Here is a 904,962-nt window from a genome sequence, read left to right as displayed (position 1 = left end):
GATGAGATTCATTCATCCCGTTAACGCTCACACCCCGCCCACAAGTCACACCGTTGTAGTTCCCTGTCGCTGACAGGCATGCACAGAGTTATCCACAGTGTGCACAGGCGTTAACACTCTTATTCCTGCTTAACGATCGGGATCCCTGGGCCAACCTTGTGGACGGCGGCATGACAAGAAATCCGGGTCCCGCTGGGCTGTGCCACAATGGGGCGGCCGGACAGTCCAACGATCGACAGGGGTCCCAGCTGTGAAGTTCGAGGTCAACCGGGACGTCTTCTCCGAAGCCGTCTCATTCGCGGTGAAGCTCCTCCCACAGCGCACGACCCTCCCGATCCTGTCGGGTGTCCTCATCCACGCCGAGGGCGATCGACTGACGCTCTCGTCGTTCGACTACGAGGTCTCGGCGCAGACGTCCATCTCCGCGCAGATCGACGACGCGGGCACGGTCCTCGTCTCGGGTCGCCTGCTCAACGACATCGCGAGCCGCCTGCCGAACGCCCCCGTCACGTTCTCCACGGACGAGTCACGGATCACGGTCACCTGCGGATCCGCGCACTTCACGCTCCTGAGCATGCCGGTCGAGGAGTACCCGACCCTTCCCGAGGTGGGCGCCCAGACCGGTGTGATCCCGGGCGACGCGTTCTCGGAAGCCGTCTCCCAGGTCGCCGTCGCCGCCAGCCGCGACGACGTCACCCCCGTCATCACCGGCGTTCAACTCGAGGTCGGCGACAACGACCTCTCCCTCATCGCCACGGACCGCTACCGCGTCGCCGTGCGCACCATCCAGTGGGACTCCGGTCGCGCCGGTGCTGCTCCCGGAACGACGGAGCCGATGCACGCGCTCGTCCCCGCGCGCACCCTGCAGGAAGTCGGCCGCACGTTCGGCTCCGCGTCGACGGTGTCGGTCTCGATCAGCGGCACCTCGGACCGCGAGCTCATCGCGTTCCACGCCGACGACAAGACCGTGACGTCCCTGCTCATCAAGGGCAACTACCCGCCGGTCCGCCGGCTCTTCCCCGAGACCGTCCAGGACCACGCCGTGATCAACACGGCTGAGCTGGTCGAAGCGGTCCGACGGGTCTCCCTCGTCCTGGAGCGCGAAGCGGCGCTCCGGTTCTCCTTCACGGTCGACGGGCTCACGCTCGAGGCGATCGGTTCCGAACAAGCGCAGGCGTCAGAGTCGATCGATGCGTTGCTGACCGGTGAGGAAACGGTGGTCTCGTTGAAGCCCGCCTTCCTCCTGGACGGGTTGAACGCGGTGCACTCCGAGTTCGTCCGCATCTCCTTCACCAAGACGGAGAACCCCAACAAGCCGGGCCCGGTGCTCATCACCGGCCAGTCCTCCCGCGAGGAACCGGCGACGGACGGATACCGGTACCTGCTGCAGCCCAATCTCCTGCTGCGGTAAGCGCAACAGCCGAACACTGCGCTGACGCGCCACCCCTGCATCAGCGCGACGACGAACAGAAGAGGAAATCATGCACATCGGTCTTGTCGGCCTCGGTCGCATGGGCAACAACATGCGTGCCCGTCTCCGCAACGCAGGCATCGAGGTCACCGGTTACGACGCGAACCCCGCCGTCTCCGATGTCGCCAGCCTCGCCGAACTCGCAACCGCGCTCCCCGAGGGCAAGAAGCTCGTCTGGGTCATGGTCCCGCACGGCAAGATCACCGACGACGTGATCACCGAGCTCGCCGGGGTCCTCGGCGAGGGCGACCTCGTCATCGACGGCGGCAACTCGAAGTGGCTCGACGACACCAAGCACGCCGAGCAGCTCGCGGCGAACGGCATCCGCTACATGGACGCCGGCGTCTCCGGTGGCGTCTGGGGCAAGGACAACGGCTACGGCCTGATGGTCGGCGGCGACGCCGCCGACGTCGAGTTCGCGATGCCCGTCTTCGACGCGCTCCGCCCCGAGGGCCCGCGTGAAGAGGGCTTCTCGCACGCCGGTGCCGTCGGCGCCGGGCACTACGCCAAGATGGTCCACAACGGCATCGAGTACGCGATCATGCAAGCCTACGGCGAGGGCTACGAGCTCCTCGAGGCGAAGGACATCATCACCGACGTCCCCGCCGTCTTCGCCGGATGGCAGCGCGGCACCGTCGTGCGCTCCTGGCTGCTCGACCTGCTCGTCCTCGCGATCAACGAGGACCCGAAGCTCGCCGAGCTCGAGGGCTACGTCGACGACTCGGGTGAGGGTCGTTGGACCCTCGAAGAGGCGATCGAGCTCGCGGTCCCGATGCCCGCGCTCTCCGCGGCCATGTTCGCGCGCTTCGTCTCGCGTCAGGGCAGCGAGTCCCCGACGATGAAGGCCGTCGCGGCGCTCCGCAACCAGTTCGGCGGCCACGCCGTCAAGAAGTCCTAGGACTTCCCGGGGAAACCCGGCATCGGCCCGCGTGCACGTCGACCACCTCCAACTGACCGACTTCCGGAACTACCGGGAGGCGGACGTCGACCTCGCACGCGGGCCGAACCTCTTCGTCGGGAGGAACGGCCAGGGCAAGACGAACCTCGTCGAGTCCATCGCCTACCTCTCCACCCTCGGCTCGCACCGCGTCCCCACCGACGCGGCACTCGTCCGGCAGGGCTGTGACGCGGCGATCGTCCGCGCACGGCTCGCCCACGAGGAACGCAGCATCCTCGCCGAGGTGCAGATCAACCGCTCCGGGTCGAACCGGGCGCAGATCAACCGGGCGCCGATCAAGCCCCGCGAGCTCCCGCGGTACTGCACGAGCGTCCTCTTCGCACCGGAGGACCTGGCACTCGTCCGCGGCGAGCCGTCCGGTCGACGCCGCATGCTCGACGAGCTCCTCGTGCAGATCGCCCCGCGGATGCAGGGCGTCCTCGCCGACTACGACCGGACGCTCCGCCAGCGGAACACCCTGCTGAAGTCCGCCAGGGCGACCGGTGCGAAGTCGGGATCGCTCGCGACGCTCGACGTCTGGGACGAGCGGCTCGTGGCGTTCGGCTCCGAGATCATCGCCGCGCGGGACCATCTCACCCGCCGGCTCGCACCCTTCGTGGCGGAGGCCTACGCGACCGTCGCCGGTGAGCGGCACGAGGCATCGATCACCGGTGTCCTGTCGGTCCGCGGCGGGGATCCGGAAGACGCAGCCGCGACCGATCCGGTGCTCGGGACACCGGACGAGCCGGTTACCGTTCCCGCAGCCGCCGAGGCGTTCCGGGGTGCGCTCGAACGCCGTCGCCGCGACGAGCTCGACCGGGGTCTGACGCTCGCCGGCCCGCATCGCGACGACGTGCTCTTCCAGCTCAACGGGTTACCGGCCCGTGGATACGCGAGCCACGGGGAATCGTGGTCGTTCGCCCTCGCGATCCAGCTCGCGAGTGCATCGATCCTCCGCGCCGAGTCGACCCTCGGCGACCCGATCATCATCCTCGACGACGTGTTCGCGGAGCTCGACGAGTCGCGACGCGAACGCCTCGGCAACGCGGTGGCGGACTACGAGCAGGTCCTCATCACCGCCGCGGTGTTCGGTGACGTGCCCCAGCAGCTGGCGGCGCACACGGTCCGGATCGAGCACGGCACCATCGTGACCGACGAGGCGGACCCGACCCGAGCCTCCAGTCCGGCCGAGCCGGACGTTGCGGAAGCCGGCAACTGATGCCGCGCCCCTGGAAGCCGACCGAACCCAGCCGGGTCTACATGCACTTCAAGCAGGTCTTCGGCGATCCGTCCAAGCGTGGCATCGACGCACGCCGCCGGCGGGCGAAGGAGTTCGAGTCCGACACCGTGCCCTACGGCCGCGGCCGGGAACCGAAGGGCCTCGGCGACATCGTCGGATCCCTCGCCGCCGAACTCGGCTGGACGGAGCCCCTCGCCCGCTCGGAGCTCTTCACGGACTGGCCGAGCGTCGTCGGCGACGAGCTCGCCAAGCACTCCCGACCCGTCACGATCGAGGACGGCGCCCTCGTCATCCGATGCGACTCGACGGCATGGGCGACGCAGCTCCGACTGATGCGCGCGAGCGTCACGACGACCATCGCGGAACGGCACCCGCAGGCGGGGGTGGAATCGATCCGGGTTTCCGGGCCGGACGCCCCCACCTGGAAACGCGGCCCCAGGACGGTCCAGGGGCGCGGTCCTCGCGACACCTACGGTTGAGCAGACGAAATCATCCTCTGGTCGCGAAATCGGCCGTCAAACGGCCGATTTCGCCCTCGAAAGAGGGGCTGCTGGGATAGACTGGGCGGTGCAGTGCGTGGGTGTTCCGCGCGCAGGCAAGGAGCACTCTCGACATGACATCAGAATCTGAAGACGACCGCCAGACCTCTCCCGAACCGTCGTACGGCGCAGACCAGATTCAGGTGCTCGAGGGGCTCGAGGCCGTCCGCAAGCGCCCCGGCATGTACATCGGCTCGACGGGCCCCCGTGGTCTCCACCACCTGGTGCAGGAGATCGTCGACAACTCCGTCGACGAAGCCCTCGCAGGCTACTGCGACACCATCGACGTGACCATCCGCGAAGACGGCGGCGTCCGCGTGGTCGACAACGGCCGAGGCATCCCGGTCGACGTCCACGCGGCAGAGGGTGTCTCGACGCTCCAGGTCGTGCTCACCGTCCTGCACGCCGGCGGCAAGTTCGGTGGCGGCGGGTACGCGGTCTCCGGTGGTCTGCACGGTGTCGGTTCCTCCGTCGTGAACGCGCTCAGCTCCGAGCTCGACGTCGAGGTCCGCCGTCAGGGACACGTCTACCGGCAGAGCTACACCGACGGCGTCCCGGTGGCCCCCGTGTCCGAGGACGAAGCCACCGACGAGACCGGCACCACGATCACGTTCTGGCCGAACGCCGAGATCTTCGAGACCGTCGTCTTCGACTACGAGACGCTCCGCGCGCGCTTCCAGCAGATGGCGTTCCTCAACAAGGGGCTCCGGATCAACCTCAAGGACGAGCGCACCCCGGACGAGGGCGAGGAGTCCCGTCACGACTCGTTCCGCTACGAGCGCGGTCTGGCCGACTACGTCGAGTACCTGGGCAAGCAGAAGAAGGCCGACCTGGTCCACCCCGACGTCATCGGCTTCGAGGCAGAGGACCCGGAGCGCAAGATCGCGCTCGAGGTCGCGATGCAGTGGAACACCTCGTACCAGGAGAGCGTCCACACCTTCGCGAACACGATCAACACGCACGAGGGCGGGACCCACGAAGAGGGCTTCCGCGCTGCGCTAACCACGCTCGTGAACCGCTACGCGCGTGAAGCCAAGATCATCAAGGAGAAGGACGACAACCTCACGGGTGACGACATCCGTGAAGGCCTGACCGCCGTCATCTCCGTGAAGCTCGGCGAGCCGCAGTTCGAGGGCCAGACGAAGACCAAGCTCGGCAACACCGAGGCGAAGTCCTTCGTGCAGCGTGTCGTCGGTACCGAGCTCACGCACTGGTTCGAGAGCAACCCGACCCAGGCCCGAGACGTCGTCCGCAAGGCGATCCAGGCATCGCAGGCACGCCTCGCCGCCCGCAAGGCCCGCGAGACCACGCGACGCAAGGGCCTGCTCGAGTCCGGCGGCATGCCGGGCAAGCTCAAGGACTGCCAGTCGAAGGACCCGACGCTGTCGGAGATCTTCATGGTCGAGGGTGACTCCGCCGGCGGTTCCGCCGTCCAGGGACGCAACCCGATGACCCAGGCGATCCTGCCCCTCCGCGGCAAGATCCTGAACGTCGAGAAGGCCCGGCTCGACCGCGCCCTGGCGAACCAGGAGATCCAGTCGATGATCACGGCGTTCGGCGCCGGCATCGGTGAGGACTTCGACCCGGACAAGGCCAGGTACCACAAGATCGTGCTGATGGCCGATGCCGACGTCGACGGCCAGCACATCACGACGCTGCTGCTCACGCTGCTGTTCCGCTACATGCGGCCGCTCATCGAGCGCGGCTACGTGTACCTCGCACAGCCGCCGCTGTACCGCCTGAAGTGGTCGAACTCGGCGCACGAGTACGTGTTCAGCGACCGCGAACGTGACGCGCTGCTCCAGTCCGGCATCGCGGCAGGCAAGCGCATCCCGAAGGACAACGGGATCCAGCGCTACAAGGGTCTCGGCGAGATGGACTACAAGGAGCTCTGGGACACCACGATGAACCCGGACACCCGCACGCTCCTGCAGGTCACGCTCGAGGACGCCGCAGCCGTGGACAGCGTGTTCGCGACCCTGATGGGTGAGGACGTCGACGCACGCCGTTCCTTCATCCAGCAGAACGCCAAGGACGTCCGGTTCCTGGACATCTGATCCCCGACCAGGAGGCGCGGTGCCAGCCGCGCGCCCTGGTCCAGACCACCTGTGGTCGCGCGCGGCGCGACGAACGGAACCACGGCCTCCAGGTCGGGTCGGCCGGATGGCCGAGAAAGGTACTGAAGCCACATGGCTGACGACAACGAGACGAACGACGAGCAGCCCGAGATCGTGCACGGCGACAGCGGGGACATCGTGGTCTCCGGTGACCGCATCTCGCAGGTCGACCTGCAGCTCGAGATGCAGCGCTCGTACCTCGACTACGCGATGTCCGTCATCGTCGGTCGTGCGCTTCCCGAGGTCCGAGACGGCCTGAAGCCGGTGCACCGTCGCGTGATCTACGCGATGTACGACGGCGGGTACCGACCGGACCGTGCGTTCTCGAAGTGCTCCCGCGTCGTCGGCGACGTCATGGGACAGTTCCACCCGCACGGTGACAGCGCGATCTACGACGCACTCGTCCGTCTCGTGCAGCCGTGGTCGCTCCGGTACCCGCTCGCGCTCGGCCAGGGCAACTTCGGTTCGCCGGGCAACGACGGCGCAGCTGCTCCGCGGTACACCGAGACCAAGATGGCGCCCCTCGCCATGGAGATGGTCAGGGACATCGACGAGGAGACCGTCGACTTCCAGGACAACTACGACGGTCGCACGCAGGAGCCCTCGATCCTTCCGGCTCGGTTCCCGAACCTGCTGGTGAACGGCTCGGTCGGCATCGCGGTCGGGATGGCGACGAACATCCCGCCGCACAACCTGCGCGAGGTCGCTGCCGGCGCGAAGTGGGCGCTCGAGCACCCCGACGCCACGCGTGAAGAACTCCTCGGTGCGCTCATGCAGCGCATCAAGGGACCGGACTTCCCGACCGGGGCGCAGATCCTCGGCGTCAAGGGCATCCAGGACGCCTACCGCACCGGCCGCGGCTCGATCACGATGCGGGCCGTCGTGAACGTCGAGGAGATCCAGGGCCGCACCTGCCTCGTCGTCACCGAGCTGCCGTACCAGGTCAACCCCGACAACCTCGCGATCAAGATCGCCGAGCTCGTCAAGGACGGCCGTCTCGCCGGCGTCGCGGACATCCGCGACGAGACCTCCGGTCGGACCGGCCAGCGCCTCGTCATCGTGCTGAAGCGCGACGCGGTCGCCAAGGTCGTGCTGAACAACCTGTACAAGCACACGCAGCTGCAGGAGAACTTCGGCGCGAACATGCTCGCGATCGTCGACGGCGTCCCGCGCACGCTCGCGCTCGACGGCTTCATCTCGGCGTGGGTGGACCACCAGATCGACGTCATCGTCCGCCGGACCCAGTACCGGCTGCGCGAGGCCGAGAAGCGCGCCCACATCCTCCGCGGCTACCTGGCGGCACTCGACGCGCTCGACGAGGTCATCGCGCTCATCCGTCGTTCGCCCGACGTGGAAGAGGCCCGCACCGGCCTGATGGACCTGCTGTCCGTCGACGAGATCCAGGCGCGTGCGATCCTCGAGCTCCAGCTCCGTCGCCTGGCCGCCCTCGAGCGTCAGAAGATCCACGAAGAGGCCGAGGCACTCGAGCTCAAGATCGCGGACTTCAACGACATCCTGGCGTCGGAGACCCGGCAGCGCTCGATCATCGGCGAGGAGCTCGACGAGATCGTCGAGCGCTTCGGTGACGACCGTCGCAGCGAGATCATGCTCGGCTACGACGGCGACATGTCCATCGAGGACCTCATCCCCGAGGAAGAGGTCGTCGTCACCATCACCCGCGGCGGCTACGTCAAGCGCACCCGCAGTGACCAGTACCGCTCGCAGCACCGCGGCGGCCGTGGCGTCCGTGGCGCCCAGCTCCGCGCCGACGACGTGGTGGAGCACTTCTTCGTCACGACGACGCACCACTGGCTGCTGTTCCTCACCGACCAGGGCCGCGTCTACCGTGCGAAGGCGTACGAGCTGCAGGAGGCCGGGCGTGACGCCAAGGGCCAGCACTCGGCGAACCTCCTCGCGATGCAGCCGGACGAGCAGATCCAGCAGGTGCTCGACATCCGCGACTACGAGGCGGCGCAGTACCTCGTGCTCGCCACCGAGCAGGGTCTGGTGAAGAAGACCGCGCTCACCGAGTACGACACGAACCGCACCGGCGGCATCATCGCGATCAACCTGCGCGACGGCGACAAGCTCCGCTCGGCGCTGCTCGTCGACGAGTCCGACGACCTGCTCCTCGTGTCCCGGCACGGCATGTCGCTCCGGTTCACCGCGACGAACGACACCCTCCGCCCGATGGGTCGCTCGACCTCCGGTGTGAAGGGCATGTCCTTCCGCGACGGCGACTCGCTGCTCGCGGCACGGGTCGTCTCCGACGACGGGTTCGTCTGGGTCATGACCGAGGGCGGCTACGCCAAGCGCACCTCCGTCGACCAGTACCGCACCCAGGGCCGCGGTGGACTCGGCATCAAGGTGGCCAAGCTGGCGGCCGATCGAGGCGACCTTGTGGGTGCTCTCATCGTCGGTGAGGACGACGAGGTGCTCGTCGTGCTCCAGTCGGGCAAGGTGGTAAGGTCTGCCGTGGCCGAGGTCCCTGCCAAGGGTCGAGACACGATGGGCGTCGTCTTCGCGAGGTTCGCGGAGAACGACCGGATCATCGCGGTGGCCCGGAACAGTGAGCGGAACCTGGACGACCAGGACGACGCCGAGATCGAGCCCGCGGGCCCGGTGGAGTCGGTCAGCCCGGACGAAGCGGCCGCCGACCCCGTCGAGCCCGAGGCCGGAGAGGACCAGTCAAGCAATGAGTAGTGTCGCCGAGAAGCTCCAGAAGAAGGCGAAGCGGCCCGTCGGCACCCGTCAGGTGCGGCTGCGGCTCGTGTACGTCGACTTCTGGTCGATGGTGAAGCTCAGCTTCCTGATCGCCCTGGCCGGCAGCATCGTGATCGTCGTCGCGACGGCGCTGGTGTGGGTCATCCTCAACCAGACCGGGGTGTTCACCCAGGTCGACGCCCTGCTCAAGGACGTCACCGGGCAGAACAACTACTCGATCATGGACCAGTTCTCGCTGGGCCAGGTGCTCGGGTTCTCCATCGTGGTGGGCATCCTCAACGTGGTCGTCGGCACCGTTCTCGGCGCGATCGTGAGCGTGCTGTACAACCTCAGCGTGCGCATCACGGGCGGTCTGCTCGTGGGCTTCACGAACAACTGACACACCCGGTCCGGATGGGCCGCCCGCTCGATTTCGTTCCGACGGATTCGTACGGTAGGCTTTCATCCGGTCTGAGGGGCTATAGCTCAGGCGGTTAGAGCGCTTCGCTGATAACGAAGAGGTCCAAGGTTCAAGTCCTTGTAGCCCCACCATCCCCTTCCGGGGGCCTTAGCTCAGTTGGTAGAGCGCCTGCTTTGCAAGCAGGATGTCGGGAGTTCGATTCTCCCAGGCTCCACAATCTCATCCGCGCGGCAGCCCCTGCGGCGCGGCGTCGCTGACTGTTCGGTCGCGGTGTTCGTCTGCGCCTTCGGCGCGCCGCTCCGCGATGGCCGGCTCTGCGCGTGCCGCGGCCGTCCGGTGGGTGGTGCGTTGTGCGCGGACTGGAGGCTCGGTGCCGGGCCGCCACGAGCCTCCCGTTCGTCGTCCCCGCTCCCCGCACCGCGGTGAGTGGTCGCGACTCCCCGCCGGGACCCCCTCGACTGGTCAGGAACCGTCGGTTCGGCGCTGCGTGAGCGACTGGATGCGACCAGTCGGTGGGCGTGAGCGGGGTGTCGTGACCGCTGGGGACGGCGTTGTGCGGGCGGAGGACCCTGGGGCACCCGGACCCCCGGGACGTCCGGGACGCCCGGGACGTCCCGACGCCCGGACGCCCGGACGCCCGGACGTCGGGATGCCCGGGACGCCCGGGACCCCCGGACACCGGGCCGGCGCGGACGACGAAGGGCCCCGGCGTGTGCCGGGGCCCTTCGTACGAACCGGGAGGTCAGGCGGCGGACTTGTCCGCCGAGTCCGCGTCGTCGGCGACCCAGAGGTCGTCGTCGGCGCGCAGCGTCTGGTACGCGGCGTAGGCGGCACCGGCGACGGCGACCACACCCACCACGATCAGGGCGACTCCGCCGAAGCCGATGCCCTTCTTCTGCTGCGACGGCACGTACTTGGCGGCAGCCTTCTTCGCCTTCTTGCCCTTCTTCTGGGCGTCCTTCACGATCTTCTTGACCCGGGGGTCCTTCGCGAGGTCGACCACGCTGAGCACGGATCCCGCAGTGGACACGAGGCCGGGGACGACCTCGGACTGGAAGCGGTGCGAGGCGTTCTGCGCGGCAGACGTCGCTGCGTGCACGCCCGTCGCGACAGCCGGGCGGATCCCGCTGTCGATCGCGTGCTGGACGCGGGGGGCGATGTCCTTGCGAGCAGCATCGGCTGCGTTCGAGCGGGCCTCGGCGAGGATCGCGTTCGCGTGCTCAAGTACCTTGCGCTGCTCACCGAGGAGCGAGGCGGTCTGGCCCTTGAGCTTCTTGATCTGCTTCCGGCGCTTGCGCGGCAGTTCGATCGTCGTCATCTGGTACCTCCATCGGAACGGCGTGACACCCATCCTGCCACCGGAGCACCTGACAGGTCACGGAGCCTCACCTGTGGGTACCGTCTGTACGCAGCGGACGCATGCGAGAATCGGAACATGTCTCTGCACACCGCTGTCGCAACGATCCACACGAACAAGGGCGACATCCGCGTCAACCTGTTCGGCAACCACGCTCCGAAGACCGTCAAGAACTTCGTCGACCTCGCGACGGGCCAGCAGGAGTGGACCCACCCGGGGACCGGCAAGGTCTCGACGGACAAGCTCTACGACGGTGTGGTCTTCCACCGCATCATCAAGGACTTCATGATCCAGGGCGGCGACCCGCTCGGCCAGGGCATCGGCGGCCCCGGCTACCGCTTCGACGACGAGATCTCGCCCGAGCTCACCTTCCAGAACCCCTACATCTTCGCGATGGCGAACGCCGGCATCCAGGGCGGCCGCGGCACCAACGGGTCGCAGTTCTTCATCACGACCGTGGCCACGCCGTGGCTCCAGGGCAAGCACACCATCTTCGGTGAGGTCGCCGACGACGAGTCCCGCGCGGTCGTCGACGCGATCGAGGGCGTCCCCACCGACGGCCGCGACAAGCCGCTCGAGGACGTCGTCATCAACAGCATCGACGTCGAGTCCGTCTGACCTTGACCGACCAGGCGTACAACCCGGCCAACTACTGCTACCGGCACCCGGACCGGCAGAGCTTCGTCCTGTGCCAACGGTGCGGGCGGACGATCTGCCCCGAGTGCCAGACGCCGGCGGCGGTCGGGGTGCACTGCCCTGAGTGCGTGCGCGAACAGCGCGCGCAGTTCACGGCGAACCGCCGCGCGTCCGGAGCCCCGAGCAGGGTCACGGTCGCGCGGCGGCGCTTCGCCATGCTCGACCAGAAGGCGACCGTCGTCATCGTCGCCGTCTCCGTGGTCATCTGGCTGCTGGACCAGGTGTCCAACCGGGCGCTGACCCAGCTGCTCGGCTACAACGCCTACTACCTGCCGACGCAGCCGTGGCGGATGGTCACGTCGTTGTTCGTCCACTCGGGCTTCTTCCACATCGCCTTCAACATGTGGGCGGTGTGGATCTTCGGCAGGATGCTGGAGAACATGCTCGGGACCTGGCGGTTCCTGGCGTTGTACTTCATCTCGGGCCTGGCTGGATCCATGGCGGTCACGCTGCTCGCTCCCCAGACGTCGGTCGTCGGCGCCTCCGGAGCCATCTTCGGCCTGTTCGCCGCATTCTTCATGATCCAGCGCAGCCTCGGTGGCAACGCCGTCTCGTTGCTCGTGATCATCGGCCTGAACCTGCTGATCGGGTTCCTGCCCGGGACGAACATCTCGTGGCAGGCGCACATCGGCGGGATCGCTGCGGGCTTCCTGACCGGGTACATCTTCGCGAAGACCCGGAACGTCCGGAAGCGCGGTCTGCAGATCGCCTTGCTCGTCGCCGAGGCGGTGCTGATCGTCGTCCTGGCGTACGTCGGGTACGCGATCGCGTTCAACTGAAGCGCATCGACCGCGGGAGCATGCAACGCCCCGCCACTCCCCGGAGTGGCGGGGCGTTTTCGTACCTGTGGACAACTTGGTGAGTTACACGGGTGTGATTATCCCCACTGTGGATTCACCTGTGGATAACTCGGGGACGAGGGTGTGGGACACCGTGTGGAGAACTCGTCGAACTGTGGAGAACGCGGAAAAACCGCGCTGATTCCACAGTGGCCTGTGGAAAACGAGAACGCCCGCCGCACCGATCGGTGCAGCGGGCGTTCGACGACGCGGAAGGCGGGCGGTCAGCGCCAGCGAGTGGTCATGAGGAAGCCGATGAACATGATGCCGAAGCCGATGAGGATGTTCCACGAGTTCAGCGAGGGAACCGGGAGGGTGCCCTGCGAGACGTAGAACACGATCACCCAGGCGAGTCCGACGAGCATGAAGCCGAACATGACCGGCTTGAACCACACGGGGTTGGGCTGGTCGCCCGCCGTGTCGACCGAGTCGGCTCGGGTCCTCCGGGCGGGCTTGGTGCGGTCCTTGTCCTTGGCCATGGCCGGTATCCTACCGTGAACATGTGTGTGCACAGGCTCCACGGAGGCTGCACACGACCCTCACGAGTACGGTGAATCGATCATGACCAGGATCCTCGTCGTCGACAACTACGACAGCTTCGTCTACACGCTGAACGGGTACGTCCAGCAGCTCGGCGCGGAAACCGACGTCGTGCGAAACGACGCGTTCCCCGAGTCCGAGATCGCGGACCGGATCGCCGAGTACGACGGCGTCCTGCTCTCTCCCGGCCCGGGCACACCCGCAGCCGCCGGCATCTCGATCGCGACCGTCCACGCGTCCATCGCGGGCGCCAAGCCGCTGCTCGGTGTCTGCCTCGGCCACCAGGCGATCGCCGAAGCCCTCGGCGCCACGGTGACCCACGCCGAAGAGCTCATGCACGGGAAGACCTCGCAGGTCGACCACGACGGCAGCACCCTCTTCGCCGGCGTCCCGCACCCGTTCACGGCGACCCGTTACCACTCGCTCGCGATCGTCGACGGCACCGTGCCCGACGAGCTCACCGTGACCGCGCGGACCGGCGGCGGCGTCATCATGGGCGTCCAGCACCAGGACGCGCCGGTCTACGGCGTGCAGTTCCACCCGGAGTCGGTCCTCACCGAGGGCGGCTACCGGATGGTCGGCAACTGGCTCGAGACGACCGGACTCTCCGGCGCTGCGGAGCGCGCAGCGGGCCTCGGCCCGCTCATCGCGGCGCACCGCGCCTGAACGGTCCCGCGACCGGTCACCTCACCTGACCTGATCGGCCCACCCGGGCCGTGGACGCGGCCGGTGGTCGGCCTGGAGGCTCGTGGCGGGCTGGCACCGTGCCTCCCGTCCGGCGGTGGGCCGAGACCAACGGTCGGTCCGGACCGGCGGTCAGTTGCCGCTGTCGCCGCCGTCGCCCCCGTTGTCCTTGCCGTCCCCACCGTCGCCGCCGCTCGGGGTCGCCGGGGCACTCGGCTGGTTCGACGCGGCGCAGTAGGTGAGCACGACCGTGCTGCCCTGCGCGATGTCGCCGGCCGGCTGGTCCTGCTGCGTCACCGTGCCACCGGTGCACGAGTAGGACGCCTGCTGCTTCACGGTGAGACCGAGGTTCGCGAGCGTCGAGTTCGCGGTCGAGAACGGCTGCTGCGTCACGTCCGGGAGCTGCACCAGGCCGTTCGACACCGTGAGGTTCACGACCGTGCCCTTGGTGTGCGTGGAGCTCGCCGCGGGGTCGGTGGACATGACGGTGCCCTCCGGCACGGTCGGCGAGTAGGTCGAGTTGACCGCCCCCACTGCGAAGCCAGCGGCCTCGAGCGCCTGCTGTGCGGCGTCCTGGGACTGGTTGGCGACGTCGGGGACCGCGATCTGCTCCGGCCCCAGTGAGACGACCACACGCACGTTCTGCTGTCTGGCGACGTTCGTGCCGGACCCCGGCTCGGTGCGGATGACCGATCCCTTGTCGACCTTGTCGGAGTTCTGCTCCACCTTGACCGGCACCAGGTCGCGTTTCTCGAGGGCCTTGGCGGCGGAGTCGTAGGTGGCGCCGACGACGTTCGGCACACTCACCGACGACGACACCGGGGCCTGACCCGGCTGCAGGTTCGCGACCCAGAAGATCACGCCGGCGATCACGGCGATCGTCAGGACGATGCCGACCCAGATCCACGCCACCGGCGGACGGTTCTGCGTGCGCTGTGGACGGTGCTCCTGCGTGTCGTCGAGCTCGCGGAACGCCACCTCCGGGTTGGAGGTCGTCCGCGGGTTCACGCCGAACAGCACGGTCGAGGCGTCGTTCGCGCTCTGCTGCAGCTTCTTCGTCGACGCGGGGACCTGCCCGGCGGCGGCCTGCTCGAGGTCGCGGCGGAACTCGGCGGCGTTCTGGAACCGGCGCGTGCGGTCCTTCACCAGGGCGTGCAGCGTGACCGCGTCGAGCGCCGGCGACACCGCGGGGGTGATCGTCGACGGGGCGACGGGCTGCTCGCTGACGTGCTGGTAGGCGACGGCGACGGGAGAGTCCCCGAGGAACGGCGGACGGCCGGTCAGGAGCTCGAAGAGGACGATGCCGGTCGAGTAGAGGTCGGTGCGCGCGTCGACGGTCTCCCCGCGGGCCTGTTCCGGGGAGAAGTACGACGCGGTGCCGAGGATCGACGTCGTCTGCGCCACCGTGGCCGACGTGTCGGTGATGGCGCGGGCGATGCCGAAGTCCATCACCTTGACCTGCCCGGTGGCCGTCACCATGACGTTGGCGGGCTTGATGTCGCGGTGCACGACGCCGGCGCGGTGGGAGTACTCGAGCGCGGTGAGGATGCCGCTCGTGAGGCGGACGGCCTCGTCCGGCTCGACGGGTCCGTCGCCGATGACCTCGCTGAGCGGGCGGCCCTCGACGTACTCCATGACGATGAACGGCACCTGCACCTCGGCGCCGGACTGCTCGGTCACGGTCTCTTCGCCGGCGTCGTAGACGCGGACGATGGTCGGGTGCGCCATCCGCGCCGCGGCCTGTGCTTCCTGCCGGAAGCGCGTGCGGAACGCCGGGTCGTTGGCGAGGCTCGGCTTCAGGAGCTTGACGGCGACACGGCGGCCGAGCCGCGTGTCCTGGCCCACGTGCACGGTGGCCATGCCGCCACGACCGATGACATCACCGATCTCGTAGCGATTTGCGAGGAGCGTGATCCCCGCGGTCACACCTTCTGGCACGTACTCCTCCGAATGTCCGTCGGGGCAAGTGTACGACAGCCCATCCTGGTGAGACGCTGGCTGCGGGGCCGCCGCGCGAACCGTTACCGGAACGGTGTCGGCGGCCCCGTCGGGCCCGCTACTTGCCGGGTTCGGCGGTCGCGGACGGGCTGCTCGTCGGGGTCGGCGTGTACGTGGCCGACGCGGTGTCCGACGACGCCGACTGCAGGTCGCCGCAGTTCACGACGTAGCTCAGGCTGACGTCGCCCGGCTGCGCAGCGGTCACCTGGACGGCCGTGCCGCGGGTCGCCCCTGAGCTGTTGCCGGACGAGTCCGTGCCGTTCGTGATCGTGTACGTGTACCCGGTGAGCTCGTAGCCGGCGGGGCAGCTCCCGTACGCACTCCACGAGAACGTCACCTTGCCGTCGGTCGACACCGTGCCGGCGGTCGGTGCTGCCGGGCCCTCGAGCGTGGGCTGCGCGGTGTACGCACGCAGCACGATCGCGGTGCCGGCGGTCAGGCTGCCGGTCGGGCTGATCGACTGGACGGTGCCCTGCTTGTCGGAGCTCGGTGCGGCGTCGCCGTCCTCGATGCTCGTCTGGAAGCCGAGGGCGTCGAGCTCGGCCTTCGCCTGGTCGGCGTTCTTGCCGATGTAGTCGCTCTGGTTCACCGTGATGCGCGTCTGCGTCGGCGACGCACTCGGCGTGCGTGACGGTGTCGGGCGCGGCTTGGCGCTCGACGACGACGGGGACGGCGTGGGTTCGGCCGCACCGTTCGCGAACGCGAACGCTGCGATGACGCCGCCGGCGATCAGCACGACCGCTGCCGCCACGACCCACCAGATCCAGGCGCGCTTCTTCTTCGGTTCCTCGTCCTCGGTAGTTGTGGGCGACCCCGGTGTCCGGGGGCCGCCACCGACGGCACCCGCCGACTGCGTCCCGATCAGCGCGGTGGCCGCGTCGCTCCCCTGCGGCGGGTTGAACGCGACGGTACCGGCGCCACCGAGGGCGGGCACGGCGACCGTGGCCGCTGCGACGTCACCGCGACGGAGGGCCTGGGCCGCACGGGCCAGGTTCGCAGCGGTGGCGGGACGGTCGGCCGGCTTCTTCGCGATGCAGGACATCACGAGGGCGGCGACCGGCTCCGGGATGTCCCCGGGGAGCGCCGGTGGCTGCTCGTTGATGTGCGCCATCGCGATCGCGACCTGCGACTCGCCCGTGAAGGGACGGCGTCCGGCAAGGCACTCGTACGCGACGATGCCGAGCGAGTAGATGTCGGTCGACGGGGACGCCGGGTGACCGCTCGCCTGCTCGGGCGACAGGTACTGGACGGTCCCCATCACCTGGCCGGTCGCGGTGAGCGGCACCTGGTCGGCGATGCGGGCGATCCCGAAGTCGGTGATCTTGACGCGGCCGTCCGGGGTGATGAGCAGGTTACCCGGCTTGATGTCGCGGTGCACGAGGCCCACGGCGTGCGCTGCCTGGAGCGCGTTGGCCGTCTGCGCGACGATGTCGAGGACCTTGTCGACGGGCAGGGTGTGCTCGCGCTCGATCATCGTCGAGAGCGCCTCGCCGGGGACGAGCTCCATGACGAGGTAGGCGCTGCCGTCCTCCTCGCCGTAGTCGAACACGTTGGCGATGCCCTCGTGGTTGACGAGCGCCGCGTGCCGGGCCTCCGCGCGGAAGCGCTCGAGGAACCCGGGGTCGCCGAGGTACTCGTCCTTGAGGATCTTCAGGGCGACGGTCCGTCCGATGACGAGGTCGGTCGCCTGCCACACCTCTCCCATGCCGCCGATGGCGACCCGGGACGAGAGCTGGTACCGCCCACCGAAGGTGAGTCCGCTGGTGGGTCTCATTTGTTCAGCACCGCCTCCATGACTTTCTTCGCGACCGGGGCCGCGACCGTGTTGCCGACGCCGGACTGTCCGAGTCCGCCACCGTTCCCGACGACGACGGCCACCGCGACCTCGGGGTCCTTCGCGGGCGCGAACCCGGTGAACCACAGGGTGTACGGGTCGCCCGTTCCGCCTTCGGCCGTCCCGGTCTTCCCGGCGACGTCGACCCCGTCGATCTTCGCATTCGTGCCGGTCCCCGCGTTGACGACGCTCTGCATCGCCTCGGTGAGGTCCGATGCCTCTGACGAGGACAGCGGGTCGCTGTACTGCTTCGCCGAGAAGGACTCGACCTGCTTGAGGTCGCTCGTCGTGATCGAGTCCACGAGCGACGGCTGCATGACCTTACCGCCGTTCGCGATGCCGGCGGAGACCATCGCCATCTGGAGCGGCGACACGCGGACGCTCGCCTGCCCGAACGAGCTCAGCATGAGCTGTGCCGTCGAGTCGACGTCGGGGTACTGGCTCGCCGTCGCCTTCATCGGGACCTCGATCGCGTCGCCGAAGCCGTACTTGTCGGCCATCGCCTTGATCGTGTCGTACCCGAGCTTCTGCCCGAGCTCCGCGAACGGGATGTTGCACGAGTACTGGATCGCGGTGCGGAGTTTGACCGTGTCGCCACCGCCGCACGAGCCGCCCTCGGCGTTGTTGATGTACGTGCTCGTCCCCGGCAGCTGCAGTCGCGAGGGGTTCGGGAACTCGGAGTCGAGGTCGTACTTGCCGCCCTCGAGCGCGGCGGACGCGACGACGAGCTTGAAGACCGATCCCGGCGTGTACAGGTCGCCGCCGATCGCGCGGTTCTGCAGCGGCGTCGGAGACTGGTTCAGCAGCGCGTCGTACTGCGCCTTGACGTTCGCGGTGTCGTGCGAGGTCAGTGAGTTCGGGTCGTAGTCCGGCTTCGACACCATCGCGAGGATCTTGCCGGTCTTCGGCTGGATCGCGACGACGGCGCCGGTGTTCGACCCGAGCGCGTCGTACGCGGCCTGCTGGACGTCGGGGTCGATCGTCAGGTTGACGTTGTCGCCTTGGACGTCCTGGCCGGTGAGGATCGAGTTGAGGTTCTGGAAGAACGAGTCGTCCGAGTTGCCGGACAGCACGGTGTTCTCCGCGCTCTCGATGCCGGTGTTGCCCTGGCCGATCGTGAAGTAGCCGGTCACCGCCGAGTAGAGCGCGCCGTTGGAGTACTTCCGCTGGTACTGGTACTGGTCGTCGACCGCGGTGGACTCGGCGATCGGCGTGCCGTTGACCAGGATCGCGCCGCGCTTCGTCGAGTAGCTGTCGAGGATGGTGCGGGAGTTCCGGGGGTCGGCGCGGAGGGACTCCGCCGAGAAGAACTGGATCGAGGTCGTCGACACGAAGAGCGCCACGAACATGAGTACGACGACCGTGGAGACGCCGCGGAGCTGCCGTTTCATCGACGCCCCTTCCTGGTCCGGCCGAGGGCGTCGCCACGCTCGGACAGGACCCGTTGTTCCGCGGGGATGGAGTCGGTCAGCCGCAGCAGCATCGCCGCGATGATCCAGTTCGCCACCAGGGAGGAACCACCTGCGGCCATGAACGGTGTCGTCAGACCGGTCACGGGGATGATCCGGGTGATGCCGCCGACGACGACGAACACCTGCAGGGCGATCGTGAAGCCGAACCCGATGCCGAGGAGCTTGCCGAAGTCGTCCTGCGCCATGAAGCCGACGCGGATGCCGCGGGAGGCGAGGACGATGAAGAGCGCGAGGATCGCGAAGACGCCGATCAGCCCGAGTTCCTCGCCGAGCGACGCGATGATGTAGTCCGCGTTGGCGACGGGGGTGATGTACGGACGACCCTGGCCGAGGCCGGTGCCGGTGATCCCGCCGTTCGCGAACCCGAACAGGCCTTGCACGAGCTGGTAGCTCGCCTGGGAGCTCGCGTTGTAGATCGTCGGGTCGAACGGGTTCAGCCACTGCTCGAAGCGGCCGTGCACGTACACGAGCGCACTCGCCGCGATGAGCGCACCACCGACGAACAGCACCAGACCGATGATCACCCAGCTGAGCCGCGCCGTGGCGACGTAGATCATGACGAGGAACAGGCCGAAGTACAGCAGCGCGGTGCCGAGGTCGCGCTGGAACACGAGGACGCTCATCGCCGCGCCCCAGACGATGAGGATCGGGCCGAGGTCACGGGCACGCGGGAACGTCATGCCGAGGAACTTCTTGCCGACGATCGACAGGCTGTCGCGCGCGGTGACGAGGTACCCGGCGAAGAACAGCGCCATCGTGATCTTGGCGAGCTCACCTGGCTGGAACGAGAACGGTCCGAAGCGGATCCAGACCCGGGCGCCGCCCGGGGCGTACCCGATGCCGGGCAGCATCGGCAGGAGCAGCAGCACGATCGTCAGGAACATGAAGATGTACCGGTACCGCTGCAGGAACCGGTGGTTGCGCACCACGACGAGCGTCACGAGGGCGAGCACCATCGCGAGCAGCGTCCAGACGATCTGCTTGACGCCGATCGCGTTCCACCCGGACAGGCCGTTGTGGATGTCGATGCGGTAGATCTCCGCGATCCCGATGCCGTTCAGCACGAGCGCGACCGGCAGGATGAACGGGTCGGCGTTCTTCGCGACGATCCGCAGCACGATGTGCATGATCAGCGCGAGGCCGAGGATCGTCGAACCGACCCAGAGCACCGACGTGTCGAACAGCTTCCCCTTGGTGCCGAGCTGCACGAGGACCATCGCGCCGGCGCAGATGCCGCACGCGATGACCAGCAGCACGAGCTCGAGGTTCCTGGCGCGCGCGGGCTCCCGGAGCTTGATCGTGATCGCCTGGGTGAAGGACTGCGGAGTGGTCGCGGTCATCGGGCATCACCCGAGGGGGTCGGCGACGGCGTTCCGGTGCGACCGGGTGTCGGGGTCGGCGAGGACGACGCGCCGCCGGAGCCGCCGGTTCCGCTCTGGTCCTGGCCCGTCCTGGCCGCGGTCCGCAAGCGGTCGACGATGTCGCGCGCGTCGGACAGGGACTGCGCGTTGATCGTGGACCGGACGTTCTCCCTGGTGTACTCCGGCAGGTCCGACACGCTGATGTCGGAGTCCTCGTACACGTCGGAGAGCTTGATCGGACCGATCTGCTGCTGCACGCCCTTGTAGATCGCGACCGTGCCGCGATCGGTGCCGACGTAGTAGTGGTCCTGCACGATGCGCCAACCGAGGAACACCGCACCGACGAGCGCTGCGACGGCGAGGACGAGCGCGATCGTCCACGAGATCCGGCGGCGCACCCGGCGCCGACGGTCCTCGGCGATGAGCTCGGCGAAGTACTGGTCGCTCTCCGGCTCGAAGTGCGAGTCCTCCGGTGCCGACGTGACCTTGAGTGGGTGCAGCAGGATCGTGGGGAGGCGGATCGGCTTGCGGCCGGTCGACGCCTCGAACGTGAGGGGCGCTGCGGCTGATCCGACCGTCGTGGCCGCGTCGTCGTCGTCCTCCGTCGGGACGGCGTCGGTGACGTCCATCACGACGACCGTCACGTTGTCGGGGGCGCCGTGGTCGAGCGTCTCCTTGACGAGGCGCTGCGTGACCTGGTTCGCGTCCATGTTCGACGCGAGCGCGTGCCGGATGCGCTCCTCGGCCAGGTAGGACGACAGGCCGTCCGAGCAGAGCAGCCAACGGTCGCCCGGTCGGATGTCCATGATCGCCGTGTCGACCTCCGGAGCGGCGTCGACGTCGCCGAGCACGCGCATCAGGACGGAGCGGCGGGGGTGGACCGCGGCTTCTTCCGGCGTGATGCGGCCGCTGTCGACGAGACGCTGCACGAACGTGTGGTCGGACGTGATCTGCTGCAGCTCGCCGTCGCGGTGCCGGTAGATGCGGGAGTCGCCGATGTGCGCGATCGCGACCTGGTCGCCCACGCGGATCATCGCACTCACCGTGGTGCCCATGCCGGTGAGCTCCTGGTGCTCGAACACCGTCTCGGTGATGAGCTGGTTCGCGGCGATCAGCGCCGACTGCAGCGCGAACTCGGCGTCGTGCGCCGAGGGGAACTCGCGGTCGACCTCGCGGATGCGGCGGATCGCGATGGCCGAGGCGACGTCGCCGCCCGCGTGCCCGCCCATGCCGTCCGCGACGGCGAACAGGTGCGCCCCGGCGTAGCCGGAGTCCTGGTTGTTCGCGCGGATGCGTCCGACGTGGGACACAGCGGCGCTCAGCGTGCGAGCCGTCATCTGGGGGTTACCGCCGCAGCTCGAACGTCGTCGTCCCGATCGTGATCGGCGTGCGCTCCGCCACGGTCACGGGAGCGCTCACCTTCTGACCGTTGACGAAGGTGCCGTTCGTGGACTCGAGGTCGATGACGACCCATCCCGACGGCTGCAGTTCGAGCCGGGCGTGGTTGGTGGACGTGTAGTCGTCGCGGATCACGACGTTGCTCTCGCTGGAGCGTCCGATGGTGATGGGGCCGCGACCGAGCGGCATCTCCATGCCCTCTCGTGCGCCCTCGGTGATGACGAGCCGGGTGGCGACGTCCGTCGCCGGCTGCGCCGAGCCGCCGGACTGCGCCTGGTTGATGATGTCCGTGAAGGCCCCGCCACCTGGTGCCGCCGCTGCGTTCGCAGCGGGGATCGTCGGTGTCGTCGGGCCGGACGGGGCGCCCTTCGGGTCGGTCGGGATGGTGCGGACGCGCTGGCCGAAGAGGTCGCTCCGCAGCGCGAACACGATCACGAAGACGAACAGCCACAGCACCGCGAGGAACGCGAAACGCAGGACGAGCAGTGTCAGTCCTGTGGTCATCGCGCACCTCCGTTCTCCGGGATCACCCGGAACACCATACGGGTACGACCGATCTCGATGGTGGAGTCGGGCTCCACGATCGCCTGCTGGAAGCGCTCACCGTTCAGCTTCGAGCCGTTCGTCGAGCCCAGGTCGTTGGCCTGTGCGTGCTTGCCGTCCCACACGATCTCGACGTGCTTCCGGCTCGTGCCGGTGTCCGCGACGGTGATGTCGGCGTCCGTCCCGCGGCCGATCACCGTGCGTCCGCGCTGCAGCTTGTGGCGCTGCGAGCCGATGTCGAGCACCGCGACCCACGCGACGTCCCGCTGCACGGTCGTGGAGTCGATCTGCAGGATCCCGGTCGACAGGGTTCCGTCCTGCTGCAGGCGGATCGTCACGGGACCGGAGAACGAGTAGTTCTGCGCGACGGCGTGCTGCTGCACCATCTGCGTGAGTTCGTCGATGAGGGGACGCCCGACGTCGTTCATGCGCGTGCAGTCCGGCGGTGCCAGACGGACGGTGAACTCGTTCGGCACCAGGATGCGGTCGCGTGAGACCACGGCGGCCTTGGTGTCGAGCTCTCGTCGGAGCGCGCTCGAGATCTCGACGGGCTGCACACCGGAGCGGAAGGTCTTCGCGAACGCACCGTTGACGGCGCGCTCCAGCCCTCGCTCGAAGTTGTCCAGCAGTCCCATGGGTCTCCACGTTCTCGGTCGTCGACCCCTGCATGGTAGTAGGTGGCACCTGGGGGGCTCTGTGCATGGTAGTGTTTTCGGGCTGGCGCGAGTGGCGGAATTGGTAGACGCGCACGGTTCAGGTCCGTGTGCTGGAAACGGCGTGGGGGTTCAAGTCCCCCCTCGCGCACCAGTGCTTGTGAGAGCAAGCAAGAGAAGGCCCCCGATCGAGAGATCGGGGGCCTTCGTCGTTCCGTGACCTCGGTTGCCCGGTGCGGCAGGACCCGGACGGGAGGCGCGTGGCGGGCCCGAGCCGGGCCTCCCGTCCGCCTCCCGGTCACGGTCCGCAGCCGCACGGGCCTACCGTGACCGGCATGAGCAGCAACCAACGCGTCGTGGTCATCGGCGGCAGTGGACACATCGGCACGTTCCTGGTCCCACGGCTCGTCCGTGCCGGACACCGGGTCGTGAACATCAGCCGCGGGCAGCGCCGTGCGTACGCCGACGCGCCCGAGTGGCAACTCGTCCAGCAGGTCACGGCCGACCGCGAGCAGGAGGACCGCGACGGCACCTTCCCGGACCGCGTCGCCGCGCTGCAGCCCGACGTGGTGATCGACCTGGTCTGCTTCACGCTGGAGTCCGCGACCGCCCTGGTCGAGCGACTCCGCGGCACGGGAGCGCACCTGGTCCACTGCGGCTCCGTGTGGCGCGCCGGTCCGAGCGAGGTGCTGCCGATCACCGAGGACGCGATGACCCCGCCGTTCGGCACCTACGGCATCGAGAAGGACCGCATCGCCCGGATGCTCAAGCAGGAGACCGCCCATGGGGGTCTCGTCACGACGAGCCTGCACCCCGGGCACATCAGCGGCCCTGGGTGGGCGCCGATCGGCCCGCTCGGGAACCTCGATGCGTCGGTGTGGCGCACGTTGGCTGGTGGGGAGGTCCTCGAGGTGCCCGGGATCGGTGCGGAGACGATGCACCACGTGCACGCCGACGACGTCGCGCAGGCGTTCGAGTTCGCCGTCGAGCACCGGGACGCCGCCGCAGGCGAGGACTTCTCCGTCGTCGCACCGGACGCCCTGAACGTCCGTGGGTACGCGGCGCTCGCCGCGTCGTGGTTCGGCCAGGAGGCACGGCTCGAGTCCGTCAGCTGGGACCGGTTCCGCGAGACCACCGACCAGGACGCGGCCGGCGCGAGCTGGGACCACCTGTCCCGGAGCCAGGTGTTCAGCATCGAGAAGGCGCGCCGGCTGCTCGGGTACGACCCGCAGCACACGGCGGGGGAGACCGTCGAGGAGGCCGTCCGGTGGCTGATCGACCACGGCGAGCTCGAGCTCGCGCCCTGAGCGCGCGCGGGGTGCGCACGCCGACGACAGATGCGCGGTCTGGCGACTGCGCAGTTGTCGTCGCCACGCGCAATCCCGGCGCCGGCGCGGACGGGAGGCGCGTGGCGGACCGGCACCGAGCCTCCAGTCCTGCCGGTGGGTGCCTTCAGGACGTGAGCTGCTCCGGTGACAGGCCGACGGCTCCGGCGATGGTGGCGACCACCAGGTCCTCGCGTTCCGCGCGGGACCGGTAGTCGACGAGTGCGTAACCGTTCGTGGCGTCGACGAGTGCGAAGAGGAGGAGCGCGACGCGCTCCGCGTCGTCGGTGTGCATCGATCCGTCCGCGACGCCGTCGGCGACGACCGACCGGGCGAGGGACTGCCAGTCGTCCATCACGGAGCGGGTGGCGTCGGCGAGGGAGGGGTTGGTCCGTCCGATGCTCCACGCGTCCGCCCACAGTGCCGCGACGTCGTCGCGCACGGGGTCGTTGATCGACGCGAGCAGGACCGCGAGCCGTGCGACCGGGTCTGGCCGCTCTTCGACGATCGCGGCGACCTCGGTGACCTCGGCCGATGCGATCGCGCGGAACGTGTCGGCGACGAGGGACTCCATCGACGGGCGGTAGTGCGCGACGAGCGAGGGCGCGACACCGATCGACGCGGCGACCGACCGCAGCGTGACCCCGGCGAGGCCGTCCGCGCGTGCGACGGTGACGGCTGCGTGGTCGATCTGGGACAGACGGTCCGCGGCGCTCAGTCGACGGCGGGGCTGGGCGGTCACACCGTCAGCCTAGGCAGAGGACCGTGCTTCACGCGGCTGGCAGGGCGACGAACGCGGCCCAGACGTCGGCGCGGGTCGCGAAGAGCCCGAGGTCCCGATCGAGGAGCCGCGCGGCGTGCTCGATCCGGGCGCGGGCGGTGTGCCGGTGGACACCGAGGACCTGCGCGGCGCGGTCGTACTCGCAGTTCTGCTCGAGCCAGGTGCGGAGCGTCCGGGTGAGGTCGGTGCCGGCCGCGGCGTCGTGCTCCGTCACCGGGGCGAGGAACGCCCTCGCGATGTCCGCGGCGTCCGTGTGCGCGAGGTGGGCGAGGACACCGTCGCGGGCCAGGTCGCCGAACTCGACGATGCCGGGGCGGCCCTCGCGGCTGCGGTCGAGTGCCTGGACGGCCTCGGCGCGGGCGCGCCCGAAGTACCCGTACCCGGCACCGTCGGACAGCCCGGCGTGCAGACCGTACTGCGTGGTGAGGCGTTCGACGGGGCGGGGGTCCTCGGCGCTCACGCAGAGGAACAGCGCGTCGTCGACGGCGAAGAACAGCTGTCCGGGGGACTCCTGCACCCAGAGCTCGAGGAGGTCCACGACGGAGTCCGTCTGGTGGTCGGGCACGTCGATCGCGGCGACGCGGATCGGCTCGGTCGGCAGTGGTCCCCAGAGCTCGCGTGACGTGGTCTCGACGACCTCGGGGTCTCCGAACGACAGCATCGTCAGGAGTCCGGTGCGGAGCAGCCCGCGGGCACGAGCCAGCTCGCGGTTCTGCTGGAGCGCGAGCCCGGCGAGGGCGATGACGGCGGTGACGACCTCGCGGCCGGCCTGGTCGAGCGAGCCGGTCGCGATGGCCAGCACGCCGTCGAGATGCCCTCCCGACCCGAGCGTCTGCAGGGTGAAACCTCCTGTGGCGGTACTCATCGGCAGGCTCGCACGCTGCCCGCCCCGGAGGAGCCGAGCCCCCTCGGCCTCGAGCTGTTCGCGCTCGTCGGACGGGATGCCGTCCGCCGGGAACTCGCGGTCGATCCGCCCGGACACGTCGAGCAGCCCCACCCAGCAGTCGAGTTGCCGGGAGAGTTCGGCGAGGGTGGCGCCGAGTCCGTCCGGGCGCAGGGCGGCGAGGGAGATGGCGCGCTGTGCCGCGAGGGCCCATGCGCTCCTGGCGTTCGCGTCGCGGGCGATCGTCTCCGCGTTGGCCTGCACCACGGCGATGAACGAGGTCTCGTATGGGACCTCGAAGAGCGGCAGCCCGTGGGCGCGGCACGCCTCGACGAGGGCGTCCGGCGTGCCGGCCCTGACGACCTCCGTCCCGAAACCGAGCGCGACGACCCCGCGGTCGGTGAGTCGTCGGACGTACGTGTCCGCCGCCTCGGTCGAGACCTCGGCGTCGGAGTCGAACTGGGTGCCGGTGGTCAGCAGCGCCTGCCCGGTCCCGAGGAACGGGGTCGGGTCGGGGAGGTCGGAGCTGTGCAGCCACGTGATCGCGACGTCGGGGTCGGCGTCGGTCAGCATGCGGAGCCGCAGGTCGCGACGGTCGAGCAGGGATCGCAGGGTGGCCGGCATGTCATCAGTATCCACGGTGGCGATCTCGCCGTGCGCCCCTGTACGTGGTGGACAGTGAGTCGGCCGCGATGGGCTCCTACCATCGCCGCATGACCTCCACCGCTGTCCCCGCGACCACCACCGGCGGACCCGGGCTCCCGCAGGAGCGCCGCCTGGTCACCGCGATCCCCGGCCCGCGCTCCCAGGAGCTCCTCGCACGCAAGGCGGCCGCCGTGCCGTCCGGAGTCGGTGTCGCGGTGCCGATCGCGGTCGTCGCGGCCGGTGGCGGCGTGGTGGTCGACGCCGACGGCAACTCCCTGGTCGACCTCGGGTCCGGGATCGCCGTGACGAGTGTCGGGAACGCGCACCCCGGCGTCGCCGCAGCGGTCGCGGCGCAGGCGGTCGCCTTCACGCACACGTGCTTCACCATCGCGGCCTACGACGGGTACGTGGAGGTCGCCGAGGCGCTCAACCGCCTGACGCCCGGTCACCACGAGAAGCGGACGGCCCTGTTCAACTCCGGCGCCGAGGCCGTCGAGAACGCCGTGAAGATCGCGCGCAAGCACACCGGCAAGCAGGCGATCGTGGTGTTCGACCACGCGTACCACGGGCGCACGAACCTCACGATGGCGCTCACCGCGAAGAACCAGCCCTACAAGAGCGGCTTCGGTCCCTTCGCCCCCGAGGTCTACCGGGTGCCGATGTCCTACCCGTTCCACGACGGGCTCTCGGGCGCCGAGGCCGCAGCACGTGCGATCAGCCAGATCGAGAAGCAGGTCGGCGTCGAGAACACCGCCGCCGTGCTCATCGAGCCGATCCAGGGCGAGGGCGGGTTCGTCGTCCCCGCGTCGGGCTTCCTGCCGGCGATCGCCGAATGGGCGCGCACGAACGACGTCGTGTTCATCGCCGACGAGGTGCAGACCGGCTTCGCCCGCACCGGCGCGATGTTCGCCAGCGAGCACGAGGGCGTCGTCCCCGACATCGTGACCACGGCGAAGGGCATCGCCGGCGGCCTCCCGCTGTCCGCCGTGACCGGCCGGGCGGAGATCATGGACTCGCCGCACGCCGGCGGCATCGGCGGCACCTACGGCGGCAACCCGATCGCCTGTGCGGCAGCGCTCGCCGCCATCGACGCCTTCGAGCACGACGGCTTGATCGAACGCGCCCAGCAGATCGAGACGGTCCTCCTCGGCGCACTCCGCACGGCGCAGGAGCGGGATCCCCGCATCGGCGACGTCCGCGGGCGCGGTGCGATGATCGCGATGGAGCTCGTCGACCCGGACACGGGTGCTCCGGACCCCGGGTTGACCGGGCGTATCGTCCGGTATGCGTACGAACACGGCGTGATCGCGCTGACGGCCGGCACGTACGGGAACGTCGTGCGCTTCCTCCCGCCGCTCGCCATCGACGACGCACTGCTCGTCGAAGGCATCGGCATCGTCCTCGAAGGGCTGGCAACGGCATGACCCACGACCTCCTCTCCCGCATCCCCACCGGACTGTTCATCGACGGCACGTGGCAGGACGCATCAGACGGCAGCACCTTCGCGGTGCACGACCCGGCAACGGGGGACGTCCTGGTCGAGGTGTCGAGTGCCACCGCGGCCGACGGGCTCCGCGCGCTCGACGCCGCCGACCGGGCCCGTGCCGACTGGGCGGCGACGCCGCCCCGGCAGCGTGCAGAGCTCCTCCGAGCCGCGTTCGACCTGCTCCAGGAGCGCCGCGACGACTTCGCGCTGCTGATGACCCTGGAGATGGGCAAGCCCCTCGCCGAGGCGAACGGCGAGGTCACCTACGGCGGCGAGTTCCTCCGGTGGTTCGCCGAGGAAGCGGTCCGCATCGGCGGCTCGTACGGCACGAACCCCGAGGGCTCCGGCCGGACGATCGTGTCCCACAAGCCCGTCGGTCCCGCGTACCTGATCACCCCGTGGAACTTCCCCCTCGCGATGGCGACCAGGAAGATCGCCCCGGCGCTGGCCGCCGGTTGCACCGTCGTCGTGAAGCCGGCGGAGCTCACGCCGCTGACGACGCTGCTGTTCGTGGACCTGCTCCGCGAGGTCGGCGTGCCGGACGGCGTCGTGAACGTCGTCCCGACCAGCGACGCGAAGGCGGTGTCCGCCCCGATCCTCGATGACCGCCGCCTCCGGAAGCTGTCCTTCACGGGATCGACCCCCGTCGGCCGGAGCCTGCTCGCGCAGGCGTCCGAGAACGTCCTCCGCACCTCGATGGAGCTCGGCGGCAACGCCCCGTTCCTGGTGTTCGCGGACGCCGACCTCGACGAGGCCGTGGCCGGCGCGCTCGCCGCGAAGTTCCGGAACACCGGGCAGGCGTGCACCGCGGCGAACCGGTTCCTGGTGCACGAGGACGTCGCAGCGGAGTTCGCCGACCGGCTCACCGCCCGCGTCGAGGCGATGCGGGTCGGCCCCGGCACCGAGGACGGCGTCGCGATCGGGCCGCTCATCGACGACCGTGCCGTCGCGAAGGCCGACCGGCTCGTCACCGACGCGGTCGAGCGCGGTGCGGTCGTCCGCACCGGCGGTCACCCGATCGACGGCCCGGGGACGTTCTACGCGCCCACCGTCCTCACCGACGTGCAGCCGGGCAGCGCCATCCTGACCGACGAGATCTTCGGCCCGGTCCTGGCGATCGCGACGTTCGCCACCGACGACGAGGCGATCACCCGTGCGAACGACACCGAGTACGGTCTCGTGGCGTACGCCTTCACCGAGGACCCGGCACGCGGACAGCGTCTGATGGAGCGGCTCGAGACCGGGATGCTCGGCCTCAACACCGGCGTCGTGTCGAACGCCTCGGCACCGTTCGGGGGCGTGAAGCAGTCCGGCATGGGCCGCGAGGGCGGGGCGGAGGGCATCTCCGAGTACCTCGAGACGATGTACACGCTGACGCCCGACCCGTTCCGGAAGCGCAGCACGACCACGACAGGAGACGCACGATGATCGAGCGAGACGTCGTCATCATCGGCGCCGGCGTGACCGGCCTGACCGCGGCGACCCGGCTCCGCGCCGAGGGCAGGTCCGTCGCCGTCCTCGAGGCCCGTGACCGGGTCGGCGGCCGTACGTGGACCAACGACATCGAGGGCGTCACCCTCGAGATCGGCGGACAGTGGGTGTCGCCGGACCAGACCGCCCTGCTCGAGACCCTCGACGAGCTCGGCCTCGCGACGTACGACCGGTACCGGGAGGGGCAGAGCGTCTACATCGACGCGGACGGCACCCGCACCGAGTACACCGGCGACATCTTCCCGCTTCCGGTGGCCACGGCGAACGAGATCGAACGCCTGGTGTCCGTCGTCGACGAGTACGTCGCGCACGTCGATCCGGCCCGACCATGGGAGTCGCCCGACGCGAAGCGCCTCGACGAGACGTCCTTCCGCGACTGGCTGCACGGCCTCAGTGACGACCGCGTCGCGACCGACAACGTCGAGCTGTTCATCGCCGGTGCGATGCTCACCAAGCCCGCACACGCCTTCTCCGCGCTGCAGGCGCTCCTGATGGCCGCGTCCGCCGGGAGCTTCACGAACCTGGTCGACGCCGACTTCATCCTCGACAAGCGCGTCGTCGGCGGGATGCAGCAGGTCTCCCTCCGGCTCGCCGAGCAGCTCGGCGACGACGTGCACCTGGACGCCCCGGTCCGCACGCTGCGGTGGACCGACGACGGCGTCGTCGCGATCGCCGACGGTGGCATCGAGGTACACGCGCGCCAGGCACTCGTCGCCGTCCCGCCGCCCCTCTACACGCGGATCTCGTACGACCCGCCGCTGCCCCGACGGCAGCACCAGCTCCACCAGCACCTGTCGATGGGCTTCGTCATCAAGGTGCACGCCGTCTACGACCGGCCGTTCTGGCGGGAGGCCGGGCTCTCCGGCACGGCGTTCAGCCCGTACGAGCTCGTGCACGAGGCGTACGACAACACCTCGTACGGCAAGGAGCAGGGGACGCTCGTGGGCTTCGTGTCCGACGAGCACGCCGACGCGGTGTTCGCGCTCGAGCCTGCGGAGCGCAAGGCACGGGTCCTGGAGTCCCTGGTCCACTACTACGGACCGCAGGCCGCCGACCCGGTCGTCTACTACGAGAGCGACTGGGGCACCGAGGAGTGGACGCGCGGTGCGTACGCGGCGAGCTTCGACCTCGGTGGTCTCGCACGCTACGGCGCCGACCAGCGCACAGCGGTCGGGCCGATCCGCTTCGCCTCCAGCGACCTGGCCGGTGCCGGCTACCAGCACGTCGACGGCGCGGTCCGGATCGGCCGCGAGGTCGCTGCGGAGATCGCAGCGGCCCTGCCCCAGCCGGCCACGGTCCGGTAGTCACCATGGTGCAAACGGGAGGCTCGGTGCCGGCTGGCACCGAGCCTCCCGTCCGACAGCGGGTCAGGACCGCCGCATCTCCATCGTCGGACCGAGCGCGCCGGTGAACTCGGCGCCGACTTCCCGGAAGCCGGCCTTCTCGTACCCGCGCCGCGCGCGGGCGTTGCCGGTGTGCACGTACAGCCGCAGCGGTCCGTCTGCCCAGCCGCCGATCGCGTCGAAGAGGGCAGCGAGCACCGCCCCGCCCCGCGCTTCGGGTGCCACGAAGACGCCGACGACCGAGCTGCCGTCCCTCGGGACCGCGCGGCCCTCGTAGTCCGGATCGCCGACACGCTCGAGGAGCCCGGTCGCAGACCCGATCCACGTTCCGGACTCGTCCTCGGCGATGAACTGCCGCGCCGTGGCTGCGTCGCCGGCGTCGTCCGACCCACCGGCTGCGCGATCCTGCCAGAACGTGTCGGGCAGCGATGCCGTGTGCTCGGCGGAGTCGACGAACGCCAGCGCGGCAACGGGGTCGTGCACGGCGCGCAGGCGGAGATCGCGGACGCGTTCCCACTCATCGGCGTGGATCGGACGGACGGTGAACCGCTGCATCACCGCAGTCTTGCAGAGCGGCTCAGAGCACGCTGGCGGCGGCCGATCGTGCCGCTGCTGCCCACGGTCGGGTCGGATCGGCCTGCGCGCTCGCCATCGCGCCGTCGTAGAGCACGCACAACTGCAGCGCCGTGCCGTTCGGATCGTCGGCGCCGGCTTCGGTCAGGAGCGACTCGAACAGCTCGCGGACCCAGTTCCGGTGCTCGAGCGTGACCTGGTGCGTTGGGTGTCCCGCGCCGTACTCGGCCTCGACGTTGATGAACGGGCAGCCTCGGTAGCCGGGCTCCTCGAACCACTCGCCGAGCAGGTCGAACACCGCGAGCACGCGGTCGCGGGGCGTGTCGCCACGGTCCGGGAGGGTGGCCGCGACGTGCGCCTGCCACGCGTTGCTCCGACCACGGAGGTAGCCCACGACGAGGTCGTCCTTCGTCCGGAAGTGCGTGTACAGGCTCGCCTTGGAGATGTCGGCCTCTGCCGCCACCTGGTCGACGCCGACCGCGTGGATGCCCTGCTCGTAGAACAGGCGATCGGCGGTGGCCACGGCACGTTCGTACGCGGGGCGGCGGCGGGTTCGCGGAGCGGTCTCGGGCATGGTTTGACTTTACCGTACAGATCGGTACAGTTACCGGCACCAAACCGAACCGATCTGTTCAGACAGGACATCCACCATGACCAAGACCGCCCTCATCACCGGCGCCACCAGCGGCATCGGCCGCGCGACCGCCGAACTCCTCGCTGCCCGTGGACTGCACGTCGTCGTCTCCGGCCGCAATGCCCAACGTGGGGACGAGGTCGTCCGGACCATCCGTGCGGCCGGGGGGTCCGCCGACTTCGTGGCGGCCGACCTCCGCGACGAGGCGAGCGCGAGGGAGCTCGGTGCTCGCGCCCTCGAACTCGGAGGTGGGGCGGTGGACGTCCTGGTGAACAGCGCCGGGATCTTCCCGTTCGGCCCCACTGCGTCGACGACCACCGAGGGCTTCGACGACGTCTTCGACGTGAACGTCAAGGCGCCGTACTTCCTCGTCGCGGCGCTCGCCCCGGGGATGGCCGAGCGTGGAAGCGGTGCGATCGTCAACGTCACGACGATGGTCGCCGAGTTCGGCGCTGCCGGGATGGGGCTGTACGGCTCGAGCAAGGCGGCGCTCGTCCTGCTGACGAAGTCGTGGGCGGCCGAGTTCGGTCCAGCCGGGGTCCGCGTCAACGCCGTGAGCCCCGGCCCGACCCGCACCGAGGGGACCGCCGCGATGGGGGAGAGCCTCGATGCACTCGCTGCCGCCGGACCCGCCGGCCGTCCGGGAACGGCGGACGAGATCGCCGAGGCCATCGTGTTCCTCGCCACCGACGGGGCGTCGTTCGTGCACGGCGCGGTGCTGCCGGTCGACGGCGGTCGGATCGCGGTCTGAACGCACTCCTGTGCGGCTGCGGTCCGGGCCGCGCGTACGGTCCGGTCCATGAGTGACACGACCCCCCACGGAACCGGCCAGCCCTCCGACGAAACCAGGCAGTACACCGAGGACCTCCCCGACGGCTCGCGCACCGGCGACGCCACGGAGGACCCGGAGCAGGACAGCGACGTCGACTCGGGCGGCGAGCCGGCGGACCCGCAGTAGGACGGACGGGAGGCACGGTGCCAGACGGCACCGTGCCTCCCGTCCGTCAGTCCTGACGCAGGATGCGCTCGCCGGTCTCCGGATCCCAACCGATGGTCTCCGGCTGCCGCGTCACGGCGCGCGGTGCACGATCCCCGCGCGGGAACCACGGGCGCGCCGCCGGGAGGAACAGGAGCACCGTTGCGACGATGGTCAGCGCGATCAGCGCGAGGGGGAGCGGCGCGAGCGCGAACCCGAGCGCGGCTCGGGCCGCCGCCACGATGACGAGCACGACGCGGGCGCGACGCGACCCTGCTGCGGTCCGGAACACCGCCCAGGCGATCGCGGCGTACAGGAGCACCGCCACGACCTCGGCCGGGAGCAGTGCGCCCCCGTGGGCCGAACCCGGCCCGACCGCCGCGGTGACCGCCCGCACGACGATGAGCGCGACGGCCACGGCGACGATGAGCAGCCAGAGCGCGACGGCGACGGTGACGATCGTCGGACGGCGGTGTGGACGTGCGTCGTTCATCGATGTCTCCCCTGCCGCCGGTGTGGCGGACCAGGGCGATCCTAGGGTCAATTCCGCCTCGGGCGGCCCCCACAAGTGGTGGAGCAGCCGTCTCCGACAAGAACCGATTCGGCGTGACTTGCTGCATTGAAGTGTAGTATTTCAACAAGGTCGCATCACTGGTCGCGGCGATCGATTCGTGATCACTTGATGCAGGCCGCAGTGAGCGCAGCCACGAAACGGGACTTCATGAGGATGATCGACGTCATAGTCATCGCGGTCGCCGCGATGCTGCTGGGAGCGGGCCTGGCACTCATGGTGTGGTCCACGTCGGTCGCGGAGGGAACCGCGCTCTGGAACCGAACCATGTCCGCGGGCAGCGCTCTGTCCATCGCCTCGGCGATGGTCGGCGCTGTCGGAACGGTCTTCATCAGGAGGAACCGCACCCGGCGGTGAACGCCGGGGGCGACGGACGGGAGGCACGGTGCCAGCTGGCACCGTGCCTCCCGTCCGGTGTGGGGCCGGGTCCGCAGGTGCCGTCAGCCGATGCGGATCAGCTTCTTGTTCACGAACTCGTCGGCCCCCAGGGGGCCGAGTTCGCGGCCGAAGCCGCTGGCCTTGACGCCGCCGAACGGCAGCTCGGGGCTGTCCGCGCCGACGATGTTCACGTAGACCATCCCCGCCTCGATGCGGTCGGCGACGCGGAGGGCCTGGTCGGCATCGGTCGTGAACAGGTACGAGCCGAGACCGTACGGGGTGTCGTTCGCGAGCCGGATCGCGTCGTCCTCGTCGGTGACCCGGTAGACGGCCGCGACGGGGCCGAAGAACTCCTCGCGGTACGCGTCGTTGTCCGGCGTGATGCCGGTGAGCACGGTCGGGGTGAACGCGTTGCCGGAGCGCTCGCCGCCGGTGACGACGGTCGCGCCCTGCTCCTTCGCCGCGTCGAGCTGCTGCTCGAGCCGATCGGCGGCCGCCGGGGACGACAGCGGCCCGAGTTCCGCGCCGGGGGTCGTCGGGTCGGTCGGTGCCACGGCGGACATCGCGTCCGTGAACTTCGCCAAGAAGTCGTCGTACAGGTGGTCGGCGACGAGGAATCGCTTCGCGGCGTTGCAGACCTGCCCGTTGCCTTCGAGCCGGGTGGCGACGGCGGACTCCACGACGGCGTCGAGGTCGTCGGTGGACAGCAGGATGAACGGGTCGGAGCCGCCCAGCTCGAGGACGACCTTCGTCAGGTTCCGGCCGGCGATCTCGGCGACGGCGGCTCCCGCGCGGGCCGAGCCGGTGAGGGAGACACCCTGCACGCGGGGGTCGGCGATGACGTCGGCTGCCTGGTCGTTCGTCGCGAAGACGTTCGTGTACGCCCCCTCTGGGAACCCGGCATCGTGGAAGATCCGCTCCACCGCGAGGGCCGACTCGGGGCACTGCGGGGCGTGCTTCAGCAGGACGGTGTTGCCGATGAGCAGGTTCGGACCGGCGAACCGGGCGATCTGGTACGCGGGGAAGTTCCACGGCATGATGCCGAGGAGCACCCCGACGGAGTCCTTGCGGATGAAGGCACTGCCCTCGGACCCCGGTGCGAGGGTGATCGGCTCGTCCGCCAGGAAGTCTTCCGCGTTGTCGGCGTAGTAGTCGTAGATGTCGGCGCAGAAGTCGACCTCGCCGATCGCCTGGTCGATGGGCTTCGCCATCTCGCGGACGATCGTGGCGGCCAGTTCGTCGCGGCGCTCCCGGTAGAGGTCGGCGACCCGGTGCATGACCGCGGCGCGCTCGGCGACGGTGCTGGTGCGCTCGCGGTGGGCGCGGTCCGCGGTGTCGATCGCGGCGCGGAGCTCCTCGTCGGTGATCGTCGGGTAGGTGGCGAGCACCTCGCCGCTCGTCGGGTCGGTGACGGCGTAGTCGGTCATCGTTTCCTCTCAGGCCTGTTCGTCGGTCAGCTGCTTGTTGACGCCGGTCACCGGCTGGTTCTCGTCGAAGCCCTTCGGCTGGATGCGGAATCCCTTCGTGATGACGAGGAGGTACACGAAGCCGATGGCGGCCCAGACGCAGCCGGCGATGAGCGCGTCGGCGTGCAGCTGTGACCAGAGAACACCGGTGAGGAGCATCGCGACCCCGGGGAGCACGATGTACGCGAACCGGTCGCGGGCGGTGTGGCGGCGACCCTGGCGGACGGCGAAGTGCACGATGACGGTCGCGTTGACGAACGTGAACGCGATGAGGGCGCCGAAGTTGATGTACGACGAGATCGTGTCGAGCGAGAACGTCATCGCCAGCAGGGTCACCGCGCCCACGATGACCACGTTCGGGATGGGCGTCCGCGTGCGGGGGCTGACGTAGCCGAACACGCGCTTCGGGAGGACGTTGTTCCGACCCATCACGAGGAGCATGCGGGCGACGCTGGCGTGCGACGCCAGTCCGGACGCGAGTGCCGCGACGAACCCCGCCGCGACCAGGACCGCCTGGAACACGGGGCCGCCGACGATCAGCCCGATCTGCGGGAGCGGGTCGTCCGTGAACTCGCCGAACGGGGCGTTCGTCGGGAAGCGCAGCTGCGCGAAGTACGCCGACACCAGGAAGATCACGCCGCCGATGAGCACCGTCATCAGGATGGCCTTCGGCATGATCCTGATCGACTTCGCCTCTTCGGTGTACATCGTGACCGCGTCGAACCCGATGAACGAGAAGCAGACGACGGTGGCGCCGGTGAGGAGCGCCGACATCGTCACGCCGTCGTGCACGAACGGCTCGGTGCTCGCGATGGTGCCGGCCCCCGCACCGTGCACGAGCTCGATCACCGTGAAGACCACGAACGCGATCATCGCCAGGATCGCGCCGATGAGCAGGACCATGTTGAGGTTCGACGTGCCGCGCATCGACAGGCAGATGACCGTGGTGACGAACACCGTGTAGACGACGACCGTCACCCACGCGGGCAGCGCCGGGAAGACCTGCTCGAGGTAGAGCCGGATGATCAGCGCGTTCACCATCGGGAGCAGCAGGTAGTCGAGCAGGGACGCCCAGCCGACCATGAAGCCCGCGTTGGGGTGGATCGACTCGCGCACGTACGTGTAGGCGGATCCGGCTGCCGGGTAGACGCGGACCATCTTCCCGTAGCTCACGGCGGTCAGGAGCATGATCACGAGGGCGATCAGGTAGGCGCTGGGAACGGCACCGTTGGTCTCTCCGGAGACGATCCCGAAGGTGTCGAAGACGACGGTCGGGGTCATGTAGCCGAGGCCGAGGCCGACGATCGCCCAGAGCCCGAGGCTCCGCTTCAGGGAACCGCCGCGCGCCGGTGTTGCCGGGGCGGTGACCGCGATGGGTGATGCCATGGGCGTTCCTCCTGAGCGTTCGGTTCGGTGCACAGTACCGACGCCATGGGGTCCGCCGGACCCGCCGTGACGTACACCGGCACCCCGCTGGCTGTACTCCGGGGCGATTGCAGACCAGCACCCCCGTGGATGCCGTGAACCAGCCGCCGGGGAGCGTCGAGAACCCTCAGGAGTGGTGATCGCCCGGACGGCGGACTTCCCGGCGGTGCTCCTTACGATCGGCCTTCCCATGCAACGGACATCTCGCTCTCAGACCGTCACCGTGGTGGTCGTCGTCCTGGCGGTGTTGACCGCGGTGAACCTCGGCGTGTCTGCGACGTGGTGGACCAGGGCTGCCGCGGGTTCCCCGACGACGTCCAGTGCCGCTGCTCCGCCGACCTCGGCCACGACCGCGATCCCGACCGCGATCCCGAGTGCGATCTCGAGCGCGGTCCCGACCGCCGAGCCTCCCGCCGACGGGATCCCGGCAGCCGAGGCGCCGGGGCAGACGGCCGCCCCGGCCACCGAGGACCTCGCGACGACCTGGACGCCCCCGGCCGGCATGCCGACGACCGGGCGGCTCCTCCGCGTCGCGATCCCGGCCACCCGGTCGCACTTCACGGCGCGCGACGCGCTGCTCTGGCTGCCGCCGGCCGCGCTCACGGCCGATCCGCCGCACCTGCCCGTCGTGGTCCTCATGTCCGGCCAGTCGAGGGGTGCAGGACCCGAGGACCTGCAGACCGGCGGGCACATCGAGGCGACGATGGACGCGCTCGCCACCCTGCACCGAGGCCTCGCGCCCATCGTGGTGGTGCCGGACCAGCTCGGCCCGGAGTCGGCCAATCCGATGTGCGTGGACGGTCCGCTCGGCAACAGCGCCACCTACCTCGAGGACGACGTGCCCGCGTGGATCACCTCGCACCTCAAGGTCCAGTCGGGGGCCGCCGCGTGGACCGTCGGCGGGTTCTCGCAGGGCGGGACGTGCGCCATCCAGATCGGTGCGGGAGATCCGGAACGGTTCGGGAACATCATCGACGTGTCGGGCGAGGACGGACCGAGTCTCGGATCCGTCCAGAAGACCATCGCGGAGGGGTTCTCCGGCAACGCGGCGGCCTACCGACGAGCGCAGCCCGCGGCGATCCTCGCGGCGCACGGGCCGTACCGGAACACGGACGCGTTCTTCGCCGCCGGCGGCGACGACCACGCCTACGGCCAGGTGACGCCCGTCCAGGCGCAGCGGGCGCGGGCCGCCGGGATGCACGTCACCACGTGGATCCTCCCCGGCGGCAGGCACAGCTGGAGCACCGCGGGGCCGGCGATCGCCGCCGGGCTCGCGTGGCTGGCACCACGGCTCGGCGTCGCACCGAGCTGAGCCCGGCGACTCAGGCGGGCTGTTGCTGCGTGATGCAGTGCAGGCCGCCGCCGCGGGCGAAGACCTCGCGTGCGTCGACCGTGCGGATCTCACGGCCCGGGTAGACGTCGGCGAGGATGCCCCGTGCGCGGGCGTCTGCTGCGTCCTCGCCGAACCCGCACGCGATCACGGCGCCGTTCACCACGACGTGGTTGACGTAGTTCCAGTCCACCGGGCCGCCGTCGTCCGTCAGGGTCGCCGGTGCCGGGATCTCGACGATCGTGGCATCGGTGGCCTGTTCGATCGCGCGGCGGATCTGCGGCATCACGAGGTGGTCGGGGTGGTCGGGGTCCGGTTGCGCGTGGAGCAGGACGACGTCGGTCGCTGCTCCCGCGAACGTGGCGACCATGTCGACGTGTCCACGGGTCCCGAGGCCGTCGTAGTCCCGGGTCAGTCCCCGCGGGAGCCAGACCACGTCGGTCGCACCGATCGTCCGGGCGAGTTCCTCCTCGACGCGGGCGTGGTCGGCGTACGGGTTCCGCCGCGGGTCGAGCTGCACCGTCTCGGTCACGAGCACTCTGCCCCGGCCGTCGACGTGGATCGCGCCACCCTCGTTGACCAGCAGCGACGGGATCCGTCGGACGCCGGCGGCCCGTGCGACGGTCGCGGCGATCTCGGCGTCGCGGGTCCACGTGGACCACGAGTTCGCGCCCCAGCCGTTGAACACCCAGTCGACGGCGCCCCGTTCGCCGGTCTCGTCGTCGACGACGAAGGTCGGACCGATGTCGCGCATCCAGAAGTCGTCGAGCGGCGCCTCGAGCACGTCCACCGAACGGGACAGCAGGCGGTCGGCGTCGGGTCGTGCGACCGGGTCGACCACCACGGTGACGGGCTGGTACTCGCTGATGGTGTTCGCGGTCGTCGCCCACGCGGTGCGCGCGGCCTCTGCGCTCGCCGGATCGTCGCCGAGGGTGTTGCCCGGTCGGGGGAACGCCATCCACGTGCGCTCCTGCGGAGCCGTCTCCGCCGGCATCCGCCAGGTCACGAGCGTGCTCCCGTCGGTCGTGCGGCCGTCTGCCGCGGTGACGGTCGGTCCGGGATGGAGGCTCGGATCGCCTCCGTCGCGCCGTGGTCGTCCCGAACGGGGTCGACCGGGGCCACCAGGGAGTCGTACAGGTCGGGTCGCCTGGTCAGCGCGAAGGGGAACAGGCGGAGCCACTCGGTGCGGGCATCGAGGTCGAGGTCCGCCACGAGCGCGACACTCGCGTCACGAGGCGCCTCGACGAGCACGCGACCGAACGGGTCGGAGATGAAGGACGATCCGTAGAAGGTGATGTCGCCCTCGTCGCCCCACCGGTTCGGGACGACCATGAACTGCCCGGCGGTGATGCCGTTCGCCACGATGACGTGCCGCCAGATCGGCGCCGTGTCGAACGCGGGGAAGGTCGGCTCGGAGCCGATGGCGGTCGGGTACACCAGGACCTCGGAGCCCGCGAGGTCGTAGGAGCGGGCGACCTCGGGGAACCACTCGTCCCAGCACGTCGGGAGTCCGACCCGTGCCCCGAGTCCGTCCGGCTCGTAGACGGGGAAGGCGTCGTCGTCGCGACCCGGGCGGAAGTAGGTGTCCTCGTAGTACCCGGCGCTGATCGGGATGTGCGTCTTCCTGGTGCGTCCGACGAGCGAACCGTCCGGTGCCACGAGGACCGCCGTGTTGTACCCGCGCGGGTCGGCCGGGTCGTCTTCCTCGGCCGGCCGCTCGTACAGCGACGCGTGCACGAGGATCCCGTGCTCGCGGGCCTGTTCCCGCGCGAAGGTGATCGTCGGGCCGTCGTCGATCGACTCGGCGAGGTCCTTCGGGACGCCGCTCGCCGGGGTGCCGCCGGGGTACCGCAGCAGTGTCAGCTCGGGCAGGAACACGGCCTGCGCACCGTTCGCGGCCGCGGCGGCGATGCCCTCGGCGAGCTGGGCTCGGTGCGCTGCCGGGTCCTCGAGCCACCGGATCTGCACGAGGGCGACGCGGGTGGTCCGACGGGGATCCGTGTTCGCGTCGCGCAGCGGCGACTCGAGGTTCTCTGCGGTGACGACGTCCATGGCGCCATTGTTGACCACATGATCAACGAGCGCAATGGTCACGGAACGGTCACGACGAGAATCCGGTCCAAACCGTTTCCGGTGGGGTGCCGAATCCCATGCACAGACCGGGAAACACCCGGAGCGCTCACCAGCCGCAGATAGCTGGTTCTCCACTCCTTGTCGGAGTGTGTTCGGCGCGCTTTCAGTACGCCGCGCCGAGCGCGACACAGCAAAGGAATGACCATCATGCGCAAGTCCTTCAAGACCACCATCACCCTCGCCACGACGGGTGCCCTCGTCCTCGGCGGTGCCGCGTTCGGTGTCTCCGCCGCGAACGCGTCCACCCCGGCGATCCACACGGTCGCGTCGTCGTCGTCGAAGATCCCGGCACCGGTCGCGTCGGTTCCCGAGGTCCTCGGTGGCGACACCTCCGTCGCGCTGGACTCCGGATTCACCGACGCTCTCACCTCGCTGGGGCTGACCCCGGGTGTGTCCGGCAACGCCAAGCTCGCCGACGGCGCCGTGTCGTTCCCGATCACCTCCGGCTCGGTCACCTACTGGAGCCCGGACGGGAAGTACCGTCCGTACGTGCAGGGCCTGCTGAACCACGACGACTCGGGTCTGACCCTGAAGGCCGGGGACACGACCGTGACGCTGGAGAACTTCGTGGTGAACCCGGGCTCGTCCAAGCTCTACGGTGACGTCCTGGTCAACGGGCAGGTCGCCGCAGCGAACGCGTACCTGTTCAGCCTGCACGGCGGGACCCTCAAGCCGCTGCAGCTCGAGGGTGACAACGCGATCCTCACCGGCACCACCGTCCACGTCTCCGCGGACGCCGCGAAGCTGCTCAACAGCACCTTCAAGACCGACGCCGTCAAGAGCGGCCTCCTCGTCGGCACCGCCACCATCACCGCCAAGATCAAGTAACTCTCCGCGCCAGAAGCGCACAGCACCACACAACGGACACAGCACCCCGCTATCGCGGGGTGCTGTGTCCGTTTCGCGGTTCGGTGGCTCCACGGTTCAGCGAGCAGCGGTGGTCGTGCCGATGACCGAGAGCAGCCGGAGTCGCTCCGCGGTCACGCTGCCCGGCTCGGCGGTGTGCACGAGGAGTACATGCGACTGCTCGGGGTCGTGCAGCACCTGGCAGTGCAACGTCAGCTCCCCGACCTCGGGATGGACGTACCGCTTGACCTCGCGCGGACGGACCCCGACCTCGTGCAGCGCCCAGACCTCCCGGAACTCGGCGCTCCTCGCCAGCAGGGTGTCCGCGAGGTGTGCCGCCCGCGAGCCGGGACCGCGCCGAGCGACGACCTCTCGGAGTCCGGACGCGTACATCCGGGACATGAAGGCGTGATCCTCGACCGGGTAGAGCTCCCGGACGTCGGTCTGGGTGAACCACCGGAACCCGGAGCTCCGTGCGTCACCGGTGTACCGCGAGTGGTCACCGATGAGAGCCACGCCGAGTGGTGTCTGCCGCAGGGTCTCGCCGACCTCGTTCGACACCTCGGCCGCGGTGTCCACCAGGCTGTCGAGGATGCGCATCATCCCCGGCGACACGTGGGCCCCGCCCGCGCTCCGTGTCGGCGGTTCGTGTCCGGCCAGGCGGAACAGGTGGTCGCGCTCGTCGATCGTCAGCCGGAGGCCCTGGGCGATCGCGGCGAGCATCTGCTCCGACGGCTGTGGGCCGCGTTCGCGTTCGAGTCGCGCGTAGTAGTCCGTCGACATGTTCGCGAGCAGGGCCGCCTCTTCGCGACGGAGCCCGGCGGTCCGCCGACGCTGCCCACGCGGCAGCCCGACGTCCTCCGGCTGCAGGGCATGCCGGCGACCACGGAGGAAGTCCGCGAGTGCGCTTCGATCGATCACGTCGTCATCCTCTCGCGACGCGTCCGGCCAAGCCACGGATCGTCAGGCCGTGGATGTCGTGCACGAGGTCGGCGCATGCTCGACCGAGGCGCCACGAGGTGCCGCGAACGAGGAGACGACACGATGCCACGCACCCACGACGACGTCACGATCCCTGACCTCACCGGCCGGCGGGCCCTGGTCACCGGTGCCAGCGACGGCATCGGACTCGGCATCGCCACCCGGCTGGCCGCAGCCGGCGCCGAGGTCGTGATGCCGGTCCGCAACCGACGGAAGGGCGAGGCCGCCGTCGACCGCATCCGGCAGCAGTACCCGGACGCGATCCTGCGGCTCGAGGAGATGGACCTGTCGTCCTTGCACTCCGTGGCGTCGCTCGCCGATCGCCTCCGTTCGCAGGGCGACCCACTGCACCTGCTGATCGGCAACGCGGGTGTGATGACGCCACCGGAGCGGCAGGAGACGGAGGACGGCTTCGAACTGCAGTTCGGCACGAACCACCTCGGACACTTCGCGCTCGTCGGTCAGCTCGTCCCGCTCCTGCGAGCCGGCAGCGCACGCGTGGTGATGCAGACGAGCATCGCGGCCCGACGTGCCCGGATCGACTGGGAGGACCTGCAGTCCGAGCGGCCGTACGACGGCAACCGCGCCTACGCGGCGTCGAAGCTCGCCTGTGCACTCGTCGGGTTCGAGCTCAGCAGACGGAGTCGAGCGGGCGGTTGGGGGATCACGAGTGCGGTGAGCCACCCGGGTGTCGCGCCGACGAGTCTCCTGGCCGCGCGTCCGGAAGTCGGACGAGCCCAGGACACGACGGCGGTCCGGGTCATCCGATGGCTCTCGGCGCGCGGACTCGTCGTCGGGACCGTCGACTCCGCCGGGGAGCCCGCAATGCTCGCGGCGACCGGCTCCGACCTGGACGGGGCCTTCACCGGTCCGGGGTGGCCGGGTGGGCTCGGTGGACCCGCTGCCAGGCGCGAGCCGTGGAAGCCGATGCGGGACGAAGCCGCAGCGGCACGGCTGTGGACCGTCTCCGAGGAGCTCAGCGGCGTCCGGTTCCCGGAGACGACGTCCGACCGAGCGTAGGCGTCCTGGCCCCGAGCGCGGCGGTCCAGGTCAGCCAGGTGGCGAGGAGTGCCGCGCCGGCGTAGACCAGCGTGCACCACCAGAGCGGGCACCACCCCCCGGCGACGGCGACGATCACGGCGACCACGACGGTCACGACAGCACTGGTCCTGATCGGGCGTGGTGATCGGCGGGAGGGGAGTGACCTCCCCACCTGCGCGTCGCCCCGGCCGACGAGCGCGTGCACGGCCACGAGGACGGTCGCGGTCCACAGCCCGGACCCGATCACCTCGCTCGCGCGGTGCTGCCCCTCGGCCTGCAGACCGCCGATGACGAGCAGGCACCAGCAGCCCAGCACCGGTCCGGCCCACCGGAGCGCACGAGCGGGCAGGACGACCACGAGCGCGGCGCTGACGACCAGGGCGATGCCGGCGTGCCCGCTCGGGTAGCTGGTGGCGGTGTCGAGCGACGGCACGAGCTCCGGTCGTCCGGCCACCTCCTTGAAGACGTGCGTCCCGAACACCACGAGCGGCATGGCGACGGCCACGACCAGGAGTTCCGACCAGCGTCGTCGGACGAGTGCGATCACGCACGCAGCGCCGACACCGGTCACGAGGATCTCGATGTCGTAGTTGAACGGCGGCACGAAGCCGGCGAAGTCGAGTTCGTGACCGAGTGTGGCGTCCACGTCGTACCGGCGAGCCCAGGAGTTCTCGAGTGTCTGTCCGAACGCCGTCAGGTTCGACACGGCGTAGAGCGCGACGAACGCCACGGCGAGCAGCAACGCTCGGACGAGCCCCCGTCGGCGCGTCCCGCGAGTTCCCTCGTCGACCACGGAGACGACACTAGCGAGGATGGCGAGGTGGACGGGTCCATCGTGACGCCGCTCGGCGAAGTGCACTCGTCACCCGGACCTCCAGCTGACTCCGAAGGTCCCGGCGTTGCGTGACCGACGTCAGACAACAGGAGGACACATGAGCACGACTTGGTTCATCACCGGCGCATCGAAGGGCTTCGGCCGCGAGTGGGCCGAAGCCGCCCTCGAGCGTGGGGACTCCGTCGCCGGTACGGCACGGAACCCCGACGACGTGCAGGCGCTCGTCGAGCACTACCCGGACACGTTCCTCGGCATCCAGCTCGACGTCACCGACCGCTCGGCGGACTTCGCCGCGGTGCAGCGCGCAGCAGACCACTTCGGTTCCCTCGACATCGTCGTGAACAACGCCGGCTACGGCCACTTCGGCATGGTCGAGGAGCTCACCGAGGACGAGGTCCGTGCCCAGCTCGAGACGAACCTGTTCGGTGCGCTCTGGGTCACCCAGGCGGCGCTGCCGATCATGCGCGAGCAGGGTTCGGGGCACATCATCCAGGTGTCGAGCATCGGTGGGATCAGCGCGTTCCCGACCGTCGGCGCGTACCACGCGTCGAAGTGGGCGCTGGAGGGGCTCTCGCAGTCCCTCGCGCAGGAGGTCGCGGGCTTCGGCATCCACGTCACCCTGATCGAACCCGGCGGGTTCTCGACCGACTGGTCCGGACCGTCGTCGAAGCAGAGCGAGCCGATCGAAGCGTACGCCGACGTGCGCGAGGCAGCCTCGAAGCGCCCTTCCGCCGCGGACCCGGGCAAGCCCGAGGCGACCCGCTCGGCGATCCTCAAGGTGGTCGACGCCGACGAGCCGCCGCTGCGGGTCTTCTTCGGCAAGGCGCCGCTCGGCATCGCGGAGAAGGACTACGAGTCGCGTCTCGCGACGTGGCGGGAGTGGCAGCCCGTGTCCGAGGAGGCACACGGCGCCTGACGCGGGACGAGCGAGCAGCCCACCGCTCAGGCGATGATGTTGACCGCGCGCGAGATGACCAGGGCCATCAGGATGAACCCGCCGACGGACTGGTAGGCCATGATCATCTTCGCGCGGACGGTCATCGGCATCGTGTCGGTCGGACTGAACGCCACCATGTTCGTGAGCGCCACGTACAGGTAGTCGAGGTACACCGGACGCCAGGCGGCGGTGCGTGAGTCGGTCTCCTGCGGGAACTGGAAGTCCGCCTCGTCGGACTCCCAGAGGTCGGGACGCCGACGTGCGACCGGCCCGCCGCGGTCGAGTTCCCAGTACACGAGGCCGAACGCGATGATGCTGCTCACCCACACCTGCAGCGCGGTGAGGAGCACCACTCCGCCCTCCACGTGCCCGTCGAGCAGCAGCACGACGGTCCGCACCACCGTGAGCTGGTTCGCCACCGTCAGCAGGATCGCGAGCGCGAACGACAACCACCGCGACCACGTCGTCTCGCGGGACAGCCGCCGCGGGTTGAACACGATCAGCGGTACGAGCAGCAGGACACCGAGGAGCGGCACGACCCACGACGGGAAGAACAGCACCCGGCTCGGCAGGAGCAGCGCGAGCGCGAGGTTGACGAGGATCGCGACGGCGACCGGGAAGCGGTGCTCGTGCTGGTGTCTGACCTTCGACGGGCTCACGCGCCGAGTGTAGAGGCCAGCTCGTCCGCCCGGACGTCCCGTCCGAGGATGCGCGACGCCGCCCGCACCCCGGACAGCAGCGCCCCGTGCACGGTCGCGGGGTCGTCGCCCCACGTCGCCTCGCCCGCGAGCTGCACCCGGCCGACGGGTGTCCCGAGCAGGTCGTGGTCATCAGGGGACGAGCCGACGTGCAGGTACGAGTACGACCCCTTCGCGAACGGGTCGGCCGCCCACCGGGTGATGCGCACGGCCTCGGGCTCGGGCACCGCCGGGCCGAACAGGAACCGCAGGGCAGCCAGCCCCTCGGCGACGATCTCGGCGTCGGACAGCGTCTCGAGCCGACGCGCTCCGGAGCCGCCGACCAGGGCAGCCAGCACCGGCGTCCCGGTCACCCGGGACATGTCGTACCAGGAGTGCCAGTCGACACCGGCGTCCCCCTGTTGCCGGACCACCCAGGAGTCCCAGAACGCCGAGGGGAACCGGAAGAACACCTTGTCGTAGACACCCATCCCGAGCCGTCCGAGCGCACCGGCGACGGGCTCGGACAACGGCGGCGAGAACGTGATGTCCCCGGCCTTGAGCACCCCGAGCGGCACGGTCACGACCACCTGGGACGCGGACACGGACGACCCGTCGGCGAGGTCGACCCGGACGGACGACGGCGTGGTGGTCACCGCACGGGCCACGGACGACAACCGGACGTCGAGCCCGGCGGCCAGCCGAGCGGCGTACTGCCCGTACCCGCCGGGGAACACGACCTCGTCCCCGGCGACGTGCTCCTCGTCGAGCCCGTGGGCGTCGAGGTCGGTGACGGGCGCGCCGCAGAGGTCCTCGGAGCGGTGCGCCATGTACTCGGTCACGCGATCGGCCCGCGAGCCGGTCCACCCGAGGGAGTCCAGTACCGAGGAGACGGCCGATGCGTACGTGGTCCCGGGAGGTGCGGCGTCGACGACGGACGGCAGGAGTTCGTCGACCGAATGCAGGTCAGCGACCAGCGACGAACCGGACACCCGGACACCGGACGGGTCGTGCCACGCGATCGGCCGCCCGTCGAACTGGAAGCTCCCGACCGTGAACTCCACGGTCTCGATCCCGAACGCCGACGCCAACGACCAGAGCGGGTTGCCCTCGATGCCGTGGATCCACGACGCCCCGAGGTCGACCGGCACCCCGAGCGCGGCGTCCGTCCAGGTGCGCCCACCGACGCGGTCGCGGGCCTCGAGCACGACGACCCGCTGCCCACCGAGCGCGAGCGCCCGGGCGGCGGCGAGCCCCGACACCCCGGCCCCGACCACCACGACGTCGTACGCCGACGGAGGGACGACGGCCATCAGTGCCCCGTCACCTTCTCGCGCACCCGGGCGGCCATGCTCGGTCGTCCGGTCAGTCGTTCCTCGCGGTCGGCGATGTCCGTCGCCACGAGTCCGGCGTTCGCCCCGAGGAACCGGAGCGGCTCCGGCTCCCAGTCCGGCGAGTGGTGCCCGACCCATGGCAACTCCGTCAGCGACGACGACACACCGCGGACGAGGTCGGCCAGCGTCCGCCCCGCCAGGTTCGTCGTCGAGAGCCCGTCGCCGACGTACCCGCCGGCCGACCCCACGGAGCCGTCCCAGGTCACCGAGGCGCACCAGTCACGGGGTACCCCGATCGGGCCGCCCCACGTGTGCGTGACCCCGACGTCACCGACGTCGGGGAAGAGCTCGGCGAGCGTCGTGCGCAGGTGGCGGAACACCCGCGGCACGCGGTCGTACGAGTTCCGGATCGTGGAGCCCCAGTGGTAGCGGGCTCCGCGGCCGCCGAACGCGAACCGGTCGTCCGCGGTGCGCTGTCCGTAGACCAACAGGTGCCGGTAGTCCGAGAACGTCTGCCCGTGCTCCAACCCGATGCGCCCCCACGCCGCCTCGGACAGCGGCTCGGTCGCGATCATCAACGAGTACAGCGGCATGATCCGGCGTCTGGTCTGCGGCATCGTCGCCCCGTAGCCCTCGAGCGCGACGACTACCGCGCCGGCCGAGACGGTCCCGGAGGTGGTGACCACACGCCCTGGAGCCCACGACACGGCGGGCGTGCGCTCCGCGATCACGACGCCACGGGCCTCCAGTGCGGCCGCCAGGCCACGGACCAACGCGGCCGGCTGCAGGCGCGCGCAGTCCGGGGTGAACGCGACCCCGACGGAACCGGCGGCGTCGCCGGGGAGCGCGGACCGGTAGACCATGTCGTCGCCGAAGGCGGCGGACGCGTCGACCTCTGCTCGAGCTGCGCGGTCCTGCACCGCCGACCGCGCGTAGAGCACGGTGCCGCCCTTGACGAAGTCGCAGTCGATCCCGGCCTCGTCCGCTGCGCGGCCGACCTCGTCGACCGTCTCGCGCATCGCCCGCCGCATGGCGAGCGCCGCGTCACGGCCGGCGTGCTCGGCGATCTCCGCCGCTTCGCGCGGGAAGAGCGCCGAGCACCACCCGCCGTTCCGTCCGGAGGCGCCGAATCCGGCGATCTCCTTCTCGACGACGACGATCTGGAGGCTCGGGTCGGCCTGGTGCAGGTACCACGCGGTCCAGAGACCGGTCAGTCCACCGCCGATGACGCAGACGTCCGCCGAGCGGTCGCCGTCGAGCGGCGGCCGTGGTGTCAGGTCGTCGCGGCCGAAGGCCACGAGCTGGTCCATCCAGAACGAGACCCGCCGGTAGCCGGACACGGTCAGATCTTCGACGCGGCCTCGGACAGGACGCTCCGCAGGATCGAGGTGATCTCGCGGAACTCCGGCTGCCCGATGGTCAGCGGCGGAGCGAGCTGCACGACGGGGTCGCCACGGTCGTCGGCGCGGCAGTACAGCCCCGCGTCGAACAGCGCCTTCGACAGGAACCCGCGGAGCAGCCGCTCGGACTCGTCGTCGTCGAACGTGGTCTTCGTGGCCTTGTCCTTGACGAGCTCGATGCCGTAGAAGTACCCGTCACCGCGGACGTCGCCGACGATCGGCAGGTCGAGCAGGGTGTCGAGTTCGGCACGGAAGAGCGGGGCGTTCTGCTGGACGTTCTGCAGCAGGCCCTCTTCCTCGAAGATGTCGAGGTTCTCCATGGCGACGGCGGCGGAGACCGGGTGCCCGCCGAACGTGTACCCGTGGTAGAAGGTCGTGTCACCCTCGGCGAACGGCTCGAAGATCTTGTCGCTGATGATCGTCGCGCCGATGGGGGAGTACCCGGACGTCATCGCCTTCGCGCACGTGATCATGTCCGGGACGAAGCCGTACGTGTCGCAGGCGAACATCGTGCCGATGCGGCCGAACGCGCAGATGACCTCGTCCGAGACGAGCAGCACGTCGTACTCGTCGCAGATCTCACGGACCCGCTGGAAGTACCCGGGCGGCGGGGTGAAGCAGCCGCCGGAGTTCTGCACCGGTTCGAGGAAGACGGCCGCGACGGTGTCCGGTCCCTCGAACTCGATCATCTCGCGGATGCGTTCGGCCGCCCAGTAGCCGAACTCCTCCTCGCTCTGCCCGGCGAAGCCCATCTCGTCGGCGCGGTAGTAGTTCGTGTTCGGCACCCGGAGTCCGCCGGGGGTGAGCGGCTCGAACATCTGCTTCATCGCGGGGATGCCGGTGATCGCGAGAGCGCCCTGCGGGGTGCCGTGGTAGGCGACCGCGCGGGAGATCACCTTGTGCTTCATCGGCTTGCCGCGGAGCTTCCAGTAGTACTTCGCGAGCTTGAACGCCGTCTCGACCGCTTCGCCGCCGCCGGTGGAGAAGAAGACCTTGTTGAGGTCGCCGGGGGCGTGGTCGGCCAGGCGGTCGGCGAGCTCGATCGCCGCGGGGTGCGCGTACGACCAGATCGGGAAGAAGCTCAGCGTCTCGGCCTGCTTGGCGGCCATCTCGGCCAGGCGCTTCCGCCCGTGGCCGGCGGCGACGACGAACAGGCCGGAGAGCCCGTCGATGTAGCCCTTGCCGTGGCTGTCGTAGACGTGGTGGCCCTCGCCGCGGACCATGATCGGGACCTCGGCACCCGCCTGGTTCGCGCCGTGCCTGGCGAAGTGCATCCAGAGGTGGTCGCGGGACTTGCGCTGCAGGTCCTCGTTGTCGACCGGTGCGAACGGGTCGTAGGAGCCGAGTCGTGTGGACTGTTCGGTCTTCTGGTCGGAGATGGTCATCGCGTTCCCCAGTCGTAGAGCTGTTTGCGGAGTTGCAGGTAGACGAAGGTCTCGGTGCCGGTCACGCCGGGGATGGCCCGGATCGTGCCGTTGAGCAGTTCGATGAGGTCGTCGTCGTCCTCGCAGACGACCTCCACCATGAGGTCGAAGCTCCCGGCGGTCATCACGAGGTAGTCGACCGCCGCCAGTTGCTCGAGTGCATCGGCGACCTTGCGGGTGTCGCCGTTCACACGGATGCCGATCATCGCCTGCCGGTGGAAGCCGAGCTGCATCGGGTCGGTGACCGCGACGATCTGCATGACGCCGGTCTCGGTGAGCTTCTGCACGCGCTGCCGGACCGCCGCCTCGCTGAGACCGACCGCCTTGCCGATCTCGCCGTACGGACGGCGCCCGTCTGCCTGGAGTTGCTCGATGATCCGCTTGGAGATGTCGTCGATCGGTCCCGGACGTCGTGGTGCTGCCGCCATGCCGGACAGCATGGCAGTGGATTCCGGGGGAAAGCAAGGGATTCCGTTGTGAACACCGTGTTTCGCGACGATTTCCGTTGTTACAAGTCTTCCGAACGAGCGGTTTCCGTGCCAGTATCGCCGCCATGCTGGACAGCACGAAGACGGCGTCGGACACGGCGACCCGTGACCTCCGGAACTTCGTCGGGGGCGAGTGGACCCCGTCCAGGACGAACACGTCGTTCGGCCTGGTGGACCCGACGACCGAGGCCGAGTACGGCATCTCGCCGATCTCCACCGCCGATGACGTCGACGCCGCCTTCGCCGCGGCGAGCACCGCGTTCGACACCTGGCGCCGCACGACCCCGGGGGAGCGGCAGCTCGCACTGTTCCGGATCGCCGACGCGGTGGAGGCCCGCGCGGAGGAGTTCGCGGACCTCGAGTCGCGGGACACCGGGAAGCCCCGAGCCACCCTCGTCGAGGACGAGATCATGCTCTCCGTCGACCAGATCCGCTTCTTCGCCGGCGCCGCCAGGAACCTCGAGGGCCGGAGCGCCGGCGAGTACCTCGCCGACCACACGTCCTTCGTCCGCCGCGAGCCCATCGGCGTCGTGGCCCAGGTCACCCCGTGGAACTACCCGCTCAACATGGCGGTGTGGAAGATCGCCCCGGCGCTCGCCGCCGGCAACACCACCGTCTTGAAGCCGAGCGACACGACACCGCTCTCCACGCTGCTGCTCGCCGAGGTCGCCGCGGAGTTCCTGCCGCCGGGGGTCCTCAACGTCGTGCTGGGCGACCACTCCACCGGCGCGGCGATGATCGACCACCCGACCCCGCAGCTCGTCTCCATCACCGGGTCGGTCCGCGCGGGCATGGCGGTCGCCCGAGCCGCGGCCGGTGACCTCAAGCGCACGCACCTCGAACTCGGCGGCAAGGCACCCGTGATCGTGTTCGACGACGCCGACATCCCGTCCGCGGTCGCCGGCATCGTCGCCGCCGGGTTCTTCAACGCCGGACAGGACTGCACCGCCGCCACCCGGCTCCTGGTGCAGGACGGCATCCACGACGAGTTCGTGGCGGCGCTCGCCGCGGAAGCCCGGACGAACGCGAGGACCGGCACGGACGGGTACTTCGGGCCGGTCAACAACGTGAACCAGCTCACGCACGTGCAGGACTTCCTCGACACGCTTCCCGACCACGCCGCGATCGAGCTCGGCGGTCACCGTGTCGGCGACGTCGGGTACTTCCACGAGGCGACGATCGTCTCCGGGCTGCGGCAGGACGACCGCATCGTCCAGCAGGAGGTGTTCGGCCCCGTGCAGACCGTCCAGCGCTTCCGCACCGAGGCGGACGCCCTGCGTGCCGCGAACGACGTCGAGTACGGCCTGGCGAGCTCGGTGTGGACGACCGACCACGCCAGGGCGATGCGCTTCGCCCGCGACCTCGACTTCGGGTGCGTGTGGATCAACACGCACATCCCGATCGTCGCCGAGATGCCGCACGGCGGCTTCAAGCACTCCGGCTACGGCAAGGACCTGTCCCAGTACGGGTTCGACGACTACACCCGCATCAAGCACGTCATGTCCTACATCGGCTGAACCCGACTCCCGGGCCCGCGAACACCAGGAGGCACCATGGCAACGACCGGCACCTTCGCCGAATCCGGAGCAGATCTCCGGCTCGAGCAGATCACGAAGTCCTTCCCGGGACACACCGCGGTCGACGCCCTCGACCTCACCGTGCCCGCCGGGTCGTTCTTCGCGCTGCTCGGGCCGTCCGGCTGCGGGAAGACGACCACGCTGCGGCTCGTCGCCGGCCTCGAGGAACCGACGAGCGGCAGCATCCTGCTCGGCGGGAAGGACGTCACCGACACGAAGCCGTACCAGCGGCCGGTCAACACGGTCTTCCAGAACTACGCGCTGTTCCCGCACATGAGCGTGCTCGACAACGTCGCGTTCGGCCTGAAGCGCCGGCGCATCCCGGACCCGATGACGAAGGCGCGGGAGGCACTGCACCTCGTCGAGCTCGACTCGTCCGCGTCGAAGCGACCAGCACAGCTCTCCGGCGGCATGCAGCAGCGCGTCGCCCTGGCCCGCGCGATCGTGAACCGGCCCGCGCTCCTGCTCCTCGACGAACCGCTCGGCGCCCTCGACCTGAAGCTCCGGCACCAGATGCAACTCGAGCTCAAGACGATCCAGGCCGAGGTCGGGCTCACCTTCCTGCACGTCACGCACGACCAGGAAGAGGCGATGACGATGGCCGACACCGTCGCCGTCATGAACGGTGGCCGGATCGAGCAGATGGGCAGCCCCCAGGACCTCTACGAGTTGCCGAGGACCGCCTTCGTCGCGAACTTCCTCGGCCAGTCGAACCTGCTCGAGGGCGATGTCCGCGGCACCGAGGGTGAGCTGCTCGTGGTCGCCACGGCGGCTGGCACGATCGCGGTCCCGACGGCGCGTGCGGTCGCGACCGGCGGTCGCGTGGTCGTCGGCGTCCGTCCCGAGAAGCTCAAGATCCGCACCGCAGAGCCGTCACACGAGGCGGGACGCAACATCCTCGGACCCGGCCGTGTCGTCGACGTCTCGTTCTCCGGCGTCAGCACGCAGTACCTCGTCGACGTCCCCGGCGCCGGCCGCGTCTCCGTCTTCGCGCAGAACACGAAGGGCGGACCCCGCATCGCCACGGGGACCGAGGTCTGGCTCACCTGGGGCGTCGACCACGGCTTCGGACTGGAGGCTCCCATCGCGTCCGACGCGAGCGTCACCACCCAGCCCGCACCGGGCCTCCAGGCCGAGACCGCCACCGCAGGTGCGGTCGCGTGAACGCCGGACCGGACCTGGTGCGCGGACTGACGTCCGCGCGGGTCAGCCGGCGCGGCTTCCTGGCAGGCGGCGGCGCCGCGGCGGTGGCCGCCCTGCTCGCGGGCTGCAGCATCAAGGGCTCTGCGGCGTCGACGGGACCAGCGGTGGACTGGACGGCCTTCTGGAAGGACGCGAAGGCGACCAAGGAACTCAACTTTGCGAACTGGCCGCTCTACATCGACTCCGACCACGGCAAGTCCGAGTCCCTCGCGCTCTTCAAGGAGGAGACGGGGATCGCGGTCGACTACCAGGCGGTGATCCAGGACAACGCGACGTTCTACGCGACGGTCTCGCCGATCCTCCGGGCGCAGGGGGCCACCGGCTACGACATCGTCGTCATGACGAACGGGTACGAGCTCACCGAGATGATCAAGAACGGCTTCGTGTGCGAGCTCGACCACACGCGGTTGCCGAACTTCGCCGCCAACGCCTCTGCGTCCGTCAAGAACCCGAACTACGACCCGGGCAACAAGCACTCCGTCGTCTGGCAGACCGGGTTCACGGGGCTCGCGTACAACCCGAAGTACACCGGGCGGAAGATCACGTCGTTCCAGGACCTGAAGGACCCGGCCTTCAAGGGGCGCATCGGGCTGATGAGCGACAACACCGAGCTCGGCTCCCTGGCCCTGCTCGCGCTGGGCATCGCCCCCGAGACGTCGACCCCGGCCGACTGGCGCAAGGCCCAGGCATGGCTCCGCGAGCTCCGGCCGAGCGTGACCGGGTTCTACGACCAGAGCTACATCAACCGGCTCGAGAACGGTGACACCTGGATCACCCAGGCGTGGTCGGGCGATGTGTTCCAGGCGCAGCAGTCCGGGTTCCCCGACCTGGAGTTCGTCACGCCGGAGGAGGGGCAGATGACCTGGCACGACAACATGCTCATCCCCAAGCAGGCGGCGAACCCGGTGTCGGCGCTCGCCTGGATGGACTTCTACTACACGCCGAAGATCGCGGGGATCGTCGAGGACTACGTCAACTACGTGTGCCCGGTGCCCGCGGCCGAGGACTACGTCAGGAACGTGCTCGACGACGCGACGGTGGCGGACAGCCCGCTGGTGTTCCCGTCCGCTGCCGTGTTGGACGCGTCGCACGAGTTCCGGGTGTTCGAGAACTACGACGAGTACTCGGAGTGGAACGGCATCTTCAACGCGGTGGTGCAGTCGTGACGGCGGTCGGGGTCGCGCCCGGGATCGGTCTCGACCCGGCGCCGGTCCGTCGCGGTCGTCGTCGCAGTACGCCGTTCCTGCTCGCGCTGGTCGGGACCGCGTACCTCTGCGTGTTCTTCGTCATCCCGCTCGTGTCCGGGCTCATCGTCTCGCTCATGTCGGGCAACCCGGACGACGGGTACACGTTCACCTGGAACTTCGGGATCTACTCGTCCCTGTTCGTCGACCCGCAGGTGCCGTACCTGACGTTCCTGCTCCGATCCCTCTGGTACGGCCTCGCCGCGACCCTCGTGACCATCGTCGTCGGGTACCCCGTGGCGTACTTCATCGCGTTCCGGGTGTCACCGCGGTGGAAGAACCCGCTCCTGATGCTCGTCTTCGTGAGCTTCCTGGTGTCGTTCATCATCCGCACCGACATGTGGGCGTTCGTGCTCGCGTCCCAGGGGCCCGTCGTCACGTTCCTGCAGGGGATCGGGGTCGCCGGCAAGGACTTCCACATCCTCGGCACCGGCGGGGCGGTGATCTTCGGCGACGCGTACAACGACCTCGCCTTCATGGTGCTGCCGATCTACGCGGCGCTCGAGCGCATCGACCCGAGACTCGGTGAAGCCGCGCACGACCTGTACGCGGGGCGGTTCCGGGCGTTCTGGCACACCACACTGCCCCTGTCCCGTGCCGGCATCTTCGCCGGGGTCCTGCTCGTGTTCATCGACTGCGTGGGGGACCCGGTGAACTCGGCGCTCCTCGGCGGCACGAACACGTACACGATCGGGCAGGCCATCCAGGACGCCTACTCCGGAAACCAGCAGTACAACGTCGCCGCTGCGCTGTCGACCGTGCTCATGGTCGTGCTCGGCATCATCCTGTTCATCTACGCCCGGGTCTCCGGCACCGACGACCTCGAGGACCTCGTATGACCGCCGTCGCACCGCGCCGTCACGGCGTGAACCGTCGTGGGCCCTGGCTCGCCATCGTCTACTGGGTGGTCATCGCGATCACCCTCGTGCCGATCGTCTACATGATCGTGTACTCGTTCAACGACGCACCCACCAACCGGCTGACCTTCGCGTGGAACGGCTTCACCACGTACTGGTACGCCAACCTCGTGAACGTCTCCGGGCTCGGGTCCGCGTTCGTCACGTCGGTCGTCATCGCGTTCCTCGCGGCGATCGTCTCGGTCGCGATCGGGCTCCCGCTCGCCCTGGCGCTCGAGCGCTACCGGTTCCCCGGGCGGGGTGCCGTCAACGCCGTCGTGTTCGCCGACATCGCGGCGCCGTCGATCGTCGTCGGGTCCGCGTCGCTGTCGTTCTTCCTGTCGATCGGGCTCGGTACCGGGTTCCTCACGGTGCTGCTCACCCACGTGGCGTTCGATGTCGCGTACGTCGTCGTCGTCCTCCGGGGGCGGATCGCCGGGACGTCGCGTGCGCTCGAGGAGGCCGCAGGCGACCTCGGCGCGACGCCGTTCCAGGCGTTCCGGCTCGTCACGCTGCCGTTGCTCGCGCCGGGGATGCTCGCCGCGGGGCTGCTGGCGCTGGCGATGTCGATCGACGACTACGTCATCACGTCGTTCGTCGCCGGACCCGCTGTCACCTTCCCGCTCTTCGTGTACGGCGCCGCGAAGGCCGGGATGCCGCCGCAGGTGCTCTGCTTCGGGACGCTGGTGTTCGCGGTGGGGCTGCTCGTCGCGTTGCTCAACGGGGCGCTCAACCGTCGCTTGTCCCGCACGCGCGGCTGACCGGGGCTCGATTACACTGGACCCGAGCGTTCAGACTCGGGAACGGATTGTGCCCGTCCTCGGCTTTCCACTCGGAGAGCAACCCGAAGCCCATCACCGTCCTACCGGTGGTGGGCTTCACGCTTGCCCCAGGACCACGACCCGGCGGTGTCGGAGTCCACGCGACCAGCCTACGTGGAATGTCACCGGACACCGCGGGCTCCGGACGATCTCGTACGCTCGATCGATGGACGCCATCGAGGTCGACGAGCGCGACAGCACCTGGGAGAACCACCACCCACACTTCCGGGTGTACCTGCAGGAGCGCGCTGGGGCCACCTTCGCCACCTCGACCACCGATCTCACCGGTTGTGACGTGCTCCAGGCGATCGACTGGGCGCAGCGCCAGACCGCGGGCCACGCCGATGCCGTCTGGGCACTGGCGTTGGTCGGGCGGGACGGCCGTGCACTCCGCGGGCTCACGTGGCTCGTCGGCATGGACGCGAACGACGCTCCGGGCGACGAGCACGAGGTCGACCTGACCACGCGGATGCTCGGGCGTGCGGTGTCAGCGATCGAGCTGCCGTCAGCCGATCGCTGGCGGCCGTGATCGCAGTCGACCGTCGTCGGACAGGACGATCGTCGGAGGCGCTCAGGCGGCGATGCGGCGCGCCTCCGCCCGGTCGGCCGACGCGTCGTCGCGCAACATGCGGTCGGCGGTGCGGAGGGACAGCGCCATGATCGTCAGCGCCGGGTTCGCGATGAGGGAGCTCGGGAAGACCGAGTTGTCGACGATCCACATGTTCGGCACGTCCCACGACCGACCGGCAGCGTCCACGACGGAGCGCTCCGGGTCGGTGCCCATCCGAGCGGTCCCGACGGTGTGCGCGGTGCGGTCGAGCACCCGGACGTCGCGGCCGCCAGCAGCCTCGACGATCGACGTCATCGTCCGGACTGCGTGTCGGGTGATCGCCTCCTCGTTCGCACCGGGGGAGAACGTCACGCGGGCCTTCGGCACACCGTTCGCGTCGACCTCGTCGGACAGCACGAGGCGGTTGTCGTCGTACGGCAGACACTCCGCGTTGATGCCGACGCCGGCCATCTTCGGATAGTCGCGCAGGGCCTGGACGAGCGCCGCGCCGCGGAGCCCGCCGCCACGGACGAGCGTCGTCGCCAGGGTGAGCGGCTGCACGCCGAGGCTCTGGATCAGGTAGCCGCCGGCGAAGTCGGCGTCCGCGGGACGGATGAAGTCCTCGGTGATGATGGACGACGGGTACCCGCGGTAGGAGCGCATCGACTCGTCGAACGTCGCCCAGACCTGGGTGGCGCCGTGCGCGGTGAAGTTCCGGCCGACCTGGCCGCTGCTGTTCGCCAGTCCGGTGTGCAGCAGCAGTCGCGGGGTCTCGATGCCGCCGGCGGCGAGCACGAGCGATCGGGTCCGCTGCCGGTGGTCGCGGCCACCCTGTCGGTACACGACGGCCTCGACCTCGCCGCGGGCGTCGAGCTCGATGCCGTGCACGAACGAATCGGCGCGGATCTCGGCGCCGAAGGCGACTGCGGCGGGCAGGTACGTGGTGTCCATCGACACCTTCGCGCCGTTCCGGCACCCCTGGTGACAGGAACCACAGGCGACACACGCGTGCCGGAGGCCGTGGTGCTCCTGCATCCGGTCTTCGGTCGTCAGGCCGACGGGCGCGTCCGTCGCGGTGATCCCGACGGCAGCGGCACCGCGCATCATCATGTCCGAGGACGCGTTGCGGGCCGGCGGCCCCATCCGGTAGCGACGGGCTGGGTCCCACGGGTAGTGCGCCGGGCCCGCGACGCCGACGTCGTGCTCGGCCTGCTCGATCCAGCGCACGAGCTCGGCGTGCTCGATCGGCCAGTCCTCGCCCTCGCCGGAGTCGGTGCGGAGCCGGATGTCGTGCTCGTTCGGGCGCGGGGTGAACGCTCCCCAGTGCAGCGTCGATCCGCCGACGCCCGTCCCGCTGTTGTTCGGGCCGAACGCGGTCGGGGCGTCCCCGCCGCTGATGCGCTCGTCCATCCAGTTGATGTCACCGGGGGCCTCGACCTCGTCCGGTGTGAACCGTTCCGGGTCGGTGTTCGGGCCCGCTTCGAGCGCGACGACGCGGAGCCCCTTCCGCGCGAGGGTGGCGAGGAGCGGTGCGCCGCCCGCCCCGGTGCCGACGACGACCGCGTCGACGACCTCGTCCTCGTCGTGACGGCGCTGGTGGTCGAGTCTCATCGTGCTGCTCCCGTCGGTTCCCACGCTTCGCGCTGCCCGGCGGCGAGCAGCTGGAAGCCCTGTTTGCGGACGCCGTCGCCACCGTTGGCGAAGCCGTCGTAGTCGATCTCGGCCATCGTCGCCGGGTGTGCGGCCCACTGCTTGACGAGGTCCACGGCGGCGTCCTCGGCCCATGCCCTGAGCTGCTCCGCGTCGAAGGGTCCGACCGCGGGGGTGTGTTCTCCGGCGGTCACCGCGTCGAGCACCGCGGCGAGGTGCTCGTCGCCTCGTGCGGCCTCCGGAGCGATCGCGTCGAGTCCGGCCCGGTAGGCGTCGACGTCGGCCGGCAGGCCGTCGGGCCGCCACCCGTCGCCGAGCCCCGCGGAGAGTTGCGCGTCGACCCGCAGCGCGAGGTCGATCGTCGTGTCGCCGGGCTGCGGGACGACGATCCTCGCCACCGCACGGAGCGTGTCGAGCTGGTCGACGCTGAGCGACGCGGGGGTCGCTGCGGAGTCGTCGGGTAGGGCTCGCACGGCCAGGATGCCCCGGGTCCGCGCGCTGACCCGCGGCGAGGCGATCACCCGGACGGTCGCTGGCGGGACGACCGGTCCGCCGGCGATCCGGCGCTCCCAGAAGTCCCTGATGCGCTCGGCCACCGCGTCGGGCTGCTCCCACGGCAGCAGGTGTGCGGCGTCCGGGACGACGCCGAGTTCGCCGGTCGTCCAGTGCGGCAGGTTCAGCGTGCGCTGCGCGTCCTCGCCGAGGTCACCGTCGGCAGCACCGGCCAGGATCAGCGCGGGCACCGGGTTCGGCGGGAAGGTGGTCGACCAGTCCTCACGGCTGCCGCGGACCAGCCAGTCCGTCCAGGCGCGTGGATCGGCCCGCTGCACGTCGTGGACGGCCATCGCGTGCGGTTCCGGGGGGAGGGGGGCGTCGACGTTCGCCGACACGAAGGTCTCGGCGTCGCTCGGACCGATCGGGCCGTCGGAAGCCCAGCCGAGCATCGTGGCGCGACGCTCCTCGTCCATGGGCTCCTGGGACAGCGGTGAGGCAGCGAGCAGCACGACCGCGCGGAGCCCGAAGAGCCCGTTGGACCCGTCGATCGTGCGGGAGGCGACGACCGAGGCGACCTTGCCGCCCATCGAGTGCCCGATGAGGACCCAGTCGGTGGCGCCGCTCTGCCCGATGACCCGCTCGACCTGTTCGACCATCTCCTCGACGGTCGTGCCCGTCGCCGCGGAGGAGCGGCCGAAGCCGGGCAGGTCGATGCCGACGAGGTCGAGGGTGCCCGCCAAGCGGGTGCGGAGCGTGGCGAACTCCTCGGAACTGGACCCGAGGGCGTGCAGGCAGAACGCGGTTGCCGTCATCCTTCGTTTCTACGGCCCACGGTGACCGGGTTCCCAGACGGGTGTACCCCCGGGCGCTCGACAGGCGTCACGGGTAGGTTCGGTGAATGAGTGCAGAGCTGACGCTCGGCGCCGAGGAAGAGCTGCACCTCATCGACCTCGAGTCCGGCCGACTTTCCGCGAAGGCCCCGCGCCTTCTGCCCAAACTCCCAGCAGACCGTTTCGGCGCAGAACTCCAGCGCACGACGATCGAGACGAACACCCCGGTGGTGACGTCGCTCGACGACCTCCGGCGGGTGATCGTCGACCTCCGGCAGGAGCTGGCGGGAGCGATCGCGCCGGCGGGTGTCACCATCGCCGCCGCCGGCACGGCACCCAGGTCGGAGTACGCCGACTTCGAACTGACCTCCGGTGGCCGCTACGGACGCATGCAGGAGCAGTACCGGATGCTCGTCGACGAACAGCTCATCTGCGGCCTGCAGGTGCACGTCGGCGTGAGCGACCGCGACCTGGCGGTGCAGATCGCCCAGCGCGTCGCACCGACGCTCCCGGTCCTGCTGGCGCTGAGTGCGTCGAGTCCGTTCTGGAACGGCCAGGACACCGGGTACGCGTCGTTCCGGAGCATCATCTGGCAGCGCTGGCCGTCCGCCGGCAGCTTCGGCCGGGTCGAGAGCGCTGCCGAGTACGACAAGGTGCTCGAGGACCTCATCGCGTCCGGCGTGATCGCCGACAAGAAGATGGCGTACTTCGACGTCCGTCCGTCCTCGCACGCACCGACGCTCGAACTGCGGGTCTGCGACGCGACACCCGTGGTCGACGACGCGGTCCTCATCGCCGGGCTGTTCCGCGCAGCGGTCCGCAAGGCCGAGATCGCGGTCGAGTCCGGCGCCGAGTGGCATCCCAGGAGCGAACCGCTGCACCGCGCGGCGATGTGGCAGGCCGCACGCAGTGGACTGAGCGGCGACCTGCTGGGGCTCGGGCAACACCCGGAGCGGCTGCCGGCCGAGATCGCGGTGCGCCAGCTCGTCTCGCGGCTCCGCCCCGAACTCGAGGAGCTCGGCGACTGGGGGACCGTGAGCGCCCTGCTCGAGGACACCCTCGCGCGTGGCAACTCCACCGACCGGCAGCGGACCGCGTACGCCGAGCGGGGTTCGCTCGACGACGTCGTGGCGCTCGTGGTCGAGGACACCGCTGGCACCCCGTCCGGTCGGGACGACCACCCCGTCGTCGCGATCCCGTCGTACCGCGTCCGTGCCGGCGACGAGGCGGTCGGACCTGGCGCACGCCCCCGTCCGGCGTTCCGCGACCTGGCCGCGTTCTTCCGTGGCTGGGACGCCGAGACGACCATCGACCGCTGCACCGCCCGCGACGCCTGGACCCGGGAGCACGAGGTCGGCTTCGTGGTCGCCGGCGCCGTGCAGGACTTCGGCTGCGACCTCGTCCCGCGGACCGTCAGCGCCTACGAGTGGGACCAGCTCGCGAAGGGCCTCGGGCAGCGTGCCCGCGCGATCGAGCTCTTCCTCCGTGACGCGTACGGTGACCGACGGATCGTCGCGGACGGCGCGATGGACGAGCGCGACTTCGTCGGCCGCAACGGGTGGGACCCCGACGCCATGCGCCTGCCGAGGGACGCCGTCCGTGCCCCGGTGCTGGGCTTCGACCTCGTGCGGAACGAGTTCGGCGGGTGGCGCGTGCTCGAGGACAACGTCCGCTCGCCCTCCGGCGTGGCGTACGGCATCGCGTTGCGCGAACTCATGGACGAGGTCGTCCCCGACGCACCCCGGCCGGAACACCTGCGCGATCCGCACGGCGTCATGGACCGGATCGCCCACACGCTCCGCATCAACGCGACGGCCGTCACCGGTGAACGCGAGCCGGTGCTGGCGCTGATCAGCGACGGCCCCGCCGCCGGCGCCTGGTACGAACACCGGAGGCTGTCCGAGGGAGCCGGGATGCGCCTCCTGACCGAGTCGGACCTGGACGTCCGCGACGGACGCGTCGTCGAGGCGGCGACCGGTGACGTCCTGCACGCGCTCTACCTGCGGGTGGACCGCGACGCCAGCGCGCTCCGGAACGACCTGACCCCCGATCTCGGCGCGCGGATCCTCGACGCGGCCGAGGCCGGGCACGTCTACCTGGCGAACGCGCCCGGCAACGCGCTCGTCGACGACAAGGCGATGTACGTCAACGTGCCCGACCTGATCTGGTACTACCTCGACGAGAAGCCGCTGCTCGAGTCGGTGCCGACCTACCGGACCAGCATCGAGGGCGAACGGATGTCCGTGCTCGACCGCGTCGGCGAGCTCGTGACGAAGCCCGTCGACGGCGAGGGCGGCCGCGACGTCCTCATCGGCCCGGTCGCGAGCGCACCGGAGGTCGCCGAACGCCGACGCGCGATCGCGGCGGATCCTGCGGGGTGGGTCGGGCAAGAGGTCGTCCAGCTCTCGTCGCACCCCACCATCGGACCAGCCGGGCTCGACCCCCGGCACGTGGACCTCCGCGCGTTCGTGTACGTGACCGGCACGGGTCCGGACGACACCCACCTGGCGGACGTCGCGCTCACCAGGGTCGCGCCGGAGGGCAGCCTCGTCGTGAACTCGTCGCGGGGCGGCGGCGCCAAGGACACGTGGATCGTGGGCACGGACCGGGAGGACGGCTGATGTGTGGACTCGCTGGAGAGATCCGGTTCGACGGGACGTCCCCCGACGTCGGGGCGGTCGCCCGGATGACCGGTTGCCTGGTGCACCGAGGGCCGGACGGCGACGGACTCTGGGCGCGCGGCCCGGTGGCGCTCGGGCACCGTCGGCTGTCGATCGTGGACCTGTCGACCGCCGGCGCGCAGCCGATGGTCGTGACGCGCCTCGGCCTGACGATCGCCTACAACGGGATGGTCTACAACTACCGGGACCTCCGCGAGGAACTGCACGGCAAGGGCCACACGTTCGACTCGACGTCGGACACCGAGGTCATCGTCGCCGCCTACGCCGAGTGGGGCGAGTCGTTCGTCGACCACCTGATCGGGATGTTCGCCATCGCGATCTGGGAGCACGCCAGCGGCCGACTCGTGCTCGCGCGCGACCGGCTCGGGATCAAGCCGCTGTACGTGGCGGAGGTCCCCGGTGGCGTCCGGTTCGCGAGCTCCCTGCCGGCGATCCTGGCCGGCGGTCAGGTGGACACGTCCATCGACCCCGTCGCCTTCGCGTCGTACATGAGCTTCCACTCGATCGTCCCGGCACCCCGCACGATCCTGTCCGGCGTCGGCAAGCTCCCGCCGGCGACCGTGCGGGTCTACGAACCGTCGGGAGCGTTCCGCGACACGACGTACTGGCAGCCCCGGTTCGAGCGTGACACCGCCCGTGCCGGTTGGTCGGACGAGGACTGGCAGCAGGCGTTCACCACGTCGCTCCGCACCGCGGTCGAGCGCCGCATGGTCGCCGACGTCCCGGTCGGGGTGCTGCTCTCCGGCGGCATCGACTCCTCGCTGGTGGTCGCCCTGCTCGCCGAGGCCGGTCAGCAGGACCTCGCCACGTTCAGCATCGGCTTCGAGTCGGCCGGTGGGGAGTCCGGCGACGAGTTCGAGTACTCCGACGAGGTCGCCCGGCACTTCGGCACCGACCACCACCGCATCCGCATCCCCTCGTCACGCCTGCTCGACGGCATCGACGGGGCGATCCAGGCGATGAGCGAGCCGATGGTCAGTCACGACTGCGTCGCGTTCTACCTGCTCTCGCAGGAGGTCTCGCAGCACGTCAAGGTCGTGCAGTCCGGGCAGGGTGCCGACGAGGTCCTCGGCGGCTACAGCTGGTACCCGCCGCTCGCGGACGTCCCCAGGGACCAGGCCGCCGAGGCGTACCGGTCGGTGTTCATGGACCGCCGCTGGCCTGCTCTGCAGGGGTTGCTCGGGGAGCGCTGGCGGAGCGACGACGACACCCCGTCGGCGTTCGTGGACGCGGAGTTCGCGCGGCCGGGAGCCTCGACCAGTGTCGATGCGGCGCTCCGGAGCGACACGACGATCATGCTGGTGGACGACCCGGTCAAGCGCGTCGACAACATGACGATGGCGTGGGGGCTCGAGGCGCGCGTGCCGTTCCTCGACCACGAGTTCGTCGAGTTCGCCGGCACGATCCCGCCGGAACTGAAGCTCGCCGACGGCGGCAAGGGCGTGATGAAGCGTGCGGCGCGCGGCATCGTCCCCGATGCCGTCATCGACCGGACGAAGGGGTACTTCCCGGTGCCGGCGATCCGGCAGCTGGAGGGTCCGTACCTGGAGCGCGTCCGCGAGGCGCTGCACGCCCCTGAGGCCCGGGAACGCGGGCTCTTCGACCCGGGGGAGGTCGAGCGGATGCTCCAGGACCCGAACAGCACGAGGACCGAGATCGGCGCGAACGCGCTCTGGCAGCTCGGCCTGATCGAGATGTGGCTGCAGCACCAGGGGGTGCGGTGAGCCGGCCGGGAGGCTCGCTGCAGGTGGGCGCATCGGCGTCCGTCGCGCAGTCGGCCGAGACCAGGGCCGCGGTCGACCTGGGCGAGCGGCTCACCGCCGCCTGGGGCTCGTGGGGCCCGACGATGACGCGGAACGCGCGCCGGGTGGCCTTCGTCAGCGATCGGCACGGCACCCCCGAGGTCTTCGTGCAGGACGTCGTCGTCGACGGCCCACTGCCCGACCCCGTCCGCATCCGCCTGTCCGACGACCCGGTCATCCGGGTGACGTGGTCGTCCGACGGGGAGTGGCTCGCCGTCGCCATCGCGACCGACGGCGGCGTGAAGCAGCAGGTCTGGGTGGTCCGACCGGACGGCAGCGACGCCGCGCAGATCGCCGGGTCGCGGTACCAGCACGCCGAGCTCGGGCCGTGGAGCCGCAGTGGGCACCGCGTCGTGATCACGCTGCCGTCGACCGAACCCGAGCAGCCGGCGCGCTCGTACCTCGTCGACCCCGTGTCCGGGGACCGCGACGACCTGGCGGTCGGGGAGCTCATCCACATCCTCGACCTGTCGGTGGAGGAACGCCTCGTGGTGCTGCGCGACGGTGCCCGCGGTCACGAGTTCGTCGTGGTCGTCGACCGGCTCACCGACGAGAGCCAGTCGCTCCTCACCGACCCGCCGGACGGCTCCGCCGAGATCGCGTTCCTGCGGCCGTCCCCGGCGAGCGAGACCAGTCCGCTCGTCGCCTACGTCGCGACCGAGGCCGGGCTGCCCCGCCGCGGGCTCGTCGCGCAGCCGGTCGGGCCGCACGGGTGGCGCGGGAAGCCCCGCGGGATCATCGACCGCGACGACGCCGAGCTCGAGTTCCTCGACGCCGACGACGCCGGGCGCACGCTGCTGCTCGGCTGGAACGTCGACGGTCGCAGCGAGCTGGACCTCATCAACACGCACGACGCCTCGCGCACCGCCGTCCCCGACCTGCCCGGGTACGTCGTCACCGACCCGGTGCTCAGCCGGGACGGGCGAAGCGTGATCCTCGCCGTCGAGGGGCCGACGCGCCCCCGGGAGCTGTGGCGTCTCGACACGAACGCGTTGACCTGGAGCCGGGTCACCGACGTCCCGGCGCTGCCCGAGGTGTCGCTGGTGGAGCCGACGCTCGAGCGTTTCACCGCCCGTGACGGACTGGAGCTGACCGGGTGGCTGTACCGGGCGGTGGAGCCGGCCACGTCGACTGCCTTCGCTCCTTCCGGGGCTGCGCACGAGCCTCCCGTCCGCGCAGCGATGCTGCACCTGCACGGCGGGCCGGAGTCGCAGGAGCGGCCGACGTTCTCGCCGCAGCACCAGGCGCTCGCCGCAGCGGGGATCACGGTGTTCGCGCCGAACATCCGCGGGTCCAGCGGGTACGGGCGGGAGTTCGTGCACGCCGACGACCTCGGGTTGCGGTGGAACGCGCTCGCGGACGTCGTGGACTGCGCGCGGTTCCTCGTGACGAACGGGTACGCCGAGCGTGGGCGGGTCGCCGTCGAGGGCCGGTCGTACGGCGGGTACGCCACGATCGCCTCGCTCGCGTTCACGCCAGACGTGTTCGCTGCCGGGGTGATGGTGTGCGGGATGAGCGACTTCGCGACGTTCTACCGGGACACCGAGCCGTGGATCGCCTCGGCCGCCGCGACGAAGTACGGGCACCCCGTGGACGACGCGGCACTGCTCGAGTCGCTGTCGCCGATGCGGGCGATCGACGACGTGACGGCGCCGCTGCTCGTCGTGCACGGGGAGCTCGACACGAACGTGCCGATCGGCGAGGCGCACCAGGTCGTCGATGCCCTGCGTGCGCGGTCGCACGACGTGTCGTACCTGGAGCTCGAGGGCGAGGGCCACGAGTACCGGCGCGCGTCCTCCCGAGCGCTGCTGGTGCGGACGATGGTGGAGTTCCTGGCGTCGCGCTTGGTGTGAGCCGCGCGGAGGTCGGGGGTTGTTGGCGCGGGGGGGCGATTCGCGCGTGGGAGGTCGTTTCGCGCGTAGGTGGCCTGTCTTCCCGACCCCCTACGCGCGATTCCGCTTCCCATCCCGGGCGTCATGGGTCGGGACGCCGGGGAGCTCGTTCGTGGATTCTCTAGGATCGAGGTATGGCGAGCACGATCCCCGGATTCGGCGCGGAGCGCATCACGCAACGGGGTCTTCGCGATCGTGTCTACGACCGGGTGCTCGACGTGCTCATGGGACCGGACGTCGAGCCGGGCATGCGGTTGTCGATCGACGGGCTCGCCCGGACGCTCGGAGTCTCGCCGACGCCGGTGCGCGAGGCGCTCGTGCAGCTCGAACGGACGGGGCTCGTCACCCGCGAGGCGAACAAGGGGTACCGCGTCGCCCCGCCCCTCGCCGGGGACCAGCTCGAGGCGTTGTTCGACGCCCGGTTGATCGTCGAGAGCGGTGCCGTGGAGCTCGCCGCGCGGGGTGACGTCGAGCAGCTCCGGGAGCGGCTGGTCCTCGCCCTGTCCGACCAGGCGGCCGTCGCCCGCGAGGTCGCCGTCGTCGGGTCGGCGCAGGCCTCAGAAGAACTCATGGCGCGCTACTTCCGGAGCGACTGGCAGTTCCACCAGCTGATCTTCGACGCGGCCCGGAACCCGTTCCTGCTCGAGATGTCGGACATCATCACGACGCGCGTGCACCGGATGCGGCAGATCGTCGAGGGCGGCGGGGACGACACCGACCGTGCCGTGCACGAGCACCAGGCGATCGTCGACGCGCTCGGGTCCGACCCGACGTCCGCGGTCGCGGCGATGCGCTTGCACATCGACGCCGTGCGGCTGCGGTCCCGCGCGGACGCGTCCCACGCGGGCTGAGGCTGCTGGCGCGGGTGCTCGTGCTCCGACTCGGAACGACAACCCCGATGTCGTACGACAGCGGCACTGTCGCTGGGCCGCGGACGCAACAGTTGCGCGCGCAAGTGGCGACGAAGTCGATGTCGTACGACAGCGGTGTTGTCGCTCGTTGTGGACGCAACCGTCTCGGCGCGCATGTCGGGCAGCCGCGCGCGTCGGAGCTCGGTGGCGCAGACTACGAGTCGACGCTGTCGACGCTGTCGACGTGTCGAGGACACGACGTTCGGAAGGGGCCGGAATGCACGAGGAGCACGACTGCTGCGCACCGGTCGGCCGCGCGGCCCTGATCGGCGGTGCGGTCGGTCACGTCGGTGCCACGGCGACCGCGGGCACCGCGGGCAGTGGGCACCGGATCGCTCAGGCCACCGTGCCGGCGCAGACGTTCCTGATGGGGGACGCGCTCGGCGACGCGAAGTGGGGCGACGGCGAGACGCCCGTGCACCCGGTGTCGCTCGACGCGTTCGCGATCGACGCGACGAGCGTCACGAACGACGACTTCGCCCGGTTCGTCGAGGCGACCGGGTACCGCACCGAGGCCGAGTCGTTCGGGTACTCGGCCGTGTTCCACCTGGCGTTCGCCGGGGCGGACGACGACGTGCTCGGGCAGCCGCCCCAGACGCCCTGGTGGCTCGGCGTCCGTGGCGCCGACTGGCGGCATCCCGGCGGCCCGGCATCGTCGGTCGACGAGCTCGGCGACCACCCGGTGGTGCACGTCTCCTGGAACGACGCCGTCGCCTACTGTGACTGGGCCGGACGAGCACTGCCGACCGAGGCGCAGTGGGAAGCCGCGTCCCGTGGTGGACTCGAGGGTGCCAGGTACCCGTGGGGCGACGACCTGCGCGACCCCTCGGCCACCGACGGCTCGTGGCGCGTGAACATCTGGCAGGGTGTCTTCCCGACCGAGAACACGCTCGACGACGGGTTCCTGACGACGGCGCCGGTGCGCTCCTTCGGGCCGAACGCCTACGGGCTCTGGCAGACCGTCGGCAACGTGTGGGAGTGGTGCGCCGACGCCTGGTCCGCCACGACGTACGCGTCCGACGCGGAAGCGGGCACCGTGCACGCGCCGACGGGGCCGAGCGTCGACACCCCCGATGCGCCACGGCTGATGCGCGGCGGCTCGTACCTGTGCCACGACTCGTACTGCAACCGCTACCGGAACGCCGCGCGGTCATCGAACACGCCGGACTCGTCGATGGGCAACGCCGGCTTCCGCACGGTCTCGCGGGGCTGAGCTGGCGGACGCCCGTGCCGAAGTTCGGGTCAGCGGCACGGGCGCCCTGATCCTCCGGGCCCGGACTCCTTCGGAGCCCCCGTACGGGGGGTTTGGTCGGATTCGGTTGCGCTCCGCCGACGAGCATGTATCTTTCCTATAGGAAAGAGGTTCAGAGGTGAACCATCGACGTGCAAAGGAGCATTCCGTGACCACAGCACAGGACTGGGTCCAGCAGGACTGGGACCCGACCACCTGGACGGCGGACACCTGGCCCATCGCGGCATGTCTGCACGGCTTCCCGGCCGTCGGCAGCGACGGCGTCGCCGTGCACGACGCCCCGGCAGAGGTGTGGGACGACATCTTCGGGCAGGTCAGCGCCGCCGGGTTCTCCCTCGCCGAGCTCGCCGACAGTCACATCCGGCCCGCCGACCTCGAGCCGTCCCGGCGTGACGAGCTCTTCGCGATAGCGCGCTCGCACGGCATCGGCATCCCGTCGGTGCACCTGCAGCGCAAGAGTGTCATCCAGCCGGGCCACGAGGAGGACAACCTCGCCTACGCCCACCGCACCATCGACGCGGCGGCCGAGTGGGGCATGCAGGTCTTCTCGACCGGGCTGCACCAGCCGTTCAACGAGGCCCAGCAGCGCGCGCTGTGGTTCTGGACCGCGCAGGGCCCGACGGACCCGGACGACCCCGAGGTCTGGAACGCCGCGGTGTCCCGACTCCGCGAACTCGGCGAGCACGCGGCGTCCGTCGGACTCCCGATGGCACTGGAGCTCTACGAGGACACGTACCTCGGCACCGCCGACAGCGCGGTCCGCCTCGTCGAGGAGATCGGGCTCGACAACGTCGGCCTGAACGCCGACGTCGCGAACCTCATCCGTCTGCACCGCCCGGTGGAGGACTGGAAGGAGCTGTTCGCGAAGACCCTGCCGTACACGAACTACCTGCACGTGAAGAACTACACGCGGGACGAGTCGGCCGACGGGAGCTGGTCGACGAGCGTGCCGAGCACCATGGAGACCGGCCTCATCAACTACCGCCAGGTCCTCCGCGATGCCGTCGCGAACGGCTTCCGCGGCATCCTCATGACCGAGCAGTACGGCGGGGACAGCCTCGGCGTCTGCGCCACCAACCAGCAGTACATCCGTTCCGTCCTCGCGACCTCGGTCGTCGGGACGACGCAGCAAGGAGCAACTCGATGAGCACCCTCGACATCGCCGTCGTCGGATCCGGCTACATGGGCGGTGGGATCGCGCAGGTCCTCGCCCTTGCCGGCCACACCGTCCGGATCGCGGACGTGTCCGCCGAGATCGCGGAAGCCAACCGCGCGCGGCTCATCACCGAGACGGAGCAGTTCGTCGCGGACGGCCTCTTCCCCGCGGATGCCGTGTCCCGGGTCGACGCGCACCTCAGCGCCGCCGCCTCGATCGAGGAAGCGGTCGCCACGGCCGACTTCATCGAGGAGGCGGTCCCCGAGAAGCTCGAGATCAAGCACGACACCCTCCGTCGGATCAGCGCCGCCGCGAAGCCCGACGCGATCATCGGCTCGAACACCTCCACCATCCTGATCCAGTCGCTCGCCGAGGCCGTCACCGGTCCGGAGCGGTTCCTCGGGGTGCACTTCTCGAACCCCGCGCCGTTCATCCCCGGCGTCGAGCTCATCCCGCACCCGACCACCGGTGAGCACGCCGTCGAGGTCGCCGAGGCGGTCGTCGCCGCGACGGGCAAGCAGTCCGCGCGGGTGAAGGACGCCACCGGCTTCGTGCTGAACCGGCTGCAGTACGCACTGTTCGAGGAGGCGACCAAGATCGTCGACGAGGGCATCGCGACGCCCGACGACATCGACACGATCGTCCGTACGACGTTCGGGTTCCGCCTGCCGTTCTTCGGCCCCTTCGCGATCGCGGACATGGCAGGACTCGACGTCTACGCGTTCTGCTTCGAGTCGCTGCAGACCCGCTGGCCCGAGCGCTTCGCCACCCCGTCGTCGCTGCAGCAGCACGTCGACGCCGGCGAGCTCGGCACGAAGTCCGGCGCGGGGTACCTCGAGGTACCGGCCGACCGGACGCCGGAACTCGTCGCCTACCGCAATCGCGCCTACGTCGCCATGCAGAAGCTCCTCGACGAGCTCGGCCCGGCACCGATCCACTGACCGACCGGGAGCGAGACATGAGCAACCAGAGCAAGACCGTCGTCCTCACCGGAGCAGCGTCCCCGCGCGGCATCGGCCGCGCCACCGCCCACCACCTCGCAGCGGCCGGGTGGGACATCGGGATCATCGACCTCGACGACGACGCCTCGAAGGCCGTCGCGGCCGAGATCCACGAGCAGCACGGGGTCCGTGCGGTCGGTGTCGGTGCGAACGTCGCCGACGAGTCCGCCGTCCGGGCGGCGTTCGACGCCATCGAGGCCGACATCGCCCCGATCACCGCCCTCGTGAACCTGGCCGGGGTGTCCTCGGCCCACGAGTACCTCGACCTGCCGGAGGGCGAGTGGCACCGCGTCCTGTCGATCAACCTCGACGGCGTGCACTTCGCCAGCCTCCGTGCCGCCGAGTCGATGGTGCAGACCGGCTACGGCCGCATCGTCAACCTGTCGTCGGTCTCCGCCCAGCGCGGCGGCGGCACGTTCAGCAAGACGCCGTACACGGTCGCGAAGGCCGGCGTCATCGGGCTCACCCGTGGACTGGCGCGTGAGCTCGGGCCGAAGGGCGTCACGGTGAACGCCATCGCCCCCGGTCCGATCGACACCGACATCATGGGCGGCACGCTGACCGAGGAGCGCAAGACCGCGATGGCAGCCGACGGTGTGCTCCCGCGCATCGGGACCCCGCGGGACATCGCAGCGGCGATCGCGTACCTGATCAGCGAGGACGCCGGGTTCGTCACCGGTCAGACCCTCAACGTCGACGGCGGCCTCTACATGCACTGACGGCGAGGCCGTTCCCCTGTTCCGCACCGTGCTCGCGAAGGAGCGAACCCGTGTCACTTCCCAACGTCCCCGCCCTCGGATCGACCCACGATCCCGGGCTGAAGTCGGCCATCGGCAAGGCCACCAAGCACCTGATGCCGATGCTCGTGATCCTGTACTTCGTCGCGTTCCTCGACCGCACCAACGTCGGGTTCGCGGAGGAGGCCCTCAGCGTCGACCGCGGCATCTCCGACGCGGCCTTCGCGCTCGGTGCAGGCATCTTCTTCATCGGCTACGCGATCTTCGAGATCCCGTCGAACCTGCTGCTGAAGCGCTTCGGCGCTCGGTTCTGGCTCGCCCGCATCGCGATCACGTGGGGCATCGTCGCCGCGCTGTTCGCCTTCACGACGAACGACACCATGTTCATCGTGCTGCGGTTCATCCTCGGCGTGACCGAGGCGGGCCTCTTCCCCGGCGTGATCATGTACCTGTCCGAGTGGTTCCCGAACAAGGTCCGCGTGCGGATGTTCGCGATCTTCTACCTGGCGCAGCCGTTCTCGCAGATGATCGGCGCCCCGCTGTCCGGCGGACTCCTGAGCTTCGGCGACCAGGCCACCCCGTTCCACGGCTGGCAGGTCATGTTCGCGGGCGAGGGCATCCTCGCGGTGCTCGCCGGCATCGCCGCGCTCGTGTTCCTGACGAACAGCCCGCAGCAGGCCAAGTGGCTCGAGCCGGGGGAGAAGGACTCGCTGACGGCGGCGATGGCCCGCGAGGACACCGCCCGCAGCGCCGACGGGCCGCAGGGGATCTGGAAGGCGATGGCGAGCGGCCGGGTCTGGTACTTCACGATCATCTACTTCTGCCTGCAGGTCGCCGTCTACGGCACCACGTTCTACCTCCCGCAGCAGGTGTCGTCGCTCCTCGGGCAGGACGTCGGCTGGCAGGTCGGGCTGGTGTCCGCGATCCCGTGGCTCGTCGGGCTCGTCGCGTGCTACCTCGTCGGGTCGAAGGCGGACTCCGTGGGTCGCCGCCGACGCTGGGGGACGATGTTCTACGTCTTCACCGGCCTCTCGATCCTCGGCTCCGCGTGGGCCGGCGCGAACGGGCAGCCGATCCTCGGCATCGTGTTCATCACGCTGGCCGTGGCGAGCTTCCTGTCGGTCGGACCCATCACGTGGGCGTACCCGACGGCGTTCCTCACGGGTGCCGCCGCAGCAGCCGGCATCGGGCTGATCAACTCGCTCGGCAACCTCGGCGGCTTCGTGGCACCGATCATGCGTACGGCGATCAACGAGGTCGTCCCGACGGACAGCGGCGCGTTCGGCATCGTCTCGCTCGGGGTGCTGGCGTTCGTGGCGGCCGTGATGATCTTCTGCACGAAGTTCTTCCGGCAGTCCCGGGCGGACGACCTGCTCGACACCTCGCACGTGGCGACGACCGAGCCGAAGGCGAAGCGATGACCCGGTTGTTCAACGACCCGGCGGACTTCGCGGAGGAGATGGTGGACGGGTTCGTGGCGGCGAACCAGCGGTGGGTGCGGAAGGTGCACGGTGGTGTCGCTCGGTCCACTGCGTCGCCGGACGGGACGGTTGCGCTGGTCGTGGGTGGTGGCAGTGGTCACTATCCGGCGTTCGGTGGGCTCGTCGGGCACGGGTTGGCGGCTGGTGCGGCGATGGGGAACCTGTTCGCCAGTCCGAGTGCGCAGCAGGTCACCGCGGTCGCGAAGGCGTCCGAGCACGGTGGTGGGGTACTGCTGAGCTACGGCAACTACGCCGGTGACGTGCTGAACTTCGACGCGGCCGAACGGGCGCTGCGCGCGGACGGCATCGAGGTCCGCACGGTGCGCGTCACGGACGACGTCGCGTCCGCGCCCGCCGGAGAAGCAGCGAAGCGCCGCGGGATCGCCGGCGACCTGTGCGTGTTCAAGATCGCCGGCGCCGCCGCCGAACGCGGGGACACGCTCGACGAGGTGACCGCGATCGCGACTCGTGCGAACGACCGCACCCGCAGCTTCGGGGTCGCGTTCAGTGGATGCTCGCTGCCGGGTGCCGACGGACCCCTGTTCACGGTCCCGGAGGGACGGATGGCGATCGGCATGGGGATCCACGGGGAGCGCGGCATCGACGAAGCCGACGTCCCCACCGCGAACGGCCTCGCGGAACTCCTCGTCGACAAGCTCCTCAACGAGCGTCCCGAGGGTGCCGGTGACCGGGTCGTCCCGATCCTGAACGGCCTCGGCAGCGTGAAGTACGAGGAGCTCTTCGTGGTGTTCAACGCCGTGTGGCAGCGGCTGGCGGCTGCGGACCTGGTGATCGTGGAGCCCGAGGTCGGCGAACTCGTCACGAGCTTCGACATGGCCGGGGTCTCCCTGACGCTGTTCTGGCTCGACGACGAGCTCGAGGCGCTCTGGGCAGCACCGGCGGACAGTCCTGCGTACCGGAAGGGTGGTGCGGTGCCGCAGGAGCGGCTCCCCGAGGACACCCTCACCGCCGACGAGCACGCACCGGTGGGACCGGCCAGCGACGCATCCCGCGCGCTCGGCACCGAGATCGCGCAGGCGTTCACGACGATCCGCGAACTGCTCGACGCGCACGCGGACGAGCTGGGACGCATCGACGCCGTCGCGGGTGACGGCGACCACGGCATCGGCATGCAGCGCGGCGCACACGCCGCGTCGGAGGCCGCCGCCGACGCCGTCGGACGCGGTGCCGGAGCGGGATCCGTGCTCCGGATCGCCGCGGACGCCTGGTCCGACAAGGCCGGTGGCACCTCCGGCGCGATCTGGGGAGCCGCCCTGGAGGCACTGGGTCGCGTCCTCGGGGACGAGTCGCGTCCGTCGGCCGCCACCGTCGCGGACGCGGTGCACGCGGCCACCGAGGCGGTGCTCGCCTTCGGCGCCGTGCCGGGAGACAAGACCATGGTCGACGCGATCGTCCCGTTCGACGAGGTGCTCCGGTCGGAGATCGACGGGGGCGCTGGGCTCGACGGGGCCTGGCGGGCCGCGGCTACGAGGGCGAAGGACGCCGCCGACGCCACGGCGGAACTCCTCCCGCGGATGGGTCGGGCCCGCACGCACGCCGAGCACGCCGTCGGGACGTCGGACCCGGGCGCGGTGTCGTTCGCGCTCATCGTGGAGACGGTCGCACCGTGACCACGATCGGGGTGTCGCTGAAGACGTACTTCTCGCACGCCCGGACGCTCGATTGGACGGCCGCGGTGGCCGGGATCGCCCGGACGCACCCCGCGGTCCGGTCCGGCGCGGCGACGCTGTTCGTCGTCCCGACGTTCCCCGCGCTCGTCCCGGTGCGGGAGATCCTCGATGCGAGCGACGCGCCGGTGCTGCTCGGCGCGCAGGACATGTCGTGGGCGGACGCGGGCGCGTACACCGGCGAGGTGACCGGCGCCGAACTCCGGGAGATCGGGGTCGACCTCGTCGAGATCGGCCACGCGGAGCGGCGGTCCCTGTTCCACGAGACGGACGACGAGGTCGCGGGGAAGGTGCAGGCCGCGTTCCGCAACCACCTGCGACCGTTGCTCTGCGTCGGCGAGGCGAGTCGTGCCTCCAGGCCGGAGACGGTGGCCGAGGTGACAACGCAGATCGACCGTGCCGTCTGGGGTGCCGTCGCTGACGGTCTGGCCGGTCCGCTCACGGTGGCGTACGAGCCGGTCTGGGCCATCGGCGCCCCGGCGCCCGCGCCCGACGACCACATCGTCGAGGTACTCGCGGGCATCGAGCAGTACCTCGCGATGCGGCCGGAGCTGCGGGGGAGCACCGCGATCTACGGCGGCAGCGCCGGACCGGGCCTGCTCACCCGCGGGCGCGGTCGCATCGGCGGGTTGTTCCTCGGACGGTTCGCGCACGACCCGGCCGCGATCCGCACGATCCTCGACGAGGTGCAGGCGCTGGCCGTCAGCTGAGCTCGCCGCGACCAGCTTCCGGACGTGCACCGACACCGCAGGCGGCGATCAGTACCGTCGCGATGCCGAGCCGCCAGGGAACGTGACGGCGCGGCGCGGGGCCCGGCGCATGACGTGCGCCGGGCCCCGTGTCACCTCCGCATCGTCACGGCGTTTCGTGGGCCGATCGACCGGCGGTCACCACCGCCCCCGTGTCCGGGTCCTCGGCGGACGGCGGATCGAACAGGCCCGAGTACGCGCGGACGGCACTCCAGCCCGCGATGAGCAGGACGATGCCCGCGACCGAGGCGGCCCATGGCAGGAGGAGCGAACGCTCCCAGAGGCCCGGAGCGGCCAACCATGCGAGGAAGTTCCCGGTGACGGCGCCGGTCGCTCCGAGCAGCGCCGCGGTCCGCCGGTCCAGGCTCGACAGGGTGAGCGCTACCGTCACGGCGACGATCGAGGCGAGCGCGTTGACGAGATCGGACACCTGGGCGCTCCTACTCCCCGCTGCCGACGGCGAGCTGCTCGTGACCCCCGCCGGTGGTGACGGCGATCTTGCGGGGCTTCGCCGACTCCTTCACGGGGATGGTGACGCTCAGGACGCCGTTGTCGTACCCGGCGGTGATCCGCTCGGCATCGAGGCCGTCGCCCAGCGTGAGCTGGCGGACGTACGTGCCGGGCTGGCGCTCCCGGGTGAGCCACTGGGAGCCCTCCGGGGCGCCGAGGGTCCGCTCGGCGCGGATCGTGAGGACCGAGCCGTCCACGTCGATGTCGACGGAGCCGGGATCGATGCCCGGCAGGTCCACGTCGAGGACGTAGTGGTCGCCCGTGCGGTACAGGTCCATCGGCATCGAGCGGGGCCCGGACGTGCCGAGCAGGGAGCCGGCGAGACGGTCCAGCTCGCGGAACGGGTCGAAGTTCATCGTCATCGAAATCAACTCCTTCGTGTCTGTCGTTGAGTCCCTTCGGCTCAACGAGCAACGTTTTAGCACTCAAGCCTGACGAGTGCCAAGAGAACGCTCGGAGTCCGCTCGGAACCTCCGTTCTGCCGCCGGCTCGGGACTGCTCACCCGGGGGCACGGCCGCATCGGCGGACCGCTGACCCCCGGTTGGGAGGGCGCGGTCCTCGCGTACTCATGGGTATCTTCGGCTTGCCTGCGACCGCTCTGGTCGTCCACCCGAAGGATCCCTGTGCTCTCGTCCCTGACCAGGACGCGCCGTCGCGCGCGCCTGTCCGCCGTGGCCGTCGCCGCCACGCTCGCCACCGCCCTCGGGCTGCTCGTGGCTCCGCCCGCGAACGCCGTCGAACCCGTCGGGACCCTCGACGTCTCGATCCCTGCCGGCGGCAGCCCGCCCTACCCGTCGGCGACGTGGGGCCAGACGTTCACCGCCGGCCGCACCGGCAAGCTGACCGCGGTGTCCCTCGACTGGACGCTCCCGGGATCCGGCGGATCCGGAGCGGTCACCCTGCAGGCCGCCGCCAACGGGGTGCCGACCGGACCGGTGCTGGCATCGGCGACCATCTCCACGGACACGGGGTGGCAGACCGCGGTCTTCTCCTCTCCCGCGAGGCTCACCGCCGGGACCGTCTACGCGCTGAGCATCCCGATCGTGAACACCGCGATGTACTCGACGAGCGTGTACGCCGGCGGTGCCGTGTTCCACGGCGGTCTGGCGTACCCGAACTACGACCTCCCGCTGCGCACCTACATGCAGGCGGTGCCGGCACCGACCGGGTTCACCGCGTCCGCGGGCGACGGCACGACCGACCTCGCGTGGGACCCCGTCGCGTCGACGTCCGAGTGGAACGTCACCGGGTACGAGACCTCGTACGCGGTCAGCGGCTCTGGACAGTGGTCAGCACCCGTCGCATCGACCGGTACGACCGCGCAGGTCTCGGGCCTCACCGACGGCACGGCTTACGACTTCCGCGTCCGTGCCACGAGCGACATCGGCTCCGGCGAGTGGTCGACGACCGCCTCCGCGACCCCGATGGGCGACTTCACCGGCGGGGCGCTGCACGTCGCGACCGATGCGCTCGCGGTCGGTGTCGCACGCACCGCGACCTCGGACGGGTGGAGCCCGACGCCGAACCTCGCGTGGTCCTGGACCGCTGGTGGCACCCAGGTCGGCACAGCGCCGACGTACACCCCGACCCCCGACGACCTCGGCAAGGACGTGCAGGTCACGGTGACCGCGACGGCTGTCGGCCGCCACCCGCAGACCCGCACCGTGGACCTCGGCATCGTCGGGCCCGGCACGATCACCACCGGGGACGTCGAGCTCCGCGGCGCCGACGGTGTCGTGGTCGGCTCGACCGTCGACGCCGGCACCACCGTCACGGCCTCGGTGCCCGGGCTCGCGCCGAGCACGGCGACCCTCACCTACCAGTGGTTCCGCGGGGCGGACACGCCGATCGAGGGTGCGACCGGTTCCTCCTACACGGTCACCGGTGACGACGCGTTCGGCCGGGGCCGCATCTCGGTCGCCGTCACCGCGACCGAGCGGGGCTACTCGTACGTCACCGTCTCGTCGGGCACCCCGTACGCGACGTACGGCGTGCAGCAGGGTTCCGTCACGACCGACGCGGCGAAGGTCGGGCAGCCCACGACGGCCACCGTCCCGGCCTGGACCCCCTCCACCGCCACGCTGTCCTACCAGTGGTACGCCGGTGAGCGGGCGATCCGCGGCGCGACCGGGAACACCTACACGCCGACCGCCGACCAGGCCGGCGCGGACCTCATCGTGACGGTCAGCGGCACCGCCCGCGGCTACCACGCCCAGCAGGTCACCAGTGCGCCGGTCGTCATCGCGCCGGGCACACAGACCGGCACCGTGGCGATCCAGGGCGACGCCACCGTCGGCTCGGAGCTCACCGCGGTGGACTCCGACTGGCAGGACGACACGGCGTTCACCCGCCAGTGGACCCGCGACGGCCAGCCGATCGACGGCGCGACCGGACGGACCTACCGGCTCGTCGGCGCCGACGCCGGCGCGACGATCGGCCTGACCGTGACCGGCACGCTCGCCGGGTACGAGGACCGCACCGTCGATGCACCCGCGACCGGCGCCGTCGCACTCGGCACCCAGCACGCGAGCGTGACCATCGCCGGAGCCGATGCCGCCCGGGTCGGCACCGCGCTCACCACGACGGACAGCGGCTGGGCGACCGGCACGACCGTCACCCACCAGTGGCTCCGCGACGGCGAGCCGATCGAGGACGCGACCGGCGCGGGTTACACGCCGACCGACGCCGACCTGGGCCACGTGCTCACCGTCGCGGCGACCGGTGAGCTCACCGGCTGGGAGCCCCTCACGGTCACGTCGGCCGGCACCCGCGCCGTCGTCGGCACTCCGGCCGTCGTCACCCCGGGTGGCACCCTGCCGACCACGGTCACCGCCGGAGAGCCGTTCCGCTCCCAGCTCGACGTCTCGGGTTCACCGCGGCCGACGCTGACGCTCGACGGACACCTGCCGACCGGGCTCGAGTTCGACGCCGAGACCGGGGTCGTCTCCGGGATCCCGACCGAGGCCGGCCACCACGTCGTCCGCTTCACCGCGGACAACGGCGTGGGGATCCCGTCGGTCACGACCCTGACGATCGACGTCGTCGCCGGTCCGCTCGCCGAGCTCACGCTCGCCACGACCGGCACCGGTGAGGTCGACGGGGCGGTCACCGCGAAGCAGGGTTCCACGATCCACGTCCTGGCCGCCGGCCTCGACGAGTGGGGCAACGAGCTGGAGTCGCTCGACGGACTCGTCCTCACCTCGAGCGTCGACAGTGACGTGATCGACGGGGACGCGGTGACGTTCCGCCACGCCTCGCCGCACGTGCTCACCGCGACCGTCGGCGCCGTCACGGCGTCGGTCCTCGTCGAGGTCAGCCCGACGGCAGTCGTGTCGCCGACGGATCCGACCACGCCGGCAGCGCCCGTCGCGGTACGGCCGGGCGTCTCCGCGCCGGCACCGACCGCGGCGCACCCGGCCGCCGAGCTCGCTTACACGGGGTCGGCGTCCACCGGCCCGCTCGCCGTGGCAGCGCTCCTCGCGCTGCTCCTCGGTGCCGCGCTGCGCGTCGGTGCGCGCCGCCGCCGCGAACGGATCTGATCGCTCCACCAACCGGACAGGAGGCTCGGCGCACGACGTGCGCCGAGCCTCCTGTCATGGAGTCCGTGCGTCAGATCGTGACGGAACCGAGGACACGGTGCGCGATCGAGATCGACTCGCCGGACACCACGGACAGCGGCGACGACAGGAACGCGATCAGGTCGGCGATCTGCTGGGGGCTGGACTCGCCACCGGACCCGCGCTGCACCTCGGCAGCCGGATCGTCCGTCACGGTGCCCGGGTTGACGACGTTGACCGTGACGCCGGAGCCGGCTGCCTCGTCCGCGAGGTTCTTCGCGATGACGCTGACGGCGGTGTTCCGGAGGGACGCGGTGATGTTGCCGGAGAGGTAGGCGTTCTGCCCGCTCACGACGACGACACGTCCGAAACCCGCCTCGCGCTGTCCGGGCAGCACGGCGTTCGCGACCCGCAGGAACCCGAGCGCCTTGCCGTCGACGGCCCGGGCGATCTGATCAGGGTCGGACTTCTTCGCCGGGTCGAGGGTCCCGGCACTCGGCGCCGCGGTGACGACGAGCACGTCGATGCGCCCGTGCTGCGCGATGACCGAGGCGACACCGGCGTCGACCGAGGCCTGGTCCGCGGTGTCGATCGCGACGCCGTCGTCGTCCGTCGCACTCCGCGAGGCGACGACGACCGTCGCTCCCTCGGCCCGGAGTCGATCGGCGACGGCGCTGCCGATGTACCCCTTGCCCCCGACGACGAGTGCGACACGGTCCGTGAGTTGGAGATCCACGTCGCCACGCTATCCCTCGGTCGGACAACCGGTCGTTCAGTGTGCCGTGCAGTTCGTTGCGCGAAACGTACAGGACCTGGATTGTCAGTTGCTCTAACCGTTCACGTCGTGAAACACTTTCGTCGTCCAACTCGGACGGGAAGACGACCAGGAAGGTGGAACCAGGCATGCGCAGCACGTACCACGGGGCTCAGTGGGGCACCGGTCTCCTCGGCACCCACCCTCGCGCGGGCCTCACCGACCCCGCGGTCATCGCCGCCTACGTCACCGCTCGGATCGAGGACCCGTCGCTGCTCTCCAAGCGGGCCGAGCCGTCCTACGCGGACTTCTTCACCCTCCCGCAGGCCTGAGAACCCGGAGTTCATGAACACATGCCGTTGACCGTCGTCCGCCGAGAGCACGTCCACCTCTACTCGCGAGCACCCCGATCGAAGGCCGCCCGCTCGGCCGTCGACGCCATCCTCCGGCTGCAGCACGCCGAGGAACAGCAGATCGAGCACGCGCGCATCGAGAGCGGTCTGTCGAAGAACGAGTTCCTCGCGGCCCGGTACCTGCTGCAGGCGCACCGGGACGGTCGTGCGATGGGACCGAAGGACCTCGCGGTGATGCTCGCGGTGTCCAACGCCTCGGTGACGAAGATCGTCGACGGCCTCGTGGAGAAGGGCGACATCGTCCGGACCGCGCACCCAACCGACCGTCGGGCGCAGTTCCTCGAACCGACCGACCAGGTGGCGACGAAGATCGACGACTCGTACGCACAGTTCCACGAGATCGTCGTGCGCGTGCTCGACGGGCTGCCGGCCGCCGACAACGAGGTGGTCGCCGAGGCCCTCGGACGGATCGTGGACGCCCTCGCCGAGGCGGTTCCGGAGCCGGCCGACGAGTACACCGTGGACGGCACCAGCGCCTGAAACCTTCCAGCGGTAAGTTGTCTGCATGACCTCTGCCGACGACGCCGGAACCGTGCGGCGGCGCGGGTACCGCAAGGGCGCGGAGCGGCGGGTCCAGATCCTCGACGAGATGATCAGGATGGTGGCCGAGCAGGGCGTCGACGCGTCGTCGCTCCGGTCGGTGGCCGACGCGCTCGGCATCACGCACGCGGCGCTCCGGCACTACTTCCCGTCGCGCGACGAACTCCTGCTCGCCGTCTACCGGGAGCACGAGGTCCGCGAACAGGGCGCCCCGGACCGCCTGCAGTCCGCGATCGGCGACATGCGCGAGAGTGCCGGCCGGAACCGCGAGATCCCGGGGCTCGTGCAGCTCTACACGACCCTCGCGGCCGACGCCGTCGGTGAGGGGCACCCGTCGACGCGGGACTTCATGCGTGAGCGGTTCGCGCGTCTGCGGGGCGAACTCGCGGAACTGATCCGCCGTGACCAGGACCTCGGGCGCATCCGGGCCGACCTCGATCCGGTCGACCTCGCGTCACTGAGCATCGCGGCGTCGGACGGCCTGCAGGTCCAGTGGCTGCTCGACCCGGAGGCCGTCGACGGCGAACGCGTGCTGCACCTGCTCGAGCAGATCGTCCCGCCCGCCGACTGACCGCGCGACGGCGTACTCAACTGGTACCAGCTGCACTGCATCGCGGACCTGAAAGCTCTCGGCGATGACATTGAAAGCGGTCTACGCCATCGCCGCCGCCCTGATCGCCGTCGGCGTCTTCGCCGACTTGATCGCCCGCACCGTCACGACACTGGTCTGCGGCACCGTGACGATGCCGGGCGACTTCGTCGCCGGGATCTGTCTGGTGATCTTCGTCACCACGAGCATCGTGTCCATGCCCGCCGGCTGCGCGGTGCCGCTGCTCGGGATCCGGATCGCATCCGGGGTCACGTTCACAGCGATCGCGGGGCTCGCCGTGTGGGCGGTGGTGTTGTCGTGGCGATGGCGGCAATCGGATGCGTACTTCATCGCCGACCTGAAGGGCCGGACCGGGTTCGCCAAGCGGGCCGAGATCCGCAAGTACGCCTCCGCCCGAGCGATGCTCCGCTGAGCCTCCACGATCCGACCGACGCTGCAGGCCCCGTCCGTGACAGACGTGGCCTGGCCGATTGGACGGAGCCTGGGTCGGAACGTGTACGTGTCCGCGAAAGACTCCATCGTCCTCGAGGGCCCGCCTTGGCAGGGAAAGGGATACGGATCCTGATCGCCGCGATCATCGACTGGGCCGGCCCCCTCATCACTACCTCGACGCGGTCCGACAACCTCACCACCACCATGCGGGCCCGGCAGGCGAAGGGCACCGTCAGCGTCTTCGACCCTCAGGGACTCTCCGGCATCCAGGGTGCGATGCGCACCGACCCGACCGCCAGCGGGTCCGCGGCCGAGGCGCGGGCCGCCGCTCGCGCAGCGGACGCGTCGTTCGCGCGACAGGTCGGTATTCTTCGTGAGGCCAACGCCGGGAGGGGAATGTTTGGCCTCCAAGGAGCAACCCGAGCCGAAGCAGAGATGCTCGGCAAGGAGTGGGTCGGTCCCGGTGCCAAGCTTGCTAGCGACGGGAAGACATGGGTGAGCTCGAATGGACTACGGCAGTGGCGGCCACCGTCGTACAAGCCCAGTCGCGATGAATGGCAGTCAAATTTTGAGTCACGAGACGTGCCTTCCGGTCGATGGATCAACAACGGACACCTCAACATCACGGACGGGCAATGAGAGCACAACTGCACGGCATTTACAGTGAGGAACTTGACCTCAATCGCGTTCTGCCCGCGGACCGCTACCGCTCGTACTTCCACGCAGTAATGACGGTCGGTCCCGACAATGGCCCCGGAGAAGAGACCTTCCAGGTCACGGTCTGCACACCCGCTTGGCTCGCAGAGGAGGCGAGCGTGCGAGGACCAATCGTGGGCCGCCACCTCCTCATCGTCGAGCCCATGGATGCGAACCGTGCGGTCCGCGCGCTCCGGCAGAACGTCGAGGCGGCCGAAGGGCGTACGTGGGCGGAAGTCGCGGAAAAGGTCTCACGAATCGGCTTGTGGGAGTTCGAGGACTACCAGGAGCACCCCGGTGCCGAGTAAAGGCGTCCGTGCGATCGACACAATCGCAGAGTGACGACAGTACGCATCGATCGAGAACGAGAATCTGCATGGCGAGCAGCGCGACCGCCTCCAGAACGTAGGACGATAGAGCCATGGCCATCCACCCGGCGATCGTGATCAACTGCGATGGCTACAAGTGCGACGCGAAGCTCGCCTCATCGGGCCGAACGCGGTCAGCTACCGCGGCGCGCGAGGGCCCGTGCTTGCGTTCGGGTGGTCGACAAACGACGAAGTCGACTGGTGTCCGTCCTGCAACCCTGACGTCGATGAGTGAACCCGGCAACCGGCCGGAGTGACCTCGATCCGGCGCCTCAGCGCGGCTGTGGCCGTTTCCTAACCCCCCGGTCCATCGCGCGCGCACGCCACCATCGCCGCGCGAACCGCCACTGTCCGCGAAACCAACTCGGCCGGGAGAGGCCCAGTTCATCAAGCGGGCGGTGATACTCCCTCCCTCCGCTGTAGAGCGCTGCCCCATCCGCTTCCGCGTACGAGCGGTGCGCGTACGGCTCGCGCCCATGACCCTTGAACTGAACGAAGAAAATCGGTGTGTTGCGGTACTCGTCGCCGATCGGGTCGATGTGCTCGATGTACTCGAACGGCACGAAGCCCACTTCGAGCACGTTCGGGCCCTGAGTCGAAGTCTGTCGCAGCGTCAATCGACCATCGTCGGCTTGCCAGGTGTTCACAATCCCGCTGACGAACTCCACGCCGTTGTGCCGCACCCCGAGCATCTCGGCACGTTGCTGCACCCAGCCACGCATCGTGAGGCGATTGTCGCCGTCGTAGTCGCGCTCATAGCGAGACGCGTTGACGATGAGGACCTCGGGCAGTTGTTGCGGCGGAGCGTCACGGAGGATCTCGTGGACTTCTCGACGTAGGACGTCGCGCCGCGCTAGTCGCTGGCGGAAGTCGAGGCGTCGGCCGAGCCCGAACACGATGAAGGTCACGGCGGTGCTGACGGCGAGTCCGAGCACGCCAACGACCAAGTTCCAGTCAACGGTCACACCTCGAACCGTAGCCTCACAGTGACCTTCACCACGTCAATACCAAAAAGCCAATAATATAGATTATGTCAGCATAATGCTCTCTCGACTCCACCGTCAGCGGGGATGCGGACAGTCCAAATGTGGCGTTACCAGCCGTAGAGCTTGGTGATCTCCAGCTCCGCCGGCACAGTTCCCGCCGTGGGGATGTGTACCTCAGCCGCTGTTCTATTGGCTTAGGCCCGCACCGGAGCCTGCTCGACATGCTCTACATCGGATCGAAAGAGTCCGGGCACGGCATCATCTACCGGCTACCACGTGCTGCGTGGCGTGCCGGGGCTTAACGCGCTCGATAGGTGGAATCCTCAAGGTAGCCCGCCGCCCGGTGACCGGACTCTCGCAGAGGGTCCGAGAGGGCTTTGCGAATCCTAGACGTCGACGGCGTCACCAACTCGCCCACGCTCCGCCCCAGGCCAGAGAGGCTGCCGCGATGCCCCGACCGCTCCCACCTACCGACGTTGAGGATTCCGCCGCCGATCGCTTGCGATGGCACGTTGAGGTGCTGCGATGGTCACGGACGGCCTGCTCGTTTGCGACGATCGACACGTGCCCGCCGGCGATGAGCTCCTCGGCGATCTCGGGCGCGGTGATGGCGGTCGCGGTGCGGAGCCGGAGGGTGAGGTCCGCTTAGGCGGTGTTGGGTTTCGTCGGGTCGGCTGGGTCGCGGAACCGGTGCACGGTCGACAGTTCCACGGTCGCGGAGGCGCGTTGGGCAAGCATGGCCATCGCGCCGGCGTGCCCGACGGGCATCGCCTGGTACTGATCTCCGACCATCGTGATCCCGGCGTCGGTCTCCTTCGCGACGATGGCGAGGGGGTGCGCGGCGTCGAGGTAGACCATGGACGGTTCGTCGACGACGATCCGGTCCCCGTCACCGAGCGGGAACGTCCGCCCGTACTCGAGCGCGTCGGCGCGGCCCGGCTGCCGGGGCTGTTCGGGGAGGCGTGACCAGGTGGTGCGGCCGATGCGGGGGTCGGACTTCCACCGGAGGCCGTGGCCCATCAGCACGCGGTGCAGTGACGACGCGGTCGTGCCGATCTCCCGGCCGACCACGGAGGCGGCCTTCTTCGTCGGCGCGACGAAGACCATCCGCCGGCCCAGGACGGAACCGGCGGGGCGGGGCCGAGCCGAGCCTCCGGACCGTCGGCGGTGAACGAGAACGGCCGGCTCCCGTGGGGGCCGGCCGTTCGTCGTGTGCGGTGGGGCTACGCGTTCACGCCCTCGGCGAGGACCGCGGCGGCGGGGTCGAAGTCCTCGGGGAGCGGCTGGATCGGGTCGATCGACGAGGTGATCTCGACGGCCTGGCCCGACTCGGCAGCGTCTCGGATGCCGAGCATGACATCCAGCGCGTGCGACGCCACGGCGCCGGAGGCGCGCTCCGGCCGGCCCTCCGCGATCGCGCGGGCCAGCTCGACGACGCCCGTGCCACGGCCCCAGGTGGAGCCCTTGTGCGCCAGGGTGGTCGGTTCGTCCTTGCCGAGCGTCCACAGGGTGCTGTCGCCGTCGAAGACGTTCGGGTCCGGCAGCACGATGGTGCCCTCGGATCCGTTGATCTCGACGAAGCCGTTGCGGGGCAGTGCGTGCTGGAACGACAGCGTCGTCTGCGCAGACTGACCACCCGCGAACGAGATGAGCGCGGCGTGGTGCGTGGGCACCTCGACGGCGAACTCGGTGCCGGCGCGGGGGCCGGAGCCGATCACGCGGGTCTCGCGGGACTTCGACGACACGGCCTGCACGCGCGAGGCGGAACCGAACGCGTGCAGGAGCGTCGTGACGTAGTACGGGCCGATGTCGAACAGCGGACCGGCGCCCTGTGCGTACAGGAACTCGGGGTCCGGGTGCCACTGGTCCGGGCCCGGAACGTGGAACATCGTCGTCGCGGTGAGCGGCGTGCCGATGTCGCCGCGTGCGATGGCCCGGATGGCGGTCTGGATCCCGGCACCGAGCACGGTGTCCGGTGCGGTCGCGTAGCGGACGCCTGCTGCCGAGGCGGCGGCGAGCAGGGCCTGCGCGTCCTCCGCGTTGGTGGCGACGGGCTTCTCGCTCCAGGTGTGCTTGCCGGCAGCGATGATCTGCTGGCCGACCTTGGCGTGCTCGGCCGGGATCGTGATGTTCACGACGATCTGGATGTCGTCGCGGGCGAGGAGCTCCTCGACCGTGCCGGACGCCGGGACGCCGTACTTCTCGGCCTGGGACGCCGCGCGCTCGAGGATGAGGTCGGCGACCATCAGGACCTCGACGTCGGCGAACTGGGTGAGGTTCGTCAGGTACTGGTCCGAGATGTTCCCGGCACCGATGATGCCGACTCCGACGCGGCTCACGCGGCGCTCCCGGCGGTGTCGTTCGCCTTCAGCCAGGCGAGGGACTCGGTGATGCCCTCGAAGACGTCGCCCTTGTAGGCGTCGAACTCGACGACGCGGATGGCCTGCGGCGCCGCGGCGAGGATGGCCGGCACGTCGACGTCGCCCTGGCCGGCCGGGGTCTGGTTCTCGAAGGCACGCTGCAGGGCCTCGGGGACGATGAGCGCGCTCTCCGACGACGGCAGTGCCGTGCGGATGTCGCCGTCGACCTTGCCGTCCTTGACGTGGATCGCGACGACGCGGTCACCGAGGGACTGCAGGACCGCGGGGGCGTCCGCGCCGCCGACCGTGGCCCAGAAGGTGTCGACCTCGAGCACCGTCTCCGGGCTGATCTGCGAGACGAAGAGGTCGTAGACGGTGCGGCCGTCGACCTTGTTCGTGAACTCCCACTGGTGGTTGTGGTAGCCGAACTGCAGGCCGCGGGCGGCAGCCTCGGCAGTGAGCACGTTGACGCGCTCGGCGATCTTCGCGACGTCGTCGGCGGTCTGCCAGCGATCGGTCGGGATGAACGGGTCGATGACGGTCGTGATGCCGAGGCGCTCCGCCGCGTCCCAGATCGGGGCGGTGTCCTCGGCGTCGATGACGGCGACGTGACCGGACGGGGCCTTCAGGCCGGTGGCGGCGAAGGCGCGCTCGAGGTCGGCGGCGCGCTCGACGAATGCGTACGGCTCGACGTTCTCGTAGCCGATCTCGGCGACGCGGGCGATCGCATTGTCGAGGTCTTCGGCGATGGCGTCGCGCAGCGAGTACAGCTGCACAGAGGTGGTGGGCATTGCAGAGGCTCCTTCGGTCCTGGCTCGGGCGTTCTCGACCCGCCGGGACGCGATGCTCCGCGGCGAGATCGGGTACGACGCTACCCGAAAAACCATCCGGTGTGCAGTTTTTGCGACGGTCTGTTGCAGCCCTGTCCTCATGTCCTGACCTTCCGATGTATGCTCGCGTTTGGAAAAACCTTGCGAAGCACGGTTTTCATCGACTCAAGGAGGCGTCATGAGCACACCCGAACCCGCGGAGACACCGGTCCTGCTGCACCCGGAAGAGGGCATCACCCAGCCGGTCAGCACGATGCGGGTCGGGATCGGCTACCAGATCGCGCTGTTCCTCGGGCAGTTCGGCCTCTTCGTCGCGCTCATGGCACCCGTGTACGTGAGCATGCAGCTCAAGGCCGAGGCGCTGGTCGGGTCCGACGCGGCGAACGTCATCGGCTCGGTGCTGCCGATCGGCGCGTTCGGTGCGCTCATCATGAACCCGCTCGCCGGAGCGCTGTCCGACCGGACCCGCACCCGCTGGGGACGTCGTCGCCCGTGGATGCTCACCGGCGTCGTCGTGTTCGCGTTCGCCCTCGCATGGATCGCGTTCGCCCCGGACACCACGCAGCTCACCCTCGGATGGCTCCTCGCGCAGCTCTCGGCGAACACCGTGCTGGCGACCCTGACCGCGAGCTTCGCCGACAACGTGCCGCAGTTCCAGCGCGGGAAGTCGTCGAGCATCATCGCGCTCGCGCAGAACATCGCCGTCCTCGCCGGGACCTACCTGTCGGTGTTCTTCGTCGCGAACCTGCCGGTGCTGTTCATCGCGCCCGGCATCCTCGCGATCGTCCTCGTGGTGGTCTACGCCGTCGTCGCCCGCGACGACCTGCCCACGTACACGCTCAAGAAGTTCACCTTCGTCAACCTGATCTCGTCGTTCTGGACGAACCCGATCAAGAACCCGGACTTCGCCTTCGCCTGGTGGTCGCGCTTCCTGATCATCTTCGCGACGTTCATGTTCACGACGTACCGCCTGCTCTACATGAAGCAGCACATCGGGATCACGAGCGACGAGGAGGCGACGGCGTCCGTCGCGTTCGGTGTGCTGCTGTACACGATCGCCCTGCTCGTCAGTGCCGCGCTCTCCGGCTGGCTGTCCGACCGGCTCGGCCGCCGCAAGGTCTTCGTCGGCGGGTCCACCGCGCTGTTCGCCGTCGGGCTCGTCGTCCTCGCGCACGCCGACACCGTGCACGGGTTCTACGTCGCCGAGATCATCATGGGCTTCGCCTACGGCATCTACTCGGCGATCGACACCGCCCTCGTCGTCGACGTCCTGCCGAACGCCGACCGACCAGGGAAGGACCTCGGCGTCATCAACATCGCGAACGCGCTCCCGCAGTCGCTCGCCCCCGCTGCGTCGCTGTTCTTCCTGAAGTTCGGCACCGGTGGCACGCCGGACAACTACGAGCTCATGTGCTGGGCGGCCGGGATCGTGGCCATCATCGGCGCGCTCGTCGTGATCCCGATCAAGCGCGTGCGCTGATAGCTTCTGGCGTCATGACGAACCCGACGGTCGACGTGGACCGCAGGCACCTCGCGCGGTGGCGGAACGCGATCATCGTCGCGTTCGGCCTCGGCGGCATCAGCCTCGCCGCATGGGGACCCCGGCTCCCCGAGATCCGTGCGGAGCTCGGCGTCGACACCGGCACCATCGGGCTCATGCTCGGCGGCGTCACGATCGGGTCGATCGGTGGCCTGCTCTCCGCCGCGCCGCTGCTGCGGCGACTCGGCGGACGGCAGGCCCTGACGGCCGTCGTCGTGCTCGTCCCCGTCGCGATCGCCGTGCTCGGGATCGCGGCGGCGCTGCACTCCGCGCCGCTCGCCGCCGTCGCGTTCGTCGTCGCCGGTGCCGGGATCGGCTCCCTCGACGTGATGGCGAACGTCGAGGGCACGGCCATCGAGGCCCTCGCGGGCCGCACGCTGCTCCCGTTGATGCACGCCGCATGGTCGGGAGGCGCGGCGCTCGGTGCCGGGATCGCCGCACTCTGTTCGGCACTCGGCATCACGGTCTCCACCCAGTTGGTGGTGGAGGCCGCGGTCCTGCTCGTGGTCGGCGTGGTCGCCATGCGCGCGGTGCCCGACGGCACCCGCGCGGAGGAGCACGACGACACGCTGACACCCGGGCAGCGCATCCGCGCCTGGGCCAGGGGCTGGGCGGACGTCCGCCTGCTGATGATCGGTGTCGTCATGCTCGGCGTCGAGCTGGGCGAGGGATCGGCCAACAACTGGCTCGCACTCGCCACCACCGACGGGCACGGGCAGTCCGCGACCGTCGGCGCGCTGTTCTTCACCGTGTTCGCGGTGTCCGAGGCGGCGACCCGTGTGTTCGCCGGTCCCGTGGTCGATCGGCTCGGTCGGGTCCGGACCGTGCGCTGGACGACTGCGCTCGGCATCCTCGGGGCGATCCTGTTCATCGTCGGCGGCACCTGGTGGCTCACCCTGATCGGTGTGGTCCTGTGGGCCGTCGGCGTCTCGATGGGCTTCCCGCTGGGGATGTCGGCCGCGGCGCAGAGCGGCCCGAACCCGGCCGCCCGCGTGAGTGTCGTGGCGTCCATCGGGTACTTCGCGAACTTCGCCGGACCGCCCGTCATCGGTGCCATCGCCGTCCACCTCGGCGCGCTGTCGGCACTGTGGCTCGTCGCGGTGCTGTTCGTCGCGGCCTTCGCGGCGTCCGGGTCGCTCCGCCCGGCGCGGAGCGCCGGGACCGACGCGCCGGGGCCGCACCGAGCCTCCAGGGCTAGCGTGGACTGATGCTCGACGCCGCCACCGTGACCTACGACAGCCCAGCAGGACGCATCCGCGGATCGCGGGACGGCGACGTCATCCGGGTGCTCGGCGTGCCGTACGCGCAGGCCGAGCGGTTCCGGCCGCCGGAGCCGATGCCCGTCTTCGAGGACGTGTTCCACGCGGACTTCTCGGCACCGGTGGCCCCGCAACCCTCCGCGACGGTCGTCGACCAGCTGCTCCACGAGATCGATGCCGAGGTCGACGAACGCTGCCAGGCGCTCTCGATCACGATCCCGGCTGACCTCGGCCCCGACGAGCGACTGCCGGTCATGGTGTGGATCCACGGCGGCTCGTACGTCATCGGCGGCGGCGACGTCCCGATCAACGACCCGTACGACCTGGTCCGAGAGCAACGCGTCGTCGTCGTGACGGTGACGTACCGGCTCGGGGTGCTCGGGTTCCTCGGCGACGGGGAACGGATCCCGGCGAACCTCGGGCTGCTCGACCTCGTCGCGTCGCTCCGGTGGGTGCACGACAACATCGCCGCGTTCGGCGGCGACCCCGATCTCGTCACGCTCTTCGGGCAGTCCGCCGGAGGGGACGCGATCGCGCACCTGATGATCAGCGAGGGGACCGCAGGGCTCTTCCGCAGGGCGATCGTGCAGAGCGCACCGCTCGGGCTCTCGCGCGGACGTGCGCGGATGAACCGTGCGATGGTCGAGGCGGTGGGGCCGATGTCGGCGGACACCTCGCTCGACGAGCTGTACGAGCGACAGGCCCGCGGCACCCGGGTCGGTGGCCGGTACGGGCTCCGCGGCGGGATGCCGTACGGCACCCAGTACGGGTTCGCGCCGCTGCCGGCCGAACGTGACCTCGCCGAGGCCTGGCGGCGGGTCGCGCCAGACGTCGACGTGCTCATCGGGTCGGGATCGGACGAGGCCGGGATGTACGTGCCCGTGCTCCCTGGACTCAAGCGCATCGTTCGGAACCGGGTCGCGCGGTCGCTCGTGCGGTGGTGGCTCGTCCGGCCGCTGACCGAGGCGATCTACGGGCGTGACGCCCGGGCGTTCGCGGAGCGGCACCGGTCGGGCGGCGGGCGCGCGACCGTCTACCGGCTGCTCCGCGGCGCGACCGCGCAGCCGACCGGGGCGGTGCACATGAGCGACCTGCCGCTGCTGCTGGGACGCAAGGAGGCGTGGGCCGGCAGCCGGTTCGTGCCCGAGCGGGACTGGCCGGAGGTCGAGCGTCGCGGCCCGGGTGTGCGGGCGATCTGGGCGGAGTTCGCGCGGACGGGTCGCGTCACTGCCCGCGACGACGAGACGCTGGTGTTCGACCGCGGCTGAACCGTCAGGGCCCCCCGCCGTTGTCGACGGTGCCGTCGGGTGGGGGCAGGATGTCCGCTGCGACCCAGGGGAACACCCAGGTGAACAGGACGAACACGAGTGCGGCGAGCAGCACGATCAGTTCGAGGATCTTGAGGGCGGTCGGGCCGGGCAGGAGTCGCCACACGAGCGGGAAGATCACTTGGGGGTCTCCGAGAGTTCCTTCGGCGTCCCCTCGGACGCGGGCATCCAGTAGTCGAGCTTGGCGTGGGTGATGTAGCGCTCCTTGGCGGACCACATCGGGTGGCAGGCGGTGAGTGTCAGCCAGCGGTCGTCGGCGGTGGGTTGGACGCCGGGCTTGTTCGGGACGGGGGCGATCGTCTCGATGTGGTCGGGTGTGACGATCTGGCTGTCGGTGACCTTGTAGACGTACCAGACGTCGAAGTTCGTGGCCTTGTCGGTGACGCGGACGACGATCGCGTCGTCGGTCGTGAGTTCGGCGATCTGGTTGAGCGGCTTGCCGTAGGTCACGCGGTGGCCGGCGACGGCGAAGTTGCCCTCGGCGCCGGGCATCGCGGTGTCCTGGTAGTGGCCGAGTCCGATGGTGTTGAGGACCTTCTCGCGGTTCGTGCCCTCGCCGATGGGACGGTTGTAGTCCGTTCCGAAGCGCGGGATCTGCATGGTGCCGAAGACGTCCGTGACGTTCGGCGGCTCCGCCAACACCGGTGCGGTGCCGCGGTGCTCGGTGCCCGCAGTGGGCTTGGTCGTGGTCTGCCCGAGGTCCTTGACGAGCGCGGTCTGTTCGTTCACGGCGACGACGTCGGTCCACCAGCCGGTCCACACCACGTACAGCCCGGTGACGGCGCCCGCGATGATGAGCAATTCGGCGATGAGCGAGACGATCGCAGCGCCGATCGTCTGCCGCGGCCGGGCGTTCGGGCGGTGTCGCGGAGTGCGCGACCCCTGCCAGGGATCCGGCGCCGACCGGACCCACCCGTTCGCCGACGTCGCATCGAGCACGCCGTCTCGCCCGCCGGTCACGCGACGACGAAGAACTGGTCGCCGATGTCGACCCGTGAACCGCGGGGAGCCGGGACGGTCGTGCCGGGGTGGCACCGCTGCCTGGTGCCCTCTCGCACCACGGTGGTGCCGTTCGCCGAAGCGAGGTCCTCGACGTTCAGTCCGGCTCCGTCCACGGTGAAGCGCAGGTGGGCGTTCGACACGCTCCGCGTGGGGTCGTCGAACCGTACCGGGTTCTCCACCCCGAGCGGTCGGCGACCGAGGACGCCCGAACCGGACACGTCGAGGATGGTCCCGGTGCTCGTGAAGAGCTTGGCCCGACTGACCGGTTCGGTGCGGCGTCGCGTGCTCACGATCGTGCGTTCGAGCGACTCGATCTCGTCGAGTTCCGTCTCGGACGGCGATCCGGCGTTGACCGGCGCCGTGTCGGTCGACTCGACGCTGGTCGCCTCAGCCGGGTGCTCCGGTGGTGCCGGGTGCTCCGCCGCTGCCGGGGGTTCCGGTGGTGCCGGGTGCTCCGGTACTGCCGACGGTTCAGGTGTTGCCAGGGCCCCTGGTGCAGCTGCGGGAGCCGAGGGGATCGATGGGGACGGTGGGATCGGAGGCAGGAGCGGTCCGACGGGGTCGGGGAGGTCGACCGGGTCGGGCAGGGGGTCTGGCTCGGGGGCGACCGGCATCGCGATGGTCTCGACGACCGGGGCGGCCGGTGAGGCGCTCACGGTCGCGGTCCGCTCGGTCAGGTCGATCGTGTCCGTCCTGCCCACCGATGCGGTGGTGTCGATCGTGGTCGGAGCGACGACCGCGGGCATCTCGTCGATCTCGACCGACCCGTCCGATGCGACGACGAGGTGCCAGTTCCCCTCGGCGCCGGTGGTGTGCAGGCGAACGGGGTGCCCGGACTGCCGGGCGAACTCCGTCACGATGTCGAGCGCTGCTTCCCGTGCGGCTTCGGACGAGGCGTGCGACGACGTCTCGGTGTGGTCGTACCCGCCCATCGTCAGCAGCCCGGACGGGGAGATGTGGACGGTGATGGCAGGCGGTTCGCCTGTGTGCGTGGAGAGCATCGCAGATCCTTCGAGTGTGGTCATGGTCAGTCGGTCGGGACGGCGGCGGTCGCTGCGCGGACCTGCCAGCCGGACCCGTTCCTCGAGATGACGAGTCGGTACTCCTGGTCGAGAACGGCGCCGCCCGGGGTCGCCCACCGGACCTCGGCGAACCCGACTCGCTGGTCGTCGCCGCCACGCTCGACCCGCCAGTCGAGCAGCTCGGTGTACTGGAGCGTGCCGTCGAGGCCGGTGGAGGCGTTCCCGGTCTCGGAGAGTGCGACGTCGCCACGACTGAGCGCTGCGAAGTACTGCGCGACAGCTGGGCGTGAGCGCGTGCTCGTCCGCGCATCGAGGCGGAAGGACGACGCCGTGCCGGTCGGCGCCGCGGCTGGGACACCCACCGACGCTGGGAGCCCGGAGACCCACACGCGGGCGCCGACGACCGTGACGGGGACCTGGAGCGACATCGTCGAGGTCGCGTCGGTTCCGTCGGCATCCGGCGTCGTCACCGGCACGACGACCGTCACGATCGCGTGCGAGGCGTCCACGTAGGTGAAGCCAGCGGCACGGGCCGCGCCGGCGGTGGAGGTTCCCTTCCCGTCCCACCCGGCCTGACCAGGCGTGCCGCCGACCATCAGCTGCGAGAGGGCCTCTGTCCGCGCCTGTCGGTCCGACTCGTCCCACGTGAAGTACACCTCGGCGAAGCGCTCGGCAGTCGAAGCCGCCACGGCCTGCGGGAAGGTGGCCGACGCGGGGGCGCTGCTCGCACTCACCGGTGCGAACATCGATCGGACGCCGAGGGCGAGGGTGAGCACGGTCGCCGAAGCGACGAGGATCTGGATGGTCCGCACCCAGGACTGGCGGCCACCGCGCGAGCCGAGCCCGACCACGTCGCGGACGACCTCGGTCACCGAGCTGCGCAACGTCCCGGTCCCACCGTCGGTGTCGCGCCGGGAGTCGGCTGCTCGCGGGCGTGTGCCGGCGCGCCGAGGCGGCGCATCGGACACCGCGGACTCGACGGCCGGCGTCGGGGCCGTGGCTGACGCCGTGCGAGCTGCCGGCGCCGACTCGGGGTCCGGGTGCGGGAGCGGAGTCGGGGACGGAGGTGACGCGGTCGGCGGCTCGGTCGTCGTGCCGGCCGGCGCCTCCTGCACTCCGGGGAGCGGCGCGTCGACCGGGACGAGGGTGGCGGGCGGGGTCGTCGGGACGGGGACCGGGACGAGGGTGGCGGGCGGGGTCGTCGGGACGGGGACCGGGACGAGGGTGGCTGGCGGCGTCGTGGAGGCGGGGACCGGCGTCGGCGAAGTCAGGACGGTCGGCACCGGCTGCGCCGTGGACACCGGCACGGGAGGGATCGACAGTTGCGTCGACGGTGACGGGAGTGCTGCCGAGGCGGGCACGTCCGCGGTGGATGCGGGAGCGGCTCTCGTCCAGCCGGTCCCTCCCGCGGGCCTCGGCTCGACGACCGATGCCGCCGTCGCCGAGCGAGCCCACGCGTCGACCGTGCGGGTGGGCTGCGCAGACTCGGCGCGGGCGCGGCGCTCGCGCAGCTCTCTGCGCGAGAGAAGTGCCTCTGACATGCAAGCTCCTCGGTCGGGTATCCCAAGGATACTACAAATATCACATATACCAATAGTATTTTGTAAAACGGGATGCGCGTCCCCAGAACTGGCGGTCGCGCGGCACATCGCCGAGCCGGACAATCGACCTCATGCCCGCGACCGACGACCCCGACCTCCGCGCGCACATCGTCGCGGCGGGGATCTTCGCCTACCGTGCGGCCGACTTCCACGAGGTCGGGCCGGCCGAGGTCGCCGTCCACGCCGACATCACGGTCGAGGAGTTCCGTCGGGTGTACCCGGTGTGGGAGCTGTTCGTGGTCGCCGTGATCGACCGCTGGAACACCGCCCAGCGTGCAGCGCTCCGGTCCATCGCGGAGCAGGACGGTGCCGTCGCGTACGTCCGAGCCCGACTCGAGACGGGGCTCGGCGACCCGGCACTCGTCCGTCTCCGCCTCGCCCTGCTGAGTGCGGCGTCGAACCCCTCGCACGCAGCGGCGGGGTGGTTCCGGAAGCAGTACACGACGTCTTTCGAGGACCTCACGTTCGCCCTCGCCCGCGACGTCATCGCCGGCCGCGAGTCGAGTGGTTCCTCTGCACGGCACGGCGCCGAACAGCTCCTCGCACTGTACGAGGGGCTGCAGCTGCAGTCGCTCCTGCGGGACGACGTCGACCTGCTGCCCGGATTCGACCGCGCGGTCGCACGGATGCGCGTCGGCTGGGGAGCGGTCCAACCGGTCGAGCGGTCGTCGACGGGTGCCCACCGGAGCCGCAGGAGCCGAAGGGGGATCAGGTGGTGAACGGTCGGACGAGCTCTGCGGGCGTCGCCGAACGGACCGCCGCGATCAGCCGTCGTCCCTGCCACCACTCGTCGCGTCGGATCTGGAACGCGAACCCGTCGGAGTCCACGATCGTGAGGCCGTCGTCACCCCGGGTCCCGACCACGGACACGCCGGACAGATCGATGACCCGGGCGTCGCCGCCGCGGGGGAGCAGGACCAGGTCGGTTCCGTCCAACCGGACCCGCATGCTCGCCCACCCCGGCAGGAAGGCGTCCCGGTAGGTGCTGCTCGACGACGACCTCGTGAGGTGGCGGGCGTCCTGGACCGGACGCCCCGGAACTCGCTCGTCGACCACGAGACCGTGCCGGGCGGCGACCGCGCGGAGGCCGGCCTCCGGAGCCTCGGGCTCGTCGTCCAGGAGCTCCGCGTCCTCGTCGACGCACACGATGAGCCCAGGCAGGGCGGCTCGGAGCGCCGTCAGGAGCCCGGCGATCTCGTCGGCGGACACCGGGTGGTCGATCGGCGTCGCACGGCGGAGTCCACGGAGGCGGTGCAGCGCGGCATCGGTCAGTCGCTGATCTGCACGGGTCCCGCTGTCGAGGTGGTTGAGGGCGCGCGCGGCATCGATCGTGGCGATGGACTCCTCGCTCGGTCCGACCTCGGCGACCCGGTGGACCGTCGCCACGAGCAGGTCGACCGCTGCGGCGAGGTCCTCGACGGCAGGGTCGATGGTGACGACGACGGTGCTCGAGGCGGTGTCGACCTCGACGAACGAGCCGTCGACCGAGTAGGTGAGCCCCGCGTCGAGTCGGAGTGCCCGGAAGACCTCTTGCTCCAGCACCGCGTCGAGCAGCTGCGCGTGCTCCGCCGGGACGAGCACCGAGAGCGCGGCGCCGCTGAGCCCGGACTCCACCATGACGCCGCCCCTGACCTGACCGGACCACGAGGGCACGGGACCTGCTGCGCGGCCGGACGGCAGCTGGACCGTCAGGGCATCAGCCGGCACCGCGCCTCCGGCGACGGTGACGACCGCGTTCTCCGCCACGAACCAGCGCTGCACCCACGCCCGGACCTCCTCGGCGCTGATGCCGTGGGTCGCTGCCCACCCGGCACCGGCACGACCAGGACCCGTCGGGCCGAAGCGGACCGTGTGGATCGACGGGACCTGCTCGCTGTACCGCAGGCGGTCCTCGCCCGCGAGGATCTTCCGCTCGTGCTCGACCTCGGCCGGTGTGACGTCGACCAGCGACCCGACGGCGTCCGCCATGCGCACGATGCCGGCGATGGCCTCCTCGGCCGTGCTCGCGGTCACGGAGAAGATCGTCGCCCAGTCGTCGGTGGTCGCGTTGTGGGGAGCCGCGATCGGCAGTGCGCGGCGGACGGCGAGGTGTTCGACCAGGTGGGTGATGCCGGCCAGTCGGACCGGCTCGTCCGAGGATCCGACGCCGAAGAACAGCATCGCCTCGACGGGACCGTCGGCGGGGGCATGGAGCACGGGGACCGTCGCGTTCGTGTGGAGCACATCGGAGTATCGCCCGGATCATCGACCTCGGCATCGCCCCAGTACGAGGGCGCGGGACGGTCAGTCCAGCTCGAGCCGCATCACGTACCGCCGCACGGTCGGGTGCGTGACCTCACGGAAACCGGCATCGACGAAGGCCGACCGCGCGCCCACGAAGAGTTCGCCCCAGATGTCGTCCTTGCCTTCGGCGAACTGCATCGGGTACCCCTCGACCGCTCTCGCCCCGCCCCGTCTGGCGTGCTCCACGGCGCCGACGACGAGCGCGCGGCTCACGCCCTGCCGTCGGAACCCCTTGCGGACCACGAAGCAGGCGATCGCCCACACACCGTCGTCGTCGCGGTCCTCGTCACGACCGGACCACGGCACCCGGGTCTTCCGGAGCCGCACGAACGCGGGTCGGGGCTCGACGGCTGCCCACCCGACGGGCTCGCCGTCACGGTAGGCCACGATGCCCGTCGTGTCGCGCGCGCTCGGGTCGTCGCAGCCGACCTCGGCCCGGAAGCGCCTGGTGCGCTCGTCGTTCGGCATGTCCGTGAACGCGCGGTCGAGCAGCTTCAGCCACTGGCAGTGGCACGTCCCCGGATCGCCTCGCTCGCCGAAGACCAGGTCGAGGTCGCTCCAGGGCACCTCGTTCCCCGGTCGGAACGTGATCTGCCCATGGGTCGTGTCCGTCGTCATCGCACGCCGTCCCTCCGGTCCGGATGGCGATCACGATAGCCGTCACCCCGGACGTCGCGTCGGCTGCGTGGTCGCCGGGACGGCCGGGAGGCTCGGCGCGGCACGCGTGCACCGGCTCGGCATGCTGGGATGGTCGGGTCATGGAGTACACGGACTACGACACCCGGCTCGCTGCGTACGGCGTGGTCACCCACGAGGGTCGGGTCCTGCTCGCCATGCAGCGGTTCCCGGAGGCGGGGACGTGGGCGCTGCCAGGCGGCGGGGTCGAGTACGACGAGAGCGTCGAGCAGGCGGTCGTCCGTGAGTTCATGGAGGAGACCGGGTACGAGGTCTCGGTCGGCGGCCTGCTCGGGGTGCGACACCACCTGGTCCCCGCGGAACGCCGGATGCACGAGAACGGCCGGCCGATGAAGGCCGTGCAGGTCGTGTTCCGGGTGACCATCACCGGCGGCGAACTGCGGGACGAGGCCGACGGGTCGACGGAGCGGGCGGACTGGATCCCGATCGCCGAACTCCCGCACCACCGGCACGGCCTGGTCGTCCCCATCGCGCTCGGCTGGGCCGGAGCCCTCACCGCCTGAGGGCCGCGCTACTCGGCGATGACGCTGAAGACGTTGCCGGACGGGTCCGTGAACCACGCGATGAGCGGGCCGCCCTTGCGGTTGATGCCCTTCTCATCGGTCATGCCCTCGTAGTGCAGGAACTCGACGCCCTTCGCGGCCAGCTCGTCGACCGCGGCGTCGACGTCCGGGACGGGGAAGTTCAGCACCGTGAACGCCGCGGGTTCGTGGGCGGGGCCCTTCGGGTACGCCAGCACCCAGCGTCCGCCGCCGAGCTGGATCGAGAGCATGCCGTGGTCCTCGGTGACGTCGAGGCCGAGGACATCCGTGTAGAACGCCTTCGCCTCCGACGGGTCCCGCACCGAGAACCCGCTGAACGCCTTCGTCGCATCGATGACCATGCCGACAGTGAACCACTCTGCGAGGATGAGGGCGTGCCTGTGGAGGGATCGGTCGACGAGGCCGTCGAGCGTGCGGTCGAACTGGCGTCCTCCGGTCGTCGGGCGGTGCTCGGCATCGCCGGAGCGCCAGGCGCGGGCAAGTCCACGCTGGCCAGACGGGTCGTCGCCGCCGTGGACGACCGGTTCGGGCACGGGACGGCCGTGCAGGTCCCGATGGACGGCTTCCACCTGGCCAACGTCGCGCTCGACGCGCTCGGGCGGCACGACCGCAAGGGCGCGGTCGACACCTTCGACGCCGACGGGTACGTCGCGCTCGTGCGGCGGCTCGTGGCTGCTGACGAACCGGTCGTCTGGGCGCCGGACTTCGACCGCCGCGTCGACGAACCCGTTGCGGGCAGCATCGCCGTGCCGCGGGCGGCCACGCTCGTGGTCTCCGAGGGCAACTACCTGCTCGACGACACCGAGCCGTGGGCGGCGCTCCGCGACCTCTTCACCGAGACGTGGTCCTGCGTCGTGGACGACGGCGTCCGCGTCGACCGTCTGGTCGGCCGGCACATGCGGCACGGTCGCGACCACGAGGCGGCCGTTCGGTGGGCGATCGACGTCGACGGCGTGAACGCCGCACGCGTCGCTCCCACGGTGAGCCGAGCCTCCCGGATCGTCCGGACCTGACCACCTGAACGAAGGAACCGACATGACCATCGCCATCACCGGCGCGACCGGCAACATCGGCGGTGCCGTCGCCCGCGCGCTCGCCGCGGACGGCGTGCCGTTCCGGATGATCGTCCGCGACGCCGCACGGGCTCCTGCCCTGCCCGGGACGGACGTCGCCGTGGCGACGTTCGACGACGTCGACGCCGCGCGCACCGCGCTCGAGGGCATCGACGTCCTGCTGATGGTCTCCGCCGCAGAGGCCGAGGACCGCTTGGCGCAGCACCGCGCCTTCGTCGGGGCGGCGGCGACGGCCGGTGTCCGGCACGTCGTCTACACCTCGTTCTCGGGCGCGGCCGCGGATGCGACCTTCACACTCGGCCGCGACCACTGGGCGACGGAGCAGGCGATCCGGGCCACGGGCATGGCGCACACGTTCCTGCGGGACAACTTCTACCTGGACTTCGTCGAGGACCTGGTGGGCGAGGACGGGGTGATCCGTGGGCCGGCAGGCGACGGTGCGATGGCTGCCGTCGCGCGCGCGGACGTCGCACGGGTCGCGACGGCGGTACTCGAGCACCCGACGGCGCACCTCGACCGGACCTACGAACTCACCGGTCCCGTGGCGATCACCCTGGAGCAGGCGGCCGCGACGGTGCGTGCCGAGCGGGGCCGCACGGTGACGTACCACCCGGAGACGCTCGACGAGGCCTACGCGTCGCGCGCGCGGTGGAACCCGGAGCCGTGGCAGGCCGATGCGTGGGTGAGCACCTACACGGCGATCGCCGAGGGAGCGCTGGCACACGTTTCCGGGGACGTCGAACGGGTCACCGGGCGGGCGCCGATGACGCTGCAGGACGTGCTGCGCGCCGGCTGACGGTGGATGTCGGTCAGGGCACCCGGCGGGCGGACAGGGTCCCCACGATGCCGAGGGTCAGGACGGCCACGAGCACGACGAGCAGCGGCGCGGTCCAGGCGTTCGTCGCGTCGTGCAGCGCCCCGGCGACGAGCGGCCCAGCCGACCCGATCAGGTAGCCTCCGCCCTGCACGAACGCGGACATCCTCCTGGCGTCGTCGTCGGTCGACACCAGTCGCACGATGATGATGAAGATGACGGTGATCCCGCCGCCCTGGGCTGCCCCGCCGAGGACCGACCACAGCAGCCAGAGCTGCGGCGCGAACAGCAGCCCGAGTGGCATCGCGAGCCAGAGGAACGCCACCAGGGACAGGATCGCCCTGGGGCGCCAGCGGGAGGCGAGCACGGGCACGCCGAGCGCCCCGACGACCGCGAGGATCTGGAACACCGACGAGCTCGCACCCGACGACGCCTTCGAGAACCCGATCTCGTCGTGCAGCAGCGTCGGGATCCACGCCGTGAGCGCGTAGTACGAGAACGCCTGACCGCCGAACGCCAGCGTGAGCCCGATCGTCACCCACCTGGCCGGGCGGGCAGCGGCAGCGGAGGGGACGCGGATCGCACCGGTCCCGAGGACCTGGTCGATCGGTCCGGTCACGACCGCGGGTTCGGTCGGCGTCCCGGTCGCCGGGCGCATCCACGCGGCGCGTGCCCCGACCGCGGAGGTCCAGGCCAGCCCGGCGACCACGGCGAGAAGCCCCCACACCGCGATCGCGACCGGCCAGCCCCACACGGATGCGAGCGGTGCGGTGGCGAGCGACGTCAGCATCGACCCGACGTTGAGCGCTGACGTGTACACGCCGGTAACGATCCCGACGCGCTCCGGCGAGGTGTCCCGGCGGATGACGACCGGGATCACCACGTTGCCGATGGTGATGCCGATGCCGATCACCGCGGTGCCGATCAGCAGTGCCGCGGCACTCGGGACCGACCGGAGCACGGTTCCGGCGAGCACGATCACGAGCGACAGGGACAGTGCCCGCTCCGGGGTCGCCTTCGCGATCACCCAGCTCGCGAGCGGCGTGGCGAGGGCGAAGCACAGCACCGGGATGGTCGTGAGGAGCCCGGCGACGGTGGTCGTCAGACCGAGGTCGAGCCGGATGTCGCCGATCACCGGCGCCGGGGCGACGATGGGGCCGCGCAGGTTCAGCGCGACGAGCACGATGGCCGCCGGCAGCACCCAGCCGGCGCGGCGCAGTGCGGCTGCGCGGGTCACGAACGGGCGCTGGCGTCGGCGGTGGGCGCGTCCGGCGCAGCGGCGTCCGGGAGCAGGATCGGCAGCAGGTCGAGCGGGGTGGCTGCCTGGGCGATGGTGCCGTCGGCCTCGGCGGGGGAGCCGTACCCCCACTCGGCGAAGACCACGGGGACGCCGTGCACCCGGGCTCCCTCGACGTCGTGCAGCCGGTCGCCGACGAGCACCGGACGCGAGACGTCGAACCCGCGGGCGTCGAGGCGCTTCAGCGCTTCCTCGACCACGTCGGCCTTCGAGGAGCGGACCTCGTCGTCACTGGCGCCGGTGATGATGTCGATGTCCCCGGTCAGTCCGTAGTGGTCGAGGATGTACGTCGCGGGGGTCTCTGGTTTGCTCGTCGCCGTCGAGATCGGCAGTCCGGCCTCGTGCAGGGTGCGCAGGACCACGTCGATGCCGGGGAACATCGCGGAGTCGAGGGCGCCGTGCGAGAAGTAGTGCTCCCGGTAGACGGCGAGGGTGCGGTCCGCGAGCTCCTGGTCCATGCCCATCGCGTCGCGGAAGGTGTCGAGGATCGGCGGCCCGACGAACGACATCAGCGTCTCGTGGTCCGGGACGGGCACGCCGACCTTGCGGAACGTGTACGTCAGGCTCTCCAGGATGCCCGGCGCCGAGTCGCTGATGGTTCCGTCGAGGTCGAAGAGGATGGCGCTGAACGGGCTTGTCATGACCTGCCCAGCCTAACCGGGGCGGTGGACCGGGCCCACCTGCGGGTCGTGACGCGTCGGACGGGGGCGAGCAGAGCCTCCAGGCCGGTCCGCGCTCAGAACAGGCGGGTGTGCCCGCCCTCGATGCCCCGCATCGCGTCGTAGTCGAGGACCAGCACGCGGATGCCGCGGTCCTCGGCCAAGGTGCGGGCCTGCGGTGCCACGGTCTGCGCCGCGAGCACGCCCTGCACCGGACGGAGCAGCGGATCGCGGTTCATCAGTTCGAGGTAGCGGGTGAGCTGCTCGACCGCGTCGATGCCCGCATTCCGCTTCATCTCGACGGCGACGCTCGCTCCGGCGTCGTCACGAGCCAGGATGTCGACCGGCCCGATCGCGGTCATGTACTCGCGTCGGACGAGCTTGTGCCCGTCCCCGAGGAGCTCGATCTGCTCGGCGAGGAGCTGCTGCAGGTGCGCCTCGACCCCGTCCTTGACGAGGCCCGGGTCGACGCCGAGGTCGTGGTTCTCGTCGGCGATCACCTCGTACAGGCTGACCACGAGCTTGTCCTGCGTCTTCTTCTGCGTGACGGTCCAGACCTGCTGGATGCCGGCCTCGGTCTGCTCGTCCGTCGGCTCGCCGATCTCGATCGAGCACGGCGGGCTCATCCAGTTGAGCGGCTTGTAGCTGCCGCCGTCCGAGTGGACGAGCAGCGAGCCGTCGGCCTTCAGCATGAGGAGCCGGGTCGCGAGGGGGAGGTGGGCCGACAGGCGACCGGCGTAGTCGACGGAGCAGCGGGCGATGACGAGACGCACCCGGGAAGCCTAACGGGCGTCGAGCCGCCGGTTCGCGTCGGCCGGTTCGGCGTCCGGCGTCCGCTCGCGTGCCGCACCCGATGCCAGACCGGCGGCGACGATGAAGACGAACACGATGAGCAGACCGTTCAGCAGGCCGAACTGCTCACCCGCGAACCCGATGATGGGCGGCCCGGCGAGGAACGCGACGTACCCGATGGTGGCCACGGCGCTCACCTTGGCGGCTGCGGTGCGGGGGTCGTCCGCGGCGGCGGACATGCCCATCGGGAAGCCGAGGCTCGCGCCCAGTCCCCAGAGCACCACGCCGACGATCGCGAGCGGGACGTCCGGGATGAAGATCAGCATCCCGAGTCCGACCACGGCGACCGCTGCGCTGATGCGGAGCACCGGCACGCGCCCGAAGCGGTCGATGAGCGGGCTGCCGGCGACGCGGCCGACGGTCATCGCGGCGAGGAACACCGTGAGCACCGCGGAGCCCGAGGCGTTGTCGAGCCCGTGCCCGTCGATCATCGCGAGCGGCAGCCAGTCGTTGGCGGATCCCTCGGCGAGGGCCATGCCGAGCACGATGACACCGATGAGGAGCGTGGACGGCTGCTTCCAGACGGCCCAGCGCGAGACCGGGAGCGGCACGGGGGTGGTGTCGGTGGGCTCCGGTTCGGTGACCCGCTCGTCGCCGAACCAGCGGACGGCGACGAGCATCGCGATGCCGATGAGGACGCCGAGCACGACGAAGTGCAGCGCCACGGGGACCTCGAGGCGTTCGGCCAGTGCGCCGAGCCCGGCACCGGCGAGCGTGCCGAGGCTGAACGCGGCGTGGAACATCGGCATGATCGTGCGGCCACCGAGTCGTTCGGCGGTGGCACCGGAGACGTTCATCGACACGTCGGCGAGCCCGTTGCCGAAGCCGAACGCGATGAGGCAGACCCAGATGGCGGCGAAGCCCCAACCCGTGGTCACCGCGACGCCGGCCATCACCATGCCGACGACCAGGCAGACGGCGGCGATCTGCACACCGTGCTTCGCACCGAGCTTCGCGACGATGTGTCCGGCGAAGGTCAGTCCGGCGATCGACCCGACGCTCATCCCGACGACGAGCAGCCCCATCTCGAAGGTGCTGGCATCGAGCTCGTCGCGCACGCTCGGGATCCGGCCGAGCCAGGTCGCGATGCCGAGCCCCGACAGGGTGAAGACCACGAACACCGCGGTGATCCACGCGCGGGTGGTGGGGGCCTGGGTCGTCCTGGTGACTGACGCCGTCGTCATGGTGCTGTTCCGATCGAATCGATTCGAGTGTGGTTCTCGGATACGCTAACCGGCGATGGACGACTCGGCAACACCCCGTGGCGCGTCGGGGCACACCGCGCCCGCACGACCGACGCTGGCCGCGGTCGCGCGTGCGGCGGGGGTCGCTGCGTCGACGGCGTCGCTCGCGTTCAGCGGCAGCGGCCCGGTGTCCGAGGAGACCCGCGCCCGCGTGCTCGCCGTCGCCGCGTCGATGGGGTACGACGGTCCCGACCCGCGTGCGCGCTCCCTCCGCCGTGGCCGATCCGGCGTGATCGGCGTCGTGATGGACGAACGTCTGAGCGACGCGTTCCGCGACCCGGTGAACGTCCTGACGCTCGACGGCATCGCCGAGGTCGCCGGGGAGGCGGGGGCGTCACTGCTCCTCGTCCGTAGCCCCCTCGACGACGAGCGCGGCATGGGCCCGCTGGTCGACGCGCCGATGGACGCGGTCGTCCTGGTCGGCTGCAACGTGCGGGTCGATCCCGCCGTCGCCGTGCTCCGACGCCGCGGCATCCCGGTCGTCGCGATCGAGGCGGACGACATCGAGGGCGCCGTCCCGATCCAGCTCGACAACCGCGAGGGCTCGCGCCGCGCGGCCGCGTTCCTCCGCGACCTCGGCCACACCGACGTCACCGTGGTCACGCTGCCCCTCGACGCCACGCACCAGCTCGGGCCGATCTCCGATGCGCGCTTCGCGGCCGGTGCGGCGTTCACGACGATGGAGCGGCTCCGCGGCGTCCGGGGCGTCTTCCCGTCGTGCGTCGCGATCGAGGCAGGCGGCAGCTCGGTGGAGGCCGGGCGCGTCGCCGGGGAGTCGCTGTTCGGCCCCGGCGGCACCCGCCCCACCGCGGTCGTCGCGCAGAGCGACCTGCTCGCCGTCGGGGTGATCTCGTCGGCGCTCGAGCACGGGCTCCGGGTGCCGGAGGACGTCAGCGTGGTGGGCTTCGACGGCATCCACGTGGACGACAGCCTGCTGCACCGTTCGCCGATCCGGCAGCTGACCACGCTCGTGCAGCCGTTCGTGCAGAAGGGCCAGGCGGCGGCGCGGGCAGCACTGGCGATGCTCGAGGGCGATGCGCCGAGTGGTGCGTCGTTCCGCTCCGAGCTCCGCGTCGGCGACACGACGGCACCCCCGCGCGCGTAGCCGCGGCGTTGGCGCTGCCCGGGTCTCGGGCACGCGTCCCGCCCGCTCTCTCTCCGCTCCGTCCCCGGCCCCGCGCCCCGGGCCCCTGGCCCCGGGCCCCGGGCCCCGGGTGCTCGAGTGCGCAGAAGTGGTGACCGTGCAGGCCCGCAGGTGACCGTTTCTGCGCACTCGACCGTGCATCCAGGCTGGGTCACGTGCACGGCGCGAGTGCGGAGGGGGCTGGCCGTCGAGTGCGCAGTAGTGGGGACGGCGGAGGCTCTTGAGTGTCTGTTTCTGCGCACTCGATGAGTGTCTGTTTCTGCGCACTCGATGGTGGTGCCAGTTCGCGCCACGCGGGGGGCGCGAGCGCGGAGGAGCCGACATTCGAGTGCGCAATAGTGGTGCCGCGCAGGCTCGCAGGTGACCGTTTCTGCGCACTCGACCGTGCAGCGAGGCCGGGCACGCGTGCGGCGCGCGTGCGGAGGGGGCTGGCCGTCGAGTGCGCAGTAGTGGTGACTGCGCGGGCCCGCAGGTGACCGTTTCTGCGCACTCGACCGTGCAGCGAGGCCGGGCACGAGCGCGGCACGAGCCGGGCACGCGTGCGGCACGAGCCGGGCACCAGCACGGCACGAACACGGCACGAGCCGGGCACGAGCGCGCGAGCACCCATCAAGCGCGGGACGAGTGCGGAAGGAGCAGACGCCCCCGTTCAGCGCGCCATCGCGACGGCGATCCACCCCGGGCGGTGTGCCCGCACGCCGAGCGTCACCGCGCGCACGCCGATGTACCCGAACGAGAACACCGCCCACAGCGCCGCGAGCCCGTTCCCGAAGACCCAGAGCAGCGGCAGGTACACGACGAGGTTCACGCCGCCGGCGATCGCGAGGTACCTGGCGTCCCCCGCGCCGATCAGCACCCCGTCGAGCACGAACACGTACCCGGCGACCGGCATCCCCGCCGCGATGAGCACGAGCACGACGGGCAACGACGACCGCACCGCCTCGGAGTCCGAGAACACCGGGCCCAGCACCCCGCTCACCGCCAGGGTCAGCAGCCCGAGCAGCACGCCACCACCGATGCCGAGCACCACGAGCCGCGTCGTCACGAGCCGCACCCGCTCGGCGTCACCGGCACCGAGCGCGTGCCCGACGAGCGCCTGACCTGCGATCGCCAGTGCGTCGAGCGCGAATGCGAGCGTGCTGAACACCGTCAGGCCGACCTGGGTCGTCGCGAGCCCGACCGTCCCCAGCCCGGCGGCCACCCCGACGGTCGCGAGCATCGCCACGCGCAGCGATGCGGTCCGCAGGAACAGCCACGCTCCCGATCGCAGTGCCCGCGCCACGCCAGATGCACCCGGCCGCAGCGGAGCGCCCACACGTCGTGCCGCACGCATGGCGATCACCACGTACACGGCGGCCATCGCCCACTGCACGAGGACGGTGCCGGCGGCCGATCCCTCCACACCCCACCCGAACCCGTAGATGAGCGCCGCGTTGAGGAGACCGTTCGCCACGAAGCCGATCGACGCCACGACGAGCGGGGTCCTGGTGTCCTGCAGCCCCCGCAGCAGCCCCGTCGACGCGGTGACGACGAGGATCCCCGGGAGGCCGATCAGCGACACGAGCAGGTAGGCGGTCGCAGCGTCGGAGACCCGGGTCGATGCGCCGAACAGCCCGATGAGCGGTTCCGCGAGCGGCCACCCGACGAGCGCCAGCACGACGCCGAGCCCGAGCGCGAGCCACATCCCGTCGATGCCGGCGTGCACCGCCCCGCGCCGGTCGCCTCCGCCGAGCGCGCGCGCGACGGCAGGTGTCGTCGAGTAGGCCAGGAAGACGAGCAGCCCCGTCACGGTCTGCAGCACGGCACTCGCGAGTCCGACCGCGGCGAGCGGTGTCGCCCCGAGGTGCCCGACGAGCGCCGTGTCCGTCATCAGGAAGAGCGGCTCGACCACGAGTGCGCCGAGAGCGGGCAGCGCCAGCCGGACGATGTCGCGGTCGACGGCGCGGCGGGACGTGGGCATCAGGACATCATGCCGGACCGGACGGGAGGCTCTGGTCGCGCCGTGCGCGCACCGTGCGGTGCGTGGCGGAGCGGACCAGGGCCTCCCGTCCGACGGCGGGTCCGCGTCAGTCCGCGCGCGGTTCCGTCGGGACGCCGCCGGTGGCGGCGTGCGCCGACTCCGACGCTTCCGGCGTCGGCGGCTCCGTGCCGCGCGCCCGGCCGATCAGGTCCATCACGTGGTAGACGACGATCGCGGCGACGGTGCCGAGGATGATGCCGCCGAAGGACGCCTGACCGAACGAGAACGTGAAGTCCGCGATGCCGATGATGAGTGCGATGCCGGCGGTGAGCTGGTTCTTCGGCTTGGCGAAGTCGACGCGGTTCTCGACCCAGATGCGGATGCCGATGACCCCGATCAGACCGTAGAGCGCGGTGGTCGCCCCGCCGAGGACCCCGGCCGGGACCGAGGAGATGACCGCGCCGATCTTGGGGGAGAGGCCGAGCAGGACCGCCACGATCGCCGCGACCCAGTACGCGGCCGTGGAGAAGACCCGGGTGGCGGCCATCACGCCGATGTTCTCGCCGTACGTCGTGGTGGCGGAGCCGCCGCCGATGCCCGCGAGGACCGTCGAGACGCCGTCGGCGAAGAGGGCGCGCCCGGTCAGCGGCGTGAGGTCGCGGCCGGTGAGCTGTCCGACGCCCTTCACGTGGCCGACGTTCTCGGCGATGAGCGCGAGGACGACCGGCACGAACGCCAGGTAGATCGCGAGCTGTCCGGCGTCGAATGCCGGTGCGGTGAACTCGGGCAGGCCGATCCAGGCGGCGTCGCCGACGGCGGAGAAGTCGACCTGGCCGGCGATGAGTGCTGCGACGTACCCGACGACGACGCCGATGACGATCGACAGCCGACCGATGAGCCCCTTGAACAGGACGGTCACCAGGATGATGGCGGCGAGGGTGATGACGGCGACGAGCGGCGCCTTCGTGAAGTTGTCGCGGGCCGCCGGGGCGAGGTTGAACCCGATGAGCGCGACGATCGCTCCCGAGACGACCGGGGGCATCAGGCGGTCGATCCAGCCGGCCCCCGCGAGGTGCACCACGAGCCCGATGACCGCCAGCAGCGCGCCGACGACGATGATCCCGGAGAGTGCGAGCGGGATCCCGCCGATCTTCGTCGCCGCACCGATCGGCGCGATGAAGGCGAAGGAGCTGCCGAGGTAGCTCGGCAGGCGGTTGCCGGTGATGAGGAGGAACAGGATCGTCCCGATGCCGCTGAAGAGCAGGGTCGTCGACGGCGGGAAGCCGGTCAGCAGCGGGACGAGGAACGTCGCGCCGAACATCGCCACGACGTGCTGCACGCCGAGACCGATGGTGCGCGGCCAGGTGAGCCGTTCGTCCGGTGCCACGATCGTCGTCGCCGAGACGGTCGCGCCGTCTCCGTGCAGCTTCCACGGGAGTCCCATGTCCATGACCGTAGTGGCAGCCGCCCACCTGCGCCGACGGCCGCAGGACGGTTGCGTCGGGATCACCGGGTGGACGGCAGGGGATCGGTGGCTATCGTGGAGCGCATGACCGACGTCGCAGGCACCACCGGAATCCAGACCGACGAACTCGACGCGAAGGTGCAGCCGAAGGACGACCTGTACCGCCACGTCAACGGGCAGTGGATCGACGCGACGCCGATCCCCGACGACAAGGCGCGCTACGGCTCGTTCACGGTGCTCGCGGAAGAGGCCGAGAAAGCCGTCCGCACGATCGTCGAGCGCTCCCAGCAGGCTCCGGCGGGGTCCGAGGAGCGCAAGGTCGGCGACCTCTACACCTCCTTCACCGACGAGTCGAAGCTCGAGGCGCTGGGGACGGCACCGATCGAGCCCCTGCTCGCCGAGATCGCCGCGCTCGGGACGAAGGACGACGTGCTGCGCATGGTCGGCCGGTTCGAGCGACTCGGGCTGCCGAGCTTCATCCAGCTGTTCGTCGACAACGACCCGGGTGACCCGGAGTCGTACGTCGTGTTCCTCGAGCAGTCCGGTCTGGGCCTGCCCGACGAGTCCTACTACCGCGAAGAGCGGTTCGGTGACATCCGTGAGAAGTACCGCGAGTTCGTCGCCGCGATGTTCCCGCTCGCCGGGTTCGACGACGGTGCCGAGCGCACCGAGCACGTCATCGCGCTCGAGACCGCCCTGGCCGGGAAGCACTGGGACAACGTCGCCACGCGCGACAGCCAGAAGACCTACAACAAGCTGCCGTGGGCCGAGGTGGACGCACTCGCACCCGGGGCGGACCTGCAGCTCTGGTGGGAGTCGATCGACGCTCCTGCCGGCGCGTTCTCGACCGTCGTCGTCCGTGAGCCCTCGTTCCTGACGGGTCTGGCGGAGCTGCTCGGAGCCGAGTCGCTCGAGGCGTGGAAGGACTGGCTCCGCTGGCAGGTCATCCGGGCGTCGGCCCCGTACCTGACGAGCGCGTTCTCCGCCACCAGCTTCTCGTTCTACGGCACGGCACTCACCGGCGCCCCGAAGCAGCGTGAGCGCTGGAAGCGCGGCGTCTCCCTGGTCGAGGGCGCGATGGGCGAGGCCGTCGGCCGGATCTACGTCGACGAGCACTTCGACGAGACGTCGAAGGTCACCATGGACGACCTCGTCGCGCACCTGGTCGAGGCGTACCGGCAGAGCATCACGGCCCTCGACTGGATGACCGACGAGACCCGGACGCGCGCGCTGGAGAAGCTCGACAAGTTCACGCCGAAGATCGGGTACCCGGTGAAGTGGCGCGACTACTCGAAGCTGCCGATCTCCGCCGACGACCTGATCGGCAACGTCCGGGCCGTCGCCGCCTTCCAGGTGGACCGCGAACTCGGCAAGATCGGGAAGCCGATCGACCGCGACGAGTGGTTCATGACGCCGCAGACGATCAACGCGTACTACAACCCGGGCTTCAACGAGATCGTGTTCCCCGCCGCGATCCTGCAGTTCCCGTTCTTCGACGCTGCCCGTGACGCCGCGGCGAACTACGGCGCGATCGGTGCGGTGATCGGCCACGAGATCGGGCACGGCTTCGACGACCAGGGCTCCCAGTACGACGGCGACGGCCGACTCGAGAACTGGTGGACCGAGGCCGACCGGCAGGCGTTCGAGGAGCGCACGAAGGCCCTCATCGCGCAGTACGACGCGCTGGTCCCGACCGAGGTCCCGGACGGGCACGTCAACGGTGCCCTGACGATCGGCGAGAACATCGGCGACCTGGGTGGGCTGTCGATCGCGTGGAAGGCGTACCTGCTGTCGCTCGACGGACAGGAACCGCCGGTCATCGACGGACTCACCGGCGCCGAGCGGTTCTTCCTGAGCTGGGCGCAGGCGTGGCGGATGGCGATCCGCCCGGAAGAGGCCGCACGCCTGCTCCAGATCGACCCGCACTCGCCGACCGAGTTCCGCTGCAACCAGGTCGTGAAGAACATCGACGTCTTCTACGACACGTTCGGCGTGACCGAACGCGACGCGATGTACCTCGACCCCGCCGAGCGCGTCTCGATCTGGTGATGGTCGAGCCCGACGCGGCACCGTCCTCGCGGCGGCGACGCCACGACGGCGCGGCCGGTGCGGGGAACCGTGCCGGTGCGGGCGGCCGTGCTCGCGGGCGCCACCGCGGGGGTGGCGAGGAGCGGTTCTCGGCGACGGTCGAGGCCCTCGGAGCGCTCGCCTACGACGGTGCCGGGGTCAGCGCGTCCGTGATCGACACGTCGACCGGCCGCGCCCTGCTCGCGATCGACGACCGGCTCGTGCAACCCGTCGGGGGCCTCGGCCGTGTGCTGCTGCTGATCGAGGTCGCGGCACGGCTCGAGGACGGCCGGCTGCACGGCGACCGGCTGCAACGGATGGCTCGCGACACCGCGACCGGACCGGGGCTCTGGCAGTTCCTGCAGGAGCCGACCATGCAGGTCTCGGACCTCGCCACCCTCGTCGCGGCGACCGCCGACGCGTGGGCCACGAACGCACTGCTCTCCACCGTCGGCATCGACGCCGTGCGCGAGCGTGCCGAGTCGCTCGGGGTCGAGCGATCGGCGTTCATCGACCGCGTCCGGGACCGCCGTGGCCCTGACGACGCGCCGGACATCGCGGTCGCTGCGTCGGGGGAGCTCAGCTGGGTGATGCGTGGTCTGGCTCTCGGCGAGGTCGTCGACGAGGGCGTCTCGAACCGGGTGCTCGGGTGGCTCTCCCTCGCAGCCGACCTCTCGCTCGTCGCGGGGTCCTTCGGCCTCGACCCGCTGGCGCACCGCGCACTCGACCACGGGCTGCAGTCGGTCGCCGTGACGGGTTCCGGCCCGGGCATCCGTGCTGAGGCCGGAGTGCTCCGCGGCCCCGGTTCGAGCGTGAGCTACGCGGTCACGGTGACGTTCGAGGACGACACGCTCGACCGGCGCCTGTCGGTCGTCGAGGCACTGCGCACCATGGGTACCGAGGTGCTCGACGCGGTGCACGTCACCGCCACCCGCTGACCCGCGCCGGACGCGCGGCTGCCGCGCCGCCGACGTGCGCGGCTGCCACGCGCCCGCGACCCGGCCCCCGACGGAACCGAGCGCGCGGGGCGGACGGTGGGCGAGCCTCCAGTCGGGGTCCAGGCGACAAGACCGGTGTCGTACGACAGCGGTCTTGTCGCAATCACGCGCCTACAACAGTTGCAAGCGCGGGGGTGCGACACGATCGGTGTCGTACGACAGCGGGTCTGTCGTTCCGAGTCGGCACCGACGTGCCCGCCCCGCCCGCCGGGTCAGCGGCGCTTCTTGGTGGCCTTCTCCAACTTCTTGCGGAGCTTCTTCCGTGACTTGCGAGCGTGCGGGTCGTTCCACATCTTGCGGACGGTCTCGCCCTTCGACTGCTTGACGACGGTCCGGTTCGCACGAGCGCCGAACCAGAAGCCGATGAGCACGATGGCGGCGATGACGAGGAGTCGGTTGCGCATGGTCTGTCCCTTCAGTGTCGGATTCCGGCCGGTCAGCCGGTGATCCGTCGTACGAGGTCGGTGATGATCGGCCAGACGTCACCGGCGCGGTCGGCCGAGCCGATCGCGACGGTGACGAGCGGGTAGGCCGTCACGGCGAGGGTGACGATGACCGCGAGAACCACCGGCACCCACGCCGCCACGCTACGACGCCGGGTCACGGCGAGGATCAGCAACGCGAGGACGACGACACCGCCGAGGACCGTCACGAGCGTGACCCGGATGACCGGGAACGGCACGAGACCGGCGGTGGTGGCCGTGACACCAGCCAGGAAGCCCGTCAGCGGCAGGAACGCCCCGAAGAAGAGCAGGAGGACGAGGACCACGCCGACCACGGTGGCGATCCAGACGCCGCGGGCGCGCGGCGGACGTTCTCGGCCGAAGCGACGACCGGAGCGGCCGGACCAGACGATCATGCTCGGGTGTCCGGCTCGGTCGCTGCGGCTTCGGTGGCCTCCGCGGCGTTCGCGGCCGCGCCGGCCATGTCGTCCGCGGCGCGCTTGGTCGCGTCCACCGCGTCATCGACGGCGTCCGAGCCGGCCACACGGGCTCGGTCGACGGCGTCGGAGCCGGCCACACGGGCCCCGTCGACGGCGTCGGACCCGGCCACACTGGCCCGGTCGACGGTGTCGGCGGTCGACTCGCGCACCTCGGCTGCTGCGTCGCGGGCCCGGTCCGCGGTCTCGGACGCGGTGTCCCGCACCTGGTCGAGCGCCGCGGCGGCGGCCGCTCGGGTCTGGTCGGTGGCGACGCGAGTCCGGTCGGCGACGTCGGCCCCGACCTCGCGCGCCTTCGAAGCCGCGTCGGCCCTGACCACCTGCGCTCTCGCAGCCGCGTCGGTCGCGGCGTCCCTGACCCGCTCGGTCGCCTCCGCCGTCTTCTCGCGGACGGCGTCGACCGCTTCGGAGACCTTCGACGGCTCGTCGTCGAACGGGCCGTGCACGTCGGTGACCCGGACGTCGACCGTCGCGGGCCGTCCCGCGACCTGGGCGACGGCGTGGGCGACCTGCGCGCGGACCTCCTCGGCGACCGTGGTCACGCGTTCGGGGTAGGTGACGACGAGCGACACCTGCACGTCGAGCGTTCCGTCGGCGTCGTCCACCCGCACGCCGAGGGCGCTGGCGGTCCGGCCGAGGCGGGAGCGGACCTGGTCGGCCGCGCGTTCGAGCACGCCACCCAGGTGGTGCACGCCGTCGACGCCGATCGCGGTGACCGCTGCGGTGCGCGCGGCGACGGTGAGGACGCTGGCGTCCTCCGGCAGCGGCTCGGTCAGCGATGCGGGCAGGGCCACATCGGTGACGTGGGTGCGGGCGTGTGTCTCGTTCTCCATGATGTCCTCCTCGGTCCGGACAGGAGACGACGGGGCACCCGCTGGCGGATGCCCCGTCGTCGTCACTGCAGCTGCCTAGTTCTTGAAGACGTCCTTGACGTCCTCGCCCGTCTGCTTGACGTTGGCGGCGGCCTGGTCCTTCTTGCCCTCGGCGACCTTGGAGTCGTCGTCGGTCGCGTTGCCGAGGGCTTCCTTCGCCTTGCCGGCGATGTCCTGGGCGGCGTTCTTGATCTTGTCGTCGAGACCCATCAGGGTTCCTTCCTTCGGTGGGCGGGAGCGCCCGTTGCGGTGGTGAGTGTGGGCCGGGAGGCCCGTGGTGCGTCCGGCGGTCGGCCTCAGCTGACCCTGGTGGTCGCCTTCGCGAGTGCCGAACGGGTGCCGCCGGTCAGGTGCACGAGCACCGGGACGGAGCGGCCGAGTGTGCGGTCGAGGACCTCGAGAGCACGGTCGACAGCGTCGAGCACGGCGACGGCGTCGCCGCCGCGTCGCACGGCGACACGGATCCGGGCCGCGCGCTGTCGGCGCACCTGGAAGACGTCGACCTTCGAGCCGACGACGTCACGGACGCCCGTGAGCTCGTGGTCCACGATGTCGCGGACGAGCGCCACGTTGATGGTGACGGCGTCGTCGCCGGAGCGTTCGCGGACGGCGACGGACGTTCCGCCGCCACCACGGGTGAACACCCACAGGAGGGCGAGGACGATGACGACGGCGCAGGCCACGGCGACGATCCACAGCGACGCCGCGGGGACGTCGAGGCTGCGGGGGATCGTGACGTACGGGTCGACGGCATCGCGGACGGCCGGCAGGACACCGGCGCCGATGGTGATGCCGACGACGATGGCGACCAGTCCGAGGACGAACAGGATGACGCGGTTCAGGGTGCGGTTGCTCTTCGTCATGACAGCGTCCCTCGTTCTGCGAGTGTGACCTTCACGCGTCGGCCGAAGCGTTCGTCGAGTCGGCTGAGCCGTTCGGTGACCGCTGCGCGGACGGCGGCCTCGTCGACCGGGACGCCCGAGACCGGGACGACCCTGACGTCGGTGCGGTTGCCGCGGGAGCTCGCCGAAGTGTTGCCCTCGGGGACCCCTGCTGCCGATCCGGCGGCGTTCGCCGCGGTGGCGGCGATGATGCGGGTGTCGATGACGACGGCTCCACGGTCGTGGGGCACCGGCGAACGGTGCTGCCGACCGGGCTTGAGTGCCAGCACGACGAGCACGACACCGAGCACGACGAGGACGACCGCGATCGCCTCGGCGATCGTGACGAACGCCGCATCGGGGCGGAGTGCCGTGTCGACGACCGTCTGCGGGTCGGCGAGGAGGGGGGCCGCGCCGACCGCGCGGAGGACCGACTCGGTGCCGATCCACGCCGCGACGAGGACGAGCACCACGAGCGCGACCGACACGGCGGTCGACCGTGAGCGGTGCACGCTCCGGCGACGGATGCGTCGTTCGACGGCGTTGCCGCCGACGGGACTGCTGCTCATGACGATCTCCTAGGCGACGCGGGTCTCGCGCTCGCGCACGATCCCGGTCAGTTCGATGTGGGCACTGCCGACTCGGCGCCCGGTGAGAGCGCTGACCCGGTCACGGACCTCGGCCGCGGCGGCCGTCGCGCGGCCGACGAGGTCGTCGGCCGCCGCGATCGGTCCCGTGATGTCGAGGGCGAGCGACCCTTGGTGGTCTCCGAGTCCGACGTGGACCCGTTTCGCCGGGGCACCGAGGTGCTCGGCTGCGACGGCGCGCGCGCACGAGGTCAGGGCCCGCGCCGTGATCTCGACGCGGCCCGCGACCTCCGGGCCGCCGGTCACCGGGAGCTCCGGCGCCCGGTCAGCACGTCGGTCAGGGCACCGCGGTCGATGCGTCCGGACACGAGGGCGGCCACGAGGGCACCGACGAGGGCGAACACGACGACGAGGACGAAGCCCCAGAAGCCGAACTGCAGTGCGACGACTGCCAGGATGGCGCCGATCAGGGCGCCGGTGATGGTGGTGCTCATGCGACTCGCGCTTCCTTCTTCTCGTCATCGTCGTCGTCGTCACCCGGGATGAAGACGTCCTGCACGGTCACGTTGATCTCGGTGACCTCCATGCCGACGATCTGCTCGAGCGCACGGCTGACCGACGAGCGGACACCCTCGGCGACCTGCTGCAGCGGCACCGGGTACTCGGCGACGATCACGATGTCGGCCGCGACCTGCTTCTCGCCGACCTCGACCTTGACGCCCTGTCCGAGGTCACGCTGGCCGATGGCGTCGCGGATGGCGCCGATGGCACGGGCTGCGCCGCTGCCGAGGGAGTGGACGCCGTTGACCTCACGGGCGGCGATGCCGGCGACCTTCGAGACGACGGTGTCGTCGATGACGGTCTTGCCCGTCGTGGTGCCCGACGTGGCCGGAGCGGTCCGTGCGGCCGTGGTCGCTGCTGCGGTGCCCGGGGTGGTGGTCGTGTCTGCCATGGTTGCTTCCTTCCGTGAGTCCCGCCAGGTGATCCCAGCGGTTGCTGTTCACGGATGAGACGGGCTGACCCAGACGGAAGTCACACGGGATCACTGCTTCTCAGAGAAGTGCCAGACAACGGTCGATCGGGGGACGGGCTTGTCCCCCGCAGCACGGAGCGCTCAGGGATCGACGCGCATTTCGTCCGGCTGCGTGCGCTTCCGGACGCTCCGGTCCGACCCGGCTCGGACCGCACGGACGCGGGCCATCGGCGTCGTCCCGAGCTCGCGTTCGAACAGCTGCTGCAGCCGCCGCGGCTGGAGCCCCACCGCCCGGGCGATGCCCGCGACCGTGAGCGGTTCGGCGGCGTGGGCGTCGATGAAGGCGAGCGCACGCCGCAGTCGCGGGGACGGTGTCTCCGAGCCGGGAGCGGCGGCGTGGACCGCTCGGACGGTGGCGCCGGGGGACTCCTCGAACCGGTCCCGGTAGGCAGCAGCGAACCGCCCGCCGTTCGTGAAGCCCCATGCCTGCGCGATCTCGGTGACGCGACCGGGGTCGGCGGTCCGCAGGAGTTCGCTCCGCACCCCGTCGAGGCGCTGGTCTCGGAGGAAGCGACTCGGTGTCTTCCCCAGCGTCCGCAGGAAGACGTCCTGGAGCCCGCGTTCGCGGAGGCCCACGGCGTCGGCGATCGTCCCGACGGCCGGCCGTTCGCGGGCGTGCTCCTCGATGAACCGGATCGCGTCACGCAGTCGGCTCGCCAGGGGTACGTCGTCGCCGCGGTTACGGAGCGGGAACGTGTCGAGGACGACGACGGCGAGCCGCCGGTTGAGCGCGGTGCGCATCGGTCCCCGGACCCGGTCGTCGAGGAGCGCCGGCCCGAGCTCGCGGATCAGGCGACGGAGGGGCTCCCGGCGTGCGACGACGTCGTCCTGTTGATCGAAGAGCAGCGGGCCGTCCGGCAGCAGGAACCCGAGCTCACGGCCGACCGAGCGGAGGAACCGGTCGGCGACGTGGACGCCGTTGTAGAGGGTGTCCTCCGACTCGAAGCGGTACGCCTCCGACGCCGAGGCGATGTAGGGCGCGCCGGGGAGCACCACACGGGTGCGGTCTGCGAAGTGCATCTCGAGGTGCCCACGCGTCAGCCAGAACACGACGTGGTCGTCCCGCGGACCGATCACCCCGCTGCGACGCCCGCCGGACGCGTCCATGGTGCGCAGGGAGAGGTCGTCGTCGCCGATGACCGAGTACTCGTACCGGGTCCCCGCCGCCACCTCGGTGTCCGAGGCGAACCCGGACCCGCCGTACTCGGAGGTGAAGATCGCCGTGTAGCCGCTGCCGTCCGCGTCCGTGAACCGCTCGCGGCGGAACCCCCTGGACGACGTCGTGCTCACGAGGACATCATCACATCAGCGGTCAGGAAGACGCCTGTCCTTCCGGCACGAGTGCCTGGACGGACAGGAGCTGCGCCTGTGCGTCGTTGCAGGCGGTGTAGTCGGTGTCCGCGACGAAGAGCGACGCCTTCGACCCCGGCGGGTAGACGCGGAACCCGTCCGGCGTCCGTGGAGAGCACGCCGCGTCGGAGTAGTTGCCCGCCTGCCCGATCTTCAGCGGCGCGACGGCGGTCTGTCCGGGCGCGAGGGTGACCGTTGGGTGCGGGGATCCCTTGTCCTGCTCGGCGGCGGCGCCGATCTGGGTGCCGTTGCCCCCGCCGACGAAGGAGACGCCCGGCCACCCCTGGAGCGTGCAGCTCGCGGATCCGGTGTTCTGCAGGGCGAGGTGCACGACGACGCTCCCGGCTGCACCCCCGCTCCCGGGCTGGATCGACGCGGCGAGGTCGCCGGCTGCGCACTGCCCGGAACCGCCGGCCGACGAGCCACCGCTCGACGATCCGCTGTCACCGCCGGCCGACGCAGCGGCCGACGGCGCAGGCGAGGTCGACGGGGTCGGCGTCGCGGTGACGGTCTTCGTCGCGGTGGCGGTGGCCGTCGCGGTGTCGCTCCCGCCGGACGCGCACCCGGCGAGGGCCCCGATCGCCAGGATGCCCACCGCCCCGAGCATGATCACGGTTCCCTTGCTGGACTGCATGACGGCAGGTAACCACCGCGGGAGACGATGCGTCCCGGTATCCACTCAGGGACCGCGAGCACACTCGCGCCGTACGGCACCGTTGCCGTGCACAGGACCCGGAGGACGGACCATGGCAGGCAAGCACGAACAGATCCGAGGCGACGGAGACCGCGCGGACGGCGTCGAGCCGGTCGCGGGGGCGTTCGTCGACAGCGACATCCCCGGCGAGGAACAGCCCAGGTCGAACGAGCCGGTCGGCGAGTTCGTCGCGAGCGACATCCCCGGCGAGGACGTCCCCACGACGACGGACACCGACGGCGAGTACGTCGAGTCGGACATCCCCGGCGAGGACGAGCCACGTCCGTCCGGCGAGGTCGGGCACTACGTCGACACCGGCAGGGGCACCGACGACACAGAGAACGGCTGAGCCGCGAACGGCTGAGCAGCGCACGGCTGAGCCGCGGACGGCTGCGGGTTAGTCGATGAGATCCGCCTGCGTCAGCAGGCGGATCGTCTCGATGCCGGCCGGCGGGCACCGGTCCCGGTCCGCGGAGGTGACCCACTCGACCTCGTCCACCTCTGCGGAGGCGACGGGCGTGGCGGAGTCCAGCGGGCCTCCTGGCCGAACGAGGAAGAGGGTCATCGCGACCATCGTCCCCGGAGCCTGCCCGTGTGCCGGCTCGGTGACGACGGCGAACTCGTCGACGTCGGCGGCGGTGAGCTGCAGACCGGTCTCCTCGAACGCCTCCCGCACCACGGCCTCGACGTCGGTCTCGTGTGCCTCGGCCTTGCCGCCCGGCAGGTAGAGCACGTCGCGCTGTCGCGCTCGCACCATGAGCACGCGCCGGTCACGGACCAGCAGCAGCGCGCTGACGCGCAGCGTGGGAGCGTCGGCCGGGAGGCTCAGCTCGCGTCCGCCTCGTCGTCGCGCACCGGGGCGGTCCGGTCCGCCAGCGGCACGACGGGGGTGGGGACGTCCAGTTCCGCCTCGGGTTCCGGGCGCACACCGTAGAGGGCCTCGAGCGCGCCGACGAACTCCTCGCCGCGCCCGGCGCGACCCAGCTCGCGTGCGCGGACCGACGGACGGTGCAGCAGGACGCCGACGAGGTGCCGGAGCGCACGCTCGGTGTGCTCCGCCGACTCCGGCGTGCTGTCCCCGCGCCGGTTGGCGCGGTCGATCTCGTCGTCGAGGATGTCGAAGACGTGCTTCCGGAACGCCACGAGCGCCGGGGTCGTCGACTGCTCGAGCGCCTGCGCACGGAAGCGGGACACGGCGTCGTCGACCATCGCCCTGGCTTCCGACTCGGCGTTCAGTTCGGAGATGGGCGCGTGGATGCTGATGGTCTCGAGGTCGAGCAGCTCGACGCCGTCGACGTGCGTGGCGTCGGGGTCGACGTTGCGGGGGAGCCCGAGGTCGATGACGATGCGCCGGACCCCGTCGTCGAGGTCGGCCGGCTCGATCACCGGGACCTCGCTCGAGGTGCAGGTGATGACGACGTCGCTCGTGGCGATCGCCCGGCGCAGGTCGTGGGCGGCGACGAGGTCGTGCTTCGCGGCGAACCACGGGGCGCGGCCGGACGGCGAGTACACCTGGATTCGCTCGGCTCCGCGGTCGCGCAGTGCGGCGATCGTCGTGGCCGCGTAGCTGCCCGTCCCGACGAGGAGCACGTTCGTCTGCGCCCAGTCCGTCACGCGGGACGACGCGAGTTCGAGGCCGAGGCGCACGAGCGAGCGACCGGCCGCCCCGATGCGGGTGCGGGTCTTGACGCCGCGGGAGGTGTGCGCGGCTTCCTGGAAGAGCCGCTCGAGGTCGGAGGTGGTGGTGCCGTTGGCGCGCGCGTCCTCGAGCGAGCGGCGGACCTGTCCGGAGATCTCGGTCTCGCCGATGACCACGGACTCCAGGCCGCTGGAGACGGCGAAGAGGTGTTGGACGACGTCCTTGCCGCCGAGCACGGAGACGGAGTCGAGGACCTCGGTGCCGGTCAGTCCGCTGGCGCTGGCGACGGCCTCGACCGTGGCGGACACGGCGCTGTCGCTGTCGCCGGCGATGTCGAGGTAGGCCTCGAAGCGGTTGCAGGTCGCGAGGACCACGGCACCGTCGAGGACGTCCGACTCGGTGACCAGTCGGGAGGCGGCCGCGGGGGCGCCGATGCTCAGTCGCTCCAGGAGGTCGAAGCTGGCGTTGCGATGCGACGCCGTGAGACAGATGAGCACGTACTCCATGGTACCGCGCTCGATGGGAGAATCGTGCGGTGACCGACGCATCCACAGCCGCACTGCCCGCAACGCACCCGCTCGCCGACGGTCGCACCGCCCGATCCCCGCTGGTCAGGGCCCTTCGCGGGGACCGCCCCGAGACGCTGCCGGTGTGGTTCATGCGCCAGGCCGGACGGTCGCTCCCCGAGTACCGCGAGCTCCGCGTCGGCACCGCGATGCTCGACGCGTGCCTCGACCCGGCGATGGCGTCCGAGATCACGCTGCAGCCCGTCCGCCGGCACGGGGTGGACGCCGGCATCTTCTTCAGCGACATCGTCGTCCCGATCAAGCTCGCGGGTGTGGACGTCGAGATCGTCCCCGGTCGGGGCCCGGTCCTCGGCTCCCCGATCCGCACGGCTGCCGACGTCGACGCGCTCGAGTCGCTCGACCCGGCCGCGCTCGCACCGATCGCCGAGGCCGTCCAGCGCACCGTCGCCGAACTCGGGAGCACCCCGCTCATCGGGTTCGCCGGTGCCCCGTTCACCCTCGCGGCCTACCTGGTCGAGGGCGGCCCGTCGAAGGACCACATCCGCGCCCGCACGCTCATGCACGCCGAGCCGGAGACGTGGTCGCGCCTGCTCGCGTGGGCGGCCGAGGTGTCGGGGACGTTCCTCCGCGCCCAGGTGCTCGCCGGGGCATCGGCCGCACAGCTCTTCGACTCCTGGGTCGGGTCGCTCTCCCGCGCCGACTACCTCGAGCACGTCGCACCGCACTCCGCCGCGGCGCTCGCGCACGTGGCCGACCTCGGCGTCCCGCGCATCCACTTCGGCGTCGGCAGCGGCGAGGTCCTGCGGGACATGACGACCCTCGGCACCGACACGGTCCAGGTGGACGCGGTCGGCGTCGACTGGCGGCTCCCGCTGGACGAGGCCGTCGCCCGCGTCGGCACCGGCGTCACCGTGCAGGGCAACGTCGACCCGGCGATGCTCTCCGCGCCGTGGGAGGTGCTCGAGGCGCACGTGCGCGACGTGGTCCGTCGCGGTGGCGCTGCACGCGCACACGTCGTGAACCTCGGGCACGGTGTCCCGCCGGAGACCGACCCGACCGTGCTGACCCGCCTGGTCGAGCTCGTGCACGCGCTCGGGGACGGGACCGACGTCGCCGGGAGCCCCGCGTGACGGAGGCGATCGTCGTCGGCGGCGGGGTCGCCGGGCTCGTCGCCGCTCGTGACCTCGCCAAGGCCGGGGTGCACGTGGTGCTCGTCGAGGCCTCCGGCACGCTCGGCGGCATGGTCCGCCGGCACACCGTCGCCGGCATCGACCTCGACATGGCGGCGGACTCGTTCGCGACGAGGACCGACGCCGTGTCGACGCTCGCGATCGAACTCGGCCTCGGCAACGACGTCGTCGCGCCCGACCCCGGGGGCGCGTGGCTCATGACGCGCACCGGCCGGGTCGCCCCGATCCCCGCGACCGGGCTCCTCGGCATCCCCGGCAGCCCCATGGCCGCCGACGTGCTCGCCGTCGTCGGTCAGGGCGCCGCGTTCCGGGCGCAACTCGACTCCCTCATCCCGTCGCCGGTCGGTGCGGGGGCCCGGTCGCTCGGCGAGCTCGTCCGGAAGCGGATGGGCGCGAGGGTCCTCGACGACCTCGTCGTCCCGATCGTCGCCGGTGTCCACTCCACGCACCCGGACGACCTCGACCCCGACCGTGTCGCACCGGGACTCCGTGCCGCCCTGCAGCGCGAGGGGTCCCTCGCCCGCGCCGTGCTCGCGCTCCGCGAACGTGCGACGGCCGGCTCCGCGGTGCAGGGCATCCGGGGCGGGATCGTCCGGATCGTCGACGAGCTCGTCCGTGACATGGAGACGTACCGGGTGGACGTCCGGCTGCACACCCGTGCGACCGCGATCGAGCGCGCTGCGGTCGAGGTCCGGGGAGCGGACGGCACCACCGAGCGACTCGTCGCCGACCACGTCCTGTCGGCGGTGCCCGACCCGCACCGACCGGCGGCACCGACCCGCACCGGCATCGAGCTCGTCACCCTGGTGGTCGACCAGCCCGCCCTCGACGCCGCGCCGCGCGGCACCGGGATGCTCGTGCACCCGGATGCCACCGGTGTGCGGGCGAAGGCGCTCACGCACGCCACCGCGAAGTGGCCGTGGCTGGCCGATGCCGCCGACGGGCGCCACGTCCTGCGACTCAGCTACGCCACGTCCGCAGCCGACGCGGCGGACGTGGGGACGAGCCTCCCGATCGACCCGCGGAGCGAGACCGGTGTGCGGGCGACGACGGACGCGACCACCCTGCTCGGGACGCCGATCGCCCCGGAGGACGTCGTCGGGGCAGCCCGCGTCCTCTGGAACGGTCCGGACGGCGGCGCCGCCGGCCTCGCCGACGGCGTCGTCGGGATCGGGGAGGGGTCCCGCGGTCGGGGGCTCGCCGGGATCGTCGACGGAACCAGGTCCGCCGTGCGGGGTCTGCTCGGTTCCTGAGCGGACCGCCGACCCCCCGAGGGCTACTGTTGGTGGAACGCCGACACATTCCGTTCGGCGCATGACCACCGCACACTGACTCAAACGGAGGAACCATGCGAGGCAGGCTCCTGTTCGTCGCCGGCGCAGCACTCGGGTACGTCCTGGGATCGCGAGCCGGACGGGCGCGGTACGAACAGATCAAGACCGTCACCGGCAAGATCTGGAACAGCAACGGCGTCCAGCAGGGCGTCCACACCGTCGAGGAGTTCGTCGCGGACAAGACGCCCGACGTGGCCGAGTTCGTCGGTGAGCAGACCAAGAAGGTCGTCCGCAAGGTCGGCCAGAAGAAGGACGCCCAGGCCTCATGACCGACACCCGTGACCGGAAACCGCGATCGCTGTTCGGTCTCGTCGGGGACGTCCCACAGCTCGTCAAGAACCTCGTCAAGGGTGAGATCGCGCTCCTCAAGGCCGAGCTGGTCGGCAAGGCGAAGGTCTTCGCGATCGCCGCGGGGCTGCTCATCGCGGCGCTCGTCATCGTGCTGTACGCGATCGGCGTGCTGCTGACGGCTGCCGTGATGGGCCTCGCGACGGTCATGCCCGCGTGGCTGGCGGCGCTGGTCGTCGCCTTCGTCATGCTCGTCGTCGCCGCGATCCTCGGGCTCGTCGGCTGGAAGCGCTTCAAGAAGGGGCTGCCGATCACGCCGAAGCGCACGATCGACAGCGTGAAGAACGACATCAACGCGGTGAAGGGCATGGGCAAGAAGCCCACGCCCGAGACCCAGCACGCGTACCGCAAGCCGGACGTCGGCGGCCGGTTCTGACACCCGTACCATCCCCGGAGGAACCCGTGACCGACCAGCACCCCCACGACCAGCTCGCCGACGACGTCGCCGCGACCCGTGCCCAGCTCTTCGACACCCTCGACGCGATCGAGGACAAGCTCAACGTGCCGAAACAGATCGGCATCGCTGCGTCGAAGGTGAAGCGCGGCGCGCAGGAGAACCCGGTGCCGTACCTGGCCGGGCTCGCAGCGGGCGTGGCAGTGGTCGGGGGTATCGTCGTATCGGTGCTCCGACGGCGGTAGCGCTCGCCGCCGGACGGGGAGCGGCGTTCCCCCTTGCAACCGATAGGACAATGGACGCATGAGTTCCACCGTGCCCACGCACGAGCCGTCCCCTGACTCCGGGATCGACCCGAACCTCCTCACGGCGTACGCGCTGTGGGCCGTGTTCCGCCGGCCCCTCGGCCCGATCCACACCGTCGGTGACGACGCCGTGGCCGAGCTCGACGCCGTCGTGACCGCCGCCGCCGAGCGTGGCGTGACCATCAGAGGGTTCTACGACGTCTCCGGCTTCCGTGCCGACGCCGACGTCATGATCTGGCTGCACGGCGACGACGCACGGGCGATCCAGGCCGTGCTGCGCGAGATCCGCCGGACCGGGTTGTTCCAGGACGCCGAACCGGTGTGGCACGCGATGGCGATGCACCGCGAGGCCGAGTTCAACAAGCGGCACACCCCCGCGTTCCTCCGTGGCAAGGACCCGGAAGCCTGGATCACGGTGTACCCGTTCGTCCGCTCCTACGAGTGGTACCTCCTGCCGGAGGAAGAGCGCAGCACGATGCTCCGCGACCACGGGATCGCCGGCGCGAAGTACCGCCGCGTGCTGACGAACACCATCGCCACCTTCGCCCTGAGCGACTACGAGTGGATCCTGCCGCTCGAGAGTCCCGACCTGGTGGACCTCGTCGACCTGATGCGCGACCTGCGCTACACCGAGGCGCGCATGCACGTGCGCGAAGAGGTCCCCTTCTTCACCGGTCGTCGGGTGACGACCGCCGAGCTGCCGGAGGTCCTGTCATGACCGACACGTCCAAGATCACGAACGGCCAGCTGGTGATCGCCGCGACCCCCGCTGCTGCGGACGGCCCCGAGCACGTCGAGACCCCGGTCGCGTACGACGCCATCCTGCTCGCCGGGTTCGGCGGACCAGAGGGCCAGGACGACGTCATCCCGTTCCTCCGCAACGTCACGCGTGGCCGTGGCATCCCGGACGAGCGGCTCGAAGAGGTCGCGCACCACTACCGCCACTTCGGCGGCGTCAGTCCGATCAACGCCCAGAACCGTGCGCTGAAGGCCGCGCTCGAGGCCGAGCTCGCCGCGCGCGGGATCGACATGCCGGTCCTGTGGGGCAACCGCAACTGGGCGCCCTACCTCGAGGACGCCTTCACCGAGGCGGCCGAGAAGGGCCACACCAAGCTCATCGCCATCGCCACGAGCGCCTACTCGTCGTTCTCGAGCTGCCGGCAGTACCGCGAGGACTACGCCCGCGTGCTCGACGCCACCGGCCTGATCGACACGATCCAGGTCGACAAGGTCCGGCAGTTCTTCGACCACCCGGGCTTCGTCCGTCCGTTCGTCGACGGGGTGCGGGACGGCATCGCACGGGCGATCGCCGAGAACGACGGACTCGACGTCGCGAACGAGCTGCAGATCCTGTTCTCGACGCACTCGATCCCGTCGACCGACGCCGCCAAGTCCGGTCCGGACTTCCGCGGCTTCGGCGACGGCGGTGCGTACGCCGCCCAGCACGAGGCCGTCGCACAGGTCGTCCTCGACCAGGCGTGGGCGGAGCTCCTCGAGCAGCCGGAGCACGCGCACCTGCAGGGCACGACGAAGCCGGCGTGGAAGCTCGTCTACCAGTCGCGCTCCGGCCCGCCGACGCAGCCGTGGCTCGAGCCCGACATCAACGACTACATGAACGAGGAGCTCAAGGGCGGCCCGACCCGCGCGGTGCTCATCGTGCCGCTCGGCTTCGTGAGCGACCACATGGAGGTCATGTGGGACCTCGACGAGGAGGCGACCGAGACCGCCGAGGAGCTCGGCTTCTGGTCGATCCGCACGCAGACGCCCGGCGTCGACCCGGCGTACGTCACCGGTCTCGTCGACCTGGTGCTCGAGCGCGTCAACGGCACCCCGACCGCGGAGCGTCCGCACATGACGGACATCGGCCCCTGGTACGACGTCTGCCGTCCTGGGTGCTGCGAGAACGAGCGTGCCGGGTTCAAGCCGGCGGCTGCCGGGCTCGCACCGTGACCGACGCGCCCGCGCCCATCCGGCTCGGGACCCGCGCCAGCCGGCTCGCGGTCGCGCAGTCGCAGGACATCGCCGACCGCCTGTCGAAGGCGTCCGGTCGTCCGGTCGAACTCGTCACGGTGACGAGCGAGGGCGACACGAACCGTGCGTCGCTCGCATCGCTCGGCGGCACCGGCGTCTTCGCCAGCGCCCTGCGCGAGGCCCTCGTCGCGAACGAGGTCGACGTCCTCGTGCACTCGCTCAAGGACCTGCCGACGGCGCCGTACCCGGGGCTCACGATCGGCGCAGTGCCGAAGCGTGCCGACGCCCGTGACGTCCTGGTGGCCAGGAACGCCGCCACGCTCGACTCCCTGCCGGAGGGCGCGAAGGTCGGCACGGGGTCGCCCCGCCGCGTCGCTCAGCTCAAGGCGAAGCGCCCAGACCTCGAGGTCGTGGACATCCGCGGCAACATCGACACCCGCATGGGCCGCGTGGCGGACGACCTCGACGCCGTGGTGCTCGCCGCCGCCGGCCTCGGCCGCATCGAGCGACTGAACGAGGCGACCGAGCTCCTCGACCTCGGGTTCTGGCCGAGTGCTCCCGGGCAGGGCGCGCTCGCGGTCGAGATCCGTTCGGATGTGTTGACCAGCACGGCCGGAGCGGACCGGAACCTCGCTGCCGCGCTGCGGAAGATCGAGCACGCGGCGACGCGACTGACCGTCTCGGCCGAGCGTCGGGTCCTCGAGAAGCTCGAGGCGGGCTGCTCCGCACCGATCGGCGCGACGGCCATCGTCGACGCCGAGATGCTGCTCGTCTCGGCCACGGTCTACCGACCGGACGGATCCGAGTACCGCACCGCGTCGCACGCCGCCGTCCTCGACGGCTCGGCGCAGGAACGTCTCGCCGACGCGCTCGAGGTCGGTGACCGCGTAGCGGCCGAACTCCTCGAGAACGGTGCCGCCGACCTGGCGGACATCGCGACGTCGTCGGAGTAGCCACGGACACCCGGGCGTCCGTCGTCGTCATCCCGCGGGGTGGCGGCTGGGGCGACCGTGTCGCCGCGGCCGCACGCGAGCGCGGGCTGGACCCACGGATCGTCCCGTTGATCTCGTCAGCGCCGCCCGTGGATCCGGTCCCGTTGGAGACGGCGGCCTGGAGGCTCGGATCGCCTTCCGCCGCCGGTGACGGAACCTGCGCGGCTGGTTACGAATGGATCGTGGTGACCAGTGCGACGGCGGTGCGCGTCCTCGCCGGACGCGTGGCGGTCCTCCCGTCTGGTGTCCGCGTGGCGGCGGTCGGCGACCGCACCGCCCAGGCCGCCCGCGATGCGGGCTGGGCCGTCCACCTCGTCCCGGAGGACGCGTCGGCGCGCGGGCTCGTCGACGCGTTCCCGGACGTGTCCGGCGCGGTGCTCTTCCCGCGGTCGGACATCGCCGCTCCCACCGTCGTCGACGGCCTGCGCGCCCGCGGCATCGACGTGGACGACGTGGTCGCGTACCGTACCGTGGGGACCGGCGACGAGCCGGTCTCCCTCGACACGGTGCCGGATGCGGTCCTCGTGACGAGCGGCAGCGTCGCCCGCGAGATCGCCCGTCGGATGACCCCGCTCGACCCCCGCACGCTCGTGGCGTGCATCGGCCCCGGAACCGCCGCCGACGCCCGCGCCGCGGGACTGCCCGTGCACGTCGTCGCGCCGGCCCGCTCCGCAGAATCCCTCCTCGACGCCGTCGTCGAGATCCTGAACCAGAACGCCCCGAACAGGAAGGCACCTCAGTGACCGGCCGCTTCCCCCAGGTCCGCCCCCGCCGACTCCGCGCCACCCCGGCGATGCGTCGTCTGGTGGCCGAGACCCGTCTCCACCCCTCCGTGCTCGTGCTGCCGATGTTCATCCGCGAGGGAGCCACGTCCGCGGTGGACATCACGAGCATGCCAGGGGTGCAGCAGCACTCGCTCGACTCGTTCCGGCGCGCGCTCGTCGACGCCGCCGACGCAGGGATCGGCGGGGTGAACCTGTTCGGCGTGCCCGTCTCGAAGGACGCGACCGGTTCGGGTGCGACCGACCCCGACGGCATCCTCAACGTGGCGATCCGTGTCGCGCGTGAAGAGGTGGGTGACGCGCTCGTCGTGCAGTCCGACCTGTGCCTCGACGAGTTCACCGACCACGGGCACTGCGGTGTCCTGGCAGCGGACGGCAGTGTCGACAACGACGCGACCCTGCTGCGCTACCGCGACATGGCGGTCGCCCAGGCCGAGGCCGGCGCCGAGCTCGTCTGCATGAGCGGCATGATGGACGGCCAGATCGCCGCCGCACGTGACGCTCTCGATGCCGCGGGGTTCACCGGCACCGCACTCCTCGCGTACGCGGCGAAGTACGCGTCGGCGTTCTACGGCCCCTTCCGCGAGGCCGTGTCGTCGTCGCTCGTCGGCGACCGGCGGACCTACCAGATCGATGCCGCGAACGGTCGCCAGGGCCTCCGCGAGGTGGCTCTGGACGTGGACGAGGGCGCCGACATCGTGATGGTGAAGCCCGCGATGAGCTACCTCGACGTCCTCGCGTCGACCGCTGCGACGTCGCCGGTCCCGGTCTGGGCGTACCAGATCTCCGGCGAGTACGCGATGATCACCGCGGCGGCGCAGAACGGCTGGATCGACCGCGACGCCGCCGCGATGGAGTCGCTCGTCGGTATCAAGCGCGCCGGCGCCGACGCGATCCTGACCTACTTCGCGGTCGACATCGCCCGCACGCTCCGCCAGGAAGGCATCTGATGACGACCGCAGCTTCTCCCATGACGAACGGCCAGCTCTTCGGCCGCGCGAAGAACAGCATCCCAGGCGGCGTGAACTCGCCGGTCCGCGCCTACGGTTCCGTCGGCGGCACCCCGCGGTTCCTGGTGTCCGCGAAGGGGCCGTACGTCACCGACGCCGAGGGGCGCGAGTACGTCGACATGGTCGCGTCGTGGGGGCCCGCGATCCTGGGGCACGCCCACCCGGGCACGGTCGAGGCCGTCCAGCAGGCCGCCGCACGCGGGCTGTCGTTCGGTGCGTCGACCCCAGGGGAGACCGAGCTCGCCGAACTCGTGAAGCAGCGGGTGTCGGTCGACGGCGACGGCCCCATCGAGAAGCTCCGCCTCGTGTCCACCGGGACCGAGGCCACGATGACGGCGATCCGGCTCGCCCGCGGGTACACCGGTCGGGACCTCCTCGTGAAGTTCGCCGGGCACTACCACGGCCACTCCGACTCCCTGCTGGCCGAGGCCGGTTCCGGCGTCGCGACGCTCGCGCTCCCGGGGAGCGCCGGCATCACCGCGGAGACGGCGGCGCAGACCCTCGTGCTGCCGTACAACGACCTCGACGCCGTCCGCCGCGCGTTCGACGAGCACTCCGAGCGCATCGCCGGCGTCATCGTCGAGGCCGCCGCCGCGAACATGGGTGTGCTCGCGCCGGAACGTGGCTTCAACCGGGCGCTCGCGCAGATCGTGCAGTCGCACGGCGCGCTGCTCATCGTCGACGAGGTCCTCACCGGGTTCCGCGTCGGGTCTGCCGGGTGGTGGGGGCTCGAAGCGTCGAAGGTCGTCCCGGACGGTGCCGGGTGGAAGCCCGACCTGATCACGTTCGGCAAGGTCATCGGTGGCGGCATGCCCCTCGCCGCGCTCGGTGGTCGTCGCGAGGTCATGGACTTCCTCGCCCCGCTCGGCCCCGTGTACCAGGCGGGGACGCTCTCCGGGAACCCGCTGGCGGTGGCCGCCGGGATCGCCACGCTCCGTGCGGCGACGGCATCGGTCTACGAGTCGCTGAACCGGACGGCGTCGGTGATCTCCGCGGCGACGTCAGAGGCGCTGTCGGCCGAGGGGGTCGCGCACACCGTCCAGCGCGCCGGGAACCTGTTCTCGTTCGCGTTCTCGGAGCAGGCACCGCGCAACTACGACGACGTGCGGGCGCAGGACACCTGGCGGTACGCGCCGTTCTTCCACGCGATGCTCGATGCCGGTGTGACGCTGCCGCCGAGCGTGTTCGAGGCGTGGTTCGTCACGGCCGCCCACGACGACCGTGCCGTCGGAAGGGTGCTCGACGCGCTGCCGGCTGCGGCGAAGGCGGCTGCGGCGGCCACGGCCCCCTGACCGCTGGTTGGATGGCGGCATGCAACTCGCCGAAGCCCTCATCGAGCGGGCCGACCTGCAGAAGCGCATCGAGCAGCTCCGCGCCCGGATCGCGGGGAACGCCCGCTACCAGGAGGGCGAGGAGCCGGACGAGGACGCCGCTGCGCTCCTGGTCGAAGCCGAGTCGGCGATCGATGCGCTGGAGTCGCTCGTCGCCCGCATCAACGCGACGAACTCCGCCACCGTGCTCCCCGACGGCACGACCGTGACCACGCTCCTGGCGCGCCGTGACGCCCTCCGGCTCCGGCACGCGCTGGTCACCGGCGCAGCGGACGCGACGACCGGTGGTGGCTCGTACCGGCAGATGCGCAGTGAGCTCCGCACGTTCGCCGCACTGCCGACGGCGGGGCTCCGGTCACGTGCCGACGCCCTCGCGAAGGAGCTCCGTGAGCTCGACGCGACGATCCAGCGCACGAACTGGGAGGTCGCCCTGGCGGACTGACACGACGAGCACGCGGTGCGTCGGTAGGCGGACCGGGGCGGGTACGGACCCGATGGACCGGCGGGTGATCCGGTCCTCTGTCGGCGCCGTGGGCAGCGCCAGGCGCAAGCCGTGCACATCGCAGCCCAGCACCGAGCACCGGTGACGGCGCACAGGGCACATCGCAGAACCGCGTACCGACCGGACCACCGAGGGTGGGACAGGGGACAGCACCGCTTCCCGGCTAGGCCGAGCGTCGAGCGTGCCAGCGCCCCTCTGCGCGCACGATGGCGAGCGGGAAGTCGAACGCGTGCGACACGGCGGACGACGTGATCACCTCGTCGGCGCCGCCCTGCGCGACGGCGGCACCGTCCCGGAGCAGCATCGCGTGGGACGTGGACGCCGGCAGGTCCTCGAGGTGGTGCGTGACCATCACGCTGCCGAGGTCCGGGTGCCGACCGCGGAGGACGTCGATCGTCTCCAGGAGGTGCTCGCGCGCGGCGACGTCGAGCCCTGTCGCCGGCTCGTCGAGGAGCAGGAGCTCCGGCTCCGACATCAGTGCTCGGGCGATGAGCGCACGGCCGCGTTCGCCCTGGGACAGGACCGGCCACCGCGAGTCGCGACGTGCCGTGAGTCCCACCGAGGCGATGTGCTCCTCGGCGCGTGCGACCTCGTCCGCCGTCGGCTCCCACCGCATCATGAGGTCTGTCGTCCCGGTCAGCCCGGTCAGGACGGTCTCGAACACCGTCAGCGGGGAGAGCATGCGGTGCCGGGGGTCGACGTGGCCGATGTGCTCGCGGAGTACTCGGACGTCGACCCGGCCGAGCCGCGATCCGAGGATCTCGACCGTGCCGGCGGTGGGGTGCCCTGTCGCCCCGAGAACGGCGAGCAAGGTCGACTTGCCGGCGCCGTTCGGCCCGAGCAGGGCCCAGTGCTCGCCGCGCCGGACGGTCAGGTCGATGTCGCGCAGGAGGTCTCGGCCGGACCGGGTCACGCGGACGCCGGCGGCACTGATGAGGACGTCGTTCACGACTCCATCGTCCCGTACCGCGCGCGGACGTCGACGACGTGCGCGTCGAAGTGGGTGCCGAGCGTGTGGAACGCCTCCGTCACGGTGTCGGCGTCGCGGGAGTGGGCTGCCAGTTCGAGCAGCTGGAGGTAGTCCTCGACGGCCCACTGCCGGACCGGCGGCGGCTCCGGCAGGATGTACGCCAACCGGGAGATCACGACGCTCGTCGTCTGTCGCATGGCGCGGTTCGGGCTGCGGAGCGCGAAGAACCTGGCGATCTCGAGCAGCGTGCCCGTGTAGGCGAAGTCCCGGACCCTGGCCTCACGCCGGGTCCGAGCGACCAGGGCGTCCAGCTCGGCGACGTCCGCGTCGGTCAGGTCCGCGATGCAGGTCCGTGCGCACATCTCCTGCAGTCCGAGCAGCAGCCCGACCGTCTGCGCCCAGTCGTCGACCGTCGGCGTCGTCACCCGGACGCTGTCGTCGCGGTCGGGATCGGCGGCGACGAGCCCCATCACCTCGAGCCGGCGGATCATCGGCAACAGGCGCTGCACGGGGACCCGGAATCGTGCGGTGAGGTCCCGGAACGCGTACGAGCGACCCGGTTCGAGCGACCCGTCGCGCACGGATCCGAGGAGTTCGAACCAGACGTCGTCCGCGCGCCAGTCGGCCCAGTAGAGGGTCTCCGACGCTCCTCCAGCCGGGCGGGCCAGCGTGTCCGGCTCCCGGCCGAGTTCTCGGGCGCTCTCCGCCAGGTAGCGGTTCCACAGCCGCGCCAGCACGTGCGCGGCGCGTTCGGCGCTCCGGACGTCCCGGAGGCGGAGCGCCTGCGACGAGGAGGCCAGCCAGGCCTCGACGTCCGGGTTCCGCCACGGGGGTCTGGTGGCGAGGCCGTAGCGGGTCTGCTGCATCGACCGCACGAGGAGCCGTGCCGTGAAGGACTCCTGGCCCGTGCCCGCCCAGAAGTCGAGCGTCGCGAGCACCGTCGTGTCGAGCTCGTCGCCTCGGTCGGCGGCCGCACGACGCGTGGCGGCCACGAGGGCGGCGTACCGCTCGACGTCGTCGTCCGTCGCGACGGGCACCAGGGCGCGCATCGCCACCTCGACGACACCGACGAGCAACCAGGTGCCCTCGGCCCACGCCACCGGGTCGAGCGGCGGGAACCGCACCACGTCCCCGGGCAGCACACGGGCCAGGCCGATGTCCGCGAGCCGCTGCAGGGCGCCCTCGAGCACCGCTGGGTGCACGGCGAACCGATCGCAGAGCGCGAGCACGTCGTAGTCGGTGTCGTCGCGGAGCGAGCCGTCCCGGATGGCGGCGAGCACGGTGGTGAACGCCTCGTCGAACACGGGACGACGGTCCCTGTCCGAGCGCGCGTCGTCCATCGTCAGCCGCGCGCGGCGCGGACCGACTCGATGTGCTGCTCGAAGTTGCGCGTGAGTGCACGCCCTGCCTCGGCCGCGGTCTCGCCGTCGCGGTCCTCGAGCGCGGAGCGCAGGATCGAGAAGAAGGCCTCGGACTCGTACTGCTCGAACGCCGGCGTCGGGTTGAGCGTGAAGCGCACGCGCTCCAGGGCGCCGTCGGCAGCGACCTGCACGAGCGGGTTGCCGCCGTGCGCGATCGCGAACTCGATGATCTCGGTGACCGCGCCGCTGAACCCGTAGTCGCGGACCCTCCGGAGCCCGTCGGCACGGTCGAGGAGCTTCTCGAGCGCAGAGGCATCGGCGTCGGTGTACTCGGGAACGCCCCAGCGCAGGCTGAGCTCGAAGAACCCGGCCATGGCGCGCGTGGCGATCACCCAGTCGTCGATCGTCGGCGTCGCGACACGGGTGTACCGGTTCGCTTCCATCTCCACGAGCCCGATGTCGACGAGCTTCGCGATCGCCTCGCGGATCGGGGTGCGACTCACCCCGAGCCACTGCACCAACTCGTCGTCGTTGAGGCGTTCGCCGTGCTGGAGCGTGCCGTCGCGGAGCGCCGCGAGCATCTTGTCGTAGACGACGTCCCGCAGGAGCTTCCGGGGCGAGTTCTCGACGGTGGACTTCGGGACCGGCATCCGGGTGCTCCTCACATTGCGGCGTTCGGATTTGCAATCCTAACGTGTCAATATGCAAGCGCTTGAAGAATAACAGTATTGCAGTACGTCAGTACGATGTATCAACGATGGTTCGACCGTGCACCTGCCCAGCGACGATCGACGGCCCGAGCGCGATCGCCTCGGACAGACCGACCGTACGGGTGACGGACGCGAGCAGGGTCGGGTCGAGTTCGGCGGCGAGCAGGTTCCATGCCTCGCGCCGGAGCGCAGCCGGAGCGTCCACCGAGTTGATGCCGAGCAGCGACACCCCGCGCAGGATGAACGGCAGCACCGTCGTCTGGAGCTGGACGTCCTGGGCGAGCCCGCAGGCCGTCACCGCGCCGCCCCAGCGGGTCGAAGCGAGCAGGTTCGCGAGCGTCGCGCCGCCCACGCTGTCCACCGCGCCGGCCCACACCGCCTTCTGCATCGGCTTGCCGCGCTCCCCGAGCGTTCCACGGTCGACGACGTCCGTCGCACCCAGCGCCCGGAGCGACTCCGCGTTGCCCGGACGGCCGGTCGAGGCGGTCACCCGGTACCCGCGCCCGGCGAGGAGCGGGATGGCGACCGAACCGACGCCGCCGGAGGACCCCGTCACGAGGACCGGGCCGTCCGACGGGTCGACGAAACGGGCGAGCGCCAGGACGCTGAGCGCCGCCGTGAACCCGGCGGTGCCGATCGCGGCGGCGAAGTCCTCCGGCACCGAGTCGGGCAGCACCACGAGCGACGCCGACGGCACGACCGCCCGGGTCGCCCACCCGCCGTGCCGCGTCTCACCGGCGCCGGCGCCGTTCAGGACCACGTGGTCGCCGATCGCGACGTCGTGCACACCGGGGCCGAGCGCGGAGACCGTCCCGACCACGTCGATCCCCGGTACCAGCGGGTCGATCCGGGCGACGCCGGGGTCACCGGCCAGCGCGAGCCCGTCCTTGTAGTTGACACTGGAGTACGAGACGTCGACGAGGGCTTCGCCCTCGCCGGGGTCCGCCACGTCGACGGACGTGACGGCGGGGGCACTGGAACTGGAGACGAGGACGGCGCGGGTCACGCGCCGAACGCTACCCCGAGCCTCCAGTCAGGGCTCGACCGGAAGGCCGGACCGGACCGGAGGTCACCCGAACAGGATGGCGGCCTCGTCGAACCGCGACTGCGGCACGGTCTTCAGCTCGCCCAGCGCGTCCTCGAACGACACGTGCACGATGTCCGTGCCACGGAGCGCCACCATCCGTCCCCAGCGCTCCTCGACCACGGAGTCGATCGCCGCCAGGCCCAGGCGCGTCGAGAGCACCCGGTCGTACGCCGTCGGGGTGCCGCCGCGCTGGATGTGGCCGAGCGTCGTCGCACGTGTCTCGATACCCGTCATCTCCTCGATGAGCGGTGCCAGGCGCTCGCCGATGCCCCCGAGCCGCGGACGGCCGAAGGCGTCGAGCCCGCGCTCCGAGTGCGCGTTGTCCTCGTGGTCGGGGACGAACCCCTCGGCGACGACGACGAGCGGCGCGCGGCCGCGGTCGTACGCGGACCGGACCCAGGATGCGATCTGTTCGAGCGAGGTCTTCTGCTCCGGGATGAGGATCGCGTGCGCACCGGCTGCCATGCCGGACTGCAGTGCGATCCAGCCGACGTGCCGGCCCATCACCTCGGCGACCATGCAGCGCGAGTGCGACTCGCCGGTGGTGCGCAAGCGGTCCATCGCCTCGGTCGCGATCTCGACCGCGGTGTCGAACCCGAACGTGTAGTCGGTGGCGCCGAGGTCGTTGTCGACGGTCTTCGGGACGCCGACGATCTTCAGCCCGGCATCGGTGAGCCGCTTCGCCGCCGCCAGGGTGCCCTCGCCGCCGATCGCGATGATGGCGTCGATGCCGTGGCGCTCGAGCATGCGCTCGATGTTCTCCACGCCGCCCTTCTCGCCCTCGAACGGGTTCGTCCGGCTCGTCCCGAGGATCGTGCCGCCCTGCTTCGCGATGCCCTGGATGTCCTTGCGGCCGAGCGGCACGATGTCGCCCTCCACGACGCCGCGCCAACCGTCGCGGAAGCCCACGAACTCGTGGCCGTGGATGGCGATGCCCTTGAGGACCGCCGCACGGATGACCGCGTTGAGGCCGGGGCAGTCGCCGCCGGAGGTGAGGATGCCGATGCGCATGGTGGGACTCCGATGTCGGGTGTGTGGATCTGGTCCCATCTTGGCCGACGGTGGTTTCGCTTACCATCCCTGTCATGCGCCTCGCCCGTCTCGACCCGGCTCCGACCGGCGGCGTGCGACGGTTCGACACGGTCTACCGGCCAGGAGGCCCTGTGCACGTGGCCGCGACGCTCCGGCCCCTGCAGCGCGGCTCCGGCGACCCCGCGTTCCGGGTGGTCGGCTCGGACGTGTGGCTCGCGTTGCGGACGCCGGAGGGGCCCGCGTCGGTGGCGATCCGGCAGGCCGGGGACACGATCGGGATCTCCGCGTGGGGGGACGGCGCGGAGTGGGCGGTCGAGCACGGACCGGACCTGGTCGGGCGTGGGGACGACTGGTCCGACCTCGACGTGTCCTCGCACGCGTTCCTCGCCGACGCCCGACACCGGCAGCCGGGGCTGCGGCTGTGCCGGACGAACACGGTCGTCGCGATGCTCGTGCCGGCGATCATGGAGCAGAAGGTCACCTTCCGGCAGGCATGGGGTGCATGGCGGTACCTGTTGCGCGGGTACGGCACGCCCGCACCCGGGCCCGCTCCCGTCGGGATGATCGTGCCGCCGTCCGCCGCCGAGTGGGCGAAGGTGCCGAGCTGGGAGTGGCACCGGGCCGGCATCGAACCCGGGCGCTCGGCAACGGTCATGCGTGCCGTGAAGGTCGCCCCGGCACTCGAACGGACGCTGTCGCTGGGCCGCGGGGGCGCCGTCGTCGCCGCCCGGCTGCAGTCGATCCCCGGCATCGGCAAGTGGACCGCTGCCGAGACGGCGCAGCGCTCCCACGGCGACCCCGACTCCCCGAGCGTCGGGGACTTCCACGTGCCGGCGCTCGTCGGGTGGGCGCTGACGGGTGGCCCGGTGGACGACGACGGCATGCTCGAGCTCCTCGAACCCTGGCGTGGGCACCGCGAGCGCATCGTGCGGCTCATCGGCGGCAGCGGGTTCCGGAAGCCCGCGTTCGGCCCCCGCATGACGATCCAGGACCACCGCCACCACTGACCCGCGGTGCTCGCGTCCCCGCTTCGCACCCCGCCACGGACATCGCGCCCCGCCACGACGGGGCGCGATGTTCGTTCTGGGGCGCGGCAGGACTTCGCTCGCGGGGATAGGGTCCGAGTATGGGGTGGTGGATCGGAGCCGCGGTCGTGTTCGTCGGCCTCGTCGTGTTCTGGGTGTGGATGGCGAAGTTCACCGACCTCGGTGCTCGCTCGCGGGCCTTCGAGCAGAGTGACCAGGAGCTCGCCGACGCGTTGCGCGAGGCACAGCGCGGTCAGGACCAGGCGAACTTCTACCACCACCGCTGACAGCTCGGGAACCGGTGAGCGCCCTCACCCTGATGGTGCGGGGCGCCCGGGCGCCCGAGGCTACTTCTGCTCGGTGCCATCGGGGTTCACGACGTACCAGACCCCGCCGACGCCCTGCCCGGTGACGTCGCCCGGCTTCGCGTCCGCCGCGTAGGTGTAGATCGGGCGACCGTCGACCGTGACCTGGAGCTTCCCGTCGACGCCCGTGATCGTGCCGACGTCGCCCGTCACCCCGGACACGGCGGGCTTCGCCGCGTCGGACTCGATCGCCGGCCAGGCCGCGGCGCATCCACCCGTGCAGGTGCTCTTGCCGGAGCCCTTGACGTCCTCGTCGTAGAAGTACGCGGTCATGCCCTTCCCGTCGACCACGACGGTGCCGAGCGACGTGGAAGCGGTCGCGATGCCGTCGTCGGCACCGTGCCCGCCGCCGCTGTCGCCGCCCTGGTCGTCGGTGCCGTACGCGCCGCCGGCGGACGACGGAGACGACGACGCAGACGCCGATGCCGATGCCGATGCCGATGCCGATGCCGACGCGGCCGGAGCGGACGACCCGCCCGACGCCGACGACCCGGCCGAACAGCCCGCGAGCGCCAGCGCCGCGAACGCGACGCCCGCGACCATCAGCACGGAACGGGTGGAACGTGTGGTGCGCATGGGTGACCCCTGTCCTGCGGGGCCGAGCCGGGCCTCCCGGCACGAGCGGTCCCGCTCACCGGTGACACGGGTCGGCGGGCCGGATCGTTCGATCCCGGCCCGGATTGAACGATCTCGCTCCCTGCGTCGTTTCCCGGGCATGAGGACTCGGACCAAGGTGCTGCTCGGGATCGCCGCAGGCGTGGTCGTCATCGGCGCGGCCGGTGTGATCGGCGGACCGATCGTCTACGCGAACCTCGTGAACGGCTCGGCGGAGGCCGAACCGACGCTCGCCCCGACGGGCGGTGCGACGCTCGACCCGGCCGATGCCGACGGCACGTGGCAGGCGGGGAACGACTCCTTCGCCGGGTACCGGGTGCACGAGGTCCTCCGGGGCCAGGATGTGACCGTGACCGGACGCACGAAGGACGTCGACGCCACCGCCACCGTGGCCGACGGGTCGCTCGATCGTGCGACGGTCACCGTGCAGGTCGCCTCGATCGCCACCCCAGAGTCCGCCCGCGACGAGTACTTCCGCTCCCAAGCCTTGCAGACCGACCGCTTCCCGACCGCGACCTTCCGGGTGACCGACCCCGTCGACGTGCGGGCGGCGCTCGCCGGCACCGACCGGGACGTGACCCTCCGAGGCGACCTGACCATGCACGGCGTGACGAAGACGGTGGAGGCGGACGCGCAGCTCGGGGTCGACGGCGCCGGGCACGTCCAGGTCGCCGGGTCGATCCCGGTCACGTTCGCCGACTACGGCGTCGACGCGCCCGACCTCGGCTTCGTGAAGGTCGACGGCTCCGGCGCGGTCGAGTTCTCCCTCGAGCTGACGCGGTGACCGTGGGGGAGCGTCCGGCCGACGAACTGCTCCTGGCGCTGCACGCCGAGCACGGGGACGCGCTGCTGCGGTACGTGCGGCACCTCACCGCGGACCGTGCGCTCGCCGATGACGTGGTGCAGGAGACCCTGGTGCGGGCGTGGCAGCGACCGGCGGTGCTCGAGCGCGAGCCCGATGCTGCTCGGGCCTGGCTGTTCACCGTCGCGCGGAACCTCGTCGTCGACGACGCCCGCTCCGCCCGGCACCGACGCGAGTTCGGCAGTGACGAACCCGTCGACGAGGTGCAACCCGACCGGACGGACGCGGTGCTCGACGGCATCGTCGTCGCCGACGCACTCGCAGCACTTTCACCCGAGCACCGGCGGGTCGTCGTCGACGCGTACTGGCTCGGCCACACCGTCCCCGAGATCGCCCGCCGCCACGGCATCCCCGAGGGCACCGCGAAGTCCCGCCTGCACTACGGCCTCCGCGCACTCCGACTCGCACTGCAGGAACGAGGGGTGACCCGATGACCGAGGACCGCTACCGGGACTGGGACGCCGCGTACGTACTCGGCTCGCTGCCGAGCGACGAGCGGCTCGAGTACGAACGGCACCTGGAGACGTGCGCCGCGTGCCGCGCCGCCGTCGCGGAGCTGGCCGGCATGCCGGGACTGCTCGGCCGGTTGCCTGCCGAGGACGCCGTCGCGATCGCGGACCCGGACGGGAGGCCCGACCCGGCTCCGGCACGCCCGCTCGCCACGGTCGCGCACCGGGTCAGGACCCGCCGTCGCCGCCGCCGGGTGCTGGTCACGGTCACCGCGGGGCTCGCCGTCGTGGCCGCCGTGCTCGGCGGGGTCGCGATCGGCGCAGCACGGGTCGGTCCGGCTCCGACGTCCGTCTCCGCGGGGTCCGAGCGCTACGCGATGTCGCCCGTCGCGGCCGCCGGGCTGCGGGTGGACCTCGACGTGACCCGGAAGGCCTGGGGGACCCGGTTCGACTGGGGCTGCACGTACGGCGGCCGCGACTGGGGGAACGGCAGCAGCGTCATGTACGACCTCGTCGTTGTGCGGAAGGACGGCACCGACGAGACCGTGGCGTCGTGGACGGCGTCCGGGCGCTCGGCTGCCGGCCTCGCGGCGGCGACGGACGTGCCGATCGGGTCGATCGCGTCGGTCGAGGTCCGGTTGCACGGCGACACGAGGACCCTGGCGACCGTCCGGATCTGAGGGTCGTCCTGGTCAGTCGTGTACGGGGTCGACCGGGCCGAGCGCGTCCTGGACCCGGGCGCTGACCGACCGCAGCGTGTCCGCGTCGTCGCCCACGGGCTTCCAGAACAGCTGCTCGAGTGCAGCGGTGTGCGCGCGGATCCCGGCGAGCACCGCGCGGCGGCCGTCCGGCGTCATCACGACCCAGCTGCCGCGGCCGTCCGTCGGGCAGTCCGCGCGCTCGACCAGGCCGCGGGACACCATGCGCGTGACCTGGTGGCTGACGCGGGACTTCTCCCAGCCGATGCCGGCCGCGACGTCCCGCACCCGCAGTCGGTGGTCCGGTTGCCGGTGCAACCCGATCAGGATCTCGAACTCCGGGATCGAGATGCCCGCGCCGTGCTGGACGGCGTGGTCGAGGGCGCGGTCGAGACGTCTCCACACGTCGTGGTACGCGTCCCAGGTGGCCCAGTCGTGGCCGCCATCGCCCTGCTTCGACATGCGAGCAAGCGTATCCCGCTGACACATCGCTGACTGTTGGCCAGCACTCGGCGCGCTCCGAGGTGAGGTCGGTGCTGCGGCATACGATCAGACCATGCCGAGCGCTCGCCTCCAGGACTGCACCGACGACGCCGTCGCGCTCGTGCGACGCTGGCTCGCCGCATCCGCGGGGGTCAAGCCCGATCCGGGTGCGGCCCGGCTGGCTGGCGTGCTCCGCGACGAACAGGGCCTCGACTTCACGTTCGGATTCGTCGACAAGGTGATCCGCCCGGAAGACCCCCGCGTCGCCGCACGGAACCTCGAGAAGGTCAGCCAAGACGTCCCCGACTTCCTCGCCTGGTACCTCCGCGGCGCGGTGACCTTCGGCGGCGGCTTCGCGACGATGGCGCCGTGGGCCGTCATCCCCACGGCACGGAAGATCCTGCGCCGGATGACCGGCCACCTCGTCGTCGACGCGACCCCGGCGAAGCTCGGTCCGGCGCTCGCCAAGATCGGCGGCGACGGCACCCGGCTCAACGTGAACCTGCTCGGCGAGGCCGTCCTCGGCAGCGCCGAGAGCGACCGTCGGCTCCAGGGCACGATGGACCTCCTCGCGCGGGACGACGTCGACTACGTCTCGATCAAGGTCAGTGCCGTGGTCCCGCAGATGTCGATGTGGGCGTTCGACGAGACCGTCGACCGCGTCGTCGACCGCCTCGTGCCGCTCTACCGGCTGGCGGCGTCGAGCCCCACGCCGAAGTTCATCAACCTCGACATGGAGGAGTACCGCGACCTCGACGTCACGCTCGCGGTCTTCCAGGAGCTGCTGGGGCGCGAGGAGTTCCTCGGCCTGCACGCCGGCATCGTGCTGCAGGCGTACCTGCCGGACGCCGCGGGGGCGCTCGAGTCGCTGACGTCGTGGGCGATCGCCCGCCGGGCACGCGGTGGTGCCCCCGTGAAGGTCCGGCTCGTCAAGGGTGCCAACCTCGCGATGGAGCGCGTCGAGTCGATCGTGCACGACTGGCCGCTCGCGACGTGGGGCAGCAAGCGCGAGACCGACACCGCGTACCTCCGGATGCTCGACACCGCCCTGACGCCCGAGCGCACCGACGCCGTCCGCATCGGCGTCGCCGGGCACAACCTCTTCGACCTCGCGACCGCGTGGGTGCTCGCCCAGCGCCGCGGGGTGACCGACGCCGTGGACGTGGAGATGCTCCTCGGCATGGCCGCCACGCACGCCGACGCCGTCCGCGACGACGTCGGACAGATCCTCCTCTACACACCCGTCGTCCAGCCGGACGAGTTCGACTCCGCGATCGCCTACCTGGCTCGGCGCCTGCAGGAGAACGCCAGCCCCGAGAACTTCATGTCGGGGGCGTTCGACATCGACCACGACCAGGCCGTGTTCGACCGGGAACTCGCCCGTTGGACCGCGTCCGTCGCGGCGCTCGACGACCCGGTGCAGGCGACGAACCGCACGCAGGACCGACGACGCCGCCCGGCCGAACCCGGCCCGCGCGACCACTTCGCCAACGTCCCGGACACCGACCCGGCGATCCCCGCGAACCGAGCGTGGGCGGCGGACGTCCTCCGCCGCGTGCCCCGGTCGCAGCTCGGCATCCAGACCATCCGCGGCGCACGGGTCCTCGACCGCACCAAGCTCGAACGGATCGTCGGCAGCACCGCCCAGGCCGGCGTGAACTGGGGCCGTCAGGACCCAGGTGACCGCGCCGAGCTGCTCGACCTGATCGGGCACGAGCTCGAGGTCCGGCGCGGCGACCTCATCGAGGTGATGGCGGCCGAGACCGGCAAGACCATCACCGAGGCCGACGCCGAGGTCAGTGAGGCGATCGACTCCGCCCACTACTACGCCGACCAGGCTCGCGGGCTCGCGTCCGTCACCGGTGCGCGGTACGTGCCACCGCGACTGACCGTCGTCGTGCCGCCGTGGAACTTCCCCGTCGCGATCGCCGCCGGTGGGGTGCTCGCTGCGCTCGCCGCCGGCAGCGGGGTCGTCCTGAAGCCCGCCCCGGAAGCGAAGCGCTCCGGTGCCGTCCTCGCCGACGTGCTCTGGGACGCGGGAGTCCCGCACTCGCTGCTGCAGCTCGTCGACCTCGACGAGGACATCCTCGGCCGACAGCTGATCGCGCACCCGGCCGTCGACCGCATCATCCTCACCGGGGCCGCCGAGACCGCCAGGTCCTTCACGTGGTGGCGAGCCGGGCTGCCCCTCACCGCCGAGACCAGCGGGAAGAACGCCATCGTCGTGACGCCGTCGGCCGACCTCGACCTCGCCGTGCAGGACGTCGTCCGATCGGCGTTCGGGCATGCCGGCCAGAAGTGCTCCGCTGCGTCGCTCGTCATCCTCGTCGGGTCCGTCGCCGAGAGCGAGCGGTTCCGTCGGCAGCTCGTGGACGCCACCAGGACGCTCCGGGTCGCCTGGCCCGACGACCCCACGGCGCAGATGGGTCCGCTCATCGCCGAGCCGAAGGGCAAGCTCCGCACGGGTCTGACCGAGCTCGGCCCGGGGGAGTCCTGGCTCGTGCAGCCGGTCCCGCTCGACGACTCCGGCCGGCTCTGGTCGCCCGGCATCCGCGACGGCGTCCGTCCCGGGAGCGACTTCCACCAGACCGAGCACTTCGGGCCGGTGCTCGGGATCATGCACGCCGAGACCCTCGACGACGCGATCGCGATCCAGAACGGCACCGACTTCGGCCTCACCGCGGGGATCCACTCCCTCGACGTCGACGAGGTGGCCGACTGGATGCACCGCGTCCAGGCGGGCAACCTGTACGTGAACCGCGGCATCACCGGGGCGATCGTCCGACGCCAACCCTTCGGCGGGTGGAAGCAGTCCTCCGTCGGCACGGGTACCAAGGCGGGTGGTCCGATGTACGTCGCGACCCTCGGCCGCTGGGAGCCGACACCGCGCAAGGTCCACAAGAGCATCCAGCTGCACGGTCTCCCGCCGCGGGTCACCGCCGTGATCGAGGCAGCACGCAGCGGGTTGACCTTCGAGGAGTTCGACCAGGTCCGGGCCGGTGCCATCAGCGACGTGCAGGCCCGCACGGAGCAGTACGGCGTCTCGCACGACCCCTCGGCGCTCGTCGTGGAGCGGAACGTCTTGCGCTACCGCCCGCAGTCGATCATCGTGCGCCAGTCCGAGGATGCGTCGAGCGGGGACCTCGTCCGTGCGCTCGTCGCCGCCGCCGCCGCGCGCGCACACATCCTCCTGAGCACGGCGCGGCCGTTGCCCGGTCCCCTCACCCAGCTGTTCGCGTCGAGCAGATCCCCGCTCGACGTGGTCGACCACCTGGTCGAGTCGGACGAGGAGTTCCACCGTCGCGCGGCATCGGGCGACGTCTTCCGCGACAGCTGGTCGAGCCCGTCCGACGAACCGGAAGACGCCCTCGACGTCGTCCTGTCACAGGGTCGCGAGCGCCCGAAGCACACGGCCTTCGGCGGACCGGGTGCGCGCATCCGCCTGCTCGGCGGGGACGCCCTCGCGCTGGAGGAAGCGCTCGGCGCCAGCATCGACGTCGCGATCCACCACGCTCCCGTCGTCGAGTCGGGGCTGATCGAGATGCTGCCCTACCTCCGCGAGCAGTCGGTGTCGATCACCACGCACCGCTTCGGCGACGTCGACCGCGAGTTCGCCGAGCTCCGCGTCTGAGCGTCAGCCGCCGCCCGCGAGGTCGAGCAGCGCGACGAGGCCGGCCGGATCCGGTGCGTACCCGGAGTCGCGCTCCGACCGTCGTGCGCCGTAGAGCTCGTAGGCCCTGAGCGCCGTCTCTGGCTCCAGCGCGCCCGACGTGAGCGCCGCCACCTCGGCCGCCCGCGCGTCGAAGGGAGTGGCGACCCGGTGGTGGACGGTCCCTGCTGCCAGGTCGGCGGCGCGCATCGACTCGACCAGTGCCTCCCGTCCGATCCCCAGGACCAGGTGCAGGCCGATGAGCAGGTTGCCGCGACCGAGCCGCGTCGCGGCGAGGGCCGCATCGAACCGCACGGCGTTGTCGACGGGAGCCTCCGGCAGGACGAGTGTCGACCCGTTGGCCGTCAGGTCGACCCGACGGCCATCCCGGGTGACCAGGCGGAGCACCTGCCCGTCCTCCGCGACGGACTCCTGCCAGGCCCACAGCCGGGTGTCGAGCAGCCGCTCGACGTCGAGGTGCTCGGACGTCGAGACCTCCACGTCGAGGTCGCTCCACTCGTCCAGGTCCCCGTCGACGAGCGAACCGTACGCACGCACGCTCCCGTCCGGCAGCGCGGCGCACAGTCGCTCGAACAGTTCCGCCTGCCACGTCGCCATCGCTCCAGCATGCCCGATCACGGTGTCGGGATGGCACCGACAGCACGCACGCTCGCCGCGCGCGGTCCGGTCTGGACGCATCCGAACTGGAGGCCCTGCGCACGTTCCGCGCGCGCGTCACGTGAGTCGCGCCTCCCGTCCAGGGCCGCGGTCGCCCCTATCGTGGAGCGATGCGGCACCTGATCCGACTCGACGACTGGACGGCCGCCGACGCGGCGGCCGTGTTCGCCCTCGCGGACGCCTACCGCGGCGGCACGGGGCCGGTGACGGACGGTGCGGCGGTGATGTTCTTCCCGCCGTCGAGTCTGCGCACGCGGGTCTCGTTCGAGCGGGGCGCGCAGCTGATGGGCCTGCAGCCGATCGTCTTCCCGCCGGAGACGCTCGACAAGTCCGAGGCGCTCGGCGACGTCGCGGGGTACCTGGCGCAGTGGGCCGACGTCGTCGTCGCCCGGCACCCGTCGATCGCGGTGCTCGAGGACCTGGCAGGTGCGGACGCGCTCCCCGTGGTGAACGCGATGACCGACGAGAACCACCCCTGCGAGGTGCTCTCCGACGTGTACGCGCTGTCACGGCAGAGCGACGTCCGCGCGCTGCGCTTCCTGTTCGTCGGCGCGGACGGCAACATCGCGCGGGCGTGGCAGGAGGCCGCCGCGCTCTTCGACCTCGTCCTCGTCCAGTGCTGCCCCGACGGACTCGCGACGCCGGGAGCGGTGTGGACGGACGACCTCTCGACCGCGATCCGTTCGGCGGACGTCGTACTGACCGACGGGCCGGGTCGACACGCTGCGGCACTGGAGCGCTTTCGGATCACCACGGAGCTGCTGGCGACCGCACCGTCCGGCGTGCGGTTCGCTCCGTGTCCACCCTTCGTCCGCGGGCGGGAGGCGACCGCCGGGGCGCTCGCGGGGGAGGCCTTCGTCGGGTACGGGTTCAAGCGGTCCCTGTTGCCCGTGCAGCAGGCCGTGCTGGCGTACTGCCTCGGCCTCGGCTAGCGGTCAGTCCTCTTCGTCGCCGCGATCTTCATCCACGACGCCGGTCTCGTCCATCCGGTCGCGGAGGTGGTCGGCCATCGCGGCCGCGCCCTCGTGCCCGTGGTCCTGGTCGACCTGTTCGATGAGGCCCGAGAGCTTCTCGTGGTTCGTGGCCTCGGTGGCGCCGTCCATGACGGGCTCGGTCTGTTCGTTGTCGCTCATGGTCGGGACGCTACGCGCGGGCCCCGTGAGCCACGCGAAACGGACACCCGAACTGGGGGACCGAACTGTCTGTCCCCCTTTGTGCGGACCCGCTAGTGTCGTCTTCAGCGAACCGCACCCGATCGGCGGTACCCCCGACCACCGAAGGTTCGCCGAGAGCAACGATGCTCCGGCCCTTGAGCGTCCCCTGTGCTCGGGCCGGAGCATCCTTGCTCGTGTCAGCGCCTGCGGCCTGCCCCGACCAGGGCCACCTCGGCCACCGCGAGTGTGCTGGCGATTGCGAGCTGGCTGGTCGCGACCCGCCGCCATGGGCCGCCGACGAACAGCAGGGGCACCATGGTCACCGCGTGGACGGCGTCGACCGCTGCTCCGAGTGTGTGGGCGTTCCCCGATCCTGAGCGCAGCAGCAGCGTCGCCTGCGCGAGCTGTCGCGCTCCGAGAACCCGGTTGAAGACGGCGGTCCGCGGCTGCCGCCCCGCGCCGAGTAGGTGCACGACCCCGAGCGTGGCCCTGACGCCCTCGACGACCGATGCGCCCCGAGCGCGGGAGACCCTGACCCGGCTCACCGACGTCGCCCCGCCGCGACCGCCGCGGCCCCGGCGACGCCGAGCGCAGCACTCAGCAGCCCGGTGCCGAGCCGGCGGTGCTCGACCCACCACGTCTGCGGTGACCATGCGTGCGCGACGTCGTCGAACACGCCGTGCGCGCCGTGGTCACCCGGTACCGGCTCGTAGAGGTTCGCGGGCAGGCTCTGTCCGTCCTTCGCCGCGGTCTGCTGGCCGGACACCAGCGTCTTCGCGGCGTACCAGTCGGCGAACCAGGCGCTGACGCGGTTCCCGATGATCGTGTAGACCGTCGACTCTCCGACCCAGGTACGCCGGCGGGGGTGCTCGGCGGTGACGGCGATGGCGCGCGCGCCGACCTCTGGCTGGTAGATCGGCGCGACCGGCTGGGGGTGGTGCGGCAGCTGCGACTTGACCCAGTTGAACTGGATGGTGTTGAGCGCCGGCATGTCGACGCGCGAGACCTTCACGGCACTGCCCTGGTTGATGAGCTCGGACACCACGGACTCGGTGAAGCCGACGATCGCGTGCTTCGCGCCGCAGTACGCGGCCTGGAGCGGGATGCCCCGGAAGCCGAGCGCCGACCCGACCTGGATCACGTGGCCGCGGTTCCTCGGCACCATGCGGTCGAGGGCGGCGCGGGTCCCGTTCACGAAGCCGAGGTACGTGACCCGGAGTGCGCGCTCGAAGTCGTCCGGATCCGTGTCGAGGAAGCGGCCGAACACCCCGACCATGACCCCGTTGACCCACAGGTCGATCGGGCCGAGTTCCGCCTCGACCCGGTCCGCGGCGGCCTGCACGGCGTCCCGGTCCGCGACGTCGACCTGCACGGCCAGTCCGCGTCGTCCGGTGGCGCGGACCTCTGCTGCCGCGGCTTCCGTGCCGTCCAGTCCGCGTGCGAGGACCGCGACGTCCCACCCGCGGGCGGCAAGCTCCCGAACCGTTGCTCGTCCGAGGCCCGCCGAACCACCCGTCACCACTGCTACTCGTGTCATGTGCCCCTTGTACCGGGGCGAGTACGCGTCGGGCTCAGGTGCTGTCCCCCGGACGCGCTCGTCGATGAGAGTGTTCTCCTGGATCGTCAGAGACCCTTGCGGCTGTTGGTCTCCCACAGATCGAGCTCGATCGCGTCGCCCTCGGGCAACAACCCAGCGACGATCTCGAACAGGTGCTGCGCCTGCGAGGCGTGTTCGCGTGCCTCGCCTTCGGTCGGCCAGCCCGACTCCCACGAGTACCGGTCGTTGAAGTTCGCGGCCCACGCACGGACTGCCGCCTCGACTCGTGGCGGCAGGTCGGGCTGACCTGGGCTGCACTTCCCGACGTCGGCCCAGAACGGCCAGAGGACGCCGTACTCGTTCATCAGCCGGTAGTGCATCGGTTCATCAAACGGCATCGACTAGTCGTCGGCTAGCGTCGCTCGTGTGAGTCGCGATGTCGAGACCCTGCCGAGGACGTACCAGCACGGGCCGGACTCGGTCCCGCACGACGGGATCCCACGCGGTCGCATCGAGCGGTTCACGTGGGGTGCCAGCAGCGTCTACCCGAGCACGACCCGCATGGTCCACGTGTTCGTCCCTGCGCAGTACGACCCTGCGGAGCCGGCAGCGCTCATGGTGTTCCAGGACGGAGGGCTCTACCTCGACCCAGGACTCGACATGCGCGCGGGGACGGTCTTCGACAACCTCATCGCTGAGGGGGCGATGCCCGTCACGATCGGGGTGTTCGTCGATCCCGGCCAGCCCGGGAACCGCAACGCCGAGTACGACCCCGCCGACAGCCGGTACGGCGAGTTCCTGCTCCACGAGATCCTGCCGGCCGTGCGCGAGCGGTTCGGACTGGCGATCACGGACGACCCCGACCAGCGCGCGATCTGCGGCGGCAGCAGCGGCGGCAACTGCGCGTTCACGGTCGCGTGGGAGCACCCCGACGCCTTCCGGCGGGTGTTGGCCTTCGTCGCGAGCTTCGCGCAGATCCCCGGTGGCAACCCGTACCCGTCACTGATCCGCTCGACGCCCGCGAAGCCGCTGCGGGTCTTCCTGCAGGCGAACCGGTTCGACCTCAACCACGACGAGCCCGAACTGAACTGGTACAGCAACAACCTCCTCGTCGACGCTGCTCTCGCGGAGCGCGGGTACGACCACCGCCTGGTGCTCGGCGACGGCGGCCACAGCCCGAACCACGGGGGAGTGATCCTGCCCGATGCCCTGCGCTGGTTGTGGCGCCCGTGATGGGCGGAGGCCTCGAGAGCGGTCGTTGCATGTGCAAGTGACGAGTCGGGAGCGCCGGCACCCGGCAGCGCACGCGCGCGTCAGCATGAGGACGCCCGCCGAAGCGAGCCTCAGCGACCGACACCGAACCGCGTCGTCACCCCCGGCGCGTACAGCACCGAGTCCGGCGGCAGCTCCGCGAGCGAGAACGGCAGCCCGGCGGCCCCCAGCAGATCGTCCCGCAGCACCCGCACCGACGCCCGGTGCAGCGGCCAGGGCTCGTGCTCGTTCGGCCAGAACCGGGTGACCCCGGCTCGACGGACGTGCATGCCCCACCGTGCCGTCAGGAACGTGTCGAGCGCCGAGGGCTCGTCGATCGCATCGCCGATCGACACGTCGACCACCGACCGCAGCTGCGTCCCGTGTCGACGCATCGCGTACCCGACCCGACCAGAGCCGACCCGGCACTCGGCACGCGCCCAGTGGTACGGCAACCCGGTGAGCGTCCGCGCACCGATGGTCGGAGCGAGGCGCCCGGCATCGAGCGACAGGAACACGACCCCGTGCTGTCCGTGCTCGTCGACGGTGTACACGCGGACGTTCACCTCGACGAAGGTCCCGAGTCCGTCCGGCACGGCGATCGGCGGGAACCGGGTGTCCTCGAACCGGAACCCGATGAGCCCCACCCACGTGGTCGTCCCGTCGTCGGTGCCGTCCGCGGCCATCGTGTCCGGGCGCGTCCCCGCCGGCAGGAGCGGTGCCACCGCCGAGATGTCCACCCGCCAGTGCACGAAGACGACGTCGCGCCAGGCCTGTTCGATCCACGGTCGCCCCGGCAGAGCAGGGGCGACGGACTGGAGGCCCGGCTCGAACCCGGCAGACCGGCCGGCGGTCACGAGACGCTCGCGTCGTCGATGTGGGTCGCCACCGGCGCGTCGTCCCACCCCTGCTGCGGGGTGTCGCAGGTCCCGCGGAACACGTACTGCGACGGCCGCTTGCGCTCGCTCGAGGTCCAGTCGATCGCGGGTCGCCGACGCTCCGGCGGCAGGTACCCGATCCGGTACACGGCCATCAGCTCGAGCTCCGGCGGCACGCGCAGCAGCCCCTCGATCTCCTCCCACGCGCCGGGGGTCTCCATCGGGAACGACACGAACTGGATGCCGAGGCCGAGCTCGGTCGTCGACAGCCAGATGTTCTCCATCGCGGCGCCCATGCTGAACACCGAGTAGAAGCCGGAGAGCTCCTCCTTCCGGTACTCGTGCCGGTCGAGCATCACCCCGAGCAGCAGCGGCGACCCGGCGACGAGCTTCCGGTTCTCCTCACCGAGCGTCTGCGGCACCCGGAGCGTGTTCATGAGGAGCTGCCCGCGCTTCGTGAACACCTGCTTCGTGAAGGGCTTGAGCGGCCCGGGGAGCTTGTCGAACAGCATCCCGTCGCGCCGTTCGTCCATCTCGGCCTGGCTGAAGCGGAAGTACGGCTTGTAGCGCTGGAAGAACGTCCCCTCGGCCATCGTGCGGGTCATCGAGCGTCCGCTGATCTCCGCGACGCGTTCGATGGTCGGCCGCTCCTCGACGAGCACGAACCGCCACGGCTGGCTGTTCAGCTGCGACGGAGCCCGCCCGGCGAGCTCGACGAGGAGCCGCTGGTGCTCCTCGGAAACCGGGTCGGGCAGAAATGCCCCGTTCGTCGTGCGCCGGCGCCGGATGGCCTCGAAGAGCTCCACTGCTGTCCTCCCAGCGGTCATCGCCGGAACAGCATCGCCCCGAGGTAGGACGGCGCGGCGGCGACCGCGACTCTCCAGTGTGCTCCGGTGCGGGGATTGGTGCGCGGCGCCATCGCGAGCGGCACCAGTGCCGGCAGCAGGAACAGCGCCGACCGGGAGCGCGTCCAGAACGGCGTGGTCGCCGCGACACCCGTGACGGTCGCGGTCACGACGAACAGACCGTGGTGCACGACCCGCAGCTTTTTCGTCCGGATCAGGCGCACCGCCACGGCGGTGCCCCAGAGGCAGTTGGCGACGTAGGCGGCGGTCGCAGCGGTGACCATCCGGCGGGCGGCCACCGATCCGACGGGAGGCTGGGGGAGCCTCCCGGTCGTCGTCCTGCGTCCCATGGACGCGAACCTACGCGGATTCGCGCGAGACGACCTGTGATCGCGCTGCGGCCCTGTGGCGGCGCAGTGTCGACCTGCGGTTCAGGCGGATTCGCGCGAGACGAGCCGGGACAGCACGATCGCGCTGCGGGTGTGGTCCACCTGCGGGGCGAGCCGGACCCGATCGAGCGCTTCCTCGAGCGCGGGGAGGTCCTTCGAGCGCATGTGCACCACTGCGTCGGCGCTGCCCGTGACCGTGCCGGCGTCGACGACCTCTGGCACGGAGTCGAGCAGCGAGCGCAGCTCGTCGGGGGAGACCGTGCCGCGGCAGTAGAGCTCGACCCACGCCTCGGTGCCACGGTCCTCGACCGCGGGGTCGACCTTGATCGTGAACCCACGGATGACGCCGTCGGCGACGAGCCGGTCGACGCGGCGCTTCACGGCCGATGCGGAGAGCCCGACGATCGATCCGATGTCGCCGTAGCCGGCGCGTGCGTTGTCCCGGAGTTGATCCAGGATGCGGTGGTCGAGCGAATCCATCAACGACCATCGTACGCGGAGTTCTTGCGAGAACGCCGGGCTGAACGCACGAAACGTGCGCGCCGACCTGCTGCGTTCTCCGCCGCGGCTTCCCTAGACTGGGCCTCGGCGTCGACCTGGTCCGCCCGCGGAACACACGGTGAGTGAGCCTGCATCTCACCGAGATCTCTCGAGGTGGTTCCTGGCAGGCTCGGGCCCGAAGTCCCAGGAGGACTCCAGTGTCGACTCAAGCACCCGCCACCACCACGGCACCGTTCCGGACCGCCACGAAGCGCACGATCCTGATGTGCAAGCCGGACTTCTACACGGTGAGCTACCGGATCAACCCGTGGATGCACCCCGAGGATCCGACCGACACCTCGAAGGCCGTCGCGCAGTGGCAGGACCTGTACGACGTGTACCAGGGCCTCGGCTTCGAGATCCACCTCATCGACCCGATCGACGGCCTGCCCGACATGGTCTACGCGGCGAACGGTGGCTTCGTCCTCGACGGTGTCGCGTACGGCGCCAAGTTCCAGTACCCGGAGCGCCAGCCCGAGGGCCCCGCGTACATGGACTGGTTCCGCCAGGCGGGCCTCCGCGTCGCCGAGCCCGTCGAGACGAACGAGGGCGAGGGCGACTTCCTGCTCGTCGGCGACGTCATCCTCGCCGGCACCGGGTTCCGGTCGGACAGCACCTCGCACGACGAGATCGCGAAGGTCTACGGCCGCGACGTCATCACCCTCAAGCTCATCAACCCGAGCTTCTACCACCTCGACACCGCCATCGCCGTGCTCGACCCGGAGCCCGACGCCGAGGGCAAGTCGAACATCGCGTACCTCGAGAGCGCGTTCGACGAGCCGTCGTTGGCGATCCTCCGCGAGCGCTTCCCGGACGCGATCATCGCGACCGAGGAGGACGCCGCGATCCTCGGCCTGAACTCGTACTCCGACGGGTACAACGTCGTGATCGCCTCGCGTGCGACGACCTTCGCGTCGCAGCTGCGCGAGAAGGGCTACAACCCCATCGGCGTCGACCTGTCCGAGCTGCTGCTCGGCGGCGGCGGCGTGAAGTGCTGCACGCTCGACCTGCACCCCGTCGGCACCGGCACGTCCGTGGCCCGGTCCGTCTGATGACCGGGTCCAGCACCGCGCTCGGCACGAAGACGGCCGCGGCGCTCGCCGTCGAGGACCGCGCCCTCGCGCACAACTACAGCCCGCTGCCCGTCGTCATCGCGTCAGGCGACGGCGCGTGGGTGACGGACGTCGACGGCAAGCGGTACCTGGACGGTCTCGCGGCGTACTCCGCCGTGAACTTCGGGCACGGCAACGCCAGGCTGCTCGATGCCGCCCGCGCGCAGCTCGACCGCGTCACGCTGACCAGCCGCGCGTTCGTGAACGACCAGCTGGGGCCGTTCGCCGCGGGGCTCGCCGAGCTGACGGGCACCGACACGGTGCTCCCGATGAACACCGGGGCCGAGGCCGTCGAGTCCGCGATCAAGGTGTCGCGGGCCTGGGGCTACCGGGTGAAGGGCGTGCAGCAGGGCAAGGCCACGATCATCGTCGCGTCGGGGAACTTCCACGGCCGGACGACGACGATCATCTCGTTCTCGGACGACCCCGTCGCGCACGACGACTTCGGGCCGTACACGCCGGGGTTCCGCACGGTGCCGTACGGCGACGCGTCGGCGCTGCGGGACGCGATGGACGACACCGTCGTCGCCGTGCTCGTCGAGCCGATCCAGGGCGAGGGCGGCGTGGTCATCCCACCAGCGGACTACCTGCCGTCGGTCCGGGCGATCTGCGACGAGTTCGGCGCGCTGTTCGTCGCCGACGAGATCCAGTCGGGGCTCGGGCGGACCGGGCACACCCTCGCGGTGTCGCGCGTCGACGTCCGTCCCGACCTCATCACCCTCGGCAAGGCACTCGGTGGCGGGATCGTCCCCGTGTCCGCGGTGGTCGGCTCCCGCGACGTGCTCGGCGTCCTGCGCCCGGGTGAGCACGGCTCCACGTTCGGCGGGAACCCCCTGGCCGCGGCGGTCGGCTCCGAGGTCGTCGCGATGCTCGGTGCGGGCACCTTCCAGCAGCGGGCACTCGCCGGCGAGCCGGTCCTCCGTGGGCTGCTCGACGACCTGGTCGGCAAGGGCGTCGTGACGCACCGCGTCGCCGGGCTCTGGGCGGGCATCGACATCGACCCGGCACTCGGCACCGGCAAAGAGATCGCGACGGCGATGGCCGAGCGTGGTGTCCTCGTCAAGGACACCCACGGGTCGACGATCCGCTTCGCGCCGCCGCTCGTCGTGACCGACGACGAGATCGCCATGGCGATCGGGGCCCTGGAGTCGGTCCTGCGCGACCGCAGCTGACCTGCCGGGCCCGCACCGAGCCTCCCGGCCGGTGCGGGCCCGCGGTCAGACCGCCCAGCGCTCCGCGAGCTCGTCCATCAGCGCGTCGAGTCGCTCGTCGACGACCTGGGCTTCCGGGTGTGCCTCGAACCAGGCGATGACCTCGCGAGCGCCCTGCCGGTACGTCGTGCGTGGGCGGTACCAGGGCACGAGCCCGCGGATCTTGCTGTTGTCGAACACCGAGCTGTTGGCCTTGTCGCCGAGCAGTGCTGCGCCCCACTCGGCGTCAGCCGCAGCGATCGCGTCTGCTGGAACGTGCACGATCTTCAGGTCGTCGACCCCGGCCGCGTCGGCGATCGTCCGCGCGATGGCGTCCCACGTCGGTGCCTCGTCGCTCGTGATCGTGAACGCCTCGCCGATCGCCTCGTCGCGGTCGAGCAGGCCGGTGAACCCGACGGCGAAGTCGCGGCTGTGCGTCAGGGTCCAGAGCGAGCTGCCGTCGCCGGTGATGATGATCGGCTTGCCGGCGCGCATCCGGGCGACGGCGGTCCACCCGCCGGTGAGCGGGAGCTTCGTCTCGTCGTAGGTGTGCGACGGCCGGACGATCGTCACCGGGAAGTCCTGCTCGCGGTACGCCTGCAGGAGCAGTTCCTCGCAGGCGATCTTGTCGCGGGAGTACTGCCAGTAGGGGTTCTTCAGCGGGGTCGACTCGGTGATCGGCAGGTGCGTCGCGGGGGTCTGGTACGCCGAGGCCGAGCTGATGAAGACGTACTGGTTCGTCCGGCCGGCGAAGAAGTCGATGTCGGCCTGCACCTGGTCCGGCGTGAAGGCGATCCAGTTGACGACGGCGTCGAAGTGTCGGTCGCCGAGGGCGTCCGCCAGCGCCGCCCGGTCGGAGACGTCGGCCCGGAGCCGGGTGACGGCGTCGGGCAGTTGCCGCGCGTCGGTGGTGCCGCGGTTCAGCACCGTGACGTCGATGCCCTGCGACACCGCCTCGTGCACGCACGCCGCGCTGATGACGCCGCTTCCGCCGATGAACAGGACACTCGCTCCGTTGCTGGTCATGGGTCCACGAAACCACGTCGTGCGGACGGGGTCGCGCAGTTTCGGCTGCGGAGCGCCTCGTCCTCGCTGCGGAGGTGTGGCCGGGACGAAACTGCGTTGCTGTCGTCGACGTGAAGACCCCGGAACGATCACTGGCTCAGGCCACATCGCCGGGGTTTCGTCCTGTCACTCGTCGCTTGGCGGCGCATCCATGAGCGCACGAGACCTGGGGACTAGCGTCACGACCGAGCCGCACCGACGCGGCCACGACAGGAGTGACACGCACATGGAGTACCGCTACCTCGGCAACTCGGGCCTCAAGGTCTCCGAGATCACCTACGGCAACTGGCTGACCCACGCGTCCCAGGTCGAGAACGACGCCGCCATCGCCTGCGTCCGGGCAGCGCTCGACGTCGGCATCTCGACGTTCGACACCGCCGACGTGTACGCCAACACCGGTGCCGAGACCGTCCTCGGCGAAGCACTCAAGGGCGAGCGCCGGCAGTCGCTCGAGATCGCCACGAAGGTCTTCGGGCCGACCGGACCCAAGCAGCACAACGACACGGGGTTGTCGCGGAAGCACATCCTCGAGTCGATCGACGGCTCGCTCGGTCGCCTGCAGACGGACTACGTCGACCTGTACCAGGCGCACCGCTTCGACTACGAGACCCCGCTCGAGGAGACGATGCAAGCGTTCGCCGACGTCGTCCGGCAGGGCAAGGTGCTCTACGTCGGTGTCTCCGAGTGGACTGCCGAGCAGCTGCGCGCAGGTGCGGCGCTGGCGAAGGAGCTCGGCTTCCAGCTGATCTCGAACCAGCCGCAGTACTCGGCGCTCTGGCGGGTCATCGAGGGCGAGGTCGTCCCGACCTCGAAGGAACTCGGCATCTCGCAGATCGTCTGGTCGCCGATCGCGCAGGGCGTGCTCACGGGCAAGTACAAGCCGGGCCAGCCGCTGCCCGAGGGCTCGCGTGCCACCGACGACAAGGGCGGCGCGGACATGATCAAGCGGTTCATGCGCGACGACGTGCTGTCGTCCGTGCAGGAGCTCGAGCCCATCGCGAAGGAGCTCGACCTGTCCATGGCGCAGCTCGCGGTCGCGTGGGTGCTGCAGAACGAGAACGTCGCGTCGGCGATCATCGGCGCATCGCGTCCGGAGCAGGTGCAGGACAACGCCGGCGCCGCGGGGGTCACGATCCCGGCAGAGCTGCTCTCGCGGATCGACGATGTCCTGGGTGGCGTCGTCGAGCGGGACCCGGCGAAGACGAACGACAGCTCGCCGAAGACCCGAGAGGCCTGAAGGACCCGAGAGGCCTGAACGGCGAAAGGCCCCTCACTCGCGTGAGGGGCCTTTCACCGTGGCTGGACACGGCATCGATCCGTGGACCTTTCGATTTTCAGTCGAACGCTCTACCAACTGAGCTATCCAGCCGTGGCGACCCTGACGGGACTTGAACCCGCGACCTCCGCCGTGACAGGGCGGCACGCTAACCAGCTGCGCTACAGGGCCATGTTGTGTTGTGTCTTGCTGTCGTTCCGGTGTTGCTCTGCACTACGTTACTTGCTCACTCCGGAGAGTGACCCCAACGGGATTCGAACCCGTGCTGCCGCCGTGAAAGGGCGGTGTCCTAGGCCACTAAACGATAGGGCCGCAAGCAGTGCATCGCGCTACCGATGGACAAGCATACGGATGCCCCGCCCCGATGACAAATCGGGGCCCCGGACGTGCGTCCTTCCGGCGTGTCGCGGGTCTCCGTACACATGCCGCAGCTTCACTCACCGTGGAGCAAACTGCTCCGATCGTGGGAGAGACTCCTGGCGATCCTGTGCCGTCGATGGCCGAGTGCGGCCATCGTCGTCGGCCCGTGCCCCTCATCCGAGGGGCTGGAGTGGGCCGGCACCTGTTGTTACTGTTGCGTTTGTTAACAGTGTTACGTGCGTGAGCCTTGCCGCGCTGTTACGAAATCGAGATACATGTCGACCTCACCTTCGCAGTCCCTCAGCTACCGTCGCCGCCTCATCGCCGCAGCGGTCGCCGTCGTGCTCACCGCCGGGACCATTGCCGCGATCGCCCCGGTCGAGCAGGCCTCGGCGGCGAGCTACCCGAGCTGGAACGACGTGCAGGCGGCCAAGGCGTCGCAGGCCGCACAGCAGGAGAAGGTCACCGAGATCAAGGGCCTGATCTCGAACCTCAAGGCGGACGCCGCGGCGAAGCAGAAGTCGGCGGACGCTGCCGGGACGGCGTACCAGACGGCGCAGACGAAGTACGACGAGGCCACGCTCCAGCAGCAGAAGCTGCAGACCCAGGCGGACGAGGCCGAGAAGACGGCGGCCCAGTCGGAGCAGCAGGCGGGTCAGCTCGCGGCGCAGCTCGGCCGGGCCAGCGCGAACGACGTCACGACGGACCTCCTGACGCACCCGACCGACTCGAAGGACTACCTCTACGAGCTCGGCGCCATGTCGAAGCTCAGCGAGCAGGCCGACGGCATCTACTCGCAGGCAACGCAGGACCGGGGGACCGCACAGGCCCTCGCGGACAAGTCGGACGTCGCGAAGAAGGCGCTCGGTGACCTCGCCGACGCCGCGCAGCAGAAGATGCAGGCCGCACAGACCGCAGCGGATGCGGCCGAGAAGGCCGTCGACGCGCAGAACAGCAACCAGGCACGGCTCGAGGCGCAGCTCACCCTGCTGACCTCGAACGCGTCCGACGTCGAGGCGAAGTACAACAAGGGCGTCGCCGCCGAGAAGGCCCGTCAGGCGGCACTGGCGAAGGCTCGCGCGGAGGCCGCGGCGAAGGCGGCTGCCCAGGCGCCTGCGGCGAGCGGTGGGACCGGCGGCGGCGCAGCGAACGCGTCCGGCTGGGTCCGCCCGAGCGCCGGGTACCAGACGAGCCCGTACGGCTACCGCATCGACCCGTACACCGGAGCGCACGCGCTGCACGCCGGCGTCGACCTGGCCCCCGCCTGCTACTCCCCGATCTACGCGGCCCACGACGGCACCGTGACCTTCGCGGGCAACGGCGGCGGCTACGGCAACGAGGTCGTGCTCGACAACGGCGGCGGCATCTCCACCGCCTACGGGCACATCGTCAACGGCGGGATCATGGTCGCGAGCGGCCAGCACGTCTCCGCCGGGCAGCAGATCGCCCAGGTCGGTTCGACCGGCTGGTCGACCGGGTGCCACCTCCACTTCGAGACCCGGGTGAACGGCGCCGCCGTCGACCCGGTCCCCTTCATGGCAGCGCGGGGGATCTCGGTATGACCGTGTGCGCGCCCGAGAGGCCCTGACACCACATGAAGAAGCCTGCACGTTCCCTCGCCTGCGGGATCGCGACCGTCTCGTTGCTCGGCATCGGGCTCTCGGTCACGATCGCCGGACCGGCCGAGGCGGCACCCAAGGCCCCGTCGTGGGCGGACGTGCAGGCGGCGAAGGCCGACCAGGCCGAGACGCAGCAGACGGTCGACGAGCTCGCCTCGCGCCTGTCCTCGCTGCAGGACTCGGCGGACCAGGCCGGGATCGTGGTGCAGCAGGCGGGCCAGACGTACGCGCTCGCGGCGTCGGAGCAGCAGGAGGCGCAGTCGACGCTCGACGACCTCAGCGCGCAGGCCAAGCGGGCGAAGACGAAGGCGGATGACTCCGCGTCGCAGGTCGCAGCGCTCGTGGTCGAGCTCTCGCGCACCGGTGGCGGTGACCTGTCCACGAGCATGCTCGTCGACGCATCGGACGCGAAGGACCTGCTCTACCAGGTCGGCACGATGTCGCACCTGTCCGAGCGCTCGGCGACCGTGCTGGCGCAGGCGAAGGCCGACCAGCGGACGGTCGACTCCCTCGCCGCGCAGAAGTCCCAGGCGACGAAGGCGCTCGCGAAGGCGACCGACGCCACGAAGTCCGCGCTCGACGCGGCCAACGACACGGCGGCGTCCGCGAACGCGAAGCTCGACGAGGCGCAGAGTCAGCAGAACGAGGTGCTCGAGCAGCTCGCGTTCCTCAAGGGCACGACCGTCGCGACCGAGAGCGCGTACTACACCGAGCAGCGCGCGAAGCAGGCCGAGGCGCAGCTGGCGTCGCAGACCACGACCACCACCACCCCGTCGAAGAGCGCCGCGAAGCCGAGCTCGAACACCGGCACGAACACCGGCTCGAACACCGGCGCGACGAACCCCGGCACCTCGAACCCCGCGACGCCGAGCCGCCCGTCGAACCCCGCGCCGTCCCAGCCGAACAACCCCGCGCCGTCGAAGCCGAGCAACCCGGCACCGAGCACCCCGGCGCCCAGCAACCCCGCCCCGAGCAACCCCGCACCGTCGCCGTCGAAGGCCGCCGGAGCGATCGCCTACGCCCGCGGACAGCTCGGCAAGCCGTACGTCCTCGGCGGCGCCGGCCCCAACACGTGGGACTGCTCCGGCCTGGTGATGATGGCGTACAACTCCCAGGGCATCACCACGGGCGGCCACAACGTGGTCTGGCAGTACAACCACTTCGCGTCGATCGGTCGCCTCGTGCCGCTCTCGCAGCGGCAGCCGGGCGACATCCTCTTCTACTCGTCGAACGGCACCGCGTCCGGTGGGTACCACGACTCGATCTACACCGGCGGCGGGATGATGGTCGAGGCCGCGCGCCCCGGTGTCGGCGTCGTCGAGCGCGCGATCTGGACCCCGAGCCAGCTGCTGCCGTACGTCGCACGCCCGTCCGGCTCCCTGTAACCCTCGGACAAACGACAAGTGCGCACGCGGGCGCGTGCGCACTTGTCGTTACCGGGTGCATCCGGCGGAGCGAGGACCGCGCGAGCGAGCCCCGCGCGGTTGCGTCAGTGCGAGCCGGGCACGTACGCGGCCTGGCCGGCCGTCACGATCGCCTCGGCCTCGGCGGCGTCGCCCCAGCCCTCGGCCTTGACCCACTTGTTCGGTTCGAGGTCCTTGTAGCGCTCGAAGAAGTGCGCGATCTCGGCCTTCGTCTGCTCGTCGACGTCCGAGATGTCCTGGATGTGCGCCCAGCGCGGGTCCTTGGCGGGGACCACGAGGACCTTCGCGTCGTTGCCGGCCTCGTCGCTCATCTTGAAGACGCCGACCGGGCGGACCTTCACGCCGACGCCGGGGAAGGTCGGGTACTCGAGCAGCAGCAGCGCGTCCACGGGGTCACCGTCGTCCGCGAGCGTCTTCTCGAAGAAGCCGTAGTCCGTCGGGTAGACGAACGACGTGAACAGCACGCGGTCGAGGTACACGCGACCGGTCTCGTGGTCCACCTCGTACTTGTTGCGGCTGCCCTTGGGGATCTCGACGACGACGTCGTACGCGGCCATGTGTGCACTCCTGGTTTGTCGATGGGTCTGTCGGAGGTTCCGAAAGCGCGGCTAACGTTACCGGGTGAACTCTCCGCGTCCCCGGCTGGATCCCGCAGTCGCCGACACCCGTCGCGCGGTCCGCGACCTCCTCGCGCAGGCGATCGACCAGGACCTCGTGCACGCCGGCGACCTGGTCCTCGTCGCGCTGAGCGGCGGACCCGACTCGCTCGCACTCGCCGCGGCGACCGCGTTCGAGGCACCCAAGCAGGGACTCCTGGCCGGCGCGGTCGTCGTCGACCACGCGCTCCAGGCGGGCTCCGAGGCGGTGGCGAGCCGAGCCTCCAGGCAGGCATCCGAGCTGGGCCTGGACCCGGTGGAGGTCCGCAGGGTCGCGGTCGGCACCGCAGGTGGTCCGGAGGGCGCCGCACGGGAGGCTCGGCACGCGTCGATCGCGGACGTCGCGTCCGCCACCGGGTCACCGCTCGTGCTGCTGGGCCACACCCTGGACGACCAGGCCGAGACGGTGCTGCTCGGCCTGCTGCGCGGCAGCGGGCCGGACAGCCTGTCCGGCATGCGCCCGCTGGCGGTCCGCGACGCCGGGCCGGCCTACGGCCGGCCGCTGCTGACGGTGCGGCGGCACACCACCAGGCAGGCGTGCGCCGCTGCCGGGCTCGCGCCGTGGCACGACCCGCAGAACGACGACCCGGCGTTCACCAGGGTGCGCGTCCGGAACACCCTGATGCCGGTGCTCGAGCGCGAACTCGGCGCCGACGTGCACGAGGCACTGGCCCGCACGGCCGACCAGCTGCGGGAGGACTCCGCGGCGCTCGACCACTTCGCGCAGGAGATGGCCGAGGACCTCGCCGAGCACTCCGAGGCCGGCATCTCGCTGTCCGTGCGGCAGCTGCACGCGAACCCGCCTGCCCTCCGGCAGCGGCTCGTCCGGCTCGCGGTGGAGAGCGAGTTCGGCGTGACGCTGTCCAGGGTGCAGACGCTCGAGGTCTGCCGACTCGTCACCGAGTGGAGCGGGCAGGGGCCGATCGACCTCCCCGGCGTGCAGGTGTCGCGGAGCGGGGATCGTCTGTTGTTCGCAGCGAGTTAGGCTGTCCCGGTGGAACTCTCCGACGTGCAGGACGACCTCTCCGAAGTGCTCTTCACCCCCGAGCAGATCGACGACAAGATCGCCGAGCTCGCCGCGGCGGTGGACCGTGACTACGGGGACAAGGACCCGCTGCTCGTCGGTGTGTTGAAGGGCGCGGTCATGGTCATGGCCGACTTCTCCCGCCACCTGACGCTCCAGGCGAAGATGGACTGGATGGCCGTGTCGTCCTACGGCTCCGGCACGAAGTCGTCCGGTGTGGTGCGGATCCTCAAGGACCTCGACACCGACCTGCACGGTCGCGACGTCATCATCGTCGAGGACATCATCGACTCCGGTCTGACGCTGTCCTGGCTCAAGCAGAACCTCGCGTCCCGTGGAGCCGCGAGCGTCGAGATCGTCGCGCTCCTCCGCAAGCCAGAGGCGGCGAAGGTCGAGGTGGACGTGAAGTACGTCGGCTTCGACATCCCCGATGCCTTCGTGGTGGGATTCGGTCTCGACTACGACGAGCGGTACCGCAACCTGCGCGGCATCGGGGTCCTCGCCCCGCACGTCTACTCCTAGACGGATCGTCGGCGAACGGGGAGTTCGCCCGCAGAGGACACCCATTCTCGCCACAGAATCGCGGCCGTATGCTGATCAGCACGCAACTTCGGCAGAGAAAGGTGTCGGGCCCTGGCGCCCGGATCACATGGACTTCAAGCGCATCCTCCGCGGGCCGTACATCTACGTGCTCATTGCGATCGTGGGGATCTGGATCGGCTGGGCGTTCATCTCCCAGTCCGGCACCCAGCAGATCGACACCCAGAAGGGCCTCGAACAGCTCGCCGACGGCAAGGTCTCCTCCGCGGTCGTGAACTCGACCGACCAGCGCGTCGACCTCGTCCTCAAGGACGGCGGCGCCACCGAGCAGTTCTACTACTCGACGCCGCGCGGCACCGAGGTCGTCGAGGCGGTCGCCAAGGCCGACCTGCCGAAGGGCTACAACGACACCGTCCAGCAGTCGAACTGGTTCTTCACGCTCATCCTGACGCTGCTGCCGTTCCTGCTCATCGGAGCCCTGTTCTGGTTCCTGCTCTCGAGCGCCCAGGGCGGCGGTTCGAAGGTCATGCAGTTCGGCAAGTCCCGGGCGAAGATGAACAACAAGGAGAACCCGCAGGTGTCGTTCGCCGACGTCGCGGGCTCCGACGAGGCGATCGAGGAACTCCACGAGATCAAGGAGTTCCTCAAGGAGCCGGCGAAGTTCCAGGCCGTCGGCGCGAAGATCCCGAAGGGCGTGCTGCTGTACGGCCCTCCCGGAACCGGCAAGACGCTGCTCGCACGAGCCGTCGCCGGCGAAGCGGGTGTGCCGTTCTACTCGATCTCCGGTTCGGACTTCGTCGAGATGTTCGTCGGTGTCGGTGCGAGCCGTGTCCGTGACCTCTTCGAGCAGGCCAAGGCGAACTCGCCGGCCATCGTCTTCATCGACGAGATCGACGCCGTCGGTCGTCACCGCGGTGCCGGCATCGGCGGTGGCAACGACGAGCGCGAGCAGACGCTCAACCAGCTCCTCGTCGAGATGGACGGCTTCGACGGCAAGACGAACGTCATCCTCATCGCCGCGACCAACCGTCCGGACGTCCTCGACCCCGCGCTCCTCCGCCCCGGCCGCTTCGACCGCCAGATCGGTGTCGACGCGCCGAGCCTGCAGGGCCGCAAGCAGATCCTCGAGGTGCACGCGAAGGGCAAGCCGCTCGCCGCGAGCGTCGACCTCGAGCTCCTCGCCCGCAAGACGCCCGGGTTCACCGGTGCCGACCTGGCGAACGTGCTCAACGAGGCCGCACTCCTCACCGCCCGCTCGAACGCGCAGCTCATCGACAACCGTGCCCTCGACGAGGCCGTCGACCGCGTGATGGCCGGCCCGCAGCGCCGCACCCGGATCATGTCCGACCAGGAACGCCTCATCACCGCGTACCACGAGGGCGGCCACGCCCTGGCGGCAGCGGCGATGCGCCACACGGACCCGGTCACGAAGATCACGATCCTGCCGCGCGGCCGCGCCCTCGGCTACACGATGGTGCTCCCGCTGGAGGACAAGTACTCCGTCACCCGCAACGAGCTCCTCGACCAGCTCACCTACGCCATGGGTGGTCGCGTCGCCGAGGAGATCGTGTTCCACGACCCGACCACGGGTGCGTCGAACGACATCGAGAAGGCCACTGGTACCGCACGCAAGATGGTCACCGAGTACGGCATGAGCCAGGCCGTCGGTTCCGTCAAGCTCGGCTCGGGATCGAGCGAGCCGTTCGTCGGCCGTGACATGAGCGGTGGCACCGGTCGCGACTACTCGGAGAACATCGCCGAGATGGTCGACGCCGAGACGCGTGCCCTGCTCGAGTCCGCGCACGACGAGGCCTACCAGGTGCTCAACGACAACCGCGACATCCTCGACCGTCTGGCCGGCGAGCTCCTCGAGAAGGAGACGCTGGACGCGCCGGAGCTCGTCGAGATCTTCAAGGACGTCAGGAAGCTGCCGGAGCGCCCGCAGTGGCTGTCGAGCGACAAGCGCCCGGTGAGCGACCTGCCCGCGATCGAGGTCCCCGGCAAGGCGGCGAACACCGCGGCCGAGACGACCGACGAGCCGTCGAAGACCCGTCGTCACCGTCCGTTCGGCAACCCGGGTATCGCCCCCGCGTAAGCCGGATGTCCGACCTGCCGACGCGACGTTCGCGCCGACTCGCTGCGATCGACCTCCGAGCACCGGAACCGGTGCCGGAGGTCGTCGTGCGCCGTCGCCGTGACCGCGGTGCTCCGACGCCCGAGCGCACCCGGGTCATGGGCATCCTCAACGTGACGCCGGACTCGTTCTCCGACGGCGGCCTGCACCTCGGGATCGACGCCGCCCTGGCGCACGCGCGCGAGCTCGTCGCCGCTGGGGCCGACATCATCGACGTCGGCGGGGAGTCCACCCGCCCCGGTGCCGACCGGGTCCCGCTGGCCGTCGAGCAGGAGCGCGTGCTGCCCGTCGTCCGCCAGCTCGTCGCCGAGGGGATCGTGGTGAGCGTCGACACCATGAACGCCGACACCGCCGAGCGTTCGGTGGAACTCGGCGCCGCGATCGTCAACGACGTCTCCGGCGGCCTGGCGGACCCGGACATGGCGCGCGTCGTCGCATCCACGGGGACGGGCTTCGTGGTGATGCACTGGCGTGGCCACAGCGACCGGATGTACCGCGACGCCGTGTACGAGCACGCGGTGGACGAGGTCCGTCGCGAGGTCGAGATGCGCGTCGCGGAGCTCATCGTGCTCGGGGTCCGGCAGGAGCAGGTCGTCATCGACCCGGGGCTCGGGTTCGCGAAGCAGGGCGTGCAGAACTGGGAGATCCTGGCCGGGTACGAGCGCTTCGCGTCGATCGGGCTCCCCGTGCTCGTCGCCGCGTCCCGCAAGCGCTTCCTGGACGGCGTCGGCAGCCCGGTGGGCGCTCCGCCGAAGGACCGTGACCTCGCGACCGCCGCCATCAGCCTGCTCTCCGCCGAACGCGGGGCATGGGGCGTCCGCGTGCACGACCCCGCACCGACCCGCGCGGTGCTCGACGTCTGGGAAGCCTGGAGGGCAGCTCGATCGTGAACGACACCATCCGCCTCGTCGGGGTCCGCGCCCGCGGCCACCACGGCGTCTTCGACCACGAGCGCGCCGACGGACAGGACTTCGTCGTCGACGTCGCGGTGGAGGTCGATGCCCGCGCTGCCGCCGGCTCCGACGACCTCGACCGCACCGTGCACTACGGCGTGCTGGCCGAGCAGGTCGTCGCCGAGATCGAGCGCGACCCGGTCGACCTCATCGAGACCCTGGCGGAGCGGATCGCCGCCGCCGTGCTGACGCACCGGGCTGCCCTGGCGACCGAGGTCACCGTGCACAAGCCGCAGGCGCCCATCACGGTGCCGTTCACCGACGTCTCGATCACCATCCGCCGCGAGCGAGCCGCCGAGGCGGCCACGAAGCCGGCAGACGAGCGGACGGGCGCCGCGTGATCCGCGCCGTCATCGCCCTCGGCGCGAACCTCGGCGACCGGGGGAGCACGCTGCGCGCCGCCGCCGCCGAGATCGCGGCGATCCCCGGTGTCGCACCGGTGTCCTCCAGCCACGAGGTCGAGTCGGTCGCCCTGACGCTCGACGGACTCGACCGGACGAAGCCCCGGTACCGGAACGCGGTCGTGGTGGTGGACACCACGCTGACGCCCCAGGAGCTCCTCGACGCCCTGCACCTCGTCGAGGACACCCACGGCCGGACCCGAGAGGTCCGCTGGGGTGATCGCACCCTCGACCTCGACGTCGTCGCGATCACGGACGACGCCGGTGTGCACCAGCACATCGAGACCGAGACCCTCACGGTGCCGCATCCTCGAGCGCACGAGCGTGCGTTCGTGCTCGCGCCGTGGCTCGACGCGGACCCGGACGCGGTGCTGTCCGGCGGCGGGCCGCGTGCCGTGCCGGTCGCCGACCTGCTCGCCGCACTCGGCGACGACACCGACCGTGTCGACGAGCCGCGCCTGTTCGCGGAGCCGACCCGAGCCTCCCGGCCGACCACGAGCGAGAGGACCCCGTGAAGCCCACCCGCGCCTCCACCCTGATCAGCGTCGCCGTCGTCGCGGTGATCGCCGGCTTCGCCCTCGACGCCGCACTGGCGTCCCGGCAGGCCCCGACGCTCATCCTGTTGTCGCCCCTCGGGCTGACGCTCGCGTTCATCGGCATCGCCCTCGTGATCATGGCCGTCCCCGTCCGGCGGCACGTGAAGGGCAGGGCGGAGCGCCGCGTGGACCCGCTCTACGCGACCAGGGTGGTGGTGCTCGCCAAGGCCTCGAGCATCATCGGGGCCCTGCTCGGCGCGTTCGCGCTCGGGCTCATCGCGTACCTCCTGACCCGTTCGGTGACGCCTTCGCTAGGCTCGACCCTGCCGAACGCCGTGGCGGTCGGTGGCGGAATCGTGCTCACCGTGTGCGCGCTCGTCGCCGAGCGCATGTGCATCGTCCCGCCGGACGACGATCGTGACGACCAGCATGGCGGCACCACGGCGAACTGAGACACCAGGAGGGGCCCAGATGCCGCGCGAACGACTCGACGAGCCGGGACTCGGGCTGACCGGCATCACCTGGACCAGGGTGTCGCCGAAGCTCCTCTGGACGGAACTCGTGCAGACGGTGCTGGCCGGCGTCGTCGTGACCGCCGGGTGCGTGATCATCGGCGTCGTCAGCGGCGGGTTCGAACGCACCGCAGGCGTCGTCTGGATCCTGATCGGCATCGTGGTCGCGGTCGTCACCCTGGTCACCGCGGCGCTGACCCCTCGTCGGGTCCGTGCGATCGGCTACGCCCTGCGCGAGGACGACTTCGTCCTGCGTCGCGGGCTGATGTGGCAGCGCTTCACGGCGGTGCCGTACGGCCGGCTGCAGCTCGTCGACGTCGCCCGCGGCCCACTCGACCGCGCGCTCGGCATGAGCGAGCTGAAGTTCGTGACGGCCGCAGCGTCGACCAACGTGCGCGTGCCGGGGATCCCCGCCGAGGACGCTGACGAGCTCCGCGACCGGCTCGTGGAGCTCGCCGAGACCCGTCGCGCCGGGCTGTAGGGGGACCCGTGACGTTCCGACCAGGTCCGCCCCCGCCGGCACCGCCACGCAGCGGGAACGCCGCAGCGGCCGCTCCGCTGACCGACGGCGAGTGGCACCGCCTGCACCCGCTGACCCCGCTGCTGCGCGGTGGGATCTTCCTCATCGTGGTGCTCGGCATCGTGGTGAACAACCTCCGCGACACCCTCGTGAACATGTTCATCCCGGGTGCCGACGGGCCCCAGGAAGAGGGCGACCCCGTCCGCTACGTCTACGAACACGGCGCCGTCGGGTGGGTGCTCCTCGGCATCGCGGGCTTCCTGGTCGTGCTGATCGGCCTGTTCTACCTGTCCTGGCGGATGCACGAGTTCCGCGTCACCGGCGAGATCGTCGAGGTGCGCTCCGGTGTCCTCTTCCGGAACCACCGCAAGGCCAGGCTCGACCGGATCCAGGGCATCAACATCACCCGGCCGCTCGTCCCTCGGATCTTCGGGACCGCGAAGCTCGAGATCGCGCAGGCCGGCAACGACGCCAACGTGCAGCTCGCGTACCTCGGGGCGACGGCAGCGGACGACCTCCGGCAGCGCATCCTCGTGCTCGCCTCCGGTGCGCAGGAAGAGGAAGCGGAGTCGGGCGAGCGCCACAGCAACGGCGTGGTGCAGGACCGCGTGAACGAGTTCCTGTCGCCCGAGCTCGACCCGTCCGCCGTGCACGCCACGCGCATCGTCAAGGTCAAGCCGGGGCGGCTCATCGCGTCGATGGTGCTCTCGGGCACGACGGTGTTCCTCCTGCTCGTCGTCGTCGCGATCATCGTCAGCATCACCGTCACCGGCCGGTACTTCCTGCTCGTGTCGCTGTTCCCCGCGGTGATCGGCGCCGGTGGGTACTACATCCGGAAGTTCTCGCGGTCGCTGCAGTACACGATCGCCGACACCCGGGACGGCATCCGGATCGGCTTCGGCCTGGTGTCCACGACGAACGAGACCCTGCCCCCCGGTCGCATCCACGCCGTGAGCGTCGCGCAGCCGCTCCTCTGGCGGCCGTTCGGCTGGTGGGACGTCCGCATCAACCGGGCGACGAACGCCGGCAACGGTGCCTCGAACAACCAGCAGGTGTCCTCGATCGTGCTGCCCGTCGGCGACGCGGCCGACGTCCGGCAGGTGCTCGAGATCATCCTGCCGACACTCGTCGGCTCCGCGGTCGTCGGTCCGTCCGCCTCGATGGACCGGCTCCGCGAGGGGTCAGCCGAAGCCGTCAGCGTCGTCGACGACAGTCTCACCACGACCGGCGGCCAGGGCGGTTTCACGCACTCGCCCCGCCGCGGCCGGTGGCTCCGACCGTTCTCGGCCCGCCGCAACGGGTACCGGTTCGTGCAGGGTGCCGTGCTGCTCCGGCTCGGTGCGGTGTGGCGGTCGCTCGTCGTCGTCCCGCTGCCGCGGGTGCAGAGCGTGAAGGTGTCGCAGGGGCCGCTCGAGCGGGCACTGCGGCTCGCGACGGTGCACGTGCAGACCGTGTCGGGTCCGGTGAACGCGACGGTGGGTGCGATCGACGCGGAGGACGCGCAGGGCCTGTGGGCCGAGACCGCGCGGCTGGCCGTCGAGGCGGCGGTCACCGACACGTCGCACCGGTGGCGATCCGGCGCGTTCGGCACGTCCGGCCCATCCGGTCTGGAGGCTCGCCACGCGCCCGCCCCGCCCCCTGCGGAACCGCAGGCGGCGGCACCATGGCCCCACGAGCCTCCCGTCGGGTGGGGCGAGGTCCCACCAGCAGGAGCCGCACGATGAGGGCGGGACGGCTGGGAGTCGGCGTCGTCGGCGCCGGCCGTGTCGGTCCGGTGCTCGGCGCGGCCCTGGCGAACGCGGAGCACGCGATCGTCGGCATCACCGCGGTGTCCGCGGAGAGCGTGGACCGCGCGGAGGCACTGCTCCCCGGCGTGCCGCTGCTCGAGACGCCCGACCTCGTCGAGCGCAGCGAACTCGTGATCCTCGCGGTGCCGGACGACCAGCTCGCCGGACTCGTGCAGGGCCTCGCCGACGCGGGTATCTGGCAGGCGGGGCAGCTCGTCGTGCACACCAGCCCCGACCACGGCGTCGGGGTCCTCGGTCCAGCCCTCGCCGCCGGGGCGATCCCGCTCGCGATCCACCCGGCCATGGCGTTCACCGGCACGAGCGTGGACCTCGCGCGACTCCGCGATGCGTACTGTGCCGTCACGGCGCCCGCGCCGGTGCTCCCCATCGCCCAGGCGCTCGTCGTCGAGATGGGGGCCGAGCCGTTCGTCGTGACCGAGCAGGACCGGCCCGCGTACGCCGACGCCGTGCGCGCCGCCGTGAGTTTCTCGACCGCGATCGTGGACCAGTCGGCCGGCACGCTGTCCGGCATCGGTGTCGACCACCCCGGGCGCGTGCTCGGGGCGCTCGTCCGGTCCGCCGTGGACAACGCGCTCGCCGCGGCCGACGGGCAGTCCAGACTGTGACCATGGCGACCATCCGCATCACCACCGCCCAGGCCAAGGTCGGGTACGTCGTCGGCGCCGTGATCGTCGAGGTGCTGCTCGCGCTCCTGCTCTGGGCGATCGGGCTGCCGGACGATGCCGTGCCGTTCCTGTCGGCCCTCGGACTCGTGGCGATCGTCGTCGTGGGCGTCCGGTTGTTCCGGAACGAGGGCGAGCCCGTCGAACCGCCTCGTGCGTGGTGGCGCATGACCGGTCGGCCGTTCGCCGGCTTCCTGCTGGCGGCGTACTTCGTCGCGGACGCGCTGTTCGCACGGGCGTCCACGGTCGGGGCGTTCGACGTCCTCGGCACCACGGTGATGCTGCTCGTGGCCGCTGCGTACGTCGGGTCGTCGGTGACCATGCTCGTGTTGCGCGCGCAGGGGCGGCCGCCCGTCGGTGCGTTCGCGCCCGGGGCGGGCCACGGGTCCGTCGATTCCGGGGATGCCGCGCCCCGCGGGTAGCATTCCCCTGCACCCCCACGACCTCCGGAGCCGCACCCGTATGACCGACGAGACCGTCACCCCCGAGACCGCCGCTGCACCCGCCGACGCGCTCGCCGACGCCGTCGCGCTCGCCGAGCAGGAGACGAGCGAGCAGCGACAGGTCCGGCTGGACAAGCGGGCACGTCTGCTGGAGTCCGGGATCGAGGCGTACCCCGCCGAGCTCCCGATCACGACGACGATCCCCGCGGTGCGTGCGCAGTACGGCGAGCTGGAGACCGGGGTCGAGACGGATGACGTCGTCGGTGTCGCCGGCCGCATCGTGTTCTCCCGCAACACCGGCAAGCTCTGCTTCGCGACGCTGCAGTCCGGCGACGGCGCCCGCATCCAGGCGATGGTGTCGCTCGCCGAGGTGGGCGAGGAGTCGCTGGCGCGCTGGAAGGAGTTCGTGGACCTCGGCGACCACGTGTTCGTGCACGGTCGGGTGATCTCGTCCCGTCGTGGCGAACTGTCGATCATGGTCGACGAGTGGGCGATCGCGGCCAAGGCGATCCTGCCGCTCCCGAACCTGCACAACGAGCTGAACGAGGAGACCCGGGTCCGCCAGCGGTACCTCGACCTCATCGTCCGTGACCAGGCCCGCGAGACCGTCCGTGCCCGTGCCGCCGTGATGGCGTCGCTCCGCCAGACCTTCACCGGCCACGAGTACCTCGAGGTCGAGACGCCGATGCTGCAGACCCAGCACGGTGGCGCCTCGGCCCGTCCCTTCGTCACGCACTCGAACGCGTTCGACACCGAGCTGTTCCTGCGCATCGCACCGGAGCTCTTCCTGAAGCGCGCCGTCGTCGGCGGCATCGACCGGGTCTTCGAGATCAACCGGAACTTCCGGAACGAGGGCGCCGACTCGTCGCACTCGCCCGAGTTCGCGATGGTCGAGGCGTACCAGGCGTACGGCAACTACGAGCAGATGGCCGACCTCACGCAGGAGCTCGTGCAGAACGCGACGCGCGCCGTCACCGGTGGCTCCCTCGAGGTCACGCTGCCCGACGGGACGACGTACGACCTCGGCGGCGAGTGGCCGCGCATCGACATGTACGGCTCGCTCTCGTCGGCAGCCGGGCGTGAGATCACACCGTCGACCCCGCTCGGAGAGCTGCAGGCGCTCGCCGCGGCCGAGGGCGTCGAGGTCGCACACGCCACTCACGGCAAGTACGTCGAGGAGCTCTGGGAGCACTTCGTGATCGACTCGCTGGACCGCCCGACGTTCGTCATGAACTTCCCGGTGGACACCTCACCGCTGACGCGTGAGCACCGCAGCCGCCCCGGCATCGTCGAGAAGTGGGACCTGTACGTGCGCGGGTTCGAGCTCGCGACGGCGTACTCGGAGCTGGTCGACCCGGTCGTGCAGCGCGAGCGCTTCGTCGAGCAGGCGAAGCTCGCGGCGGGCGGCGACCCCGAGGCGATGCGCGTCGACGAGGAGTTCCTGTGTGCGCTCGAGCACGCGATGCCCCCGTCGGGCGGCATGGGCATGGGCGTCGACCGCCTGCTCATGGCGATCACGGGCCTCGGCATCCGCGAGACGATCCTCTTCCCGCTGGTCAAGTAGCCCGTCGGTTGCTCACGAGCGGGCGGGTTAGGATGCTCGGGTGCCGCATGGAGTCGTGACCGGGATCATCTTCGCCCTGACGCCGACCGTCGTCGTCGGCCTCGTGTTCTGGTTCGTCATGCGCGCCATCATGCGGGCCGACCGCACCGAGCGCGCCGCCTACGCCAAGGTCGAGGCCGAAGAGCGCGCCCGCTTCGAGCGCGAGCACGGCGTCCCCGCGTCCGCACCGGCATCCGCGGAGTAGCAGCAGCGTTCACCCCTTCGACGCCCGGCGTCACCGTTCGTTCACGTGGGCGTTGCCGCACGGTGTGAGCATCGTCGGCATGTCCATCACGCAGCTGTTCCGCACTCGTAGCCTGGTCGGCGACATCGAGAGCGAGTACGACGAGTACGACCGCGACGCCGACATCGAGGTCTCCAAGCGCCGGGAGGGGTGGCTCGAACCCTCCTGGTGACCCCCATCCGTTCGTTTTTCGGGGTACGGAGTCCGGATCGCATCGATCCGTGACGACGTACCCCTTTCGCATGCCCGGCGAAGTTCTGCTGGCGAGGTGCATCCTCTGCAATGCGCCAGAAACACCCCTGCAACGCCGGAACCACGGGGCCGACCCCTTGCCATCCGGGCGGTCGGGGGACGAGACTGGTCGTGCGCTGTACCCCGTGGGGTGCGGTTCCGATGGTGAAGCACGGAGAACCCTGGGAATCATTCCGTTTGGTTTGTGGGGTACACCTCCCGCCCGCTTTACTCGTGATCACCCCACGAAGGCCATCACCGTCGAATGCAGGGAGAGTCAGATGACGATCGCAACGGCAGCACCGAGCACCACCTCGCGCCGGACGAAGAAGGCAACCGCGAAGACCGAGTCGGCCAAGGTCGAGAGCACCACGCTCGACACCGCCGCTCCAGAGGTCGAGGCGGACGAGCAGCTCGCTGGCGTCCGCGGCGCATCGGTCGACCAGGTCGGCGACTACCTCCGCCACATCGGGCGTCTCGCGCTCCTCACGGCCGAGGAAGAAGCACAGATCGCCCGCCGGATCGAGGTCGGTCTGTTCGCCGGCGAGAAGCTCGCCACGGAGCAGGGCCTCGCGAAGTCCCTGCAGCGTGAGCTCAAGTGGCTGGTCCGCGACGGTGAGCGCGCCAAGGAGCGCATGATCACCTCGAACCTCCGCCTCGTCGTGAGCATCGCGAAGCGCTACTCGCAGCGTGGCCTGCCCTTCATGGACGTGATCCAGGAAGGCAACCTCGGCCTCGTCCGCGCCGTCGAGAAGTTCGACTTCACGCAGGGCTACAAGTTCTCGACCTACGCCACCTGGTGGATCCGTCAGGCCATCTCGCGTGGCCTCGCCGACAAGGCCCGCACGATCCGCATCCCGGTGCACACCGTCGAGCTGATCAACAAGATCTCGCGCACCGAGCGTGACCTCACCGTCGACCTCGGCCGCGCGCCGACGCCGGAAGAGGTCGCAGCCGAGCTGAGCATGTCCGTCGAGGAACTCGTGGACCTCAAGGGCCGCTCGCACGAGCCGGTCTCGATCCACACCGTCGTCGGCGACTCCGACGACAGCGAACTCGGCGACTTCATCGAGGACGAGGACGCCGCGTCCCCGAACGAGCTCACCGAGACGACGCTCCTGCACCGCGACATCCGCTCGATCGTCGCGGAGCTCCCGAGCGACGAGGCGAACGTGATCCGCATGCGCTACGGCCTCGACGACGACAAGCCGATGACGCTCGACGAGATCTCGAAGATCGTGCACACGACGCGCCAGGCGGTCAGCCGCGTGGAGTCGCGGGCCAAGCTGCGCCTGTTCGCCAAGGCGGTCTCGCAGGACATGCAGCTCTACCTGACCGAGTAGGTCGGCAGCACTTCGGCCGACGCCCGCAACGGCGTCGGCTCGGGGAAACCGGGTCGTTCTGTGGGAAGGCGATCCGGTGGGGTGATGGGACGGCCCGTTCGAGCACTGCTCGGACGGGCCACACTCATGTCAGCGGGTGGGCTCAGTCCTCGGCCTCGCGACGCAGCTTCTGCCGGAGGTCGCTCGGGATGAGCTCGACGAGCTGGTCGGGGCGGACGGGCAGATCGAGCAGGCTGAGCTTCAGGCGCCCGGTGCGCCCGTGTCGCTCGGCGTCGAGCCGGACGACGCTCCCGGCGTCCTTCCGGAGGCGCATGTCGATCTGCGCCCCGGTGGCGACCTCCCCGACGACGAGCCCGTCGACCTCGAGCGCCGCGCTCCTGGTGCCCTCCGCGATCTCGAACCGGTAGCGCTCCCGCGCGGCGAGGACCACCGCGCGGTCGATGCCCGCCATGGGGGCGACCGGGGTCACGACGGAGCCGGAGAGCGCGGGGGAGAGGACGGGCCCGCCGGCCGCGTAGTTGTAGGCGGTGGACCCGGCTGGCGTCGCTGCCACGATCGCGTCCGCTCGGTAGTACCCGTACCCGAGCCCGCCGACACTGAGGTCCGCGGACACCTGCCCGGCTCCAGGACGCCGCACGATGGTGAGGTCGTTGAACGCCAGGTACTCGGTCCGTGCGCCGCTCCACGACAGCCGGGCCTCGAGCGCGTGGTGCGGCTCCAGCTGGTAGTCGCCGTTCGACAGTCGTTCGAGCGCCGCTTCGAGCTCCGGCGGCTCGATCTCCACGAGGAACCCGACGTTGCCGTAGTTCACCCCGAGCACCGGCACCGGGCGTTTCGCGACGAGCCGCATGGCGCCGAGCATCGTGCCGTCCCCGCCGAGTGCGACGACGAGGTCCACCGTCGCGGTGAAGTCGTCGTCCTCCACCACGTCGATCGTGCCACCGATGCGGGCTGCGTCGATGCGCCGCGCGACGAGGCGGCCGGCGCCGGAGGAGTTCCAGCGCTGCAGGGTCGTGACGGACTCCTGCACGTTCTTGGTCGGGTGGACGACGAGGCCGACGACGGGCTGCTCCATGTGCCGGATCGTACCGGGCGGACCTGGTTCGAGGCCTTCTCAAGACAGCCACAATGAGATATTCTGCATACATGCAGCCCGCCGCGCTCTCCGTCGCCGTCGCCGACCTCCGTCACGGTCGCGAGATCGTCCTGCTCGCCGAGCACGAGTCCCGCCAGTCCGGCTTCGGCTTCGTCGACGCCGAGCACCTGCTCGTCGCCTCGGTCGTGCTCTGCTCGGGCATGCCACGGTTCAGCGACGTCCTGCGGCGTCACGGCGTCACGGCCGATGTCCTCCGCGACGCCATCCGTGTGTTCGTCGGTGCCGGGACCGAGCCGTACCCGTCCGAGGCCGACCGCATCACGTGCACCCCCGCCGGAGCGCGGCTCCTGGCGCATGCGTCGCAGATCGCCGGCCCGCACGAGCGCGTCCGTCCGCATCACGTGCTGCTCGCCGTGCTCGACGGCATCGACGACCCGTTCATGGGTGCTGCTCACGACGTCCTCGACCAGGTCGGCGTCGACCCCCGTCGTTTCCGGCGTGCCCTCCGGCGCGCTGCCCGGCGCAGCTGACGACGTCGGCCCAGCCGCTGGGCGCACCCAGGACAGCAAGGTCACGCCCACGGCGAACAGGGGCAGACCAGCCCCGATGTGCTCGTTACTCTCGAAGTACTTGACCGGACTCACACGAGACCGGTGCAGCTGTCGGCTCCGTCATCAGGGGCCAAGGGAGAGCACATGTTCGAGAGATTCACCGACCGAGCCCGTCGTGTTGTCGTCCTCGCTCAAGAAGAAGCGAAGATGCTCAACCACAACTACATCGGCACCGAGCACATCCTCCTCGGCCTCATCCACGAGGGCGAGGGCGTCGCCGCCAAGGCGCTGGAGTCGCTCGGCATCTCGCTCGATGCCGTCCGCGAGCAGGTCCAGGACATCATCGGGCAGGGCCAGCAGCAGCCGACCGGGCACATCCCGTTCACGCCGCGCGCCAAGAAGGTGCTCGAGCTGTCCCTGCGCGAGGCGCTGCAGCTTGGCCACAACTACATCGGCACCGAGCACATCCTCCTCGGCCTCATCCGCGAGGGCGAGGGTGTCGCAGCCCAGGTGCTCGTCAAGCTCGGTGCCGACCTCAACCGCGTCCGCCAGCAGGTCATCCAGCTCCTGTCCGGCTACCAGGGCAAGGAAGCGGTCGCCGTCGGCGGCGAGCAGCAGCAGAACGCCCAGCAGGGTTCGCAGGTCCTCGACCAGTTCGGTCGGAACCTCACCCAGGCCGCGCGCGACGCCAAGCTCGACCCGGTCATCGGGCGCGAGAAGGAGATGGAGCGGGTCATGCAGATCCTCTCCCGCCGCTCCAAGAACAACCCCGTCCTGATCGGGGAGCCCGGCGTCGGCAAGACCGCCGTCGTCGAGGGCCTCGCCCAGGCGATCGTCAAGGGCGACGTGCCCGAGACGCTCAAGGACAAGCAGCTCTACTCGCTCGACCTCGGCTCGCTCATCGCCGGGTCCCGCTACCGCGGTGACTTCGAGGAGCGCCTCAAGAAGGTCACGAAGGAGATCCGCACCCGCGGCGACATCATCGTCTTCATCGACGAGATCCACACCCTCGTGGGAGCCGGTGCAGCCGAGGGCGCGATCGACGCCGCGTCGATCCTCAAGCCGCTCCTCGCCCGCGGTGAGCTCCAGACCATCGGTGCCACCACGCTCGACGAGTACCGCAAGCACTTCGAGAAGGACGCAGCACTCGAGCGTCGCTTCCAGCCGGTGCAGGTCAACGAGCCGTCGCTCCCGCACGCGATCAACATCCTCAAGGGCCTCCGCGACAAGTACGAGGCGTTCCACAAGGTGTCCATCACCGACGGCGCCATCGTCGCCGCGGCGAACCTCGCGGACCGCTACGTGCAGGACCGCTTCCTGCCCGACAAGGCCATCGACCTGATCGACGAGGCCGGCGCCCGCCTGCGTCTGTCGATCCTGTCGGCGCCGCCGGAGCTCCGCGAGTTCGACGAGAAGATCTCGACGGTCCGCGGTTCGAAGGAAGCCGCCATCGAGGAGCAGGACTTCGAGAAGGCAGCGAGCCTGCGCGACGAGGAGAAGAAGCTCCTCGGCGAGCGGCTCCGCCTCGAGAAGCAGTGGCGTGCCGGTGACGTCGCCGCGTCCGGCACCGTCGACGAGGGCATCATCGCCGAGGTCCTGGCGCAGGCCACCGGTATCCCGGTGTTCAAGCTCACCGAAGAGGAGACCTCGCGCCTCGTCTTCATGGAGAAGGCCCTGCACCAGCGCGTCATCGGTCAGGAAGAGGCCATCTCGGCCCTCTCCAAGACGATCCGCCGCACCCGCGCCGGCCTCAAGGACCCGAACCGTCCCTCCGGCTCGTTCATCTTCGCCGGCCCCACCGGTGTCGGGAAGACCGAGCTCGCCAAGGCGCTCGCGGAGTTCCTGTTCGACGACGAGGGCGCGCTGATCTCCCTCGACATGTCGGAGTTCGGCGAGAAGCACACCGTCTCGCGCCTGTTCGGTGCCCCTCCCGGGTTCGTCGGGTTCGAAGAGGGCGGCCAGCTCACCGAGAAGGTGCGCCGCAAGCCGTTCTCCGTGGTCCTCTTCGACGAGATCGAGAAGGCCCACCCGGACATCTTCAACTCGCTGCTGCAGGTCCTCGAAGAGGGTCGACTGACCGATGGTCAGGGCCGCGTGGTCGACTTCAAGAACACCGTCATCATCATGACCACGAACCTCGGTTCGCAGGGCATCGCCGGTGGCCCGGTGGGCTTCCAGGTCGAGGGTGACTCGGGCGTCGGCTACGACCGCATGCGCTCGAAGGTGAACGAGGAGCTCAAGAAGCACTTCAAGCCCGAGTTCCTCAACCGCGTCGACGACACGATCGTGTTCCCGCAGCTCTCGCAGTCCGAGCTGCTGCAGATCGTGGACCTGTTCGTGAAGCGTCTGTCCGACCGCATGCTCGACCGCGACATGACCGTCGAGCTCACGCTGCCGGCGAAGGAGCAGCTCATCAAGGTCGGGTTCGACCCCGCCCTCGGTGCCCGCCCGCTCCGTCGTGCCATGCAGCACGAGGTCGAGGACCAGCTGTCCGAGCACATCCTGCAGGGTGAGCTCACCGCTGGCGACCACGTCAAGGTCGACTTCATCGACGGCAAGTTCGAGTTCGAGACCGGGCGTCAGCCGGGCCGCGAAGAGGTCCTCGCCGGCGCAGCCGCCGTGGAGTCCGGAACGGAAGCCGCTCCGCAGGGCGAGATCGAGTCCTAGAACCGATTCACTGACCGACCTCGCAGGCTCGGTCGGCGCTGGCGTCGCGTGCCGCTGGCGCGTCACATCAGCGGAACGCGCGCGGGAGGCCCGGTGCCAGCTGGCACCGGGCCTCCCGTCTGTCCTGTGTCGGGTGGGTCAGAGCTGGTCGCCTCGTTCGGCGTCGCTGGCGACGTCGCTGTCGGCCGTGCCGTCGGAGTCACCGGCCAGCCCGTCGGCCAGACCGTTGGTCTGGTCGAAGGGACGCCCGATGGACTCGTCGTTGAGATCCGCGAGGGAGCCGTTGCCCTCGTGCTGTTCCGGGTTGGTTTCCTTGTCCATGAGCCGGACGGTACGCCGGAGCCCCCGTGCCGTTCCCAGCACGGGGGCTCCGTTCGTCGTGGTCAGGCTCAGGCCTGGACGTCACCGCGCCATCCGGCGTCGGTCGGCGCGGACTCGACGCGCTCCTTGTAGTTCTCGAGGTCCTTCTTGACGGCGTGGCCGCCGACGCCGACCGCGGAGCCGAGCTTCTCCAGGAAGCCGGAGGGCTGCCAGTCGATCTGCGCGGTCACGCGCGTCTCGGTGTCGGACAGCTTGTGGAACGTGACGACGCCGGCGTGGTCGGTCTCGCCGTCCTTGACCGCCCAGGCGACCCGCTCGTCGGGGTGCTGCTCGGTGATCTTGGCGCGGAACTCGCGCTCCTGGCCCGCGACCTTCACGGTCCAGTCGGTGGTGGTGTCGTCGACCTGGACGATCTTCTCCACCTCGCTGAGGAACTCGGGGAACTCCTCGAAGCGGGTCCACTGCCCGTAGGCAGCGCTGACGGGGACGTTGACGTCGATGGTCTCGATGATCTGGGGCATGTCCTGGACGGTAGGCGGCGGCGCATGTGCACGGCCCAGGGAGCCCGTACCCCGTGAGCACTATGGTTGGGGAGATGACTGAGCACGGGAAGCACGCCTTCCACGAACGGGACGACCACGGCATCCTCGTGCGACCGGCGCTGGCGTCGGACGTGCCGCACATCCAGCGCCTCATCGCCCCCTACGTCGACCGGCGCATCCTGCTCGGCAAGGAGAACGTCGCGCTCTACGGCTCGATCCAGCAGTTCCGGATCGCCGAGGGTCCCGACGGTGTGCCGATCGGCTGCGGAGCGCTCGCGGTGTTCTGGGACGACATCGCCGAGGTGCGCACGCTCGCCCTCGACGCGGACTGGATCCACAAGCGCGTCGGGCACCGGATGCTCGAAGCGCTCGAGCACGACGCCCGTGAGCTGGGCGTCGCGCGGATCTTCTGCCTGACGTTCGAGGTCGACTTCTTCACGAAGCACGGGTACCTCGAGATCGGCGAGAGCGTCGTGTCTCCGGATGTCTACGCCGAACTCGTGCGGTCGTCCGACGAGGGCGTGGCGGAGTTCCTCGACCTCGCCAGGGTCAAGCCGAACACCCTCGGCAACACCCGCATGCTGAAGATCCTCTGACGCTTTCGGGTCCTCATCGGCGGGGTTCCGCCGCGCCGTGCCGGGCGTTGTCTACCCTGTGCGCATGTCCTCGTTCCGTCACCCCGTCGGCCCGCAGAAGCCGGGCGTCTACTGGCGCCGCCGTGCGACCGTGGCCGGAGTGATCCTGCTCATCGTGGTCGTCATCGTGCTCATCGTCGTGGGGCGCGGGAACGGGGCGTCGTCCGCCGCTGCCCCGTCGGCGTCGCCGTCTTCGTCTCCTGCCGCATCGTCGTCGTCTTCGTCTTCGTCGTCTGCCAGTGCGTCGTCGCCGTCAGCGTCCGCGTCCGCGTCGGCGCCTGCTTCGGCCGCCGACGGGTCGACGTGCTCGAAGGACCAGATCACGCTCAAGCCCGTCCTCGACAAGAGCGCGTACGGGCCCACCGAGGACCCGAAGATCGCGATGTCGATCGAGAACACCGGGTCGAACTCCTGCCACATGGACCTCGGGTCGTCGCAGCAGGTCCTCACGATCAGCTCCGGCGAGGAGCAGTACTGGTCGTCAAAGGACTGTCAGACCGGTGGGACGAACCAGGACGTCACGATCAAGGCGGGGCAGACCCTGACCACGCCGGCGATCGCGTGGGATCGGACGCGGTCGTCGACCTCGACGTGTGATGCGTCTCGCCCGTCGGTGACCGGTGGGGGAGCGAGCTACCACCTGCAGGTCGCGGTGGGGAACATCACGGCGAAGGACTCGGCGCAGTTCATCCTGAACTGAGGCGGACCGGCCCGGGCGTCAGTCGAACTTCGGGGTCGTCGCCTTGCAGCGCACGATCTGACCGACGCCGCCTCGCTCCTCGGCGATGACCTTCTTGCCGTCGAGCAGGATCCGGCAGCTCGCCGTCCGGTCGGCCGGGGGAGTGGCCCGCACGGATGCGTCGTCCTCAGCGAGCACGATCGAGTCGTGCGTCCAACTGGTGTTCTCGCCCTCGGTCGCCTTGGTCGACGTCGACCCGGCGGTGTGGGTCTCGGGGCCGTCGCCACGGCTCTCGGCGCCGACGTAGCTGACGTCGTGGAGCGGAGTCGCGTCCGGAGAGTCGACGGTGACCTCGTAGGTGACGGACCATGCGTCGCCGACCTGCTGCTGGATCTGCGCACACCCCGTCATGGCGATCGCGACGAGGGCGGCGGCGGAGATGGCTGCTGTTGTCCGGGTTTTCGTCATACAAACACGATCGCGGCCGGCCGATCGAACTTCGTCATGACGAAGGCTCGATCGAGTCCGACCGCGGTCGTGTTCGGGGTCAGCCGACCGGATGACGGTCAGCGTTCCCCTGGGGTTCAGCCGATGACGGTGATGTTCTCCGCCTGCGGGCCCTTGCGGCCCTCAGTGATCTCGAACTCCACCTTCTGGTTCTCTTCGAGACCGCGGTAGCCGCTGCCCGAGATCGCCGAGAAGTGCGCGAAGACGTCCGCGCTGTTGTCGTCCGGGGCGATGAACCCGAAGCCCTTTTCGTTGTTAAACCACTTGACGGTTCCAGTTGCCATGATGGCGTTTCCTTAACTGTTCTTGCTTTCCATCGCGGTATGACACGCAGACGGAGCCTCGTCGTATGTCGACGAGGATGATGCGCCACGCGGGCAGGTGCCGGCGGGACGGGTTCGGGGTCAGGCCTGAGCCAGTGACCCTGTGCAGTCCGGTCGGGGGAGTGTCACCACCCCGCCCGGACGTTGGGCGCCGCAGAAGCGGTTCCCTCAACCTACAGGGTCTTTGGCCCCACGACCAGACAGTTCGCCTCCTCGGGGCGAAATCTGATGAACTTGATGGTGATGGCAGACAAGGAACAGCGCTTCCGGAGCGAACAGCTCGAGGAAGCCCTCGCGAAGCAGGACGTGGCGGCGGTGGCGTTCGCGCTGCGGAACGACATCGTGATCGTGCCCCGGCTCGTCACGGGCAAGAAGGACATGCAGGTCCGCGTCTTCGGGCGTGAGGGGTCGGAAAAGCGCATCCTGCTGCTGTTCTCGTCGGCCGACGCGTACACGGCGATGGTGCCGGACGAGAAGATCCGGCAGGTCATGGTCTACGACGCGGCTCGGCTGGAGGAGTTCCTCGCCGCGCACCTCGACTCGCTCGAGGGCGTCTTCTTCGACATCGCCGGCCCGAACACGATGCAGGCGGACCCCGCTGATCTGTTGGATGCCCTTCGCGCCTGACCGTCCTCATCTCGGCGGGAGTGCGCTCAGCGGACAGCCCCGCGTGGCCGGGTGCTGAAGACGCGTTGCGCCCACTCCACACAGGAGGCTCGGCTCACCCCGGGTGCGCTGGTCCGGTCAGCGCGGTGACGCTCCAAGGCCGTGGTTCAGAACGCTGCGTCGAGCTCGCGTTCGCGCACCGACTTCGTCAGGGAGAACGCGACGCGGAGTGCTTCGCGCAGGTGCTCTGCGTCCGCGCCGAGGACGGTCGTGAAGCCGAGACGCTTCGCTTCGTTCGCGCGCTGCTTGGCTCCGGTCGCCGGTCGGATCTCGCCAGCGAGGCTGATCTCGCCGATGGCCGCGAGCGTGTGCGGGTACGGACGATCGCGAGCGGCACTGGCCAGGGCGAGGACGATCGCCAGGTCGGCGCCGGGCTCGGTGAGCTTCATCCCGCCGACGGTGGAGACGTAGACGTCGGCATCGGAGAGCTTGATGCCCGCACGGCGTTCGAGCACCGCGAGCAGCATCGCCACGCGTGAGGAGTCGACGCCGTTCACGACGCGCCTGGGCTGCGGAGCGGAACTCGGTACGACCAGTGCCTGGACCTCGACCGGCAGGGCGCGGCGGCCTTCCATCGCGACGGTGATGCACGTGCCGGAGACGGGGGCGCCGTTGCGGGACATGAACAGTCCGCTGGGATCGGGGACCTCGTGGATGCCGTCGCCCGCCATGTCGAAGCAACCGACCTCGTCGGTCGGGCCGAAGCGGTTCTTCAGTGCACGGACGAACCGGAGCGCGGTCTGACGGTCGCCCTCGAAGTGGCAGACGACGTCGACGAGGTGTTCGAGCAGCCGCGGACCGGCGATCGATCCGTCCTTCGTCACGTGGCCGACGATCAGCACGGGCAGGTTGCGCTGCTTGGCTTCGCGGATGAGGGTCGATGCGACCTCTCGGACCTGGGACGTGCCACCCGCGATGCCGTCGACCGTGGCGGAGGAGATCGTCTGCACGGAGTCGGCGATGAGCAGGTCCGGCTGGACCTGGTCGATCTGCCCGAGGATGACGCCGAGGTCGACTTCGCTCGCGAGGTACAGGTCGTCGTGCATCGCCCCGGTGCGCTCGGCACGGAGCCGGACCTGGTCGACGGACTCTTCCGCGCTGACGTAGAGCACCCGCTTGCCGGACGCGGCAGCGCGCGAGGCGACCTCGAGCAAGAGCGTCGACTTCCCCACGCCCGGCTCGCCGCTCAGCAGGACCGCGGCACCGGGGACGATCCCGCCGCCGAGGACACGGTCGAACTCGCCGATGCCGGACCGCCAGCGTGGCACTGCGCCGACCCGAGCCTGCGTGATGGGCTGCGCGACACGGGTGCCCGTCACGGCGACCGCGCTCGTGCCGCGGACGCTGGCCGTCGTGGCGGTGGTGTCCTCGACGGTGCCCCACGACTGGCATTCGCCGCAGCGCCCGACCCACTTGATGGTGGTCCAGCCGCACTCGGAGCAGCGGTAGGAAGACTGAGGGCGGGCCATGGAACGAGGTTAGGCCGCGCCGCCGACATCCCCCGGGCGGAGGCCCGGTGCGTCCGAGGCGTCCGGTGCGTCCGGTGCGTCGTTGTCGCCGCGCTCGTCGTGCGCGCCGCCGGCGTACTCGCCGGGCAACGGGACGGACCCGGTCATGCGCTGCCGGAGGCGGTCGATGCGGCCCGGCCGGTGCGCGTGGTCCAGATCGTCCGCCCCGCCGGTGTCCTGCTCCGCGCGCGCGTTCGCGACCGCGCCGGCTTCTCGCCCCAGGTCCTCGGCCTCCCGCACCGACAAGTAGTGCCGGATCGCCGCGACGGTGTCGACCCTGGCGTCGATCGCCGGCTCGAAGGCGCTCGCCCAGATCTCGTACCCGCGGTCGTTCGGGTGGAACAGGTCCCCGTACGTGTTGAAGAAGGTCCGGCGCAGCCCGACCCGCTTCGTGATCGCGTGCAGCGGCGCCACCGTCAGCCCGAGCTCGTCCGCGACCCGGTGCACGATCTCGTTCGCCACGGCGACCTTGCGCTCGCGGTCGGGGACGAACATGCACGGCAGCTCCGCGACGATCGCGTGCGACGGCACCGCGGCGTAGATCTCGCGGAGGTTCCGCTCGAACTTGTCGGGGTTGAAGTCGGCGATGTCGTTCGCGCCGATCGACACCGTGCAGATGTCGGGAGTGAACGTACGGAGTTCGGGGAGCTGCTGCTTCTTGGCGCCCCAAGTGGTCGCGCCGGAGATACTGAGGTTCACCACGCGGACGGTGCTGCGCGACCGATGCTTGATCCGCCTGGCGAGGAGGCCGACGTAGCCACGGGACGGGACCGTCGCCCCGACGCCCTGCGCCGCGGAGTCGCCGATCGCCAGGTACGTGATCTGTCCTTCGTGGTGGAGCCGTTCGCGCCACCAGTCCGCGTGTGTGGGGAGCATCTCGACCACGCGTTGGGCTGCCGCGCGCTGTCCCTTGACGCCGGCCCGGGCGCCGAATGCCGCGCCGCCGGCGACCGCGAGGCCGCCGGCGATCGAGGAGATCAGTGCGATGAGTGTGCGGGACTTCATGCCGCTGACGGTACGCCCGCTGTCCATGACGGATCAGAGCGGGATCTGTGGTTGTGGGAGGTGCCCTGGACGTGACCACCTGTGGAGGGTGGGCCGATCCGCGGTGTCGCGAGGGGCCTCCCGGATCGTGTAAACTCTTACCCGGTACCGTGTCCGAGCGGCCGAAGGATCATGTCTCGAAAACATGTGTGGGGGCAACTCCACCGTGGGTTCAAATCCCACCGGTACCGCCACAGAAAACCCCCGTTCACGCGGGGGTTTTCTTTTTTGAGGAGCCGCCAAGGTGCATCTCTGGTGCACTCTCGTGAGCGCACGACTCCGTGCCTGCCTGCCTGCCTGCTACTTGGCAGCGGGTGAGCCAAAGTGCGTTGAATCCGGCATGCCAGGCCCACTCGCCTGTTCCTCGAGCGCCGCAGAGTGCAGGCCTCCACGTCAGTCTCCACAAACGGGGCTCGCCGCTGCGTTGCGCCGCTGACGCTCGAGATCAGCGCACAGATGTGTGGCAGAGGCCGGGGGCCTCGAGCCACAGGCGCACAGCCAGCCGCGACTGTCGTGCTGGGGTGGGCCCCAGAACATCGCTGCGTAGGGTCTCAGTTGATGATCGGCCATCGGAGCCAACCCGATATGTGGAATGGATCTATCCACTAAGCCTCGACGATGCACATCCATGCGCCGCTACCCGGTTTAATCGACGGTTTGTCAACTCGCAGTTCAGAGCCGGCCGATTCGCTGCTGCAGAAACCCCTCGAGCGCCGCTAGCATGCGCAGGCGGAAAGGGCGGTGGCCACGTTGACGCGCAGTGACGATGTGCCGCCACTCGTCGCGGTGTTCCGCGATAGCGACGCGATCATCGCCAACTCTAGGTGGGTTCTCCCATCGGCAGCCTTCGGCGCTGCGGTCGGTGAGATGCTCGAGCGTGTGGGTGGAAAGGGTGTACCGCAACGGCCCCGGTGTTCCGCGCTGCGCAGGCTGAGCGACGAGGCTGACGAACTGGGCGAGCAGCGCGGCGCTGACACTCGCTGAGAGCGTTGCTACGTTCTGGTGAGAGGGCTCGGCGCGACCTGCTGCAGCGATATACTCCGCCTTGTCGAGCAGTCCTTGTTTGTCGAGCGTGATCTCGTTGACGTCCAGCTGCCGAGTGCAGAGCATGCAAGGTTGCCCAGGTGCGAGGGTGTGCGAGCGCCAGCTCGCGCCGCGCATCCGACCATCGGGGAACGTCTCGATCGCGATCCCCCCGTCGATGACGGGGATGAGGTCGGTGTAGGACAGCGCGTTGAGAACCGCTCGCGCCCAGGGCCCGTCAACACAGGAGACGATGACGTCGTAGTCCAGCGCGGTAGCAACGCCGACTGGGTCGGTGATGCTCTCTTCGTGCACGTGCGCAGTGAAGCGTGCCGCGGTGCTGGCGGAGCGCATCAGTCGGGCGGCGACGGCTGCCTTGCCGCGGGCGAGGGCTGCGTCCAGGCGGGTGGCGCCAATCATCCGGTCAAGGTTGACCGCTTCAACGGCGTCGAAGTCCATGACGCCGACGTCGGCGAGTCCCGTCGCGGAGAGGCGTTGCGCGACGTCGAGTCCCACACTGCCCGCGCCGACGACGAGCACGCGGAGTCGTCCGATCGACGCCTGGGCGGTTGCTCCCCATGAGGACACCGTGCGCGTCTGCTTCCGGGTGATTGTTGGAGCGGGCCGGAGCTCATCGTTCCAGGTCAGCTGGAGCTTGGAACCGACCACACGGACGGATTCCGCCCATGTCGGTCGTTCCGCGGCAAACCAGAATCGTGCTGACCACGCGTCGTTGACGCCACCGAGGGTCATCCCGACGAGGGGCTGCTTTGTCACTGCTTCGGCGATGCGCAGGTATCCCGACTCGGTGTCGTGATCGGGACGGCTGAGACCCTGCCAGTTTCGTCCGCCCGGATGGGAGTGCAGGAGCACCAACCCGTGCCCGAGTGACTGCGCCTGGTTTGCTGCACGGAGGACGTAGCCGCTCGTGAACGACGCTGAGCCGTGGACAAGCCGTTCTCCCGGCTCGGGGAGGATTACGGTCTGAATGAGCGCCGTAGTCCGACTCAGCCCGGTCGAGAGCCGGTAGGTGGCGATCAGGACATCTTCCTGCCCGTCAGCACGGATCAGATGTTCCTGCATGGCGTGTGCAATCGCTGCGGGCACTGCTACCGAGTATCGAGTCATGCTGCTACCGCCACCGCGATGCTGAGGACGCCGCGGACATGCTGTAGCCATGCCCGAGCTGGCGGGATTGTCATGTTGGTCAGCGTGAACTCGCGAGAGTGTCGCCGCCAACCGGGTGGGCAGTCGGTGGTGTCCGCATTCGTCTCCGCGAAGATCACGGTTTCTGGCAGGTGAATCCAGTGAGGCGGCAGCATCGGCCAGCTCTGAACTTCGGAGACACTGACCCCGGTGGTGAGTGTCTGACCTCGGTACGGGCCGTCGAATGCTTGGACGTCGAACAGGATCCGAGCGCCGTCGAGGTGGGCCGGGGCCCCCTCAGCAGTCATGTCTGCGATGAACTGCCGAGTGGGCTCCGTCGTGGTGTTGGGCGCGCTCACGCGACGCCGCCGACCTGCTTGACGGTGACGAACTCGTCACCGTCGTGGAGTTCGAGCAGCTTGCCGTCCTGCTCGGTGTGGCTTTCGCCGTTGGGGCGGATTCGGGCCAGGTCGTAGCCAGCGGGGTCGACGCCGGCGAGACGCAGTAGATCCGCTGCGGTCTGGTCGTCGTCGTAGGTGTTGTGAGCGTCACCATCGATGGTGAAGCGAACCTTCCGTCGAGCACGAAAGGTGACGTCGTCGACGAGGTTGATGATCTGCATGTCGCCGACGGGTTCCTCGATGCCGTGTTCGGTGATCAAGAACAGGTCGAAGACCTGGGGGTCGAGCGCCGCAAGGCGCAGCAGTGCTGCGCCCTCGCGGTCGGAGTCGGTCGTCGTGAACGGCCTGTTGTTGACGGTGAAGTGCAGGACGGGGGCGTCGGAGTGCGACATGAGTTCCTCCAAGGAACGAGCTGTGTTGTGACTGCGGACCACTCCGGCGAAGTGGTCGTTACGAGCATAACACCCCTAGGGTGATTCATGGCTAACGTGTCGTCTCGTGGTAGTCTGCTGACATGCGTAGGGAGCGGCGATGACGGTCGTGTTCAGCGACACCGCCCTCCAGCGGGCCGCCGAGGAGCGGGACTTTTGCCCAGTGGGCTGGTCGGCGGCGACGCTGACGGAGTATCGGCGTCGGGTGCATCGCTTGGATGCGGCGCACTCGATCGACGATCTGCTGAAGCTGCGCTCGATCGGCGCCGCGCGTGCGCCCGATGGGGCGGGGTTCATCGTCGACCTCGGTGAGGTCATCCTTCAGCTCGGAGTGATCCAGCAACAGAAGGGGTGGCCCGTCCTGGTCGACTTAGAAGGATGTGTTGTGCGACGAAAGGAGACGTCACGGTGAGTGCTGCAGCCCTGGTAGAACGAGAGTCCGTCGGGGACACTCTCGCCGTAGAGCTCGCGTCGCGCGGGTGGAGTCAGGCTGATTTCGCCGAGATCATCGGGCGACCGGTCCAGTTCGTATCCGAGATTATTGCCGGAAAGAAGGAGCTCACGCGCGAGTCCGCCGCTCAATTCGCCGTAGCCTTCGATTCGACTCCGCAGTTTTGGCTGAATCTGCAAGACAGTTATTTGCTGTGGTTGCAGGAACGGGATCAGGCGGTGAGCAATAAACTCGATGATGTCCGTCTGCGGAAACGCTTGCGCGAACTCGCTCCCATCGCCCTGCTCGTTCGTCGCGGCACCATCCCGGCTGCTCCGTTACAAGCGCAGGTTAAAGCGGTCGAGCAGCTCTATGACATCGACTCCATCTGGGACGAACCTCAACTGGTGCTTGCTGCGAAGCGCTCAAATCTTGACGAGCCGCTTTCTAGCACGCAACAAGCTTGGGTTGCCCTTGCACAGCGCGCAGCGGAGATCAAGCAGACCGGCCCATACTCCCGCGCCGCTCTTGACCGCTTGGCGCGCGAGCTTCCCCGCGTTGCTCGAACACCGGGGGCATTTGCGGAGCTTCCAGATCTTTTTGCCGAGTCCGGGGTCGCGCTGGTCTATGTGGAGGCCCTGCCCTCGAGCAAGATTGATGGATGCTCGTTCATTGTTGGCACATCTGGCCAGCCCGCTATCGCCTTGTCAGGGCGCGGGAAACGGCTCGATAAGGTCCTGTTTGCGCTCCTTCACGAGGTGGCGCACATTCTGCTCGGGCATCTTGACGACCGCCCGATAATTCTCGACGAACATCACGACGGACCACCTACTCTCGGCGTCGAAGCGGACGCTGACTCCGCGGCGGTTGCGTGGGTGCTTCCAACGGCGTTGCCACCCATCCCGATGCGTATACGGGTCGGATGGGTGGATCAGGTCGCCACGAGCTACAAAGTGCATCCAATCGTCCTTGTTGGACAGCTGCAGAAGCGCGGAGTCCTTGATTGGCGCACCGCGCTCGTTCGTGGTGCGCCCAACGTGGACGATCAACTGCAGCGATGGAATGGCTGAGCTGAGTTGCGGGGACGGCGCTCACGATCGATTCGTGTGCTTCTCGTCAGGAGCGCGTAGCTACCCTGCGTGCTTCTTCCGGGTTCATCAGAGCCTCGTTGGGCCAGATGCTGTCCTGGCTGATTAGGGGTTTGATTTCGTCGAAGAGCGGATGATCTTCACCCGCTGCAACTCGCTGAGCAACGACGCGAGCGATCCCAGCGACGAGGTCAGCCACCTGGACGCGCTCGTCGTGTTGAGAGTCGACGAGCACGACACTCGTGAGTTCAACCCCAGTACCAGCCTCCCGGGGTGAGACACGTTCGGGCTTCGCGAGGTCGTCTCGAATTGCGGCGATGCGCTCAGGCGATAGCTCCTTCGCTGCATCGTGCAGGATTTCCACCGGCTTGCCCGACGCCTTCGCCCACAGTCTGACGGTCGCTCCTACCGCTGGGATGAGCGGATCGAGGGTGCGCAGCCGGTGGTCGATGCCGTGTCCAAGTTGCAAGGCAGACAAGGAGCCCAAGTGGGAGATGCCGGCATATGCCAATTCGATGAAGTCTCGCATGGGTGTTTCGATAAACAACGCTTTCACAAAGGCGGCATCCAACCTCTCCAAGGTAAAGGTCGCCTCCCCGGCGGTTTTTGCACGTAAGAAGTTTTGAAAGGCGAGCAGTATCTCGTCCCACTTCTCAGCGTAGGCAGACGGGGCTAGGAAATGCAGAATGTTAGCCGCGGACAGCGCGGAACCATCCGCGTACATGTCATAGCCCTCCGCATGCGCCATTTCCTCGACTGTGGAGTCGAAGAGTTTCGCCACGAGGAAGTAGCGCTTATGCGTAAGATGCACTGAGGCACCGCTCTCGAGAAGCGGATGCTGGAGCAACCACCTCGCTGTGGCTTCATGCTTTGGCTGCACAATCGTCTTCGACTTCAGTTCGGCGCTCTGGCTTCGGGTCCGCGCGCGGACTTCGATCATGATATCTGCGGCGTCGCTGTCAGACAGGGTTAAGCTCGCATGCGCGAAAATGGGAGAGCTTCCGTCCAGCAGATTTTCGCCATCATTACCGGATTCGTCGCACGCGACGACTATCGGTGCATTTGTCATCATTTTGAGCCAATTTCCTACCGGTGGATCTAGATTGTTAGACTCTCTGTCTTGCTCGGCACTCGCTATGCCGACCGGAATCGTTCCTGCCCGACGCGTGACCCCGGTGTGGTCCTCATAGCCTCGACGCTCGATGGAGGGACCCGGCTGCCGCCTGTGTGGTCGGGCGCATGTTGCGTCGGTCGAAACGGTCCGCTGAGCCTGCTCGCGGCGAGCACTACCTCGTCCGTTCTAGCGGCTGCGCAACACCTGCACGTAACCTAGCATCGCTCATAGACTCGAGGCGCGGTGAAAGTTTCGGTCGGCGGATTGGCGGCAAAGCCTTACCTTCGGAAGATTACGAGTGCCTCAGATTCGGACGCCTTGCCTACGGGAGAGCGGCGCATCGGGCGGCTGATAGGTGACCCGAGCCAGGTTGTGCCGGCGACGTCGTGCTCGGGCGAGCGGACGGCGGCATTGTCTTACAAGTGACGTGGCCCTCGCCCGATGCTGGGCCCGTTCCCCGATGGTTCCGAGCAGAGCACGATGTGTTCGAGCTTCTGGCAGCAGATCCGGGGCCGAAGGACGTGCCGCGACTGCTGCTGTTCCGTGACGTGAAGGGCACCGTCACGCTCATCGGATGCCGCAACGACGGGTACAGCACCAAGAGTGGCGGCCCCGGCGGCAGCCGAATCCGTGCGCAGCACGCGGTGTTCGGTGGACGCGAGGGCTGCGACTTCAGCACTTCGGTCGCACTCCGAACGACCGTGTCTCACCTCCGCAATTGGATTGGCGCCAGTGCCTGGACGGAGTACGACTCATCCGAGGTGCTCGACTACCGCCGCGAACTGTCGGAGACTGTCGAACTTGGCCGTTGGGGGCCGGTCGACATCGTCCTGCGTCCGGAGGCGCGACTGGCGCACCGAGAAGAAAGCGATCTGATCGAGCTCCGGACGGCCCTCCTAGTGGAGAGACCGCCACCTTCGTGCGCACACTGCGCTTCGCGATCGTCTCATCGTTTCGGGATGGCATGCCGGGGAACGAGCCGTCCACGCTGTGCAGCATCCCGAGGATGTGCACGTGTACCGCGACGGTGACGAGCACATGTTTTGGCGGAAGGTCAGCTCGAGCCAGGAGAAGACCGCCCTTCGACCTCGGCGTCGGCGTCGGCATCACCTCATCAACTACGAGGATCTCGGGGCCGAAGGACATTCGAGGATGGTTTGGGATCTGGGCACGTCTACAGCGGGTCATCGACCCGATTGTGAGCAGCATCGAAATGCGCAATGTCACCCCTGTCGCGCTGCTCGCTCAAGTAGGACCTGGTATCGAGGCCCTTGGCTACGGGCTGTCCCGTCGTGATGGGCTGAGTCGAAAAAGGCTGGGGAGGTGATTCTGAGAAATCGTCTGAAACGAATTCTCGCAGACGTTAATGGCGTCCTTCCGTTCGACGGTGGCGATTGGGTCACGTGTATGGTGAGCACCTACAACGGGATCAAATACGCGAACCGCGACATGCCTGACGCGCTCGATGTGCGTAACGTAGAACGCGAGTGCGTGCTGGTGGTGCGCGCATGGTGCGCGCTTCAGGTTGGGGTGAAACCGGAGACGCTTCGGGAGCGCATCCGCCGGGACAATCAGTCGCGTCCGTGGGTACTCGACTGCTCTCTGAGCGATCTCAATCGACGGTCCTGCGGCATACGGGCCGTCGCGGTCGCACGCAGCTCTCAACACCCGTCTCACATAGCTGGTCCGCAGACAGTCACGATGCCGGGGGGGGCTATCCGAACGCCCATCGGGGGCGGGTGCTTCGCCTCCGCGCCTTTCTCGGGGGCGGGCGTCCCCCAGCAGCGCACCACCTGGCCGGAAACGGCTTTGACTGGCTCAACCCGTCGGCAACTTCCTCATGAAACCGGCGATTGGGGGCGCGCCCGTGCAGGTACGAGCACAGAGCGATGGGTTCAGATCCCCACCGGTACCGTCAGGGAAAACCCCCGTTTACGCGGGGGTTTTCTCGTCCGGAGGTCCGCGTACAGCCTCCTGTACGAGACGGTCTGGGCCGGGCCTCGGTCGCGTTGCCCACACTGGGACATCTTTCTTTGATCTGCTGCTTGACCAACGCCCCGCCGGATCGGGGCAGTCGGGGCTTGTCAGCGTTTCGGCGACAGCACTCGTTGGTGGCCGACCGCACGAGTCGGCGTGCCTTCGACGACCGCGCCCCGTCGCCTCTCTCTGTACCGAGCGAGAGGCCACGGGGCGCGATGAGTCAGAACGAGGTGATGACCACCCGGTTGATCTTCGGGTCGTGCAGCGACTCGTAGCCCGCCTGTACCTCGTCGATGGAGATGGTCTTCGACACGAGTTCGTCGAGCTTGTACCGGCCCTGGAGGTACAGCTCGGCGATCATCGGGATGTCGCGCTTCGGGTTCGTCGAGCCCATGTAGACGCCCTCGACCCGCTTGCGTCCGTTGAGCAGTTCGAGCGACGTGAGGTCGAGGTGGTTTGACGGGTCGAGCACGCCGATCAGGTACAGGCCGCCACCTTGCGCGAGCATGTCGAATCCGGACCTCGTGACCGCCGGCAGGCCGACGAAGTCGAACACGAAGTCCGCGCCGAGCCCGCCCGTCAGCTCCTTCACGGCGGCGACTGCGTCCGTCGTCGTCGAGTTGACGGTGTCCGTCGCACCGAAGTGCCGTGCGTTGTCGAGCTTGTCGTCAGCGACGTCGATCGCGATGATCCGACCGGCGCCGGCGATGACCGCGCCGCTGATGGCGTTGGTGCCGACGCCGCCGGTGCCGATGATCGCCACGGTCTGCCCTGGCTGCACGTTCGCCGTGTTCATCACCGCTCCTGCGCCCGTCACGACGCCGCAGCCGAGTAGTGCGGCCTGCGGGAACGGGATCGCGTCCGGGACCTTGGCGACCTGGTTCTCGTGGATGATCGCGTACTCGGCGAAGCCGCCGAGCCCCATGCCCTGCGCGAGCTCGTGGCCGTCGGTGTCGGTGAGCCGGCCGTCGCGGACGGTGGCCTCGGGGTGCTCGCAGAGGCCGACGCGGCCGGTCAGACACTTCGTGCATGCTCCGCAGTACTGGACGAGGCAGCCGACGACGTGGTCGCCGATGGCGACGTCGCGGACCTGGTCACCGACTGCCGTGACGACGCCGGCGACCTCGTGCCCGAGGACCATCGGGACGTCGTAGCCGAGGTTCGTGCTCGCGGCGAGTTCGTCGCTGTGGCAGAGGCCGGACGCCTTGACCTCCACGAGGACCTCGCGACCGACGGGGTCTGCGATCGTGACGTCTTCCGTCTGAAATCCTCCGCCGAACTCGCGGACGACTGCTGCTTTCATCGTGTTTCTCGCTTTCTCTTCGTCGAGATGAGTGGGGGTGTCAGACGAGTTCGGGACGTCTGATGCTCTCGGCCCCGCCGTCGATGAAGACGACCTGACCGGTGACGTGCGTGTTCTCCGCGCTGGCGAGCCAGGCGAGGAGCGCCGCGGGGGCCGTCGGCGGTGCTGCGGGGCCGTTGAGGGGCGAGGGTGCGCCGGCGTCGAGCGCCGCGCGTCCTTCCGCCGTCTGCAGTGCCGGCGCGGTCATCGGCGTCTCGATGACTCCGGGCGCGATCGCGTTGAGGGCGATGCCGGCGCCGGCCCACTCCGGGTCCTTCGCGTGGGCGCGCGCCCAGTGCGCGATGGCCTTCTTCGTCGTCGAGTAGATCGCACTCGACCCTGCTGCGTTCGTCGCGGTCCCGATCCGCTCGGCTTCGGCACGAGCACCGGGCTCGTCGTCGGCGAGGAGCTTCGCGTAGAGACCGTCGTCGACGTCCTCGAGGGCGGCGAGGCTCGCGACGACGACCGCGCGGGGTGCGTCCGAGCCGGCGAGGAGCGGTCGGAGTCCCTCGAGGGTGGCCTTCGCGCCGAAGTAGTTCACTCCGACCGTGACCGGGCTCGCGGCGACGAGTCCTGCGACGGCGATGACGGCGTCGATGCGTCCGCCGGCGCGTTGGGAGACCTCGTGGACCAGGGCGGTGCGGCCCTCGTCGGTGCTCAGGTCGACGACGACGTCGGCGTCCCTGATGTCGACCCCGACGACGGTGTGACCGTCGGTGCGGAGCTTCTCGGTGGTGGCCTTGCCGATGCCGGATGCGGCTCCGGTGACGACGTAGGTGCGGGTCATTGGTGATCTCCTTCGATCGGGTTCGAGCGTGTGTTCGTGCGGGGCGATGCCGGTCAGCGGTCGAGTCGGGCGACGAGCCGGCCGTTGACCTCGCCGCGCTGCAACCGACCGAGGCCCTCGGCGATGTCAGCGAACCCGATCTCCTCCGCTGCGACCGTGACGCGACCGTCGCCCATCAGGGCGAGAACTGCCTCCAGGTGTTCCGGGACGCCGGCGACGGTGGCGCCCTGCAGGTCGATCGCGCGGCTGACGAGGTCGATGGAGTTGATCGTCCACTCGGACCGGCCGAGACCGACCAAGACCACGCGGCCACGGGTCTTCACGGCGCGGATCGCTCCGGAGGTCGTCGTGCCGAAGCCGGCGAAGTCGAGGTCGCGTCCCTCGAGCTCTTCGACGTCCGCGACGACCTCGCTGACGCCGTGCGCCTTCGCGGTCTCCCACAGCGCTTCGCGGGGCTCGGCGGCGACCACGGTGGCGCCCTGCGCGATCGCGATCTGCGCGCCGGTCATCCCGAGCCCGCCGAGTCCCACGATGCCGACGCGGTCACCGGCGCCGACCTGCCCGTACACGACGACGCCCGTGTACGAGGTCAAGCCGGCATCCGTGGCGGCCGCGGCCTGGGACCAGTCCATGCCCTCTGGGAGCCGGACGAGCTTCGCGGCGCTCACGATCGTGTACTCCGCGTACGCCCCGTCGCGGGAGACGCCGGGGGCGTCGTCGGGGGAGATGGCACTGGCTACCGCGTCGCCCACCGCCCATCCGGTGACGCCCTCGCCGACCGCGGCGATGGTGCCAGAGGCTTCGTGCCCGAGGATCACGGGCAGCGGGATCGTCAACGGGATGACGCCCTCCATGTATCCGACGTCGCTGTGGCACAGGCCGGACGCGACGATCTTCAGCAGGACTTGACCGGGGCCCGGCGTCGGGGTGTCCACTTCCGTCTCGGTGACCGTTCCGTGGACTTGCTCGAGTACCCAGGCCCTCATGTCGACTCCTTCATCGATGTGCAGCGGGACTTCCCTCCGCGCCTGATCGGACCCTACGCCATTTTCTGGACAGGTGTCTATGAACTGTGGCATGCGAGATGATCGACACATGACCAGTGCAGCGCAGGGGGATCGGCGACGGGAACTCGCTGTGACGGACGATCCCCGAGCGGCGAGGACGCGTGACCGGCTCGTCGCCGCGCTCGACGCGCTGCTCGAAGCCGGCGAAGCCGTGTCGGTCGCCGCCGTGTGCACGCGAGCCGGGGTCGGCCGGAGCACCTTCTACACGCACTTCGCGACCGTTGGAGACGTCGTCGTGTACGTCGTCGACACGATGTTCGACGAGATCGGACCGCGAGACGTCTCGCGGCGAACCGGCCAGGTCATGGCCAGGGCCGCCATCACACGGACGGGTCTCGAGGAGCTCCTGGCCGCGTTCCGCCTCCATCGCCGCTACCTCCTGTACGCGGTGTCGGCGCCGGCAACCGAGCGTGTCCGTGAGCGTCTCGTCGAGGAGATGTCTGCGAGCCTGCGGAGGACGATCCTCACCGAACGCCCGGACGCATCGGACGAGTTCCTCGACACGGCGGGAGAGTACATCGCCGGCGGGGTCCTCAGTGTCCTCCTCGGATGGCTCGAGAGCCCGCGCGGACGCAGTGACGACGACATCGTCGACACGGTCGCGCAGCTGCTGCCGAGTTGGCTGACCACCAACGACTGAGTCTCGGAGCGCGCGTGCGGCGTTGTGGATCTCGCGCCAGACACCCCGCGCCACGGCGCCGTCGGCACTGATCCGCACGCCCTCAGGGGACCGGACGGATCTCGAGCCTCCGGTTGCACGCCTTCGACGCCTCTGCCCCCAATCGGAGGGCGACGTCGGCGTCGGGAACGTCCCAGATCCACACACCGGCGACGAACTCGGTGGTCGCGACGTACGGGCCGTCCGTGACCAAGCCGGCGTCGTCCCGGTTGTCGACGACCGTCGCGAGCTCGGGTGCCGCCAGGCCGGCGGCGAACACCCAGTGCCCGTCGGCGCGGAGCCGGTCGTTGAACGCATCGATGGCGGCCATCTCGGCGTCGGTGGCGCGCCCGGATGTCTGCCCGCCCGTGGTCGGGCTGCCGTCGAGGACGTTGACGAGGTACTGCATCGTTGTCTCCTTCGGTCGTCGACCGCTCGTGCGGTCTCACGTACACGGCATACACGGTGCTTCGCCGAGACGGACGTCTTCGGCCATCGACCTCGGCAGAGCCCCGAGTGTCACCGGCGCCGTGCGGGCTCGGCGCCGGTGCGCGGCGGCGCCGGCGTCTCCCGCAGGCGACCGGCCGCCGTGGTCGCGGCGCCGGTGATGGCGTGGAGGAACGTGGTGACCTGGCGGAGGTCGTCGGCGGCTGTGCCTCGGAGGACCGTGGCGATCTCCTCGCTCGACCGTTCCGCGAACGCGCGCGCCCGGTCCTCCGCCGCCGCGGTCGGGCGGAGCGTCACGCGCCGTCGGTCGGTGTGCTCCCGGCTCCGGATGATCAAGCCCGCTCCCTCGAGGCGGTCGAGCAGCACCGTGACCGACCCGGAGGTCATGCCGATCAGTTGCCCGAGCCGTGCGGGGGACAGTGGTTCCCCGGCAGAGGCGGCCCAGAGCACCTGTCCGAGCGCGTGCGCGTCGTTGGTCGGCAGGTCGAGCCAGACCGCCATCTGCTGGTTCAGCTCCGTGAAGGCCACGGCCCAGTCGCGGAGCGCCTGCATCACGTCGACCTGGGGGACAGACCAGGTCGTGTCGAAGACGTTCTCCATCAGACTCCTTCAATGTGCAGTCGCTTTACTGTAAAGACAGTATCGAGGAGGAGCCATGGAACAACGCACCGCGATCGTCTCGGGAGCCAGTATCGCCGGACTCTCGGTGGCCTACTGGCTGCGGCGCACGGGCTGGCAGGTCACGGTCGTCGAACGCGCCGAATCCTTCCGGGACGGCGGCCAGAACGTCGATGTCCGCGGCGTCGCGCGGGACGTCCTCCGTCGCATGGGCCTCTTCGATGCCGTGAAGGCGAAGAACACCACCGAGACAGGCACGGTCCTCGTCGACGCCGACGGGAAGGTGACGGCCGAACTGCCCTCGGAGGGGACGGACGGTGCGACGGCGGAACTCGAGGTGCTCCGCGGCGACCTCGCCCGGGTGGTGCTCGACCACCTGCCGGACGGCGTCGACTTCGTGTACGGACAGACCATCACCGCGGTCGAGGACCGCGGTGACGCGGTCACGGTGCGCCTCGCGGACGGCCGGGCGCTCGACGCGGACCTGCTCGTCGTCGCCGAGGGTGTTCGGTCGTCCACACGTCGACTCCTTTTCTCTGGCGACGACGTCGAGGAGCGCGACCTCGACGTCACGATGGTCTTCGGGACGATCCCCCGGACCGACGGCGACGACGACCGCTGGCGTTGGCACAACTCCGTCGGCGGCCGGCAGGTCCACCTGCGGCCCGACCCGTACGGAACGATCCGCGCGATCCTCGCGTACTCGCCGGGCGGCGACCTCCTCGGCCTGACGCGGGCCGAGATGCTCACCGCCGTGCGGGAGCGGTACGACGGGGCAGGGTGGGAGGCACCGCGCATCCTGGAGGCGCTCGAGACGTCCGACGACGTCTACGTCGACCAGCTGCAGCAGGTGCGCATGCGGACCTGGCACCGCGGCCGGGTCGTGATGGCCGGCGACGCAGCGTGGTGCGTGACACCGATGGGCGGTGGTGGGGCATCCCTCGCCCTCACCGCCGGGTACGTGCTCGCCGCCGAACTCGCCGCAGCACCCGACGATCAACCCGGCGCGCTCATCGCCTACGAGAGGTGGATGCGCCCACTGGTCGACGACGTCCAGCACCTGCCGCGCGGCATCACGGCCTTCGCGTACCCGCAGACGCGCGTCGGTCTCGCAGTGCGCGGGGTCGCGGACAAGGTCCTGCTCTCCCGGCCCTTCCGCCCACTCGCGGCGAAGCTGACCCAGGTCGCACAGACCGAACGCGACCTGCCGCCGCTCCACGACGAACGACGGTGACGGCGAGGTGTTGCGTCGGTCCGCCGGAGCGCTCGCGCGAGTTCGAACGTCGCCGCGCTCGGCAACCTGACATGCACTGACGACGAGTTTGCGCCGGTGTCGAGCAGCGGTGTGTCGATGGCCTGGCGACGGCGTGCAGCGTTCCGTGCACGTCGTCGCCAGGCCGTCAGGTCAGCGCTCAGGCGCGGCGGCGCCGTACCACGATCAGGCCGACACCGAGCAGGACCGCGAGTGCGGCACCGCCGACGAGGAGCGGCGAGATCGTCGACCCGGTGAAGGCGAGCTCCGCGGCGGCCTGACGAGCCACCGCGGTGGTCGTGGCGGCCACGGTGGCCGGCGCGACCGTGAATGCGTGCGACACGGTGACGGGGTCCGCCCCGGTGCCGTCCAGCGTCAGCACCAGCTCGTGGGCACCTGCGGCAGTGCCGGCCGGGATGATCACGTCGGTGTCGAGCACGCCGTCGTCGCCGATCGTCACCGCCGCCAGGCGGACCGGCGTCGAGTGCAGGTCGATCGTCACCGTGGCACCCGCGGGCAGGTCGGTCGCGCCGAGGTGGACGCGTGCACCGACGGACAGCGTGGTGCCGTCGATCGAGTCCCCGTCGATCCGCGCGGTGGGATCGAACACGAACGGCGTGGTCGAGACGCTCGCACTCGGGGTGCCCGGCCCGACGGGCGTGACGGCACGCACGCGGAACTCGTAGCGGGACCCGTTGTCCAAGCTGCTGATCGTGACCGGGGACGTCGACGCGTCGACGCCGGTCCAATCCGCGCCAGCGGCACGGTACTCGACCCGGTAGCCGGTGACGGCCGCACCGCCGTCGTCCGTGGGCGCGGTCCAGGAGAGGACGGCCGCCCCGTCGGCGGGGTTCACGGCCAGGTCGTTCGGTGCGCTCGCCACGGTGAGGGGCGTCGCGGTGGCGAGTTCGCTCCAGGGGCCGGTGCCGGCTGCGTTCACGGCGGCGACGCGGAAGGAGTACTCGGTGCCGTTGGTGAGGCCCGTGACGTGCGCGGATCCGGTGGCGGCGGCGATGGGCTCACTCCACGTGGAGCCGTCGCTGCTGTACTCGACCTGGTACCCGGTGACCGGGGCGCCGTTCGCGTCGGCCGGTGCCGACCAGGTGAGCGAGACGGACTCGTCGTCACCGGTCGCCTTGACCGCCTGCGGCGATCCGGCCACGCCGAACGGGGTGGTCGGGTTGCTCGACGCGGCGGGTCCGGTGCCCGCAGCGTTGGACGCGGCGATCCGGTACTCGTAGGTGGAGCCGTTCTGCAGCCCGTCGATGACGGCGCTGGTGTCGGCCGCGGCCGGCGTGGCGACGTCCGCCCATGGTCCGCCGTCGACGCTCTGGGAGATGGTGTAGCCGGTCAGCGGGCTGAAGCCGTCGCTCGCGGGCGCGGCCCAGTTCAGCTCGACCGATCCGTCACCGGGGGTCATGCGGAAACCGACCGGAGCGGACGGCGTCGTGTAGGGGGTCACCGCGGTGCTCGGGCCGGACGCAGCACCGGTGCCGGAGGCGCTCGTGGCGGCGACCTGGAAGGTGTACGCGGTGCCAGGGGTCAGGCCGTCGATCGTCGCGCTGGTGCCGGCGGTCGTCGCCGTCACGTTGCCAGGGGTCGACGTGACGGTGTACCCGGTGACGGGGTCGTCGCCGGCGTCGGTGGGTGCCGACCATGACACCGTCGCAGAACCCGCGCCGGCGGCTGCGGTGACGTCACCCGGAGCCGACGGCACCGCCGCCGGTCGGACGACGATGGTCGAGGTGACGTCCTGCTGTCCCTTGTCGTTCGCGGAGCGGATCGTGAACGTCGAGGAGCCGACCTCGGTCGGCGTGCCAGAGAGCCGGCCGGACTGCGAGAGGGTGAGGCCCGCGGGGAGCGTGCCGTCGACGACCGAGAGCGTCGGAGCGGGGTAGCCGCCCACCGTGTAGTCGTAGGAGTAGGAGTGGTCGACAGGGGTGTTCGACGTCGGGGTGCCCGAGATCGTGCCACCGGCGACGACGTACTCGCGGAAGGCGAGGTCGTAGCTGGAGGCGTAGCTCTGGCCCATGTAGATCGCGCCGCCGCCTGGGTAGACGTTCGTGTCGCAACCCACGTACGCGTTCGACGGACCCTGGAACGAGATCGCGTACGAACCCCCCGCGGTGACGGGGGCGGTGGACGTGATCGGGACCGAGAACCATCCGACACTGGAGACGGTCGCCGACCCGGTACCGAGGACCGGGCCGGTGGGGAGTCCGTTCTGCGCCGCGCGGATGGTCACGTCGTACGTGGCAGACCCGGAGATCCGCGCCTCGTACAGGTCGATGCCCGACACGAGTCCGCTGACCGTCGGCGTGAAGGTCTGGCCGTTGTCGCCGTTCGACCACGGGCCGAGGCGGTACGTCTCACTCGCCTGGTCGAGCGTGCCCTGCTGGGCAGCCTGGGCGGCGCCCACGGAGAGCAGCGCCGGTGCGAGTGCTGCCGCGAGGACTGCGGCGCTCGCGATGGCCTTCCGCATCGGCCGGACGGTTCGGGTTGGAGACGGAGCGGTGCGTGCGCGCAAGAGCGTTCCTTCGGGAGAGGCTCCCTCCTGCAGGGAGCAGGCCGATCATATGAGCCCTCTTCGCTTCGTTACGCCGCGATGCTCACCCCAGTTCGGGGTCTCGAGCGACGCCCGAAGGGGGAGACGATCCCCGTCCCGGCCCTCCGCTACCTCTCGGCCCGGAGCCGCTCGACGTCCGGCAGGACGGCGAGCAACCGGTTCTCGGAGGCGATCCGCTCGGCGACCGCGAGGTGGTGCTCCGCGCGTTCGGCTTCATCGGTCGACCGCAGCGCTCGCGCGAGTTCGAGGTGCGCCCTGGCAAGACCTTCGGCGTAGTGCGCCGCCGCGGCTTCCTCGATGACGCCGGGCATCGTCTCCAGGGCGTACGCGGGGTTGCCGGACCGGGTGAGCACGTCCGCCAGCACGGTCCGTGTGCTGACACCGGTGACCAGCATGAGGTTCGGCTGGACCCGGTCGCCACGGTCGGCGAGGAGCCGGAGGATCTGCTCGTAGTGGGCGGCTGCACCGTCGAGGTCGCCGGAGTGCATGAGGAAGTTCGCGGTCATCGAGAGCGTCTGTGCGACGCCGTCCTGATCACCGGCGACGGTGAGGAGTTCCATCGCCCGGCCCGCTTCACGGAGCGCCGTGTCGAAGTCGAGGAGACGGCCTCGCGTCCACGCGAGGTAGAACAGTGCCCAGCCCTGTTCCTTCACGTCGTCCGTGCGTTCGGCGGCATCCACCGCGATGACGGCGGCGCGGTGCGCGGCATCGAACTCGTCCTGTGTGAGGTGCAACCACGCCGCGTACCCGTGGTGCACGGCGATGTCCCGGTCGGTGCCGGATCGGGCTGCAGCATCGGCGGAGGTCAGGAAGAGGATGCGCCAGAGATCCCATGCCGGCCACGTGTCGGAGAACCAGTGCAACGCCTCGGCGACGTCGAGGACGAGCTGGTCCTCGCCGAGGGCGTACGCCTGTTGGATCGCGCTGGCCCACTGCGCGCCTTCGATGCGCAGCCAGGTCTGTGCGTGGTCCGCCGTGGGGAAGTGGCGTCCGGGAGCTGCTGGATCCGGGTCGCGATCGGGCTCGAACCAAAGGCCGGCGTTCTGGGCGGTCTGCAGCACCCAGTGTCGGAGTGCTCGTCGTTGGTGCGCGACGGACGGCTCGTCGCGTCTGGACAGGGCGGCGGCGAAGAGCCGCACCAGATCGTGGAGGTGGTAGCGGTTGCTGCCCCGGGCTTCGACGAGACCGAGATCGGTCAGTTCGTCGAGTCGGTCGGCAGCGTCGTCGGGGTCGGCGGCGGTCGGTGCTGCGGCGAGGTGCGCATCGAAGGTGGCACCGTCGATCAGCGACAGGCTCCTGAACAGCTGTTGCGAGGCGGTGTCGGTCTGGTCGTAGGAGAGCGTCAGTGCCGGCTCGACCGCGAGGTCTCCTGCGACGAGGGCGCTCAGCGGGTTGCGGCGCGCGGCCATCTTGTCGAGGAAGTCACCGACCGTGGAGCGCGGCTGCGCCGCCACGCGGTTCGACGCGATCCGCAACGCGAGCGGCAGATCGCCACACGCCGCAGCGAGCGCGTCGGTGTCCCGCTCGGTGCGCTGGGCGGCTGGGACGATCCGACCGATGAGCTGCGTGCTCTCGGCACGGCTGAGGGACTCGAGCGTGATGCGTTGCACGTTCACCAGTCCGGCGAGGCTCCTGCGTGAGGTCACGATGACGACGATGTTGGTCGCCGTCAGGACCGGCCTGATCTGGTCCTCGTTCGCGGCGTTGTCGATCACGATCGCGACGCGCTGCGCATCGGTGATCCGACGCCAGTGCGCGATGGCCTCGTCCATGCTCGAGATGTCACGGATCTCGGATGTCTGCGCGATGAGCGACGCCAGCACTCCGAGCGGGGACAGCGGCAGCAAGTTCATGCCGTTGAGGTCGATGAACGCGCGTCGGCAGTCGTCGTGTTCGTGGCGGCGGAGTGCCTCCAGCGCGACGGTGGTCTTCCCGACGCCGGCAGGGCCACAGATGACGAGGACCGGCGCGGCCAGACCGCTGTCGGTGCCGCGGAGGAACGCCGCGACCGACGCCATCACGTCGGGCCGTCCGGTGAAGTCCGTCACGAGCGGAGGCGCCAGCATCGCGGAACGACGAGAGCTCCCCGAGACGACACGAGGGGCGCGTGCCAGACGCAGCAGCTCCTGTTGCTCGGCGTCGTCGAGGCCGAGCGCGTCGAAGAGCGCGGTGAGGGTCCGCCGCTGTGGTGCGGCGCTGATGCCGCGTTCGATGTTGCTGATGGTCCGGTCGCTGATGCCGGATGCGTGCGCGAGGCTCTCCAAGGTGAAGCCCGACAGCAGGCGATGCCGGCGCAGCCGGTCACCCAGTGGTTCTGCGTGCGGTTTCTTCATGCTTTCTTCCTGGCGTCGGGGCACCCGGTGGCCCTTTCATGAGGGGCATCACCATGGTGCCTGACCGTCCGATCAGACGCGAGAGGACCGCACCACGGGGAAGGGGAACTGCTCATGCCAACGCCCACCATCATCCTCGTGCACGGCGCCTTCGCCGACTCCGCGAGCTGGGCTCCTGTCACCAGGGAGCTCCTCGACCGCGGTCACACCGTGCTCGTGCCGCCGGTCTACAACCGCAGTCTCGCCGAGGACGCCGCCTCCGTCCGGGCCGTCGCCGAGCACGTCGACGGCCCCGTGGTCCTCGCCGGCCACTCCTACGGTGGCGCGGTCATCACGGTCGCCGGCGCCGCGGAGAACGTCGTCGGGCTGGTGTTCGTCTCCGGCTACGTCCTCGAGGTCGGTGAGAGCCTCGGGCAGCTGCAGGGCGGTTTCCCGGACTCCGACCTCGCCGCGAACCTGGTGTACACGCCGTACCCGATCGCCGGCGCGGAGGACGGCACCGACGTGTCCGTGAAGGTCGACGCGTTCCCACCCGTGTTCGCCGACGGAGTCGACCCGAAGACCGCCGAGGTCCTCGCGGTGTCCCAGCGGCCGCTGACCGGAGCAGCGTTCGGGGAACCGGCGTCGACGGCGGCGTGGAAGACCACACCGGGGTGGGGCATCGTCTCCACGAACGACCACACCATCAACCCCGACGTCGAACGCTTCGGGTACGAACGCGCCGGCCTCCGGGACGTCGTGGAACTCCCCGCGCCGCACCTGGTGATGCACACCCACCCGGCCGAGGTCGCCGACGTCATCGAGACCGCCGTCCGCGAGACCACCACCGACTAGCGCCGCGCCCGACCACCGACCCACCAGCGACGACCATCCACCACCAACGACCACGTACAGGAGAACACCATGGGATTCGTGACCACCGACGACGGTGCAGAGATCTACTTCAAGGACTGGGGCAGCCACGATGCGCAGCCGATCGTGTTCCACCACGGCTGGCCGCTGTCTTCCGATGACTGGGACGCGCAGATGCTGTACTTCCTGGCCGAGGGCTACCGGGTCGTCGCGAGCGACCGTCGCGGGCACGGCCGTTCGTCGCAGATCGGCACCGGCCACGACATGGACCACTACGCCAGCGACGTGTCCGCGGTGGTCGAGCACCTGGACCTGCACGACGCGATCCACATCGGCCACTCGACCGGCGGCGGCCAGGTCGCTCGGTACGTCGCCCGGTACGGTCAGCCGCAGGGCCGCGTCGCGAAGGCCGTGCTGGTGTCCGCGGTCCCGCCGCTGATGGTGAAGACCGACGCGAACCCCGACGGCACCGACATCTCGGTCTTCGACGGGTTCCGGGAAGCACTCGCGGCGAACCGCGCGGAGTTCTTCCAGGACGTCGCCGCCGGACCGTTCTACGGATTCAACCGCGACGGCGTGACGCCGTCGGAGCCGGTGATCGCGAACTGGTGGCGGCAGGGCATGACGGGCAGCGCCCTCGCGCACTACGAGGGCATCAAGGCGTTCTCGGAGACCGACCAGACCGAGGACCTGCGCGCGATCACGGTCCCCGTCCTCGTCCTGCAGGGCGACGACGACCAGGTCGTGCCGTACCGCGACGCCGCACTGAAGCAGGACGAGCTCCTCAGTGACTCGACGTTGAAGATCTACGAGGGGTACCCGCACGGCATGCTGACGACCCATGCTGACGTGATCAACCCCGACATCCTCGCGTTCATCCGCAGCTGACCGGACCTGATCGGCTCGAAGACGGTCACCGGAGTCGCCCAGCGGTTCCGGTGGCCGACACGCGAAAGCGCGAGCATCCCGTCGACGTGAACCGCGAGCGGCATCGCGGCGGACGAGGGTCGCCCATCGGACGCGGTGGGTTGCCCGGTACGTTTCCCCTCGGCGAGAGGACGTGGCGTCCTCGGCGAGAGGATGCGGAGTCATGAGGGCTGCTTGGTACGACGAACAAGGTCCGGCGAGCGAGGTGCTGCGAGTCGGAGAACGACCTGATCCCGCTCCCGGCGAGGGGGAGGTCCGGGTCCGGGTCGCGTTCTCCGGGGTGAACCCCGGTGACACGAAGAAGCGCGACGGGTGGCTGGGGTCGGCGATGCCCTACCCGGTGGTGATCCCGCACAGTGACGGTGCGGGCGTCGTTGACCGGGTCGGCGCGGGCGTCGACGAGGGCCTGGTCGGCCACCGCGTCGCCGTGCACGGCGCGCAGTCGTACCGGCAGTTCGGCACCGCCGCCGAGTACACCGTCGTCCCGACGGACCTCATCACCCCGCTGCCCGACACGGTCAGCGACGAGATCGGCGCGCTCCTCGGCATCCCCGGGATCACGGCTCACCGAGCTGTGTTCGGCGACGGCCCGGTGACCGGGAAGGTCGTCCTCGTGCACGGCGTCCGCGGCGGTGTCAGCGGGATCGCCGCGCAGCTCTCACAGTGGGGCGGTGCGACGGTCATCGGCACGGTCCGCCGATCGTCGGATCTCGATGCGGCAGGGCTCCCCGACGTCGATCACGTCATCGCACTCGACGACGACCCGGCGGCCGCTGTCCGGCGCATCGCACCGGACGGCGTCGACCGGATCGTCGAGGTGGCGCTGGACGCGAACGGGGACCTGGACGCGTCCGTGATCGCGAACGACGGGGTGATCGCGACGTACTTCGCGCGCGGAGACCGCGTCTCGCTGCCGTTCCCACCGCTGCTCTTCGCCAACGTCACCGTCCGGTTCCTCGGCAGCGACGACTTCCCAGCGGCCGCGAAGCGCGCCGCGATGGACGACCTGGTCACCGCCGCGGACGCGGGTGCGCTCCGCCTCTCGGTCGGGCAGGTGCTTCCCCTCGACCAGATCGCGCAGGCGCACGACGACGTCGACGCCGGTCGGACCGGCCGCGTCCTGGTGCAGGTCGCTCCGTCGTTGCCGACACGCGACGGCGCGAGCATCCCGTCGGCGTGAACCGCGAGCGGCATCGCGGCGGACGAGGATCGCCGTCGTCGTCGATGAGTACGCTGGCGACTGTGATGGGCGAGGCATCGTGAGCGACGGCCGGGTGACCCGGTTCCGCGGCCTCGATGCCGTCTCGGTCGGAGCAGCGGTGTTCATCGCAGCCGGCCTGTGCACCTGCGCCACGCTCCTGATCGACGTCAGTCACGAGGTCGCGTCCGTGGCGTCGCTCTTCGCCGGACCCCTGACACTCGCCGGCTTGCTCATCCTGGGCTTCGGTGCGTCGGACGAACGTCCGTTGCGGGCGGTCCCGGCCGCGCAGGTGCTGCTCCTGGTGGCCGCGGTCGCGGGGGTGGTCCAGACGACGGCCCTGCGGGTCCGGGTCCCCGACGTCTTCTCCGAGCCGTTCCTCCGACTGGTCGTCCCGGGGATCGGTGTCGTCGGTGGCACGGCGGTGGGTGTCGCGTGCATCCTGCTCGCCGTGCACCGCGCGAGACGCGTGGTCCCCGCCGCGGTCTTCGTCGGCCTCGGCCTCATCGCGATCTCGGCGCTGGTCACGAACGGCACGGCGCTCCTCGCCGATCGTCTGCTCCTCGCGGCGGGATCCGGCCTCGACGTCACCTCGATGTCGATCCACCTCTCGGTGCTCGGGAGTGGCATCGGCTTGCTCGTCATCGCGGCCGGGCTGATCCCGTCGTCCCGGTCGGCGCCCCGTCCCCGCTGAGTCGCGGAGCAAAATCACACCCGTTCCCACCTCCGGACGGGAGGCACGGTGCGGGCCCGCACCGTGCCTCCCGTCCGGAGACGGCCGGTCTTGTCATGTCGTCACCGGCCCCCTATGGTAACGATACCAACGACCAGGGGGAGCACCGATGCTCAGTCAGACCAACGCGCCGACCACCCGCGCCGTCCGCCTCACCGCCACCGCGATCGTCATCGGCACCCTCGTGGCCGCCGCACCGAACGCAGCCGACGCGGCGACCGCCGCCCAGAGCGCGCCGGACCCGGTCTGGCAGCAGCGCGCGAGCGCGACCTACGACGCCATGCAGGACAACCTGTACACCGGAGCCGCCGGCCACGGGCTCTACCGCGAGAACACGGACACGACCGCCGGCAACCCGTACTCCTTCCTCTGGGAGTACCGCGAAGCCACGCAGGCCGCGCTCGACCTGCAGGGGATCGACGGCGTCGGTCCGGCGTACGCGAACTCCGCCGCGGCGCGCATCGACGGGTTCCAGCACTACTACGCCGTCGCTCCGGGTGGCCGCCCCGGGTACGAGTCGTACCTCCCGGCACCGCTCGGCAGCGGCGGAGACGTGTACTACGACGACAATGCCGTCGTGGGTCTCTCGTTCGTCAGCCAGTACCAGGCGACGGACGACGCCGCGTCGCTCGACCACGCCCGAGCGGCGTTCGACGTGGCGGTCAGGAGCTGGAACGAGGACGGGGCGCTCACCTGCCCCGGGGGCTCCGACTGGATCGACCGCCCGGACAACACGACCCGCGCAGCGAACGTCACCGGCCTGACCGCGCAGCTCGCGGCGCACCTCTACGAGGAGACGAAGGACACGTCGTACCTGCGCTGGAGCACCAGGCTGTACGACTGGAACAACAGGTGTCTGCGCCAGTCGGCCGGGCTGTACCGGAACAGCCTCGGTGACGACGGGAGCGTCGACTCCACGCTCTGGACCTACAACTCGGGCGCGATGATCGGCACGGCGACGATCCTCTACCGGGCGACCGACGACCCGAAGTACCTGCGCCAGGCGACCTCGGCCGCGCGCGCGTCACTGCGGTACTGGAGCGCGGACGGCCGACTCCAGCAGCAGCCGGCGGTCTTCAACGCGTTCTACTGCAAGGACCTGCTGCTGCTCGACTCCGTGCAGCACGACCCGTCCTACCGCGCGGCTGCGGAGCAGTGGGCGACGGCGACGTGGCGGGACAACCGCGACCCGGCGACCGGCCTGTTCCACTTCCAGCCGAGCGGCGGCGGCGACCCCGACTGGGCGCGGCCGGCAGCGACGCTCGACCAGGCGGCGATGATCCAGGTCTTCGCCGTGCTCGGGTGGTCGTCGGACCGCCTCGGGGACGTCAGTTGAGCGATCGGCGGAGCAGCGAGGCCCCCATCGGCGTCATGGACGTCGGTGGGGGCCACGTCACGGCTGCGCTCGTCGACCCCGGGTCGGCGGGCGACGTCCTCGTCGAGCGCGGAGCACCGGTCGATCCGCACGCGGCGCGTGACGAGCTCCTCGAGCAGCTCGCCGCTCCGGGACGGGCGCTGGCTGCGCACCAGAGGCTCGCGGGCTGGTCGATCGCGATGCCCGGTCCGTTCGACGCCGAGGCGGGGACGGGCACGTTCGCCGGGGTCGACAAGTTCCGGTCGATCGCGGGGATCGACCTCCGGGCCGCCCTCGCCGATCGGCTCGGAGTCGCTCCGGCAGCGGTCCGGTTCGTGAACGACGCGGTCGCGTACGGCATCGGCGAGTGGGCTTCTGGGGCGGGGGTCGGCGCGCGCCGGATGGTCTGCATCACGCTCGGGACCGGGGTCGGTTCGGCGTTCCTCGTGGACGGTGCAGAGGTCAGGAGCGGGCCGACCGTGCCGGAGGCCGGGGAGGTGCACCGGCTCGCGATCGACGGGCACGCGCTGGAGGAGACCGTCTCATCGCCGGCGATCCGGCTTGCCGATCGCGCGCGGTCCGGTCGGGAGCGGACGGTCGAGGAGATCTGCGCCGCTGCGCGGGCCGGCGACCGGGAGGCACGCGAGGTGGTCGCGTCGGCGATGCGCGCACTGGGTGCGGTGCTGCAGCCGTGGGTGGAGCGGTTCGGAGCCGACCGGGTCGTCGTCGGCGGTTCGATCGCGCGGTCGTGGGACGTCATCGAAGCCCCGCTCCGAGCCGGGCTGGCGCTGGACGAGGACGGTGACCTGGTCCGGGCCGCGCTCGGTTCCCGAGCACCACTCGTCGGCGCCGCATCGGCGTGGGCGAGTGGTGCCCGCCGGCTCAGTCGCTGAGCCCGGTCCCGCGGACCGCCGCCTTCACCGTGCCGAGGCGCTGCCCCACCCCGCGTCCGCACGGGCGGACCGTGTAGCGGCCGACGCTCGCGGGGACGATGAAGGTCTCGGCGTAGTGCACGACGAACGGTTCGAACGCGCCGTCCGGGCTCTCGACGACGGCCTCGGCGCCCTCGACGAGGTTGAGGACGTTCACGGTGCCGTCGGTGTCGTGCGGGACGACGCCGTCGAACCAGTGCCGACGGACCTCGATGAACTCGAGCTCGTGGAGCCCCGTGCGTTCCTCGACCCAGCCGTCACCGCGTGCGACCTCGGTCACCTGGTTGACGAGCTCGTCGCGGGCGAAGTCGGTGCGGCGGTCCCACTGGATGTTCGCGAAGGCGTGGTCGAGGTGCACCGGACGCGGGACCCCGTCGAGGCCGACCCGTCCCCAGTCCCACATCTTGAAGGTGAAGATGTACGGGGTCGCGGAGATCTCGAGGACCATCGAGTCCGCTCCGGAGCAGTGCACGGTGCCGGCGGGGATGAGGAAGTGGTCGTGCTTCTTCGCCGGGAAGGTGTTCACGTAGCGGTCCGCCGGGAAGGGCTCCTCACCCGACGACGCGGTCCGCAGTGCTGCCTGCATCGCCTCGGGGTCGGCGTCGTCCCGAACCCCGAGGTACACGACGGCGTCGTCCGCGGCATCGAGCATGTAGTAGCTCTCGTCCTGCGTGTAGGGCATGCCGAAGACGTTCTGCATGTAGTCGGTCAGCGGGTGCACCTGCAGCGAGAGGTTGCCGCCGGCCATGGTGTCGAGGAAGTCGAAGCGGATCGGGAACTCCGCACCGAACCGGGCGTACGTCTTCGCCCCGAGCAGCTCGCGCGGGTGCCGGAACACCAGGTCGAGCGCCGGGAGCTCGACGACCGTGTCGCCGATGCGGAACAGCAGGCTGTTCTCCTCGGGGACGCAGTCGAAGCACCAGGCGTAGTTGTCGGCATCCCCGACCTCGAGGACCTCCTTCATCCACTGCCCGCCCCACACCCCGGGGTCGAAGAAGGGGACAACGCGAAAGGGACGACGGCTCGCGAGCTCCAGGCCGGCGAGGAAGGTCTCGGCCGTGACGAGCTTCGCGTCCGCCATCGAGCCGTTCGCGTCGAGGACCAGGTCGATCCGGTCGAACAGGTCGCGCTTGTGCCGATCGGCGACGCGCCACTCGACGAAGTAGCCGCGCTTGACCTTGCGGAGCTGGTCCTCGTCGGCGTTGTCCGCGCGCCAGTTCGGCGCTCCGGCTCGCTGCCGGCGCTGGATCTCCCACCGTGCCAGGTCGGCGAGCACCACCGTGTCGAACTCGGTCGGCACCAGGGTCGCGCCCCAGCCGAAGACCACGACGGGGCCCTCGGCTGCGCTGATCTGCTCGGCGACGTCCGCGAGGCGGGACGTGTCGTAGAAGTCGGTGAGCACCTGGTGCCCGAGGACGCCGAAGACGCGGTCGTCGGTGAGGTTCGCGGCGATGCGCTTCTCGATGACGGCGTTCGGCAGGGCAGCAGCGGCTTCGACGTCGATGAGGAGCGCGTCAGGGGCGACGGCGGCGAGTTCGCGGCGGAGGCCGTCCAGGTCGCTCCCCGGGTACGTGTCCACTGCCATGACGTGCCGACCGGAGAGGCGTGCGGCGAGCTGCTCCCACGTGTCCTCGCCGCTCCAGGCAGCGTGTCCCGGCGGGAGGTCGATGGTGGGTACCTTGTCGTACTGGCCGACGGTCACCCCGGTGGGCAGGAAGGTGGACATGGGGCCCCTTTCGCGCTGATAACGTTACCAACACTACCCCGCAAGGTGCGCTGGGACGCAAGCCGGGCCTCCAGTTCGGACCGGACCGGCCCCGCACTCAGTGGTGGACGATGTGCACCGGCAGCTCGACCAGCCGCGGCGGCTCGCCGTCGGCGGACCCGTCGAGCCGGGACAGCAGCATCCGCGCCGCGACGCGACCGAGCTCCGCCGGGTCGTGGTCGATGACGGACAGCGCGATCGGCGCCATGTCCGCGAAGTCGAACGAGTCGAACGCGAACAGGCGTGGCGGCGAGGTGATCGTCCCGTCGTGGACGGCCGTGGCGATCGCCCGGATCGCACCGACGCTGATCCGGTTGTTCGCGGCGAACACGGCGGTCGGCGGCTCGGGCAGGGCGAGGAGCCGGCGCATCGCGCGCTCCGCCGTGGCGGTGTCCTGCAGTTCGAGGACGACGAGGGCCTCGTCGGGTGTCACCGCGTGTGCGGCGAAGGCGCTCCGGAAGCCGGCGAGGCGGCGCTGACCGGTCGACACCGTGACCTTGTTGCCGAGGAACGCGATCCGGCGGTGCCCGTCGTCGAGCATGAGTGAGGTCGCGTCCCGCGCGCCGTGCACGTCGTCGATCAGGACGGCGTCGGCGGCGACGTCCTCGACGGTGCGCGAGGCGAGGACGAGCGGGACGTCGTGGAGGCGATCGGCGGCGAACCGGTCGGCGTCTGCTCCGGCCGGGACCACGATGAGCCCCTCGACCTGCCGGCCGAGGAAGTCCGACAGGAGTTGCCGCTCGAGGTCCGGGTCCTCGTTGGTGGTGCCGACCAGGATGCGGCGACCGGTACCCGCGACGACCTGCTCGATGCCCTGCACCACGCCGGCGTAGTACGGGTTGCCGATGTTCGTGATCATCACGCCGACGAGCCCGGAGCGCTGTCCTGGCCGCAGGCTCCGTGCGTTCTCGTTCCGGTGGTAGCCGACCTCCGCGATGACGCGTTCGACGTGTTCCCGGAGCGCAGGTCGCACGTTCTTGCCGCCGGAGAGCACCCGGGAGACCGTCATCGGGCTGACCTCGGCCACCCGCGCGATGTCCTTCACGGTCATCGCGGGCTTCCGGTTCGGTCCGGACCCCGCGGCTGCCTGCATGTGTCCCTGTATACCGGACATCCCTCTTGCGGCTGGTCCGGTGCCGTGTATGCTCCCGTTGGTAACGTTATCAATTCACCGTCGAATGGAACGCCCGATGCCCAACCCGTTCTCCAGAGGGCCTGCCGTGACCCGACGCACCGCGCTCGCGCTGGGCGGCGGCGGCCTGCTCGCCATGACCCTGGCCGCCTGTGCCAGGGGTTCCGACACGCAGCCGTCCGCACCGGGCACGGTCACCCTGAACAGCGACAACCCCACGTGGGGTCCCGGGTACGCCGCAGCGTCCGCGGTGCTCGCGAAGCGCATCGGGTACCGCATCACGTCGCGGTCGATCGCCAGCGTGAACAACTACACGCAGGTCATCCGGATGACGGCGCAGACCGACAGCACCACCGACCTCATCAAGTGGACGAACGGGTACCGGCTGCAGGACATCGCCCGCGCCGACATCCTGACCGACCTGAACCCCGTGTGGGACGCCGCCATCGAGCACGGGTGGGTGGACCCGGCGCAGCGCGAGTCGTTCAGCTACCGCGGCAAGGCCTACGGCGTCCCCCTCTACAAGAGCTACTACGCCGTGTTCTACAGCAAGCAGGCGTTCGCCGAGCACGGCATCGACGTGCCGACGACGTTCGACGAGATGCTCGACGCGGCGCAGCGGCTGAAGGACGCCGGCATCACCCCGTTCCTCTCCCCGGGTGCCACCACGTGGGAGGCCGAGATCTGGTTCATGCAGCTGCTCGCCTCGATCGACCCGGACTACTACAAGGCCGTCACGACGGACAAGGCCAGCTACACGGAGGCCCCGGCGCAGCAGGCGATGGACCTCTGGTCCTCGATGTACGCCGAGGGGTTCTTCTCGGCGCCGGACGTCACGTCGAACGACCTGCCCGGCCTCGTGAAGCAGGGCAAGTTCGGCATGATGCTCTACGGCACGTGGTTCGCGAACACCCTCCTCGCCGCCGGGCTCTCCGACGCGGACATCGGGTTCTTCCGGGTCCCGCCGCGCGGGTCGGCGGCACCGGCGATCGTCGTCGAGAGCGGGTCGCTGTCGGTCCCGGTCAAGGCGCACCGGCACCGTGCAGCGGTCGAGGTCGCGGAGAACTGGCTCGCGACCGACGTGCAGACGGCATGGGTCGGTTTCCTCGGCGACACCAGTCCGAACCCGCACGCGCTGCCGAAGTCGAACCTCGTGAAGGTCCTGGCGAAGGACATCGCCGACACCAGCCCCGTCGAGCTCACCCGCTACTGGGAAGCCTCGCCCACGCCGCTCATCGAGGGCAACGTGCAGGACCTCGGGTCCTTCATGGTGAACCCCTCGAAGCCGAACGGCGCCGCCACCCTGCGCTCCATGCAGAACCGAGCAGTGACCGAGTGGAAGACCTGGAACGCCGCATGACGCTGACACAGCCGCCCGTCCCCGACACGGTGCTCGACCAGGAGGCCCGGCCCACCGACCGACGTCGGCCCGCGTCCCCGAGACGGGCACCGCTCAGGGCCCGCCTCACCGGCGGCGCGTTCCTCGCCCCCTCCGTCGTGCTGGTGGTCGCGCTGCTCGTCGTCCCGTTCCTGTTCACGATCTACCGCAGCTTCTTCAACGACAACGGGTTCACCCGGAGCTGGGTCGGGATCGAGAACTACCGCGCGATGTTCGCCGATCCCGCGTTCGGGCAGTCCGTGCTGAACACGTTCCTCTGGGTCGTCGGCACGCTGCTGCTGCCGGTCGGGATCGGTCTCGCGATCGCCGTCGGCACGTGGAAGCTCAAGCTCGGCGGCCTCGCCCGGTTCGCGATCGTGCTGCCGTACGCGATCTCCGGTTCGGCGACCGCCGTGGTGTGGACGTTCATGCTCTCGACGGACGGCGGCCTGGACACGCTCCTGCGGATGGTCGGCCTCGACGGGCTCGTCTCGCAGTGGCTGCTGCAGTGGCCGCTGAACACCGTGATGATGATCGTCGCGACGACCTGGCAGGCCACCGGCGCCTGCGTGATCCTGTTCCTCGTCGGGCTCCAGTCGATCCCGCCGAACACGCTCGAGGCCGCACAGATCGACGGAGCCTCCGGATGGCGGCTGTTCTGGTCGGTGACGTTCCCGCAGCTGCGCCCGATGACCGTCGTCGTGGTGGGGATCTCGATCGTCGGCAGCCTGAAGGTCTTCGACCAGGTGCTGCTCCTCACGAACGGCGGCCCAGGGACGGCGTCCGAGACGCTCGCGCTCACCATGTACCGCGAGACGTTCACGCTCTCGCGGTACGGATCGGGTGCGGCGGTCGCCGTGTTCCTGACGCTCGTGGTCGTCGTGGCCTCGTGGGCGTACCTCCGCCGGCAACTCCGACCCACCGACTAGCTGGAGCCGTCCGATGACGAAGACCTCTCGCCGCATCCTGGCCGTCGTGCTGACGGTCGTGTCACTGATCTGGCTGATCCCGTCGTACCTGCTCGTGGTCAACGCGTTCACGAAGAGCGCCGACTACTCGGGCACCCCGTCGTGGTGGCCGACCTCGTGGTCGCTGTTCGACAACATCGCCACCGCCTTCCAGAACGCGAACGTCGGGCAGGGCATGCTAATCAGCCTGCTGTACTCCGTGGTCGGAGCCGGTGCCGCGGTGTTCATCGCAGCGCTGGCGTCATTCGCGGTGACGATCATGCCCGTGAAGCGCCCGACGTTCTGGTTCTGGGTGATCTACATCGGCACGATCCTGCCGCTGCAGGCCTTCCTGTCGCCGCTCTTCACCGGGTACGCCGCGGCATCGCTGTTCGACACGCAGTACGGCATGCTCCTCGTCTACGTCGCGCTGACGATCCCGTTCGCGTTCTTCGTGGTGCGCGGCCACATGACCGGCCTGCCGAACGAGGTGCGCGAGGCGGCGTCGCTCGACGGGGCCGGGTGGGTCCGCATGTTCTTCCAGGTCCACCTGCCGCTGTCGACGAGTGCCCTCCTCGCCGCGTTCGTCTTCCAGTTCACCTGGATCTGGAACGACCTGCTGTTCGGCCTGACGCTGTCGTCGAGCCCGAACATCCGGCCGGTGATGGCCACGTTGGCCGACCTGACCGGCAACTACTCCACGTACGGGCCGCCGGTGGCGCTCGCCGGGGCGCTCGTCGCGTCCCTGCCGACGATCATCGTGTTCTTCGCGTTCCAGCGGTTCTTCGCCCGTGGGCTCAACCCGACCGCCTGACCCAGACCCCGTTCCCCGCACCTCGTCCAGAACCAGAAGGAAGTCCGTCTCGATGACCGAACCCGCCCTCGTCTCCGCGCAACCCTGGTCCCACCTGGAGGCCCGTGACGGCCTGCTCGACCGGGCCACCGTCGTCGCCGCGACCATCGGCGGCACCCGCGTGCGGGTCCTCCCCGAACCGCTGAAGACCGAGCGGGACGGGGTGACGGTGCAGGCTGTGCGGCTGCTCGTCGACGGCCGGCTCCCGGACCCGGTGACCCCGACGATCGCCGGGCCGGACGGGGACCTGGTCGTCGGCAGGGCTCCGGCCCCGGACGACACATCCGTCCGGCTCCTCGTCCGTGCCGTCGACGAGCCGACCGAGGTGACCCTGGGGCTGCCCGAGCTCGGCGACGAGACCGTGTCGTTCGTGCTGCAGCCGCAGCGGGACTGGTCCGTCCACGTCGTGCACCACTCGCACTTCGACTTCGGGTACACCGACCCGCAGACCACCGTGATCTCCGCACAGCGGTCGTACCTCGACTCCGCGGTGGAGCTCGCCGCCGCCACGAGCGAGTGGCCGGACGCCGCGCGTTTCCGCTGGAACGTCGAAGCGCTGTGGGCGTTCGCCGACTGGGAGCGACACCGCCCAGCGGCCAAGGTCGCCGAGTTCGTGCGGCTCGTGCAGCAGGGCTCGATCGGCCTGAGCGCGATGCCCTACAACCTGCACACCGACACCTGTTCGACGGAGGAGCTCCACGAGCTGCTGCGGGAGGCCCGACGCATCCGGGAGCAGTACGGCATCGACTTCACGACCGCCATGCAGACCGACGTCCCCGGGCAGGTCGCCGGGCTGCCCGACGCCCTGCAGGAGGTCGGCGTCCGGTACCTCGCCGTCGCGCACAACTGGGCGGGTCGCTCGATGCCGCACCAGAACGGCGCCCTCGAGCTCCCGCGACTGTTCCGGTGGCGCACGCCCGCCGGCAACTCCGTCGTGGTGTGGATGACGGACAGCCCGCACGGCCTCGCCTACATGGAGGGCCCGATGGTGGGCCTGACGGAGTCGTACGAGGTCGCCGAGACCTACCTGCCCGCCTACCTCACCGCCCTCGCGACCCGCGGCTACCCGTTCCCACCCGGGGTGTTCGGTGCGCACGGCGAGGAGGCCGAGGGACGACCTGGGTACCCGTGGGGTGTGCTGCACCTCCGCACGCAGGGCTTCATGGGCGACAACGGCCCGGCCCGGCTGCACCTCTCCGAGATCGTCCGACGGTGGAACGAGACCTGGACGTCACCGACACTGCGCGTCTCGACGAACGAGGACTTCTTCGCCGAGGCGGAGGCGCGCCACGGCGACGAGCTGATCACGGTCGAGGGGGACTGGGGCGACTGGTGGGTCGAGGGCGTCGGGTCGGCCGCCGTGCCCCTCGCGCTCGCTCGTGAGGCGCAGGCGACCGTGAGCGACGCCCGCTCCTTCTCGCAGGCCGCCGCGTGGCTCGGTGGTCAGGCGATCCCGACGGAGCGCGCCGACTCGGACCAGGCGTACGACGCGATCTCGATGTTCAACGAGCACACCTGGGGTGCGAGCAACTCGTGGACCCACGGCGACGAGGGCTACGACTCGGGGGAGCGGCAGTGGCAGTGGAAGGTCGCGCAGGCGCTCACCGGTCACCAGCGCGGCCGTGACCTCGAGGAGCACGCACTCGTGTACCTCGCGGACACCGTGGCGGCGCCGGACGACGCCCTCGTGTCGATCGTGGTGGCGAACGCGTCCGGCGTCACCCGCACCGGAGCGGTCCGCTTCCTGCTGAAGGAGTCGACCGTGCCGCTCGACGCCGGTGTCGGTGTCCGTGACGGCCGCACCGGCGCTCCACTCGGGCTGGTCGTCGAACCGCAGTCCAACTCGCTGCACCGCGAGTCCGGCCGCTGGCTGACGATGCGGCTGACCGACGTCCCGGCGTTCGGCTTCGTGCGGATCGACGTGCTGCCGTCCGACGGCGCGGTCGCCGCACCTCGGATCCACGACGCCCTCACCACCCCGGCCGCCGAGCTGTTCTCCCTCGAGAACGCGTACCTCCGCGTGGTCGTCGACCCGAGGACCTCCACCATCCGCTCCGTCGTCGAGGTGGCGACCGGCCGGGAGATCGTCGAGCAGGACGCCCCTGCCGGGTTCAACGGCTACGTCTACGACGAGTACGGCTCGTCCGGGGCGGGTGTGAACCACCTGTCGAACAAGCTGTGGAGCTCGGACCGGCTCGAACTCCTCGCCGGCCGCACGACCGCAGGGCCGGCGGTGCTCGTCGAGCGGGTCTCGGACGCGGTCGAGGAGCGGCTGGTCTACCGGTTCGCCGCTGCCGGGGTGGACGGTGTCACGGTGACGCTGCGCCTCCGGCACGGTGAGCCACGGCTGCGCATCGAGAACCGTCTCGAGAAGCCCGTCACCCGCACGAAGGAGAGCGCCTTCTTCGCGTTCCCCTTCGCCGCGACCGAGCCGCTGGTCCGGTACGAGGTCTCCGGCGGCGTGACCGGTGACGGGTTGCAGCACGTGCCCGGTGCCCCGCAGCACATGCGTGCGATCCGCAACTGGGTCAGCGTGCAGGACGGCGACGACGCGGTGGTGTGGGTGACGAAGGACGCACCGCTCGTGCACCCCGGCACGATCTCACTGCCGTACGCACCCTTCCCCGCGAGCACCGCGCCGAACCGTGCGGCGACCGTGTACTCGTGGCTGCACAACAACGTGTGGGACACGAACTTCCCGATCGAGCAGGGCTTCACCGCCACGTTCGAGTACGCGATCGGTGTGCGGGCGCACACGGCCGAGCCGATCGAGGCCGTGGCGGTGCAGACCACGGCCGACCTGGTCCGGCCGCTCGCAGCCGTCCCGGCGTCCGGTGTGGGGGCCCCGGACCGGGTGGCGGCGGAGCTCCTCACGATCAGCGATCCCCGTGTCCGGCTCGTGTCGGTGGTCGCCGGCGACGACGAGCAGACGTCGATCGTCCGACTGCAGTCCTTCGCGGACGAGCCGGTCGACGTCGAGCTCGCCTTCGGGGTGGACGTCGACACCGTCGTCCGGTCGACCTACCTCGGCGACGACACCGGGGCTCCGGTCGATCTCGTGGACGGCGTCGTGCGCACGTCGTTGGCGCCGTTCGAGGCGGCAGCGGTCCGCATCCGACGCGGGGGCGTCCGCTAGCGCGGATCCCCGTCCGTCGATCGCCGGAAGGGGTGGTCTGCGCCGGCTGGGCAGTCGCACCGGACGAAGAGCTCCTCGGCCGAGCGCGTCAGGACGAACACCTCCGCGTGCCGCCCAGCGCGGTCCTCTCGACGATCCGTGCGCCGTCCTCCTGTCCGTGACCCGGTAGCGGTGGCCCTCCCCACCCGAAGGGAACGGCCACCGCTTCCGCACCGGCGTCCCACGCCGATGGGTTCGACGGTATGCAGCGACCCGCGGGGCCGCCATCCGTTCGGCGCGACGTGACTGGGGACGAGCGCGGCCGCGCAGCGGGTGGGTGCTCGCGACCCCTAGAGTCGCGTCATGACCGAGAGCACAGCCGAGATGTTCGCGTCGCACTCGATCGCCACCACCGGGACCGTGGACGAGGCTGCAGCGGCGCTCAGTGACGTCTTCCTGCCGGTGCAGATCGCTCCCTCGGATCGCTCCTCCGACGTGCACATGTCGCTCAACGCCCTGCAGCTCGGCCGGATCACATTCGGGTACATGCGCTTCCGTGAGGCCGTGAAGATCCGCACGGCCGAGCCCGTCGACTACCACCTCGACATCCCCGTGCAATCCGGCATGACGGCACGCGCTGCCGGGGGGTCTCCGATGCGCGGGACGGAGGACACCGCGGGCGTGTTCATGCCGGGGCGGCCGGTGGAACTCGACTGCGGTGACGCGTTCGCACAGGTCGCCGTCATGATCTCGCACCGCGACCTGGAGATCGAGCTGGAGCGCCTCCTGGATGCGTCGGTGTCCGTGCCGGTCGAGTTCGACGCCGCGTTCGACCTCTCCACCGCTGGGGGCCGGGCCGTGTCGCAGGCGATCCGGCTGGTGGACGAGGGATCCCGCCAGGCGAACGGCCCCCTCGCGTTCCCCATCGCGGCGCGCGGCCTCGAGCAGGTGTTCCTCCAGAGCTTGCTGCTCGGCCAGTCGCACAACCACTCGGCGGCGCTCTCCGCGCCCCGAGGCGCTTCGGGAGCCCGCTCGGTGTCGGTGGCGGTCGACATGCTCCGCGAGGATCCGGCGCGACCATGGACGGTCGGCGAGCTCGCGTCCGCGGTCAGCACGAGCGTGCGCAGCCTCCAGGAGGGATTCCGCCGCGCCCTCGACACGACGCCGATGGCGTACCTGAGGCGGATCCGGTTGGAACGAGCCCGGGACGACCTCCTCGCCGTCGCGCCGGGCGGCGTCACCGTGACGGAGGTCGCGGTTCGGTGGGGTTTCATGCACGTCAGCAGGTTCGCTGCGTCCTACTCCGAACGCTTCGGCGAGTTGCCGTCGGAGACGCTCCGGCGGTGACCGCTCCCGCGGGAGCACCACCGGTGACGGGGCGAGCACCCGGCCCGCCGGGTCAGCGGACGCGGGCGGCCGTGACCGTCTCGGTCGCCGGGACCGTGTCGAAGCGCCCGTCGCCGACGAGCTGCCCCGTCCGTGGTGCGTGGAAGGTCGCGCCGCCACTGGTCGCCAGGGCGACGTGGTGGATGCCGTGCTCGTTCGCGAAGAACACCGGGTCGCCGGGGCGGGCATCCTCCGGCGCGACCGGCTCGAGGGCCTCGGCCTGGTCGTCGGCGTCACGCGGGACGACGACACCGAGCGCCCGGTAGGCCACGTGGACGAGCCCCGAGCAGTCGACACCGGCTGCGGAGGAGCCTGCCCAGAGGTACGGCATCCCCGCGAAGGTCCGGGCGACCGCGAGTGCATCGGAGGGGTCGACGGCCCCCGGCGAGGGCGAACGCAGCGACGTGACCGCGGTCGCTGCGAGGTCGTGCACGACGCCGTCGGGGCCGAGGTACCCGCCCGCTGCACGGCGGTCGAGCACCGCGCCGAGGAGCAGCCCGCTCCGCACGACGACCGGGTCGGTCCGCGGGCTCTCGAGCGGCACGAGGTGCGCGGTCGGCAGGAACCCGGGGTAGCCGTCCGGGTGCTTCGACGAGGGTTGGAGCGGCAGGCGGACCTCTGCCCATCCGTCCGATTCGGCGACGACGACGACCGGCTCGCCGAGGACGGCGTGGGTGTCGGCGCGGTCGAGCAGTCCGAGCCGTGCGTCGTCGTCGAGGCCGGCTGCCCACGCGACGAGGTCCGGATGGTCGACCACGGCGGCGGCGTCGATCGGTCGTGGGGCGGTCGGGGCGTTCCAGAGCACCGTCGCGGGGACCCCGACGACCGTCGGGGTCGCCAGCAGGTCGAGCATGCGCGTCATCGTGCGAGGCCCGTCGAGGAGGACGCCCGGTCGAGCGCGATCCGCAGGTGCCCGTCGGCGGCGGCGAGCGCGGACGTCGCGGTGGCGGGGCTGCTACCGGTCAGGAGCGCGAAGACCGCCTCCTTGACCGAGCCGTGCGCCGCGTCGAGTGCGGTGGCCGCCGTCGCGGTGTCGACGCCGGTGACCGAGACGACGGTGCGGCGGCTGCGGGCGACGAGCTTGGCGTTCGTCGCGCGGAGGTCGACCATGACGTTGCCGTAGGTCTTGCCGAGCCGCACCATCGTCAGGGTCGAGAGCATGTTGATCACGAGCTTCTGGGCGGTCCCGGCGTTGAGCCGGGTCGAGCCGGCGATGAACTCGGCGCCGACCGGGGCCTCGATCGCGATCGCCGCCGTCTGGCCGGTCCTGGAGTGCTCGTTGCCGGCGACCGAGACGGTGAGCGCACCGACCTCGTTCGCGGCACGGAGCGCGCCCAGCACGTACGGGGTGCGGCCGGAGGCGGAGAGTCCGACGACGGTGTCCTGCGCGGTGAGCCCGACGGCGGCGAGGTCGGCTGCTCCCGAGGCCTCGTCGTCCTCGGAGCGTTCCACGGCAGAGCGGATCGCGCGCTCCCCGCCGGCGATGATGCCGACGACGAGCGACGGATCCGTCCCGAACGTCGGTGGGCACTCGCTCGCGTCGAGGACACCGAGGCGGCCGGACGTCCCCGCGCCGATGTAGATGAGTCGACCGCCGCCGGCCATCCGCGAGCTGATCGCGTCGACGGCGCTGGCGATCGCGGGGAGCGCGGTGCCGACGGCGTCGAACGCGGCGCGGTTCCCGTCGTGCATGGCGGCGACGAGGTCGGCGGTGTCGAGGAGGTCGACGGAGCTGCGACGCTCGTCGACGGACTCGGTGGCGAGCGTGCTGAGTTCGTCGCCGATGGCGTCGAGGAGCGCGTCGTCTGGGTCACGGGGCATCGACACGGGACACCTGCCTCTCATGGGGGAGATCGGGGTTGTCGAGGATGAGTGCTGCACCGTCGAGGGCGTCACCGAGCGGCTCGACGACGTCGAGGTCGCCGTCGACGAGCGCCTGCCGGAGCCGCGCCGCGAACCCGTCGTGCGCGACGAGTCCACCGGTGATCGCGACCACGTGCGTCGCAGACTCGGGTGGAGCCACCGCGCGGGCCGTCGTGACGAGGTGCTCGATCGCCCGCTCGACGATGTCCGACGCGACGGCGTCGCCGTCGGCCGCGTGCGACAGGACGACGGGCGCGAAGGCGGCAAGGGTGCGCTCGGGGGTCGCGGACCCGCCGATGACGGCGGGCAGTGCGTCGAGCGACGGCGCCAGCGACATCGCGGCATCGCGGAGGGCGGTGTCGCGTCCGCGTCCGTCGTGCGCGCGGAGGGCAGCGCGCAGGCCCTGTTGTCCGATCCAGCGGCCGGACCCGTCGTCGCCGAGCCAGATGCCGGAGCCGTCCGCGCGTCGGATCCGTCCGGTCGGGTCGATCCCGATCGCGACGGCTCCGGTGCCGGCGACCAGCACGGTCCCGGGTGCGCCGCCGAGGGCACCGGCGTGCGCGGTCACGACGTCGCTCGTGACGACGGCGCGTCCGCCGGAGGCCGTGGCGACACGGTCCGCCAGTTCGCGGGCGCGATCGGGCACGGTGGCGGCTCCGGCAGCGCCGATGGCGACACCGCCGGCGAACGTCGCGAGTGCGGCGAGTGATGTGGGCGCAGCTCCCGGCGTGTGGAGCTCGGCCAGTGCGTCGGTGATCGCGGCGATCGCGTCCTCGAGTCCGTCGTGCTCCGCGAGGCCGGCGCTCCCGTGCCCCGAGGCGGACCGGTCGCCGACGCGCACTCGGCACGTCGTCTTCCCCAGGTCGACGAGGGCAGCGGGCTCGGCTGGTGCCATGGTGGGTAATTTACCTGATCGTCATGCCTGATGAAAAGCATTGACGCGACGACATCCCGCTCCGTAGCATGACGACCAATCGGAACGCGTTCGGAGAGGTTGTCCATGACCGTGCTGGAATCGCCCAATAGTGTCATCAGGGTGAGCATCCGGACCTCGATCCAGTCGCGACTCGACACCTACCCGCCCTCGACGAGGCGTGTGGCCGAGGCGATCCTCGAGCGTCCGCAGATCGTGCTCGAGCAGACGATCACCGAGCTGGCCCGCAACTGTTCCACGAGCGAGACGAGCGTCGTCCGGTTCTGCCGCACGATCGGCTTCACCGGGTACGCCCCGATGCGATTGCAGATGGCCACCGAGCTCGCGACCGAGTCCGCCCAGTTCGGCCAGGTCGGCGAGTACGGCTCCGACATCACCGACGCGGACTCCCTCGCCGAGATGATCGCGAAGATCAGCAGGTCCGAGATCGTCGGGATCCAGGAGACCGCGGCGTCGCTCGACCTCGACGTGCTGCAGTCCGTCATCGACCGGGTCGCCGCCGCGGACACCGTCATCGTGTTCGGTGTGTCCGCGAGCAACGCCGGCGCCCGCGACCTCGCGCAGAAACTCCTCCGCGTCGGTCGGACGGCGCTGTCGTTCGCGGACGCGCACGACGCGCTGGTCCCGGCGACGCTGCTCGGCCCGAACGGCGTCGCGATCGCGTTCTCGCACAGCGGCCGGACGCGCGAGGCGATCGAGTTCCTCCGCGCCGCGCACGACAGCGGCGCCGCGACGGTGGCGATCACGAACGCCGCGGACTCGCCACTCGGCGGTGTCGCGGACGCCGTGCTCCGGACCGCAGTCCGTGAGACCGCCTTCCGCTCCGGTGCGATGGCGAGCCGGATCGCGCAGCTCACCGTCGTCGACTACCTCTTCGTCGGGGTCGCCCGCGCCGACCACGACCGGAGCGTCGCCGCCATCCGGCGCACCCACTCCGCCGTCCGACCGCTCCGCGACGGTGCGTGACGTGGCGGTGCGTGACGTGGCGGTCGCCGCGATCGACCGACTGCTCGCCGACCCCGGGCTCCGCGCGTCCGTGATCGGGGACGCCCGCGTCGGCCTGGTCACGAACGACACCGCCGTCACCGCGGGCTTCGAGCGCACCGCCGACGCCCTGCAGCGCATCGGTGTGCGTCTCGCCCTGTTGTTCGGACCGGAGCACGGCATGCACGGCACGGGGCAGGCGGGGGAGTCCGAGGCTCTCGAACACGACCGCGCAACCGGCCTGCCCGTCGTCGACACGTACGAGCTCGACCCCGATCGACTGGCCGAGCGGATGGCCGCGTCGGGCATCGACCTCTTGCTCGTCGACCTGCCGGACATCGGGACGCGGTTCTGGACGTACCCGTGGACGATGGTCGACTGCCTCGTCGCCGCCGACCGCGCCGGCGTCCCGGTGGTCGTGCTCGACCGCCCGAACCCGATCGGCGGGACCCTCGTCGAGGGTCCAGGCCTCGATCCGGCGTTCGCGAGCTTCGTCGGACGGGTGGACGTCCCGATCCGGCACGGGCTGACCCTCGGCGAGCTCGCCAGGACGGCGGTCGCCACCGGCACCGGCGGCCTCCGGACGACCACGGCGCTCGACGTCGTCGAGGTCGCGGAGTGGGACGACCGCGCACCGTGGCCGCTCGACGGTGGGCCCTGGGTCACGCCGTCGCCGAACCTGCCGACACCGGACACCGCGTTCGTCTACCCCGGTACCGGGCTCGTCGAGGGCACCAACCTCAGCGAGGGGCGCGGGACGACCCGACCGTTCGAGACCGTCGGCGCACCGTGGCTCGACGACCGGTTCGTGCCGGCACTCCGCGAACTCGAGCTCCCCGGCGTCCGCTTCCGCGAGACCCGCTACCGGCCGACCTTCCACAAGTACGCGGGGGAGGTCGTGCGCGGGGTCGTCCTCCACGTGACGGACCGCGAGCGCTTCCGGCCGGTCCGGACCGGCCTCGCGATCATCGGGACCGCCGCGCGGCTGCACCCGGACGCGTTCGCCGTGCGGCCACAGCCCGCGGACGCCCCACCGGAGCCCGGCTGCCCGCTCGACCGCCTCTGGGGATCCGACCGACTCCGGCTCGCGCTCACCGCGGGTGACGACGTGGTCGGGTTCGCGGACGCGACGGACGACCGGGTGACCGCATGAGCCTGGAGGCTCGGCTCACCACGCTCCTCGACGTCGCGGTGGACGGCGGGGTCGCCTCCGCAGCGGCCGCCGTCGTGGTCGTCGACGGGAGCGTCGCGGCGCGGAGCGTCCGTGGCACGGTCGCGACGGTCGACGACGACGGTGCCGCGATACCCGCCGAGGCGCGCACCGCGGTCGCCGACGGAGCGCGCTTCGACCTGGCGTCCGTGACGAAGACGTACTCGGCGTACACGCTCCTCCGGCTCGTGGAGTCCGGTGTGCTCGGCCTCGACGACCCGATCGCGGAACACCTGCCCGACTACCGGACCGACCCGGACCGACGTGCCGTCACCCTCCGTCACCTGCTGACCCACACCTCCGGGCTCCCGGCGACCTGGTCCGGCTGGCGGGCTCCCTTCGACGCGGCGCTCGCCGCGCTGCCGGACGGTGCCCCGACCTTCCGGGCGTCGCCGCTGTCGGACCGGGCCGCTCTGCGGGCGGACCTGGCGCGCACGACGCTCACCGAGCCTCCCGGCCGGCACTGGGAGTACGCGTGCACCGGGTTCAACACGGCCATGCTCGTGGCGGAGGCCGCGACCGGCGAGCCGTGGGCCGACCTGGTCTCGCGCGAGACGCTCGTCCCGCTCGGGCTCGCCCACACGCGCTACCGACCGACCGATGCCGGGCTGCGGGACGACGTCGTCGCGACCGAGTACCAGCCGGAGCTGCACCGCGGCGTCGTGCGCGGCGACGTGCACGACGAGTCGTCGTGGTCACTCGGCGGCGCGACCGCGAACGCGGGGCTCTTCGCCGACGTCGACGACGTCGCGCGCTTCGGCGAGGTGCTCCGTCGTGGCGAGACCGAGGTCACCGCGCGGTGGATGTGGGACGACCAGCTACCCACGGTGACCGGACGGCCGGATCCACGCGGCGACGGGACGGGAGCCAGTCTCGGGCTCCGCGTCGGCGAGACGTCGTGGATGGGCGCCTCCGGCACGGCCTCGCGCGGGCACACCGGGTTCACGGGCACGTCGGTCCAGGTCGACCGGGATGCCGGACTGACGATCGTGCTGCTGACGAACCGGGTGCACCCCACACGACACGGGTCGGGTGTCACGGCGCTGCGTCGCGACGTCGCCGAACTGGCGTTCGCGTGCCGGTGAGCGTGGCCGGTGACGGCGGACCGCTCGTCACCTGGGTGCTCCTCGACCCCACCGGTGGCACGGTGTCCGAACGGGACGCCGACGTGGTGCTGCCAGCGGCCTCCACCATCAAGCTCGTCGTGCTCCTCGCCCTGCTCCTGGCGGTCGACGACGGCACGATCGCGCTGGACCGATCGGTCACGGTGTCCTCGACCACGGCGTCGGCGGCGGGCGGCGGCATCGTCGTCCGACCGGATCCCGAGGACGCCGACCCGGAGTTCCCGCCGGACGGTGCGGAGGCGACCGTCGCGGCGCTCGCCGGGATGATGATCGAACGGTCCTCGAACGAGGCGACCAACGTGCTCCTGGACCTGCTCGGTCCCGGACGGATCGCGGAGACCATCCGCGCGGCGGAGCTCAGCCGGACGGTCCTCGCCCGCAAGCTCGGCGACGTGCCGGCGCAGCGTGCGGGGCTCGAGAACCGGTCGTCCGCGTCCGACCTCGCCCGCACGATGCACCTGCTCGTGTCCGGTCGCATGCTCGCCGCGTCGAGCGCCGCGTTCGCGCGTGCGGTGCTCGCACGACAGCGTTTTCCGCACATCGCGCGCGAGCTGCCACCCGGTCGGTGGTGGGGGTCGAAGAGCGGGTGGGTCCCGGGGGTCGTGCACGACGTCGCCGCGTTCGCGACCACTGCGGACGCCGATGATGTGTCCGTCCTGGCGGTATGCACGCGCGGCTTCGACGAGGCACAGGGCGATGCGGTCATCCGGTCCGTGGGGAGCGTGTTGCGATCGTGTTTCCTGATCACGTAAACCATTGACGCAATTGCGTCGCGCTAGGTAACCTTCCGACAACTTCGCTCCCGAGACGAAGAACCACGGAAAGGATGCCGCTCATGACCGCCATCCCCACTCGGCCCGCTCGCCCCGCAGGAGCAGCACCGACGCGGCACCGCGGCCGGCGGGCCGGCGCCGCTCCGGTCGTGAGCCACGTCGTCCTCGTCATCGCGTCGATCGTCGTGCTGCTGCCGCTGCTGTTCGTCGTGTTCCTGTCGTTCAAGGACATCCCCGGCATCCTCGGCACCCCGCTGTCGTGGCCGGACGTGTTCCACGTCGAGAACTACCCGAACGCCTGGAACGAGGGCGACATCGGGCGTTTCCTCGCCAACACGATCATCGTCGCGTGCGTCACCGTCGCCGCGATCCTGGCGTTCTCGTCGCTCGCCGCGTTCGTGATCGCGCGCTACCGCTTCACGGGCAACCAGCTGCTGTACCTGTTCTTCGTGTCCGGCCTCGCGCTGCCGATCCAGATCATCGCGCTGCCGATCTTCATCCTCATCAAGAACCTCCACCTGCTGAACACGCTCACGTCGCTCGTCATCGTGTTCGCGTCCGGTGGGATCTCCTACAGCGTGTTCATCCTCGTCAACTTCATGCGGACGATCCCCTTCGAGCTGCAGGAGGCCGCGGTGATGGACGGTGCCGGCCCGCTGCGGATCTACTGGCACATCGTGCTGCCGCTGATCCGCCCGGCGCTCGGCATCGTCGCGATCTTCCAGTTCCTGTCGGCGTGGAAGGAGTTCTTCCTCCCGCTGCTCCTCGTGCAGGACCCGTCGAGCATGACCGTGCCCGTCGGCATCCTCTCCTTCGTCGGCGAGCACTCCACGGAGTGGCAACTCCTCCTCGCCGGTCTCGTCATCATCAGCCTGCCGACCCTCATCGGGTTCCTGCTCGTCGCGAAGCAGTTCCGACGGAACCTTGTCGGCGGCGGCGTCAAGGCCTGACCGCTTCCCCGACCGACCCCGAAAGCCGACCGAACCCGAAAGCCGACCGACCCCGAAAGGACGTCCGGAGCCATGCAACGAACGCACACCACCCGACACCGTCGCGGCAGGACCCTCGCGGTCGTCGGCGCCGTCGCCGCAGCCGCCATCGCCCTCGCCGGGTGTTCAGCGGGCGGGTCCGCCGCCGGTGCCGACAGCGGGGACTCGAGCGGGCCGACCGTGTCCGTCTGGTCGTGGCGCTCCCAGGACAAGCCCCTGTGGGAGAGCGTCCAGAAGAACCTGCGCGCCGAGGGCACCGACCTCACGATCAAGTTCCGGTCCATCTCCGCGACGTCCTACGACTCCGTGCTGAAGACCGCGATGAACGGTGGGAGCGGGCCGGACATCTTCTACGACCGCGCCGGCAACGGCACGCAGACGTACGCGGCGGCGGGGCTCGTCAAGCCGATCGACGACGTCGCCGACACCTCCGGCATGAAGCCGGCGTCGCTCGCGGCCGCGCAGTACGAGGGCAAGACGTACGGTGTCCCCTTCGCGGTCCAGACGATGTCGATGTTCTACAACAAGAAGATCCTCAAGGACGCCGGCATCGAGAAGCCGACCACGTGGAAGCAGTTCATCGCCGCGATGAAGAAGCTCAAGTCCAAGGGGACGACCCCGATGTACACGATGGGCGTCCAGCAGTGGCTGATGTCGCTCCAGCTGCAGGCGGTCGGCGCGTCCACGGTGAGCAACACCACCGCGCAGGCGATCACGGACAAGAAGTCGGACTACACGGACCCGGAGTTCGTGCAGTCGCTCGCCGCGTTCCAGGACCTCGCGCCGTACCTGCAGGACAACTGGCAGGCGACGGGCTCGGCCGGCAACGAGCAGGAGACGGCCTTCGCGCTCGGCAAGGCGGCGTTCATCATCGACGGCATCTTCGACACGGCGACGATTGACCAGGTGAACCCCGACCTCGACTACGGGCAGATGCTCGTCCCGTCGCCCAACGGCCAGAAGCCGAAGATCACCTGGTACGTCGACGGCAACATCTCGATGAACGCGAAGATCAGTGACTCGGCCGTGGAGAAGGCGTCCGAGAAGGTCATCGCCTACACGGCGACGAAGAAGTTCGGCAACGCGTTCTCGGACGTCGCGGGGGAGATCTCCCCGATCGCCGGGGTGACGATCCCGAAGAAGTACCCGCTCAGCCGACAGGCCGCGGAGTGGTTCGACACCCAGGCGGCGAACCCGATCATCGGGATCCGCTCGCCGATGGACACGCCGGACCCCGACCCGGCGTCGCTCTCGAAGAAGAAGACGGTGTCGACGACCTCGGGCGTGTACACGGCCGAGCAGGACGTCGTCGTGCCGCTCCTCGAGGGCAAGACGACCCCGCAGGAAGCCGCCGAGCACATCAACGGCAAGCTCGACTGGTACTTCGGGGCCAAGTGACCATGGCCACCATCACCGATTCCGGGAGGCGGGGCGGCACGCCCGCCCCGTCTCCCGCGGCTCCCTCGGACCAGCCAGCACCGCGGGTCCCCCGCGGGATGCCGAAGCGCCAGGTCGCGATCCTCGCCGCCTTCGTGGCACCGGCGTTCCTGCTCTTCGCGGTCTTCGTGGTGTTCCCGCTGCTCGACGGCGTCCGGTACAGCTTCTACAACTGGAACGGCACCGGCCCGCTGTCGAACTTCATCGGCCTCGGGAACTACACGTTCACGCTCTTCGACCCCTCGTTCGCCCCGGAGTTCTGGCGGGCGGTCGGCCACAACCTGTACTTCTTCGCCATCTCGATGGTCCTGACGCTCGTGTTCGGCATCGGGCTCGCGTACATGATGATGATCGTCAACGAGCGGGCGTCGCAGCGCTACTCGATCATCATGATGCTGCCGTTCACGCTGCCCCCGGTCGCGATCGCGTACATCTGGACGATCTACCTCGAACCGAACAGCGGCGTGCTGTACTCCGTGCTGCACGCGCTGCACCTCGACGCCCTCGCGCTGCCGTTCCTCGGGTCGACGACGCTCGCGCTCCCGACGATCGCCGTCATCACGGCGTGGGTCGGCATGGGCTTCCCGGTGCTGGTGTTCCTCGCGTCGCTGACCGAGGTGCCGCAGGACACGATGGACGCCGCAGCGCTCGACGGTGCCGGGCGGTTCCGGATCCTGTGGTCGGTCCTCATCCCGGCGATCCGACCGACGATCCTGCTCATCACGACGATGAACTTCATCGGCGCCTTCGGGACGTTCGACCTGATCTACATCATGCAGGGGAGCCAGGCCGGGCCGAGCGGCTCGACGGACGTCCTCGGCACGCTGTTCTACCGGACCGGCTTCGGTGGGTTCGGGACGACGGCGCAGTCGATGGGGCTCGCGACGGCGCTCGCCGTCGTCGGGTTCGTCATCGTGGTCGGCGTCTCGGCGGTCTTCCTCCGGCTGCAGAAGCGGTTCGCGGACTGAGCCACCACAGGACAGGAGGCTCGTGGCGGCACCGCCACGAGCCTCCCGTCCCTCACGCGCCCGCCGACGACGACGTGCCGGGGCCGACACCCCGGGGACTCCAAGAGCAACGAGAGCCGCGTGATGGTCGGGGTCAAAGAGGACGCAGGCTGTCGACGATCAGATGCAGGAGTCTGTCGAGTTGATCTTGCTGGGCCTCAGCCGAGTGGGTGACCAACGTCGATGCGAGGAGTGCTGCGATGTCGCCGGCCGGCACGTCGTCGCGGAATGTGCCGTCCTGGATGCCTGCATCGAGAAAGAGTCCGACTGTCGCCGTCAACGTGGCGCGGAGTGAGCCGGCATCGAGGTTGCCGGTGGTCATGATCTTGCTGAGGGTGTCGAGCATCCCGTGTTTGGTCCGGGACCACCGGGCGAAAGCGCCCAGCCATTCCCGGAATGCCTCGACGGGTTGCCTGGTGGCGAGCAACGTCGTCGAGGTCTCGCGCAGGTGAGCCATCTGATCGAGCGTCACCGCTTCCACGAGTGTTTCCCGCGTCGGGAAGTGCCGGTACAGAGTGCCGATGCCGACTCCCGCGGCCCGCGCGATCGTCTCCAACGCCACGGGGCCGGTGCCCTCGGCGAACAGCCGGGTCGCAGTGTCGAGCAGGGTCTGCCGGTTACGGCGTGCCTCGGCGATCCTTGCGCGGGGTCTCCGCTGCTGTTCGGCACTCATCGTTTGCACAGAATACCCGGGTCACGTATCGTCGATTTCAGTCGGAGGGTGCCTCCGAATAAGGAATTCGGAGATCTGATGGCAGAACAGACTGTGCTCATCACTGGTGGAACCAGCGGGATCGGGCTTGCGACAGCCCAGCTTCTGCACGAGCGAGGCGCACGGGTGGTCGTCACCGGGAGGAATCCGGACACGATCCGTACCGCCCGGGGGATCCTTCCGGAAGAGGTGGTGGTGGTGCAGGCGGACGCAGCATCGCTCGCGGACTCTGACCGGTTGGTGGCCGAGATCACGGAGCGATTCGGTGCACTCAGCGGTGTGTTCCTCAACGCCGGCATCAGTAAGGCGCTGCCGCTTGAAGCGATCGACGAAACGACCTACGACGAACTGTTCGCCACGAACACGAAGGGACAGTTCTTCACTCTGCAGAAGACCGCACCTCTGCTCACCGATGGTGCGTCCGTGGTGTTCATGGTCGGTATCGGTGCAACGCGCGGGATTGCCGGTGGCAGCGCCGCCGCCGGCAGTAAAGGAGCTCTCCTGTCGATGGTTCCTTCACTCGCGTTGGAGCTCGCGCCACGCCGGATCAGGGTCAATGCGGTCAGCCCGGGAGCGATCACGACACCGATATGGGCCAAGTCCGGATTGCCCCCAGAGCAGCTCTCCACGATCACCGAGTCGATGTCGACCGCGATTCCGCTCGGCCGCTTCGGTGCGGCCCGCGAAATCGCCGCGACAGTGGCTTTCCTCTTGTCCGACGACGCCGGCTACATCACGGGTGAGAACGTCGTCGTCGGCGGCGGGTCCGGATTGCACGCCTGACCGTGAGATCGAAGCACCGCTCGACGACACCGAGCGCCCGGTAGGGCATGTGGACGAGGCCCGAGCGGTTGACGCCGGTGGTGGCGGACCTGTCCGTCACGTCGTGACCGGCGTCCGTGCCAACCGGTCCCGCAGCCGGGCCGCGAGCTCGCGCTCGTCGGCGGCCACGAGCGCGAAGTCCCTGACCACCAGGCGCCCACCGACGACGACGTGCCGGGGCCGGCGCCCCGGTGACGCCCACAGCAGGCCGGCCACCGGGTCGTCGACACCGGCGTCGGCGACCCCGGACACGTCCCACACGCACAGGTCCCCGGCGGAACCCGCACCGAGGTGCCCGAGTTCCGGTCGGCCGAGGCCGAGGGCGGAGCCCTCCGTCGCCATGCCGAGCACCTGCCGGGCCGGGAGCTGCGGCCCGACCAGTGCCGACACCTGCATCGCGAGCCGGGCGTCCGCGAGCAGGTGCCCTGCGTCGTTGCTGCCGCCACCGCTCGTCCCGAGTCCGACCATGATCCCGGCGTCCGTGAGCCGTGCGACCGGGGCGATGCCCCACCCCATCGGCACGTCGCACCCCGGCGCGTGCGTCGCGGTCACGCCGGCGGCGGCGAGCCGGGCGATCTCGTCGTCGGTCACGTCGCACAGGTGCGCGATGGTCACGTCCGGCGCGAGCCAGCCCCAGTCCTCGAGCAGGTCGATCGGCCGTCGGCCGTACCGCTCGAGCGCGATGGCGGTGTCGACCTGCTCGTTCGCCTGCGTCCTGCGGCGGAGCCCGTGGCGTGCGGCCACGTCGCCGAGCGCGCGGAACGTCGCCTCACCGTCGGAGTGCACGCCCGCCGGTCCGACCGCGACCTGGAGCAGACCGTCGGGGTCGACACCGCCGACGGCGTCGGGGCGGAGCAGACCGGTCACGATCGCCTCGGCCGACGCGGCCGCGCGGTCCGGGTCGTCCCGCGCGGAGCCGCGGACGAACGCCAGGCGGCCACCGAGCGCTCGGACCGCCCCGGCCGTCGCGGCCGCCAGCGCGACCGTGTCGTCCGCGGACGCCGCGGCCGGCCAGTTCAGGTGGTGGTCGGCGATCGTGGTGACCCCGGACAGGAGGCCCTCCGCGGCTCCGACGGTCGCGGCGAGTCCGTAGAGCTCGGGATCGTGGCCGACCCGGCCGTACGCATCGGCCATGGTCGGCAGCCAGGTGGCCATCGGCACGCCGCGCGTTCCCGGGAGGGTCCGGAAGGCGGTCTGCAGCAGGTGGTGGTGGGCGTTGACGAGGCCGGGGGTGATGACGCAGCCGAAGGCGTCGAGGGTCGCGTGGTCCGGTGAGCCGTCGTCGACGAGGACGTCTCCGTCCCGCTCGGTCCTGGGGTCGACGAGGACGCGGCGTGCGCCGGTGACGGTGAGCATGGACCGGTTCTAGCAGCGGTGCGTTTCGGGGCGGTTTCGGGCTAGAGGTCGAGGACCAGGCGCGGGCAGCCCCGTGCCGCGCGGGACACGCAGATCATCATGGTGTGGTCGCCGGCCTGTTCCGCGGCGCTCAGCACGGCGTCGCGGTGGTCGACCGAGCCCTCGAGCACCGGCGTCTCGCAGGTGCCGCACGTGCCCTCGCGGCAGGACGACAGGACGAACACCCCGGCGTCCTCGGCGACCTCGAGCAGCGTGCGGTCCGCCGGCACGGCCAGGGTCATCCCGGACACGGCCAGCTCGGCCTCGAACTCCGTGCCGGGGAGCGTGGCGGCGTCGGAGGCCTCGAACCGTTCGACCCGGACGCTGCCGTCCGGCCAGTGCGACGCCGCCTCCTCGACCGCGTCCATCAGGCGCTTCGGGCCGCAGCAGTACACGACCGCGTCACGTGGCACGGCGAGCAGTGCATCGACGTCGAGTCGTGTGCCCTCGTCTGCCACGGCGAGCGACACCCGGCCCGGGTGGTCGGCCACGAGGTCCTCGGCGAAGGCCATCGCGTCCCGCCGGCGACCCGCGTAGTGCAGCTCCCACGGGGTCCCACGGAGTTCGGCCTCGGCGATCATCGCGGCGATCGGGGTGATGCCGATGCCGCCGGCGACGAACACCGCGGGTCGGTCGGGCTCGAAGGTGAAGTGGTTGCGCGGGCCGCCGACCGTCACGGTGCTCCCGACCTCGAGCGTGTCGTGGACGGCCACCGAGCCACCGCGGCCACCGTGCTCGCGGAGGACGGCCACCCGCCAGTGCCCGTCGTCCGTGGTGGTGACGAGCGAGTACTGCCGCTCGACGCCGGGTGCGACCTCGACGTCGAGGTGTGCGCCCGGCTGCCAGGTGGGGAGCGGCTCGGGGCCGACAGCGGCGAGGTCGATCGCGACGACGTCCGACGCGACGGTCCGGCGGGCGGCGATCCGGAGGGGGAATCGAGAGCTCATGCGCCGCCCTCCCCGCCGAACGGGCTCTGCTTGACCACGACGAGCTGGAACCGCCCGCCGTCCGGGCTGCACCACCGGTGCGGTGTGCCGCCGCGGTAGTACGCGGAGTCGCCCGGTTCCAGGTGCTGCACGCCGGAGCTGCCGAGGTCGAGGAGCAGCGAACCGGACAGCACGTAGAGGAACTCGTCCTCGCGGTGCTCGTAGTACTCGCCGGGGTCGGTGTTCATGCCGGTGAACTCGAGCGGTTCGAACGCGTGCCGGCCACCGTGCACGAGCAGGCGCGCCTCGCCCTTCGAGAACGGACCGCGGGCACCGTCGGCGGCGCGCAGGACGTCGGGGGAGCGGTCGTCGGGTTCGCGGTGCTGCGCGTCCCCGGCCGCGAGCAGCTCGACCTGGCTCGTGCCCAACGCGATCGCGATCTTCTCGAGCGAGACCATGCTGGCGCGGGAGTGCCCGCGTTCGAGCTGGCTGAGGAACGGGTGCGACAGCCCGGTGCGTTCGGCGAGCTGGACGAGGGTCTGGCCGTGCGACCGGCGCAGCGCGCGGATGTGCTCGCCGGTGCGGAGTGCCTGCTCGTCGACGACGCGGGTGTTCGTCGAGCCGGGCTCGATGAGGTCGGTGGGCACTGTTCCTCCGTCGGTCGGTCACGGGCGGGGTTTCACCGGGACGCGACCGTCACACATGGCAACCGCCGCGAAATACGTGGGAAACGTGGTCCTCATAGCATCAGCAATGTTGATGCGATCAACATTCTGACACATGATCGAGAGGGCGTTCCGATGCGGCCAACCCTGCCGAACGCACTTGCCCTGCTGCGCGGAGCGACACTGCCGGACGGGCGCACCGTCGACGTCCGGATCGACGGCGAGACCGTCGTCGAGGTCGCTACGGCCGGCTCCCTCACCGCCGATGCAGCGGCGACGTTCGACCTGCAGGGCCGGCTCCTGCTCACCGCGCCCGCCGAACCGCACGCGCACCTCGACAAGGCCCTGAGCTTCGACCGCATCCAGCCGCCGCTCGGCGACCTCGGGTCCGCGATCGAGGCGTGGGTCGACCACGCCGACGACATGACCGTGGCCGACATCGCGGATCGCGCACGGACGCAGGCACTCGCGATGCTCGCTGCCGGGACGACCTCCATCCGGACCCACGTCGACGTGTTGAGCGCCCGCGGGACCGCCGACGTGCAGGCGGCCACCCGTGGTGCGCGGGCGCTCGTGCAGGTCCGCCGCGAGCTCGCCGGGCTCGTCGACCTGGAGCTCGTCGCGCTCGCCGGACACCACGCGCCGGACGAGCACGTCGAGGCGGTCCTCGACCTCGGCGTCGACCTGGTCGGTGGCGCCCCGCACCTCGCCGACGACCCGGAGGCCGACCTCGTCCGGCTCCTCGCCATCGCCGAGCGGCGGGGCCTCGGCGTCGACCTGCACGCGGACGAGAGCCTGGACGGCCCCGTCACGCTCGACCGGTACGCGCAGATCGTGCGCGACTGGCCCCGCGACCGCCAGTACTCCGCTGGGCACTGCGTCCGGCTCGGCACGCTCGAACCCGGCCGTCTCGCCGACGTCGTCGCGGACGTGCTCGCCGCCGACATCGGGGTGATCTCCCTCCCGATCACGAACCTGTACCTGCAGGGCTGGCAGCACCCGGTGTCGACGCCCCGCGGACTCACCGCCCTGCGCGCCCTGCTCGACGCCGGCGTCCGCGTCGCCGCCGGAGCGGACAACGTCCGCGACCCGTTCAACCCCGTCGGCCGGTCCGACGCGTTCGAGACGGCATCGCTCCTGGTCACTGCCGGGCACCTGACGCCGGACGAGGCGTACGCGCTCGTCAGCGACGGCGCTCGCAGCGTGATGGGCCTGCCCGTCGCCGGCATCGCGCCAGGAGCGCGCGCGGACCTCGTCGCGGTGGACGCGACGAGCGTCGTCGACGCCGTGGCGAACGCGCCCGCCGACCGGGTGGTCATCGCGCACGGCCGACTCGTCGCCGTCACCGAGGTCCGCCGCAGCGTCGCTGCACCCGCGCTCGCAGCGCCCGTCGCCCCCGAACTCGTCCCCTGACCGGGCTTCCCGGCACGACCCGCCCGCCCCACCCCACCGAAACGAGGTACACGTGACCACCACCGCACCAGCGCCCGTCACGTCGACGGACACGCTGCTCGACTTCGGCAACGTCGAGATGACGTTCCCGAACGGCACCGTCGCCCTGCAGGGAGTCGACCTCACCGTGGACCGCGGCGAGTTCGTCTCCGTCGTCGGCCCCTCCGGCTGCGGCAAGTCGACCCTGCTCCGCATCGCCTCCGGTCTCGAGACCGCCTCGGACGGGACCGCCCAGGTCGCCGCGGACCGGATCGGCTACGTCTTCCAGGACGCCACGCTGCTGCCGTGGCGTTCGGTGCAGGGCAACGTCGAGCTGCTCGCCGAGCTGCAGCACGCACCGAAGGCCGACCGGGCCGAGAAGGCACGACGGGCGATCGACCTCGTCGGGCTCAACGGCTTCGAGTCGAACCTGCCGAAGCAGCTCTCCGGCGGCATGCGGATGCGCGTCTCGCTCGCCAGGTCGCTCACCCTCGACCCGCAGCTGTTCCTGTTCGACGAGCCGTTCGGCGCCCTCGACGAGATCACCCGCGAGCGCCTCAACGACGAGCTCCTCCGGCTCTTCGTCGCGCAGCGCTTCGCGGGGCTGTTCATCACGCACTCGGTGTCCGAGGCCGTGTACCTGTCCACCAAGGTCATCGTGATGTCCGGTCGCCCCGGCAGCATCGTCGGCCGCTTCGACGTCCCCTTCCCGATGCCACGCGACCCCGACATCCGGTTCACCCCCGAGTTCGCCGAACTGGTCGGCGAGGTCTCACACGCACTCCGAGAGGGGCACCGCTGATGACGACCCTGCAGCAGGTCACCGAGGCCAGGGCAGCGAGACTCGCCACCGCCGCTCCCGACCGCGTCGCGCCGTCACGTGGTGGCAGCCGGTCGTGGTCTTCGCCGTCCTGATCGGCGTCTGGTACGCGGCCGCCGCCTACTACGACCACGTCAGGAACCTCGCGTTCCTGGTGCCGTACCCGCACCTCGTGCTCAAGGCGATCGTCTGGGACACCGGCGTGAACGGTGCCCCCACGACGTTCGACAGCGACCTGTGGAAGGCGCTCGGTCGCACGTCGGTCGTGTCGCTGACCGGGCTCGCGTTCGCGATCGTGATCGGTGTCGTCTGGGCGATGCTGATGGCGCAGGCGAAGTGGCTCGAGAACTCGCTCTACCCGTACGCCGTCGTCCTGCAGTGCGTGCCGATCCTGGCGCTGGTGCCGCTCATCGGCGCCCTGTTCGGCTACGAGTTCACCAGCCGGGTCATCGTCACGGTGATGATCGCCCTGTTCCCGATGGTCTCCAACACGCTCTTCGGACTGCAGTCCGCCGACCGGGCGCAACGCGAGCTCTTCCAGCTGCAGCGGGCCGGGCGCGGTGCGCAGCTCATGAAGCTCCAGGTCCCCGCCGCGCTGCCGTCGATCTTCGTCGGCCTGCGGACCTCTGCGGGGCTGTCGGTCATCGGCGCGATCGTCGGCGACCAGTTCTTCCAGCGCGGCAACCCCGGGCTCGGCGTCCTCATCCAGGTCACCGCCTCACGCCTGATGGGCCCGGAGCTCTACGCGACCATCATCATCGCCTCGCTCTACGGCGTCGCCGTCTTCCTGCTCTTCGGCCTGATCGGTCGCCTCGCCGTCGGGCGCTGGCACGACTTCGGCTGAGCCCCCCCCGACCATCCCTCCCATCATCCCGACGCACCACGTGAACAGCACCACGAACGGAGCACCCATGCGCATCAAGACCCGCCTCGGCATCGCGACCGCCGCCCTCGGCGTCACCGCGATCGCCCTCACCGGCTGTGCGAGCGGATCCGGCGCCGCGACCGGCGACAGCACGTCGACCGCGTCCACGGCGAGCGGCCCGGCCGTCGACCTGTCGGACGTCTGCCCGGCGACCGTCGTCGTCCAGACCGACTGGAACCCAGAGGCCGACCACGGCCACCTGTACCAGATGCTCGGACCGAACCCGAAGATCGACGCGAGCGGCAAGTCCGTCACCGGCGACCTGTACGCGAACGGAAAGTCGACCGGCGTGCAGCTCGAGGTCCGCGCAGGCGGCCCGGCGATCGGCTACTCGACCGTCAGTTCGCAGATGTACCAGGACAAGGACATCACCCTCGGCTACGTCTCCACCGACGAGGCCGTGCAGTTCTCCGACAACCTGCCGACCACCGCGGTGTTCGCCGAGAACGACCAGTCGCCGATGGTGCTCATGTGGGACCCGTCGAAGTACCAGGACGTCGACTCGATCAAGTCGCTCGGCAAGGCGCTCGAGAAGAACGACGGCGTCGTGCGCTACTTCAGCGGTGCCGCGTACATGACCTACCTCGAGCAGTCGGGCAACCTGCCGAAGAGCGTCCTCGACGGCAGCTACGACGGCACGCCGTCGAAGTTCGTCTCGGCCGGCGGCAAGGACGCGCAGCAGGGCTTCGCCACCGCCGAGCCGTACATCTACCAGAACGAGGTCGCAGCCTGGGGCAAGAAGGTGGACTACTCGCTCATCTCCAGCACCGGGTGGAACCCGTACCCCGAGACCATGTCGGTCCGCAGCGGTGACCTGGAGAAGCTGAGCCCGTGCCTGGAGAAGCTCGTGCCGGTGATGCAGCAGGCCGACGTCGACTACTTCAAGGACCCGACGCCGACGAACGACCTGATCGACCAGCTCGTCCAGCAGTACAACAACGGCTGGACCTACGACGCCCAGGTCGGCGCGTTCGCCGTCAAGCAGATGAAGAAGCTGAAGGTCGCGACCGACGGCGACAACGCCTACGTCGGCGACATGGACGCCGACCGGATGACGGACTTCATCGCGAAGGCGAAGCCGATCTTCGACGCATCCGGCGGACACGTGAAGGCCGGCCTCACGGCCGACGACCTCTACACGAACAAGTTCCTCGACGACAAGATCGGGTTCGGCTTCTAGCCGGCCACGGGGCCGGCCGCCATCGCGGTGGTCGGCCCCACCCACCGTTCTGGAGGCTCGGTGCCGGACCGTCACCGAGCCTCCCGTCCGACCACCCCACAGGAGCCCCCAATGCCCGCCACCCAGGAATCCCTCGACACCCTGCGGGTCGCGCTCGTCGACCTGCTCGGCGACCGCGGCGTCAGCACCGACCAGCGGACGCGCGAACGCGCGTCCGTGGACGAGGCGACGATGAGCCCGATCCTCACCGAACAGCTCCCCCTCGGCCTCGCCGACCTGGTCGCGTACCCCGCGAGCGCCGACGAGATCGCCGCCGTCCTGCAGCTCGCGGCGCGGCACGGCGTCCCCGTCACCACCCGGGGCAAGGGAACCGGCAACTACGGCCAGGGCATCCCGCTGCACGGCGGTGTGGTGCTCGACACCTCGCGGGCGCGCGCCGTCGTCGAGGTCGGCGACGGGTACGTCACGGCAGAGGCCGGCGCCTCGATGGTCTCGCTCGAACAGGCCGCAGCGGCCGCCGGGCAGCAGCTCTGGATGTACCCGTCCACCGCGCAGTCGACGATCGGCGGCTTCCTGTCCGGCGGCTCCGGCGGGACCGGGTCGATCTCGCACGGATCGAACTGGGAGGGCTTCGTCACCGCGCTCGACATCGCGCTCCCCGGCGAGGACGGACTGCTGCACGTCGAGGGCGCCGAAGCGCAGACGTTCGTGCACACCTACGGCACAGCCGGGGTCATCGCGCGCGCCACCGTGCGGCTCGAGCCCCTGCAGGACTGGCGGGCCGTGTACGCGACGTTCCCCACCTTCGAGCAGGCGCTCACCGCGGTCCGCACGCTCCGTGGGACGACCCCGGCACCACGCCTCGTGAGTGCCGACCGAGCCGAGATCGCGGCGAAGCTGCCGAAGGACCCCGCCATCGCCGTCGACCGGGCGAGCCTGCGCGGGATCATCGACGCCGTCGTGCTCGAGGAGTCGCGGGACCTGATCGAGGCAGCGGGTGGCACCGTCGAGGACGTCCGCGAGGGGCTCCAGCAGACGACCAAGGTCTCGATGCTGTCCTACAACCACCCGATCTGGTGGCTCAAGCGGAACTCGCCGGACACCGTCTGGTTCCACGTCGAGGTCGGCGGCGAGGCGCTGATCGACCGCATCGCCGAGGTCGAGGCGGTGTACCCGGGCGCCATGCTGCACATCGAGGCGGCGCACATCGGGCCGATCGGCATGCTGACCGCGCCGTACACCGGCGCCGAGGACGTCTACGCCGGCTACCCGGCACTCCGCGACCTCGGCGTCCGCGTGCACAGCCCCCACCAGTACTACGTCGACCACGGCGTCGAGGAACTCGTCGCGCTCAAGCAGCGCACCGACCCCGCCGGACTGCTGAACCCCGGGCACGTGATCGACCCCGCGCTGGTCGAGTCCGGCGGGTCCACGGCGTCGGCGCAGCCGAGCATCCCGGGATTCGGCAAGTGAGCGGGACGAGGAACCTCGCCGAGCTGTCCGGCCCCGAGGTCGCGGCACGGTTCACGCCCGACACGATCGTCGTCCAGCCCACCGGCGCCGTCGAGCACCACGGACCGCACCTGCCGCTCCTGACCGACTTCCTGCTCGCGGACCACATCGGCGGCGCGGCCGTCGAGCGCGCGGCGACCGAGGGGCTCGACGTGTGGCGGCTCCCGACCCTGGCGTTCACGAAGTCGGACGAGCACAGCTGGGCGCCGGGCACCGTGTGGCTCGACGAGGCGACGATGTTCGACACCGTCGTGCAGGTCGGCCGCGCCGTCGCCCTCACCGGTGCCGGCACGCTGGTGTTCGCCAACGGACACGGCGGGAACGTCGCGCTGCTGCAGGTCGCGCTGCGCGAGATCCGGAAGCGGTTCGGGCTGAAGACGTTCCTGATGCCGACCCTGGCGCGCGTGCCTGGGCCCGGTGGCGAGGACGCCGACGAGCGCGGCCTCGGGATCCACGGCGGCGCGGCGGAGACCTCGATGATCCTGCACCTGCGTCCGGACCTCGTCGACATGTCGAAGGCCGAACGGTGGGTGCCGGACCACCTGGCCGAGTTCGAGCGCATCCGGTTCAACGGCGGCCCGGTCAGCTTCGGGTGGCTGTCGAACGACTTCGGGACACCGGGTGTCATCGGGGACGCGAGCCGCGCGACGGCGGAGTACGGCAAGGCGCTGTGGGACGTGTCGCTCGACGAGGCGGTCGCGTCGCTCCACGAGATCGCACGGTTCGACCCCGCCGTCCGGCGGTGACGTCGGTGCTGCCGGGCGAGGCCACCGCGGACGGTTCCGGTTCCGGTTCTGCTTCTGCGGCGCCGGCGGACCCCCTGGCGCTCGCCGCGTCGTGGCTCCCCGGCACGGGTACGCCGGTGACGATGACGCTGTCGACGATCGGCCTCGACGGCTACCCGTCGGCGAGGACCGTGCTGCTCTCCGCGTTCGACGGGGAGCGCCTGCACTTCCACACCGACTCCAGGAGCCGGAAGGCCGCCGAGGTCGCGGCGGTCCCCAGGGCGACCGCCACGATCGTCTGGCCGGAGGCCGCTCGACAGCTCGTCGTCACCGGGGACGTCGCGCCGGTCACCGACCAGGAAGCTCGGGCCGCCTACGCCGCGAGGACCCAGTACCTGCAGGTGCTCGCCTGGGTCAACGACCACCCGCTCGCCGCTGCGGAGGACGACGTGCGGCGCGCGACCTGGGCGGCGTTCATCGCGGAGCACCGGGACGCCGTGCTCGATCCGCCCGACACCTGGGTCGGCTACGCGATCACGCCCGTGCGGATGCTGTTCTGGCGTGGTGCGACGGACGCGCCGAGCAACCGGCTCGCGTTCGAACGGGACGGGGACGGCACGTGGACCTCGGAGCGCTGGCCGGGCTGACGGTCCGACCACCGGACGGGGCGCCCGATGGTCAGATCGGGGCGATGTGCTCCCGAACGAGTTCCATGGCGTTGTCGTACAAGCAAAACAGGTTCCTGCCTGAATTACTTGGTTCGCTCCTCCTCTGCGGCGGCGGGCTGCCGGGAGCGGTCCAGGACGGCGGTGAACGCAGCGTCGAGTTCGCCCGCGATCGCGTCGGGTTCGGCCAGGTACCCGCCGACCATCGCCCCGTCGCGGAGCATCATGAGCTGGCCTGCCGTGACGTCCGGGTCGGGGGCGCCTGCGTCGGCGGCGATCGTGGCGAAGAAGTCGCGCATCCACTCCCGGTGCCGACGGACGACGGCGCGGACGGGATCGTCGGGGTCGGGGGTCTCCGCCGCGGCGTTGATGAACGGGCAGCCGCGGAACCCCGGCAGGCAGCTCGCCTCCCCGATGAGGGATGCGATCGCTCGGGCCGCATCCAGACCGTGACGCCCGTCCGTCACGTGCGAGAAGGCTCCGCGCTCGCCGTCTGCCTGGGCCTCGAGGTAGGCCACCGCCAGGTCCGTCTTCGTGCGGAAGTGCCGGTAGAACGTGACCTTCGTGATCCCCACCCGATCGATGACCCGATCGGCACTCGTGCCGCGGATGCCCGAGGCGGCGAAGAGCTCGGTCGCCGCGTCGAGGATGCGCTCCCTGGTCGCGACGGCACTCCTGCGCGGTGCGGTGGCGGCGGTCACGACTTCTCCCTCGGGGCTTGCGGTCTCGACGGACCCAACTCTAGAGTCCTCGATGTAGACGTACTAGTAACTCTACATTCATCTTCCACGAACGGACTCCGCCATGACCACCATCGAGCACGCGACCTCGAACGTCGCCTCCTCCCTCCGACGGCTGTACTTCTTCCGCTTCGGCTTCGCCGTCCTGTGGGCGATCGCCCTCGCGGTCACCGCCGCCACGCTCCCGACGCTCGCCGCGACGGTCGTGGTGCTGCTCGTGCTCTACCCGGTCGTCGACCTCGCCGCTGCGGTGTGGGACCACCGGTCGTCCCGGGACACCAAGTCCGCTCGGGCACTCGTCCTGAACATGGCGCTGAGCCTGCTCGCGGCGATCGGCCTCGGCATCGCCGCAATGTCGGGCGCGCCGGCGGTCCTCGTCGTCTGGGGCGCGTGGGCGATCACCGCCGGTGCGGTCCAGCTCGTCCTCGCCGTCGCGCGTCACCGCATGGGTGGACAGTGGCCGATGATCCTCAGCGGAGGGATCTCGGTGCTCGCCGGTGCCGGGTTCGTCTCGCAGGGCCTGAACGGCGGGACGGGACTCACGAGCCTCGCCGGCTACGCGGTGCTCGGCGGCGTCTTCTTCCTCGTCTCGGCACTGCGCCTGCGGCGCGCAGCCAGCCTGTAGGCCCGTCGCGGCCCCGCCACGACCCTCCCGTCCGTCGTCACCCTGCTCGCGCAGAGCGAGAGCGCAGATGATGCGTTCTCGGGGGCGATCTGCTCGCCGTTTCCGCGCACTCGATGCGGCGGGCGGCGCGCGGCCGGCGCGCGGCCGGGTCAGGCCCCGGTCGGGCAGACGGTCTGGACGGGGCCGGTCGACGCGGGGACGACGACGTCGGTGGACGCCACCGGCACCGCGTTCCCACTGCGCAGCCCGAGGCCGACCAGCACGACGGCCCCGACGACCGCGATGCCACCGGCGAACCAGAAGTCCGCGGCGATCCCGAACGACGTCACGGCGACGCCGCCGAGCACCGATCCCGCGGCGATCGCGAGCTGGATCGTGGTGACGAAGAGCGCGAGACCGGTCTCCGAACCGCCGGGTGACGCGGTGGACATCCAGGTCTGCATCCCGAGGGGGAGTGCGCCCCACACGAGGCCCCAGACGACGAGCAGGGTGAACACCCCGACGACCGAGTGGGCGAGCAGCGGCAGCGCGATCACGGCCGCGGCCAGGACGATCTTGGACGCCCCGATCGTGCCGAGCACGTTCCGGCTCAGCGTGACCCCCGCCACGAAGTTGCCGACGATGCCGGCCACGCCGAACACCAGGAGCGCGAGGGTGATCGTCTCCGGCCCGACACCGACGAGCTCCTGCAGGTACGGCGCGACGTAGGTGTACGCCGCGAACTGCGCCGCGAAGACGAACGCGGCGCCGATGAGCCCGACCCGGGCCCTCGGCACGCGGAGCAGTGCGCCGAGCGTGGCGAATCGCACCCGCTGCACCGCCGGGATGCTCGGCAGCATCGCCAGCTGGAGCACCAGCGCGACCAGCCCGAGCGCGCCGCCGATCACGAACCCGAGGCGCCAGCTGCCGAGCGCGGAGACGAACGCGCCGAGCGGCAGGCTGACCACGGTGGCGACCGAGACGCCCGCGGTGATGAAGGAGGTCGCGCGGATGACCGACGGGGCCGGGACGAGCCTCCCGGCGATCCCGGCACCGATCGCCCAGAAGCCACCGATCCCGACCCCGAGCAGCATGCGAGCGGCGAGGAGGACCGCGAACGTGGGCGCGACGGCCGCCAGGCCGTCGGCGACGACCAGCAGCACCGTCAGGGCGACGAGGACCACACGACGGTCGAGGCGCGAGGTCGCCACCGTCACGACGGGGGCGGCGACGGCACCGACGAGTCCGGTCGCGACGACCATCAAGCCGGCGGTCCCGACCGGGACGTCGAGGTCGGCGGCGATCGCGGGGAGGAGCCCGATGGGCAGGAACTCGGAGAGGACGAGCACGAAGGAACCGAGTGCGACGGAGAGGACGCTGAGCCACCCACGGCGCTGGGCTGACGATGTCATGGAGGGGTCAAACCCGGACACGCGGGTTCCATTCCCGCGGTCGGCAGTGTGACGGACGGGAGGCACGGTGCCAGCTGGCACCGTGCCTCCCGTCCGGTCTGCGGTCGCGCCTACTGCGCGTCCTGGATGGCCTTCTTCAGCTGCGTCACGTACTGCTCGGCCCCCGCCTTCGGCGTGGTCTTGCCGAACTGGACGTTCTGCCAGATCTGGGCCAGCAGCGTGTCCGCGTCCTGTGCGCCGACCGGCGTGATCGGTGCGGGCGGACCGGACTCTGCGGTGACCTGCTTCACGTAGTCCATGACGATCTTGTCCGAGCCGCTGAGGTCCGGCGTGATCTGCTTCTGGAACGCGGGGTTCGCGGGCATGCCGCGCTCGGCGCCGAAGATCTTGCCGACCTTCGGGCTGGTCGTCAGGAAGTCGATGAGCTCAGCCGCTTCCGCCGGGTGCTTCGACTTGCTCGAGATCGACCAGTACATCGAGGACTTGAGGTACTGCCAGCCCTTCTTCGCATCGGCGGCGGCCGGCATCGGGAGCATGTCGAGCTTCTGCGACGGCGCTGCGACCTGGTACGCGCTGAGGTTGGACGGGATGAACGTCATCGCGACCTTGCCGGTGGCGATGTCGGACTGGTCGAGCGCGGCGTTCGTGCCCTCGGCGAGCTGCGACGGACTCGGCGTGACCCCGGCGTCGATCTGGTCGAGCGCGTACTGCCAGTAGTCGGCGAGCATGGACGGCTTCAGGACGACCTTGCCCTTGTCATCGAAGACCGCGCCGCCGTGCTGGCGGGCCCAGAGCGTCAGCGACGGGGTGTCGCCGCCGAACGGGTCGAGACCCTTGACCTTGCCGCCGGACTTCTCGGTGACCTCCTTCGCGACCGTGTTCATCTCGTCCCACGTCCACCCCTTCGCGGAGGGCATGTCGATGCCGTACTCGTCGAGGACGGTCCGGTTCACGGCGACGCCGATCGAGTTCAGTCCGATCGGGACGGCGTAGAGCTTGCCGTCGTACTGGCCCGTGTCGCGGACGTTCTTCGTGAGGTCCGAGGTGTCGAGGTACTTGCTGTACTGCCCGAGGTCGGCGATCGCGCCGCGCTGGGCGTACGAGGCGACGTAGATCTGGTCGAACTGCATGACGTCCGGCGCGCTGCCGCCGGCGACGGTGGTGGCGAGCTTGTCCCAGTAGCTGCCCCAGTCGGTGGACTGGGTCTTCACGGTGATGTTGGGGTGCTCCTTCTCGAAGGCCTTCACCGCCGCTTCGGTGGCGGTGACGCGGGCCCCGGCGCCCCACCAGTTCAGGGAGATGGTGACGGGGTCCTTGCTCAGCTCGACTCCACCGCCGTTCGAGTTGCCGACGGCGCAGCCGCCGACGGCGAGGACGGAGGCGGTGGCGATCGCGACGGCGCCGATGACGCGTGATCTCAGGTGCATGGTCTTCCTTGCTCTGGTGAGTGGATCGATCGGGTGGGGCGGTTCACTTGCCGCCGGTGGTCGCGATGCCCCTGAGGAGGAACCGCTGGCCGAAGAGGAACGCGAGGAACACGGGGACGAGCGTGACGACGCTCATCGCGAAGAGGGCGCCGAAGTCGGACTGCCCGGTCGGGTCGATGAACTGGCGGAGGGCGACGGACGCCGTGTACTTGTCCGGCGCGGTGACGAACACGAGCTGGCTGAAGAAGTCGTTCCACGTCCAGATGAAGGTGAAGATCGCCGCCGTCGCCAGCGCCGGCTTCATGAGCGGCAGGATCACCTGGAAGAAGATCCGTGCGTGCCCTGCGCCGTCGATGCGCGCGGCCTCGTCGAGCTCCCGCGGGATCCCGCGGATGAACTGGACCATCAGGAAGACGAAGAAGCCGTCCGTGGCGAGGAACTTCGGCACGATGAGCGGCAGGAACGTGTTGATCCAGCCGAGCTGCGAGTAGATGACGTACTGCGGGATGATGAGCACCTGGATGGGCAGCATCATCGTCACGAGCATCGCGCCGAACGCGAGCCGCTTGTACCGGAAGCTCAGCCGCGCGAACGCGTAGGCCGCGAGGGAGCAGCTCACGAGGTTGCCGATGATGGCGCCGATCACGATGATCGCCGAGTTCGCCAGGTACACGCCGAACGGGCGTTGCAGGGCGCTCCACCCCGTCGTGTAGTTCTCGGTGTCGAAGGTGTTGAGCACGAGGCTCGGGTTGTCGAAGATGTGCCCGTCGGGGCGGAGCGAACTCACCACCATCCAGAGCACCGGGTAGAGCATCACGAGGCTCAGCAGGATGAGGACGGTGTGCTTGGCGATGCTGCCGGCGCGTGAGCCGCGGGCCTTCGCGACGCGGACCGTGTCGGGTCGGGGATCGGGCCGGCGGTCCGCCGGGGGCGTCGCCGGCGCGGGACGCAGCGCGGTCGAGTGATCAGTCATCGTAGAAGACCCAGTACTTCGAGGCCCAGAAGTTGAGCGCGGTGGCGGCGCCGACGATGAGCAGGAGGAGCCACGCGATCGCGGAGGCGTATCCCATCTGCAGGCTGCCGAACGCCTTCTGGTAGAGGTAGAGCGTGATGAAGAGGGTTGAGTTCGTCGGCCCTCCAGTGCCGTTCGAGATCACGTAGGCCTGCGTGAACGACTGGAAGGCCCCGATGATCCCGAGCACCAGGTTGAAGAACACGATCGGGCTGAGCAGCGGCAGCGTGATCGACCGGAACTGCCGCCAGCGGGTCGCCCCGTCGGTGGAGGCCGCCTCGTAGTACTGCCGGGGGATCTGCCGGAGCCCGGCGAGGAAGATCACCATCGGCGCCCCGAAGGTCCAGACGTGCAGGATGATCAGCGTCCCGAGGGCCGTGTTCGGGGACCCGATCCAGGACTGTCCCTGGATGCCGAAGACCGCCAGGAGTGCGTTGAGCAGTCCGTCGCCGCCGAACACCAGGCGCCAGAGCACCGCGATCGCGACACTGCCGCCGAGCAGGGACGGCAGGTAGAGGACCGACCGGTAGAACGACAGCCCCCGCATCCCGCGGTCGAGCAGCACGGCGACGAGGAGGGCGGCCGCGAGCTGCAGCGGGACGGAGACCACCGTGTAGACGAGCGTCACCACGAGCGAGCTGCCGAGGTTGGTGTCCTCGACCATCCGCTGGATGTTGGTCAGGCCGGTGAACGTCGGGTTCTGCAGGAGGTTGTAGTTGGTGAAGGACAGGTAGAGCGAGGCGAGGATCGGGCCGAGGGTGATCCCGACCATGCCGATCAGCCACGGGGCGAGGAAGACGGCCGCGGCCTTGTCGTCCCGCCGGGAAGCGGGGATGCGTTTCCCCTGGGCGTCTCGTGCGCGGAGTGCACGGAGTTCGCCGAGCGCACTCACCTGGAGCTCGCCGTCATGGAGTTGCTGCGTTGCACGATTCCCATCTCCTTTGATGGTGGTGTCGGTGACTGGGCGCCACGGTAATCGTTGTAACCAACCTTGGCAAGCGCTTTCCAAGATCGTGCCGACCGCCGGTCATGAGCGTCGAGTGCGCCCTCGCCTGCCATGCTGGAGTCGGCCGAGAACACGAGGCCGGGACGGGGTACGAGGTGGTGGAACGCAGCGGCGCGACCCTGGAGGACGTCGCCCGCGCGGCCGGCGTCTCGCTCGCGACGGCGTCCAGAGCGCTCAACGGCAGCACCCGCCGCGTGCGTCCCGAGTACGTCGAGCGGGTGGAGGCGGCGGCGCGGGAACTCCGGTACATGCCCAACGTGCAGGCGCAGGCCGTCGCGCGTGGGGCGACGACGGTGGTGTCGCTCGTCGTCGGCGAGATCACGGACCCGTACTTCGCACAGATCGCCGCGGGGGCGATGCGGGCGGCCGACCGGGCCGGCCTCGTGCTCGTGATCACCTCTACCGCGGGGGACGCGGAGCGCGAGGCGTCGGTGTTGCGGAGTGTCGCGGGACTCCGGCCGCGCGCGGTCGTCCTCGCCGTGAGTCGCAGGACGAGCAGCGCGGCCGCAGCGGGCGTGGAGCTCCTGCGTGGCGGTGGCGCCTCGGTCGTCGCCCTGGTGTCGGACGAGGGTGCCGCATCGCCGACCGCCGTCATCCCGCTCGTGATCGGGAACCGCGCGGGAGCGACTGCGCTCGCCGAGGCGCTCGTCGACGAGGGGCACCGGGACTTCGCGGTGCTCGCCGGGGAGCCGGACGTCGTCACCGCCAGGGCACGGGCGACGGGCTTCGTCGACGGGCTCGCGCGCCGGGGGATCCGTCTGGCGGACGACCGGGTGGTCGCCGGGGTGTTCACGCGTGACGGTGGCCATGCCGCGATGACGCAGCTGCTCGAGGCCGGGGTCCGCCCCGGGTGCGTCTTCGCGGTCAACGACGTCAGTGCGGTCGGGGCGCTCGCCGCGATCCGCGACCACGGGCTCGAACCGGGGCGGGACATCGCGGTCGCTGGGTTCGACGACGTCGGCACGCTGGCTGACGTGGTGCCCGCGCTGTCGACCGTGCACCTGCCGCTCGAGACGATCGGGGAGTTCGCCGTCCAGGCGGCCCTCGGCGAGGACGTGCCCGCGGTGGTCGCCGGCGAGGTCGTCCTCCGCGCGAGCACCAGGCTCGCCTGACGACGGGCCTTCCCTCGGCGTGTGCATCGGTGTACCGTGCGGTAAGCGCTTTCCGCACGGCATCCGTGCGCGATCACCGACGATCACCGGAGGACTCCGTGTCACGACCACCACTCGGCATCATCATGAACGGCGTCTCCGGCCGGATGGGGTACCGGCAGCACCTCGTCCGCTCGATCCTCGCCATCCGGGAGCAGGGCGGCGTGCTGCTGTCCGACGGCTCCCGCGTGCAGGTCGAGCCGCTGCTCGTCGGGCGCTCCGAACCGAAGCTCGCCGAGATCGCGCACCGGCACGGCATCGAACACTGGACGACCGACCTCGACGCCGCACTGTCCGACCCGCGCTGGGACGTCTACGCCGACTTCCTCGTGACCAGTGCCCGCGTCCCAGCACTCCGCCGCGCGATCGCCGCAGGCAAGGCGGTCTACACCGAGAAGCCCACCGCGGAGACCCTCGACGACGCCCTCGACCTCGCCCGCGCGGCCCGTGACGCCGGGGTCAAGAACGGCGTCGTGCACGACAAGCTGTTCCTCCCGGGGCTCAGGAAGCTCCGTCGGGTGCTGGCGTCCGGCGCCCTCGGACGGGTCCTCAGCGTCCGCGGGGAGTTCGGCTACTGGGTCTTCGAGGGCGACTGGCAGGCCGCGCAGCGCCCGAGCTGGAACTACCGCGCCGAGGACGGCGGTGGCATCGTCGTCGACATGTTCCCGCACTGGAACTACGTCATGGAGGACCTGTTCGGCCGGGTCGAGTCCGTCTCCGCCCGTGCGGTCACCCACATCCCGGAGCGCGTGGACGAGCACGGCAAACGGTACCGGGCCACCGCGGACGACGCGGCGTACGGCATCTTCGACCTCGCAGGCGGGATCACTGCGCAGATCAACTCGAGCTGGGCGGTGCGCGTCGACCGCGACGAGCTCGTCGAGTTCCAGGTCGACGGCACCGAGGGCAGCGCCGTCGCCGGGCTCTTCGCCTGCCGGGTCCAGCACCGGAGCACCACGCCGAAGCCGGTCTGGAACCCCGACATCCGCGACGACAACGACTACCGCGCCGGCTGGCAGGAGGTCCCCGACAACGAGGTCTTCGAGAACGGCTTCAAGGTCCAGTGGGAGCAGTTCGTGCGCCACGTCGTCGAGGACGCGCCGCACCCGTACGACCTGCTCTCCGGTGCGCGCGGGGTGGCGCTGGCGGAAGCCGGTCTGCGGTCGGACCGCGAGGGGCGACGGATCGACCTGCCGGACCTGCGGCTCGGCGACGGAGCCGCACCGAGCCTCCAGTCCGACGACACCCGGGTGACCGCATGACGGACCTGACGCTCCTCGCGCCTGATGGCACCACGGCCGGCGTCCCGCTCCGCGAGGCCCCGGTGTGGACGAAGCCGCGCGGACCGCTCACCAGTCGGGTCGTCTACGCGGCGGCCCATGTCGTCCCGCGCGTCGCGGGCGACAACACCCCGGGTGCCGCAGCGGACATCGACTGGGACGCGACCCTCGCGTTCCGGCACCACCTGTGGTCGTGGGGGCTCGGCGTGGCGGACGCGATGGACACCGCGCAGCGCAACGCGGGCCTCGACCCGGTCGCGATGCGGGAACTCGTCCGGCGCAGTGCGGCAGAGGCCCGTTCCGTCGGTGGGCGCATCGTGGTCGGCGTGAACACCGACGACATCGCGTCCGACGGTGCCACCCTCGACGAGATCGTCGACGCGTACGTCGCGCAGCTCCGGCACGCCGAGGAGCACGGTGCGGTCGCCGTCGTGATGGCGAGTCGGCACCTGGCGCGCGCGGCCCGGACGGCCGACGACTACCGACACGTGTACGAGCGGGTGATCGCCGCCGCGACGCAGCCGGTGGTGCTGCACTGGCTCGGCGCCGCGTTCGACCCGGTGCTCGAGGGGTACTTCGGGTCCGCGTCCGCGTCCGCGGACTCCGTCTCGGATGCGGCCGAGACCGTCCTCCGGATCATCGCGGATGCCGGCGAACGGGTCGCCGGCATCAAGATGAGCCTGCTCGACGCGGACGCCGAGGTCGCGCTCCGCTCGCGGCTCCCCGGGACCGCCAGGATGTTCACGGGGGACGACTTCCACTACGTCGACCTGATGTCCGAGCAGGCCGGTCGGCACTCCGACGCGCTGCTCGGGGCCTTCGCCGCGATCGCGCCGATCGCGGCGTCGGCGGTGCAGGCGCTCGACCGCGGCGACGCGGACGGGTTCCGCAGCGTCCTCGGTCCGACGGAGGCGCTCGCTCGGCAGGTCTTCGCCGCGCCGACCTGGCACTACAAGACCGGAATCGCCTTCCTGTCCTGGCTGAACGGTCACCAGCCCGCCTTCACGATGGTCGGTGGCATGCACGCGGCGCGCAGTCTGCCGCAGCTGTCCGAGACCGTCCGCCTCGCGAACGCCTGCGGCGCGCTCGAGGACCCGGACCTCGCCGCGTCGCGCTGGCACGGTCTGCTCACGTTGGCTGGGGTGCCGGTCGGGTCGGCCGGGAGGCTCGGTGCCGGTCCGCGCGGCGGCTCCAGGAACGCGGTGGTCGCGTGAGCACCGTGGCGGGGGGCGCGGGCGCGCGGGTGGGTGGGCGCGCCGAGGCGCACCCGCGCTTGTCGCTCAACCAGGCGACGGTGAAGTCCGCGTCGCTCGCCGAGGCGATCGCCGCCACGCGGTCCGCCGGCATCGGTGCGATCGGGACGTGGCGTGAGCCGGTGCAGGACGTCGGACTCGACGAGGCCGCGCGGATGCTCGCCGACTCCGGGCTCCGGGTGTCGTCGCACTGCCGCGGCGGCTTCTTCACGCCCGTCGAGGGCGCGGTCCGGCGGGCGGCGATCGACGACAACCGGCGGGCGATCGAGGAGACGGCGGCACTGGCGGCTGCGGGAGCCCCGGGATCGCGAGCGGTGCTGGTGCTCGTCGCCGGGGGACTCCCGTCGGGATCGACGGACCTGGTCGGGGCGCGGGGCAGGGTCGCCGACGCGCTCGCCGAACTCGAACCGACAGCGGCCGCAGCGGGCGTGCAGCTCGCGATCGAGCCGCTCCACCCGATGTACGCGGCCGACCGGGCTGTCGTGTCGACGCTCGCGCAGGCCCTCGACCTCGCCGCGCCGTTCGACCCGGCCGTCGTCGGGGTCGTGGTGGACACCTTCCACGTCTGGTGGGACCCTGCTCTGCCCGGATCGGTCGCGCGAGCCGGGAGGGAGCGCCGGATCGCCTCCTACCAGGTGAGCGACTGGGTCACGCCGATCGCCGCGGACCCGCTGCTGTCGCGCGGCCTGATGGGGGACGGGCACATCGACTTCGGCCCGGTCTCCGAGGCCGTCGACGCGGCCGGGTACACCGGGGACGTCGAGGTCGAGGTGTTCAACCAGGACGTCTGGGACACACCGGCCGACGTCGTCGCCGAACGGGTGGTCGCGGCGTTCGACGCGTGCGTTCCCGTGGCTCGCCGATGACCGGGGCGTCGGTCGTGCTCGTCGGGGTGGGCGGCTTCGGGGCGGTGCACCTGGCGAACCTGCGGCGGTTGCAGGCGGCGGGCGCGGTCCGGTTGATCGGGCTGGTCGACCCCCTCGTGGTTGATGTCGATGCCGTCGGCGCTCCGCTCTTCCCCACACTCGGCGACGCCTTCGCGGGTGTCGGCGTGCCGGACGTCGTGATCGCCGCGGTACCCATCCCCGTGCACGCGACCGTCGCTGCCGAGGCGCTCCGTGCCGGTGCCGACGTCCTGCTCGAGAAGCCGCCCTTCGCCCGGATGGCGGACTTCGAGACCCTGCTCGCCGTGCAGCGCGAGACCGGCCGGGTCGTACAGGTGGGGTTCCAGAGCCTCGGGTCGCACGTGCTCGACGACCTCGATGTCGACCGGTTCGGCATCGGGCAGGTCCGGCACGTGCGGGCGATGGGCACGTGGGTGCGTCGCGCGGCGTACTGGAAGCGCTCGCCCTGGGCCGGAAGACGCTCGCTCGACGGCGTCGACGTCGTGGACGGGGTCGTCACGAACCCGCTCGCGCACGCGGTGGCGACGGCGCTCCGGATCGCCGGGGTCCAGCGTGTCGAGGACGTGGAGCGTGTCGACGTCGATGCCTACCGGGCGAACGCGATCGACGCGGACGACACCACGGCGCTCCGGATCGTGCCCGCTCCGCTCGACGCCGACCGACCGTCCGTCTCCGCTGCCCTGACCCTGGCGGCGTCGGGCCCGGCGGATGCGGCACCGGTCGTCGAGGTCGTCGGCGACCGCGGTACCGTCTCCTTCCGGTACACGACGGACGAGGTCGTCGGTCCGGACGGCGCGGTGACTCCTGGTACGAGGACCGACCTGCTCGAGAACCTCCTGGCCCACCGTGCCGACGGCGTCCCGCTGCTGGTGCCCCTCGACTCGACCGGTGCGTTCATGCGGGTCGTCGAGGCGATGCGCACCGCACCGGAGCCCACCAGGATCGAACCCCGTTTCGTCGAGGTCGTCGGGACCGGCGCCGACGAGCACCCGGTCGTGCAGGACGTCGAGCGCTGGGTCCGGGCGGCCGCGGACCTCGACGGGACGTTCGTCGACGCCGGCGCCCCGTGGGCGTCAGCCGGTCGGGACGCCGTGGTGGCCACCGCCGGTGCAGGACCGCTCCTCGTGCTGCAGGACGGCGCCGGGACCACACCGTCCTCGTCCCCTCGCCCGTTCCTGCACCCCGTCCGGACACTCGGCGGCGTCGAACTCACCGCCCGTCGACCGGCTGACCACGACTGGCACCTCGGGCTGGGGTTCACCGTCGCCGATGTCGACGGGACGAACACCTGGGGCGGCGGGACGTACGTGCACGGGCGCGGGTACGTCGACCAGGACGACCACGGGCGGCAGCGGCTGGACGACCTCGAGCGGGACGCCGACTCGATCACGGCGTCCCTGACGTGGGTCGATCGCGACGGTGCCGACCAGCTCCGCGAGGTCCGCACGATGCGGTCCCGACCGCTCGACGGTGACTGCTGGCTGCTGGACCTGTCCACCTCACTCGAACCCGTGGGGGACCGGCCGGTGACGCTCGGGAGCCCCGGGTCGAACGGTCGGGCGCGCGCCGGGTACGGCGGGTGGTTCTGGCGCTTCCCGCCGTGCTCGGGCGTCGAGGTCTCCACGGCCGACGCCGACGGGGAGGACGCCGTGCTCGGCACCCGGGCACCGTGGGTCAGATGGGCGGCGGACTTCGCCGGGACCCCGGGAGCGACCGGGCCGGCGACGGTCCTGCTGACGTCCTCGTCGCGTGACCCGTGGTTCGTCCGGGCGACCGACTACCCGGGCATCGGTACGGCGATCGCGTGGGAGCAGCCCGTCACCGTCTCGCCGGGAGACCCCTTCGTCCGCTCGCTCCGTGGGGTCGTCGCCGACGGCCGTCGTCCCGCCGCTGCGCTGCTCCGACACCTGGCCTGACCGGAGCTCACCGCCGTCGCATCACCGCACGCCAGATCTGGTTCGGCCGGAGGGGTGACCCACCGAGTGGCTCTCGTTCCGCTCCCGGTGCTCGAAGGGCATCGAGGAGCAGGTCGACCCATCGTCTGTGGAGCTGTGGGGCCACCTCGCCGAAGGCCGCGATCGTGCTCGACATCGAGAGCTGCAGGACGGCCACGTCCTCGAGCGCCGCGTCGGCCCGGATCGAGCCGGAGTCCTGCGCGCGACGGAACAGCGACTCGAGGCCGGTCTGGATCTCCGCACGCATGGCGAGGAGCGTCGGAGCGCCCGTGAACCGAGTGGTCATCAGGTCGCTGAAGCCCTCGCGCCGCGCCTCGATCTCCGCTGTTCGCCGGATGAAGGTGGCGAAGCCGCTCCACGGATCCCCTTCGGACAGGGCGGCGCACTCGTGGACCAGGTCGAGGACCTCCTGCAACGGTGCCAGGAGGACCTCCTCCCACAGGGCAGCGCGCTCGGGGAAGTGCCGGTAGAGCGTCGCGTTGCCGACTCCTGCGGCCGCGGCGATCGGTTCGAGCGGGGCGTCGAGTCCCCGCTCCGCGAAGGCCGTGCACGCCGACTCGACGATCGCTGCTCGGTTGCGGAGGGCGTCCTTCCGAGGTGCTCTCGCGGGGGTCTCGCTCACGATCGGAGTGTACGACGGCGATCCGGGAATACGGACAGTGGTGTCCGGATTGAATCGGACACTACTGTCCGTTTCATCACTTGGAGCACCCCGTGCACATCGCAGCCGTCATCCTGTCCCTCGTCCTCGCCGCCGCCATGCTCGGGTCCGGTGTCATGAAGCTCGTCGGCCCGGCGCCCATGCGGGCGAACATGGCGTCGGTGCACGTGACCCCGTCGCAGATGCGCGTGCTCGGGGTGCTCGAGGTCCTCGCCACGATCGGCCTCGTCGCGGGGCTGTGGATCCCGGCGCTCGGCATCGCTGCCGCCATCGGCTCGATCGTGTACTTCGTCGGCGCGATCGTCGCGCACGTGCGGGCGCGCGACAAGGGCCTGCAGGGCGCAGCTGCACTCCTCGTGCTGTCGGTCGCGACCCTGGTGGTCCTGCTGCTCGCGCTCTGAACGCGGTCCGGACCGCGTCCGCTCAACGCGTGACGCGGTGGCGGAGGAAGACCGACCCGGCCTCGAAGACGCGGGCCTCGACGAGTTCGAGCTGCCGGTGCGCGCCGGCGTGCGCGAAGTACGGCGTCCCGCCGCCGACGAGCACCGGCACGACCACGAGCTGGTACTCGTCGATCAGGTCGAGGCCGGCGATCTGGGCTGCGAGCTCGGGGCCACCGATCGCGATGTCGCCGTCGCCGGGGGCCGCGCGCAGCCGGGCGACCTCTTCCTCGATGCCGTCCGTCGCCAGGCGTGCGTTGCCCTTCACCGACGTCACGGTGCGCGAGAACACCACCTTCGGCAGCGCCTTCCAGATCGTCGTCCACTCGCGTTCGGCGTCGCTCAGACCTGGCACGTCGTCCGCGGTCTCCCAGAACAGCATCGTCTCGTAGAGCTTCCGCCCCATGAGGTGCACGTCGACGCCGCGGAGCTGGTCGAGGAAGACCCGGAAGACCTCGTCGTCCGGCTCGCTCCAGTCGAAGCGTCCGCCGGCGTCCGTGGTGAACCCGTCGAGGGACGCCGTCATCGAGTACGTGACCTTGTGCATGCGCGACCTCCTCGTCGGCGTTGCTCGGTGGCTCGCAGCGTAGCCCGCAACGAGGTGTTGTCCACAGATCACGCGCACCGGCTCCGCCGCGCAGCTGCGTCTCCCTACCGTGACCGCATGCGGGTCGGCGTGTACATCGACGGGTTCAACCTCTACTACGGTGCCCGCGCGCTCTGCGGGCGTTCGACGCCGGGATGGCGCTGGCTCGATCTCCGCACGCTCGCGACGAACCTGCTCGACGGACCCGGCAGTGCGTGGAGGAATGCGCACGTGTCCCGGGTCGTCTACTGCACCGCGAGGGTCAACGGAGCCGACAACACCGCAGGGCAGCACGACCAGGACACGTACCTCCGTGCTCTCGACCAGAACGGTTCGATCGACGTGCTCGCCCTCGGGAACTACGTCTCACGCGTCGCGACGGCACCACTCGCGACCCCGGGACGTCGTGGTCGCCCGCAGCTGACCCGAGCGGACTGGCCCCTGCAGGTACGCGACCAGTTCGGATCAGATGTCCCCGATGCCACGTTCATGGCCTCCGTCGCACGCCGAGAGGAGAAGGGCTCGGACGTCAACGTAGCGTCCCACCTGCTCATCGACGTCCTCACCGCCCGGATCGACGCGGCGATCGTGATCAGCAACGACAGCGACCTCGAGTTCCCGATCCGGTACGTGCGCACAGTCGTCCCGGTCGGGCTCGTCAACCCGACGCCCGGGTACCCGGCTGGCAAGCTGAACGGAGACGCCACGGATGGGGTAGGAGCCCACTGGTGGCATCAGCTGACTGCCGCGGAGACACGCTCGGCGCAACTTCCGTCGGTGTGCGGCCGAGCGCGGCGACCACCTGGCTGGTGATCCTCGTGTATGATGGGTGACATACCGCCCGGCCCCTCTGGGGCCGGGTTTTCTCATTGCGGACGCGGCGGTCGGGCGCAGTCCGTCAGCGCGTGCTCCAGAAGGAGATCGAGCGGCTCTGGTCTCCGCTCATCACGATCGTGTGCGACGACGCCCGGTCTGCGACCGGCCGGTTGCCCTCGCCGCCGTACCAGTACGAGATGTACCGACGTTGGCTCGGCGACCAACCGACGACCTCGACCTTGTACCGCCCGGCGCTCAACACCGCGCCGAACGTCCCGCCGCGGCCCGGGGACCAGTAGCTCATGCGGGTGTCGAACGTACTGCCGATGGACTCGCCGTACACGTGCACGATGGCGTTGGTGAAGTCGGTGTCGAGCTGTGGGTTGACGATGCCGGTGAGCGTGACGCCCTCGGTCGCGCTGCCGTCGATCCCGTCGAGCACCGTCTCGTCGCGGCCGACCGCTTCGTGCGACACCCGGACGTACGTGCGCGCCGCCGTGGAGCCAGGGTCGCGGTGGAACCCCCACGACTCGTTCCGGAGTGCCGGCCACGAGTCGAGGGTCTCGTCGTGCGCGTTGACCTGCACGCTGTAGTCGTCGCTCGGCAGCCCGTGCACCCAGTAGTGCCCGTCCGGCGAGGTCACCGTGCGCTTCACGGTGCCGGTGTTCCAGCCGCGCACGACGACCGACGCGCCCGAGAGGTCCGCGCCGTACGGGTTGTGCGCCGTACCGCCGATCGACGCACCCCTTCGCATCACGAGCACGACGGTGTCGTGGCCACCCGGTGTGACGACGACCCCGGTCCGCGATACGGGGATCGTGTCGTCGAAGCCGTACGATCCCTCGCGCTCGCCGTGGAGCGTCCAGGTCCCGGCAGGGACGTCCTCGAACGTCAGGCGTCCGCGCTGGTCACTCGTCGCCGACGCGGCGGTGCCGCCGTCCGCGGCGCGCAGGTCCACGGCCACACCACCCATGGCGATCGGCTGCTTGTCCGGGTCGGTCAGCATCACGGTGAGCGTCCCGTCGCCGTCCGGGACCGCAGCGCTGGCGGTGACCGGTGCGACCAGCACGCCGATCATCGTCATCGCGGCCGTGATGCCGACCGTCGTCCATCGTCGTGCGGTCATGGTGGGCCCCTGATCCCTGGCGCGGTCACCCCTGACCACGGTGGAGTGATGCTACCGAGGACTCGTGCTCGCGTCACGGTGCGGCGACAGGGCAGGCTGGGCCCGTGATGATCTCCGTGGACGACCTCGTGGTCGCGGCCGACGACGTGACCCTGTTGCCCGCGACGACCGTCCGGTGCGACGCGGGGCAGGCCCTCATCGTGCGCGGACACAACGGCGCCGGCAAGTCGACGCTGCTCCGCGTGCTCGCCGGGATGCGGTCGCCGAGCACGGGGACCGCAACCATCGCCGGGGCGCGGATCTCCCGTCGCGACCCGGCCTTCCGGCGCCGGGTCGCCGCGATGATCGGACTGCCACCGATGGCGAGCGACCTGACCGTCCAGGACCACGTCCGGCTCGTGGCAGCGACCTGGTTCGGTGACCGCGACACCGCCGAGACGCTGGCCACGGAGACACTCGGTGCGCTCGGACTGGACACGCTGGTGCGGCGGTTCCCGCACGAGCTGTCGACCGGGCAGCAACAGCTGGTCGGACTGGCGCTCGTGCTCGCGCGGCCGTTCGACGTGCTCCTGCTCGACGAGCCCGAACAACGACTCGACCAGGAACGTCTCGAGATGGTGAGCGACGTGCTCGGCCGTCGGCGAGACGCCGGTGCGTCCCTCGTCGTCGCGACGCACAGCGACCTCCTCACCGAGCAGCTCGCCGACCGCGTCGTCGACCTGGGCGCCCACCGGTGAGCGCACGACTCGCTGCCGCCACCGGCGTGTGGCGCGACCGTCAGGTCCGGGACCTGGGGGACCGGGCCTACCTCGCGTACACGCTCGTGCTCGCCGCGCTCATCGTCGGGGCCCCGATCGGCCGGACCGTGTGGCTGCGGATCACCACCGAGACGAGCTCGTCCGCGCTGACGTCGTCGGCCGCAGGGACGATCGCCGGGACCGTCGTGCTCGGCATCTGGGCGGCGGCGCTCCTGATCGGCAGGAGCCGTGGGCCGGCGGTCGCCCCGCCGTTCCTCGTCCACGCGCTGACCGGGAGCGATCTCCGCCGACGGACCGTGTTCCGGTCGCGGGTCCTCACCGCGGTGTCCGTCGCGGTGGTCATCGGCGGCGGGATCGCGGTGTTCATCGGACTCGCGCTCGGCTCGCTCGGGCTGGTGTCCGCGCCCGCCGTGCTGGACTTCGCGCTGCGCGGGGCGCTCGTCGGCGTGGTCGCGGTGGTGTGCTGGCTCATCGGTGAGTCGTTCCCCCGTGTCGCCGGGGCGCTCGCCGTGGTCCTGCTCCTCCTCGCGGTGGCCGCTCAGGTCGTGTCCGCTGAGCCGTTCGGTCGATGGGCATGGGTGAGCAGCGCCGGACCGGTCGTCGCCGCCGACGTGGTGCTGCTCGTCCTCGCCGTCGCCGGACTCGTGGCGGTGCCGTGGCTGCTCGACCGGATCGACGACGCGACGCTCACGGCGCAGGCGGCGAACTGGGACGTGGCGATCGCCCACGCCGTCAGCCTCGACTTCACCTCCGTCGCCGAGTCGTACCAGGCGCTCCCGACGGTCGGGCGGCGGATCGAGGGGGTGCGCCGCAGCGCACGTCTCTGGGTGGTCTTCGTCGTCCGCGACCTGGTCGGGGCGGTCCGGACGCCGGCACGCCTCGCGACCGGGGTCGTGACGGTCGCGGGGGCCGGAGCGTTCCTGGTGCTCGCCGCGGTCGCACCCGCTGGCGGGTTCCTCCTCGGAGCCCTCGCCGCGGTCCTGCTGTACACCGGCGTCGGCGCGTTCAGCCGCGGGCTGCACCACGCCGCGCAGGTCACGACGGACCTCCCGCTGTACGGCGTCGGTGACGGGCGGCTGCTCCTCGTCCACAGCATCGTGCCGACCGGAGCGACGCTGCTCCTGACCGGCGGGACAGCGATCGTGCTCGGTGCCGTCGTCGCGCCGGCATCGGTACCCGTGCTCGTCTGGGGTGGCATCGCGCTGCCGATCGTCGTGGTCGCAGCACATCTCAGCAACGCCCTCCGCGGGCCTGCGCCGCTCTTCCTGATGACGCCGGCGCCGTCCGCTGTCGGCGACCCGATGCCGGTCATCCGGGTCCTCTGGGCGATGGACGCCCCGGTCCTGGCGGTGCTCGCCGGCGTGGCCGTGTCGGCCGGAGCGGCGGGGATCGGCGGGTTCGTGGCCGTGGCCGTCGTGCTCGGGTTGTTCCTGCTGGTCCGGTGGTCGCGCCGCACGGAGCACTAGCGCCGCCGGTCGACTCGGAACGACGAAGTCGCTGTCGTACGACGACGATGGTGTCGTCACCGCGCGCGTGCAACCGTTGCGCGCGCTGGGGAGCGACGAAGTCGCTGTCGTACGACAGCGCAGCTGTCGCACCTTGCGGACGCAACGACCGTGCGGTGGACGGTCACCCCGACGGACGGGAGGCGCGGTGCCAGCCCGCACCGTGCCTCCCGTCCTGCTGCGCGACCGACCAGAGCACCCACAACGCCCGCAATGGAATGCGGAATCGCGCGGAGGAGGTCGGAAGAACCGACCTCCTCCGCGCGATTCGACCTCCGACGCGCGAATCGACCCTCTCCGCCGCGACCCCCCGGAGCGCACCCGGGCCGCTAGCGTTGACGGCATGGACGCAACGGGGGCGACGACGAGCGAATGGTCGCGGCTGCCCGTCGGTCGTGCGGAGTACCGGCAGGACACGATCCTCGCGGCGGTGCTCGCCGTCGCGATGGGCGTCTCGACGATCCTCTACGGCTCGACCGGCTTCTACGACGAGCTCGCACCGTGGTGGCTGTCCGTCCTGCTCGTCGTGGCGAACGCCGGACCCCTCGCGTTCCGCCGCCGCTTCCCGATGACCGTCGCGGTGGTCGTGGCGGCGACGTTCGCGGCGATGCAGATCCTGCACGTGCCCGAGCTGTTCTTCAACAACTTCACACTCTTCATCGCGCTGTACACGGTGGGGGCGTGGTGTTCCGACCGTGTCCGCGCCGAGGTGGTGCGCTGGATCGTCATCGTCGGCATGTTCGCCTGGCTGTTCATCGCCCTGTCGTTCAGCTGGTCGGTGCCGAGCGCCCTGCCGAAGACGGGCGATGGACCGGTCTCGCCGTTCATCGCGAACTCGCTGATGTCGATCATCATCAACCTCGTCTACTTCGGCGCCGCCTGGTACTCCGGCAACCGTGCATGGGCGTCGGCGGTCGCGAAGCACGAGCTCGCCGAACGCACCGCCGAGCTCGCGGTCGAGCGCGAGCGGACCGCGGCACAGGCCGTCACGCTCGAACGCGTCCGGATCGCTCGGGAACTGCACGACGTCGTGGCCCACCACGTCTCGCTCATGGGTGTCCAGGCGGGCGCTGCCCGACGGGTGCTCGACCGCGACCCGGACCAGGCGGCGACGTCGCTCGGCGTCGTCGAGGACAGCGCGCGAACCGCGGTGGAGGAACTCCGGAAGATGCTCGGCACCCTCCGGGAGACGGATCGCGACGACCGCGACACCGTGCCCGATGCCCCCAGCACCGAGGGGATGGCCCGGCTGGGCGAACTCGCCGAGGCGGCCAGGACTGCGGGACACCCGACGCAGTACACCGTGGTCGGCGACGAGCGCGCGGTGCCGCCGACGGTCGCCGTCGTCGCCTTCCGCATCGCGCAAGAGGCCGTGACCAACGTCCTGAAGCACGCCGGACCGGACGCGCGCGCGGACCTCCGACTCCGGTACCTGCCGGACGCGGTGGAGATCGAGGTGACGGACACCGGGATCGGGAGTCGAGCCTCCAGTCCGGCGGCGAGGGCCGAGGCGGACGGCACCGGGCGGGGCGGACTCGGCCACGTCGGGATGCGTGAGCGGGTCGCCGCCGTCGGCGGCCGCATCGAGATCGGGCCACGCGCCCGGGGAGGGTACCTGGTGCGCGCATGGCTGCCGACGACGTGACCGTGCGGGTGGTGCTGGCCGATGACCAGGACCTGGTGCGCGCCGGGTTCCGGGTCATCCTCGAGTCGGAGCCGGGCATCACGGTCGTCGGCGAGGCGGCCGACGGAGCGACGGCCGTCGACGCCGTCACCACGCTCCGGCCGGACGTGGTCTGCCTCGACGTGCAGATGCCGGGCGTGGACGGGCTCGAAGCGGCCCGGCGCATCACGGCCCTGGACGATCCGCCCGCCGTCCTGATCCTGACCACCTTCGACAACGACGACACCCTGTTCGCCGCGTTGGACGCGGGAGCGAGCGGGTTCCTGCTGAAGAACGCCTCGCCGGAGAAGCTCATCGACGCGGTGCTGACGGTCGCGTCCGGCGACGCGCTGCTTGCCCCGGACGTCACCCGTCGGGTGATCAGCCGCGCGACGGGATCCGCACCCGCTGGAGTCTCGGACGGCGCCGTCCCCGGACTCACCGAGCGCGAGGCCGAGGTCCTCCGGCTGCTCGCGCAGGGCATGAGCAACGGTGAGATCGCGGAGCGGCTGTACGTGGGGGAGGCGACCGTGAAGACGCACGTGTCGAACGTGCTGCAGAAGCTGCAGCTCCGGGACCGCGTGCAGGCGGTGGTCTGGGCGTACGAGCACGGGGTGGCCCGGTCCGGCGGGTAGCTCCCGTCCCGCCCCGCCCGGTCCGGCGGGGAGGTCCCCTCCTCCGTCTCGCGACGGAGGCTCGGAACCCGTCCGGCGTGGGAGGTGCGGTCCGCGGTTCCTCCGTAGCGTCGGTGGTGCGGTGGATCCACCACCGCACGAGAGGGGACACGATGCTCAGTGTCGAGGGAGTGACGAAGCACTTCGGAGACCGCCTGGTGCTCGACCACGTGGCGTTCACGGTCGGCCGGGGTCGGCTCACCGGGTTCGTCGGCGGCAACGGCGCCGGCAAGACCACCACCATGCGCATCATGCTCGGCGTGCTCGACGCCGACAGCGGATCGGTGTCGATCGACGGCCAGACCATCGGGCCCGCCGACCGCCGCCGCTTCGGGTACATGCCCGAGGAACGCGGCCTGTACCCGAAGATGCCCGTCGCCGAGCAGGTCACCTACCTGGCGCGGCTGCACGGGGTCGACCGTCGCCCGGCCGCCGCTCGCACCGCCGAACTGCTCGAGCGCCTCGAACTGACGCAGCACGCCGACGACCCGGTCGAGAAGCTCTCCCTCGGCAACCAGCAGCGCGTGCAGGTCGCCGCGGCGCTCGCCCACCGGCCGGAGGTGCTCGTGCTCGACGAGCCGTTCTCCGGCCTCGACCCGATGGCCGTCGACACCGTGCTCGGCGTCCTGCGCGAGGCCGCGGCCGACGGGGTCCCCGTCCTGTTCTCCAGCCACCAGCTCGACGTCGTCGAGCGGCTCTGCGACGACGTCGTGGTCATCGCCGACGGCCGGATCCGTGCTGCGGGCCCGCAGGAGGAACTCCGCCGTGCGGCAGGTCCGGCGGCGTGGGAGCTGCTGGTCGACGGGGACGTCGCCTGGCTCCGCGAGGAGCCGGACGTGCACGTCCGCGAGTTCGACGGCGGCTACGCGGTCTTCGAGGCGTCCGAGCCCGTGGCGCAGCGCGTCCTGCAGCGGGCGGTCACCACGGGGACGGTGGGGTCGTTCGGGCCCAGGGTCGCCCGGCTCAGCGAGGTCTTCCGGGAGGTCGTCCGATGAACTCGTTCGGTCAGGCCGTCCGTCTCGTCTCCATCCGTGAGATCCAGGCGCGGCTCCGCAGCAAGGCCTTCGTCATCTCGGCGCTGATCCTGCTCCTGATGGTCGTCGCGTCGATCGTGGTCGGCGGCATCGTCGGCAAGTCGAGTGGCGACAGCACCACGCCCGTCGCGGTCGTGGACGGTGTCAGCCTGCCGTCGACCGGTGGGCTCGACGTCACCCGGGTCGACGACCGTGCCGCGGCCGAGCGACTCGTCCGGAGCGGTCACGTCGACGCCGCGATCGTGCCGGAGTCCGGCCCGATCGGGTTCGGTGTCGTCGGGCTCGACAGCGCGCCGACCGACGTCGTCCAGGCGCTCAGCGTCTCGCCGAAGGTGGAGCTGCTCGACCCGGACGCGATGGCGCCGGGGCTCATCTCCCTCGTCGGGATCGCGTTCGGCATCGTGTTCTTCGCCGCGGCGGTCACGTTCGGGCAGTCGATCGCGCAGAGCGTCGTCGAGGAGAAGGCGACCCGCGTGGTCGAGATCCTGATGGCCGCGATCCCGGCAAGGGCCCTGCTCGCGGGCAAGGTGATCGGGAACAGCGTGATGGCCCTCGGGCAGATCGTGGCGATCGCGATCGCAGCGGCGGTGACGCTCGCCGTGACCGGGCAGGACAACCTGTTCACGCTGCTCGGGCCGAGCATGCTCTGGTTCGTCGTGTTCTTCGCGTTCGGGTTCGTGCTCATCGCGGCGCTGTTCGCGGCGTCGGCGGCCCTCGTGTCCCGACAGGAGGACGTCGGCAGCGTCACCACCCCGGTGATGATGCTCGTGATGATCCCCTACTTCCTGATCATCTTCGCCGCGGACAACCCCACCGTGCTCGGGATCATGTCCTACGTGCCGTTCAGCGCCCCGATCGGGATGCCGATGCGGATCTTCCTCGGGACCGCCGAGTGGTGGGAGCCGATCGTGTCGCTCCTCGTGGTCATCGCGTCCGCCGCGCTCGTCGTGGTGATCGGTGCCCGGGTCTACGAGAACGCCCTGCTCCGCACCGGTGGACGGGTCAAGCTGACGGAGGCACTGCAGCGCTGACGTCGTCCGGGCCGGGGGTGGGGGTCACGGAGTCGACCGCCACCGTCTGCCCGGTCCGCACGGACTCCTGCGCTGCCAGCACGATCGACAGCGTCCGCAGCCCCACCCGCACGTCGGGCTGGGGCTGCACCCCTGTCCGGACGGCGTCGACGAAGGTGGCGAGCATCGCCTCGTCGAGGTCGGCGCCGTACCTGGCCTCGATCGGCAAGCCCGTCTCCGCGGCGAACCCCCGTGCGGCCGGGCCGAAGAAGTCGAGCGACACGGTCCCGCCGGTCCCCGCGACGTCGAGCGTCAGCCCGCCCCACACCGCGGACGTGTCCGCCTTGCTCCACGAGCAGTCGATCGCGGCGATCACCCCGTTGTCGTAGGTGATCGTCACGAGCCCGGCGGTCTCGGCCCGCGCGCGCCCGGCGTGCAGCGTGCGGTTCGCTACGGCCGTGACGGTCCCCGGCGCTGCACCCATGAGCCCCTCGAGCATGTCGGCGATGTGCACGACGTGGTCGACGATCGCGCCGCCACCGGACAGTGCCGGGTCGGTGAACCAGTCGCGGGTGCGCGGCAGCATGCCGTTGTTCGTCCCCCGGATCGCGAACAGCTGCCCGAGTGCACCGGCGTCGTGCGCGGCCCTGAGCTTCGCGAACGCCGACGAGAACCGCACCGGGAACGCCACCATGAGCAGGACCCCGGCACGTTCGACGGCGTCCCGGATGGCGAGGCCGTCCTCCCAGGTCGTGGCGAGTGGCTTCTCGCACAGCACGTGCGCACCGGCCGCTGCGGCGAGCTCGACGAGCTCGCGGTGCCGCGCGTTCTCGCTCGTGACGACGACGGCGTCCGGCCGCCACGCCAGCAGCTCGTCGTGCGTGTCGGCGTAGGCGACCCCGAGCGCCTCGGCGAGGTCGCGGCCGCGCAGCTCACCGACGGACGGCCCGATGCTCACGCCGTCCGGATCCGAGCCCCTGACCTCGACGCCGTCCATCGCCTGCAGGGCGCTGAGGTACCCGATCGCGTGCGTGTGCGCGAACGACATCACGCCGATCCTGATGGTCACGCGCCACCTCCCAGCGTCACGGGCTGCCCGGTCTCGATCGACTCGAGCGCGGCGTTCGCGATGCGGACCGCTGCTGCTCCGTCCGCCGCAGTGACGCGGGGCTCGGGCTTCGCCGGGTCCAGCACGGCCCCGAAGAACTCCGCGAGCTCCAGCCCGTACGGATCGTCGGCCGGATCGACCGCGGGCAGGAACCCGTCGACGGCCTCCGGCACCGCCAGGTCCGCGACGTAGTCGACCTCGTCGCGCGATCGGTGCGACAGGCTGCCGAGCGTGCCGGTCACCGAGTACTCGGTCGTGAACGGCAGGTGCTGCGGCCCCCAGATCCCCGCCACGTGGCTGATCGCCCCCGATGCGTGGGTCAGCAGGACGTGCGCCGCCTCGACCGGCTCGGCGTCGGTCCCGGAGCGCACGCCGACCGCCGACACCGTCGTCACCTCGCCGGCCACCCAGCGCGCGATGTCGAGGTCGTGGATCATCTGGTCCATCACGATCCCGCCGGACAGGGCACGGTCCGCGAACCACGGGGTGCGGATCGGGAAGGCGCCGGAGCGGACGAACCGCAGGACCGCCAGGTCGCCCAGGAGGCCCGTGGTCACGGCCTCCTGCAGGCGCACGTACGCAGGGAAGAAGCGCACCACGTGGGCCGGGTAGAGCCGCCGGCCCGCGTCCCGTGCGCACTGCACCAGGTCCGACGCGTCGGCGTCGGTCCGCGCCAGGGGCTTCTCCGAGACGACGTCCTTGCCCGCCGCGAGGGCCGCTCGGACCACCTCGGCGTGGGCGAACGTCGGGGTGACCACGTCCACCACGTCGACCGCTTCGAGCAGGGCGTCGAGCGACTCCACGACCGTGACGGACGATCCAGCTGCGGCCGCTGCCGATGCCCACGCAGCTGCGAACTCCGGCGCACCGTCCTTCGCGTACACGGTCACGGAGCCGAGCCGCAGCAACCCGGGCATGTGGGCGTGCGCGATCCCACCGGCCCCGACGAGGCCGATGCGGAGCGGGGTCGCGGGCATCTCGAACTCCTTGACTGCCGGCCGGTTCGACGGTGACGCCGGTCGCCGTCAGCCTATCCAGCCGGTGCTCAGTCCTGCTGGTCCGCCTCGACCGCGGCGCTCAGCCGGTCCAGGACGTCGGGGACCGCGGAGCGCACGCGGCTCCAGCTCGGGATGAACGCCCGGTCGTTCGGGCGGGCGGTGAAGGCCCCGCCGGCGTCGAGGATCGCCTTCGTGAAGAGCTCGACCGCCGCTTCCTCCGCGTGCTGGTCGAACCCGAGCCCGTTCATCTGGGCCTCGTGCCGGTAGATCTCCACGATGTCGAGTGCGTTCCGGTAGTACGTCGCCTTGAGGACCCGGAACGAGTCCGAGGTGAGCGGGACGCCCATCGTCGCGAGCTTCCGGAACAGCGACTGCACGATGTCGTTCCCCATGCGCGCCAGCCCGCCGGTGCCATCGGCCTCGGCGAGGGGCTGGTGTTTGTGGTCGTACGCGTCGGCGATCTCCACCTGGCAGACCTGGCGGGTGGCGTAGTCGCGGTACACCTCGGACAGCATCCCGATCTCCAGGCCCCAGTCGCCCGGGATCTTCAACCCGTTCAGGACGTGGGCGCGCATCGCGAACTCGCCGGACAGCGGGTAGCGGAAGCTGCTGAGGTACTCCAGGTACTCGGACTCCCCGTACACCTGGCGGAGCGACCGGAGCAGCGGACCGACGAGCAGTCTGCCGACCCTGCCGTTGATCCGGCCGTCGGCGACGCGGGCGTAGTAGCCCTTGGAGAACTCGTAGTCGAACGCCGGGTTCGCCAGCGGGTAGAGCATCCGCGCGAGCATGCCCCGCTCGTACGTGGTGATGTCGCTGTCGTGCAGCGCGATGCACTCGGCTCGCTCGGACGCCAGGGCGTACCCGGTGCAGTACCAGACGTTGCGTCCCTTGCCGGGTTCACCCGGTGCCAGCCCCGCGGCGTCGAGGTCGGCGTCGAGTGCCCTGAGGCGCGGGCCGTCGTTCCACAGGATCCGGTGGCGCTGCGGCAGGCGTGCGAAGAACTCGCGGGCGTGTTCGAACTGCGCCCGGTCGGCACGGTCGAGCCCGATCACGATCTCGCTGAGCCAGTCGGCCTCGGCGAGCTCGTCGACGATGCGGGTCAGCGCCGGCCGTTCGAGCTCCGAGTACAGCGCCGGCAGGATCAGGCTCATCGGGCGCTTCTCGGCGAACCCGCGCAGGTCGTCCTCGATGCTCGCGGTGCTGCGGCGGCTGAGGTCGTGGAACGTCGTGATGACGCCGTTCTGGTGGAAGTCGCTCATCGGTCGCTCCTCAGGAAGTGGGTCAGGCCCTCGGCCCAGCCGTGCGGGCCGGGGGCGGTCGTTCGGTACACGCGTTCGCGTCGGTCGTCGACGAACGGTCCCGGCGCCGGGCCGTGGCCGCGGACGACGACGGCGAGGTCGACGGCATCGAGCAGATCGGTGTCGTTCGGGCCGTCGCCGAGGCCGATCGTGCACGGCGTCCGGCCGGTCCGGCGCTCGTGGTCGGCGAGGAGCATCCGCACCGCAGCGCCCTTGCCGCACCCGGTCGGCAGGACGTGCCAGAACCGCCCACCGCGCACCAGGTCGAGGCCCGACGCTGCGAGCCCGGCGCGGAAGTCGTCGGCGCGGTCGTCGTCCTCGGCGTGCCAGAGCAGGACCTCGGACGCCGCACGTCGACGCGCTGCGGACGCGGCGTCGACATCGAGCCCGGTCCACGTCGCGACGATCTCGTCGGAGACGGACGAGAACGTCGCGAAGTGCAGGTCGAGTGCGTCGCGCAGATCGTCGAGCACGTCCTGCAGCCGCCCGAGGCCGTCGTCCGCCGGTCCGGCGAGGACGGTGCCGCCACGGCCGACGACGACCGCGCCGTTCTCGGCGACGAACGCCTCACCGGTCAGCCCGGTGCGCTCCTGCAGTGCCGTGATCTCGGCCGTCGTCTTGCTGCTGCAGAACACCACCGGGACGCCGTCGGATCGCAGACGATCGAGCACGGGGAGCGCCGCCGCGAACGAGTAGTCGTGGTGGTCGAGGAACGTGCCGTCGAGGTCGGTGACGACCATCAGGTCGGGTGCTGGCATCGGTCTCCGCTCGCGGCTGGCTGGGCTGCGGGCGGCGACGCCCGGACCCACCATGCCATGCGCATGCGACGGTCAGGTTAACGACGGTGCGTCGTCCCGGCGCCGCGCGACGATCGCCCCGTGCGGCCGCGGACCATCCGCTGGCCCGGTGCGCGTGTGGGTCTCGAGCACGTCGAACCCGGCGGAGCGCAGTGCTGCCGACAGCGCCTCGGGAGACCAGCGGTAGGCGGTGACGACCGCGTGGTCGAAGGCCTCCACCCGCTGGCCGACGAAGAACCCGACGAGCAGCCCGCCGCCGGGGCGGAGGACGCGGGCGAACTCGCCGAGCGGTCGGCGGATCGTTGCCGGTTCGTGGTGGATGAGCGAGTACCAGGCGAGCACACCGGCGTGGCTGCCCTCGGCATCGGGGAGCGCGTCGATGCTGCCGACGCCGAACATCGGTCCCGGATGTGCTGCCCGGGCGTGCTCGATGAACCCGGGGACCTGGTCGACCCCGTGCACCTCGCAGCCGCGCTCGGCGAGGTGGGCGGTCCAGTGCCCGGGGCCACACCCGGCGTCGATGATCGGGCCGTCGATGCCGCGCGCCCACGTCGTCACGAGGTGCTCGTCGGCGGGGTGCACCGACGTCATCGACCCGAGCAGCCCGATGTACTCGGCCGCCCTGCCCCCGTACGACGCCTCCACGTCAGACGACATCGTGCACCGTCGAGTCGAAGTGCGCGACGACCGCCCGAGCGACCTCGGCCGGGGTCGTGCCGTCCGTCGCGAGCACCACCTCGTCGAGGTCTGCCCGAGCCTGTCGTTCCTGGAGCTCGGCGTACCGCTCGAGGTGCCAGGACAGTGCGTGGTCCTGATCAGCGTCGTACCGTCGGCGCAACCGGGTCTCGACGGTCGGGGGTTCCGCGACGAGCCGGATCGCCCGGACCGGCAGCCCGACCGCGTCCTCGTACCGGTGGAGGTCCGTCCGGCTCGCGATCACACCGCTCAGGACGAGCTGCCGCGGACCGGCAGCGCGGTAGGCCGCCCACACGGCGGCGATGTTCTGCGCCTCGATCACGGTGTTGTCGGGGTCGTGGTCCGCCACCGGCCACGAGCGGTGGAACCAGTCGACGTCCATCAGGGCGAACGGGCGCCCGGCCCCTGCGAGGAGGTCCCCGACGTGGTCGAGCGTCGCGGTCTTCCCGACGCCGTACGAGCCGTTGAGGAAGATCGCGTACGCGTCGCTGCCGGTCACGTTCCGACCCTACGTGGGATCGCAGGACGGGAGGCTCGGTGCCAGCTGGCACCGAGCCTCCCGGCACGGCCGTCACGCCGCTGGCGCGTCCTGCCGGTACCGGCTGGTGGGGCCCACCTCCCGTCCGCCCCGGGGCACGCGATCAGGCGGCCGCGTCTTCCAGGACGGCTTCCGCCCGCTCCGCGCTGCCCTCGGCGAGGCCGCGGTCGATCCGACCGCGTGATGCCAGCCAGATGACGACGCCGGCGAGGAACACCAGGATCTCCGTGATCGTCAGCGCCCAGATGATGCCGGCGAGGCCGAACCACAGGTTGCCGAGCAGGACGATCGGGATGAACAGGATGCCCTGCGCCATCGACATCGCGATCGCCGGGGTGGCGAGTCCTGCTGCCTGGAACAGCGAGGTGAACAGGCCGGTGAAGCCGTTCACGATCGTGGCGACGAGCTGGGCGACCAGGATCGTCAGCCCGATCGCCAGGACGGAGTGGTCGGAGGAGAAGATCGTGAAGACCTGCTCGCGGAAGACGAACACCGTGCCCGAGAAGATCAGCACGATCGCGCCGACGGTCAGTGCCGATGCCTTCAGCGCAGAGTTCAGGCGGCCCTTGTCGCCCTTGCCGTACGCGTAGGCGAGGAGCGGCAGGACGCCGATCGTGACGCCCATCACGAGGAACTCCGGCACCTGCGCGATGCGGACCGCGACACCCATCGCGGCGAGCGGGTCGTCCCCGTACTGGGCGGCGAGGTTGTTGAGGACGAGGGTCGTCACGATGAGGAACCCGGCCTGCAGCAGCTCGCTGACGCCGATGCCGAACACTGGCCCCAGGACGGCGGGGCGGAGCGTGAACCAGCGGAGCGACAGGGAGACGTTGTCGCTGTGCTTGCCGAGCCACCTCACCCAGTAGACGATGCTGACGGCGTTGGCGAGACCGACCGCGAGTGCGGCGCCGGCGACGCCCCAGTGCAGGACCAGGATGAACAGCACGTCGAAGACGAGGTTCCCGATCGTCGACAGGATGAGGCCGATCATGGCCTGGCGCGCCGCACCCTCCGCCCGGACCATCTGCTCGAGGCAGAACGCCGCGGCGAGCACGGGGACGAACGCGAGCATCACGGCGACGTAGGCGCTCGTGGCGGGCACGGCTGCCGCGTCCGCGCCGAGCACGCCGACGAGGGGCTGCAGGAGGAGCAGACCGATCCCGCCGAGCACGATGCCCGTGATGACCGAGCCCCACACCGCGAAGGACGCGACGTGCTTGATCTCGCCGGCCTTCGCGGGGTCGTTCTCGGACGCGCCCAGCAGGCGGGACATCAGCGAGCTGCCGCCGACGCCGAACACGCCGCCGATCGCCATGATCAGGCCGAGGAGCGGGGTGCCGAAGGTGATCGCGGCGAGGAGCGAGGTGTCGTGCTGCGAGCCGATGAAGCCCGCGTTGATGACGTTGTAGAGGGCGCTGACGACCATCGCGGCGGCCATCGGCACGCAGAGGTGGACGAGGGCGCCGGCGATGGGGGCGGCGGAGAGGTACCAGCGGTTCTTCTCCGCTGCGGTCCGTTCCACGGCGGAGGCGGGTGCGGTTTCGGTGCTCATGGTGTGCTCCTTCCCTCCCGGTTCCGGGCAGGGTCGAGCGCGCGCCGACGGACGCCGGCACGGCGTGGTGTGAGTGGAAGTGGGAGCGCCCGGGCGGGCGTGGTCTACCGGGTGGGCTCGTCGAGCTCCGCGGTGACCTTCAGCAGCAGGGTGCGGAGGGTGGCGCGCTCGTGCGGGGTGAGCGGTGCGAGCAGGGTGTCGTCGAGTGCGAGCATCGCGTCCTCGAACCCGGCGATCAGGTCGATGCCGGTCGGTGTGGCGTACACGAGCTTCGTCCGGGCGTTGCCGGCCTCTGCTCGTCGTTCGATCAGCCCGCGCTTCTCGAGGCCCTGCAGGAGACTCGAGACGCTCGCGGCGCTGGTCCGGGTCATCTCGGCGATGTCACGCTGGATGGCCCCGGGGTTCTGCTGCAGGTAGCCGAGCACGAAGCTCTGTTCGTGGGTGAGCTCGCGCTCGCGGACCCACTCTTCTGCGGCCTTGCGCTGGGCCCACCCGATCCAGCGCATGAGCTGGAGCGGGGAGTCGAAGTGCGGTGCCTGCTGCGTCATGATCAGAACTCTAAGTGTTCGAGTTCTAACTGTCAACTCTCGAACGGGTTCGTCACGGTCGCACCGTCACCGTGGCGGTGCTCGGGCCACCGCACTGCGCAGACCCGCCGTGGCGCTTCCACGAGAGATCGACGGCGCGTTCGGTCATCGTCGTCCCCGAGCGGTCGCGGATTGCCACCCGACCGCTGTGGGGCGTTCCCATGTTCGTCGAGATCGTCCAGACCTCGCCGTCACGGATCGTCGTTCGCCACGGCGTCGGGTTCGCGGTGATGGTGCCCGTCGGCTCCGGTCTCGCGGTGAGCGGGCCCGCTGGTGTTGCGTTCCCGGTCGGGACCGGCGTCGAAGCCGGCGGTTCCCCGGGAGTGCAGTCGTCGCCGCCGCAGAACGCGACCTCGTGCACGAGCGACGTGCTCGCGGACGACCCGGGGACGTGCACCTCGACGGCGTTCGTCCAGCCGATCGCCGGGCAGGCCGTCGAGAATCCCGCGCACCCGCCGAGTGCCACGACGAGCAGCACCGCACCGATCGCTGCCCTGGCCACCGATCGTCCGTTCCCCATGGGGCCATCGTGCCCGATCGCCGTGTGGGACGAACGGGTCGCGATGTCGGGGCCAGGGCGCGTTGACTGGAACACCGCGCGGGCGCGGCATTTTGCCGGTAGCATTTCACCGACGTAACATCGATGTGGCGCGTGACTCGGGAGAATCATGATGGGCATTCGAACTGGGGCGGCTGGTTTCGTCCTGACCGGGGCGTTGGTGACCGCGGGGATCGTCGCCGCACCAGCGGCGACAGCAGCTCCGAGCGCACCCGCCGCTCTGAACTACGCGGTGCTGGCGGCAGGCATGCCGGCGATCACGCAGGAGACGGCGGAACGAGCCATTGACGAGGCCAGAGCTGCCGGCGCGCTGTCGGCAGAAACCGTGCGTCCTGATGGGTCGCAGGTCTACACCATCACGGCGGGATCGATGAGCTTTGACTTGGGAGTGCGATCGGAGCGGTCTCGTCTTGGCGCCGGGAATGACAAGAACGGGGTCTACGTGGACTTCAACGAGTACGACCAAGGGGTGATCCTGAGTGGCGCCGGGTCCGGACTCGCGGCTGCGGCGTGCTTGCTCGGCCCGGCGGTTTGCGCGATCGCTTCGGTCGTCATCGTGTTGGCCGGTACAGCGATCGGTGGCAATCTGAAGTGCGGCCACAAGGTGATGCGTGTGCACGCGACGGGGCGGCCTGCGCCGTACTGCGTCTAGCTGATGAGGCTCATTTCGAATCCTTGGGTTGCTCTGAGCGTGAGCGTCGTGCTCGTGACAGCGGGAACAGCGGTCTCGGTGGCGCTCAGATCCGGCGGCAACGCGGTCCTTGGCGGTGTCGTTCTCGGTATTAGTGCGGCCATCGGCGGCTGCTATCTCGGAACGACCATCCGATTGCGCCGTCGTCGATGACGGCCATCCTTGCGGAGGTCACAGCGTGACGGACGGAGGCTCGGTGCCAGCTGGCGCCGAGCCTCCGTCAACCCTCTGGTCAAGTCCTGCTCAGCGACGGCGTTGGCGTCGGAGCCGAGCGTCAGACGCCCAGCGTTGACCTACCCTCCCGCGGAAGGTCAGGCCGCGTCGAGGGCGGCCCGCGCCGCGCGGACGACGTCGGCGTCGGTCACGAAGTGCGCGGAACCGTCGTCGGCGCCGCCCATCGGGACGCCCGCGTGCGCGCTGTCCGGCGCCGGTCGCTTCGCGGAGAGGTGCACCGCGGCCGCACCCGTACCGACGAGCGCCGGGACGTCCGCGGGGGTGACGCCGGCGCCGGCCATCACCTGCACGGGCCCGGCCGCCGAGACCATCCGCGCGATCGTCGTGGCACCGGTGAGGGCCGTCGGCTGGCCGCCCGAGGTCAGCACGCGGGTGAACCCGAGGTCGGCGAGCGTCGCCGCGGCCGCGACGGGGTCGACGGCGTGGTCGATCGCCCGGTGCAGGGTGACCTCGACCGCGTCGCGGACGGACCGGGCAGCGTCCACGAAGCGGCGCAGGACGTCGACGTCGAGGGTGCGGTCCGGGCGCAGGGCACCGACCACGACACCGGCGGCACCGGAGCGGAGCACGGCGCGGAGCTCGCGCTCCATCAGATCGATCTCGGCAGCGTCGTGGACGAACCCGCCCGGCCGGCTGCGGATCAGCGCGTGCGCCGGGATGCCGGTCTCGTGCACGGCCTCGACGAGGGCCTGCGACGGGGTGAGCCCGCCGAGCTCCAGCCCGACGCAGAGCTCGACCCGATCGGCACCGCCGTCGCGGGCGGTCGCGGCACCGGCCGGCGAGGTGACGGCGATCTCGAGGGCAACGGTCACAGCACGGCTCCGAGGGGTTCGTTCGACGAGGGGATGATCCGCGCGGTCAGGTCGGGCTCCGACGGGAACACTCGATCGTAGGGGAACATCGGCCGCTCGATCCTGTGGTGCCCGAGCCGCTCGAGGTCCTGGTCGACGCCCCCCGGGGTGAGCGCGAGCATCCAGTCGGCGGACATGTCGAAGAGCTCCGGTTCGAGGTAGCCGATCTTCACGATGACGACGTCGGCGCCGCGCGGGTCGAGGTCGAGGTCGGTGAAGTCGCGCTCGTGGTGGTACGGCTTCCTGGTCTTCGTCAGGATCGCGAAGACGCTGCCGACCTGCAGCACGACCTCGATCTCGGCGTCTCGGTCGCCGTGCTTGATCGCGTGCACCCGGCCGGTCATCGTGATCGGGCCCGCGTGCACAGCGTCGACGGTTGCGCCGGCGGTCACGGTGACGGTCGCACCGACACCTGCGTCGACGGCGGCGGCGACGGCATCGGCGCCGGGGACGCTCGCGTAGATGACCACCGGGCCGGACGGGTCGGTGAACGCGGGATGCGCGAGCACCTGGGTCAGCCCCCACGTCATGTCGCCGGAACCGCCCGCGGTCGGGTTGTCGCCGGAGTCCGAGATGAAGTACGGCCGTGCGGCGCCGGGAGCCAGTGCAGCGGCGATGCACTCGTCGAAGGAGCCCGTCGGCGCGACGAACACGAAGTCCTCGCGGACGTCCCAGAAGGCCTGCGCCAGCCGTTCGGCGCCCGCGGCGACCGCGTCCCTCGACCACCCGGTGACGACGGTGACGGCACGGTCTCGGGGTTGGTCGGCCCAGGCGTACCCGACCCAGATCGCGGCGTCGAGGACACCCTCGGTCGCCTCGACCTCCGGCACCTGCGCGTACAGCGACGCCGCGGGCTCGATGCGCGTCGAGGTCTGCTCGCCGGGAAGCAGGACGGGGATCGGGATCCACGCCTTCACCGGACGACGGGCACCGAGGGGTCGGGTGGTGAGCACCTCGACGAGGTTCCGGACGGCGCGCTCCTTCGTCTCCATGGCGTCCTCGTGCGGAGCCATCCGGTAGCAGGTGACGAGGTCGACCTGGTGCGCGAGCTCCGCCGTGACGTTGCCGTGCAGGTCCATCGATGCCGAGACGACCACGTCGGGGCCGATCACCGCGCGGATGCGTCCGAGCAGGTCGGCCTCGGCGTCGTCCAGCCCCTCGACGACCATCGCCCCGTGGATGTCATACCAGAGCCCGTCGACGGACGTCGACGCCACGATCGCGGTCAGGCGCGCCACGATCTCGGACGCGAGCTCCTCGTAGGACGCGCGGTCGACGATGCCGCCCGGCAGCGCATGCCCGATGAGCGCCCCACGGAAGTCGGCGTCCAGCGACGCGAGGAACGGGTACCGCGCCACGACCTCGTCCCCGCGATCCGGGTGGAACGCCGGCGCGAGGGTCCGCGTCGGCGTGAACGTCGACGTCTCGATGGCGAGCCCGGCGATGGCGATGACGGGACGGTGGCCGGCGGTCGTGGTGCTGGTCGTGTCAGACACGGACGCTCCTGTTCCTGGTGGTCGACTGGGGGATCGGCGTCGACAGGTCCTGCAGCGATGCGGCGAGACCGCGCTGCAGGGCGAACTGTCCGGCACCGACGAGACCCGCGTCCGCGCCGAGCGAGGCGCGCTCGATGACGAGGTGCTGCGTCATGAGGGGGTGGCAGCTTTCGTAGAGCTGGCTGCGCACGGCCGCGACGAACGGGTCGAGGGTGGACAGGATGCCGCCGAGGTACACGGCATCCGGGTTGAAGAAGTTCACGTTGGCGGCGAGCACCTCGCCGAGGTACCGGCCGGCGAGCCGCACGGCACGGGTCGCCTCGGGATCGGCGTCGGATGCGAGTCGCACGACGTCGGCCGTCGAGGTGACCGGCACCCCTGCGGCACTGAGGATCCGGACGAGCGCCGCGCCGGACGCCACGGTCTCGAGGCACCCGGTGTTGCCGCACGAGCACGGGGTGTCCCCGGCCGCGTCGATCCGCACGTGCGTGATGTCCCCTGCGGAGCCGGTGGCGCCCCGGTAGAGCCGGCCGTCGATGACGATCCCGGCACCGATCGCCGAGCCGGCCTTGATCGTGATCGCCTGTCGCCGCGATGCGGGTTGCACGATCTGCTCACCGGCGGCCATGCAGTTCGCGTCGTTGTCGACCGCCGCCGGCACCCCGAACCGCTCGGTGAGCCACGACGCGACGGGGAACCCGTTCCATCCGGGCATCCGGCTCGGCAGGTCGACGACACCGGCCTCGACGTCGACCGGACCGGGGAGGCTCAGCCCGACGCCGCGGAGTCCGGCCGCTCCGCGCGACTCGATCAGCTCCTCCAGCAGCGACGCCAGTCGCTGGAGCCCGGCGGTGGGGCCGTCGGAGAGCGCGAACGGGACGTTCGCGACCGACTCGAGCGAGCCTCCAGGCAGCACGATGCCGACCCGCGCGTGACCGCCGCCGACGTCGGCGGCGACCGCGTACTCGTCCACCCCACCGATCCGGAGCACCTTGCGGGGGCGACCGCCGGTCGAGGCATCGGTGCCCTCCTCGGCGAGCAGCCCGTGTGACAGGAGCTGCGACACGACGTGCGACACGGTCGAGGGAGCGGCGGCGAGCAGCCCGGCGATCTCGGTCCGGCTGGTCGCCTGACCGGATGCGACGAGCTCCAGCACTCGGGAGCTGAGGTCCGGCACGACTTTCTCCAATACAACGGGAACACCTGGCAACAACGACGCATCGCCGACTCTAACGGGCAGACAGCAAGGTCGACCCTTTCGACCGAACCGCAGAAACGAAGTATTTACAAACAAATGTTTGTTTTTCCAACGGCTTTGGTCGTTGACTGTCCCCACGCTCCACTCCCGAATCCCACGCACTAGGAGATCCGCATGACCAAGCCCCGTCGCTGGGCCCTCCTTACCGGGGCGGCGATCGCGGTGAGCGCGCTGCTCGCCGGCTGTTCCGGAGGCGGCACCGCTGCCACGAACACCAACTCGGACGAGATCAACTACGCGCTGCCGGCGAACTTCACGCCGAACTGGATCCTGCCGATCGGCACCGCAGCGCACCTCAACACGAACAACGGCTCGATCGCCCAGTCGCTGTACGAGCCCCTCATCGCGTACGACGGTTCCACCGGCAAGATCGCCTGGAACAAGAAGGGCTCGGTCGCGACGGCCGCGGACTTCGCGAGCGACGGCAAGAGCGTCACGGTCACGCTCGGCGACCGGCACTGGTCGGACGGCAAGCCGATCACGAGCCGCGACGTCGAGTTCTGGTACAACCTGATCAAGGCGAACAAGGCCCAGTGGGGGTCCTACTCCGAGGGCAAGGTCCCGGACAACTGGACCTCGTTCACGGCCGACGATGACACGCACTTCACGATCACGTTCGACAAGGCGTACAACTCCGACTGGATGCTCGCCAACCAGCTGAGCCTCGTCGTCCCGCTGCCGCAGCACGCGTGGGACAAGACGAGCGCCTCGGCCTCGGTGTCGGACGCCGACCGCACGACCGATGGTGCGAAGGCGGTCTGGAAGACCATCAACACCGCCGCGGGCAAGATCGCCGACTACGACTCCGACCCGCTCTGGAAGACGATCTCCGGCCCGTACGGCGTGAAGTCGTTCACCACCGCGGGCAAGGTCCAGCTGGTCGCCAACAGCAAGTACGACGGCGGCCAGAAGGCCCAGATCAAGACGGTCAACCTGCTGCCGTTCACCACCGCCGACGCCGAGGCGAACGCGGTCCGCTCCGGCGAGGTCGACTACGGCTACATCCAGGCGACCGACCTCGACCAGAAGGACTCCTTCACGTCGAAGGGCTACGACGTGGAGCCGTGGACCGGCTGGGCGATCACGTACATGCCGTACAACTTCAACAACCCGAAGATGGGCGCCGTCTTCAAGCAGGACTACGCGCGCCAGGCCGTGCAGATGTCGATCGACCAGAAGAGCCTGTCGAAGGTCGTCTTCAACGGCACCGCGACGCCGACCTACGGCCCGGTGCCGCAGGCGCAGGAGTCCGACTACGTGTCGAGCACCCAGAAGGACAACCCGTACCCGTTCAGCACGTCCAAGGCCAAGGCCCTGCTCACCAGCCACGGCTGGACCGAGAAGGACGGCACGATGGTCTGCTCCGACGCGGGCTCCGGCGCCAGCCAGTGCGGCGAGGGCGTCGCGGCGGGTACGAAGTTCACCATGCAGGTGCTGTCCCAGTCCGGCTCGTCCGTGACCGACAACATGATGAGCGCGATCCAGTCCTCGCTCGCGAAGACCGGCATCGGCTTCACCATCAAGACGGCCCCGGTGTCGAGCGTCCTGTCGCAGACCCCGACGTGCACCGCGGACGAGGACAGCTGCGACTGGGACCTGTCGTTCTTCGGCACCGCGGGCAGCTGGTACTTCCCGGCCTACCCGACCGGTGAGGCGCTGTTCTCCACGGGTGGCTCGGCGAACTTCGGCAGCTACTCGAACAAGCAGGTCGACGACCTCATCAACGCGACGACCACCTCGACCGACTCCAGCGCGGTGCAGGAGTACAGCGCGGCGGTCGCGAAGGACCTGCCGGTGATCTGGCTGCCGAGCCCTGACTACCAGATCTCGGTCGTCAAGCAGGGCCTGACCGGGTTCGACCAGGACTCGCTGGCGAACTTCCACCCGGCCCAGTGGAAGTGGAGCAAGTAGGTCGCTGACGCGACCACGGACTGGAGGCTCGGTGCGCGCCCGGCGCACACCGAGCCTCCCGTCCCGCTCACGTAGGAACCGACCAACGGAAGCCGCATGACCACAGTCCTCTACCTCACCCGGCGGGTGCTCCAGGCGCTCGCGGTGATCCTCATCGTCACGATCGTCGTGTTCTGCCTGCTGCACGCGCTGCCCGGCGGCCCCGCGAGAGGCGTGCTCGGCGTCTCCGCGACACCCGTCCAGATCGCCGCCTTCAACCAGGCGCAGGGGCTCGACCAGCCGCTGCCCGTGCAGTACCTCCGGTTCCTCGGGCGGCTGCTCACCGGCGACCTCGGCACCTCGTACACGCTCAACGAGCCGGTTTCGCAGCTCATCCAGGAGCGCCTGCCGAAGACCCTGGTGCTGACCGGGCTCTCCGCGGTCCTCGGCCTCGTCGTCGCGATCCCGATCGGCATGTGGCAGGCCGCCCGCCGCAACGGCGCGGTGGACTACACGGTCACGGCACTCGCGTTCGTCTTCTACTCGACGCCCGCGTTCTTCCTCGGCCTCGTCCTCATCGTGGTGTTCAGCCAGCAGCTGCCGTGGTTGCCGTCGCAGGCGCCCAGCGGCAACACCCTCGCCGAGGTCTTCCAGGACCCGGCAGGACTCGTGCTGCCGGTGCTCACCGGGGCGCTCGCGATGATCGCGGTGTTCAGCCGGTACATGCGGGCATCGACGCTCGAGAACCTGCAGGAGGACTACGTGCGCACCGCCCGCGCCGGCGGCTCGTCGACGATGACGATCCTGCGGCGGCACGTGTTCCGGAACTCGCTGACGCCGGTCGTCGCGATGCTCGGGTACTACCTGCCGGTGCTGTTCGGCGGCGCGCTCGTCACCGAGCAGCTGTTCAACTACCCGGGCATGGGGCTGCTGTTCTGGAACGCGGCGCAGTCCTCGGACTACCCGACGCTCCTCGGCTGTGTCCTCGTCATCTCGGTCGCGACGGTGATCGGCACGCTGCTCGCCGACGTCGCCCAGTCTTTGATCGATCCTCGTGTGAAGGCGGACCGCGCATGACCGACCCGTCCCTCATCGATACGTACCGCTACCGCACTGTGAAGGCGGACCGCGCATGACCACCGTCCAGATGGCCCCGGAAGCACCGGGCGCACCCGTCACCGTCGCCGCGACCGGCTTCCGCCTCGCCGCCCGCCGGTTCTCGCACAACACCCTCGCCGTGATCGGCCTCGCCGTGATCGTCGTCATCGTGTTGTTCTGCTTCGTCGGCCCGTTCCTGTACCCGACCGACCAGACGCACACGCAGCTGTCGCAGGCCAACCTCGGCCCGAGCGCCGCACACTGGCTCGGCACCGACGCCGTCGGGCACGACGTCCTCGGCCGCCTGATGTACGGCGGCAAGGTGTCGCTCATGGTCGGCATCGCGGCCGGCATCCTCGCCACCGTCGTCGGTACGCTGTGGGGCTCGGTCGCCGGGTACGTCGGCGGCTGGGTGGACGCGGTGATGATGCGCATCGTCGACGCGGGCATCGCGATCCCCGCACTGTTCATCCTGCTCGTCATCTCCGCGATCACCACGCCGGGGGTCGGCGGGCTCATCGTGATCCTCGGCCTGGTGTCGTGGCTGGTCCCCTCCCGCCTGATCCGCGCCGAGACGCTCACGCTGAAGAACCGCGACTACGTCCTCACCCTCCGCGCCATCGGTGGCTCGCACGCCCGCGCCATCGGGAAGCACCTGCTGCCGAACTCGGTGTCCACGATCGTCGTCGCCGCCACGTTCCAGGTCGCCGACGCGATCCTCCTCGTGGCGTACGTCTCGTACCTCGGCCTCGGGGTCCAAGCACCGGCGACGGACTGGGGTGGGATGCTCTCGGCGGGACTCACCGCCGCGTACTCGGGACGGTGGTGGCTGATCGTGCCACCGGGTCTCGCCGTGATCCTGGTCGTCTGCGCGTTCAACGCCGTGGGCGACGGGCTCCGGGACGCTTTCGACGTGAGGGGCCGGGGATGACCGACACCATGCTGCAGACCACCGACCTCGGGGTCTCGTTCAGCACCGAATCCGGCACGGTCGACGCCGTCCGCGGGGTCTCCCTGTCGGTCGCGCCCGGCGAGACCCTCGCACTCGTCGGGGAGTCCGGCTCGGGCAAGTCCACCGTCGCGCTCGCCGCGATGGGGCTCCTCTCCGGCAACGCGACGGCGTCGGGCAGCGCGGTCGTCGCCGGGCACGAGGTGATCGGTGCCACCGAACCGGCGCTCCGTGGGCTCCGTGGGAAGACCGTGTCGATGGTCTTCCAGGAGCCGGCGACCGCCCTCGACCCGCTGACCCGCGTGGGGGAGCAGATCGCCGAGGTCATCAGGAACCACCGCTCCGTCCCCGCCGCTGCCGCACGGTCCGAGGCCGTCGAGCTCCTCGGCAAGGTCGGCATCCCCGACCCGTCCACGCGCGCCCGTGCCTTCCCGTTCCAGCTCTCCGGCGGGCAGCGGCAGCGTGTCGTCATCGCGATGGCGATCGCGAACAGCCCGGCGCTCCTCATCGCCGACGAGCCCACCACGGCGCTGGACGTCACCGTGCAGGCCGAGATCCTCGAGCTGCTCCGAGCGCTCGCGGTGGACAGCGGCACCGGTGTACTCCTCGTCACGCACAACATGGGTGTCGTGGCGGACTTCGCGGACCGCGTGGCCGTGATGCTGCAGGGGGAGATCGTCGAGACGGGCCCGGTCGAGGACGTCCTCCTCCGCCCGCAGCACGAGTACACGAAGCGGCTGCTCGCCGCGGTGCCGCGGCTCGACACGCCTGAGTCGGTCGCGGCCCGGGATCGAGCAGCGGCCCCTGTCGTCCAGGTGGTCGAGGACACGGACGGGAGGCTCGGCTCGGCTCCGGTGGTCGACCTGCGGGACGTCTCGGTGACGTTCGGGCGCGGGGCGCGGGCGGTCCATGCCCTGAGCCGCGTCGACATCGCGGTGCACGCCGGTGAGACCGTCGGCCTGGTCGGCGAGTCCGGCTCCGGGAAGTCGACGGCAGCGCGGGTCGCGCTCGGCCTCATCAAGCCGACCGCTGGCGCCGTGCACCTCTTCGGCGAGGACCTCCGGCGCACGCGAGGGCGGGATCGGCGTGCGCTGCGGTCCGGGATCGGCGTCGTCCTGCAGGACCCCGTCGCCTCGCTCGACGCCCGTATGTCGGTCGGGGAATGCATTGCGGAACCGCTCGCGGTTCACCGTCGCGGGATGTCGACAGCGGAGCGGCGGAAGCGCGTCGACGAGGTGCTCGACGCCGTCCGGCTGCCCCGAGCCCTGGCGAACCGTGCCCCGCGGGAACTCTCGGGTGGCCAGCGGCAGCGAGTCAGCCTTGCCCGTGCGCTCGTGCTCGACCCGCGGCTGCTCGTCGCCGACGAACCGACCTCGGCTCTGGACGTCAGCGTGCAGGAGGCAGTGCTCGAGGTCCTGACCGAACTGCAGGGCGAACTCGGGTTCGCGTGCCTGTTCGTGTCGCACGACCTCGCCGTCGTGCAGCACTTCGCCGAGCGCGTCGTCGTGATGCGCCGCGGCGTGATCGAGGAGCAGGGCACGACGGGCACCACGCTCCTGCACCCGACGACCGATTACACGCGTCGGCTGCTCGCGGCGGTCCCGGTCCCGGACCCCGTGCTGCAACGGCAGCGTCGGACCGAGCGGCTCGCGACCCTCGCGGCGGTGGAGTCGTGAGCGCGGTCTTCGCCGGCGTCGACGTCGGTGGGACGAACACCAAGGTGCTCATCGCGACACCGTCCCTCGAGGTGATCGACCGCGTCGACCTGCCGACGCCCGCGCACGCGGGTGGGGCGGCGATCGTGGCGGCGGCGCTCGGCGCGGTGACGGACCTGCTCGACCGGCACCGAGCCTCCCTTGCGGGTGTCGGCGTCGGCGCTGCCGGTGTCGTGGACCCGGCCACCGGGACCGTGCTCGTGACCGGGAACTCGTTCACCGGCTGGGCCGGTTACGGCGTGACCAACGCGGTGTCTGCGGCGCTCGGTGTCCCGGCGACGCTCGACAACGACGTGAACGCGTTCCTCCTCGGCGAGATCGCGGCCGGTGCCGTCGTGGGGGAGCGCGACGTGCTCGGGATGACCCTCGGGACCGGGGTCGGCGGCGCCCTCGTGCTCGACGGGTCCCTGTTCGGCGGCCCGCGGGGCGCCGCTGGCGAGATCGGGCACGTGCCGGGGTTCGGCGACGAGCTCTGCACGTGCGGCCAGCACGGACACCTCGAGACGATCGCGGCGGCGCGCGGGATGGCATCGCGCTACGAAGCCCGGACCGGGCAGCACCTGCCCGTGCACGCCATCGCGGACGCTGCCCGCGCCGGCGACGTCGATGCCCGCGCGGTGTTCGACGACGCCGGGTGGGGGATCGCCAGGGGGATCCTGCTGACGGCGGGCATCCTCGACGTGACGACGGTCGTCATCGGGGGCGGGGTCGCACGGTCGTGGGACCTGCTCGCGCCGGCGATCTCCGCTGCGATCGCTGCCGAGCCCCCGGTGTCCGGGGCGACCATCCGCGTGGAGCAGTCAACGCTCGGGTCCGACGCCGTCGCCCTCGGTGCGGCCGCGCAGGTGCGGGCGCTCGTCCGCGACGCGGAGCTCGCGGAGGGGCCGCGCCGCCCGTCCAGCGGTGCGGAGTCCCGTACCCCGATCGGCGGTGGTGTGAGGAGACCTCGGGAGTAGGTTCTCGCCATGGTCGTGTGGATCGTCATCGGAGCCGTGCTGCTCGTGTCCGTCGTGCTCATCGCCGTCGAAGGCCGCATCATGCACAAGCCCGAGTCCGAGCGGAGCGACCGAGAACGTCGCTTCATGCGGGCGGACCGGGCCGTCGGGCGCGCGAACCAGTCGTACGCGCGCAGCATCGCGCCGTGGTTGGTCGTCGGGTTGGCGGTCGTGGGGCTCGCCATCACGATCCCGTTCTGGGCGGAGGGGAAGACCGGCGCGGCCGCGGGGCTGACCGCGTTCTTCCTCGTCTTCGGCGTGGGGGCGGTCGTCTTCTGGGCGCTCGTGCTCCGGAAGCGCGGCCCCGGCAGCGCCTGGCGCGAGGACCAGGACCGGCAGCAGCGCGAGGCCGACGCTGCCGGCCGACCGCGCTGGTTCGTCAGTCTCAAGGCCGGGTGGCTGCTCGGCGGCATGTTCACCGCGATCGGCGTCGCGGCGCTCGTCACGTCGCTGATCGGCGGTGGCGGGTTCGTCACCGCGTCGATCCTCCTCGCCGTGGGCATCCTGTTCCTCGTCATGGTCGTGATCCAGCAGCGGGCCGAGGCGAAGCGCTGACCTGAGTGGTCGTCCGGGCCGGGATGAGCACCCTGGTCTCATGAGCCAGTACGACAAGCGCGATCCGAACACCCTCTACCCCGCACCGCCGTACCCGAAGCAGGAACAGTCCCTGCCCGGTGCCGCGTGGAAGATGGACCCGAAGCCCGACCACGGCGAGGAGAGCTACGTCGGGCGGGAACGCCTGACCGGGTACCGCGGCATCGTCACCGGCGCGGACTCGGGGATCGGCCGTGCCGCGGCGATCGCGCTCTCGCGTGAGGGCGCCGACCTCGTGCTGTCGTACCTCCCCGACGAGCAAGCCGATGCCGAGGAGGTCCGCGACCTGCTCGAGGGCGAGGGACGTCGCGCCGTGCTCTTCCCCGGTGACATCGCCGACGAGCAGTACTGCATCGACCTCGTCCAGAAGGGCGTCGACGAGCTCGGCGGCCTCGACACCCTCGTGATGGTCGCCGGCCGCATGGACAGCAACGACGACATCCTGACGCTCGACACGTCGATGTTCGACTCGACGTTCAAGACGAACATCTACTCGCTGTTCTGGCTGACGAAGGCCGCTGTGCCGCACCTCGAGCCGGGGTCGACGATCGTCACGACCGGGTCGATCCAGGCATCGACGCCGTCGGCCGACAAGATCGACTACGCGGTGTCGAAGGGCGCGATCAAGCTCTTCACCGAGGCCGTCGCGCAGCAGCTCGCGCCGAAGGGCATCCGCGTGAACTCCGTCGCACCGGGACCGGTGTGGACGCCGCTGCAGCCCGGGTCGGACGATGCAGAGACCGTGTCGCACTTCGGCGAGGGCTCGCCGTTCGGCCGCCCGGGGCAGCCCGCGGAGCTCGGTGCCGCGTACGTGCACCTCGTCAGCCCGGAGTCGAGCTACCAGTCGGGCTCCACGATCACGATCGCCGGGGGCACGCCCGCGTTCTGACCCGCGAACACCTCGCACCCCGTCACGAACATCGCGCCCCGTCACGGCGGGGCGCGATGTTCGCCGTGGGGTGCGACCGCTGACGACGGGGTTCCCTGGCGTCACTCGACGAGCGACTGCGTCCCGAGCACGACGGCCAGCGCGAGCCGCTCGGCGTCGACCGTCCCCGGTTCGGCCGTGTACGCCAGGATGCAGAGGTCCTCCGGCGCGACGACGAGCGCATCGCAGTCGAGCGTGATCCGGCCGACGAGCGGGTGCTCGATCACCTTCCGCCGCCCTTGCGCGGCCGGTGTCCCCGACACGGACGCCCACAGCTCCACGAACCGCGGGCTCGCCGCGCGGAGGTCGCGCACGAGCTGCTGCAGCTGGCGGTCGAGCGGGTAGCGCGCCACGGTCATCCGGAGCCCGGCCACGAGTGACTCCTCGAACGCCGCCTGTTCGGCGTCGGTGTGCACCGCGCGGCTACCAGGTCCGACGAGGTGCCGCCACGTGGTGTTCCGCTCGTGCCCGGTGTACGCCGAGATCGACCCCATCAACGCATCGTGCGGGGCGTTCGCGACGAGCAGGTTGCCCGCGGCGTCGAGGACCGCGACCGGGGTGTCGGCGAGCCGGTCGAGCAGTCGCTGCACACTCGGCGGGATCCGGGTCGGGACGACGTCCGCTCCGGGCGTTGCGTGTCCGGCGAGGCGGTAGAGCAGCTCCCGGTCGGCGTCGGCCACCCGCAGCGCGCGGACCAGTGCCTCGACGACCTGCGCGGACGGGGAGGTCGCACGCCCCTGCTCGAGTCGGGTCAGGTAGTCGGCGGAGATCCCGGCGAGGCCGGCGAGCTCCTCGCGCCGGAGCCCCACCGCACGACGCCGCGGTCCCACGGTCACGCCGACCGCATCGGGTGCGACGTGGTCCCGCAGTCGTCGGAGCGTGCTCCCGAAGTCGTTCTCGTCCACGCCACCAGTCTGCGCGTGACGCGCCCGCGAGTCCTGGTCCTGGCAGTCCTACGACAACCGGACGACTCCCTCGGACGCGCGCGGCGACCGACGCTGGGGACATGACAACGACATTCGTGACCGGCGCCACCCGTGGCCTCGGCAAGGAGACCGCCCGCCAGCTCGTCGAAGCCGGACACACCGTCTGGATCGGCGCCAGGAACGCCGAGCAGGGTGAGGCCGTCGCCGCCGAGATCGGCGCCCGGTCCGTCCAGCTCGACGTGACCGACGACGCCTCGGTCGCCGCGGCGTTCGCGCAGGTCGACGCCGACGGAGGGCTCGACGTGCTGGTGAACAACGCCGGCATCGCGCTGTGGGGGCTGAACGGCCCCGATGCACTCCGGGTGTTCGACACGAACGCCGTCGGCATCGTCCGCACCACCGAGGCAGCGCTCCCGATCCTCCGCCGCTCGGCCAACCCGCTCGTGGTGAACATCTCGAGCGCCCTCGGCTCGTTCACCGCGGTGCACGACCCCGAGAGCGCCGCGTCGACCGTGCAGGCAGCGGTCTACGGCGCGAGCAAGTCCGCCGTGACGATGCTCACCGTCCAGTACGCGCGGATGGCACCTGAGGTGCACTTCGTCGCGCTCGAGCCCGGCTACACCGCGACGGAGCTCGGCGGGATGCCGAACCCGCACGGTCGACCCGTCGAGGTCAGCGCCGCCACGGTGGTGGCAGCCGCCAGCGCGGGCCCGGAGGGCCCGACCGGCGTCCTGCTGGAGGACGGCCGCCCGCTCGGTTGGTGACCCGATGGCGGACGGGAGGCTCGGTGCCAGCTGGCACCGAGCCTCCCGTCCGCCCTGTGGTCGCGACTAGAGCAGCTGTCGGAAGTTCGTGGAGGCCAGGTCCAGCAACTCGTCTCCGCGACCCGACATGACGGTCCGGATCGCGTAGAGCGTGAAGCCCTTCGCCTGCTCCATCGTCACCGCCGGCGGCATCGACAGCTCCTGCCGGTCCACCTTCACGCTGACCAGCGCCGGACCGTCGTGGGCGAGTGCTGCTGCCATCGCGTCCTCGAACTCGTCGGAGGTGTCGACGCGGAAGCCCTTGATGCCGACCGCTTCTGCGACCGCCGCGAAGTCCGGGTTCTGCAGCTCGGTGCCGTACGTGACGAACCCGGCGGCCTTCATCTCGAGCTCGACGAAGTTCAGCGACGAGTTGTCGAACACGACGACCTTCACCGGCAGCTTGTTCTGCACGATCGTGATGAGCTCGCCGAGGAGCATCGCCAGGCCGCCGTCGCCCGCGAGCGCGATCACCTGCCGATCCGGGAACGCCGCCTGCGCGCCGATCGCCTGCGGGACGGCGTTCGCCATCGTGCCGTGCACGAACGAGCCGATCAGCCGGCGACCGCCGTTCATCGTGAGGTAGCGCGACGCCCACACGACGGGGGAGCCGACGTCGGGGATGAACACGGCGTCGTCGGCCGCGAGCTGGTCGAGCACCCTCGCGACGTACTGCGGGTGCAGCGGCTTGTTCTTCCCGGCCGGGACCGCGAGGTCGTCGAGTCGCTCGCGGGTCTTGCGGTAGTGCTTCAGCGCGTCCTGCAGGTGCTTCGTCGGCTTCGAGCCGTCGAGCAGTGGGATGAGTGCGAGCGCCGTGTCCTTGACCGTCCCCACGAGCCCGATGTCGACGGGGTGCCGGCGGCCGAGCTGCGATCCGCGGACGTCGACCTGCACGTGCTTCGCCTTGGCGGGGAAGAACTGCTGGTACGGGAAGTCGGTGCCGAGCATCAGCACGACGTCGGCGTCCTCCATCGCGCGGTACCCGGACGCGAAGCCGAGCAGTCCGGTCATCCCGACGTCGTAGGGGTTGTCGTACTCGATGTGCTCCTTGCCGCGCAGCGCGTGCACGATCGGTGCCTGCAGGCGTTCGGCGAGGGCGACGACCTCGTCGTGGGCACCGGCGACGCCCGCGCCGGCCAGGATCGTGACCTTGTCGGCGCCGTTGAGGAGCTCGGCGGTGCGCTGGAGCTCCGCCTCGCTCGGGATGATCCGCGGCGTGGTGGCCTCGATGCGGGTCTCGCGCGTGCCGACCGCCTCGGCGAGGAGCACGTCGCCCGGGATGACGAGGACGGCGACGCCGCGCTTCTCGATCGCCTCACGCATCGCGATCTCGAGCAGACGGGGCATCTGCGTCGGGTCGGCGACGTACTCGACGTAGACGGTGCACTCGCGGAAGAGTTCCTGCGGGTGCGTCTCCTGGAAGTAGCCGGAGCCGATCTCGGCGGTCGGGATGTGTGCGGCGATCGCGAGGACGGGCACGCGGGACCGGTTCGCGTCGTACAGGCCGTTCACGAGGTGCAGGTTGCCGGGGCCGCAGCTGCCGGCACACACGGCGATGTTCCCCGTGAGTGCGGCTTCGGCGCTCGCGGCGAACGCGGCCGCCTCCTCGTGCCGGACGTGCTCCCACCGGATGGAGCCGTCCTTGCGGAGCGCGTCGGTGAACCCGTTGAGGGAGTCGCCGGGGAGGCCGTAGACCCGCTCGACGTCGTTCTTGCGGAGGGTGGCGACGATGTTCTCGGCAACGGTTGGCATGTCTCCTGTGTAGTCCTCCGGGCCTGCGCCTTTCCGTGCGCTGAACGCTTTCTGATGGTGTTGGCGGCTGCTCGGCAACGAGGGATGTCACGATGGACGGATGATCGACGATGCGCCGCCGCTCCGCCCACGACGCCGGGAGCCCGACGCGAACGGCATCCTCGTGCGGTCCCCGTACCCGCTGACGACCCTCGCGATCGCCGTCGGCGCCGTGGTCGTCATCACCGTCATCGGGTTCTTCCTCGGCACCGTCGACATCGGGATCGCCCGCGCGCTCAACGCGTTGCACGTCGGGTTCCTCGGCGCGATCACGGACGGGGTCTACCACGCGATCAGCCCCGGCCCCGCGATCGTCGTGACCGCGATCGTCACCGGGCTGATCTGGGCGCTCCAGCGGAACATCCGGCCGGCGGCGGCGTTCGCGGGGGTCGTCGCGATCACCTGGATCCCGTCGGACCTGGCGAAGGAGATCGTGCACCGCGCGCGGCCGTCGGTCGACGTGCTGCCGCACCCGTTCCCCGTGCAGCCGGACCCCGGGTACCCGAGCGGGCACACGGTGTTCATGGTGGCGTTCACGATCGCGCTGTGCTGGGTGCTGCGGGACACCAGGTGGCACCGGCTCGCGGTGGTGCTCGGGACGATCGCGGTCGTCGTCGTGTGGTTCTCGGTGACGATCGACGCCGTGCACTACCCGACGGACGCGCTGGCCTCGGTCGCGTGGGCGCTCGCCGTGGCGCCGGCGGCACGCCTGGTGTGGGTGGACTGGCTGATGCCGCGCATCCCGTACCTGCGCCCCGCGCGCCCTGCTGTCGGCGGCGCGACGGGCGCGGGCGGAGGCCGAGTCTCGCGCTGAGCGACGCCTCTCGCGCCCGGGAGCGCGAGCACTGTCGCTCAGGCCGAGTCTCGGCCCAGCGTCAGCCCGCGCGCCGCCCGCGTGCGACGAGCAGCGCGAGCACCGCGACGACCGCGGCGGCGAGCATCACGATCGCCAGGGGTGCCGCGGTGGTCGAGCCGCCGACGCTCACGAGCGGGGACACCAGCGCGGCGAGCCCGAACTGCAGCGCGCCGAGCACCGCGGACGCACTCCCGGCCGCGGACGGGACCGCACCGAGCGCCAGGGCCGTCGCGTTCCCGAGCACGAGCCCGAGGCTGCCGACCGCGGTGAAGAGCGGCACGGCGAGGAAGACCACCGGCGCGGACGTGACGACCAGCACCGCGAACGCCACCGTCGACGCGAGCACCAGCACGATGCCGAGCGACAGCACGCCGACGACCGAACGCGTCTCGGTGAGCTTGGCGGACAGGATGCTGACACCCATCAGTGCGAACGCGTTGATGCCGAACGCGATGCCGTAGCCGACCGTGCCGAAGCCGATCATGTCCTGGTACAGGAACGGTGACGCCGAGATGTACGCCATCATCACCGCGAACGCGAAGCCGAACACCGCGGTGTAGCCGAGGAACGTCCGCGAGCGCAGTGCCCGGACAGGCGAACCAGACGACGTCCGTGCCGCACGCAGCGCTGCACGGTGCGACCGGAGGTGGGTCTCGCGGATCACGGCGAGCACCGCCACGAGCATGACGACCGACAGGCCGAGCACGACGGTGAGCAGCCCGCGCCATCCGATCGGCGCGGTGAGCAGCCCACCGAGCAGGGGCGCGACGACCGGGGCGACGCCGCCGACGATCATCATGAGCGAGAACGCCTTCGCCGCGGGCTTGCCGGTGGCCAGGTCGGAGATGACCGCACGGCCGATCACCATGCCGGCCGCACCGCCGAGGCCCTGCAGCAGTCGGGCGACGATGAGCACGCCGACGTTCGGCGCGAGCACGGCTGCCGCACTGGCGAGCACGCAGAGCACCGCCCCGGCGATCAGCGGCGGCACCCGGCCGAACCGGTCGGAGAGCGGCCCGAAGACGAGCTGGCCCGCGGTGACCCCGACCAGGAAGGCCGTGAGGGTGAGCTGGACGGTCGTGGCGGAGGTCTGCAGCTCGACCGTCATCTCGGGGAAGGCCGGCAGGTACAGGTCGGTGGCGAACGGGGCCACCGCGCTGAGCAGTCCGAGCACGAGCAGCAGCGCCGTGGTGATGCCCTGCTGTGGGGGCGCGGCCGCTGCCGTCGTGGGTGTCGCGTCGTGCGCGCGGATGGATCCGGTGTCCGTCGTCATGATTATGAAATCATAACCCAATGGTGGTGCATGCAAGACCCTGGGCGGTCGGCGCTACAGTGCTGCCCATGGGACGACCGGTGACCGACGACGTGCTCGCCGAACTGGCCGAGGCCGTGCTCCGGATCTCCCGCGAGATCGACCCGCACGGCACGCCGGCACTCGACATCGTGCCGCTCACCGGGACCGAGGCGCTCGTGATGCGCTGGGTCGACATGCACCCGGGTACCTCACCGAGCGCGACCGCCGAGGCGACCGCACTCCACCGGAGCAACCTCAGCGCGGCCCTGCGATCCCTCGTCGCGAAGGGCATGGTCGATCGTCGCGCGGACCCGGCCGACGCGCGTCTGGTCCAGCTGTTCCCGACCGAGCGGGCGGCGGCGAACATCGCGATCCTGCGCGGCCACTGGGCCGCCAAGCTGCGGAACGCCCTCGATGGCGACGACGAGGGCGTGCGGGATGCCCTCGCCCTGCTCACCCGGCTCGACGGCGGGCTACGGGGCTGACGGCTCCTCGTCCTCGATCGGCAGGAGCCGACGGGCGCCGTGGCCCTCGGCTGCGAGCGCGTCGCCCGGGTTCATCACCAGGCAGGCGTTCAGCGAGACGCAGCCGCACCCGATGCACTGTGTCATCTCCTGCTGCAGGCGTTCGAGCTCCAGCTGGCGGGCCCGGAGACGTGCACGCCACCGTTCGTTCAGCCGGTTCCAGTCCCGGAGCGACGGCATCCGGTCCTCCGGCAGGGTCGCGAACTGCTCGGCGACCTCGCTCAGCGGGATGCCGAGCCGTTTCGCCACCTGGATGATCGCGATCCGTCGTTCCACGTGTCGCGGGTACAGCCGGGTCCCGCCATCGGTCCGCTCCGGGTGGATCAGGCCCTTGCGTTCGTAGAAGTGCAGCGCGGACGCCGCGACCCCGGTGCGCGCGACCACCTCGCCGATCGTCAGCAGGTCGGTGGGCTTGGGACGCGAGATCTCGACCATGGTCGAGATCCTACGGGTGCGGTCAGCGCTGTTGGAACGACTCCCAGAGCAGGAAGGCGGTGAAGAGGACGAACGGTGCGCAGGCGATGAGGTTCAACCACCGGTGCTCGACGATGACGGCGACGAACTCCCTGAGGAAAGCGCTCGGGACGTAGTAGGTGGCGGTCGGAGACCCCACCACCTGTGCGGGGAGGTCGAGCTGCCGCGCGAGCACCGCGGCGCGGAGGACGTGGTAGTTGTTCGTCACGATGACGATCGGTCCGTCGCGGCCAGCTCCGGTCTGCACGTCCCGGGAGAACCGCAGGTTCTCGAGGGTGCTCCGCGAATCGGTCTCGGGCAGGACGTCAGCGGGATCGGCTCCGTTCGCGACCAGGTACTCGGCCATCGCCGTCCCTTCCGGACGCGGTTCGTCCGCTCCTTGCCCGCCGGATGGGATCAGCGCCGGGCGCCTCCCCGCTGCTCGTTCCGCGCGGTACAGGGCAAGGCTCCGGTCGAGACGGCTGCGGAGGAGTGGAGGGACCTCGCCGCGGATGAGCCCCGACCCGAGCACGACGACGGCGGCCGGTTCCATCCGGTGACGTATCCGTCCGTACACGATCGAGTAGACCGCGAACGCGACGAAGGCCACCGCGAAGTAGCCGCAGACGAAGACCATGAGGACGGCGACCGCCACGCCGACGACGTTCCACGACGTCGTCCGGGGTCCGGTCGACAGCGCGAACAGTGTGATCGCGACCGCAGGGAGCACGAAGACCAGCACGCCGGCGACGAGCGAGAGCAGGTTGCCGAGGCTGTGCCCCTCGGCGCGCAGCATCTGCACGCCGTTCGCGATCAGTGCGATGCCCAGCGCCACCACCGCCACCGGGATCAACAGCAGTGCCAGGCCCACGGCCACGCCGAACCCCGGGACGACCGCGCTCAGCACGGACACCACCGTGACCAGCGCGAAGAACGCCGCTCCGGTCAGGAACACGCCGTTCCGGAGCATCCGCGGGTCGTGTCGTCGGCAGATGACGTACAGGAAGAGGAACAGCGCGGCGAAGACCGGAGCGGCGCCGATGGTCAGCACGCTGCGGCCGAGCAGGGCGACGAGGTCATGCGGTCGAGGTTACCGACGCTCGTGACCGAGGTCCTCCTCGTTGCTCGGACCCATTTCGCATAACACTTGACCGGCTATGCAGTATCCAATATGTTGTGTGTATTCGGGCTCGCCGGGGAGCCTGCACCACGAGGAGCCCCCCATGACCGCAGTCACCGCGACCACCCGACCCGCCGCCGCCACCGCTGCAGGGATGCCGCTCGACGCGCTCCTCGGCGGACTCGAGCGTGCCGCAGCGCGTCTGCCGCACGCAGTGGCACTGCCGGTCATGGTGGCGCATGCCGCACTGTCGACCGTCGCCTACCGCTGACCCGGCGGGCGTTCCTGCCCACAACGCCTGCGATGCAAAGTCGAATCGCGCGGAGAAGGTCCGAAAAAGTTGCCCCCTACGCGCGAATCGACCCCCTACGCGCGGATCGACCGCGAGACCACGCGGCCGCGGAGCCGCTCGCGCGTGAGCGCCGGCAGCGGGAACCCCGTGTCCCGCTCGAGCACGTGCGTCCCCGGCGGCACGATGGCGTCCACCGCGTCGAGCAGGTCGTCATCGAGCACGACCTCGGCCGCCTGCGCGTAGGCGTCCACGTGCGACACGGTCCGCGGCCCGACCACCACCGAGGCCACGTCCGGATGCGTCAGTGCGAACCCGATCGACAGCTCGAGGAGCGTCAACCCGGCCTCGTCCGCCAGGGTCCCGAGTCGATCGGCGACCGCGAGCTTCCGCCGGTTCTGCGGCGACCCGATGTCGTACACGTCGGGCTGCTCGACGGCGTGCGGCGACCGGGGTTGCACGGTGCCGTCCCGGTACGCGCCGGCGAGCCACCCGCCGGCGAGCGGTGCCCCCGTGAGCACCCCGAGGCCGAAGCGCCTGGCGACGGGGAACACGGTGCGCTCCGCCGTCCTGGTCAGGATCGAGTAGGGCACGTGCGTCGCGGTGGCACTCTTCGCGCCGGAGCGGAGCCACTGCGCCTCGACGAGTTCCTCTGCGGGGAACCCGGGGATGCCGAAGCTGCGGATCTTGCCCTGCGTGACGAGGTCGGCGAGCGCGTCGAGGGTCTCGTCGAGGGACGTCGTCGGGTCGGGCCGCGCGGGCTGGTACAGGTCGATGACGTCGGTGCCGAGCCGTTCGAGGCTCCGCTCGACCGCGCGGAACATCCACCGGCGCCCGGATCCCCGGTGCGCGGAGTCGTCGTCGACGGGGTCGCCGAACCGCACCGACACGAAGACGTCGTCGCGGCGTCCGGCGAGCGCGGCACCGACGACGGACTCCGCGAGCCCCGATCCGTGTGCGTCCGACACGTCGATCGCGGTGACGCCACGGCCGAGTGACTCGACCACCAGGTCCACCGCGTCGTCCACGTCGCGCTCCGCGACGCCGGCGATGGCCCGCGTGCCGAGCGTCAGCGCGCTGACGGGCGCACCCGTCCGCCCCATGGTCCGCTGCTCCATGGCCGACACGATATGGGTGACCACGTCCCGACGTGACGCGGGTGACGAACCGTGACGAGCCTCCCCTCCGGGTCCCGCGCACGTGACGTTCCGTGACACGCGCTCCCGCGGTCCGCGACGCCGTGTGACGGTCCGTTGCGACGGAAGACGGGAGGCTCGACCCGACCCCGCCCGGCTGCCTACGGTCCTCGACATGACCCGATCCGACACTGCACGGCGCGTGTTCCACCGCCGCGTGACCGCGGCGCTCGCCGCAGCCGCCGCGACCGTGGTGCTCCTCGCCGGCTGCTCCGCCGGTGCTGCCTCGGCGACCCGCGACACCGGGCCGGTGCGCGGCGGGAACCTCGTGTACGCGACGGACCGTGAGCCGACGTGCCTCGATCCGCACAACTCCGGGGACATGCCGCAGACGTACATCGCCCGGCAGTACCTCGACTCGCTCGTGTCGCTGCAGAAGGACGGCTCGGTCAAGCCGTGGCTGGCGTCGAGCTGGACGATCTCGGCCGACGGCACGCAGTACGACTTCACGCTCAAGCAGGGCGTGGAGTTCACCGACGGCACCCCGTTCGACGCCCAGGCCGTCGTGGACAACTTCACGCAGATCCTCGACCCGGCGACGCAGTCCTCGACCGACCTGCTCTACCTGACCGGGTACTTCGACAAGGCCACCGCCGTCAGCGACCACGTCGTGCGGATCACCCTGAAGCGCCCGTACTCGCCGCTCCTCGCCGCCCTGTCGCAGGCGTTCTTCGGCATGGAGTCGCCGAAGGCCATGGCGCGGGGGCTCGCCGCGAACTGCGAGTCGCCGGTCGGGACGGGGCCGTTCAAGGTGGCGAAGTGGAACCACGAGCGGGACGTGGAGCTCGTCCGGAACGATGCGTACAACAGCGCCCCGGCTGATGCGAAGCACCAGGGCCCCGCGTACCTCGACGGCATCACGTGGAAGTTCCTCAAGGACAACACCACGCGGTACGGCGCGCTCAGCTCGGGCGAAGCGGACGTCATCTTCAACGTCCCGCCGGAGAGCGAGGGTCTGGCGAAGTCGGACCCCTCGATCGAACTGCAGTCGTTCGTGCACTCGGGAGCGCCGTTCAGCCTCGACATCAACACGAAGAGCACGGTCTTCAGCGACATCCGGGTGCGGAAGGCGTTCGTACACGCCTCGGACGCGAAGGAAGCGGTGGAGAGCGCCTACAACGGGGTGTTCCCGTACGAGGGCAACAACGTCTCCTCCGGGACGCCGCACTACGACGCGGCCTACCACGAGCCCTTCCCGTACGACCCGGCCGAGGCGAAGCGGCTCCTCGACGAGGCCGGCTGGACCGGACGTGACGCGGACGGCTACCGGACCAGGGACGGTGAGACGCTGACCGTGAACCTGCCGTACAACGCCGACTCCGCGGAGACCCCGCCGGCCGACGTCACGATCCTGCAGGACATCCAGGCGATGGAGAAGCGCGTCGGGATCAAGGTCGTGCTGCAGGCGCTCGACTCGTCCTCGATGAACGCGGTGTGGGGCAACCCGAAGGCCTACGACCTGCTCGGGAACTACTGGAACAGCCCGACCCCGCACGTGATGTACATCAAGTACTCGAAGGCGACCTACGACGTCGACAACGGCCAGAACTCGGCGTTCGCGTACGACGACGAGCTCGACCGCCTGCTCATCGCGGGCACGGCGACCACCGATCCGGCGCAGCAAGAGGTCTTCTACGACAAGGCCCAGGAGCGGCTGTCGTCGCAGGCCTGGACGCTGCCGCTCTACCCGATCCAGACCCGACTCGGCATCTCCGACCGCGTCGGCGGCGTGTGGATCGAACCCAGCGAGGGCGAACCCGTCCTCTCCGATGCCTACCTGATCGACGGAGGCAAGTGATGGTCATCCGAGTCACACGACGCATCGTCGAGGCGGTGGTCCTGCTCCTCGCCGTCGGCACGATCGTGTTCTTCCTCGAGCACGCCGTGCCTGGCGACCCCGCCGTCGCGATCCTCGGCGGCGCCGCTGCACACCCCACGAAGGAAGCGGTCGCCGCGGTCACCGAGCAGTACGGCTTCGACCGACCCCTCATCGCGCAGTACGGCGACTTCCTCGGCGGGCTGTTCCGGCTCGACTTCGGGGAGTCCTACACGCTGAAGCAGTCCGTGACGAGCGTCATCGCGGGGCAGATCGGCCCGACCCTGGCGCTGACGGTGTCCGCGCTCGTCATCGCGTGGCTGCTCTCGATCGCGTCGACCCTCCTCACCGCCGGTCGCCCGGGCATCGTCGGACGCCTCGGCTCCGTCGTCGAGACCGTCGCCGCCGGGCTCCCGCAGTTCTGGCTCGGCCTCGTGCTGCTCCTGGTCTTCGCCGTGCAGCTGCACTGGTTCCCGGTCATCGGCTCCGGTCCGCTCGGCATCGTCCTGCCCGCCCTGACGCTGGCGATCCCGCTCGCCGGGTTCCTCGGGCAGGTCACCCGCGACGAGTTCGAGGACAAGCAGCAGCAGCCGTTCGTCCTCTCCGCCCGCAGTCGGGGCCTCTCCGAACGCGCCATCCGCGGGAAGTACGTGCTCCGGCACGCCGCGCTCCCCGGCGTCACGCTGTCCGGCTGGGGCCTCGGCTCGCTCGTCTCCGGCGCCGTCATCGCCGAGGTCGTCTTCGCCCGCCAGGGCATCGGGCAGGTCCTGGTCACGGCCGTGAGCGCGCAGGACCTGCCGCTCGTGATCGGCATCACCTTCGTCGTGGCGCTCGTCTACGTCGTGGCGAACATCCTCACCGACATCGCGTACGTCGTCATCGACCCACGACTGCGCCGCACGACGGGAGCCGCAGCATGACCACCGCAACGATCGCACCCGGCGAACCCGATGTCCTGGACCCGGCCCCGGCACCCGCCGCGGCCGGCGTCCGGAAGGTGCGCCCGGCCTCCCACCCGTTGCGCCGCGTCTCCTTCTGGGTGGCCGCAGCGTTCATCGCGCTCGTCGCGGTGGCGGCCCTCTGGCCGTCCCTGCTCGCGCCGCAGGACCCGCTCGCCATCGACCTCGGCAAGAGCTTCGACGCACCCAGTGCGCAGCACGTGTTCGGGACCGACCAGTCCGGGCGGGACGTCTACTCGCGCGTCGTGCACGGAGCCGGCCAGTCGGTCCTGATCGGGGTCGGCGCGACCGCGCTCGGGCTCGCGGGGGCCGTGCTGCTCGGTGTCCTCGGCGGGCTCGGCGGCCGTGCCGTCGACGCCGTCGTGACCCGCGTGATCGAGGTGCTCTACGCGTTCCCGGGCATCCTGCTCGCGCTCATCCTGATCGCCGTGTTCGGGTCGAGTGCGGGGACGCAGATCCTCGCCGTCGGCATCGCGACCATCCCCGGGTACGCACGGATGGTCCGTGGACAGGTGCTCGCCGTCCGTGGTGCGCCGTACGTGCAGGCGGAGCGGGCGCTCGGGCACTCCTCGGCGCACGTGCTGTTCCGCACGCTGCTGCCGAACGCGTTCCGGCCGCTCACCGTCCTGGTCACGCTCGGCATCGGGCAGGCGATCGTCTGGGCGTCGGCGCTCGGGTTCCTCGGCATGGGCGTGCAACCCCCGGCACCGGAGTGGGGCGCGATGCTCAACGCCGGCCGCAACTACCTGCAACAGGCGTGGTGGCTCGACTTCTGGCCCGGTGTCGTGATCGTGCTGCTCGCCCTGTCGCTGACCGCCGTCGGTCGCGCCGTGCAGACCCTGACCCAGCCTGGAGGCCCCCGGTGACCACCGCATCGCAGCCCACGTCCGCCACGGTGACCGTCTCGTCGCGTGGTCGCGCCGATCCGGCCGGTCCGGTCGTCGACGTCCGGAACCTGTCCGTCGCCTTCGGCGACCGCACCGTCGTGCAGGACGTCTCCTTCACGCTCGACGCCGGCCGCTGCGTGGCGATCGTCGGCGAGTCCGGCTCCGGCAAGAGCGTCACCGCCCGGTCCTTGCTCGGGCTGAACGGGACCACTGCGACGACCACGGCCTCGGCCCTGTCGCTCGGCGGCCAGGACCTCCGCGACCTGTCCGACCGCGCATGGCGGAAGGTCCGCGGGAAGCAGGTCGGCTACGTGCTGCAGGACGCACTGGTGTCGCTCGACCCGCTCCGGAAGGTCGGGGCGTCGGTCGCCGACGCGCTCCGGGTGCACGGGGTCGGACCCCGGGCCGAGCGCGAGCGGCAGGTGCTCTCGCTGCTCTCGCGCGTCGGTGTGCCGTCACCCGCGCTCCGTGCTCGTCAGCTGCCGTCGGAGCTGTCCGGCGGACTCCGGCAGCGTGCGCTCATCGCCGCGGCGATCGCCCTCGACCCCGCCGTGCTCATCGCCGACGAGCCGACGACCGCGCTCGACACCACCGTGCAGGCGCAGATCCTGGCGCTCCTCGACGAGCTCCGTGCGGACGGGACCGGGCTCGTGCTCATCAGCCACGACCTCGGGGTCGTCGAGCAGCTCGCGGACGACGTCGTCGTGATGCAGCACGGGGTCGTCGTCGAGCAGGGGCCCGTCGGTGCCGTGCTCGGCGACCCGCAGCACCCGTACACGAAGCGTCTGCTCGCGGCGATCCCGTCCGCACACGCACCGGGAGCCCGGCTGTCGGACGCTCCCCGTGCGACCCTCGCCCCGCGGCCGGCATCACGTCCGGTGCCCGTCGCCGGCTCCGTCGTGCTGTCGGTGTCGCACGTGACCAAGCGGTACCGGGGGCCCGACCGGGTCACGCGGACCGTGGTCGACGACGTGTCGTTCGAGCTCCGCGCGGGCGAGACGCTCGGCATCGTGGGGGAGTCCGGCTCCGGGAAGTCCACGACCGCGGCGATCGCCCTCGCACTGACCCCGCCCTCGTCGGGGACGGTCACGTTCGAGGGCCGCCCGTGGTCGGCGCTGTCCGAACGTGCTCGTCGCGCTGACCGGCCGCGCATCGCCACGGTGTCGCAGGACCCGCTGTCCTCGTTCGACCCCCGCCGCACGGTCGGCGAGCTCATCCGCTCCGCGCTGACGGGCGCGCGCGCCGCCCGGAGGTCATCCGACGACGGTCGTTCCGACTCCGCTCGCGTGGAGGAACTCCTCACGGGCGTCGGGCTCGACGTGGGGATCGCCCGCCGGCACCCCTCGACGCTGTCCGGCGGGCAGCGCCAGCGCGTCGCCATCGCCCGGGCGCTCGCCACCGACCCCGACGTGCTCGTCCTCGACGAGGCCGTCAGTGCACTCGACGTCTCCGTGCAGGCGCAGGTGCTCGACCTCCTCGCGGACATCCGCCAGGAGTACGGCACCGCCGCGCTCTTCATCTCGCACGACCTCGGGGTGATCCACCACGTCAGCGACCGCGTGCTCGTGCTGCGCGACGGTCGCGTGGTCGAGGAGGGGCCCGCCGACCAGGTGTTCCGCTCCCCGGCCGACCCGTACACGCAGGGCTTGCTCGACGCCGTCCCCGGTGTCAGCGTCCACCGGAACCACCAGGAGGAACGATGACCGTCACGACCCAGCCCACCCGTACCTCGCTGCTCGATCGCTTCGCCCCGGTGTTCGACCGGATCGCGGACGGCGCCGTGGACCGCGAGCAGCACCGCACGCTGCCGCACGAGCAGGTCAGGTGGCTCGCGGACGCTGGGTTCACGGCCGTCACCGTCCCGGTCGCCGCGGGCGGTGCCGGCGCTTCGGCATCGGACCTGTTCACCCTGCTCATCCGGCTCGCCGAGGCCGACTCGAACATCCCACAACTGCTCCGCGCGCACTTCGCCTTCGTCGAGGAACTGCTGCTCGATCCGGACGTCGTCCGCCGCGACGAGTGGTTCACGCGGATCGCCGCGGGCGAGGTGTTCGGGAACGCCAGTCACGAGCGCTCCACCGCGGCCGTCGGCTCCCTGTCGACGCACATCGTCCCGGACGGCGACGGCTGGCGTCTGCACGGCCAGAAGCACTACAGCACGGGCACGATCTTCGCGGACTGGACCACCGTCACCGCGCAGACGCCGGACGGCCACACCGTCGGGGTCACCGTGCGGGTGGACGACCCGGACGTCGAGGTCCACGACGACTGGAACGGCTTCGGGCAGCGCCTGACCGGCAGCGGCACCACGACGTTCGACGGGGTCCGCGTCGAGCTCTGGCAGCTCCGACCCGAGCGTGCCGAGCGACGCACGGTGCTGCCGGCGTTCCTGCAGACCGTGCTGCTCGCCTCGCTCGCGGGGGTCGGCGCGGCCGCAGCCCGCGACGCTGCCGCGTTCGTGCGCTCCCGGACCCGGCACTACCAGCACGGGGTCGGCCGGACCGCGGCGTCCGACCCGCTCGTGCAGTCCGTCGTCGGCCGGATCGCATCCGACGCCGTCGCCGCTGAGGCCCTCGTGCTGAACGCCGCCGCCGCCATCGACGCCGCGCACGACGCGATCGTGGACGGCGAGGACGGCCCCGAGCTCGACGCGGTCATCGACGCCGCCGAGCTCCGGACGATCGCCGTGCAGGGGACCGTCGTCGAGGTCGTCCTGCGTGCGACGACGACCCTGTTCGAGGTCGGCGGTGCGAGCGCGACCGACCGCGATCGCGCACTCGACCGGCACTGGCGGAACGCCCGGACCCTGTCGTCGCACAACCCCGTCGTGTTCCAGCAGCGGGTGATCGGCGACCACCTGGTGAACGGGGCGCCCTTGACGTACTTCTGGGCCACGGGCGAGACCCGCTGACCGTCTGTCGACCCGCATCCGGCACGGGCCTTGAGCGGTGTGAAATCTGGCATGGAAGCAGATATCGTGGGCTCGTGGACTTCATCGGGACGGCACTACAAGGCGGCCCTGTCGTGCTCGCAGCCCTGTTCGCGGTCGTCGTCGTCATCGCTGGCGTCCAGCTCGGTCGGCTCGCGCGCGGTCAGCGCCGAAGCCGCGCAGATCGCCACGTGCACGATGTTCTCCGAGCCGAGGGGTACACCGAAGACGAGATCAGTCAGGCTCAACGGGACTCTCAGTGAGGGGCGCGACTCCGGCGCGTCACGCCCCTCACTGCTGACCAGGGAGTCACTCGGGGAAGTCGCCCCGCAGCCAGCCGACGTACCGCTCGAGCGACGACTCGACGATCCCCGATGCGTCGGCGGGGAGCTCACCGAACGCGCTGTAGAGCCGATCGAACGCGAACCCCCGCGCCACGTCCTGCACCCGGCGCACCGCGCGCTCGGGCAGCGGGATGTTGTTCACGAAGCTCCGCATCACGTTCGCCGACCGCCGGTCGCCGCCGACCGCGATCGTGTCGCCCGTGAGCAGCACGCCGCGTCCGTCCGCACCGGCGGCCCAGTGCACGACGCTGCTCCCCGCGAAGTGCCCGCCGGCCTCGACCATGACGAGCCCCGGCAGCAGCTCGACCCGGTCCCGCCACAGCGCGATCACCGGGTCCGGCCGGCGGATCCAGTGCCCGTCCTTCTCGTTGACCAGGACGGGGACCCGGTCGAAGGCGTGGCTCCACTGGATCGACGACCCGGTCAGGTGCGGATGGCTCGAGGCGATCACCGCGACGCCGCCGAGGGCACGCACGGCCGCGACGCCGGCCGCGTCGATGAACCCCGGCGGCTCGAACAGCAGGTTCCCGCCCTCGGTCTGCACGAGGAGTGCACGCTGGTTGATGCCGAGCGCGGGCTCGGTCGTGATCGCGTGCAGGCCCGGTTCGATCTCGGTGACGACGATCCGGAGGCCCTCGTCGGCGAGGGTGTCCCGGGTCGTCCACCGCTGTCCGCCCGCCGGGACGAACTGCCGTTCGTCCGAGCAGATCTCGCAGCGGACGGGTGGTTCGTCGGTGTCGGCGTGCTCGATGGCGCACGTGGCGCAGGTCCAGACGGTCATGGCATCCAGTGAACGACCTCAACCAAAGTGGAGATCAAGCCCTTTGGTACCATCAGGGAACGCAGTGTGTATCTACCGGCCGTCGCACCTCGACGGACAACGGCGGCACCCGATGGGTCCGCCGGACAGACGCGGGCCGAGAAGGCACACCTCGACATGCTCCAACCGCGTTCTTCCGACGCATCGCTGATCGCCCACGCCGGACGGTCCTACTTCCCGATCGCGTTCATCGCCCGGCTCCCCTTCGCGATGATGGTCGTCGGCGTCCTGACCCTCGTCGTCGCCTCCCGTGACTCCGTCGCCCTCGGTGGCATCAACTCCGCCTTCGTCGGGCTCGGCTCGGCGGTCTTCGGCCCGCTGGTGGGCGCAGCGGCCGACCGGCTCGGCCAGCGGAAGGTGCTGGTCCCCGTCGGCCTGGCGAACGGCGTGCTGCTCGGCGTCCTGCCGTTCGTCGTGCAGAGCGCCGCTCCCGACCTCGCCGTGCTGGCGATGTCGTTCCTCATCGGCGCGACGGCACCCCAGGTCGCGCCGATGTCCCGCACGCGGCTCGTCGCGATCATCCGGCAGCGCATGTCGGGGGACCGTCGCGAGCGGGTGCTCAGCGGCACGATGGCCTACGAGTCCGCCGCCGACGAGACGGTGTTCATCATCGGCCCGTTCCTGGTCGGGCTGCTCGCGAGCGCGATCGCCCCGTGGGTGGCCGTCGCTGGCGCGTCCGTGCTGACGTTCGTGTTCGTGACGGCCTTCGCGCTGCACCCGACCGGCAAGCTCGCCACCGGACAGCACGCCGTGGTCGCCCAGGCGCCGGCTCGGGAGCTCCTGCGCCCGCGGCTCGTCGTCGTGGTCGCCGGGATCCTCGGCATCGGCTTCTTCTTCGGCTCGACCCTGACCTCGCTGACCGCGTTCATGGAGGTCCACGGCGAGTCCTCGCAGGCAGGGCTCCTCTACGGCCTGATGGGGATCGGCTCCGCGGGACTCGCGCTCGGTTCGGCGGCGTTCCCGAAGGCGTTCGGCATCGGCTGGCGGTGGCTCGTCTTCGGTGTCGTGCTCCTCGGCGGGGCCGTCGCGTTCGCCTCCGCAGACTCGGTGCTCGCGGTCGGGATCGTCCTCGCGATCATGGGTGTCGGCATCGGCCCGACGCTGGTCGCGCAGTACAGCCTTGGCTCGGACCGGTCGCCCGTCGGGCGCTCGGCGACGACGATGACGATCCTCGGCTCCGCCGTGATCGTCGGGCAGTCGCTCACCTCGGCGGTCGTCGGCGAGGTCGCGGAACGATCCGGCACCGAGACCGCGATGCTCTTCCCGGCACTGTCCGCCGCCCTCGTGGTGCTCGCGGCCGTCGTCAACCTCATCCTGTCGCGTCGCGACCAGCGGGGCTGACGCGTCCCCCGGTCGCGTCCTGCGGATACGTTCGGTCCATGGACGAAGCGAGTCGCGACCTCATCCCCGCCGGCACCACGTTCACGGCCGACGACGTCACCTGGTGGGCCGGGAAGGGCGAGCGGTCGCTCGACCAGGCGATCGCCGAGGCCGACGTCCTCGTCAGCGCCCCGCATGCCGGAGCGGCGATCCCGGAGGAGCTCGACCGGTTCCTCGCGCCGGAGTTCACACGACGGCTGCAGTACGACTACACCGATGTGTCGACGAGCGCCGTCGTGCGTCGCTGGGCCGAGATCGACCCCCGCGTGGTCGTCGTCGAGAACCCGCACCCCCGCATGGTGCGCGACCCGAACCGTGCGCGTCCGGCGAGCCTCGTCGACGACCTGCGCGAGGCGTTCGACCGCGTCCGCACGGCCGGCCGCGGGAACCGCGTGGACCTCGGCGGTGTCGACGCGATCCGCCCGGTGACGTTCTCGTTCTTCCCGCTCATCGAGCCGCCGACGTCGGACGCGGCGCTGGTGGACCTGGCCGCGGCGTTCGAAGACGTCGCCGACCGCGGGCTCGGCGTGTACGAACGGACTCGCGACGAACTCATCGAGCGTTTCGTGACGCGCACCATGGCCGACGGCGGCACGTTCACCACGCTCTCCTTCCACGACACGATGAACACCACCACGAAGATCGACGGCGCGGTCGACGTTCCCCGGGAGCCGGCGGACCGGCTCCCGGACGTCGTGGCGCTCTCGAACCGCGGCGACGCGAACGGTGACCGGCGTGGGGACGACGCCGTGACGATGGACCCGGGGCGACTGCGGGCTCTGGCGGCGGCGCACCGGATGGCGTTCGGGGTGCCGGACGACGCCGTGCAGTGCAACCAGCCGTACCTCGGCAGCCAGGAGATCATCCGCGCCGGAGCCCGGTTCGCGCAGCTGGCGAACGACGCCGCCGTGCACGGGGCGACGTTCGACGCGGTGCAGGCCGAGTTCCTGCGGGAGTTCCTGCTCGGCGACGCGAACACGGCGGTGCTCCGTGCGCCCGGGACCGGGTGGGTCACGCCGGATGCCGCGCACGTGGACCGCATCGCGCACGCGTGCCGAGACGCCTGGGACGCGTACCGGGCTGGCTGAAGTCAGCCGTCCCTGCGATGATTTGTTATGAATTCGACCTTTCATAACACTTCGTCGGAGGAACGCCGTGCAACCGAGTCCCTACACGCCTGGTGAGGTCGCGCGCGCGGTCCCCGGGCGCGCCGCGCAGGTCGCCGACGTGGACGAGCGATTGTCCGTACTGGTCGATCTCCGCCGACTGGTCGGTCGGATCCGTGTCGACCACGCGCCCCGCGGCTTCGGGAAGACCTCGCTGCTCCGAGAGTACGAGCGACGGGCTCGCGCGCGAGGGGTGGTGACTGTGTGGGTCACGGCCGGCGAGGAACAAGGCCTCATCGAGCAGATCTGCAATGCGGTCGACAAGGCCACCGAGGAGTTCGGTGCCGTCACTCGGCGGAAGATCCGAGATCGAGTCGACTCGGTACGGATGACCGTCGGTGCTCCCGGACTCGCGCAGGTCTCCGGCACGGTGCGAGCGCCGGAGCGTTCAGCAGAGCCGAACGGTTCTCGTGCGTTCGAACGAGTGATCCGTGCCGCTGCTGAGGACACCGTGGGCATCGTGATCCTCGTCGACGAGATCCAGGCCGCCGACCCCGCTGGTCTCCGGACCCTGGTCTACGCCTGGCAGCACCTGCAAGCCGAGGCGCAGGACCTGCCGGTGGCACTCTTCGCAGCGGGCCTCCCGAACGCGCCAGAGGTGATCGCGTCGATCGTGACCTTCAGCGAACGCATCGCGTATCGCCCCCTTGGCCCTCTCGAACGTGAGGCCGAGGAAGTCGCGCTCGTCGGGCCCGCACGAGCACTTGGAGTCTCTTGGACGCCACGGGCCGTCGACTTGGCGTTGGCCATCGCGCAGGGCTACCCGTACGCCGTGCAGCTCATCGCGGATGCTGCATGGGCGGCCACGGGCAGGCCTGATCCCGGTGGGGTGATCGACCTGGGCGGAGTGGAACGAGGGCGCATCGCGATGCGAGCAGACCTCGACGCGCTGTTCCGCGCACGGTGGGCGAGCTGCTCACCGCTCGAACGCCGGATGGTCGTGGCGATGGCCGAGAACGGTGACGGCCCGGTCGCTCGAGCAACGATCGCATCGGACCTGGGTACCTCGACGAACCAACTGTCGACACCCCGTGCGCGGCTGATCGACAAGGGTCTCGTCCAGCCAGCCGACCGCGGAATGCTCCAGTTCACGATCCCCGGATTCGCGGAGTTCGTCCGCTCACTCGAAGGGGAGTGAGGAGGCCGCCTGGCCGCGGGGTCAGCCCCAGAGCAGGCCGAACACCGCGCCGAACACGATCGTCGTCGCCGCGAGCACGAGCGTCGGGATGAAGAACGAGTGGTCGACGAGCTTCGTGCCGAGCTTCGTGCTGCCCGTCGGGTCGAAGTTCGCCGCCGCGATCTGCGACCCGTTCGTCGGCAACAGGTAGATGCCCGCGAACGCGCCCGCCCACATGCCGCTGAGCAGCCCGAGCGGGATGCCGGCCGCGAGCCCGATCGGCACGATCGTCCTGGTCGCCGTCGACTGGCTCGTGGTGAGCACACAGACCAGGAAGACACCGAGGGCGAAGATCCACGGCGCAGCGGTCACGAGGCCGCCGATCGACGTCGAGATCTCCTCGGTGTAGTGCGACAGGAAGGTGTCGGTCAGCCAGGCGAGCCCGAAGAGCGCCACGGCGGAGACCATGCCGGCGCGGAACACCGTCGCCGTCGGGACCTCGGACGCCTTCGGTCGGCTGATCAGGATGATGAGCGTGCCGACGACGAACATCACGATCTCGATGATCGGCGTCATGCTCACGGCCACCCCCTCGGCGTCGAGCGGGCGGAGGCCCCGGAAGAGCCCGAACACCACGATCGCGACGACGCCGAGCAGGAACACGATCGCCGCGTTGCGTCCGCCGGAGGTCACGGTGACCTCGGCCTTCGCCGCGTCGGCCGCCGCGGACCCGGGCGCGGGGATGGTCCCGGCGGCGATGCGCGCCTGGATGTCGGGGTCGTGCGCGATGTCCTTGCCGAGCCGCCCGACCACGAACGACGACACGACGATGCCCGCGATCGCCGCCGGGATCGTCACCTTCAGGATGTCGACGAGCTCGTACCCGTACGGCGGCACCTCGGTCAGTGTCACCATCGCCGCCATGGCTGCCGAGACCGGGCTGCAGGCGAGGGCGACCCCGGTGGCCACCACCGAGAGCGACAGGGGCCGCGAGGGTCGGATGCCGTTCCGGTAGGACAGGTCCTGGATGACGGGCAGCAGCGGGTAGAGGATGTTCGAGGTCCCCGCGCCGACGGAGAACAGGAACGCGACGAGCGGGGCGATCAGGGTGATCTGCTTCGGGAAGCGCGAGATGATCTTCGCCGCGACCGACACCATCCAGTCGATGCCGCCCGCGACCTGCATGATCGACGAGGCCACGACGACCGAGATCACGATGAGCAGTGCGTCGATCGGCGGCGACCCCGGCGGCAACCGGAAGACGAACACCAGGATCGCGACACCGAAGCCGCCCCAGAGCCCCAGCCCGACGCCGCTCGACCGGGTGCCCATGACGATGCACCCGAGCACGACCAGCAGTTCCACGATGAACAGCACGACGTCCATGCCGGACCCCTCCGTGTCAGCGCCCCGGCCCCTGTCCGGCGCGTCGAGCGCGAGCCTATCCAGGCAGCGCAGAGCCGGTTCGGTGCTGCATGAGGCGAAGGTGAAGCGGTTCCGTGCCAGCATGACGGGCATGGCACGGCAGACGACGGTCCTCGTGGTGGACGACGACCCGAACGTGCTGCTCGGCATCCGTGTCGCCCTCGAGACCGACGGCCACACGGTCGTCACCGCTCCCGACGGTCGGCAGGCACTCGCCGCGGTCGTGTCGGACGACCCCGATGCCGTCGTGCTCGACCTGGCGATGCCCTTCCTTGACGGCCTCGGCGTGTGCCGGGCCCTCCGTGCCGCCGGCGACGCCGTCCCGGTGATGATGCTCACCGCGCACGATCGACCCCGCGAGCGCGTGGACGGACTCGACGCCGGTGCGGACGACTACCTCGGCAAGCCGTTCGACGTCGACGAGCTCCGGGCGCGGGTGCGTGCGCTCGTCCGACGAGGTGGCCAGAGCACGGGGACGGACCAGCCCACCTGGCGCGGGAACGGTCTCGACGCCGAGCAGCAGCGACTCCTGACGGCAGCCGGCCCCGTCGACCTCACGCGCACCGAGACAGTCGTCGCCGAGCTGCTCTTCCGGGATCCCGCCCGCGTGCGCACCCGCGACGAGCTCGGCGCGGCGGTGTGGCCCGACGGATCGGTGCCCACGTCGAACGCCCTCGACGTCGCGGTGAGCTCCCTGCGACGGAAGCTCGTCGCCGCGACCGACGGCCCCGCGATCACGGCCGTCCGCGGTCTCGGCTACCGGCTCGAGCCGTGAGGACGCGGACCGGATCGCTCCGCCGTCGCCTGGCCGCCGTCGTGGCCGGAGCCGTCGCGGTCGCCGTCGTCCTGGTGGCCGTCCTGACGTGGTTCGTCGTCGCCTCGCAGCTGCACAGTGCGCTCGACACCTCGCTCGACCGCGAGGCAACCCGCGTCCAACGTCTGATCCAGGCGAACGCCGACTGGACCGGCGAGGGGAGTGGCGGGTGCGCGTACGCCGTGGAGCCCGCGTGCGTCCGGCGCATCGACACGAGCGAGCCGGTGGGGGCCGGGAGCGGGCCGCTCACCGTCACCGAGCAGGCGCATGCGGTCGCCACCCGGGAATCGGCACGCGCGCGGTACACGGCCGACGGGGTCCGGGTCGCCGTGGTCCCGACCCGTACGGGCGAGGCCGTGATGGTCGGCGTCCCCACCCGCCAGACCGAGACGGCGCTCACGCGCACGGCCATCGCGCTCGCCGTCGCCGGTGCGATCGGGATCGTGCTCGCCGCGGCCCTCGGGTACGTCGTCGCCACCGTGGGGCTCCGGCCCGTGCGCGCGCTCGACACCGCGGTGCGACGGGTCCGGGACACGGCCGATCCGCACGAGCGCGTCGACGTGCACCGCAACGACGAACTCGGGCGGCTCGCCGACGCCTTCGACGAGATGCTCGCCGAGCTCGCGGCCGCCAGCGACGCGCAGCGGGACTTCGTCGCCGACGCGTCGCACGAACTCCGGACCCCGCTGACGACCCTGCGCACGAACCTCCAGCTCCTCACCGACGACCGGCCGCTCGACGAGGCCACCCGCGCCGCCCTGCGCGCCGCGGTCACCGAGGAGATCGCCGCGATGCAGGCGACGATCGACGACCTCGCAGAACTCGCGCGCGGAGACCGTCCCGGTGCCGACACCCTGACGACGGTGAGCCTGGTCGGTGTCGTCCGGTCGTCGGCGGCCACGGCGGCCCGCCGTTGGGGCGTGTCGTTCCGGGTGCAGTTCCCGGCGACGGACGTCCCGGTGCGCGTCGCCGACGGACGGCTCCCGCGCCTGCTGGACGTCGTGCTCGACAACGCCGGCAAGTACGGCGCAGGCGAACCGGTCGACATCGAGGTCCTCGACGGGCGGCCGGTCCTCGTGTCGATCCGGGACCGAGGGATCGGCATCCCACCGGAGGACCGCGCACACGTCTTCGACCGCTTCCACCGGGCCGCGTCCGCGCGCGGGCTCCCCGGGTCCGGGCTCGGGCTGGCGATCGCGGCGCAGATCGTCGCCGCGTCCGGCGGGACGATCACGGCTGCCGCTCGCGGCGACGGCCCCGGCACCGAGATCGTCATCACCCTGCCTGCTGGCTGACGCTCCTCGACCTCACGTTCGGCTCACGACCGGGACGCACCCTTGCGGCATGGTCATGCTGCACTCGAACCGCACGTCGCGCTCCGTCGCCGACGGTGCGCCGCTCCGCGTCGTCATCGCCGCCGGCGGCACCGGCGGACACGTCTTCCCCGGCCTCGCGGTCGCCGCCGCGATCGAACGACTCGTGCCCGGCGCGTCCGTCACGTTCTCGGGAACGCCGGACCGCCTGGAGGCCCGGCTCGTCCCCGCCGCCGGGTACCGTCTCGACACCACACGGATGGTGCCGTTCCCGCGTCGCGTGGACCGGCGCGCGTTCGGCTTCCCCGCGCGGTTCGTCCGGTGTGTCCTGCGCGCCCGCCGGCAACTCCGCGACCGACGGGCGGACGTCGTCGTCGGCGTCGGCGGGTACCCGAGCGTGCCGGCGATCGTCGCCGCGTGGACGCTCCGGATCCCGGTGCTCGTGCACGAGTCGAACGTGACGCCGGGGCTCGCCAACGTCCTCGCCGCGCGGCTGGCCGGGAAGGTCGCGTGCGCGTTCGACCCCGACCGTGCCGGGTTCGCGCCGGGCGCCGAGGTCCGGCGCGTCGGCATCCCGATCCTCCCGGGGCTGGCGTCGTGCGACCGCTCGGTGATGCGGGAACGTGCCAGGGCGGTGTTCGGCATCGCCGCCGAGGAGCGCTTCGTCGTCGTGTCCGGCGGGAGCCTCGGCGCGGTGTCGCTCGACCGGGCCGCCGTCGACCTGGCGTGCGCCCGGTCGTGGGACGGTCGGCTCCGCATGCTGGTCAAGGCGAGCGGCTCGCACGCTGCGGAGCTCGGACGGCGACTCCGCGACGGCGGGGGAGACGCGGTCGCCACGATCGTGCCGCACATCGACGACATGGCTGCCGCGTACGCCGCAGCCGACGTCGTGGTCGTCCGGGCCGGAGCCTCGACCGTCGCCGAGGTCGAGCACCTCGGTGTCCCCGCCGTCCTCGTGCCGCTGCCCGGAGCCACCGACGACCACCAGACCGCGAACGCCCGAGCCCTCGCCGCGTCCGGCGCCCGTGTCGTGGTGCTGGCCGACTCGGAACTGGACGCCCGCGCCCTGGACCGGGCCGTCTCGGAACTCGCCGGGCCCGTCGGAGCCGAACCGGGCCTCCCGGTCGCACCGATCAGCCACGCGCACCACGCGACCTCACCCCACGCGGCGGCGGCCGACGCCGTCGCCGACTGGGCGATCGAACTCGCCCGTACCGCCACGGAAAGGACCGCACGATGAACGACACGTACTGGGAGGGCCGCAGCGTCCTCGTGACCGGAGCCGAGGGCTTCATCGGCTCGACGCTCGTCGACGCCCTCGTCGAACGGGGCGCCCGTGTCCGCGCGCTCTGCCACTACAAGCCGTACGGATCGGCTGGGTGGCTCGCCCGGTACGCCGAGGACGACCGTGTCGAGGTCCTCGCGGGCGACGTGCGCGACCCGTTCCTCGTCGACTCCGCGGTCGCGGGCACGGACACCGTGTTCCACCTGGCGGCCCTCATCGGGATCCCGTACTCCTACGTCGCGCCGGAGTCGTACGTGCAGACGAACGTCGTCGGCTCGCACAACGTCGTCGCCGCGTGCCGACGCCACGGTTCCCGGATGGTGCACACCTCGACGTCGGAGACGTACGGCAGCGCGTTGCGGGTGCCGATGGACGAGACGCACCCGGCGCAGCCGCAGTCGCCGTACTCCGCGTCGAAGATCGCCGCGGACGCGATGGTGCTGTCGTACCACGCGGCCTTCGGCACGCCGGTCGCGGTCTGCCGGCCGTTCAACACGTACGGACCCCGGCAGAGTGCCCGCGCGGTGATCCCGGCGGTCCTCGGGCAGCTCGCAGCGGGGTCCGACGTCATCCGGCTCGGCTCGACGACACCCACGCGGGACTTCACGTACGTGACCGACACGGTCGCGGGGTTCCTGGCGATCGGGGCCTCGGACGCGGCGGTCGGCCGCACGTGCAACCTCGGGACCGGGAGCGAGGTGTCGATCGGCGACCTCGCGGCGATGCTCGTCCGGGTGAGTGGCCGTCGGGCGCGGATCGTGGTGGAGGAGTCGCGCCTGCGCCCGGAGGCCAGCGAGGTCGATCGACTGCTGTCGGACAACACGCTCGTCCGGTCGCTCACCGGGTGGGCGCCGCAGGTGTCGCTCGAGGACGGTCTCGCCCGCACGTGGGAGTCGGTGCGTGCGGCCTCCGGCCTGGGCACCGCCTACGTCGTCTAGGACTCGGTGTCGTCGACGAGGAGTGCCTGGTGGTCGTAGTCGCCGGAACGGACCCCGGCCCGGGCGATCATGTGCGTCGACACCGGCACCAGGAAGAGCTGGAACACCATGATCGGCAGCACGAGCCAGAGCGCGGTCCACGTCCACACCGCGACGACGATCGCCGCGAGCCCGAACGCCAGCCCGAGGACCTGCGGCTTCGCCATCGCGTGCAGCCGGACGAGCGGGTCGGGGAAGCGCACGATGCCGACGCCGGCGCCGAGCGAGAGCAGCGATCCGACGAGCAGCAGCCCGACGGCGATCCATGCCCGGATGCCCGCGCCGTCGATGAAGGACTCGATGAGTTCGATCACGACTCGCCTCCTTGGCGTCGCTCCGGTGTGGTGATGTCAGCACCGTCGTCGGAGGGATCGGAGGACGGGGTCACGGCACGGGCCACGGCGATGGTCGCGAAGACGCTCGTCGCGGCGATCACCACCAGCACCGGGATCCCTGCGAGGTCCTGCCGGATCACCATGGCCGCGGCGATCACCACGAGGACGGTGGTGAGCACCATGTCGGAGCCGATCATCCGGTCGAGGATGGTCGGGCCGCGGACGATGCGGAACACGGCGAGGAGCAGGGTGGCGCCGAGCAGGGCGAGGACCACGGCGATGAGGATCCCCATCACGACGACTCCGGCACTCATCGGGTCACCTCCGGCAGGGGTTCGGACAGTTCGGAGAGGTCCTGCTTCGAGCCGAGCGCACGGATCACCATCGTCTCGATGCCGAGTGCCTCGCGCTTGGCGTGCTCGACCTGTTCGCGTCGTTCGGTGTCGAGCACGTGGAGCAGCAGCCGACGGCGGCGGAGGTCGACGTCCGCGACGTAGGAGCCCGGCACGAGCGACACCGCGAGGGTCGCGAGGGTGAACGTCATCTCGGACGTCGTGTGCATCTGCACGAGCACGATCGAGCTGCGCCGGACGCCCCGCGGCCGGAACGCCACCCACGCGACCCGGAACGACGCGGCGACGACGAGGCCGGACCAGACGACGAGGAACCACGCGAAGTGCAGCGGTGAGAACCGGGAGGACAGCGGGACGGCCGGCAGGGGGAGGGCCTGTGTCACGAGGAGCGCCACGACGATTCCGCACAGCAGGGTCAGCGGCGTCCACGATCCCCACAGCAGCGCCCACAGCACCGTGAGCCCCAGCACGAGCGGCACGTCGTAGCGCCACGCGACGGCGATCCGTCGGGCGTTCGCGAAGCGTCGGGTCCTGGCATCGGTCACGGTCGTGCCCCCAGGACTGCCTCGACGTACTGCCGGGGGGACTCGAGCGACTCGGCCGCCCTGGTGGCGTACCCGTACAGCGGACCGGCGACGACGGTCAGCGCGACGGAGCCGAGCACGGCGACCGTGGTCACGCCGACCAGCATGCGCGGCAGTCGGGTGCGCCCGGAGACGTGCTGCATGCTCCCGGTGACCGGATCCGTGACCGTCACCGAGCCTCCCGACAGGACCGAGCCGTCCGCCTCGGATCGGGTGACGGGTGCCGGCTCCGGCGCCCGCAGCGACTCGTGCGGCTCCGCCACCGCGACGTGCGGGGCCGCTGCCTCGGCGGCGGGCTTCGGCCGCCAGAAAGCGGCATCCCACACGCGCATCAGTGCGTAGAGGGTGAGGAGCGAGGTCACGACACCGGCGGCGATGGTCATGTACGCCAGCGGACTGCCGTCGATCGCCGCGGCGCGGAAGAGTCCGAGCTTGCCGATGAAGCCGGAGAAGGGCGGGATCCCGCCGAGGTTGAACGCCGGGATCAGGTACAGGGCGGCCAGGAACGGTGCGGCCTTGAGCAGACCGCCGAGCGACCTGGTCGAGGTGGTCCCGCCGACGCGTTCCATCAGGCCCGACACCAGGAACAGGGTCGTCTGCACGACGATGTGGTGCACCGTGTAGAACACCGCAGCCGCCGTGCCGACGACCGATCCGAGCCCGATGCCCATCACCATGAACCCGATGTGGCTGATCAGCGTGAACGACAGCAGTCGCTTCACGTCGGTCTGCGACACGGCGCCGAGCACGCCGACGATCATCGTCAGTGCGGCGACCACGAGCAGGACGGTGTTGAGCTGCGGACGCGGGAACATGATCGTCTCGAGGCGGATGATCGCGTAGATGCCCACCTTGGTCAGCAGACCGGCGAACACCGCGGTGACCGGTGCGGGTGCGGTCGGGTACGAGTCAGGGAGCCAGAACGCCAGCGGGAACACGGCCGCCTTGATGCCGAAGCCGATGAGCAGCATCGTGTGGATGAGCAGCTGCACGTGGTCCGGCAGCGCTGCCATCCGCTCGCTGATCTGGGCGATGTTGACCGTGCCCGTCGCGCCGTAGACCAGCCCGATCGCGGAGAGGAAGATCGCCGACGCGATGAGGCTCGTCACGATGTACGTCGTGCCGGCCCGCACGCGCTGCTCGCTGCCGCCGAGGGTGATCAGCACGTAGCTCGCGACGAGCAGCATCTCGAACGCCACGTAGAGGTTGAAGAGGTCGCCGGCGATGAAGGAGTCGAGGACGCCCGCCGCGAGGACGAGGTACGTCGGGTAGAAGATCGTGACCGGGGCCTCGCCGTCGTCCGCGGCCAGACCCTGCCCGATCGAGAACAGCAGGACGATGAGCAGCACGCTCGCGGACACCGTGAGGAGCAACGCGCTCAACCGGTCGACGACGAGCGAGATGCCGTAGGGGGCGTCCCAGCCACCGACCTGCACGACGATGGTGCCGTGGTGGTCGACGAGCACCATCAGCGTCGCGGCGACGGCCAGCGCGATGACGAGCACGGCCACGGTGATCGCGCGCTGGATGCGCTGGTGCCGGAGCAGCCCGAGGGCGACGGCTGCACCGAGGAGCGGGACGAGGACGAGGAGCGGGACGAGGAAGGTCATCGGTGGGCCTCGTCCTGGGTCTGGTCTTCGTGGTGCCGTTCGTGGGCGGTGTCGGCTTCCGGGTCCGTGTCGGTCTCCGGGTCGTCCTCGGCCGGGGCGTCCCGTTCGTGCCGGATCGCGACGTCGGCCTCGTCCACCTCGACCTCGTCGGCGCGGGACAGCGTCCAGGAGCGGTGGATGAGGGCGAGCAGGAACGCGCTGACGGCGAAGGTGATCACGATGGCGGTCAGGGCGAACGCCTGGGGCAGCGGGTCGGTGATGCCGTCCGACGACTTGCCGATCGGCGGGTTCCCGGCAGCGCCGGACATCACGAGCAGCAGCAGGTTGAGGGCGTTGCCGACGAGCAGGAACCCGAGCAGCATCCGCGTGAGCGAGCGTTCGAGCAGCAGGTAGACCCCGCACGCGAAGAGGACGGCCATCGCGATGACGAGGACGAGGGTGATGGTCATGCGGTCACCTCTTGCTGTTCGCGGTCGTCGGGGTTGCCCTCGATCGAGTCGGACGTCGGGGTACTGGAGTCCTCGAGCCGCTGCCGGTCGACCTCTGCGCCGAGGCTCCGCAGGACGTCGAGCACCAGGCCGACGACGACGAGGTACACACCGATGTCGAAGAACGTCGCCGTGACGAACTCGACGTGCCCGAGGATCGGGACCGTGGCCTCGAAGAACTCCGAGTACAGGGCTTCTCGGCCGAAGAACAGCGGCACGATCGCGGTGATCGCGGCCGTCGCGACACCGAGGCCGAGCAGCCGGCCGGCACGGATCGGAGCGGCGGCACCGAGCTCGGCTGGGCCACCGGCCAGGTAGCGGGCCGCGAGCGCGATGCCCGCGACGAGCCCGCCGGCGAACCCGCCGCCGGCGGCGTTGTGCCCGGCGAACAGCAGGTAGACGGACAGGACGATGAGCCCGTGGAACAGCAGTCGGACGACGACGTCCAGCAGCGCGGAGCGACCGGTCGGGAGCGCGGCGCTCGTCGGCAGCCAGGCGCGGGGCTCGCCGTCCGGGCGGTGCTTGTCGCTCGCGACGACGCTCGGCAGGTCGCGGAGTCGGGGGAGCGTGTCCTCGCGGGAGTTCACGAAGATCAGGCTCGCGACACCGGTGGCCGCGGCGACGACCACGGTGAGCTCACCGAGCGTGTCCCAGCCGCGGAGGTCGACGAGCGCGACGTTCACCACGTTCAGGCCGTGTCCGAACGAGCTCGTCAGCGCGGGGAGGTCCGGCCAGATCGGCTTGGCCGACCGAGCAGAGGCGGCGACGATGACGACGACCGCCAGGGTGGCGCCCGCGAGTGCGGCGAACAGGGCGCGGAGCACCCGGAAGCGCGAGGGGTTCGCCGTCGCGATCCGCGGGGGGAGGCGGCGGAGCACCAGGACGAAGGCGATGAGCGTCACCGTCTCGACGACGAGCTGCGTGAGGGCGAGGTCCACGGCGCCGTGCAGGACGAACAGCACGGACATGCCGTAGCCCGTGACACCGACGAGCACGGCCGCGGCGAACCGGGTCTTCGCGGTGAGGACGGCGATCGCGGCGATCGACATCACGATCACGACCGGGATCTGGCCCCACGAGTCGGCGAAGCGCACGTGGAACTCCCACGGCCCGCCGAGCGCCAGGTTGACGAGGGCGCCGGCGACGAACACCGACAGGATGACCGTCAGGTAGTAGGGGAGCGAGCCCCGCTGGAGGGCGGCGGTGACACCGGTGGCGGCCCGGTCGAGCCCGCGCATGAGGTGTCGGTAGGTGTTCGCGGCGCTCGGGAACCCGGCGAGGCGGTGCTGGAGCGCCTCGACCCTGGTGCGAGCGGCGAAGAGCGCCAGGCCGCCGATGAGCGTGATCGCGGAGATGCCGAGCGCCGGCTCGAGCCCGTGCCAGAGCGCCAGGTGCGGCACGGCTTCCCCGGACATCGACGCGGCGGCAGCGGCTGGTTCGATCCCGTGCGCCACGACCGGCGTGAGGAGTCCGAGCGCGAGGCCCGTGAGGCCGAGGATCGAGGGCACGACCCCGAGACCGTGCAGCGCGTGCGGCTCGGTCTGCTCCACCCCGGGCTTGCGGGCGAAGGCGCCCCAGAGGAAGCGCAGCGAGTAGGCGACGGTGAGGACGGACCCGACGGTGACGCCGACGAGCGCGAACCACGCCCACCCGGACCCCGGGCCGTGCAGCGCTTCGACGAGCCCGGTGAGGACGGCTTCCTTCGCCACGAACCCGATCATCGGCGGGATGCCGGCCATCGAGAGGAGCGCCAGGACGGCGACGGTCGCGAGCCACGGGAGCTTCCGGCCGAGCCCCGACAGATTGCCGAGGTCCCGGGTGCCCGTGACGTGGTCGATCGTCCCGACGACCAGGAACAGCGTCGACTTGAACGCGGCGTGGGCGACGAGCAGCGCGACCCCGCCGAGGGCGATCGCGGGCGTGCCCCAGCCGGCGGCGAGCACGAGGAACCCGAGCTGGGCGACTGTGCCGTACGCGAGCAGCAGCTTGAGGTCGGTCTGGCGGAGGGCCCGGTACCCGCCGATCACCATGCCGAGCACGCCGAGCAGGGTGATCGTCTCGCGCCAGCCCTCGAGCAGCGCGAACGCCGGGGCGAGCCGGGCGACGAGGTAGATGCCGGCCTTGACCATCGCCGCGGCGTGCAGGTACGCGCTCACCGGGGTCGGCGCGGCCATCGCGGCCGGGAGCCAGAAGTGGAAGGGGACGATCGCGGACTTCGTCAGGGCACCGGCGAGGATCAGCACCACCGACACGGTGACGATCGTGCCGGTCGGGGCCTGCGCGACGATGGCGGACAGCTGCGTCGTGCCGGCCGTGACGGACAGGATGACGAGGCCGGCGAGCATCGCCAGGCCGCCGGCCGTGGTGACGACGAGCGCCTGCATCGCAGCGGCGCGGCTCGCCCGCTTGACGGCGTCGTGCCCGATGAGCAGGTAGGAGAAGACGGTGGTGGCTTCCCACAGGACGAACAGCACGATGACGTCGTCGGCGATCACCAGGCCGTACATCGACCCGGCGAACGCGGTGAGGACCCCGGCGAACCGGCCGAGCCCGGGTTCCTTCGGGCCGAAGTACGACGCGCAGTACACGAGCACGAGCGCGCCGACGACCGTCACCACGAGCGCGAGGACCCACGACAGCGCATCGACCCGGAGCGCGATCGACAGGTCGAGTTGCGGGATCCACTGCACCGACGAACGGACGCCCCCGTGCAGGGCCCGGTCGGTCTGCGCGATGGTCAGGACCGCAGCAGCCGCCGGCGCGAGGGCGGCGACGTAGAACACACGGCGCCCGAGCAGGGGCGTCAGTGCGGGGACGAGGAGCGCGACGACTCCGAACGCGACGAGGACGGTGACCATGGGGCGCCTCCTCGGGGTCGGGCGTGCAAGTCCGGCTCTGGGTGGCTCTCAGGCTACCGAGAGCCGGATGGGGAGAACCTGAACGACCGGACAGGATGACCCACCGAGGATCAGACTTCGAGCACCACTCTGCTCGTTCCGGCGTCGACCTGTCCGGCCCATGCGTCCGCGACGGTCCGCATCGGCATCGCGGTCGCATCGACCGCGATGGTGCCGTCCGCGATGGCGGCGACGATGCCCGGGAGCTCGGCGACGAACCCGGACGTCCCCACCGAGCCCTGTCCGCTGCCGACGATGGTTAGGCCGGACGCCCGGAGTGCTGCGGACGGGATCGGAGCCTCCTGGCCGGCCGTCGACCCGATCGCGATCCAGTCGAGGCGCTCGTCGCGGGCTTCGCGGGCGGTGACGAGCGTCCGCATGACCGCGGCGGCGGGCGCACCCCAGACGTAGTCGATGACGACGTCCACGTCGGACGCCGCGCGGCCGATCGCCTCGACGTCGTCGAGCGGGACGACGGCGTCCGCGCCGAGCGCGGGGAGTCCGGCGAGCCGCTCCGCACTGCGGCCGCTCGCGACGACGTGGGACGCCCCGAGGTGCTTCGCGACCTGCACGGCGGCACGGCCGGATGCCCCGGTCGCGCCGAGCACGAGCACCCGCGCACCGTCCGGGAACGCGATGCGGCGACGGAGCGCCACCCACGACGACATCACCGGGTTGACGCCGGCTGCGACCCGGGCGGGGTCGGCGCCGTCCGGCAGGACGACACTCGCGCGGGGGTCCACTGCGGTGCGTTCGGCCATCGAGCCCCTGGTGTCGGACTGCACGGCGAAGTAGCGGAGCGTGCCGTCCGGGAAGCGCCCGACGCCGTCCACGCCCGGGATGAGGGGGAGCGCGCCCTCGCTCGTGTAGTGCGACCCGTCCGCCTGCGACCGGACGCGGGGGTGCAGGCCGGCGGCGACGACGTCGACCACGACCTCCGCACCGCGGGGTTCGGGTTCCGGGAACTCGGTCCACGTGGGTGCCGAGTCGAAGTGCGTGACGACCGATGCGTGCATGACTGTCTCCAATTGGTTCGTGTTGCGAATCAAAGTAGTTCGCACAACGAAGTTCGTCAAGTAGGCTCGGTCCATGGACACCACGGAGCAGGACCGCCTCGTCGACGCCCTCGGCCACGCGGCGTTCACGACCATGGGCTCGCTGACCGGGCTGGCGGCCGACGCCGGGTTGTCCCTGACGCAGCTCCGGGTGCTCGCGATCCTGCGTGACCGCCGCCTCCGGATCGGCGACCTGGCCGAGTACCTCGGGCTCGAGAAGTCGACGATGACCGGCCTCGTCGCCCGTGCCGAGAAGAAGGAACTGCTCGCGCGCGTCCCGAACGCGGACGACGCGCGCGCGGTCGACGTGGTGCTCACCGACCGCGGGCACGAGGTGGCCGCCGCGCTCGAGGCGGCCATGCGTGACGCGCTCCTGCCGCTCACCGAGCGGCTGCCGTCGACGGACCGCCGTCGGCTCCGCGAGCTGCTGGAGCGCATGCTGCGCTGACGTGCGCGGGTCCGGCAGGTGCTCTGGTCGCGCCACGCCCGGACGGGAGGCTCGTGCCGGGGCCGCCACGAGCCTCCCGTCCGGTGGCCGGCCGCGCCGATCGCCGTGGGACGCGCGCACGTGTCGTTGCGTCTGCAAGGAGCGACAGGGTCGCTGTCGTACGACAGCGACCCTGTCGCTCCCACGCGCCTGCAACTGTTGCGGACGCGTGGGGACGACAAGACCGATGTCGTACGACACCGACGCTGTCGTTCCGAGTCGGGTGGAGGGAACGCGTGTGTGAGTGTGGAAACGCGAGTGCGGGAGGGGGACGCGTGCACACGGGCTCGCAACCGCGGCGCGTACTGTGCGCGCCATGCGCACCCGGACCGCAGCACCGATCGCGTCGTTCGCCCTGCTCGTCCTGGCGCTCGCCGGGTGCACCGCCGGGTCGGACGCCGACGAGTCGACCACACGCCGCAGCGCCACCGCGGGGCCGGCGCCGACCGACCTGGCCACCGGCGAGGTCGCACCCACCGGGGCCGTCTCGGACGTCGCGACGGACCTCGACGCGCCGTGGTCGGTGGTGCTCACCGACGACGACGTCCCGCTCGTCAGCCTGCGCGACTCCGGGGACGTCCTCGAACTCGGGGACGACGGCGACCCCCGCACGGTCGGCACGATCGAGGGTGTCCGGCACGGCGGCGAGGGCGGGCTGCTCGGCCTCGCGCTGCACGACGACGACCTGTACGTCTACTCGACGGGCGACGACGGCAACCGTGTCGAGCGCTACCCCCTCAGCGGCAGCGCGGGGTCGTACGCCCTCGGCGATGGGACGACGGTCATCGACGACCTGCCCGCGAACAGCTTCCACAACGGCGGGCGCATCGCGTTCGGCCCCGACGACATGCTCTACGTGACCGTCGGCGACGCCGGCAACCGGTCGGAGGCGCAGGACCGGGACTCCCTCGCCGGCAAGATCCTGCGGCTCACGCCGACGGGGGCGGTCCCTGCCGACAACCCGTTCGACGGCTCCCCGGTGTGGTCGCTCGGACACCGGAACGTGCAGGGGCTCGGGTGGGCCTCCGACGGCACGATGTTCGCGTCCGAGTTCGGCGAGAACACCTGGGACGAACTCAACGTCATCGAACCCGGTGCCGACTACGGCTGGCCGGAGGTCGAGGGCACGGGTGGTGTCGATCAGGGCTTCGTCGATCCGGTGCAGCAGTGGCGGACCTCCGACGCCAGCCCGTCGGGCCTCGCGGTGGTCGATGACACCGTGTTCATCGCGAACCTCCGTGGCGAGGTGCTGCGGTCGGTCCCCGTGTCCGACCCGTCGACGTCGCGGGAGTGGTTCGCCGGGACGCACGGACGGCTGCGCACGGTGCTCGCCGGTCCGGACGACACGCTCTGGTTCGTGACGAACAACACCGACGGCCGCGGCAGCGCCGGTGCCGGCGACGACCGGATCCTGTCGGTCGCCCTGACCGGCTGACCGGCTGACCGACTGACCGGCTGGCGGACCGACGCACGGCGCGCGCGTACCGTCTGGGCCATGCCTGCTCTCACCGACACGTTCGTCATGTCCAACGGCCTGCACATCCCGAAGATCGGGTTCGGCACCTGGCAGATCCCGCCGGGCTCCGAGGCCTACGACGCCACCCGCGTCGCGCTCGATGCCGGTTACCGCCACATCGACACCGCGGCCGCCTACGGCAACGAGGCCAGCGTCGGCGAGGCCGTCCGCGACAGCGGCGTCCCGCGTGACGAGGTCTTCATCACCACGAAGCTCCCAGCCGAGATCAAGACCGCGGCAGGCGCCCGTGAGGCCTTCGCGGCGTCGACGGCGGCGCTCGACCTCGGCGTCGTCGACCTGTACCTGATCCACGCGCCGTGGCCCTGGAGCGACATGGGCAGCGACCACCGCGCGGGCAACGTCGAGGTGTGGAAGGTCTTCGAGGAGCTCTACGACGCCGGCAAGACGAAGTCGATCGGTGTCTCGAACTTCGTCGTCGCGGACCTCGAGCACCTCCTCGCGAACACCGACGTCACCCCGCACGCCGACCAGATCCGCTGGTTCATCGGCAACACCCAGGACGACACGACGGCCTTCTGCGCCGAGCACGAGATCCTCGTCGAGGGGTACTCGCCGCTCGCCACCGGCGGCCTGCTGTCGAACACCGCGATCGAGGACATCGCCCGGAAGTACGACAAGTCCGTGGCACAGGTCGCCATCCGCTACCTGCTCGAGAAGGACGTCCTGCCGCTGCCGAAGTCCACGACCCCGTCCCGCATCGCGGAGAACGCCGACGTCGACTTCGTCCTGGCGCCGGAGGACGTCGCGACCCTCGACGCGCTGGAGGACACCACGGCGTGACCGCGAGTGGCGTCGGGACGGGGTCGTAGGCTCGTGGTGTTCGAAGGAGAACCCATGACGTCGATCACCGACCTCGTCCCGGACCCCGCCGCGCTCGAGCGCATCGCGACCGGCAGTACCTGGGCAGAGGGGCCGTGCTGGATCCCCGCCACCCGGACGCTGCGCTGGTCGGACATCCCGGGCGACCGGATCCTGCAGTGGCACGCGGACACCGGTGCGACCGACGCTTACGCCACCGCCGTCGAGTTCACGAACGGCCGGACACTCGACCGCGACGGCAGCGTCGTGCAGTGCTCGCACGGGAACCGCCGCGTCGAGCGCGATCGGGACGGTGTCGTCGAGGTCATCGCCGACGGCTGGAACGGCGTCCGGCTGAACTCCCCGAACGACGTCGTCGTCTCGCGGGACGGTGCCGTCTGGTTCACCGACCCGGCGTACGGCATCACGCAGCCGCGCGAGGGGCACCCGGGCGAGCGCGAGTACGGCGACCACTGGGTGTTCCGCTGCGGCCCCGACGGCGCTGACCTGCGCCCGGTGGTGCTCGACGCCGACGAGCCGAACGGGCTGGCGTTCGACCCGTCCGAGCGTGTGCTCTACCTCGCGAGCTCGTCCGGCGAGCGTCCTTTCATCCGCGCGTACGACGTCGACGGGCACCGCGTGAAGAACGGCCGGGTCTTCGCCACACTCGCGCCAGGTGAAGGCGCACCGGACGGCATCCGCGTGGACACCGACGGCAACGTGTGGTCGTCGTCGCACGATGGCATCGTCGTGTTCGCCCCCGACGGAACCCGCATCGGCGAGGTCCCCGTCCCCGAGGTCGTCGCGAACCTCTGCTTCGGCGGCGACGACGGGACGACCCTCTTCATCGCGGCGAGCACCTCGATCTACCGCATCGCCACGCGGGCGAGGGACGCCGCTGCCGTATCCTGACCGGGCCATGCAGTGCGACTACTTCGACCGCGGGGTGTGCCGCTCGTGCACGCTCATGGGGCAGCCGTACGCCGAGCAGGTCCTCGACAAGGAGCTCCGGACGCGCGAGCTCCTGCACGACGCGGTCGAGGCCGCCGGGGGCCCCGGCAGCGTCGAGTGGCTCCCCGCGGTCACCAGTCCGGAGTCCGGGTACCGGAACAAGGCGAAGATGGTCGTCGGCGGGTCGACCGAGCACCCCACGGTCGGGATCCTCGACCACCGGCAGCGCGGGGTCGACATCCGGCACTGCGGGATCTGCACGCCGGGCATCCGCCAGGCGCTCCCCGTCCTCGCGGAGTTCGTCACGTCCGCCGGACTGATCCCGTACGACGTCGCCGCACGGCGGGGTGAGCTCAAGTACGTCCTCGTCACCGAGTCGCCGGACGGCGAGCTCATGGTCCGGTTCGTCCTGCGCTCCGAGGGGCAGCTCGCCCGGCTCCGCTCGCGGCTCGGCGACCTGCTGCTGGCGCTGCCGGACGCGGTGGTCGTCACTGCCAACCTGCTGCCGGAGCACAAGGCCGTCACCGAGGGGGACCGCGAGATCGTCCTCACCGAGCAGGAGACGCTCCCCATGCGCTTCGGCGACGTGACGATGCACCTGCGCCCGCAGAGCTTCTTCCAGACCAACGCACACGTCGCGTCCGCGCTGTACATGCAGGCGTCGGCATGGATCGACGAGGTCGCCCCCGCATCGATGTGGGACCTCTACTGCGGTGTCGGTGGCTTCGCCCTGCACGCCGCCCGCCCCGGTCGTGCCGTGACCGGCATCGAGACCAGCGTCGAGGCCATCCGGTCCGCGAAGCAGTCGGCACGAGAAGCCGGGCTGGTGGACGTCCGGTTCGCAGCGGACGACGCGACCGAGCACGCGCTCCGGTCCCGACCCGACCTGATGCCCGAGTTGGTCGTGGTCAACCCGCCACGACGGGGCATCGGTCAGGCGCTGTCGGAGTGGATCGAGACGTCCGACGTCGAACACGTCGTGTACTCCAGCTGCAACCCGGTGACCCTCGCGAAGGACCTCGCGCGGATGCCGTCGCTGCGGCTGCGCCGCGCGCGGGTCCTCGACATGTTCCCGCAGACCGGCCACCTCGAGGCGGTCACCCTCCTCTCCCGCACCTGACCGGATCCGGTCCGGACCACGGCCGGACGGGAGGCACGGGTCGGCGCCGCCACGAGCCTCCAGCCCGGCCTTGCCAGGGGATTCGGATGTTCGTGTACCCGGGTACAGCGCATCGCCGCGTCCGCGGCGATCGGCGCGTACAGGTTCGGCGGAGGGGGACGACCGCCGATGGGTAGAACCATTTGTCTCAGTTTGATAACGACGCGGAGTTTCCTATGGTGGCCGACCGTGACGCCGGCGCGAACCGCTGCCCCCGGCGACACCTCAACAGACCGCGATCGGTCGGGGTGGGCAGCGAGGACGCCGGAAACGGCGGGCGGCCCCGGTGGAGCAACAACATGAAGAAGACCACTCGTACCCGCGCCGTCCTCGGCGGACTCGCCTTCGCCGGCATCGCCGCGGCAGGCGTCGGGCTCTCGGCCCCGGCCAACGCGGCCGACGGATCCACGTGGGACGCCCTCGCGCAGTGCGAGTCCGGCGGTAACTGGGCCATCAACACCGGCAACGGCTACTACGGCGGCCTGCAGTTCACGCAGGGCACCTGGGCCGCGAACGGCGGCACCGGCAGCCCGGCGAACGCCAGCCGCGAGACGCAGATCGCCGTCGCCGAGCACGTCCTCGCCTCGCAGGGTTGGGGAGCATGGCCCGCCTGCTCCGCGAAGCTCGGGCTGAGCGGCACGACCGGCGCTGCCCCCGGCGCGATCCCGCAGCAGCAGGCGGCACCGGCACCGGCTGCGCCCGCTCCTGCCGCCCCGGCGCAGAAGGCTGCACCGTCGACCACGAGTACTGCTCCGAAGGTCACGGCCCCGGCCGCGCCGTCGAAGCCGGCCGCCGTGCCCACCAGCGGCAAGACCTACCAGGTCGTCTCGGGTGACACGCTCGACTCGATCGCCACGAAGCTGGGCATCGAGGGCGGCTACAACAAGCTGTGGGCCGCCAACACGACCACGATCGACAACGCGAACCTGATCTACGCGGGGCAGACGCTGCAGCTCCCGGCCTGATCCCGGTCGACCGATCACCACGCGAACGCCCCCGTGACACTCGTCGCGGGGGCGTTCGGTGCTCCGGCTAGTGCGGGTTGTCCTGCAGCCAGCGGCCGAGGTCGTCGGATCGGAGCGCTGACGACAGCGACTGCACCGCGCCGGTGTCGACCGCGACGTAGGACTGGCCGTCAGCGGACGTCCCACCGCCGGCGGTGGGCAACGTGAACGTCTGCAGGTCGCTCGGACGGACGTCGCGGAGGGACCAGCCGAGCCCCACGAGGGCCTGGAAGTCCAGGCCGGCATCCACCGACAGGTACTTGCTCGTCGCCGTGACGAAGTCCTGGATGCGTCCGGGGTTCGTGATCGTGCCCTTCGAGAGCACGCCGTCGACGATGCCGCGCATGAACGCCTGCTGGTTCTCCACCCGGGTGTGGTCGGCATCGGCGAACGCGTGCCGCTCGCGGACGAACGTCAGCGCCTGGGCACCGTCGAGCCGGTTGGCTCCGGCGACGAAGTGCTGCCCGCGGACGGTGAAGTCCTTCGGCGACTGCACCGTCACGCCGCCGAGCGCGTCGGTCATCCCCTCGAAGCCGGCGAAGTCGATCTCGGCGACGTGGTCGATGCGGACGTCGAGGAGCTGTTCCACCGTCTGCACCGTCAGCGGGACGCCACCCCACGAGGAGGCTGCGTTGATCTTCGCGGTGCCGTGGCCGGGGACGTCGACCCACGAGTCCCGCATGATCGACATCAGGTACACGGCCTTCCGGTCGGCCGGGACGTGGGCGAGCATCAGGGTGTCCGACCGGCCGCCGCCCGCGGTGCCTGCGCCGCTCCTGGAGTCGGAGCCGATCAGCAGGATGTTCTCCGCGCCGTCGGTCGCCGCCGGACGGTCCGCTGTCGGGAACGCGTCCGCGATGACGTCCGAGTTGCGGTCGTAGCTGCGCGCGAGGCCGCCGATGAACACGCTCGCGACCACGGCGATGACCGCTGCGGTGCCGACGAGTGCGCCGACGGTCGCGATGAGGGCGACGAGGAAGGGGCGGCGACGACGGGCAGTGCGGCGACCAGGCATGCCACCGATGCTACGGCATGTGGTATGTCACGTGTGATGTCGTCACGATCTGTGGAGGATCCGCACCAGCGCTGCGCGCAGGTCGGGATCGTCCGGCAGGACCTCGCGCTCGATGTGCCGTGCGGTGTCCCACATCGTGCGCCCGTGCTCCGTGACGGTGACGACCCGGCGGCGACGGTCGGCAGGGTGTGGGCCGCGCTCGATCATGCCGTCGCGCTCGAGGCGCTCGAGCGTCCTCGACATCGTCTGCGGTTGGACCCTGGCCGTGCGGGCGAGGGTGTCCGCCCCCGTCGGCCCCGTGCGGATGACGATGTCGAGTGCGATCAGCGCGGCGTGCGGCAGCCCGATCGCGCGGAGTCGCTCGTCCCAGTCACGTTCGACCGAGCGGGCCGCGGCGGCGAGCAACCGGCCCATGGGCCACTCGGCGGGGGCGTCGTCCATGGTCGGAGTCTACGGTTCGTGCTGATGTGGTTCTTCTAGTAATCAGCATGCTGACTATTGGGGTACGCTCATCGACGTGCCCCGCTTCCTCCGCATCACCATCCCCGCGGTCGTCATCGTCGCCTGGCTCGTCATCGCCTCGATCGGCGGGCCCTTCTTCGGGAAGATCTCCGAGGTCTCGACCAACGACCAGACCTCGTTCCTGCCGGCGTCCGCGGACGCGACCAAGGTGCAGGAGCGCGCTGCGGACTTCCGCGACCCGTCCGGAGCGCCTGCCGTGATCGTGCTCGAGCGCTCGGGCGGGTTCTCGGCCGCCGACACCGCTGTGGCCGCTGCCCTCGTCGGACGGCTCGGCGACCGCTCCGACGTCCAGTCGGTCAGCCCCGCGATCCCGAGCGACGACGGTGACGCCGTGGAGATCGTCGCCACGCTGACGACCGCGGCGGACACCGGGGACGCGGTCGAGGCGATCCGCGCGGACGTCGACGACGCGGTGCCGTCCGGGATGCGCGGGTACGTCACGGGTCCTGCCGGGTTCACGGCCGACCTCACCGAGGCCTTCGCCGGGATCGACGGGATCCTGCTCGGCGTCGCGCTCGCAGCCGTCCTCGTCATCCTCGTCGTGGTCTACCGCTCGCCCCTGTTGCCGTTCCTGGTGCTCGGGACCGCGACGTTCGCGTTGACCGCGTCGATCCTCGTCGTGTGGGCCCTGGCGAAGGCCGGCGTCGTCACCGTCAACGGGCAGGTGCAGGGCATCCTGTCGATCCTCGTCATCGGTGCGGCCACCGACTACGCGCTGCTGTACGTGTCCCGGTACCGCGAGGCACTGCGCGACCACCGCACCGGATGGGAAGCGACGAAGGCCGCGCTGCGTGGGAGTCTCGAGCCGATCCTGGCCTCAGGCGGCACGGTCATCGTGGGCGTGCTCTGCCTGCTGCTGTCCGACCTCAACTCGAACAAGGCGCTGGGTCCCGTCGCGGCCATCGGCATCGCGTTCAGCCTCCTCGCCGCGCTCACGCTGCTGCCCGCGCTGCTCCTCGCCTTCCGGCGCGCAGCGTTCTGGCCGCTCCGCCCGGTCCACGGCAGCGCGCACCCCGTCGTCACCGGCCCGGACGCCACCGGGCTCTGGGCGCGCGTCGGCCGGCTCGTCGCGCGGCGCTCACGGGTCGTCTGGATCGTCTGCACCGTCGGGCTGCTCGCCATGGGCACCGGGCTCATCGGGCTCAAGGCGGACGGGGTCCCGCAGAGCGACCTCGTGATCGGGCAGTCGCAGGCCAGGGACGGTCAGGACGTGCTCGCAGACCACTTCCCCGCTGGGTCGGGAAGCCCCGCGCAGGTCATCGGTTCGGCGGACCGGATCGATCGGCTGGCATCGGCGATCCGCGGTGTGGACGGTGTCGGTGAGGTCGTCGCGGTGTCGAAGGACTCCCCGTCTGGCACCGTGTCGATCGGGTCGTCGGACGCGCCGACGGTGTCGGACGGTGACGTCCTGCTGCAGGCCACGCTCACCTCCGCGGCCGACTCGGACGCCGCGGAGCGGACGATCAGGGACATGCGGACCGCGGTGGAACGCGTCGACCCGTCCGCGATCGTCGGCGGTGTGACCGCCACCGCCGTCGACACGAACGACACCGGCATCCGGGACCGGTCGGTGATCATCCCGGTGGTGCTCGTCGTCATCCTGCTGATCCTGATGCTGCTGCTGCGGAGCATCGTCGCGCCGCTCGTCCTGATCGGCAGCGTGATCGTGTCGTTCGCGGCGGCGCTCGGCGTCGGGGCGCTCGTGTTCGACCACGTGTTCCACTTCCCCGGGGCCGACCCGTCCGTGCCGCTGTACTCGTTCGTGTTCCTCGTGGCGCTCGGGGTCGACTACAACATCTTCCTCATGACCCGGGTGCGCGAGGAGACGATCCGGTCCGGCCCGCGCGAGGGCGTGCTCCGCGGGCTCGGCGTCACGGGTGGCGTGATCACGTCCGCCGGCGTGGTCCTCGCGGCGACGTTCGCGGCCCTCGGGGTGATCCCCATCCTGTTCCTCGTGCAGATCGCGTTCGTGGTCGCGTTCGGGGTGCTGCTCGACACGATCGTGGTCCGTTCCCTGCTCGTCCCGGCGCTGGCGTACGACCTCGGGCGGCACGCGTGGTGGCCGTCGCGGCTGTCGCGTCGAACTGCCGACGATCCTGTCGCGGCGACGAGCCGACATGTGACACGCTGAGCGCATGCCAGTTCCCTCGACACAGCCCGCAGCAGAGCGCAAGCTCCTCCGTGACACGGTGCAGGACAAGATCCGCGACGCGATCATGGACGGCACGCTCGAGCCGGGGGAGCGCCTGAACGACGACGACCTCATCGCGTGGCTCGGCGTCTCGCGCACCCCGATCCGCGAGGCCCTCGCGGAGCTCGCCCGCTCCGGCCTGATCGAGATGGCGCCGAACCGGTACACCCGTGTCGCCGCTCCGGCCAAGGACGAGCTCCTCGACGCCTACCGGACGCTCGGCGTCATCTACGGCGGTGTCGTCCGGCTCGCGGTCCCGCGGTTCACCGACGCCGAGCGCAAGAAGATCGTGAAGATGCTCGACGACGTCGCCTCGCGCGTCGGCAAGGAAGAGCAGTCCGAGGTCGCGCACGACGGAGCCGACCTCTACGCGATGTGGGCGGATGCCTGCGGGAACCCCTCGCTCGAGCAGCTCTGCAAGTCGACGACCGACGGGCTCGCGTTCAAGCTCCGCGTTCCCGAGTTCGCCGAACTCGTGCCGGCCGACGTCATCCTGCCGGAGCTCAGGAAGCTGCAGGACGCGGTCGTGGCGAAGGACCCGATCGCTGCCGAGCTCGCGATGGAGGCCGTGCACCTGCTGCCGTCGCGCGGCTGACGACACCGCCCCCGCGCCGAGCGACGCGGGGGCAGTGGGACCCGTGTGGGTCAGAGCGTCCCGGTGGCGGTGTTCCAGCGGTCGACGGTGTCGTCGAGGTCCTTCAGGACCGCGTCCCAGTCGGGACGGACGACGGTGACGCCGTCGAGCAGCTTCGTGACCTTCTCCGCCTCCGGACCGGTCGGCGTGACGTCGTCGCGTGCCGGCAGCCCGCCGGCGACGGTGGTCGCTTCCTCCTGCACCTTCTCCGAGTAGAGGTAGTCGAGCAGCTTCTTGCCGGCGGCAGCGTGCGGGGCGTCCTCGACGAGGCCCGCGACGTACGGCACCGACATGGTGGTCGGCTTGCCGTCCTCGCCGTCGAGGAAGAAGATCCCGAGGTTCGGCATGGACGCCTGCTGCGCGAGGTTCATCTGGACGTCACCGTTCGCGATCGACAGCTCGCCCTTGTCGACCTTCGCCGCGAGGGCGCCGGTGGAGTCGGACGGGCCGACGTTGTTCTCCTGCAGGTCGCGCATGTAGCCGTCGACGGCCTGCTTGCCGAGGACCTGCTGCGCGAGCAACAGCATCGCCGTGCCGTCGCCGGCGACACCCGGGGTCGAGTACTGCAGCTTGCCCTTGTAGTCGGCGTCGAGCAGCTCCTTCCAGGTCGTCGGGGCCGACGGCACGGACGAGGTGTTGCGGATGAACCCGATCACGTTGTCGACCATGGTCGTGTACGTGCCGTCAGCGGCCTTGTTGTCGTCCGCGACGTGCTCGGACCCGGCCGGCGTGTACTTCGCCAGGAGCCCCTGCTGGTCGGCCTGCTGGATGAACGGCGGCAGCGTCACGAGGACGTCGGCCTGGGTGTTCGTCTTCTCCTTGGCGGCGCGCTGCACGACCTCCCCTGAACCCGCTTCGACGACGTTCACGGTGATGCCGGTGTCCTTCCGGAAGTCGGCGAACACGGTCTTGTAGAACGACGAGTCCCCGTCGTTCAGCCCGTCGGCGGTGTAGAGCGTGACGGTCTTCGAGTCGGACCCGGAGCCGGTGCTGGCGGCGCCGGTCGCGGAGCAGCCCGCGAGGACGGCGACGGTGGCGACGGCGGCGATGCCAGCGGCGACGCGGCGGCGGGGGGATCGGTGCATGGACATGGTTCTCCCTGAGGCGGATGTGGCGGCGGATGTGGGGCGCAGATGCGGTGGGTCGGGTGGGGGTCAGGCGGCCCGGCGCGCGAGGCGGCCGAGGCCGAGCAGCACGACGAGCGTGATGCCCATGAGCACGACGGCCAGCGCCGCGCCCTCGTACAGGTGGATGCCGCGGCTCGTCATCGAGAAGACCTGCAGCGGCAGCGTGCGCCAGGTCGGCGGCGCGACCATCATCACGGCGGTGAGTTCGCCCATCGACAGTGCCGTGCAGAGCGCGGCGGCGGCGATGAGCGCCGGGCGGAGCTGCGGGAGCACCACGGTCAGGAGCACCCGGATCCCGGATGCCCCGAGTGCCGCGGCCGACTCCTCGTAGCGTCGGTCGAGCCGTTCGACCGCCGCCGCGATCGGCTGGTGGGCGATGGCGCTGACGAGCACCACGTGGGCGGCGAGGACGATCCACACGGTGCCGTTCAGCGGGATGGGGCCGGTCGAGAACGCGATGAGGATCGCGAGCCCGATCGCCACCGACGGCACGGCGACGGGCAGCAGGAACGCGGCGTCGACGACCGGGCGGAGTCGGGGGAGTGCGCGGGCACCGAGCGCTGCCGAGGTGGCGAGCGCGATCGCGATCGCGGTGGCGACCACGGCGGTGGCGAGCGACGCCCCGACCGCGCCGATCGTGCCGGACTCCCCGAAGACCGCCACGAAGTTGCCGAGCGTGATCCCGGACGGGAGCGCACCCGACCACGACGACGCCAACGAACCGAGCAGCACGGCGCCGAACGGCAGCGCGAACACGGCGAGCAGCAGGGCGATCGCGATGGCCTGCACCGTGCGGCGGACGGCAGCGCCGCGGACCAGCATCAGCGCACCCCCGCCCGCGTCACGCGCCGTGCGACCAGGTACAACCCGATCGAGACGGCGACGTTGACGACCGCGGCGATGGCGGCGGTCTGGTACTCGCCGCGGCCGATCGCCTGGCTGTACACCAGGGTCGGCAGGGTCTGCACGTCCTTCGCCCCCGTGAACAGGACGATCCCGAACTCGTTGAGCGAGTACATGAGCACGAGCGCCCCACCCGCGGCGATCGCCGGCAGCACCTCGGGCAGCACGACGGTCCTGATGATCCGCCACGGCCCGGCCCCGAGCGACTCGGCGACCTCGACCTGGCGACGGTCGACGTTCTCGAGTGCGCCGAGCACCGGGCGGAGCACGAAGGGCGTGAAGTACACGACCTCGGCGAGGACGACGCCCCACTGTCCGTCGAGCAGGTGCACCGGTCCGAGGCCGATCGCCGCGAGGCCGCCGTTGACGACGCCGACGTCGCCCCAGACGAACACCAGCGCGAGCGTGATGAGGAACGAGGGGAACGACACCGCGACGTTGAGCGCCCCGACGACGAAGCCGGTCCCGGGGAACGGCACGAAGGCGATGACGAGCGCCAGGAACGTGCCGAGGGCGACGCAGCCGATGGTCGTCAGGACGCCGATCCGGACGGTGGTCCAGATCACGTCGAGGAACACCGGGTTGCCGAAGAGCTCGCCCCACCTGGCCAGGTCGACGGTCCCGAGGTCGTCGTGCACCGCGTTCGACAGCAGCAGGACGAGCGGGTACACGCCCAGGACCAGCAGCACGGCGAGCGGCACGAGCGCCGCCACGGCCGGACCGGCGGCCCTGGTGCGGGGCCGTGCGAGGGCGGGTGGTGCGCCGAGGACGGCGGTCACGGCATGCTCCTGGCGAGGGTGTGCCGGGAGGCTCGGCTCGGCCCGGGCACGGCCGCTTCCGCGGTCCCGTGGTCCGGTCGCACGGCCGTGGCCGGTTCGCGGACGACCACCACGTCGTGCGGCTCGAAGCCGAACCGCACCGTCGAACCGACGGTCGGCGGCACGCTGAGCTCGAGGAGCTCGGCGGCGAACGACTGCGTACCGATCGTCCCGGTGACGTGGTGGGTCGCCCCGCGCCACTGCACGTCGGTCACCGTCACCGCGAGCTCGTTCGTGCCGTGTTCGTCGCCGCACAGCAGCCGGACGCGGTGCGGGCGGACCGACAGGCGGACGGTCGAGCCGCCGCGGACGGGCTCGACGAGCCGGAGCGCCGACGGTGCTCCGTGGACGAGGACCTCGTGGTCTCCGGCGGCGGTGCCCTCGAGGACGTTCGACGCCCCGAGGAACCGGGCGGTGAAGGCGTACTCCGGGTCGCGGTAGAGGCTCTCCGACGCGCCGTACTCGACGAGCCGGGCATCGGCCATCACGGCGATGCGGTCGGCCAGTGCGAGCGCCTCGTTCTGCCCGTGCGTGACGTAGAGCATCGTGACGTCCGGGAGCTCCCGGTGCAGCCGTGCGAGCTCGGCGAGCATCCCCGAGCGGAGCTGCGCGTCGAGGGCCGAGAGCGGTTCGTCGAGCAGCAGGACCGCTGGCCGGGGTGCGAGCGCGCGGGCGATGGCCACACGCTGCTGCTGGCCGCCGGAGAGCGACGATGGACGACGGTCCGCGAACGACGCCATCCCGACCATCGCCAGCGCCTCGAGGACACGCTCGGTGGTGTCGCGGCGACGGACGCCTCGTGACCGGAGCCCGTACGCGACGTTCTGCGCGACGGACATGTGCGGGAACAGGGCGTAGCTCTGCACGACCATCCCGATGCCGCGGTCGCGGGGTGCGACCGATGTGACGTCTCGGCCGCCGAGGAGCACCTGCCCCGACGCCGGCGCCTGGAACCCCGCGACGGCACGCAGCGCGGTGGTCTTGCCGGCACCGGACGGGCCGAGCAGGGCGACGATCTCGCCGCGCGGGACGGCCATCGTCAGCGAGTCGAGGATCACCCGGCCGTCGTCGCCGTGGACCGTGACGTCCCGGAACTCGATCCCGGCGGCGGTGGACGCAGCGCCGTCGACGTCGCGACGGGCGCCGCGGACCGTCACCGTGCCTCCAGGACGGGGAGACCGAGCAGGGACGGGAGGTCCGCGATCGACGCGAGCACGTGCGTGGCCCCCGCAGCGCGGAGGGCTGCCTCGTCGTGCGCGCCCGTCAGGACCCCGACGGAGGCTGCTGCGCCGGACCGGACCCCCGACAGGACGTCGTTCGCGGTGTCACCGACGACCACCATCTGCTGGACGGACTCGGTCTCCGTGCGGATCAGCGCGGTGAGGGGCATGTCCGGGAACGGGCGGCCGCGACCGGCGTCCGCCGGCGTCAGCACCACGTCGACGATGTCGGTCCAGCCGAGCGCCGCGAGCAGTGCCTCCTGCGTCTCGGCGGAGAAGCCGGTGGTGAAGGCCGTCCGGATGCCCGCGGCGCGCAGCGCGTGGATCGTCTCCGCGGCGCCGGGGATCGGCTCGCACCCGCCGGACGCGACGATCTCGCGGTACGCGGACTCGAACGCGGCGTTCGCGCGCCGGGCGAGGTCCTCGTCACCGTTCGCCAGGTGCCGGAACACCACGATCTTCGAGTAGCCCATGGTGTCGCGGACGTACTGCAACATGTCCCGGCGGCCGGCGTCGTCGGCGGCGAGTCCGACGGCGGCGTCAGCGGCGAGGAAGGCGCGCTCGACGGTGCCGTCGTCGCTGACGGTGGTGCCGGCCATGTCGAGGACGACGAGCGTGATGGGGGTGTCGATGGTCATCGGGTCTCCTGGAGGGTGGTCGTGACGGGGCTCGACGGCAGGGTCCCCGCCGCGATGTCGGCGGCGGTGCCGTCGAAGGTGAAGGGGGCGATGCCGAGTCCGGTCGTCATGCCGATGCCGCTCGCGACGGTGACGACGTGCACGCCCGGCTCCGGCTGCTCGATGACGAACTCGCGGTCGGGTGACGACGCGTAGACGCCCTGCCAACGCTCGACGACCGGGACGTCCTCGACGCCGAACAGCCGCTTCGTCTCGCGGATGACCAGGTCGAACCCGGCTTCGGACTCGAACGGCGTCGCATCGATCCCGCGCTCGTGGGTGTCGCCGAGGATGAGCGACCCGTCGACGTGCTGCGTGACCATCTGGTTGAGGTCGAACTCCATCCCCTCGGGGAGTTCGGCCCGCAGTCGGTCACGCAGTGCGTCGGCGCTCGGCTGGGTCGCGAACCCCGAGTAGCGGAGCAGCGACCAGCCCGTGAAGAGCGGTGCGACGAGGGGCGCCCGGAGCGTCGGCGCCGCCCGGAGCATGTGGAGTCGGCAGCGCACCAGGCGGGCGCGCTCGGCGATCTCCGGGAACAGGCGGTCGAGGTCGTGGTTCGTGGCGACGACGACGGTCGCTGCGGCGATGTCGCCGCGGGTGGTGGCGAGGGTCCCGCTGGTCACGCCGGTCGCACTGGTGCGCCAGCGGAAGTCGACGCCCTCGGCCGCCAGGAACGCGGCGATCGCGGGCGTCGCGGTGCGCGGGTCCACCTGCAGGTCGGCCGGGAGGAACGCCCCGCCGACGACCTCGTCCGGGGCGACCGGGATGCGGGTGGTGGCAGCGGTGGCGGTGAGCAGCTCGACCGGACCGCGGGTGGCGGCCGCGAACTCCTCGACGACCGCCAGCTCCTCCGGCCGGCGGGCGACGACCAGCGTGCCGGTCTCGCGGGCCGTGAAACCGGCGCGGACCGCGAGCTCGAGCCAGCGGCCGCGCGCCTCGTTCGCGAACACCGCGGCCGCTCCGGTCTGCGGGGTGATGCAGGCGTGGCCGAAGTTCCGGACGGAGGCGCCGTGCGGGCCGGCTGCGGCGTCGACGACGACGACACGGAGGCCCCTGCGGTGGGCTTCCCAGGCGTGGGCGAGCCCGACGATGCCGGCGCCGACGATCGCGACGTCGTGGTGGGACATGGTGGACATGTCTGGGACGATTCCACACCATCGCGCCACATGGGTATACAACTACGGGATCGTCATGCCCTGTTCACCAGTTCGCAATACAACTCTCGCCGTTCGTGGCGGTGCGCCGAGCGATCCTCGCGGGTTGGCGTCTCTACGATCGACACGTGGCCGACTTCGTGTACCAGCAGATCGCGGACTCCCTGCGTGCCAGGATCCTCGACGGAGACCTCGCACCGGGGGACGACGTCCCGACCGAGGGCGACCTCGCGGTGCAGTGGAACACGTCACGCGGCCCGGTCCGCAACGCACTCGCCGAGCTGCGGAACGAGGGGCTGATCGAGTCGACGCGTGGACGTCCCTCACGCGTGCGGACGCGGCAGGTGCAGCAGCGCGCCGACGTGTACACGCCGTTCACCGCCTGGGCGCGGTCGTTCCACCGGACACCGGGCGGGCGGACCGAGGAGCTCGCGGTGCGGCGTGCCGACGAGCACCAGGCCGCTGCGCTCGGGATCGAGGTCGGGGACCGGGTCGTCGACGTCATCCGGATGCGCACGCTCGACGGGCGTCCTGCGATGGTCGAGCGCTCCACGTTCATCGAGCCCGTCGGCCGGCTGCTGTTCGAGTTCCGGGAGATCGACGAGGAGTCGATCACGGCGTTCCTCGCGACGAAGGGCCACCGGTTCGCGGACGTCACGCACGAGATCGACGCGGTCGCGGCGGACGACCTCGACGCACGGCTCATGGAGGTCCAGCTCGGGTCGCCGATCCTCCGCGTCCGGCGCACCACCGTCGGGGACGACGGACGCGCGTTCGAGTGCTCCGACGACCGCTACCGGAGCGACGTCGTCCGGTTCACCGTCGCCGCCGCGGGCAACCCGTCCTTCATGCAGCCCCGCCCCTGATCCACTGGAAACGTGACGGAGGCACGGTGCGCGCCGGGCGTGCACCGTGCCTCCAGGCCGGGCGGTGGTGACTAGCTGACGGACGGGGCGTCGATGGCCCAGTACCAGTTGTTGTCACCGTTGGTCAGCGACCACTGGACGCGCATCTGCTTCGCACCCGCCGGTACCGCGATCGTCTGCGTGTCGATCGACGCGATGTGGTCGGACGTGTAGGTCTCGATGTTCCTCCACGCACCACCGTCGAACGAGACGAGCACGGAGGCGGTCTCGTTGCCCTCCTTGCGGTAGTGCGACGCGAACGACAGCGTCGCCGAGGTCTTGCCCGTCACCGTGTACGGGGCCGACACGATGCGGCTGTTGAACGTGCCGGTGTGCGACTTGTCCGACCACTCGTCGGAGTCGGCAACGGCGAAGACGCCACGGGCGCGGACGTTGTCCTCGCGTCCCTGGCCGGTCTCGGTGCCGGTCCAGAACACGTCGCTCGCCAGTGACCAGCCCCGCCACTCGCTCACGCCGCCGGTGCCCATCCCGGTGTTGTCCACCGTCCACCCCGTGGGCATCGACTTGGTCCAGCCGAGGGTCGTCGCCGGGATGCCGGTCTCGTCGACCCGGGCCTGCAGCGCGCCGGCCTTCGTGTCGAACGGGTCGGTGGAGACCGCGTCGAGCGGGCGGCCGTCGAGCGCTCCGGGGATCGGGATGCCGAAGGTGTGCAGGACGTCCGCCGCGATGTCGACGTTCTTCGGCGCGACGGCCGGGGTCTGCTTCGCGATGCCGCTGCCGGTCTTCAGGATGAAGGACGAACGCTCGGCAGGCGTGCTGCCACCGTGGCCGCCGGCATCGGTGTGGCCGTGGTCGCTCGTCACGATGAACGACCAGTCGGCGGCGTCGGAGCGTTTCGCCACTGCGGCCCGGATCTGGCCGATGTACCCGTCGATCTCGTGGATCGCGTCGAGGTAGGCCTGCGAGGCGGCTCCCGATGCGTGTCCGGCCTCGTCGACGTCGTCGAAGTGGACGAACGAGGCGTTCGGGCCCGCACTGGTGACCTTCGCGACGGCGCGAGCCGCAGTGTCGGCGTCGCCCTTCGCGGCCTGGACGTCGTCGACCGCGCTCGTGATGAGGGGGGTGCCGGCCGAGCCGTCGACGATCGGGTTCCAGCTGACGTCGGCGAACGTCGACAGGCTCGGGTTCGCCTGCTCGAGCCGCGTCAGGAAGTCGGGGTACTGCGACAGGTTCGTCCCCGTGCCCCACGAGTTGCTGGTCACCCCGTGCTTGTCCGGCCAGACGCCGGTGAGGTTCGTCGCCCACCCCGGTCCGGAGAGCGTCGGCGCCATCGGGTCGGCGTAGAGGGAGGTCTTCGACGAGTACCCGGACGCGATCATCGCGTCGAGGTTCGGTGCGTCGGCCGGTGCGATGCGGTCGAACAGCAGTCCGTCCACCCCGATGACGACGACGTGCTTCGCGGTCGCAGATGCGGCGGGCGCGAGTGTGTTCGGGGTCGTGGCGGACGCGACGGTCGGCACGCCGAGTGCGATGCCGGCGACGGTGGTCGCGGTCAGACAGGCCGCGATCGTGGTGCGGAGGTTCCGCATGTCGTGCTCCTTCGAACGGTGAGGGGCGGTTCGCCCGACACCATCCGAACCGAGTTCGGTATACAACATGTGCCAGTTGCCTGAACGTGTGTCGACAAGTTTGCGGTCAGTGTGCGACGGCGCTGATCATCCCCAGCCCGACACTGATCCGGTCGGCCACCTCGATGAGGTCCTCGGCGAGGGAGTCCATGTCGCGGTCGCGGAGCTGCGTGACCCGGCCGGAGATCGACAGCGCTGCGGCGATCCGTCCGGAGGCGTTCCGGATCGGCGCCGCGATGCAGAACCGACCGAGCGCGAGCTCCTGGTTCTCGACGCACCACCCGCGCGACACCGACGCCGCGAGGTCCGCGGTCAGGACGTCGTGCGTCGTGATGGTGTGGTCGGTGTAGCGGGGGAGCTCCGGGAGCAGTGCCTGTCGCTGCGCCTCGGTCAGGTCGAGCATCAGGGCCTTGCCGAGCGCCGACGCGTGCAGGGGTTGCCGCATGCCGATCATCGTGTGCGACTTCGGCGCGAGCGATCCCTCGAAGTGACAGAGGTAGATCGCCCACGCGTCGTCGAGGACGCCGACGTTGGCGGTCAGGCCGATGCGGTGCGCGAGCTCCTGCGCCGCTGCACGGGACTCGCGGTGGACCGGGTTGTGGTTCAGGCCCTGGCTTGCGAGCTCGAGCACGGCCCGCCCGACCGAGTAGCCCTGCGTCTCCGGGTCGCGGCGCACGTACTCGAGCGACTCCAGCGTCGCGAGGAGCCGACCGGTCGTCGAGGTCCCGAGCCCGATGGCCCTGGCGATGTCCGACGCGCGGACGCTCCCGTTCTCGGAGGCGCCGAGCGCACCGAGGACCGCCGCGGCGCGTTCGATGCTCTGGTTCGGAGGGGTGGTGGCCATGTGCCCATTCTGCTGGTCGGACGGGCACCCCGCGCCGATCCCGACGCGGGGTGCCCTGGGTTCTCAGCCCTTGCGCCACAGGTCAACGAGGAGTCTGGTGAGGTTCACGAGCAAGCCCGCGACCCCCAACCAGAACACCTGTCGCCCGGGCTTGGAGTCGTTGTCCTGGGACATCGATCCACCTTCCGGTGTCTGCGCCGGCGGACACGGGAAGCGCAGGCCAAGGGGTGACTCGCGCGATGATGCGAGCTACCATTGATCCGAGTCTTCAGCTCGGGACGCACGGTGTCCCTTGGCCATCCACTCGGAGGGCCGACCGAAGCCCATCACCGTTGGCGCGGTGGTGGGCTTCAACTCTGCCCGGGCCGCGCCCCGGCGGTGACGCGGACCCGGCGTCAGCGTACGTCCTCGCCGCAGCCGGATCCGCGTATTCCACATGCGGTGGAGCTGGTGATCAGGACACCTTCACGGCGCTCGCCGTGACGAACGGCGATCCGTTGGTCGCGGTCACGACGACGCGCAGCGACGACGTGCGGACCGGCTCGACGTCGTGGACGCGGTGCCGGTGGCGGTTGCCCTCCACCTCCGCCACCGTGCGCCAGTCGCCGTCGACGCACGCCTCGACCCGGTAGTCGCGAGCGAGCTCCGGGACGGCGTCCCAGTGCGTGCGGTGGTGGTGCAGGTTGATGAGGTCCGCGTCGACGTCGTCGTTCCAGACGATGCGGACCTGGTGGACGTCGACGGGCTCTGCCCAGTCGAGCGTCAGCGCTGCCGTACCGACCGCGTCGGACGACCACATGTGCGGCCCACCGAAGGGGCGCTGGTAGCCGTCCACCACCCGGGAGGCTCGCCACGCGTCCGTCTCGCCGCTCACGCTGAACGCGAAGCCGGTTCCGCGCAGGGCGCGGGCCTCCCAGTCGGTGACCGGTTGGTCGGCCTCCTCGGGGATGTGCTCGTCGAACGCCGCGTCCTCGGCGGATCGGGCACGGAGCGCCATCACGCCGTACGGGTGGGCGGTCGTCCGGAAGAGGCGGACGCCGGGGGCTGCCCGGACGACGACGACCGCGTTGCACGGCTCGTCCGGCCTGAACGCGAGGTCGACCACCGCGTCGCCGACACCGGCGGGCACGTGCGCCGCGTGCGTGGCGACGTGGACGATCGGGGCGTAGTTCTGCGGCTTGCCGGTGGTCCAGAGCTCGACGGTCAGGTCGGTGGCGTGGTCGGCTGCGGTACGGATGGCGATCGTGCCGAGCGTCGGGTCCACCGGGAGGACGATCGCGGCGTCCCGGTCGAGGGCGAAGGTCTCCTCGCTGAGCCAGGGCGTCGTGTCGATCGTGGTCAGCTCCGAGCTCGCCGAGACGCGAGCGCTGCGTGCCAGGTCGGCGCCGTCGATCGCCCGGACGCCGATGAGCGGGGCGTCCTCGCGGAGGAGCGTCTGCTGGAGCATCGCGACGTGGTCGGTGCCGAGCTCCCGGGGCGTCAGCCCATGCCGCGCGACGAGGTGTGCGGCGGTCCCGGCGGCCTGTCCCTGGGCGGAGCACGTGGCCATCACCCGCGTCGACCCGAAGGCGATGTGCGACGCGGAGATGTTCCGGCCGGCGAAGAGCAGGTTCGCGACGTTCGCCGAGTAGAGGGAGCGGAACGGGATGTCGTACGTGCCGTCGGTGTAGCGCTGCTGGGCGCCGGCCGTCTCCGCGTAGACACCCTCGACGGGGTGCAGGTCGATCGACCAACCGCCGAACGCGACGGTGTCGGAGAAGGTCCGCTGCGACAGCAGGTCGTGCTGCGTGAGGGTGTGGTCGCCCACGAACCGCCGGTACTCGCGCTTGCCGGGGATCGCGCCGACCCAGTCGAGCGTCATGGTGTCGGCGTCGAACTGCCCGGAGTTCTTGATGTGGTCCCAGATGCCGTAGACGACACCCCAGAGTTCGTCGCGGATGTGTTCGTTGTCGGTCACGGTGTCGAGCTCGCCGCCCCACTCGATCCACCAGTAGTTGCAGCCGTTGTCGCCCGTCTTGATGGCGCGGTTCACGAGGATCGGGGTCGTCGACAGGTCGACCGCGATGGACGGTGCGACGAACTTCTCGGGCTTGCCGGTGTCGTGCGTGGAGAAGAAGATCGAGCTGCCGAGGAGCTCGTCGTCGGCCTGCTCCGGTGCCCAGTCCTCGTCGTACTCGTCGCGCCCTTCGCGGCCGATGCGGTACTCGGCGCCGGCGAGGGCACCGACGAGCCCGTCGCCCGTGCAGTCGAGGAACACCGGCGCGGTGAAGGTCGTCTCGATCTCGCTGCCCATCGTCCACCCGGTGACGCTCGTGATCCGGCGCGCCCCGTCGTCGTCGGACGTCGTGACCGTGCGGACGTCGGTGTTGAGGTGCAGGTGCACGTTCGGCTCGGCGCGGACGAGGTCGAGCACGACCTGGTCCCAGTAGATCGCGTTGCCCTGCGGGTTCCGGTACTGGTTCTCGAGGAACAGCTCACCCATGATGCCGGTCTCGCGGGCGAACCGCTGCGTGCCGTGGGCGGTGGCGCCGACGACCCACACGCGGATCTCGCTCGATGAGTTCCCGCCGAGGACGGGACGGTTGGTGACGAGGGCGACGCTGGAGCCGAGGCGGGCGGCGGCGACGGCGGCGCTCACACCGGCGAGACCGCCGCCGACGACCACGACGTCGTGGTGCTGTTTCCGGGACTGCATGGCAGCGAACGTATCACCCATTGGCGTTTCTTTCCCACTGTGTGGCAAAGTGTGCCCGGCCGATGCTATGGTCAAGCAACTCTCGACAACGAAGTGTGAGGTCCCCACATGAGCGACGTAACCCGAGCGCCCGCAGCGCCGGACGCTGCCACCACCCCAGATCTGAACGCCGCGCTGGGTGACGACGCTCGTCGCACCGGCATGCGGAAGGTCATCGTCGCCGCCGGTGTCGGCCACTTCGTCGAGTGGTTCGACTTCGGCCTCTACGGCACGCTCGCGACGGTCATCTCCGTGCACTTCTTCAAGCAGGGTGACCCGCAGGTCGCGCTGCTGTCGGCGTTCGCCGTGTTCGGCGCCGGGTTCGTGATGCGTCCGCTCGGCGGGCTCTTCTGGGGATCGCTCGGCGACCGGGTCGGCCGCAAGACGACGCTCGCCACGGTGATCCTCATCACGAGCGGCGCGACCGCGCTGATGGGCATCCTGCCGACGTACGAGAACGTCGGACTGTGGGCACCGCTGCTGCTCGTCATCGTGCGACTCGTGCAGGGCTTCGCGGCCGGTGGCGAGGGAGCGGGGGCGACCACGTTGCTGGCGGAGTACGCCCCGTCGAACCGGCGCGGGTTCGTCACGAGCTTCATCGACGTCTTCGGGTTCGTCGCCTTCATCGTCGGCGGCGGCCTGGTGTTCCTGTTCACGGCGATCGCCGGCGGGGACGCACTCGGGTCGTGGGGGTGGCGCGTCCTGTTCCTCATCGCGGTGCCGCTCGGCCTCGTCGGGCTCTACCTCCGCACGAAGCTCGAGGACACCCCGGAGTTCCGGGCGCTCAAGGCGAAGGGCGAGGTCGCCGCGAACCCGTTGCGTCGCTCGATCCGCAGCTCGTGGAAGGCGCTGCTGTTCTGCGTCGGGTTCGTCGTGATCAAGGCCGTCGGACACTGGATCCTGCAGACGTTCATGCCGTCCTACCTGCAGACGGACCTCGGGTACTCCCCGCTGGTGTCCTACGGCGCCGTCGTCCTCGGGTTCATCGTGATCGCCGCCCTGGTGCCGTTCTTCGGGCTGCTGTCGGACAGGATCGGCCGGAAGCCCGTCATGCTGGCCGGTTGCGCGGGGTTCGTCGTGCTGACCTACCCGACGCTCATGCTCATGAACGCCGGCAACTTCTGGGCGGCGGCCGGGGCGATGATGCTCCTCGGGCTGTTCATGGCCGCGTTCGACGGTGCCGTGAGCGCCGCGATGGCCGAGCTCTTCCCGACGAACATCCGCTACGGCTCGATGGGCATCGCCTACAACATCAGCGTGGCGGTCTTCGGTGGGATCACCCCGTACTTCGCCACCTGGCTGATCGCCTCCACGGGCAACACGTTCGCGCCGGCCTTCTACGTGATGGCCGCCGCGCTGGTCAGCGGCATCGCGGTCCTGCGGGCCCGCGAGACCAACAAGGCCTCGTTGCGTCCGGAGTGACGCGGCGACCCGGAGCCGGTCCGGAGGTCCGTGGCGGGCGTGCCACGGGCCTCCAGGCCGTTTTGCAGGGCGGTTTCATGCTCGGCTCACGGTCCGCCGCTATCGTGCTCACGTGAGTTCGCAACCCGATGAGACGACTGTGCGCCGCGGACGCGGCGCCGTGCCGCCCCGGCACGGCCGCCAGAAACGCGGTTTCGGCGTGGTGCTGCCCGCCGTCGCCGGCGTGCTCACCATGGCCCTGCTGCTCGGCGGCGGCTACGCGGCGTACGCGTACAACCGCCTGGCATCCAGCGTCACCAAGGTCGACGCGATCACCGGTTCGACGGACAAGAAGGACGACGTCGACGGCAAGGCGATGAACATCCTGCTGGTCGGGGACGACCACCGGCCGGACAACGCCACACCCGAGCAGATGGCGGAACTGAGCACCGAGTCGGACGGCGGTGCGACGAACACCGACACGATGATCGTGTTGCACATCTCCGCGGACGGCAAGGACGCGACGATGATCTCGTTCCCGCGCGACTCCTACGTCGCGATCCCCGGCGTCGGCAAGGGCAAGCTCAACAGCGCCTTCTACTACGGCACCCTCAACGGCGGTGGGCCCGCCGGCGGCGCACAGCTGCTCATCAAGACGATCGAGGGGCTCAGCGGGCTGACGATCGACCACTACGTGCGCGTCTCCCTGCTCGGGTTCTACGAGATCGTCAAGCAACTGGGACCGGTCTCGGTCTGCCTCAAGGAGCCGGCCAAGGACAGCTACTCGGGCGTCGACCTGCCGGCAGGCACGTCCGAGCTCGACGCCAAGCAGGCGCTGTCGTTCGTGCGGCAGCGGCACGGACTGCCGAACGGTGACCTCGACCGCCAGGTCCGTCAGCAGTACTTCCTGTCGCAGGAAGCGCGGAAGATCCTTTCGGCGGGCACCCTGCTCAACCCCGTGAAGACGACGAACGTCATCGACGCCATCGGTGGGTCCATCGAGACCGACCAGGGGCTCGACATGCTCTCGCTCGCCACCCAGCTGCGGAACCTGCGGCCGGCGAACATCAAGTCGGCGACGATCCCGATCCTCGGCACCCCCACGATCTACGTCGGCGGCTCCGCCCTGTCGATCGTGGAGGTCGACACCGCAGGCATGCCCGCGTTCGTCCAGAGCCTCGTCGGACAGCCGGAGGCGTACACGAAGGCCACGGCGGCCGACCCGGCGAGCGTCGCGGTGACCGTGCTCAACGGCAGCGGCGTGACGGGCGCGGCAGGTGCCGCCGCCACGGTGCTCGCCGGGCGGTCGTTCCAGGTCGGCGCACCGGGATCGTCGGACACCACCGCGACGACGATGGTGCAGTACCCCGCTGGCATGGAAGCGCAGGCCAAGGCCGTCGCCGCCGCGGTCCCCGGCGCGGTCGCCGTGCAGACCTCCTCGGTGCAGGGCGTGACGCTCGTCCTCGGCACGGACGGCAAGACGGCGGTCGCGGCCGAGCAGCCGGCCGACCCGGCGGCGCCGTCGGACGCGGCGTCCCCCTCGGACCAGGCGTCGTCGGACTCCGGCTCGTCGGACTCGGGATCGTCGTCCGAGCCGAGCCCGACGTCCACCGCCGTGCACAACTACGGCTCGGCGGACGCTTGCATCTACTAGGTTCGAGGGTGTGGACAACGCATCGCGTCCGATCACCCTGATGACCTACAACATCAAGAACCCGGATCCGGCGCACGACTGGCCGGCCAGGCTCCCCGTCCTGCTCGACATCGTGCGGCGCCACGACCCGGACGTCCTGTGCGTGCAAGAGGCCTTCGACCACCAGATGGACGACCTCCGGCAGGGGCTCGGCGGCTACACGGCCGTCGGACAGGGGCGCGAGGGCGGCAGCGCGGGGGAGCACGCCGCGGTCTTCTTCCGACACGACCGCCTCCGCCCGATCGAGGACGGATCGTTCTGGCTGTCGGACACCCCGGACGAGCCGGTGTCGAACACGTGGGGCAGCCTGTTCCCGCGCATCGCGAACCACGTCCGCTTCCTGGACGTCGACGGGCCAGCGTTCACCCTGCTGACCACGCACCTGGACCACGAGGCGAACGAGCACGGGGACGAGGTCCGCGGCAAGAGTGCGGCGCTCATCGTCGAGCGGCTCGCGGGTGTGGACGGCCCCGTCGTCGTCGCGGGGGACTGCAACGAACCGGCCGGCGCGGGAACGGCGTCGCGCGTCTTCGCCGACGGTGGGTACGCCGACGCGTGGACGGTCGCGGGGGACCTGGACGACCGCACCGCGACGTTCAACGACTGGCTGCCACCGGTGGAGTCGGGGGATCGGATCGACTGGGTGCTGACGAAGGACGTGGCCGGGGTGGACCGCGTCGTGATCGACCACGATGGTCCGGAGACCTGGTTCGCGAGTGACCACTTCCCGGTGGTCGCGACGATCCGGATGTGACCCTGCGGGTGGGTCAGCAGCTCCTCGTCGCGTTGACCGGCATCGGCGACCCGATCACGGTCACGGTGGTGCCGTCTGTCAGCGCCGAGACGCCGTTCGTCCCCGCGCCCGGATGGTCGGAAGCCCATCCCTCGGCGAGGAGCAGCTGCCAGGCTTCGGAGTCCCCGGACCCCAGGGACTCGCGGTCGCGCTTCGGGGCGTCGTCGATCAGGTCCGACACGTCGTCGCCGACCTGGACGCCGTCCGGTCCGCTCAGCTCGACGATGCCGCCCGTGCGCGAACGGACCTCGTCGCGGAGCACGCGGACCTCGAGCGAGTTGCCGAGGTCGGACGGCTCGGACAGAGCGGCGACGCGGAGCGACCCACCCCACGTGTAGGTCGTCCCCGCCGGCAGGCATCGTCCCCCGTCACCCTCGGCGGTGAGGGTGCGGGACGGGGTGCCGAACAGGCGGTCGAAGAGCTCGACGGTCGCGGAGCCGTTCCGCATCGACGCGACGGCGACGGTGCGGTCCCCACGGCGGAGCGTGATGGACTCGGCGCCCAGCTCGAGTCCGTCGACCCGCTTCAGCTTGGCGTTCGAGACCGGGGATGACGTGGTCGCTGGAGTCACCTCCGCCGCTGCGGCACGGCCGCCGGTGGCCGCACCGGTCGCCAGATCGACGCTCGTGGTGCCGGCCACGAGGGCGAGCACGACGGCGCCGGTCGCGAGCAGGGTCCGTGCGGTCACCATTCGACGGTAGGGCCGACGGCCTCGTTGCACGACGTGTGTTACCGAATCGGGGCCTGGCCGAAACCGGACCGTGACCTTCTGATGGACTGGACAGGTCTTGTACATGTACCATCGCCGTCATGCCCGTCTCATCGAAGCGACGCCTCGTCGCCGACGCCCTCCGCGACGCGATCGCGACGGGCCGGTACGTCTCCGGCGAGCGACTCCCGGGGGAGCACGACCTTGCCGAGCGCTTCGCGGTCAGCCGCGGCACCGTCCGTGCAGCGCTCGCCGACCTCGCCGACGACGAGTACATCGCCACCCACGGCGGCATCGGTTCGGTCGTCACCTTCGACGGTGCTGCGCTCGACCCGCGTGCCGGGTGGGCACGGTCCATCGCCGGGAGCGGCACCGAGGTCCGGGCGTCCACGCTGCGGATCGAACGCATCGAGGACGCCGAACTCGCGAGCCTGGTCGACGCCGAACCGGCCTTCGTTGCCGTGGACCGGGTGCGCTCCGTTGTCGACGGGCCGCACGTCTCCTACGAGCGCAGCGTCGTGCCGCGCATCGGCCGGCTCGACCGTGCGGTCGAGGACGGACTCGTGGACGGGTCGTTGAGCGCGACGATCGAGGCGGCCGGCCTCGTCCCGGCGCGAGCGGAGCAGTGGATCGACGTCCGCCCGCTCGACGACGCCGAGGCCGCGGTGCTCGACCGCACCCCCGGTACCCCCTTCCTGCACAGCCGTCGGGTCTCCCGCACCGCGGGCGGTGCCTTCGTCGAGGCCGTCGACAGCCTGCTCGACCCCGAGCGCTTCCGCATCCACATGCGCTTCGGACAAGGAGACCCCCGATGACCCGCACGACCACCGCCGACCACGCGCTCGCCGCCTTCCGGGGCCTCGCGATCGGTGACGCCCTCGGCATGCCGACGCAGTCGATGTCCCTCGGGGAGATCCGCGAGGACCACGGACGCATCACCGGGTTCGTCGACGCCGGCCCCCGGCAGCGCATCGCGCACGGCATGCCCGCCGCGAGCATCACCGACGACACCGAGCAGGCCGTGCTCGTCGCACGGCTGCTCGTCGAGGGCGGCGGCCGGCTCGACCCGACCCGGTTCGCCGAGGCGCTCATCGACTGGGAGCGCGGGATGGCGGCGAAGGGGTCCCTCGACCTGCTCGGCCCGAGCACGAAGACCGCGGTGCAGCGCATCCTCGACGGTGTCCCCGCGTCCGAAGCCGGCTCCACGGGCACCACCAACGGTGCTGCGATGCGGATCACGCCGGTCGGCATCACCACGACCGCTGAGGACCTCGGCGCGCTCGTCGACGCCGTGCAGGACGCCTCCCGCGTCACGCACGACACCGGGCTCGGCATCGGCGGCGCGGCCGCGATCGCCGCTGCCGTCAGTGCCGGCATCGACGGAGCGTCGCGTGCCGAGGCGCTGGACGTCGCGGTCGCCGCCGCCCGGATCGGGGAGCGACGGGGCCACTGGATCGCCGGGGCGTCGATCGCCGACAAGACCGCTTGGGCGCGGGAGTGGCTCCCGACCGTGCCGTCGTCCGACCGGATCGTCGCCATCGACGGCGTGATCGGCACGAGCGTCGCCAGTCAGGAGTCCGTCGTCGCCGCGCTCGCCCTCGTGTCGCTCGACCTCGACCCGTGGGAGACACTCTGCACCGCCGCGAGCATCGGTGGCGACACCGACACGATCGCCGCGATGGCCGGCGCGGTGCTCGGCGCCGTGCACGGTGCCGGCGCGTGGTCGCCGGAGACCGTCGACCAGGTCGAGTCCGTGAACGACATCCGCTTCGCCGACGTCGTGACCCCCCTGCTGCAGCTCCGCGCGAGCCGCGTGGAGCGCGTGGACCCCGCCCGCACCGCGAGCAGCACCTCCTAGCCCCCGGTCGGTGGCATCCCCCACGAGCCACCGCCCGGTCCCACCCCAAGCCCTTCCGACGACGTAAGAGGAACCATGGCAGACACCCCGAGCTCGGGAACCCTCACCAGCATCGAGCAGCGCGGCATCGAACCGGTGCCCGCCGCCGAGCGCACCGGGAACGCCGGCGCGCTGTTCTGGGTGTGGTTCGCCGCCAACATCTCCATCCTCGGTCTGCCCCTCGGCGCGACCCTGGTGGCGTTCCAGCACCTGAACATCTGGCAGGCGCTCCTCGTCGCCGTGATCGGCGCCGCTGGGTCGTTCGCCGTGGTCGGTGTGATCTCGATCGCCGGGCGCCGTGGTGGCGCACCCGGCCTGACCCTGAGCCGCGCGGTCTTCGGCGTCCGCGGCAACATCGGCCCGACGTTCGTCTCGCTGCTGTCCCGCCTGGGCTGGGAGACGGTGAACACCACGACCGCGGCCTTCGTGCTGCTGTCGCTGTTCACGATCCTCTTCGGCACGGACGGGGACGCCAAGCACAACCCGATCCTGACGATCGTCGCGATCCTGGTCTTCGTCGTCGCGACCGTGCTCATCTCCGGCCTTGGACACGCCTTCATCGTCGCCGTGCAGAAGTGGGCCACATGGGTCTTCGGGGCGCTGAACGTCTTCGTCGCCGTGTTCCTGGTCGTCCGCGTCGACTGGCACGTCGTCGGCAGCGCCCCCGCCGGCCCCGTCGCCGCGATGGTGATCGGCATCGGGACCATCGCCGCCGGCACCGGCATCGGGTGGGCGACCGCCGGTGCGGACATCGCCCGCTACTCGAAGACGAGCGTCCGCGCCGCCAAGCTGGTCAGCGCGAGCGCAGCCGGCGCCGGCATCCCGCTCGTCGTGCTGGTCGGCCTGGGCGCGCTGGTCTCCGCCGGCGACCCGACGCTGGCGCAGGCGGGCGACCCCGTCGCCGCGATCCGTGACCTGCTGCCCGGCTGGATGGCGGTGCCGTACCTCATCGCCGCGTTCGGCGGGCTGCTCCTCTCGAACCACCTGTCCGTGTACTCGGCGAGCCTCACGACGCTCACGCTCGGCATCAAGGTGCCCCGGGTCTGGGCGGTCACCGTCGACGTCGTGGTCACGTTCCTCGGCGCGATGTACTTCATGCTCGTCGCTGACGGCTTCTACGCGCCGTTCATCACCTTCATCTCGGTGCTCGCCGTGCCGATCACCGCCTGGCTCGGTGTCTTCATCGCCGACATCCTGCGCCGCACCTGGTACGACCCGGTGGCCCTGCTCGACCTCCGCGCCGGCGGTCGGTACTGGTACTCGGGCGGCATCGCGTGGCGCGCCGTCATCGCGTGGGCCGTCGCGATCGTCGTCGGCTTCCTGTTCACGAGCGTGCAGGTCGGCGACGCGGACCCGGTCTTCGTCGGCGCGTTCTCGAGCACCTGGATCGGCGCCAACGGACTCGGCTGGATCGTCACCTTCTTCGTCGCCGCAGCCGTGTACGTGCTCACGGGCGGCCCGAAGGGCGTGCTCCACGAGCCGGTCGACGAGTCCGCGCCGATGCACGTGACGGAGCACGCCTGATGCCGCGGCTCGTCTCCGTCGGCAACGTCATCGTCGACATCGTGATGCGCGTCGGGGAGCTGCCGGAGCCCGGTGGCGACGTGATCGCGTCGTCGTCGGACATCACCGCCGGTGGCGGCCTGAACACGATGGTCGCCGCTCGGCGTGACGGCCTCGAGGTCGTGTTCGCCGGGCAGTACGGCACCGGCCCGTTCGGCGACGTGGTCCGCGCCGCGCTCGCCGCCGCCGACGTCGAGGTCCTGCAGCCCGGGGTTCCCGACCAGGACAGCGGGTACTGCGTCGCGCTGGTGGACGCCTCGACCGAGCGCACCTTCGTCACGAGCGTCGGCGCGGAGGGACGTCTCGGGACCGCCGAGCTGGACCGCGTCGAGCTCCGGGACGACGACACCCTGTTCGTGTCCGGGTACGGGCTCGCCCACCCGGTGAACGGGCGTGCGATCGCGTCCTGGATCACGACGATCCCGGCATCGGTACGGGTCGTGTTCGACCCGTCGCCACTCGTCGCGACGCTGGACCCGCAGGTGGTCGCGCCCGTGACGGCGCGTACCGACGTCCTGTCCACGAACGCCCGGGAGGCCCGGCTCATGTCCCCGGGATCGGCCGACCTCCGGCAGGCGGTCACCGCCATGGCCGCGGTCGCGCGGGGCGCGGTGTTGGTGCGTGACGGCGGGGCCGGCTGCTGGATCGCGGACGATTCGCTCCCGGACGGGCCCGTCCTGGTGCCGGGGTTCACGGTCGCAGCCGTGGACACGAACGGAGCCGGCGACGCCCACGGTGGCGTCCTGGTCGCGGCGCTGTCCCGTGGTGAGCCGCTCCTCGACGCCGTGCGGCGTGCCAACGCCGCGGCGGCGATCGCCGTCTCGCGCCTCGGTCCCGCGACCGCGCCCACCCGGGCCGAGACCGACGCGTTCCTCGCCGCCCACCCGGCGTAGGCCGACCGCCGGGGCCGCACCGGGCCTCCCGTCCGGCGAGCACCAGCCGGTCTGGCCGCTGCGCGCATCGGGGGACAGCCTCCTGGAGCGGTCCTGACGGCGGCCTGCGTACCGTCGACGGCATGACGGACCAGCAGATCGACCAGTACACGATGCAGGACCCGACGAAGCTCTACGCCGACAAGCGTCCCGACGAGCAGTACCTCGAGGGTGCTGGCACCGACGAGGAGATGGCGAAGAACGTCCCGGCCGACCACGGCGAGGAGACGTACCGCGGCTCCGGGCGCCTGCAGGGCCGGAAGGCGCTCGTCACCGGCGGCGACTCCGGGATCGGCGCGGCGGTCGCGATCGCCTACGCCCGCGAGGGTGCCGATGTCGCGATCGGCTACCTGCCGGAGGAGCAGGAGGACGCCGACCGGATCGTCTCGCTCATCGAGGCAGCCGGCCGCAAGGCCGTCGCGATCCCGGGTGACATCACGTCGCTCGCGTTCTGCGAGGAGCTCGTCGCGACCGCCGTGCAGGAGCTCGGTGGGCTCGACATCCTCGTGAACAACGCCGGCAAGCAGCAGAACGTGTCCTCGATCGAGGACATCTCGGACGAGGAGTTCGACGAGACCTTCAAGACGAACGTCTACGCCACGTTCCGGATCACCAAGGCCGCCGTGCCGCACCTGCAGCCGGGGTCGACGATCATCAACACGACCTCGATCCAGGCCTACGCGCCGTCGCCGCACCTGGTGCACTACGCGGCGACCAAGTCGACCGTGAACAACCTGGCGAAGGGCCTCGCGGCGCAGCTCGCGCCCAAGGGCATCCGCGTGAACGCGGTCGCGCCGGGTCCGATCTGGACGCCGCTGCAGCCCGCAGGTGGGCAGCCGCCTGAGGCCCTGCCGACCGCGGGTGAGCAGACGTACCTCGGCCGCTGGGGGCAGCCCGCCGAGCTCGCGCCTGCGTACGTGTTCCTCGCGAGCGGGGAGTCGTCCTACGTGGTCGGCGAGACGCTGCACGTCGACGGCGGCATGCCGACGCCGTAGCGCGCCCGCGTTCGGCCGGGCCGGAGCCCGCCGCTCGCACAACCAGAAGCACCCCGCACCACGTGTTCGCGTGGCGCGGGGTGCTTTCGGTTGTGCGCCGAACTGCGGCGAGCTGCGGCGAGCTGCGGCGAGCCGGCGAGTTGCCGGCCGGTCAGCTCGCGACGCCGCAGGACCTCGCCATGCGCTCGAGGAGCTCGCGCGCGGACAGCGCAGCCGCGAGCTCGACCTCGACCGGGTTGATGCCGAACGCCCGCTCGAGCCTGCGACGACGGGCCTGGTCGGCCACGGGCACCTCCGGACGCTGCGGCAGCACCGCGATCGCCTGAGCCGCCGCCTCGAACGCGCCGTCCGGCCGACCGACCTGCTCCCACATCGCCCGGACGTCGTGGGCGACCTGATCGACGTCGCCGCCGAACTCGAAGCCTGCGGAGGCCATGGTCGCCAAGCCCTGTGCGGTGGGGTCGTTCGGGGTCATCCCGGCATCGTCACACAGCTCGCCGGGAACCCGCCAGGAGTCCGTGACCGCCAGCACCTGGACATTCTGTCCCCCATCATGCCGACCCCCGGAACGGGGATTCTGTCGCACCCCGGAATCCGTTTGGATTGACGTGCGGACAGGACGTCCGCAGACGGAGGGCACGATGCTCGAGGACACCAGCGCGGACACCCAGGCAGCTGCAGCCGCAGCAGCGACCCTGCACCTGCGGATCACCATCGTCGGCGCGACCGTGGACCTGCTCCGCGACGTCCCGTTCCACGAGGCCCGTCCCGAGGCCGTCGCCGAGCGCCTGGACATCAGCGTCGCCGAGCTCCGTCAACACTTCCCGTCGTGGGACGGTCTCGTGCTCGCCGCACTCGACCGCTGGAACGGCGGCCGCATGGACGAGGTCACGCGCGAGGTCGGTGACGGCAGCACGGTCGAGCTGCTCCGTGCGATCGTCGCCTCGAACGCCGAGGACCCCGCCCTGATGCGGCTCCTCGTCGCGCTGCTGTCCGTCGCGGGCAACCCGGCGCACCCGATGTCGACGTACCTCCGCTCGCGCTACCAACTCTTCTCCTCGCAGATCCGGCGCGGGCTGGAGCACGACGTCGCCGTCGGCCGTGCCCCGCACACGATGGACCCGCGCCGCGGCGCCGAGCAGCTCATCGCGCTCTACGAGGGGCTCCAGCTGCAGGCCCTGCTGCGCAGCGACCTCGACCTGGTGCCCGCGTTCGACCGTGCGGTCGCGCGGATGGAGCGCGGCTGGATGGAACGCTACGAGCCGCAGGCGCAGCGCCGGCTGTCCACGTGGTCGGACGGCGGCTGGGACATCTAGCCCGCCGCGGTCACCGGGTCACCGCGTGCGGGAACCGCGGGGGACCGAGCCGTTGCCCGGGTCGTAGCCCGTGTCGCGCAACACCGGGATCGCCGTCGTGTCGTTGTGCACCGAGTGCACCACCACGCGCCGGGTCCGCCGGAGCGCACGCCGGGCCCCCGGGGTCGCGAACAGGCCGCCGAGCACGAGCCCTGCGCCGATCCCGAGTGCGACCGAGACCGCGGCCACGAAGTCGAGCGCGGCGCTCGACGACCCCGACATGAAGTTCAGGAGCGCGTTCGACACCGCGACACCTGGCAGGAGCGCGCCGCAGAACGCCGGGACCGCGATCGCCGCGACCGCGGTGCGCATCCGGACGGCGGCGTACGTGGACAGGACGCCGAGGAGCACGGCTGCGATGAACGTCGCGCCGAGCAGCGGGAGCCCGAGCTGGCGCAGCCCCCACAGCGAGGCAGCCGCCGCGACCGAGAACACCACCGCGACCGGGATCACCCGGGCGCTGGCCTGCTGCACGAAGCAGTTCGCACCCGCCGACACGACCGTCAGCGCGAGCGAGGCCCACAGCGGGAGGGCCTGGGTGACGATGCCGGACGGGTCGACCTCGAGGTGGAGCCACTTCGTCAGCGCGATGCCCGCCGGGACCCCGACCACGATCGCCGCGATGACCAGCCCGATGTAGAACGCGCGGGCGACGGCCATCGCCCGGAAACCGGAGATCGCGTCCTGCGCCCATGTGACGAGCGACACGTGGGGCAGGAGCAGCACCACCAGGGCCGCCACCATCGTCGCGGCGCCGGCCGGGTGCAGGATCCCGATGCCGATCGCCAGGGTGCCGATCACGGACGCCACCGCCCCCTGCGCACCGGAGACGAAGAACTGGGGGTAGCCCCTGCCCGTCAGCCAGCGCCCGGAGACGATGATGCCGAGCATGAGCACGAACGCCCCGATGCCCGCGCGCCAGCCCCCGCCGGCCTGCATCGCGATCGACGTGCCCAGGATGGACAGGCCGACGTCGGCGGTCCACATCGGCCACCGGGAGGGCATCCGCAGCACGGCGACGAGCGCGCTCACCGCCGACGACATGTCCCGCTCGTCGTGGATGACGTCGTCGACGATCTGGTTCGCCCAGGCGAGCCGGTTCAGGTCGGAGCCGTCCGAGCGGATCGTCCGCATCTTGACGAGCATCGGCGCGTCCGACGGTGCGTACTGGATCGTGACCGAGCTGCCCGTGAAGTCGAGTTCGAGGGGTGCGAGGTTCCACTTGGTCGCGACGGCCACCAGGGCGATCTCGACGCTGCGGGTGTCGGCGCCCGAGGCCAGCATCACCTCGGCGAGGTCGAGACAGAAGTCGACGATCTGCTGCGCGGAGTACTGCTCGCGCCGGGACCGGGTGTCCGGCTCGACGTGCTCGTAGATCGTGCCGCGGAGGCGGGCACGGATGTCGCGGAGGTCGTGCTGGGCGACGCTGCGGGCCCGCGGGCGGTGCGGACGACCGGGCCGCGCGCCGGGGAGGAGCGGTTCGGCCATCGGTCCATTGTGCCTGCCACGTCCACCCGAGTCCGGACGTCCGCTGAACGCCACGACTACCGTGCTGTCCATGGCGACCACCGACGGAGATCCCTGGCCGACGGTCTTCGATGCGCTGCCCGCTGATGCCACGCACCACGACGCCGATCGGGCCCTCCGAGCCACCGGCTGGACAGACTGCGGCACCGGTGACTGGGCATGGGCCCTCCGCGCTCCCGACGGCCGGTCCGTTGCGCGGATCAGCCCGTTCGACCCCGCGGCTCCGTACTCGGCAGCGCTCTACCGGGTGGCGTCGGACACCGGGCAGGTCCCGGTGCTGTTCGGGCACCGGGTCCTGGACGGCGGCGGTGACCTCACGCTGATGGAGGCACTGGAGCCCGTCGCGGAACCCGAGGCCGCGGCGTTCCACCGATCGCTCGCAGCCGGGGATCCCGAGGTCGCGACACTCGTCCGGCACATCCGGAGCGTGCACGCGCAGGGAGCGGACGAGCAGCCGTGGTGGGGCCCGCTCGACGACAACCCGGCGAACGTGATGCGCGGCGCCGATGGCCGGCTGGTGGTCACCGACCTCTACTACGCCGACGGGCCGAACCTGTACCGCACCGTGCTCGACGACCCCGATCGCGTCGTCCGCGCGTTCCCCGAGGAGCGTCGCCGGTACATGACGGAGCTGCCGCTCGCGAGCTCGGGCGGCTGGCCGGACGGCGAGGCCGAGCGCATGCGCGCCGGGCTCGCCGCAGCCGATGCCCGGCTCCGCGTCGCCGACGCGCGGTGACGCTCCGAGGGTGACCAGGAGACGGACTGGAGGCTCGTGGCGGGATCGCCACGAGCCTCCAGTCCGTCAGGTGGTGCCGACTACTGCTCGAACGTCGCGTTCAGGGTGATGTCGACTCCGGTGAGCGCCTTGCTGACGGGGCAGGTCGCCTTGGCGTCCTCTGCCGCCTTGAGGAAGGTCGCCTCGTCGATGCCGGACACCTCGCCGCTCACGGTGAGGGCGATGCCGGTGAGCTTGAACCCGCCGGCCGAGTCCGGGCCGAGCGAGACGTCGGCCTTGACGTCGAGGGCCTCGACGGTGCCGCCGGCCTCGCCGAGCACGGCGGAGAACTGCATCGCGTAGCAGGCGGAGTGCGCCGCGGCGATGAGTTCCTCGGGGCTGGTCGTGCCGTCGGCGTCCTCGGCGGCGCGCTTCGGGAACGAGACGTCGTACGTGCCGACCTTCGAGCTGGAGAGTTCGACCTGGCCGGAGCCGTCCTGGAGGCCGCCGTTCCAGGCGGTGCGTGCGGTGCGCGTGGGCATGGCCGCTCCTTTCGTGTGGGGTGCGGTCCCGAGCGGGAGCCGCGGTGCCGAGTCAATCGGAGAACGCACGTTCTCGCAAGGGGTTCCCGGCGAAGACGCAGGTCGGTAGGGTCGAACGCATGGGGGATCGATCGTCGTTCCGCTCGCGCGCGCTCCGGCAGGGGCCGCTGCGCGACGCCGGCCCGCTCGAGGCCTGGGTCCGGTTCTGGACACAGGGCTGGCGGTTCTCCGGTCGGGCGAGCCGGTCCGAGTTCTTCTGGCCGATGGGGTTCGAGCTGGTCGTCGTGGTCCTCGCGGTGGGGATCCCGGTGTGGTCCGGGACGCCGTGGCGGTGGGACTCGTACGCGGACCCGTTCGGGATCGTGCCGACGCCGGCCGTGCACTTCCACCTGTTCGGCAGCCCGACGTGGTGGTGGGGGTACGGCGACGGCGCGGACGTCCCGCCGAACCCGTGGGACGTGGTGCTGCTCCTGTGGGTCGCGGCGACGGCGGTCCCGCGCTGGACCCTGCTGGTCCGGCGGCTGCACGACCGGGACCACACCGGGCTCTGGGTGCTGCTGCTCGCACTCACCGGGCCGCTCGGGTGGTTGGTCGTGACCGTCATGGTCGTGCGTCGGCCGCGTGCGGCGGGCGTGCGGTTCGACCGCACGATGTGGGACGCGTACAAGCCGAGCGCCAGCTTACCGCCCGAGCCTCAGGACACGGCGACGGCGACGCCGGCGGCACCGAGCAGCACGACGTAGCCCCATGCGTGCACCGCCTCGGGGATGCGCGGGGGACGTCGGCGGAGCAGCACGATCACGGGCATCGCGCCCAGCAGCAGCGCGACCGCGGCCGGGACGTCGACGGTGCCGACCAGCCCTGTCGCATCCGGCATGCGCCCGTGCACGAGCAGGGTGACGAGGACCGCCGGCGCGGCGATCGCGAGCGTCAGCGGGTTCGCCAGGGCGGTCGCCACCGGCATGGACGCACCGTGCCGGCGCATCACCGGGACGGTCATGACGCTGCCACCGACACCCAGGAACGCCGCGACCGCGCCGACCGGGAGGCCGAGCACCGTGCGCATGCCGCTTCCGCCCGGCGTGCTGCCGGACACCACGGCCGTCGGGCGCGACCCGATGGTCGGCTCGCGTCGGGAGCCGGGGCCCAGCTCTCGTCGGAAGAACCCGGGGCGGACGAGCAAGTCGACGACGGTGGCCCCGACGTAGGCGACGAAGCCCCACCGGAGCAGCGCGTCAGGCGCGAACCGAGCGGCTGCGGCGCCGACCGCACCGCCGACGACGAGCAGCGCGAAGAGTCCGGTGCGTCCGCGGAGTCCCCGGAGGACGACGCGCTTCGTGGACGCCGTCGCCACCGCTGCGTTCACGAGCATCACGAGCGCCGAGGTCGCCGTCGCCACGCGGACCGCATCGCCTCCGAGTGCGGCATCGGCGACCGTGATGATCGGGACCGTCACGAATCCGCCGCCGAAGCCGAACAACACGGTCGTCAGCCCGACGAGGACCCCGATGAGCACCAGCACGAAGAACGTCATGGCATCCAGTCCAGCGCCGACCGTGGCGGCGAGCAATCGATGTTCCGCCGCAGACCTTCGAGGGTTAGCCTTGCGGGGGTGCGCAACGTCCGGGTCGAGGACCACGACCACCTGCCGCTCGACGTCCTGCCCATCGGGACCGAGTACCCGCCCGACTTCCTGCTCGCCCGGCACGCGCACCGGCGTGCCCAGGTGCTCTACGGGGCCATCGGGACGATGCTCGTCGAGACGGACGAGGGCTCGTGGACGGTGCCGACCGACCGTGCCGTGCTGATCCCTCCGGGAGTCGAGCACGAGGTCAGGATGCTCGACGTCACCACGTGGAGCCTCTACATCGAACCGGACGCGGTGCCGTGGTGGCCGACCTCGTGCACGGTCGTCGAGGTCGGGCCGCTCCTGCGTGAACTGCTCCGCGCGGCGTTCGACCTGCCGCTCGACCTCGACGTCCACGGACGTGACGGCGCGGTGCTCGACCTCGCGCTGCACGAACTCCAGCGCGTGGCGCCCGTCCCGCTGTCCATCAGACTGCCGGCGGAGGGCGTCCTCCGCGACCTGTGCCGCGCGTACCTCGCCGACCCCGACGTGCACGTGACGAACGCGGACTGGGCGAGCAGGGCCTCCGTAAGCGGCCGGACGCTCGATCGGCGGTTCCGGGCGGCCACGGGGGTGGGGCCTGCGGTCTGGCGGGTGCGTGCGCGACTGCTGGCGAGCCTCCCGTCGCTCCGCACGGCGTCCGTGACGGACGTCGCGGGCCGGCTCGGCTACGCGACCCCTGCCGCGTTCACCGCGGCGTTCACCCGGGCGTTCGGGGTGCCGCCGACGCGGTTCCGCTGAGGGCTCGGCGAACGCCGCTCGCGGGCCGCTCTGATCGGCGTCTGCACAGGTTCGCTCGGGCGTACAGCCCCCACGACTGGGGCTGTGTCGCTCGGGCACCCCTCGGTGACCATCGTTCGGCGGCCTGTACAGGGCGGGCCGCCGAACGACTCGGGAGCCGAGTCGCCGCACGGCTCGATGAGAGCGAGCCGCCGAACCAGGGGATCCACCACTTGCAGAGCTCACTCACCGCGCGGCTCGCCGCGATCACCACCGCCGTGCTCGTCACCGTGCTCGGCTCGGTCGTGCTCGCCGCTCCCGCCCACGCAGCCACCACCTACAAGGGCGTCCTGCCCGCCGGGACCACCATGGTCGCCGGTGACCAGCTCACCTCGGACAACGGGCAGTTCCGCCTCGTCATGCAGGGGGACGGGAACCTCGTCGAGTACGGCATCGGGAACGTCGTGCTGTACGCCTCGAACACGACGGACAAGCCCGGCGCGACCGCGGTCTACGGGACGAACGGCGTGCTGACGCTGCGATCCGGCGGCAAGGCGTTCAAGCAGTGGGGATCGGGTGCCAACCGCGGGCTCGGCCTCATCCTCGAGTCGGACGGATCGATCCACTCCGTGGACACCGCGGTCCGCGTGCTCTGGGGGATCGAGTCCTTCCAGAACACGGTGCGCTCCGGGACGAACATCATGCCCGGCACCGTCCTCCGCTCGGATGCGAGCAAGAGCCGCACCTTCACGATGCAGGCCGACGGCAACCTCGTGCAGTACGTCAACGGCCGGGCGACCTGGTCGACGCACACCAACCGGAACCCGGGTGCGTGGGCTGCGGTGCAGGCCGACGGGAACATCGTGGTCTACGCGCCGGACAAGCGGGTCCTCTGGGCATCGAGCACCAGCCGCGCCGGCGCGGGCTCCTTGATCGTGCAGCTCGACGCGAACGTGGTGTTCTACGGCAAGAGCGACACCCGTGCCTGGTCGACGCAGAAGGTCACGGGACTGCTGTGGCCGGTCGCGAGCCGGAGCATCACCGGCCGCTACGGTGACGACCGCGGGGCCGGACACACCCCGCGCTACCACCAGGGCACGGACGCCGGAGTGAAGACGGGCACGCCGGTGTACGCCTCGGGTGCTGGATCGGTGACGAGCACCGTGGCGAACGACAAGACGTTCGGCAACTACGTCGTCGTGAAGTACGGCCTGACGACCGTGCTCACCGCGCACCTCTCCGCGATCGAGGTCTCGAAGGGCCAGCTCGTGTCGCCGGGGACGGAGATCGCGAAGTCGGGCAACACCGGGCAGTCGACGGGGCCGCACGTGCACGTGGAGACGCGGGTGAACGGGACGTTGAAGGACCCGCTGACGATCCTCTCCTTCCGCTGACGGGCGACGCCCGACGCGCCCCGGGCGCCGGACATGCAACATGTTCGGCGCCCGCGCCCCGGATCGCCGATCATCGGCGCATGCCCACCCTGACCTCCACTGCCGGGAAGCCGACGGCCGCCGTGTACGTCGACGGCTTCAACTTCTTCCGCCGTGCCCTCCATGGTCGCGGCGACCTCAAGTGGCTCGACCTCGAACTGCTCTGCAGCCATCTCCTGCCGACCTACGACGTCGGCCAGATCCGCTACTTCACGGCGAGGGTGCGCCACGTCGAGGGAAGGAACCCGAGCGGGCCGCAGAACCAGGAGGCGTACCTCCGAGCACTCGCCACCCTGCCGTCCGTCTCACTGCACTTCGGGACGTTCCGTGCGGACAAGCGCTGGATGGCGCTGTCTCCGCTCGAGCGCGACGCCGCCGGGGAGCCGAGGCGGGTCCGCGTGCGGAAGATCGAGGAGAAGGGGACGGATGTGAGTCTCGCGTCGCACATGGTGTGCGATGCGATGCACGACCTGGTCGACGCGTACTTCCTGCTCTCGAACGACTCCGACTTCGCGGAGGCACTGCGGCTCGTGCGATCACGGGCCCGTCGACAGGTCGGACTCATCGTTCCGGCGGGGGCGGCGGCGCGGGAGCTGCTCCGGCTCGAACCGGATGAGATCCGTGTCGTTCGGGAAGGGAATCTGCGTGACAGTCAGTTCCCCGACCGGATCGTGGACGAGCTCGGCGGGTTCTCGCGCCCGAAGGCCTGGAGAGAAGCAGGGGCCCCGTTCTGTAGAACAGGGCCCCGCGCCGGTTAGCCGTTTGCGGCACCCCGGGTTGCGTGTCGAGCGTAACCCGACTGGTCGCCGCCCGCAACTGCAGTATCACATTCAGATCGCGGGGCCTGCAGACCGCAGGGCCTCGGCGTGGTCGGGCGACGAACGCGCCGCGTACCCGATCCGGCTCTCGCGGACGTGCCACCCCATCCGCTCCGCCGCCGCATCCACGTCGCCGGCGTCGATCGCCGCGAGGATGCGTCGGTGCTCGGGCCACAGTCGCTTGCCACGGGAGAACGTGTCCGTCGCGTACAACCACTCGATCTTCCGGGACAACTGCCGGAGCAGCGTCGCGAGCGTCGCGCTGCCGGAGAGTTCGGCGACCAGGAAGTGGAAGCGGTCATTGAGGTCGACGAGCAGGTCGAGTTCGTCCCGCTCGACCGCGTCGTCACCTGCGTCCAGGATCGCGCCGAGCTCGCGCCGGATCCGCCACCAGTCCTCGGGCGGGGCGTCACCGTCGAAGAGCGTGCGCGCCCGGGTGGCCGCACGCCTGGCGGTGGCGATCTCGAGCGACTCCCGCACGGCGAACAGGTCGTCGGCCTCGTCGAACGGGATCGCCGCGATCCTGGAGCCCACGTTCGGCTGCGACACGACGAAGCCCTCGCCCTCGAGGCCGCGCAACGCCTCCCGCACCGGGACCCGGGAGACGCCGTACCGCTCCGCGAGGAACGCCTCCGTCACCCGGGTCCCGGGCAGGAGCGCGCCGGCGACGATGTCGCGGCGGATCGCGTCGAGGACGCCGGCACCGTTCAGCACGATCATGATCGTCTCACGCGGACGACCGCCCACGGCGAGGGCGTCACGCGGCGTGCTCCGCCAGCGCCCTGCCGGGGATCGCGTCGAGCAGGTCCCGCGTGTACTGCTCAGCGGGGGCGTCGAACACCTGCGCGACCGAACCGTGCTCCACGACCTTCCCGCGGCGCATCACCACGACGTCGTCCGCGATCCGCCTGACCACCCCGAGGTCGTGCGTGATGAACAGGTAGCTCAGGCCCAGGCGGTCCTGCAGGTCGTCGAGCAGTGCCAGGATCTGCTCCTGGACGAGGACGTCGAGCGCGGAGACCGCCTCGTCGAGGATGAGCAGCTCCGGCTCGAGGGCGAGCGCGCGGGCGATCGCGACGCGCTGCCGCTGCCCGCCGGACAACTCGTTCGGACGGAGCTGCGCGACCGTGCGTGGGAGGGCGACCTGGTCGAGCAGCGTCGCGACCCGCTCGGTGCGGGACGCTCGGTCACCGATCCCGAACACGCGCAGGGGCTCGTCGATGATCCGTTCGATCGTCGACGTCGGGTCGAGGGAACCGTACGGGTCCTGGAACACCGGCTGCACCCGCCGTCGGACACTCCGCCGTTCGGCACCCCGGGCGGTCCCGATCGAGAGCCCGTCGACGAGCGCGCTGCCCGACGTCGGCGTCTCGAGCCCCAGGACGATCCTGGCGACCGTCGTCTTGCCCGACCCGGACTCCCCGACGACCGCGGTGGTGGTGCCGCGTCGGACGGTGAACGAGACGCCGTCGGACGCTCGGAGGGTGCCGGCGCCGCGCCCGCGGAGCTTGTACTCCTTCACCAGCTCCGACACGACGAGGATCGGTTCACCGGCAGCCACCGGCTCCGGGGCGACGCCCGTCAGCGCGGGTGCCGCCGCGATGAGCCGCTTCGTGTACTCGTGCTGCGGGCTCCGGAGGATGTCCTCCGGCGCGCCCTGCTCGACGATCGCACCGTCGAGCATCACGACGACGCGATCGGTCCGGTCCGCCGCGACCCCGAGGTCGTGCGTCACGAAGAGCAGCGTGGTGCCGTGCTGGTCCACCAGCGTCTGCAGGTGGTCGAGGATCTGCCGCTGCACGGTCACGTCGAGCGCGCTGGTCGGCTCGTCGGCGATGAGCAGTTCCGGCTGGCGGGCGAGCGCGATGGCGATGAGGATGCGCTGCCGCATGCCGCCGGAGAACTCGTGCGGGTACTGGTCCGCCCGTCGCGCGGCTTCCGGGATCCCGGCCTCGGTCATGAGCTCCACGACGCGCTGCCGGACCGCCGCGCGGCCGCGGAGCCCCCCGGCGCGGAGCGAGTCGGCGATCTGCGCGCCGACCTTCATCGCTGGGTTGAGGTTGGTCGACGGGTCCTGCGGCACGAGTCCGATGCGTCCGCCGCGGACAGGGCGCATGGTGGCCTCGTCCGCGCCGGAGACGTCGAGGTCGCCGAGGCGGATCGATCCGCCCGTGATCCGTCCGGCTCCGGGCAACAGCCTGAGCACTGCGGCGATCAACGTCGACTTACCGGATCCGGACTGGCCGACGATCGCGACGCGCTCCCCGCGACGGACGTCGAGGTCGACGCCGTGCAGCACCTCGGTGCCGCCGAATGCGACGCGCAGGTCGCGGATGGTCAGCAAAGGGGCGGACGGGAGGCTCGGGTCGGCTCCGGTGGGCATCGTGCGGTCTTCAGCGTCCTGCGGCATGTCCCTGTGCTCCTCTCGGGTTGGCTGCGGCGCCCATGACGCCGGTTGCGGGGTCGCGCGTCACGCACGACAGGCGGCCGAGTGCCCAGTCGCCGGCTCGGGTGACGACGTGGCCGAGTTCCTCGAGGCCGGCGATCACGTCCTCGCCGAGCCGGTCCTCGACGACGAGGCCACCCGGGGTCCAGGTCCGCGGCCAGAACGACCCGGGGAACGAGGTCGTGTGCAGCGCGGGCGCGTCGATGGCCTGCTGCGGGGAGTAACCCCCGACGATCGTGCGGAGCAGGAAGAGCAGCTGCCACTGGTCCTGCTGGTCGCCGCCCGGGGAGCCGAGCGCTACGACGGGCTCGCCGTCACGGAGCACGAGCGTCGGGGTCAGTGTCGTGCGAGGGCGCTCGCCGGGGCGGAGCGTCGACGCGGTGCCCTCCTCGAGCCAGGTCATCTGCATGCGGGTGCCGAGGCAGAACCCGAGCTCGGGGATCGTCGGGGAGGACTGCAGCCAGCCGCCGGACGGTGTCGCGCTGATGATGTTGCCCCAGCGGTCGACGACGTCGATGTGGACCGTGTCGCCGCGGGTCTCGCCGGTCGCCATCACGATCGGCTCACCTCGGTCTTCGACGGGTGCCGGGACGGTCGGTTCGCCGATGCCGGCGATCGGTTCGCCGCCCGGTGTGTACGTCTCGCGGAGCGGCGGCAGCGTGCTCGGGCCGTCCGCAGTCGACCCCGGGCGGAACTCGTGGGACGCCCGATCGCCGATCAGTGCACGACGGGCGTCGGTGTACGCGTCGCTCAGCAGTGCGTCCATCGGGACGTCGTGGTCGCCGTAGTACGCCTCGCGGTCGGCCATGGCGAGCTTCTGCGCCTCGACGATGGTGTGTGCGCCGTCGACCGTCGACGGGTCGAGCTGGGCGTCGTCGAAGGGCTCGAGCAACCGCAGGGTCTGCAGCAGCGCGGGTCCCTGCCCCCACGGACCGGTCTTCGCGACCGTGTACCCGCGGAACTCGGCGGTCGTCGCGGGCTCGTAGGTCGCCCGGAACGCCGCCATGTCGCTCGCGCGGATGACGCCGGCGTGGTCGGTGCCCGAGGCGTGCCGGTGCGGGGCGCGCACGAACCGGTCGATCGCCTCCGCGACGAACCCGCTCGACCACGCATCGCGCGCAGCGTCGATGCGGGCGACCCGGTCGTCCGCGCTGCCGCCCGTGTGCGCGGAGCCGGCGTCGACGAGCCGGTCGAGCACTGCAGCCCACGTCTCGTTGCGGATGACGGTCCCCGGGACCGGCACCCAGCCTCCCGGCATCCACCGAGCAGCGGAGGACGGCCAGTGGTCGCGGAACAGGTCTTGGACCGTGCTGATCGTGGCGACCACGCGGGGTGCGACGGGGTGGCCGTCGCGCGCGTAGCCGATGGCGAAGGCGAGGACGTCGGCGAGTTCCCACGTGCCGTGGTCGCGGAGGAGCATGAGCCAGGCGTCGACGGCGCCGGGGACGGCGGCGGCGAGTGCGCCGGCGCCGGGGACCAGGTCGAGGCCCTCGGCGCGGAAGTGTTCCGGGGTGGCGCCCGCCGGTGCCGGACCCTGGCCGACCAGCACCGTCGGTGTCTTGTCGTCGGCGGTGGCGAAGACGGCGGTCATGTCGCCGCCTGGACCGTTCAGGTGCGGTTCGACGACGTGCAGGACGAATGCGCCGGCGACGGCGGCGTCGAATGCGTTGCCGCCGCGCTCCAGGACGGCCTGCGCGCTCGCGGTGGCGATCCAGTGCGTTGCGGCGGCCATGCCGAACGTGCCCTGCAGGTCGGGACGTGTGGTGTGGGCGGTCGGCTGGACGAAGGCGGGGTTGGTGCTCATGGTGCTCACTTGCGGTCCGATGCGGTCGGGTCGAGGGCGTCGCGCAGGGCGTCCCCGAAGAGGTTGAAGCCGAGGCAGATCACGGCGATAGCGATGCCGGGGACCACTGCGGCCCACGGTGCCTGACCGAGGTACTGCTGCGCGTCCGAGAGCATGATGCCGAGGCTCGGGGTCGGCGGCTGGATGCCCAGACCGAGGAACGACAGCAGCGCTTCGCCGATCACCGCGACCGGCATGATCACCGTCGCCTGCACGATGATCGCGGAGACGCAGTTCGGCAGGACGTGCTGCGCGATGATCCGGGCACCACCGGCGTCGAGGGTCTTCGCGCTCGTCACGAAGTCGGCGCTCGTGATGCGCAGCGTCTCACCGCGCACGATGCGGATCATCGCCGGGACGTGCGAGACGCCGATGGCGATGACGGCGTTCGACAGGCTGGGGCCGCTGATCGCCGCGAGGCCGACCGCGATGATGAGGAACGGGAACGCCAGGGCGACGTCGGTCAGGCGCGAGATGATCGCGTCGAGCCACTTCCAGTAGCCGGCGAGGAGCCCGAGCGGGGTCCCGACGACGACGGCGACGAGCACGGAGAGTGCGCCGACCACGAGTGAGACCTGCACGCCGTACAGCGTGCGGGACAGGATGTCGCGGCCGAGGTCGTCGGTGCCGAGGCCGAAGCCGACGGTGAACGGCACCTGGAACGGCAGGTCGAAGTGCGTCTGCGTGGGGTCGTGCGGCGCGACGAGCGGAGCGGTCAGCGCGGCGAGCACGACGACCGCGAGCATGACGCCGCCGGTGAGCCCGAGGCGGTTCGCCCTGACCTGCTTCCAGACGCGGCCGCGGCTGGAGCCGAGGTCGAACGTGGGTGTCACGGTGGTCATCGGGTGCCTCCCACGCGGATCTTCGGGTTGATGACCGAGTACAGGACGTCCACGGCCAGGTTGATCACGACGTAGCCGACCGTGATGACGAGCACGACCGCCTGGATCACCGGGTAGTCGCGGGTGAACACCGAGTCGAGCGTCAGCTTGCCGAACCCGGGGAGCGCGAAGATGCGCTCGGTGACGACGGCACCCGAGATGAGCCCGCCGAGCTGCAGCCCGACGATGGTGACGACCACGATCATCGAGTTGCGGAGGCCGTAGCGGAACAGCACCCGGCCGCGGCCGAGCCCCTTCGCCCGTGCCGTCCGGACGAAGTCGGTCTTCATCGTCTCGATCATCGACGCACGGGTCTGCCGCATGATCACGGCCGCGAGCGAGGTACCGAGGATGAGTGCCGGCAGGGTCAGGTGGTAGAGCGCACTGAGCGGGTTCGACGTCATCGGGACGTACCCGGACGCCGGGAACCAGCCGAGCCCTGCCGCGAGCCACACGATCGCCAGGATGCCGAGCCAGAAGTTCGGGACGCTGAGGCCGACGAGCGCAGCGGCGTTCGCCATCCACTCCGGCCACTGCCCGCGGTAGCGCTCGGCCAGGGTGCCGAGGGCGACCCCGACGAGCACGGCGACGACGATGGCGTAGAGCGCGAGCCACAGTGTGACCGGGAGCGTCGAACCGATGAGCTCGGTCACCGGGGTGCCCGTGCGGGTCGAGCGGCCGAAGTCGCCCTGGAACGCGTTCACCAGGAAGCGCCAGTACTGCACGACGATCGAGTCGTCGAGGCCGAGCTGGGCCCGGACCGCGGCAAGCCGTGCAGGGCTCGCCTCCTCGCCGGCGAGCGCGAGCGCCGGGTCGCCCGGGAGCTGCCGGACCCCGAAGAACACGACGATCGACGCGAGCACCAGCGTGATCGCCGACTGCCAGATGCGGGTGCTGACGTAGCGGATCACTTCGTCGCTCCTTCCACGAACGCGGCCTTGCTCAGCCGCACGACGCCGTCCGCGTACGTCGAGACGCCCGCGATCGTGTTCCCGACGCCGGTGATGCTCCGGGTCCGGTAGAGGTAGATGATCGGGTCGTCTCGTTGGACGATCGTCGTCATCTCGCCGTACAGGTCGGCTCGCTCCTGCTCGTCGGTCGACTGCGCGGCGCGGGTGATGAGGTCGTCGACCTCGGCGTTGCTGTAGCCGGCGTAGTTGTTACCGCCACCCGTCGTCAGGAAGCCGCCGATGTTGCCGTGCGGGTCGACGCGGCCGGACCAGCCGAGCTGCAGCGCCTGGAAGTCGCCGCGGGTCTGGTCGTCGAGCAGTGTCGTGTACTCGACCGGGGTGATCGTGATCGCGAAGCCGCCACCGCGGGCCTGCGCCTGCAGTGCCTGGGCGAACCGCACGGTGTCGGGGGTGTTCGTCACCTCCATCTCGATCGGGAACGGCTGCTGGACGCCCGCCTTCTCGAGGATCTTCTTCGCGGCGGCCGGGTCGTACTCCGGGCACGCCTTGCTCGCCGTGCTGGCGAACACGCTCGTGTCCGGCACCGGGGAACACGCGACGTCCGCCCAACCGTGGAACACGCTCTGCACGAGCTCCGCGCGGTTGATCGACATCGACAGGGCCCGGCGGACGTCCGCGCGCTTCGCCAGCGGGGTGTCGATCTGCTTCGGGTCCGTGCCGACGCCGTCCTGGTTGCCGATGTTCACGGTGATGCCCTGGTAGCCGAGGGAACCCGTCCGCAGGATGGACAGGTCCTTGCGCTTCCGCAGGTCGTCGACGTCCTGCGTGGAGATCGTGTCCGCCACCTGGACGTCGCCGGAGCGGAGGTTCGCCGCCCGGATGCTGGCGTCGGTGATGATCCGGTAGGTGATCGTGTCGAAGTGCGCCGACGACGGGTCGTAGTACTCCGGGTCCTTCTCGACCTGGATCGAGGTCTGCGGGACGCGCTTCACGAACTTGTACGGGCCGACGCACACCGGGGAGTCGCCGAAGTCGTCGCCCTTCTCCGCGAGCGCCGTCGGCGACATGATCATGCCCGCGCGGTCCGCGAGCGCCGCGGTGAGCGGGGCGAACGGGGTCCCGTAGTGCAGCCGCACGGTGTGGTCGTCGACTGCCTCGACATCGGACACCGGGCCGAGCTCGCTCTTCCGGCTGGAGTCCGCCTTCGTCAGGTTCCGCTCGAGCGTCGTCACGACCGCGTCGGCGTCGAACGGCGTGCCGTCGGCGAACCGCACGCCGGTCTTCACCGGGAACGTGACGGTCTTGCCGCCGTCGCTCACCGTCGGGAGCTCCGTCGCGAGCATCGGGACGAGGGTGCCCTCGGCGTCGATGTCGTAGAGCTTCTGGCACATCGTCTCCATGACGTACCGGGTGTACAGCGACGACGAGGTGGTCGGGTCGAGGCGGTCGGGCTCTGCCGAGAGCGCCATCACCAGGTCACCGCCCTCCTTGATCTGCTGGTCGCCGATCGGGGCGGTGGTGACGGTGCCGGCGGTGGTGCCGCCGGCCTTCGAGCGTTGGACGGGGACGCAGGCGGTGAGTGCGAGCGTCGCGGCGATGAGGACGGCGGGCAGCGCGATGAGCGTGCGTCGTCGTCGGGGGCTGATCGGGGACATGCGGTTCCTGATGCTGGGGAGGTGCGTGGCGTCCCTTGTGGGGTCGCGCTCAGGATCGGGGTTGATTGCATACAATCACACGTGTTGGCCGTCGCTTGTATACATTCTGTTTCGGTTGTGTAAAACGACGAACTGTCCACCGGTGTCGTCGGCGTGGTCCGCCGCGGCGCAGGTCGCGCAAGTCTGGCGAGATGCGCCCTTCTCGCTCGCGCCCGACCGCCGCCGTCTACGTCGACGGCTTCAACCTGTTCCGACGGGCTCTCCAGGGGCGCGACGACCTGAAGTGGCTCGACCTCGAACTGTTGAGTAGTCGCCTCTTGCCGAGTTTCGACGTCGGACAGATCCGGTACTTCACCGCTCGGGTCCGGCACGTCGAGGGGAAGGATCCGCGGGTGCCGCAGAACCAGGAGCGGTACCTCAGGGCACTCGCCACGCTGCCGTCGGTGTCGCTGCACTTCGGGACGTTCCGGGCGGACAGACGATGGATGGCGGTCTCGCCGCTCGTGCTCGACGATGCCGGTGAGCCACGGCGCGTCCTGGTGCGGAAGATCGAGGAGAAGGGGACCGACGTGTCGCTCGCTGCGCACATGGTCGCGGACGCGATGGCCGGGACCTTCGACGTGTCCTTCCTGTTGTCGAACGACTCCGATTTCGTCGACGCACTCCGCATCGTGCGGGAGCGCGCGCGGAAGAAGATCGGCCTCATCGTCCCGACTGAGTCTGCGCCAGCTCGGAGTCTGCGCGAGATCAGGCCGGACCACATCCGGTACATCAAGCAGAGCGCGCTCCGCGGAAGTCAGTTCCCGGCGCGGGTGGTCGACGAGTTGGGGACCTTCGGGCGGCCGAGCGCTTGGGAGATGCAGAAGCCCCTCTCGATGGAGAGGGGCTTCTGGCCGGTTAGCCGTTGACGTGGCACCCCGGGGGGTGATCTCAGCCTACGTGGACACGAACGCCCGACGCAACTGGAACTTCACATACGCTACGGTCGGTGCCGTGACCCACGAATTGGGGTCCTGAGTGATTTTCGATGTCGACTGTCCTTCAACTACGGTCGCATTGATCTAGGGGAGAGACGATGGAGTTCGAAGAACGACTCGCAGCGCTGGCCGCAAAGGTGCAGAACCAGCGAGACGCGATCCAAACCGAAGAAGCCACCAAGAACGCGTTCGTGATGCCGTTCATCTCGACGATCCTCGGCTACGACGTGTTCAACCCGCTCGAGGTGGTGCCGGAGTTCACGGCCGACGTCGGCGTCAAGCGTGGCGAGAAGGTCGACTATGCGATCATGCGAGACGGGGAGGTGCAGATCCTCATCGAGTGCAAGAAGTCGACGGAGCCACTCAAGATCGAGCACGCGTCCCAGCTCTTCCGGTACTTCTCGGTTACGAACGCTCGGATCGCCGTCCTCACCAACGGCGAGGTCTACAACTTCTACACGGACCTCGACGCGCCGAACAAGATGGACGACCGTCCGTTCCTCGTCCTCGACCTGGCGGACATCGACGAGACGCTGCTGCCAGAGCTCCGGAAGCTCACGAAGGACGTGTTCGACCTCGACTCGGTGATCAGCGCGGCCGAGGAGCTGAAGTACGTCGGCTCGATCAAGCGTGCGATCGCCGCACAGTTCCGTGAGCCGGAAGAGGACTTCGTCCGACTGTTCACGAGCCGCGTCTACGACGGTCGCTTCACGCAGGATGCGAAGGTGCAGTTCACGGCACTCGTCGCGAAGGCCTCGAAGCAGTACCTCAACGAGCAGGTGAACGATCGTCTGAAGACTGCGCTCGGTGCTTCCTACTCGGCACCGGTCAGCGTCGAGGCTTCGGAAGAAGCGGTTTCGAGTGAGTCCGTCGCTCGAGACGACATCGACCGGGACACCGAGATCGAGACCACCCTCGAAGAACTCGAGGGCTACCAGATCGTCAAGGCGATCGCCTGCAGCGAGGTCAAGCCCGACCGGATCGCGCACCGCGACCAGAAGTCGTACTTCGCGATCCTGCTCGACGACAACAACCGCAAGCCGATCGCGCGCCTCTGGTTCAACGGTAAGAAGCAGAAGTACCTCGGGCTGTTCGACGAGGACAAGGTCGAGACGAAGCACGCGATCGAGAACCTCGACGACATCTACCTCCACGCCGCCACGATCCGCGAGGCCACACACCGCTACGCGGGCTGAGGCCGGCGCGCGATGAGCATCGACTTGTCGACGCAGATCGGGCCCATCGACTGAGAGCTCCGCCGCCGACTCGGGCCGTACCCTGGACGGGATGAGATCCCGCGCCGCGCAACTGACCGTGCTCGTCGCGATCGGGATCGTCGCCGGGGTGCTCTCCGGCCTGTTCGGCGTCGGTGGTGGGGTCATCGTGGTCCCCGCACTCATGGCCTTCCTCCACATGGACCAGCGCAGCGCCTCCGCGAGCTCCCTCGTGGCGATCGCCCCCGCGGCCGTCGTCGGTGCGATCACCTACGCCGTGCAGGGCGAGGTGCACTGGCTCGCGGCACTCACCCTGGCGATCGGCAGTGTCGTCGGGGCACCCATCGGCTCCAGGCTCCTGCGGGCGATCCCGCTCCGGGTCCTCCCGTGGATCTTCGTCGGCTTCATCGTCGTCGTGCTCGTCTCCCTGTTCACCAACGTGCCCACCCGTGAGGGTGACGTGCACTTCGGCCCGATCGAGGCGGTCGTGCTGCTCGGGATCGGGCTGCTGGCCGGCGTCCTCTCCGGCCTGATCGGTGTCGGCGGCGGAGTGGTGATCGTGCCCGGGATGGAACTCGCACTCGGCGCGGGTGACCTGCTCGCGAAGGGGACGTCGCTGCTCACGATGGTGCCGACGTCGGTCTCCGGCACGGTGGCGAACCTGCGTCGAGGGGTGGTGGACATCCGCGTGGGACTGACGGTGGGCATCACGGCGGCGGTCTGCTCACCGATCGGGGCGTTCATCGCAGGGGTCGTCGACCCGCAGGTCGGGACGTGGATGTTCGCCGGGTTCCTGGTCGTGGTGGCGGTGATCGTGCTGCGACGCGGACTCAGGAAGGCGAGCAAGCCCGATCCGCAGGTCGGAGAGGTCGCGTGACGGTCACCGCCGAGGACGTCCTCGCCGCGTTCGCGAAGACGCCGGGCGACGTCGCGGGTGCCCGGCGGGTGGCCCGGGCGCACCGGGACCTCGACGAGGGCGAACGGTCCGCGCTGTTGTGGAGCGAGGACCCAGGCGCACGGCTCGTCGCCGTCGTGCTGCTCGTGCAGGCGATGCGGGAGCGCGCCGATCCCGAACTCACCGAGGAGTACCTGTCGGCGGCGCGCGCCGAACGGATCGACCGCGTGGAACTCGTCGACATCGCTGCCGAGGAGCTCGTCGGCGCACCGATGCTCGACGGCTCGACCGGACCGCTGTTCGCGCTCGCGAAGTCGGACGTCGCCTGGGTCAGGCGCATCGCGGTGGTCGCGACGCTGGCGTTCGCCAAGCAGGGCGACGCGGACGTGCCGCTCGCAGTGGCCGGCCGACTCGTCCGTGAGCGCGGGGACACCGTGCAGTCGGCGCTCGGCTGGGTGCTTCGAGAGGTCGGCAAGCGGGCGTCCGAGCCGGCACTCGTCGCGTTCCTCGAGCGACAGGGGCGGTTCCTCAGCCGGAGCGCGCTCGAGACCGCGACCGAGCACCTGCCGGCGGCCGAGCGCGACCGTCTCCGCCAGAACGGCTGAACGCGAGAGCTGCCGAACGCGAGACCGCCTGCGCGCTACCGTGCGAACACGTCGTCCAACGTGAACGTCGACAACTTCCGCTCCTGCAACAGCGCGTGCAACCGCGGTAGCGCCCCGATGGTCCCCCGGAAGTTCGCGTGCCCGATCACGATGTGCGCCGGCTGGAACCACTGCTCCGCGAACCCGACGATCTGGTCCGACGTGATGTCACCGGAGTCGGCCAGCGACCCGTACCAGAGCAGCGGCGTCGTGTACCCGGCGCGGGCGGCTGCGGCGTCGACCCGGGCGTCGTGGTACCCGAACGGCGGCCGGAAGTACGGCTTCGCGTCCACGCCGTAGGTGTCCCGGATGAAGTCGTGGTTCCGGGTGAGCTGGTCGATGATGCCCTGGTCGGAGAGCTTCGTGAGCGCCGGGTGGTCCCACGTGTGGTTCCCGAGCTGCACCTGCCCGGAGGTCACCAACGGTCGCAGCAGGTCGGCGTGCTCGGTCCACGCGGGGCGCACCCCGTTCACGAAGAACGTCAGGCGTGTCCCGGTGTCGGCGGCGAACCGGGCGTAGGCCTCGACCACCTCGCTCGACGCTCCGTCGTCGACGGTCCAGGCGATCCCGGGCGTCCCCTCCGGCAGCCCGGTGATCGTCCCAGCGGGGAGCGGCTGTCGCTGCAGGGCGACCGGCGGAACAGTCGCGGTCGCGGTCGCCGTCGCAGTCGCAGTCGCGGATGACGAAGCAGAAGGGGACGGCGACGCGGAAGCCGCAGAAGTCCGCGAACCCGTCGGCCGTGACGACGGCACGGCCGAACACGCGGCGAGCGCCCCCGTCAGCACGGTCCCACCGACCCCGGCCAACAGCGCGCGACGGGACGGACGGGAAGGAGCGCGGTGGTTCATCGCCATCCAGCGTCCCCGCGCGGTGCAATGCCGCGCATCGGTCACCAGGACGATCCCCGATGGCCGATCGGCCAACGATGCGGCACGATGACTCCATGCCGCACACCGACGTGCCCGTCATCGACGCCGATCTCGTCCGACGCCTCGTCGCCGAGCAGTTCCCCGCATGGTCGGACCTGCCCGTCATCGAGGTCGACCCGCAGGGCTGGGACAACCGCACCTACCGGCTCGGCGACGCACTGTCGGTCCGGCTGCCGAGCGCGGAGGGCTACGTCGCAGCCGTCGAGAAGGAGCAGCGCGTCCTGCCGTACCTGGCGCCGTCCCTCGATGTCCCGGTTCCCGAGCCCGTCGGACTCGGACGCCCGGGCTGCGGCTACCCGTTCCCGTGGTCGGTGCGCCGCTGGCTCGACGGCACGGTGGCAGCACACGCCGATCCGGACCGGTCGGCGCTCGCCGCGGACGTCGGCCGGGTCCTCCGGCAGCTCCGGGCCGTCCCGGCCGACGGCGGTCCTGCCGCCGGGGCGCACTCGTTCCACCGCGGCGCGCACCCGTCGTTCTACGACCACGAGGTCCGCGATGCACTCGACCGGCTCGGCGACGACGTCGACCGGGCGGCCTGCGAGGCGGTCTGGGACACGGCGTGCGCCACGGCCTGGGAGCGACCCGCCGTGTGGTTCCACGGCGACGTCGCCCCGACGAACCTGCTCGTGGGCGACGACGGCCGGCTCACGGCACTCATCGACTTCGGCACGTGCGGCGTCGGCGATCCGGCGTGCGACCTGGTGCTGGCGTGGACGTTCCTCGACCCGGCGGCGCGGCAGGTGTTCCGCGATGCGGTCGGGCTGGACGACGCGACCTGGGCCAGGGGCCGTGGCTGGGTCCTCTGGAAGTCCCTCATCATGCTGGCCGGCAGTGCCGGCCCCGGCGACCGCGCAGGCCACCAGGCGGTCCTGGCCGTCGCCCTGGACGACGCGGTCGTGTGACTGGAGGCTCGTGGGGGTGCCGCCACGAGCCTCCCGTCCGACCCGCGCTGAGAAGGCGCGCCGGTGCGTCCGGGTACACGGGACGTACCGACGATAGGAGCGTTCATGCGCGCACTCACCTGGCAGGGCACGGAGACGGTCTCGGTCGAGACAGTCCCGGACCCGACGATCCACGAGCCCACCGACGCGATCGTGCGGATCACCTCGACCGCGATCTGCGGCTCCGACCTGCACCTGTACCGCGTGCTCGGCCCCTACATCGACAGGGGTGACGTGCTCGGTCACGAGCCGATGGGCATCGTCGAGGCGGTCGGCAGCGCCGTCACGAACCTGAAGGTCGGCGACCGCGTCGTCGTCCCCTTCAACATCTCCTGCGGCCACTGCTGGATGTGCCAGCGAGGCCTGCAGTCGCAGTGCGAGACCACCCAGGTCACCGAGTACGGCAGCGGAGCGGCGCTGTTCGGCTACACGAAGATGTACGGCCAGGTCCCCGGTGGCCAGGCCGAGTACCTCCGCGTCCCGCACGCCGACTACGGACCCATCGTCATCCCCGACGACGGCACCCCTGACGACCGTTGGCTGTTCCTCAGCGACATCCTCCCGACGGCGTGGCAGGCCGTGCAGTACGCCGACGTGCCGGAGGGCGGGACCCTGGCGGTCCTCGGTCTCGGACCGGTCGGGCAGTTCGCCGCTCGGATCGGCAGACACCTCGGCTACCGCGTCCTCGCGGTCGACCCGGAGCAGGTCCGCCGCGACCTCGGGTCGCGCCACGACGTGGAGACGTTCGACCTGACGAAGGACGTCGTCGCCCAGCTGGTCGACCTGACCGACGGTCGCGGGCCGGACGGCGTCGTGGACGCGGTCGGCATGGAGGCGCACGGGAACCCCCTCGCCGGTTTCGCCCAGCGCGCTGCCGGGCTGTTGCCAGACGCCCTCGCGCAGAAGGCGATCGAGACCGCCGGGGTCGACCGGCTCGCTGCCGTGCACGCCGCGATCGACCTGGTCCGCCGCGGTGGCACCGTCTCGCTGAGCGGGGTCTACGGGGGCATGGCGGATCCGATGCCGATGATGACGCTGTTCGACAAGCAGATCACCGTCCGCGAAGGCCAGTGCAACGTGAAGCGCTGGATCGACGACATCATGCCGCTCGTGTCCGACCCGGCCGACCCGCTCGGCACACTCGACCTGGTCACGCACCGGGTCCCGCTCGAGGACGCCCCGCACATGTACGAGGTCTTCCAGAAGAAGCAGGACGGCTGCGTCAAGGTCGTCCTGGAACCGGCCACGGCGTGACCCGCATCGTGGTCGTCGGCGCGACCGGCAACGTCGGCACCGCCGTCGTCCGCCGGCTCGCCGCCGAGCCCGACGTGCAGGTCGTCGGGGTCGCCCGGCGGCTGCCCGACGTGCACACCGCGCCGTACGGCGATGCCGTCTGGCACGCGGTGGACGTCGGTGCCTCCGACGCCGTCGACCAGCTCGCCGCCGTGTTCCGCGGCGCGGACGCCGTGATCCACCTGGCGTGGGCACTGCAGCCGACGCACGACATCCCGGTGCAGTACCGCACGAACGTGACCGGGACGGCGAACGTGCTCGCCGCCGTGGCCCGGGTGTCGGTCCCGCAGGTCGTCGTGGCGTCGTCGGTGGGGACCTACCGCGGGGTCGATGCTGCGGGCAAGCGCTTGCGCGTCGACGAGTCGTGGCCGGTGGACGGCATCCCGACCGCGACCTACTCGATCCACAAGGCCGAGAACGAGCGGGCGATGGACGCCTTCGCGCAGGCGAACCCGGACGTCGTGGTGACGCGACTCCGACCGGGGCTGATCTTCCAGCGGGCGGCGGCCGCCGAGATCCGTGGGCTGTTCCTCGGTCCGCTGGTGCCGATGCGGATCGTGCGCTGGGTGCAGTGGGCGGTGCTGCCGCTGCCGTACCCGTTCGTGTTCCAGGCCGTGCACGCCGACGACGTCGCCGACGCGTACTGGCGCGCGGTGGACCGGCGGGCGGCAGGAGCGTTCAACATCGCCGCGGCGCCCGTGCTCACCCCGCCCCGGATCGCGGCGGTACTCGGGATGCGCGGGGCCGTCCGGATCCCGCTCCGACTGCTCCGCGGCCTGGTCACCCTGACCTGGCGGCTCCGGATCCAGCCGACGGACGCCGGGTGGATCGACATCGCCGCGTCCGTCCCGATCATGCGGACGGACCGTGCGCGCACGGAACTCGGGTGGGAGGCTCGGCACACCTCCGAAGACGCGTTGCGGGATCTCGTGTCCGGGTTCGCGGACGGTGCGAACGTCGAGGGGTCGGGTCCGCTCCGCGGGTAGCGCGCTGGTCGGCGGCGCTGGGGGAGTTCGGGCGGGTACGCTCGCCCCGTGATGCCGGACCAGCTGCTCGGGGAGTGGGCGCTCGAGCGAGCCGTGGTCGATCGTCGTGCAGGCGTGCGGGGCACCGTCCGAGGGACCACGACCCTGACGCTCGAGCACGCCGGGCTCGTGCGGTGGGACGAGTCCGGCACGATGGAGCTCGCGGGCCGCTCGACACCGGTGTCCCGGACGCTCATCGTGCGGCGGGATGACGACGGCGCCTGGACGGTGTGCTTCGCCGACGGTCGCCTGTTCCACGACTGGGTCTGGGGCGTGTCCGTGGTGCATGACTGTGCGCCGGACGAGTACACCGGCGAGCTCGACGGCGACGCATCGCGCTGGACCGTGCGGTGGGACGCGGTCGGTCCGGCGAAGGACTACCGGCTCGACAGCGTCCTGACCCCGCTCGACCCGCGGCTCGATCTCCCGCTCGGCCTCCCGCTCGTGTGAGCGTCGGCGGGGCGCGGCAGACTGGGCGCATGGCCCGCACCTCCGGCAAGTCCTCCGGCACCGACGCCCCTCGGATCACCCTGACCGAACTCACCGACCTCGACGACTGGGCCCCGGCGCCAGGCGACGTGCTCTCCGGTGACCGCATCGACGGCAAGCGCATCGCGTCGCTCGACATCGCGGGCGAGCGTCTCCCCGACCTCGAGATCGAGGAGTGCGTCATCGAGGACCTCCGTGCCGACGGCGCCGACCTCCGCGGGGTGCGCGTGCACGACACCGTGATCGATGCCCTCGACGCCCCGGTCCTTCGGGCGTCGAGCAGCTCCTGGCGCGAGGTCCGGATCGGCGGCGGCCGGGTCGGCTCCGCGGAGCTCTACGACGCGGGACTGAACGGCGTCGAGTTCGTCGGGATGAAGCTCGGGTTCGTGAACCTCCGCGGGGCGACGGTCACCGACGTGGTGTTCCGCGACTGCGTCATCGACGAGCTCGACATCGCCGACGCCAGGCTCCTGCGGGTGTCCTTCGAGGGGACCCGCATCCGTGCTGCCGAGGGCTCGAACACCCGGATCGAGCACGTGGACCTGCGCGGCGCCGACCTCGACCGGGTCGAGCGGCTCGAGGGTTTCCGCGGTGCGACGATCGCGGCGGACCACCTCTACACGCTCGCACCGCTGCTGGCGGCGCAGGCGGGCTACCGCGTCGACTGACCCGCTCGCGTGGTCACGCCGGCCAGCGCCGCGGCCAGGTCGGCCTGCACGAGGTCCCCGTGCACCGCAGCGCCCGCCTGGGTCCCCGCCGCCGACGAGCCGATGACGGTGGCCATCGGCGACGCCACGTTGCCCGCGGCGTAGACCCCGCGCACGGACGTCTTCCCCATGCCGTCGACGGTGACCGCACCGGCGATCCGGACGTCGCCCATCAGCACGTCCTCCGCGACGATCCCGAGACCTTCGAGGCCGTCGACGCGCGCCTCGGCCGAGCTCGCGGCAGCGAGGGCGTCGAGCGCGACCGTCGTGCCGTCGCCGAGCTCGACGCCCGTCAGGACATCGCCGTCCGACAGCACCCGGGCCACCGGGCCGTCGTGGACCCTGACCCCGCCGGCGTCGAAACCAGCACGGGCGGTGTCGTCGACGAGTGCAGGGTCGGTCGCGAACACGGTGACGTGCTCGCTCAGCGCGCGCCAGAGCAGCGCCTGGTGTGCCCCGGACGGTGTCGTGACGAGCACGCCGATCCGTCGGTCGCGGATCTCCCATCCGTGGCAGAACGGGCAGTGCACGACACCGCGGCCCCACTGTTCCGCCAGACCCGGCACGTCCGGCAGGACGTCCGCGGCGCCGGAGGCGACGACCACGCGACGGGCCGTCACCTGCGCGCCGGAGTCGAGGGTGGCGGTGAAGGCGACCTCGTCGGCATCGCTCGCCGGCGCGGGGGACGCGGCCACGAGCCTCCCGGACGTGATGTCGACCCCGTACCGGGCGACCTCCGCGCGACCGATCCGGGTCAGCTCGAGCGGTGGCGTGCCCTCCTGCCCGAGGTAGTTGTGGACGCCCGCCGCCGGGGCGTTGCGGGGGTCGCCCGCGTCCACCACCAGCACGGATCGGCGAGAGCGGCCGAGGATGAGAGCGGCGGCGAGGCCGGCGGATCCGCCGCCGATGACGATCACGTCGTAGGTGTCACGCATGCCGACATCGTGCGGCACCGCGCATGACGTGGCAACAAAGCTTGCCGGTCTGGCAACATGGCCCCATGGAGCACGGACAGGAGGCTCGGCCCGCCTCGCGGACGACGGCTGAGGTCGTCGACGGGGTCGGGCCCCGGCTGCGCACGTTGCGTCAGCGACGTGACGTCACGTTGGCTGCGCTGGCGACGGAGACCGGGATCTCGGTGAGCACGCTCTCGCGGCTGGAGTCGGGGCAGCGCAAGCCGACGCTGGAGCTGCTGCTGCCGCTGGCCCGGGCGTACCAGGTGCCGCTCGACGACCTCGTGGGGGCGCCGCAGACCGGCGATCCGCGCGTGCACATGAAGCCCGAGGTGCACGGTGGGCGGGTCGTCGTGCCGCTCACCCGGCGGACCGGGGGAGTGCGGTCGTTCAAGCAGCTCTTCCCGCCGCACTCGCCCGGTGGTGAACCGTCCCCGAAGACGCACGAGGGCTACGAGTGGCTCTACGTGCTGTCTGGTCGGCTGCGGCTGGTGCTCGGCGAACACGACTTCGACCTCGGGCCAGGTGAGGTCGTCGAGTTCGACACGCACACGCCGCACTGGATCGGGAACGTGACGGACCACGTGACCGAGGTGCTCTGCCTGTACGGGCCGCAGGGCGAGCGGGCCCACGTGCGGTCGCGGCCGGCAGGGTGATGGGACGCGGCGTGCTCAGAACACGTGGGCCATGACGTCGTCCAGCAGGCCGGAGGTCGGGACGTTCGCCTGGCCGATGTGGATCGCGATGTCACCACGGGTGAAGTAGGTCACACCCGTCTCGACGCCGTACTGGTTGTCAGTGCTGATCCGTTGGCACCGGTAGCCCTCGGCGAGGTGCTCGCACTGGAAGCCCTGCAGGCCCTGCAGCACGGCGAACGCCTTCGATGAGTCGACCACCTGCACGGCGATCGACACGTTCGTGATGTCCGCTCGGGGATCGCGCCAGACGCAGTAGAGGCGCTTGCCGTCGGGCTGCAGCACCGGCGTGAACACCGACTTCGGGATCTCGACGGGATCGCCGACGACCGCGGGGTCGTTGAGCGGCGCGCGGAGGAACGAGTCCTTCCACTTGCTCGTGGTGATGAGCCCGTCGCACGTGTCCGGAACCGTGCCGCCGTCGTAGTCCACCCCCGGGACCGGCGTGATCGTCGAGGTCGGGCGCGGGGTGGTGCTCGTGCTCGGATCCGGTGTCGTGCTGGTGCTGGGAGCCGGTGTCGTGCTCGGTGTCGTACTCGCGCTCGGCGTCGGGTCCGGGGTGGTGTTCCCGGTGCAGCCGCTGAGCAGCGTCGCCGTCGCTGCCAGCGCGATCGCGATCCCCGCGGCGCGTCGTCGTGCGTTCCCCATGGTGTGCTCCCCTCCGCTCCTCGAATCTACAGACGTCGCGCCTGGTGTGCGGTTGCTGTTCGATCACGATGGGGTCCTCGACGCGGTGGTCGCCGCCAGGACGCCCCGGAGGGTGTTCGGCGCCAGGCGATACGGTCGGGGCATGGACTCGCCCGATGACCTCGCCGACGAACTCCGGGAGTCGATCGGGCGGATCGTCCGTGCGACCCGCGGCAAGGTCGACACGATCCCGCCGGCGCACTCGGCGACGCTCGGGCTGCTCGACCGGCAGGGTGCCATGACGATCGCCGACCTCGCCCGCAAGCGCGGGGTGAAGCACCAGGGGCAGTCCCGCACGATCGGCGAACTCGAAGAACGCGGGCTGGTCGCACGGGAGACCTCGGCCGAAGACCGCCGGGTGTCGGTGATCGGCATCACCCCGACCGGGCGCGACGTGGTGCTGCGGGACCGACGGGCGCGGGCGGACTGGCTCGCCACGGCGATCGCGGAGGACCTGTCGGCCGACGAACGGGAGATGCTCGCCCGGATGCCGCCGTTGCTCCACCGGATCGCCCGGCGCGTCGAGGAGTGACGACCACGGCGCACCCGTGACACGTCGTCGCGGACTGAGCCGGTGCAGAGGCGGGCGGAGTTGCCTGGGGTGATGTCTGCCGACCCCAGCACCGCTGTCCTGTTCGACATCGACGGGACGCTCGTCGACTCGAACTACGCCCATGTCGACGCGTGGTGGCGGGCGTTCCGCGCCGTCGACGAGTCCGTCGATGCCTGGCGCATCCACCGCGCGATCGGCATGGACTCCTCCCGCCTGCTCGGGGCGTTGCTCCCCGACGCGCCCGACGACGTCCGCGCGACCGCGAAGCAGTTCCACTCCGCGTACTACGCGGAGCAGATGCCGCGATTGCGCGCACTGCCCGGAGCCCGCGACCTGTTGCGGGCCGTCGCCTCCCTGGGGCATGCGGTGGTGCTCGCCACGAGTGCTCCCGCTTCCGAGCTCGTCCGGCTGCGGGAAGTCCTCGACGCCGAGGAGTGGATCACCGCGGTGACCAGCTCCGAGGACGTCGACGAGGCGAAGCCGGCGCCCGGGATCGTCCAGGTCGCGCTCGACCGGGTCGGGGTCGTCGCGGAGCGGGCGGTCATGGTCGGGGACGCGATGTGGGACGTCGAGGCGTCGGCGAGGGTCGGCGTGCCGTGCGTCTCCGTGATGACGGGCGGCATCGGTGGCGACGAACTGCGGCACGCCGGAGCCGCTGCCGTGTACGACGACGCGGCAGCGGTCCTGGCGGATCTCGACGGCGGCCCGATCGGGGCGCTCGGGTCGCCCGGGTCGATCGGGGGGCGCTCGTGACGGTGCGGGGCGTCGACCACGTCGGGCTCACCGTGCCGGACGTCGACGCGGCGACGACCTTCCTCGTCGAGGCCTTCGACGCGGTCGTGCTCTACGACACGCTCCCCGCCGACGCGCCGCCGAAGGGCGGCCACGAGACGGACGAGCGACTCGGCGTACCGGACGGTGCCCGTGAGGTCCGTGTCCGGATGCTCGCCCTGCCCGGCGGGCCCGGCATCGAGCTGTTCGCGTTCGACGGTGCTGCGCAAGGGGCTCCAGCGGTGCCGACGGACCTCGGATGGCAGCACGTCGCCCTGTACGTCGACGACCTCGACGCGACCCTCGACCGGGTCGTGCGTGCCGGCGCCGCCGCGCTCGGTGCACCCCGCCCGCTCCCGGGGCCCGAGGCGGGTGCCCGGAACCGGTTCGTCTACGTCCGGACACCGTGGGGGAGCACCGTCGAGCTGCTGACGTACCCGGACCCCCAGCCGTACGAGGCGCACACGGACCGTCGTCGCTGGCACCCCTGACCCCGGACCCGCGTCCGGCGGTGTCGTCCGTGCGTGTCAGGATGGTCGATCGTGATCACGATCGAACGCGTCGCCTGGGAAGACCCCCGCGGAGTCGTCCTCCGCGCCCGCATGGACGAGGAGATGCACGAGCGCTACGGCTCGGCAGCCGCCGACGAGGACCCCGCCGTCACCGCCGAGCGCGACCGGTCGCTCGCCGTCGATCCGGCCACGGTCATCACCTCGGTGCTCGCGATCGACGAGGACGGCGAGGCCGTCGGGCACATCGCGGTCCGTCGGCTCCGTGACGAGGTCGAGCTCAAGCGCCTCATCGTGCTGTCGTCCGCTCGCGGCAAGGGTGCGGCGACGGCGCTGCTCGACGAATGTGAGCGCATCGGTCGCGAACAGGGCGCGCAGCGGTTGATCCTGCAGACCGGCGATCGGCAGCCCGACGCCGTCGCCCTGTACGAGAAGACCGGATGGCGCTCGATCCCCGTGTACGAGCCGTACGCGGCGACGATGCCGTGGTCGTTCTGCTTCGACAAGGCGCTGTAGCACCCTCCGTATTGCACTTTCGCGCCATGAGTGCAATTCTTGTCCGGTGAGCACGGCCGAACGCACCCGCACGCTGCGTCGACGCATGATCGTCGAGGCACGTCGGTCGACCGTGGAGAGCGGTCTGCACGGCTTCACGATCGAGCAGCTCTGCGAGACGGTCGGGGTGTCCCGACGCACGTTCTTCAACCACTTCGCGTCGAAGGAAGACGTCGTCCTCGGCATCGAGCTCAACGCGGACGAGAACCTGCTCGTGGCGTACGCCCGCGGGCAGGTCGTCCCGGCGACGCTCGACCCCCTGAGCTCGATCGTCGCGCTCGCGATCGAGCAGGTCCACGTCGTGGGGCTCGACCGTTCCGATGAAGCGCTCGTGCGCAAGGTCTTCGACCGAGAACCCGCACTCGTCGCACGGTTCCTCTCGGCGACGGACGTGCAACTCGCGAAGGTCGCCGACGCCGTGCGGGAACGCTTCGGATGGACCGTCCCGGACGACCCTCGCGCTCGGCTCGTGACCGAGTCGGCGGCAGGGCTGCTCAAGGTCACCGCCGCCGACTACTTCGACGACGACTTCGACGAGTCGACGGGCCCGTCCTTCGACGACCTGCTCACCACGAACCTCCGCCTCATGCGGGCGGCCATCACCACCGGACAGGAAGACACCGAATGAGCACCTCAGCGCCGCGCACCGCCAAGCGCGCACGGCCCGGGAGCGATGGGCCGCTGCTCCTCACCCAGCGTCGGATCTGGATCATCTTCTCCGCGCTGATCGCCGGCATGCTGCTGTCGAGTCTCGACCAGACGATCGTCTCGACCGCGATGCCGACCATCGTCGGCGACCTCGGCGGCGTCGCCCACCAGGCGTGGATCACGACCGGCTACCTGCTGGCATCGACCATCGTGATGCCGATCTACGGCAAGTTCGGTGACGTCATCGGCCGCCGCAACCTGTTCCTCATCGCGATCGCGCTGTTCACGCTGGCATCGCTGGGGTGTGCGATGTCGACCGACTTCTGGCAGTTCGTGGTCTTCCGTGCCCTCCAGGGCCTCGGCGGCGGTGGCCTCATGATCCTGTCGCAGGCGATCATCGCGGACATCGTCCCGGCGTCCGAGCGCGGCAAGTACCTCGGGCCGCTCGGCGCCATCTTCGGCCTCTCCGCCGTCGGAGGCCCGCTGCTCGGCGGGTTCTTCGTCGACCACATGACCTGGCACTGGGCGTTCTGGATCAACATCCCCGTCGGCATCGCGGCCTTCTTCGTGGCCTGGTTCGCGTTGACCCTGCCGAGCAAGAAGGCGACGAAGCGCATCGACGTCCTCGGCGTCGCGCTGCTCTCCGCGACCACCGCTTGCCTGGTGTTCTTCACCGAGTTCGGCGGCAACAAGCAGCACGGGTGGGGTGCGCTCGAGACCTGGGCCTGGGGCGCCGGGTTCATCGTCGCTGCCGCGCTGTTCGTCCTCACCGAGTCCAGGGCCGACGACCCGATCATCCCGCTGTCGTTCTTCCGGAACCGCACGTTCGTCACCGCGACGGCGATCGGCTTCGTGCTCGGCCTCGGGATGTTCGCCGCGATCGGCTTCGTCCCGACGTTCCTGCAGATGGCGTCCGGCACGTCGGCCGCCGTCTCCGGTCTGCTGATGCTCCCGATGATGGTCGGGCTCATGGGGACGTCGATCCTCTCCGGCACGCTCATCACCAAGACGGGCCGGTACCGCGCGTTCCCGATCATCGGCACGATCATCGTCGGCATCGCGATGCTCGGCATGACGACCCTCGCCGCGGCGACCCCGATCTGGCTGATCTGCGTCTACCTGTTCGTGTTCGGTGCCGGCCTCGGCCTCATCATGCAGGTCGTCGTGCTCGTCGCGCAGAACGCCGTCCCACCGGAGCACGTCGGCACGGCGACCTCGACCAACAACTACTTCCGTGAGGTCGGCGCCTCCCTCGGTGTCGCCGTGTTCGGTGCGATCTTCACGTCCCGCCTCACGGAGTCGCTCACGGACGTCTTCACGAGCGCCGGCGGAAGTGCCTCCCAGGCCGCGAGTGCGAGCGCGAGCATCGACCCGACGCAGCTCGCGAAGCTGCCCGAAGCGGTGCAGGACGGCATCGTGAACGCCTACGCCGACTCGCTGTCGCCGGTGTTCTGGTACCTGCTCCCGTTCATCGCGGTGGCCCTCGTGCTGGCCCTGTTCATCCCGCAGATGAAGCTCGCGGACGTGGCCGGCATGGTCGCCCGCGGCGAGGCGGTCGGCGGCGCCGAGGCGGACGAGCTCGAGCGTGCGCAGCGCGGTTCGGGCGCGGAGCGTCCGGCCGAGTCGGTCGGCTCCGGAACGGGGTCGGTCCCGACGGCGCGGCACGACGAGTAGACGCTCACCCCACGACGGACGGGAGGCACGGTGCCAGCTGGCACCGTGCCTCCCGTCCGTCGTGGGGTGCGTCCGGGCCGTGCGCCGGTCCGCGCGCTCGTTGCGTGCGCAAGCAGCCCTGGCCCCCGCGCTCGTTGCGTGTGCAAGGAGCGACACTGTCGATGTCGTACGACAGCGACGCTGTCGCTCCCGGGCGCGTGCAACTGTTGCGCGTGCAAGGGGCGACACGATCGTTGTCGTACGACAGCGAGCATGTCGTTCCGAGTCGGCAACCGCCAGCCGCCAGCCGCCCGCCGGCGGCACACCGCCCGCGTCAGCCGCCCGTGCTCGCGCGCGGGACCAGGCGCGTCGGGAGTGACGGGGCCGGCGCCTCCGTGCCGTCGAGCGTCGCGAGCAGCCGGAGTGCTGCGGCACGTCCGAGTTCCGCTCCCGGCAGTGCCACGCTCGTGAGCGCGGGTGCGGTGACCGAGGACGACGGCAGGTCGTCGAAGCCCGCGACGGCGAGGGTTCCCGGGATCCCGACGCCTCGGGCGGCAGCGACCCGCAGCACCCCGTACGCCAGCGTGTCGGCTGCGGCCACGACGGCCGTCACGCCGGAGTCGAGCCATGCGTCGAGCACGCCGGACACCGCGGTCGTGGCGGCCTCGATCGTCAGGTCGGCGCTCGCGGGGAGGTCCGACACGATGATGCCCGCGGCGGCGCACGCGTCCTCGAACAGGGTGCGGCGCACGGCGAAGGTCGTCGCGCGCGAGGTGCCGTCGAGGTAGCCGATGCGCCGGTGCCCCGCGTCGGCGAGGTGCGTGACGAGCGCGGAGACACCCGGGGACAGGTCGTAGTTGACGGCTCCCGGGCCTCCCGGCGCGTCGAGGAGCACGACGGGCACACCGGCCGACATCGACTCGCCGGCTGCCGGGGCGTCGACGAGGATCCCCGCCGGCCGGAGTCGCTCGAAGCGCCGGACATCGGCGTCGACGGGTTGCTCGCCGCGTTCCGTGACGGAGAGCACGAGCTGGAACCGGTCGCCGATGGTGTCGCGGACGCCGCGGATGACCTCGGCGAAGAACGGGTTCGACAGGTCGGGGGCGATGAGCACGACGAGGTCGCCGCTGCCTCGGGCGAGGGAGCTGGCGGCGTGGTCGACGACGTACCCGAGCTCCTCGACGGCATCGCGGACCCTGGTGGCGATCGGCACCGAGACACGGCCGCGGTCCTTGCCGTTCACCACGAGCGACACCGTGGCGATGCTGGTGCCGGCGCGTTCGGCGACCATCGCTGCGGTGACGCGACGAGGGGTCCCGGAGGATGCTGGCACCCGTCGATGCTATCGACTGAGCCCTGCTCGACTTGACGTCAAGCGTTTGATGAGGTGTGATGTCAAACGCTTGACGCGGAGTGCATGGCCGCGTCGAGCCACAGCTACCGCCGGCGAGCCCGGCATCCCCGACGAAGTGGAGCGCACACGTGCCGAACGCGACCAAGCAGAAGATCATCCTCGACTGCGACCCCGGCCACGACGACGCCGTCGCCATCCTGCTGGCGCACGGCAACCCCGACATCGAGCTGCTCGCCGTGACGACCGTCGTGGGCAACCAGACGCTGCCGAAGGTCACCCGCAACGCCCTCGCCGTCGCCCGCATCGCAGGGATCACCGGCGTGCCCTTCGCCGCAGGTGCCGACCGGCCGCTGCTGCGCGAGATCGAGGTCGCCGGCGACATCCACGGCGAGAGCGGCCTCGACGGGCCGATGCTGCCCGAGCCCTCGTTCGACCTGGACGAGCGGCACGCGGTCGACCTCATCATCGAGACCGTCATGGCGCACGAGCCGGGCACCGTCACCCTCGTGCCGACCGGCGGCCTGACGAACATCGCGCTCGCAGCCCGCAAGGAGCCCCGCATCGTCGAGCGCGTCAAGCAGGTCGTGCTGATGGGCGGCGGCGTCCACGTCGGCAACTGGAGCCCGGTCGCCGAGTTCAACATCGTCATCGACCCCGAGGCCGCGTCGATCGTCTTCGACGCCGGCTGGGACGTCGTGATGGTCGGCCTCGACCTCACGCACCAGGCCCTGGCGACGCCCGAGGTCGCCGCCCGGATCAGCGAGGTCGGCACCGGACCCGCGGCGTTCGTGGGGGAGCTGCTCGACTTCTTCGGCCAGACCTACAAGGACGCGCAGGGCTTCGACTCCCCGCCGGTCCACGACCCCTGCGCCGTCGCGTACGTCATCGACCCGACGATCGTGCGGGCCGTGAAGGTCCCGATCCACGTCGAGACCCAGGGCACGCTGACGCTCGGCATGACCGTCGCCGACTTCCGCACCCCCGCGCCGGAGGACTGCCGCACGAGCGCCGCGATGGAGCTCGACCACGGCCGGTTCTGGGACCTCGTCGTCGACGCACTCGAGCGCATCGGCGAGACACCCGACACCGGCTGGACCCCCCGACCCGAGACCCAGAAGGCCTGAACCCCATGACCCCCACCTCGACGACGATGTCGAAGAAGTCGATCGGCGCCCTCACGGCGGCGCTCCTCGCAGCATGCATCGCGTTCCAGCTGAACGCGAGCATGCTCAGCCCCGCCCTCGTCACCATGGCGCGGGAGCTGCACACCGACGACGCGACGATCGGCCTCTCGCAGACGCTGTACTTCACCCTCGCCGCGCTGTTCTCGCTGTTCCTGCCCCGCCTGTCCGACATCGTCGGCCGCAAGCGTGTGCTGATCGGCATGCTCGCCGTGATGCTCATCGGCAGCGTCGTCGCCGCCCTCGCGGTGAACGTGCCGATGCTCTTCGCCGGCCGCATCATCCAGGGCGTCACCGGCCCCGTCGTCCCGATCTGCCTGCTCGTGCTCCGCAACGAGATCGCCGACCCGAAGCGCTACGGCGCCGCGCTCGGCCTCCTCACCGCGGTGAACGGCGGCATCGCCGGGATCGACTCCCTCGCCGGCGGGTGGATCGCCACGAACTTCGGGTTCCGCGGGATCTTCTGGGTCATCGCCGTCGTCACCGTGGTCGCGCTCGCGCTGGTCGCCGTGTGGGGCGTGGAGTCCCACCCGTCCAAGGGCACCCGCATGGACTGGATCGGTGTCGTGCCCCTCGTGGTGAGCGTCGGTGCCCTGCTGACCGCCTTCAACGAGGCCGGCAGGCTCGGCGCCGCGAACCCGGTCCTCGTCATCGGCGGGATCGTCGTCGCGCTCGCTGCCTTCGCCGTGTTCTGGGCGGTCGAGTCCCGCGTGCAGGAACCGCTCGTCGAGACGCGGTTCCTGAAGCGTCGGGCGACGTGGGCGCTCCTCGCCACGACGTTCCTCACCATGACGGGCGTCTTCGCCGTCGTCAACGGACTCGTCACGAGCCTGGCCCAGAACCACGACGCCGGCTTCGGGATGGAGGCGGACCTCGCCTCCCTCGTGTTCCTCACGCCGTACGCGCTCGTCGGATGGATCGTCGGACCGTTCGCCGGGCGCCTCGCCCCGACCCTCGGCTACCGGGCGATCCTGCGCGTCGGGCTCATCGGCAGCATCGTCGCGACGCTCCTGATGGCCTTCGTCGGCGTGCACTCCCTGCCGGTGCTCATCGCCGCCACCGTGCTCATCGGCATCACCTACGCCGGCATCGCGAACATCATCCTGAACGGGCTCGGCATCGTGCTCTCGCCTGACTCGAACCCCGGGTTCCTGCCCGGCCTCAACGCCGGGGCGTTCAACCTCGGCGCCGGTGTGAGCTTCGCCGTCCTGCCCGCACTGCAGATCGCCCTCGGGGTCGGCGGGTCCGCGGGCACCGCCGGCTACTCCGGTGGGATGCTGCTCGGTGCCGTCATCACGATCGCCGCCCTCGCGACGTCGTTCCTCATCCCGCGCCCGTCGAGCGCCGAGACGACGTCCGTCGCCCCGCAGAAGGAGACCGTCCGTTGAACACCATCGTCGTCGTCGGGTCGCTGAACGCGGACCTGGTGGTCCGCACGGAGCGCTTCCCGAAGCCGGGGGAGACCCTGCACGGTTCCGACCTCGCGATCCTGCCAGGCGGCAAGTCCGCGAACCAGGCGGTGGCAGCCGGGAGGCTCGGGGGCACGGTGCGCATGATCGGTGCGGTCGGCGACGACGGGAACGGTGCGCTGCTCCGCGACTCCGTCGCGGCCGCGGGTGTGGACACGACGCACGTCGCCGTCCGCGAGGGCGTTGCGACCGGCACCGCGGTGATCACCGTCGACGCGCAGGGCGAGAACACCATCGTGATCTCCGGCGGCGCGAACGCCACGCTGACACCGGACGACGTCCCCGCCGATGCCCTGGACGGGGCGACGGTGCTCGGGCTCTGCCTCGAGGTCTCGATCGACGTCGTCCTCGCCGCCGCCCGTGCCGCACACGAGGCCGGCGTGACCGTCCTCACGAACCTGTCCCCGTTCGGCGACGTGCCGCGCGAGCTCCTCGACCTCACCGACGTGCTGCTGGTGAACGAGCACGAGGCGGAACTGCTCGGCGACCACGGCGTCGCCCGGTCGATCGTCACGCGGGGTGGTGACGGGTCGATCGTGCACGACGGCGACGCCGCGCCCGTCGAGGTCCCCGCGATCCCCGTCGAGGCCGTCGACACCACGGGCTGCGGCGACGCGTTCATGGGTGCCGTGGCGCTCCGACTCGCCGCAGGCGACGACCTCGCGGAGGCCGCGCGGTTCGCCGCCGCGGTCGGGGCGTACGCCGCGACCGGAGCCGGGGCACAGGCGTCCTACCCGACCACTGAGCAGCTGGAGGCGTTCCTGCGGTCGTAGGACGAGCCTCCCGGGCCGGTACGGTCTTCGCATGCGCGTGGGAGTCCTCGACATCGGGTCCAACACCGGTCACCTGCTGGTGGTCGACGCCCACGGCGGCGCTGCGCCGCTGCCGGCGTCGTCGTTCAAGCAGCCGCTGCGGCTCGCCGAGCACCTCGACGACCGGGGCGCCGTCACGCAGGTCGGCATCGACGCGCTGACCGGCTTCGTCGCGGACTCGGTGCGCGTGGCCGAGGAGCGCGGCTGCGAGGACATGCTCGGGTTCGCCACGTCGGCGGTCCGTGACGCCGTGAACTCCGAGGCCGTCCTCGCCCACGTCGAGGAACGCACCGGCGTCGAGCTCGCCGTGCTGTCCGGCTCCGACGAGGCGCGACTCACCTTCCTGGCCGTCCGCCGCTGGTTCGGCTGGTCAGCCGGACGGCTCGCGGTGTTCGACATCGGGGGCGGCTCGCTCGAGATCGCCGGCGGCGCGGACGAGGCACCGGACGTCGCGTGGTCGATGCCGATCGGCGCCGCCCGGCTCGCGCGGTCGTTCTTCGCGGTGGGCACCCCGACCGAGGACGACGTCCGCCGGATCCGGCACGAGATCCGCGTCGAGATCGCCCGGGACGCCGGCAAGCTGCTGCGCTCGGGTGCGCCGGATCGTGCCGTGGCGACCTCGAAGACGTTCCGGTCGATCGCACGGATCTGTGGTGCGGCGCCGTCGGGGGCCGGGCCGCTCGTGCCGCGGGTGCTCGACGGCGCGACCCTGCGGGCGAAGCTCCCGTCGCTCCTGCAGATGTCCGTCGAGGAACTCGGAACGCTGCCGGGTGTCTCCGCGAGCCGGGCACACCAGGTCGTCCCGGGAGCGCTCGTCGCCGAGGCGTGCCTGGACATCTTCGACCTGCCCGCACTCGAGATCTGCCCGTGGGCGCTCCGAGAGGGCGTGATCCTCGAGCGGCTCGACCAGCTGTCGGTGCTCGGGGCGTAGGGCGCTCTACCGACTCCGCGGCGGGGCGAGGAGCCACGGGCGGATCAACTTCGTCACGAACGGCAGCACCCAGAAGGTCATGATCGGCGTGAGCACCAGCGTGGTGATGAGCACCCGGGGCAGCGCGGCCAAGCCGGCGAAGGACGGCACGAGCACGCCGACGAGGATCGTGAACGCCAGGTTCACCGGGAAGAACCCGAGCCAGATGCTGACCGCCTGCTTCCACCGCGGGGGAGCACTCGACGCAGGGGTGTCGGACGGGGCGTCGAACCAGCCCTCGATCCCGGTGCGCTTCTCGACGCGGGACTCCACCACGAGGTCCCGTCCGAGGTCGAGCCACCGCAGCCGGTCGTCGGAGTTCTCCCACGTCGCCAGCGAGTCGTGGTCGGCGAAGCGGTAGAGCATGTGCCACTCGCGGGACTGCGCCCGGGAGCGGACCCATCCCGAGCCGAGGAACCCCGGGTACCGGTTGGCGAGGTTCACGCCGGACTGCACCCAGCGGGTGACCTCGGGGATGCGGTCGGGTTCGACGAGACGGGTGATGGAGACGGTGACGGGCGGGCCGGCGGTCTCGGATGACGACTGCAGGCTCCCTGGCTCTTGTGGAGTCATGGCACCAGTGTCCCCGACCCGTGTTTCACGCTCGTGTCGGGTACGCCCTCGACGGGATCTGCGTCGCCAGCTTGCCGCCCGACACGTCGTGCAGCGTCCCCGTGATGTACCCGGCCTGGTCGCTCGCCAGGAACAGCAGCAGGTTCGACACGTCGTCCGCCGTCTCCCACCGGCGCAGCGACAGTGTGTCGAGCAGCACGTCCTGCTCCTCCCGCGGGCGCGTTGCGAAGCCGTTCATCGCCGTCGGCACCATCCCCGGCGCGTAGGCGTTCACGGTGATGCCCCACGGGCCGAGCTCCGATGCGAGCACGCGGGTGAAGGACACGACGGCGGCCTTCGATGCCGCGTACGCCGCACTACCGACGCTCGGGATGATCGCCGCGAACGACGCCGCGTTGATGATCCGCCCGCGGCCGGCGCGCTGCATCACCGGTGCCACCGCCTGGCTCATGAGGAACACCCCGCCCAGGTTGACGTCCATGCAGCGCTGCCAGTCAGCCCACCGGAGCTCGGCGACCGGTCCGTCGACGTTGATCCCGGCGTTGTTGACGAGGACGTCGATCGTGCCGTGCCGCTCGATGACGGTGTCGACGGCGGTGCGGACGGAGTCCGGATCGGCGACGTCGCAGGTCACGGTGTCGGCCGAGTCCGTCGGCGCTCCGTCCGGGAACGCCAGGTCGAGCGCGACCACCCGCGCGCCGTCGGCGGCGAACCGCTCGGCGATGGTGCGACCGATCCCGCGACCGGCTCCGGTGATGACGACCACGCGGCCGGTGATGTCGAGTTCCATGCAATGAGCATACTATTGGGCCATGACGACGGAACGTGTGCTCTGGATCACCGGCGGCGGCAGCGGCATGGGGGCCGCCAGCGGGGCAGCCGCCGCCCGCTCCGGATGGACCGTCGTGCTGAGCGGCCGCCGTGCCGAACAACTCGGCGCAGTGGCGGACGGCATCCGCGCCGACGGCGGAACCGCGCACGTGCTCCCGCTCGACGTGACCGATCCGGGCGCGGTGCGAGCGGCAACGGATGCGGTTCTCGCCGAGCACGGTCGGCTCGACGGGCTCGTGCTCGCCGCCGGGCTGAACGCCCCCGCCAGACGGTGGGACGACCAGACGATGGACTCCTTCCGGAGCATCGTCGACACGAACCTCACCGCCGTGGCCACCGTCACGGACGCCGCGCTCCCCGCCCTGCGGAAGACCGGCGGCACCGTGGTCGTGATCTCCTCGTACGCCGGGTGGTCCTTCCAGCCGGGCGCGGGCGTTGCCTACTCGGCGAGCAAGACCGCCCTCGGCTCGCTCACCCGGACGCTCAACCAGCAGGAGGCCCCGCACGGGCTCCGCGCGACGCACCTCTGCCCCGGGGACGTCGCGACGGACTTCCTCGAGCAGCGACCGTCGGTACCGGATGCTGCGGCTCGTGCGGTCATGCTCACACCGGAGGACATCGGCCGCACCGTCGCCTTCGTGCTCGACGCCCCCGCACACGTCCGGATCGACGAGCTCGTCATCTCCCCGGTGTCGCAGCGGTGATCTTCGACCGGGTGCTCGACGAGCTCGGGAGCGCCATCGTCCGAGGCGACCTGCCCGTCGGGCACGGCGACAGCGTCGAGGGCTTCGTCGCCCGCACGGGCGCCTCGAGGAGCATCGTCCGCGAGGCCACCCGCGTCCTCGTCTCCCTCGGCATGCTCAGTGCCGGCCGACGCGTCGGGCTCCGGGTCCTGCCCGCCGAGCAGTGGGACGTGATCGACCCGCACGTGGTCCGGTGGCGCCTCGACGGCCCCGACCGAGCGGTCGCGCTGGCCGAACTCCGTGCCCTCCGTCGTGCCGTCGAGCCCGCGGCTGCTGCGGCCGCCGCCCGCGCGGTCGCGTCCGGAACGCACGACCGATCCGACCTGGAGGCCCTGCTCGCCTCCGCCGAACGCCTCGCCTCCGCCGCCGGTGCGGCGGACCCGGCCCCGATCCTCCCGGCCGATCGCGCGTTCCACGGACGGTTGCTGGCACTGTCGGGCAACGCGATGTTCGCGCGCCTGCAGCGTGTGGTCGAGCGAGCGCTCGAGGAGCGCGCGGACGTCGAGCCGGACGCCCACGACGTGGCGCTCCACCGGACGCTCGCGGACGCGGTCGCCGCCGGCGATGCCGACCGCGCTGCGGCCGCGATGCGGGAGATCGTCGACCGCACCTGATCGCCGCCCGCGATCTCCGGCCTAGCTGGCCTTCTTCTTCGCCGCTGGCTTCTTCGCCGGGGCCTTCTTGGCCGGTGCGCGCTTCGCCGGGGCCTTCTTCGCCGGCGCCTTCTTCTCCGGTGTCTCGTCGGCGGTGGAGCTGCCCGACGACGAGCGCGACCCGGACGACGAGCGCGACCCCGAGCCTCCCGTCCGCTTCTTGTCCACGGACGCACGGAGCGCGGCCATCAGGTCGATGACGTCACCGCCCTCGTCGTCGGACGACTCCTGCTCGCCGAACGTCTCGGACGTGTCGACGTCGTCGCCGGACTCGAGCTTCGCGTCGATGAGCTGTTGCAGCTCGGCCTGGTACTCGTCGGTGTAGCGCTCCGGATCGAAGTCGGTCGACATGCTCTCCACGAGCGACGACGACATCTTCAGCTCGTTGGCGCTGACCTTCACCGAGGTGTCGAGTGCCTTGAAGTCGGCGGCACGGACCTCGTCGCCCCAGAGGAGCCCCTGCAGGAGCAGGACGTCGTCGTGCACGCGCAGGACACCGAGCCGGGTCTTCTGGCGGAGCGTGAACTGCACGATCGCCAGGCGGTCGGTCTCCTCGAGCGTCCGGCGGAGCAGCACGTAGGCCTTGGGGGAGCGGGAGTCCGGTTCGAGGTAGTACGTCTTCTCGAACATCATCGGGTCGACCTGGTCGACGGGCACGAACTCGAGGACCTCGATCTCGTGCGACTGCTCCTGGGGGAGCTTCTTGAAGTCGTCGGCGGTGAGCACGACGGTCTTCTCGCCGTCGTCGTAGGCGCGCTCGATGTCGGCGAACTCGACCTCGTGCCCCAGCTCGCACACGCGCTTGTACCGGATGCGGGCCTTGTCCTCGTCGTGGACCTGGTGCAGGGACACGTCGTGGGTCTCGGTGGCGGCGTAGACCTTGATGGGCACGTTGACGAGCCCGAACGCGATGGAGCCCTTCCAGATCGACCTCATGCGCTCATGATGCCCGTACCGAGGCTGGAGCGCCCGGAGTTCGCAGGGAGCACGATGGGCTGATGAGCCAGCTGGACAAGGACGACCCGCGGACGAAGTACGCGCGGCCGCCGTTCCCCGCGCAGACCCAGCAGGGATCGGGGAGCGCGAGTGCGATGGACCCGCAGCCCGACAACGGGGAGACGAGCTACCTCGGCACGGGGCGGATGCCGGGCTACCGGGTGCTCGTGACGGGGGCGGACTCGGGCATCGGCCGCGCGGCCGCGATCGCCATGGCGAAGGAGGGTGCCGACGTCGCGCTGAACGCCCTGCCCGAGGAGCTCGACGACCTCACCGAGGTCCGCGACCTGATCGCCGACCTCGGTCGGAACGCCGTGATGCTCCCGGGGGACCTCACCGACGAGGCGTTCTGCGACCGACTCGTGCGGGATGCGGTCAGCGAGCTCGGCGGCCTCGACGCACTCGTCCTCGTCGCCGGGCACCAGCGCGTGCACGAGGACGTCACCGAGCAGCCCACCGAGGACTTCGACCGCACGATGAAGGTCAACGTCTACGCGATGTTCTGGCTCGTCCGTGCGGCGGTCCCGCACATGGCCCCGGGGAGCGCGATCGTCACGACGAGCTCGGTGTCGGCGTACCAGCCGCAGGACCGGATGATCGACTACGCCGCGACGAAGGCGGCGATCATCGCGTACACGAACGGGCTCGCGCGGCAGCTCGCGGCGAAGGGCATCCGCGCCAACACCGTGGTGCCCGGGCCGGTGTGGACGCCGCTCCAACCGATCAGCTACCCGGGCGACGAGATCGCCCACTACGGCGAGGGCACGCCGTTCGGACGGCCGGCGCAGCCCGTCGAGCTCGGCAGTGCCTACGTGTACCTGGCCGGGCCGGAGTCGTCCTACACGTCCGGGTCCACGCTCACGGTGGCCGGAGCAACCGGGGTCGCGTTGTGAGTCCGGTTTCCCGGAAGACCACGGTCCTCGTCGGGGACCGCCGCATCGCGCTCACGAACCTCGACAAGGTGATGTACCCGGAGACCGGCACCACGAAGGGTCGCGTGATCGAGTACTACACGCGGGTCGCGCCGTGGATGATCCCGCACGTCAAGGACCGGCCGGTGACCAGGAAGCGCTGGGCGAACGGCGTCGACGGCAAGGTGTTCTTCGAGAAGAACCTGCCGGACTCCGCGCCCGACTGGGTCCGGCACCACACCATCGAGCACACCGAGCACGACAACGAGTACCCGATCGTGGACGACCTGCCGACGCTCGTCTGGATGGCGCAGCAGGCCGCGCTCGAGCTGCACGTGCCGCAGTGGCGGTTCGGTCCCCGCGGCGGGCAGCAGAACCCCGACCGGCTGGTGCTCGACCTCGACCCCGGCGATGGCGTCGGGCTGCCGGAGTGCGTCGAGGTCGCGGTCGCGGCACGGGAGATCCTGCAGGGCATGGGGCTCGAGCCGTACCCGGTCACGTCCGGGTCGAAGGGCATCCACCTGTACGCGGCACTCGACGGGAAGGCCGCCACCAAGCACGTCTCCGAGGTCGCCCACGAACTCGCCAAGGCCCTCGAACAGGACCTCCCCGACCTGGTGCTGTCCTCGATGAGCCGTGCGGAGCGGAAGGGCAAGGTCTTCGTCGACTGGTCGCAGAACAACGGCAACAAGACGACGATCGCCCCGTACTCGTTGCGCGGCCGGTCGCAGCCGACCGTCGCCGCGCCGCGGACGTGGAAGGAACTCACCGAGAAGGGGCTGGCCCAGCTGACGCTGGACGAGGTGCTCGAACGACTGGAGGACCGTGGCGACCCCCTGCACCCGGTCGCCGCCGCCTCGTTGGCGGTCGGTCGCGCCGACCACGGTCACTGGGACAGCGACCGGACCCAGCAGGCGAACGACGCGGAACGGCAGGAGCGGGCGGGAGGTTCCGGGAACGACCGCCTGTCGGCCTACCGTGCGAAGCGGGACGCGTCGAAGACGCCGGAGCCGGTTCCGGAAGGAGCGCCGACGGTCCGGCAGGACGGCACCCCGACGTTCGTCATCCAGGAGCACCACGCCACCAGGGACCACTACGATTTCCGGCTGGAGCACGACGGCGTGCTCGTCAGCTGGGCACTGCCGAAGGGGGAGCCGACCGATCCGGGGAAGAACCACCTCGCGGTGATGACCGAGGACCACCCGCTCGAGTACGGCGGCTTCGAGGGGACGATCCCGAAGGACGAGTACGGCGGCGGGACGGTCACGATCTGGGACGACGGCACGTACGACCTCGAGAAGTGGCGCGAGGGCGAGGAGGTCATCGTCACGCTGCACGGCCGGACGAACGGCAACCGACGCCTCGCGATCCTGCACACCCGTGGACGCGGGCGCGGCCGCGAGGGCGACGAGAAGAACTGGCTCATCCACCGCACCAAGGACCAGCCCGACCCGACGGCGGACGGGACCGGCGGAGCGGAGCCGAGCCGAGCCTCCCGGGCCCACAGGCACGACGACGGCCGTGAGCGGATCGACGGGGCCGCCGCGTCGGAGACCGAGCCGGTGGAACGCCGGACGATGCAGGCGACCCTGGCGAAGGGTGAACCCCGGCTCGATCCGGCCGAGTGGGCGTTCGAGCTGAAGTGGGACGGCGTGCGCGCCCTGGCCACCGTCCGTGACGGCGAGGTGACGCTGCGGAGCCGCAACGGCAACGACCTCACGGCGCAGTACCCGGAACTGCGGGAACTCGGCGAGCGGGCGGGTGTGGACGGGGTGTTCGACGGGGAGATCGTGGCGCTCGTCGAGCGCGGGCGGCCGTCCTTCCAACTCCTGCAGAACCGGATGGGCCTGACGAAGCCGCGCGAGGTCGAGGCCGCACGGAAGACCACCCCGGTGCGCTTCCTGCTGTTCGACGTGCTCGAGGCGGACGGTCACGAGCTGACGCGCCTGGCGTACACCAACCGACGAGAGGCACTGTCGACGGTCGTCGATGCCGGCGGTGTCATCGAGGTGCCGCCCGCGCACGACGGTGACCTCGACCAGGCGATGCGCGATTCCCGGAAGGCCGGGCTCGAGGGGGTCGTGGCGAAGAAGCGCGCGTCGAAGTACGCCGAGGGTCGTCGGTCAGAGGCATGGCTCAAGCTGAAGCACCACGCCACGCAGGAGGTCGTCGTCGGCGGGTGGAAGCCCGGGAACGGTCGGCGCGCCGGCGGCGTGGGCTCGCTGCTGCTCGGGATCCCCGGCACGGACGGCCTGGAGTACGTCGGCAAGGTCGGGACGGGGTTCAGCGATCGTGACCTCGACGAGATCGCCGTGGTGCTCGGTCGGCTGGAACGAAAGACGCCCCCGTTCACGGACGTCCCTCGTCCGGATGCCCGCGACGCGCATTGGGTGACCCCCGAGCGCGTCGGCGAGGTCGAGTTCGCGGAGTGGACCGGGGACGGTCGACTCCGGCAGCCGTCGTGGCGTGGCTGGCGGATCGACAAGTCGGCGGGTGACGTCGTCCGAGAGTGAGCGGGCACGCGATCGAATACGTGCGCATGGGGTCCGCTGCGGGCGAACTTCCGTCCCCCGTCGGCCCCCGTCGTGGGGGACGAAATCATCACGACCGCTGGCATGAACGTGCCGGGCTGTTACGTTCCTCGGGACGAAGGGAGCGGCGATGAGCGCGTCCAACTACCTGCCACCGTTCACCACGGAGGAGCGCGTCGCCATGTCGGGTGACCAGCCGCTGCGGAAGCCGGTGGAGCCGGCAGCGGCGGCGACCGACCCGGAGGTGACCTACGCGGACTTCCTCGGCGACGAGGTCGACGACTGACGCGTCGCGGGGCGTCCCCGACGTCCCAGACTCGGGGTGTCGCCGACCACCCCGTCCTGGGGGAAGACGGCCCGTGCGCCGGATCAGGGAACGCACGGGCCGCCGCAGAAGCGCCGTGACCGGTCGTTCAGGGATGACCGGCCACGGCGCGCTCGAGACCATCAGCACGCAGGCGCCGATGGTAGGCACGTACTGAAGACGTGCCGAACCCCGAATTCGTCACGCGAGAACCGAAACCCGATCCGAGAGGCCCGACCCTGACCGAGGACACGCAGCTGTCGTCCCTGTCGGACGGGTCGCTCGTCGAACGTTCCGCGGACGGTGACGCCGCCGCGTTCGGCGTGCTCATCCACCGGTACGGGCCGCTCATGCGCGCGTACGCCGCGCGCATCCTCGGGCACGGTGACGGCGAAGCGGACGATGCCGTGCAGGAGGCGTCGCTGCTGGCCTGGCAACGGATCGACACCGTCGAGGAGCCGGACCGGGTGCGGACGTGGCTGTTCCGCATCGCGGCGAACAAGGCGCTCGACCGACTCCGCCGCCGCCACCCGCACCTCGACCTCGAGGCGCTGCCAGAGGCCTCGGAGGACCGCCCGGTCGACGAGGTCGTGGCGACACGCATGCAGGTCGACGCGCTGGCCGGAGTCGTCCAGAACCTCCCGGATGCGCAGCGAGCAGTGTGGGTGCTGCGCGAGATCGGTGGCGCGTCCTACGCCGAGATCGCCGAGCAGACCGGCCTGTCGGCGGCGAGCGTGCGCGGCCTGCTCGCACGTGCGCGCCGGACCGTGCTCGAGCAGATGGAGGGGTGGCGATGAACGACGACGACATCGACGATCGTTTCGGCGCCTTCACGCTCGACGAGCTCGCGGACTACCTCGACTCCGGCGGGGATCCCGTGCGGGACGACATCGAGTCGGACGCGGCTGCCCGCGCTGCGCTCGTGCGTCTCGGCGAGCTGCGAGCGGCATCGTCGGCGTTGCTCGACGCGGACGTCCGCGCCGCCGACGGCGCAGACGAGGGGTGGATCGCCGGTGTCCTGGCCTCGATCCGCACCACCGCGCACGCCGGTCGGGACATCCCGGTGCCCGACGACGATCCGTCCAGCACGCTCGTCGTGACCGAGGGGGCGATCCGGGGCTTGGTCCGTGCGCTCGGTGACACGCTGCCCGGGGTCCTCGTCCGTCGGACCCGGTTCACGGGCGACCTGTCGATCCCCGGCGGACCGGCCGACGTCGAGGTCGCGATCGTGGTCGATCCCGCCGCCCCGATCCGCGGACGTGCCGACGAGCTCCGCACGATCGTGGCCGCCGCCCTCGCGGAGCACGCGCCGTTCGAGGTGCGCTCCCTCACCGTCCGGGTCGCGGACCTGCTCGCCCCGGGAGGAACCCGTGACCGCTGACACCCGCGCGCTCTCCCGCGTAGCCACCGAAGCCGTGCTCGGCGTTCCCGGGGTGCGGTCGGTGATCCCGCCGGGGCCGAGTCTCGCCGTGCTCGTCCGCGACGTCCGGTCGGTGCTCGACCTGCCGCGCGACGGCGGTGCGGTCCTGGTCGACGAGCGGGGCGAGGGGCTCCGGGTGCGCGTCGTGATCGCCGTCGATGCGGGGACGTCGGCGATCGGGCGCGCCAAGGCCGTCCGCGACGTCGTGGTCCGACGTGTCGAGGACGTCGCCGGTCGTCGGCCCACCGACGTCACCGTCCGCGTGGTCGAGATCGTCTGACGCCCGGGTCGCCGGGGTCGGTCAAGCCGCCGGAGCGGGGCCGTCGGACGGCTCGGCGTCGTCCGCGACCGGCAGACCCTCGTCGACGAGTTCGTCCTCGTCCGGCTCGACGACGTCGGCCGCTGCGGCCTTGGCGTCGTCGATCGCCTGCTGCGACTCGCGCAGGAGTGCTTCGTCCGCGTGGGGTGCCTGATCGCTCATGCCGGCGACGTTACGCGGGCGTCCCTGAACCGGTCTCCCGACGCGGACGGTGCTGCGGCTCGTAGTCGACCGCCGAGGTCGGGGCAGGAGACGTCGGCATCGCGGGAGCAGCCGGAGCGCCGTACGCATCGGCGGCGTCCAGCACCGCCCGGGTCGCTGCGGCTGCCGTCCGCAGCGCGTCGGCGATGGGGAGCGCTCGGTGCGCAGGGGTCCGGACCTCGACACCCCACGGTTCGTCGTACCCGAGTTCCCGAGCGACGCGGATGAACCCGGGGATGTCCCAGGCGCCAGCGCCCGGGAGGTACCGGCCGTCGCGCGACTCGTCCGCGAGCGTCATCCCGCTCGGGGTGGAGAGCAGTCCGTCGCTGAGCTCGACCGCGGCCAGGGTCGACGGGGCGATGCCCTGTCGGATCGACGCGAGGGTGGAGCCGCCGCGCAGCGCGTGCATCGCGTCGAGCAGCAGGCCGCTGTTCTGGTGTCCGGCGGCCGCGACGAAGCGGGATGCCCGCTCGACCGTCGGCAGGTTCGACCACGGTTCCGGTTCGAGCACGAGCTGCGCGCCGACGCTCTCGGCCTGGGTCGCGAGCACCACCCAGTCGTCGAGCATCGCCGCGGGGGAGACGCCGGGGAGCGTGACGTCGGCGCGCGCCACCACCTGCCACGCGCGGAGGGATGCCGCCGCCTCGAGGAGGACCCCGCGGTCGGCGTCCTCGCCGGTGGTGCGGCTCGTGCAGGTCCACCAGTTGCCGAGCGTGCCGAGCTGGATCCACACGATGCCGGCGTCGTCGAGCATGCGTCGGAGCGTGGCGAAGCCGATGGTGGCGCGGACCTCGTGCAGGTCGTCCAGCGCGAGGGAGATGCCGGCGAACCCGGCGTCACCGACCGCACGGACCCGTTCGTCGATGGGCTCGTCGCCGTCCCACGTCCAGGACGTCGCGAGCAGGTCGTGTTCGATCACGTCGCCACCTTCCGTCTCCGGGCGCGCGGGGGCCGTCCTGACCGTGCTCGGTCCCGCTGTCCCTGTCGATGAGAACCACGACGCCGGTTCCCGACACGGCGTCACCGACAGTGATACGCTCCGCGGCTCCGAGTGCTCCCAGGTCGCCGTGACGTGCACGAAACGCGACCGTCGTCAGACGATGCGGGTCGACACCGTCCCGATGCCGTCGATCGTCCCCCGGAGCACGGCGCCGCGGTCGATCGCCCCGACGCCGTCAGGGGTGCCCGTCAGCACGAGGTCGCCCGGCGCGAGTGTCACGAACCGGGAGAGCGTCGCGATGACCTCGGCGACGGACCAGATCTGGTCGGCGAGGTCGCCGCGCTGCCGCGGTGCGCCGTCGACGTCGAGTGCGATCGCGCCGCGGGTCGGGTCCACCGTCGCTGCCGGGACGAGCACGCCGATCGGCGCGGATGCGTCGAACCCCTTCGCGAGGTCCCACGGGCGCCCGAGTCGTTTCGCCTCTGCCTGGAGGTCGCGCCGGGTCAGGTCGAGCCCGACGGCGTAGCCCCAGACGTGGTCGAGCGCGGACTCGACGGGGACGTCCGCTCCGCCGATGCCGATTGCCGCCACGAGTTCGACTTCGTGCTCCAGCTGCCCGGTCATCGTCGGGTACGGGGTGTCGGCGCCGTCGACCACGATCGCGTCGGCCGGCTTCGTGAAGAAGAACGGCGGCTCGCGGTCCGGGTCGTGGCCCATCTCGCGGGCGTGTGCGGCGTAGTTCCTCCCGACGCAGAACACCCGCCGCACCGGGAAGCGCTCGCCGGTCGACGTCGGGACGGTGGGGACGGGCGGGGCCGGGATCACGAGGTCGGACACCCTCCCAGCGTGGCACGGCGCCCGGTGGTCAGTCGGCGAACGACGCCTCGTACTTGAGCTTGCGCGCCCGGGCGCGCTCCTGTCGCTCCCGCCACTCGGCACGGAGTTCCGCGAGTTCGACGTCCCTGCCCTTCGCGATCATGATCGGGCGGTAGTACTCGCTCTCGAGGAGTCGCGGTATGCAGAGTTCGGCGTCGTCGAGGCGGCGCTTGAACTCATGGTCGCTGAGCTTGGAGATCATCGTCTTCCTCCTGATTCGGGCCGGGGCTGTGCGTGCGGACCACATCGAACATGTCGGTGTCGTCGTCGGTCGTCCAGCCGCGCGTTGCAAGCGCTTCCGCCATGATCGACGCAGCGGCTCGATCACGTGCCGTCAGCGAGAACGCCCGATCGACGACCCACGACCAACGCTTCCACCACTGGTCGCGGTGTGCCAAGAACTCCGTATTTCGCCGGAGCGCTGGACGGTCAGGCGTCGTCCTGCGGCCACCCCGAGAAGTGCCAGTCGGCGACGGACGGGTGGTCCTCGCCGTTCGTGTAGGCGTGTGCGCGTGCCGCGTCCCGGGCCTCGGTCAGCCGCGCCAGCAGCGGCGCGAACCGGTCGGACCCGTCCGCCACCCGCGTCAGCGCGTCGTGCGCGAGCGCGAACCGGTCCATCTCGTTCCGGATCAGCATGTCGAACGGGGACGTCGTGGTGCCCCGCTCGAGGAACCCGTGCACGTGCAGGTCGTCGTGCCCGTGTCGGCGGTAGGTGAGCTGGTGCACGAGCGCCGGGTACCCGTGGAAGGCGAACACCGCGGGCGTGCCGGGGAGGAAGAGCTCGTCGTAGCGTTCGTCCGACACGGCGTGCGTGTGCTTCCGCGGATCGCCGAGCGACAGCAGGTCGACGACGTTCACGACCCGCACGCCGACGTCGGGGGCGTGCTGGCGGATGAGGTCGGCCGCGGCGACGGTCTCCACGGTCGGGACGTCACCGGCTGAGACGAGCACGACGTCCGCGTGCCCGATCGCGTCCTCGGTCCCGGCCCAGTCCCAGACGCCCGACCCGGCGGCGGCGTGCGCGACGGCGTCGTCGATCGACAGGAACACCGGCTCCTGGTGCTTCCCCGCGACGATGACCTCGATGCGGTCGGTCGTCTCCATCGCGTGCGCGGCGACGGCGAGCAGCGTGTTGGCGTCGGCGGGGAGCTTGATCCGGACCAGGTCCTGCTGCTTCGACGCGACGACGTCGAGGAACCCGGGGTCCTGGTGTGAGAACCCGTTGTGGTCCTGGCGCCAGACGTGCGACGACAGCAGGATCGTGAGGTTCGACACCGGCGCGCGCCAGTCGATCTCCGCCGAGGACTCCAGCCACTTCGTGTACTGCCCGGCCATCGAGTCGATGATGTGGGCGAACGCCTCGTACGTGTTCAGGATGCCGTGCCGCCCGGACAGGACGTAGCCCTCGAGCATCCCCTCGAGCAGGTGCTCGGACAGGATCTCGATCACCCGGCCGGTGGGCGCGAGGTGTTCGTCGTCCGGGCCGTTGCCGGCACGCCAGACGCGGTTCGTCACGTCGAAGACCGCGTCGAGCTTGTTCGAGATCGTCTCGTCCGGCCCGAACAGGCGGAACGACGACGGGTTCCGTGACGTCAGGGCCGCGACCCACGGTCCGAGGGTGCTGGTGGAGGACGCCGGGGATCCGGCCGGCACCCCGAAGTCGGTCACGGGCGGACGGTCGAGAGCGGTCCGGATGCGCCCGCCGTTGGCGTGCGGGGTCGCGCTCATGCGCAGGTCGCCGGACGGACGGATCGCCTCGAGCAGTCCGATGCCGTCGCCGGTTTCGGAGAGCAGCTCGTCGGGACGGTAGGACTCCATCCACTCCTGCAGCTGCGCCCGGTGCCCGTCGTCGGTGCGGACGGCGGGCAGCGGGACCTGGTGCGCGCGGAACGTGCCCTCGACCTTCTGTCCGTCCACCTCCTTCGGCCCGGTCCACCCCTTCGGCGTCCGGAGGATGATCATCGGCCAGCGCGGTCGGAGGTCCGCAGCGCCGGCCATCTCACCGGCCGCCGCGCGTGCTGCCTGTCCTCGCGCGGCGGCCTGGATGTCGTCGATCGTCGCGAGGGCCCGGCGCAGTGCCCCGTCGAACAGGGCGTGCACCGCGAAGGGGTCGTCGTCGACGCGGGCGGAGTCCACGACGATCGGGTCGTACCCGAGCCCGCGGAAGTACGCGGTCAGGTCTTCGCCGGGGATGCGGGCGAGGACCGTCGGGTTCGCGATCTTCCACCCGTTCAGGTTGAGGATCGGCAGCACGGCACCGTCGGCGACCGGGTCGATGAACGTGTGGGCCTGCCAGGACCCGGCGAGCGGACCGGTCTCCGCCTCGCCGTCCCCGACCACGCACGTGACGACGAGGTCCGGGTTGTCGAGGGCCGCCCCGTACGCGTGCGCCAGGGAGTAGCCGAGCTCGCCGCCTTCGTTGATCGACCCAGGGGTCTCCGGCGCGGCGTGCGACGGGATGCCGCCCGGGAACGAGAACTGCCGGAAGAACTGCTGCAGCGTCGTGCCCGGGTACAGCTCCTGCCAGGTGCCGTCGAGCCAGGCGTTCGCGTTCATCGCCGGTCCGCCGTGTCCGGGGCCGCACACGTAGAGCATCTGCCGGTCCGACGACGCGATGAGCGCGTTGCAGTGCGCGTAGACGAGGTTGAGCGCCGGCGAGGTGCCCCAGTGCCCGAGCAGGCGTGGCTTGACGTCCTCTGGCTCGATCGGACGGGACAACAGCGGGTTGTCCATCAGGTAGATCTGCCCGACGGTCAGGTAGTTCGCGGCCCGCCACCACGCGTCGATCGCCCGGATGCGTTCGGTGCTCTGCAGCTGCTCTGTCGCCATTCCTCCACGGTACGGACCGCCCCCCGGAAGGGACCAAGAAACTCGTCCAATCCGATCTCCGAGGGGTGCCGAATCATCTGCACAGGGCAAATGCCCAGGGCGCTCTCCGGTCAAGTTCGGCCGGCGATCTGAAAACACCCAGCCGGCGTACGCACAGGAGCGTGCCGGAGGAGCCCACCACAGCAAAGGATCAACCCTCATGCGCAAGTCCTTCAAGACCACCATCACCCTCGCCACGACGGGTGCCCTCGTCCTCGGCGGTGCCGCGTTCGGTGTCACGGCCGCGAACGCGTCGACCCCGGCGATCCACACGGTCGCGTCGTCGTCGTCGAAGATCCCCGCACCGGTCGCGTCGGTTCCCGAGGTCCTCGGTGGCGACACCTCCGTCGCCCTGGACTCCGGCTTCACCGACGCCCTCACCGCGCTGAAGCTGACCCCGGGTGTGTCCGGCAACGCCAAGCTCGCCGACGGTGCCGTGTCGTTCCCGATCACCTCCGGCTCGGTCACCTACTGGAGCCCGGACGGGAAGTACCGTCCGTACGTGCAGGGCCTGCTGAACCACGACGACTCGGGTCTGACCCTGAAGGCCGGGGACACGACCGTGACGCTGGAGAACTTCGTGGTGAACCCGGGCTCGTCCAAGCTCTACGGTGACGTCCTGGTCAACGGGCAGGTCGCCGCAGCGAACGCGTACCTGTTCAGCCTGCACGGCGGGACCCTCAAGCCGCTGCAGCTCGAGGGTGACAACGCGATCCTCACCGGCACCACCGTCCACGTCTCCGGCGACGCCGCGAAGCTGCTCAACAGCACCTTCAAGACCGACGCCGTCAAGAGCGGCCTCCTCGTCGGCACCGCAACCATCACCGCCAAGATCAAGTAAGCACGACAGATCGCCAGAAGGCGCCGCTCCGGACGGAGCGGCGCCTTCTGGCGTTGCGGACGGGAGGCTCCGGTCGGCTCAGCCGCGCCGGCGCCACCAGCGCCGTGGCCGGGACTCGAGCCGCAACTGTTCCGCAGCCTGCGCTGCGGACGCGAGACGGGCCTCCCGTCTGGATCGCCAGGCGAGGATCTCGGCGTCGACGTCCCGGAGCGGTGTCACGACCGGTGGCCCGCCGAGGAGCTGCCGACGGGCCTCCTTCACGCGGGCGTTGAAGTCCACGAGGACATCGCGCACGTCGGACTCCACCGAGAGCGCGTCGAGGGCGTCGTCGAGCTCGGCGTCCTCGGTGCGGAGCGCGAGGGCAGGCGGGGCGATCCCACGGATGTCCTCGCGTTCGATCTTCGACTTGATCCACCAGTCCGGATCGTGCTGCCCGTCGTTCCCCGGCAGGGGCTTGCCGTGGTACGGGTTGCCCTCGAACACCCCGCGGCGTTCGGCCTCCTCGATCTGGGCCCTCGCGTGCGCGGCGACGTCGGCCGCCTTGAGCAGCCGCCGTTCCTCACGCACCTCGTCCGGATCGAGGGAGCCCCGCTCGATCTCGCTCTCCACGAGCTGCTGGTACCGGTAGCGGGCGGCCCTCCTGAGCCGGTCCATCCGTGCGTCGACGTCGTTCATCGTCAGACCATCATGCGCCTGACAACTCCTCGATCGTCAAGGCCGCCTGGATGAGCGCGAGGTGGGACAGGCCCTGCGGCAGGTTGCCCATGAAGTCGCCGTCCACCGCGCTGAGCATCTCGCTGAACAGTCCGACGTCGTTCGCCTGGTCCACCATCTCGTCCATCAGCGCGGTCGCGTCGTCGACCCGGCCGGTGCACGCGAGCGCCGCGGCGAGCCAGAACGAGCACGCGACGAACGGGGACTCCTCGTCCTCCAGCCCGGAGTACCGGTACACGAGCGGGCCGTGCTGCAGCTTCGCCTGGATCGCCTCGATGGTGGACTCCATGCGCGGGCCGCGGTCGAAGCCGCTCATCGCGTGCAGCAGCACCGAGGTGTCGAGGGCGTCCGTGTCCGGGTACATCGTGTAGGCGCCGAGCTCCTCGTTCCACCCGTGCTCGGACACCCAGTCCCTGATGAGCCCGCGGTTCTCGTCCCACTTGTCGCGGGAGCCCTGGATCTGCCCGTTGTCATGCAGCTCGATGGCGGCGTCGAGTGCCTGCCAGCAGCCCATCTTGCTGGCGGTGTAGTGCTGCGTCTCCTGCAGCTCCCACATGCCGGCGTCGGCCTTCTCCCACTGCTTGCACGCGTCGTCGGCGAGTCCCTCGAGCACCGCAGCGGTCTTGCGGTCGAGGACGTTGCCCTGCCGGACGTACTGGCGCATGATCTCGAAGACGTCGCCCCAGACGCCGAGCTGCAGCTGGTCTGACGCACGATTGCCCTCGGTCACCGGTCCGATGCCGTTCCAGCCGGGGACGTCGCGTTCCTGGACCTCGTTGCTGACCTCGCCCTCGAGCGTGTAGAAGATCGGCATGCCGTCGTCGTGCTTGGCGATCGTGCGCATCACCCACGACACCGCGGCGTGGGTCTCCTCCCGCAGCCCGAACCGATCCAGCGCGTGCACGGTGTACGACAGGTCGCGGACCCAGGCGAACCGGTAGTCCCAGTTCTTCCCGCCGGTCCGGTCCTCGGGGAGGCTCGTCGTCGGCGCAGCGGCGATCGCCCCGGTCGGGGAGAAGATCAGGAGCTTCAGCGCGAGGGCACTCCGCTGCACGGCGTCCGCCCACGGACCGTCGTAGTCGAACTCCTTCGACCAGGTCGACCAGTTCTCGATGGTCCGGTCGATGCCCTGCATGGTCAGCTCGGGTTCCGGCAGGAAGATCGGTTCGTCGAGCGTGCCGACGATCGTCAGGATGTGCTTCGAGCCCTCGGCGGTGCTGAACCGACCGGAGAAGCGCGGGCCGTCTTCGTGCACCGGGTCGAAGCCCTTCTCGACGATCGCGATCGTCACGCCGTCGACGCCGATCACCGAGCCGTTGACGGTGTCCAGTCGCTTCGGTTCCGCGGTGTTCAGCAGCGTGCCGGGGACCACGGCCCACTCGAGCTCCACCGTCCCCTCGACGCCCTGCACGCAGCGCCCGATCTCGGCCCACGGCAGGCGTCCGGCGACACCGGTGACCATCGCGTCGGTCACGGTGCAGCGACCGGTGTCGGTCGTCCACGTCGTGACGAGGACGTTCGTCCCGGGGAGGTACTCGCGCTCCACGTGCGCGTCGAGGTCGACCGGGCGCAGCGCGAGGTGTCCGCCGTCCTCGGCGTCGAGGATGCTCGCGAACACGGGCGGCGAGTCCATCGACGGGATCGGGAGCCAGTCGATCCGGCCGTCCCGGGCGATGAGCGCCACGGTGCGGCCGTCGCCGATCGCCGCGTAGGACCGGAGCGGCGCGTACCCGTCGGTCCGATCCGCGGTCTGGTCGACGTCGGGGGTGTCTCGGGTGCGTTGCGACATGCACCCATGCTGCCCGCGGTGCCTGAGGCGAGCCGCTCCGGCCGTACCCCGGCTGCGCGCAGCGGCCAGGACGACGGGAGGCTCGGTGCCGGCTGGCACCGAGCCTCCCGTCCGTCGCCGGGTCGAGACCGGACGTGTCCGCTCAGCCGAGCGGGGTCGGGTCCACCGGGTCCGGCGGGACCGGCAGCGATCCGCGGATCTGGTTCTGTGCCTGGCACTGGCTGGTGCAGTTCGTCGCACCGGCGCTCAGTTCGACCGCGTCCTCGCCCAGGACGCCACCGAGGCGACCACCGGGCTGGACCGTCCACGTGGTCGTCGTCGCGGTCTGCGAGGTCTTCGTCGCGACCTGCGGCGAGTCCTTGCCGAGGAGCATCTGGTGCGAGCCCGAGCCCGAGGTGACGGCCGGGGTGCCGTCACCGAAGTTGATCTTGCCGGTGTACGGGTTGGTGAAGTAGAACAGGCCGGCGCCGAGCGTGTGCGTGAAGGTGACGGGGCCGGCGAACTCGGTCTCCATCTGGAAGATGCCGCCCTGTGCGCCGTCCTTCGCCTGGATCTTGAACTTCCCGGCACCCGTGGCGAAGATCGCGGTGAGGGTGTCGTCGCGCACCTCGAGCTGGGACAGCTTCGTGCCGGACAGCTGCGCCGCGGTCAGCGAGGGGATCTTCGAGGCGAACACCACGGTCGGCTTCGTCACCATGCGCTGCGTGTCCGGGGCGCCGGTGAGCGTGTAGTCGTACACGCCGAGGTCGGCGACGCGGATGTCGAACCCGTTGTGGATCCCGCGGACCTTGATCGTGCCGGAGACCGCGAGGTCCTTCGCCTTGAAGTCCTTGCCGCTCGCCGGGTTCGTGGTGGTGCCGTTGATCGTGACGGCGTAGTCGCCGCCGGTCGACGTCTTGCCGGACGCGCTGGCGGGCGCGACGCCCACCAGGGCGACGGCGGCGATCGTGACCGCTGCGACGGCGGCGGCGATGCCGGCGACACGACGGGAGGGTGCGGTGGACATGGGGACCTCCAGGGGGCAGTGCGGGCGACCGTCGCCCACGCTGTCGATCCTGCGGTGCGCCTGTCCGCGGCGCCATCGGACCTTCGGGCTAGTACCCGTGGTCGCGGGCCCAGAGCGCGGCGCTCGTCCGGTCGGTGACGCCGATCCGTCGGAACACGTTGCCGAGGTGGGCCTTGACGGTGCGTTCCGCGATGCCGAGGGCCGTCCCGATCTGCTTGTTCGACATGCCACGGGCGACGAGGACGAGGACGTCGCGTTCCCGTGGCGGGATGTCGGGGCCCGAGGCGCTCGTGCGCGGGTTGCTCGTGCTGGTGTTCCTGTCGCTGGGGCCGACGTCGCTCGTGTCGGCGTCGCGCATGCGCGGGAGGAGCGAGCGGGCCACCCGCGGATCGATCGGCACCTCGTCGCGCCCTGCCGCACGGACCGCTCGCACGACGTCGTCGGGGGCCGCGTCCTTCAGCAGGTACCCCGTCGCACCCGCCGACAGTGCAGCGCGGACGCGATCGTCGTCGGCGAAGGTCGTCAGCACGAGCACCCGGAGCCCCGGGAACCGCGCGCGGAGTTCCGCGGTCGCGGCGACCCCGCCGATGCCCGGCATCGACAGGTCCATCACGACGACGTCCGGCGCGACCTCGGCGGCGAGGTCGAGCGCCTCCTCGCCCGTTCCGGCCTCGCCGACGACCGTGCAGTCGTCCGTCATGCCGAGCACTGCGCGGAGACCACTGCGGACGAGCGCGTGGTCGTCGACGACCATGACCCTCATGCGATCGCCTCGGTGTCCGTCGGGACGCGGAGCTCCCATGTCGTGCCCGCACCCGGGGCGGTCCGGAGGGTCAGCGATCCGCCGACGTCGATCGCGTGCTGCCGCAGGATCGTGGTGCCGAGGTGGCCGTCCCGCTGCTGCGCGAGGACGCTGTCCGCCTCGAACCCGACGCCGTCGTCCGAGACCGCGACGACCAACTCGACGGGGGTCGACGTGATCGTCACCCTGACCGTCGTCGCCCGGGCGTGCACGACCGTGTTCGCGACGGCTTCGCGCACGAATCGCACGACCGCGTGCAGCGCGGCCGGGCTCGCCGTGACCGGGTCGGGTACCCGGAGGACGGTCTCGAGCCCGACGCTCCTGGCTCGGGCGCAGGCATCGTCGAGCGCCCTGCCGAGGCCGTCCTGTTCCGGCGCTGCCGGTCGGATCGCGGAGAGCGACGAGCGCAGCGAGGAGACGGCGCCTCGCAGGGTGCCGGCGGCCTCGCGGAGAGCCGGGTCCCCGGCCGCTCCGAGGGACATTGCCAGACCGGCGACGTCCTGCACGGCGCCGTCGTGCAGTTCCGCGGCGAGCCGCCGGCGTTCCTCGGCCTGGGCGTCGAGGGCACGGACGAGCAACCGCTCCCGTTCGCGCTGGCCGTCCCGGATCCGGACGAGCAGCCAGAGCAGCACCGGCACGAGGAGCACCAGGACGACTCCGACCGTCCCGAACGCCAGCCCCGCGAAGGCGGAGCGCAGACGAGTGGCGCTCGCCAGGACGTCGTCGTAGCGGTAGTAGACCTCGAACAGCAGCGGACGGCCCGACGGGGTGTGCACCGCCTGGTAGGCCTCCAGCAACGGTCCATCGCCGCGTTCGTACCGGTTCTCGGGCTCGTCGAGGTCGGACACCTCGGCGTCCGACTCGTCGGTGAGCAGCGCGTCGAGGTCGTCGCCCGACAGCGTGAAGCGCTCGCCGACCAAGCGCGGCTCGTCCGACCAGAGGATCGTGCCGTCCCGGTCCCAGACCTTCACCCGCACCGCCGTGTCACCGGGGAGCGCGTGGTCCACCGCGGTGGCCAACCGGTCCCGCGCGGCCGTCCGTTCGGCGGCGTCCGCTGTCTCGTCGGCGATCGCGTCGTCCAGTCCCGGTTCGATGACCGCGCGAGCGAGCGTCGCGGTGTCCGTGGTCGCGTTCCGCACCGCGAGCCACTCGGCGATCCGCTGCGAGACCAGGGTCCCGGCCGTCGCGACGAGCAGCCCGCCGACCACCGCGGCGACGACGACCCCGGTGAGGACACGTCGCCACGGGACATCAGCGCGACGCGGCCGGCGGCGTGGATCGGCGCGGACGACCACGACCGTGCCGTCGGCGGTCGACGCCGCGTTGCTCGACACCCGTCGTCTCTGCACGCCCGCCACGCTAGTCGTCGCATGTCGTCCGCCGACGACGACGCGGCGACGCGTCCGCTCGTCTGCCGGACACGTCCAGCGCCGACGGGCAGTGTCGTTGGCATGAGCGACACCGCCGAGCACGCTGCCCGTGAGACCGGACGACAGGCGAGACGCGCCGCTGACAGCCGCTGGTTCGAGTTGCTGGCACGTGGCGGGTTCGTCGGCAGCGGCGTCGTGCACCTGCTCATCGGGTACCTGGCGATCCTGCTCGGGGTCGGTGACGCCGCGGCCGGGAGCGGCTCGCAGGGATCGCAGTCCGGCGAGACCGACCAGTCGGGAGCACTGGCGCAGCTCGCCGCGGTCCCCGGGGGCGTCGTGCTGCTCTGGATCGTCGCGGTCGGCACCGCGGCCTTGTGCCTGCGCCTCGTGCTCGAGGCGGTCATCGGCGGCCGCACGGACACCACCCGGGCCTGGCTGAACCGGGCGAAGAACATCGGCAAGGCCGTCGTCTACGGCGTCATCGGGTACTCGGCCGGGTCGTACGCGCTCGGTGCCGGCAAGAGCTCGTCCGGGTCGACGAAGAGCGCCGCCGCGCAGGCGCTGGCGACACCCGGCGGGGTGTTCCTGCTGCTGCTCGTCGCCGCGATCGCCATCGCGATCGGGATCGGCCTCGTCGTCATCGGCATCCGCCGCTCGTACCGGAAGCAGCTCGTCACACCGCCGAAGTCCGTGGAGCGGCCCCTGACCGTCGTCGCCGTGGTCGGCTACGTCGCGAAGGGCGTCGCGGTCGTCATCGTCGGCGTGCTCGTCGCCGTCGCCGCCTTCCGGAGCGACCCCGACCAGGCGACCGGGCTCGACGGGGCCTTCGACGCCCTGCACCGGATGCCCGGCGGGGTGTTCGTCCTGATCGCGATCGGGATCGGGTTCCTGGCGTTCGGCGTCTACAGCTTCTTCCGCGCGAAGTACGCGAAGCTCTGATCGTCAGTCGCGGTCGCCGAACAAGCCCAAGCCGTGCTTCGTGAGCACGTCGTGGGCATCGCCGAACGTCTGCGGCTCCGGTGCGTCCGGCTCGTACTTCGCCAGCAGCAGCCCGAGCAACCCCTTGCCCGGTGCGGTCAACGGCCGTCGGCGCTCCCGGTCGCCCGGTCCCGTCCGCGAACGCTCCGGGTTCCGCGGGACGTACGGCTTCGCGACGTCCGGCCAGAGCTGCGGCTGCCGGGGGACCTTCCGGTTCAGGACGTTCTGGATGCCGCGGGCGCCGGCGTCCCGGTGCGTGACCGGCTCGAGCCCGTGCTGCTGCGTCAGCGTGTGCACGATCGCGGCGTGGTGCATCGGGTCGTTCACGATCGTTCCGGGCTCCGTGTACGCGGACACGACGAACGTCGGCACGCGGCCACCGAGCCGGTCGAAGGTGAACCCCATCTCACCGGGGTCCGGCTTCCCCGACGGCGGGACGGCCCCCGGAGGCGGGACGTGGTCGTAGATGCCGCCGTGCTCGTCGAACGTCACCACGAGTGCGGTGTTGACCGCGTTCGAGCCCCGCGTCGACCGGCCGCCGCGAACCGCACCGTAGACCTCGGCGAGCAGGGCCTCCGCGGCCCGGACATCGGACATCGCGCTGTCGAACGGCTCCTCGCCCGGTACCTCGACGACCTTCGGCCGGTTCTGCGGCGGGTGCATGTCGTTGTGGTCGAACACCATCCTGGGCTCGACGAAGGCGTAGTCGGGCAGGTCGCCGTTCGCCGCGTCCGCGTGGAACTGCTCCATGCTGCGGAAGTTCGTCTTCCAGTACCGCTCGATCGACGGCGCGTGCAGGAACCCCGTCAGGGAGACGACCTGCTCGGCGTCGAAGTACACGCGCCAGGTCTTCCCCGCGTCCTCGAGCCGGTTGAAGATCGTCGGCACGTCCGGGGCGTCGAGCCACTTCTGCGGACCGCCGTCCCGGGTGTTCGTGACGAATCCGTGCGACGTGCTGGCGTGGAAGAACGACCGGTTGCAGAACGTCTGTGAGGGGACCGCGCAGTGCCAGTGGTCGTACACCGCGAAGGACTTCGCGAGCGTCGAGAACACCGGCAGCATCTCGGGCGAGAAGCCGCCCATCACGCGCGAGTACTCGGCGACCGTGGGCTCCCGGCCGCGTTCGATGCGGTAGTTGACGACGTAGTCGTGGACGAAGCCCGACATCGGCGGGGCACTCGTGTCCGACGGTGCGTTGTACGGCGCCGCGTACCCGTGCTGCTCGGGTCGCTCGTTGGACGCCGGATCGACCACACCGAACCACTGCGTGTTGACGTGTGGGTAGAACTCGCCTGGGTCGGGGTCCGGCTGCGACATGACGTCGTCGGTCGACCCCTCGTAGACGTGTGCGGGGACGACGGTGCCGTCTGGGGCGGTGTTCGCGTAGGTCCCGGACTGCAGCCCCTCGAACGACTGCCCGTCGCCGAGCTCGTCGTCGGTGTACAGCCGGCCGAGCACGTGGTCGAAGCTCCGGTTCTCGAACATCAGGACGACGACGTGGTCGAAGCCGGGTTCACGACGTTCCGGCAGCGGGGTGAACCCGTACCGCTCGTCCTGGACGTGCCGGTCGTACGCCGCCGCCGCGCCGACGGCACCCGCACCGACGGCGGCAACGGCGGCACCGATGCCCGCTCGGCGGAGGAACGCCCGGCGTGAGTGCTGCTCGTCTGGCGACATGACGGCAGTGTTGCGCACCCCACCTCCGCGCGCAACGGCCCCGTGATATACTGCTGATGCTCGCCTTCGTTGAGGGTGCAGAAGTAGAAGCCGGTGCTCCCCGTCCTTTGATGGGACCCGGCTTTCGCGCTGTCACGGCTTGATCTCCACGACGTCGACGTCCAACGGCTCGGGCAGACTGGATCCACCCGCGACACACGCCCCGACCATCCCGAGCACTTGGCCCGGCAGTTACAGGAGCGGTTCGTCGGACGGATGTCCGTGTTCCACGCGCATGGTGGGTGGCAGTACTCCTCGTATCCGCAGCGTGTCCACGGCGCGTCGGTCCCTGGCCATCAGCGCGGTCGGTCGGGCTTCCAACGTCAGCAGCGACGCAGCTCGGTCGGCGAGCTCCCACACGAGCCGCTCCAGACATGCGGAACGAGCCCGTTCCTGCTTCGGCAGGTCCATCGGACGCGCGATGACGACGACGTGCGATGCGGCGAGGGTCGTGACCACGTCGACCACCCGTGCTCGGTGCCGCCGGTCGAGCTCGTACCAGTGGAGTTTTCGTCCGTCGGCACCCCGGAGGGAACGCAGCCGATCGCGCACCGCGTCCGCATCGGCGGAGTCGACGATCGATGCGCCGAGCAGGTAGGCGGGGCCGTCGAGGCCGTGCGAGCGGATGCTCTCGTCTCCCCAGGCGTGCAGCGGTCGGATCATCACGCAACGCTCACAGCTGGCGAGCCACCGTGGCGCTCGGAACCGGATGCTGTGGACAACGCCGGGGCCGATGTCCCGCGGACGGGGAACTGCCGGGGTAGCCTGGGCGACTGCCCGACCCACGAGGAGAGACCAGTGAACGACGAGACCCCGCGCCACGCCGACCAGCTGGAGCACGCGGAGAACGCCGACGTCGTGGTCAAGGTCGACCGGATCGAGGTCGACGGCACGAACGTCCGCGTCAGCTCCATCGGCGACACCGGGGTCCGTCCCTTCGTGCTCGTCGCCGGCCTCGGCATCGCGTCGACCTACTACGAACGGCTCGCCCCGAACCTCAACGAGTTCGGACCCGTGCACGCCCTCGACCTGCCCGGGTTCGCCGGCGTCCCGAAGTTCCGCGGCGCGGTGTCGATCGAGCGGTACGCCGACGCCGTCGAGCGCGTCCTCGACGACCTCGGGCTCGAGGACCCGGTCCTCGTCGGCCATTCGATGGGCACGCAGATCGTCACCGAGGTCGCCGCGCGCCGCCCGCAGATCAGCGACCTGGTCCTGATCAGCCCGGTGATGGACTCGAACGCCAGGACCATCAGCGAATCCGCGGTCCGCTTCGTGCGGTCCGCCGTGCACGAGCCGGCGGCGGTCCGCTGGCACGCCGTGACCGCGTACGCGCTCTGCGGCTGGCACTGGTTCCGGAAGGTGCTGCCGAAGATGGTCGCGTTCCGGATCGAGGACCGCGCCCCGCAGGTGCGGGCGCGCACGCTCATCGTCCGCGGCGAGCACGACGCCCTCGTGCCCCGCGACTGGATCCGCCGGCTGGCCAGGGTGTTCCCGTACGCCGTCCTCCGCGAGGTCGTCGACGGTGCGCACTCGGTGATGCACGCGCAGGCCGACGCCGTCGCGGCGCTCGCCGTGGCGCACGTCCGCGGGGACCTGCCCGATCGCGGGGTGTCGTCGTTGCAGCGCGTGCGGGACGACTCGACCGCGTCGGACCTCGCTCGGCTCAGCCCGGGGGACGCCTGGCTCGTCGTGAAGGCGCGGCTCCTGGAGCTGTTCGGGATGGCGAAGGGCGACGACGAGGTCCTCGAGGCCGGCAAGTCGGCCCACGCCGTCGCGATGGCGGACGAGGCAGACGCCCCGGTGGCGCCGGAGGACCGCGCAGCGGTCGTCGACGCGGCCGCCCCGGAACTGGACGAGCACAGCCAGCGCAAGGCCGGCTAGCGACGCGACGCACTGGAGGCCCGGCACCGGGCCTCCATGTCGCCCGCGATCAGGGCGTGATGCGGCCAGGCAGCATGTCGGGCGTGAGCGCGTGCGCCTCGGCGAGGACCTTCCGGGCCTCGTCCGTCTTGTCCCACACGTTCCAGAGCAGGACGCCGCGGACGAGCTCGTCGTCGTCGAGGTAGTAGACGACGCCGGTGGTGTTCGGTTCCTGCCAGTCCTCGACGGTCCGCAGGGACGTCGTGACCTGGCCGACCGCTTCGTACCCGACGTCGAAGACGTCCGAGTAGAACATCGGCGTGTGGTCGTAGGTCTCGTCGGCGTCGGCGAGGTTCCGCCCCGCCTGTCGTCCCTGCTGCTGCGCGTTGTCGACGTGCTCGACGCGGCGGGTGCCGAGGATCCGGTCCGGGTACTCGGCGACGTCACCGGCGGCGAACACCGCCGGGTCGTCCGTGACGAGCGTCGAGGACACCACGATGCCGTCGTTCACGGTGAGACCGGCTGCTGCGGCGAGCTCGGTCGCGGGCTCGATGCCGAGACCGGCGACGACCGCGCCCGCCTCGATGACCGAGCCGTCGTCGAGGGTGAGCGTCACGCCATCGTCGTGTTCGGCGCCGGATGCGACACGTCGGCTGAGCCGGAGTTCCACGCCGTGGTCCACGAACCGCTGCTGGAACGCGGCGGCGAGTCCGTCGGGGAACATGTTCCCGCCGACCACCTCGTCCGGGTCGACGAGCGTGACGCGGGCACCGTTCTGCACGACGCCCGACGCGATCTCGGTGCCGATGTAGCCGCCACCGACGACGACCACGTGGGCTCCCGCATCGGCGAACCCGCGGAGCTTCCGGTAGTCGGCGGCACTGCGGTAGTCGAGGACGCGGTCGGACGGCTCGAGTCCGGGGAGCCCGCGGGGGTGTCCACCGGTGGCGATGAGCAGCTGCTCGTAGCCGAACGTGCTGCCGTCGGCGGTCGTCACGGTCTTGCCGTCTCGGTCGATCGACGTCACCACGGTCCCGAGCACGAACTCCGCGCCCGTCTCCTCCGTGTGCAGGTCGACCTTGTCGTCCCAGCTGAAGTCCGGGTCGGTCCAGAGTTTCTTCGACAGGGCCGGCCGGGCGTACGGGCGGTCGACGTCCTCGCTGATGATGCCGATCGAGCCGTCGGCATCGATCTCCCGGATGCCCCGTGCCGCCGAGTCGGCGACCATCCCGCCGCCGACGATGAGGTAGCGGTAGTCGGTCATGTGTGCGTCCTCCTAGATGGTGGCGACCGAGCCGGAGTCGACCCGGTAGTTGGCGCCGTTGACGAAGCTCGCGAGGTCGGAGCACAGGAACGCGATCACGTTGGCGACCTCTTCCGGCTCCCCACGGCGCTTGAGCTCCATGTACGGACGCTCCTCGTCGAGGAAGCTCGTGATCGCCTCGTCGAAGGTGGTCCCGAGCTGTTCGGCGCGCCGTTTCATCATCGCGTCGGTCATCGGCGTGTGGATGAAGGCAGGGGAGACGGTGTTCACGAGCAGGCCCTCGTTCGCGTAGCTGCGCGAGAGCCCCTTCGCGAACGAGAGCACCCCGGCCTTGGCGGCGCAGTACGGCAGCTCGTCGTCGTACGGCTGCGACGCGTCCTCGGACACGAGGTACACGATGCGACCCCACCCGCCGTTCCGCAGGTCTCCGATGAACTCGCGGGTGATCCGCACCGGCCCCATCAGGTCGACGTCCAGCGTCGACGTCCAGCCGTCCTCGTCGATCTCGTGGAAGAGCCCCTGGGCGCCGGTGACGCCGGAGGACTGCACGAGGATGTCGATCTCGCCGACGGCCTCGCGGACCCTGGTGTGCAGGTCCGCGAGGCTCGACGCGCTGGTCACGTCGGCGGCGAACGCGTGGAGCTCGCCGTACGGCGCTTCGAGCTGGTCGGCCGAGTTGTCCAGCTGCGACTGGTCGAGGTCGCTGACGACCACCGTCGCACCTTCGGCGAGGAGGATGCGAGCGGTGTTCCAGCCGATGCCGGAGTCCGCGCCGAAGACGAGCGCGGTCTTGCCCTGGATCCCGAGGTCCACGTGGTGGTCCGCGCTACGCGTGGGCCGAGGCGTCGGCGACCGCAGGCGTCGTCGCGCCCGCGAGCGGGGTGCTCGGCGCGCGGTTCTCGGCGCTGACCATCCACGCGAGCTGCTCGAGGCGCTCGATGAAGCCGTGCAGCAGGTCCGCGGTCGTCGGGTCCTCGTCGTCGACCTCGTCGTGCACGTCGCGCATGGTCCCGGTGGCCTGGTAGAGACGCAGCGTGACCTGGTCGATCGCGTCGTGCGTGGTGATCTCGCCCCCGGGGAACTGGTCGAGGTGGCTCGTCGCCGCGACGGTGCTCGAGCGGCCGTCCGGCACGGCGTAGAGCGCACGCATGCGCTCCGCGGTGTCGTCGGCGAACTCGCGTGCGGCGTCGACGATCTCGTCGAGCTGCAGGTGCAGGTCGCGGAAGTTCGTGCCGAGGATGTTCCAGTGGGCCTGCTTGCCCTGGACGTGCAGGTCGATGAGGTCGACGAGGACGGCCTGCAGGTTGGCGGCCATCTTTTCCGATGCGTGCATGATCGGCTCCTTCAGCAGTGTTCGCGGTTGGTGACCGTTCCGGTCTACGCGGTGCGTCGGAGTCGTTTCACAGTGCACGGGGAGGGTCGTGTCCCCCCGCCGCGCTCAGTGGACAGGCCGGACGCCCCGGTCAGTGCCCAGGAGTCGTCGCAGCGGGGTCGATCTGGTCGACGGCGTCGCGCATCTGCTCGAGGAACACCGCCACGACCCGGGCGTCGGCTGGCGGCAGGCCCTCGGCGATGGACATCATCCGACGGTGCATCACACCGAGCGTCGCGCGGACCTCGTCGTCGGTCTCGGTCGTGGGGGTGATCACGAGCGCGCGTCGGTCGGTGGGGTGCGGCTCGCGCCGGACGTGGTTGCTCCGCACCAGGCGGTCGATGAGGATCGTCGTCGACGCCGAGGAGATCTTCAGGTAGGCGGCGAGGTCCTTCGGACTGACCTTGCGGCCGGAGCGCTGCGCCTGCAGGAGGTAGCGGACGGCGAGCAGGTCCGTCTCGCCCATGCCCATCGAGTCGCGGGTGCGCCGTCGCATCGCGGTCTCGGCGGCCCGGTAGCGACGCAGGGCGTTGAGGACCGCGACGCCGCGTTGGGTCGCGTCGTCATCCGGGAACCAGTATCCGGATGCTTCCGTGATCTCCTGCGTGGACATGGGGTTCAGGGTAACCCGTCTCGTTGCTAGACGGTCTAGCGGCTTCCGTACCCCGGAATGACGGGAGGCTCGTGGCGGATCCGCCACGAGCCTCCCGTCCGTCCTGGGGGTACGGTCCCTACGCGGCGGCGGGCTCCGCGGTCGCCTCGGCGAGCGCGGTCAGCGCGCCCTGCACGAGCTGGGTGACCTCGTCGTCCTCGCGCGGGTGGGTCTCCGCGAAGCGGACGACCGACTGCGGGATGGCGACCTTGACGTCCTCGAGGACCTTGGCACCGGCGATGCCGGCGGCCTTGCGGGCGTCGTCGTGCGCCCAGACGCCGCCGTACTGTCCGAAGGCGGAACCGATGACCGCCACGGGCTTGCCGGAGATGGGGGAGGCGCCGAACGGACGCGATGCCCAGTCGATCGCGTTCTTCAGCACCGCGGGGAGGGTGCCGTTGTACTCGGGCGTCACGAGCAGCACGCCGTCGGCGTCGGCGAGGGCCTTGCGGAAGGCGACGGCGGAAGCGGGCGGGGTGTCCCCGTCGATGTCCTCGTTGTAGAACGGCAGGTCGACGATGCCCTCGTGGACGGTGGGGGTGATGCCCTCCGGCGCGTGGTGGATCGCTGCTTCGGCGAGCTTGCGGTTGATGGAGTCGGCGCGGAGGCTGCCGACGAGGACGACGACGTTCGTCATGGGGATCCTTCTGTGCTCGTGGTTCTGGGACGGAAAGGTGTCAGAGACAACCAACACGTTCGCACGCAGCGCTATTCCCGAACTGTGCGTCGTCGGTACGGTGGCGGGGTGACCGACCCCAGGACGCCCGCCAGCACCCCTGCGACCCCCGACGCGGACTGGTGGCGCGACGCCGTCGTCTACCAGGTCTACCCACGGAGCTTCGCCGACTCGGACGCCGACGGACTCGGAGACGTGGCCGGCATCACGAGCCGGGTGCCGTACCTGGCGGGACTCGGTGTCGACGCGATCTGGCTGTCGCCGTTCTTCCCGTCCCCGCTCGCCGACGGCGGGTACGACGTCGCCGACTACCGCGACGTCGATCCTCGGCTCGGCACGCTCGACGACTTCGACGCCCTGGTCCGTGCGGCACACGCGCACGACATCCGGGTGATCGTGGACGTGGTGCCGAACCACACGTCGTCCGGACACGCGTGGTTCGAGGCCGCGCTCGCCGCCGAACCGGGATCACCCGAACGGGCGCGGTACGTGTTCCGGGACGGCACCGGTGACGCCGGGGAGCTCCCGCCGAGCGACTGGGTGTCGAACTTCGGCGGCAGTGCATGGACCCGCGTGCCCGACGGCCAGTGGTACCTGCACCTGTTCGCCCCGGAGCAGCCCGACCTCGACTGGTCGAACCCGGCGGTGCGTGCGGACTTCGAGGACACGCTCCGCTTCTGGTCCGACCGCGGAGTCGACGGGTTCCGCGTGGACGTCGCGCACGGGCTCGCGAAGGACCTGTCGACGCCGTACCGCCCCTCGAACGAGCACGACCTGCCGCTCGACGGGTCCGACCCGCTGTACGACCGCGACGAGGTGCACGAGATCTTCGCCGCCTGGCGGCACGTCCTCGACGAGTACGACCCACCGCGCGCAGCCGTCGCCGAGGCCTGGGCCCCTGCGCCTCGACGGGTCCTGTACGCCCGGCCGACGGAGCTCGGGCAGGCGTTCAACTTCGACCTGCTCGAGTCGCCGTTCGACGCATCGGCGTTCCGGCAGGTCATCGAGCGGAACCTCGCCATGTCCGAGCAGTCGGGGGCGTCGAGCACGTGGGTGCTCTCGAACCACGACGTGGTGCGGCACGCGACGCGGTACGCACTCCCCGCCGGCACCGACACGGACGCCTGGCTGATGACCGACGGGGTCTCGCCGGCTCCCGACCGTGACCGGGGGCTCCGCCGTGCGCGGGCGGCGTCGTTGCTGCAGCTCGCGCTCCCGGGATCCTCGTACGTCTACCAGGGCGAGGAGCTCGGGCTGCACGAGGCCGCGGCGATCCCCCGCGACCTGCTGCAGGACCCGAAGTGGGTCCGGTCTGGGCACACCGTCAAGGGCCGGGACGGCTGCCGCGTGCCGATCCCGTGGACCGAGTCGGGGCCGTCGTTCGGGTTCGGCGACGTGGCACCCTTCCTGCCCCAGCCGGCGGACTTCGGCGCGTGCTCGGTCTCGGCGGAGGACGGCGACCCGACCTCGACGCTGTCGCTCTACCGGGCGGCGCTCGCTGCCAGGCGCCGACTGCAGTCGGGTGAGTCGCTCACGTGGCTGGACGCGCCAGCCGCGGTCGTCGCGTTCGCGCGGCACGACGGGTGGCGCTCGGTCACGAACTTCAGCACCGACCCGGTGCCGCTCCCGGCCGGGCACGTGGAGGTGGCATCGGGACCGCTGGGCGACGGCGTGCTGCCGGGCGAGACGACGGTCTGGCTCTCGTAGACAGCGGCTCCTCCACACCCGGGAGGCTCGTGACTGCGATCCACGGATCGTCGCACCACCGCCTCTCGGTCGCGCCCCGATCGCGACGATCGGGGCATGACAGAACGCATCCACACACCGCCGCGAGCAGCCCGCCGGGTGCTCGCCGTCGCCGTGTCGCTGACCGCCCTCGCGGTCCTGGCGATCCCCGCGCTGCAGACCCCGTCCGCATCCGCCGACGACCTCACGTTCCCCTACGACAACGCGTTCGACACCGGCCAGGGCGGTGTCCTGAGCGGCGATGCGCGGATCGTCGACGGGCGACTCCGCCTGACGGACGACTCCCGCGGACAGGCCGGCTCGTGGTCGACCACCGACACGTTCCCCTCGACGCTCGGGCTGGACATCGAGTTCGAGTACGCGATGTACTCGGACGACCCGCGCGCCGGTGCGGACGGCCTGCTCGTGTACCTCGCCGACGGTGCGGCCGAGCCGGGCATCGGCGGGACCGGGGCAGCGCTCGGGTACGCCTGCCGTCCCGAGAGCACGCAGGGCCAGGGGCCGTGCGACACCGCGGGCATCCCGGGTGGGTTCGCGGCGATCGCGCTCGACCGGTACGGCAACTTCTCGCTGCCGATCAACGACAGTGGTCCGGGGGTCACACCGGACGCCGTCGTGGTCCGCGGCTCCGGTGACGGGACGGACGGCTACCGGTTCGTCGCCAACGCCGTCGCGCCCGGCCGGGTCGAGACCGACGGTCCGACGACGCGCACCGTCCGGGTGCAGCTGCTGCCGGGCGACGACGGCGAGCTCGCCGTCAGCGTGCAGCTCGAAGCCGGCGGGGGCATGCGGACGGTCCTCGACGGCGTCCCGCTGCACAGCGCAGGCCAGGCGGCGCTCCCGCCCACGCTGCGGCTGGGCTTCGCGGGGGCGACCGGTGCCCACGTCAACGTGCACGAGATCGACTCGCTCAGCGTCCGGCAGCCGGCGGACCTCCGCGTCGAGCACGACCTCCCGCCCGTGGCCGCCGGGGAACACGTCCGGTACTCGGTCACCGCGTCGAACGTCGGCCGGAACGCATCGGACCCGAGTCCGTTGACGGTGGACGTCCCGGACGCACTGCACGACGTGACGTGGGCGTGTGCGGCCTCGGACGGTGGCGGGTGCTCCGCGGCCGACGGGACCGGCGACGTCGGCGTGGACCTCGCGCTCGACCGCGGAGCATCGGCGACCGTCACGATCGAGGGCGCCCTCGATCCCGGTGCCACGGGTGAGCTGGTGAGCGTCGCGACGATCGCGACGGCGCCGCACCTGGCGGACGCGGACGAGACCGACAACACCTCGCGAGCGACCGCGGTCGTGGCCGCGTCGGCGCAGCTCGAGACGGACAAGTCCGTCGAACCCGCGACCGGGGTCCGTCCTGGTGACCACGTCGAGTACCAGGTCGTCGCACGGAACCGCGGGCCGGCGACCGCCAAGGACGTCTCCGTCGTCGACGACCTGCCGGCGGCGCTCGTGTTCGTCGATTCCGGGGACGCCTGCGCTGCGGCCGGACAGCGGGTGACCTGTGGCGACGGGACGGACCTCGCGCCGGGCGAGGAACGGGCCTTCCGGTTCCGGGCGTTGCTCGGCGAGGACTACCGCGGTGACGGCTCGGACGTCGTGAACGTGGCGACCGCTGCCTCGCCGACCGACCCCGACGGCGGAGATCCCTCGCCCGATGTCGCGATCGAGGTGGTGGATCCCGACGCTCCGGACGATGCCTCGGTGCCGCCGGGGCCGAGCGCTCCCGCCGCGAGCGTGCCGGAGCGCTCGACCGCTCCCGCCGCCGACCGGGGTGGGACCTCGAACCCACGCGGCGGTGCGCTGGCCTACACCGGCACCGACGACCTCGGGATCGTCGCGGCGATCGGGGGCGTGCTGGTGGCGGCAGGAGCGGGCTGCTGGTGGGTGGCACGACGTCGCCTCCGTGCTGACCGCCACGAGGACCCCGCGGGCGACTGATCGAGCAACCGAGGGTGCTCCGGCCCGTCGCAGGTCGGAGCATCCTCAGCTCGGGTGCGGCCCACACGGACGGGGCACATCCCGGTCGGCGGTAGGATCGTTCGAACGATCCACATGCCCGAAAGAGGTCTCGTGTCCGACTCCGTCGCCGACGCACACCAGCGCGCGCGGTACTGGCCGATCCCCATCCTCCGGGCCGTCCCCGCTGCGATCGTCGCCATCGTCATCACGTTCTCGTCCAACCACGCGGCCGGGTACGGTCTGCTGCTGTTCGGCGCGTTCGCGGTCGTCGAGGGCGTCGTCCTCGGCGTCGGCAGCCTCACGCGACTCCGCGATGACGATCGGTCGCGGCGCACCGCCGTCGCCCAAGCCGTCGTCACGGTCCTCGCGGGCGTCGCCGGGATCGCGTGCAACGGCCTCGGGCTGCCGGCCTTCATCACGATCGTCGTGGCGTTCGCCGTCCTGACCGGCGCACTCGAGCTCACCCAGGGCATCCGCGCTCGCCGCACCTCGCCGTTCGCCAGGGACTGGATGACGATCGGCGGGCTGACCCTGCTGCTGGCGATCGGATTCCTCGTGACCCCGCCGGACTACTCGCAGCAGCTCGGCGGCATCGAGCAGGTCAGCGGCGTCCTCGACGCGTCGATCGTCCTCGTCGGCCTGCTCGGCGCGTACCTCGCCATCACGGCGGTCTTCCACGTGATCGCCGGCCTCTCGCACAAGTGGGGGACGACTGCACCAGCGGCGTCCCCGAACGGAGCTCCACACGCATGACCACCCCCAGCCGTCGTGACCGCCTGCGCCCGGTCGAGCTCCTCGGGATCTCCGCGATCATCGCGGTGTTCACCGGGCTCGTCGTGCTCATCTCGACGAGGGAGGTCACGCTCGCGCTGATCTTCCTCGGCATCGCGTTCATCGTGGTCGTGGTGGTCCTCGCGATGCTCCAGCTCGCGTCGACGAGTGACCAGGACGACAACGACATGCTCGGCGGGCACAAGACCCCGGGTGAAGGAGACGGCGACGGCTTCCACTGAGGTCCGACGACCCGAGCAGGGTGCTCCTGACCTGCCCGGCCGGTACCGCCACCGGTACCTGATCCTCGCGGTCTGCTGCATGAGCCTGTTCATCGTCTCGATGGACGCCACCGTGGTGAACGTCGCGCTGCCGTCGATCGGCCGCGAGCTCCACAGCACGATCTCCGGACTGCAGTGGACGATCGACGCCTACACGCTCGTGCTCGCGAGCCTGCTCATGCTGTCCGGCTCGACCGCCGACCGGATCGGGCGGCGCCGGACCTTCCAGATCGGGCTCGCGCTGTTCAGCGTCGGGTCGCTGCTCTGCTCGCTCGCACCCACGGTCGGGTGGCTCGTGGTGTTCCGCATGGTCCAGGCGGTCGGCGGATCGATGATGAACCCGGTGGCGATGTCGATCATCACGGCCACGTTCGACGACGCCAAGGAGCGGGCGCGGGCGGTCGGTGTGTGGGGCGCCGTCGTCGGGGTCTCGATGGGCGTCGGGCCGCTCGTCGGCGGAGCACTGACGGACACGGTCGGGTGGCGGGCGATCTTCTGGATCAACGTGCCGATCGGCATCGCCGCGATCGTCCTGACGTTCCTGTTCGTCCCGGAGTCCCGCGCCCCGCGTCCACGTCGACTCGACCCGCTCGGACAGGCGCTCGTCATCGTGCTCCTGGCGGCGCTGGTGGGCGGACTCATCGAGGGCCCGCGGCTGGGGTGGACCTCGCCGGCGGCCCTCGGGCTCTTCGTCGTCGCGGCTGCAGCCCTGGTCGCACTCGTCGGGGTCGAACGGCGCACCGCCGAACCCCTCATCGACGTCCGGTTCTTCCGGAGCATCCCGTTCTCGTCCGCGGTGCTGACCGCGATCGCCGCGTTCGGTGCGAACGGCGCGTTCCTCTTCCTGAACGCGCTCTACCTGCAGGAGGTCAGGGGCATGTCCCCGTTCGAGGCCGGACTGTGGACGCTGCCGGCGGCGGTCGCGACGATGCTCGCCTCGCCCCTGTCCGGACGACTCGTGGGATCGGTGGGCACCCGTGTCCCGCTCGTGCTCGCCGGGATCGGCATCGGTGGCGCGGGTGTCGTGCTCACGACGATCGACGCGCACACCCCGATGTGGGTGCTCGTCTCCGCGTTCGTGCTCTTCGGACTCGGGTTCGGCATGGTGAACGCCCCGATCACGAACACCGCGGTCTCGGGCATGCCACGGGCGCAGTCGGGCTCCGCGGCCGCCGTTGCCTCGACGAGCCGCCAGACCGGGGTGTCGCTCGGTGTCGCCCTCGCCGGGACCGTCACCGGCGCGAGTGCGGTCGCCAGCGTCGGTGCGGGGTTCGCGGTCGCCACGCACGCGATGTGGTGGATCGTCGTCGGCATCGGTGCGGGCATCATCGTCGTCGGGTTCGTGTCGTCGTCGGCCGCGGCGCGGCGGTCGGTGTCGGGCATCGCCCACCTGCTCGAGGGCTGAACCGCATCACTGCCGCGCGGCGACGATGTCCTGCGCGAGCGCCCGCACCGCTCGGTTCGGTTCTGGTGCCGTCCGCATCGCCAGACCCACCCGGAGCGGCTCGACCGGGTCCTCGAGCTCGAGGACCACGCCGTCGTGCGGGACCCCGGAGTCCGGCACCACGCCGACCCCGAGTCCGGCGGCCGCGAACCGGATGACCGCGGGCATGTCGTTCATCTCCGCGACGATGCGCCGCCGGATGCCGAGTCGCTCGAGCGCCTGGTCGAGGATGATCCGGTTGCCGAACCCGTGCGCCGTGTCGATGAACGACTCGTCGGCGAGTTCCGTCAGCGACACCGAGGTGCGTCCGCTCCGTGCGAGCGGGTGGTCCGCGGCGACGAACACCCGGAACCGCATCTCGCGGAGGGGCTCGACGACGATGCCGGCGGGCACCGACGGCAGGCCGCAGTAGGCCAGGTCGAGCCGTCCGGCCACCAGGTCCTGCACGAGCCCGGTGGTCCCGGACGGGGACGTCATGAGCTCCACGGCGACGAGCGGGTGGCGCTGCCGGAACGGGCGGAGCACCCCGGTCAGGTCGACGATGTCCATGCTCGTGAAGATCCCGAGCCGGACCCGCCCGCGGAGTTCGGCGTCCGACGCGGTGGCGAGGTCGTGCATCCGGTCGAGCGAGTCGAGCACGGCCCTGGCGTGCGGGAGGAGGTCCTCGCCGGCCGTGGTGAGGACGAGCTGCCGGCCGGTGCGCTCGAACAACCGGACACCGAACGAGCGCTCGAGGCTCGCGATCCCCGCCGAGACGGTCGACTGCGCTGCCCAGAGCCGTTCAGCAGCGCGGGTGACGCTACCCTCGGCGGCGACGGTGACGAACTGTTCGAGCAATCGGGTCTCCATGCACCCCATCATCGACCAGATCGATGGAAACCATCAAGATGATCCGTTTGACCCGATGATGCGGTGGCGGGAGCATCGGAGCATGACAACCGTCCTCGAAGAAGCCTCCACCGGATCCGTCACCGCCCCTCCGGTACCGCGCGGTCGGCGCGCGCACAGCCGTCGCCGTCACGGTGCGGGGTTCTGGGCCGTGGCGTTCGCGTTCCTCGCGGTGATGGCGTTCGCGACGGTCCCAGCGCCGCTGTACGTGATCTACCAGGCGCGCGACGGCTTCCCCACGTTCACCACGACGATCATCTTCGCCGCGTACGGCCTCGGTGTCGTCGGGTCGCTGTACTTCACGGGGCACCTGAGCGACGTCCTCGGGCGGAAGCCGCTCATCCTCGTGTCGATCGCCCTCGAGCTCGTCGCGGCGGTGCTGTTCCTCGTCTGGAACGACGTCAGCGGGCTGATCGTCGCGCGGCTCGTCACGGGCTTCGGCGTCGGGACGCTGACGGCGACGGCGACGGCGCACCTCGGGGAACTCCGGGTCCGCGCCACCGGCCGCGAGGCGTCCGCGAAGGGTGCCGGCGTCGCGGCCGGCGTCGTGAACCTCGGCGGTCTCTCCCTCGGCGCCCTCGTCGGCGGAGCGCTGGCGGAGTTCGTCGGACAGCCGCTGATGACGCCGTACGTCGTGTTCGTCGTCGCGCTCGTCGTCGCCTTCGTGGCGGTGCTCGCCGCGCCGGAGACCGTCGGCCGTCCCGAGGAGCGTGTGCCCTACCGACCGCAGCGCGTGCAGGCCCCTGCGGGCAAGGGCGGCGCGTTCTGGACCGCGGGCATCGCGGCGTTCGCGGCCTTCGGGGTGCAGGGGCTCTTCAGTTCGGTCGCGCCGTCGTTCCTCGGTTCGACGTTCCACGTGACCGACCGTCTGGCCGCAGGAGCCACGACCTTCGGGGTGTTCGCCGCGAGTTCCGTCTCCCAGCTCGTGTTCGCCCGGCTCTCGCAGCGCGCCCAGATCCGGCTCGGCGTCGTCCTCCTCGTCGGCGGGCTCGTCGTGCTCGGTGTCGCGGCGGTCCTCTTGCAGGTCGCCGGGTTCATCGGCGGGGGCGTCGTCGCCGGCGCGGGGGTGGGGCTGCTCTTCCGGGCGGCGATCGCGAGCGCGGGTGCCCTGGTCGGCCCCGAGCAACGCGGCGGGGTGCTCGCGGCGACGTTCCTCGTCGCGTACGCCGGGCTGACGGTGCCCGTCGTGGCGGTCGGCGCGGCGCTCCTCGTGCTCCCGACGCTCCCCGTGCTCCTCGGGTACGTGGTGCTCGTCGCCGCGCTCGCCGCCGTCGCCGGGACGCGACTGGCCGCGCGCGCCTGACGCACCCCGAGCCTCCCGTCCGGAGCCCTGGTCCACCGGACGGGAGGCTCGCCCCACCTCCGGCATACTGGCCGCATGCCGTCGAGACGCAACCGTTCCGTCGTCACCGGTGTCGCCGCGGTCGTGGCCGCCGGTCTCGTGGCCGGTGGGCTCTTCCTCACCGCGCAGCAGGGTGCGGACGACCCGGTGCTCTCCGGGCCGACGACCGCGCCGACCGCCGTCGCGACGAGTGACGGCACCGTCGTCATCGACCGGACCGGTCCGGACCTGCCGGGTGGCTCCGTGCTCGCGTCCTGCGACCGGGACTCCCGCGCGACCGTCGCTCGCTACGACACGGCCGCGCTCGGCGACGTCGTGCTGCAGTGCGGGAACTCGAGTCAGGGGTACGAGCACATCCGCGTGCGGCACACCGCTGACTGGGAGGACGTCCTCGCGGGCCACGGCGACCGGGACTGGGACGACGCGATGCTCACCGCGGTGCAGACGGCGCTCACCAGCCCGCGGGACGGGTTCCCGGTCGACGCCGGCGACGGCAAGGTCTGCTACGCCGCTGCCGTCCGGTTCGACGACGGGACCGCGCCGAGTCCCGACGGCTTCGTGAAGGTCATCGTCTCCGCGACGACCGACCGCGTGATCACCGCCTACCCCACGAACGACGACGACTGCTGACGGGTCGCGCCGCTCGATCCGTGCGCCCTGTTCCCGTGCGCCCGCGCCCCCGCCCGCGCCCCCGCCCGCATGGCCGCGCGCGCCTGCCCGCCCGCCCGCGCCTGCCTGGTCCCGACTCCGAACGACAGCGTCGTTGTCGTACGACAGCGCGCGTGTCGTTCGTTGCGGGCGCGGGCAGTTGCGCGCGCGTGGGTGCGACAGCGTCGTTGTCGTACGACAGCGACGTTGTCGTTCGTTGCGGGCGCAGGGAATTGCACGCGCGTGGGAGCGACAGTGTCCTTGTCGTACGACAGCGGTTGTGTCGTTCGTTGGGGGCGCGGGCAGTTGCGCGCGCGGGCAGTTGCGCACGCGTGGGAGCGACAGCGTCGTTGTCGTACGACAGCGGTTGTGTCGTTCGTTGGGGGCGCGGGCAGTTGCGCGCGCGTGGGTGCGACAGCGTCGTTGTCGTACGACAGCGGCTGTGTCGCCCGTTGCGGGCGCGGGCAGTTGCGCGCGCGTGTGTGCGACAGTCTCGTTGTCGTACGACAGCGACGTTGTCGTTCCGAGTCGGCAACGGCGTCACAGCCCCGCCAGGACCCGCCAGGACCCGCCCCGCCAGACCGACCCAGCCGCCCCGCCGCCCTACGCGTGCACGTCGTGCTCGTGCCGACGGTGCGACGCGGGCTCGAGCTGGAACGTGGAGTGCTCGACCGGCACGTCGAAGTGCTCCGCCACGCACTGCTGCAACTCGTCGAGGATCGCCGGGGCGTGCGCCGTCGTGAAGCAGTGGTCGTCCACCACCACGTGCGCCGTCAGGTTCGGCACCCCGGTCGCGACGAGTGTTGCGTGCAGGTCGTGCACCGCGATCACGTGGTCCAGCTCCAGCATGTGGCCGCGCACGTCCTCCAGGTCGAGCCCCGGCGGCGTGGCCTCGAGCAGCACGTTCGCGGTCTCCCGCAGCAACCGGACCGCCCGCGGCAGGATCAGCCCACCGATGACGAGCGCAGCGACCGAGTCCGCTCGCTCCCATCCCGTCAGCGCCAACACGACGGCCGCGGCGATGACCGCGACGGAGCCGAGCGTGTCGTTGAGGACCTCGAGCCGCGCGGCCCGCGACGTGAAGTTCTCGCCGGAGGCCCGCAGCAGCACGGCGTAGGCCACCAGGTTCCCGACGAGCCCGATCACCCCGAACACGAGCAGCGGCCCGGAGTGGATCTCGGCCGGGACGAACAGTCGCTGGATCGCCGAGATGATCACGTACACGCCGACCGCGAGCAGGATCGCCGCCTGCGCGGTGGCACCGAGCACCTCGGCCCGCTGGAACCCCCAGGTGCGCTGTGCGGTCGGGGAGCGTCTGGCCAGCCGCGTCGCGACGAGTCCGATCCCGATACCGCCGGTGTCGACGACCATGTGTCCGGCGTCGACGAGGAGCGCGAGGGACCCGGTCACGACGGCGCCGACGACCTCGGCCAGCAGGATCGTCGCGGAGATGCAGAACGCCACCCACAGGGCGCGTTCGTTCGCACCCCCGTGCGCGTGTCCGTGGTCGTGTCCCATGCACACGATCGTACGGATCCCCACCGCCGACATGCCAGTATCGTGGCGTGACCCGGTCGCCCTACGAGCTGAGCACCACGCCCGACGTCGTCGAACGGCTGCACCCCCGTCTCCGGACGTACTTCGGGGCGATCCCACCGGGGCACGTGGGCCGCGGCGACGGCGTCTTCGACGTCGTCGGGACACCGCGCAGGTGGCTCTGGCCGGTCCTCGCGCTGTTCGCGCGCGACGCGGTGATGTTCCCGGTCTGGGAACGGCAGGTCCCCTTCACCGTCGAGAACCGGCCGGCGCGCGTCGGCCGGGGCAGCAGCCTGGAGGCTCGTGTCGCGGTCCGCGCGCACCGCACCTTCCACCTCCGCTCCGGAGACCGCACGATGGTGGACGCCATCGCCGCTGAACCGGAGGGCATGGTCGACCACCTCGGTCGCCACGGGCGCGTCAGCGCCCGTCTGCGCGTGGAGGTCGACGCCGACGGGCCGGACGCGGGTGCCCTGCGCCTGGTCTCCACTCGTGTGACGTTCCGTGCGCTCGGACGCGGGTGGAGCCTCCCGGCCCTGATCGCACCGCGTGTGACGCTCACGGAACGATTCGATGACGAAGCCGACCTGCAGCGCGTGTCCCTGGTGCTGACGGCGCCGATCGTCGGCACGCTGTACCGGTACGAGGGGGCGTTCCGGTACGTGATCGCGCCGGACGAGGAGACGGGGACGGGATGAACGACGACAGCACCGACGCGCGCAGTGGCCGCGCGGTGATCGCGGGGGCGAGCGGCTTCGTGGGCAGGTACCTGCAGGACGCCTTCCGCGAGGAGGGCTACGACGTCGTCACGATCGGCCGGACGGGCGATGCCGTGTGGGGCAACACCCTTCGCATCCGCGAACTCGTGGACGGTGCCGCGATCGTCGTGAACATGGCCGGCAAGAGCGTCAACTGCCGCTACGGACGCCGGAACCGCGCCGAGATCGTCCGTTCCAGGGTGGACACCACGCTCGAACTCGCCGAGGCGATCCGCACGTCGGAGCACCCGCCGTCGCTGTGGGTGAACGCCTCGACCGCGACGATCTACCGGCACGCCGACGACCGGCCGCAGGACGAGGCGACGGGGGAGCTCGGCGAGGGCTTCTCGGTCGGGGCCGCCCGCGCGTGGGAGGACGCATTCTTCGGGACGGACCTGCCAGGTACCCGCCGTGTGGCGCTCCGCATGGCGATCGTCCTCGGTGACGGCAGCGCCCTGGTCCCGCTGATCCGGCTCGCGCAGGCCGGGCTCGGCGGCCCGCAGTACGACGGCGCCTGGTTCCCGACGCCGGCGCGCCTGGCCGCGGGCACCTACCACCACGACCGGCACACCCGGGGCCGGCAGCGGTTCAGCTGGGTGCACATCGCGGACGTCCTCGGCTCCATCCGGTTCATCCGCGACCACGACGACATCGACGGCGTCGTGAACGTCACGAGCCCGAACCCGTCGGACAACCGCACGGTGATGGCGACGATCCGGGACGCGGTCGGGCGACGGTTCGGCCTGCCGACCTGGCGGTGGATGCTCGAGATCGGGTCGCTCGCGATCCGGACCGAGACCGAGCTCGTGCTGAAGAGCCGGTGGGTCGTCCCGACACGTCTGGTCGAGGCGGGCTACGAGTTCCGGTACCCGCTCCTCCGTGGCGCCCTCGCGAACATCATCGCCGAGCGTCGACAGCACCGGGGCTGAGCACCGGCAACGCCACCGGAGCCGTGGCACGCGGCGGTCTGGACGCCCACAGCACCCCGCCGACGACGACCGCGCCCGCCAGCACCTCGACCAGGTCGGGCACCTCGCCGAAGGCCGCCCACGATGCGAGTACCCCGACGACGGGGACGAGCATCGAGAACGGTGCGACGGTACTCGACGGGTACGTCGCCAGCAGTCGCGACCAGATGCCGTACCCGACGAGCGTCGCCACGAGCACGATGTAGAGCAGTCCGAGGTCTGCGGGCAGTGCTGTCGGCGTGAAGGCCGTTCCGAGCGCGTGACCGATGCGCGCCGGCCCCTCGACCGTCAGCGACAGCACGGCCATCGGGATCGGCGGCACGACCGACCACCAGAGCGTCAGGTGCAGCGGGTTCGCGGCCCCCGCCCGACGTGTCGCGACGTTGCCGATCGCCCACCCCATCGCACCGCACAGCGCGAGCACGACGGGCAGCAGCGCCGCCGTCTGCGACCGGTGCACGGCGATGGCGGCGAGCGCGCACACGGCGATCGTCACGCCGACGACCTGCCGACCGGTGAGTCGCTCGCGGAGGAACACCCCGGCGAGCACGACCGTGAACGGCGCAGAGGCCTGCAGCACGAGCGACGCGAGCCCCGATGGCATGCCCGACGCCATGCTGAGGTACAGGAAGGCGAACTGCAGGACCCCGAGCCCGAACCCGACCAAGAGCAGCCGCCCGAACGGGATCTTCGGGCGCGGGACGAACAGCAGTGTCGGGATCGCCAGCAGCGTGAACCGCATCGCGGCGAGCAGGAACGGCGGGAAGTGCTCCAGGGCGAGCGCCGTCGCGGGGAAGTTCAGTCCCCAGACGACGGCGACGACGAGGGCGAGGAGACGGTCACGAACGAGCACATCACGATCGTGGCGCGAGGAACGCGGTAGCACCAGCGAACGTTTCTGCACTGACGTTGTAGGGTCACTGGATGTTCGACGTCACGCTGTTGCCGGTGCTCCGCGAGCTCGCCGAACGCGGCTCGGTGACCGCCGTCGCAGCAGCCACCCACCGGACGCCGAGCGCGGTCTCGCAGCAGCTCCAGACGCTGCAGCGCCAGGTCGGCGTTCCGCTCGTCGAACGTATCGGCCGCGGCGTCCGGCTCACCGAGCACGGCCGGGTGCTCGCCGGACTCGCGAACGGCGTCGCCACCGCGATCGCGACCGTCGACGCGGCCTGGCAGGAACACCTCGGCGGCGGATCGGGGACCGTCGACCTGGCGATCTTCCCGTCGGCGGCCGAGCTGCTGCTGCCGGGTCTCCTGACCCGGATGCGCGCCCACCCCGGCATCCGGCTGACCCTGTCGGACGTGGACGTCAGCGAGGGGGAGTTCGCCCCGCTCACCGCCGACCACGACGTCGTCGTAGGTCACCGGCCCGACGGTGCCGCTCCGGCCGGCCGGGCGGCGCTCGAGACCGTGCCGCTGCTGCGGGAACCGCTCGACGTCGCGTTGCCGCCCGGACACCGGCTGGCGGGCCACGACCGCGTGCACATCGACGAGGTCGTCGACGAGACCTGGATCGGCGTGCCGGAGGACTACCCGATCGACCGGGTGCTCACCGCGATGGCGGCGGCCACGGACACCCCGCCGGAGGTCGCGTTCCGCACGATCCACCTGCCCGTGATCGAGAACCTGGTGGCAGCGGGACACGGCGTGGCGCTCGTCCCGCGCTACACCTCCGGCACGCGAGCGCCTGGGCGCTTCCACCTGGCGGAGCTGGCGGACGTCCGCGCCGGCCGCCGGATCGAGGCGCTGGTCCGGCAGGACCGTGCGGTCCGTCCCGTGGTCCGCACCGTCCTGGAGGCACTGGTCGCCACCGCCCTGGACGTCACCGCCTGACGGCACCGGGCCGGCGCGCGGGGCGCGATCCGTGCCTCCCGTCCTGCGGTCTGCCGCTTCAGCGGACCTGGAAGGGTGTGCCGAGGGGCAGGAGCTTCGCCAGCGCGGTGATGTCGGCGTTGTGCATGCGGACGCACCCGTGCGAGGCGCCCGACCCGATGCTCGACGAGTCGTTGGTGCCGTGCAGCCCGATCTGACCGGGGCCGCCGCCGAAGGAGTTGAGGACGTCCGAGAACGCCGTCGTGCCGTACGCGTACGGGCCGTACCCGTCGTTCGTCGGCGCGAGGAGCTCCGTGAGCGCGAACCGCCCGGTGGGGGTCGGTGTGCCGCCGGTGCCGGTCGCGACCGGGTAGCTGTGCAGGACCGTCCCGTCCTTGTACAGGTCGAGCGTGTTCGTCGCCTCGGTGACGACGATCGCGTACGGCGTGCTGGACAGCGTCACGGCGCTCGTCGGCACCCAGCCCGTGCTGCCGTTCGGGCGCTGCGCGAGCTGCACCTGCGCCCAGCCGTCCCGCTGGTCCACCACCCGGAGGACGAGCGGAGCACCGGACTTCTGAGGGTTGGACAGGTGCTCCGTCACGGCGCCGGCCGGCTCGGCGCTCACGGGGACCGAGTCACCCGTGGCCGCGGCGACCGTGGTCGTCGCAGGGGCGTCGATCGCGTCTTGCGGGGCCGGTGAACCGGAGGCGCGCGGAGTGGGCGTCGCACTGGGAGTCGCCGCGACCGCGCTGTGGGACGGCGCCGGGGTCCCGGTGGACATCGTGCTGGTCACGACGATGGCGACGGCACCCGCGCACACGACGGCCACGGCGGCGGCGACCAGGGTCGCGCGCCGCCGTGGCTCGGTCGGGATGAACCGCAAGGTCAGCCGGTGAAGGTCGCCCGACCCGAGACCGGGGTCGCGACGGGTGCCACGGCCGGGTCGGCGGTCACGGTGATCGCGACCGAGGCGGTCTGCGCCGAGGAGGTCCCGACGAACACCAGCGTCCAGGCACCGGCGGTCGCGCCGGCCGGCAGGACGACGGTGCCGGTGATGTTGCCGTCGGCGTCCGCGGTCAGCGTTCCGGGCAGCTCGGTGCCGGACTGGCCCTGGGCGAGGGCGACACCGACGGTCTCGCCCGGTGCGAAGCCCGACCCCGTCACGGGGAAGCCGGTGCTGGTGGCCTGGCTGACGGTCAGCGACAGCGAGGTGCTCGACACCGCTGCGGTGGGCTGCGGGGTGAAGTACGTCGTGCTGTCGTCGATCACCAGGTCGGCGATGCCGGAGTCGGCGGGGACGGCGGCGCGCGCGGCGAACGTGCTCGCGGCCGATGCCTGCGGCAGGAGCTTCTCGACACCCTGTTCCGGTGCAGCCGAACGCGCGGCCGGGGTGTTGGTCGGCGCCGTGGTCTCGCTCGGAGCGGGCGTCTCGCTCGGAGCGGGCGTCTCAGTCGGTGCGGGCGTCTCGGTCGGTGCCGGCGTGGGCTCGTCGGTCGCGGGCGGCGTCGCGGTCGCGCCGTTCAGGACGACGGCGTACCCGAAGACGACGTCACCATCGGCCTGCAGCTGTGTCGCGAGCTCGTCGGTCGACTCCCCGCCGGCCCAGACGGTGTCGGCGCCCTGCAGGCCACCCGTCGTGTAGACGGTCTCCTCGACGAGGGTCGGTGAGCTCGCCTTCGCGACGAGGAGGCCGACCTCGGTGTCGCCACCGGCGTTCGCGGCCGCGTCGTCGATGAGTCCGGCGAGTGCGTTCGGGGCGACCGTGGACTGCAGCGGGTGCAGCAGCAGCACCGCGGAGCCGTCCTTCGCCGTGACGCCGTCGGCGCCGAACGATGCAACCTGGTCCAGGGAGGTCGCGTAGTCGCTCCCGTCCTGCTGGATGCCCAACCAGGACCAGCCGGCCGGGATCGCCGGCGTCGAGGAGTCGGTGTCGATGGCGGTGAAGTCGGCGGCGCTGTCGGCCCACGTGACCACGGAGGTGGCCGGCGCGACGGAGTCGTCCGCTGCGTTGGAGACGGTGGGGACGAGTGCGGCGGTGACGCCGAGCACGGTGGCGCCGACGGCGGCCGCGGCGATTCGGGAGCGAAGCACGGTGTGGAGTTCCATCCGGTCGTGAGGGACGCAGGGTGCATCTCCTGCGACGCCCCCCCGGCCTGAGTTGTACTCAGCTCGTCGAACCTAGCAGGAACCTGGGGATCGGCGGGAATCCCTGTCGGAAAACGCAGCACACCCGGCAGGACGGCCTGCCGGGTGTGCGTTCGACGTGCGGGTGTGCGGGTGCTCAGACCTCGAGGTGGTCGACGAGCTCGTCCGCGAGACCGGTGTAGGTCGCCGGGGTGAGGTTCGTCAGCCGGGCCTTCGCGCCGTCCGAGATGTCGAGTCCGTTCACGAACGCGACCAGGTCCTGCTGGCCGATGCGCTTGCCACGGGTCAGTTCCTTCAGCATCGCGTAGGGGTCCTCGATGTCGGACTGCCCGGCGGTGACCTCGGCGCGGATGACCGTCTGGATGGCCTCGCCGAGCACCTCCCAGTTGCCGTCGAGGTCCTCGGCCAGGCGCTGCTCGTTCACGGCGATCTCGCCGAGCCCGCGACGGAGGTTGTCGAGCGCGAGCAGCGAGTGCCCGACCGCGACACCGACGTTGCGCTGCGTGGTGGAGTCCGTCAGGTCGCGCTGCAGGCGGCTCGTGACGAGGGTCTCCGACAGGGTCGAGAAGAGCGCCGACGAGATCTCGAGGTTCGCCTCCGCGTTCTCGAAGCGGATCGGGTTGATCTTGTGCGGCATCGTCGACGAGCCCGTGGCACCGGCGACGGGGATCTGCGTGAAGTACCCCATCGAGATGTAGGTCCACACGTCGGTCGCCAGGTTGTGCAGGATCCGGTTCGCGTGACGGATCCGGTCGTAGAGCTCCGCCTGCCAATCGTGCGACTCGATCTGCGTGGTGAGCGGGTTCCACGTCAGGCCGAGGCCCTCGACGAACTCGCGGCTGAGCGCGGGCCAGTCCGCCTCGGGATCCGCGGCGAGGTGTGCCGAGAACGTGCCGGTCGCGCCGGAGAACTTGCCGAGGTACTCGCCGCCCTCGATCTGGGCGAGGACGCGCTCCAGGCGGTACACGACCACCGCGAGCTCCTTGCCGAGCGTCGTCGGGGTCGCGGGCTGCCCGTGCGTGTGGGACAGCATCGGGACGGCGCGGAGCTCCGTGGCGACCTCGGTCAGACGGGCGACGACGGCCTTGCACGCGGGCAGCCAGACCTGTTCGACGGCGTCCTTGATCGTCAGCGCGTAGGAGAGGTTGTTGATGTCCTCGCTCGTGCAGGCGAAGTGCGTCAGCTCGGCGATGGCGTCGAGGCCGAGGTCGGAGAGTCGACGGCGCACGAAGTACTCGACCGCCTTGACGTCGTGCCGGGTCGTCGCCTCGATCTCCGCGAGCTCGGCGATCTGCGCCTGGCCGAAGTCGGTGACGACGGCGCGGAGGGCGGCCTTGTCGTCGACGGACAGCGGCGACGTGGTGAACATCGCGTGGTCGGTGAGGAAGACGAGCCACTCCACCTCGACGGTGATGCGGGCACGGTTCAGGCCGGCCTCGGAGAGGTGCTCGCCCACCGTGTGCACGACCGGGTAGTACCGCCCGTCGAGGGGGCTGATCGGCTGCGGGGGAAGGGGGGTCATGGTGCTCCCTGGCGGACGGCCGGTTCGATCTGGTGGAAGAGTGCTCGGCAGGCCCGTTCGACCGTGCTGAGGACCCGGTCGAACTCGTGCCGGTCCGCGTAGTACGGATCCGGAACGTCGGCCTGCTCGGGCCAGGCGTCGTCGTACCGCAGCAACAGCGTCACCTTCGCGGCGTCGTCCATCGTGGGTGCCCATGAGCGCAGGATGCGTTCGTGGGAGCGGTCGAGTGCGACCACCAGGTCGAGTTCCGGGAACCGGTCCGGGTCGAACTGACGGGCGCGATGCCTGCTGCCATCGTATCCGCGCGCCGCGAGTGCTGCGATCGTGCGCTCGTCGGCGGGTTCACCCACGTGCCAGTCACCCGTGCCGGCCGACTCGACCTGGAACTGCTCGGTCAGACCGGCGTCCTCGACGATCTTCGCGAAGACGATCTCGGCCATCGGCGACCGGCAGATGTTCCCGCTGCAGACGAACGAGACGCGGAACGACGGTCCGGTCACGCGCGCTGACGGTTGAGGACCGGGCGGACGAAGAGCCCGATGAGCCACGCGAAGACGGCGAGCACGAGCGCGCCGACGACACCCCAGCCGAACGAGTCGACCTGCAGGCCGAAGCCGATCGCGGACGAGATCCCGGCGACGATGAGCAGCAGGATGGCGTTCACGACGAGGGAGATGAGACCGAGGGTCAGGATGTAGATCGGGAACGCCACGATCCGGATGAGCGTGCCGATCACCGCGTTGACGAGTCCGAAGACGAACGCGACGAGCAGGTAGGTGAGGACGGTCGCGATCGCGCCGCCGTCCCCGAAGGCGATGACGGAGACACCGCTGACGATGAGCGTGGTGAGCCACAGCGCGACGGCGTTGATGACGAGGCGGACGAGGAATCGCATGCACCCATGATGCCCGGGACCGGCCGGTTACGCTTGCGAGGTGACTGTGCACATCCGCCCCGAGATCGCATCGCTGCCCGCCTACAAGCAGGGCCGACAGGCCGCGGCGGACGCGTTCAAGCTCTCCAGCAACGAGAACCCGTTCCCGCCACTGCCCGGCGTGATCGAGGCCGTGCAGGCGCAGACGGCGTACAACCGCTACCCGGACGCCTCGGCGCTCGCGCTGCGGGCCGAGCTCGCGAACCGTTTCGGGACGACCGTCGACGAGGTCCACATCGCCCCTGGCAGCGTCGCGATCCTGCACGAGCTCGCCAAGGCCACGTCCGGCCCTGGTGACGAGATCGTCTACGCGTGGCGGTCCTTCGAGGCGTACCCGGGCGTCGTCACCGTGGCCGGTGCGACGAGCGTGCAGGTCCCGAACCGCGCAGACGGCGGGCACGACCTCGACGCCATGGCGGCCGCGGTGACCGATCGCACCCGCATGGTGATCGTCTGCACGCCCAACAACCCGACCGGGCCGATCGTGACCGCGGCCGAGTTCCAGGCGTTCATGGGCGCGGTTCCGGAGTCCGTACTGGTCGTCCTGGACGAGGCCTACGCCGAGTTCGTCACCGACCCCGACGCCGTGCACGGTGTCCCGCTGCTGGAGCGCCACCCGAACCTCGTCGTGCTCCGCACCTTCTCGAAGGCGTACGGCCTCGCCGGCCTCCGTGTCGGGTACGCGCTCGGACCGGCATACGTCCTCGACGCCGTCCGCGCGTGTGCCATCCCGCTCAGCGTGACGGCGCAGGGCCAGGCGGCAGCGCTCGCCAGCCTGGAGCGCGAGGACGAGCTCCTGGCGCGCGTCGCCGAGCTGGCCGAGCGCCGGGACACCATCGTCACGGAGCTGCGCGCCCAGGGCTGGGACGTCCCGGACGCCCAGGGCAACTTCGTGTGGCTCGCGACGGGGGAGCGCACGGGGGTCGCCGCCGAGCGGTTCGAGCAGGCCGGGATCATCGTCCGGGCGTTCGCCGACGAAGGCGTCCGCATCTCGATCGGCGAGCACGAGGCTGTCGACAAGCTCCTCGAAACGGCGCGTTCGCTTGTCGGGGGACTCACAACGGCGCCAGGAACCCGGACGCTACGCTGACCCGCATGTCCTTCCACGCCGCGGCTCCCGCGACGACCACCATCCGGCTCCTCGACTCAGAGGGCCGGTTCGTGGAGACCGACGAGAACGCCGAGTACGCCGCCGCCGCGCGGGCGATCCCGGACGAGACCCTGCTGGCGATGCACCGTCGCATGGTCATCACCCGTCGGTTCGACCACGCCGCCCACAACCTCCAGCGCACGGGCCAGCTCGGCCTGTGGGTGCCGAGCCACGGACAGGAAGCGGCGCAGGTCGGCTCGGTGTTCGCGCTCCGCCCGCAGGACCACGTGTTCCCGTCGTACCGCGAGCACGCCGTCACGATGACCCGTGGTGTCGAGCCGATGGAGATCATCAGCCTGTACCGCGGGCTGACCCACGGCGGCTGGGACCCGGACGAGCGCGGCAACACCCACATCTCGACGCTCGTGATCGGCTCGCAGACCCTGCACGCGACCGGCTACGCGATGGGCATGCGGCTCGACGGCGACGTCGGCACGGGCGACGCGGACCGCGACGCCTGCTCGATCGTGTACTTCGGCGACGGCGCCACCAGCCAGGGTGACGTGAACGAGGCGTACGTCTTCGCCGCGTCCTACAAGGCACCGGTCGTCTTCTTCCTGCAGAACAACCACTGGGCCATCTCGGTCCCGGTGTCGGTGCAGTCGCCGACACCGCTGGTCGACCGGCCCCGCGGCTTCGGCATCCCTGCGATCAAGGTCGACGGCAACGACATCCTGGCGTCCTACACGGCGAGCGTGGTCGCGACCGACCACGCCAGGAGCGGACAGGGCCCGGCGTTCGTCGAGGCCGAGACGTACCGCATCGGTGCGCACACCAGCTCCGACGACCCGACCCGCTACCGCGGCGACGACGAGCTCGCGAGCTGGGTCGAGCGCGACCCGATCGCCCGGTCAGAGGGCTACCTCCGCAGCCGTGGCGTCACCGACGCCCAGCTCGCCGAGTTCGACGCAGAGGGCGAAGCCGTCGCTGCCGACATCCGCACGCGCACCCCGCAGCTCGTCGCGCCGCCGATGCAGGTGATGTTCGACCACGTCTACCGCGAGCCCCACCCCAGGATCGACGAGCAGCGCGGGTGGCTCGAAGCGTACGAAGCCGACCAGGACGGAGCCTCGCACGCATGAGCACCACCGAGCAGCTCTTCGACTACACGCTGCGCTCGCACCCGGGCGCCGGCGAGGTCCCGACCGACCCGACCCCGACGCTCCCGATGGCCAAGGCGCTCAACGCCGGACTGGCCGCCGCGATGCAGGCGGACGACAAGGTCCTGCTGATGGGCGAGGACATCGGCCGCCTCGGCGGTGTCTTCCGCATCACCGAGGGCCTGCAGGAACGCTTCGGCGACACCCGCGTGATGGACACCCCGCTCGCCGAGTCCGGCATCATCGGCACCGCGATCGGCCTGGCGCTCCGCGGCTACCGGCCCGTCATCGAGATCCAGTTCGACGGGTTCGTCTGGCCCGGCTTCGACCAGATCACGTCGCAGCTCGCGAAGATGGCGAACCGCCTCCCCGAGCACATGTCGCTGCCGATCGTCATCCGCATCCCCTACGGCGGGCACATCGGCGCGGTGGAGCACCACCAGGAGTCCCCGGAGACGTACTTCGCGCACACCCCGGGCCTGCGCGTGGTGAGCCCGAGCACGCCGAACGACGCCTACTGGATGATCCAGGAGGCGATCGCGTCGAAGGATCCCGTGATCTTCATGGAGCCCAAGTCGCGGTACTGGCCGAAGGGTCAGGTCGACCTGGTCGACGGGCACGTGCCGATGCACACCACCCGCGTCGCCCGCACCGGCACCGAGGTCACGCTCGTGGGCCACGGCGCCATGGTCGCGACGCTCATGCAGGCCGCGGACATCGCCGAGGGTGAGGGGACGAGCTGCGAGGTGGTCGACCTCCGCTCGATCTCGCCGATCGACTGGGAGCCGCTGCTGGCATCCGTCCGCAAGACCGGCCGGCTCGTCATCGCGCAGGAAGCCTCGGGCTTCGTGAGCGTGGGCAGCGAGATCGCCGCGACGGTCGCCGAGCGGACCTTCTACACCCTGCAGGCCCCGCCGCTCCGGGTGTCCGGGTTCGACATCCCGTTCCCGGTCTCCAAGCTCGAACACCTGCACCTGCCGGACGCCGACCGCGTCCTCGAGGCCGTCGACCGCGCCCTCGCCTACTGACCCGGACCATCCCCGCACGACCGACCGACGAAGGAGCCGACGTGGCCGTCGCCGAATTCCCCCTCCCCGACGTGGGTGAAGGCCTGACCGAGGCCGAGATCGTGCAGTGGCGCGTGGCGATCGGCGACGACATCGCGGTGGACCAGGTCCTCGTCGAGATCGAGACCGCCAAGTCCCTCGTCGAGCTGCCGTCGCCCTTCGCGGGCAAGGTCACCGGGCTGCTCGTCAGCGAGGGCGACACGGTCGAGGTCGGCAAGCCGATCATCCGGGTCGAGTCCGACGCGCACGTCCCGTCGGCGTCCGGCCCGTCGGCACAGCCGGGAGGCTCGGTTCCGGTCGCCGACGCTGCTCCGGTCTCACCCGATGTCACGCCCGCCATCCCGACGCCTCCGGCGCCGCCTGCGGCCTCGACGCCCGCAGCACCGGCTCCGGAGCCCGCCGCGCCCGCTCCCGCCCCTGCAGCCCCCGCCTCCCCGATCCAGGCCGCCGACGGCGCCTCGGTCATCGGCACCGACGAGTCCTCCGGCGCCGTCCTCGTCGGCTACGGCTCCGCGACCAGCGCACCGTCGCGCCGGAAGCCGGGCGCCCGCCGGGCCGCAGCCGTCGCTGCGGAGGCGAGCCGTGCCTCCAGCCGGGAAGCCGACCTCGACCTGGTCACCGACGACGGCGAGGCGACCACCGCCGACGCCGTCGCCGAGCAGGGCAAGCGTCCAGCGCGCCCGTCGAGCGTCCCCGCCTCCCTGGCGCTGCCGGTGATCGCGAAGCCGCCGATCCGGAAGCTCGCGAAGGACCTCGGCGTCGACCTCGCCACCGTCGTCGCGACCGGGCTCGCCGGCGAGGTCACCCGCGACGACGTGATCCGCCATGCGACGCAGGCCACCGTCTTCCGCAACATCGAGACGCCCGAGTGGGGCGACGTCCGCCAGGAGACCATCCCGGTCAAGGGCGTCCGCAAGGCGATCGCGACCGCGATGACCACGTCGGCCTTCACGGCGCCGCACGTCTCCCTGTTCGTCGACGTCGACGCGACCCGCACCATGGAGTTCGTCAAGCGGCTGAAGTCCTCGCCGACGTTCGCCGGGGTCAAGGTGTCGCCGCTGCTCATCATGGCGAAGGCCGTGATCTGGGCGGTCCGCCGCAACCGTTCGGTCAACTCGTCGTGGACCGACCGCGAGATCATCGTGCACCACTTCGTGAACCTCGGCATCGCGGCGGCGACCCCCCGCGGGCTCATCGTGCCGAACATCAAGGACGCGCAGGACATGTCGCTCCTCGAGCTCGCGAAGGCGCTCGAGCAGATGACGCTCACGGCGCGTGACGGCAAGACCAGCCCTGCCGAGATGGCCGACGGCACGATCACCGTGACGAACATCGGGGTGTTCGGCATGGACACCGGCACGCCGATCCTCAACCCGGGGCAGGTCGCCATCGTCGCGATGGGCACGATCAAGCCGAAGCCGTGGGTCGTCGACGGCGAGGTCCGCTCGCGCATGGTGACCACGATCGGTGCCTCGTTCGACCACCGCGTGGTGGACGGCGACGTCGCGTCGCGGTTCGTGCACGACGTGGCCTCGGTGCTCGAGGAGCCGGCGCTCCTGCTCGACTAGGGCTGCGCGCGCGTGACGTCTCCCGGGAAATGTCCTTGGAGCCCCGCGCGGAAGAGGCGCACTGCGAGGACGGCGTCGAGGGCCAATGAGTTCGCGTCCTGTTCGCTCCCCGCTGCGAGCGCAGTCGACACGAAGACCTCCGTTCCCTCGCTGGTGACCGCTTCGAAGAGCGCGCACACGCCGAGGACGGCACCCCACCGGTCTCGGTCGACGCCCGGGTCGAGGACCGCGGAGACGGCGATCGCGGCGCGGGTCGCATCGGCGCGCGATGCGTTGACGAGCACCCAGGCGAAGTCGTAGAGGTCCTTGTCCGCCCGCCGCCAGTACGCCGCCGCCCCCTTCGCTGCGAGGTACCCGCCGAGATCGGTCATCCGGACCTGCTCGCCGAGGACGCTCGCGACGGAGGCGTCACGGAGTGCCGGGCCGGGACCGCGGAGGTTGTTCACGCTGAGCGTCGCGACCCCCGGCAGTGCGATCTCCTGGTCGAGGTCGTCGGCGACGTCGGTGAGGAACTCGACCACCACCGGGAAACCGTCGACGTCGACCATCCAGCGCCAGCCCACGTTCGGGGAGACCGGCACGAACCCGGCCCGCGCGAGGGCCCGTTCGAGCCACGCGTAGTCGTCGTCTTCGCGGTCGTACTGGAGGCCGATGTCGAGGAGGAGATCGACGTCGTTGGTGCCCTGGTGCGGCTCGTCGGCTTCGACGAGGTACTCGGGGACGAGCCCGCCGATGAGCACGAGCTCGGTCGAGCGGTCTCCGGCTGCGTGGAGCAAGGCTGCGAGCGCGGACTCCGCGAGCCGCCGTGCCCCGCTGTCACGTGCACGCTCCGGGCCGCTCACCCGAACACCGCCAGTTCCGTCGACCGGTACACCTCCGCGGCCTCTCGTTCGCGCTCCGAACCAGCGAGCAGATCGGCGTAGACACGGACCGCCGACGCCGTCCGACGGCCATCGACGAACCGGCTCGTCCGGGCGACCTGGTACGGAGCGGGGCTGAGACGGATCCGGCCACCGTCGGCCGGGAGCATCTGGGCTCCGGCGGCCGCGGCGCCGAGTGTCTCCTGGTCCGTCTCGACGTACGCGGTCACGGGCCTCGCGCCCGTCAGCATCGGACGGACGAGCTCTGAGGCCGTGCTGCCGGTGAGGATCAAGCCGGTGCCGAAGGCCGACGCGAGTCGCTGTTCGATGCGCGACGGGTCACGGTCGAGGGTGTGGAACGACACCCACGTCGCGGCACGTGTGCTCTCCCATCGGCTCCACGAGTCCAGCAGTCCGGCCGCATCGGCGACCGCGCGGCTCCGCGGTTCCGGCCCGGGCTCCGTCCACGCCGACGAGTCGAGCCCGGCGAGGGTCCCCGCCACCGACCCGAGTGATCGGCCCGAGAGGCTCGACAACGTCTCGACGTCGGCGACCCGCGGCCGCCCGTCCTCCCACGCGGCACCGTTCGCGACGATGTCGAGCAGGACCTCCGTGATCTCCGCACGTGCGTTGGACCATCGGAACTCCCGGATGCGTGGCGAGGTATCTGCTCGCGCGCTCCGTTCGACCCAGATCGTGCCGATGTGCAGGGAGGCCGCACCGTCGAGCGTGAACCAGGAGATGCCCAGTTCGGCGAGCAGTCGCCGCGAGCCGTCGGACATCGCCTGTGCACAGACGATCAGCACCGTGTCACCGCCCTGGTCAGCTGCAGGGCCCCGACCGAGCGCGGCGGCGACGTCGCGCGGGTACCCGAGCCCTGCCCATCTGAGGTCCAGTTGCACGCGCGCGCCGTCCGGGAGCAGCGCCGACGGCTGCCCGTCCTGCGTTGCGGTGATGTCGAGAGCGCCGGGCGGCAGCGTGCGCCGGAACTCGCGCAGCAGCATCTCTTCAGTGATCGACACGTTTTCACTGTACAGTGAAAAAGCATCCCCGAATGAAAAACCCCTCGGTCGACTTCGGCCGGTCCGACGGATCGTCGCGTGGTGTTCACGCGGATGTCGGTGGTCGGAGAGATGATCATCACATGGTCCACCAGCTCCTGAGCGCCCCGCAGGAGATCCGAACGGATCGCCTCGTCCTGACCCCCGTGACACCGGCCGACATCGACGCCGTGCACGCGATCTACGCCGATGCCCGGACCTGGACCCACCTGCCCTCCGGTCGACACGTGTCGCGCGAGCAGACGCAGGACCTCGTCCAGCGGAAGATCGGCGGGCGGGTCCGGCACGGGCTCGGGTCGTGGACGATCCGGCACGACGGCGTCGTGATCGGGGTGGGCGGCGTGGACATGACCGCGGGTGGGGTGTGGAACCTCGGGTACCGCCTCGCACCGAGCGCGTGGGGCCACGGCTACGCGACCGAGATCGCTCGGGCGGCCGTCAGTGCTGCGCTCGAGACCGCCCCGGGAACGCCGATCACCGGACGGGTGCTGACGAACAACCCCGCCTCCGCGACGGTGCTCGCCCGCGGCGGGTTGTCCCTCGTGTGGCAGGGCTCCACCGCCGCGCCGACGCCGAGCGGTGTCGAACGGCAGGTCTGGGCCGATCGTGCGCTGACCGACGCCCAGTACGACTGGCTCGTCGCGAACGCCTGACGGCCCGCGTCAGCGTCGCCGGCGGAATCGTTCGTCGGTCCAGTGATCGAGTGCGCGGAAGTGGGCCGATGCCGGGCGGACTGGACCCGTTGTCTGCGCACTCGATCGTTCCGGCGCCGGTACCGGCCCCGGCCCCGGCGCGGTGCGGGGGCGCGGCCCGCGTCAGCGTCGCCCTGGGCCGAGGGTGACGACGAACGCGCCGGCGACGGTGGCGAGCACGAGCAGCACGCTGCCGAGGGCCCACGCCGCCGAGCAGCAGGTCAGCACGACGACCGCGACGAACACCGCGATCCCCAACACGGCCACGCGCATCGCCGTGATCGCCGAGCGGTCGTTCATCCGTGCACCACGCCAGGAGCGGTGAGCAGGACGTCCGCCTCGTGCGGGAGCTCGTTCGACACGGACCACTGCACGGTGTTCCAGTCGTGGCCACTGCCCGGTGCCGATGCCACCCTCGTGCGGATCCCGGCCGCCCGTGCCGCCGACCCGAGGTGCTGGGCGGACCGGACGAACTCGCCGTCCGTGGACCCCGCGGTCAGCCACACCGACGTGTCCGAGTACGGGCGGTTCGCGGCCATCAGCGCACCCGGTGCGGCGGCTCGCCAGCGACTCAGGGAGCCGCCGAACGCCTCGTCGGCGCTGTTCTGCGGTGAGCGGTCGATCGGCTGCGGTTCGCTCGAGATCGCGAGAGCAGCGCTGAACTGGTCGGGGTGCCCGGCGAGGAACTGCATGGCACAGGTCGCCCCCTGCGAGAACCCGACGAGCCCCCACCCGCGGCGGTCGGTCGTGACGCGGAGGTGCGACGTGATCCAGTCGGGGACGTCCCGCGTGATGTAGGTCGCGGCGTTGCCGATGGTCGAGTCCACGCACATCGTGTTGTGCCCGGGAACGGCGAGCTGGTCGGCCGACACGACGATCGGCGCGATCCCGTGGTGGGCGGCGGCGTAGGCGTCCAGTGTGGTCGCGAGGCCGCCGACGGTGAACATGTCGCTTGGTGAGCCCGGCTGGCCGGACAGGGACACGATGACGGGCAGCGGCGGCGGGTCGGCGGTGCGGGCCGCCGGCGGCAGGTACACGACTGCGGGGCGGGCGGGGAAGCCGGACTCGCGGCCGGGGATCCGCACGGTGCCGACCAGGCCGGTGGCGGGCATCGTCGCGGGCGGAGCCCACCGTCCGGCCGCACCGGCCGTACCGGCCGTACCGGCCGCACCGGCCGCGCCGACGCCGGACGTGCCGGCGCCGGCCGCCGCCCCGACAGCGCCGGTCTCGGCACCCAGGTCGAGTGCCGGGAACGGATCGGTCTGGACGAGCGCGTTCAGCGTCGGGTACGCGGCGTAGTCGACGTTCACGCCGAGCGCGGGCACGAGGAGTGCGAGGGGGACGAGCACCGCCGCGAGGACACGTCGGACCCGTCCGCCCTGCACGAGACCGACGGCGGCCAGCCCGAGCCCGGCGAAGGCGAAGGCCACCCACATCCGCGTCACGTCGGTCAACCGCACATCGAAGGCGTTGAGGAGGTCGCCGACCACCCAGCAGGCGAGGAGCCCGACGAGCCCACCGCCGACGGCGCCGAGCGCACGGAACCCGGTCCGGCGCCAGGCAGCGCGGTCTGGCCACCTACCCCCGCCGCCTCCGTCGCGCCCGGTCGACCGGAACGCCGGCAACGCCACGAGCAGGACGAGCACGACGAACACGACGTCGGCCGGCACGAGCTTCGTCGGTACCTGCAGCCGCGTGCCCATCAGCCAGTGGAACGGGTCCGTCACGAACGTGCTCCGGCCGCCGCGCGGTGTGCCCGGCCGAGTTCGAGCAGGTGCCGCGGGCGGAACCCGGGGACGTACGCACTCGCGAGCGCCCGTGCCACCCGTGGGACGTGCAGGGGCGTCGGGACGACCAGCCACAGGGGCTCGTGCGCTGCACCGAACTTCTCCTTGAAGCGCTGGAGCGAGCGGAACCCGTAGACCGGCTCGAGGACCCGCGAGACGAGCAGCGAACCCCGGTCGAGCACCCCGCGTGCCGTCGGGTCGTGCGCGGCGAGCGGCGTCCCGGAGAGGCTCAGCATGGTCAGCCCGGCCTCGCGGGAGCGCAGGGCGGTCCTGGCGATCAGGAACTCGATCACGCCGGGCATCCCTGAGTCCCCGCGACGCATCACGTCGAGCGTGTAGCCGATGAGTGTCCCGTGCGCGTACACCGGCAGCCAGCTCGTCACCGCGACGACCCGCTCCTCGGCGTCGACGGCGAGCGCGAGACGGACGTCCGGGTCGTCGAGCTCCCGGAACCCGCCGAGCGTGAACCCCATCTCCGGCAGCCGACGATCGGCAGCCCAACGGGTGCAGATCGCCTCGACCTGTGCGCGCTGCTCGGCGTCGAGCGCTTCGAGGCGGGTCCACTCGTCACGCACACCCTCGCGATCGGCGCGGTTCGACGCGGTGCGCAGGTCCTGTCGGCGCTTCCCGCGCAGGTCGAACGTGGTGACGTCGAGCACGGCTTCGACCCCGACGGGCAGCGCGGTCCACCCCTCGGCAGCCAGGACCTCCCGCACCGGTGCGTGCACGCTCGTGAACGCCGGCGTCCAGCCGTTCTGGTCGCAGTGCACGACGAACCCCGCGATCACCGCGGCACGGTCGTCGGCACAGCACACCGGGTCGGAGACGGTGAGTGCGACGTCCCCGCGGACCCGGTAGGCCACGGCGCCGAGCCCCTCGGGGTGCGACCAGACGGCGTTGCCCCGCCAGGTCCCCATGTGCCCGAGGGTCCCGGCGTCGCCGTCGCGGAGCATCGCCACGAGGTCGGTCGTGCTGGTCGCCGCGCGGAACCGCCCCCTGACCAGGCGGTCGCGGAGCAGCAGGACGGCGAGGAGCACCCCGGCCGGCACGACCCACGCACCGATGAGCGTGATCTGCCACTCGATCTCGTCGAGTCCGAGGCCCTGCCACTGCAGCGCGTCGGCGGTCATCGGTTCGATGACGAACGCGTCCGCCAGCACGGCGGTGACCACCACGAGCACGGTCACCGCCACGACGACGCCGGCCCGCCGACCGTGCGACACGAGCCAGGCCGCGAGCAGCAGGAGCGCACCGACCAGCACGACGGCCCGGTCGGTCATCGCGTCGGCGAACGGCGAGAGGACGCCGTCCGGATCGGGGACGACGAGCGTCACGAGCGATCCGGAGCCGAGGGCCGCGAGCGCGGCCGTGACGACGGTGCGGACCGACAGCGGGTCCCGACGGGCCGGACGGGAGGCTCGACCCAGCACGAGCGCGCCGCTCGCCACCCCGAGCAGCGCGGCCAGGGCGCGGGCCACGTCCGACCCGTGGCCGGCGAAGAGCAGCAGGGTGATGGTCACCGTCCAGAGGACCGTGCGGACGCGCCAACGGCGCTGCGTGGGCAGCGCAGCGGAGGACGCGGCGAAGAGCGCCACCGCGACGGTGCTCGGCGCCATGAGCTGCTGCCCGTGGGCGACCTCGGCGTGGGCCTCACCGAGGGCGGCGCCGACCGTGACCGCGACCCGGGTGAGGAGGATCGCGACGGTCGGGACCACGAGTCCCACGACGATCGTCCGGACCGATCCGATCGCGCGCTCGGACACCGCCGTCGCGACGAGCAGGGCGAGCAACGCGACGCACGCCACGGGCGGGTGGTGCGGGAAGTCCGGCTCGGACCCGTTCAGCCGTGCGGCGGCGACGAGCGCGACGGTCACGGCCGTGACGACGACGGTCACCGGGTACCGACGGAGCCGAGCGACGAGGGGAGTGATGCGCACCCTTGCATCACAGCGGATCAGCGCGCGGGGGACATCGACCCGCGGGCTGAACCGCGCTGGCCGGTCGGCCATCCCGGGCTGGCCGTCGGATCAGGCGGTCGGGGCCGGGGGCAGGTGCTCGACGGGCAGCCGGAGGTGCAGTGCGAACCCGCCGTCGTCGGTCGGACCGCTCTCGAGCGAGCCCCCGAGCAACGACGCACGCTCGCCGAGCCCGATCAGTCCGAGGCCGGATCCGGGGAGTTCGAGCCGTGCGCCCCGTGCCGGCCCGTTGGACACGCGGACGTCCACGTCACCGTCCTCGACGAGCCCGGTGACGTGGACGGCGGCGTCGGGGGCGTGCTTCCGGACGTTAGTCAGTGCCTCCTGCACGAAGCGGTACACGGCGCGCTGGACCGGCTGCGCGAGGGTCTCCGGCAGGGCGACGTCCGTACGGGTGTCCAGTCCGGAGTCGTCGATGAGCCGCTGCAGGTCGGCGAGCACCGGCTGCGGAGCGATCTCGCGGTCCGTGCCACCCGATGCGCGCAGGACCTGGACCATCTCGCGCAGCTCCTGCAGGGTCACGACGCACAGCTGCCGGATCGTCCGTGCGAACCCGCGTTCGGCCTCGTCCCTGCCCGCCATCTGCATCCCGCCCGCCTGGACCGCGATGAGCGTGACCTGGTGCGAGACGACGTCGTGCATCTCGCGCGCGAGCAGGGCCCGCTCCCGTGAGAGCGCCACGGCTGCCGCCTGCCGGCGTTCGTCCGCCCGGGCGGCGTCGCGTTCCACCAGGCGCTCGGTGAGGCTGGCGCGGGTCTGCACCAGGAGCCCGATCGAGATCGGGCCGAGCGCGAAGATGAGCGCGTAGATGATGGACACGACGATGTCGTCCAGCGTCTGCGGTGGGCCGACGAACCCGCTGAAGCCGACGAACTCGACGACCGCGGCGAGGAGCATCACCCACCGCCGCTGGGTGCGCGCGCCGATCGTGAACAGCGCCACCGCCGAGGCGACCACCGCCGAGCCGATGAAGAGCCCGGGAAGGGTCAGCGCGAACGCGGTGACGGGGAGCCGGCGCCGGAGGAGCAGCGCGGCGGCGGCCACCAGGGACATCGCGGTCTCGAACTGCGTCGCTCCCGAGATGTCGAGGACGGCGTCCGCGACGGCGGCGGCGACGAAGAAGGCGTCGACCAGCCACCACGGTGCCCGGTGCGCGCGCACCCAGCGCAGGCCGGCGTCGACCGCCGTGTCGAGCCTCCCGTCGGTCGCCCTGACGAGCCGCCGGATTCCTCGTGCGCTCACGTGAGCAGGCCAGCGGCTGCGGCGCGGAGCGCGAGCTGGACGCGGCTCGTGACGCCGAACGCGGCGAGGAGGCCGCGGACGTCCTCCTTGACGGTGCCGGTGCTCACACCCAGGTGGGCGGCGATCTCCGGGTTGCTCGCGCCGTCGGCGAGGAGCCGGAGCACCTCGCGCCCGCGATCGGAGAGCGGCGGCGAGGCGACCGGTTCGGACGTCTGCGCGAAGAGCCGGGTCCGGTCGAGCCCCGGGGCGAGCACCACGCCACCGGCGGCGAGCACGCGGACGTACTGCGCGAGGTGCTCGGGGTCGGTGTCCTTGAGCAGGAAGCCCGCTGCGCCGAGCTCCATCGCGCGGCCCAGGTGCTCCGCGGCGTCGAAGGTCGTGAGCATCGCGACCGCAGGGGGGTCCGGCATCGCCGTGATCCCGGCGAGCAGGTCGAGGCCGCTGATCCGGGGCATCCGGACGTCGAGCAGGACGACGTCGGGGTGGTGCTCGGCGACGATCGACAAGGCGTCGGTGTCGTTGCCGCTCGCCACGACCTCGATGTCGTCGGCGGCCCCGAGGATGAGCCCGAAGCCGTAGCGGACGAGCCCCTCGTCGTCGATGATCACCACGGATGTCACGGCGACATCCTGGCAGCTTCCGATGGAGCGTCCCAGAGGGCCCCCTCGGGGATCGGTGAGAATCCGTCCACATGTCGCGTTCTGTCATGCACATCGACTGGACGGTCACGACTCGCTAGTGTGATGGCAACTGGTCATGTCCGCCCATGACCAGCTGCCGAACCACCGCGATGGAGCACGAGGAGCCGATGACGACCCGCATCACCGAAGGAGCCGAGCCCAAGCACCAGCAGCTCCGGCGCATCCTCCTCGAACTCGCGACGGTGCGACTCGCTCCTGGTGCGGCGATCCCGTCCGAACGCCAGCTCATCGCGGAGTACGGCGTCTCCCGGATCACCGTGCGCGAGGCGCTCGGGCAGCTCGTCAACGAGGGGTACCTGGAACGGGTCCGCGGCAAGGGCACCTTCGTGGCGCACCGGCCCGTGCAGTCGACGCTGCACCTGGCGTCGTTCACCGAGGAGATGCGGGCGATGGGGCACGTACCGACGACGGTCGTGCTGGTCCGCGAAGAACGAGTGCCGCCGGCCGACACCGCCGCTGCGCTCCGTCTGGGTGACACCGACACGGCGTACCACGTGAAGCGCCTGCGCATGGCGGACGGGGCGCCGGTGTCCATCGACGACGCCTGGCTCTCCGCGGGGGCGTTCCCCGGGCTGCTCGAGCACGACCTGTCCGGGTCGGTGTACTCGATCGTCGCGAACGAGTACGGCCTGCCGATCGACCGCGCGCAGCAGACGGTCGCGGCGAAGCCGGCAGCGGACGACGTCGCCACGCTGCTCGGCACGAAGACCGGCGCACCCGTGCTCGAGTTCGACCGGGTGTCGTACTCGCGGGACCGCCCGGTCGAGCACGCGATGAGCTGGTACCGGTCGGACCGCTACCGCGTGCAGATGGAGGTCACCGCGACGCAGTCCGTCGTGTAGCCGCTGCCCGCTGCCCGCTGCCCGCTGCCCGCTGCCCGCTGCCCGCGCTCGCTGCTCGCTGCCCGCTGCCCGCGCTCGCTGCCCGCGCTCGCCCGGACCGCGAAAGCGACAGGCTGCCGCGAAACATCGGCGGCAGACTGTCGCTTTGGCGAGGGGGTCGTGCGGGCTCGGCGGCGAACTGTCGCTTTGGCGAAGGGGTCCCGGCGGGGGTCAGACCTCGAAGAGGGTGTCGCCCTCGGTGACCGTGGTGCCGACGGCGCCCTGTGCGATCGAGTCCGGGGCGGAGCCGAGCACGACGACGGGGCACACGGGGGAGTAGCCGGCCCCGGTGATCGTCGCCGGAGCGAAGCGGACGACGGGGTCCCCGGCGGCGACGGTGTCACCCTCGGCCGCGAGGAGCTCGAAGCCCTCGCCCGACATCTTCACGGTGTCGATGCCGACGTGCACGAGCACGTCCGTCCCCGCAGTGCCCTGGAGCGCGAAGGCGTGCGGGTGCAGCTTCACGATGGTGCCGTCGACGGGTGCGACCGCGGTGACCGTGCCCTCGACACCGGTCGGGTCCACCGCGACACCGGCACCGACGAGCTGCCCGGCGAACACCGGGTCCGGCACGTCGGCGAGAGCGACGACCGGCCCGGCGAACGGCGTCAGGACTGCGGTCACAGCTCGTCCTGGATGTCCTGCGCGAGGTTGTCGGCGATCGGACCGACGATGACCTGCCAGCCGGTACCGCCACCGACGACGGCCTGGGCACCGGCGGCCTGGAGCGCGCCCTTGTCGACGAGGTCACCGTCCTCGACCTCGACGCGGAGGCGTGTGATGCAGCCCTCGACCTCTTCGATGTTGTCGGCACCGCCGAGCGCGGCGATGATGTCGGCAGCCTTGATGTCGGCCATCTGTTTCCTCCTCGTTAAGGGTGCGCGTCCAGGTTGACATGCCGTGCGCGGTCATCGACACTACGTACTGGTCATGACCGGACAGGACCGGACCTGGCGATACCGCCGAGGTTACCTGCGCCGGCTGCGCGACTCAACTCACCCCGACCAGCTCCACCCAATGACGAGAGGAACTCCGATGAGCACGACTGCTGCCACGGATGTGCCGGAGAAGAAGACGCCGAAGAAGCAGAGCAAGCTCTTCGCCAACGCCCAGCGGCTCGGCCGGAGTCTGCTGCTCCCCATCGCGGTCATGCCCGCGGCGGGCATCCTGCTCCGACTCGGCCAGTCCGACATGCTCGGCGCCATCCCCGGCTTCGAGAAGGGCGCCACGATCATCGCGGCCGCCGGCAACGGTGTGTTCACCTGGCTGCCGCTGCTCTTCGCGGTCGGCATCGCGATCGGCTGGGCGAAGAAGTCCGACGGCACCACGGCGCTCGCCGCGGTCGTCGGCTACATGGTCATGTACCAGGTCTTCGCGGCGATGTCGCCGATCGTGCTCGCCGGGGTGAAGGACGCCAACGGCGCCCAGGCGACGATCAACTTCGGCGTCCTCGGCGGCATCGTGATGGGTCTCGTCTCCGCGTGGCTCTGGCAGAAGTTCCACCGCACGAAGATGCCCGACTTCCTCGGGTTCTTCTCCGGTCGTCGCCTCGTGCCGATCCTGACCGCGGTCGCCGGTCTGATCATCGCGGTGCTCATGTCCTTCGTGTACCGCTACTTCGACATCGCGCTGACCGCAGCCGGCCAGGCCGTCGCGGACAACGCCGTCATCGGTGGTGGCATCTTCGGGTTCGTCAACCGCATGCTCATCCCGATCGGCCTGCACCAGCTGCTCAACTTCTTCCCGTGGTTCCAGCTCGGCAGCTTCACGACCGGTGGCGTGACCTACCACGGTGACATCGCGCGCTTCCTCGCGGGTGACCCGACCGCCGGCATCTTCCAGACCGGCTTCTTCCCGATCATGATGTTCGCGCTGCCGGCCGGTGCGCTCGCGATCTGGCGCAACGCCAAGCCGCAGAACCGCAAGCTCGTCGGCGGCATCATGCTCTCCGCCGCGCTGACCTCGTTCGTGACGGGCATCACCGAGCCGCTCGAGTACTCGTTCATGTTCGTGGCGTTCCCGCTCTACATCATCCACGCGGTGCTCACGGGGACGTCCCTGGCGCTCGTGAACGCGCTGGGCATCCACGACGGGTTCTCGTTCTCGGCCGGGGCGATCGACTTCGTGCTGAACTTCGGCAAGGCGGACGGGGCGATCTGGCTCATCCCGATCGGCCTCGGCTACGCGGTGATCTACTACTTCCTCTTCGGCTGGGTGATCAGGAAGTGGAACCTGCGGACGCCGGGCCGCGAGGACGACACGATCGCGGAGAACACGATCGAGGCGGCCACCAAGGCGTAGGTCGCGACCATCGGTCGGACAGGAGGCACGGTGCCAGCTGGCACCGTGCCTCCCGTCCGTCTCTGCGCACGTTCCTTCCCATCGCGACCGGAGTCGAAAGCGGAATCGCGCGTGGGTGGCCGGAAATTCAAGCCTGCTACGCGCGAAACGACCTCCCACGCGCGAATCGCCCCCCCGACGCGGAGACCCAAGACTGATACCGGTTTTGACAATCGTTATCATCAACGGCTAGCGTTGGCGACATGCACAACCGCCTCATCGCCCTGCCGCTCGTCGCCGGCGCCGCCGCGCTCGCCCTGACCGGCTGCGCGACCTCCTCCGCGTCCACGAACGACAGCGGTGACGACACGATCAAGGTCGTCGCCTCCACGAACGTCTACGGCTCCCTCGTCGAGACCATCGGCGGCGACCACGTCGACGTCACGAGCATCCTGAACGACCCCTCGCAGGACCCGCACTCGTTCGAGTCCAGCGCCAAGACGCAGCTCGCGGTGTCGAAGGCCGACCTCCTCATCGAGAACGGCGGCGGGTACGACGACTTCATGACGACGCTGTCGGACTCCTCGAAGACCAAGGCCGACACGATCAACGTCGTGAAGCTCTCCGGCCTCGACAAGGGCGGCGACGCGGAGTTCAACGAGCACGTGTTCTACAGCTACCCGACGATGGTCAAGCTCGTCGCCGACGTGTCGAAGCGGCTCGGCACGCTCGACAGCGCGGACAAGGCGACGTTCGAGAAGAACGCCGAGGCGCTCACGTCGAAGCTCGAGGACCTCGAGTCGCAGACCGCCGACCTGAAGAAGCAGTACGACGGCGAGAAGGTGACGTACACCGAGCCGGTCCCCGGGTACCTCTTCGACGCGATCGGCCTCGACAACGTCACGCCGGACGACTTCTCCGAGGCGATCGAGGAGGGCGACGACGTCCCGCCGGCAGCGCTCAACGACACGCTGAAGCTCTACTCGAGCCACACCGCGAAGCTGCTCGCGTACAACGAGCAGACCTCGAGCCCGGAGACCGAGCAGGTCAAGAAGGCCGCAGAGGACAACGGTGTGCCCGTGGTCGGTGTCACGGAGACGCTCCCGAAGGGGAAGAATTACGTCTCGTGGCAGCAGGCGAACATCGACGCGGTGCAGGCGGCGCTGGCGAAGTGACAGCGGTCCAGCCCCGACAGGACCGGTCCCAGCCCCGACGGGACCCGCGAACCGCCACTGCCGAGCGCAGTGGCGGTTCCGCCGTGCTCGCGCTCCGCGACGCCGGCCTGTCCTACGGCACCCGCAAGCTCTGGGACGGCCTCGACCTCGACGTCGCGCCGGGGGAGTTCCTCGCGGTCCTCGGTCCGAACGGTGCCGGCAAGACGAGCCTGCTGAAGACCGTGCTCGGGCAGCAGCGGCTGACCGGTGGCACGATGTCGTTCCTCGGCCAACCCGTCCGCCGCGGGCACCGGAAGATCGCCTACATCCCGCAGCAGCGTCTGATGGAATCCGGTACACCGCTCCGCGCACGGGACATGATCGCGCAGGGCGTCACCGGGTCCCGCTGGGGCATCCGGCCGGAGCGGAAGGCCGAGCGGGAACGGATCGACCGCATCATCGACGAGGTCGGTGCCACCGCGTTCGCGGACGCACCCGTCGCCGAACTGTCCGGCGGCGAGCAGCAGCGCACCCGGGTGGGGCAGGCCATCGCCGCCGACCCCGCACTGCTCCTCTGCGACGAACCCCTCATCTCCCTCGACCTGCGCCACCAGCGCGGTGTCACCGAACTCATCGACCGGCAGCGCCGCCAGCGGGGCGCCGCGGTGCTCTTCGTCACGCACGACGTGAACCCGATCCTCGACGTGGTCGACCGGGTGCTCTACATCGCCGGTGGTCGGTTCCGCATCGGATCGCCGGACGAGGTGCTCCGCGCCGACGTGCTGAGCGACCTGTACGGCACCCCCGTCGACGTCGTCCGGACGATGGGGCGCATCGTGATCGTCGGCGCGAACGACGCCCGCGACCACCACTGCGACCCGGACCCGCACGCTGCGGCGCCGGACGAAGGGCGGATCTGATGGACGTCTGGTCGACGATCTTCTCGTTCCAGGACTACGGCGAGCTCCTCGCGCTCGTGCAGAACTCGATCATCGCGGGTGCGGTGCTCGGCGTCGTCGGCGGACTCATCGGCCCGTTCGTGGTCGCGCGGAACATGCCGTTCGCGGTGCACGGCATCAGCGAGCTCTCGTTCGCCGGCGCCAGTGCGTCCCTGCTGCTCGGGGTGAACGTCGTGACGGGCTCGCTCGTCGGTTCGGTCATCGCGGCGCTCCTCATCGGGCTGCTCGGCTCCCGGGCGCGCGACCGCAACTCGATCATCGCGGTGCTGATGCCGTTCGGGCTCGGCCTCGGGATCCTCTGCCTGGCGCTCTACAAGGGCCGCGCAGCCAACAAGTTCGGGCTGCTCACCGGGCAGATCGTCTCGGTGGACCAGCCCCAGCTGCAGTCGCTCGTCGTGATCAGCGCGATCGTCGTCATCGCCCTGCTGGTCATCTGGCGCCCGCTGATGTTCTCGTCCGTCGACCCGGACGTCGCGGCGGCGGCCGGTGTCCCCGTCCGCACCCTGGCGCTCGTCTTCATGCTGCTGCTCGGGCTCGCGACCGCGGTCTCGGTGCAGATCGTCGGCGCGTTGCTCGTGCTCTCGTTGCTCGTCACACCGGCTGCCGCGGCACTCCGGCTGACGGTGCACCCCGTCCTGGTCCCCGTGCTGAGCATGGTGTTCGCGGTCGTGTCGGTCGTCGGTGGCATCCTGCTGGCACTCGGCGGTGGTCTGCCGATCAGCCCGTACGTGACGTCGATCTCGTTCGCCATCTGGGTGGTGTGCCGGATCCTCGGTGCCCGGAAGGAACGACGTGGTCGCGACCGGGTCGCGGTCCGCGACGAACACGACACGACCGCGGCGCCGTCGCGTCGCACGGAAGGAGTGAACGCGTGAACGCCGTCCAGAAGCCCAAGCGCAACACCTGGCAGCGCGAAGCCGTCCGCGGCGCGCTCGACTCCACCGAGGGGTTCGTCAGCGCACAGGCGCTGCACGCGCACCTCCGCGAAGGCGGCTCGACGATCGGCCTGGCCACGGTCTACCGGGCCCTCGCGGACCTCGCGACCGAGGGGGATGCCGACTCGCTACAGCAGGACGGCGAGTCGCTGTACCGGGCGTGCACGACGGACAAGCACCACCACCACCTGATCTGCCGGAACTGCGGTCGGACGGTCGAGATCCAGGCCGACCCGGTCGAGCAGTGGGCGCAGCAGGTCGCCGCTGAGCACGGCTTCACGAACGCCAGTCACGTGGTCGACATCTTCGGCGAATGCGCAGCGTGCACGGCAGCACACGGTAACGCGTCCGCGTAGCGTCCACGCCATGTACGTGATCCTGGTGCCGGGCTTCTGGCTCGAAGCGGACGCGTGGGACGAGGTGCTGCCCGTCCTCCGCGAGGCCGGTCACTCCGTCGAGGCCCTCACCCGCGACGGCGACACGCTCGACGAGCAGGTGGCGGCGATCGTCGAGCGAATCGACGACGTCGCGACCGCGGACGAACCGGTCGCGCTCGCCGGGCACTCCGGCGCCGGGCCGATCGCGTACATGGCCGCAGACCAGCGTCCGTCGCTCGTCGGGCACCTGCTCTACGTCGACACCTTCCCCGGTCCGGCCGGCGGCTGCGTCAACGACGAACTGCCGGTCGTCGACGGCGTCGTACCGCTGCCGCCCTGGGACTTCTGGGAGCCGGCGACCACACGGGGGATGACGCCGGAACTCCGCGCCGCCTTCGAGCACCGTGCGATCCCGGAGCCCGCTCGACTGCCCGTCGACCGGTTCCACTACGACGACGCTGCACGGCACACGATCCCGGCGACGGTCGTCACGTGCGAGATCCGACCAGAGGAGCTCGCCGCCATGGTCGCCGACCACCAGGCGTGGGCGGCCGAGCTCGTCGCGACCGAGGAACTCACCATCGTCGGTCTCGACACCGGCCACTGGCCGATGTTCACGGCGCCGAGGCAGCTCGGCGAGTTGCTGGTCCACGCGTTGGCACCGAGACCCGCGGACGGTCCGTAGCCGACCGGGAGGCCGTGCCTCCGTCCGCGACGCAGGTGCGGCCGGTAGACGTGACCACCTGCAGGGCTGCGGTCGCGTTGCGGGGCCGGCCCGGGCCTCCAGTCCGGAGGCCGACTTGCGACACGCCCGGCCGTCCCGTAATGTGGATGGCTGGTCCGCGCCTGCGCGGGCCCAGTTGTTCAGCCCTCCTGCCGTCGCGAACGCCGCGGCCGGATCGGGCGGCACGCACACCCCCCTCGCAGAACCACCGTCGGTGGCGACGCGCGTGCGTGCCAGGCAAGTGACCTTGGGTGTGGCCGATCGGCCGCACGGTACTCAACAGGAGGAAACCATGGCAGCAGTGTGCCAGGTGACCGGAGCCACTCCCGGCTTCGGACACAACATCTCGCACTCGCACCGCCGGACGAAGCGCCGCTTCGACCCGAACGTGCAGAAGAAGACGTACTACGTGCCCTCGCTTCGTCGTAACGTCACGCTCACGCTCAGCGCAAAGGGCATCAAGGTCATCGACGCACGCGGCATCGAGTCCGTCGTCAAGGACCTCCTCGCCCGTGGGGAGAAGATCTGATGGCCAAGAAGGGTCAGGACGTTCGTCCGATCATCAAGCTCCGCTCCACGGCGGGCACCGGGTTCACCTACGTGACCAAGAAGAACCGTCGCAACAACCCGGACCGTCTCGTGCTGAAGAAGTACGACCCGGTGGTCCGCAAGCACGTCGACTTCCGTGAGGAGCGCTAAGCATGGCGAAGAAGAGCAAGATCGCGAAGAACAACCAGCGCGCCGAGATCATCGCGCGCTACGCCGACCGTCGTCTCGAGCTGAAGAAGGCCCTCGTGGACCCGAACGGCACGGACGAGTCGCGTGAGGCCGCTCGCGTGGGGCTGCAGAAGCTCCCCCGCGACGCCTCGCCGATCCGCTACCGCAACCGCGACGCCATCGACGGTCGCCCCCGTGGCCACCTCGGTGAGTTCGGCATCAGCCGTGTCCGCTTCCGCGACATGGCCCACCGTGGCGAGCTCCCCGGCATCACGAAGAGCTCCTGGTAAGCACTCGCTTCCCGAGCGCCCCGTCACCCTCACCGGTGGCGGGGCGTTCGTCGTCCGCGGGTGAACTCGGTTCGCTCTCGGGGGACAAGTTCGTCACATTCGTCACATCGGTCACTCCAGCACCTCAACAACCCCGGAAATCCGGGCGAGTCGGCAGGTTTCGTCCCACCCTGCTGGTAGTTTCAACTCCGGTTCCGCCGGGCTCCGGTCCGCTGATCCGAAGCACCGGGCAACCGCCCGGGGCAACGGACGCCACGTGCGTCCGACCGATACGCAAGAAGTCCGAGGAGGACATCCAATGGCTGACAAGTCACTGAACCGCACCGAGCTCGTCGCGGCCGTCGCCGCCGAGTCCGGCCAGAGCCAGGCCACCGTCAACGGCGTCGTCGACGCACTCTTCAGCGTCGTCTCGGGCTCCGTCGCCGACGGCACGAAGGTCACGATCCCCGGTTGGATCGCCTTCGAGAAGACGCACCGTGCCGCCCGCACCGGCCGCAACCCGCAGACGGGTGAGGCCATCGAGATCGCCGCGAGCGACTCGGTCAAGGTCAGCGCCGGCTCGAAGCTCAAGGCTGCGGTCAAGTAAGACTGCTCCGGCACGAAGGGGACGGCGTTTCGCCGTCCCCTTCGTCGTTCGTTCTCCACATCTGCCGCCGGCGATTCTGCTGGGGGTCTGGCACGCCCGTAGGCTGTCCTGGTGAACCGGATCGCACGTGTCAGCGGCCCAGCCGTGCTCGTGCTGGTCGCGTTCGTCGCGGTCCTCGTCGCGCTCGTGATCGGCGGGGGAGCGAACGCCGCGCTCATCGCCGATCCCGGGGCCGTCGTGCGGTTCGGGCTCCCGATCGCCCGGGTCTTCGTCGACCTGTCCGCCGCCGCCACGATCGGCGGACTCGCCCTCGCCACCGTCGGCCTCTCGCGCACCGCCCCCGAGTGGAACCGCGCGATCGACGTCGCCGCCGCGTCGGCCGGCGTCTGGACGGTCGCCTCGGCGGTCACCACCTTCTTCACCTTCCTGAGCGTCGCCGGGTCGAAGGTCAGCCTCGACGAGCAGTTCGGGCAGTCGATGGGGGTCTTCCTCACCGGCACCGACCTCGGTCTGGCGTGGCTGGTCACCGTCCTCGTCGCAGCCGCGGTCACCGTGCTGTGCTTCGCCGTCCGGTCGCGTGGCATGGTCGCGCTCACCGCCGGCGTCTCGATGATCGGGCTCATCCCGCTCGCGCAGCAGGGGCACGCCGCCGGCACGGCCAGCCACGACGCCGCCGTCACGGCCCTCGGGTTGCACCTCGTCGGTGCGGCGCTCTGGATCGGCGGGCTGCTCATGCTGGTCCTCGTCCGGGGGGTCGTGCCCGCCGATCGTCTGGCTCCGCTCGTCGGGCGGTACTCGAGCATCGCGCTCGGGTGCTTCGTGCTCGTCGCCGTGTCCGGCGTCGCCTCCGCACAGATCCGGGTCGGCGCGCTGTCGAACCTGTTCACCCCGTACGGCGTCCTGATCCTCGTCAAGATCGGTGCGATCGTCGCCATGGGGGTGCTCGGCGCGGTGCAACGACGTCGCACGATCTCCTCGCTCGTGTCGACGCCGGGTCGGTCGCGCCCGTTCTGGATCCTCGTCGTCGTGGAACTCGCGGTGATGGGTGTCGCGTCCGGGTTCGCCGCGGCGCTCGGTCGCACGGCCACCCCGGTCGACCAGATCGCGTTGAGCAAGACCACGAACCCGTCCCCGGCGGAGCTCCTCACCGACGATCTCCTCCCGCACGCTCCGGGAACCTGGGGCTGGCTGACGTCCTGGAACCTGGACCTGTTCTGGCTGATGGCGGCGGTCCTGCTCGCGGCGACGTACGTGGCCGGGGTCGTCCGCCTGCGCCGTCGGGGCGTCTCGTGGCCGGTCCGCCGGTCGGTGGCCGCCGCGATCGCGATCGTGTGCCTGGTCGTCGCGACGTCCGGCTCGCTGCACGACTACGACCGCTTCCTGGTCTCCGCGAACGTCGGTGCGCACGTGCTCCTCGGGGTCGTCGTGCCCGGGCTCGTCTGGGCGTCGGCGCCCGTGCAGCTCATCCGCGCCGCGGTGCTGCCGCGTGACGACGACAGCACGGGTGTCCGCGAGTGGACGGACGTCATCGTCGACCACCCGGCCGTCCGGTACCTCGCGCAACCGTTCCCCGCGTTCCTGCTGCTCGCCGGCATCTGGTGGGCCTTCTTCGGCACCCAGGCCCTCCGCTGGTCCACGAGCGACCCGACCGGACGCACCGTGATCGACACGGTGTTCCTGCTCGTGGGGCTCCTGGCCCTCCCGACGCTCCTCACGCCGATCGCCGCTGGTGCCAGGACGCCGTCGTGGCCCGCGTTCCTGGTGCGTGCCGTCGGTGCAGTCATCGTCGCCGCGGGGCTGGTGTCGCTCGGTATCGCGATGCAGGGGCCCCTCGGGCTGCTGCAGGCGTCGTGGTTCGGTGCGATGGGTCGCACGTGGGGCCCTGACCCCCTGGTCGACCAGGCCCGGGGCGGTGTCGTGCTCGTCGTCGCCGGCGTCCTGCTGCTCGTGACGGTGCTCGTCGTCGGGCTCGTGCGCGTGCGACGGGGGACCGGCGATGCCGGTCGGCCGCAGCACCCCGCAGTGCACACAGAACCGCGAGGTCCGGAACATGGTTCCGTGCAGGCGGCGGACGACGACTTCGACGACGTCAGCGCGGACTCCGAGGCGAGCACCCCGTGAGCGTCGAGCTCAGCGCCGAGCAGCGGGCCGTCTTCGAGTACATCGAGTCCACGCGCGACCACGTGTTCATCACCGGCCGTGCGGGTACGGGCAAGTCCACGCTGCTGAACCACCTGGCGTGGAACACCGAGAAACAGGTCGTGATCTGCGCGCCGACCGGTGTCGCGGCCCTCAACGTCGGCGGTCAGACGATCCACTCGTTGTTCCGGCTGCCGATCGGGCTCATCGCCGACGCCGAACTGCGACAGGGACCGGAGACCCGCAAGCTCCTCAACACGATGGACACCCTGGTCATCGACGAGGTCTCGATGGTCAACGCCGACCTGCTCGACGCGATGGACCGCTCGCTCCGCAAGGCCCGCGGGCGCCAGTTCGAGGCGTTCGGCGGGGTGCAGGTCGTCATGTTCGGCGACCCGTACCAGCTGCCCCCGGTCCCTGGTGACGCCGACGAGCGCGCGTACTTCACGGACCACTACCGGTCGCTGTGGTTCTTCGACGCGAAGGTGTGGCTCGAAGCCGAGCTCAACATCATCGAGCTCGCGACCGTGCACCGGCAGCGGGACGACGCCTTCGCCGCGATGCTCACGGCCGTGCGGCACGGGCGGGTCACGGCGGACATCGCGGGTCGCCTGAACGAAGCGGGAGCCCGGCCGGCGCCGGACGACGCCATCACGCTCGCGACCAGGAACGACACCGTCGCGAAGATCAACAAGGCCGCGCTCGACCGGTTGCCCGGCGCCACGAAGACCGCCAGGGCGGACGTCAACGGCGACTTCGGCGGGCGGAACTTCCCCGCAGACGAAGCCCTCGAGCTCAAGCCGGGGGCGCACGTCATGTTCCTCCGCAACGACCCGGACCAGCGCTGGGTAAACGGCACGCTCGGCATCGTGCAGACCATCCGCGACACCGTGTGGGTCGACGTCGACGGGGAGTCCTTCGAGGTGCAGCCGTCGGTGTGGGAGAAGTTCAAGTACTCCTACGACGCGGACAAGAAGGAACTGAAGAAGGACACCGTCGGGGAGTTCCAGCAGTTCCCCCTGCGCCTGGCCTGGGCGGTCACCATCCACAAGTCGCAGGGCAGCACCTACGACCGGGCGATGGTCGACCTCGGCAACCGGGTGTTCAGCGCTGGGCAGACCTACGTCGCGCTGTCGCGGCTGACCTCGCTCGACGGGCTCTACCTGAGCCGACCGCTGCGCCCGCAGGACATCATCGTGGACCTCGACGTCCGGCGCTTCATGTCAGAGGCCCCGCGCATCGTCGCCACGCAGCTCGAGGCCCCGAAGGACACGACCGAGTCCTGAGCACGTCGCCGCCGGGCACGCGGGCTCGCGCTGCGCGGGTCGTTGCGCGTGCAATGGGCGACAAGACCGTTGTCGTACGACAGCGAGTCTGTCGTCCCGAGTCGGTCGGGATGCTTGCGCGTGCAACGGGCGACACCACCGTTGTCGTACGACAGCGAGTCTGTCGTTCCGAGTCGGTCGTCGGGTGCCAACGCCCACCCGCCCGCACCCCACACACGACGACGCCCCCCTGCCCAGCGGCAGACGGGCGGCGAGGAGTGGCGGAACGCGTCAGGCGGTGGCCGAGGCGCGCAGCGCGCGGATGTTCTGCTTGTCGGCGCCGAGCGCGGTGAGCAGCAGCACCACGCCGACGATGGCGTTGAAGACGTTGTCGGTGGTGTTCAGCGCGAAGACGTTGGCCGAGGTGTTCACGAACACGAAGCCGTACGCCGCGAGGACGATCAGCACGACGCCCACGACGAGGTTGACGTTGCGGGACCCGATCGTGTTGCCGAGTCCGACGATGAAGAGCGCCGCGGCGAGGATCGTCCACAGGAACGCGAGTGCCGGGTTCACCTGGAATGCGTTCCAGAGCATGCCGCCCGAGTCGCCGAAGAACGCGTGGCCACCGTCACCGGCGAAGAAGAAGCCCAGGACACCCCAGATGACGAGCAGGGTACCGACCGTCAGCGCGAGTGCGCGGTTCGGCGATGCGATGATGCTCGGTTCCTTGACGGCCACTTCGGTCTCCTCTTCTTGCGCCACGAGGGTCGTCGTGGCTGACTCCTGCGGCGCGGTGCGTCCAGCGCTGCTGGACACTGCCTGCCGGAACAGGCCGATCGGGCCCTGGTTCCCAGGTTCCGACCGGCCCGACAACGGTATCGTGTTCGACCCCGACCGACCCAATCGAACGGCCGACGATCCGCTCGGGCGACCGCCCGTCCGGAGCGCCGTGACGAGGCGCACCACCAGGCCCGCGACGACGACCCCGAGGAGGACGATCCCCGTGACCCGTACGCCGGAGCGCACAGCGTCCGATCCGCGCGACGACGGGCGCGGACCGAGCGTCTCGCGCCGGTTCCGGTGGGCTGTGCTGTCGGCTCTGGGGTTCGTGGTCGTGCCTCTCGTCTACGCGGTCGCCGTGCTGACGCCGCTCGGGCAACGGGTCGAGGACTCCGCGCTCGGCGGGGTCCGGGAGACCGACCTGTTCGGGTCGGACACCGCACTCAACGTCATCTCGGTCCCGGTGATCCTGCTGCTGGTCGTGGTGATCGCCGCCGTCGCGTTCGCACGGAGGCGGCTCGCCGTCGGACTGGCGGCGGGTGTGGTGGTGCTCGCCTCGGCTGGCACCTCCACGCTCCTCAAGCGTATCGCCGTGCGCCCGGAGATCGCCGGGTCCACGACGCCGAACTCGTACCCGTCCGGTCACGCGACGATCGCGATGGCGGCGTTGTTCGCGGTCCTGATGGTCACACCCCGTCGGTTCCGGCCGATCGTGCTGCTCCTCGGCGCCGCGTACGCGGTGTTCGTGGCGAACCAGACGGTGGTCTACGGCTGGCACCGGGTGAGCGACATCGTCGGCGCGTGTGCGGTCGCCCTGTTCTGGGTGGGGCTGGTCCGTGCCGTCGGGCCCGTCGTCGACCGTGGTGCGCGTGGAGACCGGGACGGCCGCCGGGGTCCCCGACGCGTGGTGACGGCGGTGCTGCTGGTCTCGACGGGGGTGACGCTCGCCGTGGGGATCGCCGCGCTCGTGCTCGCGGTGACGAACGGCAGCGGGCACGACCACGACGCGATGCTCGTGGCGGGGCGGATGGCGTCGTCGGTGAGCGTGCTCCTCGCGGTGACCGCGGTGTGGCTCGCGGACGGCATGCACCACACCGCCCCCACGACGAACACCAAGGGGTTGCCCGCACCCGTCTGAGCACGCCGTGTCACAGCCCGGTAACGCGCTGGTCGGCGGCTGCGCGTTCCGACTAGCGTCGTCGGTGTCAGCGGCGTCGGGACCCGCCGCGGACGAGGGGAAGCATGCGGGCGCAGCACACCGCGGGGACGACACGTCGCCGCCAGCGGACGCTCGCCGCTGCGCTCGGATTCGTCGTCGCGATCGCAGCCGTGGTCATCCCGAGCGCCCCCGCGAGCGCGATGACCCAGGTCGGCACGGTCAGTGGCACACCCGGTGCTTTGGTGCAGGCGGTGGTCCAGAACCAGTCGGCCGGGTTCGGCACGTGGACGATCACCGCGCCCCCGGACACGACGATCACCGTCGCGCAGTCGGTCCCGGGGCCGGGGCTCGGACAGTTCACGTGCGCCCCGGTGAACGGCGGGCAGCGGGCGAACTGCGGGACGAGCACCTGGGGTGTGAACAACCAGGTCGCGATCACGCTGACGATCGCCCCGGGTGCCGATGCGCCGCAGACGGTCCAGGGGACGTCCGTCATCTCGGGGCTCGAGTCCGGGACGTACTCGGTCGGCATCGTCGCGCCGGCGGCCCCCGGCGCCCCGACCATCACCGCACCCGCCGCCGGCAGTGAGTCCATCGCAACTCAGCCGACGATCACCGGCACGAAGACCGCCGGGAACGCCGCGACCGTCACGCTCGACCACCAGGCCCCGTGCACGATCCCGGCCGACGCCGCCACCACGTGGAGCTGCCCGGCTCCGAGCGAGCCGCTCACCGTCGGCCAGCACACGGTCACCGCGACGCAGACCGACCGGTTCGGCCAGACCTCCCCGGTCGCGACGAGCACCTTCACCGTCCTCGCGCCGGCAACGTTCTCGATCACCCAGTCCGGCGCGACCGAGCTCCTGCCGACCCGTGAGGCGACGCACACGATCACGATCGACAACACCGGCGACGGCGAGGCGAGGGACGTCACCTTCACCGCGGACCTCGGCGGCTTCCCGGCGACCGTGTGCACGGTCGACGGCGCCGCGGTGGACTGTTCGGCGCTGCCTGGCGGGGTCGCGCTGGGGACACTTGCGCCTGGTGCCTCGGTCGTGGTGACCGTCACGGGGGCAGCTCCGGCCGGAACGGCTCCCGGCACGACCTACGCGATCGCGACCAGCACGGTGTCGAGCACCGACCCGGACTCCCCGGTCGCGTCCTCCGCGACGCTCGAGGTCGTCCCGCTCAACGCCCCGGTCTTCACGTCGCCGACCGCTGGGTCGGTCACGACGAACGCGACCCCGGTCATCCGCGGCGCACAGGCGGTCGAGGGTGCCGTCGTGACGGTCTTCCAGGGCCCCACCGCGATGTGCACGGCGACCGCGGACAGCGAGGGCCTGTGGTCCTGCACGCCGTCGCCGCGGTTCGCGTACGGCGCGGTGAACATCACCGCTTCGCAGACGTACGGCGGCATCACCTCGGAACGCGCGACGCTCGGCTTCACGGTCCGGCAGACGCCGGTCGCGCCGGCTCCGCCGACGACCCAGCCCGGAGGCTCGGCTCCCGTTCCCGGGGCGCCCTCGGCTCCGGCAGGCGGCGGCTCCACCCCGACGGGCGGGTCCGGCGGGTCCGGCGCCTCCGCCGGGTCCGGCACGAACGGCATCGGCGGGAACGCCGGCGCGGGTGCCGGGTCGGCAACGCCCTCCACACCAGCGGCCCCTCCGTCGAGCGCCCCGTCGAGCGCCCCGTCGAGCGCCCCGGGGAGCGGCTCCGGCGGCGGCTCCGGCTCGGGTGGCGGGAACGGTGCCGGCACGAGCAACGGCGCGCTCCCGATGGACCTGCGGTTCGGGACGCAGCGGATCATGCCGGGAACGGCAGCCGACATGCGCGGCACGCTCGGGCCGAACGCGTCCGGCGCCACCGTGGCGATCACGTTCTCGGCCCGCATGAGCACCGGCATGGTCTACCGGAACGTCGAGGTCGAGGTCGACGAGCAACCGGTCGACTGCTCGGTGGCGACGACGACGTTCTCGTGCCTGATCCCGCTCGACCCCGGCAAGCAGGCCGACGTGGCGATCCGGGTGTTCGCCGACGCCGTGAACGCTCCCGACACCGCCGTGCAGCAGATCCAGGTGGCGTCGAACCGGTCGTCGCAGGCCAACGCGATGACGGTGACGACCGCGGTCGCGAAGGGCGAGACCGAGGCGTCCCAGCTCGCCGACCAGATCACCACGTTCAACGTCACCGAGTTCCCCGGCGCGATGGTGCCGCTCCTCGCGATGCTGCTCTTCGCGCTCGCCGCCACGGTGGCGGGCCGCCGGGCGACCGGCGGGAGCCCGACGGCCCCGGTGGCGACCGGCCCACCTCCGGGAGCCGACCCACCGGGCGGCACCACAGCCTCCAGTCCGATCCGACCTGACGACCAGTCCGGGAGCAACCGATGACGCAGACGACCGAAGCCCCGCCGGAACGGCGCACCCGACGCAACCCCGCGCCGATCATCCTGCTGGTCGCGGTGGTGCTGCTGGCGGTGTACTACGTCGTGATCGGGCTCTCCGGAGCCCTGAAGACCACGACGACCGTGCCGGTGTCCGGGCCGAACGACCGGACCGGCGACTACATGTCGCTGCGGATGAGCGTGCAGGACGTCGACCTGTCGAACCGGGTGATGCAGGCGAACGTGCTGCCGATCCCGCACGGGGACTTCGTCGGCGACAAGGCGGGTGAGATCTCGGAGCCGTTGCGCATCGAGGTGTCGAGCGGTGGCGTGACCACGAGCGTCGTGACGTTCCCCGGTCAGTCCGTGGTGGACGCGACCTCGTTGACGTTGACGCTCGACCGCGGTGACACCTCGTACCCGTTCGACCAGCCGTTCGCGAACTTCCAGCTCAGCGTGCAGAACGACGACACCGGTCGAGCGGTCCCCTTCCAAGTCGACATGTCGAACTCCGCGCGGCCGTGGAACATGCAGGCCGAGCGCTCCGGTGCCGAGCAGCAGGACGGGCGCACGCTGGTCCCGATGCAGATCGACGGACACCGCGACGCGCTGAGCATCGTGATCGTGTCGTTCTACATCCTCGCGATCCTGTTCACGACGCTGATGGCGGTCGTCACGGTCGGCAGCGCGATCCTCCGGCGGAGGCTCGAGTTCGCGAACGTGATCTGGCTGAGCGCGACGCTGCTGTCGTTCCCGGCGCTGCGGTCCGCGATGCCGGGTGCGCCGCCGATCGGGACGACGCTCGACTTCGTCTTCCTGTTCCCGTGTCTGGCGCTCGTCGCGATCATGTTCGTCTGGACCGGCGCGTACCTGCTGTGGCGCGAGTCGAAGGTGCTGCGCGGCAGGGTGATCGAGGACGACGCCTGACGCGCGGATCGTTCGTCATCGTTTGATCCGCCAGTGAGTCGGGTTCGGCTGAGCGGTCAACCCGAAGCGTGTCCCGGGTGGGTCTCCTCGCACGGCATGGAAGATGTCGGCCATGACTGCACGTGAGCCGGTGTAGTACGCGTGCCCGATGAAGCTTTCGTTGACCAGAGTCGCGTCGATCGTATCGATTCCGTGATGGGCGATGACGGGCGGCAGAGCACCGGCGCGTGGTGTGCCCCGCATTGCGCCGGAAATCCCGAGCGCGCGGTCACGTCTCGTCGCGTACATCGTCCCGTGTGCGCTCAGCGCCGGCCGAAGGCCCGCCAGGACACGGAACTCGTTCGGTGTCACGTCCGGCGCGGCGAGGATCACCGCTCCGAGGCGCTGCCCGGCAGCGGCGAGGGCGCCCGCGAGCGAAGCCGCGGCCTGCGCGAAGAGGTAGTTGCCCATCGAGTGGAACACCAGGTCGACGCTCTGAGCGCCCGTGCGCTGCGTGAGATCCACGATGAAGTCGACCAGGTGCACGGCGCTGGACCGGGCCGCGCGGCGGTCGGTTTTATACTGCAGGGCACGGTTCGCAGAGGGCCATGAGAACGCCGCCGTGACTGCGTTGATCCCGAGGTCCGCCGTGAGCTGGCCAGCCGTGAGCATCGCACGACGGAAGCTCGTTCGGAACCCGTGCACGAACACGAGAACTCGTTTCTCATCATCGGGGGCTGCGTGAACCTCCCGGTCCACCTCCCCGAGGAATTCGTCGCGCGAAAGTCGGATGACGCTCGTCAGCCGGGTGCTACCAGCCCAGGAGATCGTGCGCCAGCCGATCTTCAGGCGCCGCCGACCTCCGATGCTGTGCGACTCCGGGACGTCAACGACGGCGATGCCGTAGTGCATGGCGTCGTTGACGTCCCGTCGGTTCGCGAAGTAGGCGTCACCCGTCACGGCAGCGCGATCCGTGCCGAAGTACACCGTGACTCGTTGGTCGGTCGGGCCGCTCGGTGGTGCGAGCGCCTCGAGGTCTGTCTCTGCGTCGTCGGTCGAGAGATCGACCAGCTCGATCTCGCCAGGTGATCCGTCGGCACTGTGCATGAGCTCGTCGGGGAAGTCGATGTCGACCACCGGGATCTCGGCTCGGGCGTGCGCGATCAGGTGGTTGCCGAAACGCTCCGCGGCGTGCTCATACGTCGTGTCGACGAGCGCGGCTACCGCTGCTTCGACGACCTCGAGCCCATCACGGGACAATGGCACGGCGCTCAGGGCGGAGGCGATGTACGGGCTCGCGATCGCAGCTCTGAACTTTCGTGACCGGGCAAGCTCGGCGTCCGAGTGCCATCCGAAGGATCGCGCGAGATCCTCTCCCACACTCAGCGCCTCGGAGATGATCGATCGGTCTCGATTGTTCCCGGATTCTTCGATCGACGTCCGGACGTCGACCAACCTCGAGTACAGGCTCGGCGAGCCCGTTGCGGCGGCGAACTGCGCCGGCCACAACGCGGCGCCGATCGTGACTGCCGCCGCGCCGATCGCCGGGATCAATCGCGGCGCCTCGACGTCGAGTACTCCCTCCCAGAGTTCCTGCACGGCGTCGGCCATCCGTACGCGGGGTTCGTTGGGGTTCCGCCTCGCGGTCGTGACCATGGTGTCCGCGATGTCGGCCGCGAAGGCCAGCATGAACGCAGACTCGCCGGCGGCCGCAGCGATGTCGATCCGTCCGGCGGCGAGAGCGGTCTCACGAACGAACCGGGCTCCGCTGTCAGCGCCCAGCTCGTTGCCGATCAACCGAAACCGTGGTCGTGCCAAACTGTCCCCCTCGCGCACACCGTATCGAGCTGCCGGAGGCTACGCATGCCCCTGAACTGGGGAGTGGGCCGCTCCTCGCCTAGCTCTGGTGCAGGGTCCGGAGGATCCGCCGGGCGATCCGTGCTTCCTCGTCGGAACCGAGCTCGTCGCGCACGGCGCGGACGGACAGCCCCAGGATCTCGGCGATCTCGGACGGCGCGACGTTGAGCTCGGTGAGCCGTGCGACCAGGGCGTCGCGGTCGTCGGCGACGGCCTCCTCGAGCGCCCGGGCCTCGGCGCGCATCGCCCGCGCGCGCTCGCTCGCACAGCGGACGGCGGCGATGCGGGAGGCGGTCGAGGGGTCGCCGACGACGAACTCGATGCGCGGGGTCTCGCCCGCGAAGTCGTGCACCATCGTGCGGTGCTGGACGACGACGTCGTCGAGCCACGCGCCGTGGTGTTCGATCGCCGGGTAGTCGACGCAGCGCAGCACCCATTCGTCGTCGACGAGTGCGGCTGTCGAGGTGATGGTCGTCACGGTGGAACCTCGTCCTGATCAGCGAACCTGGTGAGGGGTTCCGCTTCGACGCTACGCGGATCGGCGGGCTCCCGCGGTCCGCAGTTCGGCGGACAGGAGCGGGCCGCTGCCCGGTCGCGGGCGGGCCCGCCGCTCGGTCGCGTGGTGGGCCCGCTGCTCGCGGGAATACCGTGTGGTGCGCTACGTTGTACCCGGCAGTTCGATGCAAACGCATTGATCTCACGGAAGGCGGCATCATGCAGTTCGGCATCTTCACGGTCAGTGACGTCACGACCGACCCGACCACGGGGACCACTCCGGACGACACGCAGCGCGTCCGCGACATCATGACGATCGCCGAGCACGCCGACCAGGCCGGGCTCGACGTCTTCGCCACGGGTGAGCACCACAACCCGCCGTTCGTCGCGTCCTCGCCGACGACGATGCTCGGCTACCTGGCCGGGCGGACGAAGCACATCACGCTCTCGACGTCGACGACCCTCATCACGACGAACGACCCGGTGCGCATCGCCGAGGAGTACGCGATGCTCCAGGTGATCTCCGACGGCCGCATGGACCTGATGATGGGCCGAGGCAACACCGGCCCGGTCTACCCGTGGTTCGGGCAGGACATCCGGCAGGGCGTGAACCTGGCGATCGAGAACTACGCGCTGGTCCGCCAGCTCTGGGAGAACGAGGTCGTCAACTGGCAGGGCAAGTTCCGCACGCCGCTGCAGGGCTTCACCTCGACGCCGCGTCCGCTCGACGGTGTCGCGCCGTTCGTCTGGCACGGCTCGATCCGCACGCCGGAGATTGCGGAGCAGGCCGCCTACTACGGCGACGGCTTCTTCCACAACAACATCTTCTGGCCGATCGAGCACACCGCGCAGATGGTCGGGCTCTACCGGCAGCGCTTCGAGCACTACGGGCACGGTGCCGCGAACCAGGCGATGGTCGGGCTCGGCGGGCAGTTCTTCGCACGCAAGAACTCGCAGGACGCCATCGCCGAGTTCCGCCCGTACTTCGACAACGCCCCGGTCTACGGGCACGGGCCGTCGATGGAGGACTTCACCGAGCAGACCCCGCTGACCGTCGGGTCGCCGCAGCAGGTCATCGACCGGTACGCGGCGATGAAGGACAGCGTCGGGCACTACCAGCGCCAGCTGTTCCTCGTCGACCACGCGGGCCTGCCGCTCAAGACGGTCCTCGAGCAGATCGACATCCTCGCGTCGGACATCGTGCCGGAGCTCCGCAAGATCAACGACGAGGGGCGCCCGGCTGGCGTGCCGTCCAACCCGCCGTCGCACGCGGAGCGCGTCGCCGCCGCCCGCGCAGCGGGCACGGTCGGTACCGACCACGTGGCCGCTGTCGACGAGTGGACCGGTGCGTCGGTCTGATCGCACAATCCGCATGACGGGAGGCCCGGTGCCAGCTGGCGCCGGGCCTCCCGTCCGTCGGTGGTTCCCACCCATGTCACGTGCGGGGGAAAGCTGAAACGCGCGTCGGAGGTCGGAAGAACCGACCTCCGACTCGCGTTTCGACTCCCTACGCGCGATTTGACCGGGCGGGGGAGGCGGGCGCGGGGGAGGCGGGGGAAGCGGGCGCCGGGGCGGCGGGCGCGGCCGGGCGGGCCGGCAGGAGCTTCAGGCCGACGACGCAGCCGACGATGCCGGCGATGAACACCAGGCGGAGCACCGTGACCGGCTCGGCGCCGGTGGCCATGCTCCAGAGCACCGTGAGCGCCGCGCCGGTCCCCGTCCACACCGCGTACGCCGTGCTGATCGGGATGTGCTGCAGGACGTAGCCGAACGCGACGAGGCTGATCACGATCGTGATCGCGAAGACGATGGTCGGCTCGAGCCGGGTGAAGCCGTGGCTCTGGCCGAGGGCGGTCGCCCAGACGGTCTCGAGCGCGGCGCTGACGAAGAGGACGATCCAAGCCATCTAGCTCACCACCTTGAGTCCGACGACGCAGGCCACCAGGCCGAGCACCAGGGCGACCCGGCCGAACGACGCGGCTTCCTGCTTCCGGGCGATCGCGACGAGCACCGTGAGCGACGCACCGATGCCGACCCACACCGCGTAGGCCGTGCCGACCGGGATCGCCGTCATCGCGTACGCCAGGCCGGCCATGCTCGCGGCCATGCCGAGGACGAAGACGATCGTCGGCACCACCTTCTTGAACCCGTTCGACGCGCCGAGTGCGGTGGCCCACACCGCTTCGAGCACGCCGGAGAGGACCAGGACGATCCAGGTCATGACGATTCCCTTCCGATAGTCGCACGACTGTGCGACAACACCTTTCTAGCACGAGTCGCACAGTCGTGCCAGAATGATCGGGTGACGCGCAGCATCGACCTCGAGGAACGGCGCCGCACCGTGTCCGAGGCCGCCTGCCAGGTGCTGGCGCGCGACGGCCTCGGCGCGCTGAGCGTCCGGAACGTCGCGGCCGAAGCCGGTCTCCCACCGAGTACCGTCCGCTACGTGTTCCCCACGCAGGCGAGCGTCCGCGAGCATGCGCTGAACCTCGTCTTCGACGGCACCGCCGCCCGCATCGACGCGCTGTCCGCCTCGCTCGGTGGCACGGACTTCGCGCACGCGGTCCTCGTGGAGTTGCTGCCCCTCGACGACGAGCGCCGCATCGAGCTCGACGTGTACCTCGCCCTCGGGACGGCGGCGCTGACGGACCCCGAGCTCCGTCCGTTCCACGACCGGGTCGTCGACGAGATGCGGCAGTGGTGCGTGCGGATCCTCGACGCGGTCGGCGTCCCCGCGGCGGACACGGAGTACGAGACGCGGCGGCTGCACGCCCTGGTGGACGGGCTCGCGCTGCACGTGGTGCGGCTCGACCCCGCTGGCGACGCCACGTGGGCGATCGACCTGCTCGACCGCCACGTCGCTGCGCTGGCCGCGGGCTGAGGTCGGCCGGCCACGCTCGTCGCCTATCCTGAGCCGGTGACGACGCGCACCACCACGCCGCCGCAGCAGCGTGCCCGGACCCGCACCGGCCCCGGTCTCGTGCTGCTCGCCGTCGTCGTGCTGCTCGGGATCCGGCTCGCCACCCCGGCCGTCGGCACCGCCGGGCTCCCCGACGTCGTGCAGGACTTCCTCACGCTCGCGATCAGCGTCGTCGTGGAGTCCCTGCCGTTCGTCGTGCTCGGCATCGTGCTGTCGATCGTCGTCGAGGTGTGGGTCCCGCACGGCGCCCTCGAACGCATCCTCCCCAGTCGCCCGATGCCCCGTCGCGCCGTGATCTCCCTGATCGGCATGCTCTTCCCGGTGTGCGAGTGCGGCAACGTCCCCCTCGCGCGCGGCCTCATGCTCCGCGGGTTCACCCCGGCCGAGGCGGTCACGTTCCTCGTCGCGGCCCCGATCCTCAACCCGCTCGTGATCGTCAGCACCGCGCAGGCGTTCGGCTGGTCCGGGTGGGTTCTCCCCGTCCGCATCGTCGGCGGCTTCGTGGTCGCGAACCTCGTCGGCTGGATCGTCGCGGCGCACCGACGGCCCGCCGACCTGCTGCTCCCGGCGTTCGAGGCCCGGTGCCGCGCCGCGATCGGCGCCGCCGCCCCGACCAACCGCTGGCGTGAGAGCGCAGCCCAGTTCGGCGGGGAGACCGCCACGATGATGCCGGCGCTCTTCGTCGGCGCCGGACTCGCGGCGGCGATCCAGGTCGCGGTGCCGCGGAGCACCCTCGTCGCGATCGGGTCGAACCCGGTGCTGTCCGTGCTCGCGATGATGCTCCTCGCGATGACGGTGTCGCTCTGCTCGAACGTGGACGCCTTCTTCGCGCTGTCCTTCGCCTCGACGTTCCTGCCCGGGTCCATCACGGCGTTCCTCATCATCGGGCCGATCATCGACGTCAAGATGATCGCCCTGCTCCGCACGACGTTCCGCGCCCGCTTCCTCGTGCTGCTCGCCGTCGTGTGCGTCCTGTTCGCCCTCGCCGTGGGGTTGGTGATGAATGTCCTCGTCTGAATCGCGGAAGCCCGCGTTCCTCGGCCTCGGCTCCGTCCTCGCCGTCGCGCTCTGCACCCTCTGGCTCGCCGTCGCCGGGCACCTCGACCTGTACATCAACCCCCGCTACGCGGTCTTCACGATCGTCCTCGCGGCCGTCGCCGTGCCGGCGTCGATCGCGGGGCTGGTCGTGGTCGCGCGGGGAGCCGGACACACGCACGACCACGCGGGTCCGGACGACGCACCGGTCGCCAGGCCTGGAGGCTCGGCTCGCCTCCTGCGCGCCACGCTCGGTGGCATCGCGGCCACGATCACGATCGGGGTCACCGTGGCCATGCTGGTCCTGCCCCCGGCGACGCTGTCGGCACGGACCGCTCAGCAGCGGAGTGTGGACTCCGCGACGCTGTCGAACGCCACCGGGTCCGGCACCGTGTCGCTCCTCGGCAGCGAGTCGGTCGACACGTCCGGGTACGGCGTGAAGGACTGGGCAGCGCTCATCCGGCAGACCACCGACACGAGCTCCCTCGTCGGCAAGCGGGTCACCCTCACCGGGTTCGTCGTCCCCGGATCGGACGGCTCGTTCACCCTCACCCGCTTCGTGATCAGCTGCTGCGCCGTCGACGCACAGCCGGTCGGCCTCGGCGTGACCACCGACGGCACCGTCCCGGACGAGAACGAGTGGGTGACCGTCACGGGAGCCCTCGCCGCGAACCCCGACCAGTCCGCCGACGCCCGGATCGTCATCAAGGCCGCCACCGTCAAGCGGGTCGACCAGCCGAAGGACCCGTATGAGTACTGAGCCAGGACGGCGCCGCCCGGTCGCGCACCGGTTCCGGCGTCGGTTCACGGCCGTCGTGCTCGTGCTCGTCGTGGTCGCGGCGCTCGCCGCCGTCGTCGGGTCGCAGCAGGGCCCGCGGCTGAAGTCGGTGTCCTACGACGCGAGCGGCATCGTCTCCCGCCCGGCGCAGCGTGTGATCATCACGGCGAACCAGGCGCTCCAGAAGGTGTCCGCGGACGACGTCCGGGTCTCGCCGGCCGCGGCCCACACCGTGACGTCGAGCGGCAACACCGTCGCCGTCGAGTTCGCCGGCCCGCTCGCCTACGACCGGTCGTACACCGTGACCGTCGCCGGGGCGCGGGCACCGGGACAGCGTGCGACCGCCGACCTCCGCGCGACGATCCGTACCGGGACCACCGACGTGCTCGCCCTCGTCCCGGGTACCGACGGCGCGAAGGACCGCATCGTGCGCCGGTCGCTCGACGCCTCGGGTGCGACGACCGTGTACCAAGGGACGGGCATCACCGAGTACGTCCGCCTGAGCCGGTTCCTCGTCGTGCTGAGCGACTCCGACGTCGGTGACTCCCGGATCGACGTCGTGACGCTGCGGAACGGCGTGGAGGACCCCGACGCGCCCGTCGAGCACCTCACGCTCCCGACCTCCGAGGGACATGCGAGCGCGCTGCACGCCGCGGACGACGGCGCGTCCTTCGGGTTCCAGTACGCGGACACGTCGACGGGGCAGTCGAAGGACGTCGGGCTCTACGTCGTCGACATGACGGGCACCCACATGCCCGAGGCGATCGCGGCCGACGGCAAGCCCACCACCGGAGCCGTCCCGATGACCGTGAGCCAGTGGGCGTACGTCCCGCGCACCGAGAGCGCGCTGGTGCGCACGGCCGCCGACGAGCTGTTCCTCGTCGACATGAGCGGGCGCGCCGACCTCGTGCGGCTCGGCTCCGCCACCTACCTGCACGGCTTCGTCGGCACCGGCACCACCGCGGTCGTCGAGTCCGGCACCGGGATCGAACGCGTGGACCTGACCGACGGCAAGCGGACCGCGATCGTCGCACCCGCTGCGAGCACGGACGCGCAGTACCTCGGTCGGATCGCCCAGCTGACGGACGACACGTACCTGCGCACGGTGGGCGACGTCCGAGCTGACGGGACGATCGCCAGCCGCATCGTGCGCGTGGACGGGAGCCGAGCCTCCCGGCTGCCCGTCACCATCCCTGATGACGCGAGCCTGACGGCGGTCTGCCCGTCGCCGAACGGCCAGTTCGTCGCGGTCGCGACGAAGTCGCCGACCGGCGCGCTCGTCAGCATCGTCGATGCGACGTCCGGCGCACTCGAGGCGAGCACCGTCGGTGAGGACGTCGACTGGTGCGGCGCGCTGCCGAGCGGCGACGAGGTCGGATAGCGTCGAGCCCGATGCATGCAGCAGTCGTCGAGCGGTGGGTCGCCGGGTGGGCACGGTCGCGGTCGATGCCGTTCGAGGCGGACGGCAGCGGCTGGCACGTCACCGTCGGCGCGGAGACCCGACTGGACGAGTACGTCGTCGCGGAGCCGTCCGGCGTCGAGGCGCTGCGGCTCGCCCGCGTCGTGGCGCCGCGGTACACGAGCTGGCTCACGATCGTCGGCGGGATCGCCCCGGACGCGCTGTCCGCACTCGGCTCGCTCGACCGGATGGCCAGGCCGGGCACCGTGATGGAGGCGCGGCTCGCGCCCGTCCCGATGCCGGCGGACGTCGTGGTGGACACCGCCGACGCGGTGGCGTTCCTGCGGATCGAGGTGGACGGGGTCACCGCTGCGCGCGGCCAGGTCGCGCTCGTCGGCCGCGACGCGGTGTTCGACTGCATCGAGACCGAGGAGCCGTACCGACGGCGGGGCCTCGGTGGGCGGATCGTGGCCGGTCTGACGGCGTGGGCGGTGTCGCACGGCGCGGACACCGGGCTGCTGGTGGCCTCGGACGAGGGCCGTGCGCTCTACCGAACCGTCGGCTGGCGCGACGTGGCCCCGGTGGTGACCTACCGAGGCTTCGCTTGAGTCACCGCGGGTGTCGGCGCCCGAAGCGTGGCGCTTCCGAGCGTCGGAAGCGGAAACGCGCGTAGGCGGTCGGCTTTCCCGACCTCCTACGCGCGAATCGACTTCCGATCGCACCCGTCATGGGTGCGGACTGACTACGCCAGCGTCGCCGCGTCGATGACGAAGCGGTAGCGGACGTCCGAGTTCAGGACGCGCTCGTAGGCCTCGTTGATCTGGTCGGCGCTGATGAGCTCGGTCTCCGGCAGGATCCCCTTCTCGGCGCAGAAGTCGAGCATCTCCTGGGTCTCGCGGATGCCGCCGATGGCCGAACCGGCCCAGCTGCGACGGTGTCCGATGAGCGAGAACGCGGGGACCTCGAGGGGTTCGGCCGGGGCACCGACGTTGACGATCGTGCCGTCGACGGCGAGGAGGCCCAGGTAGGCGCCCATGTCGATCTTCGCCGACACCGTGTTGATGATCAGGTCGAACGAGCTGGCCAGCTGCTCGAAGGTCGCAGCGTCCTTCGTCGCGTAGTGCGCCTTCGCGCCGTAGCGGAGCGAGTCGGCTTCCTTCGACGTGGTCTGCGACAGGACGGTGACCTCGGCGCCCAGGGCGACGGCGATCTTCACGGCCATGTGGCCGAGGCCGCCCATGCCGACGACGGCGACGCGCTTGCCGGGGCCGGCCTTCCAGTGGTGCAGCGGCGAGTAGGTCGTGATGCCGGCGCAGAGCAGCGGCGCGACCTTCTCGATGTCGAGCGACTCGGGGACACGGAGGACGAAGTCCTCGTTCACGACGACGGCCTGCGAGTACCCGCCCTGGGTGATCGAGCCGTCTGCCGGGTCGACGCCGGCGTAGGTCTGGATGTTGCCCTTGAGGCAGTACTGCTCCTCGCCGGCGACGCAGTTCTCGCACTCGCCGCAGGAGTTCACCATGCAGCCGACGCCGACGCGGTCGCCGACCTTGTGCTTCGTGACGTTCTCGCCGACGGACGAGACGTGGCCGACGATCTCGTGACCGACGACCTGCGGGTACTGGATGGGGCCCCACTCGCCGCGGACGGTGTGGATGTCCGAGTGGCAGATGCCGGCGTAGGCGATGTCGATCTCGACGTCGTTCGGGCCGAGGTCACGACGGGTGATCGTGGTCTTGACGAGCGGTTCGGTGGCGGACGGTGCCGCGTACGCGTTGACGGTGCGCAATGGTCTCCTCGTGGGGTTGACGTCGGGCCGCTTCCGGCCCGACGACAATCGTGCCCGCTGGAGCGCTCCCGTGGGGGGTACCGACAGGGCACCCCGGAGGCGGAACACCGAGTGCTCGTCCAGAACACGCACGCCCTTCGACAGCGCCCGATCGGGACCGTACGGTTGCTGTACCGAGTCGAAACGAATCCGTCGTCACGATGCCGTCCGCGTCCTGCGGATCCCTGGCACAGCGGAGCGACCTCGGGAGACACCGGGCCAGTGGCCCACGAAGGGCTGGTCCTGATGACCGCCACATCCGCATCCCTGCCGTCCCACGAGTGGCACCGCCGAGGCCTCCGTTCCCCGTCCGAGATCGCCGCACTCGTCGAGGCGCGCCTCGGGCACCCCGTGCTCGCCGTCGTCGACGAGCCCACCTACGCCGACTTCCTCCGGGCCCCTGCCGCCTGACCCCGGTGCCCGGGCCCGTGCACCGGGCCGGCCGCCGGGCCGTCCGGGCGTTCCGCGAAAGCGACACCCTCCCGCCGAAGTCCCGCGGCAATCTGTCGCTTCCGCGGCACTGACCTCGGGTCAGGCCCGGGCTCTGTCGCTTCCGCGGCACGGACCGCCAGCGCCAGCCGCGCGGGTCAGGCCATGCGAGCCAGGCGCTGCCCCGCGATCCGGGCGAAGCGCAGCGGGGCCTCGAGCGCATCAGACGGTGAACCAGTGGTCTGTGTTGCGATGACCGTCAGGGAAGCACCCGCGTCCCAGTCGTCGAGCGGAGCGTCGATCGCCCCCGCGACGAGCATCCGCCGACATCCTGCAGCGAGCGAGGCCACGACCGAGGGCACCTTGCCCACGGCGCTCTGCCCGTCGTAGCGCCCCTCACCCGTCACCACGACGTCGGCGGTCGCGATCGCACCGGGGAGCCCGAGCACCGAGGCGACCCCGGACGCGCCGCCCACGAGCGTCGCGCCCCACACCAGCAGCCCGAATCCGGCACCTCCCGCGGCACCCGCTCCTGGCGTGGACGGGTCGACGTCCGGGAACCGCGCGGCCCACGCCGCCAGTCGTTCCTCGTGCACGGGAACGCGCGACGGGGCGATGCCCTTCTGCGGACCGAACACCGCCGCAGCACCGGACGGCCCGAGCAGGGGTGATGTGACGTCGGTCAACACCGAGACCCCGAGCGGCGGCAGCGGGCGGAACGACCCGTTGGGGAGGGTCAGCGCGGACAGCAGTCCCTCGCCTCCGTCGGTCGACGCGCTCCCGCCGATGCCGAGCACGAGCCCGGTCGCCCCGGCGTCGAGCGCTGCGGCGATCGCCTGCCCGAAGCCGATCGTCTGCGCGGTGTCCGGCTGCAGCGTCGTCAGTAGCGGGAGCCCGCTCGTCGCCGCGAGCTCGACGACCGCACGTCCGTCGGGCAGCGCCAGCCACGACGCGTCGACGGGGTCGCCAGCCGGCCCCGTCACGGTGATCGGCACGCGGCGGGCATCGGGGAAGGCGGTCGCGAAGGCGTCGAGCGTGCCCTCCCCGCCGTCCGCCATGGGCATGAGCGTGAGAATGTCGTCCGGGCGCTCCGATGCCCACCCCTCGCCGATCGCGGCGGCGACGGCGGCCGCGGTGGCGGTCCCCTTGAACGAGTCAGGAGCGATCACGACGTGCACGCGACCACCGTAGCGGTCGTGTCGCGGAGTCAGGCCAGCGCGAACCGCGGGTGCGGAGCCCCGCCGGTCGCCAGGTCCGCGAGCATCTCCCCGAGGAGCGGCGCGAACTTGAAGCCGTGACCGGAGAAGCCCGTCGCGACGGTGATCGGCCCGCGCCGGTCCATCACGAAGTCGTCGTCGGGGGAGTTGTCGTACAGGCAGCTGATCGGCGAGGGCTCGGTCGGATCGACACCGGGAACGAAGCGCGCGACGTACGCCTGCAGCCGCTCGAGCTCCTCTGGCACCGCGGTGAAGTCCCGCGCGTCCGGGTCGACGACCGGCCCGGTGCCGTGGAACCCGACCTTGACGCCCTCGCCCGGTGTGAGCAGCCCGTAGACGTCACCGCCGTCGAGCGGATAGTGCACGAAGCTCGGCCAGGCGTCGTCCGCCAGGTGGCTGGGGAAGTGGGCAGGCTGCTCCTGGGTGACGCGGATGGCCGGGAGGCTCGCCCCGCGTGCCGCGAGCAGGTCGCCGACCAGCGCGGGAGCCCACGACCCCGTGGCCGCGACCACAGACCGGGTCGTCGTCCGCAGGACCGTTCCGTCTGGCTCGGTGGACGAGACGATGACCGTGTCGCCGTGGTCCTCGATCCCGGTGACCCTGGTGTCGAACCGGAGTTCGGCGAGGCCGGTCCGCTCGGCGAGCGTGAGGAAGACCTCGATCGCGTCGGCGGAACGGATCCGGCCGGCGGTGGCGTGCGCGAGGACGTGCCCCTCGAAGGCGAGACCGGGCCACCGTGCTGCTGCGGCCTCCTGGGTCAGGGTCTCGTGGGGGATGCCGGCGTCGGACAGCGCCGCGGCGATCGCATCGACGACCTCTGGCCGACCGTGGTCGACGGCACCGGTCCGGTCGAGCAGCGTCTCGCCGCTCGCGGTCTCGAGCGCGTCCCATCGTTCGAGTGCGCGCGTGGTGAGCGCGACGTACTCCGGGTCCGCGTACCCCTGCCGGAAGATCCGCGTCGCGCCGTGGGACGAGCCGAGGTGGTGCCCGCGACCGTGCTGCTCGAGGAGCAGGACGCGCTCGCCCCGGGTCGCGAGGGCGTAGGCGGTCGCGGCGCCGACGACCCCGCCGCCGATGACGACGTGGGTGGTGGTCTGGTCCGAGGACATCTCCAGATCGTATGCGCTGGCCGCGACGGCCTCGATATCGTCGAGGACACTGAGACAAGGGTGGAGGGTCCGAAGTGAGCATGCAATCCGCGCTCCGGCGTGCACGACAGGTGGTCGCGGCCACGATGAACCCGGCGATCCCGGCGGACCGGTTCGACTGGGTCGGTCGCGACGGGGCAGTCGACCGCGCGGCGCTGTCGGAGACCCGGGAAGCGATCGAGCTCCTCCTCACCGACCGGGCTGTCCTGCACGTCGGACGGATCAGTGATCTGCCGATCGAAGCGAACAAGCGTCGAGAACTCTCGAACGCCATCGTGCGCACCGCGTTCGATCGGTTGCCGAGCCGGCGCAGCATCAGCGAGGAGACGCTCAACGCGGCACTCGCGATGTTCGTCGAGGACGTCGCGCTCGTCCGCCGCGACGCCGTCGACTCCGGCGTGCTCGTCCGCTCGCAGGATGGTGCCGCCTACCGACTCCAGTCGATGTGACGTCGTGCCGCTAGCTCGGGAAGCTGGCCCCCGCTCAGCGTCCCGCCGATGCTCACCCGACCGTGGCGGGGTCACATCCCGCTGCCGTCGAAGAACGCGGACAGGGCCGGTGCCGTGTCCGCGACGGTGGACACGTTCGCCAGGAGTACCACGCCGAGGAACAGGAGCATGCAGGGGAGCAGGACGCCCCCGACTGTCAGCACGCGTCGGAGCCGCCGATCGGGCTTGGGGGTGCGGGCCCGCCGTGCCCAGAGCGCCACGGTGCCGGCGGCGACCAGCACGATCGCAGCGACCGCGGTCCCGACGAGGGCGGCGTGGTAGAGCCGGAAGTCGTCGACGAGGGCGGTCAGCACCGGGGTCGTCGCCCCGGTAGCGAGCTGGTCGCGGACCTGCGCCACCGGAGCGCTGTCCAGCGGGAGGAAGTTCAGGACCGACGACAGCGGCGCGACCGCACCCTGCACGTTCGCCATCGCCACCAGCAGCACCAGCGGTGCGACCGCAGCGCCGAGCACCCCGACCAGCAGCAGGCCGGTCCGAGGTCCTCTGGAACTCGCACGTGCCCACGCACCCCAGATCCGCCTCCCGACCGGCAGGAGGGCGACCAGGAGTGCGATGGCCGCCGCGGCCTTCACCACGTGGAACACCGACCAGTACGACACCGCTGCGGCGAGCGGGGCGCTCGACGCCCGCCCCGACGCCACCCACTGACCGAACCCGGAGGCGACGTTGCCGGGGAGCTCCGCGACCGATAGGTGTGTCCCCGATGTCCAACCGGCGACGGCGGCCGGCGACAGCACCACGGCGATCACCAACGCCCCCGCCAACGCGAGCCACGCGGCGCCGCGGCGGTCCAGGAGCTTCGTCGTGTCCACCATCGTGATCGCCCTCCAGGTCGTCGGGCACATCCCGATGGCACAACGCTAGGGAGACGGACCACGTGGCCGCGTCCTCCTCGATGACGAAGGCCGACCGTCGGAAGTCATCCTCTGGCGTGACCCGACGGCTGGTCAGCGCACCACGGGCGTTCGCAGCGTGGACCGTGCGGCGACGGCGACGACGAGCTGTGTGGCGACGAGAGCGCCCGCGACGACGGCGATGGCGAGGGTCCGGTCGATCGGCAGCAGCGCGGTGAAGAGGGTGCCGAGGACCGCGACCCCCAGCGCGAGAGCGGTCTGCTGCACCGTGACCATCACGCCGCCGCCGACACCCGCGAGGTGCGACGGGACGTCGGCGAGGACCGTCCCGAAGAGCGCGCCGACGCCGAGGGCCTGCCCGATCCCGGACAGCGCCAACGTCAGCACCACGGCGACTATCGGGGGCCCGTCGGGCGCGGCGATGACGAGCGCTGCGGTCCCCGCGAACCCGATCCCCTGGGTCAGTCCGCCGGCGATGAGCACCCTCCGTCCATGGCGTCGCAGGAGCGCGGGAACGGCGAACGAGGTGCAGACGTAGGCGATCGTGATCGGGGTGACGGCGACACCGGACCACAGCGGGCTGATCCCGAGGAGGTCCTGCGTGGTGAGGGCGAAGACGAACAGGAACGCACTGACTGCCGGGAAGAACACCAGCAGGATCGGGAGTCCTCGCCGCATGGACGGTAGCCGGAGCAGCGACGGCGGGAGCAGCGGCAGTCGCCCGAGACGTTCCGCTCGTGCTTCGACGACGACCAGCGCGGCTGCTGCCGGCGCGACGGCGACGAGGACCACGACGGTCCACACGGGCCAGCCGAGCGAGGGTCCCTCCGCCAACGGGACCAGCAGACAGACGAGCACGACGGCGAGCAGCACGACACCGACGAGGTCGAGCCCCGCGCGGACGGACGACCGGTTCTCCGGGACGGTGCGACGTGTGAGCAGCAACGCCGCGAGGCCGATCGGCAGGTTGACGAGGAACACCGTCCGCCATCCCAGGCCGAGGAGGTCGGCCTGGATGAGCAGCCCACCGACCAGCTGCCCGGCGACCGCGGAGAGTCCGCCGGCGACCGCGTACCGGCTGATGGCGCGAGCACGCGCGGGGCCTTCCAGCACGGTCTGCACCGTGGCGAGCACCCGCGGTGTCAGCAGCGCGGCGGCGGCGCCCTGGGCGAACCGCGCGAGCACCAGCACCGTCGCGGTCGACGCGGTGCCGGCGAGCAGGGAGGTCAGGGCGAACGCGACGAGTCCGATGCCGAACAGGCGGCGTCGTCCGAAGCGGTCGCCGAGCCGGCCACCGAGGACGAGGAACGCGGCGTACGTCACGGCGTACCCGCCGGCGACCAGCTCGAGCGCTCCGGCGGACGCGTGCAGGTCGTGCGCGATGCTCGGCAGCGCGACGTTCGTGATGAACAGGTCGAGGTTGGCGAGGAACGGTCCGACGAGCAGGACCGTCAGTCCGAGCCTGCTGAGCGCCGGGGTGCGCCGCGATGCGGTGTCCTGGGACGTGCCTGAGGTCATGAGAGGAGCGTCGCGCAGGTGCACTGCTGGTACCAGGAGCCTCTTGGTACGGGTACCAGCACCACCAGGACTGAACGGCTCCCCAGGGGCAGGATGAGGTCGTGGACACTCGACTTCGCGAGCTCGGAGCGTTCCTGCGGTCGCGTCGCGGACGGATCCCGCCGCAGGAGATCGGCCTCGCCCCCGGTGGACGTCGGCGCACACCCGGGCTGCGGCGTGAAGAGGTCGCCCAACTCGCCGGCGTCGGCGTCACCTGGTACACGTGGCTCGAGCAAGGGCGTGACATCCACCCGTCCGAGCAGGTGCTGCGGGCCGTCGGTCGCGTGCTCCGACTCGATGACGACGAGCTGGCCTACGTGATGCACCTCGGCGGGTACCGAGTGACGCCCTCGTCACACGGTCGACCACGTGTGGACGACGTGGTGGTGCGGCTGATCGAGCGGCTGTCCCCGGTTCCGGCGTACGTCCAGGACGGCTGCTTCGACGTGGTCGCCCACAACGCGTCCTTCGGGCACCTCGTGACGGACCTCGACGCGCTGCCGACGACGGAGCGGAACACCATGTGGCTGGCGTTCACCGACGCGGACTGGCGTGCCGCGATGCCGGACTGGGAGTCGGTGACCAGACGGATGGTCGCGCAGCTGCGGTCGCAGAGCGAGATCGAACCGCTCGCCGACCGCCGCGCCGCGGTCGTCGCCGGGTTGAGCGCCGCCTCCCCGCGGTTCGTCGAGCTCTGGCATCGACACGACTTGCTGCTGAAAGGAGCGGCATCTCGAGGCCGCTCAAGTGGCTGCTGAAGTTGGCACCGAGAACCACCCCTCAACAGGGGGCGGCGGACCTTCAAAGCCATCGATACTGTCTGTGAATCAGAGAACGTTGAGGGGACACATGCTGCGAGTAGAGGCCGGTACGTCGACGGGGGGCTCCTCGGGCGGTAAATCGCTGCGCGACGAAGAACGAAATATCACCTTCAAATTCCTTGGAACGCTAGCGATGGGGTCGGTATTCGCTTTTGAATTGACATGGAACGAGCGAATCATCCCTGTGAGCGCACGACAGGGGCTAGTCGGAGCCAGCTACGACACGGGTTACATTTTGTACACCGAACCCAATGTTACTGGCAGCGTCGCTTTCTCGAGTACCTATGATACTCCCGCATACGAGTTCACATCTCCTGAAGAAGAACAACAGGCACGCGCAATTGCGACAGAATGCCTAATTGTTTTCGGTGAGATGTTCAACGGGCTTTCTAAATCTGACGGCAAAATTCGCGTTCGCAATGGCGTAGACGAACTCAGCCTTCACGACTTCGGCTACTGATCCGAGCACGCAAACGCGTTCCTAATATTTTCGTCACTTCTTGCTGCACCGACGCATGAGGCATCGGTGATTTTCCCGGGGGCACCTATGTCGACAACCATGACTGCTGCAGACGCGATTGACGCGCTGAACTCATTCCTTGCAACAAACCCAAGCGAGGCCCAGCTCGCCGCGAAGATCAAAGATCTCGCAGATGGGTTGTCCATCGCCCAGGACACGCCCGCTAATCCAGACCGAGTGTGGCTTGCGTATAGTGGCGGCACCTTCCCTGACCCGGATAAGACAGACTTCAGTGGCGTTCCTTACGAATCGGCCATGGAGTTTGCCGCGTCCAACCGTGGTGCCTATGGAATCATCGATAACTCCGAGGTGGGCAAGTTCCTTGGGAGTGCGGACGTATCGAACGCAATCGTTGAGGTCTACGGCTCGTTGTGGACCGATTCGGCGAAGCTGCTGCGCTTCGGCTCGAGCACTGTGGATGAACACGGTAATGTTGTTCCCGACGGGATGTGGGACAAGGCTTCCATGCGTTACGCGGAAGCCGCCTCGGGCGACGTGGTACTTTTCGGGCCAAATGCTCGCGAAGATCGTATTTTCTCGCTCATCGAGCTGCCCACGCTCATGAATAATCCGGCTGTGACGTCCATCAATGGGCATTCCAAGTCCGAGCTTGCTGCTATTGCTAGCGAATGGGAAGCTTCGCATGGGGCAGGTACCGGCAGCGCGGGTATTTTCGAGACTGTTGTCGCTGAATCGAAAATGTTTTACGCCGGGCTGGATTTCAATAAGGCGGTTCCCGGCCATTCTGCAGGCCCACTCTTTGAAGCACTCAAGGCTCAGGTTGAGCAATTCACTGGCCTGCATCTGCCTAGCGGCGCGGCTCCCGTCGGCAGCCCAGTCAGTACGCCGGATGCAAAGCCCGTTTCATTCAGCGATCTACTGAACGGTCTTCTGCATGACGAGACCGGATCGATAACTGTTGAGGCTTTGAATCTGGGTAGCGTTGCTCGGATCCTCAAGGGTGTGGGCGTTGTCGGCGGTGCCGCTGCTGTGGTGTGGGACGTGTTCGCCACAGCTCACGAAGTGGCCGAGCGGTTCCAGGCTGGCGATCGCGACGGTGCTCTCGACTTGATCGGCGAGTATTCTGCACGCAACGTCGGCGGTATTCTTGGCGGAATTGCGGGTGAGATGCTCGCATCCGCGGCAATCGGCCTTATGCTCGCGGCTTTCGAGCTCACGCCAGTTGGCTGGGCAGTTACGCTCGGCGTATTCATCGGTGCCGGGATCGGGGCGTTGGTCGGGTCGCAGATCGGTGAGGACCTCTACGAGAGCTTCTCCGATTTGATGAATGCGTTGTTTAGCGGGGATTTGTCGGACTGGTTAAACGGGGCTGGCCCGTTCTACACGCGTCCGATCGATCCGCTGGTACTTGACCTCGACGGCGATGGTCTCGATGTCATCGACTTGGCCCACTCGAACGCACACTTCGACCTCAACGACAACGGCCTCGCCGAGAAGACCGCTTGGATCGGATCTGATGACGGCTTCCTCGCGCTGGACAGCAATGGCAACGGCCGCATCGATGGCATCAACGAGCTCTTCGGCAACGAAACCACCGACGGCTTCCAGGTCCTTGCAAAGTACGACGACAACAAAGACGGCGTCATCGACGCCAACGACGCCATTTACGACCAGCTCAAGGTCTGGCGCGACCTCGACGGCGACGGTGTCACGGACGTCGGTGAACTCACGTCGCTTCGTGATGCGGGCGTGGCCAGCATCAATTTGCAAACCTCCCGCACCGGTGAATGGGTCAACGGTAACCTTTCAACCGAGTCCGCCACCTACACCAAAGCAGACGGCACCGCCGGCAAGATCGCTGACATCTGGTTCCAGAACGACCAAGTCCACACCGTCGACCCCAACGCCGACACCACCCCGGTCAGCGCCACCGCGAAGCAGCTTCCCCACCTCACCGGGTTCGGCACGGTCCTTGACCTCTCCCATGCCCTCGATGCGAATCCCGCATTGATGGCAGCGCTGACCGGTATCGTCACCGGATCCAGTACCGCCAGCGTGCAAGAGATCTACACCCAGGTCGAGCAGTTCCTGCTCACCTGGGCTGGTGCAGACACCGCTACCCCAGGAACCCGCGGCGACATGGACGCCGTTCACGCAGCGTTCCTCGAAGCAGTACACGGCACCACCTACCTCAACCAGGCGAAGGGCGCCATCACCGGCAACTCCGCGACGGCACTCGAGACCTACTACCAGTCCGTGATGCACACCTTCGTCGAACGTCTCGCCGCACAGCTGCCCGCGTCAGCCGCCGCCCTCGCACACGACTCCACCCTGATCGACGCCCACCCCCTCGCCGTCCTCAGCGCTGCCCTGTTCGACCAGCAGTTCGCCACGGCCGGTGTCCCCGCGCTGATCCTCGAGCACACACTCACCAAGCTGCTCACCGACATCCCCGCCACAATCACCAGCAGCACTCAAATCGCCGATGTCCTCCACGTCTTCGAAACACTGCAGACGTTCGCACCAGCGATGACCAGCGGCGGCACCACCCTCACCGACCGCATCCTCACCGCAATCGAGCAGCATCCCCTCGACACCGGCACCGCAGCCCTCATCACCGCCCTCAAAAACGGTGCACACCTCGTCACCGGCGGAACCGGCAACGACACCATTACCGCGCACGGCAACACCCCAGACCTCATCATCGGCGGCACCGGCAACGACCACATCAACGGCGGTGACGGCAACGACACCTACCTCTGGAACCCCGGAGACGGCCACGACACCATCGCCGACACCGGCAACACCACCAACGACACCCTCAACATCAACGGCGTTACCCCCGACCAAATCACCATCGAACGATTCGCCAACGGCGACATCACCATCCACATCAACACCCCCGACCCCACCAACGCCGGCTCCATCACCCTCGCCCACAGCACCAACTACGGCACTGGCATCGAAACCCTCAACATCAACGGCACCACCTACCCCATCAACACCACCGCTTTCAACGACGTCATTCATGGTGGTGCTGGGGATGACACGATCAGTGACTCCTCTGGCATCAACGTGATCGATGGTGGTGCCGGCAACGACAGCATCAACGGGTCGGGAACGCTGATGGGTGGTGCCGGCAACGACACCATTCGCGGTTACGACGGTGATGACACACTCATCGGCGGCACCGGGGACGATCTACTCCATGGTGGTAACGGGAACGACACGTATGTCTGGTCCCATGGCGACGGCAACGACACCATCACTGATACCTACTACTACGAGACCTCGGGGACCGACAAGGTCGTGCTCCATGGTGTCCGGCCTGACCAGGTTCGCACGGTGGTGTATTCCTCTGACCAGAGCTCCGTGGTTCTGGTGATCGAAGAGTCTGCTCCCGGGGCTGGTGATGGTGGCACCATCACCATGAACGACACGTTCGGTTCGAACGGCTCCGATCGCGGCATCGATTTCGTCGTGTTCGATGACGGCACCACCTGGAGCCGCACGCAGTTGCAGGACTCCCCGATCATCGGTGGTGATGGCAACGACAGCATCAGCGGCGGATCTGGCGACAACGTCATTCATGGTGGTGCTGGGGATGACACGATCAGTGACTCCTCTGGCATCAACGTGATCGATGGTGGTGCCGGCAACGACAGCATCAACGGGTCGGGAACGCTGATGGGTGGTGCCGGCAACGACACCATTCGCGGTTACGACGGTGATGACACACTCATCGGCGGCACCGGGGACGATCTACTCCATGGTGGTAACGGGAACGACACGTATGTCTGGTCCCATGGCGACGGCAACGACACCATCACTGATACCTACTACTACGAGACCTCGGGGACCGACAAGGTCGTGCTCCATGGTGTCCGGCCTGACCAGGTTCGCACGGTGGTGTATTCCTCTGACCAGAGCTCCGTGGTTCTGGTGATCGAAGAGTCTGCTCCCGGGGCTGGTGATGGTGGCACCATCACCATGAACGACACGTTCGGTTCGAACGGCTCCGATCGCGGCATCGATTTCGTCGTGTTCGATGACGGCACCACCTGGAGCCGCACGCAGTTGCAGGACTCCCCGATCATCGGTGGTGATGGCAACGACAGCATCAGCGGCGGATCTGGCGACAACGTCATTCATGGTGGTGCTGGGGATGACACGATCAGTGACTCCTCTGGCATCAACGTGATCGATGGTGGTGCCGGCAACGACAGCATCAACGGGTCGGGAACGCTGATGGGTGGTGCCGGCAACGACACCATTCGCGGTTACGACGGTGATGACACACTCATCGGCGGCACCGGGGACGATCTACTCCATGGTGGTAACGGGAACGACACGTATGTCTGGTCCCATGGCGACGGCAACGACACCATCACTGATACCTACTACTACGAGACCTCGGGGACCGACAAGGTCGTGCTCCATGGTGTCCGGCCTGACCAGGTTCGCACGGTGGTGTATTCCTCTGACCAGAGCTCCGTGGTTCTGGTGATCGAAGAGTCTGCTCCCGGGGCTGGTGATGGTGGCACCATCACCATGAACGACACGTTCGGTTCGAACGGCTCCGATCGCGGCATCGATTTCGTCGTGTTCGATGACGGCACCACCTGGAGCCGCACGCAGTTGCAGGACTCCCCGATCATCGGTGGTGATGGCAACGACAGCATCAGCGGCGGATCTGGCGACAACGTCATTCATGGTGGTGCTGGGGATGACACGATCAGTGACTCCTCTGGCATCAACGTGATCGATGGTGGTGCCGGCAACGACAGCATCAACGGGTCGGGAACGCTGATGGGTGGTGCCGGCAACGACACCATTCGCGGTTACGACGGTGATGACACACTCATCGGCGGCACCGGGGACGATCTACTCCATGGTGGTAACGGGAACGACACGTATGTCTGGTCCCATGGCGACGGCAACGACACCATCACTGATACCTACTACTACGAGACCTCGGGGACCGACAAGGTCGTGCTCCATGGTGTCCGGCCTGACCAGGTTCGCACGGTGGTGTATTCCTCTGACCAGAGCTCCGTGGTTCTGGTGATCGAAGAGTCTGCTCCCGGGGCTGGTGATGGTGGCACCATCACCATGAACGACACGTTCGGTTCGAACGGCTCCGATCGCGGCATCGATTTCGTCGTGTTCGATGACGGCACCACCTGGAGCCGCACGCAGTTGCAGGACTCCCCGATCATCGGTGGTGATGGCAACGACAGCATCAGCGGCGGATCTGGCGACAACGTCATTCATGGTGGTGCTGGGGATGACACGATCAGTGACTCCTCTGGCATCAACGTGATCGATGGTGGTGCCGGCAACGACAGCATCAACGGGTCGGGAACGCTGATGGGTGGTGCCGGCAACGACACCATTCGCGGTTACGACGGTGATGACACACTCATCGGCGGCACCGGGGACGATCTACTCCATGGTGGTAACGGGAACGACACGTATGTCTGGTCCCATGGCGACGGCAACGACACCATCACTGATACCTACTACTACGAGACCTCGGGGACCGACAAGGTCGTGCTCCATGGTGTCCGGCCTGACCAGGTTCGCACGGTGGTGTATTCCTCTGACCAGAGCTCCGTGGTTCTGGTGATCGAAGAGTCTGCTCCCGGGGCTGGTGATGGTGGCACCATCACCATGAACGACACGTTCGGTTCGAACGGCTCCGATCGCGGCATCGATTTCGTCGTGTTCGATGACGGCACCACCTGGAGCCGCACGCAGTTGCAGGACTCCCCGATCATCGGTGGTGATGGCAACGACAGCATCAGCGGCGGATCTGGCGACAACGTCATTCATGGTGGTGCTGGGGATGACACGATCAGTGACTCCTCTGGCATCAACGTGATCGATGGTGGTGCCGGCAACGACAGCATCAACGGGTCGGGAACGCTGATGGGTGGTGCCGGCAACGACACCATTCGCGGTTACGACGGTGATGACACACTCATCGGCGGCACCGGGGACGATCTACTCCATGGTGGTAACGGGAACGACACGTATGTCTGGTCCCATGGCGACGGCAACGACACCATCACTGATACCTACTACTACGAGACCTCGGGGACCGACAAGGTCGTGCTCCATGGTGTCCGGCCTGACCAGGTTCGCACGGTGGTGTATTCCTCTGACCAGAGCTCCGTGGTTCTGGTGATCGAAGAGTCTGCTCCCGGGGCTGGTGATGGTGGCACCATCACCATGAACGACACGTTCGGTTCGAACGGCTCCGATCGCGGCATCGATTTCGTCGTGTTCGATGACGGCACCACCTGGAGCCGCACGCAGTTGCAGGACTCCCCGATCATCGGTGGTGATGGCAACGACAGCATCAGCGGCGGATCTGGCGACAACGTCATTCATGGTGGTGCTGGGGATGACACGATCAGTGACTCCTCTGGCATCAACGTGATCGATGGTGGTGCCGGCAACGACAGCATCAACGGGTCGGGAACGCTGATGGGTGGTGCCGGCAACGACACCATTCGCGGTTACGACGGTGATGACACACTCATCGGCGGCACCGGGGACGATCTACTCCATGGTGGTAACGGGAACGACACGTATGTCTGGTCCCATGGCGACGGCAACGACACCATCACTGATACCTACTACTACGAGACCTCGGGGACCGACAAGGTCGTGCTCCATGGTGTCCGGCCTGACCAGGTTCGCACGGTGGTGTATTCCTCTGACCAGAGCTCCGTGGTTCTGGTGATCGAAGAGTCTGCTCCCGGGGCTGGTGATGGTGGCACCATCACCATGAACGACACGTTCGGTTCGAACGGCTCCGATCGCGGCATCGATTTCGTCGTGTTCGATGACGGCACCACCTGGAGCCGCACGCAGTTGCAGGACTCCCCGATCATCGGTGGTGATGGCAACGACAGCATCAGCGGCGGATCTGGCGACAACGTCATTCATGGTGGTGCTGGGGATGACACGATCAGTGACTCCTCTGGCATCAACGTGATCGATGGTGGTGCCGGCAACGACAGCATCAACGGGTCGGGAACGCTGATGGGTGGTGCCGGCAACGACACCATTCGCGGTTACGACGGTGATGACACACTCATCGGCGGCACCGGGGACGATCTACTCCATGGTGGTAACGGGAACGACACGTATGTCTGGTCCCATGGCGACGGCAACGACACCATCACTGATACCTACTACTACGAGACCTCGGGGACCGACAAGGTCGTGCTCCATGGTGTCCGGCCTGACCAGGTTCGCACGGTGGTGTATTCCTCTGACCAGAGCTCCGTGGTTCTGGTGATCGAAGAGTCTGCTCCCGGGGCTGGTGATGGTGGCACCATCACCATGAACGACACGTTCGGTTCGAACGGCTCCGATCGCGGCATCGATTTCGTCGTGTTCGATGACGGCACCACCTGGAGCCGCACGCAGTTGCAGGACTCCCCGATCATCGGTGGTGATGGCAACGACAGCATCAGCGGCGGATCTGGCGACAACGTCATTCATGGTGGTGCTGGGGATGACACGATCAGTGACTCCTCTGGCATCAACGTGATCGATGGTGGTGCCGGCAACGACAGCATCAACGGGTCGGGAACGCTGATGGGTGGTGCCGGCAACGACACCATTCGCGGTTACGACGGTGATGACACACTCATCGGCGGCACCGGGGACGATCTACTCCATGGTGGTAACGGGAACGACACGTATGTCTGGTCCCATGGCGACGGCAACGACACCATCACTGATACCTACTACTACGAGACCTCGGGGACCGACAAGGTCGTGCTCCATGGTGTCCGGCCTGACCAGGTTCGCACGGTGGTGTATTCCTCTGACCAGAGCTCCGTGGTTCTGGTGATCGAAGAGTCTGCTCCCGGGGCTGGTGATGGTGGCACCATCACCATGAACGACACGTTCGGTTCGAACGGCTCCGATCGCGGCATCGATTTCGTCGTGTTCGATGACGGCACCACCTGGAGCCGCACGCAGTTGCAGGACTCCCCGATCATCGGTGGTGATGGCAACGACAGCATCAGCGGCGGATCTGGCGACAACGTCATTCATGGTGGTGCTGGGGATGACACGATCAGTGACTCCTCTGGCATCAACGTGATCGATGGTGGTGCCGGCAACGACAGCATCAACGGGTCGGGAACGCTGATGGGTGGTGCCGGCAACGACACCATTCGCGGTTACGACGGTGATGACACACTCATCGGCGGCACCGGGGACGATCTACTCCATGGTGGTAACGGGAACGACACGTATGTCTGGTCCCATGGCGACGGCAACGACACCATCACTGATACCTACTACTACGAGACCTCGGGGACCGACAAGGTCGTGCTCCATGGTGTCCGGCCTGACCAGGTTCGCACGGTGGTGTATTCCTCTGACCAGAGCTCCGTGGTTCTGGTGATCGAAGAGTCTGCTCCCGGGGCTGGTGATGGTGGCACCATCACCATGAACGACACGTTCGGTTCGAACGGCTCCGATCGCGGCATCGATTTCGTCGTGTTCGATGACGGCACCACCTGGAGCCGCACGCAGTTGCAGGACTCCCCGATCATCGGTGGTGATGGCAACGACAGCATCAGCGGCGGATCTGGCGACAACGTCATTCATGGTGGTGCTGGGGATGACACGATCAGTGACTCCTCTGGCATCAACGTGATCGATGGTGGTGCCGGCAACGACAGCATCAACGGGTCGGGAACGCTGATGGGTGGTGCCGGCAACGACACCATTCGCGGTTACGACGGTGATGACACACTCATCGGCGGCACCGGGGACGACTACCTCGAGGGTGGCTACGGGAACGACACGTATGTCTGGTCTCGTGGTGATGGCAACGATGAGATCTACGAGCCCGGTAGCTACGGTGATTCCGGGTTGGACACGCTTGTGCTGCATGGTGTTACCGCGGCGGAGGTGCAGCGTGTTCTGTCCTCGAGTGCGCAGAACACCATCCAGCTGGTAATTGGCGAGTCCGCTCCCGGGGCTGGTGATGGTGGGACCATCACGCTCGATTACACGGCGACTGATGGTGGCAGCTCCCACCGTGGTGTGGAGTCGGTCGTGTTCGATGACGGCATCGTGTGGGACCGCGGCTTGCTGCTTGAGACACCGGTTATGGGCACTGGCGGTAACGACAACTTCAGTGATCAGAACGACGGCGGTCACACGCTCGATGGTGGTGCTGGGAATGACGTCCTCTACGGCTACTCCGGTGACGACACGATGATCGGTGGTGCCGGCAACGACCAGCTGAATGGCGGTGACGGTGATGACATCCTCATCGGCGGCGCCGGGGACGACTACCTCGAGGGTGGCTACGGGAACGACACGTATGTCTGGTCTCGTGGTGATGGCAACGATGAGATCTACGAGCCCGGTAGCTACGGTGATTCCGGGTTGGACACGCTTGTGCTGCATGGTGTTACCGCGGCGGAGGTGCAGCGTGTTCTGTCCTCGAGTGCGCAGAACACCATCCAGCTGGTAATTGGCGAGTCCGCTCCCGGGGCTGGTGATGGTGGGACCATCACGCTCGATTACACGGCGACTGATGGTGGCAGCTCCCACCGTGGTGTGGAGTCGGTCGTGTTCGATGACGGCATCGTGTGGGACCGCGGCTTGCTGCTTGAGACACCGGTTATGGGCACTGGCGGTAACGACAACTTCAGTGATCAGAACGACGGCGGTCACACGCTCGATGGTGGTGCTGGGAATGACGTCCTCTACGGCTACTCCGGTGACGACACGATGATCGGTGGTGCCGGCAACGACCAGCTGAATGGCGGTGACGGTGATGACATCCTCATCGGCGGCGCCGGGGACGACTACCTCGAGGGTGGCTACGGGAACGACACGTATGTCTGGTCTCGTGGTGATGGCAACGATGAGATCTACGAGCCCGGTAGCTACGGTGATTCCGGGTTGGACACGCTTGTGCTGCATGGTGTTACCGCGGCGGAGGTGCAGCGTGTTCTGTCCTCGAGTGCGCAGAACACCATCCAGCTGGTAATTGGCGAGTCCGCTCCCGGGGCTGGTGATGGTGGGACCATCACGCTCGATTACACGGCGACTGATGGTGGCAGCTCCCACCGTGGTGTGGAGTCGGTCGTGTTCGATGACGGCATCGTGTGGGACCGCGGCTTGCTGCTTGAGACACCGGTTATGGGCACTGGCGGTAACGACAACTTCAGTGATCAGAACGACGGCGGTCACACGCTCGATGGTGGTGCTGGGAATGACGTCCTCTACGGCTACTCCGGTGACGACACGATGATCGGTGGTGCCGGCAACGACCAGCTGAATGGCGGTGACGGTGATGACATCCTCATCGGCGGCGCCGGGGACGACTACCTCGAGGGTGGCTACGGGAACGACACGTATGTCTGGTCTCGTGGTGATGGCAACGATGAGATCTACGAGCCCGGTAGCTACGGTGATTCCGGGTTGGACACGCTTGTGCTGCATGGTGTTACCGCGGCGGAGGTGCAGCGTGTTCTGTCCTCGAGTGCGCAGAACACCATCCAGCTGGTAATTGGCGAGTCCGCTCCCGGGGCTGGTGATGGTGGGACCATCACGCTCGATTACACGGCGACTGATGGTGGCAGCTCCCACCGTGGTGTGGAGTCGGTCGTGTTCGATGACGGCATCGTGTGGGACCGCGGCTTGCTGCTTGAGACACCGGTTATGGGCACTGGCGGTAACGACAACTTCAGTGATCAGAACGACGGCGGTCACACGCTCGATGGTGGTGCTGGGAATGACGTCCTCTACGGCTACTCCGGTGACGACACGATGATCGGTGGTGCCGGCAACGACCAGCTGAATGGCGGTGACGGTGATGACATCCTCATCGGCGGCGCCGGGGACGACATCCTCACCGGCGGCGCCGGGAACGACACGTTCGTGTTCGAGTTGGCTTCGGGTAACGATCGGATCACCGACTTCGCTTCTGCTGCATCAGGTGGGTTCGATGTCATCGATCTCACCGCATGGCAGGAGCTCACGTTTGACGACCTGATCGCTCAAGCAGAAGACACGAGCAACGGAGTGGTGCTCCACCTTGACCCGGACAACTCCCTCACGCTCGACGGAGTCCACCTGAGCACCCTCCTCAACGACGACTTCCGGATGATTTGAGCAATAGGGCAACCCTATGAACCTCCTACGAATCGTGAAGTCGGAGCCGTCTGCGATGGCGGCGCTCCTGATTACGAGCGCGGTATCCAATGTGCTTATGCTCACCGGATCTCTGTTTATGCTCCAGGTATACGACCGAGTTCTTGTAAGCAAATCCGTACCGACACTTGTTGCTTTAACCGTGATCACCGCTGGCTTGTTTGCGGTCTACGGGATCATTGAAGTCGTGCGCGGCCGCATCGCGTCTGGGATAGCCGACGTCTTTGAAGACACTTTTCGCGCGGTAGCCCACGAGCGCTCCGCTCTGTCGCAGTCCCCTTACGCCGAGGCGGCCGACAAGACCGCGGCCGCAGACCTGGCAGCTGTCCGGGGTTTCGTGGGTGGCCCAGCAGCTCTTGCGATTCTCGACCTACCGTGGGTCCCTCTCTACCTCTGGATAGTGTTCTCCATTCACATCACTCTTGGGTGGATCGCAGTTGCGGGCGCGGTCGTTATAACCAGCCTTCTCATCCTCAACCAATTGACCACGGACCGTGGAAACAGCCTTCACGCCGCGGATCAGCGTAGGAGTTCCGACCTCGCATCCAGCATCGTCACCAATTGGCGCTCGATCCGCGCCATGGCGATGATAGACGCCCTATCCTCTCGATGGAGTCGTTTGGATATCGACGTTCAGGAGTCACGCCGGAAAAGCGTTGGCCGTACGACTGCGTTCACCACTACGTCGAAGACTGTTCGGATGTTCCTTCAGTCACTGATACTCGCGGTGGGTGCCTACCTGGTAATTGAAGGGGAGATGTCTAGCGGGCTGATGCTCGCTTCATCGGTCGTAACCTCAAGGGCACTGGCACCTATCGAGCAGACTGTGGGCACATGGAAATCGACGTCCTTAGCCCGCGTCGCATTGAAGCGGATGCGGGATTGGGTGGAGTCGACGACAGACAGCCAGGGAGTTCAGCTGCCAATCGAGCGCAGGACCGTGGCCGTTCGCGCAATGGCCGCCGGCCCTTTGCGTGGTGGCATTCCTATCCTCAGGGGTATTGATTTCCAAGTAGAATCCGGTGACGCCGTTGCAGTCATCGGCCCATCAGGATCTGGCAAGACGATTACAATGAATGCGCTTGTGGGAGCATGGAAGCTGATATCCGGTGAGGTTCTCTACGACGGGAGCCCGCTCGATCAATACTCTCCGACTCAGCGCGCACGGATGATCGGCTACCTCCCACAACAGGTTGAACTTCTCGACGGCACCGTGGGTGAGAACATCAGTAGGTTCGACTCGACCGCAACTTCAGATGAGATCGTGGGCGCTGCGCTCTCTGCGGATGTCCACGAGTTGATCAAGGCCCTCCCGGATGGATATTCAACACAAATCGGTGCCGGAGGGATAACCCTCTCTGGGGGACAACGGCAGCGGATTGGTTTAGCTCGCGCTATGTTCCGGATGCCATTCTGCATCGTATTAGACGAACCAAACGCGAATCTGGATCACTCCGGGGAAGATGCGCTGTCAACGTCGTTGGAGGCTGCACGAAAGCACGGCTCGATTGTTCTGGTGGTCTCGCACCGTACGGCAATACTTGATCATGTCAACAAAGTGTTGATTTTGAATAACGGTGGAATGCAATTCTTCGGAAACAAGCAGGACGCTTTTGAGCAAGGAAGTACTGTCGTACCACTTACACGTCGGGCGGCGAAAGTCGTTGCGTAGCGCCTCGGCGCGGACGCGCCGCACCTCAATTCTCACATTCGCCTTTTTGCTTATAGTAGTCGGTGGAATGGTGGCTGTGGCTGCTACTGTGCGTGTGAGTAGCGCTACGATCATCGCCGGTACAATCGGTGAATCTGCCTCGGTGACGCCAATCGTATTACCCACGGGGGGGCGAGTTGCCCAGATTCTGACCAAAAATGGTGAAGTTGTTGAAAAGAATCAAGACCTCTTCATCTTGGCCGATGATGGCTTAGTGGACCAGCGTGGCGATTTGAACGATCAACTGTCCGTTTACTTAATTAAGGACGCGCGCATAACGGCAGAGCTCGCAGGCGCCTCAACATTTGAGCTCCCGGGTGAACTCGCTTCGCGCGCATCCGAGTCGTCAATCACGAAAGCGTCCACTCTGCAGCAGCAGCAATTAGATAATGACAACGCTAACCTGGAAGCGACCGAAAAAGCGCTGCAGACACAGCTGTCTTCGCAAGACGCGATCCTCATGACGCTTCAACAGCAGCAGGCTAGCGCAGTGAAAAATGCGCTAGACCCGGCCTATAGTGGTAGCCCGGCATCGGCGTACGCGTCACAGATTGAAGCGACACAAACACAGATCGCGCAGATTACTTCGCAAATCGCACAAGCCCGCGCGAGTGTAAAGGCGAATCTTCTCGAAGTCGCATCCGACAATCAAGAGCTGATCATCGAAGCGAAATCGAAAGTTGGGCAGCTAGACACCCAACTCGCGGCACTGCATATAAAGGCGCCGAGTCGAGGTATCGTTTCTCAGTCAATCCTCTCCGAATCAGGTCAATATCTCCCGCCGTCTACTGCCGCCATGAAGGTTGTCGGCGACGGTGGTGGCACGGTAATTACGGCTAAGCTACCGGTAGCGGATGCTCCCTTTGTGGTTAAAGGTGATAGTGTACTCGTCGATTTGACGACCGGTGACAAGTTGCGTTCTACAAGTGTTCAGGGCACAATTCGTACAATATCAGCGAACCCGTCGTCCCCCGGCAAGAGTAAGTCCGGGGCGACCTACGACGTGGAAGTAGTTGTGAGCGATAAAGCCGCTGCGGGCGTTTCCAGTGCGACTGCGTTGGCTAACGGCATGCCGGTGCAAGTGCACGTTGAAGGGGGGTCGCGGTCAATCTTGACGTATTTGGTATCGCCGATCGTTGAGCGGCTGCGATTTGCTTTCCATGAACGTTAGAGATGAAATGTTCGGTGTCGTAGCTGGGTGTCTATTCGCGGTGGGTCGCTTCACGGTGCCGTGGGCCAGGGTGCGTCGTGATTTGATCGCCGGCTAAAATGGGATATGAAACGTGTTGGAGTGGTGGCCTTGGGGGCTTTCGGCTGATAGCTGCCGCAAGTCGGTGTGGCTTCGATCTAGACCGGGGCGAGGACCTCGGCGCTGGGTGGGCGCTTCGCCTCCCCTGTAAATAGGTCCGCGCGAAGGTTGGCATCTCCGCGCGCTCGGTAATTGGAGTATTTGGTCGGCTCACTGTCCCTGGATCGGCTTGCGGCAGTAATCGCCGTCGCGGTGGGCGACACAGACGAGGTAGAGCGTGAATCGCCGTTGCCATGTCGGGAGCTGCGGCCGCGATGCCGGACCTGTTTCGAAGTGAGGCCTCTGGCCAAGGTTGCGCACGTGGCGCGTGGCATGGCGTTTGATGTGATCGTCGATGCTGCGCGGCCTTGCGCTCGGGTCCGCTTCCAGGCGAAGGTCAGCATTCCGGTGCCCGCGATAAGGACAGCATCGCTGACGGCTGTCCAGTCCCAGTCGTGGAGTGCCCCGGGATAGATCAGTAGCTGTCACTCACGCTCGATGGGGCCGTGCTCATCGCAGCCACCGAGATAGCCCAGGGACCGAGGCTTCCTGGGCGTGTCGGGCCCTGCCTCAGATCACCCTTAAGCCGTCCCTTGCCGAAATCAACAGCGCTAGCTATCGCCGGACAGGTTGTGCCGAAGCCGGCGAGTTAGCGAATACGCAGCATTCCTCCGGCGCCACGGACCCGCCTCGTGCACTGCGACACTCCATCACTGCATGGTCTGGGCTGAACCACTTCTCGGCCGCAGTCCTCAAATTCCGAGCTGGAAGTCGTGAGATTGGATCGCGAAAGCAGCGCGATTCACGTCGAGGTCTACCGAGTGCGCGCGTCTTCTCTCTGTATCGACACCGCGCAAACTTCGTACCAACTCAATAGAGGTGTGCTCTCGAGTTCGTTCGGTCGCTTTCTAGGCGAGAGTATGGGGGCACAAGTTAGATCATCCGGAAGTCGTCGTTGAGGAGGGTGCTCAGGTGGACTCCGTCGAGCGTGAAGGAGTTGTCCGGGTCAAGGTGGAGCACCGCTCCGTTGCTCGTGTCTTCTGCTTGAGCGATCAGGTCGTCAAACGTGAGCTCCTGCCATGCGGTGAGATCGATGACATCGAACCCACCTGATGCAGCAGAAGCGAAGTCGGTGATCCGATCGTTACCCGAAGCCAACTCGAACACGAACGTGTCGTTCCCGGCGCCGCCGGTGAGGATGTCGTCCCCGGTGCCGCCGATGAGGATGTCATCACCATCGCCGCCATTGATGGTGTCGTTGCCAGCACCACCATCGATCCTGTCGTTACCCAACTGACCGTTGAGGTAGTCGTCACCGGCACCACCGGTGATGGTGTCGTTGGAAGAGAAACCATAGATCGTGTCGCTGTCGGCGCCGCCCCGGAGCGAGAGCTGCTGAATGTCAGCTCGAGTCAGGACCGTGCCGTCATCGAGCCGGATCTGTTCAACTCCGGTGCCGTAACCGTCGCTCTTCAGCAACGACGCTGGCATCGTGATGACGCCGCCATCGCCGGCGCCGGGAGCGGACTCCTTGACCGTCACGATCGCGTCACCGGAGTAGTAGTAGCTCGACGTCTCGTTGTAGTTGTCATGCAGGTTGACCTGCAGATCCGCCAACGTCACCCCGTGCAAGACGAGGGTGTCGGTGCTGGCATCGTTGTAGCCACTCTCGACGATGGTGTCGTTGCCATCACCACGCGACCAGACATACGTGTCACTCCCGGCGCCGCCGGTGAGGATGTCGTCCCCAGTGCCGCCGATGAGGATGTCATCACCATCGCCGCCATTGATGGTGTCGTTGCCAGCACCACCATCGATCCTGTCGTTACCCAACTGACCGTTGAGGTAGTCGTCACCGGCACCACCGGTGATGGTGTCGTTGGAAGAGAAACCATAGATCGTGTCGCTGTCGGCGCCGCCCCGGAGCGAGAGCTGCTGAATGTCAGCTCGAGTCAGGACCGTGCCGTCATCGAGCCGGATCTGTTCAACTCCGGTGCCGTAACCGTCGCTCTTCAGCAACGACGCTGGCATCGTGATGACGCCGCCATCGCCGGCGCCGGGAGCGGACTCCTTGACCGTCACGATCGCGTCACCGGAGTAGTAGTAGCTCGACGTCTCGTTGTAGTTGTCATGCAGGTTGACCTGCAGATCCGCCAACGTCACCCCGTGCAAGACGAGGGTGTCGGTGCTGGCATCGTTGTAGCCACTCTCGACGATGGTGTCGTTGCCATCACCACGCGACCAGACATACGTGTCACTCCCGGCGCCGCCGGTGAGGATGTCGTCCCCAGTGCCGCCGATGAGGATGTCATCACCATCGCCGCCATTGATGGTGTCGTTGCCAGCACCACCATCGATCCTGTCGTTGCCGTTGTAGCCGTAGATGGTGTCATCAGCGTCACCGCCGATGAGGGACAGCTTCTGGAAGTCTTCGCGGGTCCAGGTGGTGCCATCATCGAACACGACCTGCTCGACGCCGCCGCCGGTGTTGTTGCTGAACAGGGAACTGTTCAGTGTGATCGTTGCCCCATCGCCAGCCCCGGGAGCGGACTCCTTGACCGTCAAGACCACATCACCGGCGTAAGAAGAACCCCATGAGTAGCTCGGGCTGGTGTTGTAAACGGAGTGCAGGTTAACGCTCACGTCTGCCGCCGTCACTCCGTGGAGCTTGAGGGTGTCGGTGCTGGCATCGTTGTAGTCACTCTCGACGATGGTGTCGTTGCCATCACCACGCGACCAGACATACGTGTCACTCCCGGCGCCGCCGGTGAGGATGTCGTCCCCAGTGCCGCCGATGAGGATGTCATCACCATCGCCGCCATTGATGGTGTCGTTGCCAGCACCACCATCGATCCTGTCGTTACCCAACTGACCGTTGAGGTAGTCGTCACCGGCACCACCGGTGATGGTGTCGTTGGAAGAGAAACCATAGATCGTGTCGCTGTCGGCGCCGCCCCGGAGCGAGAGCTGCTGAATGTCAGCTCGAGTCAGGACCGTGCCGTCATCGAGCCGGATCTGTTCAACTCCGGTGCCGTAACCGTCGCTCTTCAGCAACGACGCTGGCATCGTGATGACGCCGCCATCGCCGGCGCCGGGAGCGGACTCCTTGACCGTCACGATCGCGTCACCGGAGTAGTAGTAGCTCGACGTCTCGTTGTAGTTGTCATGCAGGTTGACCTGCAGATCCGCCAACATCACCCCGTGCAAGACGAGGGTGTCGGTGCTGGCATCGTTGTAGCCACTCTCGACGATGGTGTCGTTGCCATCACCACGCGACCAGACATACGTGTCACTCCCGGCGCCGCCGGTGAGGATGTCGTCCCCAGTGCCGCCGATGAGGATGTCATCACCATCGCCGCCATTGATGGTGTCGTTGCCAGCACCACCATCGATCCTGTCGTTACCCAACTGACCGTTGAGGTAGTCGTCACCGGCACCACCGGTGATGGTGTCGTTGCCGTTGTAGCCGTAGATGGTGTCATCAGCGTCACCGCCGATGAGGGACAGCTTCTGGAAGTCTTCGCGGGTCCAGGTGGTGCCATCATCGAACACGACCTGCTCGACGCCGCCGCCGGTGTTGTTGCTGAACAGGGAACTGTTCAGTGTGATCGTTGCCCCATCGCCAGCCCCGGGAGCGGACTCCTTGACCGTCAAGACCACATCACCGGCGTAAGAAGAACCCCATGAGTAGCTCGGGCTGGTGTTGTAAACGGAGTGCAGGTTAACGCTCACGTCTGCCGCCGTCACTCCGTGGAGCTTGAGGGTGTCGGTGCTGGCATCGTTGTAGTCACTCTCGACGATGGTGTCGTTGCCATCACCACGCGACCAGACATACGTGTCACTCCCGGCGCCGCCGGTGAGGATGTCGTCCCCAGTGCCGCCGATGAGGATGTCATCACCATCGCCGCCATTGATGGTGTCGTTGCCAGCACCACCATCGATCCTGTCGTTACCCAACTGACCGTTGAGGTAGTCGTCACCGGCACCACCGGTGATGGTGTCGTTGCCGTTGTAGCCGTAGATGGTGTCATCAGCGTCACCGCCGATGAGGGACAGCTTCTGGAAGTCTTCGCGGGTCCAGGTGGTGCCATCATCGAACACGACCTGCTCGACGCCGCCGCCGGTGTTGTTGCTGAACAGGGAACTGTTCAGTGTGATCGTTGCCCCATCGCCAGCCCCGGGAGCGGACTCCTTGACCGTCAAGACCACATCACCGGCGTAAGAAGAACCCCATGAGTAGCTCGGGCTGGTGTTGTAAACGGAGTGCAGGTTAACGCTCACGTCTGCCGCCGTCACTCCGTGGAGCTTGAGGGTGTCGGTGCTGGCATCGTTGTAGTCACTCTCGACGATGGTGTCGTTGCCATCACCACGCGACCAGACATACGTGTCACTCCCGGCGCCGCCGGTGAGGATGTCGTCCCCGGTGCCGCCGATGAGGATGTCATCACCATCGCCGCCATTGATGGTGTCGTTGCCAGCACCACCATCGATCCTGTCGTTACCCAACTGACCGTTGAGGTAGTCGTCACCGGCACCACCGGTGATGGTGTCGTTGGAAGAGAAACCATAGATCGTGTCGCTGTCGGCGCCGCCCCGGAGCGAGAGCTGCTGAATGTCAGCTCGAGTCAGGACCGTGCCGTCATCGAGCCGGATCTGTTCAACTCCGGTGCCGTAACCGTCGCTCTTCAGCAACGACGCTGGCATCGTGATGACGCCGCCATCGCCGGCGCCGGGAGCGGACTCCTTGACCGTCACGATCGCGTCACCGGAGTAGTAGTAGCTCGACGTCTCGTTGTAGTTGTCATGCAGGTTGACCTGCAGATCCGCCAACGTCACCCCGTGCAAGACGAGGGTGTCGGTGCTGGCATCGTTGTAGCCACTCTCGACGATGGTGTCGTTGCCATCACCACGCGACCAGACATACGTGTCACTCCCGGCGCCGCCGGTGAGGATGTCGTCCCCAGTGCCGCCGATGAGGATGTCATCACCATCGCCGCCATTGATGGTGTCGTTGCCAGCACCACCATCGATCCTGTCGTTACCCAACTGACCGTTGAGGTAGTCGTCACCGGCACCACCGGTGATGGTGTCGTTGCCGTTGTAGCCGTAGATGGTGTCATCAGCGTCACCGCCGATGAGGGACAGCTTCTGGAAGTCTTCGCGGGTCCAGGTGGTGCCATCATCGAACACGACCTGCTCGACGCCGCCGCCGGTGTTGTTGCTGAACAGGGAACTGTTCAGTGTGATCGTTGCCCCATCGCCAGCCCCGGGAGCGGACTCCTTGACCGTCAAGACCACATCACCGGCGTAAGAAGAACCCCATGAGTAGCTCGGGCTGGTGTTGTAAACGGAGTGCAGGTTAACGCTCACGTCTGCCGCCGTCACTCCGTGGAGCTTGAGGGTGTCGGTGCTGGCATCGTTGTAGTCACTCTCGACGATGGTGTCGTTGCCATCACCACGCGACCAGACATACGTGTCACTCCCGGCGCCGCCGGTGAGGATGTCGTCCCCAGTGCCGCCGATGAGGATGTCATCACCATCGCCGCCATTGATGGTGTCGTTGCCAGCACCACCATCGATCCTGTCGTTACCCAACTGACCGTTGAGGTAGTCGTCACCGGCACCACCGGTGATGGTGTCGTTGGAAGAGAAACCATAGATCGTGTCGCTGTCGGCGCCGCCCCGGAGCGAGAGCTGCTGAATGTCAGCTCGAGTCAGGACCGTGCCGTCATCGAGCCGGATCTGTTCAACTCCGGTGCCGTAACCGTCGCTCTTCAGCAACGACGCTGGCATCGTGATGACGCCGCCATCGCCGGCGCCGGGAGCGGACTCCTTGACCGTCACGATCGCGTCACCGGAGTAGTAGTAGCTCGACGTCTCGTTGTAGTTGTCATGCAGGTTGACCTGCAGATCCGCCAACATCACCCCGTGCAAGACGAGGGTGTCGGTGCTGGCATCGTTGTAGCCACTCTCGACGATGGTGTCGTTGCCATCACCACGCGACCAGACATACGTGTCACTCCCGGCGCCGCCGGTGAGGATGTCGTCCCCAGTGCCGCCGATGAGGATGTCATCACCATCGCCGCCATTGATGGTGTCGTTGCCAGCACCACCATCGATCCTGTCGTTACCCAACTGACCGTTGAGGTAGTCGTCACCGGCACCACCGGTGATGGTGTCGTTGCCGTTGTAGCCGTAGATGGTGTCATCAGCGTCACCGCCGATGAGGGACAGCTTCTGGAAGTCTTCGCGGGTCCAGGTGGTGCCATCATCGAACACGACCTGCTCGACGCCGCCGCCGGTGTTGTTGCTGAACAGGGAACTGTTCAGTGTGATCGTTGCCCCATCGCCAGCCCCGGGAGCGGACTCCTTGACCGTCAAGACCACATCACCGGCGTAAGAAGAACCCCATGAGTAGCTCGGGCTGGTGTTGTAAACGGAGTGCAGGTTAACGCTCACGTCTGCCGCCGTCACTCCGTGGAGCTTGAGGGTGTCGGTGCTGGCATCGTTGTAGTCACTCTCGACGATGGTGTCGTTGCCATCACCACGCGACCAGACATACGCATCACTCCCGGCGCCGCCGGTGAGGATGTCGTCCCCAGTGCCGCCGATGAGGATGTCATCACCATCGCCGCCATTGATGGTGTCGTTGCCAGCACCACCATCGATCCTGTCGTTACCCAACTGACCGTTGAGGTAGTCGTCACCGGCACCACCGGTGATGGTGTCGTTGGAAGAGAAACCATAGATCGTGTCGCTGTCGGCGCCGCCCCGGAGCGAGAGCTGCTGAATGTCAGCTCGAGTCAGGACCGTGCCGTCATCGAGCCGGATCTGTTCAACTCCGGTGCCGTAACCGTCGCTCTTCAGCAACGACGCTGGCATCGTGATGACGCCGCCATCGCCGGCGCCGGGAGCGGACTCCTTGACCGTCACGATCGCGTCACCGGAGTAGTAGTAGCTCGACGTCTCGTTGTAGTTGTCATGCAGGTTGACCTGCAGATCCGCCAACGTCACCCCGTGCAAGACGAGGGTGTCGGTGCTGGCATCGTTGTAGCCACTCTCGACGATGGTGTCGTTGCCATCACCACGCGACCAGACATACGTGTCACTCCCGGCGCCGCCGGTGAGGATGTCGTCCCCAGTGCCGCCGATGAGGATGTCATCACCATCGCCGCCATTGATGGTGTCGTTGCCAGCACCACCATCGATCCTGTCGTTGCCGTTGTAGCCGTAGATGGTGTCATCAGCGTCACCGCCCTCCCAGATGCCATTCAGAATGGCAAGCGCGGTGTTGATGGGGTAGGTGGTGCCGTTGATGTTGAGGGTTTCGATGCCAGTGCCGTAGTTGGTGCTGTGGGCGAGGGTGATGGAGCCGGCGTTGGTGGGGTCGGGGGTGTTGATGTGGATGGTGATGTCGCCGTTGGCGAATCGTTCGATGGTGATTTGGTCGGGGGTAACGCCGTTGATGTTGAGGGTGTCGTTGGTGGTGTTGCCGGTGTCGGCGATGGTGTCGTGGCCGTCTCCGGGGTTCCAGAGGTAGGTGTCGTTGCCGTCACCGCCGTTGATGTGGTCGTTGCCGGTGCCGCCGATGATGAGGTCTGGGGTGTTGCCGTGCGCGGTAATGGTGTCGTTGCCGGTTCCGCCGGTGACGAGGTGTGCACCGTTTTTGAGGGCGGTGATGAGGGCTGCGGTGCCGGTGTCGAGGGGATGCTGCTCGATTGCGGTGAGGATGCGGTCGGTGAGGGTGGTGCCGCCGCTGGTCATCGCTGGTGCGAACGTCTGCAGTGTTTCGAAGACGTGGAGGACATCGGCGATTTGAGTGCTGCTGGTGATTGTGGCGGGGATGTCGGTGAGCAGCTTGGTGAGTGTGTGCTCGAGGATCAGCGCGGGGACACCGGCCGTGGCGAACTGCTGGTCGAACAGGGCAGCGCTGAGGACGGCGAGGGGGTGGGCGTCGATCAGGGTGGAGTCGTGTGCGAGGGCGGCGGCTGACGCGGGCAGCTGTGCGGCGAGACGTTCGACGAAGGTGTGCATCACGGACTGGTAGTAGGTCTCGAGTGCCGTCGCGGAGTTGCCGGTGATGGCGCCCTTCGCCTGGTTGAGGTAGGTGGTGCCGTGTACTGCTTCGAGGAACGCTGCGTGAACGGCGTCCATGTCGCCGCGGGTTCCTGGGGTAGCGGTGTCTGCACCAGCCCAGGTGAGCAGGAACTGCTCGACCTGGGTGTAGATCTCTTGCACGCTGGCGGTACTGGATCCGGTGACGATACCGGTCAGCGCTGCCATCAATGCGGGATTCGCATCGAGGGCATGGGAGAGGTCAAGGACCGTGCCGAACCCGGTGAGGTGGGGAAGCTGCTTCGCGGTGGCGCTGACCGGGGTGGTGTCGGCGTTGGGGTCGACGGTGTGGACTTGGTCGTTCTGGAACCAGATGTCAGCGATCTTGCCGGCGGTGCCGTCTGCTTTGGTGTAGGTGGCGGACTCGGTTGAAAGGTTACCGTTGACCCATTCACCGGTGCGGGAGGTTTGCAAATTGATGCTGGCCACGCCCGCATCACGAAGCGACGTGAGTTCACCGACGTCCGTGACACCGTCGCCGTCGAGGTCGCGCCAGACCTTGAGCTGGTCGTAAATGGCGTCGTTGGCGTCGATGACGCCGTCTTTGTTGTCGTCGTACTTTGCAAGGACCTGGAAGCCGTCGGTGGTTTCGTTGCCGAAGAGCTCGTTGATGCCATCGATGCGGCCGTTGCCATTGCTGTCCAGCGCGAGGAAGCCGTCATCAGATCCGATCCAAGCGGTCTTCTCGGCGAGGCCGTTGTCGTTGAGGTCGAAGTGTGCGTTCGAGTGGGCCAAGTCGATGACATCGAGACCATCGCCGTCGAGGTCAAGTACCAGCGGATCGATCGGACGCGTGTAGAACGGGCCAGCCCCGTTTAACCAGTCCGACAAATCCCCGCTAAACAACGCATTCATCAAATCGGAGAAGCTCTCGTAGAGGTCCTCACCGATCTGCGACCCGACCAACGCCCCGATCCCGGCACCGATGAATACGCCGAGCGTAACTGCCCAGCCAACTGGCGTGAGCTCGAAAGCCGCGAGCATAAGGCCGATTGCCGCGGATGCGAGCATCTCACCCGCAATTCCGCCAAGAATACCGCCGACGTTGCGTGCAGAATACTCGCCGATCAAGTCGAGAGCACCGTCGCGATCGCCAGCCTGGAACCGCTCGGCCACTTCGTGAGCTGTGGCGAACACGTCCCACACCACAGCAGCGGCACCGCCGACAACGCCCACACCCTTGAGGATCCGAGCAACGCTACCCAGATTCAAAGCCTCAACAGTTATCGATCCGGTCTCGTCATGCAGAAGACCGTTCAGTAGATCGCTGAATGAAACGGGCTTTGCATCCGGCGTACTGACTGGGCTGCCGACGGGAGCCGCGCCGCTAGGCAGATGCAGGCCAGTGAATTGCTCAACCTGAGCCTTGAGTGCTTCAAAGAGTGGGCCTGCAGAATGGCCGGGAACCGCCTTATTGAAATCCAGCCCGGCGTAAAACATTTTCGATTCAGCGACAACAGTCTCGAAAATACCCGCGCTGCCGGTACCTGCCCCATGCAGAAGCTTCCCATTCGCTAGCAATAGCAGCAAGCTCGGACTTGGAATGCCCATTGATGGACGTCACAGCCGGATTATTCATGAGCGTGGGCAGCTCGATGAGCGAGAAAATACGATCTTCGCGAGCATTTGGCCCGAAAAGTACCACGTCGCCCGAGGCGGCTTCCGCGTAACGCATGGAAGCCTTGTCCCACATCCCGTCGGGAACAACATTACCGTGTTCATCCACAGTGCTCGAGCCGAAGCGCAGCAGCTTCGCCGAATCGGTCCACAACGAGCCGTAGACCTCAACGATTGCGTTCGATACGTCCGCACTCCCAAGGAACTTGCCCACCTCGGAGTTATCGATGATTCCATAGGCACCACGGTTGGACGCGGCAAACTCCATGGCCGATTCGTAAGGAACGCCACTGAAGTCTGTCTTATCCGGGTCAGGGAAGGTGCCGCCACTATACGCAAGCCACACTCGGTCTGGATTAGCGGGCGTGTCCTGGGCGATGGACAACCCATCTGCGAGATCTTTGATCTTCGCGGCGAGCTGGGCCTCGCTTGGGTTTGTTGCAAGGAATGAGTTCAGCGCGTCAATCGCGTCTGCAGCAGTCATGGTTGTCGACATAGGTGCCCCCGGGAAAATCACCGATGCCTCATGCGTCGGTGCAGCAAGAAGTGACGAAAATATTAGGAACGCGTTTGCGTGCTCGGATCAGTAGCCGAAGTCGTGAAGGCTGAGTTCGTCTACGCCATTGCGAACGCGAATTTTGCCGTCAGATTTAGAAAGCCCGTTGAACATCTCACCGAAAACAATTAGGCATTCTGTCGCAATTGCGCGTGCCTGTTGTTCTTCTTCAGGAGATGTGAACTCGTATGCGGGAGTATCATAGGTACTCGAGAAAGCGACGCTGCCAGTAACATTGGGTTCGGTGTACAAAATGTAACCCGTGTCGTAGCTGGCTCCGACTAGCCCCTGTCGTGCGCTCACAGGGATGATTCGCTCGTTCCATGTCAATTCAAAAGCGAATACCGACCCCATCGCTAGCGTTCCAAGGAATTTGAAGGTGATATTTCGTTCTTCGTCGCGCAGCGATTTACCGCCCGAGGAGCCCCCCGTCGACGTACCGGCCTCTACTCGCAGCATGTGTCCCCTCAACGTTCTCTGATTCACAGACAGTATCGATGGCTTTGAAGGTCCGCCGCCCCCTGTTGAGGGGTGGTTCTCGGTGCCAACTTCAGCAGCCACTTGAGCGGCCTCGAGATGCCGCTCCTTTCAGCCGATGCTTGAGGTGATTCCTCCTGCGCACCGCGCGGGGTTCTCCCGCCCGCCATACGCGCTCGTGTAGACGGAACGTAGGTCACCCGCGGACCGTGACCCAGCGTTGGAACGGGACATCCGCGCGGGAACCTTCCCACCAATCGACCGCGCTCTTAGCCCCTCGGCGTGTCCTCGACGAGATCGTCAACATGTGCTCCTGGGCGGAACTGCCCACCGTGATGGCCGACGGCGGCGGCATCGGCATCAGCGCCCTCGTCGTCGTGCAGGCGATGTCGCAGGCGAAGTCCGCTTGGTCCGAAGCGGAAGCCGAAGCCGAAGCCGAAGGCGAACCCGAAGCGGCGTCGATCTGGTCCGCAGCGACCGAGAAGATCCTCCTCGGCGGCGCGGCCGACGTCGCGCACCTCCGCGACGTCGAAGCGATGCTCGGCACCCGGAAGGTGCGACGGTCCTCCGCCACGTACTCCGAGAAGGGGGACTCCTCGAACGTGCAGACCGACCGGGAAGCGTTGATGACCGTCGACGAGCTGCGCCGCATGCCCGAACGGATCGGCCTGCTCGCCTACAAGAACCGGCGCGGGATCCTCCTCGACCCCGACGGTGGACCACCCGCGTCGACGCCGACGAGATCAGCGCCGGCCGGAAACGCACCCAAGCCGAACAGCTCGCCACGTTCCGCGGCCAGTCAGGAGCCGTCCGATGAGCAACGGCCGCCCTGGTGCCGTCGGGAACAGGTACCGCTCCGGCTTCCTGAAGTCCGGGGTCTGGTTCGCCCGCCGCGACGAGTGGTTCACCGAGGAAGCAGCACGGCACGGCCGTGTCCGCTGTGCGATCACGGGGCAGCCCGGGACGAAGTACACGCTGTAGCTGCACCACCTCGACTACGCCGGTGTGCGGCAACCCCGCCTCGGCTGGGTTGCGGGGGAGCGCCATGACGACCTCGTCGCTGTCCGCACCGACGTGCACGAGCAGCTGCATCGGATCCTCGACACCGACCAGGTCCTCCGCCGCAACCTGCGCCGCCGCGACGCGAGTCTCCGCGCGATCGCCCGGCTCCGCCGCCGACTCCAGCGCACGCTCGACGACTGGGCGACGAGCTTCGCGGGGGCCGGAGCATGAACACCGGCGACGACCCAGTCGTGCCAGACGAGGCGCACGGGTACCAGCCGGTGAACTGGCGCAACCGCGGCGAAGCGCAGCAGCAGGTCGCGCTCGACGAACTGTCCGAGTGGGTGACTTGGTTGCTTGCGCGGTACCCGATCAAGCGCAAGATCGTCCCGGACCGCTGGGCATTCCACGCGTGGCTCATTGAGGAGCTCTCCGCGCTCCACGTGGGATCGCTGGTCTGCTTCGATGAACAAGACAGCGGCCTCGGCCCGCTGCAGTGGCACGAACGGTTCCACCACTTCCGGGAACGCGTCGCCGCCTGGGACGGCTCGTGCGGGACCGGCGGCGACAACCACCGACCCGACCACCGCCGCTAGGTCGGGACCACGAAGCGGGACGCCCCACGCATGGGGCGTCCCGCTTCGTACGTCCGGACGGGCCTCGCGGTCCCGGAGGGTGAGTCGTCACGGCAGGATCAGCGTCAAGATCGCGACGGCGAGGGTCGCTCCCTGCAACGCGACGTGCGTCAGGTCAAGCCAGGTCGGATGGTGCTCCATGAGACTCCTTTGGTGTGTGTGCTCCGTTCTACGGAGCTGGGAGACGAAGTCTCAGACGCGTTCTTCGCGGCGACGCCACCGTGGTGACGGGACACTGATGGTGTGACGACTGCGTGTGGGATCTTGCAATCGACCGAAACTCGAGAGGCCGAAGCGACCGCGTCCGACACTGCGGCGGCGCGTAGGGCCGCGATTGCGGCTATCGACATGGACGGCTACGAGCTCGTCCAGGCCGGCACCACGTCGATCACGGGCGGGCAGATCACGATCCACGCGATCGCTCGTGCGGTCGCGACCTGCGACCACGAGGCCACCGGCCAGAACCGCGACGCCTCGATGCAGGCGTTCCGACAGCCGGTTCCCGACGGCTGGCAGGTCCAGTACGCCCGCACCGTCGACTGACCCGTCCGGAACAGCTCCAGCGGCGGTGGAAGGGTGCACGGCCCCGTCGGGGAGCCTGCGCCGTGTCGCGGGCTGGAAGACTGCGGATCGTGAGCAAACAAGCGCACCGTGTACGAGGAGCCCAGCTAGAGAGCTACTGGCGCCGCATCTTCCCGGGCCAGACCGCGCACGTGCACACCGATCTGCTGCGCTTCGAAGAACGGCTCAGCGCGTACCGAGCCGCGTCGCCGACTGAACGGCTGGAGGCGATCGTCGTCCTCACCGAGCGATCCGCGCGAGCGAGAAGCTCGTCACCGAGCACGGTGCTCGGCGCCGGTGTCGCGGCTGTCGCGGCGTTCGCCGGTCTGATGGGCACCTACACACTGTTTCTGCTGCAGTCCGTCGTGGCGGTCGCTCGCGACGCGCAGGTTCGCGCCGACGACCTTGTCGACGCTGGCCGTACGCACGATCGGCAGCCGCGATGAGTGCCGTCCGCCAGGCAAGGAACGCCTTGAGCACGGGGACGGACACGATCGCGCTCATCGGGGGTCTGATCGTCGGCGCGATCATCGTGGGTTGGCTCGTCGCGACGGACCACGCCCGACGCAACTCGGTCGCGCGAGCGTGGCTCACCGCCTCACAGCATGTCGACGCCGAACTCACCCCGCCAGCGACCGCTCTCCGGCGGCACCGTGCGTGAGCATGGGGCAGACGGTAATGTCCGCCGACACGCGTGGAACGTCGGTCGCGGGTGAGAAGGTGATGCCATAGCGACTGCGCGCGGCTCGGATCGGGACTTCGGGTTCACCGAGGCGACCCGCATCGGGAAGATGTTCACTCCAGAAGCACTCGGCCTTTCCCCGGCGCTCACGGCGATCTCGCCAATGCTCGCCGCGCGATGCTTCAACCGCTGTTTGACCAAATCGCATAAAGCCAGAGCTTCGCCCTCGACGCGAAGCTCGGCTGGCAGCTGAACAAGCTCGCGCCGACGTTCGCGATCGCGGACAGCACCGCGAAGCTGACGGGCCTGGACGTCCTCGGCAAGTTCGGATCGGTGGGCGCCAGACTGAGCGCGAGTACCGTCTTCAAGCTCCCCGACCTGCACAAGCTCGCACTCATCGACACGTCGTGGATGGGGTCACATGCGACGACGTCGTTCTTGGAGTGGGCGTTCCGGGAAACCTCCGGCACACCCTTGGACTTGCTGGGGACGTTGCGGGGCACACTCGTTCAGGACCGGGACCTAGGAAGCGCCCTGGACAGTGCCATCGGCGCCGTCGGCACGTCCGGGGCACTCGGGGTCGACTTCAGCGCAGTGCGGGACCGCGTGGAGGAACTGTCTGCGCGGATCGACGGGCTGGAGCAGGACGAACGGCGCGAGGTCGACACGGCGCTGGAGGCGGCGGTGAATGCGACACACACTGCCGCCGAGGGAGTGCGCGAACAAGCTGCCGTGCTCGGGCTGGAGCTCGCCCGGAAGCACCGCCGGAGCGGCAAGAGAAAGATCTGTCCCAGAAGCACGAGAAGCATTCGTTGGCGGCGGCGGTGGCCGCCTTCTGCAACGCCGAGGAGGGTGGAGTAATCGTCTTCGGAGCTCGCACGACTACACCACAGCGAGGGGGCGGAGAGATCATCAGCGAAGTCGGTGGCCTCCGGGAGGTTTATACACAGCCGTGCCAGTACCTCCAGACCCTCAACCATTTCGTCTTCCCACACCCCGTCGGGCTGCGCGTCGACGTCGCTCAAACTGCTGAAGACCGGCCGCTGGTCTTGATCGACATCGCCCCATAGCCCGCGGAGAACAAGCCATTTCTCGTCCGCGGTGCAGTCAGTTTCGATGAGCGCTACGACGCTGCCGCGATCACGATCGCGTAGCGCCGCGGGGAAGACACCGTGCACGTTGACGCTTCGATGATTCACTCGTCGTTGGCGGTCGGCCGAGCACTCCTTCGAGGCTCCTGCACGGATCATGAGCAGTCCGAGTCCTCACTTCTCGACTGATTGGTTAGGGGATCGTCGGCCCTGGACCGCGCCCGCCGGTCGATCTAGATAAGGAAACCGCACGTGCTCGACGTGCTGTCCGTCATGGTTCCGGGACGAGCCAGGACATGCTCGGGCGTTCGGTATCGGTCCGCTGCCACGTCGCTGGTGCGGAGACGTGGTCCGTGCGTGCGCGCCGTGCGTCGCGGCCGTTCGCCTCGGTTCGGCGTATCGGGTCGGGCTGCCCGGAGCGGAGTCGCTGTCCGGTGCCGCCGTCGTTGATGCGCGCCATGACCTTCCGGTACGCCTTGGACAGCGTGATCTGCCGGGCACGGTCCTTTTCGAGACCGGCCGCGAGGCGGTCCCGGGCGTCGGCGAGCTTGTCGCGCTCGGCGGGTTCGACAAGTCGGTCTGCGTGCCGGTTCGCGTTGTCGTGTGCTGCGAGCTCGGCGAGCCGCTGGTCGAGCTTCACGAGGGTCCGCTCGCGATGTGCGATCCGGTCGACGACGTCCTCGAGCGCGCTCCGGGAGTCGTGCTGCGCGGTCCGTTCGCTGCGGAGTCGGCCGTCGACGTCGGCGACCTGGCCCCAGGGGCGGTCCTGCCAGGGTGCAGGCACGTCGGAATCGCCGGGGATGCGGGCAGCGGTGTCGAGTTCGGCCTGCGCGGCGGCGCGGCCGTCGGCGATGGTGGTCTTGGGGATCCCGCGGGTGATGGTAACGATGAGCTGCTGACGGGCGTCGTCGAGGGGGCCAGCGACGTGGATAGCTTCGTTGTGGAACTTACCGCGGGTGGTGCCGACGTAGAGGCCGGCGGCATCGACGCCAGGCCCGGTGTGCGCGACGTCCGTGGTCTCGACCTGGTTGCCGTGCATGGTCGACGCGTACGCGAGGTGCAGGTTCGCGGCGGCGTAGTCGGCGTCGATAATGCGTTCGTCGCCGGAGTCCTCGGCTGCCTACGACAACCCGCGGGTCGGACGGCTCCGCTTCGACGTCGCGATCACGTGGCTCGAACCCGATCCGGGGCTGCGACTGCTGGTGCACCTGCCGGCAGACGCCGAGACAGAGGAGCGACTGCGCCTCTTGGAGGCCGGTGGTGGCAGATCGGTACCCGAGGACGACCGCGGGGACCTTTGGAGCGAGTGACGGGAATCGAACCCGCGCTACCAGCTTGGGAAGCTGGAGTTCTACCATTGAACTACACTCGCGTGCCCGCTCAGCGGGACTCGACAACCATACCGGATTCTCGCCTGGAAGCCAGCCGACCGCGTGCCGTGTGCCGCCGTGCCGGGGCCGACCCGAGCCTCCCGTCCGGTGCCCGTGTCTCTTCTGTGAGCCCGCCCGCCTGACGGACAGGTGTCGGACGCGTGTGTACCGTCCAGGGAGTTCCAGCGACCCTGAACCGAGGAGGACCCGGATGGTCAGACATCCCCTCATCGACGACGTCGTCGGCCCCGCGATCGTGGTCGACTCCGACTCGCAGGTGGTGTGGCTGACCGAGGCGCTGGCCTCGCTGCTGCGGCGTGCGTCCGCGGCCGAACGCATGGTCGTGCTCCGGACCGGGCCGCAGGCTGCGCTCACGCCGGCGCTCCGCCACGCCCTGGGCGTACACGGAGCCGCGTGGGCGGTGCGGGACCTCGACGGGAGCCTCCGCGACGGCCGGACCGGTGTCCGTGCCGCCGGCGTCGAGGACTTCGTCGAGCGCGGGCCGGAACTGCTCGGGACACCGTCCCCTGAACACCCGGTCGCCGGTGACTCGGTGCGCCAGATCAGCATCGACCTCACGCTGCGCCACCACGACGAGCGGGCGATCGACATCGGCTCCGCGATCGAGGCCCTGTGCCACACGGTCGGTACCTGTCCGACGCGCTGGGGCACCGCCGAGCCGCTGTCGGTGCCGTGGGACCGCTGGGTCGTCACGCAGTACGCCAAGCACGAGTCGCCCGGCGTCAGCACCTCGTACGCCGTGGGCGACGGCTTCTCCGCGACCATGACCGCGCACCTCACCGACGGCGTCGTCATCGAGACCATGTCCGCCGTCCTGACGATCCCGGAGGACGGGGCGGACCCGGCGCTCGCGGACCGGCTGCTCGAGGCCGTGCACCGCGTCGCCGAAGACGTCGTCCCGGTGTTCGGCGTCGTGATGCAGCGGCGTGGGGACGCCGACCACCTCGTCCGTGCCGTGTCGCACGGCGAACCGGCACCACTCGCCGTCGTGGTCGGGCCGGAGGCGGCCGGGTTCCTCGACCGAGGTGCCGTGTGGCCGCCGCCGCACACCTCGACCTCGACGTTCGGCGCCGGTGCTGCGGTCGACGGAGGCGGGCAAGGACTCATCGTCCGGCTCGAAGACGGCTGGACGGCGCTCGAGTCGTTCCTCGACCGCATCGACGAGGACCGCTTCCTCCAGCTGGTCGGCGGCGCACCGCTCGACCCGGCGCACGACGAGGGAACGCTCGACGGGCACGTCGGTGCCGGCGGTCGGCACGGTGGCATCGGTGCCCCGTGACGTGACCCTGCTCTGCCGGGAACAGGTGGAGATCCGCGAGGTCGCCGAGGCGCTGCTGCTCCACGACGACACGTGGGGTGTGCGGGCCCTCGACGACGGCCCGATGATGCAGGTCTGTCGTGACCAGGAACACCCGGTGATCACGGTGCTCGGCGTCCGCCGGGTCGACTCGTTCGACGAGGTGGAGCGGATCCTCCCGGACGCCCCGACCCTCGGGACCCCGCTGTGGTGGGTGGACACCGTGACCCCTGCCGGATCGGACGGCGAGTCCGGGATCGCGGCTGCGCTCGAGGCCGCACTCGACCTCGACGCGGTCTGCATCGTCCACGGGGACTGATCGCCGCGCGCGCTCCCACCCCGCGGCGCGGTGGCGGTACGGCGGCGGTACGGATCGCACCCGCACAACCGAAAGCACTCCGAACCACGGCGATCGGCGGTTCGGGGTGCTTCCGGTTGTGCGGAGGGCCGGCGGCCGGAGCCGCGGGACGGCGCCGCGGGCCGCCCGACTGGCTCCGTGTCAGTCGCGGTTCATCGCGGACAGACGCTCGTTGTACGCCTTCAGCTCGGCGTCCCCGTCGCGGTCGGCCTGGCGGTCGAGGCGCTTCGCGTCGCGCTTGTCCGACTTCACCCAGTTCCGCACCACGAGCAGCGCCACGAACACCATCGGCAGCTCGGACGCACCCCACGCGATGCCGCCGCCGGTGTGCTGGTCGGCGAGGAGTGCGGCGTCGTTCGTCTGCCCGAGGGCGTGGAACCAGTCGACGGCGTAGATCGACTCCGACGTCATCACAGCGACACCGAAGAACGCGTGGAACGCCAGGGTCGCGAGCAGGGCGATGATGAGGATCGGGTACTGCGGGCGCTTGGGACCGGGGTCGATGCCGACGAACACCCAGAAGAACAGGTAGCCGCTCAGCACGAAGTGGACCACCATCGCCACGTGCCACTCGTGTGACTGCATCGCGGCCTGGAACGCACCGGTGAAGTAGAACACCACGAGGGACCCGGCGAAGATCACCCCGGCGACGGCGGGCTTCGCCATGAACTGCATGTACCGCGAGTGCACGAACAGCATGAGCCACTCCCGGGCGCCGCGCGAGCCGTCGTTCCGGACCGGCAGGGTCCGCAGCGCGAGCAGTACCGGGCCGCCGAGCACGAGCGGCAGCGGCACGAACATCATCAGCAGCATGTGCTGGATCATGTGCGACGAGAAGTGGATCATGCCGTAGACCGACGGACCGGCCGAGGTCGTCCAGATGAACACCGCGCAGCCGAGCAGCCACGAGATCGTCCGGCCGACGGGCCACTTGTCGCCGCGCTTCCGGAGCTTCCGGACGGCGAAGAGGTACCAGCCGGCACCGACCACGGCGAGGGCGAGCCACACCCAGTCGATGTGCCACTGCGTCAGGAAGGTGTGCAGTGTCTGCGTCGGCGGGTACGGGTAGCCGATGAGGCCCGAGCGGGTGTCCTCGCCCGTCTCCGGGGTCTGTGGGATCGGCGGCTGGCTCCTGGACACCGCGACCGAGACGCCGATCGCGACGGCCATGAACACGATCTCGGCGAGGGCGAACCGGGTGAACGACCGGCGGTCCAGCGGGGAGCGCAGCAGTGCCGGCACGAGTTTCCGTCGCTGCACGACACCGGCGAGCCCGAGCAGGATCAGGATCGACGCCTTGACGGTGATGAGCCAGCCGTAGGTCGTCGTGAACAGGTCGAGCGGCCCGGTCAGACGGAGCGACGCGTTCACGATGCCGGAGAACGCCACGGCGGCGAACGACCACCCGGCGAGCGTCGAGTACCGGGCGACCATGCGTCCGGTGGCGCCCTTCGTCCTGGTGCGCAGTGCGACGACCGCGACGAGCCCACCGGCCCACACGCACACCCCGATGAGGTGGATCGCGAGGGAGTTGACCGCGTTGGCGTGCTCGAGGGATCCGGCGGCATGGCCGGAGAGGGCGAGGGGGAGCAGCGCGAAGAGCCCGGCGACCGTCGCCACTGCGAGTGTCGTGACCCGGGTCGCGAACGCCGCGAGCACCGTCGCGATGAGGATCGCGGCCGCCGACACGACGAGCGCCTGCCCGATCTCGACCTGGAACGCGAAGAGCATGAAGTTCCGCGCGAACACCGAGTTCGTCAGCGGGACCCCGAGGGTGTTCGCCCCGGTGAAGACCAGGCTGACGACGGCGGCGAGGAACCAGATCGCCCCGGTCGTCGCCGCCCACCGGACCGCCCGGTGCTGGACGCTCGACATCGCCCCGTGGTCCTTCTTCTGCGCGGGGAGCGCGAACGCAGCGACGATGAGCAGCCCGATCGTGAGCGCCGCCATCGTGTCGTGCACCACCCGCGCGACGGGGAGCCCGTACTGCACGAGGTCGCCGGCCGACACGAGCTGCTGGCTCGCCGTGAACGCGCCGGTCACGGTCATGCCGAGGATCGAGCAGCCGACCGCGAGCGGGATCGCGATGGCGAGCACGGTCGCGACGGTGGACGTACGAGCGGTGACGGGCGCCGATTCCGGCGCCGAGCCTCCAGGCTGTGTTTCGGGTGACGTGACGGTCATCGACCTGTTCCGGGGACGCTTGCGTCCGCGAGACCGCGGACCCTCCATGGTAGGCGCTGCCGACTGATCACACCTTGCGCTCCCAGATCCCCTCGCTGCCCACGCCGACGAACCCGACCGCCTCGTTCACGTCGAGCATCGGCCGGTTCTCCTCGGCGTTGAACGTCACGATGGACGGGTGCCCCGGGTGGTCCCGCTCGATCGTCTCGATCCCGACGACCTTGAGCAGCCAGCCGAGCCGGTGCCCGCGGTGTTCCTTGAGGACGAGCGTGTCCCACTGGAACACGGGCTGGTCGCGGTCGTCCGGCACGGACAGCTGCGTGAAACCCACGAGGGTGGTGCTCGGGACGTGTTCGATCGCGACGGTGAGCAACGTCCTGGGGGAGCCCTCGAGGTGTTCCTCGTGTTCCTGCAGCCGCTCGACGGTCCACACGTCCTCCGGCTCCTCCATGTCGCCCTCTGGTGCGTCGGTGCTCATCCGGGTCTCGAGCAGGGCGATGCCCGCCTGCCACTCGGTCGGCGTGCGACCCGTCCAGGTGTGCACGCGGTAGTCGGGACCTGCCGCCGTCGACGCCCGCTCGTGCAGGGTCTGCACCACCGAGTGGTCGGCCGGCAGCGCGAGTCGGCTGATGCGGTTCACCTGGCCGAACCGCCAGCCTCGGCCGGTCAGGAAGCGGACCCCTGGCTCGTCCGACGGGACGGCGCCGAATCCGGTCGGGGCGACGACGTACCCGGGGCCGGCAGCGGGACCGACCTGCCGCGACACCGCGTAGGTCTTCCACTGGGTGCGGCCCTCGGCGCGGGCGATGCCCTCGATGTGGTCGGCGAGCAGGGTGCCGATCCCGCGGCGGCGGTGTTCGGGGTCGACGCCGATCGAGATCCAGCAGTTCGGGGTGCCCTCGGCGGTCTTCGAGTCGTACGCGCCGGCGGCGACGATGCCCCCGTCCTCGGAGTCAGCCGTCTCGTCCCGGACGACGAACAGTCGGCTCGGTGCCTCCGGATCGTGCTGCAGGGGGAGCTGTTCCTCGGCCTTCCAGGCGAGCTCGGCGAGCCCGTGGACGGCGACCTCTGAGCGGTTCGACACGTCGACCCACTCCCGGAACGCCCGCACCTTCGCAGGGTCGTCGGTCATGGTGGTGGGGACGTCGAGTTCGACGACGCGGTACACGGTGGTTCCTTCCGCCGCCCGTGCCGTCTGCAGGGCAGCCGAGCAGCATATCGGGGGAGCGCCTGTGCCCGCTAGGATTCCGTACCGTGCTGCTCTCCGACCGCGACATCACCGCCCAGCTCGCTGCAGGCCGGATCGGCCTCGATCCCCGCGATCTCTCGCTCGTCCAGCCGTCGAGCGTCGACGTGCGCCTCGACAAGTTCTTCCGGCTGTTCGACAACCACAAGTACCCCCACATCGACCCGGCCGTGGACCAGCCCGACCTGACCCGTCTGGTAGAGACCGACCCGGACGAGGCCTTCGTGCTGCACCCTGGTGAGTTCGTGCTGGGGTCGACGTACGAGGTCGTCACGCTCCCCGACGACATCGCTGCCAGACTCGAGGGGAAGAGCTCGCTCGGCCGCCTCGGACTCCTGACGCACTCGACCGCCGGGTTCATCGACCCCGGGTTCTCCGGCCACGTGACCCTGGAGCTCTCGAACGTCGCGACCCTGCCCATCAAGCTCTGGCCGGGCATGAAGATCGGGCAGCTCTGCTTCTTCCAGCTGTCGAGCCCCGCGGACAAGCCGTACGGCTCCGCCGAGTACCAGTCGCGGTACCAGGGCCAGCGTGGCCCGACACCCTCGCGGTCGGCGCAGAACTTCCACCGGACGGACGTCTCCGTCCGCGACTGACGACCTCGCGGACGTGCAACGCCCCCCGCTCCGACACGCGGGGCAGGACGATCGTTGCGCGAGATGATACGAAATTTCTCATCTTGTGTATCGTGGCGTCATGTCAGGTGTCCTTGCACGACCCGCGGACCGACTGTCCGCGGCCGACCTCATCCGTGACGCGCGACACCGTGCCGAGCTGACCCAGGTCCAGCTCGCGAAGCGGGCGGGCGTCACGCAGAGCGTCATCAGCACCTACGAGAACGGTCGACGCGAGCCGTCCCTCGCGGCGCTCCAGCGGTTGCTCTTCGCCGCGGGCTTCATGACCGTCATCGACCTGGAGCCCGTCGCCGATCCGCCGCCGCTCCGCGAACGGGTCGCCGCCGCCCGACTCGAGCTGCTCGAGGTCATCACACGACTCGGCGGGATGAACCCGCGACTGTTCGGCAGCGTCGCCCGGGGCGAGGACGGCCCGGACAGTGACGTCGACCTGATGGTGGACCTGCGGCCGGGGCTCGGGATCTTCGCCCTCATGCGCATCCAGGACGCCGCGGAGCAGGTGCTCGGCGTGCGCGTCGACGTCGTCGCGGCGGCCGGCATGAGCGAGGACGTCGTCCGGGACGCGGTGCCGCTGTGAACCGCGACGTCCCGGAGCGGCTCGACGACGTCATCCGGGCATGCGGGGTCATCGACCGGTACGTCTCGGACACGTCGCTGCCGGAGGACCTCGTCTACGACGCGGTCCGGATGCGCCTCGTCGAGATCGGCGAGGCCGTGCGGATGCTCCCGGTGGCGGTGACGGCCGGCGAGCCGGGCATCCCGTGGTCGCGGGTCTCGCTCCTCGGCGAACGACTCACCCGGCGCTACTTCGACACGACGCCGGCGATCGTGCTCGGGACCGCTCGGGTGGACGTCCCGCACCTCTGCGAGGCGGCCCGCCGCCTGCGTGCCCGCCACGGCTAGCCCCGGCTCGCGTGCTCCGGACGGGAGGCTCGTGGCGGGCCCGCCACGAGCCTCCCGTCCGACGGTTGGTGGCGGCCGGCTGGTTCGCACCCCGGTGCGGACACCGCGCCCCGTCGCGAACGGGCGCGATGTCCGTGGCCGGGCGCGACGCCCCGGGCCCGCAGGCCGGGAACGGGACAGGGCCCCGTCCGCGATGCAGACGGGGCCCTGTCGGGTGCTGTGTTGCTTACTTGCCGGCCTCGGCCAGCTTCTCGAGGGTGTCGTTGCCCTTGTAGGCCTCGACGGCGTTGTCCTTGGTGACGAGGACCGGGGTGAGCTCGATCGCGGGGACCGTCTTCACGCCGTTGTAGTTGTTCGTCTTGTCGATCTTGGTCTCGGGCTTGTCGCCCTTGGCCAGCGTCGAGACCAGGTCCACGGCCGCCTGGGCTTCTTCCGTGGTGTTCTTGTAGATCGTCGAGTACTGCTCGCCGCTCATGATGAGCGGGATCGACGCGGTCTCCGAGTCCTGCCCGGTGACGACGGGGTTCTCCTTGCCGGCGGCCTTGGTCGCCGTCAGGATCGCACGGGCGAGGGTGTCGTTCGGCGACAGGACGCCGTCGAGCTTGGTGTCACCCGTGTAGTACTGCGACAGGAGGTCCGTCATGCGGGACTGGGCCTTCTGCGCGAGCCAGCCCTGCGTGTTGACCTTGCCGAACGTGGTCTGACCCGAGACGACCTTGAGCGTGCCGTCGTCGATCTTCGGCTGCAGGACGCTCATCGCACCGTTGAAGAACACGGTCGCGTTGGCGTCGTCCGGCGAACCGGCGAAGAGCTCGACGTTGTACGGTCCGTTGCCCTTCTTCTCCTTGAGGCCCTTGAGGAGCGCGTTGGCCTGCAGCTGGCCGACCTTGTAGTTGTTGAACGCGACGTAGTAGTCGACGTTCTTGGTGTTCAGGATGTTGCGGTCCCAGGCGATGACGACGGCGCCAGAGGACTTCGCCGACTTCACCTGCGAGGTGAGCTGCGAGCCGTCGGCCGCACCGATGATGACGGCCTTCGCACCCTTGGTGATCATGCCCGAGATCTGCGACTGCTGGTCCGGGACGGGGTTGCCGGCGTTGGCGTACTGGATGTCGGCCTTGAAGCCGGCGTCCTCGATCGACTTCTTGAACGCGGCACCCGCGAGGACCCAGTTCTGCGAGGTCTTCGCCGGGAGCGCCACGCCGATGAGGTCGCCCTTCTTGATGGCCGCGTCGGAACCGCTGCCGGAGTCCGAGCCACGTGCGGAGCAGCCGCTGAGGGCGAGACCCGCGATGAGCGCCAGGCTGAGGCCGGCGACGATCTTCTTGCGCATGTGATTGCTTTCTCTTCGTTGAGGAGGAATGGGGCCGGAGCCCCGCTGTGGGGAATGGGTGAGCTAGGGGAGGGTGATCTTCTCGGGCTGGTCCTCGATGGACTTCGGCTGCTGCGCGGCCACAGCGTCCTGCTGGGTCTCCTTGCGCTGGAACTGCCGCATCATGCCGCCGATCAGGGACGGACGCCCCTGCGACTTCGAGTAGACGTCGAAGGCGACGGCGACGAGCAGGACGAGACCACGGATGATCTGCACCTTGTTCGACTCGATGCCCATGAGCTGCAGGCCGTTCGACAGCAGCGCCATGACGAGACCACCGATGATCGACCCGGAGATCGTGCCGACACCACCGGCGACGGCCGCACCACCGACGAACACGGCGGCGATCGCGTCGAGCTCCCAGCCGGTGCCGTCAGCAGGACCGGACGCGCCGGAGTAGCCGACGAACACCATGCCGGCGATCGCGGCGAGGACGGACATGTTCATCATGACGAAGAAGTTGACCTTCCGCGCGCTGACGCCGGAGAGGATCGCGGCGTTGGCGTTGCCACCGACGGCGTAGACCTGGCGGCCGAAGATCGTGTTCTTCGTGACGAAGCCGTAGATGATCGTCAGGACGCCGAGGATGATCGCGACGATCGGGACCGAGGTGCCGACGGGGCCGGCCGCGAACAGGTACGTCGCGACGAGCGTCACGGCGACGAGCACACCGGTGCGGACGACCGAGACCCACAGCGGCGGGACCTCTGCCTGCATCTTCCGGCGACGGGACCGCCCGCGCGCCTCGATGATGATGAGCGCCGCGACGGTGACGAGACCGATCAGGACGGTGCCGTTCGAGAACGGGGTACCTGGTCCGAAGTCCGGGATGAACCCGGCACCGATCGTCGTGTAGCTGTCCGGCACCGGGACGGAGGTCGAGTTGCCGATGATCTGGTTCGCACCGCGGAAGATCAACTGACCGGCCAGCGTCACGATGAACGCGGGGACCCGGACGAACGCGACCCAGAAGCCCTGCCACGCACCGATCAGGGCGCCGCACACCAGGCCGAGGACGATCGCGGCCCACACCGGGAAGTGCCACACGGCCATCGACTGGGCGACGACGATGCCGACGACCGCCGCGACCGATCCGACCGACAGGTCGATGTGGCCGGCGATGATCACCATGACCATGCCGAGCGCCAGGATGAGGATGTAGGAGTACTGCAGGAACAGGTTGATGACGTTCGTGGGCTCGAGGATGAGCCCGTTCGTCGTGACCGAGAAGATGGCGAGGATCGCGATCAACGCGATGATCATGCCGTACTGGCCGATGCTGTTGCCCTTACCGAAGAGCAGTCTCAAGTTCTTCATTTCGCGAGTGCGCCCTTCCGCGCGGAGGTCATGCTGCGCATGAGCGTTTCCGGATCGGCCTGGTCGGCCGGTACGTCGTTGGTGATCTGGCCCTCGAAGATCGTGTAGATCCGGTCGGAGAGGCCCAGGAGTTCGGGGAGCTCGGACGAGATGAGGATGATGCCCTTCCCCTCGGCCGCGAGCTGCTGGATGATGCCGTAGATCTCGAACTTGGCGCCCACGTCGATGCCGCGGGTCGGTTCGTCGAGGATGAGCAGGTCCGGATCGGTGAACATCCACTTGGACAGGACGACCTTCTGCTGGTTCCCGCCGGAGAGCTTCCCGACGTTCTCCTCGACGGTCGGCACCTTGGTGCGGAGCAGTTTCCGGTACTTCTCGGCGACGTCGTACTCCTCGAGGGAGTCCACGACGCCGGCCTTCGAGATCTTGTGCAGGTCGGCGGACACCGTCGAGCGCTTCACGGTGTCGAGCAGGTTCAGGCCGAGGGCCTTGCGGTCCTCGGACACGTAGCCGAGCCCGGCGTCGATCGCCTGCTGGACGTTGTTGAGCTTTATCTCCTGGCCGTCCTTGAAGACCTGGCCGCCGAGGAACGTGCCGTAGGAGTGGCCGAAGATGCTCATCGCGAGCTCGGTGCGGCCGGCGCCCATGAGCCCGGCGAACCCGACGATCTCGCCGCGCTTCACGTGGAAGTTCGAGCCCTTGCAGACCAGGCGGGACGAGTCGAGGGGGTGCTGCACGGTCCAGTCGCGGACCTCGAAGAAGGTCTCGCCGATCTTCGGGGTGCGGTCGGGGAAGCGGGACTCGAGCGAGCGGCCGACCATCCCGCGGATGATGCGGTCCTCGTTGACGCCGTCCGCCTTGACGTTGAGCGTCTCGATGGCCTTGCCGTCACGGATGATCGTGATGCTGTCGGCGATCTGCTCGATCTCGTTGAGCTTGTGGCTGATGATGATGCTCGAGATGCCCTTGGCCTTCAGACCGACGATCAGGTCGAGCAGGTGCTGCGAGTCGTTCTCGTTGAGCGCCGCGGTGGGCTCGTCGAGGATGAGGAGCTTGACGTCCTTGTGCAGTGCCTTGGCGATCTCGACCAGCTGCTGCTTGCCGACACCGATGTTCTTGATCTGCGTGTCCGGGTCGTCGGCGAGGCCGACGCGGGCGAGCAGGTCCTGGGCGCGGAGCTGGGCCGTGGTCCAGTCGATCGCCCCGAAGCGGCTCGGCTCGTTGCCGAGGAACAGGTTCTCGGTGATCGAGAGCTCCGGGATGAGCGCGAGCTCCTGGTGGATGATGACGATGCCGGCCTGCTCGGACTGCTTGATGTCCTTGAAGCGGACCTCTTCGCCTTCGTAGACGATCTCGCCCGTGTAGGTGCCGTACGGGTAGACGCCGGACAGGACCTTCATGAGGGTCGACTTGCCCGCACCGTTCTCGCCGCAGATCGCGTGGATCTCACCGGCGCGGACCGTGAGCGAGACGTCCGCGAGGGCCTTGACACCAGGGAACTCCTTGGTGATCGACCGCATCTCGAGGATGGTCTCGGGTGCGGTGATCGACCGGGTCTCGAGTCCGGTGTCGATCGGGTTTGACGCCACTGTGCATCTCCTTCTGCCGCTTCGGTGCGGCAGTCCTTCGGTGGTTCTGCGAGCGGCAGCGAAGGCACAGGGAGTCTGTGTGGACTTCGTTGTCGCGTCCGGTGCCCCAGCCTGTGTGACGGTCCATGTGAACGGTCACATCGGCTGGAACGGAGGTAATACTACGCACGGCGTCGGCGCGGGTGTCAATTCGGATTGGTCGCGTTTCGGTAACGGCCCGCAGTTCCGCGCCGTCGGGCCGCACGGTGACCCTCGATGTGGGGTCGCTTCCCCGGCGTGGCGGGCATCGGACGGGGAGGCTCGTGACGGCCTGGCCACGAGCCTCCCGTCCGCCGTTCCGGCCGGTCGCCGCGGTGGGCCGAATCGCGCGTAGGGAGCCGAATCGCGCGTAGGAGGTCGAAAATACTGACCTCCTACGCGCGAAACGGCCTCCTACGCGCGGAACGGCCTCCTACGCGCGGAACGGCCTCCTACGCGCGGAACGGCCTCCTACGCGCGGAACGGTCCGCTACCCGCGGTGCCGCGGCGCGCTGGTGGAGGCGCGGACCACCAGCTGGGGGACGATCTCGATCGGGCGGAGCACATCGCCCTCGTGGGGGAGGAGCAGGTCCACGCAGCGTCGCCCGAGCTCCGCGAAGTCGACCTGCACGGTGGTCAGCGGCGGCCAGAAGTGCTTCGCCTCCGGGATGTCGTCGTACCCCACCACGGACAGGTCTCCCGGCACGTCGAGCCCGTACGACCGCGCCGCGTGCATCACCCCGAGCGCCATGGCGTCGTTCGAGCAGAACACCGCCGTGCAGTCCCGCCATCGAAGGAGCTCGCGGCCGGCGTGGTACCCGAAGTCCGCGGTCCAGTCGCCCAGGATCGGCGGCTGCACGGGCTTGTCGCGGTCGGACATCTCGCGGAGGAAGCCCTGCATGCGGGCGTCGGCCTCGATCCAGTCCTGCGGTCCCGCGATGTGCCTGATGTACTCGTGGCCGAGGTCGAGCAGGTGCGCCGTGGCCAGGCGCGCGCCCTCCATCTGGTCGACCCAGAGCGCCGTCGGGTCCTCGCCGATGCTCGAGCGCAGCGTGATGTACGGCGTCCGGACGCCGAGCTCCTCGATGAGGTCGAACACACGCTGCTGCGGCGCGATGACGATCATGCCCTCGACGTCCTGGTCCAGCAGGTGCCCGAGCCCGTCGCGTACTGCGGCGTCGGTCGGCTCGGCGATGTTCGCCGTCGTGACCGAGTACCCGCGCGCGACGGCCGAGTCCTCGATCGCCTGCATCGTGACCGCGGGGCCGTAGTGCGAGCGCTGTGCCGTCAGCACCCCGATCGTCCGGGTCCGGCTCGTCACCAGCGCGCGTGCGGCGCGGTTCGGTCGGTACTGCAGCTGCTCCATGGCAGCGACCACGCGCTCCCGTGTCTCGGCGCGGATCGCGTCCGAGTTGTTGAGCACCCGCGACACGGTCTGGTGCGACACCCCGGCGACCCGCGCGACATCGCGGATGGAGGGCGATCGCGGTTGCTGTGCCCGCGTCGACGCCATTGCTACTCGTTCCCGCTCGGTCTGCTGGCACGCCCATGTGCACGTTCACATTCCGAGCCAGATCATTATGCACGTCCGGATGCTCGGCGCCACCTGAGCGTGTACGTCCGGGCAGCGCGGCGGTGTGTCGCGCTGCCCGGACGCGCTGTCAGAGCCAGTTGCGCTTGCGGAACACCACCCACAGCACGCCGGCCAGGGCGAGCATCGCGACGATCGCGGCCGGGTAGCCGTACCGCCAGTGCAGCTCGGGCATGTGGTCGAAGTTCATCCCGTAGACGCCGGCGATGAGCCCCGGCGCGAACAGGATCGCCGCCCACGATGAGATCTTCTTCACCTCTTCGCCCTGCTGGTGCGCGGCACGGGCGAGCTGCCGGCTCTCCTCGCCCTGCGCCAGGCTCGCGCTCGTCATCCGCCGCATGGCCTCGTTCTGCTCCTGCGACACCAGGGTCGAGTGCAGCGTCAGGGCGTTCTCGAGCAGGGCACGGAACGAGTCGATCCGCTCGGTCACCCGCAGCGCGTGGTCCATCACGTCGCGCAGCCGGTGCTGGACGTCCTCGTCGACCGCGTACTTGTCGGCGCCGCGGAGCAGCCCCTTCACCATCGCGGGGACCGGCTTCGTCGCACGCTGGAACGCCAGGACCTCGCTGAGGAGCTGGTAGATCCGCTTCGAGACGTCGGCGGCGACGTGGCCGGCGAAGAGCTGGTCCTCGATCTCGTCGATCTCGTCCTGCAGCACCTCGACGACCGGCGCGTAGCCGTCCACGACCTCGTCGAGCACCGCGGCGGTCACCGCCTCCGATCCCTTCGCGAGGAACTCGGGGTCCTGCTCGACACGTGCGCGCAGCGCCGCGAGGTCCGGGCGGTCGGCGTGCCGGACACTCACCACGAAGCGGTCCCCGACGAACAGGTGCACCTCGCCGAACTCGACCGTGCCCTGGTCCGCGTCGTACCAGGCCGGACGCAGCACCACGAACAGGGTGTCGCCGTAGCGCTCGAGCTTGGCGCGCTGGTGGCCCTTCATCGCGTCCTCGACGGCGTTCTCGTGCAGGTCGAACTCCGTCGCGACGGACTCGAGCTCACGTGGGTCAGGCCGGAGGAGCCCGATCCACGCGAGGTCGCAGTCCCGTCGTGCATCGAGCGACAGGGTCGACGACGACTCGACGCGACGTCCGTCGACGTAGATCGCGTTGTCGATCATTGCCATGCTGTGCTCCTTCGGTCGGGAGCAGGCAGGCGCGAGTCCGCGCGGGAGAACCGCTGCGGGGCGGTGGATCTAGGACACGGGCACGGGGGCGACCGGAAGGGTCAGCCGGCCCGCGCGAGGATGGTCACCCGACATCGCGCCTCACCTGCCCTTCTGGTTCGTCCTGCGCCGCGGAGTGTCCCGCGGCCAACGGCCGAGCGTACGCCTGTCGTCCGCGATTCCCAAATACCCTCGGGTGTGCTGATGTTTCAGTGTGACATCTCGGTCACGCTGATCGAAGGAGATCTGATGAAGGCATCACTCGTCCGGAACGGTCTGGTCGCGTCGGCGCTGTCGGCGGCCTTGCTCATGGGCATGACCGCAGGGCCCGCGGTCGCAGATTCCGCACCGACTGCCACCGGTAGCTTCGAGGTGAGCTGCGGCAGCCCCGGCGGCGGAGCGAAGGTCTCGTGGGAGCGCACCGGCACGACGTACCGAGCGACCATCGACCAATACCGGCTGTCGCCGGCCCACGGCAACACGAACTCCGATGGCGAGGTGACCCTCGAAGTCAACGGAGGCGCGTACGTCCAGAAGACGAAGCTGCTGTCCGATGGCGGGTGGCACGGTCTCGGCGCCACGGTGACGGCGAACGTCGCCAGCGGGGCATCGATCGAGAATGCCTTCACGTTCGTGTACCAGGGCTTCCCGTCCTACCCCTCGTGCAAGGCGTCGAAGTGGCTCTGACCTCGGTGTGAGCCGGACGGTGGCGTCGGGGCCACCCCCCCCGGACGCCACGGTTCGTCGAGGCGCCCGGCCGGCGGTCAGTCGAGCGCGCGGACCGGCAGTTCGGCGAGCTGCCAGCCGAGCCACGGGCTGAACGCGAACGGCGCTGCCGAGACCGCGGCGCGCAGCTTCTCCTCCGAGAGCCACACCCACTCGGACACCTCGTCGTCGGCGGGCTCCGGGGCGTGGTCGGCGACCGCGCGGAACACCGGGCAGACCTCGTTCTCGACGATGCCGGACGCGTCGACCGCGCGGTAGCGGAAGTCCGGCAGGACCTCCTCGATGCCGTGGAGCGTCATGCCGAGCTCGCGTGCGGCCCGGCGGGCGATGGCGTCCTCGAACGACTCGTCGGGACCGGGGTGTCCGCAGAACGAGTTCGTCCACACCCCCGGCCAGGTCTTCTTCGCCAGCGCACGACGGGTCACGAGGATGTCGCCCGCCTCGTTGGTCACGTGGCAGCTGAACGCCAGGTGGAGGGGCGTGTGGTCTGTGTGCACCGTGAACTTGTCCGCCACGCCGATCGGGGTACGGTCGTCGGCGAGAAGCACCACGGTTTCCAGGAATTGGCTCATCTGTCTCGATAGGTTAGTTGAATGACGGACGAAGCGGCCACCGTGGCGCACATCGACCTCGCTCTGGTCGACGCGTGCCTCGAGCGCTTCTTCACGGTGTCCTCGGGCAGGGCACAGGCGTTCGGGCGTCCGTCCGAGGAACTCTGGCGGGTGCTCCGCAAGGCGAGCATGGGCGGCAAGCGCTTCCGCCCGCGCATGGTGCTCACCGCGTACGCCGGGCTCGGCGGCGACGACGTGCACGCCGCGTCGCACATCGCGGCTGCGTACGAACTGCTGCACACCGCGCTGGTCGTGCACGACGACGTCATCGACCGGGACTGGTCCCGCCGTGGGCAGCCGAACGTCGCAGGAGCCTTCCGCGACACGGGCACGACGGGCGGGCTCCCGCTGCCGATCGCCGAGCACCGGGGGATGAGCGCCGCCGTGATCGCCGGGGACCTGGCGCTCGCCGGAGCCCCGCGCTTCATCGAGTCGAGCGGCGTCACGGGCGACCGTCGCACCCGCCTGCTCGACCTGTTCGACGACGCCGTGTTCGCGAGCGCCGCGGGTGAGATGGCCGACGTCGACCTGAGCCACGGCGTGATGCCGACGGTGGACGAGGTCCTCCAGATGGAGCGGGCGAAGACGAGCGTGTACTCGTTCGAGGCGCCGCTGCAGTCCGGTGCGGTCCTGGCCGGCGCGGACGAGTCGATCGTGGCCGCGCTCGGTGCCTTCGGCCGTGAGATCGGCATCGCCTACCAGATCGTCGACGACCTGCTCGGGGTGTTCGGGGACGAAGCCGCGACGGGCAAGACGGCCATCGGGGACCTGCGCGAGGGCAAGCGCACCATGCTCATCGCCTACGCCGCCACGACCGACTGCTGGTCCGAGCTCGCGCCGTACCTCGGGGACCCGCACCTGACCGAGGAACGTGCGAGTGCGATGCGCGCGCTCCTGACGTCCTGCGGGGCCAGGGATGCTGCGCTCGTCCGGGTCGAGGAGCACACGGCCCTGGCCCGCGCCGAACTCGCAGCGCTGCCGTACGACCTCGCGGACCGGCTGGAGACGCTCGTGTCCGAGCTGGTGGAGCGCGTCCGGTGACCTCCAGCAACGCCGGGAGCACGCACACCGCGCGGCTCCCGCTCTACGACGCCACGGCAGAGGCGGCCTCCTCCGTCGTCATCGAGCGCTACTCGACGTCGTTCGGCATGGCATCGCGCCTGCTCACGAAGGACACCAGGGAGCACATCAGGAACGTCTACGCGCTGGTCCGCGTCGCGGACGAGGTCGTGGACGGCCCCGCGACCGAGGCCGGGCTCGCACCGGACCTCGCCCGCACCGTGCTCGACGAGCTCGAGCGGGACACCGAACGCGCGATGCGCCTGGGGTTCTCGGTGAACCCGGTCGTGCACGCGTTCGCCAGGACCGCCAGGACGATCGGGTTCGGCGCGGAGCTGACGGCCCCGTTCTTCGCCTCGATGCGGATGGACCTCGAGCAGACCGAGCACGACCAGGCCTCGTTCGACGCCTACGTCTACGGCTCGGCGGAGGTCGTCGGGCTGATGTGCCTCCGCGCGTTCGTGTACCGCGCCGGACGGCCGACCTTCGACGAGTCCGTGCTGGTCGAGGGTGCCAGGGCGCTCGGTGCCGCCTTCCAGAAGGTGAACTTCCTCCGCGACCTGCACGCGGACTTCGAGGTGCTCGGCCGGTCGTACTTCCCCGGCGTCGACGTGCGGACGTTCGACGAGGCCACGAAGGACCGACTCGTCGCGGACGTCCAGGCCGACCTCGACACCGCCGCCAGGACCGTCCCGCTGCTGCCGCGGGACGCCCGCAAGGCGGTCGGTCTCGCACACGCGCTGTTCCAGGAGTTGAACGACCGGATCGCGGCCACGCCGGCCGACCGGCTGATCACGACGCGCGTGCGTGTCCCGAACCCCGTCAAGGCGCGGCTCGCCGCGCAGGTGCTCGCCGGTCGCGCGCCGCTGCGGTCGCGCACGGTGACCACAGGACACACTGGAGGCTCCTCATGACCCCGCCACGAGCCTCCAGTCCGAAGAACCAGCCGTCCACTGCCCGCAAGGTCCCCGTCCGTCGCGCCGTCGTGATCGGCGGCGGCATCAGCGGACTCGCGTCCGCCGCACTGCTGGCGCGGGACGGCTTCGCCGTCACCGTGCTCGAGCAGCGCACCCAGCTCGGCGGCCGCGCCGGGTCGTGGGAGCAGGACGGCTTCCGGTTCGACACCGGGCCGTCGTGGTACCTCATGCCCGAGGTGTTCGACCACTTCTTCCAGCTGCTCGGCACCAGCGCTGACGAGCAACTCGACCTCGTGAAGCTCGACCCCGGGTACCGCGTCTACAGCGAGGGGTACGACGACCCGATCGACCTGCGGGCATCCCGCGAGGACAACCTCGCACTGTTCGAGTCGATCGAGCCAGGGGCCGGCGCCCGGATGGCGAAGTACCTCGACTCCGCTGCCGAGACGTACGAGATGGCCGTCCGGCGCTTCCTGTACGGCACGTTCCAGGACTTCCGGAAGCTCGCGGCCCCCGACGTGCTGCTCCGGATGGGCAAGCTCGCGCGCCTGCTCATCGAGCCGCTGTCGACGTTCGCCGAGTCCGCCGTGCGGGATCGCCGCCTGTGGCAGATCCTCGGCTACCCGGCCGTGTTCCTCGGCACGAGCCCGTATGCCGCACCGAGCATGTACCACCTGATGAGCCACCTGGACCTCGCCGACGGGGTGCTCTACCCGAAGGGCGGCATCACCGAGGTCATCGCGGCCGTCGAACGCGTCGCCCGGGCCGAGGGTGCGCAGATCATCGCCGGCGCCAAGGTCGAGCGGATCCAGGTCGAGGGCGGCCACGTGACCGGTGTCGTCCACCGAGACCGTCGCGGAGCGCAGCACGTCGCCCCGGCGGACGTCGTCGTGAGCGCCGCCGACCTGCGGCACACCGAGATGCAGCTGCTCGACCGAGAGCACCGGACGCACGACGAGTCGCACTGGAAGAAGCGTGACCCCGGGCCCTCCGCCGTGCTCGTCTACCTCGGCGTCGACGGGCCGGTGCCGGGGCTCCTGCACCACACGCTGATGTTCACCGCGGACTGGAAGGCGAACTTCGGCGCGGTGTTCGGTGACGACCGGCACGTGCCCGACCCGGCGTCGATCTACGTCTGCGCCCCGTCCGAGACCGACCCGACCGTCGCACCGCGGGGATCGAGCAACCTGTTCATCCTGGTGCCGCTCCCCGCCGACGTCGGCATCGGCAAGGGCGGGCTCGACGGCGCGGGTGACTACGAGGTCGAGCAGATCGCGGACCGTGCCATCGACGTCGTCGCCGAACGGTCGGGCGTGCCGGACCTCCGCGACCGCATCCGGGTGCGCAAGACGATCGGCCCCCGGGACTTCGCGGACGACTTCAACGCGTGGAGCGGCTCGATGCTCGGGCCGGCGCACACGCTCAAGCAGAGTGCGTTCTTCCGTGAGGGCAACGCCTCCGAGAAGGTCGAGGGGCTCTACTACGCGGGGTCCTCGACGATCCCGGGCATCGGGCTGCCGATGTGCTTGATCAGCGCGGAGGTGCTGCTGAAGCGCATCCACGGGGACACCTCGACCGAGCCGCTGCCGACGCCGCTCGAGCGTGCGGACGGTGTACCGCCCCGCCCGCCGAAGCGAGCGCCGCGGCGGACGCCGTCCACGCCGCCGCCTCCGACCACGACCCCGGCCGCGACGACCTGATGCCAGGGCTGTACCTCCTCGGGCTCCTCGTGGCGCTCACCGGGATGACCGTGCTCGACGCGCGATTCCGACTGTTCTTCTGGCGGGCGCCGTGGCGGGCCGCGGCCGTGATGGCGGTCGGCGTCGCGTTCTTCCTGGTCTGGGACGCCGCTGGTGTGGGGCTCGGCATCTTCTTCATCGGGCAGCAGCGCCTGCTGACCGGTGTCCTGCTGGCGCCGGACGTCCCGCTCGAGGAGGTCTTCTTCCTGCTGCTGCTCGGCTACACGACGATGAACCTGATCGGGTTCATCCGGCCCCGCGTGGCCAGGGCGCTCGATCGGGCGGGGGACCGGTGACCGGCTCCGGCGCGTACGCGCTCCTCAGCCTGCCGTTCTTCGGGGTCGTCGCCGTGGTCGGGATCGTGGCAGCGGTGGTCGCGGCACGTCGCCAGCGCCGGCTCGGGCGCGACGTCCACCGCCGACGCCGCACTGGCGTGGTCACCGGGCTCGTCGCCGGTGTCGTGCTGCTCGTGATGACGATCGTGTTCGACAACGTCATCGTCACGCTCCGCGTCGTCGCCTACGACCCGGCGCTCATCAGCGGCGTGAAGATCGGGGCGATCCCGATCGAGGACCTGGCGTACTCGATCGCGGCCGTCGTCCTGCTGCCGAGCCTCTGGGTGCTGTTCGACCGCAGCCACGGGACGGACCACGAGACCCAGCCACCCACCGGACAGGAGCACGACCGATGACGGCGACCCCTGCCTCCCGGCAGTCCACCATGCGCGCGCTGTTCACCTCGTCGCGCCCGATCAGCTGGGTGAACACCGCGTACCCGTTCGGCGCCGCCTACCTGCTCGGCAGCGGGGAGCACTTCTCGATCCTCGCGTTCCTGATCGGTGTCGTGTACTTCCTGGTGCCGTACAACCTCGCGATGTACGGCATCAACGACGTCTTCGACTACGAGTCCGACCTGCGGAACCCCCGGAAGGGCGGCGTCGAGGGGGCGCTGCTCGACAAGAGCGTCCACCGGACGACACTCTGGGCGGTCGTCATCACGAACGTGCCGTTCCTCGTCGCGCTCGTGCTGCTCGGCGGCCCGTGGTCGTGGCTCGTCCTCGCGATCAGCGTCTTCGCGGTGATCGCCTACTCGGCACCGGGGCTGCGGTTCAAGGAGAAGCCGTTCCTCGACTCGCTGACGTCGTCGACGCACTTCGTGTCGCCGGCGGTCTACGGGCTGGCGCTCGCCGGGACGCACTGGACCGGGCAGCTCGTCGCCGTGTGCGTGGCGTTCTTCCTGTGGGGCGTCGCCTCGCACGCGTTCGGCGCCGTGCAGGACGTGCTCGCCGACCGGGCAGGCGGGATCGGCTCGGTCGCGACCGTGATCGGTGCGCGGGCGACCGTGCGCCTGGCGTTCGTGGCGTACGTGGTGGCCGGGATCGCGCTGCTGTTCTCGGCGTTCCCGGGGCCGATCGCCGCCGTGGTCGTGATCCCGTACGCGCTGAACGTGCTGCCGTGGTGGAACGTCACGGACGACGGCGCCGAGTCGGCGAACGCGGGGTGGAAGCGGTTCCTGTGGATCAACTACCTCGCCGGCTTCCTGGTGACGATGGCGCTCATCGCCTACGCGTTCACACGCTGAGCGGGCGCGCGCGGCGCGGGTCGCTTCGCGCGGAGGAAGTCGAATCGCGCGTAGGTGTCCTGGATTCCAGGCCACCCACGCGCGAAACGACCTCCCATGGCATGCGTTGTGGGAAGGAACCGCGCGCCTGACAGACTGGACGCGCGCGACGACAGCGCAGTCGAACACGAAGGAGTGCACGCATGACGGTCCGCATCATCCACGTCGGTCTCGGAGGGTGGGGCGGCAGCTGGGCCCGCACCGCACTCCCCGCGGTGTCGGAGGTCGAGGTGGTCGGGATCGCCGACCCGAGTGCGCCGACGCTCGAGGCCGTCCGGAAGGACCTCGGGCTGCCGGAGTCCGCCGCGTTCGGCTCCCTGACCGACGCGCTCCAGGCCGTCGACGCCGACGCCGTGGTCATCACCGCCCCGGCCGTCACGCACGTGCCGCTCGCCCTCGAGGCCCTCGCCGCACGCAAGCACGTCCTGGTCGAGAAGCCCTTCGCCAACAGTGCCGCCGAAGCCGCCGAGGCCGTGCACCTCGCGGAAGAGCTCGGTCTCGTGCTGCAGGTCAGCCAGAACTACCGCTACTACCCGGCGCCCCGCGTCACGAAGGACCTCCTCGCCGCCGGTGCCGTCGGTGAGCTCTCGGCGATCAACATCGACTTCCGCCAGTGGGACAACGACCGCGCGTTCGAGGACCACCCGCACTACCGGTTCCCGCACGCGATGATCAACGACATGGCGATCCACCACTTCGATCTGCTCCGCATGGTCACCGGCAAGGAGGCCGTGCGGGTCTACGCCAGGGCCACCTACCCGTCCTTCAGCAAGTACCAGGACGAGGCGGTCGCGTCGATGCTCATCGAGATGGAGGACGGCATCGTCGTCAGCTACCGCGGCAGCTGGCTCAGCCGCGGGGAGCACACCCCGTGGGCCGGCGAGTGGAGCATCCAGGGCGAGGACGGCGAACTCCAGTTCACCAGCCGGGGCGGGGAGCCCGGCGACGTCAGCTGGGACCGCGTGACCGTCCGGAAGCCCGACGGGTCCGGTCGGACGTCGGGGGAGGCCGCTCGGACGTCCGTCGAGCTCCCGACGGCGGAGCACCACGACCGGCAGGGCGGGCTCCAGGCCTTCGCCCGATCGGTGTCCGGCGGCGACGTCCCGGAGACGAGCGGGCGCGACAACCTCAGGAGCCTCGCGCTCATGGAGGCGGCGACCCGCTCAGCAGCGTCCGGCCTGCCAGAGGACGTCGTCGTCCCGAGCTGAGACCGGGCGGACACCGATCATCCGCCACGCGCGAGCCGGACGCAGCCAAGGCCGCGTCCGGCTCGCGACGTGTACGAACGATGTATGGCGAACGACAGTCTCCCCGAGCTCGAACTCGCGAACGTCCGCACGCGTGAACGCATCACCGACACCGTCGAACGCATCCGGCACAAGGTGGACGTCCCCGCACGCACGCGCCTCGCGATCGCGAAGACGAAGCAGCGCTGGCACCGCGACCCCACCCCGCTCGTCGCGCTCGCCGCGACCGCAGCGGCCGGCATCGCGGCGATCGTGGTGGGTGTCCGGATCCGGAACTCCCCGGCCGCGCGCCTCGACGCACTCCGCACCCCGGCTCCCGTCCCGGTGTTCAAGCCCGTCAAGGTGGGCAAGGACGGGACCGCGAAGGGCGTGCCCGTGTTCGCCCGCAAGGACGACAAGCACAACCCGGTGCTGCAGGACCAGAAGGCCTCCGAGAAGCGCCGCAAGACGGTGCAGAAGCAGGCGAAGAAGGCCGGCAAGCGCGCCGCCGAGCGAGCGAAGAGGATCTGACCATGGCGCGAGAGCACCACAAGCCGGACCCGGACGACCCCCGGAAGCCCGACAGCCCGACCGACCTGACGAAGCCGACGCTCGCCTACACGCTGAAGAAGACGCTCCGGGAGTTCTCCGCGGACCAGTGCACCGACCTCGCCGCGAGCCTGACGTACTACACGGTCCTGGCGCTCTTCCCCGGGCTGCTGGCGATCGTGTCGATCCTCGGCCTCGTGGGGCAGGCGCAGTCCGTCGTCGACACCCTGCTCGACATCGTCAAGAACGTCGGGTCGACGCAGGTCGCAGCACTGCTCGAGGACCCGATCAACAGCCTCGTCCGGTCACCCGCAGCACCCATCACCTTCATCGTCGGTGTCGTCGGCGCGCTCTGGTCGGCCTCCGGGTACGTCGGCGCCTTCGGCCGCGCGATGAACCGCATCTACAACGTCCGCGAGGGCCGGCCGATCTGGAAGCTCCGCCCGACGATGCTCGGTGTCACGCTGTTCACGGTCCTCCTGCTCGTGATCGGGCTGCTGGCACTCGTGAGCGGGCCCATCGCGCGGAGCTTCGGCGACACGATCGGGCTGGGCGACGTGGCCGTCACGGTGCTGTCGATCGTGCAGTGGCCGATCCTCCTCGTCGTCGCGATCATCGTCGTCGCGGTGCTCTACTACTGGTCGCCGAACGTCAAGCAGCCGAAGTTCCGGTGGGTGAGCGGCGGGTCGATCCTCGCGATCCTGATCCTCGTCGTCGCGAGCGTCGGGTTCGGGTTCTACGTCGCGAACTTCTCGAACTACAACGCCACGTACGGGTCCCTCGGTGGCGTCATCGTGTTCCTGCTGTGGGTCTGGATCACGAACAACGCGCTGCTGTTCGGCGCGGAGTTCGACGCGGAGCTCGAGCGCGGGCGACAGCTGCAGGCCGGCATCCGTGCCGAGGAGGACATCCAGCTCCCGGAACGCGACACCCGGCAGATCGAGAAGCAGGACGAGAAGCATGCGCAGGACGTCCTCGACGGCATCAAGATCCGGGAGGGCCGGGGATAGCTCCCGGATGCGTCCGTTACGGTTCCGAGCGTGCCGTCCTTCCTCGAGGGGCTCCCGTTCTGGTGGCTCGTCCTCGCGCTCTTCGTGATCGTGTTCTGCCGCGCGCAGGCCACGTACTGGATCGCGCGCGGAGCCGTCGCCGGCGCATCGCGCTCCCGCTGGGGCCGCTGGCTCGACTCCGCTGCGGTCCGTCGCGGCTCGGCGCTCCTGGACCGGTGGGGGCTCCCCGTCGTGACGGTGGCCTTCGTGACGGTCGGGCTGCAGACCGTGATGAACGCGGCAGCCGGGCTCGCCCGTGTCCCGTGGTGGCGGTACCTGCTCGCGATGCTGCCCGGGTGCGTCGCGTGGGCGTTCCTCTACGCCACCGTCGGGCTCGCGGTGTTCTGGGCCGTCGTCGCAGCGCTCGCCGGCTCGCCGTGGGGGATCGCGGCGGTGGCGCTCCTGCTGGTCGCCGCCGTCGTCGCGGTGACGGTCGTGCGGCACCGCGGCAGCCGGACGGGAGGCTCGTCCCGCCTTCCGTAGGCTGGCCTGCGTGACGCACGCACAGCCTCCAGTCCGTCCGGTCGCCCTGGTGACCGGAGCCACCCGCGGTATCGGCCGCGCGATCGCGGCCGATCTCGGCCGCACCCACGACGTGCTCGTCGGCGGCCGGACGGCCGACGCGGTGGACGCCGTCGTGGCGGAGCTGCCGAGCGCGTCGCCGTTCGTCGGGGACCTCGGCGCCGGCGACGTCCCCGAGCTGCCTGCTCGACTCGACGTGCTCGTGCACTCCGCCGGTGTCGAGCAGGGCAACCGGATCGCGGACACCCCGCGGTCCACGTGGGAGGCGGTCTTCGCCACGAACGTCTTCGCCGTCGCCGAGCTCACGCGCCTCGCGCTGCCGGCACTCCGGGCGTCCCGCGGCATCGTCGTGACGATCAACTCCGGGTCTGGGTTCCTCTCCGGCCCGGGCGGCGGGGTCTACGGCGCGTCGAAGTTCGCGCTCCGGGCCTTCACCGACGCCCTGCGCGAAGAGGAACGTCCCAACGGCGTGCGGGTGTCGAGCGTGCACCCCGGTCGGACGGACTCGGACATGCAGCGGGCGCTGACATCGAAGCTCGGGGAGTCGTACGACACCGAGTACTTCCTCGCGCCGCAGGACGTCGCCGACGCGGTCCGCACCGTTGTCGACCTGCCGGAGCGGGGCACGATCGAGACGCTCTCGATCCGCCCTACTCGCAAGCGCTAGTCATATGTGAAGTCTGAAATATGCAATGATCAAGGCTCTCAGTTCGAGGAGTCTTCGTCATGCGTTTCCACCGTCCTGCCCGCCTCGCCGCCTTCGCCTTGTCTGCGGCGACCCTGGCCGCAGCCGTGATCCTGCCGGTGCTCCCCGCCGCCGCCGTCGAGATCACCACACCCGGTCCCCTGACCAAGATCGAGACGACCAACGCGCTGCGATGTCAGGTCTGGTATCAGGGCACGCAGCAGTTCTACGGCTCGAGTTCGTGCTACACCGCGGTGGCAGTGGACAACGTCATCCGGGGGTACGGTGCCGCGTGGACTCCGGAGAGCCAGACCGTGAGTGGTGCCGGGACGAAGGCCGACCCCCGGGTCATCACGACGACGGTCACCGGCGGCGGGCTGCGGCTCACGCAGCAGGACAGCTACGTGATCGGCAAGGGCGACTTCGACACCCGGGTCGACGTCGTCGACACCACCGGGCAGGACCGTGCCGTGACCGTCTACCGTGCTGCCGATTGCTACCTTCGCGGCGGTGACACCGGGTACGGCGAGTACGACAGCGCGACCGGCGCTCCTTCCTGCCTCAAGAACCCACCAGGGAGCGCCGAGCAGGGCCAGGTGGAGTCGTTCATCCCGAAGACGCCCGGGTCGAACTGGGCGTACGGGGGCTACTCCGCGGTCTACAAGTACTTGTCGGACCGGAAGCCCTTCCCGGACCGGCTCCTCACCACCAACCTGGTCGACAACGGCATGGGGATCAGCTGGGACGCGACCGTTCCGGCGAACGGCTCGAAGTCCTTCGAATGGCAGAACCACTTCCTCACGGGTGAGGACCCGGAGGTGCAGCTCGCGGCCTCCGGTGCGCTCGAGGACACCAACGAGAACGGCCGGACCGACGCGGCGGACACCGTCACGTGGACGGCCCTGCTCGAGAACACCGGCAACGTCGCGCTCTCCTCGGTCGCGGTGACGAACACCCTCGGAGCATCGGTGACCTGTCCCGCCGGCCCCATCGCCGTCGGTGCGACCGTCACGTGCACCGGGAGCGCACCGGTCGGTCAGTCCGCGATCGACGCCGGCTCCCTGACGAACAGCCTCTCCGTCTCGGCCACGTCGCCGAAGGGGAAGCCGGCCGCTGCCGGCCCCGAGTCCGCGACGGTCGAACTCACCGGCGCCGCTGCGGTCTCCGCATCGGTCACGAGCAACCTCGGTGCCGCACCCGTCGCCGGTGACACGGTCACCTACCAGGTAGGCGTCGAGAACACCGGTTCGCTCACCGTCGCGGACCTGTCGGTCAGTACGGAGTCGGCTCGGCTCGTGGAGTGCACGCCCACCACGATCGCGCCTGGCGGGACCGCAGTGTGCCGACTCGAGCGTCAACTGACCCAGGCGGACGTCGATGCCGGACACCTGGTGTTCACCGGTGTGGTCCGGGGCACTCCTGCGCGGGGTGAGGCCGGTACGCTCGCAGATCTCCGCCTCGACCAGGACATCGCCTCGTCCGCGACGGCAGCCGTCGCGACGACGTCCGACGCCGGCGTGTCCGTGCAGGCAGGGCAGACGATCCGGTACACGACGACGGTCACCAACACCGGGACCGTGACGCTCTCCGACCTCGCTGCTCGGCCGGCGATCGGCGAGGCCGCGGCGTGCGAGCGGACGTCCCTCGCTCCCGGCGCATCGACGACCTGCGTCGTGACGTACACCGCGACGCAGGCCGACGTGGACGCAGGAGCGGTGGAGCAGACCGTGACCGTCGTCGGTGCGGCTCCCGGTGCGGATCCGGCCCGACTCGGGTCCGCGGACGTCCGTGACGTCGCCGTGCCCGCGCCCGACGTCGACGCATCCGTCGAGACCGACGCGGCAGACGTCCCCGCCGTGGGCGACGTCGTCACGGCGACCGTCACCGTGACGAACACCGGCAACGTGACGCTCTCCGACGTGACCGTCGATCCCGGCACCGGCGACCCGGTGACCTGCGTCGCCGCCATCTTGGCTCCCGGAGCGGCGACGACCTGCGTGGTGACCCGTGACCCGCTGACCCAGGCCGACATCGACAGCGGCGCCATCGCGTTCTCCGGCGACGTCCTCGCGACCACGCCGGCCGGTGCGCGATCCGTGCTCGGCGGCGTCCGCGTGACCGATCCGGTCCCGGCGACCCCGTCGGCCGCTGCCACGATGACCTCGAACGCCGGCTCGGCGAAGGTCGGGCAGACCGTCACGTGGACCACCACGGTGACGAACACCGGCAACGTGACCCTGAGCGCGGTCGTGGTCGACACGGTCGACGGTGCCGCCGTGTGCGACGTCGACGCCCTCGCCCCCGGACAGCGCGCGACGTGCACGTCGACCGCCGAGGTCACCCAGGCTGACGTCGACAGTGGCACCCTCGACCGCGAGGCCATCGTCAGCGCTGCAGCTCCCGGAGCCGCCCCGGCCGAACTCGCCCGTGCCGAGAGCTCGGACCGCATCGCGCCGGTCCCCGCGCTCGGGGTGTCCACGACGTCGGACGTCACCGAGCACACCGGTGTCGGTGACCAGGTGACGTGGACGACCACGGTCACGAACACCGGGAACGTCACGCTGTCCGCGCTCCGGATCGGTGCCGGCACCTGCGACACCGCGGTGCTCGCGCCCGGAGCCGAGACCCGCTGTGTCGTGAGCCGGGAGCTCACCCAGGTCGACGTCGACGCCGGCGTCGTCCGGCTGGACGAAGCGATCTCGGCGACCACGCCGGCCGGGGCCACGGCGGTCCTCGCCCGTGCCGCGGCGGAAGCTCCCGTCGCACAGCACCCGGCGCTCACGGCGACGAGCTCGTCGGACGCCGAAGCGCAGCCGTCCGTGGGTGACGTCGTCACGGTCGTCGTCGCCATGGAGAACGCCGGCGACGTGACCCTGCGCGACCTCGCGCTCCGCCCGAGCCGCGGTGAGGTCGCGGACTGCGCGTCGGCGCCGCTCGCACCCGGAGCGCGGATCGAGTGCACCGTGACCACGACCGTCACGCAGGCGGACGTGGACGCCGGCGGGTTCGACGTCGGCACGACGGTCCTCGGGTCCACGCCGGCCGAGGACGGCGTCGGACTGGCCGAGACCTCGGTCCGGGTGGACGTTCCTGCTCAGCCTGCTGCCACCCTCGCGCTCGCCGCCGCGGTGCGGGAGCGGCTCGACCCGGGCGTGGAGCTGCAGGTCGAGGGGACGGTGACGAACACCGGCAACGTGACCCTGTCCGACATCGCACTCGACGCGTCCGCCGATCAGCAGGTGGCCTGCCCGGACGGTGCGATCGCACCGGGCGCGTCCGTCACCTGCACGATCACGGTGACGGTGACGCAGGACCACGTCGACGCAGGCGGGATCGAGTTCCACGTCGACGGCGCCGCCGCGGTCCCGTCCGGAGCGCGCACGGCCATCCCGACCGCGGACCTGACCGTCCCGATCGACGCCGAACCCGGTGCGACCCTGACCCTGGCGGTGGTGCCCGGTCGCGACCTGTCCGTCGGCGGCACCATCGGGTTCCGCGCGACCGTGGCGAACACCGGGAACGTCACGCTCAGCCGACTGGCCGTGAGCCGACTCGTCGCGTTCGCCGCGAAGCACGGCGACGCCGGGGAGGCCCACGATGCCGGTGCGCCGGCGTGCTCGGACGAGACCGTCCCCGTGGGCGGTTCGGTGGCGTGCACCTTCGAGCGGACGATCACGCAGTCCGACCTCGACAGTGGTTCGCTGCGCGAGACCGTGACCGCGTCCGCCGGCGTCCCCTCAGGTGACGACCTCGCGATCGCTCCGGCGTCGGTGACGGTCACGGTGCCCCGGGTGCTCGAGGGCTCGACCGAGTTGTCTGCGAACACCGACGGTCCGGTGTCCGAGGGCACCAGGGTGACACTGACGACCACGGTCCGGAACACCGGGTCCGTCACGCTCAGCGACCTCGTCGTTCGTCAGCACGACGCCGGCGAGCAGGTCTGCGTCGCGACGGATCTCGCCCCGGGCGCTGAGACGACCTGCTCCGGTGAGCGAACGGTGACCGCGTCCGACGTTGAGCACGGCGCCCTCGAAGCCGCTGTCACGGTGACCGCGACGGATCCGCAGGGCCACGGGGTCGACCTGCCGGATGCTTCGGTGAAGATCCCGGCGACCGCTCCGGCCGAGTTGGCGTTCACCGGTGTGCAGGGGATCAGGCTCACCTCCGCGGCCGCCCTGGCGCTGGTGGCCCTCGGCGCGGCCACGATGGCCCTCATGGCGCGCCGGGCCCGCGCGGGGTCCGAATCGGACTGACCGGTGCCGCCGTGGGCCCGGCTCGCCCTGCCGCTCGTCACTGCGACGTCGACAGGTCGAGCCGGGCGTCGAGGTCCAGCCGGTCGAGGAACGTCTCGTCGTGGCTGACCACCACGACGGCCCCGCGGTAGGCCCCGAGCGCGTTGACGAGCTGGTCGACGCTCGTCATGTCGAGGTCGTTCGTCGGCTCGTCGAGCACCAGCAGCTGCGGGGGCGGGTCCGCGAGCACGAGTCCGGCCAGCGCCACCCGGAAGCGCTCACCACCGGAGAGCGCACCCACGGGACGGTCCACCGTGTCCCCCCGCACCAGGAAGCGTGCGAGCCGGTTCCTGAGCACGGCGTCCCCGACGTGCTGCGCGCCGCGACGGACGTTCTCGAGCACGGTCAGGTCGTCATCGAGCGAGTCCTTCCGCTGCGGCAGGTAGGCGATGTGCTCCACGTGCGGTTCGGCGTGCGTGCCCGGGAGCGGGTGCTCCCGCGCGGAGGGCCACCCGACGAGTTGCTCGAGCAGGGTCGTCTTGCCGACGCCGTTGTCCCCGCCGACGGCGATGCGTTCGGGTCCCTGCACGATCGTGTCCCGTCCGCGGACCGTGATCGTCGCGATGCGCCGGGACGCGGGGACGTCCGGATCCGGCAGCTCGACGTGGATGGACTCGTCGACCCGGAGCCGCGTCTCCGCCTCCCGCTTCGTCTGCAGGGCCGCTGCCTCGTCGTCCGCGTACCCGGTGCGGAGCCTCCCCGCCGTCTCCTCTCCCTTCTTCCGCATCTCGTTCGCGAAGATCTTCGGCATGCCCTGCGCGGCCTTGACGCCGGAGCGGGCCCGCCGCGCGATCTTCGTCTCGGCCTCGATCCTCTGCCGCTTCTCGGTGCGGTGCCGCTGCTCGGCGACCCGGACCTCGCGCTCGGCCGCGGCCTGCTGGACGGCGAGGTGCTCCTCGAACGCGCTGAACGTCCCGCCGAACACGGTCATCGACCCGGCGCGGAGCTCGGCGACCTCGTCGACGTGCTCCAGGAGCTCGCGGTCGTGGCTGACGACGACGAGCGTGCCGTGCCAGGCGTCGACCATGTCGAGCAGCATCGTCCGCGCTCGTCGGTCGAGGTTGTTCGTCGGCTCGTCGAGGAACGCGATCGGGAGCCCGCGCAGCCGGATCCCGGCGACCGCTGCGAGGACCGCCTGACCGCCGGACAGCGTCGTGACGGGCCGGTCGAGGTCGATGCCGAGCGGGTCGAGCGCGGCTGCGGCGCGTTCCTCGACGTCCCAGTCGTCGCCGATGACGTCGAAGTGCGCGGGCGATGCGTCACCGCCGAGCACGGCTCGGAGCGCTCGGACCGTGGCGCCGATCCCGAGCAGGTCGGCGACCGTGTCCTCGGTGCGGACGGACAGCCGCTGGGGGAGGTGGTCGACGGGACCCGACATCGTGACGGTGCCCGACGTGGGGTGGAGCCGACCGGTGACCAGCCGGACCAGCGTGGTCTTCCCGGCCCCGTTCCTCCCGACCAGACCCGTCCTGCCGGAGCCGAAGGCGGTGGTGAGGTGGTCGATCGCGACGGTGCCGTCCGGCCAGGTGAAGGTGAGGTCGTGCAGGACGACCGATGGGTTCGCGGGCATGGAGGTGCCTCCCGTGTGTCGATGCGGGCGCACGACACCGGAGCCGCGGATGCGGCAGGGACCCGACTCAGGCGGGCATGATCACGGTGTCAGCGCAGGGGCTGCTGCTGCGAGGACGCAGTACCGGTGATCACGCGCAAGGCGACTTCTTCCGTCGGTTGACCCCCGTTTCCGTGACCCGAGCCGGCGGTCGGTCTCCCGCCCCGCTGCTCCGCGGTCACGACGGAGTGTCTTCCACGGTAAGCCCGTTCCCGGACGGCCGCAAGGGATGACAGGGTGGAGGCATGCCCGAGAACCTGCTGCCGACTCCGTCGAGCAACCCCGAGACCCTGCTCCCCGCCGAACCCGAGGTGACCGCGGCGCTCGCCGCCGACGCACCCGTCGCCAGCGTGGTGGTGTCGCACCCGTCGTCGAGCCTGGCGTGGGCGCTCCTCGCCGACGAGGCGTGGGAGCGTGGCGCGACGCTCGAGTCCTACGCGTACGCCCGTGTCGGCTACCACCGCGGGCTCGACTCGCTCCGCAAGGCCGGGTGGCGCGGTGCGGGTCCGGTGCCGTGGTCGCACGAGCCGAACCGCGGCGTCCTCCGGGCACTGTTCGTACTGCGTCGCGCGGCCCAGGCGATCGACGAGCCCGGCGAGCCCGAGCGCCTCACCGAGTTCCTCGACGGCGCCGACCCCGCAGCGATCCCCGCGCTGTCCGCGTAGGGCGGCCGGCCGCCGCCGCGGATCGCTCCCGCACAACCGAAAGCACCCCGCGCCACGAGATTCCGTGGCGCGGGGTGCTTTCGGTTGTGCGAAGCGCGGCCAGTCGCCCGCCCGCCGCCTGCCGCCGCTACGCCAGCAGCACGCTCCACGCGCGGGCGGACGGCCAGAGCTGGTGCTCCGGGAGCACGTCCAGCCCGCACGCACGACTCCCGAGCCCGTGCTGCGCGGCATCGAGGTACAGGTACAGCGCGTCCGGCGTCGGCAGCTCGTACGGGTGCGCCGCACGGCTCACCTGCTGCGCGGTCCACGGCGTCAGGGTGAACCCCGCCCGGTGCGCCCCGACCGTCGACACCGTGAACGGCCCCACGGTCAGCGAACGGAGGCCCGGACGGTGCCCGGTCTCCTGCGGCCTGGAGTAGTTCGCGTTCAGCAGCGACACCGGGGAGCCGAACCGGCCGACGTGCGCCGCGTGCGACGAGTCCGCGTACGACTCGAGCGGCCCCGTCCCGAACCACTCCACGGCGGCGTCCTCGGACACGAGGGACACCGGCAGGTCGATCCGCACGCCGATCCTCGGCCACGTCACGTCCCAGGCGCCGAACGGGATCGCGGTCGTGTCGAGCAGCAGCCCGTCGTCGGTCAGGGTCCAGCGGTGCGTGACCTCGACACCGGCGCCGCTGTTCGCCGCCGCGACCCGGACCCGCTGCACGAGACCGTGCTCGGTCCGCTCGACGTCGATCAGCCGGTGCGTCAGCCGGTCGAGCCCGGCACGCACCCACTTCTCCGCCGACGCCGGCGCGTCGGGATCGCCGACGCCGTGCGTCAGCACCGGGTCAGCGGTCTCGTAGCCGCCCTGCGACGCCAACCGGTCGTTGTCGGTCGGCGCGCGCCAGAGCTCCAGTCGCGGCCCGGCGACGGGCAGTCCCTTCCAACTCGACAGGTCGCCGCGTTCGGTGAAGGTCGCCTCCCCGAGTCGATCGCCGTCCCACCCCGTCCTGGAGGCTCGTGGGGCCTCCGCCGGACGGCTCGAGACGAGCGTCTGGGCGCGTGCCACGACGTGGCCGGTGTCCGCCCAGGCCGTCGGTCCGGCGAGCTCCGCGACGACGTCGAACCACAGTTCCTCGCCGGGGGCGATGTCGCCGGCAGCTGCGCCGAGCACGTCGTCCGGGACGGGCACGGTCGCCGACTCGCGAGCGGCGATCACGCCGGGGGCGATCCGGCCCGAGGACTCGACGACGCCGTTCCGCGCCAGGGTCCAACGGAACCGCAGGCCCGCGGTCGAGGCGGAGTGGTACCGGTTCTCGACGAGGACCGTGCCGTTCCCGACCGAGATCCGGATCGGGGCGACCACGGCCGCGTACTCCGCGAGCCCCGGCGTCGGGATGTCGTCGGGCAGCACGAGGCCGTCCATCACGAAGTTGCCGTCGTGCACGACCTCGTGGAAGTCACCGCCGTAGGCGTAGTACGGAGTGCCGTCGGGTGTGTGTGCGAGCAGCCCATGATCGCGCCACTCCCACACGAACCCGCCGTGCAGCCGGGGGTACCGGTCGACCAGGTCCTCGTACTCCTGGATCTGCCCGGGGCCGTTCCCCATCGCGTGGACGTACTCGCAGTGGATGAACGGCTTCGACCGCTGCCGTGCGGCCTCGGCGGGGCCGCAGCCGAGCAGGGGCGTCGGGGTCCCGCCGCCGATCGACTCGGTCTCCTGCAGCGTCGGGTACATCCGCGAGTAGACGTCGGTGTACTCGCCCGTGTAGTCGCCCTCGTAGTGCACCGGGCGCTCCGGGTCGCGGGCGTGCACCCAGGTCGACATCGCGGCGAGGTTCCGCCCGGTGCCGGACTCGTTGCCGAGCGACCACATCACGATCGACGGGTGGTTCTTGTCGCGCTCGACGGTCCGCTCGATGCGGTCGAGGTAGGCGTCCTCCCACGCGGGGTCGTCGGACGGGTTGCCCTGCCAGTCGAGGAAGACGAAGCCGTGCGTCTCGAGGTCGCACTCCAGGATCACCCAGAACCCGAGCTCGTCGGCCAGGTCCAGCACGCGGGGGTGCGGCGGGTAGTGCGAGGTCCGGATGGCGTTCACGTTGTGGCGCTTCATGAGCGCCATGTCGGCGCGGGCGTGGTCCTCGTCGAACACCCTCCCTCGCTCGGGATGTGTCTCGTGTCGGTTCACCCCGTGGAAGACGACCCGCTCGCCGTTGACCAGGAACCGGTCGCCCTCGATCGACACCGTGCGGAACCCGAGCCGCAGCGACACGGTCTCCCCACCCTCGGTCCCGCCGGCCGTCGTGCCCGTGGACAGCGTGGCGTCGTAGAGCTTCGGGAGCTCGGCGCTCCACGGCTCGACGCCCTCGACCTCGATCGGGGCGACGTCGTCGGCGTGCTGCCAGACGACGGACACCCCGAGTTCGGGCACCGCGAAGCGGACCGGGAACACCGCGTCGAGCGTCGGCACCGTGATCGTGCCGGAGCCCGTCGCGGGACGCCCGGACGCCGCGGTCCCCGCGGTCGCAGCCGAACCCAGCGCCGCCGTCCACGACGCCCTGACGAAGACGTCGTCGATCGGTGCCGTCGGTCGCGCGAGCAGTGTGACGTCGCGGAAGATGCCCGGCAGCCACCACTGGTCCTGGTCCTCGAGGTACGAGGCGGCCGACCACTGGTGCACGCGGACGCGCAGTTCGTTCGGCCCCGGCCGGAGCAGCGACGTCACGTCGAACTCCGTCGCCAGGCGCGACCCGGTCGACCACCCGACGAGGTCGCCGTTCAGCCACACCCGGAAGTGCGACTCCACGCCGTCGAAGCGGAGCAGCACGCGCGCAGACGCGTCGAAGGTCCTCGGCACGTCGAACGTCCGTCGGTAGTCGCCCGTCGGGTTCTCCTCCGGCGGGTTCGGCGGGTCGATCGGGAACGGGTACTGCAGGTTCGTGTAGCTCGGCGCCCCGTGCCCGTGCAGGACCCAGTGCGCGGGGACCGGCAGCGTGCCCCATCCGTCCGGGTCCTCGAACGGCGCCGCATCGGCGACGGGCGACCAGCGGAAGTCCCACTCCCCGTCGAGCGACAGCGACGGAGCGTCGGTGTGCAGCCATGCTCTGGGCGTCAGCCGGGACGCCGATCCGGGTGCGGTGGACGCGAGGTCGGGAGTGGTCAACCCTTGACCGATCCTTCCGTGAGGCCCCCGCGCCAGAAGCGCTGCAGGACGATGATGGCGATGACGAGCGGGATGACCGAGACGAGCACCCCGCCGGTGGTGAGCTGGTAGAACTCCGGCAGCCGGTCGACCTGTGCGCGCCAGTTGTTGAGCCCGAGGGTGATCGGGTACAGCTTCTGGTCGGCCAGCATGATCAGCGGCAGGAAGAAGTTGTTCCAGATGCCGACGACCTGGAACAGGAACACCGTCACGAGCGCCGGCGTCATCTGCCGGAGCGCGATCGTGTGGAAGATCCGCAGCTCGCTGGCGCCGTCGAGTCGCGCGGACTCCATGAGCGCCGTGTCGATCGACGCCGCGGCGTACACCCGGCAGAGGAACAGGCCGAACGGGGAGACGAGGCTCGGGATGAGCACGCTCCAGTACGTGTCGGTCAGGCCGAGCGTCGAGAACAGCAGGAACAGCGGCAGCGCCGTCGCGGTCCCCGGCACGAGCACGCCGCCGAGGATCGTCCCGAACACGAGCTGCCGCCCGCGGAACTCGTACTTCGCGAGCGCGTACCCGCCGGCTGCGGCGAAGTACGTCGCGAGCACGGCACCGACGCCCGAGTACAGGATGCTGTTCGCGATCCAGCGGACGAAGATGCCGCCGTCGTACGTGAACACCTGCTGGATGTTGCTGAACAACGCGAACTCGCCGCCGAACCAGAACCCGTTCGTGGAGAACAGCGCGCCGGTGGTCTTCGTCGCCGCGATGACGACCCAGTACAGCGGCACGAGGAAGTAGATCGCGACGATCACGAGGATGCCCGTGACGACGATCTGGCTCTTGCCGGACCGGTCGAGCTTGCGGCGCTGGTGCGCCGAGATGGACGTGGTGTCCACCGGTTCGGCGGCCTGCTTGGTCACCGGCGCCTGGATGGTCTCGCCGCTCATCGTTCGGTCCCTTCGATGGTCGCGACGCGACCGGACTGGAGGCTCGGGTCGGCTTGGGAGGTGACCGGACGGACGGCGGATGCGCGCGTCTGGAGCGCGCGCCGCGCCTCCAGGCCGTCCTTCTTGGCCCGCTTGCGCTGGTCGCGCTCCTCCTTCGGCGGCCGGTTCGTCAACGCGAGGAACGCGAACGACAGGATGAACGCGGCCAGGGCGATGATGACCGCCTGCGCACTCGCGACGCCGTACTCGTTGAACGCGAACGCGTTCGTGTAGGCGGCGTAGTTCGGCGTGTACTCGGTGTCGATGGCCGGCGCGACCGTCGACAGGATCTGCGGCTCCGCGAAGAGCTGCAGTGTGCCGATGATGGAGAACACCGTCGTCAGCACCAGAGCCGGCGCGATGAGCGGGATCTGGATGCGCCAGGCGACCTGGACCGGACCGGCGCCGTCCATCTTGGCGGCCTCGTAGACCTCGCCGGGGATGGACTTCAGCTGCGCCACGATGATGAGCATGTTGTAGCCGGTGTACGTCCACGTGACGATGTTCGCGATCGACCACAGCACGCTGTTGGCGCCGAGGAAGTCCGGCTGCAGCCCGATCGACTGCAGCAGGGCGACGATCGGCGACAGGCCGGGCACGTACAGGAACGACCAGAGGATCGTCGCGATGACGCCGGGGACGCCGTACGGCATGAAGTAGATCGCGCGGAAGAACCCGGGCCAGCGGGCGCTCGCCGACTCCAGCAGCAGCGCGAGGATCGTGCAGGCGATGATCATCACCGGGACCTGCACGATGCCGAACAGCAGCATGCGGCCGATCGAGGCGACGAAGCCGGAGTCGTTCAGGGCCGTGACGTAGTTGTCGAACCCGGCGAAGCGGCCCGTGACGCCGTCCTCGCCGAACAGGCCCTTCCGGTCGACGGTCGTGAAGCTCTGGAACAGCGCACTGATGATCGGGATGATGAACGTCAGCACGAACAGGGCGAGGAACGGCGCGAGGAGGACCCACGGCGCGCGTTTCTGTGCGCGGGTGGCCTTCGTCGACGTGCGGAAGGTGGTGTTCGGCTGCGTGCTCATCGTGCCGTCCTGACGCTGAGGCCCTTGTCCTTGAAGGACTGGACGATCTCCTTCTGCGCGAGCTCGACGGCGTCGCGCAGCTTCAGACCGGAGGTGAGCTTCCGGCGGAACTGGTTCTGCAAGCTGGTGAACGCCGACTGCGTGACCGGGGACCAGGACCAGTCGATGTTCTGTTCCTTCGACGCCGGCACGAAGACCTCTTCGTTGTAGTTCTGGCCGGAGAACCACTTGCTCGGCTGCTCGCGCTGCTTCCCGATGTAGTCCACCGCGGGCGACCACCCGATGCCGCAGTACTTGATCATCGCGTCGATCCCCTCCTTCGAGGTGGTCATCCACGTGATGAACTCGAGCGCTTCCTTGGGGTGCTTCGCGTTCGCGAGGACCGCGGCCGTGGAGCCGCCGATCGCGCTCGAGCCGTAGCCCGTGTCGCCCCAGGTCTGCATCTTCGCGACCTTCCACTTGCCCTCGCCGCCCTGCACGGACTCGATGAGGGCGTCGCCCCAGCTCGCGCTCGTGACGGCCGCGATCTTGCCGCTCGCCGCCGAGGCGTACCAGCCGGGGGTGTAGGCGCCGGCGCTCGTGTCGACGAGCTTGTCGTCGATGCACCCGTCGAAGAAGTCGGCGACCATCAGGGTCTTGTCATCGGTCATGTCGACGACCCACTCGTCGCCGTCGACCTTGAACCACCGGGCACCGGCCTGCTGCGCGTACGCGGCGAAGGGCGAGGCGTCGGCCACGGGGAAGACCTCGAGGTAGTTCTGCGGCCCGGTCTTCCTGACCTTGTCGGCCAACTCGCGCCACTCGTCCCACGTCGCCGGTGGTTCGCCGCCGGCCTGCTCGAGCAGGGCGGTCTGGTAGTAGAAGCCCATGGGGCCGGTGTCCTGCGGGATGCCGTAGACGCCGTCGACGAACGAGACCTGGGCCCACGCCGCCTCGTCGTACTTCGACTCGTGGTCCTTCGCGCCGTAGCGGGCGAGGTCGACCAGGCCGTTCGCGAGCATGAACTCGGGGATCTGCCGGAGCTCGACCTGCCCGATGTCCGGACCGCCGCCGGCCGCGAGCGCGGAGTACATCTTCTGGTACCCGCCGGAGTTGCCGCCGGGGATCCAGTTCGCGGTGACCTGGATGTGCGGGTTCTTCGCGTTCCAGACGTCACAGACCTTCTGCAGGTCCTTGAGCCAGGCCCAGTAGGTGATCTGGACCGTCTCGCCGCTCGCGGCCGCGGGGATGACCCCGGCCTTGTTGACGTTGGTGGATCCCGGGACCGCGCATCCGGCGAGCAGGCCGGTCGCGGCTGCTCCGATGCCGAAGCCCAACAGCTGTCGTCTGGAGATGGGTCGTGGTGATGGGGGCGTCATTGCCGTCGCACTCCGGTTCGTCGTCGATCGGGGTTGCGGTTCAGCCAACCACAAAACCGAGCGCCAGTGCGATTTCGGCGCTGGGTGTTCCCTCCGATGTGGTGGGTGTTCCCTCCGATGTGTGACGTCGGAGCGCCGACGGGTGGAGTGTGGTCGGAACGTGAGAGCGCAGGGGCTCCTCGAGTTCCTGCTCCGTCCAACCGAAGGAGCTGCCATGACGTCGACCAACGTCACGAACGAACTGCACCGGATCCTGGGCCAGCGACTGGAGGGCGGAGGCACGTGGGCGTGGGCCTACGTGGACGCCTCGGGCAATGTCGAGGATCCGCGTCGCCAGGCGGCGCTGAAGCTCCGCGGGGTCGAGGAGGCACTCCGAGCGCAAGGCTCGGACCTCGACGCGGTCGACGTCATCGCCGGTGAGCTCGAGAACAGCCCAGGCGTCCCGTCGCCGGTCGCCCGGTACGTGCTCGTGCACGACGGTGAGCTCGTGCTGAGCGAGGTCCTGCCCGGTCCGATGCACGCCGCCGAGTCGATCGGCGTCGGCGCTGTCCCCGACCTCGTGCCGCTCGTCGCGCACCGGCCGATCGACCTGCCGTTCCTGGTCGTCCAGGTCGGCAAGGACGGCGGTGGGTACCGCGCGTTCAAGCTCGGGCACCCGGCGACCGCCGACGACGAGGAGCGCATCTCCGGGGAGACCTTCGACCAGCACAAGGTGAAGGGCGGGTTCGGCGACTGGAAGCAGCCGCGCTGGCAGAGTCGCACCGAGGAGGTCTGGCGGCAGAACACGAGCGAGGTCGCGAGCGCGATCGACAAGGCCGTCGCGCGACTCTCGCCTGCGCTCATCGTCGTCGCCGGTGACCTGCAGGCGCGTCCGATGCTCATCGAGCGGCTGTCGTCGGATGCACGCCGGCTCGTCAGCGAGGTGCCAGGGGGCGGGTTCGACGAGGAGGTCCTCGGCGATCACGTGCGCGTCGCCCTCGCCCGGGTGATCGCGAAGCACCGGCACGACCTCGAGGACGCGCTCCGGTCCCACGTCGGTCGCGGGGACAATCAGGCGGTGACCGGGCTCGGCCCCGTGGTCGAGGCGTTGCAGCAGGCCCAGGGTGCGACGATCGCGCTGGACGCCGTGGCCGTGGGTGAGCGGACGTTGCTCGCACTCGGGGCAGCGCCGTGGATCGCGACCGCGCCGGAGCAGGCTGCCGGCGTGCCGGTGATCGGCCCCGTGCCCGCCGTCTGCGCGCTCGTGCGTGCTGCGGTGCTCACGGACGCCGAGCTCGTGCTCGTGAACGCCGCGTCGTTGCCCGGGGGCGTGGCCGCCGCGGCGCTGTTGCGCTGGCCGGTGGGCCCGACCGTCCCGGCCTGAGCGGCCTGCGCTACCCCGTGCCCTTTCGCGCGTAGGAGCTCGAATCGCGCGTAGTCGGTCGGAAGTTCCGACCCCCTACGCGCGATTCCGCATCTCATCGCGGGCGTTGTGGGACGAATCGCGCGTGGTCGCCGCGCGGGTCAGTCGTGGGAGCGGTCGGTTCGCGGGACGAGCGGCAGCGCGGCGAGTGGCAGGACCGCCACGATGCCGAACGACGCCGCGAACCCGAGCGCTCCCACCAGGGCGCCGATGCCAGGCCCGACGGCGCTCGCCGCGATGAACTGCCCGGTGTTCTGCGCCCCGAGTGCTCTCCCGGACCAGAAGGGTCCAGCGGCCTCGGCCACCGACGTGTACGCGAGGCCGTTGTCCGCCACGGTGACGCTCGTCGCGATGACGAGGAACACCGCCGCGCCGGCCAGGTGCGTCGCGTCGACGAGTGCAAGCACGGCCATGACCACCGCGGCGCTGACCGCGACGATGCGCAGAGGTCCGACCCGGGATCCCGCCCGGTCGCTCCACACGCCGACGAGGATCCGCCCGATCGCGCCGACGAACTGCGACGCCCCGACGAGCAGCCCCGCCGCTGGCGTCGACCACCCGAGCCCGACGAGCCACACCAGCCCGTAGGTCGACAGCGTGAACTGCGGCACCACGAGCAGGATCGACACCGCGTGGATCCGCCACAGGAAGCCGTTCGTCCGGTAGGGGTTCGCCGTGACGGTCGTCGCCGCCTCCGAGCGGACCGGCCGCGGCGGGTTTGCGATGCCGATCGCGCACGACACGGCGAGCACCGCGCAGAGGAGGATCGGCAGGACGAGTGACGCCCGGATGCCCTGCGCCTCGGCGAGCTGCGGCACCGTGACCGCCGCGAGCGTCACCCCGAGCGGCTGGGACATCTGCCGGATCCCCATCGCGAGCCCTCGACGCTCCTTCGGGAACCAGCCGACGACCACGCGTCCGCTCGCGGCGTTCGTCGACGCGCTCGTCATGCCGCCCGCCAGGAACGCCAGCCCGAGCAACACCGGGTTCCCTGCAGCCGCCCACGCGCCGACCACCGCGAGCGTCGTCAGGACCAGACCGCCCGCGATCACGATGCGCTCGCCGAAGCGGTCGGTGATCGCTCCCCAGGCGATGAGCGTCAGCACCATGCCGAAGGTCGGAGCGGCGGCCAGGAGCCCCGCAAGGGTCAGCGACGTGCCCTGGGCGTGCAGGTACGGGATGAGCAACGCCGGTGCCGAGACCACGAGCGTGCCGGCGGCCTGCGCGGCGACGCCGAGCGCGAGCATCGTCCAGGCGCGGGCGGTGATCGGGGGTGTCGCGGCCGAACGGGGAGCCGTCGTCGTCATGGAAGCAGTCGTTTCGTCTCGGAACTGATTGGTATACCAAAACGGTATACCATCCGAGGCGCCGCGCCACTAGGCTGATGTGCCGTGACCGAACCGACCGACGCAGCCCCGGTGTCGCAGACGGCCCAGCTCTACGACAACCTCCGTGGCGCGATCCTCACCCTCGACATCGCGCCGGGCGAGCGCATCTCCGAGCGCGGGCTCGAGGCGCGTTTCCACGCCTCGCGCACGCCCGTCCGCGCGGCGCTGTCACGACTGGAGCGCGAGGGGCTGATCCTCCACGAGGGGCGCTCGTGGACCGTCACCCCGATCGACCTCGACGAGATCGCGTCACTCGCCGAGCTCCGCGGCGTGCTCGAGCCCGCCGCCGCACGGCTCGCCGTCGCGCGTGCGTCCCGCGAGCAGCTCGCCGAGGTCCGGTCGCACCTCGACGCCCTGCGGCCGACGCCGGACCAGCAGGCCGGCATCCGCATGGGCTCGACGTTCCACCTCGACCTGGCGGCCCTCGGCGGCAACCGGTTCGTCACCGACGCGATCGCCGATGCGCTGACCCGACTGGAGCGGACGCGTTGGATCGAGGTCCGGACGCCCGAGGCCCGCGACGCCGCGTGGGACGAGCACAGCGCGATCCTCGACGCCGTGCAGGCCGGGGATGCCGACCGCGCGGCCGAACTGCTCGCCGCACACGTCGCCGGGACGAACGACCGTCTGCTCGCCTTCATCGCGCAGGAGCGCCGCCGTCTCCGCGGTGCCGGCATGGCGATCGTGGGTGCGACGGAGCGCTGAGCGCGCCGGCACTCGACCCACCGCGACGCGACCAGGCGTCACCCGACCTGCGCGACCCACGGCGAGCACGGAACGCGACCCGCTCGAGGAGGCGACGGCGCAGACCAGATGCACCGGGCCTCCTGTCCGGGGCCGCGTCAGCGGCTCACTCGATACGCGCCCGTTCCTCGGCGATCCAGGCGTTCACGGAGTCTTCGGAGTGTTCGAGGAGCGCGTCACGCACCTCTGCCTCGTCGCGGTTCAGGCGGTGCGCGTCGCGGCGCCCGGAATGTGTCGACTGTGACATCTCGATCGTCCTTCCCGAGTGCGGGCGCATGCCCGCGATGATGCGGACACCGTCCGCTGATTGCGCTTCCCCACGGGACGTACTGAGGTCGCTCCAGTGTCGTCGGATCGCTTCGGATCGCGCAAGGGTCCCACGGTGGTTGTGGAGAAGTGTGTCGGCGACCGGTGCCTAGGATGGTCCGCTGTCGGGGCGGCTCGCCCCGGTACGGATCACCAGACGGACGGGAGGCACGGGTTGACCGACCAGCGCACGGCGCCTCCCACGGTCTACGACGTCGCCTCCGCGGCCGGCGTCTCCATCGCCACCGTGTCCCGCGTGCTGCGCACGCCGGACGCCGTCCGCGAGGGCACCCGTGACCGCGTGCAAGCGGCGATCCGAGCGCTCGGGTACGTCCCGTCGGGCAATGCTCGTGCGCTTGCCGGACGCCGCACGGGCGTGATCGGGTTGCTGCTCCCCGGCTTCGACGTCGTCGCGGACGAGCGTCCAGGACTCGTCACGGACGGCGGCGTCCGCGTGGTCGACGACCGTCGGCACGTGACGCAACCGTTCGCCTCGAACCTGTACTTCGACGAGGTCCTCCGCGGTGCCGAGACCGAGGCGTGGCAGCGTGGCCTCGCGCTCATGGTCGCGGCCGGCCGTGGTCCGTCGCGGGACGTCATCGTGAACGACGTCGCCGGCCGGGTCGACGGGCTCGCGGTGCTGGCGCAGACCGTGCCGGACGACCTGCTCGAGCACGTCGCCCGCCGGATCCCCGTGGTGATGCTCGCCGACGACCGGCGCTCGCACGGGTTCGACTCCGTCAGCGTCGACAACGCCGCGGGCATGCGCACGCTGGCATCGCACGTCATCGGACGGCTCGGCATCCGGTCGATCGCGTACGTCGCCGGGCCGATCGACTCGCCGGACGACATGGAGCGTGCCGCCGGGTTCGCCGCTGCGCTGGCGGACCACGGGGTCGACGCGTCGTCCGTCCGCACGGTGCACGGCGACTTCGGGCGGGTCCGGGCGCGGGAGCTCGTCGGGCCCCTGCTGGCCGACGGTGTGCCGCGGGCGATCGTGTGCTCGAACGACCAGTCGGCGCTCGGTGTGCTCGACGGGCTGCTCGCCGCTGGGGTCCGCGTGCCCGAGGACGTCGTCGTGACGGGGTTCGACGGCATCGACGCCGGGCGGTTCTCGTCGCCGCGACTGACCACCGTGCACCAGCCGATGGGGGCACTCGGACGCGCTGCCGTCGCGGCGATCGTCGACCGGCTGGACAGCCCCGCCGGGCCCCCGCGCTCGATGCGCCTGCCCGTCGAGGTCCTCCTGCGCGAGAGCTGCCCCCCGGCGCTCTGACGCGCGGCGGGCCCGCGCCGGCGCGGCGGTGCCCGTGCGAGTGCGGCGGGCCCGCGCCCGCCCGTCGGTGCCCGTGCCCGCGTGGCGGTGCCCGCGCTCGTGCTCGTACTCCTCCTCGCGCCCAAGCTCGCGCCTCGGTGCCCGCCCGCCGCAGTCCGGAGTGGTCGCGACACCCCGCTGGTTGTTCGCCGGCTGGTCACATCTCGTCGGTCCCCGCGCGTTCTGGCGACGGTTCGTGACCGCTGGGTGAACCTGAGCGGGGAGTTGTGACCGGTCGCGCGTCGCACGCCGTACGCCGTACGTCGCACGCCGTACGCCGTACGCCGTACGCCGTACGCCGTACGCCGTGCGCCGCACGCGCACGCCGCACGCCGCGCGCCGGCCTGCCGCGGCCCCGCGCCGGTGCCCGGGCGAACCGTGACGGGGGACACCGGAACCCGCCGGTTGCGCCGCGCGATGTAAGCGCATACATTGTCTCGGTACCCACTCGACACGGAGGTCGACCGAGCAATGACGCTTCCCCCACAGCGCACGCGCGGCCAGCGCGCACGACGGCGCGGACGCCTGATGGCGGCCCTCGCCGGGCTCGCAGTCGTGGCCCTCACCGCCACCGGCTGCAGCATCCAGGTCCGCTCCCAGCCGGACCCGAGCATCGGCAAGGACACGATGCTCATCAACGCGGACCACGGCAACCCGCTGTTCGACCGCAACTTCAACCCGTACATCGCGAACGCCCGCACGGCGTCGAAGTGGATGTACGAGCCCCTCATCGAGGTGAACCCCCTCGACGGCAAGCGCAACCCGTGGCTCGCGAGCTCGTGGACGCAGCCGGACGCCAAGACGATCGACATGACGATCCGCAGCGGCGTGAAGTGGTCAAACGGCGATGCGTTCAGCGCGAAGGACGTGGTCTTCACGTTCGACCTGCTCAAGAAGTTCCCCGCGATGGACGTCAAGGGTGCATGGCAGCACATCGCCAGCATCGACCAGCAGGGCCAGCACGTGGTCTTCCACCTGAAGTCGGAGGACGTGCCCAGCCTGACGATCATCGGGCAGACGTACATCCTCGGTGAGCAGCACTGGAAGGACGTCAAGGACCCGACGACCTACCGCGACCCGAACCCCGTCGGCACCGGCCCGTTCGTCCTCGGGAACTACACCGACCAGCAGTACTCGATGGACAAGAACACGTCCTACTGGCAGGCCGACAAGATCGCCATCAAGCACCTGATCCTGCCGGCGACGAACACGCAGCTCGACACGGTGACCCGTGGCTACGACTGGGCGTACTCGTTCATCTCCGACGTGAAGGGCACGTGGGGTGCCGCATCGAAGACGAACACGTACTGGTTCCCGCCGGGCGGTGTGATCGGCCTGATCCCGAACCTGACGAAGGCGCCCTACAACGACGTCAACGTCCGCCGGGGCATCTCGCTCGCGCTGAACCGTGACGACATCGCCGAGACCGCGACAGAGGGCAACCTCACGGCGGCGGCGCAGACCGGCCTGATCCTGCCGAACCAGGAGCAGTACGTGAACGACGCCATCCCCGACAAGGGCGTCATCACGCAGGACGTCGACGCCGCGAAGGCGTCCTTCGCGAAGTCCGGCTACGTGGAACAGGGCGGCAAGATCGTCAAGGACGGCAAGCAGCTCGAGATCACGATCATGACCGCGAACGGCTACTCCGACTGGCTCCGCGCCGCGCAGGAGGTCCGCCGCAACCTGACGGCCATCGGCATCAAGGTGACCATCCAGGCCCCGCAGCCCGCCGGCTACCAGCAGAACATCAACAACGGCACGTTCGACATGGCGATGGGCGGCATGGGCAACGGCGACGTGTACCAGGCGTTCAACTCGTTGCTGAGTTCCGACTTCTACCAGCCGGTCGGCAAGTCGACGGTGAACAACTACGAGCGCTACAAGAACGCCGACACGCAGAAGCTCCTCGACGAGTACAAGGCGACGACGGACACCGCGAAGCAGCAGGAGATCCTCGACCAGCTGCAGGAGGTCGTCTACAACGACCTGCCCGTCATCGGGATGTACTACGGCGGCCTCTGGGGGCTCTTCAACACCAGCAAGTTCGTCGGCTGGCCGAGCGCGAAGGACCCGTACATGGCGCCGCAGAACTACGACTCCGCCCCGTTGCTCATCTTCTCGAAGCTCCGGCTCCGTGACAGCGCCGCCGGGCAGAAGATCCTGAAGGATGCAGAGGACAACCAGTGAAGTACATCCTCCAGAAACTCGTCCTCTTCGTCCTGACCCTCTGGGCAGCGGTCACGCTGAACTTCGTGCTCCCGCGCCTCATGCCCGGCAGCCCGACCGACGCGGCACTGGCGAAGCTCAGCCAGAACGGCCCGGTCACCGACGCCACCAAGAAGGCCATCGAGGCCCAGCTCGGCGTCCCGACCGGCAACCTCTGGGACCAGTACGTCAGCTACCTGCACCAGGTCGTCACGCTCGACTTCGGCGTGAGCTACACGTTCTACCCGCAGAACGTCGGTGACCTGGTCGCCCGCGCGCTGCCGTACACGCTCATCCTCGTCGGCCTGGTCACGATCATCGCCTTCGTGCTCGGCACCCTGATCGGCGTCGGCGCCGCGTGGAAGCGCGGCACCTGGCTCGACTCGCTCCCGACCCTGTCCGGTAGCTTCATGTCGACGTTCCCCTACTTCTGGACGGCGCTCCTGCTGCTGTTCTTCCTCGGCTACGTCCTGCACTGGTTCCCGACCACCGGCGCGTACTCGGCGACGTCGACCCCCGGCCTGAACCTGGCGTTCACCGCCGACGCGATCCAGCACGCGATCCTGCCGGCGGTCACGATCCTGGTGACGAGCCTCGGCGGCTGGATCATCGGCATGCGCAACGCGATGATCAACACGCTCGGTGACGACTACGTGACCTTCGCCGAGGCGAACGGCCTCCGCGGTCGCACGGTCGCCATCCGGTACGCCGCCCGCAACGCGATCCTGCCGAACCTGACCGGCTTCGGTCTGGCGCTCGGTGGTGTCGTCGGCGGCTCGGTCCTCGTCGAGCAGGTGTTCGGCTACCCGGGCATCGGCTACCTGCTGTTCAACGCCGTCATCGGCCAGGACTACCCGCTCATGCAGGCACTCTTCCTGATGATCACCGTGTCGGTGCTCATCGCCAACTTCATCGTGGACGTCCTCTACGGCGTCCTGGACCCGAGGACGCGCCGATGACCACGATCGCAGTACGTACCCAAGAAGAAGCCCAAGCACCGTCACGGTGGAAGAGTGCGGCCCGCCAGTTCGGGGTCGTCTGGGGGAACACGAAGGCCCGGATCGGCATCATCATCCTCGCGGTGTTCGTGCTCGTGGCGATCGCCGCCCCGCTCCTCGCGCCGTACGGAGCCAGTCAGAACGGGTTCCCGCGAAGCCAGGACGCGACCGCCGCGCACTGGATGGGGACGACCGCCGCCGGCGAGGACGTCCTCTCCCAGATCATCTACGGCGCAAGGATCTCGGTCCTCGTCGGCGCGGTCGCGGGCATCCTGTCCACGCTCGTCGCCGTCGCGATCGGCCTCAGCTGGGGCTACGTCCGCGGCTGGATCGCCGAGGTGATCGGGTTCATCGTGAACCTGTTCCTCGTCATCCCGGGCCTGCCCCTCATGATCGTCATCGCGGCCTACCTGCAGAACGGCGGCATCGCCGTCATCATCGCGGTCATCGTGGTGACCGGCTGGGCGTGGGGTGCTCGCGTGCTCCGCTCGCAGACGCAGTCGCTGCGCGGTCGTGACTTCGTGACCGCCGCGCAGTTCTCCGGCGAGGGTGCCACCCGCATCGTCTTCCGCGAGATCCTGCCGAACATGACGTCCCTGATCGTCGGCAGCTTCTTCGGTGCCGCGACGAGCGCGATCCTCGCGGAGGCCGGCCTGGAGTTCCTCGGCCTCGGCGACTCCTCGATCGTCAGCTGGGGCACGATCCTCTACTGGGCGCAGAACTCGAACGCGCTCCTCACCGGTCAGTGGATCCTGCTGTTCGCACCGGGTCTGTGCATCGCGCTCCTCGCGATGAGCCTGACCCTGATCAACTTCGGCGTCGACGCCGTGTCGAACCCGCGACTGCGCGAGGGCGCGCGGGTCAAGAAGGAGAAGGCCGCATGACCAGCCTGGAGGCTCCCATCACGTCCGCCCCGCGGGCTGCGGACGTCCTGCTCGACGTCCGTGACCTGTCGGTGGTCTACGAATCGGCCGGCCAGACCGCGGTCCAGGCGGTCGACCACGTGTCGTTCTCCCTGAAGAAGGGCGAGTTCGTCGGCCTGGTCGGCGAGTCCGGTTCCGGCAAGTCGACGCTCGGCTACGCGCTGACCCGGCTGCAGAAGCCGCCGGCGCGGACGAACGGCGGCAGCATCGTCTTCGCCGGCAAGGAGATCCGTGACCTCGACGAGGAGGCGCTCCGCCAGCAGCGGCAGGGCGGCTTCGCTATGGTGCTGCAGTCCGGCATGAACGCGCTCAACCCGGTGCGGACCATCCGGAACCACTTCATCGACGTATTCAAGGCCCACGGCCACGTCCCGCGCGAGCGCTGGGACAGTCGGATGCGCGAGCTCGTCGGGAAGGTGAAGCTCCCCGACTCGATGCTGGCGCGGTACCCGGGCGAGCTCTCCGGGGGCATGCGGCAGCGCGTCTCGATCGCACTCGCGCTGTCCCTCGAGCCGCAGCTCATGGTGTTCGACGAGCCGACCACGGCGCTCGACGTCCTGGTGCAGCACGCGGTGATGGACACCATCATCGAGCTGCAACGATCAGAGGGCTTCACGGCCGTGCTCATCTCCCACGACCTCGGCATCGTGCTCGAGGCCACCGAGCGCGTCCTCGTGATGCACGAGGGACGGATCGTCGAGGACGGCGGTTCCCGCGACATCCTGCGCGACCCGCAGGACGAGTACACGCAGATGCTGCTCTCGCACTACGCGGACCCGCGCGCCGAGGTCGTCTCGCTGCCCGGCTTCCCGGACCGCTCGCTCCGCGCGGAGTCGGGGGAGAAGCGACAGGAGGCGACGACCTCGCACGCCACCGTCGGCACCCGCGAGCGCACGGCCGCGAAGAACCCGATCGTCGTCGACGGCCTCGTGAAGACCTACGCCCCGCCGCGTCGTGGCGAGGAGCCCGTGCGCGCCGTCCGCGATGTGTCGTTCACGCTCGAGCCGGGGCAGTCGCTCGCGCTCGTCGGCCAATCGGGCTCCGGCAAGTCGACCATCGCGAAGATGCTCACGGGCGTCGAGAAGCCGACGAGCGGCACCGTCCGCTTCGGTGACCTCGACGTCGCGAAGCTCGGGCGCCGGGGCCTGCGGGACCTGCGCTCCGAGGTGCAGATGGTGTTCCAGGACCCGTACGCGGCGCTCAACCCGCTGCACACGGTCGAGTACACGCTGACCCGTCCGGTCGTGAACTACACCGGCCTCCGCGGCAAGGAAGCGCGGCACCGCGTGCTCGAACTCCTCGAGACCGTGGGGCTCACGCCCGTGGAGCAGTTCGCGCAGAAGCTCCCGCACCAGCTCTCCGGCGGGCAGCGGCAGCGCGTGGTCATCGCCCGGGCGCTCGCGAGCGACCCGCAGGTGATCATCGCCGATGAGCCGGTCTCGATGCTCGACGTCACGCTCCGTGCCGGCGTGCTGGCGCTGCTGGAAGACCTGCGCGAGCAGTGGGGCGTCTCGCTCCTCTACATCACGCACGACCTGCTGAGCGCCCGGCTCATCACCGACGACATCATGGTGCTGCACGACGGCGCCGTCGTCGAGCGCGGGCGGACGGCCGACGTGCTGCAGAACCCGCAGGACAGTTACACGATCGAGCTGCTCGACGCGGTGCCGAACCCGCGCCGGCGGCTGGCGGAAGGAGCACTGTGAGCACCCTGCACGACTTCGAGGCGGTCACCGCCTTCGGACACCTGCCCACCCCGGACGGTGTCGACGTCGTCGGCGTCGACCTGCCGATCGGACGACTGACGGCGTACAGGATCGTGCCGGAGGGCGAGTCCAGGGGCACCGTCCTGATCGTGCCCGGGTACACCGGCTCGAAGGAGGACTGGCGGACCTTCCTGCCGGTCCTCCGCGACGCCGGCTGGTCCGCCGTGGCGATCAGCCGTCGCGGCCAGGCCGACTCGGTCGCGCCGACGGAGCGGAGCGAGTACACGCTCGAGCAGGAAGCCGCCGACGTCGTCCGGGTCGCGAGGCTCCTCGACGACGGCGCGCCCGTGCACCTCATCGGGCACTCGCTCGGCGGGGTCATCGTCCGCGCGGCCGCGATCCAGGACCCGAGCGCCTTCCGCGACGTCACGATGTTCTGCTCCGGCCCGCACGGCTGGGCGAACCGCAAGGCCGCCGAGCGCGCGATCGTCTCGGAGTCGTGCAGCAACCGCGCGCTCTTCGACGCGACGAACCCGCTCTGGGCCGGTCGTCCCGACGAGGAACTCCCCGACGACGTCCGGATGGTCCGCGAGCGCTTCGACCACACGAGCGTGCTCAGCGTGCTCGCCGGCGCAGGCATCCTCGAGGACCCGTCCGACACCACCGACGCGCTCCGCGAGACCGGTCTCCCGACCCTCGTGGCGCACGGCGTCTGGGACGCGGCATGGCCGATCCCGTGGCAGCACGACATGGCCGAGCGGCTCGGCGCCGACTACGCGGTCATCCCGGAGAGCTACCACGGCCCCCAGGTCGAGAACCCGCTCGGGACGGTCGCCGTCTTCGATGCGTTCTTGTCCGAGCACTGAAAGGACCCCATCATCACCACGCTGACATTCCCTGACGGCTTCCTCTGGGGCGCCGCCACCGCTGCACACCAGATCGAGGGCAACAACGTCAACAGCAACTGGTGGGTGCACGAGCACGAGCCGGACACGACCATCGTCGAGCCCTCAGGCGACGCCGCGGACAGCTACCACCGGTACCGCGAGGACATCCGCATCGCGGCCGACCTCGGGCTGAACTCCTACCGGTTCAGCATCGAGTGGGCGCGCATCGAACCGGAGCGCGGGTTCGTCAGCCGTGCCGAGATCGACCACTACCGCCGCATGGTCGAGACCTGCCACGAGTTCGGCATCGAGCCGATCGTCACGCTCATGCACTTCACCGTGCCACGCTGGTTCGAGCGCGACGGCTTCTGGCGCGCCCCTGACGCCGCCGACCTGTTCGCCCGCTACACCGAGGCGGCGCTCCCCGTCGTCTCGGACGGCGTCCGCTACGTCTGCACGATCAACGAGCCGAACATCGCGGCGATGCTCGCCGGAGGCGAGGACGCCAGGAACCTGGTGGCCTACGGCCTGCCGAACCCGGACCTGGGCGTCGCCGACGCCCTGCTGGCCAGCCACAAGCGGTCGCGCGAGGTGCTGGGACAGGTGTCGGGCCTCCAGTCCGGGTGGACCGTCGCGACCCAGGCGTTCCGCTCGAACGGCGAGCCCGGCGCGGACGCGATGCTCCGCGAGTACGGGTACCCGCGCGACGACTGGTACCTGGAGAACGCCGCCGGCGACGACTTCCTCGGCGTGCAGGCGTACACCCGCACGTTCGTCGGGCCGAAGGGTCCGCTCCCCGTCGACGAGACGAAAGAGACCACCCTGACCGGCTGGGAGTTCTACCCGGAGGCCTCCGCCGACGGACTCCGCAGCGCGTGGGAGCTCTCCGGCCACGTCCCGCTGATGATCACCGAGAACGGCATCGCGACCGCGGACGACACCCGTCGCCAGGCGTACACGCAGGGCGCCCTGGAGGGGATCCACCGCTGCATCGAGGACGGCATCGAGGTCCTCGGGTACCAGCACTGGTCGCTCCTGGACAACTACGAGTGGGCGTCCGGTTTCCGGCCGACGTTCGGGCTGGTGTCCTGGGACCCGGTGACGTTCGCGCGCACCCCGAAGCCGTCCGCGCACTGGTACGGCGGAGTCGCGAAGGCGAACGCGCTGGAGTCCTGACCCGCCGGCTGCCCGTCAGCGGGAAGCCGGCTCGCTCCTGGTGTCCGCCGGGATCGTGAACAGTCGGCTCGTCTCGGTCCGCCCGTTCGCGGTCTGCTCGATGGCGAACTGGAACTCCGTCACACCTGCCGGGACGGTCAGGGCGAACGCCCACGTGCCGTCCCCGAGCACGGCGTGCTCCCCGGGGGTGAGCGGGTTGCCGGAGGCGTCCAGGACGCGGAACGTGGCTCGGGGCGTCGCGGTGCCCGTGAACCGGTTCTCGACCCCCGGCTGCACGGTCGCCGGACCGGTCACCGTGACCGGGTCGAGCGCCGGCGGGTCGAGCACGACGGACAGGGGCACCCGGTCGTACTCGATGCCGTTGATCTTCTGGATCACGACGAGCGGGTTCGTGCCGAGGGACAAGCCGGTGACCGTGATCGACCACGTGCCGGTGGTGGTGTCGACGACCGTGTCCTGACCGCCGATCGACACGCGCGCGCCCTTCGTCGCCGTGCCGGCGATGACCGCGGACCTCGTGACGGGGTCGACCGATCGGATCTCGGCGATCAGCTTCGTCCGGGTCGGGCCGGGCCGCGCCACCCAGGGGTCGCCGCCGCCGCGCGCCTCGTCCCGGCCGCCGTTCCGGCCGTGCGCGATCGTGGTGAAGACCACCGTGACGACCTCGCCGGGCTGCACCCACGACGGCCAGGGCTGGGTGCCGACCGAGAGCGGGCGGAGTCCTCCGCTGCTCAGCGTCGCGCCGGCAGCGGAGACTTCGCATCGGACCGCCTCTTGGCAGTCGGGCGTGGCGGTGGCGGTGAGGGTCGTCGCGGTGGCGGTCACCTTCTTGTCGAACGGCGGGTAGGCGAACGGGCCGGCCAGGACCGAGCCGCCGGCGACGTTCGGGATGCCCGCCGCTGCAGATGCCGGGGTCGCGGCGGTGAGTCCGCCGGCGGCTGCCGCGACGAGCGTGGTGGCGAGGACGGTCAGGAGGCGTGGTCGCGTCGTCGAGGAACCCATATGCTGGACGGTATCCGATGTGCTGAATCCAGAACAGGAATATCGACAAGCCGGTGTGGTCAGGCGCCGTCCGCGAGGACCTGGGCCACGGTCGGATCACGGAGCAGGTCGGCGCGGGCCGCGGCGGTCGAGCCCTCGTCGTCCCTGGCGTCCCGGTCCACGTCGAGGTCGAGCGCGGCACGCACCGTGTCGACGTCCCCGGAGTCGACCGCGGCGATGAGCAGCGTCGCACCGCGCGACCCGCGGACACCAGCGTCCGCACCCGCCTCGGCGAGGGCACGCACGATCGCCGCGTGCCCACCCCATGCAGCGCGGACGATCGGCGTGTTGCCGTCGGTGTCCCGGGCCTCCAGGTCGGCGCCGGCGGCGACGAAGACCGCGACGGCACGGCGCGCGTCGCGGTCGATGGCCAGCGTCAGCGGCGTGCGGCCCTCGACATCGTGCAGTTCGAGGGAGGCCCCGCGACCGATGAGCTCCTCGAGCATCTCCGGCCGGTCGAACCAGGCTGCGGCGTGCAGCGGGGCGAAGCCCCACCGCAGGTCCAGGTCGTCGACGTCGCTGGCGTCGTCGGCGAGGTGCAGGCCGCCCAGGTCGCCGTACGCTGCGGCGCGGACCACCTCGTCCGCCCACTCCACCCATCCGTCCGGCACCGGACCGTGCCAGCCGCGTGCCGGACGCGAATCGAGGACGGTGAAGTCCTCTTCGTTGACGCTGCGCACCTCGATCGTGGCGTCCGTGAAGCGGATCGCGACCTCGCCGATGGGGGAGACGAGGAGCCGGAGCTCCCAGGCGTCCCGACCCGCGTGCTCGATCTCACCGCGGACGACGTGCGCGTCACCGGCGAGGAGGGTCGCTGCGTCGAGGAGCGGCGGCTCGATCACGGCGTCGTCGAAGCGGACGCGGACGCGGGCGTGGTTCCAGCGGCGCCAGAGTCCCTCTGGCGTGTCCAGCACCTCGTCGTTGCGGACCAGCACGTCCGCGTGCAGGACCACGGGGTCCGGTTCGCCGTGATCGGGCAGGGATGCGGTGTCGTCGTCCGCGGGCGCCTGGTGCCGGTGGCCGTCCTCGACCGTCCACCTGGCGATGCGGGAGTCGGTCCACCGGACCGTGGCGAGGGCGGCGACCGGCGGAGGTGCGTCCTGCACCAGCCGGGCGAGGTGGTCGGTCTTGCCCTCGAAGTCCTCGAGCGAGACGTAGCCCACTGACGGCCAGTTCACTCGACTCCATCGCACGGGGTCGAGACTAGCCGGAATCGACCGGTGGACTCCTCGAGTGAATGTATTTCAAATGTTAATATTGCAGCGTGCATGCCGATCGCCGACTCCGGACCCTCATCGTCTCGCAGTACTACCCGCCGGAGAACGTCGGCATGATCGTCCACTCGGTCGCGATCGGTCTGCACGCCCGCGGGCACGACGTCACCGTCCTCACGGCGTTCCCCAACCACCCGGGCGGCCGGGTGTTCCCGGGCTGGAAGCAGCGGTTCGGCCACGTCGAGCGACGGGACGGCGTGACAGTGCATCGCGTCCCGATGCTCCCGGACCACTCCGACCGGGCGTTCGCCCGGGTGATCGCCTACCTGAGCTTCGCGCTCTCGACATGCTCCGCGTCGAGACTCGGCCGCGATGCCGACGTCGTCTACGTCTACAGCGCGCAACCGACGGTCGGCATCGCACCGATGCGGTGGCGACGACGGTTCCGGACGCCGTACGTCCTGCACGTCCAGGACATCTGGCCGGAGTCCGTCACCGGGTCCGGGATGATCGCCAGCGGCTGGGCGACGCGGGCAGTCGCACGCGCAGTGCTGTGGTGGCTCCGGTCGGTGCTCCGGGCGGCCGCGCACGTCATCGCGATCGCCCCTGGTGCCGCGGCGCTGCTGACCGATCGTGGCGCGGACCCCGACCGGACGACGTCGCTGCTCAACTGGGTCGAGCCCCGCAGCGGGGACGTCGTCCGGGACGTCCGCGACGACGGGCGGACCAGGATCGTGTACGCGGGCACGCTCGGGCCGAACCAGGGCCTCGACACCGTGGTCCGTGCCGCGGCCCGGTGCGGTGACCTCGGGGACCTGGAGTTCGTCGTCATCGGGACCGGGGTCGTCGACGGCCACCTCCGGTCGCTCGCCGCGCAGCTCGGAGCAGGCAACATCGTGTTCCGGGCGCCGGTCCCCGCGGCGCAGATGCCCGAGGTGCACGCCGAAGCCGACTTCGAGATCGTCTCCCTCGCGGATGCCCCGATGGCCGCGGTGACCGTGCCGTCCAAGCTCCAGCAGGCGCTCGGGCACGGTGTCCCGGTCATCGCGGCACTCTCCGGGGACGCCGCGGACCTCGTCTCCGACGGTGGCGCCGGGATCGTCGTCCCGCCGGGTGACGTGGACCGACTGGAGGCGGCATTCCGCCGCGCGCACACGACCAGCGGGGATGAGCGCAGTCGGCTGTCCGCCAACGCCCTGGCCGTCGTCGCCGAGCACATGGACGGCGGCGTCGCGCTCGACCGTGTCGACCAGATCCTGCGGAAGGTGGCGCGGTGACCGCCGGGGACGCGGGGGGCCGCCGCGTGTGGGACCCGTGGAAACGCGTCGCCGACCTGATCGGCGCGAGCACGCTGCTCGTCCTGTTGGCACCGCTGCTGCTCGTCCTGGCGGTCGTCGTCCGCGCCGGCGGCGGTGGTCCGGCGCTCTACCGGCAGACCCGGCCAGGTCGGGGCGGCGTGCCCTTCCGGATCCTCAAGTTCCGGTCGATGCGACCGGACGCCGCGCTGGAGCTCGCCGGCACCGAGGGCGACCACCTGCGCATCACGCGGGTCGGGCGGTTCCTCCGAGCGACCAGCCTCGACGAGCTGCCCAACCTGGTGAACGTCGTCCGCGGCGACATGAGCCTGATCGGCCCGCGCCCCCTGCTCGTCTCCTACCTCGACCGCTACTCGGAGCGGCAGGCGCGCCGGCACGAGGTCCGTCCGGGGATGACCGGCCTGGCGCAGGTCCGCGGCCGCAACGCGATCGACTGGGCGACTCGGCTCGAGCACGACGTCGAGTACGTCGAGCGGCGGTCACTGGTGCTCGATCTCCAGATCCTCGTGGCCACGGTCCGGACCGTGCTCTCACGCCACGGGATCGCCCAGCCGGGGCACGCGACGATGCCGACCTTCGAGGGCACCGACCCCTCGCCGCGCGCGTCAGCCGTCGCCGAACACCAGGTCGAACACGTGCGGCTGCTGCACGGTTGACCGCCAGCGGTCGTAGACGTCCGCCGCCGCTCCGGCACGGCGCGCGAGCTCCGGCGCGGGCATCGCGGCCCACGACTCGATCGTCGCGGTCCAGGCGCCGTCGTCGACGACCGTGCCTCCGCCGTCGCGGACCCGGTCCGACCAGGGCGTCGTGTCGGGCAGGAGCACGGGGCGTCCGACCGACAGCGTCTCGGCGACGGTGTGCCCGAAGTTCTCCGCGGCGGTCGCGGTGACCATCGCGTGCGAGCGGGCGATGCACTCGAGGACGTCGTCGTGTTCGAGCGTCCCGGTGAACGCCACCTCGACGTTCGTGGGGAGCCGCCGTGCCGCGTCCAGGCACCGGCGTGCGTAGGCGGTGTCGGTGGCAGGACCGACGACCTGCAGGCGGACACGCCTGCGTACGTGCGCCAGCGCCTCGATCAGCAGGTGCGTCCGCTTCTTCGGGCTGATCCGTCCGACCGTCACGAGCTCGAGCACCTCGCCGCGCTCGGGTGCACGTCGCCGGGCCCGGTCCGGCAGCGACGTCTCGTTCTCCCGGACCACGACCCGGGTCCGGTCGCCCACGGCGGCCCGCACGTGGTCGGCCTCGTCCTCCGTGGACGCGTGCCACGTGACGCCGTGGAACACGCCGAGCGCTCGAGCAGCGCGCAGGTAGCAGCGCTTCTTCCGGTTGCCGAGGGCGAGCGCTCCCGGGTCGAGTTCGCCGCGCGGGGCGAGGAGGACCCGACGGGAGCGCACCACCCCGAGGCGGCGGAGCAGGAGCGGGAGCACCGAGAACCGCGCGTCGAACACGCTGTTGACGTAGGTCAGTTCGGGAGCGGGTCGTGCGCGCAGGGCGCCGACGAGCGACCACGAGCCGGACACGCCACGGGTGTCGAGGTAGCGGATCGTCACCGCACCGTCCACCACGGGGCACGTGGGGACCGCGAGCCGTTCGGCGGCGCCGAGGTCACGATCCCGCGTCACGACCTCGACTGCGACGTCCAAGGGGGCGGTCCTGACGAGCGCGCCGAGCGTCCGGATCGGACCACCCCCGTCGACCGCCGGCGCGAAGTACGGCGCGAGGACGCGGACGCGCCTCATCGTGCGGCACCGCTCGAACGACCCGCGGCCAGCGACGACACCAGGTCGCGCCATCGGCGAGCCGCCACGTGGAGGCCGTACGTCGCGTCGACGTGCGCCCTCCCGCTCCGGCCCATGGCGTCCGCACGCGGGCGGTCGTGCAGGACCTCGGCCAGGGCACGCGCCAGGTCGTCCACGATGGCGGCGCCAAACGGCACGTGGACGCCCGCGAGCGCCGGTACCGCGTGCTCGGCGCCGCGGGTCGCCGTGGTGACGACGGGGAGTCCGGCGGCCATCGCCTCGAGTAAGACGACACCGAGTCCTTCCTCGCGGGAGGCCAGCGCGAAGACCGACGCCGTGCGGAGCAGCGCGGCGAGATCGGTGTCCGACGGTGCCGCGACCACGTCGACGTCGTTCCGGAGGCCGAGCGCGTCGATCATCGCCCGGTGCGCGGCGGGGAGACCGTGGCGGCCGGCGAGGACGAGGCGGTTGGTGACGCCGTGGTCCCGGCGTGCGACGGCGTAGGCGCGCAGCAGGGTCGGCACGTCCTTGCGCGGGTCGTTGAGCCGGCTGACCATGACGATCGGTCCGTCATGCACCCGGACGTCCGCCGGTCGGAAGCGGTCGGTGTCCACGCCCATCGGGAGCAGACGGACCGGACGGCTCGTCAGTTCGGCGAGGCGATCCGCCATCGAGCCGTTCAGTGTGACGACCGCATCGGGCAGCTGCAACGCCCGCCGATCGAGGTGTGCTGTCGACGCAGTCGCCCGCCGGAGGAGGAACCCGCGGGCACCGGGGGTGTCCGCGAGGCGCGCGGCCCGTTCCTCCTCGACCAGCGAGGCCACCTTGAGCACCCAGGGGACCCGGACGTCCCGCATGACGCAGCCGATCGCCGGCGTCCCCGCGATCACGACCGCGGCGTCGCACGCGTCGACGAGCTCGGTCAGCGGACGTCGCGGTCGGTAGCGGTTCGCTTCGACCTCCGGCATCACGGTACCGACGTCCCACACGGCCCGGTCGCCGTCCGGCCGGCGGGCCGCGAGCACGCCGCGGACGATCGACCGCGGTCGGAGGAGCGATGCGTGTCCCGGTGCGGCGTGGAACATCCGCGGAGCGACGATGCGGACGTCCCACCGCTCGTGGACGGGCACCGAGTCGCCCCCGAGCGCGTCGGCGACGAAGTCGGCGACGGCGGCCAGGCCGCCGCCGGGGGCTTCACGGGTGCGGTACTCGGGGACGACGATCGCGAGCTTCGGCATGCTGTCCTCTCTCATCGGATCGGTTGTCGGACGGGGGAGGACCCGTGGCGGACCACGAGGAGGCTGCACCACCACGCGACCGCGTTCACGGCGGTGACGACCGTCGCCGTGGCGACGAGCGCGCCGATCCCGAACGGTGCGGCGGCGACCGCGGCCGGTACCCGGACGACCGCCGAGACCGTGCGCAGGGCGACGATGCGCCGCGACAGTCCCAGAGCCCGGTGCGCGGACTCGGGCACCGACGCCACCAGCTGGAACAGCAACTCGACCGCGGTGCAGAGCAGCACGGGCGCGACGAGCGGCCAGGTGTCGCCGAGCAGCGCACGTCCGACCGAGGGCGGGAGCGATCCCGCCGCGGCGAGCACGACGAGTGCGGGAGCGGCGACGAGACAGAGCACGGCGGTGTCACCCGCGAGGCCACGGACCCCGCGCCCGTCGGTGAGCCGGGAGACCGCTCGTGGGATGAGCAGGGACCGGACGGCGCCGAGGCCCACCGTGACCGGACCGGCCAGGGTCCCGGCACCCCGCAGTGCTGCGGCGACGGACAGCCCACCGATCGCGGTGGCCACCCACGTCACGAGCTGCACCACACCGCTGCCGATCAGCGTGTCCGCGGCGAACGCGACCGAACGGGACGTGGGCACGGGTGTCGCACGCCAGCGCGGGACCACGTCGAAGCGTTGCCAGACGCACGACGCGTACCCGAGCGCCGAGCCGGTGCCTGCCCAGACCGCGAAGGCGGTCACGGCGGTCCAGGGGCCCAGTGTGGTCGCTCCGAACGACACCGCGGCGGCGAGCAGCCACACGGCTTCCACGGAGGCCGCTGCGCGGGCGGACCCCCGCCCGACGAGGACGGCACGGGCACACTCGCGGAGGGTGATCCCGTGGAGTGCGAGTGCGCCGACGAAGAGGTACTCGGACCGCAGCAGGACCGCCGCGGCTCCCGTCACGACGGCGCCGCCGAGCCCGAGGACGGAGGCGCGGCCGAGCTTCCGGAGCTCCGGCGACCCGCTCGGGTGGACCACGAGCGGGTCGGTCACGGCCGACCGCGCGAATGCCGTCAGGAGCACGATCGTCGCCGCAGCGATCGCGAACCGTCCGGTCTCGTCGACCGTCGACACCCGGGCCACCGCGATGGCGACGAGGAACCCAGAACCACTCGTGCACGCGGCCACCACGAGCGCGCCGACCGCCCGGTTCCGCAGCCGCGACGTGGCGCCGCCGTCGACCGTCACCCGTCGCGCTCCCGCGCCCAGACCCAGAGCACGAGCACGACCGGAGAGGCGGCGACGACCGCTTGCAGCATCGCGATCGACGCGTCCGGCGGTGTCGAGAACCACGCGAGCGGACCGCTCAGGAGCAGGGTCGCGAGGACCAGCGCGATCGGACGCCGGCCGATGGCGTCCCACGGGCGGAGCGAGACCATCACGGCCGCGAACACCGCGTAGAGCAGGACGACAGCGACGCCACCCCAGAAGAACCACGTGGTCGCGACCGGCAGGAACGTGTACGACGAGAAGGACGATCCGCCGAGGAACTCGTTGATCGCGTTGCCCGAGCTGATCGCGGGTCGCTCGGGGTCGAGGAACCGCGGGACCAGACCGTAGCGGACCGTCGCCCACAGATCGGGCTGACCGAGGTCGTGGCCGGCGCCGTACTGCTGCGCGCGCACGATCTGTTCGTCGAACCGCAGACGGTCGGTCGCGGTCACCGCATCGCTGACCGCGATCCCGTCCGCTCTGCGGAGGTCGTTGCGGACGGCGAACACCACCGGCCACGATGCGATGCCCGCCGTCGCCAAGCCGACGATCCACCGGGTGGGCACCAGCTTGGTCATCACCGCCAGCGTCATCGCGGTGATGATGAACGTCGTCGTGGCCGCCGTCGTGCCACGGACGACCGCCATGGTGATGTGCGCCACGACGAGGAGCACGATCCACCTGACGGTGGCGCCCCGACCCAGCCCACCGAGTCCGTTCGCCGCGACGAGCAGCGCGAGTGCCAGGACCGGCCACGACGTGAACGGCGTCAGCAGGGTCAGCACGCCGGACGGGACGACCGCGTTCACCTGTGACAGCAGGGTGAGCCCGCCGAGGAGCACGAGCGTGAGGTTCGCCGTGACCGCCGCGACCGTCACCCAGCGTGCCACGGTCGCGACACGGCCCGGGTCCCACCGGGCCACGCCGTCGAGCCGGGCGGTCGTGGGGCGTCCTGAACGCCGTTCCGCGCAGGCGAGCAGCGCGATCGAGCCCTCGACCGAGACGGTCCCGAGCAGCGCGAGCCCCGCGGTCCGGACGATGAAGTCCGTCCCGGGGGCGTCGTTCCACACCGCCATCGGCAGGATCAGCAGCACGTACGGGGCTGCGACGGCCAGCGTCGTCGTGAACCGCAGTGCCGGTCGGCGGACCGCCGCCCGGACGGCCGTCACGGCCGGCGCCGGATCCCGGCGTTCGCGTGGTGCGCGTGCGCCGTGCCCAGGACGAACCCGACCACGCGCCGGGCGGTGTCCTGCACCGAGTACTCGGACGGGCCTCCAGACCGGGTGTGACCGGTGGCGGTGCGCACGAACCGCACCGCCTCCGTCACCGCACTGGCGGTGACCCCTGCGGTGATCATCGAGCCGGTGTCGATCGCCTCCGGCCGCTCGATGCGGTCGCGGAGCGTCACCGCGGGGAACCCGAGGATGACCGACTCCTCGCTGATCGTGCCGGAGTCGGACAGGACGACGAACGCCGAGCGCTGCAATTGGTTGTAGTCGTGGAAGCCGAACGGCTCGTGGAACCGGACACGCGGGTACGCCGACAGGTCGATCGTCGCGAGTGACCGCCGGGTCCTGGGGTGCGTCGAGACCAGGACGGGGAGGTCGTACTCGTCGCCGACCGCCTGGACCGCCTCGAGCAGCGCGACCAGTCGGGCCGGGTCGTCGACGTTCTCCTCACGGTGGGCGCTCACGAGCACGTAGCCGTCGCGGGACAGGCCCGTGCGGTCCAGGACGTCGCTCGCCTCGATCCGGCGGCGGTGGGTCGTGAGCACCTCGCCGAGCGGTGACCCGGTCAGCACGATCCTGGACGGGTGGAGGCCCTCGGCGAGCAGGTTCCTGCGGGCGTGTTCGGTGTACACGAGGTTGTAGTCGGCCACGTGGTCGACCATGCGGCGGTTGGTCTCCTCCGGCACGTTCTCGTCGAACGAGCGGTTGCCGGCCTCCATGTGGAACACCGGGATGCGCATCCGCTTCGCCACGAGCGCCGACACCGCGCTGTTCGTGTCGCCGAGGATGAGCACGCCGTCCGGACGTTCCTCGCGCAGGACCCGTTCGGTCTCGAGCATGATGCCGCCGAGCACGGTGCCGAGTGACGTGGTGTCGATCGCCAGGTGGTGGTCGGGCCGGCGGAGGTCCAGGTCCTCGAAGAAGACGTCGTGCAGCTGCCGGTCGTGGTTCTGCCCGGTGTGCACCAGGACGTGGTCGCAGGTCGCGTCGAGCAGATGGATCACCGCGGAGAGTCGGATGACCTCGGGGCGGGTGCCCACGATCGTCACGATCTTCGTCCGGTCGGATCCGTGTCGCGTGGTCATGCTGCGTCCTGGTGGGTGTCGGGTCGGGCGGGGTCGAAGAGGTCGTTCGTCCAGAAGGCCGTGACGAGCGGGGACGTCCCGGTGTTCGTGATCGAGTGCGCCCACAGCGTCGGCATGTCGACCGCGACCGGGTCGTCGCCGGAGACGTCGATGACGTGGCGCTCGCCGGTGAGCACCCGGCGGAGCACGATCCGGGCGCTGCCCTGCACGACGACGAAGCGTTCGAGCTTGCGGCGGTGGAAGTGGTTCCCGCGGGTCACACCGGGGAGCGTGGTGGAGACGCCGGTCTGTCCGGTGCCGCCGTGGCTCCTGACGAGCTCGGTGAACGCGCCCCGGTGGTCGGATGCCGACGTGAGCCGCTGGACCGGTGCGACCCCGAAGGCGTAGGAACGGTAGGTGTTCAGCAGATCGCGGTCGTACGGACCCGGGAGCGCCGGGATCTCACCCCGGTCGTAGACGTTCGCCAGGGCGCGCAGCCGTGCCGCGAGCTCCGGGATCGTGATCGTCGTCCCGCGCGACGCGAGCTCCTGCTGGTCGATGTGTCCGACGAGCGCTTCGGCGACGTCCTGGGCGTGCACGAAGGTCCGGACGTGGTCCGAGTCGACCGGGAGCGCCTGTCCACGCGCCAGGCGGTCGCAGAACGTCGACGTCACGGTGTTGTGCCCGGGGAGGCCGTGCTCCCCGAAGACGTTGTCGATGACGACGTCGGTGAAGCGGGCTCCCCACCGGGCGGCGGCGCGGAGCAGCACCTCGCCGGCGAGCGCCTTCCCCTCGGCGTACGCCCCCGCCGGGCCGGGCGCGGACGAGTTGGCGTAGACGACCTCACGGGGCGATGCCCCCGATCGCTCGAGCGCGTCGACGAAGCGGTGCGCCAGCTCGACGTTGCCCTCCCGCAGTTCCCGGTCGGTGCCGCGGACGATGCCCGCGACGTGCACGGCGGTGACGGTCGGCGCCAGCGCCGCGACCTCGTGCAGGGACGGGTCCGGGACGCGGACGTCCACGTTGCGCCACGGCCGACCGTCGGCGTGGAGCAGGGCGCGGAGGTGCCAGCCGACGAAGCCGCCCCGGCCGCTGACGGCGAGGAGCCCGTCGCCGCGACCGCTGCGCGAGCTCACGCCGCGACCCGGACCGGGGTGCGGCCGGCGCTGGCGAGCTCGGTGCGGATCTGCGGCAGGGTCAGCAGGAGGTCCTCGACACCCCGGACGTCGAGCCGGTCGACGGTGTGGGAGTCGTAGGCGACGCGTTCGGTCTGCTCCGGGTCGCCCTCCTCGTAGTACGCGGCGTAGTTGAGGTCCCGGATGTCCGCCGGGATGCGGAAGTAGTCGCCCATGTCCTCGGCGCGCGCGAGTTCTTCGCGGCTGGCGAGCGCCTCGGAGAGCTTCTCCGCGTGCCGCGTGCCGATCACACGGAACGGGTCGCCCTGGACGCCGAAGAGGTTCGCGAGCGCACGGGCCAGGTCACCGATCGTGCAGGAGGCGGCCTTCTTCACGAACAGGTCGCCCTGGTTCGCGTGCACGAATGCGTGCTCCACCAGGTCGACGCTGTGGTCGAGCGACATCATGAACCGGGTCATCTCCGGGTTCGTGATGGTGAGCTCCTGCCCACGGCGCAGCTGGTCGACGAACAGCGGGATGACCGAGCCGCGGGAGTACATCACGTTGCCGTACCGCACGCAGGAGACCTTGGTCGTGGCGTCGGCGTTGTTGAGCCCGAAGGACAGCGCGACCTTCTCCATCAGCGCCTTGCTGATGCCCATTGCGTTCACCGGGTAGACGGCCTTGTCGGTGCTCAGGCACACGACCGACTGCACGTCGGCGGCGACCGCAGCGGCGACGACGTTCTGGCTGCCGAGCACGTTGGTCCGCACCGCCTCCAACGGGAAGAACTCGCACGAGGGCACCTGCTTCAGTGCGGCCGCGTGGAAGACGTGGTCGACGCCGCGCATCGCGCGGCCGACGCTCTCCGGCTCGCGCACGTCGCCCAGGTAGAACCGCGCGCGCGGGTCGCCGAGCTCGTGCCGCAGCTGGTCCTGCTTGGCCTCGTCGCGGCTGAGGATGCGGACCTCACCGACACCGCGGGCGAGCAGCCGCTTGGAGACGGTCTTGCCGAAGGACCCGGTGCCACCGGTCACGAGGACGCGGGAGCCGATCAGGGAGTCGGTGCTGGGGATCATGGTCTGTCCTGTCTGGGGTCTCGGTTCGTTCTCGTGGTCCGTGTCCGCTCTGGCTGGGCTGAGTGGCTCCGGCGCTCCGGCCGGTACGCGTACCCGTCGGTTCGTCGTGGGATGGCGGCCATCCCGATGGCGATGCCGACCACGCGCGCGCCGGCGCGGTCGAGCACGGCGAGCGCGTCGCGGAGGTCCGTGGTGCGCGAGCGTCCGACGGCCGTCACGACGAGCGCGCCGGCCGTCGAGGAGGCGAGGACCGCGGCGTCCGTCACCGGCAGGAGCGGCGGCGTGTCGATGAGGACGTGGTCGTGGGTGTCGGCGAGCGCACCGAGCACCTCGGTCATCGCGTCCGAGGCGAGGAGGTCCGCCGGGTTCGGCGCGGCGGTGCCCGTCAGCAGCACGGAGCCCGTCCCGCCCCAGGGGTGCAGCACGTCCTCGAGCTCCGCGCGGCCGATCAGCACGTCGGTGAGACCGGCCTCGTTCGGCATGCCGAGCCGCGTGGCGATCGCCGGCCGTCGGAGGTCGCAGTCGACGACGGCGACGGTCGATCCGCCCTCCATGAGCGCTGCGGCGAGGTTCAGCACCGTCGTCGTCTTCCCCTCGCCGGCGCCCGCGGACGTGACGACGACGACGCGATCGGCGCCCGGCCGGCTGACGAAGCGCAGGTTGGTCCGCAGCGCTCGGAACGCCTCAGCGAAGGACCCGCGGGTGTCGCCCTGGACGTACACCGGAGCGCGCTCGACGTCCTTCGTCCGCGGGATGAGCCCGAGGACCGGGCGCGCGGTGACGGCCTCGACCTCGGCTCGCGTGCGGATCCTGGTGTCGAGGAGGTCCCGGAGCAGCGCGGCGAGCACCCCCGCCGCGAGACCGGTGCCGATGCCGAGCAGCATGCTCCGCATCGCGCGGGGCGTCGCCGGGGCGTCCGGGACGAGAGCCGGTTGCACGGTCCGGATCGACACCGGGGTCGGTCCGTCCGGTGTGGTGCCCTGCTCGAGGTCGTCGGCGACGAGCGCGGTGAAGCTCTCGCCGATCGCGTTTGCCGTCGCCGCCGCGCGCTCGGCCGACGTGTCGTCCACGGTGAGGTCGAGGAGCACTGTGTTGACCGGCGACGCTGCGGTGACGTGTTCGGCGAGTTCCTGCGCCGTGGTGTCGAGACCGAGCGCGTCGATGGCCGGCTGGAGGACGCGGGGTGTCGTGATGATGTCCACGTACGACTGCACTCGCTGTTCGGCCGCGTTGCCGCCCTGGAGGAGATCGGTCGTGGAACCGGCGCCGGCGGCCTGGACCGTGACGTACATCCGGGTCGTCGCGTCGTACGTCGGGACGGCGAGTGCCAGGTGCCCGGCCGCTCCTGCGACGCCGACGGCGAGTCCCGCGAGCACCACGCGCCACCGCCGTCTGAGGGCGCTGAGGATGTCGGGGAGGTCCATGTCGTTCCTTCGGGCGAGGGGAGCTGCGGGGGTCGGTTCAGCGGACGGTGTTGCCGTGGCCCTGGTCGTCGACCTCCGGTGTGGACCCCGTGACCGTGACGGTGTTCCCGGAGCCGAGGAGCGTGAGGTGTTCCGTCCCGGTGACGGTGATCTGGTTCCCGCTGCCCTCGACCATGAGCGCCTTCGTCTTCCCGAGGGTGACCGTCGCACCGGCACTGACGATGGAGACCGTGGCGCAGTCCCCGAGTTCATGGGCGTCGCCGTCCCCGCTGATGACCGCCTGCGCACCATCGCAGGTGTTGTCGTACGGTGCGCGCTCGGTTGCCGTGGAAGCGGTCGCTGATGCCGACGGCTTCGAGGCGGAGTCGTCCGTCGGCTGCTGCTGTGCGCAACCGGAGAGCAGGAGCGCCGCGCCGGCGATGGCGATGCACCCGGTGGCGGTGCGGGATGTCAGGTTCGGGACACGCATGTATTCAGAATATCAGTTAAATGTTAAATATCGAAATAGTGATATCGCCAAAAACTTGCGCCGTTCAGACGCAACTTCCAGCTGGCTGGGTTGACTCGCCTCCGGTCCGGAGTAGAGTTGAGTCCATCGGACGCAAGTCCGCAGACTTCAGCAGCATCCGCACCAACAGAAGGAGCACCAACACATGGGACGTGCAGTAGGCATCGACCTCGGAACCACCAACTCCGTCGTCTCCGTTCTCGAAGGCGGCGAGCCCACGGTCATCGCGAACGCCGAGGGCATGCGCACCACGCCGTCGATCGTCGCGTTCACGAAGGACGGCGAGGTCCTGGTCGGCGAGACCGCCAAGCGCCAGGCCGTCACGAACGTCGACCGCACCATCGCCAGCGTCAAGCGCCACATCGGCACCGACTGGACGACGGACATCGACGGCAAGAAGTACACGCCGCAGGAGATCTCGGCGCGCATCCTCGGCAAGCTCAAGCGCGACGCCGAGCAGTACCTCGGCGAAGACGTCACCGACGCGGTCATCACCGTGCCGGCGTACTTCAACGACGCCGAGCGCCAGGCGACCAAGGACGCCGGTGAGATCGCCGGGCTCAACGTCCTCCGCATCATCAACGAGCCGACCGCGGCCGCGCTGGCCTACGGCCTCGACAAGGGCAAGGAAGACGAGCTCATCCTGGTCTTCGACCTCGGTGGCGGGACGTTCGACGTCTCCCTGCTCGAGGTGGGCAAGGACGACGACTTCTCCACGATCCAGGTCCGTGCGACCTCCGGTGACAACCGCCTCGGTGGTGACGACTGGGACCAGCGCATCGTCGACTACCTGATCAAGAAGTTCAAGGACGAGCACGGCGTGGACCTGTCCACGGACAAGATCGCCAAGCAGCGTCTCAAGGAAGCCGCAGAGCAGGCCAAGAAGGAGCTCTCGAGCCAGCTGAGCGCCAGCATCCAGCTGCCGTACCTCACGCTGACGGCCGACGGCCCGCTGAACCTGGACGAGACCATCTCGCGCGCCCAGTTCGAGCAGATGACCTCCGACCTGCTCGACCGCACCAAGAAGCCGTTCAACGACGTCATCAAGGAAGCGGGCGTGTCGGTCAACGACATCGCGCACGTGGTCCTCGTCGGCGGCTCGACCCGCATGCCCGCCGTGGCCGAGGTCGTCAAGTCGCTGACCGGTGGGAAGTCGCCGAACCAGGGCGTCAACCCGGACGAGGTCGTCGCCGTCGGCGCCGCACTGCAGGCCGGCGTGCTGAAGGGCGAGCGCAAGGACGTCCTGCTCATCGACGTCACCCCGCTGTCGCTCGGCATCGAGACCAAGGGCGGCCTGATGACGAAGCTCATCGACCGCAACACCGCGATCCCGACCAAGCGGAGCGAGACCTTCACGACCGCTGACGACAACCAGCCGTCGGTCGCGATCCAGGTCTTCCAGGGCGAGCGCGAGTTCACCCGCGACAACAAGCCGCTCGGCACGTTCGAGCTCACCGGCATCGCGCCCGCTCCCCGTGGCGTCCCGCAGGTCGAGGTCACCTTCGACATCGACGCCAACGGCATCGTGCACGTGTCCGCGAAGGACAAGGGCACCGGCAAGGAGCAGTCGATGGTCATCTCCGGCGGCTCCTCGCTGCCGAAGGAGGACATCGAGCGCATGGTCCGCGAAGCCGAGGAGCACGCGGCCGAGGACAAGGCCCGTCGCGAGGCCAACGAGCGTCGCAACCAGGCCGAGCAGCTCGTCTACTCGATCGAGAAGCTCATCAAGGAGAACGACGAGAAGCTGCCCGCCGACGTCAAGTCCGAGGTGCAGGCCGACGTCGACGCCCTGAAGTCCGCCCTTGCTGGTGAGGACGACGACGCCGTCAAGACCGCCTTCGACAAGCTCAACGAGTCGCAGGGCAAGCTCGGCCAGGCGATCTACGCGCAGCAGGACGCGGGCGCGGCCGCCGGTGGCGACCAGCCCACGGACGAGCAGCCGGCCGACGACGAGGACATCGTCGACGCCGAGGTCGTGGACGACGACGAGAACGACAAGAAGTAGCCGATGACGGACTCCACGAACGACGACAACGTCGAGAACAACGAGGAGCCCCAGGTCGAGGGCGACGCCACGAACGCGGCGGAGCCCGAGGATCTGATCGAGGCCGAAGGCCCCGATGTCGAGGTGTCGACCGACGCGGCGAACGACCTCAGCCCCGAGGACGAAGCGCTGCTCGCCGACGCGGCCCGCGGCATGGCCGAGGACAAGCTGTCCACGGCTGACCGTGACCTCGTCGCCGAGATGCGGGCGGACATGCTCCGTGCGCAGGCCGAGCTCGTGAACTTCCGGAAGCGCGTCGAGCGCGACCGCGAGGCGAACCGAGAGGTCGCGATCGCCGAGGTGGTGCGCGCACTCCTGCCGGCGCTCGACGACCTGACCCGCGCCGAGGCACACGGCGACCTCGCCGAAGGTCCGATGCTGGTCATCGCACAGAAGATCCGTGGCGGCTTCGGCAAGTTCAAGCTGGAGCAGATCGGTGAGAAGGGTGAAGCCTTCGACCCGACCATCCACGAGGCGATCGTGCAGCTCCCGACACCCGGCGCCACCGGCCAGACCGTGGCGGACGTCGTCGAGCCGGGTTACAAGCTCGGTGATCGGGTCCTCCGTGCGGCCAAGGTCGCGGTGGCGGTCCCGGCCTGATCCGGGCAGGAAGGTAGGTATCCGTGGCCAGTCAGGACTGGTTCGACAAGGACTTCTACAAGGTCCTCGGCGTGTCCAAGGACGCGTCCGAAGCCGAATTGAAGAAGACCTACCGGAAGCTCGCGCGGCAGTTCCACCCGGACTCCAACCCGGGTGACACCGCGGCCGAGAACCGCTTCAAGGAGATCAGCGAGGCGTACTCGGTGCTCTCCGACAAGGAGCAGCGTGCCGAGTACGACCAGGTCCGCGCCATGGGCTCCGGCGCTCGCTTCACGGCGGGCGGCGGAGGCCAGGGTGGCGGCTTCGAGGACGTCTTCGGAGGCATGTTCGGACAGCAGGGCGGCGGCGGACAGCGTGTCCGCTTCGGCCAGGGCGGCGGTGGCGGCTTCGAGGACATCCTCGGCGGCATGTTCGGCGGCGGTGCCGGGGGCGGCTTCGGTCAGCCCTCCGGTGGCTACCGCGGCTTCGGTGGTCCGACGAAGGGGCGCGACGTCACCGCGACGACGACGCTCGACTTCACGACGGCCATCGCCGGCGACACCGTCAAGTTGTCGCAGGGCAACGGCCGTCCGGTCAACGTCCGGATCCCAGCGGGGGTCGCGGACGGCCAGAAGATCCGGCTCCGCGGTCGAGGTGAACCCTCGCCCGACGGCGGCGAGTCCGGTGACCTGGTGGTGACCGTGCACGTCCGCAAGCACCCGGTGTTCGAGCGCGACGGGCAGAACCTGCGCCTGGACGTCCCCGTGACGTTCGTGGAGGCAGCGCTCGGCGCGACCATCCAGGTGCCCACCCTCGGCGGCGACCCCGTCAAGCTCCGGGTCGCACCAGGCACACCCTCCGGTCGTGTCCTGCGCGTCAAGGGGCGAGGCGTCGCGACCAAGAACGGGACGGGCGACCTGCTCGCCACCGTCCAGGTGGCGGTGCCGTCGCACCTGTCGGACAAGGCGAAGGAAGCCGTCGAGGCACTCGCGGCTGCCCTGCCGGACGAGGACCCCCGCGAGGACCTCCTCGCCAAGGCGCGCAGCTAGCAATGCCCGATCCAGACTGGAGGCTCGGCGCGGTTCCGTCAGGAACGTGCGCCGAGCCTCCAGTCTGGTCTTCAAGAGGAAGGGGCACTCTGTGACGGACATGGACGAGAACTCGCCCGTCTTCGCGATCGCGGTCGCGGCGGAACTGGCGGAGATGCACCCGCAGACGCTGCGGCAGTACGACCGACTCGGCCTGGTCGTGCCGGGGCGGACCCGAGGCGGGTCCCGCCGGTACTCGATGCGCGACATCGCGCAGCTGCGCGAGATCGCGCGACTCGGTTCCGAGGGGGTGTCGCTGGAGGGGATCCGGCGGGTGCTCGAGCTCGAGAACGAGAACGAGGAACTGCGTGACCGGGTGCGTGAGCTCGAGACGGCCCTGGCCGACCAGCTCATCAACCGGCCGGGCGCCCGGGTGTTCGCGGCCACCACGACGGGAGCCGCGGTCTCCCTGCGCGCCGGTGCACGGCCGCAGCGGAACACCCAGATCGTGCTCTACCGCGGTCCGCGCTGACCGCCGTCTGAACGCCGAGGAGCCCCGGACCTTGTGTGGTCCGGGGCTCCGCTGCGTGTGCCTGGCGTCAGTTCGCCGGCTGCATGGGGTGCACGATGCGCTTCACCTTGAGGCCGCTGTCCGCCTGGGTGAGGACCACCAGGTACTTCGAGTCGGCCAGCGGTCGGGTGATGGTCCACTCGCCGGTCGTCGCGTCCGCCGTCGTCGTCAGCCGGTACGCCGCGTACTGCTCGCTGTCGCCGAACGGGTCCAGGGTGACCGTGGTGCCCGGGGTCGCCGTCCCGGTGAAGGTCTGGACCGTGCCGGGGGTGAAACGGTCGCCCGGGCTGGTGAGGACCAGGTCCGCGGTCGCCTCCGGGGTCAAGCGGACGCCCGTGATCTGCTGCACGACGTCGCCGTCCACGTCCTGCCGGAACGCGAGGACGTGGTACTCGACGTCAGCGAGGCCGCGCTCGATCGTCCAGGCGCCGGTCGTGGCGTCCGCCGTGGTGGTGAGCGTGTAGCCCGCCATCGCCGGCGACCAGCCGAACGGGTTGAACTCCACGGTGGCACCCGGCGTCGCCGTTCCCGAGAACCGCTGCGGGCCGGGCATGAAGGTGCCGCCGGACCGGTGCGAGGTCAGGGTGAGGTCCTGCGGTGCGACGTCCTCGTCCGGGGTGAAGGTGATGTCCTTCATGACCGAGGTGCGACCGTCGGCCGTCGTCTGGGTGAAGGTGATCTCGTAGCCGTCCTTGCTCGCGAGGTCCGCGGACGCCTCCCAGGCGGCGACGCCCGAGCGGCTCTGCTTCGCCTCGGCGCGGAACAGCTCCGTGCCCGCGGCGTCGGTGGCGACGATCGTCGCTCCGGCCTCCGCGGACCCGGAGAACGTGCGCTCCCCGGGCTTGTAGGAGTTCTCGGCCTCGATGCCGTCCACCTCGAGCAGACGGGGGAGGGCGACGCGTTCCGAGGTCGCGGCGTAGCGCTGGCCGTCGAAGCGCAGGGCGACGAGGTCGAGCTGCTTGCCGGTGAACTCCGAACCGACCGAGAAGCCCCAACCGCTGCCCGATTCCTGGTAGTGGGCGACCACACGGTCTCCGTCGAGCACCTGGATGCCATGGGTCTCCTGGAGTTCGCCGATGAACTGGAGCCGACCGTTCGGGTGCACGATCAGCTCCCGGAGTGCCGGCGCGACGACGTCCGGGTCGGTCGGGAGGGCTGCGATGTCGACCTGCACAGCGGGAGACTCCACACCGTCGGCATCCACGGCGACCACGTCGAGCGTGGTGCCGACGTACTCCTGCGGGATCGTCGCGACGAACACGTGTTCCTCGGTGACCCGCGGCTCGCCGATGGGTTCGCCGTCCTCGTTCCGCACCTCGACCGCGGCAGTGCGCTCGTCGACGTTGCCCCAGACCGTGAAGGCACCGTCGATGCGTCGCTCCGAGGGGCGCACCTCGGGAGCGGACGGCGCTTCGGCGGCAGCAGGAGTGAACCGGACCGACTCGACCCGACTGCTGCGGCCGTCGGGGAGCGTCTGGGTGAACGTGACGGTGTGATTGGTCGCGGCGAGGTCCGCCTCGGCGCTCCACGTGCTCGGCCCGTCTGCTGCGCGCGCAGCTGCGTCGGTGGTGAACAGGGTCGTGCCGTCCTCGTCCGTGGCCGTGATCGTCGCGCCGGCGGAAGCAGATCCGGCGAACCGGTGCGACCCGGGGACGAAGGTGTTCTCGTCTTCGATCCCGTCGACGCGCAGGGTCCGGGGGAGAGGTGCCCGCTCGGTCCGCGTCGTCGAGCCGTCGGCGGCGATGTGGACGCGGACGAGATCCAGTGCTCGGTCACTGTACTTGTCCGGCGCGAACACCTGGAACACGCCGGTCTCGCCCGGCCAGGCGCTGATCACGGTGGCACCGTCGAGCAGGTAGACGTGGTCGGACCCCGCGTGGCCGAGTACGACCCGGGCGCCGACGGTGGTGTCCCGGATCGACAGGACCTGGGCGGCCTCGAGCTCGGGATCGACCGGGATCGTGTCGATCGGTTCGTCCACTGTCGATGTGGAACGGGGATCACCCGTCTGCGCTGCCGCCGGGGCGGCGGTGGCGGATGCGACGGCGGGGCTGACGAGGCCGACGCCCAGGGACGCCGTGACGATGCTGCAGACGACTGCAGTGGTTCGGAACGGGATGGGGGTCATGGAGACTCCTTCATGATGGGAATCGTCAGTATATTCATATGTTGAATATCACAGTGTGAACCTTTTGAGTGTGATTGTATGTAAAATCTCTGTTTGTGGTACTGCAGTGCTGAACCCCGGTACAGTTCCATCGACGGCACGGGGCCGTCAGGGAACCGGGGAGCGCTCACATGCACGAACACGAACCGAGCTGGGACCCGCCGGTGTCACACACCGCGGAGATCGCCCCCACGGCGTCGATCGGCCGAGGCGCCCGGGTCTGGGACGGCAGTCACGTCGAGGCGGACGCGGTCGTCGGTGCGGAGTCCATCGTTGGTCGTGGCGTCACGATCGGGCGCGGCGTCCGCGTCGGCAGCAGGTGCAAGATCCAGAACGCCGCCCTGGTCTACGGTCCTGCGGCCCTCGGCGACGGGGTGTTCGTCGGCCCCGGCGTGGTGTTGACGAACGACACGGCGCCGCGAGCGGTCCTCCCCGACGGCACAGTCAAGTCCGGAGATGACTGGCAGGCATCCGCGGTCGTGATCGACGACGGTGCGTCGATCGGCGCGGGGGCGGTGTGCGTCGCCCCGGTCCGGATCGGGCGATGGGCGATGGTCGCAGCCGGCGCCGTGGTCACGAGGGACGTCCCGGACCACGCACTGGTCGCGGGGGTGCCCGCGCGACGGATCGGTTGGGTCGGCCGCAGCGGTGTCCGGTTGGTCGAGGGCACAGGCGCCCTGGTGTGCCCGCGGACCGGTGAGTGGTACACGGTCCACGGTGACGTGGTCGGACTGCTGCGATGAGCGTCGAGACGGTGGACGTGATCCCGGCCGCACGGCCGCTCATCGGCGTCGAGGAGCGTCGCGCCGTCGACGCCGTCCTCGCGAGCGGTCATCTGACCCAGGGCCCCGAGGTCGCGGCGTTCGAGCGGGAGTTCAGCACCACGCTCCTCGACGGGCGGCCGGTGGTCGCGGTGAACAGCGGCACTGCCGCACTGCACCTGGCACTCATCGCGCTCGGCGTCGGACGGGGGGACGAGGTCCTCGTGCCGTCGTTCACGTTCGCGGCCACGGCCAACGCGGTCCGGCTCGTCGGTGCGACACCCGTCTTCGTGGACGTCGATCCGGACTCGTTCTGCATCGCGCCGACGGCGATGCTGCGTGCGGTGACCGCGCGGACGCGGGCGATCGTCCCCGTCCACCTCTACGGACACCCCGCTGACATGACGGCGATCGCCGCCGTCGCCAGGGAGCACGACCTGCTGGTGGTCGAGGACGCCGCGCAGGCGCACGGCGCACGGTGGGCCGGCCGGCCCGTCGGGACCTTCGGGGATGCCGGAGCGTTCAGCCTCTACCCGACCAAGAACATGACGGCGGCGGAAGGCGGCATGGTCGCGACCGCGTCACCGTCGTCGGAGCGCGTGCTCCGGCTGCTCCGCAACCAGGGGATGGCCGAGCGGTACGCGAACGAGATCGTCGGGTTCAACGCGCGGATGTCCGACCTGCACGCAGCGATCGGCAGGGTGCAGACGCGCAAGGTGCGCGCCTGGACCGCGCAGCGGCAGGCGAACGCGGCGTACCTCGACGGAGAACTCCGCGGCATCGTCACGCCGATCGTGCACGCCGAGGCGGAGCACGTGTTCCACCAGTACGTCGTCCGGGTGCCGGACGACCGCGACGGCTTCGTGGACGCGCTCCGCGACGAGTACGGGATCAGTGCGGGGGTCTACTACCCGACACCGGTGCACCGTCTGCCGTCCTTCGCCGACGCCGCGGTGTGTGGATCCGACCTGCGCGAGACCGAACGTGCCGCCGCAGAGGTGATCGCCCCGCCGGTCTACCCCACGCTCACCCTCCGTGAGCTCGACCGGATCGTGGCCGCCGTGAACGCGCTCGCCGCGGCCGGGGGCTCCCGGTGACGCGGCCGCTGCGCGTCGGCGTCGTCGGCCTCGGCATGATGGGTCGACACCACGCCAGGGTCCTGCGCGACCTCGGCGGTGTCGAGCTCGTGGGCGCGGCCGACGCGCTCGGTGACGTGCACGGAGCCGCTGGCGGGGCGCCGGTCGTCGCCTCCGTGGCGCAGTTGCTCGACCTCGGGCTGGATGCCGCGGTCGTCGCGGTGCCGACCGCCGCCCACGAACCCGTCGCCATCCGGCTCGCGGAAGCGGGCGTACACGCGCTGATCGAGAAGCCGGTCGCCTCGTCCGCCTCCGGCGCGGCCCGACTGGTCGCCGCGTTCGCGAGCGCAGGACTCGTCGGCGCTGTCGGCCACGTCGAGCGCTACAACCCCGCACTGCAGGAGCTGCGGAGGCGGCTCGACGACGGGCAGCTCGGCGAGGTCTACCAGATCGCGACGCGACGGCAGGGCCCGTTCCCGGCGCGCATCGCGGACGTGGGCGTGGTCAAGGACCTCGCGACGCACGACATCGACGTCACGACGTGGCTCGCGCGGTCGCCCTTCGCCCGGCTCGCCGCGTTGGCGTGCCGCAGGAGCGGGCGTCCCCACGAGGACCTGGTCACGGTGACGGGCGAGCTGGAGGACGGCACCCTGACGACCCACCTGGTGAACTGGCTGACGCCGTTCAAGGAGCGCGTCGTCGTGGTCACCGGTGAGCACGGCACGTTCGTCGCGGACACGGTGAGTGCTGACCTGACCTTCCACGAGAACGGCACCGTCACGACCGGGTGGGACCAGGTGGCTGCCTTCCGCGGTGTCGCTGAGGGGCCGAGCACGCGGTTCGCGATCCAGAAGCGCGAGCCGCTCGTCGTCGAGCACGAGGCGTTCCGAGACGCCGTGCTCGGGAAGCCGACGGACATCGTGTCGCTCCGCGAGGGGCTCGGGATCGTCCGGATCGCCGAAGCGGTGCTCGAGTCCGCCCGGACCCGCAGAACCATCGAGGTGACGGCATGAGGGTCGCCGTGGTCGGGCTCGGCAAGATCGGCCTGCCGCTGGCGGTGCAGTACGCGTCCTCGGGGGTGCGGGTCACCGGCCTGGACGTCGACCAGCGGGTCGTCGGCGCCGTGAACGCGGGGCGCGAACCGTTCCCGGGCGAGCATGGTCTGAGCGAAGCCCTGACGGCCGTGGTCGAGACGGGGGCGTTGCGGGCGACGTGTGACCCGGCATCCGCGATCGAGGACGCCGAGGTCGTGGTGGTCGTCGTCCCGCTCGTCGTCACGGGGGACGGCGAGCCGGACTTCCGGGCGATGGACGCGGCGACCGAGTCGGTCGGCCGCGCACTCGCGCCGGGGACCCTCGTCGCCTACGAGACCACACTGCCGGTCGGCACGACGCGTCACCGGTGGGTGCCTCGCCTCGAGGCCGCGTCCGGGCTGGTGCAGGGGGACGAATTCGACGTCGTCTTCTCGCCGGAACGGGTCCTGACCGGCCGGGTGTTCGCAGACCTCCGTCGGTACCCGAAACTCGTCGGCGGGCTGTCGGCGCGCGGCGCGGACCGGGCTCGGGCGTTCTACGAGCGCGTGCTGCAGTTCGACGATCGGCCGGACCTCGGGCGTCCGAACGGCGTCTGGGACCTCGGGACCGCTGAGGCGGCCGAGCTCGCCAAGCTCGCGGAGACCACGTACCGCGACGTCAACATCGCCCTGGCGAACGAGTTCGCGGTGTTCGCGGGACGGAACGGCATCGACGTCGACATCGTGATCGACGCGTGCAACTCGCAGCCGTACAGCCATCTGCACCGACCCGGCATCGCGGTCGGTGGGCACTGCATCCCGGTGTACCCGCAGCTCTACCTCTGGAACGACCCGGATGCCTCGGTCGTGTCGACCGCTCGACGGCGCAACGCGGCGATGCCCGAGTACGCCGTCGCGGTGCTGGAACGGTTGCACGGTGACCTCGCCGGTGAACGGGTGGTCGTGCTGGGGGCGTCGTACCGCGGGGGTGTGCAGGAGACGGCCTTCTCGGGGGTGTTCGGCACGGTCGCGGCGCTGCGCGCGCGGGGTGTCCTCGCGTCCGTGTCCGACCCGCTGTACACGGACGCCGAACTGGTCGGCCTCGGGCTGGTCCCGCACCGCGCGGGCGCGCCGGTGGAGGCGGTGATCGTGCAGGCGGACCACGCGGAGTACGCGACGCTCGGCGAGGACTCGTTCCCCGGCGTGCGCACGCTGCTGGACGGGCGGCGGATCATCGACACGGCGCGCTGGCCGTCGACGACCGTCGGGTCGATCGGCGCTCCTCCGGTTCGCCTCGCGCACCGCCCGTGATGGAATGCGACATGTGAAGAACTGGTGATCTGCGCGCGGAGGCACCTAGCGTCGCAGCATGCACTCCCGCCCTCGCCCGTTCGACATCGTCCACGTCTCGAGCGCACACCCCTGGACCGACAACCGGATCCACACCCGGGCGGCCACGACCGCGGCACACGCCGGGTACCGGACCGCGCTCGTGGCGGTCGACACCGGCGGAGGAAGCGCCGAGCGGGCTCCGGCCGACTGGGATCGCCCGGACGAGCGGAGCGGCGTGTGGGTCCGACGCATTCCGCGGCGCGGGCGGCTCAGGCGCCTGGTCATCTCGACCGTCCAGGCGGTGCTCGTCGCGTTGTCGTCTCGGGCCCACGTCGTCCACCTGCACGATCCGGAGCTGGCGTGGGCCGTCCCGCTCCTCCGCCTCGCGCGGCGCCGCGTCGTGTACGACGCGCACGAGGACCTGCCGGCGCAGGTCGCCGGCAAGGAGTACCTCGGGCGGATCCGCAGGGTCGCCGTCCCCATCGCCCGTGGCGTCGTCCGGTTGGCCGCCCACGCGGACGCCGTCGTCGCCGCGACCCCGACCATCGCGTTGCGGTTCCCGGCTGCCCGCACGACGGTCGTGCAGAACCTGCCGGTGCTCCGGGCGTCGGACGCCACCCTGGCTGATGCGTCCGGACGTCCGCCGATCGCGGTGTACCTCGGGGCACTGAGTCATGACCGCGGCATCGGCGTCGTCAGCGGTGTCGCCGGGTCGCCGGCGCTGCCGTCGGGGTGGCGAGTGCGCACTGCTGGGCCGATCGACGGGGCGGTGGATCGCCGCGCGTTCGATGCCCTCTGCGGCACCGGTCGGATCGACCACCGGGGTGTGCTCCCGCCGGATCGGGCACGGGACCTGCTGCACACCGCGCGGGTCGGACTGCTGCCCCTGCTGCCGACCGTCGCCTACGCGTCGTCCATCCCCACCAAGCTCTTCGAGTACCTGGCTGCCGGCCTCGCGGTGATCGCAACGGACGTCCCGTACTGGCGGGAACTCCTGGACGACATCGAGTGCGTGACCTGGGTGCCCGCGGGAGATCCGGACGCCGTGGTCCGGGCGCTGCAGCGGTACGCCGCCGAGCCCGATCTGCTCGACGCACACGGGCGCGCCGGCCGTGCGCTGGTCGACGCGCGCTTCCGGTGGGACCACGAAGCGCCCGAGCTGCTCCGGGTCTACCGACGGCTCTGCGGTGCTGCGCCGTTCGACGGGTACCTTCCCAGTTCGTCGGACGCGGACTGGAATGTAGTATCCAAGTGAACACCCACTGCCCCTTGCACCTCACGAACGGCGGGTACCGTGCGCCGACCCCGACCTCGACCCACGCGTGCGATCCTCACGATCCTGTTCGGGACGCTGCTCGGCCAGGGCCTGGTCGTCGCCGTCTCGCCGCTGTTGACCCGGCTGTACGCCCCGACGGACTTCGGCGTGCTCGCCGTCGTCACCGCGATCGCTTCCGTGCTCGGCGCGGGAGCGACCATGGGGACCGATCGCGCGCTCCCCGTGGCGCAGGACGCCACGATGCGCGCGCTCGTGCTGATCGGCATCGTCTCGACGGCGTTCGTCAGCGGTGCGACGGCAGTGGCCACCTGGCTCGCGCGCGAAGCGCTCGCCGCGCAGTTCTCGGCGCCGACGTTCGCGGACCTCTGGTGGATCGTCCCGGTCACGACCGGGGCCGTCGGACTCCACCGGGTGGCAACCGCGGTGCTCGCCCGGGGCCAGCGCCACGGCTCGATCGCGATCCGGAACGTGTGCCAGGGAGTCGGGCAGACCGTGTGGAACCTCGCGATGGCCTCGACCGGAGCCCTCGGGCTCGCCGGTGGACTGGCTGCCGGGCGACTCGCGGCACTGCTCGGGATGTTCCGTCCGGCGTCGCTCCGAGCCAGCCGGTCACCGTGCTCCGTCCGGGCCGCGCTGTCGGTGCACCGACGCTTCCTCTGGTTCACCCCGTGGTCCTCCATGCTCAACGTGGTCGGACAGCAGGCACCGGGGCTGCTCATCGCCGCGGCGCACGGCAGTGCGGCGGCGGGACTGGTGGCCCTGACGATGCGGGTCCTCGGCTCACCGGTCGGGATGCTCGCGGACGCCGTCGCGCAGACGGTCGCCGGGGCGATCGGTGGCCGGATCCGGGCCGGAGCGTCGGTACGAGATCCGCTCCGGCGGGTCGTGGGTCGTCTGCTGGTGCTCGGGGCTGCTGTGGCCGTCGTCGTGATGGTGTCCGGGCCGTCGGTGTTCGGTGCGGTGTTCGGGCCGGACTGGACACGGTCGGGCGAGTACGCGCGCATCCTGGCGCCGGCGTTCGCGCTCCAGGTCGCGGTGTCGCCGGTGAGCCAGGTGCTCGGGATGCTCGGTCGACAGTCCTCGCAACTCGCCTGGGATGCCGGACGCTTGGTCCTGACGTCCGGTGCGGTGATCGTGCCCACGCTGCTCGGTGCGCCCGTGCCCGTGATGCTGGCGGGGCTCTCCGGCACGATGATCGCGTCCTACCTCGTGATGCTCGGGCTGGTGGTCGCGGCGACCCGGTCCGTCCGCGACTGACCGACTCGCACCCGTGCACGGCCCGGTGCGGCGGACGGACGGGGTCCGACGATGCGCATCGATGACGCCGCCCGTACCCTGACCCGTCGCGCGGCGCTGTTCGGCGCGGCAGCGGCTCCCGGCGCGGTGTTGATCGGACGCACGCCCTCCGCCCGGGTTGCGTCCGTGCCGCCCGCGCCGACGTCGGCGTCACGATCCGCCTCGGACATCGACGCGACACGGCTGCAGGACGTCCTCGACCAGGCCCGCCCGCACGCCGTCGTCGACGTGACGCGTCGGTGGACGCTCGCGGAACCACTGGTCGTGGACCAGCCGCTGACGCTCCGGTTCGCCGGGGGATCCGTTGCCACGGACCGGGACATCGACCTCGTGCACATCCGGTCGAGCCTGGTGCGCGTCGTCGACGCCGTGCTCGACGGTCCCGGCGCGGAGCACTCGGGGCTCGGTCGGGGCGTCCGCGCGACGGGTACGGCGAAGGCGCCCCTGCGGGACGTGCACGTCACGCGTGCACGTGTCCACGGGTTCCCGCACGACGGTGTCCTGCTCGAACACTGCGAGGGCTTCGTGGTCGACGACTGCGACATAGCGGACGTCGGGTACGCCGGGGTGCTCATGTTCTCCTGCGTCCGGGGTTCCGTCACCGGGAACCGCATCCGCCGTGTGACCCAGCCGGCGCCGTACCCGAACTCGTACGGCATCGAGGCGGTCCGCGCCACGACGACCGGGCTCGACGACTCCCCGCGGAGCAGCCGGATCCTGATCGCCGACAACCACGTCTCGGGCGTCCCGCACTGGGAGGGCATCGACACACACGGCGGCTCGTCGATCGCGATCGTCCGGAACCGTGTCGAGGACTGCCGGGTCGGCATCGCCGTGGTGCCGTCGAAGGACGAATCCGACGCGTCGGCGACGAAGTACGCGCCGCTGGACTGCTCGGTGGTCGACAACGTCGTCTCCCGCTCGACGCAGGGGCCGGGCTCGGGCATCATCGTGCGTGGTGCGGGCGAGACCGTGGGGTCGGCCGCGGAGCGCGCGACCGGGATCGTGCTCCGGAACACCGTGACCGGGTACGGCGACGGTGATCGTGACGCGGGGATCCTCGTCTACCTGACCCGCGGCGTCGTGCTCGCGCACAACCGGTGTACCGACGGTGTCCGTCGGGGTGTCTCGCTCTACCACTCCAACGAGGACCTCACGCTGATCGGCAACGTGGTGGCCGGCCTCCGACCGCAGGGGACCGCCACGTCGGTCGCCGTCGACGTCCGGGCGACGGCGAACACGGTCGTCCTGCTCGACAACCGGTACACCGCTGGTGCGACCGCGCCGCGGGTGTACGGCGTGCAGTGCCGGCAGGCCGACAACGACGTGGTGCTGGTCGCGAACGACTGGCGGGCCACGACGACGCCCGTCGTGGCGACGGCCGGGGCGGTGACGCGCTACCGAGAGGAGTGAGGCGCCACCGACGGAGCGACGTCCGGACGCCCGACCGGCGCGGCCCCGGTGGCCCCGTGCGCGCGCCAGACTCCGGGCGCGCCCCCAGCCCCGGGCGCGCGCCCCACCCCGTCCGCTCGGCCGGCCTCGGTGGCGCAGGCGGTACCGTCCGCGCGGTCCCACCCGCTCCGCGGGGCGATCGCGAGCACGATCGTCCCGACGAGCAGCCCGTGCGAGAGCATCGCCGTGAAGATCGAGGTGTTGCTCAGCATGATGCTCGGCATCACGACCGCCATCGCCGCCACCCGGAGCGGCAGTCGCCGGGCAGCGAGGTCGAGCCCGCGGAGCCACAGCAGCAGCGCTGCCGCCGCCACCGGGATGCCCGCCCACCCGAGGTTCGCGAACCCGTCGGCGAACAGGTTGGCGTTCGCGTACCCCGACGACCCCGGCACGAGGAAGTCCGCGATGCGCTTCGGTGGCGGCAGGTCGTACGGGTAGTCCACCCAGGCCCGGAGGAACGAGTACCCGTACTCGGCGACGGGGTTGTCCGAGAAGTACTGCACGTACACCGAACTGAGGAGCCCGGGCGTGAGCATGAACCGACGCGTGAACACCGACGTCCACGTGATCCCGCCCTGGACCTCGTCGGCGACGGCGGACACGATCATGATGAGGATCGGTGCGACCAGGAGCGGGGTCGATCCGCGCGCGGACCGACCCCAGAAGAGGACGGCCATGCCGAGCACGGCGACGAACGAGAACAGTACGGCCTTGAACCCGGTGCTCGAGTACAGCAGGAACTGCCCGACGACCGCAGCGGCGACCAGGCTCGGCCGCCGTCGTGCGAGTCCGCGGGCGAGCACGAGCGGGTTGATCACGTACGCCTGCCCGGTGAGCAGGTAGCCGAGCGTCCCGCCCGTGCCGACGTCCGCTGCGTACTCGGCGCGTACGTCGTAGATGTCGTCGAGCGCGAGGAAGCGGACCTGCAGCCCGACGGTCGCGACCATCACGCCGTAGGTCGCCGCCGAGTACACGCCGCACACCGTCCAGGTCAGCGCCCCGCGGTCGATGCCACGCGCCCCGAACGGGATCCGGTCGACGCCGCCCACCGCCGGTGGGGCCGGTGCTCGCGGCGTCGCGATGCAGACCAGCGCGAACGACACCCCGACCGCGGCGCTCAGTGCGAGGGCGGTGTCGGTCGGCAGGTACCCGGTCGAGGGGCTCATCAGCATGGTCGGTGCGACGCACACCACGAAGATCGTCCAGAGCACCACGTGCGACGGCCTGCACACGACGGCGGGCAGCGCCAGGGCGACGGCCGCGGTCAGGGCGGTCACCACCACTCGGACCTGCCACGATGCGTCGACGTGCGTGAACCCGTTGTAGGAGAAGAGTGGCGCCACCAGGTTCGCCGCGATCCAGTCGGTCGTGACGCCGAGCACGGCGACCGTGGCGCACACCACGACCACTCGGCGGAGCAGCCCGATGAGGAGCGATCGCTCTGCCGCCGTCAGCGCCGCACGCACGGCAGGAGTTCGTCGTACATCGCGACGAGGCGAGCAGCCTCACGGTGCCACCGGAACCGCTGGGCCGCTCGCCGCGCCTCCGCACCGTGCCGGAGCAGCAGCCCCGGATCCTCGGCGTAGCGGCGCACGGCACCGGCGATCGCGGCGGGGTCGTCCGGCGGCACGAAGGTGACGCAGTCGGAGCCATCGAGCAGCATCCGCAACAGCGGGGTGTCCGTCGCGATCACCGCGAGGCCCGCCGCGAGGTACTCGAACAGCTTCGTCGGGAAGATCTGGTCCGTGACGGGCGTGCGCCGGAAGGGGATGACGCCGATCCGTGCGCCGAGCAGCAGGTCGCGCGCCTGCATCGGGCCGACGACCCCGCCGTGGTGGAGCCGGCCGCTCGACTCGGCGTCACGGAGCGCCGTCGTGTCGGTGGCGGCGTCGATCGCCCCCACGAGTTCGATCCGCCAGCCCGGCGGGAAGTCCGGCTGGCCGGGGACGGCCGCGACCACGTCGATCCCACGGTCGTGACTCAGGACGCCGACGTGCGCGACCACGGTGGGCCGAGCCTCCAGTCCGGTCTGCGTATCGTCGGCCGCGCGCCGCAACGGGTAGTTGTGGATCGCGATCCGCCGCGCCGCCGGGAACCGGCGGCCCGTCCACTCGGTCGCCGTGACGACCCGGTCCGCGGTGCCGGCGAGCCGGAGCAAGCCGTGCGACAGGGCCGAGAGGACCGCCCGCTGCCGGTACGACAGGTAGTCCTTGCCCCAGATCTGGTCGGGCAGGTCCTCGTGCGCGTCGTACACCACGATCCGGCCGGCGGCGCGGAGCACGGGGATGGTCCAGATGAGTTCCGGGTCGTGGAGGTGGACGAGCCGCGCCCGCGACCGCAGCGCCAGCAGGAGTGCCTGCGTCGTGGAGACGAGCATGCGTCGGAGACGGCGGCGGCGCGGGATCCGGACGACCTCCACGGCGGTGGGCGGAGCGTCGAGGGCGCAGTCGACCGCGATCAACCGCACGCGGTACCCGGCATCCGCCGCCGCAGCGGCTTCGCGGAGGTGCACGCGGTTGTCCACCCACGGATGGGCGCTCGAGACGTGCACGATGTCCGGCGTCATGCGGCGCTCGCCGCAGCGTCGAGCGCGCCGGCGTACCGGCCGGCGAGCGCCCGGTAGTCGTTGTCGCGGAGGACGTGCGCGCGGCCGCGCGCGCCCATGGCGTCGCGGTCCGGAGCCGGCATGGCGGCGAGTGCGAGCATGCCCTCCGCGAGCGCGGCCGGGTCGTCCGGGGCGACCTGCAGCCCGCAACGCGCCGCGGCGACCGGCGCCAGAGGCACCGGAGCCGCGACCAGCAGCGGCCGCCCGGTGAGCATGTACTCGTACTGCTTGTTCATCGAGACCCCGTACCGGTAGAGCGGCAGGTCGTGCATCGTGACGGCGAGGCAGTCGGCCTGCTGGCCGATGCGGCGGGCCTGGTCCTGCGGCACGCGTCCGTCCCAGATCACGTCCGGGGCGGACGGGAGGCTCGACACGCGTTCCCGGAGCGCGCCCACGTCGGCGCCGTCCCCGACCATGCGGAGTCGGAGCTGCGGTCCGCCGGCGGCGCGGGCACGGCCTGTTGCGAGGACGAAGGCGTCGAGGAGGGTCTCGAGGGCGTTCGCCGGGCCCATCGACCCGATGTACGCGATCGTGAACGGAGCGGACCCATCGGCGCCGGGCGCGTCGGCTGTGCTGGTCTCGTCGGCGTCGGCGCCGGTCTCGTCGGTCTGCACGCCGTTCGGTACCCACGTGAACGGCCTGGGCTGGCCGCGCTCGGCGTAGTACCTGCCGACGCCGTCGAGGGGCGACACGAGGTGCGCGGCACGGTCGACGGTGCGCCGTTCGACCGACCGGAGCACCCAAATGAGCGGATGGCGTTCGGTGAGCCCGGCGAGCCCGATCGCGGACTCCGGCCACAGGTCGCGGGGCTCGAACACGAACGGCACGCGGAACCGGCCGGCCAGGAGCGACGCGGCCCAGGCGGCGAGCGGGTGGAACGAGCTCCCGACCACGACGTCCGGTCGGGGAAGCCCACGGAGCGTGCCGGGGACGAGGAGCAGGACCGTGAAGGACACGATGTCGGCGAGGCGCCTGGTGGTACGCCGGAGCCCGGCGCCGCGGTGGTCGACACCGCGGAGCCAGCAGAACTCGTAGCCGGCGCCCGCCCATCGCTCGCGGAGGCGGCCTCGTCGCATGTGTGCTCGTCCGGTGGGGTGGTCGGTGCCGGCGGCGACGACGACGGTGCGCCAGCCGTGGGCGCCGAGGTGCTCCGCGAGCAGCTGGTGACGAGTGGCGCGACCGTCGCGTTCGTGGTGGTGGGCGTAGTGGTTGACGATCCACACGACGCGTTGTCCGGGCATCACGTGCTCGTCCCGGTGAACGCCTCGCTCGTCGCGTGACCCGGCGTCGTGATGCCCTCGCGGCGGAGCACGACCCCGATCGTCCGCAGCAGGATGCGGGCGTCGAGGGCGAGCGACCTGGTGTCCACGTACTCGAGGTCCGAACGAAGCCGCTCCGGCCACGGCAGCGCGTTGCGACCCCGGACCTGCGCGAGCCCCGTGAGCCCGGGGCGGACGTCGTGCCGCCGGTGCTGCTCGGGTGTGTAGAGGTCGAGGTATCGGCAGAGGCTCGGTCGCGGCCCCACGAAGCTCATCTCGCCGACGAGCACGTTCCAGAGGCTCGGCAGCTCGTCGAGGCTCGTCGAGCGGAGCCAGCAGCCGAAGCGGGTGAGGCGATCGGCGTCGTCGACCGTGCCGGCGACTGCTGCTGGTTCGAGCATGGTGCGGAACTTGACGATGGTGAACGTCGTGCCGTGCAGTCCGGGCCGGTCCTGGCGGAAGAGCACGGGGCGGCCGAGGCGCACCGCGACGAGCACCGCGAGCCCGATGAGCAGTGGGGACAAGCCGATGAGGGCGAGCGCCGCCCCGATCGCATCGAGCGCGCGCTTCACGATGTGCTCCTCAGGGTGATCGGCGCGGACGTGGTGGTACCGGGGCGCGCGTAGTAGCCGTCGGCCACCGGTCGTCGCGACTTCGTCAGGACGACGCCGTCGACCCGCTCGCCGACGCGGGTCAGCGCGGTGACCGCGAGCCGGACGTCCGAGCGCTTGGTCTGACCGGCGGCAGCGACGAGGAGTGTGGTGGAGACGAGTGTGCTGACGAGCGCGGCGTCGGTCACCGCCAGGACCGGCGGTGTGTCCACGAGCACGACGTCGAACCGCTCGGTGAGGTCCGCGATGACCTGTTCCATCGCCGCCGAGCCGATGAGTTCGCTCGGGTTCGGCGGGATCGTCCCCGCGGGGAGCACGCTGAACGCGTCGAAGCCCCATTCCTGCAGGACGTCGTCGAGTTCGGCACGGCCGACGAGCAGGTCGGTGAGGCCGACGGCGCCCTCGAGGTCCAGGGCGCTCGCGACGTTCGGGCGTCGGAGGTCCGCGTCGACGACCACGGTGCGGACGTCGCTCTGGGCCAGGGCGATCGCGAGGTTCAGGGTCGTGGTGGTCTTGCCCTCGGCAGGACGCGGGCTCGTGACGGCGATCGTGGAGACCCCGCCGGTCCGCAGGAACTGCAGGTTGGTGCGGAGGCTGCGGAACGCCTCCGCCCGGGTGGTCGTGCCATCGTCGCGGGCGATCAGCGGCTGCCGGGAAGCCTCTGGATCCATGCCGATCTCGCCGATCAGCGGGACGTCGGCGTCGATGTCCTCTGCGGACCGGACGCGCGTGTCGGCAGCGGCGCGGAGGAGGGCGAGTCCGGTCCCGGATGCCAGTCCGGCGGCGAACCCGAGCGCGAGGTCCGCGGACGTCCTCGGTGCGATCGGTGCGGTCGGGACCGATGCCTCCGACACGCGTTCGAGACGGACGGACGGTTCGCCGGAAGCGGTCCTCGGCTCGATCTCGGAGACGACCTCTGCGAGGACCCGACCCGTTGCCGCGGCGATGCGCGCGGCGGCCCGGGCATCGCCGTCGGTGACCGAGATCTCGATGATCACCGTCCCGGTGCTCACCACCGAGGTCACACGGCGCCCGAGCGCCGCGGGGGTCGTGTCGAGCCGCAGCGCGGCGATCACCTGCTCGAGGACCCGCGGTGACGACGCCAGCACCGTGTACGACTTGATCTTCTGCTGCGCGGCGGTGGACCCCTGGGCGATCTCACCAGCGGAGGCGCTCTCCTGCCCCGCCACGGAGACGTAGTACGACGTCGACGCGCGGAACGTGGGCGGTGTCGTGCTCGTCACCAGGAGCGCGACGCCGCCGCCGACGATCGAGACGGCGAGCACGATCCACCATCCGGAGAGGAGGGCTCGTGCGACGACGAAGTGGTTCATGCGGGGTCCCCGGTCTCGGGAGTCGGTCGGTTCTGTGGACACGGGTGCCGGGCGAGGAGACGTCCTGTTGCCTGCGGGCGTCTCCTCGCCCGGCCGCCGTCTCAGTTCCGGGTGTCGGCGGGCACCCGGAAGAGCTGCGACGTCTCGGTCTGGCCGAACGCTGTCTGCCGGATCGCGAACGCGTACTCCGTGGCTCCGACGGGGACCTCGGCGGTGAACGACCAGTCGCCGCGAGCGTCGACGTCGAACGGGCCACCGGGAACGATGACCTCGCCCGCGGCGTCCACGACCTGGTACGTGGCTCCGGGGGTCGCGGTCCCGGTGAAGGTGTTCGTCGTCCCGGGAGCCACCGTGTCCGGACCGGTCCGGGTGACCGGCGAGAGGGTGCCTGCCTCGATCCGCACGGGCGTCGTCGCCGATGCTGCGAGCGAGCCCTGCGGAGCGGAGCCGGTGACGGACATCCGCAGCTCGCCGGTGTCGGCGGCGTTCCCCGGGTTCTGCACCGGGACACCGAACCGGACCTCTTGCCCCGCGGTGAGCTTCCACCCGGCGTTGCCCGGCGCCCACCGGAAGGTGACCGATCGACCGTCGGCCGAGACCGAACCGTCGACGAGGTTGTCCGCGGGGAAGTCCGTCCAGTCGCCACCCGATGCCGGACGCTGCTGGCCGCGGACCGTCGTGAGCGTTCGCGGGAAGGTGGTGCCGTCCGGCGCGGTGAACGTGACCCTGGCGTCCGATCCCGGGGTCGCGAACTCCGCGGTGGCACGGAGGTGTCCGAACACCGTGGTGGTCGATCCGGCCGGCAGCGTCGTCGTCGTCCCGGTGATTCCCGTGAGCAGCTGCTTCGGTGCGAAGGTCACGTCGACGGAGGTCTGGTTCCGGTAGGCGTTGTCGACGTACTGCTGGAACGTCAGTGTGTTCTTGCCGGTGCTGAGCCCGCCGATGACGGCGCTCCAGGTGCCGCTCGCGTTCGCGGTCGCCACGACGGTGTTGTTCCGGCGGATGGACGCGTTCGGCGTCGCAGTCCCGGTGATCGACGCCGAGCGCGCGGAGTCGTCCTGTCCCGTCACCCGCGCGGTGATCGGGCGGACCGCGTACGGACGCGTGATCGCGCCGAGCGACGTGGTCGTCTTGCTGTACCAGCCGATGCCGAAGATGTCGCGCGCGTAGGAGTGCACGTACCCGGACGAGATCGTCTCGCCTTCGCGCCAGGACGACGGCCAGGGCACGAGGATGCCGTACCTGGTGTCGACCTCTTTGCGCTCGATGCCGACGCTCGGGATCTTGACCCAGGAACTGCACGACTTGGCCAAGTTGCAGACCGGCGTCGCGAAGATGTACATGCCGTTCTCCTCGGCATCCACGCGGACGTCCCGCGGCGCGCTCACCGTCGTGTTCGGCGTGATGGGTGCTTCCTGGCCGATGCGGGAGACCGCATCTGGTGTCGCTGTCGTGGACGCCCCCGCGGTGAGCGTGCCGACGGCGAGCAGCGCGGCGGTCGTGGCGGCGGCGATGCTCCGACGGCGGTGCTTGGTCATGTGGTTCCTCCTCGATGGGGATCGGATGGCAGGCGGTGGGCGGGGCCGTCGCTGTGGGTTCGACGGCCCCGCCGGTCAGTCCGGGTCAGCGGGTGTTCGCCGACACGGTGAAGAGCGACGTGGTGTAGGTCGCCCCGTCGATGGTGATGCGGAGCTTGAACTTGAAGTCGAGCTGCCCGGCCGACACCATCCGGTCGAACGACCACGTGCCGTCCCCACCGATCTCGTGGCGTCCCGGCACGATCGCGTTGCCGGAGGCGTTGAGCACCTCGAACGCCGCGCCCTTCGGTCCGCTGCCGGTGAAGGTGTTCACCTCTCCGGGCTGCACCGACCGCGTGTCGAGCGTGACCGGGTCGAAGCCCTGGTTCGCGCGGAGCACGAACAACTCGGAGGTCTCCGTGACGTCGCCCTTGCTCTGCCGGATCTTGAACCGGAACTCGGTCGCGCCGGACGAGATGACCCGGTCGAACGTCCAGTTGCCGTCCGGGTCGATGGTCAGCGTGCCCGGCACCAGCGGCGTGTCGGACACGTTCAGGACCTCGTACGAGGCGTCCGGCTCGCCCCGACCGGAGAAGGTGTTCGTCACGCCAGGCGTCACGGTGTCCGGCCGGTCGAGGGTGATCGGCGCGAGCTTGCTCGTCGAGCCCGGGTTCACCGTCACCTCGGCGACCGTGGTGTTCGCGCCCCTGGAGTGCTGCACGACCCGGAGGACGTGCTCGGAACGGTCGAGCGTCGTGGTGTCCACGGTCCAGCGTTCGTTCGGAAGGACGCCGTCCTGGCTCCGCCCGATGACCGCGTCACCATCGGTGACGTCGTGGACCTCGATCCGGGAGCCCGGTTCGCCCCTGCCCTCCATGTGGAGCGCTCCGCCGGTGTGTGTCGCGCCGTCCTCCGGAGTGGTGATGCTCACCGGAGAGCCGTAGTCCACGGACCTGGTCACGTCGTGCACGGTGTCGCGGAGCCCGTCGAGGAACTGTGCGGCCGTCACCGCGTACCGGCCGCCTGCGTCCGGAGCCGGGATCGTCGTCGCCCAGGCGCCCGTCACGGCGTCGGCGATGACCGACGCGCCGATCTGCTGACCGTCTGGACGGAAGAGCGACACGCGTGCGCCCGGATGCGCCGTCCCGGACGCGCGGACGGCGGCGTCGACGTCGGCGGGGAAGGTGGTGTCGAAGGTCAGGGCATCGGCCGTCAGCTCCGCGGTGAGCGTTGCCTCGCCCGTCTTCGTGACGCCCTCGTACTGCTCGAGTCCGATCTCGTTGGGACCGAAGGCCAGTGATCCGACGGAGGTCGACCAGCGGCCGTTCTGGTCGACCCACACCGGCGCACCGCCGTTCACCAGGATCCTCGCACCGGCGGCGCCCGTTCCCGAGATGCGCGCCGTCCGCGTGAGGACATCGATGCCGTCGACGCGGGCGGTGAACCCGGCCACGAACTCGTCGATCGTCGGGATGCGGTCGGCCACCGTCCGGGACTGGAGTCGCATCACGTCGTCCTTGTTGAACAGCCCGAGGTAGCCGTCGTTGTACGTCGACTTGATGCCGGTGCCGATCGGGTTGTTCGATCCCGTGTTGGCCGCCTGTGTGAAGAGCTGTGCTGGGTCGCCGGCGACACAGTCCTCGAGCGTGACCGGGGACGAGTTGGTGACGGACCGGCTCTCGGCGGTCAGGCAGAGTCCGGGATCGGACTGGGGGCGGACGGTCGACGTCGATCCGGCCGCCGGGACGAACCAGCTGGCTGCGGCAGCCCGCGCCTGGGCCAGGGTCGCGGCACGGTTCGCGGGGACCGGCTGACCGGCGCGTCCCGCTGACGGTGCACTGAAGGCGAGCGCCCCTTCGAACGACGACGTCTCGGTCACGAGCGGGCCGACGACCTGGGCGTCGTCGAGGGTCGATGCTGCCCAGGCGTTGGTGCTGGTGAGGCTCGCGGTCACCGTGGTGAGTACGAGCACGCTCGCACCGAGGGTCCGTTTCGTCCGGCCCGTGCATTGCGACTTCGGCATTGCTGCCCTTTCTGTCGAGTTGAGGAGTGAAACGGAAGATATCAGATATGGAACGCCTTGTGGGTCCGAAATGCAACATTCACAAATGCATTTATTCCCGCGATATCGACCATTTGCGTATGCCTTTCCCCGGGTCGAGTGCGCGAGTAATCTGATATCCGAGAAGAGAGGATCGCGATGGATGCACGACGCTCCCCGACCCGTCGTTCCGTCGTCATCGGCGGCGCCGCCGGTGTCGTCGGTGTCGTCGCTGCCGTGGCGGTCGCGACGTGGGGCCGCGGTGGGAGTGCAGACGGGGAGACAGGTGCTCCGGATGCGCTGCAGGCCTCGCTCGACGCGCTGCCGGTCGGCGGGACGCTGACCATCAGCGAGCCGGTCGAGCGATCGACGTCGCTGACGGTCGTGCGCGCCGTCACGATCCGGTTCACCGGCGCGGGGGCGATCCGGATGACCGCGGACCAGGACGCCGTCGTCGTGCGTGCGTCCGACGTCCGGATCGTCGCACCGGAGATCACCGGGGTCGGAGCTCCCAGCGGCGGCCGGTCGAACGCGATCACCGTGCGCGGCAAGCGATCGACGCCCCTGTCCGACGTCCGGATCTCGGGCGGTCACCTGCGCGACGTCCCGCGCGACGGCGTCCACGTGGAGTACGCGGACCGCGTCGTCGTCGAGCGCGTGTCCGTCGCCAGGGTGGGGTACGCGGGGGTGCTCCTGCTCGGTGTGACGGACTCCGTGGTGCAGGACAGTGTGGTCTCGGACGTCCGGCAGCGTGCGGACGAGGTGAACTCCTACGGCATCACGGTGACCAGGGACGCGACGGCCGGCACCGCGGTCACCCGGCGGTCGTCGGGTGTCCGGGTCCTGCGCAACCGCGTCAGCGGCGTCCCGGCGTGGGAGGGCATCGACACCCACGCGGGTGACCGGATCGAGATCCGGGACAACGTCGTCAGCGGATGCCGGGTCGGGATCGCGGCGGTCCCGAGCAAGTCGGCGACCGACCGAGGCACCACGGACGTCGCACCGACCGGCCTCGTGATCGCCGGCAACCGCGTCACCCGGACCGATGCCCTCGCCGCCGGATCGGGGATCGTCATCAGTGGAGCAGGCACCACGGTCGGGTCGACTGCACCGCGGGCAACGGGGTCCGTCACGGGCAACACCGTCACCGGCGCCGGCGGGACCGATGCCGGCGGGATCCTGGTGAAGCTGACGCGCGGGCTCACCGTCGCGGACAACACCATCGTGTCGAGCGTCGATGACGCGATCGCGGTCGAGCACTCGAACGCCGGCCTCACGGTTCGCGGGAACCGGATCACCGGCGTCTCCGGCGACGCGGTCGCCATCGACGTCCGGCCCGCCGCGAACGACGGCAGGATCACGGGCAACCGGGTGGACCGGACGAAACCACGGGTGCGCGTCGGGTTGCGGTTCGGCGATCGGACCAACCGCTTCGTGGTCGAGGGGAACGCGTTCGACGGGGCGACCGTCCACGAGTCGGACGGGGGTGCCCACATCACACGATGACCGACTCCGCGCCGGTCGGGAGCCCGACCGACTACGCTGCACCGGTGCCCGCGTTCGACTTCGCCGACCTCTTCCGACGGACGCCCGACGACGACGGGCCCGACCTGCTCGCGATCGACGGCACCGACCGCTTCATCCTCGACGAGGCGCCGCACGTGCACGGCGACGCGCTGCGGCAGCCCGGAGCGGTCGCGATCGTGGACGACCAGCGCGGCGTCCTCACGATCGGCGTGATCGCGGTCCACGGGGCCACGAACGTCCGCGTCGTGCAGGACTCGCTCGTGTCGCAGCGTGCCCTGCAGGCGAACGCCGGCACGTTCGGGCACCGGGGTTTCCACCACCCGGACTCTCTCGAGGACGCGTTCCGGGACGCCCGGCTCGTGCTGCTCCGCCTGACGAAGTCCCTGGACCGCCTCGACGAGATCGCCAGGGCCGTCGCACGCTTCGCCGCACCGGACGTCGTCCTGCTCTGCGGCGGCCGGACGAAGTTCATGACCCTGTCGCAGAACGACGTCCTCCGGCGGTCCTTCGGCGAGGTCGTGGCGTCCCGCGGGCGTGCGAAGTCGCGGCTGCTCGTCGCGCAGGACCCCCTGACCGCCGCTGCGAACCGTGCCGCCATCACGGCGCCCTGGCCCCGCGTGGTGCACAACGACGAACTCGGGATGTCCATCGCCGCGCACGGCGGGGTCTTCGCCGGTTCCTCCCTGGACATGGGCACCCGGGTGCTCCTCGACGCGATGGACGACGCCGTGCCGACCGCCAGGGTCGCCGTCGACCTCGGCTGTGGGAACGGCGTCATCGCGACGGCGATCGCCCGGCGACGGCCGGGGATCCGCGTCGTCGCGACCGACGTCTCGAACGTGGCGGTCGCGAGCACCCGCGCGACCGCAGACCGCAACGGCGTCGGCGATCGCGTCACCACCGTCCGGAGCGACGCCGGCGACGAACTCGACGAGGGGTCCGCCCAGCTGGTTCTGTGCAACCCGCCGTTCCACGCGGACACCACCGTGAGCACGGACGCGGCCGAGGCGATGTTCCGGAACGCGGCCACGATCCTCCAGTCCGGCGGTGAACTGTGGTGCGTCTGGAACTCGCACCTGCGGTACCGGCCGGTGCTGGAAAAGGTCGTCGGACCGACCCGTCAGGTCGTCCGCACGGACAAGTTCACCGTCACGGCGTCCCGTCGGGCCTGACGAGCCGGCTCGCCAGCAGGCCGCGGTCGACTCGCGGGCGCGTCAGTGGGTCGTCGGGACACCGACGGCGCGGAGGGTCGCAGCCACGAACGGCACCGAGCGCAGGTCGTGCGAGGTCAGCCGACGCAGGGCTCTCACCTCGGGGAGCGCGCGGATCCAGTCCTCGTGGGTCTTCTCGGCGATGACGACCTGCTCCGGGGTGCGGCCGTCGCGCGTCCGTGCATCGCGGTACTTCACGGCGCCGTCGTACTCGACGACGACGCCCTGGTCCGGGAACCAGAAGTCGACGAGGGCGCGGAGACCGTCGGGGGAGCGGAATTCGTGCTGGAGCAGCGGCCGCGGGGCTCCGGTCTCGTGGAGGACGACCCGGGCGAGCGACTCGCCGACCGAGTCCGACCGGTGATCGGCGAAGTCGAGCGCGGCGTGCGCCAGAGCCGCGCCGCGTCGGGACCCTGGTGCCAGGGCCGCGGTGATCTCCTCGCGGGGACCCCGCGGCGGAGCACCTGGTCGAGCACGACGACCGCGTCCCGGAACGGCATGGACCGTGCCGTGGCGGCCGCCGCGCCCGCCAGGCCGAGCACCGGGACGTCCTCTGGGCCGAGGCGGACGGTCTCGAGCGCGCCGGGTGGCATCGGGCGCGACTCGACGAGCGGGGACCGCCGGTCGATGCGCGTGCGACACGGTTCGGCGACCATGACGCGGACCGGCGCGGGACCGAGCAGCCGGATGCCGTGCAGGAGCAGGGCGGACTCGTGGGCGAACACCGCGTCGCCGGGCAGCCGGGGGAGGACGGCGCGGACCCGTACGAGGTGCCGCGCCCGGTCGTGAGCGCGGGGAAACGATAAGTGCGCATGCGGACGCATGCGCACTTGTCGTCCGGACGAGCACCTGCCGAGCCGGCCTCCCGGACCGATCCCGCCAACAGGACCGAGCCCGCCCACAGGCCTGAGCCGGCTCACCGGACCGAGCCCGGCCCCCGCCTACTCCGGGATGTAGGCGAACGTGTCGGGGTCCGGCCCCGTACGGTGACCCTTGTCGAGCGTCGTGATGTCGGTCATGTCCTCGTCGGACAGCTCGAAGTCGAAGATCGCGAAGTTCTCCTCGACGCGGGCACGGGTGACCGACTTCGGGAAGACGATGTCGCCGCGCTGGATGTGCCAGCGGAGCACGACCTGCGCGGGGCTCTTGCCGACCGACTCCGCGATCCGGACGATCGTCGAGTCGTCGAGCACCAGGCCCTGGGCGATCGGGGACCATGCCTCCGTCGCGATGCCGAGTTCGCGGTTGACCGCGCGCAGCGACTCCTGCGCCAGGTACGGGTGCACCTCGATCTGGTTCACGGCCGGGGTGATCGTCGTCTCGGCGACGAGCTTGCGGAGGTGGTGCGCCTCGAAGTTCGAGACACCGATCGAGCGCGAGGTCCCGGCGGCGTAGAGCTCCTCGAACGTCTTCCACGTCGGCACGAAGTCGCTGACGGTCGCGAGCGGCCAGTGGATCAGGAACAGGTCGGTGTAGCCGCCGAGCAGGTCGGCCGACTTCTTGCCGTTCTCCAGCGCGAGCGCGGGGTCGTGGAAGCCGTTGTTGAGCTTCGACGTGACGAAGATCTCCTCGCGGGGGATGCCGGACTCGGCGATCGCCTCGCCGACCTCTTTCTCGTTGCCGTACATCTCGGCGGTGTCGATGTGGCGGTAGCCGACCTCGAGCGCCGTCAGGGTCGCGTCCTTCGTCGAGGAGGGGTCGATCTGGAACACACCGAAGCCGAGCTGCGGGATGGTCTTGCCGTCGTTGAGTGTGATGTTCGGAACGGTCATGCTCCCAGACAACCAGGGAACACCCGAACCCCATTCCGGATTCGTTCAGGCACGCTCACTCCAGCGCGGCCGTGATGTACGCCACCAACGCCTGCCCGTACGCGATCGCCGGGTCCGCAGCAGCGAACGACCGGTCCTCGCCCCGGAGCACCACTGTCACCGTGTGCACCACACGCTCCCCGGCGGCGACCCGGGTGAGCCCGACGAACGACGGTCCGAGCAGCTCGCGCAACTGGTCCTCGCGCGGCAACCACAGCGACTCGGCTGCCGTCACCGAGTCGAGCGCCCACTCGGTCGTCCCGTTGAACCCGAGGATGGTGCCCGACGGGTGGTCGTGCCGCTCGACGGTCATCTCGGACACGGTGTACACGTCGTCGTCGACCCCGGGCTTGTCGATGACGAACCGGTCCCCGGTCTCGGGGTTCCAGCGGAGCCCGGCTGCGCGGAGGTCCTTGGCGAGTTCGACGGTGATCACCTCCCCAACCTGCCACGGCAGCCCGTACGGATGTTCCCGAAAGCAACCCGTACTAGCATCGCGGAGCACCCTCGTGCGTGGGCCACCCGACTGTTCCACGCGCGCGACGCGACGACGCCCGGACGACCGGTGCCGTGCCTCCAGGCGGTTGAACCGGCCACGGGACGGTCCGCCGGCCGGGCCCCGACCGCGGTGGGCCACGGATCGGCCCGCCCAGAGAAGGATCCGCATGACGCTCGAACGCGAGGAACTCCGCGACGCCTGGACCGTCGCCATGGTCGACGAGACCGCTCCGGCGACCGCGCCGGCCGGTGCCATCGCCGGCATCCCCGCCACGGTCCCCGGTCAGGTGCACACGGACCTCGAGCGCGAGGGCCTGCTCGCCGACCCGACGCTCGACCGCAACGAGGACGCGGCGAAGTGGGTCGGGCGCGCCGACTGGACGTACTCGCGCACGCTCGACGTCGACCCCCGTGGTCACGAGCGCGTCGACCTGGTCTGCGACGGCCTCGACACCGTCGCCGAGCTGACGCTGGACGGCGTGCAGATCGGTGCCACCCGGAACATGCACCGCCGCTACCGCTTCGACCTCCGCGACACCACGGACGGCAGCAACGCCAGGACCGAGCGCGACCTGGAGATCCTGTTCGAGTCGCCCTACCGCGAAGCCGGCCGCGTCGCAGCCCGCGCCGGCGCGATGCCCGGGCCGTACGACGAGCCCTTCCCGTACGTCCGCAAGATGGCGTCGAACTTCGGCTGGGACTGGGGGCTCACCGCGGTGACCAGCGGCCCCTGGCGTCCCATCGCGATCGAGCGCTGGTCGACCGCGAGGCTCCGCGACGTCCGGCCGCTCGTCGACATCGAGGCGGGCGAAGGCGTCCTCGACGCACACATCGCGTTCGAGCGGTCCGGACTGAACGACCTCGACCAGGACGGCGAGGACGACGACCTCGTGCTCGTCGTCACGGTTTCCGGCGAGACCGAGGACGGCGCGAAGACCCGGCAGCGGTCTCGCGCGCAGGTCACCCCGAAGCAGGACGAGACCGTCGTCACCGTCCGGGTCCCCGAGGTGCAGCGGTGGTGGCCGCGCGGGTACGGCGAGCAGCCGCTCTACGACGTCGTCGTCGAGCTGCAGACCGTCGACGGCGAGGTCCTCGACCGCCAGGGGTTCCGCACCGGGTTCCGGTCGACGCGGATCGACACCGCGGTGGACGACATCGGTCGTCCGTTCGACGTGTACGTCAACGGCACGCGCATCGACGTCCGCGGTGTGAACTGGATCCCCGACGACGTCATCGTGTCGCGGGTCGACCGTCCGCGGTACGAATCGCGCCTGCGCGCAGCGGCCGACCTGAACGTGAACATGGTCCGCGTCTGGGGCGGTGGCGTGTACGAGTCGCACGACTTCTACGAGGTCTGCGACGAGCTCGGCCTGCTCGTCTGGCAGGACTTCCCGTTCGCCTGCTCGGCCTACCCCGAGGACGAGCCGCTCCGCAGTGAGGTCATCGCCGAGGCCCGCGACAACGTCGCCCGGCTCTCCCGGCACCCCTCGCTCGTGCTCTGGAACGGCAACAACGAGAACATCTGGCTGCACGACGTCGACGGCTGGGACCGGGCGCTCGGGGAGCGCGGCTGGGGCCTCGACTACTACCTCGACCTGCTGCCGACGATCGTCGATGCGGTCGACCCGTCGCGGTTCTACACGGTCGCGTCGCCGTGGTCCGGCTCCGAGTCGCTCTTCGCGAACGACGTCGACCACGAGACGCACCACTCGTGGGACGTCTGGAACCGCCTCTCCGACGACCACTACCGAGACTCGGTCCCCCGGTTCGTGTCGGAGTTCGGCTGGCAGGCACCGCCCGCGTGGCGCACCATGCGCGACGCGGTCTCGGACGAGCCGATGACGCCGTCCTCGCCCGGTGTCGTGCACCACCAGAAGGCTGCATCCGGCATGCAGAAGCTCGCGGACGGGCTCGCGCCCCGGTTCGGTCTCGTGCCGTCCGACTTCGACCGGTGGCACTACCTGACGCAGCTCCAGCAGGCGCGCGCCATCGCGACCGGCGTCGAGCACTGGCGCACGCACTGGCCCCGCAACACCGGGGTCATCGTCTGGCAGCTGAACGACCTGTGGCCCGTGTCGTCCTGGTCGGCGATCGACTCGGCAGGGCGGCTGAAGCCGCTGGCGCACGAGCTGCGTCGGCTGTACGACGACGTCCTGGTGGCGATCCGGCCCGTCTCGTCGGTCCGGACGGTTCCTGCCCCGGACCGGACTGGAGGCTCGGATCACCCGACCGCGTCGCTGCCGGTCGCGGACGTGGCCGGTTCAGCACCCGCCGGCTCCTCGCCGATCGAGGTTGCCGTCCGGTCGACCCGCCGCGGTCTCGACAGCGTGGTCCGCGTCCGGCGCGTCGACCTCGCCGGCCGTGTCCTCGCCGAGGAGACGTTGCCCGTGCACCTCGACGCGGCCGGTGTCGCGGTCGTGACCCTGCCTGACGCGGTCGGGGTGGTGGGCGACCCGACCGGTGAGCTCGTCGTGGCCGACATGGACTGGCGTCGCGCGGTGTGGACTCCGGCGCCGGACAAGGACATGCGGTGGGAACCGGCGCACTACCGCGCGGCGTTCACCCCCGCGGCGGACGGCGACGGGCTCGACCTGGTCGTCGAGGCCGAGTCGCTCGTGCGTGACCTGCTCCTCCAGCCCGACCGGGTGCAGCCGGGTGGCACCGTCGACCGCGGGTTCATGACCCTGCTGCCGGGTGAGCGGGTCGCATACCGCCTGCACGGCGTGACCGAGGCGGACATCCCGAGACTGACCGGGACCGCCGTGCTGTGGTCGCTCGACCGCGTGCTGGCGGACTGACCTCCTGGCGCGCTGATGGTGTCGATCCTGTGCGGGAGGTGTTCGTTCGGGCGCTCGACCTGGGCTTCCCGGCCCGTGCGAGTTACGATGGACGGACCACGGCTTCCGCCGGGCCCGTCGATGACGACGAGCTGACGGCGACCACTTCCAGAATCAAGGAGTCATGATGCTCGGAAACCTCACCGGTGTACACCTGCTGATCATCCTCGGCATCGTGGTGCTGCTGTTCGGCGCGACGAAGCTGCCGGCGCTCGCCAAGGGCCTCGGCCAGTCCATCAACATCTTCAAGAAGGAGATGGACACCGACGACAAGAAGGCGAAGGGCACGGACGGCACCACCGTCCAGAGCGTCCCCGCCGACCAGGCTTCGACGGCCGCCCCGGTCGTCAACCCGGCGCCGTCCGTCCAGCCCAACTCGGACTCACGCACCAACTAGACATCCCAGCCCCGGGAACGACCGAGCCCCGCACCTGTCCACAGGTGCGGGGCTCCGTCGTTCCCGAGGCGCTCCGAGGGCGCATGATGAGCGCATGACCGATCCCGCCAGCCCGGTGCACACCGCACCGCTCCGAGACGACCGCCGCGTGGTGCTGGTCGTCGCGATCCTGGCGTCCTTCGTGGTCGGGCTCGACTCCAGTGTCGTGAACGTCGCGTTGCCGGCCATCCGGCAGGAACTCGGCGGTGGGCTCGTCGTGCAGCAGTGGACCGTCGACGCGTACCTGGTCACGCTCGGGTCGCTGATCCTCGTCGCGGGCTCGCTCTCCGACCTGTTCGGCCGCGTCCGGATCATCACGTGGGGCCTCGTCGTGTTCGGGGTCGCATCGGTGCTGTGCGCGGTGGCGCCGACCGGTGCCGTGCTCATCGTGGCGCGGGCGTTGCAGGGCGTCGGTGGCGCGCTCGTCACCCCGAGCTCGCTCGCGCTCATCGTCGCGGCCTACCGGGGAGCGGCGCAGGCGAAGGCGATCGGGTCGTGGACGGCATGGTCGAGCGCCGCTGTCATCGTCGGTCCGGTGATCGGTGGGCTCATCGTCGACGGCATCGGCTGGCGGTGGATCTTCGTCCTCACGGCGGTCCCCATCGCGGTGACGATCCCGCTCGTCCGCCGGATCTCGGGTGACGTCGTCGCCGGGCAGCGCCCCCGCGTGGACGTGGTCGGCGCCGTGCTCGCGGTGGTCGGGGTCGGTGGGGTCGTGCTCGGGCTCATCGAGCAGGGGCGGCTCGGGTGGGGTGCGCCGACCGTGGTGGCCGCGCTCGTCATCGGCGGGCTGGCGCTCGTCGGGTTCGTGCCGTGGGAGCTCCGAGTCACCCGGGTGACCGGGGCACCGCTCGTCCCCCTGGGGTTGTTCCGCGCCCGGAACTTCGCGGTGGGCAACATCGCGACGCTCTCGATCTACGGAGCCCTCGGGATGGTCGGCTTCGTCGTCACGCTGTTCCTGCAGGAGGTGTGGGGGCTCCCGGCCTGGCTCGCCGGCCTCGCGACGCTGCCGCCCACGGTGCTCCTCCTGCTGCTCTCGACGACGGTCGGATCGCTCGCCGGTCGGTACGGTCCACGCTGGTTCATGGCTGCGGGACCAGCGGTCGCCGCGGTCGGGTCGCTCCTCATGGTCCTGGTCGGCAGCGAACCAGGCGCGTACTGGTACGCGGTGTTCCCGGGGCTCGTCCTCGTCGGTGTCGGGATCTCCCTGATGGTGACGCCGTTGACCAGCGCCGTGCTCGGCTCCGTGCCGCAGACCGAGGCGGGTGTCGGCTCAGCGGTGAACAATGCGATCGCCCGCATCGCGAGCCTGGTGATGGTGGCGCTCGCCGGCGTCGTGCTCGGCGGTGCGATGAGCGTCGGCGGGTTCCACCGCGCGGTGATCGTGATGGCGCTGCTGCTCCTGGCCGGATCCCTCGTCAGCGCCGTCGGGATCCGGAATACCCCTGCGCAAACGTAAGTTGAGTTGAGTAGACTCAAGTATCAGACCAACGCAAGGAAAGGACGGAACCCCATGGCGAACCTCCAGGGCGCGCCTGACTCGCAAGAGCGTCAGAAGACCGCCCTCGAGCAGTACGGCGTCGACCTGACGGCCGTCGCTCGCAGCGGCAAGCTCGACCCGGTGATCGGCCGCGACGCCGAGATCCGACGGGTCAGCCAGGTGCTGACCCGCCGCACGAAGAACAACCCCGTGCTCATCGGTGAGCCGGGCGTCGGCAAGACCGCCGTCGTCGAAGGACTCGCCCAGCGCATCGTCGCGGGTGACGTCGCCGACTCGCTCAAGGACAAGCGACTCGTGTCGCTCGACATCTCCGCCCTCATCGCCGGCGCGAAGTACCGCGGCGAGTTCGAGGAGCGGCTCAAGGCCGTGCTCAAGGAGATCAACGACTCCGACGGGCAGGTCATCACCTTCATCGACGAGCTGCACACGCTCATGGGCGCCGGCGGCGGCGAGGGCTCCGTCGCGGCGTCGAACATGCTCAAGCCGATGCTCGCCCGCGGTGAGCTCCGGCTGATCGGCGCGACGACCCTCGACGAGTACCGCGAGTACATCGAGAAGGACGCGGCACTCGAACGGCGCTTCCAGCAGGTCTACGTCGGGGAGCCCAGCGTCGAGGACGCGGTGGCGATCCTCCGCGGGCTCAAGGAGCGCTACGAGGCGCACCACAAGGTCACCATCAACGACTCCGCGCTCGTGGCCGCGGCGAGCCTGTCGAACCGCTACATCTCCGGCCGGCAGCTGCCCGACAAGGCGATCGACCTCATCGACGAGGCAGCGTCGCGTCTCCGCATGGAGATCGACTCCAGCCCGGTCGAGATCGACGAGCTGAAGCGGAACGTCGACCGGCTGCGCGTCGAGGAGTTCGCGCTCAAGCAGGAGAAGGACGACGCCTCGAAGGCCCGGCTCGAGACCCTGCGCACCGAACTGCGCTCCCGAGAGGAACGTCTGGCGGCGCTCGAGCAGCGCTGGCAGGCGGAACGGGCGAGCCTCAACCGCATCGGTGAGCTCAAGCAGCAGCTCGACGACCTCAACATGCGCAGCCAGCGCGCGCAGCGGGAAGCGGACTACGCCACCGTGTCGCGGCTGGAGTACGCCGAGAAGCCCCGGATCGAAGCCGAGCTCGCCGCCGCCGAACAGGCCGAGTCGGCCGACCGCATGGTGAACGACAGCGTCACCGACGAGGACATCGCCGCGGTCATCGCGCAGTGGACCGGCATCCCCGTCGGCCGACTGCTGCAGGGCGAGACCGAGAAGCTCCTGCACCTGGAGACCGAACTCGGCCGCCGGATCATCGGGCAGCGCACCGCCGTGGCCGCCGTGTCCGAAGCCGTCCGACGCACCCGCGCCGGCATCTCGGACCCCGACCGCCCGACCGGGTCGTTCCTGTTCCTCGGCCCGACCGGCGTGGGCAAGACCGAGCTCGCGAAGGCCCTCGCGGAGTTCCTCTTCGACGACGAGAAGGCCCTCGTCCGCATCGACATGAGCGAGTACGGCGAGAAGCACTCCGTCGCCAGGCTCATCGGCGCCCCGCCCGGGTACGTCGGCTACGAGGCCGGCGGGCAGCTCACCGAAGCCGTCCGTCGTCGCCCCTACTCGGTGATCCTGCTCGACGAGGTCGAGAAGGCGCACCCCGAGGTGTTCGACGTGCTGCTCCAGGTGCTCGACGACGGGCGCCTCACCGACGGGCAGGGCCGCACGGTCGACTTCCGGAACACGATCATGGTGCTGACCTCGAACCTCGGCTCGCAGTTCACGACCGACATGTCCCTGACCGAGGACCAGCGCCAAGAGGCCGTCCGCGAGCTCGTGCAGCAGGCCTTCCGTCCCGAGTTCATCAACCGCCTCGACGACATCGTGGTGTTCCAGGCGCTCACCGCGGAGGACCTCGGGCAGATCGTCTCGCTCTACGTCGACCGGCTCGCGAAGCGTCTGTCCGGCCGGCGGCTCGAGCTCGCCGTCACCCCCCAGGCCCGTGGATGGCTCGCCGAGCGCGGGTACGACCCCGTGTACGGCGCGCGGCCGCTGCGTCGCCTCATGCAGCGGCAGATCGACGACCAGCTCGCGCGGGCGATCCTCGCGGGGGACGTGCGCGACGGCGACACCGTCCGCGTGGACGTCGCCGAGGGCGGCGACGCCCTGACGGTGGAGCCGTTCGAACTGGCGGAGATCGTCGAGGAGTAGGTGCGGCTCGGCATGCGGCCGACGGGAGGCCCGTCACCGGTTCCTGGGACCGGTGACGGGCCTCCCGGCCTACCTTCACCCCCATGCCCGAGATCCGCGCGTTCCGTCGCCTCACCGAGTCCATCGAGCACGCGAGCGTGCTCGACACGGCCGTCGACATCGACCGGAAGGTGGTCGCGGTCCTCGCGAAGCCCAGGTCGCTCCGCCGGCTGCTGCACGGCGTGCCGTTCGGGCACCCGATCCACCCGCTGATGGTGCAGGTCCCGCTCGGGGCGTGGATCTCCGCGGCGGTGCTCGACCTGCTCGGCGGGAAGGGCAACGCGAAGGCCGCGAAGACCCTCGTCGGCGTCGGACTCGTGTCGTCGGGCAGTGCCAGCGTCGCCGGCTACGTCGACTGGTCGGAGCTCGATCGGGAGCAGCTCCGCACGGGGTGGGTGCACCAGGCCGTGAACTGGGTCGGCATCTCGCTCTACGGGTTCTCGTGGCTGCAGCGGAAGCGCGGCAACCACGGCGCGGGGAAGCTCCTCGGGTTCGCCGGACTGGCGGTGGTGGGTGTCGGCGGGTACCTGGGTGGGCACCTGGCCTACCGGCAGCGCGCCGGGGTGAGTGTGCAGGGCGAGGTCCCGTTCGAGGCCTGACGCAACAGCCGCGAAACACCGCACAGCGAAGAATCGGGACATGCCGTCCCAGTCCACGCATAGCAATGTCGTATGCAATACATGTATGCGTGTACTCGTGGTGGACGATGAGATGGCCCTGGCCGACCTGATCGCGAAGGGCCTGACCCGGCAGGACATGGCCGTCGACGTCGCGTACCGCGGCGACCACGCCGACGAGTTCCTGGCGGTGAACGACTACGACGTCGTCGTGCTCGACCGGGACGTCCCCGGGATGCACGGGGACGAGGTTGCCCGACGGGTCGCCGCGCGCGGCGGGCTGACCCGCATCCTCATGCTCACCGCGGCGTCGACGTTGTCCGACCGGGTGCACGGCCTGGAGCTCGGCGCCGACGACTACCTCACCAAGCCGTTCGAGTACCCGGAGCTCGTGGCCAGGGTCCGGGCACTCGGGCGACGATCGGTGACCGCGGTCGCCCCCGTGCTCGAACGCGGGGGGATCCAACTCGACACGAATCGGCGGATCGCCACCAGGGACGGTCGACCGCTCGACCTGGCCGCGAAGGAGTTCGGCATCCTGGAGACCCTGCTGCGGGCCGACGGCCGGATCGTCTCCGCCGAGGAGCTGCTGGAGAAGGTCTGGGACATGAACGTCGACCCGTTCACCTCGGCCGTGCGGGTGACGATGTCCAAGCTCCGGCGGAAGCTCGGGGAGCCCGATCCCATCAGGACCGTGCCCAGCGCCGGGTACGCCCTGTGAGGCGCTCGCTCACCATCCGCGCTCGAACAGCGTTCGCGTTCGCCCTGGCGTCGATGGTCATCACGACCGCCGTGCTCGCGTTCGTGAACTTGGCGTCCCAGCGGTCCTTCGCCCTCGCTGTGCCGGGGGTCGAGCCGTTGGCGCCCCCGGCGACGCCGGTCGACCCGAGCCGGTTCCACGGCTCCGGCAGCGAGCTGTCGATCGTGGCCCAGGTCGCGACCCTGCAGTGGCAGTGGTCGGCGGTCGGCGTCGTCGCCGCGGGACTCCTCGCCGGAGCCCTCGGGTGGTTGGTCAGTCGACGGATGCTCCGGCCGATCGACCGCATCACCGACACCACGAAGAGGATCTCCGGGGCGAACCTGCACGAGCGGATCGACCTCGACGGGCCGGACGACGAACTCCGTCGGCTGTCGCGCACCATCGACGCGCTGCTCGACCGGCTCGAGACGGCGTTCGAGAGCCAGCGGCGGTTCGTCGCGCAGGCGTCGCACGAGCTCCGGACGCCGCTGGCGGTCCAGCGCGCGGCGCTCCAGATCGGTCTGCCGGACGATGCCGGTCCCGACGAGATCGGGACGACACGGCGGGAGCTGCTCGACCAGAACCGGCGGACCGAGCACCTCGTGGAGAGCCTGCTCGTCCTCGCCGAGGCCGACCGTGGCCTCGACGACCGCCGCGTCCCCGTCGACCTGGCGGGCATTGCAGACGAGGTGACCGCGGGGTTCGCGGACGCCGCTCGCGCCGCGGGTGTGACGGTGACCTGCGAGACGCACACCGAGCCTCCCGGCTCCGGGGCGACCGTCGTGACCGGTGAGCCCATGCTCGTTGGCCAGGTGCTGTCGAACCTCGTCGACAACGCGCTCGAGTACAACCAGCCCGGAGGCTTCGTCCGGGTCGTGATCGACGCTGGCGGCATCACCGTCGAGAACTCGGGGGCGGCGGTACCCGCGGACTCCGTTGCCGCGCTGACCGAGCCCTTCCGCCGCCTCGGCACCGACGGGAGTCGCCAGCACAGCGGGCTCGGGCTGTCCATCGTGGCCGCGGTGGTGCGCGCGCACGGATGGCAACTGTCGGTGGCCGCACGCGAGCACGGCGGGCTCCGGGTGCACGTCGGTGTTTCGTCGATGTGACCTCGGCGGTACCGTCTCCGCAACACCCAGGCTGGTGTCCTGGGATCATGAACATGACATCCACGATGCTTCGCTCCCGTTCCGCGGTCGCCGTCCTCGCCGGGCTCCTCCTCCTGCCCGCGCTGCTCACCGCCTGCAGCTCGACGCCGGATACCGGCTCGGCGCCCCGTGCCGGGGACTCGGGGAACTCGGGGGCCGTCGAGCTCGCCTCCTGCATGCGGGACAAGGGCTACGACATGGAGGACCCGTCGTCCTCCGGCGGACTCCAACTGTCACCGCCCGACGGGGTCGACGCCGACCAGTGGCGCAGCGACCTCGTCGCGTGCACCGGTGACGGCAAGGCCCCAGGCGAGGCCAACGTCGCCAAGCCGATGCCGGGCATGGAGGACATGGCGCGCGCCATGGCCGAGTGCATGCGCGACAACGGCTTCTCCGACTACCCGGACGATCAGGGCGACCAGGCGTCCTACACGCCGAGCGGGGACGCGAGCACCTTTGCCGACGTCGAGCAGACTTGCGGCGAGAAGGCGTACGCATCGATGCAGAAGCCGAGCAACTGATGCGTCGCACCACCACGCGCACGATGGTCGCCTCGGCCTGCCTGGTCGCCGTCCTCGGCGCAGGCATCGGGACCTGGACGGTGCTCGGTACCTCGTCCGACTCCTCGGCGTCGGCTTCGACGGACGAGCGAGACCGGAAGCACGCGACCGCCACCGTCATGAAGGGCGACCTCACCGACACACGGACCTTCGCGGGCACGCTCGGCTACGGCGCTGCGACCGGCGTCCCGGGTACGGCGCCGGGCACGCTGACGTGGCTGCCGAAGCCCGGTGACGTCATCGAGCGGGACCAACCGCTGTACGCCGTCGACGAGCGGCCGGTCCGGGCGATGTACGGCACGACGCCGCTCTGGCGTGACCTGCACCGAGGACTCCGTGGCGCGGACGTGCAGCAGCTCAACGAGAACCTCGCGGCGCTCGGGTACGACGTCGCGACCGATGAGGTCTTCGGCCGCCGCACCGCTGCGGCCGTCGAGCGGTGGCAGCGGGACCGGGCGCTGACCGTCACCGGCACGATCACCGCCGCAGACATCGCCTACGTCGACGGACCCGTCCGGGTCGCCGGCGTCGACGGTGTCCTCGGACAGGCCGCGTCGGGCGACGTCCTGTCGGTAACGAGCACGAAGCGGGTCGTCACGGCGTCCGTGGCGCAGCGCGACGCTGAACAGCTCGCCGTCGGCACCGACGTGGACGTCCGCGTCAACGGTGCTGGCGACCAGATGCCCGGCAGGGTCGTCAACGCCGTGCCCGCGGCTTCGGAGGACGGGCCCGCGTCGGTCGACGTCACCATCGAGTTCGATGCGGGCGACCGCACGCTGCCCGCCGCCGCCGCCGCGCAGGTCGAGGCCCAGGGGCGCACCGAGCAGGGCGTCCTCTCGGTGCCCGTCGCGGCGCTCGTCGCCCGCGGGACGTCCGGCGGGTACGCCCTCGACGTGGTGCGCCGCGACGGCACGACCAAGCGCGTGCCGGTCGCGGCGGGGTTCGTGGCGGGCGGTCGGGTGGCCGTCACCGGGGCCATCGAGGCCGGGGACCGCGTGGTGGTGCCCTCGTGAGCGCCGCGTCCGTCCTGGCGCTGCGTGCGGTCACGAAGTCGTACGGCGACGTCGCGGCGCTCCGCGGGGTGTCGCTCGACGTCGCTGCGGGGGAGCTCGTCGCCGTCGTCGGGCCATCGGGTTCGGGCAAGTCGACCATGCTGAACATCGTCGGGACGCTCGACCGGCCGACCTCGGGCACCGTGACCATCAGCGGCAACGACGTCAGCGGCATGTCCGACGACGCCCTCTCCGCACTCCGCGCTGACCACATCGGCTTCGTGTTCCAGCACTTCCACCTGCAGGCCGGGGCGACCGCGGCCGAGAACGTGGCCGACGGCCTGCTCTACGCGGGCGTGGGCCGCCGCGCGCGGAAGGAGCGAGCGGTCGCCGCCCTGCAGCGGGTCGGACTCGGCCACCGCGTCGACCACCGGCCGCCGCAGCTGTCAGGCGGTGAGAAGCAGCGCGTCGCCATCGCACGGGCGATCGTCGGCGACCCGACCATCCTGCTCGCGGACGAACCCACCGGGGCGCTCGACACCGCGTCCGGATCCGCGGTCCTCGGGCTGCTGCGCGAGCTCAACGCCGCCGGGACGACCGTGCTCGTCATCACCCACGACCTCGAGCTCGCCGCCTCCATGCCGCGGCAGGTGCGGATGCGCGACGGGGCCGTGGAGGAGGACTCCGCGCTCACCGGGCGACCCGCGGGCGACGCGGCGGCGCTCGGTGCCGCCATCGTCCGGGACGGCGTCGTGGGCGTGATCACACGATGAGCCGGGGGACCTTCGGCGCCGGGGACCTGCTCCGACTCGGCCTGTTCGGACTCCGGACCAGACCGACCCGCGTCGTGCTGTCCGCGCTGGGCATCGCCATCGGCATCGCGGCGATGATCGCCGTCGTCGGGATCTCGTCCTCGAGCAAGGCGGCGCTCGACCGGGTGCTGGACGCGCTCGGGACGAACGTGCTGACGACCACGCAGGCGCAGGGGTTCGGCGACGTGCCACCGCTGCCCGACTCGGCCGTACCGTCGGCGCTCCGACAGGACGTCGTCGAGGACGCCGCCGGCGTGGGGAGCGTCCCCGACGCACACGTCTACCGCAACGACCGCGTGCCTGCGGCGGAGTCGAAGGGCCTCGGCGTCATGGGGGTGTGGGGCGACGTGCCCTCGGTGCTCGGCGGCCAGTTCGCCTTCGGACGCTGGGTCGACCCGGCGCCGTCCGCACCGGCGCAGGTCGTCCTGGGCGCCGGAGCCGCTCGGGCGCTCGGCATCGACGAAGCCGGACCGGACACCGCCGTGTGGATCGGCGGCCAGTGGGTGCAGGTCGTCGGGATCCTGGAACCGATCGCGCTCGCCGAGGACCTCGACGACCAGGTCTTCGTGCCGCGGGGCCTCGCCGAGTCGCTCGGGTTCGACGGACACCCCACGGCGGTCTACACGCGGGTCGACCAGGACCGGGTGTCGGCGGCGCGGGACCTGCTCGCCGCGGCGATCAGTCCGGGGCGGCCGCAGGACGTCGGAGTCACGCGGCCGTCGGACGCCCTGGCCGCGAAGAGCGCGACCGACGACTCCTTCACCGGGTTGCTCGTCGGCATCGGAGGGGTGGCACTCCTCGTCGGCGGCATCGGTGTCGCGAACACGATGGTGATCACTGTGCTCGAACGACGGGCCGAGGTGGGGGTCCGCCGTGCGCTGGGCGCCAGGCGGCGGAACATCCGCGACCAGTTCCTCGTGGAGTCGCTGCTGCTGTCCTTCGTCGGCGGCGTCGCCGGTGTGGTGATCGGCGTCGGGGTGACGGTCGCCTTCGCCCTCGGGCAGGGCTGGCCGGTCGCCGTTCCGCTGTGGGCCGTCGCCGGAGGGCTCGGCGCGACGGTCGTCATCGGCGGCATCTCCGGGCTGTACCCGGCGGCGCGCGCCGCGCGCATCCCGCCGACCTCGGCGCTGGCAGCCGTGTAGGGCAGTGGACGCAACGGCCTGGAGGCCCGGTGCCGGTCCGACGGACCGGCATCGGGCCTCCAGGCTGGTCGCGTCCGGATCCGTCAGCCGACCCCGACGGCGCTCGCCACCAGGGCGGCCATGCCGGCGTGGCCGCGGGTGTTCGGGTGGACCAGTGTGTCGGTGCCGTCCGCGCCCTGCATGCCCTCGATCCAGCGGGTGTCGGGGTCGCTGCAGACGTCGTGGCCCGCGCTGGCGTCCGTCGGGTCGACGAACACGGCGCCGTGCGCGACGCTCTGTGCGCCGATGCCGAGGTTGAGGCGCTCCTCGGCCAGGCGGAAGAACGGCAGGTCGGCGCGGGCCACCCGGGAGAACTGCGTCGGCTCGTTCCACGTGCACTGCTGCGGGTCGGTCGGGGCGAGCTGCGGGTAGCCGACGGTGACGATCGTCGCGTTGGGCGCCGCGGCTCGGACCGCTTCGAGCATGTCGCCGTACTCGGACAGGACGTCGGCGAGCTTCGTCTCGAGCGTCGTGCCGAGTCGGCCGCTCTCGACGTCCGCCTTGTAGAACGTCGTGCACGGGGTGCCAGGGCGCTCCGAACCAATGCCACCGACGGCGAGACAGGTGCCGAGGATCGTGCCGAAGCCCAGGGAGTTGCCTGAGAGCCCGATCGTGACGACCTCGGTGCGGTCGGACAGTGCCTCGAGCTGCGGGGCGACCGGATCCGTGCCGGCCGGCGGGACCTGGGACTCCCAGACGTGCTTCGTCTCGGCGCCGACGCACGACACGTTCACGAGCTCGAGGTCCGGTCGAGCGGCCGCGTGGGCGACGACCGGGTAGGAGCCGCTCGTGCGGAGGCAACCGTCCCTGGGTTCGATCTGGTCGCCGGCGAAGAACCCAGCCGTGTAGGAATCGCCGAGGACCGCCCACTCCCGGGGTGCAGCGGGCGGGGGCTCCGCGGCTGTCGCTGCGGGCTCCGCGGCTGTCGCTGGGGTGGCCCCGGTGAGGAGGCTCGCGCCGAGGAGGGCGGTGGTCGTGGCGAGGGCGAGGGACTTGTGCATCACGTCTCCTTTCGTCGTCGCAGCGGCGCGACGACTGACGCGTGGTATGCAACACCCCACGTTTCACGGAGTCAACGTGATATCGACCTTCCGGGATCAGGCTCCGGGCCAGCGTTCCGTGCCCCACGTCACCGGCACGTTCCGCATGAGCAGCACGTCCGAGAACTCGGCGCTGTCGCGGGGGAGTGCGTCGATGAACGAGGACTGCACCCGGTGCGCCCGGGCCGGGGAGACCTGCCATGCGTCCGTGCGGAGCTCGAGGCCCTCGAGTGCGCCGCGGTGGTTCGGCGACCAGCCGGTGCTCCCAGCGCGGAAGAAGTCGGATGCCTGGTCCACGTCGCGGAAGACGCTGCTCGTCCAGCGATGCGCCGGGACGCGCTCGACGTCGACGTCGACCTCGGCGTCGGTGGCGTCGAAGCCGACACGGAAGCGCTCCTCGTCCTCGTCGACGTCGAAGCGGGCGTGCTGGTGCACGCCGGGCATCACCCGCCCGCCGAGTGCGACCGGCACCCACGACGCGCTGTACCGCTTCGGGATGTACACGCCCCGGCGGACACCGGTCGGTCCGTCCCACTCGACGGCGATGCGGTGCGCGGCGTTCTCGGCGCCCCACGCGATCCCGCGAGGAGCCCAGCGCGGTCGGAGGCCGGCCATGCGCAGCAGGCAGACGCCGGCGACCGCCGATCCGTCGACGAGCTGCGGGCGGAGGCCGTCCGGCAGGACGCGATGGAGTGCGGTCGGGTCGACACGGAAGTTCACCAGGAGCCGACGGTCGATGCGGGCGACGATGCCAGCGCGGGACGGAGTCGCCGTGGTCGGGTTCGTCGACGCCTTGTGCGCTGCGGTGGTCACCCGTCGGATGCTAGCCCCCGCACGGGGCGAGCACCAGAGGGTGGAATGGTGCCTGGTCATGACCAGTTCGTCAAGCAATCGGCAGGATTCGTTCGATATCCGTTATCCCCCGGAAACATGCGGATCATCGGTCTCCACAGGCAGGAAATCGGAGGTTGACAACCCTGCTCCGAGGGTCTTTCATTGCCATTACGCAACGTCCTTTCATAAAGGTCGGACCAAGGGAGTCAACGTGACACGCACGCGATTCGCCGCACTCGGTGCGCTCGGCCTGGCGGCCGCGCTCGCCCTCGCCGGGTGCTCTGCCGGAAGCAACGGAGCTTCCGACAGCGGAACGAAGTCCATCGGCACACCCGATGGCAAGGGCAAGACCCTCAACGTCTGGATCATGAACGGCGACCTCAGCCCGAAGATCCTCGACGTCGCCGAGAAGCAGTTCACGAAGGCCACCGGCGCCAAGGTGAAGCTCCAGCTGCAGCAGTGGGACGGCATCACCACGAAGCTGACCACCGCCCTCGCCCAGAAGGACGCGCCGGACATCGTCGACCTCGGCAACACCCAGGTGCCGGTGTACGCCGCGACGGGTGGGCTGATGGACCTCAGCCCGTACAAGAAGGAACTGGCCGACGGGCAGACCTGGCTCTCCGGGCTCGAAGGGCCAGCGACGGTCGACGGCAAGCTCTACGGCGCCCCGCTCTTCGCGGGCAACCGTGCGGTCATCTACAACAAGAAGACCTGGGCGGACGCCGGGGTGACGGGGACGCCGAAGTCGTACGAGGAGCTCACCGCTGACCTTGACAAGGTCAAGGCGAAGAATCCCGCCGCGGACTTCTCGGCGTTCTACATGCCGGGTCAGTACTGGTACGGCGGCCTGCAGTGGGTGTGGGACGCCGGTGGACAGATCGCCACCGAGAAGGGCGGCAAGTGGACCGGAGCGATCGACTCCGCCGACGCCGTCAAGGGGCTGACCGCCTGGAAGGACTTCCAGAACGCCTACTCGGCGAAGTCCACGCAGGACATCAACACCGACAAGCCGGCCGAGTCCGACGTCTTCGCGCAGGGCAACACCTCCGCGATCCTCGGTTCGGCGTGGGAGATCGGCTCGATCACCACGGCGAAGCCGGAGCTCAAGGACCAGATCGGCACGTTCGCGATGCCGTCGGCCACCGAGGGCAAGACCCAGCCGGTGTTCCTCGGCGGCTCGGACCTCGGCATCCCGTCGAAGTCGGCGAACCAGGACCTCGCGCTGTACTACATGAAGATCCTGACCTCGAAGAAGTTCCAGCAGGACCAGGTCTTCGGCGTCGACGGGTGGGAGCCGAACTCCACGCAGCTGCTCGACTCGGTGGCAGCAGACGTGGACGAGCTCCACAAGCCGTACTTCGCCGCAGCGGGTACGAGCCGCCCGACCCCGGCGACGCCCGGGTGGGCGACCATCGAGGGTGACGCGTCCTTCCAGTCGATGTTCGCGGACATCGCGACGGGCCGGAAGACGCCGGAGGAATCCGCGAAGGACTTCTCGAAGCACCTCACCTCGGCGCTCAACGCGAGTCTGTAGTCGATGACCTCGACCGCTGACACGGCGACCGGCTCGGCACCCGCCGGGCCGGTCGCCGGCGCCGGGCAACCGCCCGTCGCCGGCCGGGTCCCCGGGTCCGGCCGGACCGGACGGTCCGGCCGCCCACCCCGCCCCCGTCGTCGCTCCGTCGGCGCTTCGCGCGCACCCCTCGTGCTGCTCGCACCGGCCGCGGTGCTCCTGCTGGCGCTCGTCGTCTACCCGCTCGTCCGGCTCATCGTCATCTCCTTCCAGGAGTACGGCCTGCGGGCGATCTTCACCGGGCAGGCCGGGTTCGCCGGTCTCACGAACTACACGAACGTCCTGACCGACGGCAGCTTCTGGCCGGTCATCCTGCGCACGATCGTCGTCACCGCGTCGATGGTGATCGGCACGCTCGTCATCGGGATGGGGGTGTCGCAGCTGCTCACGCGGCTCGGGGTCGCGATGCGGACGATCGTCAGCGTCGTCCTCGTGCTGGCGTGGGCGATGCCGAACGTCGCCTCGAGCCTGGTCTGGCAGTGGCTGTTCCAGCCCTTCTACGGCGTGCTGAACTGGCTGATCACGCAGATGCGGGTCTTCGGCGACCACACCCAGGACAACTGGGCGTCGCACCCGGGACAGGCGTACACGATCGTCCTGACCCTGGTGATCTGGCAGGCGGTGCCGTTCGTCGCCCTGACGCTCTACGCGGCACAGTCGCAGATCGCGCCGGAGTACTACGAAGCCGGGTCGCTCGACGGCGCCTCGGCGTGGGCCATGTACCGCGCGATCACGCTGCCGGCACTCGCCCCGACGCTGCTCCTCGTGACGATCCTCTCGGTGATCTGGGACTTCAACGTGTTCAACCAGATATGGCTCCTCACCAGGGGCGGGCCTGAGGACGCGACGCTCACGCTCGGCGTCTGGACCTTCGTGAAGTCCTTCGTCTCGAACGCCTACGGGCAGGGCGCGGCGATCGCGGTCATCTCGACGGCGATCCTCGGCGTGCTCACCAGCTACTACATCCGCCGGCTCATCCGGAGCGGGGAGGAAGACCTGTGACGGCTCCAGCTGTTCGACCCGAAGCGCGCCAGGTGCGCCAGCGCAAGCGGAAGCCCCGCGTGCTCGCAAACACCGTCGCGGTGGTGTTCTGCCTGGTGTGGGTGTTCCCGATCTACTGGATGCTGAACACCGCGTTCAAGCCAGCGGACGAGGTCACCACCCTCACACCGATCTGGGCGCCCATCCACCCGACGATCGAGAACTTCACCAGGGCACTCACGCAAGAGGGCTTCCTGGGCTACCTCCGGAACTCCGCGATCGTCGTGGTGGCCGCGGTGCTGCTGTCGATCGTCGTCGGCTTCCTGGCATCGGCGGCGCTGTCGCGGTTCCGGTTCAAGGGACGCCGTGCCATCCTCGTGGGCATCCTCTTCGTGCAGATGATCCCGTCGGGGGCGCTGCTCATCCCGCTGTTCCTGTCGTTCCAGTCCCTCGGGCTGCTCAACAGCTACATCGGCCTGATCCTGGCGTACGTCGCGAGCGTCCTGCCGTTCTCGATCTGGGTCATGCGCGGCTTCTTCGTCGCGGTCCCGGTGGAGATCGAAGAAGCGGCGAAGACCGACGGCGCTGGCACCTTCCGCATCCTGTGGAGCGTGCTGTTCCCGCTCGTGATGCCCGGGGTCATCGCGACGAGCGTGTTCGCGTTCATCGCCGCGTGGAACGACTACCTGACCGCCTACGTGATGCTCAAGGACCAGTCGATGTACACGCTGCCGGTCTGGCTCGCGGGCTTCTCGACGAACAAGGGGACGGACTTCGGCGGGCTCATGGCGGCGAGCGTGCTGTTCAGCCTGCCGGTCGTGGTGTTCTTCCTCATCGTGCAGCGTCGTCTGGTCAGCGGCATGACGGCCGGCGCTGTGAAGGGGTAGTGCCGGCCCGTCCGTCGTTCCTGTTCTCGTCCGACGTTCCTGTTCGTGTTCTCGGTCTCGGTCGGCGACCGGTCACGACGCCCCGTCCGTGATTGCCGAGCGGTCGAAGATCGTCGGCCGTGCGGCACTGGGGCGACGATTCTCGACCACTCGGCGGAACTGAGCGGTGTGTTGTGACCGGCCGGAGTCGGGAGCGGGGCCGGGGCCGGGAGCGGGGGCGGGAGCATGCGCACGCCTGCGGGTGTGTGGGATCGAAGACGAAAAACTTGCGTTTGTGTTGGGTATGGACGTACAGTTCCTGAAACCAACGCGAACGAAGGAGTTCGGTCATGTACGCAACCGAGCGGCACGATGCGATCGCCACCGAGCTGCAGTCGGCAGGGCGGGTCTCCGTCGCCGACCTCGCCGAGCACTTCGACGTCACGACCGAGACCGTCCGACGTGACCTCGACGCGCTCGAGTCGGTGGGGGTCCTCCGCCGGGTGCACGGGGGAGCGGTCCCGGTCGGACGCTCGAGCGTGGTCGAGCTCACCGTCGCCGAGCGCGAGGGGCAGCACGGCTCCGCGAAGTCCGCGATCGCCCGGGCCGCGATGCGACTCGTGCCGCCGACCTTCACCGGGTCCATCGCCCTCGACGCCGGTACGACCTGCGCCGCTGTCGCGACCGAACTCGCACGGTGGGAGCCCGCGGAGTCCGGCGCGACGATCACCGTCATCACGAACTCCGTCCCCATCGCCGCGACCCTGCAGCACAGCGAGCACGTCGAGCTGCACCTGCTCGGCGGCCGCGTGCGCGGGGTGACGAGCGCCGCGGTCGGGACCGCCACCGTCGAGCAGATCGGCGCGCTGCGTCCCGACATCGCCTTCGTCGGCACGAACGGGCTCTCCGCCGGGTTCGGCCTGAGCACCCCGGACGAGTACGAGGCCGCCGTGAAGGCCGCGTACGTGCTCGCCGCACGGCGGAGCGTCGTCCTCGCGGATGCCGCGAAGCACGGCGTCGAGGCGCTCATGCGGTTCGCCCGGCTCGACGAGGTCGACACGATCGTCACCGACGAGCAGCCCCCAGCCGACCTCGCCGGAGCGCTCACCGACGCCGACGTCGAGGTGGTCGTGGCATGAACGAGTCCAGCACGCGCATCGTCACGGTGACGCCGAACCCGTCGCTCGACCGCACGATCGAGCTCGCCGGTGAGCTGCAGCGCGGCTCCGTCCAGCGCGCCACCCGGTCGACCGCGGAGCCGGGCGGCAAGGGCGTCAACGTCTCCCGTGTCGTCGTCGCCAGCGGTGGGGACACGATCGCCGTCCTGCCCGGGGACGAGCTCGACCCGGTCCTGCTCGGCCTCGCCACCCGCGGCATCCCGACCGCCGCGCTGCCGATCGGCGCACCGCTCCGGTCCAACGTCACCGTCACCGAGCCGACCGGTACGACCACGAAGCTCAACGAGCCCGGGCCGTCCCTCGCCGGACGCCTCGACGAGCTCGCGGCGCTGGTCGCCGACACCGCGGACGTCACCGCCACCGGGCCCCGTGCCCGGTGGGTCGTCCTCGCCGGGTCGCTCCCGCCCGGACTGCCGGACGACGCACTCGCCGTCCTCGTGCGGGCGGTCCGCGAGCGGCACGGCGACGACGTCCGGATCGCCGTCGATTCGTCCGGCGTGCCGTTCACCGCGCTGCTGCAGTCCGGCGAGCGGATCGACCTGGTCAAGCCGAACGCCGAGGAGCTCGCCGAGATCGTCGGCGGGGACCCGGACGAGTACGAACGCGACCACGAACTCGCGGCAGCGGCCGCCGAACGGCTCCGCGACCGTGGTGTGGACACCGTCCTGCTCACCCTCGGCAGCGCCGGCGCGATCCTGATCGGGCCGGAGGGCTCGTTCGCCGCGGCGGCACCCCGCATCGTCGCCCGCTCGACCGTGGGCGCGGGTGACTCCTCCCTGGCTGGTTACCTGCTCGCCGAGGTCGCCGGTCGGCCGCCGGAGGAGCGGCTCGCACAGGCCGTCGCGACGGGGGCCGCGGCAGCCGCGCTGCCGGGCAGCGACGTCCCGGCGCTCGACCACACCGACCCGGGTGCCGTCACCGTCACCCGCCTCCGTCAGACGGCGGCTCCCGCCGCCTGACCATCCCACCGCAACAGATCACCGCCAACAGCACCGCAACCCGAACCACAGCGAACCCCAGCGCCACCGCGCCACTGCAAAGGAGCACACCATGACCGCTGCGCGCAGCTCGGACACGAGTCCCGGCCTCATCAGCGTCGCCCTCGTCGGCCTCGACGAGGACCTCGGCGCCACCTCGTCCGACGTCATCCGCGTCCTCGCCGACCGCGTCGCTGCGACCGGCCGCGCCGCCGACGGAAGCGCCCTCGCGGCGGACGCCATCAAGCGTGAGGCGAGCGTCGGCACCGGCGTCCCCGGTGGCATCGCCATCCCGCACGCCCGGTCGGCCTCGGTCACCGAACCGACACTCGCGATGAGCAGGCTCGCCCGGACGGTGCCGTTTGGCGCCCCGGACGGCGACGCCGACCTGGTCTTCATGATCGCCGTGCCCGAGGGGGCCGACAAGGACCACCTCACCGTCCTCTCGACCCTGGCCCGTGCGCTCATCCGCGACGACTTCACGGCCGCCCTCCGCGCCGCGACCACCCCGCAGGAGATCGTCGACCTGGTGGACCGCGAGGTGACCGGCGAGGTCGCCGACGCCGGCGTGACGGGCGCACCCCGAGCCTCCAGTCCGGCCGCGCCGACCACGGCACCGACCGCCGGCCGGAAGGTCATCGTCGGCGTCACCGCCTGCCCGACCGGCATCGCCCACACGTACATGGCAGCCGACGCGCTCGTCGCCGCCGCCCAGCGAGCCGGCGCCGAGATGCACGTCGAGACGCAGGGGTCCTCGCAGGTCGAGCCGCTGGACCCGGCGCTCATCGCCCGGGCCGACGCGGTCGTCTTCGCGGTCGACGTCGACGTCCGCGACCGTTCGCGCTTCGCCGGCAAGCCGCTCGTGTCCGGTCCGGTCAAGCGCGGTGTCGACGAACCCGACGCGATGATCGCCGAGGCGCTCCGCGTCGCCGAGGACCCGAACGCCGCACGCGTGTCCGGATCTGCCGCCGAGGCCGGCAGCAGCACCGCGAAGGACGAGCACTTCGGGCAGTCGCTGAAGCGCTGGCTCCTCACCGGCGTCTCCTACATGATCCCGTTCGTCGCCGGCGGCGGTCTGCTCATCGCGCTCGGGTTCCTGCTCGCCGGCTACGGCATCGCACTGACGCACGGCGACTCGGGTCAGAACAACGCCGTGTACACGCTGACGCACTACACGCTGCTGAACCTGCCGCCGGAGGGCCTGGCGTACTACCTCGGTGCCGCCGCGTTCCAGATCGGTGGCGTGTCGCTCGGCTTCCTGGTCGCAGCGCTCGCCGGGTACATCGCGTACGCCATGGCCGACCGCCCCGGCATCGCTCCGGGCTTCGTCGCCGGGTCGATCGCGGTGTTCATGAACGCCGGGTTCCTCGGCGGTCTGGTCGGTGGTCTCATCGCCGGTGCCGCCGCCTACTGGATCGGGCGCATCCCGGTCTGGCGCTGGCTCCGCGGCCTGATGCCGGTGGTGATCATCCCGCTGTTCGCGTCGATCATCGCCTCCGGTCTGCTGCTCCTGGTGCTCGGCGGCCCGATCGCCTGGGTGATGACGCAGCTCACCACCTGGCTGAACTCGTTGAGCGGCGCCTCGGCGGTCCTGCTCGGCATCATCCTCGGCCTCATGATGGCGTTCGACCTCGGCGGCCCCGTGAACAAGGTGGCGTACGCGTTCGCCGTCGCTGGCCTCGGTGCCGGATCGGCCACCAACGTCGTGCCGTTCGAGATCATGGCCGCGGTCATGGCGGCCGGCATGGTCCCGCCGCTGGCTCTGGCGCTCGCGTCGACCGTCCTCTACCGCAAGGGGTTCACGAAGCCCGAGCGCGAGAACGGCAAGGCCGCGTGGCTGCTCGGCGCGTCGTTCATCTCCGAGGGTGCGATCCCGTTCGCCGCAGCCGACCCGCTGCGCGTCATCCCGGCGTCGATGGTCGGTGCCGCGGTGACCGGTGCGATCTCCATGGCTGCCGGTGTGACCTCGCGGGCGCCGCACGGTGGGATCTTCGTGTTCTTCGCCATCGGGGACGTCGCGATGTTCATCGTCGCGATCCTGGCGGGCACCGTCGTCTCGGCGCTGGTGCTGGTCGGCCTGAAGAAGTGGGTGCGTCGAGCGCCGGCGGCTGACGCCGCAGCGGTGGGCGTGCCGGCGGACGACCGGGTCGCGGTCGCCGCGTAGGGCGTCACCGCGGGGCGGGCGGGACCGCGGGGCGGGCGTCACCACGGGACGGGCGTCACCACGGGGCGGGCGTCACCACGGGCGGGCGGGAGGCTCGGTGCCAGCTGGCACCGGGCCTCCCGCCCGTCGTCGGTGGGCGTCGCCGGTCACGACCCACCGTCGGCGTGGCGCCGACTGGTCACATCCTGTCGCTCGGCGAGCAACGGAGCGACGGTCTTCGACCGGTCGGCGGAACTGAGCGGGGTGTCGTGGCCGGTCGGGAAGAGACAGGTCGGCTCTGCCCGTGCGCGTGCGCGTGCGCGTGCACGGACCCGGGCACGGGCCGGGGCCCGCGACCCGGGGCCCGCGACCCGGGGCCCGCGACCCGAGACCCGCGTCAAGCGGCCAGCAGGAGCGGGGCGGTGTCGGTGTGCAGCGGCCCGTCGAAGGTGGCGGGGTCGAGCACGGGGACCGACGCATGCGAGATCTTCGGGTGCACGGGCCGTCGCTCGGTCTCGCCCCGCCCGATGAGGTCCTCGTGCAGCTTCTCGCCGGGGCGCAGGCCGCTGAAGACGATGTCCGAGGTGCCGTCCATCGCCGCGATCATCCGACGGGCGACGTCGAGGATGCGGACCGGTTCACCCATGTCGAGCACCAGGACCTCACCGGGCCGAGCGATCGCGGCGGCCTGGATCACCAGGTGGCAGGCCTCGGGGATGGACATGAAGTAGCGCGTGGCATCCGGGTGGGTGACCGTCACCGGGCGCCCGGCACGGATGAGCTCGGCGAACAGCGGCAGCATCGACCCGCGACTGCCGAGGACGTTGCCGAACCGGACGGACACGTAGTCGCGACCCGTCTCCGCCGCGGTCCACGCCGTCAGCCGTTCGGCCAGGCGCTTCGTCTGCCCGAGGACGCTCGTCGGGTTCGCCGCCTTGTCCGTGGAGATGTTCACGAGCGTCTGGACGCCGGACTCGACCGCGGCGGCGAGCACGTTGCGGGTCCCGAGGACGTTCGTCTTCCACCCTTCGTCCGGGTACTGCTCGAGCATCGGGAGGTGCTTGAGCGCCGCGGCGTGGAAGACCACGTCGGGACGGCGGTCGAGCAGCACCTGCCGGATCGTCGACGCGTCGCGGATGTCGGCGAGCACGACGTCCTTCGTGTCGAGCAACCCGTGCCCCGCGACCGACACCTGGACCTGCTGCAGGGCCGTCTCGTCGCGGTCGAGCATGATGACCTCGGCCGGATCCGAGCGCATCAGCTGCCGACAGAGTTCGCTGCCGATCGACCCGCCGGCGCCGGTGACGAGCACGGTCCGACCGCGGACGAAGTCGATCGGCAGTTCGAGCTCGTGGTCGGCCGGGTGGCGGCCGATCAGCGCGTCGAGGTCGAAGTCGTCGGTCGCCGACGCGGTGCACCTGTCCATGGACACCAACCTATCGGCTGGTATCTGGTATGTGCAACGTCAGTCGGCGATGTTCGCCGTGATCGCGTCGATGTACGCGGCACGTTCCTCGCGCGTCCCGGGGCGACCGGGGACGCCGGGGCGCTCCTGCCACGGGAACGGTCCGGTCTCGTGGCGGTACTCGATGCCCATCGCCTCGAGTCGCGCGAGGTGCTCCGCCAGCCGCCCGCGGAAGTCCGCGAGGTCCCGGGGTCCGGTGACGTCTGCGGACCAGAGCGCTTCGGACAGCGCCGCGACCCGCGGGAAGAGCTGGTAGTCGAGCTTCCGGACGGTGTCCACGTGCTCGCACCACATGTTCCCCTGGCCGCCGATGACGTGCGCGCGCTCGTCGTCGGTCAGGTCGGCCGGCACCGGGTCGAACGCGAAGACGTCGTCCACGGTGAGCACGATCGACACCGGGATCGGCTCGTTCGGCAGGTCGCTCTGACGGTAGTCGAGGTACACCTGGTCATCAGGCGAGGAGATCACGTCGTGCCCGCGCTTCGCCGCCGTCGACGCGCCGCGGAGCCCCCGCCACGAGACGACCGTGGCCGACTCCGAGAGCGTCCCGCCCTCGAGGATCTCGTCCCAGCCGAAGGCCCGACGGCCCTTCGACTCGATGTGCGCCGCGAGCTGCCCGATGATCCAGGCCTGGAGCTGTTCCTCGTCCGCGAGTCCGAGTGACCGCATGCGCTCCTGCGTGCGGGGGTCCTGTTCCCACTGCACCTTCGGGCACTCGTCGCCGCCCAGGCCGATGTACGCGCTCGGGAACAGGTCGACGACCTCGTCGAAGACGCCCTTGAAGAAGTCGATCGTCGCGTCCTCGGCGTTCAGGACGTCCTCGGCGATGCCCCACTCCGTCCAGACCTCGACCCCGACCTCCGGGTGCACGCCGAGTTCCGGGTACGCGGCGAGTGCGGCGCGGACGTGCCCGGGGGTCTCGATCTCCGGGACGACCGTGACGAACCGGTCGGCCGCGTAGGCGATGATCTCGCGGATGTCGTCCTGCGTGTAGTAGCCGCCGTGCGGTCGGCCGTCGAAGCCCTGCGGTCGCATGACCCCGTCGGCGTCCGGGACGTGCGCGCCGACCTGGGACTCGCGGCGCCACGAGCCGATCTCGGTCAGGCGCGGGTACTTCCGGATCTCGATGCGCCAGCCCTGGTCGTCCGTGAGGTGGAAGTGCAGCGTGTTGATGCGGTGCGCCGCGAGCTGGTCGATGACGCGGAGGACCTCGGCCTTGGTGCGGAAGTGCCGGACGACGTCGAGCATGACGCCGCGCCAGGCGAAGGCGGGGGCGTCCTCGACGGTCTGCACCGGGACGGTCCAGGGCCCGGTGCCGACCCGGCCCTTGCGGTAGACGTCGGCGGGGAGCAGCTGGAGGAGGGCCTGCACGCCGTAGAACACGCCGGCCGGGCTGCCGCCGAGGACGTCGATGCCGTCCGGTGTCACGGTGAGGCGGAACGACTCGGCCGTGGCCCCGGCTGGGCCGGTGGGGAGTGCCGCGTCCGCGTCGCCTGTCGCCTGCGTGTCGTCTGCCACGCGCAGGCGGATCACGTCGATCCCCGGGGTCTCGGCGTCGCGCACCGGCAGCCCGGTGGACCCCCGCAGCGTCTGCTGCAGGTACAGCCGCTCGGACTCGCTCGCGGCGTCTGCGGCGATGCGGGTCGTCGGCGTGATCTCGAACGAGCCGACACCGGGGGTCGACAGGCGCGGGCGGGGGATGAGCATGTCGGAGTCCACCATTCCTCAATGATCTTTCGTAATATGAGGCTATGGCCGTGAACGAGACCCTGTCAACGATGAGCACACCGGGTGCCCTGCGCCTGGTGAACTCGCGCGCCATCCTCGACGAACTGTTCCGCAGCGACGCGTCCGTCACCGTCACCGAGCTGGGCCGCACCGTGGGGCTCTCGCGGCCGACGGTCGAGGCGTCGCTCGCCGACCTCATCGCCGAGGGCTGGGCACGGGAGGCCGACGCGATCGTCACCCCGAACAAGGCCGGGCGGCGGGCCAAGCGGTTCCGAGCCGATGCCGGCGCCGGGTCGGTCCTCGGCGTGGACCTCGGGCTGCACGGCATCGTCGGGCTCCTCGCCGACCTCCGCGGCAACGAGATCGCCCGGGTCGAGGAGGTGTACCCGGACCTCGCGTCGGCGGACCAAGCGTGGGCGAGCGTGCAGGACGTCGTGCAGCGCCTGACCTCGACGCCGGGAGCCGGCCGCCTCCTCGCCGCGACGTTCGGCGTCCCCGCCGTCGTCGACCGGGACGGCGCCATCGACTACACGATCGCCGTGCCGCAGTGGGTCGAGGGCCGCATGCCCGGCCGCATCCAGGACCTGTTCCCGACGGCCCCCACCTTCTTCGACAACGACGCGAAGCTCGCCGCGACCGCCGAGACGATGTGGGGGCGGTTCACTGGTGCGCGCGACGCCCTCTACCTGGTGATGGGGCGGCAGATCGGCGCGGCCTACCTCGTCGACGGCACGCTGGCGCGTGGCGCCAGGGGAGCGGCGGGCGAGGTGGGTGGCCTGGCATCGACCGGCTGGCCCGGCGCGCCGGCCCGACTGGAGGCTCGGATCCCGTCCGGCGCGGACCTCGAGTCCGTCATGGAGTCGGCCGGGCACGGTGACCCGGCTGCCGCCGAGATCGTCCGGGCGCTCGCCGCGGACGTCGCGACCGGGGTCGCGCAGCTCGTCGCGACGATCGACCCCGAGGTCGTCGTCGTGGGGGGAGAGGTCCTGCCGGCGGCAGCGGTGTTCTGCGGGGCGCTCGCGGAGGCCGTCGGCCCGCAGCTCCGGCACCCCGTGGAGATCGTGCCGTCGACGGTCGGGCGGGACGCGGTCGCCAGGGGTGCGCTGGCCCGGTCGTTGACGCACGTGCGGGCGTCGCACATGGGCCTGGGCTGATCGGACCGGGCTGATGGGGTTGGGCTGATCCGCAGGTCGCGTCCTGCCGCCTGTCAGGGCACTCAGGGACCATTGCCGCATGACGACTGCCCTCGCTGCCGCCACGTCCTCTCCTGACGCCGAGATGGGTGGGCTGTCGGGGATGGTGCTCCAGCTCATCGACATGCTCGGCGAGTGGGGCGTCGCGCTGATGCTCTTCGTCGAGACCGTCTTCCCGCCGATCCCGTCCGAGGTCATCCTGCCGCTCGCGGGGTTCCTCGCCGGTGCCGGCCGGATGAACCTGGCGCTCGTCCTGGTGCTCGCGACGCTCGGTTCCTACGTCGGGGCACTGGTGCTCTACTGGCTCGGCCGGGTGATCGGGTTCGACCGGACCGTCCGCTGGCTCGGCAAGCTGCCGCTCGTCGACGAGGACGACTTCCGCAAGGCCGCCGCGTGGTTCCACCGGCACGGCCGCAGCGCGGTCCTGTTCGGGCGGCTGGTCCCGATCGTGCGCAGCCTGATCTCGCTGCCGGCCGGAGCCGACCGGATGAACCTCTGGTCGTTCTCGCTGTTCACGATCATCGGCTCCGGCGTCTGGAACAGCCTGCTGGTGCTCGGCGGCGCGGCACTCGGCACGCAGTACGAGCGGATCGAGGGCTACACCGAGTGGATCGACCGCGGGATGTACGCGGCGATCGCCGGGGTCGTCGTCGTGTTCGTCGTGCGACGGATCCGCCGTGGTCGTGCCGCTCGCGCCAGCCGTGCTGAACGCGGCCGTCGTCGCGCCGAGCCCGCAGGGGACTGAGCCGCGTCAGGCCTTCGTGAGCGCCGACTCCTTGTGTGCAGCGCGCTTGCCGGTCTTCTCGGACTCCACGATCCAGTAGGGGTCGTCGTCCGTCGGCTTGAACCGCTGCCCGTCGAACTCGAAGTCGCTCACACGCTTCTGGACGAGCGTTCCGGTGGTCTTCCCCTGCGAGGTGTTCCAGTGCACCTCGTCGCCCTTCGACAGCGCCATGACGGGTCCTTTCTCGGTGGTGTCTCCGAGAGGGTAGACCCCGATGCATCCGCATCAACTCAGGGATGTACCCCTCGTCACGAAGTCATAACACCCGCGCATTCGTCGCCGTTCGCGCGTACCGTAGTCGGCGAGTCATCTTGCGAGCAACCTTCGCCTCTTCCTGGCTCCCGACGGATCGAACCGCACGATGACCCTTGTCGACAACGGACGGACGGAGACCATCCTCTCCGGCCGCTACCGGCTGTCCCGGCTCATCGGCACCGGCGGCATGGGATCCGTGTACGAAGCCCGCGACGAGCACACCTACCGACTGGTCGCGGTGAAGCTCTTCGCGACGCCGCAGGCCATGACGACGGCCGACCGGGTCCGCCAGGAACGCGAGATCCGGCTGCTCAGCATGCTGTCGCACCCCGGCCTGATCCCGCTCTACGACGCGGGCACGCACGAGTTCTCGGACGGTCCGCACCGGTACATCGTGATGGAGCTCATCGCCGACACGACCCTGCTCCGCCGACTGGCCGAGGGGGCGCTGCACAACTACGAGGTCGCCGACCTCGGCGCGCAGCTCGCCGACGCCCTTGCGTACGTGCATTCCCGAGGGATCGTTCACCGTGACGTGAAGCCCGCCAACATCCTCATCAGCGACGAGGGTTCGTCCGGGTTCGCCCGGACGGTCAAGCTGACCGACTTCGGCGTCGCGCACTTCGTCGACGGATCGCGCCTGACGAACGACGGCACCATCATCGGCACGGCGGCGTACCTCAGCCCCGAGCAGGTCGCCGGCGAGCCGATCAGCTTCGCGACGGACGTGTACTCCCTCGGGCTCGTCCTGCTCGAGGCCCTGACCGGGCACCAGGAGTACTCCGGCACCCTCGTCGAAGCCGCACTCGCTCGACTCCGGAACAGTCCGGAGGTCCCCGAGTCCGTCGGACCGGAGTGGCGCGAGCTGCTCCTGCGCATGACCGACCGTGACCCGGCTCGTCGACCGACCGCGGTCGCCGTCGCCCGTGCGCTCCGCGGCGGATCGGTGCAGGTCACCGGACCGGTGCCGCTCGGCCCGAGCCGGACGGCGCACAAGCGCGACCACCGGATGCACCGGGCAGCGCACCGGCACGCCAAGCGCGGCACGTTCGTGGCCGTCAAACGGTGGCGCCGACGGAACATCCTGACCGGATCGTTCGCGGCCGTCGCGGTGCTGCTCGCGTGCGGCCTGAGCTACGTCGCCGGCACGCTCCACTGATCGCCGTCGGCGCACCCGCAGGGCTGTCGTTTCGTGCAGGATGGACTGCATGACCGACCAGCGCTGGATCAAGATCTGCGGCCTGTCGACGCCCGAGACCGTGGACGCCGCCATCGACGCCGGCGCCGACGCGGTCGGGTTCGTCTTCGCCGCCGGCAGTCCCCGGACCGTGACCGCCGACCTCGCGAAGGAGCTCGTCGAGCGGGTGCCGGACGGGATCGACGCCGTCGGCGTGTTCCGCGACCAGGAGATCGACGAGATCGTCGGGATCGCGTCAGCGGTGGGCCTCACGACGCTGCAACTGCACGGCGGCGAGTCGGCGACCGACTTCGCGCGTGCCCGGGACGCCGGGTTCTTCACGATCCGAGCGGTGTCGGCGGAGGCCTACCTCGCCGAGTCCGCGGAACAGCGGGCGTCGTACGACCACGACCTGCTGCTGCTCGACGCCGCGGTGCCCGGCAGTGGACGGCTGATCGATCCCGCGTCCGTCACCGGCAAGGTCGACGAAGCGTGGATCCTCGCAGGGGGCCTCACGCCGGCGAACGTCGTGGCGGCGGTCGAGAGCCTGGACCCCGACGGGGTCGACGTGTCGAGCGGTGTCGAGTCCGAGCGCGGCGTCAAGGACCCGGCGAAGATCCGGGCGTTCGTCGAGGCGGTCCGCAGCCTGCCATGACGGGGCCGACCCGGGCCTCCTGTCCGGGGTTGCGCCGTTCCGGGGCTGCGCCGTCAGGCGCGGGCGCGACCGAGCGTCGGGATCAGCTCGGTGAGGAACGCGTCGGTGTCCTCCCAGCCCTCCACCGCGTGGCAGGGAACGCCGAGCGCCTTCACCGGGTAGTCGTTGCCCTCGGGGTCGAGGCGGTCCCCGACGAACAGCATGTCGTCGAGGGCGATGCCGGTGAGCTCGGCCAGGCGCCGCATGCCGTACGCCTTGTCGATGCCCTTGCGGGTGATGTCGATGCTGGTGGATCCGCCGGAACGGACCTCGAGGTCGGGGAGCTCGGCCTGCACGCGGCGCCGGAGGTCGTCCTTCTTGGCACCCGTCGGGTCCCACACCTTCTTCGCGGCGACGGGCGCGGCCTGACCGAGGGCCGAGAACGTGATCTGTGAACCGCGGTCTTCGAGGATGGCACCCCAGGTCTCGGACTCCCAGTAGCCGGCGGCCTTCGCCTGGGACTCGACCGCGGCGAGGGCCTGCTGCTTCTGGGCGTCGTTGAGGTCCTCGGCGTACTGCAGCGCCCAGTCGTCGTCCGACCAGCGGTAGTACCGGGTGCCGCAGGTGGGGAGCAGGTGCAGGTCGTCGAGCGTGAGACCGTCACGGTGTCGCAGGGGCGTCACGAGCTGCTGCTCGAACTGGTGGAAGTTGCCGCCGCTGATCACGGCGACCGGGACCACGTCGAGCAGGGCGGCGAAGGTGTCGAGCATGCGCGGGTCGAGCGCGGACTTCGACGGGGCGAGGGTGTCGTCCAGATCGAACGCGACGAGACGTGGTGCGGTCATGCCGTTGATTCTGTCATGCGACATGTCCCCGATCCTCAGGGCTGCGGGGATCAGTGGATCGTTGCGGGAACCCGGTCGCGAGCGTACGTGATCTCCGTGTAGCCGTGCGGGGCCGGGTTGCCGTCGACGTCCAGGTTGACGAACACGACCTCGTCGATGGTGAGGATGCTGCGGTGCGTGAAGAGGTTCCGCGCCTCGGCCCGCATCGTCAGCGAGGTCCGGCCGAACCGGGTCGCGACGAGGCCGATCTCGACGATGTCGCCCTCCTTCGCCGAGGAGACGAACTCGATCTCGGACATGTACTTGGTGACGACCTTGCCGTTGCCGAGCTGGATGATCGCGTACACCGCGGCCTCTTCGTCGATCCAGCGGAGCAGGCTGCCACCGAAGAGCGTGCCGTTCGCGTTGAGGTCCTCCGGCCGGACCCACTTGCGGGTGTAGAAGTTCATCTCGGGCTGCATGTCTGTACATACTACGCGGCCGGGACCCCCGCGAGGGCCCCGGCCGCGGTCGTGCTGCTGGTGCGGCTACTCCTTGACGAGGACGACCTCGTCGAGCGCGATGCGGGTGCGCGGGGCGACCTCGCGCTCTGCGGCCTTCTCGTCGAGCTGCGAGGGGTCCGCGACGGTGCCGATCGCCGTGACGGTGAAGGGCAAGAAGCGCTCCGGCAGGTCGAACGCGGCGGCGAGGCCGGCGGCGTCGATACCGGCCATCTGGTGGACGTGCAGGCCCTCGGCGTGCGCCTGGACGGTCAGCGCTGCGATGGCCTGGCCGAGGTCGTACTCGGCGAAGCGGCGGACGTCGCCGTCCTCGCTCTGCGTCTCGAGGATGCCCACGACGAGGGCGCTCGCGCGGAAGGCCCATCCGGCGTTGAAGCCGATGAGGTTCTCGTTGATCGTGCGGAACGTGTCGGTGCCACGACGACCGGCGATGAACCGGCGGGGCTGGAAGTTGTTCGCGGACGCGGCCCAGCGAGCGGCCTCGAGCACGGCGTCGAGCTGCTCGTCGGAGATCGTCGCGGTCTCGTCGTAGGAGCGGGGGCTCCACCGTTCCTCGAGGAGCGGGACGAGCGGCTGGCTCGAGTCGGTCGAACGGGAGAGCGTCGTGGCGTTGGTCATGATGCGGTCAACGGTATTCGATGCGTTCGCATTTCCGGCCTGTACGACGTCACATGTCGGGCGGCCCGGCACCCGTTGCCGCGCTCGGTGCGGGGCTGCCGCGGGACTGACAGGATGGGGGTGATGAGTGGCGTTCTGATCGGCTTCGCGATCATCGGCGCGATCATCGCGGCCGGGTACGTCGTCGGGCGCATCGGGCTCCTCGGGCCGCACGCCCAGTTCGTGATCAGCCGACTGGCGTTCTTCGTGCTGATGCCCTGCCTGCTCTTCCACACGATCGCCACGGCGGACATCGCGTCGCTCGTGTCACCGATGCTCTGGGTGTCGCTGCTCAGCGCCGTGCTGGTCGCGCTCGGCACGGCGCTCGTGTTCGCCCTCGTCCTGCGGCGCTCGGTCACGACGACCACCGTCGGGGCGCTCGCTGCGAGCTACGTCAACGCGAACAACATCGGCCTGCCCGTCGCCGTGTACGTGCTCGGGCAGGCCACCGCCGTCGTGCCCGTCATCCTGCTGCAGCTCGTCGTGATGGCGCCGATCGCGCTGACCGTGCTCGACACCGCGACGGCGTCCGGGGGCGGGTGGAAGCGCCGGGTGCTCGGGCCGGTGACGAACCCGCTGATCATCGCCTCGCTGACCGGGTTGGTGTTCTCCGCCTTCCGGATCCAGCTGCCGGACCCGGTGCTCGAGCCGTTCTCGCTCGTCGGTGCCGCCGCCGTGCCGCTCGTGCTGCTGTCGTTCGGGATGAGCCTGCACGGCGCTGCACCCCTCCGCGACCCGGCGATCCGGACGGACGTCATCGTGGCGTCGTCGATCAAGCTCGTCGTGATGCCAGCGGTGGCGTTCGTGCTCGCACGGTTCGTGTTCGGGCTCGACGACCAGCAGGTGTTCGTCCTGACGACGCTCGGGGCGTTGCCGGCGGCGCAGAACGTCTTCAACTACGCGCAGCGGTACGACGCGGCGGTGCCCGTCGCCCGTGACGTGGTGCTCATCTCGACGCTCGGCGCCGTCCCGGTGCTCGTCGCGATCGCCGCACTCCTGCACCCGTAGCGCGCGGGCGGGCGGCGCGCCGCGCGTCGAGCGGTCGCGACACCCCGTCGGCCGCGCGTCCACCGGTCGCGACACCCCCTCGGCGCGCCGCGTCGAGCGGTCGCGACACCCCGTCGGCCGCGCGTCGACCGGTCGCAGACCGTCGTCGACGGTCATCGCGACCGACGCTTCGTGGCCTGTCGGCAGACCCGAGCGGGGTGTCGCGACCGGTGGGTGCGGACTGCGCAGGCGCGGGACCGCGGCGCGCAGTGGCGGCGGTTCACCGACGGACGGGAGGCGCGGTGTCAGCCCGCCACGGGCCTCCCGTTCGGCCAACCCAGCGCCGCGCGTCGAGCGGTCGCGACACCCCGTCGGCCGCGCGTCGACCGGTCGCAGACCGTCGTCGACGGTCATCGCGACCGACGCTTCGTGGCCTGTCGGCGGACCTGAGCGGGGTGTCGCGACCGGTGGGTGCGGACTGCGCAGGCGCGGGACGCGAGCGCGGTGCGGGGGCGCGTCCGCGCGCGTCAGAAGATCATCGGGCGGTCGTCGTCGAGGGAGGTCTCGAGATCGAGGTCCACGACGACCGGCACGTGGTCGCTCGGGGCATCGCCCTTCCGCTCGTCCCGGTGGATGGACGCACCCGTGACGACGTCGGCGAACCCCTGCGATCCCATGACGAAGTCGATGCGCATGCCCTCGCCACGGGGGAACCGCAGCTGCTTGTAGTCCCAGTAGGTGTAGCCGGACGGCACCAGTGGCCGGACGACGTCCTGCAGCCCCCGTTCCTCGAACGCGCGGAAGGCGGCGCGCTCCGGCTCGGTGACGTGCGTGTGCCCCTCGAAGACGGAGACGTCCCAGACGTCGGAGTCGAGCGGTGCGACGTTCCAGTCGCCCATCAGCGCGAGCTTCAGGTCCGGGTCCGCCTCGAGCCACGACGTGGTGCGGTCGGCCAGCTGCGCGAGCCAGTCGAGCTTGTAGGTGTAGTGCGGGTCACCGATCTCGCGGCCGTTCGGGACGTACAGGCTCCAGAGCCGGACGTCGTCGACGGTGACGCCGATCGCGCGGGCCTCGACGGGGAGATCGGGACCCTCGTGTCCCTTGAGGAAGCCGGGCTGGCCGGGGAAGTCACGGGTGACGTCGGTCATCGGCAGGCGGCTGGCGAACGCGACGCCGTTCCACTGGTTCAGGCCGTGCGCTTCGACCTGGTAACCGGCGGCCTCGAACGCCTCGACCGGGAACTGCTCCGGCTTGCACTTGATCTCCTGCATGCCGAGCACGTCGACGTCTTCGCGGACGAGCCAGTCGACGACACGGCCGACTCGGGTGCGGACGGAGTTCACGTTCCAGGTCGCGACGCGCATGGTGTCGAACCTACCGGTCGCGACCGACGGCGCGGTGCGGGCGACGCGGGGGAGCCGCTGGTCGGGCGGCGTACGGCACGATGGTGTTCCCTGGGAGCAGGACATCGCACGGAGCGTGAGGAGCACGATCATGGCATCGACGACGAACCGCGTCGACGGGAACCCGACCACCGGGAGCGTCACCACGCAGGTGACCAGCGCCGGCAAGACCATCATCGACGACCAGGTCGTCGCGAAGATCGCGGGCATCGCCGCCCGCGACGTGCCCGGCGTCTTCGCCCTCGGCGGCAACGCGGCGCGGGCCTTCGGCGCCATCCGTGACGCCATCGGTTCCAGCGCACTCGGCCAGGGCGTCCGCGTCGAGGTCGGCGAGACCCAGGTCGCCGTCGACCTGACGATCGTGGTCGACTACCCGACGCCGATGATGGAGGTCGCGTCCGCCGTGCGCGCGGCCGTGACCGATGCCGTCACCGAGCTCGTCGGCCTCGAGGTCACCGAGGTCAACATCGCGATCAACGACGTCAACATCCCGGCGCTGGGCGGCACCCCCGACGAGGCCGAGAGCCGCGTCCGGTGAACGCCACCGTCGTCGGGATGGGGGTCGGCGCCCTGCTGGCCATCGTCGCCGTCACGCTCGGCTTCTGGGCGTTCGTCGTCGTGGCCGTCTTCATGATCGTCGGTGGTGTCGTGGCGCGGATCGTCACCGGGGACATCGACTTCCGACGCCTGCTCGACGTGCTGCGCGGACGCCGGAGCTCGTCGTGAGTCCGGCGGCCGACGTGCCGCCGATCGCCCCGTCCGGTCCCGCGCCGTCCCGTGCGGTCGCGGTGCCGCGCGTCGCCGGGTACGACCGCATCGGCACGACGGCGCTGGTCCGGACCGCGCAGGCCGTCGCGGCGGAAGCGCTCCGCACACCCGTCCGGGAGGTCCGTGCCCGGATCACCGACGACGGTCGCGGATCGTTGGCGGTCGAGATCACCTCCCCGCTCGCTGTGCCCGTGCTCGGTTCCCACGCGGTGCCCGACGAATCGGTGGTCCACACGGCGCACCGGGCTCGGGCGACCATCGCCGAGCGCATGAACACCATCACCGGCCGGAAGGTCGAGCGGGTCACCATCACGTTCGCGTCGTCGGTCGTCGACGCCCCGAGGAGAGTCCGATGAGCTCGATCCCGCCACCGGCTTCGCCGCCGGTGTCGTCACCGACCTCGTCGCCGTCTGCGCCGGCATCGGGGGAGCACGACGCCGTGTACCGCCGCGTCCTGCGGCGCGAGACCCACGTCTCGCGTTCGGGCAGCGTGGTCGTCGCCGTCGTGGTCGCGCTCGTCGTCGCCGCAGCCACCGTGTTCGCCGCAGCGCTGGTGTTCCTCGACCAGAACGTCCTCGGCATCGATCCCCGTGCCGTCGTCGACGGCGCTGCCCGAGCACCGCGCGGACTCGTCGACGCCATCGTGGTCGTCACCGGCGCCGTCGTCGCGGTCATCGGCCTGGTGTTCCTGCTGCAGGGCGTCCTGCCGCAGCGACGCCCCCGCCACACGATGTCGTCCAGGCGGCTCGCGATCGTCGTGGACGACGAGGTCCTCGCCTCCGCCGCGGCACGCGCTGCCCGGAGCGCCACACGACTCGGACCCGACGCCGCCGTGGGAACCGTCGGCCGTCGCACCGTCGAGGTCGTCCTCCGTCCGGCTGCCGGTGTGGACGTGCCGGCAGTCGCTGCGACCGACGCCGTCGAGCGCGAATTCGCGGAGATCGACACCACGCCGCCGATCACCGCTCGGGTCCGTGTCCAGCCGACCGGACGGGTGGACGGATGAACGCCACGAACCGGGCGCTCGGACGCATCGCCCTCGTCCTCGTCGGGCTGGCACTGCTCGTCGGGGGACTCGGCGCCGTGCTCGTGCAGACGATCCCGCAGGCCGCCGATGTCTGGCACCAGGCGGCTCGCGCGTCGCTCGGCGACCTCGGTGCGGACGCATCCCGTGAGGCCTCGATCGCCGCGTGGGCGTGGGTGCTCGGCGGAGCGGTCGTGCTCGGCGTCCTCGCGCTGGTCGTCCTCACGGCACTCGGCGGTGGCCGTGTCGGCACCGTGATCGAGGACGACGGGGCCGCGGACGGGCTCCCCGGCGAGGTCCGCATCGACGCCGCCGCGGTCCAGCACGCGCTCTCGTCGGCCATCGGGGACCTCCCGCAGGTCGCGTCGCTCGCTGTCGACGTCTACCGGGTGCGCCGCCGCCGAGCGCTGCGCATCAAGGTCCGCCCGCGGAAGGGTGCGTCACCGCGGGAGATCGCCGACCGGATCGAGGACATCGTCACCGATCTCGACGCCCTGCTCGGCGAGCGGTTGCCCGTCCTCCTGCAGATCGCGCGCGGGGGATCGGGGTCGTCCCGGCCGGACCGCGTGCACTGACCGCCGTGGCGGCCGATGTTCAGTCGCTCGTCGCGAGCCCGTCGACGAAGGTCGCACGGTCCGCATCCGACATCGGCGTGCGCCCGACCAGCTCGACGAGGGCACGACGTTCCGTTCGCGCTTGGTCATGCGTGATGCGTCCGAGCTGCTCCCGGATGACGACCGACGCCCACAGTGCGCTCACTCCGTCGCTGTCCATCGCCTCGGGGTGCGAGCGGTAGAAGCGGAGTCCGTCCTCGAGCGCACGTTCGGCCTCTGGGAGGTCTCCGTGAGACAGGTGTGTCATCGCGATCCGTGCGGCGTCCGACGCTGCCTGCACACTGTCCACTCCGAATGCCGCACGGTTGATCGTGAGAGCGGCCTCGTAGCACTCGAGCGCGAGCACGATGTTCGCGTCTCCACCCCGCAACGTGTGCACCGTGCCTTGTTCGTAGAGCACTGCCGCCATGTCCGGACTCGTGGAGGCGCCCGAGGCGAGCCGGGACGAGGCCTCGGCGAGCAGCCCGTCGGCCAGGTCTAGATCGGCATGCACGGGTTCACCGGACGGCAGGTGCCGCATCGCGCGACGGGACGCCAAGCGGGCGAGGTGCAGATACGGCAGTGCTGCGTGTGGGTGCGCTCCCTCAGCGGCGACGTCGTAGATCGAGATCGAGCGGCGGAGGAAGTCCTCAGCACCCTCGTCATCGTCGAGTTCGACGAGGCACCAGCCGAGGTCGTTGCAGATCGCTGCGTACGTGGTCGACGTCTCGCCGAGCTGCGCCGCCGTCTCGGCGAGGGCTGCCCGCAGGCGCGGCTCCGCCTCGGCTGCCCTGCCCGAACGCATCAGCGCGCGGGCGAGTTGCACCCCGTAGGCCGCTCGGTCGGCCGGAGCCAGGGACCCGTCGTCGGCGAGGGCACGGAGCTCGGCCGACGCGGGGACGGGGGAGGCAGTGCTGAGCAGGAGCGCGCGACGACGCTGGTCGACGGAGTCCCTTGCGGGCCCCTCGACGACGTCACCGAGTTCGGCAAGAGCGGCGAGCGCGTCGTCGACCCTGCCGAGCCACTCGTTGCGCACCGCGAGTGCATCGAGCCCGACGGAGAGCGCAGCTCGGTTCCCCGACGCCCGCGCCAGCTCGATGCCCCGCTCGAGCGGCGCCGCTGCCTCGGCGTGCCGGCCCTCCTGCGTCTGGAACGCCGCCGCGAACACGAGCACCATCGCCTCGGAAGCGTCGGGGTGGGCGGTGCGAGGCACGAGCACTCGCGCATCGGCGAGGGCAGCCTCCAACCCGGAACGGGAGCTCAACCCCATGGCGAGGCGCGCCAACCGGAGACAGGAGTCGAAGTCGGCGTCGGGACCTCTGCGGGCGGCCGCGACGACCCGCCGGACCGCTGGCGCGAGAACGCCGTACGTCGCTGCGGTGGGTGCGACGACGTGGTCGTCGAAGCCGGCGAGCGCGGAACGGCACACCGTCTCGACGGACTCGGCGTCGGCCGAGCCGCGGACGACGTCCGCCACGAGCGAGTGACACCACAGCGAGCCGTTGACCCGCGACTCCACGAGTCCGACGGCTTCGAGCGCCGCCACCGCGTCGTCACCGTCGACCGCACCCGTTCCGAGCGCGGACCAGATCAGGGCCCGCGGTGTGCCGACATCGCCGCAGACCGAAACCAGCCGGAGGACCCGCTGGGCCATCTCGTGCTGTTCGCCCGCCTGCCGGAGACCCTCGACGAGGAGCTCCGTGAAGGATCGCGGGTGATCACGCGGCGCGTACCGATCGAGCACGGCACTCGTCTCGGCACGAAGACGGGCCACCATCTCCGCCTCGGAGATGTGGGTCGAACGGAGGTAGGTCCCGATCTGTTGCAGCGCCAGCGGCGAGCCGTCCGCGATCGCCAGGAGGGCATCGGTCGCGGCCGACGGTGGGGCAGCTCGTCCGCTCACCCCGGCGAGGACACGGCGGGACTCGGCAGCGCTGAGGAGACCGACGGCGACGCACCACTCGTCGGGGAGGCGGAGGTCGACGTGGGTGGAGACGAGCGCTGACAGTGCACGATCTCGTGACAGGAACCTGGCGACGACGTCGAGATCCGTGACGCCGTCGAGGACGACCGTCCAGCCGGGATCCGCGTCGAGTCGCCGGAGCAGATCCGAGACGGGATCGGCCGAGGTGTCATCGACGAGCGTCCGCGCGTCCGCCACCAGTGCGTCCTCGTCCCCGGCCCGGAGCCAGATCGCACGATCGAGGTCCTGGACGACGGCGTGGGCGATGGCGGACTTCCCGACCCCCGGCGAACCCGTGAGGACACAGCGTCCGGACTCCGCGAGGATCCGGCGGACGTCGCCCTCGAGCGAGGTCCGGTGTTCGTGGTGGACGGGCACGAGAGCTTCGGGCAGGTTCGACCGGAGCGGGCGCTGGGTGGTGCGGCCGACGGCCCGGGCCTCGTTGCGGCCGGCGAGCTCGGTGACGATCACCGTGTTCAGGAGGGCACTCGCCGGCTGGGACGCGTGACGGCGGATCGCGAGGGCCAGTTCCGTGCCGAATCGATCTGCGAGGTGTTCGACGTCGATCCCGTCCAGCTCGAGGCCGTCGTGCGATCGGAGGAGCGCGGCGAGCGAGGCCGACCAATCGGCGCGGGCCTCGTCGAGGCCTCGCGGGCTTTCCGTGAACGGGAAGAACAGTTCGGTGCACCGAGCGGTGTCCAGCAGGTCCCGGAGCGCTGCGTCCACGAACGGATCCGCGTCGCCGAGCGGTCCGGTGGCCGCGGCCATGAGCGCGCTCCGGACGCACCCCTGCACCGCACGCTCCAACGCGCCCCGCTGGGCCACGGCCTTCGCACCAGCGGCGACCAAGGGGGCAGCGCCCTTGACCAGGAGCGCCCCCGCCTCGAACATGGGACAACCGTAGTACGACCGGGGACGAGGGTGACGATGGCGCACGATGTCCGCCCGGACGACCCGTCGTGGGCGGTCGTCGGCCGGGTCGCCGGTGGCCGTGCTGCGGTCCCCGTGTGGGTGAACGAGATCGGCGGGAAGACGTTCCGCATCGGTGGCGACGGGAGCGTCGGGTCCGCCGAGGAGTACGTCAAGTGGGTGCCGACCCACTACGGGGCCTGGATCGCGGCCGAAGCGGCACGTCTGACCTGGGCGGGCCGGTGGCTCCGCGTGCCGGAGGTCGTCGAGCACGACGCGGACGAGCACGGTGCGTGGCTCCGGACCCGAGCACTACCAGGGTGGAGCGCCGTGGACCCACGATGGCGCGACGAACCCCGGACCGCCGTGATCGCCGTGGGGGAGGGCCTCCGGGCGATGCACGACACGCTGCCGGTCGACGACTGTCCCTTCACGTGGTCGACGGCCGACCGGACGGCGCGGGCGCGAGCGGCCGGGTCCGACCCCGCGGCGCTCGGCCCCGAGCCGGCGTCGGACCGCACGGTGGTCTGTCACGGCGACCCCTGCACGCCGAACACCCTCATCGGGGCGGACCGGCGCTGGTACGGGCACGTCGACCTCGGCGCGCTCGGGATCGCCGACCGGTGGGCCGACATCGCCGTCGCCACGATGGCGCTCGGGTGGAACCACGGTCCCGGATGGGAGCAGCTGTTCCACGAGGCGTACGGCGTCCCCTTCGACGAGGAACGGACGGCCTGGTACCGCGCCCTCTGGAACCTCGACGAGGACGAGGTCTGACCCGAGGCCGTCGGGACCGCTAGAAGCCGACCCCGCGCGCGGCCATGAACGGCACCGGGTTCGTGGTGCCGCCGCCCACGTGGGTCTCGTAGTGCAGGTGGCACCCGGTCGAGTTCCCAGTGGACCCGACGAGTGCGACGAGCGTCCCTGCGGCGACCTGCTGCCCGGGAGACACACGGAACCCACCGCTGACGATGTGGCCGTACGCGCTCTTCACGCCGTTGCCGTGGTTGATCCGGACGTAGTTGCCGTACCCGCCGTACCACCCGACGTACTCGACCGTGCCGGCCGACGCGGCGACGATCGCCGTCGAGCAGCCGCTGCCGAGGTCGATGCCGTCGTGGAAGCTCGTCGCGCCGGTGATGGGGTGCACACGCGTCCCGTACGAGCTCGTGATCCAGCCGCCGGCGGGACGGACCCACCCGCTGCCGGAGCCCGACCCGACGGCCCCGCCGCCGCCACCCGACCCGCCGCCGCTGTTCGCCGCGGCTGCCGCACGTGCCGCTGCCGCCGCGGCTTCACGGGCCGCACGTTCCGCAGCTGCCTTGCGCTCGGCCTCGCCCTTGGCGAACTCGGCCTCGGTCCGGACACGGCCGGACTTCAGCGTGGCGAGCTGTGCTTCGAGTCGCGCCTTGTTGTCCTGCTGCTCGTCGTAGGCCACCTGGGCACGGTCGGATGCCGCCTGTGCCTCGGCCATGCGTTCCTCGGCCGCCTTCGCGAGGTCGGCCAGCGCCAGCGCGGCACGGTCGGCCTGCCCGGAGAGCGCCCGGGCGACGGCGGCGTCGGCGGTGGCCGCGGCTTCGACGCGCTCGGCCTGCTCGGAGAGCTTGCTGAGCGCGCCGAGGTCGTACAGCAGGTCACGTGCGTCCTCGCCACCGGTGAGCACGCTCGTCGTGACGTCCGCGCCGCCGGACCTGGCCATCTGCGCGGCGAACTGCCCGGCCTGCGCGGCGCTCTGCTCGGCGATCTCGGCGTGCTCCTCGGCGTCCGCGCGGAGCGTCTGTTCCTTCTCGGCGGCGCGCTGGGCCTTCCGCTGGGCGACCGAGTACTCGTTGCCGCGTGCTTCGGCTTCGGCGACGGCGGCGTCGGCCTTCGCCCCGAGCTGCCCGATCAGGTCCTGGATGTCGGCGATCTGACCGTTCTTCGCCGACTCCTGCCCGCGGGCGGCGAGGACGTCGTCCCACGAGGGGTAGGTCGCCGCGCTGGCGGGAGGAGCGTCGAGGACGAGCGTGCCGGTCAGCCCGAGCAGGGCGAACCCGGTCACCGCCAGGCGCAGACGCAGGGCGGTGAGGGAGTGCGTGGGGCGTTGGGCGGGACGAGTCATCGAGGGCGAGCCTATACATCCGTACAGGGAAGATGCGAAGCCGACGCACCGCTGTGGAGAACTCTCGTCAGAACCCGCGGTCGCGCAGGATCGTCTCGGCACTCCCGACGACGTCCTGCTGCAGGGTCGTCGCCCCGGCCGTGCCGGCGTAGTCCCAGATGTCGAAGCCGGTGCAGTGCGTCACCGACACCGGCGGCCCGAGGGAGTCCTCCACCGGGGTGGACCAGACGTCCCCTGATCCCACGACGACGAAGGTCGGCCGCGCGTCGCGGTAGGCGCCGAGGTCGACCAGCCAGGGGTAGGTCTGGAACGTGTCGCGCACCTGGAGCAGTCCGACGTTCTCCGACGAGTAGGCGGCGAGTGGACGGACGGTCCAGAACTGCCCGACGCCGACGACGTCGCGCCCACCGGCCCAGTGGTCCAGGCAGGTCGCGGGGTCGTACGCCGCGGTGCGCACCCCCCGGAGCGTCGACGGCGCCATGGCCACCCCCGCGGCGATGACGATCGCCGCGCCGATGGCGAGCGTCACGCGGACGCCACGGAGTGGCTGGTGCACCCGGGTCCGCCTGACCGCGGTCCGTGTCAGCTCGCAGACCGCGACGAGCGCCAGGAGCGGGGCGACGACGACGGGCTCCAGGTAGCGCGGCGTCTCCGACCCGGCGACGACGACCCCGACGGACACGGCGACGATCGTCACGAGCGGCAGCAGGGACGCGAGGAGCACGGTGCGCGAGGTCCGCACCCGCCAGGCCCAGACCGTGCCACCGACGGCGAGCAGCACCCCGACGAGCATCAGGACGAGCCCGGCGTCGCCGAGCGCCGTCGCCGCTCGGGCGTCGGTGAGCGACGCGAAGAACCCGAGCGTCGTCGCTGCGCGTTCCGGGTGCACGTACGTCGAGGGGTCGAGCGAGACGAACGGTCGCAGCGGGATGCGCAGGACGTACCCGACGACCGAGCCCGCGACGACGACCCCGGACAGCCACAGGGCAGGACGCCACGGCACCCGACGGGCGACGCCGAGGAGCAGCAGCGTGACGACGAGCGGGGCACCCGACCACGGGACGTACAGCGGGTTCGACGCCGTGGTGCACGCGGCGACGAGCCCGAGCGTCACGAGCACGGCGACGGACGCCCGGCCGACCCGGATCGCCCGGAGCGCGAGCGCCGCCGTCGCGAGGAGCGCGAGGACGACCCCGTAGTAGTAGGTGGTCGTGAGGAGCAGGGACGCGAGCTCGAGCGACGTCGCGGACGCCGACGACTCGGTGAGCACGTGCAGCGTCAGGAACCCGACCGCGAGCGCCGACACCGCGATGCGTGCCGAGCGTCGCGCGGACGGCATGAGCTCGTTCGCCACCGCCCGCAGGAGCGCGTAGACGCCCACGAGGACGAGCACGCCGTTGAGGGCCAGCGCCTGCTGCGGGGTCGCGGTGACGGCGGCGCAGACCAGGTAGACCGGCAGCTCCGGGAAGAAGAACAGCGCGGGGGACATCGCCCACTCGAACGGCTGGCCGAGCTGGATCGACCTGACCACCATCGGCAGCAGGACCGAGTCGCCGTCGTACCAGAGCAGCGTGACCCTGGCCGTCGCCAGGACGTGCCGCAGCGCGATCAGGGCGAGCGCGACCGCGACGATCGCCCCGATCGCCTCGTGCCCGAGCGCTTCGGCGAGGCCGCGGAACCGGGATGCCCCGACCGCTGGGCGCGACGGTGCATCGAGGGACATACCCGGATCGTACCGACGCGGACCCGGGACGAACGGGCGCGCGGCTGACCGTCCGTGCAGGCTGGATGAGCGCTGCGCGGCCCGGACGGGCTACCCTTGTGCGCTGTGACGGACGCGCGCGAGCAGTTGATCGACCACATCACGGCCGAGGCGGTGTTCCACGGCGACTTCACCCTGACCAGCGGGAAGAAGGCGACGTACTACATCGACCTCCGCAAGGTGAGCCTCGACCACCGTGTGGCACCGCTCATCGGACAGGTGATGACGGACCTCATCGCCGAGGTCCCCGACGTCTCCGCGGTCGGCGGCCTCACCATGGGCGCCGACCCGATCGCGAGCGCCGTGCTCCACCAGGCCGCCGCCCGTGGTGGCACGTACGACGCCTTCGTCGTCCGCAAGGAGCCGAAGGACCACGGTCGCGGCAAGCAGGTCGAGGGCCCCGACCTGCGCGGCAAGCGCGTCATCGTCCTCGAGGACACCTCCACCACCGGCGGCTCGCCGCTCAAGGCCGCCGAGGCGCTCGAGCGCGAGGGCGCGATCGTCGCCGCCGTGGCCGTCGTCGTCGACCGCGACACCGGCGCGAAGGAGAAGATCGAGGCGGCCGGGTACCCGTACTTCGCGGCGATCGGACTGGCCGACCTGGGGTTGTCCGCGTGACCGAGGAGCGTCCGGACGACGCGCACGAGCCCGACCAGACCGGCGGCCCCGACACCGGGGCAGACGGCCAGGAGGCTCGTGGCGCGTCCGCCCCGGACGCTCGCTTCACGGGACTCCGCAGTGCCGCCGACATCTTCGGTGCGCCGCGGAAGGCCGACGAGTGGCCGTCGCGCCGCGAGCGTCGCGAGGCGGAACGCGCCGCCGCCGAGACCGGTGCGCCGCTGCCGGAACCCTTCACGCCCGAGGAACCTGCGCCGGTCGACCCTGCGCCGGTCGACCCTGCGCCGGTCGACCCTGCGCCGGCCGACCCCGCGCCGGCCGACCCCGCGCCGGCCGAGCCCGCGCCGGCCACCCCGCCAGCGCCGTACGACGAGGACGCCACCCAGGCGATCTCGATGCCGGAGCAGCTTGCGGCACCATCCCAGCCCGCACCGCCGACGTCCGACCCGGACCGCTCGCTCCTCGGCAGCCGCATCCCGCCGGCCGCGGCGGTGCCCCCGACGTCGACCGCGCCGCACCCCAGCTCGATCCAGCTGCCGACCGCGCAGGCGAACCGGGAGCAGCGTGCCGCCGAGACCCGGGCGATCGAGGACGAACGACGCCGGACGGACCCCCGCGGCGAGGGCCGTGACGACGTCGACTGGCTCGGCCGTGCCACCGGATCGACGCCGACCCCGACCGGCCCCGTCGCCCAGCAGCCCGTCGGCGTGGAGGACACGCTCCCGTCGTCCCAGGAGCCACCGAGCTTCACCGACCTGCTCCGCATCCAGGGCGCCGACGCCGCGGAGCGTCCGAGCGTCGACCGTCCCTTCGACTGGGCCGTCCACGACGACGAGACCGGCGAGGTCCCGACGACCCTGACCACGAACTCGTTCGACACCACCGCGCTCGGCGCCGGCTCCTGGCACCTGGCGGACGACACCGAGGACGACGTGGTCTCCGGCGAGGTTCCGATCACCCCGGTCCCCGCCGTGTCCGCCCCGGTGGCCGCCGACGCCGCGACCACCGCGCTGCCGGTCCAGGAGACGGTCGACCCGCAACCCGAACCCGACCGCGACCCCGACCCCACCGACAGCGGCAGCTGGTCGCTCGCCGACGAGGCCGCACGCACCGGCGAGGTCTTCCCCGGCGACGCGGTGGACGACGCCGTCGACGACGCGGCCCCGACCGCGCCACCGCCCCTGGTCGAGCCGGCGAAACCGACGCCGCGGGTCGACGAGGACCCCGCGCACCTCCCGCCAGCCGTCGAGCAGGACCTCGACCAGTCGGAGTGGGACGGCCGCGAGACCAGCGACACGAGTGCCATCAAGGACCTCTTCGGCACGCAGGCCGTCGACCAGCTCGGCACGACCGGCTACGACCCGCACGACACCGGCACCCGCATGATGCCCGCGATGGGCGCGCACCCACCGGCGCCCGGCCGCGCCCCGTCCGCAGCAGGCTCGCCCGTGCCGCCGGACGCCGACAGCGGCAACTTCATCAACGAGGGCGTCGCGCGCCTCCGCGGTGAGGGCAAGCGTGGCAAGCTCCTGCTCTTCGGCGGTGCGATCGCGATCATCGTCGTGATGCTGATCGCCGTGTTCCTGCTCGCGAGCTGGATCCTGGGGAACAACATCGAGGAGAAGACCGTGCCGCCGACGAAGTCGCCTGCCGCGGCGTCTGCTCAGGTGACGACCGGCTCGTCGACCAAGCCATCAGCGCCCGCGACGGCTGCCGCGGCGCCGACGATCACCTTCGCGACCTCGACCGCGGCACCCGGTCAGCACCCCTGGTACGACCTCGCGGGTGGGGAGTGCCTGACGCCGTTCGACAGCGCATGGGCCGAGGACTTCACCGTCGTCGACTGCGGCACCGAGCACACCGCGCAGCTCACGGCGCGCGGGACGATCGACGGCGATGCCTACCCCGGCGCCGAGGCCGTGCAGACCCAGGCGGCGACCCGGTGCCAGTCAGCTGCCGGGCTCGACCTGACCGCCGCCGCCCGCTTCGGCGACGTCCAGGTGCAGGGCGTCTACCCACCGGACCAGGCAGCGTGGGACAGGGGCGATCGCTTCTGGTCCTGCTTCGTCACCCGGTCCGGCGGCGGTGCGTTGACGGGATCGCTCGCGCCGAGCGCGTAGCCGGCCACACGACGGACGGGAGGCTCCCCACCGGTCCGGTGGGGAGCCTCCCGTCCGTCGTGTGGTGCGGTCTCAGGCCGTGGCCGGCACCTTCGCGGAGGCGTCGGACAGCGTCTGCAGCTCGTCCGCGGTGAGCGTCAGCTCGGCGGAGGCGAGGAGCGCCGGGAGCTGCTCGGTGTTCCGCGCCGACGCGATCGGGGCGACGACGTCGGGCTGCGCCTGCAGCCAGGCGAGCGCGACGGTTGCGATCTCGGTGTCGTGCGCCGTCGCGATCGTCGACAGGGAGTCGACGACCTCGAGGCCGGCTTCGGTGAAGTACCCGGAGACCTGGCCCTCGCGGTCCTTGCCGGCGAAGTCCTCCTTCGAGCGGTACTTGCCCGTCAGGAACCCGGCGGCGAGGGAGAAGTACGGCACGACACCGAGGCCGTGCTCGTGGGCGAGCGGCGCGATCTCGGACTCGTAGGGCTCCCGCGTGACGAGGTTGTAGTGCGGCTGGATCGCGACGGGCTTCGCGAGGCCGTGCTCGTCGGCGATGCGGATCCACTCCGCCGCGCGCTCCTTCGAGTAGTTCGAGATCGCGGTGTACCGGACGATCCCGTCGCGCACGAGCTGGTCGAACGCGCGGACGGTCTCCTCGAGCGGGGTGTCCTGGTCGTCGAAGTGCGCGTAGTAGAGGTCGATGCGGTCCGTGCCGAGGCGCTGGAGGCTCGCGCGGGCGGCCTTCGCGACGGTGTCGGCGCCGAGCCCCTGGAACTCGGGGTGCTGCGAGCCCTTCGTCGCGATGACGACGTCGTCGCGCTTGCCGGACTTCGCGAGCCAGGAGCCGATCACGGTCTCGGACTCGCCGCCCGAGTTGCCCGGTGCCCAGGCGGAGTAGACGTCGGCGGTGTCGATGAAGTCGCCGCCAGCCGCCGTGTAGGCGTCGAGGACCTGGTGGGAGGTCGATTCGTCAGCGGTCCAACCGAAGACGTTGCCGCCGAGGGCGAGGGGGAACACGGAGAGGTCGCTCGATCCGATGCGGGGCATGGGGGTCCTTTCGTGGTGGAACTGTTCGACCGCTCCACCGTAGGCCTCGGGTCTTGCGAGCGGCTCGGGGTCCGTGACCTCGGTGGCAACGAGGTCGGTGGCGATCGGCAGACTGGTGGCATGACCACGCTCTCCGACGTCCTCGCAACCGGCACCGCGTCCGCTCGACTCCGGGCGGTCATGGCGGCGGGCACGACCCCTGACCCGGCCGACCTCGACGTGCTCGTGGAGCAGTGCGCGGTCGAGCCGGACTTCCAGGTGCGGGAGATGCTCACGTGGGCGCTCATCCGGCTCCCGGCGGAGCGCGTCGTGCCGCGGGTGCTCCCGGAACTCGAGCGTCAGGAGGCCCAGGCGCGGAGTCAGGCGTTGCACACGCTCTCGAAGATCGGGGACGGCTCGGTGTACCCACAGGTGACCGAGCGGCTCGGGGACATCGACCCCGGCGTCGTCCGCACCGCCTGGCGTGCCGCGGTCGCGCTCGTGCCCGACGACGGACGCGCCGACCTCGCGCGCCGACTCGCGGTGCAGCTCGGCCAGGGGGACCGTGAGACGCGCCTCGCCCTGAGTCGCGCGCTCGTCGGACTCGGCGCGGACGTCGTGGAGCCGGTGCTCGAGGACGCGGCCGGTCGCAGTGAGGCCGCCCGGACGCACGCCGCGGACACCGTGCGCCTGCTGCACGACCCCTCCGCGGGGTCGTCGCTGGCGCTCGAGCGTGCTCGGCGCGAGGTGGCGCTGGGCCGGACGCGTTCCGCCAAGGGCTGAGGGCGTCCGCGCCGTTCCGGGGCGGGCGCACCAAGTCCCGGATTCGGGGTGCCGAACAGCGCCGATCGGCTTGCACATGCGGATCGGCGCGCGCCAGAGTGGGTGTCGAAGGGGAGTAGCTCCCAGCGCGTGCATCGACACACTGGCCATCACGACGATCGGCCCGGTGCACCACCTTCGACTCCGGTCGGGGCGAGCGAGACCTTCGGCCGTTCCGCCATGGCCGAAGCCGCTCCCGTGCGCCGCGTCATGGCTCGACCACGAGGACCACCATGACGAACACCCTGTCACCTGCACCGGCGCGCGATCTGCCGGTGTCCCGGATGGGCGCGAGTGCCTGGGGTCGCATCGCGATCTGCATCGCCATCGCCCTGCCGGCCGTGGTCTTCCGGGTCGGCGGGTTCGCGCCGAACCCCGTCGTCGACCTGCTGGTCTTCGGCGCGGCCGTCGTCGCCGCGTCGTTCCTGCTCGCCTGGGCTGCCGAGGCCGCACAGAAGGACATCGCCGGCGCGCTGGCCATCGCGATCCTGGCGCTCATCGCCGTGCTGCCCGAGTACGCCGTCGACCTGTACTACGCGTTCCGCTCCGGGTACGACCCGTCGTACGAGCAGTTCGCCGCCGCCAACATGACCGGCTCGAACCGCCTGCTGCTCGGGTTCGGGTGGCCGCTCGTCGTGATCATCTCGCTGCTCGTGGCACGGCGCTTCGTCCGCGTCGGGTCACTGCCCGCCTCGGCAACCAGGGTGCTCGAGCTGTCGCGGTCGTCGCGGGTGGACATCGGGTTCCTGGCGCTCCTCGCCGTCATCGCGTTCCTCATCCCGCTGATGGGGTCCATCCCGATGTGGTTCGGGTTCGTCCTGCTCGCCGCGTTCGTCGTGTACCTGTGGCGCGCGTCGAAGGTGTCGGACGACGACGGCGGCGACGACGAGGAGATCGTCGGCATGGCCGGGAACATCGCGTCGATGCCGCAGCGCACCCGGCGCTGGACGATCGTGGCGCTGTTCGTCGTGGCCGCCGCCGTCATCCTGTCCTCGGCGGAGCCGTTCGCCGACGCCCTCGTCGAGTCGGGCAGTGCGCTCGGCATCGACAGCTACTTCCTCGTGCAGTGGCTCGCGCCGCTGGCGACCGAGGCGCCGGAGTTCATCGTCGCGGCGCTGTTCGCGCTGCGGGGAATGGGCGGGGCGGCGATCGGCACACTCATCGCGTCGAAGGTGAACCAGTGGTCGCTGCTCGTCGGGTCGCTGCCGATCGCGCACGTCCTCGGCGGTGGCACCACCGGCGGGCTGCCGCTCGACTCCCGGCAGGTCGAGGAGTTCATGCTGACCGCGTCGCAGACCCTGCTCGGTGTCGCGATCATCATCGCGCTGCGGTTCCACCGCTGGTCGGCGATCGCGCTGGCGGCGCTGTTCGCGGTGCAGTTCTTCGTCACGGACACGAACGGGCGCTGGGTGCTGAGCATCGTGCACCTCGTCGCGGCCCTCGTGGTGTTCTGGATCAACCGCCGCGACATCCTGCCGACGATCGCGGCCCCGTTCCGCCGCCCGTCGTCCCCCGCGCAGCGGTAGGGGCGGGGCCCGGGGCCCGGGGCCCGTCGAGGTCCCGGGGCCCGTCGAGGTTCCACAATCGCGGCATCTCGGCGCGGGCGCGGGGTCGTTCGTGGAACCTCGGGGACCTGAGCGGCGAGTCGTGGAACCTGGTGGGAGCGGTGGGAGCGGTGGAAGCGGTGGGAGCGCTGGGCGCCGCGATCGAGTGGTCACGACACACCGTTCGTGGTCGGCGAGTGGTCGGAGAACGTCGGTGCAGGCTGCACCGGGCGACGACTCGTGACCGTTCGGCGGACGTGAACGGGGTGTCGTGACCAGTCGGGTTCGCGCGAGGCGAGCGCGCCCCGGGGTCAGTCGGCGTCGGGGGCGAGCCAGATCGCGCCGGCGGCAGCGGCGGGCAGGTCGACGAGCGACTCCGTGCCGTCCTCCGAGCGCCGTGACACCGCGATGACCCCCGCGTAGTCCCGGACCTGCTCCACCCGGAGGTGGGTGCCGAGCCCGACGCCGAGCTCGTCGAAGTACCGCAGCAGCGAGGGGTCGTCGTCCGACACCCGGCCGACGGTGCCGCACGACCCCGGCGCGATCGTGCCGAGGAGCGCCCCGGGGGAGTCCGGCAGCGTGCCGTCCGCGCGCGGGATCGGGTCACCGTGCGGGTCGTGCGTCGGGTGCCCGAGGTCGGCGTCGACACGGTCGAGGAACGTCTCCGACACCGCGTGCTCGAGCGCCTCCGCCTCCGTGTGCACCTCGTCCCACGTGTAGCCCAGCCGGGAAACCAGGAACGACTCGATCAGACGGTGCCGCCTGACCATCGCCACGGCGACCTGCTGTCCGAGGGGCGTGAGCACGACGCCGTAGTACGGGGTGTGCTCGATCAGGCCGTCGCGGTCGAGCTTCCGGAGGTTGCCCGAGACGGTCGACGCGGAGACCTTCAACGACGCGGCGATGTCCCGGGTGGCGATGCCGGTGTCCCCGCGCTCGCGGGCCTTCCAGATGAGCTTGACGTAATCCTCCGCCATCGTGGACAGAGAAGGGAGTCGCATACCGCAATGGTACAAACAGGCATGGCATCCGAACGACGGCGCTGGCCCGTCCCACCGTCGCTCCTGGTCGGCCTCGCACCCCTCGTGGTGTTCGCCGGCATCAGTGCCTGGCGGTCCCGACCGAGCGACGACTACCCCTCCCTCGGCGAGACGGTCGACAGCGTCGTCCGGGCGCTCGTCGTCCCGGAGGGCATCGCCGCGCTGGCGCTCGCCGTCGTCGTGACGGCGCTCGGCTGGTGGCGCATCGCGACGGTCGACACGACCAGGAGTCCGCTGCGCTGGACGTGGATCGCCCCGGCGCTGATCCTCGTCGTCTGCCTGGTCCGGCTGCCGCTCGTCGACTGGACGGCGCTCCCGTGGCACTACTTCCTGCTGCTCGGCATCGGCGTGCTGTTCGTCGGGTTCTTCGAGGAGCTGATGACCCACGGCGTGCTGCTCGTGGGGCTCCGGCGGCGGCTGCCGGAGTTCGGCGTGTGGATCGTCTCGTGCGTGCTCTTCGGCCTGCTGCACCTGCTCAACGCCCTCGCCGGCGCCGGCATCGGACCCACGCTGATCCAGGTCGTGTTCGCGGCGTCCTTCGGCTCCGTGCTGTACGTCGCCCGGCGGCTCTCGGGCGGTCTGCTGCTGCCGGTGCTGCTGCACGCGTTCTGGGACTTCGGATCGATCGCGGTGTCGGCGACGGCGCGGGGTGAGCTCGGCACGATGGCCGTCGCCGGCGTCATCGGGATCGGCGCCTTCGCGGTGCTGGTCCTCGGGATCGTGGCCGGTGGGCTCGTCTCATGGCGGGACGACGCACCGCGCAGGCTCCGGCGGCGGTGGCGCGACGTCCCCCCAAACCCGTTGGCCGAGCAACGCCGCCCCGTTCCGGAGTGGTACGACCTGCGAACCCGCACAGACACTCCGACCGGTTCACCTGCCTGACCCCGGCCGTTCCTCGGACCGACACCGAGCCTCCTTACCGTCACGTCGATCCCAGTCGACACCGACGCCGTCGGTCCACAGAGAGGAGCGCCGTCCGGCTCCGGACGGCAACCACGCATGCGCACATCCGCACGCGCCATGGCCACGGGGGTGATCGTCGCGGGCGTCGCGACGGCCCTGGTCATCGGCAACCCCCTCACGGCCTCCGCCGCGAGCTACCCGAGCGACACCACGAAGCCCGACCTCGTCTCGCTGCTCAGCGGCTACGACGCGTTCTGGAAGTCCAGCGGCGTCAACGACCTGCACGGCACCGTCGTCGACCCCGCGACGCTCGCGAAGAACGACGAGCTGACCTCGTGGATCAACCAGAACGCGACGAAGGCGCAGCAGTTCACGGCGCTGCAGGACTCCGAGTACAACAACGCCACGAACTCCGCCTACGACCAGTCCTTCACGGTGGCGCAGGGCCTCGGCGACGCGCTCGAGAAGATCTACGTCGACGGCCGGACGAACGGTGACCTGCCGCTGACGAGCGCGCTGATCAACAGCTCGAACGGGACCACCGGCGCGTACGTCAGCACCGGTGACGCCAAGGCGCACTACAGCTACCCGCGTCCGTACCTGCCCGGCACGACGACGGCCACGCTCCCGGCCGGCGACGACCAGACGGGCTGCGCCCCGGCGACGGTGAACGCGTCGTCCGTCACGCCGAACCGGGTCGGCAAGGCATGGGCCAGCGCGGACGGCACGCTCGACATCACCCGCGTCGCCCCGCAGACCGACACGACGAAGGAGTTCTCCCCGAACGACGTCGTGCTCGACGCCGGCTACGGCACGAAGGGCATCTGCACGGGCGGCTCGTACCCGAGCGGCCACACGACGACGGCGTACCAGGCCGGCATCACCCTCGCGACGCTCGTCCCCGAGCTCGCGCCGGAGATCCTCGCCCGCACGTCGGAGGCCGGCAACGACCGCATCGTCCTCGGCGTGCACTACCCGCTCGACATCATCGGCGGGCGCATCGACGGCGAGGCCGCCCTCGCAGCCCGCTGGTCGGACACCCAGTACCGCACCGACGTCCTCGAGCCGGCCCGCAAGGAGCTCGTCAGCTACCTCGAGTCGAAGTGCGGCGACACGCTCGCGAACTGCATCGCCGCGGAGAAGCCGTACGAGAACGACCCCTACGGCGGCAAGGCCATCCCCGGCGGCACGTCCCAGGTCGTCACCGACCGCGCCTCGGCCGTGCAGGTCTACCAGGAGCGCATGACCTACGGCTTCGCGGCGACCGGCACCACGGGTCTCGCCCCGTCCGTCCCGGCCGGTGCCGAGAACCTGCTCCTCACCGCGTTCCCGACGCTCACCGACGCGCAGCGCACCTCCGTGCTCGCGCAGACCGAGATCCCGTCGGGCTCGCCGCTCGACCAGTCCGGCAGCGCGAGCGGCTCGTGGGAGCGGCTCGACCTCGCCGCCGCGACGAGCGCCACGGTCGCGGTCGCTGCCGACGGCTCCGTGAAGGTGGTCGCCACCGGCGGGCAGGCCTCGGTCCTGTCCGCGCACGTCACCGCGCCGAACGGCACGTCGGTGCAGGCCGGCAGCCAGCTCGCCCTCGCCGGCACCGGGTTCACCGCCGGGGAGTCCTACCAGGTCGTGCTCCACAGCGACCCGGTGGTCGTCGGCACGCTCACGGCCGACGCCGCCGGCGCCGTCTCGGGCAGCGTCACGATCCCTGCGGACACCGCAGCGGGATCGCACACGATCGACGTCGTGGACGCGTCCGGTGCGTCGGTGCTGACCGACCCGCTGGCGATCACCGTCAGGGCCGCGCCCGCCGCGGCAGGCGGGACCGGTACCGGCGCCAGCCCGGTGACGACCGGCATCCACCTGCCCGTCGTCAGCGGCTGATCCACAGCGACCGGACTGGAGGCCCGGCGCGGCTCGCCGAAGCCGCGCCGGCCTCCACAGGAAGGCACCTCCACCCCATGCGCAAGCGCACCATCTGGACCACCGTCGGCATCGCGGCAGCGGCCGTCGTCGTCGCCGGCGCCGTCACGATCCCGCTCCTCGGCGGCACGTCCGCGCCGTCCTCGGCCGTGTCGGCATCCGCCCGGCCGGTCGCCTCCGCCCCCGCCGTGCCGTCCGTGAGCGAGTCGGCGCTCGCCGCGCTCCCGGAGGCGCAGTACTCCGCGGTCATCGGCGGGCTGATGCCCGTGCGCGACACCGTCACGAAGGACACCGTCTTCCGGCTGCGAGCGGACGCGCCGCTGTTCGGCTCGGACCGCACGGAGCCCGTCGCCCGCTTCGCCGCGACGGACTTCCTGCAGCAGCCGACGACCGTCGTGGGGCTCCGCCGTGAGGGCCCGTGGGAACTCGTGCTCACCCCCGCCCGGCAGCAGCTGCCCTCCACAGCCGGGGGATCGGCCGCCGCGCAGACCTCGGCCTGGGTGCCGGTCGCGTCCCTGACGGAGGTGTCGACCCCGACGTCGCACGTGGTGATCTCGACGGCTGACCAGAGCGTCTCGATCGTCTCCGCGTCGGGTGCCGTGCAGCAGCGGTTCCCCGCCGGGGTCGGCACGGCGGACACCCCGACACCGACCGACGTGACGGGGTACCTCGAGCAGCGCTACGTCGACCCGTCCCAGGGCACCGGCGACCACCCGATCCAGCTCACCTCGCTGCACTCCGCCGCGGCCGACGAGCCGTACGGCGGACACGACGGCGGGCTCATCGGCATGCACTGGAACGCCGAGACCTCGGGTGCGGTGTCGCACGGCTGCGTCCGACTCGACGCCGACGCCGTGGCCGCGATCAACGCCCTCCCGCTCGGCACCCTCGTCACCGTGCAGTAGTGCCGCGTCTGTTGTTCAGCTCCCACGCTCCCACAGGTTGCGCCCAGCTGTGAACACCGCGCCCCGTCGTGCCGGGGCGCGGTGTTCACGCGGGGGCGCGATCGGGCGTCAGGACCTGCGGGCGACGGTGAAGACGCGGCGGAAGGGGTAGACCGTGCCGTGCGCGCCCGCCGGGTACGCCTGCCGCAGACGGGCCGCGTACTCGGACTCGTACGCACTGGACAGCGCACCGGAGGGATCGGCGGCGTCGAGTGCGGCCAGCGCCGGGCGGAGCCCCGTCCCGCGGACCCACTCGAGCACGGGATCCGGGCCATGCAGGAGCTGCATGTAGGTCGTCTCCCATGCGTCCGCGTGGAACCCGTTCGACTCGAACAGCTCCAGGTACCCGGCGGGGCCGAGCACCGGATCGGCGCGGAGGACGCCGTCGAGCGCGCTCGCCCACGGGCCGTCGGCCGCGACCGCCCGCATCAGCGCGTGCGAGGGGGAGTCGAAGTTCCCGGGGACCTGCATCGCGAACCACGACCCGGACGGCATCGCGGCGAGCCACCCCGGGAGCAGCGACACGTGCGACGGGACCCACTGCAGCGCGGCGTTCGTGACCACGACGTCGTCCTCCGCGGTGGGAGACCAGTCCTCGATGGCACGCTGCTCGAACGACAGGTTCGGGTGCCCGGACGCGACGTTCACCGCGTCGGCGAGCATCTCCGCCGAGGAGTCCATCCCGACGACGTGGGCCGACGGCCAGCGTTCGGCGAGGGTGGCCGTGAGGGTCCCCGGACCGCAGCCGAGGTCGACGACGCGACGGGGAGCCTCCCGTCCGATCCGGGCGACCAGGTCGTGGAACGGACGCGACCGCTCGTCGCTGAAGGCCGCGTAGCGGGCCGGGTCCCAGCGCACCTACATCTCGACTTCGATGGGCTCGGTGCGGACGAGTTCGTGGACGCCGGAGATGACCTCGCTCGGGCGGAACGGGTAGCGGTCGATCTCGGCCTGGTCGCTGATGCCCGTCATGACGAGGACGGTGTGGAGCCCCGCTTCGATGCCGGCCTGCACGTCGGTGTCCATGCGGTCGCCGATCATGCCGGTGTTCTCGGAGTGTGCGCCGATCCGGTTCATCGCGGAGCGGAACATCATCGGGTTCGGCTTGCCGACCACGTAGGGCTGCTTGCCGGTGGCCTTCTCGATCATCGCGGCGATGGCACCCGTCGCGGGCAGGACGCCCTCGGCGCTCGGGCCCGTCGCGTCGGGGTTCGTGACGATGAAGCGGGCGCCATCGCGGATCAGGCGGACGGCCTTGGTGATCGCCTCGAACGAGTAGTTGCGGGTCTCGCCGACGACGACGTAGTCGGGGGCGGTCTCGGTCATGATGAAGCCGGCCTCGTGGAGGGCGGTGGTCATGCCGGCCTCGCCGATGACGAACGCGGAGCCGCCCGGCATCTGCGACTTGCAGAAGTCCGCCGTCGCGAGGGCGCTCGTCCAGATGCGGTCCTCCGGCACGTCGATCCCGGACCAGCGGAGGCGGGCGCTGAGGTCGCGCGGCGTGAAGATCGAGTTGTTCGTGAGGACGAGGAACTCCGTGCCCTCGTCGAGCCACTGCTGGATGAGTTCCGGGGCACCGGGGAGCGCCTGGTTCTCGTGGACGAGGACGCCGTCCATGTCCGTCAGCCAGCACTCGACCTCGTCGCGGGTTGCCATGTTCCTCACCCTAGTGCGCGCCGGTTGCCACGCCGCCCGTGGCCGGCTCGGAAAAGGCCGGGAGGCTCGGATCGGCTCTTGCGCGCCGCTCGCGGACCCGAGATGGTCGAGACACCGAACGTCGTTCGGCTTTGCCGTACGCTTTTCGAGACCCGTACCGGAACTGCGGGACCCGTCCGAAACCAGGAGAACCGCCCGTGCTCGTCGAACCCGGAAGCCCGTCCGCCACCCCACGACCGACGGCTGGTGACGCCGTCGTGCCGGCGGCTCCGCGACGACGTCGGGGGCGGCCGAACGTGCTCACTCGTGAGCAGGTCATCGACGCGGCGACGGCGATCGCGAACGAGGACGGTCTCGAGCGGCTGTCGTTCCGTGCCCTCGGCAACCGGCTCGGGGTCGCGCCGATGACGGTGCACCGGACGATCGGCGGACTCGACGACCTGCACGCGGAGCTCGTGCGCCGGACGGTCGACGAGTTCACGGCGACGTTCGTGTGGCCGACGGACTGGCGGGAGATCGTCCGCGTGTTCGCCACCACCTTCCGGGACCTGATGCGTACCCACCCGCTCGTGCTCGAGTCGCACAGCAGCCGGGCGCCGCTGGTGTCGAGCGAGTCGGACGCGGTCGTCGCGAAGGTCGTCGGCGCGCTCCGTTCCGCCGGGCTGTCCGACACCGAGGCGATGTACGCGTTCTTCGTCGTGTACGACTTCGTCGTCGGGCACGCCGGGGTGCAGGTCGGTCGTGGGGACGCCGATGCCGGGCGTCCGGAGCGGCATGCGCTCGTCGGCGAGATCCTCGGGTCGCACTCGTACGACGACCGGTTCTCGCTCGGACTGGACATCCTGCTCGCGGGGATCGAGTCCCGCGTCCGCTGATTTCCGGGATCGACGAAAACTCCTTGACACGTGGAGTGTGGAACGCCAGGATTTCACACATCAAACAAGAAGGGGGTCTTCGAATGACCGCATTGTCGCCGTCCGCCTATGCAGCTCAGGTCTCACTGATCAACGCCTGGCGTTCCGCTCACCCCGCTGTTCGATCGAACGGCGTGATCCCGATCATCCTCGTCGTGGCGATTGTCGTCCTGCTCGCGCTCGGCGCAACGATCGTGATCGGCGCCGTCGCTCTCTGCGCGGCGAACGGTGGGGTCCTCGACTCCGTCGTGAGCCTGTCCGACTGGACCGTGAAGGTCACCTGCCACAAGCTGAAGTGAGCGGCGGAATGGCTCTCATGACCACGCAGCGCACTCTGTTCGGCACGTTCCTCGGAGGGCTGTTGGGGCTGCTTTCCGGCATCGTCATCGACGGCGGGCTGTGGCTGTGGGCGTTCGCGTCCGTGCTCAGTGGCGACGGTGCCGTGACCATCGGGCCCATCGTCCACGCTTCGACCATCGAGGGGTCTGCGACCGCGGTCGGCGGTCCCGGTCTCTTGATCGTCCCGGTCGGTCTCGCGCTCGTCGGAGCTGTGCTCGCCTGGCTCATCTCGCGTCGATCAGCAGCGGGTACCCGGGCGGCCGTACCCCGAGGGTGACACATCGCAGGCGCGAAGTTTGGCCGGCGGCGATCATCGCCGCCGGCCAGGCTTCCTGGCGAGTGACGCTCGTCGTCCTCGGCGTCGTGGTCGTGCCCGGCGCAGCGATCTGCACCGTCGGAGTCGTCGCCTTCGGCCCTGCCGTCCTCGGACCGATGGTCGTCGCGCTCTCGCTGTTCGTGCTGTCGTCCTTCATCCACGAACTCGGCCACGCGGTTGCGCACGTGCTCTTCGCCGATCCTGCCCGGGCGATCGTCGCGGGACGCGGGGCGTGGGCGTCCGGGAGCGTTGTCCGGTGGAGTCTCGGCACCAACGCGGACGGCGCCGTGGCGATCGCCGGCCCCTTCGCGGCGATGGCCTCCGGACTCCTCATCCTCGTGCTCCCGATCCCGTTCATCCTCGCGTACCCCGTCGTCGCGCTGTTCTCCGTCCACCTCCTCAGCCTGACTCGTCATGCCGCAGACGGCAGCCAGGTCCGTCGCGCGATCGAAGGAGATCCTGATGCTTGAAGTCCGAGCCGTGTCCAAGTCCTACGGGCCCAGTGCAGTGCTGGCCGATGTCTCCTTCGCCATCGAGCCGGGCGAGGTCGTTGCGCTCGTCGGTCCGAACGGGGCCGGGAAGAGCACGCTGATCCACGTCATCACCGGTCTCACGAAGCCGACCTCGGGTGATGTCCTCGCAGACGGCGTCCGGATCAGAGCGGGTGGCTACACCGGCATCGGGTTCTGCCCGGACGACCTCCCGCTCCCCGAACTCCTGACCGGCCACGAGTACCTCGACTTCGCCGAGGCGTTGCACGGATCTCGTGTCGGGGCCGGACATCGGCAGCGGCTGCTCGAGTGCCTCCGGCTCGACGACGCGGCTGGTCGGCTGCTGTCCACGTTCAGCCACGGGATGAAGCGGAAGCTCCAGCTCCTCGCGGCTCTGCTCCGAGGTCCGAGCGTCCTCATCCTCGACGAGCCGCTCCGCGGTCTCGATCCAGAGTCCGGAGCGCTGCTGCGCGCGCTGATCCACGACTTCGCCGAGCACGGAGGCGCCGTCTTGCTCTCGACACACGACCTGCCATCTGCGCAGACGACGGCCACGCGCTTCCTGGTCCTCCAGCAGGGACGCCTCATCGTCGACGACAGTGTGCGCGAGCTCGCGGCGGGAGGACGCTCGATCGAGGACGTCTTCCTCGCGACGACCGGGATCGGCGAGTCCGTCGCGCGCTCCAGTGCGCTGTTCGTCGGTGCACTGGCGCGCGCGGAGCGGTCGCGTCGATGACGCCCACCTTCGCCATCGCGCGCACGACCGGTCTCGTCCTCGTCAGGCACATCGAGCAAGCGGTCGGCGGTCGAGCGGTCGCCACGGTCATCGCGGCGATCGTCGGAGCCGCCGTCGTGCTGTACAACGTCGTGGCGTACGACTTCCTCGCGCGGTTCCTCCCGGCCGACGCCGTCGAGGCGTCGTACATCGACGCCGCGCAGCTGGTCGATGCCCTCTCCGCAGCGCAGGTGGCGAGTGCGGGAGGGATCGCGGTCCTGGTGCTGATCCTCGCACCTGGCAACTCCGCCGTGCGGATCTCGGCCCAGGTGCTCTCAGCGCGTCGTGTCCCTGCCCGACTGGGCGAGTCCATTCCCTTCGTGGTGCTCATCACGACGGCGTCCGGGGCGTTGACCATCGGTCCGTCGGTGTACCTCGGGTCGATCGTCGGCGACGGCCCGTTCACCGCGTGCGCGCTGCTCGCAACGAACGTCGCGTCGGCCCTCGGGATCGCGATCGTTGCGGAGAGCCTCCGCCTCATCGGCACCGCGGTCCGGCTCAGTTCGGCCGCAGTCCAGCTCATCGCGATCCTCGGCGCGGTGACGGTGGTCGGGGTGACGGTCTACGACTCCACAGCCGCTGCGCGGGAGGGGAGGGCCCCGGCGGCGGCGATCTGGTCGGAGATCGTCACGATGCGACAGGGTGTCGACGGATCGGTCGTCGCCTTGTCCGCCGCGGTGCTGTCCACCGCTGTCCTGCTCGTCACCCTGCTCGCCGTCCGCTGCGCGCAGCGTTTGGAGCCACTCGGGCATCCCCACCGCCTCTTCACCCTGCGCCGATGCCTGCCCCGGGGCAGTTCATGGCTCACGCGGGAGATCGCGATGGCCGTCCGGCAGCCCATCGGCCAGGTGTCGCTCGCGGTCTCGGTGGTCACGGTCGTCCTCGTGGGTGTGGCCGCCCGCAACGGTGTGATGCCGCCCTCCGCGGCGCTCATGGCGTGCGCGATGCTCGCGGCAGCGCCGCTCGAACTGTCGTGGGGTCGAGTGGCGACCTGGTCGTGGGTCTACCGGCAAGACCGGACGCCCGCGACCCGCATCGTGCTCCCACAGGTCGCGGCGGGGATGGTGTGGGCAGTGCTCCTCACATGCGCGGCGTTCGGTGTGATCGGGACCGTCCCCGAACCGTCGGACGTCGTGCACCACTCCCTCGTCCTCATCGCCGCGGCGAGTGTGGCCTACGCCGCGGGATGCGTCGCTCCGGCGAACGCGGACGTCCCTGCGTCCGTGGCTGTGACCTCCGTCCTGGCCATCGTGTGCGAGACGCTCGTCGGGTGGGCAGGATCGCGGCTCGACCTGCTCCACCTCGGACTCAGCGGCGTGTTGTTCGGAGTGGTGGCCGTCGCGTCGCTCGGAGCCGCCGTCGCGCGGATCCGCTCCCGCCTCGAGAGTCCCTGAGCCGGCTCGCCCGTACGCTGGAGCCGTGACCGACGAGCCCGCGCCGACCCATGAGCGCACGACGCACGGGGTCGGGCCGCACCCGCGGCCGTGGCCCGACGATCCCCGGCTCGACCCGGAGCTGCTCGAGCACGGGGACACCCGCAACGTCGTCGACGCCTACCGGTACTGGTCGATGGAGGCGATCGTCGCTGACCTCGACACCCGTCGACACGGGTTCGACGTCGCGATCGAGAACTGGCAGCACGACCTGAACATCGGGTCGATCGTCCGGTCGGCGAACGCGTTCCTCGCAGGGACCGTGCACATCATCGGGCGCCGGCGCTGGAACCGTCGCGGGGCGATGGTCACGGACCGGTACCAGCACGTGCGGAACCACCCCGACGTGGCGTCCTTCCTGCAGGCGATGCGCGACGAGGGGCGCCCGGTCATCGCGATCGACAACACCCCTGGTGCCGAGATGCTCGAGACCGCTGAGGTCCCGGAGCGTTGCGTGTTCCTGTTCGGGCAGGAGGGGCCCGGACTGACCGACGAGGCCGTCGCCGGCGCGGACGGGCACCTGGAGATCGCGCAGTACGGCTCCACCCGGAGCATCAACGCGTCCGCGGCCGCCGCGATCGTCATGCACGCGTGGATCGTCCGGCACGCCACGCCCCCTCGCTGAACCCGTCCCGGGTTCGGCTGCCGAGTGCGCAGAAATGGTGACGTCCGGGTTGTTCGCTGACAACGTCTGCGCACTCGATCGGGGCCGGGGCAGCGGATGCCAGCTCCGGCAGATGAGTGCGCAGAAATGGTGGCGTCCGGGGTGGAGCGCTCACATCGTCTGCGCACTCGATCCAGTCCGGCACGAGCGGCACGTCCGCACGTGCGGCACGTCCGCACGTCCGGCACGTGCGGCACGTCCGGCACGAGCGGCACGTGCGGCACGAGCGGCACCCGCAGCCCTCCCCGCCACCGGGACGCGACGGGCGACACCTGTCCCCCGAACAGGGTGAACGGCGGGGTGAAAAACCCCCGAACGAGGGGTCCTCGACCTTTCCGCACCCCAAGATCAGAAGTGCTGGCCATTGAGGCGGTCGGCAATTCCTGATCAAACTGACCTGCACGCGTGGACCCGACCACACGAGGGGGTCTCCTCGTCGTGTCCGGAAGGTCACACACGTGCTGCTCGCGCCCCGTTCCCCTCGGCATCGGTCGGAATCCGTCGCGCGTCCTCGGTGGTTCCGCGGGATCGCGTTGGCCCTCGCCGTGCTCATCCCGACCACCGGCGTCGCCCTCGGCACCACCGGTGTGGCGCAGGCGGCCGTGGTGCAGTGGGGGAGCGGGGCCGATCAGTCACCGAACTACCAGGCGACCGTCAACGGCGACTTCACCATGACGGGCAACGGCGTCCTGGCGTGCTCGGGTACCGCGCTCACCGCGACGAGCACGAGCGGCAGCTGCACCGACCTGCACGCGAACAACCCGGGCACGGGCGTCACGACGTCGTACAACGACTACTTCAAGATGGTGAACTCGAACACGGTGTCCGGGTTCACCACGAACTCCTCGACCGGCAGCGTGACGATCCCGTCCGGTGCCACCGTGACGAAGGCGTACCTCGACTGGAGCGCGAACACGGGCGTGTTCACCGGCTCTGGCAACGTGACCTGCTCGGGGAACTCCGCGAACGGCTCGCAGTGGTACGCCACGCGACCGGACGCCGCGAACGGGTACCGGACGCAGGGCGTGCAGCTCAAGGTCGGCACCGGCGCGATCCGGACGGTTGCGCCCGACGCCCTCCTCGAGGACCCGACGAGCCAGGCGAGCGCGTTGTACTACTCGGCGAGCGCCGACGTGACGAGCGCCTTCGCGAACGCGACGACCGGTTCCGCGCTGAACGTCAGCGCCGGGAACATCTGGGCCGCGGTCGGCGCCGGGTGCTACGCGGGTTGGTCCCTGACGGTCGTGTACGACTACGGCAAGTACATCCCCGGGAACGCCGCGAGCGCCCCGCACAAGGTCATCTACTACCAGGGCCACGTCCGCGAGGCCGCGTCGGACAGCCCGCTGACCGTGAACTTCACCGGCTTCTCGGCGCTGCAGTCCGGGGTGAAGTTCGGGTACACGCTCTACGAGGGCGACCGCGGCATCACCGGCGACTACATGCGGTACACCCCGCAGGGCGGCACCGCGACCGAGGTCCTGAACACCAAGGGCGCGAGCGGCAACATCGGTGTCGGGCAGGCGGACGGCTCGGCCAGGTACACGCAGACGAGCGACACCAGCGCGTTCACGAACCAGAGCGTCGACGTGCACACCCAGACGCTCTCCGGTGTCAACAAGGGCGACACGTCGATGACCCTGACGGTCGGGACGAGCGGAGACTCCTACCTGCTGCAGAACGCCGTGCTGTCCGTGCCGACGGCGGCGCTCAGCGTGTCGAAGACCCTCGACGGCTCGACCAACGACCAGTACCGCATCGCCTCGGAGAACACGGCCTACACGATCACGGTGACGAACAACGGGTCGGTCGCCCTGTCGAACATCCGCCTGACGTTCCCGGACACCGAGACGTGCACACCGTCGTCCACCATCGCCGGTCCGTTGGCGTCGGGCGCGACGGCCACGGTCCAGTGCACCGGTCCGCCGCCCACGGCCGCTTCCACCACGAGCTCGGTGACCGCGACCGCCCAGGTCGCGAGCGACACCACGGTGTCCGTGACCGACACCGCCTCCACGAACACGTACCTCTCCGCCCTGGGCTTGACGAAGTCGTCCGCCCTGGCGAACGGTGCGACCGGCAAGGCCGGCGACACCGTGAACTACACCTTCACCGCGACGAACACCGGCACCGGCCCGCTGTCCGGCGTCGCGATCACGGACCCGCTCGCCGGGCTCTCCGCGCTGACCTACGGCTCCTGGCCGTCCGGCACGGCCGGATCGCTCGCCGCCGGGCAGTCCGTCACCGCGACCGGCACGTACACGCTGACGCAGAACGACGTCGACGCCGGCACCGTCACGAACACCGCCACCGTCACGGGCACCGACCCGGACGGCGGCCCCAAGCCCACCGCGACCGCGTCGCGCACGCAGCCGCTCGGCGCCGCGAACGCGCTCACCCTGACGAAGTCCGGTGCGCTGGCATCCGGAGCGACCGGCAAGGTCGGCGACACCGTGAACTGGTCGTTCCGTCTGACGAACTCCGGTGCCCAGACGATCACCGGTGCGACGATCACCGACCAGCTCGCCGGCGTCTCGTCCATCGCGTACGGCACGTGGCCGCAGGGGACGGCCGGGAGGCTCGGGCCGGGTCAGTCCGTCACGGCCACCGCGACCTCGACGCTGACCCAGGCGCAGGTCGATGCCGGCTCGCTGACGAACACGGCCACCGCCGCCGGACGGAGCGCCACCGGCAGCACCGTCACCGCACCGACCGCGACGGCGACCGTCGCGATCCCCGCCGCGAACGCGCTGACGCTCGCCAAGACCGGGGCGATCGCCGCCGGCTCGACCGGCAAGGCCGGCGACGGCGTGACCTGGTCGTTCACGCTGACCAACTCGGGCAACCAGACCGTCACGTCGGCGAGCATCACCGACCGACTCGCCGGGGTGTCGGCGATCACGTTCGGCACCTGGCCGTCGGGCACGAGCGGCACGCTCGCCCCCGGGCAGTCCGTGACCGGGACCGCGACGTACGCGCTCACGCAGACCGACGTCGACGCCGGCAGCGTCGTGAACACCGCTGGTGCGTCCGCGACGGCCGCCACGGGTGGGACCGTCACCGCGACGGACGCGACGGCGACGGTCCGGGTGACCGATGCCTCCAGTCTGACCATCGTCAAGGACGGGAGCCTGGCGTCCGGCGCGACCGGCCGCGCCGGGGACACCGTGAACTGGACGTTCCGGGTGACCAACGGCGGCAACCGCACCCTCACCGGCGTCGCGATCGCCGACCCGCTGGCCGGGCTGTCCGCGATCTCCTACGGCACCTGGGCGTCCGGGACCACGGGCAAGCTCGCACCGGGGCAGTCCGTCACCGCGACCGCGACGTCGACGCTGACGCAGGCGCAGGTCGACGCCGGATCGATCACGAACACCGCGACCGCGAACGGCACGAACCCGTCGGGCACGGCCGTGACGAGCGGCCAGACCACGAAGACGGTCAACGTGGCCGCGGCGCAGAAGATCGCCGTCACGAAGACCGGTTCGCTCGCGTCCGGTGCGACCGGCGGGGTCGGTGACACCGTGAACTGGCAGTTCAGCGCGACGAACACCGGCAACACCACGCTGTACGGGGTCGCGATCGCGGACGGGCTCTCCGGCATCTCGGCGCTGACGTACACGTGGCCGGGGACCAGCGGCCAGCTCGCCCCGAACCAGACGGTGACCGCGACGGCGACGTACAAGCTGACCCAGGCGGACGTCGACGCCGGCAGCGTCGTGAACACCGCGACGGCCTCCGGGAACACCCGCGCCGACGGCACCGGCTCCCCGGCGTCGTCGACGGGCTCCGCCGCGGTCTCCGTGACCCGTGCACCCGGCATCGCGGTCGCGAAGTCCGGGGCGCTCGCCTCGGGCTCGACGGGTGCCGTCGGGGACACCGTGAACTACACGTTCACCGTCCGGAACTCGGGCAACCAGACCCTGACCGGGGTCGCCGTCAGCGACCCGCTGGCCGGGCTGTCCTCGCTGACCTACTCGTGGCCCGGCACCTCCGGCCGCCTGACCCCCGGGCAGTCCGCCACGGCGACGGCGACCTACAAGCTGACCCAGAAGGACGTCGACGCCGGGGTCGTGACGAACACGGCCACCGCGACCGGGACCGCGCCCGACGGCAGCACCGCGACCAACTCCGCATCGGCCCGCACCACGGTGCCGGCGGCGCCCGGGATCGCCGTCTCGAAGACCGGGGCGCTCGCCGCCGGTGCGACGGGCAAGGCCGGTGACACCGTGGACTACACGTTCACGGCGCGGAACACCGGCAACCAAACGCTGACCGGCGTCACCGTGTCCGACGCGCTCGCCGGCGTCTCCACGATCGCGTACGGCACGTGGCCCTCCGGGACCGCGGGCACGCTCGCACCGGGGCAGTCCGTCACCGCGACCGCGACGTACACGCTGACCCAGGCGGACGTCGACGCGGGCAGCGTGGTGAACACCGCCCAGTCGACGGGTCGTTCGCCCGCGGGCACGGCCGTCACCGCGTCGTCCCCCTCGACGCTCGTCGTGCCGGCGTCGGGTGCACTGTCCTTCACGAAGACGGGCACGGCACCGTCGGGTGCAGCGGCCGGGTCGACCGTGAGCTGGACCTTCACCGCGCGGAACACCGGCAACGTGACCCTCACCGGCGTCACGATCGCCGACCAGCTCGCGGGGCTCTCCGCGATCACGTCCTCGTGGCCGGGGGCCACCGGGCGCCTCGCTCCGGGGCAGACCGTCACCGCGACCGCCACGTCCACGCTGACGCAGGCGCAGGTCGACGCGGGCACCGTCCGGAACACCGCGACGATCGCCGGCACGACCCCGTCGAACACCGTCGTGTCCCAGGCCACCGCGGCCAGCGTGTCGATCGACCGCACGGCGTCGATCACCGTCACGAAGACCGGCTCGCTCGCCGCGGGCTCGACCGAGACCGCCGGCGACCGCGCCGACTGGACGCTCCGCATCACGAACACCGGCAACACCACGCTGACGTCCGTCGCCGCGACGGACTCGCTCGCCGGGCTCTCCTCGTTGACCTACACCTGGCCGGGGACCGCGGGGACCCTCGCACCGGGGCAGTCCGCGACGGCGACGGCGTCCGGCACGGTGACCCAGGCGGACATCGACGCCGGCTCGGTGACGAACACCGCGTCCGCGTCCGGGTCCGGTCCGTCCGGCACGACGACCGCGACGGCGCAGGGCTCCGGCACGATCCCGCTCGCGGGTTCGCCGGCGCTCGGCTTCACGAAGAGCGTGGCGACGGGCAGCGGCTACACCGGCCGGGCCGGTGACACCCTCGTCTACACGTTCCGGGTGACCAACTCGGGCAACCAGACGCTCACGAACGTCGCGATCACCGACCCGCACGCCGGGCTCGGCGCGATGACGTACTCCTGGCCGGGCACCGCTGGTCGCCTCGCGCCGGGACAGTCGGCCACCGCGACCGCGTCGTACACGCTGACGCAGGCGGACGTCGACGCGGGCACCGTCGCGAACCGGGCGACGGCCTCGGCGACGACGCCCTCCGGCACCGCCGTGACCACTCCGGCATCGGCATCGGCGGCGATCACCGCGGCGCCCGGCATCGCGGTCGCGAAGAGCGCCGTCGTCGGCGGGACCGGCCGGGTCGGCGACACCGTGACGTACCGCTTCGACGTGTCGAACACCGGTACCACGACCCTGACCGGCGTCGGCGTGAGCGACCCGCTGTCCGGACTCTCGACGATCTCGTACGGCACGTGGCCCTCCGGCACCTCCGGCACGCTCGCGCCGGGACAGACCGTCCGCGGTACCGCGACGTACACGATCACCCAGGCGGACATCGACGCCGGCAGCATCGTCAACACCGCGACCACGACGGGCACGACGCCGGGCGGCTCCGCCGTGCGCGGCACCGGTTCGACGACCGTGACGCCGGCCGGTGGGGCGCCCGCGATCGCCCTGGCCAAGACCGAGCGGCTCGGCACGACCGCCACCGGTGTCGCGGGTGACACCGTGCGGCTCGGCTACACGATCACGAACTCCGGCAACCAGACCCTGACGAACATCAGCCTCACCGACGCGCAGTCCGGGATCTCCGCGTTCACCTACGGCGCATGGCCCTCCGGCACCGCAGGACGGCTCGCCCCCGGGCAGTCGGTCACCGTCACCGCGACCTACGCGCTGACCCAGGCGGACGTCGACGCCGGCACGATCTCGAGCACGGCGACGACGACGGGTGTCTCGCCGGGCGGCACGACCGTCCGTGACACGGACACCGGCTCCGTCAGCACCAACCGCTCGCCCGCGGTCGCTCTCACCGAGAGCGGCACCGTCACGAGCGGCACCGGCGGCGTCGGGTCCGTCGTGACCTGGATCTACCGCGCGACGAACACCGGCACCGTGACCCTGTCCGTGCCGGAGATCGTGCACGCCCTCGGCGGCACCGTCACCTATGCATGGCCGAACGCGCCGAACACGCTTGCCCCAGGACAGTCCGTCACCGCGACGACCACCTCCACCATCACGCAGGACGACGTCGATGCCGGATCCCTCGTCGACTCGTCGTCCGTCACCGGGACCGCCCCCACGGGTGTCGACCCCGCGACCGTCACCGCGACGGCGTCGGCCACCGTGACGACGAACGACGCCGCCCCCGGCCTGACCGTCACGAAGGCCGAGACCTTCGCCGCGGACGGCTCGACCACCCGCGCCGCCGTCGCCGGCGACCAGGTCGACATGCGCTACCGCATCACGAACTCGGGCAACGTCACGCTGACCATCGTCGGTGTGCAGGACGCCCAGCGCGGCATCTCGAGCGTCGTCTTCGCCGACGGCGACACCACGATCACGCTCGCTCCCGGCCGGAGCGCCACGGCCACGGCCAGCTACACGCTGAGCCAGTCCGACGTCGACGCGGGCGGCATCAGCTCCGTCGCGACGGCCTTCGGCACGACCCCCGCCGGCACCCGGGTCACCGCGACCGCGAGCGCCGGGGTCACGATCACCCCGACCCCGGCCGTGTCCCTGACGAAGACCGCACGCTACGACGTCGGCGCGGACGGCGCCGTGCAGAGCGGGAAGGTCGGCGACACCGTCGTCTTCTCGTTCCTCGCGACGAACACCGGCACGGTCACGCTCGACGGGATCGCGCTCCGCGACCAGCTCGTCGGCCTCGCCTCGGCGACCCCGGTCACCGGCACGTCGACCCTGACGAACGTCGAGTGGTCCGGCGGCTCCGCCGGGTCGCTCGCCCCGGGGGAGCGCGTCCGCGCCGTCGCCCGGTACACCGTCACCCAGGCCGACGTCGACGCCGGCTCGATCATGAACGCGGCGACGATCAGCGGCACCACGCCGACGGGCACCACCACGTTCGGCGACGCCACCGTCACGATCGCGACCGACGCCGACAACACGGCGGCGATCGGCATCGTCAAGACCGCGACGGTCCCCGGTACCGGCACGCCGAAGCCCGGCGACCCGGTGGACCTCGGCTACACCGTGACGAACACCGGCGACTTCACGCTGACCGGCGTGACGATCCGGGACGCCGGCGCGAACGGCGACGGCATCACGGTCGGGACCTGGCCCTCCGGCACAGCCGGACGCCTGACGCCCGGGCAGACCGTCACCGCGACCGCCGTGCACACGCTGACCCAGGCGGACATCGACGCCGGCTTCGTCTCGAGCCCCGCGACCACCACGGGCACGCCAGCGAGCGGCGCAGCGGTGACGGCGACGAGCTACCGCACGGTGCCGATCACGCAGGTCAACACGTTCTCCTTCAGCAAGACGGGCGTCCCGACGGGCAGCGGTGCCGGCGCGGGCGACGAGCTCCGCTTCACGCTGACCGCCGCGAACACCGGCAACACGACGCTCGACCTGCTCCAGATGACCGACCAGCTGCAGGGCGTCGGTGTCCTGTCGTACACCTGGCCGGACCCGTCGAAGCCCGGAACGGTCCTCCCCGGGCAGCAGGCGACGGCGACCGCGACGTACACGGTCAGCCAGGCGGACGTCGACGCCGGCAGCGTCGTGAACACCGCGAACGCGGTCGCCAGCCCGCCGACCGGAGCCGCGATCACGAAGACCGCAGCGTCGACCACCGCGACCGACGCACCGGCGCCGACGATCACGCTCGACAAGACCGAGGCGCTGACCGACGGGTCAGCCGGTGTCGCCGGGGACGTCGTGCGGTTCGGCTACACCGTCACGAACACCGGGAAGACCACCCTGACCGGTGTCGGCCTGACCGACGAGCAGCAGGGCCTGTCCGGTGTCGCGTTCGGTGCGTGGCCGTCCGGCACCACCGGAACGCTCGCGCCGGGGCAGTCCGTCACGGCGACGGCGACGTACCGGCTCACGCAGGCCGACGTCGACCGCGGGGCGGCGGACACCGACGACCACGTGTCGCTCTCGAGCGCCGCGACGACGACCGCGACCGACCGCCGCACCGGTGCGCCGGTGAGCGCCACGTCCGACGGTCGGGTCGTGCTCGACCCGTCGAGCTCGGTCGCCACGAGGAAGACCGCGGTGACGGTCGGCGGCGGCGACATCCGCGCCGTGCAGGTCGGCGACGTCGTCCGGTACACCGTGACCGCGACGAACACCGGACAGACGACGCTCACCGACGTCGCCGTCGCCGACCCGATCGCCGGGCTCGGCACCCCGACCACCACGTGGCCGAACGCCACCGCGGGCACGCTCGCACCCGGGCAGGCCGTCGTCGTCATCGCGGACCGCACGGTCACGCAGGACGACGTCGACGCCGGCTCGATCGCGAACACGGCCACGACGACCGCGTCCACGCCCGCCGGCACCAGCGTGTCCGGCAGCGGCACCCGGACCGTCGTGACGACGAGCGGCGCCCCCGGCATCCGCATCGTCAAGGACGAGCGACTGACCGCCGGTGCCACCGGGGCGGCCGGCGACTCCGTCGACATGACCTTCACCGTGACGAACACCGGCGACGTGACCCTCACCGGCGTCGGGGTCAGCGACTCGCAGCAGGGCGCCTCCGGCGTCCGCTTCGACGCCTGGCCGTCCACGACCGGGCGACTCGCCCCCGGGCAGTCCGTCGTCGCCCACGCCACGTACACGCTCACGCAGGCCGACATCGACCGCGGCTCGGTCTCGAGCACGGCGATCACGACGGGCACCCCGCCGCGGGGTGCCGCCGTGTCCGCCTCCGACGACGGCAGCGCGATCGTCGCACCGCGCGGGTCGATCACCGTCGACAAGACCGCGACCCTCGCCGGGGCGACCGGCGCCGTCGGCGACACCGTCCGGTACGGCTTCCGCGTCGAGAACACCGGCAACGTCACGCTCACGGGCGTCGGCATCGACGACGTCCTGAACGGGCTGTCCGCCGTGACGATCGCCGACTGGCCGTCCACGACCGGCCGACTCGCACCGGGACAGGTCGTCACCGGCACCGCGACCTACCGGGTCACGCAGGCCGACGTCGACGCGGGGAGCGTCGCGAACGACGCCACCGCGTCCGGCACGACGCCAGCAGGCGACACCGTCACCGCGAGCGACGCGGCCACCGTGCCGCTCGCCGCAGCAGCGCCGGGGATCCGGATCGACAAGACCGAGCGGCTCGCCGACGGGGCTGCCGGCGTCGCGGGCGACACCGTCCGGCTCGGCTTCACGGTCACGAACACCGGCACGGCGACACTGTCCGGTGTCACGCTGACCGACGCGCAGCCCGGGCTGTCCGACATCGCGTTCGGCAGCTGGCCGTCCGCGGTCGGGACCCTCGCTCCTGGGCAGTCCGTCACCGCGACGGCGACCGTCACGCTGACGCAGGCGGACGTCGACCGCGGTTCCGTCGCCAGCACCGCCGAGACCACGGGGACCGCCCCTCGTGGCACCACCGTGTCCGACACCGCCCGTGGCAGCGTCGCGCTGACGGCCCCGGCGGACGTCTCGGTCCAGAAGCAGGCGGCGTACCTCGGTGGCGGCACGGGCCGGGTCGGTGACGTCGTGGGCTACACGTTCACGATCACGAACACCGGACAGGTCACGCTGACCGCGAGCCGGGTCGCCGACGAGCTCGCCGGCCTCGGCCCGGTCACGGTCGCCGACGGTCCGAACGGCGACGGCACACTCGCGCCCGGGCAGACGCTGACCGCGAAGGCCACGTACACCGTGACCCAGTCGGACGTCGACGCCGGCTCCGTCGTGAACCGTGCGACGGTCACCGCGACGCCGGCCCGCGGCGACGACGTCACCGCGTCCGACAGCGCCACGATCCGCACGTCCGACGGCGCACCGGCGATCGCACTCACCAAGACCGAGGAGCGCACCGGCACCGGGACGCCGGCGGTCGGCGACACCGTGCGCCTCGGCTACACCATCACGAACACCGGCAACCAGACCCTCACCGGCATCAGGGTCGCCGACGAGCAGCAGGGTGTCGGCACCGTCGCCTACGGCGCCTGGCCCGGTGCCTCCGGTCGCCTCGCCCCCGGTGAGTCCGTCACCGCGACGACGACCTACGCCCTCACCCAGGCGGACATCGACGCCGGTCGCGTCGCGAGTGCCGCCACCGCCACCGGGTCCGCCCCGACGGGAGGCTCGGTGCGCGCCACCGACACCGCCGGCGTCGACCTCGTGGCGGCTCCAGGGCTCCGGGTCACCAAGGCGGGCCGGCTCGCGCCTGGTGCCACCGGCGCTGCCGGCGAGGGCATCCGCTGGACCTTCACCATCGCCAACACGGGCAACGTCACGCTGACGGGCGTCTCCGTCGCGGACGGCCTCGCCGGGATCTCCGACCCGACCGTCGGCACCTGGCCCGGCGCGACCGGTGTCCTGGCGCCGGGGCAGACCGTCACGGCGACCGCGGCGTCGACGATCGCACAGTCCGACGTCGATGCCGGGTCCGTCACGAACTCCGCGACCGTCTCCGGCACCGCGCCGGACGGCTCCGTCGTGGACGACTCCGACACCGCGACGGTGCAGACCGCAGCGTCCGGCCCGCGGATCGGCGTCGTGAAGTCGGCGACCCTCGCGGACGGTGCCACCGGTGCCGCGGGTGACCGGGTCGAGTACCGGTACACGATCACGAACTCCGGCAACGTCACCCTCACCGGGGTGACGACGGCGGACGACCAGGACGACGTCTCCGCGATCGCCTACGGCACCTGGCCGGGCACCGCCGGACGCCTCGCACCGGGGCAGACCGTGACGGCGACCGCCTCGCACGTGCTGACGCAGGCCGAGGTGGACCGCGGCTCCCTGACGAGCACCGTCACCGCGACCGGCAACCCGCCGACCGGTGACCGCGCCAGCGCCACCGACGCCGCGACCGTCGTGATCGTCCCCGACGCCGCGCTGGCGTTCTCGAAGTCCGCCGCGTACACCGACGGTGGCATCGGCCGCGTCGGCGACACCGTCCGCTACACGCTCACGGCGACGAACACCGGCACCGTCACGCTCACCGGCGTGACGCTGTCCGACCGCCTCGCCGGGCTGTCCGCGATCGACGCGGACTGGCCGGGGACCGCCGGCACCCTCGCGCCGTCGCAGACCGTGACGGCGACGGCGGAGTACACGGTCACGCAGGCCGACGTCGACGCCGGCAGCATCGTGAACGCCGCCACCGCGACCGGCAACCCGCCGGCCGGGGCACCGGTCACGGGCACGGACAGCACCACGGTGCGCACCGCGGACCCGGCCGACGGCATCGCGCTGGTCAAGGACGAGCGGGTGACGAGCGGTACGGGCGTGGCCGGCGACACCGTCACGTTCACCTTCACGATCGCGAACACCGGCAACCGGACCCTCGACGGCGTCACGCTCGACGACGACCAGGCCCGCCTCGGCACCGTGACCTTCGGCCCGTGGCCGGCACGCGCCGGACAGCTCGCACCCGGGCAGTCGGTCACCGCCACGGCGACGTACGTGCTGACCCAGGCCGACGTCGACCGCGGTTCGATCGAGAGCACGGCGACCACGACCGCGACGACCCCGGCCGGGGACGTCGTGCGCGACGCCGCGACGGGTGGGGTCGACACGGTCCGCGCCGGCTCGTGGACGATCGACAAGCGCGGCGCGCTCGCCGACGGCGCCCGGGGCGTCCTCGGCGACCGGATCGACTGGACCTACCGCGTCACGAACACCGGTACGGTCACGCTGACCGACGTCGACGTCGCGGACACCCTGCCAGGCGTCTCCGACCCGACGGTGTCCGCGTGGCCGAACGGCACCGCCGGCACCCTGCTGCCCGGACAGTCCGTCACCGCCACCGCACGCTCGACCGTCACGCAGACCGACGTCGACGCGGGCAGCGTGGTCAACCGTGCGACCGCGACGGCCGCGACACCGGACGGCGTCACGGACCCCGGCGCGCAGGACGACAGCGCCACCGTCGTGCTCCGCTCCGCCGAGCAGCGCATCGCCGTCACGAAGACCGCGCGCCTCGCGGACGGCTCCACCGGTGCCGTCGGCGACACCGTCGAGTTCGGCTACGTCGTGACGAACACCGGCACCGCGACGCTCTCCGGGGTCACCGTGACCGACGACCGCGTCGGTGTCTCGACCATCAGGGTCGACTGGCCGGGACGCACCGGGGTCCTGGCACCAGGGGAGTCCGCACGGGCAGTGGCGTCCACCGCGCTCACGCAGGCCGACGTCGATGCCGGGAGCCAGGCCTCCCGTGCGACCGCGACCGGGAGCGGACCCGGCGGCGGGACCGTCACCGCGACCGACTCGGCCGTCGTGACCATCGCACCGCAGCCCGCGATCGCGCTGTCCGAGCAGGGCGCCCTGGCACCGGGCGCGACCGGCGCCGTGGGTGACACCGTGCAGTGGACGTTCACCGTGACGAACACCGGCACCGTGACGCTCGACCAGGCAGCGCTCCGCGCGCAGCTCGGCGACGTGGCGTTCGGGCCGTGGCCGGGGGCAGACGGCGTGCTCGCACCGGGGCAGGTCGTCACCGCCACCGCCACGTCGACGATCACGCAGGCCGACTTCGACCGAGGCAGCGTCGCCAACCCGGCGACCGTCACGGCGACGGCACCCGACGGCCAGGCCGCGACCGCCGACGCCTCCGCGACCGTGGCGACCGGTCCCGCCGATGCCCGCATCGGCATCACGAAGACCGCGGCGCTGCCGGACGGCGACACCGCGCCGCGGGCCGGCGACCTCGTGACGTTCACGTACCGCGTGACGAACACCGGCACCTCGACGCTGGACGGCGTCACGGTCACCGACGCGCAGGACCGCGTCGGCACCGTGTCGTACGACTGGCCGGGTGCCGCCGGGATCCTCGCTCCGGGGCAGACCGTCACGGCGACCGCGACGGTCGCGCTCACCCAGCGGGACGTCGACCGCGGGTCCCTCGGCAGCGCCGCGACCGCCACCGGCACGCCGCCGACCGGGCCGTCCGTCGACGCGACCGCCGACGCGACCGTGGTGCTGCCCGGATCGCCGTCGCTCGCGGTGACCAAGTCCGGCGCGCTCCGCGACGGCGCCACCGGATCGGTCGGTGACACGGTCGACTACACCGTCACCGTGCGGAACACCGGGACCACGACGCTCCACGACGTCGCGGCGACCGACCCGCTGCCGGGGCTCGGCGCGCTGCGCTTCGCCGACTCGTTCGACGGCACGCTCGCACCGGGTGAGGCCGCCACGGCGACCGCCGCGTACACGGTGACCCAGGACGACGTCGACGCCGGCAGCGTGCTGAACACCGCGACCGCGACGGCGAACCCGCCGACGGGTGCGCCGGTGACGGCCTCCGGTTCGGCGACCGTCGGACTCGCCGCTGCCGCCGCCGGGATCACCCTCGACAAGACCCAGCAGCTCGCCGACGGGGCCGCCGGTCGAGCAGGCGACCGGGTGGCGTACACGTTCACCGTCACGAACACCGGCACGGCGACGCTCTCCGGTGTCACGGTCGCCGACGGCCAGCAGGGGCTCGGCGCGGTCAGCGTGCAGTGGCCGGGCGCGTCCGGGGTGCTCCGCCCCGGGCAGTCCGCGACGGCGACGGCGACCTACACGCTGACGCAGGCGGACGTCGACCGCGGGCGGATCGCGTCCACGGCGACGACCTCGGGCACGAGCGCCGCCGGGGCCACCGTGCGGGCGTCCGACGACGGCGCCACGACGATCTCCGGGACCCCGGGGCTGTCCGTGGTGAAGTCGGGGACCCTCGCGGGCAGTGGCACCGCCGGCAGCACCGTCCGGTGGACGATCGACGTGCGGAACTCCGGCGCGGTGACCCTCACCGACGTCGCCGTCACGGACGACCTCGCCGGGTTCGCCACGACGGGCACGACCTGGCCGGGTGGCGCGGGTGTCCTCGCACCCGGACAGACCGTCAGGGTCACCGGGACCTCGGTGCTCACGCAGGCCGACGTCGACGCGGGCGGGGTCGTGAACACCGCGCGCGCCACGGGCACCGGGCCGGACGGGACCTCGGCTTCGGCCGGCGGATCCGCCACCGTGCCGACGCCGAGCGCCACGCCGGGCATCACGATCGTGAAGACCGCACAGCTCGCACCCGGGGCCACCGGCGTCGCGGGTGACACCGTGCGCTTCCACTACGTCGTGACGAACGGCGGGGACCAGACCCTGTACGGCGTCTCGGTCCGCGACGCCCAGGCGGGCGTCTCCGCGATCACCTACCAGTGGCCGGGCACCAGCGGCGTGCTGACGCCCGGGCAGTCCGTCACGGCGGACGCCACGTACGTGCTGACGCAGGCCGACGTGGACGCGGGCCTCGTGACCTCGCCCGCGACGGCCACCGGGTACGCCCCGGACGGCGTGCCGGTGAACGACTCGTCGAACGCCGGGATCAGCCTGCCGACGGCGCCGCACCTGACGCTCGTGAAGACCGGCGACCTGTCGGGGAGCGGCGCGGTCGGCGACACCGTGGACTACACGTTCCGCGTCACGAACGACGGCAACGCGACCCTGACGGGCGTCCGGCTCGACGACCCGATGGCCGGGCTCTCGGGCGTCACGTGGACGTGGCCGGGAACCCCTGGACGACTCGACATCGGCCAGACCGCCACCGGTACCGCGAGGTACACGGTCACCCAGGCCGACGTCGACGCCGGCACGGTCGTGAACACCGCGACCGCGACCGGCACGGGCCCGACCGGCGTCGTCGTCGTGAGTGACCCGTCCGGTGCCACGGTGCCGGTCGGGGACGCCGGAGCGGTCGGCGACCTGACGATCACGAAGACCGTGCAGTACGCCGAGGGCACCGACGGCACCGTCGGACAGCAGCTGCAGTACGGCTTCACGCTCGTGAACACCGGCACCGTGACGCTGCACGACGTGCACGTCGACGACCGGCTTCCCGGGCTCGGCACCGTCGTCTACGGCCAGTGGCCCGGGACGCCCGGCGTGCTCGAGCCGGGGGAACGCGTCACCGCGACCGCCGCCTACACGGTCGGACGGTCCGACGGCGCCGCGGGTACGGTTGTCAACAGCGCGACGGCGATCGGGACGCCGCCACCCGGGGCCCTGCCCGGTGACGACCCGGTCGTGTCCGCGCCCGACAGCGTCCGGATCACCACCCGTCCCGCTGCGGGGGTCCCTGCCCTCGCGTTCACCGGGGCGGACCCCGCCCCGGCGCTGGCCGCAGCCGCCCTGATGGTGCTGCTCGGCCTCGCACTGGCGGTCATCGGGAACCGCCGCCGCTCCAGGAAGGAACACCGATGACCCTGCGCCCCACGCGCTCCGTCCCCGTCCGACTGCTCGCCCTCGCCGGGGTCGCCGCACTGGGGCTCGGCCTCGCCGGGTGCTCCGGTGACGCCCCGGACGGCAAGGCCTCGGCGTCCGCGTCGGCGTCCGCCACCGAGCAGCCGGCGATCACCGAGGTGCAGACCCCGGCAGGCGGCGACGGCGACTACGTCGGCGCGGTCAAGGACGTCCAGGTCACCTCGTGCAAGCGTGACGGGTCGTCGTGGTCCGTGAAGGGAACGGCCGAGAACCCCGAGGACAGTGCGCAGAGCTACCGCATCTACGTCTCGCTCCTGAAGGGCGCGTCGGACACCCGGGCCGTCAAGGAGGTCGACGTCGACGGCGTGGACGCCAAGGCCTCGAAGGACTGGGACACCACCATCGACACGTCCGAGAGCGGTCTGTCGTGCGTCCTCCGCGTGGAGCGGTTCGCCGCCTGACGCAGTGACCCCGCTCCCGCGCCCGCAGATCGGCACGACCGGACCGGTGGTCCGGCGTGCCGACGCGCCCGTCGTGCACCGGCCCCGTCTCGTCGACCGCGTCGAGCGCGCGCTCGACGACGGGTGCCCGGTCGTCGTCGAGGGGCCGCCGCGCGCCGGGGTCACGACACTCGTCGAGGACTGGGCCGACCGGACACGACGCACGGTGGTGGTCGTCTCGGCCGGCACGGGCGACGAGGCGGTCACGTCCGCGGTGGCGGTCGCCGCCGCCGGTGACCCGGACGGGAGGCACGCCCTCCTCGTCGACGACGCGCACCTCCTCGGGGCGGCCGGCTCCCGTGCCGTGGTCGAGTTCGCCGCACACGGTGCGCTGGTGCTGGCGGGCAGGGTCCCCGGGCCCGACGGGATCGACGACCCGGTCCGGATCGGGCCGGGCGACCTCGCCCTCGACGCCGCGGAGACCGCCACCCTGGTCGGCCGTGCGGTCGGCGTCGTCGTGGCACCCGCGGTCGTCGCACGGGCGACGGAGTCCGCGGCGGGCAACGCCGGGGTTCTGGCCGCTGCGAGCGGGCTCCTCGCCGCCGAGGACCGTCCGCCCGTCGACGTCTCCGCCCGGTTCCGCCGAGCCACCGACCGTGCAGCAGCGGAATGGGTCGAGGCGACGCTCGACGACCCGGGGCTCCGGGACTTCGCCGAACGTGCCGCGACCGCCGCGCACGCCCCGGCCGACCTCGTCCGGCACCTGACCGGTGTGACGGACCTCGTCGCGCGCTACCGAGCCGCTGCCGCCGCCGGGCTCGGCACGGCCGCGTTCGGCGGCATCGACCAGACCGACGCGTTCACGTGGCACCCCGCGGTCGCCGCCGCACTCCGGCGTGCCGCCGCCCGTCGCGACCCCGAGGGGGTCAGGGTCCGCGCCGAGCAAGCGGTGGCGTGGTCGCTCGAGCACGAGGCGACCGTCCCGGCGATCGACGCCGCCGTGCAGCTCGGCGACCTCGACGTCCTCTCCGACGTCCTCGTCCGCAACTGGACCCGCATCACCGGACCGGGCGCACCGGTGATCGCCCGCATCCTCGACCCGATCCAGCCGCGCCGAGCAGCCGACCACCCGGTGGTCCTCGCCGCGATCGCCCGGGCAGAGGCGGCCGCCGACCGGCACCACGCACGGGCATCCCGCGTGAACGCCGCCGTGCTGCCAGCGATCGCCGCGCGGACGTCCGGCCTCCCTGCCCACGAGCTGCCGTTCCTCGCCGCCGTCGACGCTCAGGCGCGACGCATCGCCGGCGACGACCGCGGTGCCCGCCGCGCCGCGGCGACCGTGGGGCGGGCCCTCGCCGTGCTCGACGGTGACGGGCGCACGGAACTGGCACCGCGCCTCCCGTACGTCCTGCAGCAGGTCGCCGCGACCGCGCTGATGGACGGCGACACCGAGGGTGCCCTGGCGACGCTCGCCGGGATCGAGCCGGCGCCGGGGCCGGACGGACCGCTGCAGCAAGCCGCCGTCGACGGGCTCACCGCGTTCGTGCACGCCCTCGCCGGGGAGGTCGGCGTCGCGCGACGCCTGCTCGAGACCGGCGACGCGCTCGACGTGCCCACCGGGGTCCTGGCGAGCGCCGTCGTCGCGCTCGAGGACGGCGACCCCGACCGTGTCACCGGGCTGCTGCGGCGCATCGATCCGCTCTTCGGCGCGTTCGAGCACTGGCCGATCGTGCTCGCGCTGCGTGCAAGGGCGACGACCATCTCGGGACGGGTGCCACCGGCGGACCAGCTCGCGATGCACGACGCCGAGGTGCAGCGCTTCCGGCTCCGGAGCGCGGCGACCGGGGTCGCGGCGCGGTTGCTCGCGCGCTCCCGCATCCGCCTGCAGCTCGCGGCGGGGCAGCTGCGGCAGGCGGAGCGCTCCCTGGACGCGCTCGGGCCGGTGCGGGCGTGGACGGCGGCGGAGCACGTGGCGCTCGCGCTCGCCCGTGACGAACCGGACCGGGCGCTGCGCGTCGTCACCGCGGTGTCGGTGCGGTCCGGGTACGAGGCCAGGACGTCTGCGGTGCTCGTCCTCTTCCGGGCCGTCGCACTCCGGCGGACCGGGGACGTGCTCGGTGCCGTGGCGTCCTTCCGCGAGGCGCTCGACCTGTTCGAGCGGCACGGCATGCGCGGCGAGCTCCTGACGCCACCGCGGGACGACGTCCTGCAGCTCGTCGAGGCCGCGGACGACCCCCGTGGGCGCGCCTACCTGGAGCCGTTGCTCGGGCTCAGGTCGGTGATGCCGGGGCCGGACGTCGCCGTGACGCTGTCGGGACGGGAGTCGGTCGTGCTCGGGCTTCTGGCGGAGCCGCTCAGCCTGCCGGAAGTCGCGGCGGAGCTGCACGTGTCGGTGAACACCGTGAAGACCCAGGTCAGGAGCGTGTACCGGAAGCTCGGGGTCTCCGGCCGTCGCGAGGCCGTCGAGCAGGCGCACGGCCTCGGGCTCCTCGGCCGCTGAGGGCAGCGCCGCGTCTCGTGCCGCGCTCGTCGTGCCGCGCGCCCTGCCCCGCGCGCCCCGTGCCGCGCGCCCCGCCCCGACTGGTCGCGACACCCCGCCTGCGTCTCGCGCAGTGGTCGCAACCCGTCGGAGCAGGCGACGCGCGCCGACCGATGGTGACCACTCGGCGGAGGTGAGTGGCGTGTCGTGACCGGGGGAGCCTCCAGGGCGGCGCGCGTCAGCGCTCCGCGGTGGTGCGGCGTGCGACCAGGCGGGGTTCCACCAGCAGTTCCGTCGCGGCGAGCGACGGGTCGGCGATGCGGGCGAGCAGACGCTCGCCGGCGCCTCGGCCGATCTCGACGCTCCGGTCGTCGATGCTCGTCAGGCCCACGTACCGCGTCGCGGCGACCGGGGTGTCGTCGTAGCCGATGACGGAGACGTCCTCGGGGACCCGGAGTCCGCGTTCGGCGAGGGAGGACATCGCGCCGAGCGCCATCACGTCGTTCGCGCCGAAGACCGCCGTCACGTCGGGGTGCTCGTCGAACAGCGCGGTGGCGGCACGGAAGCCGGCGTCCTCGGTGAGTTCCTCCGGCAGGGTGGACACGTGCACGGTGGCTGCCTCGCCGACGCCGTCGCGGAACCCGGCGAGGCGTTCGGTCGCGGCCGCCGAACGGGCGCCGACGAACCCGAGTCGGGTGTGCCCGAGGCCGATGAGGTGTTCGGCGGCCATCCGTCCGCCCGCACGGTCGTCGTTCGCCACGGTGTCCGCGCGGGGGATCGAGACCCGGCCGCCGGCGATGACGAGCGGGGTCGAGGCGGGGATCGCGAGGTCGGTGTCCGGTTCGCCGGCGATGACGAGGCCCTCGACGCGCATGGACAGGAAGCCCTCCACCGGGGAGGCGTCGAGTCCGGTGTTGAGGAACCGGTCGGCGACGACGAGGCGGTGCCCCTGGTCCTGCAGCGACTCGCGGAGCCCGGTGAGCAGATCCACGAACCACTGGTTGCGGAAGTCGTCCAGCACGACGCCGACGGTGCGGCTGCGGGTACCGGCGAGCGACACGGCGGCGGTGGAGGGACGGTAGTCGAGCTCTTGGATCGCCTTGAGCACGGCGGCCCGTCGCCCGTCGCTCACGCGCGGGGAGCGCTGCAGCACGAGCGAGACGAGCGACTTCGACACCCCCGCCCGGGCAGCGACGTCGTAGATCGTCGCGGGTTTCGCGTCTCCCATAGTCAGCATCGACCTCCGGCTTGCGTCCTTGCGATCGTATCGGTGTCCGACTGGGTGGTGTCCCCGCCGATGGCCCGCTCCATCCACGGCGCGCGGACGCGGGGCGGCGCGGACGCGGGGCGGGACGGGGCGGCTGGCGCGTCAGCTGCGCGGGTGTCCGAGCGGGACGTCCGCCAGGCCGCCGCCGAGGAACGTCATGTCCTCTGGCGGCAGGTCGTCCCGCTCATCGACGGGGAGCACCACCGACGCGTCGTCCCGGGGCCGGAACCCGATCCGCTCGCCCGCCGCGAAGTCCGCCGGGGCGCCGGTGTTCCGCGACACCGCCCACACGACGTGGTGCCCGGCATCGGTCAACGCCACCGTTGCCGCAACCAACCGGGCGAGGTCGTCCGGGGAGCTCCACATGAGCAACGCCCGTCGGGAGTCCGGCCGGTCCCCGAACGCCCCGATGCGTGCCGACACGATCGACATGTCGTACCGGTCGGCGAACAGGCTGCCGAGGAGCTCCATCGCAGCCTTCGTGAAGCCGTAGTACGAGTCCGGCCGGGGGAGTCGGTCGCCGGGGACGCTTCCGGCAGCGGTGTCCTCGGGTACCCGGCCGACGGCGTGGATCGAGCTCGCCTGCAGCACGCGGAGCACTCCGGAAGCCGCAGCGGCCTCGAGGACGTTCTTGGTCCCGGTGACGTTCGCGTCGATCAAGTCTTCCCAGGTGTCCTCGGTGGGGATGCCGGCCAGGTGCACCACGGTGTCGACCCCGGGGAGTGCGAGCTCGAGCGCGTCACGGTCGTTCACCGAACCCGGGACGAACCGCTCGCGCTCGCCGACCGCCGGGTCGGGCGGTCGTTCGTCGAGCAGCACGAGGTCGTGTCCGGCGTCGAGCAGCCTCGGGCGCAACGCGGTCGCGATGCGTCCGGCCGCCCCGGTGATGAGCAGCGTCGCCATGCCCGAGACCGTACGCGTGGCGGGGCGCGCCCGTCCGCTCCCGGCCGCTGGCGCGGATCGCACCCGCACAACGGAAAGCACTCCGTGCCGTGGCGTTGCGCGGCGCGGAGTGCTTTCGGTTGTGCGAACGGGCGCCGGGAGCTCCCCGGCCCGGCCGGCCCCTACCCGATCAGGCTCGGGCGCAGGTCCCGCAGGGTGCGGGAGCGGCCCTGGCGGGCAGCGACCACGAAGGTGACGAGCAGCGCGCCGACGAGCCAGCACGCGAGCGTCCCCGCGTCCGACCACGCGGCACCCATCGACCCGCCGTACATCGTCTGCCGGAGTGCGTCGACCGAGTACGTCATCGGCAGCGCGAAGTGGAGCGCTGCCAACGGGCCGGGGAGCGTCTGCCAGGGGAACGTCCCGCCGGCCGTCACGAGCTGCACGAGCATGAGCACCAGCCCGAGGAACTGCCCGACGGAGCCGAGCAGCACGTTGAGCGCCATCAGGATCGCCGCGAACGTCGCCGACGCCAGCACCATCACCCCGATCGTCGCCCCGGCGTGCACCACGTTCAGGTCGAGCGCGAACCGCACGATGAAGAACAGCGCCACCATCTGCACGATCCCGAGCACCACGGGCGTGAGCCACCCCCCGAGGACGATGGACAGCGGCTTCCGCACCGCCGTGATGGCCCGCTTGGAGATCGGCTTCAGGATGAGGAACAGCGCGTACATGCCGATCCACGCAGCCAGCGAGATGAAGAACGGGGCCAGGCCCGCGCCGTAGTTGTCCGCTGCCGCCACGTTGTCGTCGCCGACCTTCACCGGGTCGGAGATGACCGACGCCTGCGACTCACGCTCCGACGCGTTCGACGCCGGGATCTTCGTCCGGCCCTCGTCGAGCTGTGACGCGAGCGTCGATGCGCCGTCCCGCAGCGAGTGCAGCCCCGTCGCCAGGGACTGCGCGCCGTCGTCCGCGGTCGCGGTGCCGGAGGCCAGGGTCGCTGCGCCGTTCGACAGCGTCGGCGCAGCGGCGGCCAGTGCCGAGGTCCCGGAAGCGACCTGCGACGCCCCGCCCGACAGCGTCGACGCACCCGAGGCGGCCGAGGCGATCCCCGAGCTCAGGGGCGGTGCTGCGGCAGCGAGCTGCGACGCGCCGTCGGACACCTGCTGCGAGCCGTCCCGCAGCTGGTCGACCTGCTGGAGCTGGGTCTTCGCGGTGGCGAGGTCGGCCTGCACCTTCGGGTCGTCGAGCTGCTGCTGGACCCCTGCCTCCAGGACCGCCTGCACCTCTGGTGTGATCGTCACGCCCTGCTCGGCCGCGCGGGCAGCGACCGCGTCGACGACCTTCTGCGCGGACACGTCGTCGAGGAACGCGAGCGCCGGGTCGGTGGCGTCCGCCAGCGTCTTGTTGCCGGCAGCGACCTTCGCGGCACCGTCGGCGAGCGCCGCGGTCTGCGCCGGCAACGCCGCGGTCTGCTCCTTCGCCGACTGCAGCCCAGACGACAGCGTCGACGCACCCGACGCGACCTGCTGCGCGCCGTCGTTCAGCTTCCTCGTCTGGGCGGGGAGCGAGGCGGTGCCGGATGCGAGCTGGGACGCGCCGGAGCGCAGCTGCGACGTCCCGGCAGCGAGCTGGTCCGCACCGTTCGACGCCGTGGTGGCACCAGAGGCGAGCTGCCCCGCGCCGTCGACCGCGTCCCCGAGGCTGTCGCGCACGTCGGCGAGCCCGACGAGCAGCGTCTTCGCGGCCTTCTTGCCGACCTGCTCGGCAACGGCCGTGCGCATGGTCTTGCCAGCCTGCTCCGCGATCGTCGAGGCGAGGTACGAGTTCGTGTCCGCCGTCGTCATCACGAGTTCTGCGCGCTTCGGGTCGTTCGACTGCGCCGACACCAGGGACTCCGAGAAGTCGTGCGGGATCGTCACGACGAAGTCGTACGTGCCGTTCCGGACCCCGGAGCGGGCGTCCGCCGCCGAGGTCTTCGACCACTTGAAGTCGCCGCCGTCGATGGCGCGCTTCGTGACGTCCTTGCCGTAGTTCACGGTTTCGCCGTCGAGCGTTGCACCGGCGTCCTGGTTGACGATCGCGGCCGGGACCTGGTCGAGCTTGGCGTACGGGTCGCGGTTCGCCCACAGGTACGCGCCGCCGTAGAGCAGCGGCACGACCATGAGCGCGATGAACGCGAGCCGTGCGAGCGGGGTCGCGGTGAGTCGCGCGAGTTCCGCGCGGATGAGCGAGGTGGTGGTCACGAGCGGGTCTCCAGGTGGTCGGACTGGAGGCTCGGCTCGCCTCCGTCGGTCCGGGTCACGTCATCGGGACCGTCGGTTTCGGTCGTGCCTTCCGCAGGCACGTCTTCTGTGGGTACGGGGATGGTCGCCAGGAGGCGCTCGGCGGTGGCCGCCGCGGCCTTCGAGGTGACGAGCAGGACGGTGACGCCGCGCATCGCGACGTCCCGCACGACGGCGAACCAGCCCTCGACGGAACCGCCGTGGCGTTCCGGGGAGGTGATCACGAGGCCGGTGACCCCGTCGCGGAGCAGTGCGAGCTCGACGAGCAGCCGCACGCGGACGTCGGTCGGCACGCGCTGCACGTGGGTGTCGGCGTACGCGGTCATGCCGAGTTCGTCGAGCACGGTGTCGACGTGCTCGCGGGAGGGACGACGCCCGGCGAACGCGAGCTCTTCGCGCACGATCCGGCGGAGCGTCATCACGGGGAAGGGTTCGGCGATCCCGGGGGTGTCCACGAGCGCGAACGCCCGTCGGATCGCCGCGGGGTCGTCGTGTCCGTCGACGAGCACGCGTCCGGTCTCGGGCTTCATACGGCCGCCGGCGACGAGCGACGCCAGGACCGGCGCCTGCTCGGTCTCGACGGCGACGATGCCCGGACGGTGCGGTCCGGCGACGGCGGACACGACGGGGAGGGCCGCGCCGGGCTCCTCGCCGATGCCGGCGTGGTCGATCTCGAGCTTGGTCATGCGAGGTCCTCTTCGGAGCTGATGGGTTCGGTGAGGAGTGCGGTGCGCCAGTCGATGCCGGCCATCCCGAGTGCCGAGATCACGACCATCCTGCGCCCCTCGTCGTCCGGGGTTGCGGAGCGGGTGGCCTCGTCGAGGACGGCGATGCACGCCCCCTCGACCAACCGGCCGAGCGTGGCGGCATCGACGTCGTCACGCATCGAGCCCTCGGCGATCCCGAGCGCACAGGCGTCGCGGACCTGGGCCCTGAGCGGCGCGAACACCTCGGCGACGGACTCGCCGAACGGGCTCCTGACGGCGATGCGGGCCATCGAGCGGACGTGCGAGACCTCTGACCAGAGGGTGACCGCGATGGCGGCGATGCGGGCGGCAGGGGGCAGGTCGCCGAGGTCCGAGGAGGTCGGCATCGCGGCGGCGATCCGGGACGCCCCGGCGGTGACCACGGCGCGGACGAGGTCGTCGCGGGAGGGGAAATGTCCGTAGACCGCACGACGGGAGAGCCCAGCGACGGCCGCGATCGACTCGATCGAGGCGTCCGGGTCCCGCTGCAGGGCGGTCTTCGCGGCGTCGAGCAGTGCGGCCCGGTTCTCGGTCGCATCGCGGCGCGGAGCGCGGACTGGGGCGTCAGGACTGGTCACGCCACCCATCGTAATAACTTGCACACCGCTGTGCAAGATCGCAGGAAGGGGTACCCCCGAACGGGGGACGTCCCCCAAAGTGCCGACTCCCGCGCCTGAGCAGCAGCACATAGCTTCTGAGCAATTCCCAAGCAACACGGACGGAGCCAGGAGTGCGCCCAGTGAACCGTGCAACACAGGACCCGAACACCCCCAACCCGAGACGCATGACCCGAGTCGTCACCGCGCTCGTCGCGGCCGGAGCCCTCGCCTGCGGCGGTCTCGCCGTCGGTGGCACGGCGTCTGCCGCGCCGGCCGGTGTCGCATCGGCCGACCTGAAGCTGTCGGCACCGCTGCGGAGCGCGAAGCCCCAGACGACGATCGCCGCCTTCGTGCGGACGACCGGCGAGGGAGCGCTCGCCGTGGACGCCAAGGCGAAGGGCGGCGACCTCACGCAGTCGAAGAGCCCGTCCGGCGCCGCGAAGCAGCGGGTGTCGGCGATCAAGTCGACGACCGCGGACGTCCGCGACGCCGTGCGGTCCGCCGACGCCGACGCGACCGAGCTCTACACGACCGAGTACACCGTCCCCGGTGTCGCCGTCGTGGCCGACGTGGCAGCGCTCCGCAAGGTCGCCGAGCGCTCCGACGTCGAGAGCGTCATCCCGCTCACGCCGAAGAAGATCGTCGACCCGACCGTCAGCGAGCGCGCCGACGCTGCCCCGAGCGGGGTCGACCCCGACGTCGTCAAGCCCGGCGCCGACGGCGTCAGCCCGAAGAACGCGGCGAGCGACGTCTACACGCGTGCCCTCGACGCGTGGCAGCAGACCGGCCACACCGGCAAGGGCGTGAACGTCGCCGTGCTCGACACCGGCCTCGACTACACGCAGGCGGACTTCGGCGGCCCCGGCACGACGGAGGCGTACGAGCAGGCGCTCGCGAGCTCGAGCGCCCCGGACCCGAGCTGGTTCGACGCGAAGAAGTTCCTCGGCGGCTACGACTTCGCCGGCCCCACGTACAACGCGGACCCGGCCTCCCCGGCGTACGACCCGACGCCGAAGCCCGACGACAACCCGATCGACGGCAAGGGTGGCGACCACGGCACCCACGTCTCCGGCACCATCGCCGGGTACGGCCTCGACGCCGACAAGAAGACCTTCGAGGGGGACTACGAGAAGCTGACCACGCAGTCCGTGCAGGACATGTGGATCGGCCCAGGCACCGCACCGGAGGCCGGGCTCTACGCACTCAAGGTCTTCGGTGACGGCGGCGGTTCGACCGACGTGACCGGTGCCGCGCTCGACTGGGTCGGCCAGGCACTGACCGAGGGCAAGGACATCAACGTCCTCAACCTGTCGCTCGGCTCCGACTACGGCGCACCGGACGACCCCGACAACGCCAAGATCGACGCGCTCACCGCCCGCGGTGTGCTGCCGGTGATCGCCTCGGGCAACGCCGACGACTTCACCGACATCGGTGGCTCGCCGGGCAACGCCGAAGGAGCCCTGACGGTCGCCGCGAGCGCCACCGGCCAGAGCCTCTACGACGGCGTCCAGGCGACCGCTCCCGCTGACGTCGCGAAGACCTACCGCGCGCAGTACTCGCAGAACTACCAGGGCACGTTGCCGGTCGAGGGTGACGTCGTCGTCCCGACCACGAACGTGGACGGCTGCGCTGCCTTCAGCGCGGACGAGGCCGCGAAGGTCAAGGGCAAGGTCGTCTGGCTGAAGTGGACGGACGCCGCGCTCGAGTGCGGCTCCGGTGTCCGGTTCAACAACGTCCAGGCCGCCGGCGGAGTCGGCGTCCTGCTCGCCGGGACGATCAACACCTTCGACAGCGGGATCGCGGGGAACGCTACCATCCCGGGTGCCGAGCTGACGGCGGACAGTGCTGCGAGCCTCCAGTCCGCTGCCCAGGCCGGGACCCTGCACGTCAAGTTCGCCGACGAGCTCAAGGGCTTCCAGCTCGCGACCGACGCCGACGCCGTGAACACGCTCGCGCAGTTCACCAGCCGTGGCGTCCACGGGTCGTTCGACGACATCGTCAAGCCGGACGTTGCCGGCCCCGGGGTCAACGTGATCTCCGCGGCCAACGGCACCGGTGACGGACGCATGTCGATGAGCGGCACCTCGATGGCGACGCCGGACGTGGCGGGCATCGCCGCGCTGACGTTCGAGTCGCACCCGACGTGGTCGGCACCGGACGTCAAGGCGACGATCATGAACACCGCGACGCACGACGTGCGGGACGGTGACGGGAACGCGACGCTGCTGCGGCAGGGGACCGGTCGCGTCGACGCGCTGCAGGCGGTCACCGCCGGCACCACGGTGCGCAGCGTCGAGAACGACCAGCTCGTCACGGCGTCGTTCGGTGTCGTCGAGGTCGCCTCGCCGACCACCGAGAAGCGCACGCTGCAGATCAAGAACACCGACGGTCGGCCGCACACGTACGACGTGGCCTACGAGTCCCGCGTCGCGCAGTCCGGCGTCGCGTTCTCGATCGACAAGCAGCGCGTCACGGTCGTGCCGCACGGCACCGCCACCGTCACCCTGACGATGACGATCGCCGACCCGACGAAGGTCGGGCGCACCATCGACCCGACGCAGGAGTCGACGACGCTCGGGTACCAGCGCGAGTTCGTCTCCGCTGCGACCGGTCTCGTCACCTTCACGCCGACCGACAAGAAGTTCAACCCGCTGCGGATCGGCACCTACGCCGCGCCGAAGCCGGTGAGCGCCGTGCACGGTTCGGACGTGTCCTTCGAGAGCGACTCGACCGAGTCCTCGATCGCCCTGGCCGGCCGCGGTGTGACCGGAGCCCTCGTGGCCCCGTTCGTCCTCGGTGGGACCGACCCGCAGGAGTCGTTCCCGGACGGTTCGGCGAAGCAGTCGCTCCAGGCGGCGGACATCAGGGCCTACGGCGCGAACGCGTCGGACGGCACGCTGGCGTTCGGCGTCCAGACGACCGGTCCCGACGCCAACCCCGGCGCCGTGACCAACGTCGAGGTGCTCATCGACGCCGACCGTGACGGCACGCCGGACTACCTGGTGTACGACGCCAAGTCGGCCACGGTGGACGCCACGTTCGCGACGACGATCGACCTCGCCACCGGTGCGACGCTCGACTCGCAGCCGCTGAACGGGGGCGCCCCGGGTCAGGACGTCAACACGTTCGACAGCGCGGTGAAGGTGCTGACCGTCTCGCAGGAGGCGATCGGTGTCACCGGCGCGTTCGACTACTCGGTGCTCACCGAGTCGGCGTACGCACCGGCACTGGCGACGAGCGGCTCGTACGTGGTCGACGACACGAAGTCCGCGACGTTCGACCCGTCGGCTCCGGCTGTGTCGTTCGGTGGCGTCCTGTTCCCGGACAGCGGCTCGATCCCGGTGACCCGTGCCGCAGGTACCTCGTCCGCGAGCGTGCTGCTGCTGCACCTGCACAACGCGGTCGGCGACCAGGTCGACACGGTGTCGACGACGGTCGCCGCGCCGAAGCTGGCGCTCCGCGAGGGCAGTGCGGTCACGGTGTCCGGGACCCCGAAGGTCGGCAAGAAGCTGACCGCCGCTCCCGGGGACTGGAACGCACGGGGCGTGAAGTTCTCGTACCAGTGGCTCCGTGACGGGTCCGTCGTGGACGGTGCGACCACGAAGAAGATCAAGCTGGGCACGTCGGACGTGGGGCACACGTTCCAGGTCCGCGTGACCGCCACGGCGAAGGGGTACCAGGACGGCACCGCGACCTCGGCGTCGACCGCGAAGGTGACGCGCAAGTAGCCCGACCGGACAGGGCCCGTGGATCGTCTCCACGGGCCCTGTCCATGCCATCAGGTGCGTGTCCCGGATATGTAGTTAGACAAACTAGTCAATCGGTGGCACGGTTGTCCCCATGCAGAACACGTTGTCGCAGCTCCGGCAGAACCCCGTCGAGTGGCGCCGTCGTGGCCTGACCCCGCCGGATGTCATCCAGGCGATGGTCAACGAACGGCTCGCCGAGCCGGGCCACAACGCCCCGATGACGAACCCCAGTTACGCAGACTTCTTCCGGTCCTGATCCCCGGCAGAAGAGACGCGCGGACGCGATCGGGTCGCGGCCGTGGATGAGAGCGACGGGAGGCACGGTGCCAGCTGGCACCGTGCCTCCTGGTCGTTCCTGCGGTCGCCGCGGTCCCGGTCCGCGCGCTCGCCTCGGCGCAGGTAGCGCGGAAGTGGCCGTCCGATAGACTCGGGTGGACCACCGGCCCGACGGTCGCGTGAGGTCCTCCGCGAACGTGAGGAGAACCAGATGCCCGCAGCAGTCATCATCGGAGCCCAGTGGGGTGACGAGGGCAAGGGGAAGGCGACCGACCTCCTCGGCAGCCGCATCGACTACGTCGTCAAGTTCAACGGTGGCAACAACGCCGGGCACACCGTGGTCGTCGGGGGCGAGAAGTACGCGCTCCACCTGCTGCCGTCCGGCATCCTGACCCCCGGTGTCACGCCCGTGATCGGCAACGGCGTCGTCGTCGACCTCGAGGTCCTGTTCCAGGAGCTCGACGCGCTGAAGGCCCGCGGCGTCGACGTCTCGAAGCTCCGCGTCTCGGCGAACGCCCACGTCATCACGCACTACCACCGCACCATCGACAAGGTGACGGAGCGCTTCCTCGGCAAGCGGCAGATCGGCACCACCGGTCGTGGCATCGGCCCGAGCTACGCGGACAAGATCAACCGCGTCGGCATCCGCATCCAGGACATCTTCGACGAGAACATCCTGCGCCAGAAGGTCGAGGCAGCCCTCGACCAGAAGAACCACCTGCTGGTGAAGGTCTTCAACCGTCGCGCGATCGACCCCGAAGAGGTCGTCGAGTCGCTGCTGTCCTTCGCCGAGCGCCTGCGCCCGATGGTCGCGGACACCGCTCTCGAGATCCACCGGGCCCTCGAGCGGGGTGAGACCGTCCTGTTCGAGGCCGGTCAGGCGACCATGCTCGACGTCGACCACGGCACGTACCCGTTCGTCACGTCCTCGTCGGCGACCGCGGGTGGCGCGGCGACCGGGTCCGGCATCGGCCCGGGGAAGATCCAGCGCGTCATCGGCATCGTCAAGGCGTACACGACCCGCGTCGGCGCCGGGCCGTTCCCGACCGAGCTGTTCGACGAGTCGGGGGAGTTCCTCCGCGCGAACGGCTTCGAGTTCGGCACCACCACGGGCCGTCCGCGTCGCTGCGGCTGGTACGACGCCCCCATCGCCCGGTACACGGCGCGCATCAACGGCGTGACGGACTTCGTGCTCACGAAGCTCGACGTGTTGACCGGGCTGGAGACCATCCCCGTGTGCGTCGCGTACGAGGTCGACGGCGAACGCGTGGACGAGGTCCCCGTGTCCCAGTCGGACTTCCACCACGCGAAGCCGATCTACGAGGACTTCCCCGGCTGGACCGAGGACATCACGGGTGCCCGTTCGTTCGAGGACCTCCCCGCGAACGCCCAGGCGTACGTCCTGGCGGTCGAGGCGATGTCCGGCGCGCGCATCTCGGCGATCGGCGTCGGCCCCGGCCGTGACGCGATCGTCGTCCGTCACGACCTGCTCGGTCAGGACGCGGCCTGACGATGCGGATCCTGTTCGTCTGCAGTGGCAACATCTGTCGGTCACCGCTGGGCGCACAGGTCCTGGAGGCTCGGCTCGGCTCGATGGCGTCGTCGTACGTCATCGAGTCGGCCGGCACCATCGCCCAGGACGACATGGCCATGGACGGTGCGGCCGCCGCGCAGTCCGTCCGGCTCGGCGGCGACCCGTCCGAACATCGGTCCCGTTACCTGACGGAGTCGATCGCCGCTGGCGCCGACCTCGTGCTGACCGCCGAGCGCTCGCACCGCGCCGACGTCGTCCGTCTGGCGCCGCGAGCAGCGAAGCGGGCGTTCACGATCAAGCAGTTCGCGCGGGTGCTCGACGGGCTCGAGCCGTCGGACCTCGCCGATGTGCACTCGCCGGAGGCCCTCGTCGAGCGGATCGCCCGGCTCCGCGGCACCGTCGCGCCGCCGGCCGACCCCGCTGACGACGACGTCGACGACCCGTACCGCCGCTCGGAGTCGACGCACGCCCGCGTCGCCGACGAGATCGACCGGGCGCTCACCCTGATCGCCGACGCCCTGCGCGCGGTCGCGTAGGGCGGCCGAGCGCTCAGCGCGAGACTCGGGCGGGGGCGTCCGGCGCGGCGGACCGGGCGAGCACGTGGCGGTCACGGCTGGCGGCGGCGCCGGCGCACCCCTGGACGACGAGCAAGGCCAGCAGCACCCCGATGGGCACCGTCCACCCGCCCGTCGCCGTGTGCAGCAGCCCGATCCCGAGCGGCCCGAGGCCCGCGAGCAGGTACCCGATGCCCTGCGCCATCGTCGACACGTGCGCGGTGTGCCTGGCGTCCGGCGAGCGCCACACGATGTAGCTGAGCGACAGGCTGATCGCTCCGCCCTGTCCGAGGCCGAGGAGCGTCATCCACATCCATGCCCCGGCGGCGGGCGCGACCGCGAGCCCGACGAACCCCGCCATGCAGAGCACGACGACCACGAGCACGGGCACCCACGACGGCCGGATGCGTCGGGCGATCGCCGGACCCGCGATGCCCGTGAGGATCCCCGGCAGGCTCGAGTACGCCAGCATCAGCCCCGCCGCGTGCGCGGAGACGCCGGCGTCCTGCAGCACCGTCGGCGCCCAGGTCAGGAACGCGTAGTACGACAGGCTCTGCAGCCCCATGAACCCCGTCACGGCGATCGCCACCGGGTCGCGGAGGAGCGCCGACATCCGGGGCTCGCCGGCCTCGGACGGGGCGTCGGCCGCGCGGTTCCGTCCGGCGACCCGCACGTGCCCCGGGTTGTGCAGCGCGCGCGGCAGCCACACCAGGAACGCCAGCACGGCGGGGAGCGCCCAGAACGCCAGCGCCGGTCGCCACGACCCGCCGAACGCCGTCATGAGCGGCACGACCGACGCCGACGCCACTGCAGCGCTGAGGAAGAGCATCGTCGAGTAGAGCCCCATCATCAGCCCGACCCGGTGGGCGAAGTCGCTCTTGATCGCCGCCGGCATGAGCACGTTCGCGACCGCGATCGCCGCCCCCGCGAGGACCGTGCCGCCGTACAGCGCCCATCCCTGCGGCTCGAAGCGGAGCGCGATGCCGAGCGCGAGGATGGCCATCGTCAGCCCGAGCAGCCGGTGCAGTCCGACCCGGCGGGTGAGCAGGGGCGTCAGGAACGCGAACGCCCCGAACGCGAACACCGGGATCGTGGTGAGCAGGCTCGCCGCTGACGGTGTCAGGTGGAGCGACCGCTCGATCGCCGTGAGCACCGGCCCGACCGAGGCGACGCCCATGCGCAGGTTGATCGCGATCAGCAGCAGTCCCGCCCCGACGTACCAGGCGGCGAGCACACGGCGGCGTCGCGCGGGCGGGGGCACGGTCGTGGGGAGCGGGACGGAGGCGGTCGAGGTCATGTCCTCATCCGACCACCTGCCGCCTGCTGCTCGGAACACGTACACTGCCGCTCGATGTCGAAAACCCGCCGCCTCGAGGACATCGAGATCGACGACCGCCTGACCGACGGCCGGTCCGAGGCCGCGTTCCTCTTCGACCACGCCGAGACGACGACTTCCCACACCCACACCCGCGGTCACCTGGTGCACGCCGCCAGCGGGGTGCTGTCGCTCATCACCGACGACGGCGCCTGGATCGCCCCGCCCAACCGCGTCGCGTGGGTGCCGGCCGGCGCCGAGCACCGGCACCGGGCCCACGGGGTGACCGACATGCGGGTCGTGTACCTGGAGGCGGACGCGGCCATGTCCCTGCCGTCCGGACCTGCTGTGCTGGCGGTCACCCCGCTCGCACGGGAGGCCCTGCTCGCCGCCACCGCGTCGGCACCGCGTTCCGAGGCGGCGCGGTCCCACCTGCGTGCGGTCATCGTGGACGAGGTCGCGTCCGCGCCGGAGCAGCCGCTGCACCTGCCGGAGGCGCACGACGTGCGGCTGCGCCGGGTCGTGGTGATCGTCGAACGCGACCTGACCGTGGCGTGGTCGCTCGGTGCCCTGGCGCGGGAGACGGGCGTGGGGGAGCGCACCCTGACCCGGCTGTTCCGCGACGAGACGGGCATGGGGTACCGGCAGTGGCGGCTGCAGCTCCGCGTGCACCGGGCGCTGGTGCTGCTCGCGCAGGGGTGGTCGGTGACGGACACCGCGGCGGCGTGCGGGTGGGCGACGACGAGCCAGTGCATCGAGCAGTTCTCCCCGCTGGTCGGCATGACCCCTGGTGCGTACCGTCGAGACGTGGGGAGCATGGGCGGATGACCGAGCGTCACGGGACCGGGTCCTGCCGTGGTGCTCCCCGCGCTGCGGCCGGACACCTGGCAGCGGGATCGTGCCCGATCCGCTGACTCGGTGGACTGTCCGCTCCGCGAGTACCCCGGTGGGGGACGTGTACCCCGAAAATGCGTCGCACCGTCCCGCGAATCCGGGAAGTGACGATGGCCCGTATGAACAGAACCCGTGAATCGGCGGGGGCCGCTGGCGAGTGGAGGGCCGGACGCCATACGGTTTGAGGACCGCAGGATGTACCCCGGAACGTGACAGGAGCAGCGCGATGAGCATGACCGACAGCCGCACGAAGACGCAGCGTGACGTGACCCTCGACACCGACACCGTCGACACGATCGCCGTCCTCGAAGCCGAGACCGTCAGCGCCGCCCGGCCAGCTCGCGCCAAGCTCACCTGGACCCAGGAAGACGCCGGCGAGTGGATCGCCAACTACGGCGGCTACTTCGGCGGTTCGGTCGACAAGCGTGACGGCCGCTACGTCGCCTCGGACACGTTCGGCCTCGTCGTCGGCGAGTTCGACTCGCTCGAAGACGCCCAGGGCCACCTCGCCGACCAGCTGCACATCATGCTGCCGCCGGTCATCCGCCCGGTCGACTAGTCGAACAGCACCACACCCCCTGAGCACCACACCCCTGTACGTCCTGAGGAAGGAACCATGAGCATCGCCGAGTCCCACCGCCCCGACACCGAGGCGAAGCTGGACACCGAGACGATCGAGGTCATCACCGCGATCGAAGCCGAGGTCGTCACGCCGTCGACCCCGACCCAGGCGCGCATCATCTGGTCGCGCCCGGACACCGGCCTGTGGGCCGCGAACTACGGCGGGTACTACGGCGGCACCGTCGACCAGCACGGCGCGCACTACTTCGTGTCCGACACCTTCGGGCAGTACGTCGGCGACTACCGCACGCTCGACGAGGCCAAGGTCGCACTCGCCGAGCGCCTCAGCCGGGTGCTGCCGGACGTCGTCCGCGCGGCTCGCTAGCCGCATCGACCACGGGCTGACCGCCCGCGCAGCCGTCGCTACGCGCTGACGAGCTGTCCCGGTGCGCCGGTCAGCGCCGGTGCCGTCGCGACGGCATCCCGTCGCAGCGCCACCACGGTGACGTCGTCGTCGTGCTCCGTCGATCGGGCGAGTGCGATGAGGCGCTCGACGATCGCTCCGGGGCTCGTGTCCTCGCGTGCGATCGCGGCGACGCGGTCGATCGTGTCGAGTTCGCCGCCGAACAGGTCGAGCACGCCGTCGCTGATGCACACCAGCACGTCGTCCGGTCCGAGTCGGGTCTCCGTCGCCGTCCACACCTCGTCGAGCCCCAGGCCGATCGGCAGATGCGACGACGCGAGTCGCTCGGCCGAGCCGTCCGGTCGCGCGATCACCGTCAGCCCGTGGCCGGCGTCGACCCACCGCAGCACGTCGCCGTCGATCCGGGCGTGGAACAGCGTCGTGAAGCCGGCCGTCGTCTCCACACGGTCCGGGTCGATCGCGAGGCCCTGCGACGCCCGGTGCACCGCAGCAGCGGGATCCGGTTCGGTACGGGCGCTCCGCAGCACGGCGCGGACCGCGGCTGCGAGCAGCGCGGAGCCGACGCCCTTGCCCATCACGTCGCCGAGTGTCAGCGCGAGGCCGCCGTCCGTCTCGTACCAGTCCAGGAAGTCGCCGCCGACGCTCTTGGCGGGCAGGCACGTCCCGGCCACGCGGTACCCGGAAACCTGCCCCACCGACCGGGGGAGCAGTGAGCGCTGGATCTCGGCAGCCCGCTCGATCTCGGCCTGGACCACGGCCTCCCGGTCGCGCGAGCGCCGGAGCTGCGCGCCGTGCAGGCGGCTGAGCTGGTTGACCACGATCGCGAGCGTGCCGTACGCGATGAGCACCACACCGAGCCGGACGAACTCGGCGGTGGGGTCGATCACTCCGGCGCCGAACAGGAACGGCGTCAGGATCACGACCGCCGTGCCGAGCGCGGAGTACAGGATGAAGCGACGCCCCTCTTGCGCGGCGAGCCACACCACGGGGAGCACCACGAGCGCGGTGAACACCGACGTCGACGATCCGGTGGACCACCGCAGCATCCCGAGCGCCAGGAAGTCGATCGCCGGCACGATGTTCACCAGCGCGGGGACCGAGCGGCCGCGGACGCCGATCACTGCGGACCAGAGCGTGGCGACGATGGTCAGCGCGATCGCGGTGAACAGCCCGCCCTCGTCGCTCACCGTGAGCTGCGGGATCGTCAGGGACAGGACCGTCGCCATCGCGACGAGCAGCGCGAGCGGAGCCTGCTTCATCAGCGGCGTGAGGGACCAGCGTTCGAGGAGTCGGTTCATCGTGTGCATGGGTCGCCTCCGCTCACCGCCCTGATCCCGGGCCCGTCGTGTCCTGGTTCGGGACACACCTGGTGTTCGGAGTCCTCGAGATCAACGCTAGGTCGCGACACCGGGCTGCAGCACCCCCAGAGTGCGGGGCCATCACCGCGGCCAGGTCGCGACGACCGCCACGGCGTTGAACACCGCGTGCGCCAGGATCGCCCCACCGATCCGGCCCGTCATGGCCACCAGCGTGCCTATGAGGAGCCCCAACAGGAACGTCGTCACGAAGACCTCGAACCCGCCGAGCGTCGAGACGCCTGCGCCGAGCAGCACGTGCACGATCGCGAACACGAACGCGGTCACGATCACCGCGAGGAACCGCGTCCGCGGGGTGAGCGCGTCAGCGAGTCGGCGCTGCAGGATCCCACGGAACACGAGCTCCTCGATGATCGGACTGACGATGCAGGTCCCGATCGCCGCCACCAGCAGCAGGGCCACAGAGGGCGGCCCGAGCGTGGGCGACGGAGTGAGCCCGGTCGTGCCGAAGAACGACAGCGACATCGCCGCGTCCACGGCTCGGCAGACGATCACGATGCCGATCGCCGCGACCAGGTCGGCGAGGTCGAGCCGGAACAGGGAACGGACAGCACGCGTCCGCCGCAGGGCGACGACCGCTCCGACCACGAGCGGAACCCACACCGCGAGATCGCTCGCCAGCACCTGCGCGACCGGGCTCGGCAGACCCCCAGTTCGTGCGACACCACCGACGATCCGTTCGAGCACGACCGCCACCACGATCGCCACGAACACCACGAGAACCACCCGGTCCCGCGGGCGAGCCTGGACCTCGGGCGACGGCTGCATGGCATCACCGTAGAGGACACGGTGCGCAACCCGACACCCGTCGACCCGAGCGCGACGCATCCGTGTGGCAGTATTTCCCTGCCGATTGCTGGGAAAATCCCGGCTCGCTCGCGCGAGGGACCGCGCGGCCGGCGTCCCACGGGGAAGGCAGGCGCGTGGAACTACGCGACTACATCACGGTGCTGCGCAAGGGATGGGTGCTCATCCTGGTGCTGGCGCTGGTCGGCGTCGCCGCGGCAGCCGGGTTCTCGGTGCTCAAGCAGCCGGTGTACTCCGCTTCGGCGCAGGTGTTCGTCTCCACGCAGACGAGCGGCAGCGCGAGTGACCTCGCACAGGGCAACACCTTCACGCAGCAGCGGGTCCTGACCTACTCGAACCTCGTGACGACGCCGATCGTCCTGCTGCCGGTGATCTCGAGTCTGAAGCTCGACATGAGCGCCGACGACCTCGCGAAGCTCGTCACCGCCGATGCCCCGACGAACACCACGCTCATCGCCATCACCGTCAACGAGACCGACCCCGTGCAGGCCGCCGACATCGCGAACGCGACCTCGCAGAGCCTGACGAACGTCGTGCAGAACATCGAGGCCACCGACGCCAACGGCGCCAGCACGGTGAAGCTCACCCGGGTCAAGGAAGCCCAGGTCCCGAGCACCCCGATCAGCCCGAACGTGCCCGTGAACGTCGTCCTCGGCCTGCTCGTGGGCCTGGCGCTCGGTGTCGGCCTCGCCGTCCTGCGCGAGACCCTCGACAACCGGGTGCGCACCGAGGCGGACATCGAGAAGATCAGCGACAAGCCGATCGTCGGTGGCATCGCCTTCGACAACAAGGCATCGGAGCGGCCGCTCATCGTGCAGGTCGACCCGCGCAGCCCCCGCGCCGAGTCCTTCCGCACGCTCCGCACCAACCTGCAGTTCGTCGACATCGGCAGCGACGCCCGCACCTTCGTGATGACCTCGTCCGTCCAGTCCGAGGGCAAGAGCACCACCGTCGCGAACCTCGCGATCGCCCTCGACAGCGCCGGCTACAAGGTCATCCTCATCGACGCCGACCTCCGTCGTCCCCGCGTCGCCCAGTACATGGACCTCGAGGGCGGGGCCGGTCTGACGGACGTCCTCATCGGCCGCGCCGCACTCGAGGACGTCGCCGTCCCGTGGGGCCGCGGCAACCTGGTCGTCCTGCCGGCCGGCGAGATCCCGCCGAACCCGTCCGAACTCCTCGGATCGCAGGCGATGAGCATGCTCATCGAGCGTCTCGAGGCGCAGTTCGACTACGTCCTCTTCGACGCCCCGCCGCTGCTCCCCGTCACCGACGCCGCCATCCTGTCGAAGAAGGCATCCGGCGCGATCGTCGTGGTGGCGTCCGGCAGGACCATGAAGGGCCAGCTCGCCGGCGCCGTCCAGTCGCTCCAGAACGTCGGCGCCCCGATCGCCGGCTTCGTCATGACGATGATGCCGACCAGGGGACCCGGGGCCTACGGCTACGGCCGCTACGGCTACGCCTACGGGTACGGCACCGACGAGGAAGACGCCCCGAAGCCCCCGAAACAGGCTCGCCGCGGTCGCGTCGGAGTGCTCCGGAAGGCGGAGCGGTGAGGGTGGTCTCCCCGTGAGCCCGCGCCGAGGACCCAGCAGCCTCGGCCGAGCGATCTCGCGTCGCACCCTCGTCTGGGTCGGGATCGTCGTCGTCGCCCTCGTGGTGATCGACGTGGTCCTGGTCGGTCTCGCCGTCGCGCGCACCGCGCCCGTGACGAGCGGCACGGCCGGTCCGATCCCCACCTTCTCCAGCACGCCGATCCCGACAGGGACCGGCACGGCTGCTCCGCAGCCCACCGCCACCAGCGGGACCGCGGCGATGGTCACGCCAGGCCGCCACCTGCTGTCCGCCACCGACGGCCTGGAGGCATGGCGAGCCTCCAGTGGGACCTGTGGCGGTGACGAGGCGGTGCTGCAGCACACCGTGAACGGCGGGAAGTCGTGGACCTCCGTCGGCCTCGGTGACGGTGTGAGCACCGTGCTGGCGCTCCGCGCCAGCAGCACGGGTGTCGCCGTCGTCGCCGGCACCGGTGACGACTGCGCCCCCACCGTCCGCACCAGCGCGGACGACGGCGCCACGTGGAAGGACGGGACGGAGGGAGCGGCTGGCGCCGCCATCGGGACCGACGGGCTCCTCCTGAAGAGCGGCACCGTCGACGCACCCTGCCCGGACCCCATCGAGGTCTTCGAGGGCACCTACACGACCGCCGTCACCTGCGACGGCGAGGTCCAGTGGCGATCCGGCACCGGAGCGTGGGTCGCTGCGCCGATCGACGGCGTCCGGTCCCTCGCCGACGCCGGCAACACCTACACGCTCGCCCGCACCGGCATCGCGTCGTGCGACGGCGTGCAGATCGCGAGCATGCCTGCGGCGAAGGTCACCGCCACCACCGAGCCCACGGCCGTCGGCTGTGCGGCCGGTGCCGACGCCAGCGGGGCGGTCACCATCGCCAGGAGCGGCCAGCACGTGTGGTTGTGGGCCGGCGACTCGGTGCAGGTGTCGGGTGACGGTGGTGTCACGTGGTGAGCCGGGGTCGGCCATGACGACGCAAGCCGAGCAGTCCGCCACCATCGGGCGATCGACCCACGAGTGGAGTCGGGCGTACGGTCGCCGCGTCATCTTCACCGACCTGCTCGTGCTGATCTGGGTCGTCTTCGGGGTGCAGATCGCGTGGCTCGGCATCGACTCGAACCTCGCCGCGAACGAGAACGACCTCCGCCTGAGCTACACCGGCATCTCGGTCGTCGTCATCGCGGTCTGGATGGCAGCCCTGGCGATGTACGACACCCGTGGCGACCGCGTCATCGGGGTCGGCAGTGCCGAGTACCGCCTGATCGCCGATTCGAGCGTTCGGGTGTTCGGCTTGATCGCGATCGCCGCCTTCCTCTTCCACGTCGACCTCGCGCGTGGGTACGTCCTCATCGCGTTCCCGGTGGGCATCCTCGTGCTGCTGCTGTCCCGGTGGATCTGGCGCCAGTGGCTCGTGGCCCAGCGGAAATCCGGCAACTACTCCGCGAAGGTCCTGCTCGTCGGTTCGACCGCGAGCGTCATCCACATCGGTGGTCAGCTCGCACGCTCGCCCGAAGCCGGTTACCAGGTGGTCGGTGCGACGGTCACCAGCGGCTCGGTCGGGGTCCTCAGCAGCACGGACATCGTCAGCTACGGCGGCCTGGACCAGATCCACGAGGCCTTGGCCGAGAGCGGCGCAGACACCGTCGTGATCACGAGCGCCGACGACCTGCCTCCCGAACGCGTCCGAGAGCTCAGTTGGTCGCTCGAGCCGGGACGGCAGCACCTCGTCGTGGCGCCGAGCCTCACCGACATCGGCGGGCCGCGAATCCACACGCGCCCCGTGCAGGGCCTGCCTCTCATCCACGTCGAGACGCCGACGTACGAGGGTCGGAAGCTGTACACGAAGCGGATCTTCGACGTGGTCGTCTCGGCCGTGCTCATCGTCGTCCTGTCCCCGGTGCTCCTGGTGCTGGCGCTCGCGGTGAAGCTGACCTCCCCGGGTCCGGTCCTGTTCAGGCAAGAGCGTGTCGGGCTGAACGGGAGCACGTTCACCATGGTCAAGTTCCGGACCATGGTCGTCGACGCCGAGGACCGTCTGCAGGAACTCAGCGCCCTGGACCGTGCCGAAGGCAACAACGTCCTCTTCAAGATGAGGAACGATCCCCGTGTCACCCGCGTCGGGGCGTTCATGCGTCGGTACAGCCTGGATGAGCTCACCCAGCTCTTCGACGTCCTCGCCGGGAACATGTCCCTGGTCGGTCCCCGGCCACCCCTGCAGCGGGAGGTGGAACGCTACGACCTGCACGTGCACCGTCGGTTCCTCGTCAAGCCGGGTCTGACCGGGCTGTGGCAGGTGAGTGGTCGATCGGACCTGTCGTGGGAGGACTCGGTTCGACTGGACCTGTTCTACGTCGAGAACTGGTCGATGACCGGTGACCTCGTGATCCTCTGGAGGACGCTCCGTGCAGTGGTTCGGAGCAGCGGTGCGTACTGACTTCGGAACAGATCGGGGACGGTCATGACGGGCCTCATCGTGCACGACTGGCTCGAGCGGCGAGGTGGTGCCGAGGTGGTGCTGGACGGGATGCTCGACGCGTTCCCCGGAGCACAGATGTTCGCGCTCTGGGACGACTCCGGCGACCGTTTCTCGAGCCGGACGACGGTTGACGAGTCATGGCTTGCCCGGACGCCGTTCCGGCGACACAAAGCAGCAGCGCTGCCCTTGATGCCACTGGTGTGGCGGGACATCCGGCATCCCCGGTCGTTCGACTGGATGCTGGTGAGTTCGAACGCGTTCGCACACCAAGCACGGGTGCGGGGTCAACATGGCATCAGGAAGTACGTCTACACGCATTCGCCCGCCCGGTACATCTGGGACCCGGCGCTCGACCAGCGATCGGCAAGTCGGGCTGTTCGGGCAGTGCGCCCGCTCTTCCGTGCCTACGACCGTGGCGCCGTCGACAGGAGTGCGTCGTTCGCTGCGAACAGCCTGTTCGTGCAGGACCGGATGCGGCGTGCCTGGGGCGTCGAGAGTCGACTGATCCACCCGCCTGTGCCTGTCGAAGCGATCCAAGCGGTCGACGACTGGTCGACCGAGCTCACGGAGAACGAGGCCGTCGAGCTCGGTTCCCTCCCCGCCGAGTTCGTCCTCGGCGTGTCGCGCTTCGTCCCGTACAAGCGGCTCGATGCTGTCGTCGAGTTCGCTGCCGAGGAAAGGATCCCGGTCGTGCTGGCTGGTTCAGGGCCCGACGAAGCCCGTCTCCGTCGGCTCGCGCTGGATCTCGGAGCGGATGCCCACTTCCTCATCGCCCCGTCGACCCCGGTGATACGCACGTTGTACCAACGGGCGCTCGCCTTGCTGTTCCTCGCGGTGGAGGACTTCGGCATCGTTCCCGTCGAGGCGCTTGCGGCTGGCGGCCGGGTGATCGTCAACGCGTTCGGCGGAGCGGCAGAGTCCGTCGAAGACGGCATCTCGGGTGTGCACGTCCAGGCCGACGACCACTCCCAGATCCGGGCTGCCCTGGACGGCCTGTCTCGGCAGGACATCACCGGCGCTGCCGAGGAACGAGCGCGGCTGTTCGGCCACGCTCCGTTCGTCGATCGCCTCCGCGAGTGGGTCGGAGAGGAACGCGATGGCTGACGTCTTGCGGCCGCGACTGCCCTCGGTCAGGGGCGGGACGGACCCGGCACTCGACCCGCACGACCGAGGCGCGACGCGCCTCGTCGTGTTCGCGCTCCTGCTCGTGCTCTACTACCTCTCCTACCGGTACCCGTTGCAGATCAACTCGTCGACGACGAGCCCGTCCTACAGCGACACTCCGTCGAGCCTGCAAGCCGCGAAGTACCTGCTCTACGCGGTGATGGTCGGTCTGACCGTCCTCTACTTCGGAACATCTCGATCCGTCCGGCCCTTCGCGCGGACCACTGTTCCGCCAGCGATCGTGCTCGGCGCAGCGAGCGTCGCAGTCTGGCCGGTCGCGCAGGCGATCCTCTTCAAGCGCGCTGACCTGGTCGAGAACGGCATCTTCTTCTCCCTCAGCGTCGTGGTGCTCCTCGCAGCGCCGATCATCCAACCGGCACCCGTCGTCCGGGTGCTGCAGTGGTTCACCGTCATCGCCATCGTCGTGAACGGGATACAGGTCCTCCTCTACCTGGCGATCGGCCGTCTTCCTGCCCTCGCCTACGAAGGAACCATCTCGATCCGCTTCGGATCCCTCTGGGACGATCCGAACGGATTCGCGATAGCGATCGCCTTCGTGCTCCCGATCGCTGCGCTCGGCTTCAGGCGGTTCCGGATCCCGATCGTCCTGCTGCTCCTCGGCTCGCTGCTCCTCACCCAGTCCGTCACCGGGGTCGTGTCGACCCTCGCGGCGGTGGTGATCGTCTGGGTACTGCAACTCAAGGTCTCGTCGACATGGATCCCGGCGCTCCTCGTCGTGATCGCGGCCGGCGCTGCTGTGCAGGTTGCTTCGCTGGTGTCGAACCCGGTCGTCGAGTCCTTCGTCCAGGGCAAGGCCGGAAGCGTGCAGGGTCACCTCAACGCCTTCTCGATCCTCTCCGATCTGGGCGCAGGTCAGCTCTCCGGGTTTGACCCAATGGCCGTCACGGTGGAGAGCGGCTACGTGGACATGATCGGTACCGAGGGCGTCGTCTACGCCCTGATCTACGTCGTGATCCTCCTCGCCTTGCTCGTCCGGTCGATGCGCAACGCTCGCGCCTCGGTGATCGGCGGCCCCGGGCGCGCCCTGCACTTCGCATCCGCGACACTCTCCGTTGCGATGCTCGTCGGGCTCACGAACCTGCCCCTGCAGTCGGTCTTCCCACTGAACGCCCTCGTCGCGATCTCGCTGATCATCGAGTTCTGCGCTGAGCCCAGATCGGAGGTCTTGCGGTGAACCCGGTCCTCGACGGCAGATGGAGAGGGCATTTTGGCATCGCCCGGTTCGGCCGGGAAGTGCTTCGGAGGCTTCCGTCCGAATGGCCGCGACTCGATTCAGGGTCGCCATGGTCGCCGTTCCAGGGTGTGTCGAAGGCCCGGTACTCGCCGGGATTCAACGTGTCACTGAGTCGGCGACAGATCCTCACCGTCCACGACCTCATCCACCTGGACGAGCCCGCTGAAGCGTCGAGGGCCAAGTCTGCGTACTACGAGAGCGTGCTCAGACCAGCGATACGTCGGACCGGCATCGTCCACACCGTCTCCGAGTATTCCAAGCGGCGTATCGAGACGTGGCTTGCTGACGACAAGGTGCGGGTCGTGAACGTCGGGAACTCCGTGGACGTCGGTGTGTTCGGGGCGCTGGAACGGCGAGCACGACAGGAGGAATTCCTCTACGTGGGAAACCTCAAGCCGCACAAGAACGCGCGAGTGCTCTGGGAGGCCCTCCGCCAGCGCCCGGACTACCGGCTCACCGTCGTCACTGGTGACGGCGCCCAGGCGCGCCGTTGGACGGACGAGAGCGGCCTCGGGGAACAGGTGTCTGTCCGGACAGGCATGACGGATTCCGAACTCGCCGGCCTGTACGCCACTTCTGCGGGCCTGGTCTTCCCGTCGAAACTCGAGGGGTTCGGGCTCCCCGCTCTCGAAGCGCGTGTCGGCCGGGTACCGGTTGCCTTCGCTGCGAGCTGCGCGGTGGTCGGGGAGACAGTCGGCGAGTGCGGGGTGGGAGTCGTCGACGACGAGTCTCCGAGCGCTTGGGCCGAGAGCATGGACCAGCTGGCCGGTGGCGAGTGGAGCGGGACGTTCGCCCGAGCGTCCACACCGATCTCCTGGGACGAGGTCGCCGCGAACGTCCAGCAATCGATAGAGAGTGAACTCAGTGCCTGAACCGACCGGCAAGGTGCTCTACTGCACCGTCGTCGCCCAGAACTACCTCCCACAAGCGCTCGCGCTCTACGCGAGCATCCAGGAGATCGAGCCTGACAAGGAACTCGTCATCCTGGTCGTGGACGGTGACCGTCGAGACCTCGAGCAGGACCGTCCGGGATTGCGTGTCGTGACCACCGAGGTACTCGGCCTGTCCGAGCGCCAGGTTCTGGAGCTCGCGGCGATCTACGACGTCGTCGAGTTCTCGACCTCCGTGAAGCCACTGTTCTTCAAGGCCCTCCTCGAGGAAGCGCCCACGGTCGTCTACCTCGATCCCGACATGATGGTCGTCTCGCCGCTCGCGGAGCTGGAGGGCTTGGTGGCGGAGCACGGCATCGTCCTCACACCGCACTTCCTCCAACCGATCGAGCGATCCGTGGACCACATCACCGAGGGACACGACCTCACGGTGGGGATCTTCAACCTGGGCTTCTGCGCTGTCGGGCGGTCTGCGGTGCAGTTCCTCGACTGGTGGTGGTCGCACCTGGAGCGCGAGTGTCTCATTTACCCGCTCCTCGGGGTGTTCGTCGACCAGAAGTGGGTCGACGTCGGAGCGAACTTCTTCGACGCGCACTCGTTGCGGCACGGCGGGTACAACGTCGGACCGTGGAACCTCCACGAACGTCGATTCCAAGCCGAGGGATCGGGATACGCACTCGACTCCGGTGATGACCTGCGGCTCCTGCACTTCAGCGGGTTCGATCCCTCGGACCCGGAAGCGATCAGCGTGCGGCTGTCGGTCGACCTGCGCGAGGTCGGTGACGACTTCCCTGCGTTGCGCGAGGTCAGCCGGAAGTACGCCGGGCTCGTCAACTCCGCCCGCGGGATGCTCGGAGCGTCTCCGGAATACGGATTCGCACGGGATGCGGACGGCGGTGTCCTGACCAAGCGGACGCGTCGCACGTACCGGAAGCACCTGCTGGGCATGCCGATGGGGCGGACGCTCCCTTCGCCGTTCATCGGCAGCGAGTCCGCTCGGTTCCGAGCGTGGAAGCGCCGCGCCATCGGGGCGCGGATCGGACTGACGATCGGTGACGCCTCCCTTGCGGTCAAGTACTCGTTCCCCGATGAGTTCGCAGTGTTCAAAGCCCGCGTGCCGGGCTTCGGCGCGATCCGGAAGCGACTCCTGGATGCGGGCAGGGTCCGGCGATGAATGGTCGTTCAACCGTCGCGGTCATGCCCGTGTACGACCCCGGCGAGGGTCTGCACGAGCGCATCGCGGAGCTCCGGCGCCAAGTGGCCGCGGTTGTGGTCGTCGATGACGGATCGCGCAAGCCGGTGGGGCAACTGAACGGGATCCCCGGTGTCGTCCTCCAGACCCAGGGCAACGCAGGGATCGCCGCCGCCCTCAACGCCGGCATCCGCAGGGCGCGTACGGAGGTGCCCGATCTCGGGTACGTCCTGACCGTCGACCAGGACTCGGAGCTCGGCGCGGACTACGTCGCCGCATCGATCCGAGCGATGACGGCCGCGCGAGCCCGTGGACTCGACGTGGTCGCGACGGCGGCAGATCATTACAACGACAGGCGAGCGGCGGCGGATGGCCGTGTGAGCGGACTCCGAACGGCCCTCCAGGTCGCGCAGTCCGGGATGCTCTTCTCGGTGGAGGGCCTCGACCAGATCGGACTGTTCGACGAGTCCCTCGTGATCGATGCGGTCGAGACGGACTGGGTGCTCCGTGCGCGTCGACGAGGTGGACTCGTCGTCCTCGCAGACGGTGCCTCGATGCTCCATCCGGTAGGAGATCCGATGCCGATCACGATTGGGGGCCGCCCCGTCCGTATCGGCGGACGGACGCGCTCGTACTCCCACCACTCGCCCCTTCGGCGCTACTACATCACGAGGAATCGGTTGCTCGTCTACCCCCGGTTCACGCAGGTGGCCCTGCGGTGGCTTGTCCGCGACACGCTCGCTGAGAGCAAGACGCTCGCCTTGTCGCTCGTGCTCGGTCCTGGCAGGTCGAAGCAGGCGCTCGGGACGGTGATCGGCATCGTGCACGGTGCCCTCGGCGTGCGTGGGAAAGCGGCACCGTCGTTGCAGCGCACGTTGTCTGATCGGCGATGATGGCTCCCGGGCGCTCCCGACACGTCCGGGTCGTCGGGACCTACGCAGCATCCGTCGCGGTCTCAGCCCTCGTCACGCTCATCAGCATCCCGATCGTCATCGCCGTGGCCGGACCGTCGGCGTGGGCAGGTCTGGCAGCGGGACAGTCCATCGGAACCGGCGCCTCCGTGCTCATCGGTTTCGGGTGGGGGACCACGGGACCCACGGACGTCGCTCGGGCGGCCCCTGCCGAGCGTCCGCGGATCTACATCGAGTCGTACCGGGCACGGCTCCTGCTCACCCTGCCGATCGCGGTCCTCGCGGTACTCGTCACCGCGCTCGTCGTACCGTCCGCTCCGTGGGAATCGGCGCTCAACTGTGCCGCGTACGCGTGTACCGGCTTGCTCGCCGGATGGTTCTTCACCGGGACCGCGCAGCCTGGCAGGTTCGTCGCGTTGGACACTGCGCCTCGCGTGATCGGGGGTGCAGCCGGCGTCGCGGCCGTCGTGATCGGCGCACCCCTGTTCTGGTATCCCGCGCTCCAGCTGGTCGGCATCCTGGTCGGGGTCGCTCTGTCGACCGTCACGATCGCAGGTATCCGTGGCGTGGCCGCCGGTGTCCCTCTTCGACGGTCGCTCACCGTCCTCCGAGGCCAGTCCGACGGACTGGTACTGGCGCTCGTGTCGGCTGCGAATGCAGCGCTTCCCGCGATCCTCGTCGCGGGTCTGGTTCCGGCCGCGCTGCCCGCCTATGCCCTCGCTGACAAGCTCCTGCGCTTCGGCACCACCGCGGCATCCCCCTTCGTCCAGTTCCTGCAGGGGTGGGTCCCAGGAAGCGGCCCTGACCGGGTGCGGAGCCGCGTGCGTCGAGCGGCGATCGTCGGCACCGCGCTCGTCGTCGTCGGTTCGGCGGCCTTCCTCGTCGTCGCCCCGTGGGCCGCCGACCTCCTCAGCCACGGCAGAATCCGGTTGCCCTGGGTACTCGTCGCGGCGTTCGCTGTCGTTCTCGTGCTCCTGGTCGGCGCACAGGTTGTCGGTCTGGTGTGTCTGCTCGCATTGGGAGCGGGTCGCCAGTTGGCTCGCTACACCCTGGTCGGCGGCATCGCGACCGTGCCGCTCGTCGTCGTCGGTGTCCTTGCGTTCGGGGCCGTCGGCGCCGCAGCGGCTGTGGCGGTCGGCGAGCTCATCGCCTTCATCCCGCAGTGCGTCTTGCTCGTCCGGAAATCGCGTGGCCCTGTGTCTGGAGCCACGACACCGACGACGTCCTCCTAGGCTGACTCCATGTCGGACCTGCCCGAGTCCCGACGCGCCACTCGACCCCGGAGGTCTCGACCTCGCTACGTCCTGTGGAGCGTCCTCGCTCTGATCCTCTTGCTGCTGCTCGCTGTGGCGTGGGTCGGTGTGCGCGGAGTCATGGCGAAGAACGCTCTCGAGACGTCTGTCTCGAAGGTCGACTCGTTGAAGACCGAGCTGAGCAGTGGTGACACCGCCGGCGCAGAGCGGACAGCAACGGAACTCGAGCAGAGCGCTGCGCAGGCGCGGTCCCTCACGGGCGACCCGGTGTGGCGTGCAGCGGAGGTCGTGCCGTTCTTCGGGACGAACCTCAGCGCCGTACGCCAGGTCTCGGTGATCGTCGACAAGGTCGCGAAGGACGCAGTCCGGCCGGTCGCGGGCGTCGTCGGAGATGTCGACGTCGACGCGTTCAAGCCGACGAACGGCAAGGTCGACCTCGCACCCATCGTGAAGGCACAGCCTGCAGTTGCGAAGGCGACCACGACGCTCGCCGCGGCGACGCGCGACGCCGACCGCATCGACACGAGCGGCACCCTGTCAGCGGTGACGGGCGCGGTCGACCAGCTCCGAGCCTCCTTGTCGAGTGTTTCGACGCAGGCCGACACTGCGAACCGCGCGGTTGCGCTGGCGCCGAGCATGCTCGGCGACGGTGGTGCGAAGCACTACCTGGTGCTGTTCCAGAACAACGCGGAGCTGCGTGCCGGCGGTGGGATTCCCGGCGCGGTCGCCGAGCTGACGGTCGACGATGGCGCGATCTCCCTCGGGCGGCAGGCGTCAACGTCGGACTTCGCGATCGCCGACCAGCCGGTGCTGCCGCTCGCGACGGACACGCAGGGACTGTACGGCGGGATCACGGGGGAGTACATCCAGGACGTCACCCTGACACCGCGCTTCGAGACGTCGGCGCAACTCGCGCGCGAGATGTGGAAGCAGAAGTACGGGGAAGCGGTGGACGGGGTCCTCGCGATCGACCCGGTGACGCTCGGCTACATCCTCAAGGCGACGGGCCCGGTGCAACTCGCGACGGGGGACACCCTGACGTCGGACAACGCGGTGCAGCTGCTGCTGAGCGACGCGTACGCGAAGTACCCGGACCCGACCGTGCAGGACGCGTTCTTCGCGTCGGCGGCGAGTGCCGTGTTCTCGAAGGTGTCCGAGGGCGGATTCGACCCGAAGGCGTTCATCGCTGCGCTGGGTACCGGTGTGGACGAGGGGCGGGTGCGGCTCTGGAGTGCGAACGCAGACGAGCAGGAGCAGCTCGCGGGCACGGCGGTGTCAGGAGACCTGCCGACGAGCGACAAGGACACGCAGCGGTTCGGCGTCTACCTCAATGACGCGACCGGCGCGAAGATGGACTACTACCTCGACAAGACGGTCGGACTGGGCAGCCAGGTGTGCCGGAAGGACGGCCGTCCGACGTGGGTCGTCGAGGTCACGCTGAAGAACACCGCGCCAGCCGATGCGGCGACGAGCCTGCCCGAGTACGTGACCGGGGGCGGAGAGTACGGCGTCACTCCCGGCGCGATCCGGACAAACGTCGCCGTGTACGCCCCCACTTCGGGTGTCTACGTCCAGGCCTCTCAGGACGGAAAGGTTGCGTCCCCACAGACCGCAACGGACGGCAAGTACCCCGTCGCACAGTTCCAAACCCTGCTCTCACCTGGGGAAAGTACCACCCTGAAAGTGTCCTTCCTCGGCTCGGCCAGTGCGGCACGCACCCCTGTGGACGTCATGAGCACACCAGGAATTAACGTGAACGATACGAAACACGTGGCAATTGACTGTGAAGACCCGGTAGATTGAGGCAACTTCGCCATAGCGACTGCATGGAGTTCAGGGCAGACCCGCATCGTCCTCGCGAAGCCACAACCATCAGGGGAGCACCATGAAGAAGATCATCGCTGCCATCGTGCTCGCGTCCGCGGCACTGATCGCCACGCCGGCCGCCGCGAATGCCGCGGGCTACGTCCCGGCCTCGAACGTCTCGGTCTCCGGTTCCGCCGTCGCCGGTGGCACCGCGACCGTCGGCTTCGCAGCCGGCTCCTTCATCGCCGACGAGACCGTCACGGTCTCCGTCACGGGTGCTGGCGCCGCCACGCTCGGCGCGCTGCCGACCACGACCGTCTCGAAGACCTACGTGGCCTCCTCGACCGGTGCCGCGACCGTCCGCGTGACGCTCCCGGCCGGCGCTTCGGGGACCTACTCGCTCACCGCGACCGGCGCCACGTCGGGCAACGTCGCGACCACGGCGCTCACTGTCGTTCCGGCCGACGGCGCTGCTGCGACCGCTGCCTCGGGCAACGGCACGCTCGCCTTCACCGGTGGCACCATTTCCGCGCTGGCCCTCTGGGTCGCCGGCGGGGCCGTCGTCCTCGGCGGTGGCCTCCTCGCGGTGCGCACCTCGGTGCGTCGCCAGCGCACGGCTGCCTGAGCGCCTCAGTACTGCACAACGGAACCCCCGGAGCTTCGGCTCCGGGGGTTCTTCGTTGTGCGGGGACGGACGGGTGGTCGGTGCGTGCTCTGGCTTGATGGCGCCGGCCGGGCACGCGACAGAGTCGATGTCGTACGACAGCGGTTCTGTCGTCCGAACGCGCCTGCAACAGTTGCACGCGCGCGCCAGCGACAGAGTCGCTGTCGTACGACAACGAGTCCGTCGTTCCGAGTCGGCCGGCACCACCACCCAGCGCGGCCGGCACCACCACCCAGCGCGGCCGGCGCCCATCACCCAGCGCCGCAGCCCTCAGTGAGCGCGACGCCGAACGGCCCATCCGAGCACGACGACCCCAACCAGCGCCCCGATCACCGCCCCACTCGTGTTCGACAGCACATCGTCCAGCGACGCGAACCGCGCCGGCAGGAACACCGCCTGCCCGGTCTCGATGCACGCGCTGACGACGAGCCCGGCGAGCGCGCCGACCCACCACCGCCGCGCCCCGACGAGCAGCACCACGAGCAGCCCGAGCGGCACGAAGAACAGAACGTTCGCGCTGAACTCGAGCGCTCCGTACCCGAACCATCCCGGCACCCCGACCCGGTGCGCAGCGTCGAGCGCCCGGATGATGAGCGGATGCGCCCCGGCGTCCACCGGGGATCCGGCGAACCCGACGATCAGCACCCCGACGCCGTAGACGCCGATCACCCACCCCGCGACCCGTCGACTGCGCGGCGTCGCCGGAGCAAGCGGCGCCCGCATCGCGGCGAGCACGAGCCACCCGAGCGCCAGCCCGACGACGATCGCGATCACGAGCGACACCCACGTCGCAGCCGGAGTCGGCGTCCGGAGCGCGACGAGCCCGCCGAGCACGAACGATCCGAGAGCGGCCCACCCGGTCGCCCGCCGAGCATCGGTGGGCACGGCCAGGGCCACGAGCGCGGGCAGGGGGATGGCCACCGCCGTCACGGCCATCGCGGTGACGAAGCCGTCCTCCACGGACAGGAGGCCGTGTCCGGCTCCGCGGAGCACCGTCACCACCGCGCGGAACGCGTCCGACCCCGTGGTGGCGATCCAGGGCAGAGATGCCGTCGCGATGACCACGGCGACCCCGACGACCAGCACACCGCGGGCGAACGAGGTCCGCGCCGGTGCCGTGCGGGATGCCGAGGTCATGTCGGCCGACGTTACCGTGCCGGACCGTAGCTGCTGCGTGGCACCAGTTCGGGGAGGGTCCCCCCTATTGGGGACCGGAATGTCCCCACCGGCATACGGACAACTGCCAGGATCGGAGCAAGCCGAAGGACGCTCGGGGTTCACCACCAGGACCCCTGCGCGCGTCCTCGGCCGAGCACGTCCCGACCCGAAAGAGACCGATGCGCCATCCCCAGGACACCCGTGTGCCCAGAGCCCGTCAGGGACTCCGACTCGTCGCCATGCTCGGCGCCACGCTCCTCGTGGGCGCCGGGATCACCGCGACGACCGCGGTCCTGACTGCTGCTCCCGCATCGGCCGTCACGGCGACGTCCAACGGCGCGTTCATCTGCGACCAGAACACGGTCTACGCGACGGACGCGACCGGCAAGGTCATCGCGATCGACGTGACGAAGCCCGCGGCGGACGGGACGTCGACCGCAGGGACGACGGCCGACGTCACGAGCCTCGGCACTGACGCGAACAACGGCCTCGGCATCTCCCGCGAGGGCCTGAAGATGTACGCCACGTCCAACGGGCAGAACAACACCCTCAAGGAGTACGTCCCCGCCAAGGCTGATGGCACCGCTGCGGTCACGAAGACGGTGCAGACCGACTCGACCCGGAACATCCTCCGTGGAGCGGTCGACCCGACGACGGGCATCTACTACTACGGCAGCGACACGGGCTGGCTCGGCGCCTACGACCCGAACACCGGCAAGAACATCGGTCAGGTCGGTCAGATCCCGGTCGGTCAGGCCGGCGGGATCAAGTCCGGCAACGGCGACTTCGCCTTCAGCTCGCGCGGTCTGCTGTTCGTCGTCGCGGCCGACACCGTCTACCGCGTGAACACCCCCACGCTGCCGACGACGGCCGGAACGACGTCGCTCACGACGACGGCCATCGCGACACTGCCGAACGGCACGAACAGCCCCGGCATCGCGTTCTCGTCCGACGGCTACCTCTACCTGTCGAACTCGCCGAACACGACCACCACGGTGCTGTACCAGCTCGACCCGACCACCGGTAAGGAGGTCAGGAACTTCACCGTCAACGCCTCCTTCCGAGCGACCGACCTCGCGACCTGCAACTACGCCGACACGGTGACCGGCGCCTCGAGCGTCGACGACCGGTGGAACTCCGGCGACCAGTTCGGCCTCGCCATCACCGGCGGCGGCGTCTCCTCGACGAACAGCGGCACCACCGCGACGACCAGCGGCTCGAAGAACGGCGTGCAGGACCAGCAGGCCGGCGCCGTGCTCACCACGCCGGGCAAGGACTACACCGTCACCCAGACCGCCGCGGGCACCACGAACCTGGCGAACTACGCCACCACGTGGCGGGCGGTGAACGTCAACAGCGGCGCCGAGGTCGCGAAGGGCACCGGGAACAATGCGACCTTCACCTTCCCGGCCGCCACCTCCTCCGACGGCACCGACGTCGTCGTGACCTTCGCCAACGTGCTGCAGCGCGTCCACGTCGCGACGGCGGCGGACACCTACTCCACCGCGGTGGACACGAAGCTCGACGTCGCGGCCCCCGGTGTCCTCGCGAACGACACGGGCGACGGCCTCTCGGTCACGAGCCACACCGACCCCGCGAACGGCACGCTCACGATGACCGCGAAGGACGGGAGCTTCTCGTACGTCCCGAACGACGGCTTCTCCGGCACGGACCAGTTCACCTACACCGCGACGGACGGCGGTGGCCGGACCTCGACGAGCACCGTGACGATCACCGTCGCGCCGAAGGCCGTCGACGACGCGTTCAGCGTGCACGCCGGCTCGACCGCGACCACCACGACGAAGCAGACCGGCGTCCTCGGCAACGACCGCGGCACCGGCCTGACGGTCACGAACCACACCGACCCGACGAACGGCACCCTGACGCTGAACACGGACGGCACCTACTCGTACACGCCCAAGGCGGGCTTCTCGGGCCGGGACTCGTTCACCTACACGGCGAAGGACACCGCGGGCTCGACCATCACGGGCACCGTGACGATCACGGTCCTGCCGACCGCGAAGACCGAGACGATCACCGCGACCTCCGGTTCCTCGACGAGCGCGACCGCCCCCGGCCTGCTCGGCAACGACCTCGGCTCCGGCCTGGTCGTCACCGGGAACACGACGCCCGCGCACGGTGACGTCACCGTGAACGCGGACGGCTCGTACACGTACACGCCCACCACCGGGTACTCCGGCCAGGACTCCTTCGACTACACCGTCACCGATGCGAACGGCGCGGGGAAGTCCGACACCGTGACGGTCACGGTGACCGTCCTGCCGAAGGCCGTCGACGACACCATCACCGTCGGTGCGGGCTCCACGGCCACCACGACCACCCGCGAGACCGGCCTGCTCGGTAACGACCTCGGCACCGGCCTGACCATCACGAGCACCACCGCGCCGAAGAACGGCACGTTGACCGTGGACAAGGCGACGGGGAGGTACTCGTACACCCCGAACGACGGCTTCTCGGGCTCGGACTCCTTCACCTACACGGCGACGGACACGGCCGGGAACCCGACGACCGCCACCGTGCGCGTCACGGTCACCCCGACCGCGACCGACGACATCGCGACCACGCCGGCGAACACCCCGGTGACGGTCGATGTGCAGCACAACGACCACGGGAAGGGCCTCGCGACCACCGTCGTGACGACCCCCACGAACGGCACCGCCGTCGTGCAGCCCGACGGCACCGTGCAGTACACGCCGGCGACCGGCTTCTCGGGCTCCGACACGTTCACCTACACGGTGACGGACGGCTCCGGGCACACCTCGCAGCCGGCGACGGTCACCGTCTCGGTCACACCGGTCGCGAACCCGGACACGGCGAGCACGAAGGCCGGCGACTCTCTGACCATCCCGGCGGCCGACCTGACCCGCAACGACGCCGGCTCGACGCTCCAGGTGACCGGTGCGACGAGCACGGGGAACAGCGACGTCGCGGTCGACCCGACCACCGGCGCCGTGACCTACACACCGAAGGACGGCTTCTCCGGCACCGACACCGTGCCCTACGAGGTCACGGACGCCTCCGGCCAGAAGAGCACGGGCGTCGTCACGATCGTGGTCGGTCCGACCGCCACGCCGGACACCGCGACCGCGACGGCCGGCCAGACCCTGACCGTGTCGAAGGACGACGGTGTGCTCGCGAACGACAAGGGCACGGGCAAGCAGGCCGCGGTCGACCAGGAGCCGACGAACGGCGACCTGGACCTCGCGATCGACGGGTCGTACACGTACACGCCCCACGACGGCTTCTCCGGGACCGACACCTTCACGTACACGCTGACGGACGGCTCCGGCCGGACCTCCACGGGCACGGTCACCATCACGGTGGTCCCGGGCACCGAGAAGGACGCGATCTCGACGAAGGCGGCCCAGCCCGTCTCCGTGACCTCCGGCGAGCTGACGAAGAACGACCACGGCGACGGCCTGCAGGTCATCGGCGCCCAGGGCGCTGCCAGCGGTGACCTCTCGGTCGCCGACGACGGCACCGTCACCTACACGCCGCACGCCGGGTTCTCCGGCACGGACACCTTCACCTACACGGTCGTCGACGCCCACGGCAACCAGGGCACCGGCACCGTCACCGTCACCGTGACCCCGGTCGTCGCGGCGAGCACCGGTTCGGCCACCACCGACGAGCCCGTCACGGTCTCCGACGAGGACGGCGTCCTGAAGGACTCCGACGGCACCGGCCTCGAGGTCACCGACAACACGCAGCCGGAGCACGGCGCCGCCACGGTCGGCGAGCAGGGCGGCTACACCTACACGCCGAAGCCCGGCTACTCCGGTCCGGACTCGTTCGACTACACGGTGAAGGACAAGGACGGCAACACGACGACCGGCACTGTGACGATCACCGTGCTGCCGAAGGGCATCGCCGACGTCGCCTCGACCCCGGCCTCCACCCCGGTCGACATCCCGGTCACGAAGAACGACTCGGGCACGACGCTCACCGTGGCGACCGTCACGAACGGCACGAACGGCACCGTCGTCATCACCGGCCCCGGCACGGTGACGTACACGCCGGAGGACGGCTTCTCCGGAACGGACACGTTCACCTACACGGCGAAGGACCCGACGGGCGGCAGCACGCAGCCCACGACGGTCACGGTGACCGTGTCGCCGACCGCGAAGCAGGACCTCGTCACGACACCGGCCGGCACCCCGCTGCCGATCGCGAGCGCCACGCTGACGGCCAACGACAACGGCTCCGGCCTCACCGTCACCGGCCACGGCGACGCGGCGCACGGCGACGTGACCACCGGCACCGACGGCGGCCTCGTCTACACGCCGACCCCCGGCTTCTCCGGCACGGACGAGTTCACGTACACGGCCACCGACAGCAGCGGCCAGACGACGACCTCGACGGTCATCGTGATCGTCGGTGCGGTCGCCATGCCGGACTCCGGGGCGACCACGACGAACGGCACGCTCACGGTGACCACGGCGAACGGCGTCCTCGGCAACGACCTCGGAGCCGGCTTGACCGCGAAGACCGACCGGAAGCCGGCACACGGCGACGTCGAGTTGGGCACGAAGGGTGGCTACACCTACACGCCGACGAAGGACTGGTCGGGCACGGACACCTTCACCTACACGGCGACGGACACCGGCGGCAACACCGCCACGGGTGTCGTGACGATCACGGTCACCCCGACCGCGGGTGACGACGAGACCAGCACCCCGGCCGGCAAGACCGTCACCGTCACGGGCCCCGGCGTCCTCGGCAACGACCACGGCACGAAGCTCACGGTCGTCGGCTCCGGCACCCCGGAGCACGGCACCGTGACGATCGCCGCCGACGGCACGTTCGTCTACACCCCGGCCGCCGGTTTCTCCGGCACCGACCACGTCACCTACACGGTGCAGGACGCCTCCGGGCAGCGCACCAGCGCGACGGTGACCATCACGGTGGGCATCATGGCCAAGGACGGCAAGGCGACCACCATGGCCGGCACCGCGGTCGGCCGTGACGGTGCGCACGGTGTGCTCGCCGGATCGGACGGCGTGGCACTCTGGGCGAAGGTCGACCGGAAGCCTGCGCACGGCACCGTCACCCTGCAGAAGGACGGCTCCTGGGTCTACACCCCGGCCGCCGGCTTCACCGGGGTCGACTCCTTCACGGCCATCGTGACGGACGAGAGCGGGCAGACGACCACCGTGACGACGACCATCACCGTCCTCGCCCACGCCGTCGCGACCGACGACAAGGCAACCGGCACGGCGAACCAGCCGGTGACGATCGACCCGCTCACGAACGACACGCCGACCAGCGGAGCGACGTTCGACCGCGGCACGCTCCACCTGGTCGACCCGAAGGGCGCGCTCGTCGACAGCATCACGGTCGACGGCAAGGGCACCTGGACGATCCGGGACGGCAAGGTCCTCTTCACACCGGTGGACGGCTTCACCGGCACCGTGCAGGTCGGCTACAGCATCGTCGACAGCGACGGCCAGCAGGTCCTCGCGACGATCACCGTGGTCTACCCGGTCGGACTCGCGGCGAAGGTCCACGCAGCCGAGCTCGCCTTCACGGGCACCACCGGCCTGGTCGGGCTGTCGCTCGCAGCGCTCGCGCTGCTGCTGGCCGGTGTCCTGCTGATCGTCCGCCGCCGGATCCGCGGAACCGACTGACGTACCGGACAGGAGGCCCGGATCACGTCCGCCACACGGCGGACGTGATCCGGGCCTCCCGTCCGTGGTCCGTGGTCGCGCCGGGCGCGACGGGTGCGGTCATGCGACCGGCTCGATGAGCTCCGGGCCGTTGTTCTTGACGCTGTTGACCGTGCGCGAGACCTCGTACTGCTCGAGGCCCGCCGCGACCGCGAGCGACTCGTGGTCGAGCAGGGACAGCAGGTCGTCGGTGTGCAGGTCGCCGCCGAGCCAGTCGTCGTAGCCGTCGGGCGTGAGGAACGCCGGCATGCGGTCGTGGACCTCGCCAGGAGCCACGTGGGCGTCCCGCGTGATGATCGCCAGCGAGAGCTTCCACTTGTCCGGGTCACCCTCGGGCTTGGTCGGGTCTGGCCACGCGCTCACGACACCGGCCATCGCCAGCGCGCCGCCGGGTTCGTGCACGAAGTGGGGTTCCTTGCCGTCGTCGCGCACGACCCACTCGTAGTAGCCCTGCGCGGGGACGATGCACCGGTTCGTGGCGAACGCCCGCTTGAACATGCCGCTCGTCGCCACGGTCTCGATCCGGGCGTTGATCGGCTTCGGGCGCTGCTTGACGAAGTCCTTCGCCCAGCTCGGCACGAAGCCCCAGCTGATCTGCGGGAGTTCGCGCTCGCCGTGGCGCTGCCGGACCGCGAACACCGGGTCGGTCGGTGCGACGTTCCAGCTCGGGACGAGCCCGGTGCCGACGACGCCCGTGTCCTCGTCGACGTGTTCCGTGCGATCGGCGAGTTCACCGATGAGCTCGGGGAGCAGGTCGGCGGTGGTGTCGGAGACGACGAAGCGGCCACACATGCGCCCAGCCTGCCCCGCGCCCCCGACAGTGCGCCCGCCCCGCCCTCGATGCCCGCGCCCGCGGACGTCAGTCGCCGGGGAGGCGGATCTTCGAGCCGTTCGGGGTGCGTCGGCGCTCGCCGGAGTGCGTCGCCGCGGGAGGAACGTCGGGGAGGGTCGCCGCGAGGGCCCTGGCCCGCTCCACCCTGCCGAGCCTGATGACGTTCGCCACGGTCCGGGCTGCGACGAGGATCCCGAGCCAGACGGGGAAGACCGCAGCAGCGTGGAGCAGGAGGAGCGCCCCGAACACGAGCACCGCCACCGCCGCGAGGGCCAGTCCGCGGAACACCTCGGGCACCATCCCGGCGCGCACCGCCTCGGCGTCACGGAGGACGTCGTCCCGGTCACGCGGATCGATCGTCGGGGCGTCCTTCGCGCGGAAGTACCGCTCGATCGGGTCCGGCGCCGCCATCTGCGACCCCGACCAGTACAGGCGCGTGCCGTCGGCCGCTCGGGGTCGGAGCGGGACGACTGTCACGCCGACGGCACCGGCCGCGAGGGCGAGGAGCGCTGCACCGACCCAGGCGGCCGGGCCGTGGAGGTCCGGCCACGGTGCGACCGAGCCGACGACGACGAGCACGGCGGCGGCGGCCACGGCGGTCAGCACGCCGACGAGCACCATCCGGCGGCGGCGTTCCGCGGGGATCGCCCGATCGATGTTCGCTCGGAAGACGGACCATCCGAGGGAGTACGGGCTCATGCGGACTCGCGGACCGGGTCGAGCGTCTCGGCGACCAGCCGCGCATGCTCGGCCCGCCCCAGACGGTGGAGCCACGTGACGATGTTGCTCGCGTAGACGACGAACCAGACCGGGATGAACCGGGAGAACGTCCCGAGGAGCAGTGCGGTGAGGCTCGCGAGCAGGCCACCGACGACGAGCGGGGTCCACTGGGTGACGTCCTTGATGACGCCGCGGCGGTACAGAAGCGTGTCGGTGAGCACCGCCTCCCGGTCCTCCGGCCGCATCGCGGGCATGGTCCGCACGAGGTACCGCTGCACGCTGCCGCGGACCGTGCGGGCGGTGTCCGGTCGGACCTGCCGGCCGTTGATCGTCGCGGCGGGGTCGAGCGGCCGGCCGATCGGGCAGCAGGCGACGGCGACGAGTCCGACGCCGAGGGACAGCAGCGCAACAGCCAGCGCCGGTCGACCGGCACCGGGACCCGTCCAGTCGAACGCGAGGTCGAGCCCGGTCATCACCGCGGCGGCGACGACCGTGACGACGGCACCGAGCACGAGCGCGCGACGGACCTTGACGACGGACACGGCGTCACCGAAGTGGGTGCGGTAGGCCTGCCATCCGAGTCGGAACACGCCGCCCGTTCTACTCGGTGTCCCCGAGGATCGCTCGGACACGCCCGAGGCGGCGCGATCGCGACGGGTGCGGTCCCCGGAGTGGAGCCGCTCGTCAGGAATCGTCCAGACTGGAGCGGTCACCTGCTGCCATGAGTCTCGACATCGTCTACACCGCCGTCGCCCACGCCTCCGGGGGCGGCCGCGACGGCCACGTCCGCAGCGAGGACGACCGGCTCGACCTGGACACCCGACCGCCGAAGGAGATGGGCGGCAGCGGCGAGGGCACCAACCCGGAGCAGCTCTTCGCCGCCGGGTACGCCGCGTGCTTCCTCGGGGCGCTGCACGCGGCCGGTCGCGAGCTGTCGCTCGACACCACGGACGCCGAGGTCTCGGCCGAGGTCGGCATCGGCGGGAACGGGAACGGCGGGTTCGGGCTCGCGGTGGAGCTCGACATCTACGCGCCGGCCGTCGACGGTGCCTCGCGGCAGCGACTGGCGGAGCGGGCGCACGAGATCTGCCCGTACTCGAACGCCACCCGCGGCAACATCACCGTGACGCTCTCCCTCGTCGACTGACATGGACGCGCCCTCGCGCTGCCCCTGCCTGAGCGGCAACCCGTACGGCGAGTGCTGCGGGCCCCTGCACGCGGGTGCCGCAGCGCCGACGGCCGAGCGGCTCATGCGGTCGCGGTTCTCGGCGTTCGCGCTCGGGCTGCCGGAGTACCTGCTCCTGTCGTGGCACCCGAGCACGCGTCCGGCATCGCTCGAGCTCGACGAGGACCAGCGGTGGACCAGGCTCGACATCCTGTCGACCCGGGATGGAGGCCCGTTCGACTCCGCTGGGCAGGTCACGTTCCGCGCGTGGTGGCGGACCGACACCGAGCGTGGCACGCTCGAGGAGACGAGCGACTTCGTCCGCGAGCAGGGGCGCTGGTTCTACGTGGACGGCGTGGTCGCCGCGGGCTAAGCCCCGATCGTCTCCGGCAGGCCGACGGACACGCGCATCGCACGCCGGACGAGTGCCTCGGACGGCAGGAGCTCGTCCTCGTCCCTGGTCAGGAAGAACCGGATCTGACCGATGGCCTGTTCGGTCAGCATGTCGAGGCCGTTCAGCACGCGACCACCTGCTGCCTCCCAGCGTGACGCGGCAGCGGTCGGCCACGGCTCGTACGCCACGTCGAACAGCAGCGCATCGGGGCCGGACGGCGCGAGCGGCAACGAATCCGCGGCACCACCCGGGAGCGTCGAGACGACGAAGCCGAGCGGTCCCGCCTGCTCGAGGTCCGCCAGGGGATGGACCTCGAGCGAGACGCCGAGTCGCGTGGCGAGGCCCACGAGATCCCGCGCCTTCGTCGTGTCGCGGAGGAACACCCGCACGAGCCGGGCGCCGAGTCGCAACGACGCGGTGAGCGCACTCGCAGCGGTGGCACCGCCGCCGAGGATCGTGGCCTCGCCGGGGACGTGCCCGAGCGCCTCGACCGGGCGGACGATCCCCTCGACGTCGGTGTTCGCACCCGCGCGGACGACCCGGCCGCCCTCGTCCCGGAACGCCAGGGTGTTCGCCACCCCGAGCTCGTCCACGAGCGCCGTCGTGCGATCGAGCATCGGCAGGACCTCGCGCTTCAGCGGCATCGTCAGGCTGAGCCCGCGCTGCTCCGGCCCCAGCCCCGCGACGAACGCGTCCAGTCCGCCGGAGGCGACCTCGTGCCTCCCGTACGTGAACGGCACCCCGAGCACGTCGTAGGCCGCTGTGTGCAACGTGGGCGAGAGCGAGTGCGCGATCGGCGAGCCGAGTACGGCGAGGTGCGTGCGGGCGGGGTCGGGGAACGAGAGAGCCACATCGCCAGCCTAGTGTCGCCCGGTATTAGGGTAGCCTTACCTACGTGATCCGATCCTCCCTCCCCAAGCAGCGCTTCCGTCGCGTGCTCGCCGCGGCCGGTGCCGTCGTGGCCGCCTCGCTCGTCCTCGCCGGATGCGCTGGCGGCAGCCCGTCCGACTCGTCCTCCTCCGCTTCGGCCGGCGACGGCGCCTTCCCGGTGTCGATCACGACCGGGCTCGGCACGACGACGATCAAGTCCCAGCCGAAGCGCGTCGTCGCCCTCGGCTGGGGTGACGCGGAGACGGCGCTCGAACTCGGGGTGCAGCCGGTCGGCGCGAGCGACTGGCTGGCGTTCGGTGGCGACGGTGTCGGGCCCTGGCTCAAGGGTGCGTACGACAAGTCCCCGAAGATCATCAACACGCTCGAGCCGAGCTACGAGGACATCCTCAAGCTCAAGCCGGACGTGATCCTCGACGTGAAGTCCTCCGGCGACAAGGACCGGTACGACAAGCTGTCCGCGATCGCGCCGACCGTCGCGATCCCGAAGGGTGCGTCGAACTACCTGGCGTCGACGAAGCAGCAGACCACGATGATCGCGAAGGCGCTCGGCAAGGAGGCCGAGGGGAAGAAGCTGCTCGCCGGCGTCGACTCCGCCTACGCCGCCGCGCGCAAGGCCCACCCGGACTTCGCGGGCAAGACCGCCGTCATCGGTGCGTACACGTCCGAGGGCTTCGGCGCCTACGCATCGGCCGACAGCCGCGCGCAGTTCATGCAGGAGCTCGGCTTCACGATCCCGTCCCGCATCGACAAGGAAGCCGGCAAGGAGTTCTCGGTGCACCTGTCGAACGAGAACCTCGACCTGCTCGACGCCGACCTGACCGTGATCCTGCCGATCTACGTCGAGGCCTCCGCTGCCGAGTCCGACCCGCTGTTCCAGAAGGTCCCGTCGGTCGAGGCCGGTCACTACATCGTCTTCGACGACAAGGACGTGTCGTCGGCGTTCTCGATGGGGACCACCGCAGCGATCGAGTGGGCGCTCAAGCGCTTGCCGGACCAGTTCGAGTCCAAGCTGGGCTGACGCCGCCGAACCGACTGGAGGCCCGACTCACCATCTGCAGAACCGCATGCGGTCTGCACGTGGCGAGTCGGGCCTCCAGTGCGTTGCGGCCCGCGGTCTGCCGGACCGGTGCTGCGCTCCTGGCGCTGCTCGGATCAGCTGACGAACATCGAGCCGAGGAAGGCGAAGAGCAGGGCGATGAGCGGGAAGGCCCCCTGCACGAACGCGGAGTTGAGGTAGCGGCGGCCGGTACCGACGAGGACCACCGCGGCGCCGAGCATGCTCGCGGTCGCGAACACGATGAGCGTCCAGCCCGTCGCGCCGTTGCCCGTGAACGCGAAGACGACACCGAGGATCGCGCCGATCGCCAGGAACAGGTTGTAGAAGCCCTGGTTGAACGCGAGGGACCTGGTCGCCCGGGCCTCGGAGTCGGACGCGATGCCGAAGATCTTCCGCACGCGGGGGCTGGTCCACGCCACCGACTCGAGGAAGAAGATGTACACGTGCACCAGCCCGGCGAGGACTGCGAACACACTCGAGATGACGAGGAGCACCGACATGAACTCCATTGTCCCAGGCTTCGCGCTCCCGACGTAACCGACACCTGGTGGCCAGGGTCCGGCCGTTAGGCTCTGGACATGAGCGAGTACGACGAAGCGGCCGTGGCTGAACTGCAGAGCATCCGGCAGAGCATCGACAACATCGACGCCGCCGTCATCCACATGCTCGCCGAGCGCTTCAAGTACACGCAGCGCGTCGGGTACCTCAAGGCCAGCGCCGGCATGCCGCCGGCCGACCCGGCGCGCGAGCAGATCCAGGTCGCACGCCTGCGGTCGCTCGCTGCGGAGTCGCACCTCGACCCGGCCTTCGCGGAGAAGTTCCTGAACTTCATCGTGGCCGAGGTCATCCACCATCACGAGCAGATCGCCGAGGAAGAAGCGTGACGGTCCCTGCCCTCCCGCCGCTGCCTGCCCTCCCGCCGCTGCCCGCCCTCCCGCCGCTGCTCGTCGGCTCGTACACGGCAACAGGGGGCGGGAGCGCGACCGGGATCTCGTTCGTCGAGTCCGGTGTGGCGTCGACCGTCGCCGTGCTCGACGACCCGTCCTTCCTCGCCGTCTCGGGTGACCGTGTCTACGCCGTGTCCGAGACCGCCGACGGGTCCGTCAGCGCGTTCCGTCGCACCGGCAGCGCGCTCGAGCACCTCTGGGACGCGCCGTCCGGTGGTGACGCTCCGTGCCACGTGCGGGTCGACCCGTCCGGTGCGCTCGTCGTCACGAACTACGTCACCGGCACCGTGACCGCGGTGTCCCTGGCCGCGGCCGAGTCGCTCGCCGCGTCCGTGCTCGCGAGCGACGGGGTCGTCGGGACGGCGGTGCACGGGGCCGGTGACACCGTCGTGGTGCCGTCCGATGCCGTCGTGACCGCGGTGCTGCCCGACGTCACGGGGCCCGTCGAGGACCGGCAGGAGGGGCCGCACGCCCACCAGTCGGTCGCGACGCCTGACGGCACGTTGCTCGTCGCTGATCTCGGCGGGGACGCCCTGCACGAGTTCCGGGTGGGGGACCATGGGGCTTCGGCCGGGTCGTCTGCGTCGTCGGCTGCGTCTGCGTCGTCGTCTGCGTCGCTGTCGCTGTCGCTGTCGCTGTCGCTGGATCTGGTGCGGGTGCACCACGTGGCGCCCGGCGTCGGACCGCGCCACATGGCCTGGTACGACGGCGACCTCATCGTCGCCGGCGAGCTCGACGGCAGGGTGCACCGCCTGCGCCGTGACGAGTCCGGCGCGTTCCGGGTGATCGCCTCGGCCTCGACGTTCGAGGGGGACGTTGGGGAATCCCTCCTCAGCCACATCGAGGTCGACGAGGCCGGTCTCGTGTTCGTCGCCGTCCGCGGGCGTGACCTGATCGTCACGCTGTCCGCGGCGGACGGAGGCCTGTCCGTCGTGGGATCAGGGTCGTGCGGCGGTGTCTGGCCGCGACACTTCGCCCTGGTGCCCGGGTACCTGCTCGTCGCCAACCAGATGTCCGACGCGATCGCCGTCCTGCCGCTCGGCGACGACGGCGTGGTGGGGGAGCCCGCCGGTCAGATCGCCGTCGGCAGCCCCGCCTGCATCGTCCCGCTGTAGCGCTCGCTCCGCGCTTCAGACCTCGATGAGGTTCTCGAACGTGCGGCCCTCGGCCAGTGCTGCCACCTGACGGCGCATGAGCTCGATCGACCGCGGCACGCTGAGGTCCGTGTTGCCACCGACGTGCGGCGTCAGGACCGTGTTCGGCGTCGTCCAGAGCGCGTGCCCCTCGGGGAGCGGCTCGGGGTCGGTGACGTCGAGTCCGGCGGACAGTCGACCGCTCGTGAGCTCCGCGACCAGCGCGTCGGTGTCGACGACCTTGCCCCGTGCCACGTTGACCACGAGCGCACCGTCCGGCAGCGCCGCGAGCAGGTCGGCGTCGACGAGCCGTTCGGTCTCGTCGGTGAGCGGGGCGATGAGCACGAGGACGTCGGTCGTCCTGGCGATCTCCGGCAGTTCGCCGAAGGCGTGCACCTGCCGGCCGTCCTGCTCGCGGGCGGTACGGGCGACCACCGTGACGTCGGTCCTGAACGCCTCGAACCGGGTCGCGATCGCGCTGCCGATGGCGCCGTAGCCGACGACCGTCACGCGTCGATCCGCCAGCGACCGCGTCTGCCGGGCATCCCAGACGCCGTTCGCGCGGTCGAACTGGAACTGCCCGATCTCCCGCAGCGCCGTCAGCGCCAGGCCGACGGCGAGCTCTGCCGTCTCGTCGTCGTGGATCCCGCGACCGTTCGCCAGCAGGGCGTGGCCGGGCACGTGCGGCACGGCGTGCTCGTACCCGGCGCTCGGCAGCTGCAGCAGTTCGAGGTTTGGCAGGTCGTGGACGTACTGCCACCGGTGCCGTCCCTGGAAGTAGAACGGCAGGAACGTGATGGCAACCTCGTCCGCGCGCGGGTACGGCGCTTCGAGGTCCCACACGTCCAGCTCGATGCCGTCGGGCACGGGCCCGAACCGGTCGACGAGCTCGGCGAAGGGCAGCGTGACGATCCGGTTCCCGTTCTCGGTGCTCACGCTGCTGCTCAGCCGTCGGTGCGCGGCGAGAAGGTGCCGTCGGACGCCAGCGGGCCGCGGCCGAGGACGCCCTCGGTCACGGTCTCCTCGATCACGTCGCCGAAGCGGGTCGGCAGGGTCGCGCCGTGCGTGCCGCGGAGCTCGTCCACGGAAGCATCGAACGCGCCCTGGACCTCGAGCGCCTGGGAGGTGCCGTCGGTCACGCCGATACGCAGGACCGGGAAGCCCCGGCCGTTGCAGAGACCCTGGAAGCGGACGTCGTCCTCGCGCCGGACGGTCACGATGACACGACCGGTCGACTCCGAGAACAGTGCCGTCGCGGTGTCGACACCGTCACGACTCTCGAGCTCGTCGAGCACGACCCGGGCGCCGACGCCGAAGCGGAGCACCGACTCGGCGAGCGACTGGCCGAGGCCGCCGTCCGCCAGGTCGTGCGCGCTCGTGAGCAGCTGCTCGTCCGCGGCGGCGCGGAGCAGCTCGGCGAGGGCCTTCTCGCGGCCGAGGTCGACCGCGGGGGGACGCCCGCCGAGGTGTCCGTGCACCGTGCCGGCCCAGGCCGAGCCGTCGAGCTCGAGGCTCGTGGTGCCGAGCAGGTAGATGTTGTGGCCGTCGTCCTGCCAGCCGGACGGGACGCGCTTGGCGACGTCGTCGATGACCCCGAGGACACCGACGACCGGGGTCGGGTGGATCGGGGTGGTGCCGGTCTGGTTGTAGAACGAGACGTTGCCGCCGGTGACCGGGATGCCGAGCTCCATGCAGCCGTCCGCCAGGCCCTCCACCGCCTCGGAGAACTGCCACATGACCTCGGGGTTCTCCGGGGAGCCGAAGTTCAGGCAGTCGGTGACGGCGGCCGGGACCGCGCCGGTGACCGCGACGTTCCGGTACGCCTCGGCGAGGGCCAGACGGGCGCCCTGCTTCGGGTCGAGCTGGCAGTAGCGGCCGTTGGCGTCCGTCGCGACGGCCACGCCGAGCCCGGTCTCCTCGTCGACGCGGATCATGCCGCCGTCGTCGGGGAAGGAGAGCGCGGTGTTGCCCAGCACGTAGGTGTCGTACTGGTTGGTGACCCAGTTCTTCGAGGACAGGTTCGGCGAGCCGAGGAGCTGCAGGAACTGGGCCTTGATCGCGGGGCCGGTGTCCGGGCGGTCGAGCGCGGACGCCGAGTCGGCCTGCAGCGCGTCGATCCACGTCGGGTAGGCGACCGGGCGGTCGTAGACCGGGCCGTCGACGGCGACGGTGCGCGGGTCGACGTTGACGATCTCCTGGCCCTGCCAGTCGATGACGAGGCGCCCCGTGCCGGTGACCTCGCCGAGGACGCTGGTCTCGACCTCCCACTTGTTCACGACCGCCAGGAAGGCGTCGAGCTTCTCGGGGGTGACGACCGCCATCATGCGCTCCTGGCTCTCCGACATGAGGATCTCCTCTGCCGTGAGCGTGGGGTCGCGGAGCAGCACGTCGTCGAGCGAGATGTGCATGCCGCCGTCGCCGTTGCTGGCGAGTTCGGACGTGGCGCACGAGATGCCCGCGGCGCCGAGGTCCTGGATGCCCTCGACGAGCTCCTTCTGGAACAGCTCGAGGCAGCACTCGATGAGGACCTTCTCGGCGAAGGGGTCGCCGACCTGGACCGCCGGACGCTTGGTCGGGCCGCCCTCGGTGAAGGTGTCGGAGGCGAGGATCGACGCTCCACCGATGCCGTCGCCACCGGTGCGGGCGCCGAAGAGGACGACCTTGTTGCCGGCACCCGAGGCGTTGGCGAGGTGCAGGTCCTCGTGCCGGAGGACGCCGACCGCGAGGGCGTTGACGAGCGGGTTTCCCTGGTACACGGCGTCGAAGTAGGTCTCGCCGCCGATGTTCGGCAGGCCGAGGCAGTTGCCGTAGAACGAGATGCCACCGACGACGCCGTGCACGACGCGTGCCGTGTCCTCGTGCTCGATGGCGCCGAAGCGGAGCTGGTCCATCACGGCGACCGGACGGGCACCCATCGAGATGATGTCGCGGACGATGCCGCCGACACCGGTGGCCGCGCCCTGGTAGGGCTCCACGTAGGAGGGGTGGTTGTGCGACTCGACCTTGAAGGTCACCGCCCAGCCGTTGCCCACGTCGACGACACCGGCGTTCTCGCCCATGCCGACCATCAGGTTCTCGGTCATCTCCGGCGTGACCTTCCTGCCGAACTGCCTGAGGTAGTTCTTGCTCGACTTGTACGAGCAGTGCTCCGACCACATCACGGAGTACATCGCCAGCTCACCAGAGGTGGGGCGGCGGCCGAGGATCTCGCGGATCTTGGCGTACTCGTCCGCCTTGAGCCCGAGGGCCTCGTACGGCTGGTCCTTGTCCGGCGTCGCGGCGGCGTCCTGGACGGTGTCGGGCTTGGGGCGCACGAAGGTCGTCACGGTGTTGTCGTTCCCTGCTGCAGTGGAGTCGGTCACGTCGGTCGGTGCCGTCACTTGACGAGCGTCGACTCGATCACGGAGGTGAAGAAGGTGAGGCCGTCCGTGCCGGAGGCCATCGCCGCGTGGGTGTCCGGGCCGAACCCGGGCTCCGTCGCGTGCTCGGGGTGGGGCATCAGGCCGACGACGTTGCCGCGCTCGTTCGAGACGCCCGCGATGTCGTCGATGGACCCGTTCGGGTTCACTCCGACGTAGCGGAACACGACCTGGCCGTTGTCCTCGATGCGCTTGATCTCGTCGGCGTCGGCGACGAAGCGCCCGTCGGCGTTCTTCAGCGGGATGGTGATCTCCTGCTGTGCGGCGAAGCCGGACGTCCACGCGGTGTCCGCGTTCTCGACGCGGAGCTTCTGGTCGCGACGGATGAACTGCTGGTGCGCGTTGCGCGTGTGCGCGCCGGGGACCAGGCGGGCCTCTGCGAGCATCTGGAACCCGTTGCAGATGCCGAGCACGGGCATGCCCTTGCCGGCGGCGTCGATGACCTCGGCCATGATCGGGGCCTTCGCCGCGATCGCGCCGGCACGGAGGTAGTCGCCGTACGAGAACCCGCCGGGGAGCACGATGGCGTCGACGCCCTGCAGGTCGTGGTCGCCGTGCCAGAGCGCGACGGGGTCGGCTCCGGCGAGACGGACCGCGCGCTGGGCGTCGCGGTCGTCGAGCGAACCGGGGAACGTGATGACACCGATGCGCATGGGGGTCACTCCGCGTCGGCGACGGTGGTCTCGGCGACACTGACCGAGACGACGCTGACCGAGACGACGTCTTCGATCACGGCGTTCGAGAAGATGTCGGCCGCGATCTCGCGGACCTCGGCGAGCTTGGCGTCGTCGACGGGGCCGTCGACGGTCACCTCGAATCGCTTGCCGATGCGGACGTTGGTGAGGTCGTTCTTGCCGAGGCGGGCGAGGGCGTTGCCCACCGCCTTGCCCTGGGGGTCGAGGATCTCGGCCTTCGGCATGACCTCGACGACGATCGTTGGCACGTGTTCACTCCAGCACGGGGGGTCGGGTGGGACCCGACCAGTCTATGCGGCGCGCGCGGCGCACCGGACCGGGTTGTGGAGAACTCCTCCAAGGCGTATATTCCAAGTCGAATAGTCCGCATGGAACACCGACAGGAGGCTCGGATGCCGTCGCTCACGCCGCTCGCGTTCGCCGCGCTCGGACTCCTCAACGAGGGGCCGATGCACCCCTACGAGATGTTCCAGACCATGACCTTCCGCGGTGACGAGCGGAACGTGAAGGTCCGGCCGGGCACCCTCTACCACCAGGTCGGCCGGCTGACCGACCTCGGCTACGCCGAGGCCGTCGGGACCGAGCGCGAGGGCAACCGACCAGAGCGCACCACGTACGCCATCACCGACGCCGGCCGCACCGCGCTCGCCGAAGCACTCCGGCAGATGGTGGCGGAACCCGCGGACGAGTACCCGGAGTTCCACCTCGCGCTCGCCGAGCTCGAGAACCTCCCGGTCCCGGAGGCGGTCGATGCCGTGCGGGCCCGTGTCGTCGCCCTCCAACGCGAGCGCGACGACATCGACACGGCACTCGCCCGCGTCCACGAACGTGAACTGGCAGAGCGCTACTGGCTGGACGTGTCGTACGTCCATGCCATGCTCACCGCGCAGATCGAGTGGCTCTCCGCCACCGTCGAACGCATCGCGAGCGGTGACATCCCCTGGGACGGCCCGGCCCATCCCGACGACACGACTTCCCCCCACAGCAAGGAACCCTCCGCATGACCACCGCAACGAACCCGCCCACGACCGAGAAGAAGCCCTGGCCAGCGCTCTGGGCCCTCGTCGTCGGGTTCTTCATGATCCTCGTCGACTCGACCATCGTCTCCGTCGCCACCCCCACCATCGCGGCGAAGCTCGACGCCGACATCAACGCCGTCATCTGGGTGACGAGCGCGTACCTGCTCGCCTACGCCGTGCCGCTGCTGATCACCGGCCGCCTGGGTGACCGCTTCGGCCCGAAGGTGCTCTACCAGACCGGTCTCGTCGTGTTCACGCTCGCCAGCCTGTGGTGCGGCCTGTCCGGCTCGATCGAGATGCTGATCGTCGCCCGCGTCGTGCAGGGGCTCGGCGCCGCGATGATGACGCCGCAGACCATGTCCGTCATCACGCGCATGTTCCCGCCGCAGAACCGCGGCGCGGCCATGGGCCTCTGGGGTGCGACCGCCGGGATCGCCTCGCTCGTCGGACCGATCGCGGGCGGACTGCTCGTCGACGGGTTCGGCTGGGAGTGGATCTTCTTCGTGAACGTCCCCGTCGGCGTCGTGGCCTTCGTCCTCGCGCAGCGCCTCGTGCCCTCGTTCGACCGACACCAGCACCGCTTCGACGTGCTCGGGATCGTGCTCTCCGCGGTCGGCATGTTCCTGCTCGTCTTCGGCATCCAGGAAGGCGAGACGTACGACTGGGGCACCATCACCGGTCCGATCTCGGTCTGGTCGCTCATCATCGCCGGCATCGTCGTACTCGCGGCCTTCGTCGTCTGGCAGGGCGTGCAGAAGTCCGAGCCGCTGCTGCCCCTCGGGCTCTTCAAGGACCGCAACTTCACGCTCGCGAACATCGCCATCACCGCGGTCGGCGTCGCGATCTCCTCGTTCGCGCTGCCGCTCATGCTGTGGGCGCAGGACGTCAAGCAGTTCAGCCCGACCCAGGCGGCACTGCTCCTGGTCCCGATGGCCGTGATCTCCGCGGCGTTCGCCCCGCTCGTCGGCAAGAACCTGAACCGCTGGAACCCGCGCTGGGTCGCGGCGTTCGGTCTCGCGTGCTTCTCCGGCGGGCTGTTCTGGTTCGCCGGACTCGTCGCCGCGAACGCCGGGTGGCAGGTCATCCTGCTGCCGAGCGCGCTCCTCGGCATCGCGAACGCCTGCATGTGGGGGCCGCTGTCCGTCTCCGCGACGCGCAACCTCTCGCCGCGCCTGGCCGGTGCCGGCTCCGGCGTCTACAACACCACCCGGCAGATCGGCGCGGTGCTCGGTTCCGCGGGCATCGCCGCACTGATCGAGGCCCGCATCACGGCGAACTTCCCGGCACAGTCGGGCGGGGCGTCGGCGGGCGGCGCAGAGCAGCAGGTCGGCACGCTCCCGTCGTTCCTGCTCGACCCGTTCTCGAAGGCGATGGGCCAGTCGCTCATCCTGCCGGCATCGGTCCTCGTGGTCGCGATCGTCGCGGCGCTGTTCCTCGGCAAGCCGAAGCAGACCGTGGCGTGGGCCCAGACCGGTGCGGTCGCGAAGCAGCCCGAGGCCGAGGTCGAGCCGGTCGCCGTGCACGGTTCGCACGCAGCGGCTCCCGCGCCGACCAGCCCGGAAGAGGAGCTGGCGTCGACCGACCACCACGGTCGTCACGCCGACGCCTGACCCGCACGACCGAGAGCCCCCGATCGCCCAGCGGTCGGGGGCTCCGTCGTGCGTGCGTGCACGCGCCAGACCCTCCCGACCCCGAGTCCGCCCGACCCCGAACGACAGGATCGCTGTCGTACGACCTCGGTTCTGTCGCTCCCACGCGTGCGCAACAGTTGCGCACGCGGGGTTGCGACAGCGTCGTTGTCGTACGACAGCGACGTTGTCGTTCCGAGTCGGCAGGGGAAGGGGTGAGTCGGGAGCACCCGCGCCACCTCAGCCCCGCCGCGACAAGTGCGCCCGCGTGAGCTCGTCCATCTCCTCGTCGGAGAGCGCGTCGACGGCGCGGGCCTCGCGGCGATCGGTGCGCTGCCACCGCACGAACAGCGAGATGAGCACCGGGATGTCGGCGACCTCCGCGATGAACCAGAGCAGGTCGCCGGCCAGGTGCTGATCGCGGAGCGGCGACGGGAACCACGCCGGACCCGATGCCATCACGGTCGCCCGGTCGAGCACGTGGTCGGTGATCCGCATGACGATGCCCGGGATCGCGTCGAGCATGAGCTCCACGAACGCCAACAGGAACTCCGCCGTCACGAAAGTGGAGGAGCGCAGCGCTCCCGCCTCGGACAGCGGTGCCAGCAGGCCGAACCCCAGCATCGGCACGAGCACCGTGATCGCGACCGCCCACACCGGGGACGTCCGGATCACCGCGGACAACGGGGTGAGCAGCACGCAGAAGAGCGCCAGCGCGACCAACGGCGAGACGATCGCGTTGCCGAGCACGCGCACCGGACGCGACCCCATGACCACGGAGGCTGCGTGGGCGAGGCGAGCCGGGCCTCCCGTCCGGAGCAGCGTGAGCGGTGCTGCGAACGCGGCGAACGTCGGGACCGCGAAGAACAGCAGCGCCAGCCGCAGCACGAAGGCCCATCGGAGCGTCTGGTCGTAGACACCGACGATGCCGAACTGCAGGATGCCGAACAGGACCAGTGCCGCCACGAACGACAGCGTCCGCCACCAGGGCCAGCGTGTGCCGCGTCGCCGAGCGGTGACGACCCACCAGCCGTACGCGACCGCCGCGACGACGATGAGCGCGGCGGCGAACGGGTCGAACTGCCAGGTGCTCCAGAACTCGGACGGTGACGGCGTGGGGTGCCTCCTGCGGATCGCGCTGCAGGATCATCCTCGACCCGGTCTTCCGGCACGGATGGTCGGATGCGGTGAGAACCGGTTCAGATACGCCGGACCCCGACGGCGGGGACCGTCCGCGACAGGCACCACACCCCCATCGGGATCAGCACCGCGCCGACGGCAGCGAGCCAGAACGACAGGTGCAGCTGCATGACCGCGAACGCCGGTCCGATCGTGCAGAGCACGGCCAGGGCGATCACCGGCCACGCGGGACGGTCCGAACCGGGGACCAGCCGGGGGAGCGGGCGGTCGAACCGGCGGAGGCCCCTGGCGACCCCGAGTGCGGCGGCGAGCACCACGACGAGTGCGATCGCCCGGGTCGCCCACCACGTCGCCGATCCCGGGTCGGGGAACGGCACGCCGATGAACAGCGCGATCCCGTTCAGCGCGATGAACAGCGGCAGGTGCCAGAGGTAGATCGCCATGCCGTCGCGACCGAGCACGAAGACGGCGCCCTGCGCCGCCCGGGTGCGCATCAGCCGGGTGAGGGGCGCGTGCACGAGCTGGACGAGGCAGGCCTGCGCGATCGCCAGGAACGCCAGCGGCAGCATCGGCGGGTTGAGGTCCTGCAGCATGTCGGGCGCCCAGAGCCCGAGCGAGGTCATCGGGACGAGCACCGCGTAGGCGGCCGCGGCGACGCCGAGCAGCAGCAGCTTCGAGCGTCGGGCGAACCACCCGTCGGCCCACAGGAACCCGAGTTGCTGGGCGAAGAGCCACACCGGGCCCAGGTTGAGGAGCCCGACGTCGGCGACCCCGGTGGCCAGTCGGACACCGTCGACCGCGGCCGCGAGGACGAGGAGTCCGGCGAGCGTCGCCCACGGTGACCGCTCGTGCAGCCGTGCCATCAGGGGGACGCAGCACTGGGTGATGCCGTACGCGGCGAGGAACCAGAGCGGCGACCCGATGCCGAACGCGACCTCCGCCAGCAGGTCCCGCGGGGTGCCGAGCAGTGTCGCGGTGCCCAGCCCGATCGCCAGCACGAGGAAGAGCGGGATCGCCGGGCGGAACAACCGCACGAGCCGCGTGGCCACGTAGTCGCGAGGACCCCCACCCCGCTGGACGGTGCTCCGCCAGCCGACGGCGCTCGCGAACCCGCCGACGACGAAGAACAGCGGCATCACCTGGCCGATCCAGGTCGCGGCGACGTACCAGTCGAGTTCCTGGAGTGGGCTCGTGACCCGGATACCGGCGTCGTCGGCCGCGACCCCGACCATCGTGACGTGCACGAAGACGACGAGGACGACGCATGCCGTCCGGATGAGGTCGACGACCAGGTCACGCTTCGCGATGATCCCCCGGACGTCCACGCTGGTCAGTGCCTGCTGAGTGGACATGCCGGGACGCTACCGGCGGATCAGCAACTCCCAGGCCCGTTCCAGGCGATCGCGACCAAACCGTGACACATCGTATTCCGGTGCGGGAATGTGCCAGCCTGGTGACCATCCGCGAGACTTCGTTGTACAGTGGTCCTTGTCTTGACCGCTGCAAAAGAAGGGTTCGTGATGGACGTCGATGCCGACTTGCTCCGCGACGCCGGTCTGCGCGTCACGACGCCGCGACTCGCGGTCCTCCGTGCCACCGCCACGATGCCGCACGCCACAGCGGACGACATCGTCACAGCGCTGACCGCCGAGTTGCCCACGACCAGCCACCAGGCGGTCTACGGCGTGCTCGCGGCGCTCACCGGCGTCGGACTCGTCCGTCGCATCGAGCCGGCGGGCAGCCCTGCGCGCTACGAGCGGCGCACCGGTGACAACCACCACCACATCGTGTGCACGATGTGCGGCGCGATCGAGGACGTCGACTGCGCCGTCGGCCACTCGCCGTGCCTCACGCCGTCCGACACGCACGGCTTCGCCGTCACCACCGCAGAGGTCACCTACTGGGGGATCTGCGAGGGGTGCGCAGCGGCTGAGCGTGATGACGCCACGACCGTCATGGCCTGAACCCGACCCGCGAGCGGCCCGACGCGCGCAGTACGCGCCAGGCGGTCCACCCGCCCCACAGACAACCCGAGCATCCCTGACCGAACCAACCGTTCCACCAAGGAGGAACCGTGTCCGAAGAGAACACGCCGACCGGCACCCCCACGACCACGACCAACAGCGGCGCGCCCGTCTCGAGCGACCAGCACTCCATGGGTGTCGGTGCCGACGGCCCCCTCGCGCTCCACGACCACTACCTGGTCGAGAAGCTCGCCCAGTTCAACCGGGAGCGTGTGCCGGAGCGCGTCGTCCACGCCAAGGGCGGCGGCGCCTTCGGTACCTTCACCGTCACGAACGACGTGAGCAAGTACACCCGCGCCGCGTTCCTGCAGCCGGGCAAGCAGACCGAGATGCTCGCACGCTTCTCGACCGTCGCCGGCGAGCAGGGGTCCCCGGACACCTGGCGCGACCCCCGCGGCTTCGCGCTGAAGTTCTACACCGAAGAGGGCAACTACGACCTCGTTGGCAACAACACCCCGGTGTTCTTCATCCGCGACGGCATCAAGTTCCCGGACTTCATCCGGTCGCAGAAGCGCCTGCCGCACACGAACCTCCGCAACCACGACATGCAGTGGGACTTCTGGACGCTGTCGCCCGAGTCGGCGCACCAGGTGACCTGGCTGATGGGCGACCGCGGCCTGCCGGCGAGCTGGCGCACGATGAACGGCTACGGCTCGCACACGTTCCAGTGGATCAACGCCGAGGGCGAGCGCTCCTGGATCAAGTACCACTTCATCTCCGAGCAGGGGCACAAGACCCTGACGCAGGAGGACTCCGAGCGGATCGCCGGTGAGGACGCGGACTTCCACACCCGCGACCTGTACGAGGCGATCAAGCGCGGCGACAACCCGCGCTGGACGCTCAAGGTGCAGATCATGCCCTACGAGGACGCCGCCACGTACCGCTTCAACCCGTTCGACGTGACGAAGGTGTGGCCGCACGCCGACTACCCGCTCATCGAGGTCGGCACGATGGAGCTCAACCGCAACCCGGAGAACTACTTCGCGCAGATCGAACAGGCGACGTTCGCGCCGTCGAACTTCGTGCCCGGCATCGCCGCGAGCCCGGACAAGATGCTCCTCGCGCGCATCTTCAGCTACGCGGACGCGCACCGCTACCGCGTCGGCACGAACTACCAGCAGCTGCCGGTGAACGCCCCGAAGAACGAGGTGCACTCGTACTCGAAGGACGGCGCCATGCGCTTCGACTTCCAGAAGGCCGAGGTCCCGGTGTACGCACCGAACTCGCTCGGCGGGGCGCACGCCGACCCGAACGCGACCGACGAGACCCCCGGCTGGGAGTCCGACGGCACGCTGCAGCGCGCGGCCGCGACGCTCCACCCCGAGGACGACGACTTCGGCCAGGCCGGCACGCTCGTCCGTGAGGTCCTCGACGACGAAGCCCGCGAGCGGCTCGTCGGCAACATCGCCGGGCACGTCGCGAAGGTGACGCGCGACGACCTGCGCGAGCGGGTGTTCCAGTACTGGACCAACGTCGACGCCGACCTGGGTGCGCGCGTGCGGGCCGCCGTCGTGCCGAGCGCGCCGGGATCCAACGAGGACCCGGAGGCGGTCGCGGTCGAGGCGTAGTCCCCGGTCCCCACGAGACGGACGGGAGGCACGGTGCCAGCTGGCACCGTGCCTCCCGTCCGTCTGTTGGGTGCGTCTCGAGCACCTCCGCGCCTTGCCGACAAGTGCACACGCGGGCGCGTGCGCACTTGTCGTCCTGCTGCGCAGGAGCCGCTAGACCTGCTGGCCGTTCAGCCAGATGTCTCCGGCCGGCCAGTCTTCGAGTGCTGCGGCCACCGGCCGCACCATCCAGCCGCCCTGCTCGGTGTTCGAGATGCCGGCGCCCTCGGCGGTGAACGCCGAGAAGGTGCCCACCGCGTCGGGGAACTCGTGCCAGCCGAGCTTCGCGTAGAACGGGATGCGGTTCTCGCCGGCGCCGAGGAAGCCGTAGGGGACGCGGAGTCCGTCGAGGACGGCGTGCGCGCGCTCCATGAGTTCGCGGCCGACACCCGTTCCCTGCAGGCGGGGTGCCACGGCGACGAGGCCGGTGTCCCCGACGAGGACGTCCTCGCCGCCGACCGTGATGTACATGCGGCGGATCCCGACGTGTGCCAGGACGACCCCGTCCGTGTCGCGTGCGATCACCCGGCGTTCGGGCTGCATGCCGGACCAGCTCCGGCCGCCCACGTACCAGTGCGACCAGTCCGGGAACGCCTGCCCCAGCATCGCCGCTACCGCCTCGTGGTCGGGGAGCGTCAGCGTGCTCTCCTCGACCACCTCCCATCGGATGTCGTCACTCATGGTTCCATCCTGCCTGCCGCCGCCCGGGCGGGGCGGGCGGCTGGGCGGGGGCGGCAGCGGGCGGCGGCGGGTGGCGGGGCGGGCTGGTGTGCTCCGCCAAAGCGACACTCTTGCGCGACCCGAGCGAGTGCAGTCCGCGAAAGCGACAGATTCGCGGAGAAGTTCGGCGGCGTTCTGTCGCTTTGGCGGACAGCGGGGTCCGGCCGCGCGGCGGGCCGGCCGCGCGGGTCAGCCGCGACCGGGGGCCGTGACCTCGATGCGGTTGGCCCAGGGGTCCTCGAACGCGACCGTGCGGCCGTCGTCGGCGGTCTGCACGCCGGTGTCCCGCATCCGGGCGACCAGCGCGCCGAGGTCGTCCGCGGCCGGGACCTCGATCCGCACGAGCCCCAGCCCGAGCGCGAGCTGCCGGCGTCCGGCGCCGCGGGAGTTCCACGTGTTCATCGCCATGTGGTGGTGGTAGCCGCCCGCGCTGACGAACAGTGCCTCGCCCCAGCCCGCGGTGGTCTCGAAGCCGAGCGTGTCGACGTAGAACGCCCGCGCCGATGCGACGTCCCCGACGGACAGGTGCACGTGTCCCACTCGGGCCGGACGTGCTCCGGCGTCGGACAGCCCGGTCGACGTCAGGTGCTCCTGCAGGAACGCGTTCGGGTCGACGTACTTCGTGTCCATGTCGACCATGCCGTGCGTCCACGACCACGCGGTGCGGTCCCGGTCCCAGTAGAGCTCGACGCCGTTGCCCTCGGGATCAGCGCAGTAGAACGCGATGCTCACGAGGTGGTCGGCGCTGCCGGTGAACGTCTGCGGGTACTTCGTCGCGACGGAGTACAGCGCAGCCGCCAGGTCCGCGCGACTGTCGAAGAGGATCGCGGTGTGGAACAGGCCGGCCTCGTGCGGTCCGGCGTGCTGCATGGCGGGCGCGTGCTCGAGGACGACGATCGGCGTGGTGCCCCGACCGAGCACGGCGACGCCGCCCTCGTTCGAGAAGAGCGACAGGCCGATGCCCTCGCGGTAGTAGCCGATCATCCGGTCGAGGTCCGCGACGCGGAGGGTGACGGCACCCATCCCGGTGTCGGCGGCGAGGAGGTCCTGCGTGTGCATGGGTTCAGTGTGCGCCCATTTGGTTGACGCGTCAACCAAATGGGCATCGCACTCGGCGTCCTGTCGGCGAGGTGCACCCCGACAGGGCCAAGATGGTGGGATGCCCCGCTCACGACCCGCGCGCGACCGCGGCCGCGCGCCCGACCGTGTCCGCGGTCGTCGACCGGACCGGGGGGCGTTCCCCGTCGAGCAGATGCGCGACCGGATGTCGTCGTACATCTACGGCAACATCACGGTCCTCGCCGCGGCGATCGCCGTCGACCCCGCAGCGATCCACCACGGTTCGGCGGTCTGGGCCGTCCTCGCGACCGCGGTGCTGACCTACCTGGCGCACGTGCTCTCGCACCTCGTCGCGCACGGGATCGGCGACGACGAGACGGACGACGACGCACGCCGGGAGTCCGTCGTGACGATCGTGCGCAACGCGAACCCGATCGCGACGTCCGGGCTCATCCCCGCCGTGCTCTACGCCGCGGCCTGGGTCGGGTGGATCCCGGCGCAGTGGGCGCAGACCGCCGCGCTCGTCATCCTGGTCGTGCGCATCGGCATGGTCGGCGTCTTCATGCAGCGGTTCAGTGGGAAGCGTCCGACGTTCCTCGGGCTCTGGGGCGGCATCGTGCTCGCCGCGGTCGCCTTCGTGATCGGACTCGTGAAGGTGGTGCTGACGCATTGAGTGAGACGTCGACCGAGCGGAAGCGCCCCGGGTGGAAGTTCCTGCGGGACCTGGTGATCATCGTCGTCGCGGCGCTGCTCGCCTCGTTCCTCGTGAAGGCGTACCTGGTGCGCTCGTTCTACATCCCCTCGGCATCGATGGAGAACACGCTCCTGGTGGGTGACCGGGTGCTCGTGAACGAACTCGTGCCGAAGGCGGTCGGCCTGCAGCGCGGGGACGTCGTCGTGTTCCAGGACCCGGGCGGGTGGCTCGGCCCCGGCATGGGCGACGACCTCATCAAGCGCGTCATCGGGCTCCCAGGCGACACCGTGTCGTGCTGCGATGCCGATGGCCGGCTGCAGGTCAACGGACACGCGGTCGACGAGCCCTACGTGGTGCTGCAAAGCGGCTCGAACCGGGTCTCCGGCCAGGACTTCACCGAGAAGGTCCCGGCCGGGCAGATCTGGGTGATGGGCGACAACCGCTACGACTCCGCCGACTCCCGCGTGCACGGGACGGTCCCCGAGTCGGACGTGGTCGGGCGGGCGTTCGTCATCACCTGGCCGGCGAACCGGTGGTCGGTGCTGTCCCGGTACGGCGACGAATGGGACCAGGTGCCGGACGCGGGCTGATCCGGTAGCGTTCCCTCGGACTCTGCGGACGGGAGGTCGGCGATTGGCGGACCAGGACCCATTCGAGTACGTCACGGGTGGCGACGACGACGTCATGCTCCGGCGGATCGGGACGAGCGGTCCCCAGGCCGGCACCATCGGGCCCCGACCGACGCACGTGCTGTTCTGGCTCGCCGACGGGCACGCCGTCGTGACCGCCGACTCCGGTGACCGGTGGGAGGTCGGACCGGGACGGCCGCTCATGCTCTCCGCGCCCGTCGCGTACGCGTTCGACACGGACGCGAGCCGGATGACCCTGCTCCACCTCTCGCCGGCGTTCCTCGCCGCGGTGGCCGCACGAGGAGAGGACGTCGGCGATCCCGAACCCGGTGAGTTCGTCCAGCCCGATGCCTCCGACGTGCGACTCGAGCCGCTCCGGACCCTGCTGCGGGAGCTGACCTCGCAGATCCTCGACCCGGAGCTGCCCGATGCCGAGCGGCGCGCGGTGAACCGCCGGGTCGCCCGGGTCGTGCTCTCGACGTTCACCCGCTCCCGTGCCGACGTCGAGAACCGACTCCGTCGTGCCGTGCGGTTCGTCCACGACCACGCCGGAGACGACATCGCGGTCGGTGACCTCGCACAGGCAGCGGGGCTCAGCGAGCGCGGCGTGCAGGACCTGTTCCGCCGGACCCTCGACGTGACGCCGATGCGGTACCTCCGCGAGGTGCGACTCGACCGGGTGCACCTGGAACTCCTCGCGCGTCCGGCGCGCGGTGTGGTGACGGTGCGGGACGTCGCGGGGAAGTGGCAGTTCGCGCACCTCGGGCGGTTCGCTGCCGCGTACCGGGAGCGCTTCGGGGAGAGCCCGCACGAGACCCTGGTGCGGTCGGAGCCGCGCGACCGTGCCTGAGGGCGGTCAGCAACCGCTGGACGTCAGCGTGACGTCGGTGACCTCGCCGCTGTGCACGGTGGCCTCCTGCGGGCAGAGCTCGTCCGCGTGGACGGTGACCTTGCCCACGGCGACGCCGGCGAAGTCGACCGTGCCGCCCGGGAAGACCCGCTGGTGCGCAGCGATCCGGCCGTTCGGCACGGAGACCTGCACCTCGTACGGGTGGTCCGCCTCGTTGCCGGACACCGTGACGGAGATGCGACCGGTGGAGTCCTGGGCGCCGCACCCCGTGAGGGTCATGGCTGCCGCGAGACCCAGGACGAGGGCAGCGGGTACGGAGCGGCGGAACACCCCACCAGCCTAGGCGTCAGCGAGCGGATGCCGAGCCCGAGCCCGAGCCCGAGCCGGAGCGCGACCCGAGCAACCACCCGTTGTCGGCGGCGACCCGCAGCGCCTCGGTGGCGTTCCGCGCCGCGGTCTTCCCGATCGCCGCCGAGAGGTGGTTCCGCACGGTGCCCTCGGACAGGTGCAGCGCCCCCGCGACCCCGGCGACGGTCGGTGCCGTGCGGAACGCGATGAGCACGTCGGTCTCCCGCGGGGTCAGCGGCGACGGTCCGGCGGCGAGGGACTCGGCCGCGAGCACCGGGTCGACCACACGGAACCCACCGGCGACCCGGCGGACGGCGTCGGCGAGCTGTTCGGCGGGGGTGTCCTTGACGACGAAGCCGGAGGCGCCGGACTCGAGCGCGCGTCGGAGGTACCCGGGACGCCCGAACGTGGTGACGATGAGCGACCGGCACGAGGGCAGCGACGCGGCGAGCTGGGCAGCGGCGGTGAGTCCGTCGGCCCCGGGCATCTCGACGTCGAGCAGGGCGACGGTGGCACCTGATGCACGTGCGGCGTCGAGGACCTCGTCGCCCCTGGCCACCTGCGCCACGACGTCGATGTCGCGCTCGAGGGACAGCAGGGACGCCAGCGCTCCCCGGACGAGCGCCTGGTCGTCGGCGAGGAGCACCCGGATCGGTTCGGTCATCGTCGTCCTCGCTCGACCCGGAGCCGGAAGCCGCCGAGGTCGCTGGTGCCGGTGGTGATCGTCGCCCCCACGGCGTCGGCGCGTTCGTGGAGCCCCCGCAGGCCGTTGCCGCCGAGCACCGGACCGGCGGCGGGCACCGGCCCGCCGGCCGGGACCGCGAGCAGGCCGGTGCCGTCGTCCTCGATCGTGAGCGCGGTGCGGGTGAGCGTGATGCGGACGGTCGACGCCGATGCGTGCCGGATGACGTTCGTCACGCCTTCGCGGAGGACCCAGGCGAACAGGCTCCGCACGTCGGTGGCGGCGACGGTCTCGTCCGACGCCGGCGGGACCGTGCCGCTGATCGACGCGGCGGACAGCGCCGCGCGGGCGGAGACGAGCTCGGCGCCGAGCGACGCCTCGCGGTAGCCGCTGACCGCCTGCCGCAGCCCCTGGAGCGCCTCGCGGGCGAGTCGTTCGACGTCCTGCATCTCGGTCTTCGCGCGCTCGGTGTCGACGTCGACGAGGCGTGCGGCGAGCTCGGACTTCATCGCGACGACGGTCAGCGAGTGCCCGAGGACGTCGTGCAGGTCGCGGGAGAACCTGGCGCGTTCCTCGACCACGGCGAGCCGGGTGATCTCGTCCTGGGCGACCCCCAGCCGGTCCTCGGCTTCGCGCTGCCGCCCGAAGAACAGCATCGACGCCCCGATGGACACCGTCACGACGGGTGCGAAGAGGATGCCGTTCGCCGCGGCCGTGCTCCAGCCGATGGCGGTCACGACGGCGAACTCCGCGAGGCACACCGCCGCCACCATGACGACGACGAGCCAGAGCCGCGCCGCGACGAACCCGCAGAGCGCGACGACGAGCAGCCACGACCACACCGCGGCCGGTCCCACCGGGACGAGGAGCAGCCCGGCGAGGAGCGCCATGCCCGCGAGCACCACCACGCGGAACGACAGGGAACGGCGCCACAGCAGCTCCGGGACGAGCATGTACGCCGCGTAGAAGCAGAGCAGCGCTGCCGTCGCCACGACGCGGTCGGCGACGGACCCGCCGTTCGTCCACACCGCGACGACGAGCAGCGCCTGCCAGAGCAGCCCGAAGACGGCGCCGCCGTACCAGCGCTTCCGCGCGACCCGGACCTCGTCGTCGGTCGGCCCCGGTGCGACGGCCCACGGGAAGGACCGGTCGGGACGCGGACGGGAGGCCCGGTGCGCGTCCGCCGCGCCCCGTGCCTCCGCCGTCCCGGTCGCCTGGTCCATGTCGGCCAGCGTAGAGCGCAGCGTCACCGGCACGTCATCACCGGCACATCATCACTGGCGCGCCGCGTCGCGGCGGTAGCGCCACATGATGACGGCCCCCAGGACGATCGCCCAGCCGAGGAGCACGAGCGCCGGTTCGAGCATGCCGCTCGTCCCCGTGGCCCCCGCGCCCATCTGCCCGATGCGGTTGAGCCAGTACGACGGCAGCAGGTGCGCGACGCCGCCCATCCAGCTCGGCATGATCGACAGCGGGACCCACAGCCCGCCGAGGATCGCCAGGCCCATGAACACGACCATGAACAGCGGCTGCGCGAAGGTCGGCTTCGCGAACTGCCCGATCAGGATCGCGATGAGGGCGAACGGCACGACGCCGCACCAGATCCCGAACCCGGCGGCGAGCCAGCGCATCGGGTCGAGCGACGCTCCGAGCGCGAGCACGGAGACGAGCGTCGTGATCGTGATCGAGATCGCGGCGAACGCCATTGCGGCGATGACCTTCGACACCAGGAACCCCCAGCCGGACAGCGGCGTCACCCGGAGCTGGCGGTTCCAGCCGATCGAGCGTTCGTTGACGATCGCGAACGCCTGGCTGAGTGCCGCCATCATCGCGCCGTACGCGGCCATCTGGAGCGTCGTTACGACGAGGTACTGCAGCCCCGTCGTGGGGTCCTTCGTCGAGCCGTAGGCGGCCCCGAAGACGAGGAGCATGACGACCGGGACGGCGAACGTGAACACCATCGCGCGGACGTTGCGCATCTGGCGCTTCGTCTCGAGGAGCACGTACCGGATCGGCATGCGTCCGCGGACGGCGGTGTTGGGGAGCGGGGCGGCGATCGCCGCGGCGGTGGTGGTCATGCGCTGACTCCTGGCTGGTCTGGCTGGTCTGCGGTGAGGGCGAGGAAGGCGTCGTCCATCGTGGAGGCGACCACCTCGATGTCGTGCGCCTCCGGGAACGAGGCGAGGAGGGCTCTGAGCGTCTGGTCCGAACGGTCGGTGCGGAGCGTGACGGAGCCGTGACGGGCCTCCAGTCCGACCGTGCCCGGCAGACCGCGGAGCGCGACGTGCGCGGACTCCTGCACCCCGCCGAAGCGGATCGTGCGGGTCGCGGCGATCGCCTTGATCTCGGACGGCGTGCCGTCGGCGACCACGCGACCCGATCGCATGATGACGATGCGATCGGCGAAGGTGTCGGCCTCGTCGAGGTAGTGCGTGGCGAACACCACCGTGCGCCCGGCGTCCGTGAACTCGCGCATCGACGACCAGAACACGTGCCTCGCCTCGACGTCCATCGCCGCGGTCGGCTCGTCGAGCACGAGCAGGTCGGGGTCGGAGACCACGGCGACCGCGAAGCGTGCGCGCTGGAGCTGCCCGCCGGACAGCTTGTTCACCCGGCGACCCGCGATCTCCGTGCACCGTGCGCGACGGAGCGCCTCGTCGACGGGCATCGGGTTCCTGTGGGCGGCGCCGACCAGCGCGACGATGTCCCGGACGGTCATGTCGGGGAGCAGCGCACCACCCTGCAGCATCGCGCCAACCCGCCCGTCGACGACGGCGGCGCGGGGGTCCTCGCCGAAGAGCCGGACCGAGCCGGAGGTCGGCGTGGAGAGTCCGAGGGCGAGGTCGACCGTGGTGGTCTTGCCGGCGCCGTTCGGACCGAGGAGGGCGACGACCTCGCCCGGACGGATCGTGAGGTCGATGCCGTCGACCGCGGTCACGGCGCCGAAGCGCTTGCGGAGACCGCTCAGCTGGATGACTGGTGTGCTGTCCATGACCCCAGCGTCGTGCGGGCGGGCGCCCCGTGCCTCTGCCGGGCGTCACGGATCGACCGTGACATCCGTCACGGGTGTCCCGTGCGCTGCCTGTCCCGTGCACTGGGGGCATTGGTCCACAGGACGGGGGACAGGCGATGTCCGGAAGGCGCGTTAGCGTTGGTGCATGACCGGTGAGACCGCGACGACCCTGAGGCCCGACTCCGCATCGGAAGCCGTGCGTCGCGGGGCGCTCCTCGCCGCGCTCGACGTGGTGAACGGCAGCGCCGAGGAGCGGTTCGAGCGGATCACCCGCATCGCACGAGAGGCCTTCGGCGTCTCCGGGTCGTTCCTCAACCTCGCCGGTGAGACCCACCTGCTCCTGAAGTCGCAGCAGATCGAAGCGCGGTTCGACCCGTTCATCCCGCTCGAGGACACGTTCTGCGGGCGCACGCTCGGGCAGGACGGGCCGGTCCTCGTCCCCGATGCACAGGCCGACCCGCGCTACGCGGACCTGCCGATGGTCACCAGCGACCCGAACGTCCGGTTCTACGCCGGCGTCCCGCTGCGCGTCGGGAGCGACGCCCTCAAGGTCGGCACCCTCTGCCTCATCGACCCGACGCCGCGGACGCTCGGCGCCGACGACCTCGCCCTGCTCGAGGAGCTCGGGACCTGGGCGGAGCGCGAGCTCGCAGCCGGCGCGGACGAGGACCGGATGCGATCGGTGCTCGCCGGGCTGTCCCCGCGGGAGGTGTCGGTGCCCGGCTACGCGGTCTCCGGGCTGTCGGTGCCGCACGGCGTCGTCTCCGGGGACTTCCACGAGTGGCACGTGTCGGATGGTGCGCTGTACGTGACCGTCGCGGACGTGATGGGGAAGGGCATGTCGGCCGGGCTCCTCGCCGCCGGCATCCGCGGGGCCGTGCTCGCCCGCGGTACCGCCGAGCCGTCGGCGGCGATCGCCGGGGTCGAGGCCCAGGTCGCGCCGGAGCTCGGTCGCGCGTCGTCGTTCGCCACGCTGTTCCACGGACGGCTCGACCCGGCGTCCGGCCGACTCGACTCGGTCGATGCCGGCCACGGGCTCGTGCTGCAGCTGCACGCCGACGGCACCGAGACGATCCACCGGTCGCTCGACCTGCCGATCGGCCTGCACCCGTCCGGGGTTCCGCGTTCGACGGGCTCCCTGCTGCTCGAGCCGGGTGACACGCTCATCGTGGTCAGCGACGGGGCGCTCGAGCTCTTCGACTCCACGCTCGCGTCGCTCTCGAGGCTCGGCGGCGTCTACCGTGCGTCCGGGTCGTCGCAGGAGTTCCTCGAGCGGGTGCGGGCGCGCGCGGCGTCGCACGACCCGGGCGACGACCTCACCGTCGTCGTGCTCTCCCGCGACGCCTGACGCGCGACGGGCAGCCCTGGCGGACGGGCGCGGTCAGGCGCCGAGGCGCTCGATGAGCTCGCGGTAGCGGGCGGCCGTGCGCTCGACGATCTCGTCGGGGAGGACCGGCGGCGTGCCCTGCTTGTCCCAGTTGGCGCTGAGCCAGTCGCGCACGATCTGCTTGTCGAACGAATCGGTGCGGTTGCCCTCGGCGTAGGTCGTGGCGTCCCAGTAGCGGCTGGAGTCGCTCGTCAGGACCTCGTCCCCGATGCGGATCTGACCGTCGGCGTCGTGCCCGAACTCGAACTTGGTATCCGCGATGATGACGCCGCGCTCGAGGGCGATCGCCGCCGCCTCGGAGTAGACGTGCAGCGAGCGGTCCCTGAGCTGCGTCGCGACCTCGGCGCCGACGAGCTCGACGGTCCGCTCGAACGAGATGTTCTCGTCGTGCTCGCCCTGTGGCGCCTTGTACGCGGGCGTGTAGATCGGCTCCGGCAGCCGGTCGCCGTTCGAGAGCCCGGCGGGGAGCGGCACGCCGCAGACGCTGCCCGACTCCTGGTACTCCACCCAGCCGCTGCCGACGAGGTAGCCGCGGACGACGCACTCGACGGGGAACATCCGCAGGGGCATGACGTGCATCGAGCGGGAGGCCACCGAGTCGGGCACCGGCGTGCTGGTCGCCGTCGGGGTCAGCAGGTGGTTCGGGACGTCGCCGAGCTGGGTGAACCAGAACCGGGACAGGCGCGTGAGGAGCTCGCCCTTGCCGGGGATCGGCGGCTCGAGTGCGAAGTCGTACGCGCTGACGCGATCCGACGCGACGAGGAGCAGCTCGGTCGCGGTGGCGACCGAGGCGGTGTCGGCCGGGACGTAGAGCTCGCGGACCTTGCCGGAGGAGACGTGCTGCCAGCCGTCGACCGCGGGCGCGCTCATCGGGTGACCTTCGCGGCGATGTCGGTGCGGAACTGGGCACCGTCGAGCGTGATGTCGTGCAGGCCGGCGTAGGCACGGTCGCGGGCTTCGGCGAAGTCGGAGCCGGTGGCGACGACGCTGAGCACGCGCCCGCCCGTCGCGACGAGGTCGCCGTCCAGCAGGCCCGTCGCGGCGTGCAGCACGGCGACGCCGTCTCGGGCGTTCGCCGCGTCGATGCCGGAGATCGGACGGCCGGTCTGCGGGTTCTCGGGGTAGCCCTGGCTGGCGAGGACCACCGTCACCGCGGCGTCGTCGCGGAACTCGGGCTCCGGGGCGCCGCCGAGCTGCCCCGTCGCGGCCGCCAGCATCAGCGCGCTGAGCGGGGTCGCGAGGCGGGGGAGGACCACCTGGGTCTCCGGATCGCCGAAGCGCGCGTTGAACTCGATGACGCGGACGCCCTGCTCGGTGACGATGAGCCCGCAGTAGAGGAGCCCGACGAACGGCGTGCCCTCGTGCTCGAGTCGGCGGACCGTGGGGAGTGCGACGAGGTCGGCGACCTCTGCCACGAAGGCGGCTTCTGAGCCCCATCGGTCGGCGAGCCACGGCAGCGGCGAGTACGCGCCCATGCCGCCGGTGTTCGGACCGACGTCGCCGTCGCCGAGACGCTTGTAGTCCTGTGCGGGGCTGAGCGCGCGGACGTCGTGACCGTCGCTGAGGAAGAACAGCGAGACCTCTTCGCCGTCGAGGAACTCCTCGACCACGATCGGGCCGTGCTGGAGCCAGTAGGTCGCGTGGTCGATGGCGGCCTGACGGTCGTCGGTGACGAGGACGCCCTTGCCGGCGGCGAGCCCGTCGGCCTTGACGACGTGGGGTGCGCCGAGTTCGTCGATGGCGGCGACGGCTTCGTCGATGGTGCCTGCGGAGACCGGGCGGCCCGTCGGCACGTTCGCCGCCGACATGATGCGCTTGGCGAAGGCCTTCGATCCTTCGAGCGCTGCCGCGGCCTTGCTCGGCCCGAAGACCGGGATGCCGCGGGTGCGGACGGGGTCCGCGACACCGGCGATGAGCGGCGCTTCCGGACCGACCACGACGAGTTCGATGCCGTTCTCGATCGCGTACTCGGCGACGAGGGGCCCGTTCGTCGGGTCGAGCGACACGGTCTCGACGTCGGCGGCGATGCCGGCGTTGCCCGGCGCCGCTGTGATGACGTGGCCGGCCTGTTCTGCCAGGAGCGCCGTGATGATCGCGTGCTCGCGGGCACCGGAACCGAGGACGAGGATTCGCACCCGATCAGCCTACCGAGCCCGACCGGCGCCTCGCGATGCACCGGCTAGCCTGTGGACATGCCGAGCAGGACCATCGACGACGCCGAGGGAGCCGCGGCGCTCCGAGCCGTGCTCGCCGGTGCGACCGACCGGCCGACGACGGCGACGGCGGTCAGGTGGACGCTCCAGCGTCTCGCCGAGGACGTCCCGGGGAACAGCGTCGAGGTGCGGGTCCCGCCGTTCGCAGCCGTCCAGGCGGTCCCGGGCCCGAGGCACACGCGCGGGACACCGCCGAACGTGGTCGAGACCGACGGGGCCACGTGGATCGCGCTGGCGACGGGCACGCTGACCTGGACCGAGGCCGTCTCGGCAGCGCGGGCGAGTGCGTCGGGCGCGCGGGCGGACCTCACGGCATACCTGCCGGTGCGGACCGGCGTCTGACGACACGCCGAGTGCATACCGATCGGCATCGAATTAGGTAGTCCCTACCGATGTGGCACGGAGACCCGGGCACGTAGCGTGGGAACCGAGTTGAAGTCGCCGGGATTCGGACCCGACCCGAACGGGTCCGAACCCGGCGACAGCGACCACCGTACGCGATGTCCGGCCCTTCGTGTGCACCATTCGGCGTGGCGTGCTGCATTCCGCAACGGAACTGCGGTTCCCGGCCCGCAGAGCGCGCATCAGAGCAGCTCGGCGAGCTCCGACCGTGCGTGCAGGTCCCACTTGCCGAACACGCGTGACAGGTGGGCGTCGATCGTCCGGACCGACAGCCCGAGCTGCTCGGCGATCCGCCGGTTCGAGAGCCCCTGCGCAGCGAGTGCCGCGACCTCGTACTCGCGGCGGGTGAGCGGAGGACGCTGCGCCCGACCCGCCGTGACGGCCATGCCGTGCGTCGCGAGGACGGCTTGCGCGTCGGCGATCCGCGTGCGGTCCCGCGACCGGATGGCGTCCGAGTACTCGACGATCGCGCTCGCGAGCGGGCCGTCGACCCGTGTCGCTGCTTCGCGCATGCGGTCGAGCGACGCGGTGGAGTCCCGCCCGTTCAGCATGTCCATCGTGTAGTGCAGCGTCTGCGCGTACAGGACGTGCATCCACGCCCCGCTCGCGGCCGCCCGGTCCATCAGCTCGTCGGCGTGCCGGAGCCCAGCGGGGTTGCCGAGCACCGCCTCGGTCCAGCAGATGGTCGTTGCGATCTGTTCCCCGGTGATGCGCATCGCCCGAGGCGGGGTCGCTCGGGCGTGCTCGAGTGCGGCGTTCGCCTCCTCTGCCCGGCCCGAGAAGGCGTACGCCATGGCGAGCCGTGCCCAGGGGTAGGCGCCGAAGCCACCGTGGTCGGCCACCGCGTACCGCTCGCACGCGGCCGAGAACGCCGTGATCGCGTCGTCCCACCGGCGCTGCCCGATCGCGAGGTTGCCGGCACCGATGAGCTCGAGGGTGAAGTCGTACTTCAGGAACGGGCTCGACCGGTTCAGCGAGACCTGGGTGATGAGGCCGTCCATGTCGCCCCGCCACACCTGGACCTGGTGCAGCACGGACATCAGCTCGCCCACGCTCCACGGAGCCTCTTCGATGTGTGCGGTCGCGGTCGTCAGCGCCGCCGTGCCGAGGCGCATCGCGTCGTCGAGCCGGCCGGCCGTCGCCAGTGCCATCACGGCGCACGGCGCGAGGCAGAGGAACGACATCGGCACGGTCGGGGCGTCCACGATCCCGGAGCGTTCGATCTCGGCACGGATCTCCCCGAACCGACCGCCCCAGCCGAGGTGCGACAGTCGGAGCAGGCGGAGCCGTTCGGCGGCCTCGGGACCGACGAACCCGATCGCGACGTCGGTCAGGGCGACGGCCGCCAGGGTGTCGTCGTCGTGGAACTGCCGGATGTTCGCGAGCGTCTCGCACGCCTCGATGACGGCGTCGTCGTCGACAGCGCCGGCACCGGCGATCGCCCACGCCGCCTCGGCATCGGCACGTCCGGCCTCTCGACCGTCGCTGTAGCCGCGGGCGAGCGACCGCAGGCAGAGCGCGGCCACCCGCTGGGTCGGCGAGAGCTCGGCCCGGAGCGCGGCGGTGGCCAGGGCGACCGCGCTCTCGAGCTCCTGCAGCCGCACGGCGACGTGCGCCGCGTCCAGCAGCTGCGGCACCGGCGGCAGCACCCCGCACTCGAGCGCCCACAGCGCAGCCCGCAGCCGCGCGGCCGGCAGCGCCCCGGAGTCGAGGTCGGCGCGGAAGGCGTTCGCGCGGGCGAACAGCATCGTCCGGCGCGCGACCGGCACCAGGGACCGGACGACCTCGCCGACGAGGGGGTGCGACGGCCGGACCGCTGGGGCGCCCTCGTCGAGGGAGTCGATCCGGACGAGTCCGAGCGCCACGACCCGGTCGACGTCGCCGCCGCTCACCAGCCCGAGCAGTCGGGACAGCGGGATCGGGTCGGCGAGCGCGACGATGTCGACGACGTCGCGGAGGTCCTCCGGCAGTGCGCCGAGTTCCGTGCGGTACATGTCGGCGAGGCTGTTGGACGCGGTGATGCGCCCGCGCCAGTACCAGCCGGACGCCGTGTGCTCGAGGGCCCCCGACGTCAGCGCGGCACGGACGACCTCTCGGAGGTAGAGCGGGTTCCCGGCGGTCGCCCGGTGCACCCGTTCGACCGACGCCGCCTCGAGCGGGGCTCCCAGCGCCTGGCCGATGAGCGCCGCGGTGTCGTGGACGTCGAGCGGGTCGAGGTCGATCCGCTCGAGGACGTCGTCTTGCCACAGTGCGCGGAGCGGCTCGGCGAGCGCGGTGAAGTCGCGGCAGGTCAGCACGATCCTGGCGCCCTGGTTCCGCACGAGCCACGCGACGTACCTGGCGGAGATCGCGTCGAGGTGGTCGGCGTCGTCCACCCGCAGCAGCAGGTCGCGGTCGACGAGGTCCGCCGTTTCGCGCAGCCGCTGTTCGGCGCCCGCCTCGTCGGCGAGGAGCTCCTCCGGGAGTTCACCGAGGCGCTCGGACACGGCGCCGAACGGCATCGACGCCCCGGTCGCCACGGCGGTGATCGGCACGACGAGCGTCCTGCCTTCGGTGTCCCGTCGTGCGACCCGGTCGGTCACCCGTGCGGCAGCGGTGCTCTTCCCGAGCCCTGGTGCGCCGACCAGGGCGACGCTGCACCGGTGGTCGGCGACGACGGCGACGGCGCGGTCCTCCTCCCGCCGCTGCGCGATCGGCCACGAGATGCGCGCCGGGACACCGGGGTGTCGGTCAGCCGCCGTCGATCCGTTCACCCCGCGTCACCTCCACCCGTGGGATACCACTCGATCCGCTCCATCCTCTCGCGGATCCGCACGCGAACACAGGCCGGAGCACGTCCCACAGTGGGGGACAATGGACTCGTGAGCAACACCGATCGACCCGACGACGCTCCGGTCCCGACGCCCGGCACCGTCTCCTCCTCCGACGAGGTCACCATCCGTCGCGCCCCGAAGTTCGGCGTCTTCATCGTCGGTGGAGCGCTCCTCGGCTTCGTCGTCACGCTGATCGTGATCTCGCTCACCATGAACCTCGACCGCGGCGACCAGCAGGAGACGCAGAGCTTCGGCAGCCTGGTGGGGTACTTCGGCCTCTGGGGTGTCGCCATCGGCGGGTTCGTCGGCGCGCTCGTCGCGATCGTCCTCGACCGCGTGCTCTCCCGCCGCGCGGCGCGGCTCACCGCGGAGCGCGTCGAGGTGGAGATGCCGCCGGAGACCGTGGAGGGCGAGATCGAGGACCACGGCGACCAGGCGCGGTAGTCGCGACCAGACCAACGGACGGGAGGCCCGGTGCCAGCTGGCACCGTGCCTCCCGTCCGTCGTCTCGTTGCGTCAGCTGAGCTGGTTCGCCTCGACCCAGGACAGGTACTCCGGGCTCACCGTGCCGGTGACGTACTCACCGGTGAAGCAGCTCATCTCGAGGTCCGTGACGTCGGAGCCCTCGATGATGGCGTCCCGCATGTCGCCGATCTCCTGGTAGATCAGGTGGTCGCTGCCGAGCACCCGGTTGATCTCGGGGATCTTGCGGTCGTGCGCGATGAGCTCCGCGCGGGTCGGCATGTTGATGCCGTACACGTGCGGGTACCGGACCGGGGGAGCGGCGGAGGTGAAGGTGACCTCGTTCGCGCCGGCGGCACGGGCCATCTCGACGATCTCCTTGCTCGTCGTGCCGCGCACGATGGAGTCGTCGACGATGAGGATGTTCTTGCCCTTGAACTCGGACGACATCGCGTTGAGCTTCTGGCGCACGGACCGCTTGCGCTCCGCCTGCCCCGGCATGATGAACGTCCGGCCGACGTAGCGGTTCTTGTAGAAGCCCTCGCGGTACTCGATGCCGAGCTTCTGCGCGACCTGCATCGCTGCGGGACGGCTCGAGTCCGGGATCGGCATCACGACGTCGATGTCGCCGGTCGGGGCGTGCTGCGCGATCGTGTCAGCCAGACGGTTGCCGAGGCGCAGGCGGGCGTCGTAGACGGAGATGCCGTTCATCACCGAGTCCGGACGGGCCAGGTAGACGTACTCGAACGAGCACGGGACCAGACGCGGGTTCGCCGCGCACTGGCGGGCGTGCATCGTGCCGTCCATCTCGACGAAGATCGCCTCGCCCGGGGCGACGTCGCGGACGATGTCGTACCCGCCGGACTCCAGCACGAGCGACTCGGACGCGACGACCCACTCGGACTTGCCGGCGTCGTCGAACTTGTGGCCGAGGATCAGCGGCCTGATGCCGAACGGGTCGCGGAACGCGAGCAGTCCGTGCCCGGCGATCGTCGCGATGGCGGCGTACGAGCCCTCCACCCGCTGGTGCACGCGCTCGACGGCGTCGAACACCTGGCCCGGGTCGAGGTCGGCCCCACGCACCTGGCCCTGGAGCTCGTGCGCCAGGACGTTCACCAGGAGCTCGGTGTCCGAGCTGGTGTTGAGGTGCCGGCGGTCGATGTCGAAGAGTTCACGCGTCAGTTCCCGCGTGTTCGTCAGGTTGCCGTTGTGGACGAGGACGATGCCGTACGGCGCGTTCACGTAGAACGGCTGCGCTTCTTCCTCGTTGCTGGCGGCACCCTTCGTGGCGTACCGGACGTGGCCGAGCCCCATGGTGCCGAGGAGGGCACGCATGTCACGGGTGCGGAAGGACTCGCGGACGTGCCCGCGGGTCTTGTGCATGTGGTGGATGTGACCCTCGACCGTGGCGATGCCCGTCGAGTCCTGTCCCCGGTGTTGCAGGAGGAGCAGAGCGTCGTAGATGGATTGATTAGCAGGCCCCTGCGCAACGAGGCCGACGATGCCGCACATTCGCGGTGTGCTCCAGACCGTAGAATCGGGTGGTACCGAACAAGTCTGCCATGCCACGACGGAGGACTCCGCATGCCCAACCCGTACGCAGAGGCCGGGGTCGACACCGCCGCAGGTGATCTGGCCGTCGAGCTGATGAAGTCCGCAGTGGCGGCGACGCACAACGACTCGGTCCTGGGTGGTGTCGGTGGGTTCGCCGGGCTGTACGACGTCTCGTTCCTGAAGGACTTCTCACGGCCGCTGCTCGCGACCTCGACCGACGGCGTCGGCACGAAGGTCGCCATCGCGCAGGCGATCGACAAGCACGACACCATCGGCCAGGACCTCGTCGGCATGGTGGTCGACGACATCGTCGTGGTCGGTGCGAAGCCGATGTTCATGACCGACTACATCGCGTGCGGCCGGGTCATGCCGTCCCGGATCGCGGACATCGTCGCCGGGATCGCCCGCGGCTGCGCCGAGACCGGCACCGCGCTGGTCGGCGGCGAGACCGCTGAGCACCCCGGGCTCCTCGGGCCGGACGACTACGACGTCGCGGGCGCGGCGGTGGGCGCCGTCGAGGCCGACTCCGTGCTGGGCGCCGATCGCGTTCTCGACGGGGATGTCGTCCTGGCGATCGCGTCCTCCGGTCTGCACTCGAACGGGTACTCGCTCGTCCGGCACATCCTCTCGACCCGCGGGGTCGGGTACACCGACTCGCTGCCGGAGTTCGGCGGGCTCGTGGGTGAGGCGCTGCTCGAGCCGACCCGGCTCTACACCTCCCCGCTGCTCTCCGTGATCTCCTCGAGCGACGGTGCGGTCCACTCGCTCTCGCACGTGACCGGTGGTGGCATCGCGGCGAACCTGGCACGCGTGCTGCCCGTCGGCTCCTGGGTCGAGGTCGACCGTTCGACGTGGGAGCCCCTCCCCGTGTTCCGCGTGCTCGCCTCCATGGCGGGGACGCCGATCGAGGACACCGAGAGCACGTGGAACCTCGGCATCGGCATGTTCGCGGTCGTGTCCGCTTCGGCTGCTGCGTCGGTCGTCGACGCGCTCGGGACGGCCGGGCTCGCGGCCTGGCAGGTCGGCACGGTGTCGATGTCCGCGCGGGACCTCGACGGGTTCGAGCAGGGGGCGAAGGGCGTCGACGGCGGCGCCGTGCGGCTCGTGGGGAGCTACGCCGGCTGAGTCCGCGCGGGCGTCGTCGGGTCGCGGTGCCGGCTCGACGTGGTCGCTCTGTCGACGCAGGTCGACACCGTCGTTGTCGTACGACAGCGGGCCTGTCGTTGGTTGCGGGCGCGGGCTGTTGCGGGTGCGGGCTGTCGTCGCGCGCAAGGTGCGACACCGTCGTTGTCGTACGACAGCGGGCCTGTCGTTGGTCGCGGGCGCGGGATGTTGCGGGTGCAAGGTGCGACACAACCGCTGTCGTACGACAGCGGGCCTGTCGTTGGTTGCGGGCGCGGGCTGTTGCGGGTGCGGGCCGTCGTCGCGCGCAAGGTCCGACACCGTCGTTGTCGTACGACAGCGGGCCTGTCGTTGGTTGCGGGCGCGGGCTGTTGCGTGTGCGGGCCGTCGTCGCGCGCAAGGTGCGACACAACCGTTGTCGTACGACAGCGACCCTGTCGTTCTGGGTCGCGAGGGCGAGCGGCACGCGGAAACGCCGCGTCACCCCGGAGGGTGCGCGGCGTCACTTGACCAGGAGGTCAGGCGGACTTGTTCTGGTCCTGCTGGGGCTCGAACTCGTCGTCGCCCTCGAGCTGGTCATCCCCGTATTGGTCTGCCCAGCGGTCGACGTAGGAGTTCTCGTCCGAGTCGTGCCCGGCGGAGAGCTCGCGTTCGAGCGCACCGTAGTTCGTCTCCGGGCTGAAGTACTTCAGCTCCCGGGCGACCTTGGTGTGCTTTGCCTTCTGACGGCCGCGCCCCATGCGTGACCCCCTCGTGATCGGCTCGTGTCCGGTGCTACGGGAGACGAGTCATCACCCGGAGAATCCGAACGGTTCGTGGTTGGAAATCTGCCGATCACTCTACCATGTACCCCTATCTGGACATGGCCGAGCGGTGCGCGCGTCCAGCAGAATCGGATGTGATGACGGACGCGACACCGACCCCTGACGACCAGCACGCCCGGGTGGTCGTGATCGGTGCGGGGCAGGCTGGTCTCTCCGCGGCCTACCACCTGCGCCGGCTCGGACTGCGGCCAGGGAGCGACGTGGTCGTCCTGGACCGGGCGCCGAGCACGGGTGGCGCGTGGCAGTACCGCTGGGAAGCGCTCCGGCTCGGGTCGGCCCACCGCGTGCACGACCTCCCCGGCATGCGGGCGATGGGCCTGCGGTTCGACGACGCCGATCGGTCCCGACCCGCGCGCGACGTCGTCGGTGAGTACTACCGCCGGTTCGAGCAGCACTACGACCTCCAGGTCCGACGGCCGGTCACCGTGACGAGCGTCACCCGTGCGGGAACCGGACTGTGCGTGACGACCCGGACGCCGGACGGCCGTGTCGCCCGGATCACGGCGGATGTGGTCGTCTCCGCGGCGGGCACCTGGGGCACGCCCTTCGTCCCGTGGTACCCGGGGCGCGACACCTTCCGCGGGCGGCAGATCGACACGACCGAGTACCGGTCGGCTTCGGAGTTCCGGGGGCAGGACGTCGTCGTGGTCGGCGGTGGGACGAGCGCGATCGGCTTCCTGCTCGAACTCGACGGTGTCGCGCGGTCGACGAGGTGGTTCACCCGTCGACCCGTGGAGTGGTCCGACACCGCTGGGCTCGACCTGGAGTCAGCGGTCGCCGCGGTGGACGAGCAGGACCGCGCGGCCCGGGCGGGGGAGACCCTGCCGAGCATCGTCAGCGGCACGGGCGTCCCCGTTTCACGCCGCATCCGCGCGGGGATCGACCGCGGGGTCCTGCACGCGGAACCCGTGTTCGTCGCGATGGAGCCGGACGGGGTGGTCACCCGCGCGGGCGAGCACGTGCACGCCGACGCGGTGATCTGGGCGACGGGCTTCCGGGCCGACCTCCGGCACCTGGCACCGCTGCGGCTCCGGACATCGGGCGGCGGCGTGGTGGTCGCCGATGGGCGGTCGGCGGACGAGCCCCGGCTGTTCTTGGCCGGCTACGGTCCCCAGGCGTCGACGATCGGGGCGAACCGGGCCGGCCGGCTCATCGCACGCCAGGTGGTGGACGAGCTCTCGCGCTGAGCGACAGTTCTCGGGCGCGAACCCGCGAGAAGTGTCGCTACGCGCGAATCGGGTAGCGAGGCGCGAAGCGGGGAGCGACGCTTGAAACGGAGCCCGGAAGGCGCCTCTACGCGGGCAGCGGCTCGGCGACACCACGCCGACGCCGCGACGCCCGCAGCACCAGCGCATCGAGCGACAGGCGGCCCGGCCCGGTCAGCGCCACGGCGAGGGCACCGGCGGCCAGGACGAGCACGTACTCGAACCCGCCCTCCTGCGAGAAGAACCCAGCGGACGCGTGTGCCAGGAACCCCGCGACGACCATGTCGACCGCGAGCAGCACGCCGACGACCCTGGTGGCGACCCCGAGCACGAGGAGCGCACCACCGACGAGCTCGAGCCCGGCGACCAACGGCGCCGCGATCGATGCGAGCGGCACTCCCATGCCGGCGAATCCGTCGGCGACGGCGGGGATGCCCTGCCCGAACTTCTGCGCGCCGTGGGCGATGAACACCACGCCGAGGACGACGCGGAGGACGGTGAGGCCGATCGAGGTCGATGTCGTTCGCATGGCCCCGACCGTAACCAGTGACGTGTCATCGATCGCCCCTCGTTCGGGGGTCTGCCCGGGTATCGCCAGGACATGCCCAGCCCCGGGTCCCCAGAACGACGGACAGCGCCGACGGACAACGCCGACGACGGACATCGCCGACGACCGACACCGAGCGACGCGTCAGGAGTCGCCGCGCCCCGTCTTCGACTGCAGTCGGTCGATGTGCTCCGACGCCTCGGCCTTGGTCAGGTCCGCGGGGAGCTCCTCGCCGGCTTCGCGCGCCAGGGTGTCGAGGTAGCTCCGCTGCGGCCCGGTCATCGGCTCGTCACCGGTGACCCAGGTCTCCGGGTCCTTGCTCGCGTCGGTCGTGGGGTCGGGGCGTGCGCCGCCGAGGGTCTCACCAGTGCTGTCACTCATGCTCGGGACGGTACGCGCGACCCACGACACCGCGGTCAGCCCGAGCGCCCCCACGGGGGACAAACGTCAGCCGGACAGCCGGACAGCCGGACAGCCGGACAGCCGGACAGCCGGACAGCCGTCAGACCGGTACCGCCGTGTACCGCACCAGGTCCGGCCCGACCTCGTTCGCCGCGATCGGCACCGACCGCCCCTCCCGGGTGATCCAGAGCGTGTTGCCCGGCTCGTCGAGCCGCTCGACCGGGGACAGCGACCCGTCCAGCAGCACCGCGGCGGACACGCTCACCCGTCCGGACGCGGGCCGCGGCGGGAGCCCCGGCACGTCGTCCGCGTACGCCGGGTACGTCCCCGGCGCCAGGAGCGGGCTGATCGGTGTCGTCACGATCTCCACACCGGCCGCGCCGGAGGCGGTCACCGCGTCAGCGGTGACGACGACCAGTCGGACCACCTGGTCCTTCGGCAACGGCATGTCCACGACCCCCGACCCGGCCAGTGCGCGGAACGCGGGCCGACCGTCGGGGCCGAGGTGGGCCTCCAGGCCTTCGATGCGGACGCGACCGCGCCCACGCGTGTCCGCGTAGGTGCCTGGCTGCAGGTCCGAGCGACGCGCCTCGAGCGACGACACCACGATCCGGTCGGGTCGGTACCAGTCGCGGAGGGTGGCCGGGTCGACCCAGCCGATGCTCGCAGTGCCGACCGGCCGCTCGTCGAGCGCGCCGATCGGGTGCTCGCCGCGCACCGCGACGAGCCCCTCGTACCGGTCGTCGGAGTGGTCGAGGACCTCGACGCGCTTGGACACCTTGCCGCCGTGGCCGTCGAACGTCGCGAAGGTGCGCAGGTCGGGTGCGTCGGTCATGGGTTCAGATCGTATGCCGGGAGGCGCGGATCACTCCGCAGACGTCGGCGTGCGTCCGGGGGACGCCGGCACCAGGACCTGCATCTCACCGGTGCAGAGCGCCGGGTCCACCCCGTCCGCCGGTCCGGCCGGGCGGCTCGCGCGACGCGACTGCATGCTGGCGCGCTGCGCGGGGCTGAGCAGGTTGTTGCGCTGGTCGGAGCGGAGGACGCGGTCCTCTTCTTCGCTGCGGAAGACGCCGCTCGGCGAGCGGCGGAGCGCCGGTCGGACCGGCTCGCCACGGCGCTCCTGGCCGGGGAACGGTCGCGAGCGGCGGCCGTAGAGCAGTTCGGATGAGTCGAGGAGCCACGGCACCAGCGCCACGGTGACGCCGTGCACGAGCAGGAGCTTCTTGCGGATCCGACGGCCGCGGTGGTTGTGGAGGAGTCCCTCCCACCAGTGGCCGACGACGAAGACGGGGGTGTAGACCGTGACGACCTCGGAGCCGTGCTCCATCCGGTGTGCCTTGATGTACTTGATCAGCGGCATCGAGATGTCGCGGTACGGGCTCGGGACGATGGTGAGCGGGACCTCGATGCCGTGCTCGGCCCACTGCTCGACCAGGAGTGCGGCTTCGGCCTCGTCGATGGAGACGTGCACGGCCTCGAGGCCGGCGTGCTTCGCGGCGATGGCGTAGTCGAGCGCCTTGAGCACCGGCTTCTGCAGCTTGTTCACGAGGACGATCGCGTGGTCGCCCGTCGCGCCGAACTCCGTCTCGACGTCGGCCTCGATTTCGTGCTTGACGTCGCGGTAGTAGCGGTTCACACCGAGCATCAGCACGAACAGGACCGGCATGATGACGAAGACCAGCCACGCCCCGTGTGTGAACTTCGTGATCGTGACGATGACCAGGACGACGAAGGTGAACGTGGCGCCGGTTGCGTTGATGAGCCGGGAGCGGATGACCTGGCCGCGGTTCACCGGTTCCGTCGCCGTGCCGGCGCGGTCCTCGCGCAGCAGCCGGGTCCAGTGCCGCACCATGCCCGTCTGCCCGAGGGTGAACGACACGAAGACACCGATGATGTAGAGCTGGATGAGGCTCGTGACGTTCGCCCGGTAGACCACGAGCAGCGCGGCCGCGACGAGCGCCAGCACGATGACGCCGTTCGAGTAGATGAGGCGGTCGCCGCGGGTGGAGAGTGCCTTCGGCGCGTAGGAGTCGCGCGCCAGGATCGAGCCGAGCAGCGGGAAGCCGTTGAACGCGGTGTTCGCGGCGAGGAGCAGGACGGCAGCGGTCGTCGCCTGGATGACGAAGAACAGAATCGTGTTGTTCCCGAACGTCGCCGACGCGATCTGGGCGATGAGGGAACGCTGTGGTGTCGTGGCGCAGTTCGCGAAGCCCTGGAGGTCGCACGCGCTCTCGGCGTAGTGCACGCGGGACACCAGCGCCAGGGTGATGAGGCCGACGAACAGGACGATCGCGATGCCGCCCATGAACACGAGCGTCATCTGGGCGTTCTTGACCTTCGGTCGGCGGAAGGCCTGCACGCCGTTCGCGATCGCCTCGACGCCGGTCAGCGCCGAGCAGCCGGACGCGAAGGCACGGAGGAGCAGCAGGATGAACGCCGCCTGCGTCGTGTGCTCGACGTTCTGCACCGTGTACGCGGCGGACTCGGCCACGGGGGCGTTCCCCGCGAGCACCCGGATCAGGCCGGTCACCACCATGACGAACACGCTCGCCACGAACAGGTAGGTCGGGACGGCGAAGGCCTTGCTCGACTCCCGCACGCCGCGGAGGTTCGCGGCCGCGAGCAGGATGACGAAGACGAGCGCGAGCTCGACGCGGAACTCGTTGAGCACCGGGAGCGCGGAGATGATGTTGTCCACACCGGAGGCCACCGACACGGCGACCGTCATCACGTAGTCGACGAGCAGGGCGCTCGCGACGACGAGCCCGGCCTTCTCGCCGAGGTTGCGGTGTGCGACCTCGTAGTCGCCGCCGCCGGACGGGTACGCCTTGATGAGCTGCCGGTAGGAGGCGACGACCACCAGCAGCAGCAGGACCACGAGCGCGGCGACCCACGGTGCGAAGGTGAGGAACGACATCCCGCCGAGCAGCAGGATCATCAGGAGCTCCTGCGGCGCGTACGCCACGCTGGACAGCGGGTCGCTCGCGAAGATCGGCAGTGCCAGGTGCTTCGGGAGGAGCTGTCCTTCGAGCTTCTCGGAGGGGAGGGGATCCCCGATCAGTCGCGACTTCAGCGACCGGATCTCGTTCGTCACGAGCGGCAAACCTACTCATTTCCGGGCGCGAGTCAACACGGGTCGAGGGGTCGGTATTCCGCTTCCGTCGAACGCAACCCCAGCGGATCCCCCGAAAGCCCTTGCGGTTGACGCTGCGTCAACCGCTACCGTCGTCTCCATGAGGGAATCGACAGACACGGCGTCGCCAGCTGCCAAAGCCCCGCACGGCATCGCCGACGTGGCGCGTTCGGCGGGGGTGTCGAGCAGGACGCTCCGGCACTACGACGCCATCGGACTGCTCCCGGCCACGGCGGTCGGTGACGGCGGACTCCGCCGGTACGACGACCGTGCGCTCGTCCGGTTGCAGCGCATCCTGCTGCTCCGTGGCCTCGGGCTCGGGCTGCCGGCGATCCGCGAGGTCCTCGACGGCGAGCTCGACGACGTCGCCGCCCTCACCGCGCACGTGGCGTGGCTGGAACGCGAACGGGACCGTCTCGCTCGGCAGCTCGCCGCGGTGCGCACCACCATCACGAGACTCCGGAAGGGAGAGGACATGAACACGGACGACACGTTCGACGGTTTCGACCAGTCGCGGTTCCGCGCCGAGGTCGAGGAGCGCTGGGGCGCGGACGCGTGGCAGCGCGGCACGACCTGGTGGGCGTCGAAGGACGCAGCCGGCAAGGAGGCGTTCCAGGCCGAGCAGCGCGCCATCGCCGCCGACGCGGCAGCGCTCGCCGCATCCGGTGACGGGCCGGCGTCCTCGCGCGGGGTCGCGCTCGCGCGGCGCCAGTTCGACTGGCTGGCGCAGGCGACCCCGCCCGCGGAGCTGACGGCCGACCGGTTCCGCACGTTGGCCGACATGTACGTGGCGGACGAGCGGTTCACCCACGCGTACGAGTGGGCGGGCGCCGGTGCGTCCCGCGCGTTGCGCGACGCGATGCACGCGTTCGCCGACGCGGCGTTGTAGGCGGGGGACGGTTTGCTCCCGCGAGCGGACGGGAGGCGGGGGTCGCCGCCGCCCCGCCGGCCCGGGACTCAGAGGGACTTGCGCAGGTCCTCGAGGCCGTCGCGCAGGCGCGTCACGGTGTCCGCGGTGAGCGTGCCACGTGTCGCACGGCGGCGCAGGTCGGCGCGGACCTGCTGCCGGAACGACGACAGTGCCATCTCGAGCTCGCGGAGGGCGCGGGCGCTCTCGGACGGGACGGAGACGGGTTCCTCGGTGTTCGTCGACCGCGCGTTCGTCGACTGCGCTGAAGCGGCGAGGTCGGCGCGGAGGGACCGCATCGCGTCGCTGACCGAGGCGCGGACACCGTCGGCGAGGGACTTCACCGAGTCGTTGACGCCGGCCTCGAGCGAGGCGATCTCCTCCGCGCGTGCGGTGAGCTCGGCGCGGCCCGCATCGGTGATCGCGTAGACGGTCTTGCGGCCGTCGGCGGTCTTGGACACGAGGCCGTCCTCCTCCAGCTTCGCCAGGCGCGGGTAGACCGTGCCGGCGCTCGGGACGTACGTGCCGCCGAAGCGGTCCCCGAGGGCCTGGATGACCTCGTACCCGTGCATCGGGTGGTCGGCGAGCAGGACGAGCAGGTACAGCCGCAGGTGGCCGTGGGCGAAGACCGGACTCATTCGAACACCTCGCTCTCGGTGTCCGCTGGCGTCGTCACCGGCGGGGCGTGCAGCACGGCGATGTCCCCGGACACCGAGTTCACCCGGAGGTCGAGCCACTGGCCGGAGAGCTCCCCGCCCTGCTTGACGTACGAGCCCCTGACGCCCTTGATCTCCGCGTCGTCGAACTGGAGCTTGCCGGACGCCGTGCTGACGGTGCACCGGAAGGCGACGCCGTCCTCGAGCCGGACGCTCACCGAGCCGGACACCGTGTTGACGCGCGCCGAGTCCGGCGTGCCGTGCAGGTCGAGCACGACGTCGGCGGACACGCCGTCGGCAGAGAACCGCGGGATCGCACCGGTCGCGACGACGTCGCCCGAGACGGTGTGCACCGTGAGGGCGCCGTCGAGGTCGCGCATGGTGGTCGCGCCGGACACCGCGTTGACGGTGACGTCACCCGCGACGCCGTCCACGACCACGTCCCCGGAGACGGTGTTGAGCGTCGCGCCGCGGTTCGTGCCCGACAGCAGTGCGCCGGCCGAGACGACACCGAGGGTCACCCCGGCGTCGCGGGGGACCAGGATGCTGACGTCGGCGTGGGCCTTGCCCCGGAAGGACTTCAGGAACCCGATCGGGTCGTCCCAGCGGATCTGCGGGTGGTCGACCGTCAGGGTGTCGCCGTCCAGTTCCACCTTCAGCGGCTTGCCGGACACGCTGTGGACCTCGACGCGTGCGGTGGGTTCGTCGTGTGCGACGACGTCGACCTGCCCGCCGACGAGGCCGACGCGCAGTGACCGGACGATGCCGGTGTCGATGACCTTGGGCTCCTCGACGAGCCACTTCTCCTGAGCCATGTTGTCTCCTCGAACTCGCGATGTATCGCGTCTGGTGACGACACGTTATATCGCGTCTCGCGGATCCGCAAGAGGCGCCCGGTGTGCTGCGGTCGTCACGGCCCTGGAGCCGTCACGGGACGGGCATGGGCTCCGTGGCGGGGGTGGGGCGGGCCTCCAGGCCTGGTGCCCGGTCGGGGCTCCACGGGAACCGGCGGAAGAGCGGCATGAGCGGCTGGACCATCGGGCCGATCGCGAACGCCGCGATCACCGTGCCGACGCCGACGTCCCCGCCGAGGAACCAGCCGACGATCACGACCGTGACCTCGATCAGGGTGCGCGCGAGCCAGATCGGCCAGCCGAGTCGCTCGTGCAGCCCGACCATCAGCCCGTCGCGTGCACCCGTGCCGAACCCGGCACCGATGTAGAACGCCGTCGCGACCGCCAGCAGGAGCAGTCCGGCGACGAACAGCCCGATCCTGCCGAGGAGGTCCGCCGGCGTCGGGACGAGCCAGAGCACCAGGTCGGCCGACGGGCCGATCGCCAGGGCGTTCAGCAGCGTGCCGATGCCGGGCTTCTGGCGGAGCGGGATCCAGAACAGCAGGATCGCGCCGCTCGAGACCACGGTGATGAGGCCGAACGACCACGGCACGACGTTCTCGAGACCCTCGGTCAGGACCGTCCACGAACTCACGCCGACGATCGCCCTGACCTGCAGGGCCGTGGAAGCGCCGTAGAGGAACAGGCCGACGAAGAGCTGCATGAAGCGGAGCGTGAGGGCGGTAGGGCGCGACATGGCTCCGATGCTCGCCGTGATTGGACTGCTGGTCGAGAGCCAATTGCGCTAGCGTGGATCCATGACGCCGGTCCTCCTCAGTTCCCGATCCGCCGCGCTCCTGCTCCACGAGTGGCGCGACGGCTCCGACGCCCCCGCGTACGAGGCCCTCGCCGATGCGATCCGCGTGCTCGTGATCGACGGCAGGATCCCGCTCGGTGCCAGGATGCCCGCCGAGCGTGGGCTGGCGGAGGCGCTCGGCGTGTCCAGGACCACCGTTGCGAACGCGTACGCCCGGCTGCGCGACTCCGGGTACCTGGTGTCCCTGCGGGGCTCTGGCAGTGTCGTGCGCTTGCCGCGGGACCTCGCGGGGCGGCCGGACCCCGAACGGCTCGGCGGGGTGGTGTCCGGCGACGTGCTCGACCTCCGCAAGGCGGCCCTGCACTCCGCGCCCGGTGTCGCCGAGGCCGTCGAGCGGGCGATGCGACACGTGCCGGCGGCGCTCGCCGGCATCGGGTACGACACCGTCGGGGACCCTGGGCTGCGTGCGGCCATCGCGGCGCGGTACACCGCTCGCGGTCTGCCGACCGACCCGTCGGAGATCGTGGTGACCATCGGCGCGCAGCACGCGATCGCCCTGCTCGCGCGGGTGCTCGTCCGTCGCGGCGACGCCGTCCTCGTCGAGTCGCCGACCTACCCGCACGCGCACGAGGCCTTCCGCGAAGCCGGCGGGCGACTCGTCGGCGTGCCCGTCGACGCGCGCTCGGGGTGGGACGTCGGGGTGCTCGAGACGGCGTTGCGGCGGTCGGCACCCGCGGTGGCCTACGTGATGCCGGAGCTGCACAACCCGACGGGGGCGACGATGTCGGCGTCGGTACGGTCCGTGCTGCTCTCCGTCGCGGCGTCGACGGGCACGACGGTGATCGCGGACGAGACGATGGGGGAGCTGCGGATCGACGGGGACGCTGCCGTGCCGTTGGCGGCGTTCGCCGGTTCGGGTGCGTCCGTCGTGATGATCGGGTCCGCCGACAAGGTCTTCTGGGGCGGCCTGCGGATCGGTTGGATCCGCGCGTCGCCCGACCTGCTGCAGCGGCTGTTGCTCGCCCGGCCGACGGGCGACCTGGGCACGCCCGTCCTCGACCAGTTGGTCGCCAGGGAGCTGGTCCCGCTGACCCACGCCGTCCTGGAGGCTCGGCGCGAGTACCTGAGACAGGGTCGCGACGAGGTCGTGGGAGCGTTGCGCGCGCGGCTCCCGGAGTGGGACGTCCCGTCCCCGGCCGGCGGCTTGACGACGTGGGTCGGGCTCGGGCGGCCCGTGTCGAGCGCGCTGGTGCTCGCGGCGCGTGCCGAGGGGGTGGTGCTCGCGTCCGGCGGGGTGTTCGGGCCGGACGGCGGCTTCGAGCGGTTCCTCCGGGTGCCGTTCACCATGCCGCCCGCGGACCGGGTGCGGCTCGTCGACGTGCTCGAGCGGGCGTGGGACCGGGTCGGTGGGGCGTCGTCGGGCGTGCAGGGGTCGTTGGCCGCCGTGGTGTGACGTGGGCGGTCGGTCGTGGGCTGTGGCGCGCGGTGGTGGGTCATCCGATGGGGTGACGTCGGTTCGGCCAGAGGGGTGATGTCCTCGTGTCCGGGTTCCGTCATGCTCGACGGCATGACCCCGCTCGTGTCCTCCCGCTCCGTTGCTCCGGTGCCGACCGTGCCCGCGTTCGCCCGGCTGACGATGGCGCTCGGTGGCGCGCTGCTCGCCGGGGTGCTCACCTCGTACGGGCAGGCGGTGCCCGGGCTGTCGACCGTCTCGAACTCGGCGGGCCCCTGGTTCGTCGTCGCGGTCGCGCTGCTGCTGCTCATGGGGGTCCGCATCGGCCGCGTGGGGCTGCCCGTCGCCATGGTGTCCGGGGTGGTGCTGCTGGAACTCATGCACATCGGGTACTGGGCGACGTCGAATCTCCGCGGGTACCCGGACTTCCTGTCGATCACGAACTTCTGGGTGCTGATGGCGGTCCCGGCCGGGGCGCTCGCGGGCGCGGTCGCCGGACTCGTGCGCTCGGCTGACGGACGGTGGCGCGGAGCCGCGTTCGGCGCCGTGGCCGCCGTGCTCATCGGGGAGGGCATGCGCGCGCTGCTGCGGGTCGCGGCGACGACCGGGGTCGTGGCCTGGGTCGTCGAGATCGCGGTCGGCGTCGCCGTGCTGATCGCCGGGGTCGTGGTCGCACGCTCACCCGCCGGACGGGTGGTCGCACTCGGCGTCGGTGTCGTCGGCACGGTCGGGGTCCTCGGCGCGTACCTGTTGGTCGGCGGGTAGCTGGCCGTTCTCCACCGATCTGCTCCCCGGTGAACCGTTGCGGGGACTTGCTGCGAGGATCGGACCGTGCACCTCCTCTCGGTCTTCAGCCTCCGCAACCGTGCGCTCATCGCGCTCGTGACGATCGTGGTGGCGATCTTCGGCGGGATATCGCTGTCGAGCCTCAAACAGGAACTCATCCCGAGCGTGCAGTTCCCGCAGATCGCGATCGTCAGCGCGTACCCGGGGGCCACGCCGGAAGTCGTCTCGAACGACGTCTCGACCAAGATCGAGCAGGGCATCCAGGCGGTGCCGGACCTCAAGTCCACCACCGCGACGTCGTCGACCGGCCAGAGCGTCGTCTCCGCCGAGTTCGACTACGGGTCCAACCTGGCGAGTGCCGAGGACAAGATCCAGACCGTCGTGAACGCCCTGTCCCTGCCGGACTCGGTGCAGACCCAGATCGTCACGGGGTCCTTCGACGACCTGCCCGTGATCCAGCTGGCGGTGTCCGGCGGCGGGGACCAGGAGCAACTCGTCGACCGACTGAACGCCACGGCGGTGCCCGACCTCGAGAAGCTCGACGGGGTGCGTGAAGCCGATGTGTTCGGCAACCCGGGCCGCCGTGTGCTCATCACGCCCGATCGCGACGAGCTGGCGGCGCGCGGGCTGTCCGAGACCGCGATCTCCGATGCGCTCGACGACAACGGCACGCTGATCCCCGGCGGGACGATCACCCAGGACGGCTCGACGCTCTCGGTGCAGACCGGGCAGCGGATCGCCTCGGTCGCGGACATCGAAGCGCTGCCGCTGACCGGGGGTGCTGCGGCGTCCACGATCGGCGACGTCGCCAAGGTCGCCATCACCGAGTCGCCACGCACGTCGATCAGCCGGGTCGACGGCGAGGAATCGCTGACCATCGCGATCACGAAGACCCAGCAGGCCAACACCGTCGACGTCTCGAAGACCGTCCGCGACGCCCTGCCCGGCATCGAGTCGAAGATCACCGGGGATCCGGAGTTCACGGTCGTGTTCGACCAGGCACCCTACATCCAGCAGTCGATCGACTCGCTCGCCGAGGAAGGGCTGCTCGGCCTCGGGTTCGCCGTGGTCGTGATCCTGGTGTTCCTGCTGTCCGTCCGGTCGACGATCGTCACGGCGATCTCGATCCCGACCTCGGTGCTGCTCGCCGCGATCGGCATGCGCGCGGCGGACTACACGCTCAACATCATCACGCTCGCTGGACTGACGATCGCGATCGGCCGCGTGGTGGACGACTCGATCGTCGTGATCGAGAACATCAAACGGCACCTGCAACCCGGGGTCGATCGGCGGCAGGCGGTGCTCGACGGGGTGCGCGAGGTCGCCGGCGCGGTGACGGCGTCGACACTGACGACCGTCGTCGTGTTCCTGCCCGTCGCCTTCGTCGCGGAGCTCGTGGGCGAGCTGTTCCGGCCGTTCGCGCTCACCGTGTCGATGGCGCTCATCGCGTCGCTACTCGTCGCGCTGACGATCGTGCCGGTGCTGGCGTACTGGTTCCTCCGCGCGCCCAAGGGGCACAAGCACGCGGGCACGGGGACCGCCGTCAGCGGCTCGGCCACGGACTCCGCGCTCCGCTCCGCCGACGACCTCCACGACGCCGGGGCTCCAGACCGCCTGCGCCGCGGCTACCTCCCGGTCCTGCACTGGGTGCTGCGGTTCCCGCTGCTCGTCGTGCTGCTGGCCGTGCTCGTGCTCGGCGGAACCGCCGCGGCGGTGCCCTTCGTGAAGACGAACTACCTCGGCGACTCCGGGCAGAACACCTTCACGGTGACGCAGGACCTCGACCCCGGTGCCTCGCTCGACGTCCAGTCCGACGCCGCCCGCAAGGTCGAGGCGCAGCTCCGGGCGGTGAGCGGCGTCGACACCGTGCAGACCACCATCGGGTCGAGCGGGCAGTCGATCCAGGCGGCGTTCGGGGGGTCTGGCACGGCGTCGATCCAGTACGCCGTCACCACCGACTCGGACGCCGACCAGACCCGCATCCAGTCGGAGACCCGCAAGCGTCTCGACGGGCTGTCGGACGCCGGCACGATCTCGCTGTCGTCGTCCGGCGGCGGCTTCGGCGGCAGCAGCGACATCGAGGTGGACGTCACGGCGCCGAGCCAGGCGCAGCTCAGGACCGCTGCGGACAAGGTCCTCGCCACCATGCGCGACGTCGCGAACACCACCGGGGCGTCGAGCAACCTCTCGGCGGCCGAGCCGTACCTGGCCGTGCGGGTCGACCGGTCGAAGGCAGCGGCGCTCGGGCTGACGGAGACCCAGGTCGGCGGGATCGTCGCCGCGGCCGTCTCCCCGCGGGACACCGGCACGGTCGAGATCGGTGACGCCTCGCTCGACGTGTACATCGCCGACCCGGAACCGCCGACCACCGTGCAGGCGCTCCGCGACCTGTCACTGCCGACGTCGACCGGCGTGGTGCCGCTGTCCGACGTCGCGACCGTCGAGCAGGCGGACGGCCCGACGTCCGTCACGACCTCGGACGCCGTCCGCACGGCGACGATCACCGTGACGCCGGACTCCGCGAACCTCGGGGCCGCAGTGCAGTCGGTGACGTCTGCGGTCGACGACCTCGACCTGCCGAAGGGTGCCTCGGCCACGATCGGCGGCGTTGCCTCGAGCCAGTCGTCGGCGTTCAGCCAGCTGCTGCTCGCCGCGCTGGTCGCGATCCTGATCGTCTACGTGGTGATGGTGGCGACCTTCCGGAGCCTGCGGCAGCCGCTGCTGCTCCTGGTCTCGGTGCCGTTCGCGGCGACCGGGGCGATCCTGCTGCAGATCGTCTCGGGCATCCCGATCGGGGTCGCGTCGTTGATCGGGGTGCTCATGCTCGTGGGCATCGTCGTGACGAACGCGATCGTCCTCATCGACCTCGTGAACCAGTACCGGCGCCGGGGTCTCCGCGTGCGGGAGGCCATGATCGAGGGCGCGACGAGACGACTCCGGCCGATCCTGATGACGGCGCTCGCGACGATCTTCGCGCTGCTTCCGATGGCCGTCGGGCTCACCGGGCAGGGCGGCTTCATCTCGCAGCCGCTCGCGCTCGTGGTGATCGGCGGACTGGTGTCCTCGACGCTGCTGACGCTCGTCGTGCTGCCGGCGCTGTACTTCCTCGTCGAGCGGGTGTTCGAGCGACGAGCGGACCGTCGGGCAGCGGCGGACGGTGCGGGTGCCGACGGAGCAGGTGCCGGCGATGCTGGTGCCGGCGGTGCTGGTGCCGAGGGTGCTGGCGTCTAGCGGTCGTCCTCGGCGGGGTCGCCCGCGCCGGAGAACCACGACACGAGGACGCAGGTCAGCGTCGTCAGGAACACGATCGCGCTGAGGCCAGCCACGATCGAGGTGTGACCGGTCGCCGCGCCGTACCCACCGAACGCCATCGTCACGAAGAACGACAGCCCGAGGAGCAGTTCCGCGGTGGTGCGGACGGGGGAGTGCTGCTCCCAGGTGGTCGCCGGGCGTGCGGGGCTGGTCGTGGTGTCGGTCACCCCGGAAGTCTCCGCCGACCTGGGCTCGACCGGCAGTCCCGACTCCGGGTGCCACCCACCCGGGGTACGCGCGCCGTCCGCACCCCTGCCGACCGCCCGCGCCCCCGCGACCCTGCCCGCGACCCTTCCGCCGCGACCCTGCCGCCGCGACCCTTCCGCCGCTACCCTTCCGCCGCGACCCTGCCGCCAAAGCGACTGTGTCCTCGCAGTGTTCGGCGTACAAGTGTCGCTTTCGCGGAACCCTCCCCGCGCACGCGCCGCGCCTGCCACAGCGCCCGGCGCCGCCAGCCCCGCGCCCGCGCCGCCCGCTCAGCCCAGGTGCCGCCGCAAGAACGACACCACGCGCTTGCTCATCGCCTCGTCGAGCTGCGCGATCGAGTGCGCCGTCCCCCGCACCGCGACGAACGTCACCGGGACGTCGTAGGAGCGCAGCGTCGCCGCGAAGTCCCGCGACTCCCACAGCGGGATGAACTCGTGCGTCGAGTGCCCGATGAAGAACGGCGCCGTCTCCGACGTCACGTTGTACGCGGGCGACGCCCGTTGCGCTGCCGGGCACGCGTCGTACGCGCTGCACCCGAGGTACAGGAGCTGCTTCCGCTGGAACGACGCCGACACCCCGTCCGACTCCGTCGACCGCGTCGTCAGGTCCGTCGGGCCGCTCAGGTCGACGACCGCGCGGATGCGATCCCCGGCTGCGTAGGCGGGGGAGGCGTGGTCCTCGACGGCCAGCATCGCGGCGAGGTTCCCACCGGCGCTGCCCCCGAACACGCCGATCCGGTCGACGTCGACGTCGTAGGTCTCGAGCGTCGTGGGCCGGTACACCCAGTCGAGTGCCCGTCGCACGTCGTCGAGCCCGGCCGGGAAGGGGTCCGTCGGCGCCAGCCGGTAGTCGACGTTGAAGGTGACGAACCCCTCGGACGCGAGGTACTGGCAGACCGAGCGGTACGCGGCGGTGGCCTTGTCGCCGTGGGACCAGCTGCCGCCGTGCACCATCAGGACGGCGGGCCGGGTGCCGGCCGATGCCTTCTCGAGCGCCGACGGATCCGGCGTCGCGGACGCAGAGGCCCCGGTCCCGGTCGGCGTCGTGGTCGTCTCCGGTGCGCTGTCCGCGGGCAGGCACACGTCGAGCTGCTGCAACCGGTCCGACCCGTACGGCACGTCGGAGACGACGTCGATGCCGTGGTACCGGAGCGACAGCGGGTAGATCACGGGATCGGCGGTGACGGTGGCGTTCTCGTCGCCCGTCGGATCCGCGCTGCACGACGCGATCGCGCCGAGCGCCACGACCGCGGCGACGAGCGCGAACAGCGTGCGACGGCCTGACCTCATCGCCGACAACGGTAACCCGAGCGAGTGGACGGCGCATGACACCGTTCACCGACGAGTGCCAGGATGAGCGGACACCCACCGCTGGAGGACCCGTGAGTCGACGCAAGGCCTGGAACGCCGATCCGGAACCGCTCCTGCGCGTCGACGAGGGCTTCCGCCTCGCCGACGTCGACCCCGAGTCCACGCCGGGCTTTCCCGGCCGCAAGATCGACGGGCTCGAGGCGCTCGCCGCCGGCGCCGACCGCCTCGCCGCGTTGCAGGAACGACTCTGGGCAGCGGCGACGAGCGGTGACGAACGCCGTGTGCTGCTGGTCCTGCAGGCGATGGACACCGCAGGCAAAGGCGGCATCGTGTCGCACGTGATCGGTGCCGTGGATCCGAACGGTGTGCACTACGCGGGCTTCAAGGCACCGACGGCCGAGGAGCGCGAGCACGACTTCCTCTGGCGCATCGAGCAGCAGCTCCCGTCCGCCGGGCAGATCGGCGTGTTCGACCGCTCCCACTACGAGGACGTCCTCATCCAGCGCGTCCGCTCCTTCGCACCGCCGGCGGAGATCGAGCGTCGTTACGGCGCGATCGTCGACTTCGAGAACCGGCTCGCCGACGAGGGCACCACGATCGTCAAGGTGATGCTGCACATCTCGAAGGACGAGCAGCGCGCCCGGCTCGGCGACCGCCTCGACCGCCCCGACAAGCACTGGAAGTTCAACCCGGGCGACATCGACGAGCGCCTGCTCTGGGACGACTACCAGGACGCGTACCAGATCGTGTTCGACCGCACCTCGACCGCCGTCGCGCCCTGGTACGTCGTGCCGGCGAACCGCAAGTGGTACGCCCGCCTCGCCGTGCAGCAGCTCCTGCTCCGCGCGCTCGAGGACATGCACCTCTCGTGGCCCGCCGCCGACTTCGACGTGGCCGAGCAGCGACAGCGGCTCGCCGAGTCCTGATCCGCACCGGCCTGGAGGCCCGGATCACCTCCGCCACGGACCCTCGGACACCGGCGGGGCTGGTTTCCGAGCGCGTGGTCGCGTAGACTCCCTCGGTCGGCCTTCGACACCGCGGCCAGTGAGTCGCGGACGTGTTTGGGTGTTGTGTAGTTCGAGGGCTGGAATCACGTCGATCCGACGACGGGATGAACCCCCTCTCCACGAACCGCCCCCGCCGATGTCGCTGCCGGGCTGCGTGGCATGTCCGCACCCCGGAAAGAATCCATGGCCCCGTACGACAAGGGCGCGAACTCGCGCGCCTCCGACCGTCCCCGTCACCCGAACGGCACCCCCGCCGCCCGCAGCAGCAAGCACCGCGGCTTCCGCGCTGCCGAGCCTGCCGCACCGCGCCAGAAGCAGCGCTGGGACGCCGAGGACCGCCGCAACCGCTCGTCGCAGGGCGAGCGCACCGGCCGTCCGAACTGGGAGCCCCGCGACGGCGGGCGTTCCTCGTGGGAGCCCCGCGGCGCCGGCCGTCCGGCCCGTGGCGACGACCGCGCGCCCCGTCGCTTCGACCGCGACGACCGCGCGCCCCGTCGCTTCGACCGCGACGACCGCGCGCCCCGTCGTGACAACGACGACCGTGCCCCGCGTCGCTTCGACCGCGATGACCGCGCGCCCCGTCGGTTCGACCGGGACGATCGTGCACCGCGTCGCTTCGACCGTGACGCTCCCTCCTCGCACAGCCGCCCCGACGCTCCGCAAGCTCCGCGTCGCGCCGGAACCGGCTCGCAGGGGCCCAGCGCGCCCCGTCGTGACAACGACGACCGTGCCCCGCGTCGCTTCGACCGTGATGACCGTGCCCCGCGTCGCTTCGACCGCGACGACCGCGCCCCGCGTCGGTTCGACCGGGACGATCGTGCACCGCGTCGCTTCGACCGTGACGACCGTGACGACCGCGCGCCCCGTCGTGACCAGGACGACCGTCCGCGTCGCAACTTCGACCGTGATGACCGTGCCCCGCGTCGCTTCGACCGCGATGACCGTGCGCCCCGTCGTGACAACGACGACCGCCCGCGCCGTTTCGACCGCGATGACCGTGCGCCCCGTCGTGACAACGACGACCGCCCGCGTCGTTTCGACCGCGACGACGCCCCGCGCAAGGGCTTCGTCCCCGCGGACGACGTCAAGCTCGAGAAGCTCCAGGCCGAGGCGACCGTCGCGGCCGACGTCGAGGGCGTGACCTTCGCGGACCTCGGCATCGGCGGCAACATCTCCCGTGCGCTCGGTGAGCTGGGCGCGACCAGCCCGTTCCCGATCCAGGCCGCGACGATCCCCGACGTGCTCGCCGGCAAGGACGTCCTCGGCCGCGGCCGCACGGGCTCCGGCAAGACCATCGCGTTCGGAGCGCCCCTCGTCGAGAAGCTCATGGAGCACGGCGGCGGCACGAAGCGCAAGATGGGCCGCGCCCCGCGTGCGCTCATCCTCGCCCCGACCCGCGAGCTCGCGCTGCAGATCGACCGCACCGTGCAGCCGATCGCCCGCTCGGTGGGCCTCTTCACGACGCAGATCTACGGCGGCGTCCCCTACGGCCGCCAGGAGGGCGCGCTCGAGCGCGGCGTCGACATCATCGTCGGTACTCCTGGTCGCGTGCAGGACCTCATGAACAAGGGGAAGCTCGACCTCAGCGAGGTCGTCATCTCCGTGCTCGACGAGGCCGACCACATGTGCGACCTCGGGTTCCTCGAGCCCGTGCAGGAGATCCTCGAGGCGACCGCCCAGGTCACCCCGCAGGGCAACCGGGCGCAGAAGCTGCTGTTCAGCGCGACGCTCGACACCCAGGTCGCGGCGCTCGTCGAGCAGTTCCTGCACGAGCCGAGCGTGCACGAGGTCGCTGGCGAGGACCAGGCGTCCTCGACGATCGACCACCGCGTGCTCGTGGTCGAGCAGCGCCAGAAGGACCAGCTCCTCGAGGAGCTCGTCGCCGGCGACGGCAAGACGATCGTCTTCGCCCGCACCCGTGCGTACGCCGAGCGGCTCGCCGACCAGTTCGAGGACGCCGGCATCCGCGCGACCTCGCTCCACGGCGACCTGAACCAGTCGCGCCGGACCCGCAACCTGCAGCTCCTCACGAGCGGTCGGGTGAACGTGCTCGTGGCCACCGACGTCGCCGCCCGCGGCATCCACGTGGACGACGTCTCGCTCGTCGTGCAGGCCGACGCACCGGACGACTACAAGGCGTACATGCACCGCTCGGGCCGCACGGGTCGTGCCGGCAAGGAGGGCACCGTCGTCACCATCGTCCCGCGCGGACGTGTCCGCAAGATCGAGGGCATCCTCGAGCGCGCCGAGATCGAGGCCGACCTCGTCCAGGCAGCCCCTGGCGACGGCATCGTGTCGGAGCTCGCCGCGCGCTAGTCGCGACCACAGGATGTACTGGAGGCCCGGTGCCAGCTGGCACCGGGCCTCCCGTCCGTCTGCGCGTCAGCGCACCGCTCAGCGGTTGAAGAAGAGCAGGCCTCGCACGTAGCCGGCCTGGCCCGCGTGCTGCGTGCAGTCGTTCAGGATGCTGACGATCCGCGCGCCGGCGGTGACGGGCGGGTCCCATGCGTCGTCGACCACCGGGTCGAGGTCGTCGGGCCCGAGCGTGCCGAGGTAGGCGACCGTGCGTTCGTGCACCGCATCGAGGTACCCGGTGAGCAGCGAGGCGGACGCGCGCACCCTGCCGACGTCGTCGCGGGACATGCCGTACCCGAGCGCCTCGGCGGGGAACGGCAGCCCGAACCGGTCGTACCAGCCGTCGGCGGTCCAGACCTGCTCGCTGCCGGCGAGGTCGGCGATCTGCGCGTCCTGGCCCCTGGCGATGTGCCATGCGAGCCACGCGAGGGTGTTCGCCCCGGCTGCCGGGCGTGATGCGAGCTGGTCTTCGGAGAGCCCCTCGACGGCACGGGCGACGGTCGACGGGACGCGGGAGAACGCTTCGATGAGGACTTCGGAGGGGGTCATGCCCCCGAACCTACGCCCGGCTGTGGGCGGCCAGTTCGGCGTCGAAGGCCTCGAGCACGTCGGCGAGGAGTCCCATCTGCGCACTCGGCACCGCAGCCGTGAACGCGTCTCGGTAGATGTCCTTGACCTCGTCGACGGCACGGACTCCCTCGTCGAGGATGACGACCTCGACACTGCGCCGGTCGTTCGGGTTCGGGACGCGTCGGACGAACCCACCGCGCTCGAGCCGGTCGACGAGCGACGTCATCGCGCCGGTGGAGAGCCCGAGGTACGCGGTCGCCTCCTTGGGGAGCACACTGCCGCCTGGTCGTGCGGCGAGGGAGAACAGGAACCGCAGGTCGGTGAGCCCCAGGCCCCTGGCGGATGCTTCGTCGTGGACGAGCCTGGCGTGGTGGACCTGCAGGCGGCGGTAGACCTCGAGCACGCGCTCCAGGTCGGTCGACGGCGCAGCGCCGGTGACGGGGGAGAACGGTGCCGTCGGGTCCTCGGGGACGACGGCGGTCACGCGGACGCTCCCGCGTGCACTCCGGAGCGGCGTTCGAGCGCGTCGCCGAGCCGGGCGAGCGCGTCGGCAAGGGGCTGCCGTTCCTCTGGCGTGGTCACCTCGCGGAAGGCCGCCGCGTAGCGCGCACCGATCTGCTGCGCGACGGCGGCACCGGAGGCCGTGAGGTGGATCAGGATGCTGCGACGGTCGTCCGGGTTCGGGCGGCGCTCGAGGTGGCCGCGCTTCTCGAGCCGGTCGATCGCCGACGTCATCGCCCCGGTGGACAGCTCCAGGTACTCGCCCGACTGCTTCGGGGTGACACCCTCGCCGTCGGCCGCCGCCAGGAAGAACACGAAGCGGCTGTCCGTCGCGTTGAGGCCGCGCGCGACGCTCTCGTGGTGGAGGACGCGTGCGTGCTGCATCTGCATGAGGCGGAAGGCGGTCAGGAGGCGGCCGAGGTCGGTGTCCTCCACCCCGTCGGCGGTGGGGCGCCCGACGGGCACGGGCGACGCGATCACGGGCGACGCGGTCACGGGGGATGTGGGTGCGGCTGGTGTGGTCGGCGCGACTGCGTCGACTTCGAGTGTTCGGGTGTCCGTCATCGGGCGGCTCTTCTCGGGTACGTGTGAGGCCGACGGCACGGGCCTGCCGTCGTACTGCTCATTGAACAAGTATCTCACTCGTCGAACTACCCCCAGCAGTGGGGGGTTGTCTCGGCTTGTGAGTGGCTTGGTTGGCAAGTAACTTGATCGTCGTAGCAACGGAGCACAGCACCACCACGGCACGTAGCGCGGCCAACCACCGCGGCCCCGGCCGAACCAACCGATCAGATCTCTCGACTTCCGGAGTACCGCCATGTCTCGTGTCACCCCTCGCGCCGCTCGTCTGGCCGCCTGGATCGCCATCCCCGCCGCGCTCGTCGCATCGGGTGTCGTCGTCTCCACCGCCTCGTACTCGGCCTTCTCCGCCACGACGGTGAACCCGACCAGCAACTGGACCGCAGGCAGCGTGGCCCTCACCGATGACGACAACAACACCGCGCTGTTCACCGCGACCGGCCTGAAGCCCGGCTCGACCGGCTCCAACTGCATCACCGTCACGTCGACCGGCTCGCTGGCCTCCACGGTCAAGCTCTACGGCACGAACGCCGCCACCACGAACGCCCTCGCGTCGAACATCACCATCTCGATCGACCAGGGCACCGGCGGGGGCTTCGGTTCCTGCACCGGCTTCACCCCGGCGAGCACGAGCGGCAACCTCTACTCGGGCACGCTCGCCGCGTTCGGCACCGCGTCCACCAACTTCGCGACCGGCGTCGGCACCTGGGCCCCGACCGGGTCCGCGTCCGAGTCGCGTGTCTACCGCGTGACCTACACCGTCCCCACCTCGGCCCCGAACTCGATCCAGGGCGGCACCGCCTCCCTCGGTCTCACGTGGGAGGCCCAGAACAGCTGAGGCTCGGAACCGACGCCGGGCGCGTGATCAGCACGCCCGACCGGCTCCACCGGTGACGTCCGGGACCGGACCCGATGCGGGCCCGTCCGTCACCCCCAGCACGCCCCCAGTCGAAGGCAGTCATGGTCAGCATCGAAGTCAGCGGTGGACGCACACCGCACGATGCGCTCCGTGACGTCCTCGACTGGGGGCGTGTCGTCGTCGCCACCCTCGCCCGCGGCATCGTCGCGACGCTCCTCGGCCTCGCCCTCTGGGCCGCCGCGCCCGCCGTGATCGGCTGGCACCCCACCACCGTCATGACCGGCTCGATGGAGCCGCGGCTCGCTCCCGGCGACGTGGTCGTCTCCCGCCCGGTCGCCCAGGCGGAGATCCGGCTCGGGCAGATCCTGCTCGCCGACGACCCCGACCAGCCGGGGCACCTCCGCATGCACCGCTTCGTGAAGGCCGGACCGGACGGCACGCTCGTCACCAAGGGTGACGCCAACCCGCAGCGCGACTCCACCGGGATCGACCGGGCTGCCGTGCACGGCGTCGCCTTCCTCCGCATCCCGTCCATCGGTGCCCCCATCGTCTGGCTCCGTGACGGTGAGTGGCACAGGGTGGTCCTCCTCGCACTCGCGATCACCGCCGCCCTGTTCCTCTGCACGATCGACGGCTCGCTGCGTCGGCTGGCGTCCTCGTCCTCCGATGGTGACGACGGTGACGGTCCGGCTGCTGACGACGGCCTGGAGGCTCATCCCACCTCCGCCCCGTCCGGCGCCGCCGACGGCCGGTCCGGTCGGCACCTCCTGCCGCGTCGCGCGCTCCGCCGTCGTGTCCGGCGGGTGCGGCGTCTCCGTCGTGCCGGTGGCGCCGCCGCGGTGGTGCTCGTCGCGGGCGGCCTCGGGGTCCTCCTGCCCGCGCAGGCCGTCGCGGCACCGTTCGCCAAGACGACGGTGAACCCGACGTCGTCGTTCGCGACCCTCACGGTCCCGCAGGCGACGACGCTCGCGTGCACCGCCAACGGCGACGGTTCCGTGAACATCGGGTTCGCGTACGGCGGTCCGACCGCGACGTCGTTCTCGGTCATGAGCGGCACGACGGTGCTCGCGACGGGCACGACCACCCCGGTGAAGGTTGTCGGCTCCGGGATCCTGAGCCTCGGCCAGGTCTACACGGTCACCGTGCGGGTCAACTTCGTCGGCAACTGGACGTCGACCAGCACCGCGACCGCCCGGATCCAGACGGCCCTCGTCGGCACGAACCTCAGCTGCGCCTGAGTTGTCCACGGCCGGTGGCGCGGTGCCCCGGGATGTCCGAGGACGGCGCTACCGTGACGGGCATGCGCATCCTGCACACCGGCGACTGGCACCTGGGCCGCACCCTGCTCGGCGCCGATCTGCTCGAGCACCAGGCGGCGTTCCTCGACCACCTCGTCGGGGTCGTCGTGCAGCGATCGGTCGACCTGGTGGTCATCGCCGGGGACGTGTACGACCGCGCGATCCCGCCGGTCGACGCCGTGCGCATGCTGTCCTCGACGCTCGAACGACTGGCAGCGGTCGCGACCGTCGTGGTGACACCCGGCAACCACGACTCCGCCGCCCGGTTGGGGTTCGGTTCCGGAGTGATGAACGCCCGCGTGCGGATCCTCGCCGAGCCGACACGCATCGCCGAACCGGTCCTCGTGGACGACGCCGACGGGCCGGTCGCGGTCTACGGCATCCCGTACCTCCAGCCCGACATGGTGCGGTACGCCCTCGCCGACGTTCCGGACGAACCCCTCGCCCGATCGCACCAGGCAGTGGTCGGCGCCGCGATGGACCGGGTCCGTGGCGACCTCGCACAGCGGCCCGGCACCAGGAGCGTCGTCGTCGCGCACGCCTTCGTCGGCGGTGCCGAGCCGAGTGACAGCGAGCAGGACATCCGCGTCGGGGGCGTCGACCGCGTGGCCGAGTCCGCGTTCGACGGCGTGGACTACGTCGCCCTCGGCCACCTGCACGGGCCTCAGCGCGTCGGGGCCTCCGACCGGATCCGCTACGCCGGGTCGCCCCTGGCGTTCTCGTTCGGTGAGCGGCACCACACCAAGTCGGTGACCCTCGTCGACCTCGACGCAGCCGGCACGGTCTCGGTCGAACTCGTCCCGACACCCGTGCCCCGCCGACTCGTGGACGTCCGTGGCCCGCTCGACGACATCGAGGCCGGGGTGTTCACCGAGCACGCCGATGCCTGGGTCCGCGTCGCCGTCACCGACACCGTCCACCCGGAGCGGATGTACGCCAGGGTGAAGGACCGGTTCCCGCACGCACTCGCGATCACCCACGAACCCGCCGACGCTCCGGCGCGCTCGGCGTCCAGAGCGGTGACCGCGACGTCCGACCCGGTCGAGGTCGCTGCCGACTTCGTGACGTTCGCGACCGGCGGGGCCCCGACGGCCGAAGAACTCGTCGTGCTGCGCGAAGCGTACGAATCCGCTGCCGCCGCCCTGTCGCAGCAGGACGGGGCCGTGCACGAGGGGACCGTGCGCTGATGTACCTGCACCACCTCGAACTCCGTGCCATCGGTCCGTACCCGGACCTGGTCTCGATCGACTTCGCCGCGCTCGCCGCGTCGGGTGTCTTCCTGCTCGAGGGACCGACCGGATCCGGCAAGTCGACCATCATCGACGCCGTCGTCTTCGCGCTGTACGGCGGGCTCGCCGGCTCGGACGCCAGCTCCGACCGGTTGCACAGCCAGCACGCCGACCCCGCGGTCGAGCCGTTCGTGGAGCTCGTGTTCGAGACCGGTGCCGGCGTCTTCCGTGTCCGGCGCACGCCGCAGTACGACCGCCCGAAGCAGCGCGGCACCGGCACGGTGCGACAACAATCCTCGGCGCAGCTCGTCCGGCTCGCGCACCCGACGGACCCGGCGGGAGAGCCGATCTCCGCCCGCGCGCAAGAGGTCGGCGCCGAGATCGCCCGGATCGTCGGACTCGACCGCGCGCAGTTCCTGCAGACGGTGGTGCTGCCGCAGGGCGAGTTCGCCCGCTTCCTGAAGTCACCCGGTGAAGAGCGCAGGAAGCTCCTGCAGTCGCTGTTCGGCACCGAGATCTACGACCGCACCGCCGACGAGCTCGCGGCACGGCGGCGGGCAGCGGCAGCCGAAGTGGAGTCAGCCGACGCACGCGTGCGCGACGCACTCGCGCGCTTCGCCGAAGCGTCCGGTCGGACCGCGCTCGATCTCCCCGGGGTCGACGAGTCCGAGGTCCCGGCGATCGTCCTCGAGCTCCGGCGGATCGCCGATGTCGCGGTCTCGGACCGGGCCGCGGCGGCAGCGGCGGCGCGTGCAGCCGTCGAGCACGAGCAGTCGGTCGTCCAGCGCCGCGCCGCACTCGATCGCCGCAGTGCCCTGCTCGCCCGGTCCGCGGCACTCGACGAACGAGCGGACGCCGTCGCCGAGTCCCGGGCCCGCCTGTCCCTCGCCGAGCGAGCAGCACGGGTGGTGGCGGTCGCGGACGGTCTCGATGCCGCTCGTGCACGTGCCGACACCGTCGCCGAGGAACTCGCGGCGCTCCGGCTCCAGCACGACGTCACCGCCGACGACACCGCGGGGGAGCGTGACCGCCTCTCGGAGCTCGTCGGGGCCGTCCGACACCTCGTCCCCGTCGCGCTCGCCCTCCCCGAACGGCGACGGGCCGTCGACGACGCCCGCGCGCAGGCCGAGCGACTCGGCACGCGGCTCGCCGAACTCGACGCGGCGCTCGAAGCCCGTCCGGCGGAGCGTGCGCGCATCGTGGAGGCCTCTCGCGCTGCTGCCGAGACGGCCGCTGACGCCGAAGCCGCCCGTCACGAAGCCGACGCCGTGCGCGACCTCCGTCGGCTGGTGGTCGACCTCGCCGCGGTGCGCGCACGCGTCCAGGCAGCGGAGACGTCGGTGGCGTCGGCGCGATCGGCGGCGCAGGACGCCCTCGTCGCTGAGCAGCACCTGCGCGAACGGCGCATCGCGGGGCTCGCCGGAGAGCTCGGTCAGGCACTCCGACCAGGCGACGCCTGTCCCGTGTGCGGCTCGGTGGAGCACCCGGCGGTCGCCACGCAGCAGGACGACCACCCGACGCCGGCGCAGATCGCCGAGGCAGCGGCGACCGCGCGACGGGCGGACGATGCCCTCGCCACCGCGGCGACCACCCTCGCCGTCGAGCGCGCGGAGCAGGAACGGCTCACCGCCGCGGTCGGCAGCGTCGAGCCGGAAGAACTCGATCGCCGCGCGGCCATCGCGGACGAGCGGGTCCGGGCGGCGCGGACCGCGGCCACGACGGTCGCCGAACGCGAGCGGGACCGCGCCGCGCACGACGACGTCACACGGGCCCTCGAACAAGACCGCAACGACGTCGACGCCCGTCGGCAGGTGCTCCTCGCGACGACCGCGAACGACTCGGATCGCGTGGAGCAGGACACCACTGCCGTCGTCGACGCCCTCGCCACCCTCGCCGGACACCTCGACGTCGAGCCGAATGGACTGCCGGAGGCGGTGTCCGCCGTCGACGACCGGATCCAGGCACTCCGCGCGGTCGCCGAGGCGGTCGAGCGGGTCCGGATCGCCACCGCGGCGGTCGCGGAGCGTGCGACCGAGGTCATCGCGGCCGTTCGTGCCCAGGACTTCGCGGATGTCGCCGCTGCTCGTGCAGCGGTGCTCGGAGCGGACGACGCCGAGCGGCTCCGGACGATCGTCGACGATGCGGATCGCGAGCGCGCGGTCGTCGATGCCGGGCTGGCGGAGCCCGCCGTCGTCCAGGCTGCGGATGACGATCCGGCCACGATCGACCTCGACGCCGCCGGTGCCGAGACGTCCCGCACCGCGCAGGTCCTCGACGAGGCGACCAGGACGGCGGCGACGACTGGTGAGCGGGCCGATGCGAGCGAGCGGTGTGCCGGGGATCTCGAGCGTGCCGTGTCCGCGCGGGAATCCACCTCGGCACGCAGCCGAGCGGTGGTGCGGCTCGCCGACATCGCTGCCGGGGTACCGGGGCAGAACCCCACCGGGATCACCCTCGGCACGTACGTGCTCATGCGCCGCTTCGAGGACGTCGTCGCCGCCGCGAACGACCGTCTCCGGACGATGCTCGGCGGCCGCTTCACGCTCGAGACCTCGGACGAACGAGAATCCGGTGCCCGAGCTCGACGGACCGGTCTCGCGCTCGCCGTCCGCGACCACACGACCGACACGACGCGTGATCCACGGAGCCTGTCCGGGGGCGAGACCTTCACGTTCTCGCTCTGCCTGGCGCTCGGGCTCGCCGACGTCGTCCAGGCCGAAGCCGGTGGTGTCGCGCTCGGCACGCTGTTCGTCGACGAGGGGTTCGGCACGCTCGACCCCGAGACGCTCGACGGCGTCATCGGTCAGCTGTCCAAGCTCACCGCCGGCGGCCGGCAGGTCGGCATCGTCAGCCACGTGGAAGAGCTCAAGCAGCGCATCCCGGAGCGGATCGCTGTCCGCCGTGCTCCGGGTGGTGGCTCACAGGTCAGCACCACGGTCTGACCCGAACACGAAGGCCCGGACACGAAGGTCCGGACTCAGGGCGTCGGCGTCGCCGAGGTGTCGACGGTGCCGTCGGGTGGGGGCAGGATGTCCGCTGCGACCCAGGGGAACACCCAGGTGAACAGGACGAACACGAGTGCGGTGAGCAGGACGATCAGTTCGAGGACCTTGAGGGCGGTCGGGCCGGGCAGGAGTCGCCACACGAGCGGGAAGATCACTTGGGGGTCTCCGAGAGTTCCTTCGGCGTCCCCTCGGACGCGGGCATCCAATAGTCGAGCTTCGCGTGGGTGATGTAGCGCTCCTTGGCGGACCACATCGGGTGGCAGGCGGTGAGTGTCAGCCAGCGGTCGTCGGCGGTGGGTTCGACGCCGGGCTTGTTCGGGACGGGGGCGATCGTCTCGATGTGGTCGGGTGTGACGATCTGGCTGTCGGTGACCTTGTAGACGTACCAGACGTCGAAGTTCGTGGCCTTGTCGGTGACGCGGACGACGATCGCGTCGTCCGTCTTGAGTTCGGCGATCTGGTTGAGCGGCTTGCCGTAGGTCACGCGGTGGCCGGCGACGGCGAAGTTGCCCTCGGCGCCGGGCATCGCGGTGTCCTGGTAGTGGCCGAGTCCGATGGTGTTGAGGACCTTCTCGCGGTCGGTCCCTTCACCGATCGGCTGGTCGTACCCGGCTCCGAAGCGCGGGATCTGCATGGTGCCGAAGACGTCCGTGACGTTCGGCGGCTCCGCCAACACCGGTGCGGTACCTCGGTGCTCGGTCCCGACGGTCGGCTTCGCCTTGGTCTGCCCGAGGTCCTTCACCAGGGAGGTCTGGTGCTGGTTCGCCACGACGTCGGTCCACCATGCGGTCCACACCACGTACAACCCGGTGACGGCGCCCGCGATGATGAGCAACTCCGCGATGAGCGACACGATCGCGCCGCCGACGGTCTGCCGAGGACGAGGTCCCCGCTTCGTCCGGGCACGCTCGTCCCGCGCGCTGCGGCGCGAGGGAAGGGTCTCGTGTGCGGTCACGTGGCTCCCGATCCGGAGGGGACAGTCGTCGCGGTCGACGACGCTCAGGTCTATCAGACCACGAGGACGCCGCGCTGACGGAGTTCTGCACACCCCAGTTAGCGTGGTGTCGTGCAGTACGTCATCCGGCAGTTCACCCCTGACGACACCGAGGCCGTGGTCGCCCTCTGGGAGGCCTGCGGCCTGGTCCGACCCTGGAACGACCCGCGGAAGGACATCGCGCGCAAGCTCTCGGTGCAGCCGGAGCTCTTCCTCGTCGCGACCGACCCGGAGGGCGCCGACCGGCTCGTCGCCGCCGGCATGGCCGGGTTCGACGGGCACCGCGGCTGGGTCAACTACCTCGCCGTGCAGCCCGACCTGCAGGGATCGGGGCTCGGGCGGACGTTCATGGCCGAGTTCGAGCGGTTGCTCGCCGACATGGGCTGCCCGAAGCTGAACCTGCAGGTGCGCGCCGGCAACGAGCAGGTCATCGGGTTCTACGAGGCCCTCGGCTACGCGGACGACCACACGGTGTCGATGGGCAAGCGCCTCATCCCCGACGCCTGACGAACCCCGCCCGCCGCCCGCCCGCCCGCCGCCCGCCCCGCCCCGTGCCCCCGCCCCGTTCTCCGCGAAAGCGACAGATCCCGGCCGAAGTCCGGCGGCAGGCAGTCGCTTTCGCGGGGTGCACGGGAGCGTGTGGGCGGAGACCGTCGCTTCGGCGGGGACGAGACCCCCGCCAGGGACGAAGCCGGTCAGGACAGGGCGAGCGCGACCGACGCCGTCAGCGCCAACCCGATGCCGACCCCCTGCAGCACGGTGAGCCGCTCCCGGAGCACCAGGCCCGCGAGTACCACCGTGCCGATCGGGTAGAGCGCGTTGAGGACGCTGATCACCGGCAGCGTCGCCGGGTCCGTGCTCGAGTGCAGTCCGGTCTGGATGAACACGTTCGCCATCGCGTCGAACACCCCGCACGCCACGATCACCAGCGCGAGCCTGCGGACCGAGCCGCCGCGGGCCGTGGACCCGGCCACCCCGTCGGCCGCGGCCGACGACGCGACGACCACCGAGCCTCCAGACCGAGCCGACCGAGCCGACCGAGCGGTTCGAGCCGCCCCCGCCGACCGAGCGGGCCGCGCCGACCGAGCCGCCCCCGCCGACAGCACCGCCGCCGCACCCAGCAGGAGCGCCTGCAGCACCCGCGCGACCAGCAGCGGCGCGACCCCGGAGTCTCCAGGGGTCTCGTTGAACGCGAGCACGATCCCGCCGAACCCGCACCCCGCGACCGCCGCCGCGAGCACGCCGCGCGCGGTGAGCCGCGCGCCCTCGGTGTCCCGCACCGACGCGACGAGCACGACCGCGACCACCGCGACCACCAGCGCGCCGATCGCCACCGGCGACAGCACCGTTCCCCTGATCAGTGCGACCACCACGGGGACGACGGCGGAGAACACGGCGGTCAGCGGTGAGAGCACGCTCATCGGCCCGATCGCGAGGGCGGCGTACAGCAGCAGCACCCCGACGCCGCCGGACACCCCGCCGACCGCTCCCCACAGCGTCGCCTGCCACGAGAACCGTGCCCCGACGACGACCAGCCCGACCAGGAGCGGCGCCATGCCCACGGCAGCGGCGATCGCGGCGACCGTCACGGGTCGGACGCGCCGCGACGCGAGCCCACCCAGGAAGTCCGCGAACCCGTACACGAGCGCGCCGCTGAGGCCGAGCATCACGGTGAGCACGGGTCCCATCCTGCCCCGCCCGGTAGCCTGCCCAGCGTGAGTGTTCCCTACCAGCGCATGTTCCGGGTCGACGGCCGTTGGCGCTGGTGGCGGCCGCTCGTGGCGTTGGCCGTCTTCCTCGGGTTCTACCTGGCGACGCAGGTCCTCATCGCGGTCGCGTACCTCGTGCCGATCGGCGTGCAGCGCGGCCCGGACGGGCTCATGGCGTTCCAGGACCAGCTGTCGTCCGGGGCGCTCGACCCGACCGACCCGGTCGTGCTCTCGATGACGATCGTGTCCCTGGTGGTGCTGCTGCCGTCGATCATGATCGCGGTGCGGATCGCCCGACTCGGACCGATCGGACAGCTGTCGAGCGTGCGGATGCGGGTCCGTTGGGGGTGGATGGCACGCTGCCTGCTGCCGCTCCTCGTCCTGGCGCTCATCATGGTCGGCATCCAGACCGCCGGCACGTACACGATCGACGGATCCGGGGTGCACTGGAACACCGACGCGATCGGCCAGTCCACCGTGACGCTCGGGACCCTGACGCTCACGATCGTCCTCGTGGTGCTGCTCGTGCCGTTCCAGGCCGCAGCAGAGGAGTACGTCTTCCGCGGCTTCCTCATGCAGACGATCGGCGCGTGGATCCCGCTGCGGAAGGCCGGCGCCGTCATCGCCGTGCTGGTCTCGACGGTGGTGTTCGCGATCCTGCACGTCCCGAACGGCTACAACATCTGGGGCATCCTCGACGTCGGGTCGTTCGGGCTCATCGCGGCGATCATCGTGCTCCGCACCGGAGGCCTCGAAGCCACGATCCTGCAGCACGCGCTCAACAACGTCACGATCTTCGTGCTGCAGGCGCCCGGGTGGTCGAAGATCGACCTCGACTCGTCGAACGGTTCCGCCGTCGGTTGGCTCATCACGCTCGGCACCTCGCTCCTCTACTGGGGGATGATCGAGTTCATGGCCTGGCGTTCCGGCCTCGACCGCCGGTTCCCGGGGTCCGAGGCGCCGCGGTTCCGCGGCCCGGTGCCTGCCTGGGCAGGCGGGTCGCGCTGGGTCCGGCCGGGAGGCACGGGTTGGTCGGGCGCGCCCGCTCGCTCCGGGGGCGTGGCCGGCTCCACCGCCGTGGCCGACCCTGTGGACAACGCACTGGGTGTCGCCGGTCGCCCGTAGGCTCGTGGGCATGAGCACCACCTCGGCCGCTGCAGCGCCCCCCGCGGTGTCGCCGTCGCGCGCCGCCGCACTCGACGTCCTGCACCGGGTGTGGGGCTACGACGACTTCCGCGGCGAACAGGCGGCGATCATCGACCGCGTCGTCACCGGTGGGGACGCCCTCGTCCTGATGCCGACCGGTGGCGGCAAGTCGCTCTGCTACCAGGTGCCTGCGCTCGTCCGCGACGGCGTGGGGGTCGTCGTGTCGCCGCTCATCGCGCTCATGCAGGACCAGGTCGACGCCCTCGCGGCGAACGGCGTCAAGGCCGCGTTCCTCAACTCCACGCAGGGCCCGGACGAGCGCGCCAGGGTCGAGCGCGCCGTCGTCCAGGGCGAGGTGGACATGCTCTACCTCGCGCCGGAACGGCTGCGGCTCGAGTCCACCCGTGCGCTGCTCGACCGTGCGCAGATCGCGCTCTTCGCCATCGACGAAGCGCACTGCGTCGCGCAGTGGGGCCACGACTTCCGTCCGGACTACCTCGAACTGAGCGTCCTGCACGAGCGCTGGCCGACCGTGCCGCGCGTCGCCCTGACCGCCACCGCCACGCCGCAGACCCACCGCGAGATCTCCGCCCGCCTCGGGTTGGACGACGCGGCGCACTTCGTCGCGGACTTCGACCGGCCGAACATCCAGTACCGCATCGAGCCGAAGACCGGGGCGCTGCAGCAGCTCCTCACGTTCATCCGGACGGAGCACAAGGGTGACGCCGGCATCGTCTACTGCCTGTCGCGCAACTCCGTCGAGCGCACGGCCGCGGCGCTCGTCGACCAGGGCATCCCGGCGCTGCCGTACCACGCGGGCCTCGACGTGCGGGTGCGCGAGCGCAACCAGTCGCAGTTCCTCCGCGAAGAGGGCATCGTGATGGTCGCCACGATCGCGTTCGGGATGGGCATCGACAAGCCCGACGTCCGGTTCGTGGCGCACCTCGACCTGCCGAAGTCGGTGGAGGGCTACTACCAGGAGACCGGTCGTGCCGGTCGTGACGGGCAGCCGTCGACGGCGTGGCTCGCCTACGGGCTGAACGACGTCGTGCAGCAGCGCCGGATGATCGACCAGTCCGAGGGGGACGCGGCGCACCGTCGGCAGCTCAGTGCGCACCTCGACGCCATGCTCGCGCTGTGCGAGACGATCGAGTGCCGACGGGTCCGGTTGCTCGCGTACTTCGGGCAGGAATCCACCGCGTGCGGCAACTGCGACACGTGCATCGCCCCGCCGGAGTCCTGGGACGGCACGGTCCCCGCGCAGAAGCTCCTGTCGACGATCGTCCGCCTCGATCGAGAGCGCGGGCAGCGGTACGGCGTCGCGCACCTGGTGGACATCCTCGTCGGCAAGCACTCGCCCCGCGTGCAGGAGCTCCAGCACGAGTCCCTGGCGACCTTCGGCATCGGGTCGGACCTGTCGGAGGGCGAATGGCGCACGGTGGCGCGGCAGGTCCTCGCGCAGGGGTACGCCGCGGTGTCCGGCGACGGCTACGGCACGCTCGTGCTCAGCCAGAGCAGCGCCGAGGTGCTCGGTGGACGCGTGCAGGTGCTCATGCGTCGTGACCCGGTCAAGGCGCCCCGCGCCAGCCGATCGCGCCGCCAGGTGGTCTCCGACATGCCGCAGGAAGCGCTCGGCCTGTTCGAGGCACTCCGGTCCTGGCGTGCGGCACAGGCACGCGAGCAGGGCGTCCCGGCGTACGTGGTCTTCAACGACGCGACCCTCAGGGGCATCGCGGCCGTTCGACCGTCCGACGTCGACCAGCTCGCCGAGATCTCCGGTGTCGGTGCCGCGAAGCTCGAGTCCTACGGACGTGCCGTGCTCGACGTGGTGGCCGCCGCCGAGTGACCGGCCGTTCCATGCCCCGCGCGGCATGGAACCCGTTGGCGCCTGACTACACTCGGAACCTCCCGCCACGAGGAGGCAGCAGGTGCCCGGTTCGACGATGTTCACCACCGTGCTCGCACGTGCCGTGGTGGCGCCGCTCGCCCGCGCGGTCTGGCGCCCGAAGATCATCGGCCGCAAGAACGTCCCGAAGCGCGGCGCGGTGATCCTCGCGAGCAACCACCGGTCGTTCATCGACTCCCCGGCGATCACGATCATGGCGCCGCGCAAGGTCTCCTTCCTCGCGAAGCAGGAGTACTTCACGGGCAAGGGGCTCCGAGGTGCGCTGTCCCGCGCGTTCTTCGGCGGCATCGGCGCCATCGGGGTCGAGCGGGGAGCAGGAGCCGCGGCGCAGCACGCCCTCGACCTCGGCCTCGCACGGTTGCACGAGGGAGAGGCCTTCGCGATCTACCCCGAGGGCACACGCTCCCTGGACGGCCGGATCTACCGCGGTCGGACCGGCGTGGCATGGCTGGCGCTGACGAGTGGTGCGCCCGTCGTGCCCGTCGCGCTCACCGGCACCGAGGACGTCCAGCCCGTCGGCTCCCGGATCCCGAAGCTCGCCCGCGTGACGATCGAGTTCGGCAAGCCGATCGACCTGTCCACCTTCGGCGAGGCGTCGTCCGGTCGGGCGAGGCGTCACGCCACCGACGCGGTGATGGCGGCCATCCAGGAGATGAGCGGGCAAGAGCCGGCGAACGCGTACAACAACCCGCCGGCGACGATCGTCGAGCGGGTGCGCCGCGTGTTGCACCGCGACGACCCGAGTGAGGCCGTCGAACCAGACTGATCGATGTGTACTGGAAGACTCCTATTGCACATACGAAATATCAGTGATTGAATAGGGCTGTGCCGATCGGCACCGCCTGACCGCCCGAACCGGACCAGGCGCACCGCAGACCTGACCCGGAAGGCACGCAGCATGTCGACCACGCCCCTCTTCGACTCGATCGCCCGCCACCGCGAGCGCCCCGTCGCCGTCCGCGCCACGGTCACCCCGGCGCCGACCTCGCCGACGACGGCCCCGGTCGACGCGCCGTCTGCGCTCGTCCCGGCAGCCCTCGTCGCCGCCATCGACGACATCCCCGCCCGCATCGGTGCCGCGCTCCCGAAGGGGCACGCCGTCGGCACCGACCAGCTCGCCCTCGTCGAAGCCGTCGCCGACGCCATCACCCGCGCCGTCGTCGACGCCGTCGTGACCGAGCTCGACCGGATCGTCGCCGACGGCGTCGTCCGTTCCTGAGATCCGCCACGGCACCCGACATGACGATCGACGGCCTCCCGATGCGCCCGCGCGGCCCAGCTCGCGACGCGGTGAACGCAGCCGTCGCGTCCTCGATGTCCGGAGCGGCGGTGCCGACTCCCGCCGTTCCGGAACCCACGCCCGCAGCACGCCCCCGCGGGCGCGACACCGCGCGTGCCGCTGCACCGACCATGCGGGTGACGCACGGATCCGGGGCGGAGTGGATCCGAGCCTCCCGTCCGGCCACCGTCGCGACGCCGCTCGCCCGTCCCGACACCGTGCTGCCGAGCCGTCGCGACCTGCGCCCGGCGGGTCCCGCCCCCACCGTCCTGCCGAGCCGTCGTGACCTGCGTCCCGCGGGTCCCGCCCCCACCGTCCTGCCGAGCCGTCGTGACCTGCGTCCGGTCAGGCCCGCACCTGCCGCCCTCGCGCTGCGGACGGCCACACAGGCGCTCACGATCCCGCTGCGTAGCATCAGCAGCGCCATCGGCACCCCCAGGACCGTTCCGATCACCGCGACCGCGGTCGCTGCGTGCCTGTTCGTGACGGTCGCCTCACCGCAGTCCGCGATGGCGGCGCCGCCCGAGGACCGGGCGATGGCGGTGATGGACACGCAGGAGTACGTCGCCCCTGACGGTGTCGCCCTGTCCGTCGACCGCGACGGCTTCTCGATCGCTCGTGCCCCGCAGGCCGCCCGGGGTCTGGTCGGGGCTGCCGGCGTGCCTGCCCCGGGCGTCTCGGTGGTGCGACCGGTCGCCGGGACGATCCCGGCGGCCGGTGGCTTCGGCGGGCGCTGGGTGCATGGCTGTGCCGCGTGCTCGACCAACCACCAGGGTCTCGACTTCGCAGCACCGACCGGGACCACCGTCGTCGCGGCGATGCCCGGCACGGTCGTCTCGGCCGGGGTGTTCGGCGGGTACGGCAACCAGATCCTCCTGCAGCACGCCGACGGCACCCAGACGCGCTACGGGCACCTGTCGCAGATCGGCGTCCGCGTCGGCCAGGTGGTCGCTGCCGGCGAGCGCATCGGCGCCGTCGGCAGCACCGGGGTGTCGACCGGGTCGCACCTGCACTTCGAGGTCATCATCGGAGGCGTCCCGCGCGACCCCGCCGCCTGGCTCGCAGCCCGCGGCTTGCTCTGACCCGCGGCTTGCTCTGACCCGCGGCGCGTAGCGTGCGATGCGTCGACGACAGGGTGTCGCGACGGAACGGAGACGCACGTGCGCGTGACGGTACTGGGAACCGGGGCCATGGGAGCCGGCGTGGCGGGGTCGCTGCTCCGCGAAGGACACGAGGTCACCGTCTGGAACCGCAGCCGCGAACGTGCGCTGCCGCTCGGCGACCAGGGAGCGACGGTCGCCGACGACCCGGGCACTGCCGTCGCGGACGCCGAGGTCGTCCTGCTGACCCTCTTCGACACCGACGCGGTGGTCGACGTCCTCGAGCAGTCCGCCGGCGAGGCACCGGCGACCGCGGTCTGGGTGCAGTGCTCGACCGTCGGAGTGGACGGCACCGAGACCATCGTGCAGATCGCCGCGAAGTACGGCATCACGCTCGTCGAGGCGATGATGCTCGGCACGAAGGCACCTGCGGAACAGGGCAAGCTCACGATGCTCGCGGCCGGTCCCGCCGAGGTGCTCGACCGCGTCGACCCCGTGCTCGACGCGATCGGCGCGAAGACCGTCCGCGCCGGCGACCGTGTCGGCGAAGGGACCGCGCTGAAGCTCGCCGCCAACGCGTGGATCGCCTCGATCACGGCCGCGACCGGGCAGTCCCTGGCGATCGCGAAGGGGCTCGGGATCGACCCGGAGCTCTTCCTCCAGGCGATCGAGGGATCGGCGAGCGACTCCGCCTACGCCCACACCAAGGGGAAGTCGATGCTGTCGGGGGAGTACCCGGCGCAGTTCGCGCTGGACGGCCTCCGGAAGGACATCGGCCTCATCACAGAAGCGGCACGGTCTGCCGGCGTGTCCACGACGCTCCTCGACGCACTCGGCCGGGTCTACGCGGACGCGAGTACCGCCGGGCACGGGGACGACGACATCGCGGCGGTCGGGACGGCCTTCTAGCGGGAGCGGCGGAGCCAGCCCCTGACGCGGGCCCCGAGTCGCCCGACGGCCTCGTCGTTCATGGTGTTCGCGAGGTCGAACGCCTCTCGGGTCGGGTCGCTGCCGTCCCGGATGCGACGGAGTGCGGCTTCGGCCCGCGCCCGGTTGTCGAGTTCGGCGAAGGGCATGTCGTCCTCGGGCTCGTGCGTCCGGGGGTGATCGGTGTCCCGCGCCTCGCTCATGCGATCAGGCTACGCGCGGGATCCGGAGTCGACAGCGTCGACCATCGCGGTCATCTCGTCGAGGAACCCGACGATCACAGCGGCATCCTCCGCGGAGAGCCGATCAGCCACCCTGAGGGGCCCGGACTCGAGGTCGTCGATGACGAGCAGTGCGCGGCGCATCGCGGGTCCGGACGCGCTGAGGATGACACCGCGTCGGTCCGTCGGGTCCGGGTGGCGTTCGACGTGACCGGTGCGGACGAGTCGGTCGACGAGCGCTGAGGTCGACGCGGCGGTGATCCCGAGCCGCTCCGCGAGTTGCTTGGCGTTCACCGTCCGGCCGGCGGCGTCGGCGTCGACGAGGACCCGCAGCGCGGCCATCGCGTTCTCGCCGATGCCGAGGGACTCGCGCGCCCGGCGCTGGGACGCGCTCTCGGCGGTGCGGTACCGCCGAAGGGCGTTCAGCACGTCGACCGCGTCGATCCGGGATCCGTCGTCGTACCAGAATCCGGTGGCGCGTGTCGTCACCTCCGTCGTCATGCCGACAATGCTAGACGATCTAGTTAGAGCGTCTAGTGATGACGGGCACGGGTTTCGGGCGCAACACCCGTGACGCGGCCCGGAAACACCGTTGCAACGAGCGGTCAGTAGGTTCGCGACATGCAGGAGCCGCGGTGCTGAGCCGACTCGCCGGGAGTGTGTTCCGCGTCGGTGCCGCGATCGAACGAGCCGATGTGCTCGCACGGCTGCTCGACGTGTACCTGGCGCGGTCCGACGCGGCCTCCGGTTCGGGGGAGCGGATCGTCAGCCGTGAGCTCCGCGTGGTCGCCGGTGCCACCGTCCGTCCTGCCACGGCCCTCGATCGGCACGCGACCCTCGAGTCCCTGGCCCTCGACCGGCACCAGCCCGCCTCGATCGCGGCAGCGGTGGCCGTGGCACGGGACGACGCTCGACGGGCCCGTGACGTCGTCTCCACCGAGCTGTGGGACTGCCTCAACGTCACGAGGTCCCGGATGCCGCGCAAGATCGCCGCAGGCCGGGAGCACGAGTTCCTGGGGTGGGTCCGCGAGCGCAGTGCGCTGGCGATCGGTGTCGTCGAGGGCGACGCCAGCCGTGACGAGGTGTGGGAGTTCTTCACGCTCGGCCGGTCCCTCGCACGGTGCGCCGCGACCGCGAGGCTCCTGGCCTCCGACCTGCTCGACCCCGAGTCCGCGGCGTCATGGGGGACCGCGCTCCGGGCATGCGGGGCGGGCGAGGCGTTCCAGCGGGCGACCGGGTCGGGTGCCCCCGCGTCCGAGGCGGCCGCGTTCCTGCTGCTCGACGACCGCAGTCCCCGCTCGATGCTCTTCCTCGCGCTCCGCGCCGAGGAATGCCTTGCCGACGTCGCGCCCGCTGCCGTCACCGAGGAGCTCGACGACCTCCGCGGTGCCCGCCGCGCGCTCCAGGCGCTGGCCCCGGCCGAGGCGATCGACGCGGCCCGCGCAGCGGGACAGCGGCTCGCGGCGGTCGCCGACCGCGTCTCCGGAGCGCTCGACGCACGCGTCTTCGCGGCGGCGGAACCGACGCACTGAGCGCAGGTCGCGCCGGACGGGAGGCTCGTGGCGGCCCCGCGCAGGGCCTCCCGTTCGGTTCCTGGCCGGGTCAGACGGCGCTGGAGCGGTCGGCGACCGCCTCGTCGCGCTCGAGGTCCTGCCGGATCTCCGCGCGCGACGCGCGCGTCCCGACCACGGGGATCGAGTGGGTGACGGCCATGTGCAGGCGGTTGTCGGCGTCGTAGCGCACGCGGTAGTGCTGGAACCGGACGAGCCAGACCAGGGCGATGGTGAGGGCGACGAACCCGGACGCGGCGCCCACGCCGATCGCCCACCTGGGGCCCCACGCGTCCGCGACCGCGCCGACGATCGGGGCGCCGATGGGGGTGCCGCCCGCGAAGATCGCCATGTACAGCGCCATCACCCGGCCTCGCATCGCGGGCGCCGTGGTGGTCTGGACGAGGGCGTTGGCGGTCGTCATGAAGGTCAGTGACGCGAGCCCGACGAACACCAGCACGATCGCGAACGTCCAGTACGTCGGGGCGAAGGCAGCGGCCGTGCACGCCAGGCCGAACCCGGCGCTGGCGAAGACGAGCAGCCGCATCCGTGGACGGTCCCGTCGTGCCGACAGCAGTGCGCCGAGCACCGAACCGATCGCCATCACGGAGTTGAGCAGGCCGAACTCGCCTGCACCCTTGTGGAACTCCACCCGCGCCATCGTCGAGGTGAAGATCGGGAAGTTCACGCCGAAGGTGCCGACGACGAAGATCATGCAGAGCACCACGATGATGTCGGGGCGCGTGCGGACGTACCTGAAGCCGGCGGTGATCTGCCCCTTGCCGCGCTTCGCACGGACCCGGTCCGCGAGCTGTTCGGGGTCGACGAACCGCAGGGCGCCGAGGACCGCGGCGAACGAGGCCGCGTTGATGATGAACACCCAGCCGGAGCCGATCGCGGCGATGAGGACGCCGGCGACCGCCGGTCCGATGAGCCGGGCGGCGTTGAAGGACGCGGAGTTCAGCGCGACGGCGTTCGCGACGTGCTCGCCGGTGACGACGTCGGAGACGAAGGCCTGGCGCACCGGGGTGTCGAACGCGGCCACGATGCCGAGTGCCAGGGCGAAGGCGTAGAGCCACAGCAGCGTGGCGGTGTTCGTCACGACCATGATGCCGAGCCCGAGGCCGAGCATCCCCATCAGGGCCTGGGTCACCATGAGCGTGCGGCGGCGGTCGAAGCGGTCGGCGACGAGTCCGGTCCAGGGCAGCAGGAGGAGTTGCGGTCCGAACTGCAGCGCCATCGTGATGCCGACCGCGATGGCGTTGTCGTGCGTGAGCTGCGTCAGGACGATCCAGTCCTGCGCGGTCCGCTGCATCCAGGTGCCGACGTTCGACACCAGGGCACCTGCGAACCAGATGCGGTAGTTGCGTCCCGAGAGGGACCGGAACATGGCCGTCACTGGTGGGCCAGCCTCCTCATGATCTCGGTGGCCTCGGCGAGGACGCGCCGTTCGGCCGGGGTGAGTGCGGCGATGCGCGGCGAGAGCCAGCCGTCGCGGCGGCGGCGGGTCTCGACGACGAAGTCGGCACCGGCCGGGGTGGCGCCGATGAGGACCTTGCGGCGGTCGTCGCCGTGCCCGCCCTTGGACAGCAGCCCGCGGTCGACGAGCGCGGCGACGGTCTTCGTCATCGACGGGGGTGTGACGCCCTCGTTCCGGCTGAGTTCCGCGAGGGTCATCGGGCCGTCGCGGTGCAGCCGGGCGAGTGCCGAGAACATCGCGTCGCTGACCGTCGTGTCGGCCTTCTGCGCGCGGAGGGTCCGCGACAGCCGGTTCACCGCGATGCGGAAGTCCGTGCTCAGCGACGCGTGCGGCGCGGAGCGCTTTGTGGTCTCGGGCATGGTCACGATCGTTAGCCTAGCAAATTAGTTCAGCGAACGAACTTGTTGCCGTCGGGAATCATCCATGCAGGTGTATCGTTCTGGACCGTAGACAACAGGTGTTGTCGAGAAGATTGGAGCAGTTCATGTCCGAGTTCGAGGGCAAGGTCGCCATCGTCACCGGTGGTGGCAGCGGTATCGGCGAGTCCATCGCGAAGGAGCTCGCCACCGCGGGCGCGAAGGTCGTCGTCACCGACATCAAGCTCGACGCGGCACAGCGGGTCGTCGGGGAGATCGAGCAGGCCGGTGGGACCGCCACCGCGTTCGAGGCGAACTCGGCCGTCGCCGCCGACAACGAGCGGGCCGTCCAGTTCGCGGTCGACACGTACGGCGCGCTGCACCTCGCCGTGAACAACGCCGGCATCGGCGCCGCCCCGCAGAAGATCGGCGAGTACGACATCGCCGCGTGGGACCGCGTCCGTGCCGTGGACCTGGACGGTGTCTTCTACGGGCTCCGCTACGAGATCCCGGCGATGCTGGCCTCCGGCGGCGGCTCGATCGTCAACATGGCGTCCGTGCTCGGCACCGTCGGCATCGCGCAGAACGCGGCCTACGTCGCGTCGAAGCACGCGCTCGCCGGGCTCACCAAGGTCGCCGCGCTCGAGTACTCGGCCCAGGGTGTCCGCACGAACGCGGTCGGCCCCGGCTTCATCGACACCCCGCTGCTGCGGAACGCGATGACCCCGGAGGCGATCAGCGCCCTCGAGGAGGAGCACGCCACGAAGCGCCTCGGCACCGACGCCGAGGTCGCGGCGCTGGTCCTGTTCCTGCTGAGCGACAAGGCCTCGTTCATCACCGGCAGCTACCACCTGGTCGACGGCGGCTACTCCGCCCACTGACCGTTCCGCGTGCAGGGCTCTTTCGCGCGTAGGAAGTCGAATCGCGCGTAGGCGGTCGGAAGTTCCGACCTCCGACGCGCGATTCCGCTTTCCCAGTCGGGCGACATGGGCAGGAACGCGCGTGGCGTCAGGCCGTGATCGCGTCGTGGGGGAGCAGGGCGTGCACACCCCATGTCTGGTTCGCGACCTGGGTGACGCGCATGCTCACCGCGACGCTGGCCATCGCGAGCGCCTCGGAGCGGGTGATGGCGTGCAGGCCGGCGATCCAGTCGACCATGCTGTCGAGGGCGGTCGTCGTCGCGGCGTTCAGGTCGGCGTCGAAGCCGAACGTGATGCGTCCGGCAGGGGTGTCGGCGTGGATGCCGTCGACCGGAGCCTCGTCGAGGAGCGACAGCGTCACCGTCGTCGTCATGCCGCACTCGATCGCCGTGCCGGAGACCTCGCCGTCGCCCTGGGCGGCGTGTCCGTCGCCGACGAAGAGCAGCGCGTCCGGCACCGTCACCGGGAGGAAGAGGGTCGATCCGGCGACGAGTTCGCGGCAGTCGATGTTCCCGCCGCCCAGCGGTCGCGGTGGGATGGTCGAGTGCTCGCCCGTCGGTTCCGGTGGGACGCCGACGACCCCGAGGAACGGCGCCGTCCGGACGCCGAGGCCGAGCTGGTTGCGGGCGACACCCGTGCCGGCGTCGATGTCCCAGAGGAGTGGGCCGCGCTCCTGGGTCAGACCGAGCGCCCGGTTGACGGGCGTGTCCACGCCGCCGGAGCCCGTGTAGCCCCAGTCGTCCGGGACGAGGTCGTCGAACCGCACGGCGAGGACCTGTCCCGGCCGGGCACCCTCGACGGCGATCGGACCGACGAGGCAGTGTCCTCGTCGCCCGTCGATGAGCGTCGGCGGGTGGTCGCCCGGGTGCTGTTGGCGCTCCGTGTAGCCCGCCGCGCTCAGCGTGCGGATCGTCACGGTGTCCCCGGGTGCGACGCGGAGCACCGGATCCCGCTCGGCGGTGAAGACGTCGATGGCGGTGTCGAGCGAGGCGTCGATGCGATGGGCGGTCACGGTCCGATCATCGCAGGCGAGCGTGCCGCCGGTTCGACAGGCGTTCCGCTGCGCCGCCGTCAGTGGAACTGAGGGATCGTCATCCAGATGCCGTACAGGACGGCGGCGATGCAGACCGCGAAGCACAGGCCGGCGCCGGCGAGGGCGATCGGGGGCGTGTGCCCGGACCGCGGGGTCTCCTCGCCGTACTGCGTCCGCTCGCCGCCCGTGTCGACGGGCTGCCCCGTCCCGAGCAGCCGCAGACCGAGTGTGTAGACCAGCACGACGCCGACCGCCGCCACGAACCCGACGCCCGCGACGATCGCGATGCTCCCGAAGTCGATGTCCATCGTCGTCTCCCGTTCAGCCCTTGGCCTCGACCGGCTCGCGCTCGGTCTCGTCCGTCGTGATGTCCTCGTGCGAGACCGGCCGGCGCTTCGCCAAGGCGTAGAAGGTGAGCCCGGCCGCGAGCGCCAGGACGGCGACGGCGATCAGCCCGATCACCGACGTGGACGCGAGCCAGGTCGCCAGCGCCCCGACGACCGCTGCGGCCGGGAGCGTGATCACCCACGCGACGACGATCCGGCTCACCACGTTCCAGTGCACGTCCGCGAGCTTCTTGCCGAGCCCGGAGCCGATCACCGAGCCGCTCGTGACGTGCGTGGTGGAGAGCGCGAATCCGAGGTGGGAGGACACCAGGATGGTCGCGGCCGAGCTGGTCTCCGCGGCGAAGCCCTGCGGGGACTGCACGTCGGAGATCTTCTTGCCGACCGTCTGCATGATGCGCCACCCGCCCATGTAGGTGCCCAGGCCGATCGCGAGGCCGCACGCCAGGATCACCCAGAGCGCTGGTCCGGTGCCGGCGTCCTGGTAGTTCGCGGCGATGAGGGTCAACGTGATGACGCCCATCGTCTTCTGCGCGTCGTTCGTGCCGTGCGCCAGGGACACCAGCGAGGCCGAGATCGTCTGGCCGTGGCGGAACCCCGTCGCAGCGCCGTGCGTCGTGGCGTTCTTCGTGAGGGCGTACGCCAGGTAGGTCGCGACCAGGGCGATGACGCCGGCGATCACGGGGGAGAGCAGCGCGGGCAGCACGACCTTCGACACGACGGTCGCCCAGTCCACCGAGTTCAGGCCGGCGCCGATGATCGACGCCCCGATGAGCCCGCCGAACAGGGCGTGCGTCGACGACGACGGCAGCCCGAAGTACCAGGTGGCGAGGTTCCAGAGGACGGCGCCGACCAGCCCGGCGAAGATCATCGTCGGCGAGATGTGGATGCCGTCCTGTCCCTCGCGGATGATGCCCTGCGAGACGGTCTTGGCGACCTCGGTGGACAGGAACGCGCCGACGATGTTGAGCACGGCGGAGATGAGCACGGCGGTCCGGGGCTTGAGTGCACCCGTGGCGACCGACGTGGCCATGGCGTTTGCGGTGTCGTGGAACCCGTTCGTGAAGTCGAACACGAGCGCGACCACGATCACGAGCACGACGATGACGAGGACGTCCATGGCGGCGACGGTAGGCCCGCGGCGACGGGCTCGGGTGAACGCCCGGTGAACACGTCAGGCCGTCTGGCCGTCCGGTCGGTCCGGTCGTCTGCGAGGATGCTCACGTGCCCACGTTCTCTGCCGCCCGCGGCGACTCCTCGTTCGTCGACGCGCACGGTGTCGAGATCGTCTACTCGACCTGGCGCGCCGGGCGGCCGAAGGGGATCGTGCAGATCGCCCACGGCGTCGGTGAGCACTCGCTCCGGTACGAGCGGCTCGCGCAGGAGCTCGTCCGTGCCGGCTGGACGGTCGTCGCGAACGACCACCGCGGTCACGGTCGGACCGGGCTCGGGCAGTGGGACGGCGACCACGCGAAGCTCGGCAGGCTCGGCGTCGGCGGGCTCCGGGCCGCGATCGACGTCGTCGAGCAGATGACCTCCGTGGCGCGGCAGGAGACCCCCGGTGTCCCGCTCGTGCTGTTCGGGCAGTCGTGGGGGTCGCTGATGGCGCAGCGCATCCTGAACACCTCGAGCGAGTCGTACGACGGCGTCGTGCTGTCGGCGACCGCGTACCGCCTGCCCGGATGGATGAACGGCGGCGACCTCAACAAGCGGCACGCCGCGCTCGGTCCGACCCGGTTCGAGTGGCTCAGCCGGGACCGGGCGGTGGTCGACGCGTTCGACGCGGACCCGCTCACGGTCGACGCCGACGTGATGGGGTTGTTCGGACTGCCGGACACGCTGCGTCTGCTCGGGGTGCCTCGCCGGGGGATCCCGCACGATGTCCCCGTGTTGCTGCAGGTCGGGTCCGACGACAGCCTCGGCGGTCCGCGGTCCGTCGAGAAGCTGGCAGCCGCGTACCGCCGTCGCGGCGGGCTGACCGACGTGGTGGTGCGGGTCTACGAGGGCGCTCGGCACGAGATCTACAACGAGACGAACCGGCACGAGGTCGTCGCGGACCTGGTCGGGTGGCTGGAGCGCGTCGCTCGCTGACGGGGCGCTCGCTGACCGGTCGCTGCGCGTAGGGTCGAACCGTGCACGGTGAGTACAAGGTCCCAGGCGGAAAGCTCGTCGTCGTCGACCTCGACGTGGTCGACGACACCATCCAGGAGTTCCGGCTGGCGGGTGACTTCTTCCTCGAACCGGACGACGCGCTCCCGCTGATCGACGCCGCCGTGAACGGGCTGCCTGCCACCACGGACGCAGCCGGCATCGCCGCAGCCGTCCGCGCTGCCCTGCCGGCTGACGCCGTGCTGCTCGGCTTCACGCCGGAGTCCGTCGGCGTGGCCGTCCGCCGGGCACTCTCCCGGGCGTCGACGTGGCGCGACTACGACTGGCAGATCATCCACGAGGGGCCGATCAGCCCGAACGAGCACCTCGCCCTCGACCAGGTCCTCACCGAGGAGGTGGGTGCCGGCCGACGCGGGCCGACCCTCCGCATCTGGGAGTGGGACCAGCCCGCGGTGGTCATCGGCTCCTTCCAGTCGCTGAAGAACGAGGTCGATCCCGAGGGTGCCGCGAAGTACGGCGTCGAGGTGGTCCGGCGGATCTCCGGCGGCGGCGCGATGTTCATGGACGCCGGCGCGATCATCTCGTACTCGCTGTACGTCCCGACCGACCTCGTGCAGGGCATGACGTTCGCTGACTCGTACGCGTACCTCGACGAGTGGGTGATCGAGGCGCTGAAGTCCCTCGGCATCGACGCGTACTACCAGCCGCTCAACGACATCACCTCGACCAAGGGCAAGATCGGCGGCGCTGCGCAGAAGCGGCTCGGCACCGGGGCGCTGTTGCACCACGCCACCATGAGCTACGACATGGACGGCGAGAAGATGGTCCAGGTGCTCCGCATCGGTCGCGAGAAGATGAGCGACAAGGGCACGACCTCGGCCGCCAAGCGCGTCGACCCGTTGCGGTCGCAGACGGGGTTGTCGCGGGCGGCGATCATCGAGTCCTTGATCGGGACCTTCACGACGCTCTACGGCGCGACGCCGGGAGCGGTCACGGACGCCGAACGACAGCGGGCGCAGGAGCTCGTCGAGTCGAAGTTCGCGACCAAGGAGTGGCTCCAGCGCGTCCCGTAGATCGTGCGGGAAAGGTGGTCGGCGGCCGGGAGAGGGGGGTTCCCGGCCGCCGCACTTCGAGTGTGGACGTCATCCCCAAGAACGAGACGTGTGGATCATGAGAATCCTCCGCGCGGCTGATCCGCCGACCAGAGGCGCCACGTAGCCTCGCTTGCGTGAACTGGTTGATCCTGTTGGGGGCGGTGGCCGCTGCGGTCGTCGTGACGTGGATCGCCGATCGTCTGGGGTGGATCGACCTGTCGAACAAGTCGACCAGCAGCGGGGGATCCGGTGGAGTCGTCTCGATGATGGACGAGGTCTTCGCGCCGACGCGCCACGAGACCCAGGCGGAGTACGAACGGCAGGCCCGCCTGCCCCGTGAAGCACCGACGCCCGCCGACGACGACCACGACCTGCTGAGCGGGACGGTGCTCATCAAGGTGCCGACGGTCAGGGGCACCGGCGGCCGACACGAGGCACGCGCCGGGACCCACGACCGGCAGTACTGACGCCCGACCCTGACAGACGACGTCAGCGGGTGGTGAGCTCCTGGTAGTCGGGGTGCCGCTCGATCCACGCCGCGACGTAGCTGCACTGCGGGACGACACGGCGCGAGGAGCCCGAGCGGACGTCGTCGAGCGCGTGCTGCACGAGGACCGAGGCGTGGCCCCCTCCCCGGTGCGCGGGGTCGACCTCGGTGTGCACGAAGCGGATCTCGTCGTCGGCGATCTCGTAGGCGGCGAACCCGATCACGGTGTCGTCCTCCACCAGGGAGTACTGCTGCTGATCGGTGTCGTTCCGGACGTCCAGTGCCATGTCGACGACGCTACGCCGCGGCCCCGAAGAGGGGCCTGTGCGCCCGCTGTGTGCCTCGCTAGCGTCAGCGGGTGACCGACCACCGCCCGCCGTTCCGCTTCCGGACGCCTCCGGGGTGGCCGACGCCGTCCACCGAGTGGGTCGCGGCGCACCAGCTCGCCGAACCCGGCCCGGGGTTCTCCCCTGGACCCGGGATCCCGCCCGCGCCGTCCGGGTGGCGCTTCTGGCGTGCCGACCGTCGGGCGTTCCGGGCCGCGATGCCCACGCGGCGGCGGCGCATCGAGCTGCTCGGCGTGGCGGGACTCGTGCTGCTGGTCCTCGGGATCGTCGCCGTCGTCGTGCTGACGGCGGCGGACGTGCCGGCGGTGTTCGCCGTCGCCCCGATCGCGGCCGGGGGAGCGCTGTACATCGTGTCCTGCGTGCGGTGGTGGGACCTCGCCACGGACACGGCGCGATCGATCGCCGCGACGGCCGGGGAGTGGGGACCGACCTCCGTCTCGGCCCCGGCGGCACGGGCCGGCTTCGGGAGGTCGGCCCGCGTGGCCACCGGCATCACGGCCGCCATCGCCGCGGCCGCACTCGTGGCCGGCGCATCGGCCGGCGTCGCCCCGGTCGTGTCGGACGCCGGGCGGTCCCTGGCCGGCGCCGTCGGGAGCGTTCGTGGCGACCTCCCCGAGGACGAGGAGCTCGCGGCTCCCTACACCTCGGACGACGGGCAGATCGACATCACCCAGGTCAGCGACGACGCGTGGGACGCCACCTGCGCGGCGACACCAGGTGACTCGAACTGCTGGAGCTGGGAGGTCGACGCGCTGACGGACTGCGACCTCTCCGTGACGATCGGGTTCGCCGACACCGCGCTCGGAGACGACACCAGGACCGTGACCCGTGCCGTGCACGTCTCCGCGGGCCGACCCCTGTACATCGCGGAGCTCGGGGACGAGGACTACAGCGGCATCGACACCGCCTCGTGTCTCGGGGACGTCCCGCACCGCGTGGACGTCGACCAGACACCGGCCGACGACTTCGCCTACGAGGAGCAGCCCGACGGGTGTGACCTCACCGGGTGCATCGGCTGGACGCTCCGTCCGGGCGAGGACTGCGCGGACGCCTCGGTCCAGTTCCTGGTCATGGACGAGTGGCGTGACGTGCCGGATCCCCACGACCTGGTGATCGGTGCGCCGTTGCAGAGCAGCGTCCCCGTGACCGTCTTCGCGGGCGGGGTGGAGTCCTTCGCCGGCGACGCGACGATCACGCAGATCACGTGCTCGTCGTCCGACACTCCAGATGCGGACGCCCAGCCGGGGGCAGCGGCACACACCTGACCAGCGGACGCCCCGCCCTGCGAGCCCGAAGCCCTGCGAGCCCGAAGCCCTGCGAGCCCGAAGAGGGGCCTGTGCGCCTGCCGTGACGACCGCTACCCTCGGCGCGTGACCGAGCAGCACCCCGTCGACGTCGAGCCCCGATTCCGCACCCCACCCGGTTGGCCGACACCGTCGGCCGCATGGGTCGAACGTCACCACCTGGCGGAGCCGGCACACGGCTGGGTCCCGGCCCCGAGCCTCCCGGCTGTCCCGCAGGGCTGGCGCTTCTGGGAGGCGGACCGGCGCGCGTTCTGGCGCGACCGACGGACCCTGGTCGGACTCGCCCTCGTCCTGGTGGGCATCGCCGTCGTCGTCACCGTGTCCGTCCTCGGCGGAGAACTCCGCGGGCTCGCCGGACTCGGTCTGGTGCCGGTCGTCGGCGGAGCCGCCGTCGCGATCACGAGCAGCGTCCGTCGCGCCGCCCTGGCCGACCGCCTCGTCGCCGTGGCCCGCGAGCGTCGCGCAGCGGACCCGATCGACCCCGAGACCGCTTGGGGCGTCCCCGGAGCCCTCCCCTTCGTCGAGGCGTCCGGGGACGAGCGCCGCTCGCCCGTGCGACGTCGGAACCGGATCGCGGTCGTCGTGACGGCGACGGCCACGGCGGTCGTGACCATCGTGGGTGCCTCCGTGGCCGTCGTCCCGCTCGTGCAGGAGACGGTCGGCGGGGTCGGCCAGACGCTCGCCCTCGGGCTGCAGGACGACGCCCCGGCGCCGCCGACGGCATCGGCGTCGCCGGATCCGGACACCGACCCGGCCCCGGACACCGATCCGACACCGGCGCCCGCCCCGTCGACGGTGGCGGTCGACGCCGTCCTCGAGGACGGGACGGCGCTGCAGGCCGACTGCGGGGTCGCGATGGCGGGCCGGACGGACCCGGCGCACTGCTGGGCCTGGTCGCTCACCGCGCCGGCCGCGTGCGAGGCGAAGGTCACGGCCCGGTTCGGCCCTGATGCGAACGCGCCGGCGACCCGGACCGAGGAACGGTTCGTCTCGCTGTCACCTGGCGTGCCGCTGTCCCTCGTGCTCCGCGGCGGCGAGACCAACGCCGGGCTCGACCACCCGACCTGCGTCAGCGCGGGGTCCGCGCCCTACCCGATCGGCACCTACGACGCCGGGGTGGAGCTGCCCGACTCGGACTTCCCGGCCGCCTGTGACGACTGGGGGTGCGACGGGTTCATCTTCGACGCCGAGTCCGCGTGCGACGCCGCGACGATCGAGGTGCACGTGTTCGACGACGTCGCGGACCAGCACTCGCGGGACTACGTGGTCGTGCAGCCGCTCGCCGACGGGACGAGCACGACCCACAACGAGGTCTTCGTGCCGTACGACCAGGGCCGGCAACCGGCCGACGCCGAGGTGTCGTCGGTGACGTGCGAGAGCTGAGCCCGTGTGCGCGACAATGATCGGGTGAACAGGGGAGACGAGGCACCGGACCGGGTCGTCCTCGGCGACAACCTCGACGCCCTCGCCACCCTGTCCGACGGCGCGTTCACGGTCGTCTACCTCGACCCGCCGTTCAACACCGGCCGGTACCAGCGCCGGCACGCCAGCTCAGCGGTCCCGAGGGCCGACGGCCCCGTGATGGGCTTCCACGGCCGGAACTACGAACGCGTCCGCGGCGACCTGATGCGCTTCGACGACCGCTTCGAGGACTACTGGTCGTTCCTCGAGCCCCGGCTGCTCGAGGCGTGGCGGGTCCTCGCGCAGGACGGCACGCTGTACCTGCACCTGGACTACCGCGAGTCGCACTACGCGAAGGTCCTCCTCGACGCGCTGTTCGGCCGTGACGCCTTCCTCAACGAGATCATCTGGGCGTACGACTACGGCGCGAAGTCCCGCTCCCGCTGGCCGACGAAGCACGACACGATCCTGGTGTACGTGAAGGACCCTGCCCGGTACCACTTCGACTCGACGGCGGTCGACCGCGAGCCCTACATGGCACCGGGGCTCGTCACTCCGGAGAAGCGGGAGCGCGGCAAGCTCCCGACGGACGTCTGGTGGCACACGATCGTGTCGCCGACCGGCCGCGAGAAGACCGGGTACCCGACGCAGAAGCCCGAGGGGATCCTCCGGCGCATCGTGCAGGCGTCGTCGCGTGAGGGCGACTGGGTCCTCGACTTCTTCGCGGGCAGCGGCACGACGGGCGCGGTCGCCGGGGCGCTCGGCCGCCGCTACGTGCTCGTCGACGACAGCCCGACGGCGTTCGAGGTGATGCGGAAACGCCTGCCCGGCGCGACCTTCGAGGTGCTGCCCCCGGCGACGATCGCCGCGGATCCCGCCGTGTGAGGTGGCTGGGCGTGCGCGGGCGCGCTGCGTGGGGCGACTCGGAACGACGGGGTCGCTGTCGTACGACAACGGTTCTGTCGCCCTCACGCGCGTGCAACTGTTGCAGACGCGTGGAAACGACGAAGTCGCTGTCGTACGACAGCGACTTCGTCGTTCGGGGTCGGCACGCGGCGCGGCCGGGCGGCGGCCCGACCCGGGTTCCCGCTACTCGGCCGAGTGGCGGCCGTGCGCGTGGTCGCCGTCGGCCGGACGGGAGGCCCGGCTCGCGTCGTGCGCGTCCGTCCCGTCCGTCGCGGGGTCGGCCTCCACGGTGGCAGCGTGCGCGGCACGACGGGTGCGGATGGCCCCGGTGGTCGTGGCGGGCTCGTCCACCGGCGCAGCGGCCGAGTGCGCGCCGTGCGTCGGCGCGTCCGGCAGCGGGGCGCGGGTGCCGTCGCTCGACACGTCGTCCGGCAGCACCGACACGTCGTCCGGCAGCACCGACACGTCGGACGTCCCGGTCGACCGGGCCGAGCGCGGCTGCGCCGGGACGTCGGGTGACGTGGGGACGATCCCCATCCGCCCGGTGTCGGGCGACACGAGCGACTCGGCGTTCGTCGCGGCGCCCTGCGCATCGACGGTGCGGCGATCGGGGTCGCCGCCGGCAGCCGCGGCCCGGGCGGTGTCCGCCTGCTCCTGCAGCGCCGACGTCTTGCGGAGCGGCGGCACCCGGAAGAACCACGTCAGGACGAACGCGATGAGGATCACGCCGAGGCCGACGTAGTACACCGTGACGGCCGAGCTGCTGAACCCGACGAGGAACGGCCGGGTCAGCCGCTTGTCGGCGCCGTTGAGGAACGAGGTGTCGCTCGTCGCGGAGCTCGTCGAGGAGTCGGCCTTCGAGTTGCCGCTCTTGAGCTGCTTGATGAGCGTCGGGGCGACCTCGTCGACGACGTTCTTCCGCTGCGACGCGTTCGAGTAGTCGACCTGCAGCGTGCCGTCGACGACGTCCGCCTGGGCCTTCGACGCTGCGGTCTCGAGCGCCTGCTGTTCGGCCTTCGGCTTCGCGGCCGCGACCTGCGCGTCGATGACCGACTGCGCCTGTGCCGCGGGGAGCGCACCGGCGGCGACCTGCTGCTGGACGCCCGCGGTGACCTGCTTCGTGACGGCGGCGTCTGCGGCTTCCTTCGCCTGCACGGCGCCCTTGTTCAGGCCGTCCTGCACGTTCTGCTTCACCGGGTCGGTGATCGGTGTCCAGATCTGGTCCATCACGCCCTTGTTGTCCTTGGCGTTCGCCACGGACGGGGTGAGGGCGGCGTTCAGGGCGCTCGTGAGGTCGGACTTGTCCTGCATCGCCGTCGTGATGTTCGTCGGCATCAGGGTGAACAGCACGGAGAGGAGCACTGCGGTGCCCATCGTGCCGCCGATCTGGCGGAAGAAGGTCGCGGCGCTGGTGGCGACACCGATGTCCCGAGGGGACACCGAGTTCTGCGCGGCCAGGGTCAGCGTCTGCATGAGCTGCCCGAGCCCGAGGCCGATGCCGAACATGCCGAGCATCAGGAACCACAGCGGACGGTCGGCGGTGAGGAACGTCAGGACGGTGAACCCGATGGCGGTGAACGCCGTCCCGGTGATCGGGAAGACCTGGTAGTTGCCGGTCCTGGAGATGATCTGACCCGAGGCGATCGACGCGATCATCAGGCCGAGGACCATCGGCAGCATCGCGAAGCCGGACTCGGTCGGGGTGACGCCCTTCACGATCTGCAGGTACAGCGGGATCGTCAGCATCGCGCCGAACATCCCGAAGCCGACGAGCACGGACAGGATCGCGGACATCGAGAACACCCGCGAGCCGAAGAGCTTGAGCGGCAGGATCGCGTCGTCCTTCATGGCGCGCTCGACCAGGATGAACGCGATGAGTCCGACGGCGCCGGTCACGTAGCAGGCGATCGAACCGGCCGAGCTCCAGCCCCATGTACGGCCCTGCTCGGCGACGAGCAGCAGCGGCACGAGCGTCACGATGACGAGCGCGGCACCCCACCAGTCGATGCGCGGCTTGGCCTTCCGCTCGCCGACCTTCGGCAGGTGCAGGAACGTCAGCACCATGATCAGCGCGATGATGCCGATCGGCACGTTGATCAGGAACACCCAGCGCCAGCCGGCGATGAACACGATCTCGCTCGCGCCGGCGAAGAGACCACCGACGAGCGGCCCGATGACGCTCGAGATGCCGAACACCGCGAGGAAGTAGCCCTGGTACTTGGCGCGCTCGCGGGGGGCGAGCATGTCGCCCATGATCGCGAGCGGCAGGGACATCAGACCACCGGCGCCGAGGCCCTGCAGCGCGCGGAACCCGGCGAGCATGAGCATCGAGGTCGAGAACGACGCGGCGAAGGAGCCGACGATGAAGATGCCGATCGCGGTGAGGAACAGCGGACGCCGGCCGAAGATGTCGGAGAGCTTGCCGTAGATCGGTGTCGTGATCGTCGAGGCGATCAGGTACCCCGTCGTGACCCAGGCCTGCTGGTCGAGCCCGTGCAGGTCGTCGCCGATGGTGCGGATGGCGGTGCCGACGATCGTCTGGTCGAGGGCGCCGAGGAACATACCGGCCATCAGGCCGTAGATCACCAGCAGGATCTGCCGGTGGTTCATCACGACGTTGGATGCCGTGGTGGGTCCCGCTGGAGCGGTCGCCGTCTGGGTCATGTGCAGGGTCTCCCGGGTACCGAAGCGCTGGTGACAAGAATTTTGCGCTGTCTGCAAAGTTACAACTGTCGCAAGCGGTGCGGTCACGCAGGTGCGGCTTCCTGTGTGGATCGGCAGCGTTCCGTGGGACGAACAGTAAGGTCGCCCCCATGAGCACGCCCGACGGCATCACGGTACGCCCGACCTCCGTCGGCGGTTCCCGTCCGGCCGTGATCGTCCTCCCGGGCGGTGGGTACGAGGAACACGGGCGGGCGAGTTCCGAACCGATGGCGGACTGGTACGCCGGCATCGGCCTGCACGCGTTCCTGTTCCGCTACCCGCTCCGCACGCCGGAGACGGTCGGCTCGTTGCACCCGGCGCCGATCGACGCGACCCGCGCGGTGTTCACCTGGCTCCGGTCGGGACGGGCCGGCGCGGACACCGGACTCGACATCGACACGGAGCGCATCGGCGTCGTCGGGTCGAGCGCCGGCGGGCACCTGGCGGCCTCGCTCGCGAACGGCATCGACGACCCCGCTGCCGACCGGCCGGCGTTCTGCGTCCTGAACTACCCGGTGATCTCGATGGAGCACCCGACGCGGCCGCGTCCGATGGTCGGGCTCCTCGGCGACGATCCATCGTGGCGGACGCGCCGCGAGCTCTCGATGGAGACGCGGGTCGACGCGCGCACGCCGCCGACGTTCGTCTGGACGACGGCGGACGACCGGATCGTGCGCGCGTCGAACGCGCTGTCCTACGCGGACGCGCTGGTCCGGAGCGAGGTGGACGTCGAGGTGCACGTCTTCCCGCACGGCCGGCACGGACTCGGCACCGCCGTGCGCGAACCGCACACGTCCCGGTGGACCCGGCTCTGCGAGGACTGGCTGCGGTACCAGCGCGTGCTGACCGACTGAGCCGACCAGGGCCTCCAGACCGGACTGGAGGACCGGCGCACGTCCGTCAGACGGCCGCCGTCTCGACGACCTTGGTCACACCCCGCAGGGCCAGGTCGGCTGGATCGGCCGCGGTCCGGCTCGTGACCACGGTGACCGCCTCGCCGCCGGCACGGAGGCGGTGCCAGCGGTCGAACACCGCGCCGCCCGGTGCGAGGTCGGCGCGGCGGACGGGCAGGTCCGCGTCGTCGACGTCCACCACGACGGCGGTCGTCCGCGGGGTCGGCGACGGTGTCGCCCGACGTGCCTCGGCGACGACCTCGGCGTAGCGACGGCCGAGGGGCTTCACCCGGTTGTCGACGTCGAGCAGGCCGAGCGTGTACTCGAGGTCCTTGAAGTCGCCGAGCGCGCGGGAGACGTCGTGCGAACACCACCACGTGACGGCGTGCAGGTCCTCGGTGCTCAGGGCGGCTGCGATCGTGTGCTCGAGGAACTCGGGCATCTCGTCGTCGGCGAGGTGGCGGTCCGGTGCGCCCACCTCCTGCAGCCAGACCGGCCGGCCGGGGTCCGTCGCGAAGGCCTTCGCGAGCTCGATCATCCACTCGGCGTGCCGGACGGACTCGTCGGAGAGCGCCCCGTACCGTCCGGCCACGCCGTTGAAGATCCACGAGTGCACCGTGGTGACGTCGCCGAGGCGGCTGGCGTGGGCTGGCACGAAGGGGTGCCCGTCGCGGTACCAGAGGTGGTCGTTCTCGCTGTGGGTGACGACGTGTCGCGGGTCCTTGTCCCGCGGGGCGCCGAGCAGGGACTCCAGCCAGTGCGTGACCTGGTCGGTGTCAGCGGGCATCGCCGCCGGGTTCGGCGGTTGGAACTGGTTGACCTCGTTGCCGAGCGTCAGGCCGGTGAAGTTCGGGCGGTCGCGCACGGCGTCGTACACGGCGGCGACCAGGTCGGCCTGGGCTCGGATCGCCAGGGGATCGGTGAACATGTTGCCGTCGTGCCAGTTCACGAGCCACGCCGGGATGAAGTCGAAGCCGGACATGTGCCCCTGGATCACGTCGACGCTGGCGTCGAGGCCGAACTCCGCGGCGATGTCGACGACCTTCGCGACGTCGTCGAGCGCCTGCCTGCGGATCAGTGTGCGGTTCGGTTGCAGCGTGGGCCAGAGCGGGAACAGCCGGACGTGGTCCAGCCCGAGCCCCGCGATCGCCTCGAGGTCACGGCGGACCGCGTCTTCCTGCACCGACTGCCACTGGAACATCCAGTCGGTGGACGGCACGTAGTTCACGCCGAAGCGCGGAGCGGTGGTCATCGGTCTCCCTCGGTCGGTGCGGTCGGCGCATGGGGCGTCGGGCGTCCGGTCGTCGTCGCCCGCCAGGACGAGCCGCGGACGTGCAGCGCGCGGCCGCTCACCTCGGCGTCGCTGACGTCCTCGCCCCGGACGAGACGCTCGACGAGGGCGACCGCCGTGCGCGCCGACTCCTCCACCGGCGCGTCGAGTGCGGTGAGCGTCGGACGGACGATCGACGACACCCAGGAGTCCTCCCACGCGACGACGGACAGGTCGTCGGGGACACGGACGCCGAGTTCGGGGGCGTGCGCGATCACCTCGGCGGCGATCGCCTCGCCGTCGAGGACGATCGCGGTCGCGCCGTCGAGCCGGCCGAGCAGGTCGGCGACCGGGTCCTCTGCGTCCGCGCGCCAGGCCAGGACGATGGCGTCGATGCCGCGTGCTCCGGCGGCGGCGGTGAACCGGGCATCGCGTGCGCCGGTGTGCGCGAGCGACGGACCGTCGCCGACGCGGGCGATGCGCCGGTGCCCGAGGCCGTCGAGGTGGTCGAGTAGCGCGCCGGTGGCGTCCGCGTCCCCGACCGTGACGGCCGGGATGGTGCTGCCCGGGACGGGGGCGCCGAGCATCACGGCCGGCGCCGACAGGTGCTGCAGGAGCGAGACGCGAGGGTCGTCGGTCCGGACGTCGACGAGCAGGAAGCCGTCGACCCGCTGCTCCGTCCACCACTGGCGGTAGACCTCGGCCTCGTCCTCGGCGCGGACGAGGGTCAGCGAGAGCGACCACCCGATGGCGGCCAGCGGCTCGGTGAGCCCGGCGATCAGACGCATCGTGAACGGGTCGCGTTGGAAGGTGTCACGCGAGCGGGCGAGCACGAGGCCGAGGCTGCGACCAGCGCTGCCGGAGAGCTTGCGGCTCGCGAGGTTCGGCCGCCAGTTCAGGTCGTCGGCGGCCTTGCGGATCCGGGCGGCGGTCGCGGCCGAGACGTTCGGTCGGCCGTTGAAGACGTGGGAGACCGCCGAGGTCGAGACGCCGGCGCGCTTGGCGACCTGCGCGATCGTCACACGACGACGGTCGACGGCTCCGGCGGTGGTGTCGCTCATGCCGACGAGCGTAGAGGGTTGACCGGTTTGTGTAAAGCGGTATACGTTGCTCGTCACCTGAAGTACACCGCTGTACCAACCACCCCGTGAACCGCTCCACCTTCCACTGCCAAGGAGGCACCGTGACGGACGGAATCAGCAGGCGGACCCTCCTCGGCGCCGGCCTCGGCGCCGGGGTCCTGGCCCCGATCCTCGCCGGGTGCGCCGCGCTCACACCGGCGTCGAGCGGGCCGGGGACCCTCAGCGTGCACACCCAGTTGAGCGGTGCCGTCGCGGGGGCCAGGACGTTCACCGACGTCGTCGCCGCATACCGACGACGCACGAGCCGCAGGGTCGCGCTCCTGTCGAACGGGTCAGACCTGCCGATCGTGTTCGAGACGAGTTCGCTGGCGGGCAAGGAAGCCGACGTCGCCATCGTCAACATGGTCGGGCGCACCCTGTCCTGGACGGGGGAGCACGCCACGATCCCCGTGAACCAGTACCTCGACGACTGGGGGCTGCGGGACGCGATCATCCCAGAGGCCATCGACGAGTGGACCGACGACCAGGGCCGCGTCCGGGCGTTCCCGTTCACCAGGACGAACTGGCCGGTGTCGTTCAACACCGCCCTGCTGGAGCAGGCGGGCGTGAGCGAGATCCCGACCACGTCCGACCAGCTCGTCGCCGCGGCGGACCGGCTCCGTGCCGCCGGCATCGGGCCGGTGACCGTGGGCGGCTCCGACTGGAGCGGGCAGAAGCTCCTCATGCAGATCATGCAGGGGTTCATCACCCAGGACGAGGCCACGAAGGTCTTCTCCACCGGCAAGATCTCGGAGAGCGCCGGCGCGGTCCGGGGCGTCGAGCACTTCGTCGAGCTCCGCGACGCCGGCGTCTTCGTCGACTCGGTCCAGGGCTTCACCTCGGACTCCGAGCTCACGCAGTTCAACACGCGCAAGGCCGCGATCGTCCCGGCGATGTCGTCGGCGCTCGCGCTCGTGTCGAAGGAGCGTGCGGCCGAGGTCACGGTGGGCGGCTGGCCGGTTCCGTCCGCGAACGCCGCGATCACGCACCCGAGCGTCATCAAGAGCTACAACGGGCACGGCATCTGGATCAGCGAGAACGGCCGCGAGAAGCTCGACCTGATCAAGCCGTTCGTGCAGTACCTGTACTCGCCGGCCGTCACCAGCGAGTTCGTCCTCGACTCCGGACGCGACATGAGCCGCATCACGGACACCGTCAGTCAGGACTTCCCGCTCGTCGCGCAGGCGTCCGCCCTCACCGACGACCAGGTCACCCCGGTGATGCTGCCCGACCTGCTCGTGCCGGACTCGGCGTACGAGCCGATGATCCGCGCGACGTCGCTCGCGTACGGCTCTGGCACGTCGGCCGAACGGATCATCGACCTGTTCGAGCGCGCCTACACGGCCGCCTGACCACCCGCACGAGAAGGAGCTCCCATGGCAGTGCTCGTCGAGGAACCACCCGTCCGGTCCGCCGGGACGCCCCCGAACCGATCCCGACGCGGGGCCACCGGCGTCGGCGAGGCCCGTGGCCGCTTCCCGACCTTCGCGATCCCGGCGCTGGTCTGGTACGGCCTCTTCATGATCGGCCCGGTCGTCGCGATGATCGTCATCGCGTTCCTGAGCTGGCCCGGCATGCTCGTCACCCCGACGTTCGCGGGGCTCGACAACTTCCGCGTGCTGTTCTCCGACGAGACCTTCTGGGCCGCCGTGCGGAACAGCACGATCCAGATCGTCGTCGGGCTCCCGGTCATGATCGTGTTGGCGTTCCTGCTCGCGTTCCACGTCGTGCAGAAGCCCAGGGGGCACAAGGTGCTCCGCTACCTGCTCTTCATCCCCGCGCTGATCTCCGCTCCGGCGACGGCCATGATGTTCTACGCGATGCTCAACCCCGACGGCCTCGTCAACGGGGTGCTCGCGACGCTCGGCATCGGCGGGAAGGCCTGGCTCGCGGATCCGACCACCGCGCTCGGCGCCCTCATCGTCGTCGACCTCTGGGCGGGCATCGGCTACTCGGCCGTGCTCATCGCGTCGCGGCTCGACGGCGTCGACGGCGAGGTCGTCCAGGCGGCCCGGATGGACGGCGCCGGATCATGGCGGCTCGCGTGGGGTGTGTACTGGCCGATCGCCCGCGACTTCATCGGCGTCGTCGCCATGCTGCAGTTCCTGTCGATGCTCTTCAGCTCGGCGCAGAACGTGCTGCTCCTGACCCAGGGCGGGCCGGGGACCGCCACCACGACGTTGTCGTACCTCGTGTACCAGAAGGCGTTCGTCGACACCGACCTCGGCTACAGCCAGGCCGTCGGCGTGGTCCTCTTCGTCCTCGGGCTCGTGGGCATGTTCATCATCCGCCGCGTCCTGCGCAAGACGCACTGACCAGGGAGACCACCATGGCGAAACCGACCGCAGGCACCCGCCTCCGCGACCGCATCGGCTCGATCACCGGCGGCGCCATCGCGTGGGTCTACGCCGCCCTGCTGATCCTGCCGTTCTACTACTTCGTCGTGTCGTCCTTCAAGGACAACGACGGCATCTTCGAGTCGCCGCTGGCGCTGCCCGCCAGCTGGGACCTCAGCAACTTCACCGACGCCGTGCGACAGGCATCGCTCGGTCCCGCGATCGCGAACTCCGCGATCACGACGGTCGCCGCGTTGGTGCTGACCCTCGTGCTCGCGCTCCCCGCGTCGTTCGCGCTCGCACGAGCAACCGGTCGCGCCGGACGGGTCGTCGAGGCACTGTTCTCCCTCGGGTTCCTCATCCCGTCGTTCGCTGCGCTCTTCCCGACGTTCCTGCTCGCGGCCGCGATGGGACTGTTCCACACCAGGACCTTCCTCGTGCTGCTCCTGCCGGCCACGGCCATGCCCCTGGCCGTGGTCATCCTGACCCAGTTCATGCGGACCATCCCGCGCGAGCTGGAGGAAGCGGCGTCGATGGACGGCGCGTCCGCCTGGCAGGTGATGCGGCAGGTGTACCTCCCGATCTGCATCCCCGGGATCGCGACCGTGCTGCTGCTGAACTTCCTGTCGTTCTGGAACGAGTACCTCTACGCCCTCGTGCTGATCGGCCCGGACACCGCGCAACGGACGATCCAGGTCGCGCTGCCGACGCTCAAGGTCGACGCGGGGACCGACTACGGGATGCTCATGGCGGGCACGCTCGTCACCCTGCTGCCGGTGTACCTCGTCTACACGATCCTCCAGCGGCAGATGCAGAAGGCGCTGGTCTCCGGGGCGATCAAGGGATGACCGACACCGACCCCACGACCGACACCGCCCCCACGACCGGCACCGCCCCGCGGGCCGCCGACCTCGACGTCCGCGCCCGGATCGGCCAGGTCAACCAGCGGCTCAAGGGCTGGGAGGCCGTCCGCTGGGTCGACGGACGGCCCCGCGTCACGGACGTCCTCCGGGCCGAGGTCGACCGGTGGGGCGGTATCGGCGCGGTGTACGGGGTCCTCCGCGCCGACCCGTGGTCCGGTGTGCACTGGGGCAACGGCATCCCGCCGGAACGCTCCGCCGAAGCGTACGCGGCGGTCCAGGACCACGTCGTGGCCAACAGCGACGGCCGCGTCCCGACCCTGTTCGTGGAAGAGGTCCCGCACGGACTGCAGGCCCTCGGCGGGACGACCGTCCCCGTGAACCTGGCCCTCGGCGCGGCGATGGACGTGGAGCTGGTGGAGGAACTCGCCGCCGCCGTCGCTGCCGAGGTCCGGGCGCGAGGCACCCACGTCGCGCTGGTCTCCGGCCTCGACGTCCTCCGCGATCCCCGGTGGGGACGCGCCGAGGAGTGCTGGTCCGAGGACGCCGCCCTCGCCGCGCTCATGGTCGGGGCGACCGTCCGTGGCATGCAGGGTCGCGGCGACGGCCCCATCGACGGTCGGCACGTCGCCGTCGTCGCGAAGCACCTCGCCGGGCAGGGCGCCGGGATCGGCGGACGCAACGGCTCCGGTGCGCCGATCGGCCGGCGCGAACTCGCCGAGGTGCACCTTCCGCCGGCGCTCGCCGCCGCCCGTGAGCACGTGGTCGGGTTCATGGCCGCCTACAACGACGTCGACGGCGTCCCGTGCTGCGGCAACCGCGACCTCCTGACCGCCACGATCCGCGACGACTGGGGGTGGGACGGTCTGGTGATGGCCGACGGCACGGCCGTCGACCGACTCCGCGACGTCACTCCCGACCCGGCGACCGCCGCTGCCCTCGCCCTCCGCGCCGGGGTGGACCTCAGCCTGTGGGACGAGGCGTTCACGCACCTCGACGAAGCGCTCGACCGTGGGCTCGTGGACCTCGCCGACCTGGACCGCGCGGTCGACCGGGTCCTGGCGGTCAAGGAGCGGGTCGGGCTGTTCGGCGAGGCCCCGGCGACCGTCACCGGTGCCGAGCGCGCGACCGTCGTCCTCGCGGACCGAGCCGCACACCGCGCCGTCGTCGCGCTGGGGGACTCCACGCCGCGCGTGCGTGCCGACTCGATCGTCGCGCTCCTCGGCCCGAACGCCGACGACCTGGACGCGCAGCTCGGCGACTACTCGCCGCCGCGTCCGACGAGCGATCCGGCGGCGTCGACGGTGCGCTCCGCACTGGAGGCCAGGCTCGGCCCCGACCGGGTCCGTACGCCCCGGGGAGCGGACTCCGCCGACCCCTGCCCGGCCCCGACACGGCGGCCGACGTCGCCGCAGCCCTCGCCGGTGCGGACGTCGCGGTGGTCGTGCTCGGCGGGTCCAGTCGCCGGACCTACGACGACGGCTTCGAGGACAACGGTGCCGTCAGCGGCCCGGCACCGGACACCACGAACGGCGAGGGCGTCGACCTGGCGTCGGTGGCGATCCCGGAGGCCCAGCTCGCGGTCCTCCGTGCAGCGCGGGACGCCGGGCTGCCCGTCGTGGCGGTGGTCGTCGACGGGCGGCCTCGCGTCCTGACCGCGGTGACGGCGCTCGCGGACGCCGTGCTGGTCGTGCCGTTCCCCGGACCGGCAGGCGGTGCGGCCGTGGTGGACGTGCTCCTCGGAGCGCCGGCGGAGGGTCGGCTGCCCGCGACCTGGCCCGCGGCCGACGGGACCTGGCCGGTTGCGCACGACGAGCGGCTCGAGACCGCTCGCGGCTACGTCGACGTCGCCGAGCCGTCCCTGCCGCTCGGTCTGCCGGGGCCGGGCGCGGGGGTCCAGGTGGGACTCGGGGACGTGCGCGGCGCGCTCACGGCGTCGAGCCTCCTGGGCGGCGCGGTGGTGACCGTCCCGGTGGTCGTGACCAACGAGTCGGGACACGACCGCCGCGTCGCCGTGCCGCTCTGGTCGCGCCGGCGGGAGCCCGGCGTGCGCCCGCGGCGACGTCGGGTGCTCGCACTCGTCACGCTGGACGTCCAGGCGGGGGCGACGGTGCGGGGGGAGTACGTGCTCGGGCTGGACGCGCTCGGGACCTGGGGCGACGACCTCCGGCTCGGTGCCCGGCCGCTCGACGTGCTGTGCTGGACCGAGGACGTCACCACGCCACCGGACTCCGCTCGACTCGTCCGCGTGACCGACGACGACGGACGCATCCCGTGGGTGTCGTGAGCGGCGTCGACCTCGAGCGCATCGCCCCGACCATCCGCGCGGCGGCCGACCGTGTCCGTGCGTCGGTCGGCGACGACGTCGGCGACCGGGTGGAACGGGCCCTGCTGCGGACCCTCCGCGACACGATCAGCGTCGACGAAGCGGGCGCGTTCGTCATCACCGGGGACATCCCGGCGATGTGGCTGCGGGACTCCACGACGCAGATGACCCCCTACCTGCGGCTCGTCGGGGAGTGCCCGGAGCTCGCCGCGGTGCTCTGGTCGGTGGTGCGGCGGCAGATCCGGCTCATCGAGCACGACCCGTACGCCAACTCATTCAACCGGGAGCCGGACGGCGCGCACTACGACCCGGACGACCTGCACGACGATCCGCTCGTGTGGGAGCAGAAGTACGAGGTGGACAGCCTCGGCTACCCGGTGACGTTCGCGCACGCGCTGTGGCGGGCCACCGGCGACACCGCCGCGCTCGACGACCGGGCGCACCGGGTGTTCCGGACCATCGTCGACCAGTGGCGACTCGAGACGGACCACGATCGCTCGGCGTACCGGTTCGTTCGACCAGGCGCGAAGGCGACCGAGACCCTGACACGGGACGGGCGCGGGAGCCCCGTCGCTGTGACGGGCATGACGTGGAGCGGGTTCCGGCCCTCGGACGACGCCTGCACCTTCGGGTACAACGTCCCGGCGAACCTGTTCGCCGCCGAGGCCCTCCTCGCGGTCGCGTCCATCGCCCGCGACGTCTGGGACGATCCGGTCCTCGCCGACGACGCCGACACGCTCCGGTCGTCGATCACGGACGGCGTCGCGGCGCACGGGGTCGTGCCGGGACCGTCCGGAGCCGACGTCTACGCGTACGAGGTCGACGGCCTCGGCGGCGTCCTGCTCATGGACGACGCGAACACCCCGTCGTTGCTGTCCCTGCCGCTCTCGGCCCCGTCCGTCGTGGACCCCGCGGTGTGGGCGGCGACCCGCGCGTTCGTGACGTCACCGGCGAACCCGTACTGGTTCAGCGGCGCGAGCGCATCGGGGATCGGGAGCCCGCACACCCTGCCCGGCCGGGTGTGGCCGATCGCACTCGCCGTCGATGGGCTGGTGTCGGGCGCACCGTCGCGACGGCGCGAGGTCGTCGACCTGCTCGTGGCCACCGACGGCGGCACCGGCGACGTGCACGAGGCGTTCGACGTCGACGACCCGACGCAGTTCTCGCGGCCGTGGTTCTCGTGGGCGGACGCGATGTTCTGCGAACTGGCGATGGCGGCGGCGGAGGACTGACCCCCGCCGCTGCCGCCGCTACGCGCCGAGCGCGGCGTCGACGATCTCCTTCGCCTCGCGCTGCACCTGCTCCAGGTGCTCCTGGGAGACGAAGCTCTCGGCGTAGATCTTGTAGACGTCCTCGGTCCCGGACGGACGCGCGGCAAACCACGCCTTGTCCGTGACGACCTTGACGCCACCGACCGCCGCGTCGTTCCCCGGTGCCTTCGAGAGCTTCGCGGTGATCGGGTCGCCCGCCAGGGTCTCGGCGGTGATGGCGTCGCCGTCGAGCTTCGACAGCCGTGCCTTCTGCTCCTTGCTGGCCGCCGCGTCGACGCGCTGGTAGACCGGTGCGCCGAAGCGGTCGGTCAGCTCGGCGTAGAGCTGCGAGGGGGTCTTGCCCGTGACCGCGACGATCTCCGACGCCAGGAGCGCCAGGATGATGCCGTCCTTGTCCGTCGTCCACGCGGTGCCGTCGGTGCGGAGGAACGAGGCGCCGGCCGACTCCTCGCCACCGAAGGCCACCGAGCCGTCGATCAGGCCGGGGACGAACCACTTGAAGCCGACCGGGACCTCCCACAGGCGACGGCCGAGGGACTCCGCGACGCGGTCGATGATGCTCGACGAGACCAGTGTCTTGCCGATCGCCGCGTCCTCGCGCCAGGCCGGACGGTGCGCGTAGAGGTACTCGATCGCGACGGCGAGGTAGTGGTTCGGGTTCATCAGGCCGCCGTCGGGCGTGACGATGCCATGCCGGTCGGAGTCCGCGTCGTTGCCGGTCAGCACGTCGAACTCGTCCTTGTGCGCGAGGACCGATGCCATCGCGGACGGGCTCGACGGGTCCATCCGGATCTTGCCGTCCCAGTCGAGCGTCATGAACGACCAGGTCGGGTCGACGTCGGGGTTCACGACGGTGAGGTCGAGGCCGTAGTGGTCGCGGATCGCGTTCCAGTACGGCAGGGATGCGCCGCCGAGCGGGTCGGCGCCGATCTTCACGCCGGCTCGCTTGATCGCCGGGATGTCGATGATGTTCTCGAGGTCCGCGACGTACGTGTGCAGGAAGTCGTAGCGGTCCGGCGTGGCGTGCTCGGTGCGCTTGACCTCGGCGTTGCCGCCCTCGATGATCGCGTTCGCACGGTTCGCGATCCACGACGTGGCGTCGCTGTCCGCGGGACCGCCGTGCGGGGGGTTGTACTTGAAGCCGCCGTCGCGGGGCGGATTGTGGCTCGGCGTGATGACGATGCCGTCAGCGGTGTCCGGGTTGCCCGCGCGGTTGTGGCGGATGATCGCGTGGCTGAGCGCCGGCGTCGGCACGTAGCCGTTCTCGCTGTCCGCGAGGACGTGCACGTCGTTCGCGGCGAGGACCTCGAGCGCGGTGCGTTCGGCCGGGCCGGAGAGCGCGTGGGTGTCGCGGCCGATGAACAGCGGGCCGTCGGTGCCCTGCGACTGCCGGTACTCGACGATCGCCTGCGTGATGGCGGCGATGTGGGTGTCGTTGAACGCGGTGTCGAGTGAGGAGCCGCGGTGCCCCGAGGTGCCGAACACCACCTTCTGCTCGGCGATCGAGACGTCCGGGACACGCTCGTAGTACGCGGCGATGAGGGCGTCGAGGTCGACGAGGTCGTCTGCGGTCGCTGGGGTACCGGCGCGGTCGTTCATGCCTCCATCCTGGCATCGCCGCGGGCGGCGCGCTCAGGTGCGCCGCGCGGTGCGCGCTGGACAGGCGGACGGGAGGATCGTGGCGGGCCCGCCACGAGCCTCCCGTCCGCCACGACGTGAGCGAGCGGCCGCCCCGGCCCGGGTGAAAGGGGGGAAACCCGGGAGAGGGACGACCGCTCGCGGTCAGTGTGCGCCGTGCGCGCTCATGCCGTCCGGAACGAGCCCGTCGCGGTGCGGAACGAACCGGTGGCGGTGCGGTTCGAGGACGTCGACGTACCGGGGCGTGCGGACTGCGTGTCCACGAACCGCCCGAGCCGGCTGCCGGTCGGCACGCCCGTGTAGGTACCCACCGTCTGGTGGGTGCGGGCGGTCGTGCCCGTGTAGCTGCCGAGCTCGTCGCGCTCGCCGAGTCCGGACACGAAGGTGCCGCCGAACGGGAAGGTGCTGTTCGTCATGGTGGTCTCCTCGATGTGTGGTTGGCAGCATCGGGAACGCCGCTGCCGACGAACCTGACGCCGTCGGCTTACGAGGATCACACTACGCCCTTGTCTTGCAGAATGCAAAAGAAGAGCCGGGCTCAGGCGAAGAGCTCGCAGAAGCTCCGTCCGGCGACCGTCCAGCTCTGTCGGGCCACCAGCCCGGCGTCCGCGGCGTGCCGGTGCAGGGCGTCGAGGCCGACCTCGGCCCACGGGAACTCGGCGCTCTCGTGGCCGTCGGTGTCCACCACGCGGGCCCGGTAGGTGCGGTCGGCGGTCGGGTCCGTGTGCGTCTCGACGACGACGCGGCCGCCGGCCCTGACGATGTCGCGGCAGCGCGCGAGGAGTGCGGCGGGGTCGCCCCCGATGCCGATGTTGCCGTCGAGGACGAGGGCGGTGTCCCAGCGTCCCTCGTCGGGGACGGGGTCGAACACGGAGCCCTGGATCGCCCGGCCGCCGGAGCGCTGCGCGATGGCGACGGCCTCGGCGGAGACGTCGACCCCGAGTGCGGGGATGCCGAGCGTGCGCGCCGCGACGAGCATCCGCCCGGGACCGCAGCCGATGTCGATCACGGGGCCGTCGACGTCGTCGAGCAGCGAGCGGTCGACCCGGTCGGCGGCAGCGCTCCACCGTCCGACGTCCATCGTGATGCCGACGCCGGGGCGGTCGGGGTCGGTGAGACGGAGGCGGCCGTCGCTCCGGAGTGCCCGTGCGTAGGGTTCGTCGCCGCCGGTGCCGAAGGTGACAGCGGTCTGGGTGATGTCGCTCATCGGGCGCCTCCGGCGGTGAGTGCGCCGTCCTCGGCGCGCAAGGCGGCGGCGAACCCGGAGTCCGGCGCGAGTCCGGCCACGAGACCGGCATCGTCGATCGTGTCCACGTCGAGCAGCTCGGTGAGCACGCCGACGTCGAGCCCGGCGGTCGTCAGGCGTGCCAGCTGCACGGCACCCGTGTCGTCCTGGGACATCGGGACCCCGCGCAGCAGGTCGCCCGTCGGTTCGCGGAGGTACAGGGACCAGAAGCCGCCGTCCTCGGCCGGACCGAACCAGGCGTCGCGGTCGGGGGCGTCGAGCACGGGTGCGACGTCATCGACCGAGACCTGCGGGGTGTCCATGCCGACCAGCAGCGTGGGTCCGGTCATCGTGTCGAACAGGAAGCCGAGGCGCTCGTCGAGGCCGCCGCCCGGCTGGTGCAGGACGTCGAAACCAGCGGCCGCTCCCGGGACGACCGAGCCGTCGAAGAACAGCACGCGCCGCTCGACGGGCAGTGCGGCGACGGTGCGGAGCGTGTCGTCGAGGCTCGCGCTCGCGACCCGGGCGGCCGCCTCGGGGGAGAGCGCAGGCGTCAGCCGGGTCTTCACCCGGCCGGGCAGACACTCCTTGGCGATCACGACGACCGTGATCGGGGTGGTCGCGGTGACGCTCATGAGCGCACCTCCTCGACGGCGGAGGCTGCGGTGGAACCGGAGGCGGAGGGGGCGGTGGAGCCGGCCGAGCGGCGGACCGGACCCGGCGCGACGGAACGGGTCCGGGCCTCCTGGCGGTACTCGCGCAGCAGGCGCGTCATGTCCCGCACCGCGTTGATCGTGCCGCGGAGCGTTCCGGTGACCTTGCTGTCGCCGACGCGCTGGGCGTAGCCGATGTCGGACTCGTCGACACGCCAGCCGGCGGCGTGGGCGGCGAGGACCATCTCGAGCGGGTAGCCGCTCCGGCGGTCCTGCAGGTCGAGCGCGACGAGGTCCTCGCGGCGCATCACGCGCATCGGGCCGAGGTCGCGCAGGCGGTACCCGGTCGCCCGGTGCATGAGCACGGCGAGGACGCGGTTCGCGAAGCGAGCGTGTGGGGCCCATGCGCCAGGGGTGGTCGGGACGCGGCGGCCGAGTGCCAGGTCGGTGCGGCCCTCCGCGACGCGGCGGACCAGCGGCGGGAGCTCTGCCGGGTCCATCGAGGCGTCGGCGTCGCAGAAGGCGACGTACTCGGCGGTGGCGGCCTCGACGCCGGCGGCGCAGGCGCTGCCGAAGCCGCGGCGGGACTCGGTGACCACGAGGGCCCCGAGCGCGCGTGCGATGTCCGCGGAACCGTCGGTCGAGCCGTTGTCCACCACGATGGCGCGGTAGCCGTCCGGCAGACGACCGATGACCGTCGGCAGGGCATCGGCCTCGTCGAGACAGGGGAGGATGACGTCGACCTTCATGTCCACCATTCGGTGCGGTCGGCCGTTGCGACTGGAGGACGTTGCCATACGCACCACTCAACCGGCGAGTCGCTGGGGATGTGCAGGTCCTTCGTACCCCGTGTCCGGTGCGCGCACAGGAACGGCGCGGCGCGCGGGCCCGGGCCGGCCCCGGGCCCCGCGGGCCCCCGGGCGGGGCGGGCCGCCGGGGCGGGCCGGGCAGGGCCGTCGTCGAGTGGTCACGACTCCCCGCTCAGTTCCGTCGGGCGGTCATGACCTGTCGAGTCCGGGCTTCGCGGGCGACGGCTTGTGACCAGTCAGCGTCACGCGGACGGGGTGTCGTGACCACTCGGCGAGCTCGGCGAGTGGGCGAGTACCGGACGGGAGGCTCGTGGCGGGGCCGTCACGAGCCTCCCGTCCGGTTCGTGGCCGGGACGGCGCGTCAGCGCACGGCTGCGCGGAGCGGCGCGTCCGCGAACTCGCGCATGCCGCGCTCGAAGTCGATCTCGGCGCGCCAGCCGAGCTCGTCCGCGATCCGCGCGGACGACGCCGTGACGTGCCGGACGTCACCGAGCCGGTACTCGCCGGTGACGACGGGAGTGAGCCCGGCCGTCCCCGCGATCGCCGCGGCCATGTCGCCGATCGTGTGCACGGTGCCCGACCCGACGTTGTACGCGCGGAACGAGTCCGGGTCCATGGAGTCGGTCGCCCCGATCGACGCGAGGTTCGCTCCGGCGACGTCGTCCACGTGCACGAAGTCACGACGCTGGGCGCCGTCCTCGAAGACGCGAGGGGCCTCGCCGCGGGCGATGGCGCTCCTGAACAGCGAGGCAACACCGGCGTAGGGGGTGTTCGCGGGCATGCCCGGTCCGTACACGTTGTGGTAGCGGAGCGCGACCGCGCGGCCGCCGGTGGCGCGGGCCCACGACGACGCGAGGTGCTCCTGCGCGACCTTCGTCTGCGCGTACACGTTGCGGGGGTCGAGCGCGGCGGACTCGTCGATGAGCCCGGGGACGAGCGGCTCGCCGTCCGGTCCGATCGGGTCGAAGCGGCCGGCGTCGAGGTCCTCGCGGCGACGAGCAGGCGGACGCATCGGCGTGCCGTCGGAGGTCGTGTACGCGCCCTCGCCGTAGACGACCATCGAGCTCGCGACGACGAGCCGGCCGATGCCGGACCGGTCCATGCCGGCGAGCACGTGGGCGGTGCCGGCGTCGTTGCTCGAGACGTAGTCAGGGGCGTCCTGGAAGTCGACGCCGAGACCGACCTTCGCGGCCTGGTGGCACACCACGTCGACGCCGTCGAGTGCGGCTTCGAGGGCCACCCGATCGCGGACGTCGCCGTGCACGAACGCGATGCCGCGCCGCTCGTGGTCGGCGACGACGTCGGCGGGGTCCCCGTGCACGTCGGCGCGGAGGGAGTCGAGCACCCGCACCTCGTGGCCGTCGGCCAGGGCGCGGCGTACGATCGCGGAGCCGATGAAGCCCGCGCCGCCGGTGACGAGCAGGCGGGTCATGCCGTCCTCGCGATGATCGTGGCGCTCGCCGCTGCCGGGACGAGTTCCCGCGGCGTGAAGTCGTCCGGGATCGAACCGACGATGCTCCCGATCGCGCCGACGATGACCTCGTTCGCGCGGGCGAGGCGTTCCATCACGAGGGCGTGGGTCACGGGTGCCTCGGTGCTCCTCGCTGCGTCGGCTTCGCTCGGCGCCAGCCCCGCGTCCGCGTCCGTCACGAACGACAGGTTCACCGTGCCGATCCCGAGCTCGGCAGCCAGGGGGACCTCCGGCGTCATCGTCATGTTGATCGTGTGCCCGCCGGCCTCGCGCATCCACACCGACTCGGCTCGGGTCGAGAACCGCGGCCCCTGGATGACGACACAGGTGCCGGTCGGTCGGAACGGGACGTCCAGTGCGGCGACCGCGTCGACGGCGACCCGACGGAGGACGGGGTCGAACGGGTCGGCGAACGACAGGTGCTGCACCTGGTCCTCGAAGAACGTGTCGGCGCGGCCCCAGGTCCGGTCGATGAGCTGGTCCGTCACCACGAAGGTCCCGGGGGCGTAGTCGGGGTGCAGGCCGCCGACGGCGCTCGACGACACGATCGCGCGGACGCCGAGGGACCGCAGCGCCCAGACGTTCGCGCGGTGGTTGATCAGGTGCGGTGCCACCGAGTGCTCGCGGCCGTGCCGGGTGAGGAACGCGACGCGCTTGCCCGCCATCGTCCCCACGGTGACGGGGGAGGAGGTCGGCCCGAAGGGCGTCTCCACGTCCATCTCGTCGGCGGTTCCCGGTGCGAACAGCTCGTACAGGCCGGAGCCGCCGATCACACCGATGGTCGCGGTCACGTCGTTCTCCACAGGTCCTCCGAATCGTCCAGGGCGCGCGATGCGCGCTCGTTACGCTACTGACACGCGCCCGTCCGGGCCCGCATCGAACTCATTCGGAGGCCCCCGTGCGAACGATCGGTCAGCACCGCGACGACGTGGAAGCGTTGATCGCGCCGGTCCTGTCGCTCGGACAGGAGGCACGACTCGTCGACGACCTCGCCGCCGACACCGGCGCAGGGCACGGCTACCGCGTGCTCGGTCGTGCCGTCGTCGCACCTGGTCCGCTGCCGGCGTTCGACAACAGCCAGATGGACGGGTTCGCGGTGCGGTCCGGAGATGCCGGGACGACGCTGCGCGTCGTGTCGCCGATCGCCGCCGGGGTCGTCCCGGTGCCGTTGCTCGCCGGGGAAGCCGCCCCGATCATGACCGGGGCGCGGATCCCGGACGGTGCCGATGCGGTGTTCCCGGTCGAAGCCACGCCGCCCGGGTCCTTCCCCGCGGCACTCGCCCTCACCGAGGTCGAGGTCCCCGCCGACCTCACCGCCGGCACCTTCGTCCGGACCGTCGGCTCCGACCTCGCCGCGGGTGCGGTCGTCGTCGACGCCGGAGCGCCGCTCACGCCGGCGGTGCTCGGGGCGCTCGCCGCTGCCGGTGTCGACCGGGTCGAACTCGTCAGACGCCCCAGGGTGCTCGTCGTGTCCACGGGATCCGAACTCGGTGGCGACGGCGGGGCCGCGATCAACGACGCGAACGGCATCGCGCTGCGGGCCGCGCTCGCAGAGGTCGGGGCCGAGTCCCGCGTGGTGCGCGTCCCCGATGACGAAGCCCGGTTCCTCGCCGCGCTCGACGACGCCGTGGGGGACTGGGCCGACCTCGTCCTGACGACGGGCGGGATCAGCGCCGGTGCGTACGAGGTCGTCCGGCAGGCGCTCGGGCCCCGTGGCCTCGCCGTGACGCCGGTCGCGATGCAGCCCGGTGGTCCGCAGGCCTTCGGCACCGTCACGATCGCCGGGCGTCCGGTTCCGGTCGTCTCCTTCCCGGGGAACCCGGTGTCGGCGCTCGTCTCGTTCGAGGTCTTCCTGCGCCCCGTCCTCGCCCGCGCCGCACGGATGCCCGACACCCGCCCGACACAGGTGCTCCCCGCGGCGTCGTCAGCGGTCTCGCCGGACGGCAAGCACCAGGTCCGCCGCGGCACCGTGGTCGACGGGGCCGTGCGCTTCGTCGGCGGCCCGAGCTCGCACCTCCTCGCCCACTACGCCGACGCCACCCACCTGGTCCACGTGCCCATCGGCACGGCAGCCGTCGAACCCGGCGACCCCCTCACCGTCTGGAGCATCCGATGACCGACCCGTCCGACTCGTCCGACCTCTCCCACGTCCGGGCAGACGGCAGCGCGCACATGGTCGACGTCTCCGCGAAGGACGTCACCGACCGCTCGGCCACCGCGACAGCGACCCTCGTCACCCGGCCCGACGTCGTGACCAGGATCCTCGACGGGTCGCTGCCCAAGGGCGAGGTCATCGGCACCGCCCGGATCGCGGCGATCATGGCCGTGAAGAAGACCTCCGACCTGATCCCGCTCTGCCACCCGCTGCCCATCGCCGGCGTCCAGGTCGACATCACCGGGGCGGACGACCGCGTGGTGGTCGAGGTGTCGGTGCGCACCACCTCGCGGACGGGCGTCGAGATGGAAGCCCTGACCGGGGCGAGCGTCGGCGCGCTGACCGTGTACGACATGGTGAAGGCCGTTGACCGAGCGGCGACCATCACGGACGTCCGGGTGCTCGAGAAGCACGGCGGACGATCAGGGGACTGGAGCGCACGATGACCGCAGCGCCGAATCGAGCGGAACCGACGAGGGGCCGCGCGGTCGTGGTCGTCGTGTCGACACAGGCCGCCGCCGATCCCGCCCTCGACCGCACGGGTCCCGTCATCGCCGGGTGGCTCCGCGAGCGCGAGTTCACCGTCCCGGAGCCCGTCATCGTCGCGGACGGCGGCCCCGTCGCCGAGACCGTGACCAGTGAGCTCCTCGCCGATGCGCGCGTCGTCATCACCACCGGCGGCACCGGGGTCACCCCGACCGACCGCACCCCGGAAGCCGTGGCACCGCTCCTCGACCTCGAGCTCCCGGGCGTCATCGAGGAGATCCGCCGCCGGGGACTGGCGGGGGCCGGGCCGACGGCGCTCCTCAGCCGCGGGGTCGCCGGCATCGCCTCAGGGGGAGCATTCGTCGTCACGCTGCCCGGGTCGCGCGGCGGTGTCGCTGACGGGCTCGCCGTGCTCGACGGGCTGCTCGACCACGTCCTGGCACAGGTGCACGGCGAGGGACACGCGCCGCGGAGCGCCTCGTGACCGGCGGCACGGATCGTGTGGTGCTCGCGGACGTCGTCGACCGAACCATCGGCGTGGACGAGGTCGCTGCGGTCGTCGCCACCGACCAGGACGGCGCCGTGGTGACCTTCGCGGGCGTCGTGCGCGACCACGACGACGGCAAGGGCGTCACCGCACTGCACTACGAACGGCACCCGAGTGCCGGTGACGTCATCGCCGAGGTCGCGGCAACGATCGCCGCCGAGCACCCCGAAGTCCGGATCGCCGTCCTGCACCGGGTCGGGTCCCTCGGCGTCGGGGACGTCGCACTCGCCGCGGCCGTGTCCTCCGCACATCGCGGGCATGCGTTCGCGGCGTGCGGGGCGCTCATCGACCTCGTCAAGGAACGGGTGCCGATCTGGAAGCACCAGCGCTTCACGGACGGCTCCGACGAGTGGGTGGCGTCCCTCTGACGCGGGCGTAGCGCTGACTCCAAGGCGTTCCATAGAATCCGGGACATGAGCGTGCTGTTGCCCGGGCTGACGATCGTCCTGCTGGTGTTCGCCCTGATCGACATCCTGACGAAGACCGACGACCAGATCCGCGGGCTGCCGAAGATCGCGTGGGTGATCCTCGTCGTGCTGGTCCCCGTCGTCGGCAGCATCGTGTGGTTCGCGATCGGGCACGACTGGGCGCCGGGCGACCGGAACCACGGCCGGTACATCGAGCCCACCCGCCACGAGGACCAGTACGCCTCCCTCGGGCACGCCCGGGCAGCGCACGGCGACCGGCGGGTGACCACCACCGAGCAGGAACTCGCGGACCTCGATCGCGAGATCGAGTACTGGGAGGCGAAGGCGCGCCTGAAGCGTGCCAAGGAGGCCGCCGGCGAGGGCGAGCCGACTCAGGGGAGCTGACCCGAGCCTCCCGTCCGGTGCCCGGGCGCGCGCCCGCGCCGCCCGCCTGCCGCGCCCGCCCGCGCCGCCACTCGCGGACTGACCCCGAACGACGAGGTCGCTGTCGTACGACAACGATCCTGTCGCTCCCACGCGCGTGCAACAGTTGCGGGCGCGCGGTTGCGACGACGTCGATGTCGTACGACAGCGATCCTGTCGTTCCGAGTCGGCACCCGCACCCGTCGCTCGGCGCCCGCACCCGCACCCGCACCCGTCGCCCGCACCCCGCACCCCGCACCCACCCGCGCCACCTACCCTTGACGCGTGGCACATCTCCTCGGCGCCGAGAACCTGCATCTCGAGTTCCCCACCCGCACCGTCTTCGACAGCGTCACCATCGGCATCGACGAGGGTGACCGCATCGGCGTCGTCGGCCGGAACGGCGACGGCAAGTCGACGCTCCTCAGCCTGCTCGCGAAGCGCCTCGAACCCGACACCGGCCGCGTGACGCACCGCGGCGGCGTGACGGTCGGCGTGCTCGACCAGCGCGACGCCCTGCCCGAGGGCCAGACCGTCGGCGCCGTCGTCGTCGGCGACCGCGAGGAGCACGAGTGGGCCGGCGACCCGAAGATCCGCGACGTCATCGGCGGACTCGTCTCCGACATCCCGTGGGACATCCCCGTCGACGACCTCAGCGGTGGACAGCGCCGCCGTGTCGCCCTCGCGCGCCTGCTCGTCGGCGACTGGGACGTGCTGTTCCTCGACGAGCCCACGAACCACCTCGACGTCGAGGGCATCCAGTGGCTCGCCGAGCACATCAACCGGCGCTGGTCGCCGAGCCAGGGCGGACTCGTCGTCGTGACGCACGACCGGTGGTTCCTCGACGCCGTGTCGACCGACACGTGGGAGGTCCACGACGGCATCGTCGAACCCTTCGAGGGCGGCTACGCGGCCTACATCCTGCAGCGCGTCGAGCGTGACCGGCAGGCCGCCGCGAGCGAGCAGCGCCGCCAGAACCTGGCGCGCAAGGAGCTCGCGTGGCTCCGCCGCGGCGCCCCCGCCCGGACGAGCAAGCCGAAGTTCCGCATCGACGCGGCGAACGCCCTCATCGACGACGTCCCGCCGATCCGCGACACCGTCGCCCTGTCGCAGATGGCCACAGCGCGCCTCGGCAAGGACGTCGTCGACCTGATCGACGCCGGCGTGACCTTCCCCGGCGCGCCGGAGCCGACGATCCGGAGCATCGAGTGGCGCATCGCACCGGGGGAGCGGACGGGCATCCTCGGACCGAACGGCGCCGGCAAGTCGACGCTCCTCGGCCTGGTCTCGGGGCGCATCCAGCCCACCAGCGGGCGGGTGAAGACGGGCAAGACCGTGCAGGTCGCGGTCCTCGACCAGCAGCTCGCGGACCTGCAGCAGTACGCGGACGACCGCGTCCGGGAGGTCGTCGCCCGCAAGAAGACCAGCTACGTCGCCGACGGCAAGGAGATGACGCCGTCACAGCTCCTGGAGCGCCTGGGCTTCACGTCGGAGCAGCTCTCCACGCCCGTTCGCGACCTCAGCGGTGGGCAGAAGCGTCGCCTGCAGCTCATGCTCATCCTGCTCGACGAGCCGAACGTGCTCATCCTCGACGAGCCGACGAACGACCTCGACACCGACATGCTCGCCGCGATGGAGGACCTCCTCGACACCTGGCCGGGCACCCTGCTGGTCGTGAGTCACGACCGGTACCTCCTCGAGCGGGTCACCGACCAGCAGTACGCCGTGCTCGGCGGGCACCTCCGGCACCTGCCGGGCGGCGTCGACGAGTACATGCGGCTCCGGGCGTCCGGTACCGGCGGGTCCACGGCTTCAGCGGCTGCCGCCGCGACGGCCGGGAGGCCCGACACGGCCGGGGCGGGCTCGTCGCCCGCTCCTGGGGCCGGGTCCAGTGCGTCGGGTGCGTCGGGTGCGTCCGGCTTGTCCGGTGCCGATCGTCGCGCCGCGGAGAAGGAGATGTCGGCGCTCGATCGCCGCATCGCCCGCGTGGGTGCCGACCGCCAGACGGTGCTCGACCTGTTCGCCGCGCACGACCAGTCCGACTACGCCGGGCTGGGGGAGCTGCAGACGAAGCTCGCGACGCTCGAGGCCGAGATCGAGCAGCTCGAGGAGCGCTGGCTCGAGGTCGCCGAGCAGCTCGGGGTGTAGCGGTCCGGGTTCGAGCCCCGTTACTCGGGCATGGCGTCGGACGGCGCGCCCATGCCCGGGTTCGCGACGACCTCCCAGAGGTGCCCGTCCGGGTCCTGGAAGAAGCCGGAGTACATGCCCCACGGGCGTGTGTACGGCGGCTCGAGCATGGTCGCACCAGCCGCCCGGGCCCGTTCGAGGAACGCGTCCGCGTCGGCTCGAGACTCCACGAAGTGGCCGATCGTGGCGCTCGGGTCGGTCCCGAGTTCCACGCTCGAGTCCTTCCGCATGTCGTCCCGGCCGTAGACGGACACGATCAGCCCGTCGTCGAGCGTGAACATCGCCGTCGCACCACCCGCGACGGTGTCGGTCGGGGCGTACTCGGTGCCGATGATGCCGCTGCCCTCGGAGCCGAAGAGCGCGGTGTAGAACGCGGCCGATCGCTCGAGGTCGGCGACGGCGAGGGTGATGGCGTGCATGCGCCGCAGCGTAGTCGCGGCGCCGACTGGTCGTGACGCCGGCGCCCGCCGGTCCGGGCGGTCGTTCGCTCTGGCAGAGTCGAGGCATGACGTGGAACGGGGCCGACGCGCAACGGTACGGAGCGACGCTGCTCGAGGGGGGCCGTGTCCGGCTCCGCGCACTCGAGGACGACGACCTGCCCGACCTGGTGCGCTGGTGGCAGGACCCGGAGTGGGCCGTGCTGCAGCAGGTCATCGTGCGGCCCCGGCCCGCCGAACCGATCGCCGAGCAGTTCCGCAGCTGGAGCGGCAACGGCGGCGCCGGATCCGTCGGCTTCAGCGTCGTCGACCGCCCGACCGGGATGCTCGTCGGCCACGTGACGCTCTTCGGCGCGACCCTCCCCGTCCGTGCCGCCACCCTCGCCGTGATGATCGGGAGCGAGCACGTCGACCAGGGCTACGGGACGGAGGCGGTCCGGCTGATCACGGCCCACGGGTTCCGCGAGATGGGCCTCAACCGCATCGAGATCCGCGTCCACGCGTTCAACGAACGCGCGCGAGCCGTGTACGCACGGTCGGGGTACCAGCAGGAGGGCGTGCGTCGCGACGCCACCTTCCACGACGGTCGCTTCCACGACGAGATCGTGATGTCCGCGCTCGCCCGCGAGTGGCAGGAGCCGCCGGTGCGTCCGGTCTAGTCGCCGAGCCCGAGTATGAGGCGTCGGAGGAGCCCCGCGAGCTGGTCCTGCTCGTCGTCGGACACTCCGGCGAGGATGTCCCGCTCCGCGCCGAGCAGGTCCGCGATCGCCGAGTCCACCGCGCTCCGACCGGCATCGGTGAGGGACACGAGGATGCCGCGGCCGTCCCTCGGGTCGGTCCGTCGTGCCACGAGCCCGCGTGCCGTCAGACGGTCCACCCGGTTCGTCATCGTGCCGCTCGACACCAGGGTCTGCTGCAGGAGCGTCTTCGGGCTCAGCTCGTAGGGCGCACCAGCACGCCGCAGTGCCGACAGCACGTCGAACTCCCACGGCTCCATGCCGCTCGCGTCGAACGCCGCCCGGCGTGCTCGGTCGAGGTGCCTGGCGAGCCGGTCCACCCGCGACAGCACCTGCAGCGGGGCGAAGTCGAGGTCGTCGCGCTGCCGCCCCCACGCCGCGACGATCCGGTCGACCTCGTCCTCATGCGGCATCCCTCCATCTTGGCCGAAGGCCGCGCGCACGGCCACCGTTCCGGCCATGGGAGGATGGACGGGCCCTCCGTGGGCGTTCCGCCTTGGTGTAATGGCAGCACGACGGCCTTTGGTGCCGTTAGGTCCGGGTTCGAATCCTGGAGGCGGAGCTGTGGGGTGTTCGGAGTTTTCGGCGATCTCAGTCGGAATATTCGGGCGTGACAGCAGGCCGAGGTGGAAAACCGCGTTCAGCTCCGCTCCCAGGGTCGCTCGTCCTGTCCCGACGACCGCTGGGGAGCGTACCGCGACGCGTGCCTTGGTCTGCGTTCGCTTCGAGGAACGACGAATACCCCCTGCCGGACGTGGCGAGGGGGAGTTCAGGGTCTATGAAGTTTGGAGGCGCGGGCTCGTCAGTCCAGTAGTTGGAACTCTGGTAGCTGCGCGATTGCGTTGAAGCCGTTTCGAGAGTCGTGCTCGTCGAGGGTCAGGGTGCTCAGGCCGGCCTCGAACAGGGCGGGGCTGGTGTTGTTCATGCGGTTGATGGGCGCGAGGCTCAGTCGCTCCTTCAGCCACTCGATGATGCGAGCGAGGTTTGCGCTTGCAGCTGCAAAAGCGGCAGCGAGCTCGACAAACCAGGGTCCGCGGACGCGACGCTTCATAGCCACTCCGAGGGCTTCGCGATCGGCGTCTTTGAGGCGCGAGTTGCCGTTCTCGACATTGTTGCGCTGGCCGAACCAGGCACGCTGCTCGTCGGAACCGTACTCGAACTCCTGGTGGTACTTCAGGTGGCGCTGATTCAACACACCCGGGCGATTGCTGAGGTTGCCCGGGACCTTGACGGTCTTCCCAGGCACTTTGAGTTCCACGACTTCGCCGGATTCGGGATCGAACTCGACCTCATCGCTCTTGAACGTGGGATAGGTGTACTGCCGGGCGCCCGTCTGGTCGAAGTTGCTGCGCGGCTTCAGATGGTACTTGCTGCGCGAGTTTCGACGCTTCGTCGCGAGTGCCTCGGCCTCAGCGCGAGCGGCGCTTTGCGCTTCTTCCGGTAACTCTTCAATGGCGGCAAGTCGTGCCTGGTGAGTTTGTTCGAGGAAGACGAGGGTTGAGGGCATGCATGCCATGTACCAGTTGCCGCCCACCATGATGAGCTTGTGACGGCCGTCTTTGCTGTTGTAGGACGCCTGGATGCCGAGTTCGGTCGTCTTGTAGTCCATAACGACCTTGACGCCAGCTTTCGCGAGCGGCCCTTGGAGGTCCTGAACTCGGGCGCCGGGGAAGTACGCGCGGTCGCCGATGAGTGTCTTGACGTCGATTCCGCGCGAGCGCATCGAGTTGTAGAGGTGCAGCCCGTGTCCGCGAGTCTTGCCCGGCTTGTGCCCGCTGGTCGCGAGGAACAGGAGCGGGTATGTGAAGTCGCTTTCAGCAGGGTCGCGAGTCATGACCGCGAACTCGACCTCCCAGCCGAACTTGCGCTTGCTCTTCTTGACTCCGGACCCGTCGTGATCGCCATCGCGCGTGTACCACCCGCAGTCGAAGTTCACCGAAACCGTATCGTTCGGGCCGATTGTCTTGTCACCCTTCTGGCTGCCGGAGACCTCCGCAAAGGTGGCGTCGATGGCGACAGCGCCCTTGAACCGTCGGCGGACGTCCCTCGGCAGGAAGTTGACCGAGCCGTCAATGAGGAGGTTCGTGAGCTCGAGCATTCGCGCGTGCCGTTTGGCCATCTGCTTACGCTCTCGACTCGCGACGAGGAGGTCGTAGTCCTTCTTCAGCATTCGCTCGCCCCGCTTGCCGGGGTGTCGGTCAGTGAGGGTTCGCAGGCGCTGGATCGCCTCCCAGAGGCGGCGGTACTGCGTAGCCTGGTGCGGAGAGAAATGAAGGATGCCAACGGCTTCGCGTTGCCGAACGGTCAAGGACATCGCGACTTCGGTCATCTTCTTGATGCTGACGCTTCGTCGAGCTCGCATCGTCACGAACATCAACTTCAGAAGGCTTGCTTCTGAGAAGAGTGCGCGACGTCCTCGATTCGAGCGACGTTCCTCACGCCGCCACTCCATCACTCGTTCTTCAATCGCTGCGCGGCTGAACAGGAGAACCGCCTCGTGGACAGCGAGTTCGAGTGGAACCACTTCGCCGACGCGCATGTACTTCCCCATAGGCACACCGAAGGCTTCGAGCATGAATCGCTCAGCATCTTCGTAGTCGTGGTGCTTGGGAAGCGGCGCGGTCATCGTGCCACCTCCGCGCGGAGCTGGCTTCGGTAGGAGTCGGTGTCCAGTGCCGGGACATGGGCGACGAGTTGGTCGAGGTGTTCGAACTTCGTGACGCCGGCGGCGGTCATGAGAGCGCGCATGTCGGTGCGGGCAATGAGGTGGGTGATGAGCCAGGTGTTCCGCATGCGGGTGGTGACGGGACCTGGTTCGTTGCCGCGGTCTGTGTCGTAGAGGAACGTGGTGAGCGTACTGATGCCGTGCTTGACCCGCTTCGGCGACCCGAATACCCAGTGCTCCGGCTCGACCTCGGCAATGGAGTTGAGCAGGAGCGTCTCAAATCGGGCCAGGAGCGGAACGGTCCGGGCTCCCGCCGTGACGGTGACGAGGACACCCTCGGCGTCAGCGACGATGTCGCGGCGGCGGACCTGGAGGAGCTCGTTCGCTTTGAGCCCCGCTCCAGCGCAGAGCGCGAGGACGACGCCGGCGCTGCGCCGTCGTGCCGCGGTCGACTGGCCCGTCGCCCAGCTCTCGAGGAGGTGCAGGTCGAGGTCGTCGTAGGGTGCTGCGGTGTTCTGCGGAGCCGTCGGCGCGAACTCCAGCGGCACCTCGCCGACGAGGACCTCGGACATGCGCATCAGAGCGGACCGGTACGTGCGACGCGTGGTGTCCGACCAGGTGACGTCGGTCCGGGTGATGTAGCGCCGGATGATGACGGGGTGGAACACGACGGCGGTCTTCGCCGGGTATCCGTTGACGTTGATGACCCAGTCGACGAACGGTGCCGCAACGACGATGAGCCGGTCGGCGGGCTGAGCAATGGATGCTGCCGCGTCGGCCACTGCGCTGACTACGAAGTCCCGGACAACGCTCCATCGGTCGTCCGCGAACGTCGCGACGTACTTCACCAGTGTTCCTCCGCGTGCGAGGAACGACAAGAGGGCGCGCAGCATCGCGGCGATGTACTGACGCAACGAGCGGAGGATCTGGCTAGGCATGCCCGGCCTATGCAGGCGCAGTGAGATGAGCTGTGGGAAAGCGCTCCAGATTCTGATCTCGTTGCCTGCCGATCCGCGTGCCCGCACGGATCGGCGGGTACCGCCGCCGATGCGAACGGACGCGTGATGCCGGGCGTGTCGCCGCTTGCTTGCGCACGCGACGGTGACGTCGGCGTCGTACGCGTGACGCTCGCGATGTGCATGCGATCCGGGCGGCTCTCTGCTTCGGGGACTCAGAAAACGTAGTGATCTTCGCGGCCGGATTGGTCCTGTTTGCGGACCCCGCTCGTCCGCGACCCGCGCGTCCTCCAAGATCACGCCCGTTCCGCGCATACCCCCTCCGAGGCCGACCGCCGGCCTCGGAGAGGACCACATGCCCGCCCCGACCACGGCGCTCGCAGCGCTCCACGCCGAGTACTCCGACCACGCAACGCAGTCAGCCCTGACGCTCACCCTCGACCAACGACGCGGCGTCGCGTTCTACCTCGCCGACACCGATGACGCCGTCGAGGTTGAATCCTTCGTACGACGCTGGACCGACCGAGTGCACGACCTCGACGACTTCGTCGACAAGCACGGACGGATGCCCCGCGCCGACTCGACCCGTCCTCGCCCTGCGACCGCCGAACAGACCCTCGTTGACACCCTTACGTACTTCCGGCAGGTCGGCGCTGCGGGCGGCTACTGCTCGTACCAGGTTCGACGACTTGAAGCGGTGCCGGGCTTCGCCTGGAACCCCCGTGACGCGCAGTGGTCGTCGATGCTCGCCGCGCACCAGCAGTTCTGGGTTGATCATCAGCGACCGCCGCGTCGTCGCGCGACCGACCCTGCCGAGGTGACGATCGGACGGTGGGTTGCCCAGCAACGAGCCCAGCACGCCCGCGGCCGCCTGCTGCCCGAACGCGAACAGCAGCTCCGGGCAGCACGGTTCCGGGTCCTCTGACGGCGTTACCGAACTTCGCGAGCCTCAGCGAGGATCCGTCGACGGTGCTCGGAAGCGTCCATCGTCGGAATGTGCCGCAGGGACGTGACCAAGTGCTCCGGCTTGCGCAGTCCGCCGGCAGCCATGAGCTCCCCGACGTGCGTGCCGCCAGCGAGGTGCGTAGTGATCCACGTAGCGCGCATTCGCGTGGGGACTGGCTTCGGCTCGTTGCCGAAGTCGGTGTGATTGATGAACGGCGTGACGAAGTTGTAGGTCGCCTTTCTGTCCTCCCCGCCAAGCACCCATGCGTCGTCCGGCACGTCCGCGAGGGAGTCGATGAGGAGCTGTTCCCATCGTTCGAGCACAGGTACCGACCTCGGCCTTCCGCCCTGGACGTCGACGAGCGCTCCGTCACGGTCAACGAGCACGTCGCTCCGCCGCAGCTGCTGCATCTCCCACGGGTCAAGCCCAGCACCTGCTCCCAGGGCGAGGACTGCGCCAGCACCTCGACGTCGCAGTGCCGTCGACTGCCCAAGCGCCCAGGTCTCGAGCAGGTTCATTTCGAGGTCGGTGTACGGGGCGGTAACGGACTGCCCGTTCAACGGCGCAAACTCGATCGGTCCCTCGTCGGGGAGGACGACCTCCGAGATCCGGAGCAGAAAGGACCGGTAGTCGCGGAGCGTCTTATCCTTGAGGTGGAGGTCGTCGCGGGAGATGTACCGGCGGATCAGCACCGGGTGGAACACGTTCGCGACCTTCTGCATCCCGTTGATGTGGACGACCCAGTCAACGTACGGCGTCACCGCGACCATCAGCCGCTCAGCGAGGTAGGCACACGCGGGCGCGACGAGCGCGACAGCGTCCAGCACGAACGGCTCGATGTTGGCCCACCGGTCGGTGGGAACCGACTGGCTCCGGTACTTCCGCATCGCGTGGAGGGGCTCTGGGCGAAGCTGCGCGATAAGAGTCCCGTTGTCTGGGTTTGAGCTTCGGGCACCGAGCGTTGAGTCCCCGAGGATGAGCGGCTCGGGTTCCCAACATTGGACGTGCGAGCAGTGCTCGACGGGACCTTGACGTGGGAACGGACGGCCGAACGCGGCGCCCATCGGCCGCCCCAGGGCGGTCGCGGACGTGATGGTCTCCTGGTTCGGCACGACGAGGTGCTCGGTTGAACTCGGTGAGCGGAGCGCCGCTCGAACGGCGGAAGGGAGCGAAGGCATGCCACGGCTATGCCTGACGGCCGCGCCTTGACGTGAAGAACGTCAAAAAGTCGAGCAACCCGACCCCGAAGGACGAGTCCGAGCCGACTTCCCCGGCTGGTTCGGACGTGCCGGCATAGCTCCAGGACAACGACTCCTGGAGGACCCCTTGGACTACCGCACCGCTACCCGGGAAGAACGAGCCGCCGAGTTCATCGACTTCGCGACGAAGCTGCACGACGGCCGATACGACTACGCGCACGTTCCACTCGGCTACGTCAACGGCGACACCAAGGTCACCATCATCTGCCCCGACCATGGGCCCTTCGAGCAGACCCCGCGCGAGCACCGCCGAGTCCGCGAAACGCCCTGGGGCCCACAGCGTGGCCAGGGTTGCCGAGACTGCAGAGGGTTCAACGCTCAGGCGAAGATTCGTCGCGAGCGATTCGTTGCGAAGGCTCTGGCCACGCACGGCGACCGGTACGACTACACCGATGTCGTGTACTTGGACGCGCGAACCGACGTGACCGTGAACTGTAGCGAACACGGAGCATTCTCAGTCCGGCCAGACAACCACACCTGCAAATACGCGACCGGCTGCCCCAACTGCGCCCTCACATCTCACCGCTCGGCACCGCGGTCAAAGAAGAAGTCAGAGGAAGGCCAGTGGCGGAACCGCCCGGCAGGGACGACCACCGGACGGAAGCGGACCCCGCGCAGCGCGGAGACCCGCTAGCTGCGCCGTCGACCGCAGCCCCACTACTCGTTCGCCTCAACGTGTCAGCACCGGGCACGTCGTGAGCGACGGCGAGGCTTGCAACCAGCCGGCAGCGGGGGAGCGGCTACCCGAATCGGCTGCGGGCAGAGCGATCCGTCGGCCCAACCCACACCATCGCGATGGCGTTCCACGGGATGTTCTCGCGGTTCGTCGGCTTGCGGCAGCAGGCAGGGTTGTTGTTGTGAAGAGGGGAGCGAAAGTGTCTCGAAGTGCCTCAAACTGTCTGTTCCGCTCCTTGTTTGTCTGCCGCCAAGGCTTCCGCGACTTGGCGAGTGCTGTCGGCCGGCGGCGGAAATGGCAGCCGCTGATCTGCCTAGAAGCCCACGGGAGTGTGGCCGCCCCACCCCGATCTGGATCGGTAGTGCGCTGATCGTGATCGGCCTGGTGTGCTGGATCGTCGAGGGCGTTCTAAGCAGTCGCACGACAGGCGGCGGACCGTCTCACTAGCCGATCGTGGGTTCAGCCGGTCGTTGCAACACCACCGTGAATTGGAGTGTTGCAGATGGGATCGAGGCTGGACCACCGTGCCCGAGAGGCGCGGTTCTGGGAGCTATTGAGACAGGGTCTCGGACGCACGGCGGCCTGTGATGCTGTCGGCGTGGACCGACGTCAGGGATACCGATGGGTCAAAGCAGCCGGCGGACGGAACCCGTTCGCCAACACGCCCCGCTCCGACAGGTACCTCAGCCAAGAAGAGCGGCTCCAGATCGCAGACCTACGCCAGGACGGTGAGGGCGTGCGCGCGATCGCCAAAGCACTCGGTCGGTCGCCGTCGACGATCAGCCGCGAGCTCACCAGGAACGCAGCGGCTGGCGGAACCTACCGGCCGTACTCGGCTGAGAAGCAATGCCGTGCTCGTGCGCGACGCCCGAAACCGCGGAAACTCGACCGGCTGGAGCTCGCTCTGCAGGTCGAGCTGCGGTTGGTGCGGAACTGGTCCCCGGAGCAGATCCGTGATGACCTGGCTAGGACATTCCCCGACCGGCCGGAGATGCACGTGTCCCACGAGACGATCTACCAGTCCCTCTTCGTCCAAGGCCGCGGCCACCTGCGCGCTGACCTGCACAAACACCTCCGCACCGGCCGAGCCCTCCGCCGGCACCGCGGTGAACGTCGGCAAGCGTCGTGGTCGAAGATCCGCGACATGATCCTGATCAGCGAACGCCCCGCCGAGGCCGACGACCGGGCCGTTCCCGGCCACTGGGAAGGCGACCTGATCGTCGGGATCAACGCCCGCAGCGCGATCGGCACCCTCGTCGAACGCACCACCCGCTACGTGATGCTGCTGCATTTGCCCAACGGGCACAGCGCCGACGCGGTCCGTGACGCGATGATCCCCACCATCCAGACCCTGCCCGAGCATCTGCGCCGGTCGTTGACGTGGGATCAAGGCACCGAGCTTGCCCGACACAAAGACATCACCCTCGCCACGGACCTCGCGATCTACTTCCGCGACCCCCACAAACCCTGGCAGCGCGGCTCAAACGAGAACACCAACGGGCTGCTCCGGCAGTACTTCCCGAAGTCCACCGACCTCAGCATCCACAGCCCGGAACGGCTCCTCGAAGTCGCGGCTGAACTCAACGGCCGCCCCCGCAAGACCCTCGACTACCGCAGCCCTGCAGAAGCATTCGAACAGCTACTCTCGGACCCAAAACAACCACCCGTAGCAACGACCCCTTGAAACCGCCGGTCCTTCAACGGACGAGTGGTCAGAGCCTGTCCTTGACGCAGTTCTGTCTGTCTCAGATGTGTGAGCAGCTTCGTTCTGTGTCGTGCTTCTGGCTTCGCTTGGTGTCGGGTAGGCCGGTCGCTACGGCTGCAGGAGCTCTCGTTCGATGCGTTCCGCGACGGCGTTCCGCATCGGTCGCACGTCTGCCGGTGACCAGGAGGTGGGGTCGGGGAACGACCACTCGAGGACTGTCCCGCGTGGTTCGGCGGGGAGTTCGAGACCGGGCTTCATGAGGACGACGATGTCCGCCTGTTCGAGCAGGTCGGGCGTCACTCGCCGGGGGACGCGTCCGGTGATGTCGAGGCCGAGCTCGCCCACGGTCGCGGCGATCGAGGGGTTCACCTCGTCGGCCGGGGTGATGCCGGCGGAGGTGGCCGTGTACCGGCCGGGGGCCGCGATTTCGAGGAGGGCGGCGCCGAGTTGGGAGCGTCCGGCGTTGTGCTTACAGATGAACAGGACGGTCGGCTTCGTGGTCATGGGCGCGAGTCCGGTCAGTTGGTGCAGCACGAGGTGCTGTCAGTGGCCGGCTCCGGCAGAGTGCAGCACGCAGCCTCGTCAGCGGCAGGAGTGCCGGTGACGGCTGGGGTGGTGCAGCAGGAGCTGCCACCGATGTCGGAGGAGCAGACGCCCGTTTCGGGGAGGACGAGTTCGAGCTATCGGGCTCCGGTGTGGTCGCCAGCGAGTTCAGCGGCGATGGAGCGGACTTGCTCGTAGCCGGTGAGGAGCAGGAAGGTGGGGGCGCGGCCGTAGGACTTCATGCCGGCGATGAAGAAGTTCGGCTCTGGGTGCGCCAACTCGGCGACACCGTGCGGAGGGACGGAGCCGCAGGAGTGCAGGTTCGGGTCGATGAGCGGCGCGAGGGCTCGGGGTGCTTCGACGATGTCGTCGAGGCCGAGGCGGATCTCGCGGAGCATGTCGAGGTCGGGCCGGAACCCGGTCGCGTTCACGATGACGTCGACGGTCACCGCGAAGGGCTCTCCGGCGCGACGGCCGGTGACGGTGACCTGGTCGCCGTCGGCGCGGACGTCGTCGATCTCGTACGAGGCGATCTGCTGCACCTGACCGGACTCGACGAGCCCGTGGACGGTGGACCCGAGCTGCCCGCGGGCGGCGAGCCCGTCTGCGGCGTCGGCGCCGAGCCGGGCTGTGCCGGCGTTCCGGACAGCCCACAGCACGTCGGTACTCGGCGCGATCTTGGCGAGGCTGGCGAGCTTGATGAGGGTGTTCGCGGCGGAGTGGCCGGCACCGACGACGAGGACCCGCTTCCCCGCGAACCGGTCACGGTCGGCGCCGAGGACGTCGGGCAGTGCGTGGACGACCCGGTCGCCGAGATCCGCGGCCGGTACGAGGCCAGCGGCAGTGAGGGGGTTCGGGGACGTGTAGGTGCCCGAGGTGTCGACGACCGCACGCGCAGTCACGTCAGTGACGCCGTCGGCGGTGTGGAGGCGGAGCAGGAATGGGGTGTCTGCGCGGCCGGTGGAGCGGGTGCGGTCCATGCCCTGCCGTGACACCGCTTCCACGCGGGTGCCGTACTGGATCACCGGTGCGAGCTGCGGGGTCGCCGCGAGGGGCGCCAGGTACGTGTCGACGAGGTCCTGGCCAGTGGGCAGAGATGACGCACGGGGTGCTTCCCAGCCGGTGGCTTCCAGGAGTCGCTGGGCGGCGGGGTCGATGACGTACCGCCACGGGGAGAACAGTCGAGTGTGCCCCCACGCGCGAACGCTCGTCCCGACCGTCGGGCCAGCTTCGTAGACCACGACATCGAGGCCCTGATCGAGGAGGTGCGCGGCGGCAGCGAGCCCGACGGGGCCGGCGCCGATGACGGCAACGGGGAGTCCGGTGAGGCGGTCCGCGTCAGTCCGTGGTGGGACAGTGAGGGTGAGCGTCATGATCTGCGGCTTCCTGGTCGTTACGCGGTTGCTTCGGTGGGCAGCAGCTCGGCGAGGAGCGTCTGGACGCGGTGCTTGATGTCGTCCCGGATGGGGCGGACGTCCTCGATGCCGCGACCGGCAGGATCGGTGAGGTCCCAGTCCTCGTACCGCTTGCCGGGGAAGATCGGGCAGGCGTCGCCACAGCCCATGGTGATGACGGCGTCGGATTCCCGGACCGCGTCGGTGGTGAGGATCTTCGGCTGGTTGCCGGCGATGTCGATGCCGTCTTCGGCCATCGCCTGGATCGCGACCGGGTTGATCTGGTCCTTCGGCTCGGAGCCGGCGGAGAGAACCTCGACGCGGTCGCCACCGAGGGCCTGGGCGTACCCGGCGGCCATCTGGGACCGCCCGGCGTTGTGGACGCAGACGAACAGGATCGTGGGCTTGTCACTCATGGGTGTGTGTCTTTCCGGGTTCAGCGGATGAGGGTGAGCCAGCCGGCGAGGGCGGCGAGGGTGACGGCGAGAACGGGGATGGTGAGGACGATGCCGGTGCGGAAGTACTGCCCCCACCCGATGTGGATGCCCTTCTTCTCCAGCACGTGCAACCACAGCAGGGTCGCGAGGGACCCGATGGGGGTGATCTTCGGGCCGAGGTCGGAGCCGATGACGTTGGCGTAGACCATCACCTCGTGGGTGAGGCCGGTCGCGCCGGCGCCGCCGATGGCGAGGGCGGCGATGAGGACGGTGGGCATGTTGTTCATCAGGGACGCGAGGATCGCGATGGTGAACCCGACGCCGAGCGCGGTGACGAGGACCCCGTGGTCACCGAACACGTCGAACAGCTTCGCGAGGTGGTCAGTGAGCCCCTGGTTCTGGAGGCCGTAGACGACGAGGTACATGCCGATGGAGAACAGCACGATCTGCCACGGCGCCTCCCGGATCGTCTTCCACACCGGAATCACCCGCCCCGACGCTGCACTTGGTTCGGTGCCGCCGGCGGTGACGGTGGCGGTGCCGCGGGTGCTGACGAGGACCGGCGCTGCCTCGGCCCGGGCGAAGAGGAACGCGGGCTGCCGGGCCGCCACGGCGACGATGACGACCGCCCCGACACCGGCGACGGCCGCGAGCGGGACGCCGAGGGGGTCGGCGGCGAAGTAGCCGACCAGCAGCAGTGCCAGGACGACCCAGCCGGTGCGGAACGTCGCCCGGTCCGTGATCGCGGCGGCGGGGCTGGTGAGGGCGAGGACGTCGTACCGCTTCGGGATGCTCTTGCCGAAGTAGAGCAGCAGCATGCCGAGGGAGGCGAGGACGGAGACGATGCCGACGGGGATCATGACGGCCGCGTACTCGGCGAAGCCGAGGTGGAAGTAGTCGGCGGAGACGATGTTGACCAGGTTCGACACCACCAGCGGCAGGCTGCCGGTGTCGGCGATGAACCCGGTGGCGAGGATGAACCCGAGCGCCGCCTTCTGCGGCATGTTCAGGGCCCGGAGCATGCCGACGACGATTGGGGTGAGGATCAGCGCGGCCCCGTCGTTGGCGAACACCGCCGCGATGACGGCGCCGAGGCCGACGATCAGCACGAACAGCAGCCGTCCGTTGCCGCGGCCCCAACGGGCGACGTGGAGGGCAGCCCACTCGAAGAACCCGGCCTCGTCGAGGATCAACGAGATCAGCACCACCGCGACGAACGTCAGTGTCGCGTTCCACACGATCCCGACCACGGTCGGGATGTCGGAGAGGCCGACGACGGTGGTGGCGAGGGCGATGACGGCGCCGATGAGCGCGGTGTAGCCGATCGGGAAGCCCTTGGGCTGCCAGATCACCACCACGAGCGTCGCGACGAAGATCGCCGCAGCGAGCACAGCCATCACCATCAGGCAGTCACCCCGGCCTGGTTCGCGGCCGCGGCGCGCTCCCAGCCCTGCGCGGCGACCTGCACAGCGTCCCACGGGGACCCGAGCGGCGGCGTGTAGCTGAGGTCGAGATCGATCACGTCGTCGACGGTGAGTTCCGCGTGGAGGGCGGTGGCGAACGTGTCGATGCGCTTGCTGATCTCCGCGGTGCGCTGCCCGACGATCTGCGCGCCGAGGAGCCGACCGGTGGTCTGGTCGCCGGTGACGCTGATCGTCAGCGGGACGGCGCCCGGGTAGTACCGCTTGTGGTCATCCGCCACCGTCACCCGAGTCAGCGGCGGCACCTCGAGCGGGCTGGTTTCGTGCTGGCGGAGGCCGGTGCGGGCGGCGACGAGGTCGAACACCTTCACCACCTGCGTCCCCACCGAACCGGCGAACGTCTTCGAGCCGCCGAGCATGTTCTCCCCGGCGACGCGACCCTGCTTGTGCGCCGTCGTCCCGAGCGGCAGCCACGTCGTGCCGAGAAGCCGGTGGTGCGTCACGACGCAGTCACCGGCAGCCCACACGTGCGGCACCCCGGTCCGCATGGACGCGTCGACCACGATCGCGCCAGCCTGGCCCAGCTGCGCTCCAGCGGCTACGGCGAGTCCCGTGACGGGACGGACGCCGACGCAGACCACGACGAGGGCGAACGTGCCCTCCGCGTCGCCAGAGGTCGAGCTGGTGGCGACGCGCCACTGTCCACCGTCTGCCGGTGTGATCCCGGTGACAGTGGACCCCGTCAGCACGGTCGCGCCGTGGCGGCGGACCTCGGCGGTGACGAGGGAACCGAGTTCGGGGTCGAGGGTGGAGAGCACTTCGGGACCGCGCTGGATCAGCGTCGTGTCGAACCCACGGGCGACGAGGCCCTCGGTCATCTCCAGGCCGATGTACCCGGCACCGACGACCGCGACCCGGCTCCCCGCCGGCAGCAGCTCGAGGGCAGCGACGACCTGCTCGGCGTCGGTCATGGAGTGCAGCAGGTGGATGCCCGGTTCCCCGAACGGGACCCCGGCCGGGCGCACCGGCTCGGCGCCGGTGCCGATCAGCAGCTCGTCGTAAGCGATCTGCTCTTCCCCGGCGGGGCCCGTGACGGAGAGTCGGCGGCGATCGACGTCGACGGCCGAGGCCCACGTCGAAGAACGCACAGTCATGCCGGCAGCCTCAAGATCGGTGCGGGTGCGGTGCGCGAGGGACGCTTCCGTGGCGACGTCGCCGGACACCCAGTACGGGATGCCGCAGATGGAGAAGTTCGGGAACTCGTCGGCGAGCACCACCGTCACGTCGGTGGTCGGGTCGAGTTCGCGGGCGCGGAGTGCTGCGGCGATGCCGGCGTCGCTGCCGCCGACGGCGAGGAGGTGAGTCATCAGGCTGGTCCTTCACGGATCGAGCGGGAGCCGAGAGCCGGCAGCTACATCGAAGCACGTCGATATCGATGTGCGCAAATATAGACGCGTGTCGAAGTCCGTGGGAGGATGAGGTCATGACGATCGAGCTGCTTCCCATTCAGGACGTCACTGCGTGCTGCTCGCCCGTCACGACCGAGGCGATGGACCAGGCATCCGCCGAGGTCCTCGCGAAGTCGCTGAAGGCGATCGCCGACCCGGCCCGCTTGCGGCTGATCTCGATGGTCGCAGCGCACGACGGGTCCGAGGCATGCGTGTGCGACCTGCAGGAACCGCTCGGCCTGTCCCAGCCGACCGTGTCCCACCATTTGAAGGTCCTCGTCGACGCCGGGATCCTCCACCGTGAGAAGCGCGGCACCTGGGCGTACTTCTCCCTCGTTCCCGGCGCCCTCGACACCCTCGCCGGCCTGATCGCCGCACCAACGCGCTAACCCTCAACAGCGCCGCGGCTTCCTAGGACTGATGGGCAGTCGCCCCGATGCCGTCGGCGATTACGCACTGCATGCTGCTGTGCTCGTCACGGTCCGGGTGTGGGAAGTTCCGGGGGACTACAGAACGACTGGTGTGTTCGCGACCACCCCTTGCAGGATGGTCATGATGAGGCTCCACATCCCGGTGAGCATCGCGATTCCGGTAGCGATGAGGATGCATCCGCCGAGGAGATTGACCGCCCGGATGTGGTTCCGTAGGTACTTCACTGTTCGGCTGGCCCAGCCGAAGCCGGCAGCAATGATGATGAACGGGATGCCGAGGCCTAGGCAGTAGGCCAAGCCGAGGGCTGCGCCGCGGAGTCCTGTACCGGAGTCGAGGCTGAGAGCGGTGATGGTGGCGAGGGTGGGGCCGAAGCAGGGCGTCCAGCCCAATCCGAACGTTGCTCCCAGCAGCGGTGCTCCGAGGAGACCGGGTCGCGGTCTCCATGCCGTTCGAACGGTCTGTTGGAGCGGACGGAAGAGCCCAATGAACGCGGCTCCCATGATGATGACGACGACTCCGAGAAGGCGGATGACGAGGTCCTGCCATCGGACGAGCCATGCGCCAGCGGCGCCAAACGCTGCACCGTACGCGATGAAGACCAGTCCGAACCCGACGACGAAGAGTGTGGCGCCGGCGAGGGTGCGACGCGTTGTGACGGCGGTCGCGGAGCTGCTGACATAGCCGAGGTATCCGGGCACAAGGGGGAGGACGCACGGTGAGGCGAAGGAGATCAGTCCGGCGAGCATGGCAATCGGAACAGCGGCCAGCATCTGCCCACTGAAGACGGTCTCTTGCAACGTCAACGAAGTTCCCGGTTCTCAGGTTCAGTCGGATCGTCGGCGTTGGAAGTGCCGGCGGTGCCACGCGTGGTTCGGGGCGTTGGGGATCGAGCGAACGTGATCGCGAGGATGATGACGCCGACGAGGATCGCAATGTCCGCGACGTTGCCGATTGCGATGTCGGCGTAGTTGATCATGTCGACAACGGCGCCTTCGCCGAGGTTTTTCCCGCGGGTGAGCCGGTCGCTAAGGTTGCTGGCTGCGCCGCCGACTAGACAGCCGACGCCGACGGCGATGATGAGCCGGAGGCCGGTCGCTGCCCACACCAGCAGGCTGGCCACCACGAGTGCTGCGAGGACGGAGAGTATCCAGGTTCGTCCTTCGGCGAGGGAGAATGCCGCTCCACGGTTGAACGCCAATTGCAGGCCGACCAAGTCGCCGAGGATTGGAATGGGCCGGTGGGGGTCGAGGTGCCAGAGCGCCCACAGTTTGGTCTGCTGATCAACCGCCGCGACGAGCACCCCAACCCCGACCACCGTCGCGAAAGCGCGTCCCCGCCGAGAGGTGGAGCCGCGTTCTGCGCCGGCTGGGTGGTGTGGAGGGCTGCTGCTACTCATGTCCGGGTGAGCTCGTCTTCGATGAGTGTGGCGAGGGTTCCCGGTCCGCCGATGGCTCCGAGGATCCGCACGGCGACCCTCCCGCGGGTGTCGAGGACGATCGTGGTGGGGACAGCGTTTGGCGCCACTTCGCCGGAGAGCGCGAGTTGCATGCGACCGGTGTCAGCGTCGAGGATCGATGGGTAGGTCACGTTGAAGCGGCGTTCGAAGGCTTCTGCGGTGCCCTGAGCGTCGCGGACATTTACGCCGATGAACTGCACGTCTTGGGTTTCGAAGCGTTCGGCGACCGTGTTGAGGTGCTTCGCTTCAGCGCGGCACGGCGGGCAGGAGGCGTACCAGAAGTTGAGGACGACAACCTGCCCGCGGAGATCCTCGCTGCTCAGTTGCGTGCCGTCCGTCGCGGTCTCGTCGAAGCGCACCGGTGTGCCCCGGTTGGATGTTGGCACCTGCGTCACGGTGCCGTCGCCGGACACGTAGTTCTTCGTTTCGCCGCCGCGGTACTGGGAGCTCAGCGCACCGGTTTGACCGCCGGCACACCCAGCCAGCAGCATCACCGCGATTGCTGCCGCCGTCACGGCGACTCCTCGGCGCCGCACTCGGAGGCCGGTCATCGTGTTTCCTGTACCGCGTCTGCCACAGCAGCTTCCAGGTCCGTGTAGGTCTGCAGGGGAACCAATTCGCCGTTGATGAAGAACGTAGGTGTGCTGTTCACGCCGAGTGTCGTACCGAGATCAACGTCCCGCTGAATGCGCTCAAGCACTGCTTTGCTGGTGACGTCGCGGTCGTATTGGCTCATGTTCAGGCCCAGGTCTTCTGCGTAACCGCGGAACCGTTCGGCCTGCGAGTCGGTGCCTCGCTCGCCCCACTCCTTCTGCGTCTCGTACATCCGCTGGTACATGTCTTCGACCTTGTTCTGCTGGGCGGCGGCTTCGACGGCGGCGGCGGAAGTGCGGGAGTTGCCGTGGCCGGGGAGGGGGAAGTATCGGAATCCGAAGGTGACGTCGCCCTTGTACTTCTGGCGGAGCTCCTCGACGTAGGGGTAGAACGCCGCGCAGGCTTCGCACTCGAAGTCGAGGAATTCGACGACGGTCACGGCGCCCTTGCCGGGAGGGCCGAGCACCCGTGTTGGCGTCACGGCACCGGTTGGGCTCGAAGACGCCGCCGTTGCTGCGGTTGGCGCTGAGGGAACGTTGGCGCGGATGATGAAGACGGCGGTAACGATGAGGACGAGTGCGCCGGCGATGAGGCCGGATACGACACCGATGCGGGTGCTACGAGTCATGGGGTCCCTTTGTTGAGTGGGGATTGGGGGCGCGGCCCCGAGCGGAACGTGCGAGGAGGAGGACGGTGATGTGGCCGATGAGGGCGAAACCGAAGCAGACCGCGCCGATCACGTAGACGCTGCCCGGTCCTGGGCCGTCACGGAGCAGCATCACGCTGCAGGCGGCGACGGCGATCGTGAGGACGATTACCTGCACGGCTGACCAGGTCGTCCGTATGGACCCCATCAGGCGCCCTTGCCGTTGAGGAACGGGGTTGGCGGGGTCGCGGTGCCGCCCTGCCGCACCTCGAAGTGCAGGTGGCAGCCGGTGGAGAGTCCGGCGTTGCCGACTTCCGCGATTTTCTGTCCGGCGTTGACGCGCTGTCCGACGGTGACTTGCACGCCGGCGGTGAACATGTGCGCGTAGTTGGTGGTGACGCCGCCGCCGTGGTCGATGGTGATGAGGTTTCCGTAGCCGCCGTAGGGGCCGGCGTAGGTGACGGTGCCGGCGGACGCGGCGTAGAGGCCCGTGCCACATGCGGCTCCGAAGTCATCGCCCGCGTGGAGGCGGTAGTAGCCAAGGACCGGGTGCAGCCGGTTGCCGTACGCCTGGTACGAGCTGTACGACGTGATCGGCATCGTCCATCCCGATGCGGAAACGGCCCCGGGGTTCGACGGGGTCTGCGGACGGTTCTGCGCAGCTTGTGCTGCAGCAGCCGCCGCGGCGGCTCGCGCGGCTGCAGCGCGGCGCCGCTCAGCCTCCGTGTACGCCGCCTCCGTACTCAGCGTCCGATTGCGGAGCACCGCAAGCTGGTCGGTGAGTTCCCGCTGTCGGCTGCGCTGGGTGGCCTCCGCAGCGGCAGCGGCAGTGGCGGCCGTCGACGCGGCCGTGAAGGCGCCGGCAGCGGTGTTCCGGAGCTGGTCCCGCTTGCGCTTGGCGGCCTTCGCTTGCTTGCTCAACGCCGTCGCGGTCCCAGCCTTGGTAGCGGCGTCGCCGAGGGCGGTGTTCATGGTGTCGGTGACCTTGGACGCTGTGCCCAGACGGGAGAGGAGATCGTCAGTGTCCGCCGTAATACTCACCGTGAGATCGCGTCCTGCCGACCGGGAGAGATACGCCGACCAGGACGCGATCTGCTCCTCCGCGCCGGCGGCATCCGCTCGTGCTTCGTCGGCCTGCGCGGTGAGCGTGTCGAAGCGGCCAGCCGCAGTGTCAGCGGCGTCCTGAGCGACTTGCAGCTCGCGTCCGCGGGCGGCAGCGTTCGCCTTGGCCGTCGCGGTCGTTTCTTCGAGTTCCGCGACGAGCGCGGCGATCTGCTCGGCCTGCCGGGAGGCGGCCGCTTCGTCGCCTCGAGCGCGGAGGACGTCTGCCCAGCTCGGTGCCGTTGCTGCCGCCGCGGGTGCTGCGGGCAGCGCAGCGATGACGATCCCGATGATGGTGGCCGCGGCGAGCGTGGTGCGCCGCATCATTCGGGGGCCTTCGGGCGGCGGCGGGTGATGAGCAGGATCCCGACGACCGCGAGGACGAACAGCCCGGTCAGACCGCCAAGTGCCCAGATCGCCGGGCTGGTGTCCTTCGCGCTGCCGCCCTGGGCTGTTGCTGTTCCTGTTGCGGTCGGGGAGGCGGTTGCTGCGGGTGTCGACGGTGCGGCTGAGGCTGTCGGGGTTGCGGATGCGGTGCTGCCGGTGGAGGTGAACTGGTAGCCGCCGGAGATCGGGTGCCCATCGACGGAGACGCTGCGCCAGGCGAGTTTGTACGTGCCGGGGGCAGCGACATCGACGGGTTTGGTGAGGGTGCTGCCGTCGACGTTCAGCGTGCCCGTGGTGACTTCGGACCCGTAGGGCCCGATGACGCTGATCACCAGTCCGGATTCCAGCCCCGCCAACGGCTGCTCCGAAAACGTCAGGGTGACCGCGTTGAGGTCGCCGCTGATGGTGGTGTCGGCGGCGGGCGTTGCTGATGCGAGGGCGTCGTGCGCACTTGCCGGGGCAGCCATGGTCAGTGCCGTGGCGAGCACAGTTGCCGGGATGAGGGTTGCGATAAGGGTGCGAAGTCGCACGAGTGCCTTCCTGTTAGAAGTTGCGGCCAGCATTGCTGCGCAGCCACGCTTCCGGGTCGATGGGAGTGGCGCCGCCCTGATGCACCTCGAGGTGCAGGTGCGCTCCGGTACTGCGACCGGAAGACCCGACAAGCCCCACCCGGTCGCCGACAGCGACGCGTTGCCCCGTCCGGAGCGGGGACGAACCGATGATCATGTGGGCGTACAGCGTGGACACGAGCTGCCCGCCGACCTGGTGGTCGATGATCACGTACTGCCCGAACTCCGAATGCCGACCGGAGACGCGGACCACGCCATCCGCGACGGCGCCGATGGGGGTGCCAGCTCCGGGGGTGAGGTCGAGGCCCTGATGCGCTGTTGAGCAGGTGGCGCATGGCGCAATGCGATACCCGAAGCCGGAGCTCTGCGGCACCGGACCGGGGAACGGCCAGCGAACATCACCCCCGCCGGTGACGGCGCCCACCTGACCGGTTGCAGTACCCGGTGTGCTGCTGACCACTGCCGGGGTGCTGACGGTGAAGGAGTCGCGCTGAACGGTGGGGTCCAACGCCGCAGCCGCCACCTGGAGGCTCTGACCGGTCACGCCGGGGGCGAGGATCGTCGCCGGCGCGGCCACGGATGCCGTTGCCGGCCCAGGCAGTGCGGCAGTTGCAAAGAGCACGACGGCTGCTGCTGCACTCGTTATCACCAACTGCGAGGAGAGAGCCCTCCTCGGGCGAGTGGGGGAGCCCGTGACGATGCGCGGACGGGGAAGGGGTCGGTGTCGGAGCTGCCGGGGGGCGCGTGCTCGCTGGGCGAGGCGTTCAGCGTCGAGGGCTGCGCGGCGCGTGAGGGGAGTTGGGGGATCGGGCAGGAGAGCGGTCTGGTTCGTCACAGGTCTGCAAGAAGGCTTCCGTTGAGCGGGCAAGACGCAGTCGACGACCCCAGGGAGCGGGGTCGTCCGGAAGGAGAATCAGACGCGTGCGATCGACAGGACCGTCAGCGATACCGCTGTCTGGTCCTGTCGGATGAGCCGCGGTCGCAGTCTGGCGAGTACCCGCGACAAGGAGAACAACGGACGGCGGAGGTCGTGCGCAAGCAGCGCCAGGACGAGGCCGGCACTCATCACCAGCGCCGCCAGTCCCAGCAGTGCGCAGAAGATGCCGCTGACGCCTTCGTGCTGGTCCACGTGGGCGGCGCCGGAGGTGTCCTGTTCCAGTTCGGACACGGTGGATGCGCCGGTGAGGCTCGCCACCGGGTCGTCCGTGTGCGCGGCCAGGTTCTGCAACGTCATCGCGCCGAGCAGCAGCAGGACGGCTGCGATCACCGCGGTGGCAGCGCGAAGCAGCCGGAGCGGGAGGAGGTGGCGAAGCGTCGTCATGATGAGGATGGCCCGATCGGTGCGGCCGCATCTATTGTGCAGGACCCTGTCAAGCGCCACAGGTGAGTTCGCTGGGCGTGTTCGGACGTCTGGACGTGCGGTGCCGGTGGGTCACCCGTGCTGCTCGTGGGGTGGGATGGTCCGTCCTTGCAGCCGTGCGAGGTGCGCGTTGTAGGCGTCCAGATCGGGGTCGCCGTCGCGATCGATCGCACGGTCCCGCTCCCGGCTCTTCCGAGATTCGTGGCGGAACCAGCTGGTCATCAGGATCAGCACCAACGCGAGCGAGGGTGCCTCTCCGTAGGACCATGCCAGCCCGCCCGCGAACGCTTGGTCGCCGACGGCGGTGATACCCCACGCGGCAGGGATGTCAGTGAATGCGGGCACGAGCGGCACGGTCGCCATCATCAGGATGACACCGAAAAACGCGTGCAGCGGCATCTCCAGAAACGCATCCAGCAGCCGGCCGAGGTGCCCCTGTCGGCGTGGCAGCGGGTCGGTGGGAATCAGCGGAGCGGTGAAGAGCACTCCGGCGGCGAGGAACGCGAGCTCGAGGCCGACGTGTCCGGCCCAGGTCTGGAGGAGCGCGTCGGCGGCGCTGGTGAGGTAGAGGCCGTAGAAGGTGATCAGGAACAGCGGAATCATGAACCCGGGATGCAGCAGGAACCGTCCGATCCGTGATCGCAGCCCGAACATCGCCGACTGCAACACCAGCCGACCGGGGCCGCGATGCGGTGTCGCTCGGAGGAGCAACGTGCCCGGTGCGCCGAGGACGAGCAGCAGCGGAACGGTCATCATCAGTGTGAGCTGCTGGAACATGAACGCGGAGAACAGCACGAAGCCGTAGCCCTCGATGCCGGCGCCCATCGTGACCGCAAGCAGAACGCAGCCAGTCAGGAACAGCACGCCCCGCCACATCGGCCACGGCCGGCGTTGCAGCCGAATGCGCAGCCATCCGGTCACGTACGCGGCAGCGAGCAGCAACGCGATCACGGGGATCACGGGCACGGGCTGCAGCGTCGGTGCGAGCAACGCGGCCAGGGTGGGCGGTGCGGTCGGTATCCACGCCAGCGATTCCATGCCACCCGACGGTAGACACCTCACCATCAACATGCAACCATATTCGCATGAGCGAATATTCGAATGTGGGGTTGGCGGAGTTCGACGATGCACACGTCGAACTGGCCGCCGAGATCTTCGCCATGCTCGCCGACCCGACTCGCATCCGGCTCGTCCTCGCGCTCCGGGAGGAGGAGATGCCGGTGGGGCACCTCGCTGCCGTCGTTGACCGATCCCAGACCGCCGTGTCGCAGCATCTCGCGAAGCTGCGCATGGCCCGCATGGTCACCACCCGGCAGGAGGGCAACCGGGTCTACTACCGCCTCGCGAACGACCACGCCAACAAGCTCGTGCACGACGCCATCTTCCAGGCCGAGCACACCGTCGGCGACGTCGTCCGGCACCATCACAACACGGAGCACGACGCATGAGCACTCCGCACGACCATGGCATCGACGCGCACGCCGTGAACCGCCGGCGCCTCGCGATCGCCTTTGGCATCACCGCAACGATCCTCGTCGCCGAAGTCATCGGTGCCATTGCGACCAACAGCCTCGCGCTCCTCGTCGACGCAGCACACATGCTCACCGACGCCGGCGGGCTGGCAACTGCACTCGTCGCGGCGAACCTCGCACGACGACCCACGACTGCGAAGCGCACCTGGGGCTTCGCCCGCGCCGAGGTGCTCTCTGCCACAGCGCAGGCAGCAGTCCTGCTCGCGGTCGGGCTGTTCGTCCTCATCGAAGGGGTCCAGCGGCTGTTCGCACCTCCGGAGATTGCCTCCGGGGGGCTGTTCGTCTTCGGCATCATCGGCCTCGTCGGTAACATCGCGTCGATCCTGGTGCTCGCCTCCGGACGGAACGCGAACTTCAACCTCCGAGCCGCGTTCCTCGAGGTCCTCAACGACGCCCTCGGATCCGTCGCCGTCATCATCGCCGCGATCATCATCGCCGTCACCGGTTGGGGCGGAGCCGACGCCATCGCAGGGCTTCTCATCGGCGTGCTCATCCTGCCGCGGGCGTTCAAGCTGCTCCGAGAGACCGTGAACGTGTTGCTCGAGTCCACGCCGACAGGCCTGAACCTCGACGACGTCCGCACACACCTGCTCGAGCGGGAACACGTGATCGATGTGCACGACCTCCACGCGTCCCAGATCGCGACGGGCCTGCCGGTGCTCACCGCACATGTCAGCATTGACTCCGCCTGTTTCACCGACGGCAGCGTGCCGGCACTACTCGATGACCTCCAGCGGTGCGTCGCGGAACACTTCGAGGTCAGCGTCGAGCACTCCACCTTCCAGCTGGAACCGGCCGGACACAGCCAACACGAACACACCCCCCACGTCTGACACGTCGCATGCTTCTCCACCCCGGAACCTGCTGCACAGCGATGAACCAGCGGCCCGACAACGACCTGTGATGACCCATTGACTGACACGAACCACCGCGCGGCAAACACCCACGGCGCACCCGTTGGCGCCGCACCGGACGCGGTAGCAGTCCGCTCGACACTCGTCGTCGCGGTACCACTGGCACTGGCATGCACGCTGCTCGGGCTGACCTTGACCGGTGCGCTCGGAGAAGCGACGCAGCTCGTCGACGCCGGCAGGCTGGTCGACTACGGCCTGCCCATCGCTCGAGTAGTCCACGATGCCATGGCGGCAGTCACGATCGGGCTGCTCATCGTCGCAGCGTTCGCGCTGCCCGGGCAGCGCAAGGAACGGGGCCGAGCCTCCTGGACGCAGTACCGGGCCGCACGCTGGGCGGCGTGGAGCGGCGCGCTCTGGTTCCTCGCCGCCGTGGTCGGAATCGTCTTCACCGGCGCCAACACCATCGGCGCCCCGATCACGAGCTCCGTGTTCGCGCGAACGTTTCCGGAGTTTCTCTTCCGTCTGGAAGCCGGGCAGGTGTACCTCGTCTCTGCGAACGCGGTCCTGATTGCAACGATCGTCGCCGCGTTCGCAACGCGGGTGACCAGCATCGCCGTCGCCACGGTCTTCGCCATCTTCGCGCTTCTGCCGCTGTCGCTTTCCGGGCACGCAGCTGGCTCGCTCGAACACGCCAACGCCGTGAACTCACTCGCGATCCACCTGATCGGCGTATGCGTCTGGGTTGGTGGGCTCACCGCCGTGCTGCTGCTGCGCACAATGACCAAGGGCGCGACCGGCCGTGTTGTTGCCCGATACTCGACCCTCGCCGGCTGGTCCTTCGCCGCCGTCGCGTTCTCCGGCATCGTCAACGCGGCGCTCCGACTCACCGGACCTGCAGATCTGGTCACCACCTCGTACGGGTGGCTGATCACCGTCAAAGCGGCCGCGCTGATCCTCCTCGGCATCGCCGGCGTCGTGCAGCGCCGAAAACTCGTCCCAGGACTCCTCCGAAACCCAGCGAACCGTCGACTATTCGTCCGGTTCGCACTCGCCGAGATCATCTTCATGGCGATTGCGATCGGCGCCTCTGTCGCCGTATCCCGGAGCCAACCGCCGATCCCGCAGACACCGGAAACCGGGGCAGACACGCGTGACGGGCTGATCGGCTTCACCTACCCGCCCACCCAGACCCTGCAGAACTTCCTGAGCGCGTGGCACTGGGACTGGGCATGGACCGCACTCGCCGTCATCGGCATCGGCTGGTACCTCATCGCCGTCCGCAAACTTCGCAAGCGCGGCGACGCGTGGCCGATCGGGCGGACAATCAGCTGGGTCGCTGGCTGCCTCATTTTCATCTGGACGATGAACGGCGGCCCTGCCGTTTACGGCATGATCCACTTCTCCTCGCACATGATCCAGCACATGCTCCTGATGATGTTCGTGCCGCTGCCGCTCGTCCTCGGCGGCCCGGTGCTGCTCGCGCTCCGCACCCTGCCGGTGCGCAACGACGGCTCCCGCGGCGCCCGCGAGTGGCTGATGCTGTTCGTGCATTCGCGCTACATGCAATTCATGGCCAAGCCGGCGGTGGCCGGGGTGATCTTCGCCGGGTCCCTCGTGGTGTTCTACTTCACCCCGGCGTTCCAAGCCGCGATGCAGTCACACGAATGGCACATCGTCATGGTCGTCCACTTCGTGCTGAGCGGCTACCTGTTCTTCTGGGTCTTCGTCGGCGTCGACCCCGGCCCGCAACGGCCCGCGTACCCGATCCTCATCATCGCGCTGCTGGCGACGCTGGCGTTCCATGCGTTCTTCGGCGTCGCAGTGATGACCTCAACCGAGGTGTATGCACTGGACTGGTTCCGCGCACTCGGACAAACAAACGAAGCTGCGCTCCTCGCTGACCAACACACCGGCGGCGGCATTGCGTGGGGTGCTTCCGAGCTGCCGATGGTGTTCGTGGCGCTGCTTGTCGTGCGGAACTGGGTCACGTCGGACAAGCGCGACGCCAAGCGCCTCGATCGTCAGGCGGAACGCGACGGCGACGCTGAGCTTCGCGCCTACAACGAACGGCTCGCCGCGATGAACGGGCGTGACCGCCCACACGAGTGACCTCAGCCGTCGCCGTCCGATGCGTCGCTGCCAGCGCTGGTGCAAGTGCGGCGTTGACAGCGCGCTGCAGCGGACGCGTGAGGGTGTTCGCGTAGGTGCGAGTGATGTGCTGCGAGTCGCGATACACGAGCACGTTCCCAATCACCGCAGGACACCACCCAGCACGACAGAACGACGCCGTCATATCCAGCACCCGCGCACCACGGATGCGCTGCGCCGCAACCGTGAGGTAGTCCGTCGCAGCGAACGCGCGCGCTGTACTCAACTGGCAGCGGGAAACCGCGTCCCCATTCACATCGAGGCAACGTTGCACACCCGTACCCGCGGCGGGGGTGTCCCGAATCGCAAGGATCGTCGCCCCGCGGGCAATCAGCGGCCCCCACGATGCACGGTAGCCGCGCTGTGCCGCGCGGTCGGGGTCGGCTCCTACCGGGTTGCCGCGGAGATCCGCGCGAGCGGCTGTGAAGACCAGCGCGTATGGAGCCTCGGCCTCGAGTGAGCGGTCGACGTCATCGTTCCAGATTGCGCACCGTCGTTGATTCGCGTCCGACACGTCAGACCACCGCACGTGGGAGAAGTCGCACCCGCCCTTGACGTAGAGGTGCAGTTCCCAGCCGCGCTCGCGAGCGATCCGTGTCAGCGTCGAAGCCCATTGGTGGGCGTGGGAGTCCCCGATCAACGCCACTCGAGTGCCCCCTCGCACGCCAACCACGCAGCTGCGGGCGGCAGTGGTCTGTGCCTCGCAGTCGTCCCACGTCGAGTCGATGTCGTAGGCGGCGGTCATGGTGGCCGGGGTGAACGGCTCCCGCGGATCACCACTGAGTTGGCAGGAGCGATTCCACGCGGCCGCGGCGCCGAAGCAGCCGTCCCCGCTCAGCGTGACCGCGACCGCCCGGTCCTGACGTTCCTGACCCTGCAGCGCCGCCCAACCCGTCGTTGGGACGAGCAGCAGCACCACCATCACACCTGCCGTCACGGCGAGCACAGCTGTTGAGCGGCGGCGTGAGAGCGGTCCGAAACGACCGCGATTCTCGACCAGGACGTGCGTCAGCTGCGCGAGGATCAGCGACAGTGCGGCAGTAGCGAGGATTCGAACCGGGGACGGCAGCTCGACCGCTCGCGGGAGCAACAGTACGACCGGCCAGTGCCACAAGTACAGCGGGTAGGAGATGGACCCAAGCCAGCGCACTGGACCCCAACGGAGCACCCAGCCGAGTACGCCCGTGTCCGCGCCGGCAGTGATGATGAGCGCGGTCGCCGCGACTGGGATCGCGGCCAGGATCCCTGGATACGACACCCCGGGTGAGAAAAGCACGCCCGCGGCGGTCAGCGACGCCCACCCGAGCAGCGCGGCCCCGGCGCGCGTCTGCGATTTCAGCGGGAGGAGCGCGCCGGACTGCGGCCCGAGCAGCGCCAGCAGTGCCCCAACCCCGAACTCCCAGGCCCGCGTATGTGGCCAGAAGTACGCAGCGGCCGGCTCCAAGGCGGTCAGGAGCACGGAACCAACAAGGGAAGCCCCGGTCGCCGCCCCGACGGCCCACATCAGAGGCGGCCTCCGAGGGGCGAATCGCCAGATCAGTAGAAGCAGGATCGGCCAGACAATGTAGAACTGCTCCTCGACGCCGAGTGACCAAAAGTGCTCAAACGGGGTCGACGGCGTACCGGCAGCGAGATAGTCGGTCCTCGACGCAGCGAGCACCCAGTTCTCGACGGAGCCCACGCTCCCGGCGAACTGCGCTCCGAGCTTCGGCCAGTCCTCCTTCGGGTACAGCGCCAATGCTGCGGCCCCCGTCACCGCAAGTACGATCAGCGCAGACGGTGCGAGACGGCGCACACGCCGGGCCCAGAACGCCAGTACCGACACCCGTCCGCGGCACTCCAGCTCACGACTGAGTTGCCTGGTGATGAGAAAGCCGGAGACGACGAAGAAGGCATCGACTCCCACGAAACCGCCGGGGAACCAGCCGACCCCAAGGTGATAGACCACCACGAGTACGACGGCGACGGCCCGGACAGCGTGCACGTCGACCCGAAACGAACCGTGCTCGCTGGACCGCATCAAGTACGAAGCTAGTTGTCCTTCGTGAACCCCAATCGACTACCCGGCGACGGAAGCTGGAAGAGCAAGCAAGTTACTTGTGGACAGCACCGCTGGGTCGCGGCGCTTGGTGTCGCTAGAGAGCGGTTGTTTCAGTCGTCATCGTCATCTTCGACGAGTTCACCTTCCCAGGCTTCGCGTCCTTCGTGGATGGCGAAGAGGGCGATGACGAATCCCGCGACGGGATCGAGCCATGCTGCGCCGGTGAGGGCGTAGAGGAGGAGTCCGACGAGGGTTGAGATGCTGAGGAGGACGCAGATCCGGGTTTCTGCGGCGTCCGCGAGGATCAGCGGGTCTCCAAGCTTCTTTCCGACTCGGGTTTTCAGCGCGGCAAGGACCGGCATGACGATGATCGAAAGGACCAGGAGCACGATGCTGACCGGGGAGGTCTCGGGCGTCTCATGGTTGATCAGGCTGCGGATGCCCTCGACGACGACGTAGGCCGCGAGGAGGAAGAACGTCACCGCGACGAACTTCAGCGTACGTCGCTCCTTGGCCTCGTCCGCTTCACCATGACGGAGCCGCGCCGCGAGACGCAGACCCACCAGCACTGCGGCGATCGACTCGATCCCGGAGTCGATACCGAAGCCGATGACGGATACAAGTCCCGCGGCAATACCCGCTGCGATGGCGACGATTCCCTCGATGACGTTGTACGCGACGGTGAACTGCGCAAGGCGGAGCCCTCGTCGGGTGAGCTGCTCCGTTTCGGTCACGGTGCGGGTGCTCATTCGGTAGCCCTCGCGTCCGAGCCGTAGGTGCCGCAGAGGTCCACCTGGTAGCCGGTGGCGTGCAACAGCGTTTCCGCAGATTCGAGGAGATCCATCAGCTCCGGCTGCGCGAGCGAGTAGAACACCTGCCGGCCCTGAGTCCGCCCCTCTACGAGAGCGCAGTCACGCAAGCACGCGACATGCTCGGAGATCGTCGACTGCGCAAGCCCCAACTCCGCCACGAGGTCACTCACGCGAGCCTCTCCCAAACGGAGGCGACGCACGATGCGCAGTCGGGTCGGGTCCGCGAGCGAGTGGAACAGCGATACGGCGGCAAGATCGCCCCGTGCTTCTACGATCGGCATACACCGATGATATCGGTGCGCCTCGTTGCGCGTCCCGCTGATGCCTCGTCGACGCGATTCTTCGCAGCGACCCGCCACTCGCGTTCCGCTGCGCCGTCATGTCTGACAGCCGTGGGCCTGCGTGGTGCGATGGTCGGCCTTATTAGAGGAGGGTGACGTACTGCCCGATCTGCGCGCCGATCGTGTACATCAGCGATGACCACAGTCCGGTGACCATGAGGACACCGATGAGGATCAGCGTGCCACCACCGATCAGGTTCACGGTCCGTAGGTGCCGTTTGACGCGGCTGATCGCGGTGGTGGCCCAGGTGGTTCCAAGGGCGAGGAGGAGGAAGGGGATGCCGAGTCCGAGGCAGTAGGCGATGCCGAGCAGGACGCCGTTCCAGGTGCTCGCGGCTTGCAGGCTCAGCAGGTTGATCGCGGTGAGGGTCGGGCCAAGGCAGGGGGTCCATCCGAGCCCGAACACGATCCCGAGCAGGGGTGCGCCGGCGATGCCGGTGGCCGGCTTCCATCGTGGTTTGAGGGTGCGCTGCAGGATCCCGAAGCGGCCGATGAACACGAGTCCCATGATGATGACGAAGCCGCCGAGGATCTGCGTGAGCAGGTCGCGCCAGCGGATCAGCCAGAAGCCGGCGGCGCCGAATGCGGCGGCGTAGGCGACGAAGATGACGGTGAAGCCGAGGATGAACAGGAGCACGCCCAGGGTGAGCGTGCTGCGGCGGCGTTGTTCTGCGACACCGCCGATGAAGCCGAGGTACCCGGGGACGAGTGGGAGAACGCATGGTGAGAGGAAGGACACCAGCCCGGCCAGGAGTGCGACCGGCACGGCGATCAGGAGCTGCCCGCTGAGGATCGCTTCCGCGAAAGGGTTCCCGGTCACGCTGATCGCTCCGTGGGCGCGGGCTCGTCCTTGTGGCTGCCCGGCATCAGGAAGCGGATCGCGAATCCGGCGATCCCCAGGGTGGCGAAGATGTCGGCGACGTTGAAGATGGCGAACCAGTCGATGTTGATGAAGTCGACGACTTCGCCAGTGAGCGGCCCGGAATCGGCGCGGGTGATGCGGTCGCAGAGGTTGCCTGCGGCCCCGCCGACGGCGACGCTCATCAGCCCAGTGGCGAGCATGTCGGTGCCGCGCACGGCGCGCACGACTGCCCACGTTGCCAGGCACAACGTCAGGGCGATGATGCCGAGTGCGAGCGGCGGCCCCATCTCGCTGCCGAGGCTGAAAGCGACGCCGGGGTTGAACACGAGCTGGAGGGTCGCACCCGGAGCCAGCTCAATTGTGCGCGACGGGCCGAGGCCGGACAGTGCCCACGCTTTCGTGAGCTGGTCGATGGTGAGCGCGGCCCCGGCGATCAGCAGCACCACGACCACTCGTGTACCCGCTCTCACGAGAGCACGTCGATGAGTCGCACGATCACACCGGACTCGATCAGGATGTAGAGGCCCAGGCCCGTGAACACGGCGGGCACGAGCCAGTGCTCGATCTTCTCGAGGGCTTCCGTGACGGTCTTGTTCGTCCCCACGAAGCGAGCCACGAGGCACCACACCGCGACGAGCACAAGGAACACCGCAATCGTGACCACGGTGTCCGGGATCGGGGTCGTCCGGAACACCGGCGTGTAGAGGGAGATGTTGTCGGCGCCGTTGGCGATGGTGATCCCCGCGACCCCGAGGACCCCACCCGCGCGCACCACCGAGTCGTCATCGTCGTCGTCATCACCGCGTCGTCGCAGAGCACGGACCAACCCCACCAGACCAATACCCAGGGGGATGAGCCCCAGCAGCCCCACCCACTTGTCCGGAACGATGGTGAGCCCCGCGGCAGCGAGGACGCTGATCGCGACGAGGGCGATGAAGCCGGCGTACTGACCGACGACGACCTTCCACCCAGGCAACGTTCCACGCGTCGATGCGAGGAACAGAACCGTCAGGACCACGACGTCATCGATGTTGGTGGCAGCAAAGAGACCCACCGCCGCCGCAATCGTGCCGATCATCGGTTCGACTCAACAAGCGGCGGCCGAGACACGGGAACCATCATCCGGCAAGTGATCGTCATACGCCGATCATATCGGTATCGACCGATGATCGGCGACGTGCAGCCGGCCGGCTCTCCACAACGCTGCCGCCGGCCCGGAGGCGATCGTCGGCGCGCGATCGGATGGTTGCCGCGGAGCGGGCTGAGTGGGCGCCGCTCACAAGGTGCGCCCGGCATTCGTTGTAAGCCAGGCAATGGGGTCGATTGGGGTGCTGCTGCCGAGCATGACCTGCAGGTGCAGGTGGGCGCCGGTGCTGGCGCCGGTGTTGCCGACGAGGCCGACGAGCTGCCCGACGGCGACGCTCTGCCCGGCATGCAGCGGTGACGAGCCGAAGATCATGTGCGCGTAGAGGGTGGAGATGGTCTGACCGTCGATCTGATGGTCGATGATGACGTACTGGCCGTACTCCGGGTGGGTGCCCGAGATTCGGACGGTGCCGGCGGCGACGGCGCCGATGGGGGTGCCGGCGCCGGGGGTGATGTCGGCGCCCTGGTGGATCGACGAGCACGCCGCGCACGGGGCGAGGCGGGGGCCGAACGGGGAGCTGACCCGGATGCTGCCGGCGACGGGCCAGCGGATATCGCCGGCGCCGGTGTTCACGATCGTCCCGGTGGGCGCGACTGCAGCCGTGCTACCTGCCGCTGCTGTGGCGCTGTTCGTGGTGCTGGTGGTCGTCTTGGTGATCACGGGCTTCACGGCGGGCTTGGTGACGGTGTAGCCGTCCCGGTCAACGGTCACGGTCAGCCCGGTCGCGGTGAAGCTCTGCCCGGTAGCGGACGGGGTGCCGCCGGGCACGGTGACGGCGGGGCCGGTAGATGCCTGCGCGGGAAGCGCCGCGGCGGTGAACAGCGCCATCGCCGCAGCAGCACCGGTCAGCGGAATCGCCGCCAGCGCCCGGGATCGGAACGTCCGCGTCGGAGCCGGCGCGGCCACCGTCACGGCGGGCAGCGGCGGCCGACTCACGACAGCGGGGGTCCGGCGGATGCGGGGCGTCCGCGGAGCGGGGGGTGTGGCGCGTTCTGCGGCGAGGGCTTCGCGGCGCGTCAGCGGCGTTGCAGTGGGGGTGTGGGGGTGCTGCTGGGGCACAGGCAGGCTCCAAGAAAGACGGCGGACGGGGATGAGCCCGTCAGAAGAAACAGGGCCGCTCGGCGGGGTGCTCGAGCGGGAGAGGGGGAAAGCCGGTCGCGGATCGCGGCAGGGAGGGGGGACACCGCCGCGACCCACGGCCGGGGTCACATCGACGCGAGCATGTCCTTCATCTGGCTGATCTGCTCGGTCTGGCTCGACACGATCGACTTCGCCATCGCGACCGCGTCGGTGTTCTTGCCCTTATCGACTTCGGTCTTCGCCATGTCGACAGCGCTGGTGTGGTGCTCGACCATCTGCTGCAGGAACAGCTTCCCGGCGTCCGCCGGGGAGGCACTGTCGAGGGCGTTCATATCGGCGTCGGACATCATCCCGCCCGACATGGAGGAGTGATCCATCCCGGACATGCTCGACATCTCCGTGGGCTCGCCCCAGGCCTTCAACCAGCCGGTCATCGTCTTGATCTCCGGTGCCTGCTCGGCCTTGATTTGCTTCGCGAGCGTGACGACGTCGGGGTCCACGTCGGAGCCCTTGGCGAGGAGCATGTCGCTCATCTCGATGGCCTGCTTGTGGTGCGGCAGCATCCCCTGCGTGAACGTCACGTCCTGGTCATTGTGCGTCGACGAGGACGACGAGGACGACGAGGAGGAGTTGTCCGAGGAGCCGGCGTTGTTGGTGGAGCATCCGGCGAGGGTGAGGCCGATGGTGAGGGCGGCGGTGGCCGCGAGGGTGCGCGTGATGGTGGTGTTCATGGATCCAATCCCGTGATGCGTCAGGTGTTCCGGGCAGGCGAATACCTGCCCGTGTTCTGGGCATGCGAGAGCTTCCGAAGGGAGCGCTCCCGCCGGGGATGGATCAGATACGGATGATCTGCAGCGCCGTCAGTGATGGCGGCTTGGGTGCCGCGACGCGGCGTGCGACACGGTCCCCGAGGGCGAGGAGGCGTGCGAGGACGTAGAGGACCCCGCCGTTCCGGGTGCGCAGAAGCGCCCACGCGAACAGGGCGATCGTCAGCGCGCAGGCCATCCCCATCAGGGAGCACATCAGCGCGCACAGGCCGCCATCGCAGCCAGCATCACTGAGCACGCTCACCACCGCGCCAGCCGGCGCGGCAGCGTGCTCGGCTGCGTCGCTGTGGGTGTGCTCGGCCGTCATGGCGGTCATGGCGTGCTCGCCGGTGGTCGCGTGGCCGAGCATGCTGTGCATCAGGACCGTGAACCCGACCAGCAGCAGCAACGCCAGCACTGCCGTGGCCTGCAGCAGCAGGCGGCGGCGCGTGGTGTTCGCGGTGGTGAGCATGCGGATCCGTACTGATGGCTGGCGGGGGTGCGGGTTCTATGGTGCAGGACGAGCGCTGAGAGGACAACCGCCCCGTCTGGTGGGCGGAGAGCTGGTTAGGCGCGCACGAGGCGGGCGATCGCGTCGGAGGCTTCCTTGAGCTTCACCGCGGCCGCGTCGCCGCCTTCGGCGACGGCGTCGGTGACGCAGTGCGCGAGGTGGTCATCCAGCAGGCCGAGCGCGACGGATTGCAGCGCCTTCGTCATCGCGGACACCTGGGTGAGGATGTCGATGCAGTACTGCTCCTCATCGACCATCCGCTGCAGGCCGCGGGCTTGCCCCTCGATGCGGCGCAACCGTTTGAGGTAGTCGTCCTTCGCGGTGATGTACCCGTGGTGGTGCTCTGCTGCGGGTGCGGTGGTGTCGGTCATGGACGCTCCTCGGGGTTCACCGATTACGGTAGCGGCGCTCATGCCGCCGTCGACCAATCGAACGGGGTCGGCGCGATCGGCGTACCGGACCCACGGGTGATGACGATGGCGATGTCCTGCTGGTCCTGCAGTTCCAGATCCGGCAGGGGCGTGGTGGTGCGGGTGCCGTTGACGAACACGGCGACGTGCCGGTCGTTCTTCCCGTCGACGTACCCGCCGACCTGCCCGTCTCGCAAGGTCACGTCCCACTCGGTAAAGAGCTGTCCGAGGGTGAACGGCTGCACCTTCGCGGACTCGACGTGCACGATGCCGGAGGTGTCGTGGGTGTGGAGTGCAGACATGCCGCCCCGCTGCACGTCGACGCCGATGTTCGCCGGCACCGCCACCGGCTCCCCGTCCACCGATACGGACAGATGCTGATGGGTGTGCAGCGCTGCACCTTCCATCCCCGCCACCTCGAGCCCGGCAGCCTTCGCCCGCGCCGCCGCATCCGCGGGGGCCGGCCACGGCGGGGCCGCTGTCGCTCCGGACGCTGTTGGCGCCGTGTCGTTGCCACGGTTCAGCGCGGTGACCGTGATCGTGGTGACCGCGGCGAGGACGATGACCACGGCGGCGCCCAGCAGCCACCACCGGCGGGTGCGGCTGCGCTGCTGTTCCGCTCTGCGGTCAGCGGCTTTCCGCCGCGCCTCTTCGCGCCGATCAGTTCTGCTCGCCATCACGTCCTCTTTCCGGATGCCGGTTTGGCGGATTGGGAACACATCCGCCCGACCGGCGTTACACTCACTACGGTACCCCCCTAGGGTACCTGATGAACGTGAAGAACGAAGGGATCACCACGATGAGCGAGCAGCTGACGAACACGTACGCCATCACGGGCATGACGTGCGGGCACTGCGTGATGAGTGTCAACGAGGAACTCGTCGCCGTGCCGGGTGTCACGGACGTGACGATCGACCTCAACGTCGGCGGTGTCTCCACCGCCCGGGTGACCAGTACCCGTGACCTGCCGCAGGAGGAAGTTTCCGCCGCTGTGGAGGAGGCCGGCTACACGTTGGTCGCATCATGACCACGACCAGCACCCCGCCGGTTGAGCTGACGATCGAGGGGATGACCTGCGCGTCGTGCGCGAACCGGATCGAGCGGAAGCTGAACAAGCTGCCCGGCGTGACCGCGAGCGTGAACTACGCCACGGAAAGCGCCTCCGTCACGCTCCCCGCGGACCTCGCTGTCGACGACGCGATCCGGACCATTGAAGCGGCCGGGTACGGCGCGCGCCTGCCCGAACCGCCCGGTGCGGACACCGACGAGCTCGCGCCGCTCCGGCGGCGCCTGATCGTGTCCACGGTGCTCGCCGTCCCGGTGGTGGCGCTGTCGATGGTCCCGGTCCTGCAGTTCCCGGGATGGCAGTGGGCCGTTCTGGTGCTGGCGCTGCCGGTCGCTGTGTGGGGTGCGTGGCCGTTCCATCGTGCTGCCGCGATCAACGCCCGGCATGGGGCCGCGACGATGGACACCCTCGTCAGCGTCGGCGTCGCCGCCGCGACCGTGTGGTCCGTCTGGGCGCTCGTGTTCGGCGGCGCCGGGCACATCGGGATGCAGATGGCGTTCTCCTGGTTCCCGCACCCGGGCGCGGCTCCGGAGCCGTACTTCGAAGTCGCCGCCGCGGTGACGGTGTTCCTCCTCGCCGGCCGATACTTCGAGGCCCGCGCGAAGGACCGCTCCGGCGCCGCCCTGCAGGCGCTCCTCGCCTTGGGTGCACCGACTGCCCGGGTGCTCCGAGACGGTGTCGAAACTGAGGTGCCGACCGCAGCACTGCAGGTCGGGGACCGGTTCGTGGTCCGTCCCGGTGAACGCATCGCCACCGACGGAACCATCACCGATGGCACGAGCGCGATCGACACCAGCGTGATGACCGGTGAAGCGGTCCCCGTCGAGGTTGGCACCGGCGACACCGTCACCGGCGCGACCGTGAACGTCGGCGGCCGACTCATCGTCGAAGCCACCCGCGTCGGCCAGGACACGGAGCTTGCCCGCATCGGCCGGCTCGTCGTGTCCGCGCAGACCGGCAAGGCCGAGGTGCAGCGCCTCGCCGACCGGGTTTCCGCCGTGTTCGTCCCGATCGTCATGGGCCTGGCGGTGCTGACCCTCATCGGGTGGCTGCTGCTCACCGGCGACGTGCAAGCCGCGTTCACCGCCGCCGTTGCGACCCTGGTGATCGCCTGCCCGTGCGCCCTGGGGCTGGCAACTCCGACCGCGCTGCTCGTCGGCACCGGACGTGGCTCCCAGCTCGGGATCCTCATCCGCGGACCCCAGGTCCTCGAGGCCACCCGCCGGATCGACACCGTCGTGCTCGACAAGACCGGCACCGTCACCACCGGCAAGATGAGCGTCCACCAGGTCACCGCCGTCGGCGGGGAAACCGACACCCGAGTCCTCGCCCTCGCCGCCGCCGCGGAAGCAGGATCCGAACACCCCATCGCCCGCGCCATCACCGCAGCCGCCACCGACCACCCCACCGCGGACACGTTCCAGTCCACCGCCGGGCTCGGCGTCCAAGCCGTCGTCGACGACACCCTCGTGCTCGTCGGCCGACCCGCCTGGTTGACCGACCAGTGGGCCATCACCATCCCCGAAGCGGTCACGGACGCGGTCCGGACCGCGGAACAGGGCGGCGCGACCGCGGTCGTTGTCGCATGGGACGGCGCAGCCCGCGGCGTCATCAGCGTCGCGGACACCATCGCGCCGACCAGCCCGGACGCGATCCGTCGCCTGCACGACATGGGGCTGCGCACGATCATGCTCACCGGCGACGCTGAAGACGTCGCCCGGACCGTCGCAGCGGAGGTTGGCATCGACGACGTCGAAGCCGAGGTGCGACCCGAAGACAAGTACCGGACCGTCACCCGGCTGCAGCAGCAGGGCCGGTCCGTGGCGATGATCGGCGACGGCGTCAACGACGCCGCCGCTCTCGCCGCCGCTGATCTCGGGATCGCGATGGGTAGCGGCACCGACGCGGCCATGGAAGCCGCCGACATCACCCTCATCCGAGCGGACCTGAGCGCCGCGGCGGACGCGATCGCGCTCGCCCGCCGCACCCTCGGCACGATCAAGGTGAACCTGTTCTGGGCCTTCGCCTACAACGTCGCCGCGATCCCGCTCGCGATGGCCGGCCTGCTGAACCCAATGATCGCCGGCGCCGCGATGGCCCTTTCCTCGGTGTTCGTTGTCAGCAACAGTCTGCGCCTGCGCACGTTCCAGCCTCGCTGACCGGCGGACACCGAGCCCGCCGCCCGCCTACACTCACCCGCATTACCCCTCCGGGGTATAGCAGCTCGGGAAGGAGATCGAATGTCCGGGTACATCACCATCGGCATCGTGCTCGGCGTCGCACTGCTCGGCATCGCCGCCCTGATGCTGCTGTCTCGAGCGACAGCGGTCGCTCCGATTCGCAAAGACGTGCTGCCGTTCGGGTCCGGGTGGGATCTCCAGGAACACGCGCTCTCGCGCTTCCACACCCGCTGGTACCCAATGACGCTGGTGTTCCTCGCGTTCGACGTGGAAATGCTCTTCATGTACCCGTGGGCTGTCGTTGTCGCGCAGATGGGTGCAGAGGCGGTCATCGAGATGTTCGTCTTCCTCGGGGTTCTCCTGGCGGGTGTCGTCTGGGCCTGGCGGGAAGGAGCGTTCCGATGGGTGTGACCACGGATCGCCGCCGACCGCTGCATGTGCTCCTCGTCGAGGTGCCCGGCAACGGTGCAGCCCGGATTGCACTGGAAGCAGCGGCTGCGTCCGCCGGTCATGTCCTGGCCACCCACCCGGCCGAAAGCGACGTCCTGCTCGTGTGCGGAATCCCCGGACCAGAGATGCGGACGGTCATCGACCGCGTGTGGGATCAGATGCCCTACCCGAAGCACCGGGCGGCACTGACCAGCCCCGACGAAATCGGCACCGTCTTCACGACCGCGCAGGACTCACTCACGGACCGACGTGCACAGCGCTCCGCCGCTCGCGAGGATGGGATCGATGGCCGGCACCTCGCCGAGGACGGCCCCGACCACGAACATCCCAACGACGAGCACCCGGACGACACCGACGAATCGATGCATGAACACGACATGCCCATGGGCGGTCACGACCACATGTCGATGGATCACATGTCGATGAGCGGTCCGGGCGGCTACCCACTCGCCGACGGGGCGGATGATCGGGACGGGCTGGAGATGGACGTGCTGCACCGGCGACTCGGTCCGATCCTGCCGGTCTGGCCAGCTGGCGTGATCCTGGACGTGACGCTCACCGGCGACACCATCACCGACGCCTCCGCCTCGGTGATCGATGTCGACGACCACAAGCGGGGGGAGCCACAGAGCGGCGCGGCCTCCGCGCTCGACCAGGCCGCCCAGATACTCGCCGTCGCCGGATGGGATGCCGTGGCAGCCCGGACGCTCCGCGTACGGGATCTTGCCGTGACCGGCCGCCGGGACCAGGCGCGGGAACGCATTCGGCCGCTGCGCCGCCGGATCGAGCGCTCCGTGATGCTCCGCTGGTCCCTGCGCGGCCTCCAGGTTCGACCCGACATCGACGTCCGCACGGTCCTCCTCACTCGACTCGAGCGCGCAGACGCCGCACTCAACGGACGTCAGTTCGAGCCGGAACCGGCGACGCCGGTAGATGAGATCCCATCCCTGGTTAAAGGACGCGACATCGGCAGCGCCCGCCTCATCATTGCTGCGCTCACCGTATTTCCCATGCCTCGCGCGGACTCGGCCGATGAGGTCGGCACGACGAGACGGCATCAGCATGGTTGATGTCGGAAACGCCCTCTGGGCACTCGTCCTGCCCGGCGTCGTCCTCGTCCTCGCCATCCTGGCCGCCAGCGGCAACGCCGCCCTGGCAGCACGAGACCGCGGGATACCGGTGCATGTTGGGGTCCTCTCGCCGTTCCGGGAAACCGGCCGGCTCCTCCGCCAACAACGTCGATCCGTGCTCGGCGCGGACTCCCTTCTGTGGCGGATCGGCGGGTCCGGGCTAGCCGTCGCCGCGTTCCTCGCCGCTCTCGCCGTTCCCGTCGGCGCTCTGGTACCACTGGACATTCCGGTCGGCGTGGTGTGGTTCAACGCCGTCGACGTCTCCCTCTGGGCCTTGTGGTGGCTGCTCGGGTGGGGCGGCAACAGCGTGCACCCGCTGATCGGCGGGTACCGGTTCCTGGCGCAGGCCCTGGCGTACGAGATCCCGCTGATGTTCGCCCTGACCGCCCCCGCCATCGGTGCGCAGAGCCTTCGGCTGACCGACGTGGTCGCCGCGCAGCAACCGATCTGGTTCGCCCTGACAATGCCGGTCGCGTTCATCGTCTACTGCGCCTCCGTCACCGCGTTCTCCGCCTGGGGTCCGTTCGCGTTTCCCGCCGGCACAGACATCGCCGGCGGTGTCCTCGGGGAACTCTCCGGCGTCGACCGACTGCTCGTTCTCGCCGGCAGATGGTGTCTGCTCGTGGTCGGCGCCGCATTCGCGGTGCCGATGTTCCTCGGCGGCGGAGCTGGTCCGTTGCTTCCGTCGGCGCTATGGGTGCTGTTGAAGACGTGTTTGCTGCTCGCCGTGTTCTTGCTGCTCGGACACGCGATGCCCGCGATCCGGCCGCAGCGGCTCGCGGAGCTGGGCTGGGTTGTCGTGTTGCCGCTGGTGCTGCTGCAACTGCTGGTCACGTCGGTGCTCGCCGTGATGGGGAAAGGATGACCGGGATGGCAACGATCGTGTTCTGGGTCGCGGCGGTCGTCGCGGTGCTCGCTGCCGCCGCGGTGTTCCGGGTGGACTCGATGGCGCGCGCGACGTACGCGCTGGCGGTGTCGTTCATCGCCGTCGGCGTCACCGTGCTGGTGCTGCACCTGGACTTCATCGGGGTCATCACGATCCTGATGATGGTGATGGAGATGGCCGTGATGGCGGTGTTCATGGTCTCCTATATGGGCATGAACCCGGCGCTGATGCCAATGGATATGACCCACAGCAAACGCCCCGCGGCAGTGATCGCGGCCGCCGTGTTCGTCGGCCTCGCCGCAGCCGCGCTCTTCATCCCGTGGCCAGCCCGTGCCGGGACCGCGGCGGCGGACACCACCCGTGCCCTTGGCGAGGCGATCATGAGCTCGAAAATGCTGGTGATGCTGACGATCAGCCCGATCCTGTTCGCCACGATCATCGCCGCCCTCGTCCTGGCGAACCCTCGTGGCCGGTACGACCGGCTCGGGGACGACCTCCAGAATGCCCCCGCTGACCCGGAGCCGGGAGGTGTCGGACGATGACGCTGCAACTCGTTCTGCTCGTCGTGGCTGCGCTGTTCGCCATCGGACTGTACGGCGCGATCTCGCAGCAGGTGGTGGTGATGGTGATGATGGGCATCGAGGTGATGATCAACGCCGTCATCCTCGCCGCCGCCGCGTTCTGGTGGTACCTCGCACCGACGGTCGATGGGCAGGTGCTGCTGCTGGTGATCATCGCGGCGATGACGATCGAGATGGCGATGGGCTTCGCGGTTGCGACGATCCTGCACCGTTCCCGGAACTCCGACATGACCGATTCTGCGACGGACCTCAGCCAGTGAGCGCCGCGCTGATCACCGCCATCATCCTGCCCGCCCTCGTCGGAGCCGCACTGGCGACAGCTGGACGCTTCGCCGAACGGATCGCCGTTCCCGTCAGCCTCTTCGCGGCAGCGGTCATGGCGATCGCAGCGACCATTGCAGCCATCACGGGTGCCGAGGTGACCGGCGGGGTGCCTGCGATGCTTGGCGCCCCTGGCCCGGATCTCCGCGTCGACGCGCTGGCCGCTGTCGTCCTGCCGACCGTGGTATGGATCGGATTCCTCGTCCTCGTGTTCGCGACTGCGGACCGGACCCGACCGGCGGCGCGGTTCCACGGGCTGATGCTGCTCTTCCTCGCTGCCGTCGTCGTCACCGTGACCGCAACCGGCCTGCCATTGCTCCTCGCCGCATGGGAGGTGATGGGCGCCACCTCCTACGCGCTCATCGGATTCCGCTGGCAAGACCGGAACCGCGTCGCCGGTGGATTCACCGCGTTCACTGTCACCCGCGCCGGGGACCTCGGCCTGTACCTCGCCGCTGGCGCCGTCGTCGCCGGCGGCGGCTCCTGGTCACTGACCGCACTGCAGTCGCTGCCAGGCCCCTGGGTGCACGTCGCTGCCGCAGGATTGCTCGCTGCCGGCTTCGGGAAGGCAGCGCAGCTGCCGTTCTCGTTCTGGATCTCCCGCGCCATGGAGGGCCCCAGCGCGGTGAGTGCGCTGCTGCACTCCGCAGCGATGGTCGCCATGGGCGGGTACCTGCTCCTCCGCGTCGAACCGCTCCTGAACGTGACCGGCTGGGCAGGTCCGACGGCGGCGTGGCTGGGCGTCACGACCGCGATCGTCCTCGGTGTCATCGCACTGTCGCAGCGGGACGTGAAGCAGGTCCTCGCCGCGTCGACGGCATCCCAGCTGGGGTTCGTCGTCCTCGCCGCTGGCGTCGGCTCGGTCAGCGGCGGCACCGCGCAGCTCGTCGCACACGCCGCCACGAAAGCGCTGCTGTTCCTCACCGCGGGCGCATGGCTGACGGCCACCGGGACGAAACAATTCACCGGTCTCCGCGGCGTCGCCGCCCGCTGGCCCGCGGTCGGCGTCCTCGCGACCGTCGGTGCGTTGTCGCTGGCCGGCCTGCCACCGTTGTCGCTCTGGTACACCAAGGACGTCGTCCTCGCCGCAGCATTGGAGGAAGAACCCTGGTTGTATGCGGCGGGCCTGGCCGGAGCGGCACTTGCAGCGGCTTACTCCGCCCGGATCATCGCGCTGCTGTGGCGGCGTGCCGGCACACCGGAAGCGTCCTGGGACGACGAAGAGCGCGGCACCCGGCGGGTGCCACGCCTCGCGGTCGTCCCGATGGTGGTGCTTGCCGTTGCCGCAGCCGGACTTGCGCTTCTCGGCACACCGCTGTTGCATCCGATGCTCGCTCCGCTGTCCGGGACGTCGGTGTCGTGGCCGGAGCTCGCGGCGTCCGGGGCAATCGCGGTGGTCGTGGTCCTGTTGACTCTGTGGCGCACACCCACAGTCCGCAGTGGGATGCACTGGTTCGGGCTGGAGCGGGCAGCCATTGCAGTCATCGCCACGCCGACACTGCGACTCTCCGCCGCCCTCGCGCGTCTCGACGACCGGTACGGCACGGCAGTCGATCGGTCGGGCCGTGCGCTCGAGCAGACCGCCCGAGCCGCGCGCGCTCTTGATCAGCGTGGCCCCGCCGCCGTGACGGGGTGGATCGGTTCCGCCGTCGCGGTCCTCGGTCGACTGGCTCGGCGACCGCAGACCGGCCAGGTGCACCACTACTACATCGGCGCGACCGTGACCGTCGCTGCCGCAGCTGTCCTGCTCTTGGTCGTGAGGTGATCGTGCTCAGTCTGATCGTGTTCCTTCCCGTTGTCGTCGCGGCGGTCCTCGCCCTGACGCGATCGATGTCCGGACGGGCAGCCGCGTGGGTGTGGCTGATGACGAGCATCGTGGAGCTCGCCCTCGGGATCCTCGCGTCCATCCCCGGATCCACCGCGTCGGGGCTGCACTGGGAGGAGCGGATGGAGTGGATGCCGAGCGTCGGCACCAGCTACCACCTCGGCGTTGACGGTTTTTCCGCCCCGTTGCTGCTCCTGACCGACGTTGTGTTCCTCGTCTGCGCGCTCTGGGCGATGCGGGACACCGACCGGCCCCGCCCACAGGCTGCACTCTTCCTGTCCCTCCAGACCACATGTCTTGGGGTGTTCGCCGCGCAGGACCTGCTCGTGTTCTTCGTGTTCTTCGACCTGTCCATCGTCGGCATGTACTTCGTGATCGCCGGGTGGGGACATGGCGACCACCAGCGGTCCGCGCTGCGATTCTTCCTCTACACGTTCCTCGGATCCCTGGCGCTGCTCCTCGGCTTCATCGGCCTCTACCTCGGCTCCACACCGCACACCTTCGACATGGTCGAGCTCACCCGGAACGGCTTCACCGGCACACCCCTGACCGCCGGCGCCGTCCTCGCCGCGCTCGTCGTGGGTTTCGCCGTCAAAACCCCCACGGTCCCATTCCACTCCTGGCTGCCACCGGCACATACCGACGCACCCGCGATTGGCTCTGTCGTCCTCGCGAGCGTCCTGCTGAAGATGGGCACCTACGGGTTCCTCCGCATCGCGATGCCGATGCTGCCGGACGCGTGGCGGTCCTGGGCATGGGTGATCGTCGTCGTCGGCATCGTGTCCGTGCTGTACGGGGCACTCGTGGCGTTGGCGCAGACGAACGTGAAGCGGCTGATCGCGTACACCTCGGTGAACCACATGGGCTACGTCGTGCTCGCCGTCGGCGCCGCGGGTCTGACCGGGTCATCCTCTGCACAGGCGCAGCAGCTGGCGATCACCGGCGCAACCGTGCAGATGGTGTCGCACGGGCTCATCACCGGTGCACTGTTCCTCCTCGCGGGTGTCCTCCACGACCGGCGGGGCAGCTACGAGATCAGCGACTACAGCGGCCTCGCGAAGCCGGCCCCACGGTTCTCCGGACTGTTCGCCGTCGCCGCGTTCGCGTCCCTCGGCATCCCCGCCTTCAGCGGATTCATCGCTGAGTTCGAGATATTCGCCGGCAGCATCGGTGCGACAGCGATCGCTGCGATCGCGCTGCCGGGGATCCTCATCACCGCAGCGCTGTTCCTCCGCACCGTGCAGAAGCTGCTCAGCGGACCCACGGAACGCCTCGCCGATGGTTTCACCGACGTCACCGCTCGGGAGACCGTGACGGTCGGGGCGCTCCTGCTGCTCTCCCTGGCGGTCGGCGTGGTGCCCGGACCGTTGCTGCAGCTCATCGCTCCCGCCGCCCGACAGCTCGCCGCGCTGGTCGGAGGTCCCGCGTGAACATGAACTACGGCGCGCTCCTGCCGGAGATCATCCTGATGGGCGGTGCCATCGTCGCGCTCCTCGGCGGCAGCTTCCTGCCCCGGCGCCGGCAGGCGCTCGTGACCTGGTTCGCGATCATCGTGGCGTGCGGCAGCGCCGTCACCGCTGCTCTGAGCACCGGGCCACCGTCCGTCTTCAGTGACAGCTACGCACTCGACAACGCGACAACGACGATCAGGATCCTCGTACCGTTGGCGACCGCGGTCGTGATGCTCATCGGACGCGAAGAATCCCGAGGCTCCGCTCGGGAGAGCGAAACCGCATCACTGCTGCTCCTCGCGGCACTCGGCACGGTCGTCCTCGCCGGCGCCAACGACCTGCTCATCGTCGCCACCGGGTTCCTCCTAGCGACCGTGCCGCTCTACGCGTTGATCGGACTGTCCCGATCCCCGGCCGCAGCCGAGGCGACAATGAAGACGTACCTGCTGGGCGCGATCTTCGGCGTCGTGATGCTCTTCGGCATCGCCGTCCTCATCGGTGTCGCCGGCGGCAGCACCTACCCTGAGCTCCAACAGGCGCTGCCACACGTGCCGGCGGCAGCGATCGCGCTCGGATTCATCGGGGTCCTCGCTGGCCTGCTGTTCAAAGCCGGAGCGGTCCCAGGGCACTTCTGGGTTCCGGATGCAGCAGAGGGCGCCGGTCTCGGCATCGCCGCTTTCATCACCACCGTCCCGAAGCTCGGGGCACTGATCGCGCTGGCACGCCTCGTGGACGTCATACCCGGCACCGTGAACGCGTCGCTGCTGGTCGGTGTGCTCGCCGCCGCGAGCATGATCCTCGGCACCCTCGCGGCGTTCTGGCAGCGCAGCGCGCCGCGGCTGCTCGGCTGGTCCACGGTTGGCCAGGTTGGGTTCCTGCTGATGCCCGTCGCTGTGATCGGTGTCGAACCGTCGGCGCGCGCCGCCTTGCTGATGTACCTGGTGTTCTACGCCGTGACCAACCTGGCCCTGTTCGCCGCGATCGCCGCGGTACCAGACCGCAGGACAATTCCCTCATGGCGCGGAGCGGCACGGGAACATCCCGTCATAACCGGTGTCATCCTGGTCGGCCTGCTGAGCCTTGTCGGGACACCACCAACCGCCGTCTTCGTCGGCAAGCTCGCCGTGTTCACGGCCACCTGGCAGGGCGGCATGCCGTGGCTGGTGGTCATCGCCGCTGCCGTCTCAGTCGCGTCGCTGTTCTACACCCTCCGGTGGGTGTCAACGGCCTTCCATGCACCGGAAAAACCCCGGTCTCGCCCCGCCGCAGTTCCGCTGCAAGCGGTCACCGCCGTGACGCTCGGTGCGCTGATCATCGTCGCCGTCGCCAGCAGTCCAGCCCTCTTGCAGTTGTGACTTGGCCGGTTCATATGGGCATTGAGGCCTTCGACGCTGAGTCTCTCAGCACGGTGGCTGATGATGTTACTGCGGGATGATGTCGCAGACGCTGCGCTCCGTGCATGTGGTCGGATCTAAGGTCGAACTCGTTGTGATCATGGCGACGAGTTCCGTTTCGAGGCGAGCGAGTTCCTGTTGGCGGGCTCTGACCGCTCCGAGCCTGCTGGCGAGAAGCGAAAGCACGTGCGAGCACGGTGCCTGCCCTTCCTGTCGGAGGGCGAGAACGCCGGCGATGTCCGACAGTGTTAGCCCAGCTGCTTGAGCGGCACGGATGAACCCGACCCGTGTAGTGACCTCATCCTTGTAGACCCGGTATCCGTTGCTCCCTCGACTCGGCACCGGAAGCAGCCCCTCGCGTTCGTAGAAGCGGATGGTTTGCGTGCTTACGCCAGTGGCGGCAGCGAGGTCTCCGATGCGCATGCTTCCATCACACCACTTGACCTTGTACCTCGCTGCAACGTTTACGGTCGGCGTATGGAGATCACGTTGCAGTACTTCGATGGATGCCCGAATTGGGGAACGGTCGCGGAGCGCCTCGCCGCGATCACCGCGGAACGACCCGAGGTCACGGTAAAGCGGCACCGCATCGAAACGCAAGAGGAAGCGGAATCAGTCGACTTCCGCGGGTCTCCTACTCTTCTGGCTGACGGGGCAGCACTGTTCCCTGCGCCAGACGCTCCTCCTGGCCTGTCGTGCCGGGTGTATCTGACGCCCGAAGGCCTTGCCGGGTCCCCGACGACAGAGCAAATCCGGGATGCGATCGCGGACATCGAAGCAGGCACCCGATGAGCGACGTGTTCGACCTGCTGGTCATCGGCGCCGGAATGGCCGGCACGTCCGCAGCTAACAAGTGCGCGGCACAAGGGTGGCGGGTCGGCATCGTCGATGCTCTGCCCTACGGGGGCACGTGCGCTCTTCGCGGATGCGACCCGAAGAAGATCCTCCGCCGCGGAGCGGAAGTCATCGATGCCGCCCGATTGATGAACGGCACCGGTATTCAGGAAAACGGCCTCAGTGTCGACTGGGCAGCCTTGATGCAGAGAAAGCGCGGCTTCACGGATGGGGTACCGAAGGGCGTGGAAGACGAACTCACCGGCAACGGCGCCACCACCTTCCACGGCCATGCTGAGTTCACCGGTCCGAACACCCTGAGCATCGACGGCACGACCCATCAGGCGGAAAGGTTCCTCATCGCCTCCGGCGCCACACCAAAGCCGTTGACGTTCCCCGGGGCGGAGCACCTGATCGACAGCACGCAGTTCCTCGATCTGGAGGAACTGCCCAAGCGGATCGTGTTCATTGGCGGCGGGTTCATCTCGTTTGAGTTCGCCCACATCGCCGCCCGAGCTGGTGCGCAGTGCACGATCGTCGACCACGGTCCCCGGCCGCTGCGCGAATTCGATCCCGACTTGGTGGGGCTGTTGGTGTCACGGAGCGAGCAGGCGGGCATCCGCATCCTCCGCGGTACCCGCGTCTCCACGGTGGACGCCACTTCCACCGGACTGCAGATCGGCGTCGACAGTGACGGCATAGCAAAGCGCATCGATGCGGACCTCGTCGTCCACGGCGCCGGCCGCCTCCCGAATGTCGAGAGCCTGCGCCTGGACGCTGCCGGCATCGCCAGCGGTCCGCGTGGGGTCACGGTAGCTGGCCACCTGCAAAGCACCACCAACACCGCCGTGTACGCCGCCGGAGACGCCGCCGACACGGCCGGGCGCCCCCTGACCCCGGTGGCCGTGTTCGAAGGGAAAGTCGCCGCGTCGAACATGCTCAAGGGCACCACCACGGCACCTGACTACATCGGGGTCCCCACGACCATATTCACCATCCCGGAACTCAACCGCGTCGGCCTCCTCGAAGAAGAAGCGGCCCCGAGCCACGACATCGCCATCCGCTTCACCGACACCAGCGGCTGGTACTCCACCTACCGGGTGGCCGAAACCACCGCCGCGGCCAAGGTCATTATCGACATCCGCACCGACCAAATCCTCGGCGCACACCTCCTCGGCCCCGGCTACTCGGAACTGATCAACACTTTCGGCCTCGCCATCAAACTCGGGCTCACGACACGGCAACTCAGATCCGCCACCGCCACCTACCCCTCCCTCGGCTCCGACCTCGGGTCCCTGCTCTGAACTTGTCACATATACCTCCGTATTCGCTACACCGGTCGCTTCAGTGCGGCAAGCTGGAGTGCTTGCACGGAACGTCGTTGTTGTTCCGCGCGGTGGCGGCCGTTGGCGGGAGAGGGGTGTGGCGCCGCGATGACGGGTATGAGTCTGGGGTGCTCGTCCAGGGTGAGATGCCGCATGACTCCGTCAAGGGCAACGGTCCCGTAAGTGACGATGGCGTCGAGCACGGGGAGCGCCTCGAGCAAAGCTCCGAGGGCGCGTCGCCCCTCGTCGATGTCCGCAGGTCGTACGCGGCCGGGGACTTCCCAGGGGATGAGGTTCCAGCGGAGGTACTCGTTGCGTGCGAGTCCGGACTCGATGCGGGCTGCGCGGAACGCGGCCGCGGTCGGGCCCGGGTTGTCCTCGCTGCAGACCGCCGCGTGCGCGGCGGCAATGGTCTGCGGGCCGGGCGACTGCATGAGGACCAGCACGCGGCTTGATGTGCCGCCGGATCGTGGGTCGAAGCTCGGGACGAACCGTCGCGAGCCGTCCGGTGCGGTGCGCCATGTCTCGGCGAGGGCGTTCAGCGATCGAACGTCCGCGAGCTCGTCCGCGAGCTCCTCGGCGGAGCTCACGCCGGCTGTGGCGGTGCCAGGAGGGTGCCTCGGATGACGGAGCCGTGGAAGGTGCGGACGGCAACGGTGATCCACGCGGCGACGAGGCCGACGTAGTAGACAACTGCGAGGACGGCGACGACGGTGAGTCCGGAGTGCAGGGCCAGGCCGTTCAGGCCGGTGACGCAGGTCCCGACGGGGAACGTGAAGGACCACCAGGTCAGGCTGAACGGCAAGTGCTCTCGGGCAGTGCGGATGGTGATCGCGAGGGCGATGACGGTCCACAGCAGCGCGAAGCCGAGCATCGCGAACCCGTACACCAGCGCCACGACCAGCAGGGCATGCGCGGTACTCGCATCGACAACGGTGGGGGCGTTCGATGCGAGGAGGTTCACGGCGGTGATCGACTGTCCGACCGGCCCGAGGACGATCCACAGAGTCGGGACCATGCCCGCGGCGCCGACCTTGTGCTGCGCGAGACGGTTCCAGATCAGCGTGATCACCACCAGCGACGTGATGAGGCTGAGGCCGAAGAAGCCGTAGCAGGACCACAGCAGCGTCTCCCGCGCCTGCCCGGCGGGAGCGTACGGCAGCAGGAGCGCACCGGTGGAGGCGGACACCATCGGCGGGACGATCGGCATCAGCCAACCGCCGAACGCGGAGTCGGGCGTGTTCTCGTGGCGGGTGAACGCCAGGTACGGCACGAGCACTGCCGTGAGCAGTCCTCCGATGGTGCCGATGCTCCAGAGCACCCAGTCGACGGTGACGGCAGCCGGGAGGCCGATCCAGTCCTTGCCGAGCAGGATCGTTCCGGCACCAACGGTGAGGAACGCCATCGGCGGTGCCCCGTAGAAGTGGGAGATGACCGGGTGCAGGTGGTGCTTCGCTGCGGTGCTCCGGTAGCGGATCCAGTGCAGCACCGTCGCGATCGTGAGGGCGACGAGCAGGACCGCGGCGATCGCCCATACGACCGTCGCCGCAGTGCGCAGACCTGGGAACTGCAGCGGCAACGACGCAGCCGCGACGGCGACGATCCCGGTCCCCATGATCGATGCGAACCAGTTCGGGGTCAGGTTCGACACGATCAGCCCGGGCCGCTCCAACTCCCGGAACAACCGCCGTTCTTGCACACCATGCTCGGAACGTGCGGGTGCGGGTGCATGGGCGAGGTGAGCGGACATGCACCCAGCGTGCGCGTGTTTCCCATGGTTCGGGAACGGCGAACTCGTTGGCGGGGCACAATGTTTGCTTGTGGCACTGCGACGGCTGACCGACCGGACCCTGGACCTCGACACTCTCGAGGTCCTCGTCCGCGTCGCGGAAACCGGTTCGTTGACCCGCGCGGCCGAAGTGTTGGGGGTGACACAGCAGGCGGTGTCTGCGCGACTGCGTGCCGCGGAGCAGGCGATCGGTCAGCCGCTGGCGCACCGGAGAGCATCCGGGACAGCTTTGACCGACGCCGGCCGGGTGGTGCTCGGTCTGGCCGTTCCGGTGTTGGAGGCGTCGCAGCGGCTCGAAGCAGGACTTGTCGCGCTTCGAGAACCGGCGGGATCCCTCGTGGTCGCAGCGTCGCAGACGATCGCCGAACTCTTGCTGCCTGGATGGTTGCTCACCCACCGTGCTGCCGCGCCCGATGCGCCGGTCCGATTGATCGCGGGCAACTCCACCGCTGTGATCGACCTTGTTCGCTCCGGCGCTGCCGACGTCGGATTCACGGAGACCCCTGCTGCGCCACCTGACCTCTCCTCTCTGGTGGTCGACGAGGACGAACTCGTGGTTGTCGTCGCTCCGCACCATCCGTGGGCGCGGGCTTCGAGCATCACCGCGGATGACCTCGCGGAGACGCCGCTACTGCTCCGTGAGGAAGGGTCCGGCACCCGCGCCACGGTCGAGGCGTGGCTCGACGATGCGGGCCGCACCCTCGTTCCGCCAGCGGCGGTACTGGAGACGACGGGCATCATCCGCGCCAACGCTCGAGCGGGCATCGCTCCGGCGGTGATGAGTCTCCGCACCGTCGGCAGGGACCTCGCCGACGGTGCCCTCGTCCGAGTGCCGCTGCTCGGCCCGCCGCTGATCCGGTCGCTGCGTGCGATCTGGTCGGGCCACCCCGGGCCTGCTGTCACGGCGTTTTTGGACACCGCTCGCAGCTCGAGTGCCGGTGGTCAGATCAGTCCGTAGGGCAGATCCGGGTGCTGCTCGGCGATCTCGGTGAGCCGGTTGTACTTCGCGACCCGTTCGCCGCGGGCGGGTGCGCCGGACTTGATCTGCCCAGTGCCGGTCCCGACGACGAGGTCGGCGATGAACGTGTCCGTGGTCTCCCCGGAACGGTGCGACACCATGCTGGCCATCCCGATGCTGGTGGCGGTGGCGATCGCGCCGAGGGTCTGGGAGACGGTGCCGATCTGGTTCGGCTTGATCAGTGCCGCGTTCGTCAGGTGTTGCTCGCCGCCGTCGCGGATGCGTTGGGGGTCGGTGACGTAGAGGTCGTCGCCGACGTTCTGGATCCGGTCACCGAGCGCCGCCTGCATGCGGCGGAACCCGTCATAGTCGTCCTCAGCGCACCCGTCTTCGATGCTGCGGATCGGGTACGTGTCGATGAGCTGCCGGTAGTAGTCGACCAACCCGTCCCGGTCGAGGCTGTCGTCGAGCATCCGATACGAGCCGTCTCCGAGGGAGAACTCGTTCGCGGCCGGATCGAGGGCGATCGCCACCTGGTCGACGCCCGGCTCGTAGCCTGCGGCGCGGATCGCGGTGACCAGCAGGTCGAGCGCTTCCTCGGGTGCAGCGATCGATGGTGCGAAGCCGCCCTCGTCGCCGAGGCCGAGGCTACCGAACCGGTCCCGCACCAGGCCCGCGAGGGCGTGGTACACGTCCGCGCCGATGCGGACAGCGTCGGCCATCGATGAGGCGTTGACGGGGGCGATCATGAACTCCTGGAAGTCGAGCTTGTTCGCTGCGTGCGCGCCGCCGTTGAGAACGTTGAAGTGCGGGACCGGCATCCGCGGCGTCGAGCCGGTGATCTCGGCGATCCACTGCCAGAGCGGGAGGCCCGCGGCGTGTGCGAGCGCCCGGGATGCGGCGATGGAGGTTGCGACGACGCTGTTCGCGCCGAGCCGGCGGTACCCGGTGGTGCCGTCGAGTTCGGCGAGGGCGGCGTCGACCTGTCCGATTGCGGACCACGATCGCCCTGTGAGGAGGCCCGCAATGTCGGTGTTGATCAGGTGGAGCGCCTGGGTGATGTCGCGGCCGCCGAACGCTGTTCCGCCGTCGCGGAGCTCGATGGCTTCGTGGGCACCGGTGGATGCGCCCGCGGGGGCGTCGCCGGTGACGGTGCGGCCGTCGTCGAGTTCGAGCAGGACGCGGACGGTCGGGTAGCCGCGGGAGTCGAGGATGCGGGTGCTGTGGACGGCGTCGATGGTGACGGGGTGGTCGTGGTGGGTGACGTACTCGCCCTGGTGGGCTCCGTGGTGGTGGATGCCGCTGATGTAGTCGTTCATGGTGACGCTCCTTCTGGTCGGGTCATGCGTCGTGGTCGTGCGGATGGAAGGGAAAGCCGCGGGGAGGCGGAGGGGACGACCTGCTGGCGATCACTCAGCGCCAGTGCCTCCCCGCGGCGGTCAAGGGGCCCGTGGATCACGGGTGTCGGGTGTGGGCTTCCTGTGCGGTGCGGATAACGGCTTCGGCAGCAGGACGGTTGGCCCACCCGTTGGTGGTGACGTGCTTGCCGTGTTCGATCTCCTTGTAGTGGGAGAAGAAGTGCTCGATCTCGATGAGGGTGTGCTCCGGGACGTCGCTGATGTCCTGCAGGTCTTCGAACCGGTCGTCGCCGGCGGGGACGGCGGGGACGGCGAGGATCTTGTCGTCGCCGCCGTTCTCGTCGACCATGCGGAGCATCCCAACCGGGCGGACGTCGATCACGACGCCGGGGAACGTGGGGCGGGGTAGGAGCACGAGCGCGTCGAGGGGGTCGCCGTCCTCGCCGAGGGTGTTGTCGATGGAGCCGTAGTCCTGGGGGAACACCATGCTGGTGAACACGGCCCGGTCGAGCCGGATCCGGCCGGTGGTGTGGTCGACTTCGTACTTGTTGCCGCTGCCGCGGGGGATCTCGATCGTGACGTCGAACTGCATGGGGAGGTCCGTTTCAGGATGTGGGGTGGCGGTCACAGCAGACCGCCGAGGAGGATGCCGGCGGTCGCTGCGGCGACGGAGACGACGAGCATCCCGAGACCATTGACGGCGGCGGCGTTGATCCGGCCGCCGCGGGCGAGGCGGACGGTCTCGAAGCTGGCGGTGCTGAACGTGGTGTAGCCGCCCATCACCCCGGTCCCGAGGACCGCGACCGGCACCGCGCCGAGGTGTGTAGCAGCGCCGACGATGATCCCGAGTAGCAGCGACCCGGTGATGTTGATCGTCAACGTCCCGACCGGGAGCCGGAACTGCCGGCCCGTGTTGATCAGGCCGTCGAGAAGGAACCGTCCGGCAGCGCCGACCCCACCACCGGCCGCGACGGCGAGGACCAGGAGCGGGCTCATGCGCGCACCTCCCGCGGACGGAACCAAGACGCGACGACGAGCCCGCAGGCGGTCGCGATCGCACCAGACAAGACGGTCAGGAGCGCGTACCCGGTGCCGGCGAGGCCATGCCCGCCCAGGAACAGCGCGGCGGTGGACTCGGCGAGTGTGCTGTAGGTAGTGAACCCACCGAGGACCCCCGTGCCGAGGAGGAGCCGCAGGACGCGACGGCGGCCCTGGTCGGGCCCGCGGTGCGCGAGCGCTTCCAGGAGCACACCGAGCAGCAGTGCGCCGGTGATGTTGATCCAGAAGATCGACCAGCTCACCCCACCATCTGCGGGGAGGAGGCCGCTGATGACGTCGCGGAGCGCGGTGCCGACGGCACCGCCGAGCGCGACGAGGCCAAGGTAGCGCCACCGCAAGTGCACGGGCCGCATGACCGGTCGCGGATCGGAAACATCGACGTCGGGGTCGGATGGGAGCTGATCATCGAGTATCGGGGTGTCCGTTCGGGTGGTCATGTTCCGCCTTCTGCCGCGACGAGAGCCGCGGCGTGATGTGCTGCAGGGTCGAGGTACTCCCCACCCCGCGGCTGCAACGAACCGGCGCCAGTCGGCCGGTACAGCAAGGGCTGCCCAGTGGGCAGGTTCAGCTCCGCCAGCTCCGCATCCGACAGGTCATCGATGCAGGCGCAGAGCGCCCGCAACGAGTTCCCGTGCGCGACGACCAACACCGTCCGCCCCGCCGCCACCGCGGGTAGGAGCCGGTCGCGCAGCACTGGGCGGATGCGGGTGATGACGTCGGCGAATGATTCCGTTCGCCGGACCGCCGCCCGCGGAAGACCCCGCAGGGCTGGGCTCCGACGAAGGGTGAGCCATTGCCGGAGTGGCATCGGTGCTGGTCGGCCGTCTCGGGAACGGCGCAGCCGCAGGTACTCGGCGTCCCCAAGCGCAGCGAGGGATGCCGCCTTGGTCATCCCGGTGAGCGCGCCGAAGTTCCGCTCGTTCAACTCCCACACCGCGGTGGTCGGGATGTCCCGACCGAGGACGTCGCTGACGAGGTCCGCGGTGTGGACGGCGCGCTGCAACGTCGACGTGAGGATCAGGTCCGGGATCACGTGGTGCACGGCAAGAAGCCGACCGGCCTGTCGAGCCTGCTCCTCACCGCGAGCGGTGAGGAGCACGTCGAGCAGGCCCGTGAAGGTCCCGGCCTGGTTCGCGGTGCTCTCCCCATGCCGAAGGAGCACCAGTGCACCCGTCATGACGCATCCCACGGGAGCGGTTCATCGAACCCCACGGGGTTCACGGGGACCACGAGGACGGGACGGTGCTGCTGATGCGCGAGTCGCGCCGCGACCGAGCCGTTGAAGAACTCCGTGATCCGCCGGCGACCGGTTTGGGCGCCGACGACGATCATCACCGCGTCGCGTTCCTCGGCGACCGCGGCCAGCGCGCGTGCGGGATCGCCGACCTTCGCCAGCACCGAGGCGTGAACCGACCGAGCAGCGGCGATCTGCTCGATGACGGCCCGGTCAGTTTCGGGAAGATCCGCCGGCCCGGCGTCTGCCGAGTCCGGATCGATCGGCTCGATGATCTCGGACCCGTCCGCTCGATTCCCGGCTGACAGGAGCGCTGGGTCGACGGTCACGCACACAAGGGGAACCGTGAAGCGTTCAGCGATCTGCGCCGCGACCGTCACAACGTCACGCACCTGCCCGGCCCGCACGCCGACGACGACCGCGCCGGTCGGTACTGCTTGTCCCATGTCTTCTCCCTACCTCAGGCGCGCAGAAGCGCGACCAGCTGAGATAGGGACTGTTGTCGACGAGTGTCGAAGTTGGGTCCGGCAAGCCCCACTGCCGGGTCCAAAGACACCACCAGTATGCACCCGAATCGAATGCACCGCCGCGCCGATTTCCCGCCCCTTCCACCGCGCCGGATCGGCTATCGGACACCGGTGGGAGGGTCGGTCGGGGTCAGTCGTGCCGCAAGGGCCGCGGAGCCAGAGGCCTACAGTTCAGACGTGAGTGTTCGGAGCACGCGTGGCTGATCAGCTGACGCACGCGCTGCTCGGTGTAGTGCTGCTCCTTGGGGTCGCGTCTGCGGTGCTGGTCCTGGCGCGGGCGGAAGTGCCATGGGCGCCGGCCGTCGCGATCGTGCGTGGCGCGGCACAGCTGGCGGCGATCAGCCTGGTGCTGAGTGGAATCATCCGATCGCCGCTGCTGATCGGGGCGGCACTCCTAATGATGTTCTCCGTCGCTGTGGTGACTGCCGCGCGTCGACTCGGCAGCGTGTCCACGATGGCACTTCCGGTGGCGGTGTCCATGGCGTGCGGCGTCCTGGTGACCGGCAGCGTCGTCTTCGGCACGGGTGCGGTCGAGTTCAGCCCTCGGTACGCCCTCGCCATCGGTGGGATCGTGATCGGAAACGCGATGACGATTGCGACCATCAGCGGCCGGCGGTTCCGGGAGCTCGTGGCCGATCAGTGGGACGAGGTCGAGGGGTGGCTCGCGCTTGGAGCGTCACCTCGACGTGCGACGGAACGGCTGGTGCGTCGGGCGGTCAGCGCGGCGCTCGTGCCGACGGTAGATCAGACCAAGACGACCGGGTTGGTGACGTTGCCCGGCGCGTTTGTCGGAGCGGTGTTCGGCGGGTTGTCGCCGCTGGACGCCGGCCGGTTCCAGATCGTGGTGCTCGCCGCGATCATGGCCGCCGGATCGTGCACCGCGGTGTGCCTGACGCAGTGGTTGGCACCAGTCGCGACCAGGCCCACCACGTCAGCGCACTGACATGGGCTGAGGCTGAGACTTGGTCGTTCCTTGGTGTGCAGCGGCGAGGGTGGCCTCGGAGGTGGTTCCCCGTGGGCGTGTGGTTGGTGTGCGCAGTGGTCGTCGTGCTGCTGGTGATCGTCGGTTCGGTTGGAGCTGCTGTACTCGCAGTGGCCTCGGAAGCTGAGCGCGAGGGCCTCTTCGATGACTGAGCGGTGGCCTCAGACTGGTGTGCCGAGCCGGTATCCGACGCCGCGGATGGTGGTGATGAGGTCGCGGTCGGTCTTCCGGCGGATGTAGTGGACGTACGTGTCGACCGTGCCGAGCTGCTCGCCGTTGTCGAACACCGCGGACAGCAGATGCTGCCGGGTGAACGCGCGGGATGGTTCGCCCGCGAGCAGCCGGAGCAACGCGGTTTCCTTCTCGGTGAGCATCACCCGTCCCGCGTAGGGGGAGGTGATGCTGTGGTCCTCGGGGTAGAACGCCCACCCGCCGATCTCGACGCTGGTGCCGGTGCCGGTGTAGTCGCGGGTGAGCGCGCGGAGCCGGGCGGTGAGTTCGTCGAAGTCGAACGGCTTGACGAGGTAGTCGTTGGCGCCGGCGTCCAGCCCGGAGACACGGTCGTGGACCTCGCTAAGGGCGGTGAGCATCAGCACGGGGGTGCTGATGCGTCGCTGTCGGAGGGTCGCGATCACCGTGGTGCCGTCGATGCCCGGGAGTCGACGGTCGATGACCATGACGTCGAAGTACTCCGCGTCTGCGGTCTCGAGCGCGGATTCCCCGTCGGCGCAGAGCGTGACGGTCCACTGCTCGGCCAGCTCGTCCGCGACCAGCGGCCCGAGTCGGGGGTCGTCCTCGACGAGCAGCAGTCGCGGCATCATGCGCGGGCCTCCCGATCGTGTTCCGGTGCGCGGTCGTCTGTGATCGGGAGACGGAGTGCGAAGACCGTCCCGCTGCTATCGGTGTGCTCGACGACGACGACGGCGTCGCCGCCGGCTCTGACGGCGATGTCGCGGACCAACGCCAACCCGATGCCGTACCCCGTGCGGGTGCTGGTTGTCGTGGTCGCTTCGACGGGGGTGCCGTGAGCGAACCGGTCGAAGACCCGTGCTGGCTCGATACCGACCACGCCGGGGCCCTCGTCCGCGACGCGGATCGTCACGCGACCACCGTTAGTCACCGCGGTGATGTGAACGCTGCCACCGGCCCGGGTGTGGCCGATGGCGTTGTCGGACAAGGCAATCAGGCAGCGGTGCAGCTGGGTCTCCGACACCTGCACCACCGCGTCGACCGGGTCGACATCGAGGTGCACCTGCCGTTCAGTTGCGAGGACGTCCATGTCGCGGTGCACGGCTTCCATCGCGGCCCTCAGGTCAGCGGCGCCGTCCGAGCCACCCGACCCTGCAGCTGCTTCGAGGAGGTCGTTGACGATGTTGATCAAGATCTGCGTGTCGCCACGCAGCTCGTCGACGACCGGGCGCCGCCGATCGTGCGCCGGGGTCATGCGTTGCAGACGTTGCACGCGTGCATGGAGCACCGTCAACGGGGTGCGGAGCTCGTGGCTGGCGTCCGCGACGAAGGTGCGCTGCATCCGTGCCGCTTCCGCGATCGGCCGCACTGCTCGACGGGCGATGACCCATGCTGCGATGCCGGCGAGGATGATCGCGAGACCACCGACGCCGATGACCGCGATGCTCAGGTCGATGGTGTCGAGGTAGATGTGGATGTCGGTCGGCCCGGGGCGTTCGTGGAGCTGGTTCGGTGTCAGCTGCCACAACACGTACGTCACGACGAGGACGATGATCGCGATCACCAGCGCCGCTGACACGACCGCGACGCGGAGCGCAATCCCGACCACCGACCGTCGGTAGGTCAACCGGTCCGGGTCGGTCTCAGGACTCGACCGGAACGACCATCGAGCCAGCTTGTCTGCGACCGTTGACCGCCATCCTGCCGACGTGAGACCCCTTCCGGACAAGCGACGCCGGAACGCGAGGGGGTGCGTTCCGGCGTCGCCGTGTTGGCTCGATCCTGCCTCACTCATGGCAACACCGGTGCACGGATCCTCACCGCCGCTGGTCAAGGAACGGCCAAGAAACCGATCTCCCCACCAGTCAGGCGTGATTCTTGGTGGAGTCTTGCGCGCCGCTTTCTACCGTCGGAGCATCGCCGGTCCCGCACACCGCGGCACGGCCCGTCCCGACGAGGAGAACGCCATGTCCCACTCGCCCGCAGCGCCGATGCCAACCCGGAGCCGCTCGAACAAGGTGCCTGATCCGACCGCGTCGTTCTGGATCATCAAGGTCCTCGCGACCACCGTCGGCGAGACCGCGGCGGACCTCCTCAGCGACACCGTCGGTCTGGGCTTACCGCTGACAACGCTGATCATGGCGGCCGCGCTGGCCGTGTTCCTGGTGCTGCAGTTCCGTGCCCGCAGCTACCGGCCGCCGCTGTACTGGATCACCGTGGTGCTGATCAGCATCGTTGGCACCTGCGTCACCGACAACCTCACCGACGGCCTCGGCATCCCCCTGGCCGTCAGCACCACCGTCTTCGGCGTCGCCCTGCTGGTCGTGTTCGCGATCTGGTACCGCGTCGAGGGCACCCTGTCGATCCACAGCATCGACACGGTCCGCCGCGAAGCGTTCTACTGGCTCGCGATCCTGTTCACGTTCGCACTCGGTACCGCTGCCGGTGACCTGATCGCCGAGCAGACCGGCCTGGGGTACTTCCCGTCCCTGCTGCTCTTCGCCGGCGCTATCGCCCTGACCGCTGCGGTCTGGTTCATCGGCCGTCGCGGTCCTGTCCTGTGCTTCTGGATCGCATACATCCTCACCCGTCCCCTCGGCGCGTCCACCGGTGACCTGCTGTCCGCGTCCACGAAGGACGGCGGACTCGGGATCGGGACCATCACCACGAGCGTCGTGTTCTTCGTCGTCATCGCCGCGATCATCAGCTTCCTCGTGATCCGGCTCCGCCGCGAGGAACCCGCGCAGCGGAGCCGACTCACCGTCTGACCCCGTTCGCTGGTGCCGCCGTCGACTCGAACGGCGGCTGCACCAGCCCGTCCCGTGAAAGGCACCTCGTGCTCCACACCGTTCCGCTCGCAGTGAGCCTGTTCGACGCAGCCTCCGTGCTGCATGCGTTCGGCCCGTTCGTCCTCGCCGGGATCGCGCTGCTGATCTTCATCGAGTCCGGGGTCCTGTTCCCCTTCCTGCCCGGAGACTCGCTCCTCGTCACCGCAGCGATCATCAGCAGCACGCTCGGTGTGACACCGTGGCAGGTCGCCATCGTCGCCGCGATCGCCGCGATCGCCGGCGACCAGGTCGGCTACTGGATCGGGAAGCGCTTCGGGCGACGCCTGTTCAAGGAAGACGCCCGCATCCTCACCACCGCTCGACTCGACGAAGCGGAGGCGTTCTTCACCAAGTGGGGCGGCCTCAGCCTGGTCCTCGGCCGGTTCGTCCCGATCGTCCGCACCTACGTCCCCCTCGCCGCCGGCACCGCGCAGATGCACTACCGCCGGTTCCTGCTCTTCAACCTCATCGGCGCGATCTCCTGGGCCTGCGGCCTGACCGTTGTCGGTGTGCTCCTCGGCGGCATCCCGCTCATCGCTCACAACATCGACGCGCTGATGTTCGTCATCATCCTGGTCTCGATCCTCCCGATCGTCATCGGCGCACTCCGCCGCCACGTCGCTCGGAAGAACCGAGACACGTCCGCATCCGCGCCCGCATCCGCTGAGCGGACGGCTCGCGAGCAGTGAACACCACGCGAGGCGAGCTGAACCGGGTGCCGAAACCCACCGCATCGTTCTGGCTGATCAAGGTCCTCACCACCGGGATGGGTGAAGCACTCTCCGACTTCCTCGTCACACGCTTCGCCCCCGTCCCGACCGTGCTGATCACCGCGGTCCTCTTCGCGGTGATCCTCATCGTCCAGCTGCGGGCGGACCGATACCGGCCCTGGTTGTACTGGGGCACCGTTTCCATGGTGGGAGTCTTTGGCACGATGGTCGCCGACGTCACCCACGTCGCGCTCGGCGTCCCCTACGCGGTGTCGACGCCCGTGTTCCTCGCCGGGCTCGTCGCCGTCTTTGTCTTGTGGCGTCGCGTCGAGGGAACGGTCGACGTGCACACCATCACCAGCATCCCCCGGCAACTGTTCTACTGGGCCGCCGTGATCACCACGTTCGCAATGGGGACCGCCGCCGGAGACCTCGCCGCCAGCACCTTCCACCTCGGCTACCTCAGCGGCGGCCTCGTGTTCGTTGCCGCGATGATCGTCGTCGTCCTCGCACGGGCAACAGCGGTCCTCGGCCCTGTCACAGCGTTCTGGACCGCGTACGTCCTCACCCGACCGATCGGCGCATCCTTCGCCGACTACATCGCCGTCCCACACTCTCGAGGCGGCCTCGACGCGGGCACCGGACTCGTCAGCGCGGTCCTCCTCATTGCCATTGCCTTCACGGTGAGTTGGAAGAACTCGACGCAGCCAGCACCATCCGCCGGAACTGTCCGCTGATTCACCAGCTACCGGGACGCGGTCACGACACAAAGCGAAGGCAGAAGGACGACACAAAGCGAAGCTGCTCACATGACTGGTCCCGGGGATGTTCTCGATGAGGGCCCGGGATGCGAACGTAGGTGCGGCCTCCTACTGTCGCGGTCATGGGTCGTCTCCGTTCGGATCGTTGGTTGCCCGGCTCGCCGTTCTCGCTCAAGGAGGATGCCCGTGGCACGGAGATGCGCGAACTGCCGAAGTCGTTGCCGGTGCATGCGTGGTTCCAGTTGCCCGACCGCCTGATTCGTCGAAGTGACGCCCATGCGTACCGCCTGACTCGGGACGCCGTCTGGGTGGAAGCCGGTCGCGGCGAGACCAAGCTCGCCGCCTGGGTGTGGCGCAGTTCGGGGAAGCACCATGGCAAGGTGATGTGACTTCCACCTAATCGATTGGTCTTCGTCAGCTGGGCAGGTTGTAGCGGAGGTCGTAGCTGGTGTCGGCGGCGAACAGCAGCCAGTTCCGTACTTCTTCGAGCGAGGCCGCGTCGTCGCCGCTGCGGGAGTCGGCTCGGGGGAGCGTGTGATGGCCAGACCGCAGATGCGCCAGTCGGCGCTGCTGCATCGGAGCGCACTCCGCGGGTAGACGATTGGCCCGCAGAGCGTGAACCTTCAGACGGGCGGCTGACAAGTGGCCCACGGTGACCTACCGCGGTCGGGCGCTGCTGGCGATCTCGCCGATGATGTCCATGTGGATGTCCTTGATGTCGTGTGGTTCGCGGCCACGTCTCTGTAGACACCGAACGGCCTCGACTCTGAGGAGTCGAGACCGTTCGGTACTTGACAGTTACAGCCCGACGCTGTAGCGGATAGCCACGTAGGCTGCAACCGCGAACTTCATCAAGTCGATGATCGCTCGCAGGTCAGGCGACACAGTGATCACGGATCGCGAGGGCTTCAAGATCCGCAACTCGACACGCCCAAGGCGCGCACGGATGTTGGCCAAAGTGGGCAGTTGGGGCCTAAACTGATAGCCATGAGGGGCGGGAGTTGACATGTTCCTGACTTTCGTGGTAAGGGCTGATTTCCGATCCGTGCCGGCAAGCTAGATCCGGAATGCAGTCCCGCTGGCGCCTCCAGTCGGAATCGACTGGAGGTTCTTGCGTTACGAGGCTCGAAACTGTGTTCGGCCTCAACTCGATCCTACGACGGACCACTGCCCTGCCGCACTTGTGTCTGATGGAAGTGTTACAGCCGTGTAGTTCTCCACAACGTCTTCCACAGTCTGAACAGTTCGGGTAATCCCGGAACATCAAGCATCCACGGCCGACCACCGACACTTCCCCACACCCGTGGACGCGCTCGATCCACAAGTGTGGAATCTTCGTCTCGGCGTGTCGGATCCACTCAAAGTCGCGTGTCGGACTTGTCTGCGGGCGCGCAGAAGTGAGACGGTGCTCGGTTGCTGACCGAGGAGCACTCCCCTGCGTCCTCGTCAGTTGGGCAGGTTGTGGCGGAGGTCGTAGCCGATGTCGGCGAGGAACTGCAGCCGGTTCCGCACCTCCTCGAGGGACGCTGTGTCGTCGGCGTTGCGGTAGTCGGCGCGGAGAATCGTGTTCGCGGTGATGATGTCGTCGGTGCGGTCCGTGTAGCCGGCGGCGGCCGCGGTGAGGAAGATCGCGGGGTCCGCTGGCCGGATGAGTTCGGTGCCGGCGAAGCCGATCGTGTCGGGTTCGAACCCGAGCGCGGCCATGTCAACTTCTTCCTCGGTGAACGCGACGAGCCGGTACGGCATCTCCCGTCTACTGATGGCGGGGTAGCCGGGCCGGGCGGAGATGGCGCGCCCGGAGATGCGACAGCCCGCACCTATGAGCCGTTCCGCCTGCTCGGCCAGCGGCAGGTCGGACGTCCATCGTGTCCTGACGCCGCCCGGTCCTGGATAGCAGGCGATAGCGAAGTCCACGAGGCCACCGACCTGCCGTGACTCCCACCCGATGTCCGTGCGGTGCACGCGCTTCCCGAGGCGTGCGAGCGCGTCATCTACCTGTCCGGCAGTGAGTCCGGCCTGCACGAGCTTGTCGAAGGTGGAGCCGTTGACGGCGAGCAGCCGTGCGACGGCGAAGGTGACGTAGATGGGGGCGGCGTCCTTCCATCGTTCCTTCGTCCCGAGGGCTTGTCTGCCGTCGATCCAGACGCGGCGCCGGTCGACGTCGACCAGCAGCACCGTCGCCGTCTGCTCCGCGAGCGCGATCTGCGTCGCAGTCACGGTCCGCGGGGCCAGCAGGAGCAGTTCCGCATCAGTCGGGTCGTCGTTGCGGGGGCGTTGGGTGAGGGTCGGGAAGCGTGCTCGGCGGCCGTCGGGGAGGCGGATTGTGTCGTGCGTCTCCACGACCGCGCGAAGCCCAGCGAGTTTCAGGACGGTGAGGGTGTCGGTGAGGTCGGTGGTGTCACCGAGCCCATACGGCATCGTGATCCGCGGCCGGCCGGCGTATGCGGCGGCGACCCATTCGAGCCTCAGTCCCATCAGCTTTGTTCTCCCGGGGTGTCGGGCCGGGTGATGGCGATCAGCCAGCGGGTTTCTTCGAGGAACGGTTCCCACCCGTCGCGGGTGTCCCCGTGTACTGGTTCGCAGATGTTGCCGGTGTCGGTGCTGCGGATGATGACCTGCCGCAGCTCGCTGCTAGGCGGGTCGCGGAAGAACACGTGCCCGTGCACCCCGGTGACGTCGTAGGAGACGTTGAGGAGGAACAGGTCCGGCCGGTTGGTCATGGTCGCCACCGTCGTCCGCGGAACAGGGCGATGATCGTCGTCAGCGGTCGGCCTTCCCGCATCCAGTCGAGCGGGGTCAGGATCCGGTCGTCGACGGCGAGGAAGTCCAAGGGTGTGGTGATGAACTCCGTCATTGCTGCCGCGTCGAGGAGCGGCTGCGGGGCTGCCGCGTAGAGGACGTCAAGGCCTGGCAGCAGCGAGGACGGGTCGCCGAACTCGGGGAGGGCGGGCTTCACGAGTTGCCAGTCCGGGATGCGTTCTTCGCCATCGAGGTCGAAGCTCGTCAGCCGGCACGACTCGAACAGCTCCCCGACCTCGTCAATGCTGACCTGCAGGGCCGCAGCGACTTCGGGTTCGGTGAGGGTCGTGTTCAGGAGGTTCCGGCGGATTCGGGCCTGTGTGGTCTGCCACCAGTCCTCGGGAACGTCCGCCGGACCAACAGCACCGTGGTCGGGGGCACGGGGGATCTGTCTGCCTTCGTCGGCGTAGGCGCTGAGCTGCTCGCGGGTGACTTCACCGCGGGCGTACATCCACAGCTGCGACTGCCAGGGCATGTCGTCGGGGGACCCTTCCAAGTAGCCGGAGTGGATCACCGCCCGAACGGCTTTCTCCCGCTTCGCGATCTCGGAGGCGGGGATGAGGAGGGTCTGCACGATACGGTTCGCTTCCCGCACCGCCGGCACCGTCAGGTCCGACAGGACCGTGTTGATCCTGTCGTAGAGCTCATACCCCGGCTCGACATCCACGGCGCGGACAAGGATCTGCGCCAGGTGTGCGTCCGGGTTCTCGGTGTCCTCGAGGAGGACATGCCCCGAGAGGATCCGGTCGTTCGAGAGATGCAGGGACACCAGATGCATCATCAGCAACTATCTCCAAAGGGACGGGCGTGAGCAGAGCGGATCAGGGCTGGGGGAAGTCGGCGGGAGTGCGGCCGATGCGTTCGGGCGTGTAGCGGAGGAGGAACCGCATGATGCGTTCCGCCTCGACCATCGCCGGGACCGAACGATCCTGCCCGTCCGGGTCCACGTTGGTGAGCCGGAACCAGGGCGGTTCATCCGTGTGGTCCACCAGGACCGCGGCGGGATTGTCGTCCGGGTGGGTGGGGTCGGTGAACATGACGGAGCCGAAGAATCGGGTGTCGTCGTACGCCAACGTCAGTGACAGCAGTTGCAGCATCAGCCCTCCCTGCCCTCACCGCTGCCGGGGTGCCAGCGAAGGTCATGGGCAAGGTCCGACTTGAAGTGCAGCAGCTGCCGCAGCCCGTTCACCGCATCCGTGTTCGCGGCCACCCAGCTGTCTTCGTAGAGAACGTGCGCGGTGATGAAGTCGTCCGCGCAGCACCCCTCAGCGCCGGTCAGGACGGTGGTGTCCTGCGGGATGACGACCGACACTGTCGCCTCATTCATAGTGGCGGGCTCGTAGCCGAGCGCCTGCATGTCGGGATGCTCGGCGAAGAACGCGGTCAATCGGTCTGGCGGGACGAGTACGCCGGACTGCTGCGCCGCCCACCGGTCCGACATCACCCCACCCAACGCAATCAGCTGGTCCGCCTGCTCGTCGATGGTGGTGTCGCGGCGCCAGCAGGTCCGGATTCCACCGACACCGGGGTAGGCCGCCAGCGCCCAATCGCACAGGGCGGCGCGATCGGCTGCTTCCCACCCGATCGGCGTGAAGAACACGTGTGTCCCGAGAGCAGGCATCGCGGCACGCACAACATCAAGTGGAATGCCGATGCGGTCCGCGATTGACTGAGAACCCCCGCCGTGGATGGCGATGGCGCGGGCGATCGCGAACACGGTCCGCCACCCTGGGGTCGCTTCCCGTTGCATCGACGTGCCGGACAGCTGCCGCCCGTCAGCCCACACCCGCCCGCGTTTCCCGTTCACGACCACCAGGTCGGGGTATCGGCGCACCAGTGACAGCACCCCGCCCTCGGACCCGCCGGGCAGGAGGATCACATCATCCACCCGGCCCTCGCCGCCGTCGCCGTCGGTGACGGTGGTGGTCGGGTCCGGGGTGGCGAGAAGCGCCGTGCGGCCGTCGTCGAATCGGAGCCGGTCGAACGTCTCCACGCGTGCGGTCAGCCCGGCAGCAGCGAGGGCGGTGAGGGTCTCGGTGATGTCGATCGTGTAGCCAAGCCCGAACGGCAGCGACAGCATCGACTGCTCATGCCGGATGGTCCGCACCCACTGCCGGTCAGACATCAGCCGCACCAGCCGCTTCAGGACCACGCCCCACCGCACGAAGCTTCGACAGTGCGTCCATCACTTGAGTCGCTGCCTCACGCAGCGGGTCCGCAGGATCCGACAATGGTGTTCCGTTCAGGAGCGTGAACACCCACCCGTCTTCGCTGGTGCGGACGTTGACGGTCCGCTGCAGGATCTTCGGCCCGGTGGAGTTCGTGAACGTCATTCCGGCCAACGTCGGCCAGATCCCGGCGTCGAACTGCGCCGACAACGACAGCAGCCGCAACGGCACCGGCTCGAATCGCAGCGCCGCCCCACGCTCAGGCATCGCCAGCCAACCGTGGGTCGTCTTCGGAGAGCCGCTCGAGCCCGAGCCCTGATGCGTCGAGGATGGCGTTCTCTGACTCTTCGGTGGCTACGAACGACCCGATTTGCGCGTTGATCGCGACAAGAGTCCCGATCCGACTCCGCGCGTCCAACACGACCGCGGCGACCTCCTCAGCCGTGCAGTCAGACGTGAGCTCCGGCTTCGATGGGTGCAGGGCAGGGAACTCGAGTTGCTGCACCGGCGGGTGCCACTTCACACCGATGCGCAGCACACGGCCGTCGGTGTCGTTGCGGTAGAACATCGACCCGAACGGGTGCCCCATGTCGAGCGTGAGGTCCGCACCGTACAGCGTCCAACCCTTGGCCGCGTAAGCGGGATCCCAACGCTGGACGGTGAGAGCACCGAGCCCCATCTTCAGGCCCGGGATCAGCGCCTGGCCGTCCTGCAGTTCGGCGTAGAGGGCCTGGAGGTTCGGGGGACTCTGGTCGCGCAGGTCCGATAACGGGATGCGCGCCATGCCACGAATCGCGGCGAGCTGCTGACGCTGCTTCGCGGTCAGCGCCGTCTCGTCGGGGCTGCCATTCACGAAGCAGACCCGTCACCGGTCTCGGCAGTCCTCTCGGGACGCCCCGTCGGACTGGTGATGGCACTCCTGGTGTGACTCGCGATGCGACGCATGTTGCGCACGCTACGAGGCCCGCGCCACTCAAGGGGCCGTTCGAACGGCGCCGAGTCCACCAGCAGGAAAACCCGTCGCCGCCACGCGCTTCAGCGACTCCTGAGTCCCAGTCCGAACTCCCAGCCCGGACTCCCCACTCCGGGGGTCAGAAAACGCCGAACAGGCAACATTCTGGCCCACGAACGAGGGGCAAAACGGCTCTTAGAGTCCCAAATCAGGTCCGCGAACAGTGTCGGCGCCCCGCTCGCAAGCACGAGCTCGCATAGGGGTGGCGCAAGCGAGCAACCGCCTCGCTCCGACCTGAAGGACACCACCATGGACCGCAACCTCACCATCAGCAACACCCCCATCACGACCTGCACGCAGACGACGCACCACATCCACAGCGTCGAGGAGCTGCAGCAGCTGCGCATCGCCCTCCGCCGAGCCGGCCGCCGAGGCCGGCAGGAGTTCACCTGCCCGATGATCCGTGCCTGGCGCCGCCAGTTCGTCGACACCTACGCGGTGGACGCCACGTTCACCCCGACCGATGCGTCGCAGTCGGACAAGACGGAGCTGCACCGCAGCCGCGTGCTGGAGGCCGACATCCAGGTCAGCAACGTCCTGGTGCGCTGGCACTGCGACGGATGGCCCGTCGCCACGCCCCGCACCGTGGGGGAGACCAACCTGGACGGAGATGCGCTGCAGCCGGCCCCGACGCCCGCGCCGAACGACCCGAACTGCTTCGGGTACGCGCACCGTGTCCCCGCCGCGATGCTCCCGCCCACCCGCAAGTACGACCACCTCGAGGGTGCCCAGCGGCGCTCCACGCGGAACCTCATCGAGCAGCAGAACGCCGACCAGCAGAGCGTTGACCACTGGGCCACGGACGCGTCTACGCCGCGTCAGTGGAGCTACCTGCCGGGTGTCAGCCAGCGCGTCCAGCTCGACGCGACCCCGTCGCACGCTGCGGACAACCCGACCGGCTCCCGCGAGTCGAACTACAAGCCCGGCTGGTACGACCAGCGACCGGCGACGGCGTTCCGACACGCGCCCTGGGTCATCGAGCTGATCATCATGAAGCGCGACGCGTCCGAGTCTGAGCCGAGCCTCCCCGACCCTGACCTCCTCAACTGAGTCTCGTCGGCAGCGACGACCGCCTGCGGTAACGGTGTGGCCGCTGTCGGACAGCCGCGCCGGGCCGTCGAAGCGCCGCTCACCATTGGTGAGCGGCGCTTCGTCATGCCGGCGACGCGTTACGGCCCGGTCCTGGTTCCCCCAGCTGAGAGTGCAAGATTGAAAGGAGGAGACGTCTGCTCTCGTGGTGATCCTCCAGCTGCTGCACCGACCTCGGTTCCAATGGCGGTGAGATCGACCAGAGATCGCCAGCTTGCGACGTCCCGCGTCGAGCGCACTCAGTTGAAGGATCCACCCGCGGCCGGCAGGTCGCTGCCCATCACCCTGACGCAGCATCTCGCTGACATGCTGTCGCACACCGGCACCACGAGCCCCCAGATCCTCCGGGAGCAGCGAGACCGCTTCGAGAGCGACCCCGCCCTACCCGACCCAAACGACCCCATCTTCGCCCAGTCGTCTATGCGCTGGTGCCGCACCGCCGCCGACGCGGTCCTCCTCCTCGCCTACGAGCAAGCCGCAGGTCATACCGCGACCATGCTCTGGGATCTCGACCAAGACGAGCGCGTCGTCCTCAGCACCCGCGTCCACGAGTAACCGCCAACGACGGACCGTGAAAGGCTGCGCCTCGAACCGTCCCACGCTCGATGAACCCGATTGCCGGTGTGGGCGCGCTGGACCCTGTGCATGCGGCCACTGTCCGGTCGACCGAATGAGCGTTATCGGCGCGTACGCCCGACTCCCAATCGCTCAAGGCCCGTCAAGAGGATGGACGACTCCGCATCGCGTCGACCGTGGCCTTCGCGTCCTACACCCTCGGCGCGGGGGCCATTTTGGCGGACAACTATGTTGCGCTTCTCAAGCAAGAAA

846 protein-coding genes, 9 tRNA genes and 6 pseudogenes are annotated in these 904,962 nt (G+C 70.4%); 473 read left to right on the top strand and 388 right to left on the bottom strand.

Annotated features, from left to right (window positions below; all coding sequences use genetic code 11):
• Positions 1–250 precede the first annotated feature (250 nt).
• The 9 genes from dnaN (at position 251) to ACEN9V_RS11740 (ending at position 9,642) form a co-directional block, all read left to right on the top strand.
• Positions 251–1,411, top strand: coding sequence for a DNA polymerase III subunit beta (gene dnaN, locus ACEN9V_RS11780; protein WP_402727550.1), 1,161 nt, complete (start codon positions 251–253; stop codon positions 1,409–1,411).
• Between the two features lie 70 nt (positions 1,412–1,481).
• The gene (gene gnd, locus ACEN9V_RS11775; RefSeq protein WP_402727551.1) at positions 1,482–2,369 is read left to right on the top strand and encodes a phosphogluconate dehydrogenase (NAD(+)-dependent, decarboxylating); all 888 of its coding nucleotides are present in this window, start codon (positions 1,482–1,484) and stop codon (positions 2,367–2,369) included.
• Positions 2,370–2,400: 31 nt separating this feature from the next.
• Positions 2,401–3,627 (top strand): DNA replication/repair protein RecF, encoded by a 1,227-nt coding sequence (recF, locus tag ACEN9V_RS11770; protein ID WP_402727552.1) that lies wholly within the window; start codon positions 2,401–2,403, stop codon positions 3,625–3,627.
• On the top strand, positions 3,627–4,127 hold the full coding sequence (locus ACEN9V_RS11765; RefSeq protein WP_281266304.1) for a DUF721 domain-containing protein: 501 nt from the start codon (positions 3,627–3,629) through the stop codon (positions 4,125–4,127). Before recF ends, ACEN9V_RS11765 begins: the two co-directional genes overlap by 1 nt.
• A 134-nt stretch (positions 4,128–4,261) precedes the next feature.
• A complete protein-coding gene (gyrB, locus tag ACEN9V_RS11760) occupies positions 4,262–6,244 on the top strand; it encodes a DNA topoisomerase (ATP-hydrolyzing) subunit B (RefSeq protein ID WP_402727553.1) in 1,983 nt (660 codons plus the stop codon).
• A gap of 132 nt (positions 6,245–6,376) precedes the next feature.
• Positions 6,377–9,007, top strand: coding sequence for a DNA gyrase subunit A (gene gyrA / locus ACEN9V_RS11755; RefSeq protein WP_413600466.1), 2,631 nt, complete (start codon positions 6,377–6,379; stop codon positions 9,005–9,007).
• Complete coding sequence (locus ACEN9V_RS11750) at positions 9,000–9,407, top strand: DUF3566 domain-containing protein (RefSeq protein ID WP_022904049.1); 408 nt, start codon at positions 9,000–9,002, stop codon at positions 9,405–9,407. Before gyrA ends, ACEN9V_RS11750 begins: the two co-directional genes overlap by 8 nt.
• Positions 9,408–9,482: 75 nt before the next feature.
• Positions 9,483–9,559: transfer RNA gene (locus tag ACEN9V_RS11745), tRNA-Ile, on the top strand.
• 10 nt (positions 9,560–9,569) lie between these two features.
• A tRNA-Ala gene (locus ACEN9V_RS11740) sits at positions 9,570–9,642 on the top strand.
• Between the two features lie 528 nt (positions 9,643–10,170).
• On the opposite strand, the gene ACEN9V_RS11735 is transcribed toward ACEN9V_RS11740, so the two are convergent.
• The gene (locus tag ACEN9V_RS11735) at positions 10,171–10,746 is read right to left on the bottom strand and encodes a hypothetical protein (RefSeq protein ID WP_281266307.1); all 576 of its coding nucleotides are present in this window, start codon (positions 10,744–10,746) and stop codon (positions 10,171–10,173) included.
• A gap of 117 nt (positions 10,747–10,863) precedes the next feature.
• Here ACEN9V_RS11735 and ACEN9V_RS11730 point away from each other — a divergent pair, with 117 nt between their 5' ends.
• Positions 10,864–11,403, top strand: a complete 540-nt coding sequence (locus tag ACEN9V_RS11730) for a peptidylprolyl isomerase (protein ID WP_281266308.1) — start codon at positions 10,864–10,866, stop codon at positions 11,401–11,403.
• A 2-nt stretch (positions 11,404–11,405) separates the two neighbouring features.
• Complete coding sequence (locus ACEN9V_RS11725; RefSeq protein WP_413600465.1) at positions 11,406–12,260, top strand: rhomboid family intramembrane serine protease; 855 nt, start codon at positions 11,406–11,408, stop codon at positions 12,258–12,260.
• 284 nt (positions 12,261–12,544) lie between these two features.
• Here the strand turns inward: ACEN9V_RS11725 and ACEN9V_RS11720 are convergent, their stop codons facing one another.
• Positions 12,545–12,799 carry a cell division protein CrgA gene (locus ACEN9V_RS11720; RefSeq protein ID WP_281266310.1) on the bottom strand — a complete coding sequence of 85 codons (255 nt, stop codon included), beginning with the start codon at positions 12,797–12,799 and terminating at the stop codon, positions 12,545–12,547.
• Between the two features lie 82 nt (positions 12,800–12,881).
• On the opposite strand from ACEN9V_RS11720, the gene ACEN9V_RS11715 reads away from it, so the two are divergent.
• Positions 12,882–13,526, top strand: a complete 645-nt coding sequence (locus ACEN9V_RS11715) for an anthranilate synthase component II (protein WP_413600464.1) — start codon at positions 12,882–12,884, stop codon at positions 13,524–13,526.
• A gap of 150 nt (positions 13,527–13,676) precedes the next feature.
• Here the strand turns inward: ACEN9V_RS11715 and pknB are convergent, their stop codons facing one another.
• The 7 genes from pknB to ACEN9V_RS11680 all read right to left on the bottom strand — a co-directional run bounded on the left by pknB (position 13,677) and on the right by ACEN9V_RS11680 (position 22,785).
• Entirely contained in the window at positions 13,677–15,482 is a 1,806-nt protein-coding gene (gene pknB / locus ACEN9V_RS11710) for a Stk1 family PASTA domain-containing Ser/Thr kinase (protein ID WP_413600463.1), read from the bottom strand.
• Between the two features lie 118 nt (positions 15,483–15,600).
• The gene (locus ACEN9V_RS11705; RefSeq protein ID WP_413600462.1) at positions 15,601–17,316 is read right to left on the bottom strand and encodes a serine/threonine-protein kinase; all 1,716 of its coding nucleotides are present in this window, start codon (positions 17,314–17,316) and stop codon (positions 15,601–15,603) included.
• A complete protein-coding gene (locus ACEN9V_RS11700) occupies positions 17,313–18,767 on the bottom strand; it encodes a peptidoglycan D,D-transpeptidase FtsI family protein (protein WP_413600461.1) in 1,455 nt (484 codons plus the stop codon). The genes ACEN9V_RS11705 and ACEN9V_RS11700 overlap by 4 nt, the downstream gene beginning before the upstream one ends.
• Positions 18,764–20,188: an FtsW/RodA/SpoVE family cell cycle protein gene (locus ACEN9V_RS11695; protein ID WP_413600460.1), complete on the bottom strand. Its 1,425-nt coding sequence runs from the start codon at positions 20,186–20,188 to the stop codon at positions 18,764–18,766. The genes ACEN9V_RS11700 and ACEN9V_RS11695 overlap by 4 nt, the downstream gene beginning before the upstream one ends.
• Positions 20,185–21,546, bottom strand: a complete 1,362-nt coding sequence (locus ACEN9V_RS11690) for a Stp1/IreP family PP2C-type Ser/Thr phosphatase (protein WP_413600459.1) — start codon at positions 21,544–21,546, stop codon at positions 20,185–20,187. Before ACEN9V_RS11690 ends, ACEN9V_RS11695 begins: the two co-directional genes overlap by 4 nt.
• 7 nt (positions 21,547–21,553) lie before the next feature.
• Complete coding sequence (locus tag ACEN9V_RS11685) at positions 21,554–22,111, bottom strand: FHA domain-containing protein (RefSeq protein ID WP_413600458.1); 558 nt, start codon at positions 22,109–22,111, stop codon at positions 21,554–21,556.
• Positions 22,108–22,785, bottom strand: a complete 678-nt coding sequence (locus ACEN9V_RS11680; protein ID WP_281266318.1) for an FhaA domain-containing protein — start codon at positions 22,783–22,785, stop codon at positions 22,108–22,110. The genes ACEN9V_RS11685 and ACEN9V_RS11680 overlap by 4 nt, the downstream gene beginning before the upstream one ends.
• An 85-nt stretch (positions 22,786–22,870) precedes the next feature.
• Here ACEN9V_RS11680 and ACEN9V_RS11675 point away from each other — a divergent pair.
• Positions 22,871–22,957: transfer RNA gene (locus tag ACEN9V_RS11675), tRNA-Leu, on the top strand.
• A gap of 181 nt (positions 22,958–23,138) precedes the next feature.
• Positions 23,139–24,110: an NAD-dependent epimerase/dehydratase family protein gene (locus ACEN9V_RS11670; protein WP_413600457.1), complete on the top strand. Its 972-nt coding sequence runs from the start codon at positions 23,139–23,141 to the stop codon at positions 24,108–24,110.
• Positions 24,111–24,255: 145 nt separating this feature from the next.
• Here the strand turns inward: ACEN9V_RS11670 and ACEN9V_RS11665 are convergent, their stop codons facing one another.
• Together ACEN9V_RS11665 and ACEN9V_RS11660 are read right to left on the bottom strand one after the other, a co-directional pair.
• The gene (locus ACEN9V_RS11665; protein WP_413600456.1) at positions 24,256–24,870 is read right to left on the bottom strand and encodes a TetR/AcrR family transcriptional regulator; all 615 of its coding nucleotides are present in this window, start codon (positions 24,868–24,870) and stop codon (positions 24,256–24,258) included.
• Positions 24,871–24,898: 28 nt separating this feature from the next.
• Positions 24,899–26,416 carry a PucR family transcriptional regulator gene (locus ACEN9V_RS11660; protein WP_413600455.1) on the bottom strand — a complete coding sequence of 506 codons (1,518 nt, stop codon included), beginning with the start codon at positions 26,414–26,416 and terminating at the stop codon, positions 24,899–24,901.
• Between the two features lie 89 nt (positions 26,417–26,505).
• On the opposite strand from ACEN9V_RS11660, the gene gabT reads away from it, so the two are divergent.
• The 3 genes from gabT to ACEN9V_RS11645 are packed head-to-tail and all read left to right on the top strand — an operon-like array spanning position 26,506 to position 30,718.
• On the top strand, positions 26,506–27,861 hold the full coding sequence (gene gabT, locus ACEN9V_RS11655; protein ID WP_413600454.1) for a 4-aminobutyrate--2-oxoglutarate transaminase: 1,356 nt from the start codon (positions 26,506–26,508) through the stop codon (positions 27,859–27,861).
• Positions 27,858–29,351, top strand: a complete 1,494-nt coding sequence (locus tag ACEN9V_RS11650) for an NAD-dependent succinate-semialdehyde dehydrogenase (protein WP_413600453.1) — start codon at positions 27,858–27,860, stop codon at positions 29,349–29,351. The genes gabT and ACEN9V_RS11650 overlap by 4 nt, the downstream gene beginning before the upstream one ends.
• Positions 29,348–30,718, top strand: a complete 1,371-nt coding sequence (locus tag ACEN9V_RS11645; RefSeq protein WP_413600452.1) for a flavin monoamine oxidase family protein — start codon at positions 29,348–29,350, stop codon at positions 30,716–30,718. The genes ACEN9V_RS11650 and ACEN9V_RS11645 overlap by 4 nt, the downstream gene beginning before the upstream one ends.
• Positions 30,719–30,781: 63 nt before the next feature.
• Here the strand turns inward: ACEN9V_RS11645 and ACEN9V_RS11640 are convergent, their stop codons facing one another.
• Both ACEN9V_RS11640 and ACEN9V_RS11635 read right to left on the bottom strand, forming a co-directional pair.
• The gene (locus ACEN9V_RS11640) at positions 30,782–31,312 is read right to left on the bottom strand and encodes a GNAT family N-acetyltransferase (RefSeq protein ID WP_413600451.1); all 531 of its coding nucleotides are present in this window, start codon (positions 31,310–31,312) and stop codon (positions 30,782–30,784) included.
• A 22-nt stretch (positions 31,313–31,334) separates the two neighbouring features.
• Positions 31,335–31,904: a TetR/AcrR family transcriptional regulator gene (locus ACEN9V_RS11635; protein WP_413600450.1), complete on the bottom strand. Its 570-nt coding sequence runs from the start codon at positions 31,902–31,904 to the stop codon at positions 31,335–31,337.
• Between the two features lie 76 nt (positions 31,905–31,980).
• Between ACEN9V_RS11635 and ACEN9V_RS11630 the strand changes: the two genes are divergently transcribed.
• The gene (locus ACEN9V_RS11630; RefSeq protein ID WP_413600449.1) at positions 31,981–32,715 is read left to right on the top strand and encodes an SDR family NAD(P)-dependent oxidoreductase; all 735 of its coding nucleotides are present in this window, start codon (positions 31,981–31,983) and stop codon (positions 32,713–32,715) included.
• A gap of 48 nt (positions 32,716–32,763) precedes the next feature.
• Entirely contained in the window at positions 32,764–32,922 is a 159-nt protein-coding gene (locus tag ACEN9V_RS11625; protein WP_413600448.1) for a hypothetical protein, read from the top strand.
• A 46-nt stretch (positions 32,923–32,968) separates the two neighbouring features.
• Here the strand turns inward: ACEN9V_RS11625 and ACEN9V_RS11620 are convergent, their stop codons facing one another.
• Positions 32,969–33,433, bottom strand: coding sequence for a hypothetical protein (locus tag ACEN9V_RS11620; RefSeq protein ID WP_413600447.1), 465 nt, complete (start codon positions 33,431–33,433; stop codon positions 32,969–32,971).
• Positions 33,434–33,634: 201 nt separating this feature from the next.
• Here ACEN9V_RS11620 and ACEN9V_RS11615 point away from each other — a divergent pair, with 201 nt between their 5' ends.
• The gene (locus ACEN9V_RS11615) at positions 33,635–33,868 is read left to right on the top strand and encodes a hypothetical protein (protein ID WP_413600446.1); all 234 of its coding nucleotides are present in this window, start codon (positions 33,635–33,637) and stop codon (positions 33,866–33,868) included.
• 83 nt (positions 33,869–33,951) lie between these two features.
• Here the strand turns inward: ACEN9V_RS11615 and ACEN9V_RS11610 are convergent, their stop codons facing one another.
• Both ACEN9V_RS11610 and ACEN9V_RS11605 read right to left on the bottom strand, forming a co-directional pair.
• Positions 33,952–35,316 carry an NAD-dependent succinate-semialdehyde dehydrogenase gene (locus ACEN9V_RS11610; protein WP_413600445.1) on the bottom strand — a complete coding sequence of 455 codons (1,365 nt, stop codon included), beginning with the start codon at positions 35,314–35,316 and terminating at the stop codon, positions 33,952–33,954.
• Positions 35,317–35,325: 9 nt separating this feature from the next.
• Complete coding sequence (locus ACEN9V_RS11605; RefSeq protein WP_413600444.1) at positions 35,326–36,741, bottom strand: APC family permease; 1,416 nt, start codon at positions 36,739–36,741, stop codon at positions 35,326–35,328.
• Positions 36,742–36,970: 229 nt separating this feature from the next.
• On the opposite strand from ACEN9V_RS11605, the gene ACEN9V_RS11600 reads away from it, so the two are divergent.
• Positions 36,971–38,092 carry an alpha/beta hydrolase gene (locus ACEN9V_RS11600; RefSeq protein WP_413600443.1) on the top strand — a complete coding sequence of 374 codons (1,122 nt, stop codon included), beginning with the start codon at positions 36,971–36,973 and terminating at the stop codon, positions 38,090–38,092.
• A 10-nt stretch (positions 38,093–38,102) separates the two neighbouring features.
• Here the strand turns inward: ACEN9V_RS11600 and ACEN9V_RS11595 are convergent, their stop codons facing one another.
• Both ACEN9V_RS11595 and ACEN9V_RS11590 read right to left on the bottom strand, forming a co-directional pair.
• Positions 38,103–39,116, bottom strand: coding sequence for an agmatine deiminase family protein (locus tag ACEN9V_RS11595; protein ID WP_413600442.1), 1,014 nt, complete (start codon positions 39,114–39,116; stop codon positions 38,103–38,105).
• Positions 39,113–40,162, bottom strand: a complete 1,050-nt coding sequence (locus ACEN9V_RS11590) for a nitrilase-related carbon-nitrogen hydrolase (protein ID WP_413600441.1) — start codon at positions 40,160–40,162, stop codon at positions 39,113–39,115. Before ACEN9V_RS11590 ends, ACEN9V_RS11595 begins: the two co-directional genes overlap by 4 nt.
• Positions 40,163–40,390: 228 nt before the next feature.
• On the opposite strand from ACEN9V_RS11590, the gene ACEN9V_RS11585 reads away from it, so the two are divergent.
• Complete coding sequence (locus tag ACEN9V_RS11585; protein WP_413600440.1) at positions 40,391–41,071, top strand: hypothetical protein; 681 nt, start codon at positions 40,391–40,393, stop codon at positions 41,069–41,071.
• Positions 41,072–41,167: 96 nt separating this feature from the next.
• Here ACEN9V_RS11585 and ACEN9V_RS11580 read toward each other — a convergent pair whose 3' ends face one another.
• Positions 41,168–42,010, bottom strand: a complete 843-nt coding sequence (locus ACEN9V_RS11580; RefSeq protein WP_413600439.1) for a helix-turn-helix transcriptional regulator — start codon at positions 42,008–42,010, stop codon at positions 41,168–41,170.
• A gap of 123 nt (positions 42,011–42,133) precedes the next feature.
• Here ACEN9V_RS11580 and ACEN9V_RS11575 point away from each other — a divergent pair, with 123 nt between their 5' ends.
• Positions 42,134–43,090, top strand: a complete 957-nt coding sequence (locus tag ACEN9V_RS11575) for an SDR family oxidoreductase (RefSeq protein ID WP_413600438.1) — start codon at positions 42,134–42,136, stop codon at positions 43,088–43,090.
• Here ACEN9V_RS11575 and ACEN9V_RS11570 read toward each other — a convergent pair.
• Complete coding sequence (locus tag ACEN9V_RS11570) at positions 43,047–43,904, bottom strand: hypothetical protein (RefSeq protein WP_413600437.1); 858 nt, start codon at positions 43,902–43,904, stop codon at positions 43,047–43,049. The genes ACEN9V_RS11575 and ACEN9V_RS11570 overlap by 44 nt on opposite strands.
• Positions 43,905–44,043: 139 nt before the next feature.
• On the opposite strand from ACEN9V_RS11570, the gene ACEN9V_RS11565 reads away from it, so the two are divergent.
• Positions 44,044–44,862, top strand: a complete 819-nt coding sequence (locus ACEN9V_RS11565; RefSeq protein ID WP_413600436.1) for an SDR family oxidoreductase — start codon at positions 44,044–44,046, stop codon at positions 44,860–44,862.
• A gap of 26 nt (positions 44,863–44,888) precedes the next feature.
• On the opposite strand, the gene ACEN9V_RS11560 is transcribed toward ACEN9V_RS11565, so the two are convergent.
• Genes ACEN9V_RS11560 through ACEN9V_RS11540 form a run of 5 tightly spaced genes read right to left on the bottom strand, consistent with a single transcriptional unit; the run spans position 44,889 to position 50,146 of the window.
• Positions 44,889–45,542 carry a hypothetical protein gene (locus ACEN9V_RS11560; protein ID WP_413600435.1) on the bottom strand — a complete coding sequence of 218 codons (654 nt, stop codon included), beginning with the start codon at positions 45,540–45,542 and terminating at the stop codon, positions 44,889–44,891.
• The gene (locus ACEN9V_RS11555) at positions 45,539–46,873 is read right to left on the bottom strand and encodes a flavin monoamine oxidase family protein (RefSeq protein WP_413600434.1); all 1,335 of its coding nucleotides are present in this window, start codon (positions 46,871–46,873) and stop codon (positions 45,539–45,541) included. The genes ACEN9V_RS11560 and ACEN9V_RS11555 overlap by 4 nt, the downstream gene beginning before the upstream one ends.
• The gene (locus ACEN9V_RS11550; RefSeq protein ID WP_413600433.1) at positions 46,873–48,234 is read right to left on the bottom strand and encodes an NAD(P)/FAD-dependent oxidoreductase; all 1,362 of its coding nucleotides are present in this window, start codon (positions 48,232–48,234) and stop codon (positions 46,873–46,875) included. The genes ACEN9V_RS11555 and ACEN9V_RS11550 overlap by 1 nt, the downstream gene beginning before the upstream one ends.
• Positions 48,235–48,236: 2 nt before the next feature.
• A complete protein-coding gene (locus ACEN9V_RS11545; RefSeq protein ID WP_413600432.1) occupies positions 48,237–49,679 on the bottom strand; it encodes an aspartate aminotransferase family protein in 1,443 nt (480 codons plus the stop codon).
• The gene (locus ACEN9V_RS11540; protein WP_111106184.1) at positions 49,676–50,146 is read right to left on the bottom strand and encodes an Lrp/AsnC family transcriptional regulator; all 471 of its coding nucleotides are present in this window, start codon (positions 50,144–50,146) and stop codon (positions 49,676–49,678) included. Before ACEN9V_RS11540 ends, ACEN9V_RS11545 begins: the two co-directional genes overlap by 4 nt.
• 125 nt (positions 50,147–50,271) lie before the next feature.
• Here ACEN9V_RS11540 and ACEN9V_RS11535 point away from each other — a divergent pair, with 125 nt between their 5' ends.
• From ACEN9V_RS11535 to ACEN9V_RS11510, 6 genes are all read left to right on the top strand, one after another.
• Complete coding sequence (locus ACEN9V_RS11535) at positions 50,272–51,723, top strand: aminobutyraldehyde dehydrogenase (RefSeq protein WP_413600431.1); 1,452 nt, start codon at positions 50,272–50,274, stop codon at positions 51,721–51,723.
• Positions 51,724–51,759: 36 nt separating this feature from the next.
• Entirely contained in the window at positions 51,760–52,947 is a 1,188-nt protein-coding gene (locus ACEN9V_RS11530; RefSeq protein WP_413600430.1) for an ABC transporter ATP-binding protein, read from the top strand.
• Positions 52,944–54,152 (top strand): spermidine/putrescine ABC transporter substrate-binding protein, encoded by a 1,209-nt coding sequence (locus ACEN9V_RS11525; RefSeq protein ID WP_281266347.1) that lies wholly within the window; start codon positions 52,944–52,946, stop codon positions 54,150–54,152. The genes ACEN9V_RS11530 and ACEN9V_RS11525 overlap by 4 nt, the downstream gene beginning before the upstream one ends.
• Positions 54,149–55,069, top strand: a complete 921-nt coding sequence (locus tag ACEN9V_RS11520) for an ABC transporter permease (protein WP_413600429.1) — start codon at positions 54,149–54,151, stop codon at positions 55,067–55,069. The genes ACEN9V_RS11525 and ACEN9V_RS11520 overlap by 4 nt, the downstream gene beginning before the upstream one ends.
• The gene (locus ACEN9V_RS11515) at positions 55,066–55,887 is read left to right on the top strand and encodes an ABC transporter permease (RefSeq protein WP_413600428.1); all 822 of its coding nucleotides are present in this window, start codon (positions 55,066–55,068) and stop codon (positions 55,885–55,887) included. The genes ACEN9V_RS11520 and ACEN9V_RS11515 overlap by 4 nt, the downstream gene beginning before the upstream one ends.
• A 226-nt stretch (positions 55,888–56,113) precedes the next feature.
• Positions 56,114–56,476 carry a hypothetical protein gene (locus tag ACEN9V_RS11510; protein WP_413600427.1) on the top strand — a complete coding sequence of 121 codons (363 nt, stop codon included), beginning with the start codon at positions 56,114–56,116 and terminating at the stop codon, positions 56,474–56,476.
• A gap of 42 nt (positions 56,477–56,518) precedes the next feature.
• Here the strand turns inward: ACEN9V_RS11510 and ACEN9V_RS11505 are convergent, their stop codons facing one another.
• Positions 56,519–58,108, bottom strand: a complete 1,590-nt coding sequence (locus ACEN9V_RS11505; protein ID WP_413600426.1) for a GMC family oxidoreductase — start codon at positions 58,106–58,108, stop codon at positions 56,519–56,521.
• Positions 58,105–59,454, bottom strand: coding sequence for an alpha/beta fold hydrolase (locus tag ACEN9V_RS11500; protein WP_413600425.1), 1,350 nt, complete (start codon positions 59,452–59,454; stop codon positions 58,105–58,107). Before ACEN9V_RS11500 ends, ACEN9V_RS11505 begins: the two co-directional genes overlap by 4 nt.
• A gap of 86 nt (positions 59,455–59,540) precedes the next feature.
• Between ACEN9V_RS11500 and ACEN9V_RS11495 the strand changes: the two genes are divergently transcribed.
• The 11 genes from ACEN9V_RS11495 (at position 59,541) to ACEN9V_RS11445 (ending at position 74,783) form a co-directional block, all read left to right on the top strand.
• Positions 59,541–62,093 (top strand): glutamate--cysteine ligase, encoded by a 2,553-nt coding sequence (locus tag ACEN9V_RS11495; RefSeq protein WP_413600424.1) that lies wholly within the window; start codon positions 59,541–59,543, stop codon positions 62,091–62,093.
• Positions 62,093–63,877, top strand: a complete 1,785-nt coding sequence (locus ACEN9V_RS11490; RefSeq protein WP_413600423.1) for an N-acetylglutaminylglutamine amidotransferase — start codon at positions 62,093–62,095, stop codon at positions 63,875–63,877. Before ACEN9V_RS11495 ends, ACEN9V_RS11490 begins: the two co-directional genes overlap by 1 nt.
• The gene (locus ACEN9V_RS11485) at positions 63,874–65,808 is read left to right on the top strand and encodes a S9 family peptidase (protein ID WP_413600422.1); all 1,935 of its coding nucleotides are present in this window, start codon (positions 63,874–63,876) and stop codon (positions 65,806–65,808) included. The genes ACEN9V_RS11490 and ACEN9V_RS11485 overlap by 4 nt, the downstream gene beginning before the upstream one ends.
• 173 nt (positions 65,809–65,981) lie before the next feature.
• Positions 65,982–66,698 (top strand): GntR family transcriptional regulator, encoded by a 717-nt coding sequence (locus tag ACEN9V_RS11480; protein ID WP_413600421.1) that lies wholly within the window; start codon positions 65,982–65,984, stop codon positions 66,696–66,698.
• A gap of 277 nt (positions 66,699–66,975) precedes the next feature.
• Complete coding sequence (locus ACEN9V_RS11475) at positions 66,976–67,971, top strand: formylglycine-generating enzyme family protein (protein ID WP_413600420.1); 996 nt, start codon at positions 66,976–66,978, stop codon at positions 67,969–67,971.
• A 187-nt stretch (positions 67,972–68,158) separates the two neighbouring features.
• Positions 68,159–69,157 (top strand): sugar phosphate isomerase/epimerase family protein, encoded by a 999-nt coding sequence (locus ACEN9V_RS11470; protein ID WP_413600419.1) that lies wholly within the window; start codon positions 68,159–68,161, stop codon positions 69,155–69,157.
• On the top strand, positions 69,154–70,107 hold the full coding sequence (locus ACEN9V_RS11465) for a 3-hydroxyacyl-CoA dehydrogenase family protein (RefSeq protein WP_281266359.1): 954 nt from the start codon (positions 69,154–69,156) through the stop codon (positions 70,105–70,107). Before ACEN9V_RS11470 ends, ACEN9V_RS11465 begins: the two co-directional genes overlap by 4 nt.
• A gap of 17 nt (positions 70,108–70,124) precedes the next feature.
• The gene (locus tag ACEN9V_RS11460; protein WP_413600418.1) at positions 70,125–70,886 is read left to right on the top strand and encodes an SDR family NAD(P)-dependent oxidoreductase; all 762 of its coding nucleotides are present in this window, start codon (positions 70,125–70,127) and stop codon (positions 70,884–70,886) included.
• Positions 70,887–70,936: 50 nt separating this feature from the next.
• Positions 70,937–72,325 carry an MFS transporter gene (locus ACEN9V_RS11455; protein ID WP_413600417.1) on the top strand — a complete coding sequence of 463 codons (1,389 nt, stop codon included), beginning with the start codon at positions 70,937–70,939 and terminating at the stop codon, positions 72,323–72,325.
• Positions 72,322–74,016: a dihydroxyacetone kinase family protein gene (locus tag ACEN9V_RS11450; protein ID WP_413600416.1), complete on the top strand. Its 1,695-nt coding sequence runs from the start codon at positions 72,322–72,324 to the stop codon at positions 74,014–74,016. Before ACEN9V_RS11455 ends, ACEN9V_RS11450 begins: the two co-directional genes overlap by 4 nt.
• On the top strand, positions 74,013–74,783 hold the full coding sequence (locus ACEN9V_RS11445) for a triose-phosphate isomerase family protein (RefSeq protein ID WP_413600415.1): 771 nt from the start codon (positions 74,013–74,015) through the stop codon (positions 74,781–74,783). The genes ACEN9V_RS11450 and ACEN9V_RS11445 overlap by 4 nt, the downstream gene beginning before the upstream one ends.
• Positions 74,784–74,928: 145 nt before the next feature.
• Here the strand turns inward: ACEN9V_RS11445 and ACEN9V_RS11440 are convergent, their stop codons facing one another.
• Positions 74,929–75,252 (bottom strand): hypothetical protein, encoded by a 324-nt coding sequence (locus ACEN9V_RS11440; RefSeq protein ID WP_413600414.1) that lies wholly within the window; start codon positions 75,250–75,252, stop codon positions 74,929–74,931.
• A 10-nt stretch (positions 75,253–75,262) separates the two neighbouring features.
• The gene (locus ACEN9V_RS11435; protein ID WP_413600413.1) at positions 75,263–75,694 is read right to left on the bottom strand and encodes an Hsp20/alpha crystallin family protein; all 432 of its coding nucleotides are present in this window, start codon (positions 75,692–75,694) and stop codon (positions 75,263–75,265) included.
• Positions 75,695–75,956: 262 nt separating this feature from the next.
• Between ACEN9V_RS11435 and ACEN9V_RS11430 the strand changes: the two genes are divergently transcribed.
• Entirely contained in the window at positions 75,957–78,872 is a 2,916-nt protein-coding gene (locus ACEN9V_RS11430) for a fibronectin type III domain-containing protein (RefSeq protein ID WP_413600412.1), read from the top strand.
• A gap of 70 nt (positions 78,873–78,942) precedes the next feature.
• Here the strand turns inward: ACEN9V_RS11430 and ACEN9V_RS11425 are convergent, their stop codons facing one another.
• Positions 78,943–79,626, bottom strand: a complete 684-nt coding sequence (locus ACEN9V_RS11425; RefSeq protein ID WP_413600411.1) for an SDR family NAD(P)-dependent oxidoreductase — start codon at positions 79,624–79,626, stop codon at positions 78,943–78,945.
• A gap of 167 nt (positions 79,627–79,793) precedes the next feature.
• On the opposite strand from ACEN9V_RS11425, the gene ACEN9V_RS11420 reads away from it, so the two are divergent.
• The 6 genes from ACEN9V_RS11420 to ACEN9V_RS11395 all read left to right on the top strand — a co-directional run bounded on the left by ACEN9V_RS11420 (position 79,794) and on the right by ACEN9V_RS11395 (position 82,643).
• The gene (locus tag ACEN9V_RS11420) at positions 79,794–79,976 is read left to right on the top strand and encodes a hypothetical protein (RefSeq protein ID WP_413600410.1); all 183 of its coding nucleotides are present in this window, start codon (positions 79,794–79,796) and stop codon (positions 79,974–79,976) included.
• Positions 79,977–79,997: 21 nt separating this feature from the next.
• A complete protein-coding gene (locus tag ACEN9V_RS11415) occupies positions 79,998–80,537 on the top strand; it encodes a MarR family winged helix-turn-helix transcriptional regulator (RefSeq protein WP_413600409.1) in 540 nt (179 codons plus the stop codon).
• Positions 80,538–80,562: 25 nt separating this feature from the next.
• Complete coding sequence (locus ACEN9V_RS11410) at positions 80,563–81,168, top strand: TetR/AcrR family transcriptional regulator (protein WP_413600408.1); 606 nt, start codon at positions 80,563–80,565, stop codon at positions 81,166–81,168.
• Between the two features lie 64 nt (positions 81,169–81,232).
• Positions 81,233–81,619 carry a hypothetical protein gene (locus ACEN9V_RS11405; protein WP_413600407.1) on the top strand — a complete coding sequence of 129 codons (387 nt, stop codon included), beginning with the start codon at positions 81,233–81,235 and terminating at the stop codon, positions 81,617–81,619.
• A 125-nt stretch (positions 81,620–81,744) separates the two neighbouring features.
• A complete protein-coding gene (locus tag ACEN9V_RS11400; RefSeq protein WP_413600406.1) occupies positions 81,745–82,278 on the top strand; it encodes a hypothetical protein in 534 nt (177 codons plus the stop codon).
• Positions 82,275–82,643, top strand: coding sequence for an Imm8 family immunity protein (locus ACEN9V_RS11395; protein WP_413600405.1), 369 nt, complete (start codon positions 82,275–82,277; stop codon positions 82,641–82,643). The genes ACEN9V_RS11400 and ACEN9V_RS11395 overlap by 4 nt, the downstream gene beginning before the upstream one ends.
• 332 nt (positions 82,644–82,975) lie before the next feature.
• Here ACEN9V_RS11395 and ACEN9V_RS11390 read toward each other — a convergent pair whose 3' ends face one another.
• The 4 genes from ACEN9V_RS11390 to ACEN9V_RS11375 all read right to left on the bottom strand — a co-directional run bounded on the left by ACEN9V_RS11390 (position 82,976) and on the right by ACEN9V_RS11375 (position 86,840).
• A complete protein-coding gene (locus ACEN9V_RS11390) occupies positions 82,976–83,668 on the bottom strand; it encodes a hypothetical protein (RefSeq protein WP_413600404.1) in 693 nt (230 codons plus the stop codon).
• Positions 83,669–84,334: 666 nt separating this feature from the next.
• On the bottom strand, positions 84,335–84,796 hold the full coding sequence (locus ACEN9V_RS11385) for an AAA family ATPase (protein WP_413600403.1): 462 nt from the start codon (positions 84,794–84,796) through the stop codon (positions 84,335–84,337).
• A gap of 116 nt (positions 84,797–84,912) precedes the next feature.
• Positions 84,913–86,028, bottom strand: a complete 1,116-nt coding sequence (locus tag ACEN9V_RS11380; protein WP_413600402.1) for a Gfo/Idh/MocA family protein — start codon at positions 86,026–86,028, stop codon at positions 84,913–84,915.
• Positions 86,025–86,840 (bottom strand): sugar phosphate isomerase/epimerase family protein, encoded by an 816-nt coding sequence (locus ACEN9V_RS11375; RefSeq protein ID WP_413600401.1) that lies wholly within the window; start codon positions 86,838–86,840, stop codon positions 86,025–86,027. The genes ACEN9V_RS11380 and ACEN9V_RS11375 overlap by 4 nt, the downstream gene beginning before the upstream one ends.
• Positions 86,841–87,057: 217 nt before the next feature.
• On the opposite strand from ACEN9V_RS11375, the gene ACEN9V_RS11370 reads away from it, so the two are divergent.
• From ACEN9V_RS11370 to ACEN9V_RS11360, 3 genes are read left to right on the top strand one after another with little or no spacing between them, the layout of a single operon-like run.
• The gene (locus ACEN9V_RS11370) at positions 87,058–88,359 is read left to right on the top strand and encodes an MFS transporter (protein WP_413600400.1); all 1,302 of its coding nucleotides are present in this window, start codon (positions 87,058–87,060) and stop codon (positions 88,357–88,359) included.
• Positions 88,360–88,373: 14 nt separating this feature from the next.
• Complete coding sequence (locus tag ACEN9V_RS11365) at positions 88,374–89,627, top strand: MFS transporter (protein WP_413600399.1); 1,254 nt, start codon at positions 88,374–88,376, stop codon at positions 89,625–89,627.
• The gene (locus tag ACEN9V_RS11360) at positions 89,627–90,946 is read left to right on the top strand and encodes a carboxylesterase family protein (RefSeq protein ID WP_413600398.1); all 1,320 of its coding nucleotides are present in this window, start codon (positions 89,627–89,629) and stop codon (positions 90,944–90,946) included. The genes ACEN9V_RS11365 and ACEN9V_RS11360 overlap by 1 nt, the downstream gene beginning before the upstream one ends.
• A 4-nt stretch (positions 90,947–90,950) precedes the next feature.
• Here ACEN9V_RS11360 and ACEN9V_RS11355 read toward each other — a convergent pair whose 3' ends face one another.
• From ACEN9V_RS11355 to ACEN9V_RS11340, 4 genes are read right to left on the bottom strand one after another with little or no spacing between them, the layout of a single operon-like run.
• Positions 90,951–91,127 (bottom strand): hypothetical protein, encoded by a 177-nt coding sequence (locus ACEN9V_RS11355; RefSeq protein WP_413600397.1) that lies wholly within the window; start codon positions 91,125–91,127, stop codon positions 90,951–90,953.
• Positions 91,124–91,966, bottom strand: a complete 843-nt coding sequence (locus ACEN9V_RS11350) for a class E sortase (protein WP_413600396.1) — start codon at positions 91,964–91,966, stop codon at positions 91,124–91,126. Before ACEN9V_RS11350 ends, ACEN9V_RS11355 begins: the two co-directional genes overlap by 4 nt.
• Positions 91,963–93,033, bottom strand: coding sequence for an FHA domain-containing protein (locus ACEN9V_RS11345; RefSeq protein WP_413600395.1), 1,071 nt, complete (start codon positions 93,031–93,033; stop codon positions 91,963–91,965). The genes ACEN9V_RS11350 and ACEN9V_RS11345 overlap by 4 nt, the downstream gene beginning before the upstream one ends.
• A gap of 2 nt (positions 93,034–93,035) precedes the next feature.
• Positions 93,036–94,571 (bottom strand): conjugal transfer protein, encoded by a 1,536-nt coding sequence (locus ACEN9V_RS11340; protein ID WP_413600394.1) that lies wholly within the window; start codon positions 94,569–94,571, stop codon positions 93,036–93,038.
• 131 nt (positions 94,572–94,702) lie between these two features.
• Between ACEN9V_RS11340 and ACEN9V_RS11335 the strand changes: the two genes are divergently transcribed.
• Positions 94,703–95,350, top strand: coding sequence for a TetR family transcriptional regulator C-terminal domain-containing protein (locus tag ACEN9V_RS11335; RefSeq protein WP_413600393.1), 648 nt, complete (start codon positions 94,703–94,705; stop codon positions 95,348–95,350).
• On the opposite strand, the gene ACEN9V_RS11330 is transcribed toward ACEN9V_RS11335, so the two are convergent.
• Both ACEN9V_RS11330 and ACEN9V_RS11325 read right to left on the bottom strand, forming a co-directional pair.
• Entirely contained in the window at positions 95,340–96,854 is a 1,515-nt protein-coding gene (locus ACEN9V_RS11330; protein WP_413600392.1) for a M16 family metallopeptidase, read from the bottom strand. The two genes, ACEN9V_RS11335 and ACEN9V_RS11330, sit on opposite strands and share 11 nt — an antisense overlap.
• A gap of 60 nt (positions 96,855–96,914) precedes the next feature.
• Entirely contained in the window at positions 96,915–97,532 is a 618-nt protein-coding gene (locus tag ACEN9V_RS11325) for a GNAT family N-acetyltransferase (protein ID WP_413600391.1), read from the bottom strand.
• A gap of 140 nt (positions 97,533–97,672) precedes the next feature.
• Between ACEN9V_RS11325 and ACEN9V_RS11320 the strand changes: the two genes are divergently transcribed.
• On the top strand, positions 97,673–98,113 hold the full coding sequence (locus ACEN9V_RS11320; protein ID WP_402727631.1) for an NUDIX hydrolase: 441 nt from the start codon (positions 97,673–97,675) through the stop codon (positions 98,111–98,113).
• Positions 98,114–98,121: 8 nt separating this feature from the next.
• Here the strand turns inward: ACEN9V_RS11320 and ACEN9V_RS11315 are convergent, their stop codons facing one another.
• On the bottom strand, positions 98,122–98,493 hold the full coding sequence (locus ACEN9V_RS11315) for a VOC family protein (protein ID WP_413600390.1): 372 nt from the start codon (positions 98,491–98,493) through the stop codon (positions 98,122–98,124).
• A gap of 33 nt (positions 98,494–98,526) precedes the next feature.
• Between ACEN9V_RS11315 and ACEN9V_RS11310 the strand changes: the two genes are divergently transcribed.
• On the top strand, positions 98,527–99,165 hold the full coding sequence (locus tag ACEN9V_RS11310) for a nucleoside/nucleotide kinase family protein (RefSeq protein WP_413600389.1): 639 nt from the start codon (positions 98,527–98,529) through the stop codon (positions 99,163–99,165).
• Positions 99,166–99,187: 22 nt separating this feature from the next.
• Positions 99,188–100,021, top strand: coding sequence for an SDR family oxidoreductase (locus tag ACEN9V_RS11305; protein WP_413600388.1), 834 nt, complete (start codon positions 99,188–99,190; stop codon positions 100,019–100,021).
• 13 nt (positions 100,022–100,034) lie between these two features.
• On the opposite strand, the gene ACEN9V_RS11300 is transcribed toward ACEN9V_RS11305, so the two are convergent.
• The 4 genes from ACEN9V_RS11300 to ACEN9V_RS11285 form a co-directional block, all read right to left on the bottom strand.
• Complete coding sequence (locus ACEN9V_RS11300; protein WP_413600387.1) at positions 100,035–101,276, bottom strand: CynX/NimT family MFS transporter; 1,242 nt, start codon at positions 101,274–101,276, stop codon at positions 100,035–100,037.
• Complete coding sequence (locus ACEN9V_RS11295) at positions 101,273–101,977, bottom strand: HAD hydrolase-like protein (RefSeq protein WP_413600386.1); 705 nt, start codon at positions 101,975–101,977, stop codon at positions 101,273–101,275. The genes ACEN9V_RS11300 and ACEN9V_RS11295 overlap by 4 nt, the downstream gene beginning before the upstream one ends.
• A 95-nt stretch (positions 101,978–102,072) precedes the next feature.
• The gene (gene nucS, locus ACEN9V_RS11290) at positions 102,073–102,768 is read right to left on the bottom strand and encodes an endonuclease NucS (protein WP_413600385.1); all 696 of its coding nucleotides are present in this window, start codon (positions 102,766–102,768) and stop codon (positions 102,073–102,075) included.
• Between the two features lie 9 nt (positions 102,769–102,777).
• Positions 102,778–104,031 (bottom strand): MFS transporter, encoded by a 1,254-nt coding sequence (locus ACEN9V_RS11285; protein ID WP_413600384.1) that lies wholly within the window; start codon positions 104,029–104,031, stop codon positions 102,778–102,780.
• A 55-nt stretch (positions 104,032–104,086) separates the two neighbouring features.
• Between ACEN9V_RS11285 and ACEN9V_RS11280 the strand changes: the two genes are divergently transcribed.
• Positions 104,087–105,196: a substrate-binding domain-containing protein gene (locus ACEN9V_RS11280; protein WP_413600383.1), complete on the top strand. Its 1,110-nt coding sequence runs from the start codon at positions 104,087–104,089 to the stop codon at positions 105,194–105,196.
• A 688-nt stretch (positions 105,197–105,884) separates the two neighbouring features.
• Here ACEN9V_RS11280 and ACEN9V_RS11275 read toward each other — a convergent pair.
• Both ACEN9V_RS11275 and ACEN9V_RS11270 read right to left on the bottom strand, forming a co-directional pair.
• A complete protein-coding gene (locus tag ACEN9V_RS11275) occupies positions 105,885–107,195 on the bottom strand; it encodes an MATE family efflux transporter (RefSeq protein ID WP_413600382.1) in 1,311 nt (436 codons plus the stop codon).
• Between the two features lie 106 nt (positions 107,196–107,301).
• The gene (locus ACEN9V_RS11270; RefSeq protein WP_413600381.1) at positions 107,302–108,639 is read right to left on the bottom strand and encodes a uracil-xanthine permease family protein; all 1,338 of its coding nucleotides are present in this window, start codon (positions 108,637–108,639) and stop codon (positions 107,302–107,304) included.
• Between the two features lie 105 nt (positions 108,640–108,744).
• Between ACEN9V_RS11270 and ACEN9V_RS11265 the strand changes: the two genes are divergently transcribed.
• Both ACEN9V_RS11265 and ACEN9V_RS11260 read left to right on the top strand, forming a co-directional pair.
• Positions 108,745–110,709, top strand: coding sequence for a M13 family metallopeptidase (locus ACEN9V_RS11265; protein ID WP_413600380.1), 1,965 nt, complete (start codon positions 108,745–108,747; stop codon positions 110,707–110,709).
• Positions 110,709–111,665: a serine hydrolase gene (locus ACEN9V_RS11260; protein WP_281266396.1), complete on the top strand. Its 957-nt coding sequence runs from the start codon at positions 110,709–110,711 to the stop codon at positions 111,663–111,665. Before ACEN9V_RS11265 ends, ACEN9V_RS11260 begins: the two co-directional genes overlap by 1 nt.
• Positions 111,666–111,937: 272 nt before the next feature.
• Here the strand turns inward: ACEN9V_RS11260 and ACEN9V_RS11255 are convergent, their stop codons facing one another.
• The 11 genes from ACEN9V_RS11255 to ACEN9V_RS11205 form a co-directional block, all read right to left on the bottom strand.
• Positions 111,938–112,129 carry a hypothetical protein gene (locus tag ACEN9V_RS11255; RefSeq protein WP_413600379.1) on the bottom strand — a complete coding sequence of 64 codons (192 nt, stop codon included), beginning with the start codon at positions 112,127–112,129 and terminating at the stop codon, positions 111,938–111,940.
• A gap of 32 nt (positions 112,130–112,161) precedes the next feature.
• Complete coding sequence (locus ACEN9V_RS11250) at positions 112,162–112,584, bottom strand: MFS transporter permease (protein WP_413600378.1); 423 nt, start codon at positions 112,582–112,584, stop codon at positions 112,162–112,164.
• Entirely contained in the window at positions 112,581–113,498 is a 918-nt protein-coding gene (locus tag ACEN9V_RS11245; RefSeq protein WP_413600377.1) for an Asp23/Gls24 family envelope stress response protein, read from the bottom strand. Before ACEN9V_RS11245 ends, ACEN9V_RS11250 begins: the two co-directional genes overlap by 4 nt.
• A 75-nt stretch (positions 113,499–113,573) precedes the next feature.
• A complete protein-coding gene (locus tag ACEN9V_RS11240; RefSeq protein WP_413600376.1) occupies positions 113,574–113,747 on the bottom strand; it encodes a CsbD family protein in 174 nt (57 codons plus the stop codon).
• A gap of 86 nt (positions 113,748–113,833) precedes the next feature.
• Positions 113,834–114,400, bottom strand: a complete 567-nt coding sequence (locus ACEN9V_RS11235) for a hypothetical protein (protein WP_413600375.1) — start codon at positions 114,398–114,400, stop codon at positions 113,834–113,836.
• Positions 114,397–114,987: a DUF6286 domain-containing protein gene (locus ACEN9V_RS11230; protein WP_413600374.1), complete on the bottom strand. Its 591-nt coding sequence runs from the start codon at positions 114,985–114,987 to the stop codon at positions 114,397–114,399. Before ACEN9V_RS11230 ends, ACEN9V_RS11235 begins: the two co-directional genes overlap by 4 nt.
• Positions 114,988–114,996: 9 nt before the next feature.
• Complete coding sequence (locus tag ACEN9V_RS11225) at positions 114,997–115,311, bottom strand: hypothetical protein (protein ID WP_281266403.1); 315 nt, start codon at positions 115,309–115,311, stop codon at positions 114,997–114,999.
• Positions 115,308–115,499, bottom strand: a complete 192-nt coding sequence (locus ACEN9V_RS11220) for a hypothetical protein (RefSeq protein WP_402727650.1) — start codon at positions 115,497–115,499, stop codon at positions 115,308–115,310. The genes ACEN9V_RS11225 and ACEN9V_RS11220 overlap by 4 nt, the downstream gene beginning before the upstream one ends.
• Entirely contained in the window at positions 115,496–115,957 is a 462-nt protein-coding gene (locus ACEN9V_RS11215; RefSeq protein WP_413600373.1) for an Asp23/Gls24 family envelope stress response protein, read from the bottom strand. Before ACEN9V_RS11215 ends, ACEN9V_RS11220 begins: the two co-directional genes overlap by 4 nt.
• 162 nt (positions 115,958–116,119) lie before the next feature.
• On the bottom strand, positions 116,120–117,328 hold the full coding sequence (locus ACEN9V_RS11210; RefSeq protein ID WP_413600372.1) for a helix-turn-helix domain-containing protein: 1,209 nt from the start codon (positions 117,326–117,328) through the stop codon (positions 116,120–116,122).
• 22 nt (positions 117,329–117,350) lie between these two features.
• The gene (locus tag ACEN9V_RS11205; RefSeq protein WP_413600371.1) at positions 117,351–118,022 is read right to left on the bottom strand and encodes a DUF4232 domain-containing protein; all 672 of its coding nucleotides are present in this window, start codon (positions 118,020–118,022) and stop codon (positions 117,351–117,353) included.
• Between the two features lie 112 nt (positions 118,023–118,134).
• Here ACEN9V_RS11205 and ACEN9V_RS11200 point away from each other — a divergent pair, with 112 nt between their 5' ends.
• Positions 118,135–118,431, top strand: a complete 297-nt coding sequence (locus ACEN9V_RS11200; RefSeq protein WP_413600370.1) for a hypothetical protein — start codon at positions 118,135–118,137, stop codon at positions 118,429–118,431.
• A gap of 48 nt (positions 118,432–118,479) precedes the next feature.
• Here the strand turns inward: ACEN9V_RS11200 and ACEN9V_RS11195 are convergent, their stop codons facing one another.
• Positions 118,480–118,884 (bottom strand): NUDIX hydrolase, encoded by a 405-nt coding sequence (locus tag ACEN9V_RS11195; protein ID WP_413603056.1) that lies wholly within the window; start codon positions 118,882–118,884, stop codon positions 118,480–118,482.
• 23 nt (positions 118,885–118,907) lie between these two features.
• Entirely contained in the window at positions 118,908–120,218 is a 1,311-nt protein-coding gene (locus ACEN9V_RS11190; protein WP_413600369.1) for a glutamyl-tRNA reductase, read from the bottom strand.
• A 38-nt stretch (positions 120,219–120,256) separates the two neighbouring features.
• Between ACEN9V_RS11190 and hemE the strand changes: the two genes are divergently transcribed.
• The 12 genes from hemE to ACEN9V_RS11130 all read left to right on the top strand — a co-directional run bounded on the left by hemE (position 120,257) and on the right by ACEN9V_RS11130 (position 130,347).
• Positions 120,257–121,378 (top strand): uroporphyrinogen decarboxylase, encoded by a 1,122-nt coding sequence (gene hemE, locus ACEN9V_RS11185; RefSeq protein WP_413600368.1) that lies wholly within the window; start codon positions 120,257–120,259, stop codon positions 121,376–121,378.
• Positions 121,375–122,691 (top strand): protoporphyrinogen/coproporphyrinogen oxidase, encoded by a 1,317-nt coding sequence (locus ACEN9V_RS11180; RefSeq protein WP_413600367.1) that lies wholly within the window; start codon positions 121,375–121,377, stop codon positions 122,689–122,691. Before hemE ends, ACEN9V_RS11180 begins: the two co-directional genes overlap by 4 nt.
• Before the next feature lie 95 nt (positions 122,692–122,786).
• Positions 122,787–123,041, top strand: a complete 255-nt coding sequence (locus ACEN9V_RS11175) for a hypothetical protein (protein ID WP_281266412.1) — start codon at positions 122,787–122,789, stop codon at positions 123,039–123,041.
• On the top strand, positions 123,038–123,496 hold the full coding sequence (locus ACEN9V_RS11170; RefSeq protein WP_413600366.1) for a phage holin family protein: 459 nt from the start codon (positions 123,038–123,040) through the stop codon (positions 123,494–123,496). The genes ACEN9V_RS11175 and ACEN9V_RS11170 overlap by 4 nt, the downstream gene beginning before the upstream one ends.
• Positions 123,497–123,522: 26 nt before the next feature.
• On the top strand, positions 123,523–123,759 hold the full coding sequence (locus tag ACEN9V_RS11165; RefSeq protein WP_281266414.1) for a DUF3618 domain-containing protein: 237 nt from the start codon (positions 123,523–123,525) through the stop codon (positions 123,757–123,759).
• 58 nt (positions 123,760–123,817) lie between these two features.
• Complete coding sequence (gene hemQ, locus ACEN9V_RS11160; protein WP_413600365.1) at positions 123,818–124,537, top strand: hydrogen peroxide-dependent heme synthase; 720 nt, start codon at positions 123,818–123,820, stop codon at positions 124,535–124,537.
• A complete protein-coding gene (locus ACEN9V_RS11155; RefSeq protein WP_413600364.1) occupies positions 124,534–125,769 on the top strand; it encodes a ferrochelatase in 1,236 nt (411 codons plus the stop codon). Before hemQ ends, ACEN9V_RS11155 begins: the two co-directional genes overlap by 4 nt.
• Positions 125,766–126,743 carry a hydroxymethylbilane synthase gene (gene hemC, locus ACEN9V_RS11150; protein WP_413600363.1) on the top strand — a complete coding sequence of 326 codons (978 nt, stop codon included), beginning with the start codon at positions 125,766–125,768 and terminating at the stop codon, positions 126,741–126,743. The genes ACEN9V_RS11155 and hemC overlap by 4 nt, the downstream gene beginning before the upstream one ends.
• Before the next feature lie 29 nt (positions 126,744–126,772).
• Positions 126,773–127,525, top strand: a complete 753-nt coding sequence (locus tag ACEN9V_RS11145; protein WP_413603055.1) for a uroporphyrinogen-III synthase — start codon at positions 126,773–126,775, stop codon at positions 127,523–127,525.
• Complete coding sequence (gene hemB / locus ACEN9V_RS11140) at positions 127,522–128,514, top strand: porphobilinogen synthase (RefSeq protein WP_413600362.1); 993 nt, start codon at positions 127,522–127,524, stop codon at positions 128,512–128,514. The genes ACEN9V_RS11145 and hemB overlap by 4 nt, the downstream gene beginning before the upstream one ends.
• Entirely contained in the window at positions 128,514–129,866 is a 1,353-nt protein-coding gene (gene hemL / locus ACEN9V_RS11135; protein ID WP_413600361.1) for a glutamate-1-semialdehyde 2,1-aminomutase, read from the top strand. Before hemB ends, hemL begins: the two co-directional genes overlap by 1 nt.
• A 19-nt stretch (positions 129,867–129,885) precedes the next feature.
• The gene (locus ACEN9V_RS11130; protein ID WP_413600360.1) at positions 129,886–130,347 is read left to right on the top strand and encodes a DIP1984 family protein; all 462 of its coding nucleotides are present in this window, start codon (positions 129,886–129,888) and stop codon (positions 130,345–130,347) included.
• Between the two features lie 223 nt (positions 130,348–130,570).
• Here the strand turns inward: ACEN9V_RS11130 and ACEN9V_RS11125 are convergent, their stop codons facing one another.
• The 5 genes from ACEN9V_RS11125 to ACEN9V_RS11105 all read right to left on the bottom strand — a co-directional run bounded on the left by ACEN9V_RS11125 (position 130,571) and on the right by ACEN9V_RS11105 (position 135,546).
• The gene (locus tag ACEN9V_RS11125) at positions 130,571–131,356 is read right to left on the bottom strand and encodes an ABC transporter ATP-binding protein (protein WP_413600359.1); all 786 of its coding nucleotides are present in this window, start codon (positions 131,354–131,356) and stop codon (positions 130,571–130,573) included.
• Entirely contained in the window at positions 131,353–132,681 is a 1,329-nt protein-coding gene (locus ACEN9V_RS11120) for an FCD domain-containing protein (RefSeq protein ID WP_413600358.1), read from the bottom strand. The genes ACEN9V_RS11125 and ACEN9V_RS11120 overlap by 4 nt, the downstream gene beginning before the upstream one ends.
• A gap of 38 nt (positions 132,682–132,719) precedes the next feature.
• Positions 132,720–133,388, bottom strand: a complete 669-nt coding sequence (locus ACEN9V_RS11115; protein WP_413600357.1) for a GntR family transcriptional regulator — start codon at positions 133,386–133,388, stop codon at positions 132,720–132,722.
• 88 nt (positions 133,389–133,476) lie between these two features.
• Positions 133,477–134,454, bottom strand: a complete 978-nt coding sequence (locus ACEN9V_RS11110) for an MDR family oxidoreductase (RefSeq protein WP_413600356.1) — start codon at positions 134,452–134,454, stop codon at positions 133,477–133,479.
• Between the two features lie 63 nt (positions 134,455–134,517).
• On the bottom strand, positions 134,518–135,546 hold the full coding sequence (locus tag ACEN9V_RS11105) for a 6-phosphofructokinase (protein WP_402727667.1): 1,029 nt from the start codon (positions 135,544–135,546) through the stop codon (positions 134,518–134,520).
• A 74-nt stretch (positions 135,547–135,620) separates the two neighbouring features.
• Here ACEN9V_RS11105 and ACEN9V_RS11100 point away from each other — a divergent pair, with 74 nt between their 5' ends.
• Together ACEN9V_RS11100 and ACEN9V_RS11095 are read left to right on the top strand one after the other, a co-directional pair.
• Positions 135,621–136,574: a DNA-3-methyladenine glycosylase family protein gene (locus ACEN9V_RS11100; RefSeq protein WP_413600355.1), complete on the top strand. Its 954-nt coding sequence runs from the start codon at positions 135,621–135,623 to the stop codon at positions 136,572–136,574.
• A gap of 119 nt (positions 136,575–136,693) precedes the next feature.
• Entirely contained in the window at positions 136,694–136,879 is a 186-nt protein-coding gene (locus tag ACEN9V_RS11095) for a hypothetical protein (protein ID WP_413600354.1), read from the top strand.
• Positions 136,880–136,939: 60 nt separating this feature from the next.
• Here ACEN9V_RS11095 and ACEN9V_RS11090 read toward each other — a convergent pair whose 3' ends face one another.
• Positions 136,940–137,533: a hypothetical protein gene (locus tag ACEN9V_RS11090; RefSeq protein ID WP_413600353.1), complete on the bottom strand. Its 594-nt coding sequence runs from the start codon at positions 137,531–137,533 to the stop codon at positions 136,940–136,942.
• 139 nt (positions 137,534–137,672) lie between these two features.
• Here ACEN9V_RS11090 and ACEN9V_RS11085 point away from each other — a divergent pair, with 139 nt between their 5' ends.
• Genes ACEN9V_RS11085 through ACEN9V_RS11075 form a run of 3 tightly spaced genes read left to right on the top strand, consistent with a single transcriptional unit; the run spans position 137,673 to position 139,563 of the window.
• Positions 137,673–138,356 carry a YceI family protein gene (locus tag ACEN9V_RS11085; protein WP_413600352.1) on the top strand — a complete coding sequence of 228 codons (684 nt, stop codon included), beginning with the start codon at positions 137,673–137,675 and terminating at the stop codon, positions 138,354–138,356.
• Positions 138,353–138,868 carry a sigma-70 family RNA polymerase sigma factor gene (locus ACEN9V_RS11080; RefSeq protein ID WP_413600351.1) on the top strand — a complete coding sequence of 172 codons (516 nt, stop codon included), beginning with the start codon at positions 138,353–138,355 and terminating at the stop codon, positions 138,866–138,868. Before ACEN9V_RS11085 ends, ACEN9V_RS11080 begins: the two co-directional genes overlap by 4 nt.
• Positions 138,865–139,563, top strand: a complete 699-nt coding sequence (locus ACEN9V_RS11075; protein ID WP_413600350.1) for an anti-sigma factor family protein — start codon at positions 138,865–138,867, stop codon at positions 139,561–139,563. The genes ACEN9V_RS11080 and ACEN9V_RS11075 overlap by 4 nt, the downstream gene beginning before the upstream one ends.
• A 12-nt stretch (positions 139,564–139,575) precedes the next feature.
• On the opposite strand, the gene ACEN9V_RS11070 is transcribed toward ACEN9V_RS11075, so the two are convergent.
• Positions 139,576–140,043: a MarR family winged helix-turn-helix transcriptional regulator gene (locus ACEN9V_RS11070; RefSeq protein WP_402727672.1), complete on the bottom strand. Its 468-nt coding sequence runs from the start codon at positions 140,041–140,043 to the stop codon at positions 139,576–139,578.
• A gap of 94 nt (positions 140,044–140,137) precedes the next feature.
• Here ACEN9V_RS11070 and ACEN9V_RS11065 point away from each other — a divergent pair, with 94 nt between their 5' ends.
• Positions 140,138–143,695, top strand: a complete 3,558-nt coding sequence (locus tag ACEN9V_RS11065; protein WP_413600349.1) for a bifunctional proline dehydrogenase/L-glutamate gamma-semialdehyde dehydrogenase — start codon at positions 140,138–140,140, stop codon at positions 143,693–143,695.
• Positions 143,696–143,698: 3 nt separating this feature from the next.
• On the opposite strand, the gene ACEN9V_RS11060 is transcribed toward ACEN9V_RS11065, so the two are convergent.
• On the bottom strand, positions 143,699–144,331 hold the full coding sequence (locus ACEN9V_RS11060; protein ID WP_413600348.1) for a nucleotidyltransferase domain-containing protein: 633 nt from the start codon (positions 144,329–144,331) through the stop codon (positions 143,699–143,701).
• A gap of 170 nt (positions 144,332–144,501) precedes the next feature.
• On the opposite strand from ACEN9V_RS11060, the gene ACEN9V_RS11055 reads away from it, so the two are divergent.
• Positions 144,502–145,323: an ornithine carbamoyltransferase gene (locus ACEN9V_RS11055; RefSeq protein ID WP_413600347.1), complete on the top strand. Its 822-nt coding sequence runs from the start codon at positions 144,502–144,504 to the stop codon at positions 145,321–145,323.
• 3 nt (positions 145,324–145,326) lie between these two features.
• Here ACEN9V_RS11055 and ACEN9V_RS11050 read toward each other — a convergent pair whose 3' ends face one another.
• From ACEN9V_RS11050 to ACEN9V_RS11035, 4 genes are all read right to left on the bottom strand, one after another.
• On the bottom strand, positions 145,327–145,524 hold the full coding sequence (locus ACEN9V_RS11050) for a hypothetical protein (RefSeq protein WP_281266434.1): 198 nt from the start codon (positions 145,522–145,524) through the stop codon (positions 145,327–145,329).
• Positions 145,525–145,742: 218 nt separating this feature from the next.
• Complete coding sequence (locus ACEN9V_RS11045; RefSeq protein ID WP_413600346.1) at positions 145,743–146,090, bottom strand: hypothetical protein; 348 nt, start codon at positions 146,088–146,090, stop codon at positions 145,743–145,745.
• The gene (locus ACEN9V_RS11040) at positions 146,087–147,082 is read right to left on the bottom strand and encodes an SDR family oxidoreductase (protein ID WP_413600345.1); all 996 of its coding nucleotides are present in this window, start codon (positions 147,080–147,082) and stop codon (positions 146,087–146,089) included. The genes ACEN9V_RS11045 and ACEN9V_RS11040 overlap by 4 nt, the downstream gene beginning before the upstream one ends.
• A gap of 86 nt (positions 147,083–147,168) precedes the next feature.
• Positions 147,169–147,462 carry a hypothetical protein gene (locus tag ACEN9V_RS11035; RefSeq protein ID WP_413600344.1) on the bottom strand — a complete coding sequence of 98 codons (294 nt, stop codon included), beginning with the start codon at positions 147,460–147,462 and terminating at the stop codon, positions 147,169–147,171.
• Between the two features lie 46 nt (positions 147,463–147,508).
• Here ACEN9V_RS11035 and ACEN9V_RS11030 point away from each other — a divergent pair, with 46 nt between their 5' ends.
• A complete protein-coding gene (locus ACEN9V_RS11030) occupies positions 147,509–148,315 on the top strand; it encodes an alpha/beta hydrolase (RefSeq protein ID WP_413600343.1) in 807 nt (268 codons plus the stop codon).
• Between the two features lie 110 nt (positions 148,316–148,425).
• Here the strand turns inward: ACEN9V_RS11030 and ACEN9V_RS11025 are convergent, their stop codons facing one another.
• The 4 genes from ACEN9V_RS11025 to ACEN9V_RS11010 form a co-directional block, all read right to left on the bottom strand.
• Positions 148,426–149,190 carry a YqjF family protein gene (locus ACEN9V_RS11025; RefSeq protein WP_413600342.1) on the bottom strand — a complete coding sequence of 255 codons (765 nt, stop codon included), beginning with the start codon at positions 149,188–149,190 and terminating at the stop codon, positions 148,426–148,428.
• Complete coding sequence (locus tag ACEN9V_RS11020) at positions 149,187–150,038, bottom strand: nitroreductase family protein (protein WP_281266441.1); 852 nt, start codon at positions 150,036–150,038, stop codon at positions 149,187–149,189. The genes ACEN9V_RS11025 and ACEN9V_RS11020 overlap by 4 nt, the downstream gene beginning before the upstream one ends.
• Entirely contained in the window at positions 150,035–150,406 is a 372-nt protein-coding gene (locus ACEN9V_RS11015) for a hypothetical protein (RefSeq protein ID WP_413600341.1), read from the bottom strand. The genes ACEN9V_RS11020 and ACEN9V_RS11015 overlap by 4 nt, the downstream gene beginning before the upstream one ends.
• An 81-nt stretch (positions 150,407–150,487) precedes the next feature.
• Positions 150,488–150,925, bottom strand: a complete 438-nt coding sequence (locus ACEN9V_RS11010) for an Lrp/AsnC family transcriptional regulator (RefSeq protein ID WP_281266444.1) — start codon at positions 150,923–150,925, stop codon at positions 150,488–150,490.
• Between the two features lie 218 nt (positions 150,926–151,143).
• Between ACEN9V_RS11010 and ddaH the strand changes: the two genes are divergently transcribed.
• Positions 151,144–152,037 carry a dimethylargininase gene (ddaH, locus tag ACEN9V_RS11005; protein ID WP_348639036.1) on the top strand — a complete coding sequence of 298 codons (894 nt, stop codon included), beginning with the start codon at positions 151,144–151,146 and terminating at the stop codon, positions 152,035–152,037.
• Complete coding sequence (gene rocD / locus ACEN9V_RS11000; RefSeq protein ID WP_413600340.1) at positions 152,037–153,269, top strand: ornithine--oxo-acid transaminase; 1,233 nt, start codon at positions 152,037–152,039, stop codon at positions 153,267–153,269. Before ddaH ends, rocD begins: the two co-directional genes overlap by 1 nt.
• A gap of 45 nt (positions 153,270–153,314) precedes the next feature.
• Here the strand turns inward: rocD and ACEN9V_RS10995 are convergent, their stop codons facing one another.
• Complete coding sequence (locus tag ACEN9V_RS10995) at positions 153,315–154,313, bottom strand: SDR family oxidoreductase (RefSeq protein ID WP_413600339.1); 999 nt, start codon at positions 154,311–154,313, stop codon at positions 153,315–153,317.
• A gap of 265 nt (positions 154,314–154,578) precedes the next feature.
• Here ACEN9V_RS10995 and ACEN9V_RS10990 point away from each other — a divergent pair, with 265 nt between their 5' ends.
• The gene (locus ACEN9V_RS10990) at positions 154,579–155,589 is read left to right on the top strand and encodes an aldo/keto reductase family protein (protein ID WP_413603054.1); all 1,011 of its coding nucleotides are present in this window, start codon (positions 154,579–154,581) and stop codon (positions 155,587–155,589) included.
• 59 nt (positions 155,590–155,648) lie between these two features.
• Here the strand turns inward: ACEN9V_RS10990 and ACEN9V_RS10985 are convergent.
• The 3 genes from ACEN9V_RS10985 to ACEN9V_RS10975 form a co-directional block, all read right to left on the bottom strand.
• A tRNA-Phe gene (locus ACEN9V_RS10985) sits at positions 155,649–155,721 on the bottom strand.
• 1 nt (position 155,722) lies between these two features.
• Positions 155,723–155,799 (bottom strand) — tRNA-Asp (locus tag ACEN9V_RS10980).
• Positions 155,800–155,867: 68 nt separating this feature from the next.
• Positions 155,868–155,940: transfer RNA gene (locus tag ACEN9V_RS10975), tRNA-Glu, on the bottom strand.
• 323 nt (positions 155,941–156,263) lie between these two features.
• On the opposite strand from ACEN9V_RS10975, the gene ACEN9V_RS10970 reads away from it, so the two are divergent.
• Both ACEN9V_RS10970 and ACEN9V_RS10965 read left to right on the top strand, forming a co-directional pair.
• On the top strand, positions 156,264–157,550 hold the full coding sequence (locus ACEN9V_RS10970) for a M23 family metallopeptidase (RefSeq protein ID WP_413600338.1): 1,287 nt from the start codon (positions 156,264–156,266) through the stop codon (positions 157,548–157,550).
• A 32-nt stretch (positions 157,551–157,582) separates the two neighbouring features.
• Positions 157,583–158,992 carry an NlpC/P60 family protein gene (locus ACEN9V_RS10965; protein ID WP_413600337.1) on the top strand — a complete coding sequence of 470 codons (1,410 nt, stop codon included), beginning with the start codon at positions 157,583–157,585 and terminating at the stop codon, positions 158,990–158,992.
• Positions 158,993–159,096: 104 nt separating this feature from the next.
• Here the strand turns inward: ACEN9V_RS10965 and ACEN9V_RS10960 are convergent, their stop codons facing one another.
• On the bottom strand, positions 159,097–159,588 hold the full coding sequence (locus ACEN9V_RS10960; RefSeq protein ID WP_133519645.1) for an inorganic diphosphatase: 492 nt from the start codon (positions 159,586–159,588) through the stop codon (positions 159,097–159,099).
• 64 nt (positions 159,589–159,652) lie between these two features.
• Between ACEN9V_RS10960 and tilS the strand changes: the two genes are divergently transcribed.
• The 15 genes from tilS (at position 159,653) to ACEN9V_RS10885 (ending at position 172,641) form a co-directional block, all read left to right on the top strand.
• Complete coding sequence (gene tilS, locus ACEN9V_RS10955; RefSeq protein ID WP_413600336.1) at positions 159,653–160,672, top strand: tRNA lysidine(34) synthetase TilS; 1,020 nt, start codon at positions 159,653–159,655, stop codon at positions 160,670–160,672.
• 9 nt (positions 160,673–160,681) lie between these two features.
• On the top strand, positions 160,682–161,233 hold the full coding sequence (gene hpt / locus ACEN9V_RS10950; RefSeq protein WP_144765016.1) for a hypoxanthine phosphoribosyltransferase: 552 nt from the start codon (positions 160,682–160,684) through the stop codon (positions 161,231–161,233).
• Between the two features lie 127 nt (positions 161,234–161,360).
• The gene (ftsH, locus tag ACEN9V_RS10945) at positions 161,361–163,346 is read left to right on the top strand and encodes an ATP-dependent zinc metalloprotease FtsH (RefSeq protein ID WP_402727694.1); all 1,986 of its coding nucleotides are present in this window, start codon (positions 161,361–161,363) and stop codon (positions 163,344–163,346) included.
• Positions 163,347–163,351: 5 nt separating this feature from the next.
• Positions 163,352–164,275: a dihydropteroate synthase gene (gene folP / locus ACEN9V_RS10940; RefSeq protein ID WP_413600335.1), complete on the top strand. Its 924-nt coding sequence runs from the start codon at positions 163,352–163,354 to the stop codon at positions 164,273–164,275.
• On the top strand, positions 164,272–164,679 hold the full coding sequence (gene folB, locus ACEN9V_RS10935; RefSeq protein ID WP_413600334.1) for a dihydroneopterin aldolase: 408 nt from the start codon (positions 164,272–164,274) through the stop codon (positions 164,677–164,679). The genes folP and folB overlap by 4 nt, the downstream gene beginning before the upstream one ends.
• Positions 164,676–165,254: a 2-amino-4-hydroxy-6-hydroxymethyldihydropteridine diphosphokinase gene (gene folK / locus ACEN9V_RS10930; RefSeq protein ID WP_413600333.1), complete on the top strand. Its 579-nt coding sequence runs from the start codon at positions 164,676–164,678 to the stop codon at positions 165,252–165,254. The genes folB and folK overlap by 4 nt, the downstream gene beginning before the upstream one ends.
• Positions 165,251–165,727 (top strand): DUF3180 domain-containing protein, encoded by a 477-nt coding sequence (locus ACEN9V_RS10925; RefSeq protein ID WP_413600332.1) that lies wholly within the window; start codon positions 165,251–165,253, stop codon positions 165,725–165,727. The genes folK and ACEN9V_RS10925 overlap by 4 nt, the downstream gene beginning before the upstream one ends.
• Before the next feature lie 19 nt (positions 165,728–165,746).
• Positions 165,747–166,268 (top strand): PH domain-containing protein, encoded by a 522-nt coding sequence (locus ACEN9V_RS10920; RefSeq protein ID WP_281266456.1) that lies wholly within the window; start codon positions 165,747–165,749, stop codon positions 166,266–166,268.
• Positions 166,269–166,276: 8 nt separating this feature from the next.
• The gene (locus ACEN9V_RS10915; RefSeq protein ID WP_413600331.1) at positions 166,277–168,031 is read left to right on the top strand and encodes a PH domain-containing protein; all 1,755 of its coding nucleotides are present in this window, start codon (positions 166,277–166,279) and stop codon (positions 168,029–168,031) included.
• Positions 168,028–168,720 (top strand): Rossmann-like and DUF2520 domain-containing protein, encoded by a 693-nt coding sequence (locus ACEN9V_RS10910; protein WP_281266458.1) that lies wholly within the window; start codon positions 168,028–168,030, stop codon positions 168,718–168,720. Before ACEN9V_RS10915 ends, ACEN9V_RS10910 begins: the two co-directional genes overlap by 4 nt.
• 2 nt (positions 168,721–168,722) lie before the next feature.
• Entirely contained in the window at positions 168,723–169,199 is a 477-nt protein-coding gene (locus tag ACEN9V_RS10905; protein ID WP_413600330.1) for a hypothetical protein, read from the top strand.
• A 40-nt stretch (positions 169,200–169,239) separates the two neighbouring features.
• A complete protein-coding gene (lysS, locus tag ACEN9V_RS10900; RefSeq protein ID WP_413600329.1) occupies positions 169,240–170,784 on the top strand; it encodes a lysine--tRNA ligase in 1,545 nt (514 codons plus the stop codon).
• Positions 170,785–170,824: 40 nt separating this feature from the next.
• Positions 170,825–171,028, top strand: coding sequence for a hypothetical protein (locus tag ACEN9V_RS10895; protein WP_281266461.1), 204 nt, complete (start codon positions 170,825–170,827; stop codon positions 171,026–171,028).
• 79 nt (positions 171,029–171,107) lie between these two features.
• Positions 171,108–171,239: a hypothetical protein gene (locus ACEN9V_RS10890; RefSeq protein ID WP_281266462.1), complete on the top strand. Its 132-nt coding sequence runs from the start codon at positions 171,108–171,110 to the stop codon at positions 171,237–171,239.
• 340 nt (positions 171,240–171,579) lie between these two features.
• Positions 171,580–172,641 (top strand): sigma-70 family RNA polymerase sigma factor, encoded by a 1,062-nt coding sequence (locus tag ACEN9V_RS10885; RefSeq protein WP_413600328.1) that lies wholly within the window; start codon positions 171,580–171,582, stop codon positions 172,639–172,641.
• A gap of 142 nt (positions 172,642–172,783) precedes the next feature.
• On the opposite strand, the gene ACEN9V_RS10880 is transcribed toward ACEN9V_RS10885, so the two are convergent.
• Entirely contained in the window at positions 172,784–173,716 is a 933-nt protein-coding gene (locus ACEN9V_RS10880) for an NAD(+)/NADH kinase (protein ID WP_281266464.1), read from the bottom strand.
• Between the two features lie 71 nt (positions 173,717–173,787).
• On the opposite strand from ACEN9V_RS10880, the gene ACEN9V_RS10875 reads away from it, so the two are divergent.
• Both ACEN9V_RS10875 and ACEN9V_RS10870 read left to right on the top strand, forming a co-directional pair.
• The gene (locus ACEN9V_RS10875; RefSeq protein WP_413600327.1) at positions 173,788–174,267 is read left to right on the top strand and encodes a Clp protease N-terminal domain-containing protein; all 480 of its coding nucleotides are present in this window, start codon (positions 173,788–173,790) and stop codon (positions 174,265–174,267) included.
• A gap of 165 nt (positions 174,268–174,432) precedes the next feature.
• A complete protein-coding gene (locus tag ACEN9V_RS10870; protein ID WP_413600326.1) occupies positions 174,433–176,955 on the top strand; it encodes an ATP-dependent Clp protease ATP-binding subunit in 2,523 nt (840 codons plus the stop codon).
• A gap of 138 nt (positions 176,956–177,093) precedes the next feature.
• On the opposite strand, the gene ACEN9V_RS10865 is transcribed toward ACEN9V_RS10870, so the two are convergent.
• Positions 177,094–177,276 (bottom strand): hypothetical protein, encoded by a 183-nt coding sequence (locus ACEN9V_RS10865; RefSeq protein WP_402727705.1) that lies wholly within the window; start codon positions 177,274–177,276, stop codon positions 177,094–177,096.
• Between the two features lie 68 nt (positions 177,277–177,344).
• Complete coding sequence (locus tag ACEN9V_RS10860; RefSeq protein WP_413600325.1) at positions 177,345–177,797, bottom strand: SRPBCC family protein; 453 nt, start codon at positions 177,795–177,797, stop codon at positions 177,345–177,347.
• A 74-nt stretch (positions 177,798–177,871) separates the two neighbouring features.
• Here ACEN9V_RS10860 and ACEN9V_RS10855 point away from each other — a divergent pair, with 74 nt between their 5' ends.
• Both ACEN9V_RS10855 and ACEN9V_RS10850 read left to right on the top strand, forming a co-directional pair.
• Positions 177,872–178,414: an amino-acid N-acetyltransferase gene (locus ACEN9V_RS10855; RefSeq protein ID WP_281266468.1), complete on the top strand. Its 543-nt coding sequence runs from the start codon at positions 177,872–177,874 to the stop codon at positions 178,412–178,414.
• Between the two features lie 64 nt (positions 178,415–178,478).
• Positions 178,479–179,153 (top strand): hypothetical protein, encoded by a 675-nt coding sequence (locus ACEN9V_RS10850; RefSeq protein ID WP_413600324.1) that lies wholly within the window; start codon positions 178,479–178,481, stop codon positions 179,151–179,153.
• An 18-nt stretch (positions 179,154–179,171) separates the two neighbouring features.
• On the opposite strand, the gene ACEN9V_RS10845 is transcribed toward ACEN9V_RS10850, so the two are convergent.
• Positions 179,172–179,600: a hypothetical protein gene (locus ACEN9V_RS10845; protein WP_413600323.1), complete on the bottom strand. Its 429-nt coding sequence runs from the start codon at positions 179,598–179,600 to the stop codon at positions 179,172–179,174.
• A 116-nt stretch (positions 179,601–179,716) separates the two neighbouring features.
• Positions 179,717–179,923, bottom strand: coding sequence for a cold-shock protein (locus ACEN9V_RS10840; RefSeq protein ID WP_056126521.1), 207 nt, complete (start codon positions 179,921–179,923; stop codon positions 179,717–179,719).
• A 282-nt stretch (positions 179,924–180,205) separates the two neighbouring features.
• Here ACEN9V_RS10840 and ACEN9V_RS10835 point away from each other — a divergent pair, with 282 nt between their 5' ends.
• Positions 180,206–180,589 carry an SseB family protein gene (locus ACEN9V_RS10835; RefSeq protein ID WP_281266471.1) on the top strand — a complete coding sequence of 128 codons (384 nt, stop codon included), beginning with the start codon at positions 180,206–180,208 and terminating at the stop codon, positions 180,587–180,589.
• Between the two features lie 146 nt (positions 180,590–180,735).
• Here ACEN9V_RS10835 and radA read toward each other — a convergent pair whose 3' ends face one another.
• Positions 180,736–182,097, bottom strand: a complete 1,362-nt coding sequence (radA, locus tag ACEN9V_RS10830) for a DNA repair protein RadA (RefSeq protein WP_281266472.1) — start codon at positions 182,095–182,097, stop codon at positions 180,736–180,738.
• 9 nt (positions 182,098–182,106) lie between these two features.
• The gene (locus ACEN9V_RS10825; protein ID WP_413600322.1) at positions 182,107–183,141 is read right to left on the bottom strand and encodes an SGNH/GDSL hydrolase family protein; all 1,035 of its coding nucleotides are present in this window, start codon (positions 183,139–183,141) and stop codon (positions 182,107–182,109) included.
• Between the two features lie 143 nt (positions 183,142–183,284).
• Between ACEN9V_RS10825 and ACEN9V_RS10820 the strand changes: the two genes are divergently transcribed.
• Positions 183,285–183,374: transfer RNA gene (locus tag ACEN9V_RS10820), tRNA-Ser, on the top strand.
• A 478-nt stretch (positions 183,375–183,852) separates the two neighbouring features.
• Here the strand turns inward: ACEN9V_RS10820 and ACEN9V_RS10815 are convergent.
• Together ACEN9V_RS10815 and ACEN9V_RS10810 are read right to left on the bottom strand one after the other, a co-directional pair.
• Positions 183,853–185,310, bottom strand: coding sequence for a ThiF family adenylyltransferase (locus ACEN9V_RS10815; RefSeq protein WP_413600321.1), 1,458 nt, complete (start codon positions 185,308–185,310; stop codon positions 183,853–183,855).
• A 394-nt stretch (positions 185,311–185,704) separates the two neighbouring features.
• Positions 185,705–186,142 carry a hypothetical protein gene (locus ACEN9V_RS10810; RefSeq protein ID WP_413600320.1) on the bottom strand — a complete coding sequence of 146 codons (438 nt, stop codon included), beginning with the start codon at positions 186,140–186,142 and terminating at the stop codon, positions 185,705–185,707.
• A gap of 139 nt (positions 186,143–186,281) precedes the next feature.
• Between ACEN9V_RS10810 and ACEN9V_RS10805 the strand changes: the two genes are divergently transcribed.
• Positions 186,282–186,593 carry a hypothetical protein gene (locus ACEN9V_RS10805; RefSeq protein ID WP_413600319.1) on the top strand — a complete coding sequence of 104 codons (312 nt, stop codon included), beginning with the start codon at positions 186,282–186,284 and terminating at the stop codon, positions 186,591–186,593.
• Positions 186,590–187,681 (top strand): transcriptional regulator, encoded by a 1,092-nt coding sequence (locus tag ACEN9V_RS10800; protein WP_413600318.1) that lies wholly within the window; start codon positions 186,590–186,592, stop codon positions 187,679–187,681. The genes ACEN9V_RS10805 and ACEN9V_RS10800 overlap by 4 nt, the downstream gene beginning before the upstream one ends.
• A 46-nt stretch (positions 187,682–187,727) precedes the next feature.
• Here the strand turns inward: ACEN9V_RS10800 and ACEN9V_RS10795 are convergent, their stop codons facing one another.
• Positions 187,728–188,771, bottom strand: a complete 1,044-nt coding sequence (locus ACEN9V_RS10795) for a DUF3800 domain-containing protein (protein ID WP_413600317.1) — start codon at positions 188,769–188,771, stop codon at positions 187,728–187,730.
• 428 nt (positions 188,772–189,199) lie between these two features.
• Here ACEN9V_RS10795 and ACEN9V_RS10790 point away from each other — a divergent pair, with 428 nt between their 5' ends.
• A complete protein-coding gene (locus ACEN9V_RS10790) occupies positions 189,200–189,844 on the top strand; it encodes a hypothetical protein (RefSeq protein ID WP_413600316.1) in 645 nt (214 codons plus the stop codon).
• Positions 189,845–191,013: 1,169 nt separating this feature from the next.
• On the opposite strand, the gene ACEN9V_RS10785 is transcribed toward ACEN9V_RS10790, so the two are convergent.
• The 3 genes from ACEN9V_RS10785 to ACEN9V_RS10775 are packed head-to-tail and all read right to left on the bottom strand — an operon-like array spanning position 191,014 to position 193,908.
• Positions 191,014–192,096 carry a zinc-binding dehydrogenase gene (locus tag ACEN9V_RS10785; RefSeq protein WP_413600315.1) on the bottom strand — a complete coding sequence of 361 codons (1,083 nt, stop codon included), beginning with the start codon at positions 192,094–192,096 and terminating at the stop codon, positions 191,014–191,016.
• Between the two features lie 40 nt (positions 192,097–192,136).
• A complete protein-coding gene (locus tag ACEN9V_RS10780) occupies positions 192,137–192,922 on the bottom strand; it encodes an SDR family oxidoreductase (protein ID WP_413600314.1) in 786 nt (261 codons plus the stop codon).
• A gap of 53 nt (positions 192,923–192,975) precedes the next feature.
• The gene (locus ACEN9V_RS10775) at positions 192,976–193,908 is read right to left on the bottom strand and encodes an alcohol dehydrogenase catalytic domain-containing protein (RefSeq protein ID WP_413600313.1); all 933 of its coding nucleotides are present in this window, start codon (positions 193,906–193,908) and stop codon (positions 192,976–192,978) included.
• A 109-nt stretch (positions 193,909–194,017) separates the two neighbouring features.
• On the opposite strand from ACEN9V_RS10775, the gene ACEN9V_RS10770 reads away from it, so the two are divergent.
• Positions 194,018–194,629, top strand: coding sequence for a TetR/AcrR family transcriptional regulator (locus tag ACEN9V_RS10770; RefSeq protein WP_413600312.1), 612 nt, complete (start codon positions 194,018–194,020; stop codon positions 194,627–194,629).
• Positions 194,630–194,711: 82 nt separating this feature from the next.
• Here ACEN9V_RS10770 and ACEN9V_RS10765 read toward each other — a convergent pair whose 3' ends face one another.
• Entirely contained in the window at positions 194,712–195,056 is a 345-nt protein-coding gene (locus ACEN9V_RS10765) for a YciI family protein (protein WP_413600311.1), read from the bottom strand.
• Between the two features lie 110 nt (positions 195,057–195,166).
• A complete protein-coding gene (locus ACEN9V_RS10760; RefSeq protein WP_413600310.1) occupies positions 195,167–195,694 on the bottom strand; it encodes a MarR family winged helix-turn-helix transcriptional regulator in 528 nt (175 codons plus the stop codon).
• Positions 195,695–195,749: 55 nt separating this feature from the next.
• On the opposite strand from ACEN9V_RS10760, the gene ACEN9V_RS10755 reads away from it, so the two are divergent.
• Positions 195,750–196,946: an FAD-dependent monooxygenase gene (locus ACEN9V_RS10755; protein ID WP_413600309.1), complete on the top strand. Its 1,197-nt coding sequence runs from the start codon at positions 195,750–195,752 to the stop codon at positions 196,944–196,946.
• A 178-nt stretch (positions 196,947–197,124) separates the two neighbouring features.
• On the opposite strand, the gene ACEN9V_RS10750 is transcribed toward ACEN9V_RS10755, so the two are convergent.
• The gene (locus ACEN9V_RS10750; protein ID WP_413600308.1) at positions 197,125–199,446 is read right to left on the bottom strand and encodes a fibronectin type III domain-containing protein; all 2,322 of its coding nucleotides are present in this window, start codon (positions 199,444–199,446) and stop codon (positions 197,125–197,127) included.
• Positions 199,447–199,637: 191 nt separating this feature from the next.
• Complete coding sequence (locus ACEN9V_RS10745) at positions 199,638–201,863, bottom strand: helix-turn-helix domain-containing protein (protein ID WP_413600307.1); 2,226 nt, start codon at positions 201,861–201,863, stop codon at positions 199,638–199,640.
• Positions 201,864–201,977: 114 nt separating this feature from the next.
• Between ACEN9V_RS10745 and ACEN9V_RS10740 the strand changes: the two genes are divergently transcribed.
• The 6 genes from ACEN9V_RS10740 (at position 201,978) to ACEN9V_RS10715 (ending at position 207,820) form a co-directional block, all read left to right on the top strand.
• Positions 201,978–202,697, top strand: a complete 720-nt coding sequence (locus tag ACEN9V_RS10740; RefSeq protein ID WP_413600306.1) for an alpha/beta fold hydrolase — start codon at positions 201,978–201,980, stop codon at positions 202,695–202,697.
• 69 nt (positions 202,698–202,766) lie between these two features.
• The gene (locus ACEN9V_RS10735; RefSeq protein ID WP_413600305.1) at positions 202,767–203,603 is read left to right on the top strand and encodes an alpha/beta fold hydrolase; all 837 of its coding nucleotides are present in this window, start codon (positions 202,767–202,769) and stop codon (positions 203,601–203,603) included.
• 202 nt (positions 203,604–203,805) lie between these two features.
• A complete protein-coding gene (locus ACEN9V_RS10730) occupies positions 203,806–204,822 on the top strand; it encodes an NADPH:quinone reductase (protein ID WP_413600304.1) in 1,017 nt (338 codons plus the stop codon).
• Positions 204,823–204,901: 79 nt separating this feature from the next.
• Positions 204,902–205,534 (top strand): hypothetical protein, encoded by a 633-nt coding sequence (locus ACEN9V_RS10725; protein WP_413600303.1) that lies wholly within the window; start codon positions 204,902–204,904, stop codon positions 205,532–205,534.
• 148 nt (positions 205,535–205,682) lie between these two features.
• Positions 205,683–206,909 carry a glycoside hydrolase family 76 protein gene (locus tag ACEN9V_RS10720; RefSeq protein ID WP_413600302.1) on the top strand — a complete coding sequence of 409 codons (1,227 nt, stop codon included), beginning with the start codon at positions 205,683–205,685 and terminating at the stop codon, positions 206,907–206,909.
• Complete coding sequence (locus ACEN9V_RS10715; RefSeq protein ID WP_413600301.1) at positions 206,906–207,820, top strand: ROK family protein; 915 nt, start codon at positions 206,906–206,908, stop codon at positions 207,818–207,820. The genes ACEN9V_RS10720 and ACEN9V_RS10715 overlap by 4 nt, the downstream gene beginning before the upstream one ends.
• Here the strand turns inward: ACEN9V_RS10715 and ACEN9V_RS10710 are convergent.
• Together ACEN9V_RS10710 and ACEN9V_RS10705 are read right to left on the bottom strand one after the other, a co-directional pair.
• Positions 207,810–209,585, bottom strand: coding sequence for a class I mannose-6-phosphate isomerase (locus ACEN9V_RS10710; protein WP_413600300.1), 1,776 nt, complete (start codon positions 209,583–209,585; stop codon positions 207,810–207,812). The genes ACEN9V_RS10715 and ACEN9V_RS10710 overlap by 11 nt on opposite strands.
• Before the next feature lie 97 nt (positions 209,586–209,682).
• Positions 209,683–210,717, bottom strand: a complete 1,035-nt coding sequence (locus tag ACEN9V_RS10705; RefSeq protein WP_413600299.1) for a LacI family DNA-binding transcriptional regulator — start codon at positions 210,715–210,717, stop codon at positions 209,683–209,685.
• Between the two features lie 127 nt (positions 210,718–210,844).
• Here ACEN9V_RS10705 and ACEN9V_RS10700 point away from each other — a divergent pair, with 127 nt between their 5' ends.
• The 5 genes from ACEN9V_RS10700 to ACEN9V_RS10680 all read left to right on the top strand — a co-directional run bounded on the left by ACEN9V_RS10700 (position 210,845) and on the right by ACEN9V_RS10680 (position 218,396).
• Positions 210,845–212,116: an ABC transporter substrate-binding protein gene (locus tag ACEN9V_RS10700; protein ID WP_413600298.1), complete on the top strand. Its 1,272-nt coding sequence runs from the start codon at positions 210,845–210,847 to the stop codon at positions 212,114–212,116.
• Positions 212,113–213,063 (top strand): carbohydrate ABC transporter permease, encoded by a 951-nt coding sequence (locus ACEN9V_RS10695; protein WP_413600297.1) that lies wholly within the window; start codon positions 212,113–212,115, stop codon positions 213,061–213,063. The genes ACEN9V_RS10700 and ACEN9V_RS10695 overlap by 4 nt, the downstream gene beginning before the upstream one ends.
• A gap of 13 nt (positions 213,064–213,076) precedes the next feature.
• Positions 213,077–213,895: a carbohydrate ABC transporter permease gene (locus ACEN9V_RS10690; protein ID WP_413600296.1), complete on the top strand. Its 819-nt coding sequence runs from the start codon at positions 213,077–213,079 to the stop codon at positions 213,893–213,895.
• A gap of 52 nt (positions 213,896–213,947) precedes the next feature.
• Complete coding sequence (locus ACEN9V_RS10685) at positions 213,948–217,070, top strand: glycoside hydrolase family 38 C-terminal domain-containing protein (protein ID WP_413600295.1); 3,123 nt, start codon at positions 213,948–213,950, stop codon at positions 217,068–217,070.
• Positions 217,071–217,412: 342 nt separating this feature from the next.
• Complete coding sequence (locus ACEN9V_RS10680; protein WP_413600294.1) at positions 217,413–218,396, top strand: AraC family transcriptional regulator; 984 nt, start codon at positions 217,413–217,415, stop codon at positions 218,394–218,396.
• 52 nt (positions 218,397–218,448) lie between these two features.
• Here ACEN9V_RS10680 and ACEN9V_RS10675 read toward each other — a convergent pair whose 3' ends face one another.
• The 3 genes from ACEN9V_RS10675 to ACEN9V_RS10665 are packed head-to-tail and all read right to left on the bottom strand — an operon-like array spanning position 218,449 to position 221,193.
• Positions 218,449–219,288: a C40 family peptidase gene (locus ACEN9V_RS10675; protein ID WP_413600293.1), complete on the bottom strand. Its 840-nt coding sequence runs from the start codon at positions 219,286–219,288 to the stop codon at positions 218,449–218,451.
• Positions 219,289–219,293: 5 nt separating this feature from the next.
• The gene (gene murQ, locus ACEN9V_RS10670; RefSeq protein ID WP_413600292.1) at positions 219,294–220,256 is read right to left on the bottom strand and encodes an N-acetylmuramic acid 6-phosphate etherase; all 963 of its coding nucleotides are present in this window, start codon (positions 220,254–220,256) and stop codon (positions 219,294–219,296) included.
• Positions 220,246–221,193, bottom strand: a complete 948-nt coding sequence (locus ACEN9V_RS10665; protein ID WP_413600291.1) for an N-acetylglucosamine kinase — start codon at positions 221,191–221,193, stop codon at positions 220,246–220,248. Before ACEN9V_RS10665 ends, murQ begins: the two co-directional genes overlap by 11 nt.
• Before the next feature lie 105 nt (positions 221,194–221,298).
• Here ACEN9V_RS10665 and ACEN9V_RS10660 point away from each other — a divergent pair, with 105 nt between their 5' ends.
• The 7 genes from ACEN9V_RS10660 (at position 221,299) to ACEN9V_RS10630 (ending at position 228,717) form a co-directional block, all read left to right on the top strand.
• Complete coding sequence (locus tag ACEN9V_RS10660) at positions 221,299–222,198, top strand: MurR/RpiR family transcriptional regulator (protein WP_281266495.1); 900 nt, start codon at positions 221,299–221,301, stop codon at positions 222,196–222,198.
• 1 nt (position 222,199) lies between these two features.
• A complete protein-coding gene (locus ACEN9V_RS10655; RefSeq protein WP_413600290.1) occupies positions 222,200–223,369 on the top strand; it encodes an exo-beta-N-acetylmuramidase NamZ domain-containing protein in 1,170 nt (389 codons plus the stop codon).
• Positions 223,366–224,511, top strand: coding sequence for a serine hydrolase domain-containing protein (locus tag ACEN9V_RS10650; protein ID WP_413600289.1), 1,146 nt, complete (start codon positions 223,366–223,368; stop codon positions 224,509–224,511). The genes ACEN9V_RS10655 and ACEN9V_RS10650 overlap by 4 nt, the downstream gene beginning before the upstream one ends.
• Entirely contained in the window at positions 224,502–225,302 is an 801-nt protein-coding gene (locus tag ACEN9V_RS10645) for a serine hydrolase (protein ID WP_413600288.1), read from the top strand. The genes ACEN9V_RS10650 and ACEN9V_RS10645 overlap by 10 nt, the downstream gene beginning before the upstream one ends.
• 83 nt (positions 225,303–225,385) lie before the next feature.
• The gene (locus ACEN9V_RS10640; protein WP_281266499.1) at positions 225,386–226,273 is read left to right on the top strand and encodes a carbohydrate ABC transporter permease; all 888 of its coding nucleotides are present in this window, start codon (positions 225,386–225,388) and stop codon (positions 226,271–226,273) included.
• A gap of 72 nt (positions 226,274–226,345) precedes the next feature.
• Positions 226,346–227,710 carry an ABC transporter substrate-binding protein gene (locus ACEN9V_RS10635; protein WP_413600287.1) on the top strand — a complete coding sequence of 455 codons (1,365 nt, stop codon included), beginning with the start codon at positions 226,346–226,348 and terminating at the stop codon, positions 227,708–227,710.
• Positions 227,711–227,808: 98 nt separating this feature from the next.
• On the top strand, positions 227,809–228,717 hold the full coding sequence (locus ACEN9V_RS10630; RefSeq protein WP_281266501.1) for a carbohydrate ABC transporter permease: 909 nt from the start codon (positions 227,809–227,811) through the stop codon (positions 228,715–228,717).
• Between the two features lie 133 nt (positions 228,718–228,850).
• Here ACEN9V_RS10630 and ACEN9V_RS10625 read toward each other — a convergent pair whose 3' ends face one another.
• Positions 228,851–229,429: a TetR/AcrR family transcriptional regulator gene (locus tag ACEN9V_RS10625; RefSeq protein WP_413600286.1), complete on the bottom strand. Its 579-nt coding sequence runs from the start codon at positions 229,427–229,429 to the stop codon at positions 228,851–228,853.
• A 78-nt stretch (positions 229,430–229,507) separates the two neighbouring features.
• Here ACEN9V_RS10625 and ACEN9V_RS10620 point away from each other — a divergent pair, with 78 nt between their 5' ends.
• Positions 229,508–230,251 (top strand): SDR family oxidoreductase, encoded by a 744-nt coding sequence (locus ACEN9V_RS10620; RefSeq protein WP_413600285.1) that lies wholly within the window; start codon positions 229,508–229,510, stop codon positions 230,249–230,251.
• Between the two features lie 96 nt (positions 230,252–230,347).
• On the opposite strand, the gene ACEN9V_RS10615 is transcribed toward ACEN9V_RS10620, so the two are convergent.
• From ACEN9V_RS10615 to ACEN9V_RS10605, 3 genes are read right to left on the bottom strand one after another with little or no spacing between them, the layout of a single operon-like run.
• Positions 230,348–231,646: an amidohydrolase family protein gene (locus ACEN9V_RS10615; protein ID WP_413600284.1), complete on the bottom strand. Its 1,299-nt coding sequence runs from the start codon at positions 231,644–231,646 to the stop codon at positions 230,348–230,350.
• Positions 231,647–231,687: 41 nt separating this feature from the next.
• Positions 231,688–232,632, bottom strand: coding sequence for a PDR/VanB family oxidoreductase (locus tag ACEN9V_RS10610; RefSeq protein WP_413600283.1), 945 nt, complete (start codon positions 232,630–232,632; stop codon positions 231,688–231,690).
• On the bottom strand, positions 232,629–233,258 hold the full coding sequence (locus tag ACEN9V_RS10605) for a cupin domain-containing protein (protein WP_413600282.1): 630 nt from the start codon (positions 233,256–233,258) through the stop codon (positions 232,629–232,631). Before ACEN9V_RS10605 ends, ACEN9V_RS10610 begins: the two co-directional genes overlap by 4 nt.
• 153 nt (positions 233,259–233,411) lie before the next feature.
• Here ACEN9V_RS10605 and ACEN9V_RS10600 point away from each other — a divergent pair, with 153 nt between their 5' ends.
• The 7 genes from ACEN9V_RS10600 (at position 233,412) to ACEN9V_RS10570 (ending at position 240,516) form a co-directional block, all read left to right on the top strand.
• Positions 233,412–234,689, top strand: coding sequence for an amidohydrolase family protein (locus ACEN9V_RS10600; protein ID WP_413600281.1), 1,278 nt, complete (start codon positions 233,412–233,414; stop codon positions 234,687–234,689).
• A 52-nt stretch (positions 234,690–234,741) separates the two neighbouring features.
• Complete coding sequence (locus ACEN9V_RS10595) at positions 234,742–235,509, top strand: ABC transporter ATP-binding protein (RefSeq protein ID WP_413600280.1); 768 nt, start codon at positions 234,742–234,744, stop codon at positions 235,507–235,509.
• Between the two features lie 94 nt (positions 235,510–235,603).
• Positions 235,604–236,371, top strand: a complete 768-nt coding sequence (locus ACEN9V_RS10590) for an ABC transporter permease (RefSeq protein ID WP_413600279.1) — start codon at positions 235,604–235,606, stop codon at positions 236,369–236,371.
• 67 nt (positions 236,372–236,438) lie between these two features.
• Complete coding sequence (locus ACEN9V_RS10585) at positions 236,439–237,632, top strand: ABC transporter substrate-binding protein (RefSeq protein ID WP_413600278.1); 1,194 nt, start codon at positions 236,439–236,441, stop codon at positions 237,630–237,632.
• 111 nt (positions 237,633–237,743) lie between these two features.
• Positions 237,744–239,105: an FAD-binding oxidoreductase gene (locus ACEN9V_RS10580; protein WP_413600277.1), complete on the top strand. Its 1,362-nt coding sequence runs from the start codon at positions 237,744–237,746 to the stop codon at positions 239,103–239,105.
• Entirely contained in the window at positions 239,102–239,890 is a 789-nt protein-coding gene (locus tag ACEN9V_RS10575) for a creatininase family protein (protein ID WP_413600276.1), read from the top strand. The genes ACEN9V_RS10580 and ACEN9V_RS10575 overlap by 4 nt, the downstream gene beginning before the upstream one ends.
• Entirely contained in the window at positions 239,887–240,516 is a 630-nt protein-coding gene (locus tag ACEN9V_RS10570) for a pyridoxal 5'-phosphate synthase (RefSeq protein WP_413600275.1), read from the top strand. Before ACEN9V_RS10575 ends, ACEN9V_RS10570 begins: the two co-directional genes overlap by 4 nt.
• A 104-nt stretch (positions 240,517–240,620) precedes the next feature.
• On the opposite strand, the gene ACEN9V_RS10565 is transcribed toward ACEN9V_RS10570, so the two are convergent.
• A complete protein-coding gene (locus tag ACEN9V_RS10565; RefSeq protein WP_413600274.1) occupies positions 240,621–241,235 on the bottom strand; it encodes a TetR/AcrR family transcriptional regulator in 615 nt (204 codons plus the stop codon).
• Between the two features lie 103 nt (positions 241,236–241,338).
• On the opposite strand from ACEN9V_RS10565, the gene ACEN9V_RS10560 reads away from it, so the two are divergent.
• Complete coding sequence (locus ACEN9V_RS10560; RefSeq protein ID WP_413600273.1) at positions 241,339–241,899, top strand: hypothetical protein; 561 nt, start codon at positions 241,339–241,341, stop codon at positions 241,897–241,899.
• A gap of 149 nt (positions 241,900–242,048) precedes the next feature.
• Here ACEN9V_RS10560 and ACEN9V_RS10555 read toward each other — a convergent pair whose 3' ends face one another.
• The 4 genes from ACEN9V_RS10555 to ACEN9V_RS10540 all read right to left on the bottom strand — a co-directional run bounded on the left by ACEN9V_RS10555 (position 242,049) and on the right by ACEN9V_RS10540 (position 246,621).
• Entirely contained in the window at positions 242,049–243,290 is a 1,242-nt protein-coding gene (locus ACEN9V_RS10555; RefSeq protein ID WP_413600272.1) for an MFS transporter, read from the bottom strand.
• 110 nt (positions 243,291–243,400) lie between these two features.
• On the bottom strand, positions 243,401–244,717 hold the full coding sequence (locus ACEN9V_RS10550; RefSeq protein ID WP_413600271.1) for an ABC transporter substrate-binding protein: 1,317 nt from the start codon (positions 244,715–244,717) through the stop codon (positions 243,401–243,403).
• A 43-nt stretch (positions 244,718–244,760) separates the two neighbouring features.
• Positions 244,761–245,690, bottom strand: a complete 930-nt coding sequence (locus ACEN9V_RS10545) for a carbohydrate ABC transporter permease (RefSeq protein ID WP_413600270.1) — start codon at positions 245,688–245,690, stop codon at positions 244,761–244,763.
• Complete coding sequence (locus ACEN9V_RS10540) at positions 245,683–246,621, bottom strand: carbohydrate ABC transporter permease (protein ID WP_281266515.1); 939 nt, start codon at positions 246,619–246,621, stop codon at positions 245,683–245,685. The genes ACEN9V_RS10545 and ACEN9V_RS10540 overlap by 8 nt, the downstream gene beginning before the upstream one ends.
• A 137-nt stretch (positions 246,622–246,758) precedes the next feature.
• Between ACEN9V_RS10540 and ACEN9V_RS10535 the strand changes: the two genes are divergently transcribed.
• The 5 genes from ACEN9V_RS10535 (at position 246,759) to ACEN9V_RS10515 (ending at position 253,240) form a co-directional block, all read left to right on the top strand.
• Positions 246,759–247,847: a LacI family DNA-binding transcriptional regulator gene (locus ACEN9V_RS10535; protein ID WP_413600269.1), complete on the top strand. Its 1,089-nt coding sequence runs from the start codon at positions 246,759–246,761 to the stop codon at positions 247,845–247,847.
• A 125-nt stretch (positions 247,848–247,972) separates the two neighbouring features.
• Positions 247,973–249,148 carry a Gfo/Idh/MocA family protein gene (locus ACEN9V_RS10530; protein WP_413603053.1) on the top strand — a complete coding sequence of 392 codons (1,176 nt, stop codon included), beginning with the start codon at positions 247,973–247,975 and terminating at the stop codon, positions 249,146–249,148.
• Positions 249,145–250,380, top strand: a complete 1,236-nt coding sequence (locus tag ACEN9V_RS10525; protein ID WP_413600268.1) for a DUF993 family protein — start codon at positions 249,145–249,147, stop codon at positions 250,378–250,380. The genes ACEN9V_RS10530 and ACEN9V_RS10525 overlap by 4 nt, the downstream gene beginning before the upstream one ends.
• Entirely contained in the window at positions 250,377–251,285 is a 909-nt protein-coding gene (locus ACEN9V_RS10520; protein ID WP_413600267.1) for a sugar phosphate isomerase/epimerase family protein, read from the top strand. Before ACEN9V_RS10525 ends, ACEN9V_RS10520 begins: the two co-directional genes overlap by 4 nt.
• Complete coding sequence (locus tag ACEN9V_RS10515) at positions 251,282–253,240, top strand: DUF6807 family protein (RefSeq protein ID WP_413600266.1); 1,959 nt, start codon at positions 251,282–251,284, stop codon at positions 253,238–253,240. The genes ACEN9V_RS10520 and ACEN9V_RS10515 overlap by 4 nt, the downstream gene beginning before the upstream one ends.
• A gap of 7 nt (positions 253,241–253,247) precedes the next feature.
• On the opposite strand, the gene ACEN9V_RS10510 is transcribed toward ACEN9V_RS10515, so the two are convergent.
• On the bottom strand, positions 253,248–253,901 hold the full coding sequence (locus tag ACEN9V_RS10510; protein WP_413600265.1) for a TetR/AcrR family transcriptional regulator: 654 nt from the start codon (positions 253,899–253,901) through the stop codon (positions 253,248–253,250).
• Between the two features lie 92 nt (positions 253,902–253,993).
• Here ACEN9V_RS10510 and ACEN9V_RS10505 point away from each other — a divergent pair, with 92 nt between their 5' ends.
• A complete protein-coding gene (locus ACEN9V_RS10505; RefSeq protein ID WP_413600264.1) occupies positions 253,994–254,341 on the top strand; it encodes a DoxX family protein in 348 nt (115 codons plus the stop codon).
• Between the two features lie 22 nt (positions 254,342–254,363).
• On the opposite strand, the gene ACEN9V_RS10500 is transcribed toward ACEN9V_RS10505, so the two are convergent.
• Positions 254,364–254,927, bottom strand: coding sequence for a dihydrofolate reductase family protein (locus ACEN9V_RS10500; protein WP_413600263.1), 564 nt, complete (start codon positions 254,925–254,927; stop codon positions 254,364–254,366).
• Between the two features lie 117 nt (positions 254,928–255,044).
• On the opposite strand from ACEN9V_RS10500, the gene ACEN9V_RS10495 reads away from it, so the two are divergent.
• Complete coding sequence (locus tag ACEN9V_RS10495) at positions 255,045–255,779, top strand: NYN domain-containing protein (protein WP_413600262.1); 735 nt, start codon at positions 255,045–255,047, stop codon at positions 255,777–255,779.
• A gap of 85 nt (positions 255,780–255,864) precedes the next feature.
• On the opposite strand, the gene ACEN9V_RS10490 is transcribed toward ACEN9V_RS10495, so the two are convergent.
• Positions 255,865–256,908: a carboxypeptidase regulatory-like domain-containing protein gene (locus ACEN9V_RS10490; RefSeq protein WP_413600261.1), complete on the bottom strand. Its 1,044-nt coding sequence runs from the start codon at positions 256,906–256,908 to the stop codon at positions 255,865–255,867.
• Between the two features lie 107 nt (positions 256,909–257,015).
• Between ACEN9V_RS10490 and ACEN9V_RS10485 the strand changes: the two genes are divergently transcribed.
• The 6 genes from ACEN9V_RS10485 (at position 257,016) to ACEN9V_RS10460 (ending at position 263,573) form a co-directional block, all read left to right on the top strand.
• The gene (locus tag ACEN9V_RS10485) at positions 257,016–257,645 is read left to right on the top strand and encodes an ATP-binding cassette domain-containing protein (RefSeq protein ID WP_413603052.1); all 630 of its coding nucleotides are present in this window, start codon (positions 257,016–257,018) and stop codon (positions 257,643–257,645) included.
• Positions 257,642–259,132 (top strand): hypothetical protein, encoded by a 1,491-nt coding sequence (locus ACEN9V_RS10480; RefSeq protein ID WP_413600260.1) that lies wholly within the window; start codon positions 257,642–257,644, stop codon positions 259,130–259,132. Before ACEN9V_RS10485 ends, ACEN9V_RS10480 begins: the two co-directional genes overlap by 4 nt.
• A 382-nt stretch (positions 259,133–259,514) precedes the next feature.
• Positions 259,515–260,816 carry a sensor histidine kinase gene (locus ACEN9V_RS10475; protein ID WP_413600259.1) on the top strand — a complete coding sequence of 434 codons (1,302 nt, stop codon included), beginning with the start codon at positions 259,515–259,517 and terminating at the stop codon, positions 260,814–260,816.
• Entirely contained in the window at positions 260,798–261,469 is a 672-nt protein-coding gene (locus tag ACEN9V_RS10470; protein WP_402727760.1) for a response regulator, read from the top strand. Before ACEN9V_RS10475 ends, ACEN9V_RS10470 begins: the two co-directional genes overlap by 19 nt.
• Positions 261,470–261,621: 152 nt before the next feature.
• Complete coding sequence (locus ACEN9V_RS10465; RefSeq protein WP_413600258.1) at positions 261,622–262,503, top strand: ABC transporter ATP-binding protein; 882 nt, start codon at positions 261,622–261,624, stop codon at positions 262,501–262,503.
• Entirely contained in the window at positions 262,500–263,573 is a 1,074-nt protein-coding gene (locus ACEN9V_RS10460) for an ABC transporter permease (protein ID WP_413600257.1), read from the top strand. The genes ACEN9V_RS10465 and ACEN9V_RS10460 overlap by 4 nt, the downstream gene beginning before the upstream one ends.
• On the opposite strand, the gene ACEN9V_RS10455 is transcribed toward ACEN9V_RS10460, so the two are convergent.
• From ACEN9V_RS10455 to ACEN9V_RS10415, 9 genes are all read right to left on the bottom strand, one after another.
• On the bottom strand, positions 263,545–264,621 hold the full coding sequence (locus ACEN9V_RS10455) for a Gfo/Idh/MocA family protein (protein WP_413600256.1): 1,077 nt from the start codon (positions 264,619–264,621) through the stop codon (positions 263,545–263,547). The two genes, ACEN9V_RS10460 and ACEN9V_RS10455, sit on opposite strands and share 29 nt — an antisense overlap.
• The gene (locus ACEN9V_RS10450) at positions 264,618–265,637 is read right to left on the bottom strand and encodes a Gfo/Idh/MocA family protein (protein ID WP_413600255.1); all 1,020 of its coding nucleotides are present in this window, start codon (positions 265,635–265,637) and stop codon (positions 264,618–264,620) included. Before ACEN9V_RS10450 ends, ACEN9V_RS10455 begins: the two co-directional genes overlap by 4 nt.
• 68 nt (positions 265,638–265,705) lie before the next feature.
• The gene (locus tag ACEN9V_RS10445) at positions 265,706–266,920 is read right to left on the bottom strand and encodes a hypothetical protein (protein WP_413600254.1); all 1,215 of its coding nucleotides are present in this window, start codon (positions 266,918–266,920) and stop codon (positions 265,706–265,708) included.
• A complete protein-coding gene (locus ACEN9V_RS10440) occupies positions 266,917–267,717 on the bottom strand; it encodes an HAD-IIB family hydrolase (RefSeq protein WP_413600253.1) in 801 nt (266 codons plus the stop codon). The genes ACEN9V_RS10445 and ACEN9V_RS10440 overlap by 4 nt, the downstream gene beginning before the upstream one ends.
• Before the next feature lie 72 nt (positions 267,718–267,789).
• A complete protein-coding gene (locus ACEN9V_RS10435) occupies positions 267,790–268,413 on the bottom strand; it encodes a class I SAM-dependent methyltransferase (RefSeq protein ID WP_413600252.1) in 624 nt (207 codons plus the stop codon).
• Entirely contained in the window at positions 268,403–268,951 is a 549-nt protein-coding gene (locus tag ACEN9V_RS10430) for a hypothetical protein (RefSeq protein WP_413600251.1), read from the bottom strand. Before ACEN9V_RS10430 ends, ACEN9V_RS10435 begins: the two co-directional genes overlap by 11 nt.
• Positions 268,952–269,093: 142 nt before the next feature.
• Positions 269,094–270,542 carry an MATE family efflux transporter gene (locus ACEN9V_RS10425; RefSeq protein ID WP_413600250.1) on the bottom strand — a complete coding sequence of 483 codons (1,449 nt, stop codon included), beginning with the start codon at positions 270,540–270,542 and terminating at the stop codon, positions 269,094–269,096.
• 104 nt (positions 270,543–270,646) lie between these two features.
• Complete coding sequence (locus ACEN9V_RS10420; RefSeq protein WP_413600249.1) at positions 270,647–271,090, bottom strand: MarR family winged helix-turn-helix transcriptional regulator; 444 nt, start codon at positions 271,088–271,090, stop codon at positions 270,647–270,649.
• 52 nt (positions 271,091–271,142) lie between these two features.
• Positions 271,143–271,649 (bottom strand): hypothetical protein, encoded by a 507-nt coding sequence (locus ACEN9V_RS10415; protein WP_413600248.1) that lies wholly within the window; start codon positions 271,647–271,649, stop codon positions 271,143–271,145.
• A gap of 199 nt (positions 271,650–271,848) precedes the next feature.
• Here ACEN9V_RS10415 and ACEN9V_RS10410 point away from each other — a divergent pair, with 199 nt between their 5' ends.
• Entirely contained in the window at positions 271,849–272,340 is a 492-nt protein-coding gene (locus ACEN9V_RS10410) for a hypothetical protein (RefSeq protein ID WP_413600247.1), read from the top strand.
• 350 nt (positions 272,341–272,690) lie between these two features.
• Here the strand turns inward: ACEN9V_RS10410 and ACEN9V_RS10405 are convergent, their stop codons facing one another.
• The 3 genes from ACEN9V_RS10405 to ACEN9V_RS10395 are packed head-to-tail and all read right to left on the bottom strand — an operon-like array spanning position 272,691 to position 276,137.
• Positions 272,691–273,425 carry a copper homeostasis protein CutC gene (locus ACEN9V_RS10405; protein ID WP_413600246.1) on the bottom strand — a complete coding sequence of 245 codons (735 nt, stop codon included), beginning with the start codon at positions 273,423–273,425 and terminating at the stop codon, positions 272,691–272,693.
• Positions 273,422–274,960 carry a M81 family metallopeptidase gene (locus ACEN9V_RS10400; RefSeq protein ID WP_413600245.1) on the bottom strand — a complete coding sequence of 513 codons (1,539 nt, stop codon included), beginning with the start codon at positions 274,958–274,960 and terminating at the stop codon, positions 273,422–273,424. Before ACEN9V_RS10400 ends, ACEN9V_RS10405 begins: the two co-directional genes overlap by 4 nt.
• Positions 274,953–276,137 carry an ROK family protein gene (locus tag ACEN9V_RS10395; protein WP_281266540.1) on the bottom strand — a complete coding sequence of 395 codons (1,185 nt, stop codon included), beginning with the start codon at positions 276,135–276,137 and terminating at the stop codon, positions 274,953–274,955. The genes ACEN9V_RS10400 and ACEN9V_RS10395 overlap by 8 nt, the downstream gene beginning before the upstream one ends.
• A gap of 195 nt (positions 276,138–276,332) precedes the next feature.
• Here ACEN9V_RS10395 and ACEN9V_RS10390 point away from each other — a divergent pair, with 195 nt between their 5' ends.
• From ACEN9V_RS10390 to ACEN9V_RS10360, 7 genes are all read left to right on the top strand, one after another.
• A complete protein-coding gene (locus ACEN9V_RS10390) occupies positions 276,333–278,129 on the top strand; it encodes a peptide ABC transporter substrate-binding protein (protein ID WP_413600244.1) in 1,797 nt (598 codons plus the stop codon).
• A gap of 96 nt (positions 278,130–278,225) precedes the next feature.
• Complete coding sequence (locus ACEN9V_RS10385; RefSeq protein ID WP_402727778.1) at positions 278,226–279,185, top strand: ABC transporter permease; 960 nt, start codon at positions 278,226–278,228, stop codon at positions 279,183–279,185.
• A 55-nt stretch (positions 279,186–279,240) separates the two neighbouring features.
• A complete protein-coding gene (locus ACEN9V_RS10380; RefSeq protein ID WP_413600243.1) occupies positions 279,241–280,137 on the top strand; it encodes an ABC transporter permease in 897 nt (298 codons plus the stop codon).
• Positions 280,134–281,831 (top strand): dipeptide ABC transporter ATP-binding protein, encoded by a 1,698-nt coding sequence (locus ACEN9V_RS10375; RefSeq protein WP_413600242.1) that lies wholly within the window; start codon positions 280,134–280,136, stop codon positions 281,829–281,831. The genes ACEN9V_RS10380 and ACEN9V_RS10375 overlap by 4 nt, the downstream gene beginning before the upstream one ends.
• Positions 281,828–282,826 carry an ROK family protein gene (locus ACEN9V_RS10370; protein ID WP_413600241.1) on the top strand — a complete coding sequence of 333 codons (999 nt, stop codon included), beginning with the start codon at positions 281,828–281,830 and terminating at the stop codon, positions 282,824–282,826. Before ACEN9V_RS10375 ends, ACEN9V_RS10370 begins: the two co-directional genes overlap by 4 nt.
• Positions 282,827–282,835: 9 nt before the next feature.
• Complete coding sequence (locus tag ACEN9V_RS10365) at positions 282,836–283,420, top strand: hypothetical protein (protein ID WP_413600240.1); 585 nt, start codon at positions 282,836–282,838, stop codon at positions 283,418–283,420.
• A gap of 40 nt (positions 283,421–283,460) precedes the next feature.
• Positions 283,461–284,348, top strand: a complete 888-nt coding sequence (locus tag ACEN9V_RS10360; protein ID WP_413600239.1) for an SDR family oxidoreductase — start codon at positions 283,461–283,463, stop codon at positions 284,346–284,348.
• A gap of 101 nt (positions 284,349–284,449) precedes the next feature.
• Here ACEN9V_RS10360 and ACEN9V_RS10355 read toward each other — a convergent pair whose 3' ends face one another.
• The gene (locus ACEN9V_RS10355; RefSeq protein WP_413600238.1) at positions 284,450–285,292 is read right to left on the bottom strand and encodes a helix-turn-helix transcriptional regulator; all 843 of its coding nucleotides are present in this window, start codon (positions 285,290–285,292) and stop codon (positions 284,450–284,452) included.
• A gap of 101 nt (positions 285,293–285,393) precedes the next feature.
• Between ACEN9V_RS10355 and ACEN9V_RS10350 the strand changes: the two genes are divergently transcribed.
• Complete coding sequence (locus ACEN9V_RS10350; protein ID WP_413600237.1) at positions 285,394–286,077, top strand: SDR family NAD(P)-dependent oxidoreductase; 684 nt, start codon at positions 285,394–285,396, stop codon at positions 286,075–286,077.
• Between the two features lie 66 nt (positions 286,078–286,143).
• On the opposite strand, the gene poxB is transcribed toward ACEN9V_RS10350, so the two are convergent.
• Positions 286,144–287,868 carry a ubiquinone-dependent pyruvate dehydrogenase gene (gene poxB / locus ACEN9V_RS10345; protein WP_413600236.1) on the bottom strand — a complete coding sequence of 575 codons (1,725 nt, stop codon included), beginning with the start codon at positions 287,866–287,868 and terminating at the stop codon, positions 286,144–286,146.
• A 100-nt stretch (positions 287,869–287,968) separates the two neighbouring features.
• On the opposite strand from poxB, the gene ACEN9V_RS10340 reads away from it, so the two are divergent.
• Positions 287,969–288,721, top strand: coding sequence for a phosphatase PAP2 family protein (locus tag ACEN9V_RS10340; RefSeq protein ID WP_413600235.1), 753 nt, complete (start codon positions 287,969–287,971; stop codon positions 288,719–288,721).
• A 61-nt stretch (positions 288,722–288,782) separates the two neighbouring features.
• On the opposite strand, the gene ACEN9V_RS10335 is transcribed toward ACEN9V_RS10340, so the two are convergent.
• A complete protein-coding gene (locus ACEN9V_RS10335) occupies positions 288,783–290,036 on the bottom strand; it encodes a multidrug effflux MFS transporter (protein ID WP_413600234.1) in 1,254 nt (417 codons plus the stop codon).
• Positions 290,037–290,104: 68 nt separating this feature from the next.
• Between ACEN9V_RS10335 and ACEN9V_RS10330 the strand changes: the two genes are divergently transcribed.
• Positions 290,105–290,542: a MarR family winged helix-turn-helix transcriptional regulator gene (locus ACEN9V_RS10330; RefSeq protein WP_413600233.1), complete on the top strand. Its 438-nt coding sequence runs from the start codon at positions 290,105–290,107 to the stop codon at positions 290,540–290,542.
• On the opposite strand, the gene soxR is transcribed toward ACEN9V_RS10330, so the two are convergent.
• Entirely contained in the window at positions 290,531–291,016 is a 486-nt protein-coding gene (gene soxR, locus ACEN9V_RS10325) for a redox-sensitive transcriptional activator SoxR (RefSeq protein WP_413600232.1), read from the bottom strand. The two genes, ACEN9V_RS10330 and soxR, sit on opposite strands and share 12 nt — an antisense overlap.
• A 22-nt stretch (positions 291,017–291,038) precedes the next feature.
• Positions 291,039–292,085, bottom strand: a complete 1,047-nt coding sequence (locus tag ACEN9V_RS10320) for an ElyC/SanA/YdcF family protein (protein WP_413600231.1) — start codon at positions 292,083–292,085, stop codon at positions 291,039–291,041.
• A gap of 172 nt (positions 292,086–292,257) precedes the next feature.
• On the opposite strand from ACEN9V_RS10320, the gene ACEN9V_RS10315 reads away from it, so the two are divergent.
• The gene (locus tag ACEN9V_RS10315; protein ID WP_402727791.1) at positions 292,258–292,425 is read left to right on the top strand and encodes a hypothetical protein; all 168 of its coding nucleotides are present in this window, start codon (positions 292,258–292,260) and stop codon (positions 292,423–292,425) included.
• Positions 292,426–292,520: 95 nt separating this feature from the next.
• Here the strand turns inward: ACEN9V_RS10315 and ACEN9V_RS10310 are convergent, their stop codons facing one another.
• Positions 292,521–293,561 (bottom strand): aldo/keto reductase, encoded by a 1,041-nt coding sequence (locus ACEN9V_RS10310; RefSeq protein WP_413600230.1) that lies wholly within the window; start codon positions 293,559–293,561, stop codon positions 292,521–292,523.
• Positions 293,562–293,754: 193 nt separating this feature from the next.
• Between ACEN9V_RS10310 and ACEN9V_RS10305 the strand changes: the two genes are divergently transcribed.
• Genes ACEN9V_RS10305 through ACEN9V_RS10285 form a run of 5 tightly spaced genes read left to right on the top strand, consistent with a single transcriptional unit; the run spans position 293,755 to position 300,212 of the window.
• Positions 293,755–295,437: an ABC transporter substrate-binding protein gene (locus ACEN9V_RS10305; RefSeq protein WP_413600229.1), complete on the top strand. Its 1,683-nt coding sequence runs from the start codon at positions 293,755–293,757 to the stop codon at positions 295,435–295,437.
• Positions 295,437–296,375 (top strand): ABC transporter permease, encoded by a 939-nt coding sequence (locus tag ACEN9V_RS10300; protein ID WP_281266559.1) that lies wholly within the window; start codon positions 295,437–295,439, stop codon positions 296,373–296,375. The genes ACEN9V_RS10305 and ACEN9V_RS10300 overlap by 1 nt, the downstream gene beginning before the upstream one ends.
• Positions 296,372–297,280: an ABC transporter permease gene (locus ACEN9V_RS10295; protein ID WP_413600228.1), complete on the top strand. Its 909-nt coding sequence runs from the start codon at positions 296,372–296,374 to the stop codon at positions 297,278–297,280. The genes ACEN9V_RS10300 and ACEN9V_RS10295 overlap by 4 nt, the downstream gene beginning before the upstream one ends.
• Positions 297,277–299,004, top strand: coding sequence for a dipeptide ABC transporter ATP-binding protein (locus tag ACEN9V_RS10290; RefSeq protein ID WP_413600227.1), 1,728 nt, complete (start codon positions 297,277–297,279; stop codon positions 299,002–299,004). Before ACEN9V_RS10295 ends, ACEN9V_RS10290 begins: the two co-directional genes overlap by 4 nt.
• Positions 299,001–300,212: an acyl-CoA dehydrogenase family protein gene (locus ACEN9V_RS10285; RefSeq protein WP_413600226.1), complete on the top strand. Its 1,212-nt coding sequence runs from the start codon at positions 299,001–299,003 to the stop codon at positions 300,210–300,212. Before ACEN9V_RS10290 ends, ACEN9V_RS10285 begins: the two co-directional genes overlap by 4 nt.
• 95 nt (positions 300,213–300,307) lie before the next feature.
• Here ACEN9V_RS10285 and ACEN9V_RS10280 read toward each other — a convergent pair whose 3' ends face one another.
• Together ACEN9V_RS10280 and ACEN9V_RS10275 are read right to left on the bottom strand one after the other, a co-directional pair.
• Positions 300,308–300,478, bottom strand: a complete 171-nt coding sequence (locus ACEN9V_RS10280) for a hypothetical protein (protein WP_413600225.1) — start codon at positions 300,476–300,478, stop codon at positions 300,308–300,310.
• Between the two features lie 61 nt (positions 300,479–300,539).
• On the bottom strand, positions 300,540–301,355 hold the full coding sequence (locus tag ACEN9V_RS10275) for a hydrolase (RefSeq protein ID WP_413600224.1): 816 nt from the start codon (positions 301,353–301,355) through the stop codon (positions 300,540–300,542).
• A 156-nt stretch (positions 301,356–301,511) separates the two neighbouring features.
• Here ACEN9V_RS10275 and ACEN9V_RS10270 point away from each other — a divergent pair, with 156 nt between their 5' ends.
• The 3 genes from ACEN9V_RS10270 to ACEN9V_RS10260 all read left to right on the top strand — a co-directional run bounded on the left by ACEN9V_RS10270 (position 301,512) and on the right by ACEN9V_RS10260 (position 305,078).
• The gene (locus ACEN9V_RS10270; RefSeq protein WP_413600223.1) at positions 301,512–302,735 is read left to right on the top strand and encodes an MFS transporter; all 1,224 of its coding nucleotides are present in this window, start codon (positions 301,512–301,514) and stop codon (positions 302,733–302,735) included.
• 38 nt (positions 302,736–302,773) lie between these two features.
• Positions 302,774–303,862, top strand: coding sequence for an N-formylglutamate amidohydrolase (locus tag ACEN9V_RS10265; protein ID WP_413600222.1), 1,089 nt, complete (start codon positions 302,774–302,776; stop codon positions 303,860–303,862).
• A 67-nt stretch (positions 303,863–303,929) separates the two neighbouring features.
• Complete coding sequence (locus tag ACEN9V_RS10260) at positions 303,930–305,078, top strand: AAA family ATPase (RefSeq protein WP_281266566.1); 1,149 nt, start codon at positions 303,930–303,932, stop codon at positions 305,076–305,078.
• Between the two features lie 21 nt (positions 305,079–305,099).
• Here the strand turns inward: ACEN9V_RS10260 and ACEN9V_RS10255 are convergent, their stop codons facing one another.
• The gene (locus ACEN9V_RS10255; protein ID WP_413600221.1) at positions 305,100–306,443 is read right to left on the bottom strand and encodes an anaerobic C4-dicarboxylate transporter family protein; all 1,344 of its coding nucleotides are present in this window, start codon (positions 306,441–306,443) and stop codon (positions 305,100–305,102) included.
• A 130-nt stretch (positions 306,444–306,573) separates the two neighbouring features.
• On the opposite strand from ACEN9V_RS10255, the gene ACEN9V_RS10250 reads away from it, so the two are divergent.
• Genes ACEN9V_RS10250 through ACEN9V_RS10235 form a run of 4 tightly spaced genes read left to right on the top strand, consistent with a single transcriptional unit; the run spans position 306,574 to position 310,832 of the window.
• Positions 306,574–307,257, top strand: coding sequence for a response regulator transcription factor (locus tag ACEN9V_RS10250; RefSeq protein ID WP_413600220.1), 684 nt, complete (start codon positions 306,574–306,576; stop codon positions 307,255–307,257).
• Positions 307,254–308,591, top strand: a complete 1,338-nt coding sequence (locus ACEN9V_RS10245) for an ATP-binding protein (RefSeq protein WP_413600219.1) — start codon at positions 307,254–307,256, stop codon at positions 308,589–308,591. Before ACEN9V_RS10250 ends, ACEN9V_RS10245 begins: the two co-directional genes overlap by 4 nt.
• 49 nt (positions 308,592–308,640) lie before the next feature.
• A complete protein-coding gene (locus ACEN9V_RS10240) occupies positions 308,641–309,849 on the top strand; it encodes a UDP-N-acetylglucosamine--N-acetylmuramyl-(pentapeptide) pyrophosphoryl-undecaprenol N-acetylglucosamine transferase (protein ID WP_413600218.1) in 1,209 nt (402 codons plus the stop codon).
• Positions 309,846–310,832 (top strand): SDR family NAD(P)-dependent oxidoreductase, encoded by a 987-nt coding sequence (locus ACEN9V_RS10235; RefSeq protein WP_413600217.1) that lies wholly within the window; start codon positions 309,846–309,848, stop codon positions 310,830–310,832. The genes ACEN9V_RS10240 and ACEN9V_RS10235 overlap by 4 nt, the downstream gene beginning before the upstream one ends.
• Here the strand turns inward: ACEN9V_RS10235 and ACEN9V_RS10230 are convergent.
• From ACEN9V_RS10230 to ACEN9V_RS10200, 7 genes are all read right to left on the bottom strand, one after another.
• A complete protein-coding gene (locus tag ACEN9V_RS10230) occupies positions 310,829–311,185 on the bottom strand; it encodes a cation:proton antiporter (RefSeq protein ID WP_413600216.1) in 357 nt (118 codons plus the stop codon). The two genes, ACEN9V_RS10235 and ACEN9V_RS10230, sit on opposite strands and share 4 nt — an antisense overlap.
• Entirely contained in the window at positions 311,182–311,520 is a 339-nt protein-coding gene (locus tag ACEN9V_RS10225; protein WP_413600215.1) for a sodium:proton antiporter, read from the bottom strand. Before ACEN9V_RS10225 ends, ACEN9V_RS10230 begins: the two co-directional genes overlap by 4 nt.
• Entirely contained in the window at positions 311,517–312,104 is a 588-nt protein-coding gene (locus tag ACEN9V_RS10220; RefSeq protein ID WP_413600214.1) for a Na+/H+ antiporter subunit E, read from the bottom strand. Before ACEN9V_RS10220 ends, ACEN9V_RS10225 begins: the two co-directional genes overlap by 4 nt.
• A complete protein-coding gene (locus tag ACEN9V_RS10215) occupies positions 312,101–313,753 on the bottom strand; it encodes a Na+/H+ antiporter subunit D (protein WP_413600213.1) in 1,653 nt (550 codons plus the stop codon). Before ACEN9V_RS10215 ends, ACEN9V_RS10220 begins: the two co-directional genes overlap by 4 nt.
• Positions 313,750–314,202, bottom strand: a complete 453-nt coding sequence (locus ACEN9V_RS10210) for a Na(+)/H(+) antiporter subunit C (protein WP_402727811.1) — start codon at positions 314,200–314,202, stop codon at positions 313,750–313,752. The genes ACEN9V_RS10215 and ACEN9V_RS10210 overlap by 4 nt, the downstream gene beginning before the upstream one ends.
• Positions 314,199–317,099: a Na+/H+ antiporter subunit A gene (locus ACEN9V_RS10205; protein ID WP_413600212.1), complete on the bottom strand. Its 2,901-nt coding sequence runs from the start codon at positions 317,097–317,099 to the stop codon at positions 314,199–314,201. Before ACEN9V_RS10205 ends, ACEN9V_RS10210 begins: the two co-directional genes overlap by 4 nt.
• 110 nt (positions 317,100–317,209) lie before the next feature.
• Positions 317,210–318,154: a zinc-binding dehydrogenase gene (locus tag ACEN9V_RS10200; RefSeq protein WP_413600211.1), complete on the bottom strand. Its 945-nt coding sequence runs from the start codon at positions 318,152–318,154 to the stop codon at positions 317,210–317,212.
• A 73-nt stretch (positions 318,155–318,227) separates the two neighbouring features.
• On the opposite strand from ACEN9V_RS10200, the gene ACEN9V_RS10195 reads away from it, so the two are divergent.
• The 6 genes from ACEN9V_RS10195 (at position 318,228) to ACEN9V_RS10170 (ending at position 324,090) form a co-directional block, all read left to right on the top strand.
• Positions 318,228–318,641, top strand: a complete 414-nt coding sequence (locus ACEN9V_RS10195) for a MarR family winged helix-turn-helix transcriptional regulator (protein ID WP_413600210.1) — start codon at positions 318,228–318,230, stop codon at positions 318,639–318,641.
• 355 nt (positions 318,642–318,996) lie between these two features.
• Positions 318,997–320,115: a PQQ-dependent sugar dehydrogenase gene (locus tag ACEN9V_RS10190; protein WP_413600209.1), complete on the top strand. Its 1,119-nt coding sequence runs from the start codon at positions 318,997–318,999 to the stop codon at positions 320,113–320,115.
• A 60-nt stretch (positions 320,116–320,175) separates the two neighbouring features.
• A complete protein-coding gene (locus tag ACEN9V_RS10185) occupies positions 320,176–320,997 on the top strand; it encodes an aldo/keto reductase (protein ID WP_402727816.1) in 822 nt (273 codons plus the stop codon).
• Positions 320,998–321,051: 54 nt separating this feature from the next.
• Positions 321,052–321,927: an SMP-30/gluconolactonase/LRE family protein gene (locus ACEN9V_RS10180; protein ID WP_413600208.1), complete on the top strand. Its 876-nt coding sequence runs from the start codon at positions 321,052–321,054 to the stop codon at positions 321,925–321,927.
• Positions 321,928–321,934: 7 nt separating this feature from the next.
• Complete coding sequence (rlmC, locus tag ACEN9V_RS10175; protein ID WP_413600207.1) at positions 321,935–323,086, top strand: 23S rRNA (uracil(747)-C(5))-methyltransferase RlmC; 1,152 nt, start codon at positions 321,935–321,937, stop codon at positions 323,084–323,086.
• A 338-nt stretch (positions 323,087–323,424) separates the two neighbouring features.
• Positions 323,425–324,090: a transglycosylase family protein gene (locus ACEN9V_RS10170; protein ID WP_413600206.1), complete on the top strand. Its 666-nt coding sequence runs from the start codon at positions 323,425–323,427 to the stop codon at positions 324,088–324,090.
• 67 nt (positions 324,091–324,157) lie between these two features.
• Here the strand turns inward: ACEN9V_RS10170 and ACEN9V_RS10165 are convergent, their stop codons facing one another.
• Positions 324,158–325,144: an LCP family protein gene (locus ACEN9V_RS10165; protein WP_413600205.1), complete on the bottom strand. Its 987-nt coding sequence runs from the start codon at positions 325,142–325,144 to the stop codon at positions 324,158–324,160.
• 42 nt (positions 325,145–325,186) lie between these two features.
• Entirely contained in the window at positions 325,187–325,585 is a 399-nt protein-coding gene (locus ACEN9V_RS10160) for a MarR family winged helix-turn-helix transcriptional regulator (RefSeq protein ID WP_413600204.1), read from the bottom strand.
• Between the two features lie 76 nt (positions 325,586–325,661).
• Here ACEN9V_RS10160 and ACEN9V_RS10155 point away from each other — a divergent pair, with 76 nt between their 5' ends.
• Together ACEN9V_RS10155 and ACEN9V_RS10150 are read left to right on the top strand one after the other, a co-directional pair.
• Complete coding sequence (locus ACEN9V_RS10155) at positions 325,662–327,797, top strand: MMPL family transporter (protein WP_413600203.1); 2,136 nt, start codon at positions 325,662–325,664, stop codon at positions 327,795–327,797.
• A 4-nt stretch (positions 327,798–327,801) separates the two neighbouring features.
• Positions 327,802–328,452 carry a GntR family transcriptional regulator gene (locus tag ACEN9V_RS10150; RefSeq protein ID WP_413600202.1) on the top strand — a complete coding sequence of 217 codons (651 nt, stop codon included), beginning with the start codon at positions 327,802–327,804 and terminating at the stop codon, positions 328,450–328,452.
• Between the two features lie 50 nt (positions 328,453–328,502).
• Here the strand turns inward: ACEN9V_RS10150 and ACEN9V_RS10145 are convergent, their stop codons facing one another.
• The 6 genes from ACEN9V_RS10145 to ACEN9V_RS10120 all read right to left on the bottom strand — a co-directional run bounded on the left by ACEN9V_RS10145 (position 328,503) and on the right by ACEN9V_RS10120 (position 334,372).
• Positions 328,503–329,576, bottom strand: a complete 1,074-nt coding sequence (locus ACEN9V_RS10145; protein WP_413600201.1) for a 2-aminoethylphosphonate ABC transporter substrate-binding protein — start codon at positions 329,574–329,576, stop codon at positions 328,503–328,505.
• 69 nt (positions 329,577–329,645) lie between these two features.
• Positions 329,646–330,440: an ABC transporter permease gene (locus ACEN9V_RS10140; protein WP_413600200.1), complete on the bottom strand. Its 795-nt coding sequence runs from the start codon at positions 330,438–330,440 to the stop codon at positions 329,646–329,648.
• Positions 330,440–331,300, bottom strand: a complete 861-nt coding sequence (locus tag ACEN9V_RS10135; RefSeq protein WP_413600199.1) for a 2-aminoethylphosphonate ABC transporter permease subunit — start codon at positions 331,298–331,300, stop codon at positions 330,440–330,442. Before ACEN9V_RS10135 ends, ACEN9V_RS10140 begins: the two co-directional genes overlap by 1 nt.
• The gene (locus ACEN9V_RS10130) at positions 331,297–332,496 is read right to left on the bottom strand and encodes an ABC transporter ATP-binding protein (protein WP_413600198.1); all 1,200 of its coding nucleotides are present in this window, start codon (positions 332,494–332,496) and stop codon (positions 331,297–331,299) included. Before ACEN9V_RS10130 ends, ACEN9V_RS10135 begins: the two co-directional genes overlap by 4 nt.
• Entirely contained in the window at positions 332,493–333,197 is a 705-nt protein-coding gene (locus ACEN9V_RS10125; protein ID WP_413600197.1) for a phosphonatase-like hydrolase, read from the bottom strand. The genes ACEN9V_RS10130 and ACEN9V_RS10125 overlap by 4 nt, the downstream gene beginning before the upstream one ends.
• Positions 333,194–334,372 (bottom strand): TIGR03364 family FAD-dependent oxidoreductase, encoded by a 1,179-nt coding sequence (locus ACEN9V_RS10120; RefSeq protein ID WP_413600196.1) that lies wholly within the window; start codon positions 334,370–334,372, stop codon positions 333,194–333,196. The genes ACEN9V_RS10125 and ACEN9V_RS10120 overlap by 4 nt, the downstream gene beginning before the upstream one ends.
• 146 nt (positions 334,373–334,518) lie before the next feature.
• Between ACEN9V_RS10120 and ACEN9V_RS10115 the strand changes: the two genes are divergently transcribed.
• On the top strand, positions 334,519–335,256 hold the full coding sequence (locus ACEN9V_RS10115; RefSeq protein ID WP_413600195.1) for a GntR family transcriptional regulator: 738 nt from the start codon (positions 334,519–334,521) through the stop codon (positions 335,254–335,256).
• A 71-nt stretch (positions 335,257–335,327) separates the two neighbouring features.
• Here ACEN9V_RS10115 and ACEN9V_RS10110 read toward each other — a convergent pair whose 3' ends face one another.
• The 3 genes from ACEN9V_RS10110 to ACEN9V_RS10100 all read right to left on the bottom strand — a co-directional run bounded on the left by ACEN9V_RS10110 (position 335,328) and on the right by ACEN9V_RS10100 (position 340,423).
• The gene (locus tag ACEN9V_RS10110) at positions 335,328–336,845 is read right to left on the bottom strand and encodes an alkaline phosphatase family protein (RefSeq protein ID WP_413600194.1); all 1,518 of its coding nucleotides are present in this window, start codon (positions 336,843–336,845) and stop codon (positions 335,328–335,330) included.
• 106 nt (positions 336,846–336,951) lie between these two features.
• Positions 336,952–337,728 (bottom strand): IclR family transcriptional regulator, encoded by a 777-nt coding sequence (locus ACEN9V_RS10105; protein ID WP_413600193.1) that lies wholly within the window; start codon positions 337,726–337,728, stop codon positions 336,952–336,954.
• Between the two features lie 454 nt (positions 337,729–338,182).
• A complete protein-coding gene (locus tag ACEN9V_RS10100) occupies positions 338,183–340,423 on the bottom strand; it encodes an FAD-dependent oxidoreductase (RefSeq protein WP_413600192.1) in 2,241 nt (746 codons plus the stop codon).
• 108 nt (positions 340,424–340,531) lie between these two features.
• Between ACEN9V_RS10100 and ACEN9V_RS10095 the strand changes: the two genes are divergently transcribed.
• The 3 genes from ACEN9V_RS10095 (at position 340,532) to ACEN9V_RS10085 (ending at position 344,310) form a co-directional block, all read left to right on the top strand.
• On the top strand, positions 340,532–341,884 hold the full coding sequence (locus ACEN9V_RS10095) for an MFS transporter (RefSeq protein ID WP_413600191.1): 1,353 nt from the start codon (positions 340,532–340,534) through the stop codon (positions 341,882–341,884).
• 112 nt (positions 341,885–341,996) lie between these two features.
• Positions 341,997–343,517, top strand: coding sequence for an LCP family protein (locus ACEN9V_RS10090; protein WP_413600190.1), 1,521 nt, complete (start codon positions 341,997–341,999; stop codon positions 343,515–343,517).
• A 10-nt stretch (positions 343,518–343,527) separates the two neighbouring features.
• Entirely contained in the window at positions 343,528–344,310 is a 783-nt protein-coding gene (locus tag ACEN9V_RS10085) for an endonuclease/exonuclease/phosphatase family protein (RefSeq protein ID WP_413600189.1), read from the top strand.
• Positions 344,311–344,323: 13 nt separating this feature from the next.
• Here ACEN9V_RS10085 and ACEN9V_RS10080 read toward each other — a convergent pair whose 3' ends face one another.
• Entirely contained in the window at positions 344,324–345,037 is a 714-nt protein-coding gene (locus ACEN9V_RS10080; protein WP_413600188.1) for a hypothetical protein, read from the bottom strand.
• Positions 345,038–345,159: 122 nt separating this feature from the next.
• On the opposite strand from ACEN9V_RS10080, the gene ACEN9V_RS10075 reads away from it, so the two are divergent.
• The 5 genes from ACEN9V_RS10075 (at position 345,160) to ACEN9V_RS10055 (ending at position 350,445) form a co-directional block, all read left to right on the top strand.
• Entirely contained in the window at positions 345,160–345,873 is a 714-nt protein-coding gene (locus ACEN9V_RS10075) for a GntR family transcriptional regulator (RefSeq protein ID WP_402727837.1), read from the top strand.
• Positions 345,870–346,916: an ADP-ribosylglycohydrolase family protein gene (locus ACEN9V_RS10070; protein WP_413600187.1), complete on the top strand. Its 1,047-nt coding sequence runs from the start codon at positions 345,870–345,872 to the stop codon at positions 346,914–346,916. Before ACEN9V_RS10075 ends, ACEN9V_RS10070 begins: the two co-directional genes overlap by 4 nt.
• Positions 346,917–346,991: 75 nt before the next feature.
• Positions 346,992–348,479: a purine-cytosine permease family protein gene (locus ACEN9V_RS10065; protein WP_413600186.1), complete on the top strand. Its 1,488-nt coding sequence runs from the start codon at positions 346,992–346,994 to the stop codon at positions 348,477–348,479.
• Entirely contained in the window at positions 348,479–349,411 is a 933-nt protein-coding gene (locus ACEN9V_RS10060) for a PfkB family carbohydrate kinase (RefSeq protein ID WP_413600185.1), read from the top strand. The genes ACEN9V_RS10065 and ACEN9V_RS10060 overlap by 1 nt, the downstream gene beginning before the upstream one ends.
• A gap of 122 nt (positions 349,412–349,533) precedes the next feature.
• Positions 349,534–350,445, top strand: coding sequence for an SDR family oxidoreductase (locus ACEN9V_RS10055; RefSeq protein WP_413600184.1), 912 nt, complete (start codon positions 349,534–349,536; stop codon positions 350,443–350,445).
• A 151-nt stretch (positions 350,446–350,596) separates the two neighbouring features.
• Here the strand turns inward: ACEN9V_RS10055 and ACEN9V_RS10050 are convergent, their stop codons facing one another.
• On the bottom strand, positions 350,597–350,920 hold the full coding sequence (locus ACEN9V_RS10050; RefSeq protein WP_413600183.1) for a hypothetical protein: 324 nt from the start codon (positions 350,918–350,920) through the stop codon (positions 350,597–350,599).
• A 166-nt stretch (positions 350,921–351,086) separates the two neighbouring features.
• Here ACEN9V_RS10050 and ACEN9V_RS10045 point away from each other — a divergent pair, with 166 nt between their 5' ends.
• Positions 351,087–351,761 (top strand): TetR/AcrR family transcriptional regulator, encoded by a 675-nt coding sequence (locus ACEN9V_RS10045; protein ID WP_413600182.1) that lies wholly within the window; start codon positions 351,087–351,089, stop codon positions 351,759–351,761.
• 18 nt (positions 351,762–351,779) lie between these two features.
• Here ACEN9V_RS10045 and ACEN9V_RS10040 read toward each other — a convergent pair whose 3' ends face one another.
• Entirely contained in the window at positions 351,780–353,288 is a 1,509-nt protein-coding gene (locus ACEN9V_RS10040; RefSeq protein ID WP_281266602.1) for a threonine/serine ThrE exporter family protein, read from the bottom strand.
• A 70-nt stretch (positions 353,289–353,358) separates the two neighbouring features.
• Between ACEN9V_RS10040 and ACEN9V_RS10035 the strand changes: the two genes are divergently transcribed.
• Positions 353,359–354,063 (top strand): hypothetical protein, encoded by a 705-nt coding sequence (locus ACEN9V_RS10035; RefSeq protein ID WP_413600181.1) that lies wholly within the window; start codon positions 353,359–353,361, stop codon positions 354,061–354,063.
• 80 nt (positions 354,064–354,143) lie between these two features.
• Here ACEN9V_RS10035 and ACEN9V_RS10030 read toward each other — a convergent pair whose 3' ends face one another.
• Positions 354,144–354,584 carry an OsmC family peroxiredoxin gene (locus ACEN9V_RS10030; RefSeq protein WP_413600180.1) on the bottom strand — a complete coding sequence of 147 codons (441 nt, stop codon included), beginning with the start codon at positions 354,582–354,584 and terminating at the stop codon, positions 354,144–354,146.
• A gap of 119 nt (positions 354,585–354,703) precedes the next feature.
• Between ACEN9V_RS10030 and ACEN9V_RS10025 the strand changes: the two genes are divergently transcribed.
• Complete coding sequence (locus ACEN9V_RS10025; protein WP_413600179.1) at positions 354,704–355,327, top strand: DUF805 domain-containing protein; 624 nt, start codon at positions 354,704–354,706, stop codon at positions 355,325–355,327.
• On the opposite strand, the gene ACEN9V_RS10020 is transcribed toward ACEN9V_RS10025, so the two are convergent.
• A complete protein-coding gene (locus tag ACEN9V_RS10020; RefSeq protein ID WP_413600178.1) occupies positions 355,279–356,118 on the bottom strand; it encodes a TSUP family transporter in 840 nt (279 codons plus the stop codon). The genes ACEN9V_RS10025 and ACEN9V_RS10020 overlap by 49 nt on opposite strands.
• 78 nt (positions 356,119–356,196) lie before the next feature.
• On the opposite strand from ACEN9V_RS10020, the gene ACEN9V_RS10015 reads away from it, so the two are divergent.
• From ACEN9V_RS10015 to ACEN9V_RS10005, 3 genes are all read left to right on the top strand, one after another.
• Positions 356,197–356,952: an AraC family transcriptional regulator gene (locus ACEN9V_RS10015; protein WP_413600177.1), complete on the top strand. Its 756-nt coding sequence runs from the start codon at positions 356,197–356,199 to the stop codon at positions 356,950–356,952.
• Positions 356,953–357,164: 212 nt separating this feature from the next.
• Complete coding sequence (locus tag ACEN9V_RS10010) at positions 357,165–358,325, top strand: peptidoglycan DD-metalloendopeptidase family protein (protein ID WP_413600176.1); 1,161 nt, start codon at positions 357,165–357,167, stop codon at positions 358,323–358,325.
• Between the two features lie 80 nt (positions 358,326–358,405).
• Positions 358,406–359,122 carry an NYN domain-containing protein gene (locus ACEN9V_RS10005; RefSeq protein WP_413600175.1) on the top strand — a complete coding sequence of 239 codons (717 nt, stop codon included), beginning with the start codon at positions 358,406–358,408 and terminating at the stop codon, positions 359,120–359,122.
• Between the two features lie 72 nt (positions 359,123–359,194).
• Here the strand turns inward: ACEN9V_RS10005 and ACEN9V_RS10000 are convergent, their stop codons facing one another.
• Genes ACEN9V_RS10000 through ACEN9V_RS09975 form a run of 6 tightly spaced genes read right to left on the bottom strand, consistent with a single transcriptional unit; the run spans position 359,195 to position 366,918 of the window.
• Positions 359,195–359,902 carry a GntR family transcriptional regulator gene (locus ACEN9V_RS10000; RefSeq protein WP_413600174.1) on the bottom strand — a complete coding sequence of 236 codons (708 nt, stop codon included), beginning with the start codon at positions 359,900–359,902 and terminating at the stop codon, positions 359,195–359,197.
• 37 nt (positions 359,903–359,939) lie between these two features.
• Positions 359,940–361,565: a dipeptide ABC transporter ATP-binding protein gene (locus ACEN9V_RS09995; protein ID WP_413603051.1), complete on the bottom strand. Its 1,626-nt coding sequence runs from the start codon at positions 361,563–361,565 to the stop codon at positions 359,940–359,942.
• Positions 361,566–361,575: 10 nt separating this feature from the next.
• Positions 361,576–363,432, bottom strand: coding sequence for a gamma-glutamyltransferase family protein (locus ACEN9V_RS09990; protein WP_413600173.1), 1,857 nt, complete (start codon positions 363,430–363,432; stop codon positions 361,576–361,578).
• Positions 363,433–363,437: 5 nt separating this feature from the next.
• A complete protein-coding gene (locus ACEN9V_RS09985; protein WP_281266613.1) occupies positions 363,438–364,313 on the bottom strand; it encodes an ABC transporter permease in 876 nt (291 codons plus the stop codon).
• Positions 364,310–365,263, bottom strand: coding sequence for an ABC transporter permease (locus tag ACEN9V_RS09980; RefSeq protein WP_281266614.1), 954 nt, complete (start codon positions 365,261–365,263; stop codon positions 364,310–364,312). The genes ACEN9V_RS09985 and ACEN9V_RS09980 overlap by 4 nt, the downstream gene beginning before the upstream one ends.
• Positions 365,260–366,918 carry an ABC transporter substrate-binding protein gene (locus tag ACEN9V_RS09975; RefSeq protein WP_413600172.1) on the bottom strand — a complete coding sequence of 553 codons (1,659 nt, stop codon included), beginning with the start codon at positions 366,916–366,918 and terminating at the stop codon, positions 365,260–365,262. The genes ACEN9V_RS09980 and ACEN9V_RS09975 overlap by 4 nt, the downstream gene beginning before the upstream one ends.
• 191 nt (positions 366,919–367,109) lie before the next feature.
• On the opposite strand from ACEN9V_RS09975, the gene ACEN9V_RS09970 reads away from it, so the two are divergent.
• The 4 genes from ACEN9V_RS09970 to ACEN9V_RS09955 all read left to right on the top strand — a co-directional run bounded on the left by ACEN9V_RS09970 (position 367,110) and on the right by ACEN9V_RS09955 (position 370,609).
• Positions 367,110–367,826, top strand: coding sequence for an NYN domain-containing protein (locus ACEN9V_RS09970; RefSeq protein WP_413600171.1), 717 nt, complete (start codon positions 367,110–367,112; stop codon positions 367,824–367,826).
• Between the two features lie 167 nt (positions 367,827–367,993).
• Positions 367,994–369,091 (top strand): type I restriction endonuclease, encoded by a 1,098-nt coding sequence (locus tag ACEN9V_RS09965; RefSeq protein WP_402727853.1) that lies wholly within the window; start codon positions 367,994–367,996, stop codon positions 369,089–369,091.
• A 91-nt stretch (positions 369,092–369,182) separates the two neighbouring features.
• On the top strand, positions 369,183–369,986 hold the full coding sequence (locus tag ACEN9V_RS09960; RefSeq protein WP_413600170.1) for a sulfite exporter TauE/SafE family protein: 804 nt from the start codon (positions 369,183–369,185) through the stop codon (positions 369,984–369,986).
• On the top strand, positions 369,983–370,609 hold the full coding sequence (locus ACEN9V_RS09955) for a DNA alkylation repair protein (protein WP_413600169.1): 627 nt from the start codon (positions 369,983–369,985) through the stop codon (positions 370,607–370,609). Before ACEN9V_RS09960 ends, ACEN9V_RS09955 begins: the two co-directional genes overlap by 4 nt.
• A 35-nt stretch (positions 370,610–370,644) precedes the next feature.
• Here the strand turns inward: ACEN9V_RS09955 and ACEN9V_RS09950 are convergent, their stop codons facing one another.
• The gene (locus ACEN9V_RS09950; RefSeq protein ID WP_413600168.1) at positions 370,645–371,502 is read right to left on the bottom strand and encodes a polysaccharide deacetylase family protein; all 858 of its coding nucleotides are present in this window, start codon (positions 371,500–371,502) and stop codon (positions 370,645–370,647) included.
• A gap of 89 nt (positions 371,503–371,591) precedes the next feature.
• On the opposite strand from ACEN9V_RS09950, the gene ACEN9V_RS09945 reads away from it, so the two are divergent.
• From ACEN9V_RS09945 to ACEN9V_RS09925, 5 genes are all read left to right on the top strand, one after another.
• Entirely contained in the window at positions 371,592–372,479 is an 888-nt protein-coding gene (locus ACEN9V_RS09945) for an aminoglycoside phosphotransferase family protein (RefSeq protein WP_413600167.1), read from the top strand.
• 105 nt (positions 372,480–372,584) lie between these two features.
• Positions 372,585–373,772, top strand: a complete 1,188-nt coding sequence (locus tag ACEN9V_RS09940; protein WP_413600166.1) for a zinc-dependent alcohol dehydrogenase — start codon at positions 372,585–372,587, stop codon at positions 373,770–373,772.
• The gene (locus tag ACEN9V_RS09935) at positions 373,769–374,797 is read left to right on the top strand and encodes an NAD-dependent epimerase/dehydratase family protein (RefSeq protein WP_413600165.1); all 1,029 of its coding nucleotides are present in this window, start codon (positions 373,769–373,771) and stop codon (positions 374,795–374,797) included. The genes ACEN9V_RS09940 and ACEN9V_RS09935 overlap by 4 nt, the downstream gene beginning before the upstream one ends.
• A 51-nt stretch (positions 374,798–374,848) precedes the next feature.
• Positions 374,849–375,286: a DUF6314 family protein gene (locus ACEN9V_RS09930; protein ID WP_413603050.1), complete on the top strand. Its 438-nt coding sequence runs from the start codon at positions 374,849–374,851 to the stop codon at positions 375,284–375,286.
• Positions 375,287–375,315: 29 nt separating this feature from the next.
• A complete protein-coding gene (locus ACEN9V_RS09925; protein WP_413600164.1) occupies positions 375,316–375,993 on the top strand; it encodes a pentapeptide repeat-containing protein in 678 nt (225 codons plus the stop codon).
• Here ACEN9V_RS09925 and ACEN9V_RS09920 read toward each other — a convergent pair.
• Positions 375,978–376,967 (bottom strand): NAD(P)/FAD-dependent oxidoreductase, encoded by a 990-nt coding sequence (locus tag ACEN9V_RS09920; protein ID WP_413600163.1) that lies wholly within the window; start codon positions 376,965–376,967, stop codon positions 375,978–375,980. The genes ACEN9V_RS09925 and ACEN9V_RS09920 overlap by 16 nt on opposite strands.
• Before the next feature lie 65 nt (positions 376,968–377,032).
• Between ACEN9V_RS09920 and ACEN9V_RS09915 the strand changes: the two genes are divergently transcribed.
• On the top strand, positions 377,033–377,641 hold the full coding sequence (locus ACEN9V_RS09915; protein ID WP_413600162.1) for a helix-turn-helix domain-containing protein: 609 nt from the start codon (positions 377,033–377,035) through the stop codon (positions 377,639–377,641).
• Positions 377,642–377,656: 15 nt separating this feature from the next.
• On the opposite strand, the gene ACEN9V_RS09910 is transcribed toward ACEN9V_RS09915, so the two are convergent.
• Positions 377,657–378,328, bottom strand: coding sequence for a hypothetical protein (locus ACEN9V_RS09910; protein ID WP_413600161.1), 672 nt, complete (start codon positions 378,326–378,328; stop codon positions 377,657–377,659).
• Between the two features lie 142 nt (positions 378,329–378,470).
• On the opposite strand from ACEN9V_RS09910, the gene ACEN9V_RS09905 reads away from it, so the two are divergent.
• From ACEN9V_RS09905 to ACEN9V_RS09880, 6 genes are all read left to right on the top strand, one after another.
• Complete coding sequence (locus tag ACEN9V_RS09905) at positions 378,471–378,899, top strand: MarR family winged helix-turn-helix transcriptional regulator (RefSeq protein ID WP_413600160.1); 429 nt, start codon at positions 378,471–378,473, stop codon at positions 378,897–378,899.
• Between the two features lie 72 nt (positions 378,900–378,971).
• Positions 378,972–379,673: an HAD family hydrolase gene (locus ACEN9V_RS09900; RefSeq protein ID WP_413600159.1), complete on the top strand. Its 702-nt coding sequence runs from the start codon at positions 378,972–378,974 to the stop codon at positions 379,671–379,673.
• Positions 379,670–380,182, top strand: a complete 513-nt coding sequence (locus ACEN9V_RS09895; protein WP_413600158.1) for a VOC family protein — start codon at positions 379,670–379,672, stop codon at positions 380,180–380,182. The genes ACEN9V_RS09900 and ACEN9V_RS09895 overlap by 4 nt, the downstream gene beginning before the upstream one ends.
• 51 nt (positions 380,183–380,233) lie before the next feature.
• Positions 380,234–380,716 (top strand): GNAT family N-acetyltransferase, encoded by a 483-nt coding sequence (locus tag ACEN9V_RS09890; protein WP_413600157.1) that lies wholly within the window; start codon positions 380,234–380,236, stop codon positions 380,714–380,716.
• Positions 380,717–380,762: 46 nt separating this feature from the next.
• On the top strand, positions 380,763–381,383 hold the full coding sequence (locus ACEN9V_RS09885) for a TetR/AcrR family transcriptional regulator (RefSeq protein WP_402727870.1): 621 nt from the start codon (positions 380,763–380,765) through the stop codon (positions 381,381–381,383).
• A complete protein-coding gene (locus ACEN9V_RS09880; protein ID WP_402727871.1) occupies positions 381,380–383,077 on the top strand; it encodes an MDR family MFS transporter in 1,698 nt (565 codons plus the stop codon). The genes ACEN9V_RS09885 and ACEN9V_RS09880 overlap by 4 nt, the downstream gene beginning before the upstream one ends.
• A gap of 313 nt (positions 383,078–383,390) precedes the next feature.
• Here ACEN9V_RS09880 and ACEN9V_RS09875 read toward each other — a convergent pair whose 3' ends face one another.
• A complete protein-coding gene (locus tag ACEN9V_RS09875) occupies positions 383,391–384,389 on the bottom strand; it encodes a LacI family DNA-binding transcriptional regulator (protein WP_413600156.1) in 999 nt (332 codons plus the stop codon).
• Positions 384,390–384,538: 149 nt separating this feature from the next.
• Between ACEN9V_RS09875 and ACEN9V_RS09870 the strand changes: the two genes are divergently transcribed.
• From ACEN9V_RS09870 to ACEN9V_RS09855, 4 genes are read left to right on the top strand one after another with little or no spacing between them, the layout of a single operon-like run.
• Complete coding sequence (locus tag ACEN9V_RS09870) at positions 384,539–385,534, top strand: nucleoside hydrolase (protein ID WP_413600155.1); 996 nt, start codon at positions 384,539–384,541, stop codon at positions 385,532–385,534.
• A gap of 5 nt (positions 385,535–385,539) precedes the next feature.
• Complete coding sequence (locus tag ACEN9V_RS09865; protein ID WP_413600154.1) at positions 385,540–386,979, top strand: MFS transporter; 1,440 nt, start codon at positions 385,540–385,542, stop codon at positions 386,977–386,979.
• Positions 386,976–387,833, top strand: a complete 858-nt coding sequence (locus ACEN9V_RS09860; protein ID WP_413600153.1) for a ribokinase — start codon at positions 386,976–386,978, stop codon at positions 387,831–387,833. Before ACEN9V_RS09865 ends, ACEN9V_RS09860 begins: the two co-directional genes overlap by 4 nt.
• Positions 387,834–387,864: 31 nt before the next feature.
• Complete coding sequence (locus tag ACEN9V_RS09855; RefSeq protein ID WP_413600152.1) at positions 387,865–388,803, top strand: Ppx/GppA family phosphatase; 939 nt, start codon at positions 387,865–387,867, stop codon at positions 388,801–388,803.
• Between the two features lie 6 nt (positions 388,804–388,809).
• Here ACEN9V_RS09855 and ACEN9V_RS09850 read toward each other — a convergent pair whose 3' ends face one another.
• Positions 388,810–389,415, bottom strand: a complete 606-nt coding sequence (locus ACEN9V_RS09850; protein ID WP_413600151.1) for an antibiotic biosynthesis monooxygenase — start codon at positions 389,413–389,415, stop codon at positions 388,810–388,812.
• A 25-nt stretch (positions 389,416–389,440) separates the two neighbouring features.
• Positions 389,441–390,205: an SDR family NAD(P)-dependent oxidoreductase gene (locus tag ACEN9V_RS09845; protein WP_413600150.1), complete on the bottom strand. Its 765-nt coding sequence runs from the start codon at positions 390,203–390,205 to the stop codon at positions 389,441–389,443.
• 22 nt (positions 390,206–390,227) lie between these two features.
• Here ACEN9V_RS09845 and ACEN9V_RS09840 point away from each other — a divergent pair, with 22 nt between their 5' ends.
• Together ACEN9V_RS09840 and ACEN9V_RS09835 are read left to right on the top strand one after the other, a co-directional pair.
• Positions 390,228–390,950 carry an SDR family oxidoreductase gene (locus ACEN9V_RS09840; RefSeq protein WP_413600149.1) on the top strand — a complete coding sequence of 241 codons (723 nt, stop codon included), beginning with the start codon at positions 390,228–390,230 and terminating at the stop codon, positions 390,948–390,950.
• Positions 390,947–391,603 (top strand): FCD domain-containing protein, encoded by a 657-nt coding sequence (locus tag ACEN9V_RS09835; protein WP_413600148.1) that lies wholly within the window; start codon positions 390,947–390,949, stop codon positions 391,601–391,603. Before ACEN9V_RS09840 ends, ACEN9V_RS09835 begins: the two co-directional genes overlap by 4 nt.
• Positions 391,604–391,624: 21 nt before the next feature.
• On the opposite strand, the gene ACEN9V_RS09830 is transcribed toward ACEN9V_RS09835, so the two are convergent.
• Positions 391,625–392,578, bottom strand: a complete 954-nt coding sequence (locus tag ACEN9V_RS09830; RefSeq protein ID WP_402727880.1) for a Ku protein — start codon at positions 392,576–392,578, stop codon at positions 391,625–391,627.
• A 62-nt stretch (positions 392,579–392,640) separates the two neighbouring features.
• On the opposite strand from ACEN9V_RS09830, the gene ACEN9V_RS09825 reads away from it, so the two are divergent.
• The 6 genes from ACEN9V_RS09825 to ACEN9V_RS09800 all read left to right on the top strand — a co-directional run bounded on the left by ACEN9V_RS09825 (position 392,641) and on the right by ACEN9V_RS09800 (position 398,084).
• Positions 392,641–393,531, top strand: coding sequence for an SDR family oxidoreductase (locus ACEN9V_RS09825; RefSeq protein WP_413600147.1), 891 nt, complete (start codon positions 392,641–392,643; stop codon positions 393,529–393,531).
• The gene (locus ACEN9V_RS09820; RefSeq protein WP_413600146.1) at positions 393,528–396,062 is read left to right on the top strand and encodes an ATP-dependent DNA ligase; all 2,535 of its coding nucleotides are present in this window, start codon (positions 393,528–393,530) and stop codon (positions 396,060–396,062) included. The genes ACEN9V_RS09825 and ACEN9V_RS09820 overlap by 4 nt, the downstream gene beginning before the upstream one ends.
• A gap of 148 nt (positions 396,063–396,210) precedes the next feature.
• Positions 396,211–396,366 carry a hypothetical protein gene (locus tag ACEN9V_RS09815; RefSeq protein WP_413600145.1) on the top strand — a complete coding sequence of 52 codons (156 nt, stop codon included), beginning with the start codon at positions 396,211–396,213 and terminating at the stop codon, positions 396,364–396,366.
• A gap of 200 nt (positions 396,367–396,566) precedes the next feature.
• Positions 396,567–397,181: an RNA polymerase sigma factor gene (locus ACEN9V_RS09810; RefSeq protein ID WP_413600144.1), complete on the top strand. Its 615-nt coding sequence runs from the start codon at positions 396,567–396,569 to the stop codon at positions 397,179–397,181.
• A complete protein-coding gene (locus ACEN9V_RS09805) occupies positions 397,178–397,765 on the top strand; it encodes a hypothetical protein (RefSeq protein WP_413600143.1) in 588 nt (195 codons plus the stop codon). Before ACEN9V_RS09810 ends, ACEN9V_RS09805 begins: the two co-directional genes overlap by 4 nt.
• The gene (locus ACEN9V_RS09800) at positions 397,755–398,084 is read left to right on the top strand and encodes a hypothetical protein (protein ID WP_413600142.1); all 330 of its coding nucleotides are present in this window, start codon (positions 397,755–397,757) and stop codon (positions 398,082–398,084) included. The genes ACEN9V_RS09805 and ACEN9V_RS09800 overlap by 11 nt, the downstream gene beginning before the upstream one ends.
• A 21-nt stretch (positions 398,085–398,105) precedes the next feature.
• On the opposite strand, the gene ACEN9V_RS09795 is transcribed toward ACEN9V_RS09800, so the two are convergent.
• From ACEN9V_RS09795 to ACEN9V_RS09775, 5 genes are all read right to left on the bottom strand, one after another.
• Positions 398,106–398,285, bottom strand: a complete 180-nt coding sequence (locus ACEN9V_RS09795; RefSeq protein ID WP_413600141.1) for a hypothetical protein — start codon at positions 398,283–398,285, stop codon at positions 398,106–398,108.
• A gap of 10 nt (positions 398,286–398,295) precedes the next feature.
• Positions 398,296–399,243 carry a sugar phosphate isomerase/epimerase family protein gene (locus ACEN9V_RS09790; RefSeq protein ID WP_413600140.1) on the bottom strand — a complete coding sequence of 316 codons (948 nt, stop codon included), beginning with the start codon at positions 399,241–399,243 and terminating at the stop codon, positions 398,296–398,298.
• A 174-nt stretch (positions 399,244–399,417) separates the two neighbouring features.
• A complete protein-coding gene (locus ACEN9V_RS09785) occupies positions 399,418–400,101 on the bottom strand; it encodes a fumarylacetoacetate hydrolase family protein (RefSeq protein WP_413600139.1) in 684 nt (227 codons plus the stop codon).
• 28 nt (positions 400,102–400,129) lie between these two features.
• Complete coding sequence (locus ACEN9V_RS09780) at positions 400,130–400,342, bottom strand: hypothetical protein (protein ID WP_413600138.1); 213 nt, start codon at positions 400,340–400,342, stop codon at positions 400,130–400,132.
• A 227-nt stretch (positions 400,343–400,569) separates the two neighbouring features.
• Complete coding sequence (locus ACEN9V_RS09775) at positions 400,570–402,969, bottom strand: phosphoketolase (protein WP_413600137.1); 2,400 nt, start codon at positions 402,967–402,969, stop codon at positions 400,570–400,572.
• 199 nt (positions 402,970–403,168) lie between these two features.
• Between ACEN9V_RS09775 and ACEN9V_RS09770 the strand changes: the two genes are divergently transcribed.
• On the top strand, positions 403,169–403,849 hold the full coding sequence (locus ACEN9V_RS09770) for a hypothetical protein (protein WP_413600136.1): 681 nt from the start codon (positions 403,169–403,171) through the stop codon (positions 403,847–403,849).
• A 78-nt stretch (positions 403,850–403,927) separates the two neighbouring features.
• On the opposite strand, the gene ACEN9V_RS09765 is transcribed toward ACEN9V_RS09770, so the two are convergent.
• The 5 genes from ACEN9V_RS09765 to ACEN9V_RS09745 all read right to left on the bottom strand — a co-directional run bounded on the left by ACEN9V_RS09765 (position 403,928) and on the right by ACEN9V_RS09745 (position 409,509).
• Complete coding sequence (locus tag ACEN9V_RS09765; protein ID WP_413600135.1) at positions 403,928–404,524, bottom strand: DUF1992 domain-containing protein; 597 nt, start codon at positions 404,522–404,524, stop codon at positions 403,928–403,930.
• Positions 404,525–404,534: 10 nt separating this feature from the next.
• The gene (locus tag ACEN9V_RS09760; RefSeq protein WP_413600134.1) at positions 404,535–406,352 is read right to left on the bottom strand and encodes a glycoside hydrolase family 15 protein; all 1,818 of its coding nucleotides are present in this window, start codon (positions 406,350–406,352) and stop codon (positions 404,535–404,537) included.
• Between the two features lie 142 nt (positions 406,353–406,494).
• A complete protein-coding gene (locus ACEN9V_RS09755) occupies positions 406,495–407,358 on the bottom strand; it encodes a hypothetical protein (RefSeq protein WP_413600133.1) in 864 nt (287 codons plus the stop codon).
• Between the two features lie 88 nt (positions 407,359–407,446).
• Positions 407,447–408,121, bottom strand: coding sequence for a response regulator (locus ACEN9V_RS09750; RefSeq protein ID WP_413600132.1), 675 nt, complete (start codon positions 408,119–408,121; stop codon positions 407,447–407,449).
• Positions 408,118–409,509, bottom strand: coding sequence for a sensor histidine kinase (locus ACEN9V_RS09745; RefSeq protein WP_413600131.1), 1,392 nt, complete (start codon positions 409,507–409,509; stop codon positions 408,118–408,120). The genes ACEN9V_RS09750 and ACEN9V_RS09745 overlap by 4 nt, the downstream gene beginning before the upstream one ends.
• A 102-nt stretch (positions 409,510–409,611) precedes the next feature.
• Here ACEN9V_RS09745 and ACEN9V_RS09740 point away from each other — a divergent pair, with 102 nt between their 5' ends.
• A complete protein-coding gene (locus ACEN9V_RS09740; protein WP_413600130.1) occupies positions 409,612–410,469 on the top strand; it encodes a DUF1206 domain-containing protein in 858 nt (285 codons plus the stop codon).
• Positions 410,470–410,472: 3 nt separating this feature from the next.
• Here ACEN9V_RS09740 and ACEN9V_RS09735 read toward each other — a convergent pair whose 3' ends face one another.
• Both ACEN9V_RS09735 and ACEN9V_RS09730 read right to left on the bottom strand, forming a co-directional pair.
• Entirely contained in the window at positions 410,473–412,185 is a 1,713-nt protein-coding gene (locus ACEN9V_RS09735) for an alkaline phosphatase family protein (protein ID WP_413600129.1), read from the bottom strand.
• Positions 412,186–412,416: 231 nt separating this feature from the next.
• On the bottom strand, positions 412,417–412,887 hold the full coding sequence (locus tag ACEN9V_RS09730; protein ID WP_413600128.1) for a hypothetical protein: 471 nt from the start codon (positions 412,885–412,887) through the stop codon (positions 412,417–412,419).
• 135 nt (positions 412,888–413,022) lie between these two features.
• Here ACEN9V_RS09730 and ACEN9V_RS09725 point away from each other — a divergent pair, with 135 nt between their 5' ends.
• Positions 413,023–414,105, top strand: a complete 1,083-nt coding sequence (locus ACEN9V_RS09725) for an alpha/beta fold hydrolase (RefSeq protein WP_413600127.1) — start codon at positions 413,023–413,025, stop codon at positions 414,103–414,105.
• A gap of 49 nt (positions 414,106–414,154) precedes the next feature.
• Here the strand turns inward: ACEN9V_RS09725 and ACEN9V_RS09720 are convergent, their stop codons facing one another.
• From ACEN9V_RS09720 to ACEN9V_RS09700, 5 genes are all read right to left on the bottom strand, one after another.
• Complete coding sequence (locus ACEN9V_RS09720) at positions 414,155–415,348, bottom strand: NAD(P)/FAD-dependent oxidoreductase (RefSeq protein ID WP_413600126.1); 1,194 nt, start codon at positions 415,346–415,348, stop codon at positions 414,155–414,157.
• A gap of 12 nt (positions 415,349–415,360) precedes the next feature.
• Entirely contained in the window at positions 415,361–416,161 is an 801-nt protein-coding gene (locus tag ACEN9V_RS09715; protein WP_413600125.1) for an SDR family NAD(P)-dependent oxidoreductase, read from the bottom strand.
• A 13-nt stretch (positions 416,162–416,174) separates the two neighbouring features.
• Positions 416,175–416,681, bottom strand: coding sequence for a Dps family protein (locus ACEN9V_RS09710; protein ID WP_413600124.1), 507 nt, complete (start codon positions 416,679–416,681; stop codon positions 416,175–416,177).
• A 130-nt stretch (positions 416,682–416,811) separates the two neighbouring features.
• Positions 416,812–417,333, bottom strand: coding sequence for a MarR family winged helix-turn-helix transcriptional regulator (locus ACEN9V_RS09705; RefSeq protein WP_281266670.1), 522 nt, complete (start codon positions 417,331–417,333; stop codon positions 416,812–416,814).
• Between the two features lie 118 nt (positions 417,334–417,451).
• A complete protein-coding gene (locus ACEN9V_RS09700) occupies positions 417,452–418,009 on the bottom strand; it encodes an NADPH-dependent FMN reductase (protein WP_413600123.1) in 558 nt (185 codons plus the stop codon).
• Positions 418,010–418,117: 108 nt separating this feature from the next.
• Here ACEN9V_RS09700 and ACEN9V_RS09695 point away from each other — a divergent pair, with 108 nt between their 5' ends.
• The 5 genes from ACEN9V_RS09695 (at position 418,118) to ACEN9V_RS09675 (ending at position 424,216) form a co-directional block, all read left to right on the top strand.
• Complete coding sequence (locus ACEN9V_RS09695; RefSeq protein ID WP_413600122.1) at positions 418,118–419,755, top strand: glycoside hydrolase family 13 protein; 1,638 nt, start codon at positions 418,118–418,120, stop codon at positions 419,753–419,755.
• A 96-nt stretch (positions 419,756–419,851) separates the two neighbouring features.
• Positions 419,852–421,738, top strand: a complete 1,887-nt coding sequence (locus ACEN9V_RS09690; RefSeq protein WP_413600121.1) for a hypothetical protein — start codon at positions 419,852–419,854, stop codon at positions 421,736–421,738.
• A gap of 132 nt (positions 421,739–421,870) precedes the next feature.
• On the top strand, positions 421,871–422,512 hold the full coding sequence (locus ACEN9V_RS09685) for a DUF308 domain-containing protein (RefSeq protein WP_413600120.1): 642 nt from the start codon (positions 421,871–421,873) through the stop codon (positions 422,510–422,512).
• Positions 422,509–422,772, top strand: a complete 264-nt coding sequence (locus ACEN9V_RS09680) for a hypothetical protein (RefSeq protein ID WP_281266675.1) — start codon at positions 422,509–422,511, stop codon at positions 422,770–422,772. The genes ACEN9V_RS09685 and ACEN9V_RS09680 overlap by 4 nt, the downstream gene beginning before the upstream one ends.
• A 31-nt stretch (positions 422,773–422,803) precedes the next feature.
• The gene (locus tag ACEN9V_RS09675) at positions 422,804–424,216 is read left to right on the top strand and encodes an MFS transporter (protein WP_413603049.1); all 1,413 of its coding nucleotides are present in this window, start codon (positions 422,804–422,806) and stop codon (positions 424,214–424,216) included.
• Between the two features lie 6 nt (positions 424,217–424,222).
• Here the strand turns inward: ACEN9V_RS09675 and ACEN9V_RS09670 are convergent, their stop codons facing one another.
• Positions 424,223–425,104: a LysR family transcriptional regulator gene (locus ACEN9V_RS09670; protein WP_413600119.1), complete on the bottom strand. Its 882-nt coding sequence runs from the start codon at positions 425,102–425,104 to the stop codon at positions 424,223–424,225.
• A gap of 82 nt (positions 425,105–425,186) precedes the next feature.
• On the opposite strand from ACEN9V_RS09670, the gene ACEN9V_RS09665 reads away from it, so the two are divergent.
• Both ACEN9V_RS09665 and ACEN9V_RS09660 read left to right on the top strand, forming a co-directional pair.
• Positions 425,187–426,446, top strand: coding sequence for an MFS transporter (locus ACEN9V_RS09665; RefSeq protein ID WP_413600118.1), 1,260 nt, complete (start codon positions 425,187–425,189; stop codon positions 426,444–426,446).
• Between the two features lie 75 nt (positions 426,447–426,521).
• The gene (locus ACEN9V_RS09660; protein WP_413600117.1) at positions 426,522–427,115 is read left to right on the top strand and encodes a hypothetical protein; all 594 of its coding nucleotides are present in this window, start codon (positions 426,522–426,524) and stop codon (positions 427,113–427,115) included.
• Between the two features lie 621 nt (positions 427,116–427,736).
• Here the strand turns inward: ACEN9V_RS09660 and ACEN9V_RS09655 are convergent.
• A complete protein-coding gene (locus ACEN9V_RS09655) occupies positions 427,737–428,651 on the bottom strand; it encodes a cation diffusion facilitator family transporter (protein WP_413600116.1) in 915 nt (304 codons plus the stop codon).
• A 47-nt stretch (positions 428,652–428,698) separates the two neighbouring features.
• Here ACEN9V_RS09655 and ACEN9V_RS09650 point away from each other — a divergent pair, with 47 nt between their 5' ends.
• Together ACEN9V_RS09650 and ACEN9V_RS09645 are read left to right on the top strand one after the other, a co-directional pair.
• Positions 428,699–429,367 (top strand): DUF4166 domain-containing protein, encoded by a 669-nt coding sequence (locus ACEN9V_RS09650; RefSeq protein ID WP_413600115.1) that lies wholly within the window; start codon positions 428,699–428,701, stop codon positions 429,365–429,367.
• Positions 429,364–430,356 carry an epimerase gene (locus ACEN9V_RS09645; protein ID WP_413600114.1) on the top strand — a complete coding sequence of 331 codons (993 nt, stop codon included), beginning with the start codon at positions 429,364–429,366 and terminating at the stop codon, positions 430,354–430,356. Before ACEN9V_RS09650 ends, ACEN9V_RS09645 begins: the two co-directional genes overlap by 4 nt.
• Here ACEN9V_RS09645 and ACEN9V_RS09640 read toward each other — a convergent pair.
• The gene (locus ACEN9V_RS09640; RefSeq protein ID WP_413600113.1) at positions 430,325–431,248 is read right to left on the bottom strand and encodes an EamA family transporter; all 924 of its coding nucleotides are present in this window, start codon (positions 431,246–431,248) and stop codon (positions 430,325–430,327) included. The genes ACEN9V_RS09645 and ACEN9V_RS09640 overlap by 32 nt on opposite strands.
• Positions 431,249–431,319: 71 nt before the next feature.
• On the opposite strand from ACEN9V_RS09640, the gene ACEN9V_RS09635 reads away from it, so the two are divergent.
• Positions 431,320–432,228: a LysR family transcriptional regulator gene (locus ACEN9V_RS09635; protein ID WP_413600112.1), complete on the top strand. Its 909-nt coding sequence runs from the start codon at positions 431,320–431,322 to the stop codon at positions 432,226–432,228.
• Positions 432,229–432,286: 58 nt separating this feature from the next.
• On the opposite strand, the gene ACEN9V_RS09630 is transcribed toward ACEN9V_RS09635, so the two are convergent.
• Positions 432,287–432,832, bottom strand: a complete 546-nt coding sequence (locus ACEN9V_RS09630; RefSeq protein WP_413600111.1) for a L,D-transpeptidase family protein — start codon at positions 432,830–432,832, stop codon at positions 432,287–432,289.
• Positions 432,833–432,923: 91 nt separating this feature from the next.
• On the opposite strand from ACEN9V_RS09630, the gene ACEN9V_RS09625 reads away from it, so the two are divergent.
• Complete coding sequence (locus tag ACEN9V_RS09625; RefSeq protein WP_413600110.1) at positions 432,924–433,103, top strand: hypothetical protein; 180 nt, start codon at positions 432,924–432,926, stop codon at positions 433,101–433,103.
• Here the strand turns inward: ACEN9V_RS09625 and ACEN9V_RS09620 are convergent.
• The 4 genes from ACEN9V_RS09620 to ACEN9V_RS09605 form a co-directional block, all read right to left on the bottom strand.
• Positions 433,093–434,298 carry a hypothetical protein gene (locus tag ACEN9V_RS09620; RefSeq protein ID WP_413600109.1) on the bottom strand — a complete coding sequence of 402 codons (1,206 nt, stop codon included), beginning with the start codon at positions 434,296–434,298 and terminating at the stop codon, positions 433,093–433,095. The two genes, ACEN9V_RS09625 and ACEN9V_RS09620, sit on opposite strands and share 11 nt — an antisense overlap.
• Positions 434,299–434,488: 190 nt before the next feature.
• The gene (gene purB, locus ACEN9V_RS09615) at positions 434,489–435,874 is read right to left on the bottom strand and encodes an adenylosuccinate lyase (protein WP_413600108.1); all 1,386 of its coding nucleotides are present in this window, start codon (positions 435,872–435,874) and stop codon (positions 434,489–434,491) included.
• Complete coding sequence (locus tag ACEN9V_RS09610; protein ID WP_402728317.1) at positions 435,871–436,314, bottom strand: low molecular weight protein-tyrosine-phosphatase; 444 nt, start codon at positions 436,312–436,314, stop codon at positions 435,871–435,873. Before ACEN9V_RS09610 ends, purB begins: the two co-directional genes overlap by 4 nt.
• Before the next feature lie 56 nt (positions 436,315–436,370).
• A complete protein-coding gene (locus tag ACEN9V_RS09605; RefSeq protein ID WP_281266689.1) occupies positions 436,371–436,769 on the bottom strand; it encodes a phage holin family protein in 399 nt (132 codons plus the stop codon).
• A gap of 46 nt (positions 436,770–436,815) precedes the next feature.
• On the opposite strand from ACEN9V_RS09605, the gene hisC reads away from it, so the two are divergent.
• The 4 genes from hisC to ACEN9V_RS09585 all read left to right on the top strand — a co-directional run bounded on the left by hisC (position 436,816) and on the right by ACEN9V_RS09585 (position 441,693).
• A complete protein-coding gene (gene hisC, locus ACEN9V_RS09600; RefSeq protein ID WP_413603048.1) occupies positions 436,816–437,898 on the top strand; it encodes a histidinol-phosphate transaminase in 1,083 nt (360 codons plus the stop codon).
• 5 nt (positions 437,899–437,903) lie between these two features.
• The gene (locus ACEN9V_RS09595) at positions 437,904–439,040 is read left to right on the top strand and encodes a thiamine pyrophosphate-dependent enzyme (RefSeq protein ID WP_413600107.1); all 1,137 of its coding nucleotides are present in this window, start codon (positions 437,904–437,906) and stop codon (positions 439,038–439,040) included.
• Between the two features lie 86 nt (positions 439,041–439,126).
• On the top strand, positions 439,127–440,086 hold the full coding sequence (locus ACEN9V_RS09590) for an alpha-ketoacid dehydrogenase subunit beta (RefSeq protein WP_281267659.1): 960 nt from the start codon (positions 439,127–439,129) through the stop codon (positions 440,084–440,086).
• Between the two features lie 41 nt (positions 440,087–440,127).
• Entirely contained in the window at positions 440,128–441,693 is a 1,566-nt protein-coding gene (locus ACEN9V_RS09585) for a dihydrolipoamide acetyltransferase family protein (RefSeq protein ID WP_413600106.1), read from the top strand.
• On the opposite strand, the gene ACEN9V_RS09580 is transcribed toward ACEN9V_RS09585, so the two are convergent.
• Both ACEN9V_RS09580 and ACEN9V_RS09575 read right to left on the bottom strand, forming a co-directional pair.
• Positions 441,690–442,469 (bottom strand): hypothetical protein, encoded by a 780-nt coding sequence (locus ACEN9V_RS09580; RefSeq protein WP_413600105.1) that lies wholly within the window; start codon positions 442,467–442,469, stop codon positions 441,690–441,692. The genes ACEN9V_RS09585 and ACEN9V_RS09580 overlap by 4 nt on opposite strands.
• Before the next feature lie 62 nt (positions 442,470–442,531).
• Positions 442,532–443,575, bottom strand: coding sequence for a hypothetical protein (locus tag ACEN9V_RS09575; RefSeq protein WP_413600104.1), 1,044 nt, complete (start codon positions 443,573–443,575; stop codon positions 442,532–442,534).
• Between the two features lie 122 nt (positions 443,576–443,697).
• On the opposite strand from ACEN9V_RS09575, the gene ACEN9V_RS09570 reads away from it, so the two are divergent.
• A complete protein-coding gene (locus ACEN9V_RS09570; protein WP_413600103.1) occupies positions 443,698–444,267 on the top strand; it encodes a GNAT family N-acetyltransferase in 570 nt (189 codons plus the stop codon).
• Between the two features lie 162 nt (positions 444,268–444,429).
• Here ACEN9V_RS09570 and ACEN9V_RS09565 read toward each other — a convergent pair whose 3' ends face one another.
• The 5 genes from ACEN9V_RS09565 to ACEN9V_RS09545 all read right to left on the bottom strand — a co-directional run bounded on the left by ACEN9V_RS09565 (position 444,430) and on the right by ACEN9V_RS09545 (position 449,931).
• Complete coding sequence (locus ACEN9V_RS09565) at positions 444,430–444,606, bottom strand: hypothetical protein (RefSeq protein ID WP_413600102.1); 177 nt, start codon at positions 444,604–444,606, stop codon at positions 444,430–444,432.
• Positions 444,603–446,033 (bottom strand): alpha/beta hydrolase, encoded by a 1,431-nt coding sequence (locus tag ACEN9V_RS09560; protein ID WP_413600101.1) that lies wholly within the window; start codon positions 446,031–446,033, stop codon positions 444,603–444,605. Before ACEN9V_RS09560 ends, ACEN9V_RS09565 begins: the two co-directional genes overlap by 4 nt.
• A complete protein-coding gene (locus ACEN9V_RS09555; RefSeq protein WP_413600100.1) occupies positions 446,030–448,030 on the bottom strand; it encodes a bifunctional lysylphosphatidylglycerol flippase/synthetase MprF in 2,001 nt (666 codons plus the stop codon). The genes ACEN9V_RS09560 and ACEN9V_RS09555 overlap by 4 nt, the downstream gene beginning before the upstream one ends.
• Before the next feature lie 90 nt (positions 448,031–448,120).
• Positions 448,121–449,311 carry a sensor histidine kinase gene (locus ACEN9V_RS09550; protein WP_413600099.1) on the bottom strand — a complete coding sequence of 397 codons (1,191 nt, stop codon included), beginning with the start codon at positions 449,309–449,311 and terminating at the stop codon, positions 448,121–448,123.
• Complete coding sequence (locus tag ACEN9V_RS09545; RefSeq protein ID WP_402727927.1) at positions 449,308–449,931, bottom strand: response regulator; 624 nt, start codon at positions 449,929–449,931, stop codon at positions 449,308–449,310. The genes ACEN9V_RS09550 and ACEN9V_RS09545 overlap by 4 nt, the downstream gene beginning before the upstream one ends.
• 146 nt (positions 449,932–450,077) lie before the next feature.
• On the opposite strand from ACEN9V_RS09545, the gene ACEN9V_RS09540 reads away from it, so the two are divergent.
• Positions 450,078–450,854 carry a GntR family transcriptional regulator gene (locus ACEN9V_RS09540; protein WP_413600098.1) on the top strand — a complete coding sequence of 259 codons (777 nt, stop codon included), beginning with the start codon at positions 450,078–450,080 and terminating at the stop codon, positions 450,852–450,854.
• A gap of 210 nt (positions 450,855–451,064) precedes the next feature.
• Here ACEN9V_RS09540 and ACEN9V_RS09535 read toward each other — a convergent pair whose 3' ends face one another.
• Entirely contained in the window at positions 451,065–451,517 is a 453-nt protein-coding gene (locus ACEN9V_RS09535) for a PTS glucose transporter subunit IIA (protein WP_413600097.1), read from the bottom strand.
• Positions 451,514–451,750: a PTS transporter subunit EIIB gene (locus tag ACEN9V_RS09530; protein WP_144761695.1), complete on the bottom strand. Its 237-nt coding sequence runs from the start codon at positions 451,748–451,750 to the stop codon at positions 451,514–451,516. The genes ACEN9V_RS09535 and ACEN9V_RS09530 overlap by 4 nt, the downstream gene beginning before the upstream one ends.
• A gap of 178 nt (positions 451,751–451,928) precedes the next feature.
• On the opposite strand from ACEN9V_RS09530, the gene ACEN9V_RS09525 reads away from it, so the two are divergent.
• The 12 genes from ACEN9V_RS09525 to ACEN9V_RS09470 all read left to right on the top strand — a co-directional run bounded on the left by ACEN9V_RS09525 (position 451,929) and on the right by ACEN9V_RS09470 (position 462,340).
• Positions 451,929–453,194, top strand: coding sequence for a PTS transporter subunit EIIC (locus tag ACEN9V_RS09525; RefSeq protein ID WP_402727929.1), 1,266 nt, complete (start codon positions 451,929–451,931; stop codon positions 453,192–453,194).
• A 242-nt stretch (positions 453,195–453,436) separates the two neighbouring features.
• Positions 453,437–454,348: a metal ABC transporter solute-binding protein, Zn/Mn family gene (locus ACEN9V_RS09520; protein WP_413600096.1), complete on the top strand. Its 912-nt coding sequence runs from the start codon at positions 453,437–453,439 to the stop codon at positions 454,346–454,348.
• A gap of 83 nt (positions 454,349–454,431) precedes the next feature.
• Positions 454,432–455,247 (top strand): metal ABC transporter ATP-binding protein, encoded by an 816-nt coding sequence (locus ACEN9V_RS09515; RefSeq protein WP_413600095.1) that lies wholly within the window; start codon positions 454,432–454,434, stop codon positions 455,245–455,247.
• Complete coding sequence (locus ACEN9V_RS09510; protein WP_413600094.1) at positions 455,247–456,161, top strand: metal ABC transporter permease; 915 nt, start codon at positions 455,247–455,249, stop codon at positions 456,159–456,161. The genes ACEN9V_RS09515 and ACEN9V_RS09510 overlap by 1 nt, the downstream gene beginning before the upstream one ends.
• The gene (locus tag ACEN9V_RS09505) at positions 456,158–456,577 is read left to right on the top strand and encodes a Fur family transcriptional regulator (RefSeq protein WP_413600093.1); all 420 of its coding nucleotides are present in this window, start codon (positions 456,158–456,160) and stop codon (positions 456,575–456,577) included. The genes ACEN9V_RS09510 and ACEN9V_RS09505 overlap by 4 nt, the downstream gene beginning before the upstream one ends.
• Before the next feature lie 10 nt (positions 456,578–456,587).
• Positions 456,588–457,283 carry an alpha/beta fold hydrolase gene (locus ACEN9V_RS09500; RefSeq protein WP_413600092.1) on the top strand — a complete coding sequence of 232 codons (696 nt, stop codon included), beginning with the start codon at positions 456,588–456,590 and terminating at the stop codon, positions 457,281–457,283.
• Between the two features lie 331 nt (positions 457,284–457,614).
• Entirely contained in the window at positions 457,615–457,851 is a 237-nt protein-coding gene (gene rpmB, locus ACEN9V_RS09495) for a 50S ribosomal protein L28 (RefSeq protein ID WP_022903747.1), read from the top strand.
• Complete coding sequence (rpmG, locus tag ACEN9V_RS09490) at positions 457,851–458,021, top strand: 50S ribosomal protein L33 (RefSeq protein ID WP_056123557.1); 171 nt, start codon at positions 457,851–457,853, stop codon at positions 458,019–458,021. The genes rpmB and rpmG overlap by 1 nt, the downstream gene beginning before the upstream one ends.
• Positions 458,022–458,023: 2 nt before the next feature.
• Entirely contained in the window at positions 458,024–458,329 is a 306-nt protein-coding gene (gene rpsN / locus ACEN9V_RS09485; RefSeq protein ID WP_071299872.1) for a 30S ribosomal protein S14, read from the top strand.
• 298 nt (positions 458,330–458,627) lie between these two features.
• A complete protein-coding gene (locus ACEN9V_RS09480) occupies positions 458,628–458,915 on the top strand; it encodes an HU family DNA-binding protein (protein WP_022908191.1) in 288 nt (95 codons plus the stop codon).
• Between the two features lie 111 nt (positions 458,916–459,026).
• Entirely contained in the window at positions 459,027–461,036 is a 2,010-nt protein-coding gene (locus tag ACEN9V_RS09475) for a cytochrome c oxidase assembly protein (RefSeq protein WP_413600091.1), read from the top strand.
• Positions 461,033–462,340 carry an ATP-dependent DNA helicase gene (locus tag ACEN9V_RS09470; protein WP_413600090.1) on the top strand — a complete coding sequence of 436 codons (1,308 nt, stop codon included), beginning with the start codon at positions 461,033–461,035 and terminating at the stop codon, positions 462,338–462,340. The genes ACEN9V_RS09475 and ACEN9V_RS09470 overlap by 4 nt, the downstream gene beginning before the upstream one ends.
• 270 nt (positions 462,341–462,610) lie before the next feature.
• On the opposite strand, the gene ACEN9V_RS09465 is transcribed toward ACEN9V_RS09470, so the two are convergent.
• Positions 462,611–463,060 (bottom strand): DUF4383 domain-containing protein, encoded by a 450-nt coding sequence (locus tag ACEN9V_RS09465; RefSeq protein WP_413600089.1) that lies wholly within the window; start codon positions 463,058–463,060, stop codon positions 462,611–462,613.
• Between the two features lie 376 nt (positions 463,061–463,436).
• Between ACEN9V_RS09465 and ACEN9V_RS09460 the strand changes: the two genes are divergently transcribed.
• From ACEN9V_RS09460 to ACEN9V_RS09450, 3 genes are all read left to right on the top strand, one after another.
• Complete coding sequence (locus ACEN9V_RS09460; RefSeq protein ID WP_413600088.1) at positions 463,437–464,240, top strand: phosphatase PAP2 family protein; 804 nt, start codon at positions 463,437–463,439, stop codon at positions 464,238–464,240.
• A 104-nt stretch (positions 464,241–464,344) separates the two neighbouring features.
• Positions 464,345–466,648: an Ig-like domain-containing protein gene (locus ACEN9V_RS09455; protein WP_413600087.1), complete on the top strand. Its 2,304-nt coding sequence runs from the start codon at positions 464,345–464,347 to the stop codon at positions 466,646–466,648.
• Positions 466,645–467,568, top strand: coding sequence for a DUF4436 family protein (locus ACEN9V_RS09450; RefSeq protein WP_413600086.1), 924 nt, complete (start codon positions 466,645–466,647; stop codon positions 467,566–467,568). Before ACEN9V_RS09455 ends, ACEN9V_RS09450 begins: the two co-directional genes overlap by 4 nt.
• Before the next feature lie 15 nt (positions 467,569–467,583).
• Here ACEN9V_RS09450 and ACEN9V_RS09445 read toward each other — a convergent pair whose 3' ends face one another.
• Both ACEN9V_RS09445 and ACEN9V_RS09440 read right to left on the bottom strand, forming a co-directional pair.
• A complete protein-coding gene (locus ACEN9V_RS09445) occupies positions 467,584–469,344 on the bottom strand; it encodes an alpha/beta hydrolase (RefSeq protein WP_413600085.1) in 1,761 nt (586 codons plus the stop codon).
• 100 nt (positions 469,345–469,444) lie between these two features.
• Complete coding sequence (locus tag ACEN9V_RS09440; RefSeq protein WP_413600084.1) at positions 469,445–469,882, bottom strand: hypothetical protein; 438 nt, start codon at positions 469,880–469,882, stop codon at positions 469,445–469,447.
• 236 nt (positions 469,883–470,118) lie between these two features.
• Here ACEN9V_RS09440 and ACEN9V_RS09435 point away from each other — a divergent pair, with 236 nt between their 5' ends.
• The gene (locus ACEN9V_RS09435; RefSeq protein WP_413600083.1) at positions 470,119–471,258 is read left to right on the top strand and encodes a CE1758 family FMN-dependent luciferase-like monooxygenase; all 1,140 of its coding nucleotides are present in this window, start codon (positions 470,119–470,121) and stop codon (positions 471,256–471,258) included.
• 148 nt (positions 471,259–471,406) lie between these two features.
• Here ACEN9V_RS09435 and ACEN9V_RS09430 read toward each other — a convergent pair whose 3' ends face one another.
• Together ACEN9V_RS09430 and ACEN9V_RS09425 are read right to left on the bottom strand one after the other, a co-directional pair.
• Positions 471,407–471,805, bottom strand: coding sequence for a DMT family transporter (locus ACEN9V_RS09430; protein ID WP_413600082.1), 399 nt, complete (start codon positions 471,803–471,805; stop codon positions 471,407–471,409).
• Entirely contained in the window at positions 471,806–472,120 is a 315-nt protein-coding gene (locus tag ACEN9V_RS09425) for a DMT family transporter (protein WP_281266716.1), read from the bottom strand.
• Between the two features lie 81 nt (positions 472,121–472,201).
• Between ACEN9V_RS09425 and ACEN9V_RS09420 the strand changes: the two genes are divergently transcribed.
• From ACEN9V_RS09420 to ACEN9V_RS09400, 5 genes are read left to right on the top strand one after another with little or no spacing between them, the layout of a single operon-like run.
• Entirely contained in the window at positions 472,202–472,780 is a 579-nt protein-coding gene (locus ACEN9V_RS09420; RefSeq protein ID WP_413600081.1) for a TetR/AcrR family transcriptional regulator, read from the top strand.
• Between the two features lie 36 nt (positions 472,781–472,816).
• Entirely contained in the window at positions 472,817–473,836 is a 1,020-nt protein-coding gene (locus ACEN9V_RS09415; RefSeq protein WP_413600080.1) for a permease, read from the top strand.
• The gene (locus ACEN9V_RS09410; RefSeq protein WP_413600079.1) at positions 473,823–474,614 is read left to right on the top strand and encodes a TIGR03943 family putative permease subunit; all 792 of its coding nucleotides are present in this window, start codon (positions 473,823–473,825) and stop codon (positions 474,612–474,614) included. Before ACEN9V_RS09415 ends, ACEN9V_RS09410 begins: the two co-directional genes overlap by 14 nt.
• Positions 474,604–476,013 carry a hypothetical protein gene (locus ACEN9V_RS09405; RefSeq protein ID WP_413600078.1) on the top strand — a complete coding sequence of 470 codons (1,410 nt, stop codon included), beginning with the start codon at positions 474,604–474,606 and terminating at the stop codon, positions 476,011–476,013. The genes ACEN9V_RS09410 and ACEN9V_RS09405 overlap by 11 nt, the downstream gene beginning before the upstream one ends.
• 11 nt (positions 476,014–476,024) lie before the next feature.
• Positions 476,025–476,639 (top strand): GNAT family N-acetyltransferase, encoded by a 615-nt coding sequence (locus ACEN9V_RS09400; RefSeq protein ID WP_413600077.1) that lies wholly within the window; start codon positions 476,025–476,027, stop codon positions 476,637–476,639.
• A gap of 134 nt (positions 476,640–476,773) precedes the next feature.
• On the opposite strand, the gene ACEN9V_RS09395 is transcribed toward ACEN9V_RS09400, so the two are convergent.
• Entirely contained in the window at positions 476,774–477,820 is a 1,047-nt protein-coding gene (locus tag ACEN9V_RS09395; protein WP_413600076.1) for an NAD(P)-dependent alcohol dehydrogenase, read from the bottom strand.
• Between the two features lie 285 nt (positions 477,821–478,105).
• Here ACEN9V_RS09395 and ACEN9V_RS09390 point away from each other — a divergent pair, with 285 nt between their 5' ends.
• Complete coding sequence (locus ACEN9V_RS09390; RefSeq protein WP_281266723.1) at positions 478,106–478,270, top strand: hypothetical protein; 165 nt, start codon at positions 478,106–478,108, stop codon at positions 478,268–478,270.
• A 176-nt stretch (positions 478,271–478,446) separates the two neighbouring features.
• On the opposite strand, the gene ACEN9V_RS09385 is transcribed toward ACEN9V_RS09390, so the two are convergent.
• Both ACEN9V_RS09385 and ACEN9V_RS09380 read right to left on the bottom strand, forming a co-directional pair.
• Positions 478,447–479,466 (bottom strand): glycerate kinase, encoded by a 1,020-nt coding sequence (locus ACEN9V_RS09385; RefSeq protein ID WP_413600075.1) that lies wholly within the window; start codon positions 479,464–479,466, stop codon positions 478,447–478,449.
• Between the two features lie 29 nt (positions 479,467–479,495).
• Positions 479,496–480,614 carry an FAD-dependent oxidoreductase gene (locus ACEN9V_RS09380; protein ID WP_413600074.1) on the bottom strand — a complete coding sequence of 373 codons (1,119 nt, stop codon included), beginning with the start codon at positions 480,612–480,614 and terminating at the stop codon, positions 479,496–479,498.
• An 80-nt stretch (positions 480,615–480,694) separates the two neighbouring features.
• Between ACEN9V_RS09380 and ACEN9V_RS09375 the strand changes: the two genes are divergently transcribed.
• Complete coding sequence (locus ACEN9V_RS09375; protein ID WP_413603047.1) at positions 480,695–481,102, top strand: DUF2087 domain-containing protein; 408 nt, start codon at positions 480,695–480,697, stop codon at positions 481,100–481,102.
• 71 nt (positions 481,103–481,173) lie between these two features.
• On the opposite strand, the gene ACEN9V_RS09370 is transcribed toward ACEN9V_RS09375, so the two are convergent.
• Entirely contained in the window at positions 481,174–481,977 is an 804-nt protein-coding gene (locus ACEN9V_RS09370; protein WP_413600073.1) for a hypothetical protein, read from the bottom strand.
• A gap of 132 nt (positions 481,978–482,109) precedes the next feature.
• Entirely contained in the window at positions 482,110–483,534 is a 1,425-nt protein-coding gene (locus ACEN9V_RS09365; RefSeq protein WP_413600072.1) for an MFS transporter, read from the bottom strand.
• 101 nt (positions 483,535–483,635) lie between these two features.
• On the opposite strand from ACEN9V_RS09365, the gene ACEN9V_RS09360 reads away from it, so the two are divergent.
• From ACEN9V_RS09360 to ACEN9V_RS09340, 5 genes are all read left to right on the top strand, one after another.
• Positions 483,636–484,331, top strand: coding sequence for a helix-turn-helix transcriptional regulator (locus ACEN9V_RS09360; protein WP_413600071.1), 696 nt, complete (start codon positions 483,636–483,638; stop codon positions 484,329–484,331).
• Positions 484,332–484,422: 91 nt separating this feature from the next.
• The gene (locus ACEN9V_RS09355) at positions 484,423–484,854 is read left to right on the top strand and encodes a hypothetical protein (RefSeq protein WP_413600070.1); all 432 of its coding nucleotides are present in this window, start codon (positions 484,423–484,425) and stop codon (positions 484,852–484,854) included.
• A 99-nt stretch (positions 484,855–484,953) separates the two neighbouring features.
• Positions 484,954–496,041, top strand: a complete 11,088-nt coding sequence (locus ACEN9V_RS09350) for a hypothetical protein (protein ID WP_413603017.1) — start codon at positions 484,954–484,956, stop codon at positions 496,039–496,041.
• Positions 496,042–496,096: 55 nt separating this feature from the next.
• The gene (locus ACEN9V_RS09345) at positions 496,097–497,752 is read left to right on the top strand and encodes a type I secretion system permease/ATPase (RefSeq protein ID WP_413603016.1); all 1,656 of its coding nucleotides are present in this window, start codon (positions 496,097–496,099) and stop codon (positions 497,750–497,752) included.
• Positions 497,694–498,962: an HlyD family efflux transporter periplasmic adaptor subunit gene (locus ACEN9V_RS09340; protein WP_413603015.1), complete on the top strand. Its 1,269-nt coding sequence runs from the start codon at positions 497,694–497,696 to the stop codon at positions 498,960–498,962. Before ACEN9V_RS09345 ends, ACEN9V_RS09340 begins: the two co-directional genes overlap by 59 nt.
• 1,050 nt (positions 498,963–500,012) lie before the next feature.
• Here the strand turns inward: ACEN9V_RS09340 and ACEN9V_RS09335 are convergent.
• From ACEN9V_RS09335 to ACEN9V_RS09325, 3 genes are all read right to left on the bottom strand, one after another.
• On the bottom strand, positions 500,013–508,634 hold the full coding sequence (locus ACEN9V_RS09335; RefSeq protein WP_413603014.1) for a hypothetical protein: 8,622 nt from the start codon (positions 508,632–508,634) through the stop codon (positions 500,013–500,015).
• A gap of 7 nt (positions 508,635–508,641) precedes the next feature.
• On the bottom strand, positions 508,642–509,295 hold the full coding sequence (locus ACEN9V_RS09330) for a hypothetical protein (protein WP_413603013.1): 654 nt from the start codon (positions 509,293–509,295) through the stop codon (positions 508,642–508,644).
• A 99-nt stretch (positions 509,296–509,394) separates the two neighbouring features.
• The gene (locus tag ACEN9V_RS09325; RefSeq protein WP_413600070.1) at positions 509,395–509,826 is read right to left on the bottom strand and encodes a hypothetical protein; all 432 of its coding nucleotides are present in this window, start codon (positions 509,824–509,826) and stop codon (positions 509,395–509,397) included.
• Positions 509,827–510,149: 323 nt separating this feature from the next.
• Between ACEN9V_RS09325 and ACEN9V_RS09320 the strand changes: the two are divergent.
• The 8 genes and pseudogenes from ACEN9V_RS09320 to ACEN9V_RS09285 all read left to right on the top strand — a co-directional run.
• Positions 510,150–510,476: pseudogene (locus tag ACEN9V_RS09320) on the top strand (TraM recognition domain-containing protein); the annotation flags it as partial.
• 181 nt (positions 510,477–510,657) lie between these two features.
• The gene (locus ACEN9V_RS09315) at positions 510,658–510,825 is read left to right on the top strand and encodes a hypothetical protein (protein ID WP_413603093.1); all 168 of its coding nucleotides are present in this window, start codon (positions 510,658–510,660) and stop codon (positions 510,823–510,825) included.
• Between the two features lie 24 nt (positions 510,826–510,849).
• Positions 510,850–511,077 carry a hypothetical protein gene (locus ACEN9V_RS09310; RefSeq protein ID WP_413603012.1) on the top strand — a complete coding sequence of 76 codons (228 nt, stop codon included), beginning with the start codon at positions 510,850–510,852 and terminating at the stop codon, positions 511,075–511,077.
• Complete coding sequence (locus ACEN9V_RS09305) at positions 511,074–511,442, top strand: hypothetical protein (RefSeq protein WP_413603011.1); 369 nt, start codon at positions 511,074–511,076, stop codon at positions 511,440–511,442. Before ACEN9V_RS09310 ends, ACEN9V_RS09305 begins: the two co-directional genes overlap by 4 nt.
• Positions 511,443–511,829: 387 nt before the next feature.
• Entirely contained in the window at positions 511,830–512,024 is a 195-nt protein-coding gene (locus ACEN9V_RS09300) for a hypothetical protein (RefSeq protein WP_413603010.1), read from the top strand.
• Positions 512,025–512,113: 89 nt separating this feature from the next.
• Complete coding sequence (locus tag ACEN9V_RS09295) at positions 512,114–512,488, top strand: hypothetical protein (protein ID WP_413603009.1); 375 nt, start codon at positions 512,114–512,116, stop codon at positions 512,486–512,488.
• Positions 512,489–512,514: 26 nt separating this feature from the next.
• A complete protein-coding gene (locus tag ACEN9V_RS09290) occupies positions 512,515–512,703 on the top strand; it encodes a hypothetical protein (RefSeq protein WP_413603008.1) in 189 nt (62 codons plus the stop codon).
• 354 nt (positions 512,704–513,057) lie between these two features.
• On the top strand, positions 513,058–513,585 hold the full coding sequence (locus tag ACEN9V_RS09285) for a hypothetical protein (RefSeq protein ID WP_413603007.1): 528 nt from the start codon (positions 513,058–513,060) through the stop codon (positions 513,583–513,585).
• Positions 513,586–514,086: 501 nt separating this feature from the next.
• Here the strand turns inward: ACEN9V_RS09285 and ACEN9V_RS09280 are convergent.
• Together ACEN9V_RS09280 and ACEN9V_RS09275 are read right to left on the bottom strand one after the other, a co-directional pair.
• Entirely contained in the window at positions 514,087–514,854 is a 768-nt protein-coding gene (locus ACEN9V_RS09280; RefSeq protein WP_413603006.1) for a hypothetical protein, read from the bottom strand.
• A gap of 259 nt (positions 514,855–515,113) precedes the next feature.
• A tRNA-Gly gene (locus tag ACEN9V_RS09275) sits at positions 515,114–515,187 on the bottom strand.
• Positions 515,188–515,396: 209 nt separating this feature from the next.
• On the opposite strand from ACEN9V_RS09275, the gene ACEN9V_RS09270 reads away from it, so the two are divergent.
• Positions 515,397–516,485 carry a DUF6177 family protein gene (locus ACEN9V_RS09270; protein WP_413603005.1) on the top strand — a complete coding sequence of 363 codons (1,089 nt, stop codon included), beginning with the start codon at positions 515,397–515,399 and terminating at the stop codon, positions 516,483–516,485.
• Positions 516,475–516,822 carry a hypothetical protein gene (locus ACEN9V_RS09265; protein WP_281266729.1) on the top strand — a complete coding sequence of 116 codons (348 nt, stop codon included), beginning with the start codon at positions 516,475–516,477 and terminating at the stop codon, positions 516,820–516,822. The genes ACEN9V_RS09270 and ACEN9V_RS09265 overlap by 11 nt, the downstream gene beginning before the upstream one ends.
• Before the next feature lie 180 nt (positions 516,823–517,002).
• On the opposite strand, the gene ACEN9V_RS09260 is transcribed toward ACEN9V_RS09265, so the two are convergent.
• Together ACEN9V_RS09260 and ACEN9V_RS09255 are read right to left on the bottom strand one after the other, a co-directional pair.
• A complete protein-coding gene (locus ACEN9V_RS09260) occupies positions 517,003–519,045 on the bottom strand; it encodes a cytochrome c oxidase assembly protein (RefSeq protein WP_413603004.1) in 2,043 nt (680 codons plus the stop codon).
• Positions 519,046–519,112: 67 nt separating this feature from the next.
• Positions 519,113–520,213 carry a GNAT family N-acetyltransferase gene (locus tag ACEN9V_RS09255; protein ID WP_413603003.1) on the bottom strand — a complete coding sequence of 367 codons (1,101 nt, stop codon included), beginning with the start codon at positions 520,211–520,213 and terminating at the stop codon, positions 519,113–519,115.
• Positions 520,214–520,299: 86 nt separating this feature from the next.
• Here ACEN9V_RS09255 and dcd point away from each other — a divergent pair, with 86 nt between their 5' ends.
• The 3 genes from dcd to ACEN9V_RS09240 all read left to right on the top strand — a co-directional run bounded on the left by dcd (position 520,300) and on the right by ACEN9V_RS09240 (position 521,829).
• Positions 520,300–520,887 carry a dCTP deaminase gene (gene dcd, locus ACEN9V_RS09250; RefSeq protein ID WP_402727958.1) on the top strand — a complete coding sequence of 196 codons (588 nt, stop codon included), beginning with the start codon at positions 520,300–520,302 and terminating at the stop codon, positions 520,885–520,887.
• 100 nt (positions 520,888–520,987) lie between these two features.
• On the top strand, positions 520,988–521,503 hold the full coding sequence (locus ACEN9V_RS09245; protein WP_413603002.1) for a helix-turn-helix domain-containing protein: 516 nt from the start codon (positions 520,988–520,990) through the stop codon (positions 521,501–521,503).
• A complete protein-coding gene (locus ACEN9V_RS09240) occupies positions 521,500–521,829 on the top strand; it encodes a DUF86 domain-containing protein (protein ID WP_281266734.1) in 330 nt (109 codons plus the stop codon). Before ACEN9V_RS09245 ends, ACEN9V_RS09240 begins: the two co-directional genes overlap by 4 nt.
• Before the next feature lie 226 nt (positions 521,830–522,055).
• Here the strand turns inward: ACEN9V_RS09240 and ACEN9V_RS09235 are convergent, their stop codons facing one another.
• The 5 genes from ACEN9V_RS09235 to ACEN9V_RS09215 form a co-directional block, all read right to left on the bottom strand.
• On the bottom strand, positions 522,056–523,162 hold the full coding sequence (locus tag ACEN9V_RS09235) for a substrate-binding domain-containing protein (protein WP_413603001.1): 1,107 nt from the start codon (positions 523,160–523,162) through the stop codon (positions 522,056–522,058).
• A gap of 63 nt (positions 523,163–523,225) precedes the next feature.
• Positions 523,226–524,518 (bottom strand): multiple monosaccharide ABC transporter permease, encoded by a 1,293-nt coding sequence (gene mmsB, locus ACEN9V_RS09230; protein ID WP_413603000.1) that lies wholly within the window; start codon positions 524,516–524,518, stop codon positions 523,226–523,228.
• Positions 524,515–526,038: a multiple monosaccharide ABC transporter ATP-binding protein gene (mmsA, locus tag ACEN9V_RS09225; protein WP_413603046.1), complete on the bottom strand. Its 1,524-nt coding sequence runs from the start codon at positions 526,036–526,038 to the stop codon at positions 524,515–524,517. The genes mmsB and mmsA overlap by 4 nt, the downstream gene beginning before the upstream one ends.
• Positions 526,039–526,615: 577 nt before the next feature.
• Positions 526,616–527,638, bottom strand: a complete 1,023-nt coding sequence (locus tag ACEN9V_RS09220; protein ID WP_281266737.1) for a LacI family DNA-binding transcriptional regulator — start codon at positions 527,636–527,638, stop codon at positions 526,616–526,618.
• A gap of 148 nt (positions 527,639–527,786) precedes the next feature.
• The gene (locus ACEN9V_RS09215; protein WP_402727962.1) at positions 527,787–528,842 is read right to left on the bottom strand and encodes a magnesium and cobalt transport protein CorA; all 1,056 of its coding nucleotides are present in this window, start codon (positions 528,840–528,842) and stop codon (positions 527,787–527,789) included.
• Between the two features lie 288 nt (positions 528,843–529,130).
• Here ACEN9V_RS09215 and ACEN9V_RS09210 point away from each other — a divergent pair, with 288 nt between their 5' ends.
• The gene (locus ACEN9V_RS09210; RefSeq protein WP_413602999.1) at positions 529,131–529,568 is read left to right on the top strand and encodes a hypothetical protein; all 438 of its coding nucleotides are present in this window, start codon (positions 529,131–529,133) and stop codon (positions 529,566–529,568) included.
• A 77-nt stretch (positions 529,569–529,645) separates the two neighbouring features.
• Here ACEN9V_RS09210 and idi read toward each other — a convergent pair whose 3' ends face one another.
• Positions 529,646–530,179, bottom strand: coding sequence for an isopentenyl-diphosphate Delta-isomerase (gene idi, locus ACEN9V_RS09205; protein ID WP_413602998.1), 534 nt, complete (start codon positions 530,177–530,179; stop codon positions 529,646–529,648).
• Between the two features lie 21 nt (positions 530,180–530,200).
• On the opposite strand from idi, the gene ACEN9V_RS09200 reads away from it, so the two are divergent.
• The 12 genes from ACEN9V_RS09200 to ACEN9V_RS09145 all read left to right on the top strand — a co-directional run bounded on the left by ACEN9V_RS09200 (position 530,201) and on the right by ACEN9V_RS09145 (position 543,837).
• A complete protein-coding gene (locus tag ACEN9V_RS09200; protein WP_413602997.1) occupies positions 530,201–531,259 on the top strand; it encodes a polyprenyl synthetase family protein in 1,059 nt (352 codons plus the stop codon).
• The gene (locus ACEN9V_RS09195; RefSeq protein ID WP_413602996.1) at positions 531,256–532,191 is read left to right on the top strand and encodes a phytoene/squalene synthase family protein; all 936 of its coding nucleotides are present in this window, start codon (positions 531,256–531,258) and stop codon (positions 532,189–532,191) included. Before ACEN9V_RS09200 ends, ACEN9V_RS09195 begins: the two co-directional genes overlap by 4 nt.
• A complete protein-coding gene (gene crtI, locus ACEN9V_RS09190) occupies positions 532,188–533,894 on the top strand; it encodes a phytoene desaturase family protein (RefSeq protein ID WP_413602995.1) in 1,707 nt (568 codons plus the stop codon). Before ACEN9V_RS09195 ends, crtI begins: the two co-directional genes overlap by 4 nt.
• Positions 533,894–534,229 carry a lycopene cyclase domain-containing protein gene (locus ACEN9V_RS09185; RefSeq protein WP_281266744.1) on the top strand — a complete coding sequence of 112 codons (336 nt, stop codon included), beginning with the start codon at positions 533,894–533,896 and terminating at the stop codon, positions 534,227–534,229. The genes crtI and ACEN9V_RS09185 overlap by 1 nt, the downstream gene beginning before the upstream one ends.
• Positions 534,226–534,624 (top strand): lycopene cyclase domain-containing protein, encoded by a 399-nt coding sequence (locus ACEN9V_RS09180; RefSeq protein ID WP_413602994.1) that lies wholly within the window; start codon positions 534,226–534,228, stop codon positions 534,622–534,624. The genes ACEN9V_RS09185 and ACEN9V_RS09180 overlap by 4 nt, the downstream gene beginning before the upstream one ends.
• On the top strand, positions 534,621–535,514 hold the full coding sequence (locus ACEN9V_RS09175; protein WP_413602993.1) for a prenyltransferase: 894 nt from the start codon (positions 534,621–534,623) through the stop codon (positions 535,512–535,514). Before ACEN9V_RS09180 ends, ACEN9V_RS09175 begins: the two co-directional genes overlap by 4 nt.
• A 182-nt stretch (positions 535,515–535,696) precedes the next feature.
• Positions 535,697–536,761 (top strand): Gfo/Idh/MocA family protein, encoded by a 1,065-nt coding sequence (locus tag ACEN9V_RS09170; RefSeq protein WP_413602992.1) that lies wholly within the window; start codon positions 535,697–535,699, stop codon positions 536,759–536,761.
• Between the two features lie 84 nt (positions 536,762–536,845).
• Entirely contained in the window at positions 536,846–537,310 is a 465-nt protein-coding gene (locus tag ACEN9V_RS09165; RefSeq protein WP_413602991.1) for a hypothetical protein, read from the top strand.
• A gap of 2 nt (positions 537,311–537,312) precedes the next feature.
• A complete protein-coding gene (locus ACEN9V_RS09160) occupies positions 537,313–538,338 on the top strand; it encodes a YihY/virulence factor BrkB family protein (protein WP_413602990.1) in 1,026 nt (341 codons plus the stop codon).
• A 30-nt stretch (positions 538,339–538,368) separates the two neighbouring features.
• Positions 538,369–538,860, top strand: coding sequence for a DedA family protein (locus tag ACEN9V_RS09155; protein WP_413602989.1), 492 nt, complete (start codon positions 538,369–538,371; stop codon positions 538,858–538,860).
• Positions 538,861–538,870: 10 nt separating this feature from the next.
• Positions 538,871–539,566: an SDR family oxidoreductase gene (locus ACEN9V_RS09150; RefSeq protein WP_413602988.1), complete on the top strand. Its 696-nt coding sequence runs from the start codon at positions 538,871–538,873 to the stop codon at positions 539,564–539,566.
• Positions 539,567–539,625: 59 nt separating this feature from the next.
• Positions 539,626–543,837 (top strand): hypothetical protein, encoded by a 4,212-nt coding sequence (locus tag ACEN9V_RS09145; RefSeq protein WP_413602987.1) that lies wholly within the window; start codon positions 539,626–539,628, stop codon positions 543,835–543,837.
• A 37-nt stretch (positions 543,838–543,874) separates the two neighbouring features.
• Here ACEN9V_RS09145 and ACEN9V_RS09140 read toward each other — a convergent pair whose 3' ends face one another.
• Positions 543,875–545,446: an ABC-F family ATP-binding cassette domain-containing protein gene (locus ACEN9V_RS09140; RefSeq protein WP_413602986.1), complete on the bottom strand. Its 1,572-nt coding sequence runs from the start codon at positions 545,444–545,446 to the stop codon at positions 543,875–543,877.
• 284 nt (positions 545,447–545,730) lie between these two features.
• Between ACEN9V_RS09140 and ACEN9V_RS09135 the strand changes: the two genes are divergently transcribed.
• Positions 545,731–546,150, top strand: coding sequence for a DUF3151 domain-containing protein (locus tag ACEN9V_RS09135; RefSeq protein WP_413602985.1), 420 nt, complete (start codon positions 545,731–545,733; stop codon positions 546,148–546,150).
• 127 nt (positions 546,151–546,277) lie between these two features.
• On the opposite strand, the gene ACEN9V_RS09130 is transcribed toward ACEN9V_RS09135, so the two are convergent.
• Genes ACEN9V_RS09130 through ACEN9V_RS09115 form a run of 4 tightly spaced genes read right to left on the bottom strand, consistent with a single transcriptional unit; the run spans position 546,278 to position 552,664 of the window.
• Entirely contained in the window at positions 546,278–549,298 is a 3,021-nt protein-coding gene (locus tag ACEN9V_RS09130; RefSeq protein WP_413602984.1) for a glycoside hydrolase family 2 TIM barrel-domain containing protein, read from the bottom strand.
• Positions 549,295–550,230 (bottom strand): carbohydrate ABC transporter permease, encoded by a 936-nt coding sequence (locus tag ACEN9V_RS09125; protein ID WP_281266756.1) that lies wholly within the window; start codon positions 550,228–550,230, stop codon positions 549,295–549,297. Before ACEN9V_RS09125 ends, ACEN9V_RS09130 begins: the two co-directional genes overlap by 4 nt.
• Positions 550,227–551,306, bottom strand: a complete 1,080-nt coding sequence (locus tag ACEN9V_RS09120) for a carbohydrate ABC transporter permease (RefSeq protein ID WP_413602983.1) — start codon at positions 551,304–551,306, stop codon at positions 550,227–550,229. Before ACEN9V_RS09120 ends, ACEN9V_RS09125 begins: the two co-directional genes overlap by 4 nt.
• Complete coding sequence (locus ACEN9V_RS09115) at positions 551,303–552,664, bottom strand: ABC transporter substrate-binding protein (RefSeq protein WP_413602982.1); 1,362 nt, start codon at positions 552,662–552,664, stop codon at positions 551,303–551,305. The genes ACEN9V_RS09120 and ACEN9V_RS09115 overlap by 4 nt, the downstream gene beginning before the upstream one ends.
• 214 nt (positions 552,665–552,878) lie before the next feature.
• Between ACEN9V_RS09115 and ACEN9V_RS09110 the strand changes: the two genes are divergently transcribed.
• The gene (locus ACEN9V_RS09110) at positions 552,879–554,027 is read left to right on the top strand and encodes a Vms1/Ankzf1 family peptidyl-tRNA hydrolase (RefSeq protein WP_413602981.1); all 1,149 of its coding nucleotides are present in this window, start codon (positions 552,879–552,881) and stop codon (positions 554,025–554,027) included.
• A gap of 140 nt (positions 554,028–554,167) precedes the next feature.
• Here ACEN9V_RS09110 and ACEN9V_RS09105 read toward each other — a convergent pair whose 3' ends face one another.
• Entirely contained in the window at positions 554,168–555,373 is a 1,206-nt protein-coding gene (locus tag ACEN9V_RS09105) for an MFS transporter (RefSeq protein WP_413602980.1), read from the bottom strand.
• 84 nt (positions 555,374–555,457) lie between these two features.
• Between ACEN9V_RS09105 and ACEN9V_RS09100 the strand changes: the two genes are divergently transcribed.
• Complete coding sequence (locus tag ACEN9V_RS09100) at positions 555,458–556,159, top strand: GntR family transcriptional regulator (RefSeq protein ID WP_413602979.1); 702 nt, start codon at positions 555,458–555,460, stop codon at positions 556,157–556,159.
• A 145-nt stretch (positions 556,160–556,304) separates the two neighbouring features.
• On the opposite strand, the gene ACEN9V_RS09095 is transcribed toward ACEN9V_RS09100, so the two are convergent.
• A complete protein-coding gene (locus tag ACEN9V_RS09095; RefSeq protein ID WP_413602978.1) occupies positions 556,305–556,445 on the bottom strand; it encodes a hypothetical protein in 141 nt (46 codons plus the stop codon).
• A gap of 234 nt (positions 556,446–556,679) precedes the next feature.
• Between ACEN9V_RS09095 and ACEN9V_RS09090 the strand changes: the two genes are divergently transcribed.
• The 7 genes from ACEN9V_RS09090 (at position 556,680) to ACEN9V_RS09060 (ending at position 565,717) form a co-directional block, all read left to right on the top strand.
• Complete coding sequence (locus ACEN9V_RS09090) at positions 556,680–557,780, top strand: LacI family DNA-binding transcriptional regulator (RefSeq protein WP_413602977.1); 1,101 nt, start codon at positions 556,680–556,682, stop codon at positions 557,778–557,780.
• A 510-nt stretch (positions 557,781–558,290) separates the two neighbouring features.
• A complete protein-coding gene (locus ACEN9V_RS09085; protein WP_413602976.1) occupies positions 558,291–560,009 on the top strand; it encodes an ABC transporter substrate-binding protein in 1,719 nt (572 codons plus the stop codon).
• The gene (locus ACEN9V_RS09080) at positions 560,006–560,986 is read left to right on the top strand and encodes an ABC transporter permease (RefSeq protein ID WP_413602975.1); all 981 of its coding nucleotides are present in this window, start codon (positions 560,006–560,008) and stop codon (positions 560,984–560,986) included. The genes ACEN9V_RS09085 and ACEN9V_RS09080 overlap by 4 nt, the downstream gene beginning before the upstream one ends.
• Positions 560,983–561,909, top strand: coding sequence for an ABC transporter permease (locus ACEN9V_RS09075; RefSeq protein WP_413602974.1), 927 nt, complete (start codon positions 560,983–560,985; stop codon positions 561,907–561,909). The genes ACEN9V_RS09080 and ACEN9V_RS09075 overlap by 4 nt, the downstream gene beginning before the upstream one ends.
• Entirely contained in the window at positions 561,906–563,654 is a 1,749-nt protein-coding gene (locus tag ACEN9V_RS09070) for an ABC transporter ATP-binding protein (RefSeq protein ID WP_413602973.1), read from the top strand. Before ACEN9V_RS09075 ends, ACEN9V_RS09070 begins: the two co-directional genes overlap by 4 nt.
• Entirely contained in the window at positions 563,651–564,520 is an 870-nt protein-coding gene (locus ACEN9V_RS09065) for an alpha/beta fold hydrolase (protein WP_413602972.1), read from the top strand. Before ACEN9V_RS09070 ends, ACEN9V_RS09065 begins: the two co-directional genes overlap by 4 nt.
• Positions 564,521–564,529: 9 nt before the next feature.
• Positions 564,530–565,717, top strand: coding sequence for a glycoside hydrolase family 1 protein (locus tag ACEN9V_RS09060; protein ID WP_413603045.1), 1,188 nt, complete (start codon positions 564,530–564,532; stop codon positions 565,715–565,717).
• A 15-nt stretch (positions 565,718–565,732) separates the two neighbouring features.
• Here ACEN9V_RS09060 and ACEN9V_RS09055 read toward each other — a convergent pair whose 3' ends face one another.
• Both ACEN9V_RS09055 and ACEN9V_RS09050 read right to left on the bottom strand, forming a co-directional pair.
• A complete protein-coding gene (locus tag ACEN9V_RS09055) occupies positions 565,733–566,719 on the bottom strand; it encodes a hypothetical protein (protein WP_413602971.1) in 987 nt (328 codons plus the stop codon).
• Between the two features lie 59 nt (positions 566,720–566,778).
• Positions 566,779–567,951: an ankyrin repeat domain-containing protein gene (locus ACEN9V_RS09050; RefSeq protein WP_413602970.1), complete on the bottom strand. Its 1,173-nt coding sequence runs from the start codon at positions 567,949–567,951 to the stop codon at positions 566,779–566,781.
• A gap of 71 nt (positions 567,952–568,022) precedes the next feature.
• Between ACEN9V_RS09050 and ACEN9V_RS09045 the strand changes: the two genes are divergently transcribed.
• Together ACEN9V_RS09045 and ACEN9V_RS09040 are read left to right on the top strand one after the other, a co-directional pair.
• Positions 568,023–569,249 (top strand): glycosyltransferase family 4 protein, encoded by a 1,227-nt coding sequence (locus ACEN9V_RS09045; protein WP_413602969.1) that lies wholly within the window; start codon positions 568,023–568,025, stop codon positions 569,247–569,249.
• Positions 569,246–569,944 (top strand): sugar transferase, encoded by a 699-nt coding sequence (locus ACEN9V_RS09040; protein ID WP_413602968.1) that lies wholly within the window; start codon positions 569,246–569,248, stop codon positions 569,942–569,944. The genes ACEN9V_RS09045 and ACEN9V_RS09040 overlap by 4 nt, the downstream gene beginning before the upstream one ends.
• Here ACEN9V_RS09040 and ACEN9V_RS09035 read toward each other — a convergent pair.
• The 9 genes from ACEN9V_RS09035 to ACEN9V_RS08995 are packed head-to-tail and all read right to left on the bottom strand — an operon-like array spanning position 569,894 to position 579,904.
• Positions 569,894–571,027, bottom strand: a complete 1,134-nt coding sequence (locus ACEN9V_RS09035) for a glycosyltransferase (RefSeq protein WP_413602967.1) — start codon at positions 571,025–571,027, stop codon at positions 569,894–569,896. The two genes, ACEN9V_RS09040 and ACEN9V_RS09035, sit on opposite strands and share 51 nt — an antisense overlap.
• Positions 571,024–572,265, bottom strand: coding sequence for a glycosyltransferase family 4 protein (locus tag ACEN9V_RS09030; protein ID WP_413602966.1), 1,242 nt, complete (start codon positions 572,263–572,265; stop codon positions 571,024–571,026). The genes ACEN9V_RS09035 and ACEN9V_RS09030 overlap by 4 nt, the downstream gene beginning before the upstream one ends.
• 11 nt (positions 572,266–572,276) lie before the next feature.
• Positions 572,277–573,500 carry a hypothetical protein gene (locus ACEN9V_RS09025; protein WP_413602965.1) on the bottom strand — a complete coding sequence of 408 codons (1,224 nt, stop codon included), beginning with the start codon at positions 573,498–573,500 and terminating at the stop codon, positions 572,277–572,279.
• Positions 573,497–574,693 (bottom strand): hypothetical protein, encoded by a 1,197-nt coding sequence (locus ACEN9V_RS09020; RefSeq protein ID WP_413602964.1) that lies wholly within the window; start codon positions 574,691–574,693, stop codon positions 573,497–573,499. The genes ACEN9V_RS09025 and ACEN9V_RS09020 overlap by 4 nt, the downstream gene beginning before the upstream one ends.
• Positions 574,690–575,838, bottom strand: coding sequence for a non-hydrolyzing UDP-N-acetylglucosamine 2-epimerase (gene wecB / locus ACEN9V_RS09015; RefSeq protein WP_413602963.1), 1,149 nt, complete (start codon positions 575,836–575,838; stop codon positions 574,690–574,692). The genes ACEN9V_RS09020 and wecB overlap by 4 nt, the downstream gene beginning before the upstream one ends.
• Positions 575,835–576,953, bottom strand: coding sequence for an NAD-dependent epimerase/dehydratase family protein (locus ACEN9V_RS09010; protein WP_413602962.1), 1,119 nt, complete (start codon positions 576,951–576,953; stop codon positions 575,835–575,837). Before ACEN9V_RS09010 ends, wecB begins: the two co-directional genes overlap by 4 nt.
• Positions 576,950–578,011: a polysaccharide biosynthesis protein gene (locus ACEN9V_RS09005; protein ID WP_413602961.1), complete on the bottom strand. Its 1,062-nt coding sequence runs from the start codon at positions 578,009–578,011 to the stop codon at positions 576,950–576,952. The genes ACEN9V_RS09010 and ACEN9V_RS09005 overlap by 4 nt, the downstream gene beginning before the upstream one ends.
• Positions 578,008–579,435, bottom strand: coding sequence for a polysaccharide biosynthesis tyrosine autokinase (locus ACEN9V_RS09000; protein WP_413602960.1), 1,428 nt, complete (start codon positions 579,433–579,435; stop codon positions 578,008–578,010). Before ACEN9V_RS09000 ends, ACEN9V_RS09005 begins: the two co-directional genes overlap by 4 nt.
• 37 nt (positions 579,436–579,472) lie before the next feature.
• The gene (locus ACEN9V_RS08995) at positions 579,473–579,904 is read right to left on the bottom strand and encodes a DUF3060 domain-containing protein (protein WP_413602959.1); all 432 of its coding nucleotides are present in this window, start codon (positions 579,902–579,904) and stop codon (positions 579,473–579,475) included.
• A 184-nt stretch (positions 579,905–580,088) separates the two neighbouring features.
• On the opposite strand from ACEN9V_RS08995, the gene dnaK reads away from it, so the two are divergent.
• From dnaK to ACEN9V_RS08975, 4 genes are all read left to right on the top strand, one after another.
• The gene (gene dnaK / locus ACEN9V_RS08990) at positions 580,089–581,948 is read left to right on the top strand and encodes a molecular chaperone DnaK (RefSeq protein ID WP_281266771.1); all 1,860 of its coding nucleotides are present in this window, start codon (positions 580,089–580,091) and stop codon (positions 581,946–581,948) included.
• A 3-nt stretch (positions 581,949–581,951) separates the two neighbouring features.
• Positions 581,952–582,587 carry a nucleotide exchange factor GrpE gene (locus ACEN9V_RS08985; protein ID WP_413602958.1) on the top strand — a complete coding sequence of 212 codons (636 nt, stop codon included), beginning with the start codon at positions 581,952–581,954 and terminating at the stop codon, positions 582,585–582,587.
• A gap of 23 nt (positions 582,588–582,610) precedes the next feature.
• Entirely contained in the window at positions 582,611–583,615 is a 1,005-nt protein-coding gene (locus ACEN9V_RS08980) for a DnaJ C-terminal domain-containing protein (RefSeq protein ID WP_413602957.1), read from the top strand.
• 100 nt (positions 583,616–583,715) lie between these two features.
• Positions 583,716–584,126, top strand: coding sequence for a heat shock protein transcriptional repressor HspR (locus ACEN9V_RS08975; RefSeq protein WP_281267663.1), 411 nt, complete (start codon positions 583,716–583,718; stop codon positions 584,124–584,126).
• Between the two features lie 67 nt (positions 584,127–584,193).
• On the opposite strand, the gene ACEN9V_RS08970 is transcribed toward ACEN9V_RS08975, so the two are convergent.
• Positions 584,194–586,293 carry an Ig-like domain-containing protein gene (locus tag ACEN9V_RS08970; RefSeq protein ID WP_413602956.1) on the bottom strand — a complete coding sequence of 700 codons (2,100 nt, stop codon included), beginning with the start codon at positions 586,291–586,293 and terminating at the stop codon, positions 584,194–584,196.
• A 170-nt stretch (positions 586,294–586,463) separates the two neighbouring features.
• On the opposite strand from ACEN9V_RS08970, the gene ACEN9V_RS08965 reads away from it, so the two are divergent.
• From ACEN9V_RS08965 to ACEN9V_RS08935, 7 genes are read left to right on the top strand one after another with little or no spacing between them, the layout of a single operon-like run.
• Positions 586,464–587,075, top strand: a complete 612-nt coding sequence (locus tag ACEN9V_RS08965; protein ID WP_413602955.1) for an acyltransferase — start codon at positions 586,464–586,466, stop codon at positions 587,073–587,075.
• Positions 587,072–588,190: a DegT/DnrJ/EryC1/StrS family aminotransferase gene (locus ACEN9V_RS08960; protein ID WP_413602954.1), complete on the top strand. Its 1,119-nt coding sequence runs from the start codon at positions 587,072–587,074 to the stop codon at positions 588,188–588,190. The genes ACEN9V_RS08965 and ACEN9V_RS08960 overlap by 4 nt, the downstream gene beginning before the upstream one ends.
• Positions 588,187–589,182 (top strand): Gfo/Idh/MocA family protein, encoded by a 996-nt coding sequence (locus tag ACEN9V_RS08955; protein WP_413602953.1) that lies wholly within the window; start codon positions 588,187–588,189, stop codon positions 589,180–589,182. The genes ACEN9V_RS08960 and ACEN9V_RS08955 overlap by 4 nt, the downstream gene beginning before the upstream one ends.
• Entirely contained in the window at positions 589,179–590,492 is a 1,314-nt protein-coding gene (locus tag ACEN9V_RS08950; RefSeq protein WP_413602952.1) for a nucleotide sugar dehydrogenase, read from the top strand. Before ACEN9V_RS08955 ends, ACEN9V_RS08950 begins: the two co-directional genes overlap by 4 nt.
• 58 nt (positions 590,493–590,550) lie before the next feature.
• Positions 590,551–591,768 (top strand): glycosyltransferase, encoded by a 1,218-nt coding sequence (locus tag ACEN9V_RS08945; protein WP_413602951.1) that lies wholly within the window; start codon positions 590,551–590,553, stop codon positions 591,766–591,768.
• A 39-nt stretch (positions 591,769–591,807) separates the two neighbouring features.
• The gene (locus tag ACEN9V_RS08940) at positions 591,808–593,046 is read left to right on the top strand and encodes a lipopolysaccharide biosynthesis protein (RefSeq protein WP_413602950.1); all 1,239 of its coding nucleotides are present in this window, start codon (positions 591,808–591,810) and stop codon (positions 593,044–593,046) included.
• 51 nt (positions 593,047–593,097) lie between these two features.
• The gene (locus ACEN9V_RS08935; protein ID WP_413602949.1) at positions 593,098–594,498 is read left to right on the top strand and encodes a nitrous oxide reductase family maturation protein NosD; all 1,401 of its coding nucleotides are present in this window, start codon (positions 593,098–593,100) and stop codon (positions 594,496–594,498) included.
• Here the strand turns inward: ACEN9V_RS08935 and ACEN9V_RS08930 are convergent.
• The 7 genes from ACEN9V_RS08930 to ACEN9V_RS08900 form a co-directional block, all read right to left on the bottom strand.
• Positions 594,483–596,003, bottom strand: a complete 1,521-nt coding sequence (locus ACEN9V_RS08930; RefSeq protein ID WP_413602948.1) for a hypothetical protein — start codon at positions 596,001–596,003, stop codon at positions 594,483–594,485. The two genes, ACEN9V_RS08935 and ACEN9V_RS08930, sit on opposite strands and share 16 nt — an antisense overlap.
• Complete coding sequence (locus ACEN9V_RS08925; RefSeq protein ID WP_413602947.1) at positions 595,988–597,103, bottom strand: glycosyltransferase family 4 protein; 1,116 nt, start codon at positions 597,101–597,103, stop codon at positions 595,988–595,990. Before ACEN9V_RS08925 ends, ACEN9V_RS08930 begins: the two co-directional genes overlap by 16 nt.
• Positions 597,100–598,383, bottom strand: a complete 1,284-nt coding sequence (locus tag ACEN9V_RS08920; RefSeq protein ID WP_413602946.1) for a glycosyltransferase family 4 protein — start codon at positions 598,381–598,383, stop codon at positions 597,100–597,102. Before ACEN9V_RS08920 ends, ACEN9V_RS08925 begins: the two co-directional genes overlap by 4 nt.
• Positions 598,383–598,973 carry a sugar transferase gene (locus ACEN9V_RS08915; protein WP_413602945.1) on the bottom strand — a complete coding sequence of 197 codons (591 nt, stop codon included), beginning with the start codon at positions 598,971–598,973 and terminating at the stop codon, positions 598,383–598,385. The genes ACEN9V_RS08920 and ACEN9V_RS08915 overlap by 1 nt, the downstream gene beginning before the upstream one ends.
• Positions 598,970–600,346 (bottom strand): polysaccharide biosynthesis tyrosine autokinase, encoded by a 1,377-nt coding sequence (locus tag ACEN9V_RS08910; RefSeq protein WP_413602944.1) that lies wholly within the window; start codon positions 600,344–600,346, stop codon positions 598,970–598,972. The genes ACEN9V_RS08915 and ACEN9V_RS08910 overlap by 4 nt, the downstream gene beginning before the upstream one ends.
• A 101-nt stretch (positions 600,347–600,447) precedes the next feature.
• Complete coding sequence (locus tag ACEN9V_RS08905; protein ID WP_413602943.1) at positions 600,448–601,884, bottom strand: hypothetical protein; 1,437 nt, start codon at positions 601,882–601,884, stop codon at positions 600,448–600,450.
• An 85-nt stretch (positions 601,885–601,969) separates the two neighbouring features.
• A complete protein-coding gene (locus ACEN9V_RS08900; RefSeq protein WP_413602942.1) occupies positions 601,970–603,835 on the bottom strand; it encodes a hypothetical protein in 1,866 nt (621 codons plus the stop codon).
• A gap of 228 nt (positions 603,836–604,063) precedes the next feature.
• On the opposite strand from ACEN9V_RS08900, the gene ACEN9V_RS08895 reads away from it, so the two are divergent.
• Both ACEN9V_RS08895 and ACEN9V_RS08890 read left to right on the top strand, forming a co-directional pair.
• The gene (locus tag ACEN9V_RS08895) at positions 604,064–605,410 is read left to right on the top strand and encodes a right-handed parallel beta-helix repeat-containing protein (RefSeq protein ID WP_413602941.1); all 1,347 of its coding nucleotides are present in this window, start codon (positions 604,064–604,066) and stop codon (positions 605,408–605,410) included.
• Positions 605,411–605,454: 44 nt separating this feature from the next.
• Positions 605,455–606,603, top strand: a complete 1,149-nt coding sequence (locus ACEN9V_RS08890) for a class I SAM-dependent methyltransferase (protein ID WP_413602940.1) — start codon at positions 605,455–605,457, stop codon at positions 606,601–606,603.
• 42 nt (positions 606,604–606,645) lie between these two features.
• Here ACEN9V_RS08890 and ACEN9V_RS08885 read toward each other — a convergent pair whose 3' ends face one another.
• The 3 genes from ACEN9V_RS08885 to ACEN9V_RS08875 form a co-directional block, all read right to left on the bottom strand.
• On the bottom strand, positions 606,646–607,284 hold the full coding sequence (locus ACEN9V_RS08885) for a hypothetical protein (protein WP_413602939.1): 639 nt from the start codon (positions 607,282–607,284) through the stop codon (positions 606,646–606,648).
• Between the two features lie 299 nt (positions 607,285–607,583).
• Positions 607,584–608,414: an aldo/keto reductase gene (locus tag ACEN9V_RS08880; RefSeq protein ID WP_413602938.1), complete on the bottom strand. Its 831-nt coding sequence runs from the start codon at positions 608,412–608,414 to the stop codon at positions 607,584–607,586.
• A 55-nt stretch (positions 608,415–608,469) separates the two neighbouring features.
• The gene (locus ACEN9V_RS08875; RefSeq protein WP_402728024.1) at positions 608,470–608,889 is read right to left on the bottom strand and encodes a pilus assembly protein CpaE; all 420 of its coding nucleotides are present in this window, start codon (positions 608,887–608,889) and stop codon (positions 608,470–608,472) included.
• Positions 608,890–609,118: 229 nt separating this feature from the next.
• On the opposite strand from ACEN9V_RS08875, the gene ACEN9V_RS08870 reads away from it, so the two are divergent.
• From ACEN9V_RS08870 to ACEN9V_RS08820, 11 genes are all read left to right on the top strand, one after another.
• On the top strand, positions 609,119–611,749 hold the full coding sequence (locus ACEN9V_RS08870; RefSeq protein WP_413602937.1) for a glycoside hydrolase family 2 protein: 2,631 nt from the start codon (positions 609,119–609,121) through the stop codon (positions 611,747–611,749).
• 163 nt (positions 611,750–611,912) lie between these two features.
• A complete protein-coding gene (gene tatA / locus ACEN9V_RS08865) occupies positions 611,913–612,185 on the top strand; it encodes a twin-arginine translocase TatA/TatE family subunit (RefSeq protein WP_413602936.1) in 273 nt (90 codons plus the stop codon).
• Between the two features lie 94 nt (positions 612,186–612,279).
• Positions 612,280–613,683, top strand: coding sequence for an MFS transporter (locus tag ACEN9V_RS08860; RefSeq protein ID WP_413602935.1), 1,404 nt, complete (start codon positions 612,280–612,282; stop codon positions 613,681–613,683).
• Positions 613,684–613,737: 54 nt separating this feature from the next.
• Entirely contained in the window at positions 613,738–615,906 is a 2,169-nt protein-coding gene (locus ACEN9V_RS08855) for an ATP-dependent Clp protease ATP-binding subunit (protein ID WP_402728027.1), read from the top strand.
• An 83-nt stretch (positions 615,907–615,989) separates the two neighbouring features.
• Positions 615,990–616,544, top strand: coding sequence for a DUF2231 domain-containing protein (locus tag ACEN9V_RS08850; protein WP_413602934.1), 555 nt, complete (start codon positions 615,990–615,992; stop codon positions 616,542–616,544).
• 85 nt (positions 616,545–616,629) lie between these two features.
• Positions 616,630–617,283, top strand: coding sequence for a response regulator transcription factor (locus ACEN9V_RS08845; protein ID WP_413602933.1), 654 nt, complete (start codon positions 616,630–616,632; stop codon positions 617,281–617,283).
• A complete protein-coding gene (locus ACEN9V_RS08840) occupies positions 617,280–618,410 on the top strand; it encodes a sensor histidine kinase (RefSeq protein ID WP_413602932.1) in 1,131 nt (376 codons plus the stop codon). Before ACEN9V_RS08845 ends, ACEN9V_RS08840 begins: the two co-directional genes overlap by 4 nt.
• Before the next feature lie 53 nt (positions 618,411–618,463).
• Positions 618,464–618,970 (top strand): hypothetical protein, encoded by a 507-nt coding sequence (locus ACEN9V_RS08835; protein WP_413602931.1) that lies wholly within the window; start codon positions 618,464–618,466, stop codon positions 618,968–618,970.
• Complete coding sequence (locus ACEN9V_RS08830) at positions 618,970–620,022, top strand: efflux RND transporter periplasmic adaptor subunit (RefSeq protein WP_413602930.1); 1,053 nt, start codon at positions 618,970–618,972, stop codon at positions 620,020–620,022. The genes ACEN9V_RS08835 and ACEN9V_RS08830 overlap by 1 nt, the downstream gene beginning before the upstream one ends.
• Complete coding sequence (locus ACEN9V_RS08825; RefSeq protein WP_413602929.1) at positions 620,019–620,774, top strand: ABC transporter ATP-binding protein; 756 nt, start codon at positions 620,019–620,021, stop codon at positions 620,772–620,774. The genes ACEN9V_RS08830 and ACEN9V_RS08825 overlap by 4 nt, the downstream gene beginning before the upstream one ends.
• Positions 620,771–621,955 carry an ABC transporter permease gene (locus ACEN9V_RS08820; protein WP_413602928.1) on the top strand — a complete coding sequence of 395 codons (1,185 nt, stop codon included), beginning with the start codon at positions 620,771–620,773 and terminating at the stop codon, positions 621,953–621,955. Before ACEN9V_RS08825 ends, ACEN9V_RS08820 begins: the two co-directional genes overlap by 4 nt.
• 83 nt (positions 621,956–622,038) lie before the next feature.
• On the opposite strand, the gene ACEN9V_RS08815 is transcribed toward ACEN9V_RS08820, so the two are convergent.
• The gene (locus ACEN9V_RS08815) at positions 622,039–622,995 is read right to left on the bottom strand and encodes an SGNH/GDSL hydrolase family protein (protein ID WP_413602927.1); all 957 of its coding nucleotides are present in this window, start codon (positions 622,993–622,995) and stop codon (positions 622,039–622,041) included.
• Positions 622,996–623,091: 96 nt separating this feature from the next.
• Complete coding sequence (locus tag ACEN9V_RS08810; RefSeq protein ID WP_413602926.1) at positions 623,092–623,847, bottom strand: DUF2071 domain-containing protein; 756 nt, start codon at positions 623,845–623,847, stop codon at positions 623,092–623,094.
• Between the two features lie 232 nt (positions 623,848–624,079).
• Here ACEN9V_RS08810 and ACEN9V_RS08805 point away from each other — a divergent pair, with 232 nt between their 5' ends.
• From ACEN9V_RS08805 to ACEN9V_RS08780, 6 genes are all read left to right on the top strand, one after another.
• Complete coding sequence (locus tag ACEN9V_RS08805) at positions 624,080–625,405, top strand: sugar ABC transporter substrate-binding protein (RefSeq protein WP_281266805.1); 1,326 nt, start codon at positions 624,080–624,082, stop codon at positions 625,403–625,405.
• Positions 625,406–625,408: 3 nt separating this feature from the next.
• The gene (locus ACEN9V_RS08800; protein WP_402728036.1) at positions 625,409–626,446 is read left to right on the top strand and encodes a carbohydrate ABC transporter permease; all 1,038 of its coding nucleotides are present in this window, start codon (positions 625,409–625,411) and stop codon (positions 626,444–626,446) included.
• A 59-nt stretch (positions 626,447–626,505) separates the two neighbouring features.
• A complete protein-coding gene (locus ACEN9V_RS08795; protein ID WP_413602925.1) occupies positions 626,506–627,312 on the top strand; it encodes a carbohydrate ABC transporter permease in 807 nt (268 codons plus the stop codon).
• A 329-nt stretch (positions 627,313–627,641) separates the two neighbouring features.
• Complete coding sequence (locus tag ACEN9V_RS08790) at positions 627,642–628,430, top strand: DeoR/GlpR family DNA-binding transcription regulator (protein WP_413602924.1); 789 nt, start codon at positions 627,642–627,644, stop codon at positions 628,428–628,430.
• On the top strand, positions 628,427–629,428 hold the full coding sequence (locus ACEN9V_RS08785; protein WP_402728039.1) for a 1-phosphofructokinase family hexose kinase: 1,002 nt from the start codon (positions 628,427–628,429) through the stop codon (positions 629,426–629,428). The genes ACEN9V_RS08790 and ACEN9V_RS08785 overlap by 4 nt, the downstream gene beginning before the upstream one ends.
• A 91-nt stretch (positions 629,429–629,519) precedes the next feature.
• Entirely contained in the window at positions 629,520–631,610 is a 2,091-nt protein-coding gene (locus ACEN9V_RS08780) for a fructose-specific PTS transporter subunit EIIC (protein WP_413602923.1), read from the top strand.
• Positions 631,611–631,986: 376 nt separating this feature from the next.
• Here ACEN9V_RS08780 and ACEN9V_RS08775 read toward each other — a convergent pair.
• Positions 631,987–632,985 (bottom strand): annotated as a pseudogene (locus ACEN9V_RS08775) (UDP-N-acetylglucosamine 4,6-dehydratase family protein); the annotation flags it as partial.
• A 69-nt stretch (positions 632,986–633,054) separates the two neighbouring features.
• The gene (locus tag ACEN9V_RS08770; protein WP_413602922.1) at positions 633,055–634,776 is read right to left on the bottom strand and encodes a beta-N-acetylhexosaminidase; all 1,722 of its coding nucleotides are present in this window, start codon (positions 634,774–634,776) and stop codon (positions 633,055–633,057) included.
• A 35-nt stretch (positions 634,777–634,811) separates the two neighbouring features.
• Here ACEN9V_RS08770 and ACEN9V_RS08765 point away from each other — a divergent pair, with 35 nt between their 5' ends.
• Together ACEN9V_RS08765 and ACEN9V_RS08760 are read left to right on the top strand one after the other, a co-directional pair.
• Positions 634,812–635,936, top strand: coding sequence for an ROK family protein (locus ACEN9V_RS08765; RefSeq protein WP_413602921.1), 1,125 nt, complete (start codon positions 634,812–634,814; stop codon positions 635,934–635,936).
• Positions 635,937–636,015: 79 nt separating this feature from the next.
• Positions 636,016–636,720, top strand: a complete 705-nt coding sequence (locus ACEN9V_RS08760) for a DedA family protein (RefSeq protein WP_281266813.1) — start codon at positions 636,016–636,018, stop codon at positions 636,718–636,720.
• 6 nt (positions 636,721–636,726) lie between these two features.
• On the opposite strand, the gene ACEN9V_RS08755 is transcribed toward ACEN9V_RS08760, so the two are convergent.
• Positions 636,727–636,930, bottom strand: a complete 204-nt coding sequence (locus tag ACEN9V_RS08755) for a DUF2945 domain-containing protein (RefSeq protein ID WP_413602920.1) — start codon at positions 636,928–636,930, stop codon at positions 636,727–636,729.
• Between the two features lie 190 nt (positions 636,931–637,120).
• Here ACEN9V_RS08755 and ACEN9V_RS08750 point away from each other — a divergent pair, with 190 nt between their 5' ends.
• Both ACEN9V_RS08750 and ACEN9V_RS08745 read left to right on the top strand, forming a co-directional pair.
• Positions 637,121–638,173 carry a serine/threonine-protein kinase gene (locus ACEN9V_RS08750; RefSeq protein WP_413602919.1) on the top strand — a complete coding sequence of 351 codons (1,053 nt, stop codon included), beginning with the start codon at positions 637,121–637,123 and terminating at the stop codon, positions 638,171–638,173.
• Between the two features lie 49 nt (positions 638,174–638,222).
• Positions 638,223–638,846, top strand: coding sequence for a phosphoribosylanthranilate isomerase (locus tag ACEN9V_RS08745; RefSeq protein ID WP_402728045.1), 624 nt, complete (start codon positions 638,223–638,225; stop codon positions 638,844–638,846).
• 53 nt (positions 638,847–638,899) lie between these two features.
• On the opposite strand, the gene ACEN9V_RS08740 is transcribed toward ACEN9V_RS08745, so the two are convergent.
• The 3 genes from ACEN9V_RS08740 to ACEN9V_RS08730 all read right to left on the bottom strand — a co-directional run bounded on the left by ACEN9V_RS08740 (position 638,900) and on the right by ACEN9V_RS08730 (position 640,788).
• Positions 638,900–639,670, bottom strand: coding sequence for an HAD-IIB family hydrolase (locus ACEN9V_RS08740; RefSeq protein WP_413602918.1), 771 nt, complete (start codon positions 639,668–639,670; stop codon positions 638,900–638,902).
• A 50-nt stretch (positions 639,671–639,720) separates the two neighbouring features.
• Complete coding sequence (locus ACEN9V_RS08735) at positions 639,721–640,131, bottom strand: acyl-CoA thioesterase (RefSeq protein WP_281266818.1); 411 nt, start codon at positions 640,129–640,131, stop codon at positions 639,721–639,723.
• Between the two features lie 66 nt (positions 640,132–640,197).
• Positions 640,198–640,788: a nitroreductase family protein gene (locus ACEN9V_RS08730; protein WP_413602917.1), complete on the bottom strand. Its 591-nt coding sequence runs from the start codon at positions 640,786–640,788 to the stop codon at positions 640,198–640,200.
• 123 nt (positions 640,789–640,911) lie between these two features.
• On the opposite strand from ACEN9V_RS08730, the gene ACEN9V_RS08725 reads away from it, so the two are divergent.
• The gene (locus tag ACEN9V_RS08725) at positions 640,912–641,835 is read left to right on the top strand and encodes an AEC family transporter (protein WP_413602916.1); all 924 of its coding nucleotides are present in this window, start codon (positions 640,912–640,914) and stop codon (positions 641,833–641,835) included.
• A gap of 506 nt (positions 641,836–642,341) precedes the next feature.
• On the opposite strand, the gene ACEN9V_RS08720 is transcribed toward ACEN9V_RS08725, so the two are convergent.
• The gene (locus ACEN9V_RS08720; protein WP_281266821.1) at positions 642,342–643,178 is read right to left on the bottom strand and encodes an exodeoxyribonuclease III; all 837 of its coding nucleotides are present in this window, start codon (positions 643,176–643,178) and stop codon (positions 642,342–642,344) included.
• Between the two features lie 130 nt (positions 643,179–643,308).
• Between ACEN9V_RS08720 and ACEN9V_RS08715 the strand changes: the two genes are divergently transcribed.
• From ACEN9V_RS08715 to ACEN9V_RS08695, 5 genes are read left to right on the top strand one after another with little or no spacing between them, the layout of a single operon-like run.
• The gene (locus tag ACEN9V_RS08715; RefSeq protein WP_413602915.1) at positions 643,309–643,755 is read left to right on the top strand and encodes an Asp23/Gls24 family envelope stress response protein; all 447 of its coding nucleotides are present in this window, start codon (positions 643,309–643,311) and stop codon (positions 643,753–643,755) included.
• Complete coding sequence (locus ACEN9V_RS08710) at positions 643,752–643,943, top strand: DUF2273 domain-containing protein (protein ID WP_281266823.1); 192 nt, start codon at positions 643,752–643,754, stop codon at positions 643,941–643,943. The genes ACEN9V_RS08715 and ACEN9V_RS08710 overlap by 4 nt, the downstream gene beginning before the upstream one ends.
• Positions 643,940–644,341: a hypothetical protein gene (locus tag ACEN9V_RS08705; protein WP_413602914.1), complete on the top strand. Its 402-nt coding sequence runs from the start codon at positions 643,940–643,942 to the stop codon at positions 644,339–644,341. Before ACEN9V_RS08710 ends, ACEN9V_RS08705 begins: the two co-directional genes overlap by 4 nt.
• A complete protein-coding gene (locus tag ACEN9V_RS08700) occupies positions 644,338–644,991 on the top strand; it encodes a hypothetical protein (RefSeq protein WP_413602913.1) in 654 nt (217 codons plus the stop codon). The genes ACEN9V_RS08705 and ACEN9V_RS08700 overlap by 4 nt, the downstream gene beginning before the upstream one ends.
• Entirely contained in the window at positions 644,988–645,584 is a 597-nt protein-coding gene (locus tag ACEN9V_RS08695; protein WP_413602912.1) for a hypothetical protein, read from the top strand. Before ACEN9V_RS08700 ends, ACEN9V_RS08695 begins: the two co-directional genes overlap by 4 nt.
• Before the next feature lie 19 nt (positions 645,585–645,603).
• Here the strand turns inward: ACEN9V_RS08695 and ACEN9V_RS08690 are convergent, their stop codons facing one another.
• Complete coding sequence (locus ACEN9V_RS08690) at positions 645,604–648,456, bottom strand: tetratricopeptide repeat protein (protein WP_413602911.1); 2,853 nt, start codon at positions 648,454–648,456, stop codon at positions 645,604–645,606.
• Positions 648,457–648,492: 36 nt separating this feature from the next.
• Here ACEN9V_RS08690 and ACEN9V_RS08685 point away from each other — a divergent pair, with 36 nt between their 5' ends.
• On the top strand, positions 648,493–649,251 hold the full coding sequence (locus tag ACEN9V_RS08685; protein ID WP_413602910.1) for a phosphotransferase: 759 nt from the start codon (positions 648,493–648,495) through the stop codon (positions 649,249–649,251).
• Positions 649,252–649,270: 19 nt separating this feature from the next.
• Here the strand turns inward: ACEN9V_RS08685 and ACEN9V_RS08680 are convergent, their stop codons facing one another.
• Both ACEN9V_RS08680 and ACEN9V_RS08675 read right to left on the bottom strand, forming a co-directional pair.
• Positions 649,271–650,575, bottom strand: coding sequence for a M23 family metallopeptidase (locus tag ACEN9V_RS08680; RefSeq protein WP_413602909.1), 1,305 nt, complete (start codon positions 650,573–650,575; stop codon positions 649,271–649,273).
• Positions 650,576–650,642: 67 nt separating this feature from the next.
• The gene (locus ACEN9V_RS08675) at positions 650,643–652,298 is read right to left on the bottom strand and encodes a hypothetical protein (protein ID WP_413602908.1); all 1,656 of its coding nucleotides are present in this window, start codon (positions 652,296–652,298) and stop codon (positions 650,643–650,645) included.
• A gap of 105 nt (positions 652,299–652,403) precedes the next feature.
• Here ACEN9V_RS08675 and pyrE point away from each other — a divergent pair, with 105 nt between their 5' ends.
• Positions 652,404–652,955, top strand: coding sequence for an orotate phosphoribosyltransferase (gene pyrE, locus ACEN9V_RS08670; RefSeq protein ID WP_281266830.1), 552 nt, complete (start codon positions 652,404–652,406; stop codon positions 652,953–652,955).
• Positions 652,952–655,075 (top strand): septum formation family protein, encoded by a 2,124-nt coding sequence (locus ACEN9V_RS08665; protein ID WP_413602907.1) that lies wholly within the window; start codon positions 652,952–652,954, stop codon positions 655,073–655,075. Before pyrE ends, ACEN9V_RS08665 begins: the two co-directional genes overlap by 4 nt.
• A 72-nt stretch (positions 655,076–655,147) precedes the next feature.
• Here ACEN9V_RS08665 and ACEN9V_RS08660 read toward each other — a convergent pair whose 3' ends face one another.
• Positions 655,148–656,101, bottom strand: coding sequence for an aldo/keto reductase (locus tag ACEN9V_RS08660; protein ID WP_413602906.1), 954 nt, complete (start codon positions 656,099–656,101; stop codon positions 655,148–655,150).
• A gap of 120 nt (positions 656,102–656,221) precedes the next feature.
• Here ACEN9V_RS08660 and ACEN9V_RS08655 point away from each other — a divergent pair, with 120 nt between their 5' ends.
• Together ACEN9V_RS08655 and ACEN9V_RS08650 are read left to right on the top strand one after the other, a co-directional pair.
• The gene (locus ACEN9V_RS08655; protein WP_413602905.1) at positions 656,222–656,863 is read left to right on the top strand and encodes a HEAT repeat domain-containing protein; all 642 of its coding nucleotides are present in this window, start codon (positions 656,222–656,224) and stop codon (positions 656,861–656,863) included.
• A gap of 272 nt (positions 656,864–657,135) precedes the next feature.
• Positions 657,136–658,428: a sodium:proton exchanger gene (locus ACEN9V_RS08650; protein ID WP_413602904.1), complete on the top strand. Its 1,293-nt coding sequence runs from the start codon at positions 657,136–657,138 to the stop codon at positions 658,426–658,428.
• Positions 658,429–658,757: 329 nt separating this feature from the next.
• Here the strand turns inward: ACEN9V_RS08650 and ACEN9V_RS08645 are convergent, their stop codons facing one another.
• Positions 658,758–659,447 (bottom strand): metal-dependent transcriptional regulator, encoded by a 690-nt coding sequence (locus tag ACEN9V_RS08645; protein WP_413602903.1) that lies wholly within the window; start codon positions 659,445–659,447, stop codon positions 658,758–658,760.
• Positions 659,448–659,468: 21 nt separating this feature from the next.
• On the opposite strand from ACEN9V_RS08645, the gene ACEN9V_RS08640 reads away from it, so the two are divergent.
• The 3 genes from ACEN9V_RS08640 (at position 659,469) to ACEN9V_RS08630 (ending at position 663,214) form a co-directional block, all read left to right on the top strand.
• Positions 659,469–660,368, top strand: coding sequence for a CPBP family intramembrane glutamic endopeptidase (locus ACEN9V_RS08640; protein WP_413602902.1), 900 nt, complete (start codon positions 659,469–659,471; stop codon positions 660,366–660,368).
• 117 nt (positions 660,369–660,485) lie between these two features.
• Entirely contained in the window at positions 660,486–662,270 is a 1,785-nt protein-coding gene (locus tag ACEN9V_RS08635; RefSeq protein ID WP_413602901.1) for a phosphatase PAP2 family protein, read from the top strand.
• A gap of 77 nt (positions 662,271–662,347) precedes the next feature.
• Positions 662,348–663,214, top strand: a complete 867-nt coding sequence (locus ACEN9V_RS08630) for a L,D-transpeptidase (protein ID WP_413602900.1) — start codon at positions 662,348–662,350, stop codon at positions 663,212–663,214.
• A 108-nt stretch (positions 663,215–663,322) separates the two neighbouring features.
• Here ACEN9V_RS08630 and ACEN9V_RS08625 read toward each other — a convergent pair whose 3' ends face one another.
• Complete coding sequence (locus tag ACEN9V_RS08625; protein ID WP_413602899.1) at positions 663,323–664,111, bottom strand: trans-aconitate 2-methyltransferase; 789 nt, start codon at positions 664,109–664,111, stop codon at positions 663,323–663,325.
• Positions 664,112–664,909 (bottom strand): HAD-IIA family hydrolase, encoded by a 798-nt coding sequence (locus ACEN9V_RS08620; protein ID WP_144756338.1) that lies wholly within the window; start codon positions 664,907–664,909, stop codon positions 664,112–664,114. It abuts the gene before it with no gap.
• A gap of 296 nt (positions 664,910–665,205) precedes the next feature.
• On the opposite strand from ACEN9V_RS08620, the gene ACEN9V_RS08615 reads away from it, so the two are divergent.
• The 10 genes from ACEN9V_RS08615 (at position 665,206) to ACEN9V_RS08570 (ending at position 688,425) form a co-directional block, all read left to right on the top strand.
• Entirely contained in the window at positions 665,206–665,784 is a 579-nt protein-coding gene (locus ACEN9V_RS08615) for a TetR/AcrR family transcriptional regulator (protein WP_413602898.1), read from the top strand.
• A 173-nt stretch (positions 665,785–665,957) separates the two neighbouring features.
• Entirely contained in the window at positions 665,958–666,122 is a 165-nt protein-coding gene (locus ACEN9V_RS08610; protein WP_402728064.1) for a hypothetical protein, read from the top strand.
• Between the two features lie 17 nt (positions 666,123–666,139).
• Positions 666,140–666,439, top strand: a complete 300-nt coding sequence (locus ACEN9V_RS08605; protein ID WP_413602897.1) for a hypothetical protein — start codon at positions 666,140–666,142, stop codon at positions 666,437–666,439.
• A 62-nt stretch (positions 666,440–666,501) separates the two neighbouring features.
• Positions 666,502–666,948: a hypothetical protein gene (locus tag ACEN9V_RS08600; protein WP_402728066.1), complete on the top strand. Its 447-nt coding sequence runs from the start codon at positions 666,502–666,504 to the stop codon at positions 666,946–666,948.
• Positions 666,941–667,705, top strand: a complete 765-nt coding sequence (locus tag ACEN9V_RS08595) for an ABC transporter ATP-binding protein (RefSeq protein ID WP_402728067.1) — start codon at positions 666,941–666,943, stop codon at positions 667,703–667,705. The genes ACEN9V_RS08600 and ACEN9V_RS08595 overlap by 8 nt, the downstream gene beginning before the upstream one ends.
• Positions 667,702–669,138 (top strand): hypothetical protein, encoded by a 1,437-nt coding sequence (locus tag ACEN9V_RS08590; protein WP_413602896.1) that lies wholly within the window; start codon positions 667,702–667,704, stop codon positions 669,136–669,138. Before ACEN9V_RS08595 ends, ACEN9V_RS08590 begins: the two co-directional genes overlap by 4 nt.
• Before the next feature lie 25 nt (positions 669,139–669,163).
• Positions 669,164–669,802 (top strand): TrmH family RNA methyltransferase, encoded by a 639-nt coding sequence (locus ACEN9V_RS08585; protein WP_402728069.1) that lies wholly within the window; start codon positions 669,164–669,166, stop codon positions 669,800–669,802.
• A gap of 572 nt (positions 669,803–670,374) precedes the next feature.
• Positions 670,375–685,485, top strand: coding sequence for a hypothetical protein (locus ACEN9V_RS08580; protein WP_413602895.1), 15,111 nt, complete (start codon positions 670,375–670,377; stop codon positions 685,483–685,485).
• Positions 685,482–685,946: a hypothetical protein gene (locus ACEN9V_RS08575; protein WP_413602894.1), complete on the top strand. Its 465-nt coding sequence runs from the start codon at positions 685,482–685,484 to the stop codon at positions 685,944–685,946. The genes ACEN9V_RS08580 and ACEN9V_RS08575 overlap by 4 nt, the downstream gene beginning before the upstream one ends.
• Before the next feature lie 4 nt (positions 685,947–685,950).
• Positions 685,951–688,425: a LuxR C-terminal-related transcriptional regulator gene (locus ACEN9V_RS08570; protein ID WP_413602893.1), complete on the top strand. Its 2,475-nt coding sequence runs from the start codon at positions 685,951–685,953 to the stop codon at positions 688,423–688,425.
• Between the two features lie 217 nt (positions 688,426–688,642).
• Here the strand turns inward: ACEN9V_RS08570 and ACEN9V_RS08565 are convergent, their stop codons facing one another.
• The 5 genes from ACEN9V_RS08565 to ACEN9V_RS08545 all read right to left on the bottom strand — a co-directional run bounded on the left by ACEN9V_RS08565 (position 688,643) and on the right by ACEN9V_RS08545 (position 694,168).
• Positions 688,643–689,632, bottom strand: a complete 990-nt coding sequence (locus ACEN9V_RS08565; protein ID WP_402728073.1) for a LacI family DNA-binding transcriptional regulator — start codon at positions 689,630–689,632, stop codon at positions 688,643–688,645.
• Positions 689,633–689,773: 141 nt separating this feature from the next.
• The gene (locus tag ACEN9V_RS08560; protein ID WP_413602892.1) at positions 689,774–690,574 is read right to left on the bottom strand and encodes an NAD-dependent epimerase/dehydratase family protein; all 801 of its coding nucleotides are present in this window, start codon (positions 690,572–690,574) and stop codon (positions 689,774–689,776) included.
• A gap of 161 nt (positions 690,575–690,735) precedes the next feature.
• Entirely contained in the window at positions 690,736–692,805 is a 2,070-nt protein-coding gene (locus ACEN9V_RS08555; protein ID WP_413602891.1) for a YhgE/Pip family protein, read from the bottom strand.
• On the bottom strand, positions 692,802–693,530 hold the full coding sequence (locus tag ACEN9V_RS08550; RefSeq protein WP_413602890.1) for a hypothetical protein: 729 nt from the start codon (positions 693,528–693,530) through the stop codon (positions 692,802–692,804). The genes ACEN9V_RS08555 and ACEN9V_RS08550 overlap by 4 nt, the downstream gene beginning before the upstream one ends.
• Positions 693,527–694,168: a TetR/AcrR family transcriptional regulator gene (locus ACEN9V_RS08545; protein WP_413602889.1), complete on the bottom strand. Its 642-nt coding sequence runs from the start codon at positions 694,166–694,168 to the stop codon at positions 693,527–693,529. Before ACEN9V_RS08545 ends, ACEN9V_RS08550 begins: the two co-directional genes overlap by 4 nt.
• A 206-nt stretch (positions 694,169–694,374) precedes the next feature.
• Between ACEN9V_RS08545 and ACEN9V_RS08540 the strand changes: the two genes are divergently transcribed.
• The 4 genes from ACEN9V_RS08540 to ACEN9V_RS08525 all read left to right on the top strand — a co-directional run bounded on the left by ACEN9V_RS08540 (position 694,375) and on the right by ACEN9V_RS08525 (position 700,284).
• Positions 694,375–697,917 (top strand): S8 family serine peptidase, encoded by a 3,543-nt coding sequence (locus ACEN9V_RS08540; RefSeq protein WP_413602888.1) that lies wholly within the window; start codon positions 694,375–694,377, stop codon positions 697,915–697,917.
• A gap of 112 nt (positions 697,918–698,029) precedes the next feature.
• Positions 698,030–698,194: a hypothetical protein gene (locus ACEN9V_RS08535; protein WP_281266854.1), complete on the top strand. Its 165-nt coding sequence runs from the start codon at positions 698,030–698,032 to the stop codon at positions 698,192–698,194.
• Positions 698,195–698,425: 231 nt separating this feature from the next.
• Positions 698,426–699,724 (top strand): adenylosuccinate synthase, encoded by a 1,299-nt coding sequence (locus tag ACEN9V_RS08530; RefSeq protein ID WP_413602887.1) that lies wholly within the window; start codon positions 698,426–698,428, stop codon positions 699,722–699,724.
• A 2-nt stretch (positions 699,725–699,726) separates the two neighbouring features.
• Positions 699,727–700,284 carry a low molecular weight phosphatase family protein gene (locus tag ACEN9V_RS08525; protein WP_413602886.1) on the top strand — a complete coding sequence of 186 codons (558 nt, stop codon included), beginning with the start codon at positions 699,727–699,729 and terminating at the stop codon, positions 700,282–700,284.
• A 13-nt stretch (positions 700,285–700,297) separates the two neighbouring features.
• Here the strand turns inward: ACEN9V_RS08525 and ACEN9V_RS08520 are convergent, their stop codons facing one another.
• A complete protein-coding gene (locus ACEN9V_RS08520; RefSeq protein ID WP_413602885.1) occupies positions 700,298–701,599 on the bottom strand; it encodes an MFS transporter in 1,302 nt (433 codons plus the stop codon).
• Between the two features lie 54 nt (positions 701,600–701,653).
• On the opposite strand from ACEN9V_RS08520, the gene ACEN9V_RS08515 reads away from it, so the two are divergent.
• From ACEN9V_RS08515 to ACEN9V_RS08505, 3 genes are all read left to right on the top strand, one after another.
• Positions 701,654–702,445 carry an AraC family transcriptional regulator gene (locus tag ACEN9V_RS08515; RefSeq protein WP_413602884.1) on the top strand — a complete coding sequence of 264 codons (792 nt, stop codon included), beginning with the start codon at positions 701,654–701,656 and terminating at the stop codon, positions 702,443–702,445.
• A gap of 292 nt (positions 702,446–702,737) precedes the next feature.
• Entirely contained in the window at positions 702,738–703,070 is a 333-nt protein-coding gene (locus tag ACEN9V_RS08510) for a hypothetical protein (protein ID WP_413602883.1), read from the top strand.
• A gap of 57 nt (positions 703,071–703,127) precedes the next feature.
• A complete protein-coding gene (locus ACEN9V_RS08505) occupies positions 703,128–703,457 on the top strand; it encodes a hypothetical protein (RefSeq protein ID WP_413602882.1) in 330 nt (109 codons plus the stop codon).
• Positions 703,458–703,495: 38 nt separating this feature from the next.
• Here the strand turns inward: ACEN9V_RS08505 and ACEN9V_RS08500 are convergent, their stop codons facing one another.
• Both ACEN9V_RS08500 and ACEN9V_RS08495 read right to left on the bottom strand, forming a co-directional pair.
• On the bottom strand, positions 703,496–704,803 hold the full coding sequence (locus ACEN9V_RS08500; protein ID WP_413602881.1) for a PP2C family protein-serine/threonine phosphatase: 1,308 nt from the start codon (positions 704,801–704,803) through the stop codon (positions 703,496–703,498).
• A gap of 132 nt (positions 704,804–704,935) precedes the next feature.
• Positions 704,936–705,640 carry a CPBP family intramembrane glutamic endopeptidase gene (locus ACEN9V_RS08495; protein WP_413602880.1) on the bottom strand — a complete coding sequence of 235 codons (705 nt, stop codon included), beginning with the start codon at positions 705,638–705,640 and terminating at the stop codon, positions 704,936–704,938.
• 155 nt (positions 705,641–705,795) lie between these two features.
• Between ACEN9V_RS08495 and ACEN9V_RS08490 the strand changes: the two genes are divergently transcribed.
• From ACEN9V_RS08490 to ACEN9V_RS08440, 11 genes are all read left to right on the top strand, one after another.
• Positions 705,796–707,235: a polysaccharide biosynthesis tyrosine autokinase gene (locus tag ACEN9V_RS08490; protein ID WP_413602879.1), complete on the top strand. Its 1,440-nt coding sequence runs from the start codon at positions 705,796–705,798 to the stop codon at positions 707,233–707,235.
• Positions 707,236–707,248: 13 nt separating this feature from the next.
• Complete coding sequence (locus ACEN9V_RS08485) at positions 707,249–708,202, top strand: hypothetical protein (RefSeq protein WP_413602878.1); 954 nt, start codon at positions 707,249–707,251, stop codon at positions 708,200–708,202.
• A gap of 13 nt (positions 708,203–708,215) precedes the next feature.
• Positions 708,216–709,682 (top strand): sugar transferase, encoded by a 1,467-nt coding sequence (locus tag ACEN9V_RS08480; protein WP_413602877.1) that lies wholly within the window; start codon positions 708,216–708,218, stop codon positions 709,680–709,682.
• 24 nt (positions 709,683–709,706) lie between these two features.
• The gene (locus tag ACEN9V_RS08475) at positions 709,707–710,828 is read left to right on the top strand and encodes a glycosyltransferase (RefSeq protein WP_413602876.1); all 1,122 of its coding nucleotides are present in this window, start codon (positions 709,707–709,709) and stop codon (positions 710,826–710,828) included.
• Positions 710,821–712,083, top strand: a complete 1,263-nt coding sequence (locus tag ACEN9V_RS08470; RefSeq protein ID WP_413602875.1) for a hypothetical protein — start codon at positions 710,821–710,823, stop codon at positions 712,081–712,083. Before ACEN9V_RS08475 ends, ACEN9V_RS08470 begins: the two co-directional genes overlap by 8 nt.
• The gene (locus ACEN9V_RS08465) at positions 712,080–713,015 is read left to right on the top strand and encodes a glycosyltransferase (protein WP_413602874.1); all 936 of its coding nucleotides are present in this window, start codon (positions 712,080–712,082) and stop codon (positions 713,013–713,015) included. Before ACEN9V_RS08470 ends, ACEN9V_RS08465 begins: the two co-directional genes overlap by 4 nt.
• Positions 713,008–714,207 carry a hypothetical protein gene (locus ACEN9V_RS08460; protein WP_413602873.1) on the top strand — a complete coding sequence of 400 codons (1,200 nt, stop codon included), beginning with the start codon at positions 713,008–713,010 and terminating at the stop codon, positions 714,205–714,207. The genes ACEN9V_RS08465 and ACEN9V_RS08460 overlap by 8 nt, the downstream gene beginning before the upstream one ends.
• A 23-nt stretch (positions 714,208–714,230) precedes the next feature.
• Entirely contained in the window at positions 714,231–715,118 is an 888-nt protein-coding gene (locus ACEN9V_RS08455) for a glycosyltransferase (protein WP_413602872.1), read from the top strand.
• Positions 715,115–716,368 (top strand): hypothetical protein, encoded by a 1,254-nt coding sequence (locus tag ACEN9V_RS08450; RefSeq protein WP_413602871.1) that lies wholly within the window; start codon positions 715,115–715,117, stop codon positions 716,366–716,368. Before ACEN9V_RS08455 ends, ACEN9V_RS08450 begins: the two co-directional genes overlap by 4 nt.
• 141 nt (positions 716,369–716,509) lie before the next feature.
• The gene (locus tag ACEN9V_RS08445) at positions 716,510–718,192 is read left to right on the top strand and encodes a DUF4012 domain-containing protein (RefSeq protein ID WP_413602870.1); all 1,683 of its coding nucleotides are present in this window, start codon (positions 716,510–716,512) and stop codon (positions 718,190–718,192) included.
• Positions 718,193–718,274: 82 nt separating this feature from the next.
• Positions 718,275–718,820 carry a sortase gene (locus tag ACEN9V_RS08440; RefSeq protein WP_281266876.1) on the top strand — a complete coding sequence of 182 codons (546 nt, stop codon included), beginning with the start codon at positions 718,275–718,277 and terminating at the stop codon, positions 718,818–718,820.
• Between the two features lie 309 nt (positions 718,821–719,129).
• Here ACEN9V_RS08440 and ACEN9V_RS08435 read toward each other — a convergent pair whose 3' ends face one another.
• Complete coding sequence (locus ACEN9V_RS08435; protein ID WP_413602869.1) at positions 719,130–719,996, bottom strand: VanZ family protein; 867 nt, start codon at positions 719,994–719,996, stop codon at positions 719,130–719,132.
• A gap of 224 nt (positions 719,997–720,220) precedes the next feature.
• Here ACEN9V_RS08435 and ACEN9V_RS08430 point away from each other — a divergent pair, with 224 nt between their 5' ends.
• Positions 720,221–725,665: a beta strand repeat-containing protein gene (locus ACEN9V_RS08430; RefSeq protein ID WP_413602868.1), complete on the top strand. Its 5,445-nt coding sequence runs from the start codon at positions 720,221–720,223 to the stop codon at positions 725,663–725,665.
• 99 nt (positions 725,666–725,764) lie between these two features.
• On the opposite strand, the gene ACEN9V_RS08425 is transcribed toward ACEN9V_RS08430, so the two are convergent.
• From ACEN9V_RS08425 to ACEN9V_RS08415, 3 genes are all read right to left on the bottom strand, one after another.
• The gene (locus ACEN9V_RS08425; RefSeq protein WP_413602867.1) at positions 725,765–726,496 is read right to left on the bottom strand and encodes an SOS response-associated peptidase; all 732 of its coding nucleotides are present in this window, start codon (positions 726,494–726,496) and stop codon (positions 725,765–725,767) included.
• Between the two features lie 67 nt (positions 726,497–726,563).
• Positions 726,564–727,235 carry a hypothetical protein gene (locus ACEN9V_RS08420; RefSeq protein WP_413602866.1) on the bottom strand — a complete coding sequence of 224 codons (672 nt, stop codon included), beginning with the start codon at positions 727,233–727,235 and terminating at the stop codon, positions 726,564–726,566.
• On the bottom strand, positions 727,232–727,846 hold the full coding sequence (locus ACEN9V_RS08415; RefSeq protein ID WP_413602865.1) for a hypothetical protein: 615 nt from the start codon (positions 727,844–727,846) through the stop codon (positions 727,232–727,234). Before ACEN9V_RS08415 ends, ACEN9V_RS08420 begins: the two co-directional genes overlap by 4 nt.
• Before the next feature lie 131 nt (positions 727,847–727,977).
• Between ACEN9V_RS08415 and ACEN9V_RS08410 the strand changes: the two genes are divergently transcribed.
• Positions 727,978–728,403 (top strand): organic hydroperoxide resistance protein, encoded by a 426-nt coding sequence (locus ACEN9V_RS08410; protein WP_402728105.1) that lies wholly within the window; start codon positions 727,978–727,980, stop codon positions 728,401–728,403.
• 1 nt (position 728,404) lies between these two features.
• Positions 728,405–728,794, top strand: coding sequence for a YchJ family protein (locus ACEN9V_RS08405; protein ID WP_413602864.1), 390 nt, complete (start codon positions 728,405–728,407; stop codon positions 728,792–728,794).
• On the opposite strand, the gene ACEN9V_RS08400 is transcribed toward ACEN9V_RS08405, so the two are convergent.
• The gene (locus ACEN9V_RS08400) at positions 728,791–729,666 is read right to left on the bottom strand and encodes a shikimate dehydrogenase family protein (RefSeq protein WP_413602863.1); all 876 of its coding nucleotides are present in this window, start codon (positions 729,664–729,666) and stop codon (positions 728,791–728,793) included. The two genes, ACEN9V_RS08405 and ACEN9V_RS08400, sit on opposite strands and share 4 nt — an antisense overlap.
• 44 nt (positions 729,667–729,710) lie before the next feature.
• Between ACEN9V_RS08400 and ACEN9V_RS08395 the strand changes: the two genes are divergently transcribed.
• Positions 729,711–730,724 carry an iron-siderophore ABC transporter substrate-binding protein gene (locus tag ACEN9V_RS08395; protein WP_413602862.1) on the top strand — a complete coding sequence of 338 codons (1,014 nt, stop codon included), beginning with the start codon at positions 729,711–729,713 and terminating at the stop codon, positions 730,722–730,724.
• A 134-nt stretch (positions 730,725–730,858) separates the two neighbouring features.
• Here the strand turns inward: ACEN9V_RS08395 and ACEN9V_RS08390 are convergent, their stop codons facing one another.
• Positions 730,859–731,272, bottom strand: coding sequence for a DUF1304 domain-containing protein (locus ACEN9V_RS08390; RefSeq protein WP_413602861.1), 414 nt, complete (start codon positions 731,270–731,272; stop codon positions 730,859–730,861).
• Positions 731,273–731,341: 69 nt separating this feature from the next.
• Here ACEN9V_RS08390 and ACEN9V_RS08385 point away from each other — a divergent pair, with 69 nt between their 5' ends.
• Positions 731,342–731,647 carry a chorismate mutase gene (locus ACEN9V_RS08385; protein WP_413602860.1) on the top strand — a complete coding sequence of 102 codons (306 nt, stop codon included), beginning with the start codon at positions 731,342–731,344 and terminating at the stop codon, positions 731,645–731,647.
• On the top strand, positions 731,644–732,825 hold the full coding sequence (locus ACEN9V_RS08380) for a lactonase family protein (protein ID WP_413602859.1): 1,182 nt from the start codon (positions 731,644–731,646) through the stop codon (positions 732,823–732,825). The genes ACEN9V_RS08385 and ACEN9V_RS08380 overlap by 4 nt, the downstream gene beginning before the upstream one ends.
• A gap of 15 nt (positions 732,826–732,840) precedes the next feature.
• Here the strand turns inward: ACEN9V_RS08380 and ACEN9V_RS08375 are convergent, their stop codons facing one another.
• The 4 genes from ACEN9V_RS08375 to purS are packed head-to-tail and all read right to left on the bottom strand — an operon-like array spanning position 732,841 to position 737,205.
• Positions 732,841–733,779: a 2-hydroxyacid dehydrogenase gene (locus ACEN9V_RS08375; protein ID WP_413602858.1), complete on the bottom strand. Its 939-nt coding sequence runs from the start codon at positions 733,777–733,779 to the stop codon at positions 732,841–732,843.
• Positions 733,780–733,787: 8 nt separating this feature from the next.
• Entirely contained in the window at positions 733,788–736,169 is a 2,382-nt protein-coding gene (purL, locus tag ACEN9V_RS08370; RefSeq protein WP_413603044.1) for a phosphoribosylformylglycinamidine synthase subunit PurL, read from the bottom strand.
• A 50-nt stretch (positions 736,170–736,219) separates the two neighbouring features.
• Positions 736,220–736,915 (bottom strand): phosphoribosylformylglycinamidine synthase subunit PurQ, encoded by a 696-nt coding sequence (purQ, locus tag ACEN9V_RS08365; protein WP_413602857.1) that lies wholly within the window; start codon positions 736,913–736,915, stop codon positions 736,220–736,222.
• 5 nt (positions 736,916–736,920) lie between these two features.
• Positions 736,921–737,205 (bottom strand): phosphoribosylformylglycinamidine synthase subunit PurS, encoded by a 285-nt coding sequence (gene purS, locus ACEN9V_RS08360; protein WP_413602856.1) that lies wholly within the window; start codon positions 737,203–737,205, stop codon positions 736,921–736,923.
• Between the two features lie 120 nt (positions 737,206–737,325).
• On the opposite strand from purS, the gene ACEN9V_RS08355 reads away from it, so the two are divergent.
• The gene (locus tag ACEN9V_RS08355; protein ID WP_413602855.1) at positions 737,326–737,961 is read left to right on the top strand and encodes a PadR family transcriptional regulator; all 636 of its coding nucleotides are present in this window, start codon (positions 737,326–737,328) and stop codon (positions 737,959–737,961) included.
• A complete protein-coding gene (locus tag ACEN9V_RS08350) occupies positions 737,958–739,586 on the top strand; it encodes a DHA2 family efflux MFS transporter permease subunit (protein WP_413602854.1) in 1,629 nt (542 codons plus the stop codon). Before ACEN9V_RS08355 ends, ACEN9V_RS08350 begins: the two co-directional genes overlap by 4 nt.
• A gap of 258 nt (positions 739,587–739,844) precedes the next feature.
• Here the strand turns inward: ACEN9V_RS08350 and ACEN9V_RS08345 are convergent, their stop codons facing one another.
• Positions 739,845–740,660 carry a cytochrome c oxidase assembly protein gene (locus tag ACEN9V_RS08345; RefSeq protein ID WP_413603043.1) on the bottom strand — a complete coding sequence of 272 codons (816 nt, stop codon included), beginning with the start codon at positions 740,658–740,660 and terminating at the stop codon, positions 739,845–739,847.
• 143 nt (positions 740,661–740,803) lie between these two features.
• The gene (locus tag ACEN9V_RS08340; protein ID WP_413602853.1) at positions 740,804–742,096 is read right to left on the bottom strand and encodes an acyltransferase family protein; all 1,293 of its coding nucleotides are present in this window, start codon (positions 742,094–742,096) and stop codon (positions 740,804–740,806) included.
• A gap of 168 nt (positions 742,097–742,264) precedes the next feature.
• Between ACEN9V_RS08340 and ACEN9V_RS08335 the strand changes: the two genes are divergently transcribed.
• A complete protein-coding gene (locus ACEN9V_RS08335) occupies positions 742,265–742,708 on the top strand; it encodes a Fur family transcriptional regulator (protein ID WP_413602852.1) in 444 nt (147 codons plus the stop codon).
• Positions 742,709–742,818: 110 nt separating this feature from the next.
• The gene (locus ACEN9V_RS08330) at positions 742,819–744,336 is read left to right on the top strand and encodes a catalase (RefSeq protein ID WP_413602851.1); all 1,518 of its coding nucleotides are present in this window, start codon (positions 742,819–742,821) and stop codon (positions 744,334–744,336) included.
• A 153-nt stretch (positions 744,337–744,489) separates the two neighbouring features.
• Here ACEN9V_RS08330 and ACEN9V_RS08325 read toward each other — a convergent pair whose 3' ends face one another.
• Both ACEN9V_RS08325 and ACEN9V_RS08320 read right to left on the bottom strand, forming a co-directional pair.
• Positions 744,490–745,056 (bottom strand): GNAT family N-acetyltransferase, encoded by a 567-nt coding sequence (locus ACEN9V_RS08325; RefSeq protein ID WP_413602850.1) that lies wholly within the window; start codon positions 745,054–745,056, stop codon positions 744,490–744,492.
• A gap of 228 nt (positions 745,057–745,284) precedes the next feature.
• The gene (locus ACEN9V_RS08320; protein ID WP_413602849.1) at positions 745,285–746,154 is read right to left on the bottom strand and encodes a VOC family protein; all 870 of its coding nucleotides are present in this window, start codon (positions 746,152–746,154) and stop codon (positions 745,285–745,287) included.
• 100 nt (positions 746,155–746,254) lie between these two features.
• Here ACEN9V_RS08320 and ACEN9V_RS08315 point away from each other — a divergent pair, with 100 nt between their 5' ends.
• Genes ACEN9V_RS08315 through ACEN9V_RS08305 form a run of 3 tightly spaced genes read left to right on the top strand, consistent with a single transcriptional unit; the run spans position 746,255 to position 748,327 of the window.
• Complete coding sequence (locus ACEN9V_RS08315) at positions 746,255–746,827, top strand: hypothetical protein (RefSeq protein WP_413602848.1); 573 nt, start codon at positions 746,255–746,257, stop codon at positions 746,825–746,827.
• On the top strand, positions 746,824–747,438 hold the full coding sequence (gene lepB / locus ACEN9V_RS08310; RefSeq protein ID WP_413602847.1) for a signal peptidase I: 615 nt from the start codon (positions 746,824–746,826) through the stop codon (positions 747,436–747,438). Before ACEN9V_RS08315 ends, lepB begins: the two co-directional genes overlap by 4 nt.
• Positions 747,439–747,481: 43 nt before the next feature.
• Complete coding sequence (locus ACEN9V_RS08305; protein WP_413602846.1) at positions 747,482–748,327, top strand: helix-turn-helix transcriptional regulator; 846 nt, start codon at positions 747,482–747,484, stop codon at positions 748,325–748,327.
• Between the two features lie 6 nt (positions 748,328–748,333).
• Here ACEN9V_RS08305 and ACEN9V_RS08300 read toward each other — a convergent pair whose 3' ends face one another.
• Genes ACEN9V_RS08300 through ACEN9V_RS08280 form a run of 5 tightly spaced genes read right to left on the bottom strand, consistent with a single transcriptional unit; the run spans position 748,334 to position 752,349 of the window.
• Positions 748,334–748,657, bottom strand: coding sequence for a hypothetical protein (locus tag ACEN9V_RS08300; RefSeq protein WP_413602845.1), 324 nt, complete (start codon positions 748,655–748,657; stop codon positions 748,334–748,336).
• Between the two features lie 16 nt (positions 748,658–748,673).
• Positions 748,674–749,339: a response regulator gene (locus ACEN9V_RS08295; protein WP_413602844.1), complete on the bottom strand. Its 666-nt coding sequence runs from the start codon at positions 749,337–749,339 to the stop codon at positions 748,674–748,676.
• The gene (locus ACEN9V_RS08290) at positions 749,336–750,580 is read right to left on the bottom strand and encodes a sensor histidine kinase (protein WP_413602843.1); all 1,245 of its coding nucleotides are present in this window, start codon (positions 750,578–750,580) and stop codon (positions 749,336–749,338) included. The genes ACEN9V_RS08295 and ACEN9V_RS08290 overlap by 4 nt, the downstream gene beginning before the upstream one ends.
• A gap of 51 nt (positions 750,581–750,631) precedes the next feature.
• Positions 750,632–751,435, bottom strand: a complete 804-nt coding sequence (locus ACEN9V_RS08285; RefSeq protein WP_413602842.1) for an ABC transporter permease — start codon at positions 751,433–751,435, stop codon at positions 750,632–750,634.
• Positions 751,432–752,349 (bottom strand): ABC transporter ATP-binding protein, encoded by a 918-nt coding sequence (locus ACEN9V_RS08280; protein ID WP_413602841.1) that lies wholly within the window; start codon positions 752,347–752,349, stop codon positions 751,432–751,434. The genes ACEN9V_RS08285 and ACEN9V_RS08280 overlap by 4 nt, the downstream gene beginning before the upstream one ends.
• 166 nt (positions 752,350–752,515) lie before the next feature.
• On the opposite strand from ACEN9V_RS08280, the gene ACEN9V_RS08275 reads away from it, so the two are divergent.
• A complete protein-coding gene (locus tag ACEN9V_RS08275; RefSeq protein WP_413602840.1) occupies positions 752,516–753,718 on the top strand; it encodes a PP2C family protein-serine/threonine phosphatase in 1,203 nt (400 codons plus the stop codon).
• A 33-nt stretch (positions 753,719–753,751) separates the two neighbouring features.
• Here the strand turns inward: ACEN9V_RS08275 and ACEN9V_RS08270 are convergent, their stop codons facing one another.
• Both ACEN9V_RS08270 and purD read right to left on the bottom strand, forming a co-directional pair.
• Positions 753,752–754,627 carry a phosphoribosylaminoimidazolesuccinocarboxamide synthase gene (locus tag ACEN9V_RS08270; RefSeq protein WP_402728130.1) on the bottom strand — a complete coding sequence of 292 codons (876 nt, stop codon included), beginning with the start codon at positions 754,625–754,627 and terminating at the stop codon, positions 753,752–753,754.
• Positions 754,624–755,892 (bottom strand): phosphoribosylamine--glycine ligase, encoded by a 1,269-nt coding sequence (gene purD, locus ACEN9V_RS08265; RefSeq protein WP_413602839.1) that lies wholly within the window; start codon positions 755,890–755,892, stop codon positions 754,624–754,626. The genes ACEN9V_RS08270 and purD overlap by 4 nt, the downstream gene beginning before the upstream one ends.
• Before the next feature lie 57 nt (positions 755,893–755,949).
• Between purD and ACEN9V_RS08260 the strand changes: the two genes are divergently transcribed.
• Positions 755,950–756,312, top strand: coding sequence for a sterol carrier family protein (locus ACEN9V_RS08260; protein WP_413602838.1), 363 nt, complete (start codon positions 755,950–755,952; stop codon positions 756,310–756,312).
• Between the two features lie 242 nt (positions 756,313–756,554).
• Here the strand turns inward: ACEN9V_RS08260 and ACEN9V_RS08255 are convergent, their stop codons facing one another.
• On the bottom strand, positions 756,555–759,125 hold the full coding sequence (locus ACEN9V_RS08255) for a LuxR C-terminal-related transcriptional regulator (protein WP_413602837.1): 2,571 nt from the start codon (positions 759,123–759,125) through the stop codon (positions 756,555–756,557).
• Positions 759,126–759,233: 108 nt separating this feature from the next.
• Between ACEN9V_RS08255 and ACEN9V_RS08250 the strand changes: the two genes are divergently transcribed.
• Positions 759,234–759,629 (top strand): hypothetical protein, encoded by a 396-nt coding sequence (locus ACEN9V_RS08250; RefSeq protein WP_413602836.1) that lies wholly within the window; start codon positions 759,234–759,236, stop codon positions 759,627–759,629.
• Positions 759,630–759,701: 72 nt separating this feature from the next.
• On the opposite strand, the gene purF is transcribed toward ACEN9V_RS08250, so the two are convergent.
• Complete coding sequence (gene purF / locus ACEN9V_RS08245; protein WP_281266914.1) at positions 759,702–761,159, bottom strand: amidophosphoribosyltransferase; 1,458 nt, start codon at positions 761,157–761,159, stop codon at positions 759,702–759,704.
• A 72-nt stretch (positions 761,160–761,231) separates the two neighbouring features.
• Between purF and purM the strand changes: the two genes are divergently transcribed.
• Positions 761,232–762,326, top strand: a complete 1,095-nt coding sequence (gene purM / locus ACEN9V_RS08240) for a phosphoribosylformylglycinamidine cyclo-ligase (RefSeq protein WP_413602835.1) — start codon at positions 761,232–761,234, stop codon at positions 762,324–762,326.
• 515 nt (positions 762,327–762,841) lie between these two features.
• On the opposite strand, the gene ACEN9V_RS08235 is transcribed toward purM, so the two are convergent.
• Positions 762,842–763,063, bottom strand: coding sequence for a DUF3073 domain-containing protein (locus ACEN9V_RS08235; RefSeq protein ID WP_281266916.1), 222 nt, complete (start codon positions 763,061–763,063; stop codon positions 762,842–762,844).
• 161 nt (positions 763,064–763,224) lie between these two features.
• Between ACEN9V_RS08235 and ACEN9V_RS08230 the strand changes: the two genes are divergently transcribed.
• The gene (locus tag ACEN9V_RS08230) at positions 763,225–764,334 is read left to right on the top strand and encodes an FAD-dependent oxidoreductase (RefSeq protein WP_413602834.1); all 1,110 of its coding nucleotides are present in this window, start codon (positions 763,225–763,227) and stop codon (positions 764,332–764,334) included.
• A 106-nt stretch (positions 764,335–764,440) separates the two neighbouring features.
• On the opposite strand, the gene ACEN9V_RS08225 is transcribed toward ACEN9V_RS08230, so the two are convergent.
• The 4 genes from ACEN9V_RS08225 to ACEN9V_RS08210 form a co-directional block, all read right to left on the bottom strand.
• On the bottom strand, positions 764,441–764,881 hold the full coding sequence (locus tag ACEN9V_RS08225; RefSeq protein WP_281266918.1) for a DoxX family protein: 441 nt from the start codon (positions 764,879–764,881) through the stop codon (positions 764,441–764,443).
• Between the two features lie 162 nt (positions 764,882–765,043).
• Positions 765,044–765,280: a DUF3072 domain-containing protein gene (locus ACEN9V_RS08220; RefSeq protein ID WP_281266919.1), complete on the bottom strand. Its 237-nt coding sequence runs from the start codon at positions 765,278–765,280 to the stop codon at positions 765,044–765,046.
• A gap of 121 nt (positions 765,281–765,401) precedes the next feature.
• Positions 765,402–766,136, bottom strand: coding sequence for a hypothetical protein (locus ACEN9V_RS08215; RefSeq protein WP_413602833.1), 735 nt, complete (start codon positions 766,134–766,136; stop codon positions 765,402–765,404).
• 30 nt (positions 766,137–766,166) lie between these two features.
• Positions 766,167–768,407 carry an APC family permease gene (locus ACEN9V_RS08210; protein WP_413602832.1) on the bottom strand — a complete coding sequence of 747 codons (2,241 nt, stop codon included), beginning with the start codon at positions 768,405–768,407 and terminating at the stop codon, positions 766,167–766,169.
• A gap of 130 nt (positions 768,408–768,537) precedes the next feature.
• Here ACEN9V_RS08210 and ACEN9V_RS08205 point away from each other — a divergent pair, with 130 nt between their 5' ends.
• On the top strand, positions 768,538–769,326 hold the full coding sequence (locus ACEN9V_RS08205) for a MerR family transcriptional regulator (protein ID WP_413602831.1): 789 nt from the start codon (positions 768,538–768,540) through the stop codon (positions 769,324–769,326).
• Between the two features lie 68 nt (positions 769,327–769,394).
• Here the strand turns inward: ACEN9V_RS08205 and ACEN9V_RS08200 are convergent, their stop codons facing one another.
• From ACEN9V_RS08200 to ACEN9V_RS08190, 3 genes are all read right to left on the bottom strand, one after another.
• Positions 769,395–769,982 (bottom strand): PadR family transcriptional regulator, encoded by a 588-nt coding sequence (locus tag ACEN9V_RS08200; RefSeq protein WP_413602830.1) that lies wholly within the window; start codon positions 769,980–769,982, stop codon positions 769,395–769,397.
• Positions 769,979–770,815 carry a DUF4097 family beta strand repeat-containing protein gene (locus ACEN9V_RS08195; protein WP_413602829.1) on the bottom strand — a complete coding sequence of 279 codons (837 nt, stop codon included), beginning with the start codon at positions 770,813–770,815 and terminating at the stop codon, positions 769,979–769,981. Before ACEN9V_RS08195 ends, ACEN9V_RS08200 begins: the two co-directional genes overlap by 4 nt.
• A 112-nt stretch (positions 770,816–770,927) precedes the next feature.
• Positions 770,928–771,590, bottom strand: a complete 663-nt coding sequence (locus ACEN9V_RS08190) for a YczE/YyaS/YitT family protein (protein ID WP_413602828.1) — start codon at positions 771,588–771,590, stop codon at positions 770,928–770,930.
• Between the two features lie 61 nt (positions 771,591–771,651).
• Between ACEN9V_RS08190 and ACEN9V_RS08185 the strand changes: the two genes are divergently transcribed.
• The 3 genes from ACEN9V_RS08185 (at position 771,652) to ACEN9V_RS08175 (ending at position 777,120) form a co-directional block, all read left to right on the top strand.
• On the top strand, positions 771,652–773,103 hold the full coding sequence (locus tag ACEN9V_RS08185; protein ID WP_413602827.1) for a PLP-dependent aminotransferase family protein: 1,452 nt from the start codon (positions 771,652–771,654) through the stop codon (positions 773,101–773,103).
• A 114-nt stretch (positions 773,104–773,217) separates the two neighbouring features.
• On the top strand, positions 773,218–773,868 hold the full coding sequence (locus ACEN9V_RS08180) for a DUF6518 family protein (protein WP_413602826.1): 651 nt from the start codon (positions 773,218–773,220) through the stop codon (positions 773,866–773,868).
• Between the two features lie 66 nt (positions 773,869–773,934).
• Positions 773,935–777,120: an efflux RND transporter permease subunit gene (locus tag ACEN9V_RS08175; protein WP_413602825.1), complete on the top strand. Its 3,186-nt coding sequence runs from the start codon at positions 773,935–773,937 to the stop codon at positions 777,118–777,120.
• Here ACEN9V_RS08175 and ACEN9V_RS08170 read toward each other — a convergent pair.
• The gene (locus ACEN9V_RS08170) at positions 777,117–777,368 is read right to left on the bottom strand and encodes a hypothetical protein (protein ID WP_413602824.1); all 252 of its coding nucleotides are present in this window, start codon (positions 777,366–777,368) and stop codon (positions 777,117–777,119) included. The genes ACEN9V_RS08175 and ACEN9V_RS08170 overlap by 4 nt on opposite strands.
• A 309-nt stretch (positions 777,369–777,677) precedes the next feature.
• Positions 777,678–778,697: an alpha/beta hydrolase gene (locus ACEN9V_RS08165; RefSeq protein WP_413602823.1), complete on the bottom strand. Its 1,020-nt coding sequence runs from the start codon at positions 778,695–778,697 to the stop codon at positions 777,678–777,680.
• Positions 778,698–778,789: 92 nt separating this feature from the next.
• Here ACEN9V_RS08165 and ACEN9V_RS08160 point away from each other — a divergent pair, with 92 nt between their 5' ends.
• The gene (locus ACEN9V_RS08160) at positions 778,790–779,644 is read left to right on the top strand and encodes a polyphosphate kinase 2 family protein (RefSeq protein ID WP_413602822.1); all 855 of its coding nucleotides are present in this window, start codon (positions 778,790–778,792) and stop codon (positions 779,642–779,644) included.
• 264 nt (positions 779,645–779,908) lie between these two features.
• Positions 779,909–782,041: a DEAD/DEAH box helicase gene (locus tag ACEN9V_RS08155; protein ID WP_413602821.1), complete on the top strand. Its 2,133-nt coding sequence runs from the start codon at positions 779,909–779,911 to the stop codon at positions 782,039–782,041.
• A 78-nt stretch (positions 782,042–782,119) separates the two neighbouring features.
• Here ACEN9V_RS08155 and ACEN9V_RS08150 read toward each other — a convergent pair whose 3' ends face one another.
• The 3 genes from ACEN9V_RS08150 to ACEN9V_RS08140 are packed head-to-tail and all read right to left on the bottom strand — an operon-like array spanning position 782,120 to position 783,715.
• Entirely contained in the window at positions 782,120–782,629 is a 510-nt protein-coding gene (locus ACEN9V_RS08150; RefSeq protein ID WP_413602820.1) for a mycothiol transferase, read from the bottom strand.
• A 10-nt stretch (positions 782,630–782,639) separates the two neighbouring features.
• On the bottom strand, positions 782,640–783,134 hold the full coding sequence (locus ACEN9V_RS08145; protein WP_413602819.1) for a MarR family winged helix-turn-helix transcriptional regulator: 495 nt from the start codon (positions 783,132–783,134) through the stop codon (positions 782,640–782,642).
• A complete protein-coding gene (locus ACEN9V_RS08140) occupies positions 783,131–783,715 on the bottom strand; it encodes a MarR family winged helix-turn-helix transcriptional regulator (protein WP_413602818.1) in 585 nt (194 codons plus the stop codon). Before ACEN9V_RS08140 ends, ACEN9V_RS08145 begins: the two co-directional genes overlap by 4 nt.
• A gap of 253 nt (positions 783,716–783,968) precedes the next feature.
• Between ACEN9V_RS08140 and ACEN9V_RS08135 the strand changes: the two genes are divergently transcribed.
• The 4 genes from ACEN9V_RS08135 to ACEN9V_RS08120 all read left to right on the top strand — a co-directional run bounded on the left by ACEN9V_RS08135 (position 783,969) and on the right by ACEN9V_RS08120 (position 790,058).
• On the top strand, positions 783,969–784,568 hold the full coding sequence (locus tag ACEN9V_RS08135; RefSeq protein ID WP_281266936.1) for a hypothetical protein: 600 nt from the start codon (positions 783,969–783,971) through the stop codon (positions 784,566–784,568).
• A 122-nt stretch (positions 784,569–784,690) separates the two neighbouring features.
• A complete protein-coding gene (locus ACEN9V_RS08130) occupies positions 784,691–785,827 on the top strand; it encodes a S24/S26 family peptidase (RefSeq protein ID WP_413602817.1) in 1,137 nt (378 codons plus the stop codon).
• Positions 785,828–785,889: 62 nt separating this feature from the next.
• A complete protein-coding gene (locus tag ACEN9V_RS08125) occupies positions 785,890–787,074 on the top strand; it encodes an exonuclease SbcCD subunit D (protein WP_413602816.1) in 1,185 nt (394 codons plus the stop codon).
• Positions 787,074–790,058, top strand: a complete 2,985-nt coding sequence (locus ACEN9V_RS08120; RefSeq protein ID WP_413602815.1) for an AAA family ATPase — start codon at positions 787,074–787,076, stop codon at positions 790,056–790,058. The genes ACEN9V_RS08125 and ACEN9V_RS08120 overlap by 1 nt, the downstream gene beginning before the upstream one ends.
• Before the next feature lie 35 nt (positions 790,059–790,093).
• Here the strand turns inward: ACEN9V_RS08120 and ACEN9V_RS08115 are convergent, their stop codons facing one another.
• Positions 790,094–790,276 (bottom strand): hypothetical protein, encoded by a 183-nt coding sequence (locus tag ACEN9V_RS08115; protein ID WP_281266940.1) that lies wholly within the window; start codon positions 790,274–790,276, stop codon positions 790,094–790,096.
• A complete protein-coding gene (locus ACEN9V_RS08110; protein ID WP_413602814.1) occupies positions 790,273–791,076 on the bottom strand; it encodes a class E sortase in 804 nt (267 codons plus the stop codon). The genes ACEN9V_RS08115 and ACEN9V_RS08110 overlap by 4 nt, the downstream gene beginning before the upstream one ends.
• A gap of 111 nt (positions 791,077–791,187) precedes the next feature.
• Between ACEN9V_RS08110 and ACEN9V_RS08105 the strand changes: the two genes are divergently transcribed.
• Entirely contained in the window at positions 791,188–791,622 is a 435-nt protein-coding gene (locus ACEN9V_RS08105; RefSeq protein ID WP_413602813.1) for a GNAT family acetyltransferase, read from the top strand.
• Between the two features lie 188 nt (positions 791,623–791,810).
• Here ACEN9V_RS08105 and ACEN9V_RS08100 read toward each other — a convergent pair whose 3' ends face one another.
• Positions 791,811–792,794 carry an EamA family transporter gene (locus ACEN9V_RS08100; RefSeq protein WP_413602812.1) on the bottom strand — a complete coding sequence of 328 codons (984 nt, stop codon included), beginning with the start codon at positions 792,792–792,794 and terminating at the stop codon, positions 791,811–791,813.
• A gap of 36 nt (positions 792,795–792,830) precedes the next feature.
• On the opposite strand from ACEN9V_RS08100, the gene ACEN9V_RS08095 reads away from it, so the two are divergent.
• The 6 genes from ACEN9V_RS08095 to ACEN9V_RS08070 all read left to right on the top strand — a co-directional run bounded on the left by ACEN9V_RS08095 (position 792,831) and on the right by ACEN9V_RS08070 (position 799,164).
• Positions 792,831–793,949: a CPBP family intramembrane glutamic endopeptidase gene (locus ACEN9V_RS08095; RefSeq protein WP_413602811.1), complete on the top strand. Its 1,119-nt coding sequence runs from the start codon at positions 792,831–792,833 to the stop codon at positions 793,947–793,949.
• Between the two features lie 10 nt (positions 793,950–793,959).
• Entirely contained in the window at positions 793,960–795,816 is a 1,857-nt protein-coding gene (gene recQ, locus ACEN9V_RS08090) for a DNA helicase RecQ (RefSeq protein WP_413602810.1), read from the top strand.
• 82 nt (positions 795,817–795,898) lie between these two features.
• Complete coding sequence (locus ACEN9V_RS08085; RefSeq protein ID WP_413602809.1) at positions 795,899–796,642, top strand: lysophospholipid acyltransferase family protein; 744 nt, start codon at positions 795,899–795,901, stop codon at positions 796,640–796,642.
• 132 nt (positions 796,643–796,774) lie between these two features.
• Entirely contained in the window at positions 796,775–797,095 is a 321-nt protein-coding gene (locus ACEN9V_RS08080) for a hypothetical protein (protein WP_402728162.1), read from the top strand.
• A 20-nt stretch (positions 797,096–797,115) separates the two neighbouring features.
• Entirely contained in the window at positions 797,116–798,237 is a 1,122-nt protein-coding gene (locus tag ACEN9V_RS08075) for a peptidoglycan DD-metalloendopeptidase family protein (RefSeq protein WP_413602808.1), read from the top strand.
• Positions 798,238–798,321: 84 nt separating this feature from the next.
• Positions 798,322–799,164 carry an NAD(P)-dependent oxidoreductase gene (locus tag ACEN9V_RS08070; protein ID WP_413602807.1) on the top strand — a complete coding sequence of 281 codons (843 nt, stop codon included), beginning with the start codon at positions 798,322–798,324 and terminating at the stop codon, positions 799,162–799,164.
• On the opposite strand, the gene ACEN9V_RS08065 is transcribed toward ACEN9V_RS08070, so the two are convergent.
• The gene (locus ACEN9V_RS08065) at positions 799,161–799,385 is read right to left on the bottom strand and encodes a hypothetical protein (RefSeq protein WP_413602806.1); all 225 of its coding nucleotides are present in this window, start codon (positions 799,383–799,385) and stop codon (positions 799,161–799,163) included. The two genes, ACEN9V_RS08070 and ACEN9V_RS08065, sit on opposite strands and share 4 nt — an antisense overlap.
• Positions 799,386–799,394: 9 nt before the next feature.
• Positions 799,395–799,904, bottom strand: coding sequence for a MarR family winged helix-turn-helix transcriptional regulator (locus ACEN9V_RS08060; RefSeq protein WP_413602805.1), 510 nt, complete (start codon positions 799,902–799,904; stop codon positions 799,395–799,397).
• Positions 799,905–800,038: 134 nt separating this feature from the next.
• Here ACEN9V_RS08060 and ACEN9V_RS08055 point away from each other — a divergent pair, with 134 nt between their 5' ends.
• A complete protein-coding gene (locus ACEN9V_RS08055) occupies positions 800,039–800,935 on the top strand; it encodes an alpha-E domain-containing protein (RefSeq protein WP_413602804.1) in 897 nt (298 codons plus the stop codon).
• Between the two features lie 70 nt (positions 800,936–801,005).
• Here the strand turns inward: ACEN9V_RS08055 and ACEN9V_RS08050 are convergent, their stop codons facing one another.
• Positions 801,006–802,343: an MFS transporter gene (locus ACEN9V_RS08050; protein WP_413602803.1), complete on the bottom strand. Its 1,338-nt coding sequence runs from the start codon at positions 802,341–802,343 to the stop codon at positions 801,006–801,008.
• Positions 802,344–802,348: 5 nt separating this feature from the next.
• Positions 802,349–802,792, bottom strand: coding sequence for a MarR family winged helix-turn-helix transcriptional regulator (locus ACEN9V_RS08045; RefSeq protein WP_281266953.1), 444 nt, complete (start codon positions 802,790–802,792; stop codon positions 802,349–802,351).
• A gap of 125 nt (positions 802,793–802,917) precedes the next feature.
• Between ACEN9V_RS08045 and ACEN9V_RS08040 the strand changes: the two genes are divergently transcribed.
• Positions 802,918–803,670: an SDR family NAD(P)-dependent oxidoreductase gene (locus ACEN9V_RS08040; RefSeq protein ID WP_281266954.1), complete on the top strand. Its 753-nt coding sequence runs from the start codon at positions 802,918–802,920 to the stop codon at positions 803,668–803,670.
• 127 nt (positions 803,671–803,797) lie between these two features.
• On the opposite strand, the gene ACEN9V_RS08035 is transcribed toward ACEN9V_RS08040, so the two are convergent.
• The 3 genes from ACEN9V_RS08035 to ACEN9V_RS08025 are packed head-to-tail and all read right to left on the bottom strand — an operon-like array spanning position 803,798 to position 806,206.
• Complete coding sequence (locus tag ACEN9V_RS08035) at positions 803,798–804,721, bottom strand: acetamidase/formamidase family protein (protein WP_413602802.1); 924 nt, start codon at positions 804,719–804,721, stop codon at positions 803,798–803,800.
• 59 nt (positions 804,722–804,780) lie between these two features.
• The gene (locus tag ACEN9V_RS08030) at positions 804,781–805,050 is read right to left on the bottom strand and encodes a hypothetical protein (protein ID WP_413602801.1); all 270 of its coding nucleotides are present in this window, start codon (positions 805,048–805,050) and stop codon (positions 804,781–804,783) included.
• Between the two features lie 13 nt (positions 805,051–805,063).
• Complete coding sequence (locus ACEN9V_RS08025) at positions 805,064–806,206, bottom strand: inorganic phosphate transporter (RefSeq protein ID WP_413602800.1); 1,143 nt, start codon at positions 806,204–806,206, stop codon at positions 805,064–805,066.
• Positions 806,207–806,310: 104 nt separating this feature from the next.
• Between ACEN9V_RS08025 and ACEN9V_RS08020 the strand changes: the two genes are divergently transcribed.
• The 3 genes from ACEN9V_RS08020 to ACEN9V_RS08010 all read left to right on the top strand — a co-directional run bounded on the left by ACEN9V_RS08020 (position 806,311) and on the right by ACEN9V_RS08010 (position 808,756).
• Positions 806,311–807,177: an alpha/beta fold hydrolase gene (locus tag ACEN9V_RS08020; protein ID WP_413602799.1), complete on the top strand. Its 867-nt coding sequence runs from the start codon at positions 806,311–806,313 to the stop codon at positions 807,175–807,177.
• 41 nt (positions 807,178–807,218) lie between these two features.
• Positions 807,219–808,268 (top strand): biotin/lipoate A/B protein ligase family protein, encoded by a 1,050-nt coding sequence (locus ACEN9V_RS08015; protein ID WP_281266959.1) that lies wholly within the window; start codon positions 807,219–807,221, stop codon positions 808,266–808,268.
• Positions 808,269–808,423: 155 nt separating this feature from the next.
• Entirely contained in the window at positions 808,424–808,756 is a 333-nt protein-coding gene (locus ACEN9V_RS08010; RefSeq protein ID WP_281266960.1) for a hypothetical protein, read from the top strand.
• A 22-nt stretch (positions 808,757–808,778) separates the two neighbouring features.
• On the opposite strand, the gene ACEN9V_RS08005 is transcribed toward ACEN9V_RS08010, so the two are convergent.
• Positions 808,779–809,063, bottom strand: a complete 285-nt coding sequence (locus ACEN9V_RS08005) for a GNAT family N-acetyltransferase (protein WP_281266961.1) — start codon at positions 809,061–809,063, stop codon at positions 808,779–808,781.
• A 71-nt stretch (positions 809,064–809,134) separates the two neighbouring features.
• Here ACEN9V_RS08005 and ACEN9V_RS08000 point away from each other — a divergent pair, with 71 nt between their 5' ends.
• From ACEN9V_RS08000 to ACEN9V_RS07990, 3 genes are all read left to right on the top strand, one after another.
• Complete coding sequence (locus ACEN9V_RS08000) at positions 809,135–810,388, top strand: hypothetical protein (protein WP_413602798.1); 1,254 nt, start codon at positions 809,135–809,137, stop codon at positions 810,386–810,388.
• 105 nt (positions 810,389–810,493) lie between these two features.
• A complete protein-coding gene (locus ACEN9V_RS07995) occupies positions 810,494–811,810 on the top strand; it encodes a hypothetical protein (RefSeq protein WP_413602797.1) in 1,317 nt (438 codons plus the stop codon).
• Between the two features lie 24 nt (positions 811,811–811,834).
• Positions 811,835–812,713, top strand: coding sequence for a DNA-methyltransferase (locus ACEN9V_RS07990; RefSeq protein WP_413602796.1), 879 nt, complete (start codon positions 811,835–811,837; stop codon positions 812,711–812,713).
• A 654-nt stretch (positions 812,714–813,367) separates the two neighbouring features.
• On the opposite strand, the pseudogene ACEN9V_RS07985 reads toward ACEN9V_RS07990, so the two are convergent.
• A pseudogene (locus tag ACEN9V_RS07985) lies at positions 813,368–815,344 on the bottom strand (MDR family MFS transporter); the annotation flags it as partial.
• Between the two features lie 203 nt (positions 815,345–815,547).
• On the opposite strand from ACEN9V_RS07985, the gene ACEN9V_RS07980 reads away from it, so the two are divergent.
• Positions 815,548–816,291 (top strand): alpha/beta hydrolase, encoded by a 744-nt coding sequence (locus ACEN9V_RS07980; RefSeq protein ID WP_413602795.1) that lies wholly within the window; start codon positions 815,548–815,550, stop codon positions 816,289–816,291.
• 46 nt (positions 816,292–816,337) lie between these two features.
• Here the strand turns inward: ACEN9V_RS07980 and ACEN9V_RS07975 are convergent, their stop codons facing one another.
• Complete coding sequence (locus ACEN9V_RS07975) at positions 816,338–817,582, bottom strand: glycoside hydrolase 5 family protein (RefSeq protein WP_413602794.1); 1,245 nt, start codon at positions 817,580–817,582, stop codon at positions 816,338–816,340.
• A complete protein-coding gene (locus ACEN9V_RS07970; RefSeq protein WP_413602793.1) occupies positions 817,579–818,661 on the bottom strand; it encodes a LacI family DNA-binding transcriptional regulator in 1,083 nt (360 codons plus the stop codon). Before ACEN9V_RS07970 ends, ACEN9V_RS07975 begins: the two co-directional genes overlap by 4 nt.
• 122 nt (positions 818,662–818,783) lie before the next feature.
• Here ACEN9V_RS07970 and ACEN9V_RS07965 point away from each other — a divergent pair, with 122 nt between their 5' ends.
• From ACEN9V_RS07965 to ACEN9V_RS07940, 6 genes and pseudogenes are all read left to right on the top strand, one after another.
• Entirely contained in the window at positions 818,784–820,073 is a 1,290-nt protein-coding gene (locus ACEN9V_RS07965; RefSeq protein WP_413602792.1) for an ABC transporter substrate-binding protein, read from the top strand.
• Between the two features lie 24 nt (positions 820,074–820,097).
• Entirely contained in the window at positions 820,098–821,036 is a 939-nt protein-coding gene (locus ACEN9V_RS07960; protein WP_413602791.1) for a carbohydrate ABC transporter permease, read from the top strand.
• Positions 821,037–821,050: 14 nt separating this feature from the next.
• Positions 821,051–821,905 carry a carbohydrate ABC transporter permease gene (locus tag ACEN9V_RS07955; protein WP_413602790.1) on the top strand — a complete coding sequence of 285 codons (855 nt, stop codon included), beginning with the start codon at positions 821,051–821,053 and terminating at the stop codon, positions 821,903–821,905.
• A pseudogene (locus ACEN9V_RS07950) lies at positions 821,902–822,921 on the top strand (glycoside hydrolase family 3 N-terminal domain-containing protein); the annotation flags it as partial. The gene ACEN9V_RS07955 and the pseudogene ACEN9V_RS07950, both read left to right, overlap by 4 nt.
• Positions 822,888–824,204 (top strand): glycoside hydrolase family 3 protein, encoded by a 1,317-nt coding sequence (locus tag ACEN9V_RS07945; protein ID WP_413603042.1) that lies wholly within the window; start codon positions 822,888–822,890, stop codon positions 824,202–824,204. The pseudogene ACEN9V_RS07950 and the gene ACEN9V_RS07945, both read left to right, overlap by 34 nt.
• Positions 824,201–825,475, top strand: a complete 1,275-nt coding sequence (locus ACEN9V_RS07940; RefSeq protein ID WP_413602789.1) for a glycoside hydrolase family 125 protein — start codon at positions 824,201–824,203, stop codon at positions 825,473–825,475. Before ACEN9V_RS07945 ends, ACEN9V_RS07940 begins: the two co-directional genes overlap by 4 nt.
• 18 nt (positions 825,476–825,493) lie before the next feature.
• On the opposite strand, the gene pgm is transcribed toward ACEN9V_RS07940, so the two are convergent.
• The 7 genes from pgm to ACEN9V_RS07905 form a co-directional block, all read right to left on the bottom strand.
• Positions 825,494–827,113 (bottom strand): phosphoglucomutase (alpha-D-glucose-1,6-bisphosphate-dependent), encoded by a 1,620-nt coding sequence (pgm, locus tag ACEN9V_RS07935; RefSeq protein WP_413602788.1) that lies wholly within the window; start codon positions 827,111–827,113, stop codon positions 825,494–825,496.
• A 203-nt stretch (positions 827,114–827,316) separates the two neighbouring features.
• Positions 827,317–827,568, bottom strand: coding sequence for a hypothetical protein (locus tag ACEN9V_RS07930; RefSeq protein ID WP_413602787.1), 252 nt, complete (start codon positions 827,566–827,568; stop codon positions 827,317–827,319).
• Positions 827,569–827,690: 122 nt separating this feature from the next.
• A complete protein-coding gene (locus tag ACEN9V_RS07925) occupies positions 827,691–828,359 on the bottom strand; it encodes a class I SAM-dependent DNA methyltransferase (protein ID WP_413602786.1) in 669 nt (222 codons plus the stop codon).
• Complete coding sequence (locus tag ACEN9V_RS07920; RefSeq protein WP_413602785.1) at positions 828,356–829,012, bottom strand: TIGR04282 family arsenosugar biosynthesis glycosyltransferase; 657 nt, start codon at positions 829,010–829,012, stop codon at positions 828,356–828,358. The genes ACEN9V_RS07925 and ACEN9V_RS07920 overlap by 4 nt, the downstream gene beginning before the upstream one ends.
• A complete protein-coding gene (locus ACEN9V_RS07915; protein ID WP_413602784.1) occupies positions 829,009–829,779 on the bottom strand; it encodes a glycosyltransferase family 2 protein in 771 nt (256 codons plus the stop codon). Before ACEN9V_RS07915 ends, ACEN9V_RS07920 begins: the two co-directional genes overlap by 4 nt.
• Before the next feature lie 421 nt (positions 829,780–830,200).
• On the bottom strand, positions 830,201–831,271 hold the full coding sequence (locus ACEN9V_RS07910; protein ID WP_413602783.1) for an NAD-dependent epimerase/dehydratase family protein: 1,071 nt from the start codon (positions 831,269–831,271) through the stop codon (positions 830,201–830,203).
• On the bottom strand, positions 831,268–832,101 hold the full coding sequence (locus ACEN9V_RS07905; protein ID WP_402728185.1) for an MTAP family purine nucleoside phosphorylase: 834 nt from the start codon (positions 832,099–832,101) through the stop codon (positions 831,268–831,270). Before ACEN9V_RS07905 ends, ACEN9V_RS07910 begins: the two co-directional genes overlap by 4 nt.
• 107 nt (positions 832,102–832,208) lie before the next feature.
• Here ACEN9V_RS07905 and glp point away from each other — a divergent pair, with 107 nt between their 5' ends.
• From glp to ACEN9V_RS07870, 7 genes and pseudogenes are all read left to right on the top strand, one after another.
• On the top strand, positions 832,209–833,426 hold the full coding sequence (gene glp / locus ACEN9V_RS07900) for a gephyrin-like molybdotransferase Glp (protein WP_413602782.1): 1,218 nt from the start codon (positions 832,209–832,211) through the stop codon (positions 833,424–833,426).
• Entirely contained in the window at positions 833,423–833,911 is a 489-nt protein-coding gene (gene moaC, locus ACEN9V_RS07895) for a cyclic pyranopterin monophosphate synthase MoaC (protein WP_413602781.1), read from the top strand. The genes glp and moaC overlap by 4 nt, the downstream gene beginning before the upstream one ends.
• On the top strand, positions 833,908–834,435 hold the full coding sequence (locus tag ACEN9V_RS07890; protein ID WP_413602780.1) for a MogA/MoaB family molybdenum cofactor biosynthesis protein: 528 nt from the start codon (positions 833,908–833,910) through the stop codon (positions 834,433–834,435). The genes moaC and ACEN9V_RS07890 overlap by 4 nt, the downstream gene beginning before the upstream one ends.
• Entirely contained in the window at positions 834,432–834,866 is a 435-nt protein-coding gene (locus ACEN9V_RS07885) for a molybdenum cofactor biosynthesis protein MoaE (RefSeq protein WP_413602779.1), read from the top strand. The genes ACEN9V_RS07890 and ACEN9V_RS07885 overlap by 4 nt, the downstream gene beginning before the upstream one ends.
• Positions 834,867–834,911: 45 nt before the next feature.
• The gene (locus ACEN9V_RS07880; RefSeq protein ID WP_413602778.1) at positions 834,912–835,310 is read left to right on the top strand and encodes a PLDc N-terminal domain-containing protein; all 399 of its coding nucleotides are present in this window, start codon (positions 834,912–834,914) and stop codon (positions 835,308–835,310) included.
• Positions 835,311–835,613: 303 nt separating this feature from the next.
• Positions 835,614–836,082: pseudogene (locus ACEN9V_RS07875) on the top strand (ATP-binding cassette domain-containing protein); the annotation flags it as partial.
• Between the two features lie 359 nt (positions 836,083–836,441).
• Positions 836,442–837,476: an ATP-binding cassette domain-containing protein gene (locus tag ACEN9V_RS07870; protein ID WP_413603041.1), complete on the top strand. Its 1,035-nt coding sequence runs from the start codon at positions 836,442–836,444 to the stop codon at positions 837,474–837,476.
• A 20-nt stretch (positions 837,477–837,496) separates the two neighbouring features.
• On the opposite strand, the gene ACEN9V_RS07865 is transcribed toward ACEN9V_RS07870, so the two are convergent.
• Positions 837,497–837,934, bottom strand: a complete 438-nt coding sequence (locus ACEN9V_RS07865) for a VOC family protein (RefSeq protein ID WP_413602777.1) — start codon at positions 837,932–837,934, stop codon at positions 837,497–837,499.
• A gap of 86 nt (positions 837,935–838,020) precedes the next feature.
• Between ACEN9V_RS07865 and ACEN9V_RS07860 the strand changes: the two genes are divergently transcribed.
• On the top strand, positions 838,021–838,611 hold the full coding sequence (locus ACEN9V_RS07860) for a GNAT family N-acetyltransferase (protein WP_413602776.1): 591 nt from the start codon (positions 838,021–838,023) through the stop codon (positions 838,609–838,611).
• Here the strand turns inward: ACEN9V_RS07860 and ACEN9V_RS07855 are convergent.
• Positions 838,608–839,102, bottom strand: a complete 495-nt coding sequence (locus ACEN9V_RS07855; RefSeq protein WP_402728194.1) for a MarR family winged helix-turn-helix transcriptional regulator — start codon at positions 839,100–839,102, stop codon at positions 838,608–838,610. The genes ACEN9V_RS07860 and ACEN9V_RS07855 overlap by 4 nt on opposite strands.
• A 77-nt stretch (positions 839,103–839,179) precedes the next feature.
• Between ACEN9V_RS07855 and ACEN9V_RS07850 the strand changes: the two genes are divergently transcribed.
• Positions 839,180–839,251, top strand: a tRNA-Gln gene (locus ACEN9V_RS07850).
• Positions 839,252–839,491: 240 nt separating this feature from the next.
• Here ACEN9V_RS07850 and ACEN9V_RS07845 read toward each other — a convergent pair.
• Complete coding sequence (locus tag ACEN9V_RS07845) at positions 839,492–841,315, bottom strand: hypothetical protein (RefSeq protein WP_096897530.1); 1,824 nt, start codon at positions 841,313–841,315, stop codon at positions 839,492–839,494.
• Positions 841,312–842,292 carry a hypothetical protein gene (locus tag ACEN9V_RS07840; protein WP_141399079.1) on the bottom strand — a complete coding sequence of 327 codons (981 nt, stop codon included), beginning with the start codon at positions 842,290–842,292 and terminating at the stop codon, positions 841,312–841,314. Before ACEN9V_RS07840 ends, ACEN9V_RS07845 begins: the two co-directional genes overlap by 4 nt.
• 373 nt (positions 842,293–842,665) lie before the next feature.
• Between ACEN9V_RS07840 and ACEN9V_RS07835 the strand changes: the two genes are divergently transcribed.
• The gene (locus ACEN9V_RS07835; protein ID WP_096897528.1) at positions 842,666–843,235 is read left to right on the top strand and encodes a helicase associated domain-containing protein; all 570 of its coding nucleotides are present in this window, start codon (positions 842,666–842,668) and stop codon (positions 843,233–843,235) included.
• 5 nt (positions 843,236–843,240) lie between these two features.
• Here ACEN9V_RS07835 and ACEN9V_RS07830 read toward each other — a convergent pair whose 3' ends face one another.
• Entirely contained in the window at positions 843,241–844,143 is a 903-nt protein-coding gene (locus ACEN9V_RS07830; protein ID WP_141399078.1) for a hypothetical protein, read from the bottom strand.
• Between the two features lie 439 nt (positions 844,144–844,582).
• Here ACEN9V_RS07830 and ACEN9V_RS07825 point away from each other — a divergent pair, with 439 nt between their 5' ends.
• Together ACEN9V_RS07825 and ACEN9V_RS07820 are read left to right on the top strand one after the other, a co-directional pair.
• Entirely contained in the window at positions 844,583–845,149 is a 567-nt protein-coding gene (locus ACEN9V_RS07825; RefSeq protein WP_141399077.1) for a hypothetical protein, read from the top strand.
• 544 nt (positions 845,150–845,693) lie between these two features.
• A complete protein-coding gene (locus tag ACEN9V_RS07820; protein ID WP_096897647.1) occupies positions 845,694–846,875 on the top strand; it encodes an IS30 family transposase in 1,182 nt (393 codons plus the stop codon).
• A 129-nt stretch (positions 846,876–847,004) separates the two neighbouring features.
• Here the strand turns inward: ACEN9V_RS07820 and ACEN9V_RS07815 are convergent, their stop codons facing one another.
• The 5 genes from ACEN9V_RS07815 to ACEN9V_RS07795 all read right to left on the bottom strand — a co-directional run bounded on the left by ACEN9V_RS07815 (position 847,005) and on the right by ACEN9V_RS07795 (position 852,058).
• Complete coding sequence (locus ACEN9V_RS07815) at positions 847,005–847,400, bottom strand: low molecular weight phosphatase family protein (RefSeq protein ID WP_096897525.1); 396 nt, start codon at positions 847,398–847,400, stop codon at positions 847,005–847,007.
• A 176-nt stretch (positions 847,401–847,576) separates the two neighbouring features.
• Positions 847,577–848,812, bottom strand: a complete 1,236-nt coding sequence (locus ACEN9V_RS07810) for an FAD-dependent oxidoreductase (protein WP_317951502.1) — start codon at positions 848,810–848,812, stop codon at positions 847,577–847,579.
• A gap of 20 nt (positions 848,813–848,832) precedes the next feature.
• Positions 848,833–849,249 (bottom strand): arsenate reductase ArsC, encoded by a 417-nt coding sequence (locus ACEN9V_RS07805; protein ID WP_096897524.1) that lies wholly within the window; start codon positions 849,247–849,249, stop codon positions 848,833–848,835.
• Between the two features lie 20 nt (positions 849,250–849,269).
• Positions 849,270–850,667 carry an arsenic transporter gene (locus ACEN9V_RS07800; protein WP_096897646.1) on the bottom strand — a complete coding sequence of 466 codons (1,398 nt, stop codon included), beginning with the start codon at positions 850,665–850,667 and terminating at the stop codon, positions 849,270–849,272.
• A gap of 5 nt (positions 850,668–850,672) precedes the next feature.
• Positions 850,673–852,058, bottom strand: a complete 1,386-nt coding sequence (locus ACEN9V_RS07795; RefSeq protein WP_096897523.1) for an FAD-dependent oxidoreductase — start codon at positions 852,056–852,058, stop codon at positions 850,673–850,675.
• A gap of 116 nt (positions 852,059–852,174) precedes the next feature.
• Here ACEN9V_RS07795 and ACEN9V_RS07790 point away from each other — a divergent pair, with 116 nt between their 5' ends.
• Positions 852,175–852,528: an ArsR/SmtB family transcription factor gene (locus ACEN9V_RS07790; protein WP_096897522.1), complete on the top strand. Its 354-nt coding sequence runs from the start codon at positions 852,175–852,177 to the stop codon at positions 852,526–852,528.
• A gap of 117 nt (positions 852,529–852,645) precedes the next feature.
• Here ACEN9V_RS07790 and ACEN9V_RS07785 read toward each other — a convergent pair whose 3' ends face one another.
• The 9 genes from ACEN9V_RS07785 to ACEN9V_RS07745 form a co-directional block, all read right to left on the bottom strand.
• Entirely contained in the window at positions 852,646–853,341 is a 696-nt protein-coding gene (locus ACEN9V_RS07785; protein ID WP_096897645.1) for a cytochrome c biogenesis CcdA family protein, read from the bottom strand.
• Positions 853,342–853,370: 29 nt separating this feature from the next.
• Positions 853,371–853,871 carry a signal peptidase II gene (locus ACEN9V_RS07780; protein ID WP_175349921.1) on the bottom strand — a complete coding sequence of 167 codons (501 nt, stop codon included), beginning with the start codon at positions 853,869–853,871 and terminating at the stop codon, positions 853,371–853,373.
• A 92-nt stretch (positions 853,872–853,963) separates the two neighbouring features.
• Entirely contained in the window at positions 853,964–854,542 is a 579-nt protein-coding gene (locus tag ACEN9V_RS07775; protein WP_255252561.1) for a TlpA disulfide reductase family protein, read from the bottom strand.
• A 32-nt stretch (positions 854,543–854,574) separates the two neighbouring features.
• Positions 854,575–855,249, bottom strand: a complete 675-nt coding sequence (locus ACEN9V_RS07770) for a DsbA family protein (protein ID WP_096897519.1) — start codon at positions 855,247–855,249, stop codon at positions 854,575–854,577.
• A 225-nt stretch (positions 855,250–855,474) separates the two neighbouring features.
• Positions 855,475–856,695, bottom strand: coding sequence for a M23 family metallopeptidase (locus ACEN9V_RS07765; RefSeq protein ID WP_246328688.1), 1,221 nt, complete (start codon positions 856,693–856,695; stop codon positions 855,475–855,477).
• Positions 856,692–857,222 (bottom strand): copper resistance CopC family protein, encoded by a 531-nt coding sequence (locus tag ACEN9V_RS07760; RefSeq protein ID WP_254700851.1) that lies wholly within the window; start codon positions 857,220–857,222, stop codon positions 856,692–856,694. The genes ACEN9V_RS07765 and ACEN9V_RS07760 overlap by 4 nt, the downstream gene beginning before the upstream one ends.
• A gap of 76 nt (positions 857,223–857,298) precedes the next feature.
• Positions 857,299–857,946: a M23 family metallopeptidase gene (locus tag ACEN9V_RS07755; RefSeq protein WP_175349924.1), complete on the bottom strand. Its 648-nt coding sequence runs from the start codon at positions 857,944–857,946 to the stop codon at positions 857,299–857,301.
• A 291-nt stretch (positions 857,947–858,237) separates the two neighbouring features.
• The gene (locus tag ACEN9V_RS07750) at positions 858,238–858,705 is read right to left on the bottom strand and encodes a hypothetical protein (protein ID WP_096897514.1); all 468 of its coding nucleotides are present in this window, start codon (positions 858,703–858,705) and stop codon (positions 858,238–858,240) included.
• A gap of 51 nt (positions 858,706–858,756) precedes the next feature.
• A complete protein-coding gene (locus ACEN9V_RS07745) occupies positions 858,757–859,722 on the bottom strand; it encodes a cytochrome c oxidase assembly protein (RefSeq protein ID WP_096897513.1) in 966 nt (321 codons plus the stop codon).
• Positions 859,723–859,769: 47 nt separating this feature from the next.
• On the opposite strand from ACEN9V_RS07745, the gene ACEN9V_RS07740 reads away from it, so the two are divergent.
• From ACEN9V_RS07740 to ACEN9V_RS07730, 3 genes are all read left to right on the top strand, one after another.
• Positions 859,770–860,132, top strand: coding sequence for an ArsR/SmtB family transcription factor (locus ACEN9V_RS07740; RefSeq protein ID WP_096897512.1), 363 nt, complete (start codon positions 859,770–859,772; stop codon positions 860,130–860,132).
• Positions 860,129–861,049 (top strand): cation diffusion facilitator family transporter, encoded by a 921-nt coding sequence (locus ACEN9V_RS07735; protein ID WP_096897511.1) that lies wholly within the window; start codon positions 860,129–860,131, stop codon positions 861,047–861,049. The genes ACEN9V_RS07740 and ACEN9V_RS07735 overlap by 4 nt, the downstream gene beginning before the upstream one ends.
• Positions 861,050–861,127: 78 nt before the next feature.
• Complete coding sequence (locus ACEN9V_RS07730; protein ID WP_096897510.1) at positions 861,128–863,179, top strand: cytochrome c oxidase assembly protein; 2,052 nt, start codon at positions 861,128–861,130, stop codon at positions 863,177–863,179.
• Positions 863,180–863,264: 85 nt separating this feature from the next.
• Here ACEN9V_RS07730 and ACEN9V_RS07725 read toward each other — a convergent pair.
• The 11 genes and pseudogenes from ACEN9V_RS07725 to ACEN9V_RS07675 form a co-directional block, all read right to left on the bottom strand.
• Positions 863,265–865,238: pseudogene (locus tag ACEN9V_RS07725) on the bottom strand (acyltransferase family protein); the annotation flags it as partial.
• A gap of 131 nt (positions 865,239–865,369) precedes the next feature.
• Complete coding sequence (locus tag ACEN9V_RS07720; RefSeq protein ID WP_096897508.1) at positions 865,370–866,008, bottom strand: cation diffusion facilitator family transporter; 639 nt, start codon at positions 866,006–866,008, stop codon at positions 865,370–865,372.
• A complete protein-coding gene (locus ACEN9V_RS07715) occupies positions 866,005–866,352 on the bottom strand; it encodes an ArsR/SmtB family transcription factor (protein WP_096897507.1) in 348 nt (115 codons plus the stop codon). The genes ACEN9V_RS07720 and ACEN9V_RS07715 overlap by 4 nt, the downstream gene beginning before the upstream one ends.
• 142 nt (positions 866,353–866,494) lie before the next feature.
• Positions 866,495–867,232, bottom strand: a complete 738-nt coding sequence (locus ACEN9V_RS07710) for a cytochrome c biogenesis CcdA family protein (RefSeq protein WP_096897506.1) — start codon at positions 867,230–867,232, stop codon at positions 866,495–866,497.
• Positions 867,229–867,720 (bottom strand): signal peptidase II, encoded by a 492-nt coding sequence (locus tag ACEN9V_RS07705; protein ID WP_175349928.1) that lies wholly within the window; start codon positions 867,718–867,720, stop codon positions 867,229–867,231. Before ACEN9V_RS07705 ends, ACEN9V_RS07710 begins: the two co-directional genes overlap by 4 nt.
• A 20-nt stretch (positions 867,721–867,740) precedes the next feature.
• The gene (locus tag ACEN9V_RS07700) at positions 867,741–868,352 is read right to left on the bottom strand and encodes a cadmium resistance transporter (protein WP_096897505.1); all 612 of its coding nucleotides are present in this window, start codon (positions 868,350–868,352) and stop codon (positions 867,741–867,743) included.
• 198 nt (positions 868,353–868,550) lie between these two features.
• Positions 868,551–869,357 (bottom strand): M23 family metallopeptidase, encoded by an 807-nt coding sequence (locus ACEN9V_RS07695; RefSeq protein WP_123937981.1) that lies wholly within the window; start codon positions 869,355–869,357, stop codon positions 868,551–868,553.
• 269 nt (positions 869,358–869,626) lie between these two features.
• Complete coding sequence (locus ACEN9V_RS07690) at positions 869,627–870,232, bottom strand: DUF305 domain-containing protein (protein WP_079238220.1); 606 nt, start codon at positions 870,230–870,232, stop codon at positions 869,627–869,629.
• A gap of 103 nt (positions 870,233–870,335) precedes the next feature.
• Positions 870,336–870,779 (bottom strand): hypothetical protein, encoded by a 444-nt coding sequence (locus ACEN9V_RS07685; protein WP_096897504.1) that lies wholly within the window; start codon positions 870,777–870,779, stop codon positions 870,336–870,338.
• Between the two features lie 95 nt (positions 870,780–870,874).
• Entirely contained in the window at positions 870,875–871,189 is a 315-nt protein-coding gene (locus ACEN9V_RS07680; protein WP_056120637.1) for a metal-sensitive transcriptional regulator, read from the bottom strand.
• A 38-nt stretch (positions 871,190–871,227) separates the two neighbouring features.
• Positions 871,228–871,905, bottom strand: a complete 678-nt coding sequence (locus ACEN9V_RS07675; protein ID WP_141399072.1) for a hypothetical protein — start codon at positions 871,903–871,905, stop codon at positions 871,228–871,230.
• A gap of 92 nt (positions 871,906–871,997) precedes the next feature.
• Between ACEN9V_RS07675 and ACEN9V_RS07670 the strand changes: the two genes are divergently transcribed.
• The 10 genes from ACEN9V_RS07670 (at position 871,998) to ACEN9V_RS07625 (ending at position 882,473) form a co-directional block, all read left to right on the top strand.
• The gene (locus tag ACEN9V_RS07670; protein ID WP_255252559.1) at positions 871,998–872,255 is read left to right on the top strand and encodes a heavy-metal-associated domain-containing protein; all 258 of its coding nucleotides are present in this window, start codon (positions 871,998–872,000) and stop codon (positions 872,253–872,255) included.
• Entirely contained in the window at positions 872,252–874,453 is a 2,202-nt protein-coding gene (locus tag ACEN9V_RS07665; protein WP_096897502.1) for a heavy metal translocating P-type ATPase, read from the top strand. Before ACEN9V_RS07670 ends, ACEN9V_RS07665 begins: the two co-directional genes overlap by 4 nt.
• An 81-nt stretch (positions 874,454–874,534) precedes the next feature.
• Positions 874,535–874,885: an NADH-quinone oxidoreductase subunit A gene (locus ACEN9V_RS07660; protein ID WP_096897501.1), complete on the top strand. Its 351-nt coding sequence runs from the start codon at positions 874,535–874,537 to the stop codon at positions 874,883–874,885.
• A complete protein-coding gene (locus ACEN9V_RS07655; RefSeq protein ID WP_141399071.1) occupies positions 874,876–875,994 on the top strand; it encodes a hypothetical protein in 1,119 nt (372 codons plus the stop codon). The genes ACEN9V_RS07660 and ACEN9V_RS07655 overlap by 10 nt, the downstream gene beginning before the upstream one ends.
• Positions 875,957–876,919 carry an NADH-quinone oxidoreductase subunit H gene (locus ACEN9V_RS07650; protein ID WP_217508545.1) on the top strand — a complete coding sequence of 321 codons (963 nt, stop codon included), beginning with the start codon at positions 875,957–875,959 and terminating at the stop codon, positions 876,917–876,919. The genes ACEN9V_RS07655 and ACEN9V_RS07650 overlap by 38 nt, the downstream gene beginning before the upstream one ends.
• Positions 876,920–876,924: 5 nt before the next feature.
• Positions 876,925–877,482 carry an NADH-quinone oxidoreductase subunit J gene (locus tag ACEN9V_RS07645; RefSeq protein ID WP_255252558.1) on the top strand — a complete coding sequence of 186 codons (558 nt, stop codon included), beginning with the start codon at positions 876,925–876,927 and terminating at the stop codon, positions 877,480–877,482.
• Complete coding sequence (gene nuoK / locus ACEN9V_RS07640) at positions 877,479–877,781, top strand: NADH-quinone oxidoreductase subunit NuoK (protein WP_092091742.1); 303 nt, start codon at positions 877,479–877,481, stop codon at positions 877,779–877,781. The genes ACEN9V_RS07645 and nuoK overlap by 4 nt, the downstream gene beginning before the upstream one ends.
• On the top strand, positions 877,778–879,607 hold the full coding sequence (locus ACEN9V_RS07635) for a proton-conducting transporter membrane subunit (RefSeq protein WP_096897497.1): 1,830 nt from the start codon (positions 877,778–877,780) through the stop codon (positions 879,605–879,607). Before nuoK ends, ACEN9V_RS07635 begins: the two co-directional genes overlap by 4 nt.
• Positions 879,608–879,609: 2 nt before the next feature.
• The gene (locus ACEN9V_RS07630) at positions 879,610–881,097 is read left to right on the top strand and encodes a complex I subunit 4 family protein (RefSeq protein ID WP_096897642.1); all 1,488 of its coding nucleotides are present in this window, start codon (positions 879,610–879,612) and stop codon (positions 881,095–881,097) included.
• Positions 881,098–881,099: 2 nt separating this feature from the next.
• A complete protein-coding gene (locus ACEN9V_RS07625; RefSeq protein WP_096897496.1) occupies positions 881,100–882,473 on the top strand; it encodes an NADH-quinone oxidoreductase subunit N in 1,374 nt (457 codons plus the stop codon).
• 66 nt (positions 882,474–882,539) lie between these two features.
• Here ACEN9V_RS07625 and ACEN9V_RS07620 read toward each other — a convergent pair whose 3' ends face one another.
• Entirely contained in the window at positions 882,540–882,935 is a 396-nt protein-coding gene (locus ACEN9V_RS07620) for a heavy metal-responsive transcriptional regulator (protein WP_096897495.1), read from the bottom strand.
• Positions 882,936–882,989: 54 nt separating this feature from the next.
• On the opposite strand from ACEN9V_RS07620, the gene ACEN9V_RS07615 reads away from it, so the two are divergent.
• Both ACEN9V_RS07615 and ACEN9V_RS07610 read left to right on the top strand, forming a co-directional pair.
• Entirely contained in the window at positions 882,990–883,304 is a 315-nt protein-coding gene (locus ACEN9V_RS07615) for a thioredoxin family protein (RefSeq protein ID WP_096897494.1), read from the top strand.
• Positions 883,301–884,650: a dihydrolipoyl dehydrogenase family protein gene (locus tag ACEN9V_RS07610; protein ID WP_096897493.1), complete on the top strand. Its 1,350-nt coding sequence runs from the start codon at positions 883,301–883,303 to the stop codon at positions 884,648–884,650. The genes ACEN9V_RS07615 and ACEN9V_RS07610 overlap by 4 nt, the downstream gene beginning before the upstream one ends.
• 26 nt (positions 884,651–884,676) lie before the next feature.
• Here the strand turns inward: ACEN9V_RS07610 and ACEN9V_RS07605 are convergent, their stop codons facing one another.
• A complete protein-coding gene (locus ACEN9V_RS07605; RefSeq protein ID WP_096897492.1) occupies positions 884,677–885,261 on the bottom strand; it encodes a uracil-DNA glycosylase family protein in 585 nt (194 codons plus the stop codon).
• On the bottom strand, positions 885,258–886,421 hold the full coding sequence (locus ACEN9V_RS07600) for a TDT family transporter (RefSeq protein WP_079238226.1): 1,164 nt from the start codon (positions 886,419–886,421) through the stop codon (positions 885,258–885,260). The genes ACEN9V_RS07605 and ACEN9V_RS07600 overlap by 4 nt, the downstream gene beginning before the upstream one ends.
• 70 nt (positions 886,422–886,491) lie before the next feature.
• Between ACEN9V_RS07600 and ACEN9V_RS07595 the strand changes: the two genes are divergently transcribed.
• On the top strand, positions 886,492–887,418 hold the full coding sequence (locus ACEN9V_RS07595; RefSeq protein WP_079238227.1) for a LysR family transcriptional regulator: 927 nt from the start codon (positions 886,492–886,494) through the stop codon (positions 887,416–887,418).
• On the opposite strand, the gene eno is transcribed toward ACEN9V_RS07595, so the two are convergent.
• From eno to ACEN9V_RS07565, 6 genes are all read right to left on the bottom strand, one after another.
• Positions 887,403–888,737 carry a phosphopyruvate hydratase gene (gene eno / locus ACEN9V_RS07590; protein ID WP_079238228.1) on the bottom strand — a complete coding sequence of 445 codons (1,335 nt, stop codon included), beginning with the start codon at positions 888,735–888,737 and terminating at the stop codon, positions 887,403–887,405. The genes ACEN9V_RS07595 and eno overlap by 16 nt on opposite strands.
• Positions 888,738–888,873: 136 nt before the next feature.
• Positions 888,874–889,368 (bottom strand): inorganic diphosphatase, encoded by a 495-nt coding sequence (locus tag ACEN9V_RS07585; RefSeq protein WP_096897490.1) that lies wholly within the window; start codon positions 889,366–889,368, stop codon positions 888,874–888,876.
• 32 nt (positions 889,369–889,400) lie between these two features.
• A complete protein-coding gene (locus ACEN9V_RS07580) occupies positions 889,401–889,772 on the bottom strand; it encodes a fluoride efflux transporter FluC (protein WP_079238230.1) in 372 nt (123 codons plus the stop codon).
• On the bottom strand, positions 889,769–890,179 hold the full coding sequence (locus ACEN9V_RS07575) for a CrcB family protein (protein ID WP_096897640.1): 411 nt from the start codon (positions 890,177–890,179) through the stop codon (positions 889,769–889,771). Before ACEN9V_RS07575 ends, ACEN9V_RS07580 begins: the two co-directional genes overlap by 4 nt.
• A gap of 89 nt (positions 890,180–890,268) precedes the next feature.
• Entirely contained in the window at positions 890,269–891,012 is a 744-nt protein-coding gene (locus ACEN9V_RS07570; protein WP_096897489.1) for a 2,3-bisphosphoglycerate-dependent phosphoglycerate mutase, read from the bottom strand.
• Complete coding sequence (locus ACEN9V_RS07565; protein ID WP_096897488.1) at positions 891,009–891,515, bottom strand: universal stress protein; 507 nt, start codon at positions 891,513–891,515, stop codon at positions 891,009–891,011. The genes ACEN9V_RS07570 and ACEN9V_RS07565 overlap by 4 nt, the downstream gene beginning before the upstream one ends.
• 277 nt (positions 891,516–891,792) lie before the next feature.
• Between ACEN9V_RS07565 and ACEN9V_RS07560 the strand changes: the two genes are divergently transcribed.
• Complete coding sequence (locus tag ACEN9V_RS07560) at positions 891,793–892,539, top strand: ABC transporter permease (RefSeq protein ID WP_079238233.1); 747 nt, start codon at positions 891,793–891,795, stop codon at positions 892,537–892,539.
• 200 nt (positions 892,540–892,739) lie between these two features.
• Here ACEN9V_RS07560 and ACEN9V_RS07555 read toward each other — a convergent pair whose 3' ends face one another.
• Both ACEN9V_RS07555 and ACEN9V_RS07550 read right to left on the bottom strand, forming a co-directional pair.
• The gene (locus ACEN9V_RS07555) at positions 892,740–893,399 is read right to left on the bottom strand and encodes a response regulator transcription factor (protein WP_096897487.1); all 660 of its coding nucleotides are present in this window, start codon (positions 893,397–893,399) and stop codon (positions 892,740–892,742) included.
• Positions 893,396–894,376, bottom strand: coding sequence for a sensor histidine kinase (locus ACEN9V_RS07550; RefSeq protein WP_158521906.1), 981 nt, complete (start codon positions 894,374–894,376; stop codon positions 893,396–893,398). Before ACEN9V_RS07550 ends, ACEN9V_RS07555 begins: the two co-directional genes overlap by 4 nt.
• Positions 894,377–894,734: 358 nt before the next feature.
• On the opposite strand from ACEN9V_RS07550, the gene ACEN9V_RS07545 reads away from it, so the two are divergent.
• From ACEN9V_RS07545 to ACEN9V_RS07530, 4 genes are all read left to right on the top strand, one after another.
• A complete protein-coding gene (locus ACEN9V_RS07545) occupies positions 894,735–895,535 on the top strand; it encodes a hypothetical protein (RefSeq protein ID WP_096897639.1) in 801 nt (266 codons plus the stop codon).
• A 92-nt stretch (positions 895,536–895,627) separates the two neighbouring features.
• The gene (locus ACEN9V_RS07540; protein WP_255252557.1) at positions 895,628–896,284 is read left to right on the top strand and encodes a DedA family protein; all 657 of its coding nucleotides are present in this window, start codon (positions 895,628–895,630) and stop codon (positions 896,282–896,284) included.
• 26 nt (positions 896,285–896,310) lie between these two features.
• Positions 896,311–897,042, top strand: coding sequence for a hypothetical protein (locus tag ACEN9V_RS07535; RefSeq protein WP_413602775.1), 732 nt, complete (start codon positions 896,311–896,313; stop codon positions 897,040–897,042).
• Between the two features lie 146 nt (positions 897,043–897,188).
• Entirely contained in the window at positions 897,189–897,455 is a 267-nt protein-coding gene (locus ACEN9V_RS07530) for a hypothetical protein (protein WP_079238237.1), read from the top strand.
• A gap of 25 nt (positions 897,456–897,480) precedes the next feature.
• Here the strand turns inward: ACEN9V_RS07530 and ACEN9V_RS07525 are convergent, their stop codons facing one another.
• The 8 genes from ACEN9V_RS07525 to ACEN9V_RS07490 form a co-directional block, all read right to left on the bottom strand.
• Complete coding sequence (locus ACEN9V_RS07525) at positions 897,481–897,642, bottom strand: hypothetical protein (RefSeq protein ID WP_158521907.1); 162 nt, start codon at positions 897,640–897,642, stop codon at positions 897,481–897,483.
• Between the two features lie 870 nt (positions 897,643–898,512).
• A complete protein-coding gene (locus tag ACEN9V_RS07520) occupies positions 898,513–899,541 on the bottom strand; it encodes a hypothetical protein (RefSeq protein WP_079238238.1) in 1,029 nt (342 codons plus the stop codon).
• Positions 899,541–899,786, bottom strand: a complete 246-nt coding sequence (locus tag ACEN9V_RS07515; RefSeq protein ID WP_141399070.1) for a hypothetical protein — start codon at positions 899,784–899,786, stop codon at positions 899,541–899,543. The genes ACEN9V_RS07520 and ACEN9V_RS07515 overlap by 1 nt, the downstream gene beginning before the upstream one ends.
• Positions 899,783–900,634, bottom strand: coding sequence for an antitoxin VbhA family protein (locus tag ACEN9V_RS07510; protein ID WP_413602774.1), 852 nt, complete (start codon positions 900,632–900,634; stop codon positions 899,783–899,785). The genes ACEN9V_RS07515 and ACEN9V_RS07510 overlap by 4 nt, the downstream gene beginning before the upstream one ends.
• 52 nt (positions 900,635–900,686) lie before the next feature.
• Positions 900,687–900,962, bottom strand: coding sequence for a hypothetical protein (locus ACEN9V_RS07505; protein WP_071295108.1), 276 nt, complete (start codon positions 900,960–900,962; stop codon positions 900,687–900,689).
• Positions 900,962–902,017, bottom strand: a complete 1,056-nt coding sequence (locus ACEN9V_RS07500) for a hypothetical protein (protein ID WP_079238241.1) — start codon at positions 902,015–902,017, stop codon at positions 900,962–900,964. Before ACEN9V_RS07500 ends, ACEN9V_RS07505 begins: the two co-directional genes overlap by 1 nt.
• Positions 901,983–902,300, bottom strand: coding sequence for a hypothetical protein (locus ACEN9V_RS07495; protein WP_058741009.1), 318 nt, complete (start codon positions 902,298–902,300; stop codon positions 901,983–901,985). The genes ACEN9V_RS07500 and ACEN9V_RS07495 overlap by 35 nt, the downstream gene beginning before the upstream one ends.
• Entirely contained in the window at positions 902,293–902,886 is a 594-nt protein-coding gene (locus ACEN9V_RS07490; protein WP_079238242.1) for a hypothetical protein, read from the bottom strand. The genes ACEN9V_RS07495 and ACEN9V_RS07490 overlap by 8 nt, the downstream gene beginning before the upstream one ends.
• Before the next feature lie 408 nt (positions 902,887–903,294).
• On the opposite strand from ACEN9V_RS07490, the gene ACEN9V_RS07485 reads away from it, so the two are divergent.
• Both ACEN9V_RS07485 and ACEN9V_RS07480 read left to right on the top strand, forming a co-directional pair.
• Positions 903,295–904,095, top strand: coding sequence for a hypothetical protein (locus tag ACEN9V_RS07485; protein ID WP_413602773.1), 801 nt, complete (start codon positions 903,295–903,297; stop codon positions 904,093–904,095).
• 345 nt (positions 904,096–904,440) lie between these two features.
• Positions 904,441–904,689: a hypothetical protein gene (locus ACEN9V_RS07480; RefSeq protein ID WP_141399067.1), complete on the top strand. Its 249-nt coding sequence runs from the start codon at positions 904,441–904,443 to the stop codon at positions 904,687–904,689.
• Positions 904,690–904,962: the final 273 nt, after the last annotated feature.

This window comes from Curtobacterium sp. Curtsp57 (genome assembly GCF_047324335.1).
Classification (GTDB): Bacteria; Actinomycetota; Actinomycetes; order Actinomycetales; family Microbacteriaceae; genus Curtobacterium.
The sequence above is the reverse complement of the archived record's forward strand: the minus strand, read 5'-3'. Positions and strand labels throughout refer to the sequence as shown.

Excerpts from the sequence above, each read along its gene's own strand:
- ACEN9V_RS10765 (WP_413600311.1), bottom strand. The coding sequence starts at position 195,056 with ATGCAGTACCTCGTCAACGTCCTCGACGGCAGCCCGACCACGGGCGGG.
- ACEN9V_RS09735 (WP_413600129.1), bottom strand. The coding sequence starts at position 412,185 with ATGTCGCCAGACGAGCAGCACTCACGCCGGGCGTTCCTCCGCCGAGCG.
- ACEN9V_RS10195 (WP_413600210.1), top strand. The coding sequence starts at position 318,228 with ATGGACACCACGGAGCAGGACCGCCTCGTCGACGCCCTCGGCCACGCG.
- eno (WP_079238228.1), bottom strand. The coding sequence starts at position 888,737 with ATGAACGACTACATCAGCGGCATCCACCACCACGGAGCCCACCAGGGC.
- ACEN9V_RS11490 (WP_413600423.1), top strand. The coding sequence starts at position 62,093 with ATGTGTGGACTCGCTGGAGAGATCCGGTTCGACGGGACGTCCCCCGAC.
- ACEN9V_RS08225 (WP_281266918.1), bottom strand. The coding sequence starts at position 764,881 with ATGCGAACGACATCGACCTCGATCGGCCTCACCGTCCTCCGCGTCGTC.
- ACEN9V_RS08045 (WP_281266953.1), bottom strand. The coding sequence starts at position 802,792 with ATGCCCGAGACCACAAAGCGCTCCGCGCCGCACGCGTCGCTGAGCACG.
- ACEN9V_RS08075 (WP_413602808.1), top strand. The coding sequence starts at position 797,116 with ATGACGATCGACGGCCTCCCGATGCGCCCGCGCGGCCCAGCTCGCGAC.
- ACEN9V_RS09775 (WP_413600137.1), bottom strand. The coding sequence starts at position 402,969 with ATGGCGACAGAGCAGCTGCAGAGCACCGAACGCATCCGGGCGATCGAC.
- rpmG (WP_056123557.1), top strand. The coding sequence starts at position 457,851 with ATGGCCAAGAAGGGTCAGGACGTTCGTCCGATCATCAAGCTCCGCTCC.
- ACEN9V_RS10030 (WP_413600180.1), bottom strand. The coding sequence starts at position 354,584 with ATGCCCACGCGCACCGCACGCACCGCCTGGAACGGCGGCCTCCAGGAC.
- ACEN9V_RS11685 (WP_413600458.1), bottom strand. The coding sequence starts at position 22,111 with ATGACCACAGGACTGACACTGCTCGTCCTGCGTTTCGCGTTCCTCGCG.
- ACEN9V_RS10440 (WP_413600253.1), bottom strand. The coding sequence starts at position 267,717 with ATGCCAGCACCCGACCTGATGGTCGTCACCGACCTCGACGGCACGTTC.
- ACEN9V_RS07505 (WP_071295108.1), bottom strand. The coding sequence starts at position 900,962 with ATGCTGCAACTGCTGTCACTGACGTTGGCGTACGACGACACCCGATTC.
- ACEN9V_RS08475 (WP_413602876.1), top strand. The coding sequence starts at position 709,707 with ATGACGGGCCTCATCGTGCACGACTGGCTCGAGCGGCGAGGTGGTGCC.
- ACEN9V_RS10255 (WP_413600221.1), bottom strand. The coding sequence starts at position 306,443 with ATGGACGTCGTGCTGTTCATCGTGGAACTGCTGGTCGTGCTCGGGTGC.
- ACEN9V_RS08945 (WP_413602951.1), top strand. The coding sequence starts at position 590,551 with ATGCACTCCCGCCCTCGCCCGTTCGACATCGTCCACGTCTCGAGCGCA.
- ACEN9V_RS10550 (WP_413600271.1), bottom strand. The coding sequence starts at position 244,717 with ATGCACCTGAGATCACGCGTCATCGGCGCCGTCGCGATCGCCACCGCC.
- ACEN9V_RS09665 (WP_413600118.1), top strand. The coding sequence starts at position 425,187 with ATGACAACCGTCCTCGAAGAAGCCTCCACCGGATCCGTCACCGCCCCT.
- ACEN9V_RS07620 (WP_096897495.1), bottom strand. The coding sequence starts at position 882,935 with ATGCGCATCGGAGACCTCGCTGCCGCCACTGGCGTAAGCACGCAAACC.
- ACEN9V_RS08970 (WP_413602956.1), bottom strand. The coding sequence starts at position 586,293 with ATGACCCCCATCCCGTTCCGAACCACTGCAGTCGTCTGCAGCATCGTC.
- tatA (WP_413602936.1), top strand. The coding sequence starts at position 611,913 with ATGATGCTCGGAAACCTCACCGGTGTACACCTGCTGATCATCCTCGGC.
- ACEN9V_RS09770 (WP_413600136.1), top strand. The coding sequence starts at position 403,169 with ATGCGCAAGTCCTTCAAGACCACCATCACCCTCGCCACGACGGGTGCC.
- ACEN9V_RS10365 (WP_413600240.1), top strand. The coding sequence starts at position 282,836 with ATGGTCGTGTGGATCGTCATCGGAGCCGTGCTGCTCGTGTCCGTCGTG.
- ACEN9V_RS09635 (WP_413600112.1), top strand. The coding sequence starts at position 431,320 with ATGTTCGACGTCACGCTGTTGCCGGTGCTCCGCGAGCTCGCCGAACGC.
- ACEN9V_RS09075 (WP_413602974.1), top strand. The coding sequence starts at position 560,983 with ATGACCACGATCGCAGTACGTACCCAAGAAGAAGCCCAAGCACCGTCA.
- ACEN9V_RS09915 (WP_413600162.1), top strand. The coding sequence starts at position 377,033 with ATGGAGCACGGACAGGAGGCTCGGCCCGCCTCGCGGACGACGGCTGAG.
- ACEN9V_RS09335 (WP_413603014.1), bottom strand. The coding sequence starts at position 508,634 with ATGTTTTACGCCGGGCTGGATTTCAATAAGGCGGTTCCCGGCCATTCT.
- ACEN9V_RS07585 (WP_096897490.1), bottom strand. The coding sequence starts at position 889,368 with ATGCAGTTCGACGTCACGATCGAGATCCCCCGCGGCAGCGGCAACAAG.
- ACEN9V_RS07600 (WP_079238226.1), bottom strand. The coding sequence starts at position 886,421 with ATGTCCGCTCACCTCGCCCATGCACCCGCACCCGCACGTTCCGAGCAT.
- ACEN9V_RS10385 (WP_402727778.1), top strand. The coding sequence starts at position 278,226 with ATGACCACAGTCCTCTACCTCACCCGGCGGGTGCTCCAGGCGCTCGCG.
- ACEN9V_RS08965 (WP_413602955.1), top strand. The coding sequence starts at position 586,464 with ATGCACGAACACGAACCGAGCTGGGACCCGCCGGTGTCACACACCGCG.
- purM (WP_413602835.1), top strand. The coding sequence starts at position 761,232 with ATGCCCAACCCGTACGCAGAGGCCGGGGTCGACACCGCCGCAGGTGAT.
- ACEN9V_RS07685 (WP_096897504.1), bottom strand. The coding sequence starts at position 870,779 with ATGCTCACCACCGCGAACACCACGCGCCGCCGCCTGCTGCTGCAGGCC.
- ACEN9V_RS11735 (WP_281266307.1), bottom strand. The coding sequence starts at position 10,746 with ATGACGACGATCGAACTGCCGCGCAAGCGCCGGAAGCAGATCAAGAAG.
- idi (WP_413602998.1), bottom strand. The coding sequence starts at position 530,179 with ATGAGCCAATTCCTGGAAACCGTGGTGCTTCTCGCCGACGACCGTACC.
- ACEN9V_RS07890 (WP_413602780.1), top strand. The coding sequence starts at position 833,908 with ATGACCGCAGCGCCGAATCGAGCGGAACCGACGAGGGGCCGCGCGGTC.
- ACEN9V_RS08815 (WP_413602927.1), bottom strand. The coding sequence starts at position 622,995 with ATGCACAAGTCCCTCGCCCTCGCCACGACCACCGCCCTCCTCGGCGCG.
- ACEN9V_RS08140 (WP_413602818.1), bottom strand. The coding sequence starts at position 783,715 with ATGACGGACACCCGAACACTCGAAGTCGACGCAGTCGCGCCGACCACA.
- gyrA (WP_413600466.1), top strand. The coding sequence starts at position 6,377 with ATGGCTGACGACAACGAGACGAACGACGAGCAGCCCGAGATCGTGCAC.
- ACEN9V_RS09035 (WP_413602967.1), bottom strand. The coding sequence starts at position 571,027 with ATGAGGCGCGTCCGCGTCCTCGCGCCGTACTTCGCGCCGGCGGTCGAC.
- ACEN9V_RS08435 (WP_413602869.1), bottom strand. The coding sequence starts at position 719,996 with ATGACCTCGGCATCCCGCACGGCACCGGCGCGGACCTCGTTCGCCCGC.
- ACEN9V_RS10285 (WP_413600226.1), top strand. The coding sequence starts at position 299,001 with ATGACCGTCACGACCCAGCCCACCCGTACCTCGCTGCTCGATCGCTTC.
- ACEN9V_RS10120 (WP_413600196.1), bottom strand. The coding sequence starts at position 334,372 with ATGTCCACCATGTCCCACCACGACGTCGCGATCGTCGGCGCCGGCATC.
- ACEN9V_RS11465 (WP_281266359.1), top strand. The coding sequence starts at position 69,154 with ATGAGCACCCTCGACATCGCCGTCGTCGGATCCGGCTACATGGGCGGT.
- ACEN9V_RS08425 (WP_413602867.1), bottom strand. The coding sequence starts at position 726,496 with ATGTGTGGCCGCTTCGTCGTCTCCGACACCACCGCCGACCTGCTCCCC.
- ACEN9V_RS09315 (WP_413603093.1), top strand. The coding sequence starts at position 510,658 with ATGAGCAACGGCCGCCCTGGTGCCGTCGGGAACAGGTACCGCTCCGGC.
- ACEN9V_RS08760 (WP_281266813.1), top strand. The coding sequence starts at position 636,016 with ATGACGACTGCCCTCGCTGCCGCCACGTCCTCTCCTGACGCCGAGATG.
- ACEN9V_RS11050 (WP_281266434.1), bottom strand. The coding sequence starts at position 145,524 with ATGAGCGACAACGAACAGACCGAGCCCGTCATGGACGGCGCCACCGAG.
- ACEN9V_RS09830 (WP_402727880.1), bottom strand. The coding sequence starts at position 392,578 with ATGAGGTCGATCTGGAAGGGCTCCATCGCGTTCGGGCTCGTCAACGTG.
- ACEN9V_RS10210 (WP_402727811.1), bottom strand. The coding sequence starts at position 314,202 with ATGACCATCACCCTCGTCCTCGTCATCGCGATGGCCGTCCTCTTCGCG.
- ACEN9V_RS11680 (WP_281266318.1), bottom strand. The coding sequence starts at position 22,785 with ATGGGACTGCTGGACAACTTCGAGCGAGGGCTGGAGCGCGCCGTCAAC.
- ACEN9V_RS10585 (WP_413600278.1), top strand. The coding sequence starts at position 236,439 with ATGCGCATCAAGACCCGCCTCGGCATCGCGACCGCCGCCCTCGGCGTC.
- ACEN9V_RS09380 (WP_413600074.1), bottom strand. The coding sequence starts at position 480,614 with ATGTCCTCGGACCAGACCACCACCCACGTCGTCATCGGCGGCGGGGTC.
- ACEN9V_RS09185 (WP_281266744.1), top strand. The coding sequence starts at position 533,894 with ATGCCAGGGCTGTACCTCCTCGGGCTCCTCGTGGCGCTCACCGGGATG.
- ACEN9V_RS09270 (WP_413603005.1), top strand. The coding sequence starts at position 515,397 with ATGGTCAGACATCCCCTCATCGACGACGTCGTCGGCCCCGCGATCGTG.
- ACEN9V_RS10860 (WP_413600325.1), bottom strand. The coding sequence starts at position 177,797 with ATGCCCCAGATCATCGAGACCATCGACGTCAACGTCCCCGTCAGCGCT.
- ACEN9V_RS09905 (WP_413600160.1), top strand. The coding sequence starts at position 378,471 with ATGGACTCGCCCGATGACCTCGCCGACGAACTCCGGGAGTCGATCGGG.
- ACEN9V_RS09115 (WP_413602982.1), bottom strand. The coding sequence starts at position 552,664 with ATGACGCCCCCATCACCACGACCCATCTCCAGACGACAGCTGTTGGGC.
- ACEN9V_RS10745 (WP_413600307.1), bottom strand. The coding sequence starts at position 201,863 with ATGAAGAAACCGCACGCAGAACCACTGGGTGACCGGCTGCGCCGGCAT.
- ACEN9V_RS10770 (WP_413600312.1), top strand. The coding sequence starts at position 194,018 with ATGACCAGTGCAGCGCAGGGGGATCGGCGACGGGAACTCGCTGTGACG.
- ACEN9V_RS09965 (WP_402727853.1), top strand. The coding sequence starts at position 367,994 with ATGGAGTTCGAAGAACGACTCGCAGCGCTGGCCGCAAAGGTGCAGAAC.
- ACEN9V_RS07785 (WP_096897645.1), bottom strand. The coding sequence starts at position 853,341 with ATGCTGGCCGCTGTTCCGATTGCCATGCTCGCCGGACTGATCTCCTTC.
- ACEN9V_RS11715 (WP_413600464.1), top strand. The coding sequence starts at position 12,882 with ATGACCAGGATCCTCGTCGTCGACAACTACGACAGCTTCGTCTACACG.
- ACEN9V_RS11555 (WP_413600434.1), bottom strand. The coding sequence starts at position 46,873 with ATGGCCGTCGTCCCTCCGTCGGCGTACGACGTCGTGGTGGTCGGGGCC.
- ACEN9V_RS08450 (WP_413602871.1), top strand. The coding sequence starts at position 715,115 with ATGATGGCTCCCGGGCGCTCCCGACACGTCCGGGTCGTCGGGACCTAC.
- nuoK (WP_092091742.1), top strand. The coding sequence starts at position 877,479 with ATGACGCTGCAACTCGTTCTGCTCGTCGTGGCTGCGCTGTTCGCCATC.
- murQ (WP_413600292.1), bottom strand. The coding sequence starts at position 220,256 with ATGCCCCGTGACCCAGACGACGCGCTCCTCGACGCCATCGGCGACGAA.
- ACEN9V_RS10885 (WP_413600328.1), top strand. The coding sequence starts at position 171,580 with ATGACGATCGCAACGGCAGCACCGAGCACCACCTCGCGCCGGACGAAG.
- ACEN9V_RS08495 (WP_413602880.1), bottom strand. The coding sequence starts at position 705,640 with ATGCAGCCGTCGCCCGAGGTCCAGGCTCGCCCGCGGGACCGGGTGGTT.
- ACEN9V_RS08405 (WP_413602864.1), top strand. The coding sequence starts at position 728,405 with ATGGACGCGCCCTCGCGCTGCCCCTGCCTGAGCGGCAACCCGTACGGC.
- ACEN9V_RS10435 (WP_413600252.1), bottom strand. The coding sequence starts at position 268,413 with ATGTCGTCTGACGTGGAGGCGTCGTACGGGGGCAGGGCGGCCGAGTAC.
- ACEN9V_RS09760 (WP_413600134.1), bottom strand. The coding sequence starts at position 406,352 with ATGTCGCAACGCACCCGAGACACCCCCGACGTCGACCAGACCGCGGAT.
- ACEN9V_RS10200 (WP_413600211.1), bottom strand. The coding sequence starts at position 318,154 with ATGCACGCATCGGTCGTCACGCACTTCGACTCGGCACCCACGTGGACC.
- ACEN9V_RS09595 (WP_413600107.1), top strand. The coding sequence starts at position 437,904 with ATGTCCTTCCACGCCGCGGCTCCCGCGACGACCACCATCCGGCTCCTC.
- ACEN9V_RS07960 (WP_413602791.1), top strand. The coding sequence starts at position 820,098 with ATGGCAGTGCTCGTCGAGGAACCACCCGTCCGGTCCGCCGGGACGCCC.
- ACEN9V_RS09435 (WP_413600083.1), top strand. The coding sequence starts at position 470,119 with ATGCAGTTCGGCATCTTCACGGTCAGTGACGTCACGACCGACCCGACC.
- ACEN9V_RS11075 (WP_413600350.1), top strand. The coding sequence starts at position 138,865 with ATGACCGAGGACCGCTACCGGGACTGGGACGCCGCGTACGTACTCGGC.
- ACEN9V_RS09920 (WP_413600163.1), bottom strand. The coding sequence starts at position 376,967 with ATGCGTGACACCTACGACGTGATCGTCATCGGCGGCGGATCCGCCGGC.
- ACEN9V_RS07530 (WP_079238237.1), top strand. The coding sequence starts at position 897,189 with ATGGGTCGTCTCCGTTCGGATCGTTGGTTGCCCGGCTCGCCGTTCTCG.
- ACEN9V_RS10350 (WP_413600237.1), top strand. The coding sequence starts at position 285,394 with ATGACAACGACATTCGTGACCGGCGCCACCCGTGGCCTCGGCAAGGAG.
- ACEN9V_RS10580 (WP_413600277.1), top strand. The coding sequence starts at position 237,744 with ATGCCCGCCACCCAGGAATCCCTCGACACCCTGCGGGTCGCGCTCGTC.
- ACEN9V_RS10180 (WP_413600208.1), top strand. The coding sequence starts at position 321,052 with ATGACGTCGATCACCGACCTCGTCCCGGACCCCGCCGCGCTCGAGCGC.
- ACEN9V_RS09430 (WP_413600082.1), bottom strand. The coding sequence starts at position 471,805 with ATGGCTTGGATCGTCCTCTTCGTCAGCGCCGCGCTCGAGACCGTCTGG.
- ACEN9V_RS07625 (WP_096897496.1), top strand. The coding sequence starts at position 881,100 with ATGAACTACGGCGCGCTCCTGCCGGAGATCATCCTGATGGGCGGTGCC.
- ACEN9V_RS10475 (WP_413600259.1), top strand. The coding sequence starts at position 259,515 with ATGGACGCAACGGGGGCGACGACGAGCGAATGGTCGCGGCTGCCCGTC.
- ACEN9V_RS10250 (WP_413600220.1), top strand. The coding sequence starts at position 306,574 with ATGGCACGGCAGACGACGGTCCTCGTGGTGGACGACGACCCGAACGTG.
- ACEN9V_RS08700 (WP_413602913.1), top strand. The coding sequence starts at position 644,338 with ATGAGCTCGATCCCGCCACCGGCTTCGCCGCCGGTGTCGTCACCGACC.
- ACEN9V_RS10460 (WP_413600257.1), top strand. The coding sequence starts at position 262,500 with ATGAACTCGTTCGGTCAGGCCGTCCGTCTCGTCTCCATCCGTGAGATC.
- ACEN9V_RS09865 (WP_413600154.1), top strand. The coding sequence starts at position 385,540 with ATGACCCCCACCTCGACGACGATGTCGAAGAAGTCGATCGGCGCCCTC.
- hemQ (WP_413600365.1), top strand. The coding sequence starts at position 123,818 with ATGAGTTCCACCGTGCCCACGCACGAGCCGTCCCCTGACTCCGGGATC.
- ACEN9V_RS10270 (WP_413600223.1), top strand. The coding sequence starts at position 301,512 with ATGCTCCAACCGCGTTCTTCCGACGCATCGCTGATCGCCCACGCCGGA.
- ACEN9V_RS07955 (WP_413602790.1), top strand. The coding sequence starts at position 821,051 with ATGGCGAAACCGACCGCAGGCACCCGCCTCCGCGACCGCATCGGCTCG.
- ACEN9V_RS10190 (WP_413600209.1), top strand. The coding sequence starts at position 318,997 with ATGCGCACCCGGACCGCAGCACCGATCGCGTCGTTCGCCCTGCTCGTC.
- ACEN9V_RS10665 (WP_413600291.1), bottom strand. The coding sequence starts at position 221,193 with ATGGCACCAGCCGAGCCCGCTGCCCTCGTCGACCTGGGGAAGACGACG.
- ACEN9V_RS11695 (WP_413600460.1), bottom strand. The coding sequence starts at position 20,188 with ATGACCGCGACCACTCCGCAGTCCTTCACCCAGGCGATCACGATCAAG.
- ACEN9V_RS11480 (WP_413600421.1), top strand. The coding sequence starts at position 65,982 with ATGGCGAGCACGATCCCCGGATTCGGCGCGGAGCGCATCACGCAACGG.
- purB (WP_413600108.1), bottom strand. The coding sequence starts at position 435,874 with ATGACCCCCCTTCCCCCGCAGCCGATCAGCCCCCTCGACGGGCGGTAC.
- ACEN9V_RS10140 (WP_413600200.1), bottom strand. The coding sequence starts at position 330,440 with ATGCTGGTCCGCGGCGCTGCCGTCCGCCGCACGGTGCAGGCCATCGCG.
- ACEN9V_RS11100 (WP_413600355.1), top strand. The coding sequence starts at position 135,621 with ATGCGCCTCGCCCGTCTCGACCCGGCTCCGACCGGCGGCGTGCGACGG.
- ACEN9V_RS08445 (WP_413602870.1), top strand. The coding sequence starts at position 716,510 with ATGGCGAAGAACGCTCTCGAGACGTCTGTCTCGAAGGTCGACTCGTTG.
- ACEN9V_RS08590 (WP_413602896.1), top strand. The coding sequence starts at position 667,702 with ATGACGCCCACCTTCGCCATCGCGCGCACGACCGGTCTCGTCCTCGTC.
- ACEN9V_RS11500 (WP_413600425.1), bottom strand. The coding sequence starts at position 59,454 with ATGACGGCAACCGCGTTCTGCCTGCACGCCCTCGGGTCCAGTTCCGAG.
- ACEN9V_RS07680 (WP_056120637.1), bottom strand. The coding sequence starts at position 871,189 with ATGACCGACACCACCGCACCCGCAGCAGAGCACCACCACGGGTACATC.
- ACEN9V_RS11565 (WP_413600436.1), top strand. The coding sequence starts at position 44,044 with ATGAGCACGACTTGGTTCATCACCGGCGCATCGAAGGGCTTCGGCCGC.
- ACEN9V_RS08640 (WP_413602902.1), top strand. The coding sequence starts at position 659,469 with ATGGCATCCGAACGACGGCGCTGGCCCGTCCCACCGTCGCTCCTGGTC.
- ACEN9V_RS09730 (WP_413600128.1), bottom strand. The coding sequence starts at position 412,887 with ATGATCCGACCGCTGCACGCCTGGGGAGACGAGAGCATCCGCTCGCAC.
- moaC (WP_413602781.1), top strand. The coding sequence starts at position 833,423 with ATGACCGACCCGTCCGACTCGTCCGACCTCTCCCACGTCCGGGCAGAC.
- ACEN9V_RS09520 (WP_413600096.1), top strand. The coding sequence starts at position 453,437 with ATGCACAACCGCCTCATCGCCCTGCCGCTCGTCGCCGGCGCCGCCGCG.
- ACEN9V_RS08455 (WP_413602872.1), top strand. The coding sequence starts at position 714,231 with ATGCCCGTGTACGACCCCGGCGAGGGTCTGCACGAGCGCATCGCGGAG.
- ACEN9V_RS07970 (WP_413602793.1), bottom strand. The coding sequence starts at position 818,661 with ATGAGCGACACCACCGCCGGAGCCGTCGACCGTCGTCGTGTGACGATC.
- ftsH (WP_402727694.1), top strand. The coding sequence starts at position 161,361 with ATGGACTTCAAGCGCATCCTCCGCGGGCCGTACATCTACGTGCTCATT.
- ACEN9V_RS08275 (WP_413602840.1), top strand. The coding sequence starts at position 752,516 with ATGACCGGTGAGACCGCGACGACCCTGAGGCCCGACTCCGCATCGGAA.
- ACEN9V_RS11545 (WP_413600432.1), bottom strand. The coding sequence starts at position 49,679 with ATGACCATCTCCGACCAGAAGACCGAACAGTCCACACGACTCGGCTCC.
- ACEN9V_RS08385 (WP_413602860.1), top strand. The coding sequence starts at position 731,342 with ATGAGCGAGTACGACGAAGCGGCCGTGGCTGAACTGCAGAGCATCCGG.
- ACEN9V_RS08500 (WP_413602881.1), bottom strand. The coding sequence starts at position 704,803 with ATGCACACGATGAACCGACTCCTCGAACGCTGGTCCCTCACGCCGCTG.
- ACEN9V_RS10335 (WP_413600234.1), bottom strand. The coding sequence starts at position 290,036 with ATGACGACGGACACCGGATCCATCCGCGCGCACGACGCGACACCCACG.
- ACEN9V_RS10500 (WP_413600263.1), bottom strand. The coding sequence starts at position 254,927 with ATGCACAAGGTCACGTACTCGATGACGGCGTCCCTCGACGGGTTCACC.
- ACEN9V_RS08125 (WP_413602816.1), top strand. The coding sequence starts at position 785,890 with ATGCGCATCCTGCACACCGGCGACTGGCACCTGGGCCGCACCCTGCTC.
- ACEN9V_RS10960 (WP_133519645.1), bottom strand. The coding sequence starts at position 159,588 with ATGGCCGCGTACGACGTCGTCGTCGAGATCCCCAAGGGCAGCCGCAAC.
- ACEN9V_RS08960 (WP_413602954.1), top strand. The coding sequence starts at position 587,072 with ATGAGCGTCGAGACGGTGGACGTGATCCCGGCCGCACGGCCGCTCATC.
- ACEN9V_RS07700 (WP_096897505.1), bottom strand. The coding sequence starts at position 868,352 with ATGATCGGCACGATTGCGGCGGCGGTGGGTCTCTTTGCTGCCACCAAC.
- lysS (WP_413600329.1), top strand. The coding sequence starts at position 169,240 with ATGACCGACGAGACCGTCACCCCCGAGACCGCCGCTGCACCCGCCGAC.
- ACEN9V_RS11730 (WP_281266308.1), top strand. The coding sequence starts at position 10,864 with ATGTCTCTGCACACCGCTGTCGCAACGATCCACACGAACAAGGGCGAC.
- ACEN9V_RS10560 (WP_413600273.1), top strand. The coding sequence starts at position 241,339 with ATGACCACCATCGAGCACGCGACCTCGAACGTCGCCTCCTCCCTCCGA.
- ACEN9V_RS10360 (WP_413600239.1), top strand. The coding sequence starts at position 283,461 with ATGAGCCAGTACGACAAGCGCGATCCGAACACCCTCTACCCCGCACCG.
- ACEN9V_RS10995 (WP_413600339.1), bottom strand. The coding sequence starts at position 154,313 with ATGACCAGCAACGGAGCGAGTGTCCTGTTCATCGGCGGAAGCGGCGTC.
- ACEN9V_RS08595 (WP_402728067.1), top strand. The coding sequence starts at position 666,941 with ATGCTTGAAGTCCGAGCCGTGTCCAAGTCCTACGGGCCCAGTGCAGTG.
- ACEN9V_RS10840 (WP_056126521.1), bottom strand. The coding sequence starts at position 179,923 with ATGGCAACTGGAACCGTCAAGTGGTTTAACAACGAAAAGGGCTTCGGG.
- ACEN9V_RS09925 (WP_413600164.1), top strand. The coding sequence starts at position 375,316 with ATGGCCCGCACCTCCGGCAAGTCCTCCGGCACCGACGCCCCTCGGATC.
- ACEN9V_RS07880 (WP_413602778.1), top strand. The coding sequence starts at position 834,912 with ATGAGCGTGCTGTTGCCCGGGCTGACGATCGTCCTGCTGGTGTTCGCC.
- ACEN9V_RS11635 (WP_413600450.1), bottom strand. The coding sequence starts at position 31,904 with ATGCCCGAGACCGCTCCGCGAACCCGCCGCCGCCCCGCGTACGAACGT.
- ACEN9V_RS11010 (WP_281266444.1), bottom strand. The coding sequence starts at position 150,925 with ATGGATTCGCTCGACCACCGCATCCTGGATCAACTCCGGGACAACGCA.
- ACEN9V_RS07515 (WP_141399070.1), bottom strand. The coding sequence starts at position 899,786 with ATGACCAACCGGCCGGACCTGTTCCTCCTCAACGTCTCCTACGACGTC.
- ACEN9V_RS07860 (WP_413602776.1), top strand. The coding sequence starts at position 838,021 with ATGACGTGGAACGGGGCCGACGCGCAACGGTACGGAGCGACGCTGCTC.
- ACEN9V_RS08285 (WP_413602842.1), bottom strand. The coding sequence starts at position 751,435 with ATGACCACCACCGCCGCGGCGATCGCCGCCCCGCTCCCCAACACCGCC.
- ACEN9V_RS10870 (WP_413600326.1), top strand. The coding sequence starts at position 174,433 with ATGTTCGAGAGATTCACCGACCGAGCCCGTCGTGTTGTCGTCCTCGCT.
- ACEN9V_RS07570 (WP_096897489.1), bottom strand. The coding sequence starts at position 891,012 with ATGACGGGTGCACTGGTGCTCCTTCGGCATGGGGAGAGCACCGCGAAC.
- ACEN9V_RS09780 (WP_413600138.1), bottom strand. The coding sequence starts at position 400,342 with ATGATCTCCAAGCTCAGCGACCATGAGTTCAAGCGCCGCCTCGACGAC.
- ACEN9V_RS10735 (WP_413600305.1), top strand. The coding sequence starts at position 202,767 with ATGGGATTCGTGACCACCGACGACGGTGCAGAGATCTACTTCAAGGAC.
- ACEN9V_RS11605 (WP_413600444.1), bottom strand. The coding sequence starts at position 36,741 with ATGGCATCACCCATCGCGGTCACCGCCCCGGCAACACCGGCGCGCGGC.
- ACEN9V_RS11460 (WP_413600418.1), top strand. The coding sequence starts at position 70,125 with ATGAGCAACCAGAGCAAGACCGTCGTCCTCACCGGAGCAGCGTCCCCG.
- ACEN9V_RS11220 (WP_402727650.1), bottom strand. The coding sequence starts at position 115,499 with ATGAGCACCACCATCACCGGCGCCCTGATCGGCGCCATCCTGGCAGTC.
- ACEN9V_RS10780 (WP_413600314.1), bottom strand. The coding sequence starts at position 192,922 with ATGACCCGCACCTACGTCGTCACCGGAGCCGCATCCGGCATCGGCAAG.
- ACEN9V_RS11575 (WP_413600438.1), top strand. The coding sequence starts at position 42,134 with ATGCCACGCACCCACGACGACGTCACGATCCCTGACCTCACCGGCCGG.
- ACEN9V_RS10750 (WP_413600308.1), bottom strand. The coding sequence starts at position 199,446 with ATGCGGAAGGCCATCGCGAGCGCCGCAGTCCTCGCGGCAGCACTCGCA.
- ACEN9V_RS10380 (WP_413600243.1), top strand. The coding sequence starts at position 279,241 with ATGACCACCGTCCAGATGGCCCCGGAAGCACCGGGCGCACCCGTCACC.
- ACEN9V_RS10620 (WP_413600285.1), top strand. The coding sequence starts at position 229,508 with ATGGCAGAACAGACTGTGCTCATCACTGGTGGAACCAGCGGGATCGGG.
- poxB (WP_413600236.1), bottom strand. The coding sequence starts at position 287,868 with ATGCCAACCGTTGCCGAGAACATCGTCGCCACCCTCCGCAAGAACGAC.
- ACEN9V_RS08205 (WP_413602831.1), top strand. The coding sequence starts at position 768,538 with ATGAGGGAATCGACAGACACGGCGTCGCCAGCTGCCAAAGCCCCGCAC.
- ACEN9V_RS10450 (WP_413600255.1), bottom strand. The coding sequence starts at position 265,637 with ATGCCCGCGACCCCGCTCCGCATCGGCCTCGTCGGGGCCGGTGGGATC.
- ACEN9V_RS08220 (WP_281266919.1), bottom strand. The coding sequence starts at position 765,280 with ATGAGTGACAGCACTGGTGAGACCCTCGGCGGCGCACGCCCCGACCCC.
- ACEN9V_RS08605 (WP_413602897.1), top strand. The coding sequence starts at position 666,140 with ATGACCACGCAGCGCACTCTGTTCGGCACGTTCCTCGGAGGGCTGTTG.
- ACEN9V_RS08645 (WP_413602903.1), bottom strand. The coding sequence starts at position 659,447 with ATGCGACTCCCTTCTCTGTCCACGATGGCGGAGGATTACGTCAAGCTC.
- ACEN9V_RS09300 (WP_413603010.1), top strand. The coding sequence starts at position 511,830 with ATGGACGGCTACGAGCTCGTCCAGGCCGGCACCACGTCGATCACGGGC.
- ACEN9V_RS10050 (WP_413600183.1), bottom strand. The coding sequence starts at position 350,920 with ATGACCCCGAACGACCCCACCGCACAGGGCTTGGCGACCATGGCCTCC.
- ACEN9V_RS09940 (WP_413600166.1), top strand. The coding sequence starts at position 372,585 with ATGCGCGCACTCACCTGGCAGGGCACGGAGACGGTCTCGGTCGAGACA.
- ACEN9V_RS11705 (WP_413600462.1), bottom strand. The coding sequence starts at position 17,316 with ATGAGACCCACCAGCGGACTCACCTTCGGTGGGCGGTACCAGCTCTCG.
- ACEN9V_RS11115 (WP_413600357.1), bottom strand. The coding sequence starts at position 133,388 with ATGCCGGTCCCGAAGTCCACCGTCGAGAACTCGCCCCGGAAGCTCCTG.
- ACEN9V_RS09330 (WP_413603013.1), bottom strand. The coding sequence starts at position 509,295 with ATGACTGCTGCAGACGCGATTGACGCGCTGAACTCATTCCTTGCAACA.
- ACEN9V_RS09985 (WP_281266613.1), bottom strand. The coding sequence starts at position 364,313 with ATGACCACCGTGACACCCACGTTCGACCTCGGCTCCAGCCGCGGCCGC.
- ACEN9V_RS11095 (WP_413600354.1), top strand. The coding sequence starts at position 136,694 with ATGGGGTGGTGGATCGGAGCCGCGGTCGTGTTCGTCGGCCTCGTCGTG.
- ACEN9V_RS09455 (WP_413600087.1), top strand. The coding sequence starts at position 464,345 with ATGCGGGCGCAGCACACCGCGGGGACGACACGTCGCCGCCAGCGGACG.
- ACEN9V_RS10635 (WP_413600287.1), top strand. The coding sequence starts at position 226,346 with ATGCAACGAACGCACACCACCCGACACCGTCGCGGCAGGACCCTCGCG.
- ACEN9V_RS08780 (WP_413602923.1), top strand. The coding sequence starts at position 629,520 with ATGACCGCTGCGCGCAGCTCGGACACGAGTCCCGGCCTCATCAGCGTC.
- ACEN9V_RS09610 (WP_402728317.1), bottom strand. The coding sequence starts at position 436,314 with ATGGCCGAGATCGTCTTCGCGAAGATCGTCGAGGACGCCGGTCTGACC.
- ACEN9V_RS10490 (WP_413600261.1), bottom strand. The coding sequence starts at position 256,908 with ATGACCGCACGACGATGGACGACGGTCGGCATCACGGCCGCGATGACG.
- ACEN9V_RS09235 (WP_413603001.1), bottom strand. The coding sequence starts at position 523,162 with ATGCGCAAGAAGATCGTCGCCGGCCTCAGCCTGGCGCTCATCGCGGGT.
- ACEN9V_RS09000 (WP_413602960.1), bottom strand. The coding sequence starts at position 579,435 with ATGGACCTCCCCGACATCCTCAGCGCCCTCAGACGGCGGTGGCGCGTG.
- ACEN9V_RS11395 (WP_413600405.1), top strand. The coding sequence starts at position 82,275 with ATGAGAGCACAACTGCACGGCATTTACAGTGAGGAACTTGACCTCAAT.
- ACEN9V_RS11280 (WP_413600383.1), top strand. The coding sequence starts at position 104,087 with ATGGACGACTCGGCAACACCCCGTGGCGCGTCGGGGCACACCGCGCCC.
- ACEN9V_RS08525 (WP_413602886.1), top strand. The coding sequence starts at position 699,727 with ATGCGGATCCTGTTCGTCTGCAGTGGCAACATCTGTCGGTCACCGCTG.
- ACEN9V_RS08130 (WP_413602817.1), top strand. The coding sequence starts at position 784,691 with ATGGTCAGCATCGAAGTCAGCGGTGGACGCACACCGCACGATGCGCTC.
- ACEN9V_RS10170 (WP_413600206.1), top strand. The coding sequence starts at position 323,425 with ATGAAGAAGACCACTCGTACCCGCGCCGTCCTCGGCGGACTCGCCTTC.
- ACEN9V_RS09700 (WP_413600123.1), bottom strand. The coding sequence starts at position 418,009 with ATGACGAACGTCGTCGTCCTCGTCGGCAGCCTCCGCGCCGACTCCATC.
- ACEN9V_RS08470 (WP_413602875.1), top strand. The coding sequence starts at position 710,821 with ATGGCTGACGTCTTGCGGCCGCGACTGCCCTCGGTCAGGGGCGGGACG.
- ACEN9V_RS11505 (WP_413600426.1), bottom strand. The coding sequence starts at position 58,108 with ATGAGACTCGACCACCAGCGCCGTCACGACGAGGACGAGGTCGTCGAC.
- ACEN9V_RS10110 (WP_413600194.1), bottom strand. The coding sequence starts at position 336,845 with ATGCGGAACCTCCGCACCACGATCGCGGCCTGTCTGACCGCGACCACC.
- ACEN9V_RS07980 (WP_413602795.1), top strand. The coding sequence starts at position 815,548 with ATGAGCACGCCCGACGGCATCACGGTACGCCCGACCTCCGTCGGCGGT.
- ACEN9V_RS11540 (WP_111106184.1), bottom strand. The coding sequence starts at position 50,146 with ATGGCGGCAGCACCACGACGTCCGGGACCGATCGACGACATCTCCAAG.
- ACEN9V_RS10910 (WP_281266458.1), top strand. The coding sequence starts at position 168,028 with ATGAGGGCGGGACGGCTGGGAGTCGGCGTCGTCGGCGCCGGCCGTGTC.
- ACEN9V_RS07720 (WP_096897508.1), bottom strand. The coding sequence starts at position 866,008 with ATGAGCACCCGCACCGTGACCGAAACGGAGCAGCTCACCCGACGAGGG.
- mmsA (WP_413603046.1), bottom strand. The coding sequence starts at position 526,038 with ATGCGGTCGATCACCAAGGAGTTCCCTGGTGTCAAGGCCCTCGCGGAC.
- ACEN9V_RS11765 (WP_281266304.1), top strand. The coding sequence starts at position 3,627 with ATGCCGCGCCCCTGGAAGCCGACCGAACCCAGCCGGGTCTACATGCAC.
- ACEN9V_RS10185 (WP_402727816.1), top strand. The coding sequence starts at position 320,176 with ATGCCTGCTCTCACCGACACGTTCGTCATGTCCAACGGCCTGCACATC.
- ACEN9V_RS10075 (WP_402727837.1), top strand. The coding sequence starts at position 345,160 with ATGCCCGTCTCATCGAAGCGACGCCTCGTCGCCGACGCCCTCCGCGAC.
- ACEN9V_RS08685 (WP_413602910.1), top strand. The coding sequence starts at position 648,493 with ATGGCGCACGATGTCCGCCCGGACGACCCGTCGTGGGCGGTCGTCGGC.
- ACEN9V_RS11610 (WP_413600445.1), bottom strand. The coding sequence starts at position 35,316 with ATGACCGACTACGCCGTCACCGACCCGACGAGCGGCGAGGTGCTCGCC.
- ACEN9V_RS08630 (WP_413602900.1), top strand. The coding sequence starts at position 662,348 with ATGCGCAAGCGCACCATCTGGACCACCGTCGGCATCGCGGCAGCGGCC.
- ACEN9V_RS08720 (WP_281266821.1), bottom strand. The coding sequence starts at position 643,178 with ATGCGCGTCGCGACCTGGAACGTGAACTCCGTCCGCACCCGAGTCGGC.
- ACEN9V_RS11450 (WP_413600416.1), top strand. The coding sequence starts at position 72,322 with ATGACCCGGTTGTTCAACGACCCGGCGGACTTCGCGGAGGAGATGGTG.
- ACEN9V_RS09680 (WP_281266675.1), top strand. The coding sequence starts at position 422,509 with ATGACCACCCCCAGCCGTCGTGACCGCCTGCGCCCGGTCGAGCTCCTC.
- ACEN9V_RS09845 (WP_413600150.1), bottom strand. The coding sequence starts at position 390,205 with ATGGAACTCGACATCACCGGCCGCGTGGTCGTCATCACCGGAGCCGGT.
- ACEN9V_RS11200 (WP_413600370.1), top strand. The coding sequence starts at position 118,135 with ATGGCAGGCAAGCACGAACAGATCCGAGGCGACGGAGACCGCGCGGAC.
- ACEN9V_RS08030 (WP_413602801.1), bottom strand. The coding sequence starts at position 805,050 with ATGGACATCGACTTCGGGAGCATCGCGATCGTCGCGGGCGTCGGGTTC.
- ACEN9V_RS09120 (WP_413602983.1), bottom strand. The coding sequence starts at position 551,306 with ATGAGCACGCAGCCGAACACCACCTTCCGCACGTCGACGAAGGCCACC.
- ACEN9V_RS10920 (WP_281266456.1), top strand. The coding sequence starts at position 165,747 with ATGCCGCGCGAACGACTCGACGAGCCGGGACTCGGGCTGACCGGCATC.
- ACEN9V_RS07820 (WP_096897647.1), top strand. The coding sequence starts at position 845,694 with ATGGGATCGAGGCTGGACCACCGTGCCCGAGAGGCGCGGTTCTGGGAG.
- ACEN9V_RS08650 (WP_413602904.1), top strand. The coding sequence starts at position 657,136 with ATGACGAACACCCTGTCACCTGCACCGGCGCGCGATCTGCCGGTGTCC.
- ACEN9V_RS10445 (WP_413600254.1), bottom strand. The coding sequence starts at position 266,920 with ATGAGCGACTTCCACCAGAACGGCGTCATCACGACGTTCCACGACCTC.
- ACEN9V_RS08920 (WP_413602946.1), bottom strand. The coding sequence starts at position 598,383 with ATGCCCGGACAACGCGTCGTGTGGATCGTCAACCACTACGCCCACCAC.
- ACEN9V_RS07975 (WP_413602794.1), bottom strand. The coding sequence starts at position 817,582 with ATGACCACCGCTCCGCGCTTCGGCGTGAACTACGTGCCGTCCACCGAC.
- ACEN9V_RS11105 (WP_402727667.1), bottom strand. The coding sequence starts at position 135,546 with ATGCGCATCGGCATCCTCACCTCCGGCGGCGACTGCCCCGGCCTCAAC.
- ACEN9V_RS09375 (WP_413603047.1), top strand. The coding sequence starts at position 480,695 with ATGCAATCCGCGCTCCGGCGTGCACGACAGGTGGTCGCGGCCACGATG.
- ACEN9V_RS09105 (WP_413602980.1), bottom strand. The coding sequence starts at position 555,373 with ATGACGACGACGGCTCCCCGTTCGGCCGCGACACCCCCGATCACCGCC.
- gyrB (WP_402727553.1), top strand. The coding sequence starts at position 4,262 with ATGACATCAGAATCTGAAGACGACCGCCAGACCTCTCCCGAACCGTCG.
- ACEN9V_RS08660 (WP_413602906.1), bottom strand. The coding sequence starts at position 656,101 with ATGCCCCGCATCGGATCGAGCGACCTCTCCGTGTTCCCCCTCGCCCTC.
- ACEN9V_RS10640 (WP_281266499.1), top strand. The coding sequence starts at position 225,386 with ATGACCGCCATCCCCACTCGGCCCGCTCGCCCCGCAGGAGCAGCACCG.
- ACEN9V_RS09165 (WP_413602991.1), top strand. The coding sequence starts at position 536,846 with ATGGCGAACGACAGTCTCCCCGAGCTCGAACTCGCGAACGTCCGCACG.
- ACEN9V_RS11360 (WP_413600398.1), top strand. The coding sequence starts at position 89,627 with ATGCTCGACGCCGCCACCGTGACCTACGACAGCCCAGCAGGACGCATC.
- ACEN9V_RS09140 (WP_413602986.1), bottom strand. The coding sequence starts at position 545,446 with ATGCCCGCGAACCCATCGGTCGTCCTGCACGACCTCACCTTCACCTGG.
- ACEN9V_RS10065 (WP_413600186.1), top strand. The coding sequence starts at position 346,992 with ATGGCAGACACCCCGAGCTCGGGAACCCTCACCAGCATCGAGCAGCGC.
- ACEN9V_RS10275 (WP_413600224.1), bottom strand. The coding sequence starts at position 301,355 with ATGACCGTCTGGACCTGCGCCACGTGCGCCATCGAGCACGCCGACACC.
- ACEN9V_RS09210 (WP_413602999.1), top strand. The coding sequence starts at position 529,131 with ATGAAGGCATCACTCGTCCGGAACGGTCTGGTCGCGTCGGCGCTGTCG.
- ACEN9V_RS10705 (WP_413600299.1), bottom strand. The coding sequence starts at position 210,717 with ATGCAGGCAGCCGCGGGGTCCGGACCGAACCGGAAGCCCGCGATGACC.
- ACEN9V_RS09645 (WP_413600114.1), top strand. The coding sequence starts at position 429,364 with ATGAACGACGACAGCACCGACGCGCGCAGTGGCCGCGCGGTGATCGCG.
- ACEN9V_RS10045 (WP_413600182.1), top strand. The coding sequence starts at position 351,087 with ATGCTCGAGGACACCAGCGCGGACACCCAGGCAGCTGCAGCCGCAGCA.
- ACEN9V_RS09815 (WP_413600145.1), top strand. The coding sequence starts at position 396,211 with ATGAGCGCGTCCAACTACCTGCCACCGTTCACCACGGAGGAGCGCGTC.
- ACEN9V_RS09280 (WP_413603006.1), bottom strand. The coding sequence starts at position 514,854 with ATGCACGGCAACCAGGTCGAGACCACGGACGTCGCGCACACCGGGCCT.
- ACEN9V_RS11370 (WP_413600400.1), top strand. The coding sequence starts at position 87,058 with ATGAGCACACCCGAACCCGCGGAGACACCGGTCCTGCTGCACCCGGAA.
- ACEN9V_RS08080 (WP_402728162.1), top strand. The coding sequence starts at position 796,775 with ATGTCGACCACGCCCCTCTTCGACTCGATCGCCCGCCACCGCGAGCGC.
- ACEN9V_RS10145 (WP_413600201.1), bottom strand. The coding sequence starts at position 329,576 with ATGCACCGATCCCCCCGCCGCCGCGTCGCCGCTGGCATCGCCGCCGTC.
- gnd (WP_402727551.1), top strand. The coding sequence starts at position 1,482 with ATGCACATCGGTCTTGTCGGCCTCGGTCGCATGGGCAACAACATGCGT.
- ACEN9V_RS07815 (WP_096897525.1), bottom strand. The coding sequence starts at position 847,400 with ATGACCACGAAGCCGACCGTCCTGTTCATCTGTAAGCACAACGCCGGA.
- ACEN9V_RS10040 (WP_281266602.1), bottom strand. The coding sequence starts at position 353,288 with ATGGCCGAACCGCTCCTCCCCGGCGCGCGGCCCGGTCGTCCGCACCGC.
- ACEN9V_RS10630 (WP_281266501.1), top strand. The coding sequence starts at position 227,809 with ATGCCGAAGCGCCAGGTCGCGATCCTCGCCGCCTTCGTGGCACCGGCG.
- ACEN9V_RS10470 (WP_402727760.1), top strand. The coding sequence starts at position 260,798 with ATGGCTGCCGACGACGTGACCGTGCGGGTGGTGCTGGCCGATGACCAG.
- ACEN9V_RS08975 (WP_281267663.1), top strand. The coding sequence starts at position 583,716 with ATGGACGAGAACTCGCCCGTCTTCGCGATCGCGGTCGCGGCGGAACTG.
- ACEN9V_RS07670 (WP_255252559.1), top strand. The coding sequence starts at position 871,998 with ATGAACGTGAAGAACGAAGGGATCACCACGATGAGCGAGCAGCTGACG.
- ACEN9V_RS09215 (WP_402727962.1), bottom strand. The coding sequence starts at position 528,842 with ATGGCAATGATCGACAACGCGATCTACGTCGACGGACGTCGCGTCGAG.
- hemL (WP_413600361.1), top strand. The coding sequence starts at position 128,514 with ATGACGACCGCAGCTTCTCCCATGACGAACGGCCAGCTCTTCGGCCGC.
- ACEN9V_RS09670 (WP_413600119.1), bottom strand. The coding sequence starts at position 425,104 with ATGGAGACCCGATTGCTCGAACAGTTCGTCACCGTCGCCGCCGAGGGT.
- ACEN9V_RS08820 (WP_413602928.1), top strand. The coding sequence starts at position 620,771 with ATGAGCCGGGGGACCTTCGGCGCCGGGGACCTGCTCCGACTCGGCCTG.
- ACEN9V_RS10545 (WP_413600270.1), bottom strand. The coding sequence starts at position 245,690 with ATGACTGATCACTCGACCGCGCTGCGTCCCGCGCCGGCGACGCCCCCG.
- ACEN9V_RS10125 (WP_413600197.1), bottom strand. The coding sequence starts at position 333,197 with ATGACCATCGACACCCCCATCACGCTCGTCGTCCTCGACATGGCCGGC.
- ACEN9V_RS10740 (WP_413600306.1), top strand. The coding sequence starts at position 201,978 with ATGCCAACGCCCACCATCATCCTCGTGCACGGCGCCTTCGCCGACTCC.
- ACEN9V_RS09450 (WP_413600086.1), top strand. The coding sequence starts at position 466,645 with ATGACGCAGACGACCGAAGCCCCGCCGGAACGGCGCACCCGACGCAAC.
- ACEN9V_RS10805 (WP_413600319.1), top strand. The coding sequence starts at position 186,282 with ATGACGGTCGTGTTCAGCGACACCGCCCTCCAGCGGGCCGCCGAGGAG.
- ACEN9V_RS11065 (WP_413600349.1), top strand. The coding sequence starts at position 140,138 with ATGCCGAGCGCTCGCCTCCAGGACTGCACCGACGACGCCGTCGCGCTC.
- ACEN9V_RS11650 (WP_413600453.1), top strand. The coding sequence starts at position 27,858 with ATGACCCACGACCTCCTCTCCCGCATCCCCACCGGACTGTTCATCGAC.
- radA (WP_281266472.1), bottom strand. The coding sequence starts at position 182,097 with ATGGCCCGCCCTCAGTCTTCCTACCGCTGCTCCGAGTGCGGCTGGACC.
- ACEN9V_RS09840 (WP_413600149.1), top strand. The coding sequence starts at position 390,228 with ATGACGACGGAACGTGTGCTCTGGATCACCGGCGGCGGCAGCGGCATG.
- ACEN9V_RS08410 (WP_402728105.1), top strand. The coding sequence starts at position 727,978 with ATGAGTCTCGACATCGTCTACACCGCCGTCGCCCACGCCTCCGGGGGC.
- ACEN9V_RS11305 (WP_413600388.1), top strand. The coding sequence starts at position 99,188 with ATGACCATCGCCATCACCGGCGCGACCGGCAACATCGGCGGTGCCGTC.
- ACEN9V_RS08235 (WP_281266916.1), bottom strand. The coding sequence starts at position 763,063 with ATGGGGCGCGGCCGTCAGAAGGCAAAGCACACCAAGGTCGCCCGGGAG.
- ACEN9V_RS08190 (WP_413602828.1), bottom strand. The coding sequence starts at position 771,590 with ATGTCGCGCCCTACCGCCCTCACGCTCCGCTTCATGCAGCTCTTCGTC.
- ACEN9V_RS08565 (WP_402728073.1), bottom strand. The coding sequence starts at position 689,632 with ATGGGAGACGCGAAACCCGCGACGATCTACGACGTCGCTGCCCGGGCG.
- ACEN9V_RS11475 (WP_413600420.1), top strand. The coding sequence starts at position 66,976 with ATGCACGAGGAGCACGACTGCTGCGCACCGGTCGGCCGCGCGGCCCTG.
- ACEN9V_RS09755 (WP_413600133.1), bottom strand. The coding sequence starts at position 407,358 with ATGTCCACCGCACCCTCCCGTCGTGTCGCCGGCATCGCCGCCGCCGTC.
- ACEN9V_RS10150 (WP_413600202.1), top strand. The coding sequence starts at position 327,802 with ATGCCAGTTCCCTCGACACAGCCCGCAGCAGAGCGCAAGCTCCTCCGT.
- ACEN9V_RS09950 (WP_413600168.1), bottom strand. The coding sequence starts at position 371,502 with ATGGCGATGAACCACCGCGCTCCTTCCCGTCCGTCCCGTCGCGCGCTG.
- ACEN9V_RS10340 (WP_413600235.1), top strand. The coding sequence starts at position 287,969 with ATGATCGACGATGCGCCGCCGCTCCGCCCACGACGCCGGGAGCCCGAC.
- ACEN9V_RS08950 (WP_413602952.1), top strand. The coding sequence starts at position 589,179 with ATGAGGGTCGCCGTGGTCGGGCTCGGCAAGATCGGCCTGCCGCTGGCG.
- ACEN9V_RS10485 (WP_413603052.1), top strand. The coding sequence starts at position 257,016 with ATGATCTCCGTGGACGACCTCGTGGTCGCGGCCGACGACGTGACCCTG.
- ACEN9V_RS07830 (WP_141399078.1), bottom strand. The coding sequence starts at position 844,143 with ATGCGGAAGTACCGGAGCCAGTCGGTTCCCACCGACCGGTGGGCCAAC.
- ACEN9V_RS11495 (WP_413600424.1), top strand. The coding sequence starts at position 59,541 with ATGAGTGCAGAGCTGACGCTCGGCGCCGAGGAAGAGCTGCACCTCATC.
- ACEN9V_RS09930 (WP_413603050.1), top strand. The coding sequence starts at position 374,849 with ATGCCGGACCAGCTGCTCGGGGAGTGGGCGCTCGAGCGAGCCGTGGTC.
- recQ (WP_413602810.1), top strand. The coding sequence starts at position 793,960 with ATGAGCACCACCTCGGCCGCTGCAGCGCCCCCCGCGGTGTCGCCGTCG.
- ACEN9V_RS09690 (WP_413600121.1), top strand. The coding sequence starts at position 419,852 with ATGACAGAACGCATCCACACACCGCCGCGAGCAGCCCGCCGGGTGCTC.
- ACEN9V_RS11405 (WP_413600407.1), top strand. The coding sequence starts at position 81,233 with ATGACATTGAAAGCGGTCTACGCCATCGCCGCCGCCCTGATCGCCGTC.
- ACEN9V_RS10610 (WP_413600283.1), bottom strand. The coding sequence starts at position 232,632 with ATGAGCTCTCGATTCCCCCTCCGGATCGCCGCCCGCCGGACCGTCGCG.
- ACEN9V_RS08835 (WP_413602931.1), top strand. The coding sequence starts at position 618,464 with ATGACATCCACGATGCTTCGCTCCCGTTCCGCGGTCGCCGTCCTCGCC.
- ACEN9V_RS09070 (WP_413602973.1), top strand. The coding sequence starts at position 561,906 with ATGACCAGCCTGGAGGCTCCCATCACGTCCGCCCCGCGGGCTGCGGAC.
- ACEN9V_RS11325 (WP_413600391.1), bottom strand. The coding sequence starts at position 97,532 with ATGACGACGGACACGACCCATGGGCAGATCACGTTCCGACCGGGGAAC.
- ACEN9V_RS07760 (WP_254700851.1), bottom strand. The coding sequence starts at position 857,222 with ATGGCTGCCCCGGCAAGTGCGCACGACGCCCTCGCATCAGCAACGCCC.
- ACEN9V_RS10025 (WP_413600179.1), top strand. The coding sequence starts at position 354,704 with ATGGGGGATCGATCGTCGTTCCGCTCGCGCGCGCTCCGGCAGGGGCCG.
- ACEN9V_RS07495 (WP_058741009.1), bottom strand. The coding sequence starts at position 902,300 with ATGCCTGAGCGTGGGGCGGCGCTGCGATTCGAGCCGGTGCCGTTGCGG.
- ACEN9V_RS10295 (WP_413600228.1), top strand. The coding sequence starts at position 296,372 with ATGACCACCGCAACGATCGCACCCGGCGAACCCGATGTCCTGGACCCG.
- ACEN9V_RS10420 (WP_413600249.1), bottom strand. The coding sequence starts at position 271,090 with ATGACGCAGCAGGCACCGCACTTCGACTCCCCGCTCCAGCTCATGCGC.
- ACEN9V_RS11295 (WP_413600386.1), bottom strand. The coding sequence starts at position 101,977 with ATGACAAGCCCGTTCAGCGCCATCCTCTTCGACCTCGACGGAACCATC.
- ACEN9V_RS07565 (WP_096897488.1), bottom strand. The coding sequence starts at position 891,515 with ATGGGACAAGCAGTACCGACCGGCGCGGTCGTCGTCGGCGTGCGGGCC.
- ACEN9V_RS08005 (WP_281266961.1), bottom strand. The coding sequence starts at position 809,063 with ATGGCACTGGACGTCCGGAACGACACCGATCAGCAGCAGTACTCCCTG.
- ACEN9V_RS08195 (WP_413602829.1), bottom strand. The coding sequence starts at position 770,815 with ATGGCTCAGGAGAAGTGGCTCGTCGAGGAGCCCAAGGTCATCGACACC.
- ACEN9V_RS07805 (WP_096897524.1), bottom strand. The coding sequence starts at position 849,249 with ATGAGTGACAAGCCCACGATCCTGTTCGTCTGCGTCCACAACGCCGGG.
- ACEN9V_RS08200 (WP_413602830.1), bottom strand. The coding sequence starts at position 769,982 with ATGAGTCCGGTCTTCGCCCACGGCCACCTGCGGCTGTACCTGCTCGTC.
- ACEN9V_RS11415 (WP_413600409.1), top strand. The coding sequence starts at position 79,998 with ATGCCGTTGACCGTCGTCCGCCGAGAGCACGTCCACCTCTACTCGCGA.
- ACEN9V_RS10600 (WP_413600281.1), top strand. The coding sequence starts at position 233,412 with ATGCGGCCAACCCTGCCGAACGCACTTGCCCTGCTGCGCGGAGCGACA.
- ACEN9V_RS11670 (WP_413600457.1), top strand. The coding sequence starts at position 23,139 with ATGAGCAGCAACCAACGCGTCGTGGTCATCGGCGGCAGTGGACACATC.
- ACEN9V_RS07645 (WP_255252558.1), top strand. The coding sequence starts at position 876,925 with ATGGCAACGATCGTGTTCTGGGTCGCGGCGGTCGTCGCGGTGCTCGCT.
- ACEN9V_RS08320 (WP_413602849.1), bottom strand. The coding sequence starts at position 746,154 with ATGCACACGCAGGACCTCCTCGCCGCCGACACCGGGATGGGTGCCGTC.
- ACEN9V_RS09220 (WP_281266737.1), bottom strand. The coding sequence starts at position 527,638 with ATGGCGTCGACGCGGGCACAGCAACCGCGATCGCCCTCCATCCGCGAT.
- ACEN9V_RS11420 (WP_413600410.1), top strand. The coding sequence starts at position 79,794 with ATGCGCAGCACGTACCACGGGGCTCAGTGGGGCACCGGTCTCCTCGGC.
- ACEN9V_RS10650 (WP_413600289.1), top strand. The coding sequence starts at position 223,366 with ATGAGCCTGGAGGCTCGGCTCACCACGCTCCTCGACGTCGCGGTGGAC.
- ACEN9V_RS11130 (WP_413600360.1), top strand. The coding sequence starts at position 129,886 with ATGCAACTCGCCGAAGCCCTCATCGAGCGGGCCGACCTGCAGAAGCGC.
- ACEN9V_RS10845 (WP_413600323.1), bottom strand. The coding sequence starts at position 179,600 with ATGACGAAAACCCGGACAACAGCAGCCATCTCCGCCGCCGCCCTCGTC.
- wecB (WP_413602963.1), bottom strand. The coding sequence starts at position 575,838 with ATGACCACGCGACACGGATCCGACCGGACGAAGATCGTGACGATCGTG.
- ACEN9V_RS09795 (WP_413600141.1), bottom strand. The coding sequence starts at position 398,285 with ATGAGCGATCAGGCACCCCACGCGGACGAAGCACTCCTGCGCGAGTCG.
- ACEN9V_RS09660 (WP_413600117.1), top strand. The coding sequence starts at position 426,522 with ATGCCGTCGAGACGCAACCGTTCCGTCGTCACCGGTGTCGCCGCGGTC.
- ACEN9V_RS08260 (WP_413602838.1), top strand. The coding sequence starts at position 755,950 with ATGCCGAGCAGGACCATCGACGACGCCGAGGGAGCCGCGGCGCTCCGA.
- ACEN9V_RS08315 (WP_413602848.1), top strand. The coding sequence starts at position 746,255 with ATGCCCCGCTCACGACCCGCGCGCGACCGCGGCCGCGCGCCCGACCGT.
- ACEN9V_RS10035 (WP_413600181.1), top strand. The coding sequence starts at position 353,359 with ATGGCGACCACCGACGGAGATCCCTGGCCGACGGTCTTCGATGCGCTG.
- ACEN9V_RS10300 (WP_281266559.1), top strand. The coding sequence starts at position 295,437 with ATGGTCATCCGAGTCACACGACGCATCGTCGAGGCGGTGGTCCTGCTC.
- ACEN9V_RS09970 (WP_413600171.1), top strand. The coding sequence starts at position 367,110 with ATGCGCCCTTCTCGCTCGCGCCCGACCGCCGCCGTCTACGTCGACGGC.
- ACEN9V_RS10675 (WP_413600293.1), bottom strand. The coding sequence starts at position 219,288 with ATGCTCGACCTGCTGGCGACCCCGACGGTCGTCGGGGTCCCCGCGACG.
- ACEN9V_RS10310 (WP_413600230.1), bottom strand. The coding sequence starts at position 293,561 with ATGGAGCAGCGGACCATGGGGCGGACGGGTGCGCCCGTCAGCGCGCTG.
- ACEN9V_RS09030 (WP_413602966.1), bottom strand. The coding sequence starts at position 572,265 with ATGCCGAAGCTCGCGATCGTCGTCCCCGAGTACCGCACCCGTGAAGCC.
- ACEN9V_RS09705 (WP_281266670.1), bottom strand. The coding sequence starts at position 417,333 with ATGTCCACGCAGGAGATCACGGAAGCATCCGGATACTGGTTCCCGGAT.
- ACEN9V_RS11645 (WP_413600452.1), top strand. The coding sequence starts at position 29,348 with ATGATCGAGCGAGACGTCGTCATCATCGGCGCCGGCGTGACCGGCCTG.
- ACEN9V_RS08620 (WP_144756338.1), bottom strand. The coding sequence starts at position 664,909 with ATGGCAACCCGCGACGAGGTCGAGTGCTGGCTGACGGACATGGACGGC.
- ACEN9V_RS11230 (WP_413600374.1), bottom strand. The coding sequence starts at position 114,987 with ATGAGCAGCAGTCCCGTCGGCGGCAACGCCGTCGAACGACGCATCCGT.
- ACEN9V_RS11020 (WP_281266441.1), bottom strand. The coding sequence starts at position 150,038 with ATGACCGCTGGGAGGACAGCAGTGGAGCTCTTCGAGGCCATCCGGCGC.
- ACEN9V_RS08730 (WP_413602917.1), bottom strand. The coding sequence starts at position 640,788 with ATGACCAACGCCACGACGCTCTCCCGTTCGACCGACTCGAGCCAGCCG.
- ACEN9V_RS10690 (WP_413600296.1), top strand. The coding sequence starts at position 213,077 with ATGACGAAGACCTCTCGCCGCATCCTGGCCGTCGTGCTGACGGTCGTG.
- folP (WP_413600335.1), top strand. The coding sequence starts at position 163,352 with ATGTCCGACCTGCCGACGCGACGTTCGCGCCGACTCGCTGCGATCGAC.
- ACEN9V_RS10730 (WP_413600304.1), top strand. The coding sequence starts at position 203,806 with ATGAGGGCTGCTTGGTACGACGAACAAGGTCCGGCGAGCGAGGTGCTG.
- ACEN9V_RS08440 (WP_281266876.1), top strand. The coding sequence starts at position 718,275 with ATGAAGAAGATCATCGCTGCCATCGTGCTCGCGTCCGCGGCACTGATC.
- ACEN9V_RS08230 (WP_413602834.1), top strand. The coding sequence starts at position 763,225 with ATGACGGACGCGACACCGACCCCTGACGACCAGCACGCCCGGGTGGTC.
- ACEN9V_RS08540 (WP_413602888.1), top strand. The coding sequence starts at position 694,375 with ATGACCCGAGTCGTCACCGCGCTCGTCGCGGCCGGAGCCCTCGCCTGC.
- ACEN9V_RS09085 (WP_413602976.1), top strand. The coding sequence starts at position 558,291 with ATGACGCTTCCCCCACAGCGCACGCGCGGCCAGCGCGCACGACGGCGC.
- ACEN9V_RS07765 (WP_246328688.1), bottom strand. The coding sequence starts at position 856,695 with ATGATGCGGCGCACCACGCTCGCCGCGGCCACCATCATCGGGATCGTC.
- ACEN9V_RS11510 (WP_413600427.1), top strand. The coding sequence starts at position 56,114 with ATGGACGCCATCGAGGTCGACGAGCGCGACAGCACCTGGGAGAACCAC.
- ACEN9V_RS11245 (WP_413600377.1), bottom strand. The coding sequence starts at position 113,498 with ATGGAGAACGAGACACACGCCCGCACCCACGTCACCGATGTGGCCCTG.
- ACEN9V_RS10615 (WP_413600284.1), bottom strand. The coding sequence starts at position 231,646 with ATGCTCACCGTCACCGGCGCACGCCGCGTCCTCGTCGACCCCAGGACC.
- ACEN9V_RS08290 (WP_413602843.1), bottom strand. The coding sequence starts at position 750,580 with ATGGACCAGGCGACCGGGACGGCGGAGGCACGGGGCGCGGCGGACGCG.
- ACEN9V_RS10165 (WP_413600205.1), bottom strand. The coding sequence starts at position 325,144 with ATGCCTGGTCGCCGCACTGCCCGTCGTCGCCGCCCCTTCCTCGTCGCC.
- ACEN9V_RS08750 (WP_413602919.1), top strand. The coding sequence starts at position 637,121 with ATGACCCTTGTCGACAACGGACGGACGGAGACCATCCTCTCCGGCCGC.
- ACEN9V_RS08135 (WP_281266936.1), top strand. The coding sequence starts at position 783,969 with ATGTCTCGTGTCACCCCTCGCGCCGCTCGTCTGGCCGCCTGGATCGCC.
- ACEN9V_RS10875 (WP_413600327.1), top strand. The coding sequence starts at position 173,788 with ATGCAGCCCGCCGCGCTCTCCGTCGCCGTCGCCGACCTCCGTCACGGT.
- ACEN9V_RS11660 (WP_413600455.1), bottom strand. The coding sequence starts at position 26,416 with ATGCCGGCCACCCTGCGATCCCTGCTCGACCGTCGCGACCTGCGGCTC.
- ACEN9V_RS08800 (WP_402728036.1), top strand. The coding sequence starts at position 625,409 with ATGACCTCGACCGCTGACACGGCGACCGGCTCGGCACCCGCCGGGCCG.
- ACEN9V_RS07845 (WP_096897530.1), bottom strand. The coding sequence starts at position 841,315 with ATGACCGCGCCGCTTCCCAAGCACCACGACTACGAAGATGCTGAGCGA.
- rocD (WP_413600340.1), top strand. The coding sequence starts at position 152,037 with ATGACCGGGTCCAGCACCGCGCTCGGCACGAAGACGGCCGCGGCGCTC.
- ACEN9V_RS08505 (WP_413602882.1), top strand. The coding sequence starts at position 703,128 with ATGAGCATCGCCGAGTCCCACCGCCCCGACACCGAGGCGAAGCTGGAC.
- ACEN9V_RS09945 (WP_413600167.1), top strand. The coding sequence starts at position 371,592 with ATGCCGCACACCGACGTGCCCGTCATCGACGCCGATCTCGTCCGACGC.
- ACEN9V_RS08065 (WP_413602806.1), bottom strand. The coding sequence starts at position 799,385 with ATGAGCGAGGCGCGGGACACCGATCACCCCCGGACGCACGAGCCCGAG.
- ACEN9V_RS08040 (WP_281266954.1), top strand. The coding sequence starts at position 802,918 with ATGTCCGAGTTCGAGGGCAAGGTCGCCATCGTCACCGGTGGTGGCAGC.
- ACEN9V_RS11585 (WP_413600440.1), top strand. The coding sequence starts at position 40,391 with ATGCGCAAGTCCTTCAAGACCACCATCACCCTCGCCACGACGGGTGCC.
- ACEN9V_RS08870 (WP_413602937.1), top strand. The coding sequence starts at position 609,119 with ATGACGCTCGAACGCGAGGAACTCCGCGACGCCTGGACCGTCGCCATG.
- ACEN9V_RS10100 (WP_413600192.1), bottom strand. The coding sequence starts at position 340,423 with ATGCAGTCCCGGAAACAGCACCACGACGTCGTGGTCGTCGGCGGCGGT.
- ACEN9V_RS10055 (WP_413600184.1), top strand. The coding sequence starts at position 349,534 with ATGACGGACCAGCAGATCGACCAGTACACGATGCAGGACCCGACGAAG.
- ACEN9V_RS09825 (WP_413600147.1), top strand. The coding sequence starts at position 392,641 with ATGAGCCAGCTGGACAAGGACGACCCGCGGACGAAGTACGCGCGGCCG.
- ACEN9V_RS09400 (WP_413600077.1), top strand. The coding sequence starts at position 476,025 with ATGCATGCAGCAGTCGTCGAGCGGTGGGTCGCCGGGTGGGCACGGTCG.
- ACEN9V_RS08550 (WP_413602890.1), bottom strand. The coding sequence starts at position 693,530 with ATGACCAAGCTCGAGATCGACCACGCCGGCATCGGCGAGGAGCCCGGC.
- ACEN9V_RS10070 (WP_413600187.1), top strand. The coding sequence starts at position 345,870 with ATGACCCGCACGACCACCGCCGACCACGCGCTCGCCGCCTTCCGGGGC.
- ACEN9V_RS10205 (WP_413600212.1), bottom strand. The coding sequence starts at position 317,099 with ATGGTCACCGTCCTCGTCGCGTTCGGAGTCGTCGCGCTCCTCGTCCCC.
- ACEN9V_RS09305 (WP_413603011.1), top strand. The coding sequence starts at position 511,074 with ATGAACACCGGCGACGACCCAGTCGTGCCAGACGAGGCGCACGGGTAC.
- ACEN9V_RS10970 (WP_413600338.1), top strand. The coding sequence starts at position 156,264 with ATGTCGACCTCACCTTCGCAGTCCCTCAGCTACCGTCGCCGCCTCATC.
- ACEN9V_RS11260 (WP_281266396.1), top strand. The coding sequence starts at position 110,709 with ATGGTCGAGCCCGACGCGGCACCGTCCTCGCGGCGGCGACGCCACGAC.
- ACEN9V_RS10305 (WP_413600229.1), top strand. The coding sequence starts at position 293,755 with ATGACCCGATCCGACACTGCACGGCGCGTGTTCCACCGCCGCGTGACC.
- ACEN9V_RS11285 (WP_413600384.1), bottom strand. The coding sequence starts at position 104,031 with ATGACGACGGCGTCAGTCACCAGGACGACCCAGGCCCCCACCACCCGC.
- ACEN9V_RS09540 (WP_413600098.1), top strand. The coding sequence starts at position 450,078 with ATGACCAGCTGCCGAACCACCGCGATGGAGCACGAGGAGCCGATGACG.
- ACEN9V_RS10965 (WP_413600337.1), top strand. The coding sequence starts at position 157,583 with ATGAAGAAGCCTGCACGTTCCCTCGCCTGCGGGATCGCGACCGTCTCG.
- ACEN9V_RS10890 (WP_281266462.1), top strand. The coding sequence starts at position 171,108 with ATGTCCATCACGCAGCTGTTCCGCACTCGTAGCCTGGTCGGCGACATC.
- ACEN9V_RS11320 (WP_402727631.1), top strand. The coding sequence starts at position 97,673 with ATGGAGTACACGGACTACGACACCCGGCTCGCTGCGTACGGCGTGGTC.
- ACEN9V_RS09175 (WP_413602993.1), top strand. The coding sequence starts at position 534,621 with ATGACGGCGACCCCTGCCTCCCGGCAGTCCACCATGCGCGCGCTGTTC.
- ACEN9V_RS10825 (WP_413600322.1), bottom strand. The coding sequence starts at position 183,141 with ATGAAGTCCCGCACACTCATCGCACTGATCTCCTCGATCGCCGGCGGC.
- ACEN9V_RS11085 (WP_413600352.1), top strand. The coding sequence starts at position 137,673 with ATGAGGACTCGGACCAAGGTGCTGCTCGGGATCGCCGCAGGCGTGGTC.
- ACEN9V_RS08390 (WP_413602861.1), bottom strand. The coding sequence starts at position 731,272 with ATGGAGTTCATGTCGGTGCTCCTCGTCATCTCGAGTGTGTTCGCAGTC.
- ACEN9V_RS08910 (WP_413602944.1), bottom strand. The coding sequence starts at position 600,346 with ATGAACCACTTCGTCGTCGCACGAGCCCTCCTCTCCGGATGGTGGATC.
- ACEN9V_RS09765 (WP_413600135.1), bottom strand. The coding sequence starts at position 404,524 with ATGAACGACGTCGACGCACGGATGGACCGGCTCAGGAGGGCCGCCCGC.
- ACEN9V_RS08335 (WP_413602852.1), top strand. The coding sequence starts at position 742,265 with ATGGACGTCGATGCCGACTTGCTCCGCGACGCCGGTCTGCGCGTCACG.
- ACEN9V_RS11240 (WP_413600376.1), bottom strand. The coding sequence starts at position 113,747 with ATGGGTCTCGACGACAAGATCAAGAACGCCGCCCAGGACATCGCCGGC.
- ACEN9V_RS10850 (WP_413600324.1), top strand. The coding sequence starts at position 178,479 with ATGTCCTCGTTCCGTCACCCCGTCGGCCCGCAGAAGCCGGGCGTCTAC.
- ACEN9V_RS11640 (WP_413600451.1), bottom strand. The coding sequence starts at position 31,312 with ATGCAGCGGTTCACCGTCCGTCCGATCCACGCCGATGAGTGGGAACGC.
- ACEN9V_RS07690 (WP_079238220.1), bottom strand. The coding sequence starts at position 870,232 with ATGAACACCACCATCACGCGCACCCTCGCGGCCACCGCCGCCCTCACC.
- ACEN9V_RS07520 (WP_079238238.1), bottom strand. The coding sequence starts at position 899,541 with ATGGGACTGAGGCTCGAATGGGTCGCCGCCGCATACGCCGGCCGGCCG.
- ACEN9V_RS08165 (WP_413602823.1), bottom strand. The coding sequence starts at position 778,697 with ATGAGGTCAGGCCGTCGCACGCTGTTCGCGCTCGTCGCCGCGGTCGTG.
- ACEN9V_RS11625 (WP_413600448.1), top strand. The coding sequence starts at position 32,764 with ATGAGTGACACGACCCCCCACGGAACCGGCCAGCCCTCCGACGAAACC.
- ACEN9V_RS09960 (WP_413600170.1), top strand. The coding sequence starts at position 369,183 with ATGAGATCCCGCGCCGCGCAACTGACCGTGCTCGTCGCGATCGGGATC.
- ACEN9V_RS09135 (WP_413602985.1), top strand. The coding sequence starts at position 545,731 with ATGCCCGAGAACCTGCTGCCGACTCCGTCGAGCAACCCCGAGACCCTG.
- ACEN9V_RS09500 (WP_413600092.1), top strand. The coding sequence starts at position 456,588 with ATGTACGTGATCCTGGTGCCGGGCTTCTGGCTCGAAGCGGACGCGTGG.
- ACEN9V_RS08180 (WP_413602826.1), top strand. The coding sequence starts at position 773,218 with ATGACCCCGCTCGTGTCCTCCCGCTCCGTTGCTCCGGTGCCGACCGTG.
- ACEN9V_RS10685 (WP_413600295.1), top strand. The coding sequence starts at position 213,948 with ATGACCGAACCCGCCCTCGTCTCCGCGCAACCCTGGTCCCACCTGGAG.
- ACEN9V_RS08120 (WP_413602815.1), top strand. The coding sequence starts at position 787,074 with ATGTACCTGCACCACCTCGAACTCCGTGCCATCGGTCCGTACCCGGAC.
- ACEN9V_RS11750 (WP_022904049.1), top strand. The coding sequence starts at position 9,000 with ATGAGTAGTGTCGCCGAGAAGCTCCAGAAGAAGGCGAAGCGGCCCGTC.
- gabT (WP_413600454.1), top strand. The coding sequence starts at position 26,506 with ATGACCTCCACCGCTGTCCCCGCGACCACCACCGGCGGACCCGGGCTC.
- ACEN9V_RS08560 (WP_413602892.1), bottom strand. The coding sequence starts at position 690,574 with ATGGCGACGCTGCTCATCACCGGGGCGGCCGGACGCATCGCGACCGCG.
- ACEN9V_RS08680 (WP_413602909.1), bottom strand. The coding sequence starts at position 650,575 with ATGACTCGTCCCGCCCAACGCCCCACGCACTCCCTCACCGCCCTGCGT.
- ACEN9V_RS07925 (WP_413602786.1), bottom strand. The coding sequence starts at position 828,359 with ATGAGCGACATCACCCAGACCGCTGTCACCTTCGGCACCGGCGGCGAC.
- ACEN9V_RS10695 (WP_413600297.1), top strand. The coding sequence starts at position 212,113 with ATGACGCTGACACAGCCGCCCGTCCCCGACACGGTGCTCGACCAGGAG.
- ACEN9V_RS08690 (WP_413602911.1), bottom strand. The coding sequence starts at position 648,456 with ATGTTCGAGGCGGGGGCGCTCCTGGTCAAGGGCGCTGCCCCCTTGGTC.
- ACEN9V_RS09740 (WP_413600130.1), top strand. The coding sequence starts at position 409,612 with ATGAGCGACACCGCCGAGCACGCTGCCCGTGAGACCGGACGACAGGCG.
- ACEN9V_RS11345 (WP_413600395.1), bottom strand. The coding sequence starts at position 93,033 with ATGACCACACTCGAAGGATCTGCGATGCTCTCCACGCACACAGGCGAA.
- ACEN9V_RS07855 (WP_402728194.1), bottom strand. The coding sequence starts at position 839,102 with ATGCCGCATGAGGACGAGGTCGACCGGATCGTCGCGGCGTGGGGGCGG.
- ACEN9V_RS11515 (WP_413600428.1), top strand. The coding sequence starts at position 55,066 with ATGACCGCCGTCGCACCGCGCCGTCACGGCGTGAACCGTCGTGGGCCC.
- ACEN9V_RS10990 (WP_413603054.1), top strand. The coding sequence starts at position 154,579 with ATGGAGTACCGCTACCTCGGCAACTCGGGCCTCAAGGTCTCCGAGATC.
- ACEN9V_RS11055 (WP_413600347.1), top strand. The coding sequence starts at position 144,502 with ATGCGGCACCTGATCCGACTCGACGACTGGACGGCCGCCGACGCGGCG.
- ACEN9V_RS08895 (WP_413602941.1), top strand. The coding sequence starts at position 604,064 with ATGGATGCACGACGCTCCCCGACCCGTCGTTCCGTCGTCATCGGCGGC.
- ACEN9V_RS09530 (WP_144761695.1), bottom strand. The coding sequence starts at position 451,750 with ATGGCCGACATCAAGGCTGCCGACATCATCGCCGCGCTCGGCGGTGCC.
- ACEN9V_RS08880 (WP_413602938.1), bottom strand. The coding sequence starts at position 608,414 with ATGACCGTTCCGAACATCACACTCAACGACGGCAAGACCATCCCGCAG.
- ACEN9V_RS07810 (WP_317951502.1), bottom strand. The coding sequence starts at position 848,812 with ATGACGCTCACCCTCACTGTCCCACCACGGACTGACGCGGACCGCCTC.
- ACEN9V_RS11250 (WP_413600378.1), bottom strand. The coding sequence starts at position 112,584 with ATGATCGTCTGGTCCGGCCGCTCCGGTCGTCGCTTCGGCCGAGAACGT.
- ACEN9V_RS09355 (WP_413600070.1), top strand. The coding sequence starts at position 484,423 with ATGCTGCGAGTAGAGGCCGGTACGTCGACGGGGGGCTCCTCGGGCGGT.
- ACEN9V_RS09590 (WP_281267659.1), top strand. The coding sequence starts at position 439,127 with ATGGCCAAGGCGCTCAACGCCGGACTGGCCGCCGCGATGCAGGCGGAC.
- ACEN9V_RS09325 (WP_413600070.1), bottom strand. The coding sequence starts at position 509,826 with ATGCTGCGAGTAGAGGCCGGTACGTCGACGGGGGGCTCCTCGGGCGGT.
- ACEN9V_RS09710 (WP_413600124.1), bottom strand. The coding sequence starts at position 416,681 with ATGCACGCATCGGAAAAGATGGCCGCCAACCTGCAGGCCGTCCTCGTC.
- ACEN9V_RS07770 (WP_096897519.1), bottom strand. The coding sequence starts at position 855,249 with ATGACTCGTAGCACCCGCATCGGTGTCGTATCCGGCCTCATCGCCGGC.
- ACEN9V_RS09900 (WP_413600159.1), top strand. The coding sequence starts at position 378,972 with ATGTCTGCCGACCCCAGCACCGCTGTCCTGTTCGACATCGACGGGACG.
- ACEN9V_RS09425 (WP_281266716.1), bottom strand. The coding sequence starts at position 472,120 with ATGACCTGGATCGTCCTGGTCCTCTCCGGCGTGCTCGAAGCGGTGTGG.
- ACEN9V_RS10785 (WP_413600315.1), bottom strand. The coding sequence starts at position 192,096 with ATGAAAGCAGCAGTCGTCCGCGAGTTCGGCGGAGGATTTCAGACGGAA.
- ACEN9V_RS11530 (WP_413600430.1), top strand. The coding sequence starts at position 51,760 with ATGGCAACGACCGGCACCTTCGCCGAATCCGGAGCAGATCTCCGGCTC.
- ACEN9V_RS11235 (WP_413600375.1), bottom strand. The coding sequence starts at position 114,400 with ATGACGAAGAGCAACCGCACCCTGAACCGCGTCATCCTGTTCGTCCTC.
- ACEN9V_RS07555 (WP_096897487.1), bottom strand. The coding sequence starts at position 893,399 with ATGATGCCGCGACTGCTGCTCGTCGAGGACGACCCCCGACTCGGGCCG.
- ACEN9V_RS08675 (WP_413602908.1), bottom strand. The coding sequence starts at position 652,298 with ATGTCCCTCGATGCACCGTCGCGCCCAGCGGTCGGGGCATCCCGGTTC.
- ACEN9V_RS08755 (WP_413602920.1), bottom strand. The coding sequence starts at position 636,930 with ATGGCGCTGTCGAAGGGCGACGAGGTGCACTGGAACACCTCGCAGGGG.
- ACEN9V_RS10215 (WP_413600213.1), bottom strand. The coding sequence starts at position 313,753 with ATGACCTTCCTCGTCCCGCTCCTCGTCCTCGTCCCGCTCCTCGGTGCA.
- ACEN9V_RS10000 (WP_413600174.1), bottom strand. The coding sequence starts at position 359,902 with ATGATCGTGCTGAACGGTGCCGGCGTCCTCGACGCGATCCGCCGCGAC.
- ACEN9V_RS09410 (WP_413600079.1), top strand. The coding sequence starts at position 473,823 with ATGTCCTCGTCTGAATCGCGGAAGCCCGCGTTCCTCGGCCTCGGCTCC.
- rlmC (WP_413600207.1), top strand. The coding sequence starts at position 321,935 with ATGCAGTGCGACTACTTCGACCGCGGGGTGTGCCGCTCGTGCACGCTC.
- ACEN9V_RS10905 (WP_413600330.1), top strand. The coding sequence starts at position 168,723 with ATGGCGACCATCCGCATCACCACCGCCCAGGCCAAGGTCGGGTACGTC.
- ACEN9V_RS11700 (WP_413600461.1), bottom strand. The coding sequence starts at position 18,767 with ATGAAACGGCAGCTCCGCGGCGTCTCCACGGTCGTCGTACTCATGTTC.
- ACEN9V_RS08715 (WP_413602915.1), top strand. The coding sequence starts at position 643,309 with ATGGCATCGACGACGAACCGCGTCGACGGGAACCCGACCACCGGGAGC.
- ACEN9V_RS11315 (WP_413600390.1), bottom strand. The coding sequence starts at position 98,493 with ATGGTCATCGATGCGACGAAGGCGTTCAGCGGGTTCTCGGTGCGGGAC.
- ACEN9V_RS07930 (WP_413602787.1), bottom strand. The coding sequence starts at position 827,568 with ATGACGAACAGCACCTTCCCGTTCGGCGGCACCTTCGTGTCCGGACTC.
- ACEN9V_RS08790 (WP_413602924.1), top strand. The coding sequence starts at position 627,642 with ATGTACGCAACCGAGCGGCACGATGCGATCGCCACCGAGCTGCAGTCG.
- ACEN9V_RS08575 (WP_413602894.1), top strand. The coding sequence starts at position 685,482 with ATGACCCTGCGCCCCACGCGCTCCGTCCCCGTCCGACTGCTCGCCCTC.
- ACEN9V_RS07790 (WP_096897522.1), top strand. The coding sequence starts at position 852,175 with ATGACGATCGAGCTGCTTCCCATTCAGGACGTCACTGCGTGCTGCTCG.
- ACEN9V_RS08535 (WP_281266854.1), top strand. The coding sequence starts at position 698,030 with ATGCAGAACACGTTGTCGCAGCTCCGGCAGAACCCCGTCGAGTGGCGC.
- ACEN9V_RS09245 (WP_413603002.1), top strand. The coding sequence starts at position 520,988 with ATGTCAGGTGTCCTTGCACGACCCGCGGACCGACTGTCCGCGGCCGAC.
- ACEN9V_RS09200 (WP_413602997.1), top strand. The coding sequence starts at position 530,201 with ATGACGGACGAAGCGGCCACCGTGGCGCACATCGACCTCGCTCTGGTC.
- ACEN9V_RS10235 (WP_413600217.1), top strand. The coding sequence starts at position 309,846 with ATGAACGACACGTACTGGGAGGGCCGCAGCGTCCTCGTGACCGGAGCC.
- ACEN9V_RS09510 (WP_413600094.1), top strand. The coding sequence starts at position 455,247 with ATGGACGTCTGGTCGACGATCTTCTCGTTCCAGGACTACGGCGAGCTC.
- ACEN9V_RS09850 (WP_413600151.1), bottom strand. The coding sequence starts at position 389,415 with ATGACTCCACAAGAGCCAGGGAGCCTGCAGTCGTCATCCGAGACCGCC.
- ACEN9V_RS08695 (WP_413602912.1), top strand. The coding sequence starts at position 644,988 with ATGAACGCCACGAACCGGGCGCTCGGACGCATCGCCCTCGTCCTCGTC.
- ACEN9V_RS09160 (WP_413602990.1), top strand. The coding sequence starts at position 537,313 with ATGGCGCGAGAGCACCACAAGCCGGACCCGGACGACCCCCGGAAGCCC.
- ACEN9V_RS11535 (WP_413600431.1), top strand. The coding sequence starts at position 50,272 with ATGCTGGACAGCACGAAGACGGCGTCGGACACGGCGACCCGTGACCTC.
- ACEN9V_RS08520 (WP_413602885.1), bottom strand. The coding sequence starts at position 701,599 with ATGACCTCGACCGCCTCCGTCCCGCTCCCCACGACCGTGCCCCCGCCC.
- ACEN9V_RS09990 (WP_413600173.1), bottom strand. The coding sequence starts at position 363,432 with ATGAGCACCAACCCCGCCTTCGTCCAGCCGACCGCCCACACCACACGT.
- ACEN9V_RS10425 (WP_413600250.1), bottom strand. The coding sequence starts at position 270,542 with ATGAGCACCGAAACCGCACCCGCCTCCGCCGTGGAACGGACCGCAGCG.
- ACEN9V_RS09975 (WP_413600172.1), bottom strand. The coding sequence starts at position 366,918 with ATGTCCCCGATCAGCCCCCGACGACGACGCACGCTCATCGCGCTGCCC.
- rpsN (WP_071299872.1), top strand. The coding sequence starts at position 458,024 with ATGGCGAAGAAGAGCAAGATCGCGAAGAACAACCAGCGCGCCGAGATC.
- ACEN9V_RS10625 (WP_413600286.1), bottom strand. The coding sequence starts at position 229,429 with ATGAGTGCCGAACAGCAGCGGAGACCCCGCGCAAGGATCGCCGAGGCA.
- purF (WP_281266914.1), bottom strand. The coding sequence starts at position 761,159 with ATGTGCGGCATCGTCGGCCTCGTTGCGCAGGGGCCTGCTAATCAATCC.
- ACEN9V_RS10160 (WP_413600204.1), bottom strand. The coding sequence starts at position 325,585 with ATGGACGACGCCCCCGCCGAGTGGCCCATGGGCCGGTTGCTCGCCGCC.
- ACEN9V_RS08295 (WP_413602844.1), bottom strand. The coding sequence starts at position 749,339 with ATGACCGAACCGATCCGGGTGCTCCTCGCCGACGACCAGGCGCTCGTC.
- ACEN9V_RS09005 (WP_413602961.1), bottom strand. The coding sequence starts at position 578,011 with ATGATCCCCAGCACCGACTCCCTGATCGGCTCCCGCGTCCTCGTGACC.
- ACEN9V_RS09260 (WP_413603004.1), bottom strand. The coding sequence starts at position 519,045 with ATGACCGTCACGTCACCCGAAACACAGCCTGGAGGCTCGGCGCCGGAA.
- ACEN9V_RS10855 (WP_281266468.1), top strand. The coding sequence starts at position 177,872 with ATGACTGAGCACGGGAAGCACGCCTTCCACGAACGGGACGACCACGGC.
- ACEN9V_RS10880 (WP_281266464.1), bottom strand. The coding sequence starts at position 173,716 with ATGGAGCAGCCCGTCGTCGGCCTCGTCGTCCACCCGACCAAGAACGTG.
- ACEN9V_RS08340 (WP_413602853.1), bottom strand. The coding sequence starts at position 742,096 with ATGTCCACTCAGCAGGCACTGACCAGCGTGGACGTCCGGGGGATCATC.
- ACEN9V_RS09350 (WP_413603017.1), top strand. The coding sequence starts at position 484,954 with ATGACTGCTGCAGACGCGATTGACGCGCTGAACTCATTCCTTGCAACA.
- ACEN9V_RS07650 (WP_217508545.1), top strand. The coding sequence starts at position 875,957 with ATGAGGTCGGCACGACGAGACGGCATCAGCATGGTTGATGTCGGAAAC.
- ACEN9V_RS08155 (WP_413602821.1), top strand. The coding sequence starts at position 779,909 with ATGGCCCCGTACGACAAGGGCGCGAACTCGCGCGCCTCCGACCGTCCC.
- ACEN9V_RS07910 (WP_413602783.1), bottom strand. The coding sequence starts at position 831,271 with ATGACCCGCCTGCTCGTCACCGGCGGCGCGGGCTTCATCGGCTCCGCG.
- ACEN9V_RS10020 (WP_413600178.1), bottom strand. The coding sequence starts at position 356,118 with ATGACGTTCTTCGTGCTGGTGCTCATCGGGGTCCTCGTCGGGCTGACG.
- ACEN9V_RS11015 (WP_413600341.1), bottom strand. The coding sequence starts at position 150,406 with ATGGGACGCAGGACGACGACCGGGAGGCTCCCCCAGCCTCCCGTCGGA.
- ACEN9V_RS07660 (WP_096897501.1), top strand. The coding sequence starts at position 874,535 with ATGTCCGGGTACATCACCATCGGCATCGTGCTCGGCGTCGCACTGCTC.
- ACEN9V_RS07545 (WP_096897639.1), top strand. The coding sequence starts at position 894,735 with ATGTCCCACTCGCCCGCAGCGCCGATGCCAACCCGGAGCCGCTCGAAC.
- ACEN9V_RS10265 (WP_413600222.1), top strand. The coding sequence starts at position 302,774 with ATGGACGAAGCGAGTCGCGACCTCATCCCCGCCGGCACCACGTTCACG.
- ACEN9V_RS08845 (WP_413602933.1), top strand. The coding sequence starts at position 616,630 with ATGCGTGTACTCGTGGTGGACGATGAGATGGCCCTGGCCGACCTGATC.
- ACEN9V_RS09880 (WP_402727871.1), top strand. The coding sequence starts at position 381,380 with ATGAGCACCTCAGCGCCGCGCACCGCCAAGCGCGCACGGCCCGGGAGC.
- ACEN9V_RS09145 (WP_413602987.1), top strand. The coding sequence starts at position 539,626 with ATGCGTTTCCACCGTCCTGCCCGCCTCGCCGCCTTCGCCTTGTCTGCG.
- ACEN9V_RS08185 (WP_413602827.1), top strand. The coding sequence starts at position 771,652 with ATGACGCCGGTCCTCCTCAGTTCCCGATCCGCCGCGCTCCTGCTCCAC.
- ACEN9V_RS07800 (WP_096897646.1), bottom strand. The coding sequence starts at position 850,667 with ATGGCTGTGCTCGCTGCGGCGATCTTCGTCGCGACGCTCGTGGTGGTG.
- rpmB (WP_022903747.1), top strand. The coding sequence starts at position 457,615 with ATGGCAGCAGTGTGCCAGGTGACCGGAGCCACTCCCGGCTTCGGACAC.
- ACEN9V_RS08770 (WP_413602922.1), bottom strand. The coding sequence starts at position 634,776 with ATGGTGGACTCCGACATGCTCATCCCCCGCCCGCGCCTGTCGACCCCC.
- ACEN9V_RS10465 (WP_413600258.1), top strand. The coding sequence starts at position 261,622 with ATGCTCAGTGTCGAGGGAGTGACGAAGCACTTCGGAGACCGCCTGGTG.
- ACEN9V_RS11335 (WP_413600393.1), top strand. The coding sequence starts at position 94,703 with ATGCCCGCGACCGACGACCCCGACCTCCGCGCGCACATCGTCGCGGCG.
- ACEN9V_RS08655 (WP_413602905.1), top strand. The coding sequence starts at position 656,222 with ATGACCACGCTCTCCGACGTCCTCGCAACCGGCACCGCGTCCGCTCGA.
- ACEN9V_RS11720 (WP_281266310.1), bottom strand. The coding sequence starts at position 12,799 with ATGGCCAAGGACAAGGACCGCACCAAGCCCGCCCGGAGGACCCGAGCC.
- ACEN9V_RS09170 (WP_413602992.1), top strand. The coding sequence starts at position 535,697 with ATGACGGTCCGCATCATCCACGTCGGTCTCGGAGGGTGGGGCGGCAGC.
- ACEN9V_RS11600 (WP_413600443.1), top strand. The coding sequence starts at position 36,971 with ATGCAACGGACATCTCGCTCTCAGACCGTCACCGTGGTGGTCGTCGTC.
- ACEN9V_RS07485 (WP_413602773.1), top strand. The coding sequence starts at position 903,295 with ATGGACCGCAACCTCACCATCAGCAACACCCCCATCACGACCTGCACG.
- ACEN9V_RS11690 (WP_413600459.1), bottom strand. The coding sequence starts at position 21,546 with ATGACGGCTCGCACGCTGAGCGCCGCTGTGTCCCACGTCGGACGCATC.
- ACEN9V_RS10225 (WP_413600215.1), bottom strand. The coding sequence starts at position 311,520 with ATGAGTGCCGGAGTCGTCGTGATGGGGATCCTCATCGCCGTGGTCCTC.
- ACEN9V_RS08510 (WP_413602883.1), top strand. The coding sequence starts at position 702,738 with ATGAGCATGACCGACAGCCGCACGAAGACGCAGCGTGACGTGACCCTC.
- ACEN9V_RS07525 (WP_158521907.1), bottom strand. The coding sequence starts at position 897,642 with ATGCAGCAGCGCCGACTGGCGCATCTGCGGTCTGGCCATCACACGCTC.
- ACEN9V_RS09345 (WP_413603016.1), top strand. The coding sequence starts at position 496,097 with ATGGCGGCGCTCCTGATTACGAGCGCGGTATCCAATGTGCTTATGCTC.
- ACEN9V_RS10330 (WP_413600233.1), top strand. The coding sequence starts at position 290,105 with ATGGGACGACCGGTGACCGACGACGTGCTCGCCGAACTGGCCGAGGCC.
- ACEN9V_RS09750 (WP_413600132.1), bottom strand. The coding sequence starts at position 408,121 with ATGAGGGTCATGGTCGTCGACGACCACGCGCTCGTCCGCAGTGGTCTC.
- ACEN9V_RS10240 (WP_413600218.1), top strand. The coding sequence starts at position 308,641 with ATGGTCATGCTGCACTCGAACCGCACGTCGCGCTCCGTCGCCGACGGT.
- ACEN9V_RS09095 (WP_413602978.1), bottom strand. The coding sequence starts at position 556,445 with ATGTCACAGTCGACACATTCCGGGCGCCGCGACGCGCACCGCCTGAAC.
- ACEN9V_RS11270 (WP_413600381.1), bottom strand. The coding sequence starts at position 108,639 with ATGGGACTCCCGTGGAAGCTGCACGGAGACGGCGCGACCGTCTCGGCG.
- purQ (WP_413602857.1), bottom strand. The coding sequence starts at position 736,915 with ATGCGCATCGGTGTCATCACGTTCCCCGGTTCGCTCGACGACCGCGAC.
- ACEN9V_RS08355 (WP_413602855.1), top strand. The coding sequence starts at position 737,326 with ATGGAACACCGACAGGAGGCTCGGATGCCGTCGCTCACGCCGCTCGCG.
- ACEN9V_RS08745 (WP_402728045.1), top strand. The coding sequence starts at position 638,223 with ATGACCGACCAGCGCTGGATCAAGATCTGCGGCCTGTCGACGCCCGAG.
- ACEN9V_RS07665 (WP_096897502.1), top strand. The coding sequence starts at position 872,252 with ATGACCACGACCAGCACCCCGCCGGTTGAGCTGACGATCGAGGGGATG.
- ACEN9V_RS08785 (WP_402728039.1), top strand. The coding sequence starts at position 628,427 with ATGAACGAGTCCAGCACGCGCATCGTCACGGTGACGCCGAACCCGTCG.
- ACEN9V_RS11385 (WP_413600403.1), bottom strand. The coding sequence starts at position 84,796 with ATGGTCTTCGTCGCGCCGACGAAGAAGGCCGCCTCCGTGGTCGGCCGG.
- ACEN9V_RS10530 (WP_413603053.1), top strand. The coding sequence starts at position 247,973 with ATGAACGGCGTCTCCGGCCGGATGGGGTACCGGCAGCACCTCGTCCGC.
- ACEN9V_RS10060 (WP_413600185.1), top strand. The coding sequence starts at position 348,479 with ATGCCGCGGCTCGTCTCCGTCGGCAACGTCATCGTCGACATCGTGATG.
- ACEN9V_RS09605 (WP_281266689.1), bottom strand. The coding sequence starts at position 436,769 with ATGCGATTCCTCGTCCGCCTCGTCATCAACGCCGTCGCGCTGTGGCTC.
- ACEN9V_RS07840 (WP_141399079.1), bottom strand. The coding sequence starts at position 842,292 with ATGCCTAGCCAGATCCTCCGCTCGTTGCGTCAGTACATCGCCGCGATG.
- ACEN9V_RS10795 (WP_413600317.1), bottom strand. The coding sequence starts at position 188,771 with ATGATGACAAATGCACCGATAGTCGTCGCGTGCGACGAATCCGGTAAT.
- ACEN9V_RS11040 (WP_413600345.1), bottom strand. The coding sequence starts at position 147,082 with ATGACACGAGTAGCAGTGGTGACGGGTGGTTCGGCGGGCCTCGGACGA.
- ACEN9V_RS10755 (WP_413600309.1), top strand. The coding sequence starts at position 195,750 with ATGGAACAACGCACCGCGATCGTCTCGGGAGCCAGTATCGCCGGACTC.
- ACEN9V_RS11155 (WP_413600364.1), top strand. The coding sequence starts at position 124,534 with ATGACCGACACGTCCAAGATCACGAACGGCCAGCTGGTGATCGCCGCG.
- ACEN9V_RS07735 (WP_096897511.1), top strand. The coding sequence starts at position 860,129 with ATGAGCACTCCGCACGACCATGGCATCGACGCGCACGCCGTGAACCGC.
- ACEN9V_RS08935 (WP_413602949.1), top strand. The coding sequence starts at position 593,098 with ATGCGCATCGATGACGCCGCCCGTACCCTGACCCGTCGCGCGGCGCTG.
- ACEN9V_RS11620 (WP_413600447.1), bottom strand. The coding sequence starts at position 33,433 with ATGAACGACGCACGTCCACACCGCCGTCCGACGATCGTCACCGTCGCC.
- ACEN9V_RS11060 (WP_413600348.1), bottom strand. The coding sequence starts at position 144,331 with ATGGCGACGTGGCAGGCGGAACTGTTCGAGCGACTGTGCGCCGCGCTG.
- ACEN9V_RS10105 (WP_413600193.1), bottom strand. The coding sequence starts at position 337,728 with ATGGCCACCACCCCTCCGAACCAGAGCATCGAACGCGCCGCGGCGGTC.
- ACEN9V_RS10095 (WP_413600191.1), top strand. The coding sequence starts at position 340,532 with ATGAGCGACGTAACCCGAGCGCCCGCAGCGCCGGACGCTGCCACCACC.
- ACEN9V_RS09720 (WP_413600126.1), bottom strand. The coding sequence starts at position 415,348 with ATGACCGACTACCGCTACCTCATCGTCGGCGGCGGGATGGTCGCCGAC.
- ACEN9V_RS11255 (WP_413600379.1), bottom strand. The coding sequence starts at position 112,129 with ATGCGCAACCGACTCCTCGTCATCGCCGCCATCGTGCTCATCGGCTTC.
- ACEN9V_RS08270 (WP_402728130.1), bottom strand. The coding sequence starts at position 754,627 with ATGAGCGCGCCCGCGGTCGACGGCTGGCAGCACGTCTCCTCCGGCAAG.
- ACEN9V_RS10760 (WP_413600310.1), bottom strand. The coding sequence starts at position 195,694 with ATGGAGAACGTCTTCGACACGACCTGGTCTGTCCCCCAGGTCGACGTG.
- ACEN9V_RS09525 (WP_402727929.1), top strand. The coding sequence starts at position 451,929 with ATGAGCACGACTGCTGCCACGGATGTGCCGGAGAAGAAGACGCCGAAG.
- ACEN9V_RS10515 (WP_413600266.1), top strand. The coding sequence starts at position 251,282 with ATGACCGGGGCGTCGGTCGTGCTCGTCGGGGTGGGCGGCTTCGGGGCG.
- ACEN9V_RS09405 (WP_413600078.1), top strand. The coding sequence starts at position 474,604 with ATGAGTACTGAGCCAGGACGGCGCCGCCCGGTCGCGCACCGGTTCCGG.
- ACEN9V_RS11205 (WP_413600371.1), bottom strand. The coding sequence starts at position 118,022 with ATGCAGTCCAGCAAGGGAACCGTGATCATGCTCGGGGCGGTGGGCATC.
- ACEN9V_RS10710 (WP_413600300.1), bottom strand. The coding sequence starts at position 209,585 with ATGTCCACCTTCCTGCCCACCGGGGTGACCGTCGGCCAGTACGACAAG.
- ACEN9V_RS11265 (WP_413600380.1), top strand. The coding sequence starts at position 108,745 with ATGACCGACGTCGCAGGCACCACCGGAATCCAGACCGACGAACTCGAC.
- ACEN9V_RS09055 (WP_413602971.1), bottom strand. The coding sequence starts at position 566,719 with ATGGGTTCCTCGACGACGCGACCACGCCTCCTGACCGTCCTCGCCACC.
- ACEN9V_RS11175 (WP_281266412.1), top strand. The coding sequence starts at position 122,787 with ATGCGAGGCAGGCTCCTGTTCGTCGCCGGCGCAGCACTCGGGTACGTC.
- ACEN9V_RS10535 (WP_413600269.1), top strand. The coding sequence starts at position 246,759 with ATGAGCGTCGAGTGCGCCCTCGCCTGCCATGCTGGAGTCGGCCGAGAA.
- ACEN9V_RS11035 (WP_413600344.1), bottom strand. The coding sequence starts at position 147,462 with ATGCACTACCGGCTGATGAACGAGTACGGCGTCCTCTGGCCGTTCTGG.
- ACEN9V_RS07580 (WP_079238230.1), bottom strand. The coding sequence starts at position 889,772 with ATGAGCCCGCTCCTGGTCCTCGCCGTCGCGGCCGGTGGTGGGGTCGGC.
- ACEN9V_RS09480 (WP_022908191.1), top strand. The coding sequence starts at position 458,628 with ATGGCTGACAAGTCACTGAACCGCACCGAGCTCGTCGCGGCCGTCGCC.
- ACEN9V_RS07740 (WP_096897512.1), top strand. The coding sequence starts at position 859,770 with ATGAGCGAATATTCGAATGTGGGGTTGGCGGAGTTCGACGATGCACAC.
- ACEN9V_RS07795 (WP_096897523.1), bottom strand. The coding sequence starts at position 852,058 with ATGACTCACCTCCTCGCCGTCGGCGGCAGCGACGCCGGCATCGCCGCA.
- ACEN9V_RS09565 (WP_413600102.1), bottom strand. The coding sequence starts at position 444,606 with ATGAACGACCGCTCGGCGATCACGGCGATGCGCGTGGCCGTGTTGGGG.
- ACEN9V_RS11365 (WP_413600399.1), top strand. The coding sequence starts at position 88,374 with ATGACGAACCCGACGGTCGACGTGGACCGCAGGCACCTCGCGCGGTGG.
- mmsB (WP_413603000.1), bottom strand. The coding sequence starts at position 524,518 with ATGAAGAACTTGAGACTGCTCTTCGGTAAGGGCAACAGCATCGGCCAG.
- ACEN9V_RS09370 (WP_413600073.1), bottom strand. The coding sequence starts at position 481,977 with ATGGTGGACACGACGAAGCTCCTGGACCGCCGCGGCGCCGCGTGGCTC.
- ACEN9V_RS08420 (WP_413602866.1), bottom strand. The coding sequence starts at position 727,235 with ATGAGCCCGTACTCCCTCGGATGGTCCGTCTTCCGAGCGAACATCGAT.
- ACEN9V_RS10390 (WP_413600244.1), top strand. The coding sequence starts at position 276,333 with ATGACCAAGCCCCGTCGCTGGGCCCTCCTTACCGGGGCGGCGATCGCG.
- ACEN9V_RS08830 (WP_413602930.1), top strand. The coding sequence starts at position 618,970 with ATGCGTCGCACCACCACGCGCACGATGGTCGCCTCGGCCTGCCTGGTC.
- ACEN9V_RS09805 (WP_413600143.1), top strand. The coding sequence starts at position 397,178 with ATGAACGACGACGACATCGACGATCGTTTCGGCGCCTTCACGCTCGAC.
- ACEN9V_RS07675 (WP_141399072.1), bottom strand. The coding sequence starts at position 871,905 with ATGGCGAGCAGAACTGATCGGCGCGAAGAGGCGCGGCGGAAAGCCGCT.
- ACEN9V_RS07480 (WP_141399067.1), top strand. The coding sequence starts at position 904,441 with ATGCTGTCGCACACCGGCACCACGAGCCCCCAGATCCTCCGGGAGCAG.
- soxR (WP_413600232.1), bottom strand. The coding sequence starts at position 291,016 with ATGGTCGAGATCTCGCGTCCCAAGCCCACCGACCTGCTGACGATCGGC.
- ACEN9V_RS09110 (WP_413602981.1), top strand. The coding sequence starts at position 552,879 with ATGACGTCGACCAACGTCACGAACGAACTGCACCGGATCCTGGGCCAG.
- ACEN9V_RS07870 (WP_413603041.1), top strand. The coding sequence starts at position 836,442 with ATGGCCACAGCGCGCCTCGGCAAGGACGTCGTCGACCTGATCGACGCC.
- ACEN9V_RS09570 (WP_413600103.1), top strand. The coding sequence starts at position 443,698 with ATGGTCCACCAGCTCCTGAGCGCCCCGCAGGAGATCCGAACGGATCGC.
- ACEN9V_RS08050 (WP_413602803.1), bottom strand. The coding sequence starts at position 802,343 with ATGTTCCGGTCCCTCTCGGGACGCAACTACCGCATCTGGTTCGCAGGT.
- ACEN9V_RS11630 (WP_413600449.1), top strand. The coding sequence starts at position 31,981 with ATGACCAAGACCGCCCTCATCACCGGCGCCACCAGCGGCATCGGCCGC.
- ACEN9V_RS09655 (WP_413600116.1), bottom strand. The coding sequence starts at position 428,651 with ATGGGACACGACCACGGACACGCGCACGGGGGTGCGAACGAACGCGCC.
- ACEN9V_RS07610 (WP_096897493.1), top strand. The coding sequence starts at position 883,301 with ATGAGCGACGTGTTCGACCTGCTGGTCATCGGCGCCGGAATGGCCGGC.
- crtI (WP_413602995.1), top strand. The coding sequence starts at position 532,188 with ATGACCCCGCCACGAGCCTCCAGTCCGAAGAACCAGCCGTCCACTGCC.
- ACEN9V_RS08150 (WP_413602820.1), bottom strand. The coding sequence starts at position 782,629 with ATGACCCCCTCCGAAGTCCTCATCGAAGCGTTCTCCCGCGTCCCGTCG.
- ACEN9V_RS11090 (WP_413600353.1), bottom strand. The coding sequence starts at position 137,533 with ATGCGCACCACACGTTCCACCCGTTCCGTGCTGATGGTCGCGGGCGTC.
- ACEN9V_RS07835 (WP_096897528.1), top strand. The coding sequence starts at position 842,666 with ATGCCCGCCCCGACCACGGCGCTCGCAGCGCTCCACGCCGAGTACTCC.
- ACEN9V_RS09910 (WP_413600161.1), bottom strand. The coding sequence starts at position 378,328 with ATGGGGAACGCACGACGACGCGCCGCGGGGATCGCGATCGCGCTGGCA.
- ACEN9V_RS10720 (WP_413600302.1), top strand. The coding sequence starts at position 205,683 with ATGCTCAGTCAGACCAACGCGCCGACCACCCGCGCCGTCCGCCTCACC.
- ACEN9V_RS10775 (WP_413600313.1), bottom strand. The coding sequence starts at position 193,908 with ATGAGGGCCTGGGTACTCGAGCAAGTCCACGGAACGGTCACCGAGACG.
- ACEN9V_RS08905 (WP_413602943.1), bottom strand. The coding sequence starts at position 601,884 with ATGACCAAGCACCGCCGTCGGAGCATCGCCGCCGCCACGACCGCCGCG.
- ACEN9V_RS07865 (WP_413602777.1), bottom strand. The coding sequence starts at position 837,934 with ATGCACGCCATCACCCTCGCCGTCGCCGACCTCGAGCGATCGGCCGCG.
- ACEN9V_RS07920 (WP_413602785.1), bottom strand. The coding sequence starts at position 829,012 with ATGAGCGTCACCGCGACCACCCCGATCACGGTCGTCGTGATCGCCAAG.
- ACEN9V_RS10835 (WP_281266471.1), top strand. The coding sequence starts at position 180,206 with ATGGCAGACAAGGAACAGCGCTTCCGGAGCGAACAGCTCGAGGAAGCC.
- ACEN9V_RS07615 (WP_096897494.1), top strand. The coding sequence starts at position 882,990 with ATGGAGATCACGTTGCAGTACTTCGATGGATGCCCGAATTGGGGAACG.
- ACEN9V_RS08860 (WP_413602935.1), top strand. The coding sequence starts at position 612,280 with ATGACCGATCCCGCCAGCCCGGTGCACACCGCACCGCTCCGAGACGAC.
- ACEN9V_RS11410 (WP_413600408.1), top strand. The coding sequence starts at position 80,563 with ATGACCTCTGCCGACGACGCCGGAACCGTGCGGCGGCGCGGGTACCGC.
- ACEN9V_RS08855 (WP_402728027.1), top strand. The coding sequence starts at position 613,738 with ATGGCGAACCTCCAGGGCGCGCCTGACTCGCAAGAGCGTCAGAAGACC.
- ACEN9V_RS08025 (WP_413602800.1), bottom strand. The coding sequence starts at position 806,206 with ATGGACGTCCTCGTCATCGTCGTGCTCGTGATCGTGGTCGCGCTCGTG.
- ACEN9V_RS08280 (WP_413602841.1), bottom strand. The coding sequence starts at position 752,349 with ATGGACAGCACACCAGTCATCCAGCTGAGCGGTCTCCGCAAGCGCTTC.
- ACEN9V_RS11275 (WP_413600382.1), bottom strand. The coding sequence starts at position 107,195 with ATGCCCACGTCCCGCCGCGCCGTCGACCGCGACATCGTCCGGCTGGCG.
- ACEN9V_RS08480 (WP_413602877.1), top strand. The coding sequence starts at position 708,216 with ATGACGACGCAAGCCGAGCAGTCCGCCACCATCGGGCGATCGACCCAC.
- ACEN9V_RS08060 (WP_413602805.1), bottom strand. The coding sequence starts at position 799,904 with ATGACGACGGAGGTGACGACACGCGCCACCGGATTCTGGTACGACGAC.
- ACEN9V_RS11340 (WP_413600394.1), bottom strand. The coding sequence starts at position 94,571 with ATGTCAGAGGCACTTCTCTCGCGCAGAGAGCTGCGCGAGCGCCGCGCC.
- ACEN9V_RS08995 (WP_413602959.1), bottom strand. The coding sequence starts at position 579,904 with ATGCGTGTCCCGAACCTGACATCCCGCACCGCCACCGGGTGCATCGCC.
- ACEN9V_RS08215 (WP_413602833.1), bottom strand. The coding sequence starts at position 766,136 with ATGACCGACGCACCCGACCTGCGCACCTTCGCGACGTTCGACGGCCAC.
- ACEN9V_RS11070 (WP_402727672.1), bottom strand. The coding sequence starts at position 140,043 with ATGTCGAAGCAGGGCGATGGCGGCCACGACTGGGCCACCTGGGACGCG.
- ACEN9V_RS08740 (WP_413602918.1), bottom strand. The coding sequence starts at position 639,670 with ATGACCGCACCACGTCTCGTCGCGTTCGATCTGGACGACACCCTCGCC.
- ACEN9V_RS10375 (WP_413600242.1), top strand. The coding sequence starts at position 280,134 with ATGACCGACACCATGCTGCAGACCACCGACCTCGGGGTCTCGTTCAGC.
- ACEN9V_RS10660 (WP_281266495.1), top strand. The coding sequence starts at position 221,299 with ATGACCGTGCTGGAATCGCCCAATAGTGTCATCAGGGTGAGCATCCGG.
- ACEN9V_RS08515 (WP_413602884.1), top strand. The coding sequence starts at position 701,654 with ATGTCGAAAACCCGCCGCCTCGAGGACATCGAGATCGACGACCGCCTG.
- ACEN9V_RS09995 (WP_413603051.1), bottom strand. The coding sequence starts at position 361,565 with ATGCCCACCGGAGCCGACCCGAGCCTCCCGTCCGCCCCTTTGCTGACC.
- ACEN9V_RS10315 (WP_402727791.1), top strand. The coding sequence starts at position 292,258 with ATGACCGCAGTCACCGCGACCACCCGACCCGCCGCCGCCACCGCTGCA.
- ACEN9V_RS08985 (WP_413602958.1), top strand. The coding sequence starts at position 581,952 with ATGACGGACTCCACGAACGACGACAACGTCGAGAACAACGAGGAGCCC.
- ACEN9V_RS10525 (WP_413600268.1), top strand. The coding sequence starts at position 249,145 with ATGACGGACCTGACGCTCCTCGCGCCTGATGGCACCACGGCCGGCGTC.
- ACEN9V_RS11590 (WP_413600441.1), bottom strand. The coding sequence starts at position 40,162 with ATGGACGTCGTCACCGCAGAGAACCTCGAGTCGCCGCTGCGCGACGCG.
- pgm (WP_413602788.1), bottom strand. The coding sequence starts at position 827,113 with ATGAACGACCGCGCCGGTACCCCAGCGACCGCAGACGACCTCGTCGAC.
- ACEN9V_RS07745 (WP_096897513.1), bottom strand. The coding sequence starts at position 859,722 with ATGGAATCGCTGGCGTGGATACCGACCGCACCGCCCACCCTGGCCGCG.
- ACEN9V_RS09855 (WP_413600152.1), top strand. The coding sequence starts at position 387,865 with ATGCGCGTGGGAGTCCTCGACATCGGGTCCAACACCGGTCACCTGCTG.
- ACEN9V_RS07715 (WP_096897507.1), bottom strand. The coding sequence starts at position 866,352 with ATGCCGATCGTAGAAGCACGGGGCGATCTTGCCGCCGTATCGCTGTTC.
- ACEN9V_RS08350 (WP_413602854.1), top strand. The coding sequence starts at position 737,958 with ATGACCACCGCAACGAACCCGCCCACGACCGAGAAGAAGCCCTGGCCA.
- ACEN9V_RS10810 (WP_413600320.1), bottom strand. The coding sequence starts at position 186,142 with ATGTCGCACTCCGACGCCCCCGTCCTGCACTTCACCGTCAACAACAGG.
- ACEN9V_RS10005 (WP_413600175.1), top strand. The coding sequence starts at position 358,406 with ATGCCCACCCTGACCTCCACTGCCGGGAAGCCGACGGCCGCCGTGTAC.
- ACEN9V_RS08925 (WP_413602947.1), bottom strand. The coding sequence starts at position 597,103 with ATGACGCCGGACATCGTGCACGTCTCGAGCGCCCATCCGTGGGTGGAC.
- ACEN9V_RS08325 (WP_413602850.1), bottom strand. The coding sequence starts at position 745,056 with ATGAGTGACGACATCCGATGGGAGGTGGTCGAGGAGAGCACGCTGACG.
- ACEN9V_RS07655 (WP_141399071.1), top strand. The coding sequence starts at position 874,876 with ATGGGTGTGACCACGGATCGCCGCCGACCGCTGCATGTGCTCCTCGTC.
- ACEN9V_RS11435 (WP_413600413.1), bottom strand. The coding sequence starts at position 75,694 with ATGACGATGAACTTCGACCCGTTCCGCGAGCTGGACCGTCTCGCCGGC.
- ACEN9V_RS10680 (WP_413600294.1), top strand. The coding sequence starts at position 217,413 with ATGACCGAGAGCACAGCCGAGATGTTCGCGTCGCACTCGATCGCCACC.
- ACEN9V_RS08735 (WP_281266818.1), bottom strand. The coding sequence starts at position 640,131 with ATGCAGCCCGAGATGAACTTCTACACCCGCAAGTGGGTCCGGCCGGAG.
- ACEN9V_RS10865 (WP_402727705.1), bottom strand. The coding sequence starts at position 177,276 with ATGGACAAGGAAACCAACCCGGAACAGCACGAGGGCAACGGCTCCCTC.
- ACEN9V_RS11215 (WP_413600373.1), bottom strand. The coding sequence starts at position 115,957 with ATGGCAGACACGACCACCACCCCGGGCACCGCAGCAGCGACCACGGCC.
- ACEN9V_RS09390 (WP_281266723.1), top strand. The coding sequence starts at position 478,106 with ATGACCGCCACATCCGCATCCCTGCCGTCCCACGAGTGGCACCGCCGA.
- ACEN9V_RS10415 (WP_413600248.1), bottom strand. The coding sequence starts at position 271,649 with ATGGGGAACGGACGATCGGTGGCCAGGGCAGCGATCGGTGCGGTGCTG.
- ACEN9V_RS08725 (WP_413602916.1), top strand. The coding sequence starts at position 640,912 with ATGAGTGGCGTTCTGATCGGCTTCGCGATCATCGGCGCGATCATCGCG.
- ACEN9V_RS10555 (WP_413600272.1), bottom strand. The coding sequence starts at position 243,290 with ATGACATCGTCAGCCCAGCGCCGTGGGTGGCTCAGCGTCCTCTCCGTC.
- ACEN9V_RS08635 (WP_413602901.1), top strand. The coding sequence starts at position 660,486 with ATGCGCACATCCGCACGCGCCATGGCCACGGGGGTGATCGTCGCGGGC.
- ACEN9V_RS11170 (WP_413600366.1), top strand. The coding sequence starts at position 123,038 with ATGACCGACACCCGTGACCGGAAACCGCGATCGCTGTTCGGTCTCGTC.
- ACEN9V_RS08530 (WP_413602887.1), top strand. The coding sequence starts at position 698,426 with ATGCCCGCAGCAGTCATCATCGGAGCCCAGTGGGGTGACGAGGGCAAG.
- dnaK (WP_281266771.1), top strand. The coding sequence starts at position 580,089 with ATGGGACGTGCAGTAGGCATCGACCTCGGAACCACCAACTCCGTCGTC.
- ACEN9V_RS09125 (WP_281266756.1), bottom strand. The coding sequence starts at position 550,230 with ATGAGCGGCGAGACCATCCAGGCGCCGGTGACCAAGCAGGCCGCCGAA.
- ACEN9V_RS10495 (WP_413600262.1), top strand. The coding sequence starts at position 255,045 with ATGCGGGTCGGCGTGTACATCGACGGGTTCAACCTCTACTACGGTGCC.
- ACEN9V_RS09365 (WP_413600072.1), bottom strand. The coding sequence starts at position 483,534 with ATGACCTCAGGCACGTCCCAGGACACCGCATCGCGGCGCACCCCGGCG.
- ACEN9V_RS07915 (WP_413602784.1), bottom strand. The coding sequence starts at position 829,779 with ATGAAGGTCGACGTCATCCTCCCCTGTCTCGACGAGGCCGATGCCCTG.
- ACEN9V_RS11375 (WP_413600401.1), bottom strand. The coding sequence starts at position 86,840 with ATGCCCACCACCTCTGTGCAGCTGTACTCGCTGCGCGACGCCATCGCC.
- ACEN9V_RS08850 (WP_413602934.1), top strand. The coding sequence starts at position 615,990 with ATGCCCGAGATCCGCGCGTTCCGTCGCCTCACCGAGTCCATCGAGCAC.